This window comes from Gracilibacillus sp. JCM 18860, from assembly GCF_055395245.1.
The window spans coordinates 1,210,512-1,877,500 of sequence record NZ_AP043868.1 but is presented as its reverse complement, the minus strand read 5'-3'; the positions used below and the strand labels follow the sequence as shown (position 1 = coordinate 1,877,500).

635 protein-coding genes, 4 tRNA genes, 2 rRNA genes, 10 pseudogenes and 7 riboswitches (1 of these 658 only partly in view) are annotated in these 666,989 nt (G+C 36.7%); of the genes and pseudogenes, 459 read left to right on the top strand and 192 right to left on the bottom strand.

Features of this window, described 5'->3' with window-relative positions:
• The first annotated feature begins 41 nt into the window (after nt 1-41).
• The 9 genes from ACZ5R4_RS09540 (at nt 42) to tsaD (ending at nt 7,456) form a co-directional block, all read left to right on the top strand.
• Nucleotides 42-2,955 (top strand): 23S ribosomal RNA (locus ACZ5R4_RS09540).
• Nucleotides 2,956-3,055: 100 nt separating this feature from the next.
• Nucleotides 3,056-3,172 (top strand): 5S ribosomal RNA (gene rrf / locus ACZ5R4_RS09535).
• Between the two features lie 149 nt (nt 3,173-3,321).
• Nucleotides 3,322-3,398: transfer RNA gene (locus ACZ5R4_RS09530), tRNA-Met, on the top strand.
• Between the two features lie 80 nt (nt 3,399-3,478).
• A tRNA-Asp gene (locus ACZ5R4_RS09525) sits at nt 3,479-3,555 on the top strand.
• A 286-nt stretch (nt 3,556-3,841) separates the two neighbouring features.
• Complete coding sequence (gene thiL / locus ACZ5R4_RS09520) at nt 3,842-4,819, top strand: thiamine-phosphate kinase (protein ID WP_109985668.1); 978 nt, start codon at nt 3,842-3,844, stop codon at nt 4,817-4,819.
• A 7-nt stretch (nt 4,820-4,826) separates the two neighbouring features.
• Nucleotides 4,827-5,282 (top strand): tRNA (adenosine(37)-N6)-threonylcarbamoyltransferase complex ATPase subunit type 1 TsaE, encoded by a 456-nt coding sequence (gene tsaE, locus ACZ5R4_RS09515; protein WP_054788163.1) that lies wholly within the window; start codon nt 4,827-4,829, stop codon nt 5,280-5,282.
• A complete protein-coding gene (gene tsaB, locus ACZ5R4_RS09510) occupies nt 5,279-5,986 on the top strand; it encodes a tRNA (adenosine(37)-N6)-threonylcarbamoyltransferase complex dimerization subunit type 1 TsaB (protein WP_277679375.1) in 708 nt (235 codons plus the stop codon). The genes tsaE and tsaB overlap by 4 nt, the downstream gene beginning before the upstream one ends.
• Nucleotides 5,979-6,425 carry a ribosomal protein S18-alanine N-acetyltransferase gene (gene rimI / locus ACZ5R4_RS09505; protein WP_054861147.1) on the top strand — a complete coding sequence of 149 codons (447 nt, stop codon included), beginning with the start codon at nt 5,979-5,981 and terminating at the stop codon, nt 6,423-6,425. The genes tsaB and rimI overlap by 8 nt, the downstream gene beginning before the upstream one ends.
• Nucleotides 6,422-7,456 (top strand): tRNA (adenosine(37)-N6)-threonylcarbamoyltransferase complex transferase subunit TsaD, encoded by a 1,035-nt coding sequence (tsaD, locus tag ACZ5R4_RS09500; protein ID WP_109985849.1) that lies wholly within the window; start codon nt 6,422-6,424, stop codon nt 7,454-7,456. The genes rimI and tsaD overlap by 4 nt, the downstream gene beginning before the upstream one ends.
• 74 nt (nt 7,457-7,530) lie before the next feature.
• Here tsaD and ACZ5R4_RS09495 read toward each other — a convergent pair whose 3' ends face one another.
• The 3 genes from ACZ5R4_RS09495 to ACZ5R4_RS09485 are packed head-to-tail and all read right to left on the bottom strand — an operon-like array spanning nt 7,531 to nt 10,455.
• Complete coding sequence (locus ACZ5R4_RS09495; RefSeq protein ID WP_054788164.1) at nt 7,531-8,079, bottom strand: NADPH-dependent FMN reductase; 549 nt, start codon at nt 8,077-8,079, stop codon at nt 7,531-7,533.
• A gap of 26 nt (nt 8,080-8,105) precedes the next feature.
• A complete protein-coding gene (locus ACZ5R4_RS09490; protein ID WP_464368412.1) occupies nt 8,106-9,020 on the bottom strand; it encodes an NADP-dependent oxidoreductase in 915 nt (304 codons plus the stop codon).
• Nucleotides 9,021-9,042: 22 nt separating this feature from the next.
• Complete coding sequence (locus tag ACZ5R4_RS09485; RefSeq protein ID WP_464368411.1) at nt 9,043-10,455, bottom strand: MFS transporter; 1,413 nt, start codon at nt 10,453-10,455, stop codon at nt 9,043-9,045.
• A 138-nt stretch (nt 10,456-10,593) separates the two neighbouring features.
• On the opposite strand from ACZ5R4_RS09485, the gene ACZ5R4_RS09480 reads away from it, so the two are divergent.
• On the top strand, nt 10,594-11,508 hold the full coding sequence (locus ACZ5R4_RS09480) for a LysR family transcriptional regulator (RefSeq protein WP_109985671.1): 915 nt from the start codon (nt 10,594-10,596) through the stop codon (nt 11,506-11,508).
• A 229-nt stretch (nt 11,509-11,737) separates the two neighbouring features.
• On the opposite strand, the gene ACZ5R4_RS09475 is transcribed toward ACZ5R4_RS09480, so the two are convergent.
• Nucleotides 11,738-12,778 carry an LCP family protein gene (locus ACZ5R4_RS09475; protein ID WP_245902395.1) on the bottom strand — a complete coding sequence of 347 codons (1,041 nt, stop codon included), beginning with the start codon at nt 12,776-12,778 and terminating at the stop codon, nt 11,738-11,740.
• A 119-nt stretch (nt 12,779-12,897) separates the two neighbouring features.
• On the bottom strand, nt 12,898-14,829 hold the full coding sequence (locus tag ACZ5R4_RS09470; RefSeq protein ID WP_464368410.1) for an ABC-F family ATP-binding cassette domain-containing protein: 1,932 nt from the start codon (nt 14,827-14,829) through the stop codon (nt 12,898-12,900).
• Nucleotides 14,830-14,985: 156 nt separating this feature from the next.
• Between ACZ5R4_RS09470 and ACZ5R4_RS09465 the strand changes: the two genes are divergently transcribed.
• Nucleotides 14,986-15,630 (top strand): redox-sensing transcriptional repressor Rex, encoded by a 645-nt coding sequence (locus ACZ5R4_RS09465; RefSeq protein ID WP_109985673.1) that lies wholly within the window; start codon nt 14,986-14,988, stop codon nt 15,628-15,630.
• Between the two features lie 23 nt (nt 15,631-15,653).
• Here ACZ5R4_RS09465 and ACZ5R4_RS09460 read toward each other — a convergent pair whose 3' ends face one another.
• Together ACZ5R4_RS09460 and ACZ5R4_RS09455 are read right to left on the bottom strand one after the other, a co-directional pair.
• Nucleotides 15,654-15,854 (bottom strand): DUF4305 domain-containing protein, encoded by a 201-nt coding sequence (locus ACZ5R4_RS09460; RefSeq protein WP_054861183.1) that lies wholly within the window; start codon nt 15,852-15,854, stop codon nt 15,654-15,656.
• 4 nt (nt 15,855-15,858) lie between these two features.
• Nucleotides 15,859-16,563, bottom strand: a complete 705-nt coding sequence (locus tag ACZ5R4_RS09455) for a CPBP family intramembrane glutamic endopeptidase (protein WP_109985674.1) — start codon at nt 16,561-16,563, stop codon at nt 15,859-15,861.
• Nucleotides 16,564-16,992: 429 nt separating this feature from the next.
• On the opposite strand from ACZ5R4_RS09455, the gene groES reads away from it, so the two are divergent.
• From groES to ACZ5R4_RS09440, 3 genes are all read left to right on the top strand, one after another.
• Entirely contained in the window at nt 16,993-17,277 is a 285-nt protein-coding gene (gene groES, locus ACZ5R4_RS09450; RefSeq protein WP_054861151.1) for a co-chaperone GroES, read from the top strand.
• Nucleotides 17,278-17,340: 63 nt separating this feature from the next.
• A complete protein-coding gene (gene groL / locus ACZ5R4_RS09445; RefSeq protein ID WP_109985675.1) occupies nt 17,341-18,978 on the top strand; it encodes a chaperonin GroEL in 1,638 nt (545 codons plus the stop codon).
• A 489-nt stretch (nt 18,979-19,467) separates the two neighbouring features.
• Nucleotides 19,468-20,454, top strand: a complete 987-nt coding sequence (locus ACZ5R4_RS09440; RefSeq protein ID WP_054788171.1) for an aldo/keto reductase — start codon at nt 19,468-19,470, stop codon at nt 20,452-20,454.
• Nucleotides 20,455-20,653: 199 nt separating this feature from the next.
• Here ACZ5R4_RS09440 and ACZ5R4_RS09435 read toward each other — a convergent pair whose 3' ends face one another.
• Nucleotides 20,654-21,460 (bottom strand): sulfite exporter TauE/SafE family protein, encoded by an 807-nt coding sequence (locus tag ACZ5R4_RS09435; RefSeq protein ID WP_109985730.1) that lies wholly within the window; start codon nt 21,458-21,460, stop codon nt 20,654-20,656.
• A 195-nt stretch (nt 21,461-21,655) separates the two neighbouring features.
• On the opposite strand from ACZ5R4_RS09435, the gene ACZ5R4_RS09430 reads away from it, so the two are divergent.
• From ACZ5R4_RS09430 to ACZ5R4_RS09410, 5 genes are all read left to right on the top strand, one after another.
• Nucleotides 21,656-22,621 (top strand): formylglycine-generating enzyme family protein, encoded by a 966-nt coding sequence (locus ACZ5R4_RS09430; protein WP_464368409.1) that lies wholly within the window; start codon nt 21,656-21,658, stop codon nt 22,619-22,621.
• Between the two features lie 366 nt (nt 22,622-22,987).
• Nucleotides 22,988-23,482 (top strand): glucose PTS transporter subunit IIA, encoded by a 495-nt coding sequence (locus tag ACZ5R4_RS09425; protein WP_054861154.1) that lies wholly within the window; start codon nt 22,988-22,990, stop codon nt 23,480-23,482.
• A 39-nt stretch (nt 23,483-23,521) separates the two neighbouring features.
• Nucleotides 23,522-24,349: a PRD domain-containing protein gene (locus tag ACZ5R4_RS09420; protein ID WP_054861155.1), complete on the top strand. Its 828-nt coding sequence runs from the start codon at nt 23,522-23,524 to the stop codon at nt 24,347-24,349.
• Nucleotides 24,350-24,801: 452 nt separating this feature from the next.
• Complete coding sequence (ptsG, locus tag ACZ5R4_RS09415; RefSeq protein WP_109985854.1) at nt 24,802-26,337, top strand: glucose-specific PTS transporter subunit IIBC; 1,536 nt, start codon at nt 24,802-24,804, stop codon at nt 26,335-26,337.
• 31 nt (nt 26,338-26,368) lie between these two features.
• The gene (locus ACZ5R4_RS09410) at nt 26,369-27,709 is read left to right on the top strand and encodes a sulfatase family protein (RefSeq protein WP_464368408.1); all 1,341 of its coding nucleotides are present in this window, start codon (nt 26,369-26,371) and stop codon (nt 27,707-27,709) included.
• A 192-nt stretch (nt 27,710-27,901) separates the two neighbouring features.
• Here ACZ5R4_RS09410 and ACZ5R4_RS09405 read toward each other — a convergent pair whose 3' ends face one another.
• A complete protein-coding gene (locus ACZ5R4_RS09405) occupies nt 27,902-28,795 on the bottom strand; it encodes a LysR family transcriptional regulator (RefSeq protein WP_109985734.1) in 894 nt (297 codons plus the stop codon).
• 194 nt (nt 28,796-28,989) lie between these two features.
• Here ACZ5R4_RS09405 and ACZ5R4_RS09400 point away from each other — a divergent pair, with 194 nt between their 5' ends.
• The 3 genes from ACZ5R4_RS09400 (at nt 28,990) to ACZ5R4_RS09390 (ending at nt 33,746) form a co-directional block, all read left to right on the top strand.
• Nucleotides 28,990-29,763 carry a MurR/RpiR family transcriptional regulator gene (locus tag ACZ5R4_RS09400; RefSeq protein ID WP_109985735.1) on the top strand — a complete coding sequence of 258 codons (774 nt, stop codon included), beginning with the start codon at nt 28,990-28,992 and terminating at the stop codon, nt 29,761-29,763.
• A gap of 176 nt (nt 29,764-29,939) precedes the next feature.
• The gene (locus ACZ5R4_RS09395; RefSeq protein WP_109985736.1) at nt 29,940-31,715 is read left to right on the top strand and encodes a sulfatase; all 1,776 of its coding nucleotides are present in this window, start codon (nt 29,940-29,942) and stop codon (nt 31,713-31,715) included.
• Between the two features lie 120 nt (nt 31,716-31,835).
• On the top strand, nt 31,836-33,746 hold the full coding sequence (locus tag ACZ5R4_RS09390; protein WP_109985737.1) for a beta-glucoside-specific PTS transporter subunit IIABC: 1,911 nt from the start codon (nt 31,836-31,838) through the stop codon (nt 33,744-33,746).
• Between the two features lie 218 nt (nt 33,747-33,964).
• Here the strand turns inward: ACZ5R4_RS09390 and ACZ5R4_RS09385 are convergent, their stop codons facing one another.
• Both ACZ5R4_RS09385 and ACZ5R4_RS09380 read right to left on the bottom strand, forming a co-directional pair.
• Nucleotides 33,965-37,252 carry a GH36-type glycosyl hydrolase domain-containing protein gene (locus ACZ5R4_RS09385; protein WP_464368407.1) on the bottom strand — a complete coding sequence of 1,096 codons (3,288 nt, stop codon included), beginning with the start codon at nt 37,250-37,252 and terminating at the stop codon, nt 33,965-33,967.
• Complete coding sequence (locus ACZ5R4_RS09380) at nt 37,252-39,435, bottom strand: glycoside hydrolase family 3 N-terminal domain-containing protein (RefSeq protein ID WP_464368406.1); 2,184 nt, start codon at nt 39,433-39,435, stop codon at nt 37,252-37,254. Before ACZ5R4_RS09380 ends, ACZ5R4_RS09385 begins: the two co-directional genes overlap by 1 nt.
• 355 nt (nt 39,436-39,790) lie before the next feature.
• On the opposite strand from ACZ5R4_RS09380, the gene ACZ5R4_RS09375 reads away from it, so the two are divergent.
• From ACZ5R4_RS09375 to ACZ5R4_RS09350, 6 genes are all read left to right on the top strand, one after another.
• Nucleotides 39,791-41,023, top strand: a complete 1,233-nt coding sequence (locus tag ACZ5R4_RS09375; RefSeq protein ID WP_109985740.1) for a sugar ABC transporter substrate-binding protein — start codon at nt 39,791-39,793, stop codon at nt 41,021-41,023.
• Between the two features lie 65 nt (nt 41,024-41,088).
• Entirely contained in the window at nt 41,089-41,976 is an 888-nt protein-coding gene (locus ACZ5R4_RS09370; protein WP_109985741.1) for a carbohydrate ABC transporter permease, read from the top strand.
• An 11-nt stretch (nt 41,977-41,987) separates the two neighbouring features.
• A complete protein-coding gene (locus ACZ5R4_RS09365; RefSeq protein WP_054861161.1) occupies nt 41,988-42,809 on the top strand; it encodes a carbohydrate ABC transporter permease in 822 nt (273 codons plus the stop codon).
• 79 nt (nt 42,810-42,888) lie between these two features.
• Entirely contained in the window at nt 42,889-43,875 is a 987-nt protein-coding gene (locus ACZ5R4_RS09360) for a LacI family DNA-binding transcriptional regulator (RefSeq protein ID WP_109985742.1), read from the top strand.
• 37 nt (nt 43,876-43,912) lie between these two features.
• Nucleotides 43,913-44,611, top strand: coding sequence for a carboxylesterase family protein (locus ACZ5R4_RS09355; protein WP_054861162.1), 699 nt, complete (start codon nt 43,913-43,915; stop codon nt 44,609-44,611).
• 53 nt (nt 44,612-44,664) lie between these two features.
• The gene (locus ACZ5R4_RS09350; RefSeq protein WP_054788179.1) at nt 44,665-46,128 is read left to right on the top strand and encodes a sulfatase family protein; all 1,464 of its coding nucleotides are present in this window, start codon (nt 44,665-44,667) and stop codon (nt 46,126-46,128) included.
• A 241-nt stretch (nt 46,129-46,369) separates the two neighbouring features.
• On the opposite strand, the pseudogene ACZ5R4_RS09345 reads toward ACZ5R4_RS09350, so the two are convergent.
• Nucleotides 46,370-46,633, bottom strand: a pseudogene (locus ACZ5R4_RS09345) (MBL fold metallo-hydrolase); the annotation flags it as partial.
• 196 nt (nt 46,634-46,829) lie between these two features.
• On the opposite strand from ACZ5R4_RS09345, the gene ACZ5R4_RS09340 reads away from it, so the two are divergent.
• Complete coding sequence (locus tag ACZ5R4_RS09340; RefSeq protein ID WP_464368483.1) at nt 46,830-47,240, top strand: Lrp/AsnC family transcriptional regulator; 411 nt, start codon at nt 46,830-46,832, stop codon at nt 47,238-47,240.
• A 31-nt stretch (nt 47,241-47,271) separates the two neighbouring features.
• Here the strand turns inward: ACZ5R4_RS09340 and ACZ5R4_RS09335 are convergent, their stop codons facing one another.
• The gene (locus tag ACZ5R4_RS09335) at nt 47,272-48,153 is read right to left on the bottom strand and encodes a MurR/RpiR family transcriptional regulator (RefSeq protein WP_464368405.1); all 882 of its coding nucleotides are present in this window, start codon (nt 48,151-48,153) and stop codon (nt 47,272-47,274) included.
• 185 nt (nt 48,154-48,338) lie between these two features.
• Between ACZ5R4_RS09335 and ACZ5R4_RS09330 the strand changes: the two genes are divergently transcribed.
• On the top strand, nt 48,339-49,721 hold the full coding sequence (locus tag ACZ5R4_RS09330; RefSeq protein ID WP_109985745.1) for a 6-phospho-beta-glucosidase: 1,383 nt from the start codon (nt 48,339-48,341) through the stop codon (nt 49,719-49,721).
• Nucleotides 49,722-49,774: 53 nt separating this feature from the next.
• On the opposite strand, the gene brnQ is transcribed toward ACZ5R4_RS09330, so the two are convergent.
• On the bottom strand, nt 49,775-51,094 hold the full coding sequence (gene brnQ / locus ACZ5R4_RS09325) for a branched-chain amino acid transport system II carrier protein (protein ID WP_464368482.1): 1,320 nt from the start codon (nt 51,092-51,094) through the stop codon (nt 49,775-49,777).
• A 657-nt stretch (nt 51,095-51,751) separates the two neighbouring features.
• Nucleotides 51,752-51,849: riboswitch (TPP riboswitch) on the top strand.
• Between the two features lie 117 nt (nt 51,850-51,966).
• Between brnQ and tenA the strand changes: the two genes are divergently transcribed.
• Both tenA and ACZ5R4_RS09315 read left to right on the top strand, forming a co-directional pair.
• Nucleotides 51,967-52,650, top strand: coding sequence for a thiaminase II (tenA, locus tag ACZ5R4_RS09320; protein ID WP_054788181.1), 684 nt, complete (start codon nt 51,967-51,969; stop codon nt 52,648-52,650).
• A gap of 12 nt (nt 52,651-52,662) precedes the next feature.
• Entirely contained in the window at nt 52,663-53,913 is a 1,251-nt protein-coding gene (locus ACZ5R4_RS09315) for an acetylornithine deacetylase (RefSeq protein ID WP_277678714.1), read from the top strand.
• Between the two features lie 195 nt (nt 53,914-54,108).
• Here the strand turns inward: ACZ5R4_RS09315 and ACZ5R4_RS09310 are convergent, their stop codons facing one another.
• Nucleotides 54,109-54,279: a hypothetical protein gene (locus tag ACZ5R4_RS09310; RefSeq protein WP_181397689.1), complete on the bottom strand. Its 171-nt coding sequence runs from the start codon at nt 54,277-54,279 to the stop codon at nt 54,109-54,111.
• A 110-nt stretch (nt 54,280-54,389) separates the two neighbouring features.
• Here ACZ5R4_RS09310 and ACZ5R4_RS09305 point away from each other — a divergent pair, with 110 nt between their 5' ends.
• The gene (locus ACZ5R4_RS09305) at nt 54,390-55,307 is read left to right on the top strand and encodes an SDR family oxidoreductase (RefSeq protein WP_464368404.1); all 918 of its coding nucleotides are present in this window, start codon (nt 54,390-54,392) and stop codon (nt 55,305-55,307) included.
• Between the two features lie 61 nt (nt 55,308-55,368).
• On the opposite strand, the gene bioB is transcribed toward ACZ5R4_RS09305, so the two are convergent.
• Complete coding sequence (gene bioB / locus ACZ5R4_RS09300) at nt 55,369-56,355, bottom strand: biotin synthase BioB (protein WP_464368403.1); 987 nt, start codon at nt 56,353-56,355, stop codon at nt 55,369-55,371.
• 197 nt (nt 56,356-56,552) lie between these two features.
• Here bioB and ACZ5R4_RS09295 point away from each other — a divergent pair, with 197 nt between their 5' ends.
• From ACZ5R4_RS09295 to ACZ5R4_RS09265, 7 genes are all read left to right on the top strand, one after another.
• Nucleotides 56,553-58,106 carry a BCCT family transporter gene (locus tag ACZ5R4_RS09295; RefSeq protein WP_464368402.1) on the top strand — a complete coding sequence of 518 codons (1,554 nt, stop codon included), beginning with the start codon at nt 56,553-56,555 and terminating at the stop codon, nt 58,104-58,106.
• Nucleotides 58,107-58,304: 198 nt separating this feature from the next.
• Nucleotides 58,305-58,610, top strand: coding sequence for a PTS sugar transporter subunit IIB (locus ACZ5R4_RS09290; protein WP_054861165.1), 306 nt, complete (start codon nt 58,305-58,307; stop codon nt 58,608-58,610).
• 30 nt (nt 58,611-58,640) lie between these two features.
• Nucleotides 58,641-59,921, top strand: a complete 1,281-nt coding sequence (gene celB / locus ACZ5R4_RS09285) for a PTS cellobiose transporter subunit IIC (protein WP_054788182.1) — start codon at nt 58,641-58,643, stop codon at nt 59,919-59,921.
• A gap of 207 nt (nt 59,922-60,128) precedes the next feature.
• On the top strand, nt 60,129-60,434 hold the full coding sequence (locus ACZ5R4_RS09280) for a PTS lactose/cellobiose transporter subunit IIA (RefSeq protein ID WP_054788183.1): 306 nt from the start codon (nt 60,129-60,131) through the stop codon (nt 60,432-60,434).
• Between the two features lie 14 nt (nt 60,435-60,448).
• Nucleotides 60,449-61,837 (top strand): family 1 glycosylhydrolase, encoded by a 1,389-nt coding sequence (locus ACZ5R4_RS09275; protein ID WP_054861166.1) that lies wholly within the window; start codon nt 60,449-60,451, stop codon nt 61,835-61,837.
• Nucleotides 61,838-61,919: 82 nt separating this feature from the next.
• On the top strand, nt 61,920-63,836 hold the full coding sequence (locus ACZ5R4_RS09270; RefSeq protein ID WP_464368401.1) for a BglG family transcription antiterminator: 1,917 nt from the start codon (nt 61,920-61,922) through the stop codon (nt 63,834-63,836).
• Nucleotides 63,837-64,359: 523 nt separating this feature from the next.
• On the top strand, nt 64,360-65,559 hold the full coding sequence (locus ACZ5R4_RS09265) for an MFS transporter (protein ID WP_464368400.1): 1,200 nt from the start codon (nt 64,360-64,362) through the stop codon (nt 65,557-65,559).
• 46 nt (nt 65,560-65,605) lie between these two features.
• On the opposite strand, the gene ACZ5R4_RS09260 is transcribed toward ACZ5R4_RS09265, so the two are convergent.
• The 4 genes from ACZ5R4_RS09260 to ACZ5R4_RS09245 all read right to left on the bottom strand — a co-directional run bounded on the left by ACZ5R4_RS09260 (nt 65,606) and on the right by ACZ5R4_RS09245 (nt 68,156).
• On the bottom strand, nt 65,606-66,292 hold the full coding sequence (locus ACZ5R4_RS09260; RefSeq protein WP_464368399.1) for a response regulator transcription factor: 687 nt from the start codon (nt 66,290-66,292) through the stop codon (nt 65,606-65,608).
• Nucleotides 66,293-67,372, bottom strand: coding sequence for a sensor histidine kinase (locus tag ACZ5R4_RS09255; protein ID WP_464368398.1), 1,080 nt, complete (start codon nt 67,370-67,372; stop codon nt 66,293-66,295). It abuts the gene before it with no gap.
• A gap of 76 nt (nt 67,373-67,448) precedes the next feature.
• Complete coding sequence (locus ACZ5R4_RS09250) at nt 67,449-67,637, bottom strand: DUF5957 family protein (RefSeq protein WP_054861169.1); 189 nt, start codon at nt 67,635-67,637, stop codon at nt 67,449-67,451.
• A 141-nt stretch (nt 67,638-67,778) separates the two neighbouring features.
• The gene (locus ACZ5R4_RS09245; RefSeq protein ID WP_464368397.1) at nt 67,779-68,156 is read right to left on the bottom strand and encodes a DUF6220 domain-containing protein; all 378 of its coding nucleotides are present in this window, start codon (nt 68,154-68,156) and stop codon (nt 67,779-67,781) included.
• 482 nt (nt 68,157-68,638) lie between these two features.
• Here ACZ5R4_RS09245 and ACZ5R4_RS09240 point away from each other — a divergent pair, with 482 nt between their 5' ends.
• The 8 genes from ACZ5R4_RS09240 to ACZ5R4_RS09205 all read left to right on the top strand — a co-directional run bounded on the left by ACZ5R4_RS09240 (nt 68,639) and on the right by ACZ5R4_RS09205 (nt 80,459).
• Nucleotides 68,639-69,412 carry a TerC family protein gene (locus ACZ5R4_RS09240; protein ID WP_109985757.1) on the top strand — a complete coding sequence of 258 codons (774 nt, stop codon included), beginning with the start codon at nt 68,639-68,641 and terminating at the stop codon, nt 69,410-69,412.
• Nucleotides 69,413-69,719: 307 nt separating this feature from the next.
• The gene (locus ACZ5R4_RS09235; protein WP_277678709.1) at nt 69,720-71,462 is read left to right on the top strand and encodes a cache domain-containing sensor histidine kinase; all 1,743 of its coding nucleotides are present in this window, start codon (nt 69,720-69,722) and stop codon (nt 71,460-71,462) included.
• 16 nt (nt 71,463-71,478) lie between these two features.
• Complete coding sequence (locus ACZ5R4_RS09230; protein WP_109985759.1) at nt 71,479-72,993, top strand: response regulator transcription factor; 1,515 nt, start codon at nt 71,479-71,481, stop codon at nt 72,991-72,993.
• Between the two features lie 129 nt (nt 72,994-73,122).
• Nucleotides 73,123-74,079, top strand: a complete 957-nt coding sequence (locus ACZ5R4_RS09225) for an ABC transporter permease (RefSeq protein WP_109985760.1) — start codon at nt 73,123-73,125, stop codon at nt 74,077-74,079.
• Nucleotides 74,080-74,091: 12 nt separating this feature from the next.
• Entirely contained in the window at nt 74,092-75,003 is a 912-nt protein-coding gene (locus ACZ5R4_RS09220) for a carbohydrate ABC transporter permease (RefSeq protein ID WP_109985761.1), read from the top strand.
• Between the two features lie 71 nt (nt 75,004-75,074).
• Nucleotides 75,075-76,760 carry an ABC transporter substrate-binding protein gene (locus ACZ5R4_RS09215; RefSeq protein ID WP_277678717.1) on the top strand — a complete coding sequence of 562 codons (1,686 nt, stop codon included), beginning with the start codon at nt 75,075-75,077 and terminating at the stop codon, nt 76,758-76,760.
• Nucleotides 76,761-76,920: 160 nt separating this feature from the next.
• Nucleotides 76,921-77,847: a glycosyl hydrolase gene (locus ACZ5R4_RS09210; protein WP_464368396.1), complete on the top strand. Its 927-nt coding sequence runs from the start codon at nt 76,921-76,923 to the stop codon at nt 77,845-77,847.
• Nucleotides 77,848-77,921: 74 nt separating this feature from the next.
• Nucleotides 77,922-80,459 carry a glycosyl hydrolase gene (locus ACZ5R4_RS09205; protein WP_464368395.1) on the top strand — a complete coding sequence of 846 codons (2,538 nt, stop codon included), beginning with the start codon at nt 77,922-77,924 and terminating at the stop codon, nt 80,457-80,459.
• Nucleotides 80,460-80,514: 55 nt separating this feature from the next.
• Here the strand turns inward: ACZ5R4_RS09205 and ACZ5R4_RS09200 are convergent, their stop codons facing one another.
• On the bottom strand, nt 80,515-81,303 hold the full coding sequence (locus tag ACZ5R4_RS09200; RefSeq protein WP_464368394.1) for a VLRF1 family aeRF1-type release factor: 789 nt from the start codon (nt 81,301-81,303) through the stop codon (nt 80,515-80,517).
• Nucleotides 81,304-81,489: 186 nt separating this feature from the next.
• Between ACZ5R4_RS09200 and ACZ5R4_RS09195 the strand changes: the two genes are divergently transcribed.
• A complete protein-coding gene (locus ACZ5R4_RS09195) occupies nt 81,490-81,936 on the top strand; it encodes a YndM family protein (protein WP_054861181.1) in 447 nt (148 codons plus the stop codon).
• A gap of 80 nt (nt 81,937-82,016) precedes the next feature.
• Nucleotides 82,017-82,571, top strand: a complete 555-nt coding sequence (locus tag ACZ5R4_RS09190) for a transposase (RefSeq protein WP_464368393.1) — start codon at nt 82,017-82,019, stop codon at nt 82,569-82,571.
• A gap of 148 nt (nt 82,572-82,719) precedes the next feature.
• On the opposite strand, the gene ACZ5R4_RS09185 is transcribed toward ACZ5R4_RS09190, so the two are convergent.
• The 7 genes from ACZ5R4_RS09185 to ACZ5R4_RS09155 all read right to left on the bottom strand — a co-directional run bounded on the left by ACZ5R4_RS09185 (nt 82,720) and on the right by ACZ5R4_RS09155 (nt 89,330).
• Complete coding sequence (locus tag ACZ5R4_RS09185) at nt 82,720-84,042, bottom strand: amino acid permease (RefSeq protein WP_464368481.1); 1,323 nt, start codon at nt 84,040-84,042, stop codon at nt 82,720-82,722.
• A 130-nt stretch (nt 84,043-84,172) separates the two neighbouring features.
• Nucleotides 84,173-84,799, bottom strand: a complete 627-nt coding sequence (locus ACZ5R4_RS09180) for a LysE family transporter (RefSeq protein WP_109985766.1) — start codon at nt 84,797-84,799, stop codon at nt 84,173-84,175.
• 126 nt (nt 84,800-84,925) lie between these two features.
• Nucleotides 84,926-86,740 (bottom strand): ABC transporter permease, encoded by a 1,815-nt coding sequence (locus tag ACZ5R4_RS09175; RefSeq protein WP_464368392.1) that lies wholly within the window; start codon nt 86,738-86,740, stop codon nt 84,926-84,928.
• Between the two features lie 42 nt (nt 86,741-86,782).
• Nucleotides 86,783-87,547 carry an ABC transporter ATP-binding protein gene (locus ACZ5R4_RS09170; protein WP_277678704.1) on the bottom strand — a complete coding sequence of 255 codons (765 nt, stop codon included), beginning with the start codon at nt 87,545-87,547 and terminating at the stop codon, nt 86,783-86,785.
• A gap of 132 nt (nt 87,548-87,679) precedes the next feature.
• Entirely contained in the window at nt 87,680-88,315 is a 636-nt protein-coding gene (locus tag ACZ5R4_RS09165) for a FusB/FusC family EF-G-binding protein (protein WP_181397691.1), read from the bottom strand.
• 65 nt (nt 88,316-88,380) lie between these two features.
• Nucleotides 88,381-88,686, bottom strand: a complete 306-nt coding sequence (locus ACZ5R4_RS09160; protein ID WP_342767761.1) for a CD3324 family protein — start codon at nt 88,684-88,686, stop codon at nt 88,381-88,383.
• A gap of 398 nt (nt 88,687-89,084) precedes the next feature.
• A complete protein-coding gene (locus ACZ5R4_RS09155; RefSeq protein ID WP_347835935.1) occupies nt 89,085-89,330 on the bottom strand; it encodes a hypothetical protein in 246 nt (81 codons plus the stop codon).
• Between the two features lie 419 nt (nt 89,331-89,749).
• Here ACZ5R4_RS09155 and ACZ5R4_RS09150 point away from each other — a divergent pair, with 419 nt between their 5' ends.
• From ACZ5R4_RS09150 to ACZ5R4_RS09125, 6 genes are all read left to right on the top strand, one after another.
• Entirely contained in the window at nt 89,750-90,112 is a 363-nt protein-coding gene (locus ACZ5R4_RS09150; RefSeq protein ID WP_054860869.1) for a nuclear transport factor 2 family protein, read from the top strand.
• A 40-nt stretch (nt 90,113-90,152) separates the two neighbouring features.
• A complete protein-coding gene (locus ACZ5R4_RS09145; protein WP_277678715.1) occupies nt 90,153-90,908 on the top strand; it encodes a DUF817 domain-containing protein in 756 nt (251 codons plus the stop codon).
• A gap of 147 nt (nt 90,909-91,055) precedes the next feature.
• Complete coding sequence (locus ACZ5R4_RS09140) at nt 91,056-91,994, top strand: metal ABC transporter solute-binding protein, Zn/Mn family (RefSeq protein WP_464368391.1); 939 nt, start codon at nt 91,056-91,058, stop codon at nt 91,992-91,994.
• Between the two features lies 1 nt (nt 91,995).
• Nucleotides 91,996-92,766 carry a metal ABC transporter ATP-binding protein gene (locus tag ACZ5R4_RS09135; protein WP_464368390.1) on the top strand — a complete coding sequence of 257 codons (771 nt, stop codon included), beginning with the start codon at nt 91,996-91,998 and terminating at the stop codon, nt 92,764-92,766.
• Nucleotides 92,741-93,646 carry a metal ABC transporter permease gene (locus ACZ5R4_RS09130; RefSeq protein WP_109985775.1) on the top strand — a complete coding sequence of 302 codons (906 nt, stop codon included), beginning with the start codon at nt 92,741-92,743 and terminating at the stop codon, nt 93,644-93,646. Before ACZ5R4_RS09135 ends, ACZ5R4_RS09130 begins: the two co-directional genes overlap by 26 nt.
• Nucleotides 93,643-94,524 (top strand): metal ABC transporter permease, encoded by an 882-nt coding sequence (locus ACZ5R4_RS09125; protein ID WP_464368389.1) that lies wholly within the window; start codon nt 93,643-93,645, stop codon nt 94,522-94,524. The genes ACZ5R4_RS09130 and ACZ5R4_RS09125 overlap by 4 nt, the downstream gene beginning before the upstream one ends.
• Nucleotides 94,525-94,596: 72 nt before the next feature.
• Here ACZ5R4_RS09125 and ACZ5R4_RS09120 read toward each other — a convergent pair whose 3' ends face one another.
• The gene (locus ACZ5R4_RS09120) at nt 94,597-94,767 is read right to left on the bottom strand and encodes a hypothetical protein (protein ID WP_181397693.1); all 171 of its coding nucleotides are present in this window, start codon (nt 94,765-94,767) and stop codon (nt 94,597-94,599) included.
• Between the two features lie 78 nt (nt 94,768-94,845).
• Between ACZ5R4_RS09120 and ACZ5R4_RS09115 the strand changes: the two genes are divergently transcribed.
• Nucleotides 94,846-95,808, top strand: a complete 963-nt coding sequence (locus ACZ5R4_RS09115; protein ID WP_464368388.1) for a LacI family DNA-binding transcriptional regulator — start codon at nt 94,846-94,848, stop codon at nt 95,806-95,808.
• Nucleotides 95,809-96,214: 406 nt separating this feature from the next.
• Here ACZ5R4_RS09115 and ACZ5R4_RS09110 read toward each other — a convergent pair whose 3' ends face one another.
• Nucleotides 96,215-96,745 carry a YceI family protein gene (locus ACZ5R4_RS09110; protein WP_054860872.1) on the bottom strand — a complete coding sequence of 177 codons (531 nt, stop codon included), beginning with the start codon at nt 96,743-96,745 and terminating at the stop codon, nt 96,215-96,217.
• A 139-nt stretch (nt 96,746-96,884) separates the two neighbouring features.
• Between ACZ5R4_RS09110 and ACZ5R4_RS09105 the strand changes: the two genes are divergently transcribed.
• From ACZ5R4_RS09105 to guaA, 11 genes are all read left to right on the top strand, one after another.
• Complete coding sequence (locus ACZ5R4_RS09105; protein ID WP_054789253.1) at nt 96,885-97,208, top strand: winged helix-turn-helix transcriptional regulator; 324 nt, start codon at nt 96,885-96,887, stop codon at nt 97,206-97,208.
• Nucleotides 97,209-97,306: 98 nt separating this feature from the next.
• Nucleotides 97,307-98,239 (top strand): nucleoside hydrolase, encoded by a 933-nt coding sequence (locus ACZ5R4_RS09100; RefSeq protein WP_464368387.1) that lies wholly within the window; start codon nt 97,307-97,309, stop codon nt 98,237-98,239.
• Nucleotides 98,240-98,252: 13 nt separating this feature from the next.
• On the top strand, nt 98,253-99,122 hold the full coding sequence (gene rbsK / locus ACZ5R4_RS09095; protein WP_464368386.1) for a ribokinase: 870 nt from the start codon (nt 98,253-98,255) through the stop codon (nt 99,120-99,122).
• A 5-nt stretch (nt 99,123-99,127) separates the two neighbouring features.
• Nucleotides 99,128-99,808, top strand: a complete 681-nt coding sequence (locus tag ACZ5R4_RS09090) for a uracil-DNA glycosylase (protein WP_464368385.1) — start codon at nt 99,128-99,130, stop codon at nt 99,806-99,808.
• Between the two features lie 101 nt (nt 99,809-99,909).
• On the top strand, nt 99,910-101,277 hold the full coding sequence (locus ACZ5R4_RS09085) for a TrkH family potassium uptake protein (protein ID WP_464368384.1): 1,368 nt from the start codon (nt 99,910-99,912) through the stop codon (nt 101,275-101,277).
• 99 nt (nt 101,278-101,376) lie between these two features.
• Entirely contained in the window at nt 101,377-101,670 is a 294-nt protein-coding gene (locus ACZ5R4_RS09080) for a hypothetical protein (RefSeq protein ID WP_464368383.1), read from the top strand.
• Nucleotides 101,671-101,757: 87 nt separating this feature from the next.
• On the top strand, nt 101,758-102,006 hold the full coding sequence (locus ACZ5R4_RS09075) for a hypothetical protein (RefSeq protein WP_464368382.1): 249 nt from the start codon (nt 101,758-101,760) through the stop codon (nt 102,004-102,006).
• 118 nt (nt 102,007-102,124) lie between these two features.
• A complete protein-coding gene (locus ACZ5R4_RS09070; protein WP_054860878.1) occupies nt 102,125-103,078 on the top strand; it encodes an AAA family ATPase in 954 nt (317 codons plus the stop codon).
• A complete protein-coding gene (locus tag ACZ5R4_RS09065) occupies nt 103,075-104,349 on the top strand; it encodes a DUF58 domain-containing protein (protein WP_464368381.1) in 1,275 nt (424 codons plus the stop codon). Before ACZ5R4_RS09070 ends, ACZ5R4_RS09065 begins: the two co-directional genes overlap by 4 nt.
• Nucleotides 104,346-106,556, top strand: coding sequence for a DUF4129 domain-containing transglutaminase family protein (locus ACZ5R4_RS09060; RefSeq protein ID WP_464368380.1), 2,211 nt, complete (start codon nt 104,346-104,348; stop codon nt 106,554-106,556). The genes ACZ5R4_RS09065 and ACZ5R4_RS09060 overlap by 4 nt, the downstream gene beginning before the upstream one ends.
• A 31-nt stretch (nt 106,557-106,587) precedes the next feature.
• Nucleotides 106,588-106,688, top strand: a riboswitch (purine riboswitch).
• A gap of 125 nt (nt 106,689-106,813) precedes the next feature.
• On the top strand, nt 106,814-108,334 hold the full coding sequence (gene guaA / locus ACZ5R4_RS09055; protein ID WP_277679469.1) for a glutamine-hydrolyzing GMP synthase: 1,521 nt from the start codon (nt 106,814-106,816) through the stop codon (nt 108,332-108,334).
• Between the two features lie 243 nt (nt 108,335-108,577).
• Here guaA and ACZ5R4_RS09050 read toward each other — a convergent pair.
• A pseudogene (locus ACZ5R4_RS09050) lies at nt 108,578-108,711 on the bottom strand (transposase); the annotation flags it as partial.
• A 201-nt stretch (nt 108,712-108,912) separates the two neighbouring features.
• Nucleotides 108,913-109,098 carry a hypothetical protein gene (locus tag ACZ5R4_RS09045; RefSeq protein ID WP_464368379.1) on the bottom strand — a complete coding sequence of 62 codons (186 nt, stop codon included), beginning with the start codon at nt 109,096-109,098 and terminating at the stop codon, nt 108,913-108,915.
• A 422-nt stretch (nt 109,099-109,520) separates the two neighbouring features.
• On the opposite strand from ACZ5R4_RS09045, the gene ACZ5R4_RS09040 reads away from it, so the two are divergent.
• From ACZ5R4_RS09040 to ACZ5R4_RS09030, 3 genes and pseudogenes are all read left to right on the top strand, one after another.
• Nucleotides 109,521-110,237, top strand: a complete 717-nt coding sequence (locus tag ACZ5R4_RS09040; RefSeq protein WP_054860881.1) for a DNA alkylation repair protein — start codon at nt 109,521-109,523, stop codon at nt 110,235-110,237.
• A gap of 10 nt (nt 110,238-110,247) precedes the next feature.
• A pseudogene (locus ACZ5R4_RS09035) lies at nt 110,248-110,962 on the top strand (SDR family oxidoreductase); the annotation flags it as partial.
• Nucleotides 110,963-111,175: 213 nt separating this feature from the next.
• Nucleotides 111,176-111,526 carry a conjugal transfer protein gene (locus ACZ5R4_RS09030; RefSeq protein ID WP_464368480.1) on the top strand — a complete coding sequence of 117 codons (351 nt, stop codon included), beginning with the start codon at nt 111,176-111,178 and terminating at the stop codon, nt 111,524-111,526.
• 263 nt (nt 111,527-111,789) lie between these two features.
• On the opposite strand, the gene ACZ5R4_RS09025 is transcribed toward ACZ5R4_RS09030, so the two are convergent.
• Nucleotides 111,790-111,867 carry a hypothetical protein gene (locus tag ACZ5R4_RS09025; RefSeq protein ID WP_464368479.1) on the bottom strand — a complete coding sequence of 26 codons (78 nt, stop codon included), beginning with the start codon at nt 111,865-111,867 and terminating at the stop codon, nt 111,790-111,792.
• A 125-nt stretch (nt 111,868-111,992) separates the two neighbouring features.
• Nucleotides 111,993-112,553: a TetR family transcriptional regulator gene (locus ACZ5R4_RS09020; RefSeq protein WP_054860883.1), complete on the bottom strand. Its 561-nt coding sequence runs from the start codon at nt 112,551-112,553 to the stop codon at nt 111,993-111,995.
• 320 nt (nt 112,554-112,873) lie between these two features.
• Here ACZ5R4_RS09020 and ACZ5R4_RS09015 point away from each other — a divergent pair, with 320 nt between their 5' ends.
• Nucleotides 112,874-113,314 carry a carboxymuconolactone decarboxylase family protein gene (locus ACZ5R4_RS09015; protein ID WP_109985861.1) on the top strand — a complete coding sequence of 147 codons (441 nt, stop codon included), beginning with the start codon at nt 112,874-112,876 and terminating at the stop codon, nt 113,312-113,314.
• Nucleotides 113,315-113,756: 442 nt separating this feature from the next.
• On the opposite strand, the gene ACZ5R4_RS09010 is transcribed toward ACZ5R4_RS09015, so the two are convergent.
• From ACZ5R4_RS09010 to ACZ5R4_RS08980, 7 genes are all read right to left on the bottom strand, one after another.
• Nucleotides 113,757-114,521, bottom strand: a complete 765-nt coding sequence (locus tag ACZ5R4_RS09010; RefSeq protein WP_464368378.1) for a hypothetical protein — start codon at nt 114,519-114,521, stop codon at nt 113,757-113,759.
• Nucleotides 114,505-115,440, bottom strand: coding sequence for an ABC transporter ATP-binding protein (locus tag ACZ5R4_RS09005; RefSeq protein ID WP_464368377.1), 936 nt, complete (start codon nt 115,438-115,440; stop codon nt 114,505-114,507). The genes ACZ5R4_RS09010 and ACZ5R4_RS09005 overlap by 17 nt, the downstream gene beginning before the upstream one ends.
• Nucleotides 115,437-116,210 (bottom strand): MerR family transcriptional regulator, encoded by a 774-nt coding sequence (locus ACZ5R4_RS09000; protein ID WP_464368376.1) that lies wholly within the window; start codon nt 116,208-116,210, stop codon nt 115,437-115,439. Before ACZ5R4_RS09000 ends, ACZ5R4_RS09005 begins: the two co-directional genes overlap by 4 nt.
• A 185-nt stretch (nt 116,211-116,395) precedes the next feature.
• Complete coding sequence (locus tag ACZ5R4_RS08995; protein WP_464368478.1) at nt 116,396-116,587, bottom strand: DUF3173 family protein; 192 nt, start codon at nt 116,585-116,587, stop codon at nt 116,396-116,398.
• A 198-nt stretch (nt 116,588-116,785) separates the two neighbouring features.
• Entirely contained in the window at nt 116,786-117,937 is a 1,152-nt protein-coding gene (locus tag ACZ5R4_RS08990; RefSeq protein WP_464368375.1) for an acyltransferase family protein, read from the bottom strand.
• 103 nt (nt 117,938-118,040) lie between these two features.
• The gene (locus ACZ5R4_RS08985) at nt 118,041-118,262 is read right to left on the bottom strand and encodes a hypothetical protein (protein WP_054788050.1); all 222 of its coding nucleotides are present in this window, start codon (nt 118,260-118,262) and stop codon (nt 118,041-118,043) included.
• 24 nt (nt 118,263-118,286) lie between these two features.
• Nucleotides 118,287-119,000, bottom strand: coding sequence for a GAP family protein (locus ACZ5R4_RS08980; protein ID WP_109985793.1), 714 nt, complete (start codon nt 118,998-119,000; stop codon nt 118,287-118,289).
• Nucleotides 119,001-119,096: 96 nt separating this feature from the next.
• Between ACZ5R4_RS08980 and ACZ5R4_RS08975 the strand changes: the two genes are divergently transcribed.
• Complete coding sequence (locus ACZ5R4_RS08975; protein ID WP_054860889.1) at nt 119,097-119,702, top strand: TetR/AcrR family transcriptional regulator; 606 nt, start codon at nt 119,097-119,099, stop codon at nt 119,700-119,702.
• Nucleotides 119,703-119,851: 149 nt separating this feature from the next.
• Here ACZ5R4_RS08975 and ACZ5R4_RS08970 read toward each other — a convergent pair.
• Nucleotides 119,852-120,067 (bottom strand): annotated as a pseudogene (locus ACZ5R4_RS08970) (IS4 family transposase); the annotation flags it as partial.
• A 182-nt stretch (nt 120,068-120,249) separates the two neighbouring features.
• Here ACZ5R4_RS08970 and ACZ5R4_RS08965 point away from each other — a divergent pair.
• Nucleotides 120,250-120,993, top strand: a complete 744-nt coding sequence (locus ACZ5R4_RS08965) for a hypothetical protein (protein ID WP_464368374.1) — start codon at nt 120,250-120,252, stop codon at nt 120,991-120,993.
• 911 nt (nt 120,994-121,904) lie between these two features.
• Here ACZ5R4_RS08965 and ACZ5R4_RS08960 read toward each other — a convergent pair.
• The gene (locus ACZ5R4_RS08960; protein ID WP_109985794.1) at nt 121,905-122,183 is read right to left on the bottom strand and encodes a DUF1572 family protein; all 279 of its coding nucleotides are present in this window, start codon (nt 122,181-122,183) and stop codon (nt 121,905-121,907) included.
• A gap of 923 nt (nt 122,184-123,106) precedes the next feature.
• Complete coding sequence (locus tag ACZ5R4_RS08955; protein WP_054860893.1) at nt 123,107-123,859, bottom strand: alpha/beta fold hydrolase; 753 nt, start codon at nt 123,857-123,859, stop codon at nt 123,107-123,109.
• 319 nt (nt 123,860-124,178) lie between these two features.
• Between ACZ5R4_RS08955 and ACZ5R4_RS08950 the strand changes: the two genes are divergently transcribed.
• Nucleotides 124,179-124,319 (top strand): hypothetical protein, encoded by a 141-nt coding sequence (locus ACZ5R4_RS08950; protein ID WP_181397695.1) that lies wholly within the window; start codon nt 124,179-124,181, stop codon nt 124,317-124,319.
• A 12-nt stretch (nt 124,320-124,331) separates the two neighbouring features.
• On the opposite strand, the pseudogene ACZ5R4_RS08945 reads toward ACZ5R4_RS08950, so the two are convergent.
• A pseudogene (locus ACZ5R4_RS08945) lies at nt 124,332-125,184 on the bottom strand (conjugal transfer protein).
• Nucleotides 125,185-125,426: 242 nt separating this feature from the next.
• On the opposite strand from ACZ5R4_RS08945, the gene ACZ5R4_RS08940 reads away from it, so the two are divergent.
• The 36 genes from ACZ5R4_RS08940 to ACZ5R4_RS08765 all read left to right on the top strand — a co-directional run bounded on the left by ACZ5R4_RS08940 (nt 125,427) and on the right by ACZ5R4_RS08765 (nt 173,449).
• Nucleotides 125,427-126,452 carry an ROK family transcriptional regulator gene (locus ACZ5R4_RS08940; RefSeq protein ID WP_109985795.1) on the top strand — a complete coding sequence of 342 codons (1,026 nt, stop codon included), beginning with the start codon at nt 125,427-125,429 and terminating at the stop codon, nt 126,450-126,452.
• A 186-nt stretch (nt 126,453-126,638) separates the two neighbouring features.
• Nucleotides 126,639-127,844 (top strand): Bcr/CflA family efflux MFS transporter, encoded by a 1,206-nt coding sequence (locus ACZ5R4_RS08935; protein WP_109985863.1) that lies wholly within the window; start codon nt 126,639-126,641, stop codon nt 127,842-127,844.
• Between the two features lie 540 nt (nt 127,845-128,384).
• Nucleotides 128,385-129,047, top strand: coding sequence for a G protein-coupled receptor family protein (locus ACZ5R4_RS08930; RefSeq protein ID WP_054860894.1), 663 nt, complete (start codon nt 128,385-128,387; stop codon nt 129,045-129,047).
• A 168-nt stretch (nt 129,048-129,215) separates the two neighbouring features.
• Complete coding sequence (locus tag ACZ5R4_RS08925) at nt 129,216-129,407, top strand: hypothetical protein (protein ID WP_464368373.1); 192 nt, start codon at nt 129,216-129,218, stop codon at nt 129,405-129,407.
• A 297-nt stretch (nt 129,408-129,704) separates the two neighbouring features.
• Nucleotides 129,705-130,700 (top strand): ABC transporter substrate-binding protein, encoded by a 996-nt coding sequence (locus ACZ5R4_RS08920; protein WP_464368477.1) that lies wholly within the window; start codon nt 129,705-129,707, stop codon nt 130,698-130,700.
• On the top strand, nt 130,693-131,697 hold the full coding sequence (locus tag ACZ5R4_RS08915; protein WP_464368372.1) for a FecCD family ABC transporter permease: 1,005 nt from the start codon (nt 130,693-130,695) through the stop codon (nt 131,695-131,697). The genes ACZ5R4_RS08920 and ACZ5R4_RS08915 overlap by 8 nt, the downstream gene beginning before the upstream one ends.
• Nucleotides 131,694-132,476, top strand: a complete 783-nt coding sequence (locus ACZ5R4_RS08910) for an ABC transporter ATP-binding protein (RefSeq protein ID WP_464368371.1) — start codon at nt 131,694-131,696, stop codon at nt 132,474-132,476. The genes ACZ5R4_RS08915 and ACZ5R4_RS08910 overlap by 4 nt, the downstream gene beginning before the upstream one ends.
• Nucleotides 132,477-132,516: 40 nt before the next feature.
• Nucleotides 132,517-133,437, top strand: a complete 921-nt coding sequence (locus ACZ5R4_RS08905) for an ATP-binding protein (protein ID WP_464368370.1) — start codon at nt 132,517-132,519, stop codon at nt 133,435-133,437.
• A complete protein-coding gene (locus ACZ5R4_RS08900; RefSeq protein WP_464368369.1) occupies nt 133,425-135,254 on the top strand; it encodes a VWA domain-containing protein in 1,830 nt (609 codons plus the stop codon). Before ACZ5R4_RS08905 ends, ACZ5R4_RS08900 begins: the two co-directional genes overlap by 13 nt.
• Before the next feature lie 48 nt (nt 135,255-135,302).
• Nucleotides 135,303-138,965, top strand: a complete 3,663-nt coding sequence (locus tag ACZ5R4_RS08895; RefSeq protein WP_464368368.1) for a cobaltochelatase subunit CobN — start codon at nt 135,303-135,305, stop codon at nt 138,963-138,965.
• A gap of 146 nt (nt 138,966-139,111) precedes the next feature.
• Nucleotides 139,112-139,381: a 30S ribosomal protein S14 gene (rpsN, locus tag ACZ5R4_RS08890; RefSeq protein WP_054860904.1), complete on the top strand. Its 270-nt coding sequence runs from the start codon at nt 139,112-139,114 to the stop codon at nt 139,379-139,381.
• Nucleotides 139,382-139,485: 104 nt separating this feature from the next.
• Nucleotides 139,486-140,451 carry a CobW family GTP-binding protein gene (locus ACZ5R4_RS08885; protein WP_054860905.1) on the top strand — a complete coding sequence of 322 codons (966 nt, stop codon included), beginning with the start codon at nt 139,486-139,488 and terminating at the stop codon, nt 140,449-140,451.
• A gap of 47 nt (nt 140,452-140,498) precedes the next feature.
• On the top strand, nt 140,499-141,611 hold the full coding sequence (locus tag ACZ5R4_RS08880; RefSeq protein ID WP_277679015.1) for an NAD(P)/FAD-dependent oxidoreductase: 1,113 nt from the start codon (nt 140,499-140,501) through the stop codon (nt 141,609-141,611).
• Nucleotides 141,605-143,278, top strand: coding sequence for a FeoB small GTPase domain-containing protein (locus ACZ5R4_RS08875; RefSeq protein WP_464368367.1), 1,674 nt, complete (start codon nt 141,605-141,607; stop codon nt 143,276-143,278). The genes ACZ5R4_RS08880 and ACZ5R4_RS08875 overlap by 7 nt, the downstream gene beginning before the upstream one ends.
• A gap of 18 nt (nt 143,279-143,296) precedes the next feature.
• A complete protein-coding gene (locus tag ACZ5R4_RS08870; protein WP_109985806.1) occupies nt 143,297-144,487 on the top strand; it encodes a GTP-binding protein in 1,191 nt (396 codons plus the stop codon).
• A 16-nt stretch (nt 144,488-144,503) separates the two neighbouring features.
• Entirely contained in the window at nt 144,504-145,034 is a 531-nt protein-coding gene (gene dcd / locus ACZ5R4_RS08865) for a dCTP deaminase (RefSeq protein WP_109985807.1), read from the top strand.
• Nucleotides 145,035-145,195: 161 nt separating this feature from the next.
• A complete protein-coding gene (locus ACZ5R4_RS08860) occupies nt 145,196-146,383 on the top strand; it encodes a GTP-binding protein (protein ID WP_054860908.1) in 1,188 nt (395 codons plus the stop codon).
• 77 nt (nt 146,384-146,460) lie between these two features.
• The gene (locus ACZ5R4_RS08855) at nt 146,461-146,550 is read left to right on the top strand and encodes an ATP-binding cassette domain-containing protein (RefSeq protein WP_464368476.1); all 90 of its coding nucleotides are present in this window, start codon (nt 146,461-146,463) and stop codon (nt 146,548-146,550) included.
• Nucleotides 146,551-147,055: 505 nt separating this feature from the next.
• Nucleotides 147,056-147,514: a 2-thiouracil desulfurase family protein gene (locus ACZ5R4_RS08850; RefSeq protein WP_054860909.1), complete on the top strand. Its 459-nt coding sequence runs from the start codon at nt 147,056-147,058 to the stop codon at nt 147,512-147,514.
• A 461-nt stretch (nt 147,515-147,975) separates the two neighbouring features.
• Entirely contained in the window at nt 147,976-148,947 is a 972-nt protein-coding gene (locus ACZ5R4_RS08845) for a LacI family DNA-binding transcriptional regulator (RefSeq protein ID WP_277679010.1), read from the top strand.
• A gap of 261 nt (nt 148,948-149,208) precedes the next feature.
• Nucleotides 149,209-152,589 (top strand): GH32 C-terminal domain-containing protein, encoded by a 3,381-nt coding sequence (locus ACZ5R4_RS08840; protein WP_464368366.1) that lies wholly within the window; start codon nt 149,209-149,211, stop codon nt 152,587-152,589.
• A 99-nt stretch (nt 152,590-152,688) separates the two neighbouring features.
• Complete coding sequence (locus tag ACZ5R4_RS08835; RefSeq protein WP_054860910.1) at nt 152,689-152,976, top strand: RICIN domain-containing protein; 288 nt, start codon at nt 152,689-152,691, stop codon at nt 152,974-152,976.
• A gap of 196 nt (nt 152,977-153,172) precedes the next feature.
• Entirely contained in the window at nt 153,173-154,984 is a 1,812-nt protein-coding gene (locus tag ACZ5R4_RS08830; protein ID WP_277679008.1) for a cache domain-containing sensor histidine kinase, read from the top strand.
• The gene (locus ACZ5R4_RS08825) at nt 154,962-156,557 is read left to right on the top strand and encodes a response regulator transcription factor (RefSeq protein ID WP_464368365.1); all 1,596 of its coding nucleotides are present in this window, start codon (nt 154,962-154,964) and stop codon (nt 156,555-156,557) included. The genes ACZ5R4_RS08830 and ACZ5R4_RS08825 overlap by 23 nt, the downstream gene beginning before the upstream one ends.
• 14 nt (nt 156,558-156,571) lie before the next feature.
• On the top strand, nt 156,572-157,903 hold the full coding sequence (locus tag ACZ5R4_RS08820) for an ABC transporter substrate-binding protein (protein ID WP_464368364.1): 1,332 nt from the start codon (nt 156,572-156,574) through the stop codon (nt 157,901-157,903).
• 134 nt (nt 157,904-158,037) lie between these two features.
• Nucleotides 158,038-158,655, top strand: coding sequence for a YesL family protein (locus ACZ5R4_RS08815; protein WP_464368363.1), 618 nt, complete (start codon nt 158,038-158,040; stop codon nt 158,653-158,655).
• A 357-nt stretch (nt 158,656-159,012) separates the two neighbouring features.
• Nucleotides 159,013-159,936, top strand: coding sequence for an ABC transporter permease subunit (locus ACZ5R4_RS08810; RefSeq protein WP_054860955.1), 924 nt, complete (start codon nt 159,013-159,015; stop codon nt 159,934-159,936).
• Nucleotides 159,937-159,951: 15 nt separating this feature from the next.
• The gene (locus tag ACZ5R4_RS08805; protein WP_464368362.1) at nt 159,952-160,842 is read left to right on the top strand and encodes a carbohydrate ABC transporter permease; all 891 of its coding nucleotides are present in this window, start codon (nt 159,952-159,954) and stop codon (nt 160,840-160,842) included.
• Between the two features lie 21 nt (nt 160,843-160,863).
• The gene (locus ACZ5R4_RS08800; protein WP_277679003.1) at nt 160,864-162,483 is read left to right on the top strand and encodes an extracellular solute-binding protein; all 1,620 of its coding nucleotides are present in this window, start codon (nt 160,864-160,866) and stop codon (nt 162,481-162,483) included.
• A 1-nt stretch (nt 162,484) separates the two neighbouring features.
• Nucleotides 162,485-163,936 carry a glycoside hydrolase family 32 protein gene (locus ACZ5R4_RS08795; protein WP_464368361.1) on the top strand — a complete coding sequence of 484 codons (1,452 nt, stop codon included), beginning with the start codon at nt 162,485-162,487 and terminating at the stop codon, nt 163,934-163,936.
• A gap of 136 nt (nt 163,937-164,072) precedes the next feature.
• Nucleotides 164,073-165,032, top strand: a complete 960-nt coding sequence (locus ACZ5R4_RS08790) for a PfkB family carbohydrate kinase (protein WP_277679001.1) — start codon at nt 164,073-164,075, stop codon at nt 165,030-165,032.
• Nucleotides 165,033-165,772: 740 nt separating this feature from the next.
• Nucleotides 165,773-166,342: a DUF3267 domain-containing protein gene (locus ACZ5R4_RS08785; RefSeq protein ID WP_054860917.1), complete on the top strand. Its 570-nt coding sequence runs from the start codon at nt 165,773-165,775 to the stop codon at nt 166,340-166,342.
• A 95-nt stretch (nt 166,343-166,437) separates the two neighbouring features.
• Nucleotides 166,438-166,540, top strand: a riboswitch (purine riboswitch).
• A gap of 114 nt (nt 166,541-166,654) precedes the next feature.
• Nucleotides 166,655-167,953, top strand: a complete 1,299-nt coding sequence (locus tag ACZ5R4_RS08780) for an NCS2 family permease (RefSeq protein WP_109985810.1) — start codon at nt 166,655-166,657, stop codon at nt 167,951-167,953.
• A 261-nt stretch (nt 167,954-168,214) separates the two neighbouring features.
• Nucleotides 168,215-170,125: a PTS mannitol transporter subunit IICBA gene (locus ACZ5R4_RS08775; RefSeq protein WP_109985811.1), complete on the top strand. Its 1,911-nt coding sequence runs from the start codon at nt 168,215-168,217 to the stop codon at nt 170,123-170,125.
• 97 nt (nt 170,126-170,222) lie between these two features.
• Nucleotides 170,223-172,304, top strand: a complete 2,082-nt coding sequence (locus tag ACZ5R4_RS08770) for a BglG family transcription antiterminator (RefSeq protein WP_109985812.1) — start codon at nt 170,223-170,225, stop codon at nt 172,302-172,304.
• A 5-nt stretch (nt 172,305-172,309) separates the two neighbouring features.
• Nucleotides 172,310-173,449: a mannitol-1-phosphate 5-dehydrogenase gene (locus ACZ5R4_RS08765; RefSeq protein WP_054788062.1), complete on the top strand. Its 1,140-nt coding sequence runs from the start codon at nt 172,310-172,312 to the stop codon at nt 173,447-173,449.
• A 50-nt stretch (nt 173,450-173,499) separates the two neighbouring features.
• Here the strand turns inward: ACZ5R4_RS08765 and ACZ5R4_RS08760 are convergent, their stop codons facing one another.
• On the bottom strand, nt 173,500-173,931 hold the full coding sequence (locus tag ACZ5R4_RS08760) for an Hsp20/alpha crystallin family protein (RefSeq protein ID WP_054788026.1): 432 nt from the start codon (nt 173,929-173,931) through the stop codon (nt 173,500-173,502).
• A 116-nt stretch (nt 173,932-174,047) separates the two neighbouring features.
• Between ACZ5R4_RS08760 and ACZ5R4_RS08755 the strand changes: the two genes are divergently transcribed.
• The 21 genes from ACZ5R4_RS08755 (at nt 174,048) to ACZ5R4_RS08655 (ending at nt 194,685) form a co-directional block, all read left to right on the top strand.
• A complete protein-coding gene (locus ACZ5R4_RS08755) occupies nt 174,048-174,647 on the top strand; it encodes a DUF5698 domain-containing protein (RefSeq protein WP_054860919.1) in 600 nt (199 codons plus the stop codon).
• Complete coding sequence (locus ACZ5R4_RS08750; RefSeq protein ID WP_245902402.1) at nt 174,634-174,801, top strand: NETI motif-containing protein; 168 nt, start codon at nt 174,634-174,636, stop codon at nt 174,799-174,801. Before ACZ5R4_RS08755 ends, ACZ5R4_RS08750 begins: the two co-directional genes overlap by 14 nt.
• An 83-nt stretch (nt 174,802-174,884) precedes the next feature.
• Nucleotides 174,885-174,983, top strand: a riboswitch (purine riboswitch).
• Nucleotides 174,984-175,301: 318 nt separating this feature from the next.
• A complete protein-coding gene (gene purE, locus ACZ5R4_RS08745) occupies nt 175,302-175,793 on the top strand; it encodes a 5-(carboxyamino)imidazole ribonucleotide mutase (protein ID WP_054788023.1) in 492 nt (163 codons plus the stop codon).
• On the top strand, nt 175,780-176,910 hold the full coding sequence (gene purK, locus ACZ5R4_RS08740) for a 5-(carboxyamino)imidazole ribonucleotide synthase (RefSeq protein ID WP_464368360.1): 1,131 nt from the start codon (nt 175,780-175,782) through the stop codon (nt 176,908-176,910). The genes purE and purK overlap by 14 nt, the downstream gene beginning before the upstream one ends.
• A gap of 11 nt (nt 176,911-176,921) precedes the next feature.
• The gene (gene purB / locus ACZ5R4_RS08735) at nt 176,922-178,217 is read left to right on the top strand and encodes an adenylosuccinate lyase (protein WP_464368359.1); all 1,296 of its coding nucleotides are present in this window, start codon (nt 176,922-176,924) and stop codon (nt 178,215-178,217) included.
• Nucleotides 178,218-178,230: 13 nt separating this feature from the next.
• Nucleotides 178,231-178,944, top strand: coding sequence for a phosphoribosylaminoimidazolesuccinocarboxamide synthase (gene purC, locus ACZ5R4_RS08730; protein ID WP_277678899.1), 714 nt, complete (start codon nt 178,231-178,233; stop codon nt 178,942-178,944).
• Complete coding sequence (gene purS, locus ACZ5R4_RS08725) at nt 178,941-179,192, top strand: phosphoribosylformylglycinamidine synthase subunit PurS (protein ID WP_054788022.1); 252 nt, start codon at nt 178,941-178,943, stop codon at nt 179,190-179,192. Before purC ends, purS begins: the two co-directional genes overlap by 4 nt.
• Entirely contained in the window at nt 179,189-179,872 is a 684-nt protein-coding gene (gene purQ / locus ACZ5R4_RS08720) for a phosphoribosylformylglycinamidine synthase subunit PurQ (protein ID WP_054788021.1), read from the top strand. Before purS ends, purQ begins: the two co-directional genes overlap by 4 nt.
• Nucleotides 179,856-182,084 (top strand): phosphoribosylformylglycinamidine synthase subunit PurL, encoded by a 2,229-nt coding sequence (purL, locus tag ACZ5R4_RS08715; RefSeq protein ID WP_464368358.1) that lies wholly within the window; start codon nt 179,856-179,858, stop codon nt 182,082-182,084. The genes purQ and purL overlap by 17 nt, the downstream gene beginning before the upstream one ends.
• Nucleotides 182,060-183,472, top strand: a complete 1,413-nt coding sequence (gene purF, locus ACZ5R4_RS08710; protein WP_277678901.1) for an amidophosphoribosyltransferase — start codon at nt 182,060-182,062, stop codon at nt 183,470-183,472. Before purL ends, purF begins: the two co-directional genes overlap by 25 nt.
• A 161-nt stretch (nt 183,473-183,633) precedes the next feature.
• Entirely contained in the window at nt 183,634-184,662 is a 1,029-nt protein-coding gene (gene purM / locus ACZ5R4_RS08705; RefSeq protein WP_464368357.1) for a phosphoribosylformylglycinamidine cyclo-ligase, read from the top strand.
• Complete coding sequence (gene purN, locus ACZ5R4_RS08700) at nt 184,655-185,233, top strand: phosphoribosylglycinamide formyltransferase (protein WP_054788019.1); 579 nt, start codon at nt 184,655-184,657, stop codon at nt 185,231-185,233. Before purM ends, purN begins: the two co-directional genes overlap by 8 nt.
• 2 nt (nt 185,234-185,235) lie before the next feature.
• Nucleotides 185,236-186,771, top strand: a complete 1,536-nt coding sequence (gene purH / locus ACZ5R4_RS08695; protein ID WP_277678903.1) for a bifunctional phosphoribosylaminoimidazolecarboxamide formyltransferase/IMP cyclohydrolase — start codon at nt 185,236-185,238, stop codon at nt 186,769-186,771.
• A gap of 110 nt (nt 186,772-186,881) precedes the next feature.
• A complete protein-coding gene (gene purD, locus ACZ5R4_RS08690; RefSeq protein ID WP_054860927.1) occupies nt 186,882-188,135 on the top strand; it encodes a phosphoribosylamine--glycine ligase in 1,254 nt (417 codons plus the stop codon).
• A 305-nt stretch (nt 188,136-188,440) separates the two neighbouring features.
• A complete protein-coding gene (locus tag ACZ5R4_RS08685; RefSeq protein WP_464368356.1) occupies nt 188,441-190,393 on the top strand; it encodes a BglG family transcription antiterminator in 1,953 nt (650 codons plus the stop codon).
• Nucleotides 190,390-190,833: a PTS sugar transporter subunit IIA gene (locus ACZ5R4_RS08680; protein WP_464368355.1), complete on the top strand. Its 444-nt coding sequence runs from the start codon at nt 190,390-190,392 to the stop codon at nt 190,831-190,833. Before ACZ5R4_RS08685 ends, ACZ5R4_RS08680 begins: the two co-directional genes overlap by 4 nt.
• Nucleotides 190,830-191,822, top strand: coding sequence for a 6-phosphofructokinase (locus ACZ5R4_RS08675; RefSeq protein WP_109985823.1), 993 nt, complete (start codon nt 190,830-190,832; stop codon nt 191,820-191,822). The genes ACZ5R4_RS08680 and ACZ5R4_RS08675 overlap by 4 nt, the downstream gene beginning before the upstream one ends.
• Nucleotides 191,823-191,835: 13 nt before the next feature.
• Nucleotides 191,836-192,126, top strand: coding sequence for a PTS sugar transporter subunit IIB (locus ACZ5R4_RS08670; RefSeq protein WP_109985824.1), 291 nt, complete (start codon nt 191,836-191,838; stop codon nt 192,124-192,126).
• A 19-nt stretch (nt 192,127-192,145) separates the two neighbouring features.
• The gene (locus ACZ5R4_RS08665; protein ID WP_109985825.1) at nt 192,146-193,429 is read left to right on the top strand and encodes a PTS sugar transporter subunit IIC; all 1,284 of its coding nucleotides are present in this window, start codon (nt 192,146-192,148) and stop codon (nt 193,427-193,429) included.
• Between the two features lie 12 nt (nt 193,430-193,441).
• The gene (locus ACZ5R4_RS08660; protein WP_109985826.1) at nt 193,442-193,828 is read left to right on the top strand and encodes a tetratricopeptide repeat protein; all 387 of its coding nucleotides are present in this window, start codon (nt 193,442-193,444) and stop codon (nt 193,826-193,828) included.
• Between the two features lie 14 nt (nt 193,829-193,842).
• Nucleotides 193,843-194,685 (top strand): class II fructose-bisphosphate aldolase, encoded by an 843-nt coding sequence (locus ACZ5R4_RS08655; RefSeq protein ID WP_109985827.1) that lies wholly within the window; start codon nt 193,843-193,845, stop codon nt 194,683-194,685.
• Nucleotides 194,686-194,791: 106 nt separating this feature from the next.
• Here ACZ5R4_RS08655 and ACZ5R4_RS08650 read toward each other — a convergent pair whose 3' ends face one another.
• Genes ACZ5R4_RS08650 through ACZ5R4_RS08640 form a run of 3 tightly spaced genes read right to left on the bottom strand, consistent with a single transcriptional unit; the run spans nt 194,792 to nt 197,115 of the window.
• A complete protein-coding gene (locus tag ACZ5R4_RS08650) occupies nt 194,792-195,577 on the bottom strand; it encodes an ABC transporter permease (RefSeq protein ID WP_054860936.1) in 786 nt (261 codons plus the stop codon).
• On the bottom strand, nt 195,561-196,499 hold the full coding sequence (locus tag ACZ5R4_RS08645; RefSeq protein ID WP_464368354.1) for an ABC transporter ATP-binding protein: 939 nt from the start codon (nt 196,497-196,499) through the stop codon (nt 195,561-195,563). Before ACZ5R4_RS08645 ends, ACZ5R4_RS08650 begins: the two co-directional genes overlap by 17 nt.
• A 1-nt stretch (nt 196,500) precedes the next feature.
• Nucleotides 196,501-197,115, bottom strand: coding sequence for a TetR family transcriptional regulator (locus ACZ5R4_RS08640; RefSeq protein ID WP_054860938.1), 615 nt, complete (start codon nt 197,113-197,115; stop codon nt 196,501-196,503).
• A gap of 196 nt (nt 197,116-197,311) precedes the next feature.
• Between ACZ5R4_RS08640 and ACZ5R4_RS08635 the strand changes: the two genes are divergently transcribed.
• From ACZ5R4_RS08635 to ACZ5R4_RS08575, 13 genes are all read left to right on the top strand, one after another.
• The gene (locus ACZ5R4_RS08635; RefSeq protein ID WP_342767762.1) at nt 197,312-197,737 is read left to right on the top strand and encodes a hemerythrin domain-containing protein; all 426 of its coding nucleotides are present in this window, start codon (nt 197,312-197,314) and stop codon (nt 197,735-197,737) included.
• Nucleotides 197,738-197,752: 15 nt separating this feature from the next.
• Nucleotides 197,753-198,037 carry a hypothetical protein gene (locus tag ACZ5R4_RS08630; protein ID WP_054860939.1) on the top strand — a complete coding sequence of 95 codons (285 nt, stop codon included), beginning with the start codon at nt 197,753-197,755 and terminating at the stop codon, nt 198,035-198,037.
• Between the two features lie 24 nt (nt 198,038-198,061).
• Nucleotides 198,062-198,337 carry a hypothetical protein gene (locus ACZ5R4_RS08625; RefSeq protein ID WP_054788014.1) on the top strand — a complete coding sequence of 92 codons (276 nt, stop codon included), beginning with the start codon at nt 198,062-198,064 and terminating at the stop codon, nt 198,335-198,337.
• Nucleotides 198,327-202,004: a nitrate reductase subunit alpha gene (locus tag ACZ5R4_RS08620; protein ID WP_464368353.1), complete on the top strand. Its 3,678-nt coding sequence runs from the start codon at nt 198,327-198,329 to the stop codon at nt 202,002-202,004. Before ACZ5R4_RS08625 ends, ACZ5R4_RS08620 begins: the two co-directional genes overlap by 11 nt.
• Nucleotides 201,994-203,496 (top strand): nitrate reductase subunit beta, encoded by a 1,503-nt coding sequence (narH, locus tag ACZ5R4_RS08615; protein ID WP_109985833.1) that lies wholly within the window; start codon nt 201,994-201,996, stop codon nt 203,494-203,496. Before ACZ5R4_RS08620 ends, narH begins: the two co-directional genes overlap by 11 nt.
• Entirely contained in the window at nt 203,493-204,086 is a 594-nt protein-coding gene (gene narJ / locus ACZ5R4_RS08610) for a nitrate reductase molybdenum cofactor assembly chaperone (RefSeq protein WP_109985834.1), read from the top strand. Before narH ends, narJ begins: the two co-directional genes overlap by 4 nt.
• 23 nt (nt 204,087-204,109) lie before the next feature.
• Nucleotides 204,110-204,802, top strand: a complete 693-nt coding sequence (gene narI / locus ACZ5R4_RS08605; protein WP_109985835.1) for a respiratory nitrate reductase subunit gamma — start codon at nt 204,110-204,112, stop codon at nt 204,800-204,802.
• A 115-nt stretch (nt 204,803-204,917) separates the two neighbouring features.
• The gene (locus ACZ5R4_RS08600) at nt 204,918-205,766 is read left to right on the top strand and encodes a VOC family protein (RefSeq protein ID WP_464368352.1); all 849 of its coding nucleotides are present in this window, start codon (nt 204,918-204,920) and stop codon (nt 205,764-205,766) included.
• A gap of 175 nt (nt 205,767-205,941) precedes the next feature.
• Nucleotides 205,942-206,856, top strand: a complete 915-nt coding sequence (locus ACZ5R4_RS08595) for a WD40/YVTN/BNR-like repeat-containing protein (RefSeq protein WP_464368351.1) — start codon at nt 205,942-205,944, stop codon at nt 206,854-206,856.
• Nucleotides 206,843-207,700 (top strand): hypothetical protein, encoded by an 858-nt coding sequence (locus tag ACZ5R4_RS08590; protein ID WP_464368350.1) that lies wholly within the window; start codon nt 206,843-206,845, stop codon nt 207,698-207,700. The genes ACZ5R4_RS08595 and ACZ5R4_RS08590 overlap by 14 nt, the downstream gene beginning before the upstream one ends.
• 13 nt (nt 207,701-207,713) lie before the next feature.
• On the top strand, nt 207,714-208,226 hold the full coding sequence (locus ACZ5R4_RS08585) for a molybdenum cofactor synthesis domain-containing protein (RefSeq protein WP_054860944.1): 513 nt from the start codon (nt 207,714-207,716) through the stop codon (nt 208,224-208,226).
• Nucleotides 208,227-208,698: 472 nt separating this feature from the next.
• Nucleotides 208,699-209,715, top strand: coding sequence for a helix-turn-helix domain-containing protein (locus ACZ5R4_RS08580; protein WP_277680377.1), 1,017 nt, complete (start codon nt 208,699-208,701; stop codon nt 209,713-209,715).
• Between the two features lie 29 nt (nt 209,716-209,744).
• Nucleotides 209,745-210,539 (top strand): SDR family NAD(P)-dependent oxidoreductase, encoded by a 795-nt coding sequence (locus ACZ5R4_RS08575; protein ID WP_464368349.1) that lies wholly within the window; start codon nt 209,745-209,747, stop codon nt 210,537-210,539.
• 88 nt (nt 210,540-210,627) lie between these two features.
• On the opposite strand, the gene ACZ5R4_RS08570 is transcribed toward ACZ5R4_RS08575, so the two are convergent.
• From ACZ5R4_RS08570 to moaC, 3 genes are all read right to left on the bottom strand, one after another.
• Nucleotides 210,628-211,257, bottom strand: a complete 630-nt coding sequence (locus ACZ5R4_RS08570) for a hypothetical protein (protein ID WP_054860947.1) — start codon at nt 211,255-211,257, stop codon at nt 210,628-210,630.
• Nucleotides 211,250-211,768: an RNA polymerase sigma factor gene (locus ACZ5R4_RS08565; RefSeq protein ID WP_464368348.1), complete on the bottom strand. Its 519-nt coding sequence runs from the start codon at nt 211,766-211,768 to the stop codon at nt 211,250-211,252. Before ACZ5R4_RS08565 ends, ACZ5R4_RS08570 begins: the two co-directional genes overlap by 8 nt.
• A gap of 122 nt (nt 211,769-211,890) precedes the next feature.
• On the bottom strand, nt 211,891-212,373 hold the full coding sequence (moaC, locus tag ACZ5R4_RS08560; RefSeq protein WP_464368347.1) for a cyclic pyranopterin monophosphate synthase MoaC: 483 nt from the start codon (nt 212,371-212,373) through the stop codon (nt 211,891-211,893).
• Between the two features lie 108 nt (nt 212,374-212,481).
• Here moaC and modA point away from each other — a divergent pair, with 108 nt between their 5' ends.
• From modA to ACZ5R4_RS08425, 27 genes are all read left to right on the top strand, one after another.
• Nucleotides 212,482-213,255, top strand: a complete 774-nt coding sequence (modA, locus tag ACZ5R4_RS08555) for a molybdate ABC transporter substrate-binding protein (RefSeq protein ID WP_464368346.1) — start codon at nt 212,482-212,484, stop codon at nt 213,253-213,255.
• A complete protein-coding gene (modB, locus tag ACZ5R4_RS08550; RefSeq protein WP_109985844.1) occupies nt 213,230-213,880 on the top strand; it encodes a molybdate ABC transporter permease subunit in 651 nt (216 codons plus the stop codon). The genes modA and modB overlap by 26 nt, the downstream gene beginning before the upstream one ends.
• 94 nt (nt 213,881-213,974) lie before the next feature.
• Nucleotides 213,975-215,717, top strand: coding sequence for an adenine deaminase C-terminal domain-containing protein (locus tag ACZ5R4_RS08545; RefSeq protein WP_464368345.1), 1,743 nt, complete (start codon nt 213,975-213,977; stop codon nt 215,715-215,717).
• A gap of 93 nt (nt 215,718-215,810) precedes the next feature.
• Nucleotides 215,811-216,842, top strand: a complete 1,032-nt coding sequence (locus tag ACZ5R4_RS08540; RefSeq protein ID WP_464368344.1) for a DUF3048 domain-containing protein — start codon at nt 215,811-215,813, stop codon at nt 216,840-216,842.
• 26 nt (nt 216,843-216,868) lie between these two features.
• A complete protein-coding gene (locus ACZ5R4_RS08535) occupies nt 216,869-217,165 on the top strand; it encodes a YerC/YecD family TrpR-related protein (RefSeq protein ID WP_054788002.1) in 297 nt (98 codons plus the stop codon).
• 59 nt (nt 217,166-217,224) lie between these two features.
• On the top strand, nt 217,225-218,208 hold the full coding sequence (locus tag ACZ5R4_RS08530; RefSeq protein ID WP_277680026.1) for a Gfo/Idh/MocA family protein: 984 nt from the start codon (nt 217,225-217,227) through the stop codon (nt 218,206-218,208).
• Nucleotides 218,209-218,344: 136 nt separating this feature from the next.
• Nucleotides 218,345-219,424, top strand: coding sequence for a PRK06851 family protein (locus tag ACZ5R4_RS08525; protein WP_464368343.1), 1,080 nt, complete (start codon nt 218,345-218,347; stop codon nt 219,422-219,424).
• A 732-nt stretch (nt 219,425-220,156) separates the two neighbouring features.
• On the top strand, nt 220,157-220,681 hold the full coding sequence (locus tag ACZ5R4_RS08520; protein WP_109983913.1) for a CueP family metal-binding protein: 525 nt from the start codon (nt 220,157-220,159) through the stop codon (nt 220,679-220,681).
• 24 nt (nt 220,682-220,705) lie between these two features.
• Entirely contained in the window at nt 220,706-221,305 is a 600-nt protein-coding gene (locus ACZ5R4_RS08515; RefSeq protein WP_425454570.1) for a YdhK family protein, read from the top strand.
• A gap of 163 nt (nt 221,306-221,468) precedes the next feature.
• On the top strand, nt 221,469-222,152 hold the full coding sequence (gene pcrB, locus ACZ5R4_RS08510) for a heptaprenylglyceryl phosphate synthase (protein ID WP_109983912.1): 684 nt from the start codon (nt 221,469-221,471) through the stop codon (nt 222,150-222,152).
• Between the two features lie 31 nt (nt 222,153-222,183).
• Complete coding sequence (pcrA, locus tag ACZ5R4_RS08505) at nt 222,184-224,412, top strand: DNA helicase PcrA (protein WP_464368342.1); 2,229 nt, start codon at nt 222,184-222,186, stop codon at nt 224,410-224,412.
• A gap of 16 nt (nt 224,413-224,428) precedes the next feature.
• Nucleotides 224,429-226,450: an NAD-dependent DNA ligase LigA gene (ligA, locus tag ACZ5R4_RS08500; protein WP_464368341.1), complete on the top strand. Its 2,022-nt coding sequence runs from the start codon at nt 224,429-224,431 to the stop codon at nt 226,448-226,450.
• Nucleotides 226,443-227,594: a CamS family sex pheromone protein gene (locus tag ACZ5R4_RS08495; protein WP_109983909.1), complete on the top strand. Its 1,152-nt coding sequence runs from the start codon at nt 226,443-226,445 to the stop codon at nt 227,592-227,594. The genes ligA and ACZ5R4_RS08495 overlap by 8 nt, the downstream gene beginning before the upstream one ends.
• 150 nt (nt 227,595-227,744) lie before the next feature.
• Nucleotides 227,745-228,035 (top strand): Asp-tRNA(Asn)/Glu-tRNA(Gln) amidotransferase subunit GatC, encoded by a 291-nt coding sequence (gene gatC, locus ACZ5R4_RS08490; protein WP_109983908.1) that lies wholly within the window; start codon nt 227,745-227,747, stop codon nt 228,033-228,035.
• A gap of 12 nt (nt 228,036-228,047) precedes the next feature.
• Entirely contained in the window at nt 228,048-229,520 is a 1,473-nt protein-coding gene (gene gatA, locus ACZ5R4_RS08485; RefSeq protein ID WP_054861529.1) for an Asp-tRNA(Asn)/Glu-tRNA(Gln) amidotransferase subunit GatA, read from the top strand.
• Complete coding sequence (gene gatB / locus ACZ5R4_RS08480) at nt 229,517-230,950, top strand: Asp-tRNA(Asn)/Glu-tRNA(Gln) amidotransferase subunit GatB (RefSeq protein WP_054861528.1); 1,434 nt, start codon at nt 229,517-229,519, stop codon at nt 230,948-230,950. The genes gatA and gatB overlap by 4 nt, the downstream gene beginning before the upstream one ends.
• A 232-nt stretch (nt 230,951-231,182) precedes the next feature.
• A complete protein-coding gene (locus ACZ5R4_RS08475) occupies nt 231,183-232,100 on the top strand; it encodes a diacylglycerol kinase (protein WP_109983907.1) in 918 nt (305 codons plus the stop codon).
• A gap of 223 nt (nt 232,101-232,323) precedes the next feature.
• The gene (rlmD, locus tag ACZ5R4_RS08470) at nt 232,324-233,715 is read left to right on the top strand and encodes a 23S rRNA (uracil(1939)-C(5))-methyltransferase RlmD (protein ID WP_464368340.1); all 1,392 of its coding nucleotides are present in this window, start codon (nt 232,324-232,326) and stop codon (nt 233,713-233,715) included.
• A gap of 804 nt (nt 233,716-234,519) precedes the next feature.
• The gene (locus ACZ5R4_RS08465; RefSeq protein ID WP_425454569.1) at nt 234,520-234,681 is read left to right on the top strand and encodes a fibronectin type III-like domain-contianing protein; all 162 of its coding nucleotides are present in this window, start codon (nt 234,520-234,522) and stop codon (nt 234,679-234,681) included.
• 134 nt (nt 234,682-234,815) lie between these two features.
• The gene (locus ACZ5R4_RS08460) at nt 234,816-235,544 is read left to right on the top strand and encodes a GntR family transcriptional regulator (RefSeq protein ID WP_054861526.1); all 729 of its coding nucleotides are present in this window, start codon (nt 234,816-234,818) and stop codon (nt 235,542-235,544) included.
• A gap of 112 nt (nt 235,545-235,656) precedes the next feature.
• Nucleotides 235,657-237,378, top strand: a complete 1,722-nt coding sequence (locus tag ACZ5R4_RS08455) for a class I mannose-6-phosphate isomerase (protein WP_464368339.1) — start codon at nt 235,657-235,659, stop codon at nt 237,376-237,378.
• Nucleotides 237,379-237,405: 27 nt separating this feature from the next.
• Nucleotides 237,406-238,296 carry an ROK family protein gene (locus ACZ5R4_RS08450; protein ID WP_245902290.1) on the top strand — a complete coding sequence of 297 codons (891 nt, stop codon included), beginning with the start codon at nt 237,406-237,408 and terminating at the stop codon, nt 238,294-238,296.
• Between the two features lie 18 nt (nt 238,297-238,314).
• Nucleotides 238,315-240,759, top strand: a complete 2,445-nt coding sequence (locus ACZ5R4_RS08445) for a glycoside hydrolase family 38 N-terminal domain-containing protein (protein ID WP_464368338.1) — start codon at nt 238,315-238,317, stop codon at nt 240,757-240,759.
• Nucleotides 240,760-240,761: 2 nt separating this feature from the next.
• On the top strand, nt 240,762-241,097 hold the full coding sequence (locus ACZ5R4_RS08440) for a hypothetical protein (protein WP_347836615.1): 336 nt from the start codon (nt 240,762-240,764) through the stop codon (nt 241,095-241,097).
• A 635-nt stretch (nt 241,098-241,732) separates the two neighbouring features.
• Nucleotides 241,733-242,353, top strand: coding sequence for a GNAT family N-acetyltransferase (locus tag ACZ5R4_RS08435; RefSeq protein ID WP_464368337.1), 621 nt, complete (start codon nt 241,733-241,735; stop codon nt 242,351-242,353).
• A gap of 33 nt (nt 242,354-242,386) precedes the next feature.
• Complete coding sequence (locus ACZ5R4_RS08430) at nt 242,387-242,992, top strand: TetR/AcrR family transcriptional regulator (RefSeq protein WP_464368336.1); 606 nt, start codon at nt 242,387-242,389, stop codon at nt 242,990-242,992.
• Between the two features lie 456 nt (nt 242,993-243,448).
• Nucleotides 243,449-244,426 carry a tRNA dihydrouridine synthase gene (locus tag ACZ5R4_RS08425; RefSeq protein ID WP_109983916.1) on the top strand — a complete coding sequence of 326 codons (978 nt, stop codon included), beginning with the start codon at nt 243,449-243,451 and terminating at the stop codon, nt 244,424-244,426.
• A 62-nt stretch (nt 244,427-244,488) separates the two neighbouring features.
• Here ACZ5R4_RS08425 and cudC read toward each other — a convergent pair whose 3' ends face one another.
• On the bottom strand, nt 244,489-245,076 hold the full coding sequence (gene cudC, locus ACZ5R4_RS08420) for a choline uptake/conversion transcriptional regulator CudC (RefSeq protein WP_425454568.1): 588 nt from the start codon (nt 245,074-245,076) through the stop codon (nt 244,489-244,491).
• Between the two features lie 212 nt (nt 245,077-245,288).
• On the opposite strand from cudC, the gene betB reads away from it, so the two are divergent.
• A complete protein-coding gene (betB, locus tag ACZ5R4_RS08415) occupies nt 245,289-246,755 on the top strand; it encodes a betaine-aldehyde dehydrogenase (protein WP_464368335.1) in 1,467 nt (488 codons plus the stop codon).
• Between the two features lie 93 nt (nt 246,756-246,848).
• On the top strand, nt 246,849-248,534 hold the full coding sequence (gene betA / locus ACZ5R4_RS08410) for a choline dehydrogenase (RefSeq protein ID WP_109983897.1): 1,686 nt from the start codon (nt 246,849-246,851) through the stop codon (nt 248,532-248,534).
• Nucleotides 248,535-248,784: 250 nt separating this feature from the next.
• Here the strand turns inward: betA and ACZ5R4_RS08405 are convergent, their stop codons facing one another.
• On the bottom strand, nt 248,785-249,669 hold the full coding sequence (locus ACZ5R4_RS08405) for a glycine betaine ABC transporter substrate-binding protein (RefSeq protein ID WP_054861517.1): 885 nt from the start codon (nt 249,667-249,669) through the stop codon (nt 248,785-248,787).
• 377 nt (nt 249,670-250,046) lie between these two features.
• Here ACZ5R4_RS08405 and ACZ5R4_RS08400 point away from each other — a divergent pair, with 377 nt between their 5' ends.
• Nucleotides 250,047-250,394: an ASCH domain-containing protein gene (locus tag ACZ5R4_RS08400; protein WP_054788915.1), complete on the top strand. Its 348-nt coding sequence runs from the start codon at nt 250,047-250,049 to the stop codon at nt 250,392-250,394.
• A 43-nt stretch (nt 250,395-250,437) separates the two neighbouring features.
• On the opposite strand, the gene ACZ5R4_RS08395 is transcribed toward ACZ5R4_RS08400, so the two are convergent.
• Nucleotides 250,438-251,589 carry an AI-2E family transporter gene (locus ACZ5R4_RS08395; protein ID WP_109983895.1) on the bottom strand — a complete coding sequence of 384 codons (1,152 nt, stop codon included), beginning with the start codon at nt 251,587-251,589 and terminating at the stop codon, nt 250,438-250,440.
• 542 nt (nt 251,590-252,131) lie between these two features.
• Nucleotides 252,132-253,046 (bottom strand): iron-hydroxamate ABC transporter substrate-binding protein, encoded by a 915-nt coding sequence (locus tag ACZ5R4_RS08390; RefSeq protein WP_109983894.1) that lies wholly within the window; start codon nt 253,044-253,046, stop codon nt 252,132-252,134.
• Between the two features lie 333 nt (nt 253,047-253,379).
• Here ACZ5R4_RS08390 and ACZ5R4_RS08385 point away from each other — a divergent pair, with 333 nt between their 5' ends.
• The 4 genes from ACZ5R4_RS08385 to abc-f all read left to right on the top strand — a co-directional run bounded on the left by ACZ5R4_RS08385 (nt 253,380) and on the right by abc-f (nt 257,321).
• On the top strand, nt 253,380-254,975 hold the full coding sequence (locus tag ACZ5R4_RS08385) for a xylulokinase (RefSeq protein WP_464368334.1): 1,596 nt from the start codon (nt 253,380-253,382) through the stop codon (nt 254,973-254,975).
• A gap of 121 nt (nt 254,976-255,096) precedes the next feature.
• A complete protein-coding gene (locus ACZ5R4_RS08380) occupies nt 255,097-255,255 on the top strand; it encodes a hypothetical protein (protein WP_181397454.1) in 159 nt (52 codons plus the stop codon).
• 141 nt (nt 255,256-255,396) lie between these two features.
• Nucleotides 255,397-255,513 carry an RAxF-45 family protein gene (locus ACZ5R4_RS08375; protein WP_281269905.1) on the top strand — a complete coding sequence of 39 codons (117 nt, stop codon included), beginning with the start codon at nt 255,397-255,399 and terminating at the stop codon, nt 255,511-255,513.
• Between the two features lie 173 nt (nt 255,514-255,686).
• Nucleotides 255,687-257,321 carry a ribosomal protection-like ABC-F family protein gene (gene abc-f / locus ACZ5R4_RS08370; RefSeq protein WP_464368333.1) on the top strand — a complete coding sequence of 545 codons (1,635 nt, stop codon included), beginning with the start codon at nt 255,687-255,689 and terminating at the stop codon, nt 257,319-257,321.
• 43 nt (nt 257,322-257,364) lie between these two features.
• Here the strand turns inward: abc-f and ACZ5R4_RS08365 are convergent, their stop codons facing one another.
• Nucleotides 257,365-258,690: a Na+/H+ antiporter NhaC family protein gene (locus ACZ5R4_RS08365; RefSeq protein WP_281269907.1), complete on the bottom strand. Its 1,326-nt coding sequence runs from the start codon at nt 258,688-258,690 to the stop codon at nt 257,365-257,367.
• Nucleotides 258,686-259,450, bottom strand: coding sequence for an SDR family NAD(P)-dependent oxidoreductase (locus ACZ5R4_RS08360; protein WP_464368332.1), 765 nt, complete (start codon nt 259,448-259,450; stop codon nt 258,686-258,688). Before ACZ5R4_RS08360 ends, ACZ5R4_RS08365 begins: the two co-directional genes overlap by 5 nt.
• A gap of 72 nt (nt 259,451-259,522) precedes the next feature.
• A riboswitch (SAM riboswitch) is annotated at nt 259,523-259,623 on the bottom strand.
• Nucleotides 259,624-259,827: 204 nt separating this feature from the next.
• Between ACZ5R4_RS08360 and ACZ5R4_RS08355 the strand changes: the two genes are divergently transcribed.
• Together ACZ5R4_RS08355 and ACZ5R4_RS08350 are read left to right on the top strand one after the other, a co-directional pair.
• Nucleotides 259,828-260,532, top strand: a complete 705-nt coding sequence (locus ACZ5R4_RS08355; RefSeq protein WP_054861512.1) for a hypothetical protein — start codon at nt 259,828-259,830, stop codon at nt 260,530-260,532.
• Nucleotides 260,533-260,661: 129 nt separating this feature from the next.
• Entirely contained in the window at nt 260,662-261,264 is a 603-nt protein-coding gene (locus tag ACZ5R4_RS08350; protein ID WP_109983890.1) for a dihydrofolate reductase family protein, read from the top strand.
• Between the two features lie 79 nt (nt 261,265-261,343).
• Here the strand turns inward: ACZ5R4_RS08350 and ACZ5R4_RS08345 are convergent, their stop codons facing one another.
• From ACZ5R4_RS08345 to ACZ5R4_RS08330, 4 genes and pseudogenes are all read right to left on the bottom strand, one after another.
• Nucleotides 261,344-261,532 (bottom strand): IS3 family transposase, encoded by a 189-nt coding sequence (locus ACZ5R4_RS08345; protein WP_464368331.1) that lies wholly within the window; start codon nt 261,530-261,532, stop codon nt 261,344-261,346.
• A gap of 12 nt (nt 261,533-261,544) precedes the next feature.
• Nucleotides 261,545-262,177: pseudogene (locus ACZ5R4_RS08340) on the bottom strand (IS3 family transposase); the annotation flags it as partial.
• The gene (locus tag ACZ5R4_RS08335; protein ID WP_464368475.1) at nt 262,135-262,518 is read right to left on the bottom strand and encodes a helix-turn-helix domain-containing protein; all 384 of its coding nucleotides are present in this window, start codon (nt 262,516-262,518) and stop codon (nt 262,135-262,137) included. The pseudogene ACZ5R4_RS08340 and the gene ACZ5R4_RS08335, both read right to left, overlap by 43 nt.
• A 433-nt stretch (nt 262,519-262,951) precedes the next feature.
• Nucleotides 262,952-264,385: an amidase gene (locus tag ACZ5R4_RS08330; protein WP_464368330.1), complete on the bottom strand. Its 1,434-nt coding sequence runs from the start codon at nt 264,383-264,385 to the stop codon at nt 262,952-262,954.
• A gap of 371 nt (nt 264,386-264,756) precedes the next feature.
• Between ACZ5R4_RS08330 and ACZ5R4_RS08325 the strand changes: the two genes are divergently transcribed.
• On the top strand, nt 264,757-265,758 hold the full coding sequence (locus ACZ5R4_RS08325) for a pectate lyase family protein (RefSeq protein WP_464368329.1): 1,002 nt from the start codon (nt 264,757-264,759) through the stop codon (nt 265,756-265,758).
• A gap of 305 nt (nt 265,759-266,063) precedes the next feature.
• Here the strand turns inward: ACZ5R4_RS08325 and ACZ5R4_RS08320 are convergent, their stop codons facing one another.
• From ACZ5R4_RS08320 to ACZ5R4_RS08310, 3 genes are read right to left on the bottom strand one after another with little or no spacing between them, the layout of a single operon-like run.
• Nucleotides 266,064-267,212 (bottom strand): Ger(x)C family spore germination protein, encoded by a 1,149-nt coding sequence (locus tag ACZ5R4_RS08320; protein ID WP_464368328.1) that lies wholly within the window; start codon nt 267,210-267,212, stop codon nt 266,064-266,066.
• On the bottom strand, nt 267,187-268,308 hold the full coding sequence (locus ACZ5R4_RS08315) for a GerAB/ArcD/ProY family transporter (protein WP_464368327.1): 1,122 nt from the start codon (nt 268,306-268,308) through the stop codon (nt 267,187-267,189). The genes ACZ5R4_RS08320 and ACZ5R4_RS08315 overlap by 26 nt, the downstream gene beginning before the upstream one ends.
• 7 nt (nt 268,309-268,315) lie before the next feature.
• On the bottom strand, nt 268,316-269,815 hold the full coding sequence (locus tag ACZ5R4_RS08310) for a spore germination protein (protein ID WP_054861676.1): 1,500 nt from the start codon (nt 269,813-269,815) through the stop codon (nt 268,316-268,318).
• Between the two features lie 201 nt (nt 269,816-270,016).
• On the opposite strand from ACZ5R4_RS08310, the gene ACZ5R4_RS08305 reads away from it, so the two are divergent.
• The 5 genes from ACZ5R4_RS08305 to ACZ5R4_RS08285 all read left to right on the top strand — a co-directional run bounded on the left by ACZ5R4_RS08305 (nt 270,017) and on the right by ACZ5R4_RS08285 (nt 273,380).
• Nucleotides 270,017-270,502 (top strand): cupin domain-containing protein, encoded by a 486-nt coding sequence (locus tag ACZ5R4_RS08305; RefSeq protein ID WP_464368326.1) that lies wholly within the window; start codon nt 270,017-270,019, stop codon nt 270,500-270,502.
• A gap of 331 nt (nt 270,503-270,833) precedes the next feature.
• The gene (locus tag ACZ5R4_RS08300) at nt 270,834-271,295 is read left to right on the top strand and encodes a LytTR family DNA-binding domain-containing protein (RefSeq protein ID WP_464368325.1); all 462 of its coding nucleotides are present in this window, start codon (nt 270,834-270,836) and stop codon (nt 271,293-271,295) included.
• A complete protein-coding gene (locus ACZ5R4_RS08295) occupies nt 271,285-271,692 on the top strand; it encodes a DUF3021 domain-containing protein (protein ID WP_464368324.1) in 408 nt (135 codons plus the stop codon). Before ACZ5R4_RS08300 ends, ACZ5R4_RS08295 begins: the two co-directional genes overlap by 11 nt.
• Before the next feature lie 18 nt (nt 271,693-271,710).
• On the top strand, nt 271,711-272,625 hold the full coding sequence (locus ACZ5R4_RS08290; RefSeq protein ID WP_054861680.1) for an ABC transporter ATP-binding protein: 915 nt from the start codon (nt 271,711-271,713) through the stop codon (nt 272,623-272,625).
• A gap of 11 nt (nt 272,626-272,636) precedes the next feature.
• A complete protein-coding gene (locus tag ACZ5R4_RS08285; protein WP_464368323.1) occupies nt 272,637-273,380 on the top strand; it encodes an ABC transporter permease in 744 nt (247 codons plus the stop codon).
• A gap of 278 nt (nt 273,381-273,658) precedes the next feature.
• Here the strand turns inward: ACZ5R4_RS08285 and ACZ5R4_RS08280 are convergent, their stop codons facing one another.
• Nucleotides 273,659-273,814, bottom strand: a complete 156-nt coding sequence (locus ACZ5R4_RS08280; protein WP_464368322.1) for a hypothetical protein — start codon at nt 273,812-273,814, stop codon at nt 273,659-273,661.
• Between the two features lie 73 nt (nt 273,815-273,887).
• On the opposite strand from ACZ5R4_RS08280, the gene ACZ5R4_RS08275 reads away from it, so the two are divergent.
• From ACZ5R4_RS08275 to ACZ5R4_RS08260, 4 genes are all read left to right on the top strand, one after another.
• Nucleotides 273,888-274,313 carry a VOC family protein gene (locus ACZ5R4_RS08275; RefSeq protein ID WP_054789035.1) on the top strand — a complete coding sequence of 142 codons (426 nt, stop codon included), beginning with the start codon at nt 273,888-273,890 and terminating at the stop codon, nt 274,311-274,313.
• Between the two features lie 2 nt (nt 274,314-274,315).
• Nucleotides 274,316-275,095 (top strand): DNA alkylation repair protein, encoded by a 780-nt coding sequence (locus ACZ5R4_RS08270; protein ID WP_109985647.1) that lies wholly within the window; start codon nt 274,316-274,318, stop codon nt 275,093-275,095.
• A gap of 13 nt (nt 275,096-275,108) precedes the next feature.
• Complete coding sequence (locus tag ACZ5R4_RS08265; protein WP_054789036.1) at nt 275,109-275,699, top strand: TetR/AcrR family transcriptional regulator; 591 nt, start codon at nt 275,109-275,111, stop codon at nt 275,697-275,699.
• 136 nt (nt 275,700-275,835) lie between these two features.
• On the top strand, nt 275,836-276,498 hold the full coding sequence (locus ACZ5R4_RS08260) for a flagellar brake protein (protein ID WP_181397673.1): 663 nt from the start codon (nt 275,836-275,838) through the stop codon (nt 276,496-276,498).
• Nucleotides 276,499-276,576: 78 nt separating this feature from the next.
• Here the strand turns inward: ACZ5R4_RS08260 and ACZ5R4_RS08255 are convergent, their stop codons facing one another.
• Nucleotides 276,577-277,191, bottom strand: a complete 615-nt coding sequence (locus ACZ5R4_RS08255) for a PH domain-containing protein (RefSeq protein ID WP_109985645.1) — start codon at nt 277,189-277,191, stop codon at nt 276,577-276,579.
• Between the two features lie 203 nt (nt 277,192-277,394).
• Here ACZ5R4_RS08255 and ACZ5R4_RS08250 point away from each other — a divergent pair, with 203 nt between their 5' ends.
• The 5 genes from ACZ5R4_RS08250 (at nt 277,395) to ACZ5R4_RS08230 (ending at nt 284,828) form a co-directional block, all read left to right on the top strand.
• Nucleotides 277,395-278,381 (top strand): ketoacyl-ACP synthase III, encoded by a 987-nt coding sequence (locus ACZ5R4_RS08250; RefSeq protein ID WP_109985644.1) that lies wholly within the window; start codon nt 277,395-277,397, stop codon nt 278,379-278,381.
• 268 nt (nt 278,382-278,649) lie between these two features.
• Entirely contained in the window at nt 278,650-279,666 is a 1,017-nt protein-coding gene (locus ACZ5R4_RS08245; RefSeq protein ID WP_464368321.1) for a TAXI family TRAP transporter solute-binding subunit, read from the top strand.
• A gap of 108 nt (nt 279,667-279,774) precedes the next feature.
• Complete coding sequence (locus tag ACZ5R4_RS08240; RefSeq protein WP_464368320.1) at nt 279,775-280,317, top strand: DUF1850 domain-containing protein; 543 nt, start codon at nt 279,775-279,777, stop codon at nt 280,315-280,317.
• A complete protein-coding gene (locus ACZ5R4_RS08235; RefSeq protein WP_464368319.1) occupies nt 280,310-282,307 on the top strand; it encodes a TRAP transporter permease in 1,998 nt (665 codons plus the stop codon). The genes ACZ5R4_RS08240 and ACZ5R4_RS08235 overlap by 8 nt, the downstream gene beginning before the upstream one ends.
• 190 nt (nt 282,308-282,497) lie before the next feature.
• Nucleotides 282,498-284,828 carry a polyprenyl synthetase family protein gene (locus ACZ5R4_RS08230; protein WP_277678987.1) on the top strand — a complete coding sequence of 777 codons (2,331 nt, stop codon included), beginning with the start codon at nt 282,498-282,500 and terminating at the stop codon, nt 284,826-284,828.
• A 161-nt stretch (nt 284,829-284,989) separates the two neighbouring features.
• On the opposite strand, the gene ACZ5R4_RS08225 is transcribed toward ACZ5R4_RS08230, so the two are convergent.
• The 3 genes from ACZ5R4_RS08225 to ACZ5R4_RS08215 form a co-directional block, all read right to left on the bottom strand.
• Nucleotides 284,990-286,003: a FecCD family ABC transporter permease gene (locus ACZ5R4_RS08225; RefSeq protein WP_109985639.1), complete on the bottom strand. Its 1,014-nt coding sequence runs from the start codon at nt 286,001-286,003 to the stop codon at nt 284,990-284,992.
• Nucleotides 285,997-286,995: a FecCD family ABC transporter permease gene (locus ACZ5R4_RS08220; RefSeq protein WP_109985638.1), complete on the bottom strand. Its 999-nt coding sequence runs from the start codon at nt 286,993-286,995 to the stop codon at nt 285,997-285,999. Before ACZ5R4_RS08220 ends, ACZ5R4_RS08225 begins: the two co-directional genes overlap by 7 nt.
• Before the next feature lie 64 nt (nt 286,996-287,059).
• Nucleotides 287,060-287,971: an iron-hydroxamate ABC transporter substrate-binding protein gene (locus ACZ5R4_RS08215; protein WP_464368318.1), complete on the bottom strand. Its 912-nt coding sequence runs from the start codon at nt 287,969-287,971 to the stop codon at nt 287,060-287,062.
• A 127-nt stretch (nt 287,972-288,098) separates the two neighbouring features.
• On the opposite strand from ACZ5R4_RS08215, the gene ACZ5R4_RS08210 reads away from it, so the two are divergent.
• The 3 genes from ACZ5R4_RS08210 (at nt 288,099) to ACZ5R4_RS08200 (ending at nt 291,169) form a co-directional block, all read left to right on the top strand.
• Nucleotides 288,099-289,145, top strand: coding sequence for an NAD(P)/FAD-dependent oxidoreductase (locus ACZ5R4_RS08210; RefSeq protein ID WP_109985636.1), 1,047 nt, complete (start codon nt 288,099-288,101; stop codon nt 289,143-289,145).
• A gap of 111 nt (nt 289,146-289,256) precedes the next feature.
• Complete coding sequence (locus tag ACZ5R4_RS08205) at nt 289,257-290,714, top strand: protein adenylyltransferase SelO (protein WP_464368317.1); 1,458 nt, start codon at nt 289,257-289,259, stop codon at nt 290,712-290,714.
• Between the two features lie 35 nt (nt 290,715-290,749).
• A complete protein-coding gene (locus tag ACZ5R4_RS08200) occupies nt 290,750-291,169 on the top strand; it encodes a DUF1801 domain-containing protein (RefSeq protein WP_109985634.1) in 420 nt (139 codons plus the stop codon).
• On the opposite strand, the gene ACZ5R4_RS08195 is transcribed toward ACZ5R4_RS08200, so the two are convergent.
• Entirely contained in the window at nt 291,166-291,999 is an 834-nt protein-coding gene (locus ACZ5R4_RS08195) for an AraC family transcriptional regulator (protein WP_464368316.1), read from the bottom strand. The two genes, ACZ5R4_RS08200 and ACZ5R4_RS08195, sit on opposite strands and share 4 nt — an antisense overlap.
• Nucleotides 292,000-292,110: 111 nt before the next feature.
• On the opposite strand from ACZ5R4_RS08195, the gene ACZ5R4_RS08190 reads away from it, so the two are divergent.
• Both ACZ5R4_RS08190 and ACZ5R4_RS08185 read left to right on the top strand, forming a co-directional pair.
• Nucleotides 292,111-293,115, top strand: a complete 1,005-nt coding sequence (locus ACZ5R4_RS08190; RefSeq protein ID WP_054789040.1) for a Gfo/Idh/MocA family protein — start codon at nt 292,111-292,113, stop codon at nt 293,113-293,115.
• 1 nt (nt 293,116) lies between these two features.
• On the top strand, nt 293,117-294,046 hold the full coding sequence (locus ACZ5R4_RS08185) for an aldo/keto reductase (protein ID WP_464368315.1): 930 nt from the start codon (nt 293,117-293,119) through the stop codon (nt 294,044-294,046).
• Between the two features lie 92 nt (nt 294,047-294,138).
• Here ACZ5R4_RS08185 and ACZ5R4_RS08180 read toward each other — a convergent pair whose 3' ends face one another.
• Complete coding sequence (locus tag ACZ5R4_RS08180; RefSeq protein WP_277678993.1) at nt 294,139-294,972, bottom strand: LysR family transcriptional regulator; 834 nt, start codon at nt 294,970-294,972, stop codon at nt 294,139-294,141.
• Nucleotides 294,973-295,098: 126 nt separating this feature from the next.
• Between ACZ5R4_RS08180 and ACZ5R4_RS08175 the strand changes: the two genes are divergently transcribed.
• A complete protein-coding gene (locus ACZ5R4_RS08175) occupies nt 295,099-295,710 on the top strand; it encodes an NAD(P)H oxidoreductase (protein WP_464368314.1) in 612 nt (203 codons plus the stop codon).
• A 91-nt stretch (nt 295,711-295,801) separates the two neighbouring features.
• Here the strand turns inward: ACZ5R4_RS08175 and ACZ5R4_RS08170 are convergent, their stop codons facing one another.
• Complete coding sequence (locus tag ACZ5R4_RS08170; protein ID WP_054789041.1) at nt 295,802-296,128, bottom strand: hypothetical protein; 327 nt, start codon at nt 296,126-296,128, stop codon at nt 295,802-295,804.
• Between the two features lie 253 nt (nt 296,129-296,381).
• Between ACZ5R4_RS08170 and ACZ5R4_RS08165 the strand changes: the two genes are divergently transcribed.
• From ACZ5R4_RS08165 to ACZ5R4_RS08145, 5 genes are all read left to right on the top strand, one after another.
• Entirely contained in the window at nt 296,382-297,497 is a 1,116-nt protein-coding gene (locus ACZ5R4_RS08165) for an ABC transporter ATP-binding protein (protein ID WP_277678996.1), read from the top strand.
• The gene (locus tag ACZ5R4_RS08160; RefSeq protein WP_109985628.1) at nt 297,494-298,432 is read left to right on the top strand and encodes a carbohydrate ABC transporter permease; all 939 of its coding nucleotides are present in this window, start codon (nt 297,494-297,496) and stop codon (nt 298,430-298,432) included. Before ACZ5R4_RS08165 ends, ACZ5R4_RS08160 begins: the two co-directional genes overlap by 4 nt.
• Nucleotides 298,429-299,247, top strand: a complete 819-nt coding sequence (locus ACZ5R4_RS08155; protein ID WP_109985627.1) for a carbohydrate ABC transporter permease — start codon at nt 298,429-298,431, stop codon at nt 299,245-299,247. The genes ACZ5R4_RS08160 and ACZ5R4_RS08155 overlap by 4 nt, the downstream gene beginning before the upstream one ends.
• Nucleotides 299,248-299,299: 52 nt before the next feature.
• The gene (locus ACZ5R4_RS08150) at nt 299,300-300,667 is read left to right on the top strand and encodes an ABC transporter substrate-binding protein (RefSeq protein ID WP_464368313.1); all 1,368 of its coding nucleotides are present in this window, start codon (nt 299,300-299,302) and stop codon (nt 300,665-300,667) included.
• Nucleotides 300,668-300,738: 71 nt separating this feature from the next.
• Complete coding sequence (locus ACZ5R4_RS08145; protein WP_464368312.1) at nt 300,739-301,479, top strand: glycerophosphodiester phosphodiesterase; 741 nt, start codon at nt 300,739-300,741, stop codon at nt 301,477-301,479.
• A 294-nt stretch (nt 301,480-301,773) separates the two neighbouring features.
• Here the strand turns inward: ACZ5R4_RS08145 and ACZ5R4_RS08140 are convergent, their stop codons facing one another.
• Both ACZ5R4_RS08140 and ACZ5R4_RS08135 read right to left on the bottom strand, forming a co-directional pair.
• Nucleotides 301,774-303,105, bottom strand: a complete 1,332-nt coding sequence (locus ACZ5R4_RS08140; protein ID WP_464368311.1) for a metallophosphoesterase — start codon at nt 303,103-303,105, stop codon at nt 301,774-301,776.
• Nucleotides 303,106-303,325: 220 nt separating this feature from the next.
• The gene (locus ACZ5R4_RS08135) at nt 303,326-304,819 is read right to left on the bottom strand and encodes an extracellular solute-binding protein (protein ID WP_464368310.1); all 1,494 of its coding nucleotides are present in this window, start codon (nt 304,817-304,819) and stop codon (nt 303,326-303,328) included.
• 324 nt (nt 304,820-305,143) lie between these two features.
• Here ACZ5R4_RS08135 and ACZ5R4_RS08130 point away from each other — a divergent pair, with 324 nt between their 5' ends.
• From ACZ5R4_RS08130 to ACZ5R4_RS08100, 7 genes are all read left to right on the top strand, one after another.
• Nucleotides 305,144-306,625, top strand: a complete 1,482-nt coding sequence (locus tag ACZ5R4_RS08130) for a DUF1538 domain-containing protein (protein WP_464368309.1) — start codon at nt 305,144-305,146, stop codon at nt 306,623-306,625.
• 1 nt (nt 306,626) lies between these two features.
• Nucleotides 306,627-307,292, top strand: a complete 666-nt coding sequence (locus ACZ5R4_RS08125) for a P-II family nitrogen regulator (RefSeq protein ID WP_054787266.1) — start codon at nt 306,627-306,629, stop codon at nt 307,290-307,292.
• A gap of 25 nt (nt 307,293-307,317) precedes the next feature.
• Nucleotides 307,318-308,100, top strand: a complete 783-nt coding sequence (fabI, locus tag ACZ5R4_RS08120; RefSeq protein WP_054787373.1) for an enoyl-ACP reductase FabI — start codon at nt 307,318-307,320, stop codon at nt 308,098-308,100.
• 255 nt (nt 308,101-308,355) lie between these two features.
• Nucleotides 308,356-308,679, top strand: a complete 324-nt coding sequence (locus ACZ5R4_RS08115) for a PadR family transcriptional regulator (RefSeq protein WP_054861195.1) — start codon at nt 308,356-308,358, stop codon at nt 308,677-308,679.
• The gene (locus ACZ5R4_RS08110) at nt 308,672-309,232 is read left to right on the top strand and encodes an HAAS signaling domain-containing protein (protein ID WP_054787267.1); all 561 of its coding nucleotides are present in this window, start codon (nt 308,672-308,674) and stop codon (nt 309,230-309,232) included. The genes ACZ5R4_RS08115 and ACZ5R4_RS08110 overlap by 8 nt, the downstream gene beginning before the upstream one ends.
• A complete protein-coding gene (locus ACZ5R4_RS08105; RefSeq protein ID WP_054861196.1) occupies nt 309,225-309,656 on the top strand; it encodes a hypothetical protein in 432 nt (143 codons plus the stop codon). Before ACZ5R4_RS08110 ends, ACZ5R4_RS08105 begins: the two co-directional genes overlap by 8 nt.
• Nucleotides 309,629-310,075, top strand: coding sequence for a DUF4097 family beta strand repeat-containing protein (locus ACZ5R4_RS08100; RefSeq protein WP_464368308.1), 447 nt, complete (start codon nt 309,629-309,631; stop codon nt 310,073-310,075). The genes ACZ5R4_RS08105 and ACZ5R4_RS08100 overlap by 28 nt, the downstream gene beginning before the upstream one ends.
• A gap of 43 nt (nt 310,076-310,118) precedes the next feature.
• Here the strand turns inward: ACZ5R4_RS08100 and ACZ5R4_RS08095 are convergent, their stop codons facing one another.
• Together ACZ5R4_RS08095 and ACZ5R4_RS08090 are read right to left on the bottom strand one after the other, a co-directional pair.
• Nucleotides 310,119-310,727, bottom strand: a complete 609-nt coding sequence (locus tag ACZ5R4_RS08095; RefSeq protein ID WP_054861218.1) for a transglutaminase-like domain-containing protein — start codon at nt 310,725-310,727, stop codon at nt 310,119-310,121.
• 70 nt (nt 310,728-310,797) lie between these two features.
• Nucleotides 310,798-311,475, bottom strand: a complete 678-nt coding sequence (locus tag ACZ5R4_RS08090; RefSeq protein WP_464368307.1) for a serine/threonine protein kinase — start codon at nt 311,473-311,475, stop codon at nt 310,798-310,800.
• Between the two features lie 161 nt (nt 311,476-311,636).
• Between ACZ5R4_RS08090 and ACZ5R4_RS08085 the strand changes: the two genes are divergently transcribed.
• Complete coding sequence (locus ACZ5R4_RS08085) at nt 311,637-312,488, top strand: aminoglycoside 6-adenylyltransferase (protein WP_277678240.1); 852 nt, start codon at nt 311,637-311,639, stop codon at nt 312,486-312,488.
• 38 nt (nt 312,489-312,526) lie between these two features.
• Here ACZ5R4_RS08085 and ACZ5R4_RS08080 read toward each other — a convergent pair whose 3' ends face one another.
• Together ACZ5R4_RS08080 and ACZ5R4_RS08075 are read right to left on the bottom strand one after the other, a co-directional pair.
• Entirely contained in the window at nt 312,527-314,251 is a 1,725-nt protein-coding gene (locus ACZ5R4_RS08080; RefSeq protein ID WP_464368306.1) for an ABC transporter ATP-binding protein, read from the bottom strand.
• Nucleotides 314,252-314,359: 108 nt separating this feature from the next.
• Entirely contained in the window at nt 314,360-314,944 is a 585-nt protein-coding gene (locus ACZ5R4_RS08075) for a TetR family transcriptional regulator (RefSeq protein ID WP_054861200.1), read from the bottom strand.
• A 160-nt stretch (nt 314,945-315,104) separates the two neighbouring features.
• Here ACZ5R4_RS08075 and ACZ5R4_RS08070 point away from each other — a divergent pair, with 160 nt between their 5' ends.
• From ACZ5R4_RS08070 to ACZ5R4_RS08060, 3 genes are all read left to right on the top strand, one after another.
• Nucleotides 315,105-315,989: an ABC transporter ATP-binding protein gene (locus ACZ5R4_RS08070; RefSeq protein ID WP_277678242.1), complete on the top strand. Its 885-nt coding sequence runs from the start codon at nt 315,105-315,107 to the stop codon at nt 315,987-315,989.
• 14 nt (nt 315,990-316,003) lie between these two features.
• On the top strand, nt 316,004-317,599 hold the full coding sequence (locus tag ACZ5R4_RS08065) for an ABC transporter permease (RefSeq protein ID WP_277678243.1): 1,596 nt from the start codon (nt 316,004-316,006) through the stop codon (nt 317,597-317,599).
• Nucleotides 317,600-317,815: 216 nt separating this feature from the next.
• Nucleotides 317,816-318,778 (top strand): bile acid:sodium symporter family protein, encoded by a 963-nt coding sequence (locus tag ACZ5R4_RS08060; RefSeq protein WP_054787271.1) that lies wholly within the window; start codon nt 317,816-317,818, stop codon nt 318,776-318,778.
• Nucleotides 318,779-318,839: 61 nt separating this feature from the next.
• On the opposite strand, the gene ACZ5R4_RS08055 is transcribed toward ACZ5R4_RS08060, so the two are convergent.
• The 4 genes from ACZ5R4_RS08055 to ACZ5R4_RS08040 form a co-directional block, all read right to left on the bottom strand.
• Nucleotides 318,840-319,226 (bottom strand): SLAP domain-containing protein, encoded by a 387-nt coding sequence (locus ACZ5R4_RS08055; RefSeq protein WP_054787272.1) that lies wholly within the window; start codon nt 319,224-319,226, stop codon nt 318,840-318,842.
• Between the two features lie 90 nt (nt 319,227-319,316).
• A complete protein-coding gene (locus ACZ5R4_RS08050; protein ID WP_054861202.1) occupies nt 319,317-320,159 on the bottom strand; it encodes a MetQ/NlpA family ABC transporter substrate-binding protein in 843 nt (280 codons plus the stop codon).
• 22 nt (nt 320,160-320,181) lie between these two features.
• Nucleotides 320,182-320,850 carry an ABC transporter permease subunit gene (locus tag ACZ5R4_RS08045; protein ID WP_054787274.1) on the bottom strand — a complete coding sequence of 223 codons (669 nt, stop codon included), beginning with the start codon at nt 320,848-320,850 and terminating at the stop codon, nt 320,182-320,184.
• The gene (locus ACZ5R4_RS08040) at nt 320,843-321,868 is read right to left on the bottom strand and encodes a methionine ABC transporter ATP-binding protein (RefSeq protein WP_109985611.1); all 1,026 of its coding nucleotides are present in this window, start codon (nt 321,866-321,868) and stop codon (nt 320,843-320,845) included. Before ACZ5R4_RS08040 ends, ACZ5R4_RS08045 begins: the two co-directional genes overlap by 8 nt.
• Before the next feature lie 84 nt (nt 321,869-321,952).
• A riboswitch (SAM riboswitch) is annotated at nt 321,953-322,060 on the bottom strand.
• A gap of 205 nt (nt 322,061-322,265) precedes the next feature.
• Between ACZ5R4_RS08040 and ACZ5R4_RS08035 the strand changes: the two genes are divergently transcribed.
• On the top strand, nt 322,266-323,816 hold the full coding sequence (locus ACZ5R4_RS08035) for a PTS sugar transporter (protein ID WP_464368305.1): 1,551 nt from the start codon (nt 322,266-322,268) through the stop codon (nt 323,814-323,816).
• Nucleotides 323,817-323,885: 69 nt separating this feature from the next.
• On the opposite strand, the gene ACZ5R4_RS08030 is transcribed toward ACZ5R4_RS08035, so the two are convergent.
• A complete protein-coding gene (locus tag ACZ5R4_RS08030) occupies nt 323,886-325,247 on the bottom strand; it encodes a PFL family protein (protein ID WP_109985609.1) in 1,362 nt (453 codons plus the stop codon).
• Nucleotides 325,248-325,261: 14 nt separating this feature from the next.
• The gene (locus ACZ5R4_RS08025) at nt 325,262-325,534 is read right to left on the bottom strand and encodes an ACT domain-containing protein (RefSeq protein ID WP_054861205.1); all 273 of its coding nucleotides are present in this window, start codon (nt 325,532-325,534) and stop codon (nt 325,262-325,264) included.
• Nucleotides 325,535-325,653: 119 nt separating this feature from the next.
• Between ACZ5R4_RS08025 and ACZ5R4_RS08020 the strand changes: the two genes are divergently transcribed.
• Together ACZ5R4_RS08020 and gndA are read left to right on the top strand one after the other, a co-directional pair.
• Entirely contained in the window at nt 325,654-326,391 is a 738-nt protein-coding gene (locus tag ACZ5R4_RS08020; RefSeq protein ID WP_109985608.1) for a Cof-type HAD-IIB family hydrolase, read from the top strand.
• A gap of 227 nt (nt 326,392-326,618) precedes the next feature.
• Nucleotides 326,619-328,040, top strand: a complete 1,422-nt coding sequence (gene gndA / locus ACZ5R4_RS08015; RefSeq protein ID WP_109985607.1) for an NADP-dependent phosphogluconate dehydrogenase — start codon at nt 326,619-326,621, stop codon at nt 328,038-328,040.
• Nucleotides 328,041-328,085: 45 nt separating this feature from the next.
• Here gndA and ACZ5R4_RS08010 read toward each other — a convergent pair whose 3' ends face one another.
• Both ACZ5R4_RS08010 and zwf read right to left on the bottom strand, forming a co-directional pair.
• A complete protein-coding gene (locus ACZ5R4_RS08010; RefSeq protein ID WP_464368304.1) occupies nt 328,086-328,709 on the bottom strand; it encodes a cyclase family protein in 624 nt (207 codons plus the stop codon).
• Between the two features lie 64 nt (nt 328,710-328,773).
• Complete coding sequence (zwf, locus tag ACZ5R4_RS08005) at nt 328,774-330,258, bottom strand: glucose-6-phosphate dehydrogenase (RefSeq protein WP_054861207.1); 1,485 nt, start codon at nt 330,256-330,258, stop codon at nt 328,774-328,776.
• A gap of 248 nt (nt 330,259-330,506) precedes the next feature.
• Here zwf and ACZ5R4_RS08000 point away from each other — a divergent pair, with 248 nt between their 5' ends.
• Nucleotides 330,507-331,277: a TIGR01457 family HAD-type hydrolase gene (locus tag ACZ5R4_RS08000; protein ID WP_277678248.1), complete on the top strand. Its 771-nt coding sequence runs from the start codon at nt 330,507-330,509 to the stop codon at nt 331,275-331,277.
• Nucleotides 331,278-331,390: 113 nt separating this feature from the next.
• Here the strand turns inward: ACZ5R4_RS08000 and ACZ5R4_RS07995 are convergent, their stop codons facing one another.
• The 4 genes from ACZ5R4_RS07995 to ACZ5R4_RS07980 all read right to left on the bottom strand — a co-directional run bounded on the left by ACZ5R4_RS07995 (nt 331,391) and on the right by ACZ5R4_RS07980 (nt 335,538).
• The gene (locus ACZ5R4_RS07995) at nt 331,391-332,299 is read right to left on the bottom strand and encodes a DMT family transporter (RefSeq protein ID WP_464368303.1); all 909 of its coding nucleotides are present in this window, start codon (nt 332,297-332,299) and stop codon (nt 331,391-331,393) included.
• A gap of 98 nt (nt 332,300-332,397) precedes the next feature.
• A complete protein-coding gene (locus tag ACZ5R4_RS07990; protein ID WP_464368302.1) occupies nt 332,398-333,438 on the bottom strand; it encodes an ABC transporter permease in 1,041 nt (346 codons plus the stop codon).
• Nucleotides 333,416-334,378, bottom strand: a complete 963-nt coding sequence (locus ACZ5R4_RS07985) for an ABC transporter ATP-binding protein (protein ID WP_277678250.1) — start codon at nt 334,376-334,378, stop codon at nt 333,416-333,418. Before ACZ5R4_RS07985 ends, ACZ5R4_RS07990 begins: the two co-directional genes overlap by 23 nt.
• 2 nt (nt 334,379-334,380) lie before the next feature.
• Nucleotides 334,381-335,538 (bottom strand): COG1470 family protein, encoded by a 1,158-nt coding sequence (locus ACZ5R4_RS07980; protein WP_277678251.1) that lies wholly within the window; start codon nt 335,536-335,538, stop codon nt 334,381-334,383.
• 129 nt (nt 335,539-335,667) lie between these two features.
• Here ACZ5R4_RS07980 and ACZ5R4_RS07975 point away from each other — a divergent pair, with 129 nt between their 5' ends.
• Nucleotides 335,668-336,231, top strand: a complete 564-nt coding sequence (locus ACZ5R4_RS07975; RefSeq protein ID WP_054787279.1) for a sigma-70 family RNA polymerase sigma factor — start codon at nt 335,668-335,670, stop codon at nt 336,229-336,231.
• Nucleotides 336,232-336,945, top strand: a complete 714-nt coding sequence (locus ACZ5R4_RS07970; protein ID WP_464368301.1) for an anti-sigma factor domain-containing protein — start codon at nt 336,232-336,234, stop codon at nt 336,943-336,945.
• A 109-nt stretch (nt 336,946-337,054) separates the two neighbouring features.
• On the opposite strand, the gene ACZ5R4_RS07965 is transcribed toward ACZ5R4_RS07970, so the two are convergent.
• Together ACZ5R4_RS07965 and mreBH are read right to left on the bottom strand one after the other, a co-directional pair.
• Nucleotides 337,055-337,285, bottom strand: coding sequence for a DUF2164 domain-containing protein (locus ACZ5R4_RS07965; RefSeq protein ID WP_109985597.1), 231 nt, complete (start codon nt 337,283-337,285; stop codon nt 337,055-337,057).
• 66 nt (nt 337,286-337,351) lie between these two features.
• A complete protein-coding gene (gene mreBH / locus ACZ5R4_RS07960) occupies nt 337,352-338,359 on the bottom strand; it encodes a rod-share determining protein MreBH (protein ID WP_109985596.1) in 1,008 nt (335 codons plus the stop codon).
• Between the two features lie 293 nt (nt 338,360-338,652).
• Here mreBH and ACZ5R4_RS07955 point away from each other — a divergent pair, with 293 nt between their 5' ends.
• The 5 genes from ACZ5R4_RS07955 to ACZ5R4_RS07935 all read left to right on the top strand — a co-directional run bounded on the left by ACZ5R4_RS07955 (nt 338,653) and on the right by ACZ5R4_RS07935 (nt 342,154).
• Nucleotides 338,653-339,027: a DnaJ family domain-containing protein gene (locus tag ACZ5R4_RS07955; protein WP_277678252.1), complete on the top strand. Its 375-nt coding sequence runs from the start codon at nt 338,653-338,655 to the stop codon at nt 339,025-339,027.
• Nucleotides 339,028-339,141: 114 nt separating this feature from the next.
• On the top strand, nt 339,142-340,467 hold the full coding sequence (locus ACZ5R4_RS07950; RefSeq protein WP_181397671.1) for a putative bifunctional diguanylate cyclase/phosphodiesterase: 1,326 nt from the start codon (nt 339,142-339,144) through the stop codon (nt 340,465-340,467).
• A 72-nt stretch (nt 340,468-340,539) separates the two neighbouring features.
• Nucleotides 340,540-341,007 carry a low molecular weight protein-tyrosine-phosphatase gene (locus tag ACZ5R4_RS07945; protein WP_054787283.1) on the top strand — a complete coding sequence of 156 codons (468 nt, stop codon included), beginning with the start codon at nt 340,540-340,542 and terminating at the stop codon, nt 341,005-341,007.
• A gap of 29 nt (nt 341,008-341,036) precedes the next feature.
• On the top strand, nt 341,037-341,312 hold the full coding sequence (locus ACZ5R4_RS07940; RefSeq protein WP_054787284.1) for a hypothetical protein: 276 nt from the start codon (nt 341,037-341,039) through the stop codon (nt 341,310-341,312).
• The gene (locus ACZ5R4_RS07935; protein WP_054861217.1) at nt 341,309-342,154 is read left to right on the top strand and encodes a YihY/virulence factor BrkB family protein; all 846 of its coding nucleotides are present in this window, start codon (nt 341,309-341,311) and stop codon (nt 342,152-342,154) included. The genes ACZ5R4_RS07940 and ACZ5R4_RS07935 overlap by 4 nt, the downstream gene beginning before the upstream one ends.
• A 21-nt stretch (nt 342,155-342,175) precedes the next feature.
• Here ACZ5R4_RS07935 and ACZ5R4_RS07930 read toward each other — a convergent pair whose 3' ends face one another.
• Nucleotides 342,176-344,095, bottom strand: coding sequence for a heavy metal translocating P-type ATPase (locus tag ACZ5R4_RS07930; protein ID WP_464368474.1), 1,920 nt, complete (start codon nt 344,093-344,095; stop codon nt 342,176-342,178).
• Between the two features lie 259 nt (nt 344,096-344,354).
• Here ACZ5R4_RS07930 and ACZ5R4_RS07925 point away from each other — a divergent pair, with 259 nt between their 5' ends.
• The 11 genes from ACZ5R4_RS07925 to ACZ5R4_RS07875 all read left to right on the top strand — a co-directional run bounded on the left by ACZ5R4_RS07925 (nt 344,355) and on the right by ACZ5R4_RS07875 (nt 355,656).
• On the top strand, nt 344,355-345,215 hold the full coding sequence (locus tag ACZ5R4_RS07925; protein ID WP_054861532.1) for a transporter substrate-binding domain-containing protein: 861 nt from the start codon (nt 344,355-344,357) through the stop codon (nt 345,213-345,215).
• A gap of 14 nt (nt 345,216-345,229) precedes the next feature.
• Complete coding sequence (locus ACZ5R4_RS07920) at nt 345,230-345,895, top strand: amino acid ABC transporter permease (RefSeq protein ID WP_109985592.1); 666 nt, start codon at nt 345,230-345,232, stop codon at nt 345,893-345,895.
• A gap of 307 nt (nt 345,896-346,202) precedes the next feature.
• On the top strand, nt 346,203-347,222 hold the full coding sequence (locus tag ACZ5R4_RS07915) for a Gfo/Idh/MocA family protein (RefSeq protein ID WP_464368300.1): 1,020 nt from the start codon (nt 346,203-346,205) through the stop codon (nt 347,220-347,222).
• A gap of 62 nt (nt 347,223-347,284) precedes the next feature.
• A complete protein-coding gene (locus ACZ5R4_RS07910) occupies nt 347,285-348,619 on the top strand; it encodes an ABC transporter substrate-binding protein (protein ID WP_277678256.1) in 1,335 nt (444 codons plus the stop codon).
• Nucleotides 348,620-348,693: 74 nt separating this feature from the next.
• Nucleotides 348,694-349,560 carry a carbohydrate ABC transporter permease gene (locus ACZ5R4_RS07905; RefSeq protein ID WP_054861536.1) on the top strand — a complete coding sequence of 289 codons (867 nt, stop codon included), beginning with the start codon at nt 348,694-348,696 and terminating at the stop codon, nt 349,558-349,560.
• The gene (locus ACZ5R4_RS07900) at nt 349,557-350,441 is read left to right on the top strand and encodes a carbohydrate ABC transporter permease (protein ID WP_109985589.1); all 885 of its coding nucleotides are present in this window, start codon (nt 349,557-349,559) and stop codon (nt 350,439-350,441) included. The genes ACZ5R4_RS07905 and ACZ5R4_RS07900 overlap by 4 nt, the downstream gene beginning before the upstream one ends.
• Before the next feature lie 102 nt (nt 350,442-350,543).
• A complete protein-coding gene (locus ACZ5R4_RS07895; protein ID WP_109985588.1) occupies nt 350,544-351,374 on the top strand; it encodes a sugar phosphate isomerase/epimerase family protein in 831 nt (276 codons plus the stop codon).
• Nucleotides 351,368-352,381, top strand: coding sequence for a Gfo/Idh/MocA family protein (locus ACZ5R4_RS07890; RefSeq protein WP_054861538.1), 1,014 nt, complete (start codon nt 351,368-351,370; stop codon nt 352,379-352,381). The genes ACZ5R4_RS07895 and ACZ5R4_RS07890 overlap by 7 nt, the downstream gene beginning before the upstream one ends.
• Nucleotides 352,382-352,570: 189 nt before the next feature.
• Nucleotides 352,571-353,494 carry an AraC family transcriptional regulator gene (locus tag ACZ5R4_RS07885; RefSeq protein WP_181397669.1) on the top strand — a complete coding sequence of 308 codons (924 nt, stop codon included), beginning with the start codon at nt 352,571-352,573 and terminating at the stop codon, nt 353,492-353,494.
• Nucleotides 353,495-353,519: 25 nt separating this feature from the next.
• A complete protein-coding gene (locus ACZ5R4_RS07880) occupies nt 353,520-354,893 on the top strand; it encodes a sulfatase family protein (RefSeq protein ID WP_181397668.1) in 1,374 nt (457 codons plus the stop codon).
• A 148-nt stretch (nt 354,894-355,041) separates the two neighbouring features.
• The gene (locus ACZ5R4_RS07875; protein WP_464368299.1) at nt 355,042-355,656 is read left to right on the top strand and encodes a YesL family protein; all 615 of its coding nucleotides are present in this window, start codon (nt 355,042-355,044) and stop codon (nt 355,654-355,656) included.
• A gap of 117 nt (nt 355,657-355,773) precedes the next feature.
• Here the strand turns inward: ACZ5R4_RS07875 and ACZ5R4_RS07870 are convergent, their stop codons facing one another.
• The gene (locus ACZ5R4_RS07870) at nt 355,774-357,159 is read right to left on the bottom strand and encodes a sulfatase (RefSeq protein ID WP_464368298.1); all 1,386 of its coding nucleotides are present in this window, start codon (nt 357,157-357,159) and stop codon (nt 355,774-355,776) included.
• A gap of 187 nt (nt 357,160-357,346) precedes the next feature.
• Here ACZ5R4_RS07870 and ACZ5R4_RS07865 point away from each other — a divergent pair, with 187 nt between their 5' ends.
• Nucleotides 357,347-357,847, top strand: coding sequence for a GNAT family N-acetyltransferase (locus ACZ5R4_RS07865; RefSeq protein WP_109985584.1), 501 nt, complete (start codon nt 357,347-357,349; stop codon nt 357,845-357,847).
• 4 nt (nt 357,848-357,851) lie between these two features.
• Here ACZ5R4_RS07865 and ACZ5R4_RS07860 read toward each other — a convergent pair whose 3' ends face one another.
• Nucleotides 357,852-358,604: a class I SAM-dependent methyltransferase gene (locus tag ACZ5R4_RS07860; protein ID WP_054861543.1), complete on the bottom strand. Its 753-nt coding sequence runs from the start codon at nt 358,602-358,604 to the stop codon at nt 357,852-357,854.
• Between the two features lie 343 nt (nt 358,605-358,947).
• On the opposite strand from ACZ5R4_RS07860, the gene ACZ5R4_RS07855 reads away from it, so the two are divergent.
• The 7 genes from ACZ5R4_RS07855 to pdaA all read left to right on the top strand — a co-directional run bounded on the left by ACZ5R4_RS07855 (nt 358,948) and on the right by pdaA (nt 365,855).
• Nucleotides 358,948-360,507, top strand: a complete 1,560-nt coding sequence (locus tag ACZ5R4_RS07855; RefSeq protein ID WP_464368297.1) for an FMN-binding glutamate synthase family protein — start codon at nt 358,948-358,950, stop codon at nt 360,505-360,507.
• A gap of 375 nt (nt 360,508-360,882) precedes the next feature.
• The gene (locus ACZ5R4_RS07850; RefSeq protein ID WP_109985582.1) at nt 360,883-362,031 is read left to right on the top strand and encodes an NAD-dependent epimerase/dehydratase family protein; all 1,149 of its coding nucleotides are present in this window, start codon (nt 360,883-360,885) and stop codon (nt 362,029-362,031) included.
• Nucleotides 362,032-362,079: 48 nt separating this feature from the next.
• Nucleotides 362,080-363,228, top strand: a complete 1,149-nt coding sequence (locus tag ACZ5R4_RS07845; protein ID WP_109985581.1) for a glycosyltransferase family 4 protein — start codon at nt 362,080-362,082, stop codon at nt 363,226-363,228.
• A 19-nt stretch (nt 363,229-363,247) separates the two neighbouring features.
• Nucleotides 363,248-363,715, top strand: a complete 468-nt coding sequence (locus ACZ5R4_RS07840) for a GtrA family protein (RefSeq protein ID WP_109985580.1) — start codon at nt 363,248-363,250, stop codon at nt 363,713-363,715.
• A gap of 43 nt (nt 363,716-363,758) precedes the next feature.
• Entirely contained in the window at nt 363,759-364,151 is a 393-nt protein-coding gene (locus tag ACZ5R4_RS07835; RefSeq protein WP_054861545.1) for an OsmC family protein, read from the top strand.
• 56 nt (nt 364,152-364,207) lie between these two features.
• Nucleotides 364,208-364,978 carry a YfkD family protein gene (locus tag ACZ5R4_RS07830; protein WP_464368296.1) on the top strand — a complete coding sequence of 257 codons (771 nt, stop codon included), beginning with the start codon at nt 364,208-364,210 and terminating at the stop codon, nt 364,976-364,978.
• 88 nt (nt 364,979-365,066) lie between these two features.
• The gene (gene pdaA / locus ACZ5R4_RS07825) at nt 365,067-365,855 is read left to right on the top strand and encodes a delta-lactam-biosynthetic de-N-acetylase (protein WP_277678267.1); all 789 of its coding nucleotides are present in this window, start codon (nt 365,067-365,069) and stop codon (nt 365,853-365,855) included.
• Between the two features lie 42 nt (nt 365,856-365,897).
• On the opposite strand, the gene ACZ5R4_RS07820 is transcribed toward pdaA, so the two are convergent.
• Together ACZ5R4_RS07820 and ACZ5R4_RS07815 are read right to left on the bottom strand one after the other, a co-directional pair.
• Nucleotides 365,898-367,985, bottom strand: a complete 2,088-nt coding sequence (locus ACZ5R4_RS07820; protein WP_109985576.1) for an RNA degradosome polyphosphate kinase — start codon at nt 367,983-367,985, stop codon at nt 365,898-365,900.
• 141 nt (nt 367,986-368,126) lie between these two features.
• Nucleotides 368,127-369,656, bottom strand: a complete 1,530-nt coding sequence (locus tag ACZ5R4_RS07815; protein ID WP_464368295.1) for a Ppx/GppA phosphatase family protein — start codon at nt 369,654-369,656, stop codon at nt 368,127-368,129.
• Between the two features lie 88 nt (nt 369,657-369,744).
• Between ACZ5R4_RS07815 and ACZ5R4_RS07810 the strand changes: the two genes are divergently transcribed.
• Complete coding sequence (locus ACZ5R4_RS07810; protein WP_109985574.1) at nt 369,745-370,617, top strand: DNA-3-methyladenine glycosylase family protein; 873 nt, start codon at nt 369,745-369,747, stop codon at nt 370,615-370,617.
• A 59-nt stretch (nt 370,618-370,676) separates the two neighbouring features.
• On the opposite strand, the gene ACZ5R4_RS07805 is transcribed toward ACZ5R4_RS07810, so the two are convergent.
• Nucleotides 370,677-372,032, bottom strand: a complete 1,356-nt coding sequence (locus tag ACZ5R4_RS07805) for a tetratricopeptide repeat protein (protein ID WP_054861549.1) — start codon at nt 372,030-372,032, stop codon at nt 370,677-370,679.
• A gap of 460 nt (nt 372,033-372,492) precedes the next feature.
• On the opposite strand from ACZ5R4_RS07805, the gene ACZ5R4_RS07800 reads away from it, so the two are divergent.
• The 6 genes from ACZ5R4_RS07800 (at nt 372,493) to ACZ5R4_RS07775 (ending at nt 378,047) form a co-directional block, all read left to right on the top strand.
• Entirely contained in the window at nt 372,493-374,613 is a 2,121-nt protein-coding gene (locus ACZ5R4_RS07800; protein ID WP_464368294.1) for an ATP-dependent Clp protease ATP-binding subunit, read from the top strand.
• A gap of 435 nt (nt 374,614-375,048) precedes the next feature.
• Nucleotides 375,049-375,882: a dimethylarginine dimethylaminohydrolase family protein gene (locus ACZ5R4_RS07795; RefSeq protein ID WP_464368293.1), complete on the top strand. Its 834-nt coding sequence runs from the start codon at nt 375,049-375,051 to the stop codon at nt 375,880-375,882.
• 115 nt (nt 375,883-375,997) lie between these two features.
• The gene (locus ACZ5R4_RS07790) at nt 375,998-376,219 is read left to right on the top strand and encodes a PLD nuclease N-terminal domain-containing protein (RefSeq protein ID WP_054787301.1); all 222 of its coding nucleotides are present in this window, start codon (nt 375,998-376,000) and stop codon (nt 376,217-376,219) included.
• Nucleotide 376,220: 1 nt separating this feature from the next.
• Nucleotides 376,221-377,129, top strand: coding sequence for an ATP-binding cassette domain-containing protein (locus tag ACZ5R4_RS07785; protein WP_054861551.1), 909 nt, complete (start codon nt 376,221-376,223; stop codon nt 377,127-377,129).
• Nucleotides 377,129-377,905, top strand: coding sequence for an ABC transporter permease (locus ACZ5R4_RS07780; RefSeq protein ID WP_054861552.1), 777 nt, complete (start codon nt 377,129-377,131; stop codon nt 377,903-377,905). Before ACZ5R4_RS07785 ends, ACZ5R4_RS07780 begins: the two co-directional genes overlap by 1 nt.
• A gap of 69 nt (nt 377,906-377,974) precedes the next feature.
• A tRNA-Ala gene (locus ACZ5R4_RS07775) sits at nt 377,975-378,047 on the top strand.
• A 30-nt stretch (nt 378,048-378,077) separates the two neighbouring features.
• On the opposite strand, the gene ACZ5R4_RS07770 is transcribed toward ACZ5R4_RS07775, so the two are convergent.
• Nucleotides 378,078-378,878 (bottom strand): helix-turn-helix domain-containing protein, encoded by an 801-nt coding sequence (locus ACZ5R4_RS07770; protein ID WP_054861553.1) that lies wholly within the window; start codon nt 378,876-378,878, stop codon nt 378,078-378,080.
• 99 nt (nt 378,879-378,977) lie between these two features.
• Here ACZ5R4_RS07770 and ACZ5R4_RS07765 point away from each other — a divergent pair, with 99 nt between their 5' ends.
• Nucleotides 378,978-379,427 (top strand): SRPBCC domain-containing protein, encoded by a 450-nt coding sequence (locus ACZ5R4_RS07765; RefSeq protein ID WP_054787302.1) that lies wholly within the window; start codon nt 378,978-378,980, stop codon nt 379,425-379,427.
• Nucleotides 379,428-379,674: 247 nt separating this feature from the next.
• A complete protein-coding gene (gene ald, locus ACZ5R4_RS07760) occupies nt 379,675-380,790 on the top strand; it encodes an alanine dehydrogenase (RefSeq protein WP_464368292.1) in 1,116 nt (371 codons plus the stop codon).
• 61 nt (nt 380,791-380,851) lie between these two features.
• Here the strand turns inward: ald and ACZ5R4_RS07755 are convergent, their stop codons facing one another.
• From ACZ5R4_RS07755 to ACZ5R4_RS07735, 5 genes are all read right to left on the bottom strand, one after another.
• Nucleotides 380,852-381,097, bottom strand: a complete 246-nt coding sequence (locus tag ACZ5R4_RS07755; protein WP_054787375.1) for a YuzB family protein — start codon at nt 381,095-381,097, stop codon at nt 380,852-380,854.
• 109 nt (nt 381,098-381,206) lie between these two features.
• Nucleotides 381,207-381,896, bottom strand: a complete 690-nt coding sequence (locus tag ACZ5R4_RS07750; protein WP_464368291.1) for an LrgB family protein — start codon at nt 381,894-381,896, stop codon at nt 381,207-381,209.
• A complete protein-coding gene (locus tag ACZ5R4_RS07745; RefSeq protein WP_054861557.1) occupies nt 381,889-382,257 on the bottom strand; it encodes a CidA/LrgA family protein in 369 nt (122 codons plus the stop codon). Before ACZ5R4_RS07745 ends, ACZ5R4_RS07750 begins: the two co-directional genes overlap by 8 nt.
• A 76-nt stretch (nt 382,258-382,333) precedes the next feature.
• Nucleotides 382,334-382,885 (bottom strand): GNAT family N-acetyltransferase, encoded by a 552-nt coding sequence (locus ACZ5R4_RS07740; RefSeq protein ID WP_054861558.1) that lies wholly within the window; start codon nt 382,883-382,885, stop codon nt 382,334-382,336.
• Between the two features lie 381 nt (nt 382,886-383,266).
• Complete coding sequence (locus ACZ5R4_RS07735; protein WP_464368290.1) at nt 383,267-384,166, bottom strand: TIGR01777 family oxidoreductase; 900 nt, start codon at nt 384,164-384,166, stop codon at nt 383,267-383,269.
• A gap of 123 nt (nt 384,167-384,289) precedes the next feature.
• On the opposite strand from ACZ5R4_RS07735, the gene recX reads away from it, so the two are divergent.
• A complete protein-coding gene (recX, locus tag ACZ5R4_RS07730) occupies nt 384,290-385,108 on the top strand; it encodes a recombination regulator RecX (protein ID WP_054861465.1) in 819 nt (272 codons plus the stop codon).
• A gap of 63 nt (nt 385,109-385,171) precedes the next feature.
• Here recX and ACZ5R4_RS07725 read toward each other — a convergent pair whose 3' ends face one another.
• Entirely contained in the window at nt 385,172-385,963 is a 792-nt protein-coding gene (locus ACZ5R4_RS07725; protein ID WP_054861466.1) for a Cof-type HAD-IIB family hydrolase, read from the bottom strand.
• 131 nt (nt 385,964-386,094) lie between these two features.
• Between ACZ5R4_RS07725 and ACZ5R4_RS07720 the strand changes: the two genes are divergently transcribed.
• Nucleotides 386,095-386,430: a YfhH family protein gene (locus ACZ5R4_RS07720; protein WP_464368289.1), complete on the top strand. Its 336-nt coding sequence runs from the start codon at nt 386,095-386,097 to the stop codon at nt 386,428-386,430.
• Nucleotides 386,431-386,486: 56 nt separating this feature from the next.
• Here the strand turns inward: ACZ5R4_RS07720 and ACZ5R4_RS07715 are convergent, their stop codons facing one another.
• Nucleotides 386,487-387,482, bottom strand: a complete 996-nt coding sequence (locus tag ACZ5R4_RS07715; protein ID WP_464368288.1) for a metal-dependent hydrolase — start codon at nt 387,480-387,482, stop codon at nt 386,487-386,489.
• A gap of 81 nt (nt 387,483-387,563) precedes the next feature.
• Between ACZ5R4_RS07715 and mutY the strand changes: the two genes are divergently transcribed.
• The 4 genes from mutY to ACZ5R4_RS07695 all read left to right on the top strand — a co-directional run bounded on the left by mutY (nt 387,564) and on the right by ACZ5R4_RS07695 (nt 391,461).
• Nucleotides 387,564-388,643, top strand: a complete 1,080-nt coding sequence (gene mutY / locus ACZ5R4_RS07710) for an A/G-specific adenine glycosylase (protein ID WP_464368287.1) — start codon at nt 387,564-387,566, stop codon at nt 388,641-388,643.
• Nucleotides 388,644-388,745: 102 nt separating this feature from the next.
• Complete coding sequence (locus ACZ5R4_RS07705; protein WP_054787376.1) at nt 388,746-388,928, top strand: gamma-type small acid-soluble spore protein; 183 nt, start codon at nt 388,746-388,748, stop codon at nt 388,926-388,928.
• A 210-nt stretch (nt 388,929-389,138) separates the two neighbouring features.
• The gene (ntdP, locus tag ACZ5R4_RS07700) at nt 389,139-389,669 is read left to right on the top strand and encodes a nucleoside tri-diphosphate phosphatase (RefSeq protein ID WP_109985567.1); all 531 of its coding nucleotides are present in this window, start codon (nt 389,139-389,141) and stop codon (nt 389,667-389,669) included.
• 34 nt (nt 389,670-389,703) lie between these two features.
• The gene (locus ACZ5R4_RS07695; protein ID WP_464368286.1) at nt 389,704-391,461 is read left to right on the top strand and encodes an ABC transporter ATP-binding protein; all 1,758 of its coding nucleotides are present in this window, start codon (nt 389,704-389,706) and stop codon (nt 391,459-391,461) included.
• A gap of 45 nt (nt 391,462-391,506) precedes the next feature.
• Here ACZ5R4_RS07695 and ACZ5R4_RS07690 read toward each other — a convergent pair whose 3' ends face one another.
• Entirely contained in the window at nt 391,507-392,589 is a 1,083-nt protein-coding gene (locus tag ACZ5R4_RS07690) for an FUSC family protein (RefSeq protein ID WP_109985565.1), read from the bottom strand.
• 214 nt (nt 392,590-392,803) lie between these two features.
• Here ACZ5R4_RS07690 and ACZ5R4_RS07685 point away from each other — a divergent pair, with 214 nt between their 5' ends.
• The gene (locus tag ACZ5R4_RS07685; RefSeq protein ID WP_109985564.1) at nt 392,804-394,012 is read left to right on the top strand and encodes an MFS transporter; all 1,209 of its coding nucleotides are present in this window, start codon (nt 392,804-392,806) and stop codon (nt 394,010-394,012) included.
• A gap of 34 nt (nt 394,013-394,046) precedes the next feature.
• On the opposite strand, the gene ACZ5R4_RS07680 is transcribed toward ACZ5R4_RS07685, so the two are convergent.
• From ACZ5R4_RS07680 to ACZ5R4_RS07660, 5 genes are all read right to left on the bottom strand, one after another.
• Nucleotides 394,047-395,336 (bottom strand): glutamate-1-semialdehyde 2,1-aminomutase, encoded by a 1,290-nt coding sequence (locus ACZ5R4_RS07680; protein WP_109985563.1) that lies wholly within the window; start codon nt 395,334-395,336, stop codon nt 394,047-394,049.
• 72 nt (nt 395,337-395,408) lie between these two features.
• Entirely contained in the window at nt 395,409-397,316 is a 1,908-nt protein-coding gene (locus tag ACZ5R4_RS07675; RefSeq protein ID WP_054861468.1) for an FtsX-like permease family protein, read from the bottom strand.
• A complete protein-coding gene (locus ACZ5R4_RS07670) occupies nt 397,291-398,067 on the bottom strand; it encodes an ABC transporter ATP-binding protein (protein ID WP_109985562.1) in 777 nt (258 codons plus the stop codon). Before ACZ5R4_RS07670 ends, ACZ5R4_RS07675 begins: the two co-directional genes overlap by 26 nt.
• A 112-nt stretch (nt 398,068-398,179) precedes the next feature.
• Complete coding sequence (locus tag ACZ5R4_RS07665; RefSeq protein WP_054861469.1) at nt 398,180-399,181, bottom strand: sensor histidine kinase; 1,002 nt, start codon at nt 399,179-399,181, stop codon at nt 398,180-398,182.
• On the bottom strand, nt 399,178-399,879 hold the full coding sequence (locus ACZ5R4_RS07660; RefSeq protein ID WP_054861470.1) for a response regulator transcription factor: 702 nt from the start codon (nt 399,877-399,879) through the stop codon (nt 399,178-399,180). Before ACZ5R4_RS07660 ends, ACZ5R4_RS07665 begins: the two co-directional genes overlap by 4 nt.
• 158 nt (nt 399,880-400,037) lie before the next feature.
• On the opposite strand from ACZ5R4_RS07660, the gene ACZ5R4_RS07655 reads away from it, so the two are divergent.
• The 3 genes from ACZ5R4_RS07655 to perR all read left to right on the top strand — a co-directional run bounded on the left by ACZ5R4_RS07655 (nt 400,038) and on the right by perR (nt 401,968).
• Nucleotides 400,038-400,448, top strand: coding sequence for an ion channel (locus ACZ5R4_RS07655; RefSeq protein ID WP_277678154.1), 411 nt, complete (start codon nt 400,038-400,040; stop codon nt 400,446-400,448).
• A gap of 68 nt (nt 400,449-400,516) precedes the next feature.
• Complete coding sequence (gene bcp, locus ACZ5R4_RS07650; protein WP_054861482.1) at nt 400,517-400,987, top strand: thioredoxin-dependent thiol peroxidase; 471 nt, start codon at nt 400,517-400,519, stop codon at nt 400,985-400,987.
• Nucleotides 400,988-401,536: 549 nt separating this feature from the next.
• Nucleotides 401,537-401,968, top strand: coding sequence for a peroxide-responsive transcriptional repressor PerR (gene perR / locus ACZ5R4_RS07645; protein ID WP_425454603.1), 432 nt, complete (start codon nt 401,537-401,539; stop codon nt 401,966-401,968).
• 87 nt (nt 401,969-402,055) lie between these two features.
• Here perR and ACZ5R4_RS07640 read toward each other — a convergent pair whose 3' ends face one another.
• Nucleotides 402,056-402,409, bottom strand: coding sequence for a DUF2614 family zinc ribbon-containing protein (locus ACZ5R4_RS07640; protein WP_054861472.1), 354 nt, complete (start codon nt 402,407-402,409; stop codon nt 402,056-402,058).
• Nucleotides 402,410-402,535: 126 nt separating this feature from the next.
• Between ACZ5R4_RS07640 and ACZ5R4_RS07635 the strand changes: the two genes are divergently transcribed.
• From ACZ5R4_RS07635 to ACZ5R4_RS07625, 3 genes are all read left to right on the top strand, one after another.
• Nucleotides 402,536-403,375 carry an AraC family transcriptional regulator gene (locus ACZ5R4_RS07635; RefSeq protein ID WP_054861473.1) on the top strand — a complete coding sequence of 280 codons (840 nt, stop codon included), beginning with the start codon at nt 402,536-402,538 and terminating at the stop codon, nt 403,373-403,375.
• Between the two features lie 109 nt (nt 403,376-403,484).
• A complete protein-coding gene (melA, locus tag ACZ5R4_RS07630) occupies nt 403,485-404,972 on the top strand; it encodes an alpha-glucosidase/alpha-galactosidase (protein ID WP_277678152.1) in 1,488 nt (495 codons plus the stop codon).
• Nucleotides 404,973-405,023: 51 nt separating this feature from the next.
• Nucleotides 405,024-405,764 carry an MBL fold metallo-hydrolase gene (locus ACZ5R4_RS07625; protein ID WP_109985558.1) on the top strand — a complete coding sequence of 247 codons (741 nt, stop codon included), beginning with the start codon at nt 405,024-405,026 and terminating at the stop codon, nt 405,762-405,764.
• A 235-nt stretch (nt 405,765-405,999) separates the two neighbouring features.
• Here ACZ5R4_RS07625 and ACZ5R4_RS07620 read toward each other — a convergent pair whose 3' ends face one another.
• The 5 genes from ACZ5R4_RS07620 to ACZ5R4_RS07600 all read right to left on the bottom strand — a co-directional run bounded on the left by ACZ5R4_RS07620 (nt 406,000) and on the right by ACZ5R4_RS07600 (nt 412,646).
• Nucleotides 406,000-406,827, bottom strand: coding sequence for a carbohydrate ABC transporter permease (locus ACZ5R4_RS07620; RefSeq protein WP_277678151.1), 828 nt, complete (start codon nt 406,825-406,827; stop codon nt 406,000-406,002).
• A complete protein-coding gene (locus ACZ5R4_RS07615; RefSeq protein ID WP_109985556.1) occupies nt 406,824-407,744 on the bottom strand; it encodes a carbohydrate ABC transporter permease in 921 nt (306 codons plus the stop codon). Before ACZ5R4_RS07615 ends, ACZ5R4_RS07620 begins: the two co-directional genes overlap by 4 nt.
• A 116-nt stretch (nt 407,745-407,860) precedes the next feature.
• Nucleotides 407,861-409,153: an ABC transporter substrate-binding protein gene (locus ACZ5R4_RS07610; protein WP_277678150.1), complete on the bottom strand. Its 1,293-nt coding sequence runs from the start codon at nt 409,151-409,153 to the stop codon at nt 407,861-407,863.
• Nucleotides 409,154-409,339: 186 nt separating this feature from the next.
• Nucleotides 409,340-411,121, bottom strand: coding sequence for a histidine kinase (locus tag ACZ5R4_RS07605; RefSeq protein WP_054861475.1), 1,782 nt, complete (start codon nt 411,119-411,121; stop codon nt 409,340-409,342).
• The gene (locus ACZ5R4_RS07600; protein ID WP_109985553.1) at nt 411,090-412,646 is read right to left on the bottom strand and encodes a response regulator transcription factor; all 1,557 of its coding nucleotides are present in this window, start codon (nt 412,644-412,646) and stop codon (nt 411,090-411,092) included. The genes ACZ5R4_RS07605 and ACZ5R4_RS07600 overlap by 32 nt, the downstream gene beginning before the upstream one ends.
• 371 nt (nt 412,647-413,017) lie before the next feature.
• Here ACZ5R4_RS07600 and ACZ5R4_RS07595 point away from each other — a divergent pair, with 371 nt between their 5' ends.
• The gene (locus ACZ5R4_RS07595) at nt 413,018-414,913 is read left to right on the top strand and encodes a PrkA family serine protein kinase (RefSeq protein ID WP_109985552.1); all 1,896 of its coding nucleotides are present in this window, start codon (nt 413,018-413,020) and stop codon (nt 414,911-414,913) included.
• Nucleotides 414,914-415,046: 133 nt separating this feature from the next.
• Here ACZ5R4_RS07595 and murQ read toward each other — a convergent pair whose 3' ends face one another.
• The 3 genes from murQ to nagA form a co-directional block, all read right to left on the bottom strand.
• Nucleotides 415,047-415,946 carry an N-acetylmuramic acid 6-phosphate etherase gene (gene murQ / locus ACZ5R4_RS07590; RefSeq protein WP_277678147.1) on the bottom strand — a complete coding sequence of 300 codons (900 nt, stop codon included), beginning with the start codon at nt 415,944-415,946 and terminating at the stop codon, nt 415,047-415,049.
• A 16-nt stretch (nt 415,947-415,962) separates the two neighbouring features.
• Nucleotides 415,963-416,685, bottom strand: coding sequence for a GntR family transcriptional regulator (locus ACZ5R4_RS07585; protein WP_054787318.1), 723 nt, complete (start codon nt 416,683-416,685; stop codon nt 415,963-415,965).
• A gap of 102 nt (nt 416,686-416,787) precedes the next feature.
• Nucleotides 416,788-417,966 carry an N-acetylglucosamine-6-phosphate deacetylase gene (gene nagA / locus ACZ5R4_RS07580; RefSeq protein WP_277678146.1) on the bottom strand — a complete coding sequence of 393 codons (1,179 nt, stop codon included), beginning with the start codon at nt 417,964-417,966 and terminating at the stop codon, nt 416,788-416,790.
• Nucleotides 417,967-418,428: 462 nt separating this feature from the next.
• Between nagA and nagE the strand changes: the two genes are divergently transcribed.
• The 9 genes from nagE (at nt 418,429) to ACZ5R4_RS07535 (ending at nt 431,585) form a co-directional block, all read left to right on the top strand.
• The gene (gene nagE, locus ACZ5R4_RS07575) at nt 418,429-419,880 is read left to right on the top strand and encodes an N-acetylglucosamine-specific PTS transporter subunit IIBC (RefSeq protein ID WP_054861479.1); all 1,452 of its coding nucleotides are present in this window, start codon (nt 418,429-418,431) and stop codon (nt 419,878-419,880) included.
• A gap of 468 nt (nt 419,881-420,348) precedes the next feature.
• Nucleotides 420,349-423,150, top strand: a complete 2,802-nt coding sequence (locus tag ACZ5R4_RS07570) for a 2-oxoglutarate dehydrogenase E1 component (RefSeq protein ID WP_245902391.1) — start codon at nt 420,349-420,351, stop codon at nt 423,148-423,150.
• Entirely contained in the window at nt 423,150-424,433 is a 1,284-nt protein-coding gene (gene odhB, locus ACZ5R4_RS07565; RefSeq protein ID WP_277678145.1) for a 2-oxoglutarate dehydrogenase complex dihydrolipoyllysine-residue succinyltransferase, read from the top strand. Before ACZ5R4_RS07570 ends, odhB begins: the two co-directional genes overlap by 1 nt.
• A gap of 196 nt (nt 424,434-424,629) precedes the next feature.
• On the top strand, nt 424,630-425,778 hold the full coding sequence (yhbH, locus tag ACZ5R4_RS07560) for a sporulation protein YhbH (protein ID WP_109985547.1): 1,149 nt from the start codon (nt 424,630-424,632) through the stop codon (nt 425,776-425,778).
• Nucleotides 425,779-426,067: 289 nt separating this feature from the next.
• The gene (locus tag ACZ5R4_RS07555; RefSeq protein WP_109985546.1) at nt 426,068-427,249 is read left to right on the top strand and encodes a NupC/NupG family nucleoside CNT transporter; all 1,182 of its coding nucleotides are present in this window, start codon (nt 426,068-426,070) and stop codon (nt 427,247-427,249) included.
• 97 nt (nt 427,250-427,346) lie between these two features.
• A complete protein-coding gene (locus ACZ5R4_RS07550) occupies nt 427,347-427,889 on the top strand; it encodes an LOG family protein (protein WP_464368285.1) in 543 nt (180 codons plus the stop codon).
• 54 nt (nt 427,890-427,943) lie between these two features.
• Nucleotides 427,944-429,368 (top strand): aldehyde dehydrogenase family protein, encoded by a 1,425-nt coding sequence (locus ACZ5R4_RS07545; protein WP_464368284.1) that lies wholly within the window; start codon nt 427,944-427,946, stop codon nt 429,366-429,368.
• A 180-nt stretch (nt 429,369-429,548) separates the two neighbouring features.
• Complete coding sequence (locus ACZ5R4_RS07540) at nt 429,549-430,622, top strand: undecaprenyldiphospho-muramoylpentapeptide beta-N-acetylglucosaminyltransferase (RefSeq protein ID WP_109985545.1); 1,074 nt, start codon at nt 429,549-429,551, stop codon at nt 430,620-430,622.
• Between the two features lie 132 nt (nt 430,623-430,754).
• The gene (locus tag ACZ5R4_RS07535) at nt 430,755-431,585 is read left to right on the top strand and encodes an aldo/keto reductase (RefSeq protein WP_109985544.1); all 831 of its coding nucleotides are present in this window, start codon (nt 430,755-430,757) and stop codon (nt 431,583-431,585) included.
• A gap of 127 nt (nt 431,586-431,712) precedes the next feature.
• Here the strand turns inward: ACZ5R4_RS07535 and ACZ5R4_RS07530 are convergent, their stop codons facing one another.
• A complete protein-coding gene (locus ACZ5R4_RS07530; RefSeq protein WP_054861376.1) occupies nt 431,713-432,261 on the bottom strand; it encodes a carbonic anhydrase in 549 nt (182 codons plus the stop codon).
• A 175-nt stretch (nt 432,262-432,436) separates the two neighbouring features.
• Here ACZ5R4_RS07530 and ACZ5R4_RS07525 point away from each other — a divergent pair, with 175 nt between their 5' ends.
• The 4 genes from ACZ5R4_RS07525 to ACZ5R4_RS07510 all read left to right on the top strand — a co-directional run bounded on the left by ACZ5R4_RS07525 (nt 432,437) and on the right by ACZ5R4_RS07510 (nt 437,566).
• A complete protein-coding gene (locus ACZ5R4_RS07525; protein WP_464368283.1) occupies nt 432,437-434,401 on the top strand; it encodes a S8 family peptidase in 1,965 nt (654 codons plus the stop codon).
• A 163-nt stretch (nt 434,402-434,564) separates the two neighbouring features.
• The gene (locus ACZ5R4_RS07520; RefSeq protein WP_109985543.1) at nt 434,565-435,386 is read left to right on the top strand and encodes a S1C family serine protease; all 822 of its coding nucleotides are present in this window, start codon (nt 434,565-434,567) and stop codon (nt 435,384-435,386) included.
• A gap of 273 nt (nt 435,387-435,659) precedes the next feature.
• Nucleotides 435,660-436,391: an RNA polymerase sigma-I factor gene (sigI, locus tag ACZ5R4_RS07515; RefSeq protein ID WP_109985542.1), complete on the top strand. Its 732-nt coding sequence runs from the start codon at nt 435,660-435,662 to the stop codon at nt 436,389-436,391.
• Nucleotides 436,388-437,566, top strand: a complete 1,179-nt coding sequence (locus tag ACZ5R4_RS07510; protein WP_464368282.1) for an anti-sigma-I factor RsgI family protein — start codon at nt 436,388-436,390, stop codon at nt 437,564-437,566. Before sigI ends, ACZ5R4_RS07510 begins: the two co-directional genes overlap by 4 nt.
• A gap of 392 nt (nt 437,567-437,958) precedes the next feature.
• Here the strand turns inward: ACZ5R4_RS07510 and ACZ5R4_RS07505 are convergent, their stop codons facing one another.
• A complete protein-coding gene (locus ACZ5R4_RS07505) occupies nt 437,959-438,186 on the bottom strand; it encodes a YhdB family protein (protein ID WP_109985659.1) in 228 nt (75 codons plus the stop codon).
• A 365-nt stretch (nt 438,187-438,551) separates the two neighbouring features.
• On the opposite strand from ACZ5R4_RS07505, the gene ACZ5R4_RS07500 reads away from it, so the two are divergent.
• The 10 genes from ACZ5R4_RS07500 to ACZ5R4_RS07455 all read left to right on the top strand — a co-directional run bounded on the left by ACZ5R4_RS07500 (nt 438,552) and on the right by ACZ5R4_RS07455 (nt 447,216).
• A complete protein-coding gene (locus tag ACZ5R4_RS07500; protein WP_054861364.1) occupies nt 438,552-439,220 on the top strand; it encodes a YhcN/YlaJ family sporulation lipoprotein in 669 nt (222 codons plus the stop codon).
• Nucleotides 439,221-439,362: 142 nt separating this feature from the next.
• Nucleotides 439,363-440,001, top strand: coding sequence for a class I SAM-dependent methyltransferase (locus ACZ5R4_RS07495; protein WP_054788514.1), 639 nt, complete (start codon nt 439,363-439,365; stop codon nt 439,999-440,001).
• Between the two features lie 16 nt (nt 440,002-440,017).
• Nucleotides 440,018-440,485, top strand: a complete 468-nt coding sequence (locus ACZ5R4_RS07490) for an S-ribosylhomocysteine lyase (protein WP_054861363.1) — start codon at nt 440,018-440,020, stop codon at nt 440,483-440,485.
• A 12-nt stretch (nt 440,486-440,497) separates the two neighbouring features.
• Nucleotides 440,498-441,418, top strand: a complete 921-nt coding sequence (locus ACZ5R4_RS07485) for a PLP-dependent cysteine synthase family protein (protein ID WP_109985539.1) — start codon at nt 440,498-440,500, stop codon at nt 441,416-441,418.
• Nucleotides 441,419-441,428: 10 nt separating this feature from the next.
• Entirely contained in the window at nt 441,429-442,562 is a 1,134-nt protein-coding gene (locus tag ACZ5R4_RS07480) for a bifunctional cystathionine gamma-lyase/homocysteine desulfhydrase (RefSeq protein WP_464368281.1), read from the top strand.
• A 122-nt stretch (nt 442,563-442,684) separates the two neighbouring features.
• Nucleotides 442,685-444,052, top strand: coding sequence for a dipeptidase (locus ACZ5R4_RS07475; RefSeq protein WP_464368280.1), 1,368 nt, complete (start codon nt 442,685-442,687; stop codon nt 444,050-444,052).
• Nucleotides 444,053-444,163: 111 nt separating this feature from the next.
• Nucleotides 444,164-444,535, top strand: a complete 372-nt coding sequence (locus tag ACZ5R4_RS07470) for a rhodanese-like domain-containing protein (RefSeq protein ID WP_054861362.1) — start codon at nt 444,164-444,166, stop codon at nt 444,533-444,535.
• A 188-nt stretch (nt 444,536-444,723) separates the two neighbouring features.
• Nucleotides 444,724-446,136, top strand: a complete 1,413-nt coding sequence (locus ACZ5R4_RS07465) for a SpoVR family protein (RefSeq protein WP_464368279.1) — start codon at nt 444,724-444,726, stop codon at nt 446,134-446,136.
• A 127-nt stretch (nt 446,137-446,263) separates the two neighbouring features.
• Nucleotides 446,264-446,704: a GyrI-like domain-containing protein gene (locus ACZ5R4_RS07460; protein WP_109985536.1), complete on the top strand. Its 441-nt coding sequence runs from the start codon at nt 446,264-446,266 to the stop codon at nt 446,702-446,704.
• An 83-nt stretch (nt 446,705-446,787) separates the two neighbouring features.
• Nucleotides 446,788-447,216, top strand: a complete 429-nt coding sequence (locus tag ACZ5R4_RS07455; RefSeq protein WP_181397674.1) for a hypothetical protein — start codon at nt 446,788-446,790, stop codon at nt 447,214-447,216.
• Between the two features lie 83 nt (nt 447,217-447,299).
• Here ACZ5R4_RS07455 and ACZ5R4_RS07450 read toward each other — a convergent pair whose 3' ends face one another.
• From ACZ5R4_RS07450 to ACZ5R4_RS07425, 6 genes are all read right to left on the bottom strand, one after another.
• Nucleotides 447,300-447,608 carry an ArsR/SmtB family transcription factor gene (locus ACZ5R4_RS07450; RefSeq protein ID WP_054788511.1) on the bottom strand — a complete coding sequence of 103 codons (309 nt, stop codon included), beginning with the start codon at nt 447,606-447,608 and terminating at the stop codon, nt 447,300-447,302.
• Nucleotides 447,609-447,625: 17 nt separating this feature from the next.
• Complete coding sequence (locus ACZ5R4_RS07445) at nt 447,626-448,540, bottom strand: cation diffusion facilitator family transporter (RefSeq protein WP_054861359.1); 915 nt, start codon at nt 448,538-448,540, stop codon at nt 447,626-447,628.
• Between the two features lie 118 nt (nt 448,541-448,658).
• Nucleotides 448,659-449,843: a chromate efflux transporter gene (gene chrA, locus ACZ5R4_RS07440; RefSeq protein WP_464368278.1), complete on the bottom strand. Its 1,185-nt coding sequence runs from the start codon at nt 449,841-449,843 to the stop codon at nt 448,659-448,661.
• Between the two features lie 96 nt (nt 449,844-449,939).
• On the bottom strand, nt 449,940-450,935 hold the full coding sequence (locus ACZ5R4_RS07435; RefSeq protein WP_109985533.1) for a TIGR00341 family protein: 996 nt from the start codon (nt 450,933-450,935) through the stop codon (nt 449,940-449,942).
• Nucleotides 450,936-451,033: 98 nt separating this feature from the next.
• Nucleotides 451,034-452,425, bottom strand: a complete 1,392-nt coding sequence (locus ACZ5R4_RS07430) for a sensor histidine kinase (protein WP_277678132.1) — start codon at nt 452,423-452,425, stop codon at nt 451,034-451,036.
• Nucleotides 452,412-453,122, bottom strand: a complete 711-nt coding sequence (locus ACZ5R4_RS07425) for a response regulator transcription factor (RefSeq protein WP_464368277.1) — start codon at nt 453,120-453,122, stop codon at nt 452,412-452,414. The genes ACZ5R4_RS07430 and ACZ5R4_RS07425 overlap by 14 nt, the downstream gene beginning before the upstream one ends.
• 357 nt (nt 453,123-453,479) lie before the next feature.
• Here ACZ5R4_RS07425 and qoxA point away from each other — a divergent pair, with 357 nt between their 5' ends.
• The 11 genes from qoxA (at nt 453,480) to ACZ5R4_RS07370 (ending at nt 462,589) form a co-directional block, all read left to right on the top strand.
• On the top strand, nt 453,480-454,478 hold the full coding sequence (qoxA, locus tag ACZ5R4_RS07420; protein ID WP_109985530.1) for a cytochrome aa3 quinol oxidase subunit II: 999 nt from the start codon (nt 453,480-453,482) through the stop codon (nt 454,476-454,478).
• Between the two features lie 17 nt (nt 454,479-454,495).
• Nucleotides 454,496-456,442: a cytochrome aa3 quinol oxidase subunit I gene (qoxB, locus tag ACZ5R4_RS07415; protein WP_464368276.1), complete on the top strand. Its 1,947-nt coding sequence runs from the start codon at nt 454,496-454,498 to the stop codon at nt 456,440-456,442.
• Nucleotides 456,439-457,038 (top strand): cytochrome aa3 quinol oxidase subunit III, encoded by a 600-nt coding sequence (gene qoxC / locus ACZ5R4_RS07410; protein WP_054861357.1) that lies wholly within the window; start codon nt 456,439-456,441, stop codon nt 457,036-457,038. The genes qoxB and qoxC overlap by 4 nt, the downstream gene beginning before the upstream one ends.
• Nucleotides 457,039-457,341 (top strand): cytochrome aa3 quinol oxidase subunit IV, encoded by a 303-nt coding sequence (gene qoxD / locus ACZ5R4_RS07405; RefSeq protein WP_054788510.1) that lies wholly within the window; start codon nt 457,039-457,041, stop codon nt 457,339-457,341.
• 206 nt (nt 457,342-457,547) lie between these two features.
• The gene (locus ACZ5R4_RS07400; protein ID WP_054861355.1) at nt 457,548-458,393 is read left to right on the top strand and encodes a DegV family protein; all 846 of its coding nucleotides are present in this window, start codon (nt 457,548-457,550) and stop codon (nt 458,391-458,393) included.
• A 101-nt stretch (nt 458,394-458,494) separates the two neighbouring features.
• Entirely contained in the window at nt 458,495-459,628 is a 1,134-nt protein-coding gene (locus ACZ5R4_RS07395; protein ID WP_464368275.1) for a trans-sulfuration enzyme family protein, read from the top strand.
• A gap of 10 nt (nt 459,629-459,638) precedes the next feature.
• Nucleotides 459,639-460,391 carry a (S)-benzoin forming benzil reductase gene (locus ACZ5R4_RS07390; RefSeq protein ID WP_054788509.1) on the top strand — a complete coding sequence of 251 codons (753 nt, stop codon included), beginning with the start codon at nt 459,639-459,641 and terminating at the stop codon, nt 460,389-460,391.
• A gap of 96 nt (nt 460,392-460,487) precedes the next feature.
• Entirely contained in the window at nt 460,488-460,595 is a 108-nt protein-coding gene (locus ACZ5R4_RS07385) for a YjcZ family sporulation protein (RefSeq protein WP_109985525.1), read from the top strand.
• 211 nt (nt 460,596-460,806) lie between these two features.
• On the top strand, nt 460,807-461,568 hold the full coding sequence (map, locus tag ACZ5R4_RS07380) for a type I methionyl aminopeptidase (protein ID WP_109985524.1): 762 nt from the start codon (nt 460,807-460,809) through the stop codon (nt 461,566-461,568).
• A gap of 8 nt (nt 461,569-461,576) precedes the next feature.
• Nucleotides 461,577-462,290, top strand: a complete 714-nt coding sequence (locus tag ACZ5R4_RS07375) for an AzlC family ABC transporter permease (protein WP_464368274.1) — start codon at nt 461,577-461,579, stop codon at nt 462,288-462,290.
• A complete protein-coding gene (locus ACZ5R4_RS07370; RefSeq protein ID WP_109985523.1) occupies nt 462,287-462,589 on the top strand; it encodes an AzlD domain-containing protein in 303 nt (100 codons plus the stop codon). The genes ACZ5R4_RS07375 and ACZ5R4_RS07370 overlap by 4 nt, the downstream gene beginning before the upstream one ends.
• 20 nt (nt 462,590-462,609) lie before the next feature.
• Here the strand turns inward: ACZ5R4_RS07370 and ACZ5R4_RS07365 are convergent, their stop codons facing one another.
• Nucleotides 462,610-463,479, bottom strand: a complete 870-nt coding sequence (locus ACZ5R4_RS07365; protein WP_109985522.1) for a cation diffusion facilitator family transporter — start codon at nt 463,477-463,479, stop codon at nt 462,610-462,612.
• Nucleotides 463,480-463,709: 230 nt separating this feature from the next.
• Between ACZ5R4_RS07365 and ACZ5R4_RS07360 the strand changes: the two genes are divergently transcribed.
• The 6 genes from ACZ5R4_RS07360 to ACZ5R4_RS07335 all read left to right on the top strand — a co-directional run bounded on the left by ACZ5R4_RS07360 (nt 463,710) and on the right by ACZ5R4_RS07335 (nt 468,007).
• Complete coding sequence (locus tag ACZ5R4_RS07360; protein ID WP_054788506.1) at nt 463,710-463,955, top strand: hypothetical protein; 246 nt, start codon at nt 463,710-463,712, stop codon at nt 463,953-463,955.
• Between the two features lie 87 nt (nt 463,956-464,042).
• Complete coding sequence (locus ACZ5R4_RS07355; protein WP_109985521.1) at nt 464,043-464,876, top strand: M15 family metallopeptidase; 834 nt, start codon at nt 464,043-464,045, stop codon at nt 464,874-464,876.
• 82 nt (nt 464,877-464,958) lie between these two features.
• Nucleotides 464,959-465,819 carry a sporulation peptidase YabG gene (gene yabG / locus ACZ5R4_RS07350; protein WP_109985657.1) on the top strand — a complete coding sequence of 287 codons (861 nt, stop codon included), beginning with the start codon at nt 464,959-464,961 and terminating at the stop codon, nt 465,817-465,819.
• Nucleotides 465,820-465,954: 135 nt separating this feature from the next.
• Nucleotides 465,955-467,340: a class II fumarate hydratase gene (fumC, locus tag ACZ5R4_RS07345; protein WP_109985520.1), complete on the top strand. Its 1,386-nt coding sequence runs from the start codon at nt 465,955-465,957 to the stop codon at nt 467,338-467,340.
• Nucleotides 467,341-467,444: 104 nt separating this feature from the next.
• Entirely contained in the window at nt 467,445-467,645 is a 201-nt protein-coding gene (locus ACZ5R4_RS07340) for an alpha/beta-type small acid-soluble spore protein (protein ID WP_054788504.1), read from the top strand.
• A 110-nt stretch (nt 467,646-467,755) separates the two neighbouring features.
• Nucleotides 467,756-468,007, top strand: coding sequence for a hypothetical protein (locus ACZ5R4_RS07335; protein ID WP_109985519.1), 252 nt, complete (start codon nt 467,756-467,758; stop codon nt 468,005-468,007).
• Between the two features lie 74 nt (nt 468,008-468,081).
• On the opposite strand, the gene ACZ5R4_RS07330 is transcribed toward ACZ5R4_RS07335, so the two are convergent.
• The 4 genes from ACZ5R4_RS07330 to ACZ5R4_RS07315 form a co-directional block, all read right to left on the bottom strand.
• Nucleotides 468,082-469,182 carry an ABC transporter ATP-binding protein gene (locus ACZ5R4_RS07330; RefSeq protein ID WP_054861351.1) on the bottom strand — a complete coding sequence of 367 codons (1,101 nt, stop codon included), beginning with the start codon at nt 469,180-469,182 and terminating at the stop codon, nt 468,082-468,084.
• 201 nt (nt 469,183-469,383) lie between these two features.
• Nucleotides 469,384-470,283 (bottom strand): PucR family transcriptional regulator, encoded by a 900-nt coding sequence (locus ACZ5R4_RS07325; RefSeq protein WP_054861350.1) that lies wholly within the window; start codon nt 470,281-470,283, stop codon nt 469,384-469,386.
• Between the two features lie 228 nt (nt 470,284-470,511).
• Entirely contained in the window at nt 470,512-470,697 is a 186-nt protein-coding gene (locus ACZ5R4_RS07320; RefSeq protein WP_054788501.1) for a hypothetical protein, read from the bottom strand.
• Nucleotides 470,698-470,730: 33 nt separating this feature from the next.
• Nucleotides 470,731-472,026, bottom strand: a complete 1,296-nt coding sequence (locus tag ACZ5R4_RS07315; RefSeq protein WP_464368273.1) for a YheC/YheD family protein — start codon at nt 472,024-472,026, stop codon at nt 470,731-470,733.
• 144 nt (nt 472,027-472,170) lie between these two features.
• On the opposite strand from ACZ5R4_RS07315, the gene ACZ5R4_RS07310 reads away from it, so the two are divergent.
• The 6 genes from ACZ5R4_RS07310 (at nt 472,171) to ACZ5R4_RS07285 (ending at nt 480,473) form a co-directional block, all read left to right on the top strand.
• The gene (locus ACZ5R4_RS07310) at nt 472,171-473,307 is read left to right on the top strand and encodes a DUF445 domain-containing protein (RefSeq protein WP_054861347.1); all 1,137 of its coding nucleotides are present in this window, start codon (nt 472,171-472,173) and stop codon (nt 473,305-473,307) included.
• A gap of 83 nt (nt 473,308-473,390) precedes the next feature.
• Nucleotides 473,391-473,741, top strand: coding sequence for a YlbF/YmcA family competence regulator (locus tag ACZ5R4_RS07305; RefSeq protein WP_054788495.1), 351 nt, complete (start codon nt 473,391-473,393; stop codon nt 473,739-473,741).
• A gap of 221 nt (nt 473,742-473,962) precedes the next feature.
• Nucleotides 473,963-474,862, top strand: coding sequence for an ABC transporter ATP-binding protein (locus ACZ5R4_RS07300; RefSeq protein ID WP_464368272.1), 900 nt, complete (start codon nt 473,963-473,965; stop codon nt 474,860-474,862).
• Nucleotides 474,855-476,117 (top strand): ABC transporter permease, encoded by a 1,263-nt coding sequence (locus tag ACZ5R4_RS07295; protein WP_054861345.1) that lies wholly within the window; start codon nt 474,855-474,857, stop codon nt 476,115-476,117. Before ACZ5R4_RS07300 ends, ACZ5R4_RS07295 begins: the two co-directional genes overlap by 8 nt.
• A 244-nt stretch (nt 476,118-476,361) precedes the next feature.
• On the top strand, nt 476,362-477,597 hold the full coding sequence (locus tag ACZ5R4_RS07290) for a metallophosphoesterase family protein (RefSeq protein WP_054861344.1): 1,236 nt from the start codon (nt 476,362-476,364) through the stop codon (nt 477,595-477,597).
• Nucleotides 477,598-477,602: 5 nt separating this feature from the next.
• Nucleotides 477,603-480,473, top strand: a complete 2,871-nt coding sequence (locus ACZ5R4_RS07285) for an ATP-binding protein (RefSeq protein WP_464368271.1) — start codon at nt 477,603-477,605, stop codon at nt 480,471-480,473.
• Between the two features lie 169 nt (nt 480,474-480,642).
• On the opposite strand, the gene ACZ5R4_RS07280 is transcribed toward ACZ5R4_RS07285, so the two are convergent.
• The 5 genes from ACZ5R4_RS07280 to ACZ5R4_RS07260 form a co-directional block, all read right to left on the bottom strand.
• Nucleotides 480,643-481,725 (bottom strand): mechanosensitive ion channel family protein, encoded by a 1,083-nt coding sequence (locus ACZ5R4_RS07280; protein WP_109985515.1) that lies wholly within the window; start codon nt 481,723-481,725, stop codon nt 480,643-480,645.
• A 34-nt stretch (nt 481,726-481,759) separates the two neighbouring features.
• Nucleotides 481,760-482,992 carry a hypothetical protein gene (locus ACZ5R4_RS07275; protein WP_054861339.1) on the bottom strand — a complete coding sequence of 411 codons (1,233 nt, stop codon included), beginning with the start codon at nt 482,990-482,992 and terminating at the stop codon, nt 481,760-481,762.
• Nucleotides 482,993-483,099: 107 nt separating this feature from the next.
• Nucleotides 483,100-484,134, bottom strand: coding sequence for a peptidylprolyl isomerase (locus ACZ5R4_RS07270; protein WP_109985514.1), 1,035 nt, complete (start codon nt 484,132-484,134; stop codon nt 483,100-483,102).
• Between the two features lie 122 nt (nt 484,135-484,256).
• Nucleotides 484,257-484,436 carry a hypothetical protein gene (locus ACZ5R4_RS07265; protein WP_054788841.1) on the bottom strand — a complete coding sequence of 60 codons (180 nt, stop codon included), beginning with the start codon at nt 484,434-484,436 and terminating at the stop codon, nt 484,257-484,259.
• 106 nt (nt 484,437-484,542) lie between these two features.
• Nucleotides 484,543-485,091: a DUF3267 domain-containing protein gene (locus ACZ5R4_RS07260; protein WP_245902386.1), complete on the bottom strand. Its 549-nt coding sequence runs from the start codon at nt 485,089-485,091 to the stop codon at nt 484,543-484,545.
• Nucleotides 485,092-485,281: 190 nt separating this feature from the next.
• Here ACZ5R4_RS07260 and ACZ5R4_RS07255 point away from each other — a divergent pair, with 190 nt between their 5' ends.
• The 3 genes and pseudogenes from ACZ5R4_RS07255 to ACZ5R4_RS07245 all read left to right on the top strand — a co-directional run.
• Nucleotides 485,282-485,632 (top strand): DUF1878 family protein, encoded by a 351-nt coding sequence (locus ACZ5R4_RS07255; RefSeq protein WP_245902390.1) that lies wholly within the window; start codon nt 485,282-485,284, stop codon nt 485,630-485,632.
• A gap of 117 nt (nt 485,633-485,749) precedes the next feature.
• Entirely contained in the window at nt 485,750-486,505 is a 756-nt protein-coding gene (locus tag ACZ5R4_RS07250) for a transposase (protein ID WP_277679356.1), read from the top strand.
• Nucleotides 486,463-487,296, top strand: a pseudogene (locus ACZ5R4_RS07245) (IS3 family transposase); the annotation flags it as partial. The gene ACZ5R4_RS07250 and the pseudogene ACZ5R4_RS07245, both read left to right, overlap by 43 nt.
• 100 nt (nt 487,297-487,396) lie before the next feature.
• Here the strand turns inward: ACZ5R4_RS07245 and ACZ5R4_RS07240 are convergent.
• Nucleotides 487,397-487,768 carry a YtxH domain-containing protein gene (locus tag ACZ5R4_RS07240; protein ID WP_109985096.1) on the bottom strand — a complete coding sequence of 124 codons (372 nt, stop codon included), beginning with the start codon at nt 487,766-487,768 and terminating at the stop codon, nt 487,397-487,399.
• Nucleotides 487,769-487,839: 71 nt separating this feature from the next.
• On the bottom strand, nt 487,840-488,274 hold the full coding sequence (locus ACZ5R4_RS07235; protein ID WP_245902352.1) for an HIT family protein: 435 nt from the start codon (nt 488,272-488,274) through the stop codon (nt 487,840-487,842).
• 191 nt (nt 488,275-488,465) lie between these two features.
• On the opposite strand from ACZ5R4_RS07235, the gene ACZ5R4_RS07230 reads away from it, so the two are divergent.
• Complete coding sequence (locus ACZ5R4_RS07230) at nt 488,466-489,212, top strand: ABC transporter ATP-binding protein (RefSeq protein ID WP_464368270.1); 747 nt, start codon at nt 488,466-488,468, stop codon at nt 489,210-489,212.
• Nucleotides 489,205-490,416 (top strand): ABC transporter permease, encoded by a 1,212-nt coding sequence (locus tag ACZ5R4_RS07225; protein WP_464368269.1) that lies wholly within the window; start codon nt 489,205-489,207, stop codon nt 490,414-490,416. The genes ACZ5R4_RS07230 and ACZ5R4_RS07225 overlap by 8 nt, the downstream gene beginning before the upstream one ends.
• Nucleotides 490,417-490,509: 93 nt before the next feature.
• On the opposite strand, the gene ACZ5R4_RS07220 is transcribed toward ACZ5R4_RS07225, so the two are convergent.
• Both ACZ5R4_RS07220 and ACZ5R4_RS07215 read right to left on the bottom strand, forming a co-directional pair.
• The gene (locus ACZ5R4_RS07220) at nt 490,510-491,676 is read right to left on the bottom strand and encodes an amidohydrolase (RefSeq protein ID WP_464368268.1); all 1,167 of its coding nucleotides are present in this window, start codon (nt 491,674-491,676) and stop codon (nt 490,510-490,512) included.
• Nucleotides 491,677-491,855: 179 nt separating this feature from the next.
• Entirely contained in the window at nt 491,856-492,299 is a 444-nt protein-coding gene (locus tag ACZ5R4_RS07215; protein ID WP_054788842.1) for a ferritin-like domain-containing protein, read from the bottom strand.
• Nucleotides 492,300-492,436: 137 nt separating this feature from the next.
• Nucleotides 492,437-492,536: riboswitch (TPP riboswitch) on the top strand.
• Nucleotides 492,537-492,650: 114 nt separating this feature from the next.
• Between ACZ5R4_RS07215 and ACZ5R4_RS07210 the strand changes: the two genes are divergently transcribed.
• The 7 genes from ACZ5R4_RS07210 to ACZ5R4_RS07180 all read left to right on the top strand — a co-directional run bounded on the left by ACZ5R4_RS07210 (nt 492,651) and on the right by ACZ5R4_RS07180 (nt 497,412).
• Nucleotides 492,651-493,274, top strand: a complete 624-nt coding sequence (locus ACZ5R4_RS07210; protein WP_464368267.1) for a thiamine phosphate synthase — start codon at nt 492,651-492,653, stop codon at nt 493,272-493,274.
• A complete protein-coding gene (gene thiO, locus ACZ5R4_RS07205; protein ID WP_109985092.1) occupies nt 493,267-494,391 on the top strand; it encodes a glycine oxidase ThiO in 1,125 nt (374 codons plus the stop codon). The genes ACZ5R4_RS07210 and thiO overlap by 8 nt, the downstream gene beginning before the upstream one ends.
• A gap of 15 nt (nt 494,392-494,406) precedes the next feature.
• Nucleotides 494,407-494,610 carry a sulfur carrier protein ThiS gene (thiS, locus tag ACZ5R4_RS07200; protein WP_054860523.1) on the top strand — a complete coding sequence of 68 codons (204 nt, stop codon included), beginning with the start codon at nt 494,407-494,409 and terminating at the stop codon, nt 494,608-494,610.
• Between the two features lie 3 nt (nt 494,611-494,613).
• Nucleotides 494,614-495,384, top strand: coding sequence for a thiazole synthase (locus ACZ5R4_RS07195; protein ID WP_109985091.1), 771 nt, complete (start codon nt 494,614-494,616; stop codon nt 495,382-495,384).
• Nucleotides 495,374-496,396, top strand: coding sequence for a ThiF family adenylyltransferase (locus tag ACZ5R4_RS07190; RefSeq protein ID WP_054788834.1), 1,023 nt, complete (start codon nt 495,374-495,376; stop codon nt 496,394-496,396). Before ACZ5R4_RS07195 ends, ACZ5R4_RS07190 begins: the two co-directional genes overlap by 11 nt.
• A 120-nt stretch (nt 496,397-496,516) precedes the next feature.
• Nucleotides 496,517-496,939 carry a disulfide oxidoreductase gene (locus tag ACZ5R4_RS07185; RefSeq protein WP_109985089.1) on the top strand — a complete coding sequence of 141 codons (423 nt, stop codon included), beginning with the start codon at nt 496,517-496,519 and terminating at the stop codon, nt 496,937-496,939.
• 2 nt (nt 496,940-496,941) lie between these two features.
• Nucleotides 496,942-497,412 carry a thioredoxin family protein gene (locus tag ACZ5R4_RS07180; RefSeq protein ID WP_464368266.1) on the top strand — a complete coding sequence of 157 codons (471 nt, stop codon included), beginning with the start codon at nt 496,942-496,944 and terminating at the stop codon, nt 497,410-497,412.
• Nucleotides 497,413-497,581: 169 nt separating this feature from the next.
• On the opposite strand, the gene ACZ5R4_RS07175 is transcribed toward ACZ5R4_RS07180, so the two are convergent.
• On the bottom strand, nt 497,582-498,052 hold the full coding sequence (locus ACZ5R4_RS07175; RefSeq protein ID WP_464368265.1) for an antibiotic biosynthesis monooxygenase family protein: 471 nt from the start codon (nt 498,050-498,052) through the stop codon (nt 497,582-497,584).
• A 106-nt stretch (nt 498,053-498,158) separates the two neighbouring features.
• Between ACZ5R4_RS07175 and ACZ5R4_RS07170 the strand changes: the two genes are divergently transcribed.
• From ACZ5R4_RS07170 to hemY, 4 genes are all read left to right on the top strand, one after another.
• Nucleotides 498,159-500,366, top strand: a complete 2,208-nt coding sequence (locus ACZ5R4_RS07170) for a transglycosylase domain-containing protein (protein ID WP_464368264.1) — start codon at nt 498,159-498,161, stop codon at nt 500,364-500,366.
• A 133-nt stretch (nt 500,367-500,499) separates the two neighbouring features.
• Nucleotides 500,500-501,534 (top strand): uroporphyrinogen decarboxylase, encoded by a 1,035-nt coding sequence (gene hemE, locus ACZ5R4_RS07165; protein WP_464368263.1) that lies wholly within the window; start codon nt 500,500-500,502, stop codon nt 501,532-501,534.
• A 15-nt stretch (nt 501,535-501,549) separates the two neighbouring features.
• Nucleotides 501,550-502,491, top strand: a complete 942-nt coding sequence (gene hemH, locus ACZ5R4_RS07160) for a ferrochelatase (RefSeq protein ID WP_277678513.1) — start codon at nt 501,550-501,552, stop codon at nt 502,489-502,491.
• The gene (hemY, locus tag ACZ5R4_RS07155; protein WP_109985084.1) at nt 502,488-503,882 is read left to right on the top strand and encodes a protoporphyrinogen oxidase; all 1,395 of its coding nucleotides are present in this window, start codon (nt 502,488-502,490) and stop codon (nt 503,880-503,882) included. The genes hemH and hemY overlap by 4 nt, the downstream gene beginning before the upstream one ends.
• A gap of 190 nt (nt 503,883-504,072) precedes the next feature.
• On the opposite strand, the gene yhfH is transcribed toward hemY, so the two are convergent.
• Nucleotides 504,073-504,201: a protein YhfH gene (yhfH, locus tag ACZ5R4_RS07150; protein WP_109985083.1), complete on the bottom strand. Its 129-nt coding sequence runs from the start codon at nt 504,199-504,201 to the stop codon at nt 504,073-504,075.
• A 160-nt stretch (nt 504,202-504,361) separates the two neighbouring features.
• Here yhfH and ACZ5R4_RS07145 point away from each other — a divergent pair, with 160 nt between their 5' ends.
• The 3 genes from ACZ5R4_RS07145 to ACZ5R4_RS07135 all read left to right on the top strand — a co-directional run bounded on the left by ACZ5R4_RS07145 (nt 504,362) and on the right by ACZ5R4_RS07135 (nt 507,585).
• The gene (locus ACZ5R4_RS07145; protein ID WP_277678515.1) at nt 504,362-505,357 is read left to right on the top strand and encodes a lipoate--protein ligase; all 996 of its coding nucleotides are present in this window, start codon (nt 504,362-504,364) and stop codon (nt 505,355-505,357) included.
• A gap of 95 nt (nt 505,358-505,452) precedes the next feature.
• Nucleotides 505,453-506,616, top strand: coding sequence for a M48 family metalloprotease (locus ACZ5R4_RS07140; protein WP_054860530.1), 1,164 nt, complete (start codon nt 505,453-505,455; stop codon nt 506,614-506,616).
• Between the two features lie 33 nt (nt 506,617-506,649).
• On the top strand, nt 506,650-507,585 hold the full coding sequence (locus ACZ5R4_RS07135; RefSeq protein WP_054860531.1) for a hypothetical protein: 936 nt from the start codon (nt 506,650-506,652) through the stop codon (nt 507,583-507,585).
• A 36-nt stretch (nt 507,586-507,621) separates the two neighbouring features.
• Here the strand turns inward: ACZ5R4_RS07135 and ACZ5R4_RS07130 are convergent, their stop codons facing one another.
• Nucleotides 507,622-508,080, bottom strand: a complete 459-nt coding sequence (locus ACZ5R4_RS07130; RefSeq protein WP_054860532.1) for a DUF3939 domain-containing protein — start codon at nt 508,078-508,080, stop codon at nt 507,622-507,624.
• Nucleotides 508,081-508,283: 203 nt separating this feature from the next.
• Here ACZ5R4_RS07130 and ACZ5R4_RS07125 point away from each other — a divergent pair, with 203 nt between their 5' ends.
• The 7 genes from ACZ5R4_RS07125 (at nt 508,284) to addA (ending at nt 519,996) form a co-directional block, all read left to right on the top strand.
• On the top strand, nt 508,284-508,838 hold the full coding sequence (locus ACZ5R4_RS07125) for a competence protein ComK (RefSeq protein ID WP_054860533.1): 555 nt from the start codon (nt 508,284-508,286) through the stop codon (nt 508,836-508,838).
• Nucleotides 508,839-509,066: 228 nt separating this feature from the next.
• A complete protein-coding gene (locus ACZ5R4_RS07120) occupies nt 509,067-510,395 on the top strand; it encodes a S8 family peptidase (RefSeq protein ID WP_464368262.1) in 1,329 nt (442 codons plus the stop codon).
• 109 nt (nt 510,396-510,504) lie between these two features.
• The gene (locus ACZ5R4_RS07115) at nt 510,505-510,945 is read left to right on the top strand and encodes a cell wall hydrolase (protein WP_109985080.1); all 441 of its coding nucleotides are present in this window, start codon (nt 510,505-510,507) and stop codon (nt 510,943-510,945) included.
• 411 nt (nt 510,946-511,356) lie between these two features.
• Nucleotides 511,357-512,016, top strand: a complete 660-nt coding sequence (locus ACZ5R4_RS07110; protein ID WP_054860535.1) for a TVP38/TMEM64 family protein — start codon at nt 511,357-511,359, stop codon at nt 512,014-512,016.
• Nucleotides 512,017-512,079: 63 nt separating this feature from the next.
• Nucleotides 512,080-512,628 carry a signal peptidase I gene (gene lepB / locus ACZ5R4_RS07105; RefSeq protein WP_109985079.1) on the top strand — a complete coding sequence of 183 codons (549 nt, stop codon included), beginning with the start codon at nt 512,080-512,082 and terminating at the stop codon, nt 512,626-512,628.
• Between the two features lie 178 nt (nt 512,629-512,806).
• Entirely contained in the window at nt 512,807-516,280 is a 3,474-nt protein-coding gene (addB, locus tag ACZ5R4_RS07100; RefSeq protein ID WP_464368261.1) for a helicase-exonuclease AddAB subunit AddB, read from the top strand.
• A complete protein-coding gene (addA, locus tag ACZ5R4_RS07095; protein WP_464368260.1) occupies nt 516,280-519,996 on the top strand; it encodes a helicase-exonuclease AddAB subunit AddA in 3,717 nt (1,238 codons plus the stop codon). The genes addB and addA overlap by 1 nt, the downstream gene beginning before the upstream one ends.
• A 21-nt stretch (nt 519,997-520,017) precedes the next feature.
• Here addA and ACZ5R4_RS07090 read toward each other — a convergent pair whose 3' ends face one another.
• Genes ACZ5R4_RS07090 through ACZ5R4_RS07065 form a run of 6 tightly spaced genes read right to left on the bottom strand, consistent with a single transcriptional unit; the run spans nt 520,018 to nt 521,821 of the window.
• On the bottom strand, nt 520,018-520,236 hold the full coding sequence (locus ACZ5R4_RS07090; protein ID WP_054788824.1) for a spore germination protein: 219 nt from the start codon (nt 520,234-520,236) through the stop codon (nt 520,018-520,020).
• Between the two features lie 22 nt (nt 520,237-520,258).
• Nucleotides 520,259-520,624 carry a spore germination protein GerPE gene (locus ACZ5R4_RS07085; protein WP_181397591.1) on the bottom strand — a complete coding sequence of 122 codons (366 nt, stop codon included), beginning with the start codon at nt 520,622-520,624 and terminating at the stop codon, nt 520,259-520,261.
• Nucleotides 520,602-520,808: a hypothetical protein gene (locus tag ACZ5R4_RS07080; RefSeq protein WP_054788822.1), complete on the bottom strand. Its 207-nt coding sequence runs from the start codon at nt 520,806-520,808 to the stop codon at nt 520,602-520,604. The genes ACZ5R4_RS07085 and ACZ5R4_RS07080 overlap by 23 nt, the downstream gene beginning before the upstream one ends.
• 6 nt (nt 520,809-520,814) lie before the next feature.
• Entirely contained in the window at nt 520,815-521,342 is a 528-nt protein-coding gene (gerPC, locus tag ACZ5R4_RS07075) for a spore germination protein GerPC (protein ID WP_109985075.1), read from the bottom strand.
• A 41-nt stretch (nt 521,343-521,383) separates the two neighbouring features.
• Complete coding sequence (locus tag ACZ5R4_RS07070; protein ID WP_054788820.1) at nt 521,384-521,587, bottom strand: spore germination protein GerPB; 204 nt, start codon at nt 521,585-521,587, stop codon at nt 521,384-521,386.
• A 15-nt stretch (nt 521,588-521,602) separates the two neighbouring features.
• The gene (locus ACZ5R4_RS07065) at nt 521,603-521,821 is read right to left on the bottom strand and encodes a spore germination protein (RefSeq protein ID WP_054788819.1); all 219 of its coding nucleotides are present in this window, start codon (nt 521,819-521,821) and stop codon (nt 521,603-521,605) included.
• Between the two features lie 197 nt (nt 521,822-522,018).
• Between ACZ5R4_RS07065 and ACZ5R4_RS07060 the strand changes: the two genes are divergently transcribed.
• The 5 genes from ACZ5R4_RS07060 (at nt 522,019) to ACZ5R4_RS07040 (ending at nt 527,808) form a co-directional block, all read left to right on the top strand.
• Nucleotides 522,019-523,200: a DUF418 domain-containing protein gene (locus ACZ5R4_RS07060; protein ID WP_464368259.1), complete on the top strand. Its 1,182-nt coding sequence runs from the start codon at nt 522,019-522,021 to the stop codon at nt 523,198-523,200.
• 119 nt (nt 523,201-523,319) lie between these two features.
• Nucleotides 523,320-523,700: a YisL family protein gene (locus ACZ5R4_RS07055; RefSeq protein ID WP_054860540.1), complete on the top strand. Its 381-nt coding sequence runs from the start codon at nt 523,320-523,322 to the stop codon at nt 523,698-523,700.
• 172 nt (nt 523,701-523,872) lie between these two features.
• Complete coding sequence (gene asnB / locus ACZ5R4_RS07050; RefSeq protein WP_277678522.1) at nt 523,873-525,717, top strand: asparagine synthase (glutamine-hydrolyzing); 1,845 nt, start codon at nt 523,873-523,875, stop codon at nt 525,715-525,717.
• Between the two features lie 31 nt (nt 525,718-525,748).
• Nucleotides 525,749-526,195, top strand: coding sequence for a hypothetical protein (locus tag ACZ5R4_RS07045; protein WP_054788818.1), 447 nt, complete (start codon nt 525,749-525,751; stop codon nt 526,193-526,195).
• A gap of 188 nt (nt 526,196-526,383) precedes the next feature.
• On the top strand, nt 526,384-527,808 hold the full coding sequence (locus ACZ5R4_RS07040; protein WP_464368258.1) for an alpha-amylase family glycosyl hydrolase: 1,425 nt from the start codon (nt 526,384-526,386) through the stop codon (nt 527,806-527,808).
• Nucleotides 527,809-528,036: 228 nt separating this feature from the next.
• Here ACZ5R4_RS07040 and ACZ5R4_RS07035 read toward each other — a convergent pair whose 3' ends face one another.
• Nucleotides 528,037-528,897 carry an SDR family oxidoreductase gene (locus ACZ5R4_RS07035; protein WP_054860545.1) on the bottom strand — a complete coding sequence of 287 codons (861 nt, stop codon included), beginning with the start codon at nt 528,895-528,897 and terminating at the stop codon, nt 528,037-528,039.
• A gap of 56 nt (nt 528,898-528,953) precedes the next feature.
• The gene (locus ACZ5R4_RS07030) at nt 528,954-529,817 is read right to left on the bottom strand and encodes a DegV family protein (protein WP_054860546.1); all 864 of its coding nucleotides are present in this window, start codon (nt 529,815-529,817) and stop codon (nt 528,954-528,956) included.
• Nucleotides 529,818-530,060: 243 nt separating this feature from the next.
• Between ACZ5R4_RS07030 and ACZ5R4_RS07025 the strand changes: the two genes are divergently transcribed.
• Both ACZ5R4_RS07025 and ACZ5R4_RS07020 read left to right on the top strand, forming a co-directional pair.
• Nucleotides 530,061-530,909 carry a YitT family protein gene (locus ACZ5R4_RS07025; protein WP_109985071.1) on the top strand — a complete coding sequence of 283 codons (849 nt, stop codon included), beginning with the start codon at nt 530,061-530,063 and terminating at the stop codon, nt 530,907-530,909.
• Between the two features lie 83 nt (nt 530,910-530,992).
• A complete protein-coding gene (locus tag ACZ5R4_RS07020; RefSeq protein ID WP_464368257.1) occupies nt 530,993-531,814 on the top strand; it encodes a BsuPI-related putative proteinase inhibitor in 822 nt (273 codons plus the stop codon).
• A gap of 35 nt (nt 531,815-531,849) precedes the next feature.
• On the opposite strand, the gene ACZ5R4_RS07015 is transcribed toward ACZ5R4_RS07020, so the two are convergent.
• From ACZ5R4_RS07015 to ACZ5R4_RS07005, 3 genes are all read right to left on the bottom strand, one after another.
• Nucleotides 531,850-532,113, bottom strand: a complete 264-nt coding sequence (locus ACZ5R4_RS07015; protein WP_054789347.1) for a NifU N-terminal domain-containing protein — start codon at nt 532,111-532,113, stop codon at nt 531,850-531,852.
• Nucleotides 532,114-532,275: 162 nt separating this feature from the next.
• Nucleotides 532,276-532,467, bottom strand: a complete 192-nt coding sequence (locus tag ACZ5R4_RS07010) for a DUF3813 family protein (RefSeq protein WP_054789346.1) — start codon at nt 532,465-532,467, stop codon at nt 532,276-532,278.
• 93 nt (nt 532,468-532,560) lie between these two features.
• Nucleotides 532,561-533,409: a Cof-type HAD-IIB family hydrolase gene (locus ACZ5R4_RS07005; protein WP_464368256.1), complete on the bottom strand. Its 849-nt coding sequence runs from the start codon at nt 533,407-533,409 to the stop codon at nt 532,561-532,563.
• A 144-nt stretch (nt 533,410-533,553) separates the two neighbouring features.
• Between ACZ5R4_RS07005 and ACZ5R4_RS07000 the strand changes: the two genes are divergently transcribed.
• Together ACZ5R4_RS07000 and ACZ5R4_RS06995 are read left to right on the top strand one after the other, a co-directional pair.
• Nucleotides 533,554-534,318, top strand: coding sequence for a prolyl oligopeptidase family serine peptidase (locus tag ACZ5R4_RS07000; RefSeq protein ID WP_109985068.1), 765 nt, complete (start codon nt 533,554-533,556; stop codon nt 534,316-534,318).
• A 139-nt stretch (nt 534,319-534,457) separates the two neighbouring features.
• Nucleotides 534,458-534,769 (top strand): metal-sulfur cluster assembly factor, encoded by a 312-nt coding sequence (locus ACZ5R4_RS06995; RefSeq protein ID WP_054788995.1) that lies wholly within the window; start codon nt 534,458-534,460, stop codon nt 534,767-534,769.
• A 64-nt stretch (nt 534,770-534,833) separates the two neighbouring features.
• Here ACZ5R4_RS06995 and ACZ5R4_RS06990 read toward each other — a convergent pair whose 3' ends face one another.
• The gene (locus tag ACZ5R4_RS06990; protein ID WP_464368255.1) at nt 534,834-534,995 is read right to left on the bottom strand and encodes a DUF2929 family protein; all 162 of its coding nucleotides are present in this window, start codon (nt 534,993-534,995) and stop codon (nt 534,834-534,836) included.
• Nucleotides 534,996-535,241: 246 nt separating this feature from the next.
• Between ACZ5R4_RS06990 and ACZ5R4_RS06985 the strand changes: the two genes are divergently transcribed.
• The 5 genes from ACZ5R4_RS06985 to ACZ5R4_RS06965 all read left to right on the top strand — a co-directional run bounded on the left by ACZ5R4_RS06985 (nt 535,242) and on the right by ACZ5R4_RS06965 (nt 539,837).
• Nucleotides 535,242-536,204, top strand: a complete 963-nt coding sequence (locus tag ACZ5R4_RS06985) for a BMP family ABC transporter substrate-binding protein (RefSeq protein ID WP_464368254.1) — start codon at nt 535,242-535,244, stop codon at nt 536,202-536,204.
• Nucleotides 536,205-536,417: 213 nt separating this feature from the next.
• Nucleotides 536,418-537,353, top strand: a complete 936-nt coding sequence (locus ACZ5R4_RS06980) for a beta-ketoacyl-ACP synthase III (protein WP_109985065.1) — start codon at nt 536,418-536,420, stop codon at nt 537,351-537,353.
• Between the two features lie 29 nt (nt 537,354-537,382).
• The gene (gene fabF, locus ACZ5R4_RS06975; RefSeq protein ID WP_109985064.1) at nt 537,383-538,621 is read left to right on the top strand and encodes a beta-ketoacyl-ACP synthase II; all 1,239 of its coding nucleotides are present in this window, start codon (nt 537,383-537,385) and stop codon (nt 538,619-538,621) included.
• Nucleotides 538,622-538,793: 172 nt separating this feature from the next.
• Nucleotides 538,794-539,006, top strand: a complete 213-nt coding sequence (locus ACZ5R4_RS06970) for a hypothetical protein (RefSeq protein WP_109985063.1) — start codon at nt 538,794-538,796, stop codon at nt 539,004-539,006.
• 75 nt (nt 539,007-539,081) lie between these two features.
• The gene (locus ACZ5R4_RS06965) at nt 539,082-539,837 is read left to right on the top strand and encodes a DUF3603 family protein (RefSeq protein ID WP_054788993.1); all 756 of its coding nucleotides are present in this window, start codon (nt 539,082-539,084) and stop codon (nt 539,835-539,837) included.
• Between the two features lie 91 nt (nt 539,838-539,928).
• Here the strand turns inward: ACZ5R4_RS06965 and trpS are convergent, their stop codons facing one another.
• Nucleotides 539,929-540,924, bottom strand: coding sequence for a tryptophan--tRNA ligase (trpS, locus tag ACZ5R4_RS06960; RefSeq protein WP_109985061.1), 996 nt, complete (start codon nt 540,922-540,924; stop codon nt 539,929-539,931).
• Between the two features lie 462 nt (nt 540,925-541,386).
• Between trpS and ACZ5R4_RS06955 the strand changes: the two genes are divergently transcribed.
• Nucleotides 541,387-542,865, top strand: a complete 1,479-nt coding sequence (locus ACZ5R4_RS06955; protein ID WP_109985060.1) for an aldehyde dehydrogenase family protein — start codon at nt 541,387-541,389, stop codon at nt 542,863-542,865.
• A gap of 154 nt (nt 542,866-543,019) precedes the next feature.
• Here ACZ5R4_RS06955 and ACZ5R4_RS06950 read toward each other — a convergent pair whose 3' ends face one another.
• The 3 genes from ACZ5R4_RS06950 to ACZ5R4_RS06940 are packed head-to-tail and all read right to left on the bottom strand — an operon-like array spanning nt 543,020 to nt 546,460.
• On the bottom strand, nt 543,020-545,026 hold the full coding sequence (locus ACZ5R4_RS06950; protein ID WP_464368253.1) for a carbohydrate-binding domain-containing protein: 2,007 nt from the start codon (nt 545,024-545,026) through the stop codon (nt 543,020-543,022).
• A 15-nt stretch (nt 545,027-545,041) separates the two neighbouring features.
• On the bottom strand, nt 545,042-545,725 hold the full coding sequence (locus ACZ5R4_RS06945; RefSeq protein ID WP_464368252.1) for a DUF4956 domain-containing protein: 684 nt from the start codon (nt 545,723-545,725) through the stop codon (nt 545,042-545,044).
• A 33-nt stretch (nt 545,726-545,758) separates the two neighbouring features.
• Nucleotides 545,759-546,460 carry a VTC domain-containing protein gene (locus tag ACZ5R4_RS06940; protein ID WP_054860556.1) on the bottom strand — a complete coding sequence of 234 codons (702 nt, stop codon included), beginning with the start codon at nt 546,458-546,460 and terminating at the stop codon, nt 545,759-545,761.
• 238 nt (nt 546,461-546,698) lie between these two features.
• Between ACZ5R4_RS06940 and ACZ5R4_RS06935 the strand changes: the two genes are divergently transcribed.
• The 3 genes from ACZ5R4_RS06935 (at nt 546,699) to ACZ5R4_RS06925 (ending at nt 550,150) form a co-directional block, all read left to right on the top strand.
• Nucleotides 546,699-547,382, top strand: coding sequence for a response regulator transcription factor (locus tag ACZ5R4_RS06935; protein ID WP_464368251.1), 684 nt, complete (start codon nt 546,699-546,701; stop codon nt 547,380-547,382).
• Nucleotides 547,366-548,778, top strand: coding sequence for a HAMP domain-containing sensor histidine kinase (locus ACZ5R4_RS06930; RefSeq protein ID WP_109985056.1), 1,413 nt, complete (start codon nt 547,366-547,368; stop codon nt 548,776-548,778). The genes ACZ5R4_RS06935 and ACZ5R4_RS06930 overlap by 17 nt, the downstream gene beginning before the upstream one ends.
• Before the next feature lie 130 nt (nt 548,779-548,908).
• The gene (locus ACZ5R4_RS06925; protein ID WP_054788988.1) at nt 548,909-550,150 is read left to right on the top strand and encodes a trypsin-like peptidase domain-containing protein; all 1,242 of its coding nucleotides are present in this window, start codon (nt 548,909-548,911) and stop codon (nt 550,148-550,150) included.
• Between the two features lie 101 nt (nt 550,151-550,251).
• Here ACZ5R4_RS06925 and ACZ5R4_RS06920 read toward each other — a convergent pair whose 3' ends face one another.
• Nucleotides 550,252-550,611 (bottom strand): DUF3899 domain-containing protein, encoded by a 360-nt coding sequence (locus ACZ5R4_RS06920; RefSeq protein WP_054860558.1) that lies wholly within the window; start codon nt 550,609-550,611, stop codon nt 550,252-550,254.
• Between the two features lie 293 nt (nt 550,612-550,904).
• Between ACZ5R4_RS06920 and ACZ5R4_RS06915 the strand changes: the two genes are divergently transcribed.
• The 5 genes from ACZ5R4_RS06915 to ACZ5R4_RS06895 all read left to right on the top strand — a co-directional run bounded on the left by ACZ5R4_RS06915 (nt 550,905) and on the right by ACZ5R4_RS06895 (nt 556,982).
• Nucleotides 550,905-552,581 carry a peptide ABC transporter substrate-binding protein gene (locus ACZ5R4_RS06915; protein ID WP_464368250.1) on the top strand — a complete coding sequence of 559 codons (1,677 nt, stop codon included), beginning with the start codon at nt 550,905-550,907 and terminating at the stop codon, nt 552,579-552,581.
• A 344-nt stretch (nt 552,582-552,925) separates the two neighbouring features.
• Nucleotides 552,926-553,858, top strand: coding sequence for an oligopeptide ABC transporter permease (opp3b, locus tag ACZ5R4_RS06910; protein ID WP_109985052.1), 933 nt, complete (start codon nt 552,926-552,928; stop codon nt 553,856-553,858).
• Nucleotides 553,858-555,006 (top strand): oligopeptide ABC transporter permease, encoded by a 1,149-nt coding sequence (opp3C, locus tag ACZ5R4_RS06905; RefSeq protein WP_054860561.1) that lies wholly within the window; start codon nt 553,858-553,860, stop codon nt 555,004-555,006. The genes opp3b and opp3C overlap by 1 nt, the downstream gene beginning before the upstream one ends.
• A gap of 19 nt (nt 555,007-555,025) precedes the next feature.
• Nucleotides 555,026-556,075: an ABC transporter ATP-binding protein gene (locus ACZ5R4_RS06900; protein ID WP_464368249.1), complete on the top strand. Its 1,050-nt coding sequence runs from the start codon at nt 555,026-555,028 to the stop codon at nt 556,073-556,075.
• Nucleotides 556,068-556,982: an ABC transporter ATP-binding protein gene (locus ACZ5R4_RS06895; RefSeq protein ID WP_464368248.1), complete on the top strand. Its 915-nt coding sequence runs from the start codon at nt 556,068-556,070 to the stop codon at nt 556,980-556,982. Before ACZ5R4_RS06900 ends, ACZ5R4_RS06895 begins: the two co-directional genes overlap by 8 nt.
• Nucleotides 556,983-557,006: 24 nt before the next feature.
• Here the strand turns inward: ACZ5R4_RS06895 and ACZ5R4_RS06890 are convergent, their stop codons facing one another.
• Nucleotides 557,007-559,208 (bottom strand): MMPL family transporter, encoded by a 2,202-nt coding sequence (locus ACZ5R4_RS06890; RefSeq protein WP_464368247.1) that lies wholly within the window; start codon nt 559,206-559,208, stop codon nt 557,007-557,009.
• A gap of 146 nt (nt 559,209-559,354) precedes the next feature.
• Between ACZ5R4_RS06890 and ACZ5R4_RS06885 the strand changes: the two genes are divergently transcribed.
• From ACZ5R4_RS06885 to ACZ5R4_RS06825, 13 genes are all read left to right on the top strand, one after another.
• Entirely contained in the window at nt 559,355-559,978 is a 624-nt protein-coding gene (locus ACZ5R4_RS06885; RefSeq protein WP_054860562.1) for a TetR family transcriptional regulator, read from the top strand.
• Between the two features lie 116 nt (nt 559,979-560,094).
• Entirely contained in the window at nt 560,095-561,318 is a 1,224-nt protein-coding gene (locus ACZ5R4_RS06880; RefSeq protein ID WP_464368246.1) for a putative glycoside hydrolase, read from the top strand.
• 124 nt (nt 561,319-561,442) lie between these two features.
• On the top strand, nt 561,443-562,045 hold the full coding sequence (locus ACZ5R4_RS06875; RefSeq protein WP_054788982.1) for a GNAT family N-acetyltransferase: 603 nt from the start codon (nt 561,443-561,445) through the stop codon (nt 562,043-562,045).
• A gap of 213 nt (nt 562,046-562,258) precedes the next feature.
• On the top strand, nt 562,259-562,654 hold the full coding sequence (spxA, locus tag ACZ5R4_RS06870) for a transcriptional regulator SpxA (RefSeq protein ID WP_054788981.1): 396 nt from the start codon (nt 562,259-562,261) through the stop codon (nt 562,652-562,654).
• A 348-nt stretch (nt 562,655-563,002) separates the two neighbouring features.
• Nucleotides 563,003-563,683, top strand: coding sequence for an adaptor protein MecA (mecA, locus tag ACZ5R4_RS06865; protein WP_054788980.1), 681 nt, complete (start codon nt 563,003-563,005; stop codon nt 563,681-563,683).
• Between the two features lie 197 nt (nt 563,684-563,880).
• Nucleotides 563,881-565,278, top strand: coding sequence for an MDR family MFS transporter (locus tag ACZ5R4_RS06860; RefSeq protein WP_464368245.1), 1,398 nt, complete (start codon nt 563,881-563,883; stop codon nt 565,276-565,278).
• Between the two features lie 53 nt (nt 565,279-565,331).
• Nucleotides 565,332-566,426, top strand: a complete 1,095-nt coding sequence (locus ACZ5R4_RS06855) for a competence protein CoiA (RefSeq protein ID WP_464368244.1) — start codon at nt 565,332-565,334, stop codon at nt 566,424-566,426.
• Between the two features lie 75 nt (nt 566,427-566,501).
• The gene (gene pepF / locus ACZ5R4_RS06850; RefSeq protein WP_464368243.1) at nt 566,502-568,322 is read left to right on the top strand and encodes an oligoendopeptidase F; all 1,821 of its coding nucleotides are present in this window, start codon (nt 566,502-566,504) and stop codon (nt 568,320-568,322) included.
• A gap of 428 nt (nt 568,323-568,750) precedes the next feature.
• Complete coding sequence (rfbF, locus tag ACZ5R4_RS06845; protein ID WP_109985042.1) at nt 568,751-569,530, top strand: glucose-1-phosphate cytidylyltransferase; 780 nt, start codon at nt 568,751-568,753, stop codon at nt 569,528-569,530.
• Nucleotides 569,527-570,633 carry a CDP-glucose 4,6-dehydratase gene (gene rfbG, locus ACZ5R4_RS06840; RefSeq protein ID WP_464368242.1) on the top strand — a complete coding sequence of 369 codons (1,107 nt, stop codon included), beginning with the start codon at nt 569,527-569,529 and terminating at the stop codon, nt 570,631-570,633. The genes rfbF and rfbG overlap by 4 nt, the downstream gene beginning before the upstream one ends.
• The gene (locus ACZ5R4_RS06835) at nt 570,593-571,567 is read left to right on the top strand and encodes an NAD-dependent epimerase/dehydratase family protein (RefSeq protein ID WP_464368241.1); all 975 of its coding nucleotides are present in this window, start codon (nt 570,593-570,595) and stop codon (nt 571,565-571,567) included. The genes rfbG and ACZ5R4_RS06835 overlap by 41 nt, the downstream gene beginning before the upstream one ends.
• Nucleotides 571,554-573,500: a glycosyl transferase gene (locus ACZ5R4_RS06830; protein ID WP_464368240.1), complete on the top strand. Its 1,947-nt coding sequence runs from the start codon at nt 571,554-571,556 to the stop codon at nt 573,498-573,500. The genes ACZ5R4_RS06835 and ACZ5R4_RS06830 overlap by 14 nt, the downstream gene beginning before the upstream one ends.
• 94 nt (nt 573,501-573,594) lie before the next feature.
• Nucleotides 573,595-574,383: a sulfotransferase family 2 domain-containing protein gene (locus tag ACZ5R4_RS06825; protein WP_464368239.1), complete on the top strand. Its 789-nt coding sequence runs from the start codon at nt 573,595-573,597 to the stop codon at nt 574,381-574,383.
• A 241-nt stretch (nt 574,384-574,624) separates the two neighbouring features.
• Here ACZ5R4_RS06825 and ACZ5R4_RS06820 read toward each other — a convergent pair whose 3' ends face one another.
• The 4 genes from ACZ5R4_RS06820 to ACZ5R4_RS06805 all read right to left on the bottom strand — a co-directional run bounded on the left by ACZ5R4_RS06820 (nt 574,625) and on the right by ACZ5R4_RS06805 (nt 577,166).
• Nucleotides 574,625-574,798 carry a hypothetical protein gene (locus tag ACZ5R4_RS06820; protein WP_181397599.1) on the bottom strand — a complete coding sequence of 58 codons (174 nt, stop codon included), beginning with the start codon at nt 574,796-574,798 and terminating at the stop codon, nt 574,625-574,627.
• A 309-nt stretch (nt 574,799-575,107) separates the two neighbouring features.
• Complete coding sequence (locus ACZ5R4_RS06815; RefSeq protein ID WP_464368238.1) at nt 575,108-576,001, bottom strand: ClpXP adapter SpxH family protein; 894 nt, start codon at nt 575,999-576,001, stop codon at nt 575,108-575,110.
• On the bottom strand, nt 575,998-576,405 hold the full coding sequence (locus ACZ5R4_RS06810) for a globin domain-containing protein (protein WP_054788643.1): 408 nt from the start codon (nt 576,403-576,405) through the stop codon (nt 575,998-576,000). Before ACZ5R4_RS06810 ends, ACZ5R4_RS06815 begins: the two co-directional genes overlap by 4 nt.
• Nucleotides 576,406-576,593: 188 nt before the next feature.
• Nucleotides 576,594-577,166 carry a CYTH domain-containing protein gene (locus tag ACZ5R4_RS06805; protein ID WP_277678590.1) on the bottom strand — a complete coding sequence of 191 codons (573 nt, stop codon included), beginning with the start codon at nt 577,164-577,166 and terminating at the stop codon, nt 576,594-576,596.
• Nucleotides 577,167-577,316: 150 nt separating this feature from the next.
• Between ACZ5R4_RS06805 and yjbM the strand changes: the two genes are divergently transcribed.
• The 3 genes from yjbM to ACZ5R4_RS06790 are packed head-to-tail and all read left to right on the top strand — an operon-like array spanning nt 577,317 to nt 579,680.
• Nucleotides 577,317-577,940: a GTP diphosphokinase gene (yjbM, locus tag ACZ5R4_RS06800; RefSeq protein ID WP_054860572.1), complete on the top strand. Its 624-nt coding sequence runs from the start codon at nt 577,317-577,319 to the stop codon at nt 577,938-577,940.
• A 15-nt stretch (nt 577,941-577,955) separates the two neighbouring features.
• A complete protein-coding gene (locus ACZ5R4_RS06795; RefSeq protein ID WP_464368237.1) occupies nt 577,956-578,759 on the top strand; it encodes an NAD kinase in 804 nt (267 codons plus the stop codon).
• A 45-nt stretch (nt 578,760-578,804) separates the two neighbouring features.
• The gene (locus ACZ5R4_RS06790; RefSeq protein WP_109985035.1) at nt 578,805-579,680 is read left to right on the top strand and encodes an RluA family pseudouridine synthase; all 876 of its coding nucleotides are present in this window, start codon (nt 578,805-578,807) and stop codon (nt 579,678-579,680) included.
• 252 nt (nt 579,681-579,932) lie between these two features.
• Here ACZ5R4_RS06790 and prpE read toward each other — a convergent pair whose 3' ends face one another.
• Together prpE and ACZ5R4_RS06780 are read right to left on the bottom strand one after the other, a co-directional pair.
• Complete coding sequence (gene prpE, locus ACZ5R4_RS06785; RefSeq protein WP_464368236.1) at nt 579,933-580,673, bottom strand: bis(5'-nucleosyl)-tetraphosphatase PrpE; 741 nt, start codon at nt 580,671-580,673, stop codon at nt 579,933-579,935.
• Between the two features lie 33 nt (nt 580,674-580,706).
• A complete protein-coding gene (locus ACZ5R4_RS06780; RefSeq protein WP_109985033.1) occupies nt 580,707-581,882 on the bottom strand; it encodes an FtsW/RodA/SpoVE family cell cycle protein in 1,176 nt (391 codons plus the stop codon).
• 314 nt (nt 581,883-582,196) lie between these two features.
• On the opposite strand from ACZ5R4_RS06780, the gene mgtE reads away from it, so the two are divergent.
• The 4 genes from mgtE (at nt 582,197) to ACZ5R4_RS06760 (ending at nt 586,779) form a co-directional block, all read left to right on the top strand.
• Nucleotides 582,197-583,567, top strand: coding sequence for a magnesium transporter (gene mgtE, locus ACZ5R4_RS06775; RefSeq protein ID WP_109985032.1), 1,371 nt, complete (start codon nt 582,197-582,199; stop codon nt 583,565-583,567).
• Nucleotides 583,568-583,571: 4 nt separating this feature from the next.
• Nucleotides 583,572-585,419 (top strand): monovalent cation:proton antiporter family protein, encoded by a 1,848-nt coding sequence (locus ACZ5R4_RS06770; RefSeq protein WP_109985031.1) that lies wholly within the window; start codon nt 583,572-583,574, stop codon nt 585,417-585,419.
• A 95-nt stretch (nt 585,420-585,514) separates the two neighbouring features.
• A complete protein-coding gene (gene fabI / locus ACZ5R4_RS06765) occupies nt 585,515-586,294 on the top strand; it encodes an enoyl-ACP reductase FabI (RefSeq protein ID WP_109985030.1) in 780 nt (259 codons plus the stop codon).
• Between the two features lie 92 nt (nt 586,295-586,386).
• Nucleotides 586,387-586,779 carry a thiol-disulfide oxidoreductase DCC family protein gene (locus tag ACZ5R4_RS06760; RefSeq protein ID WP_054860575.1) on the top strand — a complete coding sequence of 131 codons (393 nt, stop codon included), beginning with the start codon at nt 586,387-586,389 and terminating at the stop codon, nt 586,777-586,779.
• A gap of 46 nt (nt 586,780-586,825) precedes the next feature.
• Here ACZ5R4_RS06760 and ACZ5R4_RS06755 read toward each other — a convergent pair whose 3' ends face one another.
• Nucleotides 586,826-588,358 carry a glycine betaine uptake BCCT transporter gene (locus tag ACZ5R4_RS06755; protein WP_109985029.1) on the bottom strand — a complete coding sequence of 511 codons (1,533 nt, stop codon included), beginning with the start codon at nt 588,356-588,358 and terminating at the stop codon, nt 586,826-586,828.
• 226 nt (nt 588,359-588,584) lie between these two features.
• The gene (locus ACZ5R4_RS06750) at nt 588,585-589,088 is read right to left on the bottom strand and encodes a CotY/CotZ family spore coat protein (protein WP_054788645.1); all 504 of its coding nucleotides are present in this window, start codon (nt 589,086-589,088) and stop codon (nt 588,585-588,587) included.
• Between the two features lie 176 nt (nt 589,089-589,264).
• Between ACZ5R4_RS06750 and ACZ5R4_RS06745 the strand changes: the two genes are divergently transcribed.
• From ACZ5R4_RS06745 to ACZ5R4_RS06735, 3 genes are all read left to right on the top strand, one after another.
• On the top strand, nt 589,265-589,669 hold the full coding sequence (locus ACZ5R4_RS06745; RefSeq protein WP_054860576.1) for a CotO family spore coat protein: 405 nt from the start codon (nt 589,265-589,267) through the stop codon (nt 589,667-589,669).
• 78 nt (nt 589,670-589,747) lie between these two features.
• Nucleotides 589,748-589,993: a hypothetical protein gene (locus tag ACZ5R4_RS06740; protein ID WP_109985028.1), complete on the top strand. Its 246-nt coding sequence runs from the start codon at nt 589,748-589,750 to the stop codon at nt 589,991-589,993.
• Between the two features lie 84 nt (nt 589,994-590,077).
• Nucleotides 590,078-590,353 (top strand): hypothetical protein, encoded by a 276-nt coding sequence (locus ACZ5R4_RS06735; protein WP_109985027.1) that lies wholly within the window; start codon nt 590,078-590,080, stop codon nt 590,351-590,353.
• A gap of 34 nt (nt 590,354-590,387) precedes the next feature.
• On the opposite strand, the gene ACZ5R4_RS06730 is transcribed toward ACZ5R4_RS06735, so the two are convergent.
• From ACZ5R4_RS06730 to ACZ5R4_RS06720, 3 genes are all read right to left on the bottom strand, one after another.
• Nucleotides 590,388-591,062: a DUF421 domain-containing protein gene (locus tag ACZ5R4_RS06730; RefSeq protein WP_109985026.1), complete on the bottom strand. Its 675-nt coding sequence runs from the start codon at nt 591,060-591,062 to the stop codon at nt 590,388-590,390.
• Between the two features lie 65 nt (nt 591,063-591,127).
• On the bottom strand, nt 591,128-591,565 hold the full coding sequence (locus tag ACZ5R4_RS06725) for a GNAT family N-acetyltransferase (protein ID WP_054788660.1): 438 nt from the start codon (nt 591,563-591,565) through the stop codon (nt 591,128-591,130).
• 5 nt (nt 591,566-591,570) lie between these two features.
• A complete protein-coding gene (locus ACZ5R4_RS06720) occupies nt 591,571-592,290 on the bottom strand; it encodes an alpha/beta hydrolase (protein ID WP_464368235.1) in 720 nt (239 codons plus the stop codon).
• 124 nt (nt 592,291-592,414) lie between these two features.
• On the opposite strand from ACZ5R4_RS06720, the gene ACZ5R4_RS06715 reads away from it, so the two are divergent.
• Complete coding sequence (locus ACZ5R4_RS06715; protein ID WP_054860659.1) at nt 592,415-593,092, top strand: PdaC/SigV domain-containing protein; 678 nt, start codon at nt 592,415-592,417, stop codon at nt 593,090-593,092.
• A gap of 98 nt (nt 593,093-593,190) precedes the next feature.
• Nucleotides 593,191-593,263 (top strand) — tRNA-Val (locus ACZ5R4_RS06710).
• A gap of 424 nt (nt 593,264-593,687) precedes the next feature.
• Here the strand turns inward: ACZ5R4_RS06710 and ACZ5R4_RS06705 are convergent.
• Complete coding sequence (locus ACZ5R4_RS06705) at nt 593,688-594,296, bottom strand: SDR family NAD(P)-dependent oxidoreductase (RefSeq protein ID WP_464368234.1); 609 nt, start codon at nt 594,294-594,296, stop codon at nt 593,688-593,690.
• Between the two features lie 740 nt (nt 594,297-595,036).
• Here ACZ5R4_RS06705 and ACZ5R4_RS06700 point away from each other — a divergent pair.
• The 5 genes and pseudogenes from ACZ5R4_RS06700 (at nt 595,037) to ACZ5R4_RS06680 (ending at nt 598,508) form a co-directional block, all read left to right on the top strand.
• A pseudogene (locus tag ACZ5R4_RS06700) lies at nt 595,037-595,296 on the top strand (metal-sensitive transcriptional regulator).
• 72 nt (nt 595,297-595,368) lie between these two features.
• Nucleotides 595,369-595,743, top strand: coding sequence for a rhodanese-like domain-containing protein (locus tag ACZ5R4_RS06695; RefSeq protein WP_054860579.1), 375 nt, complete (start codon nt 595,369-595,371; stop codon nt 595,741-595,743).
• Nucleotides 595,744-595,807: 64 nt separating this feature from the next.
• Complete coding sequence (locus ACZ5R4_RS06690) at nt 595,808-597,505, top strand: FAD-dependent oxidoreductase (protein WP_464368233.1); 1,698 nt, start codon at nt 595,808-595,810, stop codon at nt 597,503-597,505.
• Between the two features lie 88 nt (nt 597,506-597,593).
• A complete protein-coding gene (locus ACZ5R4_RS06685) occupies nt 597,594-598,196 on the top strand; it encodes an SAM-dependent methyltransferase (protein ID WP_464368232.1) in 603 nt (200 codons plus the stop codon).
• Nucleotides 598,197-598,262: 66 nt separating this feature from the next.
• On the top strand, nt 598,263-598,508 hold the full coding sequence (locus ACZ5R4_RS06680; RefSeq protein WP_054860581.1) for a glutaredoxin domain-containing protein: 246 nt from the start codon (nt 598,263-598,265) through the stop codon (nt 598,506-598,508).
• A 113-nt stretch (nt 598,509-598,621) separates the two neighbouring features.
• Here the strand turns inward: ACZ5R4_RS06680 and ACZ5R4_RS06675 are convergent, their stop codons facing one another.
• From ACZ5R4_RS06675 to ACZ5R4_RS06665, 3 genes are all read right to left on the bottom strand, one after another.
• The gene (locus tag ACZ5R4_RS06675) at nt 598,622-599,383 is read right to left on the bottom strand and encodes an MBL fold metallo-hydrolase (protein WP_464368231.1); all 762 of its coding nucleotides are present in this window, start codon (nt 599,381-599,383) and stop codon (nt 598,622-598,624) included.
• Between the two features lie 231 nt (nt 599,384-599,614).
• Nucleotides 599,615-599,950 (bottom strand): thioredoxin family protein, encoded by a 336-nt coding sequence (locus tag ACZ5R4_RS06670; RefSeq protein ID WP_054860582.1) that lies wholly within the window; start codon nt 599,948-599,950, stop codon nt 599,615-599,617.
• Nucleotides 599,951-600,018: 68 nt separating this feature from the next.
• Entirely contained in the window at nt 600,019-600,444 is a 426-nt protein-coding gene (locus ACZ5R4_RS06665; protein WP_054860583.1) for an OsmC family protein, read from the bottom strand.
• Between the two features lie 214 nt (nt 600,445-600,658).
• On the opposite strand from ACZ5R4_RS06665, the gene ACZ5R4_RS06660 reads away from it, so the two are divergent.
• From ACZ5R4_RS06660 to copZ (ACZ5R4_RS06620), 9 genes are all read left to right on the top strand, one after another.
• Nucleotides 600,659-601,336 (top strand): GntR family transcriptional regulator, encoded by a 678-nt coding sequence (locus ACZ5R4_RS06660; protein WP_181397586.1) that lies wholly within the window; start codon nt 600,659-600,661, stop codon nt 601,334-601,336.
• Between the two features lie 196 nt (nt 601,337-601,532).
• On the top strand, nt 601,533-601,739 hold the full coding sequence (gene copZ, locus ACZ5R4_RS06655) for a copper chaperone CopZ (protein WP_054860586.1): 207 nt from the start codon (nt 601,533-601,535) through the stop codon (nt 601,737-601,739).
• A gap of 154 nt (nt 601,740-601,893) precedes the next feature.
• Nucleotides 601,894-602,583, top strand: a complete 690-nt coding sequence (locus tag ACZ5R4_RS06650; protein WP_054860587.1) for a hypothetical protein — start codon at nt 601,894-601,896, stop codon at nt 602,581-602,583.
• 20 nt (nt 602,584-602,603) lie between these two features.
• Complete coding sequence (locus ACZ5R4_RS06645; RefSeq protein WP_054860588.1) at nt 602,604-602,882, top strand: glutaredoxin family protein; 279 nt, start codon at nt 602,604-602,606, stop codon at nt 602,880-602,882.
• Between the two features lie 105 nt (nt 602,883-602,987).
• The gene (locus tag ACZ5R4_RS06640; RefSeq protein WP_464368230.1) at nt 602,988-603,620 is read left to right on the top strand and encodes a nitrite reductase; all 633 of its coding nucleotides are present in this window, start codon (nt 602,988-602,990) and stop codon (nt 603,618-603,620) included.
• Between the two features lie 143 nt (nt 603,621-603,763).
• Complete coding sequence (locus tag ACZ5R4_RS06635; protein ID WP_464368229.1) at nt 603,764-605,206, top strand: MFS transporter; 1,443 nt, start codon at nt 603,764-603,766, stop codon at nt 605,204-605,206.
• Nucleotides 605,207-605,324: 118 nt separating this feature from the next.
• A complete protein-coding gene (locus ACZ5R4_RS06630) occupies nt 605,325-605,627 on the top strand; it encodes a metal-sensing transcriptional repressor (protein WP_054860589.1) in 303 nt (100 codons plus the stop codon).
• A 13-nt stretch (nt 605,628-605,640) separates the two neighbouring features.
• Nucleotides 605,641-608,025: a heavy metal translocating P-type ATPase gene (locus ACZ5R4_RS06625; protein ID WP_464368228.1), complete on the top strand. Its 2,385-nt coding sequence runs from the start codon at nt 605,641-605,643 to the stop codon at nt 608,023-608,025.
• A 27-nt stretch (nt 608,026-608,052) separates the two neighbouring features.
• Nucleotides 608,053-608,259 (top strand): copper chaperone CopZ, encoded by a 207-nt coding sequence (gene copZ, locus ACZ5R4_RS06620; protein ID WP_054860591.1) that lies wholly within the window; start codon nt 608,053-608,055, stop codon nt 608,257-608,259.
• A gap of 316 nt (nt 608,260-608,575) precedes the next feature.
• Here the strand turns inward: copZ (ACZ5R4_RS06620) and ACZ5R4_RS06615 are convergent, their stop codons facing one another.
• Together ACZ5R4_RS06615 and ACZ5R4_RS06610 are read right to left on the bottom strand one after the other, a co-directional pair.
• Entirely contained in the window at nt 608,576-609,436 is an 861-nt protein-coding gene (locus ACZ5R4_RS06615; RefSeq protein ID WP_109985013.1) for an AraC family transcriptional regulator, read from the bottom strand.
• A 295-nt stretch (nt 609,437-609,731) separates the two neighbouring features.
• A complete protein-coding gene (locus tag ACZ5R4_RS06610; protein WP_464368227.1) occupies nt 609,732-609,947 on the bottom strand; it encodes a transporter associated domain-containing protein in 216 nt (71 codons plus the stop codon).
• Nucleotides 609,948-610,189: 242 nt separating this feature from the next.
• On the opposite strand from ACZ5R4_RS06610, the gene ACZ5R4_RS06605 reads away from it, so the two are divergent.
• The 15 genes and pseudogenes from ACZ5R4_RS06605 to ACZ5R4_RS06535 all read left to right on the top strand — a co-directional run bounded on the left by ACZ5R4_RS06605 (nt 610,190) and on the right by ACZ5R4_RS06535 (nt 620,373).
• Nucleotides 610,190-610,516 carry a hypothetical protein gene (locus ACZ5R4_RS06605; RefSeq protein WP_464368226.1) on the top strand — a complete coding sequence of 109 codons (327 nt, stop codon included), beginning with the start codon at nt 610,190-610,192 and terminating at the stop codon, nt 610,514-610,516.
• Nucleotides 610,517-610,659: 143 nt separating this feature from the next.
• Complete coding sequence (locus tag ACZ5R4_RS06600) at nt 610,660-610,851, top strand: hypothetical protein (protein WP_054860593.1); 192 nt, start codon at nt 610,660-610,662, stop codon at nt 610,849-610,851.
• A gap of 20 nt (nt 610,852-610,871) precedes the next feature.
• A pseudogene (locus tag ACZ5R4_RS06595) lies at nt 610,872-611,683 on the top strand (undecaprenyl-diphosphate phosphatase).
• 314 nt (nt 611,684-611,997) lie between these two features.
• Nucleotides 611,998-612,477 carry a DsrE/DsrF/DrsH-like family protein gene (locus ACZ5R4_RS06590; protein ID WP_109985009.1) on the top strand — a complete coding sequence of 160 codons (480 nt, stop codon included), beginning with the start codon at nt 611,998-612,000 and terminating at the stop codon, nt 612,475-612,477.
• A gap of 125 nt (nt 612,478-612,602) precedes the next feature.
• Nucleotides 612,603-613,172, top strand: a complete 570-nt coding sequence (locus ACZ5R4_RS06585; RefSeq protein ID WP_109985008.1) for a sulfurtransferase TusA family protein — start codon at nt 612,603-612,605, stop codon at nt 613,170-613,172.
• Between the two features lie 66 nt (nt 613,173-613,238).
• Nucleotides 613,239-614,366 (top strand): MBL fold metallo-hydrolase, encoded by a 1,128-nt coding sequence (locus ACZ5R4_RS06580; protein ID WP_109985007.1) that lies wholly within the window; start codon nt 613,239-613,241, stop codon nt 614,364-614,366.
• 26 nt (nt 614,367-614,392) lie between these two features.
• The gene (locus tag ACZ5R4_RS06575) at nt 614,393-614,620 is read left to right on the top strand and encodes a sulfurtransferase TusA family protein (protein WP_054860594.1); all 228 of its coding nucleotides are present in this window, start codon (nt 614,393-614,395) and stop codon (nt 614,618-614,620) included.
• A 53-nt stretch (nt 614,621-614,673) separates the two neighbouring features.
• Nucleotides 614,674-615,450 carry a sulfite exporter TauE/SafE family protein gene (locus tag ACZ5R4_RS06570; protein ID WP_054788661.1) on the top strand — a complete coding sequence of 259 codons (777 nt, stop codon included), beginning with the start codon at nt 614,674-614,676 and terminating at the stop codon, nt 615,448-615,450.
• A 20-nt stretch (nt 615,451-615,470) separates the two neighbouring features.
• A complete protein-coding gene (locus ACZ5R4_RS06565; protein ID WP_054788650.1) occupies nt 615,471-615,731 on the top strand; it encodes a metal-sensing transcriptional repressor in 261 nt (86 codons plus the stop codon).
• 360 nt (nt 615,732-616,091) lie between these two features.
• Nucleotides 616,092-616,745, top strand: a complete 654-nt coding sequence (locus ACZ5R4_RS06560) for a hypothetical protein (protein ID WP_277678577.1) — start codon at nt 616,092-616,094, stop codon at nt 616,743-616,745.
• On the top strand, nt 616,745-617,488 hold the full coding sequence (locus ACZ5R4_RS06555) for a cytochrome c biogenesis CcdA family protein (RefSeq protein WP_277678576.1): 744 nt from the start codon (nt 616,745-616,747) through the stop codon (nt 617,486-617,488). Before ACZ5R4_RS06560 ends, ACZ5R4_RS06555 begins: the two co-directional genes overlap by 1 nt.
• Nucleotides 617,489-617,504: 16 nt before the next feature.
• Nucleotides 617,505-618,095, top strand: a complete 591-nt coding sequence (locus ACZ5R4_RS06550; protein ID WP_464368225.1) for a redoxin domain-containing protein — start codon at nt 617,505-617,507, stop codon at nt 618,093-618,095.
• A 14-nt stretch (nt 618,096-618,109) separates the two neighbouring features.
• The gene (locus ACZ5R4_RS06545) at nt 618,110-618,790 is read left to right on the top strand and encodes a response regulator transcription factor (RefSeq protein ID WP_277678574.1); all 681 of its coding nucleotides are present in this window, start codon (nt 618,110-618,112) and stop codon (nt 618,788-618,790) included.
• Nucleotides 618,780-619,862, top strand: a complete 1,083-nt coding sequence (locus tag ACZ5R4_RS06540; protein WP_464368224.1) for a HAMP domain-containing sensor histidine kinase — start codon at nt 618,780-618,782, stop codon at nt 619,860-619,862. The genes ACZ5R4_RS06545 and ACZ5R4_RS06540 overlap by 11 nt, the downstream gene beginning before the upstream one ends.
• Nucleotides 619,863-620,064: 202 nt before the next feature.
• A complete protein-coding gene (locus ACZ5R4_RS06535) occupies nt 620,065-620,373 on the top strand; it encodes a hypothetical protein (RefSeq protein WP_054860596.1) in 309 nt (102 codons plus the stop codon).
• Nucleotides 620,374-620,456: 83 nt separating this feature from the next.
• Here ACZ5R4_RS06535 and ACZ5R4_RS06530 read toward each other — a convergent pair whose 3' ends face one another.
• Nucleotides 620,457-620,984, bottom strand: coding sequence for a hypothetical protein (locus ACZ5R4_RS06530; RefSeq protein WP_054860597.1), 528 nt, complete (start codon nt 620,982-620,984; stop codon nt 620,457-620,459).
• A gap of 124 nt (nt 620,985-621,108) precedes the next feature.
• The gene (locus tag ACZ5R4_RS06525; RefSeq protein WP_054860598.1) at nt 621,109-621,525 is read right to left on the bottom strand and encodes a MerR family transcriptional regulator; all 417 of its coding nucleotides are present in this window, start codon (nt 621,523-621,525) and stop codon (nt 621,109-621,111) included.
• A gap of 242 nt (nt 621,526-621,767) precedes the next feature.
• On the opposite strand from ACZ5R4_RS06525, the gene ACZ5R4_RS06520 reads away from it, so the two are divergent.
• From ACZ5R4_RS06520 to gucD, 4 genes are all read left to right on the top strand, one after another.
• Nucleotides 621,768-622,808 (top strand): NAD(P)-dependent alcohol dehydrogenase, encoded by a 1,041-nt coding sequence (locus ACZ5R4_RS06520; protein WP_464368223.1) that lies wholly within the window; start codon nt 621,768-621,770, stop codon nt 622,806-622,808.
• 173 nt (nt 622,809-622,981) lie between these two features.
• Nucleotides 622,982-623,740 (top strand): IclR family transcriptional regulator, encoded by a 759-nt coding sequence (locus ACZ5R4_RS06515; protein ID WP_054860600.1) that lies wholly within the window; start codon nt 622,982-622,984, stop codon nt 623,738-623,740.
• A 140-nt stretch (nt 623,741-623,880) separates the two neighbouring features.
• The gene (locus ACZ5R4_RS06510; RefSeq protein WP_109984999.1) at nt 623,881-624,780 is read left to right on the top strand and encodes a fumarylacetoacetate hydrolase family protein; all 900 of its coding nucleotides are present in this window, start codon (nt 623,881-623,883) and stop codon (nt 624,778-624,780) included.
• On the top strand, nt 624,777-626,231 hold the full coding sequence (gucD, locus tag ACZ5R4_RS06505; protein WP_464368222.1) for an alpha-ketoglutaric semialdehyde dehydrogenase GucD: 1,455 nt from the start codon (nt 624,777-624,779) through the stop codon (nt 626,229-626,231). The genes ACZ5R4_RS06510 and gucD overlap by 4 nt, the downstream gene beginning before the upstream one ends.
• Before the next feature lie 55 nt (nt 626,232-626,286).
• On the opposite strand, the gene ACZ5R4_RS06500 is transcribed toward gucD, so the two are convergent.
• Nucleotides 626,287-628,281, bottom strand: a complete 1,995-nt coding sequence (locus ACZ5R4_RS06500; protein WP_464368221.1) for a YjhG/YagF family D-xylonate dehydratase — start codon at nt 628,279-628,281, stop codon at nt 626,287-626,289.
• 278 nt (nt 628,282-628,559) lie between these two features.
• Here ACZ5R4_RS06500 and ACZ5R4_RS06495 point away from each other — a divergent pair, with 278 nt between their 5' ends.
• From ACZ5R4_RS06495 to ACZ5R4_RS06480, 4 genes are all read left to right on the top strand, one after another.
• Entirely contained in the window at nt 628,560-629,888 is a 1,329-nt protein-coding gene (locus ACZ5R4_RS06495; protein ID WP_464368220.1) for an extracellular solute-binding protein, read from the top strand.
• 68 nt (nt 629,889-629,956) lie between these two features.
• Nucleotides 629,957-630,889 (top strand): carbohydrate ABC transporter permease, encoded by a 933-nt coding sequence (locus tag ACZ5R4_RS06490; RefSeq protein WP_109984995.1) that lies wholly within the window; start codon nt 629,957-629,959, stop codon nt 630,887-630,889.
• Nucleotides 630,889-631,710: a carbohydrate ABC transporter permease gene (locus ACZ5R4_RS06485; protein ID WP_109984994.1), complete on the top strand. Its 822-nt coding sequence runs from the start codon at nt 630,889-630,891 to the stop codon at nt 631,708-631,710. Before ACZ5R4_RS06490 ends, ACZ5R4_RS06485 begins: the two co-directional genes overlap by 1 nt.
• A 137-nt stretch (nt 631,711-631,847) precedes the next feature.
• A complete protein-coding gene (locus tag ACZ5R4_RS06480) occupies nt 631,848-632,012 on the top strand; it encodes a hypothetical protein (RefSeq protein WP_181397582.1) in 165 nt (54 codons plus the stop codon).
• On the opposite strand, the gene ACZ5R4_RS06475 is transcribed toward ACZ5R4_RS06480, so the two are convergent.
• Nucleotides 632,002-632,730, bottom strand: a complete 729-nt coding sequence (locus ACZ5R4_RS06475; RefSeq protein WP_464368219.1) for a protein kinase domain-containing protein — start codon at nt 632,728-632,730, stop codon at nt 632,002-632,004. The genes ACZ5R4_RS06480 and ACZ5R4_RS06475 overlap by 11 nt on opposite strands.
• Nucleotides 632,731-632,969: 239 nt before the next feature.
• Between ACZ5R4_RS06475 and ACZ5R4_RS06470 the strand changes: the two genes are divergently transcribed.
• The 7 genes from ACZ5R4_RS06470 (at nt 632,970) to pdxA (ending at nt 642,760) form a co-directional block, all read left to right on the top strand.
• On the top strand, nt 632,970-634,469 hold the full coding sequence (locus ACZ5R4_RS06470) for an extracellular solute-binding protein (RefSeq protein ID WP_464368218.1): 1,500 nt from the start codon (nt 632,970-632,972) through the stop codon (nt 634,467-634,469).
• Nucleotides 634,470-634,546: 77 nt separating this feature from the next.
• Nucleotides 634,547-636,826 (top strand): glycoside hydrolase family 95 protein, encoded by a 2,280-nt coding sequence (locus ACZ5R4_RS06465; RefSeq protein WP_464368217.1) that lies wholly within the window; start codon nt 634,547-634,549, stop codon nt 636,824-636,826.
• Nucleotides 636,827-636,912: 86 nt separating this feature from the next.
• Nucleotides 636,913-637,386: a GNAT family N-acetyltransferase gene (locus ACZ5R4_RS06460; protein ID WP_277679745.1), complete on the top strand. Its 474-nt coding sequence runs from the start codon at nt 636,913-636,915 to the stop codon at nt 637,384-637,386.
• Between the two features lie 118 nt (nt 637,387-637,504).
• Nucleotides 637,505-639,235 carry a PrpR N-terminal domain-containing protein gene (locus tag ACZ5R4_RS06455; RefSeq protein ID WP_464368216.1) on the top strand — a complete coding sequence of 577 codons (1,731 nt, stop codon included), beginning with the start codon at nt 637,505-637,507 and terminating at the stop codon, nt 639,233-639,235.
• A 222-nt stretch (nt 639,236-639,457) separates the two neighbouring features.
• Nucleotides 639,458-640,444 (top strand): 2-keto-3-deoxygluconate permease, encoded by a 987-nt coding sequence (locus tag ACZ5R4_RS06450; protein ID WP_464368215.1) that lies wholly within the window; start codon nt 639,458-639,460, stop codon nt 640,442-640,444.
• Between the two features lie 29 nt (nt 640,445-640,473).
• Nucleotides 640,474-641,769, top strand: coding sequence for a four-carbon acid sugar kinase family protein (locus ACZ5R4_RS06445; protein WP_464368214.1), 1,296 nt, complete (start codon nt 640,474-640,476; stop codon nt 641,767-641,769).
• Nucleotides 641,762-642,760: a 4-hydroxythreonine-4-phosphate dehydrogenase PdxA gene (gene pdxA, locus ACZ5R4_RS06440; protein WP_109984985.1), complete on the top strand. Its 999-nt coding sequence runs from the start codon at nt 641,762-641,764 to the stop codon at nt 642,758-642,760. The genes ACZ5R4_RS06445 and pdxA overlap by 8 nt, the downstream gene beginning before the upstream one ends.
• A gap of 67 nt (nt 642,761-642,827) precedes the next feature.
• On the opposite strand, the gene ACZ5R4_RS06435 is transcribed toward pdxA, so the two are convergent.
• Nucleotides 642,828-643,745: a glycoside hydrolase family 43 protein gene (locus tag ACZ5R4_RS06435; RefSeq protein ID WP_464368473.1), complete on the bottom strand. Its 918-nt coding sequence runs from the start codon at nt 643,743-643,745 to the stop codon at nt 642,828-642,830.
• 466 nt (nt 643,746-644,211) lie between these two features.
• On the opposite strand from ACZ5R4_RS06435, the gene ACZ5R4_RS06430 reads away from it, so the two are divergent.
• From ACZ5R4_RS06430 to ACZ5R4_RS06410, 5 genes are all read left to right on the top strand, one after another.
• Entirely contained in the window at nt 644,212-645,714 is a 1,503-nt protein-coding gene (locus ACZ5R4_RS06430) for a malate:quinone oxidoreductase (protein WP_464368213.1), read from the top strand.
• A gap of 241 nt (nt 645,715-645,955) precedes the next feature.
• The gene (locus ACZ5R4_RS06425; RefSeq protein ID WP_054860606.1) at nt 645,956-646,192 is read left to right on the top strand and encodes a YozQ family protein; all 237 of its coding nucleotides are present in this window, start codon (nt 645,956-645,958) and stop codon (nt 646,190-646,192) included.
• Nucleotides 646,158-646,460 (top strand): small, acid-soluble spore protein, alpha/beta type, encoded by a 303-nt coding sequence (locus ACZ5R4_RS06420; protein ID WP_464368212.1) that lies wholly within the window; start codon nt 646,158-646,160, stop codon nt 646,458-646,460. Before ACZ5R4_RS06425 ends, ACZ5R4_RS06420 begins: the two co-directional genes overlap by 35 nt.
• 116 nt (nt 646,461-646,576) lie before the next feature.
• Entirely contained in the window at nt 646,577-647,305 is a 729-nt protein-coding gene (locus ACZ5R4_RS06415) for a YqcI/YcgG family protein (RefSeq protein WP_277679146.1), read from the top strand.
• Nucleotides 647,306-647,380: 75 nt separating this feature from the next.
• Entirely contained in the window at nt 647,381-647,941 is a 561-nt protein-coding gene (locus ACZ5R4_RS06410; RefSeq protein ID WP_109984981.1) for a thioredoxin family protein, read from the top strand.
• Nucleotides 647,942-647,970: 29 nt separating this feature from the next.
• Here the strand turns inward: ACZ5R4_RS06410 and ilvB are convergent, their stop codons facing one another.
• Complete coding sequence (gene ilvB, locus ACZ5R4_RS06405) at nt 647,971-649,614, bottom strand: biosynthetic-type acetolactate synthase large subunit (RefSeq protein WP_464368211.1); 1,644 nt, start codon at nt 649,612-649,614, stop codon at nt 647,971-647,973.
• Nucleotides 649,615-649,802: 188 nt separating this feature from the next.
• Here ilvB and ACZ5R4_RS06400 point away from each other — a divergent pair, with 188 nt between their 5' ends.
• The 3 genes from ACZ5R4_RS06400 to ACZ5R4_RS06390 are packed head-to-tail and all read left to right on the top strand — an operon-like array spanning nt 649,803 to nt 652,660.
• The gene (locus ACZ5R4_RS06400) at nt 649,803-650,057 is read left to right on the top strand and encodes a thioredoxin family protein (protein ID WP_245902354.1); all 255 of its coding nucleotides are present in this window, start codon (nt 649,803-649,805) and stop codon (nt 650,055-650,057) included.
• Nucleotides 650,050-651,993, top strand: a complete 1,944-nt coding sequence (nrdD, locus tag ACZ5R4_RS06395; protein WP_109984979.1) for an anaerobic ribonucleoside-triphosphate reductase — start codon at nt 650,050-650,052, stop codon at nt 651,991-651,993. Before ACZ5R4_RS06400 ends, nrdD begins: the two co-directional genes overlap by 8 nt.
• A 13-nt stretch (nt 651,994-652,006) precedes the next feature.
• On the top strand, nt 652,007-652,660 hold the full coding sequence (locus tag ACZ5R4_RS06390) for a 4Fe-4S cluster-binding domain-containing protein (RefSeq protein WP_109984978.1): 654 nt from the start codon (nt 652,007-652,009) through the stop codon (nt 652,658-652,660).
• Between the two features lie 95 nt (nt 652,661-652,755).
• Here ACZ5R4_RS06390 and ACZ5R4_RS06385 read toward each other — a convergent pair whose 3' ends face one another.
• Nucleotides 652,756-653,445 (bottom strand): Crp/Fnr family transcriptional regulator, encoded by a 690-nt coding sequence (locus tag ACZ5R4_RS06385; protein ID WP_054860614.1) that lies wholly within the window; start codon nt 653,443-653,445, stop codon nt 652,756-652,758.
• Nucleotides 653,446-653,673: 228 nt separating this feature from the next.
• Here ACZ5R4_RS06385 and ACZ5R4_RS06380 point away from each other — a divergent pair, with 228 nt between their 5' ends.
• The gene (locus ACZ5R4_RS06380) at nt 653,674-654,207 is read left to right on the top strand and encodes a hemerythrin domain-containing protein (protein WP_054860615.1); all 534 of its coding nucleotides are present in this window, start codon (nt 653,674-653,676) and stop codon (nt 654,205-654,207) included.
• 42 nt (nt 654,208-654,249) lie between these two features.
• On the opposite strand, the gene ACZ5R4_RS06375 is transcribed toward ACZ5R4_RS06380, so the two are convergent.
• Together ACZ5R4_RS06375 and ric are read right to left on the bottom strand one after the other, a co-directional pair.
• Nucleotides 654,250-654,975 carry a YwiC-like family protein gene (locus tag ACZ5R4_RS06375; protein WP_109984976.1) on the bottom strand — a complete coding sequence of 242 codons (726 nt, stop codon included), beginning with the start codon at nt 654,973-654,975 and terminating at the stop codon, nt 654,250-654,252.
• Nucleotides 654,976-655,018: 43 nt separating this feature from the next.
• The gene (gene ric / locus ACZ5R4_RS06370) at nt 655,019-655,693 is read right to left on the bottom strand and encodes an iron-sulfur cluster repair di-iron protein (protein WP_464368210.1); all 675 of its coding nucleotides are present in this window, start codon (nt 655,691-655,693) and stop codon (nt 655,019-655,021) included.
• Between the two features lie 198 nt (nt 655,694-655,891).
• On the opposite strand from ric, the gene ACZ5R4_RS06365 reads away from it, so the two are divergent.
• From ACZ5R4_RS06365 to ACZ5R4_RS06345, 5 genes are read left to right on the top strand one after another with little or no spacing between them, the layout of a single operon-like run.
• Nucleotides 655,892-656,020 (top strand): cytochrome c oxidase subunit 2A, encoded by a 129-nt coding sequence (locus tag ACZ5R4_RS06365; RefSeq protein ID WP_245902349.1) that lies wholly within the window; start codon nt 655,892-655,894, stop codon nt 656,018-656,020.
• A gap of 55 nt (nt 656,021-656,075) precedes the next feature.
• Complete coding sequence (locus ACZ5R4_RS06360; protein ID WP_109985105.1) at nt 656,076-656,495, top strand: cytochrome c oxidase subunit II; 420 nt, start codon at nt 656,076-656,078, stop codon at nt 656,493-656,495.
• 38 nt (nt 656,496-656,533) lie between these two features.
• Nucleotides 656,534-658,189, top strand: coding sequence for a cbb3-type cytochrome c oxidase subunit I (locus tag ACZ5R4_RS06355; protein WP_109985104.1), 1,656 nt, complete (start codon nt 656,534-656,536; stop codon nt 658,187-658,189).
• Nucleotides 658,190-658,223: 34 nt separating this feature from the next.
• Nucleotides 658,224-658,856: an SCO family protein gene (locus ACZ5R4_RS06350; protein ID WP_342767751.1), complete on the top strand. Its 633-nt coding sequence runs from the start codon at nt 658,224-658,226 to the stop codon at nt 658,854-658,856.
• The gene (locus tag ACZ5R4_RS06345) at nt 658,853-659,410 is read left to right on the top strand and encodes a hypothetical protein (protein WP_109984973.1); all 558 of its coding nucleotides are present in this window, start codon (nt 658,853-658,855) and stop codon (nt 659,408-659,410) included. The genes ACZ5R4_RS06350 and ACZ5R4_RS06345 overlap by 4 nt, the downstream gene beginning before the upstream one ends.
• A gap of 107 nt (nt 659,411-659,517) precedes the next feature.
• Here the strand turns inward: ACZ5R4_RS06345 and ACZ5R4_RS06340 are convergent, their stop codons facing one another.
• Nucleotides 659,518-660,636, bottom strand: coding sequence for a TIGR04053 family radical SAM/SPASM domain-containing protein (locus ACZ5R4_RS06340; RefSeq protein WP_464368209.1), 1,119 nt, complete (start codon nt 660,634-660,636; stop codon nt 659,518-659,520).
• Nucleotides 660,637-660,894: 258 nt separating this feature from the next.
• Between ACZ5R4_RS06340 and ACZ5R4_RS06335 the strand changes: the two genes are divergently transcribed.
• From ACZ5R4_RS06335 to ACZ5R4_RS06290, 10 genes and pseudogenes are all read left to right on the top strand, one after another.
• Complete coding sequence (locus tag ACZ5R4_RS06335) at nt 660,895-661,587, top strand: Crp/Fnr family transcriptional regulator (RefSeq protein ID WP_464368208.1); 693 nt, start codon at nt 660,895-660,897, stop codon at nt 661,585-661,587.
• Between the two features lie 96 nt (nt 661,588-661,683).
• Nucleotides 661,684-662,719: pseudogene (locus tag ACZ5R4_RS06330) on the top strand (IS3 family transposase).
• Between the two features lie 132 nt (nt 662,720-662,851).
• Entirely contained in the window at nt 662,852-663,472 is a 621-nt protein-coding gene (locus tag ACZ5R4_RS06325; RefSeq protein WP_054860621.1) for an NUDIX domain-containing protein, read from the top strand.
• Between the two features lie 81 nt (nt 663,473-663,553).
• On the top strand, nt 663,554-663,766 hold the full coding sequence (locus tag ACZ5R4_RS06320) for a DUF6366 family protein (protein ID WP_054787393.1): 213 nt from the start codon (nt 663,554-663,556) through the stop codon (nt 663,764-663,766).
• Between the two features lie 78 nt (nt 663,767-663,844).
• The gene (locus ACZ5R4_RS06315; RefSeq protein ID WP_054860622.1) at nt 663,845-664,597 is read left to right on the top strand and encodes a CPBP family intramembrane glutamic endopeptidase; all 753 of its coding nucleotides are present in this window, start codon (nt 663,845-663,847) and stop codon (nt 664,595-664,597) included.
• A gap of 96 nt (nt 664,598-664,693) precedes the next feature.
• Nucleotides 664,694-664,912: a hypothetical protein gene (locus ACZ5R4_RS06310; protein ID WP_054860623.1), complete on the top strand. Its 219-nt coding sequence runs from the start codon at nt 664,694-664,696 to the stop codon at nt 664,910-664,912.
• Nucleotides 664,913-665,140: 228 nt separating this feature from the next.
• Nucleotides 665,141-665,395 carry a DUF2249 domain-containing protein gene (locus ACZ5R4_RS06305; protein ID WP_109984968.1) on the top strand — a complete coding sequence of 85 codons (255 nt, stop codon included), beginning with the start codon at nt 665,141-665,143 and terminating at the stop codon, nt 665,393-665,395.
• A complete protein-coding gene (locus ACZ5R4_RS06300; protein WP_054787469.1) occupies nt 665,395-665,601 on the top strand; it encodes a DUF2249 domain-containing protein in 207 nt (68 codons plus the stop codon). Before ACZ5R4_RS06305 ends, ACZ5R4_RS06300 begins: the two co-directional genes overlap by 1 nt.
• Nucleotides 665,602-665,613: 12 nt before the next feature.
• Nucleotides 665,614-666,849, top strand: a complete 1,236-nt coding sequence (locus ACZ5R4_RS06295; RefSeq protein ID WP_464368207.1) for a hypothetical protein — start codon at nt 665,614-665,616, stop codon at nt 666,847-666,849.
• A gap of 17 nt (nt 666,850-666,866) precedes the next feature.
• Nucleotides 666,867-666,989, top strand: partial view of a metal-sulfur cluster assembly factor gene (locus tag ACZ5R4_RS06290; protein WP_054787398.1) — the start only. 177 nt of this gene lie beyond the right edge of the window; only the first 123 of its 300 coding nucleotides appear in the window; the start codon lies at nt 666,867-666,869; the stop codon falls past the right edge of the window.

The window sequence follows — 666,989 nt, the reverse complement described above, 5'->3', positions numbered from 1 at the left end:
CAAATAAAAACCAACGACTTTTTCATCTGAAGCATGAGTATAGTTAAGTGAAAAAGGGCGCACGGTGGATGCCTTGGCACTAGGAGCCGAAGAAGGACGGGACAAACACCGATATGTCTCGGGGAGCTGTACGTAAGCATTGATCCGAGAATTTCCGAATGGGGAAACCCTCTACTCGTCATGGAGTAGAACCTCTATCTGAATCCATAGGATAGAGGAGGCAGACCCGGGGAACTGAAACATCTCATTACCCGGAGGAAGAGAAAGCAAACGCGATTTCCCGAGTAGCGGCGAGCGAAACGGAATTAGCCCAAACCAAAAAGCTTGCTTTTTGGGGTTGTAGGACACTCTATACGGAGTTACCAAGAAATACGTTAGACGAATCGATCTGGAAAGGTCAGCCACAGCGGGTAACAGCCCTGTAGTCGAAAGCGTGTTTCCTCCAGAGTGGATCCTGAGTACGGCGGAACACGTGAAATTCCGTCGGAATCCGGGAGGACCATCTCCCAAGGCTAAATACTCCCTAGTGACCGATAGTGAACCAGTACCGTGAGGGAAAGGTGAAAAGCACCCCGGGAGGGGAGTGAAAGAGAACCTGAAACCGTGTGCCTACAAGTAGTCGAAGCCCTTTTATGGGTGACGGCGTACCTTTTGTAGAATGGACCGGCGAGTTACGATCTCCTGCAAGGTTAAGTGGAAGACACGGAGCCGCAGCGAAAGCGAGTCTGAATAGGGCGAGATAGTAGGGGGTCGTAGACCCGAAACCGTGTGATCTACCCATGTCCAGGGTGAAGGTCAGGTAACACTGACTGGAGGCCCGAACCCACGTACGTTGAAAAGTGCGGGGATGAGGTGTGGGTAGGGGTGAAATGCCAATCGAACACGGAGATAGCTGGTTCTCTCCGAAATAGCTTTAGGGCTAGCCTCAAGGGATGTATGTTGGAGGTAGAGCACTGATTGGACTAGGGGCCCTCACCGGGTTACCGAATTCAGTCAAACTCCGAATGCCAATCATATTACCTTGGGAGTCAGACTATGGGTGATAAGGTTCATAGTCGAAAGGGAAACAGCCCAGACCGTCAGCTAAGGTCCCCAAGTATACGTTAAGTGGAAAAGGATGTGGCGTTGCTTAGACAACCAGGATGTTGGCTTAGAAGCAGCCATCATTTAAAGAGTGCGTAATAGCTCACTGGTCGAGTGACGCTGCGCCGAAAATGTACCGGGGCTAAACGTATCACCGAAGCTACGGATTGTTCTACGAACAATGGTAGGAGAGCGTTCTAAGTGCAGTGAAGTCAGACCGTGAGGACTGGTGGAGCGCTTAGAAGTGAGAATGCCGGTATGAGTAGCGAAATAGAAGTGAGAATCTTCTACACCGAATGCCTAAGGTTTCCTGAGGAAGGCTCGTCCGCTCAGGGTTAGTCGGGGCCTAAGCCGAGGCCGAAAGGCGTAGGCGATGGACAACAGGTGGATATTCCTGTACCACCCAATTCCGTTTGAGTGATGGGGGGACGCAGTAGGATAAGGAAAGCGCACGACTGGACGTGTGCGTCGAAGCAGTGAGTGAGTCAGATAGGCAAATCCGTCTGGCAATCACAAGCTGTGATCGGGAGGGAAAATGAGTACCGAAGTTCCGGATTTCACACTGCCAAGAAAAGCCTCTAGCAAGGAAAAGGGTGCCCGTACCGCAAACCGACACAGGTAGGCGAGGAGAGAATCCTAAGGTGATCGGGAGAACTCTCGTTAAGGAACTCGGCAAAATGACCCCGTAACTTCGGGAGAAGGGGTGCTTACTTACGAGTAAGCCGCAGTGAAAAGGCCCAAGCGACTGTTTAGCAAAAACACAGGTCTCTGCGAAGCCGAAAGGCGAAGTATAGGGGCTGACACCTGCCCGGTGCTGGAAGGTTAAGGGGATGCGTTAGCATTAGCGAAGCGTTGAACTGAAGCCCCAGTAAACGGCGGCCGTAACTATAACGGTCCTAAGGTAGCGAAATTCCTTGTCGGGTAAGTTCCGACCCGCACGAAAGGTGCAACGACTTGGGCACTGTCTCAACGAGAGACCCGGTGAAATTATACTATGCGTGAAGATGCGCATTACCCGCGACAGGACGGAAAGACCCCGTGGAGCTTTACTGTAGCCTGATATGGAATGTTTGTACAGCTTGTACAGGATAGGTGGGAGCCTTGGAAACGTGAGCGCTAGCTTACGTGGAGGCGCCGGTGGGATACCACCCTGGCTGTATGAACCTTCTAACCCAGAACCGTGATCCGGTTCGGAGACAGTGTCAGGTGGGCAGTTTGACTGGGGCGGTCGCCTCCTAAAGAGTAACGGAGGCGCCCAAAGGTTCCCTCAGAATGGTTGGAAATCATTCGAAGAGTGTAAAGGCAGAAGGGAGCTTGACTGCGAGACCTACAAGTCGAGCAGGGACGAAAGTCGGGCTTAGTGATCCGGCGGTACCGAATGGAAGGGCCGTCGCTCAACGGATAAAAGCTACCCCGGGGATAACAGGCTTATCTCCCCCAAGAGTCCACATCGACGGGGAGGTTTGGCACCTCGATGTCGGCTCATCGCATCCTGGGGCTGTAGTCGGTCCCAAGGGTTGGGCTGTTCGCCCATTAAAGCGGTACGCGAGCTGGGTTCAGAACGTCGTGAGACAGTTCGGTCCCTATCCGTCGTGGGCGTTGGAAGTTTGAGAGGAGCTGTCCTTAGTACGAGAGGACCGGGATGGACACACCGCTGGTGCACCAGTTGTTCCGCCAGGAGCATCGCTGGGTAGCTACGTGTGGAAGGGATAAGTGCTGAAAGCATCTAAGCATGAAGCCCCCCTCAAGATGAGACTTCCCCACACTTTAAGTGAGTAAGATCCCTCAGAGACGATGAGGTAGATAGGTTCGAGGTGGAAGCATGGTGACATGTGGAGCTGACGAATACTAATCGATCGAGGACTTATCTATACGTTCTTTGGATGAAAAACCAATGGTTTGTCTACTTCTTATCTAGTTTTGATGGTATAGTTTCTCCCATCTTAATAAGGATTAGTTTATATCCACCAAGTCTGGTGGCGATAGCGGAGAGGTCACACCTGTTCCCATACCGAACACAGTAGTTAAGCTCTCCAGCGCCCATGGTAGTTGGGGCTCACGCCCCTGCAAGAGTAGGACGCTGCCAGGCATGTTCTAAATATTCTTTATTATCGTGGTGTGGAGCAAGGAGCAAAACATCCACTGAATTAAACTTCGAGTAACCTAGTAGATGCAGAGGTCACCTTAGACCACACTATTTATAGCATTATGGATTACAATTTAATAATTTTTTACTATCGCGGGGTGGAGCAGTCTGGTAGCTCGTCGGGCTCATAACCCGAAGGTCGTAGGTTCAAATCCTGCCCCCGCAACCAAAATAATTTACTCACTACTAAGCTTTTTGCTAAGTAAATAAAAGTAGTGTTAAAAGTCAATTTATAATACATAAAATAACGGTCCGGTAGTTCAGTTGGTTAGAATGCCTGCCTGTCACGCAGGAGGTCGCGGGTTCGAGTCCCGTCCGGACCGCCAGATATGAATAGCAAACCTTAAGTTAACAAACTTAAGGTTTTTTAGTGGATTTTTTTAAGGGCCTTTTGGTAAAAGTTTCCGTAGAAAAAGGGTTCATAAGTGTGATGAGGGATATTTCACCAAAGAATAAATAAAAGTTCGTCATGAGCGTAATGAAAGCCGTTTTGCTAAGAATTTTAGTAAGAAATGAGCATCATTTAACCTTAATTGATATGCAAACATTTAAAAATAATGGAAGTTTTGCTATGATAGTTGGAGGACATAATAGATCTATAAGGAGATCACAATGGATGAATTTCAGTTTATTCAATCAGTGACACCAAAATTTTATCGACAACCAAATGTTATGAAAGGCATCGGTGATGATGCTGCGATTATTCGGAACCAACACGAGGATACAATATTGACTGTTGATACGATGGTTGATATGATTCATTTTTCATTAAAAACGACAAAACCATACCATGTCGGCTATCGAGCGTTAGCTGCTAATATAAGTGACATTGCTGCTATGGGAGGCAAACCAACCTCATTTCTTGTGTCAATCGTCATACCTGATGACTGGCAAGACCAGCAGTTGAATGAAATTTATCAAGGGATGAAAGACCTCGCTAAAAACTTTCAAATGGACCTAATTGGAGGAGACACGGTTTCAGGAAAGCAACTGACACTTACGATAACCGTAATAGGTAGTGTTCCCCAAGGGAGAGCTCGATACAGAAGTCAAGCAAAGCAAGGAGATATCGTATTTGTAACTGGTACATTAGGAGATTCAGCATGTGGATTACATATCTTACTCCATGGTAATGAGAATGAGCACGATAACTATGAATATTTTATTAAACGTCATCAAATGCCCATGCCTAGGGTTGATTTTGTCCAAGCATGCCAAGGGATAACACGAATGGCTTTAAATGATATAAGTGATGGAATCGCCAATGAAGCGAATGAAATTGCGTTAGCATCTAATCAATTAATTGAGTTGGACTATAACAAAATTCCTTGCCAATCTGATTTGTATCATTTTTCAGAAGCAGATAGGAGTAAGTGGATTCTTTCTGGTGGAGAAGATTTTGAACTTATCGGTACCATTCCTGCTAATGAATGGGATATACTAAGGAAAGTGGCAAAAGAGACAAATACAAAAATCTCACAAATTGGTGTAGTGAAAAACAATCCAGAAAAGAATGGATCCGTTTGGATATATCAGCACGATAGATATGCTAAGTTGAATAAATCTGGATACACACATCTAAGTAGGTGAATAAAGATTGAATGAATATATAATGGAAACAAAAACAGAAGAGGAAACGAAACGACTAGCTGAGAAATTAGCACTTTTAATCCGACCTGGCGATGTTCTTACACTTGAAGGTGATCTAGGTGCGGGTAAAACTACTTTCACAAAAGGATTAGGTACTGGTCTTGGAGTAAGAAGGACGATAAATAGCCCAACTTTCACCATTGTGAAGGAATATATGGGGGAAATACCATTATATCATATGGATGTTTACAGGCTAGAAAACAGTGAAGAAGATATCGGATTTGACGAGTATTTTCACGGTGATGGAGTCACTGTGATTGAATGGGCCTCCTTTATTAAAGACTTCTTACCTGCTGAACGATTAGATATTTGGATTAAAAGAGTAGATGATCACACAAGAAAAATACACTTTTTTCCTAGGGGTGATCATTATGAGTTTGTTTGTAAGGAGTTATATCGATGAATATATTAGCGATAGATACCTCTAATCAAGTGATGGGGGTTGCAATTTGGAAGGATTCAGTGCTTAAGGCTGAATATACGACGAACATAAAACGAAACCACTCGATTGGTCTTATGCCAGCAATTGATCATATTATGAAGGAAGCAGATATTTTCCCAAAGGAATTGGATCGGATTGTTGTAGCAAAAGGACCCGGTTCTTATACAGGGGTGCGCATTGGGGTATCGATTGCCAAAACAATGGCATGGACCTTAAATATCCCAATTGTCTCCATCTCTAGTTTAGAGCTTTTAGCCTATAACGGGATGGGACATGCAGGTTATATTTGTCCCTTTTTTGATGCTAGAAGAGGGTTAGTGTATACAGGTCTGTTTGAAGGGAAAGCAAAGGAGCTACATTTAATAAAAAAAGAACAGAACATTGATTTCAAAGCATGGCTTGACCAAGTCAAAGAAGTTCAAAAGCCCATTCTTTTTTTAAGCCAGGATCTCTATATTCACCAAAAAGTGATAGAGGAAAAGCTTGGTGAGCTAGCATTGTTTCCTTCTTTATCCATCGATCATCTACCTAGACCAGGAATTCTAGCAGAGCTTGGGGAAAAGTTGCCTGTTGAGAGCACCCATGCTTTGACACCTAATTATTTACGGCTAGTGGAGGCAGAGGCAAACTGGCTAAAGGAACAAGGAAAGAAAAGCAATGAGTAAAATATTATTTCGCAAAATGACAGTAGCAGACATTGAGGCAGTATCCAAAATTGATCAAGCCTCTTTTTCCATACCTTGGCCGAAGCATATCTATTATGATGAGATGAACACGAACCAATATGCACAATATTTTGTGGCAACAGTAGACGATGAAATTGTCGGGTTTTGTGGTTCTTGGATGGTATTAGATGAAGCACAAATTACAAATATTGCGATTGATCCTACCTATCGTGGAAGAGGGTATGGGGAAGGGTTATTCCAGCATGTGATTAATTATGCGATAGCAAGTGGTATTAAACGTTTGTCATTAGAAGTGAGGGTTTCCAATTTGATCGCACAACAAATGTATAAAAAGTTCGGACTGGTCCCTGGTGGTATTAGAAAAAATTATTATACAGATAATCAGGAAGATGCATTAGTATTGTGGGTGAATTTATGAGTGAATATATATTAGGAATCGAAACTAGCTGTGATGAAACAGCGGTAGCCATAGTGAAGAACGGAAAAGAAATTGTTGCAAATGTTGTCGCCTCCCAAATAGAAAGTCATAAGCGATTTGGTGGGGTTGTACCCGAAATTGCGTCAAGACATCATGTAGAACAAATTACAATGGTATTAGAGGAAGCTTTTAAAGAGACGGAAATGACGATTGACGATATCGATGCTGTCGCGGTGACGGAAGGTCCAGGACTTGTAGGTGCCTTACTTGTTGGTGTTAATGCAGCCAAGGCCTTAGCTTTTGCTCATCAAAAGCCACTTATTGGAGTCCATCACATTGCGGGACATATCTATGCTAACCGTCTTGTGAAAGAATTTTCCTTTCCTTTATTAGCTTTAGTCGTTTCAGGAGGCCATACGGAATTAGTATTAATGAAAGATCATGGTGATTTTGAAATTATTGGGGAAACACGTGATGATGCAGCTGGTGAAGCTTATGATAAAGTGGCCAGAACGTTAAAGCTGCCATACCCTGGTGGACCAAAAATCGACCAATTAGCACAGGAGGGTAATATGGTAATCGATTTTCCGAGAGCTTGGTTGGAGGAGGGCTCCTTTGACTTTAGTTTTAGTGGATTAAAGTCTGCAGTAATCAATACCTTACACAACGCGAAGCAACGTGGAGAGGAGTTTAGACAGGAAGATATTGCAACAAGCTTTCAAGCAAGTGTGGTGGATGTCCTGGTAGAGAAGACTTATCTTGCAGCAAAGCACTATCAGGTAAAACAAGTGATTGTAGCGGGCGGTGTTGCCGCAAATAAAGGGTTGAGAGCCGCTATGGAAGCGAAATTTAAAAAATCGAAGCCGGAATTACTTTTCCCACCGATCTCATTATGTACTGACAATGCTGCAATGATTGCAGCTGCTGGTTCTGTTGCCTTCAAGCAAGGTCACCGTGCGGACTGGGATTTAAATGCGAATCCAGGTTTAAGTATGGAAAAGTATAGTCAAAGAATGATGTCCTGTGATTGATAATATCAAATAGAGGAAATAGAAACACAGAAGGAGCATGTAAAAACATGCTCTTCCGATATTCAGGACTACGGCTATGATTTTCTTACTGCTTTTAAAGCCTTGCTCCATAAAAGGATTTGACTTAACATCGTCGTGACATAATTAATATGAATGTCAGCAGGTTTAAACACTTTAAATTCTGTAAAATCAGTAAAAATAGATAAGGTTGGATGAGCACGCACTGTTGCGATTGATAATTCCCCTAAGATTCCCCGTAAATGCTCAGCTGCACGAGCTCCGCCTGTAGAACCATAACTTACGATTCCAGCTGCTTTATCATTCCATTCTTCATATGCAGAATCAAGTGCATTTTTCAATGCTCCGGTTAAACTATGATTGTACTCTTGAACAATAAAGATGAATCCATCCATGCTGGATAGTTTCTTTTTCCAAGCAATAATTCCTTCTTCTTTTTCTGTCCCCGTTCCGAAAAAAGGCAAATTATAATCTGCTATATCGAGTATTTCATAATTGGCATCTTTGTGTTGCTGACATATTTCTTTTACCCATTTTCCAACTTGTGGACTTAGCCGTCCTTGACGTGTGCTTCCAAGAATAATGCCAATGTTTAGTTTTTCCATATTACTCCTCCTTGTTTATTAAACTTTTAATTCACTATGAGAGCAATTTTACCTCGAACGTGCCGAGTCTCAACAGCTCTGTGTGCATCGGCAGCCCTGTGTAACGGAAATGTTTGTGATAGGAAAACACGTAGCAGTCCTTTTTCATACATCTGGGTGAGCTCAGATAATCTGAATACACTGCGCTTACTGCGGATGGGAATGGTTCCAAGCTCATTTGAAAGATCGAAAGCAACGATTGTACCGATCCTTTTTTTATCCTGTATAAGTTCTATAGATGCTCTAAGGGCTTCCTCACCTGCTGCGTCAAGAGCAGCATCAATTCCATTTGGCGCAAGCTTGCGTACTCGTTCTACAAGTCCCTCCCCATATGTGACTGGAATAGCACCTAAAGTGCGTAAGTAGTCATGGTTATTTGGGCTAGCGGTACCGATCACCGTTGCTCCCCAAGCGCGTGCCAATTGAACGGCGAATGTTCCAACACCTCCAGCAGCTGCGTGTACTAGCAGGGTGTCTCCTTTACCGATGCCAAGTTCCTGCAGTGCTGTATGAGCAGTCTGCCCAGAGGCGGTAAACACACCAGCCTCTTCCCAAGACATACTTTTAGGCTTTTTAACGATTTGAGATGTTGGGACGACCACATATTCTGCATAGCTAGATAGAAGTGACCACCCAATCACTTCATCGCCAACTGAAAAGTCTTCAACCCCAGCGCCAACCACATCGATGATGCCAGCAAATTCATTTCCTAATATTTGAGGGTATCGAATTTCCACGCCTGGCGGGCTAAAACCTTGCCCACGAATCGCACAGTCTACTGGCTGTACTCCAGCTGCTTTTACTTTTACTCGAACTTGATTAAGCTTTGGTACAGGTGGATCAAACTCCATTATTTGCAATACGTCTGGTGTACCGGGTGAATGAAATGCTACTGCCTTCATTTTCATCAGCTCCTCTAAATTTTTAGTTTTTTGTTAACTTTAATGGTGTTCTATATCCAAACCTAGTGATGTAAATTAGGATCAAGCCTGTATAGGAAAGGGAGAACATCAAATAGAGATTGCTAAACGTGTTACCTTCTGCAAAAAAATAGAATGGATTCCAAGCAGACAGAGCTCCCTGATCTAATACTAAACTAATGACAGCTCCAGAAACGGAACTGGCTATAAAGTTCAACATGGACATTAGACCCATTCCAACACCTGTCTGTTCTTTCGTCAATGTATTTGCAATAGTATTGGACATGGCGACAACGATAAACGTCTGTCCTACTTGGCCAATTATTAATGCAATAGCGACGAATATTAAGGATCGGCCAATGAGAAAGGACAGAAGGAAAAAAGCCGATAATAGTAGAAGTGATGCGAACAAAAACAAACGTGTATTTCCCCTTTTGTCAGCAAGTTTCCCTCCTTGTTTTCCTAATAAAGCAGCTGTGAGCGAGGCAGGGATCATTACTAATCCAATAGATACTGGAGATAGGTGATACGTATCAACCAGCATGATTGGAGTTAAAAACGGAATGGAATAACCAATGGCACTCACTAAAAATGTCAATAAAATCCCCACAGAGTATCGCCCATTTTGAAACAGTCTTGGCTCTATAAAAGGCTCTGTAGTTGAGTGAATACGCGTCACAAACATCAGAAACAAAGCAATGGATGAGATGGCTAACGACCATCTTTCTCCAGTAATTGCTAATAACAATGTCGCCACTGTTCCTCCAAGTAATAAACCTCCGATCCAATCAAAAACAGAAGGAGTACGGACTTTTTCAGAAGCTAAGTAATGCCGAAATAATGGCAATGTAACCAATGTTAGCAATGGAACAACAAATAACCAGCGCCAATGTGCGAAATCGGCAACAATGGCAGAGGCAATAGGTCCAAGTACCCCTCCGAGAGCGAGTCCACTGGCCATGATCCCAAACACTTTTCCTCTCCGGTTAGTTGTTATATAGCGTGCTGGGATAATCATTGCAAGTGCAGGAATTACGGATGCTCCAGCCGCTTGAATAAATCGGCTGAATAAAACCATCCAGTAGAACTGAGCAGCAAGTCCGATTAAGGAACCAAGCGATAATAGAAGAATTCCCACTGTCAATAGTGATTTGAGCCGAAAACGGTCAGACAGCTTGCCATAGATCGCAGAACCAATGGCATAAACGAGTAAATAAGCAGATGATATCCAACTTACTTGTGTGTAGGTCAGTCCATACTCTTGGCTGATTTCAGGTAGTACAATATTAAACATCGTTGCACTCATCATCGAAATAACCATTGTAAAAACCATTGTATGAATGAAATTGTCACTAATTTCGAGTTCAACCGCTGGTTCCATCATGTTTGTAGATGACCTTCCCTGTATATTTTTCATAGCTATGCACCACCTCTCCTATATAGCTGGCTGTTGTCGGCTTGCAATAATGATTATATAATGATAAATAGATAATGAAAAATACATGTTTTGCTATATATGCATATACTTAATGTAATGAATAGGAGGGAATAACAAATGGAATTACTCCAGCTTAAATATTTTTTGACTGTGGCTAGATTAGAGCATATGACTAAAGCCGCACAAGAGCTTCATATCGCTCAGCCAGCTTTAAGTAGAACAATTCAACGATTGGAAGAGGATTTAGGAGTATCACTTTTTGATCGTAAAGCTCGGCAAATTCGTTTGAACCCTTTTGGAAAAGCATTTGAAACGAAAGCAAAGGCTGCGATCCATTTGCTAGAAGAGGGGCGTAGGGAAGTAGAGGATCTAGCTGGCTTAAAACAAGGTCGTATTCATTTAGCAATTATGAATATGGAACAGGTGAGAGAGCCCTTGCAAAATTTTTTGACTGAACATCCAGAAGTAAACCTTCAGATGATTCAATCGTCTATGAAGGATATTGAGGATATTGAAATTAACCGAGAAGTAGACTTCTATTTAACTTCATTGCCAATACAACAAGAGGGATTTAGTGAAATTCCATTGATAAAGGAAAAGCTTTATCTCGCTGTGCCACACGGACATAAATATGCAGATCGCAAAGCCATTCACCTTAGTGAAGCATCAGCTGAACCTTTTGTCGGATACAAAGAAAATTCACCTTTACGGATGATGAATGATGATTTATGTGATCAAGCGGGTTTTTGTCCAAAAATGGTGTGTGAAACGGAAGATCCAGCAAGTATCGCTGAACTTGTCCGTTCTGGATTCGGTGTCGCCATTGTCGGTGGCTGTAAAAGTGGGGAAGAGTTGGATTTAGTCAAGCTGCCAATCGAAGATCCCGCAGGAGAAAGGATTTTTCGGATAGTTTGGAGGGAAGATCGTTATTTATCACAGGCAGCGATCGCATTTCGAAGTTTTATTATCAACTATTTTAAAGATGAAAAAACAATTGGAAGCGAAACTAGGAGAGCATTGATGTTACGATAGGATTCTTTATTCACAGATCCATTTTAAAATTGTGGATAAAAATATAATCATTGCTATACCAGGGTTAAAATTATCGCTACTTCTGTGGATAATTCAAGATAGAATTGTGGATTGTGTGTATAACTCTTTGGATAACTGATAAAAGAAGAATGAATAAGTGGATAACCTTGGGGATAAAAAATGTATATTAAAAAATACAGCGAGTCCAAAAAATGACTCGCTGTACCGCTTATTCTGTTTGATTGATGGTGTCTGATGGTAATCCTAAAGCTTGTTTTAATTGCTGAGACACATTATATAATCCGTCTTCTGTTGGTACGAAATAGGAGATACCACCTAACATTTGATTCGATCCTTCAATTTCAAATGTTTCAATACTTGATGCATTCATTGATGAATAGGCTCTTTGTAAATGATAAATTTCAGTCGGGCTTAAGCTTGTCGTAACATTCTTACCTAGAATATCCGTAATTTCTCCGACTTTAAATAATGTACCAGCTGAAATAGCTTGATCAATCGATGCTTGGATAAATTGACGCTGTCTTTCTTCACGTGAATAAATAGCATTGACTTCACGTTTTCTCATTCGTACAAACGCTAACGCTTCCTCACCATTTAATTTTGCTGGACCTTGTTCAAAGTATATTCGTTCCCCCCCAGCATAAATATTTTTCTCATAGAATGGTTCTTTAATATCAACAGTAACTCCACCAAGTGCATCGACAATGTCTCGGAATCCATCGAAGTTAACCGTGACATATTCATCGATTGGTATATCGAGTAATTGTTCGACTTTTTCTACGGTTAGCTTATTCGGACCATAGTCAGTTATTGAGCCATAGGTATAGGCTGCATTGATTTTGTGGGAGCCAGCATATTGCCCCGCTTCCTCCGCTGTAAATTCTACCTGTGAATCCCGTGGCACAGTAGTCATGGTCATTTGATCTGTGTCCGGGTTCAGTGTGACGACAATTTGTGTATCGGCACGACCGTTTTTTCCATCTGTTTCATAATCCTCTACCCCAATTAGTAAAATCGAGAAAGGGTCATCTCCAATGGTGACCGCTTCGTCTCTTAGCTCTGATTTCCCGTCTGGCCGATCTAATTCAACGTGTGAATCCTTGGCTGCATCAAAAATTTGGGTAAAAAAGTAGATAGCATAGGCGATAATGGCAATAAGCATCAATAATAAAATCCAAATAATTCGTTTCTTCCACTTTTTCGGCTTCTGTTTTTGTTTTCTTCTTCGTTCTGATCTAAGTTCACTCAATATTATCCATACCTCACTTATTGTCTATTATTCTAACTTTTTGTAGTATTTTGTTGAAAAGTTTCCACCTCTATATTAGACGATTAAAATGATAAAAAGTTTCACATTTTTAATAGGATTCATTCGTCCATGTGTAAGGATTCCCACTCTTCCATATGTTTTTCCATTTGTTTTTTTAATTCCTCACTTTCCGTTGTAAGCTGCAATGACTTCTCGTGATCCTGGTACACTTCTGGAAGACATAATTGTGCTTCAAGAGCTGCAAGAGCGGTTTCTAGTTCTTCCATTTCCGCTTCAATTTCCCTTATTCTTCTTTCTTTTTTCCGTTGTTCTCTTTTTAATTCTTTTTCTTTTTTAAAATCCGATTTCGTGCTTGGCTTCGTGTCTATTTCTTTGGATTGCTCCCTTTTCAGTTCTTCCAGCTCTTTTTCCTCTTGTTTTTTCTCTACATAATAATCATAATCACCTAAATATACCGTCGTGTGCTGTGGTTGCATTTCTAGTACCTGTGTCGCCAGCTTATTAATAAAGTAGCGATCATGGGAAACGAACAATATCGTGCCAGGATAATCGATAAGGGCAGATTCCAATATTTCTTTACTATCTAAGTCTAAATGGTTGGTCGGCTCGTCTAAAATTAATAAATTGGCCTTTTCCATCATTAATTTAGCAAGCGCGAGCCGAGCCTTTTCCCCACCACTAAGAGCTGATACTGGCCGTAGTACATCATCTCCACTAAAAAGAAAGTTTCCTAGAATGGTTCGTATATCCTTTTCGTTCATAAGCGGATAATCATCCCAAAGTTCACTTAGGACATTCTTTTCATGATGCAGTTGTGTCTGTTCCTGATCATAGTAGCCAATTTTCACATTAGCACCTAGTTGTATGGCACCCTTATCAGGATCTAGTTCGCCGATTATATTTTTTAATAATGTAGATTTTCCGACACCATTTGGGCCAACAAGGGCCATGCTCTCACCACGGGTTAGCTCAAGATTAAGATTTTCAAAAGTAAAGGGCTCAGCATTGTTATAACGGAATGCTAGGTCATTTACCTTGAGGACATCATTACCGCTCCTACGCTCCACGTTGAAACTAAATTTGGCAGAGCCCTCATCACCAAGTGGCTTGTCCATTACTTCCATTTTTTCTAACTGTTTGCGTCTGCTTTGTGCTCTTTTCGTCGTGGAGGCTCTCACAATATTTTTCTGTATAAAATCTTCCATTCGCTTTATTTCGGTTTGTTGTTTTTCGTAAAGCTTCCTATCACGTTCATAATTGGCTGCTTTTTGCTTTAAATATTTACTGTAATTACCGTGATACTTCTTCGATTCATGACGCGAAATTTCATAGACAATTTGAACCGTTTTATCAAGGAAGTATCGGTCATGGGATACGATCACAACGGCACCTTGATAGCTGTTTAGATAGCCTTCAAGCCATGTTAAGGTTTGAATATCTAGATGATTGGTTGGCTCATCTAGTATTAGTACATTAGGTTTTGTTAGAAGAAGCTTTCCAAGGGCGAGTCTCGTCTTCTGACCACCACTTAATGTGGCAATCGATGTGTCCCACATGGATTCAGGAAAATCTAGACCGTTTAGAACGGCTTTGATTTCAGGCTCATATTCATAGCCACCAGCTTGCTTAAATGCTTCTTGTTTGCGGTCATAGCTTACTAGTAGTTGTTGATATTTTTCTGTATCTGCTAATAGATCAGAATCTCCCATTTGCTGTTCCATGCTTCTCAGTTCCTTTTCTTCCTTTAACAAATGGGAAAAGATCTTTAACATTTCATCCCAGATCGTTTCTGTAGAATCAAGTCCCGTATGTTGGGCAAGATATCCTAAGGTAACATCCTTTGGTTTATGGATCTCTCCTTCATCATAGCTAAGGTTACCTGCAATTATATTTAATAAGGTAGATTTTCCCGCACCATTTCGACCAACAATGGCAATCCGGTCATTTTGTTTAATTTCTAGTTTTATATTAGATAAGATCAGCTCAGCACCAAATCGTTTGGTTAAATTGTTCACCTGTAAATAAATCATCATCGTTCACCTCAATGATGTAAGTGTATCTAAAAGGCGAACGAACTGCAAGTAAGGGAAGTAGATAGACAAGTGAACAATTTCACGACTTTTTTCTTTTTTTCTGTTAGAATAAAGAGAGAATAATATTTAATGAAGAAATAAGGGGAATAGAGGATGCCTAATCAACATAAAATTCCACAAGCTACAGCGAAGCGATTACCTTTATATTATCGTTTTTTGAATAATTTACATATCCAAGGTAAAGACCGTGTCTCATCAAAGGAACTTAGTCTTGCAATGAAGGTCGACTCTGCTACCATTCGCAGAGATTTTTCGTATTTTGGTGCATTAGGAAAAAAAGGATATGGCTACAATGTCGATTACTTACTCGGCTTTTTCCGTAAAACCTTAGACCAGGATGAGAATACGCCTGTTGTCCTGATTGGTGTCGGGAATTTAGGAACCGCTTTTTTAAATTATAATTTTACCAAAAACAATAATACGAAGATAGAAGTGGCATTTGATGCGGATCCAATCAAGGTAGGAACAGAGATTCGAAATGTCAATGTTCATCATATAGATGAATTAGAAGAAAAAATAGGAGATATTCAGGTAGCTATTCTTACCGTACCAGTTTCTGAAGCGCAGTCTATGGCAGATCGACTGGTGAAAGCAGGAATAAAAGGTATCTTAAACTTTACCCCTGCAAGGATTACCGTTCCAGATAATGTTCGCGTCCACCATATTGACCTATCAGTAGAGCTGCAGTCACTCGTTTATTTTATGAAGCATTATCCATTAGAAATAGAGGAAAAATAAGAAGTGCTGATGAGAGGCACTTCTTATTTTTTCTTCGCCTTTTTAATTTTAAAATGTAAGCTTACTAGTCGTATTGCAACAACGAAATCAATGGTAGCAAAAAACGCTAATGCAAGTGTAATGAAATTAAATACCGTATCATCGGCAGATTTTATGCCAATATAGATAAATAATGAGCCCAAAATGAAATAGATGATGGCAGAGCCCAATGGTGAAAATCTCATGTTTTTAAAAGCCCCCAACTAAGATGAACTGTACCTGTTCTAGCATTTGTTCCATTTCTTCTGGATCAAGTGATAATTGCCCAATGACTGCAAATGTGTTCATCGCCATATGTGCAAGAATAGGTACGAGAATTCTTTTGGTTTCGACATAGATAAAGGCAAGCACAAATGCAACTGCTATATAGGTTAAGAGATGACTGAAATCGTTATGCAAGACAGCAAATAAAACCCCTGAAATAATTCCGGCAAAGAAGAAGTTCATTTTTTTATATAGGGAACCAAAAATCGCTTTACGGAATACGAGCTCCTCCAGGATTGGACCTAAAATAGAAATAAGAATAATAAATATTGGTGCTTGTCTCGCTACTTGCATCAATTGCATCGTATTTTCAGAACCAACTGGTGCACCAAATACAAAACGTTCAATGACGGTGGATGCTACCTGAGCAATTAATACTAAGAAGAAACCGAGTATTGTCCATAATACAATTTGTCCAATTCTTTTATCCCGTGATTGAAAGAAAGAATTGATTTCATCTCTTAGTAAATAGCAAGAGATAATCAAAGCAAGAACGAAGCTACCGATATTCCATCCAACCATTAATGTTAATGGATCTACGTTTGTGTACAACCGAAATGGTATAACAAGAAAAGCTGACAATTGTACCGCAACATAGGTAAGAATTATATAAATATACTTGGCAGGCAAATTCAAACGACTCCTTTTTATTTTTTTCTTACATGATACGTATTTTAACATAATTTTAGAATAAAATTGAAATAGTTCGTCTAAAGTTATTTTTAAATAAATGTGTTGTTCTTAAAAATAATAGATGGTGTCCCTCTGCTTACTCCACGAAGCTCAAAACCCCTTTTATTGAAACCACACTTTATTAGGGTTCCTACAATAATAAAAACTCATACTAGTACGGCTGTTTGGAAATGCCGTAAAATTGCAAAGAGATCGATAGCATTCCCATTAACAAGAGATATTAAAAAATTTTTAAAAAAATTTATACTTTGTACTTGCAAAAAAAAATAGATTTCATTATTATAATAATTGTGTTAGCACTCAGGGTGATCGAGTGCTAAAATGATAAAAATCTAAATAAAGTCAATTTCAAGGAGGTTTTTAAACATGCTAAAACCATTAGGTGATCGTGTCATTATTGAGCTTGTAGAGCAAGAAGAAAAAACAGCGAGTGGGATTGTTCTTCCAGATTCTGCGAAAGAAAAACCACAAGAAGGTAAGGTAGTAGCTGTTGGTTCTGGTCGTGTAACGGAAAATGGTGAGAAAGTGGCGCTTGAAGTTGAAGAAGGAAACAACATTATTTTCTCAAAATTTGCCGGTACAGAAGTGAAGTATGAAGGTAAAGAATACTTAATTCTTCGTGAAAGTGATATTTTAGCGATTATCGGCTAAGTATGTAGCGAAGTACGTTTGGATAAATATCATATCATTTAAATATTCAGGGAGGTATTTTTCATGGCTAAAGAAATTAAATTTAGTGAAGATGCACGTCGCGCAATGCTACGTGGGGTAGATACACTTGCGAATGCAGTTAAAGTAACATTAGGACCAAAAGGTCGTAACGTTGTATTAGATAAGAAGTATGGTTCTCCACTTATTACAAACGATGGGGTAACTATTGCTAAAGAAATCGAATTAGAAGATAAATTCGAAAACATGGGTGCTCAATTAGTATCAGAGGTAGCATCTCAAACAAATGATGTTGCAGGTGATGGTACAACAACTGCTACAGTACTCGCTCAAGCAATGATCCAGGAAGGCTTGAAAAACGTAGCTTCTGGTGCGAATCCAGTAGGGGTGCGCCGTGGTATTGAAAAAGCAGTAGAGGTAGCTACAGAGGAATTACGTAAAGTATCTAAACCAATCGAAAGCAAAGAATCGATCGCTCAAGTTGCGTCTATCTCTTCTGGTGATAATGAAGTTGGTCAATTAATCGCTGAAGCTATGGAGCGCGTAGGTAATGATGGTGTTATTACTATCGAAGAATCAAAAGGCTTCAATACAGAGTTAGAAGTAGTAGAAGGTATGCAATTTGACCGTGGATACTCTTCTCCATACATGGTAACAGACCAAGATAAAATGGAAGCAGTGCTTGATGATCCTTATATCTTAATTACAGATAAAAAAATCAACAATATTCAAGAAGTATTACCAGTGCTTGAGCAAGTAGTTCAGCAAGGTAAACCATTATTAATGATTGCTGAAGATGTTGAAGGGGAAGCACTTGCAACACTTGTATTAAACAAACTACGTGGTACGTTTAATGTAGTAGCAGTGAAAGCTCCTGGATTCGGTGATCGTCGTAAAGCAATGCTTGAAGATATCGCTGTATTAACAGGTTCTGAGGTTATTACAGAAGATCTTGGACTTGATCTTAAAAATACAACGATTGACCAATTAGGTCGTGCTTCTAAAGTTGTAGTAACGAAAGAAAACACTACTATTGTAGAAGGCTCTGGAGATTCCGAGCAAATTGCTTCTCGTGTTGCTCAAATCCGTGCACAAGTAGAAGAAACTACTTCTGAATTTGATAAAGAAAAATTACAAGAGCGTCTTGCAAAACTTTCTGGTGGTGTAGCAGTAGTAAAAGTTGGTGCTGCAACAGAAACAGAATTAAAAGAACGCAAGCTACGCATTGAGGATGCATTGAACTCTACTCGCGCAGCGGTAGAAGAAGGTATCGTTTCTGGTGGTGGTACTGCACTACTTAACGTTTATAAACAAGTGGCTGAAATCAGCCTAGATGGTGATGAAGCTACTGGTGTTAATATCGTACTTCGCGCACTAGAAGAACCAGTACGCCAAATCGCAGCAAATGCTGGATTAGAAGGATCTATCATCGTAGAACGCCTAAAAGGCGAAGATGTAGGCATTGGTTTCAATGCAGCATCTGGAGAATGGGTAAACATGATCGATGCAGGTATCGTTGACCCAACAAAAGTTACACGTTCTGCACTTCAAAACGCAGCATCTGTAGCGGCTATGTTCCTTACTACTGAAGCGGTAGTAGCGGACATTCCAGAAGAAGGTGGCGCAGCGCCTGATATGAGTGGAATGGGCGGCGGAATGCCTGGAATGGGCGGCATGATGTAATAACCGCTCAAACACTTAATGTATAAGGGTTTTTGTTTGTTAACAAAATGCTAATATCAAGTATATAAAAAGGCTTCTCATTAGTTGATTTAACTTTTGAGAAGCCTTTTTCATTGCTGACGGTTAGAGATGATGTATTTTAATAATTACCGAATCATCTAAAAGTGACACCTTAATTAAGGAAAATGTGCTTAAAGAGTAGCATTTCTTCAATAAGAGTGGATCCGGTTTGAGTGAACTAGCAGGTTGATCGAAGAAATAATGGATAAATGGATGGAGAAGTTTCACTTTTGAAAAACTTTGGAAGGTTCAAAACGACATCCGTTGAACTTTGATTCCATTCATAGTGAGTTGGCGTAGCCTAATACGCTGTCTCCCCTTCTTACCATGATTAATTTTTTCAAAAGAAAAGTAATCAGATTTGTTTGAATTATATTAATCTCCTATAATGTAAGAGAGAAGCTAAGTACATAGGAGGAGGGGAAATAAATGGAATACACCAATCTAGGTCGTACAGGCATGAAGGTAAGTAGACTTTGCTTAGGAACCATGAATTTTGGTCCGTCTACTGAAGAAAAGGAAGCACACAAAATTATGGATGCGGCACTCGATGCAGGCTTAAACTTCTTTGATACCGCAAATGTATATGGTGGTTATCGTGGTCAAGGTCGTCACGGCTGGACAGAAGAAATTATTGGTCGTTGGTTTGCTCAAGGCGGAAATCGCAGGGAGAAGGTTGTACTTGCTACCAAAGTCTATAATAACATGGGGGATCAGAACGATGGACCGAATGAGGGAAGATTTTTATCTGCTTATAAGGTACGTCGTCATTTAGAAGGGTCACTTAAACGATTGCAGACCGATCACATTGAACTGTATCAAATGCACCATATTGATCGTAATGTTTCTTGGGAGGAGCTTTGGGAAGTATTTCAAGCAGAAGTACAGAAAGGCACGATTGATTACGTTGGTTCAAGTAACTTTGCAGGTTGGGACCTTATTAAAGCGCAGGCAGCTGCGAAAGAACGCAATTTCTTAGGCCTCGTATCTGAACAACATAAATACAGTTTACTGTGCCGTCTTCCAGAATTAGAAGTACTACCTGCAGCGAAGGATCAGGGAATTGGTGTGATTGCCTGGAGTCCACTAGATGGTGGCTTGCTTGGGGGAAATGCATTAAATCCAGATAAAGGATCTCGAACTGCTGGTCAAACAGAACGAATTGAAAAACATCGAGCACAATTGGAAGCCTTTTCAGATTTTTGCAAGGAATTGGGAGAGCGTGAAGCTGATATAGCTCTCGCTTGGGTATTGCATAATCCCGCATTAGATGCACCAATTATCGGTCCACGTACACTGGAACAATTTGAAAAATCTCTGCGTGCCGTTGACATCAAATTAGATCAAGCATCCCTGGACCGTTTAGACGAAATTTTCCCAGGTTATGGTGAAGCACCAGAAGCATATGCTTGGTAAAGTTTTTATAGAGTAGAAAGGAATAAGGGCTTGTTGTAGTTTTCTATTATTTATAGCTGATTAGCGCCGTGATCATGCTAAAATGTGTGAGGAAATTATTTTAAAACCTTCAGATTCTTTTTGTTAAAGTCTCTGAAGGTTTTATAGATTTATACTAACTTATAAACTTATGAAAAATGGATTATCATTCTTAAAAGCCTCACCCAAAGTACATCCGAAACCCAATCACAACCAAAACAATCGAAAGCATTTGCATGATGACTTTACCAGGTAATTTCTGAGATAATAAGACACCAAGCTGTGATCCTAAAATAACTCCAATTCCACCCCATGCTACGATCATCCAATCAATACTACTGTAGAATAGCTGTGAAACAACACCAACTGATGTATAGAGACATAAAGAAAAGATCGATGTGGCGACAGCGTAATGGGTAGAAAGCCTAAAAGTATAAATTAAGATGGGAACAAGTAGCCATCCACCACCAATACCTAAATAACTTGATAATATCCCCATGAAAAAGCCTAGCGGAATCAACCATTTAGACTGAATGGCTGTTGTCTTCTCAACAATTGGTTCCACTGCATCAGTTGTCCTAGCTCGAGTAACACTTTCTTGTTGCCTCTTTCTTAAAATCGTGGTGTTCTTACTAAAAAGAAATATTCCTAATCCAACTAAGATTGATGCAAAAATAACGTAAAAATAATTGGATGAGTAGACCTGTAATAACCATACTCCCAACACAGATCCTGGTAATGCACTTATTCCAATAGTGAGACCTGTTTTGTAAACAATTTTCTTTTGCTTAGCATAGCCAATCATTCCTGAGATGGAATTGATCAATACAATAACTAAGCCAGACCCCGCAGCGATGGCAGGGTCTGTATGTAGAATTAGTAGCAATGCCGGTACGAAGATGAATCCTCCCCCGGCCCCGACAATTGTACCATAGCACCCGGCTATTAAGCCGATAATTAATAGTAATAGTCCTGTTGTGATATCCATAGTAGTTGCCCCCAAGATAAATTTTTCTATATACATCATCTCAGAAGTTGGGCTCTTTGAATATTCACTATTTGTAATAGGGTATAACCAAATGGATGACTTGGTTTTCTAGCATTGTTATATAAAAATAATGTACACTAGTAAAAGAACTACAAAAGTATTTGGTTTGGTTTAACTTAAAGGATGTGAATACAAATGGATACAGAGAATACACCATGTTCTTGTTGTGCTGGTAGTCGTGCTGATTTGGAGAAAACGATTAAACCAGAAAAACAAACGGAGAAAATAGAACAAAGTCAACAGATAAAATATAAAGAAAAAATGATCCACCTCACGGGAGGGGAATTTTTAATGGGAACCGAAGATAATGAGGGGTTTCCTGCAGATGGTGAAGGACCGATAAGAAAAGTAACCGTAGCACCATACTATATCGATACTTATGCGGTAACCAATGAAGAATTCAGTGCTTTTGTGAAGGATACAGGTTATATTACAGAGTCGGAAAAGTATGGATGGTCGTTTGTTTTCTATAAATTTATCTCGCAAAATGTAGCAAAAAGGGCAAAACAATTACCACAAACCCCATGGTGGTATGCAGTAGAAGAGGCTTATTGGTACCAACCAGAAGGGCCAGATTCAAACATTGATGACCGCATGGATCATCCTGTCATACAAGTCAGCTGGAACGATGCGTTAGCGTTTTGTAAATGGGCTGGAAAACGTCTCCCGACAGAGGCAGAATGGGAATATGCAGCAAGAGGTGGCCTTGAGCAGAAGCTTTTTCCTTGGGGGGATGAGCTGACACCGAATGGAGAGCATTATTGTAATATTTGGCAAGGTGATTTTCCAAAAGAGAATACAGAAGCGGATGGCTATACTGGAACAGCACCTGCAAAATCTTTTCCTGCGAATGGATATGGACTCTATAATGTTGCGGGTAATGTATGGGAGTGGTGTGCAGACTGGTTTACAAGGACACCTGATTTATCCCAGGTCGTAAATCCAGTTGGACCGAAGACAGGTCAAAGTAAAGTAATGCGTGGTGGCTCGTACCTTTGCCACAAATCCTATTGTAATCGATATCGAGTTGCGGCACGAAGTTCGAATACGATCGATAGTGCTACAGGTAATTTAGGATTTCGTTGTGTGGTCGATGCATAAGTTAGGGTGAAGATGTATTTCAGGAGCTCTAAGTTAAGTAGAGAGCTGGAAGTTAATCAATTCCTAGCCACTACTGGCCAAGCAAATCACCAGTAATAAGAACTTGTTATATCCATGCTAACCGTCTCCTAGAATATTTATTTTTTAATCAACAATGAATTTTATGCTTGTAAATATTCACTATTTGTTATAGGGTATAACTAAATGGACTGACTATTTTGTTATAAGTTGTGGTAAAGTATCGTTATAGTAATCGTAATTAGGTGAATATGAGGATTGTGACTGGTAAAGCAGGCAAGACCTAAGTTGGTGATTAATTTCACTAATTTGGGTCTGTTTTTTTATACGATAAAAGGGGGATTTTCCATGTTTAACAAATTATTTGGAAAAAAGAAAATCACTGAAGAATGGGTTACACCACTATCAGGTAAATTAATTGCTATAGAAGAAGTGCCAGATCCAACTTTTTCTATAAAATTAATGGGAGATGGTGTAGCGATTGTGCCGAGTGAAGGAAAAGTAGTATCACCTGTAGATGGTGAAATTATTCAATTATTTCCAACGAAACATGCTATAGGGATAAAATCGGAAAACGGAATAGAGATCCTCATTCATATTGGATTAGAAACCGTATCATTGAATGGAGAACCATTTGAGACATATATTAAGACAAATGATAAAGTAAAAGCTGGCCAATTATTAGTATCTTTTAATTTGGAGCAAATAAATGTCGAGGCAGCAAGTACTATTACTCCAATTGTTATTACGAATGAAGATAAAATAGACAACCTTTCTAAACAGGATAGTAGGGAGGTATCCGCTGGAAAGACAGCGATTGTCAGCTATGAAGTAAAAAAGTAAATGGCAGGCTAGCCATCCTAGGAAGAAGGTGATGTACACATGAAAATTAATCGGGTATTGAATAACAATGCGGTTGTTATCAAAGAAGGAAATACGGAGAAAATAATTTTGGGTCCTGGTATTGCTTTTCAAAAAGGAAAAAATGATCTGATTGATCAGGCTAAGGTTGAAAAAATATTTATCTTAAAAGAAGAGAATAAAAAATTTCAAGAGCTATTAGAGACCTTGCCTGAGGAACATATTCTATTAGGAGAAGAGATTATCAGTTATGCAGAAGAAAAACTCGGAATTAAACTCAATGAACATATTCATATCTCGCTTACAGACCATCTGTCCTTTGCGATTGAACGTTCCCAAAAAGGAATTAATATTAAAAATAAGTTAATAAATGAAATAAGGTTACTTTACCATGAAGAATTTGATATCGGTTTATGGGCAGTAGAAAAAATGGAGGAGAGAATGGGGATCCCAATACCAATAGATGAAGCTGCTTATATCGCTGTCCACATTCATACTGCTAAAATGAATTTTCAGAATGTGGAGAAAACGGTGCAAAAGGCTGCGATCATCCAGGATATGGTAGATATTATTTCGAGTGATTTAAATATTGCTATAGAAAAAGGAAGTATGACCTATCAACGACTGATTACACACTTAGAATTTGCGATCAATCGTTATTACAGTGATCAAGATTTTTATCAGTTAGATGAGGAAATGCTGAAGATGATTAAAGAGAAACATGAACAGGCATACACATGTGCATCTGTCGCAGCCAATTTTGCTCGAACCGAATATAATATTGATTTTCCGGAGTCAGAGTTAGCATATATTGCACTTCATGTACAGAGACTGATTTATGAAAAATAAATTTAGTAGTTGACTCATTTTATGTAATGTAATGATAATCAGATAATAATTTAAATAAAGTGGGATTGTGACTGGTAGTGCAGGCAAGACCTAAAATAGTTAAGAGGACTTTGATTATCTTAACTGTTTTAGGTCTTTTTATTTTTTAATGGAAAGGAGACTTCGTGATGACAAACCAAGAGCTTTACCAACAAATTTTATCGAAAGTCGGTGGTATATCGAATGTGACTAGTGTTTCGTTAGATGGATCACGGTTGTCACTTACATTACTAAATCAAGATTTAGTAGAGGAAGAACAATTAAAACAAATGGATAATATCCACGGAGTGTTAGCACGAACAGATCATATTGAACTTATTATTGGAAATGAAATTGGATTTTCTATTTATACCAAAATAAACCAATTGCTACAATCGTCACAAACACCAATAGATAAAAAGGAGAGAGGTTCCATGTTTAACAACTTGTTTAGTAAGTTCCAAGTATTTGGAAAAGCAATTATGCTACCAATCGCTGTACTTCCGGCGGCCGGTTTATTATTAGGGATTGGTGGAGCATTTTCTAATCCAGCAACAATTGAAAATTATCCATTTTTAGATCTAGTATGGCTACAAGCAATCTTTACGATTATGAGCTCTGCAGGTCAAATAATATTCTCTAACTTACCTATAATCTTTGCTATAGGCATTGCCGTAGGGCTGGCGAAATCAGATAAAGGTGTTGCAGGTTTAGCAGCCATTTTATCCTACTTTGTTATGAATGCGACAATCAATGCTATGTTACAAATCACTGGAAAACTTGCTACGGAAAACCTTGCTGGTGCTGGCCAAGGCATGACGGTAGGGATTCAAACATTACAATCAGGTGTTTTCGGTGGGGTTATTGCTGGTTTATTAACGGTTTACCTACATGGTAAATTTGGTAAGGTTCAATTACCACAATTTCTCGGTTTCTTCAGTGGTTCACGCTTTATCCCAATAATAACTGCTTTTATGTCTATTTTTCTTGGTGTTGCAATGTTCTTTGTTTGGCCGCCAATTCAATCAGGTATTGCAAGTATGTCCGATCTTGTAGATAAAACAGCATACTTTGGTACCTTCCTATTTGGATTTATTGTGAAGTTGTTAGGGCCACTAGGATTGCACCATGTTTTCTATCTTCCGTTCTGGCAAACTGGTCTTGGTGGAACAATGACAGTAAATGGCGAAGTTATCCAAGGCGCACAAAATATCTTTTTTGCTCAATTAGCAGATCCTAACTTAGAACATTTCTTTGTTGGCACATCAAGATTCATGAGTGGTAAATATTTGCCTATGATGTTCGGGTTATTAGGGGCAGCTTTAGCGATGTATCATACTGCTAAACCTGAACATAAAAAAGTTGTTGGTGGTCTGTTATTTACAGGAGCATTAACCTCTTTCTTAACAGGTATAACGGAACCGCTTGAATTTACGTTCCTATTTGTAGCGCCAGTGCTATATGTTATTCATGCTGCTTTGTGGGGAGTTGCTTATGTTGCCGCACACCTTTTAAATATTACAATCGGTATGACATTCTCAGCAGGACTTATTGACTTCACTTTATTTGGAATACTACAAGGAAACGACAAAACAAACTGGATTCTTGTACCAATCGTAGGCATCTTATTCTTCCTTGTTTATTACGTTGTCTTCCGTTTCATGATCGTGAAGTTTAATCTAAAAACACCAGGTCGTGAAGATGAGGAACTAGAGGAAACAACTATCGCAGGGTCAGAACGAGCTCAGGCGATTATTGCAGCACTTGGTGGGGGAGAGAATATTGAGGATGTAGATAATTGTGCAACTCGCCTACGTGTCACAGTAAAAGATGGTGATAAAGTTTCTGAAGAGCAACTCAAAAAATCTGGCGCAAAAGGTGTTTTTGTAAAAGGACAAGGTGTTCAAGCAATTTATGGTCCGCACGTAACGATTATTAAAACAGAAGTAGAAGAAGGTCTCGGTGACTAATAAAGATTCGTTGAAGGAAAGGATGCTATAAATGAAAAGACCAAATATTATCTTTATGATTACTCATGATACTGGTAGATATCTAGGAACCTATGGACACCAAGTAGAAACACCAAATCTTGATAAGCTAGCGGAAAACGGTGTCCGATTTGATCAATACTATTGCCCAGCACCACAGTGCAGCCCAAGTAGGGGAAGCATTTTAACGGGAAAATACCCGCATAACAATGGGTTGATTGGACTTGCACATTTAGGATTTCATATAAATGAAGGAGAAACAACTACACCGAATGAACTAAGAAAAGCAGGCTACGAAACTTCTTTAATTGGATTCAGCCATGAAACAATTGGAGAAGAGGAATTTGGTCAATACAGTTCCACCTATAAACTAGGTTTTGATCGCTATGAGGCTATCGAGGGCGCACGTTCACCTCAGGTTGCTGACAAGACCATTGAATTTCTTAAGGAAAAAGCGGACAAAGATGATGATCAACCTTTTTTCGCTAATGTAGGGTTTTGGGAAACTCACCGTTCTTTTGATGAATACGAACCATTAGCAGATGATGTCGATTCCATTAATGTGATTGACTACTTACCTGATACGCCGAATATCCGAAAAGATTTGTCACAGTTTCATGGATCGGTAAAGGTGTTAGATGAAGCAGTTGGCCGAATTATGCATGCATTAGAAGAGACGGGTCTTTCAGATAATACAATCGTAATTTTTACAACAGACCATGGAATTGCTTTTCCGAGAGCTAAAGGAACAATGAAGGATGCTGGTTTAGAAACGGCACTCATTTTTTACAACCCAGCACTTTTCGGAAAAGGTAGAGTTATTGGTGATTTACTATGTAACATTGACATGATGCCAACTATTTTAGAATTAACGGAAACCGCGATTCCGGATCAGATTGATGGTAGGAGCTTTGCTTCTTTACTAAGAGGTGAGTCTTCGGTTGTACGCAATGATTTCTTCTGTGAGCTTACGTGGCATGACAAGTACCATCCGATGCGAGGTATTCGCACAAACCAGTATAAATATGTAAAAAATTTAAAGGATGGACCAAAAATTTATATGCCTGTGGATATTCACCGAAGCCTTTCAGGTCCCGATGTTCGTAAAGAATATTATGTAGCTAATGAACCTGAAGAGCTTTATGATCTAGAGAAGGATCCGTTTGAGGAGCATAATCTCATAAATGACCCTGCTTATAAAAAGGTTGCAAGTGAATTACGAGAAAAGGTGTCTAAGTGGATGAGGGACACAAATGACCCACTATTGAGTGGGCAGGATATTCCAGGTGTTGAGTCAAAGAAATGGGCAGAGGAAACACATAAAGGCAATACTTATGAAGCGATGAAGAAATAATAGAACAGCTATTCAGCATTACGCTGGATAGCTGCTTTTTTTCAAAATAGTAAAAAATGTTGCTGAAAATTATAACAAGACAGATATCCTATCTATTTATTGAAATGTAGAGGAGAAGTAATAAATTTAAATTTTCGCTGTGGATGAAAGCATAAGCTTTTTGTTAAATGGAAAAGATGAATTCCGTAAACTTCATCTTTTTTCCTTCGCACGTATGTATGCCATAAAGATTTGTACACTTTTTTTGGTGAATCTTTTAGATTTCCACACCATCCATAAATTACGTTTTAATTCAGCGTCATGTATTTTCTTTTCATGTAAATATCCTTGCTCAATTTCACGAGCAACGGTTAGTCTTGAGACGATACTAATTCCAAGACCTGCCTCTACCGCACTTTTTATCGATTGGGTACTACCAAGCTCCATATAGCTTTCGATTTTTTCTAATATACCCCATTCATTTAAGAAATTTTCGATAATCGCTCTCGTTCCAGAGGTGGGCTCTCTCCAAATCATTCTCTCTTGAGCAATCTCGTCTATTTTGACTTCACTTTTCAAATTCCAGGGATGATCTGGTGCGTGGATGAGAACTAATTCATCTTCTTTAATTTTATCAATCGATAGTTTTGTATCATCTACGATTCCTTCGACTAGTGCAATGTCAATCATATCGTCTAACAGCAGTGCTAAAACCTTTGGAGTATTTTCCACATATAAAGATAAATGAAAATCGGGGTTTTCCTTTTTAAATTTTCCTAGTAAACCGGGTAATAAGTATTCCCCGATTGTGAGACTTGCACCCATCTTTAATGTGCTTTCATATCCTGCTACACTTGCAATAACTGCTTCCTTTGATTGGTTGTAATCTTGAACAATCGACTTGGCAAATGGATATAGCACATGTCCGCTCTCAGTAAGTAACAATCTCCCGTCTTTTCGATTAAAGAGGAGCGCTCCATATTCTGCTTCGATTTGATGTATTTGCTTTGTTATGGCAGGTTGAGATAAATATAAGGATTTCGCCGCCTGATTGATACTACCAGTCTCTACGACCAGACAGAATGTTTTTAATACTTGGATGTTCATACGATCGGCTCCTTTAATGGTGTTGTAGCGTTTGTAATCATTATATATCGGAGATAGAACTGTGTCACCTTTGGAAAGAATCAAAGGTTTATAATTTTATTTGGTTGTACTATTATTAAATAAATAAGTATCAAACTTGATGATTTATCATGGTGTTAAGGTAACTAGAAACAAAACATCAATAAAATAAGAAGGTGATTCTAGTGAAGCTAGAAGAATTAATTAATGATAACCACACGACCTTTAGTGAAGGAGAAAGGGTCTTGGCAAAGTTTATATTAGATAATAGGAAAGATATCTATGATCTAGGAATTAATGAGCTTGCTAAAAAAAGTTTAAGCTCTAAATCTTCTGTATTACGATTTGCACAGAAGCTAGGGTTCTCTGGATATACAGAAATGAGAAACTTTATGAAGTGGGAAAATCATTCGGAAAAATCTTTTACACAAGAAGACTTCGGAAAAATAGTGATTAGCAATGTAGAGCAGACCGTTAATCAGTTAAATGAAATGGATCTTACTAAAATTTGCGAAGCTATTGATAGAAGTCCAAATGTCTATATAACGGGGACTGGTCTCATGCAACAAGGTCTTGCCAAAGAAATGCAAAGAATGTTTCTAGGTATTGGTAAAAATATGCAAACCCTCCCTTTGGATATTGGTACAAATATCTACCAATTGTTGATGGAAAGAATTTCGGAAGAGGACTTGATAATAGTATTTTCAGGTTCTGGCAACAATGCGACTCTTAAGGAGGCGCTTAGTATTCCCTTAATTAAGAATGTTAATATCGTTGCCATCACTGGTTCTCATCATAACTGGTTAATGAATCATGCAACCTTCTGTATTCCGGTAAATATCAATCATAATTCCAGTTGGTTTTCTTCCTCAAGTGCCTTTTACAGTGTCATCGATATCTTTGCCTATCATTATTTTGAATATAAAAATAAAACGTTACAGGATAAATAAACTATATCGCAGAGGCTATTGCAGTTATGTAATAGCCTTTTTCTTATGATCTAAAATATTCCCATCTCATGAATCCGTTTCCCAATATGGCTGGAAGACCTTCTTTTACAGTGTTTTCTATACTATAATCTCATCATGATAGAGCAACATGAAAATGCTAGGGAAGGAGATAGATGATGAGAGCGATTCAAGTTATGTTTGACACCTTAAAAAGAAATTATTTAAATGCTTATGAACATTCTGATGTAATAACACCTAATTTCGACCGATTGCAAAGAAAGACTGTTCAATTTGATAATTTTTTTGCTGGCAGCTTACCTTGCATGCCTTCAAGGAGAGAGTTGCACACAGGTCGTTACAACTTTTTGCATCGTGGTTGGGGACCAATCGAACCTTTTGATGACTCCATGCCAGAAATATTAAAACAAAATGGGGTTTATACACATCTTGTTACAGATCATAAACATTATTGGAGAGATGGTGGTTCCACCTATCATACTCGTTATTCCTCCTATGAATTAATACGAGGACAGGAAGGAGATAACTGGAAAGCAAAAGTTGATAAGAAAATGGATGTTGAAGGGCTAGACAACCTTCCTGATTTTGCAAAAAAACGAAAGCAGGCTAGTATTTCTCAAGATCTAGTGAATCGAACCTTTATGAAAAAAGAAGAAGATCACTCCTTATATCGAACTGTCGATGCAGGTATGGAGTTTTTGAACGAAAATAAGGATGCGGATCAATGGTTCTTGCAAATTGAATGCTTTGATCCACATGAGCCATTTTTTGTACCTGAGGAGTATTTACATTTATATGGGCTATCGAAAGACGATTTCAATGGTTGGCTCCAATATTCACACGATGATTTTTCTCCAGAAAAAGCGGATGTTGTGAAAGGGTATTATAAAGCCCTATTGACAATGTGTGATGCATATTTAGGGAAGGTACTAGATTTTATGGATGAGAATAATATGTGGGAAGATACGATGTTAATTGTGAATACAGATCATGGACTACTTCTAGGAGAACATGAATGGTGGGGTAAGAATATCATGCCAGTCTATAATGAAATTGCTCATATACCATTTTTTATATGGGATCCAAAACTAGGTGTTCAAAATGAAACTAGAAACCAGTTAGCACAAAACATCGATATACCTGCAACTATATTAGAGTTCTTTGAAGTAGATTTACCAGAATACATGATGGGGAAACCGTTAAGCTCGGTAATTGAATCAGAAGAAATAATTCACGATGCTGCTTTATTTGGTTATTTTGGTAGCAATATTAATGTGGTCGATGGTGACTATATTTATATGAGAGGACCAATGCCTGGTCGAGAAGCGGAGCTACATGAATATACGTTAATGCCAATGAGGATGAATAGACGCTTTACTAAAGAGGAACTACAGGGTGCTGAATTGGATAATTCTTTTGCCTTTACAAAGGGGATCAGTACTTTAAAGATGAAAACGACTGATTATATGGCGAAAAGTTATCAGCGTTTTGGTAATAAATTATTTAACTATAAGGAAGATCCCAATCAAGAAAAGCCGCTTTATGACCTAGAGAAAGAATTTGAAATGATAACAAAATTAAAGGAATTAATGAAGGAAAATGAAGCTCCTGAATCGCAATATCTCTATTATGGTCTAGATCGAATTAATAGTATAGAGGATTTATTAGAAGAGCATAAGACTTTTGATAAAAAGCAAGAAATTGTTTGTGAAAATATTAAATTCTCCAATCACTGTGTGAAAGAGGGCTATTTGGCAATGGTAGCTATCATGAAAGAAGAAAAAGTGGCATTGTTGAAGGCAGATCTTGAAAAAACAAGTGAGCATAATGCAGTAACAGATGAACATTTGAAGAATTGGATAACAGAACATATAGACAAGCAAGATCAAGGATTTATTTTTTATCAATTAGACCTAGCTCTTCGAATAGACTAGCTTCTACTATCGAAAAAGCTCGAAAAATGATCAAAAACTTATGAGGGGTTAAAAAAATGAGATAATCCTGCATGTTACAGGATTATCTCATGAATCTATCAAAGAAAGAGGGTTGGAGAGATGAAATACGAACAATTGGCAAATGACATTATAAAAAATATTGGAGGAAAAGAAAACGTTAACAGTGTTGTCCATTGTGTGACACGCTTGCGTTTTAAATTGAAAGACGAAGATAAAGCAAATACTAGTGTATTAAAAGATATGGATGGTATTGTTACCGTTATGAAAAGTGGTGGGCAGTACCAAGTAGTGATTGGCAATCATGTATCTGATGTATATAAAGCAGTACTATCTGTTGGAGGGTTTGATACTCAATCATCTGCGGATGAGGAAAGTGAAGAAAAGCAGGGATTATTTAACAAATTTATTGATATTGTCTCTGGAATATTTGCACCAATACTGGGTGTTTTAGCTGCTTCAGGAATGATTAAAGGTTTTAATGCTTTGTTTGTTGCATTAGGTTTGTATGCGAATACAACTGGAACCTATCATATTCTACAGGCTGTTGGTGATGCTCTCTTCCATTTCTTCCCTGTATTTTTGGGCTTTACAGCAATGAAAAAATTTGGTGGAAACCATTTCGTTGGGATGGCTATAGGTGCAGCGTTAGTGTATCCTTCACTTTCTGGTATTACGGAAGGGGAACCACTTTATACCTTATTTCAAGGAACTATATTTGAATCACCTATCCATATCACATTCCTTGGAATACCAGTTATTCTAATGAGTTATGCATCTTCTGTGATTCCAATTATATTGGCAGCATATGTTGGATCAAAATTGGAAAAATGGTTTATCAAAGTAATTCCTGATGTTGTAAAGTCCTTTCTTGTACCATTTTTCACATTGCTAGTAATCGTCCCAATTACTTTTATTGTGATTGGACCAATTGCTACATGGATTAGTTCACTATTAGGACAAGCTACTGTCTGGGCATATGATCTAAGTCCATTATTGGCAGGTTTGATACTTGGTGGATTATGGCAATTATTTGTAATGTTTGGTCTCCACTGGGGCTTCATTCCGATTGCAATGAACAACCTAGCAGTTTTTGGTTATGACTTTATATTAGCTTTAATATCAGCCACATCGCTAGCAACAACTGGTGTCGTACTTGGGGTAATGGCTAGGACGAAACAGCAAAAGATTAAAACTCTAAGTATACCTGCTGCTATATCCAGTATCTTTGGTGTGTCGGAGCCTGCGATTTATGGGATTACCTTACCTTTAAAAAGACCGTTTATTATAACTCTTATCACCTCTGCAGTTGGAGGAGGTATTATGGGAGCAACAGGTACGAAAGTATATATGATGGGTGGACTAGGTGTTTTTGGTATACCATCTAAAATTGGTTCCGAGGGTCTTGACATCGGATTCTGGGGTGGAATTATTGCAATGGGAGTAAATTTAGTATTAGGCTTTATACTTGCTTATTTATTTGGATTGAGTAAAAAAAATAAAGATGGAGAATCCCTGAAAGAAGAAGATAACCATAATAGTACAGACAACAATCAAGACGAAAACATCACTAGTCCACTGAAGGGAACTGTTCTATCATTATCAGAAGTGAAGGATGAAGCTTTTTCTACTGGAGCGCTTGGAAAGGGGCTTGCAATTGATCCTACAGAAGGTAAATTGGTTTCTCCAGTTTCCGGGACAGTAACTGCACTATTTCCAACCAATCACGCTGTCGGAATAACAACTGATAATGGTGCTGAAATCTTAATGCATATTGGATTAGATACTGTTCAATTAAACGGGAAGTTTTTTAAATCCTCGATTAAACAAGGAGATAGGATAGAGAAAGGTCAATTACTGATAGATTTTGATGTAGAGCAAATCAAACAAGCCGGTTTTTCAGTAGTAACTCCTGTTCTCATTACTAATAGTGATAAGTATAAAGAGCTTATTCTAACAAATGCAGATAATGTAGATCCTGGTGGACAATTAATCAAAGCAGTGATTCATTAATTACATGACTTTTAGAAAAAAATAGAAAAATCTAGACTTGATAGTTAATTAAGCGACTTCCGGAGTATGGAAATAAAGGGTTTCCAAATTCCTAGTAAAGCTGAGGGGCATTTCCTTTAATCTCAATAGTTTTTCGGAAGTCGCTTTTATTATAAGTATTGTTACTGTACTATACTAATTTATCCAAGTGGTAAAATCCCCACTGAGGGAAGTTCCCATTATAAATATACTTTTATTATATTTTGTGAACCATTTAAATGGTGTAAAAGTTCTTTTTTATAAAGCTTAAACCCGTTATTGCGATAGCGGTTTTGAACTTTTTTAAATGCTATTTTGTGGTTGTTCACATATACTCTTTTTTCCTTGCTACTTGTATAATAGATAAAGGTAACTGGCTGGTCTTCATATTGAAAATCAAACATTAGTTGATTCAATTCCCTTAAAATGATCGGATCAATAATAAGAGCATCGCTTACTTCTCTAATTCCCAAGACGTTGGAAATCAATTGATTCATAAAGATTCCGGGACCGCTTGAATAAATTCGCCAACCACCTTTTACTTTTACGCTACCATCTTTCAATTGGTTAAATTTTTCTAGAGCTTCATATCTAGTGTGAAATTTCCCATCAGAACTGCTAAAATAAGCATTACTCTGACGAATGTCAGCATTAGGAACTGATTTATTTAGAAGTATTGGGTTAATGACGTTTAAACCGTTCCAAACTTCTTCTTCCTTTCCAAGTTTAGCCATTGCTTCAATGAAGCGTATATGTGCATGTACATACTGTAGTCCTATTTCGCGACCGAAGTTACTTGCTTGCTCTGCACGTTTAAATTGATAACTAACCCCACCGTTGTATGATGCAGGTCGATTCATTAATCGGACACCGTCGGGGAAGAAAAGATGTTTTTTGATATATCCATAATGCATATTTGCCTGGTCAGACGAAAATAATTCACTGATAATAGCACGTTGCATTGGTAGTAAACGGTATTGTATTCCTGTATCGTGATCAGATGGATGTAGCATTTTTTTAACTTTACTAAGATCATCCATATAGATAAAACCTGGTATAACATCACTATCTAGAATATAATGTTCAATATCATTTTGAAGCAACAATACGATATCTTTTAGTTTCCCTAGCTCCCTTTCATAACAAGTGGTTAATAGTGTTGCTAGCTTTTTCATTGATTGATACATCAATGCGACAGACCAGGTGCTGACCATGTATTGTTTTAAATCCTGATTTGCAGGCTGTAACGTGTCATCCCAGTCCCCATCATCATAAGCTGGTAATGATGTATTGTGTAAAAAGGTGGATGTAATATAGTTAATTTGTTTTCTTAAATGATCTATTATCGGTATTTCTTCAGCAGAAAAATTCTTAGTAAGACGATCCATATAAGGAACTTTTTCTTCCAGTAAAGTAAGATCTCCTGTCGCTTCAATATAATCACCGATAATTTTGAGTGGCCAGATAATAATGTCTCCGTGGCTATCTTCTTGCTGAATGGAGACATATTGATCAAACATAAACCATTGCGGCCAATCTCCACTATCTTGGTATTGATGAGAATAGATTGTTTTGATAATTTCCTTAGCGGTTTGATAATGTCTAGTTGCCATAAAGTATTCAAAAGGTCCTTGACTCACATCTCGTGTTCCCCATGCAGCACCACCATATTGCTCCAGACCATGTGGAGTGGAGAAATGGACTAGCATATTGTGTGTATACCACCATGCTATTGCATTAGTTTTTTCTAGATATTCCGTTGTATCACCTTTCATAGAAAGGTGGAAACCTCTCATTACATCATGGAAAAATATACGGTAGCGTTCTTTTTCTAATGTAAAGTCTTTTACCTGCAATGGTTGTTGACTATGTTTTAGCTGACCTTCTATCACCATACTCCAGCTATCTGTCTTGTCCGTGGTGAAACATACTAATGAAGTTGAGTTGTTATCTTGAAATACCTTGCTATTAGTGGGTAACTTCATCCGGTATTGTAGATCAGGGTATACTTGGTTTGCTTTCTCCTTCCAGTTAAATAGATAGGTACCTGTTGCTTGGTCATTGGTAAAGATAAATCCTTTTGTGTGATCAATTTGCTGTGTAACAAAGTAACGATAGCTCTTCCCTGATGCACTCTGAATTTGCAACTGTACATCATTTGTAGCTACTGCTGTAAAATTAGTAACAATCAATAGATCTTGTTCTGTTTTATAGTACCATTTGCAATAATTAAAGCCCATTTCAAAGGCAGAGGGCATAGCTAACAAATGGAGGGTTTTATCAATTTCTATATAAATTCGTTGTCCAGATGTTTTATGAATATTTAAAGGATTACGAGCATTGGTCGATAATTTATTCATCTCAACATTGCCAACAGATAATTGAGAATTAAAAATGCCATACATGTAAGAAGTTGTAGTAAATACATCATCTCGTATTTGATCATTGCTACCGCTCATTAAGATGTGTCCATGCGGTCTTTCCATCCATCGCTCTTTTTCCTTTAGTACAACATGTTCATATTGATTAGTGAAAAAAGATAATAGATTCCCATTCTTGTACTCCTCTAATTGTCGGATAGGATAATAAGCATTTAATTCTTCCTCGGTTAATGGCAAAGTATTTAGTGATACGTAGTTAAACAAATTAGCATTTATTTCAACCTGTTGATAAGCTGGCGTTGGCTTACTTTGGATACTTTCCCATGTTTGCATAATATCCGCTAGTCCATCCATTTTTGTTATAGCAGGTGGCTGGTCAGGTCGATAGGATCCATAGAAAACAAATTGATCCTTACCCTTCAATGTAACAGCTTCTGTTTGTAAGGCGGTATAGGCAAATTCATATTGATATACTTCCTTTGCCAAATGTCTTTTTGAAAGCACTTCTGGTAGATTGGTTAATTTATAGGATATCCCGAAAAATTGAAATCCATCTGTTGAATAACCAGTGGCCTTGTTTAATGTCCCTTGCTGAATAAATGGAAAGCGACCATTTTGTGGTTGATTTTGACGGGAACAGATTGTATAGCCTACCTGTTCGTCTTCAAATACCGTATGATCGATGTATTGAGAAACATATGCTTCATTTGAACGGACAGCTGCTAGCTCGGCAAGCCCTAAATCCTGTCCATATATTATATCTACATCATTGTTGTTTCCCTCTAGGTTGACTTCCCAGAACCAAGTATAATCAACAGCATGAAAAATAACTTCATAATGAACATTAGAAAATGTACCTACCCATTTCAATGTATGATCCGATTGATAAAAGGTACTTTCAGAATGAACACCTAGTAAGGGGTGATAGATGATTTGTCCATTATCCTCTATAATACGTAAGTAAATATTCTGCATAGAACCATCTATAGTATTGGATAATTGCTGGTTTATAAGTAAATTGTCTTTTGTAATAGCATATAAGTCACCACTTGATAAAAAGGAATAGCTTAACCCACTTGTTTTAATTTCAATGTTATTATTGGACATTATTGATCCTCCTTAGTTGGTATTAATTGAAATGAAAGTTCGATTACTTCTGTACTACTACTTCCGACAGAAACAATAAACGTACCAGGATCGCTTTTATATGCTAGATTGCTATGGAAATATCGTAAGTCTACTTCTGACAATTCAAAATAAATCGTTTGTTCTTCATTTGAATCTAATTCTATTTTTTTGAATCCTTTTAATTCTTTTACCGGACGTACGACTTCACCAACCGTATCACTAATATATAATTGAACTATTTCTTTTCCAGAAACACTGCCGGTATTTTTCACATTAAATGAAACAATTAGCTTGTCTGTTTTGGTGATTTGATTTTTTGAAAGTTTCAGATTACTATACTGAAAAGTCGTATAGCTTAAGCCGAAACCAAATGGGAATAGAGGGTCATTTGGACTGTCTAAATATTGGGAAACATAACGTACTTGGGCATCTGGTGCACCTTTAGGACGTCCTGTATTATAATGATTATAGTAAACAGGAATTTGACCTGCTGAGTAAGGAAAAGACATCGTTAATTTTCCAGATGGATTTTGATCACCGAATAAAATGTCACCTATTGCGTTACCGCCTTCTGTACCAGGGTACCATGCTTCTAACAATGCATCAGAATGCTCTATTACACCATGTAAGTCAAGTGGTCTACCATTGAATAGAACCGTTACAATAGGTTTTCCAACGGTTGATATTGCTTTGATCAATTCTAACTGTGCTTCTGGCAATTGAATATTCGACCTTGATCCTGCTTCACCACTCATACTCGAATGCTCGCCGACAGCCATGACAATTACATCTGCCAATTTAGCTGTCTCGACAGCTTGCTTCTTTAAATCTTCTGTAATCATTGTAATGTCAGAGCCTTTAGAAATAAGGACTTCATTTTTTTTACCTTTTTTGCTTAGACCAGCTGCTATGGTAACCGCATCGTCGGTTGAACCTAGCCAAGACCATTGTCCAAGAATGTCTCCGCTATCCACAAATGGGCCAATTAACGCTATTTTTTGCATTGGCTCTAGCGGAAGTACGTTCTTCTCATTTTTTAACAAGACACAGGACTCTGCTGCTAATTCTCTAGCAGCTTTCCGATGAGAGTTGGACATGACTACTTTTTGCTCTCGCTTAATGTCAGCACCACGATAAGGATTTTCAAATAAGCCTAAATCATCTTTTAATTGCAAAATTCTTATCACTGCTTCGTCGATGAGAGATTCATCGAGTTCTCCACTCTCCACTAAATTTTTTAAGTTTTCTGTATAACAATGAGTCATCATTTCAATATCTGTTCCTGCTTCTAGTGCTTTTAAGGCAGCTTCACGCTCGTTTGATGCAACACCATGGGATATTAGCTCTTTGACAGCACCCCAATCTGAAATAATAACACCATCAAATCCCCATTGCTCTCTCAGAATGTTACGCATTAAATATTTGTTTGCGGTTGCAGGAATGCCGTCAACGATATTAAAGGATGACATGATCATTTTAACTCCAGCATTGATAGCATTTTTAAAAGGAGGTAAATAGTTTTCGTGGAGCTCGCGATCAGACATATTTACAGTATTATAGTCTCGACCTCCTTCTGCAGCTCCATAACCTGCGAAATGTTTTACGCAAGCAGCTATATGATCTAAGTTAGTCTTTAAATCTTTTCCTTGAAATCCTTTCACTTGTGCTTTTGCAAACATACTATTAAGAAATGGATCTTCACCAGTTGACTCCATTACCCGTCCCCATCGCGGATCTCTGACTAAGTCAACCATTGGAGCAAATGTTACATGGATTCCAGAAACTGCTGCTTCTTTTGCAGCTATTTTGGCGCTTTGTTCAGCAAGATCAATATTCCATGAACATCCAATTGCTAAAGGTATAGGAAAAATAGTTTTATATCCATGGACAACATCCGACATGAATAATAAAGGTATTCCTAGTCGGTTTTCCTCTAAATGTTTCTTCTGAATAGATATAATATTTTCAGCCCCTGAGGCACCTAGTACAGATCCAGCGTTTTGAACATTTTTTACGTCTACCTTTAAATGAACCATTGGACCAGTGATTTTACCGTTGTCTGAAGCTCCTTTAAAAAAGGGAGTAGCCAACTGCATAAGTTGATCAATTTTTTCTTCTAAAGTCATTTTTGCTAATAATTCAATAGCTTTATTGCTTTTCATCCGTTGTTACCTCCTGTTAATTGATACACAAAAAAATAAATCTATTGCAATTGATTTTAAAACTACTATAATCTATTTGTAGAAACGTTTCAACAAAAAATATATAATTAAATTTGTGTTTATTAACATATATCGTCTATAAAACAATGTTCACAAAAAAATAAAAATCACTTGAAACCGATTACAGATTAATCTATAATAAAATTGTTGAAACGTTTCGATTCGTTTTTTTGAAAGGGGTTGTTTTCCAAGAACGCACTATCGTTTATAAGATTAGTTTATTGGATGTAAATGAATGGAAGATAATACTTAGAAGAAATTTTATTGCTGTATAAATTTATGAAAGGGTGTTCCTATGTTTAAAGTGAAGCCATTTATTTTTGTATCTTTTTTAACAGCCATCATTACATTAAGTGCATGCTCTTCAGGAGATAGTTCAGGGGAAGATGAAGCAGGTGATAATACTATCCAGGTATGGACAATGTCAGAAGGATTAGATGATTTTGTAACAGATTTTGAAGAAGAAAGTGGCATAACAGTCGATGTTCAATCAATTCCTTGGGATAGTGCACATGATAAATTATTAACTGCTGTTGCTTCTGGAAAAGGACCAGATGTCTTACAGATTGGAACGACTTGGGTGGCAGAGTTTGCGGAAGCAGATACTTTTATGGATATCTCTGAATACATTGATGATTATGAAAATCTAGCTCCGGATAATTTCTATGATAGTGCGATAGGGACAACGGAATTTGATGGTAAAACAATAGGTATTCCGTGGTATGTAGATACGAGGGCATTATTCTATAGAACGGATATTTTAGAAGAAGTAGGCTATCCGAATGGTCCAGAAACATGGGATGATATGATCGATGCTTCCAGAAAGCTAGCAGATAGAGGGGAAGATCAGTATGCGATTGATTTACCTACGACTGATCCGCAATTTCCATTTATTTTAGCATGGGAGCATGGTTGGAATTACGATATCGATAAGGGTGCGGAAAGCTTCGATAGTGAGAATTTTAAGGAAGCGATTGAGTTACATCATTTATTTTATGAGGAAGGACTATCTCAAATGGGAGAAGGGAAAGAATTCTTTCAAGCATTTAGTGATGGGTCAAAACCAATGTTTTTCAGTGGGCCATGGGATATTGGAACAATAAAAGACAGAGCTCCTGAAATTGAGGGTAAATGGAATGTAAAAGTAATGCCGACCGCTGAAAATAATAAGTCTATGATGGGTGGTGCACATCTTTCTGTATTCGCTAATTCTGAAAAGGTGGACCAATCACTAGAATTTATTAATTGGATGGCAGATCCTGAAACACAGGTAAAATGGTATGAAACAAAAAGTGAATTACCTGCTAATAAAGAAGCATGGCAAGATCCTGTTCTAGCCAATGACGGATTGGTTAGTACTTTTGGAGAACAATTGGAGTCGACGCAACCATTACCCTTAATTCCAGAATATGAACGATTAGGTAACGAGATTTTAAATGTCCTAGAGGAAATCAATCGTGGTGGAGCAGATATTGATCAATCATTAGAGGAATTCCAAGTAGAGGCTTCAAAGATTCTCTCAAAATAATGGAGTGTATTAAAGGAGAGGGATGCACGAGATAGCATTCCCTCCTTTGTAAAGGAGTGATTTCGTTGAACGCAATGAAAAAGAAATGGACACCGTTTCTTTTTATCGGCCCAGCAGTACTGCTTTTAATAGTTTTTTCATTTTTGCCAATTATTGTCGCTTTTAGTATCAGTTTCACAGATACTAACTTAATAGGATTAGCGAACTGGTCGCAAATTAACTTTGTTGGCTTAGATAATTATTTTGAATTGTTTAAAGATGAAACATTTATGCAATCAATGAGAAATACGTTTATCTATGTAATTATAGGTGTACCGTTAGCTGTAGGAAGCTCTTTCTTTATCGCTTTCTTTATCAATTTAGTGGGACAGAAATTAGCTTCGACATTTCGGGTGATTTACTATGTCCCTTCGGTGACGAATATTGTAGCAATTGCGGTTGTTTGGGGTTTTTTATATAACCAAGAGTATGGATTGTTTAACTATCTATTATCCTTAATAGATGTTGGTCGAATCCCATGGTTAGAAGACCCATTTGTAGCTAAATTGTCTTTGATTTTATTGGCTGTTTGGAAAAGTAATGGTGTTAGCATGCTTATTTTTTTAGCTGCATTGCAATCCATTCCAAGAGTATATTACGAAGCTGCCGATATTGATGGAGCCAATAGATGGCAGAAATTGATTAGGATTACATTGCCATCGATGAGCTTTGCTACTTTCTTTGTTACGGTAACAACATTGATTGGCTGGCTACAGTTTTTTGAGGAACCTTTTGTTATGACAGAGGGTGGTCCATTAAATGGAACGAATTCGATAGCACTTTTTATCTATCAAGAAGGTTTTCAATACAATGAATTTGGCTATGGTGCTGCGGCCTCTTTTATTTTGTTTGCAATCATTATTGTAGCAACATTGATTCAATTCAAATTCAGAAAATCTGATCAAACATTATGAGGTGATCGACCATGTACTTGAAAAATAGAGTGGAAAAGACGGTTGTTATAGGAATTATGACCTTTGGTGGACTGCTCGTTTCCCTTCCTTTCGTATGGATGATCTTAAGTTCGCTCAAAAATGAGCGTGAAGTATTAAATATTCCACCAACATTGTTTCCAAATGAACCAACCATTGAGCATTATATTAATTTGTTCCAAAACTTAAACTTTGATGTATATTTAATTAATACGTTAATCCTTGTCTTTTTTTCCATGGTCGGGCTATTTTTAAACACAATGGCTGGTTATGGTTTTGGAAAATTTCAATTTAAAGGAAAGGAAACATGGTTTATCATTGTTCTGATTACGATGATGTTGCCAGGGCAAGTAACGATGATTCCGACCTACCTTATTTTAAATGAAATGGGATTAACGAATACAATGAGTGGTATTGTATTGCCTGGATTAATAGCAGCTTTTAATATTTTTTTAATCAGGCAATTTATGGTGACGATCCCAGACGATCTAATAGAAGCAGCAAGGCTAGATGGAGCAGGAGAATTTTATATTTTTATACGGTTGATTATTCCGTTAGCAAAGCCTATTCTGGCCGTGCAAGTTATATTAACATTTATCGGCTCATGGAATAGTTTCTTATGGCCGTTAATTATCGCGAATGATGAATCGTTGTATACATTATCGGTCGGATTAGCATTATTGAAAGACCAAAATGTTACCAATTATGGTTTGCAAATGGCAGGTTCTACCTTTATGGTAATACCAGTATTAATCATATTTGTAATTTTTCAAAAATATATTATTGAAGGGTTTAACGTGTCTGGTATTAAATAATCGGATGAAAAATGACTTCAATCTATCGTTCTGATAAAGTTAAATACAAGGAAAAGAAGCAGTAATGGAGGAAGTAGGAATGGCAACAATCAAAGATGTCGCTAAGTTGGCAGGTGTAGCGGTTTCCACCGCTTCATATGCATTAAATAACAGTACAAGGATCAGTGCAGCAACTAAACAAAGGGTGGAGGAAGCGGCCAGGACACTAAATTATAAAAAGAATGGTATAGCTTCTGACTTGAAACGGACGAAGACCAATACGATCGCTTTGATTTTAAGTGACCTATCTGGCCCATACTACTCAGAATTAATTAAAGGTGTTCAAGATGTAACAATGGCCAATGGTTATGATTTAATCGCTTGTAGTTCAATAGGAGGCCCACAGTCAACAGCTGTTAAATTTTTACGGGAAAAACGCGTAGATGGAGCAATTATTTTGGCTCATAACATCAGTGACCAAATTACAATAGAATCTGCCCAAGAGGATTTTCCGCTAATTGTTCTGGATAGAGATATTTCAAATAAATATGTGTATCATGTAGAAGTTGATAATGAGCATGGTGGTTATTTAGCGACAGAATATTTAATTGAGAAGGGTCTTCGTAATATTGCATATATTGGGGGACCGCAAGATTCTAATGATAATAAGAAACGTTTAAAGGGATACATGGAAGCATTAAAAAATCACAACTTAACTGCCTATTCCAATCTGAATTCGATCGGTAATTTTACGAGAGAAGGAGGATATAAAGCAACCAAATTATTGATTGCTCGTGGTGAGTTGCCCGAGGGGATTTTTTATGGTAATGATGAGATGGCAATAGGTGGTTTGCAGGCATTTAGAGACCACCAAATCAAGGTGCCAGAAGAAATTTCTGTCATCGGTTTTGATGATATTCAACTATCTGAATATGTTTCACCACCATTGACAACAATCAAGCAACCAAAATATGAAGCTGGAGCACTTGCTGTAGACCTTATTTTTCAATTGATAGAGGGAAAACAGATCAATCAAAAGTATACATTATCCACGGAATTGGTCGTTCGAGAATCAGTTAGAAAATAGTTATCCATCTATTAGCCAAGAAAAGAGGGGGAGCTTTTTGCAAAAGGAAAAAGTATTTACGAAACAAGAAAAAACTATTCGTTATTTGTTATATTTGCCTGATTCGTTAGAAAAGCAGCCAGAATATACATTTCCATTAATTCTTTTTCTCCATGGGGCTGGAGAGAGAGGTGACAATTTAGAAACTGTTAAATATCACGGAATTCCGTCTTTTCTAGATAAGGACAGTTCCTTTCCGTTTATCGTAGTGTCACCACAATGTTCGGCTGATTCTTATTGGACTGAAGATTTAGACGTGCTAATGTCACTAGTGACAACCATTGTTACTTCTTACCATGTTGATACAAAGCGAATTTATTTAACAGGAATGAGTATGGGGGGAGTCGGTGCATGGAATCTAGCGTTACAATACCCTGATTACTTTGCGGCATTGGTTCCAGTTTGTGGAGCTGTGACATTACCGCAGCATAGAAGAGAGGAATTTACAGAGATAGTCACAGAAGAAATGCTCCCGGAGAAATTACAGGTATTACGACATATGCCGGTTTGGGCGTTCCATGGTGATCAAGATGATATCATACCAATGAATGAATCGGTAATGATAACCAATTATTTGAAAAACATTCACTCTAATGTCCATTTAACGATTTATTCTGGAGTTGGACATGATTCATGGGTAAATGCTTATCAACATCGAGAGTTGTATAAGTGGTTGCTCCAACAGAAATTAACATAGTTAATATAAAGAATCGAAGAGTATTTACAAATTTTTTACTAGGAGGATTCTTCATGCGAGTATTATTGTTAGATTTAGATTCCACAAGACCAGATCATTTAGGGTGTTATGGATATCACCGAAATACAACACCAAATATCGATCGAATTGCAGAAGAAGGAGTCCGTTTTACTAATTATTACACCACAGATGCTCCTTGTGCTCCTTCCAGAAACGCATTTATGACTGGAAAATTTGGCATTCATACAGGGAATGTTGGACATGGTGGCACAGCTGGAGATATGCGAATTGAGGGACCAAACCGAGAATTTTTTGATCAATTAAAAACAGATAGTTTTCCAAATATATTTCGTCAAGAAGGCATGAAAACTGCTTTAATTAGCCCTTTTGCTGAAAGACACTCCTCCTGGCAATTCTATGCTGGCTTTAATGAAATGTATAATACAGGGAAAACAGGAGACGAATCCGCTGAGGAAGTGACGCCGACAGTATTGGATTGGCTAGACCGTAATGGACAAGAGGATGATTGGTTTTTATATGTGAATTACTGGGATCCACATACACCATATCGAGCACCGGAAAGCTATGGAGAACCATTTAAGAATGATCCTTTACCGAAATGGATTACAGATGACGTACTACAAGAACATTTGAAAAGTGTTGGACCACACTCTGCAAGAGAAATCAATATGTATGATAACAATAGCCTGCCACAATTTCCGCGTCACCCTGGTGAAATAACAGATCGTGAGAGTTTAAGAAAAGTGATCGATGGTTATGATACAGGCCTTCGATTCATGGATGAAAACATCGGTATGATTTTCAAAGAAATGGAAAAGCAAGGAATTATGGAAGATACAATTATTATTGTCACAGCAGATCATGGTGAAAATTTAGGGGAATTAGGTATTTATGCTGAACATGGAACAGCTGACCAAATGACATGCCGAATCCCAATGATTGTACGTTGGCCAGGGATGCAGAAAGGGTATGTCGATCATGATTTGCATTACCATTTAGATTTTGCTCCAACTGTTGCAGAATTATTGAACCAACAACCTAAATCATCTTGGGATGGCCAAAGTTATGCTTCTGTTTTATTAAAAGGAGAAAGTTGTGGCAGAGACTATTTAGTGGTTTCACAAAACGCCCACGTATGTCAACGAAGTGTAAGGTTTGATGATTGGTTGTATATTCGAACTTATCATGATGGTTTTCATTTATTTAAGAAAGAAATGTTATTCCATCTTAAAGAAGACCCATATGAGCAATATAATTTGGCTGAGCAATATCGTGATACTTGTATGGAAGCAGTGTATTATTTGAATGAATGGCATGATGAAATGATGATGTCAATGGATTATGATGTAGATCCACTGTGGACAGTAATGAAAGAAGGCGGACCATATCATGCGCAAATACACAGCCTAAAAGGATATTTAAAACATTTGAGAAATACAGGAAGAGAAGAAGGGGCAAGGGCATTAGAAAATCTCTATGTAAAAGAGCTTAACTAAAATTAAAAGGTCAGATCAGACAAGCCAAATGAACCTTACCGAATTCAATGTATTACTTGTGAGTATATTGACAATCGTTTATAATCTTGTCAATATACTCAGATTATCAGAATATCAGAGAAAAGTCCCAGATCTCTTGGTCTAACAATACTTACTCCTTGTTTAAAAATTGTCAGGGGAAGTTTATGCAATAAAAAGGGAAAATTTCTCTTGTACAAGTCAAGCATGCGTATCTTTTATTTTAAAATGTGTAAGATTCACCATCATCAGGGACCAACAGATAAGATCTCTGTAGCAAGCTTCTTAATTCTTCTCTCGATAAGGTCCAGTGGTTGACAGCTTCCATATGAACAGCTATAATCTTTGCCTCAAGAGCAGCCCTGTGCACTTTATAAACATCCACTTTCCTCATTACGAGGGATCCACCTTCCAAGAATGGATTATTCCCAGTATTGCTTACTATAATTTCTGGTTTCTATTTGTCGATCACTTCTTGAACCGCATCATCCAAATGAAGATGTGTGACGATAGCTGCATCTATATTCTCCTGAATCTTATTCATAGATATTGGTAAGTTTTCTAAAATGACTCTTTTCTTTTAAAATTGCTTGTAACACTGTATATTCTAAACTATGAGCTGTAGAACGCTACATAGATAAAATAAAGTATTTTTTACTTTATTAATGAAAGGAATGAAGGTTATGTTAGATCATACAGATAGACATATTTTAGATGAACTTTCCAAGAACAGCCGCCTAACCATGAAAGAATTAGGGGAGAAGGTACATCTGACTGGACCTGCAGTTGCAGCAAGAGTTGCCAAGTTAGAGGATAAAGGAATTATTGAAGGCTATACCATTCACATTAATCAAGTGAAAATGGGCTATCCTGTTCACACAATCATTCATATCTATACCAAGAGCACGAACCACCAGCCATATTTATCCTTCATAAAAAAGCAGAACCAGTATGTTTTACATAATTACAAGGTAAGTGGAGAGAGTTGTTACATTCTCGAATGTAGGTTTCCATCGAATGAAGAATTAGATGAATTTTTGACAGATATCAGTAATTACGTGGGCTATAAACTTTCGATCGTTATTAATAAATAGCTATGTAGAAAACTTAGATTATCAAACAATCTTATTTATCGGAATCAAGCTCTTCCATTACTTTGTTGGAGCTTTTTCTTGGATCAAATGATTTTGATACACCTATTGTATAATGAAGGTTTTTTTGATAATCCACGGAGAATACGCATGAATACAAAATATCCAATAGGAAACAGATCGAATCATTTAAAGTAAAGCTACCTATCTTGGAATACAAGCGTTCGCGTGTCGTAAGTCTGAATATACAGTCCGCATATTTAGTTAAAGTGTTATCACCAATACTAGTTAAGGCAATAATAGATGAATGACGTTTTTTTAGCATCGGTAAAAGGCTGGTAGTACCCTCCGTCTCTCCAGTGTAAGAGATGACAATAGCACAGGTTTCAAAAGTGCAACTCGCAGCTTCATAGTCTGGATCAACCATGGCAAGATCTACTTTTCTACCAATTCGGTTCATTTTTGCTTTGAAATCATGACAGAGGATTAAATTATTTTGGATCGCAAATATCTTTATACTGGTCGCATTTTTTAATAGCTTTGTTGCTTTATGTAGTTCTTCATTATTAATAAGAGATAAAGTATCGTTAATGGTCATTTGATTCAAATGTGCCATTTTATTTGCTATGGTCATTAGATGATCATCTTCATTAAAAGGATAGTTGGCATCAATGTTATGAAAGTGACTGTTGAGATAGTCAATTTCTTCAAGGAAAGCCTCTCTTAAATCGATCCAACCATTAAAACCAAGCTTTTTTCCTATCCGAATGAATGTGGAGGGATGAGTATAGGTTTCCTTAGAGATTTGTTTTACGGTTTTATTTTTAATATTTTCTCTTTCCTTAAACATATAATCAATGATGATTTCTTCGGAAGGGGAGAAAGCTTCCTCCTTCATTTTTTCTGTTAATAACATTTCTATCACCCTCTAAACTATAGCATATAAATGGATATCACTTCTATAAAGACACTCTTTGTAAATAGCATTTACAAAAAAGTAAGATTATTATCATGAATTTGAGAATATCAGTTGATTATCACGATAACTTATTGTATCGCTTTCTTCTTTTTCTATAATAGAGTTAAGAGGGAGGAATGAAAATGACAAAAGGTGTAAAAATTGTAACCATTGGTGGGGGCAGCAGTTATACTCCAGAATTAATGGAAGGTTTTATTAGAAGGTATGATGAACTGCCAATAAGAGAGATATGGCTTGTTGATATAGAAGCAGGGAAAGAAAAGCTTGAAATAGTAGGCGAGATGGCACAAAGGATGTGGGACGCATCTCCTTATGATGTGAAGGTTCGTTTAACCATAGATCGACGTGAGGCGTTGAAGGATGCAGATTTTGTCACCACTCAATTCAGAGTAGGACAACTGAATGCTCGTGTTAAGGATGAGAGGATTCCTCTATCTTATGGGATGATAGGTCAAGAAACGAATGGTGCAGGTGGAATCTTTAAAGCATTAAGAACTATTCCTGTTATTCTAAGCATTGTCGAAGATATGAAGGAATTATGTCCAGATGCTTGGTTAGTTAATTTTGCTAATCCAAGTGGTATGGTAACAGATGCTATTATTCGTTATGGAAAATGGGAAAAGGTAATAGGTTTATGCAATGTACCTGTTATGGCGATGATGGAGGAACCAAAATTAATTGGCAAAACTACAGACGAACTAGTGTATTCATTCGCTGGGATTAATCATTTTCATTGGCATCGAGTCCAAGATTTAGAAGGAAATGATGTAACTTCTCAAATAATTGATAAGCTGTATGAGGAAGAAAACGGAACTCCAGCAAATATCTTTGACGTTGCTTACTTTAAAGAACAATTAAAACAAATGAATTTAATCCCATGTGGTTATCACCGTTACTATTACCGCTATGATGAGATGTTAAATCACATGTTAGAAGAATACAATGATCCGAATATAGGAACAAGGGCTCAACAAGTCAAACAAACAGAAGCAGAGTTATTCGAATTGTATAAAGATCCTAATCTACATGATAAACCGGAGCAGTTGACGAAACGTGGAGGGGCATACTATTCAGATGCTGCTTGTGAAACCATTGCGTCTATTTATGCAAATAAAAATACACAAATCGTCGTGTCTACGAAAAATAATGGAGCTGTGCCTGATCTTGCCCCAGATGATGTAGTGGAAGTATCTGCTTATATTGGTGCTGCAGGTGCACGACCAATCGCCTTTGGATCCTTTGAACCAGCAGAAAAAGGCTGGTTGCAGTTGATGAAAAGCATGGAACTTTGTGTAGAAAAGGCAGCAGTAACAGGTGATTATGGCGTATTATTGCAAGCATTTATCATCAATCCTCTAATACCTAGTGGAGAAACGGCAAAACGTGTGTTAGATGAATTATTGCTCGCTCATAAAGAGTATTTACCACAATTTGCTGAGAAAATAGAGGAACTAGAGACTGCAGAAGTAATCATTAAAGACGAAATTGCGAGAAATTTAAATTAATAAAAGAAAGGAGCTTCTCATAAGTAAAAAACTATTGAGAAGCTTCTTGTCCATTAAGAAACGTCTTTTTTGATCACACTAAAACCATATCCTATTATGCCCCCAACAATTGCTGGAACTATCCACCCTAGACCTTCATTATATAGAGGGAGAATTGTTTGAAATAAATCATTCACTGCCACAATTTTCAAGCCTGCAGCATTTAATCCATCGAACAATGAAACAATAAAGGTAAATAATATACTAGCTTGATATATTTCTTTTTTCCCTTTAAAGACAGGATGGAGAAAGGTTAAGATCATCAAACACATTGCCATTGGATAAAGCATCGATAAAACTGGAACAGAGAACTCAATAATGGTCGTAAGTCCAAAGTTAGAAATGACGGCACCGAGTATTGTAAAAATAATCGCCCAGATTGAATAGGGAATTTTAGGTATGATTTGATGAAAATAGGATGCACAAGACGTTACTAGACCAATACTTGTTGTTAAACAGGCTGCAACGACAATTACTCCGAGTATGATTTTTCCATACGAACCAAAGTAAAAAGCAGAGGCAGCAGCTAATATTGAACCCCCATTCTCCATATAGCCGATTTCTTCGACACTAATCGCGCCAAGGTATGCAAGTGAAGAGTAGACAATACCTAGAAGAAGTGCTGCAATTAGTGCAGCTTTCGATGTCGAGAGGATTAGTTGCTTTTTCGTGCTATAACCGATGTCCTTCATCGCATTAATAATAATAATTCCAAAAACAAAGGCAGCCAACAAATCCATCGTTAAATAGCCTTCTTGAAAGCCTGTGAAAAAACTGTTCGAGATATAAGCATCTGTCGGTGGTTGGATTTCTCCAATTGGATTTAGAAAGGAAACTATAATTAATAAGGTAATTACCACTAATAGGAGTGGAGTTAACACTTTTCCGATTATATCGATTAGTTTCTTCGATTGTAAGGAAAAATATAGTGTGAAGCCAAAGAATACGATCGTAAAAATAAGTAAGGCAACATTACTTGTCTGGTTACCGAAAAAAGGCGCAATGCCCATTTCATATGCAACGGTATTGGTTCTCGGTAGAGCAAAAAAGGGACCAATAGTTAAATATAAAGTGACAGTGAAAATAAGACCATATATTGGGTGTACCCGACTTGCTAATGACTGTAAGCTCTCTTTTCCTGAAATAGCAAGTGCTAGGACGGTGAGCACCGGCAATCCGACACCTGTAAATAGAAAGCCTAGGTTTGCTAGAAATAGGTTTTCTCCAGCAGCTTGTCCTAATAATGGTGGGAAAATTAAATTACCCGCACCAAAAAATAATGCGAAAAGCATAAATCCTATCGTGATAATACTTGTTGTGTTTCGTGATGACATAATAACCTCCGCAACAATTAATGTTTCATTTATATGAAATGTTAAGCTTTTATTTTTATTTTCAAAATATTTAAATAATAGCATGTAATTATTCGAAAAGCAATGATATCTATTGATAATTTGAAAATTAGTCATTTGTTCCACTTACAATACTTAGCTAGATAAATTTGGATTTATTGTAATATACCCCAAAATCTCCTTCTTTCCTTTTTAAATTGGTTGCATTAATTGCTGTTCTTTCGGATTATATCTAGTAAATATACAAATTGTCATTAATAAAAAGTGAAATTATTACATAGTTTGTAAAAATAAATAATTCTATACTAGTTATTTACAAAGACCTTACACTCGGCATTTATAATGAACAACAGATTTTTTTTATCTACAAACAGAGTTTGCGAATGATAAGGAATACAGAGATTACTTGTGATTAGTAAAGAATAAATCAACAATGCAAGCAGATGTCCAGGTTAGTGAGAAGGACAAGATCACATTATCGACATGTGTAGTCTGTTAGGTCCTGAACAGGATAGGCTCGTGATTCATGATAGGATAAAGAGCGAGGATGTGCTACACGACTAAGTGACCTCCTTATTTCCAATTAATTTGTCATTCTATAATCGATGTCTTATACTGGTAGGGAATAAAAAAATAAGTAGATTCGACTAGGGGAGCATGTAGGTGCTGAGAGATTTGATCGACCCTTTGAACCTGATCTAGTTAACACTAGCGTAGGGAAGTGGAATTGGCAGTTTGTGCATAGACGAATCATTGGCTATGTATGTTCAACCCATCTCCTTACATTGGTGATGGGTTTTTTGGTTTGTCACGGGATGTTACCGCCTAGTCGGAAATAAAGAGGAGGAAATAAATTGAATCAATTATTTACGGATCATCTTTGGAAAAAGGTGGAACCAATTTGGAGCTCTTACTTAGAGCATCCTTTTGTGAAAGGCCTTGGAAACGGTACTTTAGAGCAGGATAAGTTTAAGCATTGGTTAAAGCAGGATTATGTCTATTTAATGGATTATTCGAGACTATTCGCATTAGGGAGTGCGAAGGCAGAAGACTTAGAAACGATGACTATATTTGCCAAGCTACTACACGGTGTGCTTGATCTTGAAATGGATTTACACAGAAAATATGCGGCTGATTTTGGTATAACCAGAGAGGATCTCGAGTCCACAGAACCTTCCGCTATTACTACTGCCTACACTAGCTATATGCTAAATGTATCTCAGCGTGGAGGGATAGAGAATGTCGTCGCATCGGTACTTGCGTGTGAATGGAGTTATAATTTTATCGGTAAATCACTAGCAACATGGCCAGGAGCATTAGATGAAAATTTTTATAGTAGCTGGGTGAAGATGTATCAATCTCCCGAATTTACAGAGCTTGCAGAGAATTGCAAACATTTAATGAACAAAATGGCAAAAGGAAAATCAGAAGAGGATTTAACTAGACTAGAAGAGATTGTCATTCGAACAAGTCAGTTTGAATATATGTTCTGGGATATGGTAGAAAAACGAGAAGATTGGCCAGTAAGCCTAAATTAGGAGGAATAGCTTATGATTGATTTAGTCGATGAACACGCGCAGGAGTTAAAAGAAATATTAGCAAAATTGATTAGCTTTCCTACTGTTAGCCCACCAGCTAGAAATACAGAAGGAATTCAGTCCTATATCGCCAATTTTCTAGAAAAGGAAGGATTTGATACAACGAGGTGGGATGTCTTTCCACAGGATCCTAATATGGTTGCAGTGAAAAAAGGTGAGGAAAGTAGTTCATACAATAGCTTGATTATAAATGGTCATGTGGATGTTGCTGATGTTGGGGATAAAGCAGATTGGACAGTGCCGATATTTGAATTGACAGAGAAGGCTGGCTTCGTCTATGGTCGTGGTGTTTCCGACATGAAGGGAGCAATTGCTGCTACTTTGTTCGCAATGAAACTATTAAATGAGCAAGGTATCTCATTAAAAGGAGACTTGCAGATTCAAACGGTGATCGGTGAAGAGGCAGGAGAAGCAGGGACATTATCCTGTCTGGAAAAAGGTTATACTGCCGATTTTGCACTAGTTGTCGATGGAAGTGATCGAAAAATCCATGGTCAAGGAGGTGTAATCACTGGATGGATTACTGTAAAAAGCAAGGAAGTTTTTCATGACGGAATGCGTGCAGCTATCTTACAAACATCGGAGGGTGCAAGTGCAATAGAAAAAATGATGAAAATTATTGCGAGCTTACAAGATTTGGAGCAAGAGTGGGCAGAAACCAAACAATATCCAGGCTTTAGAAAAGGAACAACTACAATTAATCCTGCGGTCATAGAAGGGGGCAGACATGCGGCATTTGTAGCAGATCAATGTAGTCTATGGGTGACTGTACATTTTTATCCGAATGAGAGCTATCAATCGGTGGTGGCGGAAATTGAAAATCACCTGAGAAATTCAATAAAAGACGATCCGTGGTTCCAAGAAAACCCGCTCCTCTTTCGTTGGGGAGGGAAATCTATGCTAGAAGAAAGAGGAGAAGTTTTTCCTTCTGCCGAAATTAGTAAGGATCATCCTGCAATCCAAATGCTCCAACAATCCCATCAAAAAGTGGAACAATCAAAGGCGATGATAGGTATGTCGGAAACCGTTACAGATGCAGGGTGGTTTCATGAAGGTGGTATCCCCACCGCCATTTATGGACCAGGGAAATTAAAGGAAGCCCATTCTGTTGATGAAAAAATAGAATGGGACGAGTTATTACGCTTTGCCAAAACATTAATGATCTTCATTACAGACTGGTGTAACAAGAGAAAAGAAGGATAAAATCTGGATATCATCGTGTTATAATTGAACCGGATTGCCAAGATATAAATAGATATATCTTGGTAATCTTACAATGTCGAAGCAGATGGCCAAGATAAAAAGATATATCTTGGCGATCTCGCAATGTCGAGACAATATGGCCAAGATAAAAAAATGCACCTTAGCAACTCCATCCTTAGAAATCATAGCTGCACTTTATATAATCGGATAATAAGACTGATAGATCGGATTACAATAAAATGGGGGTCTCGGCCCAATCATGGGAGCTTCGAATGGTTTTGAGTTGTGAGCATATAAGATTTTTTCTTTATGATATGCCTCTGTTAACAGTAAATATTTCACCTCAGGGTTATAATAGTATTGCATGTTTTGCACCTCCTTCTTCTACATTATGCTCGTATAGTAAAAAATGGGCACATATCCATTCTAAATTCATAAAGTATCTATATAACATGTTGATAGGAAGGTGCTTTCGCATGAATGAAGAGAGGTCAGATCCACAACATTATCCTATACCTCCTAATTACGGGAAAATAACCAAGTATGAGGAAATAGCGTTGACAGTGCCTGAACAAAGGCAATACCGCCAGCCTGGGGTAGAAAAATTAATGGTGCCAGAACCAGTTGTCGAAAATCGACATTATAAAGGAAGTGAGAAGTTACAAGGGAAAGTAGCACTTATAACAGGTGGAGATAGTGGAATTGGAGCAGCAATCGCTATTGCTTTCGCAAAGGAAGGAGCAAATGTTGCAATTTCCTATTTAGATGAACACGAGGATGCTGGTAGAACAAAAAGAAGAATTGAAGAACTAGGTAGAAGTTGTCTCCTCTTACCGGGAGATTTAAGAGAAAAGCAACAATGTATGACCATTGTAGAAAAAACGGTAGAAGTATTTGGTCAGCTGGATATTCTATGTAATCATGTAGGGATCCAGTTTCAACAATTAAATTTAGAAGATATCTCTGACGAACAATTCGACGAGACCTTTAAAGTGAATGTTTACTCTCATTTTTATACAACCCGTGCTGCATTACCATATTTACATGCTGGTAGTTCGATCATTAATACCGCCTCAGTAGTGGCATTTGATGGAAATGAGCAACTGATGGATTATACTGCAACAAAGGGAGCAAATGTAGGATTCACACGTGCATTGGCGAAGAATTTAATCAAGAAGGGAATTAGAGTGAATGCTGTTGCACCTGGGAGGTTTTGGACTCCTTTGATTCCTGCTAGCTTTTCTCCTGATCAAGTGCCGCTTGCAGGTAACCCAATGGATCGCCAAGGGCAGCCCTTTGAAATTGCTCCAACCTATGTGTATCTTGCTTCTGATGATTCTAGGTTTGTCACAGGACAAACACTTCATGTAAATGGTGGTCAAATCTTTGTCTGATCAAATGGCCAAAGCCCTTGCTAGAAAAAGTTTTAGCTTTTCTTCCCTTATTAAATAAGGGCTAATCATCCATTGTCACATAATCAATTTGGAAACCTAAGTCTTCAATCATTTGATGGTCACTTAAACCTTCTTGTCCTCTTGTTGTTAAATAATCACCGATAAAAATGGAATTAGCAGGATAAAGTCCAAGTGGTTGAAGACTTCTCAAATTTATTTCTCTCCCTCCTGATATACGAATTTCTTTACTAGGATTTATGAACCGAAATAGGCAGAGAACCTTTAAACAATAAGTCGGATTCAATTCGTTCGTCCCCTCTAATAATGTTCCATCTATTGCATGTAAAAAATTAATAGGTATAGAATCAGCATCAAGTGCCTTTAATGCTCTTGCCATATCGATAACATCTTGTTTTGTTTCTCTCATCCCGACAATGACACCAGAGCATGGCGAGATCCCGACATTTTTCACTTTAGTTACTGTTGCTACACGGTCATGGTAGCTGTGACTTGTCGTGATGCTAGAATGATGGTTTTCAGACGTATTAATATTGTGATTGTATCGGTCAACCCCAGCATCCTTTAGCTTTCGAGCTTGTTCTGGCTTTAACAATCCAAGGCAAGCACAAATACGAATATCATATTGTTGTTTGATTTCTTTAACAGCAGCAGTTACGATATTCAGCTCTTTTTCTGAAGGGCCTCTACCACTTGCTACGATACAGTAGGTTCCAGATTGAAGCTCATGAGCATTTTTCGCCCCTTGGACGATTGTTTCTTTATCCATCATTCTGTATTTTTTTATCGGTGCTGTTGAATCTCTTGATTGAGAACAATAGCCACAATTTTCTGGACATAATCCAGATTTCGTGTTGATGATCATATTGAGCTTAACCCTATTGCCGAAGTAATGCTCGCGAATGTGGTAAGCGCTATGTAATAAAGAGAGCAACTCCTTATTTGGGCATTCTAAAATATGGAATGCCTCTAAATCGGTAATATCTGCTCCATGAAGAACTTTTTCCGCTATTGATTGCCAGTTTGTCATCTTCTCTCCCCCGTTATCTTTATTCGTAAACTCCTATTTTTCCCTTTACTTTTCCTTAACAGCTTAAGCAATAAATTTTCTATTGTCAACCTATAAAATTTATAAGTTAACATATTGACGTGGTTTAAACCAATACAAACGTGGTATAGAGTTTAATATCTCGTAATTTTCATCATTACCATAGGAGGAAGAAGGTTATGGAAAACAAAACTTTACAAAAAAATAGAAAACTAATCGATTATGGGATCTTTCTCCCAGCCTTACTAATCATTCTAATCATTTGCATCCCTTTTTCTTTATATGAGTCTGAATCACTTGCTTTACTAAATAGTATTTTTGATAAGATTGTAGAAGTTTTCAGCTGGGGCTATATATGGTATGCCTTGATTTTATTGGCTGCAGGACTTTATTTATCGTTTTCGAAATATGGAAAAGTAGTATTAGGAGACCCGAAAGAAAAGCCTTCATTTACCATGTTTGAATATGCCTCGATATTAATTGCAATGGGCATCGGTTCTACAATTATGCGTACAGGGATGGTGCAGTGGACACAAGTAGCCATTGATCCACCCTTTGGGGTGCAGCCAGAATCTTCCGAGGCGGTATTGTGGGGAAATACATATAGTATGTTTATTTGGAGTTTTCAAGTTTTTGCGATCTTCGTGATGGCCGCTCCAGCAATGGCGTATATCCTCCATGTAAAAAAAAGACCTTTAATGCGTATTTCTGAGGCATGTCGTTGTATTTTGGGAGATAGATTCACCGACGGGATTGGTGGAAAGGTGATCGATGTTCTATTCCTAATAAGTATTCTTTCAGGAGCTGCCGTTACACTAGGGCTTGGAACACCAATTATTACATCTAACCTAACCAATTTATTAAATATTGAAGTTACCTTTGGGATGACGATGATTGTAACCATTATATGGGTGGTTTTATTTTCCGTAAGTGCCTATTTAGGAATTGAAAAAGGCATTAAGCGTTTGAGTACCTTCAATATTTATTTAGCAGGTGGGTTAGCCATTTTTATTTTGACAGCAGGACCAGGGATTTTTATTTTAGACTTTTTTACAGACACGGTTGGTCATTTAGTGAACCATTACTTTTCCCTTTCCTTTTATACGAATTCAACCGATTTAAACTCCACTACTCATATACAGAGTCATATGATTTTTTGGTTTGCCTATAGTGCAACATGGGCAATGCTTCACAGTGTCTTTGCTGCTAAAACTTCGAAAGGGCGAACGGTAAAGGAAATGATTCTAACTTATTTGTTAGCCCCGACGATGATATCCTGGGTGGCAACAGGAGTCCTAGGTGGATTAGGGGTACACCGTTTTCTAACAGGGGAGGTAAATATTCTTCAATTAGTGGAAAGTAACCAACCTGTTAACGCTATACCAAATATACTAATGACATTACCGTGGTCAGAGGTAATCATGATTCTATTCATTGTGGTTTCGATGATTTTCTTAACCACAACTTTAGATTCCACTACTTATACTATTGCGGCATATACTAGTAGACAAAATATGAGCAAGTATGAACCATCAAGGAATTTAAGAATAATAGTTGCTGCTATTATTACAACACTTGCCCTCATTCTGATGCAGATTGGAGGATTAGCTCCACTTGAGGTCATTTCAGGATTAATGGGCTTACCTATCATTGTGATTCAGTTTCTCACCATTTATGCCGCAAAGAAAATGATGGATCAAGATAAAGCGTGGATTTATAATATAAGAGGATAAGTAGGATTATGTAACTATTATTACCATTATGGCTGACAGAGACATCCCATCTGTCAGCCTTTTTATCTGAAAAGATACTGTAATCGTTTTAGAGACTTCCTACCTATAGAGGAAAAACAATAGGTTCAGTTTTGAAAGCGTAACACTTACAATAATGATAGATTCAAAATAAAACATTAACCATTGGAGGAATTATAAATGAAAAATATTTTACTAGCATGTTCATCAGGTATGTCTACAAGCTTACTAGTCTCTAAGATGGAGGAAGCTGCAGCTGCACAAAATCTTGAAGTGAAGATTTGGGCTGTAGGTCAAGATAAAGCGATTGCTGATATGGAAAAAGCGGATGTGCTTTTAATCGGCCCACAAATGCGTTTTATGAAAAAAAAGTTTGAAACAGCAGCGAAGGATTTTAATGTACCAGTAGATGTCATTGATCCAGTCGCTTATGGAAGAGTAGATGGGAAAGCAGTTTTAGCTAAAGCACTTGAGCTTATTGGTTAAATAAGTTTATTAAATAAGGGGGCAAAACAAGTGAATAAATTTATGGATTTTTTAGAGAGAGTGCTATTACCTATTGCGGATAAATTAAATAATAACCGTTATTTATCTGCATTGCGTGATGGCTTTATGGTTGCATTGCCATTGATCATATTTGGTTCCATTTTTGTTGTTATCGCTAATTTCCCGTTTTTAGATAAGTTTTTAAGTGAGGATGCCTATGCAGCTTACCAGAATGCTCTTGGACCAGCATCTGCTGCAACCCTTAGCATCATGGGGATATTCGTTATCATAGGTATAGGGTATAAACTAACCGAGCATTATGGAGTCGATGCCATCTATGGAGGGGTAGTTGCGCTTGCTGCATTTCTTATCTTAACCCCTCAAGTATTAGAAGGTGTTTCCGGTGTTATCCCAACATCAAGTATTGGCGCTGAAGGGATGTTCTTAGGAATCTTTACTGCCTTTATTTCAGCAGAATTATATCGTTTTTTCGTACAAAAGAATTTAACAATCAAAATGCCAGCAGGTGTACCAGGAGCAGTATCCAGATCATTTAGTGCACTAATTCCGATTACATTAACGTTATCCGTATTTTTAGTGATTCGTATTATTTTCAGCTATACACCATTTGATACCGTACAAAACTTTATTTATACCGTAATCCAGCAGCCACTAACGGTGTTAGGAAGTGGACTTCCTGCAACACTTATTGCAGTTCTACTCATCCAAATCTTCTGGTTCTTTGGATTACATGGACAAATTATTATTAATTCCGTATTTGATCCAATTTGGTATGCGTTAAATGATGAAAACTTACAAGCATTTCAAGCTGGAACAGAGCTTCCGAATATTGTAACAAAGCAATTTATTGATACCTTCCTTGTTGGAATGGGTGGATCAGGTATGACCTTAGCTGTTGTTATCTTAATCTTTATGATTGGGAAAAGTAGACAGCTAAAAGAATTAGGTAAATTAGGTGGACCAGCAGGTATCTTTAACGTGAATGAGCCTATTATCTTTGGATTACCGATTATTATGAATCCAATTATCATAATACCGTGGTTAATAGCGCCAGTAGTCGTAACGATCATTACCTATTATGCAATGTCCATTGGGCTAGTTCCACCACCAGCTGGTATTATCGTACCGTGGACAACACCACCAATCTTGAGTGGATTCTTAGCTACCGGTAATGCATGGCAAGGAGCAGTGCTTCAAATGTTCAACATTATTGTAGTTGGTATTATTTGGTGGCCATTCTTGAAAGTATTAGACAAAAATTATTACGAAAATGAAGCAAAAGGTGAATAGAGTGTGACTCTATCAAGGGGGGTAACCTTCTGTGATAAGTATACTTTGGAAAGAGATTTACCATTCGTTTGTCGCCAAATAGCTAGATTTATTGGAAATTGGAAGTGGACGTCAAACGGACAGTCAGCGCAGTATAAATGAAAACCCACAGGCCTTTCCCTGGGGAAACATTTTATTCTTATCAAATTGTTAGTAGAGGTGAAGAGCATGGACTCAGTTACGGAAATCGCATTTCAAATTATTTTGTATGCAGGAAATGGTAGATCAAGTGCAATGGAAGCAATCCAGTATGCAAAAGAAAATAATTTTGATGAAGCAGATCGTCTAATTAAAGAAGCAACAGAAGAGTTAGGAAAAGCCCATGGCTTTCAAACAAAGCTATTGCAAGAAGAGGCTAATGGAGAAGGATCTAGTGTGAATGTTATACTTGTTCATTCACAAGATCATCTTATGACAGCAATGACCGTTAGAGATCTTGCTGTAGAAATCATTGAGATATACCGTAACAAATAAGAGGGGGTAAAAGGATGACAATCAATTACAAATTTCCAGAAGGCTTTTGGTGGGGAAGTGCAACTTCTGCTACACAAATTGAAGGAGCAGCTGAAGAAGGAGCTAAAGGAAAAAATATATGGGACTACTGGTATGAAGTAGAACCAAATCGTTTTTTTGAAGATGTTGGACCAAAAGAAACATCCGACTTTTACCATCGTTATCAAGAGGATATTCAGTTAATGAAAGAGATTGGTCATAATACGTACAGAATGTCCATTTCATGGTCTCGTCTTATTCCTGGCGGTCGAGGAGAAGTAAACCCTGAAGCAGTCGCTTTTTACAATAAGGTGATCGATGAATTAATTGCCAAGGATATTGAACCATTTGTCAACTTATTTCACTTTGATATGCCACTAGAGCTACAAGAAGAAGGTGGCTGGGAAAGTAGAGCGGTAGTTGATGCTTTTGTTGACTATGCGAAGGAAGCATTTCGTTTATTTGGAGATCGCGTAAAAAAATGGTTTACCTTTAATGAGCCGATTGTGCCAGTAGAAGGTGGATATTTATACGATTTCCATTATCCGAATGTAGTTGATGCTAAAAGAGCAACACAGGTTGCCTATCATACTGCCATTGCAAGTGCAAAGGCAGTGGAGGCATTCCGAGAATTTGAGATAAAAGAAGGAAAAATAGGTATTGTCTTAAACTTAACGCCATCTTATCCTAGAAGCAATAACCCTGCAGATCTAAGAGCTTCTCGTATTGCGGATCTATTCTTTAATCGTAGTTTTCTTGATCCTGCTGTTTTAGGTGAGTACCCACAAGAGCTAATTAATATTTTGGAAGAGCATGGGCAATTACCTGTTACCGAAAAAGGTGACAAAGAGCTACTAAAGCAGAATACAGTTGATTTATTAGGTGTAAACTATTACCAACCACGACGTGTAAAAGCGAAAGAACATTTGCCAAATCCATATAGTCCTTTCATGCCAGAATGGTTCTTCGATCATTACGAAATGCCGGGACGTAAGATGAATGTATACCGTGGCTGGGAGATTTACGAAAAAGGTATTTATGATATTATGATGAATTTAAAAGAAAACTATGGTAATATAGAATCCTTTGTTTCGGAAAATGGAATGGGTGTGCAAGATGAGCATCGTTTCCTACAAGATGGAGAAATTCAAGATGATTACCGAATTGAGTTTATTAGCGAACATTTGAAATGGTTGCATAAGGCAATAGAAGAAGGCTGTAATGCGAAAGGCTATCATATGTGGACATTCATGGATAACTGGTCATGGTCCAATGCCTATAAAAACCGCTATGGTTTCGTATCCGTAGATGTAAAAACGAAAGAGCGTACATTGAAGAAAAGTGCTCATTGGTTTAAGCAAGTATCCAATCAAAATGGTTTTTAATAAGTTATGCTATGTGAAGGGGCTGGTTTTTACCAGTTCCTTTGCGTACACTTATTGATGATGATGAAGGGAGGGAGACATATTGTTGAACTCACGATTAAAAACGATCTTACGTGAATTAATGGCGGGAGAAGGACCGATATCCGGCACCTATTTAGCTAACATGAATCAAGTGACATCAAGGACAACGAGAGAAGATATTAAGAAACTAAGTGAGCTATTAAATGAAAATGGTGCAACAATTGAAACGATAATGGGTAAGGGCTATCAATTAATGATTCAGGATGATAACCAATATCGGGAATTTTTGAAAACAATGTTTGCAGAGGAGTCTAATTCTGAGAAGCTGCCGAGGTCACCAGAAGAACGAATAGCTTATATTATAAGAAGATTGTTATTAAGTGAGGATTACCTTAAATTAGAGGACATAGCTGATGAAATTTATATAAGTAAGTCAACCATTCAAAATGATATTAAAGAAGTAAGGAAAATTTTATTAAAATATGATATTACATTAGAATCACGTCCAAATTATGGCTTGAAGGTAACAGGAGATGAATTGAAGCTTCGTTTTTGCATGTCTGAATATATTTTCGATCGTAATGAACCAGTTACTGAGGTTTATTTAGATAGTGTCTCACAAAAGGATTCGGACAAAGTCGCAGAGATTATTTTAAAGGAAATTAAATCCCATCACATTACGTTATCCGATATTGCAATGAATAATTTAGTAATCCATATTTTAATTGCTTATAAACGAATTAAGACAGGTAATCATGTAACCTTGTACAAACAGGATATGCAAGAGATTATCGAACAAGCAGAATATAACGTGGCAAAAGAAATTGTCCAAAAAGTGGAAGAGACATTTGATGTTACTTTTCCAGAAGTGGAAGTTGCCTATATAGCGATTCATTTACTCGGAACGAAGTTACTAACACAATCAAGTGATGTGGTAGAACAAGTAATGGATCAATCGATTATAGATTTAGTGAAAAAAGCATTGGATAGAGTGGAAGAAAAGCTTCAATTGGGTATTAGTGAGGACAAGGAATTAATTATGGCACTACGCCTCCATCTTAAGCCTGCGATTAACCGGTTTAAGTTTGGAATGAACATCCGAAACCCAATGCTTGAGGATATTAAAAATAATTATCCGCTTGCTTTTGAAGCAGGAATTATTGCAAGTATGGCAATAGAGGAAGAAAGCTCGACGAAAATCGACGAAAATGAGGTAGGATACTTAGCTCTTCACATTGGGGCTGCAATTGAACGAAGAAAGCTAGTGTCTGGACCGAAGCGTTGTATTATTGTTTGTGCTTCCGGATTAGGAACATCCCAGTTGATTTATTATAAGTTAAAGTCCCACTTTGGTCAGTACCTGGATATTGTAGGTTCAACGGAATACTATCAGCTTCACCAATATAACCTGCAAGAAATAGATTTTATTGTAAGTTCTATCCCAATACCTAAAAAGCTGCCAATACCCGTGATTGAGGTGAATGCAATCCTTTCAAACCAGGATTTAGGTAAAGTAGAAACACTCGTCCTAGAAGAAAAGCATGAAATGACACGCTTTCTCGGAAAGGATTTCACTTTTCTAAGAAAACAGCTTCATACAAAGGAACAGGTATTAGAGTATGTTGCAGAGAAATTGGGCGATATTGGTTTAATCGATGATGATTTCCTAGAAGCCATTTATGAAAGAGAGGACGTAGCACCAACAGCGTTCGGTAACCTTGTGGCAATCCCCCATCCGATTACACCGAAGACAAATGAAACCTTTTTATCAATTTGTACATTGGATAAACCTATTATGTGGGCCGAAAAGCCAGTTCAATTTATCTGTTTCCTCTGTGTAAAGAAAAACAGCCAAGAGGATTTACAAGCAATGTATAAGGTTTTAGGAAAAGTAATTGAAAGCAGAAGGCTTGTGCAGCAGTTAATTAAGGCATCAGAGTTCGAGGATATAGTTAAAGTATTTCATGATATTGATTAAAAATGGCATTCCAGTAACGGAAAAAGGGAATGTCTTTTTTGTTTGAATTAGAAGCTATCACATTCGCTAAAAGAATAGCGGATGTGCGTTTTTTTAATTTGTAAATTTTTCGTCCCTTAAAGAATGCGTTATAATGTGAGGAAATGGTTCTAAAATGTCTGAATAAGGGGTGCTGAGGATGGGCTTAAAATCAAAACTTTTTAAGGCGTTACGAATATATAATAATGTACAAGCTGTCCGAAAGGGAAGAGTACATCATCGAACAAGCAACAGTATGAAACGGAGAATCATTTCCAAATTGATAAGGAAATTTTTTAAATAAACGAAGGAGGGATCTAAGATGGGTCCCCTTTTTTAAAATGTATGTAATACTCAGATAGCCATTTGCAAGAACGATAAGCCGCTTTATTTCCAAAAACAATGGAATAGGAGTACAATAATATTTAGGGAATCGAAATAAATATTAAAGAAGGGATTAGACATTTTAGATCAAGAAAAACGAACAAAACGTAATCTTGGGATCATGTGGTTCGCCAATTTCTTTATTGGCGGTAGTATGACAATGGTTATTCCTTTTCTTTCATTATATATAGAAACACTAGGGGATTATCCTGATAAACTCGTGCAGCAATGGTCTGGATGGGTTTTTGCTATTACCTTCTTCATCGCCTTTTTAGTTGCACCGATTTGGGGGAGATTTGGTGATAAGCATGGACGGAAGAAGTTTTTAGTAATTGCTGGCTTTGGTTTAGGGGTTTGTGTGTTTTTTATGGGGTTTGTTACTACTGTGTTTCAGCTCTTTCTATTACGTATGTTAATGGGCTTTTTCTCTGGATTTATCTCCATGTCACAAGCGCTCATATCGACACAAACTCCAAAACGAATCGCAGGAAAAGTGCTCGGAACATTACAAACAGGTAATGTAACAGGAAGCTTACTCGGTCCACTATTTGGAGGGATTTTAGCTGATTCATTAGGCTATGCAACCACCTTTCAGATCACATCAGTCACTTTATTTATGGCCGCTTTCTTTGTCTTGTTTGGTATAAAAGAAGTAAAGGTAGAGCAAAAAACATCCGAACAGCGAAAAAGCTATTCAACGAGAGAAGTATTACAACATATCTTTTTCAATCCAGTACTTGTCATGGTAATGGTTATATCGATGTTTGTGCAAATTGCGAACTTTAGCATTCAGCCAATCCTGTCATTATTTGTGCATGAATTACATGGATCAGAGAGTATCGCCTTTTTCTCGGGATTAGCGTTTTCGGCAACTGGCCTAGGAAATTTGTTAATGGCACGTAATTGGGGAAAGCTCGCCGACAAAGTGGGTTATGAAAAGATTCTAATTTTACTATTGTTCTTATCAGCATTGTTCTATCTTCCAGAGGCTTATGCATCGAATATTTGGCAATTAGTTGGATTGAGATTTTTATTAGGTATCGCTATAGGGGGAATTATACCGTTACGAACTGCTTATATTCGTCAGGTTACACCATTAGCCATTCAAGGAGAAGTACTCGGTTATAATACAAGTGTCCGATTCTTAGGCAATATTATTGGACCATTAATCGGTGGCTGGATTTCTGGCTTATATTCTATTTCCGCCGTTTTTTATTTTACAAGTGCCTTATTATTGATAAGTGGTATTGCATTATGGATAACGGTGTATCGAAATACAAACTCCTCCTCACACCGATATCCAGCTCATTCTAAAGTGTAAAACAGTGGGAGGGAATACCCCTTTCCACTGTTTAAATGGTTTGTTACTAATGCTTAAATCTGTAGCCAACACCCCAAATGGTTTCAATGTAGCGGGGCTTTGCAGGATCCTTCTCGATCTTTTCTCGAAGCTTTCTAATATGAACTGTGACAGTAGTACTATCTCCAAGTGCATCGTAACCCCAAATTCTCTCCAACAACTGCTCTTTACTAAAAACCTGATTTGGATTATTTGTGAGAAAGTATAACAAATCAAACTCTTTAGCGGTAAGAATTCTTTCTTCCTCATTTACATAGATTCTTCGGTCACGATGATCAATTACTAAGCCATTTATTGAGATGCTGGAATCCTTTTGCTGCTGATTTGTTAAACGATCATATCTCGAAATATGCGCTTTTACTCTAGCAACAAGTTCATTAGGATTAAAAGGCTTAACAATATAATCATCTGCTCCTCTGTTAAAGCCTTTTATCTTATCAATATCTTCTTTTCTTGCCGTCACCATCAAAATAGGAATATCTACAAATTGACGGAATTTTTGACATAATTCAAAGCCATCAATTCCTGGTAGCATAATATCAAGGAGAATCAAATCATATTTCACTCGTTTGGCGGAGACGAGCCCTTCATCACCTGTCGAAACAATATCTACTTCAAACCCACTTAGTTCGAGATAGTCTTTTTCTAAATTTGCTATGCTTTCTTCGTCTTCAATGATTAAAATTTTGCGCATTTATCTCACCTTTTTAAATCGGATATAGATGGATGTTCCATTCTTTTCTTTGCTTTCTGCCCAGATCGTACCACCATGTGCATCGACTATTTTCTTGACAATGGATAAACCTAAACCACTCCCGCCTGTTGATGAATTTCGAGAGCTATCAGCTCGATAAAAGCTGTTAAATATAAAGGGCAACTCATCAGGTGCAATGCCTAGACCGTTATCTCTTATCACCATTTCTACATGGTCTTTGTCAGATTGTAAGCTAACATCTATTTTTTGATCTTTCTTATTCATATATTTCAAGCTATTCTGCATAATATTGGTAATCGCGCGGTATATTTTATCACGATCCGCATAAATCAGATACTGCTCATTCTGATTTGCATTCAATTCCACTTCTAAATCGTCTTGATAGAAGATGAGCTCCCCTAAAAAATCATGAAGAAATGCATGTAAATCAAGTGGTTCAAAGTCGAATGGTACTTGAGCTAAATCTAGCTTAGAATACAAAAAAAGTTCATCTATCAAGCCATCCATTTGTTCTGCCTTTTGGTAAATAGTGGATAAATAGCGCGATAGTTTTTCAGGAGAGTTGGCTACACCATCATGAATCCCTTGTATATATCCCTTTATGGAGGTAATCGGTGTTTTTAAGTCATGGGAAATGCTTGCTATTAATTCTTGACGGTTCTCTTCATATTTATCTTGAAGACTTCTTGCTTCTTTTAGACTAATACGCATTTCTTCAAAGTTGTTGGATAATTTGGCAAGTTCATCTTTCTTATTAGAATAGACACTGTAATCTAAATCTCCTTGTTTAATCCTTTCTGTAGCCTGGGATAGTTTTTGTATAGGTTTGAGAATGCTCCTCGAAACAAAATAGGTTAATAATCCGTTAGTGACAATAAGGACCAATAGAAGAGTAAAAAATCGAAGCCCACTAAAAAGCTCGATTGTTCTGCTATCGGTCTCTCTATTTAAAAATACAAAGAAAATAAACCCTAATACGATTTCAATCACAAATAGGCTCAATATAGGAAGGATGATCATGCCTATATTCGAGAGGATTAACCGTTTTTGGATAGACATGACGGCCACCTCCTTTTACTTTTAGTATGGGATCTTTTCCTCATTATAATAAATACTCAGAAAAAGGCTATACCTTTCACTTATTTTTTTGATCTATTATAGGAACAATAACTGCACAAATGAGGGCAGTATAGTATGGAAGAAATTTAATTCCAATAGGTTGGTGGAAAATGGTCATACCAATAATTCCAATTATACTAGATAGTGCGATACCTAATATGAATCCTCCAATTAATCCCACTAATATGGCAATAAAAACTCTCATAATAATGCTCCTTTCTTCATTTTCTAATAATGATTAAATAAATGATGGTAAAAATAAATAAAGCAATAAAGATTATAAAAATACTAATAATGAAATATTTAACTGAAAGCATTTGTAGAGAAATTTCTAACATTTCCCTATTCACCTTCTAATAAAATGCGATGTTCTTAATACTAATCTGTAGGAAACCAACACGAGAAATACAGCAATAACAGGATGAATAGCCCCGAGCCAAGGTAAATTGGAAGTGATATTTGCGGTGAAATACATCATGAATACACCAAGTAACATGCTAAAAATATACCAATATGCCCAACGTGGAGTTTTAGCAAAAAAAGCTACTAAAAGCATGATCACCGGAAGATTAAAACCAAATAGATGGACGAACATCGTGTGGTTTTGCCAATGCGATGGATGGATAAAAATAGCCGCTCCAGCTAAAAAGATTTGCACCGTAATAGCAGCTGCAAATAACATGGCTAATACGAGAAATAGTATTTTATTAAAACTTTTGTTCATTACTCAACATCCTTTCTATCTGTTGTTACAACAAATATAAAAGCTAATTCTAAATAATTCATTAGCAAAGAATTAAATATTTCTTAAATAAAAACCATAAATTAGACCCTAGATTAAATAATCTGTAAATTGTCTTGACTTTTAAAGGTTTGTTTTGGTATATTTTTATTACGAAGAAGGGGAGTAGCTTTTACAGTATTGTCGTCATTACAGAACATTTTAGTTCTCGGCAATACTGGCGACTTACACGTTGTTAGCAAGACCTTTGCCATGATTGGTAAAGGTCTTTCATTTTTTTAGAGATCTTTGCCAATAATAAGTGGTAAAGATCTCTATTCTCGTTTGGATGATTATAGAAAAAGGCGAGGTATCGCTAGTCGACTTTTGCAAAATGCAATGGAGAATTAGCTTGAAATGAAGACGATCATGATACTTACCATTCCATTCGTTTTGGAGGTTGTTATTTTAAAGGAGGAAATCTGTTGGAATCGATTTGGTTGGAGTATGGTTGGACATTACTAGTATTAATTGGATTAGAGGGGTTGCTATCAGCTGATAATGCATTAGTTTTAGCGGTTATTGCAAAGCATTTACCTGATGATCAGAAAAAACGTGCGATAAATTACGGTATTATTGGTGCATTTGTATTTAGGTTTGGTGCATTATTTGCTATTTCATTTATTGCGAATGTATGGCAAGTACAAGCAATTGGGGCTATTTACTTAATTTATTTAGGTTTAAAACACATTATCCCGAAAAAAAAGAAAGAGGGAGATGCGGAAGAAGAGAAGGAAAAGGCGGGAAGTGGCTTCTGGCCAACTGTTGCCAAAATTGGTTTAGCAGATCTTGCATTTGCGATTGACTCGATTCTCGCAGCTGTTGCTTTAGCAATTGCACTACCTGATTCCCCATTAGGAGATTTCGGGGGAATGGATGGTGGCCAATTTATCGTAGTTGTCATCGCAGGTATTGCTGGTCTAGTTCTTATTAAATTTGCGGCAACATGGTTTGTGAAGTTGTTAGAGATCCGTCCAGGCTTAGAAACTACCGCATATGCTGTTGTAGCTTGGGTTGGGGTGAAGCTTGCCGTAATCACCTTATCTCACCCTTCTGTTGGTGTGTTGGATTCACACTTCCCACACAGTACGGGTTGGACCGTTGTCTTCTGGGGTATATTACTCGGAATCGTTATTGTGGGTTGGTTCCTATCTGGTAAAAATGCTCCAAAGAATCCGGAAAGCACGGAAGTTAACTAATATTAAGGAAAACAGTGGAGAAATAAACATCTATTTCTTCACTGTTTTTTTATCCTCAAAAACATACCTCTAACTACTTTTATCCTGAAAAAATAGCCTAGTTAAAATTATTAAGTTATAATATGATAAAATGTAAGTGTTTTCATTAATATACTTACTTAAAGGAGAAGCTAATAATTAAATTTATTAGCTAATTGGATCAGATTTTTCTTCAAGAAATCATCTCGTTATGTAATATAAGAAGCACATATACTTAAACAAAGAGGTGAGCTATATTAAAAAATACCTTAAAGAGAAAGTCAACCATATGAAATTACGAAATAAGCTTTTTATCTCCTTTGTTTTGGTTGTTTTTATCCCTGTTATCATTATCGGTGGTTATCTGACGAATGAGTTAAGACAGGTAGCCCTAGAAGAGGCAGAAAAGCAAGCCACCATTAATATGGAACGTGTTAAGGAGCGAACATTAGAAGTTTTAAAGGTTCCTGTCTACTTGGCTGATAATATTAGCATCGATAAGCGATTCATCCAACTAGTCAATAAAGAATATCAGTCTGTTTATGATGTAGTAGATGCCTACTGGCAATATGACACATTAAAATATTATCAAGATATGTATAGTACGGAAATTTCGAATATTCGATTTTATATGGATAATCCAACATTATTAAACAATTGGGAAATAATCCCTGTTTCGAAAGAATTGAAAGGTAAGGATTGGTATCAGCATGCCATGAATAAGGATCCTACTCCACATTGGCTTTATCTGAAAGATGAAACGAAAAACAACTATTACTATTTAAGTTTAGTTAGAAAGATAACCTCATCGGAATTTGACACAAATGGCCTTTTGGTCATAAATGTGAATACTAAAACGTTAAATCGAATTTTATCCCAGGAATCAGAGCCGATTCTTCTTGTAGATGAACAGAATCATGTAATTGCTACAAATCAAAAAGAATTTCGTGGGAAAAAATTGAACTCCATTCTTACTGCGCCAGAAGTAATGGAAGGGGAATTAGGGATTTTTCAAGATGTAACTTCTGACGAATCGAAGAGAATTTTTGTTGACGAAATTTCCTTAGAAAAAAGTGATAATAAGCTACGAATTATCTCCATTATTTCAGATGAGACGATCGTACAAAACGCTCAGCACTTTGGAAAAATGGGTGCCACTGTTGTGATGATAAGTGTAAGTGTTGCACTAATAATTATTTATTATCTTTCTAAATTGCTTTCCAATAGACTTATCATCCTAACAAAGCAGATTAATCAAGTAGCTAAGGGCAATTTTGAAACATCTATCGTAATCGATGGTAATGATGAAATAGGGATGCTATCGAAACAACTAGACGTCATGGTGAGTAATACAAGGAATCTCTTAGCAGAAGTATATGAATCCAATAAACAAAAAAGGTTATTAGAGAGAAGGCAAAATGAAATCAAATTTAAAATGATGGCAAGTCAAATCAATCCACACTTCCTGTTTAATTGCCTTGAATCCATTCGAATGGAGGCACATTATAAAGGGGAAAAGGAAATAGCGCGTGTGATCAAATTACTAGGAAAATTAATGCGAAACAGTATTGAAGTAGGTTCTGGAAAAATTAAGTTAGAAAGCGAAATAGAAGTAATTGAATGGTATTTAGAAATTCAAAAATTTCGCTATGATGAACGGTTAAACTATTACTTAGATATAGATCCTGATACAAGGGATTTTTTGATTCCTCCACTTATCATCCAGCCATTAGTAGAGAACAGTGTTATTCACGGACTAGAAGGAAATCGTTCGGGTGGGACTATACATGTGAAAACACAGTTGGTAGAAGGAGGATTATATGTAGAAGTAAGCGATAATGGTATCGGCATAACGAAACAAAAATTAGATGCCATTATAGCATCCCTCTCGGAAAAGGAAGAAAAATCCGGTGTGAGAATCGGACTACGCAACGTTCATCAAAGAATTCAACTCACGTATGGTGCCCGAACAGGATTATCGATTCAAAGTATTCCAAATGTAGGGACTAACATATCGTTTCATATAAAATGAATGGAGGGGATACAAGATGTATGAAGTAATGATCGTTGATGATGAGCGAAGAACACGCCAAGGATTAGCTACACTTGTTGATTGGGAGAGTTATGGTTTTACAATTACTAATATTGCTGCTGATGCTACTGAAGCAATGGAACTCTTTGAGAAAAGAAGACCTTCCCTTATGATTGTAGATATAAAAATGCCAGGGATTTCGGGTATCAAACTAATCGAAGCCATTAGAAAAAAGGATCAGAAAATTTGTTTCCTCATATTAAGTGGTCATGCGGAATTTGATTACGCTAAAAAAGCCATACAATATCATGTTTCAGGATACTTGCTTAAACCAGTAGATGAAGAGGAATTATTAAGTTATTTAGTAGAGATAAAGAAAAATCTGGATCTAGAAAAGACAAGCCATCATGCAAACAAAAAAGGGAAGATAGAAAAACTTATCCAAGCTGCTCTATCAGATGAGATTACGACAGAAGCTGCGGTACAGCTTCAACAAATGATCTATTGGAACAAGTTTACTATTATACTAATTAAATGTTATAAAAAGAATGATCTTGACTTAAAACAAATGCTTAAGGAATCCTTACAAGAAAGTGTACCTTTTACGAAGGACTCTTATTTGGGAATAGTAATAGAACAAAAGGGAGAAGCCGTTACGATCCCATCTGAATTAGACAACCTCTTGGGAGCATATGGTATTTCCTATTTCTCCGTACGATCACAGGCTGTTGGCAAAGTAGAAGATTTAGCAACCTGTTACAGAGAGGCTTTAGAGTTAATGAGAAAAAGCTTTTTCTATATCGAGGATCAAATAGTAACAAAGGATTCTCTCCATATTAGGGAATATGTGGAGGAGTCTCGGATATCCTTATCAGCATTAGAGGAACAGTTCGTGTATTCTGTAGAGATAGGGGATTGGAGTAACATCCATCCACTAATTTGGAAAATAACAGCAAGTCTAGAGGCAAAAGAATACACAGAAGCAAAAATAAAAAAGCGATTTATTCAGCTTTTATCCTCCATCGTCAATACACTAAGCACAGAATATCCTGAAAAACGAGAAACATTCTCTCATAAATTATATGAATTAACAGAAATAGAATACCTCTATCATGTGACACAATTAGTAGAATTTATTCATCAATTTATCAAAGAAATAGTCGAACTGATCGATTGCAATAAAGAAAAGATCGTTGTAAACAAAATGATCCATTTAATCGAACAAAATTATCATAAGAATATCAAATTGGATAATATTGCAGAAGTTGTCCATTACCATAAAGTCTATCTAGGTAAATTATTTAAAGCCCACACGGGAGAATATTTTAATACGTATTTAGATAAAGTTAGAATGGAAAATGGTAAGAAGTTTTTGCTACAAGGCTTCAAAGTTTATCAGGTTGCCGAAAAAGTAGGTTATTCTAATCCTGATTATTTTCATAGTAAGTTTAAAAAATATGTAGGTATGTCCCCTTCCACGTTTCGAAAAAAGAGTCAGAAGAAGGAGTTTTCTAAAAAGGAGCTGGGTTAGACAGCTCTTTTTTTGATCCATTATCAGTAAGCGCTTTCTTTGATTTTTATATGATTTTTGTGTTAATTTGTATGGTATTTTTAACTAATAGATTAAGTTAGAATTAACCTAAGAAGAAGGGGGGATTAGATGGAATTAGCATCAAAAAAATCAACAAACACTTCCAAAACAAAAGTTCATAGCTTTTGGAAGACAGCAAAAAATCAGAAAATATTATATTTGATGTCACTGCCATTTGTTGCATGGGTTTTTGTTTTCAATTATTTACCTGTTTGGGGCTGGACGATGGCTTTTCAGAACTTTCGTCCAGGTAATGCAATATGGGAGCAAGAATGGGTAGGATTTGAGCATTTTATTGCACTATTCCAAGATGAGCGGTTTTTCTTAGCATTAAGAAATACGCTTGCTATGAGTTTTCTTGGATTATTATTTGGTTTTACAATCCCCATTATTTTTGCCATTTTATTAAACGAAGTTCGTCACTCGATATTCAAAAGAGTGACTCAAACGGTTACGTACTTGCCACACTTTGTATCCTGGGTGGTTGTAGCAGGGATTGTGACAAAAATGCTCTCGACAGATGGTGGGATTGTCAATGATTTATTAATGGGAATAGGTATTATTGATGAACCATTTCAATTTATGGCCCAAGAAAAATGGTTTTGGGGTATTGTAACGGTTTCGGACATTTGGAAGGAAATGGGTTGGAATGCGATCATCTTTTTAGCAGCAATAGCGGGGTTAGATCCTCAATTATATGAAGCAGCGAAAGTAGATGGAGCAGGAAGATTCAGGCAAATATGGCATATTACCTTACCAGGGATTCGCCCCACTATTTTAGTTGTACTAATCTTAAATATTGGCCATTTAATTCAAATCGGTTTTGAAAAACAGATGCTATTAGGTAACCCACTTGTGGTGGATTATGCAGAAGTCCTAGAATTGTATGCGCTTAACTATGGGATTGGACTTGGGCAATTCTCGTATGGTACAGCTATTGGTATTTTCAATTCTGTTGTCAGTATTTTCTTATTATTCCTAGCAAATGGTATTTTTAAGAAATATTCGAATCAAAGTGTTATGTAGGAGGAGTGTGAAGTGGCGAAAAAATCTTTAAATCAATTATCGTATAAGGACTATCTGTTTGACATCATTAATTATAGCTTCTTAATCGTTGTAATTATTGTCACTTTGTATCCATTTTTAAATGTGTTGGCGATTTCCTTAAATGATTCAACAGACACCATCCGAGGTGGCATTTATTTATGGCCTAGAGAGTTTACCTTTAATAATTATATGGAAATTATGAAATACGATAATCTCGTTACAGGCTTTTTTAATTCTGTGTTAAGAACAGTTATTGGGACGGTTTTAGGTGTATTTATCCAAGCTATGGTAGCGTTTACTTTAAGTCGGACGGACTTTCAAGGAAGGCGGTTTGTATCTACTGCAATTGTTCTTACGATGTATTTCTCTGGTGGGTTAATTCCTGGTTATATGCTGATTCGTGATTTAGGCTTAATCAACTCCTTTTGGGTGTACATTCTGCCTGGTTTAGTTAGCGCCTTTAATATCATCATCATTCGTTCCTTTATGGATAGCTTACCATTTTCCCTTCAAGAATCTGCCAAGATGGATGGGGCGAGTGATTTCACGATTTTCTATCGAATAATTCTTCCATTATGTAAGCCAGTACTTGCTACGATTGCATTATTCGTCGCTGTTGGCCAGTGGAATCAGTGGTTTGATACGTATTTATACAATAGTATGAATGAAAATTTAACCACACTGCAATATGAGCTGATGAAAATATTAGAGAACACGACAATGGGCGGGAGTCAGGATGCCAATCTGATGCGTCCAAATGAAGGCGAGCAAGCCAATATGGTATCTCCCCAATCGATTAAAATGGCGATTACCATGGTTACTGTTATTCCGATTATTTTAGTTTATCCGTTTGTTCAAAGATATTTTATTCAAGGAATGACATTAGGTGCTGTGAAGCAGTAAAACTACTGGTATTAACAGGGAACCCCTGTTTATGCAATAAATAAATGATAGGAGGAAAAAAAGTGGGTACAATGAGAAAGCTCTTATGTTTTGTTTTTATTACGATGTTTTTATCTATTCTTGTCGCATGTCAAGGCTCTGATGACAAGACATCAAGTGAAGAGAAAGAGAAGCCTAGCACAGAAAGCTCTTCAGGAGATGAACCGGTAACCTTTACTGTATTTGATTCCGATACGAACCCTGACTGGGTAGAGGATATGGATACACCAATTGGTCGTAAAATCAAAGAAGATACTGGTGTTACCCTAGATCCAGAATTTGATATTGAAGGTGGGCAAACCAAAATTCCTTTAATGGTTGCAAGTGGAGAATATCCTGATTTAATTGTCTCAAAAGGTGCGGGACAGTTAGTCGATGCCGAAGCACTAATAGATTTAGCTCCATTAATCGAAGAGCATGCCCCAAATTTGAAAAAAATGCTTGGTGATGGAATCAACCGATTGAAATGGAGTGAAGAGGATCCATCGATTTATGTCCTAACAACTGCAGCCATTGATAACCAGGCAATGACACCAACCTACGGAGCATGGGTACAGCACGCTGTCGTAAAGGAATTAGGTTATCCTGAATTAAGGACATTAGATGATTTAAAAAATGTGATCAAAGAATATAAAGAGTTACATCCACAGATTGACGGTCAGCCAACGATAGGTTTAACAATGAATACAGATAGCTGGAGAATACAAGCATCCTTCTTAAATTCAGGATTTATGATGACAGGGGCTGGTGATGATGGTGAATATTACGTAGATCCCGAAACATATGAGGCTACGTTACATTACCGCCGTCCAATCGAAGAGGAAGTGTTCAAGTGGTACAATGAACTAAATGCAGAAGGATTATTAGACCCAGAAACATTTGTCCAAAAAAGTGATCAATTTGATGCTAAGCTTGCATCTGGTCGCGTGCTTGCTACCATTGGTCCTGATTATATGATGAACAGCGGACAAGAAGCATTAAGAGAAGCTGGAAAAACGGAGAGAATGTATGGTGTTTATCCAGTGACATTAAGTGAGGAGTATGTCAACCATTCTTATCAAAGCATCGGCTTGCAAGCGGGATGGGGCATTAGTATCACAGAGGATTGTGAAGACCCCGTTCGTGCTATTAAATTTTTGGATTATCTAGCATCAGAGGAAACACAAATTATGCTGAACTGGGGAATTGAAGGAGAGCATTACGAGGTCGTTGACGGAAAACGCGTGATTCCAGAAGAGGAATGGGAAAAGCGTAATAATGATAAGGATTATTTGAAGAAAACTGGTATTGGCTATAACTTCCTTCGATTTGCACCACGCTATGGAGATGGCGTTTTAGATTCAACTGGCCAGACCTATACAGTAAATACACGGGAAATCGCCATTAAAAATCAAACAGATATAGAAAAAGAAGTATTAGCAGCATATGGAGTGGAGCTTTGGAAGGATTTATATCCATCTGCAGAAGAATTCCCAGTTAAGCCTTGGGGAGCTGCCTATAATATTTCTATCCCTGCTAATTCAGAATTACAAGGCTTGAATCAAAGAGCACTGGATATTACGAAGAAGCTTGTACCAGAAGCTGTATTGGCTAAACCGGATAATTTCACAAATGTGTGGGATGAATTTATGACGTCCTTGGAAAATGCAAATATTGAAAAAGCGGAAGAAGAATATACAAAGCTTATTCAAGAGAAAGTGGAATTATGGAGTAATTGAGCTTATTTCATTCAATCCTCGGAAAGAATACAGTCTTCCCGAGGATTGTTAACATTGGAGAAATGTAAAGCGCGCTAACTATGCAAAAGGAAATTTTCGTTCACAGCGTTACATTCACAATGCTTAACTCATGAAAACGAATAAAGGAGGAAATATTAATTTGGAAGGAAAAATAAATGTAAAAAAAAATAATTTATCTAATTCAAATGCAAGTTATGAAGCAAAAAAATTATTTGAATATATCTGTGGAATTTATGGAAATAACATTCTTTCAGGGCAACAAGAATCCGATTGGAAAGCACCCGCAAATGATGAGCTAGATTATATTAGAGAAAAAACAGGTAAACTTCCTGCGATTCGTGGTCTTGATTATATCAATGAAGATTATGAAGGTGTCAATAAGCGATCAATTGAATGGTGGGAAAAAGGCGGGATCGTATCTATATGCTGGCACTGGGGATCACCACCAAATGGGATAGGATATGAATCCTCTAAGGGAACGATTAATTTGGAAGAGGCATTAACAGAAGGAACAGATCTATATAATGGTATGATTGCTAAAATGGATGATGTTGCAAAACAACTTAAAAAGTTGCAAGATGCTCGAGTACCAATTCTTTGGAGACCATTTCATGAATTTGATGGAGCTTGGTTCTGGTGGGGAAAAGGTGGCTCGGAACAATTTATAAAACTTTGGCGACTAATGTATGATCGTTATACTAAATATCATGGTTTGAACCATTTGATTTGGGTGCTTGGTTACTCTGGAAAAATAAAAAATGGCTGGTACCCAGGAAATGATTATGTTGATATTGCCGGTGCAGATACTTATAACTCAGTACCACAGACTGAATTGTATCAAAAGGTTATTGACATAGTAGGTAAGAAAATGCCAGTAGCTTTTCATGAATGCGGGCCAATTCCAAATCCTGATGAGATGATAGAAAATGGGGCAAAATGGGTGTGGTTTTTAACATGGCATACCATTCACATTAAGGAACAAAATACTCCGAGTTATTTAAAGGATATATATAATCACGAATATGTAATTACGTTAGATAAAGTGCCTAACATGAAATTAAGATAGATAGTGATTTTCTCTTTTGGTACTATTTTGTAAGCGTTTTATATAGGAGATTAATTTTGTGGAGGTAGTTAATAATGATAAGGTATTTGTTAAATAGAATAATTATTCTTCTATTTTTTGTTACTTTGGTACTAAGTTTAGCTGAATCAGGTGTTGTATCAGCATACGCGGAAACGGGAAACGAAGTTGATGAATTAAAACTTGAGGCGGAAGAAGCTACATTAAGCGGACTTACCGTGCAAGATGACATGCCTGGTTACTCTGGGACTGGATATGTTGGTAATTTTACTGAAGATGATGCGAAAGTTACTTTTACTATGGATGTGCCTGACAAGGCTTTATATAACTTAACTGTTGGTTATGGCGGAATATATGGTGGAGGTAAACATGCAAATATTCAATTAAATGGGGAGGCCTTTACTTCCTTCGAATTGGGAGAAGGTTTTGGAGAATCCCCAGTAGGAAAAGTATTACTAAATGAAGGATCGAATACTATTGCCTTTACACCAAATTGGACACACTTTGCAATTGATTTTATTAAGCTATCTTTGGCACAACCTTCAATTGATCATGAAGTGAAAAAACAATTAATCAATCCTAATGCAACGACAGAAACGAAGACTTTGTTTAGCTATTTAGTGGATAACTTTGGTAAAAATATCATCTCAGGTCAACAAGATGATGCTAATAATGATTTAGCTGATGTCAAATATATTAAAGAGTTAACAGGAAAAACGCCAGCTATTCTAGGCTTAGATTTGATGGATTATAGTCCATCACGTGTCGAAAGAGGAGCAGTTTCTCATGATGTTGATCTCGCACTTGAATGGTCTGAGAAAGGGGGAATTGTTGCATTTGCTTGGCATTGGAATGCACCTAAGGATCTGTTAGATACGGAGGAGCAGCCATGGTGGAGTGGGTTTTATACAGATGCAACAACGTTTGATGTGGAATATGCCATGAATCATCCTGAATCAGAGGATTATCAATTACTCATTCGGGATATTGATGCAATCGCTGAGCAATTAAGGCGATTACAAGAGGAAAACGTGCCAGTTCTATGGAGACCATTGCATGAGGCAGAGGGCGGTTGGTTTTGGTGGGGAGCGAAAGGACCAGAGCCAACAATAAAGCTATGGAAGGTAATGTATGATCGACTAACGAATTATCATGAATTAAATAATTTAATATGGGTATGGAACTCTGTTGATCCAGCTTGGTATCCAGGTGATGATTATGTCGATATTGTTAGCTTTGATTCTTACCCAGGTGCATATAATTATTCCCCACAAAATAATAATTATGAAGCACTTGTTGATCTTTCCTCTAATAAAAAGCTAATTGCGATGACGGAAAATGGGCCAATCCCAGATCCAGACATGTTAGACCGCTACCATTCCATGTATAGTTATTTTACAACCTGGATTGGTCTAATTACAGAAAATAATAGCAAAGAGCATTTACAGAAAGTATATAATCACGAAAAAGTAATCACATTAGAGGAATTACCGGACTTAACGACATATGGACAGGAGAAAAGTTCTGATACCAGTCTGCAAAATTTAACGGTTTCTACAGGACAGCTGAGCCCGGGCTTTTCCAAAAATGTAAAGGAATATACGTTAGAGGTTGAGAAAACAGTGGATGAAATCATATTGTCACCTGTTGCTAATTCCCATTTTGCAACTGTTACGATTAATGGTAATACGGATTTGACTAAAGGGATTAAGCTCCAATCAGGCGATAATATTATTCACATTGAAGTAACTGCAGAAGATGGAACAAAGTCTAAATACTTAATCCGTGTAAAAAGGCTGACAAGCTATTTGTCATTGGATTTAGTTAAGAAAAGTGATCATTATGTTTTACCTGATAAGAGTATCAAGAATCTCGATATCAATGGATTATTAGAATTGAAGATACCAAAGAATACTGATCATTTACAGATTGTCTTCAATCACGAGCAAATGAAAAGCTTAAAAGAGAAAAATAATAAAATTCATGTAAGAAAAGATGATCTTCGAATGAATTATAATATGAAATTATTCCCATCGGATTCACCACTAACTTTATCGATAGAAAGAATAGAAGAAAAGGCATTAGAACATGGGGAGCATGCCACAACAAAATTATATGATTTAAGATTTGAGCAAAACGATCGGATTATCAGTCAGTTCTCTTCTAGTGTTCAACTATCCTTCTTAATGAAAGAACCTAATGACAATCAAAAAATTTATTATTGGAACATACAGCAGTCAGAATGGATAGGGATCGGTGGCAAAATCGAGAATAAGTGGATAACAGCGGAAACAGATCACTTTACTATCTTTTCGGTATTTGATGAAAAAGAACTCTCGCAAGCATCTGATCATGATAAGCAAGTGGAGCACAAAACAGATGCAAACGAACAACCCTCCACAGATCAAAAAAAAGACAAAATGGATAAAGAAGTAATAGGGATGGAGCAAGGTAAGCTGACCACTGATGATTCAAAAAAGGAACAATCACTACCTAATACCGCGACATCTATGTATAATTGGTTGGTAATCGGAGGAATTACCCTTCTATTTGGTATTGGTGCCCTCTTATTCAGAAGATTGAAGCGCAACTAATAGTAGTAAATCCACCCGATTATGGGTGGATTTACATCGATTTAAACAAAAAGTTTTAGTGAAGGACAACTTCATGAATGATTTTCATCTCTTCATGATCGAGCATATTTTTATTAACGACCTTTTTAATCGGCTTGTTCATATTTTCTCTAAGATCGTTTACTTCATCTTTATCTCCAACAATATAAATCTGCTCCCAATTCAATCCCTTAGCAAATCGATCCAATGTAGAGGCAAGGCTTTTATACCAACGATAACGGTTTGCGTTAAACCTTTCCTTGAATTGCTCTTGTTTTGTACTTTTGCCACCACTTCCCATGGATACACGAGCACGGTGTGGTCCTGAATGTTTTTTCCAGTTTTCTGTTTCGATGTCTAATTCGAATATATGTGAGTCTTTAACGGTTCCAAGCTCTGTATCTAAAACCTTTACGGCTTCCTTTTGTGTAAGAATAATTCCTGTTTTAGGGAATTCGTTATAGATCTGTTTTAATTGGTCAAGCTTTGCAGAGTCGCTCCATTCAAATTCTGATTGAACAGGCATTTGAAATTTTTCTGCAAACCAGATCGAATCATCCGCTGTGGCGAAGATGACTACACTTTTAGCAAGTTCTAATTCATTTTCCTTCATATATTTTTCTACTTTTTCTTTCACGGTCCAGTAATTCCGCTTCTCCTCAGAATTACCATCCTCTTGTAAGTAGTTATCAAAATTTTTTAATCCATTCTTCAGGTGGATTTTCCACTCTCCGCCTTGTTGTTCAGGATCTGCTGGGTCTGTATTTAAGTACATGGTAAAAACGCGATTGGGCTTCTCTAGATAAATGGATTCTAATTTCTTCATTTCCTTAGCGATATTCATTTTATTCTACCCACTCCTTCGTTTAATATTAGACCTTCCCTTATCTGTAACCTGAAATCGATCCATTAAAACATATGAATAATTTTACTGTCCAAAATTTTCCATAAGAAATTAGGAATAGGTTTATCAACATTACAAAAGCTACATAAGAAAAAGGAGGTGTTTGGTGTGGAACATATAAAAATGATGGCAGTAAAGTTTTTCATTAGTTTAGCACTCCTCTATGTAATTTTAGGTATAGGTTACGATGTTTCGTTTGGTAATGTTTTTCTCATTACATTAGTATTAGGAGTCTTGTCATATATTCTTGGAGACCGAATAATTTTACCTAGAACGAATAATACGGTTGCGACTATTTCTGATTTTGTTTTGTCTTTTGTCGTTATTTATTTGATGACAGATGCATTAACTGTTGGGGATGATGTTTTACAAGCGACGCTCATTTCATCAATTGCCTTAACAATATTTGAATATTTCTTTCATAAATACGTTGCATCAAATCTGGATGATCAAGAGTCAACTACTGATATGAGACCTAGATCCATTCAGACAGAATCAGCAGAAGAAATTCATCCAATTGACAAGGAAGAAAACTACAAGAAGAACGAGGAATAAAGAAAACGAGAAGGGCCTTTGTGATATGCTCCCCCTAAAGTAGACAATGAAAAAAACAAATCTACTTTAGGGGGAGTTTTATGCGTTCTTATAGTAAGCATACCGTTGAAGAACTTGAAAGATATATTCAAATGTATCTGGATGAAGGATGGAGTTATAGAGAGCTATGTGAAAAAGGTTTGTTGCTAAGTGATTCGATATTTAATGATAAGGTACTAAGATACCAAGAACATGGGCTTACAGGCATTCAAACGAAAAAGAGAAATAATCGTTATTCTAAAGAGTTTAAAGACTCTATTGTTAAAGAGCACATAGAACAAGGCATACCAGTCATTCAATTAGCTCGTAAATATAACATTCCATCTGATTATACTGTTCGAGAATGGATCATCAAGTATACTAAGGGAGAAGGATTAAAAACTTATTCTCCATATCCCGAGGTGTATACAATGAAAAGTAGAAAAGTGACACAAGAAGAAAAAATAGAGGTTATCCAAGCATGTTTAGCCAATAACTTATCGTATAAAGAGACAGCTGAAAAATATCGAGTTTCCTATAATAATGTTTACTCATGGGTACAAAAGTATAAAACCCACGGTTCTGAAGGACTAGTAGATGGGCGAGGCGTATATTGAGTTCTATAACACAAAGCGCGTGACATTGAAGATGGGTTTAAAAATTCCAGCATAAAAAGGCCATGCATGAAAGTCATACATGGCACAAAATGTTTTGTTTATTTACCTGTCTACTTGACAGGAGGCAGTTCATTGCTCTTCTCGTTTTTTAACTTTTCTTATTGCGATAAATAGTGACAATTCCAATGATGATGAGTAGCAGTATGGAAATATAAAATCCTGGTCGAATGCTTTTTTCAGCAAGTGTACCTATAACCGTAATGCCTAACAACAAAACCCCGAATAATCCAACAAAGGAATGTAGCCTATTTCTTTGTTTTTGCAATTTCAAGGACGAAGCGATGATACATGCCCAATTGTACAGCAGTAATATCCCCGCTGCTGTGGTGATGTATTCGTAAATTTTTTCAGGTAATAGCAATGCGATGATAATAGATGCTAATAGACCAACTGTTGCAAGAGCTAGGGATGGTAGCGGTAAATTTTTAAATTTGTTGATCTTTTTTGCGAAAAGTTGAGGCGCATCACCATCTTTTGCTAAAGTTACGAGAAGTGTCATGACACCAAATAATGTAGCCGTCATTGCAGAAAAACCCGCAATGATAATAGCTGCATTAAATCCATGCTTAAAATAAGACAAATGATAATCAGCCAGTGCTGTAATAAAAGGACTTTCATTTGGATCAAATGCTTCAACTGACACCAAAGTAACGGAAAGACCAATAGAAACAATGTATATCAATGCTAATAGTAGGAGCATCAATTTACCTGATTTTGGTGCATCTTCCTTTTTCTTTAAACGAATCGTCATTAAGCCGATTACTTCAATTCCTCCAAAAGCATAAAAAGCATAAATGAGTGAGGACCAAAATCCTTGCCATCCACCAGTGAAAAGCTGTTTCAAGGAATTTGGAATCCCAGGTTGTTTGACATTGGTACCAGTAAACCAACCGAATAATGCCCCAAATGCCATGATAATGAATATGATAATAGCAGCTGTTTTAATAACTGCCAAAATGTCCTCTACCTTATCAAATCCTTTTGTTCCGAGTAATACCACTAAAATAGCAAGAATAGAGTACATGGCAGCAAAAACCCATAGTGGGATATTTGGAAACCAAAGCTGTGTTAAGATAGAGAGAGCAATAAGTTGACTTCCCATTATTAGAATACTCGAACTCCAGTAATTCCATCCACAGCTGAAACCTGCCCATTTACCAAATGCTTTATTGGCATAGTAGCAAAATGAACCTTCTTGAGGGTCATCTGCGGACATCTTGGCAAGAAAATGGAATACAATATAGGTTCCAAGTGCTGCTAAAATAAAGGAAAAAACGATGGAAGGGCCAGTAAGGCTAATCCCAATACTTGAACCGAGAAAATAACCTGTTCCAATGGTGCACCCTATTCCAGTTAAGGAAAGCTGCCACCATGTCAGATCTCCTTTAGTAGAGGATTTTTGTCTTGTCATCCGATGCATGCTATAACTCCTTTACAATAACATGATCCTTATTGTACCCAAATCGTTTTAGAAAAACTCATTAGAAGAGCTTGAGTGAAGAAGCTTAAAAAAACGCATTATCCAAAGTTAGATAATGCGTTTAACGGAAGATTAAAAAATATGCTTGATAGCCGAAATAGACAGCAAACCCAATTAAGGAAATTCCTGTTATCATCGAAATCCATTTAATAGTGGTTTGATTAAGAAGATGCCGAAAGCTACTTGAAACACAAGCCATAAAAATATCCCACACGACCAATCCAATCACAATCGCTGCTGTATATAAAAACAAATGACTAGTATCATATTTGTGAATCGTATTAGCTAGGACAGATCCATAAATCCCTAGCCAAAAAAGAATCGAAAGCGGGTTACTAATGGAAATCAAAAATCCTGTTGTAAAAACTTTAAGTAAGCTGTCCTTTGATCGATGATTATCTGTCGTTAGTTTATGTGAACTTTTTAAGCTTTCGATCCCTGTATAGCCTAGTACGAATGTTCCAAATGACCAAAGGAATGTTTTCATTAGTGGCGTTTCCAAGAAATGTACTACCCCAAAAAATACAGCTAAAATAAATAATAATTCAGCAAATAAAGAACCAATCGCAAGGAACCATGAATGAAGGAAACCATTTTTAATTCCTTGATTAATTTGTGCAGCATTGATCGGCCCAAGCGGTGCCGCTAGTGATAATCCAAGAAAAACATAGCTGAAAAATATCCCCAAAGTTTTCACCCCTTAACAATATATGGCTTGTACTATTTCTATTCAATAGTTGGATAAGTAGAACAAGGGTGGAGATATTTGCGTAAGAGGCTAGGGAAACGGCATTAGATTTATGCCGTTTTCCTATTATTTCTTTTTGGGTAAAACAATCCTTTTATACATTTGTACTGTCAATAAATAGTACAAGAAGTAAATAATAAGGAAAATAACCACAGGAATCCAAAATTTTGTGAATGGTTCGATTAAAATAATGGAGAACATTTCCATTCCCACTAACACATGGACAAATCCGAGTAGGGCAGGGAATAAGAAGATCAAAAATAATTCTTTATGGATAGAATTGGATAATTTTTCTCTTCTCACCCCTATTTTGTTTAACATATGATATCTCTTTATATCAGCTGTGGCACTGGATAGTAATTTAAACATTAGCACACTCGCCATCATCATAAGAAAAGCGACGCCTAGAAACAATCCCATAAAAATAGTCCCACTTGCAAGGTTTTTTAAGGAGGTATAAGTTTCTGATTTACTTCCAATCATGAGTGGCTTTTCTCCGGTGTACGCTTTTGCAAGATTAACATGTTTTTTATCTATCTGTTTTAATATCTCGATATGATCAGTGAAGCTTTCCACTTTACCTAGTATTATTTGCTCCGCAGAAGCATTTAGCTGTTCAAAGCTTTGTTGATCAAGTATATAGAGTTCCCGTTCACCGAAAAGGCTAGGAGTTACCAAGAGTTCGGATCGGAAAGCCTCTAACCAATCTTCAGGAATTTCTCCTTGAGAATATTCGGGTTGACTTAGTGGTGTTGTTACTCTTTCCTCTACTGGTAATGCACTAGGATCATCACTATACGTTTTGATGGATGGTGGGCTGTTCTGTAAGTCATTTTTAAGAAAATAAACGCCATCCTCTGTCACCTTGTAGCTATAACTGTTTTTTTCAATGAATTCCCAGCTCTCGATTTCACTTAATTCTTCCTCGGTCGGTTGATGAATGGTGACATCATTTGCATGTACAAGAGATGCTTGAATAGCTGTATTGTGATAGAACGATAAGCCTGCAGCCATCGCCCCTAAACCTAACGCAATTAACATCGCAACCGTTCCAAGTACTTTTGTTAGCTGACTAATCCGAAATCGTAATTGAGCGAACGTGAAGGAATTTAGTCCTTTTTCATTGATAGAGCGAATTGATTTAACCCTTCTGATGAGAAAAGGTAACAATGCCATAAAGAAAAAGTAAGTTCCTGGTGTTACTGTAAATACAGCTACGATGACGCCAACATGTAGGAAGGTACCCATATGAATCATCACATAGTATCCAATAGCTATGAGGAGCAATGAAATAAACGCTCCTATCACCGTTTTCCATCCTTTTGATGTGAGAATATCCGCCTTTTGTTCAGAATGTAACAATTCCAGTACCGTTTTCTTAGCTACTTTCCATGCATTGACCATTGCTGTTAATAGAAAAAGAATCACATAGAAAATAATAGTTGTTATCAGAGAGGAAGGATAAAAAGGTTGAAATCCTTCTCCAGAGAAATTTAATTGATTCATGATCATTTTAGAAATGACTTCTGTGATTCCAACTCCAACAAAGAGACCGATGGCAAGAGAAATCATCCCTATCATTAGTGTCTCGATAAACATCATTTTTGTCACTTTGTTTTTCTTAGCTCCTAAGGTCATATACATTCCAAGCTCTTTTTGTCTTAATGACAAAATAAACGAAGTAGCATAGAAAATATAAAATATCGTGACAATCGCTAGGATAAATGAACCCGCATGGAAGACGAACACAATTGGGCTAATCAAGGCATTTTCTTCAAGAAATGTTTTATTCTGAGCGAGTGTTTGAAACATATAGAAAATAGCAATGGATATGGTAAGTCCAAACAATAATACAAGATAATCCTTCCACATTTTTTTCATACTAGAGCTTAGTAGTTTAAAAAGCATTTTCCTTCTCCTTCCTTATGACATCTCCAAGCTAGAGAATTCTGCTAATACATTTAATATTTCTTGATGAAAGGCTGCTTGATCACTTAGCCGATGGATTTCCTTATAGATTGTGCCATCCTGAATAAACAAAATTCTTTCGCAATAGCTGGCACTAAGAGGATCGTGTGTGACAAGCATGATGGAAACTTCATGATGGTCGTTTAGCTGTTTTAATGTTTCCATTAAACTTCGGGCATTTTTGGAATCCAATGCACCTGTAGGTTCATCTGCGAGGATTATAGCTGGTTCATGAACGAGCGCTCTTGCTGCAGCAGTTCGTTGCTTTTGTCCCCCAGAAACCGTAGCAGGATATTTTTCTAATATCTCGCTAATGCCTAGCTTATTGGCTACTTGTGTGACAAGTGGTTTAATTTTTTTAATAGAAATCCCTTGTAAGGATAGTGGTAGGGCAATGTTTTCATAAATCGTTAAATTTTCTAATAAGTTAAAATCCTGAAAGATAAAACCTAACTGATCTGAACGAAAATCAGCTAACTCTTTTTGCTTCATCGAAGTAATATCTTTGCCCGCAATTTCAATGGTTCCAGATGATGCTGTATCAAGTGTGGATACGACGTTTAATAGAGTCGTCTTCCCAGCTCCTGAAGGGCCCATGATTCCAACAAATTCCCCCGGATAGATATCAAATGATACATCATCTAATGCTTTGAAGTTTGTTTCAGATTTTTTTCCAAATATTTTTTGAACATTTTTTACATGTACAACGGATTGTTCCATGTTTTTTCCCTCCTGTAACAATTTGCTGTTTCTATTGTAGACTAGCCATTTATAGATTACCTATCGATTTTTCTTTCAAGTGTCTTACATTTTTGTAAGAATAAAAAAGAAGCCATCTTAATCGATGACTCCTTACTTCAAATTTTCTATAAATTGGTTTAATTGTTTCCGGTCACTTAAATGACCATTACAAACTGCTGGATCCTTACAGATATAATTTCCTTTTTTGGAATAGGTCCCACGAATTTTGCCTTTCTTCTCACTCGTAAATAACGATACTTCTTCAAGTCCATTGCAGATGGAACAGATTCCTTTATGTTGTGTGGTTTCTAAATAACCTTGCACACCTATAAATTTATCTTTGAAAGGTACGATCAAAAAGCTTTTATTTAATCCCTTGTCAAACCAACGAAGATAGACGGTTTCTTTAAAATCCAGCTCAGAAAGGTCAGGGGCTTTTAATTTTTTTATTTTTGGGAAAAGCTTTCGAATCCTTTGCTCCGATATCTCAGGAAAAGGAATGACAAGTTCTTTCAGGGATAGAAGATATTCCTCCATATCCTCTTTATTTTTTAATTGTAAAATATGATCAATTCGATCTTTTTGTTCGGATGTTATTGACTCAAGATTTTCCGTTGCCTTTTCATATGCCATCGTCTTGGCTGCATCTTGTACATGCTTATCTGTAGTGGTGGATAATGCATTCACAATTGCTTTCGCTTGTTTTCGAATTAGATGGAATTGATCTACTGTAAGAAAAGCTTCCATTGTTACCACACTCCTCATTTAAAGTGTAGCAAATATTGTGAGATGTAACTATGGAAAAAATACTCTTAGAGCAATTTTTCTTTTTTCTTGGCATAAATAATTTTCTTTATCGATTCTGTGGATAAATGATAGACCCGAGCAAGTTCTTCCATTGATTTTCCGGACCGAAAAGCTTTTCGAATCTCCTGATTGCGTTTATCTAAATACTGTCTACTCCCCGAACAAATTCCCCACTTTTGATAGGAATTCGCTCTTTTAGGGATATAGATAGTTTCTCCTTGAATGTATTCTTGTATCGCGTCTAAAAGCTCTTTTGGTAAAATTTCATGCGCCTTCATTTCAAGCCAGCTCCTTATTATTTTGTTTATCATAAGGGCAAAGCCTAGTAGCGCTTATCAGGCGATAATAGTGGTATCACCCCTAGCAAAGTATCGCCTCAATCTCTAGGCTTTGCAGGGGCCAGTGTAAATTCGGGCAATTGTCTTGCCATCCCAAACACCTCCATTACTATTACAGTTTACCTCAAGTTCGCTTTTTTTTGAATAGAGAAGGCACTTCCAAAAATACAGCCGAAGTTGCAAAAAAGCGAGAGCCACTTGCAAAAATACAGTGGAAGTTGCAAAAAAGCGAGAGCCACTTGCAAAAATACAGTGGAAGTTGCAAAAAAGCGAGAGCCACTTGCAAAAATAAAGCGGAAGTTGCAAAAAAGCGGGAGGCACTCGCAAAAATACTGCGGAAACTACAAAAAGCAAGCACTACTCGCAAAAAATTATCTCTTAAACAAACTAGACAGATCATATCTCGCATTCTTCGTAATACCAGATCTTTTCATGCCTAATGATTGAAGTAATCTAGAAGTGGTATAAACAGAATCCATGCAAAGAAACCATCTGGCTTGGCGATTAGTAATCGTATGACCGAATAGGTAATAAAAATCTTCAAGTGCAGCTAAATGCGCTAACGAATTTCTTTTTTTACATTTCGGACATTCCCAAGAACCATAGATGCGCCGCATAATGATAGGCTTACATCTGTTGCAAAATACGCCTCTTTTTATTTTGGGAAATATCTTGTCATTAGGATTTATAAATGCACTACCACGTTCCTCGTGCAGAGATATTAATTTTCTTCCTAGATGGTATAATTCATTTCTTTGTAGAAGTTTGGTTGGATATTTTTGTGTGATCCTCTTAAGCCTTGCAGGGAGTTGTTGAGAGGTGATTAAATCAGGGTGGTTGAAAGTAAGGTGAACCTTCTTATGTGTAAAAACAACGAGGGTCTCAATTGGGATTGTGGGGTAGCCATGTTTATCCAAGAGGGGAGAGGATAGAAATGGGGAGTCACTCCTTATGCATAAATTTTCCTTATTATAGCATAGCCTCTTATCTGAAGCCACCATATGGTATACTTATTTTAAAAAGGAGCGTGGAGTAATTGGAAACAAAAAATCAAGCATTTTTTCGTACATTTAATGAAGCATTCGTTAAAGGAGATATTGAGAAGATTCTCGCTAGTGTTACAGATGATATTGTATGGCGCATGGTTGGTTCCGATACGATAAACGGAATAGAAGCCTTAACCCAAGCATTGACGGGTATGGATAATGATAGTGACTTTGAATTAGAAATCGAGCATATGATTACACATGGGAAAGAAGCAGCGGTTAATGGAATGATTCATTCTACCAATTCGGATGGTGAACAGAAGCATTATAGTTTTTGTGATATCTATCGATTAAATAAGCATAAGGATGGAAAAATTAAAGAGATCATCAGTTATGTGCTGGAGGTTCACTAAATAGATGTTTGTTGCGATTACACAAAAAACCCTTCATCCCATGAAACAGCTTTGGACATTTGGCTTAGAAGAGGCAAAATCTTGCTTTTTCGCTGTTATTATTTTTTCAACACTTGCCATTACCCAAATAATGGAGACTTTATTTATTCCACGTTATGATTTTATTCTATTAATTTGTCTATTAACGCAAGCTTTTATGATGATAACTAAAATGGAAACATGGGATGAGGTAAAAGTTATTGGTGTTTTCCATGTAATTGGTCTTGCGTTAGAAATTTATAAAGTACATATGGGATCATGGAGTTATCCTGAAGAGGCGTGGAGTAAGGTATTCGGTGTTCCGCTTTATAGTGGATTTATGTATGCAAGTGTTGCAAGTTATTTGTGTCAGGCATGGAGAAGACTCGATGTAGAGATAGTTCATTGGCCAAAGACATGGGCGGTCTTCCTTCTGAGTGCTGCTATTTATTTCAATTTTTTCACCCATCATTATATTTATGATTTTCGTTGGCTCTTAAAAATTGCAACTATCCTATTATTCTTCCGTACCATCGTTTACTTCAAGGTGAATGCCATTACGTATAAGATGCCTGTTGTCCTTGCATTCGTATTAATTGGTTTTTTTATTTGGATAGCAGAAAATATTGCTACCTTCTTTGGGGCATGGCAATATCCTAATCAATCAGAAACATGGCATATTGTTCACTTCAGCAAAATCAGCTCATGGCTATTATTAGTCATTGTTAGCTTTTTAATTGTGGCTATGCTTAAGCATATAAAAGGGAAAAGAGAATAACTTTCATCACATGGATGCGATAATCGCATCCATTTTTTATTCCGAGAAAAGTTTCCTTGAAGAAATATTCTTGACAAAATGAAAATATTGCGTTAATTTTTAGTTACAACAAAAAGTTTCCTAAGGGAAAAAGGAGAGGAGATTAAAATGAAAAGGAAATGGAGTTTATTTTTGACACTGGGATTTGTTCTATTTTTGGCAGCTTGTGGGAATGAAGTAAAATCTTCTAAGAATGATTCAAGTAGTGACAAAGTGAAAGTAGTCACAACGATTGCACAAATAGGAGAACCACTATCTGTGATAGGAGGAGATCGTGTAGAGGTCGAAAGCTTAATGGGGCCATCCGTAGACCCACATTTATATAATCCAACACAGAGTGATGTAAAAAAGGTCGATGAAGCAGATGTTATTTTTTATAATGGCCTCGATTTAGAAGTGAACATGAAGAAAATGTTTGAAGAAATAGGCGATTCTAAGCCCGTTTTAGCCATTGGGGATACCATTTCTGAAGATTCTTTGCTAGAGGATGAGGAAGGAGCAGTGGATCCGCATATTTGGTTTGATATTGATTTATGGAAGCAAGCACTAGAGGCTGCAGTGGAAGAATTGAAGGAATTTTCACCGGATGATGCAACATATTTTGAAGAAAATAAACAGGAGTATTTTGCAGAATTAGATCAGGTGAAAAAGGAAGCAGAGGTACTTCAGATTATACCTGAAGAAAACCGAGTTCTCGTCACAGCCCATGATGCATTTGGTTATTTTGGAAATATGCATAATATGGAAGTGATTGGACTGCAAGGGCTAAGTACGGAAGATGAGATAGGTGTTTCTGACATTAATGACACGATTGATATCATTAAAAATTACTCTGTGCCAGCAATCTTTGTCGAAAGTAGTATTAATCCTGACTCTATAGAAGCAGTGATTGAAGGGGCGAAGAATCAAGGAATAGATGTATCCCTTGGTGGCGAGCTTTTCTCTGATGCAATGGGTGATCCTGAAACGGAGGAAGGTACATATGTAGGAATGTACCATCACAATATCGATACAATCTATGATTCCTTAAGTAAAGGGGAGGAATAACTTGACACATTCAGCACTAAAAGTAGTCAATTTAGCTGCATCCTACCGAAAAAACAAGGTATTATATGATGTTAATTTCGACATAGAGGCCGGGTCTCTAACAGGTGTTGTTGGTCCAAACGGTGCAGGTAAGTCCACATTAATCAAAACAGTTCTAGATCTCCATCCAGCTTTAACTGGGGAAATAGAATTTTTCGGTTTACCCTTTAAAAAAGCAAAAAAGAAAATTGGTTATGTTCCTCAACGAGGTTCCGTTGATTGGGATTTTCCTACAAATGCATTAGATGTTGTCACAATGGGGTTGTACGGTAATATTGGTTGGTTAAAACGTCCAACACGAGAGGATAAAGAAAAAGCATACGAGTCACTAGATAAAATGGGGATGGCGAGTTATGCTAATCGACAAATTAGTGAGCTTTCTGGTGGACAGCAGCAAAGAGTATTTTTGGCACGTGCATTAGTGCAAGACGCTGAGTTATATTTTATGGATGAACCACTAGCTGGAGTGGATGCGGCAACAGAGAAAGCAATCATGAAAATCTTGCAAGAATTAAAGAATTTAGGTAAAACGGTTCTCGTTGTCCATCATGACCTTCAAACAGTTGAAGACTATTTTGACCATGTTCTCCTATTAAATAAGACAGTCATTCGTTATGGGAAAACAGAAACTACCTTTAATCCGACTAACATCTCAGAAACGTATGGAGGGAATATGTTGTGGATTACCTCCGGAAAGGAGAATGGTCATGTGGTCAGCTCTTTTAACAAGTAATACACAGTGGGTTCTGATGAGTACAATGGTTTTGGGAATTGCTGCAGGAACGATAGGATGTTTAGCATATTGGAAGAAGCAGAGCCTGATGAGTGATTCATTGGCTCATGCTTCCCTTCCTGGGGTTGTGATAGCCTACCTATTATTTGCGAGAAAGGATTTGTATCTATTAATTGCTGGCGCTGCAGTTAGTGCATTGCTCGGTGCTGTTTTTATCCAGACAATTCGCAAAAATTCAAGAATCACGGAGGATACAGCGATGGGGATGATCCTGTCGGTTTTTTATGGATTAGGCATCATGCTATTAACGATTGTTAATCGGTCAGCTGGTGGAAACCAGGCAGGCCTGGATAGTTTTATCTATGGGCAGGCAGCAGCAATGGTCCGATCAGACGTATGGACAATGATTATTCTTGCCTGTGTATCTATAATGATTGTTGTCATGATGTTCAAAGAATGGAAAATATATTTGTTTGATCCTGACTTTGCAAAAGGAATTGGCTTATCTTTAAAAGGAATGAATGTGTTATATACCTTAGTACTTGTCACAACCATTGTTATCGGGATTCAAGCAGTAGGAGTTATTTTAATTGCTGCATTAATCATTATACCACCTGTTAGTGCTAGGTATTGGACACACTCCTTTGGAAAGATGTTGTTATTGTCCGCATTGTTTGGTGGCTTAGCTGGAGCGATTGGTACGGCAGTAAGCACCCTTGGAAGTGGATGGCCAACAGGCCCGTTTATTGTTCTATTTGCTTCGATTCAATTTGTTTTCTCACTTGTCTTTGGTATACAAAAAGGGATCTTAGTGAACTATTATCAATTTAAGAAGCGACAAAAACTAGCACAGCTTCATGCTCAGGGGGTGGGTAAATGACTTACTCAGCATGGATTATTTTAACTGCATGCTTAGTTGGTGCAACTTGTGGATTAATTGGTGTCTTCTTAATACTGAGGAAAATGGCGATGATGGCTGATGCGATTAGTCACACGGTTTTATTAGGAATTGTTATTGCTTTTTTAATGACAAGAGAGTTAAGCGGTCCTCATATGCTTATTGGGGCAATCATAGCAGGTTTATTAACAGCCTTCTTTGTACAATGGCTCCATACATTGGACATTGAACAGCATGCCTCGATGGGTATTGTATTTACGACATTATTTGCTATAGGGGTTATCCTAATTGCAACATCGGTGGGGAATGCACACCTAGATGTAAAGCATGCCCTTATGGGAGAAATTACATTTATTCCTTGGGAAACGGCTGCTGTACCGCTTTTGGGTAATATACCTGTTGCAACTACCATGCTTGGGTTGGCGTTTGTGATTGTTTTATTTTTTATCCTTGTCTTCTATAAGGAATGGAAAATCACTTCTTTCGATCCAGCTCTTGCTGCTAGTTTAGGAATCCCTGTACTTATTTTGCATTATGTTTTTATGAGCCTAGTATCTGTAACAACAGTGGCTGCTTTCGATGCTGTTGGAGCTATTATGGTCGTTGCGATGTTAATCACTCCTGCTGCTTCTGCTTATCTTTGGACAGACAAGCTATCGGTTATGCTCGTCATGAGTAGTTCATTCGGTGTTTTGTCCGCTATTTTAGGCTATTATATTGCTACTGTTATCGATACCTCTATCTCAGGATCAATGGCTTTAGCTACAGGAGTTATATTTATTATTAGTTTTTTATTCTCTCCAAAGCATGGTTTAGTCTCCAAGTGGGTAAAGCCAGCCACAACTGATGTAATGCCCTAGAGGATTCGACTCACAGACCACCGTAGATGCACTACATACGGTGGTCTAGTCTTTTTTTTCTGAATCGATCCTTTATTTTTTCTGATCTGTAACATTACGGTTATACACCTTTTCAATGTAGCCAATATAGCCCTTTAACTTCTTTTCTTGTTGTTCTCCTTCGAATTTAATGGCAAGTGATGCTAGAATAAGAATACTACTACACATAGCTAACCAAACTAAGATACCGAGTAAAATATTCATGAACACACCCTCCTTACCATTATCTTAGAGGATGAAACGCGTTCCATAGCAAGAGTTTTTTAAAAAAGGATGAAAAATATGGCAAATATTCGTGATATAGCAAATCTAGCTGGCGTATCTGTAACGACCGTTTCAAGAGTATTAAATAATCATCCTTATGTAAGTGATGAGAAAAGAAGAGCAGTATTAAACGCAATTCAAAAGACAAACTATCAAATAAATATGAAGGCTGTTCATCTTAGTAAAGGAAAGTCGCGATTAATCGGAGTGGTGGTGCCATTTGCTAATAATCCTTATTTTGGTTTATTGGTCGAGGGGATCACCAAAATGGCTTATCAACATCAGTATCATATTGTATTAATTCAAACTAATTATGAAAAAGAACGAGAACTAGAAGCGTTAAACATGCTGAAGCACAAACAAATTGATGGGATAATCATTTGTTCCAGAATTTTGGATTGGAATACAATAAAGCCTTATGCAGGATATGGCCCATTAGTTGTTTGTGAAAAAGCTACGGATATAGATTACGTACAATCTGTATATGTGGATCATTATCAGAGTTTTACAAGGGCCCTCCATTATTTATACGATAAAGGTCATCGACAAATTGGCTACTGTATTGGGCGAGAAACAGGTTCCAATAGTTATTATCGAGCAAAGGCTTATCAAAACTTCTTAAAAGAAAAGGACCTTCCATTTTTGGACGAATTCGTTTTTACGGAAAACTATTACTTTGAAGATGGGAAAAAGGTGGTAAAAATGATCATAAGTCAATCAAATGCCCCTTCTGCTCTACTAGCAAGCGATGTCGTAGCAGCTGGAATTCTTACTGCCTGTCAGCACAACGGAATAGCTGTACCAGATGATTTAGCTATTATTGGCTTTGATAATCAACCCATCGCAAAGGTGATGAATATAACTACCTTTGAGATTCCAATTGTAGAAATGGGAGAAAAGTTATTTTTACAAGTAATTGAAAAAAGGGAAAATAAGCACGAAAAATTAGAGGTAACTTTGATTGAAAGGAACACGGTATGACGTTCTTTCTACCATGCTTGAATCTTGAAAGCTAATGCAGGTCTACCATTATAAGTAGCTCTTTCAATTTTGCAACTATCCGATTATTTTTGCGAGTGGCGCTCTTAATTTTGCAACTTTCATATTATTTTTGCGAGTGGCGCTCTCATTTTTGCAACTACTATAATATTCTTGCGAGTGGCGCTCTTAATTTTGCAACTTTCATATTATTTTTGCGAGTGCTGCTCTTAATTTTGCAACTTTCATATTATTTTTGCGAGTGCTGCTCTTAATTTTGCAACTTTCATATTATTTTTGCGATTAGCGCTCTCATTTTTGCAACTTCTATAATAATTTTGCGAGCGAGGCCCTCATTTTTGCAGCATATAAAAACCCAGACTGGAATAGTCTGGGTTACCGTCTATTATTATTCTGCTATAACAAACTCAAATGATCCGCTTAATTTGATTTCTTTACCGATTAAGACTCCCCCAGTTTCTAGTGGAGCATTGTAGGTTAAGCCATAATCTTCGCGGTTAATCTTTCCTTCAAGATCAATACCTGCAACAATATTACCACTCATTGGATCCTTTGCTTTTCCATTATACTCGACAACGAATGTTTCTTCATTTGTTGCATCTTTAATTGTCACATCACCAGTCACTTCGAACTCGGAGTCACTAATTTTTTTGACAGATTTACTTGAAAAAGTTATGTTAGGATAGCTTTCCGCGCTAAAGAAATCATCTGATTTTAGGTGACCATCACGATCCTCGTTGTTGGTATCAATAGACGCTACTTTAATGGTTACATTTACACTTGCCGCTTCAAGGTTGTCAAAGTCTCCATTGAAATCCACATCAAAATCATGGAATTCACCTTTCGCTTTAGATACCATCATATGTTTTACTTGAAAATGAATCCCACTATGCACTTTATCTAACGTTACATTTGCCATTTTAAAATTCCTCCTAAAAAAATATAATAACTTACTTTATGTAAGTAAGTATACAAATAGAATTAGATTACGTCAAGTAATTTAGTTATTTTATTTCTGTGCTTTTTTTTGGTATACTACTGATAAAGAGGTGAAAGGAATGACTGATAAAACGATTTGTCCAAAATTTGAATCAGCATTAGATATTTTAAATAAACGTTGGACGGGTTTGATCATATTTCAATTATTAAAAGGATCTCAGCGCTTCTCAGAGATTGAGTCATCGATTGGAATTAGTGGGCGCGTTCTTTCTGAAAGGCTGAAGGATCTTGAAAAACAAGGAATTGTCAAACGCGTCGTATATGACGAAACCCCAGTTAGAATTGAGTATTCCCTTACAGATAAAGGTTATGCATTAGAGCCTGTACTTCATAGTATTCAGCAATGGGCAGATGCTTGGATGGACTTAAAGGCTATCCTATAAAGTTTTTATAGAACTCTACCCCTAGTCAAAGTGATTAAACATGCAAAAGTGAAGAGGATGCTCTTCGCTTTTGTTATTTACATAGAGGAGGCTTTTGGATGAAAGTAATATTAGACTGTGACCCTGGCCATGATGATGCCATTGCGATTATTCTGGCAGCTTCGAGGATAAGTCCATTAGAATTAGAAGCAATCACAACGGTTGCCGGAAACGTAGAAGTAGAAAAAAATACAATGAACGCCCTAAAGGTGTGTGATATGATTAGTCTAGAGAGTGTACCAGTTGCGCAGGGTGCAACTGGACCGTTAGTGAAAAAAGCAGTGATTGCAGAAGAAATTCACGGAGAAACAGGACTAGATGGGCCAAAGCTCCCTCGGCATCCATCTAAAACAGCTATTGATCAGCATGCAGTGGATGTTATTATTGAAAAATTGTTAACAACAAATGAGCCAATTACACTTATTCCAACAGGTCCATTGACAAATATTGCGCTAGCGTTAATTAAAGAACCACGGATTAAAAGTAATATTCGCGAAATTGTCCTGATGGGCGGTGGAACATTTGGTAATTGGACACCAGCTGCGGAGTTTAATATTTATGTGGATGCAGAGGCCGCAAAAGTAGTTTTTGAAAGCGGAATACCAATAAAAATGTTTGGATTGGATGTGACACATCAGGTTCTCGCTACCAAACAAACAGTAGCAGATCTAAAGTCCATCAATCATACGATAGCGACATTCGTATCAGAACTACTAAGCTTTTTTATCCAGGCATATAAAAATCAATTCGACTTTGATGGGGGACCAATTCACGATGCGTGCACGGTTGCTCATTTAATCGATCCAACTATCTTTACCTTTGACCATGTCCATGTCGATATCGAAACAAAAGGCGAATATTCTTATGGAATGACCGTCATTGACAAACATGGCGTAACAGGAAAGCAGCCTAATGTTTACGTAGCGAAGGGTTTAGATCAGGGAAAATTCTGGTCCTTATTTTACAATGCGATTGCTTCTTATGCAGAGTGAGGAGAGAGTAATGATGAAGAAGCCAAAGATCACAGTAATTGGTAGTATAAATATGGACTTGGTGACTTCTACCGACAAATTCCCAGAACAAGGGGAAACGATCAGAGGGACACAATTCCAAACAAGTCCAGGTGGTAAAGGAGCGAATCAGGCTGTTGCTGCGGCTAGACTAGGTGCTAATGTCAACATGATTGGGCTTGTAGGAGAAGATAGTTTTGGAGAACAGCTTCTTACTAATTTACATAATGAGGATGTGGACGTGACAAATGTTGCTAAACAAAAAGGAACTTCCACAGGCTTGGCGAATATTGTATTGTCGGAAAAGGATAACCGAATTATCATTATTGGTGGAGCAAACGAATATGTCATCCCATCCTATTTGGAAAAGTGTAAGGAAGCTATCATTGAAAGTGATTATGTTTTACTTCAATTCGAAATACCGAAGCAAACGATTGAGTATTGTTTGGAGATTTGTGCTGAACACCATATACCTGTCATTGTCAATCCAGCCCCAGCGATGAAGTTATCTAAGAAAGCTTGGAAACAGGCTACCTATATTACTCCTAATGAAACAGAGAAAAAGCAATTATTCCAGAATCAACTGGATGAGAGGTTTATTATCACCGAAGGAAAACAAGGAGTTTCTTATATGGAGGATAATCAGCCAAAGCATGTCGCTGCTCATGATGTAGAGGTGCTGGATTCAACAGGTGCAGGGGATACATTTAATGGAGCACTAGCTGTTGCGTTAGCAGAAGGGCGTAGTGTAACAGATGCCATTATTTTTGCAAATGGTGCTGCAGCTCTTTCGGTTCAGAAGATCGGTGCACAAAGTGGAATGCCAACTAAAGAGCAAGTATTCAATTTTTTACATAAGGATTGATCAAAATGACAAATATATTAAAAAATGATTGGGCAGAAGTCCTTGATGATGAGTTCCAAAAAGATTATTATTTGAGGTTACGAAGTTTTTTAAAAGAAGAATATCAGAAATTCACCATATATCCAAATATGTATGATATTTTTAATGCCCTCCATTACACTGATTTTGCTAAAGTAAAGGTGGTAATATTGGGACAAGACCCTTACCATGGACCAAATCAAGCACATGGACTAAGCTTTTCCGTTAATCCGGGTATTGCGATTCCACCTTCTTTGAAAAATATATATAAAGAATTAGCTGATGATATTGGATGCCCCATTCCAAATCATGGATATTTAAAGAAATGGGCAGTAGAAGGAGTACTTTTGTTAAATAATGTGTTAACCGTAAGAGCTGGCCAAGCCCATTCTCATAAAGGTCAAGGCTGGGAGACTTTTACCGACAATGTCATCAAAAGCCTAAATCAAAAAGATACACCGGTTGTTTATATCCTTTGGGGAGCGGCAGCACAAAAGAAACAAGCACTAATCGATATGTCAAAGCACTTTGTCCTAAAATCTCCGCATCCAAGTCCATTATCCGCACATCGAGGATTTTTTGGAAGTCAACCTTTTTCGCAGACGAACGAGTTACTTGAAAAAGCGGGACAACAACGAATTGATTGGGAGATACCTTCATTAAGTTAATCCAAGCATATAAAGTTTCATTTTTCATAGAAATAGATGATTATTAAAGCCATTTATGGTAAACTAACGCCTAGTGTAAGGAATACAAGGAGTTCGCTATTATGAAAAATGAAACTTTTTTTAATCGAATTTTTAAGAATTGGTCAGCAATCCATCATATTGTGACCTACTATTTATTAGCCGTTATAGTATCGATCATTATTATTAGTATGCCTATCTTTCATGAGGATGGGGTTCACTTGTCTTTTATTGATGCTATGTTTACGGCGGTTACTTCCGTAAGTGTAACGGGTCTTACTTCTGTTTCTATTGTCGAGACCTTTAACCCATTAGGCCAAGTAGCGATAGCGGTGATTTTACACCTTGGCGGAATTGGTATTATGACAATGGGTACTTTTATTTGGGTTATTTTAGGTAAAAAAATTGGCATCAAAAGCCGGAAATTAATTATGGCCGATCAAAATAGTAAAACCTTATCCGGATTGGTAAAATTAATGCTCGAAATATTTAAGTTAATGTTACTAATTGAGTTAGTTGGTGCGATAATCTTAACCATCCATTTTCTTAACTATTTTGATACTTTCCAGGAAGCTTTATTGCACGGGGTTTTCGGTGCGATTAGTGCAACAACAAACGGTGGCTTAGATATAACAGGTGCATCACTCATTCCATATGCCAATGATTATTTTGTTCAATTTATTAATATGGTACTTATCATTCTAGGTGCAATAGGCTTTCCGGTATTAGTGGAAGTAAAAGAAGTATTAAAAGGAAAAATGGAGGATAGGCACGATCGATATAAATTCTCTTTATTCACGAAAATTACAAGTGTTACTTTTTTTAGTCTTGTAGTTATCGGTTGTTTGTTGTTTTTACTCCTTGAGAGAAATGCCTTTTTAGCGGATAAAAGCTGGCATGAATCCTTTTTCTATAGTTTATTTCAATCTGTCACTTCTAGAAGTGGTGGATTGGCAACAATGGATGTGTCAGAGTTAACATTGCCAACACTGGTTATGACTAGTGCTTTAATGTTCATTGGTGCATCACCGAGCAGTGTTGGTGGGGGGATTCGAACAACGACATTTGCGATCATGCTACTTACGATTTGGAATTATGCAAAAGGTAACTCTGGTGTAAAGGTTTTTGGTCGTGAAATTCATCAAGAGGACATGCTTAGGTCTTTCATCGTTATTACAACGGCCATGATGCTTTGTGTGACAGCAGTTGTCCTCTTAACATACACAGAGGATTTTTGCCTAATCGCGATTGTATTCGAAGTAACTTCTGCCTTCGGGACTACCGGATTATCATTAGGCATTACTCCCGAGCTATCTAATTTTGGTAAGCTCCTAATTATGGCTTTGATGTTTATCGGTAGAATTGGAGTTTTCTCCTTCCTATTTTTAATTAGAGGAGATGCAGGTCAAGACAAATTTCATTACCCGAAAGAACGAGTTATAATTGGCTAAGCTCCCGGTGTGAACTGGGGGTTTTTTTGTTGAGAAATAGAGCACGATTCTGAGCCATTTGGCTGTTCAATTTAGACTAACGTAAGGATAAGAACCATTTTGGAGGGAGCAGTGCTCAAAATGGTCGTAATAGCTAGGATAAGAACCATTTTGGAGGGAGCAGTGCTCAAAATGGTCGTAATAGCTAGGATAAGAACCATTTTGGAGGGAGCAGTGCTCAAAATGGTCGTAATAGCTAGGATAAGAACCATTTTGGAGGGAGCAGTGCTCAAAATGGTCGTAATAGCTAGGATAAGAACCATTTTGGAGGGAGCAGTGCTCAAAATGGTCGTAATAGCTAGGATAAGAACCATTTTGGAGGGAGCAGTGGCTCAAAATGGTCGTAATAGCTAGGATAAGAACCATTTTGGAGGGAGCAGTGGCTCAAAATGGTCGTAATAGCTAGGGTAAGAACCATTTTGGAAGGAGCAGTGGCTCAAAATGACAGTTATAGCCAGGATAAGAACCATTTTGGAGGGAGCAGTGCTCAAAATGGTCGTAATAGCTAGGGTAAGAACCATTTTGGAGGGAGCAGTGCTCAAAATGGTCGTAATAGCTAGGGTAAGAACCATTTTGGAAGGTACAGCAACTAAAAATGCCCGTTATAGCCAGGATAAGATAAATTTACAAGAACTCTATCTCGTTCTTTTGCTATTGCCGACTATTGCACTTCATACATGCTACCGCTGATTTTTTATGTTTTTTATAATTCAATAGGTGGTCGGGATAGCTAGCTATATAGTATAGTTATAAGTAGAGAGGTTAGAATAATAATAACTAGATTTGCGATAGATTTGGAGGCAAAAGGATGATAGATTACCATAAACAAATAAATGAGGTATTAGAGAATATTCAAAAGGTTATTATTGGAAAAGAGCGAGAGGCAGCATTGAGTTTAGTTGCACTACTAGCTAACGGTCATGTACTGATTGAGGATGTTCCTGGTGTTGGTAAGACAATGCTTGTAAGAGCGTTGGCGAAATCCTTGAATTGTGAGTTTAAGCGAATCCAGTTTACACCTGATTTACTTCCATCTGACGTCACAGGTGTTTCGATATATAATCCAAAGGAAATGATATTTGAGTTTAGAAAAGGTCCCATTTTCGGTGATATCGTATTAGCAGATGAAATCAACCGTACCTCACCTAAAACGCAATCCGCCTTGTTAGAAGCAATGGAAGAAAATAATGTCACTGTAGACGGTGTGAGCAAGCCACTGAACGAACCTTTTTTTGTCATGGCAACCCAAAACCCTATTGATTATGAAGGAACCTATCCACTGCCAGAAGCACAGCTAGATCGTTTTATTATGAAGCTTAGCTTGGGCTATCCGAACGAATTGGATGAACTAGAAATGCTCAATCGTACAGATCAGCAGCATCCTATTGATCAATTAGTACCAATAATTGACCGAAGTCAATTAATAGAGATACAGCAATTTATAGATAATATTTATGTTGATGAAACGGTAAAGCATTATATTGTTCAACTAGTTTCTGAAACGAGAGAAAATGAGTATGTGCAATTAGGTGTTAGTCCAAGAGGTTCGATAGCCTTAATGAAGGCTGCAAAAGCATATGCTTTTATCCAAAATAGAGATTATGTAATTCCAGATGATATCTTATTTCTGGCACCATATGTGTTGGCACATCGGATAATACTACGGCCAGAGGCGCGTTATGATGGTATTACTCAACAAAATTTAATCACACAGCTTTTGAAAAAAATAGATGTGCCAATTAGGAAGGAAGTACATGGATGAAATCAACGATGCACCGCATTCGGAAAATCATTCAACTATTGCTATTGAGTGGTGTTCTTTTCGCATTTGCTATGTTTCAAGGTGGTTTTGTTAGTTGGTTCTTATTTTATAGTGTCGTACCACTCCTAATTTATATGCTTTCCATTCCCTTTTATCCATTTAACAAATGGAGGGTTAACAGGGTGCTATCCTCTAAGTATGGTCAAGCAGGTGGTTCTGTACTGATTACAATTACGTTAGAAAGAAAAATTCCTTTTCCATTATTTTATCTTGTGGTAGAAGAAAACAGTCCTACCACATTAAACTATCAGGACATTGGTCAGGAAAAATATAAATATTTAAATGATCAGCAATTTTATGTAGAAAATAGAGTCTTTCGTAAATTATTATTTCCATTGTTCAAAAGAAAACTTACAGTGACGTTTCGTGTAGCAAATCTACCGAGAGGTCAGCATTCATTTCATTCTATAAATGTTCAAACAGGTGATCCGTTTGGGTTAATTTCTAACCAATATGTATGGGAAATAGAGGATAGCTTAGTCGTCTATCCAGCTGTTAGAAGCCTGGAATGGAAGCAAAGGATGGACAGCAATGAGGCAGGGGCAAATCCTGTCCTCCTACACGATCATAAGCAAGCAAATGTCGTATCAGGTGTTCGAGAGTATATTCCAGGAGATAGGTTTTCCTGGATTGATTGGAAAACAACCGCTAGAAAAAATTCAATTATGACAAAGGAATTTGAACAAGAAAAGGATGCTCATATGGCGATAGTTCTAAGTGCTGAGCTTAAGTCTAGTATGCAACAATTGTCATTTGAGGCATTGGTGGAGCTTGCGGCATCTATTCTGGTAAGTACGAGGAAAAAAGGGCAGAGTGTATCCTTTCACATGTTAGGAGAGGCCGAAAAGCATTTTACGGAACAACAAGTAAAATTCGAGCCAACAGTGATACAAAATTATCTAGCATTGATAAATCCAGACAAAAAAGATTCCCTTTTCACTAGTAAACTAGTAACTTCCTTGAAACATTTGCCAAAAGGGTCGTTATTATTATGTATTACTAGTCAATTGGATCAAAAATTAGTAGATAGTTTAGTGATAAAAAGTAAACAAGACCTTCAGATAGCTCTCTATTCCATCATTTCCAAAAATGACTATACATCCTTTCACCAATCATTAATAGAGTCATTGCGTATGCATCGAATTTCTGTACAAATCTTATCAGAGGACGACTTAAAAAAAGTGCGATGGGAGGTGAATGCATCTCTATGAGAATAGCTAAAGAGAAAAAATCAATACCTTCGTTCTTTATCATGACTGCAGGATTTCTATTATTCTGGGAATGGCTGAGACCGCTGGGGCAAGTAACTGATACAGGTCATATTCCATTACTTGTTCTATATGCTGCTCTGTGCTTTTTGGTATCCTTTTTCATCCAAAATGGTTTGTGGAAATTTATCATAAAAGGATTAAGTCTTTTATTTATACTTGATTATCTTTTCTTACCGGGAATTTTTCTATCAAGTGAGTCAATACAATTCATTAGTCAAGAGCTTTCCTATAACCTGAGTGCAGTATGGGATAGTCAATGGTATTTAATGACCCCGTTCTTTCGAAGCTTGTTATTTCTAATGGTTCTCTGGTTAATGAGCTATTTGTTGCATTATTGGTTTTTAGTTGCAAATAAGTTTTTCTTATTTGTTGTACTAACCATTATGTATTTAGCTGTTTTAGATACTTTCACGAGCTATGAAGCGGAAATAGCCATTGTCCGAACGTTTGCTATTTCGTTTATTGCACTTGGACTAAGTCGGTTTATGAAATTTAGGGAGCAAGGAGTAGAAGTTGAGATACAGAAATACAGTATTCTAAAATGGATCATTCCTATTATTGGAGGAGTGCTAGTAACGGCATCCATAGGTATTTTTGCACCTAAGTTGGCCCCACAATGGCCCGATCCTGTTCCGTTTATTCAAAGTCAAGCGAATCATGTGGGATTCGGGAATACGGTTCAAAAGGTAGGCTATGGAGAGAATGATTCACAATTAGGTGGATCGTTCGTTCAGGATGATACAGCGGTCTTTGAAGCCATATCGAAGGAAAGGTTATATTGGAGAATTGAATCAAAGGACCTCTATACAGGAAAGGGCTGGGAGCGTTCCTCTTCTCTTGATTATAACCCATTGCAATCTGGTGCTGTCCAATGGCAAGCTTTTTCCCCACAAGCAGTAGATACAACGGAAGAAGAAGCTTCTGTAACTTATACGAAGGAAAGTAATTTAGATAAAGTACCTATTCCATATGGTGCTGCGGAAGTTACGACATCTTATAGTGCTCTTCTTTTCCAGGACCTAGAATCTGGGATGATGGAGATGGAAGTAAGTGAACAGCAGGGCAGATCACAGCCATATACGGTTCAATATGAAGATCCATCTTTTTCTATTGATCAATTAAAACAAGTCAGTGATAAAGATCCGTCTGCGATCCAAAACAAATATTTACAACTACCAAGCTCGTTACCTGATCGTGTTCGTGCGTTGGCTCAAGAGATAACGACAGATAAGCCGACTCGATATGATAAAGTAAAAGCAATTGAACGCTATTTTTCGCAAAATGGCTACACCTACCAGATAGAGGATGTTTCCATACCAGAGGCTGGGGAGGACTATGTGGACCAGTTCTTATTTGAAACAATGGTCGGATATTGTGATAATTTCTCTAGTTCCATGGTAGTCATGCTTCGTACCTTAGATATTCCTGCAAGGTGGGTAAAGGGGTTCACTGGTGGTGAAATCAAATCAAATCAGCCTGATTTACCAAATGGTTATAAGCTATATGAAATCACAAACAATAATGCTCACTCCTGGGTTGAAGTGTATTTTCCAAATGTAGGTTGGGTACCGTTTGAGCCTACGAGTGGGTTTACCAATCCAACTGAATTCTATCAAGAAACGGTAGCGGAGGATATGGACTCAATTAATCCTGAGGAACAAAGAATAGAAGAAACAAATCCTCAACAAGAGCAACAGGAACAGCAAGCAACAGATCCAGCCGATAATGAAGAAGATGAATCAGCTTTAGGAAGCTCCCGATCTAGTCGTATTAATATGCCGATCAAAGTGATGATAGTTATTGGTGTCATCCTTATGGTTTTACTCGGTGGGTTTTCGTATTGGAAAAGGCAAGAAATCAGAACTTGGTATTTACAGAAGAAATGGCGTAAAATTTCTGAGCAGCTGGATATCGAAGAATGTTATCATTATTTGCTAAAGTTACTTGCTAAAAAAGGCTTTAATCGTAACAAAGGACAAACGCTTCGCCAATATGCTAAAGAGGTAGACGAAACAATCGGTAAAAGTGATATGTATGATTTAACCCTTTTATATGAACAATATTTATATAGAAATGGGCAGGTAGAGGTCGATTCCTCTACACTTAGGAATCTTTTCCAACGCATTGTTCATCAAATAATCGCTTGACCAATGAATACAACCATTGATAGAATAAGATAAATTAACAGGATTAGACCTTCATATATGTTTGGGAATATGGCCCAAACGTTTCTACCTGAACACCAATATGTTCAGACTATGAAGGTGAGGGTCTGTCGTGGCATCTGCCTTTCTGATAAGGACAATAAGAGAAGGGCAGTTTTCTTTTTGCTATCTGGAAGTGGGTAGTAAACATAGATAGAAGAAACCTTGAAGGAGTGGACAATTTGGAAATAAACAATGAAATGATTTTAGTGCTTGATTTTGGTAGTCAATATAACCAACTGATTACAAGACGAATCCGTGAATTTGGTGTATATAGTGAGTTGCATTCCCATCGATTAACTGTGGAAGAAATTAAACAAATGAATCCTAAAGGAATTATTCTTTCTGGTGGACCTCACAGTGTTTACGGAGAAAATAGCTTCCGTTGTGATGAACGTATTTTTGACTTAAATATTCCTATCCTAGGTATTTGTTATGGTATGCAGTTAATGACCCATCATTTTGGTGGAAAAGTAGAGCGTGCGAACCAACGTGAATATGGAAAAGCGGACATTCATGTAAAGGACGACTCCATCTTATTTGAAGGTACTCCACAAGAGCAAACGGTTTGGATGAGCCATAGTGACAAGATCATTGAGGCACCTGCAGATTTTAAAATCGAAGCAACGAGTGCTTCGACTCCAGTTGCTGCAATGAGTAATACGGATAAGCAATATTATGGAGTTCAATTCCACCCAGAAGTACGTAACACAGAGTATGGAAATGACCTACTTAAGACTTTTGTCTTTCATGTTTGTCAATGTTCTGGGGATTGGACAATGGCGAACTTTATTGATATGGAAGTAGAGAAGATCAGAGAGCAGGTTGGTGACCGAAATGTTTTATGTGCATTAAGTGGGGGAGTGGATTCTTCTGTTGTTGCTGCTCTAATTCATAAAGCCATTGGTGATCAATTAACCTGTATTTTTGTAGATCATGGTTTATTGCGTAAAAATGAGGCAGATACCGTTATGGAAACATTCCGTGATCAGTTCCATATGAATATTATTAAAGTCGATGCACAGGATCGCTTTTTGAATAAGCTAAAAGGTGTTTCAGATCCTGAGCAAAAACGGAAGATTATTGGAAATGAGTTTATCTACGTATTTGATGATGAAGCAGCTAAGCTAGAAAACATGGATTTCTTAGCACAAGGAACCCTATACACGGATATTGTAGAGAGCGGAACGGAAACAGCTCAAACGATTAAATCTCACCACAATGTCGGTGGTTTACCAGAGGAAATGGAATTCCAATTAATTGAGCCTTTGAACACGTTATTTAAGGACGAAGTACGCGCACTTGGGACAGAATTAGGTGTCCCAGATGAAATTGTGTGGCGTCAACCATTCCCAGGGCCTGGCCTAGGTATCCGCGTTCTTGGTGAAATTACTCCTGAGAAGGTAGAAATTGTTCGCGAATCAGATGCTATTTTGCGTGAAGAGATTAAAAAAGCGGGGTTAGATCGTGATATTTGGCAATACTTCACCGTTTTACCTGACATCCGTAGTGTTGGTGTAATGGGGGATGCAAGAACCTATGATTATGCTATCGGTATTCGTGCTGTCACTTCCATCGATGGAATGACTTCTGATTGGGCACGTATCCCATGGGATGTTTTAGAGAAAATTTCAGTGCGTCTTGTAAATGAAGTAGATCATATCAATCGTGTGCTTTATGATGTGACAAGTAAGCCACCTGCGACGATTGAGTGGGAATAAGACGCTAATTTAATTTGAAGAGGAAACGCCTATTTATAGAGTATTTTAACCAAGCTAAAATGGATAAAACAATTTAAAATATTTGGTTCCCTACCAATGAAAATTTTGGTAGGGATTATTTTTGGGTGATTTTTCCTTGTTTTGAACTATGGCATTTAACTTTTTTTAATAGGCATTTTCCACTTTAAAAGTGTGGAATGTGTAGGATGTATAGCTTGTTTTGAAAGCCTATTTATCGTGATATTTATATTGTTTAAACCAATTTAATAAAATGAATAGTCAATCCCCGGTGATTTAGCTATTGACTTTACACCTTCTGTTCCATTTTGATAACGAATAACTACTTGTATTTTTTCATCTTCCGTGAATTTGGCCAAAAGGAGCTACACCTCCAACTATTAGATTTGTGACTAACAATTAGGGTGCAGTTCATTACCACGGGTGGTTTTGATTCAATCTTTTCCAGACCCTATAAGCGGTTGTAAAAACGGCAGCAACCTGAAACACTAACCAACCAGGATGCCGGACATTCCAAATAAGACCGATTTCCAGAAAAATAACAGTCGCCAATGGCCAAATTACCGCATGAATTCAGCCATGTTTGCTCGATTTCTCATCTTTCCATATTCTTCATTATTAGTAACCAATCGTTCGCTCTCCATTAACGACCCTGCAATAATGAACAAGTATACAGCAAATGCCCATGTTAGAGGCATTAGTACTAAGAGGGGATCACTGTCTGCATGGCATGTGTCGTTAGTCAAAAAAGATATCCCATAACTTAATATAATAGTCACAATTCCAGTAACGATTAATATTCCATACCTTTTACCATTGGCCAAACTTTTCTGTCTAAAATCTTGAATAAACGAATCATCAAAAATTAATGGTTGTGTTTTCCCACATTTTTATAAGACAGGACTTTCTTCCATAAGGGAAAAAGTACCTTCATGGCTTACTCGAAATGAGATTCGGTCTTGACCAGTCGGATTGGCCCCTTCGTCATTGTACAAGCGTGTTATTGTGGAAACAGAACAGCCTGAGTAAATCAAGCAGCAGTTGATGGCTCGTTGTTCGTTATTTATCTAAAGAGTGATTACTTGCTTGCAGCAATTCAGAAGAAATATGTGAATCGTTAGTATGCTATACTTTTTTTATCCTAACAACCGAAAGGAGTTTTGTATTCATGGATACTCATACCTCTGAACGCTTTATACATGAGTTGCAGCAATACCAAAATGAAGCGGGAATCGAAAAAATGAAAAGGTTTTTTAAAGGTTCAGATGAAAATACGAAGTGCTTAGGTCTTAACATGCGTACGGTATTCCAAATTGCTAAACAATTTACGGATATGCCTTTAACAGAAGTCGAACGGCTTCTAGAAAGCGATTATTATGAAGTGAGAATGGGCGCCGTGAGCATTATGGATTTTCAGGCCAAAACCAAGAAACTCCCGGAGGAAAACAGGCAAGCTTTGTACGATCTGTATATTCGAAGGCATGATCGAATCAACAATTGGGATTTCGTTGATCGTGCCGCTCCTTCTGTAATCGGGACTTATTTGCTGGATAAACCAAAGGATAAACTATACGAAATGGCACACTCCTCTAATATTTGGGAACGTAGAACAGCGATGGTAAGCACATATAGCTTTATCAAAAACGGCAATACGGAGGATACATTTGCTATCGCTGAGATTCTGGTACATGATCCTGAAGATTTAATCAACAAGGCGGTGGGCAGCTTTATTCGTGAAGCTGGCAAGAAAGACGAAGACAGGCTGAAATCTTTCTTAAATAAACACGCTCACACCATGCCCAGAGTCACCTTGAGATACGCTATAGAAAAGTTTGATAAAAGTACAAGGGACTACTACTTAACTTTAAAGAAGAAAGAGAAGTAGGTAGTCAATGATGAAGCCTCTATCAGGGAAAGTGGCTTTGGTAGCCGGAGGAACTCGGGGCGCAGTCAGAGGGATCGCTATTGAATTCGGTGCAGCAGGTGCAACGGTCTACGTCACCAGAAGTACTACACGGACGAGGCGATCTGAATACAACCGGCCGGAAACGATTGAAGAAACTGCTGAACTGGTTGATCAGGCGGGTAGCACAGAATTGCGATGCAAGTCGATCACCTCGCACCTATTCAGGTTCAGGAGTTAATCGCACCAATTGAACACGAGCATGGTCAACTGGATATTTTGGTCAACGATATCTGGGGTGGCGAATATATGGTGGAGTGGAATGTTCCAGTTTGGGAACACTCTTTAGAAAACGGGTTGCGTATGCTGAACCTGGCCATAGACACCCATATCATTACAAGTCACTACGTGCTCCGCTACTTATCCGCAACCCCAACGGGCTCGTTGTTGAAGTCACGGACGGCACGAAAGCCTATAATGAAACAAACTACCGGCTGTCGTTATTCTACGATTTGGCAAAGAACTCAGTCATCCGAATGACCAAGTCTTTGGCACTTGAACTCGCCTCTTACCAAGGAACTGCCCTATCCATATTGCTAGGCTGGCTGTGCTCCGAAATCGTGCTGGAGGAATACGGCGTAACCGAAGCAAACTGGAGAGATGCACTTGCCCGCGAACCGCATTTCATCATTTCCGAACAAGACAAACATTTTCAAATACTTTTATTTCCTCATTTGCACCTAAAGACTTGAGCTTGTTAGTAAACTTCGTATAAAGTGTTTTCCAATCAACATTAATCTTTTCAATACTTTTTTATCCTAGACTTATTTGCCTCATTCTCCATAGTCTCTAATGACAATAAAAATTCAAGTACTCTTTGCTTAACATCCATAATTCCATAGTTAGGCACACGTGCTAATATATCGGTCAAACCACTTTTTTGTTCAATAAAGAAAGCTCCAAATATAGTAATTACACAAAACCCTATCTTTTGGGGCATACCGAATAAATCAGATTATGAGCCACAACAACCTGAAAGTAATGGAACAGTTGATTCCAATACCGTGCAAAAAGTGACAGAGTTTTTGGAAACATTTTTTTGCCTATTATGTGAAAATGCCTTACCACCAATAGGTAAGGATTATTTATTTTCAGAGCTAGTCCATCCAGTATTTCGGACAGTAGATTATCGAATAAAAGTATGGGTGACTGTTAAATATATTGATGAAGCAACAATAGCAACACAGTTTTCACAATATTACTCACATTAGAAAAGATATAAATTGGATGATTGTAGAATAAAAATTTAAACACCACGACTTGTTCTTACTGGTTGATTAAGTCGTGGTGTTTAATAATGATTAGTTATCAATAAATATATTACTCCATTAAAATTCATGTATTAATTGTCAAGTCTTGAAGTGAATTACTTTATATCATCGTTTTCATCATCTTCAACAATAGAAAAACTTCATTCATATCTTCAATATCAAGTGCCTGAACAATTTTTTCTAAAATGTTCAAACTGAATTCGCTACCTTTTTCCATTTGCAAGTTCGCTCAATGTAGCTAAGCGAATACCCGTTTTAACATAGAGTTGAGTAAGAGAAATATCACGATCAGATAATAATTTATATTAACTTAGTAGGATAATGATACTCCTCACGTTAGAAAATATATAAATGTGATGATTAAAAAACTTAAAAAAGTATGACCCTTTGCTCCACCACCATATTTTTATTTTTTGACAAAGTTAAAATTACTTATTTCGTAAAATGCTTTTACTATATCTGTATAAGAATGGACAAAATCTTCATCAATCCATTTCATAAGCATATTCCACATGCCTCCTGCATTAAATGCTAACGCAAATTCTAAGTGTTCTTCACTAATTGTATGAGGAAATTTGTCTTGAGTGAGTTTATGAATATAAGGTAAATACTTATTAAAAGCATCTAACAGAAAACCAGATAGCCCATTTTTTCTGAGGGCAGAAATGAAGTCAATATGTTCATACATCAATTCTAGAAATATCTTTGATACCTTCCTCATATCGATTTCACCTGCTTCAACAAGGTTGTTTACATACTCCTCTGCTAACTCGTTTAAATATAAATTTAGGACATTCTCTTTTGACTTAAAATTTCTATAAAAAGTACTCCTGTCTAAATCAGCCTTTTCAGCAATTTCCTTAATCGAAATTTTGTCATAGGGTTTTTCTTTCATCAAATCTAGTAGAGCAGCTACTAACCATTTTTGAGATTGTATTGCGATCGGATTATCAGTTGAATATATCATAAGTCTATCTCCTCCTAGTACAACATATCGTAGTGATTTGTAGTATTTGTTGTCATTCTATTGATATTAGGTTATCACTACAATACAATATAAATATAAGTGCAACAAGTGTGGCACTCTAAACAATCTTGCTAAGTAAAGTTCATGTATTATTCTTTCTTGATTATTGTGAATATGGCAATGATTATTATTGATGAATACGATTTCTTCAAATTTGCTACAGTGGCTTAATCAATAAAATAGTTTAAAATTATATGAGGAGAGATAACATGAGCAAGCTTGTTAATAAAGGTATTGTAAAAGCAGCAGGGTTTATGAATATGAAAAATAGATTTAACTATTTCAAAGTGGCACCCAATGCTTTAGAAAAAGTAATGGGGTTGGAGCGATATGTTAGAAAAGCAGTCATTGATAAAAAATTTGCGGAACTAATCAAGTTAAGAGTATCACAAATTAATGGTTGCTCTTATTGTATAAACATGCATACAAAAGGGGCAAAAAAGTTAAAAGTAACAAATGACCAGCTTGTTCAATTAAAAAATTGGAATGCAAGTGATATTTATAGCCCAAAAGAGAAAGTGGCACTACATTTAGCGGAAAATATGACTTTAATTTCGGAAAAAGGCGTCAGTGATGAGTTGTATGACCAAGTGAGAGAGCATTATGATGAAAAAGAATATGTAGATTTAGTGATGATTATTAATCAGATTAATATGTGGAATAGGCTATCTATTTCCATGGGCAATCAAGCTAGTGAATAAATGGCAATAATGATTAACATATGAAAGCGACCAATAATAATTGCCATTTTAAAATTTTAACACTTTTTCCTTAAAGGAGATAAAAATAAGTTCCGTCAGAATCCCCGCCAAAACAATTTGAAGGTGCGAAAAACGTTGGTATAGAAATGTTTTGGCGTCACCTGTAAACTTGGAGTCGGAGTAATAAGAGATGTCCTAAAATCCTTGGTAACACAAGATTTTTAGGGCTTTTATCTATTTGAATCATCAAAGGGTTTTCTCCCGTACTAATTAACAAAGAAGTATGAGAGTGTCTCTGAAGTAGTTCCATCGCCTTATCATAAGCAATATGAAAGTTTCCTTTTCCCTTCATAAAGGTAAATGGTCAATCAGCAAATGCCTCTTACACACGGATTTTTACACTTAATACCTCCACTAAACAATCTTCTTTTTATGAAATTTGCTAGAAATCAGCTTTTTTTAGTTTCCACAATCCAAGGATATTTGAAATGAGTATCCATGATAAAAGGATTAATATGGCACTCATCAACTGACCATTAAATGTGACAGTACTCATTTCGGTAAGGATATGCAATGACTTTTCGGGTAGCAACATTAAAACCATATCTGAGAAACTAGCTGGGAATAGTTTCATTAAAGCAGGTAGGAACATTACACCAATTGCAAACATAATTCCACCAGCAGCTGATCGAAAGTAAAATGTACCAGCTGCACTTAATAAACTATAAAATAAGGGCAGAATGACAGTCCCAAACAGTTTAGACAGCAATACTTGATCGTTGAGTGAAACTGTACGCATGTTATTTGTAAGAAGGACAAGTTGATCTAATCCAAAAATGATTAAAGTCAAGGTTATACTAATAATGAGAGATAAAATCATGATAAACAAAATTTTAGAGAGATAGAATTTTTGACGAAGTGGCGTAATCGCCAAAGATGTATGTATGGCATCATGTGAAAACTCTTTAGAAATAAAAGTTGCTGAAAAAATTATCAGCATGATGGCCGCAACATCCATCCCCAGCAATGAAATATCAATAACTTCCATAGCTGGCAGTTCAGTTAAATCCTTTCCCTGGGTCACCCCAAGTGTAAATAAAAAAATTAAACCAAAAGATAAACTCAACAAACTTAAAACTATTAAATAATTTCGGTGGCTTGTCAGAAAACTGATTTTCTTAAAATCAGCATTAATTAAGTGCTTCATTGTTTTTCCCTCTTTCATTTTTATGTGAGACGTAATCAGCTTTCCCTTTAGTTATTTCCATAAATAATTCTTCCAATGTAGGTTGAACTTTTTTGAGCTGGTAGATGACAACATCATGTTCATGGGCAAGATGACCAATTTCTCTTGAATCTAAATTCCGTACTTCCAAACCATCTTTTTTTTGCACTACTTCAGCACCATTTGTATTTAAAGCCGCAGTCATTTTAGCTAAATCATTTGCTTCAACATAGACATAAGAATTTAAACTTTTTTGATTCATTTCTTCAATGGTCATATCTGCAAGAAGCTTACCCTGCGCAATAATGATAATACGATTGGCTACGGCTTGTATCTCACTCATCAGGTGACTCGATACAATAACAGCTTTTCCTTCATCAGCAAGCTGTTTAAATAACCTCCGAAGCCACTTAATACCATCTACATCCAAACCGTTAAATGGTTCGTCAAGAATAATTGTATCGGGATTACTGATCAAAGCAGTTGCAACTCCTAATCGCTGTTTCATGCCTAAAGAGTAAGACTTTATTTTTTTATTTTTAACTTTTTCCAATCCCGTAATTTTTAACATATCCTCAACCTTGCTTTTATCAATATTAGCGGCTGTTGAGAAGAATGATAAATGTTGTCGTGCTGTTAAGTTAACATCTATAGCCGAAGGATCAATTAATGTACCAATTTTTTGTGTCGGTTCAGCAAAGGAATGGTAATATTTATTATCCACGGTAACCTTCCCAAAGGTGGGATGTACAAGTGAAATTATCATTTTCATTGTTGTTGATTTACCCGAACCATTAGGTCCTAAAAAACCTGTTACCACACCTGGTTTAAATGTTAAATTCAGCTGATCTACAACTGTCTTTTGATCATATTTTTTCGTTAAATTGTTTAATTGTATCAATTTTCCTCCCCCTTTTTCTCACAATAATAGCTATATGTACAATCAATAAAATCACGGCAGAAATTAAATAAAAACAGATCCTCTTCCGGCCATTGATGACTTTGTTCCAAACCGCTAGTATAAGCTTCAATCACTTCAGAATTGTGATCTGTCGCCCTTTCGATAAATTCATACCATTTCTTTCCAAAGTGATAACCTGTATCACTTTTGTAAAGTATGTTATTTATTTTGTGTGATGTTGCCTCCAAAATAAGTTTTTTCCAATGCCAATAAACTTCAATGATTTCTTTATAGTTGGGATCCCTTTCTTTAAAAAGTTCAGTTGTTTTTTGGTCAAATGAGACAGTAGAATAATCAAAAATCGTTTCTTTATTCAATTTAAGTGCAAGTTCCATCATCGACTCCAAATCATGATTTGATTGGCCCGTATCAATGGTTGCAACTATGGCCTCGATAATAGCAATGTTCATTTTGATTTCCATTTCCTTTTGAAAAAGGATTTCGGATTGATCTTTTAAAATATCTCTTACACCGTGTTTATTATTGACATTGACAAGATGGTTTTTAATCTCCTTGAGTGGAACGCCCAACTTTTTATAAAAGAGAATTTGTTGAAGGGTTAATAAGTCATTTTGTGTATAGTACCTCTGTTTTTTATTTTTATCTCGTTTTGCAACGAGCAATTCGATTTTATCGTAATACTGAATAGTTCTGATGGTTGCTCCTGACAATGCTGCTAACTCACCAACGGAATACAGTTTTTCACACACATGATCACCTCTTAACATTTATTAAACCATGTGACGTAACGTCACTTGCAAGTAGTTTATAGGGAAAAGATAAATTTAATCTACCAAAACGCCTTAAACAATAAAATGTGCTTATTCAAAAACGCTTCATTGGAATAAGGAGCTACTAATCTGATATGGTGAGCACCAACTTAACTCATGAATATTTAGATAAACAATATGTGTTTTCCGGGGAAACTGTAAATTTTTCTGCGTGTTGTAAGAAACATGATAAAGATTAGGATGTATTCTTTAAGATAGGATTTAGTGGGAGCTCCTGCAGGTAATTGACCTAATTTTTTCGTATTGTAGAAACCATATCCTTTCTTTACCCATCGACATTTAGCTTCACGGATCATAGCTTGGAAGATTAGCAAGGCATAAAAATTAATAATATAAGAATTAAAAAACAGGAGCTATTACAATGCTCCTGTTTTTTAATCCCTTATTGCTTCGCTAAAGAACTTACCAAATGGACTTTCTCTTGAATATTCAATGATACAACTTTATATACACGTAATCCGCATCTCCATTTTTTATTTGAAATTCACCATCCCCTAAAGAATCCTTGACACAAAGGGAATCTGTCGAATTATATAACCTAAAATGAAGCAAAGTGGTATCGTGATCAGCACCGTAGCGAGAAACATGAAAGAAGGGGGAAACTGGATGACCTTCAATCCAGAGATAACAATAGCGATAATCGGTATATGAATGATGTAAATCACGAAGGAGTGGGTTGACAAAAAGCTCCAACCCTTTCCTTGATAAAAAATTCTTTTGCGAAAGAATATGATTAATCCAAGGTTGATTCCAACACAGAATAGAGCTTCCCACAGAGAGAAGACCAAAGATGTCCAGCTCCAGCCGCCAGAGAACTGTAATCCGTCTAATCCAAATATCAAGGCTAAAGGAAGAAGAAGAATCGATGCTCCAATTGCGATTCCAAACCCCGCCCTACCCATAGAATCAGAAGTATTTCGAATCCAATTGCGTTGGTAAGCGATGATTCCCATAATGAATAGCCCGACATATTGTGGGAGATCATAGCCACTTGCGGTAAAAAGTCCAACGAATGATTGAACTTCGGGAGCCCCGCCGGGTAAACCGAGAGCCGGGATCCACAATCTTATGATGAAATACGATACTGCTAATATCATGACAAAGAAGGTAAGCATCGTGTAGGTAGGTGGCGTACTCTGACGAACTACCGATAGCTTATTTTTGCTCATAAATTTTATCCAGACTGCGTATAAACAAATGAATACGAAAAGTAGCTCTACATACCACATCGGCCCATAGGTTAAATGTGAAAAATAGGTTTGCCATGTAAATGGCTCCTGACCGAGTATATAAACTTCAATGTGTTGAACTTGGCTAAGAATGAGAACGTAGAAGATAAACGGGAATAAGAAGCGGATGCATCTATCTTTGATAAATCGAGTTGCTCCCCTACGTTCAAAAGATGAAGGGACAAAATAACCAGAAATTAGAAAAAAAGTCCCCATGAAAAAAGTCTGATTAAAAGCAAGAAATAGAAGGCCTATAAAAACCTCAATAGACCCTTGTGTTAATACATTATTATATATGGAAAAATAAACCAAGTGGTGTATTACTACCAATATTGTAAGTGCTGCCCTTAGGTTATCAATAAAGTATAACCGACCTTCCTTTTGTGGAGATGAACTCCCTATATGGTTTGGATTCATCATAATTCTTATGTTCTCCTCTATAAAAATTTAAAAATATATCTCAAAGGAACATTCGCAAAACTGCACGGCTATATATAAGCCGTCCTATTTGCTGTATATTTTAATTTTCACTTTTAGTTGATCCTCCTATTTTCCAAGAGGCTAAACCTATGATCCCACCAAGTACAATAAATACAATGTCCATAACAATTTCAAATCCCTGTAACGCATCAATATAATTTACCAAAAACCAACTTTTCCCACCGTTAGTCAAATGATTGATTAATCCGCCTATTCCTTGTATAAGAAATAGTAAACTAAGCCCACTAATAAATTCTTTCATGATGAACACCTCATTAATAATTTTTTAATTTAATATGCCTCTAAGACCGATGTTGAAAAAAACTGCACCTACTATTCCTATCGCTACCAAAAGTGAAGAAATTGGAGCTTCAATTAATTTTGATCTGATTTTATTAAGAAATTGTTGCAGTTTCTCTTTAAACATAATATTAACCCCCAACAGAAGAAGAGAAGGAAGTACCATTACTAGATTGTAGCCAATTATAATAAAGATAGAAGAGGAAGGCTCAATTGTTAGGTGATTCATTAACAAAATGGAATAAAAGTAAGGCAATGCAGTTATAAATTCAATTAGAAAAACAATGATACCTAAGACGATTATCCCTTTCATCGTTATTTTTTGGGGGATAAATGAAATTAAACGTTTTTTTGTAGTAGCTTTTGGTTTACTGAAACTAATTAGAGCAATAATCGCTCCAAAAAGCATATAAAACCAATTGATAAAGTCAAATTCAGATAATTGTCCGATTCCTCTCAATAATGAATCTCCACCAAAGTATAGTAATAAACCCACCAGAAAATAGCCAAACTGCGTAATAAACAAAAAAACAAGCAGGTGAGAAGAAAATTGATTAGGCTGTGTCAGTAATAAATAGGCAGTTACTGCAAGTACACCAGGACTTAATATATCAACTAATGAGCAAATAGAAATAATTAGCAAAGCTATTGGTGTGTCCATTGATGAAGAAGGCATTAAGGCTTCAATACTTTCGATCAAATATAGAGTCCCTCCTTTTTATATGTTATCATTAAAATAACACATCGTGCTAAAAAAATAATAACACACTGTGCTAAAAAAAGGAAGTGATTTTATATGCCAAGGATTGTTAATCATGAAAAAAGAAGGAAGTCAATTGCTGTAGCGGCTTGGAATATTATTAAGAAAGAGGGAATCGAAAAAGCATCTATAAGAAGAGTTGCAGTTGAAGCAGGGATGTCTGCTGGAGCGTTAAGACATTATTTTTCAACTAAGGATGAAATGTTATTATTTATCATGAATTATTACTTGGAAGAAGGGAAAAAACGTTCTCAAAGTAAAAGTTGGTCAGAAAATCCATTGCAGGCAGTCGAGGAAGTTTTATTGGAACTTGTACCAATTGATGAAGAAAAGAAGATCGAATCGAGTGTATGGTGGATCCTTGCACTTCAGTCACTTACAAGTGACCCATTAAAGGAAAAAAAAGATGAAATGACTAACGGTACGTATGAATTAGCAAATTCAATGATCGAGATACTAGTTCTTCGAGGGATTTTATCTGATTCAACTAATGTAAAATTAGAAAAAAGTAGGCTATCGGCATTAATTGATGGATTGTCCATTCATGCTCTGTTAAGACCTGATGTCTACTCTCCGGAAAAGGTGAAGGAAGTAATCCATTATCATTTAGAAACACTCTGTAATGAAAGTCAATTGAGTTAGTTGATCATGTATCAATATTATTCGATGAGTTAGTAGATTTTGTTTTTTAGAAAAAATTGAATTTTTTCACTTAAAAGCTGCAATAGCCGAGCAAGGAGTGACTCAAAATTTGGCAACTACTATTGTGTTAAAAAAGCAGATTAGTGGAAGAAACCAACTGTTCGTTTGTCTATATTCGAATCGATGTTCTGGTACCGATTTTTCTCTGTTTTTGAACTCAAAGAAAAAAGCAAGCGGCCTAAAAGACACACCATCTGACCAGCCAAGAGTGAGCATACGAAATCCCTTGAAAACCTTCCAGTTGTGTGGTTCTTCATTCTGCTAAACAGTTCAATCTCCTTACTTCGATTAGATGAAAATAAGGAGGATGATTCTGAACCTCAAGAGAAGACAATAAGAAGAAAGCTAACCCAATGCTTGTTTTATTCACGTTGGCCGTGGCCAGTTAATAAATGAAAATCGTTTAGTAACTGTTATGCAACTGTAAATCCATTAAGATTATATCATTGTCGATAAACAAAGTATTGTGCTAGGAGGAGAAAAAATTATGTTCAATGAAAGAATTATATTACAAAATGATATAGACTCATTCCCAGGAAGATGGTTAGGAGGGCTTTCTTTAATAATAGCTCCTATCTTATTAGTTATTTCTGCACTGCTTAGAATACAATATAATTTCTTTTTCCCTGATCAGTTAGCAGCTTATGATACACATCCAACCTTAATGCTCACATCCTATAGTCTATTTTTAATTGGAATGATTTTATTATTTCCAGCTATTTTAATCCTTGTACAGTTAATTAGTAAAAAAAAGCCACGTCTAGGTCTTTGGGGTGGTTTATTAGTAATTGTTGGTTTATTTGCAAGGGCGTTCCACTCGGGAGTAGATCACTTCGCTTTTCAAATTGTAGAAATTGAAAATGTTGAAGTAGCTACAAATTTTGTTGGCGAGTTTTACGGTATGTTCCATGTTGTTAATATATTAAATTTTTCTATCCTTTTTGGCTGGATTGTATTAGCTATAGGAGCATATCTGTCTAAGGTTTTTGGGTGGTTTCGATCACTTGCTTTAGGAATGATGTTTGTCTTAGCATTGGGGGTACTAAAAGGAACAAATACGACAACAATAATCTCACTAACAGGACTCTGCATAGCTCTTCCTCCTTTAGGTGTTCAAGTTTTGAAAAGTGGGAGTAAGCCCAAATTGAAAACCGTACTTTTTTACGTAGTTATTATTGTATTGGTGCTCAGTTCGTGGTTATTCATGAGTGAAATGGAAAGACCTAATTAAATTCATGTTGTGTTTATTACAATTAGAGGTATATGTAAAAGGTGCTTCTGTTGATGTAATGGGACTTCCCTAATCCACAGAAGCTTTGCATCTCTTTCACATTTCAATTTTCCACAATCGGGCGCTATTCTTATAAACAAATTAGCCCATTTAAGGCCATTTTCTTTGTGAATCTGATGTGGATTTGAAAAAATTGTTATAATTCAAGTTTTGGATATGAAAAATAAGCTCTAACGATTGGTATGAAAGGGATTTGAAAGGGATAGGTGCAATTCTATTATCTTACAATCAACCGGATATTAGATAGCAAATTGAAGTGCTAAGGGAACAAAAGGAAAGCCATACACGTACAAAAAATTAAAAACAGATAACGGATAAAGGTAAGGATCTCCTCCTGGCAGCAAAGAATGAGCGTATCAAAAAACTTGAAGAGGAAAACAGACAGCTCACAAAAAAGTTTCGTGGGAAGCTTTATGGGACACATTTAGAATAAAGATCCACAATGTCACAGAGATTTACCCATGTACACTCATTATTCTCATGGCGCAATTTCATCCGCTGGCAATATTGATCAACTGATTCAATAATTCCGTGCAGTATCAATTGATCATAAGGGTGAAAAACCTTTACATAGATGTTTGTTTACTGGTCTATAGCATCAAAATCGTTCTAGCAACCTCTTCTATTCGCTAAACATAAGGAAAACGTGAACTAACGTTCCCTTCCTCATTTTTGCAATGTCATAATTTGCCCTGTAGGGTTATGTATTCCTGGCATCATTTGTACCATCATATTGAGTAATGTTAAATTCGTTACTATTAGCACTAAAAGTAAGTGGAGGCATATTCAGATGAGGTTGCGACACTAACAATTGGTGTTTTAATCTCGCATCTTCTAAAATCTGAATTATATCAAATGTTAGCAAGTGTAAGAGCTTCTTTTTTTGATAAATGAAGCCCTCGCTCAAACTCTTTATCTCTATCTCTTTTATCTGCTACATTAAAAAATACTGTTTCAAATCGTTGAGGCACTGGACCTTTTATATGAGATATTAGATTTGCTATGGTTACTCTCTGGAGTTGGATGCCATAGTCTTCTTCTGATAATTGTTTAATTGCTTGATAAACCCCATTTTTTTCAGATATACATTTTTCCAACATACTATCAATAAGTAAGATAGAAATATCCAATGAGCAACCTACTTTTCTGTACTAGTTTGAAATACTATTATACCTATTTCTACGTCGTAAAATAAATTCCCTTCTTAGCTACCTGCTAGTTCGCTTAAAAACTTCAACAAAAAAGCATTAATTCTTACTCAATTAACTACCTCTTTAACAGAATATGGATGCCTTGGCATTCCCTTCAGATTTTTAAGTAAAGATGTTCGGCTATAAGAATGATGAGAAAATTGACATTTACGCGATATTAAAGAGAGTTTTATTTATACCGGAAAAACTTATCATAATCATCAATTTGATCCGGACTTATTCCAGTTTTATTAATCGCTTCTTGTTGAAATGAATTATTGCAACTTTTACATATATAGTATTTATTTTCTCCTTTTTTGATTTTATAATATTGTGAATCAGAATGATTAATCGTAAATTTATTTTTGCAAAAAAAACATATAGTATCCAACATATTTTTTTCACACTTCCTATCAGATTTTTATTGAAAAGTAACTATTTTTTAAACCTATGATTCAAAATATGAATTTTTCCTCTAATTTCCTGCCATTCTAAAATAATTTATTTTTAACTTCAACAAGTTACAAGCTTATCCGTGAACTGTATTTTTACTAAAAATATGACGGCTATGCCTGTAATGGAAGGAAAAGCTGTAATATAATAAAGCTACTTCATGCAACTGTTCAACAAAATGCCCCTTTGAAGTGCAACTCGTTTTAACACAAACGGACTATAACTTCAAAGGCATATTCAATGTATTTCATCTACCTCAAGCCATTTAGGAGTCTCAAACTTAAATGATAAGTAGTCTTTAAAGACTTTCTGACGGTAACCACATTCTGGATAACATTATGGTGAGTCGATTGCTTCCACTTACGATTTTCCCGAACTGGAACGGATCCCTTATCTGTGTTTTCGTGATATTACCATTCTAGTAAGGTCAAAAAATGACTGATGTGGTCGGAAACCTTCTTAGGATGGGTCAAAGTGATGATGTGATTAGCGCCAGGTATACTCACAAAGTTAATATTGGGAATTTCCTTATATAATTGTGCGATTTTAAAGAGATCTTCTGAGTCCTCCTCGCCTATGATAAAAAGTGTCTTCGTTTTAATATCTCCCAATCTTTCCATCGCTGAATTGAAGGAGACAGTTTCGAATGTTTTCCAATCAAAGGACTTTTGAATATTATGTATCATCATTTCGCGCAATAAATCGTATGCTTTTCCGATAGAAACGCTCCAGGAAGGCTCACTTAATGTTATATTAGTCATTTTCTCGACATCTGGTGCAGCTTTAGAAACTCGGCTCTCTAATTCCGCATGTTCGGAAGAAAATTTAAACCCCGACAGGCCTGGAGCGACCAATACCAGTTGAGAAACCCTTTTCGGATAGGTCAGAGTAAAATCAGTTGCAATTTGTCCGCCTAGGGAATGTCCAACGAGGGCACCTTTCTTAATTTTAAGATGGTCCAAAAGTTTTCTAAGATCCTCAACATAATCAATGGGTTCATTCGGAATGGGTGACCTTCCTGCACCCCGGACATCAAGAGTGATTACTTTGAACGACTTTGAAAGATGTGGTGTGATGAATTCCCAGTCACGTGAATCCATAGCTCCACTATGAAGGAGTATAACCGGCTTTCCGTTTCCTTTAATTTCGTAATGAAGATCCATCTATTTCAATCTCCTTTCCCTGAAAAAAGTAGGCACTGCTCATGACTATCTTCGTTTCATTTCTAAGATTCCTTTTCATATCCCCCAAACAGTTCATAAAACCATTTATTAAACTTGTTCGGTTAAAAAGGAAGTTTAATGTACCTTACAAATGATTTAATTGTTTAAGAAGGTCCTATTTCACGACTTTATTAATGTCCATCCGCTTTAATGTTCCAATGAGTGATTTTAGAACCTAAACATCCCCCTTATTTATTTCACACACTGTGATGAAACGATAATAACACAGTGTGTGAAATAAAAGCAAGAGGTGATTTAAATGCCGAAAATAGTTGATCATGATCACAAAAGAAAAATGATCGCTGAAACAGCTTGGTTCAAAACGGGTTCTTTTAATTTAATTATGGGTCTGCGGGTTGTTTTTGATCAAACCTTTATTCTAAAAAGCTACAGTAAATAAACTTAATCATTTTTACTCGACAATCATCCAATTTGTATCTTTTTCTAACGTGATTATATATTGCGAATACTGTGTGGCTTTTGTTGCTTCGTCAATATATTTAACAGTAACCCATACTTTTATTTGGTTCTCTATGGTCTGGAATACTGGATTGACTAGCCCTGAAAATAGATAATCCTTACCAATCGGTGGTAAAGCATTATTTTTCACATAATAATCAAGTTCCTGTTCTGTTGCAGTCGGATAAAATGTAAAGAACGTCTCCAAAAACTCTGTCACTTCTTGCACAGTATCGGAATCAACTGTACCATTACTTTCAGGTTGTTGTGGCTCATAGTCTGATTTATTCGGTAGCTACATAAGGTAGGGTTTTGTTTAATAACTAAGTTACCTATATTATCTTGATGTAGTATGATTCGATAGGTGGATCGGACCCTTTCGCTATTTTTATCTTCCGTAATTTTTTGATCTACCGAATAAACAACCGCATAGGTACTATCATTCTTTGGTGACACTGACCAGATATCAATACCACTCACACTGGAACTAGTAGGAATATCCACTCTAACAGTATCGGTATTTAATGCTTGTAATTCCTCTGTCAAATAGTGACTGATCTTTTCCACCCGTTGTTCAATGGAATCTTTTTCATTTTGCCATGTGTAGTAATCTTTCACAAAGTTTTTCGTAAAGCTCTCAATCGCATTGGTATCCATGATCTTGGTTTCAATGATTTCTCTTTCATGAACGGTATGTTGATCAATTGCTGTAAAGTTTTTATAGATCCCAAAGGCTAGGCTACCAATAAGTAATATCCATAAAAGAGTTACTGTTTTTTACGTGTACCGACAGTCCGTACTTTCATTTTTCTGGATTTTGCTTCGGTCGTTTGTTTTTCTTTTTCTTTTAAAAAATCTTCTCATCTGATTCAAACCTTTCTATTGTTTAATACGTCCAGCTCCAATTAAGTGCTTTTGCCAGTAGGTTGTAGTCTACAGATGGAGTTTAATAATAAGCATAGACTTATTGAATTTCATCATGTGGTATGCTACATTAGGAATGTCACTTATTAAAAGGCTTTAATAAGTTGAATGAGGTGTAATAATGATGAATGAGACCGAAAAATCATTAGATAAAGAAATCCTATCGAGCATCCGTCAAGTGATGTTCAAAAATGGAAGTGCAACTAAAGGCGAACTTAGAGATACATTAGATATTAGCTTCCCGACAATAAGTAAGTTCCTCTCGCGAATGGAGAAAAATGAGGAAGTGGTATCAGTTGGTTTAGATGAATCGAGTGGAGGAAGAAGGGCCAAACGATACCTGTATAATCACGACTGTATGTTAGGTTTGGCTATTATCTTAGAGCGTGACAAGGTGAATTATCTTATTTTTAATTGTGCGGGGGAAGTTAAAGAAGAAGGGAAAGGACCAAGTGTCTTAACAGATGATGGGCTTTCTTCATTAACAACTTTTATTGAAGAAATAATCACAACGCACTCTTCGAAAATTAAATCTTTAGCAATTGGTGTGCCGGGTTCGGTTAATAATGATCGAATATTTTATATACCAGACTATAAATCATTTCAAAATGTTGATCTAAAGGGCCACTTTGAGGATTATTTTTCATTGCCTGTTGTCATTGAAAATGATATGAATGCAGCTGTACTTGGGTTTTACTATCACAGAAGGATGAAGGATAATCGATCACTCGTCTATTTAAATGTTAGTCACAATGGTCAAGGTGCTGGATTTATGATAAATGGTGATGTCGTTCGTGGAAGCACATTTTTTGCCGGGGAGATTTCCTTTGTGCCTCAATATAGTGATCGAAATTTTGGACAAGCTTTTGAAAAAAAAGCCAGCTTCGGTAAGAAACTGATTTATGAAAATAAACAAATCGATGCTATCAGCAGGTTAGTCGCCTCCTTCGTAGCAATCATCAACCCTCATACAATTATTTTTTGTAGTGATGAAATGAATCAACGGCTGGTAAAAGAGATTAATAGGATTAGCTCAACCTATATCCCATCAGAGCATCTTCCCGAGATTGTGATGAGCAACTGGAGACAAGACTATTTATTTGGGTTACGGAAGTTAGGTCTAGATTTAATAATGAATCGACCAATATAGAATATTTTTTAAAAGATTCTAAGGAATTTATGTTACTACTTATTAAAGTAGTTTAAAAAGTGGTTAATAGCTTCAAGAATGAGGGAATCATTAATGAAAAAGCAAATGAGGAAGCTATGGGATGAAATCAGTGAGTTTTGATATATTTAGGAGTGATGATAAATGAACCTTGAAAAAGAAGTAGCAATACAACATAATCCGACAGGAACAGCTCGATTGGGATTAGCATTGCTCCTTGGATTGCTTGCCTTTTTAGGACCACTTAATATTGATATGTATTTGCCTAGTTTCCCTGGAATTGCTCAAGATTTAGATACAAGTGCTACACTTGTGCAATCAAGTTTAACGGCATGCCTACTAGGGCTGGCGATAGGACAGTTGCTAGTTGGCCCTATTAGTGATGCTGAAGGAAGACGGAAACCGTTAATTGTTGCTACGTTCCTGTTTGCTTTAGCGTCCATTCTATGTGCCCTTGCTCCTAATATTGTGGTATTGATTGCAGCACGATTTATACAAGGACTAACCGCCTCTGCAGGGGTTGTTCTTTCACGTGCAGTAGTACGAGATGTGTTCAACGGACGAGAACTTACGAAGTTTTTTTCATTACTAATGGTTATTAATGCGGTAGCTCCGATGATAGCACCAATAATGGGTGGTTTCATCTTGTCTTTTGAAGCGACCAGTTGGAAAAGTATTTTTTTCTTTTTAGGCTTCATTGGGCTGTTAATGGTCATGGTAGTTGCAACAAAACTAAAAGAAACATTACCAGCAAGTAGACGGATTCCAAGTTCGGTAGGAGCTTCATTAACAACGATGGGCAGCTTGCTCAAGGATCGTTCATTTATTGGCTATGCCTTAGTAGTTGGTTTTGTCCATGGCGGCAGTTTTGCCTATGTATCTGGTACACCTTTTGTCTATCAGGATATTTATGGAGTATCTCCTCAAGTATTTAGTGTGTTATTTGGTATCAATGGACTGGCAATTATAACAGGTAGCTTTCTTATAGGGCGTTTTAGTGGAATTATTCACGAACAAAAGTTGCTTCAGACCGCAGTTGTGGTTGCGTTAACTGCAACCTCGCTTTTGCTTGTGATGACAATCATAGAAGGACCATTAGTATCGCTCGTTATCTTAATTTTTATATACATGATTACGATGGGGATGATTACGACAAGTACCTTTACATTAGGGATGGCTAATCAAGCTCATCGTGCAGGAAGTGCAAGTGCAGTTTTAGGTATGCTTCCATTATTGCTTGGTTCCATATTTTCACCACTTGCGGGTATTAATGAGGCATCGTCGATTCCAATGGGGGCAATATTATTTACAACCTCCCTCATCGGTTTTATTATATTATTTACATGCGTTAAAAAGGTTGAGGTTGAGGCATGATGTACCTTTTGTTTTCGTACAATGCTAGTTATGAAGATTATTAGTTCTCATGAAAATGAACATATACAATTATTTGTCCCACTGATTTTATTTCAGTTGGGCTTTTTTTATGGGAAAAAGAATAAAGATATGCTCAATTGTGTCTAGCTCCAAGCATCCAAAAAATCGCTGTCATTCTTTTCAATTTCTGTACTTTCAATTCATTTGTGAATGACTATATCGTGATTATTAGGCTTGTTGCTCTAGCATCATTTCGATCCTTATCAAAATTATATTGAGGTAATAGTCGAGTGCAGAGTAAGATAACCTTAATAAATCGATATAGTAAGCGGGTGCTTAAGATAGCCTAAAATAATGAAATACAAGTTGCACAATGTTACACAGACACATTCAATTCTATTTTTAAACCGTTTAGAAAGTTTGTCTTTAGCTCAAATTCCATTGCAATAGGTAAATTTAACTTTCTTTCCATCTATAAATTGTGTAATCTATATTAATAGAGTAACCTATTTATTTCCACCAAAAATAGAGGTGATCATGATGCTAAAACAATATAAAAAATGGCAGCGAAATAAGAGAGTGAAGAAAATTAAAGAAGGTGATGGACATCGGATAAAGCCCTTTCGGTTCTGGCAATTGTTTACGAGGACAATCTTTCATATACATTTGAACGATCAAGAAGGTGTAAGGAGGAAGTATTCTGTCAGTGTAGAGTTTTTTGACGAAAAAGAGCAGGCAAAGCTTTATATCGATGATCGGCATACCGCTACATCTGATGTACCTGCATCTTTTCCGGTGCCAGATGGATACATTGAGCTCGACATGACCATGTATGGCTTGAAGCGTATGCATTATGTAAGTGGAGAAGCAGAACAAATGCTTGAACCAGATCGCAGAAGTGCTGAGGGCTTGAGGAAAAGGTTTCACTGGAGATTTCCAATGATTAGTAAATGGGTTGGTTGGATTGCTGTTTTTACTCTACTTGTGTCACTTGTACTTGGAATTCCGCAAATCATTGAGGTTATTACATATATGGACTTTATCAGAGAGCATGTCGGTACTTTTACCTCACCTATTCAACTGCCACAATCGCTGAACATAACCTTACTTATTCTCTCAGCTATTGCTGCCCTTGAACGTGCACTGACACTTAAAAATCATTGGCTGATAGATATGGAAACAAACAGCTTCGAGGATTTTTAGGAGAGTACGAAAAAGAAATGCATTTAGCTGTTGAGTCGAGTTTAGTAGTCTATAAAAAGAATTGGAGAGGAAAGCTAGGGGCTTTATCTTACGCATTATTTTATTGGTATTATCGTGTTAGGTATTATTGCTTCATGGATAGCGACATGGGCTTGGAACCAAACTTCAATGCGCTTAACCGTATCTATGGCTGGGATGATGATTGTTTTTGAGACATTATTTGGGCTCCTTTATTCTTTTGTCTATCACATGACCATTCCTACTATTTGGGAATGGATGAGTATCTTTTTTATTCTATTCGGTGTTACATTTGGCATTTGGAGAATTAATGGATTTAAAATTCGAAACAAAAGTCTATAGAATAATAAAAATAAAGCAACCTAAGCCTTATATTGCTACATGCTCTGGTTGCTATATTTTACCCAGCGTAAACTGGCAGTAAACTCCTCTGATTGAAGTTCACTTTATTGTAAGATGCTAGAGGGAAAAAAGGTTGCAACTCTCAGAAAACATGATATAATACGTAATCATTACGATTTATTCTGATGTATATAGTTATTTAATAAAGGGGAGTGAAGAAAGACGCACCTTACATAAATGGAAAGTTTTTTTATTCAGTAAATCGTAATAATTACGATAAAGGCGGGGAATATTTTGGTGAATTTATTAAAAACGAGCAAATCATTCATAATGGTACTTACTATTTTCGGGATTGTGTTTATTGTGGCCTGTCAACAAAATGAATCTTCATCTAAAGAGGCTGTCGCCAAGAATCAAGATGATATAGATCAAGAGCAACTATCCTTTACAGATAGCATGGAAAGAGAAGTAATCCTTGAAAAACGTCCAGAGAAGATAGTTGTACTATCACCAGAAATGCTTAAAATGATCTACGATTTAGGTGGCGAAGCGGTCGGAAGAATGTCAACTAGCGCAATTCCTATTCCTGAAGAAGCACAGGATTTACCTGAATTAGGGACGGTGAATCAAATTAATACAGAGCAATTAGTAGCCCTATCTCCAGATCTAGTCATAGGGTCACCAAATTTCCATGCAAATTTGGAAGGGATCATGGAGAGTAGCAACATTCCATTTGCGTTGCTGCAAATGCGTTCTTTTGATGATGTGAAAGAAGTGGCATTGCTGATCGGTGAAATATTGGATAAAGAAGACATAGCTAGTCAGAAAATAAAAGAAGCGGAAGAGGAGATATCCAATCTCCAAAATAAGTTACCACAAGATGACCACCCTTCCGTAGTTGTTCTAAATGTTACCGCGAAAAGTGTTTCTGTTCAAAGAGCTAATACGACTGCAATTGAAATCGGAGATTTACTCCATGTAGAGAATATAGGAAAAGATATGCAAGCAAATCCTGATTCTCAAACGTCTGCCCCATATAGTCTAGAAACTATTGTTGAAAAGCAACCGGACTATGTGCTATTAACGATTCATGGAAGTGTAGATGCAGGAAAGGAAAAAATCAAAGAAGATTTAGAAGCGAATCCAGCTTGGAACTCACTAAAAGCTGTTCAAGAGGGGAATGTTCATATTATCCCTTCCGAGAAATATCTATCAAATCCTGGTTTTGATTATGCAGACACTATGAAGCATATGGCAGAAATCGTCTATCCAGAAGTGTTTCATAATGAATGAGAAACATGCATTAAGAGATAGAGCAAGCTGGAAAGGTTTTATGGTTGCTAGTTTTGCAATCCTATTAGTAATTTCTATAGTTTTTAGTATTCGATTTGGCTCTGTGAAGATTCCTTTTTTAGAAATTTGGTCAACCTTTAGCGGAAATCTAGAAAGTGAATTTCAGAATATTATTTGGAATATTAGAATTCCACGAACCATTGTAGCTATATTGGCAGGAGCAAATTTAGCAGTGGCTGGTGTATTACTTCAAGGAATTATGAAGAATCCACTTGCCGATCCATCTATTATTGGTGTATCCAGTGGTGCGGGTTTAGCAGGAATGATTATCTTAATCCTCTATCCACACCTACCTCATTTACTAACACCTGTTGCGTTTATTGGTGCGACAATCGTAGCTTTTATTGTATATGCATTGGCATGGGAAAAAGGAATTGCCCCAACAAGAATTATCCTAGCAGGTGTAGCTGTTTCTGCATTTTTAGGATCCGGTATATCTGCTTTGATGGTTTTTTATAGTGATAGAGTACAAGGTACCATTGATTTTATGGTAGGTGGTTTAAGTGCGAGAAGCTGGCCAGAAGTGGAAGTGATCCTTCCTTACTCGATCTTAGGTATTCTTTTGGCCATCATTGGTATCAGAAGAATGAATTTGTTAATGCTTGGGGATCGAACAGCTAGGAGTCTTGGGGCAAGAGTTGAATGGATTAGGTTCACGATGACGGCTGTCGCAACATTATTGGCTGCAAGTGCTGTCAGTGTCGTTGGCTTATTAGGATTTGTTGGTTTAATAGTTCCTCACACAGCAAGGTTAATCGTGGGTAATGATTATCGTGTACTCCTACCAGCCTCGATTTTCTTAGGAGCAGCGATTCTACCAGCCTCTGACACTATAGCACGAATTATGTTTGCTCCAATTGAATTACCGGTAGGAGTGATTATGGGGGCATTAGGAGCGCCATTCTTTCTATATTTATTGAGGAGGAAAATGGTATGACTATATTAAGAACTGCTTCCATTTCTCATTTTTTTTCTGATAAACAAGTATTAAAGCAAATGGATTTGGAGCTGAGAGAGGGTCAAATTTATAGCATTATTGGCCCAAATGGATCTGGCAAAAGTACATTACTACATATACTTTCTCGTCAGCTAAAGCCAAGTCAAGGTAATGTATATTGGAAGGAAGCAGACCTTTACCGGCTTTCACCAAAAAAAGCAGCACAAGAACTCGCTCTGCTTGCACAAGTCAATGATTCTATGGATTTAACTGTTGAACAATTAATAGCATATGGTCGAACACCACATAAATCCATGTTTAAGAGGATAGATGAACAGGATCAAATATTAATCGAAGAAGCTATTTCTTTAACTAAGTTAGATTTACTAAGAAAGCGAAATCTTTCTCAACTATCGGGAGGAGAGAGACAGCGTGCGTGGATTGCTCTTAATTTGGCACAACAGCCAAAACTGTTATTTTTAGATGAACCAACCACTTACTTAGATATTTCACATCAATTGGAGGTATTGGAAGTAGTAGCACAATTAAAAAGGAATCAAAAGGTAACGATTGTGATGGTTTTACATGATTTGAACCATGCTGCAGCTTACTCCGATGAAGTGATTGTTGTAAAAAAGGGGTGTATCTATGGTCAAGGAGCACCCGAAAAGATTATGAATCAAAAGATGTTTAAAGAGGTTTTTGGAGTAGAAGCGGATATCTATAAGGATGGACATGATGAAACTTTACGAATTGTGATGAAACCTTTAAAAAATTGAAAGATTACCACTTATTTTTTTGATAGAAAGAGGGTTAAATGTGAATAATTATCCTTTTACAGCAATTGTCGGGCAAGATAACATGAAAAAAGCACTGATATTGAATGGAATAAACCCTAAGATTGGAGGGGTGTTAATCCAAGGAGAAAAAGGAACAGCGAAGTCTACTGCTGTTCGAGCATTAGCCGATGTATTAACGAATTCAAAGGTTGTCAATCTCCCCGTGAGTGCTACAGAAGATCGTGTAGTAGGGACACTAGATATGGAACATGTACTAAAAACAGGTGAAAAGAAGCTAGAGCCAGGAATCCTGGCCAAAGCTAATAGCAATATCCTTTATGTTGATGAAGTGAATCTATTAGAAGATCATCTAGTAGATATCCTTTTAGATACAGCTGCAATGGGGATCAATCGTATTGAAAGAGAAGGAATTTCCTATGAACATCCTTCTCGCTTTGTATTAGTAGGAACGATGAATCCCGAAGAGGGGACACTTCGCCCTCAGCTACTAGATCGTTTCGGTTTGTGTGTGGATGTCGAAAGCGAGAAACAAGTAGAAGAACGAATGGAAGTTGTTAGGCGTCGAATGGCGTTTGAACATGATCAAGTTCAGTTTGAGAAAGGGTATGAGCAGGAGCAGAGAATATTACGGCAACAGATACAAAGTGCCCAGCTGCTTCTATCCTCGGTAGAAGTAAATGATGATCTTATCAGTGTGGTAGCAGATTTATCTATTGAACTAGGGATCGAGAGTCACCGCGCAGATATAACGGTTATCAATACAGCACGAACGATAGCAGCCTGGAAACAACGTACAGAGGTGCAAGCACAAGACATTTATGAAGCAGCAGAACTAGCCTTACCACACCGGTTATTGCAAGATCCTTTACAAGCTACCTCTAGTGAGGAGCTTACCATGGTACTTAATAAAAAGATCGTAGAGAACAAATGGATCGTATAATTGGACAAATGAAGGCGAAGCGTGGAATTGCTGCAGCGCTTGTCCATCCATCATTAGATCGTGTCTGTATTGTCGGAAACATAGGAACAGGGAAAACGACTGTATTAGAAGCCATCCTTGATTATTTTTCAGATGAAAAAAAAGTGACAATCCCGGCAAATGTAACTGCTGAAAGGTTATTAGGAGAAAGAGAGATTACATTGCTTTCAAAAAACGAAATAGATTCCTTGTCCCAAAGTCTTCTCTATCAAGCAAAAATCGTTGTATCGGATCAATTTGCTCTGATGAGGAAGAGTAGTCAAACAATGCTTGTGCAATTGTTAAAGAACAAAGAGTTACAAGTTTATAAGAATTCTAGACTTTCTACTTATCCTCTTTTAGCAAAATGGTTTTATTGTCTTCATCAAGAGGAGCAAGATAGATCAAACTTAAAACATGCAAGGCTATGTGTGCGAATGTCTCCCGTTTTTGAACTATCTGATCGTAGCAGAATTAGCAAATTTTTGGGTGAAGGAACAGGGGAATATAGTAAGGGGGTTATACAAGAAGCAAAACACCGATTACCTCATGTTCGAGTTCCCGAAAGGATGCTACGTCTAGCAATCGAAATAGTAATACGTTCAGGATGTAAAAACCAAGAGGCAGATATCGATTTAGTGGAAACTGCCCGTGCATTAGCAGCTTTAGACTTCTGTGAAAGCATAGAGCAGAGACATATAGAAGAGGCTGCTGAATATGTCGTGTCCCATCGAATGGGGGAGCATCAAGAATCTCCAACCTCTGAAGATTCATCTTCAACCACTGATGAAGAGCGTTTTACAGCTGACCTGCAGGAAAGAAATAACCAAACTGCTGATGAAGAAACAAAAACAGTGGATAGTGATAAAGAAAGTCATGCTAGAACGGATAAGCATCCGTCAAAAGAGTCATTTCCTAATGAACAAGTAGACTCTGACGGGATGGATGAGGAAGTAGAGCGGATGATTGCATCACTTAACGTTCAGGCTGAGTTACTCTTTACGAAAAATAAAAGGAATCCGTACAATTTAAATGGTAAGCATCAAGAGTCCAGGTCTGTAGGAGGGAATGGTCGGACAATTCGAATAATCAGTAGGCAATCAGAATCACTTTCTCTTCATCATACCTTGGTAGCCGCAGCTCCGTTTATGAAAGTTCGTACTCCTAGACAGGGGATGAAATGGGCAATTGAAAAGGAAGACATGCGTTTTAAATGGAAGAGCAAACGTGAGGGTTTTACCATCCTTTTCTTAGTTGATGCTAGCCGTTCCATTGCAGTGAAACAGCGGATGAAAGTAGTAAAAGGTGCGATTATGGAGCTATTGCGTCAAGCGTACCAAAAAAGAGATCGAATTGGTCTCGTTACGTTTAGAAAAACGGAAGCAGTTGAAATATTACCTTTTACGAATAATTTTTCAGAAGCAAAGAAAAGACTTGAGGAAATTGCTACAGGTGGAAAAACACCGTTAGCAGCCGGGTTACAGCAGGCATTAAGGATATGTGTAAAGGAAAAACGGCTGAATAAGCAATCAGTACCTTACGTAGTTATTGTCACGGATGGAAACGCTAATGAAACAGTCCTTCCAGGTGGTACGGCAGCACAAGCGAGAAATGAGGCCTATCGTATAGCAAGAAGTATTGCTAATGAACATATTCCCGTGTCCGTCATTGATACACAGAGTGGAAGGAATAGATTTGGCTTAGCGGAAGAACTAGCAAATGCTTTGCATGGCGAATATATCTCACTAGATATCTTGACGGAAAAGAATATTACAGAAGTAGTTCAAAATAAACGGTAGGATTGATTTGTCTATTCCAATTTTAGAGAAGGGAGCGTATACGTATATATGCATATCATTTTTGCAACTTCTTCATCTGGAACACTTAATGAAGCTAGAAAAGCACATACGGGAGTACTAAAAACTTATCCGAATATAAAACTTTCTTTATTTTCAATGGAGGAATCGTTGCATGCAGAGCAGTGGAGCCGATTCGAACATGCATGTAGCTCAGCGAATGTATTCATTTATGATCCACATGGTGCTGACAATGAAGTGATGGAGCGAATGGTGGATATTTGTAAAGCATACGAATGTGATCAACTGTCATTGATGATTAATGGGGCAAAGTGGGAAGAATTCATCCGTTTTGGTCCACTAGATGGAAGCGACATACAGCTAGAACCTAGATCTGGACAATTAGCAATATCTGATAAGAATAACGATGATGTGGATCAACAAAAACTAAGGAAGCAAGCACTAGAAGATTATGAGCAGATTAAACGCTACTGGCATGCCTCTAGTATCCCAAATTGGCAAGAATTAATCTATTTTGTAGCAAATCTCTATGGAGAAGCAGGAGTTCCTTTAGCAAAAGCCCCAAGTTATCATGATAAAACAGGTATCATTGATCCCGAAACCAATATTTACTATGACAGTGTCGATTTATTCTTGCATGAGTGTGGAGAGGATCCATTTAAACCTAAAATAGTATTCTTTTATCTTGCTTCACAAGCTAGAATAAAGACAGTAGACATGATAAGAGAACTTAAAGAGCGCTTAAAACCTTTTGCCACCGTTATTCCGATCGGCTTTTCAAGTATTATGAAGCTGGATGTAGAAGAATTGGATCGTATATTCACGGAGATGACAGATAAAATAGAATTAATTGTTAATTTTATTGGTTTTCGTTTAGGAACAGGACCCAAAGGAGAAGGTAGAGCAGATGTCACAGAGTGGTTGGAGAAACTAAATGTTCCGATGATTCATCCCTTTTTCCTAACACGAACGACATTAACAGAATGGGAAGAAGCAAAGAGCCTCTCTCCTGTTGAAGCTATGGTGAACGTCGTGTTACCTGAGCTGGATGGAGCCATTGAAACTTATCCTATTGCAGCGATACAATCTATAGGTTTTGATGAAAAATATCAATTTGAGATAAAAGAACTTGCTTTAATAGAGGATCGTGTGAACTATTTTATTCATCGGATCGATCGGTGGCTACGCTTGCGTCGGACCGAAAATCGTTACAAGCGGCTTGCTTTGATAGGTTATAATTACCCACCTGGAGAAGGAAATTTGTTTAGTGGATCTTTTCTAGATACCTTTAGCTCTATTTCTGCCCTACTAAATAAATTAGCCGAAGAAGGTTATCAGGTTGAGCCAATGTCAAAAGAAGAGCTGGAGATACAATTCAGACGATATCAATTGTTTAATGAAACAAGTTGGGGTGTGGATGAGGATTTAGATGAACGATTGCGATATTCGGTCGATAAAGCAATCGTTCAGCTAAACAACTATCAGGAAGAGCAGGTCAACAGCTATTGGGGTCACTATCCAGGTGAAATAATGACGGATGGAACGGATTTCTTCATTCCTGGGTTTATCAACGGTAATGTTTTTATTGGATTACAGCCTAGTAGAACTGGCAGTGACCGAGATTCGTCCACGAATTACCATGATCAATCTATTCCTCCACATCATCAATATCAAGCGTTTTATACATGGCTGGAGAAAGAATTTCGGTCAGATGCGATTGTTCATATCGGAACCCATGGCACATTGGAATATTTACCTGGGAAAGAAAATGGAATGTCTTCAGCATGTTTTCCGGATCAGCTAGTTCAGTCACTTCCGCATTTCTATCTTTACTATATTGGTAATCCTTCCGAGGCCATGCTTGCTAAACGTCGTACACATGCCGTGGTAAGTAGCTATCAAGCACCGCCGTTTAGAGAGGGTGGGCTGCATGGAGTTTATCTAGAACTAGAACATTTATTACACGAATATCGAGAAGCAGAACAGCTTGATCCACTTCGATGTGGAAAAATTTTGGAAGAGATAGAAGCTATAGCAAATAAAAGTGGATTTTCCAATAAGCAATTCGAGGAGATTGAGCAAGAGTTACACCGCATGCAATATGCTCTAATCCCATATGGATTACATACAATTGGAGAAGGCTTGGGTCATGAGGATGCGATAGATCATACGGTATATACGATGCGAAAAGAACACAAAGGCATAATGAGTTTGAAAAACTTAGTTGTCCAGCTAAAGCCTGCTTTGGAAGATCGAGAGGGAGTTTTAGAAAAGGAAGCAGCAATTTTATTAGAAAAATATATAGAATCAAAGGAAATACCTTATGCCAAGGAAGATTCTCTTGTAAAAGCCGCTTCAAATACTTTAGCATATGGGGAACATATTTATCTGCAAGCAAGAGGAAATAAGGAGCTTCCTTCTATTATAAGAGCATTAAATGGTGGCTATCTTTCAGCCAAATTGGCAGGCGATGTATATCGAAATCCAGAATCGTTACCAACCGGATCTAACGTCTATCAATTTGATCCCCGTTCTGTACCTAGCTCTTCTGCCATTAATAGAGGCAAAGAGATAGCAGAAGCAACACTAGCACAATATTATGAAGCAAATGGACGAATTCCTCACACGGTGGCCTGCGTACTCTGGGGTGTTGAAACCTCCAGAACCCAAGGTGAGACCATTGGACAGATTCTCGCATATGTTGGAGCAAAAGCAGTAAAACGCTCTGATGCTACCAATATGACTTTTGAGCTCATACCACTTGCTGAGCTAGGGAGACCAAGAATAAATGTAGCAATTAGTATATCCGGCGTTTTTCGCGATTTATTTCCGAATGCTATAGAGGAATTGAACAACCTGTTTCAAAAAATTTCACTAGCAAATGAAGAGGAAGATAATAATTTCTTTAAATCCTTAACCTTAAAAATCAAAAAGGCATTGTTGAGGGAAGGATATACAGAAGATGATGCGTTTGATTTGGCAACTTCACGAATTTTCGGGCCTAGAGTGGGTGAGTATGGGACTGGAATTAATCATATGATCGAGGGTGGCAATTGGGCTAATGAAGAGGAATTAGGTGAGATGTACAAACACCACAGTCACTATGTCTATAGTAAAGTAAGAAGGGGGGAAAGCTTTCCTTCGTTATATGATGTGAATATGGAAGCAGCTGATGTTGTATCACAGTTACGTGCAAGTCATGAATACGAAATTACTGATTTAGATGATTATTACAATTTTTTTGGTGGATTGTCCAAATCTATTGAAAAAGTTAAAGGTAGGAAGGTTGATATTTATATAACAGATACAACTCAAATAACTCCTCACACAGAGAGTGTTAAGTATGCTATTAATCGTGGGGTTAGAACACGCTTAACTAACCCAAAATGGATAGAAGGATTGCTTAAGCACCCATATCATGGTGTACAACATATGGCTAAAAAGACAGAGAATTTACTAGGATTAGCCGCAACTACTAATCAAGTGGAGGATTGGGTTTTTTCTAATATTCATGACACTTACGTAAGAGATGAAACATTACAAGAGAGGATTCGTCAAGCAAATTCTCATGCCTATCGTCAGTTATTAGGAACTTTGGTTGAGGTGACAGAGCGCGGTTATTGGAAGCCTACCGAAGAACAATGGCAAAATCTAAAAGAAGCCTTTTTAGAAACAGAAGCCTCGATGGAATGAGCACGAGATTATTTTCATGCAGTAAATCGTAATCATTACTATTTACATTATTAAAAAGTTGTTATATAATGTTCAATGCGTAATCATTACGATTTAATAGAGGTTTTGATATAAAAGATAAAAAATATAGAAAGGAGTTAGTCAAAATGGCTAAAAAATCTAAAATTGCAAAAGCAAAAAAACGCCAAAAAATGGTGGAACAATATGCTGCCTTAAGAAAAGAGTTAAAAGCAAAGGGCGATTATGAAGCTCTTCGTAAGTTACCACGAGACTCATCACCAACTCGTTTAAAAAACCGTTGCGAGATTACTGGAAGACCACGTGGCTATATGAGAAAATTCAACATGTCACGCATTGCCTTTAGAGAGTATGCACATAAAGGACAAATTCCTGGCGTGAAAAAATCTAGTTGGTAATGGCACATGTAGAGAATGAAATAAGTAACAGGGACATCTCGAAGTGTTGTCCCTGTATTATTTTTGATATACAGAAACGTATATAGCAAGAGGAGGAAAGCCCATTGTCAACAGAACAAACGATTCCAGTAACCATTTTAACTGGTTTTTTAGGTGCAGGAAAAACAACATTGCTTAATCACTTATTAAAGGGCATGTCTGATCAAAAAATTGCGGTCATCATCAATGAATTTGGCGACACATCCATTGACAGTCACTTGGTAGTGTCAACGAAGGAAGAAATTATCGAAATTAACAGTGGTTGTATTTGCTGTAATGTACGAGGTGATTTAATAAACATCTTAAGTAATCTGATAAAGCAAGAAGAAAACATCGATCGCATTGTCATTGAGACAACAGGTATGGCTAATCCAGCTCCGATTATTCAAACCTTCCTAATGGATGAACAAACAGCAATGGCATTTGAAATAGATAGTGTGATTACGATGGTTGATGCCAAGCATATCTGGCAACATTTAAAGGAAGAAGAACCCGGGCAACAAATCGCTTTTGCAGATGTCCTGCTATTAAATAAAATGGATTTGATCACAGAAAATGAAAAGAAAGAACTGGAACAACAGCTGATTAACATGAATCCACATGCAAAACAGGTTTACACTACCTATGCAAATATAGACAGCCGAGATTTAATAGGGAAGAGATCCTTTGATTTAGATAATATATTAAACATAGATCCCAATCTATTAGTTGAAACACATCACCATCATCATAATGATCAAATCACTTCCTTTGTTTTTCGAGAAGATCGTCCGCTTGATCTAGATAAAGTGAATCATTGGTTTGCCTATTTAGTTCAATTTAAAGGTGAACATTTATATCGATATAAAGGTGTCCTCTATATAAAACAATTGGAGAAAAGAGTTGTTTTTCAAGGTGTACATATGCTGTTTGCAGGTACAGAGGGAGTTGCATGGGCGAACGACGAAAAACGACAAAGTGAGATAGTATTTATTGGCAAGGAACTCAACTATCGGGAGCTAGCAAAAGGCTTTCAATATTGTTTAGCTTAATTTTGTAATATAAATCGTAATCATTATTATTTATAAGGGTGGTAACTGTGAATAACATTCATGATGTCATTATTGTAGGTGCTGGTCCTTCCGGTATTGGTATCGCAGCTTTATTACAACAAATGGAATGTACATCTTATTTGATTTTAGAAAAAGAAGAGGTAGGAGCTTCTTTTCTCCAGTGGCCAAAAGAAATGCGGTTCATTACACCTTCCTTTCCAGCACAAGGGTTTGGTCAGACGGATTTAAATGCGATTGTTCCGAAAACCTCACCAGCTTACACGTTAGATATGGAGCATCCTACTGGTGAAGCGTATGCTGAATACCTTGATGTGGTTGCAGATCATTTCGCTTTACCTATTAGAGAAGGAGTCCAGGTAAATCATATCGATAAAAACGATGGTATTTTTTCGATAGATACGACACAGGGAATTTATCAAAGTCGCTTTGTTGTTTGGGCGGCTGGGCAATACCAATATCCTAATTTAAATCCTTTTTCTGGTGCCGAGCTTGGTGTGCATAATAGCTTAATTCCATCATGGCGAGAAATGGAAGGGGATGATTTCATTATAATCGGGGGCTATGAAAGTGGGATGGATGCGGCATTCCATTTAGGGTGTTTGGGTAAGAGAGCTACTTTAATAGCTAAAACGAATACTTGGGAAATAGATGATAGTGATCCTAGTGTTGCTCTATCACCTTACACATATAGTCGTATTCGTCATTTGTTAGTCTCTGATTTGTTTACAGTGGTTGGCAACACATCTGTCACAGGTATAAAGTCAGTGGCTTCGGGTTATGACATCTATACAAATAAAGGAAAAGTTTTCTCAACAGCGGTGAAGCCGATATTAGCTACTGGTTTCTCAGGGAGTACAACCAAGATAGAAAATCTTGTGACACGGGGAGAACATGGGGAAGTACTTGTCAATGATAAAGATGAATCTGTAGTGACTACTGGCTTATTTCTAGCAGGACCGGAACTTCGGCACGATGATCATATTTTTTGCTATATTTACAAGTTCCGCCAGCGCTTTGCTGTAATAGCGGAAATGATTGGCCAACATTTAGGCTTAGACTTATCTATATTAGAGGAGTATAAACGAGAGAACTTTTATCTTGATGATCTTTCGATGTGTGGGGAGAGGTGTCAATGCTAGAGTGCGTGCAGTCTTCGTCTTCTCGTCCAATAGATGTGTTGCTAGTAGGTTGTGAATCTGTTGGGAAATCGGGATTGTTTCGTCATTTGACTGGCGAAAAAAGAGCGCTGACAAGTAATGTAAAAGGTTCTACAATAGCTGCGTTAACTGCACCATGTAAATTAAATAGCAAATTGAGATTAACAGACTTGCCAGGACTTCAATTCGATATGGATAGTAAAAGTACACAGCTTACTTTAGATCGTATAGAACAAGAACAAATCCTGCTATTAGTTGTGAAAGCAACAGAACTGAAAGAGGAATTAACCCTACTACAGAAGGAATTGAATTTGAAAGGTAAAAAAGTAGCTATCGTCGCAACACATCAGGATAAGTACTTACCTTCTAATGCTGAACAAAATAGAGTGCACGAACTGTTACAAGTACCAGTTGTCTGGATTAATGCCAGAAGGATGAATCAAGCAGAACAGGAAAAAGTAATCACATGTATCGAACATGCCAAGACTTGGGCTGTTACAGCGAGTATTCTTCATTTTCTGCCTTCATCACCTAATCCTGTTAATAAACTGATTCCAATTCTTCGCTTGAGGGTAATAGGTCCAATATTAGCTTGCCTTATGATTCTAGCAATGTTTGCCTTGCCAGTTTATGTAGCCTATTTATTTGTCAGCTGGTTAGAGCCGATTACAGAACAGTATCTACTTACACCGATAACTGCATGGTTGGAGCAGATACCTGCCTTTTTAGCGAAAATATTGGTCGGTGATTATGGATTAATTACCCTAGGCTGGTACTCCTTCCTCTGGGCGTTTCCTGTTGTCTTCTTGATCAGCATAACCACGACTATCACAGAAGAGACTGGTATACAAGAACACTTAACGAATGCTTTAGATCCATGGCTCCGTAAAATCGGATTAACAGGAAGAGATTTGCTTCCTGTCATCACTGGGTTCGGTTGTAATGTTGTCGCAGTCATGCAAAGTAGAAGCTGTAGTAGCTGTACCCGAATATCTTGTGTTTCCTTGCTTGCTTTTGGTTCAGCCTGCAGTTATCAAATAGGAGCTACCTTATCTATTTTTAATGCAGCACATGCTCCGGTTTTATTTATTCCTTATTTGTTCTTTCTATTTATTGTAGGAGCTATTCATACAAGGATTTTGAACAAAAATGCTACGAATGAGCTAACTCGTATCACTCCCTTGCCTTATCTACAAGGAATCAATTGGAGTGCATTTCGGTGGAAGGTTTCTGGTGTTATTAAACAATTTTTATTCCAAGCTATGCCGATTTTCTTGTTGATATGTTTGCTTGCCTCTGTACTGGAAATAGTAGGGATATTATCGATTTTGAGATGGCTTGCAATGCCATTATTATATCTATTTTCAATACCGACAGATGCAGCACCTGGATTGATTTTTTCTTTTATTAGAAAGGATGGCTTACTTGTCTTAAATGAGGGGCAGGGCAGTTTATTAATGGAGATGTCGATCAGTCAAATATTTATACTCGTTTACTTGGCATCAACACTATCAGCTTGCCTTGTTACATTATTTACTATCGGTAAAGAATTAAGCTGGAAGCATACTATATCAATTGCGTGGAAGCAAATGCTGACAAGTGTTGTTAGTGCAGCTTTTCTTGCTGCAGGACTATATTTCTTATCATAAAAAAAGGAGGAGTAGCAGATGAAAAAGATTCCTGTTACTGTACTAAGTGGATATTTAGGTGCTGGTAAAACAACGTTATTAAATCATGTCTTACATAATCGAGAAGGATTGAAGGTGGCAGTGATTGTCAATGACATGAGTGAAGTCAATATTGATAGTGAGCTTGTTCAATCGCAAGGTGGCTTTTCCCGTACAGAAGAGAAATTAGTAGAAATGTCTAATGGTTGTATTTGCTGTACATTACGAGAAGATTTATTGGTAGAAGTGGAGCGACTCGTGAAAAAAGGGGACGTTGATTATATTTTGATTGAATCATCAGGAATTAGTGAGCCTGTCCCGGTTGCACAAACCTTCTCTTATATTGATAAAGAAATGGGGATTGATTTAACGAAATATTGTCGCTTGGATACGATGGTTACCGTTGTCGATGCTAATCGTTTCTGGCATGATTTTGGTTCAGGAGACAGCTTGCTGGAGAGACAACAAGCAGTAGGTGAGGAAGATACGCGTAATATTGCCGATTTGTTACTTGACCAAATTGAATTTTGTAATGTTCTTGTTTTGAATAAGACAGATTTAGTTAAAGATGTAGATTTACAGAAGCTAGAGAAAGTCATTCGAAAGTTACAGCCTGAAGCGAAAATTATCCGTACAGTTCATAGTAGGGTAGATCCAAAAGAAATAGTAAATACACGTTTGTTTGACTTTGAAAGAGCTAGTGAATCGGCAGGCTGGTTGAAGGAACTTAATGCAGGAGTAGAAAATCATACCCCTGAAACAGAGGAGTACGGCATTGGTTCATTCGTCTATACATCCAGACTTCCTTTTCACACGGAACGATTAGTGAGCTGGTATCAAGATCTACCGAAAGAAATTGTTCGGGTAAAAGGTGTGATGTGGTGTGCGACTCATAATGATTTAGCTTTATTGCTATCACAAGCTGGTCCATCAGTGTCGGTTGAACCGTTAGCCTATTGGGTAGCTTCCTTATCAAAAGGTCAACAAAAGGAAATTTTAAGGAATAATCCTGAAGTCAAAGATTTATGGGATCCTCAATATGGAGATCGTCATACAAAGCTTGTATTTATCGGAATGGACTTAGATGTTAAGGAGATAACTAGTGAGCTAGATCATTGTCTATTAACAGAGTCAGAGATGTCGGAAGACTGGTCACGATTTAGAAACCCATACAATTGGCGAATTTCGTAATCAGGGGTGAGAACAGGTGATTTTATCAGGAAGAACGATTAAACAATTAATATATGAGGAACAAGTGGGTATTACTCCTTTTGAGGACTTAAACATACAACCAGCGTCTATTGATCTATGTTTAGGAAAGCATTTTTTAGTAGTGGATGATATGTCTACTCCTTTTTTATCCGTCAACGAACCGGCAAATTATCATGAAATGCAAGTAACAGATGGAGAAGTTATCACGATTCCACCTAAAACCTTTCTATTAGGAACAACGTTAGAGCAAATTCGCTTGCCTAACAATTTAACGGCCTTTGTTGAAGGGAGAAGTTCTATCGGAAGACTTGGTGTTTTTATTCAAAACGCAGGATGGATCGATCCGGGCTTCTCTGGCCAGATCACCTTAGAGTTATTTAATGCAAATCGTGTCTCTGTTCAATTAAAAGTCGGGATGCGGGTCTGTCAATTGGTTATAGCGCATGTTGATCAAGCTACAGAAGGATATAGCGGGAAGTATTTATTTCAAGAAGGGGCCACAGCTAGTCGGGTATATTTGGATTAAGGCGAAGAAGGCGGAGCAATACATGTTTTACAGGTAGATCTCTTGGATAGGAGAAATTTCGAAAAATATGTTGGTACTTTTGCCTGGAAGTCTCAATAAATATCGCAGGTGATAGGAAAACAGCTGAACCCATTACACTAAACGATTAGGAGGTAAAGAGATTGAAAAATAAAATACCAGTTACCGTGCTAAGTGGTTATTTGGGGGCAGGAAAAACCACTTTATTAAATCATTTGTTACACAATAGAGAGGATCTTAAAATAGCTGTAATAGTGAATGATATGAGTGAAGTGAACATAGATGCTGATATGGTGAAACAAGGTGGGTTCAGACGTGCTGAAGAGAAATTGGTCGAACTACAGAACGGATGCATTTGCTGTACATTAAGAGAAGATTTAATAAAAGAGGTAGAAAAGCTTTCTAGGCTGAATATCGATTATATTGTGATTGAGTCGACAGGGATATCAGAGCCAATTCCTGTTGCTCAAAGCTTTTCCTATGAGGATAAGGAGCTTGGAATCAACCTTGGCCAGCTATGTCGATTGGATACAATGGTGACGGTGGTCGATGCAAGTCGTTTTTGGGAGGATTATGGATCAGGAGAAAGCTTACTTGATCGTAATCAAGGAGCAAATGAGGAAGATGCTAGAGAAGTAATTGATCTATTAATTGATCAAATAGAATTCGCAAACGTTATCCTTTTAAATAAAGTGGATTTAGTAAAAAAATTGGATAAAGAAGCATTAATAGCAGTTCTGAAGCAATTAAACCCTGAAGCTCATATTATCGACACAACTTTTGGCAGAATTCCGCTGGATTCTGTCCTGAATACGGGATTGTTTGAATTTGAAAAAGCAAGCCAAGGAGCGGGATGGATCAAAGAACTAAATGAGGAACACGTACCTGAAAGTGAGGAGTACGGCATCTACTCCTTTGTTTACCGGAGGGACAGACCGTTCCACCCTGAACGGTGGATGAGCTGGTTAGAAAATTGGCCGACAGGTATTGTACGAGCCAAAGGATTCTTTTGGTTAGCTTCAAGAAATAAGATATCTGGTTTATTATCACAGGCTGGTACCTCCCTCTCTATTCAGGGTGTAGGAAAGTGGGTTGCCACTTATCCTGAAAAAGAACAAATGGAAGTTTTGAATAAGGAACCTGAGTTAGTGAAGCGCTGGGACGTGGAATATGGGGATCGTATGACGGAGTTAGTGTTTATCGGTATGAATATGGATGAAGAGGAGATCATTAAGGGATTGGATCAATGCTTGCTAACAGATGAAGAAATGAAACAGGATTGGGATAAATTTAATGATCCATTGCCAGCATTTACTGAGAGTGGGCATTAAAATTGTAGAAGTAAAAAATTGTAGAAGTAAAAAACGGTTCTTTTAAATATGAAAAAGAGTGGACAATTAGTCTGTGAATTTTTCATATAGATAAGCGTCAATTCGTTGCATTGATTGGACCTAATGGTTCAGGAAAATCTACTTTAGATGAAAAACTATCTATGTAAACATATGAACCATAATATCCATTTCAGTAAAATTAGAGCGAATGATGTGTGGATAGAGATTATCTATCATCCGTAATCAATAGAGAAGAAATTAGGCATAAACATTATATTCTCCATGGCAACCAATAAATATCTCATATTTATTGGCTTTTTTCTTTATAAAACTTATATGTAGTTTGAGATCAAATGGCTTATGAGCATTTAATCGAACATTTACAAATGATATAATTAATCTGTGTTGAAGAGATTTTATATGGAGTAAAAGAGAAAAGGTACTTACTATAGCTAGTGAAACGAGGAATTTATGAAACCAAATAATGATTGTCATTATTTCCAAAATGTTCGGAGTGGGGAGGATTAACTGCTGGCATAAAAATTAGAGCAATACTAGTTACTGGAGGAATTTTATCTAGTGCTCCTTCCCCTGGTGTGTTCTAGTTTTGGTAAGGTCATGATAGGTAATACATTGTTTGTCAAAAAATTATGCTAAAGGGGATATAGAGATATGATATTAGTTAGTTCCTGCTTAGCAGGCTTAAATGTAAGATATAATGGTACAAACAGTTTTAATAGTAAAATTGCAAAACTCGTAGAAGAAAAGAAAGCTGTTACAATATGTCCAGAATTACTAGGGGGATTTTCAACTCCACGAGAACCTGCAGAAATTGTAGGTGGTAATGGAGAAGATGTACTTGATGGAAAGGCTAAAGTAATCGAGAAATCTGGAAGAGATGTTACGGAACTTTATATCAAGGGTGCTTATGCTACTCTGAATAAAGCTAGAAAAATAAATACATCCATTGTTGTTCTAAAGGAATACAGCCCATCCTGTGGCAGCTCCATGATTTATAATGGTAATTTCATTGGTGAAAAACAAAAGGGAATGGGTGTTACTTCTGCATTATTACTTAGAAATGGAATAAAACTAATCTCGGAAGAACAATTTGCTGACTTCCTTTCTTAGTTTTTTCCAATTTCTTGTGATTTTTGTGCGGGCTAGAATAGAGCAATAACTCAAATTCAGGAGAACGTTTAAGTATGCTAGACGAGGTAGAATGTCCACCGACAACATTAGGTATACTCTAGCTGAGAAAGTGATTGGGTTTATCGTTGGATAACACTATCTTTTCCTTCGTAAGGTTTTGATCAGACAGATTTAAGTTCGATAATTATGAAAATAACGAACTTACTTTAGATATGGAGATCCTAATGCCGAAGAGTATGTTAAAAACTAATGTGGTAGAAGATTATTTCACTCCTACCTATTAGAGAAGAAGGTCAGCGGACTTTCGAAAAACAGGATATATCACACAAATGGAAGTGATATCTTTTTAATAAAAATTACATTACTCAAACTATTTTACACGTAAAAATAAACATTGTATGATTCTAATAAAATAGAAGCATTTATAAGGAGAAACCTACATGACCATTAAGTTAAATGATGTTGCTAAAGTTGCCGGTGTATCGCCAACTACAGTGTCACGAGTTATAAATAATCGTGGGTATATTAGTGAGAAAACAAAACAAAAAGTTGAAAGCGCTATGAAAGAATTAAATTACTATCCAAATGATGTAGCTAGATCATTATATAAAAAAAGAACCTATTTAGTTGGTTTAATCATTCCTGATATTTCGAATCCTTTTTATAGTGAGTTAGCTTTATCTATTGAAGGTATTTGTTCAAAGATGGGTTACAGATTGATTTTATGTAACAGTCTAGGACAACCGAATAAAGAAGAAGAGTATGCGGTTATGCTTATAAGAAACCAAGTAGATGGAATGATTGTATGTTCATACAATCGCGGTGTTGAGACGTATAAAAGGTCAAATCTCCCAATTATAGCCATTGATCATTATCTTTCTTCAACGATACCTGTTGTAGGATCAGATAATTATGAAGGAGGTAAAATGGCAGTTCAGCATTTGATTCATCGTGGCTGTAAATCGATTATCCATATAAATGGACCTGCTGAGCTTGAGACGCCAACCCAGTTAAGAAGAAAAGCATACGAAGATTTAGTTAAGAAACCTTTAACATACGTATTGAATAGTCCTTTCGATGAAGAAGAGATCATGCGTACAATAAGAAAAATCTTTCACGAATATCCTGAAACTGATGGTATCTTCGCGAGTGATGACATGATTGCTGCTGGTTGTCTGCAGGTTGCAGAGGAAATGAATATTGATGTTCCAATGCAGTTGAAAATAGTTGGTTATGATGGTACGTCTACGGTTAGCAAGTTATTACCTCAGCTAACGACGATTAAACAGCCAATAAAAGACATAGCTTCCACAGCTGTAACACAAATGATGAAACTTATTACATATCCTGAGAAAGTTACGGACAGGGAAACTTTTTTATTACCTGAGATTGTAATAAATAAAACAACATAATTCTCCAATAGTCATAACAGGGGAGTATTTTTATTATATGTCAACCGGTTGACATAAGTAAGCGCTTACTATATTATTAGTTTGTAATAAGAAGGTAATTCAAGTAAATAACATGTCAACCGGTTGACATGAACTGACTAAAACAACCTTTTTACAAAGGTTCGAACTTTCCATCCTATCAAGACATCTAGGAGCGTGATACTTAAGTTAAATATGAATGATCAATAATACCGATATAGCTATTTTTAAAGGGGGGTTGTTATGGACCGTAAATTAAATAATAAGCTTGTTTATCGTTTGCTTTTAGTTATGATAATGGGACTAATTATAACAAAGGTGATCCATATGGAATCTTTTGCAACAGAGCTAGTTGGAAATATAAATAAAGATAGGGAGGTTTCTGCAATTAAAGCCAGCACAAATTTATCTAATTGGTTAATACATGGAGCAGGCACACTTGAAGACACAGAACAAGGATTAAAGCTTACATCCGAATTAAATGAGAATGTAATGGCGATTTCAAGTGTTCAATCAGAAGATTTTATTTACGAAGCCGATATAATGGTTCTGGATCAATCTGCCGATACAACCTTGATATTTCGATCTGGTAAGGATGGTTGGGATTCTTATATGGTGCAATTAGTACCAGAAGCAGGACTTATTCGGCTTCGCGATGCTCGTGATGAAAATAGATTAAAAGAAGAAGTTGACGTAAATATTCAAGAGGGAGAAATTTATCATCTTAAGGTAAAGGTAGTAGGAGATAATATTAAAGTATATTGGGAAAATCAATATACTCCAGTGATTGATTCTACTGTATCGCTTTATCATAACGGATATCTAGGGCTAAATGTATGGAATGGTTCCGCACTATTTCAAAATGTGAAAGTGAGTGAACTGGTTACAAATTTAGGTTCAACTATAGTTCAGGAAGGAAATTGGGAACCCAACATAAGAGGCTTAAAAGGATTAACTAGGGAGAATGAAATAGCTAAGAAAGTGTATAAAACACAAGCAAGTGACTTTGTGCTAGAGGGTAATATTTCCTTTGATGATGAACAATCTAAGGCAGGTTTTACATTTCGCATGAATGAAGATGGTACAAAGGGTTATCAAGCTCTACTTACGAAACAAGGAGATGAACTGGTAGCACAACTACAAAAAATAGATGGTACGGTGCTCGGAAAATCTACAAGAAACTTCAAATCACAAAGTGGTACTAAACATCATTTGGAAATAATAGTGAACGAAGAACAAATTACATTGTATATAGATGGTTATTCAGATCCAGCAATTGAAGTTGCAGATAGCAGTTACACGGATGGTTTAACAGGATTGACAGTATTGAGTGGGAAAGCTTATTTTCAGGATGTTTATTTAGTTCCAACGAACAGTTATTACAAAGAAAAATATAGACCGGATTATCATTATACACCAGCTCGAGGTTCTGCAAGTGACCCAAATGGTCTTGTATATTTCGAAGGTGAATACCATCTATTCCATCAAGATGGTGGTAAATGGGCGCATGCTGTTAGTGAGGATTTAATTCATTGGAAACATCTACCTATTGCTTTGCCGTGGAATGATCAAGGGCATATATGGTCAGGTTCTGCGGTAGTAGACATGGATAATGACTCTGGGCTTTTTACTAATTCAAATGGCAAAGGAATGATAGCATACTATACTTCTTTTAACCCTGATGCTAACAATGGGAATCAACGAATTGGCCTTGCTTATAGTATCGATAAAGGTCGAACATGGAAATATTCTAAAGAACATCCTATTGTCATTGAAAATCCAGGAAAAAGTGAGGAAGATCCAGGTGGATGGGATTTTCGTGATCCGAAAGTAGTGCGTGATGAAGCGAATGATCGTTGGATAATGGTTGTATCTGGTGGAGATCATATTCGCTTCTTTACTTCCCAGGATCTTATTCAGTGGGAGCATACGGATAATTTTGGCTATGGCGATTATATCCGTGGAGGAGTATGGGAATGTCCTGACCTTTTTGAACTTCAAATCGAAGGTGCAGATGAGAAGAAGTGGGTCCTTATGATTAGTTCAGGGGCAAATCCGAATACAGAGGGATCTGACGCAGAATATTTTATTGGAGAGCTGACACCTGACGGTAAATTCATCAATGACAATCCAGCTGGGAAAGTATTGAAGACGGACTATGGTAAAGAATTTTATGCATCTATGTCGTTTGCGAACATGCCAGATCATCGTCGTGTGACAATGGCATGGATGACCAATTGGGATTACCCGTTTAATTTTCCAACAGAAGGATGGAAAGGTCAACTTACTATTCCAAGAGAATTGCAGCTAATTCAGACAGATGAAGGGATTAGGCTTGCTCAATCTCCAATAGAAGAATTACAGAACATTCGCAAAACAGTTTTCGAAAAAAAGAATAAGCTTGTAAATCCTTCCAATGGAACAAACCTATTAGAAAAAGTAAATGAAGGTTCCTATGAAATTGAAGCGGAGATCGAAATACCTTCTGATAGTGAAGTAACAGAGTTTGGTTTCCATGTTCGGGAAGGTTCAAAAGAGAAAACAGTGATTGGATACAATATGACAGCCAACCAAGTTTTTGTTGATCGCTCTGATTCTGGTCGGACAGATTTCTCTAATCAATTTACAACTTTCCATGAGGCAGAAATACAACCAGAAAATCAACGTGTTAAACTAAATATATTTGTTGATAACGGATCTGTTGAGGTTTTTGTAAATGATGGGCAAGTTGTATTTTCTGATGTTATTTTTCCAAAAGTAACGAGTAGAGGGCTAAGATTCTTTACAGAGGGTGGTCCTGTTAATGTTATCTCTGTAAAAGTACACAAATTTGATGATATCTGGAATCGGGATACTAATGATGGTGCTAGCATTGTGATTGATACCAGTCAGAAAGAGATGAATATTGGAGATACGCTATCCATGGATGCTACATTAATTGATGGAAACGGAAATGGTGCTCAACCAAAATGGGAAACAACAGATTCTGATATTGTGAGCATCGAGTCTTCCAATGGAAATAATGCCTTAATAACAGCTGCTAATGCTGGAGAAGCAGAGATAATAGTTTCCACGCCAAATCATAAAGTGTCTGAAAGTGTTAAAGTAAAGGTATATAAAGGGAATTTTAATACTAATTTGAGCGGATGGAAGTCTGATATTGCTACCGTCAAATGGATTTCTACCGAAGACGGAATTAGTGGTTCGCATACCAGTGACGCCAATTATATGGCTAAAGATACTGGTGGCAACTTCATCTATGAAGCAGAAATGACGATCGATGAAGATGGAGGTGCTGGTGCTATTCTTTTCCGAGCTAGTGAAGATGGAAGAAGTGGCTATTACTTTAACTTAGACCCAAATATGAAGGCTTACCGTCTGTTTTATAAATTAGATGGTCGCTTTGATGATCATATGATTATTGGTAACGTCCCTGCGTTTATTCAGCCGGGAAAGACCTACCAAGTGAAAATAATAGCTAATGGTCCACACATTCAAATTGATGTAGACGGTGAAAAAGTGATGGATATCAAAGATGGGACCTTTGCAGAAGGTCATTTTGGATTAAACGTATTTGGGGGGAGGGCTACTTATCAAAATGTGAAAATTAGTAATGTTACTTAAGCAGAATTAATCGAAACCACTTTTACCAATCAAGAAACAGGTAAATCGTTACATGTATCTTCTTCTAAAAATGGTGAGCCGGTTATCATAGATGAAGAAATGACAACATGGTCATTGATGCCTACTGGTGATGAAAAAGGATCTTACTCAATAAGAACGAAAGATGGTAAAACAATAGATTTAGATACGGCGCAAAATAAAATTCAGCTATATGATTACCTAGGTTATGATAATCAGTGTTGGATCATACAGAATAATGGTAATCAGACCGTAACACTTCTATCTGTCTATAATAATGAAGCATTGGCTATATCGGAGGAAGGGAATATCACGTTGCAACCATATGATCCATTAGAATCACGCCAGCAGTGGACAGTATCTTATTAAGCTTATCTATTTGTTTGGGGGGATTTTGCTTGATCCTAAGGTACAAGAAGGGAGGTTAATAGAGACTTCCCTTCCATCACTTCAGTATCTGTTTTATAACGTCATAAGATTGGACTCGTTCTTTTGAATAATACCAACAAAAATGACAATTTGTATAAGATACTTAAATGTTTTACATGTATTTGGAGGAACCGTTATGTTTTTTTCATTACGAAATAAATTATTCCTTGTATTTTCTTGTTTATTAACGGTCCCATTCCTTATTTTATCACTTGTTATCCCAAGTTTGTTTACGAATTATATAAAAAACCAAACACAAGAATTAACAATTGAAATGATGGGTCAATTCTCACTTTATATTAATTCCATTACGATACAAGCTGCAGATGTTGGTCAGCAAGTGTTGGTTAATCCTATTACACAGGAATGGTTACGTATTGAAGCAACACACAATGATAATGAAACTCTTTCGACAGCTCGATTACTTGTAAGGAACGAATTGAATACTTTATTAAGTACGATGACGGTCAATAATTCTAATAGTATTTCTGTGTCAATATTTACCCACGACGGCGAGGGAATTTGGGGGAGGTATCCCAACTTAGAAGATACTGACTGGTATAATGATTTTATCCACCATAACAAAACATATACACATTCACATACTGATGCGAATCAACAATCTGCTTTAATGAGAGATAAAGATATTAATAGTCATCTTATCCCGTTAGTTGATATGAATTCACTCGAGGATAGTGGTGTGATTAAGGTGAACTTTTCGACAGATTTGATCGAGGAATCCTTAAAAAAGATTAAAACCGGTAAATATGGAAATACCTTTATAGTCGATGAGCAAGGTGCAAATGTTCTAAAGGGTGAAATAAAAACACCACCACACATCATTGCTAATACTTTAGCAAAAATAAAAGATACACAAAACGAAAAGGGGCTAGTAGAGCTAGGCGACGATAATGAAGAATATTTGTTGTTTTACCAACAGTTATCTGTAGGCGATTGGATTCTATTGCATGAAGTTACAAAAGATGATTTATTTGCCCAACCAAACCAATTACAGAAAAGTATGCTCTTTTTAAGTATAGGAGTGTTTTTCATTACTGTGTTTGCTTCCTTTATGTTCTCATCTTCTATCACTAATCCACTGAAAGAATTAACAAAAGCAATGAATTACTTGGAAAAAGGTGATTTTTATAGTGCCCAGCAAATGATGCCAACCATTGAATCTGAAAATAATGAAATTCGTTATGTATTACAAGTATTCGCTCATACGATAGATCGGTTAAGAAGTTTAATTGACAATGAGTATAAGGCCAACATTCGTAGGCGTAATGCGGAGTATAAAGCACTATTGCTTCAAATCAACCCACACTTTTTGAATAACACCTTGGAAGTTATTGGGGGATTGGCTGCTCAAGGTAAGAATAAAGATGTCATGAATGTGAGTGTTTATTTAGGTAAAATGTTGCGGTATTCATTAAATACAAAATCGAATATTGTTACATTAGGTGAAGAGATCCAATATATTCGCCATTATGCAAAGATTTTACAACTTCGATATGAGGATGACTTGCAAATTATGGTTGATGAAGATCCAAGTTCGAAGGATCTTCCAATTATTAAATTTATTGTACAACCACTAGTGGAAAATGCAGTAAAATACAGCTTGATCTCGAAAAATCATGCAAAAATAGATATTAGAATAAGCTATCAGGCGAATCATTTAGCGATCGTGATTGAGGATGATGGGATTGGGATGTCGGAAGACGTGGTTCAAAAATTAATAAATAGTGATAAAAGCTCTAATCATTCAAATGTTTTAGAAAGCAGTGGGAATAGTATAGGACTTAAAAACGTACTGGAGCGTTTACGATTATATTACGGAGATCAATTTTCCTATCAGATAGATACAGAGAAGGCTAAGGGAACACGAATCACTCTATCTATTGCTTACGAGAGGAGGCAGGGAGATGCGGAATGTTTTGATTGTTGATGATGAAGTGCAAATACGGAAGGGGTTGCAATGGAAGGCTGATTGGAAAGAAGAAGGTTTCCAAATTGTAGCAGAAGCAGAAAACGGAAAAGAAGCATTTTCGTTAATCGCAGAGAAAAGCATTGATCTTTTAATGACGGATGTTAGAATGCCAGTAATGGGTGGCATCGAATTGGCGAAGCAATGCAAGGAATATTACCCTAATATAAAAGTGATTGTACTTTCTGGTTATTCAGACTTTGAATATGTAAAAAATTCAATGAAAGGAGGAGTAAGAGATTATCTTCTAAAACCAGTTGATCCAGATGAATTACAAGAAGTATTAAGACGAATGAAAGAGGAATTAGATCAGGAAAAGAGTAAACAAGTGGAGTCGGACCGGTTGCAAAGACTAGTGCGCTCTCAATTACAAGAAGTGCAGGAACAAGCCTTACTCTCCTTAGTAAAAGAGGAATGGCAACAGCATTGTATCTTGAAAGAAAAACTGAAACTATTGAAATTACACAGCCTACTCCAAGCTAATGTGAAAGCACAGTTTATCACCGTAGAGATAAGGGACTTAAATAAACATTCTCATAGGGTCAATGAATTACGGACAGCCTTTCACATGTTATGTAAAGAAATAGTGGAAGATAAACCAAACTTGTTCTCTTTTTATGATCCCAATTATACAAACATGATGCAATTTTTACTTTTGATCGAAAAGAATGACTCCAACAGTACATCTTGTTTAGCGAAGACCATTCAGTTTAATGTGAAAACATTATTGAAATTTGAAACAGTCATTGGCATAGGTAATATAGTAACAGGGCTAGCTGAATTTAAAATGGGTTATATTTCTAGCTTATTATCTTGGAGCCAAAGTCAGCTAGGGACGCATTCGCAAGTAATTGATGAAAATGTAAGAAAAGAAGGGATTACGAGCTTTTCACCAGCGTTGGAAAAAAGAATAACAAATGCTATCGAACAGACAGATATGGACAGATTTAAAACAGAACTCGACTTGTCACTGGGTTTAACAACGAAGCAATCAGTGTTGTCATTTTCTATCGGAGCGAACCGAATATTATTTTCTTTAATTTCCATAGCTAAAAAATATGATATGGAAACAACTGATATGCAACGGTTTATTTGGGAATGTCAACAGACAATTTGGGAGCTTAATGCACAAAGGAAAGTAATGAACAGTCTTGTTCAACTTGCCAATAAGATCATTGAACAAGTAAATAATACCCGTATTACTGATGGAAAATTAATTGTAGATGGTGTGCGACGATATATTGATCAGCATTATGGGAGTGATATTTCTTTAACGACCTTATCAGAGCTATTTCACATTAACAGTGCTTACTTATCCGAAATATTCAAAGTACAAACTGGGAGGAATTTTAGTGAATATTTGGTGGAAAGACGGATGAAGGAAGCCAAGCAATTTCTAAAAGATCAGCATTTAAAGATAATTGATGTGGCGAACTTAGTCGGTTTTTCCAGTTCAGCTTATTTTAGTACTGTTTTTAAGAAACATATCGGTCAAACACCAGTAGAGTATCGAAAATTTTTAAATGTTGAATAAAGGATGCTTTAAGTATGAAAAAAGTAATTTATTTGATAGCTTTCGGTCTAATAATTTGTGTTGTCATTGGATATTTAATCTTATTAATAAGGCCATTCGTTTATGAACAAGATACGGATAGTGTTAAAGAGGTAAGTGGTGTGGAAGATAAAGTGCATCTTAAATTCTGGCGTAATTATGGTAATTCTGCTGAAAATAGGGCATATGCTGAGTTGATCGCCGATTTTGAAAATGAACACCCAAACATTATTATTGATATGGAAAGCATTGAATATAATAACTATGAAGTTAAATTGCGTACAGATATTGTTACGGGTACTGGACCTGACATTATGGCAATCGATAGTCCTTATTTAGCATTATATGCAAATGCAGGAACATTACTACCTTTAGATCCATATATAACAGAGGATGTAGGAATAGAGGATGATTTTCCTGAAGCCACTATAGAAGGTTTAAAGTACGAAGATAAATTATATTTAATGCCAATCATCGAATCTAGTATTGCTTTATACTATAATATCCACCTTTTTGAAGAAGCGGGTGTATCGTTTCCAGATAAAGATCCTGCCAATCCAATGACATGGGAAAAGACGGTGGAAATAGCTAGGGAAGTACAAAATCCTGAACAAGGTATATATGGGATTGACCCAGCCCAAGGCTTTGGTGGTGGTGAAGCACCTGCCTATTTTAAACTGCCATTCTTTTGGCAATTTGGTACAAATGTCTTAAGTCCTGATGCTTCTACAGCGAGTGGTTATTTGGATTCCCCAAAAGCTGTTAAAGCCCTACAGTTTTATCAAGACATGTATCATAAAGAAGTAGTTGCCACACTTGAGTTGCCAAGTGAAGCTTTTGAAAAGAATAAACTAGCCATGACAGTACTTGGTTCTTGGGCTATCACAGAATTTGAAAATAACGAATTACTTCTAGGGAGAGATTTTGGGGTTGCACCACTTCCAAAAGCTGAGCAACAAGTAGTTCCCAATGGTAGTTGGGCATTGGGTATCTCAGCAACAACGAAACAACCTGAAGAAGCCTGGCAATTTATTCGTTATATCACAAGTTACGAGGCTATCAAAAAGTATGTCACGATAACTAAAGATGTGCCAGCACGATATTCAGTTGCTAAAGATTTACCTGTATTTAACGAATACCCTTACAATATTTTCTTGGAGCAAGCTTATAATTACTCGCAAAATCGGCCTATTACTCCTGCTTATCCTGATATCAGCAAAGCGATCAAGAAATTATTTGAAGATATCGGGATAGCGAACAGAGATGTCAAATCGTCTATTGATGAAGCTATCGAAACGATTAATAATCGCTTACTAGAAATAGAATAATTATGTGTATCGTTGTATACCGCTGCCATGTTCCCAAAAATTTTATATGATATGAACCAAAAATATTACAATTGCATTAGTGCTTTTTTTGGTACAGTAAAAGTAAGCAAAGGATGTATGGGGGATGAGGTAACATGTTTGAAAAAAGATGGTATAATCGATTAGGGGATTTTGGTTTCAATTTAATTCTTTTAAACATATTGTGGGTTGCTTTTACTTTGTTAGGTCTCGTTATATTTGGCCTTTTTCCTGCAACTATAGCATTATTTGCTGTGATTAGAAAATGGATATTAGAAAATGAAGATACTCCAATTCTACAAGAGTTTATCAAACGGTATAAGGCTGAATTTAAGATGGCCAATGTTATAGGGTATATTGTTTTTTTGATAGGAATGGGGTTATATTTAGATTTTCAAATTGTTCAAAAGATAAGTAATGAAAGTTTGCAAGTACTTCTAATTAATGCCATTCTAGTAATTGGTATCTTTTATCTTATTGCAGTTTTGTATGTTTTTCCACTATATGTTCATTTTGATTTTAAATTGATGAAATATCTACAATATGCATGCATACTTTCGATTGCTCGACCGTTTCAAACGATCATGATGGTTGCTTTCGTTGGTGTTATCTTGTACTTGTATATGTTGATGCCAGCGCTAATCTTTCCGTTTGGAATGAGCTTGTTCAGCTATATCGTTATGAGGGTAGCGGCCTTATCCTTTCCAAAAAAGAAAGTACTCCAAGAAACGTAATTGTAAAATCACTAGTTTATGCTAGTGGTTTTTTTTATTGATAAGAAGCATAACCTGCATGTCTAATCCCGTTCCTTCCTAGAAAAGTGTCCAACCCTTTTAGAAAGAAGTGGGGAGGAGAGTTTCTAAACAGAGCCATCCTTCTGGACTACCTTACTTACTTAAAAATTTTTAGCCAAAAAAATTGAAGGTTGTTAACCTAAGAAATTGAAATAAAACGTTTTCGATATTTGATATATTAAAAAGTAAGCGGTACCTATTCGTTGTGTCACACGATTCACAGGCTTAGAAGAAGGAGGGAGTAATTTGGCTCAGAGGTTGGAGACATCAGCTAAGAGGGGAAATCTAACAAGTCAGATGTCTGATGTAAAGAAAAAGAAACAAAGTCCATTTGAATATATCAAAAAGAATTATGTATTGTATCTATTTTTATTACCAGCTATGATCCTAGTATTTATTTTTAATTATGTTCCAATGTATGGTGTGACGATCGCCTTTAAGGATTTTAGTCCTTTGAAAGGAATTGCAGGGAGCGAATGGGTGGGCTTTGAACATTTTATCAAATTCTTAGAATCACCCAATTTTCAGCAAATTTTTATGAATACGATTAAGTTGAGTACGTTCGAACTACTCTTTGGTTTTCCGGTACCAGTCATTTTAGCAATCATGCTAAACCAAGTGAGAAGAGCGAGAATTAAGAAAAATATTCAGCTTATTATTTATGCTCCACACTTTATATCGGTAGTAGTTATTGCTGGTATGATCTTTATCTTCCTGTCACCAGCAGGACCACTAAATGCATTACTTACATTAATATTTGATCGTCCAGTATCTTTTATGTCTGAACCGAGCTATTTTCGAACTATTTTCATTGTCTCAGGGATTTGGCAAGGGGCAGGCTTTGCATCCATTATTTATGTTGCAGCATTATCTAATGTAGACCCTCAATTACACGATGCGGCAACAATGGACGGTGCTTCATTATTGCAACGTATCAGACATATTGATTTGCAAACATTGAAACCAACGATGACAGTGTTGTTTATTTTAGCTGTTGGAGGAATCATGACGATTGGATTTGAGAAAGCATACTTATTGCAGACATCCATGAATTTACCTGCATCAGAAATTATTGATACGTATGTTTATAAACGAGGATTGCAAGCAGCTGATTGGTCATTCGGTGCAGCAATAGGTTTATTCAATTCGATTATTAGTTTGGTCCTGCTAATCACAGTCAATACAATTGTGAAAAAAGTAAACGGTGAAACCCTTTACTAGAAAGGAGGCAGTAAGATGAATAATAACCTCATTAATAATTCAAAGACAGATAAATTATTACTTTTAATTAATAAAATACTCTTAAGCATAATAGTTCTCATTGTCACAATACCCCTTTTGTATGTATTAATAGGTTCATTTTTACAGCCTGATGTCCTACTGACAAAAGGATTGTCGTTCGATTCTAAGCATTGGACCATTGATGGTTATGTTCGAATTTTTAATGATGGATCGATTATGAGAGGATTTCTAAATTCCATTTTATACGCCACTGGTTTTACACTTGTGTCAGTTGGCTTTACAGTCCTCGCTGGTTACTCTTTATCCGTGGATAGCCTAGTAGGGAAGAGAATTATTATGATTTATTTTCTAGTTACGATGTTTTTTAACGGTGGCATGGTTCCCACTTATCTATTAGTAAAAGAATTAGGTTTACTTAATAGTCCGTGGGCAATTATTTTACCTGGGGCTATTACCGTTTGGAATATTATCTTGGCAAGAACCTATTTTAAAGGATTGCCAAATGAGTTGATAGAGGCAGCAAGAATTGATGGTGCATCAGACACCAGAATTTTCCTTAGTATTATATTGCCATTATCCAAACCTATTATCTTTGTGCTCGCACTATACTCATTTATTGGACAATGGAATGCTTACTTCGATGCGATGATTTACTTAGAGGATAGAAGTCTTTATCCTCTACAGTTAATTTTACGTGACATTTTAATCCAAAATGAAGTGGAGCCAGGCATGATTGGCGATCAAATGGCGAGAGCTGAATTGCAGAGAATTGCTGAAATGATTAAGTATTCTGCCATTGTTATCGCAAGTCTACCATTAATGATTATGTATCCTTTTTTCCAGAAGTACTTCGAGAAAGGTGTTATGGTAGGGTCTTTAAAATAAAAAAAGTGAGGAGCAAATTTTATGAAAAATTTGTATCGACGTTTAGCAGTAATAGTACTATTCAGTATTTTATTAATGGCTGGTTGCAGTAGTAATGAAAAAGCTTCTTCTGAAAATTATAAGCTAACGGACATCCGTTTTCCGTTAGAGGAAGAAGTAACATTAAAGTTTATAACGGAAAGTTCACCAATGGCTCCTGAAGATCCTAATGATAAATTGATCTTACAACGTTTAGAGGAAGAAACAGGTGTACACATTGAATGGAAAAATTATTCAGGTGAATCCTTTGCAGAACAAAGAAATTTAGCTGTAGCAAGCGGTGAGTTACCAGATGCAATTATGAATACAGGTTATAGTGATTATGAATTGTTAGACTTAGCAGATGATGGAGCAATCATACCTGTTGAAGATTTAATAGATCAGTATATGCCCAATTTACAAGCAGTATTAGAGAAGGCACCTGAATATCGGGCAATGATGACAGCACCTGATGGACATATTTATGCGTTTCCATGGATTGAAGAACTAGGATCTGGAAAGGAAAGTATCCATTCACTTGATGCAACAGGCTGGATCAATGTTGAATGGTTAGATGAACTAGGTTTAGATATGCCTTCAACAACAGAAGAATTAAAAGAAGCATTAATTGCTTTTAAAGAAAATGATATGGCAGGTGACGGTCAAACCATTCCAATGTCATTTATTATCAACCATGGTGGGGAAGATGTATCCTACTTATTTTCTCCGTTTGGCGAGGGTGAGAACTGGAATCACACGGTAGTAACGAATAATCATGAAGTAATCTTTACTTCTGCCCAAGATGGATATAAAGATGCCATTAACTATTTAAATGAATTATATGAATTAGATTTAATTGATATAGAAGCTTTTGAACAAGATTGGAATACCTACCTTGCCAAGGGTAAAGAAGAGCGTTATGGTTTATATTTTACATGGGATAAAGCCAATATCACTGGTATGAATGATAAGTATAAAATGTTGCCACCATTAGAAGGACCTGATGGGCGTAAACATGTGGCCCGATCCAATGGTATGGGGTTTGACCGTGCACGAATGGTTATTACAAATGCCAATGAAAATCTCGAATTAACAGCAAAATGGATCGATCAATTATATGATCCTCATCAGTCTGTACAAAATAACTGGGGAACATATGGTGATGAAGAGAAACAAAATATATTTGAATATGATGAAAATGAAGATATGTTAAGACATTTACCTTTAGAAGGGACGGCTCCAGTTGAGCTCCGTGAGAAAACGTCAATTGGTGGGCCACTAGCGATTTTAGATGAATATTATGGTGACGTAACAACAATGCCAGATGATGCAGCATGGAGGTTAGAGCAACTCCATGAAAAATTAGTTCCATATATGAACAATGAAAATATTTATCCAAATGTTTTTATGTCACTAGATGAGTTAACAAAGCTATCTGATCTTGAGGCAGATTTATTCCCATATGTTGAAAGGAAAAAGGCAGAGTGGATTACGAACGGTAATGCTGAAGCAGAATGGGAAGAGTATCTAGCAGAATTAGATCGTCTCGGCTACCAAGAGTGGTTAGAAATTAAACAAACAGCATATGATCGAAATAGAGAGGCAGAAGCGGAGGTACAATAACATGACAAAACTAAAACAGGCTGAAAAATATCGACCTTATTTACACTTTTCACCGAGTAAGAATTGGATGAATGATCCAAACGGTTTAATTTATTTTAAAGGAGAATATCATCTTTTTTTTCAACATAATCCACATGACAGCAAATGGGGTCCCATGCATTGGGGCCATGCTGTTAGTAAAGATTTAGTTACTTGGGATGAGTTACCTATAGCTTTGTATCCTGATGAAGATGGCACGATTTTTTCAGGAAGTGCTGTTGTTGATTGGAATAATACCACGGGTTTTTTCCCTGATCAACCGGGGATTGTCGCGATTTTTACACATCATTTAGAGAGCGAAGTACACAACCCGCCAAAACAGTCACAAGGTTTAGCCTATAGTTATGATAATGGAAGGACATGGATAAAGTATCGCAATAATCCAGTGTTAAAACATGACTCAAAAGTTGACTTTAGGGATCCGAAAGTGTTTTGGCATCATTCATCGAATAAATGGGTGATGGTGTTGGCAACAGGCGAATCCATCTCTATTTATTCCTCTCACAATTTAATAGATTGGAGTTTTGAAAGTGAGTTTGGAGAAAATATCGGATCACATGACGGTGTTTGGGAGTGTCCGGACTTGTTTGAACTAAAGGTAGAAAATAATGAGGAATCTAAATGGGTACTTTTGGTGAGTATTGGAGATAACCCTAATATAGATAACGGTTCACGTACTCAATATTTTGTCGGGACATTTGATGGTTCTATATTTAGGGCTGAACATGAGGGGACAAAGTGGTTAGATTATGGAAAGGACAATTATGCGGGTGTGAGCTTCGCTGATATACCTGAAGAAGATGGAAGACGTATTTATCTGGGGTGGATGAGTAACTGGCGTTATGCTAATGAAGTACCAACTCATGGCTGGAGGAGTCAAATGACCATACCTAGGGAACTTGGGCTTCGAAGAGACAAAGATTCCTATACAATAATTCAAGTGCCGGTACAAGAATTAGATTATTATTTTACAAGAAAAGAAATAATTAAAAACGAATGGATAGGTAAGGAACTTCGATATGATTTCAATGTGTCGTATGGGATGATAACGCTGAATATTGGAAATAAAGATGCGGTAAAATATGGTGTGAATATTCATCACACACCAACAAATGTAACGTCTATCATTATTGATACACAAAAAAATCTATTAGTACTGGATCGAAATAAATCAGGAATCGTTTCTTTTTCAGATAATTTCCCAATTCAGCAAGAAATCAAATTATCTGATACACGGAAAATTAAACTAAGCATGATTATTGATTCTTCTTCAATTGAAATATTTGGGAATGGAGGAGAATTTGCTTTAACTAGCTTAGTTTATCCGGATAAAATATGTGAAGAAGTTTCGTTATATGCTTTAGATGGTGAGATTAATGTTGAAGAAGGGTATTTTTTAAAGCCTAATACTTAACAATTTCAGGATGTGCAAAGAATGGCCAGAAGATCGAAAATTAAGCTTCTGGCTTTTTATCGATAGCATATGGTAATAGAATGTAAGTTTTATTTTTCTATGAGATAAAATTATATAAATAAGTTGGTGATTAATAATGTTTGATGTAACTGCATTAGGCGAGATTTTAGTGGATTTTACACCAAATGGAGTTAGTAAAAATGGAAATCCTATATTTGTGGCAAATCCGGGAGGAGCTCCGAGTAATTTATTGGTTTCATTATCTCACTTAGGTAAAGAAACTTCATTTATTGGATCAGTTGGGATAGATAAATTTGGGAGGATGCTTGTAGATACATTATGTGACAATTCGGTTACTACTTCAGGGGTGGTATATTCCGATATACATACAACACTTGCGTTTGTTCATATAGATGAAAGTGGAGATCGTTCCTTTAGTTTTTACAGAAATCCAGGAGCCGATACAATGTTATCAAAAGATGATTTGAAATTAGAATTAATTATCAAGTCTAAAATTTTTCATGTGGGATCTATCCTTATGACGAATGAACCTTCCAGAGAAGCTACGAGAATAGCTTTAAAAATAGCAAAGAGAAATGGAGTAACAATATCATATGATCCTAATCTTCGACCAGATTTGTGGAATTGTTTAGAAGAGGCACGAGAGAGAATAGTAGAAACATTATATTATGCAGAAATAGTTAAACTCTCAGAAGAGGAGCTAGAATTTATAACTGGTACGAAAAATGTGGAAAATGGCGCGAAGATAATCACTCAACATTATGATGTGGATTTACTTTTTGTTACGGCTGGTAGTACAGGTAGCTATTGTTGTCAAAAGAATACTATTTTGTTTGAGCCAGGTTTCTCATTAAAGGCTTTAGATACAACCGGATGTGGAGATGCCTTCTTCGGAGGAGTTTTATACAAGCTATTAGAAAGCAACATGCAATATCAAGACATCTCAGAAAAAAGGATGAAAGAAATATTACTATTTGGTAATGCCATGGGTGCATATGTCGCCCAATCAAAAGGAGGAATTCCCTCACTTCCTACCTTAATGGAAATTAATAAATTTATCAGTGTAAAGGGTTAGAAAAGAAATGAATGGCACAAAACACTTTAATATTTGGGTTTACTCTCAAAACGAGGTAAAGGTAGTTATATTACATATAAGCTGAGACAGGGAAGGTTAACATTTAATTATAAATTTTGAGGAGAGGGGTTCAAAGTTAATCTGCTGTTAGAGAGATAAAATTTTTAAAACTTTCATAGTCATTACTTAAAGATTTTATTTAACGGGTGCTAATAATTAAAAAAGGTGATCATTGATATTGATCACCTTTTTCAAATGGTTATAATTTAAATTTCATTTTGTTTTGAATTAGAAGCTAACGCAATTGAAGAAAAAAATTAGACCTTAAATATTTAATATATAGAGGAAACAAAATGAATTGATCAAAAGGAAGAGACAGTACTATATGGCGTATTAAGGGGAGTGCCGTGTTGGAGTTTAGCAATTTCATTCCGCAAAGTATTTAATTCATTAAGTGTCCGCATTTGTTTCTATAACTTATGTTCAAAATAATTTCACCTATAAAATTGATGTTGCAAAGTTTTTCGTTATCTTTTATGACGATTAATTCCTAATGTAATACTATCATCTCCTTGCATCATGTGATAATGCGTCTTTCATGCAGGGCAATAATATATTCATTTAGTATATTTGTAAGATTCATATTATTGTTTGCGAGAATTTCCCTATCGTAGAGATTAGCAGAAAGGTATTCTTGTGCTATAATGTTAAGCATTATTTCTAAATTATAGGAGGAAGCAATGAATCTAAAAGTGATAGAAAAAATTAATCTGCTTACAAATAATAAATTGATTATCTGGTTAAATATTTGGGCATTGGTGATATTTTTAGGCTTAGTGCTTGTTGGCATTTATGCTATGGGAGAGTTTGAGATATTTCCAAAAGAAGAAAAAACATTACTATTTATATTATACATGGTATTAAGGGTGCTGTTATTCTGTTGCAGTTTTATCGTTCTTCTCGTATTACATGAATTAATCCATGGCTTGTTTTTTAAAGTATTTAAGCCGGAAAGTAAGGTGAAATTCGGCTTTAAGAATGGGATGGCGTATGCAGCCAGCCCTGGCTCGATCTATCCGAGAATTCCGTTTTTTATCATCATTATCATGCCATTTATAATCATTAGTGCACTGCTTTCCATTATCAGTTTATTTGGTATTGATTCTACCTTTCTCTATCTATTATTTGCTTGTCATACATCGGGCTGTGTTGGTGATTTTTATTATTGCTACTTGCTTACACGTAAAAAAGGTAAAATTTATATAGAAGACACCGAGGTGGGAATAGATATTTATGAGGAAACAGCATAAAGCGAACATTCTGCATAAAATATTTATAAATATTCGGTTTTAGTATTGACTAATCTTTGCTAGCCTAGTATGATATGAATTGAATTTATTATAATTTAATAATCATTACCTTCCGTCGTATAATATTGGGAATATGTCTCAAAAGTTTCTACCAGAGCACCGTTAAATGCTCTGACTACGAGGAGGATGAAGTTATTATTTAATAGGATAATAACTTCATCTACTTGTAATAGGAACCCCTTTGGATCATGTCCAGAGGGGTTTTTATTTCAGCAAAACTAGGGTGATGGATGAAATGGGAGGAAAAAATAGATGAAAAAGTTTTTTGAGTTTGAGCAGCTTGAAACGAATTATCGTAAAGAAACGATAGCTGGTATAACTACATTTCTAGCTATGGCTTATATTTTGTTCCTTAACCCTTCAATGCTTTCCGATGGCACTGGCATGGATAAGGGTGCGGTTTATGTTGCCACTGCATTGGCCGCTGCCATAGGTACATTAATTATGGGTGTACTCGCAAAGTATCCAATTGCTCTTGCGCCAGGTATGGGATTAAATGCGTTCTTTACTTATACCGTTGTATTAGGCTATGGTATTCCTTGGGAAACAGCATTAGCAGGAGTATTGGTTTCAGGACTTATCTTTATCCTATTAACCTTAACAGGTCTCCGTGAAAAAGTAATTAATGCCATTCCAGCTCATTTGAAAATGGCAGTTGGAGCAGGGATCGGTCTTTTTATTGCTTTTCTAGGGTTTCAAAATGTAGGAATTATTGTATCTGATGAAAGTACAGTAGTAGCACTTGGTGATCTAACCAATCCTGAAACGTTATTAGCCATTATTGGTCTATTTGCCACAGTTATCTTAATTGCAATAGGTTTTAAAGGTGGCGTGTTTTATGGGATGGTGATCACAGCAATTGTTGGAATCATTATTGGCCAAATCCCATTACCTGATAAAATTATAAGTGGAGTTCCTAGTATTGAGCCAACATTTGGGGCTGCCTTCACTCATCTTGGTGATATTTTTACGATTCAAATGCTTGTCGTTATATTAACCTTTTTGTTCGTCGATTTCTTTGATACAGCAGGTACTCTAGTAGCTGTGGCATCAAAAGCGGGTTTAATGAAGGATAATAAGCTTCCAAGAGCAGGAAAAGCATTATTTGCTGATTCTGCTGCAACAGTAGTTGGAGCAACATTAGGTACATCAACTACTACTTCTTATGTGGAGTCTACAACAGGTGTTGGGGCTGGTGGTCGCTCAGGGTTCGCCTCTGTTGTCACAGCGATTTTATTCCTATTAGCACTATTCTTTTCACCATTATTAAATGTCGTCACACCATCTGTAACAGCTCCAGCCTTAATCATTGTTGGGGTATTAATGGCATCTTCTTTAAAGGATATACCTTGGGACAAGTTTGAGATTGCAGTACCAGCATTCCTAACGATTATCATGATGCCACTTGCCTATAGTATAGCAACAGGTATCGCAGTCGGGTTTGTCTTTTATCCAATTACTATGGTTGCAAAAGGAAAAATAAAAGAAGTCAGCCCAGTTATGTGGGGGCTGTTCGTGATCTTTATTCTTTATCTTGGATTTTTACATTAATAGTTGAAAAGGCTTCGGCATTATGCCGAGGCCTTTTGCGTTGTTTGAAGAAGAAGTATTAGGGTAATAAAGAAGAAAGCTTTTCATAATAAGCACTAATGTGCATAATTTGAATCTGCATAAATCTCTTCTTATAGAGAAAAAATAGATTTGTCACCTGCTATGCGACAAAATTAGTTTTCAAGTATCTTGAAGATAGCATAACGGTGTCCTATGATTAGAATTGATGAATAGGAAAATTAGACGGAGAGGAGAAAGATAATGGCTCAGTCAAATATAAAAGTAAAAGTCCAGCAGTTTGGTAATTTTCTAAGTTCGATGGTTATGCCAAACATTGGTGCATTTATAGCATGGGGGCTTATTACTGCTTTATTTATTGCAGATGGTTTTATTCCAAATGAAAACCTTGCAAAATTAGTGGATCCAATGGTGTTTTACCTACTACCATTGTTAATCGGTTACACAGGTGGTAAATTGATTCATGACCAGCGTGGAGGTGTGGTAGGTGCTATCGCGACAATGGGGGTTATTGTCGGTGCGCCAGATACACCGATGTTTTTAGGTGCCATGATCATGGGTCCACTTGGTGGTTATGTGATTAAAAAGTTTGACCAATTAGTGGAGGGTAAAATTAAATCTGGCTTTGAAATGCTGGTAAATAATTTTTCGGCGGGTATTCTCGGAGGACTTCTTGCCATTCTATCCTTCTTGGCTATTGGTCCTGCTGTCAATGGTTTTACTCAACTACTTGTTGCAGGAGTAGATTGGTTAATTGGTGCAGGTCTTTTACCATTAACAAGTATCTTTATTGAACCTGCCAAAATATTATTCCTAAATAATGCAATTAATCATGGGATTCTCTCTCCAATAGGTTTAGAACAGGCGAGAAGCACAGGTGAGTCTATTCTATTCTTATTAGAAGCAAACCCTGGTCCAGGTCTTGGTGTTTTATTAGCCTTTATGCTATTTGGAAAAGGTTCTGCAAAGCAATCCGCACCTGGTGCAGGAATTATTCATTTCTTTGGAGGTATCCATGAAATTTACTTCCCATATGTATTAATGCGCCCAATGCTATTATTTGCGGTTATTTTAGGTGGTATGGGTGGAATACTAACATTAGTACTTTTAGGTGGAGGATTAGCAGCCCCTGCATCTCCTGGTAGTATTTTAGCAATTGCTGCAGTTACCCCTGGAAAAGCAAGTGTTTATATCGCAAACTTTGCTGCTGTTATCGTAGCTACGATTATTTCGTTCGTTGTTGCTGGATTTGTGCTAAAATCAAGTAAACAAGATGACGAAAATATAGAAGAAGCAACACAAAAAATGCAAGAAATGAAAGGGAAGAAAAGCTCTGTGGCAGGGGCACTTCAATCTAATTCAAGAACACTTCCTGATAAGGTAAACAAAATTGTATTTGCTTGTGATGCTGGAATGGGATCGAGTGCTATGGGGGCATCATTATTACGTAAAAAAGTGAAATCTGCTGATCTTGACGTTTCTGTCACCAATACAGCAATTAGTAACCTGCCAGGTGATGCACAGGTTGTTATTACTCAAGAAGAATTAACGCCTCGTGCAAAAGAGAAATTACCCAATGCTTATCATATTTCCGTTGATAATTTCTTATCAAGTCCGGAATATGACAAGCTAATTGACAGCTTGCAAAATGGTGTCACGGAAGAGTTATCTGAAGTGGTAGAAGAAACAGAAGCAGAGGTAACGGGTAAAGATCACGAGCACGATGATGACGATTTATTGCGGGAAGAAAATATCTTCCTTAATCAAGAATTCAATACAAAGGAAGACGCTATTCGATTTGCTGGTGAAGTGTTAGTGAAAGCAGGCTATGTAGAAGAAAGCTATGTGGAGGCAATGATAGAGCGCGATAACATAACATCTACCTATATGGGTAATCATGTTGCCATTCCACATGGTACAGAAGCAGCAAAAAAGGCTGTATTACGTTCAGGGTTTACAGTCCTTCAGGTTCCAAATGGGGTGGATTTTGATGGCAAGGAAGCGAAGTTAATCTTCGGTATTGCAGGAAAAGACGGTACCCATTTAGACATCCTTTCCGGTATTGCCGTAGTTTGTTCAGATGAAGAAAATATTGAACAGATGGTGCAAGCAAAAACAGCGAAGGAATTGTTAGCTATAATTAATAGTAAATGATGGTAATGAGTAGAAAGATGGGGTAGGTCCATCTTTCTATTCTGCTATCTGCTATATTCACCCTAAGGACATTTTGGAAAAGAAACGAGAGGGTAGAATGTTTATAACGTCAAGAGAAAAATTAATCATTGAATTAGTAATAAAAACTTCTGGTAAACACACACCACAGTCATTGGCCAATTACCTACAAGTTAGTGTAAGGACTGTTCAGCGTGATCTAAAAGCTGTGGAGAATATCTTACATTCCTTCGAGCTACAGCTGAAGCGAACACCCAATGATGGTTTAATGATTGATGGAAAAAATGAACATATTTTCAAACTGACCCAAAATTTATACCATGTCCATCCGACAGATGAAACACCAGAAGAAAAAAAATTACAGTTACTTATTACCTTATTACATGAAGGCTCTTTTTTTAAGACACAAGTGCTGGCAAAACAGCTCGGAATTAGTGTTACAAAGCTTTCTTCTTATCTGGATGATCTAACGAAATGGTTAGATAACTTTTCTATTGAATTGAATCGAAAAAGAGGTGTTGGTGTAAGCTTAGCTGGAAGAGAAGCAAATAAGCGTAAAGCTCTCGCTACCTATTTCTTATTTCATTTTCATGAAGAGTTATTAGAAAGCTTATATCTATTACAAAAGCATCACCTACTAGAAGGTCCGATACTAGGCTATTTTTCTTCTCAATATTTATTCACCATTGATGAAATGGTTCATCATTTATTTGACAAGGGGCAGACACGCTTAGCGGATAATGACTATTTAGGATTTATCGTCCACACGGCGATTACTCTCCAACGAGTAGAGAATCATTTTCTTTTAGAGGATGATGAACCAGTATTGTATGAGGAATCTACCCGAACCTTTCAACAAATTAGCCAACTAGCAGAACACATAAGATCGAAATTATCGATTCCGTTAGCTCATAAAGATGTTTATTATTTAGCTGTTGTTTTAAAAGGATCCAAATTGCAGGATTCGGATACAGTTGATTATGACAGTATTATGCTAGGGCAGCTGATTAGAAACATCATTCAAGATGTTTCCAAGCAACTTCACATTGATCTTTCTAAGGACTTTTCGTTATTCCAAGGATTGCTTGCTCATATGGAGCCCTCGATTTTTCGATTAAAGCATCAGATGGGCTTTTTTAATCCGTTAACCGAGGAAATAAAAAAGAAATATCCTATGTTATTTATGGCAGTTCGAAATAGTTTAGAGAAGGAATTTAATGATATCTCCTTTCCAGAGGATGAGATTGCCTTTATTGTGCTTCATTTCGGATCTGCATTATTAATGAATGAGGAAAAGACAGCGATACGTGCGGTTATTATCTGTCCTACAGGAATAGGTACATCTAAGATGCTAGCAAGCCGTATTCAGAAAGAATTTGCGGAAATTAACACAGTCGACATAAAATCAATTAAAGAAATAGAGAAATCGAAATTAAATGTGTTTGATATGGTTATTTCCACTGTAAAGCTTCCGTTTGATGATCTGAACTATATATTAGTATCACCACTATTAAACGACGAAGATATTCAAATGATAAGAAGCTTTTTGCAGCATAATATACGACAGTTAACAAGTAAAAATGAATATATGAAAAATAACAATAGCAAGAATTTTAACCTCCAGCCATCCAAATTGCAAGATGTGTTGCAGGAAATGGAGGAAGTACATTCTAGTATCGAAGCAATTCTGAATAACTTCCGTTTATACAGGAGATCGAACGCTGGATATTTGCAAGTATTAAGAGAGATGACCGAACGACTGGAACAAGCAGGGTTAGTCTCTAATGCAGAAGAAGTTTTACAAAAGTTAGCGGAAAGAGAAACAATGGGAGGATTGGGAATTCCTAATACCAATATGGGGCTTTATCATTGTCGATATGACGGTATTCAAGAACTTATTTTTCAAATATGTCATCTAGATCATCCTTGTGTCATTAAAGGAATGGATGGCACAGAAGTACAGTTAAAAAACCTACTATTGATGTTATCACCTGAAACGTTAAGTACAAAACAACAAGAAATACTAAGTCTCATAAGTACGAGTCTAATAGAAAGTGACGAGGCGATGATGATTTTTTCTTCTTCGAGTGAATCAATGATTAGAGAGAAATTAGAGGAGTTATTTTCAGACTACCTCGAAAATAAATGGATAAAGGAATGATTATAATGAAACAGACCGTCCACTTTGGTGCTGGAAACATTGGAAGAGGTTTTATTGGAGCTTTATTCTCTGAATCAGGTTACCATGTTACCTTTGTAGATATTGCAGAATCAATCATTCATTCTTTAAATGAACAGAAGAGCTACAAGGTAAAATTAGCAACAGACCAACATGAAACAACTACTATCAAGAATGTAGCGGGCTTAAATAACATGACACAGGAAAATAAGGTGATCGAGGAAATTACAGGTGCTACTTATTTGACTACTGCTATCGGACCGAATATTTTGCCTCGAATTGCACCACTTATTGCACGAGGTATCTCGGAACGAGTGTATCAAACAGATGAAAAGCTGTATGTGATTGCTTGTGAAAACCAGATAGGTGCAACTGACATATTGAAGCAGCACATATTAGATAATCTTGATGAAGACACAAAAGATAGACTAGCAGGGAGAGTATATTTCTTTAATTCTGCTGTCGATCGTATCGTTCCCATACAGGAAGATAATTCTTTAGATGTGTTGGTCGAACCATATTACGAGTGGGTAGTCGAGACGGAGGAAGAGATTCCGGAAGTTGAAGGGATGACTATCGTATCTGAGCTTGCCCCTTTTATTGAGAGAAAGTTATTTACCGTTAATACAGGGCATGCCGTCATTGCATACCTTGGCTACTTGAACGGGAAGTCAACCATTGATAAAACGTTAGCAGATGAAGCCATTAAAGAACAAGTCGAAGCAACATTAAAGGAAACTGGTGATTACTTAGTTAAACAGTATGGTTTAAAGGCAGATGAACATAACGAATATATTCAGAAAATAATTAAAAGGTTTAAAAATCCCTATCTTCAAGATGGGGTTACAAGAGTAGGGCGTGCACCGATCCGAAAATTAGGACCCGAGGATCGATTAATTCGCCCTGCAACAGAAGCGCAAAAAGCTGGTCTATCATTTACGAACTTAGCGAAGGCTATTGCTGCTGCACTATTATTTGATTATCAAGAGGACGAAGAAGCGATGAAGCTTCAATCAATGATCAAAGAAAACGGAATGGCGAAAGTGTTAGAGGATGTAAGTAAACTTCCTAAGGATAGTGACATTACACAAGAAGTTATCAAACAATATGCGTTATTAAAAGGGTAAATAAGGAACGGTTCAGTATCGTCTTGCTGGACCGTTTTTTTAGATCCTGGTTACTCCTCCTCATTTTCAATATTTACTCTCTTTCTTTTCCTAGTATTGTCCATTTTCTTATGCAAATGGATACACATCAGTCCATTACGAAGATTTGCGCTTACACGGTCCTTTCTCACAGCGAAAGGGAGGTCTATTTTTCTTGAAAAATCTCCTTGTAATATTTCTTGATGATGCATCTTGCCACTTTGTTTGATGGGAGATAGCTGTCCTCGTATTTCCAAGACATACTCGTCTACATATACTTCTATTTGCTTACTATTTTCCATACCGGGTAAACTAATATAACCAATCAATTCATTGTCTAGCTCGTATAAATTAATTGCTGGGATGGGAGGTTTGATAATATGCTCAAACTCATTCCAAAAGTTCCCACCGAAGAATTGATCCATATTATTTTTCCATTCGTGCATTTGCTGAAATGGATCCATCATTTTCCCTCCATTTTGTACTATGATAAGTAAGTTTTATATGATAAAATGATTCCGCCTAATTGTTATTATGTTATGTTAGAGAAATGATCCTGTTCCTTTAAGGAGGTATTTTTATGCTAGAAAATGCACTTATAATGGTTACGATTATTATGGCTATTAATATCGTGTATGTATCCTTATCGACATTACGTGTTATTCTTACATTAAAAGGAAGAAGATATATTGCGGGAACGATTGGTACATTTGAAATTGTCATTTATACCCTCGGACTTGGGTTAGTGTTAGATAATCTTGGAGAAATACAAAATCTAATTGCTTATGGGCTAGGCTATGGACTTGGTGTGATAATAGGGTCAATGATTGAAGAAAAACTGGCACTTGGTTATATTACCGTTAATGTTATTTCATCGAATCCAGACATTTCCTTTACGAAACAGCTCAGAGCAAAAGGCTATGGCGTCACCAGCTGGTATGCTTATGGAATGGATGGTGACCGTTTATCAATGCAAATACTATCACCAAGAAAATATGAGCTTCATCTTTATGAAACAATTAAATCTATTGATCCCAAAGCATTTATTATTGCTTACGAACCGAAGCAAATTCACGGAGGCTTCTGGGTGAAGCAAGTAAGAAAGGGGAAGATCAGAAAAAGTATCGAAAAAGAAGAACAAAAACAATCAGAAGAAATACTTTCAAGTGAAGAAAAATGAAACCATTGCTAGCTGTTTAGAACGGATAAAGCAAGAGGGCTATCAACCGATTAGAAGAATAGAAAAGCCGATCTTTGAAGAGGTAGGTAGCAAAATCCAACCAATTGATCGAATCATACAATTTGAAGCCATTTTGTCAAAACACGAACGTTAATTTAATTATGTTAATTAACGTTCGATTTTTTATTGACAAGAGGGAAATGGACTTGTTATCATATGTGTAGAGTTAAAAAATCTTACAATTGAAAATGATGACCTCATATAATTTGGGAATATGGCCCAAGAGTTTCTACCCATCACCGTAAAAGATGGACTATGAGGGAAGATGTAAAAAAGCGTTAGGAGTTTGCTTTTACGGGGTGATCGATAAGGAACGAAATGTTCGGAAAAATGAATGAGCATCTAACCTGTAAAAGAAACGAGATTAAATGGCAAAAAAGTTACACTTCAGCCTATTCATCTTCTCTTATTACAGGAGGAGACCGAATAGGCTTTTTATTTTACGTTAGGAAAGTATAAAATTTCTACACAGTAGCTTTCGACGTAGTTGAAATTTTAAGGTGACAAGTATAAGCAAAACTAGGCATTCGCCAAAGGACGAGCGAATGCGAGATTTTTCTAATGTACTTAAATATAGAAGAAAGAGGGGAAAGTATGGCACAAGTAGGAGTTATAATGGGGAGCATCTCCGACTGGGAAACGATGAAGCATACATGTGAGGTATTAGATGAATTAGGTATTTCCTATGAAAAAGAAGTGATTTCTGCACACCGTACCCCAGAGGATATGTTTCAATATGCAGAAAATGCAAGAGACAAGGGCTTAAAAATAATCATTGCTGGTGCTGGTGGGGCAGCACATTTGCCAGGTATGGTTGCTGCCAAAACGACATTGCCTGTCATTGGTGTTCCTGTCCAAACCAAAAGCTTAAACGGTCTTGATTCATTATTATCCATTGTACAAATGCCAGGTGGTGTTCCGGTTGCCACAGTTGCCATTGGTAAGGCTGGTGCTAAGAATGCAGGGATATTAGCTACACAAATGATTGGGGCATTTGATCAACAAGTGGCAGCTACATTAGCAAATTATCAAGTACAGATGCGCGAGAAGGTAGCAGAAATGAGGGAAGAACTTGCAGAACAATAGATTATTATTTGGACGAACGATCGGTATTATCGGTGGAGGACAACTTGGCAGAATGATGACTACCGTCGCAAAGCATATGGGTTACCATGTGATTGTACTAGATCCAACTCCTAATTGCCCAACTGCACAAGTTTCAGGTGGACAAATTGTCGCAGCATATGACGATATGAATGCCATAAAGGAGCTTGCTGAGAAATGTGACGTTGTTACCTATGAATTTGAAAATGTCGATTTAACAGCAGCAGAGTTTTTAGAAGCAAAGGGGATTTTGCCACAGGGTGCCAATTCTCTAAAGGTGACTCAGGATCGTGAATTAGAGAAAAAGGCAATGGTAGACAGCAACCAGCCTGTTGCTGAATTTGCAATCGTACAAACAGTACAACAATTAGAGAAGGCAGTCGAAAAGCTTGGCTATCCTTCTGTAGTAAAAACCTGTCGCGGAGGCTATGACGGAAAGGGACAAGTCAAATTAACCAATGAACGGGATATAAAGGAAGCATCAGAAATGCTGTCTGCAACAGATCGATTGATCGTAGAAAAATGGGTGCCATTTGATAAAGAAATCTCTATCGTTTTTACAAGGTCACAAGCAGGGGATATCAGTTATTTCCCAGTTGCAGAGAACATTCATCGCGATCATATATTACATGCAACGATCGCACCAGCTCGAGTAGCAGGTCATATTGCTGAAAAAGCTAAAAAGGCAGCAAAGGCCATTGCGGAAACAATCGGTGTTGTGGGAACTTTTGCTATCGAAATGTTCGTGGTAGGGGATGAGATATTGATTAATGAACTGGCCCCTCGGCCACACAACTCAGGACATTATACGATCGAGGCATGTAATGTATCACAGTTTGAACAGCATATTCGAGCAATCTGTGGACTACCACTAATCCCGGTTTATGCACATGGTGGAGCAGTGATGTTTAATTTACTAGGTAAGGATATAGAACCTTTTTTCCGTAAAATGGACGAATTAACTCCAGCACACGTGCACATGTACGGTAAAGAAGAAAATAAACCATTAAGAAAAATGGGACATGCAACCTTTATTGGGGACAATGCTTTAACCATATATAATGATTTAGTAGAAAAAAAGTTAATTGAATCGAATTAGGAGGAAGTCAGATGATTGAACGTTACACACGTGAGGAAATGGGTAAGATTTGGACTGATGAAAATCGTTTTAAGGCATGGCTAGAGGTAGAAATATTAGCATGTGAGGCATGGAGTGAGCTCGGATTTATCCCAAAGGAGGACGTCCAAAAAATTAGAGAAAATGCATCATTTAATGTCGAACGAATTTTTGAAATTGAGCAGGATACGCGTCATGATGTCGTTGCCTTTACTCGTGCTGTATCGGAAACATTAGGAGAAGAGCGTAAGTGGGTCCATTATGGACTAACTTCAACAGATGTTGTCGATACAGCCTTATCTTATATGCTAAAACAAGCGAATCAAATTATTCGCCGGGATATTGTTCGCTTTATTGATATCTTAAAGGAAAAAGCAATCGAGCATAAACACACCGTCATGATGGGACGTACGCATGGTGTGCACGCAGAGCCGACAACCTTTGGTTTGAAAATGGCACTATGGTATGAAGAAATGAAGCGAAACCTCGAACGATTTGATGCTGCAGCAAAGGTTATGGAAACTGGAAAGCTTTCTGGAGCAGTGGGAACATATGCAAACATTGATCCATTTGTTGAAAAATATGTGTGTGAAAACTTAGGGCTTTCTCCTGCACCTGTATCAACACAAACGTTACAGCGTGATCGACACGCACAATACATGTCCACAATCGCTTTGATTGCCACATCCATTGAAAAATTCGCTACAGAAATTCGTGGATTACAAAAAACAGAAACACGTGAAGTGGAGGAGTTTTTTGCGAAGGGTCAAAAAGGTTCATCTGCTATGCCACATAAACGGAATCCGATCGGTTCGGAGAATATGACGGGAATGGCCCGTGTCATTCGTGGTTATATGATGACAAGCTATGAAAATGTATCATTATGGCATGAACGTGATATTTCTCACTCATCTGCAGAGCGTGTCATCCTTCCAGATGCTACGATTGCACTCAATTATATGCTCAATCGATTTAGTAATATTGTGAAGAATCTAACCGTATTTCCAGAAAATATGAAGCGCAATATCGACCGAACCTATGGCGTTATTTTCTCACAACGTGTGCTGCTTTCCTTGATTGATCAAGGAATGAGCCGTGAAGAGGCTTATGATATGGTTCAACCAAATGCCATGAAAGCATGGGAAACAGCTACTCCTTTCCGTGAGTTGATTGAGAAGGAGGAACGAATTACGAGCACATTGACAAAGGAGCAATTAGACGATTGCTTCGATTATACGTATCATTTGAAAAATGTTGATCAAATTTTCAAAAAAATCGGCTTAGCATAAGGAGTGAGTAAGAATGAAGGACAAGCTGTTATATGAAGGAAAAGCAAAGCAAGTTTTTACAGTAAAGGATAGCGATGAATTACTCGTCCTATCCTATAAAAATGATGCAACAGCCTTTAATGGAGAGAAAAAGGCAAACTTTGAAGGCAAAGGTCGCTACAATAATCTAATCTCTGCTAAAGTGTTCGAATATCTCCGGAAAAATGGCGTGAACAGCCATTTTAAAGAAGCATTAAATGAAACAGAACAATTAGTAGAGAAAACAACAATTATTCCCCTAGAGGTAGTAGTGCGCAATGTAGCAGCGGGAAGTATTGTTCGCCGACTTGGAATAGAGGAGAAATCGACCTTTCATCCACCACTTGTTGAATTTTATTATAAAAAAGACGAGCTAGGCGATCCGTTTATTAGTGATAGCCACGCCTTACTTCTAACAGATGCTACAGAGGATGAGTTAGCTCAAATTAAACAAATGGCACTTCGTGTCAATGAAAAATTGCAAGCTTTTTTCAAAGAAATCCATCTACAGCTTGTTGACTTCAAATTAGAGTTTGGTCGCAATCAAACTGGTGAAATTATACTCTCGGATGAAGTAAGTCCTGACACGTGCCGTTTATGGGATGTAAGAACAGGAGAAAAAATGGACAAGGATGTTTTCAGAGAGGACCTAGGTGATCTCATATCTGTCTATGATCAAATATTAACTAGACTGGAGGCAATACAATGAAATTAGTAAAGGTGCATATTACATTAAAAGAGGGTGTCTTAGATCCTCAAGGTAAAGCGGTACAAGGATCTTTAAATACATTAGGCTATGAAAATATCGAAGAGGTACGTGTGGGGAAATATTTAGAGCTAACCGTTGCTGATGACGCCAATATTGAACACCAAATTGAAGAAATGTGCAGCAAGCTATTAGCCAATCCAGTTATCGAGAATTATAAATACACAGTGGAGGAGGGTGTTACACAGTGAAGTTTGCTGTTGTAGTGTTCCCGGGTTCCAACTGTGATCGAGATATGTACTATGCAGCCAAGGATGCACTTGGAGAAGAAGCCGAATTAGTTTGGTACCAAGAGGCCAAGCTTGATGGTTATGATGCCATTTTGATTCCTGGTGGCTTCTCTTATGGGGATTATTTACGATGTGGCGCCATTGCTTCGACGTCAGATATTGTCACACAGTTAAAAACACAAGCAGAAATTGGTGTACCCATCCTAGGAGTGTGTAATGGCTTCCAAATTTTATTAGAATCAGGTTTATTACCAGGTGCCATGTTACGTAATAAGAATTTGAAATTCATGTGTCATTTTGAGAATTTAGTCGTAGAAAATAATCAGACCATTTTCACAAGTGAGTATAAGCAAGGAGAAGTCATCTCTGTACCAATCGCTCACAATGAAGGAAACTATTATTGTGATGAAGCAACGCTTGCTAGATTAAAAGAAAATAATCAAATTGTGTTTACTTATCAAACTAATCCAAATGGTTCTGTAGCCGATATTGCAGGAATCACAAATGAGAAAGGGAATGTACTTGGCATGATGCCACACCCGGAGCGTGCAGTGGAAGCATTATTAAACAGTGCTGATGGGTTGAAACTATTCCAATCAATGTTAGCGAACTGGAGGGAAAATTATGTTGCAGGCGCCTGAAATCACCCCAGAATTGGTAGAAAAAGATAAAGTCTACCGTGAAATGGGTTTAACAGATAAAGAATACGACATGATTAAAGAAATTATGGGTCGTCGCCCGAATTTTACGGAGATTGGAATTTTCTCTGTTATGTGGTCAGAGCATTGTAGCTATAAAACCTCAAAGCCTTTATTGAAGAAATTCCCTACAGAAGGTAAGCAGGTAGTTCAAGGACCTGGGGAAGGTGCAGGTGTTGTCGATATTGGAGATGGACAGGGTGTCGTGTTTAAGGTAGAAAGTCATAATCACCCATCAGCAGTGGAGCCATATCAAGGAGCTGCAACTGGTGTAGGTGGTATAATTCGTGATGTCTTCTCAATGGGAGCCCGTCCGATTGCTTCTCTGAATTCCTTACGTTTTGGTAATTTAAATACAGGTCGAGTGAAATATCTATTCGAAGAAGTGGTACATGGAATTGCTGGTTATGGAAATTGTGTTGGGGTTCCAACTGTCGGTGGAGAGGTACAATTTGATGACAGTTATGAAGGGAATCCTCTAGTAAATGCTATGTGTGTCGGATTAATTGATACAAAGGATATTCAAAAAGGAATTGCCGCAGGTCTTGGTAATACCATTATGTATGTTGGGTCTAAAACAGGCCGTGACGGTATTCATGGGGCTACCTTTGCTTCTGAGGATCTGTCAGAAGACTCTGAAAGCAAACGCTCCAACGTACAGGTCGGGGACCCATTCATGGAAAAATTATTAATTGAAGCATGTTTGGAAGTCATTCATTCAGATGCTTTAGTTGGTATTCAGGATATGGGGGCAGCAGGGTTAACATCGTCTGCTAGTGAAATGGCAAGTAAGGCTGGAATGGGAATGGAAATGAATCTAGACTTAATCCCACAGCGTGAAGAAAATATGACAGCATATGAAATGATGCTCTCTGAATCTCAAGAGCGTATGCTCTTATGTGTGAAAAAAGGACAAGAGCAGGAGATCGTCGATATTTTCAGAAAATACGGACTAGAAGCGGTAGCGGTTGGAACGGTAACAGATGATAAAAAATTCCGTCTATTGCACAAAGGTGAAGTGGTTGCAGATATCCCTGTTGATAGTCTAGCAGAGGATGCACCGATTTTTTATAAAGAGTCTAAGGTACCCGCTTTTTATGAAGAAAATCAAAGCATGCCTTCATATAAACCGGTCATAGACGATTATGCCGCAATGCTTCGAAAGCTATTGCAACAGCCAACCATTGCAAGTAAAGAATATGTTTATGACCAATATGATTCCATGGTACAAGCAAATACGGTATTCTCTCCTGGGTCTGATGCTGCCGTTATTCGAGTACGTGGCTATGACAAAGCACTAGCGATGACCATTGACTGTAATTCTCGTTATATTCATTTAGACCCAGAGGTTGGTGGACAAATTGCTGTGGCCGAGGCGGCACGAAATATCGTTTGTTCTGGTGCAAAGCCGTTAGCGATCACGGATGGTTTGAATTTCGGAAATCCAGATAAACCAGAAAACTTTTGGCAAATGGAAAAAAGTGTAGATGGAATGAGTACAGCTTGCTCAAAGCTCGATACACCAGTTATTAGTGGAAATGTATCCTTATATAATGAATCAAACGGTCAAGCGATCTTTCCGACACCAATTGTTGGAATGGTAGGTTTACATGAATCACTTTCTCATATTACTCCATCCCATTTCCAAAATGATGGTGATCTAATTTATGTGATAGGGGAAGCATCAGCAGAATTCGGTGGAAGTGAACTGCAGAATATACTCGAGGGGAAATACTTCGGCAAAGCACCTACCATTGATTTAGATATAGAGACACAACGTCAATCCCAATTACTAGAAGCCATTCGTGCAGGTTTAGTCGTGTCTGCACATGATTTAGCAGAAGGTGGACTCGCTGTAGCTGTTACGGAAAGTCTATTTACTAAAAAAGGGTTTGGTGCAACAATCATGGTTGAGGGCGATTTAACTGCAGGATTATTTAGTGAAACTCAATCTCGTTTCTTAGTATCTGTGAACAAAGAAAATCGTGAAGCTTTTGAGAAAGCAGTGGCAGATGCGAAATGGATTGGATCGGTATCTCATAATGGGAAATTAGTAATAACTAATAATGGAGAAGAAATAATGCAGGAAGATGTGGAAGAATTACAACAATTGTGGAAAGGAGCTATCCCGTGCTTGCTGAAATCAAAGGCTTAAATGAGGAATGTGGAGTATTTGCTGTCTGGGGACATGAAAAAGCAGCAGAAATGACGTATTACGGTCTTCATGCTCTACAGCATCGTGGACAAGAAGGGGCTGGAATTGTCACAACTGATGGGAAGAAGCTCCATGTTCACAAAGGCGTTGGGCTTGTGAATGACGTTTTTTCAGAGGACAAGTTTTCCTCATTAAAAGGACATGCTGCCATTGGCCATGTACGTTATGCAACACAAGGTGGTGGAGGCTTTGAAAATGTTCAGCCACTTGTGTTCCGTTCTCAAAAAAATAGTATGGCTTTGGCTCATAATGGCAATTTGGTAAATGCCCATGCTTTGAAGAGTCAGCTCGAAGCACAAGGAAGCATTCTACAGACTACTTCTGATACGGAGGTTATTGCCCATTTAATTAAGCGGAGTGGAAATGTACCTTTAGAAGAAGCGATTGGTTCTGCGCTTAGTATGATAAAAGGAGCCTATGCTTTTTCGATTCTAACTGAGGAGCAAATGTTTATCGGTTTGGACCCACGAGGATTGCGTCCTTTATCCATTGGTCGTTTAGGTGATGCGTATGTCGTCGCATCAGAAACGTGCGCCTTTGATTTAATTGGTGCAACATATGAACGCGAAGTAAAGCCTGGTGAATTAATTGTTATCGATGCAGAAGGTTTTCGTTCGTTCCAATTCACCTCACCATTACAGCGAACATTATGTTCAATGGAATATGTCTATTTTTCAAGACCAGACAGTGACTTAAATGAATTAAATGTGCATGCAAGCAGAAAAACAATGGGAAAACAGCTTGCATTAGAAGCACCGATAGAAGCAGATGTGGTGACAGGTGTACCTGATTCCAGTATTTCCGCAGCAATTGGTTTCTCTGAAGCAGCAAGTATTCCATATGAACTCGGCCTTATTAAGAACCGCTATGTTGGTCGTACCTTTATTCAACCATCTCAAGAGCTACGCGAACAAGGGGTGAAAATGAAGCTATCTGCCGTTCGTGGTATTGTTGAAGGTAAGCGTGTAGTGATGGTCGATGACTCGATTGTACGTGGAACAACCAGTCGTAGAATTGTGCGGTTATTGAAGGAAGCTGGTGCGACAGAGGTCCATGTTCGAATTGCTTCACCGCCAATTCAAAATCCTTGTTATTATGGGATTGATACTTCGACAAAAGGGGAATTAATCGCATCTCATAACTCTATCGAAGAAATCCGTGAAATCATCGGTGCAGATAGCCTTGCATTTTTATCAACAGAAGGATTAGAAGCATCGATCGTTGCTGACCGTGATATAAAGGATCATGGTGTGTGCCAAGCATGTTTTACCGGAAATTATCCAACAGAGATATATCCTGACACGGTTATACCAGCTTATAAAGACTAAAGTGGCGGAAAACTGCTCATAAGTGGCGGGAATAAACAGAAAAGTGGCGGGAAACTACCCAAGAGTGGCGAAAAAAATTAAAAAAATGGCGGGTAAATGTATAAAAGTGACGGGTTTCTTATAGCTATTCATTTGCCCTCTAATATTAAAGGAGTATGACGATGAGTGATGTTTATAAAGACGCTGGAGTCGATGTCCACGCTGGTTATAAGGCTGTCGATTTAATGAAAAAACATATCGCTAAAACCAATCGTCCTGAAGTAATTGGAGGAGTTGGTGCGTTTGCTGGATTATTTGATCTGAGTAATTTTTCATATGAGGAACCAGTTCTAGTTTCTGGAACGGACGGTGTTGGTACAAAGCTGAAACTAGCATTTGCCCTAGATCAACATGATACAGTTGGAGTGGATCTTGTCGCGATGTGTGTGAACGATATTGTTGTACAAGGCGCAGACCCGTTATTTTTCCTTGATTACATTGCTTGTGGAAAAAATGAGCCAGAAAAAATAGAGCAAATCGTCAAAGGAATAGTCAATGGCTGTGTACAGAGCAATGCAGCACTTATTGGTGGAGAAACTGCTGAAATGCCTGGAATGTATGATGAAGGGGAATATGATTTAGCAGGCTTTGTCGTTGGAATGGCGGACAAAAAAAGAATTATTACAGGTGAGGATATTCAAGCTGGAGATAAAATCATTGGTATTCCATCATCAGGCGTCCACTCTAACGGTTTTTCATTAGTTCGAAAAATAATAGATGAGAATGGCTTACATTTGAATGAAACAATTGAAGAGCTAGGATCTACTCTTGGTGAAGCTTTATTAACTCCAACCAAAATTTATGTCAAAGCCATACAACAGCTTAAGTTAGACTTAACGATTAAAGGAATTAGCCATATAACAGGTGGCGGATTCTATGAAAATATTCCACGTGCACTTCCTAAAAATTTAGGTGTGAAGCTAGAAGAAGGTAGCTGGGAAGTACCAGCCATTTTTTCTTATTTACAAAAACAAGCCGATTTATCATTAACCGAAATGTATGGTGTATTTAATATGGGAATTGGTATGGCGATCATCGTAGAGGATCACGAAGCACATATGGCACTTCAGTTATTGGAAGACATCGGAGAAAAAGCTTATATTATCGGTGAGGTGACGAATGAATCTGGGGTGAGTTTTACAAATGAGTAAAGCAAAGTTAGCTGTTTTTGCATCAGGCACTGGAAGCAATTATGATGCTATCATCGAAGCAACTCAAAATGGTAAACTAGATGCAGAGGTTGTATTACTCGTCTGTGATAAACCGAATGCAAAGGTGTTAGACAAAGCAAGAGTAAACCAAACACCATTGTTTGTATTTGATCCAAAGCAATATGCAAGTAAGGAAATGTTTGAAGCAAAAATAGTCGAAGTATTGCAGGAAAAAGAAATTGATTGGATCATCTTAGCGGGATACATGCGTTTGATCGGTAACACCTTATTAGCACCATTTGAAGGTAAAATCATTAATATTCATCCATCATTGCTTCCAGCCTTTCCAGGACTTGATGCGGTTGGACAAGCATTTACGGCTGGTGTGAAGGTATCCGGTGTGACGATCCATTATGTTGATTCAGGAATGGATACTGGAAAAATCATCGCCCAAGATGCTGTTCATATCAAAGAAGGAATGACACAAGAGGATCTGCAGCAAGCCATTCAAAGAGTAGAACACAAGCTCTACCCAGAAACGATACAACAACTGATTTTGAAAGGGGAATAATGTTGAAAAAACGTGCATTGTTAAGTGTATCTGATAAAAGTAACTTAATTCCATTTGCAGAGGGCTTAGACAAATTAGGCTATGAATTAATCTCAACAGGTGGAACGTTAAAGGCATTAAAGGAGGCTGGTCTTCCAGCATTACCGGTTTCTGCCGTAACCAATTTCGAGGAAATTCTCGATGGACGTGTTAAAACACTCCATCCGTACATCCACGCAGGGCTTCTGGCTCGAAGAGATGAAGACTCCCATGTAAAGCAGCTAGAAGAACGTGATATTGCTCCAATTGATGTCGTAGTAGTGAATCTCTATCCGTTCAAAGAAACGATTGCTAAGCCAGATGTAACAGAAGAAGATGCGATCGAAAACATCGATATTGGTGGACCAACAATGCTTCGTGCAGCATCCAAAAACTTTCGTGATGTAACAGTGGTTGTTGACCCAGACGATTACCATGCTGTCTTAGAACAGCTTGGCAATAATGGTGGTACGGTAGAGTTTCGTAAAACATTAGCAGCAAAAGTTTTCCGTCATACGGCCAATTATGATGCGATGATTGCTCATTATTTTGTGGATATTACTGGTGAGGAGGATCCCGAAACCTTCACCCAAACATTTGAAAAAGTGCAAACCCTTCGCTATGGAGAAAATCCTCATCAGAAGGCTGCCTTTTACAAAACAGGGAATGTTAAAGGCGCATCCCTTGCGAATGCGAAACAATTACATGGAAAAGAGCTTTCTTATAATAATATCCAGGATGCCAATGCAGCTTTAGAAATTGTGCTAGATTTCGATGAGCAACCAGCAGCCGTTGCGGTCAAACATATGAACCCTTGTGGTGTTGGAATTGGTTCTAGCATTGAATCAGCATTCCAAAAGGCCTATGATGCGGATCCAGTTTCTATTTTTGGTGGCATTGTAGCATTGAATCGTGAAGTGGATGAGGCAACGGCCAATCTATTAAAGAATATTTTCTTAGAAATCGTCATCGCTCCAAGCTTTTCAGAGAAAGCATTTGAAATTTTAACCGTAAAGCCGAACATTCGTTTATTAGAAACACCAATGGAAGTGAATAGAGATGATTCGAAAAAAGTGGTAAGTGTCATTGGTGGATTACTCGTACAGGATCGTGATAATGGACGTGTGATTGCTGATGATTTAGAAGTAGTGACAGATCGAAAACCAGATGCAGAGGAAATCGATGATCTACTATTTGCATGGAATGTTGTGAAGCACGTGAAATCCAATGCGATTGTAGTAGCAAAAGATAATCAAACAGTTGGCGTAGGGGCAGGACAGATGAATCGGGTTGGTGCTGCAGCCATTGCATTTGAACAAGCTGGTGACAAGGCTAAAGGTGCTGTGCTTGCTTCAGACGCATTTTTCCCGATGCCGGATACGGTTGAAAATGCAGCAAAAGCAGGAATTAAAGCAATCATCCAACCAGGTGGTTCCAAACGTGACCAGGATTCTATCGATGAATGTAATAAACACGGAATTGCGATGGTATTTACTAAGATGCGTCACTTTAAGCATTAAGAAACAAGGATTCCCAAGTACTTGGGAATCCTTTCATATAGGAAGCATCATAAAAAGGAATTTAAGTTTTTTAACAAAGCCTATGCATATAAATTATAGGGAGTGATTGGATGAAGGTACTTGTAATTGGCAGTGGTGGAAGAGAACATATCATTGTAAAAAAGTTAAAAGAGAGTGAACGGGTAACGGAAATTTTTGCTGCACCAGGAAATGGTGGTATTGCAGAGGATGCCACCTGTGTCCCAATTAAAGATGATGCGATTCAGGAATTAGCCGCATTTGCAGAAGAAAACCAAATCGACTGGACAATTGTTGGGCCAGAAATTCCTCTTACTCTTGGTGTTGTCGATGCCTTTCGCGCAAAGAATTTGAAGATATTCGGTCCAACGAAGACTGCTGCAATCATTGAAGGAAGTAAGGATTTTGCCAAAGCATTTATGCAACAATACGATATTCCTACAGCAAAATATCAAACGTTTACGGATATAGAGAAAGCAAAAGCATACATAAAACAAGAAGGTGCACCTATTGTGATTAAAGCAGATGGACTTGCAGCAGGAAAAGGTGTCGTAGTCGCAATGGAAGAGCAAGAGGCATTTGATGCTGTAGAAAGCATGCTTGTAGGTAATCGCTTTGGTGAAGCTGGTAGTCGAGTTGTCATCGAGGAATTCTTGGATGGTAAGGAATTCTCTTTGTTCGCATTTGTGGATGGTGAGAATGTTTATCCAATGATTCCTGCGCGTGACCACAAGCGAGCTTATGATTATGACAAAGGACCGAATACTGGTGGAATGGGAGCATACTCACCAGTACCAGATCTAGATCCAAAGCATGTTGAATTTACTGTAGACAAAATCTTGAAACCAGCTGCAAAAGGAATGAAGCAAGAAGGTAGAACCTATACAGGCGTACTATATGGTGGATTAATTGAAACAAAAGAAGGTCCGAAGGTTATTGAATTCAATGCACGCTTCGGTGATCCAGAGACTCAAGTTGTTTTACCATTACTAGAGAATGATCTTATCCAAGTTATCGAAGACGTTACCGCAGGAAAAGATCCAAAGCTCCAATGGAAGGATGCTTATGCGATTGGAACGGTGGTAGCCTCTAAAGGGTATCCAGGAGCCTATGAAAAAAATGTGACACTCCCAGATTTAAAAAATGACAACAAAGTTTATGTCATCCATGCTGGTACAGAACGCTCAGAAGATGGTAATTTTCATTCAACAGGAGGTCGTGTTCTCCTAGTAGCTTCTATACAAGATACTCCTGAAAAAGCACAACAGCAAATCTATCAATATCTCGAAAAATTCGATCAAACAGATGCATTCTTTTATCGCAAGGATATTGGATTTATAAAATAATAACTAGTCCAAAAAACCGCAAAGATATCTTTGTGGTTTTTTTATGCGTGCTGCAAAGCTAATGACAAGCCACTATGAGTATGAGCGAAATCAAGTATGACATCGGGAAACTTTTGAACTGACAAGAAACTGTATAGAAGGTTGAATATGGACACAATGCTTTTTAATCCTATTAAAGCCAAAAGTGTCCATTTACAAATAGCGTATAATTTAAATCAAAGATGTTTCCGCTAAAGAGGAAAAAGTGTAGCTTAATAAAATGTAAGCACTTACCTATAATAAAAACAGAAAGGAGCAAATGAATTATGAAGCTACTAAGTAAAAGAGAGGTAGAAATTCTTCATTTGTTACGCAACAGTAAGGGGGTGCAAACAGGGAAAAGTCTTTCCTTGCTGTTAGAGGTTACAACAAGAACGATCAGAAATGACATGAAAAGCTTGAATGCAACCATCTCTAAGTATGGTGCAGAAATTGTGTCACACAAAGGAAAGGGGTATGAACTCCAAATATGGGAGGAGGCTGCTTTTGAAAATTTATACGCCGATCATATATCCATCATTCAAAACCACCCAGTTAAAAATGTTCACAGGCTGGAAAATGATGAAGTAGGAGAGCAAATTATTAAACAAATTCTAATGAATTGCTTAACAGACACTAGTGTATATCAAGAGGAGTTAGCAGAAGAGTTATTTATCAGTCTGTCCGCGTTAAAGAGCTATCTTTCACTAGTTAAAGCAAAGCTCTCAAATTATGGATTAGAGCTTGTAACAGATAGATTTAAGGGCATCAAAGTTACAGGAGAAGAGGATAAAATAAGATATTGTATTTCTCAATATTTATTCAATCATCAAAGTATTGGTGTGTACAATGATCTTTTTCCTGATAACGAGATTAAACGGTTAAAGGACATCACTTTGCACGTATTGTTAAGAAATCAGCTGAAATTAACAGATGTAGCACTAGAAAACCTCATTATTCACATCGAAATAACGATAAGAAGATATCTAAACAACAGACAATTAGACTATCAGCTGAATCTTACGGAAAGTTTGCAAGCTACGAAAGAATACAAAGTTGCCAATGAAATTATTCAACAGATAAAAGCAACATTAGACATCAATATTGAGCCAGAAATATTTTATATCACACAGCTTCTTCTTGCCAGTAGCAGACTATATAGGAAAGACATAGATGTTCAAGAATATAAACGAATGAACAACATGCTAGACACTGTACTTGATGAAATTAAAGAAAAAACATCGATTCAATTCAGTGGTGATCAGAAGCTGATTGAAGGATTAATCATCCATTTAAGTATCGCCCTAAAACGAATTGAGTATCAAATGAACATGAGAAATGAAGTGTTGAACAGCATCAAAAATAACTACCCGCTTGCATTCCAGCTTGCTGCAATTGCTAGTGGAAAAATTAGTGAACTAACCAATTTAGACATTGATGAAAATGAAATAGGATTTCTAGCCATTCATTTTGGAGTAGCTTTAGAGAAAAAAGGGTTAAATAATCAAGATATTAAGAAAATTCTGATTGTATGTGGCTCAGGTCTTGCTACCGCATCACTAATAAGGGAGAAAATATTAAATTATTATGGAGGTCAGGTAAGTGTGGTAGAGACGATCAGTTTAACAGAATTTAACCAACCCTTGTTAGATCAAGTAGATATAGTGGTTACAACGGTACCAATTGATATAGAGTCTGATAAAATTTTTACGGTTAGTCCAATCCTGAGTCACCATGATTTATCACTGATTAAGCGTAAAGTGATGGAAGATAGGCTTGAATCAGATGTAATTGAATTTGGCAATATTTTCAAAAGGGATCTTTTTGTGAAAAATATAGACCTGTCATCCAAAGAAGAAGTTCTAAGCTACATTACAACACTTATGCATGCTAAGCATTACATTGATGATTATACAAAACAATCTATATATGCAAGAGAAAGGATGGCTTCAACAGAGCTTAGTAATCTACTTGCCATTCCCCATCCGCTAGATAATAGTATGCAAGAGACTAGCATTGCTGTCTGCATTCTCAATAAACCGATTATTTGGGATAGAGAAAAGGTGCAAGTGGTGATCGTCTTAAGTGTACCAAAGGATAAACAAAAGACATGGGAAGTTATATTCAAACAGCTCTATCATTTTCTTATAGAAGAATTTGGAATAACAAATTTAATATCAACTTATGAATATGATGACTTTATTAGAAATTTAAGTAAGTACAAGGAGAAAAGCTTATGACCGAAACATATTTCACCAAGGATAATGTCCAATTTAATGTGGAGGTAAAGGATTGGGAGGATGCGATATATAAGAGTGTTGCATTATTAAGGAAGAATGGATTAGTTACAGAGAATTATGCAACAGAAGTAGTTAACAATGTAAAAAAATATGGACCGTATATCGTTTTGTCACCAGGTATAGCCATCCCTCATACCAGACCAGAAAATGGGGCATTAAAGGTGGGGATGAGTCTATTAACATTAAAAACACCAGTATATTTTAAAGACATATCAGCACCAGTCAAGATTATGATTAGCTTCTCAGCAACAGATAATGAAAAGCATCTCGAAATTATTAAAATAATAGTGAAAATTGTAGAAAACGGATTGATAGATAAAATATCATCTATGACATCATTAGCCGATTTAAATAATCTAATAGGAGATGATCTCTCATGAAAAAGGTCGCCCTAATTACAAGTGGTGGGGATGGGGCAGGTATTAATTCGACCATTTATATGCTTGCAAATCATCAGCAAATTAATCTATATGGTTTTCACGGTGGATATAATGGTATCCTCAGCAATGACCCTATTCATTTAACACCACAATTTGTTGATAATAAATCACTTGATGGTATCCATTATATTCAGACAGGCAGAAGCAATCTCCCTTATACACAAGAAGGAAGAGAGAGGCTACACCGAAAATTGAAGACTGAAGGATTTGACTGCTTAGTTGTGTGTGGTGGAAATGGTTCTCAGAAGGCAGCACAATTACTTCACCAAGAAGGTACAAACACAATTTTTGTACCAATGACAGTAGATAATGATGTAATTAGCAGTGATTATAGTATTGGTTTTGATACAGCACTTAATAAATTGATGGATCTGTTATACGGGCTTCACGACACTGCTGTTAATATGCCTGGGAGGATTTTTATGGTCGAGGTGTTGGGGGGGAATGCTGGTAATCTGGCATTAGAAAGTACAATTGCAGGTGCCGGAGATTTAGCAATCGTTCCAGAATACGCCACACAAAAGGATGTAATCGTAAAAAATGTCCAAAAAAAATTAAAACAAAAGCAATCCTTAATAATCGTTTGCTCAGAATCTGCCTATGAAGATAACAACTATCAATCCGGGAATCAAGGTGTATCGTTTGAAATCGCAGCAGCCATCGAGAAAGGAACCGGTATTAGAGTGAGAAAGTCAATAGTTGGCTTTTATATTCGAGCAGGTAGACCGTCTTTTAAGGATGCATCGATTGCAGCAAAGATAGGGGCAAAGGTAGCTTATTATGTGACAAATAACCAATTTGGTGTGATGGTCGGGGTACAAAATGATCATATACAGGCGATATCATTTCAAGAAATCAGAAAACAATTAAATCGGTTGCATCCTCAAACAGTTGAAGTTGCTAAACAATATAACAAGATAATCCATTAAAGGAGGTGAGAATATGTTACAAATATTAGTCGTATGTGGGGCAGGCTTAGGTAGTAGCTTTGCTTGTCAAATGAGTGTGGAAAGTGTCCTGCAAGATATCGGAGTTAAAGCATCTGTCGATCATTCAGATATTTCATCAGCTGCAGGAACAAGAGCTGACATTATTATTTCAGGTAAGAATTTTGAATCACAGTTTCAAAGATATGATTTACAAGTGGACCTGATTTTCCTAGATCGTCTTGTAGACAAAAAGGAAATTCAAGAAAAACTAGTACCCGTTTTAAAGGCAAAGGGAGCACTATAAACAAAGGGGGTTATCATATATGGGAGTCATTGATTTTATTATTAATAGCATCCTAACACAGGCTTCTATCACCATAGCATTAATTGCATTTGCTGGACTCTTATTACAACGAAAGCCTTTTGGTGAAATACTGTCAGGCAGTTTTAAGACAATGCTAGGCTTTCTTGTATTATCGGCAGGTTCATCGATCATTGTTGGTTCACTACTATATTTTGGTGATATATTCTCTGAAGGTTTTGGTATGGAAGGAATCGTGCCATCAATTGAAGCCATTAACGGACAAGCAATGAATGATTTAGGGTTGGGAAATCAAATTGCCTTAACCTTTTTAGCGATCTTTCTTTTTAATATTATTTTGGCTAGATTTACGAAATGGAAATATATCTTCTTAACAGGGCAAGCTTTATTGTGGATGGCGACAATGACAACTGTGTTTGGTAGTGCTGCAGGGTTTAGCGGGCTAGGATTAATACTTGTTGGTGGTTTAGTAGGCGGAATTTTCGCTGTGGCTATGCCTGCTATAGCACAACCAATAGTAAGAAAAGTTACTGGAACAGACGATATAGCCTTAGGTCATTTTTGTACAATTGGATATATATTTGCAGCAGGGGTTTCAAAAATTACCGGAAAAAATTCAGACTCTACAGAAAATATTAAATTTCCAAAAGGTTTAGGGTTCTTATCCGATACGTATCTTTCCGTGGCAATTGTAATGGTACCGTTATACGTTATTACTGCCATCTTTGCCGGTGCTGAATTCGGATCAGAGCTGTCAGGTGATGTAAATTATATTGTCTACGCTTTTTTGCAAGCTGTGCAATTTGTTGTAGGAGTTTATGTATTACTTGCTGGTGTTCGGTTATTATTAGCAGAAATCGTGCCTGCATTTAGAGGAATTGCTCTTAAGGTAGTTCCCGATGCAAAGCCAGCATTAGATTGTCCTGTATTATTCCCATATGCACCAAATGCGGTTACGGCAGGATTCATTACGACAACGATAGGTACAGTGATTGCAATGTTTGTTTTACCTTGGTTTGGCTTGGCAATGATTTTACCTGGAATGTTAACTAATTTCTTTGCCGGAGGAACAGCGGGTATCTTTATGAATGCAGTTGGTGGAAAAAGAGGTGTATTAATCGGTGGTATCGCGCATGGATTTTTTATTACTTTGCTCCCAGCACTATTAGTTCCACATTTTAATAACCTTGGATTTGTGAATACAACAGCAACAGATGTGGATACCGTGACAGCGGGACTATTTTTTGAATGGTTAATTCATCCGATCATGAATTTATTTGGATAAAGGGGGAAGTCGATGCCATTTTTTAAAAGGAATAAGAAAGAAAACAATGTGAAATCAGAAGTGCAGAAAGAAGTAAAAAAAGAGCATCTCACAGAGCAAATAGATAATTATTTATCAAAGCTAGAAAAAAACGAGAGTGAAGATCCTACCCACATCTTAAATATGCTTGGCAGTTTATATTTTGAAAAAGAAGATTACGATAATGCGATTAAGTATTATGAGGAAAGTATTGAACAAAGAAAGACGTTAGGGAAAGCTTTTACGGATTTAGTTAAACTTTACAATATTAAACGGAAAGAAGCTTCTCAAGAAGGTGATCGTGAAAAGGTCCAGGTATATTTACAGAAATCAGATGACCTTATGAAGCTAACAAAAGACACGATAAGGGGAAACATGTAGGAGGGCGTACAACGATGTTAAAAAGCTTAGATCAATTATTTAAAGAAAATGAAGGAAAAAGGGCGATAGGCTCTTTTAATGTACATTGTCTAGAAATGCTGCCAGCGATGCTAGAAGGTGCAAAAGAATTGAACGCACCTATTATTATTCAGACATCACCTGGAACTGCTGAGTATATAGGGCTTGATTTACTCGTATCAAGTATGGAAACACTATCCAATAGATTGGAATTAGATGTTTGTATACACATGGACCACTGTAAATCGATTGATTTTCTAAAAGAAGCAATCGATGCAGGGTATACTTCGGTTATGTATGATGGATCCAGTTTAAATCTTGATGACAACATTAAAAACACCAAAATTGTAACAGACTATGCCAGATTAAGAAATGTTTCGGTAGAAGGGGAAGTGGGAACGATCGGTGGAGCGGAGGATGGTATGGTAGTAGCTGAAGAAGATGCCATATATACTAATCCTGACGATGCCTATACCTTTGTTAGAGAAACAGGAGTGGATGCTATAGCTGTTGCGATAGGAACGACACATGGTCAATATAAATCAAAAGCGAAAATAAATTTCGAATTATTAGCAGAGCTTTCTACTAATATGAATGATGTAGGATTAGTGCTTCACGGAGGTACAGGAGTTTCGGATGATGACATGAGAAAATGTGTATCCCAAGGTATGAAAAAAATAAACGTTGGAACAGAATTGAACAAATCTTATATTGAAGAAGTTAATAAAACATTCTCTACTGCCACGCCATTAACTTCTTTAAGGAAGCTTCTATTACCTGCCAATAATAGAATAAAAGATATTGTAATGGAGAAATCAAAACTGTTCCAACTTATGTAAACAATAGTATACCATAATATTCAAATTATTTACAGGAGGAAAGCAATCTTGGTCTTGAAAGCTAGGTTGCTTTCTTTTTGGCTTCCATTTATCCTCTTCTTCCTTACTAACCTTCATGTTGATCTGTAAAAAGCCACCAATATAATGTGCTAAGGAATCCTATTAAACCTGTTGCGAGGATGATAAGGAAAGAATTCCACCCTATAGCGCCTGCTTCTCTTGCAATACCACTGTAGATTGCAGGGATAGACCATGGGAAGAAATCACCAAAGCCAGCAGCTGCAATTATTTGAGATAAGACCAATGTTAAAATAACAAAGCCTAATGGAGCTAAATAACCACCACTGTAGCATGCAAAGAAAGCAACGGGTGAGCTTAGGAGTATCGTTAGTATAGTAACCACTAATAGTACGTAAAGACCTTGTGTGAATATTTCGTGAGACCATTGAGGAAGTCCTAACATCAAACCAATAAAGATACCGAGACAGACTATATAGATACTTAATAAGAAATTTGTAAGCATAGCTATTAAAAATTTTGCGGTCACAATAATGGATCTTGAATAAGGTAGTGCCAAGAGGTCCTTAGCGGTTTTGTCAGCATATTCTCTACCGAATATCCAGCTTGTAACAAAGCCAAAAATTAGAATTCCTCCAACCGAAATGATTTGGGCAAGTAAGCTTAAATATGATGGCCAGCTTGCTTCTCCAGCAATTTGGGCTTTTGCTCCGAGTAACCCTGCGTTTTTTGCAAGCACTGGACTTTTTAAAACAAACATAAAAAATCCGGCCATTAATGGTGCAATCGTGAAAGCTGCCATAATAATCCAAACTACTTTAGATTTACGAATCTTTAGCCCTTCGGCATACAAAGCATTAAGAAAGTAATTCATTAGATTTTGTCCCCTTTGATTCAATGATTCTTAAAAAATAAGATTCTAAGTCTTCCTCTTCCACGGTTAATCTAGATGGTGGAAAGCCTTCGAATACAAGAAAACGAGATATTGCCTCCGGATGATAGATGGCTTCTTTGTCGTATAACTCGATAAATCCATTCTTATTTATTGCACAGGTGTAGCCAGTGGCTAAAAGCTTAGACATGGCTGACCTTCTATCTATACAGTCAATAATAAGCCGTTGATTGAGAAGTTGATTCAATTTAGTTGCTTCCATTTCTTGCAATAACTGCCCTTCGTGAATAATTCCAATTTTTGTAGCGATTTTAGCCACTTCACTAAGAATATGGCTAGAAATCAAAATAGTAACCCCCTTATGGAACGCCAGATCTTGAAGTAACTCTCGTATCTCCACAATACCTGCTGGGTCTAATCCGTTAACAGGTTCATCTAGGATTAATACTTCTGGACTCGACAGAAGTGCTTTTGCAATTCCTAACCGTTGAGCATTTCCTAAAGAGAGGTTTTTGGCTTTTTTGGTGGCATACTTTGTTAACTGAAGCTGATTCATCACTTTTGCTATCGACTGTCGATCTGAAATCAATCTGAGACGACCATAGATTTTTAGATTTTCTTCAACCGTAAGCTCAGGATAGGAGTAAGGGGTTTCCACCATATAGCCCACCTTTTTCCATATACTAGAATTGGTTAAACTAACTTTCTCTCCATTTATATAACAAGCACCTTGATTAGGACGGATCATTCCTAGTAACATTCGAATAATAGTAGTCTTTCCCGCTCCATTCAAGCCGATAAATCCATAAATCTCTCCTTTATTAACTCGTAAGGAAATATCCTTTACTGCCTGATGTCCTTTGTAACTTTTGGATAAATGCTTCGTTTGGATAATGGCGCTCAATTTACTTTCCTCCCTCACTTTGTATGAGACCATCCACGATAAGGTCAATGAAGAGATCGATTGTTTGCTGATAGACTGCTAGCCCAATTTCCTTTTGGTGTAATGTTAACAAGAACAAGGAACGAAGCAGTCCTGCTATTACCTCTGGTTTTTCTTCAATCTTGAATCCTTTCCTTTTTAATTTTTCAAGCAAGGGTAAAAATGATGACGAGTCATTTTTAAAATGCTTCTCTAGTAATTCTGGTGATAGTTTTTTTAGCATTTCCTGCAAGTTGTTGCCGATGTATAATTCACGAATTAATGGATTTGTTTCAATCGTATGAATCAATTCGCGAAGCATGCTTTTGATTGCTTTTTTTGGTTGCTTCTCCTTGAAAATATCTACTTTCGTGAATTGCTCCCTAATCTTTTCTTCTTCCTTTTCTAGGATGATGAAGTACAGCTCTTCTTTTGAATGAAAGAATTTATAAAAGGTTCCTTGAGCGATTCCTACATTTTTAGTGATTTCAAGAATACTTGTTTTTTGAAAACCCCACTTACTAAACAGAATTTTTGCTTGTTCTATAAGAGAATTAGTGATCACTTCTTTCTCATGTTCATTAAATCCTCTTGCCATAATAATCACTCCTTCGATATGATTTTATGAATAAAATTATTTTATATTCATAAAGATTATACTACTTTTTAACAAATAGGAAAAGATTTATTTTTAGTTCAATTGCTTAACATCCTAATAAGCCACCCTGTATTAAGGGTATATTTCAATAAATACATGGAAAAAATAAGTAATATAAAAAATTGGATGAAAAGGGGTGGACCACTTGTCAGGACCAGCATTAAGAAAAGTAGATAGTCATTCAGCCATTCATGATGCTGCATTGCAGGAAGCAAGAGAATTGACGAATGTTATCGAGCGTTTTTGGAGAAATGGTAATAAGGAAAGGGCATTAAAGACGGCTTTTATTACGATAGAGCATTGGCAAACAAGAACACTCGCTCATGCTGATGCGGAAGAGGAAGGGCTTTATCAAGAGATTGCTGCCCAATCTAGCGAGAAACACGAAAAAATTATGGGACTAAAGCGAGACCATGATTTAATGCGAGGAATCGTAAGCGATTTAAAAGAGGAATTAAGTACGAATGGGATGAATGAAGGTATCATTCAACAATTGCATGCACTTATCATTATTGATGAATTACATAATCAGGATGAAATGAAAGTATTACCAGACCATTAATAGGAGGTGAGTGTATTGCTATTAGTATCCTTCTCTCCATTTTTATACCAACAGTTGCTTGATACGATTCAAAAGGAAAATCTACATTCATTTGATATCGATGCACATGTGATAAAAGGAAATCATCACATAGAAATTGAGATTTACTTTGGTGAAAACTTTCAGCATGTAACGAAGCAAAGTTTTCCAGTCAAGATTTTAGAAGAAAGAGATCAAGACTATTTAAACTTTTGTACAAAAATTGGCCAAACATGTAAAGAAACGATGATTCAGGATTATTTCAAGATGATGAAGCTATAACTTTCTAAAAGCGAGGGAATTACTATGTTTTTATATGAGCAAGAAGCTCAAATGGGTGATGATCGTCAAGATTTGATTGAAATATTACAGATGCGTTTTGGTGTCCTTCCCGAAGAATTAGAGGAGCATCTCTATCAACTTAGCGAATTCGAAACATTGCAGCGACTCATTTTAGTAGCTGCCAATGCTCCTACTCTCCGTGTATTTATGGAAGAACTTCAGGAAGGTAACCATCCTTTTAAACTAGTAGGGGAAAGATTTAATCCATTAAGAAAAATAGGTGATAGAAATGAAGAATAATCCCCTTTTTAAACATTTGAAATTTTTAACACCTGGTCAAAAGATTAACCAAGGTTTTACGGAAGAAAGTAAACGTCCGCGCGATTGGGAAAAAATCTATCGAAATAGATGGGGTCATGACAAAATTGTCCGATCCACACATGGTGTAAATTGCACTGGCTCCTGCAGCTGGAAGATCTATGTAAAAGATGGCATCATTACCTCAGAAACACAACAAACGGATTATCCTTCAACAGGGGAAGATTTCCCTGAATACGAGCCTCGTGGATGTCCACGAGGTGCTAGTTTTTCTTGGTATACCTATAGTCCTGTACGAGTTAAATATCCGTATATTCGTGGTGATTTATACGCAATGTGGAAGGAAGAAAGGGAGATAGGCCAGGATGCTGTTCAAGCATGGAAAAATATCACAGAAAATCCAAAGAAACGTGATAGCTTTATAAAAGCACGTGGAAAAGGTGGATTTGTTCGAGCGGAATGGCAAGAGGTGTGTGAAATAATTGCAAGTGCGACCATTGCGACAATTCAAAAATACGGCCCTGATAGAATTGTTGGATTTAGCCCTATCCCAGCGATGTCTATGGTTAGTTATGCTGGAGGAACCCGTTTCTTATCATTAATTGGTGGAACGATCCTAAGCTTTTATGACTGGTATGCTGATTTACCACCAGCTTCTCCACAAGTATGGGGGGATCAAACGGACGTACCAGAAAGCGCTGATTGGTACAACTCTAAATATTTTATTATTTGGGGAACAAATCTACCACAGACGAGAACACCAGATGCTCATTTTATGGTGGAGGCTCGTTACAATGGAACCAAAGTGGTTGGTGTTAGTCCTGATTATGCAGAATACGAAAAGTTTGCAGATCTTTGGTTGCCAGCTCGTGCAGGTACAGATGGAGCATTAGCTATGGCAATGACACATGTCATACTCAAAGAATTTTATGTGGATAAACAAACCCCCTATTTCATAGATTATGCCAAGCGTTTTACTGATTTACCTTTTTTAATCACCATTGATCAAAAGAATGGTCAATTTCGTTCAGGTCGTTTCCTTCGTTCATCGGATTTGTCTGAAGACCATAAATTAGGCGAGTGGAAGCCAGTTGTCTGGGATCAAACAACTAACCACTGGGAGACACCAAATGGAACCCAAGGTCATCGTTGGGATGAATCAAGTAAATGGAATTTAGAGCTAACCAAAAAGGATGGAACAGTCATTGACCCTCAATTAAGCTTTATCAACCAATCTGACACCGTTATCGAAGTAGAGTTCCCCTATTTTGCAAAAGCAGAAGGTGACGTGATAAAGCGAGGGGTTCCGGTAAAGGAGATACAACTAAAAGATGGTGAGCAAAAGTATATCACAACGATTTATGATTTAATGATGGCCCATATTGGCGTACCGCGAGGGTTGTCAGGAGATTATCCGGAAAATTATGAAGACCCCAAACCATATACCCCTGCGTGGCAGGAAAGTATAACAACAGTACCAAAACAGCATGTGATTCAAGTAGCAAGAGAATTCGCAGACAATGCAGAAAGAACAAAAGGTAAATCCATGATTGCCATGGGTGGTGGTACAAATCATTGGTTCCACAGTGATCAGATATACCGATGTATATTAAATCTCATTTTGCTTACAGGCTCACAAGGTGTCAATGGTGGTGGATGGGCTCATTATGTTGGTCAGGAAAAGGTGCGACCAGTGGAGGGCTGGCAGCAAGTAGCCTTTGCTAGGGATTGGGGGGAAGTCCCTCGTTTGCAAAATGGAACATCCTTCTTTTATTTTGCAACAGATCAATACCGTTATGAAGAAAGTCAGGCATATCCTGAAAATAATTGGCGTAGCAAGTATATGAAAATGCACCCAGCAGATGTAAATACTTTAGCGGCGAGACTTGGCTGGTTACCATCATATCCACAATTAACGCAAAATAGCATCGATGTTGTGGCACAAGCGCGTCAACAAGGTGCTAAGGATGAGCAAGAAATTATTCAAAGAGTAACAGACCAATTGAAGAAGGGAGAACTTGATTGGGCAATCGAAAACCCTGATAATCCACAAAATTTCCCGCGGGTCTTTTTCAATTGGCGTTCTAATCTATTAGGGGATAGTGGAAAAGGTCACGAATATTTTGTAAAACATTTTATTGGTGGCGATAATCAAGTATTGGCACAGGAGGGCACATCCTGGCGACCGGAATCTGTCCATATGAACGAAAAAGGGGCGGAAGGGAAGGTTGACCTATTTGTCAGTATGGACTTTCGAATGACAAGCTCTGGGCTTTTCTCTGATATTGTGTTACCAGCGGCTACATGGTATGAAAAATATGATATTTCCACAACCGATATGCATCCATTTATTCATCCCTTTAATGCTGCAGTTAACCCGCCATGGGAAGCCAAAAGTGATTGGAATACTTTCCGCGAAATTGCGAAGGTTTTCTCAGAATTGGCAGCAGAGCATTTGCCTGGAGAGACAGAGGAGTTAATGATGTCACCACTTGGCCATGATTCACCAGGAGAAATAGCCCAACCATTCGGTGAAATTAAGGATTGGCGTAATGGAGAGACCGAGGCTATCCCAGGAAAGACCATGCCAAGCATGCAAGTGGTTAGAAGAAATTATAGCAAGACCTATGATAAAATGACGACAATTGGTGACACATTAAAGAACGGCTATGGAATGAAGGGAGTGCACTACCCTGGGGAAAAGGTCTATCAAGAATTAGAAAAACGATTGGGAACGTCCAAGCGGGAGGGACTTGGAAAAGGTCATCCTGAGCTCTATAAAGACAAGGATGCGATCGAGGCTATTCTGCTTATGTCTGGAGCATCTAATGGTAGACGAGCGGTGGAAGGATGGAAATCATTAGAAAGCAAAACAGGTCAGCCATTAGCTGAAATCTCTAAAACTAGAGAAGAAGAGGCCTTCACCTTAGATGATCTGACAGCACAGCCAAGACATACCATTTCTACACCTGTATGGAGTGGCTTAGAAAAAGACCATCGACGCTATTCCCCATTTACGGTTAATAAGGAATATAAGATTCCTTGGCGTACATTAACGGGTCGTCAAAGCTTTTACTTAGACCATGAAATGATGCTTGACTTTGGCGAAGGATTGCCAACCTATTTACCACCACTTGCCCATGGACCTTATATTAAGGGAGAAAAAGAAGCAGAGCATGATCAACCATCACTTACGATTCGTTATTTAACCCCACATCAGAAATGGGGTATTCATACGATGTTCACAGAAGCTACTCCAATGGTCCAGTTATTTAGAGGTTGGCAGGTTGTTTGGATGAATGAAAAAGATGGTGCCAAAATCGGGCTAAAGGATAATGATTGGATTGAGGTTTATAACCGTAATGGCGTAGTGGCAGCACGTGCAGTGTTAACCTACCGAATTCCAGAAGGGATGGCCTATATGTACCATGCACAGGATCGCACAATGGGTGTACCTGGAACGACCATTACGAAAAAGCGTGGTGGAACACATAATAGTGTGACTAGAATTACTGCGAAACCAACTCATATGATTGGTGGGTATTCGCAGTTAAGCTATGGTTTTAATTATTATGGGCCTACGGGAAGCCAACGAGATACAATCGCTATTATTAAACCGATGAAGGAGGTCAACTGGCTTGAGGATTAAAGCGCAAGTAGCAATGGTCATGCATTTGGACAAATGTATTGGATGTCATACATGCTCTGTAACCTGTAAAACAACATGGACAAATCGACCAGGGGCAGAATATATGTGGTTTAACAATGTAGAAACACGTCCAGGCCCTGGCTATCCAAAACAATGGGAAGATCAAAATCGGTATAAAGGGGGTTGGGTGTATCGTAATGGAAAACTCCGCCTACGTGCAGGTGGTCCATTATCTAAATTAAAAAATATTTTCTATAATCCTGATATGGAAACCCTCGACGATTATTATGAGCCTTGGACCTATGATTATCAGAATCTGATCCATCGTAAAAAGGGGGACAGTTTACCAGTTGCTCGGGCCAAGTCTATGATTACAGGTAAATATATAGATAAACCAGAGTGGGGATCGAACTGGGACGATGATTTGGCAGGTGGTAGTGAAGTGGTACCAATGGATCCTAATGTCGAGAAACTGCAGGAACATATTGCAATGGAATATGAAAAAACCTTTATGATGTACTTGCCACGCATTTGTGAGCATTGCTTAAATCCATCTTGTGTAGCATCCTGTCCTTCAGGAGCATTGTACAAAAGGGAGGAAGATGGCATTGTCCTAGTTGATCAGGATGAGTGTCGTGGTTGGCGTTTTTGTATGAATGGCTGCCCATATAATAAAGTGTACTATAACTGGAACACACATAAAGCAGAAAAATGTAATTTCTGTTATCCAAGAACAGAAGCAGGCTTGCCCACGATATGTTCCGAGACATGTGTCGGACGTATTCGTTATATTGGGGTCGTTTTATATGATGCTGATAAAGTGAAAGAAGCGGCATCTGTAGAAGATCCAAAGGAATTATACGAGGCTCAATTGGCTTGTTTCCTCGATCCGTTTGATCCAGAAGTGATCGAAAAAGCAAAAGAAGCTGGGATAAACGAAGAATGGATTACCGGGGCTCAGGATTCGCCTATTTACAAAATGGCGATGAAATGGAAAATTGCTTTACCATTACATCCGGAATATCGTACTTTACCAATGGTTTGGTATGTTCCGCCACTCAGCCCGATTATGAACCACATTACTAATGAAGAAGAATTAAACACAGATGGTTACATCCCTGCAATTGATCAAATGCGAATACCGGTAGAATATTTAGCATCACTTTTATCAGCTGGAGATACCGATGTCATTCGTAATGTCTTACTTAAATTAACTGCCATGCGCGTGCATATGCGTCAAAAGACAGTAGGAGGGATTGACCCATTAAGTGAAAGTGATTTATTAAAAGCTGCTGATATGTCTGAAGAACAAATAGAGGAGATGGCAAATTTACTCGGAGTCGCAAAATATAAAGATCGTTTTGTCATCCCAACTGGAAGAAGAGAAATGCAGGATGATTTATTTTACAAACAAGGTGCATGTAGTTTAGAGGAAATAGCTCCACCTGAAGGTATGGTTACCTATCCATTTGAAAGAGGGAAAGATGCATGAAACAAAAAGAAGCAGAATTATTAATAATAGCAGCTCGATTGTTAGATTATCCATCAAAGAAAAGTCTCGAATATGCTCTAGCATGGACTAGACAATCAACGATTTGGTCTAAAGACCAGGAACGTGTTGTCAACGTGTTAAGTCCACTTCAAAAAATGAACTTCTTAGAGCTAGAAAAACTTTATGTAGATACATTTGATCTCAAGGCAAAAATCGGATTATATTTAACAGCTCACGAGATTGGGGACAGTCCCAAAAGAGGCGCGGCTTTAGTTAAATTACAGAAAATCATCAACCAAGCTGGTTTTGACAGGAGAGATGGTGAATTAGCGGATTATATGCCGATGTTATATGAATTAGTGGCGGTTATGGATGAAACGGATGATGCCATTCGTTTGTGGAAGCGATTAGGGAATGCCACTCAAATTATTTATAATCAATTGCCAGAAAATAATCCGTATTATCCTCTGATTTCATTATTAATGACAGATGTATTCCAAGCACCAACAAAAGAAGAGTTAAAGCAAATGGAGCGAGATCGTGAAAAAACGGATCTAGATGAGTTACCATACCCATTGCTGTATAACTAGCTATTCTTAGGGAGGAAAACAAAATGTTAGATATCTTTTTGTGGGTGGTTTTTCCTTATATTACACTAACAATCATGGTTTTAGGTTGTTTGTATCGTTTTATGTATCGACAAAAAACTTGGGTAGCGCCATCAACAGAATTTCTCGAGAAAAAATGGTTGCGAATTGGTTCACCACTTTTTCATTATGGAATTCTCTTAGCTATTATCGGTCATGCGATGGGGCTAATCATCCCAATCGAGTTTTATCGAGCACTTGGGATTAGTGATCATCTCTATCATATTGGGGCTATTTATGGTGGAGGAATTGCAGGTCTAATGGTAGTAGCAGGTGTTATCATTTTGTTGATTCGCAAGGTTACAATGGATCGTGTCAGAATCCATGCTACCTTTGCTGACTTTTTCACTGTGATTGCTTTAATTATAGTAGCTGGAATCGGTACCTATATGACGATTGTTTATAATACGACCGTAGAAGCCTATGAATACCGGACTACGATCGGACCATGGTTCCGAAGCTTGTTCGCATTTCAACCACAGTATCACCTAATGGCAGAAGTCCCTACTCTCTTTAAGGTACATGTAGTAGCATCCTTTGGCTTATTTGCATCGATTCCTTTCACACATTTAGTTCATATCTACAGTGCTCCTATCCATTATTTAGCAAGATCACCACAGCAATATCGATCACGATCCGGTTATCAGGTGAGAAAATGATAAATCTGGCTACCAATCAAGAATAGTTGGTAGCTTCATTTGTTTTTCTTGACTTCATAAACTTACAAAAGTATAATTACTTACATAAAGTAAGTTAGCGAAAAGGAGGAAGTTTATGAACTTTCATCAAAAACCGATTACCTTTGTTAGTCATGTTCATTTGAAAGTAGAAGATTTAATTCGATCTGTTCAATTTTACAAAGAAGTGGTCGGATTTACTATATTAGAACAAACCAAAACATTAGCAAAACTAACAGCGGATGGCAAGAATACGTTATTAACTATTGAACAACTGGAAGATGTTCTACCACAACAAGGGAGAACTACAGGTCTTTATCACTTTGCTATTCTATTGCCAAAACGCTCGGACCTTGCTGATTTTGTTTATCATTGCGTTGAACGAGGAATAAGGCTTGGTTCCTCTGATCACTTGGTCAGTGAGGCGCTTTATTTTCATGATCCAGATGGAAACGGTATTGAAGTATATACTGATAGAGATCCATCCACATGGATATGGCAGGATCAGCAGGTAAAAATGGCCGTCGATCCATTAGATTTCGAGGATTTATTAAAGCAAGGTAGTCGTCATGGCTGGAAGGGGCTCCCTAAGGATACAGTGATGGGACATATTCATCTTCACGTCGCAGATCTTGCTACAACCGAGGAATTTTATAGGCAAGGTTTAGGCTTTGAAGTAGTTGAACGCTTCAGCGATCAAGCTCTGTTTATTTCAACAGGAAAGTACCACCATCATATTGGGTTGAACACATGGAATGGAGTAGGTGCACCAAGACCAGTAAGGAATAGTGTTGGACTTAAATGCTATACTATTAAATATCCAGATAAAGCGACACTACAAAAGGTTGCAACAAACTTAAAAGCAATAGGCGCAAAAGTTGATGTGAAAGAAGGCAAATTAGTTACAGAGGATCCTTCTGGAAATCAGATTATTCTATCTATTTAAGCAGTTTATAATTAAATTTAATACGAAACAAATTAAAAGAATCTATTTATAAAAGTGGATTCTTTTTATTTTATTTTTCACAGCATTAATCATCTGTAAGACTCCACACTTATATATTGGAAAAATGTGTTAGAATTAGTGTTAAGAGAAAATTGTTAGAAGGAAGGATCCTTGAATGAAAAAAGCAATCATAAGCATCGCCACCATAATTGGAATCAGTTTAATACTTACCCTTATTTACTATCAAAATAGCGAACCTACACTACCCACAGATCAGCTTGTACAACAAAATAAAACCCCACAAACGCAACAAGAACCAGAGCCATTACAACCAATCGGGGTAACAGAGAAGCTTGGCTATTCCCTTCAAAATGATGAGGTGCAAATGACGTACGATAACGGCGAAACTTGGATGAAGGTACCAATTGAAAAACAAGATTTATTTGAAATAACCTATAGAGGGAATGAGCAAGAATTAGAAGAAGGTAGTTTTATTTTTTCAGAAGAATTAACTGGATTTCTATATTCAAAGGCGGGAAATATTGTATTTCACTATTCAAGGGATAAAGGGGAGACATGGCAGGAGGCAATAGTGCGAAATTCACCATTTCCGATGCGCTTTCGAAAGATAGACTTTATTGATTCTAGCTTCGGGTATGCCATCTTCACTGGAGATAAGGCGATGAGTCAGGAAGAATCGTTTGTCTATCTCACATTTAATGGTGGCGAAACATGGCAAAAAACAAATCATCCTGGTGTAACGCGACTCATAGCAGATGGAGGATTTGTTGACCATCAAACAGGTTTTTTATCCTTTGGAATTTTAAACCCAGAGGCACCTGAGCTTCATGTATCCCAGGATGGGGGAAATAGCTGGAAAAAAGCACAAATAAATATGCCTAATAAATATGATAGAGTATTTGTTATTGCTGAGGTTCCCTTTATAGAAGATGACCATTTAGCACTTCTTATTCATCAAGGGCGATCTGGAGATTACATGGGTGGTAAGGTGAAAGGTAAATTTATTTCCAAAGACAATGGGCTTACATGGGAATTTTTGATGGAGGTTGAACCGAATGAAGAAGCATAAGCTATCCATCTTCCTTGGATGGATTTGTTTGCTAATAGCATTAGGCAGTTTTTTGTTACAAATAGGTAGTCTATATGTACAACAAAAATACCAGTTAGAATATATTGATCATCGCCTATTTTATATCATTAATATTGTATGTCTTATTTTTATCTTGCTGGCACTCTTTTTATTTGTTTCATTTAAGAAATCGTGGATCATTTCTATGAGTTGCTTTGTGCTACTATTTACGATTATTCATCTCCTTTTCATGCAAAATGATCAAAAGGAAATTAGGAATGTTACCAGTATTTCTCCACATAGGAACCATGTATTTTCGATTAAGCATAATATTAGCACTGGAGAGAGTGTATATTATAGGTCGCGTTACAAAATTTTAGGTCAGGCTAAAGAAACTTTACCAGACTTAATTCAAAGTGACTTGAAAATAGATTGGTTAGTCAATGATGTGGCAGCCGTTACATATCAGGCATCTAATGGATCGATTCAACAGTTTGTTGCTACATTTGGTGATCGTGGTGATGGAATGAGCTACTACTATGTGGGTGCAGAAATTCACGGAAGATGGCAGTCAGATCAATTGGAAGTACGATCTTCCTCAGATGGAATTTTAATAAAGCAAGGAACAAAAGAAGCTTTATTTAACTGGGAAAATATCGAACAATTTGGAACATTGGCGTTAGTATTATCGAAGAATGGTGAAGCGAAGTGGACAATTGCATTAGACGAAAACTTCCAAAAATCATCTGATACAGCAACTATGGCTCCTTCCGGTAATATTATTTTATCGAAAGCAGTGCTCACAAATAATCAGCCAGTAAAGCTATCCTTTGTAAAAGAGTAAGGAGGAAATATATATGTCACAACTACATAAGAAAGAAGCACCAAAATCAATTACTTGTAAAATCATTACAGTCAGTGATACAAGAACTGAAGAAACGGACAAAAGTGGAAGACTGATGCGCGATTTTTTAGAAAGAAATCATCATCAGGTGAATGCTTATGAAATTGTCAGAGACGAGTATAAAGAAATCCAAAAGGCGATCGAACGAGGAATCGAACAGGAAGGTATTGAGGCCATCTTGTTAAATGGAGGAACAGGGATTGCTAAACGTGATGTCACAATAGAAGTAGTGAACAATATGCTAGAAAAAGAGATGCCAGGATTCGGTGAAATCTTTCGAATGTTAAGCTTTCAAGAAGATATAGGATCGGCAGCGATCTTATCAAGAGCAACTGCTGGAGTTATAAGAAATAAAGCCATTTTCGCAACACCAGGTTCTTCAGGAGCAGTTCAATTAGCGATGGATAGATTAATCATTCCTGAGCTTGGACATGTGATGAGGGAAATCTATAAGGATATAAAATGAGGGGGTGTCCTAACTGAGAATAGAATTTATTCATTATATGATAAAATCGTCCATCGGTGTTATGATTGGTACTATCTTAGGAATGCTCGTTAGGATTTATATCGTATTAGAATCAGGTGATGAATTAATATCATTAAAAAGTTTAGATATATTCATCATGTTGATTTTATTCCTTGTTAACTTAATTGTTTTCATAGTTTTCAAAAGAAAGAAGAGCCAGTTTAAGGGAGAAGAAAAGCAACACTCCTTCTAAATGTTAATCTAAAAGCTGCCTAGGATAATGGCAGCTTTATTATTGCTAACTAAAACATTACTTTTTTGATGGAGATCTTTCGTCACTAGGCGTACTGTGCAAGCGAAATGTCGCTTTCTACTAGTTACAATGTTAAATAAAGAAGCTATTATGATATATAGGCGTCAAAACATTTCAGCATGAAATATAAGCAATGCATAAGGAGGGCACCTACCTATGATGCCTCAAAAACGAATAAAATTCCCTGTAGGCTTTTGGAAAGGAATAGCCCAATTAGGGATTACTGCACAAGATGTTGTTCGAAAAGCTCACCTACCTTTAACTATCATAAAAGAACAAGCTGTTACGAACGACCAATATTTCGCGATCTGGCAGGCATACTCAGATCTGATGGATGACACAGCCGAAGGAATTATTAAGCTCGCATCTGGGTTTGAAACAACGCTTTACCCGCCAACTGTTTTAGCGACTTATCATGCTCGAGACTATCGTGATGCTTTACATCGAATGGCTCGATACAAACGAATGTGTCCTCCAGAAGCTTTACGTATCACAGAGAAGAAGGATCATTGTATCATCGAATTAGCCTGGTCAGAGTCAGATAACGTGCAAGCAGGTCCACCGATGTTAATTGGTATCACACTAGCATTTCTATTAGAACTAGGGCGTAGAGGTACAGGGCAACCTTTGGCTGCAAAGAGTGTCGAATTCGCGCAATCAATGGGTGATGTACAAGCACTTGAATCCTATTTCGGTTGTCGTGTGAAGACCTGCGGCACAAGTAACCGATTAATATTAGAACGGAAAGATTTGGATCGACCGTTTGAATCGTATAATGCAGAATTATTGGAGATACTTACGCCAGTATTAGACCAATCATTAGAGGCTGAACAAAGTAACCGTTCGATTAAAGAGATGGTGAAGTGGATCACGAAACGCAGTCTTTCAGGAGGACGTCCTAACATTCAAATTATTGCCAACGAATTAGGGATGAGTGGGCGTACTTTACAGCGTCGCCTTAAAGATGAAGGCACTAGCTTCAACGATCTATTGACACAAGTCCGACATGAGATGGCAAGAGAGTTCTTGACAGATCTAAAGCTTGATTTAAAAGAAGTGGCTTTTTTGCTTGGCTATGAAGATTATAATTCCTTTTTTCGAGCCTTTCGTCATTGGGAAGGAGATACCCCTTCAAACTGGCGTGATGATCATAGAGAAACAGAGTCAAAAATCTAACAATGCTTTTTTAGGAGGAGAACATTACCATGGATATGGGATTAAATAATAAAACTGCTTTAGTTACAGGATCGACGAAAGGAATCGGTAAAGCAATTGCTTTTGAGCTTGCCAGAGAAGGAGTAAATGTACTCATTAATGGACGAAGTAATGAGGAGATAGAACGGATTGTTCAAGAAATAAAATTAGAATTTCCTGCTACCTCTCCTCAAAATGCCACTGCAGATATTGTAGATAGCAAAAAAAGAGAAGCTTTATTTAAAAAATACCCAAATATTGATATTTTAGTTAACAATATGGGGATCTATGAAATAATGCAATATGAGGATATTGAAGATGAGGTATGGGAAAAATATTTTCGGACAAACGTGCTTGCTGCAAATGGATTATCAAAATTTTATCTACAAAGTATGTTAAGAAATGAATTTGGACGCATTATTTTTATTGCAAGTGAAGAAGCAATGATGCCCTCAGGGCAAATGCCTCAGTATTGTATGACAAAATCTATGCTATTATCCTTGTCAAAAACATTATCGAAATTAACAAGAGGAACGGAAGTGACAGTCAATACGATTATGCCAGGACCAACCCTTTCTGAGAATGTTCAGCAAATCATTGAGGGTATGTACTCGAATGAAGAGATGTCATTTTCAGATAAAGAGAAAGCATTTATGACAACAAATCTGCCGCAATCTGAACTTCAGAGGTTTATCAAGCCGATTGAAATAGGCCGATTAACGACATTTTTAAGTAGTCCCTATATAGCGGCATTTAAAGGCTCTCCAATCCGTATGGATGGGGGAATGGTGCCGACTATTTATTAAAAAATATCTTCTCTACAGGAAGGGATCCGAACCTCTATCCAAATCAAAGATTGAGTTCGGATTTTCCTTTCGTTTTAGACATCTACCATTAGTCCACTTTCATTAACCTAGCTTGTTTTATAGTTGAGCCTGTTATGGCAAAATGATACTCCGCACCTTTAGTTGCTTCTATTATCATACTTGGTTTGAGAGTTATACCGACATTATCCTGTTCTGATTGGAAGATAACAACTTCTACTTTCATCTCACCATCGAACGGGAAATCCTTCTCAAGGAAGTGAAATATCATATTAGAATCTTTAGCTAGGTTGGACATATCGGCATTCATCATAGTTGGTGAAGTGACCTGTTTTCCATCTTTGAAAACTACAAGACGTATATGGTGAATCGTGAAATTACCCTGGTGCTCAACGATTACCTCCATCCCTTCATCTGTTTTGATCGTGGAATCTTGAGAAGAGGCATTTGGTGGATCGGTTAAATATCGATCTGGATTAATTAAGATAGGTACACTTAATAAAGCAATTATCATAAGAGCAGCAATCGTAACCATCGACATTTTCCAGTTTATTCGTGAGTGTCTGCTCGTTTTAACCGGCTCGTCAATCATTTTGTTTATTTTAGAAAAACTCTCTTCCTTTTCTTTTTTCGATAGATGGATTTTGGCATTCAATTGCTTTAAATCATTATCAAGTTTTTGATAATTACCTTTATTCATGAATATATCCCACCTTGTTTAATTCTTTTTTCAATGCTTTCATCCCTCTAAATAAATTGACCTTTACTTTATTTTCGGACCAACCTAGTATGTAACTAGTTTCTTTTATCGATAATTCCTTTATTTTACGTAATACGATCACATCTCGATAATGATGCTTTAAGTTACTTAACGCTAAATATAGTTCCTTTTCAGCTTCATTCATCATCGCGATTTGTTCGGGTGAACTCTCGTTTATATTGGATGTTGACCCGACCTCTAAGAAATAAGCAATCGGTCTCTGTTTACGTACATAATCTATCGTAAGATTACGTGCAATGCGGCTTAACCAGCCTTTGTAATTTTCCCCCTGGAATGTCTGCAAATGGTGATACGCTTGTAGGAAGGTATCCTGCATGATATCTCTTGCTTGGTTATAATCCCCTAGCATAAAAAAGACATATTGAAAGATATCGTTATGGTATGCATCATACAATTGATTAAGTAGATGTTGGTACTTGTTGTGATCCAAAACCTCCATTCCTTTCTCTGATCTTATTCTTGGTTTCTACTATAACAACGGATTCATTACATTAAAGTTACACTTTTTCTCATAAAAATAAAATAGCATCTGAGCTTAAGCCAGATGCTATTCTATCCCCTTATATATGTACCACTTTTTCCGCCAGTCTTTTCGACTAGGTAGGTTTCTCCAATCACCATATCCTTATCGACAGCCTTACACATATCATAAACCGTTAGTGCGGTAACAGATGCAGCAGTAAGTGCCTCCATCTCCACACCTGTACTTCCTTTTGTTTTCGCTTCAACCGTTATGATTAAATCATATCCATTATCCAGCGTACTCCATGCAAACTCGATATTTACCCCACTAAGTGGTAATGGATGACACATAGGGATGATCGTCGAGGTTTGTTTAGCGGCCATAATTCCAGCAACCTGTGCTACAGACAGCACATCCCCTTTACCAATTGTTTGATCTACTATTTTTGTATAAATTTCTTTATTTACTTGAATACTAGATTTAGCGATTGCTGTTCTACTTGTTATTTTTTTATCGGTAATATCGACCATTTTTGCTCTACCTTGTTCGTTAATGTGTGAAAATTTTCCCATAATTGTCACCAACCTTTGAACACTATTTGAATACTATTATACATTATTCTAATTCAGAAAAGAAACGTGTTATAATAGAGAAAATGAATTAGTGAAGAAGGTCACATAATGAAATTTGCTAAATACTTATTAATTTTCATGCTTTTTATCATGAGTGGTTGTTCGACAGAATCTAAGGAAATCACTGTTTCCGCAGCAGCATCCTTAACGGATGCTCTAAATGAGGTAATAGAAGTCTATGAAAAAGACCATCCCAATGTGGAAATTCATGTCAATTTAGGTGGATCTGGAACACTTAGTCAGCAAATCATTCAAGGAGCCCCAGTTGATTTATTTTTTTCCGCTTCTTTAGAGATGTTTAACCGTGTGGTTGAAGAAGGAATGATTGATAAGGAGGACGCGATTCCACTATTATCTAATCAGCTTGTATGGATTCAATCAAAGGATCAAGCAATAGTAGAGAGTATCGAAGAAATGAACAAAATAGCGATCGGAACACCTGAAACCGTTCCAGCTGGAGCCTATGCGCAACAGGCTCTTACCTCCCAGAAGCTGTATGATCAAGTAAAGGATAAGCTCGTTTTTACAAAGGATGTTCGTCAAGTATTACAATATGTAGAAAGTGAAAACGTAAATGCTGGAATAGTGTATAAAACAGATGCCCTTCAATCAGAGAAAGTAATGGTTAATGAAGAATTATCCATTGGAGAACATGATGCAATTATTTATCCAGTAGGGATCATTAATAATTCTAAAGAAAAGGATACGACCAACTCTTTTTTAACATTTCTACAATCAAATGAAGCGATTAAGATATTTAAAGAATATGGTTTTAATGAAATTGATGGTGACATAGATGGAAGCATTTTTTCAACCAATTAAATTATCCCTTTTTATTTCCTTTATTTCCTTAATTATTGTGACAATATTAGGGATGCTTATTGGATGGGTAATGGAAAAGAAAATATTTAAAGGGAAAGTGGTCCTTGATACGATTCTACTATTACCAATTGTACTGCCTCCGACGGTGATTGGCTTTTTGTTAATCATTATTTTTGGTACCAATGGGGTATTTGGCGAGATCAGTTCTTTTTTCTTTGATCAAACTATCATGTTCACGATCTGGGCGGCAGTTATCGCAGCAGTTGTCGTTGCCTTTCCATTAATGTATCAATCGGTTCGAACAGGTATTTCTCTTGTGGATCCAGCGATTGAGGATGCGGCAAGAGTGGATGGAGCTGGGGAATGGCGAGTGTTTCGATACATTACCCTTCCATTAATAAAAAAATCAACGATGACAGGCGTTGTGTTAGCATTTGCTAGAGCATTAGGTGAATTTGGGGCTACCTTAATGTTTGCGGGCAATATTCCAGGTACAACCCAAACCGTTCCGATGGCCATTTATGTAGCGTTTGAATCGAACAAAATGGGTCTGGCTTGGGCTTGGGTATGGTCGATTATTGTCGTTTCTTTCATTATGATCGGAATTATACGTAAATCTGCCTAAACAATCGTTGAAATTTTGTCAAAAACACACAATGCAAACGCTACCAAACCATGCTACAATAGACTTAAATTAAATATAAGTTGAGGAGATTAGCATGAGTGAGCATTTATATAGATGGCGTAATAAAGAAATTCGGAAGCAGGTAGCGGTTATTGATGGAAAAGAACTACCGACAATGGTATTGAAAAATGCCCTATACTTAAATGTGTTCTTACGAAAGTGGATAGAAGCCCATATTTGGGTTTATAAGGATCGCATTGTGTACGTAGGGGATAAATTGCCTCTAAACATGACAAGTATGGAGGTGGTGGATTGTAGCGGTAAATATGTAGTACCTGGTTATATTGAACCACATGTCCATCCATTTCAACTATATAATCCGTATGAATTAGCCATGTTTGCAGGACAGACAGGAACTACAACACTAATGAACGATAACCTGCCATGGCTTTATTTAATGGATAGGAATAAAGCGTTCTCATTATTGGAAGACTTTATGCAGCTTCCGGTATCCATGTACTGGTGGGCACGATTTGATTCACAATCCGAAATCAACGAAGAGCAAGAGATTTTTAATGATGAGGATATCCAAGCATGGCTCCAGCATGATGCTGTTGTTCAAGGTGGGGAATTAACAGCATGGCCACAAGTGATGAAGGATGACGATCGTATTCTTTATTGGATGCAGGAGGCGAAGCGATTACGTAAGCCTGTCGAAGGCCATTTTCCGGGTGCATCCGAAAAAACGTTAGTAAAGCTTAAGCTCTTAGGGGCAAGCTCTGATCATGAGGCATTATCAGGTGAGGAAGTTTTCCACCGCTTGGCAATGGGCTATCGGGTTGGATTACGTAATTCTTCTGTCAGACCTGATTTAGCAAAATTACTTCAAGAATTACAGGAATTAGAGCTAACATCTTATGATCATTTAACCATGACAACAGATGGATCTACTCCATCATTTTATAAGAATGGGATCATTAACGAGTGTGTACAAATTGCTATTGATAACGGAGTCCCAGAGATAGAGGCATATATGATGGCAACCTACAATGCAGCAGAGCAATTTCATTTGGAGGAGCGTTTAGGTGGCATAGCACCAGGTCGTGTCGCTCATCTTAATATCTTGGAAGCAAAGGATAACGCAACACCAATTTCTGTAATTGCTAAGGGTCAATGGCTTAAGCGTGATGGTAAGATGATTAACCATAATCAACAAATAGATTGGGGCAAATACGGTCTTGACAAGTTAGATTTAAAATGGCATTTGTCAGAGAGTGATTTGCAATTTTCGATGCCTGTTGGTCTTCGAATGGAAAATGATGTGATTATGAAGCCATATCCTATCTCCATTGATGCCAATACAGAAAAAATTATGAATTCATGTGATGAATCTTTTCTCATGTTGATTGATCGAGAAGGAGAATGGCGAGTAAATACAATTATCAAGGGATTCACGGAGACCTTGGGTGGTCTGGCAAGCTCTTATTCTCTGACAGGGGATATTGTATTAATCGGTAAGAGTAAATCAGATTTAATGCTTGCCTTTTCTAGAATGAAAGAAATTGGTGGAGGCATTGTGCTAGTGAACGAAGGGAAGGTAATCTTTGAATTACCATTAAATATAGCTGGAATGATGTATGATGGAAAAATGTCAGCTCTTATTAAAGAGGATGAAAAACTAAAAGAAATTTTAATAAAACATGGCTATAAATATGAGGATCCTCCATACAATTTATTATTTTTATCTTCCATGCATCTACCTTTTGTTCGAATAACTCCATTAGGAATAATTGATGTCAAGAAAAAAGATATCTTATTTCCTGCGATTATGCGTTAATCAATGCTATAATGAAATGGTTGATAAGACATGTACCTATAGTGCATGTCTCATTTTCTATTCAAAGAATCTTGAGGGAAGGCGGATTATATTATGAAATGGAAAATTATGCTTATTCTTGTTTTTTCTTTATTGTTAATGGCTTGCTCAACTAATGAAAAAGAGACATCCAATCCAAAGGAACCAGAACAAGAAGCACCCGTGGAAGAGCCAGTCGAGGAGACGGAACCAATCATTGCACCACTCACTGGGCTAGAGTTAGAGAGCGAACCGACGAATCGAATCCTAGCTATTATGATAAACAATCATCCGAAGGCAAGACCACAAACGGGGTTATCACAGGCAGATATTGTTTTTGAAATATTAGCTGAGGGTAATATTACGAGATTTATGGCCTTGTTTCATAGTAATCTCCCAGAAAAAGTAGGACCTGTCAGAAGTGCGCGACCGTATTATTTTAATCTTGCTAATGATTATGGTGCGCTTTATATTTACCACGGAGCGGCTGACTTTATTGAACAAATGCTTCAAAATGGTGCAGCCGATCATTTAAATGGTAGCTACTATGATAATGATAAAGTTTTATTCGAACGTTCTAGTGATCGTGTAGCACCACATAATTCTTATGTGTTAATTGACAGTGTGTATGAGGAAGCGGAAGAAAAGGGATACGAAATAGAAGGAAGCTACTCACCGTTTTCCTTTTTAAGTACAGAGGAAGTTGTAGAAGGTGACCCGGCAACAAATGTCCAGTTTGATTATATCGGAAATCCTATTCAATATATCTATGAATCTACCAATGAAAAATATATTCGTTACGATGGTGGAACAGAGACGACTGAAAAGGCTACTGGCGAAGAAGTAGAAATAGATAATGTCTTTATTTTAGAAACGGCACATGAGGTTGTCGATAATGCAGGAAGACGTGAAATTGACTTACAATCTGGAGGGGACGCTTTATTGCTCCAAAAGGGTAAAGTACAACACGTGCAATGGGAGCGAATTGATGATAGAATAATCCCAACGAAGAATGGAAAACCTGTTCCACTAGTTCCAGGGAAAACATGGATTAATGTTATTCCAACATCCCCAGGCATTGATGGAGTAGAGGTAACGAGTGAATAAGATGGAATAAAAGGAGAGATTATTCCATGCAAATCGATAAATTGCGTGGCGAACAACTAGATCAGTTATTTGATGCCATATTGACATTAAAGGATCGAGAAGAATGCTATCGATTTTTTGATGACATTGCAACAATGAATGAGATTCAATCATTAGCACAGCGCTTACAAGTTGCGAAGATGTTAGACGAAGGTAGTACTTATACAGCTATTGCAAAGGAATCTAGTGCATCAACGACAACTATTTCCCGGGTGAAAAGATGTCTAGCCTATGGGAATGACGGTTATCGTATCGTACTCGATCGTTTAAAAGAAAAAGAATAAAGAGGGTGCCTCTCTTTTTGGGGGACTCTTTTTCATGTGTGAAAAAGGAGAGGATAGTAATGGTTCGTTTTGGTGTAATCGGAACTAATTGGATCACAGATCGATTTATTGATGGGGCGCAGAAAATAAAGGATTTTCAGCTTACAGCTGTTTATTCAAGAACAGAAGAAAATGCAAAAGAATTTGCAAATAAATATGGTGTGACATCAACCTATACAGATTTATCCGTATTTGCAGAAAGTGATGTAATAGATGCTGTATATATTGCAAGCCCGACTGCTTTTCATGCTGAGCATGCCATGACCTGTATGAAGGCTGGAAAGCACGTAATAGTGGAAAAGCCGTTTGCCTCCAACCAGCGCGAAGTAGAATCGATGATAGAAACAGCGAAGGCTAACAATGTTACTTTAATGGAAGCAATGAAAACGACACACCTTCCAAACTTCGATCTTGTAAAAAAGAGTCTGGATAAAATAGGGCCAGTCCGTCGCTATGTAGCGAATTTTTGTCAGTATTCTTCCAGATATGATAAATACAAAGAAGGTATTGTCTTAAATGCTTTCAAACCAGAATTATCAAATGGCTCCTTAATGGATATCGGAGTGTACTGTCTATACCCTATGGTAGCTTTATTTGGAGCACCAGAAAGAGTGAAAGCAACTGGTTATATGCTAGATTCAGGAGTAGATGGGGAAGGTACTGTTACAGTGGATTATCCTACTTTAAATGGTGTAGCCATGTTTTCGAAGATTACAAACTCGAAATTACCATCTGAGATACAAGGAGAAAAAGGCTCGATTGTTATCGGAAAATTTTCTGATATGCGAGATGTGAAAATTGTTTATCATGACGGCACAGAGGAAAAGCTAACTACGGATCAAGTGGCGAATTCTATGTATTATGAAGCCTTATCCTTTATTCAATCTGTACAAAAAGGCGAAATCGAAAATAGTACAAACACCTGGGAATTATCCTTAGAAACAATGAAAGTATTAGATCAAGCACGTGAAGATATAGGGCTCGTGTTTCCAGCAGATAAATAAGTAGTCAAATCCTCAAAAGGCTGTGATCTTTTGGGGATTTTTTAGTTGAGAAATACTAAGATGAATACGTGGTATCAGAAATTGAAACATTTGCATAGGCTAATGTGTAAATCTTTTTTCAAAGAGGTGATGATTTTTGTCTGGGAAAGGGATGCATTATTATGCAAGTGGGAATACGGCAAAAGGATTCTATAATTTGTTTGAATCAAATATGCAAGGATTAGAAAATATTTATCTTTTAAAGGGTGGTCCTCATACTTTAAAATCCTCGATGATAAAAAAGTTAGCTGATACATGGACAGAACAAGGATATTATACAGAGAGAATTCATAGTTCATCTGATAATGATTCGTTAGCTGGCCTTATTATTCCAGCACTTCAATTTGGGATTTTTGATACATCTACTTCACCTATTTCAGAGGTTCACTATGTGGATTTTGAAGCAGCTTTAGATAAAGCAAAGTTAAAAGCTATGCATACCGAATGGCAGGAATTACATGCAAAAATTTCAGAGACATTTCAAGCAGCATATGATTGCTTTGCAGATGGTCTACACATTCATGATTACTTAGAGGATATATATATTAAGGAAATGGATTTTAATAAGGCCAATCAAGTAACAGACGAATTAATTCAAGAAATTTTACTTGATAAAAAGAGTAACAACGAAAATGCAATTATTCGCCATCGTTTCTTCGGTGCCTCTACCCCTGCAGGTGTTGTGGATTTTATTCCATCAATTACCGATGGATTGACAAAGCGTTATTTTATTAAAGGACGTGCTGGAAGTGGAAAATCAACACTTTTAAAGAAAGTAGTCTCAGCAAGTAAAGAACGTGGATTCGATATAGAAGTTTATCATTGTGGCTTTGACCCAGAAAGTGTTGATATGGTAGTGATTCGGGAGCTTAGTGTATGTTTATTTGATAGTACGGATCCGCATGAATACTTTCCTAAGAGAAAGGGAGATGAAATTGTTGATTTATACAAGCTAACCATCACCCCTGGTACAGATGAAAAGTATGAATCTGATATTATATACTATACAAAAAGCTATAAGCAAAGGATGAAGGATGGTATTGCTCATTTGAAAAAGGCAAAGTCTTTGAATGATCAATTAGAAGCTATGTATATGGATGCCGTTGATTTTTCGGTAATTGATGAAATGGATATAGCTATCAATAGGGAGATTGCTAAGCTAGCGAAAAATAGTTAGCTTTGCGAATAACCATGAAGCATTGGAAAAGAAGATGCTTCATGGTTTATGCAGTGACGACATTTGTATTCTCTCCCATAAGCTACCGCCTGTATCCAAGAGATAACGTACATTTTAAGCTACCGCCTGTCCAAAATGTTCTTTATCCAAGAGATAACGTACATTTTAAGCTACCGCCTGTCCAAAATGTTCTTTATCCAAGAGATAACGTACATATCAAGCTACCGCCTGTCCAAAATGTTCTTTATCCAAGAGATAACGTACATATCAAAGCTACCGCCTGTCCGAAATGTTCTTTATCCAAGAGATAACGTACATTTTAAGCTACCGCCTGTCCAAAATGTTCTTTATCCAAGAGATAACGTACATATTAAGCTACCGCCTGTCCAAAATGTTCTTTATCCAAGAGATAACGTACATATCAAGCTACCGCCTGTCCGAAATGTTCTTTATCCAAGAGATAACGTACATATCAAAGCTACCGCCTGTCCAAAATGTTCTTTATCCAAGAGATAACGTACATTTTAAGCTACCGCCTGTCCGAAATATTCTTTATCCAAGGGATAACGCACACCTCCGGCCAGTCCGACCCACAAAATGTTTTTCATCTAAATGATAACAGACAGCAAGTCCTTATTAATTCCCAATAGCTATAGCCCCCTATAGATTGACCAAAGCAACTATGGACCGGATAATAGTAGGAGAGAATAAGAAACATTAGGGGTGAAGTATATGAAAAGAAGTATAGTGGTTATAATGTGGATAATGTTGCTTAGTTTGGCAATGGTGGGATGTGATGATAAGGCTTCAAAGGAAAAAGAACCACGGGATATTAAAGAAATGGTAGAACGCTATAGTGCAGGAGATTTTGAAGATCTGTCCGCTTCTATCACCTCCCAGGAGCTTATTGTGACAAATGGTAATAAAAACCAAGCTACTTATGAACTGCCTAATGATGAATTTTTTGTTTCGATTGCTCCTTTTATACAAAACACTCATCCTTGTGAAAATCACAGCTTAACTGGCTGTCAAGGAGAGCTGAAGGAAGAAGAATTCGAAGTACATATTATGGATGAAGATGGAAATGTAATCATAAATGAAAGAATGACATCTTTGGAAAATGGATTCCTTGATCTTTGGCTGAAGAGGGATAAGACATACGAGGTGAAAATTGAACATAACGGAAAAATGGCGGAATCTAAAATTACTACTTTCGATGGTGACAATACTTGCATCACCACTATGCAATTAATATAAGTCAATAATAATGGAGGTATAGTTTTGAATCAAAAAATACTAATAACGATAGTTACCTTTATGGTATTTTTACTAGTAGGTTGTGGTGGAAATAATGAGACAGAGCCTAGTGACACAAAGAATGATTCTAATATGAATGAAGAATCCCAGCAGGAAAAGGAATCAGATTCTACTGAACATGCTAGTATGGATCATTCTAGCTCAGGAGAAGTTCCAGAAAATCTAGCGAAGGAGGATAATCCGACATATCCTCTTGGAAGTGAAGCGATAATGAGTGCAAAACATATGAAAGGAATGGATGGAGCTGTAGCAACAATTGAAGGTGCCTATCACACTACAGTTTATGCAGTAACCTACAAGCCAACGACTGGTGGTGAAAAAGTAGAAAATCACAAATGGGTGATTCATGAAGAACTTGAAAATGCAGAGGAAGCGCCATACGCTGAAGGAGATGAGGTGGTTCTCGAGGCAGATCATATGAATGGCATGGATGGAGCGAATGCTACAATCGACTCTGCACAAAATACCACTGTTTATATGGTTAGCTATAAAGATACAGAAACGAAGAAAGTAGTCAAAAATCACAAATGGGTGACGGAAGACGAGCTTTCTCCAGTAGAATAGGATAATTTTTAAGCCCTCACTTTACTAGTGGGGGTTTCCTATAGCCTGGAACTATCCTCAGATTTTTTCCTTCTTTCTTCTCTATATCACTCTGAAATGGACGGGATTTTTGCTATAATGAAATAATGGATATAGAATCGTCATTATTGGAGGATTAATTATTGTGTATAATATGGATGAGTGGAAGCATGTGTTCAAACTAGATCCAGCAAAGGATATTTCAGATGAGGTGTTGGATCAAATCTGTGAATCAGGAACAGATGCGATTATAGTTGGTGGAACAGATGAAGTGACATTAGATGGAGTACTACAGTTGCTCAGCTATATTCGTCGCTACTCCGTTCCAGTTATTTTAGAGATTTCGAATCTAGAATCTGTAACTCCAGGCTTTGATTACTATTTTGTGCCAATGGTGCTTAACAGTCAAAATAAAAAATGGCTAGTGGATAAACAGCATGAAGCAGTTGTGGAATATGGAGATGTCATTAATTGGGAGGAAATGTATGCAGAAGGATATTGTATCATGAACCCCGAATCAAAGGTATTTCAGCATACAGATTGTAGTCTCCCTACAGAAGATGAGGCGATTGCTTATGCGAGGATGGCTGAACATTTATTTCGATTACCTTTTTATTATGTAGAGTATAGTGGCAAATATGGAGATCCCAATCTCGTTGAAGCGATAAGCAATCAATTATCAAATACCAAGCTTATCTATGGTGGAGGTATTTCAACAAAATCCCAGGCAGAAGAAATGAGTCAATTTGCCGATATGATTGTTGTTGGAAATGCCATCTATGAAAACCCAAAAGAAGCATTAAAGACAGTCAAAGCAGTTAAGAAGTAATTTTTTCTGAAATAAAAGGATGGTGTTAACATTGAGTCCGATCAAGCATAACCTACTCAATGGTTTAAATAAAGAACAACAAGAGGCTGTCAAACATACAGAGGGCCCATTACTGATCATGGCAGGTGCGGGAAGTGGGAAAACCCGAGTATTGACACACCGGATAGCATACTTATTGGATGAAAAAGAAGTATCCCCCAGAAGTATATTAGCGATTACCTTTACGAATAAAGCAGCAAGGGAAATGAAGGATAGGATGGAGGCTTTAGTGGGCCCTGTTGGTAATGATATGTGGGTTTCCACTTTTCACTCTATGTGTGTCCGTATTTTAAGAAGAGATATTGATCGTATCGGCTACAGTCGAAACTTTACGATTTTAGATAGTGGTGACCAATTAACCGTCATAAAAAATATCGTAAAAGAGAAGAATTTAGATCCGAAGAAATTCGAGCCTAGAGCATTTCTAGGAGCGATAAGCAGTGCGAAAAATGAACTGATTACACCAGAAAAATATGCAGAATCAGTTGCAGATTTCTACAGTAGACAAATTTCTGAGGTGTATGCAGAATACCAAAGACGATTAAGGAAAAACCAAGCATTAGATTTTGATGATTTGATTATGCAAACTATTCATCTATTTAACCGTGTTCCAGAAGTTCTAGAGTACTATCAACGACGCTTTCAATATATTCATGTGGACGAATATCAAGACACAAACCATGCCCAATATTATTTGGTAAAACAACTTGCAGCACGTTTTCAGAATCTTTGTGTTGTTGGGGATTCTGACCAATCTATCTACGCATGGAGAGGGGCAGATATCACGAACATCCTTTCCTTTGAAAAAGATTATCCAACTGCAAAAGTAGTCATGTTGGAGCAGAATTACCGTTCGACAAAATCTATTTTGCAAGCTGCTAATAAAGTGATAGAAAATAATACTGGAAGAAAACCGAAGAACTTATGGACGGACAACCAGGAAGGAAATAAGATTCATTATTTCCATGCTTCCACAGAACGTGAGGAAGGATTGTTTGTTGCAGAAAAGATCGAAGAATATATTCGTGAAGGGAAATACTCCCATAAGGATATTGCGATCCTTTATCGAACAAATGCACAGTCCCGTGCGATTGAGGAGACCTTTATGAAAGCAAATATCCCCTATCAGATGGTCGGGGGAACCAAATTCTATGATCGTAAAGAAATAAAGGACATGCTCGCTTATTTACGTCTCATCGTCAATCCTGAAGATGATATTAGCTTTTTACGGGTAGTCAATGAACCGAAAAGAGGAGTAGGCAAGACCTCGATTGATAAATTACAAGCATATGCTGCGGCAAATGATATTTCCTTATATACAGCTGTGCAGGAGGTAGACTTTGTCGGTGTTAGTGCCAAAGCGGCAAAATCTTTAATAGAATTTGGTCAAATGATTAAAAATTGGGAACAACAGCAGGAATTTCTGACTGCTACAGATATGGTGGAAGAGGTAATTGAGAAGACAGGTTACGAGAAAATGCTAATCAATGAAAGAAGTATTGAAGCCCAAACAAGACTTGAAAATATTGAGGAATTTAAAACAGTTACGAAGCACTTTGAAGAGACAAATGAAGACAAAACCTTAGTTAATTTTCTAACCGATTTAGCCTTAATCTCTGATATTGACCGTATGGATGATGACCCAACTGCAGATGATAAAATCACTATGATGACATTACATGCAGCGAAGGGTTTGGAATTCCCGGTCGTGTTCTTAATCGGAATGGAGGAAAATGTTTTTCCACATAGTAGATCGATGATGGATGAAGAGGAGATGCAGGAAGAACGTAGGCTCGCGTATGTAGGGATAACTAGAGCAGAAGAATTACTGCATGTTTCTCATGCGAAAATGCGGACACTATTTGGTAGAACCAATATGAATCCTATTAGTCGTTTTATTAATGAAATTCCTGAAGAACTGTTAGAAGGAAAAGAACAAGTAGAAGATTCTATGTTTGGCTTTAACCGAGTAGATATCCAGGATAGTGAGCTTCCGTTTGATCAGCCAAAACGTAAACCAAGAAGAATCGTACAACAAACAAGTGATGGCGAGAAGCAGGAGTGGAAGGTTGGCGATAAAGCAAAGCATAACAAATGGGGACAAGGAACTGTTGTTAAAGTGAATGGGGAAGGGGAAGGATTGGAGTTAGATATTGCTTTCCCAGCACCAACTGGAATTAAACGACTATTGGCAAAATTCGCTCCGATTACGAAAGGATAAGAAGGAGGGTGTCTCAATGACCGAACAAGAGGCGAAAAAAAAGCTAGAAAGCTTACGCGAGGTGTTAGCACAATACAATTATGAATACCATGTTTTAGACAAACCTAGTGTGCCTGATGCCGAATATGATCAAAAAATGCAAGAATTGAAACAAATAGAAGAGCAATACCCTCATTTGATCACCCCAGACTCTCCTTCCCAACGTGTCGGAGGTGAGCCGTTAGAAGGGTTTCAAAAAGTGACTCATCGTGTGCCGATGCTTAGCTTAGGCAATGCCTTTAACGAAGAGGATTTAAAGGATTTTGATCGCCGAGTACGTGAAGGGTTAGACGTAAACAAAGTAACATATGTATGTGAATTAAAAATTGATGGTCTGGCGATTTCTTTAAGATATGAGAATGGTTTTTTTGTTCAAGGAGCAACACGTGGTGATGGAACAACTGGTGAAGATATTACGAATAATTTAAAAACTATCCGTAGTATTCCGTTAAAAATTAAGGATGACAATCCGATTGAAGTACGCGGGGAAGCCTATATGCCACAAAAATCCTTTCTAGCATTGAATGAAGCAAGAGAACAGATGGAGGAAGAACCGTTTGCTAATCCTAGAAATGCTGCTGCAGGATCGCTTCGACAGCTAGATCCTAAAATTGCAGCCAAAAGAAACCTTGATATATTTCTCTATGCAGTAGGAGAATGGGAATCAGGTGAGCTTAGCACACATAGTGAGCGTCTTACTTATTTACAACAGCTTGGGTTTAAGACAAACCCAGAATGGCGAAAATGTGAGGGCATCGAAGAGGTTTTAGAATATGTTGAGAATTGGGTAGAAAAACGAGCAGAACTCTCTTATGATATAGATGGGATTGTTATCAAGGTAGATAACTTAGAAGCACAAGAGCAACTAGGGTTTACAGCGAAAAGTCCGCGCTGGGCTATTGCTTATAAATTTCCAGCAGAAGAAGCGGTAACGGAATTAACCGATATCGAATTGAGTGTCGGTAGAACTGGTGTGATAACTCCGACGGCAATCCTTGAACCAGTGAAAGTTGCAGGTACTACTGTGCAAAGGGCCTCCTTACACAATGAGGATCTAATTAAAGAGAAGGATATTCGTATTGGGGATACAGTGGTTATAAAAAAGGCTGGTGACATCATTCCAGAAGTTGTTCGTGTTGTGATGGATAAACGAATAGAGGAAGGGAAACCTTTTGCGATGCCAACTGAATGTCCGTCGTGCGGTAATGAGCTTGTTCGATTAGAGGAAGAGGTTGCCTTAAGATGTATCAATCCGAATTGTCCTGCCCAACTGAAGGAAGGCTTGATACATTTCGTTTCAAGACTTGCTATGAATATTGATGGGCTTGGAGAAAAGGTGGTGGAACAGCTTTTCCGTGAGAAGCTCATTCATACAATTGCAGATCTATACAGATTAGAAAAAGAAGAGCTACTCCAGCTGGAAAGAATGGGAGAAAAGTCCGTTTCGAATCTGCTTCAAGCGATTGAACAATCAAAGGAAAATTCCTTGGAGCGGTTGTTATTCGGGCTTGGAATTCGCTATGTTGGATCGAAAGCTGCCAAAACATTAGCAGCACATTTTGAAACAATGGAGAATTTACAACAAGCATCCTTTGAAGAATTAACAGCTGTCGATGAAATCGGAGATAAAATGGCTGATTCTATTGTGCGTTACTTTGAAGATGATAAGGTACAATATCTTTTAACAGAGCTAAAGGACCTAGGATTGAATCTTACCTATAAGGGACCAAAGGCTACAGATGTTGGAGAAGACGCAGTATTTGCTGGTAAGACGATTGTTTTAACTGGAAAATTGTCGATCTATACTCGACAGGAAGTAAAACAACAGATTGAGTCCCTCGGAGGAAATGTAACAGGAAGTGTTAGTAAAAAAACAGATATTGTCATTGCCGGTGAGGATGCAGGATCAAAACTAGATAAAGCGAATAAGCTCGGGATTCAGGTATGGGACGAGGAAAAGCTACAAACTGTTTTAGAGGGGGGAAGCATAAATGAATAGAATCAAGTATAGTCTGTTAATCATCGTGCTTCTTCTGGCAGGTTGTGCGCCACAATTTGGAGAAGATCCTGAGGAAACGATAGTAGATGATTCAACGGAAGAAGCGGAACAGGAAACAGCGATTATTCCGACACATAATTTATCAGAAGATACTTATCGTGTCTTAGTCGATTCAAGTCTTAGTCAGGCTCGAGGGGTTATCACCAACCAAGTATCCAATCGATTAGATATTGATGAGTTAGAGGAAGGATTGCGGAGACATTCCACCAGTGTTTATGACCCAGACAAGTATTTCTTTCAAGAAGGCCAATATTTGACAGAGGATATACTTTATTCATGGCTAGAACGCTATGATAAAGAAGAGCATCCACTTGGTTTAAATCCTGCATTGGGTGAGGGTGAGACATCAGAAGAAGCGGAAAGAAAAAATCCTAAATACTTATCACATATTGTGGAGCAAAATTACTTGACGAAAACAGATGGTGAAATGGTGAAGCTTTCCGGGATTTCGATTGCGATCGCCATGAAATCTGTTTACCGATTTCAAACAGAAGTCGGCGGACCTTATTACTACCAGGAGATATCAAAGAACAAAATGTTAAGTGAAGCAAATAAAATAGCGGATGAAGTGTTGAAGAGAATTAGAGAGATAGAAGGGTTGGAGAAGGTTCCTGTCATGATGATGATTTATCGGGAAGCTCCACAAAGCTCACTCGTACCAGGTAACTTTGTCGCCAAAACGAATATAGCTGGAGATGAATCATCAATAGGAGATTGGAAGGAAGTGGATGAGAACTATGTACTGTTTCCTTCAAACAATGCCGAGAAAAATTATTCAGATACTTCCGCAACCTTATCAGACTTTGAAGCAGATGTTGCTTCCTATTTTCCTAACTATGTAAGTGTGATAGGAAAAGGCTTCTATCAAGGTGAAGAATTGAGAGATTTAACGATTGATATACCAGTCTCCTTCTATGGGAAGTCAGAGTTAATCGGTTTTACCCAATATGTTTATGGGTTGGTTCTATCTGGCTTTCCGAATCATTATAATTTGGAGATCAATATTACCTCAGGTCAAAATCAAGAGGCACTAATTGTTCGTGAAGCTGGTGAAGAGGAAGGGTTTGTTCATATCTATAACTAAATTATGATACAAATCTGTTTTGAAATTAGTGTTTTAATGGTAAAATAGACCTTATGGATTTTAGTATTTGTAGATTCTTAGCGCCTATCATTGGCGCTTTGGATTTTTTCAATCAATTTATAAATGGGACTTTTTTTGGAGGTGAATATTTTGGCAGATATCTCAAAGGAACAGGTAAAGCATGTTGCTAATTTAGCACGCCTTGCTTTAACTGACGAAGAAGTAGAGAAAATGACCAAACAACTAGGTGATATTATTAATTACGCAGAGCTCTTGAATGAGTTAGACACGGAGAATGTAAAGCCAACAACACACGTATTAGACTTAAAAAACGTGATGCGTAAGGATGAGCCGAGAGATTGGATTAGTAAAGAGGATGCACTTAAGAATGCACCAGATCAAAAGGATGGTCAATTCCGAGTACCGTCTATTTTAGATTAAGGAGGAAGGCTAGTGTCACTTTTCGATTATACATTAAAGGAATTACAAGAAAAGCTACATAATAAAGAAATTACAGTTAGCGATCTTGTCGATGCGTCATATACTCGCATACATGAAGTAGATGACAAAATCCAAGCATTTCTTACTTTGAATGAAGAAGAAGCTAGAAAACAAGCAAAAGAACTAGACGAAAAACTAGGCTCTGATGCATCGATTTTATACGGACTTCCGATTGGAATCAAGGACAATATTGTAACAAAAGGCTTGCGTACAACATGTGCTAGTCAAATTTTGGACAACCTAAATGATCCATTATATGATGCTACCGTTGTGGAAAAGCTTAAAGCAGAGAATACAGTAACTGTTGGTAAGCTAAACATGGATGAATTTGCGATGGGTTCATCTAATGAAAATTCTAGCTACCAGAAAACACGCAATCCATGGAATACAGATTATGTTCCAGGTGGATCTAGTGGTGGTTCAGCTGCATCTGTTGCAGCTGGTGAAGTGTTCTTTTCATTAGGCTCTGATACTGGTGGTTCTATCCGTCAACCTGCTGCATTTTGTGGAGTGGTCGGCTTAAAGCCTACATATGGTTTAGTATCACGATTTGGATTAGTTGCATTTGCATCTTCACTAGACCAAATTGGACCACTTACTCGTACGGTAGAAGACAATGCACATTTATTACAGGCCATTGTTGGGCAAGATAAAATGGACTCTACTTCTGCCAATGTGGATATCCCAAATTATAGTGATGCTTTAAAGCAGGATGTAAAAGGATTACGTATTGCGGTACCAAAAGAGTATTTGCAAGAAGGGGTTAATCCAGAGGTGAAAGAAGCTGTATTAGCAGCCTTAAAACAATACGAAGAATTAGGTGCAACATGGGAAGAGGTATCCTTACCACATTCTAAATATGCTGTAGCTGCTTATTATCTTCTTTCCTCTTCAGAAGCTAGTGCGAACTTAGCTCGTTTTGATGGGGTACGTTATGGTGTCCGTACAGAAAAGCGTGTTGATATGTTAGATATGTTTAAATACTCACGATCTGAAGGGTTTGGAGATGAGGTAAAACGTCGTATTATGCTTGGTACGTTTGCTTTAAGCTCTGGATATTACGATGCTTACTACAAAAAAGCTCAGAAAGTACGGACATTAATCAAAAATGATTTTGAAAAAGTCTTTGAAGACTATGACGTGATTGTTGGCCCAACTACTCCAACACCAGCATTTAAAGTTGGCGAAAAGATAGATGATCCTTTAACCATGTATGCAAATGATATCTTAACTATTCCAGTAAACCTAGCAGGTGTTCCGGGCATCTCCATACCTTGTGGGTTTTCAAGTGAAGGATTACCAATTGGACTACAAATTATCGGAAAACATTTCGATGAATCCACGATTTATCGTACGGCATATGCTTTTGAACAAGCTACCGATCATCATAATAGACGTCCTAACCTAGGAGGTGACCTATCATGACAAATTTCGAAACAGTCATTGGTTTAGAGGTTCACGTGGAATTAAAGACGAATTCTAAGATTTTTAGTCCAAGTCCCAATGCATTTGGTTCCGAACCGAACGCTAATGTGAACCCAATTGACTTAGGGTACCCTGGTGTTTTACCAGTTTTAAATGAAGAAGCAGTAAATTATGCGATGAAGGCAGCAATGGCGATTAACTGTGAAATCGCAACAGATACCAAATTTGATCGTAAAAACTATTTTTATCCAGATAATCCTAAAGCCTATCAAATTTCACAATTCGATCAACCTATTGGGGAAAACGGATGGATCGAAATTGAAGTGAATGGAGAGAAAAAGAAAATAGGAATTACCCGCCTTCATTTAGAAGAAGATGCTGGAAAATTAACACATAATGATGATGGCTATTCATTAGTCGATTATAATCGACAAGGTACGCCACTTGTTGAGATCGTATCAGAACCAGATATTCGTACACCAGAAGAGGCTTACGCTTATCTTGAAAAATTAAAGAATATTATTCAGTATACAGGAGTATCTGACTGTAAAATGGAAGAGGGTTCACTGCGATGTGATGCCAATATTTCTATTCGTCCAGTTGGCCAAAAAGAATTTGGTACAAAAACAGAGCTGAAAAATTTAAACTCCTTCTCCTTCGTGCAAAAAGGTTTAGAATTCGAAGAAAAGCGTCAACGAGAAGTACTATTAAATGGTGGGGAAATTCTACAGGAAACTCGCCGTTATGATGAACAAACGAAAGAAACCATTCTCATGCGTGTGAAGGAAGGTTCTGACGATTATCGTTATTTCCCTGAGCCAGATCTTGTACCACTTTATATTGACGATGCATGGAAGGAAAGAATTCGTGCAGAAATTCCAGAACTACCAGATGCACGTAGAGAACGATATGTGAAGGAATTAGATCTCCCTTCCTATGATGCAGGAGTGTTAACAAGTACGATAGAAATGTCTGATTTCTTTGAGGCGTCGATTGCCGCAGGAGCAGATCCTAAGCAAGCTTCTAACTGGCTAATGGGTGAAGTTTCAGCATATATGAATAAACATCAAATCGAAATTACAGATTTAAAGATGACACCAGAAGCTTTAGCGAAAATGATACAGTTGATTGCGGATGGAACGATATCCTCCAAAATGGCTAAAAAGGTCTTTGCTGAATTAGTAGACAAAGGCGGAGATCCAGAAAAAATCGTCAAAGAAAAAGGACTTGTACAAATTTCAGATGAAGGCCAGCTTCGTGAAATTATTGTCGGAATTCTTGATGCGAACGAGCAATCTATCATTGACTTCAAAAATGGGAAGGATAAAGCACTTGGCTTCTTAGTTGGTCAAACAATGAAAGCTACCAAAGGCCAAGCAAACCCACCAATGGTAAATAAAATCATTAAAGAAGAAATCGACAAAAGATAATCCATGTCTGATAGCGAAAGAAGAAGGACTGTGGCATAGTCGCTCAGTCCTTTTTACATGTTGATAAAGTACTCATCGAAGCAAAAATAATATTGAACACAACCTTAGAGATAATACTTGTATAAACGTCAACTTGTCTGGGCACTTACAAAAAATAGTAGTTTTTCTTTGCAATTATGATTAAATCGCTTATGATGTAAGATAGAAGGTTTACTTAAGAGGAGATATGAACATGAAACGTGCGCGTATTATTTACAATCCAACTTCTGGACGTGAAGTGTTTAAAAGAGAACTAGCGGAAGTATTGAAAAGGTTTGAGCAAGCAGGTTATGAAACATCGACACATGCCACCACATGTGAAGGAGATGGGGTTCAAGCTGCTCGATATGCCGTGGAACAAAAATTCGATCTAATCATAGCTGCTGGTGGAGATGGGACGGTTAATGAAGTAGTACAAGGTATAGCTGAACAGGATTATCGGCCTCAACTTGCAATTATTCCAGTTGGTACGACGAATGACTTTGCTCGTGCGCTCGGGATCCCAAGGGAAATTCAGAAGGCGGTTGACGTGATTTTAGAACATAATGTTAGGTCACTTGACATTGGAAAAGTGAATGACCAATACTTTATGAACATTGCTGGTGGAGGTAAATTGACAGAGCTTACTTATGAGGTGCCAAGTAAACTTAAAACAATGCTTGGTCAGCTAGCTTATTATTTAAAAGGAATTGAGATGCTTCCTTCACTAAAGCCAACGAAAGTAAAAATTGAATATGATGGTAAGGTTTTAGAAGAAGAAATCATGTTATTTTTAGTATCAAATACAAACTCTGTTGGTGGATTTGAAAAACTAGCACCGGCAGCGAAAATGGATGACGGATATTTTGATTTAGTAATTCTTAAAAAAGCGAATTTAGCAGAATTTATTCGTATTGCTACCCTTGCGACAAGAGGAGCTCACTTAGAAGACAAACATATTTTCTATACAAAGGCCAATCGAATTAAAGTACACTCAGAAGAGAAAATGCAGTTGAATTTAGATGGGGAGTATGGTGGGCTATTGCCTGGTGAATTTGTCAATTTGTATCGTCATATTGAATTTTTTGTTTCGAAAGAGTTTATCGAAAAACAGGATCAAATTACAGAATAGGAAGGATACGATGTCTATAAGATAGATGTCGTATTTTTTATACGTTAGGAAATTATAAAGGATAAGGAAAGCTAACGCATCTAATGTTTCTACGAATGAGGTAATTATTTCCCAGGAAATGATGAATTTAGACAAGGAATTTCCTATTTACTTCTTACTATGATAAAATTTTGACAGCATACGATCAGACAACAAATATATCTCCAAGAAGGATGTAGATAAAATGACGAAAATAACACCTCCTGTAAAGAAAAATGAGCTGGTGGAGCTTATATTTGAAGATATAACACATGAAGGCGCAGGTGTTGGAAAGATAGGAGGCTATCCATTATTCGTTCCATACGCTCTACCAGGTGAAAAAGCCAAAGTAAAGGTGATTAATGTAAAGAAAAACTTTGGATTTGGTAAATTGGTAGAAACGGTCGAAGAAAGTCCTGCAAGAGTAGACCCTCCTTGTAATGTTTATTACAAATGCGGTGGTTGTCAGCTACAACATATGAGCTATGAGATGCAGCTAGAAATGAAAAGAAACCAGGTGCAAAATGCACTGAAAAAGATTGGGCATATAGTGGATATTCCTATCCATCCAACAATCGGAATGGAGGATCCATGGCGTTATCGGAATAAAGTGCAAATTCCTGTTGGATCGCAAAATGGCGAGCTTATTACAGGATTTTATCGCAAAAGAAGCCATGATATTATCGATGATATGGAACGGTGTATCATTACCGATGAAGTCAATGATCGAATGATTGATGCTGTAAGAGAGATTGCCAACAGGCTGGGGATCTCTGCCTATGATGAAGAAAAAAATCGTGGTCTATTACGACATATTATGGTTCGTTCTGGTCAAGAAACTAAACAAACGATGATTGTTCTTATAACGAAGAAGGAAAAAATACCGGCATTAGAAAAGCTTGTAGATGAGATAGTGAAAACATATTCAGAAGTAAAGTCAGTCGTGCAAAATATCAACCCTGAACGGACGAATGTCATCTTAGGTAAGAAATCAAAGGTGCTTTGGGGAGACCCTTATATCTATGACGAAATCGGTGGTATTCGTTTTGCTATCTCCGCCAAATCCTTCTACCAAGTCAATCCTGTCCAAACGAAAAAATTATATGACAAAGCATTAGAATATGCAGCTTTAACAGGAAAAGAGACAGTAATTGATGCATACTGCGGAATAGGTACCATCTCCTTGTTTCTAGCGAAAAATGCGAAAAAGGTCTATGGAGTAGAAGTGGTGCCTGAAGCGATCTCAGATGCGAAGGAAAATGCAAAACTAAATCAGATAGAAAATGCCGAATTTTTTGTAGGGCAAGCCGAAAAGGTTATGCCATGGTGGAAAGCTCAAGGATTACGTCCTGATGTCATTGTTGTCGATCCTCCAAGAAAGGGCTGTGATGAATACTTTTTGCAAGCAATGATTGACATGAAGCCAAAAAGAATTGTATATGTGTCCTGTAATCCATCCACATTGGCAAGAGACTTAAAGATCTTGGATGAGGGTGGTTATGAGACGAAGGAAGTGCAGCCTGTGGATATGTTTCCGCAGACGACACATATCGAATGTGTGGCTTGGTTGGAATTGGATTTTGTAGATCAAAAATAAACTCTTGGCAACCATAATAAACTCTTGCTAATTTCACCACCAATTCTGTAAGAATAAACATTTGCTTTTCCAATAAGAAATCTAATAATTTCTCGGGTTTTCCTCAAATGGAGCCCGAGTTTTTTCATGCCCATAATAGAGTAAAGAGGGAGGAGGAAAGAATCTTATTCGATCATTCTTATCTCCGTTATTTCTTGTCATTACTGTGTTTTTTCAATATCTCATCCATGATTCAATTCAATAACAAATCAATACTCATCCACTATTTTTCTCTTTATTCTATCCCTCTTAACTCCACTATCTTTTCTCTCCTATTTTTTCATTCTATTACCAAAACTTTATTCCAACTCCGAAAAAAACGTGAAAAAACAGCCGAAAAAGGTCCGAAAAACGGTCATTTTTGATCCGAAAAAGTCTAATAATGGGGGTTCCGTAGCAAAACTTTATTTTAACTGATACGGTGGAATGGGGCTTGCAAGGGGAAAGGGAAAAGTTTTGTATTTTGATAAAGAGAGATTTGAAAATATTATTATCAAATTAGCTAAAGGTCGTGTAGCGTATGATTTTGATTTCTTGCTTTAGACTCTGAACCAACTTTAGAGTATGGATGGAAATTTGATTTAGATGATTGTGATATTTGGACTTTATCACAATCAAATGGAGAATATATATCAAAATGTACTATTAACAGTAGCAGACAAATACATTTCTTAAAAAATTAGAATTTTAGTATTTTCCTTACAAATGATAATAAAGGTTTCGTAAATTAAATAGAGTGCAACGATTTGAGGAAAAAAGAGCTAGGTGCCACTACCTGCCGGAAAAACTAAGAGGGTGAGGTTACAACTAGGTTTTGAAAAATTATCTATTTGGAATTTAGACATGAACCAGACAGTTGAACATGGGAACGTAAGGTTAATGGCTGTCGAATCATCCAATAGATTTATCATAATGATGATATTATGAATGATTAGCACCACGTTAAACAATTCAGGATATATATAAATTAAACATGCCCTTGACTCGAATAATTCTTGACTTTTTTACTAAAAAAACGGACACTGTCTTTAAGAATGTTAGCAAAAGAAAGCAGGTTAAGCATGAAGGTAAAAAGTCAAGATGCATATCCCTTATACGCTCAAATTGCAGATGATATGCGTTTAAATATTCAAACAGAAAAGTGGCCCGAGGGAGAGCGGATACCAACTGAAATGGAGCTTTGTTCGATGTATCATGTCAGTCGAATTACTATACGTAAGGCAATCGATGAGCTAATGAAGGAAGATATGCTTGTTCGCATTCGTTCAAAAGGTACATTTGTTAAAGAAGCTTTTCAGGAAGAAGACCATTTTACAGTTATTAAAGGTTTTACCCAAGAATTACAAGAGAGAGGAAAATATGCAAAAACAGTAGATGTTGAAATTCAGTTAGCTAATGCAGATAAACGAATCGCAAAGTTTCTTAATATTGAAACAGGCAGTCAGATATTGATCTTGAAACGTGTTAGAGGAGACGAGGACGCTGTATTTGCCTTCTTTATTACCTATATTGCTTATGATCGTGATTATTCAATAGACCCGAGAGATTACTATACTTCTTTTTATGCTTATTTACGTACAAAAAATATTATCGTTAACCAAGAACGAGAGTATGTGGAGGCTGTCTCACCGAATCGGGAAGTTCAGCGAAAGTTAAAAATCAAAGAATCAGAACCAGTATTAAAACGTGTCCGCTTTACTTCACAAATTACAGAAAACTTTTATGAATATACAGAATGCTTCTATATAGGTAAGAAATATCGTTATTATTTAGACTTCCATCAAAGCTGAATTATATAACAAAGCCCTTCAACCCTAGAGACAGCGCTCTTTGAAAAAGACAATTTAGCGCCATTTCTTGTGCTATAATGTTATGACAAAAGAACAATAAAGGAGGTATGTTATGTATGATGCTTTTCCAAAAACAAGAGTAAAAGTACAAGGAGGGTTTAATGGATATTCAGCAATTCAGACAGAAATACGACGAACCAAGAGTAATGTTATAGCTGTGGAATGTTATCCTGCTATAAATGAAGAGGAAATTCTAGAGCGGTTAATAGCACCGCTAGAACCGGGGTTAATTATACAAGCTACAGAACAGTTCTGTACGGTGGAAAAAGTCACAACCATGATTGAAGAAAACTTAACAGAAGATCGAATTTTTGGTGTAGTTAGTCATCATCAATTGCAAGACTTTATAGATGGAAAACAACAAGAGATATTACAACAAAAAATCCAAACTGTTTTGGCAAGTAATCAATCTGTGGTGGTATATGGAGTTGGAGCTTCTTTGCTCTACCCAGCTGATCTATTGATCTATGCAGATCTGTCCAGATGGGAAATTCAAAAAAGATATCAATCTGGCACCTATAGTAATTGGCAAGCCAATAATGCTGGAGAAGATCCTTTACGTATGATCAAACGTGGTTACTTCTTTGAGTGGCGTGTGGCGGACAGGCTCAAACAGCAATTGTTTAATTCGATTGATTATTTCCTGGACACTCATCAAGCTAATCAACCTGTAATGTTAGAGGCAACGGCTTATTTTGAAGCATTAGAGCAGATTGCCAGACAGCCTTTTCGTTTAGTGCCATTCTTTGATCCTGGAGTCTGGGGTGGTAACTGGATGCAGGAAACCTTTGAAGTGGAACAGTATAAGGACAATTTGGCATGGAGTTTTGATGGTGTTCCAGAGGAGAACAGCTTATTGCTGGCAACAAATACAATTCAGATGGAAATCCCAGCTAATAATCTTGTATTCTATCAACCTGCAGCTTTATTGGGCGAACGAGTCTATGATCAATTAGGCAAAGAATTTCCAATCCGTTTTAATTACTTGGATACAGTAGGGGGCGGTAATCTCAGCCTGCAAGTGCATCCATTAGTAGAGTATGTACAGAAGACATTTGGCATGACCTATACGCAAGATGAGAGTTATTACATTATAGAGGCGAAGGATCAGGCCTCACTCTATTTAGGGGTTAAAAATGGTACCAATAAAAAAGAATTAATGAAAGCGTTGCAACATTCAGCTTCAAGCGGTGAGCGTTTTCCTGATGAACAATATATTTATCAGCGTCCAGTGAAAAAACATGATCATTATTCCATTCCAGCAGGAACTATTCATAGTGCGGGTGCGAACACCGTGGTATTAGAAATAAGTGCTACTCCTAATCGTTTTACCTTTAAACTTTGGGATTGGGGTCGGCTTGGTTTAGATGGCTTGCCTCGTCCTGTCCATTTAAATCATGGAGAGCCTAATATTGTGATATCACGTGATCAAGACTGGGTAGAACAAGAATTATGCAATCAAATGGAGCTTATCGCTGAATATCCAGAATGGCAGGAAGAACGTACAGGGCTTCATAAAACGGAATTTATTGAAACGAGAAGACATACCTTTACTGGCAAGGTTTTGCATCAAACTCATGGCAGCGTCAATATGTTGAATTTGGTCGAAGGGGAAGAGGCAATTATTGAGAGCCTTGATCACAGTTTTGATCCGTTTGTGGTGCACTATGGAGAAACCTTTATTATTCCGGAATCAGTGAAACAATATACGATCCAGCCGTATGGCAGGAGTATAGGTAAACAATTAATGACAATTAAGGCATTTGTGCGCTAAATCATAGGAGGGGGAATAGTGTCTCAAATGTTTTATCTATGTTTAGACATAGGCGGTACCGAAATAAAGGTGAATATACTAGATCAAAATTATCAATGTTTCTATCCAGAAGATTATCATTACCCATCTAAGGCACAATCTAGCAAACAAGAGATTCTCAAACATTTTACAGTAATTTTGGAGGAACAATTACAGAACTTCAAAGGCTCGATACAAGGAATTGGCTTTGCCTTCCCTGGTCCATTTGATTATTTCCATGGGGTTAGTTTAATGCAAGGATTAGGGAAGTTTGAGTCGCTCTATCAAGTAAATATAGCTAACTTTGTTCAACAATGGCTGCTATCTCAAAGATACACAAGTGGGTTTCCAATTTGCTTTGAAAATGATGCGGTTGCTTTTGCCATCGGAGAGTATCAGGAAGGTGTTGCCAAGCAAGCAGAGAAAATGATCTGCCTTACTCTTGGGACAGGATTTGGTTCCACTTTTATTGAGCAGGGGCGAGTAGTTCGCAGTCAGTATGGTTTGCCAGACAGTGGTATGCTTTATCAACAGCCCTTCTTAGATGGTGTAATTGAGAATTACTTATCGGCTAATGGTCTAGCTAGCATTGCTCAGCAATTTTCGTTGGAAGATTGGGATGGATTAAGCGTATCAAAGGCAGCAGCTGCTGGCTCTAATGAAGCCCAGCAGGTGTTTCACCAATTTGGAGTAATGGTTGGAATAGCACTCCACCCTTATGTACATGCCTTTGCGCCAGATTGTATCGTCTTCGGTGGACAAATTTCGAAGAGTTTTACCTGGATGGAAAAAGGTATTGAAGCAGGTATGGATTATCAAAAATCACTGGATATGATCGCAAGCCCGTATGGTTCAAGGAGTACATATAAAGGTTTATGTCACCAATTAAAGCAACTGTAAATAATAGGAGGATGAAAGATGAAGAAAAAGTGGAAATTACAACTGATCCATCATTCGCACACTGATATTGGCTATACCGATCGACAAGAAAAGATTGAACGTCACCATGTAGAATATATCAAATCGGTCCTTGATATATTAGAAGCGAGTGAGAATGGCTCTAGACCGGAATGGAAAGGGTATAAATGGACATGTGAAAACTATTGGCAGGTTGAGCGGTTCTTTGAGCAAAGTAGTGATAGTGACAAACAGAAATTTATCCAATATGTACAGTCAGGTCAGATTGATATCTCTTTAACCTATTTGAATATGACTGACCTTGTCGATAATGACATTTTAGATGCTATGTTTAAAAAAGGAAGAAAATTCTCTAATGAACATCAGCTTGATTTGGATTCAGCTATGACAGCAGATATCAATGGATTTTCATGGGGATATGCAGAAACAATGCATCAGAACAGCATTGTAAATCTCTATTCCTGTTTACATACTCATCATGGCATGTTCCCGCTCTATAAGAAACAGATCCCCTTCTGGTGGGAAACACCAAATGGAAACAAGATTTTAGTTTGGAATGGTGACCATTATCAAATTGGTAATGATTTTATGTTGATTCCAAATAGCTATCGCATAGATAATGGGACAGAGATAGTTACATCAGATGATCAAATGGCCATTGCAGAGCAGCGTATTTTCGAATATTTGGAGAACCTGGAAGCAGAAGACTATCCCTTCGATTTTGTTCCTAATATGATTTCAGGGATTGTAACCGATAATTCACCACCTAATCCTCGGCTAATTGAAATGATTCATAAATGGAATGATAAGCATGGCGGTCAAGTGGAGATTGAATTAGCTACTCTACATCAGTTCTTTGATTTTCTACGTAAACAGGAGCTTGATCTTCCAGTGTATGCAGGTGACTGGACAGACTGGTGGTCAGATGGAGTTGGCTCCACCCCTGCCCCAACTAAGATCTATCGGGATGCTCAACAGAAGTATCACTTATCACAGAAACTAGATCCACAAGGTAAATGGGGGCGTGAATCTCTTTTGCAAGAAGCGGAGTATCAATTGATGTTATATGCAGAGCATACATGGGGTTATGCCTCTTCCGTCAGTGAACCGTGGAATACGCTTGTGAATGATTTAGACTATCGTAAGGCAGCCTATGCTATTAACGCCAATCGCCTTATTTCACAACATTTGGATCAGATACTTGGTCACTTGGGAGAAGTGCCACCAACAATTGATCGGGAAAAGTATTTTAAAGTAGTCAATCCCCATGATTATCCAGTGACAGATTATGCTACTGTACCGATAAAACATTGGGAACATATCGATGGCAGGTATTTAGCATGGGATCGAGACAATTATATTGATGTGATCGATTGTGAAACAAACGAGAAACTTGCTGCCCAGCTTACACCAATACCAAATGGTGATGTCATTGAATTTGCCATTTCTTTAGCGACAAAGGAAGAGAAGCTGTTGAAATTAGTGAAAGGTGAAGCACCAAAGAATCCACGACACGCTAACCATTCACATATTGGCACTGACAGAGTAGAAGATATTGCTCCTTATCCGGGTTATGAAGGTGTACCGGATACTCATGTAGTAGAAACCAAACACTATCGATTAGCTTTTGATCAGCAATCAGGAATTACATCCTTACGTGATAAGAAAAATAAAAGAGAATTGATCCATCCAGACGCACTATATGCACCTTTTACAGGAGTATATGAGAAGACACCAATTACAACGGATGCCTGTACTGAAAGAAGATTGATGGGACGAAATCGTAAAGGGAGATTGGCAGATCGTTATACTGCTAGTCTAAAACATATCGATATAACTAAAGACGGAGATTTATTTACTGCCGTTCAAATGGATTTTGAACTAGAAGGTACACAGATGTACACGGTGATCCTTAAGGTCTATAAAGAACTGCCGAAAATTGCTGTAACGGTTAGAATTCAAAAGCAGAATGAGTGGGCACCGGAAAATCTTTATATTCCACTGCCATTTAGTGCGGACAAAGATGGTGAACTATTTATTGAAAAGACTGGTGCAGTGCTTCGACCGGCAATTGATCAACTGCCAGGAACTAATACGGAGTTTTTCTGCTTACAGAATGGGCTTGCCTTTACAGGAACAGACAGTTCACTTCTAATAGCAATCAAAGATACACCACTGATTACCTTAGATTCTTTAGCACATCATCCTATTGAATTAGCAAATGATCAGCAGCATGACAAGAATCGACAACCCGTTTATTCTTGGATTATGAATAATTTCTGGGAAACAAATTTCAAGGTTGATTTATCAGGTTTCTATGAGTTTGACTATCAATTATATCTTGTTTCTGAGCAGCAGAATCCAAAACGATTATTGGAAAAGTGTCAACAATTAAATCAAGGCCTGCTTGCATTCCCGGTTAACCCTAGTAGGGAAGGAGCTTGATGATGAAAAAATTGCATGTCGTGTTTAAGACACACTTAGATCTTGGTTTTACTGACCTTGTCGAGAAAGTAATGGATACCTATCTCTATGATTTTATCCCAAGAGCGATTGAGATAGGGGAGGACTTGCCAGACAAGTTCACATGGACAACACAGGTTCCATGGCTCATTGCACATTATTTAAATCATCCTGATGTATTTGAAGAAGCAAAAGAACGATTGAGATCAGCAATTAAAGCAGGAACAATTAAGTGGCATGGCCTCCCTGTAACTTTCCATACCGAATTAATGGATCGAGAGCTGTTTGAATGCAGCCTCTCGATCTCAATTTTGTTTTAGAGAATGATGTAAACAAGCGAAATAAAAGCGAGAAATTCCCCCATTCCCCCGATTCATGGTAATACGCCGTAGTATATGTCCAGTTCTGGAGAAATCCCATCTTAAGATGAGTTGAATGAAGAAAGGGAAAAATAGTTTCCATCTATATACGATATGGTAATGAAACTGCTTAAAAAAACTAAATTTAAGAAAATACGAAAAACACTTGTTAGCCAAGTGATGGGTAGAGTATTAGAAATTGATTCAGATACAGGGATGAACTTTCCTCACTAACACAATGCAACACATATCTAATGTATGTCTTGGTTGGAATTGGATTTTTCTAACGAAAATAAACATCTCTCAGTAAAAATAAATAATTCCATTTCAGACCCGATTTTTGTGAAAATAACTGTTCCGATTTCTGGGTCTGTTTCACGTCCATCCCTTGACCTGAAAACTTTATTTTAAAACGGAAAAAAGTGAAAAACAGGCGGCAAAGGGCATAGAAATGCTGGAAGCCGGGCTCGAGGTATGTGTTTTAAGGAATGTTTATTTTGGTTTCAAAGTAACATTCTCGGTGTAGTTATATTTGACATTTTTATTATAAATTTTATAATGAAAATATATTCATTCATTATAAAAGGAGGATCCAAATGCTAACTAGAGATTATAAGCTAACGATTACTAAAGCTGGTAAAATAGATAAAGATATTGATGTAAGAACTCAGATGAGCCAAATATTTGCTGAGGGATTTGCACAATGGCTTGGTTATTTTTCAAAGGATAAAAACATCCTTTCGAAGGCTTTTGCACATATGTTTGTTTTAGACCAATTTTATGTGGCTATAGTGGATAAGAAAGTCGCCGGAATGACTGCATGTACAGATGGAAGCAGACTATCCGTACGATTAAATAAAAAGGAGTTGAGAAAGCATTTAGGTTTTATTAAGGGGAGCATGGCAAGTATCTTTCTTAAAAAGGAATTTGAATCCCCTTATGAGGATTTTCCAGCCAACACAGGTTCTATCGAGTTTGTTGGAACAGCTTCTGATTTCAGAGGTAAGGGCATAGCTTCACAAATTATTCAGTATATTATTCAAAACACACCTTATAATGATTATTTAATAGAAGAGGTTGCTGACACGAATATCCCAGCAATGCATCTGTATGAGAAGTTAGGATTTGAAGAATACAAGAGAAAGCCTATACCAGTAAAGATAGCGAAGAGAAACGGTATCAACAACCTATTATCATTAAGGTACATGAAAAAATAAAGATAGAATTTCTTGTTAGAGGAGGGAGAACGCTTGCCTAGAACAAAAGAACAATTTGAAGCAATGAGATTGGCTACTAAAGAAAAAATACATTCTGCTGCTATTAAACTATTTGCTAAAAAAGGCTTTGCGGCAACTGGAATTCAAGATATTGCAAAAAGTGCTGGCATCAGCATCGGTCTATTATATCGTCATTACAAGACGAAAGATGATCTATTTAATGATCTTGTTTCCTATGCTACTGCAGGCATTGAACGCATTATAGGGCGGTTTAAGAGCGACTTGTCTCCAAATGAAGTTTTCCGAGAATTTACTTTTGAAATTTTAAATGATTTTAAGAAGGATGATGAATTCGCAAACTTTCTTATGATTATGAACCAGTCTTTTACAATGGATAATTCATCACATCAAGTTCAACAACTGAAAAAGAAAAGTGAAGCTATGATAAAACAAACCGCGGTTCTTATTAAAAAAGGTCAGAAACTAGGTCAGTTTAAAAATGGAAATGCTACAGAAATGGCTTATTACTATTTTGCTTCAATACAAGGGTTAGCGATGATGAAATTATTATTAGGCGAACAATTTATTACACCGAGCTTAAACTTAGTCACATCCGCTATAGTTAAGGAGGACTTTTAAAAAATTGACAGAAAAATATTTCTCTTAACTCTAGAACTCATTATTCTACTATCTAACTAAAACTCGGTTTTTTCTTCTCTCCATTACGTTGTACAAAAAGAATAACCTATTAGAAAAACGATTAATAGGAACGAAACGTAGATTGTTCTAGCTGTCGAATAATTCGACCGTTGATTTTTGTTAACAATAAAGTTCAAGTTACTAATATATCAAACCCTTGATATTTGGACCTTGATTCGGATAAAATAGTCTTTGGTGATTTTGGAATCTTTTCGTTCCAAGTGATTTTCTTTTTTCCTTTTACTCCATAAGGTGGTTTAGAAAACCAACTGAGATTTTTATTGGAATGAAGTAGTAAAAGGTAATTTTTAATGTTAAAAAGTGTGTAACAGAGACATTTATGTTGGACAAGTATTTGGCCTGTTACCCCTAGATGAGAGGATTGGAATTTTAAATATGAAAGATAATTTTTGGCGTGAATTACCACGACCGTTTTTTATATTAGCACCAATGGAGGACGTGACAGATGTCGTGTTTCGCCATGTAGTAAGTGAAGCAGGTAGACCTGATGTATTTTTTACAGAGTTTACAAATACGGAGAGTTATTGTCACCCAGAGGGTAATCAAAGCGTTCGTGGGCGTTTGACTTTTACAGAAGATGAACAACCAATTGTAGCCCACATATGGGGAGATAAGCCTGAATACTTTCGAGAAATGAGTATTGGGATGGCGAAGCAAGGTTTTCGAGGGATTGATATCAATATGGGCTGTCCTGCACCTAATGTGGCAGGGAATGGCAAGGGGTGTGGCCTTATCCGTCGTCCTGAAGTTGCAGCAGAGCTCATACAAGCAGCAAAGGCAGGAGGGTTACCTGTAAGTGTAAAAACTAGGCTTGGTTACACCTATGTAGAGGAATGGAAGGATTGGTTGACACACCTATTGAAACAAGACATTGTGAATCTATCCATTCATCTCCGTACAAAAAAGGAAATGAGCAAAGTAGACGCACATTGGGAGCTTATTCCAGAAATTAAGAAACTTCGTGACAAGGTGGCACCAGATACACTTTTAACTATTAATGGAGATATACCCGACCGTCAGACAGGCTTGAAGCTTGCTCATCAGTACGAGGTGGATGGGGTGATGATTGGACGTGGTGTTTTTACCAATCCATTTGCCTTTGAGCTGCAACAGCGGGACCATAGTAGTAAAGAATTGCTCGATCTTTTGAGACTGCACTTGGATCTCTTTGATGAGTATTCGAAATTAGAACCTCGTTTGTTCAAGCCTCTTCGTCGCTTTTTTAAGATATATGTTCGTGGATTTCGAGGTGCAAGTGAATTAAGAAATCAGTTGATGAGCACAGAATCAACGGATGAAGTGCGTGAACTGCTTGATGATTTTGAACAAAAGAATATGGATGAGACTTTGTGAAAATATACCTTGTCTCAATAAAAAACAGTCTCTAAATGGGAGACTGTTTTTTTGAAATTAAATTAAGATTCATTGTGATCTTCGCGATTAGCTTCTTTCATCGGCAAAAATTCAAAAATCTCACCAGTCTCAATGGAATGAGCAAGTCGCTCTAACCAGTGGCAATAGCTTTTGTATTCCTCAAGTTGTTGCAAATCTTGTTGTGCCCGCTGCTTTAATTTTTCATTAACTTCCTCATCATGAAGTACTTCTTGTAATTTTTTGATTGCATCATTAATAGAGGATAGATTTAATTTAGCTTCTCTTTCCCATTTATCCCCGAAAAAGTTAGAGAAATATTGAAAGAAATCTTTTTCAGCCATAAATAAGTCCTTACGAGAACCTTTTTTCCAGACTTTCTTTACAATGTTGATATCCTGTAGCTTTCTTACAGCAGTACTCATGCTTGGTTTACTCATGCCAAGATCATTTTTCATATCATCGAGAGTCAATGGGTCATGTTTGAAATACATCGTTGCGTAAAGTCTTCCGATAGATGGTGTGACACCATAGAGATCCATTGTTTCGGCAATGGAGTTAATGACTTCACGTTCTGCATCCTCTAGCAATTCTTCTGCCTTCTGCTGTTTTGCACCATACTTATCTTCCAATGTTAACCCTCATTTCTTCTTATTATATAAATTAAAATAGTTAAATTTAATTTTAATTACTTTAATTTTAACTATAACGCATCTTTCGTGAAAATCAAAATTAATTTTACTAAAAATAGTGGTTTGTTTACAATGAAAAACGAATATGATATATTTAACTTGTTAAATACGTTAAGAAATAATTTAACAAAATTAATCAAGGGGGCAACTTTATGAAAAAAATGTTCATCAACGGGGAATGGACAGAAGCTCGCTCCGGGGAGAAGAGAAGCATCATCAACCCGTTTAATCAAGAAATTATTGCAACAGTAACAGAAGGAAACGAGGAAGATGCAAAATTAGCTATATCAGCTGCTCGAGAAGCCTTTGATTATGGCGATTGGAAATATACACCTGCAAATGAACGTGGGAAAAAAGTACTTGAAATTGCAAGTTTGATTGAAAGGGATAAAGAAGAACTAGCAGAATTAGAATCACTGGATACGGGAAAAACCATCACAGAAAGTCGTGCAGATATGGACGATATCGTGGAAGTTTTCCGCTATTTTGCTGGTTTAGCGGATAAAGATGGTGGTGAAATCATTGATTCACCGATTCCGAATAGCCAGAGTAAGGTTGTTCGAGAACCTGTCGGAGTTTGTGGTCAAATCACACCATGGAACTACCCACTCTTACAAGCAGCTTGGAAGATAGCTCCTGCACTTGCTGTGGGCAATACGATTGTCATCAAGCCAAGTGAAATCACTCCTTTAACTACCATTAAAGTGACAGAACTAATGGAGGAAGTAGGTTTTCCAAAAGGGGTAGTCAATCTTGTCCTCGGTAAAGGGAATACAGTTGGTAACGAACTAGCCGTGAGCAATGATGTTGATCTTATATCTTTCACTGGGGGAATCTCTACAGGGAAGAAAATCATGCAGGCTGCAAGCGAAAATGTAAAAAAAATTGCGCTTGAACTTGGAGGGAAAAACCCGAATATTGTTTTTGCGGATGCTGACTTTGACACAGCAGTTGATCAGGCTATGAATGCTGTATTCTTTCATGCAGGACAAGTTTGCTCAGCTGGTGCTAGGTTGCTAGTAGAAGATTCTATACATGACCGTTTTGTTGAAGCACTTGCTGAAAGGACAAAACGAATTAAATTAGGAAATGGATTTAATGGAGAAACTCAATCTGGACCATTAATATCCGAAGAGCATCGAGCGAAAGTAGAAAAATACGTGGACATCGGAAAGCAGGAAGGAGCAAATGTGTTAGTTGGAGGCTCACGTCCTGAAGAACCTGAACTGCAAAACGGCTTTTTCTATTTGCCTACAATATTAACGAACTGTCATTCTACTATGCGCATCGTACAGGAGGAAGTATTTGGTCCTGTTTTAACGGTTGAACGCTTTAAAGATGAAGACGAGGCAGTGCGACTTGCTAATGACACGATTTACGGGTTAGCTGGTGCAGTATGGACCAAGGATGTTGATAAAGCAGAGCGTGTTGCAGCTGCATTACGGATGGGAACCGTGTGGATTAATGATTTCCATCCATATTTTGCTCAAGCCCCATGGGGTGGATATAAACAGTCAGGTATAGGGCGAGAATTAGGGAAGCTTGGATTAGAAGAGTATACAGAAACGAAACACATTTATCGCAACCTTAAACCAACACCGCTTCATTGGTTTAAGTGATTTTACTATAAACGTAGGGGAGACTTTGGGCAAGTAGTACGATATCCTTGCCCAATTATTGTTGCTAAGCAATATCTTAAGGAGGTTCGTGAAATGAACGAAACATTTGACTATGTAATCATCGGTGGAGGTAGTGCAGGTTCTGTACTCGGTAATCGCTTAAGTGAGGATGGAACAAACAGTGTTCTTATATTAGAAGCAGGACGTAGTGACTATCCATGGGATCTATTAATTCAAATGCCAGCAGCACTTCCATTCCCAGCTGGAAAAAGCTTATACGACTGGAAATACGCATCCGATCCTGAACCATATATGAATGGAAGGCGCGTCAAGCATGCACGCGGAAAAGTGCTTGGAGGCTCAAGCTCTATTAATGGAATGATCTACCAACGTGGAAATCCGAAGGACTATGAACGATGGGGAGCAGACACCGGTATGGAAACATGGGACTTTGCCCACTGTCTTCCTTATTTTAAACGATTGGAAAATGCTCTAGCAGCAGATGCAGATGATGAGCTTCGTGGACATGATGGCCCGATCAAATTGGAACGAGGACCAGCAACTAATCCATTATTTCAAGCCTTCTTTGACGCAGCTGTTGAGGCTGGCTATTCCAGGACTAAGGATGTCAATGGTTATCGTCAAGAAGGGTTTGGCCCGTTTGATAAGCATGTGTATAAAGGGAGACGGTTGTCAGCTTCTCGTGCTTATTTACATCCGATTAAGAATCGTAAGAACCTTACAATAAGAACACGTGCCTTCGTGACCAATATTGAAATAAATGGGAACAAAGCTGAAGGTGTAACCTATCGACGCAATGGAAAGATCCATCATGTAAAAGCGGGAGAAGTGATTTTAGCAGGTGGTGCGATTAACACGCCACAGCTACTTCAGCTATCAGGTGTAGGCGATGCAGAACATCTACGTTCAGTTGGAGTCAAACCGAAAATTAATCTTCCTGGTGTGGGGGAGAACCTCCAGGATCATCTTGAAGTATATATTCAACATGCTTGTCCTAAACCAGTATCTGAACAGCCTAACTTAAAGAAATGGAGAATGCCTTGGGTCGGCTTACAATGGATATTCGGTCGTAAAGGTCCAGCGGCAACTAACCATTTTGAAGGTGGAGGTTTTGTACGTTCGAATAATGACGTTGATTATCCAAACTTGATGTTTCATTTCCTTCCCGTAGCAGTAAGGTATGATGGACAAAAGGCAGACACAGATCATGGATTCCAAGTACATGTAGGACCTATGTATTCTGATGCACGAGGATCCTTAAAGATTCGGTCAAATGACCCGAAAGAACATCCAAGCATGGTCTTTAATTACCTTTCTACTGAGCAGGATCGACGTGAGTGGATTGAAGCAATACGAGTTTCTCGGGAGATTCTGTCCCAACCCGCTATGGCACCATATAATTCAGGAGAGATTTCCCCTGGTCCTTCCGTCCAGACGGATGAAGAGATACTGAATTGGGTGGCTAGGGATGCTGAAACTGCACTTCACCCATCATGTACGGCAAAAATGGGTCCAGAATCAGACCCGATGGCTGTTGTAGATCCTAATACGATGAAGGTTCATGGGCTTGATAATGTACGAGTAGCTGATGCCTCTGCAATGCCTTATGTTACGAATGGTAATATTCATGCACCAGTGTTAATGCTAGCAGAGAAAGCAGCAGACTTAATTCTTGGTAAACAGCCGTTACAGCCTATTTATGCTAGCTATTACCGTCATGGTTTAGATCCCGCTCATGCAGGTACCATAACGAACTAAAATAATAAATTACTAAAAAGAAGCATCTAGTTGCAAATGTAGTGCAATTAGATGCTTTTTTATTAGAATACCTATCTACTTTTAAGAGGATATAAAGAAATGCAGAGGACGACATCCTCTGCATGATATGAATAAAATTTTTATATTTATCGTAATCAATGTCCGTAAAAGGCTCTGCCTCAAGCCTCGAAAAGATAAAGCATAACAGCCGCTAAGCATTTGTTTAAAGATGTGAGAACCTCACTGACCTTTACTTTACCCATTCATTGACTAATTCTTGATTCTCATCGATCCATTTCTTCGCACCATCAAGTGGTTTATCGGCACTTTCCACATAGTCGATAAGTTGTCCGATTTGTTCATCATTCATCTTCCAATTATTAAACCATTCACTAACCTCTGGATAATCTTCATTAAATCCAACTCTAGTAGCATGATGAATTTTCTCTACTCCTCCGTAAGTGTTTTGTGGGTCTTCCAAGAATTTTAAATCATACTTGGAGAAGACGGAATGTGGCGTCCAAAGCGGTGCTACGATCGGTTCTTCGTTTTCGACAGCATCTCTTATCTTAACTAACATGGAAGGCTCTGAGCTTGGTAAAAGTTCAAACTCAAGATGATAATCTTGAATAACTTCGTTTGTCACTTCCATTGTTCCTGCACCAGGATCAAAGCCAACAATCTCACCATCGAACAGTTCTTTATGGTCGTTTAAATCTTCTATACTATTCACTTCATTTAAATAACTTGGCACTACTAACCCTACTTTAGCATTGTCAAACCAAGTATTCTCAGAAAAATTAACCGTATCCTTATATTTCTCGTAATAATTGGCATCTTGGACAGGTAGCCACACTTCTAAATTAACATCCAATTCAGCATTTTCTAAGGCTTCCATCATAATGCCCATATCCAATACATTTAATTTCACATTATAGCCCTTATCTTCTAAAATTGCTTTCCACATATTTGTTACGGCGATATTCTCTGCCCAGTTAATTTGCCCAATTGTTATTTCTTCCTTTTTTCCACTTGATCCATTTTCTGAATCACCCTTAGTGTCTCCACATGCTGTCAGTATAGTAATCACGAAAAGTGTTAAAATAATACTGATTGCTTTTTTTGATTTCTTCATTGAAAATAACTCCTTTTCTATATATTTATTAAAAATATTTCAAATTGATAAATTGTTTAGAAATATTTTAATCATTATACCGAATAACATTCTACTCAAAAGAACAATAGGCCAATCTAATTAGTAAGCACATCTATTTTAATTGGTAAATTTGTTAAATTTTTTTTAAACGTTCTTTATACTTTTATCTTAACGTGTTCAGATTAAATGTCAAGAGGTATTACGTGATTTTAGTTAATTCTTATAAAAGCAAGGAATTCAAAATAGTGATTTTAGGAGCTTTTAGATGATGCTCGTTTCCCTTAACCATACACTTGAAAATTGCTGAACTTTCTATTTAAGGCTAAAATAGAAGGAGAAAGGAAAGGTGTTATAAAATGAAACAAAAATATAATCCATCATTGCCACCTAAAACCTGTACAATTGATAAATTAGTTACCATTCCAGCAGATGTGGAAAAAGTATTAATGGGTAGAAAGACGGCAACAAGACGTAATGGACGATATGCAGATATCGGTGAGATTATGGAATTAAACAACAAGAAGTATCGGATAGATAACGTATATAAACAAACTCTTGGAGAATTGAGCGATGAGGATGCGCAGCGTGAAGGCTATAAAAGCCTAGAAGCCTATAAGGAATCAATTTTATCCATGCATCCAGGGATGCCTTGGCTGCCCAAAATGGAAGTTTGGGTACATGAGTTTAGTGAACTTGAGGAATGATCACACAACATAAAAAAGCATCTGAAAAGCAGATGCTTTTTTCTTAATCCTCTAGATCGTAGCGGCCACGGTCTTCGCCATAGTATTGGTTATATCGCTTCTTGAATTTGTAGAACAGATACGAGCCAAGAACCTTTAAAATAGCGTAACCTGGAATACCTAGTATTACCCCGATGACTCCAAATAAATTCCCAGCAATCAATAATACTAGGATAATGGTTAATGGATGGATTTGCATGGTTTTGCCCATAATATTCGGTGAAACAAAGTTTCCTTCTAGAAATTGAACAGCAATCCAAACAATCGCTAGCTTTAGTAGCATAAATGGCGAGTCTACAATCGCAATAATAACAGCAGGGATGATCGCGATGGTTGGGCCTAAATAAGGAACTACGCTCGTAATCGCGGCAACAATAGCTAGTGTAAAGGCATAATCTAATCCAATAATTAAGTAACCAATGAATAATAGAATCCCAATAACTGTAGCTACGATGATTTGACCTTGAATGTAAGAACCAACTTGTGTATCCATATTACTTAGAATTTGTTTCGTATCATCTCGGAACTTCGGCGGAAACACCTTGATCATAAAGTTTTTGAATTTTTCTCCATCTTTTAATAAGAAAAATAAAATAATTGGGAAGGTGACAATGGCCACAACTGTACTAGTTACTTTGCTTGCAACATTTTGCACGCCTTGAAAACCGTCAGAAATATAAGTGCCGATTAACTGTGGCAGCTCGCTTAAACGATCCATTAACCATTGATAGCCTTCATCATAATAAGGCCCTAAAAACGAATTTTGTACCCAATTCGTAAAGCTTTCCCCAAATTGTTTTAAATAATTTGGAAAGGATTGGACTAAATCCTTCACCTGAGCCTCGATAGCTGGTGCGGTTAACAAAATAATACCTGTTAAAGCCCCACTAATTCCGAGAATGAGTATTACAATTCCCCAAATACGCTTGATACGAAATTGTTCCAGTAGGTTAACAATCGGATTCAACAAATAGTAGGCAATAAAAGCGAGAATCACAGGAGGGACAATCGTAGATAAAATAACCTCCAATGGATAGAAAATAAATGAAATTTTTGTATAAATATAGATCATTATTCCAATAAGTATGAAGATACCTAATATGTAAAAAATATTTTTTCCACCAATAAATTTTAAAAATCTATTTGATGATTCCATTCTCTGTCTCCAGCTCCTTATCATACAATATAACCTTGCTAACATGCCATCTCGATGTCTTTCCATTAGTAATGTACCATAATATTGCTATATTTCCTATTGATAACTTTAAGATTTTAAACAAAAAAGGTAATCGATACCTTATAGAAGATGTGACATGCTGATTGATATGGATGCTACTATAGAATGGATAGGAAAAATTAACGAGGTTTACCGTACCAGAAGATGTGAAAAGTAGTACTCGGATTGTCAGTCTAGAGGAACTACAAAACTTACAACAATAGAATAAAAGAAAGGGGCTAGGACATAACTAAACAGCAAGCGCTATAATCCGAACATTATTCTGCTTTAGCGTAGTCAAAATACGGAGACTCCTGTGGGAACAGCACGAGCTGAAGCCGTGCCCCCGGAAAGCGGAGTATTTTGACGGAGCGGTATCCGTGCAGAAATATTAACGTTCGGATTTTCCTTTCTTTACTTACTCTTTCGTCCCAGCCTCCAAATCCTATTATTAATTTCTCGAACCTAACACTCTTAAGCTATTAATTAGTAAGGAAGGATTTTTCAAAAAACTCTAACAAATATTCTAGTGTAATAGGATCACTGTAAGTAGAAGCTTTTGTATCAATTGCATAGACATGATCATTTTGAACAGCAGGTATGTTTTTCCAAGTTTCCGTTTCTAAGAACGAATTCTCCTTTTCTGGATCCCTGCTCAGAATAATATAGTCACCTGCAAATTCAGGTAGTAGTTCAGTAGAGAATGTATGAACTCCAGACTCTAGTGCCATTTCTTTTACCTTTTCTGGCATGTTTAATCCCATAGCCTGGTATAATATTTCTGTACCACGAGCATAATTATCTCCAAAAACATAAAATTCTTTATTACCACTTTCTATGACAGAAACAGTGGCATCTTCTCCGATTTTGTCCTTGATTTGTTCCCCAATTTTACTAGCACGGTCCTTGAAATTCTCTACCCATTCATTCGCTTCTTTTTCTTTGTTTAAGAGTTTTCCGATTTCCATTTGTTGAGCTAAATAGTCTAATTTACCCCAAGTATAAACAACGGTTGGTGCCATTTCATTCAGCTTGTCTATATTTTTAGTCTGAGCACCGGCGATGATGAGATCAGGTTCAAGCTCAAGAATTTTCTCAAGATTTTCTTCAGAAACGACTTCCACACCTTCTAATTTTTCTTGAAAGAGAGGATTATTTTTTGTCCATTGATCAATCCCTACAATATTACCATCTAAGGAAAGAACATTTGGACCATTTGTGAGTGCCACAATACGTTTCGGTTCATCTGGAACTTCAACGGGGCCAGTTTCAGATTCATATGTAATGGTCTCTTTAGTTGTGTCAGATGCATTACTTGTATTGGCAGACTCTGTGCCACTGCACGCACCAAGGGACAGGGTCAATAAAACTATAATTGGTATAAAAAGCTTTTTCAATATGATCGGCTCCTTTTCGAATTAGTAATGATAATCATTTTCAATTGCTTCATAAAATATACTAATCATAAATAAGAGGAATGTCAATATACTTTATAGACCTAATTCACATTAAATAGCGATTTTTGAACACGTACGGACAAATGCAGATTGACGCTACATACCCATGATGATATGATAGAAATATATATTTTAGAAAACTATCACTAAACGAATACGATTAAAAATGGCTATTTAATAGTATTGCATTAGTTGTACAGACGAGTTTTCGAATAATAAGAGAATCTTTGTTTTGGTCATCTACTAATAAACTTATCTATTGGGGGAAACAGTATGAGTCAAGAAGTGAAAAATGCTATTCAATCAGGCAAGACGGTGCTTGGAATCGAGCTTGGGTCTACTAGAATTAAAGCAGTTCTTATCGGAAAGGATAATGAGACAATTGCTTCCGGGAGCCATGATTGGGAAAATAGTTATATAGACAATATGTGGACATACAGTGTTGAAGAGATTTGGAAGGGGATACAAGATAGCTATCAAAAGATGGCACGAAGTGTAAAGCAGCAATACGGAATTTCTCTAAAAAAGATTGGAGCTATTGGCTTTAGTGCGATGATGCACGGCTACATGGTGTTCGGTAGGGATGGAGAACTTCTTGTACCTTTCCGCACTTGGCGAAATAATATAACCGAAGAGGCTTCCACAGCATTAACAGAACTTTTTAACTATAATATTCCACAAAGATGGAGTATTGCTCATCTTTATCAAGCCATTTTGAATCAAGAAGATCACCTATCAGATATACATTTTCAAACAACGTTAGCGGGTTATGTTCATTGGAAGCTAACAGGTCAGAAAGTACTTGGTATTGGTGAAGCGTCTGGTGTTTTTCCTATTGATTTAGAGGCGAAAAATTATAATCAAGAAATGATACAACAATTTAATAGCTTAATTGAATCTAGAAATCTACCTTGGAAGCTTGAGGAGCTTTTACCTAGGGTATTAGTTGCTGGGGAAAATGCGGGTGTACTGACTGATGAGGGAGCAAAGCTACTCGATATAAGTGGTGAATTAGAAGCAGGAATTCCTCTATGTCCTCCTGAAGGGGATGCTGGAACAGGTATGGTTGCTACGAATAGTATAGCCAAACGCACTGGAAACGTGTCGGCCGGTACCTCTGCATTTGCTATGGTTGTTTTAGAGAAGGAATTATCTAGAGTACACCCTGAAATTGATCTCGTTACTACACCTACAGGTAATTTGGTGGCGATGGCTCATTCTAATAACTGTTCCTCAGACTTGAATGCATGGGTTAGTCTATTCGAAGAATTCTCAGGCGTTATGGGGAACAAATTAGATAAAAATCAATTATACGGTGCTTTATTTAATCAAGCTCTCCAAGGTGATGCCGATGGTGGCGGACTTCTATCTTATGGCTATCTATCAGGAGAGCATATGACCCATTTTGAAGAGGGACGCCCGTTGTTTGCTCGTTCTTCTGATAGTAATTTCAATCTTGCTAATTTCATGCGTGTTCAATTATTTACAGCCTTTGGTGCAATGAAGATAGGAATGGATATTCTTCTTAAGGAAGAAGGCGTAAAACTAGATGAAATTCTTGGCCATGGTGGCTTGTTTAAAACAGAGGGTGTTGGCCAAAGTGTGCTAGCGGCTGCACTTAATGTTCCAGTTTCCGTGATGGAAACGGCCGGAGAAGGTGGTGCATGGGGAATTGCCTTACTTGGTTCTTATATGCTCAATAAAGAAGATAATCAATCCCTAGAAGAATTTCTAAATGACAAGGTATTTGCAGGTCAGGTAGTGAAAACACTGTCCCCTAATCCAAAAGATGTTAAAGGATTTGAACAATTTATGGAACGATACAAGAAAGGTCTTACAATAGAAAGAGTAGCAGTAGAGAACCTTTAATGAATAAATCCAATTGTGAAAAATAATTGAATTTATTTCAAGTGTGGGGGAGTACCTTTATTGTATGGTAAAATAAAGATAAAGGAAACGCACAAAGTCTACACTTGAGGAGGATTCAACTATGACGGAATCACCGAATAATGATAAAGCATTACGTTTGAAATCAATGCTTGAGGAAGCTCTTCAACCACTAACGGATAAGATTGGTTTATTGGAGCAGGAAGTAAAAGAGCTGCGAAAAGAACAAGCGGAACTCAAGCAAATTATCCATCAAAGATAAAATTAGGAGTCTATTCAGGGGATGGATAGACTCCTTTTTCATCTGGCCAACCTTTTCATAACCAAAATAAGAAAGGCTTGAAATAATAAGCTATTCATATTAAAATAGTAGCAACTTAAGTCGAAGCGGAGGTGGATAGAGGTGTTGAATGATACTGTTTTTGTGCACGGATTTTGGACTGAATTCCTATATTTTTGCCGTGCAAAATTTGCTGTTTTAGTTGTTAACGGGATACGTATGTCCTTTTTTAACAACTAAATAGTAACAAAAACAGTGAAAACATCTCTTACCCACATTATATATAGATGACGCTAGGGAGTGGTCTTTTTCGTGCTCTCTTTTAAATTAATGCGTCGTCAATGCTTTTAAAAAGCCATGGGATGTCCTATGGCTTTTTTTGTTGGGAAAATAGGAACAGGAGGATAGACATCGTGATTGCATGTAGTATCAATCAAGTGACGAAGATGTATGGCGGTCATATGATTTTTGAAAATATATCATTGGAATTAAATGAAAAGGAAAGAGTAGGGCTGGTTGGGCCGAACGGTAGTGGAAAATCAACCCTTCTAAAATTACTGGCAGGCGAGGAACTACCAAACCAAGGACAAATCCATTGGAAAAAAGGATCACGAATTGGCTACCTTGCTCAATTTTCTATGTTTCAACCAGATATATCTGTAAGGGAAGCTTTACGGACAGCTTTTTCTGAATTGATTGAATTAGAAAAGAAGATAGGGAACTTAGAAAAAAGTATGAGTCAAGAAATGGATGAGAAAGATTTACAGAAGCTTGTCGAGCAATATGGAGTATTTCAAGACCAATATTTATCCAAAGGAGGGTACGCCATCGATAGTGAAATCGATAAAGTGGCAAAAGGGTTAAATATTGAGGGAATATTAGATCAGACGGTAGGGGCACTTAGTGGTGGCGAGAAAACAAAGGCTGGGTTGGCCTATATATTATTAAAAGAATCAGATTTATTGTTATTGGATGAACCTACTAATCATTTAGATGTTTCAGCGATAGAATGGCTTGGAAATTATATAAAGAATTTCACTGGAACCGTGGTGATTGTATCCCATGATCGGTATTTTTTAGATGAAACGGTGAATAGAATTGTCCATGTCGAGAATGGCGACCTAGATAACTTTGACACCAATTATTCTGATTATGTAACGGAAAAAGAAGCTCGTTTACTTCGTGAATTTCATGCATATGAAGAACAGCAAAAGAAAAGGAAGAAAATGAAAGAAACGATAAAAAGACTAAGAGAATGGGCGAATAGGGCAAAACCTCCAAATGAAGGTCTCCATAAAAGAGCTAGAAATATGGAAAAAGCATTAGAAAGAATGGAAAAATTGGATCGCCCTGTGTTAAATCGGAAGAAAATGAACTTGAAAATCGATGCAGGAAGTAGAAGTGGTAAGGATGTGATACAGCTGAAGGCAGTTTCGAAAGCATTTTTTGATAACCAGCTTTTTCAAGATGTCAATCTCCATGTTCAGTATCAACAAAGAACCGCAATCGTCGGAAATAATGGAACAGGAAAAACTACGTTATTAAAGTTAATCTTAGGACATCTTAAAGCAGACAAAGGAGAGGTAAAGATCGGGAGTAATGTGAAGATTGGCTACCTGTCACAGCATACTTTTTCTAAAGTGGTAGACAGAACGGCAATCGATGTCTTTCGTGACGAAGTGAAAGTAACAGAAGCGGAGGCAAGACAGATATTAGCAAAATTTCTATTCTACGGCTACAGTGTATTTAAAAAGGTTTCCCAGCTAAGTGGTGGAGAAAAAATGAGGTTGAGATTGGCCCAGCTTATGTATCAGGATACCAATTTATTGATCTTAGATGAGCCTACGAACCATTTAGATATAGATTCATTGGAAGTATTAGAGGAAACGCTTGAACAATACGAAGGCACCATTCTTGCAATATCCCATGATCGTTACTTTCTAAATAAATTATTTGATAGGATTTTCTGGATCGAAGATGGGCGTGTACATGTATGGGAAGGAAACTATGACTGGGCTAAGCAAAAAATGAGTGAGAAAAGAACTTAGCAAAAATAAATGCCGCATGAGTAAAGACTTCATGCGGCTAAATTTACTGTTTAACTTTTCTACGAGGGAATCCAAACAAAATGGCAGTAATTCCACAAATTCCAAGCAATACTGGATAAAAGGAATAAGGCATAATACTTATAGGTGATATCGAAGCAAGTCCTGCCACTGCCAGCATTTGGCCACCATATGGTACGATCCCTTGCCAACAAGCGGCGAAGATATCAAGAATACTTGCCGATTTTCTTGGGTCAACATTATACTTGCTTGCAATATCTTTTGCTAACGGCCCCGTCATTATAATGGAAATCGTGTTATTGGCAGTACTAATATCTGCTACACTAACAAGCCCAGCGATACCAAATTCAGCCCCTTTTTTCGATTTGATCTTGTTAGAAACTACATGAAGTAAATAATCTATCCCTCCATTGTATTGAATAATTCCGATTATTCCTCCGATAAACAATGCTACAATTGCAATATCCTCCATATTCAATACGCCTTGTGATGCAGCCTGGAGCAGAGTTGTACCAGTGTAGGAACCATCTATGATACCAATCGCACCAGCAAGGATAATCCCACCGATTAACACAATTACCACATTCACTCCTAAGATGGCTACGATTAATACAGCAAGATAAGGTATAACTTTCACAAGATTATAAGAATAGTCCTCCAATTGATTGATATGACTTCCTGAAGTAATGAACCATAATATAAGTGCAGTAATCAATGCGCCGGGAAGAACGATAAAAAAGTTTGTTTTAAACTTATCGCTCATCGAAGTGTTTTGGGTTCGTGCGGAAGCGATCGTAGTATCCGAAATCATCGATAGATTATCACCAAACATAGCCCCACCAATCACAGTAGCCATTGCTAATGCCATAGGAATATCCGTTTGATCAGCAATACCAATTCCAATAGGAGTAAGTGCGACGACAGTTCCCATCGATGTCCCCATTGTAATGGAGATAAAACAACCAATTAAAAATAATCCTACCATTAAAAGGTTTGCAGGTAGGAGGGAAAGCCCAAGGTTCACGGTCGCATCAACTGCGCCCATACCTTTTGCTACTTCCGAAAAGGCACCTGCAAGCACAAAAATGATGCACATTAGCATAATATTTTCATGCCCAGCCCCCTTTGTGAAGATTTCAATTTTTTTAGCTAGTTTTACTTTGCGATTCATGAAAATGGCAACAGCTGCCGCAATAATGACCGCCACATTCAGTGGCATATTAGAAAAATCCTTTGTCAACACTCCTGTGCCGATAAATAACAATATAAATATGAGTAAGGGGAATAATGCCGAGGCCTTCCCTTTAGTCTGTTGAGTCATGTTGTATTCCTCCTGTTTATATAGGTTAATGCATGGTCATGCCACCAGTTATGTTAATTGCTTGTCCTGTCATGTAATTCGAATATTTTGAGGCTAAAAAGACCACCACATATGCGACATCTTCAGGAGTTCCTGTTCTTCCAAGTGGCACCTGTGAAAAGTCCTCTTCTCTAATTGCTTCTTCATTCAAACCCCTCAAATTACCACCAATCACTCGTTCTTTACGTTTCATGTCCGTTTCAATAATACCAGGACAGACGGCATTTACATTAATTTGGTCTTGCGCAAGCTCGAGAGCCATCACTTTAGTAAGCCCAATGACTGCATGCTTAGAGGCAACATAGCTCCCCATTAGGCGATAGCCGTTTTTTCCAGCCTGTGAAGCAATATTGATAATTTTACCTCCAAAGCCTTGATCCTTCAGTTTATTCGCAACGACTTGGCTACATAATTGCACACCTTTAGCATTTATATCCATTGTTTTATCCCAATCTTCTTCTTTTATCTTCGTAAAGTAATCCATTGTCGAAATGCCAGCATTGTTCACTAGGATATCTATTTTTCCAAAATGATGAATAACCTGTTTTATCATATTATGGACATCATTTTTGTTAGAGACATCTGCCTGGAAATAGAATAAATTTTCATCATCTGTCTGCTTGGTTTCTTGAATATCAATAGCGGCAACCTTTGCGTTAGATGATAAAAGAGCCTGAACAATAGACTTTCCAATACCGTTTGCTCCACCTGTAACGATGGCGACCTTTCCAGATAAATCAACTTTGAGCATAGAATAACCTCTTTTCTATAATAAAAAACCCTCTTCAAAAGTAAGAAGAGGGTGAAGTAAGATGAATGTCTCTTCTTATCTGTTAGCTATTTGCTACTGGAATTGGCACATTACTCTTAAGAGTTGTTGCCGAGGATTCATAGGGCCAGTCCCTCCCCCTCTCTAGATAAGAACATATAGGAAAGTTAATGCTCTTTAGTTTACAACTAGAAACAAGTTATAGTCAAGTGTTTCACTAGGAATTACACCTGTAAAATTTGCCATTCTTTCGTTAATCATTCTCTCTGCTACTAAATGATGGGAAAAATATTGAATGAATGACAATTTAATGGTAGGTTATAAGAGTGATATAATATATTATTTTAAGAGGTGATGGAATGGAGAAGCATAACACCGAAGATTTACAACAAACGGAAGTAGCAGAGGAACAGGAAACAGAAAAGGAACGATTTGTTTCAAATGAGGAGAAAAAAGAGAACAATTCCTCCATAAATTTTGATTTTGGAGAAAGTGTAAAAGAGACAAAGGGTATTCTGAAGGATGCGATTTTAAGACCACATGCTATCGTGAGCTCTACTCGAACAATCCGTATGGAAACGAGTGCACTAATTTTATTATCATTATCATTATTGATAGGTATTTGTTATTTTCTTTTCTATAAATTTGGATTTGAGGGAATGCTCAGCTTATTTGCAGATGTGGGCGTAATGTTTATCATAACGAGCATCTTATCTTGGATGATTACCTTTGCAATCGGCTATTTTTCTCTTTACTTACTTTTAATGTATTTCGGAGATCGTAAAATGGATCATAAAGAATTGTTAACGAAATATGCGATTGTGAATATTCCTTTTACATTAGTTTTTTGTTTAGTGATTTTATTTTTCGGATTTTTAATGGTAGATTTGTTTGTCGTTACATATGTTTTTGCCTTAATGCTATATGGGGTAATTCATATTTATCTTTACCTTGTACATATGAGAAAACCGAAATTTGATTTGTACTGGACAATTGCGGGCTACCTATTAGTCTTAATTGTTGCTACACATTTATTGAATGGAATTGATTTTTCAGCATTTTAAAAAGCAGGAGTACACCTCTTGCTTTTTTATTGTTTAGCTAACTCTGTCACTATTAGCAAGATACAAGAAATTTCTCCTCGGAATATATGTTAAGCTAAAGATAAAGTTTTGTTTGAAAGGTGGAGGATAATGGGCAAAGTTGTTTTAGATATCTCGATGTCTCTGGATGGTTATATTAGTGGTCAAAATGATAGTCAGATCCAGCCATTAGGTGATGGTGGAGAGTTTATTCAAAATTGGTTATTTGATGGTAATGAATCAAGCAGTTATAACGATTTTTTCAAGCTTTCTAGTACAAATAAAAAAGTTTTCGACAATACGGTAGCTAATACAGGCGCGATGATAGTTGGGAGGAGAACCTTCGATATTGTAAAAGGATGGGGTGGAAGTCATCCAATTCAAGGTATTCCTATCTTTGTTGTAACACATCAAAAACCAGATAGTTATATAGAAGAGAATACAACGTTCACCTTCGTTACAGATGGGATAAAAAGTGCAGTTGAGCAAGCGAAGAAAGCAGCGCAGGATAAAAATATTAGTATCGGGACCGCACATATTGCACAGCAATGTATTCAAGAAGGTCTATTGGATGAAATGCTACTACATGTATCGCCAGTTCTGCTTGGTGGAGGAATTCGCTTATTTGAGCAAAATAGCAAAGTAAAGCTTAAAAATATAGAAACGATTGCTGCTGATAATGTGACTCATCTAAAATACAGTCTCTTGTATTAATTTGAACTGCCCCCTGTCAAGTAGACAGGTAAATAAACAAAATATTTTGTGCCATGTATGGTTTCCATGCATGGCTTTTTTATGCTGGAATTCTTAACCCCATCTTCAACGTCACGCGCTTTGTATTATAAAATTCAATATAAGCCTCAATATCTTTTTCTAATTCCTCAAATGTGTTATAAGTGGTTAGTCGATACATCTCTTCCTTGATGATCCCCCAAAAGTTTTCCATCGGACCGTTATCAATGCATTTACCAACACGCGACATGCTTTGGGTAATCTAGTGTTCTTCCACAAAACGTTTAAATCCATGGGACGTATATTGAAAGCCGCGATCACTATGAAATAATGTTTTCGCTGGTATAATGGTATCTTTAATCTGAGTAATCGTATCTCGTACTAAGGCATTGTTATTATGTCGGGATAATTTATAGGCTACAATTTTATTTTCACCATAATCTAAGACGGCACTTAAATAAGCTTTCGAATGAACTCCGTACTTAAATTCAGTGACATCTGTTAATAAGACCTCCATCGCGTTATACTCTGCTTGAAATTCTCTATTTAGGACATTTTCAGCCACGTGTTGCGGTTTATGTGGTCTATAGTTGTAACGTTTCCGACGGATAACGGCTTTTAAGCCTACTAAGCGCATCAAGCGGTACACACATTTATGATTCACTTGAGCGTTAAGGAAGTGGTTGAGATAGATCGTGATTCGACGATAACCATAAATCCCTTTATGTTCGTCATATATCTTTTGAATGCAAGCGCTCAAGTGTCTTAAGCGCTTCTCTGTTTTTGTTGGTTTCCGATGGAACCACTTATAATAACCCGAGCGACTCACACCTAATGCTTCACAAAGTATGGTTATTTTGAATCCCTTTTTTTCGAGTTTTTTAATGGTTTGGTATTCGGCCTCATGCCGCGTTTGCGTAACATCAACTCTCTTTCCTCTTCTTCTAACTTTTTTAACGCAGTATTCTCTGTTTCAAGGTACTCATTTCGTGCTTTTAATGCCTCAATTTCCGTTCGTAACTTTTCTTCATCTGTTTGGATCTTGTCTGGCTTTCCGCGACCTCGTCCATCTACCAGCCCGTCAGGGCCATGCTCTTTGTACTTTTGAACCCATGAATAAACATTATTATAAGAAACTTGATATTTTTTAGCTGTTTCCTTATACAATAAACCAGTATTTAAACAATCTTTGACGATTTCAATTCTCTCTTCTTGTGTCGTTTTTCGACTCTTCATCGTATACACCTCGGGTTTGGGAGAATAACTCCGATTCTTTTCCCCTCTAGTATACTTGATGATCCAACTTCTTACAGTATCAGGATTTGGAATATTATATTTCCGAGCTAATTGTTTAAAGGGTATACATTCTACGAGGTACTCGTTAATAACGGACTGTTTAAACTCTTCACTGTAATGATTATTTCTTGATGTCGTTTGAATTCCTTTTAGACCATGATTTTGGTATCTCAGCACCTTTTGACGAAAGGCCGATTCACTTAATAATAAACCAAATGTTTCACGTAATTCTTTAATACTCATTCCATCTTTCAGATACATTTGAATATACCATTCCAACTCTTCAGCTGTATGCTTACTATTTAAACGCATAAAAATCCCCCTAAAGTAGTTTTACTTTTTTAAGTGTCTACTTTAGGGGGAGCATATCAATTTACAAGAGACTTTTTCTAATCCTTTTATAATGATGAAACCAAGGCTGTCTTTCTTCGATTTGGGCAGCTAGCTGAAGTAACAGGTCATCTTCACCGAGTCTAGCAAAGAAGTGGGTCCCAACCGGTAATCCATCTTCAGTCCAATAGGTTGGAACACTCATTGCAGGCTGTCCCGTAGCATTAGCAATTGGCATTAGTGGATTGTAATCTAGCATATTATTTAACATTTGTTGATAGGCCGTTTGCTTAGTCTCTTTGTTTTCTCCGATTTTTTTTGGTAACTGATTCAAGGTTGGAGTCATCCATACATCTATTTCTTCAAGGAATTCTAATATTTTTTGTGCTTCGCTTTGAATATAAACACGTGACTCCTCATATTCTAGGGCTGATAAATTTTTACCGAATTCCAAAATCTCATAAGTAAGCTTTTCTACATTATCACGATTCACCTCTTGGCCTATCATTAGTCCAGAATGTTTTATAATGGTAGAGCCACTTCCAAGCCAAATATTAATAAAGTGATGTGCGAGTGAATCTAAATCAAATGTTGGCATTTTGTCCACGACTTCATGTCCCAAATCCTTCATTAACTCTACTGTTTCTTCCATATTCTTTCTTGTATCATTGTCAAATGAAACATGGGAATTAGGCTGATAGCGAACAGCAATCTTTAGTTTATTTGTTTTTTTCGTTACGTTCTCTAAAAAATTCGTATATGTCTTGAAGCTTGGATATATTGTATGTTTTCCAACTCCATTTAAGATATCTAACAATGCAGCACTATCCCTAACAGACCTTGTAACTGCATGATTAATGGAGAAATGATTCACATAAGGGCTATATGGCAAACGCCCTCGGCTTGGCTTAAAACCGAACAATCCGCAAGCAGATGCTGGAATTCGAATCGATCCTCCACCATCGTTAGCATGAGCAAAGGGTATTAAGCCAGCGGCTACGGCTGCTGCAGATCCCCCACTTGAGCCACCTGGAGAGCGTTCGAGATCCCAAGGGTTTCTCGTTGGGCCGAAAAGCTCGGGCTCAGTGGTAGGAAGAAAGCCAAATTCAGGTGTATTGGTTTTTCCGAGGAAGATGAGGCCAGCTTGTTCAAATCGGTTAACAATCTCATCATTTTCAGGTGCGATGACATCTTGGAGCATAACAGAACCACTTGTATGCCTAGCCCCTTTAATGGCATTTAAATCTTTTATCAGAAATGGAAGTCCCGCAACTTTTCCATTAGTAGCTTGCATTTTCTTTGCTTGTTCTCGACCACTTTCAAACATTTCGAGAACCACTGCATTTAGTATCGGGTTATATTTTTCTATTTGATTAATATAAAAGTCGGTAAGTTCAAGGGGAGTAAGTTCTTTATTATCAAGTAGCTGTTTTTGACCTAATGCATCTAATCCAAGTAAATCATCAAATTGTTTCAATTGTAGACCTCCTTGTTTTTAGTAATTCATTTAGAATAGCATAACAGAAAAAATGAACCTACGATATAACCCTAGAAGTAATAATCATTATGTTAGCTATAGACTAAAATAGCCAAAAAAAGGTATCTGCAAAAATTGCGGTATATCCTTGTCGTATTTTGCTGAATTCATCAACAATGATGGTCATTTTGTACTAAAAAATAAACACCACTCACTTCTGATGGTTAATTATTACATAAATAACATTTATCTGAAATAATGATCATTTACTGTAAGCGTATACATGATATGATGAAACTATCTTTAAAGAAAGGAGGGCTGAAGTTTAGAGACGGAATATATAGAACAAAAAATGAAAAGGACGTGAGAAAATGAAGAGAAAAAATTTTGTTAAATTGTTTGTAACTAGTCTAATTTTCACTCTTCTTGTCGGTTTATCATTTCAATCTGTTTCTGCAACTACACCGGATTTTAGTATGACGGGCTTTGCTACCTTTGATGGTGGAACCACTGGTGGAGAAGGTGGAGATACGATAACAGCCCAAACTGGAGATGACATTATCCAGGCACTAAAGAATAAGGATGATAATACCCCACTAACGATTTATGTTGATGGTACGATTACACCAAACAATACATCAGATAGTAAGATCAATATTAAAGATGTCTCTGATGTTTCCATTTTAGGTGTTGGTACAAATGGAGAGTTGGATGGAATAGGAATCAAAGTATGGCGAGCAGATAATGTGATCATTCGAAACCTCACGATCCATGAAGTTAGAGCTGGTGATAAGGATGCCATCAGTATTGAGGGTCCTTCTAATAATATATGGGTAGATCATAATGAACTGTATGGTGACTTAAATGTAGATAAAGATTATTATGATGGTTTATTTGATGTTAAAAGAGATGCCCATAATATTACATTTTCTTGGAATTATGTGCACGACAGCTGGAAAGCAATGTTAATGGGCTCTTCCGATAGCGATGATGGTGATCGAAATATTACCTTTCACCACAATCACTTTCAAGATCTAAATTCACGTGTTCCTTCTTTCCGTTATGGAGAAGGTCACTTATATAATAATTATTTCGAAGGGATTATTGATACAGGAATCAATGCTCGCATGGGCGCTGAGCTACTGGTAGAAAACAATGTCTTTGAGGATTCTAAGGATCCTTTAGGTTACTGGTATAGTGATGAACCGGGATACTGGAATGTCTCCAATAATCTATATATTAATAGCACTGGTAGTCAACCAACCACATCAACAACTAATTATACTGTTTCCTATAATTACAATCTAACCCCTGTAGAGGATGTGAAAGCAATGGTAACGCAGTATGCAGGTGTAGGGGTAGTTCAGCCTTAATGATAAGGGGCTGGGACATAACTAATCAGCAAGCGGTATAATCCGAACATTATTCTGCTTTAGCGTAGTCAAAATACGGAGACTCCTGTGGGAACAGCACGAGCTGAAGATCCACTTTGTAAAGCGGTTTTCTTTGCAAAGTTAGCTGAAGCCGTGCCCACGGAAAGCGGAGTATTTTGACGGAGCGGTATCCGTGCAGAACTATTAACGTTCGGATTTTCCTTTCTTTACTTACTCTTTCGTCCCAGCCTCTTGATAAAATAAAGAGAGCATATATGTTTTGACGTTGTGCACGGTTTAAGAGTTTATTGCTTTATCCCAGTATTAATTAGTTTTACATCCACATTAAAATTAATTGTGGTTTCTGGAAATTTTTGGTGCCATTCCTTTGCAGTTAATTTCCCGTTTTTTTTATGTGCCCGATATATGCTACCAAGTCCAAGTGGATCAGAGTTAGCATTTTGTAAAGTAGCTAAAAGCTTTTTGTACTGCCTTTTTACTTCTTCTTCTACTTCTTTTTCTAATAAGTTGGCAAACTGTTCATTCTCGTCCTTAAAGGTTTCTGATGTTTCGTTTAAAATGACTTTAAGATTTACATCTGTTTGGTAAGACAATTCCTTAATGTCGGTTAACCTTGTCTTACTTTCTCCATCTATTATTAAGAAACTAAGATGGAGCTGATCCCGATTTGCTTGAGGGGCACTTAAATATTTTAAAAAAGGTTCACGAGAGATGGAGAGATGTATCTGCCTATCGTGTACTTTATTTTGAAATAAATTCACTAAAAAGGCATCCTCCATTGATATTTTCCCCACGTATTCGTCATTTTGAAATAGTGCCATACCAGTTATTGCAATTTTATTATCCGTTAAGGAGATTAAAGGCATGATGGGATCCTTGCCAGGGTCTTCATATGTATGGGTAAGTTCATGAAGGGAAACATTCGGTATACTATCCCCCTTAATTTCCTTTTCAATTAATTTTTCCATATATTGACCCATATCAATATCGGCATTTTCTTGTCCTAGTAAAAGTATGTCCTTTGCGGTCGTTTCACTCACCGCTAAATACATCATATCGGAAAGACGCGCATCTCGAATTAAGACATTCAAATAGTTTTTAAACCCTGCCTCTGCCGTTTCTTTTCCATATAGAACTAAACGAATTTGGCCAGGTAAAAAGGTAAAGGATGATTTTTTTTCTGCGTTTTGATTCGCTTCTTTAATGGTTTTTCCTTTACCATAATTTATCGTTGTTACGTTTTCTGCTTGTTCATCAAAAATATAAGAGAGAATAACGGTTTCTATAAGATTTTCTGATTCTTCGCTAATATCGATACCATATGTATTGATAATGGCATGTTGCTCTATAATTTTGGTCTGCATGCAGGCAACTAAAAAGACGAATGAAATTAATACAAATACATACTTAATGCGATAAATCTCGACCACCACTCTTTCGTTTCCATCTTTTTTTTATAAGTACCATTGGAAGAAGTAAGAGAGGATAAACATAAACAATCCAAAAACCAAATTCTGCTACACTATCAATGATTTTTCGGATAAGAAAATAATCATCGATAAAGGTACTAGCAATCAATATGACGATTGCTAAAATATATAAGGTTGTTTTTTGTTTAACCTGATACAGTCTTTTTATTCCATAGGTTATCGCCCACATCAATAAGATCATATTTGGTACGACAACCATCATCCATTCAGCTATGACGATGTAATCAAATCGTTCAATAAAGGTAAGATTTTGTATTTTGAACATGTCTAGAACTGTCCATTCTAGTTTTAACAATTGGTCACGGCTAAAATACCCAATGGATATAACAGTCAATATCAAGACGATCATTGATGACCATATAATTGCTAGATAAGTTGGGAAACGGACCTTCTGTTTGTTTTGAATAAATGGATAAACAAAGAACAGGATTTCAAATCCCATAAAGGTATAAGAGGTGGCCTTTGCCCCTTTCCATAATTCCGTAAATGATGCTTGAAACATTGGTTGAAAGTGGTTAAAATGCATGAACCTTATCGGCTCTACAAGCAATCCAAGTAGCCAAATCGAGAGAAAAAAGAAGAGAAAAAAAACGCCAACAATCGCTTGAAGTCCTCCTCGAACACTGTAAACAACTAAACTTAATAATAGTAAAGCGACCACGAAATTGTTTAAGTTTGGAGCGATAAAAATCTTTAATACTTCGATATAGGTTATTATCACTGATAAAAACGCTAGGATAAAATGGATAATGTAAATAGTCCCGAGCAATTTTCCTAACCATTTCCCGAATAGATCGGTTTGAATTCCTAAAATATCGGCATTTTCATACTGCTTAAGGATAAATAGCATGGCAGATATGACCATTACAATAAAACAAGAAGCAAGTATAACCGAAATCCAAGCATCTTGTTGTGACTCTTTAAAAATAAACCTAGGAACCCCCATTATTCCTACACCTATTTGAATAAAGCTTATAAGGAAAAATAAATAAAATGCTTGAATGCGTAAATGCGATTTTACTTTCACATTAATGTCCATAATTCACCTACTCATCTATGTCTTTCTTTGTCTTCGCTTTGTTTTTCTTGTATCGTTTTATATCTTTTGGCTGGTAGGAATAAAATCTTTTACTCTGATAGGCAATAGGTAACCGGAACAATGCTTTATTGAGATCTTCCCATCTAAAGGGATAAATAGGTGTTAAATATGGTCTTCCTAAAGATTTGATTTTTAATAAATGGATGAGCAAAAAACAAGTCCCGAACATTATACCGATTAAGCCTAATAATCCGCCTAATATAATCATAGGAAAACGAATGATTCGTATGGCTGTACTCATTAAGTAATTAGGGATGGTGAAGGAAGCTAGTGCACTAATTGCGACAAGAATGATTAAGAAATTACTTGTTATCCCTGCCTGAACAGCAGCAGTTCCGATGACAATACCTCCTACAATACCGATGGTCTGCCCAATCTTTGTTGGCAGCCTTGCTCCAGCTTCTCGCAGTAATTCGATGAAAAACTCTAGAATTAACACCTCAATAATCGGTGGAAACGGTACGATTGCTCTAGAATTCCCGATAGTTAATAGCTCCTTTATTGGAATAATCTCATAATGAAATGTAGTGGCAGCTACATATAAAGGTGTCAGAAAGATGGATAAAAAAATCGCAATGAAACGAACAGATCTTAAAAAGGTACCTGCATGCCAACGCATGTAAAGATCCTCTGTAGATTCAAAAAAACTAAAAAAAGACGAAGGCGCAATAGTTGCTGTCGGACTATTCTCCACTAATAAGCCAATCCTACCTTTATCTATAGCATAGACAAATCGATCGGGTAGCTCTGTTAAATAAAATTGTGGGAAAATAGTTAGCGAAGAGTCCTCAATATATTGCATTAATACAGAACTGTCTTCAATTTGGTCCACTTCTAGTTCCTTTAATCGCTGACGCATTGTATTAATATCTGTTTCATCGGCGAGAGACTTGACGTAAACTAAACGTGCTTCGCGAGGGAAACGCTCACCTATCATTATTTTTTCTAAGACAAGGTCTGTGGAACGAATACTCCAACGAACAATATTCAAATTAGTAATCATCGACTCAGTAAAAGCAACTTTTGGTCCTAAAACTAGGGATTCTGTTTCTGCTTGTGTTAAATCTCGTTTTTCTTTTTTATCTAATAAATAAGATAACGCCGCGTCTTCATTTTCTACATAGATATATACTTCTCCAATTAGTATTTTATCTAGTATTTCTTCGAGTTTTTCAATCTTGCTCCCACTTCTTAAAGGTATTTCATTTAGAATCGATTGATTTGTCCATTTTGATTTACCATCTAATAAAGGCTTTAACATAAATTGCTCGACCATCTCTGGTTCCACTAAATAGGAGATGTAAAAGACAGCAATCCTCGCTTCAGACTTCTCAAAAATGGTAAAGGATAAATCTGGGTTATTCTCAAATTTACTCTCCATCAATGTTTTTAACTTATCGACATTTATTGGGAAAAGCTTACTAGATTTATTTCTACCCTTCCGCATATAGATCACCCAAATTATTAGAGTTTTTATTAAAACATTCTCTCCATGAACTACAAGAAATATAACAAATCGACTTATTTTGATAGTTAATTAATAAAAGAAGGAAGGATCTAATGTATATATGCCTATTTCCTAAAGTAAGACTTACCTTCTTATAGGCTGATGAATAGGATAATAAAGTAAAATAAAGGAGAGGATGAAATGACGATGCATTATTGGACAAATCAACAGCACTCTCACTATTGGGGGCATAATCCTATCCAATGGCAAGGCCATCATCAGATGTTTTCAGACCATGGCATGAATCCATTTGTCGTGAATATCGAGCAAGCTTCATTAGTAAATAATACATTTCGTACAGCATTATGGACTGGGAAGCATTTACAAGTTACGTTAATGTCCATAGGAGTTGGGGAGGATATCGGATTAGAAAGACATCCAAGTACTGATCAGTTTTTACGTATTGAATCAGGGCAAGGAATTGTATTGATGGGAGATCATCCAAATCAATTAACTTTTCGACAACAGGTAGCCAAGAATAGTGCTATTATGGTACCAGCAGGTAAATGGCATAATTTGATCAATACAGGAAATTCTCCAATCAAACTTTATTCAATATATGCACCACCTGAGCATCCTTTTGGTACGGTGCATCGTAGAAAAGCGGATGCAATAGCAGAAGGATAATGGCCGAAGTGGAAGGGAAAAGCGTCTGTAAAAAGTTACAGCCGCTTTTTTTATACGTTAGGAAAGAATAATACGACGAAACGGAAATTTTGAAGTCAAAGTATAACAAACTCTAACGTATCCGTTAAAGGGCGAGCGAATGCGAGATTTTCTAATATGGAAGTTCTTTTTATAGAAGAAGGAATGCACTGGACAAGTTATAATAAGTTTAGCAAATGCTGGGACCATCTTATGTTATGTTTCCTACCTGTTATTCCACTATTTCCGCAACTGATGTGACATTTTGCCAAATGAAAGAAAGAACGTTGCATAATAAAAAAGGAGGGAAAAGATGAAGATACGAATAGATATTGATGCCAAGCATGAAGAGTCATCGGTTACCATTCATGCTAAGGAATGGACGAAGGAAGTCGAAGAGCTAGTTAACTTATTGCAAAACAAACAACCTAAAAGAATTGTATCCGTTCAAGAAGATCGATCGATTCTATTAAACCCTGAAGAAATTGATTATGTGTTTGCTAGAAATCGCAAGGTGTTTGCCATGATAGGTGGGGAGTGTATGGAACTGAAGATGAAATTATATGAAGTAGAAAAACTCCTTCATGTCTCTGGATTTATTCGATTCTCCAAGTCTGTTGTAGGTAACATTAATCAGATCGATCGATTTGAATTATCCTTTAACGGCAATTTGTGTGTCTTTTTTAAATCTGGAAGTAAGGAATATGTCAGTAGAAAATATGTACAGGAATTAAAAGCACAAATTGTGGAAGGGGGAGAATCACGTGATCATTGAAGTATTAAGAAGAAGTTTAATAGGTATTGCGATAGGGGCATTAGTGACATTCGTAGCGTTAACGATTCTTGTTATTTTCTCCATTGAATCTACTGTAATCGAGATATGGAGGCACTTTCTTTCTAGTATGCTTATGGGTGTTTATTTTAGCTTAGCATCACTCATATTTGAATCTGAGCGTGGGAGTTTGTTGCAACAAACCATCATCCATTTTGTACTATCCTTAACAGTCATATCTATTGTATCTATATATGCTGGTTGGGTTCCTTTTACTCTTTGGTCGCTAATAATAGGATTAGGCATATTTCTATTGACGTATTTTATGATGTGGATTGGCATATATACCTATTACAAAAAACTTGAAAAATCAATGAATGAAAGTATTGAAAAAAGATGATGCACAGGAGGTAGGTACATGATTAATGTTCAGGGTATTAGTAAGAGATATGGTTCGATAAAAGCACTGAATGATTTAGACTTCTCTATTAATGAAAGGAGTTGCTTTGGCTTAGTCGGGCCTAATGGTGCGGGTAAATCTACTTTTATGAAAATACTGGTAGGTGTCATTGATCGTTTTGATGGCGATATCCAAGTTTTTAATCAATCTGTGAAAAAAGATCAGTTAGCGGTAAAAAGATGCATCGGTTACGTTCCGCAGGATATCTGTCTAGAAGAAACACTAACAGCTAATGATAATTTAACCTACTTTGGTAGACTTTATGGTTTATCGGGTGAACATTTACGTAATCGAATACGAGTTGTCTTAGAACAAATTGGTTTAAGCGAAAGAGCACATGACAAAATTTCCAAGTTTTCTGGAGGAATGAAGCGCCGTTTAAATATCGGCTGTGCGATTCTTCATGAGCCTTCCGTCATCGTATTAGACGAACCAACCGTCGGAATTGATCCACAATCACGACATTCTATTTTTTCATTGATTTCTGAACTAAAAGAACTCGGAAGTACGATTATTTATTCGAGCCATTACATGGAGGAGGTTGAGCAAATATGTGACAGTGTTGGCTTTATTGATAAAGGGAAATTGGTAGAACACGGAACGATGAAGCAGGTGCTTGATAAACACCGAAATGCTGCCATTTTTGTTGCAAAAGATGGCATGGTGACAGAAGAATTGACAGCATATGGAGATGTTATGCAAACAGATGCCGGTTTTTTTATAAATTGTGCTGACCCTTTATCGACAATGGGAATAATGATTGAGCATTTTCGTGAAAATGGTATTACTCCAGAGAGGCTAGAATTAAGCCAAACTAGATTAGAGGATATTTTCTTTCAATTAACGGGTCTCCGTTTAAGAGACAATGGTTAGGAGTTGATCGTATGTGGGCAATAACATTAACAGAATTAAAAAAGAATGCTCAAGATAAAGGGCTTTGGTTTTGGACTTTTATTCTACCAATTGTATTTATTGTCGGTTTTATCGCTATTTTTTCCGGTGGGGAAGAGATGGACACACAGGCATTAGTAACACAGATTGTCCCTGGATATACAGTAATGTTTTCCTTCTTTATCATAATTTCCATTGTCATTGCTTTTGTAAAAGAACGGGATGGAGGAATGGTTGCTCGAATTGCCAGTACTCCTTTACCCATTAATCGATATTTTATCGGAAAATGGATACCCTTTATGCTTATTGTGATCATTCAGATTATTGTACTATTTACCTTTGGGGTGTTGGTATACGATTTACCTTTAGGAGATCCGCTTTCCCTTATTGTCTTATCATTTGTCCTTGCTTTTCTTTCGACTAGCTGGGGTATGGCAATGGCAGTCCTAGTAAAAACAGAAAACATGGGAATCGCCTTAACGCAAATTATTGCATTAGGTGGTGCGATGCTAGGTGGATTATGGATGCCACTTGACATGATGCCAGCATTTATACAAGCAACTGCAAAATTTCTTCCTCAATTCTGGGCATTAGATGGCTATAAGAATATCCTATTAGAAGGTGGTACAATAATGGATATTTGGCTTTCTATTCTGATTTTGCTATCTTTTGGGCTCATTGGTGCAATCATTGCATTCGTTTCTTACCCACGCTTCTTACGACAGTCTAAAAGCTAACGCCCGAGTTTGTATCTTTATTTAAACCGCTTTTATAGGCGGTTTTTTTGTTTATTGTAGAAATGAAGATTACTCGCTAAAATAAAGTCCATTTTGAAAGGAAAAGCTGCACGAAATGACGTTTATAGCCGGAATAAAAGCCAAAATGAAAGGAAAGCCGTTGTGAAATGACGTTTATAGCCGGAATAAAAGCCAAAATGAAAGGAAAGCCGTTGTGAAATGACGTTTATAGCCGGAATAAAAGCCAAAATGAAAGGAAAGCCGTTGTGAAATGACGTTTATAGCCAGAATAAAAGCCAAAATGAAAGGAGAGCTGTTGTGTAATAACGTTTATAGTCAGGATAAAAGCCAAAATGAAAGGAGAGCTGTTGTGAAATGACGTTTATAGCCAGAATAAAAACCATTTGAGAAGAAACATCCCTTACGTCCCCCATTCACATATTTTTGTTTACAAACATTCGGTATGTATGTTAAAGTGGAATAAAATAAGAAGAAGGTGGGATTATATTGAAACTAAATAGTTTTTATCCAGTTATCATGACAAATGAGGTTAATAGTACAAAGGATTTTTATACTAAGTATTTCGCTTTTCATGTCACATTTGATGCTGATTGGTATGTTAGTTTAAAGCATGAGACAAATGATTATGAGCTTGCCGTTTTAAATCAAGCTCACCAAACTGTTCCAAACCCATTTCGCCAAACAGCCCAAGGCTTAATTTTAAACTTCGAGGTGGAGGATGTTGATTCATTGTATGAAAAATTAATTGTACAAGAAAAGCTGCCTTTACAACTAGATCTTCGTGATGAAGCATTTGGACAACGTCATTTCATGACAAGAGATCCGAATGGTGTGTTGATAGACGTGATTAAAATTATTCCTCCAGATTCATCCTTTTTGGAACAATATAAAGAAGAAGTATGGGAGGAATAGAGGTGGGGGAATACGTATCATTAAAATATTATTTTGGAACGGAATTAGCGATTCGATTAGCAAAGTTGATCGAGCCTCACGATACCAACTTTGAAGCGACTGCTTTTATTAAGACGGTATCATCTTTAGTAGAGAATAAGGAGTTAAAACAACGTGTCGAAGTCATTACAGATGCACTTAGGGAATTTTTACCGGAAAATTATGAAGATAGCTTATCGATTTTATTACAGTGTCTTGGTCCAGAAAATGAAAAGGAAGAGGGGATGTTTAAGGAAGGTTATTTTCTGATGCCGGTTGCCTTTTTTGTTGAGAAATATGGGCTAGACCATTTTGACCTATCTATGAATGCATTACATGAAATCACTAAACGCCATACATCGGAATATGCCATTCGTCCATTTTTAGCAAAAAACACAGAAAAATCTATTGCCTATTTAAAATTATGGTCCGTTGATACCAATCCACATGTTAGAAGGTTAGTAAGTGAAGGAACGCGGCCACGACTTCCATGGGCAAAACGAATCGGTTGGATAAAAGGAGAAGTAGAGCAAAATCTTCAACTTTTAGAACCATTGATGAATGATTCTTCTCGATATGTAAGAAAATCTGTCGCCAACCATCTCAATGACTTAACAAAAGAATCTGCTGACGATGTGCTATTATGGATAGAGAACCATATGGAACAAAAAGCTTTTCATCCGCAAATCCTTACACATGGTTTGAGATCATTAAGGAAGTTAGGAAATGGGAAAGCTTTAGAAATAGAAGAAAGAATTAAGTAAGGTGTGAGCTGTTATGAGGAAAACCAAAGAAGATACAGAATTAACGATTCAAGAATTGCTGAAGATTGCGAGAAGCCTCTTCACTGAAAAGGGCTACGCGAACGTAGCATTAGAAGAGATAGTTAAAGAAGCAGGTTTGACACGTGGAGCATTATATCACCATTTTAAAAATAAACACGGGCTGTTTCTTGCCGTATTTGAAGCTGTTCAACGAGAAGTTGGAGAAAAGGTGGAAGAAGAAGCGGCAAAAAGCTCTGATATGTGGGAGCAGCTTTTGCTTGGCTGTCGAGCGTTTATCACTTCTTCCGTTAAATCCCAAAATCAAAGAATATTATTAATAGATGGGCCAGCCGTGCTAGGCTGGGATACCTTCCGCTTAATGGATGAAAAGTATTCCATGAAATCGCTAAAGGAACAATTGTTAAAAATGAAAGACCATCAATTGTTAATGCCTGTATCCATCGATGCCATGACACATTGTCTCTCTGGTGCAATGAATGAAGCCATATTATGGATTGCAGAAAATCAAGAAGGCGTGGAGAGTAGAACAGAAGAAGTAATGGAAAATTTATTTTTGATGATAAAAGGATTTGAAAAACTATAAAATAAATATTTTGGCCTTCATAGAGAGAAACAACTAATATTAAACTTCCCTAATCGTCCTTTTTATAGTATATTATTACTAGATAAAAAGTTTCACTATGATTTAATCGTGATCATAGGTTCGGGAGGAAATTATGGTGGCAATACTTCATATTAACCAAATACTTAACATTACCATTAGACAAAATAATCAATCACAATTATTCTTATCAAGGATTGCGGATATCCAAGAGGAAACTTTAATAATTGAGTTTCCATTATCCCTAGAAAAAGAATGGGATCCCGTCATATTTCACCCTGGTACGAAGCTAAAGATAGATTTGATTCATCAAAATAGCCGCTTTCAATTCACTTCGGAAATCAACGGTAAAACAGAAGACAAAATTCCACTACTACTTTTAAAAAGACCGAGTGAAGCAGATATCGAAAAAATCCAATTAAGGCAGAATTTTCGCGTTCCAGCCAATATTGACATGCAAATCGTACAAGATGGGGAAAACTCTACCTTCTATACTATTGATGTAAGTGCTGGTGGACTTTCCTTTTATGATAAAACTTGTTCTTTTAAGAAAGGTGATCGAGTAGCAGGAATCTTAGAACTTCCTTTTCGTACAGAAAAATACGAGGTTTCTTTCTTAGCAAAGATCGTAAGAGTAGTAGCCCAAAATAGCAATATTAAAATAAAAAAAACGGCGATTCAATTTACCGATATTGAGGAGAAAGACCGAAGAAAAATTATTCAATTTTGCTTTAAGAGACAGTTAGAGTTAAAGGAGAAAGGAATTAGTTATCCATATTAACGATAATTTTACTTAGGCAATGAGAACCTAGGGCTGAATGCATCTTTTGCATTTCAGCCAAGGTTCAATGGCTGGAGATTAATTTTGGATATATTTATTAAAAACTTCGCTAAAATCCTTTTGTGTGTTTTCATCATAAGTCGTATTGAACCAGTCAAAAGCAAATTTAGTTGCTTTTTCAAATTCTGTTGAAATGGTCCCATCATGGAAACGATTGTCCGTAAATAATGATTGAGAAACGTTTAAACTATTTTGTGCAAATTCCTTTTTTCGTTCATTTTCATCTTGTATATGGGAAATCGCGACTAAGGATTTATATAAATCTGCGATGGCTTCCCCTTCTTTTTTATCGATATCAACCGATATAGCTTTTCCACCTAAGGAAAATTTAATCTCCAAATCTAAGTCTACTGTACCTGCTGTTTCTACAGATACATTTTTAATAGGATGGCGATAATAGTCATATCTGTATATATTACGCTTACTACTTGTTGCCTTTTCTCCATCTAAGTGAATAAGAGCACGATTAGTGAAGCAATATTCATCTGATTTCGATTTAATTAAAAAATGAATCTTCTCTCCATCCTCATGCAGAACATAATCATCGGATTCTGTTTTGTCAAAATCCTCTGGTTGAATAATCTTTCCAATATCACTTAACCCTAGTGCATCACTTGCGATTTTTTTAAACATCCCTTTTCCTCCTAAGTGTTTGATAGATTTACTACTTATTATTTTAAAATATTATGGTTATTAAGTGAACCCTTTAGAAATAATAGATACTTTTGGTAGTAAAATTTCCTTTTTAATCATAAATTAGTACCAAGTATTAATATCTAGTGTTAAAATATAAGAGAGTTTAAATGAAAATCACTTTTATAAGGGAGGAATGGAGCATGGATTCTAAAGCAAGGATTACCGCAATTGGTACTTATGTCCCTGAGAAGATTCTAACTAATTTTGATTTAGAAAAGATTGTAGAAACTAGTGATGAGTGGATTGTGCAACGCTCTGGAATTAAGGAAAGGAGGATTGCCGAGGAAACAGAACATACTAGTGATCTTAGCTATAAAGCAGTACAGGATCTAATAGAGCGCTATGGAAAAGACTTAGAGGATGTGGACCTTATCATTGTCTCCACCATTACACCGGATTATCGTACCCCTAGTGTAGCTTCCAATTTACAAGCAAGACTTGGAATTAGGAACACTGGAGCGATAGATGTAAATGCAGCATGTGCAGGCTTTACCTATGGCCTTCATCTTGCTAATGGATTAATCACCTCAGGATTACATAAAAAAGTTCTCGTCATTGGTGCAGAAACTTTATCAAAGATAACGGATTTTACCGATCGTACAACTTGTGTATTATTTGGTGATGGAGCAGGGGCTGTACTAGTAGAGTATGATGAGAAAAAGCCTAGTTTTCTTTCTGCACATTTATCGTCAGAAGGAGAAGGTGGACAGCATTTATATTGTAGTTCACTATCCACACAATTGAACGGCTTGGAAATTAAGAATAACGATTTTATTGTTCAGAACGGACGAGAGGTTTATAAATGGGCAGTTAAAACCGTCCCAAAAGGAATGAACACGCTATTAGAAAAAAAATCATTCCAACTTAGGGATGTTGATTGGTTTATTCCTCATAGTGCTAATCTAAGAATGATTGAATCTATTTGTGAGAAGAGTGGCTTTTCGATAAATCACACATTATATAGTCTTACTCAATATGGAAATACATCGTCAGCTACGATACCGCTGGCATTAGATAATGGAGTACGTGATCAGAAAATTAAGCATAATGATAAAATCTTATTATATGGATTTGGTGGGGGATTGACACAGGCAGGGCTACTTATTAACTGGAATATGGATATGTAGAAGGAAGGGGGAAGATCGCTTATATGCCAATCTTCCTCTTCTTCTCATCGATAACCTATTGTCGATATAAATATAGTAATAGGATGATATTGCTCATAAATTTCGTTAGCATTTCTAACAATAGGATGGAATATGATAAATTATATGATAAATTGTAAATATAGAACGTGATATTAGCAGTATTTAAGTGATATAGAATTATTTGACAATATTAATAAATTCATAGTATTATACACATACTTATAATTAAATGGGGGGATGTATTTTTATGGAATTAAAGCGCTTACTATTTATGCTTATTTCACTACTTGCCATATCATTATTTCTTGTAGCGTGTGGAAGTGATGATTCAGAAGTAGAAGGAGATGCGGATTCAAATTCAGGTGATGGTGGAGAAGCTACAGAAGAAGCACCTGATTTCTTAAGTATTCTTACTGGGGGAACAAGTGGTACTTACTATCCTCTGGGCGGGGAAATGGCGTCTACGATTACGGATGCTACAGGTATACAAACAGATGCTTTATCCTCAAATGCTTCGGCAGACAATGTGATCGCATTGCAAGAGGGGGAGGCAGAATTAGCTTTTGTTCAAACAGATGTGATCGATAATGCAGTAAATGGTGTCAATGCATTTGAAGGAAACAAAGTAGAAAACGTGCAAGCCATTGGATCACTCTATCCAGAAACGATCCAAATCGTAACAACAAAAGACTCTGGAATAAGTTCAGTGGAAGACTTAGCTGGTAAAAAAGTATCTGTCGGGGCACCTGGCTCTGGTACGTATATAAATGCAGAACAAATTTTAGAAATACACGGGATGACCATCGACGATATTGATGCACAAAATTTAGATTTTGGTGAATCCACTGGTGGAATCCAGGATGGTAATATTGATGCAGCTTTTATTACTGCAGGTACTCCGACAGGAGCGGTCGAAGGATTAGGGGCAACAGTCGATGTTTCGATTATTCCAATTGCAGAGGAAAAAATTAATGAACTAGTAGAAAAATATCCATTCTATGCAAAAGATACGGTAAAGAAAGGCACGTATGGACTAGAGGAGGATGTCAACACCGTTGCAGTTCTAGCAATGCTTGCAGTTACTGACGATGTTCCAGAAGACACTGTTTATGAAATTACTAAAGCTATCTATGAAAATGCAGACAGTATGGCACATGATAAGGCATCTCTCATTTCACTTGAAACTGCTCTAGATGGAATTGGCATTGAAGTACACCCAGGAGCACAAAAATATTTCGATGAAAAAGGTATTAGTGCGGAATAAGTGGCATCGATGCTATAAATGAACTACTTAGCCGGCTGCCTACTGTTTTTTAAAAATGGCAGGCGGCTTTTCTGTCTTTATTCAATTATAAATACGGGTGACTATTAAATGAAACGTAAACTATTTGCCTCTAGCATCATTTTCGTTCTTTGTGCTGCACTTGTTACCGTAACTTTTAAGCTTCCTTTTATAACAGCATTGGTTTTCTATAAAGAAAATACAGAACAAATGAATGCATTTTTGCCAATTGAAAAAGGTGAAGTTTTTCAGATTATTTTTACCCACTCGATTCATCTTACAGACGTTGTCGAAAAATATAAAATTACAGACGACTTAGGAATTGAGCAATTTGAAATCATTTATGAGCATTTTGGTATTGGCATGCCCTCAAATGCACAAGAAGGAGAAGAATTTGTCTATGAAGATGGGAAGTATCATATTAAAAATCTAAACAATTATTTTCCATCTATGAATATTCGAAATGGAAAAACTGTTTCAGAAAATCGTCTTGTCTGGGGTACTGCAGGAGAGCCAGATGATGGTCATATGATCTGGTTCAATCAATATTTTAAACCAGGTGCTTGGTTTCATATAGAGGTAGAGAAACTTACCTTGTGGGAATATTGGAAAGGAGTGAGAATTCATGAGTGAAGAAAAACAAGTCAATAAAGTAACGGAAGAAGAGCAACGAAAATTACTCGAAAAATATGATGCCGAATCAAATACTAGGAATTTAAAAGGAATCATGGCAAAGGCCGTTTTTGTTATCCTGATTGCTTTTTCCTTGTTTCAAATATATACAGGTGTTTTTGGACAATATACAGCTTATCTCCAACGAACTGTTCACCTTGGTTTTGCCCTAGTTTTAATTTTTCTCCTGTTTCCTGCAATCCGAAAAAAGAAAAAGGATCAAATACCTTGGTATGATTACCTGTTAGCGTTACTTGCCATTGTCGTTTGTGCTTATTGGCCAGTTTACTATGACACTCTCGTTCAGCAAATTGGAGGTATCAACCAAGTACAAATGATAATTGGAGGTATTGCCACTCTCTTGGTTTTAGAAGCAGCGAGACGGGCTGTAGGCCTACCAATCACGATTATCTCCATGCTATTTCTATTGTATGCATTATTTGGTCCTCAAATGCCTGGCATGCTCATACATCGAGGGCTTAGTTTAGATCAATTAATCGAGTCGATGTTTTTTACAACAGAAGGAATTTTAGGGACACCACTACAAGTGTCTTCTACTTACATTTTCTTATTTCTATTATTTGGCGCCTTTCTCGTTCAAACAGGAGTGGGACAATATTTTAATGATTTAGCGATTGCTATAGCAGGCAAACGAACTGGTGGACCGGCAAAGGTAGCTATTTTTTCAAGTGCCCTTAATGGTACTATCTCGGGAAGCTCTGTTGCGAACACCGTAACAACAGGATCCTATACGATTCCAATGATGAAAAAATTAGGATACCGTAAAAACTTTGCAGGTGCAGTAGAAGCAGCATCATCCACTGGTGGGCAGATTATGCCCCCGATTATGGGTGCTGCAGCATTTTTGATGATTGAATTTGCTGGTGAAAGCTATTGGAATATTGCGAAAGCAGCAATTATCCCAGCAATTTTATATTTTGCTGGGATTTGGATTATGACACACCTTGAAGCAAAACGAACAGGGTTACATGGTTTAAAAGATGAGGAATTGCCAAATAAGAAAGAAGTGTTTAAAAAGATTCATCTTTTATTACCAATCCTTGCTATTGTTTTGTTCCTATTTCAAGGAATGAGTGTAGAAAGAGCAGCATTATATGGTATTTTAGCTACCATTATTGTCAGCCTGTTTAGAAAAGACACGAGAATTACACCACGAAAGTTTGTTGAGGCATTGCGGCAAGGCGCGAGAACAGCATTAGGTGTAGCAGCAGCAACTGCTTGTGCAGGTATTATTGTTGGGGTAGTCACAAAGACGGGTCTAGGGTTGAAATTAGGAAATGGTCTAGTAGATATTGCAGGTTCTATCTCTTTTTCAACAGAATCCCAGCTATTACTTACCCTGTTCTTTACAATGATTGCATCTATTATTCTCGGAATGGGTTCACCAACAACAGCCAATTATATTATTACATCTACTATTGCTTTACCGGCAATTCTTGCTTTAAATGATAGTTTAGAAGTAGCTATTCCTGTATTAGCAGCACATATGTTTGTGTTTTACTTCGGAATCCTTGCAGATATTACACCTCCTGTTGCATTGGCAGCTTTTGCGGCAACTGGGATTTCTGGTGGGGAACCGATCCGAACTGGCTTTAATGCAGCAAAGCTTGCTATTGCAGCATTCATTATACCGTACATGTTTGTCCTTAATCCGACCCTGCTAATGATTGAGGGAAGTTATTTGGATATAGGCTGGGCACTTATCACAGCGATGCTAGGAATGCTCGTCATAGGAGCTTGTATGATTGGCTTCTGGTATCGCAAATTACATTGGACCGAGCGGATTATTACACTGCTGACAGGCCTAATGCTCATGTATCCAGAAGGTTATTCTGATATTATTGGTCTAGGAGTTTTCCTCATATTATTTGTTATTCAGTTCCTGACAAGAGCAGATAAAAAGGGAAAATTACAGCATGCAAATGCTTAGGGAAAAGGTGATCTACCATACTGGGGATCGCCTTTTTTGCACAAAGAACCGGAATACTAGACCAGTAAAAATGACGATAGAAAAACAACGGAGCCGCTATTTTTTAAAATTTCTTCTGAAACTTTTTTTCCCCTTATTACGTATGAATGTTATGATGAAAGAAATTTGATTGGAAATTGAGGTAAGATAAATGGACATCCAACATTATAAAGACTCTTGGATACAACCAAAAGTAGAGAAGGCAAAAGAGTATTTTAATCAGCTATTTGAAGATGTTCGCGAGCAATCCTTTGTCAATACTTTAACGACAGATTTAGAAGCATGGAAGCAGTCTCACATTCGCCCCTCTCTATTAAGAAAATCGAGAAAAGATACGAACTATCAACCTTATTTAAAATGGCTGAAATATACGGGTAAATTAGACGAATATTTAGATCGAAGTATTTCCTACATATACATGCGAGATCTAGGTTATTCATTAGCTGATCATGGGATTCAAGCAAAGATAAATCGTGCAACAAATTTTGTGAAGAATTATGTAATAGACACTAGTAATCACGAGCCTTTTCGATTAAGTACTCTCTATAGATGGGCGCAAAAGGAAGGAATAGAATCGACTTTTTTTTGGTTAATTCAAAAATTAAAATTAGTCTCCAAGCAACTTCCAGAAGCTATGGATAAAGAAAATGCACAACGAAAATTACTAAAAATTATAGCAGGAGTATTGTTGCAGGAGCTCGATCAATTAGATGAACAGTCCTCCGCTGACTTGCGTAGAAATAGACTAGACCAAGCGGTGAGGCTAGGTTATAGCTATGGATTAACCTATCCGTTTATCGATGATTTACTAGATGCCAATATATTGTCCAAAAAAGAGGAAGAGCAATTTTCCTCTTGGATCCGAACAACACTAGCGAAAGAAAAGGTAGCTGAATTAAAGAATTGGGAAGGAGAAAACGGTGATTTAGTCCGATTTGTTTATAAGGAATTGAAGGAAGCCTTTGAGTATATAAGGATGATTCAAGCAAATCTTGATGAACATCATTTTTTCGAGTTAAGCTATCTGTTTTTTCATGCCCAGGAATTGGATCGGGATAAAGATATAGATCATCCTAATTACACGAATGATGAATTGTATTTACCTATTATCTTAAAATCAGCATCCTCTAGAATGATTGTCCGATCCTTGATCGGAATGAAGGACAATGAGACAAATCAACAACGAATGTTCTTTTACGGAATTTATAATCAGTTAGCAGATGATCTAGCAGATATTAATCAAGATCAGAAAAGTGGAGCCGTTTCTTCCTATACTTATTATTTGAAATACTATCAGCAAAGATCAGACTTAGTAAATCCTTTTGAACTTTATTGGACGGTAATTTATCATTTGATTCATCGCGTATATGATTCCGATCAAAAAACGTGTGAAATAATTTTAAATCGTGCGATAAATGGTTTAAAGCGTTTGAAAATTCGTATGGGTGAAAAGGCTTATACAGAACTTATGAAGATTCTGACACAACGAATGCCTGAATTTAATCGCTTCATTCAGCATTTAGTCCAAAAAGCGGATAATGTTGATTTCTTTGATAAATTACTTCGGGATCATTTTGTTCAAAATCTACGGAATCAAAAACAAGCAAAAACGGATTTTTTCCAAACGATCAAGGATATAAGAAATCAAATTAATCAATTATTACCAATCAAGGAAGGGAATGGAGCAAGAGAATCGATTTCTCATGCAGCAAATTATAGCATAGAAGGGGCAGGGAAGAGATTAAGACCGATTGTTACTTGGTTAATGGGTGTCCAAGTTTATCATTTTCAACCATCCTCCATTATTCCATTAATCCGTTCTTTAGAATATATGCACACGGCTTCCTTAATCTTTGATGATTTGCCATCTCAAGATAATGCCTCCTATCGCCGTGGAAGAGAAACATTACACGAGAAATATAATACAGCCATTGCTGAATTAACAGGCTTATTTCTAACGCAAAAAGCGTATGAAGAACAAGCCTCACTTAATTCCTTTGACCCTAGTACTGTATTACAATTAATTCAATATTCTGCTCAAAAAACAGCAGAAATGTGCAGAGGCCAAGCTATTGATCTAGCGGCAAAAGGAAAGGAACTAACAATAGAAGAGTTAAATGATATGTGTTTTTATAAAACGGGAATTGGCTTTGAGGCATCTTTAGTTATGCCTTCCATTCTCGCAAAAGCATCGGAAGAAGAAAGAAGTTCACTTAAAAAGATTGCCTACCATGCAGGTATCGCTTTTCAAATAAAAGATGACCTTTTGGATGTAGAGGGTGATTTACAATTACTTGGTAAGCCAGTCGGCAATGATCAACAAAACAACAGCTCTACATTCGTAACCATTTTAGGAATGGACGGTGCTAAGAAAGAGATGTGGAACCACTACTGTGAAGCCGTAGAAACGATCGATAGATTACCATATGAAACAAATTTTTTAAGACAGCTGTTAGATTTTTTTGTGAATCGTGAGTATTAACACAGCCCGTTGAAATTAGTTGGGTCAAAAGAATAGTAAAGAAAGAAAAATCCGAACGTTAATATTTCTGCACTGAAGCTGCTTCGTCAAAATACTTCGCTCAGTCAGAAGAATGTTCGGATTCTCATTCACCCTATTTAGTTGATGCCTCAGCCACTTTTTCATTTCCTCAATAATAGAAGTATAAAATACGGGGCACCGATTAATGCTGTCATGATACCTGCCGCAATGCCTTCTGGCTCAATAATGTTTCGACCAATCGTATCTGCAATTAATAATAAAAGGCCACCAATCAAAATGGCAATTGGAAGATAAAGCTGGTTTCTTGGCCCTATAATGGATTTGGCAATATGTGGAGCCATTAGACCAACAAAGGCTATTCCGCCTGTTACCGATACGGCAGCTGCAGCGAGTGCAACAGCTGCAACCAAAAGTAACACCCTTTCCTTCTCAACACGAACTCCCACTCCAACCGCAACAGGCTCACTGAAGCTGAGCAGATCAAGCTTATTCGCTTTATATAGAGTGAATGGAATAAGAATTAATAGCCATGGCAGTATTGCTATAATAAATGGCCAATCAGTACCCCATATCGAACCCGCTAACCATTTGGCGATAAAATCTACTTTTTCTCGCTCAGATGAAGATATAAGGACAACCATAAGTCCCGAGCAGGCCATCGAGAAACCAACACCTACTAGTATCAGCTTAATTGGTTGTAACCCAATTCCCTTAGTATAAGAAAAAATATAAATTAATATCGCAATAAGAAAGGCACTGATAAATGCAATGATAGGTAGTGCATAAATAAAGGAACCAACATCAATAGGAAAGTATAAAAAGAAAATGGCAACCCCAATGCCTGCACCTGCATTAACCCCGATAATCCCAGGGTCAGCCAAATCATTTCTCGTGATACCTTGTAAAATGGCACCAGATACTGCCAATGCCATACCTGCCAGGATAGTAATGATTATTCTTGGCAAACGAATAGAATAAATAACAAACTCCTCTTTAAACGTACCCTGCCCTATAAAAGTAGGAATGATGCGATTAAATGAAACAGAAGAATAACCAATCCCTAAGCTGATCACGGCAATTAAAATAACGGAAGCAACAAGACTTATTACGATAATACGCTGTTTTGTTGTTTTACTAGTAGTCGGAATCAAAATGCTTTCCCCCCTCTACGAACGATGATTAAAAAGAAAGGGAGTCCCATTATTGCTACAATGGCTGCAACAGGTGTTTCAAAAGGTGCATTAATTGTTCGGCCAGCCAAATCTGCTAATACCATAAATGTCGCTCCAATAAAAACAGATAGTGGGAGAATTTTGTTATAGTCTGCTCCGATTATAGCACGCACAATATGTGGAACCATAAGACCAACGAAGGCTAAATTCCCTACCAAAGCAACAGCTGCTCCTGCTAAAATACTAATGAGAAGAAATAGTATTGCTTTGATGATAAGTATATTCTGCCCTAATCCAGTTGCTACATCTTCATTCAAACTGAGCAAGGATAGCTGTCGACTTAAAAACAAGGAGATGATGACACTTATTAAAATACAAGGCACAACCATTTTTAGCTGATTCCAATTAGTTCCGATCATCCCCCCAGCAGTCCACATCGAAACATCCTTCGATATTTTGAAATATATGCCAATTCCATCAGCGATCGCGTAAAGAAAGGCGGAAACAGCAGCGCCTGCGAGCACAATTTTTAATGGAGAAAAGCCCCCTTTTTGGACAGATCCTATGCCAACAACAAGTAGTGTTCCAAGTGAAGCACCAATAAAGCAGGCGATCATAATGGTAAAGTAATTAGCAGAAGGGAAAAAAGCTACGGTAATAGCCAGTGCTACATTTGCTCCAGCAGTTACACCTAGTAACCCTGGATCTGCTAGTGGGTTTCTTGTTACCCCTTGCATGATTGTCCCTGAAACTGCTAGTGCAGCACCAACAAAAAGTGCAGCAATAATTCGGGGTAACCGAATCTCCCTAAGCATGGTGAGGGTCTCGCTTTCCAAAGATGTGGTTATAGAAAGCCATACATCGTGTAAGGAAGTGTTAGCCGCACCAAGCCATAAGGCCAATATAGACGAGCCTAGCATGAAACAGATGCTAGCTATTAATTTGAATGAAAAATACTTGGATTTATTGATCATGATATCTCAGCTTTCTTCTTTTTTATCGAGTCAATCGTAATGCAGAACGAAGTTAGAATAATAATTATTCATCCAAAAAATGTTCCTTGAAAAATTCTAATTGGTATTCTAATGTTATTGGATCATTAAAATAGAATCCCTTCGCATCTGCAACAAAGACATGATCTTTTTGAACGGCGGGAATATTTTTGAATGTCTTCGTTTCCATAAAAGATGATTCTGTTTCCTCCGTCTTACTAATGATTAAATAATCTCCAACATAATCAGATAATACCTCTGGAGACAATGTATAGTAACCAGCTTCCAATGCATTCTCCTTCACTTTATCAGGCATTTTCAAGCCCATTTCTTGATAAAGAATTTCTGTACCTCTACCCCAGTTATCTCCAAATACGTATAATTCCTTATCGAAGTTCTCAATAACCGTTACTGTAGCATTTTTACCAATTTTCGCTTTAATTTCTTCGCCAGCTTGTTTAGATCTTGCCTTAAAATCCTTAATCCAGTTAGCGGCTTCCTCTTCTTTATTCAGTAGCTTACCGATTTCAAGGTGCTGTGTTAAATAATCCACTTTGTTATATGTAAAGGTAACCGTTGGTGCAATTTCTTTTAATTTATCAATATTTTTTGTCGTAGAAGCACCAATGATCAAATCAGGATTCAGCTCCATAATTTTTTCAAGATTTTCTTCTGATATCTCCTCTACACCTTCCAGGTCATAGTGTGGATTTTGCTTAGCCCAAGAATCTACTCCAATGAGTGGTACATCAAGTGCTAGAACATTACCAGCATAAGTAGAAACGACAACCACACGCTCTGGATTAGCGGGCACCTCCACAGGACCATTTTCTGACTCATACGTAATGGTTTCTGTCTCCTTTTCATTGACAGTTTCTCCATTCGTTTCTTTATTGCTACTACAACCTGTAATAAATAGAATAACTAAAATAACGAGGGCGAAGCTTATTTTTCTCATAAAAATTATCTCCTTTTGGAAAAACTTATTGATATTGATTATCATTTTCGCTTATAATGATAATAGTTATCATTATCGTTTGTCAATATAAATTTAAATAGAAATACCTTTGGAGGAGGAAATCCATTTGCTTAAAGAAGAATGTTTCGATGTAACCATTATCGGTGGAGGCCCGGCTGGACTTTATTCAGCCTTTTATAGTGGACTGAGAGAGATGAAAACAAAAATTATCGAATTTCAGTCACAATTGGGTGGGAAGATACATGTATATCCAGAGAAATTGATTTGGGATGTTGGTGGATTACCGCCTGTAACAGGAACACAGCTTATTGATCATTTAGTAGAACAGGGCTTAACCTTTGAGCCTGAAGTTGTGTTAAATGAAAAGATAGAATCAATTGAAAAAGACGAAAATAATCTTTTTATTCTTAGAGGAAGTAGTGGGAAAATCCATTATTCCAAAACGGTTATCATTGCAACAGGTAGTGGTATCTTAAAACCACAAAAGTTAAATATTAAAGGTGCAGATCGTTTTGAAGTATCGAATTTACATTATACGGTTCAATCATATAAGCGCTTTAAGGATAAAGTAGTTCTCATTTCAGGGGGACGTGACGCAGCGATTGACTTGGCTAATGAGCTAGAACCAATCGCGAAAAAGGTATATATTACGTACCGAAGAGATAGCCTAACTGGTCACGAATCGCAAGTAACACAGCTATTAAATAGCTCGGTGGAGTGCTTTTTTCAATCCTCGATTACCAAGCTTATCTCCTCTAACAGAAAAACCATTAATCAGGTGGAGATCACTCATAATGAAACGAATGAGTCTACATATGTTGATATTGATGAACTTGTGATTAATCATGGCTTTGATCGAGATTCTACCTTAATAAAAAACAGTAAGATTGAAATTGAATTGTTGGATGACTTCTTTATAAAAGGAAGTACAAAATCAGAATCTTCCATTGATGGCTTATTTGCTGCGGGAGATATTATTAAGCACGATGGTAAGGTACATTTAATAATGGGGGCTTTCCATGATGCTACAAATGCTGTAAATAGTGCCAAAAAGTATTTAGAGCCCAATGCCGCGGAAATCGCCATGGTTTCTTCCCACAATGATATTTTCAAAAAAAGAAATGAAAAGCTTGTCGAAGAAATGCTTCGATGATGAGAGCAGACAGCGATCGGCTGTCTGTTTTTGCTATAATCATCACACATGATTTACTGGAAAGGGGTATAATAAACTATAGGTATAAATATTCAACGAAAGGAAGATAAAATGGGCTCAACAGAAGCAGGATGGAAATTTGACAATAGCTATGAAGATTTGCCTGAGTTTTTTTATAGTAAAGTAGAGCCAACACATGTTAAAGATCCAGAAATAAGAGTACTTAATCATGCATTACTCCAAAGCCTTGGCTTAGCAGCAATATCAAAAACTGAAATGCTCGGAGTTTTTTCTGGTAATAAGATGCCGGAAGGTACCCAATCTATTTCACAAGCATATGCAGGACATCAATTTGGGAATTTTACGATGCTTGGAGATGGACGAGCTGTATTAATTGGAGAGCAGCTTACCCCAGCAGGTGATAAATTTGACTTACAGTTAAAAGGGGCAGGGAAAACACCCTATTCTAGAGGTGGTGATGGCAGGGCAACCTTAGGCCCGATGTTAAGAGAATATATTATAAGTGAAGCAATGTATCAATTGGGAATACCGACATCACGTAGTTTGGCGGTGGTTACGACTGGTGAAGAGGTTAGACGAGAAGTGGAATTACCTGGTGCGATTTTAACTCGTGTAGCTTCTAGCCATTTGCGTTTTGGTACATTCCAATATGCTGCTGCTTTTGGTGAAGAAGACGACATTAAACAATTAGCCGATTATGCAATTAAACGACATTATCCAACTTTGAAAAGTAAACCTAATCCATACCTTTCTTTAATAAAAGAAGTTGTAAACAGACAAGGGAAATTAATTGCTAAATGGCAGCTTGTCGGTTTTATTCATGGTGTGATGAACACCGATAATATGACAATAAGTGGGGAAACCATTGATTATGGCCCATGTGCCTTTATGGATGAATACGACCCCGCAACTGTTTTTAGTTCCATCGATATTCAAGGTCGTTATGCATATGGCAATCAACCAAATATAGGTGGCTGGAATTTAGCTAGATTTGCGGAAAGCCTATTACCTATATTACACGATGAAGAAGAACGAGCCCTTGAATTAGCACAAGGTGCGATTGAGGAGTTCTCCGATATATTTTATGCCGAATGGATAAAAGGGATGAGAAGAAAGCTAGGGTTATTTAATGAGGAGCAAGAGGATGAAAAATTAATTGAAGAACTCCTACAATTGATGCAGCAATATAATGCGGATTATACGAACACCTTTCGAGCTTTGACTTTTCATCAAACCAACAGTCAGGTATTATTTGAACGGGATGAATTTAAAAAATGGCAAACAAAATGGAAACAAAGACGCGAAAGACAAGCAGAGTCCGAAGAAGAAGTCCTAGACTTAATGAAAAAAAGTAATCCTGCAGTTATTCCTCGAAATCATTTGGTCGAAGAGGCGATTGAAGCGGCTGTCACAAAAGAGGACGATAGTGTAATGAAGAACCTACTTGATATACTCGCTGATCCTTATGCACATACGAAAGAACAAGTGGAGTATGCAGCACTTCCACCAAAGTCAAAGCGACCACAACAAACGTTTTGTGGAACATAAGGATCAGTGCTTCAAAATGGGAGAGGAGTAAAACGATGTATGAATTAAAAACAAGAGAAAATGATCGAGATGTACTTGAATTTATTGAAGCAATTGAGCATGATAGAAAGCGTGAAGATGCATTAAAACTACTCGATATTTTTACAAAAACGACGGGCTATCCTGCAAAAATGTGGGGCACGACTATCATTGGCTTTGGTTCATATCATTATAAATATGCTTCTGGACATGAAGGAGATGCACCACTCGTCGGATTTTCTCCGAGAAAAGCCAAGATTAGTTTGTATTTTGCTACAGGTGCCGAACGAGAGGAATTGTTATCTCGTTTTGGTAAGCATACTTCTGGAAAAGCTTGTGTGTATATTAACAAATTAGCGGATGTAGACGTGGAAGTGTTGAAGGAATTAATTCAACATTCCATTCAATTCTTACGAAAAACATATCCAGAAGGTTAAACATACATTTGTCGATATTTTGTTGGAGTCATACCTTCATTTTCTAGAAAAAGCTTATTAAAATAACTTGGATTAGGATAACCGGATTTTTCGGCAATTTCTTTAATCGTAAGTTTTCTCTCTTCTAATAATAATTGCTTGCTCCATTGCATACGGCAAAGTGTTACAAAAGCCATTGGAGTCATCTGTGTTACCCGTTTAAACAATCGACAGAAATAATAAGTACTTACTCCAGTTTCCTTTGCCCAGTATTCTAGGTCAAATGGCTCTGGAGCTTTTTCTTGCATTTTTGGTAACAGTGCTTGGATTCTTAAATCCAATTCTTGTTTAGAAGTTGATTCCATAGGTACCGCTATATTAGTAAACGTAGCTAGAAAAGAATAAGTAATGGTTGATAATTGGATTAGCTGTAAAAAGCTATTATCATCTGCCTCTTGTAATAACTTTTCATGCACCTTCTCCAATTTTGCGATATCTGGTAATCGCCATAGAATAAACCTACCAAAACCAGTCTCTGATAAAAAGCTATGCAACGTACTTCCATAAAAATGTACCCATCTAATACTCCATGGATCCTCTGTACTACTATAATATCTTTGTTCCTGTTGTGGAAAATAAAGAAAAGCATCCCCTCTATGTAAGGTGTATTGCTTCCCTTCTATTTCTAAAAAACCACTTCCAGAAAGAATAAAATGAATACTAAAATTATCTAATGATCCTGCTTCACGATAGACAGCATGGTCTTTCGCTGATTCGTAACACCCGACTGACTCAGGTAGAATCATATATTCATGTTTTTTTAAGGTTGGTAGCAAAACCTGACGGTACATTTTCATACCTCCATAAGGACAATATTCTGTTATTTGATAGCAAAAAGCTTCTATTTTTATTTTAAATTAAATCGATTATAATAACAATAAAGTTATAGGGGAGGTAATTATATGTCGATTAAATGGGGAGTTATAAGCACAGCGAATATCGCACAAAAAGCAGTGATTCCGGGGATTAAGGAATCGGAAACAGGTGAAATCTATGCGATTTCTAGTCGTAACTTAGAAAACGCAAAAGCAATAGCAGAGCAATTAGACATTCCGGTTGCGTACGGAAGCTATGAAGAATTATTAGCAGATTCGAATATTGATGCCATATACATCCCGTTACCAAATCATTTACATAAAGAATGGTCCATTAAAGCGATGGAGGCAGGAAAGCATGTACTCTGTGAGAAACCTGCGGCATTAAATGCAAGGGAAACTCGGGAAATGGTGGAAGCAAGCAAAAAGGCTGAAGTGGTTTTTGCCGAAGCATTTATGTATCGTTATCATCCTAGGTATCAAATGATCCAAGAGTTATTGGCGAAAGGTGAGATTGGAGAAATTCGTGGACTTCATGGAGTTTTTACCTTTAATAGTGCATCTGCGAAAGAAAATGTGCGGTTTAAAAAGGCGTGGGGTGGAGGTTCCTTGTATGATGTTGGGGTTTATCCAATTAGTGCTGCAAGAATGATTCTGAAAGAGGAACCTCAGGCAGCAACCGTTCATGCACTTTTTTCAGAACAACATGATCAGGTTGACATGATGGCATCAGGAATTTTGGAATTCGATCATGGTGTGGCACTTACCTTTGATTGTGGGATGTGGGCAGACTTCCGTAATCGATTAGAAATTCTAGGGACAGAAGGTAAAATTGAGGTGCCATCTGCATTTGTTGTCAATCAAAACGAACAAGATCATTTCTTTGTTCACACGAGTAAAGGCACTAAAGAAGTAGAGGTTCCATATGTTAATCAATACGCATTGCAAGCAGATGCGGTGGGACAAAGTATTCTAAACGGTAAGCCTTTACCATATCCTGCAAGTGATGCTATTTTGAACATGAAGGTGCTTGATGCTTGTTTGACCTCTGCTGAAGAGAGAAGGCGTGTAGAGATTAAGGAGGAGGAATAACGTGAATACCATTCAAATTAACGGACTTGATAAGCCGGTCACTACTTTAATTCAAGGTTCCGATTATTTCAAGCCAAGTGTGTATGATAAAGTTTGTCAGGTGTTAGATCGATATGTTGCAATTGGTGGGAATACAATAGATACTGCCCATATTTATTGTGGTGGGGAAAGTGAAATTGCGATTGGTCAATGGCTGAAGGAGCGCAACAATCGTGAGGATATCGTTATTTTAACGAAAGGAGCGCATCATGACCAAAATGGGCCACGTGTTAATCCTGAGGCGATAAAACAAGATCTTTCCGAGAGTCTAGAAAGACTCGGAACAGATTATATTGATTTATATGCACTCCATAGAGATGATCCAGATGTGCCAGTCAGTGTCATCATTGATGCATTAAATGAGCATATCGAAGCTGGCCGAATAAAGGCTATTGGTGGTTCCAACTGGACGACAGAACGAATCCAAGCGGCAAATGATTATGCTAGTTCAAAAGGTTTGATAGGCTTTTCATTTAGTAGCCCAAACCTTAGTCTAGCAAAGGCAAATGAACCATTTTGGAAAGGATGTGTCTCAACAGATAGTGCTGATATAAAATGGCATGAAAAGACACAATTACCTATCCTATCTTGGTCCTCACAAGCTAGAGGATTTTTCACTGGAAGATTCACACCAGAGGATCGTAGTAATGAGGATCTTGTCCGTGTCTTCTATAGTGACGCGAATTGGGATCGTTTAAGACGAGCAGAAAAATTAGCAAAAGAAAAAGGAGTAACAGCAATTCAAATTGCTTTAGCCTATGTCCTGAATCAAAAATTTCCAACATGTGCATTAATTGGTGCACAGAATGAACAAGAACTAGTATCCTGCTTGGAAGGATCAGAAATTGAACTTTCTTCCAATGAAGTAGATTGGTTAGAAAATGGGGAGTAAACAAAAATACAAGCTGACAGCATTTAGTCAGCTTGTATTTTTAAGTCCGCATTTAAAAGTTTGGTAAGATTCAACAAACATCGCAAACTTGTTTATGGTAATAGCTCTAATAATGCATTTATGTTAGCAGATACCCATTTATCTTTATGGTGAGCAGCATAAATAGCAATACTGTCCTCAAATTTTGTCTTTTCATAATGAAGTTTGCCTTGATCGATTTCCTCTTTAACAACAAATTGCGGGAGCATTGATTTTCCTAGACCCAGGAGAACACATTTTTTAATAGCTTCTATACTTGGTAATTCCAATTTATTCTCTGTAGGCTGACTATGGTAAGTTAAATATTCCTCAATGATTGGTCGCCAGCTACAAGTATATTCTGTTACCAGCATGTTTGTCGTTTCTTTTTTGGGAGGATGTACTAAAACTAGTTTTTCGTCAGTCAGTTTGTGAATTTTTAATTCGGAAGAGAGCCAGCTGTTCGTTTCCACAAGGAGCGCCACATCGATTTCATTTTGTTTTAATTGATCCGCTAAATCCTCATAGTCGATCGGTTTTACTGTTAAATGGACTTCAGGGTATTGATGCATAAATGCTGTGATAATGTTAGGGAGCCAATAGATTAGTAAGGATTCACTCACCCCAATGGTTAGATCCCCACTCGGTTGATCTGTTTGTCTTATGACTTCCTTCGATTCCGTATATAAACGAATGATATCTAACGCATATGGGAGAAAACGCTCTCCAGTTTGAGTTAATACGATTTTTTTTCCAAGACGATCAAAAAGTGGATAACCAAGCTCCTTCTCCAATTCCTTTATATGTGCGGTTATAGAAGACTGTGCATAACCTAATTGTTCTGCCGCTTTCTTAAAGCCGCCTACATCTATAATTGTACGAAAGGTAATTAGATGACGTAATTCCATTTTTTCACCTCATTATTATCATTTTTTCTGAACTAAATTATCTAAAATATCTATTTTACTGAACATTAAATGTATTATACACTAAATATAAGGAAAAAACGAGATGTTATAGGAAGGATGAGGAATATGAAAGTATTGACTGTTGTCACACATCCGAGAGAGGAATCGTTAACATTTGCAGTTGCTGATAAATTTATGCAAGGCCTAAGAGATGCAGGTCATGAGATAGAAGTGCTTGATTTATATCGAAGTGGATTTAATCCAGTATTAAAGGAGGAGGATGAACCGGATTGGCAAGCAGAACAACAACAGTTCTCATGGGAAGTAGAAAAAGAAATGGAGCGTTTGGAGAAGTATGAGGCATTAGCTTTCATTTTTCCATTGTGGTGGTGGAGTGTGCCTGCCATGTTAAAAGGTTATATTGATAGAGTATGGAATTATCATTTTGCTTACGGTAACCAAAGATTGAAACATCATCATGTGCTTTGGCTTAGTTTAGCAGGGGCACCAATAGAAAGGTTCGAAAAAAGAAAATATGATTCAATGATGAACCATTATTTTAATATAGGCTTGGCAGATTATTGCGGGATACCTAGTTCTCAATTTGAGCTATTCTATGACACGATAAAGGTTAAGTCGGGCTACACAGAGCATTGGTTCCAACGAGCATACAAGCTTGGATATCATTTTGACAAGAATGATAGATCAAAGAAGAACGTTTTAGATAACGAACGTTAACGTTTCGCTAACCGCACGTCCGCTGATGGAAAATTTCCATTTAATAAAAAGAAAGCAAGAAGGGCTATGATACCCTTTCTGCTTTCTTTTTTTAGTAATAAGGTGGATAATACGGCGGAAAAAGAAATGGATACAGTAGCAGGCCACTTAGTAAACCTAATGGATAACGGTATGGTCGAAAACGACGATAATATCTTCTTGGATAATAGCCATAACCGAATTGACGGTCTGTTTCTCCCTCTTCTACATTTTCTGGTATGAGAATCGTTACATTGTCATTATCTACTGCTTGGATAATCCCTTCAAATTGTGTTCCATTACTTAATTGTCCCATTACATAATAATCCTTATAACGATCACACAGGTTCTTCATATTACTAGTTTGATAAGCAGGTAATGTTTGATTTTGATAATGCATGATTTTACTCCCCTCTCTTATAATCGCATTTTTGCTTAATTGTTAATTCTCCTATTTAGGATATTCACCTATACCTTTTAATGTGAAAATATCGATTAAGAAAACCTCAGTGTAAAATCAATGTTAAGTTTGTTAATCCTGTATATATTGTTTGTTTGAATTCTGTAAAAAGAACAAAATTGCTGTATTTATATGTTTTAATAGCTTTAGTTTGATATATGGAGCAACTTTAGTAGGCGAGGAGGTTATAAAATTGCAGCATGTTGAAATGAAAAATATAGCAAAGTCCTATGATAAAGAGCATTATGTGTTAAATGGTATTGATTTAGAAATAGAAGAAGGAGAATTTTTTGTTCTTGTAGGACCTTCAGGATCTGGTAAAAGTACATTATTACGAATGATTGCAGGGCTTGAGGAGATATCTGGTGGAATATTAAAAATTAATGATAAAGTAGTGAATCATTTACGCCCAAAGGATCGAAATTTGTCTATGGTATTTCAAAACTATGCTTTATATCCACATTTATCAGTGGAACAAAATATTTTATTTGGCTTGAATGCGAAAAAGGTCAAAAAACAAGAACAGAAAAAAAGATTGACCGAAACAGCTGAAATGATGGGACTAACAGAACTGTTAAAACGAAAGCCCAAACAACTCTCAGGTGGGCAAAGACAGAGAGTTGCTTTGGCTAGGTCTGTTGTAAGTGAAGCACCTCTTTGCTTAATGGATGAGCCTCTATCCAATTTAGATGCAAAGCTTCGAGCACATATGCGCATGGAGATTAGGCGTCTACAAAAGAAACTAGGATTAACGATGATTTATGTCACCCATGATCAGGTCGAGGCAATGACAATGGGAGATCGGATTATGGTCTTAAATGATGGTAAAATCCAACAAGTTGGCGATCCTATCTCTTTATACAATAACCCCGCTAATTTATTTGTTGCTTCTTTCATTGGATCACCAAAAATCAATCTCGGTCAAGCTATGATCAAAGAAGAAGAAATTATTATTGAGGATTGCTTACATATACCGCTTCAAAATGCTGATATAACAAATCTTAAAAAAAGAGATCATCTTACTATAGGAATAAGAGCCGAGCATTTATTCAAAGGAACACCAGAAAACAAGACACATCAATTAGAAATCATCAATGTGGAACATCTCGGAAATGAAACATTACTTACATTTGAAGTTGGGCAACAGTTTTGGACAGCAAAATGGTTAGGGCAATGGCAAGTTACAGCTGGGGATATGGTTCCAGTCCAAATATCTATTGACAATATGCATTTCTTTGATACTCAAACAACTGAATTGGTACAAGCTGCTCCAAATGTAACAAGAGATCAAGGGGTTATTGCCATATGAATGATATAACGGTTCGTACTGAGACAGATTATGCAATAGAATTTAACAAAATAAAAAAGATACACCGAATTCAGTCATTTTTTAAAGGTATCCTGTTTCTTTTACCTTCTATCTTGCTGTTTAGTGTCTTTTTGTTTTATCCAATGATGAAGACCATTTATCTAAGCTTTTTCTTAACTGATAATAGTGGGGCGACGACAGTGTATGTGGGCCTTGATAATTTTAAAGCAATTTTTTCGTCACCCATATTTTTGCAAAGCTTAAAAGTCACATTGCTATTTGTTGTTTATACCGTTCCGGGAACAGTTTTAATCAGTCTTGTACTGGCCATTCTAGCTAATGAAAAATTGAGAGGAATTGGTATCTTTCGCACGATATTTTCTTCCACAATGGGTATTTCTGTTGCAGCAGCTTCTGTCTTCTGGATGTTTCTATTCCATCCTACGATTGGCTGGCTGAATCAAATTTTAGCAACATTAGGTATAGAGGCTATTGGTTGGTTAACAGATCCAGATTGGGCACTTTTGTCTGTTTCTATTTCAACAATATGGATGAACATAGGTTTTACGTTTTTAATTTTGCTAGGTGGACTTCAATCTATTGATTCCTATTTATATGAGAGTGCTGATATTGATGGGGCAAGTTATTTTTACAAGCTTAGAAGAATCACGATTCCAATGCTCTCACCGACATTATTTTTTGTTATTACGGTTTCCTTTATTAATGCTTTCCAGACCTTTGGACAGGTAGATATGTTAACAAGAGGTGGACCACAGAATGAAACAAATGTTATCGTGTATTCCATTTACCAAGAAGCTTTTATGAATTATCAGCATGGTTCTGCAAGTGCCCAGGCGATCGTCTTATTTGTCATTATATTAGTCCTGACTCTTATCCAGTTTAAGCTAGGAGAAAGGAAGGTGCATTACCAATGACCGTACCGATTCACCAAAAGATAATTTTTTATTTATTGCTTACGATTTCAGCTATAGTAATTTTTGCGCCTGCAATTATAGCCTTTTCAATGAGTTTTATGTCAAATCAAGAGATCATGACAGGGACATTAATACCCTCTTCCTTTACATTGGATAATTATGTGCAAGTCTTTGATAGATTTCCCTTATTTCAGTTTTTGCTAAATAGTCTTATTGTTTCATTAGCTATTATGGTAGGACAACTTACTTTATCTAGTTTAGCAGCATATGCATTTGTTTTCTTAGAGTTTAAAGGAAGAGATCTTTTGTTCTTTGTTTTCATTGCAACAATGATGGTTCCTTTTGAAGCATCGATCATTCCGAACTTTCAAACAGTTCGGGACATGGGATGGATTAATACATATACAGGTCTTACACTACCATTTTTTGCGATGGCCTTTGGAACATTCTTGTTAAGACAAAGCTTTAAGCAAATTCCTAAAGAATTGAAGGAAGCTAGTGAGATAGCAGGAATTGGTGATTTCAAGTTTTATTTAACTGTTGTTCTACCGATGGCAAGAACGAGTCTTGTTACACTAGGGGTTTATGGCTTTTTAACCTCATGGAATATGTATTTATGGCCATTGCTCGCTACAACAGATGAAACAACAAGAACTGTTCAGATTGGCTTACGACAATTGCAGTCACAGGAGCAATTGAATGAATGGGGCGTTATTATGGCGGGAGCAATTATCGTAGTTCTACCAACATTAATTCTTTTATTCTTAGGACAAAACAAATTACAAAAAGGTCTGGCAGAAGGGGCACTGAAGTAAGTAAAGCTTTATAGTTTTCAAATAATCAAAAATAAAGGAGTGTTTAAAACAAATGAAAAAAATGTGGTTAGCTTTGATGTTATTATTTTTTGCGCTTATCGCAGTAGGCTGTAATTCGAATGATGCCGATGCAAGTGAGGGAGAAGAAACAAGTAATGGATCTAGTGAAGAAGTAGATTCTAGTGAGGAGAAACAAACTGTGACATTTTGGCATGCGATGGGTGGTGCTGCACAGGAAGCCCTTAACAAAATTGTAGATGATTACAATCAATCACAGGACAAAATTCAGGTTAATGCAGAATACCAAGGTACATATGATGAAGCTTTGACCAAATTTCATACAGTGGCAGGTACGGACAGTGCGCCGACAATGATACAGGTTTTTGAAATTGGTACAATGTCGATGATTAACAGTGGACATATCGAGCCTATTCAAAATTATGTAGATAAAGATGATTATGATATGACTGGCTTAGAGGAAAATATAATCAACTATTATAAAATAGAAGATAAATTCTATTCCATGCCGTTTAACTCGTCTACTCCTGTTATGTACTACAACAAGGATGCATTTGAAGCTGCTGGGTTAGACCCTGAAAATCCACCAGCAACTTTTGAAGAGATTGAAGATGCAAGTAGAAAAATTGCAGAGAGCAATCCAGAAATGAAAGGATTTGCGTTACAAGCATATGGATGGTTATTTGAGCAATTATTAGCAAACCAGGGTGCCCTTTTAATGAATAAGGACAATGGCCGCTCTGATACTCCTACTGAAATCGGCTTTACAGAGGAACAAGGGAAGTCAATATTCAATTGGGTAAAAAATATGATTGATGAGGAAACATTTGCTAATTATGGAACGAATGGTGATAACATGGTTTCTGGTTTCTTGGCGGAAGATGTAGCGATGTTTATGCAATCATCTGCAAGTGCTCGTGATGTCATTGATAATGCACCATTTGAAGTAGGGGTTGCCTTTATTCCACATCCAGAGAGCACGGAGCGAGAAGGAGTTGTCATTGGCGGAGCTAGTCTATGGATGGTAGATGGAAAAGAGCAAGCAGAAAAAGATGCAGCATGGGAATTTATGAAGTACTTGCAAACACCAAAAGTTCAAGCAGAATGGCATGTGGGAACAGGGTATTTCGCAATCAATCCAGCTGCATATGAAGAGCAAGTCGTACTTGACGCTTACAAGGAGATGCCACAATTACAAGTAACAGTCGAGCAATTGCAATCTACCAAATCTTCTTTTGCGACACAAGGTGCAATTATGGATATGATTCCAGAAGGTCGTAGAATTGTGGAAACTGCACTTGAAACGGTCTATAATGGTGGAGATGTTGATGAGGCTTATCAAAATACGGTAGAACAATTAAATCAAGCTATTAAAAACGCAAATGCAGCTAGAGGTGAGTAAATATTATATCTTTCCCATCAAAGTGAATATTATTTCGCTTTGATGGATTTTTCTATCAGGAGGGGAAAGAGATGACAAAAATCTATGGTCATCGTGGTAGTAAAGGGGAATACCCAGAGAATACGCTATTAAGCTTTCAAAAAGCATTGAATGATGAGGTAGAAGGCCTAGAATTAGATGTTCATATGACAAGAGATGGAGAAATTGTTGTGATCCATGATGAAACGTTAGATCGCACGACAGATGGTTCAGGATACATTAAAGATTTGGAGCTAGGTTATATTAAAACGGTAAGTGCGGGAAGCAAATTTGACCATTTCGAAAATTACCATAGTAGTTGGGATAACGAAAAAGTGCCAACATTGGAGGAAGTTCTACAGCTTATAACTGGCAAAAATATTGAACTGAATATTGAACTGAAAACTTCTATTATCACCTATTCTGGCTTAGAGGAAAAACTCCTATCTATTGTGAATCGTTGGAATAGCGATGCTAAAATCGTTTACTCCTCGTTTCACTTACCAAGCTTGGTAAGATTAAAAAATACAGATCCAAGCGTTAATATTGCTTGGTTACTACATGCTCCTATTTCTAATCCAAAAGACTATATCGAGACATTCGAACTAGAGGCATTACATGTAGAAAAGGATTTGATTCTTTCTAGCTTATATAATCCATTTCATACAGTGAGTGAGTATGTTCGTGTTTGGACTGTGAATGAAGAAGACGAGATGAAAAAATTGATAGATTTAGGAGTGAATTCAATTATTACAGATTATCCACAAAGAGCAGTAAATGTAAGGATTAAATAAGAAAATTGCTCCTATGGGCACAACACTCATGGGGCAATTTTTTATTACAGCTAAAACCGTTCGTAAGTCTTCTACCTCAAGGTTTTAGAAGATCTAAGTTAGGATAAAAATGTTGATTCTTCCTTTCCTTTTGATTTTGTCCACGAAGTATCCTTTCATCCAGTTCCTCTGCACTTTTTTTATTTAATGTAGAAAAACATCTTGAAACTCATCGTTTTGATGAGTTCCAAGATGTTTTATTGTTCCTGTCTAATTTGATTCATCCAGTGGTGTATTATTGATAAACGCTTGTTACTAGGGTTTTGTTTTAACATCAAGAGTTAAATTGCTTTGACTCTCATTCTCAAATGCATCGATTGCTGTTACCTCTATTGTATAGCCTGTGTCCGGTTTAAGGCCTTGAACCGGCAGTAATAGAGGATCAGGTACCGGATTCCTATAATATTCCGAGAAAGCCTCGTACTCTAGAGCAACCTGACCGGTATCTTTTTCTCTAGCGACCACCTTATAAGAATGTACCAACAGATTGTCGTCTGCTTGTGTGAACTTAATTACAACCCGGTCTGAGGAAGCTGGATTTTTCACAGCGGAAATTTCGGCATCTTTTGTAAAATAAGGGGCTTTATGATCTCTCGTTTCAGTGTATTTAAATGTTTGATGCTTGAAAGGACGCTTGATAACCCAATCTTCACCCACCCATGCATCATTATGAAAATCACGCCGCTTTATCACAACTTTGTTTTTGTACGCTTCCACGATGAGCCCCTGGCTGATCGTTTCATGACCAGGAGGTAATTCCCCTTGCAAGTAACCGGCTTCTGTCCACATATATTTAACCGAGGAAGTACCGACAGACGTAAAGTTTTCTTGGTGGATTGTTCTAGGATCATCCAAAGGGTAATGGGTATGACCAGAAAAATTTATGCTTTGTGGGTATTTTTTCAAAGTGTTATAGAGAAGATCCCGGTTAGTAACAGTTCCCCATTCACTTCCAAAGACAGTTTCTGTGAGGGGCTGATGCAGGAAGACAAAAATTGGTTTTCTTGGATCGTCCTTTTCTGCTTCGTTCAATTGTTTGTCTAGCCACTGAATCTGTTCTTTGGAGTAATAACCTTCCGTGACCCCGTTTTCCGGGCCCAGCCATATGAAGTGATAATCTTTGATGACTTTGTGCCCATATATCGCACCCATTCCAGTTTCGTCGAGAAATCGCTTTTGGGCATCTTCTATTGAGAGTCCGTTCCAATAATCATGGTTCCCAATTGTGAAGAGGGAAACGGCTTGAGGATTTTTTTTCTCATTATAAATCGAAAAAAAACGTTCATATTCCTCCTTTAATCCGTAATCAGTTAAGTCCCCTACAACTACAAAGGCATCTTGATGGGGGGCATGTTCATTAAGTTGATTCAGAGCGGTTTCAAACTTTCGTAGGTCCTCCATCCCGTTTTTTTCTATATGTACATCGCTGATGACAGGGAAAATGACCTCTGGCCTTTGTCCTTTGTTCATATTTTGCTGATCTGTTTCTTGAGCAGAAAAAGCCGTGAGAGAAAATTGAAAAACAACAAAGACCAGTAAAGAAACCGTAAAACAGACTATTTTCGTTTTTAGGCTAAATCGATTCATGCATATGTTCCCTCCAATTTTTAGTATTGGTCACTAGTATAATGGAAGAGTTTTAAGCCCGCATGAATAGCTCGTAAAAATTGAGTTAAGTATCGGCTACTTCATTTAAAAGAAGACAGATTGAGGAAAAAATTAAGGGAGTCATAAGTCGTTAAGTGCAATCATCAGTGGGGATAAGAAAACCCCACTGATGGAAGTGAAACTTTTAATTTTGTTGTTGCTATTGCTCATTGTATTCTTCTATTACTTGTGCGCCTCCTGCTTCTTTCCATTCTTCGATTGCCTGATCAAATCCCTCATTATCAATTTGGCCCAAGAAATATTGATAAGTCGCATCTGTTATTATTTGTGTTAAGGTTTCTGATTTGGATGCCCAGGTCGCAGATTCTAGTGCCGCGGTTGGGTCATGCACTAAATAATCATTGTTATCTTTATATAATTCTTCAGCCTTTGCACGTGGTTCATATTCAAAATAACCAATATAACGGCCATTGGTATCTGGTTCACCAATTTCTAATGAAGTATATGGTAATATTTGTCGATTAAACGTATCTCTATTTTCTTCAATTACTTTTCCTTTTCCATCGACAACCTCATAATGCTCGCCTTCCACTCCCCATAATAAGAGATTTGCCCCTTCAGGTGTCATGAGATAATCGAAGAAGGATAAAATGCCTTTGAGCTCTTCTTCTGTTTCAACTGCTGCTTTAGGAAAGATCAGCATACTGCCATAGCCAGGAATTGATCTTGTTCGATATTCACCATCTGGCCCTTCAATATAGTTGTGAACATCTAAAACTACATCTGGATTGATTGCAAGGGCATCTTGATACATGCTTTCCACATCACCCATTGTTCCAATATACACACCAGCAGTTCCATTCTTTAGTAGTTCTTGTTGATCTGTTTTACTTGTTACTGGTGCATCTTTATTTATATAACCATTATCAAATAAACTTTTAAAATAGTCCATTGCTTCTCTATATTCAGGGAACATAAATTGTGGTAATAACTGCCCATCCTTTTCTCCCCAATTATTTGGAGCACCATGCCATGTAGCAAAATTTTCAAAGGTACCTAATATCTCACGGTCTGTTAATCCGATTGTGTCGTCCTTTCCATTTCCGTCAGGATCATCCTCTGTAAATGCTCTCATCATTTCATATAATTCCTCCAAATTGGTTGGAGTACCAAGCCCTAGATTATCGGCCCAATCCTTACGATAGATTAATCCTTGGCGGGATAATGGTCTGCCAGCATACAAAGTATAGATTTTACCATCTACGGCTGTGTTTTTAAGGATATCTTTATTCAACTTTGATAAATTCGGATAATCATCTAAATATGGCCCAATTTCCCAATATTGATCGTCACGGATAGCAGCTTTTTGCTGGTCTAATGTCACATCTTTTAATAAAAAGACATCAGGAAGGTTATTTGTAGCAATAGCAGTATTTAAATTTTCTGCATAATTGTTATCTGGTACCCATCTAATATCTAGCTGGGTATTCGTTTCTTTTTCTATTAATTCTTCCAAACGTTTGTCAGGTACTTCCGGAACGTGCAGATTTAACATGATTGAAATTTCTTGTGGTCCAGAGTCACTATTTCCACCCTTATTATTTGAAGCGCTTTCATTATTGCTGCAACCTAATAACAAAAATCCGATTAAAACAAGGTACCATGGGATAAGTACTTTTGACCAATTTTTCAATATTTCTCCGCCCCTTTATAACTATTTTAAGAGAATACATCACAAGTCAAAATTGCGCGATCGACCTGTGAAAGAAAATAAACCATTTTTTCGTATCATGCCCCCTTTCTAATAGAATGAAAACGTTGTTATTAAATGATACACTGCTGTAAAGCAAAAAACAAGCCTCTTTTTTAGGAAGAGTTAATGCTTTGTTAGTAATTCCATGACTATGCTATAATAGTAAAGAATATTTCCACGAATAAAAATTTATTCCTAGTTTCCTCGGTAAATCATCAACCTACGTACATAAATAATTCAAACGAAGAGAGGAATGTGTAGAGCTTGGGCGTATTATGGTCAAAATTCTCTGAAGTTATCTTATCTGTTTTACCGATAACTGTGATTGTACTCATATTGAACTTCACTTTAACTTCTCTTGATATTTCTCTTATAATCCGTTTTCTGATTGGCGCTGTATTTATTATTATTGGTCTTTCCATTTTTTTATTTGGGGTTGATATTGGTATTACACCTATAGGTACATTAATGGGGAAAACGGTTGCTAAATCGAATAAATTATGGATTGTTATTGGTGCTGGAATCTTTTTAGGATTTTTTATTTCCATAGCAGAGCCTGATCTACACATTTTGGCTGGCCAAGTAGAGACGGTAACATCAGGAGTGATTTCAAAATTCATTATCGTGGTTGTTGTGTCCCTCGGGATTGCAGTGTTATTAGCAACTGGACTTGTACGAATTGTTTATAGCTTCCCCTTATATAAGCTTTTAACGATTCTTTATGGATTAGTATTTATTATTGCTTTATTTGCTTCTAGAGAATTTTTAGCAATCTCATTCGATGCTTCTGGTGCTACAACGGGTGCCTTGACTGTGCCGTTTATCTTAGCACTTTCTTTAGGGATATCTGTACTGAAGAAGGATAGTAAGGCGTCAGAAAAAGATAGCTTTGGGCTTGTGGCTATCGCCTCGATTGGCGCGATTATTACTGTTATGCTGATGAGTATTTTTTCTGGTGCAGAAGAATTAAAAGGTAGTACAGAACAGGATCATACGATTTCGAACTCGATCATTGGACCGTTTTTAACGGAATTTGGTCATATAGCACAAGAGGTATTAATTGCTTTGCTGCCTATTATAGTCATATTTTTAGTATTTCAAAAAATTTCATTCAAATTATCAAGAAAGAGTTTTCGAAAGGTGATCAAAGGTCTTGTTTTTACATTTATTGGATTAGTTTTATTTTTAGTTGGTGTAAATGCAGGATTTATGGATTTAGGTATGGAATTAGGATATAGTATTGCCTTATTGGACAATAAGGTTTATATTGTGGTCATAGGCCTTATTCTTGGTATTGTTACGATTTTAGCAGAGCCAGCTGTATATGTTTTAACAAATCAAATAGAAGATGTTACTAGTGGTTATGTAAACAGAAAAGTTGTATTAATCACTTTAGCAATTGGTGTTGGTATTGCCATTGCTTTATCGATGTTAAGAATATTGATCCCAGAACTACAGCTCTGGCATTATTTATTACCTGGATACTTACTCGCCATTATTTTGACTTATCTTACACCAAAATTATTCGTTGGGATAGCCTTTGATTCTGGTGGGGTTGCTTCAGGGCCAATGACAGCAACTTTTATTCTAGCCTTTACACAAGGGGTTGCTGATGCTGTGGAAGGGGCGGATGTTATTGTTGATGGATTTGGTATGATAGCTATGGTAGCATTGACTCCATTAATTACGCTACAGATTCTAGGGCTCATTTTTAAGGCTAAGTCTAGAAAGGGAGGTTTATCCTAATATGATGAATGAAAGCACCACACCTCACTTCGAATTAATGTATGTCATTGTGAAGTATGGTTTAGGAAGCAAAGTGATCAAAGAGGCCAAAAAATGTGGCGTATCAGGTGGAACAATTGTGCTTGGAAAAGGTACCATTCATCATAAAATATTGAACCTATTAGCTATATCGGATGTTCGAAAAGAAGTAGTTCTAATGATTTCGAATAAACATATTTCTGAAATAGTATTAAAGCATTTGAACAAAGTATTTGAGTTTGATAAACCAAATCATGGTATAGCTTTTACTACTTTAATCACGACTTTGCTCGGAACTAGAAGCTGTCAAATCAATGGTACAGAAGAAAGAGGTGACAGAAAGTCCATGTTTCAAAACATTATGGTTATCGTGGATAAAGGAGTAGCAGAGGATGTCATTAGTGTAGCGGAGTCTGCTGGTTCTAAGGGTGGTACAATTATTAATGCAAGAGGATCAGGAATTCATGAGACAAGTAAATTATTTGCGATGAACATTGAACCTGAAAAAGAAATAGTGATGATTTTATCGGAGGAAAAAGCAACAAATGGGATTGTCGATAAAATTAGAAAAGATTTAAAAATAGACGAACCTGGAAATGGAATTATCTTTGTACAGGATGTAAATGCAACTTATGGTATATACAAATAGAAAAATAGGGTATCAGGAGGACAACATGGAAGATTTACTACAACTAAAAGACAAAAACATTGTAATTATGGGAGTTGCTAATGAGCGAAGTATTGCATGGGGAGTGGCCGAATCTTTGAGTAAAGCGGGAGCCAACCTTTTCTTTACTTATCGTAAAGAGCGTTCATTAAAGAAATTAAATAAACTGTTGGACACAAATGAAGTAGAAGCAAAGGCAGTCATTCAATGTGATGTGAATAATGATGAAAGTATTGCACATGCCTTTTCTGAAATTGGGGAAGACGTGAAGGTTATACATGGTATTGTTCATTCCATTGCTTTTGCGCACTCTGAAGATCTTAATGATGATTTTGTTAATACCTCACGTGATGGATTTGCTTTTGCGCAAGATACAAGTGCATACTCGCTTGTAGCTGTTGCTAGGGCTGCAAGACCATATATGACAGAGGGTGGCTCCATCATTGCGATGAGTTACTATGGAGCAGAGCGTGTTGTTCGTGGCTATAATGTTATGGGAGTTGCAAAAGCTACATTAGAGGCATCAGTAAAATATTTAGCTGCAGACCTTGGAGAAGATAATATCCGAGTCAATGCAATTTCCGCTGGTGCCATTCGGACACTTGCGGCAAAGGGTGTCCCATCGTTTAATGAAGTATTGAACAAAATTGAAGAAAATGCTCCATTAAAACGAAATGTTACAAAAGAAGAAGTCGGTGACATGACACTCGCCATGATGAGCCATTTGTCTCGTGGGGTGACTGGTGAGATCGTTTATGTTGATTCAGGGTATAATATATTAGGTATATAATAGAATAAGGCTGGATTGAGGTCTTTGTTCTCAGTAGTAACCCGGACTTTATCTCATTAACTTGAGGTAAAGTCCGGGTTTTGCATTTTACAAAATCTGTTTTGTTTATCGCTATATCTAAAATATTCATCAAATAAATATTATAAACAGTACCTTGCATTAAACAATAGTGAGTGGTATTATATAATTATAAGTATTATTTTTATTCAGGTACTGTTTATTAAACAGTAGTGAATATAAGTGTAGGTGATAACAATGAATATACAATTTAAAAAGGGTGCCCTAGAACTATGTGTACTCGCTTTACTGGATAAACAGGATAGATATGGCTATGAATTAGTCCAAAAAATTTCGGATCAAATAGCTATCTCTGAAGGTTCCGTGTATCCATTATTAAGGCGTTTAAAGAAGGAGCAATATTTCACAACCTATTTACAGGAATCAACCGAAGGCCCATCACGTAAATATTATCAATTGACAAATAAAGGGCGGGAGCATTTACATGAACTTATGGAAGAATGGCAACATTTCACAAACGGTGTAAATCAGATTATAAAGGAAGGTGTCAAGCATGAATAAAAATGAATTTCTGAATAAGCTAGATAAGTCTTTAAACAGACTACCGTATGAAGAACGGAAAGATATTATACAAGACTTTCAGGAACATTTTGAAATAGGAAAAACAGAAAATAAATCAGAGAAGGAGATCGTTTCAGCATTAGGATCACCAAACCAAATTGCAAAAGAAATTCTAGCTAATTACTATTTAGAGAAAATAGAAACAACTTCATCGACTAAAAATATTTTTAGTGCCATATGGGCTGTAATTGGTTTAGGATTTTTTAATCTGGTTATTGTTGCAGGTCCTTTAATTGCGATAGCAGCGATTATTTTAAGTGGGTGGGTTGCCGGAGGAGCATTTACGATATCGCCACTTTTGTTTCTTATAAATATAATCATTTTCCCTGGACAATTTAATTATCTTGATTTGTTTTCATCTATTGCTCTAACGGGTGTTGGTCTTTTATTAATTATTGGCATGTATTACGTTACCTACTGGTCACAGAAAGGATTTATTCAATATCTGAAGTTTAATGTTCGTATGGTAAAGGGAGGGTTGAAGCATGACTAAATTAAAAAAGGTATTACTAGGAGCATTTATTTGTATTATTGTTGGTGGACTAGGAACTATTTTCTCGTACCGCATGTATGCACAGTCATCTAGTGTGGAAACAAAAGAAATAAATGCTGAAAATATCGAAAATATTAAGATGAAGGTGGATAATCAAAGAGTGGAGGTTATCCCTACGTCTGGCACAACTATAAAGGCTGAACTTACAAGGGAAGGAATAACCAATAGTACGTTTACGGTTGATGAAAAGGATGACACTGCAGAAATTCAGATAGAAGATAAAGAGCGTTCATTTTTTAGCTTTCATTTTCATAATTGGAAACAGAAGCTTAAATTATTTATACCAGAGAAAGACTATCAAGCAATAACAATAAAAGTTAACAATGAGAGCTTGAGATGGAAGAAGTCCGTACTACTGATTTAGAAGTGGATACAAATAATGGAGAGATTGATATGAACCATTTACAAACTGTAACTTCTATGATTAGTACAAACAATGGGAGCATTCATCTTGAGGATATTATTTCCGATTATATTCAGGTGAGTACTAAAAATGGGGAGATAGAGATGAGTGATATAATAGGCGATTTGAAGGGAAGAACAAATAATGGCTCGATTTCTCTTGTAACAAGCAATTTAGATCGTCCAATTGATCTTGAAACACACAACGGGAAAATAAATATTCAGACGGAAAAAGAGCCAACTAATGTTAGGTTTGATACAAGTGTTCACAATGGGAAGATTACCATTTTGGATGACACTAATTTTTCCAACATTATTGGTGATGGTGATAATCTAGTAAAATTAAAGACCTATAATGGAAGTATTAAGGTGACAAAATAAAAATTAAGGGAGCAATTAAGTTGGCTCCCTTTCAATGATTTCTTTATAACTCATCTGGTAATTTATTTTTGTACATTTCGATGACATTTGAATTATCTTTTAAGGTAGTAATAGTTTTTTGGTTTGGTTTCGTAAAGATTGTTTGATAATCCCTTTCACCATATTGCTCTTGTATCGGAAAGGCTAATTTTTCCTCAGTTAAAGAAAATTCAGCTTTAACACCTGGCTTGTTCCCTCTTGCATCTAATCTGATCCATTTTTCGAGTGAATGAAGATAAATACCATTTAATGCGTGAATAGCATAACCTTTGTCAGGTGTATCAAAGAGCATAAGTTTTTGGTAGCAGAAGCCTGTTGGAATACCCACCCTTCTTAATATTGCAGCTAGAAGATGGGACTTAGCATAACAGATTCCTTGTTGATGTTTTAGCACTTCTGAGGCACTGCAAGTTACCACAGATCCTTGGATATCCCAAGAATGTGGGATCTCATCTCGGACAAATTCGAATGCTATTTTAACCTTTTTCAATTCCGAAGATGAAGATGGCCGATCGAATAGATGATTACATTTCCTTTCAATTAATGGATTAGAAAAATCTATAATATCGGATTCTTCTAAGTAATCTGGAAGATAACTTGATTCGGGTAACATACTTAGTCCTCCTACCTTTTGTATAATAATACAATAAAAATTATTTTTATACAATGGTATGGATCCAAATTCATTTCCAAAAATTAATAAGTTTCGAGATATTCTGCATAAAATCGTCGATTTGGTTTTCTCCGATCCTTCTTTGGCTGTACCATTTTCTAATTGATTCCAATATAAAAATAGGGATAGATTTACCTGCAATGAGGTGATAATATTCATCATACCCCTTTCGTAAATGTTCCCATCGATAGTCATTACCAGTGTTTAAATATTCAGAAACATCAATTACCTTGGCCCTGCCATTTTGTAAAAGAATATTTCTTAGATGGATATCTCTAGGGTTCATTCCTTTCTGGCGAGCATATTCTCTTGCATTATCTACATCCTGTACAACCTGTTTTGGAATGTATATCCCTCTAAGCAGACAGTCGTAAAGCGTTATTCCTTCTTCATATTGCAAAACAAGGTAATTTTTATGATAACCATAGCATGTCGAGAAATAAGAAGAGGTACCGAGTCGATGATAAATCTCAGCTTCTTGTTTTATTTTTTCTTTCCTTTCCTCAGAGTATAGTTTATAAGCATATTGAGGTAAATGTATATATTGAAATACAGCAGCATCTGTTCCGATTCCGATACACTTCAATACATCAGAATTGCCTTCAATCGTTACAGGCTCGTTATCAGAATTTGAAATAACTTTTATTGTTGACAAATAAGGATCTGCTTCCAACCAATCGTTTGGCATCAATGCATGCTCCCTTCGTGTTGAAAAGAACTGTTCCCTCTCCATTGTTATCAAGTATAACCCAAACATCTCAAAAATAGTATTATTTCATTTGGAGATGGAAGTCTCACTTGATGTATTATAGAATTATAGAATATACCGCATAAAGGAGGGGGAAAATATTGCGATCAGAGCAAGAAATAATGAGTCTAGTTATGGACTTTGCTGAAATGGATGAGCGTGTAAGGGTAGTCGGTATGAATGGTTCAAGAACAAATGACAGAGTAAAAAAAGACCTGTTCCAAGATTATGACATTGTCTATATTGTAAAGGATATGTCCTCGTTTATTAGAAATAAAGACTGGATAGATTATTTTGGAAAAAGATTAATCCTACAAACACCTGAAGCAATGACCCTATATCCAGCAACATTAGGTAATTGGTTCTCTTATCTAATGTTATTCGAAGACGGAAATCGCATTGATTTAATGTTAATTCCTTTAGAAGAGTTGGATGCCTATCTTGGGGATGATTCTTTAACAAAAATATTGTTGGATAAAGACGATCGAATCAGAGAGAAGCCAATACCTAATGATCGAGATTATCATGTAAAAAAACCGAGTGCAGCAGAATTTGATGATTGTTGTAATGAATTTTGGTGGGTAACAACCTATGTAGCGAAGGGACTATGTCGTAAGGAATTTCTATTTGCAGCTGATCATTTTGAAAAAATTGTTCGCAAAGAATTATTTCGAATGCTTGAATGGAAGGTTGGTGTGGAAACAAATTTCCAATTAAGTGTAGGCAAATCACATAAATATCTAGATAAATATGTTTCGAAGGATGTATGGAATCGGATTCTTACTACTTATAAGCTAGATAGCATTACTGCCTGTTGGGATGCATTATATATCGCAATTCAACTATTTAGGGAGACTTCGATAGAATTGGCTAAAAACTTTGGTTATCATTATCCAGATTATGATGAGAAAATGAGTGGATATCTAATTGAGTTACAAAAATTTGATAGTTAAATGGTTAGCCAGGCGCAACTTGTTGCACCTGGCTAACATTATGTTAATTGTTGTTCGGCAAATTCCTTATAAAGTGCATGATTTGCGACTAATTGCTGGTGTGTTCCAACACCTGTAATTTGCCCTTTTTCGATAAAAAGGATTTTATCTGCATCTATAATAGTAGACAGGCGATGGGCAATAACAAAGGTCGTTCTACCCTCCATGAGTTTCATTAAAGCTTTTTGAACAATGCCTTCTGACTGGCTATCAAGACTTGCTGTCGCTTCATCCATCATTAGGATTTTCGGATTGCGTAAGAAAGCGCGAGCAATCGCAATTCTTTGGCGTTGACCACCTGATAGCTTCACTCCGCGTTCTCCGACTTCTGTATCTAACCCATTAGGAAATTCTTTAATAAACTGAGCAGCATAAGCCATCTCAGCAACCTGCCATAAACGTTGATCATCAATTTCTGAAATGTCTTCCATCCCGTAACAAAGGTTTTCTCTTATTGTACCTGCCATCATGGGGCTATCCTGAGAAACATAACCAATCTGACCACGCCAAGATTTCATGGAAAGCTTTTGAATAGGTGTATCTCCTATACGTATAATACCTGATGATGGTCGATAAAATTGTTCCATTAAACCGAAGATCGTCGTTTTACCACCACCACTCGGGCCAGCAAAAGCAACCATTGTTCCAGGATGAACCTCAAATGATATATCTTTTAAAACAATCTCTGATTTATCGTAGCCAAAGGTGACATGATCAAAATATATTGTTTTATTTGTAATATCTAGATCAATACCTTCCTTATCCTCTTCTAATTTCAAATCGAGAATCTCCATTATTCTTTCCGTGGCACCCTGTGCTTTTTGTAATTGGGTAAAGAACATCGCAAAGGATGTGATTGGATAAATGATTTGAAAAAGGTAAAGTAGGAAGGCAACAAGAGAACCTGTTGTCATCGTTCCTTCCTCGACTCGAATTCCTCCATAGCCGATGATCATCACTATGACAATCATATTAATCAAATACATCGTTGGCCCGACTAACGCAAAAATTTTGGCTTCTTTTAAACCAAAACTAAAAAGCTTTGTAATGTTTTTAAAGCCTTTCGTTTGCTCTGCCTTTTCCGCATTAGAGGACTTCATTAAGCGTATTTCTCCTAAGGTTTGCTGAATACTACCAGAGAAGTTTGCCGTTTCATCCTGTAGATTCCTAGAAATCTTAGACATTCTCTTTCCTAGTGGTAATAGAACAGTGACCGCAATCGGTACAGAAATAAGCATGAGTAAGGTCATTTTCCAATCCATAATTAATAAGATGATAATCGCACCAATGATTGTAATAATCCCTGTAATAAATTGAGGGAAGTGTTGTGTAATGAGATCTTTCACAATACTCGTATCATTGACAACCCTGCTGACTGATTCTCCACTTTTATTTTTATCAAAGTAGGAGACGGGTAAACGAATAAACTTAGTCCACATCTGTTCTCTTAATCTCGCAACTATTTTCTGACCAACATAGGCCAAGGAATAGGTAGACACACCATCAAGCACTGCTTGTAAGATGAACACGATTACAATAATGGCAATTAATGTAATATTCAGATTGCTGGCATCAAAGCCATCGACCATTTGACGCGTTAAAAGTGGTATGGTTAACCCCACTAATGTCGTGAATAAACCTCCAACTAACCCAATCACAAGTGCTAATCTTGGAATTCTAGTAGATAGAATAAGTGATAGAAATTTATTTTGCTTTTTTTTCAAAATGACCCTACTCCTTTTCAATAAAATAACAAACACTTCGCTTATGTTACATACGGAAGTGTTTGGCAAATTGTTTCATTATTTTTTGTTTTTGCAAAAAAACTCGAATCATTTTTCCTTGCCCATAATTCCGTAGAAGAAAAGATTCATAATATCCTCTGTATATGGAAGAATTTTATTACCGATATTTTTCTGTTGAAGGAAATTTTTATACATTTGAATATGCATCATAATAGACTCTTCGGAAATCTGCTCGTTAATATAACCATCCTTTTTTCCTAATTGAATTAATTGATGGAAGAAAGGAATTGATTTTTCTTGATAGATCTTCTCTAAAAAAGACGGTGCTCCATGCAAGTCGTTTAATAAGTATTCATAAACTTCTTCATGAATTTGTGCCGATAATTCCGCTTTATGAAAAATGAACTGCTTTATTTTCTCGGGGAATGGTTGATCGGAATCGAGTATTTCCACATACTCGCCAAATAACTCTTCGACATAAAAAATCATGGCTTGCTTTAGTAGCTTATCTTTACTTCCGAAATAATTATAAATGGTTACTTGAGAGACGCTAGCCGTATTCGCAATTTCTGCTATGGACACACTTTTAATCCCTTTTTGTAAAAAAAGAGAAACAGCTGTATTTAAAATGTTGTTTTGTTTTTTTTGTTTTCTTCTTTCAAATCCGTCCATTTCCTTCACCTCACTTCATATTGTATGTAAAGTTTTGAAATAAAACAAGTAAAATATTTCATAAAGAGGTTGCAGAATCAAATGAAATCTAATATTATGAAATATATAAAGTATAATATTTCAAAACTTTTATTGGGTTGATTAAATTGGAGGGGATAGGATGACCATTGTACAGGTTCAAAATGTAGAAAAAAGGTTTGGCTCCTTTCAAGCACTAAATAAGATTAATTTACAAGTTAATAAAGGAGAGGTTTTCGGTTTTATCGGACCGAATGGGGCAGGGAAATCGACGACTATCCGTGTGTTGTTAGGGATCATCCAAGCTAGTGCAGGAAGTGCAAAGATCTTTGGAATGGATGTATGGAAGGAGGCTGTACAGATTCATCATAGAATTGCCTATGTACCTGGTGATGTTCATTTATGGGAAAACCTAACTGGTGGGGAAGTGATTGATATATTTCTAAGGCTCAGAGGTAAGGTGGATTATAAGAAAAAAGAGAAGCTTATCGATTTATTTCAATTAGACCCAAGGAAAAAATGCGGGACCTATTCAAAAGGGAATCGACAAAAGGTAGCTCTAATCGCTGCATTTGCATCGGACGCAGAATTGTTCATTCTAGATGAGCCAACCTCTGGATTAGATCCATTAATGGAACAAGTATTTCAGCAATGTGTTGCAGAAGTGAAGAAGAATGGAAAAAGTGTTTTGCTTTCTAGTCATATTCTCTCTGAAGTTGAAAAGCTATGTGATCGAGTCGGGATTATTCGACAGGGTGAGATGATTGAAACAGGTACTTTAGAAGAATTAAGTTATTTAACAAGAACAAATTTGAAGCTAACAACAAATAGTGCGATCAAGGATTTGTCTGAATGGTCAGGGATACATGAGCTTCAGAAAGAAAATGGTGATTATATATTCCAGGTTGATACAGATAAACTGCCAGAAATTATGACTAAATTAAGTAGCTATGGAATTATAAAAATCGAGAGTAAGCCACCAACTTTAGAGGATTTGTTTATGCGTCATTATGAGCAAAAAGGATAGAAAGGAGGATGAATATGCGATTTCATTCCTTACAGAAACTTCTAGCATGGAAGTGGAGACAAAGTAGAGTTAGTTTTATGATCTGGGGAGTCTCTCTAGTACTGATTACTGTTGCTACTGCCAGTGCTTTTAGTGGGTTATATCAAAATGAGCAGGAAAGGGCTGCAATGGCACAGACGATGGAAAATCCTGCAATGACAGCTATGGTTGGACCAGGATATGGTTTAAGTAATTATACTAATGGTGCGATGATGGCACATGAAATGCTTTTATTTACGATGATTGCCTTTGCTGTGATGAGCATTCTAATGGTTAGTAAACAAACTAGAGCAGAAGAAGAGGATGGTAAACTAGAATTAATTAGAGCTTTACCTGTTGGAAGGCTTTCACCATTAATGGCTTCCTTCATTACTGTTTCCTCCTATAATATTATCATCGGTTTATTGATAGCTTTTGGTCTTGTGGCCATGAATATCGATGGTATTGGAATAGAGGGATCGTTCTTATATGGAATAACGCTTGCTTGTGGTGGGTTAATTTTTACAGCGATTACGGCAATTTTTGCCCAATTATCACAGACTGCAAGGGGAACACTAGGCTATTCCTTTACCTTTTTACTTTTGTTTTACTTTATTCGAGCTATTGGAGACGTATCAAATGAGGCTTTAAGCTTAAGCTCTCCACTAGGTCTCCTTCTTCGAGTGGAAGTATTTGTGCACAACTATTGGTGGCCAATTCTTATAACGTTCATGGTTTATCTAATCCTTGTCGCAGTCGCCTTTTTATTGAATAATCGAAGAGATGTTGGAGCAGGATTAATTGCTACCAAGCCTGGTAGAAAAAAGGCATCGGGGTGGATTCTTTCAACTATAGGATTAGCTCTTCGAATTCAGAGAACCTCTATCATTGCTTGGTTAGTGGCGATGCTTCTATTAGGGCTATCTTACGGATCAGTGTTTGGAGATCTAGAGGCCTTTTTTGAAAATAATGAAGCAATGAAGCAAATGCTTGGCAGTAATGCGAACTATTCCTTAACCGAACAATTTATTACTATGCTAATGGTAATACTAGCTATATTCTCTACGATTCCAGCCCTTATAACCTTTCTCAAAATAAAAGGAGAAGAGAAGAAAGAACGCTTGGGAATGCTCCTAACAGGTACTGTATCGAGATGGAACATTGTCGGTGTCTATTATTTAATTGGAATCCTTCTATCCACTATCTCACAATTTTTGGCTGTTTATGGATTGTGGATTAGTTCTAGCTTTGTCATGGAGGAGCCGATTCCTTTTATTAACTTTTGGAAGGCAGGGATGGCTTATTTACCAGCAAGCTGGTTTTTACTCACAATCGCTCTCTGTATCTTTGGATTTCTGCCTAAATGGACCCCAATAATATGGGGATATTTAGTTTTCTCCTTCATCGTGGTTTATTTAGGTGAAATGTTAGATTTGCCGGAATGGTTAGCACAGTTATCCAGCTATTCACATATTCCACAGCTCCCGGTCGAGGCATTTGATTGGTTACCAATCATTGTTCTAATCGGGCTAAGTCTAATAGGCACCGTTGCTGGATTTATTGGTTTTCGAAAAAGAGATGTTATCGGCTAGTGGCTGGGACATAATTAAATAGGGATAATGAGGAATCCGAACAATTTTCTGACTGGGTTACAGTGCAGAAATATTAATGTTTGGATTTTCTCTATTTAATTATTCTTTTGTCCCTGTCTTTTTTTGTCGATATACATAAAAGATTAATTAAATAATATTTGAATTTTTCAAAAAATAAGATATAATTTCTGAAATGATAATAAGAGGGGGAATAAAATGAAAGCATTAGAAAGAGTTAGCAGTTTTGTTGGAAATACCTTTGCGATTTGGGTCGTACTATTTGCAATCTTATCATTTCTCGTACCAGCAGGCTTTACATGGTTAGCAGCATATATTACGCCATTATTAGGAATTATTATGTTCGGTATGGGACTCACACTCTCCACTAGTGATTTCAAAGAAGCATTTAAACGACCAAAGGAAGTAGCAATAGGAGTTGTAGGACAATTCCTAATCATGCCATTAATTGCCTTTGCGCTTGTAACCATTCTACCTGTATCAAAGGAGGTCGCAATTGGAGTGATTCTCGTTGGATGTTGTCCAGGTGGTACATCATCCAATGTGATGACATACTTATCCAAAGGAGATACAGCATTGTCGGTTTCGATTACTGCGGTTTCTACGATTCTGGCACCGGTTTTGACACCTGCACTTATTTTTCTTTTTGCCAGCCAATGGCTAGAAGTATCGGCCGCTTCCTTATTTGTATCAATCGTACAGATTGTTTTAGTACCGATCTTGTTAGGCTTACTTGTTAAAGGATTGTTGAAGGATAAAGTAGAAGCAGGGGTAAAGGCAATTCCATTAGTATCAGTTATTGGTATCGTAGCAATCGTTGCAGCAGTAGTAAGTGTGAATCAAGAACAAATTGCAAAAATGGGCTTATTAATATTTCTTATTGTCGTCCTTCATAATACATTTGGCTATCTATTAGGTTATGGGCTTGGAAAACTTACTAAAATGGATCCAAAACAGCAAAAAGCTGTATCAATAGAAGTCGGGATGCAAAATTCTGGTCTTGGGGCTACGCTGGCAGCAGCACACTTTAATCCACTATCTGCTGTTCCTAGTGCTATATTTAGTGTATGGCATAATATTTCTGGACCGATTGTAGCAACTGTTTTTCGTAAACTACAAGAAAAAGAGGATAATAATCTGCAGAAGAGTGAAAGTGCCTAATATATAAAAAGATCAGGTTCTCATAAGAGAATCTGGTCTTTTTCTCGTTAGAGACAAAAAATTAGTCCGCTTTCTTGATTTCCATCTTCATCGTGTTTGACACCTTATCTGATTGGTAGCTTCCTTTTGGGAAAATAAAGGTCCAGGGCATGCTTGTTTTTGGAGGGATGTGTAATCTATTTTCTTGAAATGAATGACCAGCAATCATTTCTTGCTCTTGAAAAATAACTAAATCTACCTTGCTTAAATCCACTCCTGTTTCGGAAAAATTGTGAATTAAATTCGTATACAACAATTGATCCTTATGGTTAAAAGCATAGCGAATGGTATTGAAGGTAATCGCTTGTTTCTGATCTTCCTTTGTTGAGTGAAACACCTGTTCAATTATGGCTAAATCACCTTTAGCAATGGTCTTTTCCCAAGCGGCTTCTAATAATAATCGTTGCATTTGCTCATCTCCCTATAACTTTCTTTGATTTAATCATACTTATGAAGGAAAAGCAAAAAGCAGGCACCACATGTTGTGCCTGCTTCTTCGTTATTCTGATACTGGTACAACTGATCCGTTGTATTCTTCTTCGATAAATGTTTGAATTTCATCAGAGCGAAGCACTTCTACTAATTTTGCCAATGCTTCATTGTTTTCGTCTTCGCTACGAGCTGCAATAATGTTAACATATGGTGACTCAGAGCCTTCCAAGATTAATGCATCCTCTGTTGGAACTAAACCTGCTTCTAAGGCATAGTTAGTATTAATAGCTAGAATAGCATCTTTTTCTCTTTCATAGAACTCAGGTAAAAAGCCTGGGTCGATACTAGCATCAAATTCAAGGTTTAGAGGATTTTCAACAATATCATCAACAGTTGCAGATTGTTTATCTACATTCTCATCAATTTTGATTAAACCTTCTTTTTCTAATAGAGCAAGAATTCTTCCATGGTCTGGTACATTACGACTCATAATAAAAGTTGTACCCTCTGGAATATCATCGATATTGTTTATGTTCTTTGAATAAATTCCCATTGGCTCAATATGAATACCACCTAAATTAACAATATCAAAATCAAATTCTTCTTTTTGTTGCTCGAAGTAAGGTATGTGTTGGAAATAGTTCGCATCTAATGTTCCATTATTTAAGTCTTCATTTAAGAATGTGTACTCTTGATAGGCTTCCACCTTAAGTTCAATGCCTTCTTCTTTTAAAATAGGAGCAGCTTTTTCTAATACTTCAGCATGTGGCACACTGGTCGCACCAACTGTAATAGAAGTTGTCTCCTGGTTTCCTTCTTCATTGCTTGCATCCTCATTCTCTGAAGTTCCACAAGCTGCCAATACGATTAATACAGATGCTGTGAATAATAAAGCTAGTAATTTTTTCAAAATAAATCATCCCTTCTAAATTTTATCTTTTATCTACCGCTTTGGATAGTAAATCCCCAATTAATTGAAAAACAAACACAATAGCGATAACAAATATGGTACATATAAGGACTACATCGAAATCTCTTCTTAAGAAACCTTTCATATAGGCAAGATCCCCAAGTCCACCTGCACCAATTATACCAGCCATTGCTGTATAGCCGATTAAGGAAATAGCTGTTACCGTAATACCTGATATAAGAGCAGGCATTGATTCCGGTAAAAGCACCTTAAAAATGATGGTGTGAGGTTTTGCCCCCATTGATTTTGCTGCTTCGATAACACCTTTGTCTACTTCTTTTAATCCTATCTCTACCAGTCGTGCATAAAAGGGAGCCGCTCCAATAATTAATGCAGGGAGTGCAGCCTTCCATCCTCGAATCGTACCTATTAGAAAATCAGTGAAAGGAAATAAGAGTAGGATCAAGATAATAAATGGTATGGCTCGAAACACATTGACAACCGTTGCAGTGACAAAGTTAATAAAGCGATTTTGCCAAAGGTTTCCTCTATCTGTTAAAAACAGCAATAGCCCAAGTATAATTCCGAGAATGAGAGTTCCAGCTACGGAGATGAGTGTCATGTATAAGGTTTCTTCTGTTGCTGTCCATAAATCCTCCATGTTTACATTTGGAAATAATTCTTTAAGCATGACGTAACACCTCAACTTCCACACCAGAGGTTTCAATAAATTGAATAGTTTTGGATAGAATATCTTTCTCTCCGTTTAATTCAATATACAATGTTCCATAGGCACCTTCTCTAGTTGGGGCAATAGAGCCTTGTAGAATATTAATTTCTACATCAAATTTTCTAACGATTTCTGTAATGAGGGCCCTTTTAGCATCATTACCAATAAAGTGTAGCTTGATTACTTCACTATTGTCATGATTGGTTATGAAGTTTTGCAATTTATCTTGTTCATGCTCTAATGGATTTAATTGCTGAACAAATCGCTTTGTAGTAGCTGACTTCGGACGAACAAAAACATCCAATACGTCTCCCGTTTCGACAACTTCTCCACTCTCCATAACAGCGACTCGATTACATATTTTTTGAATGACATGCATCTCGTGTGTGATCAAAATAATAGTAAGACCTAGTTTCTGATTAATGGACACAAGTAATTCGAGAATATCATCGGTTGTTTCAGGATCTAATGCAGAAGTAGCTTCATCACAAAGCAATACCTCTGGATCATTGGCAAGTGCACGGGCAATGCCAACTCTTTGTTTCTGACCACCACTTAGTTGTGCAGGATAGGAATTTTCTTTTCCAGATAATCCTACTAGATGAATTAATTCAGTTACCTTTTCAGATCTCTTGGCTTTTGGTACACCTGCTATCTCTAGTGGAAATGCAATATTATCAAATACGGTTCTAGACCAAAGGAGGTTAAAATGCTGGAAGATCATACCGATCTTTTGACGTTTTTTCCGCAGCTGAGCTTGAGACATATTCGTTATATCAAGCTCTTGTATTGAAACAGTACCATTTGTTGGTTCCTCTAATCGATTAATCAATCGGATAAAGGTACTTTTTCCAGCACCACTATAGCCAATTACACCAAATATTTCTCCTTTTTCTATGTTTAATGAAACATTATTGACAGCTTGCACTTGTTGTTTATTTGTCTGATATAGCTTTGATAAGTTTTCAATCTTAATCAATCAGCCCACTCCTTTCTCTGGGGTAGAAAAACAAAAAATCCTTTCTGTACAAGAGGACAGAAAGGATGTATGCTCCGCTTAGTCCTCTTATCTTTCAAAGCGAACTTGCTTTGATGGAATTAGCACCTATCAGAATCATCTGACGGTTGCTGGGTTTCATAGGGCCAGTCCCTCCACCTCTCTTGATAAGAGTATTACTTTTATTATAAAGGTAATCATAGCATGACAAATAAGTGAAGTCAATAAGTCTACTAATTGTTGTAATCATCGGACTTTTCAGAAAATTCAACTCTAGTACTTTGAATAATTTTTACTCTTTTACTCTACTATAGTAGCGTATTAGACAATTTTCGACTATAATAGACAATTGGTAGATTAAATGAAAAGAGGTTAAGAGATGAAACATATCGCAATAATTGGTAGTAGTGGTGGGAACCTCTATAACCTTGGTGGAAAAAAACCAGCTAAGCTACTAGAAGAAATTAGAGTTCAAGCAAACAGTGCAGGAATGAAGCTTCACGCTGTCCAGTTCGTTGGTGCTGAAGAAAGCATGGACTCTGCAAAACAAGACACAAAGGCGTCTTTATGGCAACTTGATGAAAGTGGAACATTTACTCAAAGTGAAAGAGCTAATCTTAGTGTCGTAAATGAAGAAGCGCGATTATTGGATCAGAAAATTGCCGATTTAATAGAAGAAGAGCAAATAGATGGATTAATTGTAATGAGTGGTGATCCAAATGATACGAATCAACACGTCATTCGTGCTGCCGCTAAGAAACAAGTACCAGTAGTAGGAACTGGTGGTACTTCTATGGCAACTATTGCCACCTTGGGTGCTAGAGTAATAGCAACCTCTGGTACCACTGGAACAACCAATCGAACGAGGGCTGTTTCGTTTATTACTTCTTTAAGTAAAGAATTTCAACTGTCGTATCGCCCGATTTTAGGAAGCAATCCATCCAATCAAATATCAAATGGGCTCGGATGGCGAAATATCAATATTCGTGGGATCATGATGTCGGCATTACCAGGTTTTATCGCCATGGCTCTTATATTGGCATTAAGTAAAATACCAGCACTTTCTGGTTTAAGTGAGGTGTTCGATCTATTAATTGGTGCACTTCCTGTTGTTATTGCCGTTATTGCCGCAAAGCAGGTTTCAGAATTAGATGAAGTGTCTATTGTTGCAGGTGTTATTGCAGGAGTATTGTCGGTTGGTGGCGGGATTATTGGTGGAATGATCGCTGGTATTCTTGCAGGGGTCATGGTGCGTATACTCTTCCGAAAATTTGTTGAATGGCGCTTTCCAATGACAACAGTCAACATTGCTGCAGGTGGAATTGCTGGTTTATTCTCTGGATTATTAGTTTATTATTTTATTGCACCAATTGCTTTATTTATAGGTGATGGAATAAAACAGTTAATTGAGCTTGCGGTAGATTTTAATCCGATTCTCGCTGGTACCATTGCGGGAGTGTTAATTTGGCCAGCCATTATTGGTGGGGTCTATCATGCTGCCATCTTGCCGATTGTATTGCTAGAAATGGAGCGTACGGGGAACAGCTTTTTAGGTGCTGTTGATATGGTGGGATTAGTAATGGTAGCTGCTGGTATTAACTTAGCGAATATTATTCGACCACGTGATAAAGGAGAGGCAGCAGTTGCCGTTCCAGGCTTTCTAATCAATCTTGGCTTTGGAACCTTTGTTGAATCAGCCTACCCATTTATGTTTTCGAGCAAATGGATTTTCGCTGGAGCTCTTCTATCTGGGGGGATAGGTGGTGCATTAGTTGGCTTTTTTGAGGTTCGTGGAACAGCCTATGTTCCTACCTTTACGGCACCATTGCTTGCCAATCACTCTCTTGGCTTCATCATTGCAATGCTTGTACCATGTCTAGTAGCATTTTTTGTTACATTAATTGTAAATCAGATAAAACGAGCGAAATAATGCTAGAAGAAGTCTATGATAGCTGCATTGCTTTTATAGACTTCTTTTAACATTAGTATCTCTGGAGCCTTAATTGGTAAGGGATTGAATTGGTGCAGGTATCCTTCCACCACGCTGAATAATTTTCTCAGAACTAAAAGAACTAACTCCGATTATCGGTGCTCGACCAAGTAGTCCGCCAAATTCGACCGATTCGCCTTGTTTTTTGCCGATCACTGGAATAACACGTACAGCTGTTGTTTTTCGATTGATCATGCCTATTGCAGCTTCATCCGCTATGATGGCAGCAATGGTTTCTTCGCTAGCTGATCCATCTAGTGCAATCATGTCTAATCCAACAGAGCAGACACATGTCATCGCTTCAAGCTTTGATAATTCAAGAGCACCATCCTCAATACCACGAATCATTCCATTATCTTCACTTACTGGTATAAAAGCGCCACTTAAACCACCAACGTAGGAGCTGGCCATCGCCCCACCTTTTTTGACCGCATCGTTCATGAGTGCTAATGCGGCAATGGTTCCATGTGTACCGACACGTTCTAAACCAATCTCTTCTAGTATTTCCGCAACACTGTCATTCATAGCATTGGTTGGTGCAAGCGACAAGTCCATTATACCAAATGGGACGTTTAGTCTTTGTGCTACTACACGCCCAATTAATTCACCTGCCCTTGTAATCTTAAATGCCGTATTTTTGATCACATCAGCTATTTCTCCCAAATCGGCATTTGGGAATTTTTTTAATGCATTTAATACAACACCAGGACCACTTACTCCAACACTTAACACTACTTCCCCTTCACCCGTGCCGTGAAAGGCTCCTGCCATAAATGGATTATCCTCAACCGGATTACAAAAAACAACTAGTTTGGCACAACCAATACTATTATGATCTTTCGTTAGCTCCGCTGTTCGCTTTATAATCGATCCCATGCTTGCTACAGCATCCATGTTTATTCCTGTTTTCGTTGTAGCAACAGAAATAGAAGCACATACTCTTTCTGTGAAGCTTAGTGCCTCTGGGAGTGCAGAAAGTAGGGCTTGATCTCCCTTGGTTATCCCTTTATGTACCAATGCAGAAAATCCACCAATGAAATCCACATCTAAACATTTAGCTGCGTCATCTAATATTTTGGCTAATTCTATTACTTGTTGCTTTGATGCATTTCCTAGTAATTCTGCGACAGGTGAGATCGCAATTCGTTTGTTGATAATTGGCACCCCATATTCCTCCGCGACTTGGTCAGCAGTTGTTTGAAGCTCCTTTGCATAGTGCGTAATTTTTTTATAAACATTCTCTTTTAATTTATCAAAATCTGAATCCATACAATCCCGTAAGCTAATCCCCATTGTAACCGTTCGAATATCTAAATGTTCCATTTCTACCATTCGTATTGTTTCTTGTATCTCTGTGAATCCTATTGGCATAATTGATTTCCTCCTTAAACACGATGCATTGCTTGAAAAACATCTTCAAGTTGAATGTTAATATTCAGTCCAAGTTCCTTTTCAACAGGTTCGAATTTTTGTTTTAAATGATTAATATTACTACTGTCTTGAATATCTATAATCATAATCATTGTGAAAAAATCCTGCAAAATCGTCTGACTTATGTCAGAAATATTTATATGATTATCTGCTAATACATTAGTAACTTTAGCTATAATTCCTACTTTATCCTTACCTACAACACTTACTACTGCTCGTTTTTTCAATTTTATCACCTCTATTTCGTTAGTATGCTCATTATAACACGGAATATCGATATCGCATTTTTGCTAAAACCATTATTTTCGCATAAAATATAGGGGTATTAAGAATTGGAGGGCTTCTGATGAAGGAAATTAAAATGATTGCATTAGACATGGATGGCACGCTTTTAAATAATCAGCACCAAGTCTCCGACGTAAATAAAACTGCAATAAAAAGAGCCCAAGATAATGGGGTAGAGGTGATTATCTCAACAGGTCGTCACTATCAAACAAGCTCTATTATTGCAAAAGAATTAGGTTTACATTATTTGATTACGGTGAATGGTAGTGAGATTTGGACAATGCATGGTGACTTAATTGCAAGACAAACATTGGATCCAAGTATTGTTATGAAGCTTGTAAAGCTTAGAGAGGAGCATCAAACATGGGCTTGGCTTGCTTCTGTTGATAAAATTTGGCGGGGAGAGACTCCTGAGGATATTGAAGCACATGAATGGCTGAAATTTGGCTTTGACACAGACGCCCCAGAAATAAAGGAAAAAATTAACCAAACATTGTCAGAATGGGAGGATGTCGAGGTAAGTAATTCTAGTCTAACCAATATTGAAGTCAATGCAGTCGGAGTGAATAAAGCAGCGGCAATTGAAAAGGTTTGTGAAAGAATTGGTATCACCATGGATCAGGTGATGACGGCTGGTGATAGTTTGAATGATATAAAAATGATAGAATTAGCTGGATTAGGCATCGCGATGGGAAATGCTCAGGAACCTGTAAAAAAAGCAGCTGATTGGGTAACCGCTTCTAATGATGAGGACGGAGTAGCCCTTGCTATTGAAAAGTGGGTATTATCATCGACTTAACAGTAAAGTATTTTCGTGTAGTGCTGGATCCTGAAATATTTGCTAGAAATGATAGAAATTTCTGAAAATAGGTAGCTATTACTTGCAGTGAACCATTTGATGTAATAACTTAATATATGGAGTGAATTTTTATACTGGACTTACGCATTGTTCCATTTCGTGCTAAAATAGAGGATATGGAATAATACATAAGTAGTGATAAATTAACAAAAGGAGCGATTAGGAGAATGGCAAAACAACAATTTGGTGTGATAGGTCTTGCTGTTATGGGGAAAAACCTTGCCTTAAACGTAGAGAGCAGAGGTTATTCTGTAGCAGTTTTTAATAGAACTTATCAAAAAACAGAAGACTTCTTGAACAATGAAGCAAAAGGGAAGAATTTCGTTGGAGCAAAAACGATTGAAGAATTTGTTGATTCCTTAGAGAAGCCGCGTAAGATTATGTTAATGGTACAAGCAGGGCCAGCTACTGATGCGACGATTGCTTCCCTACGGCCATTACTTGATAAAGGTGATATTTTAATCGATGGTGGGAATACGTTCTTTAAAGATACCATGCGTCGTAATGCTGAGCTTGATGAATCTGGAATCCACTTTATTGGAACAGGTGTATCAGGTGGGGAAGAAGGAGCACTCAAAGGCCCTTCCATCATGCCTGGTGGACAAAAAGAAGCATATGATTTAGTTGCACCAATTTTCGAAGCAATTTCTGCTAAAGTAAATGGCGACCCTTGTGTAACTTATATCGGACCGAATGGTGCTGGACACTATGTCAAGATGGTTCACAATGGTATAGAATATGGAGATATGCAACTTATTTGTGAAGCATATTTTATTATGAAACACGTGCTAGGTCTAGGTGCTGAGGAGCTTCATGAAGTATTTAAAGAATGGAACAAAGGTGAACTAGATAGCTATTTAATCGAGATAACAACAGATATCTTTAAGAAAAAGGATGCTGAAACAGGAAAACCAATGGTGGACGTGATCCTAGATACTGCTGGTCAAAAAGGTACGGGAAAATGGACAAGTCAAAGCGCACTAGATCTAGGGGTACCATTACCGGTTATTACAGAATCTGTATTCGCGCGTTTTATTTCAGCAATGAAAGAAGAGCGTGTGGCAGCGAGCAAGGTATTACAAGGGCCATCTGCAGCGGACAAGCCGTATGAAGGAGATAAGGATGAACTAATTGAAGCGATTCGTAAAGCCCTTTATATGAGTAAAATTGTTTCCTATGCACAAGGTTTTGCTCAAATGAGAGCAGCATCTGAGGAAAATGATTGGAATCTACGTTATGGAGATATATCCATGATCTTCCGTGGAGGATGTATTATTCGTGCACAATTCCTACAAAAAATTAAAGATGCATACGATCGTGAGCCAGGTCTTGCTAATCTCTTACTAGATCCTTACTTCAAAGAAATTGTAGAAGGCTATCAAGAATCATTGCGTAAAGTATTATCGATCGCAATGGAGCGTGGAATTCCAGTTCCTGGCTTTGCAAGTGCCTTAGCTTATTATGATAGCTATCGTACAGAAACATTGCCTGCTAACCTTTTACAAGCACAACGTGATTACTTTGGCGCACACACATACCAACGTGTGGACAAAGAAGGAATCTTCCATACAGAGTGGTTAGAGGACTAATAATAAAATCCCTCTTGCATATATGCGAGAGGGATTTTGTTATTATCATAGACCTTCTTCGAATAATAGCACTCTAGCTGGGGCTGCTTCTGTATCAATTAATTTTAATGGTGCAGCGACCATCAAATATTCTCCAGGTGTGACTTCAGCAAGACGTAGACCTTCCATAATAATAATCTCTTCTGTGAAAAGCTTGCGATGAGTTGGGTTCCCTTCTTGACTACGTTCGATTCCTAATGTATCTATTCCTACACCCGCGACCTGCTTTTGAATGAGGTAGTCAGCGCCGTCTTCTTTTAAATAAATAAAGTCGAAATCAAACTCGTTCTTCGCAAAGGAGGAATTTTTTGTTTTCAATAAAAGAAAATCATCTTCACAAATAGAATGCGCTTCCAAATCTGTGCGACTTATTCCATCTTTAGCATTCGTTAAATCTAATACCTTTACCTTTCTAATTAATTTTTCTAATGAGATCGATTCAAATGTATCCCCGTCGTTCAACATATGAAGGGGTGCATCAATATGGGTTCCGCTATGAAGGTTTAATTCCATTGTTGTACTTGTAACATAACCGGAGGTATTTCGGTCAAAATGTGGTTTAATTGCTTGAATATTTTCCCATACTTGCATTTCTGGATGAATCGTCATTGAAATATCATAGAATTTCACTTTTAATCTCTCCTTTTTAGATAAGAAAGAGCAACCTAAAACGATTGCTCTTCTTCTTGTTCTACTATTTTTCAGGTGTAATGTTCCACCATTTAAAACCGTCTTTCGCTAATAACTCATCAGCTTCCTTCGGTCCATTTGTTCCTGATTCATAATTTGGAAAGTCTGCTTTTTTCTTGGACCAAGCATTTGCGATAATATCAATAAATTTCCAAGAAAGAGCAACCTCATCCCAGTGTGTGAAATTAGTGGAATCACCGCGCATACAATCATGTAACAGAATTTCATATGCTTCTGGAGTATTCATCTTGTCACCAGAATTATTGTCATAACTTAATGTGATTGGAGTAGAGGCAGCACTATAGTCACCTTTCTTCGCATTAACATGCAATGTGATCCCTTCATGTGGTTGGACATGGATAACGAGTAAGTTAGACTTCGTTTCATGTTCTTTTCCATAATAGAGGTTCATCGGTAAATCTTTAAATTCGACTACAATTTCAGTGGATTTTTTCTCCATACGCTTACCTGTACGAATATAGAATGGAACTCCAGCCCAGCGGAAGTTATCAATCATGAGTTTTGCTGCTACGAACGTATCTGTATTTGATTCAGGGTCCACACCATTTCCTTCGCGGTATGCGGGTAATTCCTCACCATTTACCATTCCACGGCCATATTGACCACGGACAATATATTGGTCAAGATTGTCTTCTTCAAAGAAGCGCAATGCACGCAACACTTTTACTTTCTCACTACGAATTTCTTCAGGTGTTAGCTTAATTGGTGGATCCATAGCGATCAATGCGAGCATTTGCAACATATGATTTTGCATCATGTCTTTTAAGGCACCAGCACTATCATAATAGCGTCCACGCTCTTCAACACCTAGAATCTCACTTGACGTAATTTGAATATTTGAAATATATTGATTATTCCAGAGTGGCTCAAATAATGCATTGGCAAATCGAATTACTTCAATGTTTTGGACCATTTCTTTTCCTAAGTAATGGTCAATACGATAGATTTGATCCTCAGTAAAAGCTTCACGAATTTGGTTATTTAATTTTTCGGCAGACTCATAGTCATGACCAAATGGTTTTTCGATAACAAGTCTAGTCCAACCTTTTGTTGTTGTTAAACCTTCTGACTTTAAGTTTGCAGCAAGTGTACCAAAGAAATTAGGTGCCATCGAAAAGTAGAATAGACGATTTCCGTCAGTTTCATGCTTCTCATCAAGCTGATTGATAAGGTTCTCTAACTCTGCATAATGCTCAAGGTCTTGAATATCGAAAGGGTTATAATGAAAATGGCTAGCAAATTCATCTGGATCAATACTTGGATCATTTAACCCGTTTATAGATTCTTTTACATTATTTCGGAAGTCTTCATTCGTTAGTGGTCGTCTTGCAACACCAATTACGGCAAAGTTCTTTGATAATTTTCCATTACGATAGAGTCGATAGATGGAAGGATAGAGTTTTCTATTTGCAAGATCACCTGTTGCACCAAATATAACAATAACTGCTTTTGGGTTATTCGTTGTCATTAACTTAAACTACCTTTCTTCATTTAATTATTAATAAGCGAGTTATACGCATATGTGTCACGATATGCTATAATCAAAATGTTTCTTAAAAAATAGGAATGCATAATGGCTTTTATTTCATTTGCTAATTATACATGATAACATATAAATTGGTAAAATGACGTGATTGTCATAAATATATACTATCACTTATTAAAAAAATGACAAAACAAAATACATAGAATTTTCAAAAAATTCAGGAGGATATGATGAAAAATTACCAAGGATTTCTAATTGATTTAGATGGAACAGTGTATAAAGGTACAGAAAAAATCATAGAGGCTATAGAGTTTGTGAAAGAATTAGAACGAAAGGGGCTCCCCTATCTATTTCTAACAAATAATTCTACCAAGCATCCAAAGGATGTTTCAGAAAAATTAGTTAATATGGGCGTCCCAAGTACAGCTAAACATGTCTTTACGACAAGTATGGCGACAGCAACCTATATAAAGGAACAAAAAGCGAATGCAAAAGTCTATGCAATCGGTGAAGAAGGACTCTATATGGCGCTTAAGGAATGTGGGCTTGAGCTCGTAGAAGAAGATGCAGATTTTGTCGTAATGGGACTGGATCGAAATATAAATTATGAAAAGCTAACAAAAGGGGCACTAAATATTCGCAAGGGCGCAAAATTTGTCGCAACAAATGGTGATGTAGCATTACCAACAGAAAGAGGCTTCTTACCTGGTGCTGGTTCCCTTATTTCTGTTCTATCTGTTACTACAGGAATACAACCAACATTTATAGGTAAGCCTGAATCAATCATTGTGGACCAAGCTCTAGAAGTACTTGGCACAAAGAAGGAAGAAACACTTATGGTTGGTGACAATTATGCTACAGATATATTAGCAGGAATGAATGCTGGCATTGATTCTGTACTAGTGCATACAGGTGTGACAACGAAAAAAGATTTAGAAACAATAGAAGCAAAGCCAACCTATTCAATAGATAGCTTAGCAGAGTGGACGTTTGGTGAATAACTAATACTATGTTTAAGAAAGAGCCAAGTAGAGGATTTCTTCTATCCTTTGCTTGGCTCTTTTTTTGTACGTACAGTTTAACAAGAATAATTTCTTACTAATCTCAGTCTAAGTTAGGATTCTATTTCCGTAGTACTTTTGTTTTTCTTTTTCCCCATCCGATTTGTAATCATGACCCCGATGATGACGAATAATCCTCCTAAAATTTGAACGAAGGAGATTTGCTCCTTTAAAAAGATGACAGCACCAATCATGGTAAATACAGGAATTAAATTAAGAAAAATAGAAGCCCTTGATGGACCAAGCTCTTGTACTCCTTTGTTGTATGCCATCAATGCGATAAGTGATGGAAATATACCGAGATATAAGGTTCCACCTATGATCGCCCAAGACCAATTAATTTGTTGGATCTCCTCCCACTCGATCGGGAGTAATGGAATAAAGAGGATAATAGCAATGACAGACATAACGAGTAATGCACCATATGTTGGGAATTTCCAAGTGTGTTGCTTAATGAAAATAGAATAAACGGACCAACTTACCATTGCTAGTAGCATAATTAAATCTCCAATATTTATTTGGAGATTGGTAATGACCTCTAATGATCCCTTCGTGATAACAAAAAATACGCCAAATAAAGAAATAAATACACCGAATAGCTGTTTTGCTGTAAAGCGATCGCCAAATAATATAAATGCCAAAAGAAGCGTGAAAATAGGTGTAGATGCTTCTACAATTCCAGCATTAATTGTAGTAGTGTAATTTAATGCTAAATAGACAAAAATATTAAATAATACGAGACCTGTCACAGAAAGTGCTAAAATAGCTTTCCATTCCTTTTTCCAAAGGGCACGGTTGTTCTTCCATTCTTTGTATCCAAGAGGAAATATAACGAATGCTGCAATAATGTAGCGGAAGAAAGATAGTGTAATTGGTGGAATCTCTGCGGTTACTGGCTTTCCGATAATTAGATTACCAGCATAGAAGATAGCAGCCAGAATTAATAATAAATATGCCTTCATCTAATCACCTCCAATTTACCCATCATAACATGTTTATTCGAAAGTGAAAAACAAAAAACCAGTAAGCTCTGATGCAAACTGGTTTTGAGAATCACTCGTTATTTGGATCTAATTTCTTGTCTCATAAAGAGTAAATAGGATAGGGCAAAACATACAAGAGTTGCAGCAATGAGTCCAGTTAATTGAGGCCAAATTAATAAAAGACTTTGGCTCAAAGGAAGCGGACCTGCTATGGCACCTGTCGTTTGCTCAACTGTTAAAGGACCTAGGCTTCGAACAGATGGTGACATGAGTGTCGTTGTCGATTCTGTAAAAAGGTAGTTTGGAGAAATTCTCATTAAATTGAGCACCAGTCCTTGTTTACTTATTGCGTCTGATGTGCTTGCGATATTCTCAGGATTGAGAATCGACTTTGATAATAGCTCTACTAGCATTGAATAGAATAGACTAAAAAAAATCCATATTGCAATCGATGCTAATGCGGATGTAGCAGCTTGCTTGAATCGAACGGAAAACAGGATACCTAAATTAAGCCAGAAGGCAATATAGGCAATACACAAAATTAAGAAACAAATAATTCGTAAGAATTCTTCTAATGTAGGTGGAATACCTAAAATTAGAATACCGAAGGACATTACTAAAAAGCCTAATGCAAAGAACAACAGAGCATTTATAAGTAATGCTGCCGCAAATTTCCCATTCAAAACAAAATCCCTAGGTATAGGTTGTGCCATTAATCTACTTAAGGTCCCTTTATTACGTTCTGAATTAATGGCATCAAACCCAAGAGCAACACCAAGTAATGGTCCTAAAAAACCTACAAATGTAATAAAAGAAGGTAAGGTTCCATCAGAGATGGTAAAAAGCTTTAAAAATAGAAAAGCACTTCTTGCCACTTCTTTTGTTTCCTCAGCTGCGGCATCTAAGGCATCCTGAATATTTGTAATAGCAGTGTAGAGTGAACCGATACAAGTAAAGGTAATAATAAGGAGCAAAATAATTATTCTCCAGCTCGTAATATAATCTGTAAATTCCTTTCGAACGATCGCCTGGAATGCGGTCATATGACTACTTTTTTCTCTGTTCGGGATGGTAAACCATTTTTGTATGTTCCCTTTAAGAGTTTGGAGCCTCTCCACGACTATCACCTCCTTCAAAATATCGATGATAAATTTCGTCGAGGCCATAATTTTTCTTTTGTATTTGTGTTAAGGATATATTGTTCTGAACGATGATTTTCGCTATATCTGCAGATATATCATGATCCACATAAATTTCTAATTTATCTAAAGCTTGTTCAATACGATTGACACCCCTTAATGTCCGGATTTTTTCGATTAATTCAGAATCAATAGGTTCTGCTTTGACATAGATGATGAATAAATCTTCAAAAAATAATTGTTTAGCTAATTCCTCCATATTTCCTTCTGCTAAAAGCTTCCCTTTGACAAAGATGCCAACACGATCGCAAATTTGCTGTACCTGATGTAATTGATGGGAAGAAAGTAGTACAGTAATTCCATCTTCTTTATTCAATTGTTGTATTAATTTCAGTATTTCTCTAACACCTTCAGGGTCAATACCGAGGGTTGGTTCATCTAAAATAATGACTTCAGGATCTTTCATTAAGACATCCGCAAGCCCTAATCGTTGACGCATACCCCGAGAATATTTTCCTGCTTTTTTGTTTGTTGCATCTGTTAGTCCGACCCTTTGTAATAGATAGTTAGCACGTTCTTCTGCAAGTTTGCGTGACAAGCCGTTTAAGCTCGCGGTATAGAGGAGGTTTTCAAATCCAGTCATATGCTCGTAAAAGCCAAGGTCATCTGGCAAATATCCTACTCTACGCTTCACTTCAATTGGATTGGATGTAGAGTTAATTCCACAAACATGAACGGACCCAGTTGTTGGCTCACTTAATCCAAGCATCATTAAGATGGAAGTGGATTTTCCTGCTCCATTGGGTCCTAATAATCCAAAGATCTCACCTTTTTTTATCGCTAAGGAGAGGTGATCAACTGCATATTGTTCGTCATATTGCTTGGAGATTTCGTCTAGTGTAATGATCGGTGATGACATAATTATCTCCTCCCAAATTTTCTAAATATAAAGTAAAGTCCACCTATCACGATGAGAATGATAAGAATAGCTACAATGCCCCATAATGTAGAGGTTTCGACTGCTACACGAAAACTTGCATCCGAGGAAGCTTCAGCAGTTTCCGCTGTGAAGGTGGTTACATAATCCCCTGCAATGGCTTCATCCGGTGCGGTTAGTGTTGCTTTTATTGTTTTGGTTTCTCCTGCTTTTAATGAAGCAATTTTGTCTGAATTGAATTCTGATTCCCAATTAGGCGGAGTGGAAGCTTTTACGGAAATATCAGATAAGGTAGCAGTACCAGTATTTTCGATTACTAAATCCACAGTACGGGAATTTCCTGCTGTAACATCTGTGCTTAAATTTCCTTCTGGAGTACTTATTTTCAATTCGTACGAACCTGTTATAACGGCTTCTAACGTTGTTTCTGCAGAGGTAGAGCTATTAGCTGCTTTTATTGGGATGGAGTAGGTATCTGCTTTTACATTTGTCGGTGGTGTTACTTCCACTGTAATATCCTTTGATGCATTTGGTTCTAGTGCTACTGAAGTTACTGCTTTTCCATCTGCTTTAAATTGTACACCCCAGCCTTCTTTTGTTCCTGCACTCAAAGCATAGGTTTGTTCTTCAGCAGTACGATTTTTTAAGCTCACTGTATAAGAAAAGGTAGCATCAGCATGCCCCTCCATATTTGGCTGTTCCGATGTTAATTCAGTCGCAGAGGTACCTTCCTCCGATACCGTTGTAATAAAAGGTAATTCTGCATAATCATCGCCTTCACCATCTGCAATAAGCGTAAATTGATAATCCGCCTTTTTAATTTCTAATGGAACGGTTACATCGAATTGGATACTTTGCTCACCATTTTCGCGTACAGATAATTGACTAATATCATTTCCACCAGCAGTAATTGTGTAGTTCCAACCTTTCGGGAGTCCTTCTACATCAAAGGTCATATTCGATATCGAACTACTTTTGTTAAGCACAGTGACGTCATAGCTTAATGTTTCTCCTGGTGTGACGGATAAGCCTGTATAAGGTGTGTAAAGAGAGATTCCACCTGCTGCTTCTACTTTTCCAATAAATAAAATAGGAAATAATAACAACACGGAACATATTAAAGATATAATTTTTTTATACATGGTTAGATCCTCCTTAAAATGATTTTTCAGTGAGTGATACGTGGAAATTACGTAGTTGGATTTGTTTTTTTGAAAAAAATTTGTACAATGTAAATAAATTGTTGATGAACTCTTAGAGGGGGGATCATGTTGGAAGAAGATCATTTGTTATTAAAACGAATGGCAGATGGACAAAAACAAGCATTTGATAGCTTCTACGAAAAATATCATATCTACATTTTTCAAATTGCTTATAAGGTTGTGAGTAATCGTAGTGAGGCGGAAGATATTTGCCACGATGTTTTTCTCGAGATTTATCAAAAAGCGATACAATACAATCCCGAACGAGGAAGTGTAAAAGCATGGATAGGAGTGAAGACAAGGTCAAGAGCAATAGATCGTTTGCGGAAAAAATCAGGTCTGTTAACAAATAAGCTCGAAGATATCCTGATGAATGCTTCTCCTTCTGCAGATCAATATGTAATAGAAAGAATGGAAAAGGAGCTACTCGTTAATGCGATGAGCCGTCTTCCAAAGGAGCAACAACAAGCAATCTATCATATGTATTTTGAGCATTTTACCCAAAAGGAGATTGCATTTAGGTTTAACCGACCACTCGGTTCTGTTAAATCATCTATTCGTTATGGACTCCAAAATTTACGGAAGCAAAAATCATTACTACGTTGGTATGGTTCTAGTGGAGGTGACAAATAAATGAGCAGTAACCATTTGAAGGAAGAAAAAATCATCGACCTGCTTGATGGTAATGTTTCAGAAGAAGAAAAATTTGAAATTCAAAACCATATAAATACATGCCCAGAATGCCAAGGAGTATATAAATTTTGGCAAAATACGATGGAAAGTATGACAGATGTTTTTCCTTCTCCTTCACTAAAGGAGAAATTAGATGAATCGATCGAAAAGAAAAAAAGTCATCGTTTCATTTCATTTAAACCAATAATTCTCACCGCTAGTCTAGCAATTGTGGCTTTTCTGTTCTGGGGATTAAATGATATTGTTTACCAAAGTAATACGGTTCAACCGGAATATGAAATTTATCAAAATAATGAAATCAATGAGGAAAGTTTATTTACCAATAGTCCACATGTAGAAGTACAACAGCTTGTTTCGTTTTCCAATACTAGTAATATTGACGGTGCTTTATGGGTCAATAAAGAAACACAGGAGATGTTACTTAAAGTAAAGGGGCTAGAGGGCTTGGAGCAAAATGATTATCAGCTTTGGATCGTTGACCAGGATAATCATGCTGAAGGTGAATTATTAATGGTAGATACGAATGGTGAGGCAAAAGTATTATATCGTTTAAATGACTTATCGGAATATAAGCATATAAAAGCAAGTGTAGAACCATTGGGAGGCAGTAAAACTCCTACAGGTCCAGAAACATTCTTTGTCGATTTTGATTAGGTGAAGGAATGGATAAAGAAAGGAACCGAACTACTTAGAGCTTTTTCTTAAGGCTCTAAATATAGTTCGGTTTTTCTAGGCTCAAGGACATAACCCTACTGATGGAAAATTACCTTTTTTCTATTTCAAATAAATCGTCTAGTTTATTACTTACATAAGTATGGGAATCTCTTACCCCTAAATTATAAAAGGTTGGAGCTATTTCCCTCATAAAAAAATCTAGAAGAAATCCTGCCTGTAAATTTCCTAATTCCTCGTTATGTTCTCTTAAGTAGTAATCTTGAATGAGAGTAATAAATTCATTTCTTTCTTCATGACTCAATGTAAAGGGGGATTTCATGTTAATGACTCCTCTCATTAGGTAATGATTTCCTATAGCCTATCAACACGAGCTGTCTTTAGCAAGTTATTTCGCAGCTTTTTGCAATTTTTGAATCATTTTTAGCGATCTACCTGTACCAATTGCTACGGATTCTAACGGGTTTGGAGCAAGATGTACGGGAACATTGATTACTTTAGAAAGCCATTTTTCCATCCCTTGTAGTAATGCTCCCCCTCCAGTCAGTGTAATCCCTTGGTCTACTATATCTCCACTTAGCTCTGGTGGACAATTTTCTAATGTGTCTCGAATGGAGTTTAGAATAGCCTCTAATACTTCTTTTATCGCGTATTGTACTTCGGTAGATTTAATTTCAATCACTTTAGGTAACCCTGTTACAAGGTCTCGTCCACGAACGTCCATTGTTTTTTCATCATGTTCAATGAGGGCATGTCCGATTTCTATTTTAATCTTTTCTGCTGTGCTTTCCCCAATAAGGACATTGAAATGTCTTTTTATATACTGGATAATCTCTTCATCGATGTGATCCCCGCCAATTCGAACAGATCTACTTGCAACAACACCACCGAAAGAAATAATCCCTACCTCGCTTGTTCCGCCGCCAATATCGACAATCATACTTGCTTGAGGCTCTGCCACAGGAAGATCTGCACCGATAGCAGCTGCGATCGGTTCTTCTATTAGATGAACTTCTTTCGCTCCATAGCTTTTAATAGCATTATCAATAGCGCGTCGTTCTACAGCCGTACTACCTGATGGCGTACAAACGACAACGGTAGGCTTTCGCATAGAGATTCCAGCTTTTTTACTGACTTTCTTTAACATAGCTGTTAACATTTGAGTAGTGGAATCAAAGTCTGCAATCACGCCATTTCTTAATGGGCGAATTGGAATAATATGTTTTGGAGTCTTCCCAATCATACTTTTCGCTTCATTTCCGACAGCAACGACATTATTTGTCTTTGTATCTAGTGCCACAACGGCAGGTTCATTTAATATAATTCCTTTGGTTTTGGTATAAATTAATATATTTGCGGTTCCTAGGTCAATACCAATTTCTGTATTTGCAAACATTACGTACCCTCCATTAATTCTATATCATAAATCTCTACCTTTATAATTGTTCTATTTTTCATAGGAAATTATGACCGTATTATGGATGGAAGTTTTTGTTAATGCAAAAAAACTAACTTTAGTGTGAAATTTTAAAAGCGAAAAATTCATTATAATAAAACTTCTGTTGATAATCTAGTATAATAAAGGTAGTTAATAGCATCAGACGTGTGGATAAGATTCCTGTCTAGTCGAATGATAAAATAGATGAGTGAATAGAAGCGTGCCTAAAAAAATAATCTAGGATGATTAATATGGATGTATTTGCACAATTAGCGGAGGAAAGGATAAAAAAAGCTATAGAGGAAGGGGAATTTGATCAACTAAAAGGGAGAGGGAAGCCATTAAAGCAAGATGATTTATCACACGTTCCAGAGGATTTGCGGATGGGATACCGTCTGTTAAAGAATAGTGGTTTTCTTCCAGAGGAATTACAAATAAACAAAGAATTAGTAACATTAAGAGATTTGATCAAGTCATGTGATAGCGAATCAGAAAAAAAACGTCTGGAGAAAAAACTTACAGAAAAAGAGCTACGACTAAGGATGCTTATCGAAAAACGCGGTATAAAAAAATCACCTGTGTATAGGCAATATCGTCACAAATTAGATCGTTTATCACAGCGTTAGTTCGTCCTTAGAGATGAAGGAACCTCAAAATTTGTGATATCTAAAGATAACCCTGTCTATGCATATGTCCCAATTGGCATGACAATAATATTTAGAAAATTAAAGGTGACGATAATGTTTCAAACGTTTATAGATCAAATATTAAATAAAACATCACAGCGGAATGAGAGAATAAATCGAATTAGCGAAATGCCGTTCGACAATCGTTATAGATGGATAGAAGATCTCGAAGAGTCGATGAAGTTAGATGCTCAAAGACCAAAGTCGATTCTTTTCTTTGATATAGATCGATTTAAAAATGTGAATGATATTGCAGGCCGACAGATAGGAGATCAGGTAATTGAACTAGTCGAAGACAGGATTAATGAACATCTTCCAGAAACTTGTAATTTGTATCATCTTTTTGGTGATCAATTTTTGGTGTCAATTGACAACACAGTCAGTCAGAGCTTCTCGCTTGCAAACCAGCTCATGAAAGCTATTCAACGACCAATTTTTGCGGAGAATCATGAATTCTACCTTACCGCAACGATCGGCATTAGTCATATTCAAGAGTCTGATATAAAGCCTTCTGAACATATCCATCAAGCAAGGTTCGCAGTAAGGCATGGAAAAACAAAAGGTGGAAATCAAGTAAATGAATATAAAAGCTTTATGGGAGCAATATATAATGAGTTAATCTCACTGGAATCCGATATCATAAAAGCAGTACAATTCAATGAGTTCTATCTTGTCTATCAGCCTAAGGTAGATGTTAAGACAAATAAAATGATCGGACTAGAAGCCTTATTAAGGTGGAAACATCATCAATTAGGAGAAATTTCACCATCTAGATTTATTCCGATAGCAGAGAAAATCGGTATGATCCATTCTATTGGAGAATGGGTATTAAGAGCAGTTTGTCAACAATACCTGGAATGGAAGCGTATTGGTGTTCCACCAATTTTGATTGCCATTAATGTATCTGCACTCGAGTTACAGCAACCTTGCTTTTATCATCGAGTAATCCGTATTATAGAGCAGATGGGGATGGATCCAAAGTATCTGGAGATGGAAATAACAGAAAATAGCTTTATACATAACCCAGAAGAATGTATTGAAACAATGGAAAAGTTAAGAAGTATAGGAATTTCTTTATCGATTGATGACTTTGGTACCGGCTATTCCTCGATAGGGTATTTAAAAAAATTCCCGATAGATTATCTAAAAATTGACCAATCCTTTTTGAAGGATGTATGTACGGATTCTGGAAGTGCCGAAATTATTAAATCAATGATTCATCTTGGTCATACCTTTGGTTTAAAAGTAGTAGCGGAAGGGGTAGAAGGAGAACATGCATTAAGTTTTATTCGTAATGTAGCGTGTGATTACTATCAAGGCTATTTCTATAGTCAGCCACTAGAAGCAGACAAGGTGATGGATAAGCTGCTAACAAGTTAAATCAATAACTTTTCTAGAAAATAGAGTTTTTCTAAAATATTAGGATTAACAAATTAGAATAGGTGGTATTATATGATTAATGTTTTATTTATTTGTTTAGGGAATATTTGTCGTTCGCCAATGGCAGAAGCGGTCTTTCGTCAAATAGCCAAGGAAGATGGAATGGAGAAACGCTTCTTTATTGATTCTGCTGGAATGGGGAATTGGCATATTGGAAAGCCGCCACATCAAGGGACTAGAGCTAAGCTAGATCAAATGAAAATTACATATGAAGGACAAAAAGCGAGACAAATAAATCCAAAGGATCTGGAGAATTTTGATTATATTATTGCAATGGATCAGCAAAATATCAATGATTTAGCAGAACTGGGTAAAAATTCAGAAAAAGTAGTAATCAAAAAGCTGATGGATTTCGTTGAAAATGCTAAGGAAGAAAATGTGCCGGATCCATATTTCACCAAGAATTTTGACTATACGTATGAACTTGTAAAAGAAGGCTGTGAATCATTGTATGCTTATATAAAAAGGAAGCATCTATGAGATAAATGAGAATAAGAGGTGGATAAATTATGGGAAAACAAAAGCTTGTCAAAGGAATTATTTTTGGGGCAGTGATTGGAGGATTAGTATCCTTAGGGGATCGAGATACGAGAAGGTATGTTCGTTCTAAATGTCAGGTGACCAAACAAAGGGCCCAATTCTATATCAAAAATCCTTCCGATTTAGTCCGTGAGCTTAATCAATTTTATCAAAAAGGCTCCGAGCAATTATCAACAGGTTTGTCTCAAGCCCTGGAGATTTTAAATCAGCTACAAGAAATGACGAGAAAGATCGATAAAAAATGAGTCTGAACAATAGGGCGGGCTCCTCTATTCTTGCTAATGGTAAGCAATTACTCCATGAGATTATTGATGATGATGTTCCGGGGCTTGGGGCTCAGCTCGCCTATTTTCTTTTGTTATCATTATTTCCTTTTATGATTTTTTTAGTAACACTAATCGGATATCTACCGTTTGATGATATTAGTGTCACAAATCTTATTTCTAAATACGCACCTGAAGAAATTATGACACTTATCAATAACAATCTAACACAAATCATGAATAGTCGTAATGGAAGCTTGTTGTCGATTGGTATTATTGGGACATTATGGTCTGCGTCGAATGGAATTAATGCCTTGATTCGTTCATTTAATCGTGCTTACGATATTGAGGAAGAGCGCCCTTTTTTCATCACTCGTTCAATTGCGATTTTTCTTACGATTGTAATGCTTTTAGTTATTTTGGTCGCCTTTATTCTACCAATCTTTGGGCGGGCGATTGGTGTTTATATTTTCTCCTTTATGGGATTATCCGATGATTTCATAAATCTGTGGAATACGCTAAGGTGGGTAATCTCCTCTGTTATTTTTTTTATTGTTTTAATCGTTCTTTATCGTTTAGCTCCTAGTAAAAAGGTATACTTTAAGCATATATATGTTGGAGCAATTTTTGCTACGGTAGGTTGGCAGTTAACCTCTCTAGCCTTTTCGTATTATGTTTCTACATTAGGTAATTATTCTGCAACCTATGGAAGTCTTGGTGGTGTTATCATTTTAATGATTTGGTTTTATTTATCTGGAATTATCATTATAATAGGCTGTGAAATTAATGCATTTTATGAAAAGAAACGGATGTCTAAAAGCTAGGCATCCATTTTTTCATTTCTGTTATTGCTTATTCTTCTTCAATAATCGTAGTCCATTTAGAATAACAAGTATGGTACTGCCTTCGTGACCAATGACACCTAATGGCAAATTAATTGCCTGAAGGAAATTGGAGGCAATGAGTGTAAGGATAACTGCAATGGAAAAGAGAATATTTTGTTTAATAATTCGATTCATTTTTTTGGATAGTTTAATAGAATCTACTATTTTAGGTAGGCTGTTTTTTACCAGAACCATATCTGCTGTTTCTAATGCCACATCCGTTCCAGCCCCCATAGCAACACCTAAGTTAGCAGTAGCAAGTGCAGGAGCATCATTAATTCCATCTCCGATCATCGCTATCTTGAAACCACTATTTTTCTCTTGTTTAATTGCATCTACCTTATCCTCTGGTAAACAATTAGCCCTAAAATCATGAATATCAATTTCTTTTGCTATTTCTTGTGCTGTTTGCTCATTATCTCCTGTTAACATGATGGTTTTGATTCCTAATTGCTTTAATTCATTTACTGCGTCCATAGCCTCTTGTCTTAGCTTATCCTGAAGAACGAATAATCCAAGAATTTCTTCATTTCTTTTTACAAAAATGACTGTTTTCCCCAACCATCTGTCACTTGAAATATCATGTTTTTGGACAAATTGCTCCACACTAGCATCACCCACAAGTCGCGTATTCCCTATTAGCCAATGCACATCACCTACTTTAGCTTGAATTCCTTTTCCATCAAGATGAGTGATATCTTCTATTTCTATCGCTTTGATCTCCGTTTGCTCTTCACACCAATTAGAAATAGCGTGTGCAAGTGGATGATTGGAATACCTTTCGACCGAATAAATGATTTCGATAAGACGTTGGTCAATATGTTCGAAAAATGTATTTGTTACGACAGGTTTCCCTTCTGTTAAGGTTCCTGTTTTATCAAAGGCAATTGCGTCGATCTCCCCTAATGTCTCCAAATGCGCCCCGCCTTTAAACAAAACACCATTTCTTGCACTACTAGAGATAGCGGACAAAGTCGCAGGCATAATAGATGCAACTAGTGCACATGGAGATGCTACTACAAGTAAAATCATAGCTCGATAGATCGTATCATTCCAAGACCAGTCTAATAAAAAATGAGGGATAACCATCATCATCGCAACCATCCCAAGGACTACTTTCACATAACTGTTTTCAAAACGTTCAATAAATGCCTGAGAGCGTGATCTTTCCGCTTGCGCTTGTTGTACTAACTGAATGATTTTTTGAAATAAAGTTTGCGATGGAAGGGTATGAATACGAACAGTTATATTACCATTTAGGTTGATTGTACTTGCAAAGACGGCTTCTTCTTTTGATTTGGTAACAGGAAGTGATTCTCCTGTAAGGGCACTTTCATCAACCGATGTATGTCCTTTAACAATTAAACCATCTGTTGGAATTCGTTCTCCTGCCTTTATTAAGATGTGGTCACCTATTTTTAAATTAGCGACAGGTACTTTTTGTACTTTATTATTTAATAATAGGTTCGCAGTCTCAGGTTGCAAGTCCATTAATGCCTTTAATTCATGACTACTTTTGTTTTCGGTATAGGTTTCTAGTGCACCAGATAGAGCAAAAATAAAAATTAAAATGGCCCCTTCTGTCCAATGACCAATCGAAGCAGAGCCGATTGCAGCTAACACCATTAAAAGTTCTACATTCAGTTTCTTTTCTTTTATCGTTTCGATTATTCCTTCTTTGGCCTTGGCATATCCACCAACGATAAATGCGGTAAGTAAGAGAATAATGGATGGTGTTTCGGAAGGTGTTTCATGAAAAATCCATGCAAGCAATATTAGAAGACCACTAGTGAGAGCCATGATTAGCTCAAGGTGTGTTTTTAATTTTTTGCTAATGACAGAAAAAGAAAAAGGAATACCAATAGAATTTTCAAAAAACATCTTAATATAACTCATCATTTTGCCTCCTAACGAGAATGAAATTCATTCTTATTATTTATAATTATTATAAATTAATAATTAATATAATTATAAATTAATTATGACAAAAGTCAATAGGTTCATTCCTTAACTTGTGATTAATGTGTAACAGTTAATTTTTGGTGATAAATACAGTGAATTAAAATGTTGAAATATAAAGCATAAACTGTTATCTTTTAAATTAAGAAAAATATATAACAACTTAAAGGGGTGGCGAAAAATGAAGAGATTTTATTTGTTTATTGCTATTTTAGTAATGATGGTTCTTTCTGCCTGCGGAACAGGTAATCAAAAAGAGGAGGCTTCAGCAACGAAAGAGGATGCTGTCTGGAGTGGGATCGAAAAAAGAGGTAAAATTATTGCTGGGACATCTGGTACATTAGTTGGAGCTTCTACATATGAGGAAGGTACAGACAAATTAACAGGATATGACGTAGAGCTGATGCGCGAGATAGGTAAGCGATTAGGGCTTGATGTTAAGTTTGAAATCATGGGAATTGACAGTATGCTACCGGCTATCCAAAGTGGAAGAATAGACGTTGCTGTAAATGATATTGAGATAACAGACAAACGAAAAAAACAATTTGCATTTTCTAATCCATATAAGTATTCCTACACGACAATGGTTGTTCGTAAAGAAGATAATTCTGGAATAAATAGCTTAGAGGATTTAGAAGGAAAGCGTGCTGGTGGTGGAGCAACAACAATTTTTAGTCAAATTGCGGAGCATTTTGGTGCAGAGGTTGTCACCTATGGGAATGCACCAAACGAGGCATATTTAAGAGATGTGCACAATGGGAATACAGACGTGATTGTCAATGACTATTATTTATCAAAATTTGGTGTAGCGGCATTCCCAGAGTTTGATATAACCCTTCATCCAGATTTGAAATTTCATCCAACAGAACAAGCTGTGGTAATGGATAAAGAAGCAACGGTATTACAAACAAAAATAAACGAAGCATTGCAAGAGATGCGTGAAGATGGTACATTATCTGAATTAGCAATAAAATTTTATCAAGAGGATGCCTCTAAAAAACCTGAAGGTGAAATTGAGGAGATTGAAGGTCTTGATCTATAAGGTGTGAAATATAAATGCAAGATTTTTTTGATGTCAAACTAGCATTAGAAAATTTACCATTTATTTTAGGCGGGCTCCCGATGACTATTGCTGTCTCATTCGTAGCAATGGGATTAGGGCTCGTGCTAGGGCTATTTATTTCCTTAGCTAGAAGCTCAGAATATCTTATATTGCGTTATCCGGCTAGAGTCTATATTTCTTTTATGCGCGGAACACCAATTCTAGTGTTTTTGTTTATTTTATATTATGGATTACCAATGGTTGATTTAAATTTATCGGCATATCTAGCTGCAGTTTTAGGGTTTGGCCTTAATAGTGCTGCATATATTGCTGAGGTAATTCGTTCTTCCTTAAACAGCGTACCAAAAGGACAGTGGGAATCGGCAAAGGCTCTTGGATTTAATTATTGGCAAACATTAATGAAAATTATATTACCACAAGGAACGAGAATTGCAATGCCGCCGTTGACTAATGTTTTTTTAGATTTAGTAAAGGCAACCTCTCTGGCTGCAGTTATTACAGTGCCTGAACTTTTCCAAAAGGCGCAAATTGCAGGTGGTCGTACATTTGATTCCTTAACGATGTATATATTAGTTGCCCTTATATATTGGCCGCTTTGTATTATCATTGCCTATTTTCAAGAAAAAATGGAAGAGCGTTTTAGTAGATATGTGAAATAGAGGGACAAATCAATGATTTGTTCTTTTTTTCACATTTAAGATACATACAATCACTTATGATTAGTGAATTCCCTTTATGGCGTAAATGAACAAGAAAAAAACTTGATCACAAAAAGGAAATATAGTCAACAGGGTAAAGGCTACACTGTATAATTAGCATGCACTATTTCTCTAACATAACTATTTTCCCATTTCTCCTTTAGAAAAATTGGCTTAAATAGCTATGATTGCGTCTCCAAGTTGCTTTACTATATAACTAACCAATTGGTTGTTAGTATTTCAATGGTTTGATGAAAGGTGGGGCGTTATGCTAAAGGTTGCTGTTGTAGGAGTTAACAAAATCGGGAAGCTTCATTGCCAATTTTATCATCAACATAATGACACTGAGCTCGTAGCCGTTTGTGATTTGATTAAGAATCGTGCACAGCAAATGGCAGAAACGTATCATACAGCATGTTATACGGATCTAGAAAAAATGCTTGAAACTGAGGAAATTGATATTGTAAGTATCGCGACTGCAGGGGTAGAAAACGGTAGTCATCATTTTAAGCCGGCTATGACTGCAATTAAAGCAGGAAAAGATGTGTTAGTGGAAAAGCCAATATCTAATAGTATCGAGGAAGCACGTGAAATGGTGCAATTTGCAACACATCAAAATGTACGTTTTGTATGTAATTTAAACCATCGATTTGTCCCTATAGCCAGTAAAGGAAAGAATTTAATCGACAATGGTAGTCTAGGAGCTTTATTATTTCTTAATATGAAGTTAACGATCCAAAATCCAAAGGACATGACAGAGTGGTTCCATATGAGGGCATTGCATCCACATTCGATTGATGTTATGCGTTACTTTGGAGGAGAAATACGTCGTGTACAATCTTTTATGACAAAAGCTCCCGAGAGAAACACATGGTCTACTGTTTCGATAAATATGGAATTTGCTTCAGGAGCAGTTGGTCATCTAACGGGAAGCTATGACATGTCTAGAATTCATCCGATTGAATATTGCGAAGTTGGTGGAACGAAAGGTCGTTTTGAAATAGACAATGTGTTCGAACGATTACTGTTTTTTCCACATAACAGAGATGAGATACTTATGGAACATAATTCTATTTTTTCAGATATTGGAAGCTTCCATGATACCTTTCTGTATCGTTTTGCTGATTTTATCCAACAGGTAAAAAAAGGTGTGCCACCTGCTGAAATGAATGCCTCTAGCCATGATGCTCTTGCTGTACAGGAAGTGATTGAAGCCGCTATTCAATCTCAAAAAAATGGTGGGGAAGTAGTGGATATTTCAAATGTCCAAGGAAAATCAAATGTTTAACTCGCAAAATGTAAGCGATTACACGATTCGACAAAAACTATTTTATAAAAGGAAGTGAAAACATGGGGCGTGTAAATTATCTTACGGTAATAGTTTGGTTTTTACTATCTTCGTTTCTTCTTTTCGGGTGTAGTAGCTCAAATGAAGAAATAACAACTGATGAAAAAGGGAGCACAGAAGGTGAGGCAAGTAATGAAGAAATGACAGAAATTACATTGTTAATGGGAGAGGCAGATGATACGGAAGGTTTTAGAGCGGTAATGGAGGCGATGGAAGAGGATATTGGGATCAAAACAAAAATTGAATTACGTCCAGGAGGACCAGAAGGAGAAAATATTGTAAAGACTCGTCTCGCCACTGGGGAAATGTCGGATATTTTATTATTTAATTCTGGATCATTGTTAATGGCATTAAATCCGGAAAAATATTTTGTCGATTTGTCGGATGAGCCATTCGTTGACAAAATAATGGATTCTTATAAAGAGGTAGTGAGTGAAGAAGGAAAAATATACGGTATTCCAGAAGGATCGAGTCAAGTAGGAGGCTGGTTATATAACAAGCGTGTCTATGAGGAACTAGACTTAGAGGTTCCGAAAACATGGGATGAATTAATGGAGAATAATGAAAAAATTAAGGAAGCTGGTAAAGTACCTGTCATCGGTACCCATGGTGAAATTTGGACTTCTCAATTACCGATTCTTGCTGATTTCTACAATGTGCAAGCAGAGGTGCCAAATTTTGCAGAGGAATACACTGCTGGAAAGGCGAAATTTTCTAATACTCCAGAAGCTCAAAGAGGATTTGAAAGAATACAGGAATTATATGAGCGCGGTTTTATGAATGAGGATTACACTGTTGCAGAATATGGTCAAGGTAGACAAATGTTGGCGGAGGGGGAAGGAGTTCATTATCCAATGCTAACCCAAGTATTAGAAAATATAAATGAAGATTTCCCTGAGCTAGTAAATGATATTGGTATTTTCCCACAGCCTAGTGATGACCCTAGTATTAATGGGTTTACTGTTTGGATGCCGAATGCATATTTAATTAACAAAGATTCAGAAAAGGTGGAAACAGCAAAAAAATGGATGGACTATTTCCTGTCAGATAAGGCAATAAAGCTTTACGAAGAAAACTCGAAAAGTATTGGACCGTACGTCATAGAGGGTGTTGAGCTTCCAGAGGATTCGTATACTGCGGTAAAAGACGTAGTGCCTTACTTTGAGTCAGGGGATGTCGCACCTGCATTAGAGTTTGTCTCTCCAATCAAAGGGCCGAACTTGCCCCAAATATGCACAGCTGTAGGCACTGGACAAATGACAGCAGAAGAAGCTGCTGAAATGTACGATGATGATGTTGAGAAACAAGCGAAACAATTAGGGATGGAATGGGACTAAGGTAATCATGAAACAGTTATTCCCGTTCTGACTCTAAAGGAATTTTACTTTCTGATAGAAAGGAGCTGACATAGATGAATAGTTCGGCCAAGAAAATGTACCCATTCGTTTTTCTCATTCCTGCCGCACTTGTTTATTGTACTTTCTTCTTGTTTCCAACATTAATGGCGTTCTTCTACAGTATGACATGGTGGACATTAGATGATTGGGAATTTATTGGTTTTGAAAACTTTGTGCAGTTTTTTCAAGAGCCTTCCTTAAGAATTGGGTTCCGTAATACATTGATTTATGCTTTCACGACAATGGGCGGAAAGGTGATACTTGGTTTATTCCTTGCAGTATTCCTATGTTCAAAAATAAAGAATAAAGATTTTCTTCGTTCTATTGTATTCTTCCCTGCATTGTTAAGTACGATTGCTGTAGGTTTTACTTTTAGCGCATTAATGCACCCAACAGATGGGATTATTAATAAAGCATTATCATTAGTAGGGATAACAGGACCTAATTGGCTCGGAGATGCAAAGATAGCATTATTATCAGTTGCGATGACAGATATATGGAAAGGGGTTGGGATTGCTACTGTTATTTTTATTGCAGGGATTATGGCGATACCAAATCATTATTATGAAGCATTAAAAATAGATGGTGGGAATGCGTTGCAATCGTTTTTTTACATTACCTTACCACTTTCACGACCAGCCTTAAATACTGTAATCATTCTAGCATTAATCGGTGGATTGCGAACCTTTGACTTAGTATGGGCGATGACTGGTGGTGGGCCAGGCTTTAGCTCTGACCTTTTAGCATCGATTGTCTACAAACAGTATGCAAGTGGCTTTTTCGGTCTTGCAACTGCAGGTAATGTCCTATTGTTTTTGTTTGTTGGTTTTATAGCTTTCCCAATCTTCAAACTGCTTAATCGGAAAGAGGTGGACCTATGAGTGGGAAACAAGAAGGGGTTATAGAACAAGCAACTACACGATTAGAAACAAAGAAAAAAGCTTCGAAGAAGTGGTTTTTGTTTGAGACTTTCGCTGTTTTATTTGCTGCTATCTTTTTTGGAATTCCATTTTATTTTGTGATTATTAATTCCTTTAAAAATAGTGCAGATGCAGCGAAATTGAGCCTAGCATGGCCAGAGGCATTTCAATTTTTCGCCAACTATAAGGAAGTATTAACATTAAATGACGGGGTCGTATTGAGGGCATTTTTGAATAGCTCTCTTATTACAATCGCATCGATTATAATCATCATTTTTATTTGCTCGATGGCAGGCTTTGTATTATCACGCAGACAAGGAATGGCAAAAAAACTCAATTACGTGATTCTAATGGGGCTGATGATTCCTCCAACCATTGTTCCTACTATTTGGGTGTTACAACAGTTAGGACTTTTTAAGTCATTTCCAGGCATTATTTTACTAGAATCTGCGTTGCACTTTTCATTTGCTTGTTTATTGTATACGGCCTTTGTTGCTACCATTCCACGAGAACTTGATGAAGCAGCATTGATGGATGGATGTGGGCCATTTCAATTATTCTTTAAGATTATCTTTCCATTATTAAAGCCAGTAACTTCTACGGTTATCGTATTATCTTCCATACAGATTTATAATGACTTTGAAAATATGCTCTATTTCTTTCCAGGTGCGGAAAATGCCACCGTCCAACTAACACTTTATAACTTTACGGGTGTTTATGGAACATCTTATCACTTATTGTTCGCAGACGTATTGTTGATTTCCATCCCACCGTTAATCTTGTTTATTTTCTTCAATAAAAAAATAGTAGATGGAATGACTGCTGGGGCAGTGAAAGGCTAAAAGGGGTGTCGTAAATGACCTAGTGAAAGGCGTAATAAGCTATGCGGGGCCTATTGCCACCTTATATGCTAGGAGTAGTAGTCTAATGAAGGAGGAGAAAAAATGAAATTAGGCGTTAATTCCGTTCTTTTTAGTGGATACGATCTAAAGACAGCCATTCGATACATCAAATTTTGTGGCTATGACGGTATCGAACTATCATCTATTGTAGGCATGGTGGAGCATTTGACAGATACAGCAAGTGATGCAGAACTTGCTGAAATAAGGAAAATGGTAGAAGAGGTTGGACTTGATCTTTATTGTGTCGAGGCTGCAACAAATATACTTGTTGCCGAGAACCGTGAACGAACCAAAAGAGTTTTTGAACGTGCCGCCAAACTGGGAATTCCGATGGTAACAACAGGAAGTGGTGGAAAGTCTGATGATGAAGAAAGCACAGAAGATTCCATCCGAGCGATTGAAGAATTAACACAGGCAGCAAATGATATGGGTATACAATATGCATTAAAATTACACTATGGGCAAAGTATTTACAATACGAAAACAGCTCTTCGGTTGATGGATGAAGTGAAACATTCAGCATTAGGATTGAATTTTGATGCTACCCATGTTGGTCGTGTGGGAGACGATCCAGTCGAAGCATTGGATGTTCTGTCAGATCATATTATTCATTCACATATCCGTGATACCTTTATGGAACAACTACAGATTGCTTCCCCTGAATTTCAAACAGCAGGTAGGGGAACCGTTCCACTAAAAGAAGTGGTGGATAAAATGACGGAGGTCGATTATCAAGGGGCGACAGTATTAGAGATAATTGGAGCAAAGGACTACGAATTACCTGAGATTACGGCGATTGCCGCAGAAAGTAAAGGATACTTACAGCGTTTAATCGAAGAGGCGAAGGAAAAGAGGGGGGAATTCCAGTGTTAAAAGTAGCAGTTGTCGGTGTTGGTAATATCGGAAAAATACATTGTAAATATTATAGTGAAAATCCAGATGTAAAATTGGTTGCGGCATGTGATTTAATCGAAGAGCGTGCACAAGCTATGGCTAATCTGTACGGAATCCAGGCGTATCAAGATATGGCGACAATGCTGAAGGAAGAGGAAATAGATATTATAAGTATTGCTACAGCGGGAGAGGAAAATGGTGGAGATCATTATACTCCTACCGTAATGGCAATAGAAGCAGGAAAAGATGTGCTCGTGGAAAAACCCATTTCCAATAATATCGAAAAAGCTCGCGAAATGGTTCGACTTGCCTCTCAGAAGAATGTTCGCCTAGTAAGTAATTTAAATCATCGTTTCGTTCCAGTAGCTTATAAAGGCAAAGAATTAATCGAAAAAGGTGATTTAGGCACAATACTTTTCGTAAATATGAAACTAACGATCCAAAACCCGAATGAAACAAGTCCATGGTTCCACTTACGGGCACTTCATCCACATTCGATTGATGTGATCCGTTATTTTGCAGGTGATATTAAACGAGTGCAAGCTTTTATGACAAAGGCACCTGGGCGAAATATTTGGTCAACCGCTTCCATTAATCTAGAGTTTGCCTCTGGCGCTGTTGGTCATTTGACTGGTAGTTATGATATGTCTGGTCGTCATCCGATAGAATACTGTGAAGTGGCTGGGAATAAAGGGCGATTTGTTATTGACAATGTCTATGAAAATTTCACGTATTATCCACATGAGAATGAAGAATTACTAGTTTTGCGGAATTCTATCATGACCGGTGTTGGTAGTTTTCAAAAGACATTTAAAAATAGATTAGACCATTTTATCAAGCAAATATTAGATGAAGTAGAACCCGACAATATGGAAGCATCAGGTGTGCATGCACTCGCTAGTCAGGAGGTAATCGAAGCAGCTATTCAATCACAAATGGCAAATGGTAAGGTTATGGAAGTTCCCAAAATAGATAAGGAAATTTAACATAAACCATAGCATGAATTCGTAAGCGTATTCGATTAACGAACAATAAGATTGTCTAAAATCAGTGGGGACGACGAAGCCCCCACTGATAAAGGTCTCCTATTATCAGCGAATAATTAATTATTTTGTGAATTAGCTTGGCAAATTCTAACGAGTAAAAAAATGATTGTGAAAGGAGTGGGATGTGAATTGAGGATAGAAAGCAGTTTGTATATGGAAGAAGAAGAGTTTCCATTCTGGATTGACCATACTGTTCATACAACCCGTAACACACCACCAATACACGCACATGATTTTATTGAGTTAGTTTATGTCACAGAAGGCGAGGCGGAGCATCTTTTTGAAGGGGAGCACTATCCATTATCAAAAGGGGATGTCTTCATCATTAATCCTGGGGAAGTACACACCTATCAAGTCAAACCAAATAGTGAATTAGGGATTGTTAATTGTCTTTTCATGCCTAGCTTATTTAATGAAGCATGGTTACGTGGACTAGGAATATCTGAATCGATGGACTATTTCTATGTACATCCATTTTTAGAAAAATGCGAACGATTCCATCGTTGCTTAAAATTAAGAGGACAAGAGGCAGAAGATATTCGAGCTAAGTTAGAAGAACTTGCAGACGAATTTAAAAGTAAAAGAAAGGGATATTCTCCTTTAATTCGCCTACAACTAGTACAGTTGCTAATTGTATTATCGAGAATCTACGTAAGACAAAACGTTATTACAGAACCATTAAATGTTAAAGCACATGAAAGGAAAATGTTTATACAACGGATTTGCGGTTATTTGGAAAGACATTACGATCAGAAGATAACCATTGCTAGTCTATCTGAACTATTCAATATTAGTACTCGTCATTTGAATCGAACTTTCAAGGCGGAGACAGGAAAGACAGTTATTGAGTTTATTCATCACATTCGGATTACAAGAGCAATGAAATTGTTAACAGAGACGAATGAAAAGGTAATTTGGATTGCGATGGACGTAGGTTATGATGATCCGGCATTTTTCACTCGATTATTTACGAGGAAGGTCGGTTGCTCACCTGGAAAATATCGTGATCAAAGTAATGTAGAAACCTTACAAAGTGATCTGCCAGGCTGTTAATCAATTGTATAGGGAGGATTCTATAATGAAAAAACCGAATGTTATTATGTTTGGTATCGATAGTTTAAGACGTGATTATATGAGTAGTTACGGATATCATCGCTTGACTACACCACACATGGACAAAATTGCAAGTGAAGGAGTGTTATTTGAAAATCATTTCAGTCCGAGTATACCGACTACGCCAGCATATGCTTCTATGCTTACAGGTATGGATTGCTTTGGTACGGATGTTGTGGCGTTAAGACATCAAGGAGGCCTAGGAAATCATGTGAAAACATTACCAGAAATTTTGGCGCAACATGATTATAATACAACATGTATTGGTTTTACCAATAACCCTTCTTCAAGAGGATTTCAAAAATACTTAGAATATGAAGCATGGCAGCCTGACGAAACAGGAAGATGTCCAAAAGCCGAAAATTTGAATGAAGTAGCTATTCCTGAATTAAAGCGGCTGAATAAAGAAGATAAACCATTCTTTTTATTTTTAAGACATATGGATCCTCACTCACCGTATTTGCCACCAAGACCATTTGAACGCATTTTCTATGATGGTGATGAAAAAGATCCAACCAATCAATCGATGGAACCTGTCTATAACTTTAAACCACATGCAGACTTTTTTAAGTCATGGATTCCACAAGGAGTTACCGATCAACGCTATGTATGCGCCCAATACGAAGGCGCTATAGCCTATATGGATGCATGTATTCAGCATATTTTTACTACGGTAGAAGAGTTAGGAATTGAAGAAGAGACATTGATCGTGTTGACATCAGATCACGGTGAGACATTATATGAGCATGAATGCTTTTTTGATCATCATGGCATGTATGACAATTGTTTAATTGTTCCCCTCATTCTTAAGTTCCCTGGACAATTAACGGAAGGAAAACGTATCACAGATACTACGGTGATCCAAGATATAACACCAACTATTTTAGAGTTATTAGGGATTGAAACAGATATTGCTTTTAATGGACAAAGTCTAGCCCGTGCTATAAAAGGGGAGGAATTGGCACCAATAGCAGAGTTTTATATCACGGAATGTACCTGGATGAGAAAGCATGGCTGGCGTACACCAGAATGGAAGCTGATCCAAGCATTGGAGCCAGATTTTCATTTTAAACCAGAAATAGAATTATATCATTTGGTGAAGGATCCTGAGGAAATTCATAATCTAGCTAGTGAAGAACCTGAAATGGTAAACGTTTTACAGCAAAGAATGAAAAATTATATTGCTGAACGTGAAGCAGAGACCGGAAGGGTAAATCCTATCTATACAAATATTCATTATCACGGATTAGAGGAAGGACCACTAAAATCTTCTCAAGAAGCTTATGATAAGTTATATCTTGGTTCGATATCCAATGCACGAAAGATTCAAGCCAAATAAAGAGACTGGGACAATAGGGGAGAATGAGAATCTGAACCAGCTTGACTCTGCCACTTTGCAAAGTAAGCAGAATGCTGTGCACAAATATTAATGTTCGTATTTTTCTTCTTCCTACTCTTTTGTCCCGTTCTCTAAAGGGAGGAAGCTTATGGGGACTTTTGGTATACTTAAAATTCCTGAATGGATAATAAAGTTCACCTATGTTAATCTGTTATGGATTAGTTTTTCTCTAATAGGTTTGTTTCTGTTTGGTTTGATACCAGCTACTATTTCCATGTTTGCGATTTTTCGAAAATGGATCATGGGTGATACAGACATTCCAATACTAAGGAGTTTTTGGTTGTTTTATAAAGAGGATTTTATAAAGAGTAATTTGCTGGGGCTGATTCTGTTTGTTGTTGGAATCACTTTATATATTGATTTTCAATTGCTTCAGCATGCCAGTAATAATGCTTGGATAACGATTATCTCTTACGTAGTTGCCGTGTTAACCTTTATGTATATCTTAACAGCCTTGTACGCATTTCCAGTTTTTGTTCATTATAAAATGTCCGTTATCAGCGTGTTGAAACACTCCTTTTTAACGATGATCGTATCTCCCCTTTCTACATTGATGATAGCTGCTGGAAGTATTATACTATACTTATTGCTCAGGAATTTCTTAGGGCTAGTGGTTATGATAGGACCTAGTCTATTTGCCTTTTTAGTGATGTTTTCTGCATATCAGTCCTTTTCTAATATTTGGCGATTAAAAAACGTTTAAGTAGTGAGAAATGAATATAATAATAGATCATCTAGTCTTAAAGGATTAGATGATGTTTTGTTGGACAGGAGTAATTCCATTCGACGTTTCTTCCTTCGCGTCGAATAGAATACTCGTTTATTTTTGTAAAAGTTTCTCGAGTCTTTTGGAGGAAGGATTCTTTAACCAATCCTCCCAGGTTAGCCCTACATTCCTTAGAATTTCTTCAATTCTTCTATGGAAGGGAAGACCTTCTTGTTCCAGTTGCATTTCCATCGGGTCTTCTTGCCCTTCTAAAATGCTATCGATCCAATTATCTAGTTGTTTCTCTAGTTTGTCTGCAATCTGAGGATGAGAATGTATTAGATTTACTGTTTCTTGTGGATCGTGGTGCAAATCATATAATTCCCTTGGTGGACGAGAGAAGGGGCCACTGTCTCTTGTACGAATCAATTTGAAACGATCATTCCTTACACCTCTTGCTGCTTGCCATGCACATTCACTTAAATAGATAGTGGACTCTGTTCCGTTAGTTTCCCCCAACATAGACGGCCATAAACTTTTACCATCAATGTCTTTTAGTAATGTGGAAGATAAATCAATTGCTTCCAAGATCGTAGGCATCAAGTCGACTTGTTGAACCATTCCTTTTACTCTTCTTCCTTCAGGGATTTGGTTAGGCCATCTTATAATCAATGGAACTTGTACGGTTGTATCATATAGGCCACAATGATCCCAGTAGATGTCATGTTCTGTTAAACTTTCCCCGTGATCACCAAAAATAATAAGCATTGTTTCTTCCTTAATATTCAGTCTCTCTAAATAGTCATCTATTTCCCTTAATTTATCATCTAAGTAGCGTACTTCTGCATCATATAATGCATTGACGTATTCAGCATCTGTGACAGGACCTAATAAGTCAAAATGATGATGTTTAAAAAAAGGATAGGCTAAATGACTATAGGCTGGTTCCATACTCTTGTTTTGTTTATCATAAGGGTCTTTGCTGAAATCATAAAAATTTTTCACATATTCTTTTGGAGGTAAGTATGGAGTATGAGGATCCCAGTAATGAAGGAATAGAAAAAAGTCTTCATCTTTGTGCTCCCTGAGCCAAGGTTTCGCCAGTTCATTTATCGTGGCACCGTCGATCCAACGTCTATTTCCAACACTATTAATATAGTAACGAAATCCTCGTGCAAACCATTCTTTTAATTGGTATAAGTTATCTACAGCACCAGTTGTAAATCCAGATTGGCGTAACATAGTGGGTAGCCATTGTGTAGATTTAGAAAGGATACTTAGTTGTGATCCGTGCGAGACTACTCTTGTTCGCAGTCCTACTTTTCCAGTGAAAATGGATGTATGAGCAACTTCTGTTGGTATATCAGATGCAAATGCTTTTTCAAACAGCACGCCTTCTGAGGCAATTTGATCAAGATAAGGACTTGTTGGTTTACTATATCCATAGCAACCTAATCTGTTTGCTCTGAGAGAATCAAGTGAAATCATGATGATCTTCAAAAAGACAACCCCCTTCTTCTTGTCATGATATCTTCATTCTAGCTAGATTAGATCTTGTTATCGACACGGATCAAGCCATGTTCATGGTCAATTGCGCCAAGATGGCTCTAAATTTTTTAAAGTAATTCTCTCTTGTTGATGATAAAATGAAAAAAGAAAATCTTACTATAGAAAGGAGATAATTCTATTGATAAACATTCAATTAATGAATGAGCAGGATTTTGACTTTTTCACAGATATGTTATACGAGTCGTTTTACATTCCAGAAAATAAGCCTTCCAAGGAAGTGTTATTAACTTCATCCCAGTTGAAAAAATACAGTGAAGGTTGGGGGAGAGAAGGGGATAGAGCCATTATTGCTTATACGAATGAAGGTAATCCTATCGGGGCAGCTTGGTATCGTTTATTTACAAAAGAAAACCAAGGTTACGGCTATATCGATGAACAAACTCCTGAATTAGGTATTGCGATTAGTAGTGAAGGAAGAGGAAAAGGAGTTGGAACCATACTCATGAAAAGTTTAATCAAGTCGGCTAATGATGATGGTTTTTCCTCCTTATCACTAAGTGTCGACCCAGATAATTTAACAGCATTACACTTATATCAAAAATTAGGATTTCAAAAATGCGGTGAGTCTGGGACTTCTTGGACAATGGTTTTAGCCATTAATAGACCCCATCTTAGATGAGCATTTACTGTTTTATACCGATAACTCGCAGCCTTTTATAATCTGCTACCCATTTTCCATCGATATACAACTTATCTTTTACTTCGGCTTCAATACTTTCTAGTGTTTTCACCATCGCTTGTGTATCCATATCTATAAACATATTAGAAGCGAACATTTCGATCCAATTTCTTAAGCCATCCTCACCATGAAGAACGGTAGGTCGATCAAAGTGATGAGCAAATACAACTCGAAATCCTACTTTCTCCATTAGAGCAGAGTATTGACCAATACTAGGAAAATACCATGGGTAACGATCAGAATTCTCACTAACTTTTAAATGTTTTTTCAATTGGTCAGTTATAGTTTGAACATTACCTTGACCACCAAATTCTGCTACAAATCTTCCTCCAGGCTTTAAAGCATGGTGAATGTTGCGAAGGGCTATTTCAGGTTGTTTTACCCAATGAAGGGTAGCATTGGAAAACACAGCATCAAACTCATTGGAATAGTCCAGTTGTAGGATATCTTGTACTTGGAAATGAATATTAGGATATTTTGCTCTTGCTTTGTTGATCATATTTTCCGATTGGTCGACTCCGATGACATTTGTCCCGTATTTCGAGATTCTCTCAGCTAAATCCCCTGTACCACAGCCTAAATCAAGAATATTTTCCCTTTTCCTTGGTGCTAAAAGATCAATGACATCCTCTCCGAATTTTGAGACAAATACATGCTTTTGGTCATATAATGTTGCATTCCAAGAGTCAATCGCCATGAAACCCCTCCCACTTAAAATTATAAATAGTATATAAGTAATAAAAAAAGTTTTCAATCAACTTCCAATCGATAAAGCAATATTTAGCCATTTTGGAAGGAGTTTTGAGTATGTATAGAGAATAAGCTATTTAAGGGGGAAAAACAATAAAAAGTTTTTTCGGGAGGTTCCTTTTATGAATAAACAAGTAAACAGCGTGAACTATAAGTGAATTTTATAATGCTTAGAAAGTTCCCTTCAATGAAACTTGTTTTTGAATAATATAGGATGATCCATCATATGCTATCTTAAAATTGTTTGGTTTCGAAATAGGTACAACTGTTATAAAGGTAGGTTGATTGGATTGAATATCGCGGACATCATGACAATTATTGGTTTTATCTTTGTTACGGTAATATTGCTTGTTCTAATCGTGATGGGAATCTATCTATACCTAATAGACCGATCGCAAAAACAACACCCTGTACTAAGAAATTATCCTGTAATCGGACGTATCCGTTACTTTTCTGAAAAAATTGGACCAGAGCTCAGACAATATTTTTTTAACAATGATAATGAAGGAAAACCTTTCTCGCGTAGGGATTACCAACATATTGTTCGAAAAGCAAAATATAAGCGTGATGTCATTGGTTTTGGATCACAAAGGGACTTTGAGGAAGCGGGTTTCTATATTCGCAATTCATTGTTTCCGAAGCTAACAGAAGAGTTAAAAATGGATCATGATACAAGGGTAGCTACATATCGTTATTTGCTGTTAAAGGATCCCTTGTTTATGGATAGAGAAGAAAAGCTTGAAAAACATGAATCAGAAGCTTATTTATTATCAGAAGAGGATGCAATAGTAATTGGAGAAAAAACGACACATCCCTTCATAGTAAGAGGGCAAATTGGGATGTCTGCTATGAGCTATGGTTCGCTTGGAGAAAAAGCAATTACGGCTTTGTCTGAAGGGCTAGGTATTGCTAAAGGTACATGGATGAATACAGGGGAGGGGGGATTATCTGAATATCATTTAAAAGGTGGGGTTGATATTATTATGCAAATTGGCCCCGGCCTATTCGGTGTTCGAGATAGGGATGGTAACTTTGATTGGGATGAACTACTTGAAAAGAGTAAACTACCTCAAGTTAAAGCATTTGAAGTAAAGCTGGCCCAAGGAGCGAAAACACGTGGTGGTCACATTGATGGAGAAAAAGTAACAGAAGAAATTGCAAGAATTCGTCGTGTTGAGCCATATAAATCTATAGATAGCCCTAATCGTTTTACTGATTTTAGCGATATTCCATCATTGTTTGGATTTATTGATCAAATTCGTCAACATACTGGCAAACCTGTTGGTATGAAGATTGTTGTTGGCAGTCCTGATGAAGCAGATGAATTAGCACGAAGTATCCGCGATTTAGCTACCGGTCCCGACTTTATTACAATTGATGGTGGTGAAGGTGGAACAGGAGCATCCTACCAAGAGTTAGCTGATAGTGTTGGCCTTCCGATTCGGTCTGCATTACCACTAATTGATGAAGCATTAAAAAAATATGAGATACGAGATCAAGTCAAAATCATTGCCTCCGGAAAATTATTTTCTCCTGATCGTGTAGCTATCGCATTAGCAATGGGGGCAGATCTTATAAACATTGCTCGTGGCTTCATGATAACAGTAGGATGTATTCAAACATTAAAATGTGCATCCAATGCATGTCCTGTTGGTGTAGCAACAACAGATCCAGAATTGCAGAAGGCACTCGTCATTGATGAAAAGAAATGGCGAACAGCTAACTATGTTATAACGATGAGAAAAGGACTTTATAGAGTAGCCGCTGCGGCTGGTTTAGATTCTCCAATAAAATTTAATCGCCAGCATGTTGTATATAAGGATGAGAAAGGAAAAATAGAACATTGGTAGAAATAGTATTTAATGAGTTAGTCAAAAATTAGTAACAAAATGGATATCTCAAAGTATGGAAGGCCATTTTGCTCAAGGAATAAGATGAAGATATCCGTTATCAAGGCAATAACAGCCATTTTGCCAGATAATTAAGGTGAAAATGGCTGTTATCCAGTGAATAAACACCATTGTACCGAGGAGATCATAGAAAACTAAACCTACATTGTCCTATTATTTTGGGAGGTGATCCATCCAAAAAAAGTCCATACTCACTCTTTCTAAAAATTCTGTAAACATTGTAATTATAATTTTATTCTTTTTTTGACTATGATACTATGAAATAGAATTACTTTAGTTTGAAAGACTTATATGAGAAAAAGAGGTGTCGTATTGATGAAGATTATCGTAGCAGGTGGAGATGGTTTTTGTGGATGGCCTACCGCACTTTATTTATCTAAAAGAGGCCATGATGTTTCTATTATTGATAGCATGGTAAGAAGAAAGATTGATAGTGAGCTACATTCTAATTCACTTACACCAATTGCAAGTCTTGAAGAACGAGTTGCAAAATGGAAAGAACTAACGGGAAAAGAAATCCGAATTTATGAAGGAGATCTTGTGCATTACGATTTCTTAAAAGAAGTTTTGAAAAGAGAAGAACCAGATGCTTTTGTCCATTTTGCTGAACAAAGATCTGCTCCTTACTCAATGATTGATCGAGAACATGCGGTGTATACTCAGACGAATAATGTAACCGGTACACTGAATGTTCTTTTTGGTATAAAAGAATTGGTCCCTGATTGTCATTTGATAAAGTTGGGTACACTAGGAGAATACGGTACTCCAAATATTCAGATAGAAGAAGGCTATATCGAAATCGAACATAAAGGTAGAAAAGATGTACTACCATTTCCGAAACAGCCTGGCTCCTTCTATCACCTGTCAAAAGTACATGATAGCCACAATATTATGTTTGCTTGTAAGATCTGGGGCATCCGGGCAACAGATTTAAACCAAGGAATCGTTTATGGATTAGATACAGAAGAAACACGACTTGATCCCGTACTAACCAATCGATTAGATTATGATGGGGTATACGGTACCGCATTAAACCGATTTATTATTCAATCAACAGTTGGTCATGACCTAACTGTGTATGGAAAAGGCGGACAAACAAGAGGCTTTTTACATATTAAAGATACCGTACGCTGTATTGAAATTGCAGCTGAAAATCCTGCAGATCATGGCGAATTCCGAGTCTTTAATCAATTCACAGAAGAATTTAGCGTTGGAGATTTAGCAAATAAGGTCCAAAATGTAGCACAACAAGAAGGATATCAAGTCAACATTTCGAATTTAGAAAATCCAAGAGTAGAGCTTGAAGATCACTTTTTCCATGCAGAAAATACGAAATTAAAAGATCTTGGATTGGAACCACATTTATTAGATGATGAAGTGATAAGAGAAATCCTTAAAACAGTAGAAAACCATAAGGATCGTGTCATCGAAGCGAATATTTTACCAAAAGTTACTTGGAAATAATATGTTGGCTCTCCTGACAAATTCCAAATTCTGAAGGATGATTTCCGAATGAAAATTTTACTGATCACCGAAACATTTTTACCTTCAACCGACGGTGTCGTAACACGACTAACCAATAGTATCCGATATTTCATTAAAGCTGGGCATCAGGTGCAGATTATTGCACCTGATCTCGGTGTGTATGAATTTGAAGGTGCTAAGGTTATTGGTGTTAAGGCCCGTCGTTTATTCTTTTATCGTTCTAAACTATTTGCCTTTCCTACACCAAAAGTAAAAAAGATGATTCGAGATTTCGATCCTGATGTTATGCATGTTGTCAATCCTGCACTTATTGGGGCAGCGGGTATTTACTATGGAAAAAGGTTAAACTATCCATTGCTTGCTTCCTTCCATACGCAAGTACCCAAATATGCTGACTACTACCATTTATCGATTTTTAAAGGATTGCTATGGTGGTATTTTCGGAAATTACATAACAATGCTGATCTAAATCTTTGTACATCTCAGGTAGTGCATAAAGAACTGGTGGAACAGAACTTTAAAAATTTACATGTATGGAAACGCGGAGTAGATACCTCCTTATTCCATCCACGTAATTTTCATAAAAAAATGCGGGAGACTTTATCTGGCGGCCATACAGATAAAAAACTTTTACTCTATGTTGGGAGATTGGCTCCAGAAAAAGAAATTGAAAAGATTAAGCATGTGTTAGAGGCATCATCAGAGTTCGTATTAGCTATCGTGGGGGATGGTCCACATCGCAGTTCATTAGAGCGGCATTTTGCTGGAACGAATACTGTCTTTACAGGGTTCTTGCATGGACAAGCACTAGCTGAGGCTTATGCTTCCTCAGATGTTTTTGTATTTCCATCAACAACAGAAACGTTAGGCTTAGTGATAACGGAAGCAATGGCTTCAGGTCTACCAATTGTTGCAGCGAAAAGTGGACCGACCTGTGAACAAATCAGTGATGGTCAGACGGGTTTACTATATGATCCAAATAGGAAGGAAGACTTTACAACAACTATATTGCAATTCGAAGATGAAACATTAAGAAAAAGGTTAGCAAAAAGGGCAAGAGAAGAGATTGCAGAGATGGGTTGGGATGAACAATCGAAGCAGGTATTAAATTTTTATCTCCAACTAGCGGGCAAAAAGAACAACAGCTATCAAGTATCGAAAAAGCAAAACAAATAATAGAGGTTAGTGTCTTGTTATGAAGCGTTCAAAAGAAACGAATAATAAACGAAAAAGTGGTCCCTTTCAGTTTTTACAATTCGGCGTAATCGGGATTGGTAATGCATTAATTGATATTGGTACCTTAAATCTTTTATTAATCCTATTTTATACTGAGGATCGAATGATGCTAACTATCTATAATTCCATCTCGTATACTTTAGCAATAGCGAATAGTTATTTCTGGAATGCGAATATTACCTTTAACCGTACATCGAAAGGGAGTAGCTACCAAAGAATCGGTTTTTTAATTCAAAGCATGATTAGTTTAGGTATAAGTAACGCTGTATTTATTGGATTAAATAATTTCTTGGAATGGCTACATGTTCAAAACTGGTTAAGATATAATATTGCAAAGGGACTAGCAATGCTATTATCTTCATTAGCCAGTTTTTTTATGGTGAAATACATTGTATTTAAAGATTATAAAAGATCTACTAGAAAATAATATGCTGGAAAGTTACAATAAATTCCTTAATAGGAGGGTGGACATGGATTTCTATGTGAAAGAAGGAGGAGTAAGGACCAAGCTTCCCTATGATCAGTTAGACATTTCTGGAAATGAAGAATTCGGATTTCGTCCATTTCAACTAATGGTTGCGTCTGTGGCAGGCTGTAGTGCTTCTGTATTCCAAAAGATTCTCACTAAAAAACGCATCAATATCGATGATTTAACTATATCAGCAGAGGTAAAACGGGATCCTATACAAGCTAACAGGATTAGCTCTATTTCCCTGACATTTATGGTGAAAGGACATCATTTAGACCGGGATATTTTAGAGAAGAGTCTAGAGATTGCAAAAAAAAATTGTTCGATGATACGTACAATAGAGAACTGTGTAGACATTACTGAAAAACTAGAAATTATTCCACTTAGCAAATAATGTATAATTTTCCTATCCTTTTGTCAAACTAAGCAAAAAACGAAAGGGCGAGAGCGATGGAGAAAATAGGGCTTACGGTTGTGCTTTGTTTAATGACACTTAGTGCACCACTATTAGTAACGGCAAAAGAAAAAATACCTGAAAATGTTGAATCGATTAAGGAAGAGAATACGTATCATCAATCAAATAACAAAGAAAAACAGGTTAAATTAGACAAATCGGTTAAAAAATTATTGGATGATGAAGATATAAAGATCGAAAATGAGAGCTTAATCAAGATGCTGAATGAAACGAAAATAAAACCATCCTTCTTTTCTATAGGTTATCGCGGCAATATTTATTTAGGTCATTGGCCATTAAATTATGAATCGGAGAAATCAAACATTAAGTGGGATTTTCAATTAGTTAACACAAATGAAGTGGAAAATAAAAGTGTTGAAAATGATGAAGAGATTTATTATCAGCAGTTAGAAGAAAAACGCGTAAATGGTGGATTGACTGCCAAAGTAGAAAAGCCTGACCAAATAAAGCAGCTTATTTTAAAAGAAGCAAAGAAAAGTTATTCTTTACCACTTTCCTTCCAGACTGTGTTTGGCGAAGATACGAAATTAAGTAAGACATATGAGGTTCCCGCGGGTCAAAAGGGTGAATTAGCTGCATATGTTCCTGCTTTACTAGAAAAAGGAGAAGTAACCTTTGGGGAGGTTTATATTGAATTAAGAGGGACAAAGAAAAAGATTGTGATTCAGAATGTAACGAAGCAGGAGGTAGGTGCCTTTATTCCTGTTAAGAACTATGTTACTTTACAATACCTCCCAAAGGGGTAAATTGGTAATTATACCATTATTATTATAATAGGGTAAAAGCATAACTTCATCCGTTCACGGGAAGCTAAAAATAAAAAAGGTGATTTGGATGAAAAATTCTTATGTAATCTTATTGGTAATATTTTGTTTCAGTTTTTTTCCACTGCAGGCCTATGCCAATAGCTATGGTTGGGGATACAAAAAAACAACAGATCATACTCAACCAGAAGTGGGAAAATATAAGCCGATTCTAGAGAAATATAATAGCTATTATGTCGATCCCTCAGGAGATAAGCATGTTTATTTAACCTTTGATAATGGCTATGAGGCAGGATATACAGAACAAATTTTAGATGTGTTAAAGGAAAAGAATGCACCAGCAACGTTCTTTCTGACTGGCCATTATGTAGAGGATCAGCCTGAGCTAACGAAGCGAATGCTTGACGATGGTCATACAATTGGAAATCATTCAGATGGTCATCGAGATTTTACGAAGCTTTCTAAGCAGGAATTTACAGAAGATCTTGAGGTTTTAACGAAAAAAATTAAAAAGGTATCAGAAGATGCCAATGTTCAGTATGTACGACCACCAAAAGGAACTTTTAATGAGCAATCATTACAATGGGCGAACGAATTGGGTTATACACATATTTTTTGGTCTTTAGCCTTTGTAGATTGGAATGAAGGCTCAGAAAAAGGCTGGAAGAATGCCTACGATCAAGTGATGGAACAAATACACCCAGGTGCCATTATTTTGATGCATACTGTATCTAAGGACAATGCGGATGCTTTAAGCTATCTTATTGATGATTTACGTAAGAAAGGCTATGAATTTAAAAGCTTAGACGATTTAATGCTAAAACAGCTTTTACCACAGTCTGTACTAGGTTTCGAATAATTTTCTATTGACGGGGATTTTTGTGCAAAAATCCCCGTCCTTTTATTCTTCATCTTCTAAAACTCTGTACGCCATATCAAATAATGTTAACTGGCTATCCATTATAGGCTCAGCGGATTGATCTTTAATATGAGTATAGCTTCCATCACTATCTTGGATGCGCGCTTTTGCTGTATCATGTAGCATAATTTGCAGTATATGATAAATTCTTGATTTAATTCTCCCCTCAAAAATAGGAAACATTATCTCCACACGTTTTACCATATTTCTAGTCATAAGGTCAGCAGAGGAAAGAAACAGTTTTTCTTCTCCATTATGATGGAAATAGTAAATCCGACTATGCTCAAGAAACCGTCCAACAATACTCCTTACCTGAATGTTGTCACTCACTCCATCCAAGCCTGGTTTTAAACAGCAAATTCCTCGAATAATCAAATCAATTTGAATACCAGCCTGAGAGGCTTCATAAAATTTTTGGATTAATGGTTTATCTGTTAAGGAATTCATTTTGGCAATGATTCTCCCATTACCATATTGTTTCTGATAATGAATTTCTGTATCTATATATTGAAGCAAATCATTTCTAATATCAAATGGTGCCATGGATAGATGATGAAAGGTTGGTTTTTCTGTATAACCACTTAAATAATTAAAAAAATTAGTAGCATCAATCCCAAATTTGCGTTTTGTCGTTAAATAAGACATATCTGTATAAAACTTTGCCGTTTGATCATTATAGTTACCTGTTCCTAAATGGACGATTCTTTCAATTTTTTGATTGGTTCGTCTTACAATTAAGGTGATTTTACTATGTGTTTTTAAGGAAATCATTCCGTATATAACATGACATCCAGCCTTTTCAAGTTCTTTTGCCCATTGAACATTATTCTCTTCATCAAAACGTGCCTTTAATTCCACAAGGACGGTCACTTGTTTTCCCATTTCCGCTGCTCGCTTTAACCCATCAATGATCGGAGAGTCGCCACTTACTCGATACAAGGTTTGTTTAATTGCTAATACATTTGGATCAGTAGCTGCTTCGCTTATTAAATCTACAACAGGTTCAAATGATTCGTATGGATGGTGTAGGAATACATCTCGTCTACGTACAGCATCATAGATACTTTCGTCTTCATAAATATCCTGGGGAGGCTGGGGGATTAAGGTTTGATAAATTAGCTGATCAAAATCCTTTTTAACATGGTTGCAGAAATCAGATAAAAAGGTCAAATCGAGGGGACCGTCTATCACGTATAAATCTTTATGATGGATTTCTAATACATGTAGTAAAAAATCAATCATTTTTGGACATTGTGCACGGGCATCGACCTCTAGACGAACTGCCGCCCCCCATTTTCGTTTTTTAAGTTCCTTTTCAATTTCCTTTAATAAATCCCGTGCCCCTTCCTCATGTATAGTCATATCGGCGTTTCGAGTAATGCGAAAAGTAGTTGTTGATTTTACTTGATAGCCTTTAAAAAATTTGCCGATAAAATAACAGATTAAGTCCTCTAACAATATATAGTCATGTCCTGAATTTACTTGGATAAAACGATCCAGTAATGCAGGTACTTGAACTATAGCTGTTTTAACAGCTTGATCATATAAATCCTCAAGTCGAACCGCTAAATTGATCGACTTATTTAAGAGCATAGGAAATGCCCTATATGCATCGATAGCCATTGGGGTAAGCACTGGAAAGATTTGATCATCAAAATATATCTCTAACATGTTGATTTGTTCAACTGTTAGATCTTCCATTGATAAAATCTTTATATTCGTTTTACTTAATGAATCGTGAAGTAGCTTATATATATCATATTGTTCCTCAACAAGCTCATGATTAAAGGAAGAAATATAAGCAAGCTGTTCCTTAGGTGTTAGCCCAGATTTATTATCCTTCCGATTATATCCTGCCTTCACTTGATCCTTTAATCCAGCCACCCTTACCATAAAAAATTCATCTAAGTTAGATGAGAAGATGGCGAGGAATTTTAAACGTTCTAATAATGGATTACTTTCATCAGCGGCTTCTCCTAAAACTCTTCTATTAAAAGAAAGCCAGCTAATTTCTCTATTATTATAATAGGTAGGATGACCTAGCTCTTCTTTCGTTTCAATTGTAGCCATTCAAATCATTCCTTTTTCGTGAACTATGAACATTTGTTAGTAGTGGTTAATGAGATGATAGACTCACCATTACTTTTCTATCATAACGCTATGAAAAGGAATTTTTGTTAATGCTATGTTAATTTCATGTAAATTAATTCTTTACAATTTTGGCTTGAAGATTAATTCAATATCTGTTTTCACTATTTTCTCGAGATGCTTTTTTTGTTTTTCTGCCTGGTATTCCTCTGGTGACCAATCACCTATACACTCTAGCTCAAATATAAATCTATCTTGCTTTCTTGTTATCGATAAATCAGTAACAATCTGTCTTCTCGTAGCATCTAAGCAATAAGTAAATTTTAATATAGCTCCAAGATGACGAAGCTTTTTACGTTCTTCCTTTAGAAACCATGTTTTGTATGGCTTTATAAATTGTTTGAATAACGTATTATTTTTATAGGATGCAATCAAGGCAATCATTAATCGCTCGCGATGCATTAACCCATCAATCGTACGGTTTGCAAGTAAATAGAACGTATGCTGAGCACTTGCTTCTGCATCAATGTATTCTCCTAAATGACACAAATAGCTCGCTCGTTTTAATAAAGACCAATCTTTCTTGCTAAGATGGATTACACCATTGTCCTTCAAATAGTGAAATAGCCTACGAGTAAGGTATTGGACATGAATGATTTGCTTTGGATCAAGGTTATAATCATTAATTAATTCTTGAATGCTATCTTCCAACACATTAGGGAAGAGTAGAGACCCCATCTCCTTTGACAATTGCTCAAAGAATACACCATCTCGTAATCCTTTCCTACTGAGAATAAAGCAGTCTGCTTGGATGGTTTGATATAGTGTATGGAAAACCTCTATAGCAGGAATGATAATGTCTGCTCTGTCCTTCGATAATCCTTCTACTTTTAATAGTTCTTCCTTGTTCCGTGAGGTTAAATAATGACTAACTGTTTGGATGTCTGTATCATACATCTTATATTGATGGAGTCCTGCTAGCGGATATTTTTTCAGATTTTGTTCGATTTGCACAAGGTTCCGAGCACTTCCACCAATAGCAATTAACGGAACTTCTTTTCCAACTAACCATGGCAGATGATGGAATTCCTTACTTAGAAAATGATGAAGTTTTTCAAGCTCTTCGTAAGTGGGAATATCCTTCTGGAAAAATTCCTTAAGAGTTAATGCTCCAAATGGGAAGCTGTGTGATTCGACTAGTTCTCTTTTTCTAAAATAAGTGACTTCGGTACTACCACCACCAATATCGACGGTAATACCAGTTTCAATAGAAGTAGAGTTTACTACAGCTAGAAAACCATAGAAGGCTTCTTCCTTTTCAGATAAAATGCGCATATGAAGATTCGTTTTTTCCTTCACAATTGCTTGAATATCTAGTTGATTCTCAGCTTGTCTAATTGTAGCTGTAGCAACACATACGATCTCTTTTAAATCATAAGTAGCCAATACATGCTTAAAGCTAAGTAATGTCATGATGAGCTTATCTATCCCTGCATTTGTTAATTGGTTGTTTGTATCCAAGAATGTTCGAAGTCTCGCTACTGCCTTTACATTTTCAACCTCTTTTAACCGACCACCTTTTTCTCGTAGATAGATAACTAAGCGCATAGTATTCGAACCGATGTCAATTATGGCATAATATTGCTTTTTCATTGTAACCACCTATTTTTATTGTTGTGTATTTGGTTTGATTATACCATAATGGAAAGAAAATACTGAAAAAGGAAAAGGTGTGTCTGTAATGTGGAAAGAGCAAATTGATCTAACATCATCTTATGATTTTGATTACATACTTATGCGTTTGGCTATGGATCCACTAAACAATATTAATAAATTGGAGCGAAGAATTACAATTCCTCTCAGAGTAAAAAATAAAAATACATTAGTAAAGGTCACCTCCCTAGGTACGACGGAGAAACCGAGCTTTCTATTGGAAGGAAGTCAAGAGGAACAAAAGGCGACGGTATTGGAACAAGTTAAAAAAATCTTTGCATGGGATGAGGATTTACAGGCAATTCAAAAATTCTTTGAACAGACTGACCTAAAGCAATTATTTAAGAAATATCCTTATACACCACTTGTAAAGGAATTTGATTTGTTTAGCAATCTAATGAAAACAATAATCCACCAGCAATTAAATATGTCTTTTGCCCAAACTTTAACTGAGCGATTTGTGAAAACATATGGAGAAAAAGTAGAAGACACATGGTTTTATCCGGAACCAGACAAGGTTGCAGTGATTCCATACGAAAAGCTGCAAGCAATGCAATTTAGTAGAAGAAAGGCAGAATACGTCATTGATACTGCCAAACAAGTTGTTCAAGGTCATATTAATCTCTCTACCTTCGAGACAAAAAATGATGAAGAAGTCATTTCAACATTGACGAAATTGAGAGGAATTGGCCCATGGACAGCCCAGAATTGGCTCATGTTTTCTCTTGGTAGGAAAGATCTTTTTCCAGTAGCAGATATAGGGGTGCAAAATGCATTAAAGAAGTATTATGATCTAGAAAAGAAGCCAACCCGTGATAGGATGCAAGGCTGGAGCGAGAAATGGAAGCCTTACCGTTCCTATGCAACGATGACACTGTGGAGAAGTATAGAGGAACGGTAAGCACGAAGCGCACAAGCCATCAGTGGGGAAAAACTCTCCACTGATGGGAGCTCAATATATTACGAAGGCATGTTAAGTAAGAGCTGTTGATAATTGTTGGCTTGTTCTTTATCACCGATAGCCTGATAGCTTTTTTGTAAATATTGTAGTGATTTAGGATTTTCAGGATTTAACTCCATTTCCCATTCAAAGCACTGAATAGCCTTCTCGTATTGCTCGAGTTCAAAGTATAATTCTCCTAACGCGAGTTGCTCATCAGGATTGTTCTCATATTGGCCCATTTTACATAGTTTTCTCGCAATAGGTAGCTTTGTATTTGGAAGCTTTTCCACTAATTCTTCGATCGAATAGAAGGGCAGTAGCTTAATAATACAATGATGGATTAATGGCTCTAATTGAGCCGAATCTTCGATAAGTTCACTTAACAAAGGAAATATCTCCTCTGTGTATCGCGACAGCTGTTTTCCATTCATTTGGTGTATAGCATTTACTAACAAATCAAGAGGTATTGCTATTTTTTGCTTTATTAGATGATGGACGATGGTGGTGTATGCTTGTTTTGATTCGAGTTTATTGTAGATCGTTAAGCAGCTAGGATCGTGTTCAAGGAGCTTCTCCCACAACGAAATGATGCAGTCATCAGGTAATAGGTCTTCGATTAATGTATCGAATTGCTCTATAGCTGAAATGCTAATAGGAGGCAGATTTTGAAGGATATGATCATAGTTAGCAAAAAGTATATCAAAAACTCTGTCTTCTTTTTGTAATAATCGTATCACTCGGTTAAATTGGGTAGTAGATAATTGTTGTTGAGAAAGCTTTGCTTCTAGATAAAGGGCGTCGTTATCGAAGGAAAGATCTGTCATTTCATCATACAGAACTTTATATTTTTGAAAATCTATGTGATGGATCATGTCACTTGCAAATCGATCATGAGGTCGTACTTGTGCATAAGTTATGAGGGTACTAAACGCTTTTTTTAGTTGTCCATTTCTTCTATATTGGTAGAAAACTTTTTTGCAAAGTGCTTGAATCTTCTTCTCATTAATAAAGTTGTCGAACATGGATAGTATATATAGCATTTCGTTATCGTTATATTTATCTTTTAGTTTTTGAAACATTTGATTGAATGAAATGGTGCGATAGTTTTGAATAGTGGATACAAAAGCTTCAGTGAGAGGGTGTGTAGCATTGTAAGTAGTTCCATAACGGTATGCAGTAGCTAAAAAGCTGTTCCTTCTTACTTCGGTAGTTTTCTTACCATTTATACACTTATTCTTATAAAAAATCACTGTGTAATATTGATTGTTTTTACTAATAGCATCTAATATTTTGGCCTGTTTGAATATCGTTAATTTTGTTACTGTCATTGGGATTTTTTTCTTGTTATGATGTAAAAGGTTAATTTTGACCATATAAAACAACTCCTTAATACCAGGATACGTTTATTTTAACATAGTTAATTTTTTCAATAAAGCGGGACTTTAACATTAATAGATAGAATTAGTCGTAGAGCTCGGTTAAATGTAAATTGTTTGTAATGTTTTATGGAAATGAGATATTTATGGATACGGTTATGCTATGATAGAAAAAAAGCTAACTAGGAGGAATACAATGCTAAAAGAAGTGATTTGGTCAATAATTTTAGCATTAGCCTTTATTTTTATCCCTTTTGGAGTTGTTATATAAAATATAGATACTTAATCAATAGAGCCAATCTACTATAGTAGGTTGGTTTTTGTTTTTTAAATTTAAAGAAAAAAATTTGAGCAAAAGTCTTGAAAGTCAAAAAAGGTCAAAGTATAATATGAGTTACATAAAGGTCAAATATAGTCAAAGTCAAATTGACCTTTAAAATTGAAGGAGGAATGAATGATGAAATGTCAGCATTGTGGTATTCGTCAAGCAACAATTAATGTAAGCCTTCGATTTAATGACCAAACACAATCCTTGCATGTATGTGAGACATGCTTTCAAGAAATACAAAACAAAGCACAAAATCCATCTGGAATGTTTGGAGACAAAGGATTTGAAGGCTTCTTTGCAGGAGGAGCAAGTGGTTCTCATAAGGCAACTTCCAGTACTTATACGACGAATGGATCTAACGGAAATGGGTTACTAGATCAACTTGGTAAAAATTTAACAGATGCAGCAAGAGCAGGTTTAATTGATCCTGTTATTGGGCGTGATAATGAAGTGAAGCGAATAATAGAAACATTAAATCGTAGAAATAAAAACAATCCTGTACTAATTGGTGAACCTGGTGTTGGGAAAACAGCAATTGCTGAGGGATTAGCACTAAAGGTTGTGGAAGGAAATGTTCCAGCTAAGCTTTTAAATAAAGAAATCTATATCCTTGATGTCGCATCTCTTGTAGCTAATACAGGGGTTCGAGGACAATTTGAAGAAAGAATGAAACAACTTGTATCAGAGTTGCAAGAACGTCAAAATGTTATTCTTTTTGTTGATGAAATTCATTTGTTAGTTGGGGCAGGAACTGCTGAAGGATCTCAAATGGATGCAGGAAACATCCTAAAGCCAGCATTAGCACGTGGTGAGCTTCAATTAATTGGAGCTACTACCTTGAAAGAATATCGAAAAATTGAAAAGGATGCAGCACTTGAACGTAGATTCCAGCCAATTATCGTAAAAGAGCCTAGCATGGAGGAAGCTGAGCAAATCTTGCTAGGGTTGAAAGAACGATATGAGAACTACCATAAAGTTAGCTATCCAGATGAAGTACTTCGCGCTGCAGTAGTACTATCTAAACGCTATATTCAAGATCGTTTCTTACCTGACAAAGCAATTGATCTACTTGATGAAGCTGGGGCTCGTTTAAACCTAGCGGTAGCAGAAACAGACCATGATTCATTACAGCAACGACTTGATGAAATTGCCAAAGAAAAAATGGAGGCAGCAGAACAAGAGGATTATGAACGAGCAGCAAATCTACGCCACCAAGAGATTAAATTAGAGAAAAAACTAGAAGAACAAACAGAATCACCAAAAGCTGTCGTTTCTATTGAGGATATTCAACAAATAATAGAAGAAAAGACAGGAATTCCTGTGCGGAAAATTCAATCAGATGAACAGTCTAAGATGAAAAATCTAGCACAAAACCTAATGGGAAAAGTAATAGGACAAGAAACAGCTGTCAATAAAGTAGCTAAGGCCATTCGTCGAAGTAGAGCAGGCTTAAAAGCAAAAGGTCGTCCAATTGGGTCCTTTTTATTCGTTGGTCCAACTGGTGTAGGTAAAACAGAATTAACCAAGGCACTCGCTGAAGAATTATTTGGTACAAAGGATGCCATGATTCGCCTTGATATGAGTGAATATATGGAGAAACATGCCGTTTCCAAAATTATTGGTTCGCCACCAGGATATGTAGGTCATGAAGAGGCTGGACAATTAACAGAAAAGGTCCGCCGCAATCCTTATAGCTTAATATTGCTTGATGAGATTGAAAAGGCACATCCAGATGTGCAGAATATGTTCCTACAAATTATGGAGGACGGTCACTTAACAGACAGTCATGGTCGAACCGTAAGCTTTAAAGATACGGTGATTATTATGACAAGTAATGCAGGAACAGGTGTGAAAAATATAACTGTCGGATTTAATAGTGACAACAATGAAGCAGTATCAACACTTGAAAATTTAAGTGATTATTTCAAACCTGAATTCTTAAATCGTTTCGATGCAATCATTCCTTTTAATGAGTTGACAGAAGCTAACTTATTAGCGATTGTCGATTTAATGATTGCTGAACTAGAAGAACACCTCAAAGACCAAGATTTAGATATAACTATATCTAAAGAAGCCAAACAATATATCGCGGATAAAGGCTATGATCCACGTTTTGGTGCAAGACCATTACGACGTGTTATCCAAGATAAAGTAGAAGATGGAATCACAGATGTTGTTCTTGAGGAGGAAGAAGTCAAGAAATTAAAAATTGTCTTTGAGAACAATGATATTGTGGTGAAAAAAGCATAAGAAGGAATTAAAACTCTAGCCAGAAACGGCTAGAGTTTTTTATTGGGGTTTGTGGAATCTGAGTTTAATGCAATATATTACATAACAAAAGGAAGCACGATAGACTAGATAGGAAAGTCGACCGTGCTTGTTTAATAGTATTATTTCATTTTATGCAAACATTATTGAAATATGACTCTGAAGGTTAAAATGACAAAGGTAAAAAAATTAGGGTTTTTCATTCTTTTTCGTTTCATGTAAATCCCTCCATTTTTTATTGTAACTCAAGAGTAGCATCGAAAAAGAGAGGGTGAAATGAATTTGTTAGAAAATGTACCCACCTTTTTCCTGAAGGATTCTGTCTGGAATAGAAACAAACTATAAAGAATGAAAGTATCATTTTTTGGTATAATAAAAGCATGATTTTATTATCTTACAACAGAGGGGGCGCTAGATTTGGTATTTCAACAAAATGAATTCGACGTATTAGAAAAAGTAATGGTGTGCCCACCAACCTATATGAGAATTACAAATGTTATAAATGAAACACAAAAATTTTATAAAGACGAGAATATAGATGTAGAAATTGCCAATAGACAGCATGAGCAATTTGTGAGAACCCTAGAGGAACATGGCGTTAAGGTGCTATCCATTGATCCTAAAGAAGAACTAAATGAACAAGTTTTTACACGTGATATAGGCTTTACAATTGGTGATACGGTTTACATATCGAAGATGGGGAGTGAAATAAGGGAACATGAAGTCGAGCTCCTAGAAGAATTTTTGAAAAATAGAAATTTTAATTACATGAAATTAACTACCCCTTCCATTGAAGGAGGAGATGTAGTACTTGCGGGAGATAGAGTATGGATCGGTATTAGCGAAAGGACCACCTATCAAGCTGTCGATGCTCTTCAGGAAATAATTCAAGATAGGAAACTCATGCCTATACCGATTAGTGAAGACATTCTCCATTTAGATTGCGCATTTAATTTGCTCAGTGAGAAAGAAGGTTTAATATATACATCAGCATTCAAACAAAGAGAACTGGATAGATTAATGGAAATGTATGATCTAATCGAAGTTTCGGATGATGAACAGTTTACACTTGGTACCAATGTCTTTTCGATTGGTAATAAAACAGTGATTTCTCTTCCTGAAAATAAAAATGTTAACTCTGAATTACGTGCCAGGGGTTATCAGGTTATAGAGGTAGAGTTTTCAGAGGTAATCAAATCTGGTGGAGCATTTCGTTGCTGTACATTACCAATAAGAAGGACAAATAGATAAAATATTGGAGCTTGGTGACATACCAAGCTTTATTTCATTGTGTTAACCATTCGTATCACTTTTTTGAAACCTTTTATTCACCTTAAACGTAACAAGGATTAGGAGGTGAGTCTTTATGCAAGATTTCACTAATGGTTCGATAGAAGATCTGGTAGAATTCCTCCCTATTATTGCTCCACTTATACTTATTCAATTGATTTTAATGATTATTGCAATTATTTCACTTATAAAGGCGGATGACACAAATGGTCCTAAACCTATATGGGCAGTAATTATTGTTTTTCTCACTTTTATCGGTCCAATCTTATATTTCATTGTTGGAAGGAGACAGTCATAACATGTCGGTTATAAAGGTGGAGCAATTAAAAAAGGTCTTTAAAGGTAAAGAAGTAGTGAAAGGGATAAGCTTTGAATTAAATAAGGGAAGATGTGTTGCTTTACTAGGGCCAAATGGCGCTGGAAAAACAACAACATTACGTATGCTTTCCGGATTATTAAAGCCTAGTAATGGTTCGATCAAGTTTCAAGAGAAGAATGCTCTAAATGATATTAGGTATTCTATTGGTTATTTACCTCAATATCCAGTTTTTCATTCATGGATGTCAGGTAAGGAATTTTTAATGTATGTCGGTGAGCTTGCCTACCTTTCCAAAAAAGAAGCCAATGAAAGAGCCGAAGAATTATTAAAAAAAGTAGCAATTGATGATGCGAAAAATCAAAGAATTGGCAAATATTCAGGTGGAATGAAACAAAGACTTGGAATTGCACAAGCGATGATGCATAAGCCGAAGCTTCTCATGTTGGATGAACCAGTATCCTCACTAGATCCAATTGGTCGGCGTGAAGTACTTACACTGATGGAAGAATTGAAGGAAGAAACAACTATTTTGTTTTCCACTCATATCTTAGGGGATGCAGAAGAAATTTGTGATGATTTATTATTATTACATCATGGTGAAATACTAGAATCAGGATCTATCGATGATCTGCGAAAGAGACATCAATCACCTAAGTTTGAGCTCAGCTTGCGCGATAGTGCAAATAAATATGTGGACAAAATCGAAAGGCTAGAATCTGTGAATACGATCGTACTTGAGAAAGGTGAACTTCATATTTTTGTTAATGATATTGCTAGAGCCCGTGCAGAGATTTTAACAAAAGCAGTGCAAGAAGATTGGCCTATAGTAAAGTTTGAATTAAGTCGAACATCTCTTGAGGATTTGTTTATGAAGGTGGTGCAAAGCTGATGCAATGGAAGACAATTTTTATGAAAGAGTTATTGGAAGATTGGCGGAGTTATAAATGGATCTGGGTTCCACTTGTTTTTATATTGTTCTGTATTATGGACCCATTATCTACGTATTATTTACCACAAATTATCCAAGCGGTTGGTGGCTTACCAGATGGAGCAGTTATTGATATACCTGAAACAGAACCAGAAATGGCAATTATGATGAGTCTCACTCAAATGAGTATGCTCGGCGTGTTAGTAGTAATAGCCATTACAATGGGTGTTATCGCAGGTGAAAGAAAAAGTGGCGTTGCAGAACTTATTCTAGTTAAGCCAGTCCGTTATGTAACTTATATTTTGGCTAAATGGAGTGCCAAGCTTTTATTAGTATTTGTCTCTTATTTAGTAGGAATGCTTGCAAGTTGGTATTATGTAAATTTATTATTTGGTGAAATTACAATTATTGAATTCTTCAGTTTATTCTTGTTCTACTTTGTTTGGCTCATATTTGTTGTCACGCTCACTGTTTTTTATAATACAATGATGAAGGTACCTGGACTTGTCTTAACATCAACAGTTATAACAATAATGGCGATGTCAGTGTTGAACCAAATTTTTTCATTTCGTTTACCCTGGTTACCAAATAGTATTAGTGAGCATATAACGACTATGCTTACTGAAGGCTCTATTCCAAATGAATTGTGGATGGCATCAGCCATTACCCTGGGTCTCTCATTGATTCTTTTACTATTTTCAAGATATATTTTTCAAACAAAAGAAATGGCGGAATAGAAGAGTATTAATAATTAATGCTCTTTTTTACTTGCTACAACTTTCATTAATTGATAATATAAAATTTACGGGGCATTAGCTCAGCTGGGAGAGCGTCGTGCTGGCAGCGCGAAGGTCATCGGTTCGAGCCCGATATGCTCCATTTTTTTTTAAAAAATTAAATAATCACTTCCTAGCTTTCCTTAAAATATTTTTCAGGTGATTTCCCAACAATCAAACGAAAGTCTTTAATAAAGTGTGCCTGATCATAGTAACCCAGTCTTGTGTACAGATCTGCCCAATTCTTAGTACTACCCTTATCAATGCTTTCCACTACTTCATGAAGTCGATAACGCTTGATTACCCATTTAGGGCTAACGCCAACATAGCGGTCAAACAAGCGTTGAAGCGTTCTCACATGCAAATTGAATTTGTTCGCCACATCTTCCACTTTGATAATTGACCGATCTTCTCTAATGAATAAAACAATTTGAGAGATTAAATCAACTTTTTCATCAGGTTCCGGCAGATTAGAACATATTAGCTGGTCTATTAGTGGAATAGAGAGTTCAGCCACATCATGGTTTTGAAAAAGTTGATCTCGAATCGTTTTACTGTCTATATGGAAAACCTCTTGAAAGTCGATCGATTTTTCCGTTAGTTGAGATATATCCTTTTTCCAGAGTGGATAGAAACCTCCAGGCAAAAACTTTACACCAAATACCGAGCCCCTACCTTCTAACAAATGGGAAGAAATAGTGCGCTTTATTCCATGAATACTGGCATAATCTTTTTCGAAAACCAAATTAATATTAGGATGTGAAACAACATGTTGTTCGTATGGTGTGTCCTCTAATAGATCCCATCTTACAAACCAATAATGTTGAACAATAGCAGATGCTTCAATACTAGGTTTATAGCGATGAAGAGTAAACTTCTTACTTCCTTCCTTTGAATGTAGAATCCCTTTTGGAACTGTAATTACTTTTTTCAATAATTCTCACACCTAACTTATATGTTTGTCGCATTTATACAATACATTTTGATGAGGTTATTATACCATACTAGTAAAATGGAATAGGAGGAATGACAAATGGATTTGAGTTACGATTTTTATATCAATGCACCAATAGAAAAGGTATGGGAAACGCTGGTATCCGATGAGGGGGTACAGCAAACCTTTTATGGATGTACGATCCGATCATCTTTTATACCAGGTGAGACTATTTCCTATATCGGACCTGGTAATGATGGTGAGGAGACAGTTCATGTATATGGAAAGATATTGACATGTAATCCATTAGAAAAACTGAGCTTTACGGAACATCCTGGTCCTTCGTATAATCAAGATCATGCTAACCTTGAGACACGTATCACTTATACTTTAACTACTGTTGGAAACTGTACGAAATTAACTTTAATAAATGATCTATGGTCACAAGAACATCCATCCTATAAAAGCACGAAAGACCATTGGCCAATGATTTTAAGTAATATCAAAACTTTTACGGAAACAGGGAAACAACTTGATTTTGGATTTTAAGCCATAGCGATTGATGCTATGGTTTTTTTGAAATTAAAGTATCGAAAGAATAGTCGCCAAACGGTATGAGTTACAAGATAAAAGGCAATATCTTGGTAATGTCACAATTACATTGCACGATAACCAAAAAAAATAATATCAGGTTGAATACCACTGTAACTTTTTGTATTAAAACAATACAAAAAAGGGAAAACGAATAATAAGAATTTTTCATAACATACTAGCAAATAGAAGGTAGGTGAACTGGATGAAAATAGGGGTACCAAAAGAAATGAAAAGTAATGAGAATCGGGTAGCTATGACACCAGCAGGAGTGCTGACACTAACCCAAGCTGGCCATGAGGTGAAGGTGGAAACAGGTGCTGGTGTAGGCAGTGCTATTTCGGATCATGCCTATGAAGAAGCTGGGGCAGTAATTGTACAAACGGCAAGAGAAGCTTGGTCACAGGAACTAGTAGTAAAGGTCAAAGAGCCTCAGCCAGAGGAATTTGTCTTTTTTAGAGAAGGCTTAATTTTATTTACTTATCTACATCTTGCTGCAGAACCAAAGGTAGCTGATGCACTTATTGAAAATAAAGTAACTGGAATCGCGTATGAAACGATTCAAGCTAGAAGTGGAGGCTTACCACTCTTAGTACCAATGAGTGAAATTGCTGGGAGAATGTCTATCCAGGCAGGTGTGCGGTTTTTAGAAAAGGTTCATGGTGGTAAAGGTGTGTTAGTTGGCGGTGTCCCAGGAGTATCCCCAGCGAATGTTGTCATTATAGGTGGGGGAATTGTTGGAACAAATGCTGCACGAATGGCAATTGGATTAGGAGCTAATGTTACGCTATTAGATATAAATATACAAAGGCTGCGAGAATTAGAGGATCTATTCCAAGGTAAAATAAGGACACTTGCTTCTAATGAATACAATATTAACGAACAAATAAAAACAGCAGATTTACTAATTGGTGCTGTGTTAATCCCAGGTGCAAAAGCGCCAAAACTGGTAACAGAAAAAATGATTAAAACAATGGAAGAAGGCTCGGTAGTTGTCGATGTAGCCGTTGATCAAGGAGGAACGATCGAAACGATTGATCGTGTTACTACCCATGATAATCCTATATATGTGAAGCATGGAGTTACTCATTATGCAGTTGCCAATATCCCAGGAGCAGTACCGAAGACAGCAACCTATGCACTAACAAATGTTACCATCCCATATATCGTGCGCCTAGCAAATCTTGGCTTACAGGGGTATGTGAGGAAAGACCCAGCATTTGCTAAAGGTTTGAACACCCATCAAGGAAAGACTGTCCATGAAGCAGTTGCGAAGGGGTTAGACAAACGATTTATAGAGCTTTCGACAATATTTGAATAAAAAAAAGGGCTTATTGTCAGTGCAAGCCCAACTGGATTGCACTTCACTTAAGCCCTTTTTTCTATTTATAGAATGCCAGCTCTTCTTCAATCGCTGCTTTTATTTTTTCTAATGTTTCCTCCGGTGTTTTCCCGTGTACCCTTTTACCATTTACCATAGCGTATGGCTTGAGACGACACAATCCACAAAAATTCAAACAGTCATGTATTAGTACAGCAACCTCCGGATATTCAGATTCAATAATTTCTTCTATATCAAAGGTAGTTATTAAATTACTATCACAAACATCTACCACCACGATTCCTATTTTGATCACCTTCCTTGCCTGCTTACGACTTCCTAGGATCGCTTTTTAAATGAATGCCATCTGCCCTATTTTGTCATTTATCAGAAAAATTATGAATGCTATTATAGCATTATAAGAGCCATTGTAAAAGAAATGGGGCTATGATTGATACAGTTATGGCAGTAATTGTCATCGCCAATGCACTAATAGCACCATCAAGCTCTCCAAGTTCTAAAGCTTTTGCTGTTCCAATTGCATGAGAAGCTGTGCCAATACCTAACCCTCGTGCAACGGGATGGTCAATACGGAAAATCCTTAACATAAGTGGTGCAAACATTGCCCCACCAATACCTGCAATCATTACACCGATAGCAGCAATAGTCATGTTGCCACCAACTGAATCTGCAATACTTAGAGCTACAGGTGTTGTCACAGATTTAGGAGCAATAGATTGTATGATTACCTCCTCAAAGGAAAACCATTTAGCAAAAACAATTCCACTGGTAACTCCAATGATTGAGCCAATTGCAACACCAATGAAAATGGTTTTGGCATATTTCTTAACTAAATGTCGTTGCCGGTAAAGAGGTAATGCTAAGGCAACGACAAGAGGGCCTAGAAAATGATCTAACCATTGTCCACCTATCATGTACGTTTGATAAGGTATGTCGAAAATGATGAGTAGCAAAACAAAGAAAAGGGATGTGATAAAAATAGGCAATGTGAATGGTGTCGGAATTATGTGATACAATTTTTTACTAAGATAGAAAATAAGCACTGTTAGTATGATGAACAATATTCCAAGTATTAGTCTACTCATAGGATTCAACTCTTTTATGAAGAATTTTCTGAGAAATAATAGCTGTAATAACAGTTACGATTAACGTACTCACGAATGCTATTGGTAGGATTAAAATCCCTTTACCATTTAAAAAATCAAGGTATTCCACTATTCCTACTGTTACGGGAACAAAAAAGATCGGCATATCCTTTAGTAAGAGGTCAATTCCTTTTTCTATCCAATGAACTCTAATTGCTTTTACTTGTAGCAAAAGAAAAAATAGTAGCATGCCAATGATGCTACCAGGAATCAACAAAGAGAAAAGATCTTGAATCCACTCTCCAATATAATAAAATAAAAACAGCATACTGATTTGCGCTGGAACCAGTATATATTTCATCCTGATAAATCCTCCAAATAAAATAATGAAAAATCACTATCTTATCGTAGCACTTTATCCAATCGATGACAAAAAATTAGATTGCTTCTTCGCCCTCCTTTGCTGTTTCCGAATGGTGCAAATAATTCGCTTTCGTGATCACAAATAAGTCATAAATTGGATGATCCATTTCAGAGTGGTTAATTTGTTGGAAAATCTCTGGATAAGTAACATTTGCATATATGACAAAAGGCACCTTCAAAATGGCCTTCATTGAACGGATATTAGATTTACGGATTTTTATAAAAATCGCCTCAATCTCTTGTTGGTAAAAAAGCTCTTCAAAAAATGCGTCTTTTGCTAATTGGTTATATCCCTTTCCAAAATAAGGCTTGCCGATCCACGTCGCTAAAAATCCTGTATTATTCTGAATATCAAACAAGTTTATTGTTCCAATTGGGTTGTAGTAATCATCTAGAATAGTACGAGAAATTAATTCTCCGTTCTCCTCTGCTTCCATTGTCTTTTTGGTTAAAAAATAAAATTCATCTGTGGAATATGCCTTTTGTCTTACATATGGAAAAACCTCTGGGTGCTTCAATAATTCATATAGGGCTGGCACGTCTTGTAAATCTCTCTTTTTTAACATAAAAAATCCCTCCTATTCGATGGAGGGTGTGATGAAAAAGGCAGCTTTGCCCTATAGTGTGTCTCATCCACCCTCGAATTTTTATCAAAAAGCCACAAAAATTCGGGGTGGGAATCGAACCCACTAGAACCAATATCTCAGTATTGGTGGCGCACCATTTGCCTTCCCTTATATGTCATCAAATAACAAAATGAAATTACTAAAAAACTCATTATTATCTTACACAACAATCACTGTAATTGTAAATAGTTTTTTTGTAAAAAAAACAAAAAAATTCTTTGTAATAGGAAGTAATATTAAGGAAAGTTTATAAAATATACATTTAGTTAATGTAAATGCCAAAATATTCAGTTATTTGCTTTAATATGACCAATAATTAAACTATTTAAGTAAATCTTCTAGTGCTTTTTCGATATGAGAATATTGGAACGAGTAACCACTCTTTATTGCTTTTTCAGGAAGAACCTTTTGCCCTGATTCTACAAGTATACTCATTTCACCTAGTAGGGCCTTTATGGCAACTCTTGGAACTGGTAACCAGTTAGGCTTATGAAGTGTTTGAGCAATAACTTCTGCCATTTTGCTATTTTTTATAGGACTTGGTGCGGTCATATGAAAGGCTTGATCAATCGTAGGATGATCTAATGAAAATAAAATCATTCCAATGACATCCGTGATATGAATCCATGATACCCACTGCTCGCCTGAGCCAATTTTGCCCCCAACATACCATTTGAATGGCATTGTCATTAAAGGCAAGGCACCTTCCGTCCCTAAAATGACACCAAACCTTGCAATAACCGTACGTACACCATAAGTATTCGCTTCTAGGGCGGTTTTTTCCCAAGCTTCTGTTACTTCTGCTAAAAAATCATTTCCTGATTCCTTTCTTGATTCTGTAAATGTTTCTGTAAGAGAAGTACCAAAATAGCCGACTGCAGAGGCATTGATTAGCACAGCAGGTTTATATTTCATTTCTTTTATCATATCGATGATTGCATAGGTAGCTTTGATTCTACTTTGATAAATACGATCCTTCTTTGATTTAGTCCAATATCCAAAAAGGGACTCCCCTGCCAAATTTATGATGGCATCCAATGGTGGTAATTGAGCAATGGGATTTAGATTCTCATTTAACCAACCGATATAGGTTATTTTTTGCTTATTTCTATGTTTATTGGGATGCCGAGTTAGGATAAATACCTCGTCTCCACGATCAATTAAATGCTTGGTAAGATGTTGACCAACAAATCCTGTACCACCAGCTATCGCTATTTTCATACCGTCTCACTCTCCTATTTTAGTTTTTCAATAGTAAACGACTGTAAGAAAAATCTAAGAATCCCCCCCCTTTGAAGAACGTGTGTTTGTGTGATAAAATGGTAGGGAAACGAGGTGAGTGTTTTGCCAACCATTTCAAAAATTACCGTTCAAAAGAAACAAAAGTATCGATATAATATTTTTTTAAAGGAAAATGACAAGGAATATTATGCTTTTAGTGTGGATGAAGATTTACTAATTTCTTATCATCTCCGAAAAGGTATGGAATTAACCAAGGGACTGATCGATCAAATTCAAGAGAAAGATGCCTCCTATAAAGTGTATACCCTATCTATACGTTTCTTAAGTTACCGAATGCGATCTGAGCAAGAATTAATAGAATATTTACAAAAAAAAGACATAGAAATCACATACATCAAGGAAGTTGTCCAAAGATTAAAACGGGAGAGTTTACTAGATGATTTAGCATTTAGTGAAGCATTCGTTCGAACCAGAATCCAAACAACATCAAAAGGTCCTATATTAGTTAGGAAGGAGTTAAAGGACAAAGGTGTGGAAGCAGCTATCATTGATAGAGCCTTAGAGCTTTATACGTATGATAAGCAATTTGAGAAAACGAAACGATTAATTGAGAAAAAAATGACTAATTCGTCTAAGAAATCTTTCAAGCAACAATTGAATGCCGTTAAACAAAACATTCTTCAAAAAGGCTTTACGCTTGAATTAATTCATGACGTTTTGCAGGAAATAGACTTAGGAGAAGACGCCGAAGCAGAATATCAAGCAGTTGTTTATCAAGGTCAAAAAATACAAACCAAGTATCAAAAGAAAGATACAGGTTATAAGCTAAAACAAAAAGTAAAAGCAGCTTTATACAGAAAAGGCTTTGATGGAGAATCCATTCAACGATTTATAGATGAATATATGGAGGAAGACTTATAAGGAAGAGCACGACTCCTTAGCTCTAATTACAAGCTATAGTGTTTGGATTCGTGCTTCTTTCACTTAATTACTCACAAGGCTTGTGATTTGTTCGATTGCTTCATATACATCATCGACGATGTGTTTTGCTTTAGCCTGTACTTCAATCGGTGCTGATGACATACAGAAGCTATTTGGTGTCATTTCAAACATTGGAATATCATTATAAGCATCACCAATAACGGCTATTTCCGAAGGTTTAATATGTAAATGCTTGGCTAATCGCTTTAATCCATCTGCTTTACTTACACCTTTTGGTACGATATCCAAACAATTCGGGTCAGAAATATAGGATTCGATACTTATTCCGAAGAGGTTCTTTATTTCTTCTTCAATAGATACTAACTGTTTGTTTTCTCCTAACAACATATACTTACTGGGATTAATTTCTGTTCCATACTTATCGATGAAATCAATCCCTTCTATTAATGGGAAATAAAGAAAATTCTCCATCGCTTTTAATTCCTCTGTTCTCTTCGAAATATAGATCTCATCCTTTGTAGAAATACAAACAAGATGTGAGTAGTTTGTAATATGCTCATGCAACTTGTAGCTCATTTCTAAATCAAATGTTCTCTGGTGGATAAAATCATGGGAATCAGACAAAACAAATGCGCCATTTTGACTTACTCTATGGGCATTTTTCTTAATTTCTTTACAAATTTCAAGGATGTCTCGATCTAACCTCCCAGTAGCAATAGCAAAGTCGATCTCAGTTTTTGATAAGCTATGTATAGCTTCAATATCCTTATTTTTAATTGTGTTTCCAGACTTTAATAACGTTCCGTCCAAATCTGTTGCAAATAATTTAATCATGAAGAAAACTCTCCCTTCTGCCCCTAGTATACTTCTTTTTCAATAGAAGTTCTAACAGTAAGGATATGTTACTTCCATTCACCTTTTGGATCATGCTACAATAAGAGTAATATTAAATGGTGGTGCGTAAAATGGATAGAAGATATAGTTCCTATACTGTAGAGGAATTAAGAAAAGAAATGGCAAATCTTAAGGAAAAAGTACAAAAGGCTGAACAGCTTGGTAATATAAGTGAATATGAAATATTAGAACGGAAATTACAAATGGCAGCGGCCTATCTTGTCAATCCGGCTGATTTTAAAAAAGGCGATAAATATGAGCTTGCGAAAGACCCAGGGCATCAATTTCAAATTACCTATATTAATGGCGTATTTGCTTGGGGACACCGCATTAATCTATTGGGACAACACTTGGAACAAGAAGAAGCAGTGCCGTTATCTATTCTTGGCGATAAAATAGAAGGGTGATTATGACACTCCATAATCCTAAATTAAAGGAGCTGACTCAAAAATTGTCAGCTCCTTTAAAAAGTCGAGGAAACCTGTTTATCCACATTTAATTTACTTTGTAGTTTTTCCTCTGAAAAAATCCAGCCTGTATAAGAATTCATTATTCGCTGATTATCGTCGATTTGTACTACAGCGACAAATGGATAATGACCAGCTGTTCGATAACGTAGATCGATAAAACGAATTTCACTGAAGTCATCATACATGTTCCATTCCCAGCGATAAATCGGGGAGAAGGAAAGAAAAGCAGCGATATTTTTATCCTTTTTCGCAATCTCGAATAACCTATTATCTGGTACAGGCATCTTATCAAATTGGTCATTTACGACAATGTGTCCATCTTCTACTTGACCAACATAGTAAAAGTCTTTCGTAGTGATGGCAATTCGCCATATATTTTGCTTCGTTGTCGGTGAAGTAGCAATTTTTTCGGTATGGGCAAAGTGTTCGTAAATCAATTTAACAATTTCTCTCTTGTCCATATATCTTTTAATGTAATACAATAATATAATAAAATAGATGGCAAGCCATGTGTAGCCTGGAGTGGCACCTAATATCCATGCAATAATCCCAATAACATGAAGACTAAAAATATAGGGATCAAAGGTGCTAATAAAACCGTGTGCTACCCATTTTTTTGTGAATGGGCGATAGGCTTGTGTGCCATATGCGTTAAAAATATCAACAAAAACATGCAGAATTACTGCAAGAGATGTCCATAACCAAAGATGTAAAAAATTCACCTCGGGTAAGAAAAGGTAGATTATAGAAGAAATAGCGATTCCCCAAAAGATTACTAATGGAATCGAATGAGTAATACCCCTATGATGTCTTAAATAGGTGGCATTATTTCGTAATTTCAGGATTGTATCAAAATCAGGTGCATGGGAGCCGACTATGGTACCAACCATAACAGCTGTAAATAGTGCAGAGTCCTGTTGTACAACTGGATCTAAAGTGGCAATACCACCAAGAGCAATGCCCATTGTGATATGTGTTGCAGTATCCATTCTTAGTTGCCCCCTATAAAAAATTATCTAACTCGAATAACACTTTTTCTAACAACATTGTAACATGAAGGATGAATTATTGTGAAAAATAATCATGATCATATAGCCATTACTATTAATATACCCCAATTTCGTAAAGATTTAATCGATTGGTTTGAAAAAGAACAAAGAAATCTTCCTTGGCGCAAAAATCAAGATCCATATCGAGTATGGGTGTCAGAAATTATGCTACAACAAACAAAAGTGGATACCGTTATTCCATATTTTAATCAGTTCACTAAATCTTTTCCTACATTATCTGCCTTAGCAGAAGCAGATGAACAAGAAGTATTAAAGGCATGGGAAGGATTAGGGTATTATTCTCGAGTCAGAAATTTGCAAACAGCGGTACGGGAGGTAGTCGAAAATTATGATGCTAAGGTGCCAGATGACGTGGAGTCACTTGGGAATCTAAAAGGAGTTGGTCCATATACAAGAGGTGCCATACTAAGTATTGCGTATAATAAACCAGAACCAGCGGTTGATGGAAACGTAATGCGTGTATTGTCAAGAATATTATTGATTGAGGAAGATATTGCTAAGGCCAAAACAAGGAAAATTTTTGAACAAGCTGTCCGTGAACTGATATCAGAGGAAAATCCATCTTATTTTAATCAGGGATTAATGGAGCTTGGTGCACTCATATGTACACCAAGAAAGCCAAGCTGTATGCTTTGTCCTGTTCAAGATCATTGCACCGCATTTGCAAACGGTGTAGAGCAATCATTACCAATAAAATCAAAGAAAACAAAACAGAAAATAGAGGACCACTTTACATTAGTGATCGAAGAAGCTGAAAAGGTTATGTTAGAACAAAGACCAGATACAGGGTTGCTCGCTCAAATGTGGCAATTTCCAATGGTAAGCAAAAAGGAAGTAAGCGAGTCATTGCTTCAAACCTATATAAAGGAAAAGTTTGAAATAGATGTAATTCAATTAGAAAAATTAAAGCCAGTTAAGCATGTTTTTTCCCATATTACATGGAATATGGATGTTTGGCGAATAAAAGGAGTAGGCCAACCAAAAGGATTGATGCTGCCTCTAGATGAAGTAACACAATATCCGATGCCTGTTTCACATCAAAAGGTATTATCTCAAATACAAGAATATAACGGTAATTAAGCCATCGCGTGGCCGAATTGATTTAACCATTTTTTTCTATTTTATAATTCGTGGATAAAAAGTTTTTAGGTGGGTAAATTAATGGTCGTGGAGGTGATTATGATGGCTAAACAACCAAACAAAGCTAACCAAGCACAAGCAAGCAAAACAAATGCTCAAGAGGTTAAGCGCCAAAACCAACAAGCTGCTCAAGGTCAAGGACAATTTGGTACTGAGTTCGCTAGCGAAACAAATGCTCAAGAAGTAAGAGCACAAAACAGAAAGTCTGAAAGCAACAAAAAATAACATTTCAATCAAAGGCTTAGATCATTCTCACAATGATCTAAGCTTTTTCTATATATAGGGATATTTACTTATTTTTACATAGATATATTCGGTTCATTCTAGTTGTATTATTTTATTTTATAAAATTTTATCGTTATAATAAAGGATGACCTAAAAGACGCATCTTAAGATGTAAATAAAAATAAAAATATTATAGGAAGGAAGATACGTATGGATGGCCTTGAACCAGGTAGAAACATTCAAATACAGAGCTATAAACATAATGGTCAGCTCCATCGTATCTGGGATACAACGACCATATTGAAGGGAACGAACAATCGCGTAATTGGGGCAAATGATAAAACCCTTGTGACAGAAAGTGATGGTAGAACATGGATTACAAGAGAACCAGCAATATGTTTCTTTCATGTGAAATATTGGTTTAATATAATCGGAATGTTACGTAATGATGGCATTCATTACTATTGTAATATTAGTTCACCGTTTGTTTTTGAGGATGGCGCTGTTAAATATATCGATTATGATTTGGATGTTAAAGTATTTCCAGATATGACTTATACCCTTTTGGATGAGGATGAATATGAGCTGCACAAGGAACAGATGAATTATCCCAAAGTATTAGACAAAATATTAAAAAATAATGTAGAGCACTTATTACATTGGATTAGACAGAGGAAAGGACCATTTTCACCTGAGTTTGTAGATCAGTGGTATGAGCTTTTTTTGACCTATCGATCTTAAAACTTACACTAACATAGAGAAAGGTGAATATCATTTGGATAGTATTAGAAGATATATAAAATATGTTGTACCATACAAATGGAAAATTTTATTAACGATATTTATCGGGATCATTAAATTTGGGATCCCTTTATTAATTCCATTAATCGTTAAATATGTCATTGACAACATTATCGGTTCTGAAACAATGAGCTCCAATGAAAAATTAACAGAATTAGCTTGGCTCATGGGTGTAGCTGGATTTGTTTTTGTTGTGCTACGTCCACCAGTTGAATATTACCGCCAATATTTGGCCCAATGGACTGGAAATAAAATCCTATACGATATCCGTGAGAGATTATTTGATCATATCCAACGCTTAAGTATGCAGTTTTACGCAAGGACGAAAACCGGTGAAATCATTTCACGTGTTGTTCATGATGTGGAACAAACGAAAAATTTCGTAATGACAGGACTTATGAATGTTTGGCTGGACATGGTTACCATCTTAATTGCGATCGGAATTATGCTTTATCTTGATGTTTGGTTAACGATTGTGGCCATTGCATTATTTCCTTTATACGGAATATCAGTAAAAATATTTTATGGAAAGCTTCGAGAATTAACAAGAAAAAGGTCACAAGCATTGGCGCAAGTACAGGGACATCTACATGAACGCGTTCAAGGGATTCCTGTTACAAGAAGCTTTGCATTAGAGGAATATGAACAGGGGCAATTCGATAAACAGAATAAAAATTTCTTAGATAGAGCGATTGATCATACGGCGTGGAATGCGAAGACATTTTCGGTGATGAATACGATCACGGATCTTGCTCCATTATTAGTAATTGGCTTTGCCGGATATTTTGCTATAACTTCTGGATTAACGGTTGGAACAATTGCTGCTTTCGTAGGCTATATGGATCTTGTATACAACCCTTTACGACGCCTGATTAGTTCATCAACAGTACTAGTGCAATCCATTGCTTCTATGGATCGGGTCTTTGAATTTATTGACGAAAAATACGATATTAAAGATTCACCAAATGCACAAAATTTAGAAGAAGTAGAAGGCGAAATTGAATTTGATCATGTTTCTTTTCGCTATGACGAGGAAGAGGAACTGGTATTACAGGATATTTCCTTAAAAGCGAAAAAAGGGGAAACCATTGCATTAGTAGGGATGAGTGGTGGTGGAAAATCTACCATTATTAGCCTGATACCTAGATTTTATGATGTAACGAGTGGTCAGATTTTACTCGATGGAACGGATATTCGTGACGTTAAGGTTCGTTCATTGAGAGACAAGATTGGTATGGTGTTACAGGATAATATTCTCTTCAGTGAATCAATTGCTGCGAATATTCGCATGGGAAACCCTGATGCCACAGACGAAGAAGTAATAGAAGCTGCTAAAGCGGCAAATGCACATACATTTATTAGTGAATTATCAAATGGGTATGATACTCTAGTTGGCGAGCGTGGAGTGAAATTGTCAGGAGGGCAAAAGCAACGAGTCGCTATTGCACGTATTTTCTTGAAGAATCCACCATTATTGATATTAGATGAAGCAACTTCTGCATTAGATTTGGAGAGCGAAAGCTTAATACAGGGAGCATTAGAGAAACTAGCCTCTGATCGCACAACGTTTATAGTAGCACACCGATTGTCAACCATTACTCATGCTGATCGTATTATTTTAATTGAAAATGGTCTTATTAAAGAGGAAGGAAATCACCAGAAATTAATGCAAAAGCGAGGAAGCTATTATAACCTCTATCAAATCCAGGAATTAGATAAACAAAATAATTGAACCAAATGAAGCCCTTACTATACAGGTCTAGTAGGGGCTTTTAATTTAAGGTAATATTCGTTTTTTCTTTTCCTCTATTTCGATTACCATACCTTGATGAAACTTTTGGTAGCTGTAAAGCAATGTTTGCAGATGAAGAATTTCTTTATGATATTCCATTAAACGAGCGGCTAATGGGAGTAGGGACAATGGATCTTCTTCATCCTTTTCATAAAGTTGAAACAATTGATCTACAACGTGAGGAATGTTTGGTGTTGTAATCTCCTCCACCAATTTTGTTTGGTTTCTTCTAATTCTTCCCATAGCACTTAATAATAATCTCTCATGAGAATAAATAATTTTATCTAATTCCTTCACAAGTACACCTTGGAATTCCTTTGGTATTGTTTCAATCTTGTTGTCATATTGGTGAAACGTTTCTAATGTTTCGAGAGATTTTTTGGATGTGATAATCATTTGCTTAAAAACCGCTAGTCTGCGCATTTTAGGGATTCGGTTTTTTTTACGGTAAATTCTCTCCTCGCTAAACAATAAATAAGTATTGTCAATAAGCTTGATTTCCCTTTGTAGCTTTTCTACTTCCACCTTCAATGCTGGCTCATCAGAAAGGTGTCTTGTCGAAATACGAAGCCATTGTAAAATCTCCGTTGTTACTCGATTAATATGTTTAAATAATTTTTGCTCATAATTAGGTGGTAAAAAAACCATATTTACGATAAATGCTGAAACAATTCCTAAGCTTAACGAAAAAAATCGCAATCCTGCGAAATGTAGGAGCAACATTTCAGTCGTTTCCATAATCGCAAGTATGGCAATAATAGCAAGTGCGATTGTGTTTTCATTCATTTTTAGATATAGACATATTCCAATAACGATAATAGTTGTAAATCCAATAACAATAGGATCATTCCCTATCGTAAAAACAACAATTGCTGCAATACTGACTCCAATTAAATTTGCATAAATTTGTTCAAACATCGTCTGGAAGGAGCGGTAAATGTTTGGTTGGATCGCAAATGCTGCTGCAATTCCAACATAAGTTGGTGATGGAATTCCGATTAGATTGGCAACATATAAAGCTACAGCTACAGCAATACCTGTTTTTAACATCCGTGCCCCGAGCTTCATATAAATGTTCCTCCCAACTTTTAGTTCGTTTTAAAATTAGTTGCAAAAGACGTACCCACAACCTCTTTTGTAGATATACTGCACTTTTTTCACAAGTATACCACCGATAATGGAATGAAAAAACTTCAGAGCATAGAAAGGGTATGAAAATTTTAAATCAGAGAAGAATAGGAAGAAGGTCAACTATAAAGTATACATGAGAAGGAGTAGCATGATGGAAGGCAAAAAAAAGGATTTATTCGCTCTAGCATCCATTCCACTAATGATGACATTAGGAAATTCTATGTTAATACCTGTATTACCCATAATCGAGAAAGAAATAAACATTACATCCTTTCAATCCAGTTTAATCATTACTGTCTATTCCGTTGTAGCAATTATATTAATTCCTTTAGCTGGCTACTTATCCGACAAAATAGGCAGGAAGAAAGTAATCATTCCTAGCTTATTATTGACAGGAATTGGCGGATTGATTGCTGCGTTTGCAGCATGGAGTATGGATGAGCCCTATTTTCTTATATTAGTTGGGCGTTTTTTACAGGGGGTGGGGGCATCAGGTGCGTTCCCAGTAGTTATCCCAACAGTTGGTGATTTATTCAAGGATGAAGAAGAGGTCAGTACTGGACTTGGCTTAATTGAGACATCGAATACGTTTGGAAAGGTTTTAAGTCCCATTATAGGTGCCGCTTTAGCTATAGCGATCTGGTATTTACCTTTTATTTTTATTCCGATATTTTCGGCAATCTCCATTATATTAGTACTATTTATGGTGAAAACACCGAAAAAAGAACAAGAATCAAATCAAACATTTTCTGAGTTTTTAGGATCTCTAAAAAAAGTCTTTCATTATAACGGCAAATGGCTTATGACAACATTTATTATTGGGAGTATCAATATGTTCGTTTTATTTGGGTTTTTGTTTCATTTGTCAACATTACTTGAGGACAGATACTTAATAGATGGTGTGAGAAAGGGGCTTTATCTTGCCATTCCGCTTTTGTTTCTTTGTCTTGCCTCTTATGGTGCCGGAAAAAAAATAGGGAAAAACAAAATAATGATGAAATGGTTAATCGCAATCGGTAATATTATTGCTGCTTGTGCCTTATTTTTTGTGAAGAGTGATGCAAGTATTGTTAGTGTTCTTTTCTTATTAACAATAGCAGGTGTTGGTATTGGTGTGTCATTACCTTGTCTAGATGCCCTTATTACAGAAGGAGTAGAAAAAGATGTTAGGGGGACGATTACCTCATTATATAGCAGTATGCGTTTTTTAGGTGTAGCGGCAGGTCCACCTATCATTGCCATTATTATGGAGAATAACTTGTCGGTTTTATATTGGTTTTTAGCAGCACTAAGCATCGTAGCCTTTCTTATTACTTTGTTTTTAATCAAACCAAGTCAAAAAGTGCAACCATCTCTTTAACAAAGGAAATCCGGACTAAAACTCCGGGTTTCCTTTAACTCATCTTCTGAAATGCTGTGTCAATACAACGAATGGTTTCTAATATATCAGCTTCTGTGTGGGCAATCGTTAAAAACCACGCTTCGTATTTTGATGGAGCCAAGTTAATACCTTGTTCTAGCATTAATTTAAAAAATTGACCGAATTTCTCTCCATCCGTTGCCTCTGCCTGAGCATAATTGGTCACTTTTTCCTTTCCGAAATAAAGGGTTAGTGCACCTTTTAATCGATTTACTGTAATATCAATGCCATATTTTTGAGCAGCTTTGTTCATTCCGTCTTCGAGTATCGCTCCTAAGTAATCAAGGCGATCATATAACCCTTTTTCACTTAAAACCTCTAAACAAGCAATTCCAGCTGATATGGATGCAGGATTACCTGCCATTGTTCCAGCTTGATAGGCTGGTCCTAATGGTGCCACCTGTTCCATTATTTCTTTTTTTCCACCATATGCACCAATTGGTAATCCACCACCTATTATTTTTCCCAGTGCTGTCATGTCTGGTTCGACTCCTACTAATTTTTGCGCAGAACCATATGTAAAACGGAAGGCCGTTATTACTTCATCATAGATAACAAGAGAACCATTTTGGTGCGCGAGCTGATTTACTTTTTCTAAAAAACCAGGGTGGGGTTCCACAATGCCGAAATTACCGACAATTGGCTCAACTAAAACAGCAGCTACTTGGTCGCCCCAATGATGGAGAGCTTCTTGAAAAGCTTCCATATCATTAAAAGGAACAGTAATGACTTCCTTTGCGGTTGCTTCTGTTACTCCAGCTGAATCGGGGTTTCCTAATGTAGATGGACCTGAACCCGCTTGGACAAGTACCGCATCAAAATGTCCATGGTAACAGCCAGCAAATTTAATTATTTTTTCACGATTTGTATAAGCTCTTGCAACTCGAATTGTTGTCATCACAGCCTCTGTTCCTGAATTGACAAAGCGAACCTTATCCATTGAAGGAATAGCAGCTTTTAGTTTTTGAGCAAAAATGTTTTCCAATTTTGTAGGGGTACCAAATAGCACGCCATTTTCTGCTGCCTTTTGAATAGCATTCGTAATATGTGGATGGGCATGACCAGTAATAATAGGCCCATATGCGCCGAGATAATCAATGTATTGATTACCGTCAACATCCCAAAAATAAGCCCCCTTTGCACGCTCCATATATACGGGAGATCCTCCACCAACTCCTTTATATGCTCGAGATGGTGAATTTACTCCACCTACTATATGTTTCTGTGCTTCTTTATGTAAAGCTTCTGAATTAGTAAACTGCATAATAAATCCCTCCATGAAAGAAAATGCATGATTAATTATAGCACTAACTACCATGAAGGGAAAAATAATCTGTTACAGGACATGTTTAATTTTGGAAATATATAAACCTCTAATAAAAAAGAAGTAAACCGCATAAATAGCTAAATAACAACTTATTAACATGACACTAGGCCATAATACAGAAGCACTTAACATATTTTGTAATGCCTTAAAAGCAAATCCTGCGTGAATCACTGCAACTGTAAAAGGGATAAAAAACAAGTAGGCAATCTCTTGAGTAATACTTGCCTTCATTTCTTTTCTCGTTAAACCAATTCGGTACAATGCTTTATATTTGCTAATGTCTTTGTCTAAATCCTGATATAATTTGAAATAGAGAATGGACCCCGCTGCTAAGAAAAATAGTACACTAATGAATAGCCCAAAGAATAAGGTGTGTGCAAGAGTTTTTTTCATCATTACATAGAAATCAGCACTTGCATCTATTTCTACTATGTCATTATTTACATGTTTCATAATCTCTACTATTTGATCTGCTTGATTGGTCCAATTAGGAACATTCATTGCTGTGTAACGATATTGTTCATTTGGATCAGCAACATTGGCGAATTCATCAAAAATTTGATCAGGTACGACGATTGTATAACGAGTGTGTATCGTTGTATTAATGACTGAAGTGATAGTATCAACATTAAGCACAGCTTGAAAATTATTTGAGCTAACGGTTAATTCCTCAGGAAAATCAGCTTCTCCAGGTAAAACGATATTAGGAAGCATAATATACATCTGATCTTCCTTTATACTCTGTTTACTTGAATATTGATTTAGATCTGCTATTTGCTGATAATCGGAAAAAGAAATTAGATCAGCCCAGTTCATTTCCCCTAGATTCTCGACCTGTGCCTGAGTTCGATTTACCGTGATGGATTGATAGTTGATGTTAGCTTGTTCAAATTTTTGTAAGACAGTATCCATTTCTTTATCCATCATGGCAATATTATCTTCACCTTTGGCTAAAAATGAAACATCTTGCGGGTAATAAGCGTTCGCTTCTGCTTCTGCACTTTTAAAAGCACCAAATAATACCCCAGAGGCAGTGAATGCTACAGCACTTAAAATGGTTACAAAAAATAATAATCTTGCATGATCCTTTAATTTATAGCTTAAGTCAGATATTGTTAGCAAATTTGTTTTATGAAAGTAAAGATTTCTCCTTCTTTTCAATAAATAAATGAATGCAACCGAAAATTGAGTAAACAACAAATATGTTCCAGGGATGATTAATAATAAGATGTAAAACATTCGATAAACGATCGTGATAAGGGTAGAGGTGGCAGCTAAATAATATGCTACTATAACTAGAGCTAATCCTAAGATACTTAATACCCAGGAGAACTTAGGAGGGCGTTTGTTCGCTTTCACTCCTCGTAATAGGTCTACTACTGCATTTGTCTTCAATGTCCAAACTACAAAAATAGAATTGAATTCAAACATCAAGAAATAACTTATGACAGTGATAATGATAGCCTTTGGTGCTATATGAAAACCTAATGTTCCTTCTAGTTCTAGTATCTTGGAAAAACCCATAATAAATAAATTTGCAAATAGCATGCCAACTAGAATTCCTGCAAGTATAGAAACAACACCAATGATCGTATTTTCTAGTATGAGCATCCGGTTTAATTTTGACTTACTAATTCCTAATGTCATTAACAAACCATACTCTTTTTTCCTTGATTTAATGAAGGCACCAGTCGAATACATAACGAACAGAAAAGAAAAACCAAATATGATGATCTCTGCTGCCATAATCCCTCTTTGGACGCCTTCCCGAAATTCATGTCCATCAATTTCAGGATGAAACATAATAACAGCATAGATAAAGAACACGGCAACAGAGAACATACAGCTAAAGAAGTAGCTCATATATTGACGTGCATTGCGCTTTACATTATTAAATGCGAATTGTCTGAAGGTCATCTGTATCACCTCCAAGCATTGATTGAACATTTAATATTTCCTGGAAAAAGGTTTGACGATTTTCCCCTTTATAGAGCTGGTTAAAAATTCTTCCATCCTTAATGAATAGTATCCTTTCACAGAAACTTGCAGCAAAAGGGTCATGTGTTACCATTAGGGTTGTTGCCTCCTGCTTTTCATTTAGAGTGGAAAGGGCCTCCATTACTTGCTTTGATGCTTTAGAATCTAAGTTTCCTGTAGGTTCATCTGCAAATATAATGGCGGGTTGATGAATAATTGCCCGGGCAATAGCAGCACGTTGCATCTGGCCGCCAGATACTTCAAAGATTCTATTTTTTAAAATCGTATCAATCCCTAGCTGTTTGGCAACTTTACTAAGTTTTTTCTCCATTTCATTTACCTTACACCCGTCAAGAGTGAGTGGTAGCATTATATTCTCTTCTATGGTTAAGGTTTCTAATAAATTGAAGTCTTGAAATATAAATCCCATTTGCTTTCTTCTGAATTTTGCGAGCTTTGTTTTGGAGAGTTTTGTAACATTCTCGTTATTAATTTCGATAGTACCTGCAGATAATCGATCAATAGTAGAGAGAACATTTAATAAGGTTGTTTTTCCGCTACCTGATGGACCCATTACCCCAACAAATTCTCCTTTTTCAATTTCAAATGAGATATTATCGATGGCCCTATGTTCAATGCCACGATTGTTTCCGTATATTTTTGAGATATTTTTTGCTTCTAATAATGGCATAGTAATCCAACCTTTCCCGCTGTAGTAATTTTATTATAAATGCAATATGTCGAGATAACCTATTCATAATCCTTTCAAAAGTAAAAAGAAACCTTACATTATTGTAAGATTTCTATGAAGCGTTAAAGGAAATGGAGATCTTAGTGCCCTTCTTAACCTCAGAATCAATGGAAACCTGATGATGTAATTCATCACAAATTTGTTTCGTTAAATAGAGTCCCATCCCAGTGGACTCTTGATAATTTCGGCCATTTTCTCCAGTGAAAAAAGGATGAAATACCTGTTTAATGTCTTGTTTAGGAATACCAATACCTTGATCTATTATGGATAAAGTATAATAACCATATTGATTGTCAGTAGAAAAGGTTATGTTAGTCTTTGTTCCACTTGCGTATTTAATGGCATTACTTGTAATTTGTCCAAGGACGAAACCTAGCCATTTTTGATCAGAATAAATATACGTATTAGATGGTATCTCTATTTTTGGATATACATGATGGCGTATAAAGCTGGATTTATACTCTTGAATGACTGTTCTGACTAGTTGATTCAGATCAATCTTTTCCACATGGAAATCTCGTTCGAACTGTTGTAATCTAGATTGGTATAAAGCAAGCTGTAACCCATTCTTCATCCGATCTAGTTCTTCTTCCATATCCTGCTTGAATGCATGGGGGAGATTTATTTGCTCATTTTCGATGGTTAAACTTATTACGGATAATGGTGTTTTCATTTGATGAACCCATTGCTGCATAAACATATTTTCCTGTTTCTTCTCCGCATGTAGCTTTTCTAACTGTTGCTTATAAGCGTGATACTGTTTCTCGTAATGCTCCTTTAATTGTCTCGTTAATTGATCTGGAGCATCTGGAAGCCATGCAGCCTCGTTCGTTTCCTTTGCGGTAAATTGATATATTTCTCGATACTTCATATAACGAAAGATATGATAGATAACTAAAAAACTGGTAGCAACAAGGAGCATATACATCAGATTTGCAGTACTAATCGCTTCAGCACTAACAGAGCTTGCCAGTCTTGCGATGATTAAAAGAATACCAACTTGCGAATAAAAGAAAAGAATGGATATGAGTTGATCCTGTACATATGCTTTCATTTATTGTTCACCCATGTTTTTTCAAGTTTGTAACCCGCACCTCGTATGGTAGAAATGGCTTGATCAATCCCAAGCTCAGATAATTTTTTTCTGATACGAGTGATATTGACACTTAATGTATTGTCATCAACAAAATCTTGATCGTCCCAAAGCCTTTCCAGTAAAAATTCCCTAGAGATAATTTGATCTGGATGTGTTAAAAATGCTTGAGCTAGGAGGCATTCCTTTTTTGTTAATAGTACTTCTTTGTCTTGAAAGGAAAGAATAAACGTCGTTGTATCTAATGTAAGACCTTCAAAATCGATTACTTGAGTCGATTTTTCCGTGCGATACTCTCCATATACACGTCTTAAAATACTTTTAATTTTCGCTAATACAACTTCCAGTTGAAACGGTTTTGTAATGTAATCGTCTGCGCCATTTTCAATAGCCATTACTTGATCCATCCCGCTATCCCTTGCTGATATAAAGATGATTGGACAATTACTACGTGCACGAATTTTACGACACCAGTAAAAACCGTCGAATCGTGGTAGGTTTATATCTAATAGAACTAGATGAGGTTCCCACTGTAAAAATTCCTCTTGAATAAGATCGAAGTCGTCCACCGTTTTTATTTCATAATCATATTTAGATAAAAAATCAGCAAGAATATCTCGAATTTTTGGATCATCTTCTACTATATAAATTTTGATCAATTGTCATCACCTCTACTTGTCCATCGTAAACTAAAAGTAGGAATAAATAAAGTGAGACTGCCATCAAGGGACAGGTTATTCCAATAATGGTTACCTCTGTAGTTCTATTAGTTTAGAGTTAGCTGTGAAAATATAAATAGAGTGGAGATTGGTCTAGAATGATAGCAATCATTTCTGTTTTGATCATTGGGGTATTATTATGTGGGAGCTTATACGCATTTATTTTTGGAAAGGTTCATCAAAGAAGTTATTTTTCATACGAAATTTTTTATACTTTACTCGTAGTGTACTTTACTGTTCTAACATCCTTTGCATGCTTGTATTTCGTTTTGTCCTTCCACGGAGTACTCTTATTAGAAGATGGTGAGCTTAAGAGGTTATCACCGTTTGAAACATTAGCACATTCCTTTTATTTCAGTGGAGTTACTTTAATGACAGTCGGTTATGGAGATATTACGCCAATCGGCTGGGGGAGACTACTTGCTTTACTGGAGGCATTGATTGGTTACATTTTACCGCCCGCGTTTTTTATTAAGATTTGGCAAGGAAATGATAGACGTCACAAGTAGTTTTTAGTTGAGTCTTTCTTCTAATTCCAGTACGCTAGAAGGAGTAAATTTCATTGGAGGGATTTGAAGTGACAGTAGAAGTTGGACAAGAAGTACAAGACTTTGAACTAATGAATAACAAAGGTGAAACAGTTAAGCTATCTGATTATAAAGGGAAACATGTTGTTCTTTATTTCTATCCAAAGGATGATACACCAGGCTGTACAACGGAAGCGTGTGACTTTCGCGATAATTATGAGAGCTTCCAGGATCTTGATGCCGTTATTTTAGGAGTGAGTCCAGATTCCGAAGAAAGTCATAAAAAATTTATTGATAAGCATAGTTTGCCGTTTGAACTACTCGTTGACGAAGACAAGAAGGTTGCGGAGCAATTTAATGTTTGGCAATTAAAGAATAAATTCGGTAAAGAGTATATGGGAATTGTTCGTTCCACCTTTATTATAGACAAACAAGGAATTCTTCAAAAAGAGTTTCGTAATGTACAAGTAAAGGGACATGTTGAAAAGGCATTAAGCTATATTCGTGAAGAATTAAGCTAATCCCTTCGAGCCATAGCTTATGAAAAACCTCAATGAAGGAAACAGGAATCGAAAGCATAGATCGATTCCTGTATTTTTTTGTACGTTAGGAAAGTATAAAATTTCTACACAGTGGCGTTTCGACGTAGCTGAAATGTTAAGGTACCAAGTATAAGCAAAACTAGGCATTCGCCAAAGGACGAGCGAATGCGAGTTTTTCTAATGCGTTAAGAAAGCATAAGAGTTCTACACAGCAGAAGTTCAACGTAGCTGAAATTTTATGGTGCAAAGTATAAGCAAAACTGAGCATTCGCTAAAGGACGAGCGAAAGCAAGTTTTTCTAACAAGAAACAATGGAGCAAATCGAATTTTCCAATATAAAAGTGATTAAAGCATAAAATCAGCAATAATTCGTATACTTTTATTGACAGAAAAGACTTGAAGGGTTTACACTAATTATAAGGATTATAATTTAATAATTGTGTTAATACAGTTTATATTGTAAACTAGTTATTAATGATTAAAAATAATTGTAGGAGAAAGCGAGGTGCATGGCGGGTGTCGGAACATATGTTACAAGAGGCTGTTGAAAAGCTAAAGTCATCTGGAGTTCGTATCACACCACAGCGTCATGCGGTGTTGGAATTTTTATTAAATGCAGAAATTCATCCTACTGCTGATGATATTTATAAGGCTTTAGAAGGTAAGTTTCCAAATATGAGTGTAGCTACCGTATATAATAATTTACGAGTTTTTCGAGAAATTGGTCTTGTGCGAGAGCTAACCTATGGAGATTCTTCTAGTCGCTTTGATTGTAATACTTCTAAGCATTATCATATTATATGTGAAAGCTGTGGAAAAATAGTTGATTTTCACTATCCTAGCTTGGATGAAGTGGAATCATTGGCAGAACAAATTACAGGATTTGATGTTAGCCACCACCGAATGGAAGTATATGGAGTATGTCAAGAGTGTAAAAAAGATAAAAAACAAATTGTTTAATATCAAAACACACGAGTTATTGCTCGTGTGTTTTTCTTTAGACTTAGTATTTCAACAAGGAAAACCTTCACCAATGGAAGTATCATTCTAACTTCTCTTGGAGTTGTAGCTTTCATCAAATTCTTTACCTTCTAAACTCTTATCTAATGTTAAAGGCTGCTTACAATGCATACAAGCATCCACACGACCTAGCATTTTTGTCGGTTTTTCACAGGTTGGACAAATTATTGGAACTGCTCTTGTGGACAATAGCCCAATCCAAAAGTAAACAACTGTACTAAATACGATTGCAATCATACCAAGAATAATAAAAATAAGCATAAGCCATTCTACTTTTTTGACAAGTAAACCAATGTACATAATTCCAAAACCGATAAAAATGAGACTCAATGCAAAGGTACGTATTCGATTAATTTTATTTTTATAAGTTATATCTGACATTTTGCTTCCTCCATGACCTAGCATAAATCAAATCTATTTTGTAGTATAGCATATTTCTACAATTTTTGTGCAAGCACTTGCTTCATCGTTTATGATGTATATAGGAAGATAAGAAGAAGGTGTTCTATGTTGGATTTAAATGTTTTTCCTCAAGCTGTAGCTTATTATTTTAAGGAATGGAAGGAATTTGAGATGCCTTTTCATCACCACGAAGCTACAGAGATTATGTATGTAATTAGTGGAAGCTGTAGGGTTGAGATAAATAATGAATGTATTGGTATGCGAAAGGGACAATATATAATTATTCAAAGCCATATTCCGCATCGCCTTGTTGTTGAGAAGAACAGACCTTGTCGAATGTTAAATTTGGAGTTTGAGTGGAGAAGTGGCGAGCAAAGACTCATTTCACTGGAAAAATTAGCGAAGCTAGATGACTCATTTCCATCTGCAATTTTATCTGAGGAACCTTTTTTTATATTAAGAGATGCTGATCATATATATTATACGTTAAGAAATTTAGTATTTGAGCTAGATAATCAATCAAACGAAAACTCTATGATGATTGATAACCTCCTTTTGCAGTTACTATTAATTATTGCTAGACAGCGTAGGGAACAAAATCATGAAGAAAATGGTAGGAACGAGAACTATGTAAAGAAGGTTATTACATATATTCACGAAAATTATGATCATGACATAACCGTGGAGCAATTAGCGAACGTGGCTCATATCCATCCGAGCTACTTACACCGAATTTTTAAACAGTCTACAGGTATGACATTACACGAATATATCTCAAGGGTTAGAATAGAAAAAGCCAAAATGTTATTAGAGAAAACAGATATTGCTGTAACGGAAATCTCTTCATATGTAGGAATTAATACAAGTCAATACTTTAGTAGTGTCTTTCGTAGAAGTACCGGATTAAGCCCATCTAATTATCGTAGACATTTTAGGGATATATAAATGCTAGGATTTTATACATTTTTCTTCTGATAAGCGATTATTTTTAAATCGCTTTCAATCAAATCGTGATAAGCTATTTTTAAACGATTTTATCAAGGAGGAAATGGTAATGACATTTAAAATTGCTTTTATCGGTGCAGGTAGTATTGGGTTTACGAGAGGACTGTTACGAGATATATTATCCGTACCAGAATTCCAGAAGATTGAGGTTACCTTTACTGATATTAATCAAAAAAATTTAGAAATGGTTACACAGCTTTGTCAGCGAGATATTGATGAAAATGGCTTAGATATTCAAATTAAAGCAACAACTAATCGCAGGGAAGCTTTAAAGAATGCAAAATATATATTTAATGTTGTACGAATAGGTGGATTGGAAGCTTTTAAAGCTGATATTGAAATTCCATTAAAGTATGGAGTAGACCAATGTGTAGGTGATACACTAAGTGCTGGTGGAATTATGTATGGGCAACGTGGAATAGCAGAAATGTTAGAGATCTGTAAAGATATTCGTGATGTAGCAGATGCTGAGGTACTCTTATTAAACTATGCAAATCCAATGGCTATGTTAACATGGGCATGTAATCAATATGGTGGGGTTCGTACAATTGGGCTTTGTCATGGTGTGCAAAATGGGCATAAGCAAATTGCCGAGGTGTTAGGAAAGAAAAGAGAAGAAGTAGATATCATCTGTGCTGGTATTAACCATCAAACATGGTATATTCAAGTGAAAGTAGCTGGTGAGGATAAAACAGCTGAACTATTAGAAGCATTTGAAAACCATTCAGAATATAGCAAAACAGAGAAAGTAAGAATTGATATGTTAAGAAGATTTGGTTATTTTAGTACTGAATCCAATGGCCACTTAAGTGAATATTTACCATGGTATAGAAAGCGTCCAGAAGAAATTAATGACTGGATTGATTTAGGAACATGGATCAACGGGGAAACTGGTGGATATTTAAGGGTATGTACAGAAGGACGTAATTGGTTCGAGACAGATTTTCCTAATTGGTTAAAAGAGCCGGCATTTGAATTTAAGCATGAAAATAGGGGAGAGGAGCACGGTTCTTATATTTTAGAAGGATTAGAGACTGGACGTACATATAGAGGCCATTTTAATGTGGTGAATAATGGTGTTATCGGCAATCTTCCTGAAGATGCGATCATTGAGGCGCCCGGGTTTGTAGACCGAAATGGTATAAGCATGCCCGTTGTTGGCGACTTACCATTAGGCCCAGCAGCAGTTTGTAATGTGAGCATTTCTGTTCAAAGATTAGCTGTAGAAGCAGCTATTCATGGTGATGATTATTTATTGCGACAAGCAATGATGATGGATCCATTAGTTGGGGCTGTTTGTAATCCAAAGGAAATTTGGCAAATGGTTGACGAAATGCTTGTATCGCAAGCGAAGTGGTTACCACAATACCGTGATGCCATTACGAAAGCAGAAATAAGATTAGCAGAAGGTCCTTTAGTACCGACAAAAGATTATCGAGGAGCAGCAAGACGAAAGGTCAAAACTGTCGAAGAAATGGCACAAGACCGTGAAGCAGCGAGCAAAAATGCGGGCGAGGCGGACAAGGGAGACTTCTAATTAGGATATAACCTATAACGGCTATTGATGAGAAAATAGGAGGTGTTAAAAATGAAAATCATTCCTTTAGGTATATGGGGAGGTTATCCAAAAGCAAATAGTGCAACCTCTTCGTTCTTAATTGAAGATAAAGGATTTCATCTCTTATTGGATTGTGGTAGTGGAGTGTTATCCTCTCTGCAAAACTATATTTCTATAGACGAGCTTGACGCTGTCATTCTAACACATTTTCATCATGATCATGTGGCCGATATTGGTCCATTACAGTATAGTAAGTTGATACAAAGTCAATTGAACAATGATGTAAAAACATTGCCTATTTATGCCCCCAATCATGAGAAGGATTTTTTTCAAAAGCTTACATTTAATAAACATACAAAGGGAAAGGTATTAGAAGAAAATAAGGAATACGCAATAGGACCATTTGTGATCCATACGATCAAAACTACCCATCCAGCATATTGCTTAGCGATAAAGCTAACTGTAGAGGGTCAATCAGTCGTATTCACTGCAGATACAGAATGGTTTGTAGAGCTTGGTTCCTTTTCTTCTATGGTCGATTTATTAATTAGTGAATCGAATCTTTACAAGTCTTTTGAAGGTCAAATTCCCGGTCATATGAGTGGTAGACAGGCAGGCCTACTTGCAAAGGAAGCAAAGGTAAAAAAATTAATCCTAACACACCTTCCACATTTTGGTGAACTGAATCAGTTAGTTGCGGAAGCGAAACAAAATTATAAAGGAGAAGTAGAAATAGCAAAAGTGGGGAAAAGCTACTTTCTCTCCAACTAAAAAACGGGCTCTCCCAGAGCCCGTTTTCTAATGGTTATTTATTTTGCTTCATAGCCTGATGCAAAGATCGCGACAAAGAAGGTGATACATACACCTATAACTAATGTAAGACCCACGATAATCCTCCTTTTAAACGTTCGAACCGTTTACAATAACTTTCCACTATTATACCGAAAGATTATTGGTTTGTGAAGTTATTTTATCTTTGGAACTTATGCTTTTAGGAAGTCTCGCTTTATCCTTTTACCGAACCCATCATACCAGCAACAAAGTGTCTTTGCATCACAAAGAAGACGATGGCTGTCGGTAATGTCGCAATAACAATTGCTGTCATAATTAAGCCATAATCAGGTGAATAACCTGCACCAAGATTTGAAATTAATAATGGAATGGTCTGGTTTTCGGGTGATTGTAATACAACCAATGGCCATAGATAATTATTCCAGCTGTTCATAAAGGCAATGATCGCAGCTGCGGCATAAGTCGTTTTCATTGTTGGTAAATAAATTCGGAAGAAGATTCCCAACTCACTGAGACCATCAATCCGTCCTGCTTCCACTAATTCCTTCGCAAACATTTTTGTGTTTTGACGAAAGAAGAAAATAAAAAACGCAGTAATAACTGTCGGTAAGATCGCAGCAGCTAATGTATCAATACCTAGAAAAGGAACATTTGCTGATACACCACCAAAGAAACGATAGAGCGGGATCATAATTGCTGCAAATGGAATCATCATGGATAATAGTAAAATATTAAATACCATGTCCTTCCCACGTGAGCGATAAATCTCAAAACCATAGCCAGCAAGTGAACCAATTAATAGTGTCAAGAACGTAGTGATAACAGCTATAATAGTTGAGTTAATTAGCGCTGTTCCAATATCGACTGTGTTGAATAGTCCTTTAACATTTTCTATAAAATGGGTACCAGGTAACAACTTACCTTGGGTAACATCGACCGATTTATTCGTCATACTTACAAGCATCCATAAAAAAGGGAAGATGGAGATAATCGATGCGATGCTAAGAAATAAATAGGTGAATATTCGTTTTACTTTCTTCATTTTCGATCACCTGCCACTTTAAATTGAATGAAGGATAAGATCACAACTAAGATTACGATGACATAAGACACAGTAGCTGCATAACCGAAATCAGGTGTATATTCAAAGGAAAGGTTATAAATGTACATAGAAATCGATAGTGTTGCATTCCCTGGTCCACCATTTGTAATATTCATGACCTCATCAAATAATTGTAACGTACCGATTGTAGAGACGATGGATGTAAAGAGAATAATCGGCTTTAACATCGGGATGGTGATATAGAAGAATTGTTGAATACTAGAAGCACCATCAATTCTAGCTGCTTCATACATTGATTTATCTACATTTTGAAGGGCAGATAAGTAGAAAATCATATTATAACCAGTCCATCTCCATGTAATCGCAATAATAATCGTTATTTTGGCTAGGAAAGGATCTGCTAACCAATCCAATGGCTCTGAAATAAGGGAAAGATCCATCAAAAATTTATTAACTAAACCATCAACAGCAAATAAATATTTAAAAATTACCGCATATGCAACAAGAGAGGTAACACATGGTAAGAAGATAGCTGTACGAAAAAAACCTCTAAACTTTAAAGTCGAATCATTTAATAGCACAGAAAAAATTAGTGCCAAAATAATCATTGCAGGGACTTGGACAAGCAAATAAATGAATGTATTCGTTAAAGCTGAGATAAATGTTGGATCATTAAAGAGTCTAGCATAGTTTTCAAATCCAACGAACTCAAGGTTTGCCCCCATTCCAGATTTCAGTGAAAGAATGAATGCCTGAACCATCGGATAGAAATAAAATAAACTGATTCCGAGGACAGATAATAAGATGAATAACCAACCAATGTAATTTTTTCGCAATTTATTGGAAAAACTTTTTTTATTACTCGGGTAACTAGTTCCGTGTGTAACCTGACTCATTTTCTCACTCCTCTTACCTTGGGATTAACGATGGAACCTGTAGTGAAAAGAAGCCCTTGGTTGGGAACTATTTCTGTAAAGAGATTTAGCACATACCCAAGGGCTTCTTCACTCACTTATTTAAATTGTGCTTCCGCTTGAGATTGAGCATCTGCTAGTACATCCTCTAAGCTTTTACCATTTAAGTAATTCTGTATTTCTGCTGCTAGAATATCTTCAATTCCGTAAGTGTTCATTCCATAATCAACTTGAGGAATCTCTTCCATCCACTTTGAAAAATCAGAAATAAGCTGTTGACCGCCAAAAAATTCATTTTCAACCTGATATGCTTCACTTTCAGCTGCTGGAGTATATGTTCCTAATGCACCAACCTCTGTAACAAGCTCATCATAAAATTCAACATTGGAGCCAAATGTGTTGGCAAGGAATTCAGCTGCTTTTTCTTTACCATCTATATTTAACACATAGAAAGAGCTTCCACCTTGGTTAGAGGCATTAACTGTTCCTTCGATGTCCAATCTTGGTGTAGGAGCGACTGCCCATTTTCCAGCCTGTGATTCCTCCGCTTCAATACTAGGTGCAATCCAGTTTCCTGCTGGAACGGTTGCGACGTCTCCACTGTTAAATGCTGCAATATATTGTGACCAATCAGAGTTGAGTTTTACCATATCCGCTTCCATAATTGCTTTATAATTTTCTAGGGCTAATCTTAAAGGTTCATTATCTACGAGGTTAATATTCCCTTCTTCATCTGTATACCAAGCACCAGCACTTTGCATCATGACACGAAGAATTCCTAAGTCATTCGGGTCTAATGATAGAAAATTATGTCCAGTCTTTTCTTTTACTGTTTTACCAATTTCGATATATTGTTTCCAAGTTATGTTTGTAAGATCTTCCTTGGTAAATCCTGCTTCTTCCAAATAATCTGTTCGATAAAATAGTCCTGTTACCCCTGTATCAAAAGGTAATCCGTATTGTTTTCCGTCAAGACTCGTTGGTGGTAGTTTATAGCTAGCAAAATCTTCTTTGTTAAAATAGTCACCAATTGGATAAAAAGCGTCTGGATAAGACTGCAAGAAGCTTTGGGCACGTTGATCTTCAATTAAAACAATATTGGGCATACCTTTCATTGTGCCAGAACTTAAACCAGTATTTAGCTTTTGAACAATGTCGTCTTGGGCATTTTCAATAATATCTAATTCAATTTCTTCCTCACCTGAATATTTTTCTTTGGCTAATTCAAGTGCTGCAATATTAAAATTAGGATCCCAAGCCCAAGCAGTAATGGTGTTTCCATCAGATCCTCCTTCATCTGAACCGCTTTCATTCCCTCCAGAACATGCTGCTAGTGTAAGAATTAGAGCTAAGAACAAGAAAAAGAGTAATTTTTTTGATATACGTTTCACTTTATAAAACCCCCTTATAAAAATTTGCAAGCGTTATCAACGCTGTAACATTATCGTAACAAAAAAAACTAAAGGTCGTTAGAACGATCTTTAGTTGATATTTTGAATATTTTTAGATATTTTTATTCTGTCGAATACAAAATGGTATTTATTTTAGAAAATGGTATTATTTTTAGGTAGATATGGTTACTTCTGATTCTCCAGCTCCTCTATAATAGGGAGGGTAATCACTACTTTTGTTCCTTTATTTAATTCACTTGTGATGTTCACACCATAATTTTTCCCATATAACAACTGGATTCTCTCATGGACATTTCGCACACCGATCCCACTAAATAGCTGTCTTTTGCCTTTCATACCAATCGCCTTACGATCGATCTTTTCCTCATTGATTCCATCTCCGTTATCTACAATTTCACAAACTAGTGAATTTTCTCTTTGGGCCATTAAAATCTGAATATAACCATGCTTCTTTTTCGTAAAAGCATGAAAAAAGGCATTTTCAATAAATGGTTGTATGACAAGCTTTGGCAACTGAAGATGGAGGCAATCTGGTGAAACTAAATAATTTACCTTGATTCTATCGCCATATCTTGCATGGTTTATGAGTACATAATTTTTTAAATTACCCAGCTCCTGTTCCACTGTAATCAATTCATCTACATCACCAAGTGCATTTTGAATTAGGGAGATAAAGGCATCTATCGTGTTAAATGCTGTCTCTTTCTTTCCTTGCTTGATCATAAATTTAATCGATGCTAGTGTATTATAAATAAAATGTGGATTAATTTGATGTTGTAATGCTTCTAACTCAGCCTTGCGTTGCTTTTCCTGTGTTCTTAGCAGTATCTCTACATAGTCATGGAGCTCGTTTAACATGTAATTAAAAGAATTGGCGATTTTCTTAGCTTCATATCCACCGGTTTCTTCTAATGGCTTGGTAAATTGATACCTAGCCATATCGGAGATTTGATTAACCAATTTACTAATAGAAACCGTCATTTTCCTTAATATTAAAAAGACAATGAAAACAGCAATCAATACAATGAGAATACTAATCAAGATGATTTCATTTGTATCAACTAAATTGCTTTGCACCTTATCCTTGTCAACAAGGTTGACAATATACATATCTAAAGTTGGCAAATATTCTGCTAACATTAAATAGTCTTCGTTAAAAATGTTTACATTGAGGTATTCGATTCCTTGGTTTTCAATATTCTTAGCAGTTTGTAGTAACTTCGGTTCTTTTTCTCCAATTTTTTGATGGAAATTACTTGAGATGATTTGGCCGGAACTGTTTATGAGAAGAACATTATTTCCTTCACTCGTATAGCCTTCATAGAAGCTTCTCAAATCCTTTTCTCGAATAGAAACATACTGATATCCATAGATTTTACCAGTTGAATGCTCTGTTAAAGCCTTTGATACAATTACCATAGGGATGTTATTGGTTAAATTTGATTGATCAAATTGGTAGATGATTTCATTTGGACGTGCTTCTGTTTGTTTCGTGATCGCATGGTTCCTTAATTCCGTACCTTTTACTGGCCAATTAAAATAATTCATATTAAATATTTCATTATCCAAGCTCATAATAATTAAATTGGCTTCATTCGGATCAATTTCTGCAAAAATACGTTCCATTTGCGTCTTTATTTGGTAATAAGAGCGTGATTTTTCTATATCATTAGACGTTTCTTCCTGAAGTCGTCGTTTTATCGTACCGTTTTCATCTACTTTTATAGAGGTGGAGACAACCGAATAACTAAAAGTATTGAATCGATCTTTTATTTGTGTTAGTACTTTTGTATTGGTAATGCTAAATGTTTCCATAAAAAGATTGCTTGACATACGGATAGAGCTTATCGTTATAAAAATAGATACAGCAATGATGCTAATGACCATTACAAGGAAAATTTTTATAAATAAATTATTATCTTGAATGATATGGACTATTTTTTTCATCATTGCTTCCTCGATTCCTTGCTGTCGAATTCCGCCGATACTGACTAGGTGATAAGCCTGTTGATTTTTTGAAGACCTTACAGAAATAGCTCGGATCAGAATAACCAACCATTTCGCTTACCATAGCTATTGAGACCTTGCTTGTCTCAAGAATTTCCATAGATTTTTTTATTCTAACCTTGCTTAAATATTCACTAAATCCTTCTTCATGATGGGTGCTAAAATAATTGGATAAATAAGAAGGATTAAAATGAAAATGATCTGCTAGGATTTTCAAAGTTAAATGTTCTGCATAATGACTATCAATATAATTTAAGAGCATCCGCATATTAGGAGATTGTTCATCTCGATCTAAGTGAACGATGCTTTTTACTTTTTCTAGAAATTCATGAAAAATGGCAATGGCCTCTTCTGCATCATTCGCTTCATTGATACGTGCAAAATACTGGTACTTGGATTCTTCTAGGTTCGTTATTTCATATTTCATATTACCTAGTAAAACAATAGAATTAAAGATAATATTTTCAAGCCATGATTTAAACTCGAAGACATCACGACTATACTGTTTCCTTAAGATGGTAATATGTTCTGTAAGATAGGAAAATGCATCATCAAATTCCTTCCTTTTAAAGAGAAAAATAAATTGATTCAAATCAAAATTCAGCTCTGATTCATGGTCATGTGGTAATTGATCATAGATGATGTATTTTTTTTCTGGTAAATAAAAAAGGTAATGCTTTAGTTTGCCTAGATGGTCTTGATAGCATTGCTGAAGATTCTCTAAAGAAGAGAATGGTGCAGCAATCAGCCAAGTATGATTAGTATACATAAATTTATCTTTAAAATGTAAGATCGATTTTTTAATAGATGATAATTCATATTTCTCAAAATTATATAACAATAAGAATTCCTTCTCATTCACCGAAATATCATATACTGCTACATCAGGTTTTTTTGTGTATTCTTCTAGTAATGATGTCTTGAATAATGAATCCTCTTGCTCAAGGATTATACTTACAAGTAAAAATTGATTGTACGGTAAAGATTTTTTCCATTGAGTTTTGGATAGTTTCGGTTGGTAGCCTTGTAATATTTTTTTTAACTGTTCTTCAATGGATTGTATCTCTTGTTGTTTAGGTTCCTTGCTTCCTATTGTAATGTTATTTAGTGTCTGAATAAGTTCCTTTGCATTTAACTTCGGCTTGAGAATATAATCAGCTATTCCGTGTTGGAAGGTTGTTCGTACATAATCAAAATTCTCAAAGCTACTCAAGATAATAATGTTGACCGCTGGATTTTTTTCTTTTGCTATTTTCACTAATTCGATTCCATCCATCTCTGGCATAACGATATCCGTAATAATAATGTCAGGCCTTTCCTTCTCTAACAATGCTAAAGCCTCTTCCCCATTGGCAGCTTCCCCAATTATTTGATAGCCTTCCTTTTCCCAATCAATATAATTTATGATCCCTTGCCTAATTAGCATTTCATCATCAACAATGAGAACCTTGTATAATTTATTCAATGGATGAACCCCTTTTAAAGTAATGAATAATGTGCACTATTTCTTTGGATTTGAGTAAAATCGATTATATATATTGTAATCGTTCTCCATTCACTCGTAAACTGCTTGTCTATTTTCTTCTGTATGGGAAAGTGATTCATTTTTTTTGGCTTACTTACATACATTAGATTAAGTATTATCTACTATATTACACATAAACTGGCGGTACGATGCTCACTTCGAGTAAGAAATGTAAGTGGGGGGTAACTGCCAGTAATTGTCCATATGGCTAAACAGCATATGAACCCCTCACTCCGAAGATTTTCTCTTAATTATTTTCTCGTTAGTTCCAACATTTTTATAGAAAGAAATGCTTACCAGGAGGTTTTGGAATGGATATACTGAAAAAGGTGCAAGCATACCGGGAGAAACAAAATCAATTAAAATGGGAAGGCACTTTTAGCGATTATTTAGAGCTTTTAAAGGAGAGGCCTTATTTAGCACAATCTGCCCATTCAAGAATTTATCAGATGATTCGAGATCAAGGGGTAGAAGAAGTAGATGGAGTAAGAGAATATGCCTTCTTCCGTAATGATTTATTCGGTTTAGAAGAAGCTTTAGAAAAATTAGTCGAAGAATATTTTCATCCGGCAGCAAAACGATTAGATGTTAAAAAGCGTATCCTGCTTTTAATGGGTCCAGTTAGTGGTGGAAAATCGACTTTAGTTACACTTCTCAAAAGAGGGTTAGAAGAATATACGTTAACAGATAGAGGGGCTGTATATGCTATAAAAGGGTGCCCTATGCATGAGAATCCACTTCATCTTATTCCTCAACATTTAAGATCAGATTTTGAAAAAGAGTATGGAATAAGGATAGAAGGAAGTCTGTCACCACTTAATCAGCTAAGACTGGAGGAAGACTATGGTGGTAGGATTGAAGACGTCTTAATAGAGCGGATATTTTTTTCAGAGGATAGAAGAGTTGGAATTGGTACGTTCAGTCCATCAGATCCTAAATCTCAAGATATTGCCGATTTAACAGGATCGATTGATTTTTCCACCATTGCTACTTATGGTTCCGAATCTGATCCAAGAGCTTACAGATTCGATGGTGAACTGAATAAAGCTAATCGTGGCTTAATGGAATTTCAAGAAATGCTGAAGTGTGATGAAAAGTTTCTCTGGCATTTACTTTCTTTAACACAGGAAGGGAATTTTAAAGCAGGTAGATTTGCATTAATTTCCGCAGATGAGATGATCGTTGCACATACAAATGAATCAGAGTATCGTTCGTTTATATCGAATAAGAAGAATGAAGCTTTACATTCTAGAATGATTGTCATGCCGATCCCGTACAATCTGAAGGTGGATGAAGAAGAACGTATTTATCAAAAAATGATTGAAGAAAGTGATATACAGGATGTGCATATTGCCCCACATACCTTGAAAATTGCAGCAATGTTCACCATATTAACTAGATTGAAGGAATCAAAGCAAAATAATATTAGTCTATTGAAAAAATTGTATCTTTATAACGGTCAGGATGTTGAAGGCTTTAGTGATCAAGATGTTGTGGCTTTAAAGAAGGAATATGCTGATGAAGGAATGACAGGTATTGATCCCCGTTATGTTATTAATCGTATTTCTTCTACCATTATAAGAAAAGAGATGCAGGCAATAAACGCTTTAGATGTATTGCGATCATTGAAGGACGGGTTAGATGATCATCCATCTATCACAAAGGAACAGAAAGAGGACTATTTAGATTTCATTTCCATCGCAAGAAAAGAATACGATGAGCTTGCAAAGAAGGAAGTACAAAAAGCATTTGTCTATTCTTATGAGGAATCTGCAAAAACCTTGATGAATAATTATTTAGACAATGTGGAGGCATTTTGTAATAAAACGAAATTAGAAGACCCATTAACAGGGGAAGAAATGCATCCAGATGAAAAATTAATGCGTTCCATTGAAGAACAAATCGGAATTTCTGAAAACGCAAAAAAACCATTCCGAGAAGAAATTCTGATCCGAATTTCCGCCTATGCTCGTAAAGGGAAGAAATTCGATTACCAATCACACGAAAGATTACGTGAGGCGATTCAAAAGAAATTATTTGCTGATCTGAAAGATGTCGTTAAAATTACTACATCAACCAAAACACCTGACGAACAACAATTAAAGAAAATGAATGAGGTTGTGGCAACACTCGTCGATGAGTATGGTTACAATACACAATCTGCCAATGATCTATTGCGATATGTAGGTAGCTTGTTGAATCGATAACAAAGTTATAGCAACTTTACCCGGACTTTCTTTCAAGTTCGGGTATTAGTTGTTTTATGATTAGAAAATAGTATTCATATTTGATAGGAAAGCAGTGAATTTACTAAAAAGGAATTTTCCTTCCAATAAACACTTAGTCATTCAGATAACTCTTAATCGCTTGCTTTAAATGTCCTTCCGCTTTATGAAGATACATTTCGGACTCTTGTAAACTGCTATTTGTAATTGCCATAAAAACAGCATTTTTTAATTGATTATTCGTTTCTTTCATCAAATTTTCTGCTTGTTGATCACTAATACCGGTTAATTCCTTAAGCATCTCATTTCCTCTTTTAACCAGTTTCTTATTAATCAGCATCATATCAATCATCTCATTTTGATAGACCTTCCCTAATCTTATCATGGTGACAGTTGAGATCATATTTATAGCTATTTTTTGTGCAGTACCTGCCTTTAATCTTGTTGATCCACGAATAATCTCAGGACCAACTACTAATTCAATCGCAATATCACTCATTATGGAGGAGATCGATTGTTGATTACAGCTGATGGATATAGTGGTTGCCTTTACTTGGTTTGCATAACGAAGAGCTGCAACAGAAAATGGCGTGGAGCCACTAGCACTTATGGCTATGAGAACGTCTTTTTCACAGAAAGAATCGTGTTGCAATTCTTGGATAACATTATTTTGATCATCCTCATGCTGTTCAAGTGGTTCCCACATAGCTTCTTTTCCACCCGCAATTATGCCTTTCCAGCGTTCAGGATTAATAGAGAATGTAGGGGGGAGTTCCACGGAATCTAAAATACCGATTCTACCACTCGTGCCAGCACCAACGATAAATACTCTTCCCCCAATCTTCCACTTGTTTACGATTAGGTCGATTGCTTCTGCAATTTTTTCTATGTTATCTTGTATTGCTTTTTGAATAGTTTGATCCTCTTGGTGCATTAAATTAACAATATCCAATGAACTCATCTCGTCAATAGTAAGAGAGTTGTTATTAACAGATTCTGTTACAGGAGTTTCCATTAATAGTCTTCCTTTCTCAACGTTCTAAATCTAGCATGAATTTATACCGATCTGCACGGTAAGAAGATTTTACAACTTCAAAGGTGGTTCCATCAGCTAATTGAGTTACTCTTTTCATAAAAAGCACTGGTGAATTTTCTTCAATCTTTAAATATTGAATTTCTTCTTCATTAGCAAGTGTTGCTTCAAATATTTGGCTTGCTTTTCCTATCCTTAATCCCAATTTGTCTTCAATGTAATAATATAAAGAGCTTTGTGCAATTTCGTCAGTTAAGCCCTTGATCAAGTTAGCAGAAATATACGTTCTTTCTAGCGCCATTGGTTCGTCCTCTGCAAGGCGAATACGTTTAATTTCGTAAACAGGTGTATAAACAGGAATATGGAGCTGTTCTGCTAATCCCTCGTTTGCAGGTATAATTTCAAAATTAATTAACTTATTACTAGGTTTCATACCACGTGCCTTCATATCCTCTGTAAAGCTTGTTAATCCATTTAAGTTTTGTTCAAGCTTTTGCTCTGCAATAAACGTTCCTTTTCCTTTTATTCGGTATAGATAATGTTTATTCGCAAGGTTTGTAATGGCCTGCCTTACTGTCATTCGACTGATGCCAAGTTGCTCTGCATACTCTCTTTCAGAAGGCAATGAATCACCAGCCTTATACTCACCACTTTCAATTTTCGTTTTGATTTGTTCCTCTAATTGATGATAGATTGGGATTGGCGAATGTTTATCAATCATAAAGTAAATAACTCCTTCCAGCTAACATTCATGTCTTAAGTAATCTTATTATAGCACTATTGATTTTTGAAATATCCATTTTACTTATCATTCTAGACTATCTTACTCATTACTGTAAGCAATATTTCCACGGCATATGGTCGTAATGACATCATTGTCTTCGTTCAACAAGACAATATCAGCGTCTTTCCCAACCGTAATGCTCCCTTTTTTCTCATAAATACCTAATTCCTTTGCTGCATTTTGCGAGGACATACAAATAGCAGCCTCGATAGAGCAATCTGTAAATTGGATGATGTTTTTAAATCCATCTCCTAGCTTTAAGGTGCTTCCAGCAAGGGTACCATCTTTTAAGGTTGCTTCTTGATTTTTAACGGTTACCTCTTGTCCGCCTAAATCATAAACACCGTCCTTTAAGCATTTCGCTCGCATCGAATCGGTAATAAGTATAAGCTTGTTTTCCTGTTTTTGTTGATAGGCGATTTGAACGGCTTCTTTTGTGGAATGAACACCATCTGCAATAATTTCAACCATTAAGGAATCATTGTTCCATGCGGCACCAACTACCCCAGGTTCTCTATGGTGAAAGCCTCTCATTTGGTTGTACAGATGAGTAATGTGAGATAGGCCGTGTTTTATTGCACGGTTGATCTGTTCGGAGCTTGCATCGGTGTGCCCAGCTGAAGCAATAATTCTATTATTTTTAAAGTATTCAATCAGTTCGCTACTTCCGTCTATTTCAGGGGCTAATGTCACTAATTTAATCTTTCCTTTTGCTAATTCGTTCCACTTTTTGAATAGTTCCAGATTAGGTTTTTGAATATGTTCGGCTGGCTGTGCACCTTTACGGGTTTCATTGATAAATGGTCCCTCTAAATGAATTCCTATTATTTCAGCCTGTGTAGCTGGTTGGTTGCTCATATAATTAACAGTATTAGATAACGCCTTTTCTATCGATGTATTACTTTGCGTCATTGTTGTTGCCAAAAAACTAGTGGTCCCTTCTTTTGGCAAAGCCATTGCCATTTTATGAAGAGCTTCAGAAGTTCCATCCATCACATCCGCTCCATCTGCTCCATGAATATGAACATCAATGAAACCAGGAATGGCCTTTATCGTTTTTCCTGACAAATCCATTATTTCAAAATCATCTGGAGTTCTCAAATCAGTTAAAGTTCCAATTTCAGTTATTTTTGTATTTTCTATTTTGATAAAACCAGAGTCAATAATAGCGGTATCTGTATATATCGTAACATTCTTTATCAATAATTTTTGACTCATCTCTACACACCTCATTCGACGTTTTAGATTCAATAGTAAGCATACCAATTTAAGATATAGTTGTCTATACATAAATACAGGTGTTATTAAAATGAAACACTATTCTTAACAAATGTAGTATTGTTAACTGTTCACGCTTTATTTTCACTAAATTAAATGGAAGGAAGAAAGCATATTGACGTAAAATTTAAATGAAGTTAATATATGTATAGACAACTGTACATTATGGTTGGATTGTTGGAAATAAAAAAGAGAAAATGCTAAGGAGTGGAGCCAATGAAATCTTAAAATATGAACCATGGGAAAATATAAAAGGGATTAATTTAGTTGTAGTAAGTGTTATTGATACAAAATTAATTAAATGATTTAAGATGAATATTAATTGTTTCATTCAATAATATAACGGTAAATAGGTGTCTTAATTCTGTCAGATAATTAACAATAAAAGGGAGGAAGAATGTTATGATGAAATATCTTCAAAATATTGGTCGTTCCTTAATGTTGCCAGTAGCGGTTTTACCTGCAGCGGCAATTTTAATGGGACTTGGATACTGGATAGATCCAGAAGGATGGGGAGAAGCAAGTGCGGTTGCCGCATTTTTAATTAAGGCGGGTGAATCGATTGTTTCAGGACCTAGTATGTCTATTTTGTTTGCTGTAGGTGTTGCTTTTGGTATGTCAAAGGATAAAGATGGATCTGCTGCGTTAAGTGGATTAGTTGCCTATCTTGTCGTGACCACCTTATTATCAACAGAAACGGTTGCTCTATTACAAGGAGTAGATGTGGAAGATGTTAATGCTGCATTTGATAGTATTGGAAATCAATTCATTGGAATATTATCTGGGATAGTAGCTTCCATTATGTACAATCGTTTTAGTCATATAAAGTTACCAGATGCACTAGCATTCTTTAGTGGTAAACGACTTGTGCCTATTATGTCGGCGGTTACAATGTTGTTGGCATCTGCAATTTTATTCTTTATTTGGCCATTCATTTATTCTGGACTTGTTTCTTTTGGTAAGGCCATTATTGATTTAGATGCAATTGGTGCAGGTCTATATGGATTTTTCAATCGGTTACTAATTCCCACTGGATTGCATCACGCGTTGAACTCTGTTTTTTGGTTTGATGTTGCAGGGATTAATGATATTGCTAATTTCTGGTCTGGTCAAGGTGAAAAAGGTGTAACTGGTATGTATCAAGCAGGCTTTTTCCCTGTTATGATGTTTGGATTACCAGCTGCTGCCTTAGCCATGTATCATACGGCAAAAACGAAAAGAAAGAAAATGGCTGCAGCCTTATTATTAGCAGCAGCATTTGCTTCTTTTTTTACCGGTGTAACAGAGCCGCTTGAATTTTCGTTTATGTTTTTAGCGCCAGCACTATATGTTGTTCATGCAGTTTTAACTGGTCTTTCGTTAGGTATTGCTGCTATGTTTGATTGGACAGCAGGCTTTGGTTTTAGTGCAGGTTTTATTGATTTTGTATTAAGTTCAAGACTTCCCTTAGCCAATCAGCCATTTATGCTATTGGTTCAAGGTATGGTATTTGCGATCATTTATTATGTTTTATTTAGGGTTTTAATTTTAAAATTTAATTTTAAAACACCTGGACGAGAAGAGGATGAAGACATGGAAGAATCTTCAACAGCTTCAACAACCTCAGGAGATAAAATCGCTGAAATGGCTGAGGAGATTTATGCTGGACTTGGTGGTGATGAAAATGTCTTATCTGTAGATAATTGTGTGACAAGGTTAAGGTTAGAGGTAAAGGATATGGATAAAGTAGACCAGCAGCGAATTAAAAATACCGGTATACCAGGAATCAATATTGTAGGAAAAAATAGTATTCAAGTTATTGTTGGTACACAAGTACAATTTGTTGCTGATGAAATAAAGAAAATGAGAGAATAGAGGCCATTATCTTCAGGAGAAGGTTGAAATAGTGATTAGTATATCGATGTTCTATTAGTTTGAGCAAAATTAATAGGACATCTAATTTTTTGGTGTGTTTAGGAATTTGAAATTTTTGTAATAAACAAACTCGACAGATAAGTGCGAAATATGAAATAAACGAGGCTATCACTAGTAATTAAAGTCAAAGGGGACAACTTATTATTTAGTAAGGAAAATACACCTTTCTAAGTAATGTAACGACTATATTTCAAGATTTTCAAATAAACACAAAAAGAATTTAAATAATCTATAGTTTTATGTTGTTTCCCATAGTAAAATAGGTTATATTATGGATGTAATGATTAATCATTACTTTATTTGGATGGGAGTTAAGTAAAGCAGTAGAAAGTACTACTAATGGGGGTATAGGACGTGACACAGCAGGAATCCAGTGAGAGATTCTGGAAAAAATTTTACGGTCCCAATATGGGATACCTTGAGGAACAGTATGAGCTTTATTTACAAGACAGGGACTCTGTTGATGCAACGCTTCAAGAAATGTTTGCACAATATGGAGCTCCTAAAGAAACGGGCAATGGAACAGCAGAGGTCGTTAAGGGGAGTAGCTTGCCGTCTCAATTTAATGCAAAACAGTTAACCTCAGCAATCAAGCTTGTTGAGGCTATTAGGCGTTATGGACACTTGAAAGCGAATATTTATCCAGTTGGTTCAGGGAAGACAAGTGACACTACATTAGTAAACCCGGAACATTATCATCTCTCAAAAGAGATTTTGGAAGCGATTCCCGCGGATTGGGTTTGGGACAAAAACATGGTCGGAGTAACGACTGCAAATGATGTAGTAGAATATCTCATGGCACAATATGCTGGATCAATTTCTTTTGAGTACGATCATGTAAACAATGATGACGAACGCTACTGGTTCCAAGATAATATTGAATCAGGGAATTATCGTTTTACATTAAGTGATGACGAAAAAAGGCAGTTACTAGGTAAAATAGTAGATGTAGAAGGATTTGAGAACTTCTTAGCTAAAACGTTTGTTGCACAAAAGCGATTTTCTATTGAAGGATTAGAGATGATGGTTCCGATCTTAGACCATATCGTACAGAAATCCTTCTATGATGAAACAGAAGAGATTCTAATGGGAATGGCTCACAGAGGTAGGTTAAGTGTATTAACTCATATATTAGGTAAGCCATTTGATAAACTATTCTCTGAATTTCATCCATCAGCTGATAAGGAATTAGTTCCATCATCGCCAGGCTCAAGAGCCATTACTTATGGATGGACTGGTGATGTGAAATATCACTTTGGAGCAAAGCGCCAATTAGGAGAAGAGAAACCTTCCCCAACAAAAATTACACTTGCTCATAACCCTTCACACTTAGAGTTTGTTAACCCGGTTGTAGAAGGATTTACACGAGCAGCACAGGATTTTCGATTTCAAAAGGGAAGAACTGAACAAAATTTTGAAAGAGCATTTAGTATTTTAATCCATGGGGATGCTGCATTTATTGGAGAAGGTGTTGTCGCTGAAACTTTCAACCTTAGTGCATTACCAGGATACAAAACCGGTGGAACTATGCATATTATTGCCAACAATCTAGTTGGTTTTACAACAGGACAGGAACAAGGAAGGTCCACCCGCTATGCTAGTGATCTAGCGAAAGGGTTCGAGGTACCGATCATTCATGTTAATGCAGATGATCCAGAGGCTTGTATTTCGGCAGCAAAGCTTGCCTATGACTATCGTAAAAAGTTTCAGAAAGATGTCTTAATTGATCTAGTTGGTTATCGCAGATATGGTCATAACGAAATGGATGAACCAAGAGCAACCCAACCTAAATTGTACAAAAGTATAGATCAGCACGACACTTGTGCAACTGTGTATGCGAAGAACCTTCAGGACCAAGGCATTATTCAAGAAAACGCTTTTGAAGAAATGAAGGAAGCCGTTTTCAATAAACTTCAAGGTATTTATGATGAAATGACGGAGAGCACGAACGAGAATCCGGAGGCATTACCTGTACCTAAAGCCTTACAAACAAGCTTGAATGATATTGAAACAGCGGTTCCAAAGGAATTACTATTATCACTTAATGAAGGAATATTGAAGCGTCCTGAAGGATTTCAGGCATTTAAAAAGTTAGAAAAGATTCTTCAAAAACGTCATAATACTTTCGCTAATGAGGAAAAAGCAGATTGGGCTGTTGGAGAAGCTTTAGCTTATGCATCCATTTTGCAAGATGGTATTCCAATTCGTTTATCTGGTCAAGATTCTGAGCGAGGAACCTTTGCACATCGTCATTTAGTATTACATGATATAGAGACAAATGACACGTATTGTCCACTTCATGGTTTGGATGAAGCAAAGGCAACATTCGATGTTCATAATAGCCCTTTATCAGAAGCAGCTGTACTCGGCTTTGAGTATGGCTATAGTGTGAAAGCACCAAAGACACTAGTAATATGGGAAGCTCAATTTGGTGATTTTGCCAATGCAGCACAAGTTATTTTTGATCAATTTATTTCTTCTTCACGTGCTAAATGGGATGAGCGATCTAATATGGTCATTCTATTGCCACATGGTTATGAGGGGCAAGGGCCTGAACATTCCAGCGGTAGGGTGGAAAGATTTTTAACAATGGCAGCTGAAAATAACTGGATAGTAGCAAATGTTACATCAAGTGCACAATTCTTCCACCTATTACGTCGACAAGCGGCATTAGTGGACAGTGAAGCTGCTAGACCATTAATTGTCATGACACCGAAGAGTCTATTAAGAAGCTCTCGTGTAGTTTCCACACTTGATAAATTCACGAATGGTAAATTCCAACCATTAATGCAGCAACCAGGTTTAGAATGGACTTCTAAGAAAGCAAAAAGATTACTAATCGGAACAGGAAAAGTAATGGTAGATATTGAAGACAAAATGAGTGATAATCAAGCAGCGTATGAAGATGTTCATGTTCTACGCTTAGAGCAAATCTACCCATTCCCTGAACAACAAATTCGAGAAGTGATTGAAGGTTGTCCAAATCTAACAGAAGTAGTGTGGGTTCAGGAAGAACCTCGAAACATGGGTTGCTGGAATTTTGTGAAAGAGCTACTATTTAAAATGCTCGAAGAAAAGAAAATTGATTTACATTATGTTGGTAGATGTCAACGCTCATCGCCATCCGTAGGTGACCCACATATCCATAAAGCAGAACAACGAAGCCTAGTAAAAAGAGCATTAGAGCTTTCTGAAGGAGGAAAAAACTAATGAAAGAAATTAAAGTCCCAGAATTAGCAGAATCTATTACAGAAGGTACAATTGCGGAATGGTTAGTGAGTGAGGGGGATGCGGTAGAAAAAGGCGACCCAATTTGTGAATTAGAAACAGATAAAGTAAATGTTGAGGTTAATGCAGAATATGCTGGTGTCTTAAAAGAATTTGTAAAAAATGCTGGCGATGATGTGGAAGTAGGAGAAGTTATTGCCAAAATAGATGAAAATGGTGAAGCAGTAGATACAAAAGAGGAATCGAAGTCAGAGGACTCTGAAGCTACTGCCCCTTCTAAGGAAGAGAAGCAGGCCACAGATAATAACGAAGCCTCTACACCAGAGCCGAAAAAGTCTGGTAAAGAGCAAAAGGTTGTCGCTTCCCCTGCTACGAGAAAGAGAGCACGTGAATTAGGTATTGATTTAAATGATGTCGTACCAACAGATCCATTAGGTAGAATTCGTCCTGAGGACGTAGAACATTTATCCGATGCTTTAAAAGCGGAGAAGCAAAAGCAAGCTTCAAGTGACAGTAAGAGTAAACAACAGATTTCTACTAACTCTTCTCAGCAGGAATTTGATAAGCCTGTGGAAAGAGTAAAGATGACACGCCGTCGTCAAACAATCGCTAATCGTTTAGTTGAAGCACAGCATACAGCTGCTATGTTAACAACCTTTAATGAAGTCGATATGACAGCAGTGATGAAGCTGAGAAGCGAGAGAAAAGACAAATTTTTAGAAAAGCATGATGTGAAATTAGGCTTTATGTCTTTCTTTACAAAAGCTGTTGTTGGAGCATTAAAAGAATTTCCTTATATAAATGCGGAAATTCAAGAAAATGAGATTGTCCTCAAGAAATTCTATGATATTGGTATTGCTGTTTCTACTGACGATGGTTTGGTTGTTCCAGTAGTACGTGACGCTGATCGACTAGACTTCGCAGGAATTGAATCTGAAATTGGTAGGTTAGGTGCCAAAGCGAAAAATAAAGAACTTCAGATTTCTGATTTACAAGGAGGCTCCTTTACCATTACAAATGGTGGGATCTTTGGATCATTGTTATCCACACCAATACTAAATACACCACAGGTGGGTATTTTAGGGATGCATTCGATTCAAAAACGCGCAGTGGTCATGCCTGATGACTCTATTGAGGTGCGACCAATGATGTATATTGCCTTGTCTTATGACCATCGAATAGTAGATGGTAAAGATGCAGTACAATTCCTAGTTCGAATTAAGCAATTGCTGGAAGACCCTTACGATCTCTTGCTAGAAGGATAGATTTGTAAAAACGTTCATTAACCGAAAAGGTTAATGAGCGTTTTTTTGCGTATAAAAATGATTAAAGTACAGCAAATGGGTTGGTGAAGTCTTTGATAATTTGGACATTAGAATAGATGAAAAAATATCGTGAAATACTTAATCATTCTGCCAAAACTTGCATACAATAAAATAATACAAGCAGAGGAGGGGAAGGATGACTGATTATAATTTTGTTATAGCGGAAGAGGATTGGTCCCTCCATAGAAAAGGGTTTGACGATCAGAAGAGACATCAGGAGAAAATAAAGGATGCCATAAAAAAGCGCTTACCTGATATCGTCAGTGAAGAAAACATTATTATGTCTCGAGGCAAGGACATTATTCGTGTTCCTATTCGCTCATTAGATGAGTATAAAATACGATACAACCAGTCGAAGAATAAGCATGTTGGTCAAGGAAATGGTGATAGTAAGGTAGGAGACATAGTAGCTCAAGACGGTACACCACAAAAAGGTCAAAAAGGGCAAAAAGCAGGTGACAAACCTGGTACAGATTACTATGAAGCAGAGGTGGATTTTGAAACACTGGAAGAAGCATTCTTTCAGGAATTAGCTTTACCTAATTTAGAAGAAAAAGAGAAGGATAATATTACGATAACAGATGTTGAGTTTAAAGATATTCGTAAAAAAGGATTAACCGGAAATATAGATAAGAAAAGGACAATGCTTGCCTCTTATCGTCGAAACGCATTAGAAGGTAATCCGTCGTTTACTCCTATTTATCCTGATGATTTACGATATAAAACCTGGGATAATATTATTAAACCTGAATCTAAAGCGGTCGTTCTTGCCATGATGGATACAAGTGGGTCAATGGGCCAATTTGAAAAATATGTAGCTAGAAGCTTTTATTTCTGGACTGTACGGTTTTTGCGGAAAAAATATGAATCAGTAGAAGTCGAATTTATTGCCCATCATACGGAAGCAAAAGTAGTGGATGAAGAATCCTTTTTTACGAAAGGCGAGAGTGGGGGAACAATTTGTTCTTCAGCCTATCGAAAAGCACTAGAATTAATTGAAGAAAAATATCCTCCAAGCAGATATAATATCTATCCATTTCATATATCGGATGGAGACAATTTAACCTCTGATAACCGAAGATCCCTTGAGGCTGTCTCAAAATTATTGGAGCATGCAAGTTTATTTGGATATGGAGAGGTCAATCAATACAACCGTTATTCGACATTAACTCAGGCTTTTAAAGACATTGATCATCCTCGTTTTAAGCAATTTATTTTACGAAATAAAGAAGATGTATTCTATGCAATGAAACACTTTTTCCATGAAGAAAAAGCTATCCTATAGGGTAGCTTTTTTTTATATATTTTATTATCAAAATTGCCCAAATATTGCGAAAATAATTCGAAATGTAAGAGAGTGTAACATTTTTCTCTCTTGTTCAACAAATATCATAAAAATCATTGCAATGGCACACTTTAATATAGTATAAATTAAAGTGTACCTTTTTTAGAAAAAGTCGACTTTACCTTCTAAGTATGAAAATGATCAGATTTAAGTCCATTTTTCTTGTGATATGGTTATCCATACAATATAAAGGGAAAGATTAGAAGAAAGAGAAAAGGAGGAGCTATAATTGGGAATTTTATTAGGTATTATTGCTATTATTTTAGTGTTAGCGATTGCTTATGCAATGAGTAATGACAGGAAAAACATTAATTATCGTGCAATTGTCATTATGTTAATCGCACAGCTAGTTACTACATGGTTTATGTTTATGACATCCATTGGTGCAGCTATTATTAATTGGATTTCCAGTGTATTCAACAAGTTGATTGAATTTGGAACAGAAGGGGTTAATTTTGTTGTTGGAGGAATTGAGGGAGAAGGGGTTTTCTTCTTTAATGTTCTATTAATTATTATCTTCTTTGCCACATTGTTATCTGTGCTTACTTACCTACGAATTTTGCCAATTATTATTAAATATTTTGGGGGACTCATTTCCAAAGTAACTGGGCTTCCAAAGGTGGAATCATTCAATGCGGTAAATAGTATGTTTTTTGGTCAATCAGAAGCATTGCTTGCGGTAAAATCTCAATTTTCAAAATTGAATAATAATCGCCTATATATTGTAAGTGCATCGGCAATGGGATCTGTTTCTGCATCGATCATAGGATCCTATATGCAAATGCTTCCAGCTGAATATGTTCTTGTTGCCATTCCCTTAAACATGTTTAGTGCCCTTATCATTGCATCCATTATTGCACCAGTTAAGGTAGGGGATCATGATGATGAGATCGATGTAAAGAATGTTTCAGAATCGAAAAGCCTTTTTGAAGCAATGGGAAATGGTGCATTAGATGGTGGGAAAATAGCCTTAATCGTAGCTGCAATGCTGATAGCTTTTATTGCATCACTAGAAGCGGTGAACTGGGTAATTCAATTTATTTTTAATGACATTACTTTAGAGCAAATATTAGGTTATATCTTAGCTCCAATCGGCATATTAATGGGGATCTCTCCAAATGAAGTAATCGAAGCAGGAAGTATTATGGGAACGAAAATTATTACAAACGAATTTGTTGCAATGCTTCAGCTACAGCCATCAGTAGATACATTCTCTGAAAAAACTGTAGGAATTGTTACTGTCTTCCTTACAAGTTTTGCTAACTTCTCTTCTATTGGTATTATTGCAGGTACCGTACAAGGAATTGATAGTGAAAAAGGAGCAGCCGTATCGAAGTTTGGTTTCAAACTATTGATCGGGGCAACGTTAGGTTCCATTCTATCTGCAACAATTGCTGGATTATTTTTATAAAATTAATAGCTTGACATATACTAAAAAAGCACAAATGTTTACTAAACATTTGTGCTTTTTAAATAGGATTATAGCTAGTAAAGGAAGTGATGGTAGGATGAAGCATATTGCGGTTTATTGTGGCTCGAGAAAAGGTAAGTCTTTAGCTTATGAAGAGGGGGCACGTGAGCTTGGGAAGGAATTGGCAAAACGAAATATTACCTTAATTTATGGAGGCTCAAGTACAGGATTAATGGGGTCTGTTGCCGATGCAGTCCTAGATACAGGCGGTAAAGTGATTGGTGTGATCCCTAATTTTTTTGTTGAACAGGAGGTAGCTCATCAGAATTTAACAGAGCTAATTACTGTTGAGTCCATGCATGAGCGAAAGGCAAAAATGGCAGAATTAGCAGATGGATTCATTGCGTTACCTGGTGGTCCTGGAACCTTAGAGGAATTATTTGAAATTTTTACATGGGCTCAAATTGGTATCCATCAAAAACCAATTGGTATGTTAAATATACAACAATATTACCAACCATTGGCAAAATGGTTAGATCATATGGTATCAGAAGGATTTATGAAAGAGGAATTTCGATCCTTAGCGATGTTAGAAGATGAGCCGGCTTTTTTAATAGATAGGTTTATCAAGCATGTTTGAAAGGATGGATACGTGGAATAACCTTAGTAATCAATAAAAAAGAGGTGTCAGATGATGGATAAATATGGATTGTACATAGACGGAAAATGGATCAATACAGAAGATACATTAGAAGTACTGGATAAGTATTCACAGAAACCATTTGCAAAAGTATCAAAAGCATCTGAAAACGATGTGGATCTGGCAATTTCTAGTGCATTGGAGGCATTCGAAACAAAAAATCTATCTCCATATGATCGGTATAAAATCTTGCAAAAGAGTTCAGAATTATTGCTCGCAAATAAGGAGGATTTAGCCAAAACGATTGTTCTAGAAGCTGGTAAGCCATTAAAGCAGGCGCGTAGTGAAATAGATAGATCAGCTCAAACCTTTTTAATAGCCGCAGAGGAAGCCAAAAGAATTCATGGTGAAGGAGTGCCTGTAGAGGCAGCACCAGGTTCAGAGAATCGACTTGCTTTTACTATAAAGGTACCTGTAGGTGTAGTTGGCGCCATCAGCCCCTTTAATTTCCCATTAAATTTAGTAGCTCATAAGGTTGCCCCGGCACTTGCAGCAGGAAATGCTGTTGTATTAAAGCCGGCAAGTAAAACACCTATATCCGCCTTGAAGCTTGCAAAAATTCTTGAAGAGGCAGGACTTCCAGCTGGACTTTTACAAGTCTTGGTAGGTTCTGGTTCTACTGTTGGAAAATTAATGATGGATGACGAAAGGATTGCACTCTATACATTTACCGGAAGTGCAAAAGTGGGACTTCAATTAAAACAAGAAACTGGTCTTAATCGGCTCATTTTAGAATTAGGCAATAATTCGCCAGTAATTATCGATAAAGAGGCAGACCTTAATCATGCGGCTAAGACACTAGCTGGTCAAAGCTTTGCCTTTGCTGGACAAGTGTGTATTTCAGTACAAAGAATTTATGTGCATGAAACGATTAAAGACATTTTTTTAGAGAAATTGATCTCTGAGATTAACCAATTACAGGTTGGAGATCCTAATGATCCCGAGGCAGATGTCGGTCCAATGATTGATGTAAAAGAAGCAGAGCGAGCAGAGAAATGGATTCAAGAAGCAGTAGAAAAAGGAGCAAGAATTGCTATTGGTGGGGAAAGAGAGGGGGCTTTATTAAAGCCTACCATTCTTACGAATGTGCAGCCTCAATTTAGGGTAGTGTGTGAAGAGATTTTTGCGCCTGTCGCAAGTGTGATTCCATTCCATGATCTTGATGCATGTATTCGTGAAGTAAACCAATCAGATTATGGCTTACAAGGCGGAATTTTCACGCAAAACCTTGACACAGCGTTTTATGCAGCTAAAAATGTAGAGGTTGGCGGTTTTATGATAAACGATGGTTCCCAATATCGTGTTGATTTAATGCCATATGGTGGAGTAAAGGATAGTGGAAACGGAAAGGAAGGACCAAAATACTCCATAGAAGAGATGACAGAAGAACGTTTGATTGTAATGAATTTGAGAAAATAATTAAAGTGAAACCTGTTTCCATCATTTGGAGCAGGTTTTTACAGTTCTCCCATACATACTTACTTGCGTGATTAGAATAAGTATAAGTATAATCATTAATAGCTTCGTTTATTATAAAAAGCATTATTTTATATACATAAATGTAACAGAATGGTGAAGATAGGAGAGGAAGAAACTCTAATGAATAGGAAACAAATAATATTTACAGGTGGAGGAACAGCTGGGCATGTCATGGTTAATATGGCCATTATCCCTGAGTTTATTAAAGATGGGTGGGATGTGGACTATATTGGTTCAAAAACTGGAATAGAAAAAGAGTTAATTGCAACAATAGAAGGAGTAACTTATCATCCGATCTCTACTGGAAAGCTGCGAAGATATTTTTCAAAGGAAAATTTCAAGGATCCGTTTAAAGTGTTAAAAGGGACTTTACAAGCTTATCGCATTATTGGGAAAAAGAAGCCTGCCGTGATTTTCTCCAAGGGTGGTTTTGTCTCTGTACCAGTATTAGTTGCAGCAAAAATGAGAGGAATACCTGCAGTGATTCACGAATCAGATTATACACCGGGGCTTGCAAATAAGTTAGCAATGCCATTTGCTAAAAAGATTTTGGCGACTTTTCCTGAAACGATGAAATATTTACCCGAGAAAAAAGCGGAATGGATAGGTGCAGTAGTACGTGAGGAGCTATTTAATGGTAATCGGAAAAAAGGTTATGAGTTAACTGGACTGGATAGCCGTAAGAATGTATTGCTGATAATGGGTGGAAGTGCTGGATCGAAAAAGATAAATGATGCCATCCGGGAAGGCTTAGATGAACTACTTTCTGATTTTCACATTATTCATATTTGTGGCAAAGGTTTGGTCGATGATTCTATTAATCGAATGGGCTATGTACAATACGAATATGTACAAGGCGAACTAAAGGACTTCTTAGCTATTACGGATCTTGTGTGCTCTAGAGCTGGTGCTAATGCTATTTTTGAATTTTTGGCATTACATAAACCGATGCTTTTGATTCCATTATCATTACAAGCAAGTAGGGGCGATCAAATTGTTAATGCACAATCATTTGCGAAGCAAGGATATGCCAAAGTCTTAGAGGAAGAGAATGTGACGAAATCCACATTAATTCAATCATTAAAAGACTTAAGGCAACAAAAATACGATATAAAAGATAAGATGAACGAATATAAGGTGAGTGAAGCAAAACAGAAGGTGATGGATATCATCTTAGAACAAGCAAAATCATAAGTAAAAAAGCAATCAGTGTTACCGCAATTCTAATTTAAGTTTAAAGAGTGCTAAACCTATAACAGACGGCAAAGAATTGCTAATAAGAAGAGAACTAAGTTTTTTTATAAAATAAAAGGAGGCGTTTTATAGATGGGTTTGACAGACACATTAGTATTAAATAATGGTACAGAAATTCCAGCCATCGGATTAGGTGTTTATAAGGCAGAGCCAGGTGAGGAGGTATATCAGGCGGTTCGCTCTGCACTTGAAATTGGCTATCGTCATATTGATACTGCTTCGCTTTATGCAAATGAAGAGGATGTAGGGAAAGCCATTAAGGATAGTGGTATATCAAGAAATGAGATTTTTGTCACAACAAAGGTTTGGAATGATGAACAAGGTTATGAGAACACAAAACAGGCAATGGCAAACAGCTTAAAACGATTGCAGATGGATTATGTTGATCTCTATCTAATTCACTGGCCCGTACCAGGTAAATTTACGGAGACATGGAAGGCGCTAGAAGAATTATATCGTGATGGCAAAGCAAAAGCGATTGGAGTGAGTAATTTCTTACCACATCATCTAGAGGATATGTTGAAAGAAGCTGAAATTAAACCTGTTGTAAATCAAGTTGAATTACATCCACAGCTTCAACAAAAGGAGACAAGAGACTTTTGTCATGCACATGACATGTTAATAGAGGCATGGGCACCTCTTGGAAAAGCACAGTATTTTGATCACCCTACTCTTCAAGAGTTAGCGAAAAAGCATGGGAAAACACCTGCCCAAATAATTGTGCGTTGGCAGTATCAGAGTAAGATCATCACGATACCAAAATCTGTTCATAAAAATCGTCAAGAAGAAAATGTGGACATTTTCGATTTTACATTATCACAAGACGATATGGATAAAATCGCAGAAATGGATATCGGGAATAGAATCGGTAAACATCCTGACAAATTTGATTATGGTGTTTAGAACAGATTTTTAGGCTAAGCTATTCTAAAAAAAGTCCAAAGTGACCCATTTTAAAATGGATTCATTTTGGACTTCTTTTTCGTTCATACAAAACATCTAGAATAATCCCGGCGCATGTTGCTTTTCATTAATATCCTTTTTTCACTAAATCAAGTTTACCTGTGGCTGGGTCGATTACTAGACCATGTACTGGTACATCCTCTGGCAATAATGGATGGTTTTCAATAATTTCAACCGATTTCTTGACAGATGCCGCTGGATCCTCAAAGCCAACCAACCATTCATTTGGATCTACTTTTAGTTGATCAATGGCCGATTGTTCAATTCCTCTATCCTTCGTTAATTCAAGAAAAGCATCTGAATCGAAGTTCGTCATACCACAGCCGTGGTGAGCAATGACAAATACTTCGTCTGCTTGAAGTGCATGAATGGCCACTAATATACTTTTCATTGTACTATCATAAGGATCATCTAAAATTGCCCCAGCATTTTTGACCATTTTGACATCACCATTTTTTAGGTTTAATGCTTTTGGTAAAAGTTCAACGAGTCTCGTATCCATGCAAGTAAATACAACGGCACGCTTATTCGGAAACTTGTCTGTAACGTAAGCCTCATATTTTTTGTCTACTACAAACTTCTCGTTGAATGAAAGAATTTCATCTAATAACATGATGTCCATCTCCTTTTTTCTATACATAAATATCATAATACAATTTTCGGCAGGTTTCAAACCTGTTTCTAATCGTCAAACTATTACTCTATGAAAATTGACGAATTGTCTATTAAACTTTAATATTAAAAGAGATATTCGTAGGCAAATGATCCTGCACAGAAGAGGAGAGGAAATTTTGAAACATGTAAATTGGTATAGAATGGTCGTAATGTCCGTTTTCGCTTTCGCTTTCTTTCATTTATTTATACCTATGACGAGTGCACAAACAGAAGAAGAAATGATCGATATTATTGTTACATATAATGATAGTGTACCTAATAATAAAGAACTATCAAAAAACTATCATGTGGAGAAATATGAAAATGAGCGTAACCTCCATAATTTATCGATGAAAATAGTCACAGTGCCAACTACAGAAATGGAAAAATTTAAAAAAGACCCAAATGTAAAGTCTGTTTCCATCAATCAAAATTATACGATAGATATTGCGGAAGAAAATCCTCAAGCTACGATAAATGAGACAAACTTAGAAATGATTGGGGCAGATGATGCACATAGGCATAAGCTTACTGGTGATAATGTGAAAATCGCTATACTAGATACAGGCTTTGCTAAGCATGACGATTATCAAATAAAAGAGGGCTTTTCAGCCATTAACGAGAATGAGGAAGAGAATAGTAACACAGAGGAATATGATGTTGATTACGAGGGACACGGCACACATGTGGCAGGAATTATCGGGTCAAGTACTTATGGAGTAGCACCAGATGCAGATCTTTATGGTGCAAAAGTATTTGAATACGATGAAACAAAAGGAAAAATAAAAGGTAACTCGATTGATTTAATTCAAGCGATTAGTTGGGCGATTGAAAAAGAGGTTGATATTATCAATATGAGCTTAGGAACACCAACAGAGGATGAAGCTGTTCATGAGGCGATAGTAAAAGCTTATGAGGAAGGAATCCTACTAGTTGCTGCAAGTGGAAATAATGGTGGAGCTGTAGAGTATCCTGCTGCCTTTGAAGAGGTGATTGCAGTTTCAGCAGTGGAAAGTGATCAAAGTATTGCAAGCTTTTCTGCAACAGGTTCAGAAAATGAACTAACAGCACCTGGGGTTAATATTACTAGTTTGTCTACGGAAAATAGCTATACCCAAAACAGTGGTACTTCCCAAGCAACACCACATGTAACTGGAATCCTAGCGATTCTGAAACAAAAATTGCCTAATCATTCGGCAACTGAATTAAGAGAATTAGCACAAAATCTCGCCAATGACTTAGGGCCACAAGGTCGTGATTCTGAATACGGTTTTGGACTTGTACATTACTCTGATAAACCACCAGTGATTGCATATGAGGGGGAAAAGGATACGTTAACAATACCAGTTGGCGAGCCCTTTGATTTTCCTGAGATAACGGCAACAGATGATTTTGATGAAACGGTTCCGGTTGAGAATGTACTAACAAACAATGCGACAGGGGAAGAAATTGCGTGGGAGGAATTCTCCAAATCCCCAGCTATAGGAGAATATACACTTCAAGCTACTGCTGTTGATTCTGTAAAAAATACGGATCGACTTGTCCTAAATATTATCGTCAAGGAAGATACGGAGGCTCCGATGATCACTGGCGTGGAGGAGGACCACATAACCATCGCTTACGGAGATAAATTCACTTTTCCAGAGGTACAAGCAGTAGATAATATAGATGAAAATGTTGAGTTATTATTAACCATTAAAAATAGTGATGGAGAAACAATAGAGAAGAATGCCTTTTCCACCAAAAAACCAGGAGAATACCAATTCCTTTATCAAGCAACAGACGATAAAGATAATTTCTCTGAGCATCTAATAAAAGTAACTATTCTGCCGGAAGAAATGAGGGAAGACAATCAAACAGTAGAACCAATAGTAAACAATAAAGAAGAGGAATCAGTAGATGCAGAACCTACTTCCAACCAGCCTGAAAATGACGCTGACGTAGTAAAAAGTGAAAGAGAACGAAATATTGCAGACAATAAAGAGAGCCAAATGAACGAATTACCAGACACCTCCAGCTTCTTTGGTAATTTTATTTTAGCAGGACTCGCCCTTCTCTTGGTTGGGTTGGTTCTCATACGAAGGAAGAAAAGAACTCTGTAAATGAATAACAAAAGTATAGGAACGAATCCGGTCGAATTATCGATCGGATTTTTCTGTATTAAACATTTAATAAAGAAGCATTTACCAAAAATCCTAATTCCCACTATTCCTGTGAAAAGTGTTATAATCTATTCTAAGTATGTTGTGTAAGGTGGGTGATGTAATGCGAAATTCGGATGACAAGGAATGGGATATCATAGATGAGGATTTGTATGAAGAACTGAGTGCCGAAGAAATGCTCGAATTATTAGAAGAAGAACGACGACAATTATTAGAAAAAGAAGAGCAAAACGAAAAAAAGAAAAGAACACTTCATATTCCAAAATGGGCATTAATGTCTATTGTTATCGCCATGTTTATCCAGGTTATCGCTATTTTTCCACAGACCTTCTCCATACCCGCCATTGATTTTATTAGAACCTCCACTATATTAATGCAAGACGACCAAGTGAACCAATATCGCGAAGCAGTTGTTGTTATCGAAGGAGAAAACAACAAGGGAACAGGTTTTGCTATTTCTGAAAATGGGTATATCTTAACGAATTATCATGTCATAGAATCACAGCCGACTATAACTGTAGCTTTTGAAAAACAAGGGCTTTATCATGCAGAAGTAGTCAAGGCTTTACCAGAAATAGATATTGCTTTATTGAAAATAGACGGGGAGAAGCTACCATTTCTTCGTTTAGCGGATAAAGTGACAGAAAAAGATTATCAGAATGTCTTATTTATCGGAAATCCACTACGTTTTAATGGAATTGCCAATAAGGGCCAAATTATTGGGACAACACAACTAACAGATTGGAATACCCCTGTGTATATGTTAAATGCCCCTGTGTATAGAGGAAATAGTGGTAGTCCAGTATTAAACCAAGCAGGAGAAGTAATAGGTGTCGTATTCGCAACGATAAATCACGAACAGTATAGTAAAGTAGGTCTAGCAATTCCAATAGAAGAAATTAACAACCAATTACCGGTTAGGTAGGTAAATTTTCATAAAGATATCGAGTGTTTTACCGCAACGTGACTTTTATACTAGGTTTTGAAAATGAAATTTAATGATTTGTAATGAAAGCATGGTAGCACTGTAACTTTGTTATCAATTAAACTAGAACAGTGTAAAGTTTTTATTAAAAGTTGGTGAATGAAAATTGTTACAATATAAACAACTAGATAACATTCTCAAAAATATTATGGATAATACAGCCAAAAATAATATAAATATAGCGAAAATTATAAATGCTGGTGGTGATCTACAATGCTAGAGAACCAGTTAGCAAATGAAATAACATTAGAAGATCAGATCGAAATGATACAAAGAGGTGATGAGCAGCTAAAGAATGATATAATTAAAGCATATCAGCCTTTTATCGCGAAATGTGTATCCGAAGTATGTAAAAGGTATATTGAACAATCGAGTGATGATGAATTCAGTATCGGTATGATTGCCTTCCATGATGCTATGAATATGTATTCAAGAGAAAAAGGAACGTCTTTTCTCGCTTTTTCGCAGGTGATTATTAAGCGAAAAGTAATTGATTATATAAGAAAAGAAAAAAGGCAGTATATTGTTCCATCCCTTGAAAACATGGAGGAAACAGAATTTAATCAGACACCTCAAGAGATTAAAGAAGCAACACGTATTCATCAATTAAAGATGGATGCATGGAACCGACAACAGGAAATACTAGAATTAACGAGGCAATTAAAAGCATATAAAATAACGTTTCAAGAATTAACGCTTATTTCACCGAAACACCAGGATGCAAGGGAATCAGCAATGTTTGCTGCGAATATTCTAGCGAAAAAAGAAGCCTTAAGGGAATATGTATTGACTAAGAAAAGGGTTCCAATAAAAAAATTACTAAAGGAAGTTCCAGTAAGTAAGAAAACACTAGAAAGAAACAGAAAATATATTCTGACTATTTTTATCATCTTAACTGGTGATTTCGTTTACTTGAGAGAATACCTTGAGGGGGTAGATCCGTGAAAAAAGGTATTATTGTGGAACATAAAAAAAGGTATTCCATTGTCATGGACAGGCAAGGATTGTTCCACAAGGTTAGGCCATTACAAAAGGAAGAAATTGGGATGGAAATCCAATTTAAATCTAAATCCTACATATGGGATCATATATTGCCACTATTTAGAGGAGTACCGTTCAAAATCGCTACAATGGCCATTATATGTGTTTTACTTTTAAGTCCTATATATTTATGGGTTTCGAAGGAAGACGTATACGCAGTAGTAAGCATTGATATTAATCCAAGTATCAATGTGTCGATTGACCAAAACTTTCAAGTTTTGAAATTAGAGGCGCTAAATGAAGATGCAAAGCAGGTTGTTAGTCAAATTAATTGGCAAAACAAATCATTTTTTATAGTATCTGAAAAAATTATTGAATTATCCCAAAATACTTTTGAACTTTCCAATGATTCTCCTGTTTTAATGGCGATTAGTTATCTTCATCAAAAAAATGAGAAGAATATGATGGATGAACTTAATCAGTATTATGGGGAGAATCAACATGAGATGGCGATATATGAGGTAAAGGAAGCAATTAGAAACGAGGCTCAAAAAGAACAAAAGTCAATGAATGAGGTTGCGGCACAGGAACTAGAGAAAGAGGCAACGGCTATTTCGACATCTTCGGTAGAGGAGAATGAGGAGTCACTTCCTGATTTGGATGAAGAAGAAGAAGAACTTATTCATAATTTTTACCAAGATCATCTAGAGGAAGACGAAGACGATAGCGATCCTGTACCTGTTGAAAGCGAAAAAAGTAAAGAAACAAACGATTCTGTTGCCACTCTGTTACCTCCACAAGCTAATGATCAAGCAAGGGAAAATAACGCAATAAAGGGGCAGAACTCCCAGAAGCCTGGTCTTGCAATGAGCCAAAACAAAGTTAAAGATACAATAAACGAACGAATACCTGAGCATGCGAAGAAAAAAAGCCGTGTGAACCAAAACAATAGCTATACTAAACAGATCAGTCAAAGTAAAGACAACCATAAGAAGCAAAAAGCTAATCAAAAGAAACAAGAAAGTCGACCAAATGTCAACAAGAAGAAACAAGAAAAAAAATTTAATTCCAAAGCTAATCATAATGCAAAGAATGGAAAATCAAACGCTGCTCCTAATTCGAGAAGGGCATATCCATAATCTTTATTTGTTCCTAACCGTTCAGATTGTGAATGGTTTTCAGTCATGTCATCATAATTTAATTTTATATGTATGAGAAATAGAAAGTGACCAAATTAGTGGCCACTTTCTTTTAATTACAGCGTAAAGCGTCCGTAATCCTCCTTAAAAATGGAGAAGCTCAAGGAAGTTAAGGAGGAAACGGTCGCTAAACATCCTGGTAAGTTTCGCTAACCATAAAGGGGGGAAAATCACCCCCTTGATGGAAGTCTCACTTTACCACAGCGTAAAGCGTCCGTAATCCTCCTTAAAAATGGAGAAGCTCAAGGAAGTTAAGGAGGAAACGGTCGCTAAACATCCTGGTAAGTTTCGCTAACCATCAAGGGGGAAAAATCACCCCCTTGATGGAAGTCTCACTTTACCGTCATTTGGCTTAGTAAGGCATGATCTATATAGTGTAACAATTCTTCATGTGTCATCGATAACCATTCCCTTGAAATAGGGTAATGATAGGCGTGGAGAAATTGTTCAATTTTTTTTGCAAGTAAATCATCATTTGTTCGAACCATTAAGACTAACAAATCGTCCCAATGCCCCCATAAAGTAAAGTATAAAGCTTTGTCATAGTCTATATTTTGCACCATTCATTCCCCTTTCTTACCTTTTTATTTCATCTAGTGGAGGGGATTCTTCGTTTTATCATTTCCATACCGCCCAATAATCCAAAATTAAGAGTTAATATAGGCGATAATTATTCATGTGAATTTTTGCTAACCAACAGTAGAGGATGAATGGAAGAAAAACACCTCATCGTCGTGATCATGGCAGGTCCGACATGCCCAAACCGTTGGAAAGTCTCGCTTTATACATAGTATGCACGACTTCTAGGTTGTGAAACCATCAGTTTTTATGGTGGATTTTCCAAGATTTTTATATGGAATACAAGGATAAACCTTTATTTTTCAACAAATAATAATGATAATTCTGATGAAAAGGAGGGAATGTCATGAATTGGAAAAGAACTGCTCTAGCCATCACATGTGCTACGACAATTTCTTTAGCTGCTTGTGGTAATAATGATTACGGACAAGGTAATAATGATGTAAATAATAATACTAGGCCAATTGGATATAATCAGACCTCTGATGATCCAATGAACGATAGAGATATAAACAGAGGTCATGGACCAAATGATCAATATCAAAACCAAGAAGGTCGAGATCCAGGTAGCTTTATGAATAATCAAAACCCTGGCTATAATGGTAATAATGGGACGAATAACAATAACCAAAATACTAATCAAGAGTCCGACAATTATGAAGTCGCAGAAAAAGCACAGGATCGTATTAAGGAAGAACTTCCAGAAATTAATCGCGTATATGTATTAACGACTGAAAACAATGCTTATGTTGCTGCATCTTGGAACAAAGATGGAAATGATACAAGTGAAACAGGGAACGAAATTAGTGATAAAGTCCGAAAACAGATTACCGATATTGTGAAATCTGTTAATAAAGATATCGATAATGTGTATATTACTACAAATCCAGACTTCTTCGATTTAGCTGATCGTTATGCACAAGATTTAGATGCTGGCGAGCCAGTGGAAGGCTTTTTTAATCGAATTGGAAATATGTTAAATCGAGTTTTTCCTGAGCAAGAAGAAGCTTCCTAATTATTTATATATAAGGACAGGTACCGAACATGGATACCTGTTCTTTTTTTGCATATTCTACTTATTTATGATATAGTGGTAACAATTCCGATAAAACAGAGTAAAATAGTATGAATTAAATAATATTGACGGAGGGTTTAAAGTGGGGAGAGAATTTTTGGATGTATTTGAAGAATGGGCGTCTTCCTATGATGATGCAGTGACTGGAAATGACCCTCAATATAGAGATGTATTCGAAGGATATGATACAATACTAAATGAAGTGGCAAAGCTCACGGTAGGGAATGTATTAGAATTTGGGGTTGGGACAGGGAACCTTTCGGCAAAGCTCATCGCAAAAGGCCACACCGTGTTTGGCATTGAGCCTTCAGATCCAATGAGAGAGCTTGCTCAAAAGAAATTTCCACAATTAGATATTAAAGACGGAGATTTTCTTCAATATCATAAACCAGCTGTTGAAATCAATACGATCGTGAGTACCTATGCCTTTCATCATTTAACAGATGAAGAAAAGAATAAGGCAATCACACAGTTCTATGAAATACTGGCAGACAATGGTCGTATAGTATTTGCTGATACGGTATATAAGAATCAAGCAGCGAAGCAAAAACTTCATCAGGAAGCAGAAGCAAATGAATATACGGACTTATTACATGATTTACAAACAGAATATTATCCTTTTCTTCAAGATTTAAAGGTCCTATTTACACAAAATGGATTTCAATTTGAGGCAAAGCAGTGTAACAAATATGTTTGGTTAATTATGGCAAGAAAACAATGAAAAAGGAGTGTTTAACTTGGTTAAAAAAATGAATGTAGAAAGCTTTAATCTAGATCATACAAAAGTAAAGGCGCCATATGTGAGACTTGTCGGAGTCACTACCGGTCAAAATGGTGATAAAGTGTACAAATATGATATTCGTTTCCGTCAACCAAATAAAGACCACATGGAAATGGCAGGACTACACTCTATTGAGCATTTAATGGCTGAGAATATACGTAACCATATTGATAATGTATTAGATATTAGTCCAATGGGATGTCAAACAGGATTTTATTTATCTATTCTTAACAATGATAACTTTGATGATGTAGTTGATGCATTAGAAAAAACATTACATGATGTGCTAAATGCTACAGAAGTTCCAGCATGTAATGAAGTTCAATGTGGTTGGGCTGCTAATCATAGCCTAGAAGGTGCGAAGGACATCGCCAAAAAAATGTTAGAAGGTAAAGATGAATGGCATATTGTTTTTGCTGAATAAGAGGGATTAACGTTGACACTTTATAGGAATATACAGCAATTGATTGGAAACACACCATTATTAGAAATCACCAACTTTGATCTCCCAGATGATGTGAGACTTTTTGCGAAATTAGAGTTTTTTAACCCTGGTGGTAGCATAAAAGATCGATTAGGCTTGTATTTGATAAATCAAGCTATTAGATCTGGGGAATTAAAGCAAGGTGGAACGATTATTGAACCGACCGCTGGTAATACAGGTATTGGTATTGCTTTAGCTGCTGTAAATAAAGGTTTTCACATTATATTTTGTGTACCTGAGCATTTTAGCCAAGAAAAACAATTGCTTATGCGAGCTTTAGGGGCAGAAATTGTGCATACACCTAAAGCAAAGGGTATGCAAGGTGCAATCGAGAAAACGAATCAGCTATTAAAGGAGATTCCGAATAGTTATACTGTTCAGCAATTTGCTAATCCAGCGAACCCAGACACTTATTACAAATCAATCGCACCAGAAATTTATCAAGAGTTAGATGGGAATATTTCCGTTTTTGTAGCCGGCGCAGGTACTGGTGGAACTTTTATGGGTTCTGCGCGATATTTTAAGGACAAAGACCCTAATATTAAGACCGTAATTGTTGAGCCTGAAGGATCAGTTATTGCTAACGGGAAGCCAGGCCCCCACAAAACGGAAGGGATAGGGATGGAATTCCTCCCCGAATATATGGATCGTTCTTATTTTGATCAAATTTATACTATAAATGATGATGATGCATTTAAAATGGTAAAGAAACTGGCGTTGAAGGAAGGGTTGCTTGTAGGTAGCTCCTCTGGTTCAGCAATGTGTGCAGCATTAACAGAAGCTCAAAACGCGAGAAAAGGCAGTAATATTGTCACCATTTTCCCAGATAGTAGTGAACGTTATCTAAGTAAAGAGATCTATTCATTTGATTGAGGTGGAGAAAATGAGAAGAAAAACGAAAATGGTTCATGGTGGTATAACCGGAGATGAAAGGACGGGTGCAGTTTCTGTCCCTATTTACCAAGTGAGTACGTACAAGCAACCTGAAGCAGGAAAGCATACGGGGTATGAATATTCAAGAACGGGAAATCCGACAAGACACGCTCTTGAAACGGTTATAGCTGAACTAGAAAATGGTACTCATGGCTTTGCGTTTGCATCAGGAATGGCAGCAATTAATGCGGTTATGATGCTGCTAAAGGCTGGGGATCATGTTGTCTTAACGGATGATGTTTACGGGGGAACCTACCGATTAACAACAAAAGTGTTAAACCATATGAATTTAACCCATAGCTTCGTGGATACAAGTGATCCAAATGTAGTGGAAAAGGCAATTCAACCGAACACAAAAATTCTCTATATAGAAACACCAACAAATCCTTTATTAAAAGTCACTGATTTAAATAAAATGAAGCAATTGGCAGAGAAGCATGATTTACTTCTTGTGGTAGATAATACCTTTGCCACACCTTACATTCAATTACCACTTGACTTTGGAGCAGACATTGTTCTTCATAGTGCAACAAAATACATTGGGGGACATAGTGATGTTGTGGCAGGTTTAGTGGTTGTCCAGGATGATCAACTAGCAGAGAGGATTCATTTCATCCAAAACTCTGCTGGAGCAATATTAGGACCGCAGGATTCTTGGTTATTACTACGTGGAATCAAAACCTTAGGACTACGTATGGAAGCTATTGAGAAAAATGCTAATAAAATCGCTACTTTCTTAGATCAGCACGAGAATGTTACGAAAGTATATTATCCAGGTCTTAAGCAGCATCAGGACCATGTGCTTGCAAGTAAACAGGCAGCTGGATACGGTGGTATGATTGCATTTGATGTAGGAAGTAGTGAAAAAGCTGATCAAGTCTTAAGTAAAGTAAAATATTTTACCTTAGCCGAAAGTCTAGGTGCAGTGGAAAGCTTAATTTCGATACCAGCTAGAATGACCCATGCATCTATTCCGAAAGATCGACGAGAGGAACTAGGTATCACAGACGGTTTAATCCGTTTGTCCATTGGAATAGAGGATATCGAAGATCTAATCGAGGATTTATCTCAAGCTTTAGTATAGTTTAAGAACCATTCTTCTTAGGAAGGATGGTTTTTTGCTATTTTATAGTGCAAAAAACATGAATGTTCTGTATCATCCGTGTTACACTATGAAATGGATAGAAAAGGAAGGGATTGAGTAGATTGGATGAACAAGTCATCAAGTATTTGAACGAACATCAACAAGAAAATCTCGATCAATTATTAAAGTTCTTAAAAATTCCAAGTGTAAGTACAGATTCGACATATAAAAAAGATGTGAAGGATGCAGCAACATTTGTTGCAGGCTATTTAAAAGAAGCAGGATTTAATCAAGTGGAGATTCAAGAAACAAAAGGACATCCGTTAGTATATGCAGAATGGTTAGAAGCAAGTGATAATGCGCCAACTGTCTTGTTCTATGGTCATTATGATGTACAGCCTGCTGAGCCTCTTCATGAGTGGAAAAGTGAACCATTTTCTCCAGAAATTAGAGATGGGAGAATTTACGCTCGCGGTGCAAGTGATGATAAAGGGCAAGTCTTTATGCATTTAGCAGTATTTAAAGCCTATCTTCAAACAAAAGAAAGGCTACCTATCAATGTAAAGATCTGCATTGAAGGGGAAGAAGAGATTGGAAGTGCGAACCTTTATGAACGGTTAAATGAAAAAAAAGACCAGTTCCAAGCAGATTTTGCTGTTATTTCTGATTCTGGCATGGTGGACAATGATCAACCGACTATTCTTTATGGATTAAAAGGATTTACGGGTCTTGAGTTTACGATAAAAGGACCTGATAGTGATTTGCATTCCGGTATGTATGGTGGAGCAATAAGGAATCCAGCGATGGCGATGGCTCATGTCTTAGCATCAATGAAGAACTTAGAGGAAGTCGTATTGGTAAATGGATTTTACGATCAAGTAGAAGAATTAACAGAAGAGGAAAGGGAACTCATGGCGCAAGCGCCTAGTGAAGATTATGCTACAACGACTGGAGCAAGAGGAACGGTTTCTGAAAAAGGATTTACGGCAAAAGAACATACAATGGCCCGACCAACACTGGAGATCAATGGATTATATAGTGGATATCAGGGAGAAGGTACGAAAACTATTATTCCAGCAACCGCAACCGCTAAATTGACTTGTCGTTTAGTACCAGGACAAGAACCTCAGGAAATTCAGGATTTACTCATTAAGCATATAGAGAATCATCTACCAGAAGGAGTTACAGCAGAAATAAAAAAAGAACCTCTATCTGCAAAGGCATATCGAGTCGATCCTAATCATCCATTAATGAAAAAGGCAGCAGAAAGCTTTGAGGAGACGTTTGGAAAAGAAGCAGTTTATGTTCGAATGGGTGGTTCCATTCCTGTAGTTGAATGGCTTGATAGTATTTATCATATTCCTGTTGTATTACTAGGGTTTGGAACACCAGAAGATCGCTTGCATTCTCCAAATGAAAGCTTTCCTGTAGATCATTTTGAGAAGGGTATGCAAACCATCGCAACATATTGGGAAAAAGTAAGCCAATAAAATTTTCAAAAAAGGAAAAGCTTGACAATTTAACAGTAAATTTATACGATATGTAATGTCTTATGTTTTGTTAAAATCTAAGCTCTTCTATGAATTTGGAGGAATAAGAAAATGCTGATAACAGCAATTATTGGATTGGCTATATTGGCTTTGATCGTTCAATGGTTATACGTTAGATATGTTCCAATAAAAGGAATTCCTTGCCTTGATTTTCATAAGGAAGATTCGATGGAGAATGTATTATTGGATATTCGTGATTATCAGCAGGCTTCCAATGACAAGATTCATGATGCAGTGGTCATGCCTGTGCCTTATTTGCATCGGTATTATCAGGAAATACCACGACGTTCTCTTCATATCATTGCATCTGATCATCTTGAAAAAAATGTAGCCATTCGCTTTTTGAAAAATAAAGGCTTTCATATTAAAGGCTACAGCTTAACAAATGGTAAATGCAAAGATAAATTTGGTAAATTAGCTTAAGATTAGGATTAATACACTAATAATTGACATTAAGAGAGATTTCCATCAGCAGAAGCTCGTACGTCCCAGACTAATAGTTAGTGTTGTAATAAAAATATATAGTAGATCAAGGACATCTGGAATCAGATGTCCTTTTTTTAGCATTCTTTCATATACTATAACAATCGTTAGTTGGGGGTGTAGATGCTTTGAAGAGTGAGGAAAAAAAGCAGTTAGAAGCGGCTATCAGTGAAATTACAGAAGTAGCCGAAGAATTTGGCCTAGATTTTTATCCGATGAGGTATGAAATTTGTCCACCAGAAATACTCTATACTTTTGGGGCATATGGGATGCCAACCCGATTTTCCCATTGGAGTTTTGGTAAGCAGTTCCATCGGATGAAGCTTCAATACGATCTCGGTTTGAGTAAAATATATGAGCTTGTCATTAATTCGAACCCTTGTTATGCTTTTTTACTAAATTCCAATTCACTAATCCAAAATAAATTAATTGTTGCACATGTGTTGGCCCACTGTGACTTTTTCAAAAATAATATTCGCTTCCAAAATACGAAACGGGATATGGTGGAGAGCATGGCTGCAACTGCTGAAAGGGTTAATGGATATGAAAAACAATACGGAATTAAGGAAGTGGAACAATTTTTAGATGCAGTACTTGCCATTCAGGAGCATATTGATCCAACATTGCTAAAAGCAAAGCTGAATTGGGAAAAGGATCAAGAGGAGAATGTACAAAAGCCTAGAATCACAGCTTATGATGATCTATGGGAGCTAGATAAAGACACCGAAAATAAATCGTCAAACCAACCAAAGCGGAAAAAACCCTTTCCACCAGAACCTGAGAAGGATTTATTGTTATTTATTGAGGAACATAGCAAGGAATTGGACGATTGGCAGCGAGATATTTTAACAATGATGAGGGAAGAAATGCTCTATTTTTGGCCACAGCTCGAAACGAAAATCATGAATGAAGGTTGGGCCACTTTCTGGCACCAAAGGATTTTAAGAGAACTAGACTTAACGAGTGATGAAATAATTGAGTTTGCTTCATTAAATGCGAGCGTGGTTCAGCCTTCCAAAACTCATATTAATCCGTATTATCTCGGGGTGAGGATTCTAGAGGATATAGAATCGCGTTACAATAATCCAACAGAAGAAATGAAGAAGATGGGAATAAAGCCAGGTACAGGTCGTGAGAAAATATTTGAAGTTCGTGAAATAGAGTCTGATATCTCTTTTATGCGAAACTATTTAACCAAGGATTTAGTCGATCGTGAAGATTTATATTTATTCCAGAAACAAAACCACCAATACAAGATAGTTGATAAAAATTGGGAGGAGGTAAGAGACCAGCTGATTTCTGATCGATTAAATGGTGGTTTTCCATATATTACAGTAGAAAATGGGGATTATTCAAGAAATGGGGAGCTTTATTTAAAACACCATTTTGAAGGTCAGGAATTAGATATAAAATATTTGGAAAAGACGCTTCCCTATATTTATCGGCTCTGGGGGCGGGATGTTCATTTAGAAACGGTTATGGAGGGCAGGGATAGCCTTTTTTCCTGTCATGAAACAAAAGTAGTAAAGAAGTATTTATAATATTTTAGCCTAGAAGAATTATATATTGCTATTTTCCATAATGAGCTTTCTCGGCTTTTCAAGCAGGAATATGTCTCCGTTTATCGAATAATAGAACTAATAAGCTAATGTAAACGGAGGTAAACATATGGAAAAGATTAAATTACCAGAATTTCATGCAATAGGAATCACTGTCGAAAGTAATTGGGAAGGACTTCATCGTGAGATGCCACTGAAATGGGAGCATTTTAAAAAAAGGTTGCCAGAGATAGAGAACAGAAAAACGGATGTAATGATGGATATTAGTCTTTATGAAGAGAACGGGGTTTATACTCAGTTTATTTGTGTAGAAATGGAAGGAGAAAGTCAAATTCCAAGTGATATGAAAAGGATAACGATACCAGAGAAAAACTATTTGTATCATCTTCACAATGGTAAACGAGAAAATATCGCTAACACCTTTGGAGCAATGTATGATTATGCGAAATTCAATGGTTTATCAGCTGGAAAGATGAAAATAGATAAAGGCTATACTGTGGAAGGAAAAGAGTTAGAGCACCATCTTTATATCGAACTGCCATGGACTTGACCGAGAATCTTGTGATGGACAAATTGCCTATTTTGTTTTACATCATATAGTGTAAGAGATAGGAGGTTATAATAGTGGAATATATGTATCCATCTCACTCTGAAGTATATGATCATCATGGTAATTTGGTTTATCAGGATCGGCAGTTTCCTTTCTTTCCTGGCGGAGGCTTTCCGGGATTCCCTGGATTCCCAGGATCAGGTCAAGGGCAAGCACCTCCTGGACCTCCACCACAAGCAGCACCTGGTGGAGCTCCATTAGGACCACCACCTCAGCAGATCCCACAGCAGCCACAAGCATTAGGAGGACCACAAGTAAAAGCGGTTGATCCAGGCGGAATAAGAGGTTGTTTATATCGATATACGTATATTTGGCTCAATCGTTTCCAAGGCTTTTGGTTTTATCCAACTTTTGTTGGGAGACGATCAGTAGCTGGTTATCGATGGACTGGATTTAATTGGATATACTTTGGTATAGATCTAGAACGTATTGATTCATTTACGTGTGTTTAAAAGATTGTAGCCATCCAAATGTTTTTATTTAAACTTTTGGATGGCTTTAGTACTGCCACAACCTTATTCAAAGCATTAAAGCTTTAATGATGACAGGCGTGATCGATGGATTGCTGTAATATCTTCATAACATGCTCATCATCCTGAGAGTAATAGACTGTTTTTCCATCGCGACGATATTTAACCAGACGTAAATTTTTTAAGAAGCGCAATTGGTGTGAAACATTTGATTGATTTAGTTCTAGGGTAGTAGCAATGTTTGAAACAGATAGCTCCTGTTCAAATAAAAGATGTAAAATACGAATTCTAGTTGGATCTGCAAGTGCTTTAAAGGTTTGTGACACAAGGAAAAGCGTTTCTTCATCAAGTTCTTCATATTTGCTTTCAGTCATTGCTCTGTTTGCCTCCTTTAGTTACAGCTATCTTCATGGTTCTCAATATTTGCGTCAATACCTTCTATCTGGATCGTAGAGTGGTGAATTCCAAACTGATCATGTAAGATTTTCGAAGCTTTTTTCAATAGTTCATCACGGTTGACTTCCCTTTCAACGATCATGTGACAGCTAAATGCAGGAAAATTAGAGGTGATCGTCCAAAGATGCAAATCATGAATACTTATGACACCATCTATTTTTACTAGTGAATTTTCCACCTTTTCAAAAGAAACATTGATCGGTGTGCCTTCCATTAAGATGTGAATTGAATCTTTTGTCACACGAAAGCCACTTATTAAAATGAGGATGGCTACTAAAATACTTGCTATAGGATCTGCTAAATACCAATCAAAAAATAAAATTAGCACTCCAGCTACAATGGCTCCGACAGATCCAAGAAGGTCTCCTAATACGTGTAGAAAAGCACTTTTCATATTCAGATTATCTTCTGTATCACCACTAAGCATCAAAATTAATGCAACCACAATATTGACTACAAAACCAACAATAGCGATCCAAAGCATTGTCGGACTAACAGTAGGAGGTTCTAAGAAACGATGATATGCCTCCCAAAAGATATAAACAGAAATCGCAATAAGCGTTATTCCATTGATAAAGGCTGCCACTATCTCAAATCGTTTATAGCCAAATGTTTTAGATGGACTTGCCATCCGTTCACTTAATTTAAATGCAAATAAACTCAATCCTAAGGCAAATGCGTCACTGAACATATGTCCTGCATCAGATAAAAGTGCAAGACTATTCGTTAATAATCCTCCAATTATTTCCACGATCATATAACCAAAAATGATAAAAAAGCTAAGCATTAAAGCTTTTTTATTATTCGTATGATGGTGGTGTCCATGACCGTGATCATGTGAATGTCCCATAAGAATACCTCCATAATATAATATATGAACATATATTCATATTATAATACTTAATAAAAAATGGTGCAAGAAAAGTTTAAAATCTTCAACACCATTTTCATAAGTATGATAAGATTTGCTAAAAGGGTAGATATGGTAATAGCATGCCACCGATTAGTCCGATTATGACAATTATCCATGAAGGCAATTTCCAGAAAGCTAACAAGCTAAACAAGATGACGGCGAGAATAAAATCCTTACCTGAGGTGATGGTACTTGTCCAAATAGGCTGATAGAAGGCTGCAATTAATATTCCGACAACCGCTGCATTAACAGCAATTAAAGCACCCTGTATAGCCTTCACATGCCTTAATGCATGCCAAAATGGTAATGCCCCAATAATAAGTAGGAATGCAGGTAAAAAGATGGAAAATGTAGCTAGTAGTCCTCCCGGAATCCCGTTGATAACAGTCCCTAAATAAGCGGCAAAAGTAAATAATGGTCCAGGAACTGCCTGGGCTGCTCCGTATCCTGCAAGAAATTCTTGTTCTGTAAGCCAACCTGTAGGTACAAATTCTTGCTCAAGTAGTGGTAAAACAACATGACCGCCGCCAAAAACTAATGCACCTGAGCGATAAAAGCTATCAAACATAGCTAACCACTGCCAATTCGTTAATTGACTAAAGATAGGGAGAATGAGCAAGAATAAAAAAAATAGTATAATACTAAATAGTCCTGTTTTCTTGGATAACACTAAGGAAGTAAAGGTAGATTCGGTTGTATCCTTCTTCTTAAAAAAAAGTAAACCAATCAATGCTGCCATTAGAATAATAGCAACCTGAGTTAAAGTGGATTGCCATGCAACCATGATAATGAGCGCTATAAGTGCAATGGCTTTTCTCGAAAGATCTGGTGCTAGCTTCGTACCCATACCCATAATAGCATGTGCTACTACAGCAACTGCCACAATTTTTAAACCGTGAATAAAGCTTGCATCATAAAAAGAGAATTGATGGAGCGCAAGCGCGAATAACATAAGGACTATAACGGAAGGTAAAGTAAATCCGATAAATGCAAAAATTCCACCTAAGATACCTCCACGTATCATTCCAATCCCAATACCAACTTGACTACTAGCTGGTCCTGGTAAGAACTGGCATAGTGCCACTAAATCTGCATAGCTTTTTTCATCTAGCCATTTTTTACGACGCACGTATTCCTCGTGAAAATAACCGAGGTGTGCGATCGGCCCACCAAAGGAGGTGAATCCCAATCTTGTCGCGATCCATAAAATATTAAGATAGTTTTGTAAATTTTTTTTCATAAAGCCTCCTTAAAATGAAATAGTTAGTTCTCATTCTACTAATAGATACATTAATCGACAAGGCTATATTTTGTAAATTTTTCTTTACAATGGATATTAAAAATTTATAAAGTAAATGACAGTAGCTAAGATGAGGATAACAATACTTACAAAAAGCAGTGCATATTTTTTAGAAGTATAGGCAGCTTGAAGGTCACTCCAATTGTTCGGTTCGATTCCACTAATCCAAAAAATAATAATAGCAGAAAGTAAGATGGCACTAATATTGACTAGTAATAACAAAATAGGGGTAACAGCTTCTTCAAACGCTGCAGAACCAATCATCATCCCGAATACAATAGCTGGGGGAAGTAATGCCACAGATACCATAACGCCTACAAGCGCCTCCGATACTCTTCTTGCAAAAGACAACGCGCCAGCGGCACCTGCTGCAATGGCCACAACGATATCCATTAATTCAATATTCGTTCGAGCTAGAAATTCTCTACTTTGGCTTGGTAATGGAAAGATGACTCCAAATAAGATGGCAATACTAATAGGAATTACAAGACCGAGTAGCGCAGTTGTAACAGCTTTTTTTATTATTTGATAATCTCCTAGGATGGAAGAAAATGCAATAGCAGTAAATGGTCCAATTAAGGGAGCAATCACCATTGCACCAATAACAATAGCAGCACTGTCTTTGACAATTCCTGCAGTTGCTACAATAGCTGATAAAATAAGTAACCAAATGTAATTCAAGTTGATTCTACTAGAAGATTGAACTACATTATATAACTCGTGCCTACTCGCTCGAGCGATTTCTCTATTTTCTTCTTCCTTTTCATTTGGAGCAACTTCTTGTTTTATTCGGGGTAAATAGGTGGAGATGTTGTATAGAATTACTTTCAATTCATTTGTTTGATCATCATTCACTTCAAGAAAATCAAGGATTTCCTCTGTTTGTTTTTTATTAAGGACTATTTTCACTAGTTGTACTTGCTTAGAGACTTGGTGATGCCATTTTTCAATATATTCATATGCCTTAATCTCTTTTTCAAATGCCTCAAACCGGTCAGTAGGAATGTATACTTCGATTAATTGGAGTTCCATGCTTGCCAATCCCTTCACAACAACATTAGTAAGATTTTACCCAATGATAGGATTATTATAAGTGTAGGGGGGGCTAACCATAGAACTCCATCGATTATTTATTTAGGGAATGTTAATGTAACTGTTGTTCCTTTGTTTAATTCACTATCAAAGTCAATTGTTCCTTCGTGCATTTCCACAAGATTCTTCACAATCGAAAGTCCTAAACCTGTTCCACCATTTGCTCTAGATCTAGATTTATCGACTCGATAAAACCGTTCAAATAAGAACGGAATATCTTGTTTTTTTATTCCGATACCTGTATCGATAATTTTTACCTGAATGTGATTTCCTATATCGGTTACTTCTATTTTTATTTCTCCTTTTTCTGTATAACGGACTGCATTTTCGATAAGATTAGTAAAAATTTGCTCCATCCGATTCTTATCTGCATATAAGTGAAGAGGGGTATTCGGTGTATGGACATTTAGCTTTAAACCCTTTTGATTCGCTCTAAATTGTGAACGACGCATCATTTCTTCTGCTAGCATATTGAGATTAAATGCTTCCTTGTTTAAATCAATTTTACCCTCTTCAATTTTGGATAAATCGGTTAAATCATCCATTAAATTACTAATATGGTCTGCTTCATTTTCAATAATTTCAAGAAACTCTTGTTTTTCTTCTTCTGATTGGTACATTTCATGTCTTACTGCATTAGCATATCCCTTTACGTAGGTTAATGGTGTTTTTAACTCATGGGTAATATTAGAAAAAAATTCATTTCTGTTTGTCTGATATCTCTCAAGAGTTTGTGACAGATGATTTATGGCAGTTGCGAGTGATCCAATCTCATCATTTGCTTGATAGTCTACTTTTCGAGAGAAATCTTTTTTCTCCGCTATTTGTTTTGCGACTTTCTCCATAGCTATTAGTGGACCACCAATTTTTTTGGAAATAAAGATAGTAAAGCCTATTGCCAGACCAATTGCACCTAGACTTGCTAAAATTACGAGGATGATAATATTATGAATAGAATTACTGATTAAACCAAAGGACGAGAATAAGATCACACTAGCATTTTCCTCATTTTTATTTTCTTTCACAATCGGTTGACCGACCTTTAAATAGGTAGAACCATTAAAGGAGACCTCCTCAATAACTGTTTCGCCTTTATGAAGATGCTGTAATTGATCGTCTGTTACTATTTGATTCGTTAATTCATCATGCCAATTTGCCTTTGTAATAATTTTACCATCTTGATCGACAATGACAGCACTTGTATTCGTCATTTCTGTTAAATGCTCTAATAACTGAATATTTTCAGGATCTTCTAATTCATTAATTTCCCCAGCATATTTTTCCGATAATTGCACAAGCTGTGTTTCTGTTTGATTAATGGAATAATTTAGAATAAGCTGTAAGACAATATATCCAAATGGAATTAAAATGATTAATTGCAAAAATAAAATCGTCGCACCAATTTTAAAAACCACACTATTTAACCTCATTGGAATCCTCCGTTATAAATTTATAACCAACTCCCCAAATAGTTTGAATTGGCTGATAAGGAAGTCCTGCTTTTTTTAATTTATCTCTCACATAGCGAACGTGTGAATCCACTGTTCTTATATCGACAATCTCATCCATTCCCCAAATCATATCCAATAATTGTTCCCTCGTATATACGCGATTTGGATGGGAGGCAAGCAAGTATAGAAGATCGAATTCTTTTGGGCTATACTTCAGGTCATTTCCTTTTACCTTCACAGATCTAGCTTGAGGATCAATAGACCATTCTGCAAAGTTTACCTGCTGATTCGTCGTCTTTTCCTTTGTATGGGAAAAATGTCTGAGCTGTACTTTCATACGTGCAATCAGCTCTTCTGGCTCAAATGGCTTGACGATATAATCATCTGCACCAATGTTTAACCCTTCTACCTTTTGTGATGTATCATTTAATGCGGTCAATAAGATGATAGGTACATCTGGTCTCATTTCCTTCATCTTCTTACATGCTTCCATCCCATCTAATTCCGGCATCATAATATCTAGTAACACAATACTTACATCGTTCTCTTTCATTTTATCAATGGCTTCCCTACCATTGGAAGCTTCTATCCATTCATATTTATTGCGAAGATGTAGCTTAAGCATTGTTCGCATTTGCCTTTCGTCATCTACAATTAAAACTGTCGGTTTTATCATGTCTATCCCTCTTTAGCTAAAATAATCCTCATTAAAATAGTATAGAAATTTGATGGAATAGTAAAGGTTCCAGTCTTTTTCAATTTGTTGTATCACAGTGCTAACCATCTAATCATAAAAGTTATGTTATCAATGTCTGTGATCTTTTTCACTATTTCCTATTTGTGCATTACGTAAAACACTTTCACTTCCTTTTCTATTCCCTCTTTGGTTCAAAATTGAACTTTCTATGACAAATTTTCTTTCATCATAATTTCATCATATTTAGATGTAACAATGGAGAAGAAAGAGGGGTAATCATTCCCATTACTGAACTGGATTTGTTTTGTATAGATGCTTTATGGAGGGAGTAATAAGATGAAGGCATTGAAAAAGGTCTATGGTCTATTTTTATTATTAGTCACACCGCTAATACTTGCTGGTTGTGAAAATAAATTAATAGTTTTTGATCCGAAGGGACCTGTAGCTAGAAATTTATCAGATTTAATTATATTCTCTATTATTTTTATGCTCATTATAGTAGCAGTAGTATTCATTTTGTTCACTGTCATTGTGTGGAAATATCGGGCAAGACCAAATGATGGAGATTTTGAACCGAAAGAAGAGAAAGGGAACCATATTTTAGAAATCATATGGTTTGGTATCCCTGTATTGATCGTTATTGCATTGATGATCCCTACAACAAAAACGATCTATGAAGTGGAAGATATCCCGCAAGGATATGAAGAGGAAGAACCACTTGTTATCCATGTAACTTCAGCTGACTGGAAATGGATATTTAGCTATCCAGACCAAAATATTGAAACAGTGAACTATATTAATATTCCGAAGGATCATCCAGTGCAATTTAAACTAACCTCAGCTGGAACGATGCAATCCTTCTGGGTACCTGAATTGGGTGGCCAAAAATATACCATGGCAAATATGCAAACAAACCTTTACTTAGTTGCAGACCAAGAAGGCTCTTTTTATGGTAGAAATACTAACTTCAATGGTAGAGGTTATGCCCATATGGATTTCGAAGTCCAAGCACAATCTAAAGAGGACTTTAATGAATGGATTCATGATGTGAAGAAAACAGCAAACAAACTAACAGAGGATCAATATGATGAGTTGTTAGAGCCTGGAGTGGTTGGTCGTATGACCTTTAATAATACTCATTTAGATTGGATAGACCATGCTAAAGGCGGATCAGCCGATTATATTCATCCTGAACTTTATGAGATTCAGCATGGAGAAGAAAAAGAGCAAGAATTAGATGGTCAACCTGAAATAGAATCTAAGCATCAATCAGAAAACGACCAGTCCGAACAACATAGTGATTCCTCCCATATGGAAGATCACTCTAATCATTAAAAGAGGTGGTGAAGAACATGTCCTTAGATGAATTTTTTGTAACTGGTGATCCATTAATACTAGGATCTCAAATTGCAATTGGCTTAACGATGATTGGGCTTTTAGCATTGATCACTTATTTAAAGAGATGGAAATGGTTGTGGAATGAATGGTTTACAACTGTTGATCATAAAAAAATTGGAATTATGTACATTATCTCAGGTGTCTTAATGTTTTTCAGAGGGGGAGTTGATGGGCTATTAATGAAGGCTCAAACCTCCAGACCTGAGTTAGACTTTTTAGATGCACAGCACTATGATGAGATCTTCACAACACATGGTGTGATCATGATTTTATTTATGGCAATGCCAATGTTAATCGGGATTATGAACGTTGTTGTTCCATTACAAATAGGAGCACGAGACGTTGCTTTCCCTAAATTAAATGCATTAAGTTTTTGGCTATTCTTTGCTGCAGCGATGCTATTTAACGTATCCTTTGTTATTGGCGGTTCGCCAGATGCAGGATGGACATCTTATTTTCCTCTAGCAGGTAAGGAATTTACTCCTGGCGTCGGAAATAACTATTATGCAATAGCCATTCAGATCGCCGGTATTGGGACATTGATGTCAGGGATTAACTTTGTTGTGACAATTATAAAAATGCGTGCACCTGGTATGTCTTGGATGAAGATGCCTATCTTTGTATGGACTAGTTTAATCACATCCATCATTATCGTGGCAGCATTCCCAATCTTCACTGTTGCTTTACTATATATGTCCATGGACCGTTTATTCGGTACACACTTCTTTACTGTGGCGAGTGGTGGAGATCCAATGCTATGGCTCAACTTGTTCTGGTTATGGGGACACCCAGAAGTTTATATTGTTGTGCTACCAGCTTTCGGTATGTTCTCTGAGGTTATTGCTACTTTTGCACGTAAAAATTTATATGGCTATAAATCTATGGTATTTGCCGTTGCGGGTATCGCATTTCTAAGTATGCTCGTATGGGTACACCATTTCTATACAATGGGTAATAGTGCGGCAGTTAACTCAATCTTCTCCTTAACTACCATGATGATTGCCATACCGACAGGAGTAAAAATATTTAACTGGCTATTTACTTTAAGAAAAGGTCGAATTGAATTTTCAACGTCGATGCTTTGGGCTTTGGCCTTTATTCCATGTTTTACAATCGGTGGGGTAACTGGAGTAATGCTTGCGATGGCAGCAGCTGACTACCAATATCACAATACCATGTTCTTAGTGGCACACTTCCACTATGTATTGATTCCAGGTGTCGTATTTGCTGTATTTGCAGCTCTATATTACTGGTGGCCAAAAATGTTTGGATTTAAATTAAATGAAAAAATTGGAAAATGGCATTTCTGGTTATTTGTTATAGGCTTTAACCTAACCTTTATGCCAATGTTCTTTGTCGGATTAGATGGTATGTCTCGTCGTCTATACACCTATGCGGAAAGCACTGGCTGGGGAGCATGGCTAGGAGTCTCTGCAGTAGGATCACTGATTATGGCGGCAGGATTTGCAGCGTTATGCTATAACATTTACTGGAGCTTCCGCTATGCAAAACGTGATGCAGGCAATGATCCTTGGAATGCTCGAACGCTAGAATGGTCAACAGCATCACCTGCGCCACACTACAATTTCTCAGTAGTTCCAAAAGTTGATCGTTTAGATGATTTCTGGCACAAGAAGAAATCAGGCAAGCTAGGTCTGAAAAAATCTGAATTGAAGCCTGTCCATATGCCAAGTAATAGTTGGACTCCAGTTTTCCTTGGTGTAGCATTTGGCATTGTTGGATTTTTCCTAGTATTTGAATGGTTTACGCTAGCGATTATATCAAGTGTATTGATTATTATTGGATTAATTGCGAATAGTTTTGATTACGATGATGGGTATCATATACCTGTTGAGGAATTAGAGGAAGAAGAACGAGAATGGAGGGGTGAATTAAAATGAGCTCACACACAGAAACACCATTAGAATATAAATCACAACAGAGTCAAATGAATATATTAGGCTTTTGGATATTTTTAGGTGCTGAGATTGTCCTATTCTCTACCTTGTTTGCTTCCTATTTCGTTCTAGAGCATAACACAGCAGGTGGTCCTGCAGGTCAAGACATTTTTGTTTTAAAGGATGTCTTGATCGAAACTTTTTTACTATTAACTAGTAGCTTCACTTCAGGCCTTGCTATTCACGCTATGCGAAATCACGATAAAAAAGGCTTACTCACTTGGATGATTGTGACCTTATTATTGGGTGCAGGATTCTTATATTTTGAAATTAATGAGTTTCTTCATTTCATTCATGAAGGTGCAACCATTCAAACGAGTGGTTTTACTGCTGGATTATTCACGTTATTAGGTACTCATGGTGCTCACGTAACCTTCGGGATTATTTGGATTAGTTTATTACTAGTGCAATTAGTTCGCCGTGGAATTACTGAAAAGACTTCCAGTAAATTGTTTATCGCAAGTTTATATTGGCACTTCTTAGACGTTGTATGGATTTTTATTTTTACATTCGTCTATCTGAAAGGAATGGTGATATAGATGAGTGCAAAGTCAAATCATTTTCCATGGAATCTTTTAATTGGGTTTCTTCTGTCGATTGCACTAACATTACTTGCTGTTTTTGTTAAGTTTTATACAGACTTCTCAAGTTTGGTGATCTTGTGGATTATTGGTGCATTTGCCATTTTCCAAGCATTAATTCAGTTGTTTATGTTCATGCACGTAACGGAAGGTAAAGAAGGGGTCATTAATATTGTAAATATTGTTTATAGTGTGTTCTTAGCACTTGTTATTGTATTTGGATCCATTTGGGTTCTAACATCAGGCCATGCAGCGCACTAAAAAAGCGGAGAGGGAGACCTCTTCGCTTTTTTTACACCTTTAACAATGGAGAAAGTCGAACATAGCGAAATTATCTAAGTTGCTTTATACAAAATAAAAAATAGTGAAAGACTAATACTGTGATAATTTGTCGAATAATTTTACTTCTTATATATTGTTCGATAAAATATAAGGTAATAAATAATTGCAGAAAATGGGGCGGTTAGATGAAAAAGATAGCATGGATTACCGATAGTTCTTCAGGTTTATCAAAGGAATTCGCGGAGAAACATAATATATACATCCTTCCACTTAATGTTATTATAAACGGGAAAACCTATCGTGAGGATGTCGACTTAACGAAAGAGGAATTCTATCAGCTTTTACAAAAGCATGGGGACGAGGCGAAAACAAGTCAGCCAGCCTTTGGTGATTTTGTGGAATTATATGAAAAACTTAAAAAAGAGTATGACTGCGGTATTGCTCTCCATGCTTCAAGTCAACTAACAGGCACGTACCAAAGCTCTGTTTCTGCATCTGAATTAACCGGATTTGAAGTGGAGGTCATTGATTCTAAGATAGGTGATTTTGCTTTAGGGAAAATGATTAAAAATGGTCTGGAAATGCACAGAAATGGTAAGAGCTTTCAACAAATTGTTGAAAAGATTCGCGATTTGCCTAAGCTTGCTCAAATGTACTTAATGCCACAAAGCTTTGAGCAAATGCGTAAAAGTGGTAGAGTAACCACTACACAATCCATATTTGCTTCCTTGTTAAATATACATGTTATTCTTGGATTTGATAATGGTAAGGTGGTCATCAAGGACAAAGTAAGAATAAAAAAAAGGGCAAAGAAGAAAATGTTTCATTTAATAGATGAAGCGATGAATGCTTATTCATTAAAGGAAATATGTATTCTACATGGTGGGGTAATCGACCAAGCCCAGCAATGGAAGAGTGAGCTTGAACAGCTCTATCAGGAATTGAAAATTCAAATACAAACATTAGTACCAGTAGCAGGTGTACACACAGGTCATGGAACAATGTGTGTGGCATGGTTACGCGATCAATAAGGATAGGAGATGTCAGAGGTAGCTCTCTGACATCTTCTTATTTGGAAATAGGTTGAGATTGCGTTAAAGTAATACATAGACAAATAGAAAGGAAGAGGAGAATGGGACAAGGATTTGATACAAAATCTGTACATATTACAATGAAACGAGACGGAATTCCAACAAAGGTTACACCAATTCATCAAACCTCTGCTTTTACATTTAAAGATTTAAAAGATATTGAAAACTTTTATACAGGGGAACGTGATTATTTATATACACGTGTTGGAAATCCTAACACAGATGAGCTCGGTCAAGCAGTTGCGAAGCTTGAGGGTGCTCCGAGTGGGATAGCAACATCGTCTGGATTATCGGCTATACTTGTGGGATTACTTTCTGTAGTGAAATCAGGAGATCATGTATTAGCATCCAATGATTTGTACGGAGGTACCTATGAGCTACTTGCCAATGAATTGACGGAATTCGGAATAGAGGTTAGCTTCATATCCTTTGATGCAGAAATAGAAGAGCATATTCAGCCAAATACTGTCTTATTATATACAGAATCCATTACGAATCCGTTATTACGTGTGGAAAATCTTAAAAAAGTTGTCGAAATCGCAAAGAAACATCAGCTGAAAACAATGATAGACAATACATTTGCAACACCTTACTTAGTTCAACCATATGTATTAGGAGTAGATTTAGTTGTCCATAGTGCTACGAAATATTTAGGTGGGCATAGTGATATTACTGCTGGTGTTGTGGTTGGCAGCGAGAATTTAATAGCGAACGCACAAAAGAAGTGTGTTAACCTAGGAGCAAACCTGAGTCCGTTCGAAGCATGGTTAACAGTAAGAGGGATGAAGACATTAGGGGTAAGAATGGAACGTCATGTACAAAATGCCCAAAAACTAGCAAAATCGTTAGAGGAACATCCAGCTGTTAGAAGGGTTTATTATCCTACATTTGTGTCTGAACAGGGAAATGGTGCTATTGTTACAATAGAATTAGCAGAAAATGCTGATATTGATACCTTTTTCCAATCATTAGCATGGATTAAAATTGTCGCAACATTAGCAGGGGTGGAAACAACGGTATCCTATCCAATCGGAACCTCTCACCGAAACTTGCCTGAAGCTGCTCAAAAGGAGTTAGGAATTACAAAAGGTTTAGTGCGGATTTCTGTAGGAATTGAGGAAGCATCTGATATTATTGAAGCAATAACACATGCGTTAAATATTGCTAAAAAATGAGGTGAGTTTAATGAAATATGCGGTCATTACTGGTACGTCTAAAGGATTAGGTGCTTCTATTGCAAAATTGCTTATGGAAGCTTCTTATCATGTGATTGGTTTAGCACGTAGTCAAAATGATGAGTTGAAGCAATTATCAACACATGGGAGCTATCAGCATTATCAAACAGACTTGTCAGATCTAAAAGCAACAGAAGCTACTTTTAACCAAATCATTCATTCATTACAAGATAAAGAGCTAGAATCGTTAGTACTGGTACAAAATGCAGCAGTTGTGACACCGATTGAACAGGTTGGTAAACAGAACAATGATCAAATTATAGATCATGTTCATATCAATTTAGCATCACCGATGATCGTCACTAACATATGGCTCGATGCTTGGAGAAATACAACATTTCCACTTATTCTCGTTAATGTAACCTCTGGAGCAGCAAATCGATCCGTTTATGGTTGGAATGCTTATGGAAGTACGAAAGCAGCTCTCGATCGATATACTAAAACAGTTGCATTAGAGCAAGAAGAGTTAGAAACAGAAAATAAAGTATTCCTTTTTGATCCAAGCATCATGGATACAGATATGCAGGGAGAGATTAGATCTGCTGATAAAAGCCAATTTATAGATGTAGAGAAATTTAAAGCATATAAAACCGAAAACAATCTACGTGATACAAGTAAAGTAGCAAAAGTATTAGTAGATCGTCTATTGAATCCTACATTGGTCAAAAATGGAGAGTACTTAAGTGTAAAAGACATCCTATAGCCGAGTATAGGTAACAACCCATTTTTTAAAAAACGAAGGACATTTTCCCCTTTTTTACATACGTTATAAGTGTAAGTATTAAAGGAGGGATGAATCATGGGTGCACAACAATGTGGAGGATACGGTTCAGGCTTCGCGCTAATCGTTGTCTTATTTATTCTATTGATCATTATCGGTGCTTCTTGGGGTTACGGCGGATACTAAGGTTATTCACACAAGGCTTCTCGCAATTTAGCGGGAGCCTGCGTTTTATTCATCTATATATTATCTTTAATAAAGAAAAAACTGGCATGGCTAAAAGCTCCACGCCAGTTTTTTGTAGGTGAAGAGGTCAGTACACAACTTCTTAGCAAAATATGATAAACTGTTTAAGGAATGATATAAGTTTTTGGTATCGGTAGAAAGGAAGTTTGAAATGATTACAAGAAAAAGTAAACGTGAAATAGAAATGATGCACGATGCAGGAAAATTACTTGCTAAGTGCCATAAAGAAATCGCGAAAAGAATAAAGCCAGGAATAACAACAAAGGAAATTGATGATTTTGTTGAGGAATTTCTTGCAGAACATGGGGCAACACCAGAACAAAAAGGCTACAGTGGCTATCCCTATGCTACTTGTGCGTCTGTGAATGATGAAATCTGTCATGGATTTCCACGGGAAGAAAAACTAGTACAAGGTGATATTGTTACAATTGATATGGTAGTGAATTTAAAAGGTGGATTAGCCGACTCTGCATGGACTTATGTTGTTGGCGAAGCGGACGATAAAACCAAAAAATTATTAGATGTAACAAAAAATTCTTTGTACAAAGGGATAGAACAAGCACAGCCAGGAAATCGTATTGGAGATATCGGCCATGCTATACAGCAATATGCTGAAGGAGAAGGTTACTCAGTCGTTAGAGATTTTACCGGTCATGGAATTGGTCGAACAATTCATGAGGATCCACATATTCCACACTATGGACTACCGGGAAAAGGCCCTCGTCTAAAAGAAGGAATGGTCGTAACAATCGAACCAATGATTAATGAAGGTGATTGGAAAAGTAAAATGGATGATAATAATTGGACAGCTCGAACTATTGATGGAGGTCGTTCTGCGCAATTTGAACATACGATCGTTATTACTAATGATGGTCCATTGATTTTAACAGACCAAGAAGGAGAAATTGACTGAAAGCTAAAATGGACAAACAGAAGCGATCACTAAAAAGAATACAGATAAGGGATGGCTTTATAGCAGGTTCCCCAATTGTTATTGGTTATATCCCAATAGCGATAGCGTATGGTGTACTTGCTAAACAAGCAGGTATGAGTTTATTTGAGTTAACTGGCATGAGTATTCTTGTTTATGCTGGTGCTTCTCAATTTATGGGAGCTGGGATGATTGGCCTAGGTGCAAGTGCTTTAGAGATTATTGTAGCAACCTTTGTTCTTAATTTTAGGCATTTTGTTTTAAGTCTTTCCTTTGTCAATCAAATCAAGCAATATCCTTTAAAATGGAAGCTACCTCTTGTCCTTGGGCTAACCGATGAAACCTTTTCCGTTTCCTCCATTTACAAAAAGCAAGTAGATCATAGATATGGAGCCTACTTTTATGGAACCATTATACTAACCTCCTACTTATCTTGGGTAATAGGATCATTATTAGGAGGAGTTTTAGGTGATGTTATTCCAGAAAGGCTTAGTCAAAGTATGGGAGTTGCACTTTATGCGATGTTCATTGGACTATTAATTCCTTCAGTTAGGAAATATAAACGTGTTGCAGTAATTAGTGTTGTTGCAATGCTTATCAATTATTTAGTCACACCGTATATTGGACAAGGATGGGGAATTGTTGTTGGCACCATTCTTGGTGGTCTTGCGGGAGTGTTTATACTGGAGGAGGATAAGGTATGATTTGGGTGATTATTATTGGGATGGCATTAGTGACGATAATTCCTAGGATAATCCCGGCTTTTATCGTAGATCTTATTCATTTTCCTGAGTGGGTAAATAAATGGTTAAAGGCAATCCCTTATGCCGCATTAGGTGCTCTCATTTTTCCAGGAATTCTATCTGTCATTCCTGATAAGCCTTTCGTCGGGTTAGTTGCAGGAGTTGCTGCCATATTATTAGCATGGTTTAGGGTACATATTATTTTCGTTGTTCTGTTGAGCATCCTCACCGTTGTGGTTCTTACGATCTCAGTGGGGTGAATAACCCCACTGGATCCTCACTATTTCTTAAAGGGCTCAATATGAATATGCGTATGGGGCACATTGTGATTATGCTTAAGCATATCCTCTAGATGATCTGTTATACGATGACTCGCCTCAACCGTAAGCTGAGGATCAACAAAAATCGTTGCTTCAATAAGAGCCTGATTTCCATGCATTCTTCCTTTCACATCTTTAATTTCCAGAACCTCAGAATGAGAATAGATCGCTTGTTTAATTTCCTCAAGATCATCCGGCTGAAATCCATCTGTCAACGTGTGAGTGGCTTCGCGGAAGATATCCCAAGCTGTTTTACAAATAATGATTCCCACAATAGAGCCTGCTAAAGGATCAAGCCAAAATAGTTGAAATTGTGCACCAATTATACCAATAAAAGCACCAATGCTGACTAAAGCATCTGATTTATTGTCTTGTGCTGCTGCTAATAGTGCCGTACTATTCACTTTTTTGCCAAGCCGGAGGTTGTACAAATAAACGAGATACATAAAGATTGCAGAGCCGATAGCAACCCAAGCTGTAAGTAAATTAGGCTCTGTGTAATGACCTATAACAATTGACCGGATTGTATCATATAATACTTGTAAACCGATTGTCATCATAATAAATGCTGCAAGAAGAGATGCAATCATTTCTGCTCGAAAATGACCATAATGGTGATCTTCATCAGGAGGTTTTCGAGAGATTCTTAAACCAATTAACACAGCGACAGATGCAATAATATCTGTAGCGTTATTTAGTCCATCTGCTTTTAGAGCAGAAGAGTTCCCAATTTGAGCAACAATCAATTTTATCGTAGCAAGCAATAAATAGGCAACAATGCTTATCCATGCTCCTATTTCCGCCTTCTTATATTTTTCATATGGATTCATGAATCGTCCCCGCACTTTCGGTTTTTGGTATAATAAGCTTATCAAATGTATGAAAGTAATGTCTAGTCTTACTCTTTTCTCTACGGATTAGTATTACCTAATTGTTTAGATTTACAGAACAATGATCGGTGATAAATTTCACGAACTGAAATACACAGCATCTCTTGAGGTTTAATGGCGTTCTATTTAGGGAATTACTTAGTAACAAAGAATTAAAGGAGGCGTGCTCCATGAAAAAGCAGAAGGTAAGTTATCGTTTAAAATCATTTCAACAAAACGGTGATAAAAAGCTGATCGCCAAAAGAGAAATACCATTTGAAATTAAGCTTGCTTCACAGTTAGTGCTTGATGATCTTTGTTTTAGTTGGAACAAAGCACGCTTAGAAGAGAAATTAAATGAAGCTATTGATCAACAGGACATCGAATCATTTAAGCGCTTAAGCGATTCTTATAAAAGTTATATATGGGAAGCATAGAGATAAACCTCGTCCGTAATTGAGTGACGAGGTTTATTATATTTGTTATAGTAGAAGAAGTGAAAAAATAGAGAGGATAGAAATTTGATGAAGGAAAAGCTTTTCGTTATGCTACTAATGGGGACCATTTTAGTAGGATGTCAACAAGAGAATTCAACAGATAAAGACCAGAAAGAAGAAACACCTACTGTGGAAAACAACCAACAGGAGGAAACCCCTTCTGATCAAGAAAAAAATGATCAGCAAGAGGAACAAAATAAAGCAGAAGAAGCAAGTACTACAGAAGATAAAAATGTTTCAGATGAAGAAGAGCTCAAGGTGGATGAGAATGGGCTTTTAATCGTTGATAATCCAAAAAGTGTAGAAGTAATTGTAAATAAACAGAGAAGATTGCCTGATGGGTATGAGCCGACAGATTTAGTGGAACCAAATGTTTCTTTTTATGCAGAAGAAGGAGATCCAAAACGTCAATTACGTCAAATAGCTGCAACGGCCTTGGAGAAGTTATTTGAAGGTGCTAAAGCTGATGGCTTAGAGTTAGTGGCGGTTTCAGGCTATCGTTCCTATGATAGACAAAAAGCAATATATGAGAACAATGTGGCACAAAACGGTCAGGAGCATGCGGATAAATATTCTGCAAGACCTGGAACAAGTGAACATCAAACAGGTCTTGCGATGGATGTTGCCTCAGCAGCCTTAGTTTCTGTTCTTGAGCCAAGCTTTATCCAGACGGAGGAAGGACAGTGGTTAGAGGAACATGCCCATGAATATGGCTTTATTATTCGATATCCAGAAGGCAAGGATGATATTACAGGATATAGCTATGAGCCGTGGCATGTCAGATATGTCGGAAAAGAAATTGCAACAGAAGTGTATGAACAACAAACAACGCTGGAGGAATTTTTTGGGTTATATCCGTAAAAATTAATGATGTCATTTCACCAAACATCACTTATGATCATAGCCTATAACATACAATGTTTTGAAGGAAGCTGGTGATTTGGTGAAACTGATGACTGGAATGCTAGTAACGAGATATTCCCATCAACATGATATTGTTTTTCGTATTAAGAATATCGTTGAGAATACAGTAATTCTCCATGGTGAGGATTTACGTTTAGAAGCAGATGCTCCTATTGAAGATGTTAGAGTTCTACCTGAGGATGATATACGAGAGCGACAAGAGGAGATGAAGGATAAAGAGGAATATTCTTATCGTATGTTCCGTCAAGATTACCAATTAATGAAAGAAAAGAAGGATATGAAACATAAACGGGATGAGCCTAGTAATATTGCTCGCTTTCAGCTACCTGTTAAAGTTCTCCATATCGATGGAGACCGGCTCTACTTAAAAAAATGTATTGATTTATATCAAAGACTTGGATTGCAAGTCCATGGTGTCTATCTTCAAGAAAATGAACTTCCCCTAGAAATAGATACTATTATTCGAAAGATACAGCCAGAGATTTTAGTAGTAACAGGACATGATGCCTATTCCAAATCTAAAGGGGCAAAAAAGGAACTAACTGCCTATCGGAACTCCAAATACTTTGTGGAAACGGTAAGAAAAGCAAGAATGTGGGAGCCTAATCTAGATCAATTAATCATTTTTGCTGGTGCCTGTCAATCCCATTTTGAGTCGATCATCCGTGCTGGAGCAAATTTTGCTAGTTCTCCGGAACGCATTAATATTCATGCATTAGACCCCGTATATGTCATTGCAAAGATCGCTTATACGCCGTTTATGGATAAGGTCAATGTATATGATGTTTTAAAGAATACGATGACAGGAGAAAAAGGATTAGGTGGCATGGAAACAAAAGGCTTGTTTCGAACAGGCTTACCATATGTGGAGACGAAATAGTGGCATGGATGTCACTATTTTTTTTTACTTAAATTAACAAGTGGCGGACGTAAAGTTTTCACATGATAGAAGAATACAATTATCGCTTTTTTTGGTACAATAAAAGGGAATGAAGATTAGAGAGGGAGAGTGGAAATGGATTATCGTTTGGAACGTGACACGATTGGTGAAATCAAAGTCGCAAGTGATAAATATTGGGGGGCACAAACACAGCGTAGCAAGGAAAACTTCCCAATTGGCAACGAAAAAATGCCACTTGAAATAATTGAAGGCTTTGCTATTTTAAAGCGAAGTGCTGCTATCGTTAATAGTGAATTAGGATTAATGGAAAAAGAAAAAGCTGAGGCTATAACCTATGCAGCAGATAAAATATTAGCAGGTGAACTAACAGAGCATTTTCCACTAGTTGTTTGGCAGACTGGTAGTGGTACTCAATCGAATATGAATGTGAACGAGGTTATTGCATATGTTGGTAACCAATGGTTAAAAGAACAAAATAGTGAGATAACCTTACATCCAAATGATGATGTAAATAAGTCGCAAAGCTCGAATGATACTTATCCAACCGCCTTACATATTGCTGCAGTGAGAAAATTAGAGGATGTATTGATACCTGCCTTACACATTATTAAGCAAACATTAAAAGAGAAGATGGAAGCGTTTCATGATGTTGTGAAAATCGGGAGAACACATCTTCAAGATGCTACACCATTAACGTTAGGTCAGGAAATTAGTGGCTGGCATCGTATGATCGAAAAAACGGAGTTAATGATCGAGAACAGCCTCCCACATGTGAAGGAATTAGCAATTGGTGGTACAGCAGTAGGAACTGGTTTAAATGCCCACCCTGAATTCTCAGAACGAGTGACCGAAAAAATTAGTGCATATACGGAAAAACAATTTATTTCAGCTCCGAATAAATTCCATGCTTTAACAAGTCATGACGAACTAGTATTTGCTCATGGTGCTTTAAAAGGGTTAGCAGCAGATTTAATGAAAATCGCAAATGACGTTCGTTGGTTAGCAAGCGGACCACGTTGCGGAATTGGTGAGATTGCTATCCCTGCTAATGAACCGGGTAGCTCAATCATGCCTGGTAAGGTTAACCCAACACAGAGTGAAGCAATAACAATGGTAGCAACACAGGTAATGGGGAATGATGCAGCAATTGGCTTTGCGGCAAGTCAAGGAAACTTTGAGCTAAATGTTTTCAAACCAGTTATTGCATATAATTTTCTTCAATCTGCCCAACTTTTAGCTGATAGTATGCTATCATTTAATGATCGATGTCTAATTGGACTTGAACCAAATTATGAGCAAATCAAGAAAAATCTTAATGATTCCTTGATGCTTGTAACGGCGTTAAATCCTCATATTGGTTACGAGAATGCAGCTAAAATTGCCAAAAAGGCATTTAATGATAATACTACATTGAAAGAAGCGGCAATCGAATTAGGTTTATTAACGGCAGAACAATTTGATGAGTGGATTAAGCCTGAAGAAATGACTTACCCTAAATAGAAATGACCTTTATTAAATGGATATATTGCTAGAAATTACTAATGGGATTTTGGCATATTGATTTCCTTTTTGTTCACAATATGGTGTACAGGAGGTGATTATAAATGGCAACTAACAATTCCAATCAATTAGTTGTTCCTGGCGTTGAACAAGCTCTAGATCAAATGAAATATGAGATTGCACAAGAGTTTGGAGTAAACTTAGGTGCAGATTCAACTTCTCGCGCTAACGGTTCTGTTGGTGGAGAAATCACTAAAAGACTAGTACAAATGGCTGAACAACAGTTTGGCGGAAGACCACAATAACGAAAATTGTTTGATATGAAGAAAGGGGCGCAATGATGCGCCTCTTTTTGTACTGATAAGTTGTCACAATACTAGTCGTCAATAGAATGTGATTCGAGAAGGTGATCATGATGTTTGTATGTTTAGTTTGTAATGGGATGGAATCCTTTTCCTATACTTGTCCTGCTTGTCATACCGAGATGCGGGATGGTGGGAAGGTCGTTGATTTTTATGGAGATTATTCCCCTTATATAGAGATAGAAGACGGAAAAATGATTGATGGTGATCCAGTAAGTAGTGATGAACACAGGTGTATACATTTCGGGGTTTGTCCAGCATGTAGTTATGTCCAAGAAGTTAGTATTGAAGAAGACACAATCTAAGTTATAGAATGTAATAAAATAAACGCATAGCACCACTTGCTATGCGTTTACTCATATAGTTGAAAATTGGCAGACTATTTAATACGTTCTTCTGAATCCTTATCAAAGAAGTGAGACTTATGCATATCAAAAGCAAGATCGATTTTCTCTCCACCATGAATGTCCGTACGAGAATCTACACGTGCTACAAATTCTTGACCATTTACCTCTGAATAAAGGTAAGACTCAGAACCCATTAATTCAGAAACGTCGATAGTTGCAGTAATCTTGGAACCAGGGTTTGCATCTAAGAAAACTGGCTCATCATGGATATCTTCAGGACGAACACCTAAAACAATCTCTTTACCAACATAACCTTGCTCACGTAGAACCTTCATTTTACCTTCTGGTACTGCTACCTTAGTATCACTAAGATTAACGTGACCTTCATCTAATGTTCCAGTAAAGAAGTTCATTGCTGGAGAACCGATAAATCCACCAACAAAAATGTTGTTAGGCTTATCGTATACTTCTTTTGGTGCACCAACTTGTTGAATAATTCCGTCTTTTAAAACAACTAGTCGAGTTGCCATTGTCATCGCTTCTGTTTGGTCGTGTGTAACGTAAATAGTAGTTGTTTGAAGGCGATGGTGAAGCTTTTGAATTTCTGCACGCATTTGTACACGGAGCTTTGCATCCAAGTTTGATAAAGGCTCATCCATTAAGAATACCTTTGCATCACGGACAATCGCACGTCCTAACGCAACACGTTGACGTTGACCACCGGAGAGTGCTTTTGGTTTACGATCTAGGTATGCTTCTAGTCCAAGAATACGAGCAGCTTCCTTTACACGACGCTCGATTTCGTCTTTCTTAAATTTACGTAGTTTCAAACCAAATGCCATGTTATCGTATACATTCATGTGAGGATAGAGGGCATAGTTTTGGAATACCATCGCAATATCGCGATCTTTTGGAGCTACATCATTCATTAATTTATCATCAATATAGAATTCTCCACCTGAAATTTCTTCTAGACCTGCAATCATTCGTAATGTGGTTGACTTACCGCAACCTGAAGGACCTACGAAAACGATAAACTCTTTGTCTTTAATTTCAAGGTTAAAGTTATCTACTGCTTTACCTTCATCTTTGTTATAGATTTTGTCAATATTTCTTAATGATAGTTCTGCCATTGTATTCCCTCCTAAATTTGTTGAAAGCGTTTCATCTATAGGTTATAGTTTACTAATAAAGTATCCAAACGTAAATAGCTATCGTGCACAAAAAATGTCGAGGGCTTTGTGCACGATTACAGAAAACGGATACAAGCTTTTCACAGCGTGCTTATCGACCTAGAGATCCACCTTTCACGGTTGGAGAATCATCAAAAAATACTAAGCCAATTGTGTTCTTAAAATTAGGCACAGATATACCGCTAACGCACCATCAAATTTCTTCACATCAATCCCCGTTTTTTCAATGAATTTATCTACACGGTATTGGAGACTATTTCGGTGCATAAACATTTTCTTAGCTGCAAGAGTCGTGTTTGAATTGGATTCCAAGAACACTTGTATCGTCTTAAGTAATTCCTCTTCTTCTATAACAGTATGAAGAATGGAGTGATAAAGAAGATGTTTCTCCTCATCAGATAAATGTTGCATGACAAGATATGGAATAGCCTTAATATAATACATTACTTCTCTGTTTTGACTTTTCGTTAGCTTATAACATTTTTTTAACCATTGGTAATATTTGGCTGCCTCTGTGATATGGTAGAGAGTAGGCCCAATAAATAATTGGATGTTCATATAGAAATCCGTTGTTAATACTTCAATAATCTCAGAATAGGAAATATCCTCGTCCGTTGTTTGTTCTCCTTCTATGATAAGTATTCCTTCATGATTATTTTCCCACAGAATCGGTATTTGTACAGGAAATAACCCATAAATAGCTTCACGAAATGCTTCAGGGTCTACGGTATCATCTGAAAAGGAGAAATAAACAAAATAATACTTCTCAAAACTATCCTCCATTAATGTTCTAGGAATTTCATGATGAAATAAAACATCCATCCATTTTTTTTCCCGAGCATTTGTAGGAGGTTCATTTGCAAAATATGGTGTCAACAAAATCTCCAGTAGCTCTTTTTCTCTATCGGATAAATCACTCGCAGGTATACCAATAATTTCATTATCCTTCGTTATAAACCATTTGTACTCTGCAGAATCATAGCTGCTTTCTTCTGTTGCTTTGGTTAAATTAGGGAACATTTGTTGTAATTGCACAAGCATATTCTAGCCTCTTTCATTCAGTCTTAACTTTAGTATAACAAAGTGTACAGTGATTGCATAAATGATAAATAGAAAAAACGCACTTGAGTGTGCGCTTTTCGTGTAGTGCAAGCGGAGACCAAACATCATGGAGGCTGAGACATAACTAAATAGAGTAGAGAGAATCCGAGTAAACTTCTGATTGGGCGGTTTCAGTGCACATAGGATTTTTCCTTCCAGTCACTTTATTTAATCATCGCTTTCTGATGGAAATTTGTCGTTTTGCTTTGGTAATTCTCTAGCTTGTTCGATTTGCATTCTTCCATGAATCGAATAGGTAGTACCACCTGCCATTCCTTCATTAATCATGCGATCTACGTCTAATTCATGTGTTTCTCTTGGATCTTTTTCTTTCTTTGAAGATGGTTTTGCCATATTCATCCCTCCTTGCCTTTTATTTTGCACAAACTAGGAAAGGTTCATTCTTTTTTGATTGTGTAAATAGAAGGAGTAGCGGAAGAGGTGCTCAATCATATCCAGAGCAAATGGATATAGCGTACCGTGGTCTAGAATTCTCCAGCTCGGACGAGAGTAGACATCAAGTAACCATGTTCTTTTTTCTTTATCGATAGCAACATCAAAAGCAAGCTCACCAAGGTTTTTATCTAACCGATTTTCTAAGATTTTACTTAATGTTACAGCCATTTTTGCAATCTTTATTTGAAAGGCTTCCTCCTCTTTTTCGGTAAAAAGGTTGGACAATGGGACTAAGTTTGAGCGATTAGAATGTCTAACTTGATAAGCTGCAATTAGCGTGGTTACCCATTTATTGTTTTCATTTTTATTACTGTTTACACGAAACATAATCTCACTATCATGATAAGTAAATAGAGCATGTGCTTCCTCCATGACATAATGCTGAAAGCCTTTGGGAAAACGTCTAGTTTTTAATAGATCAAATGAAGGAAAATACATCTCTTTGCTATTAGGGGGCGCATCCGTCTGAATAAGAATAAATTGCTCCTTTCTTTTTACTATTAAATAGCTTTCTTCCCCACGATATTTTTGTAATGGTTTCAAATAGATGGAGGTAGAATTTAGCCAGTCCTTAACCGACTGTTCGGAAGGCTGGAATATTGCCTGTGGTAAAAGATGTCTTGATTCATTATCCTGGAAAAGATATTCATACACCTGCCATTTGTTAAAAAAATCATGATTAAATATAATAGAAGTGGATTGTAATCCTTGCTTTATTTTTTTAATTTGATGGTGAGCTTCTAATTTTCTGTTTGGAATTCTGTTATAAATAACGAATGGGATGTCAACATTAGTTGTTAACCATTGCTGCTTATAATATTGATAAGCCTGTATTTTTTGTTTCGATAAATCTACATCCTTATATCCAAAAACATAAGTGATAAAACCATATTTCTCCCCTACTTGGACAATCTCTTTTAATTGGTGAGCACTTCGATGTAATTGTCTCGAATTGGCGATGAATATGCCTAAGGTATAAGTAATCACACAAGTATCTCCAATAAATCGCATAGAATAATGATGATTATTTTGGAGATGCAATTGTTGCATCAGTGCAGAGGAAATATATATGGTGTCCGTTCGCTGGTAATGACTTAGACATTCACAAGTAGTGGAGTATGGTCCATTTTTAATTTTGCGGATGACAGTATTATATCGATAAATGTCGTGTGGCACAATAATGCGTGGTTTTGGGTTCGTATATTCCTTAATTCGAAGTTGATCCATGATCATACTTCCTTTCTTTATCACAGTAATTGTCCGTAGACTACATATTAAAATGTGGAAAAGTTAATCCATTATATGATACTAAATGATGCTCTATTCCTTTGGTTAGTGGTAGTAAATATCTAAGAAAGGTGTTAACTATAAATGAATATATTCCTTACATTATGTATGATGATCGTCGTAGGTGCGTTGATTGGAGGATTAACCAATTCTCTAGCAATAAAAATGCTTTTCCGACCATATGAAGCGAAATATATAGGTAAGTGGAGAATACCATTTACTCCAGGTCTTATTCCTAAAAGGCGTGATCAGTTAGCTGTACAATTGGGACAGCTTGTCGTCAACCATTTAATTACGGAGGAAAGTATTCAAGCAAAATTAAAGGAAGAACGTTTAAGGAATCAACTGATCAAGCTTTTATCTAAAGAATTCGATCAATTCTTACAAAAACAAATAACCATTGATCAATTGTTACGGCAATTCCATTTGTCAATATCGAAGCAAGATGTAGAAAAAAGAGTTGGTGAGTGGATAGTGGAACTATACCAACAAAGACTTGATCAACACCAATCTACCCAGTTGAAAGATTTTTTCAATACCGAAGCAGAAAAAGAGATAGAGGAAGTACTTGAAAAGGTTTCTACCTATTTGCACAAACGAATTGTTTCTATGCTAGAAGCACCATCAACACAGGTCAAAATAGAAAAAGTTATCAACCAGTATGCACAGTCAAAAGGTTTTTTTGGGAACATGGTTCTATCTATGTTTAGTAGTGAGGATTTATCCACAAAGGTACAAGTCTTGTTCGTTCAATATATACAGTCAGCAGATGGTTATAGATGGTTACATCAAGCAGTCCAACAGGAATGGATTAAATTAAAGGATAGTACGCTCTCTGATTATCGTCATGTTTTAGAAAGGGATTTAATAAAAAGTATGATTAACCAATTAGTTAGAAGCAATCTGCCTATTCAAAAATGGCTTCAAACCAATGCGCCTAGCCTTTTACGACCATTTGCAACTACAATAAAGCAAAAAGTAGTTCCAGATGTGGTGAATGCTATTTTTAAGAAAATGGTAAAGAATATACCAGAAGCTTTCAAGCATTTAGAAATGGAGAAAATGGTGGAAAAGCAAGTGGCAGCCTTCCCAACGGAAAGAATTGAACAAATTATCTTGTCAATTTCTAGGAAGGAATTCAAACTAATTACTTACTTAGGGGCACTCTTAGGCGGGATAATTGGACTAATTCAAGGACTTCTCTTTATCTTAGTTGGATAATGATAATAATCTCTGTTATAGTGGTAGATGCACGCAAGAAAATAGCAGCTAGTTAAGCTTAAATATTAGGAGGATTTATTTTTATGGCAACGATCCAGGATAGTGCAAAAGAGTTAGAAAAAGCGATTGAGCAAAGTGAGGAGTTCCAAGACTTAAAAGCCGCTTACGATAAAGTAATGGGAGATCCATCATCTAAACAAATGTTTGATAATTTCCGCAACACACAATTAGAGTTGCAGCAAAAGCAAATGCAAGGAATGGAAATCACAGAAGAAGAAGTAGAAAAGGCAAAGAAAGTCGTTGAACTTGTTCAACAGCATGAAGATATTTCAAAATTAATGGAGCAGGAACAACGAGTGAATGTGCTCATTAATGACATAAGTCGCATTATTACAAAGCCACTAGAAGAATTATATAGTGCAGAACAGCAATAAGAAATAGTAAAATAGGACAATACAAAAATACGAGCTCTATTCGGTGAAAGGATTCCTACTGAATAGGCTCGTCATTTTTTATATGTTAGGAATAGCACAAATTTAAGCATTAAATTATAATAAAATTGAATGCATTCTGTAAAGGAATGCGAGTTTTTCTAGGAATAAGTGAAACTTTTTCATTATTTAATCGTATCTAAAGGAGAAGGGAGTGTAGAGCATTGACATTAGAACTAAAAAATGTGACAAAACGATTTGGCTCATTTACAGCGGTGGATAATTTATCGTTGGAAATACCTGAGAACAATATATTCGGTTTCTTAGGAGCGAATGGAGCTGGAAAAACGACGACATTTCGTATGATCTTGAATTTAATCGATCAATCTGATGGCTCGATTACGTGGAATGGTGAGGAAATTAACTACAATAATAGTGACAGAATTGGCTATCTACCGGAGGAAAGAGGCTTATACCCTAAACTCAAGGTGCGTGACCAGTTAATTTATCTTGGTAAATTAAGAGGTCTATCTAAGAACGATGCTTCCAATGAGTTAAAGAAATGGTTAGATCGATTAAAAGTACCACAATATCTAGACAAAAAAGTAGAAGAGTTATCCAAGGGGAATCAACAAAAGATACAATTCATCTCAGCAGTGATACATAAACCTAAGCTATTAATTCTGGATGAACCTTTCTCAGGCCTCGATCCAGTTAATGTAGAAATGCTTAAGGAAGCAGTTGAGGAGCTTGGAAGAAGTGGTACATCAATTGTGTTTTCATCGCACAGGATGGAGCATGTTGAACAGCTTTGTGAGCATCTCTGTATGCTTCAAAAAGGAAAAACGATTTTACATGGGAATTTAAAAGAAATTAAACGTTCCTTTGGGAAGAAGAATTTATCCATTGAAGCAGATTGTGATTTAGACTTTGTTAATCAAATACCTGGTGTTCTAAAAACAACCCCATATTCTGGAGGAATGGTTTGCCAGATCGAGAGTGAAGCAGTATCACAAGCAGTATTAGAAAAATTGATAGGTAAAGGATTTATACGAAAATTTGAGTTAGATGAACCTAGTTTAAATGATATCTTTATTGAAAAGGCGGGTGAATCCTATGAATAAATTCTGGATTGTCTTTTCTCATACGTTTATGTCTAAAATAAAGGCAAAATCCTTCATTATTACTACTGCACTTTTTCTAGCTTTTATTATTATTATGTCAAACATTCAATCAATTATGGATATATTTGATCAAGAAGAGGTCGACCAAGTGGCTGTTGTAACGGAAACGGATTCTTTTTATGAATCTTTAGATAACAGCCTACAGGCTGCTGAATCAGATATTGAAATTGTACGATATAATGGTACGCTAGAGAAAGCCCAAGAACAGGTTATAGATGGAGAGTATAGTGCAGTATTAGAAATTACCGAACAAGAACAATTACCAGCAGCTGTTTACTATACAGCGGATATGAGTAGTACTTCTATTGAATCCACTCTGAATCAAGCATTGGAACAAATTAAAACAGAAATAGCTACAAACAAGGCTGGATTAGATCCTGGAACTATTGCAACAATTTATGAACCAATGAGCTTCGAGAAAGAACCAATTGTAGCTGAGGGTGAAGAGGGAAGTGTCAAAACAGAGGAAGAATTAAGTGGTGCCAGAGGATTAGTATATGTTATTCTCTTTCTCCTTTATTTTGCCGTCATTGCATATGGCAATATGATTGCAACAGATATTGCCAATGAAAAAACTTCTCGTGTCATGGAAATATTAATATCAAGCTCCTCTCCTGTTAGCCAAATGTTTGCCAAAATTTTAGGGATCGGTAGTGTTGGATTAGTGCAAATGTTACTCTATTTAGGAGTAGGTTATATTGTCATTCAACAAAAGCAAGAAGAGCTAGTCGGTGGATTTTTTGAATTTTTCGGACTTTCCGAAACAAGTGCTTCTACATTTGTTTATGCCATTGTCTTTTTCTTGTTAGGCTATTTTCTATATGCGACATTATCAGCTATGCTCGGTTCCCTTGTAAGTAGAACAGAGGATGTCCAGCAATTGATGACTCCAGTCATTTTATTAATTGTAGTCGCCTTTATGATCTCGATCTTCGGCTTATCCAATCCGAGTTCTCAGTTTGTTACCATTGCATCGTATATACCGTTTTTCTCCCCTATGGCAATGTTCTTACGTGTCGGAATGTTAAATATTCCGTTCTGGGAGGTAGGTTTAAGTATAGCTATTTTAATCATCACCATAGTTATTCTAGCTATTGTTGGTGCAAGAGTTTATCGTGGTGGTGTACTCATGTATGGAACATCAACCTCGTTAAAAGATTTCAAAAAAGCCTTACAATTATCTAAAAAAGACTAGACAAAAAAGCTATTTCGCAATTTAAAGCGGAATAGCTTTTTTAACACATTAGGAAAGTATTAAATTTTTACACAGCAGAAGTTTCGACATAACTAAAATTTTAAGGTACCACGTATAAGCAAAACTAGGCATTCACAAAAGAAGATCGAAGGCATAGCTTCTAATGAAGCTTCTTGATAGAATGATCGAACGTGCATTCTGTTTCTGCCTTTGATAAACTAGTATACAGAAAGTAGGTGATCAAATGGGCAAAGGTATTTCTTTTATCCATTGTGCGGATTTACATTTAGATAGTCCATTTAAAGGATTGAGCAATTTGCCAGCACATCTTTTTGATGAAGTTAGAAATAGTACCTTTCTTGCACTAGAGAAATTAGTACAAACAGCTATCGAACGCCGGGTTGATTTTGTTCTAATGGTTGGAGATATATTTGATCAGGAAGAGCAGAGTATGAAAGCACATATCGCATTAGTTCGTGCGTTTAAAACATTACAAAACTATAATATTTCAGTCTATTTATCCTTTGGAAACCATGATTATATAAATAGTCAAACCTTTTCTCGAAATTATCCAAGTAATGTATTTGTTTTTGAAAAGGATGTAGTGGAGGCATATCATTATAGAAAGGATGAAGAAATACTTGCAACAATTTACGGTTTTAGTTATATAGAAAGAGCAGTCGATATCGATAAATCAAGAGAATTCATCAAAACAGGAAATGCTAGTTATCATATTGCAATGCTTCATGGTAGTCTCGGAGCTTCGGAATCAAAAGATCATGCAAATTATGCTCCTTTCCAATTAAGCAGACTGAAGGAGTCAGGATTTGATTATTGGGCATTAGGTCACATCCATCAGAGGGAGCACTTATCGAATCAACCACCCATTATCTACCCAGGGAATATGCAGGGTAGATCGATAAAAGAAAGGGGCATAAAAGGTTGTTACCATGTAATCTTGACCGGTGACCATTCAAGATTGGAATTCTGCCCTTTAGGTCAAATTCGTTTTGAAAGACTAGACATTGATACGACAAATTGGACAGACATTGCGGATGCAACTGAGCAATTAGTAACAGTTATTCGTCGTCATTGTAACAAATTAGGCAAGGTATTTCTTGAAATTGAATGGACGAATACGACCGAAATGTTTGAAGTATGGCAAAGGCAAGGTTTAATAACAGACATGATAGAAATTATCAATTCGACTCTTATTGATCAAGAAAATTGGGTGCAAATCATCTCAGTCAAAAGCAAACAACCTGCTAGCTTTCATGAATGGCACCATGGAGAGCAATTTTTGGAGCAATTAGTAGCTACATTTGAAGATAGTAATCATACAATGACATTGCTTTCATCGCTTTGGCAACATCCAGAGGGTCGAAAATGGTTAAAAAATCTGTCCGATCAAGAGCAAGAAGATCTGAATAAACAAGCAAAGGAGAAAGTCTATCAAATGCTCCATGAGAGGGAGGTGTGAAAAAGATGAGAATAGAGTCCGTACATATTTATGGTTTTGGAAAATGGCAAAATAAACAGTTCTATTTAAATAATTCTTCCTTGCTAGAAATAACAGGAGAAAATGAGGCTGGAAAGTCTACATTAAGACAGTTTATTTTATATATGTTGTTCGGGTTACCTAGTAAAAAGCTCGAAAAATATCTTCCAAAACAAGGAGCACAAATTGGTGGTAGAATGGTGATATCAGCTTTGTCAAGTAAGGAGGTAACGGTTGAACGTGTGCAGGGGAAAAATAAAGGAAAGGCCGTTATCTACTTGGAAAATGGGAAGAGAGAAGAGGAAGCCTGGTTACTACAACACATAAGAGGTATAGATAGAGCACAATATGAAGCTATTTACTCTTTTGATTCTGCAGATCTAAGACAGATTCATCAATTGAATAATGATAGTCTAAATGATGTACTACTAGCAGTGGGAATGACAGGATCTGACAGGATCTATTATGCAGAAAAAAAACTAGAAAAAGACCGCTCAGATTTATTTAAACCATTTGGAAAAAAGCCAGCTATTAATCAAGTATTAGCAGAGTTAAGCCTGCTGAAAAAGAAGTTAAGCGTAGCGAAAGAGGAAGAAGCAACTTACAATGACAGGCTAACCAAAATTAGAGCATTAGAAGAAGAAATCGTTCAATTGGAAAAGTCAATCGAAGAAAAGCAAGCTCATCAATTACAGCTTGAGAAGATCTTATCCTATTATGCACAAATAGAAGAGTATTATTTAACGATCCAACGGCTTGATCGTTTAACGGGATTGACTGCTTTTCCTGCACACGGGTTAGAGCGGTATAAACAATTGAAGGAAGAGCTGCTCCCATACAAAAGTGAAAACCTCATGCTTCAAAGGAACATAGAAGAGATCAAGCATAAACTTGATACACTTTCTGACACCGTTTTTTCAGAAGAAGATATAGGCTTATTAAAGCAAGCAATGGAGCTATCAGATGCAATAAAGCAATGGAAAAAACAAAAGAATGAGCACGAGCAGAAAATAAAAAATATCGAAGTGGAAGTGCATACGAAACTACAATCACTTCAAATTACTTTATCAGTAGAGGAATTAGAAGCCTTAACATTACCTTTTTACTTAGAAGAATTATGGACAGACCTAAGTAAACAAAAGGATCAGCTAGAACTAGAAAATCAATATATTAGGAACGAACTTCAAGCATTGGATAAAATAATCAAGGAGTTAAAGGAAAAAAAGCAGAGCTGTCAGTCAAGCTTAGTCGATGCAGCGATTATATCAAAATATCAACAAGAGGTAGAAAAATCCAAACTAAACAGAGAACAACAGTCTCAAATAAAGCAAATGACAAACCAACAAGCAGGAAAGACAAGCTATCTACTATCGATGATGCTTTTAATTGTTGGTCTCATTATTGCAATAGGCTTAGTTTTTTGGAAAAATGAATTGCTTTGGGGAAGCCTACTAGTCATTGTGACCGCTCTACCATTTATCTATTTCCAATTAAATCGAAGAATATTTAATAAATGGATGCTTCAAATGAATCCTACCGAGACGTTCCTAACCGATGAAGACCTCACCAAAAGGGAAGAAATAATTTCCGAACAAGAAAAGGTACAACAGTTATTAGATAAAGTAGAAAGGGATTTAACAGCAAATCAAGTGGAAAAGCTAAAACTAGAAGAGAGAGCAAGCTCTATTCAAAGTCGGTATCAACAGTTACAGGAGAAAATAACTGATCAAATCGAAGCATATCCCTTTTTAGAAAATATCGTGTTAACCTACTGGCCAAAGTTATATCAACAGCTAATGCTTTTACAGGAAAGAATAATAGAGAGGTATAAGGAACAGGAAAAAAACTCCTCTTGTAGGGATCAGCTTAAGCAATTAGAAAGCAAACAAGCAGAAGCATTGAATCCTCTAAATATCGATGCTACAGAAATAGAGGAAAAACTAACGGCAGAAGAGATGAAAAGAAAAGAATATTTACAATTACGAAATCACTATCAACAATTAGTCGATGAACAAAATCATTGTATCGACAGACAGCAACCTTATTTGGAGGAAATTTCTCTTTTATTCCAAGCAGCTAATACGAAGGATGAGCATGAATTTATTGAAAAAGGAGAAAGAACACATGAGAAACGAGAAATAGAAAAAAAGGCTAGCCAATTATTCGATAGTCTTACTGTTTGGATGGACGTGCCAGAAATCAAAAAAATTAGAGCAGGGGAATATGATGATGAAGTTCTGCTTAAGAAACAATTAACGAAAATAAGCAAGGAAATAGACGATGTAAAAGAGAAATGGAAACAAAAAAGTCAGCAGCTAAGTGATCAACGGGCAGCACTAGAAATGCTAGAAGATAGAGAAGAAGTGTCACTATTAAAGCATCAAATTGCCTTAAAAAAAGAGAAATTAGAAAAGCTAGCAGGAGAATGGGCCATTGATCAAATTGCCTTAGAAAGATTACTACAAGCCAAAAATCGTTACTACGAAATTTATGTGCCAAAGGTTTTTCAGCATGCAAGTAATTATTTCTCCAGACTAACATTAGGAAGATACCAACAGCTTGTACTACTAGAAGAGAGTAATTGGATTCAAGTAGAGGATCGTGAGGGATTTTTCTATACTGTAGATGAATTATCACAAGGGACAAAAGACCAATTATATATTGCCATTCGGCTAGCCTTGAGTAATGTGATGGCAAAGGATTTATCGTTACCTTTTTTAATAGACGATGGTTTTGTCCACTTCGATCAATACAGAAAGGAGTCCATTTTAGAAATATTACAAGAATTAAGTGAGGACCACCAAATATTATACTTCACTACTGAGGTTTCCAGTGGCAGTATGATAAAAATAAATTAGAGAATAAAAGCTCCATTCCAGAAGGAAGGAGCTTTTTTTATACGTTAGGAAAGTATAAAATTTCTACACAGTAGGGTTTCGACGTAGCTGAAATTTTAAGGTACCAAGTATAAGCAAAACTAGGCATTCGCCAAAGGACCAGCGAATACGAGTTTTTCTAATAATTGGTTTACAGAGAATCTGGTCTTTCATCCTGTTCATTCACATGGATTGCTCTAACAGGAACTGCTACTTTGACTCCTTCTTCTTCTAATATTTCTAGAATGAGAAGGTTGGTCTCCTCGTGAATTCGTAAATATTCTCCCCAATTTGTCGTTTTCGTGAAGAAGTATAGCATAATATCCATACTACTCTCGCCAAAATCAGTAAATCTGGCAAATATAGTTTCCTTATGAATTTCCTCGTGGTTCTCAAGCAGGCTTCGAATTTTTTTCGTCACTGCTTCTATTTTTTCCTTAGGGGTGCCATACTCTAATCTTAAATGGAAACTAATTTGCCTTTTGCCCATTTTACTCCAGTTCGTAATGGGTTCATTGGATAAAGTGGAATTTGGAATGGTGATTAGGGCATCGGCAAATGTTCGGATAATCGTACTTCTGAAATTAATATCCTCAACAACCCCTTCGACACTTGGTGTTTGAACCCAATCCCCTATCGAAAAAGGTTTTTCGGTTATGATGACAATTCCACCAAATAAGTTTTTGATCACCTCTTGAGCAGCTAGAGCAAATGCTAATCCACCAAGACCAAGTCCAGCAACAAATGTACTGACCTCATAATCGAACTCTTCAGCAATCACACTAATACTGATGAGGATGATGATCACTCGAACCGTCTTAGATAAAAATGGGATGAGAATCTGATCGATTTCGATTGCTGAGTTATTACTAATTTTCATAAATAATATGGAAGTTTTGGAGGATAAGTTAAACAGTCCCCAAGTAATAAGTAAAATATAGCCAGCTCTAAGTAAATCACCAAATAATTCATTTCTATGATTAAAAAACGGAAAATAGATGGCTGCAATATAAAGACCAATTAGAATAAACACCCATCTTAATGGTCGTTCAAATGCCTCTAATACTTGATTGAGGAAATCTGATTTCGTTTTTTTGAAGAGCTTTACAAGTAGGTAGAATACATACTTTGTAAACAGCTTGCGTAATACTAGGAAGAAAAGGATAATCCCAATCGAAATGGCGATTTGAATCCAATCTTCGAGACTAATCTTTTCCCATAATCTCCAGTTCATTTTTCTAATAAACTCCTTTATTCATAGATGTAACTTACTTCTGATCAAATGTTTCTGTATTTTCATAACGGCTGTCTAAATAATCTACTATGTGAATAATATAGCCTTCTAGATTTAGAGGTTTTCGGACAGCACTACCCCATTCTGGTAAGCCGTGATGACACAAAATACAGTGTGACATTAAATGAATTTCTTCCATGCTTATCGATATCTTCTTTTCCTCGATAATTTTTGTTAATAGAAGTACACCATAAGGAATATGTCCAATCAATACACCTAATGGATCCATGGTGATCCCAGCTTGCTTACGCGTATCGTTTTCAGCAAAATGTGCAGTTGGGTATAAATAACGAAAAATATCTAATGATTTTCCGGCATAGTCGTATTCCATTAGTTTACCAATATCATGGAAAAGAATACTTGTTATCAAGGCATCGTAATGCACATCATCAAACTTATGTGCTGTCATTCCTTGTAGCATATGGTATAAATGGTCGATCGTATCCTTCCAGACAAAGGAGGAGACTTGGTCGTCTGATTTTAATGAGTCCCAGATTTCCAATTTATATTGTGTTTCAATTTTGTTAATTAGTTTCATGACTGCTTTAAAAGGATTTTCCTCTTGTAGCACGATATATCGGCAAAATCGCATTAACCCAACCGTATGTTTTAATAGACCACCGAGATAATTATGATGATGCCCTTTAGCAGCTGGGCTCAGTCGAAAGGCATCCCATAATTGTTCCATTGCTTGTATCGAAATTTGCTGAAAAGGTTCTTTTAATTCATATAAATAGGCGAATAATTCCAATCGGAGCTGCGATAAATCCTGCTTCGTGTATGCTAGCAATTGAAATGGATCGATTTGATCCTGACAAGGTGCTAAGCTATTAATGGTGAGACTCTTATAACCATTGAACTCATCTACCTGTGCATGAATATCAAAAATAGCTTCCTTTTCTAGTAAAGGTATTGTATTCAGTACAGCACCATTATTATCCCACATTTTAGCAGGAATATTTCCAGCTTGATTACTGAAGGTGATCTTGAGAAAGGATTTTTTTGTCTTTGTTTGTCTTATTTCAAACTCATTCAGTAATACTCTAGTTGTTATCGTTGTACCCTTTTTTGATTGGTTTAAATCGAAACTAGCCGTTTCTTCAGGGAGTGGTGGTAGTGAGAATGTGGAAGTAATATGTGCTGCTAATTCATCGCTTACCTCATATTGAATGGGAATCATATCATAAAAATAGGTGAGTTGAGTCATGATAACACTCCTTATATAGAAAACTCGAAGATTACCGAGCCGAGTTAAATTTCGATGCTTAGAAAAACCCTATCTCTTCGTGTGGAGAGATAGGGCGAAAAGATAAATTATTCAGCTGAAGATTCATCTCCGTCATTTGCATTAGACTCTTTCTCAGCGTCAGAATTTGATTCTGTTTCTTCCTCTGCAGAATCACTGTTGGATTCTGTTCCTTCCTCTGATTCAGCACCTTCTCCAGATTCTGCATCCGTTCCAGACTCTGTTCCTCCTGATTCAGCAGGTGCTTCTTCTTTCTTGAATAGATCTTTAAACTCATCGAGTTTAACATCCACTTTAGCATTATCAATTAGGCTTTGAAGTTTTTCTTGACCTGCCGTTTGATCTACTTTAGATAGCGCAATTTCTTGGCGAATTTGATCTTTGATATCTTCTAATGGTTCAAGTTCTTCTTCACTTTCTACATGATCAGTTACTTTAATGACATGCCATCCATGAGAAGATTGTACTGGCTCACTAATTTCATCAATTTCTAAATTGTAAGCAGCATCTTCAAATTCTGGTACCATTTCCCCTGGTCCGAACTCTCCAAGTTCACCACCATTAGCGGCACTTGCTGTATCTGTTGAGTATTCCTCTGCTAAGGCAGCGAAATCTTCCCCGGCATCTAATTTCTCAATAACCTCATTCGCTGTTTTCTCATCTGCAACAAGAATATGACTTGCCACTAGCTTTGTACCCATACGATCATAACGTTGTTGAATCTCTTCATCGGTTACTTCCACATCTTCGGTCACAGCTTTTTGTTGAAGTAGGCTAACACGGATATCCTCCCGTAATGCATCTTCATCTGCATAACCACTACCACTTAAAGCTGTTTCCCATTGATCGCCATATTGTTCTTTCATTTGGTCGATTTGTGCATCAATTTCTTCATCAGAAACTTCATATTTATCATTTAAGATCGTTTCAAGCACTAGTTGCTGAAGAACTTGCTCTCCACTGTTTGCCTTTAATTCTTCATAGAATTGCTCTTTTGTCACTTCACCTGAATCTGTTTCTACCACTGTTTCGGGATCTGAGGAACAGGCAGAAAGGGTTAATACACTAGCTGCTAGAGTTGCTGTTATTGCTAACTTTTTCATAATACATACACTCCTACTGTTTTCTAAGACTATTTTTTCGTTCTTGCAATAATATAACATACTTTTTATAAAAATAAATAGAGAAAAAGAAGATTACTCTATTTTTACATATTTTAATATTATTATGTATAGATTACTTCCACATAGGATGAAATAAGCAGGATGGTAATTAGAATATTAATCGTTCGAAATACGTTTGGCTGTTTCTCTTTCGCCATATCGGTTTGTAGACATAACCTATATGTTAAAGAATTAAAAATAAATAATACAAATACAGAAAATACTATAAATACAAAAATCATGCATTTACCTCCTTCTCTCATGTTACTACTTTATCAAAAAATTGTATATTTGAACAGTATGTCCTTTAGGTAAAATAGAAATAATACAAGGATAAAAATCCTTGTATTATTTCTGAATTAGTATATCATAGCCTCGATCATCGTTTGCAATCACACAGTGTCTCGGTGCACGCCATAATCTATTGACGTAAACAAAATCAACATAGGAGAGGCTCAAATTAATGGCACCAAATAAGATAAAATATGGATAATAGCCAGAAGAAAGGTATCCCATGATAACACAAGGAATGGTAATAAAGATTGTCGGTGCTAATAGACCAATTAATAAGACAGGCTTTGATGTCTTAGTATTGCTACAAACCTCAAAATATGGAAGTACCTTCAGCTTTAAAGACCATTTTAATTTCAGATGTTTATTTGCGCATTTTAGAGGTACAATATGCAAGAATTTGTGTAATAATGGTAGTATAGCTAATCCAACAATCAATGGGAATAGTCCATATTCTCGAATCGACGTATTTTCATGTATAAAATTAAAAGGCAAATATAATAATATAAAGGATAAGAAACCGAATAATAACGAAAGGATCATACTACGATAAAACCCTAATTGCTTAGTAACATTTATGGAATCCCAACAATTCAATTGGATCACCTCTTTCTTACATAGGATGATTGGGTTTTTATTTTCATTTTAAAAAAGCACCTCATGAATATAGTATGTTTCATAAGAAAAATCAATAGGTTTTACGAAAAAATTACGAAAGAATTTTTGAGTGAAATTGCCTGCAAAAATTTAGAATAGAACAATGGTTTTTGGAAAGGTGGTAGGAAACGTGTCAAAAATGGAGGCAGAATTGAAAAAACAACAATTTCAACTTTATTTATTGCGCTCTATAAGCAAATTAAATGACCATCCTTTTACCCAAATGTTATTTGAAAATGAAGTAACAGAATATGAATATCAAGAAACCCTAGATCTTTTAAAACGATTAGAGGGTCAATTTGAGGAATGGATAGAGGAAGGCTACCTTCATTTTGAACCATTACTCGTCCAATTCGTTGGAGCACTTTGTGAGAAATTGGAGCCGGAAAAAACGATGATTGCACTCAGAGATGAGGGAATGTATAAAAAAATGATGAACCAGTTTATTAAGCTTCATTTTAAGTATAAGAAGAATGATTATGTCATGTAGAATTACGAAGAAAAGCAATACCCGTTCAAATAAAAAAATGGCTCCTGTCATTATATTGTGATATGCTCCCCCTAAAGTAGACACTTAAAAAAGTAAAACTACTTTAGGGGGATTTTTATGCGTTTAAATAGTAAGCATACAGCTGAAGAGTTGGAATGGTATATTCAAATGTATCTGAAAGATGGAATAAGTATTAAAGAATTACGTGAAACATTTGGTTTATTATTAAGTGAATCGGCCTTTCGTCAAAAGGTGCTGAGATACCAAAATCATGGTCTAAAAGGAATTCAAACGACATCAAAAAATAATCATTACAGTGAAGAGTTTAAACAGTCCGTTATTAACGAGTACCTCGTAGAATGTATACCCTTTAAACAATTAGCTCGGAAATATAATATTCCAAATCCTGATACTGTAAGAAGTTGGATCATCAAGTATACTAGAGGGGAAAAGAATAGGAGTTATTCTCCCAAACCCGAGGTGTATACGATGAAGAGTCGAAAAACGACACAAGAAGAGAGAATTGAAATCGTCAAAGATTGTTTAAATACTGGTTTATTGTATAAGGAAACAGCTAAAAAATATCAAGTTTCTTATAATAATGTTTATTCATGGGTTCAAAAGTACAAAGAGCATGGCCCTGACGGGCTGGTAGATGGACGAGGTCGCGGAAAGCCAGACAAGATCCAAACAGATGAAGAAAAGTTACGAACGGAAATTGAGGCATTAAAAGCACGAAATGAGTACCTTGAAACAGAGAATACTGCGTTAAAAAAGTTAGAAGAAGAGGAAAGAGAGTTGATGTTACGCAAACGCGGCATGAGGCCGAATACCAAACCATTAAAAAACTCGAAAAAAAGGGATTCAAAATAACCATACTTTGTGAAGCATTAGGTGTGAGTCGCTCGGGTTATTATAAGTGGTTCCATCGGAAACCAACAAAAACAGAGAAGCGCTTAAGACACTTGAGCGCTTGCATTCAAAAGATATATGACGAACATAAAGGGGTTTATGGTTATCGTCGAATCACGATCTATCTCAACCACTTCCTTAACGCTCAAGTGAATCATAAATGTGTGTACCGCTTGATGCGCTTAGTAGGCTTAAAAGCCGTTATCCGTCGGAAACGTTACAACTATAGACCACATAAACCGCAACACGTGGCTGAAAATGTCCTAAATAGAGAATTTCAAGCAGAGTATAACGCGATGGAGGTCTTATTAACAGATGTCACTGAATTTAAGTACGGAGTTCATTCGAAAGCTTATTTAAGTGCCGTCTTAGATTATGGTGAAAATAAAATTGTAGCCTATAAATTATCCCGACATAATAACAATGCCTTAGTACGAGATACGATTACTCAGATTAAAGATACCATTATACCAGCGAAAACATTATTTCATAGTGATCGCGGCTTTCAATATACGTCCCATGGATTTAAACGTTTTGTGGAAGAACACCAGATTACCCAAAGCATGTCGCGTGTTGGTAAATGCATTGATAACGGTCCGATGGAAAACTTTTGGGGGATCATCAAGGAAGAGATGTATCGACTAACCACTCATAACACATTTGAGGAATTAGAAAAAGATATTGAGGCTTATATTGAATTTTATAATACAAAGCGCGTGACGTTGAAGATGGGGTTAAGAATTCCAGCATAAAAAAACCATGCATGGAAACCATACATGGCACAAAATATTTTGTTTATTTACCTGTCTACTTGACAGGGGGCAGTTCATTGACAGGAGCCATTTTTGATAATTAGTAGCTTTCCGTACGATTTTTGGTTTTGTCCTCTAGTTCTTTTAAGCTTTTTTCTATTTGATTTAAATACTTCTGGATATTTTTCTGATGGGGCTCGACGGTTTTCTTCCATGATTCAATCGATTCTTTAACATCAAGAGAGAGATCTTTAATTAGTGATACCCCTTCTTTAGAGGTTTTGGTGATTTGTTCTTTAATATCCATCCCATCTTCACGAAAGCGATTGAATGAATCAATGGCTTCATTGCTATAATGCTTCATATTATTACGAAGGTCTTTACCAGACTTCGGAGTGCTTAGTAATGTAGCTGTAGCACTAACTACACCACCTACAACGATTCCAAGCATAAGTGATTTCGTATTAATCATGATCAACCACGTCCTTTCTATTCTTATTATTCTCTATTTATTATCGGATCAAACTATATTTTTCAAATCTTCTAGGATGAAATCTTTTGATTTATCTGTTCGGCAATCGATGAAAGGTCTTCTCGTGTATACCGATCATCATGTGTTACCCATTTCATACCAAATCCGTCTTCTTTATTATAGCGGGGAATTAAGTGGATATGTAAATGAAAAACAGATTGCCCTGCAGGTGCCTCGTTATTATTCAATATGTTTAATCCAATTGGTGAAAACGATTCTTTAATAGCATTAGCGATCTTTGGAACACGGCTAAACACATTTGCTGCGATATCTTCCTCTGTTTCATAAATATCCTTCGCATGTGTTTTCGGTATAACTAATGTATGTCCTTTTGTTACCTGACTGATGTCTAAAAAGGCGTAAACCAATTCATCCTCATAAACCTTAGCAGACGGTATGTCTCCTTTGACAATTTTACAGAAAATGCAATCACTGTGTGTAGCCAACGATATCGCTCCTTTTAATTTTATATTTAGCATATTCATTTAGTATGTAATCATTAATTCTATTGTATAAATAAATATTAGGTTGCGCAACAATGACCATCACATTTCTTTCATCTAGTGAAATTCTTTGGCATAACACCAGTAAAATGATAATATTTTAGCATGTAAGGTAATAGAAAGGATGGTTGGAAATGGAGCCACTATTACATATTGAACAATTAGAAGGTGGATATACTCATCGGAATGTATTGCACGGGATTTCCTTTGATGTATTTCCTAACGAAATCGTCGGTTTGATCGGTTTAAATGGCGCTGGGAAAAGTACAACTATTAAACATGTCATTGGATTAATGCAGGCGAAAAAAGGATCTGTTGCGATCAATGGAAAAACCTTTAATCAGCAAAAAGAAGCCTATCGACAACAGTTTTCATATATACCAGAAATGCCTGTTTTATATGATGAGCTAACATTGGAAGAGCATTTACGCTTAACAGCTATGGCCTATGATATTCCAGAAGAAATCTTCAAGAAACGGGTAGAGCCTTTATTAAAGGAATTTCGACTAGATGGAAAGTTAAAATGGTTTCCAATCCATTTTTCTAAAGGGATGCGTCAAAAGGTGATGATCATGTGTGCTTTTCTTGTGGAGCCCGATTTATACATAGTGGACGAGCCGTTTGTTGGCTTAGACCCACTTGGAATCCAGTCTTATTTGCAATGGATGAATCGAATGAAGGAGCAAGGGGCAGGCGTACTAATGTCAACGCATATTTTAGCAACTGCAGAACGGTATTGTGATCGTTTTGTCATTCTTCATGATGGGAAGATCAGAGCACAGGGAACGTTAGAAGAATTAAGACATGCCTTCGGTCGCCCTAAAGCGACACTTGATGATTTATATATTCAATTAACAAAGGAAGCAGATGCTCATGCTTAACGCGAAGGAGTTTTTTTTCGAACGTCTCAAGGCACATGTAAAAGAATTGAATCGCTATTTGCGTTATATTCTAACAGGTCACCTAGCAATCGCGATGTTTTTTATTTTCTCTGCTATGGCTGTTTATTACCAAAAATGGTTAGAAGAGCTTCCAGAAAACTTTCCAGTAGCCATTGTAATTGCCCTTTTGTTAGGCTTTTTTACTATGTATAGTCCGATTCAAACACTATTAAAAAAGGCAGATATGGTTTTTTTAATACCTGCTGAACAGAAGCTTGCTAGTTATTTTACTCGTACGCTAATCTATAGTTATCTTACTCAAATCTACCTTGTCTTGTTTGTTTATGCTGTAATGGCACCATTGTATTTTGCATCCTTTTCCGATGGATCACTTTATTTCTTTCTACTCTTTTTACTTTTACTTATCAAAGCATGGAGTATACTGGCCAATTGGTGGATGTTAAAGATAAGGGAGCGATCCTCACGAGTTATCGATCAGCTTGTGCGTTTATTACTTATTATTGCTATCGTTTATTTCTTTTTGGAAAGGGAAACGATGTATTTATTTATGGTGACGGCTATACTTGTTGGTTTGTTCCTATACAATTATTTATTAGCAAAAAAGCAGCCTGGTATCCAATGGGATTTGTTAATAGAACGGGATTATTTAAGAATGCGCTCCTTCTATCGTCTGGCTAACATGTTCACAGACGTACCACACTTAGAAACGACAGTGAAGAAGCGACATGGATTGGCGCGCCTACTAACAAGCTCTATTCCTCATAAACAACATAATAGCTATACCTTCTTGTTCCGTTTAACTACGGCAAGAAGTGGAGAATACTTTGGAATATATATCCGGTTACTAGTTATTGGCTGCCTACTCGTTTACTATGTACCAAATCCATGGCTCAAGCTCATCTTTGCGATTCTCTTTGGTTATATGACATTCATACAATTAATGCCATTATGGAAACATCATTCTACATTAGTATGGTTGGATCTATATCCAATTACTGAAAAAGTTAGGGAAGCGTCCTTTATTAAGTGGTTAAAGCAATTAATGATTATCCAGCTCGTTATATTTGCTGTATTTTTATTCTTTGTCGGAAATCTAGAGCTTGGTCTGTTCATGTTTATTTTTAGCATTTTATTTATTCAATTTGTTATCCCTGCTTATGTTCATAAGAAGTTGAAGGGGTAAAAACGAAACAGGTAAACAAATAATAGGAGAGGCTATCCCATTTTTTATTAGGGGATAGCCATTTTTAATGGTGGTTAACTATGTAATAGTTATCTACTGGTTGGCACGATATACTGCTGAAATCAAAGTTTTTGCTGCGATTTTCATTGCTCGTTCATCAAAGTCAAACCTAGGATGGTGATGTGGTATAAATCCATCCTCTATTTGTGCGCCCGTAAAGAAAAATGCCCCAGGTTTACGTTCTAAATAATAAGCAAAATCCTCTCCTGTCATGCTTGGTTCAACCATTTCAGCTTTTTTAACCTCTGAAACCTGTTGGGCAGCTTCAATAATCCATGCTGCCTGTTCCTTATGATTCACGACAGGTGGATATCCTTTTTGGTAATCAAAATGATAGGAAGCATCATAGCTATGACAAGTACCTTTGATGATCCTTTCCATTTCAGAGATGATGAACCGCTGTAGTTTTAAATCAAACGTTCTTACAGTACCTTCAATGATTGCGGAATCTGGTATTACATTATAAGCATTCCCTGCATGAAAGGTACCGATGGATAGAACGGCTGTGGCTAATGGATCAAGCTTTCTACTAATAATTTGCTGAAGATTTGCGATTAATTGGGAACCTATCACGATAGGATCCTTTGTTTGATGTGGAATACCTCCATGACCACCGGTTCCATTAATTTTAATCGTAAACTTATCGGCAGCAGCCATAAAATTTCCAGGTGCTGTCTGCACAACTCCATATGGCGTATTTGTCCATAAGTGTGTTCCAAATACAAGCTCCACCTCATCTAATATTCCTGTATCAATCATTGGTTTTGCGCCCCCAGGTGCGACTTCCTCAGCATGCTGATGGATAAAAACAATTTTGCCAGGAATAACTTCTTTATATTGTTTAAATATTTTCGCAATGGTTAACAGTGTCGTAGTATGACCATCGTGGCCACAGGCGTGCATCACACCTTGACTTTTGGAACGATATTCCACCTTTTTTTCATCTTGGATGGGAAGTCCATCAAAATCTGCTCGCAATGCGATGGTCTTACCAGGTTTGCCTCCAGTTAGTGTAGCGACAACACCGTTTCCACCGACATTTGCTTGGTATGGTATTTCTAGTCTCTGATAGTGCTCTGCAATAAAGGCAGCGGTTTTGTATTCATAAAAGGAAAGCTCAGGGTATTGATGCAAATATCTTCGCATATTTACCATCTCATCATAATGTTGGTCTATTTCTATAAAAAGATTGTTTAGCATATATGCATCATCCTCTTACATTTTTTCTCATTATATCACAGTATTCTAGATGTGCATGGTGACTCAAGCTAAAAAAAATAACCCGAGCTTGTGAGCCCGGGCTAACATTAATCTATATAAAAAGGGGGGTATTTACATTTTAGAAAAGCATAAAGGCATCGCAAGAAGTCAGGTTTTTCCTAAAAGAAGCTTTTATCAGCTAGAAGTCTTTGCGTTTCTTCTTTATGTCCTGTTTCATCTGCGATCATATCGTCTAATTTAACGACAAGCTCTGTAAAACCTAATTCTTCTGCTTGTTGTTTCCTTTTTTCATAGCGTTCAATTGTCTCGGTTTCTGCTTTTAATGTTGCTTCAAGCATTGCTCTTACATCTGTTAATTGTTCTACTTTAGCTGGTGTCGTAGTTGGAGTCCCGCCTAATGTTTTGATCTTGTCTGACAAATATAGGGCATGTCCAATCTCATCATCAATCTCATCTTCAAAGAAAGGCTTTAATAAGGAGCGATACAACCCAGATACTACAGATGCATGATAGGTATACATAATAGTAGAAGCATATTCATTCGCTAAGTCTACATTTAATCCATCAATTAATTCTTGTAATTTTTTTTCATCTTGTGCCATGTTAGCTAACATCCTTTCACGTTTTAATCTTCCATTATATGTCTACCCTTAAATTTTAAAATTAAACATATAAAAACTACCTTATTGGCAAATCCGTGAATCTATGCTATTCTTTTCCTGTAAGCAACTAACTTCATAACGAACACTAGGGGAGCCTTTAAGGCTGAGACGGATTATTTCGGACCCTTTGAACCTGATCTGGTTAACACTAGCGTAGGGAAGTGGTAGAAAAGCTTTGCATGATTTTTAGCATAATCAAGCCACTTGTCTTTATTAGATAAGTGGCTATTTACGTTTCAATTTAAGTTTTTCTTCCATTTCCCATTGCGTGTGACAAAGGAGTGAAAGATTTTGATCGAGAAACATCTGCACTTAATATCTAATGGGAATTTTTCTAACCAACATCTCCCTATCCTTAAAGAAATCCAACATGATATTGACTTTCTCCATATTAGAGAAAAAGAAAAAACTGCAAAACAATTAATGGATTCTATTAATTCATTAATAGGGATTGGGTTCCCTCTATCCAAAATCATCATAAATGATCGGATCGATGTAGCATACATGATGAGGTGCGCTGGGGTGCAGCTTGCTTACCATAGTGCTTGTGTATCTGCAGTAAAAAAACATTTTCCATCCATGTTATGTGGGAAATCTGTTCATTCCGTAAAAGAGGCAAAGCGAGCAGAAGAAGAAGGTGCAGATTTTTTGTTGTATGGACATATTTTTGCTAGTAATTCTAAACCTAACCAGGTTCCAAAAGGATTAATTGCACTTAATAGGTTAATAGACAGTGTTGCAATTCCAGTTTATGCAATCGGCGGAATAACTCCAGCTCTAGCACGGGATATACTGAAATGTAATGCGAGTGGCATTGCGATTATGTCTGGAATATGGGAGGCAGCTCAACCTCTTCAAGCTGTAAAGGCATACCGGAAAGTGTTGAAGGAAGCAAGGAGGGATAGGTATGAATAATTATGATCAAATCATTGTCGGTGCTGGTGTCATAGGTTGCTCAATTGCGTATCAATTAACGAAAAGGGGGTATAACGTTTTAGTATTGGAACAAAACAAAATAGGATGTGAGGCATCAAGTGCTGCTGCTGGAATGCTCGGAGCACAAGCGGAATTTTCAGAGGATTCTCCTTTGTTTCGATTTGCAAGAGATAGTCGCTCCCTTTTTCCAGGGTTAGCAACAGAGCTAAAGGATCAAAGTGACGTGGATATCCATTATATGAACAATGGGATGTATAAGCTTGCCTTCCATGAAAAGGAATGGCAGCAATTAGAGGAAATCGCTCGTTTCCAAGTTGATGCAGGCGAAGAGGCATATATTTTAGGGCGTGATGAGGTAGTTAAGGAACTAAAAAATATTACCTCTCATTTTCTAACAGCATTATACTTACCGAATGACGGTCAGGTGTCAGCACCAGATCTAACAAAAGCATTTGCTCTTGCTGCAAGAAACAATGGAGCAACAATAAAGGAATATACGGCTGTAACTAAACTTCTGATCAAAGATGGGCAAGTTCAAGGAGTAAGAGCAAATCAATGTTGTTATTATGCAGATCAAATAATATTGGCAACAGGAGTAGGTGGAAATCATTTGCTTCCTTTTTTAACAGATCCGTATATTATTTCACCTGTAAAAGGGGAGTGCTTATCGATAATCACAGAAGAGCTGAAGGTAGAATCAACAATAGTTACCAATGGCTGTTATCTCGTTCCTAAGAGTAAGCAAAGAATCATCATTGGTGCGACTTCTATGCCTAACGATTGGGATAAAGAAGTGCGTGTTGAAGGGATTTATCAATTATTAACTCGTGCTCAAAAGATTTTGCCATGTTTGAAGAAGGCAAAAATGGAAGGCTTTTGGTCGGGATTACGACCACAATCAGCAGATGGCTTCCCTTTTCTAGGAGAAGTACCCGATATAGCAGGTTTATATATGGCAAATGCTCACTTTAGAAATGGTATTTTGCTTTCACCTATTACGGGTGAGTTTATGGCCGATTTAATAGAAGGAAAAGAAGTAAAGGCAGCATATAAGGAGAATTTTTCTCTTCATCGATTTCAAAAAGCATTTACATGAAGGTAGGTGAAATGATTGAAGCTTTTGGTCAATGGAAATGATTTAACAGTTAATAGCAGTGTGAATAGCATACAGCAATTGATCGAACATTTAGAGCTAAGGAACAAATCTTTGATTGTAGAACATAACCAGCAAATATTGAAAAAAGAGGACCATGAGAAGACTATCATAAACGATGGTGACAGAATCGAAATCGTTCATTTTGTAGGAGGAGGATGAGCAATGCTTACAATAGGAAAGTATCAATTTAACTCACGATTATTTTTAGGAACAGGTAAATTCTCGGATTTTGATGTGCAGAAAAAAGCGGTGGAGGTGTCCCAAACAGAAGTATTAACCTTCTCTGTTCGGAGAATGAATATTTTTGATCCAAACCAACCCAATTTTCTTGAAAAAATCGACCTTGAAAAATTTACTTTCTTGCCAAATACAGCAGGAGCAAGTAATGCAGAAGAGGCAGTTCGAATCGCTAAATTAGCTGATGCTTCAGGGTTATGTGATATGGTGAAAGTAGAGGTTATTGGATGCTCCAAAACATTGCTCCCAGATCCAGTAGAAACATTAAAAGCAACAGAAGCTCTATTGACAGAAGGCTTCACTGTATTGCCATATACCTCGGATGATGTTGTACTAGCACGTAAATTAGAGGAATTAGGTGCTCACGCTATTATGCCAGGAGCTTCTCCAATTGGAAGTGGCCAAGGCATTGTAAATCCATTAAACTTGCAATTTATAATCGAACAAGCAAAGGTCCCAGTTATCGTGGACGCAGGTATTGGCTCACCTAGTGATGCAGCGTTAGCAATGGAATTAGGAGCAGATGGTGTTTTGTTAAATACGGCAGTTTCTGGGGCGGATAATCCAGTACAAATGGCAGAGGCTATGCGGCTAGCGATTGACGCAGGAAGACTCGGCTATACAGCAGGTAGGATAGAAAAGAAGAATTATGCTGTAGCCAGTAGTCCTAAGGATGGGATAAGTGTTGGAAGCTAGTCGTTATAGTAGACAAATATTGTTTGAGCCAATCGGGGAAGAGGGGCAATTGCGACTTTCTAAAAGCCATGTACTTATCATTGGGGTAGGTGCCTTAGGATCTATTAGTGCAGAGACATTGACACGTGCTGGAGTTGGAAAATTAACCTTGGTAGATCGTGACTATGTGGAAGAGAGTAATTTGCAGAGACAGCAGCTGTTCACTGAAAAGGATGTAATCAATCAAACTCCAAAGGCAATTGCTGCTAAGGAACGCTTAGAGTCGATTAATCATTTGGTCAAAATTGACGCAATGGTGATGGATGCAGATGTCAGTAAGCTGGAACAAATCATACCAAAGGTTCACTTAGTCATTGATGCGACCGATAATTTTGAAACCCGTTTGCTTATAAATGACCTTTGTCAAAAATATCGAAAGCCATGGATTTATGGTGGCTGTGTTGCTAGCTATGGCATCACATTTACCGTTTTACCTAATGAAACCCCATGCTTACAATGCCTAATGAAACATATTCCACAGGATGGCGCAACCTGCGATACTGTTGGTATTGTTAGCCCTGTAGTACAAATGGTCGTATCTCATCAAATGATCGAGGCATTCAAGATTTTAACTGGTAACAAGCAACAATTATCAGGAAAACTAATAGCGTTTGATCTATGGCAAAATCAGCGAATGGAGTTAGCAGTCGAATCTTTAAGAAAGAAAGATTGCCCATCGTGCTCCGAAAATAAACAGTTTCCAAATCTTTCTTATGAGCAACAATTAAAAACCGCCGTTTTATGTGGAAGAAATACGGTTCAAATTCGTTCCCCACATAAACAAGTACATTTAGAAGAAATCGCTAGACATTTACAAAAAAAACAATCATTAAAGGTTTTTCAGAATCCATACCTTCTTTCATTTGAAATAGAGAACCATCGTATGGTCGTTTTTCAAGATGGTAGAACATTGATTCATGGCACAAAAGATTTGACAGAAGCTAAAAAATTATATTATCAATTTATCGGTTAAAAATTACAGGGGCTACCTTCACGGCTAGCCTCTGTTTAAATTTTTTGTAAAATCGCTCAATCTATTTTGTAAATAGAATGGTTATCTGTATAATAAGATGGGAGAGGAGAGAGGTGGATAATGGATAGTAAGAAAGATACGCTATTGTTTATCATTTGGGCGCAAAGTTTAGTTGCTATGCTAGGCAGCCTATTTTACTCAGAAGTTATGGATTATATACCCTGTGAACTATGCTGGTATCAACGAATTTTAATGTATCCACTAGTTCTTATTTATGGGTATGCTCTTTATAAAAAAGATATCAGATATGCATTTCCTGGAATCATAATGAGTGGAATCGGTATTCTCGTTTCTGGCTATCATTATTTAATTCAAAATGTACCAAGCTTACAATCTGCTGGGGATGCATGTGGAGTGGTTCCTTGTAATGCTATCTATGTAGATTTTCTAGGGTTTATCACCATTCCTTTTCAAGCATTTGTAGCTTTTTTAGTCATTTTTAGCCTACACCTTGCATTAATTGTTCAACAAAGGAGAGCTTAATTTTGAAAAAGATGATTATATTTATCATAGTGCTAGTAGTAATTTTTTTAGCCTTATTCTTCGTCGTGAAATATCAAAAGGACAAGGCGTCAGAAGGAAATCCGTACGATAAATCAGACCTTCATTCTGCAACCATCGAACAATTAGATGATGAAAACTATCAAAATCAAATTCTACCAGATGAGCTAGCAGACAAGCTTGAAAATGGTGAAGATGTAACGGTTTATTTCTATAGTCCTACATGTGTACACTGCCAACGTACTACCCCAGTTGTCGTTCCAATGGCAGAAGGCTATGGGATTGATCTAGTTAAATTAAATTTATTAGAGTTTGAATCACAATGGGATGCATATGGAATTGAGGCAACACCAACCATTGTCCATTTTGAAGATGGAGAAGAATCTGCCCGTATTGTTGGGGAACAAGAAAATGAAAGATTCGAATCATTTTTTGAAACAGAAGTATTAGAATAATGGAATAAAAAAGGTATAAATCCAGACTTTTATCTAGTTAGAAAAGTCTGGATTGTTTTTTAGTGAAGTAACATTTCGGGCGATTCCACATTTTAAAAACTCTGTTATCAAAGCGATGATACACGTCCCAACACCCATGCAATCCTTCAGTCCCTATTTCTCCAAGTACTTACGCTTCCTCTTCTCCTACTTGATATACATTAGTATAGGCAGGGCCTGCACTATATGGCTTTTGTTCTATTGCCATTCCTTTGTCATTTTTCCATCTTTGATAAGCATATTTATTTCGCCACTCTGTTAGTAAGATATACGTTTTCCCCTTGGAAGGACGTAGGAGTCTAAGTGCGATAAATCCTGGGTGATCTGTTATGTTCTTAGCTGTTTCCTTTAATTCCAATTCAAAAATAGGAGCACCTTCGTCTGTAATGGGAAGATGTGTAAGAGCGATAAAACCAGTTTCTTGCAAATCATTTTGTGATAGGACTACTTCATAATTTCGGCTTGTTTTGAAAATAGAAGAATTTTTATCATCTTCATAATATGCAATGGCTGTATCCGCATTATGCATTAGAATAAAGGGGTGTTGTTCTTCTAACTTCGATAAGTATTCAAAAGTACCATTTGTCATAAATGCCTTCATTTTCTTTCCTCCTCGATTATCAATTCTTTAAAATCGTTTTTCCCGTATGTTGTGTGATAAAATAAAAATATTGTGTGTTAAAATGTGACAAAAGATGCAAGTGTAGATGCCAAAATTTGATGAAAGGTGGTGCAAACTGTTGGGATTTCTCCATAAATGGATGCAGAACAGCTGGGTAATGATAAAACGCTTTAAAGTGTTGGTTATTATCTTTACTGCAATGATTTTCTTCGCTTTCTGTGGTTATTTATTCTTATTATTTGGTGGAAGTTTAGTTTTTAATGAAGCTGCTACATATTTACCCCAAACCTCTAAGGTTGTAACTGAGGATGGGACAATTCTAGGAAAACTTTATAGCGAAAATCGTGAGTATGTCTCCATAGATGAAATACCTGAACATGTGGAAGCTGCCTTTTTATCATTAGAGGACAAGGATTTTTATGAACATTCCGGAATATCCTTTCCAGCAGTTGCACGGGCATTATATCGTGACATTCTCGCCATGAGCAAAGTCGAAGGCGGAAGTACGATTACACAACAGCTAGCGAAAAACTTATTCTTAGTTAATGATAAAACATGGATGCGAAAAACGAAAGAGGTTATGGCTTCCATCTATTTGGAACGTAATTATAGTAAGGAAAAAATTCTTGAGCTTTATTTAAATGAAGTGTATTTTGCGCATGGAATTTATGGTGTCGGAACAGCAGCGGATTACTTTTTTGGAAAAGATATTTCAGAGCTTACGATCGATGAAGGGGCACTCCTTGCTGCAATGGTAAAAGCCCCTAACACTTATTCTCCTTATATTGATAAGGAAAAGGCAAAAGAAAGAAGAGACCTTGCCCTTTCTCAAATGGAGAAGTATGGAGAAATTTCAACAGAAGAGATGCTCTCCTTCCAAGCAAAAACGATAAACGTTCAAACACATGAGCAGGAGGAGGAACCATGGTTAGATGACTATTTTGACCATGTATTGAAGGAAGTAGAGTATGTATATGGGCTCAGTAGGGAGGCGTTGAAGCGTGGTGGCTATACGATAGAGGTATATATGGATCCACTAATGCAAAAAATTGCCTATCAAAAAATGCAGGACGATAGCTTTTTTCAAGCTTCTAATCAAAAGGTGGATGGGACCTTCGTATTAATGGAACAAGAATCAGGACATTTAAAGGCATTAATTGCTGGTCGTGATTTTTCCTTCTCGGAAATTAATCAGCTTCATGTTGCTAAACAGCCTGGGTCTATTATGAAGCCTTTAGCAGTCTATGGTCCAGCTATGCAATTAGGGGAATATAAACCATACGATTTACTCCTTGACAAAGATATCGATTATGATGGCTATCACGTTAAAAATGCAGACGGTCAATATGATGGGCAAGTCACGATGTATGAGGCGATCAACCAATCGAAAAATGCTCCAGCAGTCTGGTTATTAGATCAAATCGGAATTGATTATAGTAAAGCTGTTTTAGAAAAAATGAATCTTACTATAAAAGATAAAGGACTTGCTATCGCATTAGGTGGGCTAGAAAAAGGATTAACACCTATAGAAATAACAGAAGCATATCGTACCTTTATTCATCGAGGACAATGGACGGAATCGAGAAGTATCCAATCCATAACCGATTCCTCAGGAGAGATTATCACTCCACAAGAACAAAAAACAACGGAGATTTTTAACCAACAGGTCGCATGGAATATGGTACGGATGTTAGAGGGGGTTGTCCAAACGGGTACAGCACAAAATGGAGATTTTTCCAAAGCATTAGCAGGAAAAACAGGATCGACAGAGCATCCACACTCACCGGGGAATATAAAAGATGCCTGGTTTGCGGGATTCACTCCTGACTATGTGATGTCAGCATGGATAGGGTTTTCCGAAGCTCCAGCAGAAAATTATCTCACCACTGGTAGTGAAGCACCGACTCGATTGACAAAATCGATTTTACAAGAGATAGATAAACATTATTCGTTAAAGCAAAACTTTGAAAAACCTAATCAAGTGAAGGAGTTGCCTAAGCCAATCGGAGAATTACCTGTCATTACGGATTTATCGACATCGATAGAATTTGGCGGTTTCACCGTAATTCAAGGAGAATTAAACTGGACAGTAGCTGATGATGAACGAATTGTTTATCAAATTTATGAACAGAGGGAAGAAAAGGATAAATTAGTTGGAGAAGTGAAAGGGAAAGGGAATTATACTGTTGGATTAGGTGATGTTTTTCAATCAAAGCAGTATTATGTAGTTCCATATAATCCGTTAACAGAGCAATCGGGACAACCATCGAATATCACAACCTTTAGAGAATAAGAATTAATTTTAGCTTTATAATTGTTTTTTAGTTATAATAATTACAATTTAGTGAACAATTGTGAAAAATGCTATACATGTACGATTAAACATTTTATAGTTAAATAGAATGAGGAAAAAGGATGGAATAGATATGACAGCATTTAATGATACGATTTTAAAAGCGTTTCGTGGTGAGGAAACAGACTATACGCCTGTCTGGTATATGCGTCAGGCTGGAAGGTCCCAAAAAGAATATAGAGAATTAAAAAAGAAATATTCTTTATTTGAAATTACTCACCAGCCGGAACTATGTGCCTATGTTACGAAGCTTCCTGTAGACATGTATAATGTCGATGCAGCTGTTTTGTACAAGGATATCATGTCACCATTACCGGCAATTGGTGTAGATGTAGAGATCCAATCTGGCATTGGTCCAGTAATTGAGAATCCTATAAAGTCATTAAAAGATGTGGAGAAATTAGGAACAATCGATCCCGAAAGTGACGTTCCATATGTATTAGAAACGATTCGAATATTAACAAAGGAACAGCTTCAAGTACCTTTGATCGGTTTTAGTGGTGCTCCTTTTACCATAGCAAGCTATATGATTGAAGGAGGTCCATCGAAAAATTATCATCGAACAAAAGCATTGATGTATAGTGACCCGAAGGCATGGTTTGCTCTGATGGACAAATTAGCTGATATGACAATAACGTATGTCAACGCCCAGATACAAGCTGGTGCCCAAGCTATTCAAATTTTTGATTCATGGGTTGGTGCGTTAAATGTTGCTGATTATCGTACCTACATCAAACCAATTATGCAGCATATTTTTACAGAATTGAGCAAAAATAATGTACCTCTTATTTTATTTGGAGTAGGTGCAAGTCATTTAGTGAAGGAATGGAATGATCTCCCTGTTGATGTGCTTGGATTAGACTGGCGCTTATCTATTCGTGAGGCGAGAAGCTTAGATGTAACAAAGGCATTACAAGGGAACTTAGACCCAGCCTTCCTGCTCTCAGATTGGGCAACGGTTGAAAAGAAAGTGAAAGAAATCATTGATGAAGGAAAACAATATCCGAGTCATATATTTAACCTTGGACATGGAGTGACACCAGAAATAAATCCAGATCGTTTAAAAAAATTAACTGAATTTATTCATACTTATTCCAAGCAAGCATAGAAAGGATGTTTCATGATGACAAAGAAAAAAATCGGACTACTCGTAATGGCATATGGTACTCCTTATGAGGAAGCAGACATTGAACGCTATTACACAGATATTCGCCATGGACGTAAACCATCCCCAGAGATGTTAGAAGACTTAAAAGAGAGATACAAAGCAATCGGTGGTATTTCTCCACTTGCTAAAATCACGAAAGATCAGGCAAAGGCATTAGAAGACCATTTAAATGAAGTACAGGATGATGTGGAATTCGTTCACTACTTAGGCTTAAAGCATATTGAGCCATTTGTAGAAGACGCAGTGAAAAAAATGGCTGATGATGGGATAACAGAAGCTATTTCTATAGTACTTGCCCCACATTATTCTACTTTTAGTGTGAAGTCTTACAATGGTCGTGCTCAAGACGAGGCAGCTAAATTTGGTATCACGATAAACTCTGTGGAAAGCTGGTATGATGCAGAAGGATTTATCGATTATTGGAAGGAAGCCATCTTAGCAGAATATGAAAAAATGGAAGAAACAGAAAAAGAGAACGCGGTGCTTATTGTCTCTGCCCATAGCCTTCCTGAGAAAATTTTGCAATATGGTGACCCATATCCAGAGCAATTACAAAAAACGGCAGACCTTATTAAAGCAAAAACAGGAATCAAAAATTTGGAAATTGGCTGGCAAAGTGAAGGAAATACGCCTGATCCTTGGTTAGGTCCAGATGTACAGGATTTAACCCGTGAGTTATATAATGAAAAAGGATACCGCAGCTTTATTTATGCCCCGGTTGGGTTTGTTGCAGACCACTTAGAAGTTCTCTATGACAATGATTATGAATGTAAGGTTGTATGTGAGGAGCTTGGTGCGAACTACTATCGTCCATCCATGCCGAACGCTCATCCTAAATTTATCGATACTTTAGCAACCGTTGTGTTAAATAAATATAAAAGTAATGATCGATCATGAAAAAGATTGTAATCATTGGCGGTGGTATTGCGGGACTTACCGCCGCTTTTTACTTAAAAAAGCAGATAAAAGAAGAAAATCTACCATATGAAGTGAATGTAATAGAAGCGAGCAATCGTCTTGGTGGAAAAATTAAAACAGAGCGTCGGGATGGCTTTACAATGGAACGTGGGCCTGATTCCTTTCTCATTCGAAAGCAGTCTGCTGAGCGTCTTGTCCGTGAGGTTGGCTTAGGGGATAAGCTAGTAACAAATGGGACAGGGAAATCTTATATACTAATTGGAAATGAACTCCATAGTATGCCTCAAGGATCATTTATGGGTATTCCTACTCAAGTCAAACCATTTTTATTATCCGATTTATTTAGTATAGCGGGCAAGCTTCGAGCAGGGATGGATTTTATTAGACCTAAAGGAATGCCTCAAGACGATCAATCACTAGGAAAATTCTTTCGCAAGCGATTTGGTGATGAATTGGTTGAAAATTTAATAGAACCATTACTATCTGGTATTTATGCCGGAGATATCGATGATTTAAGCTTAATGGCTACTTTCCCAAATTTTTACGAACTGGAGCAAAAGTATGGCAGTATTGTAAGGGGCTTGCAAAAGTCGATGCCAAAGACGAAGAATACGGGCAAAAAGAGAAGCATGTTCTACAGTCTTGAAGGTGGTTTACAAACACTCGTGGAAGCATTAGAGCAAGCTCTTGGGGATGAAATGATCTATAAAAATACAAAGGTTAAATCATTGGAAAAAATAAATAGTAACTACCAACTTTCCTTATCAGATGGCTCAATAGTGAATGCTGATGCGGTGATGGTGGCAACACCTTTTGCATCCATGAAACAAATGTTAGGTTCTTATGATTTTATCCAAAAGCTAGGGGAAATGAAGGCAACATCTGTAGCAAATGTTGTGTTAGCCTTTGATCAGTCTGCTATTAAAGAAGATATTGATGGTACTGGTTTCGTCGTATCACGCAATAGTAGTAATCGTATAACAGCTTGTACATGGACACATAAAAAATGGCCGGAAACCACTGTACCAGAAGGAAAAGCATTGCTTCGTTGTTATGTAGGAAGACCTGGTGATGAAGAAGTGATTCATCTATCAGATGATGGATTAGAGGAGCTAGTTCTTGCCGATTTGAATAAGATTATGAGGATTGATGGTAAACCTCTTTTTTCTGTTGTGACACGTTGGGAAAATGCAATGCCCCAATACCGTGTTGGGCATAAGCAGATGGTAGAAAAATTAGAAGGAGATTTGATGGAACACCTCCCTGGCGTATATGTAGCTGGTAGTCCCTATAAAGGGATTGGGATTCCGGACTGTATTGATCAAGGGGAAGAGACCGTCAAGAAAATGTTAGAGTTTTTAGCCGAGTAGAGTTGCTTAGAAAAGCACTCTACTTTTTTTTTGTGTTTATACCATATATAAAAAAAGAGCAGCTTTAGAAGCTGCAGGTGTCTGTCTTTCACATATATCTTGATTAATTGGATGGGAATGTTCGTCATCCTTATTCAGCAGGATAAGAAGGATGAAAGGAACGAAAGATATAGGGTAAAAGACGTATAGGTTAAATGGCGGGATGATTGCAGCTGTCACAAATGTTATGATAACAATCTGCTTGTTCTACAATATCATTTCCGCACTTTACACACTTTTTTCTAGGGATATTACGAAAGAATTCTAAGATGTTTATCATAGACAAATCCCTCCAAAAATCGTGTCGTACATTTATTGTATTATAACAAAATCAAAAAATCAATACTTTGTATTAGTACAATTTCAAAAAATTGTTTTATCCTCTTTCTTCTTTTATACTTAGGTAGAAAAGCTTAGATAAAAAGGGGTGTCACTATCAAATGAAATTTATTGATAATAAAGGAATTACAGATCCACACATTAATTTAGCTATTGAAGAATATATATTAAAACAGTTCGGAGAGAAGGATACCTATTTGCTGTTCTACATAAATGAACCTTCGATCATTATTGGTAAAAATCAGAATACAATTGAAGAGATCAATACAGACTATGTAGAGGAAAAAGGTATTCACGTTGTCCGTCGTCTTTCTGGTGGCGGTGCAGTCTACCATGATCAAGGAAATCTGAATTTTAGCTTTATTACAAAAGATGATGGTAACAGTTTTCATAACTTTGCAAAATTCACAGAACCCGTTGTGGATGCATTGAAGGCACTGGGGGTTCCTGCCGAATTAAGTGGACGTAATGACTTAGTTGCAGAGGGGCGCAAGATCTCAGGAAATGCTCAATTTACAACACGTGGTCGAATGTTTAGTCATGGAACATTAATGTATGATTCTGAAATTGAACATGTGGTAAGATCACTCAATGTAAAAACAGAGAAGATAATCTCTAAAGGAATAAAATCCATCAGAAGTCGTGTAGCAAATATTTCAGAATTTATGGAAAATAAGCTATCAATGGATGCATTAAAGGAGCATATACTTTGTCATGTCTTTCATGTTGGTAAGCTAGAAGAGGTACCACGTTATGAATTAACAGAAGAAGACTGGGAAAATATTCATCAATTATCGAAAGAACGCTATCAGCAATGGGAATGGAATTATGGAAAATCACCGAAATTTAACATCCAGCATTCACACAAATTCCCAGCTGGTTTAGTTGACGTACGCTTGGATGTGCATAAAGGAATGATTGAGGATTGCAAAATTTATGGTGACTTTTTCGGTGTTGGAGATGTTAGTGAATTAGAGGACAAGTTAAAAGGGGTACGATATGATCGTCAAGCAATGGATGATGCACTAGAAGATATCGAAGTATCTCATTACTTAGGTAAAATTTCGAAAGAAGAGCTTTTAGGATTAATTTATTAATGGCATCTAGTTAGCGATTGATGGAAGCATACAAGAGGCTGTGCCATTCTTGGCTACAGCCTTTTTGCGTAAGAGGATAGGAAAGGAGGAAGTAGATGAAGAAGCTAATCATTACTTATGGCTTGTATGTATCCGTACTGTTTGTTTATTTCTTTTTTTATTATCCACTAGAGTCCTTCGGTAATTCTCGCTATGGTGCTCTCTCACATGCCTTTTACTTTTCCATGCTACCATTACAGCTTCTTGTACCTGTTTTACTTTTGAAAAGAAAAGCTTCCTACCAATGGATGGAGCGTTATTCATTGCTTCTCCGAACATTTTTCCTTGCTGCAGTGATTATGCTCATCGATTTTCTCATTCATCTCCCTTTTCGTGTGCTCTGGTATATGATTTCTAGAAATGAGGGCACACGAACACAGTTGTTCTGGCCATGGCTCTTAGAACGTCTCATTAGCTCATTCATCACTTTACTTGTGCTTGTTATTATTTTTTATATCGCTTCAATAATCATGAAGCAATGGCCAAAAATATGGGGGTTTATGCTTTGGTTATGGTTGATTCCAGCGGTTATTTTCATGGTGTTTATTCAACCAGTGTTGATTGATCCATTATTTGATGATTTTTCTCCTTTAGAACAAGGTAATTTACGCAATGAAATAGTAGAGCTAACGGGAAATGCGGGATTAAATGATGTCGACTTATTAGTTGTTCATAAAAGTGAGAAGGTATCCACCTACAATGCTTATGTTACGGGTATTTTTGATAATGCTAGAATTGTGATCTGGGATACGATGCTCAAAGGAATGGAAAGTGCTGAAATATTATTTATTATGGCACATGAAATTGCCCACTACTTGTATAACCATGTTTACATTGGTACGGGCTTGTACTTATTACTCGGATTAGTTTTATTATTGTTCCTGCAAAAATTTAGCACTCGTTGGACTAAACAACAACAAACACCGAGCTTAACAGTGCTGTTGAAATTATTTTTGACTGTCAATATAGTACTTATTATTACAGAGCCGTTATCCCTGTTTATTTCACGTCATATGGAGCAAGCAGCAGACCAATATGCAATAGAACATACAGAAGATTTAAATCCAGCCTTAGCAAGCTATTATCAATTAGCAGAGCAATCAAAGACAGATATATCTCCTGCTACTTGGATAAAATTACTTCGCTCGTCCCATCCATCAATAGCAGACCGAATCGTTCGAATAGAGCAAGAAATGATTAAACGTGAAACCAATCCATGATTTCATTCGTATAATGAATAGAGGTGATGAAAGATGGACGTATATGATCAAAAACTAGTAGAAGAACAAGAAAAGAAACGGAAGGTAATGCGCCTTCAAAGGGAAAAGAAGAAATTGACAGAAGAATTAAATCAATTAACCAATCGACAAGAGGATCTCTATCACAAGCTACAAGAGGAAAAAGTAGATGTTGAGAAGCTAGAAGGATTTAGTGTAGCGAATTTATTTTATACATTATCAGGTAAAAAACTTGAAAAATTAGATAAAGAAAAACAGGAGCTAGCAATCGCCCAGCTTCAATATGAAGAGGCCAAGGAAGCGGTTAATGACTTGAAAGAGGATTTGGAGGTCATTAATCAACAAATTCGTGAATTAGGTGATCCTGACACTCGATTTCATCAACTGTTAAAGGAAAAATACGAACAATTATTAAATACAAATGATCCAAAGGGAAAAGAAGCCCTTCAATTATTAGAACATCTAGGTACATTAAAAGACGAGAAAAAAGAAATAGCGGAAGCGATTCAAGCTGGTGACCAAGTGAAGTCCGCACTAAATAATGCTAGCATATCCTTAGATAAAGCCAAAAATTGGGGAACTGCGGATATGTTTGGTGGCGGTTTTATCTCCACTTCTCTAAAGCATAGCCACATAGATGATGCTAGACGTTCTAGTCACAATGCCCAGCGTTTATTAAGGAAATTTTCTCACGAATTAGCAGATATCGGTGAATCTTTTCAAGCAGATATAAATATCTCAGGTGGACTCACCTTTGCTGATTATTTCTTAGATGGTTTAGTAATGGATTGGTTCGTACAGGATAAAATTAATCAATCTGCTAATGAAGTAAATAGTATGCGGGAAAAGGTATCACAAACAGTGACACAGTTAAAGAAACTTGAAAAAGATATTGTACATACTATTACACATGCAGAGAGCGAGTGGGAGAATTTAATCTTTCAGGCATAAGCATTCGTTCCATATAGTTCAAAAGCCCAGTACAAATTACTGAGGCTTTTTTGTAGTGACTAAATATTCTTGGTCTGTTATGAAAAAATCAATTTCTGGTCGTTCCTGTATGAGATTCAATTGCTCAAGCTTGAAGAAGCTAACCTTTCGATACGGATCATGATCAATAATTGGTAACGATTTCTTTTGTGCAATATATTGATCTACTGCTCGTTGGACTTGATCCAATGCAACGGCAATATGTCGTTCTTCTTCTTCAAATAAATCATATGTTTCCTTCGACATGTAAAATGTTTTTTTCGGTATCGCCTTAAGGTATGGAAGAAGAAGCGTGTGATCAACCGACAAGTCATCTTTAATCAGAACTTGTAAAGGGATGTTTTTCGGTAGCTCTAGACTATATTCTTGGATGGCTTTTTTCATTTGAGCATAAGATATTTCTTTTACAGGGTGCTTATCTTCTGGCTTCTTTTTAAGTAGTATCTTTCTCCACATATTTCTCACCACACTTGATTCAAATTTTTGAAAACATCCTTAATGAGTGAATAATTGCTACATAGATTTTATCACATTTTGATCGATTTCATGGAAAATTTAATAGTCTAAGTAAATTTACCTAATTTTTCTATCATATTTTATCAAATATTGGTACATTATAGGTGGTTTTAAACCAAACCACACAAAAGGAGGAATTAATGATGGAAACATTACAAGAGAGACTTACGGAAATTAGTCCAAGTACATTAGCCGTTATCGGTGAGAGAGAGGAGGGAGACTATTTAACTAAGGTTATGGAATATGACGAAGAGGATGATTATGAAACAACTCATAGTGCTCAGAAAGTTATGGATATTACCTGTAGAGAATTCGGTATAAGTTTAAGAGGGTTAATTGAAGGTTCACGAATGCTCACAGGTATTACACATAAGCCACCCATTGCCATAGATCGAATGAGTGGCATGTATTTTTTTCCTGTCGAATCTCCATTAAGGAAATCCTGTTCATGGATTGCTCACTCTCATGTTCAACAAGCAGAAAAGCTTGAACGAAATCGCTCCAAAATCATCTTTAAAAACAACCGCACCATCACCTTAGATATTTCCTATGCAACGATCATTAATCAAATTTACCGTACTGCTCAATACCGATACTTACTAGGGAACAAAATGGAGGATGTCCTTCAATTATCTCACTATGTTGCTGAATCTGGATGGAAACGAAAAGAGCCAGGTATTAAAAATAGACATATGTGAAAGAAGGAGTCGTTATCATCTAGGTAGCGACTCTTTCTGCACACACTTTAAAGAGAATTTATAGCAAGGATGAAACTCGATGGGGTCGTTAGAGGATGAGCAGATGTGAGTGGTACGTTCAATCCTATTTTGTTCATTTGCCTTTTTTGAAAGATTTATAGACAATCATAAATGCCAAACCCTCTATGCTCTCATAGCTTGTAAAAAAGGTAGAAATGAGGGGATAATTTGTTTGGCTATTCCATGATTCAGACAGTACGAAACTATGCGAGTAAATTAGATCGTCCTCTGCGCAATGAGTTAGTTAATCTCTATAAGCCTCTAAAATTTACACCGTGCTTTTTACACCGAGTATTAGAGAATAGGTTAAAACAGAAGAAGAAAATATCTGTCATTGTACAGTTTCATCAAGAGGCTTATGAGTCTGGTTGTCATCAAATAGAGGGAATTATCAATAGTCATAGAAAAAATAAGTTATACCAATATTATTCTAGAATTTCTTGTTGCTCAGCTGATATGACTCCAGACAGTTTGGAGATATTGCTAACTAATTGTAAACATGTGAAGAAGGTTTATAAAAATAGAGAGGTTCATGCATTACTAGACGTCGCAGTGGAATCAGCTAATGCAAAGCAAGTGGTTCGCAATAATACCATGTTAACTGGTAAAGGGACAAAGATAGCGATACTAGATACTGGAATCTACCCACATCAAGACTTATCAGGGAGAATTACTGATTTTGTAGATTTTATTAATTATCGTTCCGAACCTTATGATGATAATGGCCATGGAACACATTGTGCTGGGGATGCAGCAGGAGATGGATCTCTTTCATCCGAGAAATATAGGGGGCCCGCTCCAGCAGCCAGTGTAGCGGGAGTAAAAGTTTTAAATGACACGGGAGCGGGCTCTTTAGATACCATTATGCAAGGTGTAGAGTGGTGCATTCAATATAATGAAAGCAATTCCGATAGTCCAATAGACATTATTAGTATGTCTCTAGGAACCGAACCGTATGATTATGGGGAAGAGGATCAGGATCCTCTCGTACAAATTGTTGAAGAAGCATGGAGCAGTGGGATTATTGTTTGCGCAGCAGCTGGCAACAGTGGTCCAGATCCACAGAGTATTTCAAGTCCTGGCCTCAGTGATCTTGTTATAACTGTTGGAGCCTTAAATGATCGTGATACTCGAGATACACGAAGTGATGATGAGGTAGCTAGCTTTTCAAGCAGAGGTCCAACCATTTATGGGCAAGAAAAGCCAGATATTTTGGCACCAGGTGTTGACATTATATCATTGCGTTCACCAAATTCTTATATAGACAGATTGCAAAAATACAATCGCGTCGATGGGGATTACTTTGTCATGTCAGGTACATCGATGGCAACCCCTATTTGTGCTGGAATTGTGAGCTTGATCAAAGAGCAAAATCCTCTATTAACGCCAGATGAAATAAAAGAATTACTGAAAAACGGTACCGATTTATGGGAAGACCGTGACCATAATATATATGGAGCAGGTTATATTAATGCTGAAAACTCGATACCAAAGTAATGGACTGGTTAATCAAGCAGAATAGGGCAACCTTTCAATTTTGACTCAGTTGATACAATCTACATTTTTGCAAGGCTTTCCTCATACAATCATGTAGAGGTGATAAAAGATGCCAAGAGTTAAATATACCGATAGTGATGTTGCTTTGATGGCAAGGATGATGAGGGCTGAAGCCGAAGGTGAAGGTGCTTTAGGAATGCTTATGGTCGGTAATGTTATTGTAAATCGCTTAAAAGCCGGTTGCTTAGATTTCCAAGGCTTAACATCTATACCAGATGTTATTTATCAAGTACAGGGAGGAAATTACTCGTTCGAAGCGGTACAAAAAGGAAATGTTTTTTACAACAGAGCAAGGAGTAAAGAAAAAAGACTAGCCAAACAAACATTAGATTATTGGCGTCAACATCCTTCTAAGTTTGCACTATGGTATTTTAATCCATATGATGTATGTCCACCTACTTGGTATGGCCAACCTTTTACCGGCCAATTTAAACAACATTGTTACTATGAACCGGAAGCTAATACGTGTGAAGGTGTCTATAGATGGTGAAAATCTCCACAGCTGTGGAGGTTTTTTTCTTTTATATGAAGTAAAATGAGAAATAGTAAGTATCATGGTAATAGAATAAATGTTAATTTGAGCTAATCAAGATTAGGAGCTATATCTTGGCAATAATGCTAATACCACGAGAGAAAACAGAGGTAAAGAATTATATCTAGGCAATAATACCAATACCACGAGAAAGAACCGAGATAAAAGCAATAGAACAAATAAAATAAAAATTAGTGAGATACCCCCGATATAAATTATAGAGAAGGAAGTATATAGATAATGGTGCTTAATTAAAAACACACTAACATTTTCTGTTAGGAAAATCAGTTAAAAAGTATTAAAATAAGGATAAATATGATTCCAGCAAACTTTTTTCCAAAGATTTGTTAAAGAGGGGTTCATTTATTTATGTTTACATATAATATAAGTAATATTGACAATATTAATATAGAAGAAATCAAACAATTAATTGAAGCAAATGATTTTGACCGACTTGTTTCCTTCCTGCTTAGAAGCTATGAAAGCCTAGGACCAATTCCAGGCTTTTTACTTCCATTTTTGGAGGCATTTTTGCCATTTTTACCTTTAGTTGTTTTTGTCATGACGAATGCTGCAGCGTACGGACTGTTAGAGGGATTTCTCCTTTCATGGAGTGGGGCAAGTATGGGGGCTATCGTAGTTTTTATGATCGTCCGAAGATTTAAGGATATACGTTTATTGAAATGGATTCGAAAAAATAAACAAGTCAAGAAAGTCATGAATTGGTTAGAAAAGCATGGATTTGGTCCATTGTTTTTATTACTATGCTTTCCGTTTTCGCCTTCGGCCATTATTAATTTGGTTGCAGCATTGTCGGGGATTAGTCTTTATCAATTTGCATTAGCGGTTTTGTTAGGGAAATCGGTAATGATTTTCACTGTATCCTATATTGGAGATAGTATCGTTTCCTTTGCGCAAAATCCGGTAAAGACTATTTTAGTAGCCATAGGGATTGCAATTATTTGGATATTTGGAAAGTATTTAGAGAAACGATTACAAAAACGTGCAGAACGAAAAAATTGGAAATAAAAAGGATTAAAGTTGATGGAATGGGGGTAAATTAGTAATATTAATCCCTTTGGAGGGAATATTATGAAACAAAAAAGAATATGGCCGATTGTTAGAGTTGTGTTATTTGCACTTTTACTTGCTTTTTTCTTTCGCTCCTATTTATTTGCAAGTTATGTGGTAAATGGCAAGTCAATGGAACCTACTTTACATGATGGGAATCTATTAATGGTGAATAAAATGATATATGACTTAAAAGAAATAGAACGGTTTGATGTCATCGTCTTTCATGCGAATAAAGAAGAGGATTATGTTAAACGTGTAATTGGGATACCAGGTGATCACATTGCCTATCGGGACGATACGCTTTATTTAAATGGAAATCCAGTAGAAGAACCATATTTAGAACCATTCCGTGAAAGTGAAGAACGACCATTAACGGACGAGTTTACCTTAGAGGAGTTAACAGGTGAAAGTAAAGTTCCACCAAATATGCTGTTTGTATTAGGGGATAATCGCACCAAAAGCTTTGATAGTAGAGAAATAGGCTTTATAGATCAAAGTTCAGTCGTTGGTAAAGTAGATGTCCTTTATTGGCCGATGTCAGATCTTAATTTTCAATTTATCCAATAAAGTGAGAGATATTACGGACCGTTAGCACGATAATAAATCAAAAAGTAGAAGGCACAAGCTTACTTGGCCCTCTACTTTTTTCTTTGTTCCAAAGAATACAGCCGAGATTTTTCCACTAAACAAAAGAACATTAGTTTGGTATAATGAGTAAAAGAGAGGACAGAGAGTAGGTGCTTGAATGTTACGTTTTATTGTAGGTAGCTCTACTGTAAATAAAAGTGAACAATGTTTAATGGAGATAAAAAATAAGCTTCAGCAAAACCCTCAGGGATCGCCAATTATTTATTTAGTTCCAGACCAAATGACGTTCCAACAAGAATATGCCTTACTAAACGATCCAGAGCTAAATGGATCCATACGTGCCCAAATCTATAGTTTTTCAAGATTAGCTTGGAGGGTTATGCAACAAACAGGAGGGGCAACAAAGAAATTTATTACTTCCACAGGGATTCAAATGATGTTACGTAAAATAATCGAACAAAGAACATCAGATTGGAAGGTTTTTCAAAAGGCAGTAGAAAAACAAGGCTTTATCGAACAGTTAGAAGAAATGATGATAGAATTTAAACGTTACTGTATTACGCCAGAGCAAGTCACCGCACAATTGATGGAAATGGATCGCTTTAAGCATCAATCAATGGGGGAACATGCCTTAAGAAATAAGCTGGATGACTTATATTATGTTTATCATCATTTAGTCAAGGAACTAGAAGGAAATTATATTGATAGTGAGGATCAGCTCCAGCTCTTAACGAAGAAGCTAGTGGAATCCAACTTCCTAGAAGAAACCGAAGTGTACATTGATGGATTCCATCGATTTACTCCACAGGAATTGCTTGTTATAGAAGCAATGCTTCAAAAGGCACAAAATGTGACGATAACCTTAACTATGGATCAAGCAGATGAGATTATTGCAGAGCCATTAGATCTTTTTTACCAAACGAAAGAAACATTCTTACAATTGGAGCAACTAGCACAGAAGCATAGTATTAAAATAGAAAAGGAAACACTCAGTAAACAAACAAAAGAAAACACTGCCTTTATTCATTTAGATCAACATTTTGATAGTAGACCCGCAGTACCATATGAAAAAAAAGCACCAATTAGAATGGCAGAGGCAGTCCACCCAAGGGCAGAGGTAGAAGGTGTAGCACAGGAAATTATTAAACTTGTGCGTGATGAAAACTATAGATATCGAGATATCGCGATATTGCTTCGTGAGCCTGATGTTTATCATGACTTAATTACGACGGTTTTTGATGATTATCAGATTCCCATTTTTGTGGATGAGAAACGAACCATGCTTCACCATCCCTTAATTGAATGCTTACGATCACTATTAGATCTCATCGAAGGAGATTGGCGTTATGACGCTGTTTTCCGTGTATTAAAGACAGGTCTAATTCCAGAAGGAAAAGAGCAACCAAGATTAGATCAAGAAGCGATTGATGAGCTCGAAAACTATGTCTTAGAGTACGGAATTAGAGGGAAAAATAGATGGACAAACGATCAGCCTTGGGTTTTTCAGCGCTTTAAAGGCTTTGATGAATCAGCACAAACAGATAGAGAAATGGCTATCCAAGAAAGAATCAATGCATACCGAATGCAAGTAGTGGACGCACTAGCACCGATAGATCAAGCGATAAAAGAAGCGAAAACTATTGAGCAAAAAGCGATTGTACTTTATCAATGGCTTGAGGAAATGCAAATTCCAAAGCATTTAGAAAAAATTCGTGAACAATATGATGAAGAAGGTCTTGTGGAAAAAGGACGTGAGCAAGATCAAGTATGGGATGCGGTTATTCAATTGCTTGAGGAAATTACGGAAATAGCAGGCGAGGAAGAAACGAATTTGAAGCTATTTCGAAGTATCTTGGAATCCGGGTTTGAATCACTACAATTCTCTCATGTTCCACCAAGTCTTGATCATGTCGTCGTTGGATCCATTGACCGTTCAAGAATGCAAGGGGTAAAATGTGCACTTTTACTTGGAGTGAATGAAGGTACATGGCCAATGAAGCAGAGTAGTGATGGAATTATTACGGAGGAAGAACGTGCTTTGTTGCAGGATAATGGTTTTCAACTAGCAGAAGGAAGTAAACGGCAATTATTGGATGATTGGTTTTACGTTTATCTTGCGTTTACACTGCCTGAAGATTATCTCTGGATTAGTTATCCTATAAGTAATAGTGAAGGAAAAGCAAAGGTGGCTTCTTCTTTAATTAAGAGAATGGAGGAGCTTTTCCCACAACAATGGGATAAAATCCTACTTCAAGATCCTGAAGAGATGACAGATGCTAGAAGATTTGTTACGACACCAAGAAAAACAAGAGGTGCTCTAACCTCCCAATTAGCAAGACAGCTACGCGGCTATCCCATTGATCCAATATGGCAGAATGTGCTGAACTGGTATATAGAAAATATAGAGGACAAGCTCACGAATCAGCGAGTTTTGCGAGGGCTATTCTATCAAAACAAACCAACTAATCTTTCCTCTACTACGGTTGAGAAAATGTATCCAGAAAAAATAAAGGCGAGTGTCTCTAGATTAGAGATGTTCTACCGTTGTTCCTACCAACATTTTGCTAGATATGGTTTAGGATTAGAAGAGAGACAAACCTATAAGCTTGATGCTCCAGATATAGGTCAACTCTTTCATGAAGCTTTAAAACAAATAACCGAATGGATCCAAAAGGATGGATTGAGGTTTGCAGATATTCATGAACAAGAGGCGAGAAATTATGCGAACAAAGCGATCAGTTATTTAGCACCAGTATTGCAGCATCAAATCCTACACAGTTCGAAACGTTATCAATATATACAAAGGAAGCTGGAAGGTATTGTCGCTAGGGCCACCTTTATCCTTAGTGAACAATCAAGACTAACGAACTTTTCTCCTGTTGGTTTAGAAGTTGGATTTGGATATCCAAACCAGTTGGATCCTCTAGAAATTCCATTAACAGATGAGCGAAAGCTTTTACTAAGAGGAAGAATTGACCGAATTGATCAAGCGACAGACGAAGAGCAGCTCTACCTTCGAATTATTGATTATAAGTCAAGTGCCAAAGGGTTGAATTTAGCAGAGGTTTATTATGGATTAGCTTTACAGATGATTACTTATTTGGATGTTGTCTTACTGAATGCGGAAAAATGGTTAGGTCAAAAAGCAACTCCTGGTGGTGTATTATATTTTCATGTGCATAATCCCATGCTTTCGCTATCTGAAAGCTTAGCGGATGAGAAAATTAATGCAGAGCTTTTTAAGCAATTTAAAATGAAAGGTTTACTACTAGATCAAGAGAATGTTGTGAAAATGATGGATACCTCACTGGAGTCTGGTAGAAGTAATGTTATTCCAGCAGGATTTAGTAAGTCAGGTAAATTCTATAAAGGATCAAAAGTGGCGGAAGAAGAAGTATTTCAAGATTTGCAAGCCTACATAAGGCAATTAATGAAAAACGCAGGTTTATCGATGATAGAAGGAAACTTGGAGTTAAATCCTTTCCAAAAGCAAGATCAAACAGCTTGTACATTTTGTTCCTTTCGATCAGTTTGTCAGTTTGACTCAACATTGCCCGAAAATAATTATCGTAGACTGCAGGATTTACAAGACGAAGAAGTAACAGAGGCAATTAAGCGAGGTGAGTTGTAATGCCACAATGGACAAAGGAACAAGAAGAGGCAATTTATCAATCTGGAAGCAACATTCTCGTTGCTGCAGCAGCTGGTTCAGGTAAAACAGCAGTCCTAGTAGAACGAATTATTCAAAAACTATTAAACAAAGAAACTCCTGTTGATATTGATCAGTTACTCGTGGTAACTTTTACAAACGCAGCTGCTCAAGAGATGCGTAACAGAATCGGTGAAGCTTTAGAAGAAGCATTAGCAGCAGATCCGGGATCGAATCATTTGAAGAAGCAAATATCCTTGCTACAGCATGCCTCGATTTCTACTTTACACTCATTCTGTATGGAGCTTGTACGTAAATACGCTTATCGTTTAGATATCGACCCGAGTTTTCGAATTGCAGATGAGGTTGAGGCAGATATGATTCGCCAAGATGTATTAGAGCAGCTTTTTGAAGAGTGGTATGGATTAGAAGAGGACGCGGAACAGGAGGCATTTTTCCAAGTTGTCGATCGTTTCTCCAATGATCGGAATGATTTGGAAATTGAAGGTTTAATCTTGACTTTATATGAATTTTCGATTCAACACCCTAATCCTGATTTATGGTTAGAGCAGCTTGCAGAAACCTATGCTGTAGAAGAAACAACAGATGAGTCTACGTTAACCTGGCTAACCATTTTGAAGAAAGAGGTTGCACGTCAATTAGAAGTAATGGAGATGCAAATCACCCAGGCATTAGAGTTAACGAAAGAGGCAGATGGACCATATCACTACGCAGAAGCTCTAGATTCGGACAAAGAGATGATACAGCAGGCAAAAGGAGCTATTGCACTATCATGGCAAGAAGCACGAGCAGTTTTTACTAATGGAAAATTCAAAGCATTATCTAGAAAAAAGGTGGAATGTAGTGAGGATAAAAAGGATCAGGTCAAAGCTTTTCGAGATGATCTAAAAAAAAGGTGGAATAAGGTTGCCTCTGATTGGTTTAGTCGAGATTTATCTTTCCACCTTGCTGATATGAAGGAGCTTTATCCAATAATTAATCATTTAACTAAAATGATTAAGGACTTTCGTTTCCACTACCAAGAAGCCAAAAAAGAAAAAGGACTCGTCGATTTCAGTGATTTGGAGCATTTTGCCTTAGATGTATTATTAGAAGACAAGTCCGATAAGCTTCCTTCTTCAATTGCTCTAGAGCTAAGAAAAAAATACCGTGAAATTATGGTGGATGAATATCAGGATACAAATATTGTTCAGGAAACGATTCTTACAAGTATTGCAGATCAAGACAATGGCAATATGTTTATGGTAGGGGATGTGAAGCAAAGTATTTACCGATTTCGCCATGCTGAGCCATCACTTTTTATTGACAAATATACTCGATTTTCTGAGGAAGAAGATCCAGGCTATCGAATTGATCTAGCGCGCAACTTCAGAAGTCGAAAAGAGGTATTAGTTGCCGCAAACTATGTGTTTAGGCAATTATTTGATCAAGAGGTAGGAGATTTAGAGTATGATCAAGATGCAGAGCTCATTTATGGAAATAAGAGTTATGACGACATACCACTTGCTCAGCCTGACACAGAGATCATCATTATTGATCAAGAATCGAATGAAGCAGAAAGAGAAGCCCTAGATATGGAGTTAGAGGATAGGGAAGACCTGGAAAAAGCACAGCTTGAAGCAAGAGCGTATGCTAAAAAAATACAATCTTTTATTGGACATGATGACCGACCTCCACTTCAAGTTATGGATAAAAAAACATCTATGCCTAGAAAAGTTGAGTACCGAGATATTGTTATTTTACTACGCTCGATGACATGGGCTCCGACCATTATGGAGGAATTCAAAAAACAAGGAATTCCAGTCTATGCTGAACTATCTACCGGCTATTTGGCTGCAATCGAAATTCAAGTAATGATGAGTTTATTAAAGATAGTCGATAACCCAAGACAGGATATTCCTTTAGCAGCAGTGCTGAAATCACCAATTGTTGGATTAGATGAAAACGAGCTAGCAGAGATTCGTTTGACTAAGAAAAACAGTACCTATTATGAAGCGACTAAAGCATATTTGGCTAAAACAGCTGGTGGGCAAACAGAAGGCAAGCTTGATGGCTTTATGACAAACTTAGAAAAATGGCGTAAAGAAGCAAGACAGGGGGCGCTATCTGCTTTAATTTGGCAAATTTATCAGGAAACAGGTTATTATGACTTTGTTGGTGGCATCCCTGGTGGTAGACAACGTCAAGCAAATCTAAGAGCACTATACGACAGGGCAAAGAGCTATGAATCGACTTCCTTTCGAGGACTTTTCCGTTTTCTCCGCTTTATTGAACGAATGGAGGATAGAGGAGAGGATCTTGGTGCAGCAAAGGCATTAGGTGAACAGGAAGATGTAGTGAGAATTATGACTATTCATAAAAGCAAAGGACTAGAATTTCCAGTCGTAATCGTTGGTGCGATGAATAAGCAGTTCAATCAACAGGATTTAAAAGAAAAGTACTTGCTCCATAAAGAGCTTGGCTTTGCAACGAAATATATTGATCCATTAAAAAGAATCATGTATCCAACCTTGCACTATCATGCCTTAAAGAAGGAAATGCAACGAGAAATGCTGGCAGAAGAAATGCGTGTATTGTATGTTGCCTTAACAAGAGCAAGAGAGAAGCTGGTCATGGTTGGTACCGTTCCGTCCCTAGATAAGAAGAAGAGAAAATGGGAAATGATGCTCCATCATAATGATTGGGTACTTCCACATTATTATCGATTAGAGGCATTATCCTATTTTGATTGGATAGGAGCAGTCTTGACAAGACATCAACATGGCGAGATCTTAAGAAATGAATCCACTGTTACCCATATTCCTGAGTCGATCCTGTATGATTCGTCTAAATGGAGTATCGCTCGAGTCCACAGTAGCCATTATCAAAATATGGAAGAAACAAATAAAGAAACTATAAAAGCGTTAGAAGAGGCAATATTTGAATGGAAGCCTATAGAGACAGGGGATGAATTGGAGCGAGAGATAGTCGACAACTATTTGAACTATCAATATCCATACCTAAATGCTACTTCCTTTCGGGCTAAACAGTCGGTAACCGAATTAAAGCGACAACAAGAGGTAAGAGATATGTACAGTGATTCTGCTATTATCGATCCGTTCCGTGCACCTATTAATCGCAGACCACGTTTTATGCAGCGTCAAAAGGAATGGACGCGTGCAGAAATTGGAACAGCCATGCACACTGTTATGCAACATATCCCTCTAAATAGAGAGTGGAACATAGATGCACTTGAAGAGTTTATTGTACAATTAGAAGAGAAAGAAATATTGACAAGAGAAGAAACAGAGGTCATTGACACACAATCCATCCTTGCCTTTTTTAAAAGCCAGCTCGGGGAGCTTGCCCTTTATGCGAAACGTATAGAGAGAGAAGTTCCGTTTAGTTTAACACTACCCGCGAATGACATATATCCAGACTGGTCAGAAGCAGAAGAGCGCATCTTCCTTCAAGGTGTGATTGATTGTTTAATAAAAACAGAAGAGGGATGGATTATGTTGGATTATAAGACTGATAGAATCGAAGAAACAGTCGATGACCATGTTAGGGATAAGCTAAAAGAAAAATATAATATTCAGCTTGAATTATATGCTAGAGCGTTAGAAAATATATGGCATGAACCCATTTATCGAAAATATTTGTACTTCTTTGATAAGGAATTGATTATAGAAATATAATGCGTAAGGGAGATCTCTCTCTTACGCATTTGCATTCATCACTTGATCTACAGCATCAGGATCAATCGCATTGGTAATATTAAATCCAGTGTTTGTATTATGCAGATCACCTGTATTAATGGATCCTGAGCCAGATGCAGATTTGGAGGCACTCTTAGGTGATAGGTAAAAGGTGTCTCCAAAATTAACTACTCCACCGTCAACACTTGTAATTTTAATCGGGCCTACAATGGATGGCATGTAGGTTCACACCCCTTCTTTTTTAATCTTTCAAAATTCGAATATGCTTAATTCTTGATCTTGAAAAAGTTTGATTTACTTGCCCTAGCTGTAAAATGGCAGAGGAAGAGATACCGTTGACACGAATATTAGGAACATGAATGGATGAACAGTGATGAGAATGAGCTTGGGTCATTGGTGTTTTTTCCAGGAAAGGGAGTTCTGTTTGGAATATGGGGTATTTTTCTAGTTCAAATCCTTTATCTGAAGAAATTCCTCCTTCTCTTTGAACAGCTAATACATCTGTCTTAGGCTGGAGTGTATGGATATCTCCAATATTGAATACCGAACTATAAGATGAATTGATTACCTTTATTGCTTTAACTTTAGTCACCCGCTGATTGGACATTCGTTGCTCCTTGTACCGGTGCTGGAATATTAGCTCCAACAATATAAGATTCAGGTGGTGTATCAAATAAAGAAGAAAGCTGAATCTCATTCGTATCTCCAACGATAAATAAAGAAGAGCTAGATATACCAAGGATTGATACATTTCCGACTTCTAAATTCCAATTATGGACATCAAATTGCATAAGTCTCTACTCCTTTTTCGTTTGTTGATCAAACCACTTTTTTAAACCTCTCATTAGTTCATCTTTAACTTGACTGTATACATATTGTGTGGAGGCTGGGTTTTGTTGTTGTTCATAAAAGGAAATACGTTGTGGTAATTGTTTTTTGACATCTTCCAATAATAGCTGACGATAATCCTCTTCTAAAGGATACTGGTGTTCTCTCTCTAATTGCTCGATATAGCTTGGTAAATCTTGATCTATATACTGATATAAATTTTGATGAACAGGTGATGGGTTAGCTTGTTTTATTGGCAATGACAGATCATCTGCTTGCTTTAGTTCTTCTGGGGTTACTCCAATATGCAAGGTACCGTCTAATCGTTCGATTTTCAGCTGATCAAAATGATATTCTAATTTCTCAATCGTTGTTTTTTGGTTTGTTTGGCCTTCTAATTGCTGGAGACGATTCGTTAAGGAGGTCACTTCATTTTGTAGATAATGGATCTGTTGCTCAAGCTGTTGAATGTAGAAATACATTTGCTGATACTCCATTTTCGATCACTCCTTAAGACTAGACTAGGTTTTTTTAAAGCTTAAGGTGGTGCTAATGGTACTAAAGGCGCGCTCAATCCTTGTGGTTCAGCAGGCTCCGCTTTTTCTTCATAACCACCTGTATTATATAGCTGAGATAGTGCTTGTATTTGACCAGTGCTTCCAATTTGTAATACTGATGAATTAGTTACACTGCCCACCTTTAGAAGATGTATATAAATGGATTGATGTACTGTTAACTGCATAGAATCACTCACTTATTACAAAGCATTTATATTTTGATCAAATTGATCCTCATCGACAAGACTTGTGTAGGCATTTTCAAGATGTACTTGGATGCCATCCCCCGTATTAAAGGATCCACCACCTGCAAAGGTTTTAACTTGGCTATATGGTTGGACTCGATAGACATCCCCAATATGAAAGATGCCCGATGAACCAATACTTACCACTTTTACAGCACCTACGATGGCTGGCATATACAATCTCCTAACATTTAAAGTTATCCATGATTAGTTTATGAAAAAGTAAAGAGTTTGTGAAAATGACATTAAAACTAGTCTCTGCAAAGGTTATAGGATAAAATAAACACAGTATGTTATTTTTTAGAGTATAAGAAAACTAACGCTTCCACTAAAGCACAAGCGAATGTGAGTTTTCTAAGGGGGATGTAATCATGAATCAATTAAAACCAGTTCAAGAAAAACTAAGATTACCTTGGATAGATGCAGCGAGAGGTTTTGCAATTTTTGGCATATTTATCGTCAATCTTCCATCGTTTCATGGTCCTTACTTTTTATATGGAAATGGTACGAATTACTGGGGAAATGAAGAATCTGGTATCCTTTCGATGATTATTGATATCTTTTTTCAAGCTAGCTTTTATTCTTTATTTTCCTTCCTATTTGGTTTTGGGATTCAAATGATGTTAGAAAATCTGCATTCTAAAGGAATTCAAGCTACCCATACGCTGTCACGTAGATTAACCATGTTATTAGTATTTGGAGTTATCCATGCTTTTCTTATATGGCACGGGGATATATTAATTAGCTATAGCATTATCGGTTTTCTTCTGCTTTTCTTTCTAAATAGAACAAATACAACGTTAATCATCTGGAGTGTCTCCTTGTTACTTGCACCAGTAGTACTATTTACTGGATTATTATATTTAGCAAGTCAGTTTACTTTAGATATAACAAACCAGGCTGCAATTGAGGCATCCTACCAACATTACGGATCAGGCTCGATACTTGATATCCTCCAGCAAAACCTTGCAGATTGGCTTTTTGCCAATAATGTTTATTCATTTATTTTGATTGCATGTAATCTCTTACCGATATTCTTACTTGGTACACTGTTTGCACGTAAGAAGTGGTTACATCAAGTGGACGTCCATTTACCGATATTGAAGCGAATTTGGCTAATTTCGTTGTCGTTATTTTTTATTTTTAAAGCAGGACCCCATTTTATAGGAAATCCTTTATGGCTTTCGATGCTACAGGATACTGTTGGTGGAGTGAGCTCGGCCATCTTTTATATCACCACGATCACCTTACTATATCGAATGATTCCTTCATTGTTCAGAGGATTGGAATACGTGGGAAAAATGGCGTTATCCAATTATATTTTGCAATCACTTGTAGGGGTACTATTATTTTATTCGATCGGTTTTGGTTTGTACGGGGAATTGAGTCCACTACAAACAATACTAATAGCATTTTTTGTATTTCCTATTCAAATAATACTCAGTTGGCTCTGGCTGAAACGTTATAAGAGAGGACCACTCGAGTGGGTATGGCGGAGCTGGACATATCGAAAAAAACTTACAAATAAAAGAAAGCAAGAGCTTGCTAGCTAAGGATTGTATGACAATTGAGTGAAGTGTAGGCTCGGAAATGAAAAATTTAAGATTACATGGTATGATACTCTTATCTAGTGAGTTTATTAAAAACTTTGAAATGATTGGGGGAAGGAAGATTGACACATTTACATATTACAGCATGGGTGTTGGCACTAATTTTATTAGTGATTTCGTACTCCATGTATAAAAAAGGGAATAACAAGGTAGGCAAAATAATACACATGATTGTTCGCTTGGATTACTTATTAATCTTATATTCAGGTGGATCATTGTTCGCGGATTATGCAACAGCAGGCTTGCCTGAATTTCCACTATTAGGCGAGCTAATTGTGAAGCTAATTGCAGGGTTATGGGTGATTTCTTCAATTGAGATGATTTTAGTCAAAGCCTCAAAGCAAAAGCCAGCGAAAAGCTTCTGGATACAATTCGTGATTGCGTTTATTATTGTTTTAGTATTAGGTTTTTTCCGCTTACCAAATGGTTTTTATTTTGGATAATAGAATGTAGCCCCTGCTTCTTGCTGAAGCAGGGTTTTTTCCTATCCTCGTTATTGTCCCACCTATTATTCTCCACACACCTTTCTATATAGAGAAATTTTTCAATCATTTTCCCTTTAAGTAAGCATAAATTAATAAAAGCGAGGCAGTGAAGAAAGGTGTGAGACGAAGTATGTGTGGCATTGTAGGGTGGATAGACTTTAGTCGTAACGTGCATAAGGAGCACCATAAGCTTGAAAAAATGGTTGAAGCAGTAGCGCATAGAGGTCCCGATGAAACGGGTTATTGGTATGATACACATATAGGCTTTGGTCACCAACGGTTAATTGTCGTTGATCCAGAAGGCGGAAAACAGCCAATGAAAGAAATGGTGGATAAAAATCGATATGTGCTCATTTATAATGGCGAGCTTTATAATACAGAAGATTTAAGAAAGGAATTGTTAAAAGCAGGCTGGACCTTTCATTCTCATTCTGATACGGAAGTTTTGCTAAAGAGCTATATAGAATGGGGAGAATCTCATGTAGAGAAGCTAAATGGTATATTTGCTTTTGCAATATGGGATTCAGCAAAGGAACAATTATTTCTAGCAAGAGATAGAGTAGGCGTGAAACCATTATTCTTTAAAAAACACGAACATGGACTTTTATTCGGATCTGAGATAAAAGCTATTTTAGCAAATAATGAAGTCAAAGCGGTTATCGATCAACAAGGATTAGCAGAGTTATTTGCTGTAGGGCCCTCCAGAACTCCTGGGAATGGCGTGTTTCATCAAATTGAAGAATTGCGAGCAGGACATGTTGGAATATTTGATAAAAATGGCTGGAGAACAGCTAGATATTGGAATGTTGTTAGTGAGAAACATACAGAGTCAGTGGAGGAAACAGCACAAAGAGTGAAGGAATTACTAGAGGACGCAGTCGAAAGACAGCTTGTTTCCGATGTGCCGCTTGGAACATTTTTATCAGGAGGAGTTGACTCTAGTGCAATAAGTGCGATTGCAGCCAATTATTTAGCAAGTCAAAATCAAAGCCTGCGAACGTTTTCTATTGATTATATCGGTAATGATCACTATTTTCAGAGTAGTGATTTTCAGCCAAATCAAGATAAAACCTATATCGGGAAAATGGTTCATGCATTAAATACGAAGCATAGCAATTATGAAATGGATAATCAAACACTTGCTACACTGTTAAAAGATGCCGTGAAATATCGAGATCTGCCTGGAATGACAGATGTGGATTCTTCTTTATTATGGTTTTGTGAACAAACAAAAAAACAAGTGACGGTAGCATTATCCGGTGAATGTGCAGATGAAATCTTTGGAGGATATCCATGGTTTTATCGAAAAGAAGATTTAGAGCGAAAAGGCTTTCCATGGATTCGATCTTCAGAGGTAAGACAGCAGCTACTTAGAAACGAATTACAATCGAAGCTTTCTTTAGAAGAATATGCACTCAATAGATATAAAGAAACCATAGATGAAACCCCCTTACTAGATGGAGAGGATAAGGAAGAGACAGAACGTAGACAAATGTTTTACCTGAATATGCAATGGTTTATGCCGACATTATTAGACAGAAAAGATCGAATGAGTATGGGAGCGAGCTTTGAGGCAAGGGTTCCATTTAGTGATCATAGACTAATTGAATATGTTTGGAATATTCCCTGGGAAATAAAGACCATAGGTAATCGGGAAAAAGGAATTTTGAGAAAATCTTTAGAGGGAATTTTGCCTAAGGATATTCTCTACCGTAAGAAAAGTCCCTATCCTAAAACACATCATCCGGCATATACACAAGCTGTTGTCGAATGGATGCATACAATATTAGAGGATAAAGATGCGCGCTTGTTTGAAATATTAGATAAATCTGAGGTCAAACAATTAGTCGAGCAAAAAGCGACAAATATTCAAGTACCATGGTTTGGTCAATTAATGACAGGCCCACAGTTATTAGCCCATTTAGGTCAAATGGATTTTTGGTTAAGAGAATACAATATTGAATTAAGGCTATAAGATAGATTGGTAAAGGGAAGTAGTGACAAATATGCGAAAAAGCTGGATCATTATCTTTATTGTTTTTCTACTTCAACCATTCCTCCAAATAAAAGGAGTAAATCTCGATTATCCTTTTATTGTAATGGATGGAAGGATATATCGGGTGGTGGTTGAGGAAGAGGTAAGTACAGATTTAATTGGGAAATCAGTCGGTCGAGTGTCCGCTTTGATTGACGAATCGGATTCAATAAAGGGCAATGCCTCTAATTTTTATCCAGTTGGTACAAAATATCATATCATTTACGACACGGATCCGAGAAAGGTATTAGCAGTCGCAGATGATGGAAAATTTAAAAAGGCGATTTATCAAATGGATATCCCTTTTCACTGGAGTACACTAGTATATAATTTTATTCCATTTTTATTTTTAGGTTGTTTAATTGTATTACACGTTAGGAAAGAAAAATATCGAAAGCAAGTAAGAAGAGAGCGTTGATTAGCTTTCTTCTTTATTTTTAGACAGAACTAACCACCACTTTTTTTAGCTCGAGAAGAAGCATCATTTACTAAGACCGATGCTAAACAGATGAAAAAACTTCTACTCTCTTTATTCTCTCTCTCATTTGACATTTCTCTGTTGTCTAGGATAATAGAAGACGAACTATGAAAAAGAGGGGACAATAGATGAAAAAAACAAAATATAGCATCATTTCACTAATCGGGCTTATGATCGTCACTTTGTTTCTCCCACTTCATGTTACAAAGGCTGAGGAAGTCAGGGATGAGACGATTTATTACATACTAGTAGATCGATTTGTCAATGGGGACAGTTCTAATGATGGAGAATTGAATATTGAAGATTCAAAAGCGTTTCATGGAGGTGATTTAGATGGGGTAATGGAAAAAATACCTGATCTAAAAAAGCTAGGAATTACCACGATTAATCTTAGTCCAATAATGAGTACTAATACCTATCATGGTTTTAGCACACTAGACCACCAAACGATCCATAAGTCATTCGGAAGTATTGTCAGGTTGAAACAATTAGTCGAGCAAGCACATAAAGAAGAGATGAAGGTAATATTAGATTTTGTTGCAGATAATGTAGCTCCAAATCATCCTTTAGCTTCCGATCAAGACTCCACCTTATTCGGTGAGCAAGTAGCTACTATCGATACAAGAAATGAGCAAGTACAGCAGTATTTATTAGAAGCTGCAAGTTATTGGCTGAAAGAAGCGAATATAGATGGTTTTCACCTTTATCTAGATGGAGAGGCAGACGAAACCTTTATTCAAGCATTTGAACACCAAGTAAAAGAGGAGAAAGAAAATGCCATTGTTCTAGTAGATGGAGCAGAAGAAGGAAATTTAGTAGTAAATCATGAATTTCAAAACGAAGCTGTTGCTCTATTGAAACAGGCAGGAACTTCCTTGAAGCCTTTATTTGATGAGGAGGATTTTCTGCAATCTGACCAAATTCTATCGATGGAAACAGTCTTTTCCAATCGTTTCGCTTTCGAATCAATGCAAGAAGAATACCATCCTGTAACAAGGTGGAAGCTTGCCGCAACCCTTCTTTACGCATTACCAGGCTCTGCTTTCTTTTATCAGGGTCTCGAAGTGCCAATGGATAATGGTGTAGCTGAGCCTGATCACCGAATGGCAGAATTAAATAAAGAGGATGAAGAGATTACGCAACATCTGGAAAAGCTTGCAACTATTCATCGTGAATCAAAGGCATTATCAGAAGGAGATATGGAATTTGTTGAACAAGTCGGGGAGATGACAGTATTTAAAAGGACTTATCAAGATGAGACATTGTATGTTGCGATAAATAATGATACACAAACGCAAACGGCTACGATTGAGAATTTGGGATCAAATAAGCAGTTAAAAGGTTTACTAGAGGATAACTTGATAAGAGAACAAGAAGATGGAAGCTACAAAATCACCTTAAACCGGGAGACAAGCAATATTTTTGTCCTAGAGGAAAACACAGGATTAAACTGGTTCTTTATTGCAATGATGATCGTTATTTTCGGAGGATTTGTTGCTTTTGTGATCGCACTAAATAGAAGAGCAAAAAAAGGGGCTGGGACAAAAGAGTAGTAAAGCAGGAATAATCCGAACGTTAATATTTGTGCACTGTAACCGCTCCGTCAAAATACTTCGCTTTCCGTGGGCACGGCCTCAGCTAACTTTGCAAAGGAAACCACTTTGCAAAGTGGATCTTCAGCTCGTGCTGTTCCCACAGGAGTCTCCGTATTTTGACTACGCTCAGTCAGAAGGTTGTTCGGATTTTCCTTCTTCCTATTTAGTTATGTCCCAGCTTCTTTTTTAGATAATTTGCCCACCATTAACATGAATCGTCTGTCCAGTTACATAGTTGGCATCATCACTAGCTAAATAGACATAGGCTGGGGCGACTTCACTTGGCTCACCAGGTCTCGCCATTTCAGAATCTGACCCAAAGGTAGAAACAGCATTTTCATCAAAGGTAGCAGGAATGAGTGGTGTCCAGATTGGACCTGGAGCAACACTGTTCACACGAATTCCTTTAGATACAAGTGACTTCGCTAGCGACTTGGTAAAAGTAGTAATCGCACCTTTTGTGCTCGAATAGTCAATTAAGTTTTCACTACCTTTGAATGCGGTAATAGAAGAGGTGTTAATAATAGAGCTCCCTTTTTGTAAATGAGGGAGAGCTGCTTGTGTCATATAGAAAAATGAAAAAATATTTACTCGAAAAGTCCGTTCTAATTGCTCCTCTGTAATCGCTAGAAAATTTTGCTGTGGAAATTGCATGGCAGCATTATTTACAAGGATATCCATTTTTCCAAATTGCTCGATGACTTGCTCCACTACCTGATAACAGAAATTACGATCTGCTATATCTCCTCTGAATAGTTGACATGTCACCTGTTCTTGCTCAACCAATTGCCTTGTATCGTTTGCATCCTTATCCTCGTCAAAATAAATAATGGCAATATTTGCTCCTTCTCTTGCATAATGCAGAGCAACTGCCTTGCCAATTCCACTATCTCCACCAGTAATGACCGCAACTTTACCCTTCAGTTTATTACTGCCTACATAATTTTTCGTTATGCTTATTGGAATAGGATTCATCTCATACTCAAAGCCTGGCTGGCGGTTTTGATGCTGCTTTGGGAGAATTGGTTTCTTTTGACTTTTAGTCATTTTACTCACCTCATACTATTGTTTTTCCTAGTATGAGCTATTTCGAACGAAAAATGCTAATTTTTTGGAGGTTGATTTAAGAAAAACAAGGCGAGTGTTCCTGGCCCTGAATGAGCACCAATAGACGAGCCAACCATATTCATTTTGATTTCCTTTACTTTCCATTTCTCTTGAATCAATTCAGCGAGCTGGTTAGCGACATCCTCTACATCTCCATGACTAATACCTATCGTTTGCTTTTCAAGATCAACACCACGCTCTTCCATGACTTCCACCATACGTTTCAATACCTTTTTGGAGCCACGGACCTTTTCTAGAGGGATTAGTTTGCCATCTTCCATATGTAATAATGGCTTGACCTTTAGTAGGGTGCCAACGAAAGCTGCTGTTTTACTAACACGTCCACCACGATATAAATATTCTAAATCATCGACAGTAAAAATATGTTCCATGTTTTCGTAATAATATTGACTTACTTCGAGCACTTCCTCTAGAGTTGCTCCATGCTTTACCATCTCAGCAGCCTTTATTACAACTAATCCATAACCAAGAGAAGCACACTTCGTATCTAAGATATGAAGATTAAAATCCGGATAGTTCTCCTTTACTTGCTGTTCCATTAATTTCGCAGATTGATAAGTTCCGGAAAGTTCTGAAGAAAAGGCTAAATAAATTACATCATCACCAGCCTTGGCGTGCTTCTCAAAAGTATCCTGAAATACCTGTGGACTCACTTGTGCTGTTTTGGGTGATTTTCCAGCTCTCATTTCCTCATAGATAGTCTTCGGTGAAATGGAAATCCCGTCCTCGTAGTTTTCTCCATCTAATTGAACCGTAAGTGGCACCATCTCAATGTCATACTGTTTATAATCTTCTACGGATAAATCTGATGCAGAGTCAGCAATAATTTTAATTGTCATTTTCCTTGCCCTCCTTTATGATAGATAGGTCATGTATGGATGTCCTATTTTTGCTTAATATAAGTTTAAGCGTAACAGGGTCATCCGTCAAAACAAATTATGTAATATTTTCATGTAAAGCATGATTTAAAAGTGTTAGGATAGGGTATGGGAAGGTAGCCATCCTTTGCTTACTAGGCAAGGGGTGATTAGCGTCTGTTGATCGAATTAGGTGAACAAATAGGATAAATGGGAGGTGTACATATGTTTTTAATTCAATCTAAAAGAATTGCTATTGTTATTATAGGTGCTTTATTAAATGCGATTGCCCTGAACTTCTTCTTTATAGCTGCAAATGTTTATGCAAGTGGTTTTACTGGTATTTCTCAAATACTATCCACAATTTTTACAGACTATTTTGGCTTTGAAAATGTTAGTACTGGTATTATGCTCTTTATCTTAAATATTCCTGTTGCGATTTTAGGATGGTTAAAAGTTGGGAAGGGATTTACGATTTATAGTTTTCTTTCCGTCATTTTTACTTCATTATTTCTTGAAATTCTCCCGATTATCGAATTGTCGAATGATATTATCTTAAATGCGGTATTTGGTGGTGTGATTGCTGGTTTCGGTGTAGGGATTACTCTAAAATGGGGTGCTTCAACAGGTGGCTCCGACATTATAGCAATGGTCCTTTCTCGAATGAAGGATAAACCGATCGGTGGCTATTTGATGGCGATAAATGGGGCTGTTATTGTCATTGCAGGTTTATTAAATGAACCTGAAAATGCGCTCTATACATTAATTGGTTTATATGTCACTACAAGAGTGATTGATGGTATTCATACAAGACATGAAAAGGTTACAGCTATGATTGTGACAAAGAAAGCCGATGAGCTACAACGTGCCATTCATGACACTATGATACGTGGAATTACGATTTTGCCAGTAAAGGGAGCTTACACAAAGGAAGATAAAAATATGCTATATTTAGTAATAACGAGATATGAGCTCTATGATTTAGAAAGAATTATTCAAGAAGTGGATGAGAATGCATTTACGAATGTTATCCAAACCGCAGGGGTCTATGGCTTCTTTCGAAGAAATGATTGAAACTTTTATCAGAGAAAAACGACTATTCCATTAAGGAAGCCTTACGGGGTTGGCTAAATCTGTGGGATAGGAAGGAGTTTCCAATGAAGAGAATCGTTTTATTAATTTCTATGATTATCCTGCTTACCAGTTGTGGAACAAGTGATAAAGAGGAGACAGCAACGGGGGAGACACAAGAAGAAATGGCAAGCGAGGAGATAGTAATGGACGAGGAAACGAAACAATTAATTGAAAATTTCGAAATGACGGCTGGGGCAGAGCAAACTGAAGAAGGAATTATCTTTACGATGGAATTACAAAATAAAAATGAAGAAGATCTTAGCTTAACTTTCTCTTCAGGGCAACAGTTTGAAATATTATTAACAAAAGATGGCGAAAATATTTATCGATATTCTGAAGAAAAAATGTTTACACAAGCATTAATTGATAAAGAGATAAGAAGCGGGGAAAAGCTATTTTGGAAAGAGATATGGCAGCCTAAAAGGGAGTTAGAACCAGGTAAGTATCAAGTAGAAATAATGCTTTTACCTCAAGAAATAAACCGTCAAAAAATAAACCAATCTGCTTTTACAAAAAAGCTTACTCTTGAGCTTTCCGACATACAAGAGGAATTAGAGGAAGTACAAGAGCCTTTTCGGAATATAGAGGTCTCAGGTAAGCATGGAAATTATCAATTAAAAGGAGAAGTCCATGGTTCTATTGGAGAAGCCTACTATGAGGTTGAAGATGGTCATCAATATTTAGTTGAGCAAACTCCAATAGAGGTAGAAGGTGAGACATGGCAGGAATTTCAGTTAGATATTATCATTTCAGAGGATTTAATTCCACAAAACGGTACATTAATGCTTCTATTGTTTAACAAAGACCGTTCTATTCAATTACCTGTAGTTCTTGAACAGCAATAAAAAAAGGCGAGGATGAATGTCCTTGCCTTCAATCACTAATAACCATAGCTTGTAATGGTTTCTTCAATTTGTTTTGTTAATAGATCCCACTCAACATCTGGTTTTTTATTAACGGTAATAAAATGTTGAAATCCAAAAACATTATCAACACCATCAAGTTTCATTAGATCATTTAAAATATCATGTTCACTTGTTTGACCAGGCATAACCGAAATACTACTATTACCTTCAAAGATCATTCTATCACTTGTGAATTTCATTGCATTCGGGTTTGGAGTTGCTTCAATGTGAATACTCATAATCTTCCCTCCTATATGTATCCGTACTCGCCTCTATCATATCAGAAATCATGGAATTTAAAAAGAAAAAAAGATCTAAACTCCACCCCTTTACAAAAAAACATGAAAATCAACCAACTGAGCATGAGCTCAGCTGGTTGTGTAAGTCCTCTAGCCTTATATTTAACGATTGTTTTGCTTTAACTGTTGCTCTAATTGACGTAACTCCTGTTGCTCTTCTGCAGTAGCATTTGTATAAGCTGATTGAATAGCATCTTGAGCAGCTTGCTTATCCTGCTCACTCATGCTGTTACCACCCATAAGACGATTGACAGCATTTTTAGCTTGTTCAAACATTCTGTTTTGTTGTTGCATCATAAGGCCCTCCTTGTTGAAAGAAAAATAAGCACGAACACCTCAAGGGGATGTTCATACTTATTATGACTAATCATTCGTTTGTTATTCGATTTATTCTTTAACAATGACTGGGTTTTTCACTAAATTTAAATAATCCGCTAAAAATGTACCGATTCCATCCTCTTGATTTGTGGACGTTTCATGGTCCGCGATCTTTTTTAGTTCCACTATAGCATTCCCCATAGCGACTCCAATCCCAGCATATTCAATCATTTCTAGATCATTATCCTCATCTCCAAAGGCAATAATGTTCTCTTGTGGGATATGGAAATAATGGGCTATTTTCTTTAATCCGACAGCTTTATGGACGCCTTTCCGTACAACCTCAATAATTTCCCAAGGCACTCCCCATTTTCGGTGCTCAATGACAGAAGCATGTTCGTCACTTAAATATTGCCTCAATTCGTCAATATGCTCCTCCTTCGGATGGATTAACAAAGAAGTAGGGTCTTCCGTTAATTGGTTTTTCAAACTTCCTACAGTAATCAGTTCTTTATCTCCTGGTTCCGTAAAGAAATCGATAATTTTATCACTATGTCTATCTAGGTACATATTATCTTGAATTTCGGCAAAAATATTCTCTACTTCAAAATCATAGCATGTTTGAATAATTCTTTTTGCTGAACGATTTGGTAATGGGGAATGTATCGCATCCCAATTGGAATCAAATGGATGGTGGATTAACGCACCATTAAAGTTAACCATAGGAGTCTGTAAACCGAGCTCCTTATAATACATAATACTGGATCGATGAGGTCTTCCTGTTGCAATCACGACAATATGTCCTTCGTTTATTGCTTCCTGAATTACTTTTTTGGTAAAAGGACTAATTTTTTTCTGTTCCGTTAATAAAGTACCGTCCAAATCCAGTGCAATAAGATGTCTTTTACTACTACTCATTTTTATCCCCCCACTCTGTAAGTATAGTCTAAATGGGAAACATATGGTTGTAAAGTTCTTGTATATTTTCGTTTCTATATTTTGCAAGTTTTTCTGGAAAAAGCTATCATGAAGATAGAATAGATATAGAAAGGACAAAATGTTATGATCATCGTAAATAGAGAATCCTGGAATGAGATCCCATTACTTCATGTAGTGGAAGCGGAAAAAAAAGAACAGCCTTTACCTACCTTAGTATATATACACGGTTATACGAGTGCAAAGGAGCATAATCTAGATATTGCTTATATAATAGCTGAAAAGGGCTACCGTGTACTCTTACCAGACTGCTTACTTCATGGGGAAAGAGAAGGAGATATAAAGTCAGAGGAACGAGAATTACGTTTTTTTGAGATTGTAAAACAAAATATAGATGATGTGGAAAGTATTTATGAGACGTTAGTTACAAAGCATTTATTGGAAAAAGATCGTTTTGGACTTGCAGGTACGAGCATGGGAGGGATCACAACAGCTGCAGCCCTTACCCAATTTTCTTGGGTGAAAGCAGCAGCGATCCTAATGGGTTCTCCTAAATTGACAGCCTATGCGGAATTACAAATCCAATTGATGGAAAAGAAAATGGGTGAGCTTCCTATTCCTGAGCAAGAAATCAACCTTCTATTATCAGAATTGAAGGAAATGGATCTATCCCTGCAAGTGGAGAAGCTTTTCGGACGTCCATTATTCTTTTGGCACGGGGAAGAGGATAACGTTGTTCCATTTGCCCATGCATATAATTTTTATGAGCAAGCTATCGATCATTACAAAAACCCGGAAAATATTCGATTTTTCCGAGAAATGGGACGTGGACACAAGGTTAGTCGATTTGCTATCGTGGAGTTTACTAATTGGTTAGAATACATGCTTTAGCATCAGAGCATTTATAACAGAGCAAGCCATTTTTACTTTATGGAGATATTGTTACAAAAGACGTAAATGATTTAAATTTTCTTTCATTTTGTTATAATGTTATTAAGTAATGCTTTACTTTTTTTAAGGAGGGGTTATAATGGATCAAGCACTTGAGGATAATCTAATGGGAGCTTTGGAAAATGTTATTGACCCAGAGCTTGGAATAGATATTGTTAATTTAGGATTAGTATATGGCGTTGATCTGAATGAAGAAGGAATTGCAACAGTAACGATGACACTGACAGCAATGGGCTGCCCGCTAGCAGGTCATATTGAGCAAGACGTCAAGCGTGTAATGGAAGATATTCCAGAGGTAAAGGATACAGAAGTAAATATTGTCTGGAGTCCACCTTGGTCCAAGGATCGTATGTCCCGTTATGCTAAAATCGCTCTAGGTATTCCAGATTAAACCATTACTTAAATAAAACCCTTGTCTTAATCGAAGACAAGGGTTTTATTATGGATCTGTTTGTTTAATTACTTTCTTTTAATACGCCATCACCGAGCAAGATAACAATAATACTAAAAATGGCAGCAAGTGATAATACAGAAGGTACATGTAAAGTCTCACCAGCCATGCTTGCAAGTACGTATCCTATCACGAAAGAAATGATAACCGCCCAAACAATTGTCATAATATATTTCATCCAACATTCACCCCACTTTTATAGGACCAATATGTATTTTGAATAATTTAATAATCTATTTTACACCAAATTAATTTTATCAAAACTTTGGAAGAAAATAAAGAGTAATCTTTGAACACTTCATTTCTGGACAATTTTGGTTTACCTTATCTGCTGAAAACGGTAAAATAATAGTTATATACCTATAAATTGAACATTTGTACGAATCATTATGCATTTCAAGGAGTGCGTATATTGGAAAAACGACTAGGAATTATATTATTCACATTATTAGCCATGTTAACCTTAACGGGATGTTTTCCATCAAATTCGTCCCAGAATATTGAGAAGGTGGGTATGCTCATTGAGCACTCGATAAATGATCAAACATGGGGAAGTAAAGGATATCATGGTTTACTCGATATAGAGAAAGAATTGGATATGGAAGTATACTTTAAAGAAGGTGTACAAACCCAACCACAGGTAAATCGTGCAATCGAAGAGTTTGCGAATCAAGGAGTCCAGTTAATAATTGGTCATAGCAGTACATATGGACAATTCTTTCATACGATTGCCTCTTCTTATCCTGATATTCAGTTTGTTTATGTCAATGGTGCTTATTCAGATGACAATCTTATTAGCTTAAATTTCAACTCTATGTCGATGGGATTCTTTGCTGGAATGGTAGCGGGTAAAATGACAGAATCTGATCATGTAGGCATTATTGCAGCATATGAATGGCAGCCAGAAGTAGAGGGTTTTTATGAGGGAGTAGCTTATCAGAACCCTGATGCAAACATAAATATTCAATATGTCTATAGTTGGGATGAGTCAGAAATTGCTATGGATCACTATCGCAATATGGTAGATAATGGGGTAGATGTGATTTATCCGACTGGGGATGCCTATAGTATGAAAGTAGTAGAGGAAGCTCAAAATGACCAGATTTATTCGATTGGCTATGTTAATGATCAGCAGTCGATAGGTGGACAATCTGTCTTAACAAGCACCATTCAGCATGTAGATAAATTATATCTTTATGCGGTAGAACAGATTGAAAAAGGCGAGCTAGAAGGTGGTATTTATAATTACGGCTTCACAGAAGAAGTAATTTCAATGGGACCTTACAGTGATGAAATACCAGAAGATTTTCAAGATCATTTAGATGAACAATTAAATGAATATATAGAGACAGGACTACTTCCAGATCACGAATAGGTGTGGTAACCTTTCTATTTACTTTTGTGTCCGAGCCTCATTGGAATGGATAGCCATAACAATTTGTAGGGAAGGATGAACATTTTCGTTATGTATCATGAAAAATAGACCAGTTGTGAGAAGATTTGATACTTGAAAATTTACTTGTTTTCGCTTAAAATTAGTACCAAGTCTTAATAATTGATATTAATTCCTTTGAGAGGAAGGATAATAATGAAAGCAGGAGTTTTAGGAACTGGTCATTATGCTCCAGAGAAAATTTTAACCAATAAAGATTTAGAGAAAATAGTAGATACTACGGATGAATGGATTCGTACTAGAACAGGAATAGAGGAGCGAAGAATTGCCTCAGATGATGAGAACACCTCTGATATGGCATTAAAAGCTGCAGAGGATGCCTTAAAAGAAGCAGATCTTACTGCTGAAGAACTAGACTTAATACTTGTGGCCACTGTTACACCAGATCAGCCATTTCCTACGGTCTCATGTATTTTGCAGGAGAAGCTTGGTGCAACAAAAGCAGCTGCAATGGATATAAGTGCAGCATGTGCTGGTTTTATGTATGGGATGATTACAGCCAAGCAATTTATCGAATCAGGTGATTATAAGCATATCTTAATCGTTGGTGCCGAAAAATTATCCAAAATTACCGATTGGGAAGATCGTAATACATGTGTCTTATTTGGAGATGGTGCTGGTGCTGCGGTTATGGGTCCAGTAAGTGATGGCAAAGGCGTTTTATCCTTTGAGTTAGGTGCAGATGGAAGTGGTGGAAAGCATCTAGCCCAACAGGATGAGCATATCATAATGAATGGAAGAGAAGTATTTAAATTTGCTGTACGTCAAATGCCAGAATCATCTGTTAAGGTGGTTGAAAAAGCCGGACTTGCTAAAGAGGATGTTGATTATTTAATACCTCATCAAGCAAATATTCGAATTATGGAAGCTGCAAGACAACGGTTAGGAATCGATGAAAGTAAAATGGCAGTCAATGTGAATCATTATGGAAATACATCAGCTGCTTCGATACCAATTGCTTTGTCTGAAGCTGTAAAAAAAGGTAAAATAAACGATAATGATTTAGTTGTCTTAGTAGGTTTTGGTGGTGGTCTTACATGGGGAGCCGTTGCTTTAAGATGGGGAAAATAACGTAAAATTAGATAAAAGGAGGAATATTCATGGGTAAAAATAGGGTTGTCGTGACCGGATTAGGAGCAATCACACCATTAGGAAATGAAGTAGATCAATTTTGGGATCATTTAAAAAATGGTGTATCCGGTATTGATATTGTTACTAAAGTAAATAAAGATGATTTTCCTGCAAAAGTAGCAGGCGAAGTGAAGGACTGGGATCCTACACAATATATGGACAAAAAAGAAACCAAAAGAATGGACTTGTTTACCCAATATGCAGTGGCTGCAGCGAAAAATGCGGTAGAGGATGCCAATCTTGAAATTACCGATGAAATTGCGCCAAGGGTAGGTGTTTGGATTGGTTCTGGTATTGGCGGAATGGCAACATATGATGAACAATTTAGAAGGTTTATGGACAAAGGCTATCGTCGTGTCAGTCCATTCTTCGTACCTATGCTTATTCCGGATATGGCCGCTGGTCAAGTCTCGATTCAGTTAGGTGCAAAAGGAATTAATAATTGTTCTGTTACTGCATGTGCATCTGGAGCTAACTCCATTGGAGATGCTTTTAAAGTCATTGAGCGTGGGGATGCAGATTACATGATCACTGGTGGTGCGGAGGCTCCACTAACACCAATGGCATATGCCGGATTCTCCACAGCAAAAGCATTATCTTTTAACGAAGACCCAAAAACGGCCAGTAGACCATTTGACAAAAATCGTGATGGATTCGTTATGGGAGAAGGTGCAGGAATTATTATTTTAGAATCATTAGAATCCGCCCAAAAACGTGGAGCAAAGATTTATGCGGAAATTGTTGGTTATGGTGCTTCAGGGGATGCTTATCATATTACTTCACCGGCTCCAGAGGGAGAAGGGGCCGCAAGAGCGATGCAACAAGCGATTGAAGATGCGGATATACAAGTAACGGATATAGATTATATTAATGCACATGGTACTAGTACAGAATATAATGATTCATTTGAAACTCAAGCCATTAAGACAGTTTTCGGAGATCATGCCTATCAATTAGATGTTTCTTCGACGAAATCAATGACTGGACATCTATTAGGAGCAGCAGGTGCAGTGGAAGCCATTGCATGTGTGAAAGCTATTCAAGATGGGATCTTACCTCCGACCATTAATTATGAAACACCTGATCCAGATTGTGATCTTCATTATGTTCCGAATAAAGCAAAACAAAAAGAAGTGAATATTACTTTGAGTAATTCATTAGGTTTCGGTGGGCATAATGTTTCTCTAATTTTTAAAAAATATCAGTAATACAAGTACAATAAATCCTGTTTCCATATTGGGGAACAGGATTTATTATGTTTATAGCCTTCCAATTGCAGAAATGATGGGTGGGAATTTACACTCTATATTGATCCACTCATATGTGAGGATACTTGTACATATAATGAAATAAATTAGGTGGACAAGCGGGTGAGTAGTTTTGATCTATGCATTAATATTTCTAATAGGATTCGGTTTTTCAGTCTCTGGAGGCATGTCACTTATATTGTACTTGAATTTTATACCGGCTGGGCTCACTTTATATGACTATATCGCACTTATTCAAACAAAAGTAGAATGTTATTTTTTTATCATAGGTCTGATTCTCATGGGTTTATCGATCCAGAAGCTGACCATTTTATCTGTTAAATAATAGAAGAAAAGAATAATTCATTCCATTTTGGTCATACTGTTTGATAAGAAAAAGCATAAAGTGAGGTTTGGTCATATGTTATATTTGCATGATGTATGGGTAAATTGGTTTGAGGGTGAAGAAAATGGTTATAATGTATGTCCATTTCATGAATGGAGAACCTCTGATGGTATTGAGATACTAGATCAAGTTCCTGTTCTACTTATTGATCCCAAGACTTATCAATACATTGAAAACGACTTACAGGACTTACCTAAAAAGATGCTTGACACCATTTATAAAAGAGCTTACATAAGAAAAAATCAAGAACGAAAAGTATTGGAATATGCAGCCATCATATCTGACGGCAGATCAATAATGGCATTTGATACTATGGGTTTTCAAATTCCTGTCCGAAAGAGCAGGTTAATTCCAAGGCAAGAGAGATTGGTTCTTGAATTAATTGAGAGTCGAGAACCCACGGTATATCAAGTACCCTATCAAGAAGAAAAGGAATATCATATTCTTTCACTTCCACCTGAAAGAATGAAGGGATTGACTAGAAAAGAAAGACAGCTCAAGCAATTGCTAATGGTTGCATTGGACCAGTTAGAGGTTTCAAAATGTCTCGAGGAAATAAGGTACTGGCTAACGGAATGGAAGCCAGATCAATATCATGCTATTAAACGGATGAGTTTTCAAGAGGCATGGAATACACTATATAAAGAATTAATCGAAGGATGGTCGGAAAAACACGAATATTTCTGCAAGCAAATCATTAAAGGTCAAACCTATTATGAAACGATTTGGGATCAAGAACATGATAATTCAACTACAAAATCTGTGCGATAAGGGGTTGAAAACCGGACTTTATTTTTTAGCAAAGTCCGGTTTTTCTTGTAGAGATAATTTGGAACAACAGAGAGGAAGAAATCCTTTACGTTTACCTTTTTTTCTTCACTCGTCCGAGACCTATGGCTTTCTTCGCTTTTGCTAGCATTTTGTTAGCAACAAAATTCGCTTTTTCCGCACCTTCATCTAGAAGTCTATCTAGCTCATCGGAAGCCATTAATTCCTCATATTTTTCTCTAATAGGGCGTAATGTTGCCATCACCGCATTTGCTGTTTCCTGTTTAAATTCTCCATAACCTTTTCCGTCATACTTTCTCTCAAGATCTTCTACACTCTCACCAGTGCAGCTAGCATGAATGGTAAGTAAATTACTAATTCCAGGCTTATTTGTTTTATCAAATTTTACGATCCCATCCGAATCAGTAACCGCACTTTTAATTTTTTTCTCGATTTGCTTATCTGTGTCTAACATAAGAATCGATGCTTTTAAGTTCTCATCAGATTTACTCATTTTTTTTGTTGGTTCCTGTAAGGACATTATTCGTGCACCTACCTTAGGGACACGAATTTCAGGAATCGTGAAAATATCGTTATATCTATTATTGAATCGTTGAGCAAGATCTCGGGTTAGCTCTAAATGCTGCTTTTGATCATCACCTACTGGTACGATGTCTGTTTTGTAAAGTAATATATCTGCCGCCATCAATGGGGGATAGGTAAGAAGTGCGGAAGAAACTGCTTCTTTTCCATTCGATTTATCTTTAAACTGTGTCATTCGTTCTAACTCACCGATATAGCTTATTGATTGTAAAATCCAGCCGAGCTGTGTATGTGCTGGTACCTCTGATTGAATAAACAAAATAGACTTTTTCGGATCAATACCTGAAGCTATGTATAATGCAGCAAGAGATTTTATATTTTCTCTTAATTTTAGTCTTTCTTGTGGAACAGTAATGGCGTGTTCATCAACAATACAAAAATAGCAATTGTTTTCTTCCTGTAGATCGACAAAATGTTTCATTGCGCCTAGATAGTTTCCAAGTGTTAAAGTACCACTTGGTTGAATTCCTGAAAAAATTGTTTTCATTATCGTCACCTCTTGATATATAGTTAAGATCACTTTTTGGTATAAAACGGGCTAAATAGAGTTTATCATATGTTTTAAATAATTTCTTATTTGTTGGATTTTGTTACTGAACTGAGGCATTGATTACGTATTTTGTTCCTACCCTCCCCAGCATTATAGCATAGACACAAAAAGTACTAAATTCTTTCGAAAATAGAATGGATTGAAACTCATTTTTAAGCACAGATTCCCCGAAAATGAAGTTTACAGGTCTTATAAAACGCATATCAAACCTACTTTCCTCACCAAATGAAGTTTATAGATATAATAAAACGTATTCCAAACCCAAGATCTGGCTAAAATAAAGTTCACTACCTCTGTAGGATTTTACGAAACCACTCTCCCAGTTACAAATTATAGTGTGAATTAGATATTTAGTGGAAGAGCATACTATAAAAAATTTTAACGAAAGGAAGGAATCATATGTCTAAAAATCCGATTGTAATTGATGCTATTATCAATGGGGAAAAGTATAAAACGGAAAAACAAGCCCCACGTGAAAACCCAACAAATCCAGAGGAAATAGTTGGGTTTTCACCAGTAAATACACAAGAAGACACAAGAAAGGCAATTGATGTAGCATATGAAACGTTTACTACTTGGAGAAGATCGTCTATGGATGAAAGAATAGAACGGATGAGTAGGGCGATCCAAAAAATAAAAGATGCTACCCCAGAAATTGCACAACTATTATCACGGGAACATGGCAAAGCACTTTATGATTCTAAAGGAGAAATAGCTGTCTCTTTAATGTGGATGGAATTTGCGTGTGATAATGTAAAAGAAGTTTTGAAAAATGAAGTGCAAAGACATGATAATGGTAAAACTATTATAGCCAAAGATGCTATTGGCGTCGTATCTGCTATCACACCATGGAATTATCCGATTTCCCTTTCGACAATTAAGGTTGCACCAGCATTATTAGCAGGTAACACGATGGTCTTAAAACCGAGTCCGTTAGCCCCGTTAGCTGTAAGTAAAGTAATTGAATTAATTGCAAACGAATTTCCACCAGGAGTGTTAAATCTTGTTCACGGGGAAGCGGACGTTGGTGTAGAGTTAACATCCAATCCAAAGGTTGCCAAAATTGCCTTTACAGGTGGGACAGAAACAGCTAAACATATTATGAAAGCAGCGGCAGATACAATCAAACATATGACACTTGAATTAGGTGGTAATGATGCAGCAATTGTTTTAAATGATTTTGATGTAAATGATGAGAAAGCAATGAGGCGGATTGTCATATCTAATTTTCTTACTGCTGGACAAATATGTATGATTGCTAAAAGAATTTATGTTGATAAATCAATCTATGATTCATTTGTTGAAAGGTATATTGAGGCAGCTAATAAATGGATTCGAGTAGGAGACCCATTTGATAAAAATGTGACGATTGGTCCTGTTAATAATGAAAAGCAAGCAAAGTATGTCCAAAGTCTAATTGATGATGCTAAAAGTAAAGGGGCTCAAGTTGTGAAACTTGGTGAAATACTTGATCAAGCTCTTTATGAGAAAGGTTACTTTATGCAGCCTACCGTCGTTTTAGGAGCAAGTCAGGATGATCCAATCGTTGTTGAAGAACAGTTTGGTCCGACGGTTCCTATTTTACCTTTTGAGGATGAGGAACATGCAATCCATCTTGCTAATGACAGTATATTTGGATTGACTAGTTCTGTATGGGGAGAAGAAGAACATGCCATTGAGGTTGCCAAACGTATACAGGCAGGTACGACGATGATTAATACAGCCGCCGTTCAAGGACTTGATGTACGTTTTCCATTCGGTGGTGTAAAGCAGTCTGGAATAGGACGTGAATATGGAAAAGAAGGGCTTCTAGCTTATACAGATACACATGTCATAAATGTTCCTGATCAGTTAGATTTGCCGTATATCCCTGAGTAAAGAGTGTGAATGAGAAAAGCAGTGAATACAACAAAAAGTAATAGGGACTGTATAATTCTATAATGGCATAAAAGTTTGAATATAAAACAATCAAGCTAAGAACGTCTCTTACATTCTTAGCTTGATCTTATGTTTACTGAAAGAATTTCTATCCTTATTGATTAAAATCTTTTCTCTGTCCCCATCTACCACCTTTAGGATTGGTTTGTTGTTCAGTGACACCCTCCTCGTTTAAATAGGTCATAGCAGTGTTTAAAGTGAATTCAATTGCTTGAGTTCCCTCTTGATAGTCAGCATTCTCATATACACCATCTACCTTATCTCCTGTTATGCTTCCACCATTATAAAGGATGTAATTTTTACCTTGTTGTAAGTCCTCTGAGCTTATTAAAATTGTTTGAAAATCTTTTTCAGGTTCAATAGCAAGTATTTTTTCCCCATTACTATTTTCCAGATATAAGGTAGTTTCTGCGTTTTGAATTTCTGAGTATGTCATCATAATAGTAGATTGGCTGGAGTCTTCTGATACTCCTTGAGCCATGCCACTACTACCAACAGCCACTAGTGTGCCACCTTCGATGTTAAACGATTGATCATAATCAAGTGATCCATTTCCAGATGAGGATGGTCCATAAACTAGCACTATTCCACCTGTCATGGTTATCGAGGTATTTGAATCTAGTCCATCACCATTTGCGTCAACATATAAATAACCATCTTCAATTAGAAGTTCACCAGTTTCTGTAGTCTCTTCGTTTGATTCACTTGTTGTCTCGGTATCTGTGTTACTCATTCCCGGCATGTTAGCATAATTACTACTACTATTCACATTAACCCCATCATCCTCAGCATGAATATGAATATCACCACCGGTTATTGTAATATTTAATCCTTCTAATCCTTCATAGCTTTTCTTCACATCTATCGTTCCATTTTCTATTTGTACATCACCATCTGCATGAATTGCATCATCCCCAGTGGATAGAAAAAGATCTCCGTCAGATATAACCAAATTTTTATTACTGTGTAGAGCATCATCAAAGGAGTCAATTGTGAAAGAACCATTAAGAATATGAATTTCTTCGTTTGCCTTTATTCCTTTTGTACTTTCTGTATCTTCTGTTTCATCTTTATTTTGACTAGAAGCTTGAGGTGAATCCCCACCATTAGAAGGAAAGTCTCCTTCTGGTAAATCCGATCGATCAGTATTGCTTGGCATTTGTGGCATATTTTCGGGAGGATTTTCTCCATTAGGAATTTCTCCCATTCGATCAAAATCTGTAGTAGTGCCTTCTATTTCTTCTGGACTTCCTCCACCAGATATAATAGAATACTTTCCATCTATACCATATACAGATTTTTCTGCCTGAATACCATCCCCACCTGCCTTGATGTTAAGCTCTCCATTTTCTAGGATGATATTACCTTTTGATTCATCCTCATCATTGGATGACTTTACTCCATCACCTTTTGCATCTATCGTGATCGAAGCCTTCTTCATTGCAAACAGATCTCGACCAACGATACCGTCATCTATAGAAGTGATATTAATAGTACCACCAATAATCTTAAGGGCATCACGACTCGTTATACCATCGTTATAATTTCCATTTATTTTTAGAGTACCTGAACCATTTATTGTTAAATCATCTTTGCTAAAAATCGTTGCTTCTGGTTCATCTGTTTCTTCATCCGCGTATACATATTCTGTTGCGTCAGTTAATGTGTTTTGGGTGTCTTCTTCTAATGAAATAACTGTTTTCTCTGCTTGTTTAATGTAAATAGGTGCACTCGTCGAGGATTGGAGCGAGACACCATTTAATATTAGTCGTACTGTTCCACTATCTTCTGCATCTACTACAATTTGTCCATCCTCTAATGTTCCATCTATTACATATGTCCCTGAAGTGTATATATTGATTTGATTTTGAGAGACAAGGACAGAATCATTTTCTTCTGCGATTACTTCTTTCCCATCTAGATGAATGGAGATGGCCTCTTGGTCCTCCCAGCTCGTATAAGCATCATCCGTGTCATATTTCACCAGATTATTTATAAGCTCATCCGTAGCTTCTCCGTTCTCCTGACTACAACCACTTATGGTGATAATCAAGATCACAGAAAGGGTTAAAAACCACCTATAATTAATAATTCTTTCCATAATGTTCACCCTTTTTTAGGCTGTAAAGTTTCCATCATAGCTAAGCATTACAGCGGTTTGGACTCCTTTTATTCTAGCAAGTTCAGAAGTGATATTAGAATCATTATCTTTCACACGAATTTCATAGGTTATCTCTTCATAGTCCTCTATCATTGATTTTGATTTTAGGCTAAACCTCTTCGTATAGGTTTTGACAATTTGTTCTAACTCTTCATTAACTGCATTTTGATCATATTTTATAATTAATAGATAGGGATTTTCGACTTTGATCTTATTAGCGAATATAAGTAACACTAATCCTATGAGAACAGAGCCAATTACTGCTAATAGAATAAAACCTGCACCACTTAATATTCCAGCTATGACGGACCAGAATAAGTATACTAAATCCATTGGATCCTTAATCGGTGTACGGAAACGAACAATCGATAAAGCACCAACCATACCAAGAGATAACAGAACATTCTGACTAATCCCCATAATGACTAAAGCAGTAGCCATTGTCATTATTACTAAAGAGATATTGTAGGAATGGGAATATATGACCCCATTAAAAGTTTTCTTATATATGAAGTAGATAAACAACCCGACCATAAATGCCACACCAATTCCAAGTAAAGCATCAATAATAGAAAAGGATGAGGTTGTTTCTAAAAAGCTTGATTTAAAAATATCTGAAAAATTTGTGATAGAATTCATTTTTTCTCTCCTAATGATTTAATATTTTTATCGTTAGCCATACATCCGACTTAATTGATATTTAGAGTAGGCTTCTTGTCTTGTATCTGATAGCTGTAGCAAATGTTTTATTATTTCAGGTAGATATTCATCATATTTCACCTCCAAGATGATAAGATTTGGCTCGAGAACATCGACCATCGGTAGCTGCTTATGAAACATGTCTGTATTGTAAAGACTGGATTGTATTTTGCTATCAAAGGTAATGCGAACATTTCCAAATGGGTATATTAGCGGCTCTCGTTCGTAATCGACAACTGTTGTAGGTTTGATTTGGTTATATTTCATTTCTGTGTATAAATATCGAATGAGTGGTCTTTCGTCATGCTCCATCCAATCAATATCTCCAATTCGCCATTTTTCAAATTCCCTACGGGTGACCATACATTTTGATTTGAAGGTTAAATTATTACGTTTACTCTTTCTTTCAAGATTAATGTAGTGATCCCTTTTTTCATAAATGCGAACTCGATATTTGTCTCGATTTAAATAACCTTCCTTCTTCTCATTTAGAATACGATTGGAAAAGTTATCAAAATAAGTAGAACGAATGCGATACTTTCCGCTTGACCCTGCATTGGGATCCCTGCTCATAAAATGAAGTAGCTTGCCGCGCAGGATATGATATTCTGTTTGTGATATTGCGTACTTACGTTCACGACGTCCATTAGGATGAAAGGATGTCTGAAAGGTCATTGAGCTGCCTCCTTCTGTTCGTTTTGTTATCATGTTAATCGCTGGAACAATTTTTAGTTTATAAAGGAAATGTGTCAGGAAAATGTCAAGTAAATTTTTTGTGAATATTCATTTGGTTTTTAGACATATGGCTGACTTATGGATCTGATAAAAAGAAGTATGGCAAGTTTCTCGATTTCTCATTATGTGGTAATCTAAGGATAAACTCGCCAAATATAAAGAAATCAAGGTGAAATTAATGGTCAAAATATTAATAATTGAAGATGAATTTGCAATTAGTCAAGTTTTAAAGGCATATTTACAAAAAGTGAACTATCAGGTAGAACAAGCTTATGATGGAGAAGAAGCGTTGAATAAGTTCCATACCATCTATCCAGATTTAGTTCTATTAGATGTTATGCTTCCGGGTAAGGATGGCTGGGAAATATTAAGAGAGATAAGAATGGAAAGCAACTGTCCCGTTATTATGTTAACCGCGCTAGGAGAAGTGAATCATCGATTAGAAGGGTTAAATGAAGGGGCAGATGACTATATTACGAAACCCTTTGTGGCCGATGAAGTAGTGGCTCGGGTAAAAGCTGTGTTAAGACGGTCACAGGCAGACCATGAAAATCCTATAAAACGGTATGGACAGTTAGAGATTAATATAAGAGCACATCAAGTAATCCTTAATAAAAAGAATGTTACACTCACGCCTCGCGATCTTTCTGTATTAATGTTCTTAGCAGAAAATCCAAACCAAACATTTACAAGAGAGCAGTTAATTGAACATGTATGGGGCTGGGATTATGAAGGTAGTGATCGTGCAGTCGATCTTGCTATTAAACGAATTCGTAAAGTACTAAATACTTGGCCAAGTTCTGAAGGAGAAATTAAAACATTAAGAGGATTGGGGTATCAGCTACGTGTTAATCAAAAATAAGAGAAGAGTCTCACTGAGACGGTACTGGACCAGCCGATATTTATTAACACTTTGCATTGGACTAATCGTCATTGCCCTTATTTCCGCATTTTGGATTAGGCATACGACATTAGAAAATCGACTAAATATGATGACGATTATGGCGGAAAGTATGGCTGATCGTATTGTATCGGCAGAGGATGAGGGACCAGAACCAGGTAGAAATGACTTTTTTAGAGAGAAAGAAGGAGAAAAACATTTCGAGATTGACCCGTTTACTTATATTATCGACACTTCAGGGGCTATCCTTTCAAGTAACCGACCTGGAGGGCCGATGGCAGGGGAAATTCATTCTTCAGTTTTAGAAAATGATGATACGATTCAACAATTTACACTTAGCGATACTCGTTTTTATGTAGTTAAATATCCGATAGAAATCGATGGATCCACATTGGGCTGGGTCGTTATGTTTGAGTCAAAGCAAAATCTATCACGAGTAAATCAGGAATACACTCAGCTAGCCATTATGATCATCGGACTTGCTATACTTGGATGGGCTGCTATCTACTTTTTGTCTAAGCGGTTATCTAAGCCAATTCAAGAAGTGGCAAAGGCTGCGAAACAAGTGGAGGAAGGGAATTATCAGATTGATTTGCCAAATGAAAGTAAAGAAAAAGAAGTTCATGAGTTAATTCATTCCTTTAAAGAAATGGCATATAAGCTTGAAAAATTAGAAGCATTACGAACAGAATTATTAGCAGGTGTTACACACGAGTTAAAAACACCAGTTACCTCTATTAGTGGATTACTCCAAGCGATGAAGGATGAGGTGGTTACAGGTGAGGAGGCAAAGGAATTTTTGACGATTTCCTTAAACGAAGCAGATAAAATGAAAAAGATGGTAGAGGATTTACTTGCCTTTAATCAATTTGCTGCAAATGCTTTCGATGTTAATATGGAGGTACACGATATCAATGATGTTGTGGAAACTGCCGTTTATAGCTGGAATATACTACATGAGGATATGAAGATTAACCTTACCAAGCTAAAATCACCGACTAAGGTAAATGTTGATCCAATTCGTTTACAGCAAATCATGACAAATCTTTTAAACAATGCAAAGCAGGCGATGGAAAATCATCAAGAACCAGTAATTAATATAAGGTTACAAGAGGATAGTTCACAAATTAATATTGATGTAGAGGATTGTGGAAGGGGAATTCCGAAAGACGAACAACCCTTTATTTTTGAACGCTTTTACCGAGGAGAAGAAAAGAAATATAAAATGAGAGGACTTGGACTAGGATTACCTTTAAGTAAAATGATTGCCCAAGTACAGGGGGGAGACTTAACCTTGCTAAGTAGTTCACAGAAAGGTACCACTTTTCGAATATATCTACCAAAAAACAACAGTTGATTTTCAATTGTTATTTTTTTGTGAAACAGATAAATCTAGTTTAGACATCTTCCTGACATATTCGCGGATTATAGTAAAAAGTGTAATAGACAGAAAAACACCATTAACTATCGAATATGGAGGGCTAGAAATGTTTCAAGATAAAAAAAATCAAAATAAAGATGTACAAAGGGAAATAAATAAGAAAAACGATAAATATAAAGGGATTTTTAAATCTATTTCTGCTGGAGTCGTAGGTTCTGTTCTCACATTAACGATAGTTGCTCAGACAGGTTTTCTTCAGACAGAAGAGCCAGCGAATCTTGCTGTTGAGGAGCCTATTGCAGAGGAACAAACGGTAAATTCAACATCGGATATAAACATCGAGCAAGTAACAAATTCTAGTTCAACCACTGCTGACATTGTAGAACAAACTTCTCAAGCAATTGTAGGTATTACGAATATACAAGTGCAACAGTCCAATCCATTTTATAGTCAGGGATTTGGACAGCATCAAAATCAAGAAAGTGAAGAGATAGAAAGCGGAACAGGCTCTGGAGTTATTTATCAAGTAACTGACGACGCTTTATATATTATTACAAACCACCATGTAATAGAGGATGCATCTACTATTGAAGTAACACTTTATACGGAGGAAACAGTAACAGCAGAGCTAATAGGTTCTGATTCTTTAACAGATCTCGCAGTATTAAAAGTAGAAGGTGAATACGATATAACTTCGTTAGCTTTTGGTGACTCTTCCGAGCTAAGAGCAGGAGAAGAGGTAATTGCAATTGGAAACCCACTTGGTCTTGATTTGTATGGGACGGTAACTCAAGGAATTGTTAGTGCAGTGGATCGTACAATTGAGGCATCTACGTCAGCTGGAGTGTGGGATATGGAAGTAATTCAAACAGATGCAGCAATTAATCCTGGAAATAGTGGTGGTGCTTTAATCAATACTTCTGGAGAACTTGTAGGGATTAACAGTATGAAGATTGCAGATAATGATGTGGAAGGCTTAGGTTTTGCGATACCGAGTAACAATGTCACTACTATAATTGACCAGCTCATGGAAAATGGTCAAATTATTCGTCCATATTTAGGTATAACAATGGCAAATATTTCGGATTTACCGTACTACACAAATACTACATCAAGTGAAATTACAGATGGTGTTATCATTACAGCAATCGATGAAAATGGAGGAGCTGCTCAAGCTGGTTTGCAAATCGAGGATATTATCGTATCAATCAACAATCAAAATGTAGCAACAGCAAGCAATTTAAGAAAATATTTATATTCAGAGCTTTCAGTCGGTGATGTTGTGAATATTCAATTCTATCGTCAAGGCGAATTACAGGAAGCGAATGTTACCCTATCTAGTAATTAAAGGGAGAAATATTATAAAAAAATAGCAGGATTGCAAAGAAAAGCAAGTGAGAAATGGTCAGGAAGTTCTTCACTTGCTTTTTCCATATCTAAATCAATGAATTAGTAATAAAAGAGGATTAGCAGAATAATCATTAGTAATAATAGGAAGCTTCCCTGTAAAAGGAAAAATATCATCCAATTTTGGTTTATTTTTTCTGAAGGTAATTTATCGTCACTCCACGTGGACGCCCAGTTTTTTTGTTTGGTTATTCGAGTGAATACTTTGCGAAAACTATTTGCCGTAATATCAAAGAATCGTCTAGAAATAACGAATAATAGGAGCCCTATAATCAGGTAAAAACTGCTTATATAAAAAATACTATTAATCAAATGCAGTAATGTAAGCCCTTTATTGAGTAAAACTGTCAGAATGGAACATAGTATTACATGGAGGAAAAATATGAAGAAATGTTTTTTCATCTATTGAAGCTCCTTTCTGGTTCTGTTCCTATTATTAAAAATTAACACGAATTTAGCAAATAATAAAATAGAATTTCGTAAATTAACTGAAAAATGAGAAAACTCGAAAAAATCGGAGTATTCGGACGATTTACTGAGATATAGTTCATTAAGATTATAAAAAATAGGTATTATGAATCAATTTAGTCGGTTTAAGTAAAAAAATGCTGAATAAAAAAAGGGTTCTCTGTATAATAGTCATTGCAAGTTTACAATTACTTTACAAATCAAATTACTTTAGGAGGATTTATGAGATGAAGCAAAAAAGTGGGCTTTTGCTACTAATTTTTACCATTTTAACTTTTGTCTTAGCGGCTTGCTCGTTTGAAAACGATAACAGTTCAGACGACAAGCAAAGTGAAGAAGGTAGTTCAGAGGAAGAGAATGTCTTAAGAATTGCAGAAACTGCAGATATTCCAACAATGGATCCGATTATGACGGAGGACAATGTTTCAACACTTTGGATTGATACTGTTTATGAAGGTCTTTATCGACAAGCTCCAGGTGGCGAAATTGTATCAGGAATTGCGAAAAAAGAAGAGACAGAAGTAAGTGATGATGGTTTAACATATACTTTCCATTTACGTGAAGACGCGAAATGGGCAAACGGAGATCCGGTAACAGCACAAGATTTTGTTTATGGTTGGCAACGTGCTGTGAACCCAGATAATGGTTCTTTTTATGGTAATTACTTAATGAGTGGAAAAATAAAAAATGCAGAACAAATCTTTGCAGGTGAATTACCTCCTGAAGATTTAGGTGTAAGTGCACCAGATGACTATACTTTCGTTGTTGAATTAGAAGTTCCTGTTCCTTATTTTGATTCATATGTTATTAATTCTAACTTCTTACCTGCACATAAGGAATTTGTTGAAGAACAGGGAGATCAGTTTTCTTTATCTCCTGAGGGCATTTTAGCGAATGGACCGTTTAAAATGACAAGCTGGCAAGCTGATAGTGGTTGGAAGTTAGAAAAGAATGAAGAATATTGGGATGCTGAAAATGTAGCCTTAGATGGGATTTCTGTTAAAGTAATTAAACAGGCAGACACGAGACTATCTAATTATGAGGTTGGAGAATTAGATAGAGTGACTTTACAAGGTTCACAAGTAAGTGAGAATAGAACAAGCCCAGAATACCAAGTATTATCAGAAACTGCTGTATTTTATATGAAGATGAATCAAGAGTCTTTAGAGAAAAGTGAATATATGCAAAATAAAAACTTTAGAATGGCATTGGCTAAAGGTTTTGATAAACAAGCATATATAGATGTGGCTTATGGTAATGATTCAACTCCTATTGATTTTTATGTTCCAACAGAATTTATTCAACATCCAGAAACGGAAGAAGACTTCCAAGCTGGAAGTGATTTATTATCATTTGATGTAGAGGCAGCGCAAGAATATTGGGCAGCTGCTAAAGAAGAATTAGGTTTTGAAGAGGTATCTTTAAGCTTCTTAAGTGGTGATACAGATACGGCGAAAAGTATTAGTGAAGTAATGAAAACGGAATTAGAAAAAAATCTAGAAGGTCTAACAATCGAAACGAAGAATGTACCATGGGCACAGCAATTAGACCTCATGCGCGAAAAGAATTATGAACTTGCTGTTTCTGGTTGGGGGCCAGACTATTTGGATGCTGTTTCATTCCTTGATGTCTTCGTAACTGGTGGAGAGAACAATGATGTTGGCTATTCAAATGAAGAATACGATTCGCTTGTTAAATCAGCGAAAACTGATTTAGCACTAGATCCTGTTGCACGATTTGAAGCATTGCAAGATGCTGAAAAAATTCTACTAGAAGATGCAGCAATTGCGCCAATTATGCAAAGAAAAACATCTGTACTAGTTAAGGATTATGTAGAAGGTTTAGATGTTCGAAATCCGTTTGCTAATAATTACAGCTTTAAATACGTGGAACTAAACAAATAAAAATCACTGATTAACTTTAATTAATTAAGAGAGTATAGCGAACATATTGTTGGCATACTCTCTTTTCCCCTGTTATCTAAAAAATTTGGAAAATTTTGAATTTTAAATAAGATAAGAAAATATAAAGAGAGATGACTAGCTCCAAGCGCCAAAACTAAGTGACTTCCCGAATCCGTAATACGAAGAGTCACATCAATTTGTATTATTTCGGCTTTGTGAATTGATTGACTAAAACTGTCACTTCGACGGACAAAGTCGATCCACCTGTAGGATACTGGTGCAGTCGCTACGTTTTAATCTGGTGCTTTGTGCTTTTCATTCTAATAAAATAGGAGGTGGTTGGAATGGCAAAATATATTACAAAACGAGTGATTTATATGGTCATCACTCTATTTATAATCATATCGGCAACCTTTTTCTTAATGAAAATGATGCCAGGCTCCCCTTTTAATAATATCGGCGGGAAATTGACGGTGGAGCAAGAGGCGTTCTTAATGGAACAATATGGCTTAGATGAGCCTGTCCCTGTTCAATATGTAAAATATATAACGGGTATTTTCCGTGGTGATCTAGGCGTGTCATTTCAATATGATAATCGTCCTGTTACAGACATAATACTTGATCGAATTGGGCCATCTGCCCACTTAGGAGCACAAGCATTAATTATTGGTTCCATACTAGGTATCATTTTAGGGATGTTTGCAGCAATAAGACATAACACTTGGGTAGATTATACATCCAATATTTTAGCGGTTATTGGAATATCAATACCGTCTTTTGTGTTTGCTGGTTTACTTCAATATTACTTAGCGGTAAAATGGAGACTTTTTCCTGTTTCGTTCTGGGAGTCACCGATTTATTCTGTCCTTCCAACAATTGCTTTAATGATTTTCCCAATGGCAATATGTGCAAGGTTTATGCGGACGGAAATGTTAGAAGTATTAGGGTCTGATTATATTGAATTGGCACGAGCAAAGGGAGTATCTAATAGGATCGTTATGTTTAAGCATGCTTTAAGAAATGCACTTATCCCTGTGATTACAGTGTTAGGACCTATGACAGTTAGCTTAATGACAGGAACCTTAGTTATCGAACAAATTTTTGCTATACCTGGTATTGGGGAGCAATTTGTTATTTCAATTAGTACGAATGATTATCCAGTTATTATGGGGACAACCATTTTATTTGCGATACTATTTGTTTTAGTTATTTTAATTGTCGATCTATTATACGGCTTGATTGATCCAAGAATTAGAATTGCAGGAGGGAAGGATTAATGGACAAAGATACAAAAGGAGCTAACAAAGAAAAGTTTCAACGTGTCCATTTGCAAGAGGATTTAGGTGAAGAGCTTACTCGTCCTCAACTCTCCTATTGGAAGGATGCTTGGATTCGTTTAACGAAAAATAAAGGCGCAATTGCTGGGTTAATAGTCATTGTATTTATTGTTTTGCTTGCATTAATCGGTCCTTTAATGAACGATTATTCGATGGAAGAAGCAAATTATGATGCAGCATATTTACCAGCAAAAGTAAAAGGCTTAGAGTGGCTAGGACTAGATGGGCTTCAAACGTATGAAGTACAAGGGAAATCAGAGGAAGAAGCACTTAAACGTGGTCTAGAAAGCTATGATATTGAAGAAAAATATGTGGAAAATGTTGAAATAGTTCAAGAACCAAGTGAAGATAATGATAATTATTATACTGTTGCAATGGAAGTAGACATTTATGCAGCAAGAGGACAAGAGGATAGCTATTATTGGTTTGGAACAGACAGCATGGGTCGAGATCTTTGGACAAGAATTTGGAAAGGTACACAAATCTCTTTATACATTGGTATCTTAGCAGCCATGATTGATATGATTGTTGGTGTACTATATGGCGGTATTTCTGGCTATTACGGTGGTCGTGTTGATAATTATATGCAACGTGTCATTGAGGTTTTATCAGGTATACCTAATTTGGTTGTCGTCATCTTAATGATCATGTTACTTGATCCAGGTTTATTAGCGATAACAATTGCCTTAACGATCACAGGCTGGATTGGCATGGCACGTATTGTACGCGGGCAGGTTTTAAAATTAAAAAATCAAGAGTTCGTGCTTGCGGCAAGGACTTTAGGTGCTAATGATAAACGAATTCTAATGAAACATCTAATTCCAAACGTAACAAGTGTCATTATTATAAACACGATGTTTACCATACCAAGTGCGATTTTCTTTGAATCGTTTTTAAGCTTTATTGGATTAGGTCTACAACCACCAGTCGCATCATTAGGTACTTTAATCGATACAGCATTTGATGATTATCGTGTATATCCTTATATGTTACTATTTCCTGCTGTGATTATATCTCTATTGATGATTGGTTTTAATATATTAGCAGACGGTCTAAGGGATGCATTAGATCCTAAGATGAGAAAATAGAAAGGGAGGTGGACGAAAGTTGGATTCTATTTTAGATGTAAACAATCTACATGTTACATTTGATACGTATGGTGGAAGTGTACAGGCCGTGAGAGGTGTGAATTTTTCTTTAAATAAAGGAGAAACTCTCGCAATCGTTGGAGAATCTGGTTCAGGTAAGTCTGTTACTACAAAAGCATTAATGGGGTTAGTAGCAAAGCCAGCTGGTAAAATCCCTAAAGGGGAAATTTTGTTTGAAGGAAAAGACTTAACGAAATTATCAAATAAACAAATGCAAAAAATTCGTGGTAAGGATATTTCGATGATTTTTCAAGATCCGATGACTTCCTTAAACCCAACAATGAAGGTTGGAAAACAAATTATGGAGGGCTTAATTCTTCATCAGAACCAGTCCAAGCAAGAAGCAAAAAAACGAGCACTAGAATTATTACAATTAGTTGGTATTCCTGATCCGGAAAAAAGAATCAATCAATATCCACATCAATTTTCAGGTGGGATGCGTCAGCGTGTAGTTATTGCGATTGCACTAGCTTGTAATCCAAAGGTATTAATTGCTGATGAGCCAACAACGTCATTGGATGTGACTATTCAAGCACAAATTATTGAGTTGATGAAGAATATTCAGAAAAAAATGGAAACATCCATTATCTTTATTACACACGATTTAGGCGTAGTTGCCAATGTGGCAGACCGTGTTGCGGTAATGTATGCGGGGAAGATAGTTGAAATTGGAACAGTCGATGACGTTTTTTATAATCCGAAACATCCATATACTTGGGGATTATTAGGTTCAATGCCAACAGTCGATAGTCAAGAGGAAAAATTAATTGCCATACCAGGTACACCCCCTGATTTAATTCATCCACCAAAAGGAGATGCATTTGCAGCAAGAAATGAATTTGCCCTAGCGATTGATTTCGAAGAGGAGCCACCAATGTTCCAAGTATCTGATTCTCATTATGCTGCGACTTGGTTATTGCATGAAGATGCTCCACATATCGAGCCACCTGAGGCTGTAAAAAGACGGATGAAGGGCTTCTCGACTGAGGGGGACAACAAGAATGAATAAGGATAAGATTTTAGAAGTTAAAGAATTGAAACAACATTTTCGCACAAATAAAAAAAGTGTCATAAAAGCAGTTGATGGTATCAGTTTTGATATTTACCGTGGGGAAACTTTTGGACTTGTAGGCGAATCTGGTTGCGGAAAATCAACGACTGGAAGAACGATAATCAGACTTTATGATGCAACAAGTGGTGAAGTGAAATTTAACGGTGTCGATGTCCATAGCTTGAAATCAAAGCAAGAAATAAAATCCTTCAATAGACAGATGCAAATGATCTTTCAGGATCCTTATGCTTCGTTAAATCCTAGAATGACGGTGAAAGAGATTATTTCAGAAGGTATTGATATACATGGATTAGCCAAAAATGAAAAAGAAAAAACTGATCGAGTTCATGAATTATTAGAAACCGTTGGCTTGAATAAAGAGCATGCATCTCGTTATCCTCATGAGTTTAGTGGTGGACAACGACAGCGTATCGGAATTGCAAGAGCATTAGCGGTTGATCCTGAATTTATTATTGCGGATGAACCAATTTCTGCATTAGATGTATCGATACAGGCACAGGTTGTTAATTTAATGAAGGAATTACAACAAAAACGAGGGCTCACTTATTTATTTATTGCTCATGATTTATCAATGGTAAAATATATTAGTGATCGAATAGCAGTTATGTTTGCTGGGAGAATTGTGGAATTAGCGGATAGTGAGGAGCTATACAGCAACCCACTTCATTCCTATACCAAGTCCCTGCTTTCAGCTATACCCGTTCCAGATCCAGATTATGAGAGAAACCGTCAAAGAGTTGTTTTTGATCATGATAGCTACAATCCCGAAGGAGCCACTTTAAGAGAGATAAAGAATGGTCACTGGGTGTTATGTACAGAAGAAGAGTTTAAAAAAATGAAGTAAAAAACCGGGTTCACACCCGGTTTTTTACTTTTTCTTCCATAGTTTGTTTGGCCAGAAGGAAAATCTCCCGAGAACGGTAGTAATGGCAGGAACGAGCAATGGTCGAACAATAAAGGTATCTAATAATACGCCAATTGCTGTAACAATTCCAAATTGAACAAGCACTTGCATTGGTAGTACTGCTAACACAGCAAATGTACCTGCTAAAATTAGCCCAGCTGAGCTAATGACACTACTTGTTTCACTGACACCTTTTGCAATAGCTTGTTTCAATGGCATCTTCTTTCTATTTTTCCATATACTTGATACCATGAAAATATTATAATCTTCCCCTAAAGCAACAAGAAACACAAATGCATAAAGCGGGATTAATCCTTGCATGGCAGGTGCATCCAGAAGATAATGAATGACTAGCCATCCTAAACCTAGTGCAGATAAATAAGACAGTACGACGGTTAGTAACAGGTAAATTGTTGCGACAATAGAGCGCAAATACGCAAGTAAAAGGACAGCGATAATTAATAGTACAACTGGGATAATAAGATTTTGGTCATCTGTCGTGATCTCTTCTGTATCATATAAGGTTGCTGTTTCTCCACCAATCCAGACATGGTCACTAGCATTATTCATTTCGGCAGCACGTAGCTTCTTTTCTACAACTGATTTGATCACAGGAATTTCATTCACTGCTTGATCGGAATAAGGATCAATAGCTAAGGTGACTTCATAGGAATGATAGTTAGGATCCTTTTCGCCAGTTGCTATATCAGATACACTCTCTACGATTTCCAAATTGGAAAGCTCATCTTTTACATCGATATCCTTACCATTTGTCTGCATTATTACTTGAACAGGTGCAATATTTCCTGGTGGATAGTGCTCCTCAATTAGGGTATAGCCTTCTCTTGAAGGCATATCCTCTGGAAAGGAATCAAGTACTCCAAATGTATAGGAAATTTTAGGGACGATCAGGGCTAAACCAATAAGAAAGACACTACATATGACAATGATGCGCCAAGGTTTTTCCGTTACTAATTTCCCAATACCTTTACGAAGCTTACTTCGTTCTTTTGGGAGACGAACCGCTTTTCCTTTCTTTTTAGCAAGATCTTCTACCATACTTTCGGTTCTTGGAATAAAAGGAAAAAAAGCGACACGTCCTAACATAGATAAAATCGATGGTAGGAAGGTCAGAACAGCAAAGCCCATAATAAATATTGCTAAACTAAATGGAACAGCGAATCGGTCATAGGAAGCATAATTAGTTAACCCAAGTGATAATAGCCCTATACATGTAGTAAGGCAGCTCATGGCTATTGCTCCACCAGAACCTTTAATAGCTTGTTGCAATGCAGTGAACTTGTTATGAATGTGCTGAAGTTCATCACGATACCTTGATATAAGGAACAAACAATAATCCGTTCCAGCACCAAATAATAGTACAGTCATAATGGAAATGGCTTGTGCATCGACTTCAATCCAACCCTTGTTAGCCATAAAACCAAGTAGGGGACTAATCAAACCATATGCTATTCCGACACCTATTAGAGGAACGATTGCCAGAATAGGTGATCGATATAAAATAATGAGTAATACTAAAACTAAAATAACCGTTGCAATTAATAAGGTTATATCGGCTTCACTAAACAATTCAACTGCATCTGTAGAAATAGCTACTGGCCCTGTTAGACGAATATGAAGATTGTTACTAGATAATTTCTCATCAAATGGATTATAGTCCAATTGCTCCGTTATTTTATCTCTTAAAGTAGTAAGTGATTCCGCTAATGCTTCTGTTTCTGTATTTTTTTCAAAGAAAATTGGAGTGATAAGGGCTGATCCATCGCCTGATGCACTTTGCTTTAAGGCCTGTAGTGGCATTTCCGCAAATGGAGGAACCATGGATTGATGTGCAAGCGGGTTCTCTTTTAATTCTTGGTATATGCGCTGGACTAATTGATAATCCTCATCTGTTAACTGATTATCATGGTGCCATACAAGTAATAACGGAATTCCATTTTCATTTGGAAATTGTTCCTCCATTATTTGGTCTGCTTGTACTGACATGGTATTTTCCGGTAATAAATGGTTAGATCCTGTTTTTTCTTCATTGACTTGTGGCCATATAGATGAAAGTAAAGCTATAATGACTAGCCAAATAATGAATGTAACAAACCGGCTTTTTTTGTTAGCGACTAAATTACCCCAATTTTCTAGTAACTTCATCTAATAATCTCTCCCTCGTTGTATGTATTTAATTAGTCTGCTTTATAGAATTAATTATATATACTGGTCGGTTAATTATCAAACATTACTTATGAAAATTATGTTATAATTGTAGAACACAAAAGTTTTATAAGGAGAGAAAATCTTTGAAAGAGAAGGGATTTAGACGCTTGGGTAGGCCAAAGGATAGTGACATAAAACAACCTACCAATGAATTAATATTACAAGAGGCATTAAGGCTATTTCTTGAAAATGGTTATCTTAATGTATCGATTGCAAGTGTTGCAAATAAATGTGATGTAACGAAAGCTTCGGTATATTATTATTATGCTAGTAAGGCAGAATTATTTACGGAAGCCATGATTATGTTAATGATCCGTATTCGAGATCAGATACAAATTTTTTTAGAAGAGGAATTACCATTAAAGTCTCGGCTAGTTAAAATAACCAAGATTCACTTAGAGAAAACAATTGATATCGATGTAGAGAACTATTTAAAGGGAGCTAGAAAGGAATTATCCGAAAGTCAGCTTGAAAAAATAAAGCAGTCAGAGGAAGAAATGTATCAAGTGCTAGAGAGCGCATTTCGACAAGCGATAGATAGTGAAGAGATTCGTCCATTTCATCCTGCCTTTTTGACTCATTCCTATGTTTCCTTGTTAAAGGTCGGCTATATGAATAAGCAGCACCCTACCTTAACTTATTCTGTGGAAGAGACGGCTGAACAACTAATTGAGTTACTTTGGCACGGTATAAACGTTACTAATTAAGTCTAATGACTCAATTTTGATAAATTTCAAGGAAATTACCGATATTTTAACAAAAAACTCTATTTTTTCTATATAATGAGAGTATAAAAGTAAAAACAGGTAGGAGATTGATAAAAATGAAGAAAAGAAAGAGCATCATGGAAAAACTACTTCTTCTCATTATTATTGGCTTTATTGTTCTTCCATCATATCAAGAGACGAAAGCGGCATCGTCAGATCCATTACTTGCATACCCCCATACAAGTAAAAAACTATTTAGTGCTTTATATAACATTCCAGAAACTTTTCCTTTATTCACCTATCAATCCGGATTGGAGTTTAAGTATCCTGATGCGGTAAGAGGGATTTATGTGACAGGACCGTCTGCAGGTGGAAGTCGATTTAGCCAGTTAGTGGATCTAGTAGATTCAACAGATTTAAACTCTATGGTAATTGATGTGAAGGAGGATCATGGCAATTTAACCTTTACACCAGAGAACGACTCTCCTTATAAGGATATTTCCTTGAATTACATAAGTGATATGAAGAAGCTATTAAAAACATTAGAGCAAAAACAAATTTATCCAATTGCAAGAATCGTGGTTTTTAAAGATTCCGTTTTAGCTGAAAAACGACCGGAACTTTCCTTCACGCAAAACGGTAAAGTGTGGAAAAATAGTAAAGGTGAAGCATTTGTTAGTCCTTTCCAGAAGGAAGTCTGGGAATACAATCTAGAAATTGCCAAGATGGCTGCGAAAATGGGGTTTCAAGAAATTCAATTTGATTATGTGCGATTCCCTGAAGGTTTTGAGACGAGAGATAAAGAACTCGAATATAATCAAGGTGATTATAAGGATATGGAATTAAATGAGGTAAAAAAACGTGTTGAGGCGGTAACTGATTTTGTTGCATATGCTAAGAAGGAATTGTCGAATTATGATGTGGATGTGTCTGTGGACATATTTGGTTATGCAGCGACGATTGAGGAAGCCCCTGGAATTGGGCAAAATTTTTCTAGAATATCTAGTAATGTTGATGTTATTTCATCCATGATATATCCTAGCCATTGGACTCCTTATTTCGGAATTGATTTTCCGGATAAAGAACCTTATAAACTCGTTAATGAATATGCCAAATTAGAAAATAAAGTGCTTGGAGCATTGGAGTCGCCTCCTGTTTCTAGACCTTGGATTCAAGATTTTGAAGCTCCTTGGCTTTACAGTGGACCTACCTTCCAATATGGTAAAGAAGAAGTAGAAGCACAAATAAAGGCATTAAATGAGAATGGTATCGAGGAATTTCTTATTTGGAATGCAGGAAATAGCTACACAGAAAATGTTGATTATACGCAATTAGATTAACCTCACAATTTTGTGGGGTTTTTCCACTAATGTTTTTTCTTAGCTTTTTAGGATTAATGCAATAAAATTAAGGGTATAGTAAATATAGTGAAAACAGATTGTCAAAAAGGGGATTCAAGATTTAATGAATTGGTATGATAAATTGAAGCAATATTTTCCGATAGAAGAAATGAAGTCAAAGGAACATATGGAAATTCTTTTAAAAGAAAAAGGGGACGTCTATTATAAGGATGAAGGTCCACATCACGTACTAATGTATGCGGAGTTTCCAACCTTTCTGTTTATAGATTATGTCTATGTATCTAAAGAGTCGAGAGGACAAGGGATTGGACATCAGCTTATGCAAAAGCTTAAGCAGAAGAATAAGCCAATTATTTTAGAGGTCGAACCTTTTGATTATAAGGACACAGATTCGACAAAGAGATTACGTTTTTATCGTCGTGAAGGGTTTAAGCATGCACAATCGATTGGTTATACACGCAAATCCTTGGCAACAGATGAAAGCAATACATTAGAAATTTTGTATTGGTCACCTAGTGGTGAAAATGAGGAACAAATCTATAACCAAATGAGAAAAATGTATGAGGATATACATACATATAAAGATGAAGAAATCTATGGGAAGTCCTATCAGCCTGTTGACGAGGTGCTCACCTATGAACAAGATATTGATGGGGATGACATATTCCATTCATTGGAGCAAAACAAAGAAAATGAAAAGAAATAGTCGACTAGGATGTTTAGTCTGTCCTTAATAGGGTATAATCTACTGAAGATAGAAATATGTAAAAAGTGAAGAAAAACACATAATACTCTATCTTTCAAACACAATATGTAGTATAATGAAAACATATCCAAGTTAATTAGATTGATTTTAATGTAATAAATGATGTAAGAGGCATCAATATTATAAATTTATCCATTTGAGGAGTGAAGTTACATGGTAACACTTTATACCTCGCCAAGTTGTACATCATGTCGGAAAGCGAAAGCATGGTTAGAGGAGCACGATATCGCATTTCATGAACGAAATATTTTCTCTGAACCATTGACGCTTGATGAAATTAAAGAGATTCTACGAATGACAGAGGATGGAACTGATGAGATTATCTCTACACGTTCCAAAGTTTTTCAGAAATTGAATGTGAATCTTGACCAATTACCTTTAAAAGATTTATTTCAATTGATTCAGGATAATCCTGGCTTACTTAGAAGACCGATTATCTTGGATGAAAAAAGATTACAAGTTGGATATAATGAAGATGAAATAAGACGTTTCTTACCACGTACTGTAAGAACATTTCAGTTACGTGAAGCCCAACGAATGGTTAATTAAAGGAAAAGCAGATCTTACATGAGATCTGCTTTTTTTCACAAAGAAGGATATCTCGTTACAGTAAATTCGTTATTACAGAAAAATAGACGAAAAATGATGTATATATCTAATGACAAATGACAAAGAATAAGCTACAATCTAAAATAATACCTTATACTTATAAAGGGTAAAAATGAAAAAAATAAGTTGTTATGTTTCCAAATAAGTGTTTATTGTCATACAATAGTAATAGCATCTTTTCCATCAGGTATGGCTTATAACAATAGGGTATAAGAAAGAAGAGGGTTTAGAAAGAAAAGGTGATTCCCTTCCAACCCAACCATTTATTCATGAAGGGAGAGTTAATGTATGGAGATCGAGAGAATTAATGAGAATACCATTAAATTTTATATCTCATATATGGATATAGAAGATCGTGGTTTTGATCGCGAAGATATTTGGTATAATCGTGAGAAAAGTGAACAGCTTTTCTGGCAAGTGATGGACGAAGTCAATTATAATGAAGAAGATTTTCAAATAGATGGACCATTATGGATACAAGTGCAAGCATTAGAGAAAGGTTTAGAAATTGTTGTAACAAAAGCACAGATATCAAAGGATGGTCAAAATCTACAATTACCAACAGAGTCTGGCAAAACGATTGATATGCCAGTTGATGACAAAATAGAATCTTTGCTGGAGGAAAAGTTTGGTCCAATGAATAAGGCGGACGAGATTGAGCAGCAGTATGGTCAGGATTTTGTAGTTGTAGTAAGCTTTAAGGATTTAGAAGATATTATTCAATTAAGTCATGTCTTTGAACCTGTAGAGGGAATGGGAGAAGAGCTATATTATTATGATGACAAATATATGCTGATCACCCGTTTTGATGAGGATTATTTGTCTGATGATGAACAAGAGGACTTAATTAGTCAAATTCTTGAATTTGGCCAAGAATCGCCTCTAACTATGTTTGTTGTTCAGGAGTATGGTAAGGAAATTTTTGAAGAAGATGCGTTAGCTCAAGTAAAAGAGCACTTTAGTTTATAGGCTAGGTATTTCAGTTATGGAATACCTAGCTTTCTTTTTTTTGCCGTCTGTATAGTATTCCTTCATTGGTTATGTTTACTAGAAAGGTAATTGGGTAAACTACAATCATCAGAATAGGCTAAGTGCATATATTTCGATTTTCGAAATATATTATGTTAAGATGAAGGATATTGCAAAAAAGAGAGGAATACAATTTTATGAGTGACACTTCAACAATCAACCGTACTCCACTGATGATTGTGCTCATTTCGGGTGCTTTTGTAGCTATTTTAAATCAAACATTGTTAGGTACTGCTCTACCGCATATCATGGATGATTTAAATATTGAGACTGCTACCGCCCAATGGTTACAATCTATTTTTATGCTTGTAAATGGTATTATGATCCCAATTACGGCATTCTTAATTGAACGATTTACAACAAGAGCACTATTTTTAACAGCGATGGGTAGCTTTGCATTAGGTACTGCTGTTTGTGCCATTTCGCCAGACTTCACGGTCTTATTAATAGGTAGAATTCTGCAAGCGGCTGGAGCAGGTATTATGATGCCATTAATGCAAACGATTATGTTTCTTGTTTTTCCGATTGAGAAAAGAGGCTCTGCAATGGGGTTATTTGGTCTCGTCATCGCGTTTGCGCCGGCGATTGGTCCTACATTATCAGGATGGTTAGTAGAGCATTTCCCTTGGAGAAGTTTATTTTATATTGTGCTACCGATTGCGATTTTGGATATTATCGTAGCGTACAAAATACTCGTTAATGTTACAAAACAAACCTTTCCGAAAGTTGATCCAATTTCTATTTCCCTTTCTACTGTTGGATTCGGTGGATTATTGTTCGGATTTAGCTATGCAGGGGATGAGCATCATGGATGGGGAAGTCCATTTGTGTATATACCATTAATTATTGGAGCGATTACGTTATTTTTCTTCATCATGAGACAATTAAGAATTGAGAAGCCAATTCTTGAATTTCGAATATTTAAATATAAAATGTTTACATTAACTACTGCTATTGGAATGATTTCCTTCTTTGCTATGATTGGTGGAGCGATCATCCTACCTATTATGATGCAGCAATATCTTGGGTTTACAGCCTTTGAATCAGGACTAGCTTTATTGCCTGGAGCAGTACTTATGGGGTTAATGAATCCTGTTACCGGACGACTATTTGATAAGTTTGGTGGCAAATGGCTTGCCATTACTGGTCTAGGACTTATTGTGATTACAACCTTCATGTTCGCTGTTTTAACAACTGAAACAACGTTTTTCTATTTAACGGTTGTGAATGCAATAAGGATGTTTGGAATTGCTATGGTCATGATGCCAGTTACAACTGCAGGCTTAAACCAGCTTCCAGCTGAACTAATGCCTCATGGTACAGCCATGAACAATACAATGCGTCAAATGTCTGGAGCAATAGGTACGGCATTACTTGTATCCGTGATGATGAATCAAGCCAATCCAGATCGAGGATTACAAGGAATGATTCATGGAGTAAATTTCTCGTTCATTGTTGCTGGTGTATTCGCACTTGTAGGTTTCGTTTTAGCCTTTTTTATTAAAAATTCTATTCCAGGAAAATTATCTAATTAAGCAGGATAAAGACACCTCTACGTCGAACTATGTGGACTGGAGGTGTTTTTTGTATGTTACAAGCCCAAAATGAAAAAGGAGAGCATATCTCCCTTTATACGTGTACAATAGAAGAAATTAATCAGTATAAAGAAACCACTACTTTTATCTGCCCAGAATGTGGGGAGAAATTAATCATTAAAGCAGGAGAAAAGCTGATCCCTCATTTTGCACATCGGTCGAATACGACATGCTCCCAAGGCGGAGAAGGCGCTTATCATGAAAAAGGTAAAATAGATTTATATCAAAGGTTTAGGAACCAAGGGATTGAGGTAAGTTTGGAACAATACTTGCCAGAAATAAAACAAAGACCAGATTTGTTAATCCAGATTGAGAATAGGCAAATACCCATTGAATACCAATGTGCGAATATTACAACGAGCGAACTGATCAAACGAACAAATGCTTATCGGAGAAGTGGTTATTATCCAATTTGGATCCTTGGTGCGAATCGTTTCCAACGACTTTCCTCTCAAACCATCAAATTAACCTTGAACGACCAATCCTACATTCATCAATTTCATTCTACATTTCCGTTGACGATATACTTTTATTGTAGTACAGAAAGACAATTTATTCTTTTTCAGGATTTTTATTTCTTGACGAGAACAAAAGCGATTGGTAAATTAAAAGCGATTCCATTAGCAAGACTTGATTTTCGGCTACTATTTCAACGAATGTATTTAGATATGTCAGCTCTTAAATCTAACTGGCAATATGAAAGAAAAAAGTGGAGGAATAGACCAGTACCAATGCATCACTCTAAAGAAACTGCTTGGCGAAAGTGGCTTTACCTACATCAGTTTACAGTACAAGACCTTCCATCCTTTATTTATCTCCCTGTTCGTTCACAATTTTTAATGAAATCTGCTCCATGGATTTGGCAGACACGATTATTTATTGATTTAATGAAGAAAAGATCATGCTTTTCCCTACAAGAGGCCGTCGATCTCCTCCAAAACCATCATTTAGACCCTTCACAATTTCCGTTGATTTCTTCCCCGAGCAACCCTATCGAAGAATATTTACAGTTGTTGAAACGTATAGGTATCTTAAAGGCGGAAACAGAAGATAGCTATGTGGTAACAATTCATAGTGAGAAGATGTAAAAACATCATACTGTATGAATAATGGTATTATAAGTTATAATAAAAGAAACAGATAGAAATAAAGGAGGAAGCAAAATGGCAAAAGCACAAAAATCTTTACCAACTCGTGAAGAAATTCCTGTAGAATTAACTTGGAAATTAGAAGATATTTATGCCTCAGACGAGGAATGGGAAAAAGAGTGGAAGGATGTAAAGGAGCTACTACCAAAGTTTGAAACCTTTCAAGGTAAGCTGCATGAGTCCCCAGAGAAATTATATCAATTATTTCAGTTGCAAGATGAGGTTTCTGATCGTCTAAGTACGTTGTATACATATGCTCATATGCGCTATGATCAAGATACAGCCAATTCTTTCTACCAAGCGATGAACGGAAAAGCAGAAAATCTTATCACACAAGCATCTAGTGTCATGAGCTTTATCACCCCAGAAATATTAAAGCTAGAAGAATCAACATTAAAAGAATATTTAGCACAATATGAACCGCTTCAATTATATCAGCACACACTAGATGAGATTAATCGTCAGAGACCACATGTTTTGTCTGAGAAAGAAGAGGCACTGCTAGCGGAAGCATCAGAAGTTACAGATAGTGCTTCTCAAACCTTTGGTATGTTGAACAATGCTGACATGACATTTCCAGCAGTCAAGGACGAAAATGGCAATGAAGTGGATTTGACACATGGTCGTTATATTAACTTCCTCGAATCAAAGGATCAACGTGTGCGTCATGATGCTTTTAAAGCGATGTACGATACATTCGGTAGCTTCCGCAACACCTTTGCCTCTACTCTGCAAGGTGTGGTGAAAAAGGATAATTTTTATGCGAAGGTTAGAAATTACCAATCTGCTCGTGAAGCTGCACTAAATCGTAATAACATTCCAGAATCTGTTTATGATAACCTTATTGCAGCAATTCATGAAGGTTTGCCATTACTACAGCGCTATGTGGCACTTCGTAAAAAAGTGCTCGGACTAGATGAACTCCATATGTATGATTTATACACCCCGCTTGTTAAGGATGTTAATATGACCTTTACTTATGATAAGGCACAGGAAACGGTATTAAAGGCATTATCGCCATTAGGTAAAGACTATTTAAATGTAATGAAAAGAGCCTTTGAGGAAAGGTGGATTGATGTAGAGGAGAACAAGGGGAAAAGAAGTGGTGCTTATTCTTCTGGATCCTATAGTACGAACCCGTACATCTTAATGAATTGGCAGGACAATTTAAACAACTTATTTACTCTTGCTCATGAATTAGGACACTCCATGCATAGCTATTACACACATGAAAGTCAACCATACCGTTATGGAAACTATTCTATTTTCGTTGCAGAGGTTGCTTCGACGTGTAATGAGGCATTGTTAAACGATTATCTAGTGGAAAATACCTCTGATCCTAAGGAAAAGTTATACTTATTAAATCATTTCTTAGAGGGATTTAGAGGAACAGTATTCCGTCAGACAATGTTTGCAGAGTTTGAACACGAGATACATGTTCTGTCCCAAAATGGTGAAGCATTAACCGCAGATAAACTGACGGAGCTTTACTATAATCTAAATAAAAAATACTTTGGCGATGATTTGATAGTGGATGAAGAAATTGGACTGGAATGGGCAAGAATCCCTCATTTCTATTACAATTATTATGTCTATCAATATGCAACAGGCTATGCAGCAGCACAGTCATTAGCAAATCAAATCTTAGAGGAAAAAGAGCCTGCAGTTGAGCGATATTTAGATTATTTAAAAGCTGGAAGTAGTGATTATCCAATTGAAGTCCTCAAACGAGCAGGTGTGGACATGACAGAAAAAACACCAGTAACAAATGCCTTAAAAGTATTTGAAGAGAAATTAACAGAGATGGAAAATCTGTTAGAGGAAATCAATAAATAAAGGAAAAACGGCTGGGACAAAACCGATTAGATTAAAATCAAAAACGTGACACTCACCAACAATCTGTAGGTGGGTATCACGTTTTAATTATCGTTTATTTGTAAACAAAAGCACGAAGCACAATAAAATCAAAGAAACCACACAATAACCTTCGGCGGCGTGTCCCTATGAACCATTACAGGAGAAAGTAAAATACACATAGAACCAGTTTTTTTGATTTCTTACTCCTACTAAAATGGCTCTGATTATCTTTATAAGATAATCAGAGCCATTTTTCTGTTCTAATGTAACGAATTTTTCTCGTTCTGTTTCGGATACACTCTTATCTTTTTTGTAAGGTTAGAGTTATTTGTCCAAGAACTAGATATGGTCTTACATATAATGAGATTATTGAAGTTGTTATTAGGCAAAAAGGAGGATAGATATTTGTGAAAGTTGTTATTCTAGCGGGAGGTTACGGTACTCGTCTTAGCGAAGAAACTCACTTAAAACCAAAGCCTATGGTCGAAATAGGAGGAAAACCAGTTTTATGGCATATTTTAAAAATTTATTCCTCATATGGATTTAACGATTTTATTATTTGTCTTGGATACAAGGGACATGTGATAAAAGAGTATTTTAATAATTATTATGTACAAAACTCCAATTTAATATTTGATTTTACTAAACAATCCCACCCGTTTTACCTTCAATCGATGGCTGAACAATGGAAAGTTACTTTAGTTGATACTGGTGATAATGTAATGACTGGAGGAAGATTGAAGAGGATACAACCATATATTGGAAATGAACCGTTTATGCTAACTTACGGTGATGGTTTGGCAGATATTGACTTGTTAAAGCTTCGCGATTTTCATAACACTCATAAAAAATTAGCTACAGTCACTTCGATTCAGCCGGCAGGAAGATTTGGAGTCCTTGAATTGGGAAGTGATTCACAGGTCAACGGCTTCCAAGAAAAACCTAAAGGTGGCAACCAGTGGATTAATGGGGGATTTTTTATCATGCAACCACAAGTTTTTGACTATATCCTGGGGGATCAAATGGTTTTAGAGGAGGAACCACTCCGCAATTTGGCAAAGGACGGTCAGCTGATGGCTTATAAACATTTCGGATTTTGGCATCCAATGGATACGCTAAGAGATCGTAATGTTCTCGAAGATTATTGGAAAACTGGAAAAGCGCCATGGAAGAAGTGGGATAGATGATAAATAAAAAGTTTTGGCAAGGTAAAAAAGTATTTCTTACTGGTCATACGGGATTCAAAGGTACTTGGCTGAGCCTTTGGTTGGCCTCTATGGGGGCGGAGGTAACAGGCTATGCCTTGACTCCTTCGACAGATCCAAATTTATACCACTTATGCCGTCTTGATGAAATGCTACATTCTATCATTGGAGATATTAGAGATAGAAAGAAGTTGACTAATGCTTTAATCACATGTAATCCAGATGTGGTCATTCATATGGCTGCACAGCCATTAGTAAGGACTTCTTATATTGATCCGGTTGAAACATATGAGATTAATACAATGGGTACGGTCAATATATTAGAAGCTGTCCGCCAAGCCAGACAAAAGGAAGTGAATGTCCAAGGATTAATCATCGTGACGACGGACAAATGTTATGAGAACAAAGAGTGGGTGTGGGGATATAGAGAATCTGATCGTCTAGGGGGATATGATCCATATTCCAGCAGTAAAGCTTGTACAGAAATGATTACATCAGCTTATCGGAATTCCTATTTTAACGGCCAAAGCAACGAGCAAGATGCATTAGGTGTGGCAACTGTCAGAGCAGGTAACGTAATTGGTGGTGGCGACTGGTCCAATGATCGATTAATTCCTGACTGTATAAAAGCTATACTTAACCATCAGGTCATCTCCATTAGAAATCCTTACTCCATACGCCCTTGGCAGCATGTCCTTGAACCGCTTAAGGGATACCTAATGCTTGCCTCAAAACTTGTAACAGAAGGATCTGCATATAGTGGAGCGTGGAATTTTGGATCAGATGAAGCAGATTGTAAACCTGTTCGCTGGATTGTGCAACGGATTAGTGAAAAATGGGAAGGTGAAGTGAGTTATCTAGTAAAGGATGATCTGTCAGCTGTACATGAAGCAACTTTTTTAAAACTGGATAGCTCTAAGGCAAAATCGGAACTGGGTTGGAGACAGACTTGGGACTTGGATCAATCCTTGGATCGGATTGTAGAATGGACTAAAGCTTATGAAAAAAAGGAAAATATGCGTTTATTTAGCTTGCAACAAATTCATGATTATATATCTGGAGGTGATCATTATAACAAATTGTAATTCGCAACCCGTCACGGCGTTAATTACGGGTGCCTCCGGTTTTATCGGTTCTCGTTTAACTCAGAGACTGGTCCGAAATGGCTGGAATGTGCATACTATTGTTAGACCAACATCCAACTTGAACTTATTAGATTCCGTAATAGACAAGATTAAAATCCACTATTATACCAACAGTTTTACCAGTTTATCTCAGATTGTTGAAAAGGTATCTCCAGATATTACCTTTCACTTAGCCTCTGTTGCGACAATCCATTATACCCCCGAAAATATTAGAAATATGCTTGATTGCAATGTAACATTCGGTACAGAACTTGTAGAGGCAATCTCTTCATCAGGAACGTCTCATTTCATCAATACAGGCACGTTTTCACAGCACTTTGACCAACAAGATTACAACCCTAACAGCTTGTATGCTGCGACGAAGCAAGCTTTTGAGGATATACTTTGTTACTATTCTGAAACAAATCGATTGAAAGCTTTAACTTTAACTTTATTTGATAATTATGGACCTTTTGATCCGAGACCTAAAATCATGAATTTACTCTATTCATCCTATGTAGATAATAAACCATTGGTTATGACGCCAGGAGAACAATATCTTGATCTTGTATTTATTGATGATGTTATAGATGCATATATTGTAGCAGCTAATCGTTTACTTTATGGGAACTCAAAAACTCAAGAGAAATTTGTTGTGTCGAGTGGAGAGTTAATCCAGTTGAAACAGCTAGTTACCGAATTTGAAAGCATTATAGGAAAGGAATTACCAATTACCTGGGGTGGCATTGATTATCGTCCAAGGGAAATCATGATTCCGTGGAGACGTGGAACACCACTTCCTCATTGGTATCCAAGAGTATCCTTAAAGGAAGGAATTAAATCTTTTCTTAAGAATAATCAAAGGGAGGAAAAACAGGAAGATGAGCAGTCATGATTCTAAAATAAAAAATGTTGAATCAAAATGTCAACATTTTTGTATCATTGTAGGAAAGAACTATTTATTCAAGGCCATTGCATTATATAATTCCCTTGAGAGAAATGCACACAATTTCCGTTTATGGATTTGTTGTATAGATAATTTAACCTACTATACGTTTGAAATGATGAATTTAAGCCATGCAAAGCTTATTAAATTAGAGAAAGTGGAAGACAGACAACTCCTAAAGGTTAAGAAAGAACGTAAAATCAATGAGTATTGTTGGACACTTAAAGCTCCTCTCATCCATTACCTTTTAACAACAAGGATGCTCGACTCAGTTGTATACTGTGATGCAGATATATACTTCTTCTCTGATCCAACGCCTTTGTTTGATGAGTGGGGGAAGAGTTCTGTTTTTCTTTGTCCACAGAGGGATTCGGATTGGGTAGAAAAGAATTACGGGCTATACCAGGCAGGATTAATCGGATTTAAAAACGATAAGGATGGTTTGAAGAGCTTGAGATGGTGGAGATCCCAATGTTTGGATTGGTGCTTTGCCAATCCAGTTGAAGATAAGTTTGGTGATCAAAAATATTTGGATAAGCTACCAACCCTTTTCTCTAATATTAAGATATCTAACCACCTTGGGATCAATGCCGCCCCCTGGAATTGCATTTACAACAATGATTATAAAATAGAGAAGTTCAGCAATCATTTGCATATTGAAAAAGACCCCTTGATTGCTTTCCACTTCGCGTGCCTCCAGATATTTAGTGAAGATGAATTCGACCTTTGGTCACTAGACACACTAATTATCCAAGACGTAATAAATAGAGAAATTTATGCACCTTATTTGGAAGAACTTCAAGCCGTGATAAAAATGTTTAAGAGAATGAGGCCAAAAATATTAAATAGAATAGGGATTACTCGTTCAGATGAAAATGGTTTTTCAAGTGCAAAAACTCCGTATAAGTTTACTCCTTTGAAACGAATAATGAATCGAAGGAACGAAGTTTATCATTTCTGTACTATTGTAAGCGAAGAGTATTTAGTTAAAGGTTTAGCACTATATGAATCATTAAAGAATCAATGTGATAATTTTCATTTATGGATATGTTGTGTTGATGACCCAAGTTACTTGATACTCTCTAATATGAAGTTGAGTAATGCGTCAATACTTTCTGTAGCCGAAATTGAAACACTTGAATACCAACAGGTAAAACAAACAAGGACACTAAAAGAATATTGTTGGACATTAAAGCCTCAGCTTTCGCTTTATGTATTGGACAATTTTAAGGAAATTGACCGTCTAGTATATTGTGACGCAGATATCTATTTCTTTTCTCATCCAAAGCCACTGTTTGATGAGTGGGGGAAATATTCTATATTCATGTGCTCGCAACGGGGAACTCCAGAATTGACTCGTAGGTATGGAATTTACCAGGCAGGATTGCTTGGCTTTAGACAGGATGAGAACAGCAAGAAGATTATCAACTGGTGGAAAGATCGTTGTTTGGAATGGTGTTTTGACGAGGAGGATCTGGAATGGAATCGTTGGGGGGACCAGAAATACTTGGAGCACATTCCCTTTTTGTTTGAGAATATAAAAATTATCCGAAATATAGGTGTTAATGCTGCTCCGTGGAATTTAGTTATGAATAACCTTTATAATATCCATAAAAATGATGATGTTGTTAGGTTAGACGAAGTAGAGCTGGTTATTTACCATTTTGGGAGTTTGTTAATTTTGAACGAGGAAGAATTCGATTTGTGGCAAATAGAGAGATTAAGCTTTACCAAAGAGATGATAGACTATATCTATGTCCCCTATATCCAGCATCTTCAACAGATTAGATTCTCTCAAATGGAGGATGTAAACTTTCAAGTTATTGTAGAACAAGAGAAAAAGCATGATCCAAAAAATTATTTTCGTTATCCCAGTAAATAATTTACCCTTCAGTAGTATGTCCCTGCTTCTCAAAGCAAATCAAAGAAGATTACATCCTGCATATAATATTTTAAATGAAAGGTGAGTTGAAATAATGGAACAGATGAAAACGATGAATCTAATTTTCAAAAGGCTGCCAAATTACCATCAGTCATTTCCTATCATTTTGATGTGGAGCCAAAAAAGTGGCTGTACTAGCTTGCTTAGTTGGTTCTTTCACCATATTGGCTCGCTTGATATAGCCAAAAAATATCATCCATGGATTCATCAATACGAAATTAATGTGTTCAAAAAAAGAGATAATTATGTTTCAGAACTAGCTGATCAGTTATTCAGTAAAGAAAAAGAGGTTTATAAACTAGTACGGAATCCTTATAAAAGAGCAGTAAGTGCATTTCTCATGTTATACTACTACGATGACCCTTATTGGTACAGTGTTTGGAAAGCGATTAGAGAGCATCAATCAAGTAATAACAATAAGGGTATTTCTTTCAAACAATTTTTATACTATATCAAGGATACAGGTTCAAATATTTCATCAACTGATCCGCACTTTGCGGAACAATATATAGATGGTGAGGAACAATTTGTAGACCATTATATTTATTTGGAGGACTTTTGTAATCAAATTGCGGAAATAGAAAAAAAATATAAATTAAAAAAAACAGATATAACCCAATTATACTCCCCCCATAATACCTCTAATCATATGATTTTTGAAGGTCATTATGCAGAGATGAGTATATCCGATCCATCGTTCCCCGTATTCCCGACTTATATCAGTTTTTATGATGAGGAAACAAAAAAATTAGTAGATGATATTTATCATGGTGATTTTACAATGTATGGTTATGAAAAAAATCTAAATTTAATTAAAGCTTAGTATCACATCATACTATCAAGTAACGGTAACCAATTGATGTTCACTCACATTCCGTCCAAGGAAGGATGGAAGCAGAAAATGCCCTCTTCATTTAATAGACTAAACGATTCTTTCTATCAAAAATAAGCACCGATTATCTAAATAAGGATAATCGGTGCTTATTATTGTGTGTTACTTTTTTTCAGTCATGTCACAGCCACTATATAGTGAGATAATCGTTATTTTAAATTGTAGTCGTTAATTAGGAGTGAAACCCTTTAAATTGCTTTCGATCATGGTAAAAGTATACAGCCAGGTAAATGGATACAAATAGTATAGGGATGGTTATGTACATTGGAATAAATCGCAGTAATCCTAAAAGGTTAAGTAAGGCAGCAAATACGGCAAGTAGAATAAATATTAACCTCATTAGCATTGTCAAGCCTCCTCTATAAATAATTCTACCCAAAAATAATGTATGAAGAATAGGACCATTTTAGAAGTGTGACACTTTTGTGAAATGTTGCACATAACTATTGCCATTTGTACTTGTCCTTGATATATTCTATATGAGACGTTTTACAAACAAAACCCCTTTGTTTGACTTGAAACTTTCTCCCATCCCTTATCTTTATATAGAAAACTAGAACCTGAAGAAAGAGGACTAAAACTAGTCCTCTTTCTTCATTACCATCCGATTAAAAAACTAACACAATAGTAGAACAACCATTGTGTTAGTTAGACATTATTTATTATATTTCCAAAAGGATCCGAATTTTACAGGAACCTTTTCTACATCTTGTCGAAGCTGGAGCTTTTTCATTTCTTTTTCGGCTTTATCCATTGTCCAGTCATAGACAACAGCTACTTCCTTTGTACCAACAAATTCATAATGGGATAAGAAATCTAATAATTTCGGTTTTTTTGCTGGTAAAGGTTCTTTTTGTAGCATTTGTTTTAAGATTTTTACATAGATATCATATGGATAAATACCAGAGATCTTCAAGCCTTCTTCATTTTCTGATTCATTGAAGAAAACCATTGTTGGAATATATTCTACTTCCATTTCTTTCGTGATTTTCAGATCACACTGTAATGCTTTTTTGGCAGATTTGGAATAAAGATCATTTCGGAACTCTTCGATGTCAAGATGAACAGCTTCCGCGCAATGGAGTAAGACAGTTTCGCTTGAAATATCCTGTTTATCTAGGAAAGCCAATTCCTGAATCTTTCTAAGAAATTTCTTTCCCGCCTTTTTACCTTGAAGCTCTGCTGCCTTAATCGCAATAGAGGTTAGCCATGGATAATAAATCGGGTTCTCTATCCATAGGTCACCATCGCAGCTCATTCCCGTTCGCTTTGCCGTCTTTTCCCAAATATCCTTTAGTTTTTTGGGGCGTTCAAATTTATCCCTATGCAAATCGGTTAGTTGCCCGCTTAATACAGGTCTAATGGTGAAAAACCTTCCATACTCAACGGTCAACTTTTTTAAATAAGGTTCTAATGACCAGCATTCAGGACATAGAGGATCAACAAATACATAAATCTCAACCGGTTTTTTTAACACATCAATAAAGTGATATTGTGCTATTTGGTTACGATCTTGTGGTTGCCATGAACCGGCAGAATTCCAATTCACAATGATTCTCCTTTCTCTTTTTCAGGTTCAGGTGTGTTCATCATGTGATTGGCTGTTAAGATAAGCCGATCAAACATCGCACTTCGAAACGGTTCTTCTATTTGCGCCTCTTCCAATGCACCCTCCATGCATGTTAGCCAGGCATCTCTTCTTGTAGGTGTAATGGGAAAAGGAGCGTGTCGTCTTTTCATCATCGGATGCCCATGTTCTTGTATATATAACGGTGGCCCACCAAAGAATTGAGTTAGAAATTGTTTTTGCTTTCGAGCTATCTCTGTAAAATTATTGGGAAAAATCGGAATTAAATCAGGATGCTTTTGAACTCGAGCATAAAACGCATCTACCAATTCATTAATTTTTGCTTGACCACCAATTGCTTCAAAAATGGAGCTTGCCTCTTTCATGCTATTCCATACCTTTCATGATCATTTAAAGAAATTCTTTCACTATATTGTAACAGTGAACAGTAAGAACAAGCAAATAAAGTGATTTGGTAATCTAAACCTTTAAAGGTAAGCATTTATCTGTTATTGAACAGTTTTAACCTATAGAAACTGTTGTCCTATCCTTATGTGTATGTCTTGTACATTGTTTATTCTAGTGTATGATAAAATCGCTCAATTTTGCTAGGAGTTTCTCTTTTTTCTATCTGAAATGCATCGAGCAGCTCTGTAAAGACTTGATTGCCGTATTGCTCATCCGTTGCTTCTAACTCCAATTCAAAATCCTCTTTTCCATTATATACACTGTGATCTAGAACAAGGATTGTTTCTTGATAGTTTGTTTCTTTTCGCGTTGTTTGTAGCTTGCCACCATATCGTAGCTCTTTCCAATGAACAGATAGTTTTTCTAACAATGGAGTTATTTCATTTACATGTGTCATTTTACCGGATAGCCATAAGCCTGCTTCCTTTTCAGACAACCATTGATGGGTCTCCAATAAACCAGAACCAGATGGATTGGGCTGCTTTAAGGTTAGTTGATATTGATTTTGTTTTACACGAATTCTAAGGGCTGCACCATGTCTTTTAAGCGCGAAATCAGGTGTTTCAAAATAGTGGTTGATTTGAACAATAGGTGTAACGGAATGAAAAAGTGGATCAAGCTTTCGATACTCCTGGCTAGTAAGTAAATTTTTAAATTCAATCTCGATTTCTTGTGACATAAGAAGCCCCCTATATGGTCTATAATACTTTCCCTTAAATATTTTCGCTGTTATAGCGTAAAATTGCAAAAAATTAATCTATTATCAAATTGAAAGGAAGATGTGGTAAAATATACTTATAAGAGAAAGTAGACTAAGGTGGTGCAGGGCATGGACTGGAGAACATTTTTGGCACCTTATGCACAGGTGGTCGATGAATTAAAGGTTAAACTTCGCGGAATGCGTGCACAATTTGAATATGAGTCTCATCACTCACCAATCGAATTTGTAACAGGTAGAGTTAAGCCGATTTCCAGTATCAAGGAGAAAATGAAAAGAAAACATATACCTTTTGAAAAGATAGAAACAGACCTACAGGATATTGCTGGGCTACGAATTGTCTGCCAATTTGTTGATGATATTCATGACATCGTCAACCGACTTCGATCAAGGGAAGATTTTGAAATTATGGAAGAAAGAGATTATATTAATCATAAAAAAGAGAGTGGATACAGATCCTATCATCTAATCATCCAATATCCAGTTGAGACGATTCATGGTTTGCGTCAAATTATTGCAGAAATTCAGATTCGAACCTTAGCCATGAATTTTTGGGCAACCAATGAGCATTCTTTAAATTATAAATATGAGGGGCAAATCCCTGAGAAGATACAAACACGATTAAAGCGAGCGGCAGAAGCGGCATTCAGGTTAGATGAGGAAATGGCCAAGATAAAAGACGAAATCCAAGAAGCGCAAAGAATATATCATACGAAAAAACATAATCATACATGATGGAGGGTATCAGTCATGCGGTTTTACATCCTTTCAAAAGGTGACCATAAATCAGATATAATAAAAGGAAGAATGAAGCAGTATTTAGAAGGATTTTCCCTTGAGTATGATGAGAAGGAGCCAGAGCTAGTTATTTCTGTTGGGGGTGATGGTACTTTTTTAGAGGCTTTTCATACCTATCAGGATCGTTTAGAGCATACTGCTTTTATTGGTATACATACAGGACATTTAGGATTCTACGCAGACTGGTTACCTGATGAGGTGGAGAAATTAATTATTGAGATTGCGAAGAAGCCTTATGAAATCGTCGAATATCCTTTATTAGATATAGTTATTTATCCAGCTGGTGGAAAGAAGGCAAAGCAGTTTTTAGCGTTAAATGAAGCGTCCGTTAAGTCAGCAGATGGCACAGTGGTTCTTGATGTATTTATTAAAGGAGCTCACTTTGAACGATTTAGAGGGGACGGTTTGTGTATATCTACACCTTCGGGTAGCACAGCCTATAACAAAGCACTTGGAGGGGCAATTATTCATCCATCATTAAAGGCACTTCAAATCACGGAGATGGCTTCCATTAATAATCGTGTGTTTCGGACCGTTGGATCACCATTAATACTGCCAAAGCATCATGTGTGTGAATTAAAACCATTACATCATGAAAAAAACTTTCTCATTACGATTGATCATTATACCGATACGTATTCTAATATAGATACAATAGAGTGCAAAGTTTCGGAGAAAAACATCCGCTTTGCTCGATTCCGTGCATTACCATTCTGGAAAAGGGTGCATGATTCCTTTATTTCAGATGAAAGATGAAAGAAAACTTCTCAGGCGAGATGACAGAAAGGAAACGAAATTAAGTTGAAATGGATCATTAACAAGAAAGAGGAGCAAATATTGCTTAGGGAATATTTGTATAGTGTAAGGGGATTTTCAAGAAGGACGCTTGCAGCAGTGAAGCATAAGGGTGGAAAGTTGTTAATCAATGGTAAGGAAGTAACCGTCCGTTACATGCTTCAGAGAAATGATGTAGTGGAGGTTATTTTCCCCCCTGAAACTCGCAGTGAATTCATGAAGCCCCAACCAATCTCCTTTCCAATTATTTTTGAGGATGACGATGTACTAGTGGTAAATAAACCTCCCTTTATGGCAACAATCCCATCAAGGCATCACCCGGATCAAACGCTTGCTAATGCTATATTATATCATTATGATGAACAAAAATTGCCTTATACAGTACATGTCGTTACAAGACTAGATCGAGATACGTCTGGATTAATATTAATTGCCAAACATCGTTATAGCCATGCTACCCTTTTTCAGGACCAGTTAACAGGAAGAGTGAATCGTAGGTATGTTGCGATAGTAGCAGGGCATCTGAAGGAGAAGGAAGGTACGATCAACGCAGCCATTACAAGAGATCCAAGCTCTATTTTAAAAAGAATGGTGAGTGAACAAGGACAAGAGGCTATAACTCATTACAAGGTGGTAAAGGAATGCCATGGCTATTCCTTCGTACAGGTTCAACTCGAAACAGGCAGAACACATCAAATAAGAGTACATTTTACCTCCATTGGGCACCCATTAATTGGGGATTCCTTATATGGTGGAGCTATGGATAAAATGGCCCGTCAAGCATTACACTGCAATAAATTGACGTTCCACCATCCTATGACAAAGGAGATAATGAACTTTACATTAGATCTACCTAAGGATATGGCGCCATTACTAACATAGTAAGAAAGAGGCTAGGAGTCGAGATCCTAACCTCTTTTTTTTATTACCTAATAAATACTAAAATAAAAACGAACAAAGTCAAAATAGTACTTACGAGAGGATTAAATGCCAAAAAAAGAAAGATTGCTGCCAATTTGGTATTTAAAATAGGTATAAGTACCAAAATGAATTCTCATGATCATAGAATTGGAGCTAAGAATAAGTATTAGAAAAACAAATTCGTTGCTAAACAAGAGAATAAAAAGCAACCGACTAGTATGAATGAAATTTTTCTTCAACGAAGGGTTGCTTTGATGGCACAGAAATAATTTTTTCCTCTGGTAAGCGAAAGGCGGTTAATTTATTTCCAAACACACAGCCTGTATCAATATTGACGGTCTTATTAACAAATCGCGCTTCTAGGACGGGGGTATGTCCATAAACAATCCATTTATCCCCATGATAATGCTGAGCCCAATCTCGTCTGACAGGTCTTCCATCAGGTAAAGTCTCACCCGTAATATCACCATAAAGCACAAAGGTCTTGACCTTTTTATCTTTTCTGCCAATTAAATCTTCTCGAATTCCTGCATGTGCGACGATTGCATCGATCTCAGGGAGATCTAGATAAAGTGGAGCATTTTCATATAATTCGATCATTTTTTTTGGGATTTCTTTTTGCTCCTGCTTCGATAATTGCTGTAATTCAGCAACCGTTGTTTCTAAACCATGCTGTTGTTTCACATTATTGCCAAGGAAATATCGATACAATTTATTACAATGATTTCCTGGTACATAATAGCTTACCTGCTGGTTCCTCACGATTTCATAAACAAAACGAATAACATGAATAGAATCAGGTCCTCTATCGGTTAAATCACCGACAAAGGCTACTCTCCGATTCTCGGGGTGAGATAAGTTTTGATGTTCATCAATATGGTAACCTAAATGGTTTAATAAAGACAAAAGCTCTTGATAGCAACCATGAATATCTCCTATAATATCTACCTTCATGAAATCATTCCCTTTCACTTGTTATAAGTATTGTTAGGATTCATCAAACATGTAGGTTTTTATACGGTAATAAATGTTCAAAACAATTCCAATTGCTATCATATAGGTTAATGTAGAGCTCCCACCGTAGCTAATAAAAGGTAGTGGCAATCCAGTGATTGGAAGTAGTTTTACGGACATCCCGATATTTTGAAAAATCTGAAAGGCAAACATTCCAATAATTCCTGTGATCATATAGCTTCCAAAGGGATCCTTAGATTTAATTGCAATATGAATAAGACGATAAATCAATAAGAAATAAATGGTAATAACAATACTAGAACCAAAAAATCCAAATTGCTCAGCGATGGAAGTGAAAATCATATCTGTATGAAATTCTGGAATATCTTGAGATACTTCAAAGCCGCCAATTCCTTTCCCTGTCAACTGACCAGAACCAATTGCTAGCATGGCACGAATAAGCTGATAAGCATCCCCTTGAGTATTTTCATCAGTGTTGAGCCATGCATTAAACCGTCCTTCGACGTGATCTAGTCCAGTACTTTCCAAAAATGTTTCAGTCTGTTCGGGAAAACTAATATATAAAATAACCACTATACAGCCTGCAATGATAATACCTCCAAGGATGGATAGAATGATTCTCCATTTGATACCTGAAACGAGAATCATACATGCAGTAATGGCGATTAGGACGAGTACACCACCTAAGTCAGGCTGTTTTACTAAGAAAAAAATAGGGATAACTGCTGCAATGCCTATTTTAACTAGTAACCACAAATCCATTTTCACGGTATGCTCTGGATATTTTTCATTATGTGTCACCATGATATGGGCAAGAAAAATAATTAAGAACACCTTCATAAATTCGGCTGGTTGGAGTGAACCAAAGCCAGGAATTTGAAACCAACCCCATGCTCCATTAACGGATTTCGCAATACCTGGTGGGAAATGAAAAAATAACATTAATAAGGCGATGACACCTAATCCATATAGAATCCATGATATTTGTCTGAAACGGTCATAATCGAATATCATAATTACGGCAATTGCCATAGAACCAGCAATATACCAAACAATTTGTTGAATATAATACGACTGATCAAGGAAGGGATTTAATGTATATAACGTGAAAATGCTAATGATCGCTAATAATATAATAATGAAGATAAGTGTATAATCAATTTTTGAATTATAATTTTGTTGATCCATAAACCAGAACCATACCTCTTTCGTAAATTATTGTCTCTTCCTAGTATAGTGGAAAATGTGTAATTTGAGAAACAAAAATGAAAAATATGCCCGATTTTTCTTTTATCATCGTGTTAGTTGTCCGCAAGCCACCTCTGATAGAGACTAGCAAACGTATAAGACAAATTTAGATAAGTTTTTGAAAAAATAGTGTAAAATTGGCGCAATTGGTTGAAGGATATGTTATTCTTTTAAAAACAGAAAATGATTATTTTTGCTTCAGGCAAAAGATCGAGACGTCATAGAGGATTTTTGCAGCGTTAGGAGGTAGTGTGATGGAGCATTTAGAACAACAAGAGAGACAGCGAGTTTGGGAGAAAATACAAAAGGCCCTACTAAATGAACAAATTGATCAATTTAGGGCTGAATTTTTAGAATTACATCCATATGATCAAGCGAGAATATTTGAGGAGCAAGAAGAAGATATTCGTTTTCTCATTTACACGTATCTATCTCCAAACGAAATGGCTGATGTTATCGAGCATGTGGATCGTGATTTAGTTAACGAGTTTATTATTGAGATGGTACCAGCGTTTGCTGCCAAGATATTAGAAGAAATGTCTACAGATGATGCCGTCGATATTCTAAATGAATTAGACAAAAATAAAGTGGCAAGCTTCCTTACTATTATGGATAAGGAAGAGTCAGAAGAAATAAAAGAATTGCTCCACTATGAAGAAAAAACGGCTGGTAGTATCATGACAACAGAATTTGTTGTTATTCACCACCAGATGACCGTAAAGGAAGCAATGAGACATCTGCGAAAGGAAGCACCAGATGCTGAGACGATTTATTACATCTATGTGGTAGATTCTGATAAAAAGCTAGTAGGTGTTATATCTTTAAGAGATTTAATTATTGCAGAAGGGGACTGGCTTATTCAAGAGGTAATGAGTGAGCGCGTAGTCTCTGTTCCTGTTGGAGAGGATCAAGAAGAAATCGCTCAAATGATGAGAGATTATGACTTTCTTGCCTTGCCAGTTGTCGACTTTCAAAATCATTTATTAGGGATCATTACAGTTGACGATATTATGGATGTCATGGAAGAAGAGGCTAGTGATGATTATTCCAAGCTAGCCGGTATCTCTGAGGTAGAACGTTTTGGAGATACAGCAATACAATCTGCTAAGAAAAGATTACCTTGGCTGATTGTATTACTTTTCCTCGGTATGTTTACTGCTAGTATTATTGGTCGTTTTGAAGAAGCACTAGATAAAGTAGCCTTATTAGCTGTGTTTATTCCTGTTATTGCTGGTATGGCCGGTAACACTGGGACACAAGCACTAGCGGTAGCAGTACGCAGCATTTCAACAGGTGATATGAATAAAATTGGGAAAGCAACTGTCATTTGGCAAGAGGCAAAAACAGGGATTATAACAGGAACAGTCTGTGGTATCCTAATCACTGGTATTGTCGGCTTCTGGTATGGAGATCTTTATTTAGGTATCCTTGTCGGGATTTCGATTATGGCTACCCTCTTTGTTGCAACCATTGCAGGTGCCTTCGTTCCAATCGTGATGGACCGTTTTAATATAGACCCTGCAGTTGCATCAGGTCCTTTTATTACGACATTAAACGACATTATATCGATGTTGATTTACTTTGGTTTGGCAACAGTATTTATGGATTTATTGATAGGGGGATGAATGAATGGAGCATGGAGGATCAATCACTTCTCTTTTGATTGTGATCATTGCAGCTTTTTTAACACCAATCCTATTACATCGATTTCGACTAAAGATGATACCTGTCGTCGTTGCAGAGATCATCGTTGGGATTATTATTGGTAACACCGGATTGGACTTAGTTGCAGAAAGTAGTTGGCTAGAGACATTGTCCACATTAGGATTTATCTTCCTGATGTTCTTAAGTGGATTAGAAATAGATTTTACCCTTTTCTCGAGTAAAAATAGAAAGAAAACAGAGAACACCATCCCGAACCCTGTTTTAATTGCTAGTTTAATTTTTGTAGGGATATTAGTACTGTCATTTGGTTTGTCCTATTTGTTTGTATTGTTTGGTTTTATCGACAATATTTATTTAATGACATTGATCATTTCCACAATCTCATTAGGTGTAGTTGTACCAACATTAAAAGAAACACAAGCAATGCAAACAACTGTTGGACAAACTATCCTGCTGATAGCAGTGATTGCCGATTTAGCAACAATGATTTTACTGGCAGTGTTTGTTTCCTTCTTTGGAGAAGAAGCAGGAAATATGTGGTTGTTATTAATCTTGTTTGGTGTCGGACTTGTGCTTTATTTTGTTGGTAAATATTTTAGAAACCAGTCATTCATTGAAGCCATGTCAAAAGGAACGATCCAAATAGGTACAAGGGCAGTCTTTACTTTAATTATATTTCTAGTTGCCTTGTCAGAGTCTGTAGGAGCAGAGAATATATTAGGTGCGTTTATTGCTGGAGCACTGGTTTCCTTATTAGCGCCAAATCAAGATCTCGTTCAAAAGCTAGACAGCTTTGGGTACGGATTTCTTATTCCGATATTTTTTGTTATGGTAGGGGTCGACTTAGATTTACGAGCATTGTTTGATGAACCTAAGGTGTTGGCATTAATACCATTACTCTTTATTGCCTTGTTAATTTCAAAGGTATTGCCAATCGCCATATTGAAAAAGTGGTATGATACGAAAACGGTATTTGCAGCAAGTATGCTATTAACTTCTACGTTGTCATTAGTGATTGCTGCTGCAACTATTGGTGAAAGGCTAGAAGTTATTACTAGTGAGATGCATAGTGCCTTAATTATGGTTGCTGTCCTATCTTGTATCATTACCCCATCCTTCTTTAAGAAGTATTATGAAAATAAAGAAGAAGTAGAATATCAACAGACGGTTTCATTCGTTGGGGTTAACCAAGCTACGATTCCAGTCTTACGAGAATTAGAACCAAAAGATTTTGAAACATATCTTTACCATACGAAACAGGATAAACTTGAAGAAAATAATAACGGTACACGCTCTATCTTTGATATTCATCATGTAGATAATTATGAATTGAATACATTAGCCTCTGCCGGGGTGTTTGACCATGATATTGTGGTTGTTTCGACAGGAGAAGAAGAGAGAAATGAGCAAATTGCAAGATTTGCAAAAGAAGCTGGTGTGGAGCGAGTTATCGCTAGAATCGAAAGACCAGATGTGGAAAAACGTTTGAAGGAAATAGGTGTAGATGTCTTTTCCGTGTTAATGTCCACGAAAACATTGCTGAAAGCATTAATAGAATCACCAAGTGTAGTAGATATTTTGACAGGACAAGAGCATGCTTTATATGAAATTAATATGAATAATACACAATATGAAGGTGTGTTCTTACGGGAATTTCCATTTACAGGTGATGCTATCATCGTACGTATTTTCCGCGGGAAGGATTCGATTGTCCCTCATGGAGATACCGAGCTTCTGTATGGAGACCGAATTATTGTTACAGGCTCGCAGGAATATGTGGAAGAATTACAAGACTTATTGGAATATGTATAGCTGGTAGTCTTCTTATATTTGAGTAATAGGTGCGATTCAGATAAAATATTAGTAGGTACTAATAATAAGTAATAAATGGATGAGGAGGCTTTATGATGAATTTTTCCTTAGAGGGGCGTACTTATGTTGTAATGGGTGTCGCAAACAAAAGAAGTATTGCATGGGGGATTGCGAAGTCCTTACATGCTGCTGGTGCTCGACTTATTTTCACTTATGCCAATGATCGCTTTGAACAGCCTGTGAAGGACCTTGTCTCTACATTAGAAGGTCAAGATGCACTGTTCTATGAATGTGATGTAACGGACGATCAGGCAGTGGCAAAAACTTTTCAAGAAATGAAACAAGATGTTGGCACGATTCATGGACTAGCTCATTGCATTGCTTTTGCAAATAAGGAGGATCTACAGGGAGATTTTATTGACACTAGTAGAGATGGATACTTACTAGCACACAATATTAGTGCTTATTCCTTGGTTGCAGTTGCACGAGAAGCTGCCCCATTAATGACTGATGGTGGAGGCATTGTAACAATGACTTATTTAGGTGGAGAAAGAGTGGTTAAAAATTACAATGTGATGGGTGTGGCTAAAGCAAGTCTTGATGCAAGTATGAAATATTTAGCAAACGACCTTGGTAAAAAAGGAATTCGCGTTAATGCCATATCTGCTGGACCAATCCGTACACTCTCGGCAAAAGGGATTGGAGATTTCAACAGTGTATTGAAAAAAATCGAAGAAGAAGCCCCATTACGACGTACGGTTACCCAAGAGGAAGTAGGGGATACTGCTTATTATTTGTTAAGTGATCTTTCACGTGGAGTAACAGGTGAAACGATTCATGTCGATTCTGGCTACAATACTTTAGGTTTATCCTAATATAAGTGGAAAATCCTCGAACATTTGGTTTGGGGATTTTTTCTTTAAGAAAGCTTCAGACCATGATAGGTTAAAGATAGGGAGGGGAAGCAGTGAAGAAAGTGATACTATTCGATGGTGTATGTAACTTTTGTAATCACAGTGTTCAATTTATTATTAAGCATGATCCAAAACAAAAGTTTCAGTTTGCCTCATTACAAAGTAAGATAGGTGAGCAGTTTAAAAAAGATTATCATATCCCACATCATATTGACAGTATCGTATTAATAGACGAGGAAAAAGCTTATACCAAATCAACCGCTGCTCTTCGGATTGCAAAAGAGTTAAAAGGATTGTACAAAGGACTCTATGTACTACTGATAATTCCAAAGCCCATTAGAGATAAAATTTATCAAATCGTGGCCAAAAACCGCTATAGATGGTTTGGGAAAAGGACCTCCTGTATGATACCAAACCCAGAAGATAAGCAACGATTTTTAGATTAAAACCCCCATTATTGCAATTCTTGCAGTAATGGGGATTTTTGATGAGCTATTCTGCCTTTTTTCGCTTCAATGTATAGTTTCTACCTTCTTCTTGAAAAGCTTTGAAGACGGAGATGACCACAAGGATCAATATAATGGCAAATGGGAATGCGGCTATTATAGACGCTGTTTGAAGGGCTTCTAAGCCACCTTGCCATAATAATACGGCCGCAGTACCTGATTGGACAACTCCCCATGCAACCTTAATTCTTACGTCAGGATTTAAATCTCCATTTGTTGTTTGCATACCAAGAACAAATGTCGCAGAGTCGGCAGAGGTGATAAAGAACGTACTTATTAAGAGTACAGCTAAAGTAATGGTAATGGTAGCTAATGGAAAGTTCTCTAACACAGTAAATAAAGCGGCTTCTGTACCTGAATCATCCATTACACCAGAAACATCGATTCCGTTATTCATTTGTAAAGAAATAGAGGATCCACCGAATACACTAAACCATAATGCACTAAAAATGGTTGGAACAAGGAGTACCCCTAGCACGAATTCACGTACAGTACGACCACGAGATACCCTTGCAATAAACATACCGACAAACGGTGCCCATGCAATCCACCATGCCCAGTAAAATATGGTCCATCCCTCTAACCATGTAGCATTATCCTCATTAAACGGAGCCATTCGAAAACTCATTTCAGGTAAGTTGGCTAAATAGGAGCCTAATGTTGTAGTAAAAAAGTTCATAATAAAGTTCGTCGGACCTGTGAACAAAACGAAAAGCATTAACAACACAGCTAAGACAATATTAGTATTACTTAAGTATTTGATTCCTTTGTTTAGACCAGTAAGCGCTGATGACATATATAAGACTGTCACGACACCGATAATAATTAATTGAAGTGTTATATTATTCACAACATTTCCAGTTAAAAATTCAATACCACTTCCAATTTGCTGTGCCCCTAAACCTAGTGACGTTGCGACACCGAATACCGTTGCAAATACGGCAATGACATTAATGAGAGTACCTAAACCACCATTCATTTTATCACCATATAATGGCTTAAGTGTACTACTTATAAGTCCAGGCTCGTCCTTTCTAAACTGGAAATAAGCAAGCGCTAAAGCAAGTGTTGCATAAACAGCCCATGGGTGGAAGCCCCAGTGGAAAAAACTATATTGCATTGCTACTCTTGCTGCTTCTGCTTCAGATTCTGTCGCATATGGTGGAGCAGTTAAATGAGAAATAGGTTCTGCAGCTCCCCAGAAGACAAGTCCAATCCCCATACCGGCACTGAATAACATAGCAAACCATGTTATGAAATTATATTCCGGCTTATCGCCATCTTTTCCGAGAACGATATTTCCGTATTTTGAGACAATTAAGAAGATCGCGAAGATTAAAAATGTGGTTGCAACGAGTAAGTAAAACCATCCAAAGCGTGTTACTAAAAATCCTTGAATATTAGTAGTAATGCTTGCTAGATTCCAAGTTGGCCAAACTTCCTTCGGGACGATACCCCAAATGATAAATAATAATGATATGATTAAAGAAATGTAAAATACTTTAGTCGTTTTTCGCACACAACCATCCTTTCTGATATTAAGTTTGATAAATATAAGACTATATTCTCCAATTCCTTATTGGAGTATCCGCATTTCACATACAAAGACGAATTTTAACAGATGATATGGCATAAATGCAAATGATATGGATATGTTTCCCTTATATATTGGAAATAAACCATCTCATTGGCAATAGAAAAAGGACTGCTAGGCAGCAGTCCTCTAATCAGAGAAAAGGGTTCATTTAGAATAAAGATACAGCTGGTAAACAAGTGATTGCACAGAAGCAGTTAAGATCTACTGTGATACAAATTCCAGTACGTTCAAGATCTGCTACTTCCTCTTTGTTGATTTGCTCACAAGGATCGTGGCAAGCATCATGCTCATTGTCGAATACTAACAATTCTAATACAGCACAGCAGTCATCTCCGACTTCTTTTACACGGAAGATAAAGCTCTCCACACAGTCAAATTTTGCTGGACCATTTCCGTGGGATTTGAATTCCGCACCAAATCCTTTAAATGGTTTATGATCTTTTCCATATAGGATAAATGGTACAGTGTCTAAACCATTTGTAGTTACGGGAGAGACAAGGCTTCTTATCGAACGTACGCAGCTAACATCACAAGTTCTATCTGCTACATCATCTTGAGCATCAGCGATTGTACGAACAACGTCACAGACACAATTTCCGCTTTGGATGCCACCTACTTCGTTATCATTACAGCTATCGTGGTGTTTTCCCATAAATTACTACACTCCTTTTTATAAGATTTCCTTAACAATAATAATCTATGGAGAATTAGCGAATGTGTATGGACGAATGTCTCTATTTTGTAGGTAAATTTCATTCTTCTCGCACATTTATTGGGCTCTTCACATATGATTAATATATGAATTGGTGAGATAGGGAGGAATGGACAGTGAGTTCCATTAAAAGTAATAACCAAGAACCTAAGTTATATTTACACCAGCCAAAATTAACAAAGCCCGATCGTAAAATGCAAAGCTTTTATCATGCAAAGCATCCATTGAATGATAGTGACGAAATGTCTACAGAGGATCATGGTGAAGAAATAGTGGAAGATAGAAGTTCTTCTAAAAAACGATTTAAAGATATGACAATATTGGAGAAGATAGAACACTTTTCAAGAATACCTTCATACTTACCAAGAGTAAGATGTGAAATCATAACAGAAAGAAAAAAATACTATGGATATATTCTAGGTAGTAAAAGTAATATGGCACTAGTCCAAACTGTCAGTAAAGAGGAAGAAATTTCTGTTCCTATTGAGCAGATTACGGAAATAAACCTTATTGGCTTCTAAATAGGAGTGTGACACCCAATAGGTAAAGCTGCATAGGATATATCGATAATGATTTTGGGTAAAAGGGAGTGAAACAAATTGTCAGAAAAGAAAAAAGTGATTTATGTAAAAGATTTGGTTATTAAAGCAGATAATGTCCGAATCGAACCAACACGTCATCGCGATCCTTTATTCGGGGGTGCTAGGCAGGAACCTCAAGCGGATGAGCGTGAACACCATCATGACAATGATGATGTGAGAGAAGAGAGAGATGAGAGACACGATCATGAGGAGCATGATGATCACAAGGATCGTGACGATCGCCCACCTTTTTCCTGGTTATAATGCGGATAAACAGCCAAATAGATGTTTAAGAAAACGAATATATGGGTATAGTTTTAAAATGGTGTGAATGGGGGAGGGTTTTCGATGGGGTATGTTATTCCAGTTGAGAATTATCAATATCAACAGTACCAACAGCGAGTGACGAAAAGAGAACGTGATCCTTTTCCAATTGAAAGACTATACCCAATTCAACTTGACAGTAATTATGACCGACTTCGCGAAAAGGATGTAGAACAAGCATTACTAAAAAAAGCGAGAGTAAAACAAGAGCAAAAGGATTTAGAATACATGAAATCGATAAACAATCAGATATATGCAAAAATGACGGGAAAGGGTCGTCAATTCATTGCAAAAGTATAGCCAGACATCCGTGATGTCTGGCTATATTTGTTTTCTAGAATCCTTGAATATACAGTCCGTTATTTTTATCATATTCTGCATAAAATACATCTCGTATCGAATACACTTCTTCTTTTTTTAATTCTTCCTCCAGCCAAGCTTTGTCATAGCCAATCTCGGAGAGGTTATCATAAAGAATTTCCCCGTCATTAATGATCATAAACGTAAGGGCAACACTTTCCAAAGGAAGATTGAAGTCTTTACGGACAGGTGACTGATAATTTGTCTTCTTCAATACAGATACCGTCCCATCTGTTTCCAAAATAGCATATTCGACTTCTTTAACGGAAAATACCCCTTTGGAGCGAAGTAAATGCAAGAGCTGGTTCATATCTAATTTTGCTTTCCTCATTTGCTCGCGCTGTATTTTTCCTTTATGAATCATGATCGAGGGGCTACCCTCTAATAATGAACGAGACTTTTTATATTTTTGGGTAATGATCTCTGTTACATAAAGCAAAACTCCCCATAAAATAACGGCAAAACCCATGTGGAGAATGCCGACCTCTTTATCATATAAACCATTTCCAACTAATTCTCCCAAAATTAAAGCAGAAATGAAGTCAAAGGCGGTTAATTGCTTAATTTGTGTTTTTCCAAGGCTTTTAGCTAAAATAAATAAGATAATGAACCCAAAAAAGGTTTCCAGTAAAATGGCACCATACTCCATTAGGCTTATCCCTGCCTTTATCTTTAATCTAACAATAGGATAGCCAATTTAGGAAGTATACATACCTATCTATTCCATTCGGTAAGGCTTTTGATCATTTCGACATGAGGTATTCCTGCATCCATGAATTGGTCTGATACGGTTTTATACCCAAGTTTTTGATAAAACTTTTCTGCTTGAATCTGTCCGTGTAATTTTGCCTTATTCAAACCATTTTCTTTTGCATAATTTTCCATAAACAATAAAATGTCTTTTCCGTAGCCCTTTCCACGAAAGTCCTTTCGTATACAAATCCGTTCCATTTTACCATAATCATTTTGAAAGCGAATCCGGCTTGCTGCAATAGGTTTGCCTTCACTGTAACCAACGAAATGAGTGGCCATTTTTTCTAGTTCATCAATTTCCAATTCAACTGGTACGTTCTGTTCCTCGACAAATACTTCTTTCCGCACCTGATAAGCATCTTGAAGCTGCTCATCTGTTTGTACTATTTTGATTTCCAATTCCTTCACTCTCCCAACATATGTATTAGTATTTTGCGTAAGTCCTGTTGCCAATATGTCCATGTATGATCACCATTAAATTCCTCATAAGTATAATCCGATACTTTATTAGCTAATAAATGCTGAAAGGTACGATTCTCAGCTAAAAAATCCAGCACCTCCCCAGTCGTTATCTTTACATCTGTTTCTTCTGTACCTACGGAGTGATATACCTTTAGTCGCTGAAGTTGATTGGTTTCACGAATTTTTTTTAATACCGTTTCATTGACAAAAGGGGATTGCATAACCACTTTATTGATCGTACTAGGATAACTACTTGCAATCATAAAGGCTAATGTACCAGCAAGTGAATCTCCCATCAATGTATAGGAAAGAGGGGTTATATGTAACTTTTCCTCAAGTGATGGTATTACCTCACGGATTAGGAAATCGATATACTTCTTTTGTAGTTTCCCGTCAGGATGATATTTATCCAATCTATCATATCGATCCTGATAATGAATGCCAATAAAAATAGTTGGCTCAATCTCCATTGAAGCATGAAGCTGATCACTTAATGTTGCTATACGTCCGATTCGGAAATAATCATCACCGTCCTGCATGATACATAGCTGGTAATCATGAAAAGGTGAAAATCCCTCTGGAACGTAAATTTTAACCGTTAGAGCTTCCTGTAAATATTGACTTTCAATCACTAAATCCTCCATTTTTCCTTTACGCTTCATTCTATTTCCCCCATATAAACAGTACTTTTTAAAAAGTGTATCATAATTGCTCGAAAAGAGAAGAAATTTGCATGAAACGGTTCAAGATGTGCAACCTAATGAAAAAAGAAGGGTGTGTCAACGAATGAATTGGAAAAAAACAACTGCCATCTATTTATCGATATTTCTTGTCCTGTTTAGTGTTACTGGATTAGCGGTAAATGCTAATGAATCAACAGGAAAAACAGCCACCGTTCAAGCTGAATATTATAAAAATAACGAACAACTAAAATATCCTCAAGTAAGTGATGTTACTGATAAAAAGATGGAAAAAAGGATAAATCAAGATTTTACAAACTATATTAAGAAAGCCTATAAGGAATATAAAGAAAATGAAAAACAAGCAGAAAAGCATGGGTTTGCAGCAGATTTTCAGACAGAATTTGAAGTGAAATATAATCAATTCCCAAGGCTTAGTATCTTAATGAGTAAATATATCTTTAGTGGTGGAGCCCATGGCAACACGACTGTTGAGTCCTTTAATTATAATGTAGACACAGGTAAAAGGGTTTATCTAACTGATATTCTGACAACAGATGAACAGATTAAAGCTGTTACCGATTATGTGTGGGAATACGCAATTGAACGTCCGGAAATCTTCTACCCAGATCTTAAAAAAGAGGATATACAATTAGTAAAACAGACAGCATTTTATTTTAATGATCAGGGCATCACATTAGTATTTCAGCAATACGAAATTGCCCCTTATGTCTCAGGCAATCAAGAAATTGTTATCCCAAGTGAAATATATGAAGAAACCTGATTCTCTGGATCAGGTTTTTATTTCGCAAATAAAGTAAGGCAGAGTTAATTGACAAAATAAGAATAATTCCCTATAGTTATAATACAGTTACATATCATGATTCCGTAGCTCAGCTGGGAGAGCGCCACCTTGACAGGGTGGAGGTCGTTGGTTCGAGCCCAATCGGAATCATACTAGAACAGGAGTCTGTATCCCTTTTATATCAAGAGGTACAGACTTTCTTATTTACAAAACACATTTTCCAATAGCCTCATTATTTTATATGGTTTCTAATTGAATAACTATTGTATTAGTGATTTGAGCATTTCTTGGTGAACTATGGACACTAAAGCTATACATTCTTTCTTCTTAAGCAATTACATTTCAATCAAAGTTTGTCATTTTTTGAATATCTAGTATCATAATCGATGTTATTTGGTAATTAACTTGGTAATCTTTTTTAAAGTTGACCGCAAAATATCTAAAATCCGCGATAATAAAGTTAATTAAGATAACTTTTAGGGAAGACTCAACTTGTTCATCCTGCCGCCATCCACTGTATAAACCTGGCCTGTGATAAACCCAGCCTCATCAGCTGCGAGAAAAGCCACCAATGCTAAACCACTTCTTCAGGGGATCCCGTGCGAACTACAGGATGGATGCGCGCGAGGTCGCGTCTGAATGTCTCTGCTTCAGCTATACTTTCGATCATATCGAGGTTTAGATCGGTGTCAATCCAGCCAGGCGCCACCGCATTGCAACGTATTCCTTCATCTCCATGGTCCACCGCCACTGAACGGGTCAGCCCATGTAGCCCAGCCTTGGAGGCGCAGTAGGCTGCATGCCCCGGATTTGCGCCCAATCCTTCAACGGAGCCGGTGTTGACGATACTGCCTTGTGTCTTGCGAAGGTAAGTTAATGCTGCGCGAATCAACAGGAATGGGGCTGTCAGGTTAAGATTGAGGTTGCGTTGCCAATCTTCAAGACTCATTTCTTCAATTCTGGCTTCTTGCATCATACCAGCGTTGTTGATCAGCACATCAAGCCGCCCATGTCGGACGATGACTTCTTTAACAATCTGCTCCGGTGTATGCGGATTGGAGAAATCTGCCACGGTTGATTCAAAATCCTCGTCTTCCCCGCGTTGCGCGGTGATCACAGTCGCTCCTTCGTCACGTAACCGGCGAGCAATGGCCCGTCCAATCCCCGAACGTCCTCCTGTCACTAGCGCCACCTTGTTTCAAAACGCTTCATTTGATTTGTCATTATAATAACCTCCTTATTCACAATCACTACCTTATATACTATAGCTCTTCAGAATTTTGATAAAGTGTACTGTTGTTTTGTTCACTTTTTATTATTAATAATAATTGATAATTTATAGCTCACATATTTACTTAAATCTTCCAAAAATTCTTCAAGTTTGATTAACATTAATGATGTTCCCCTGAACAAGGCCATTTTTTTCTAATTTTGCTGATGAAACAGAAATACCAAAGCCTGTTTCCAAAATATCGAGGTTTTACATAGAGGATATCGTTTTTGATGATATATTCAATTCACTAACACAAAAGTAGGTCCTTTGGAGTATTGCTAATATCCAGTTATTGCGTTCAATCACAAAAGGTTTGATTGCTCGTTCTTCACCCAATATTATGTACTTCCAATTGTCCAACCTCCATAGTATGTAGTTTAATAAAAACTTTTATTAAGAATAACTGGATAAAAAAGATCCAAAAAGGGCCAATTTGTTTAGGCGTTTTTAAAAATAATTACGCATTAATCTGACGAAGGATATCATTTACATCAACGGTTTGACTTTCATTATGAAAGGATTTGACTAAATGTTAAATATTTCAGATATGCATCAATCAAAATGATCTAAGTAGTTTCAGTTGATAAAATACCCATATAGGTATATTATGGTTGTGGAAAACAATTGTCTGATGAAGGAGGCAAAAATAAATGGATGATAGCGATCATATCAAAAATAGAATAAAACGAAATGAAGGGCAGCTGAGAGAGATATTAAGAATGATGGGGGAGAACCAGGACTGTATAGAAGTGATTACGCAATTATCTGCATCAAGAACTGCCCTTGACCGAACCATTGATTTAATTGTCAGTTCCAATTTAATAGAGTGTGTTCGGGATGCTGATAAAAAAGGAAAAATACAGATGAATTAGTAAACCAAGCTGTAAACTTACTTGTGAAAAGTAGATAGATTTGGGTATTCTCTTCATTTTTTTTGAAACACTGTATACCTATAGGGGTAATTTAAAAAGGAGATTAACAAATGGAATATATATACTACGTTGTTCTTGCAATTTTGTTATTTTTTCTGTTGCGAGGGTTCCTGCCAATAAAAGGTGTGAACAATATTTCCACAACAGAATTGAAAACAGAACTAAATAAAAAGCACAAGCAATTTATTGATGTGCGCACACCTGTTGAGTTTAAAAGAAAACATATAAAAAGCTTCAAAAATATTCCTCTTGACCAACTGGCTCAAAGAGCTACAAAGGAAATCTCTAAGGAAAAAGAAGTAATTGTAATTTGTCAAAGCGGGATGAGAAGCAAGCAGGCATCTAAAATACTAAAAAAATCTGGCTGTGCAAAAGTAACTAATGTACGTGGCGGCATGCTTGCATGGCAAGGTAATGAGAAATAGAAGCATATGAACGATTTTCTTTTGGTGATTTAAGTAAAATATATAAATAAAGGAGATGTGCAATATGACAAATAAAATTTTAATTGTTGGCGGTGTAGCTGGGGGAGCATCTGCTGCTGCAAGACTGAGAAGATTAGACGAGAATGCAGAGATTATTATGTTTGAGAAAGGCCCACATGTGTCTTTTTCTAACTGTTCGTTACCTTATCATTTAAGTGGAATGGTGGAAGATAGTAAATCTCTTGTATTATCGACTCCAGAGACTTTTAAAAAACGGTTTAATATCGAAGCAAGGGTAAATAGTGAAGTAATCAACATTAATCGTGAAAAAAGAACAATTATGGTTAAGGACGCTGTAACTGGCAACACTTACGAAGAAGGGTATGATAAGCTAATTCTTTCCCCTGGTGCAGCACCAATTCGACCTGGATCAATTGAAGGCATTCACAATAAGAACGTATTTACAGTACGAAATGTTGTGGATATCGAGCAACTTAATGCTTATATAAAAGAGAACGATCTGACAGATGTTGCAGTAATCGGCGGAGGTTTTATAGGGGTTGAGGTAGCGGAAAATCTCCGTCTAGCTAAACTTAACGTGTCTGTCATTGAATTTGCTGATCAGATTATGACACCATATGATTATGACATGGCTCAAATCCTTCACAAGGAAATGGTCGACCATGGGGTGAATTTAATTGTTAATGATGGTTTAGCAAAGATTAATGATGGTTCAATCGAAACACAATCTGGAAAACAAATAAAGGTACAAGCAGTTGTGTTAGCGATCGGCGTAAGGCCTGAAACAAGGCTGGCGGAGGATGCCGGGCTTGAAATCGGTGAAACTGGTGCGATCAAAGTTGATCATAACTATGTAACTAGTGATTCTAATATATATGCAGTAGGAGACGCTATTGAAGTCTATCATCGATTATTGCATAAGCCAGCACTCCTTGCTTTAGCTGGGCCTGCACAAAAACAAGCAAGGGCTGTAGCAGATCATATCTATGGCATTCCTAACCGCAACTTAGGAGTGATTGGGTCATCCTCCATTCACTTATTTGATTTAAACGCAGCTTCTACTGGATTAAATGTACGAACGGCTGACAAAGCAGGATACAGCTGGGATTCCGTCTATATCTTGCCGGCTGATAAGGTAGGATTAATGCCAAACAGTAATGTGATGCACTTTAAATTAGTATATGAAAATCCAACAGGCAGAATTTTGGGTGCACAGGCAATTGGTAAAGGGAATGTCGACAAACGTATTGAAGTAATTGCAACAATGATTACAATGAATGGGACATTAGAAGACCTGAAAGATTTAGAACTGACCTACTCTCCAATGTTAGGTACAGCTAAGGATGTTGTAAACCATGCTGCCCTGGTTGCTCTTAATCAATTATATGGAAAATACCGCGAAGTCAAAGTTGCTCAGGTTCGTGAATTAGTAGAAAATAATGCCTTTATTATTGATGCGCGCGAGCAGAATGAATATAATGCTGGACATTTGAAAAATGCTGTCAATATTCCGTTAAGTGAATTTCGAGACAGACTTGATGAAATTCCAAAAGATATGGCCGTATATGTTCATTGTCGCTCAGGTCAACGCAGCTATAACATGGTAATGGCATTAAAAAACTTAGGATTTACGAACATATTTAATATATCTGGTTCTTATTTAGGAATTAGTCTATACGAGTATTATAATGACCTTGTAACAGATAGAGAGAAAATTGTAACAACATATAACTTTAAATAATACAATTTCGCAATCCTTCTATAAGACGATTATGACATGGATCTCTTTCTTTAAGTATCCTAATTTTGAATTGAAGGGAGAATAAACAATGAACCAATGGAATGAGCGCTTTAGCCAAGATCGATATGTATATGGAACAGAACCGAACGAGTTCTTGGCTGGAATTCAGAATAAATTGAAATTACCTGGTGACAAGGTACTAGCCATAGCGGAAGGTGAAGGGCGTAATGCAGCCTTTTTAGCTGAGCAGGGCTTGATAGTGACAGCTTGGGATTATGCCGAATCAGGTTTAATAAAAACAGATAAATTAGCGAAGACAAAAGGTGTAAGTGTAAATACAAAGCTGATTGATCTAAAAGATGTCGATTGGAAACAAGAAAACTGGGATGAGATAGTCTGTATATTTGGTCATTTCCCTAAAAAATTACGAACAAAGACGCTTCAGGGTGTGAAGGAAGCAGTGAAACCAGGTGGCTATTTTATAACAGAAGTTTACTCACATTATCAACTTCCTTATAAAAGTGGTGGCCCGAAAGATTTGGGGATGTTATATAGACCGGAGGAATTTCTGGATACCTTCTCAGATTGGCATATTATTCACTTTTTTATAGGTGAAGTGGTTAGACATGAAGGTGAATTTCATAATGGTTTATCACATGTTATTCAGTTTGCTGGGCTTAAACCTCTGTGAATTAAACATGAACGAGCGAGCTTGTAACCCTATAGCTTAAATTAAAAGTAAAAAGAGGAAATTCACATGAAAAAAGAAGTAATAATATATACAACAACACTGTGTCCAGTATGTGCGATGGTTAAAACATTTTTCACCAATCTGAATATACCTTTCCAAGAAGTGAATATAGATTTTAATCCATTAGCAATGGTGAAACTAGTGAGCAAAACATTTCGATTGACAGTACCGCAGACCAATATAAATGGAGAGTGGGTGTTTGGGTTTAATCCAGGCCTTATGTTAGAAAAATGGAATGCTTTAATCAAGTGAAAGCAATTTCTGAATAATCGCCAATCCCGTAGACTTGTGGATTGGCGATTGTTTTATTAATAGTAATGAAAAACAGACAGAAATGCTTTCACAATTCTGTCTGTTAAAATATATTAGAATGAGAAGGAATCTCCATCGTTTGGTATGGAAATATTAGTGGAGAATCCTTTTTCGTCAGCAAATGTCTTTAACTCTTCTCTTGATAATGTCCAGTGGTTAACAGCTTCCATGTGAACAGCAATAATTTTTGCGTTAGAAGCAGCCTTATACACTTCATAGACATCCTCTTTACCCATTACTAGAGAACCGCCCTCATTGAATTGATTATCTCCAGCATTTACCACAATAATTTCTGGTTTATGTGTGTCCATTACTTCCTTAACGGCATCATACCACACTGTATCACCAGCAACATATAATGTTTTTTCTGTTGAATGTTTGAAGACAATACCACAAACTTGACCAGCAACTTTTAAAATTTCTCCTCTTCCATGTTCACCCTTTGTTTTAACTAATTGAATACCTTCGAAGACTGTGTCTTCTTGTAAAATTTCGACATTTTGGAAACCGGCGTTGCGAATCTCTGCAGCATCTTCTTCATTTTGAGAGAATAGTTTAATTTCTTTTGGTAATGCTTCTTTAGCTGCTTCATCCCAATGATCATAATGTAGGTGTGTGACGATGACAGCATCAATATCTATGATAATATCTTCAATAGAAGTTGGCAAACTTACTAAAGGATTATACTGATCATCTCTTGGTGCATTCGGGAACGGTGGATATGCCCCCTTGTCTGCTAACATTGGATCAATTAAAAACTTTTTACCTGCATATTCTACAACTAATGTCGCGTTACGAATGTGTTGAATATTCATATTACCCAACTCCTTTACTATGAAAATTTTCCCGTACTTAGTATATTTTAAACGATGACTTGTGAATCGATACATAGAATAAATAAAGTCTTTTATCTGATTGACTTTATTAATGAAAGAAGTTAATGAACCCTTGTCCTAATAAAAAACACGGGTATAGTTCTAAGAACTGCACCCGTGTTAATGAATATCTAAGAGCCTTATTCCTATACATTTTTTTTGCATACTTGATTATTTTGAGTACAATTCATAAATCTTCCTTATTTTTTCATCTAGTTGTTTAAAGCGAACAAAACGTCCCTCTCGTATATATTCTTTGTTATTAATCATCAGAATCAATACAGGAGCTGAGAGAATTAAAAATTTCTCGGCCACTTCTTCCACTTTCGTAGCATCAATGTGACCAAGCTGAATGAGAGGATATTGATCTAGCAATTCCGTTAGCTTGGGCAGAATAGCATGACATGTACTACAATCTGGGGTGGATACGTAAAGGAAACTTAGCTCATTATCTTTAAGAAAATCCTCTGTCATTTTAATTGAAGTTAACTCATTTATCTTTTTCAAATTGCTCCTCCTTCTAAGATGGAAGGAATAGAACATAAGGACAATTTATTATTTTCCTTATGAAGCTTTTACTTTACTGTTACTTTTCCTTCAATAGTTATTTGGGCGTCTGCTTTTTTTAATATATTTCCGACTGCACATGATTTATCAGCGGATATAAATGCTCTATCAGCTGCTTGACTTTGCTTTTCTGTTGCTTCACTTGATAAAACAATATGTGGTTGATGGATAATTTGAATGCCGTCTTCTCTTGAAACATTTGCTTTCGACTTCATCGTAAATTCAATAACAGGCAGATCTTTTGTCTCCAGCATATAGACAAGTGTTGTTGCGTAGCATGTTGCTGCAGAAGCTAACAGTAATTCTTTAGGATCTGTGCCTTCTCCACTTCCTCCTAAAGATTGGGGTATAGCGATATCAGTTTTAAGATTTTCCCCTTGTATTTTACCATTACCTTTGGTATTTCCGTTCCAAACCATTTTTATTTCAGCCATTTCGTACCACTCCTACACAATTAATGATATACAGTTTACTAGTTAATTAGTTAACTGTGAAGCGTATTGTACTAAATAGTGTATTGCTTGTCAATCTTTAGTTTCTTACTTAGTTAATTTAGCTAATTCATATAATACTTGCATTTTTTTGTTTCCTTCATTAATCTAAATATACCTAGATAACTAGTTAAGTATGAAAGGTGAGGAATTAAATATGGAACATTCAGGATTACTTTTTAAAATAGATGCTCATTCTCCTTTACCAATTAATGTGCAGATAAGGGAACAGATAAAGTGGCTAATAGGGAAAGGATTACTTAATTCTGGAGATATACTTCCTTCAACCAATCAGTTAGCGGATCAATTATCCATTAACAGGAATACGATTCAGGGGGTATACTCTCAATTAAAGGAAGAAGGCCTGTTATTGATGCAAAAGGGACGAGGGACGCAAGTTGCCGGCGAAGAAGAAATTGAAAGATTTAAAACACAGCATTCCTATTTCAACTTTGTGGAACAAACAATAAAGGATGCTTACGAATCAGGATTTAAAATCGACGATGTTTTATTAGCTGGATTTGCCTACACCCAATTGTTTGGAGAACCCCAGAAGCAGAAGACACACTACCTCTTTGTTGAGTGCAAGATCAGCTCATGTATCTTCTATTTAGATGAATTGAGACGGGTGGCTTCCGCAGAAATTGATACAATTGATGTACAGGAGTCTCCTAAAGATCGTATTATGCAGTCCATTCGCGATGCAGATGTAATTGTAACACGGTCCGACCTTGCTGAGAGATTAAAGGAGTTTGTTGATGTCACACAGAAGAAAATCATATCTGTCGGTTCTACAAACGATGTCTCGTTGTTGCTTAATATGATAAGAGGCTAATTAAACTTAATAGCCTAGTAGAGATACTTATAGGCAAATTGTTTACATGTTTGAAAACCAGAAAATCAGGTGGAAATTTTTATTTCTACCTGATTTTTATTTTGAAAAACATATGTGTTAATAATTTTATAGCTTGACAATACATTAGGGGGGTATGGTATGATGTGGACGAAATAAAAATTAGGAGGTAATTAAAATGACAAATACAACACTTAATGTAGAAGGTATGTCTTGTGGGCATTGTGTAAGTTCCATTGAAGGAAGTGTAGGAGAACTTAACGGTGTGGAGGCAGTTAAGGTTCATTTGGATGATGCGAAAGTTGACGTAACGTTTGACTCTGAAATAGTGGATTTGAAAGTGATTAAAGAGACGATTGAAGAACAAGGTTACGAGGTTGTTTAGAACGGTCGTACTTTAATTACAGCATGAAGCATCCCGGTAAGTTTCACTGATAATCAGTGGGGTAAAAACCCTGCTGATTAAAATCTCACTATATAGCACAATCTATATATAACAATGTTTTATCAACACAGAAATTCAAAGGGAGGAATAAACAATGAACCACAGTGAACATAATCATCACCACCATGCTCATCAGCACCATCATCATGCCAAATCAGAGATTAAGACAGATGTGACCTATGAAAATGGAAAAATTCTGATTAAGCTGGAAGATAATAATGGAAAGCCGCCAGAGCTTGCTATACAACATAAGAAAGAGATGCATTTTATCATTATTTCTAATGATTTAGAGAAGTATTATCATCTGCATCCAGTAAAGGAGCAACAGGGAATCTATTCGGTAGAACAGGTATTGAGTGATGGTACCTACCAGGCATTCGTTGACATTACACCAGAAAATAAGGCTTATCAGATAAAGCCAAATACTCTTCAGGTTGGGATACGGGCAACAAGTAAAGTCACTCTCGGTAAAAAGGATAGCTGGACAAAAGAAAGTGGAGGCAAAACAGTGACCTTAAATGCTGGGAACGCAGTGGTTGGAAAAGAAGTTCCATTAGTGTTTGATACACAAGGAGAAAAATCAGATCCATATCTCGGTGCATTAGGTCATGTGGTTATTATTGACGAAAACGTTGAACAGTATATTCATGTTCACCCGGAAACAGAAGTCACTACTAAGTTTAATGCATATTTCCCAACCCCGGGCATGTACAAAATTTGGGCCGAATTTAAGTTCGGTGAAAACGTACAAGTTTATCCATTTATCATCAAAGTAAAAGAATAAACAAGGAGGTATGGTTAGAGATGAAAAACTATCAGCTTGAAGTTTACACAAGACCAACATGCTCAGATTGCCAGGACTTAAAGAAATTCCTGCAAAATCATCATATTCCTCACAAGGAATACGATTTAGCACAACAACCATCAAAAGAAGAGGATCTTAAAAAAATTACAGGAAATAGAATTGTACCAGCACTTGTATTTTCTCGTCGATCCTTCTTGGGTATAATGAAAAAGTCAAAAAGCATGATAGGGTTCGAGAGGAATAAGAATGAAATAAAGAAACTGCTAAATGTAGGTTAGGTCACGTGATAAAACCTGAATACAATTTAGTGTGTATTTTTTTATTCAGATAAATACCCTCCCCTTGTATAGTATATATGATTTAGGAAAGAAGGGGGAATGAATATGGAGACAGATGCACCAAAAATAAAAATTGCCATAAATGGCGGAATCGGTTTTGGAGCAAAGCTGAACGCAAAACAGCTTGTAACCATCTCCAAATACATGAATGAAGAGGATGAAATGGAATTAACGACATTCCAACAGCTTTATCTAGAAATTCCGGAAAATAGAAAAGACGAAGTCATAGAGGAATTGGAAAGCGTTGGGTTAGCTTGTTACTCAGTTGGAAATTTTGTAAAAAGTTTGCGAACTTGTAATTTTTGTAAAGGGGAAGAACGAGAAGGGATGCCGATAGCAAAAGAATTAAACCGGCGATTTGCTGGAAAACCAGTCCCTTTTACACTAAAGATGGCCTATACAGGATGTCCAGTAGGTTGCGGTGAACCTATGCTTAGTGATATCGGTGTGATGAAATTCAAAGACCATTACAATTTATATATTGGGGGAAAAGCGAAAGGTAAAGATGCCGAGGTTGGTTATTTACTGAAGGAAAATCTCACACCAGAAGAGTTGTACGATACTGTAGATAAACTCATTGCAGCATATTCACAAATGGGTAAGAAACGAGAGGCATTCTATAAATTCTGTAAGAGGTTTGATATAGATCAATTAGCTAATTACTCTGTTGCAGATTAAAAGTTAGATAAAGTATTTCACCTACAGAAGGCGCTAAAGATCAGTGGAGGTCAAAAATCCCTCGCTGATCATAGTATCGCTTTATTTAAGAATCAGCATTTTAACTAAAAACAAACTAATGTAATACTGGGGGGGATATTATTATGTCAGCAAATAAACAGTCAAATTCACAACTTGATCCAAATCGATGGAAAGCACTAGCAATGTTATGCTTTGCGAATTTCCTTGTGATGATGGATTCGGCGATTATTCAGATTGCCCTGCCATCTATTAAAGAAACACTCGGTTATAGTCAGCAAAATTTACAGTGGGTAATGAGTGCATTTCTTATTTTCTTTGGGGGGTTTCTATTATTGGGCGGAAGGTTAGCCGATTTATTCGGAAATCGGCGCATATTTAATTTTGGTATTATCATTTTAATAATATCTTCCTTATTTGCAGGAATAGCCTGGAGTGAAATGAGTCTCAACGTATCGAGGGCAGTTCAAGGATTAGGCTCTGCGTTCATTGCGCCAGCTGCACTTTCCTTGATTATGATCCTGTTTTCTTCCAATAGTAAAGAAATGGGGAAAGCTCTTGCATTCTGGGGTCTGTCCGGGGCAGCAGGTGGTGCTTTGGGTATCGTTATGGGTGGTGTCATTACAGAGTTTGTCGGCTGGCGATGGACATTATTGATCTATGTTCCACTTGGTATCATCGTGCTTCTCCTGTCTCCAAAGCTTTTACAAAAGGCAGGAAGTAAAGCAACTGGTCGTGTTGATTATATTGGCGCGATATTAGTGACCATTTCTTCCATGCTCATTGTTTATGGCATTGTAACAGCAGAGCATAGTGGCTGGCATTCAATGAATACAATCCTACCATTATTAATTGGGGCTGTATTGTTACTTGTATTTATCATCGTACAGTCTAAAATAAAAGAACCACTCATGCCACTTAGTATTTTTAAGACACCTTATCTTGCGATAGGAAATATTTCTGTTTTCTTAATAGCAGCATCATGGTTCCCGCTAGTATATATTCTAGTTTTATACTTGCAGCAGATTTTACAGCTTTCTCCATTTGTTGCGGCAATGGCAATGCTACCGATGCCAATTTTTATGGCAATCTTCATGGTCGCCATTGCGGAAAAAGTGATGGAAAAAATTGGTATTAAAAAGACGATGGTAACTGGATTTATTTTACTCGGAACAGCGGGAATTTTATTTTCGCAAACGGCGAGTGTAGTTGGAGACTATTGGACAAATGTATTACTAGCTTCCTTAATAGCATCTTTAGGTAATGCACTTGCTTATTTACCTGCTACAACGGCATCCGTATCAGAAGTCGAATCAGGAAGGTCTGGCATTGCATCTGGTTTATATAATACTTTTTACCAAATTGGCTCAGCGGTAGGACTAGCTGTAATAGTGGCTATTGCCGGTGCAACAACTGCTTCAAGTACAGCCGGATCACAGAGAGGTGCCTTGAGTGCAGGCTTTCAGCAGGGGTTTTTCTGGATTGGAATAATTGCATTGATTGGATTTGTGTTGGCACTTCTGTTCACACGATCTTCAAAGGGCGGAAGATCAAATAGTACCCATTAATCACAAATATTATAAAAGTTTCAAGCTTTATTGATAGGAGACGAAAGTTCTATATTTTTTGACAAATATACCATAAGGGGGTATAGTATAAGTATAAAATAAAAAGGAAGTGATTTATTTGGATAAGTTCTTACAGGATCACCCAAGTAAACCTAGAACAAAAGATGAAAAGCAAAAAGTAATCAACCGTTTAAAACGTATCGAAGGACAAGTACGCGGAATTCAGAAAATGGTTGAGGAAGACAGGTATTGTGTTGATATTTTAGTACAAATTAGTGCAATACAGTCCGCGTTAAAAAATGTTGGTTTCTCTGTCACAGAACGACATCTTAACCATTGTGTTAGTGATGCGATTAAGCAAGGTGACGGGAAAGCAACGATTGATGAATTAATGAGTGTGATGAAGCAGTTTTCCAAGTAAGGAGGAAACGATTATGGGAGAAACAAATCATGCAACACTTGGTATAACGGGAATGACCTGTGCTGCTTGTTCAACGCGAATTGAAAAGGTATTAAATAAAATGGATGGAGTCGAGGCACAAGTCAATTTAACTACCGAAAAAGCAACTGTAGATTACGATTCTGAGAAGACTTCCATTGAGGATATTACAAAAAAAATTGAAAAAGTTGGCTACGGGGTTTTAATGGAAAAAACAGAATTAGATGTTTTTGGAATGACTTGTGCTGCATGTTCAACCCGAATTGAAAAAGTCTTGAATAAACAAGAGGGTGTTAAGTCTGCTTCTGTAAACTTAACAACAGAATCTGCATCAATACAATATAATCCAGGATTGGTAAACCCGAAAGCAATCATTGAGAAAATTAAAAAGCTTGGCTATGATGCAAAGCCAAAAGTGGAAGCAGCAGAAAAACAAACACATAAAGAAAAAGAAATTAAGAATATGAAGACAAAATTAATAATTTCTGCCGTTTTAGCTGCACCGCTTTTAGTTACGATGCTGGTTCATTTATTTAATATGACAATACCGGCCATCTTTATGAATCCATGGTTCCAGTTTACTTTAGCAACACCTGTCCAATTTATTATCGGCTGGCAATTTTATGTTGGGGCATATAAGAACCTTCGTAATGGTGGAGCGAACATGGATGTGCTTGTTGCATTAGGTACAAGTGCGGCTTATTTTTACAGTTTATATGAATCATTTAAGACCATTGGTAATCCTGAATATATGCCTCATCTATACTTTGAAACAAGTGCTGTTTTAATCACTTTGATATTATTTGGTAAGTATTTGGAAGCAAGAGCAAAGAGTCAAACGACGAATGCACTGTCTTCTTTACTTAATTTACAAGCGAAAGAAGCACGTGTGATAAGAAATGGCGAGGAAACGATGATACCAGTGGAAGAAGTTGCCGTTGGGGATCGTTTAGTTGTAAAACCGGGTGAGAAAATACCTGTTGATGGTATGGTTGTAAAAGGAAGAACATCTGTCGATGAATCGATGATTACAGGAGAATCTATTCCAATTGAAAAAGAAATAGACGCAATTGTTATAGGGTCAACGATCAATAAAAATGGTTCGATTGAAATGGAAGCAACAAAAGTTGGTAAAGATACTGCCCTTGCATCGATTGTGAAAATTGTAGAGGATGCCCAAGGTTCTAAAGCACCAATCCAGCGATTAGCTGATATCATTTCAGGTTATTTCGTACCGATTGTTGTGGGGATAGCCATTCTCACATTTGTCATATGGATAGCATTTGTCCAACCTGGCCAGTTTGAACCAGCTCTAGTTGCAGCAATTGCTGTCCTTGTTATTGCCTGTCCTTGTGCTTTAGGCCTTGCAACACCTACATCCATTATGGTTGGAACAGGAAAGGCTGCAGAGAATGGAATACTGTTTAAAGGTGGAGAGCATCTCGAGCGTACACATGCATTAAATGCAATCGTGCTCGATAAAACAGGTACCATCACAAAAGGAAAACCCGAAGTTACAAACTTTACTGGTGATAAGGAAACATTACAGTTACTTGCTAGTGCGGAGAAAGGCTCAGAACATCCGCTGGCGGAAGCTATTGTAGCGTATGCAACCGAAAAAAATATCGAATTAGTTAATGTAGATGATTTTACTGCAATACCTGGACATGGTATCGAAGTAACGATATCAAATAAACAAATTCTTGTTGGTAATCGAAAACTCATGCAGAATCACCAAATCGACGTTGGTGGAGCTGAACAAGAATTGATTGATTATGAGATAGAAGGAAAAACAGCAATGTTAATAGCAATTGATGGACAGTTTCGTGGAATTGTTTCGGTCGCTGATACCATTAAAGAAACAGCACCACAAGCAATTAGAGAGTTAAAAAAAGAAGGCTTAGAAGTTATCATGTTAACAGGTGATAATGAGCGAACTGCACAAGCAATTGCCAAACAGGTTGGCATCGACAAAGTAATTGCTCAAGTTTTACCAGAAGAAAAAGCAGATAAAGTGAAAGAAATTCAGGATAAGGGTAAAAAGGTTGCAATGGTCGGTGATGGGGTAAATGATGCCCCAGCATTAGCAATCGCTGATATTGGAATTGCTATTGGTACGGGAACGGAAGTAGCCATTGAAGCTGCCGATGTCACGATTCTTGGTGGGGAGTTATTACTTATTCCAAAAGCAATCAAAATTAGCCATGCCACAATCAAGAATATCCGCCAAAATCTTTTCTGGGCCTTCGGTTACAATACAGCAGGAGTCCCGATTGCAGCATTAGGTCTACTGGCGCCTTGGATTGCTGGTGCAGCAATGGCATTAAGTTCGGTAAGTGTTGTCTCTAACTCATTACGCTTAAAACGAGTCAAGTTATAAAGTCCACCTTAAAGGAGGTGAATGGTCATGGAAAAAACGTTAATCGTACAAGGCATGACATGCGGCCATTGCAAAATGTCCGTTGAAGGGGCATTAAAAGAAATAGATGGCGTGTCAGCTGCTGAGGTTAATTTAGAAGCTGGTAGTGTAGATGTAACTTATGATGAGTCTAAAGTAAATATTGATGTCATGAAAGAAGCTATTGAAGAACAAGGCTATGACATAGAAGCTTAATATAAGGAGAAGCTGGTTTTCAGTAATGAAAATCAGCTTTTTTCATTATAAAGCTAAACCACAATCGGAATCATACACCGTGCATGGTTACAGCATTTTAGGTCGAAGTGTTAACACTATTTTTTTACATTGTGTTGTGGTACCTAAGTCGTAAGTGTTCCGCCTTTTAGCGTTAAAATTATTACATAGAAGGCTTTTTAAAGGAAAATGGACATCACATAAGAGTTATAATGGTAGTACGTTTGAATGGTCAAAAAAAGAAAAAAGCAATGCCGAAAGATTAGCATTGCTCTTCATATATTATTGGTTATGCTTTTTACTTGCTCCGAACAGGAATCCAAATTTCACTATAAGCATAGTTATCATTATTATCCATTTTAGTAAATGAAAAAGCAGGAGCATTGATTACTTCATAATTAGAAGAAGGAAGCCATTCTGAATATGTTTTTGCCATTGTTTCTTGTAAAGTAGATGGAAATGGTCCTTCGTTTGGAAATATTGCCCAAGTGCATGCTTCAACGGCTACTTTATCTAATTGATCACTTACTTGATTTTTAGTCGTTAAAACTCCTATCAAGTGTGTTAAATCCCCTTCTTCTTTTAAGAAATTTGCGTCAGCATTATAAGAAGCATTAACAATTTCATAGGGCTCTATATTTTGAAGTGAATGCATTTCTTTTCTTTGTTCTTCTGTTATACTTTCTGCCAATTTTACAATTTCGTTATTTACACCTTCAAATTGCATTGGAACACGTTTACTTACACCAACTAAATTAAACGCTGGTTTATCTTCAATTCTAAATTCCATAGAAATTCCTCCTTTAACAGTAATTACGAATGAAAGTTTAGGAAATGATTTGCTTATCCTTTTTTTTATTACATCTGAAGGTAAAAAACCACACCATTTTTTAAATGCCCTTGTAAAACCATCTACTGATTGATAACCATATTTAAAAGCAACATCCGTAACCTTTTCTCCACTCAATAAATCCTTATTCGCTTCAGATAGTTTTCTGTTTTTTATATATTCATTCAGGGTCAACCCTGAAAGATGAAAAAATACTGTTCTAAAATGATAGTCCGAAACCCCAGCATATTCAGAAATGTTTTCAAGAGACAGGTCATCGGTTAAATGAACTTCAATATAGTCAATCACTTCGTTTAGTTCTTTTAACAACATATCCCTCCTTTCATGAATACATCATACTAAAGCAAGTATAAAAGTACTCGACATTTTTAACAAAAAAATATCGTGTTGTTAATGGTTATGAAAACTCTGACTAAATGCATCACATCATGGTAAGATTATTTTGGTGCAAGTTCTTGCTTAGTAACTTGGGCCTTACCTAGTTTCTGCACTAACGTTGCGTGAGTACGTCTTAATAGACAGTAGGGGTACACCTACACTTGGTGACAAAAAAAGACCGCTTAATAAAGTGGTCTCCCGTACAATGTTATTAGTTAGCGATTACTTAGTATATAATTTTACTTTTTTTATTTGATCGCTCAGTTACTTTGAATTTTAGTGTATCGTGTGGTACGACTGTTTCTTCTTTTTCGTCTATGTTTTTATTAAGTATCCAGCCTGAAATAGTATCTACATTTTCATTTAATAAAGTAATTTCAAAGAAAGCATTTACAACTTGAATTGAAGTTTTGCCATCAATTAAATACGTATTATCGTTCAACTCAATAATTTATAGCATAATATTAATCTTAAATGTTAATCTACTATTTAAACGAAACGAAAATAGTTACATACAAATATCAAAAAGGAAGATGAAAATTCAACTCGATATAAGACTATATGCACCCATATTCCCTCTAACGTACTCGAATAATATTTAAGCTTTTACGTTTCTTTATCACTGAATTTGCTTTTATTGCTTAATATTTTATAATAAAGGAAGATGAATGGAGGTGAAAAAAAGTGAGGAGTTCTTTTTTACTGTGTTTAGTATCTTTTTTCTTAACTGCGACATTGGTAGTCAACACAACAGATGATATATCTGTCAATGGAAATGCTAACGATGTGGCTGTCTCTGCACAAGAGCTGGTTATTAATGATGAAGCAATAACTGATAGTGTTTCTTATACCGTGCAGAAATTTAAGTTGTTTATTTTATTGAAAGCTGATAACGAAGCGATAAATAAAAACATCAATTCTTTAGAGAAAAACAAGTTTAATCTGACAGATGAGAACAAACAATTTTTAGAGAATTGTAAAATCGTTCAACACACCTCAAACTACCTCTAACTTACATATCTACTTAGTCTAGTCTCTTCTCTAGGCTTATTTTCACGACCATAAAATTTATTTTTTTTATTTTTGCCTTGCTTAGGCTTATTTTGTTATGCCTTAAAAACTATAATCAAAAAGAAGTGTGGAAGGAATAGATAATGAAAAATAAAAAAGAGTTTTTACAAACGGTGGAGTGCTACTTAGTTATGCTGCTTTTGTTTCTAGTATTTTTTGGCTCTATTTATATTGCGGGCGAAATATCGGGAAGTAATGAAATGCTTTCTGAACTACCTGACTTTTCTTGGGATATGATAAATACATGGGATGAAATTAAAAATAAAAGTAATTAAATTAGAGGGAGAAATGGATATTGAAGGAAATTTTTATAGCATTCATATTGGGAATTGTAGAAGGGTTGACAGAATTTGCCCCCATCTCCTTTACCGGCCACATGATTATTGTGGATGATCTTCTGTTACAATCCAAGAAAACTTTTTCAACTGAAATAGCAAATACATTCAAAATTGTTATTCAGTTAGGCTCCATATTAGCCGTTGTGATTGTATTCAAAGACAGGATGAAGCTATTACTTAATCTGAATCAGAAGACAGGATATAAATCTGTAAAAAGATTAACAATCCGTCATATTGTCATTGGGCTATTACCTGCAGGTGTTCTAGGAATTCTATTCGATGATTATATTGATGAATATTTATTTTCAGTTGAGACAGTCATTGTAGGGTTAGTTTTTGGTGCGATTTTGATGATTATAGCGGACTGGAAATCAAAGCGTATGATAAAAACTAATTCTATAGATCAACTAACTTTAAATCAAGCGTTCATCATAGGAGTTTTTCAGTGTTTCGCATTATGGCCCGAATTTTCACGATCTGGTTCAACAATATCTGGAGGGGTTATTTTAGGTGTCAGTCATCGTGCAGCAGCAGACTTTACTTTCATCATGGCTGTACCAATCATGTTGGGTGCAAGTACTATTTCATTAGTAGACAACTGGCAATACTTCACATTAGATACAGTGCCATTTTTTATATGCGGATTTGTTAGTGCATTTGTATTTGCGTTAATATCCATTAAGTTTTTCTCGAGTTGATAGATAAAGTGAAATTAACTCCATTTGCTAGTTACCGAATCCTAGTAGCAAACGTAAATCCTTATAAATAAAGGATATAATGCGAGTATGTTTTTGATAGATGACCTCACTTTATTTTGACAGGGTGGAGATCGTTGGTTCGAGTCAAATTCGGAATCATAAAAATAAGCCTTAAACCTTTATAACACTGGTTTAGGGCTTTAGTTAATCAAAAAAATAATAATTTTTTGTTGACAAAATACCTATAAGGGTATATTATAGACTTCGTCAGATCGACATCACAGTTGATATATAATAAAAATGGGATTATACTCATTTTTATTTTTTTAATATCAATTATACCCGCAGGGGTAATTGTTGAGTGAATAAATATAGGAGGATTAACATGTTGGAAAAGGGAAAAACAACCATCGTTTTATTTAGTGGTGACTATGATAAAGCAATGGCAGCTTATATTATTGCGAATGGTGCAGCAGCATATGATCATGAAGTTACCATCTTTCATACATTTTGGGGCTTAAATGCACTTAGAAAAAATGAAAAGATTGATGTCAAAAAAGGTTTTATGGAAAAAATGTTTGGAAAGATGATGCCAAAGGGTGCAGATAAAATGGGGTTATCCAAAATGAATTTCGCTGGAATTGGACCTAAAATGATTAAAAATGTAATGAAAAAGCACAATGTGATGAGCTTACCCAACTTAATTGAAATGGCTCAAGAACAAGAGGTTAAGCTAGTTGCATGTACAATGACAATGGATCTATTAGGACTTCAAAAAGAAGAATTACTAGATGACATCGACTACGCAGGAGTGGCAGCTTATCTAGCTGATGCGAAAGATGGTCATGTAAACTTGTTTATTTAAATTTTCTTCGAGAGTGATAGATTGGAAAAATCCCTAGAAAAATCTGGAATGCCATACTTGAAAGAACAAGAGAATAAGAAATTTTAAACATAAATTTACCTAAATGGGTATTTGGAGGTATTAATATGAGAGCAATTAAAGCAAATCTGTTATTAGATGCAAAAGGTCTATCGTGTCCAATGCCTATCGTGAAAACAAAAAAAGCGATGAAGGATTTAGAAGCAGGGCAAGTTATGGAAGTGCAAGCAACAGATAAAGGATCTAAGGCTGATATACAAGCATGGGCTAATAGCTCTGGACACCAATATTTAGGGACGCTGGAAGAAGGTGACGCTTTAAAACATTATTTAAGAAAAGCGTCTGAAGAAGATACTGTAGAAAGGAACCATCCAGTAACTGCTACTAATGATGAATTGGAATCTAACCTAGATAAAGATATTGTGGTTCTCGATGTAAGAGAGTCAGCAGAATATGCCTTTAATCATATTCCCGATGCCGTATCGATTCCATTAGGTGAATTAGAGGAAAGAATGAATGAGTTGAATAAAGAGGATAAAATTTATGTGGTGTGTCGAACCGGTAGCAGGAGTGATTTAGCTGCACAAAAATTAGCAGAAAATGGTTTTTTGAATGTATTAAATGTTTTACCAGGTATGAGCAACTGGACTGGTAAAACAACTAAACTAGATGGCTAATATCACTATAGACTATAGGAAGTTAAATTTTTTTACAACAAATGATACTATAGGGGGTAATTGGTGATGGCAGTAAATAGGATGACTGCACATGAGGTAACGCAAAAAATAATAGATAAACGGGAATTATTTATTTTGGATGTACGTAATGAAGATGCATTTGAAGATTGGAAGATTGAAGGAGAAAACATTGAATATTTAAACATTCCCTATTTCGAACTTTTAGACGGAGTAGATGAAATCTTTGAAAAAATTCCTTCCAATAAAGATATATTAGTAGTTTGTGCCAAGGAAGGCTCATCTGTCATGGTAGCAGAAATGCTATCTGGTGCAGGATTAAATGTATCTTATCTTCAAGGTGGAATGAAGGCGTGGAGTGAGCACCTAGAGCCTGTTAAAGTAGGTGACTTAAAAGACGGTGGAGAGATTTATCAGTTTGTCCGTATCGGTAAAGGATGTCTTTCTTATATGATCCTTTCAGATGGAGAAGCTGCTATTATTGATGCTACAAGAATGACTGATATTTTCTTAGATTTTGCTAGAAAGAAAGCGGTAAGTGTCACGAACGTGCTCGATACACATTTGCATGCAGATCATATATCAGGTGGTAGAAAGCTAGCAGAATTAACAGGTGCTAGCTATTGGTTACCTGCTAAAGATGCCGTCGAGGTAACCTTTCAGTACAATGCTTTAGAAGATGGAAATGTCGTAAAAATCGGTAAAACAGCGATAGAAATTCAAGCATTGCATTCACCAGGTCATACGATCGGTTCTACATCTTTTGTGGTAGAAGAGAAATTCTTGTTATCTGGAGATATTCTGTTTATTGATTCGATTGGAAGACCTGACTTAGCTGGAAAAGCAGAAGATTGGGTTGGAGATTTAAGGGAGACTTTATATTCTCGTTATAAAGAACTGTCAGGAGATCTAGTAGTTCTACCAGCACACTTTATGAGGATGGAAGAACTAAATGACGATGGTAGGGTTGCAGAAAAATTAGATGTTCTCTTTACAAAGAATCATGGACTAAATATCGAAGATGAAACTGATTTTCGCAAAATAGTGACAGAAAATTTACCACCACAACCAAATGCATACCAAGAAATACGTGAAACAAATATGGGGAAAATAACACCTAAGGAAGAGGAGCAAAGAGAAATGGAAATCGGGCCAAATCGTTGTGCGGTACGTTAAATAACAATTAAAGGAGGAAGAGGTAAATGGATGTAACTAAAGTAATAGATGCAAAAGGTTTAGCATGTCCAATGCCAATAGTAAGAACAAAAAAAGCGATGGATGAATTGGAATCTGGCCAAATCTTAGAAGTTCAAGCTACAGATAAAGGTGCTAAAAGTGATTTAACAGCATGGGCGAAATCTAGTGGACATGAGCTACTAAATTTTTCAGAAGAAAATGATGTATTTTTGTTTTGGATTAAGAAAAGTTAATGAAAGGGAACCACGAGGATGGTTCCCTTTTATTTAGGATAGGAAGTGTGAAAATGGATTTTGCTTTTATGATTACCGTATTTTTAATCGGTTTTGTTGGATCATATATTTCAGGAATGTTAGGGATAGGCGGTTCGATCATCAAATATCCGATGCTTTTATACATTCCACCATTATTTGGTGTGGCAACTTTTTCAGCACATGAGGTATCTGGAATTAGCGCAGTCCAAGTTTTGTTTGCAACAATTGGTGGCGTTTGGGCATATCGAAAAGGAGGATATTTAAATAAAACACTGATTGCTTATATGGGGATAAGTATTCTAATAGGTAGTTTTATAGGTGGGTATGGATCGAAGCTATTATCCGGAGGTGAAATTAATCTAACATATGGCATATTGGCACTAATTGCTGCCATCATGATGTTTGTTCCGAAAAAGGGAATTGACGATATCCCTCTAGAAAAAGTTACATTTAATAAATGGTTGGCAGCATTCTTTGCTTTAGTTGTCGGGATTGGAGCTGGAATTGTTGGAGCAGCTGGGGCGTTCTTATTAGTTCCGATCATGCTAGTCTTTCTTAAAGTTCCGACACGTATGACGATCGCTTCGTCATTAGCGATAACTTTTATCTCGTCTATTGGTGCTACTATAGGGAAGATCACGACAGGCCAGGTAGACTACTTACCAGCTGTAATTATGATTATTGCTAGCTTAATCGCGTCCCCCTTAGGAGCGAATGCAGGCAAAACAATCAACACGAAATACTTGCAGATTATTTTAGCCATCCTTATTGCAGGTACAGCCATTAATATCTGGATGGATATTTTGTGAATGGAAAGGAGTAGGCATCTATGGAGTATAATGCTCAATTGAAAAATAGAATAAAAAGAATAGAAGGCCAAGTCAGAGGTTTATTACGTATGATGGAAGAACAAAAGGATTGTAGAGATGTGGTGATACAAATGACGGCTGTAAGAAGTGCTTTAGACCGTACAGCTGCATTAATTGTTAGTACAAATCTTGAGCAGTGTATTCGTGAGGAACAACAAACTGGTGAAAAATCAGAAGCGTTAATAAAAGAAGCAGTAAATTTACTTGTGACAAGTAGGTAATAGTTTTTTTGTTTATATAACACTATTTAGGTGAAAATATAATAGAAAACTGGTTTCCATTTAATAATAATTATCCAATAAGGAGGTAGACTTATGTCTGAGAAAAAATTAATCCCGATAACGCACATAAGATAATAAGTGAAGAAAGAAGATCATTATTACCACCTGAAAAAATTTTAGCAAACTTAGCAGTAAATTTGAATGATGAGGATATTGAAACAAGACTAATTAACTGTATAGATAAATGTGTTTTTCGTTACCAATCTTAGCGATAGAGGATATTATTTTCCTTTATCGTTTTTTGCTATATTCATTAAATTTTCACAATACTTTATTATCCTAAAGGAAGGAGGGAGTAATATGCCATCTGCTTGGATGATTGGATCGCTTGTGATAAAAAGTGATTTAGTTGTATTAATTGGTAGTTTTATTGTGGGGTTTCTCTTCTTTTGGTTTATGAGCCCCCACTCAAAAATGGAAACAAAAAAGTGGATAGAAGAGGCCAGTAATCTACTGGTAGTATTTGTTATTACTTTATGGATTGGAAAGATTTTTACCAATCTTCACTCCTTTATCAGTGATCCAATTTCTATATTAGCATACCCAAGTGATTCGAAGGCGTTTTACATTGCTGTTTTACTAACGGTGATATTTGAGTCCTATAGAAAAACTAAGAGAGATAAGCAAGTCATTGATTTACTGTATACGTTTTTGAACATTTTTTTCACCGCATCTTTTACATATGAATTTATCCAAGTCATATCCAGATCAGAAATTTCATGGCAGTATCTAGGATTGCTTGTTTTAATAATCATCATATTTATCATGAAACAGGAGATATGGGCTAGAGAAACGTTAGTGTTTATCGGATTATTATGTTGGAGTGGTGGACTGTGGTTTCTGTCGATTTTTTCTTCTACGATGGTTTTTCAATTTAACCTAGATCATTGGTTTTATGTTGTTATTTTTCTAACAAGTATTCTTTTATTAATTTTCAGAAAGAGGGTGAATTAATGAGCGCAGCTACGGATATTACGATATGGATTGCATTAGGGGCAGGAATTCTTTCTTTTCTTTCCCCATGCACTCTTCCAATTTTTCCTGCTTATTTATCTTATATCACAGGAATGACAGTGAAAGAAATTCAAGGTACACATAACACAAAAGTGCGCAGTAAATTATTGATACATGCCATTTTCTTTTTGATGGGAGTTTCGATTGTTTTTATAGGATTAGGGGTAGGCGTCTCTGTATTGGGACAATGGCTTCAAGATTTACTATCAGGACAATCGGGTGTTTTTTTGCAACGAATAACAGGAATTTTTGTAATAATTATGGGTTTATTTGTCGCAGGATGGATTCAATGGAAAGGACTAATGAAAGAAAAGAGGTTACATTTTAACAAAAAACCTATCGGATATTTTGGGACAATATTTGTTGGAATCGGCTTTGCGGCGGGCTGGACTCCTTGTATTGGTCCGATTTTTGCATCGATTTTAGTCATTGCAGGTAGTAATCCAACACAAGGGACTTTTTATACGATCATGTATGTCATCGGCTTTGCCATACCATTTCTTGTATTAACCTTTTTCATAGGGTCAACGAGATGGCTAGTCCGTTATAGTCAAAAAATAATGAAATTCGGTGGGGCAGTTATGGTAATTATGGGATTACTATTATTTACAGGCCAATTAGCTAAAATCTCAAATTTCTTATTAAGACTAGTACAAGATAGCTGGTTAGTTAATTTAGGATGACAGGAGGATTTTCGAATTGAAAAAAATAATCATTACAGTTGTATTATTGGCGATGTTTGGCTATGCTGTATTTGATTTAGTAGTACAGGATAAAAAAAGTGATCATGCCACTATAAACACAAATGAAAAGACAGAGAAAGAGAATGATGAAACAAATAGCCAGACTAATTCAATTGATGTTGAGATAGGGTTAGAAGAGGGTGATTTAGCACCAGATTTTCAGCTGGAGACCTTAGCTGGTGAAACGGTAAAACTTTCAGAGTTTCAAGGACAACGTGTAATGCTAAATTTTTGGGCTACCTGGTGTCCACCTTGTCGCGCTGAAATGCCTGACATGGAAAAATTTCATCAAGAGAAGGATATTACGATTTTAGCTGTTAATTTAACAAAAACAGAGGCTACTATAAAGGATATAAACAATTTTGTGGACGAATTTGGATTATCATTTCCTATTTTATTAGATCAAAAAATTGAAGTAGCTAATACTTATCAAATACGTCCGATTCCTACATCATATATGATTGATTCAAATGGAATTATTCAGTATAAAGCGCTTGGTGCACTAAATTATGAAATGATGGTATCAGAATTTGAAAAAATGGAATAAAAATAGGTGATTCAATGAAACAAACCATTCTAGTAGTGGAAGATGATAAGATGATACGAGAGCTTATTAGTATCTATTTGAATAGGGTTGGATATAACGTAATACAGGTAGAAGATGGAGAAAAGGCTAAAGAGGCTTTTTTTACGTATCATCCATGCTTGATTATACTTGACTTAATGCTCCCTAGATGGAGTGGTGAGGAGTTTTGTATATGGGTAAGGGAACAAGTGAAGAACGAAGTTTCGATTATCATGCTATCAGCAAAGGCCCGAACAGCAGATAAGATTCATGGATTGAAGGTAGGAGCTGATAGTTATTTAACTAAGCCATTTGAGCCAGAAGAATTGGTGGCCAATGTTGAGGCTGTCTTAAGAAGGTCGGGTTTATTCTGTCAAAAAATTACTTCAAACGGATTATGCATTAAGCCAAGAAAAGGAGAAGTACTGCTTTATGATAACCAGGTTAATTTAACGAAGCATGAATTTAATCTATTATATTATCTAATGGAAAATCCAAATATGGTTTTATCGAGAGAGCAATTAGTTCAGCATTTATATCCTAATGCAGATCGTACTATATTAGATCGAACCATTGATGCCCATATTAAAAAGCTAAGAGAAAAAATAGAAGATAACCCAGGATCACCAGAACGAATTAAGACTGTAAGGGGAATGGGGTATAAGTTTGTTTCGTAAAAAAAGAAACTGGTTGCCAAAAAAGTTTATATTAAGACTGACGATTTTAAATACAATAGTTGTGACCATATTCGTTTTGTTGACTGGTTGGGGGATTTACAATACCGCATGTTTTTTAGTTGAAGGAATGGTAAATGAAGTCGATAGACAGGAACAGTTTAGAGCCTCATTATTAGAGTATTTATTATTATTCAGCCTTTTTACTGTTGTTTCTGGAAGTTTACTTCATTTCTATTTTATGAATAAATTGATCGAGCCTTTAAAAAAATTAATTCAATCGACTCAAAGAATGAAGGAAGGTTTCTATCCAGAACCAATCCAAAACCATGCTTCAGATGAAATGGGAGAATTTATTGATCACTTCAATCAATTGGTAGTACAGTTAAAAATAAAAGAACAGCAACGTCAAAGAATTGTATCTGATCTATCACATGAATTTCGCACACCATTATCCAACCTAAATGGGTATTTAAATGCATTGAAAAGCGGTTTGATTGAAGGAGATAGCAAATTGTATGAATCTCTTCTGAAGGAATCCAAACGATTAATAAAATTAGTTGAACAAATGGATCAATTAAAAGAGTGGGATGTTGATTCAGAACAGCCCTTGTCTGAAAAGGAGTCTACAAATATAGTAATTTTAATTGAACAATCGATAGAAATGTTTCGTTGGTTATTGAATAAAGAAGGGCTTCGTTGTGAGATGCAAGCAGAATATCAGAAGTTGCATCTCAATATTGGGGGAATTTCACAAGTGATTAGCAACCTAATCGATAATGCAATACGATATCATAAAGGGAATAGTCTAGTAACAATTAAAGGGGAGAGTCTCGATCAAGTGTACAGAGTCTCCATTACAAGTGAAGGTCAAACTATTCCTCAAGGAGAGCAGGCAAAAATATTCGAGAGATTTCATCGGATAGAAAACTCTAGAAGTCGTGAGCTTGGAGGAAGTGGACTTGGATTAGCAATATCAAAAGAAATTGTGGAAAGGCATAAAGGCAGCATAGGATTAATTTCAAATGGCAATAGACATACATTCTGGTTTACTTTACCAATTGAAGCACAGTAATAATAGTTGAGAAGGGTTGAAAATAAACTTTTGAAGGTAGACTTTCCTTGCCTATAGACATCTTGTTTGAAAATATAAACTGGAGAATTTATGCAAAGATCGATATGCTGTAAAAATTTTGGTATAATTACATTAAAGTGTGGAGCTTATAAGCAATTTCTAGTAGCACGTATGAACATTAAAAGCGTGAGGAGGTTCTTATATGGGGTTTGTTATGGCAATTGCTCCTGTTGTTATTATCGGTGGGATTGTAGTGTTTGTTCTGACAAGGCTTAAGCTTAAATATAATCAAGGTACCTTAGGTAAGAAAAAGTCAAAAAATGCTCAATATTTATTAGATAGTTTAATACCAATCGGAATGCTCTTTGGTTGTGCTATCGGTGTTATACTAGGTATATTTCTCCCAGTGTTTTTACACCTTACCGTTAGTTTAGGAGCTGGATTAGGCTTTTTATTTGGATACATTGCTTATGAAATTTATAGTAAGAAGGAATTTGTCATTGATAAATAGCTAAATAGAACGATATTATGGAATGTCTAAGCCATAAACCTTTAAGCATAAAGGATTATGGCTTTTTTTTGAAAATAGAAGGCTCAAATTAGATGACGATTCAGTAAATAATTAAAATGCAGAAATGTGCTAATCTGCGCCTCTGTAGTTGCTTTAGGTACAAAATCCCAACCCATTTTCTTTATATAATTTGCGTATTTTTCTTTTATTTGATTTTGTTGTAATGCCATTTCGATGTGTGCATTTTTTACATTCATATTCTTCATTAACATTGCAGATTGGTAATTTTCTATAGACATATTTTTTGCTGTACTATGTGATTCTAATGCAACCCATTTATTATTTTCATCATTCCCTGCTCTTTGGAAATTATATTTCTGTTCAAAAGTACTTAATTGCGGGACTTCTATATCGTTATGATAGCTCGGATTAATAAATGCTAACATAATCCATACATGAGTGCGCATTACTTCTTCTTGTAATTTTAGGATGTTTTGTAGTTCAGTGCTAGTTACTAAATTTTGATAGTATACTAACTTATGAATGACTCCATCATGTGCTAATAAATGCTCCGACATCAGGCCGAGATCAATTGCTGGTAACGAATTCATATAATCCCTCTTTCACTAGGCTGATTTACTACACTATATGACTAATCAAATTTTTTGTTCTAGTACGATGAATGAAGAATATAAAAAAATGCTGAGATCCTCAACAGGATTCAGCTATATGATCTTAATTAGAACTATAAATTTCTATTTTATTATTTTTATGAATATCTTCTGTCCCAGCATCTAATGCTTCTTGATAGTAGGAACACTTATGTTCGATGAGTTCCATCGTTTTCTTAAGTTCTTCCATTTGTGCTACTACGCTAGCTTTTCTCTCCATAAACATATCATATCTTTCCTGTAAAGTAGAATCACCTTCAGAGCACCAATCGATAAATTTTTTAATTTCTTTAATAGGCATCCCAGTCGATTTGAGACATTCAATGACTCTTAATGCTTCGATATCAGACTCCTTAAATCTTCGTATTCCACTGTCGGTACGTTCTACGAAAGGAAGGAGTCCCTCTTTGTCATAATAACGTAATGTATATACCGTAAGATTTAATTCATGTGCCACTTCGCTAATAGAATAGGTTCTCATTATTTCTCTCCTCGTTTCATTTAAACTTCGAGTTAACTCTAAGAGTCCAAAAATATTATCACACCCATTCGTTATTGTCAAATCAATGTTTACGACAAACGTGATCGATGAAATGAGCCAAATAATCAAATAATGCTTGACCTAGAGTTAACTATAGGTAATATCATAATATTGCAAGGGAAATATTACGAATAATAGATTTTCTCTTGAATAACCAAAAAATTACTAGGAGGTTTTTATTCATGGTAATTGCTAAAGCACGGGCTGTTGATGGACCTGACAAATTATTTCGAAAAGCGGAAATTCAACGTCGTGATCTTGATTCACATGATGTATTAATTGAGATTAAGTACGCGGGTATCTGTCACTCGGACATTCATACCGCTCATGGAGAATGGGGAGAAGTGAACTATCCGCTTGTACCAGGACACGAGATTGCCGGTATTGTGACAGACATCGGTTCCGAGGTGACAAAGTACAAGGTTGGCGAGCGAGTAGGTGTCGGATGTATGGTTGACTCCTGCGGTGAATGTGAAAACTGCCGTCAAGGAGAAGAACAATATTGCTTAGAAGGTAATGTCCCCACCTATGCGGGAGTGGACAAGTATGGTGAACCAACTCAAGGTGGGTATTCTACACATATAGTAGTAACGGAAGATTTTGTTGTTAGCATCCCAGAGAACATTTCACTTGATGAAGCAGCACCATTACTTTGTGCGGGTATTACAACATATTCCCCATTAAATCATTGGAATGCTGGTCCAGGTAAGAAGGTAGCGGTCGTAGGGATGGGCGGACTCGGTCATATGGCGGTCAAAATCGCACATGCCATGGGTGCAGAGGTTACCGTACTATCACAAACGTTGAGTAAAAGAGAAGATGGCTTGCAATTCGGTGCAAATGATTACTATGCCACTAGTGATCCAGCTACATTTGACAAGCTTGCGGGCACTTTTGACTTAATTATCAACACTGTAAGTGCAAAGATTGATATGAATGCTTACCTCTCGTTGTTAACACTTGATGGTACGTTAGTAAATGTTGGTGCCCCTGCAGAGCCATTGGCAGTAAATGTATTTTCTCTTATCGGCCATCGACGCTCATTTGCGGGATCCATGATTGGAGGCATTCGTGAGACACAGGAGATGTTAAATTTTTGTGCGAAGCATAACATTGCTCCAAAAATTGAAATAATTTCTGCTGATAAAATTGATGAAGCTTATGAACGTGTACTAGCTTCAGACGTGAAGTATCGATTTGTTATCGACGTTAGTACCATGTAAGAGTACATAATAAGTATAGATGTCTTAAAGACTTATCTTTAGGGCATCTCCTTATATATTCCTCATGTATTATTAAACTAAAAAAGATTTATCTATTCCAAAATAGTTTTGATGATATAAAACATATATGATATACTTTCTCTAAGCAAAAAAATGAAAGAGGTTACATGCACATGCCGATCATCCAGTCTGTCGATAGAGCTTTAAGAATACTAGATTTATTTAATGAACATAACAGTGAAATGAAAATTACCGAAATTAGCAGGAAATTAGATCTAAACAAAAGTACCACTCATTCCTTGTTAAAAACATTAAAGGAACATGATTATATTAAGCAGGATGTAGATAGTGGCAAGTACAGCTTAGGATTAAAGCTGTTAGAACGTGGCCAGTTTATGTTAAATAGTATGGATATAAGAGAAATTGCTCGAAAGTACTTAATTGAATTATCTGTAACAACTGGTCAAACAACACATTTAGTGATATTAGAAGATATGTACGGTGTTTATATTGATAAGGTAGAGGGTGCTTCAGCAGTTGTATACTCCAGAATAGGAAAAAGAGTCCCCATCCACAGCAGTGCTGTAGGGAAATCACTAATGGCATTTAGACAGCAAAAAGAGACAGTGGAACTTTTGCAGAATTATGAGTTTTATGCTCAAACACCAAACACTATCACAGACAAGCAAGTATATCTAGATGAGCTGGTAAAGGTTAGGAAACAAGGTTATTCGGTTGATAATGAGGAAAATGAACCTGGCATCTATTGTATTGCCGTACCGATATTTGATCATACCAACAATGTAGTGGCGGCTATTAGTATCTCTACTACAAAACAAACTATTACACCAACACTGGAACAAAAAATTGTCCTTACACTTCAACAAACGTGTACGGATATTTCTAAAGCTTTGGGAAATAGAAAAATTTAAATAGACCATCAGTGGGAGAAAGAGTAACCCACTGATATGGATTTCATTTTATCTGTAAAAGGATAAATTTTTTAATAGTTATATTAATGAACTTAGTTTTATATTATAAAACTAAAGAGAAAAAAGGAGGAATTATTCAATTGAAGATAATCAGATTTAAAAAGGATTCGGGTGTAGAACAGCTTGCTGTTGTGAATGATGACAATCAAATCTATGAGTTATCTACAGATTCTTTTCAGGATCTAATTCGTCAGGCAGATAAGGCGAGCAAGAGCTGTAGCCAGATTATCGAAGAAGAAATAATAAGCAAAAAGCCAATGAATAAGGATCTAACAGAATTAGAATTGTTGACTCCTATTGTATCAGAAGAAGTGTGGGCTGCAGGCGTTACCTATTTAAAAAGTAAGGAAGCAAGAAATAGAGAAGCAAAGGTAGAAAGCAATTCTTTCTATGATAAGGTGTACGATGCGGAGAGGCCTGAGATTTTTTTGAAATCTACTGCTAGAAGGTTAATAGGTCCTAATGAACCAGTAGGTATTAGAACAGATTCAAATTGGCAGATACCTGAACCTGAATTAGCATTAGTCGTAAAAGCTGAAGGAGAGATTTTAGGCTATACAATAGGTAATGATATGAGTAGTCGTGATATCGAGGGAGAAAATCCACTGTATTTGCCACAGGCGAAAATGTGGAAGCACTCTTGTTCTATTGGGCCGTCCATTTTGTTAGCGGATACAATGATTGATCCTTATAACTTAAATATAGAATGTCGAATTACACGAGAAGGTGAAATAATATCGAAAGGGTCTGCCAACACGTCTATGTTGAAAAGGACATTTAAAGAATTAGTTTCTTATTTAATAAAAGATAACGACATTGTAGACGGAACCACGTTATTGACAGGAACATGTATTATTCCAGATGACAGCTTTACATTAGAAGAGGGAGATGTTATTGAAATAGAAATTGAATCAATTGGTATCTTAAGAAATCCAGTTAAGTTAGCCAGCAATATTCATAAAAAGGAGAGTCTAATATGAGTGGAAATGTATTCTTGAATTATATCGGTGGAGAATGGAAGAAATCATCCTCTGGGGAATTGTTAGAAAGCTATAATCCTTCAAAAAAGAATGAAGTAGTTGGAAGCGTGCAAAACTCTACAAGGTCTGATTTAAATGAGGCAATAGCCCGTGCCAAAGATGCACAAAAAGCTTGGCGGAAATTATCCGGAGCAGAAAGAGGAAATTATTTGTATCAAGCAGCGACGTTTTTAGAAGAAAATCTGGAAGAAATTGCGACAACTATGACGAAGGAAATGGGAAAGTCCTTTCCTGAAGCACAAGGAGAAACAACTAGAGGTATTCAAATACTCAAATACTATGCAGGGGAAGGCATGAGATCTGATGGAGATCTCATCCCATCTACAGACGCTAGCGCACTTATGTTTAGTAAAAGAGTACCTATCGGTGTTGTCGGTGTGATTACTCCATGGAATTTTCCAGTCGCTATTCCAATCTGGAAAATGGCACCAGCTTTAATATATGGTAATACGGTTGTTTTAAAGCCTGCAACGGAAGGGGCGGTGACAGCTGCTAAGGTAATCGAATGCTTTGAAAAGGCTGGTTTCCCAGCAGGTGTGGTGAATTTTGTAACAGGAAGTGGCTCCGTAATAGGTCAAGGATTGGCAGAAAACAAGGATGTTCATGCAGTTACATTTACTGGCTCGAATAAGGTAGGAAAAAATATTGGGAAAATTGTTGCAGCACGAGGAGGGAAATATCAATTAGAAATGGGTGGTAAGAATCCCATTATCATAGCTGAAGATGCGAATATAGAAGCAGCAGTAGATGCCACTCTAAGTGGTGGATTGAAATCAACCGGGCAAAAATGTACCTGTAGCAGTCGTGTTATTGTTCAATCCAGTATTTATGAGCAATTCAAAAACCGTTTAATTGAAAAAGCAAAGAAAATTACAGTAGGTGATGGAATGGATCCATCAACTTGGATGGGGCCATGTGCAAGTGAAGGTCAGTTTAAGACAGTCAAGCATTATATTAATAGGGGAATAGAAGAAGGAGCAAGCTTAATACTAGGAGGTAAACAACTAACAGAGGGAGATTTAAAGGAAGGCTACTATATAGAGCCAACTATTTTCGAAGATGTAACTACTGATATGTCAATAGCTCAGGAAGAAATCTTTGGTCCTGTTTTGGCTTTGATGAAAGCAGATTCAGTGGAAGAAGCAATTGATTTAGCAAATGATGTGGAATATGGACTGAGTGCATCGATTTTTACTAAAAATATTGACCACATTCTATCCTTTATCGATGATATCGAAGCGGGATTGGTTCGGATCAATTCTGAAACAGCAGGGGTAGAATTGCAAGCGCCATTCGGGGGAATGAAGGCATCCAGTTCCTACTCAAGAGAACAAGGGCAAGCAGCAAAAGAATTCTTTACGACAACAAAAACAGTTTTTCTTAAAGGATAACAAAGAAAAAAAAGCAGAAACTCCTTCATATGGGTTTCTGCTTAATAGTTTGGGTTTAATAAGTCGATTCTTTCGTCTTCCTATTTTCCCTTAATACCCTCTCTCCAGCCTCTAATACTTCGATAATACGATCGACGTCATAAACACTACCTTTCCATGTACCACCACTTACTTTTTGCAAGGCAGCCCAAAGACGTGTATCATCAGGTAAATTGTCAGATGGCTTAATCTCTTTATTCATTTTTCTGGATGCAAGGATGCGAGCACCTTCTTCTGGTGTGATTTCACGTTCCTGCGTGCCTAAAAAGTTAATCGAACCCTCCAAGTTTTTAGCATCGATTCGTACTTCGATTAAATCGCCATCTTGTATTTTACCGATAGGACCATCAGCTAATCCTTCTGGCCCAACATGACCTATACAAGCACCTGTCGATACCCCTGAGAAACGAGCATCTGTAATTAACGTTACATATTTTCCATAGGATAAATGCTTTAACGCAGAGGTAACCTGATAGGTTTCCTCCATTCCTGTACCTAGGGGACCACAGCCGGTTAGAACCATGATATCGCCTTTTTTAATTTGTTGTGTTTTGATTGCCTCAATCGCGTTTGCCTCACTAGTGAATACTTTTGCCTCGCTTTTGTGATAATAAACTTTATTTTTATCTAATCTAGACGAATCGATCGACGTAGATTTAATAACAGCTCCCTCTGGTGCAAGGTTACCTGTGGGGAAGGTAACGGTAGAGGTTAGTCCTCGTTCTATTGCTTTCTCCTTTGACATAATGACTTCATCCGCATCAATCTGATCCTCTTTCTTTAGTTTTTCCTTCATTTTTTGTCGCCGTTCCGATTGTTCCCACCAATCTAAATTTTCACTAAGAGTATGTCCTGTCACCGTCATGACATGTTCACGTAGCAAACCTAAATTACGAAGATGTAGCATGACTTCTGGAACGCCACCTGCTAAAAAAGCACGTATGGTTGGGTGTGGAGTAGGACCATTTGGTAACACACTCACAAGACGAGGAGTTTTTTTGTTAATATGATGCCAATCTTCCAATGATGGTATTTGACATTTTGCAGCATGTGCGATTGCTGGAATGTGTAATAATAGATTAGTAGATCCACCGAAAGCAGCATGTACGACCATTGCATTATGAATAGCATCATCTGTGACGATATCCTTTGTTGTTATTTTTTTATTCTCCATTGCAATAATCGATCTGGCAGATTGACGAGCCATCTCTTTCCATACCTTTTGCCCTGATGGTGCTAGTGCTGCATGAGGAACAGTCATACCTAATGCTTCCGCAACTACTTGTGCTGTGGCAGCTGTTCCAAGAAATTGACATCCTCCACCAGGGGTAGCACATGCCATACAACCTAATTCGGCAGCTTCCTCCAATGATAATTCATTGTTAGAGTATCTTGCTCCTATCGTTTGTACCTTCCCAGCATCCTCCCCATATAGCGGGGGTAAAGTAACTCCTCCTGGTATGACAACAGTAGGCAAATCGTGCATAGATGCTAGTGCAATGATCATTGCAGGCAAGCCTTTGTCACATGTAGCAATACCGAGAACAGCATCCCTAGTAGGTAATGAACGGATTAAGCGACGGTATACCATTGCCGCGTCATTGCGATAAGGAAAAGAATCGAACATACCTGTTGTTCCTTGAGATCTTCCATCACACGGATCGCTAACATAGGCAGCAAAAGGGATGCCAGCTTGTTTACTAACTTCATTTGCTGCTTCCTTCATGAGTATGTCTACTTCCCAGTGTCCTGTATGGTAGCCTAATGCTAAAGGGTTACCATCTTCATCCTTTAGTCCGCCCTGTGTACTTAATAATAATACTTGCTTACCATCTAACATGTTAGGACTCCAACCCATTCCCACATTTTGTGACAACCCGAATAAATTTCCGCTTGGGGATTTCCTAAGCATTTGATCAGTCAGTGGTAGCTTGCCAACCGGACCTCTTGCCACGGTCTTAATATCATAAATCTTTTCGGAATGATGCATTAATTGTTCTAATTTATTCATCGAGACACCTCTCTTTAAAGCGTTTACATTCGTAAATTAAGTATAGAAGTTAACTAGAGATGTGTCAACAATATAAAAGAAAGTTTTATATTATAAAACAATAAGCGTGAAATTTTATCACCAAACAAAAAATATAGTTATAAACACTGTAAACTAAACATAGTTTTATAATAACAAAGCTAGTTTTGAATAATAACATCGTTTGAGGGATGAAAAGGGTGGATCGTTAGATTTTAGTCATTATTGTAAGCGTTGACAAATAAGAGGGAGTTGATAGGATGTTCAAGAAAAAAATACTTTGGTTCATGTTAGTTTTTATCCTTCTTGTTCTTGAGGCATGTGGACCCACTGATTCTATGAGTAATGAGGATTCAATTGATGAAACAAATGGAGGCGAAGAAGCGGGAGATGGTAATGAGGGTGGAGAACAGGTTACTTTAACTTTATGGCATATTGAAACAGGTCCTTCTGGAGAAGCAATCGAGGCAGCAGTAAGTCGATTCGAGAAAAAACATCCAAACGTGACTGTAGAAGTTTCACAGCAAGAGAATGACCCATATAAATCTCAATTAAGTGTTGCGATGGGTGGCGGTAATCCACCAGATGTGTTCCATTCCTGGGGTGGTGGTTGGTTGAAGCAATTTGTTGATTCCGATCAAGTTGTCGATATAACAAATTCTGTCGATGCTAGTCTATATAACGAAGCAGCCTTATCTGTATCTACATTTGATAGCAAGATCTATGGTGTACCAGTGAGTATGGATGTTGTACCTGTTTTCTATAACAAACACATATTTGAGGAATATGGCTTGGAGGAACCAGAGACGTATGAAGATTTATTAAAAATTGTCAAGACACTAGTGGAGAATGGCATAACTCCATTTGCACTGGCAAATCAAACAAAATGGACAGGTTCATTTTACTTAATGTATCTAGCAGAAAGAATAGGAGGCCCAGAGTTATTTAATGAAGCTTTTGAGCGTTCTGGTAGAACCTTTGATGATGAAGCTTATGTAGAAGCAGGTAGTAAACTACAAGATTTAGTAGAAATGGGAGCTTTCCCTGAAGGTGTTAATGGCATGAACTATGACACTGGTCAATCTCGGCAAATGCTTTATACAGAGAGTGCAGCGATGATGACAATGGGAGGATGGCTAGTAAATAACGTACGTGAGGAGATGCCAGAGTTTGAAGAGAAATTAGGCTTTTTCTTATTCCCTTCAGTGGATGGTGGAAAAGGCGCGAAGAATCACGTCGTCGGTGGAGTATCTCCTGTGTTTTCTGTGGCGAAACAAGCGGAACATCCAGAATTAGCTGCTGAGTTAGTAAAGGAACTAGCGAGCTTGAAAACAGCAACAGAAATGTCCAATAATGCAGGTTCTATTTCTGCCGTGAAAGGGGTGGAATATGACGATCCTTACATCCAGGAGATGAGCGAGGTATTAGAGAACTCGAAAGCTATGCAAACCTATTATGACCAGACATTACCACCAGAGCTTGCACAGGTACATTTGGATACGACGCAAGCATTATTTGGATTGTCGATGACTCCGAAAGAAGCGATGGCAGAAGTGGAAGCAAAAGCGCAAGAGATATTAGAAGAATAATCAGAAAGAGAACTACATTAAGGATGTCTATCATGTAGTTCTCTTTATATTATCTAGGTGGTGATAGGGTGAGTAAAGCACAGGAATTTAGTATAAATGGTATGGCACGTGTTCGTAAAAGAAAGAAAAACAAAGATACTTGGGCAATTATAGGCTTTATTGCACCTGCTTTTATTATTTATGGTGTCTATGTCATTTACTCGATTTTTATGACTTTTTATTATAGTACGTTTAACTGGACCGGTATTGATGCTAATATGGTTTTTATTGGCTTGGAAAATTACAAACAATTGTTTCAGGATGGCGTTTTTTGGACATCGATTCAAAACAATTTTCTATTAGTTATTGCATCACTTTTAACCCAGTTGCCGGTTGGTTTAATTATGGCATTATTGCTTTTTAGTCCAATTAAGGGAATCAGGTTGTTCCGTTCAGTATATTTTATGCCCTTTTTAATGTCAACGGTAGCCATCGGTATCCTATTTATTTTTATTTATGAAGGAAACTACGGTTTGTTAAATTCTATATTGGGAGCTATTGGTCTAGAATCCTTAGAGACTGCTTGGATTGGTAAAGAAAATACAGCTATTTGGGCAGTAATCGCAACGGTTTGTTGGCAGTTTGCGCCGTTTTATATGATTCTTTTCAGAGCAACTATTGTTGGAATACCTGAGGAATTATATGAAGCGGCAGATATAGATGGGGCAAGTGGGTGGCAAAGGTTTAAAAACATTACGTTACCATTATTAAGACCTATCATTATCACTTCTGCCATTTTATCTGTAATAGGTTCTTTGAAATATTTTGATTTAATTTATGTTATGACTGGTGGAGGGCCGAACAATTCTACAGAATTAATGGCCACTTATATGTATAAACAAACATTTACAAACTTTAATATGGGCTATGGTAGTAGTATTTCCTTCTCGATGTTTATTATTGCTTTTATTGTGACAGCTTTCATGTTATTAGGTGACAAATCGAACGGGGGGAATGAATGATGATTAGAGTGATAAAGGGTATTCCGTTATATTGTCTGGCAATCGTAATTTTAATGGTAACCGGACTTCCTTTTCTGATTATGACTTTAACATCATTTAAAGGACAAATGGAATTCATGACTTCCCCATGGTCTATTCCTGAAAGTTTTTCATTAGAAAATTACTTATTATTAGTAGAACTTAATTTTTTCGGATATTTCGCCAACAGTCTAATAGTATCTGTGATATCGGTAATCATTGTGATTATTATCGCAGCAATGGCTAGTTATCCATTAGCAAGGTTAAAATTCCGTTTAAATCGTCCCATTTTTATCTTATTTATGGTTGGAATGATGATTCCGATTCATACTACCCTTGTACCGATTTTTATCTTAACCAATAAAATGGGGCTATATGATTCATTATTTGGACTAATTGGCCCTTATATCGCATTTGCTCTTCCCGTTTCCATTGTCATCTTCACACAATTTATGCGTGATATCCCAAAGGAACTGGAAGAATCAGCTAAGATGGACGGTTGCAGTCACTTAAGGTTATTCTGGAATATTATTTTCCCATTGCTAACACCTGCTGTCGCAACCGTTGCTATTTATAATTTCATTCATATTTGGAATGAATTTATTTTTGCATTAGTTTTAACGAATTCGAGCCAAAATGCCACACTTCCAATTGGTCTGCGAGAATTTTATGGAGAATTTTCTGTAAATATACCAGGAATTATGGCTACCCTTACCCTTGGAAGTTTACCACTTTTATTAGTATACTTTATAGCACAAGAGAAAATTGTTACAGGTCTTGCAGCAGGTTCCGTAAAAGGTTAAAGGAAGATTTGAAGATACTTCTCAGAAATGATTTATTATAATGAAACCATTAGCTCTACCTAATCGTAACTAATATTATGGAGGTTATGTTATGTTTAAAAAATTTATGAGAAAGATTTCACATGAGATGAAAAAGTATGGCAGTAGTAGTAAAAGACATAGATACCAACGTTACAGCTCTAGTAAAAGAAAACATCGCTATTACGGGAGCAGCAGTGGTCGTCGTCACCACCATCCTTATTCAGGTTCACACCGTTATAAGCGACGCGGGTTCTTTGGAAGTAGCAGTAGCTAACTACTAAACTCTTCCAATGCTTGGTTTACATCTATTTGTATTTCCTCAGCAGAAACGTAAGGTTTTTCAATTTGCAGTAACTTTTTCAAGATTCTCGTTGTGCGGATATGTAGATTTAATTCTTCGGTCCATGGCTGATTTTTTTTAGACTTACCATCATAGGTGGAGTATAGAATAAATAGTAAAAAGTCTCCTAAGTCATAGAAATCATCCTGGACCATTTCTTTCTTATTATCAGATTTTAATAATTCCGCTAGCCCAAAGTCGATTAAGTATGGTTGGTTGTGATGGATTATGACATTCGGAATTCTAAGATCTCGATGAGCAATTCCATGGTCATGTATAAATGAGACAAGTTTCACTAACTTTTTGAAAAATAACAAAGCCTCTTTTTCATTAAATTTCTTTTTCTTATTAAATAATGAATCCTCCAAATTAACTCCATCCATAAATGTCATCGAGAAAAATTTATTATTTTCATAAGTGAATGTTTCGAGTAAGCTAGGGATGCTTGGATGGTCTAGCTTTCTAAGTATGACTATTTCTTGCTTATACAATTCTTCATTCTCTTTCTTTTTACTTTTACGCAATTGTTTGACCACAAATTTCTGTCCTGTATTTACTTCCATACATAAATAAACAATCCCATAACTTCCCTCTCCTAATACCTTTTCAACCTGATAACGTTCGGCCAAGAGAAAGTTAGCGGGATATACCTTGTCCATAAATGCTTGCCGAATTCTTTTAATTATCCAATGTATTAGTTGCATAGTTACCTCATCGCTTTTATAAATAATAATACTATTATAACAAAAGAGAATAGCTAACACTATTTAGAAATTCTCACTAAAAATATCAAAAAACAGTATAAAATAATCAAAATAAACTATTTTTATATGGAATAATATTATGTACAATACATGTAATGTTATCGATAACGTATAATTAAGAAAGGGTGATATGGATGAGGAAGCTTCAAGTTAAGCTATTGTTAGTATTTTGTCTTATGTCGTTGTTAGTTGCATGCAATAATGAAAGCGCTTCAAGCGGAGAGGGTAATGATGGGGACAGTGATGGTCGTCCAACGATCCACTTTATGACTAACCTTTTAACTCCAAATGTCCCTAATGACAAAATCTTGACCAAGGTGGAAGAGGTCACAGGCTATAACTTAGAAATTGATTGGGTTCCTGATAATAATTATAATGAAAGATTAAATTCTGCTTTTGCCACAAATTCCCTTCCTGATGTAGTAGGTATCGGATTTCAACAAATTAATCAGTTTAAAGATGCTATTCGTGATGGTCAATTTTGGGAGATTGGTCCATATCTTGAAGAATATGAGAACTTGAGTAAATTAAAAGAAGAAATCATCAATAATTCCAAAGTAGATGGAAAAGTTTATGGAATATATCAGGGGCGTCCTTTATCAAGATCTGGTATTATTTACCGAAAGGACTGGGCAGATAATCTGGGTCTTTCAGCACCAACGACAACAGAGGAGTTCTATGAAATGGCTAAAGCATTTACTGAGGATGACCCAGATGGTGATGGAAAAGATAATACGATCGGCTTAACAGACCGAAATGATTTAATCTATGGTTCTTTTAAAACGATAGCTTCCTGGTTTGGTACACCGAATTATTGGGGAGAGAAGGATGGAGAAATAGTGCCTCAATTCATGTATCCTGAATATATCGAGACAATGGATTTTATCAAAAAATTGCATGAGAATGGATATATGAATCAGGATTTCCTTGTTACAAGTAAGGAAGATCAGACCGAGATGTTTAAAAACGGAACGGCTGGATTATACGTTGGTTCCATGTCTGATGTCAAAGCAATGTATGATGATGCATCAAAAATTAATCCCGATGTCGAATATGATGTTCAAAATTATGTAGAAGGCCCTCATGGGGAATATGGTATTTGGTCGATACCTGGATTTGGGAGTTTAATGCTGTTTCCAAAATCATCAGTTGGATCAGAAGAAGAGCTGAAAAACATATTGGAGTTTTATGATTATCTCATGACACCCGAAGTAGCTAATTTAGCGCTGTGGGGAGAAGAAGGGGTTCACTATGAATTAATCGATGGTCGAGCTAAGGTAATTGATCAAACAAAGTATGATGCAGAGGTTAGACCATATAAGATCTTTGAGATTGGTGAACCAGAAACAAGTGGAAAATATGAACCTTATAATGAATATGAACCAGCTATAAAAGCAATAGAGTTGGAAAAGGATAATGAAAATTATCTTATTAAAGATCCAACCGTCACCCTAGATTCGGAAACTTACGCGAAAAATGCTGGACAGCTAGATCAAATTATTTCAGATGCAACCTATCAATATATGCTAGGAGAAATGGATGAAGATGGATTCCAGGCAGCCATTAAAAAATGGGAAGAAGCCGGAGGATCGGATGTATTAAAGGAATTTAATGAGAGTTTGAAAAATCAATAAAATGGATAATGAATGGGTGGAATCAATTTAACAGGATGATGTTTTCACCCATTTCCATAAAAAGGTGAGGTGTTTCAATGGGAAAGATACTTTGGTACAATAATCCCGCTTCTAATTGGAACGAAGCATTACCAATTGGAAATGGTCGACTTGGTGGTATGGTATATGGTGAAGTAGTAAAAGAAAAAATTCAATTGAATGAGGATTCCGTTTGGTATGGAGGACCAAGAGATAGATTGAATCCAGATGCTCTAGATCATTTGCCTAAAATAAGAAAACTCCTATCTGAAGGAAAACTACAGGAAGCGGAGGAATTAGCTAGGTTAAGTTTCTCGGGTATTCCTATGAGTCAACGTCATTATGAGCCATTAGGTGAGTTGAATATTCTTTTCAAAGGATTGGAAGGTTTCAAAGATTATAAGCGAGAGCTTGATCTCGATACAGCCATCGTTAAGACATCCTTTTCAGTAGATAATCGTACCTACAAAAGAGAGGTTTTTACAAGCTATCCTGATCAGATTATGGTAACAAGATTAACTTGTACAGAAACTAATTCCATTACCTTCCAGTTGAATTTAGACAGAGGAAATAGTAGGAACTTAGATGAAAACAGTGCTCTTTCTGATACTAGTATCTTAATGACAGGGGAGACAGGTGGAAAAGGTGGTATTTCTTTTTCTACTTTAGTAAAGGTTATTGCAGAGGATGGAGAAGTGAACACGATTGGTAATCGAATATGTGTTAATAATGCAAGTGCAGTCACGATTTTATTAAGTGCTGCTACCACTTTTCGATACCAGGATCCTACACAGCAATGCAAGAGAACAATAGAACAAGTGAAAGTGATAGATGATGAGCTTTTGAGAAGGAGGCATATAGAGGATTATCAAAAGCTATTTCATCGTGTCGAATTAGATATCACCGATCATTCTGAGACAGCTGAATTTATACCTACTGATGAAAGGTTAGAAAACCTTAAACAAGGAGGAACAGACCTAGATTTAATCAGTATGTATTTTCATTTTGGACGTTATTTAATGATTGCTTGTAGCCGGCCAAACTCTTTACCTGCGACCTTACAAGGTATTTGGAATGATCAAATGCTACCACCTTGGGATAGTAAATATACCATCAACATTAATATACAGATGAATTATTGGCCAGCAGAAGTATGTAATCTCTCAGAATGCCATGCACCTTTACTGAAACATATTGAGAAAATGAAAGAGACCGGAAGAATGACAGCGCAAAAGATGTATGACTGTCGAGGATTTACCGCACATCATAATACCGATATTTGGGGCGATACAGCTCCACAGGATATTTATACACCAGCAAGCTATTGGCCATTAGGTGCTGCCTGGATCTGTCTCCATCTTTGGGAGCATTTCGAATATACAGGTGACATCGAGTTTCTTCATGAAGCTTATGAAACAATGAAGGAAGCTGCTTTATTTTTTGTTGATTATTTAGTAGAAAATAGCGAAGGATGGATGATTACTACACCATCTGTCTCACCTGAAAATACTTATTTACTTCCAAATGGCGAGAAAGGGAATCTATGTGAGGCACCTTCTATGGATAGTCAAATAATCTACGCCTTATTTACTAGCTGTATCAAAGCAAGTGAATTGATGAAAAGTGATGAGGTTTTTCGTCAACAATTGATCGATATTAGGGCAAAATTGCCAAAAATCCAAATAGGAAAGCATGGTCAAATTCAAGAATGGCTAGAGGATTATGAGGAAGCGGAGCCTGGTCATCGTCATATTTCTCATTTATTTGCATTACATCCTAGCAATCAAATTTCGCCAATAACTACTCCGGAATTAGCCAATGCAGCGGTCGTAACTTTAAATAGAAGATTAAAACACGGAGGAGGCCATACCGGTTGGAGTAGGGCATGGATTATTAATATGTGGGCACGTTTATTTAGGGGTGAGGATGCCTATCAGAATATTCTAGAACTATTAAAGCAATCTACCTTGCCAAATTTATTCGATAATCATCCACCATTCCAAATTGATGGAAACTTCGGTGGAACTGCTGGAATTGTAGAGATGATCGTCCAAAGTCACCTTCAAGAAATCCATCTATTGCCATCAGTTCCAAAGGCATGGAGAAATGGTTATGTAAAAGGGTTAAAAGCAAGAGGTGGTTATGAAATAGAATTAAAATGGGAGAATCATCGATTGCGATATGCTTCCATCTTTTCCAGCCAATCAAGAAAGTGTCGAATAAGGATTCCTTCATCTTATAGTGTTTCTATTGATGGATCTCCATTAACAGAGGTTGATGCTTGTTTATATGAGCTTACCGTTCGTGAAGGGGAAATTTACAGACTTGATTTTGCATAAGAATTGAAAACGATAGAAGAAATGCTCCGATGACAGTGCATTAAGAGGGGCATTTCTATTTAGGCCTAACTAAGATGAGGTGGATAATGAAATTAACTATTATTGGAATGGATGTGACATCAGCTAAAAAGATACTCAGCTGGAAATATGAAAAACCTTATGATTTCTATAATAATGAGGTGACGAAAGAAGAGCTGAAGGAAATACTTAATGGCTCATATAAAGCTATAACAGATAATAATGGTGATATGATTGGTTTTTTATGTATAGGTGAAGCAGCTCAGGTACCAGTCGGACATCAATATGGTGTCTATAATGATAAAAATGTAGATTTAGGGCTTGGTATGCATCCAAACTATGTTGGAAAAGGTCATGGGAATGAATTTTGCACATTTATCATGAAACACATAAGAGATGAATACCTAGAGGTCCCCATAAGATTAACTGTAGCAACCTTTAATAAAAGAGCCATTCATTTATATGAAAAACTAGGATTTGTAAAAAAGGATGAATTTACTACGGATATTGCAGCTTTTGTGACGATGATTAAAGAGGGTTAATTAAGGATGTGAGTGAATATAAAAACTTTCATACATTGCCTTCTTCATGATGACATTTTTACGAGTTTATGACATAATAATAGTGTTGAATAATGCAACAAGTTAGGAGTAATGTGAAATGATTAAGGCACTATTGATCGCACCATACTCAGGTTTAGCAGAAATAGCGAAAAAAACGGTCTTACCGAATGATGTTCAATTAGATGTTGTCATCGGAAACTTGGAAGAAGGGTTAAAAATAGCTCAAAAAGCTGAAAAACAAGGATATCAATTGGTGATTAGTCGTGGTGGAACGGCTACAATGATTCAAGATGCTATTTCTATACCTGTAGTTCATATCGATATTACTGGTTATGATATGCTGCGAGTGTTTACCCTTTTACGTGGACTTGAAGGTGGTGTTGCATTAGTCGGTTATCCTAATATATCAGAAGGCGCTAACACTATTTGCAATATTTTAGAATTTAATGTCAAAATGATTACGATTAAAGATAGAAAAGAAGTTAGAGGACATTTACAACGATTGAAACAAGCTAACTTTTCCGTTGTTATAGGGGATGTTATTACTGTTCAAGTTGCGGAAGAGCTTGGATTGCGGGGAGTGTTAATAGCATCTGGAAGGGAGGCGCTTATGGATGCTATCGAGGAAGGGAAGCGCGTTTATCATTTCTTTCGTAAGGTTAATCGTCATTTTAATTACTTGAGAAATGCTTTTACTAATACTCCATTGCCAATCGTACTATTGGACCAGCGACAGAACATCATTGCAAAAAATGCCAAATTCGATCAAGATATTCAACCTCAACAAGTCTCCAAATCTTCTACTATTGCGCAATTAATTCAGCGAGTAATAACAGGTGAAGGTACACATTGGACTGAATTAAGAGAAGGGGATAATTGCTATGATGTTCAAGCGTTTATCGTTAATAAAATTGAAGGAATTGTCGGATTAATATTCCATTCCCCTTTATTAAATAAAAAAATCCAATCCGTAATTATTTATAATAGTGTAGGTCATGTACCTATCCTTGGTGATAGTTCCTTTGCTCGAAGATTAAAGGAAAATATCGGACATTATGTACGTATTGATGAACCTATGTGTGTGATGGGTGAACAAGGTGTAGGAAAGCTTACTCTTGCAAAGGAAATACATTTTCAACGGTTTGGTCTGGATGCACCTCTAATGATAATTGATGGTGAAAAGGTAACAGATTCGGAGATAAAGACGATTAAAAGTAAAATAAATCGATTGGATAAAGGGACCCTGTTGATAAAAAATATAGAAAAATTGACTGGGGCATTATCAGCCACGATGGAAGAAGTCATAAGTTTATTCACTCATTTGAAAGTAATTACGTTAACGAACCGAACATTGGATCATTTAGTTGCAGAGGGAAGTTTCTCGAAAGAGCTTTATCAACAGATTATGAAGTATCCGTTACATATTCCACCATTAAGGCAGAGAAAAGACGATATCCAGGCATATGTTAATTTCTTTATTACGGAGTTTCACACGCGAGAAGGAATGGAGACATTGGGAATGAAACAAGAGGCAGTGGAACTAATGCAACAATATAATTGGAAAGGTAATCTCAGTCAATTAAAACAAGTTGTACGTGAATTAACGCTGTTATCAGATGGAAGCTATATTGAATATTCACAAGTGGATCAATTGTTAGCTCAATATGAAGACGAAGAGATAAGTGAATTATCCTTACAAGGAACATTAAAGGAAATTGAACAACAAATTATAAAAACTATCTTAGCAGAAGAAAATCATAATCAATCAAAAGCTGCTAATCGCTTAGGGATCAATCGTTCAACATTATGGAGAAAGCTGAAGTCATAATGTTTATTATGTTATAAAGATAAAAAAAGACTCGGAGATAATACTGAGTCTTTTTTTGTTGCAAAATAAAACACTTATTTTTTAAAATTTAAGTAATTTGCCTTTTTTACGAAAAAAGTGTTGCAATTTATAGTTATTTTTAATATAATCATAAATGTAAACGGTTTATGTTTTTTGTGTGTTGCAAAAGATAACAAATTAATTGTTGGGGGAGGATTTACTATGAGAATAAAAGCAACCTTAGAGAAAATACCAGGTGGAATGATGGTTGTTCCGTTATTACTAGCTGCAGTATTAAATACATTTGTACCTGATTTATTAAGAATAGGTAACTTTACTCAAGCGTTGTTTGTAGATGGGGCGAGTACATTAATCGCATTATTCTTACTATGTACTGGTGCTCAAATAAACGTAAGAAGTGTTGGTGTTAGTCTTGGAAAAGGCGCAACATTATTGGCAACAAAATGGATAGTAGGTGCTGCTGTAGGGTTGATTGCTTACATGTTTGCTGGAGACAATGGATTATGGTTAGGTCTTGCGCCAATTGCAATAATTGCAGCGATGACAAACAGTAATGGAGGACTTTATGTAGCAATGGTAGGTCAATATGGCGATAAGACAGATAGGGCAGCTTATTCGCTACTTGCTTTAAATGATGGACCATTCTTTACAATGGTAGCGTTAGCTATTTTTGGCGCAATGGGATTTGTTGATGGTATGTTCTCATTTGTATCCTTTATTTCTGTCCTATTACCAATTTTAGTTGGTATGGTACTAGGTAATCTAGACGTTGAGATGAGGGAGTTTTTAGACAAAGGAAGCTCGATGTTAATCCCGTTCTTTGCATTTTCATTAGGTATGGGAATTGATTTTAAAAGTATTATTGAAGGCGGATTATCAGGAATTATTCTCGGATTATTAACTGTGTTTGTTACTGGTACAGTTGGATACCTCGTATTTAAAGCATTAAAATGGAATCCGATTGCAGGTGCTGCAGAAGGATCTACAGCCGGTAATGCCGTAGCAACGCCTGCAGCAATAGCAGCTGCTAGTGCAAGCTTTGCAGTAAATGTTGATATTGCAACTGTACAGGTTGCAGCATCAACGGTGACAACTGCCGTTCTTCTACCATTTTATATTGCCTTTTTAGTGAAACGACTAGAGAAAAAAGGGGTACGTTTACCAGACGATTACGTTATCAATGAATGAGTTTAATATCGATAGAATGAGGGATCAACATGAGTAGACTATTAGGAATTATTGCAGATGATTTGACTGGGGCAAATGATAGTGGCGTACAATTAACTGAAAAAGGAGTCAAAACCTCGGTGTTGTTTGATATCCCTGAGCACTCTCATAATTTAGATAGTGGATTAGTGATCGATACAAATTCACGAGCATTATCGAATCAAGAAGCTAGGTCAATTACAAAGCAAGCCGCTTTATTTCTTAAAGAAGCTGGTTATCGCTATGTCTATAAAAAAATGGATTCGACATTAAGAGGTCATATTGCTACAGAGTTACAAGCACTATCTGAAGTGTTTTCGCCAGAGTTTGTTATCATTGCTCCTGCCTTACCTGCATATGGAAGAACAACTAAGGATGGGGTTCATTATGTGAATGGCATAAAGCTATCAGAAACGGAAGCTGCCAAAGATCCAAAGCACCCTGTTAGACAATCATATATACCAAGTTTGATAGAAGATGAAATTGATGAAGCGGTAGGTTTATTAACTACAGAAGATATAAAAGGATCTACTTTACAGGCAAAACTACAATCTTATCAAGTAAAAAATATTCAATATATTGTTTGTGATGCAGAATCTCAAGAAGAATTATTACAAATGGCACAAAAGGTTGTAAAGATTTCTGAAAATATCATTTGGGCAGGTTCAGCAGGTTTAGCTGAAGTACTGCCAGAAGTATTAGGAATTAGTCAAAAGATGGGGAAACATTCATTGACTAAATCTGAGCATGTTATGACAGTATGCGGAAGTTTGTCTCAAGTAACACAACATCAAGTACGGTTTGCAGCGGAACAGGCGGACGTTACAGCTATTGAATTAGATCCAATTCAAATGTTTACGAATGATTGGGAAATGCTAAAAGACAATCATATTGAAAAATGTGTAGATGTGATTAAGTCAGGTGATGATATTGTCGTTTATGTGCCTTCGAATGAACAAATTCGTGACAAGGTGAAACGAATTGGACGAAAACGAGATTTGTCTGACTATCAAATCGGAGAACACATCTCACAATCAATTGGTGAAATTGTTGTAGGGGTATCTGAGAGAAATAAGAATCTATCCGGACTTGTTTTAACTGGCGGTGATACAGCAAAAGAGGTTGCTCGTCAGTTAGGTGGAATTGGCTTTCGTTTGTTGAAACAATTGGAAGCAGGAATCCCGGTTGGTACATTGATCGGAACAGAGAAAGAATTTAGAATTGTAACTAAAGCAGGCGCATTTGGCAACCAACAGTCTATTTATCATGCAATGCAAGTATTGAAGGGAGTTTTAAACAATGAGTAAAAAGCCAATTATAGGGATTACAATGGGAGACGCTGCAGGTGTAGGGCCTGAGGTAATCGTGAAAAGTCTGCAACATAAAGAGGTTTATGAACAAGCTCATCCAGTAGTAATTGGTGATGCTAACATGCTAAAACGAGCTGCTGATATTTTGGATGTGGAGATTACAGTAAAATCGTTCGATCATCAAGCAGATTTTACAGAAACAGCTTTTGGCGAGATTGCATGTGTAGACTTAGATTTACTGCCAGAAAACCTTCCGTTTGGAGAGGTTTCTGCTGATGCAGGTAATGCAGCATTTCAATATTTGAAAACAGCCATTGAACTAGCAAATGAGAAAAAAATTGATGCGATTTGTACAGCCCCACTAAATAAAGAAGCGCTGCACAAAGGCGGCCATATTTATCCAGGCCATACCGAAATTCTTGCGGAGTTAACCGATACAAAAGATTTTTCTATGATGCTATCATCGCCTAAGTTAAAAGTGATCCATGTAACTACTCATATGGGCCTTATTGATGCGATCAACAGCATTGAACCCGAGCGTGTATACAATGTTATTCGGTTAGCGCATGATACCCTTTATAAATCAGGGATTAAGCAACCGAAGATTGGCGTTTGTGGCATTAATCCACATGCAGGAGAAAATGGCTTGTTCGGAAATGGAGAGGAAGAAGAAAAAATTGATCCTGCTATCCAACGTGCGAAGAAGGAAGGGATTGATGTCGAAGGAGCTTTACCAGCAGACACGCTGTTTTTCCGTGCGCAACGTGGTGATTTCGATATAGTAGTTGCAATGTATCATGACCAAGGACATGGTCCAATTAAAGTGCTTGGCCTTGAAGCAGGAGTGAATATTACGGTCGGACTACCCATTATTCGTACAAGTGTTGACCATGGTACAGCATTTGATATAGCAGGAAAAGGCATGGTTGATGATGGAAGTATGATCGAAGCTATACACCAAGCAATCGAATTATCACCTGAAAAATAATGAAAAGTGAAACTGGTCTATTTTTGGGATATAGACCAGTTTTTGCTACATTGTCATATCAATCCTTTTAATAGGTTGGCCACCCATTAGAATCCCAATACAAGTCATTTATTAATAATCTTGGTGCGCCATTATTATTGGCATCATATGCATGGCGGACAATTACATTATTATTATAAACATCCTGGTGACCTGGTCCGATCCAACGTTCATTACCAGCATCCAAGATGGTTCCTCCCCCATTCAGCATGTTCACACCATTTTTATCATAGTAAGGTCCTGTTATGTTTTTAGATCTGCCATAGGCAATTTTGTAGTCACTATCTACACCGCGGCAGCAGTGATCAAAGGATACAAATAAGTAATAATAACCATCCTTATAAGTGATGTTAGGTGCTTCAATGGCATGGTCTGATACATTTGGTCTTGCAGCAATGGAATAAATTTGACCAGTAGGTTTCATTGTATTAGGATCTAATTTCGTTAGTTTAATACCACTCCAAAATGAGCCAAATGAAAGCCATGGTTGGCCATTTTCATCTATGACTAAGTCTCCATCGATGGCATTAAAGTTGTCTGCTGTAGTTGAACGTATAACTAAACCATCATCTCTCCAGTTTCCAGATACGATGCTATCCGTAGAAGTTAAACCAATTAGTGAGTTGTTCGAGCCAAATGAGGAAACAGAGTAATAAAGCCAATACCTACCATTGTAATATTGAATGTCAGGGGCCCATTGATTACTTGCATGTAACGGAACATAAGTACTCCACCAGCTAAGCGATTGAGGAAAAATTACTGGTGTTGCATGCCAGTTTGATCCGTCAAAAGAACGTAAAACACGTACACCATTTTTATCAACTTCTCCGGTACCAAACGCCCACCAAGTACTACCTTCCTGTGTAATGGAAGGATCGTGTAGCATGGTATCTCCTGATATATCCCAAAAATCCGCTGAGACAACAGGAATAAATGTGATAGTCATAAAAAGGGATAAAAATAAAGTTTTCCAAATAACCTTTAAATTTTGCTTAGGCACCATCGTTTTCCTCCTTATTATTTGCTTTTTTAATCGTTACGGTCATCATACCCTATTAATGGAAGGGCACTATATTGCTTATTTTTCCTCCTTTCCTAATATATGTTAACAATATATTGTAAGCGTTGTCAAAATAAATTCATGCAGATATGTAGGTAAATATAATGATATATTTGATTAGTTGTTCGGTTAAGTTTGCAAAAGACCTATCTTATTAAGTTTGCCCTGTGTCTTTTAAATAGTTTTCATCTATTATATAATATTAGGTAAGCATTTTAATTTCGAAAACATAGTGTTACACTATGACAAGATAAACCGGTCCAGAAACGATGTGTGACTAAATACCATCTTAGCGAGACATGATGCTTCATGCATCCTTTCTGCAATTTAAAAGGGGATAAGGAAGGTAAAAATGAGTAACACACAGACAAAAACAGACGTTATCTTAATTGGTGCAGGAATCATGAGTGCAACTTTAGGTGCTTTATTGAAAGAGCTAGCACCAGACTGGAAAATCAAAGTATTTGAAAAGCTTGGCAAGGCAGGAGAAGAAAGCTCGAATGAATGGAATAATGCAGGTACAGGTCATTCTGCACTTTGTGAGCTTAATTACACTTCGGAAAAACCCGATGGTTCCATAGATATGACAAAAGCAATCAAGGTAAATGAGCAGTTTCAGGTTTCGAAACAGTTCTGGTCTCATCTTGTTAATAGCAATTTGATCGAAAATCCACAAGATTTTATTGTGTCCCTACCTCACATGAGCTTCGTACAAGGGAAAAGCAATGTCGATTTTTTAAAAAAACGTTATGAAGCGCTTTCTGAAAATCCTTTGTTTTATGGGATGGAATATACTGATGACCCAGTCAAATTGATGGAATGGATTCCATTAATGATGCAAGAGCGTAAGGTGGATCAACCTATAGCTGCTACCAAAATCGAATCTGGTACGGATGTTAATTTTGGTGCCTTAACCCGTAAATTATTCGAACATTTAGAAGCAAATGATGTTGATTTAAAATACAAGCATAGTGTTGAATCATTGAAACGGACGGAAGATGGGGCCTGGGAAGTAAAGGTTAGGGATTTAGAGACTGGTACGACTGAGCGACAAACTGCGAAATTTGTCTTTATTGGAGCAGGAGGCGGAAGTCTACATCTACTCCAAAAATCTGGTATTCCTGAAGGGAAACATATGGGTGGTTTTCCTGTAAGTGGTATATTTATGGTCTGTAAAAACCCTGAGGTCATTGCCAAACATCATGCTAAAGTATACGGAAAGGCAAAGGTTGGTGCACCACCGATGTCCGTTCCGCACCTTGATACACGCTTCATCAATAACAAAAAATCATTATTGTTTGGACCTTTTGCAGGCTTTTCGCCTAGGTTCTTGAAGACGGGATCCATGTTTGATTTGATCACCTCAGTAAAACCAGATAATCTTTTCACCATGCTATCAGCAGGTGCGAAAAACTTGTCATTGACTAAATATCTGATTCAACAAGTGTTGCTATCTAAAGAACAACGAATGGAAGAATTACGTGAATTTATTCCAGATGCAAAAAGTGAAGATTGGGATTTAGTTATTGCAGGCCAACGAGTACAGGTGATAAAAGATACGGAAGCAGGAGGGAAAGGAACGCTCCAATTCGGTACGGAAGTAGTAAGTGCAGAAGATGGTTCGATAGCGGCCTTACTAGGGGCTTCACCTGGTGCATCAACGGCGGTTTCCGTGATGCTACAGGTTTTGGAAAATTGTTTCCCTCAACAAATCAAACAATGGGAGCCAAGGATCAAAGAAATGATCCCATCCTATGGAGTGAGATTGTTGGATCATCCCGAGTTGATTCAAGATATTCATCTAAAGACGTCAAAAGCACTTGGATTAGTAAAGGAAATGGAAAGTCTAGAATAACGGCGTCTAGATTACATTCAAGAAGTTTACTATAAAAAACACAGATGAAACCCCATCAGAATTTATTGGATGGGGTTTGTTTTCTGCCTTTATTAAAATCTTGTAGACACTTCTATCAGTTCAAATATCTGATCGGTTATTTTTGCCTGTTCTTTATTTAACTATTCCTTTAAATTTTTTCTTCCAAATAATCATTCATAATTTTAGTCTAATTGCAAATGCTAATTATGGAGGGATTGATATGTCGAAAAATAAAAGGAAGCCAATATCAAATAGTGAAAAAGTAGCGAACAATCATTATAATGTCAACCATTACAATAGCCAGGATCAAACAGAAAAAGGGTTAGCAATTACTCATGAACAAGCATCTGACAATTACATGGAAGGTACAATAGACGCTAAGATTGACGAAACTAATGAAAACGATGAAGTAACAAGTCATGATGGGGAAGAAATTCCTAGAAAAGGATATGAATAAAATGGCTAGGAGAAATAAAATTTTAGTTCCAGAAGCCCGTCAAGGTTTAGATCTGCTCAAAGCAAAGGTTGCCAATACAAATGATCCTCAACGAGCGAAATATGAAATAGCGGAAGAACAGCATGTTGAGCTTAATCAAGGATACAATGGTAATATAAAAGCTAAGGATGCTGGGAAGGTCGGAGGTCAGCTTGGTGGTAAGATGGTCAAGGAATTAATTAAAATGGGCCAAGAACAGCTCCAACAGAAACAAAATGATTCTAAATAATATTAGAAAAAGATCGGTTTAACTGGAATAAGCTAAACTGGTCTTTTTATTATTTTCGAGACATTCACCCAAACGAACTTGCACGAATATAGTGGAGTATGCGTGAGGTGATCTAAATGAAGCAATTAAATTGTCAGGATATTGCTGTAGAAGAGTCCCTTTCCACTTGGCAAAAAGAAGTGCTCGAACAATTTAAAGCGAAAATGACTGATAAGAACGATCTTTTCCCATGTATTCCTGCTACAATAGGATTCTCATTGAATCAGTTAAGATATGGCTTTTTAAAAGATTCAATTAAGCACAATACGGTGCAGGAACTGGCAAAACTATTAGGGAATTTTACTGAACATGCAGATGAATACGGGGATTATACATCACTGATTGTTTTTTATGATTTACCAGAAGAAGTAAAGAAAACATATACGGTGGAGCAATATGAACAATTATTTTGGCAGCAGCTTAACGAGCTAGTAGAATATGATGAGATAGAGTGGCCAAATGAAATTCCGAGAGAAGCTCAGCATCCACTGTGGGAGTTTTGTTTTCATGGAGAAAGATATTTCATGTATTGTGCAACCCCAGCGCATAGTAATAGAAATAGTCGATCCTTCCCTACACTAATGCTGGCAATTACTCCAAGATGGGTTTTCCAAAAGTTTAATAAAACAAAACATGCAGATAAGATCATTCATCAAGTAAGAACAAGATTACAAGAATATGATACGATTTCAAGACATCCGGAATTAAGAACTTATGGAGATGAAGACAATTTTGAATGGAAGCAATATTTTCTGCGAGATGAGAACATTACTTTAGCAAAATGTCCATTTCATAATAAAAAATAGTAACAGGCATCCCTCTGTACTTTTTCGCTTGAATGTGCTACTTTTTGGACATAACGATCGGAAAGGGATGGAATGATGAAAACAGAAGAGCAATATTTTCAAGAAGGTAGAACCATTCAAGCATATATGAATGAAATGAGTAAATTAAAAGAGGAAAGCTTTTACGTATATGAAAATTTCCAGCTACCAAATGACGGATTAATCGAACAATTAAAAGGGAGTAGTATTCATTTTTTAACGATTACCGAGGATTGGTGCGGAGATGCGATGATGATTAATCCAGTTATTCGCAAAATTGCAGAAGAAGCTGATATTGATTCAAGAGTCACTTTAAGAGACCAAGACACAGCATTAATTGACCGTCATTTAACAAATGGTGGGAGGGCGATTCCAATTGTTTTAATACTAGATGCTAAGGGTGAACTAATTGGTAAATGGGGGCCAAGAGCACCAGAAGTACAGAAATTAGTCGATCAATTAAGAGCACCATTACCACCAAAGGATGATCCGACCTTTCAGGAAAAAAACAAGGAAGTAATCACTATATTAACAGAAAAATATCAGCATGATGAATCTCTTTGGTTGTATGTGTATCAAAGCTTTATGAATGAAGTGTTATCCTTGTTAAGGAAATAAATAGGTGGGGTCAGTGCTAGACCCCAGCTCTATTCTCCACTAATCGCATCCGTGTTATTTCCCCCAGGAGGTACGATCGGATAAACATTGACCTCTTCTTCTATAAGAAAATCCAATAGTACAGGTCCATCGATTTGAAAAGCTTCTTCCATTATTTTTTCCAGATTATCTTTAGCTGTTATTTGAAAGGCCTTAATCCCGAAGCTTTTCGCTAATAAAAGAAAATCTGGTGAAGCTATTTTTACTTGAGAATATTTATGCTTATAAAATAATTGCTGCCACTGGCGAACCATGCCGAGATAGCCATTTCTTAGAATCGCAATTTTGATATTTAATCGGTACTTTGCAACAGTGAGAAGCTCTTGGATATTCATCTGGATACTTCCATCACCAGATACACACACAACAGGTTGGTTTGGTTGGCAAACTGCTGCCCCTATTGCTGCTGGTAATCCATAGCCCATTGTCCCAAAACCACCAGAGGTAAGGAAATGTCTTGGCTGCTGGAAAGGAAAATGAAGTGCTGTCCACATTTGATGCTGCCCGACATCTGTTGTAACGATGACATGATCCTCCGCATTTTTGTACAAACACTGGATAATGCTATCTGGCTTTAACTCACTCGTCGAATAACTAAATTGAGGAGAGGTTTTTTTCCAAGTTACTACCTCTTCTTGCCAATGCCCAGCTTTCAAGGTGGATAGTTGTTGATTAACGGCTTCTAAAACTTCTTTAACATCCCCAATGATAGGTAGATCGACCATAATATTTTTATTCACTTCAACCGGATCTATTTCAATTTGAATTTTCGTTGAATGTGGAGAGAATCCTTTGGTCTTACCGGTGATTCTGTCACTAAAACGGACACCGAGACAAATAAGAAGATCACATTGATGGACAGCTTTGTTTGCTGCAAAGGTTCCGTGCATTCCCACCATTCCTAGATGAAGGCGGTTTCCCACATCTATTGCACCTAATCCCATAAGCGTACTGACAAAGGGAATTTCCGTCAAGGTTAGAAATTCATTTAATGCTTTGCTAGCACCAGATATTATGGTACCACCTCCGACCAATAGGACTGGTTTTTTCGCTTTTTTTATCTTCTCAACTATCCGTTTGATTTGATGATTTTGTATAGTGAGTGATTTAGGTGGTATTATGTGCATTTGTTTAATCGCACCATTTTCCTTCCATTCTTGCTGAAAAAGCTTGTTATCGTATTCGACAATAACGACTCCAGGTCTACCAGCATTGGCAAGCGTACATGCTTTTTCTACAATAGGGGGAAGCTCAGTTAATTGTTGGAGCTTAAAATAGTGCTTGCAAATAGGATTCATTATTGCTTCTACATCTAGAGCATGTTCCTGCTGAATAAATACGACCATTGGTACACTATCTAATTGAGCAGTTGCTATACCCGTCACAGCATTGGTGATTCCGTATTTTGTTGGGATAAAAGCAATACCTACTTTACCTGTAGCTCTTGCATAACCATCACCGGCATGAAGAATGGCTTGCTCATGTGTTAACAAATATTGTGTGAAATCCTTCTTATTAGAAGTAAACATTGGATGGCTTCTTGATCCAAAAATTGTATCGACATGTTGTTTCTCTAAGGATTGTATGAAGAGTTCTTCCCATTTTTGATATTGTCTTTCCTCCACTCGTTGCATCCTATTTCGACTCCTTTAATGATTTCATTTCATTCTATATCCTTCCTTTTCGATCTTGCAGTGATTTTTGTCACTTCCTATCTATTATGAATCGTCTATTATATCTATATATAGTTATTTATTTGTTTTAAAATACTATATATTGTGTTTATATTATGCTATAGAAAGGGGTTCTAGGATTGAAGCTAATGTTGCTAAAGACAAAGGCCTGTCCAAAATGTGAAGTAGTCTATCGATTTTTAAGCCAAATGGATGTGCCATTTCAAGTCATCGATTTGGTAGATCAACAAGAAATGGCAGAAAGCTATAAAGTAATGTCTGTACCAACTACCATTTTATTGGACAATCTCAATAGGGAGTTGAACAGATGTATAGGTGTTAATCCTATGGAGCTAGAAGAAATGGTACATATAATGAAAAAAGGAGAAGAGAGTCATGTTTAAAAATTCCGAACAAATCATCCAAAAATTCACCATGAATGGGGAGGATAAGCAAACCGATTTCTTGAAACATGAAAATAGCAATTATGTGTATTCCCTCCCATTACTCCGACATAATTTAAACAATTATGCTGAGGAGGAGTATTTGTTCACACATATTTTACCGAAAGAAATAAAAACACTCTATGATGATGGGGTAGTATATGTTCATGACAAACAGCTTGCCCCGTATTGTGTATCGATTAGCTGTTTAGATATCGCAACGAAAGGTATTCCATCTCTTGCTAAGAATATGATTTCATCAAAACCAACAAAACGATTAGCCACATTACTTCGCCACTTTAGCAATGTTGTCACTTTAATTTCACAGCAAGTGTCAGGTGCAGTGATGCTAGCACAGTTATCCACGATTGCCGCATCTTATTTACATGATGAAGCGCTACGTGGAGTAAATTATTCAGATGATGAATTAAAGCAATTGTTTCAAGGGTTAATCTGGGAATTGAATATGCCTCTTCGTTCAGGGGCTCAAAGTAGTTTCTCTAATATAACATTGGAATTTGGAAAGCCTTCAGAAGAAATTAAAGAAGAATATATTATCATTGGTGGGGAAATAAGATTTATCCAGTACAAGGACATTCCAAGCAGCTATTTTGATAGAATCAATCAAGCCATCATCGATGTGATGAGTGAGGGAACAGGTAGTGAGGGTATTCCATTTACTTTTCCTTTATTAACCGTACAAATAGATGATGCATTCAATTATCAAAATCCTCTGTTTCTCGAGCTATTGGACAAGATGTACAACTGGGGTGGAGTTTATTTTGAAAATTTTAAAACTAGTCCGTTCCAGGATCCTTATTATAAAAAGTTCAATCCATTGATTCAACCGAAGGATCAAGAGGTTAGTCGTAGTCTCTGTTGCCGTCTTCAGATTAACCTTGAGACATTGTCCAAGGCCGGTGGGGGTGTCTTTGGTTCCTCTACTGGATCTACTGGAGCAGTTCAAGTATTAAACTTAAATATGAATCGAATGCTAATAGAGTTTGGTCATGATCATGATTTGTTGAAGAAGAAAATGAGGGACTATTTAGAAATTATGCAGGCGGCCCATATGGCAAAACGCCATTGGATTGAACAGAATAAAGAGTTATATCCTACCTTTTTTGCTTACAATGATAATCTGAAAAACTATTTTAATGTTTTTGCTATAACAGGCATGAATGAAGGGCTGATAAACCTTGGATTTACAGAAGGAATAAAAGACGAAGACGGGAAGATGCTTGCCCATGAATGGATGCAATATATGACAGAGATCATTAATGAATTTATTGTACGGGATAAGGTTGCATGTGGAATCGAATACGCACCAGCGGAAAATGCGGCAATCAAATTGGCACGTCATGATGTGAAGTGGGCAGCTAAACATGACCGTGAAATTTTTGTTCAAGGAGAAGGGGAGAATCCATACTTAACGAGTGGGTGTATGACTCCATTTTCTGAGGAGAATTTTCTAGCTCAATTGGAAAATAGTGCGGAATTCCAAGGCTATGCTACATCGGGAAGTGTGCTTCACCATTTCCTAGAATCAAAGGTAACACCTGAACGTTTAGCCACTTATCTCGATAAAATTTTTCAAAAGCCCATTAACTATATTACATTAACTCCAACCATTACTTCTTGCATGAGCTGTGGTCAAAAGATTATTGCAGATGATGCGAAGAATATAAAGAAATGTCCTACATGTCATTCCGTTGATATTGCTACATTTAGTCGAGTTATTGGATATTTGAAAATGATTGCACGTAATAATATCCATGTTGATCAAAAAGGGTATTATGAAGGGAAATATAATTTTTGGTCTAAAGCGAGAAGACATGACTGGACTGTACGAAACCGTGTAAAAGACCATACATTGGAAGAGGTTGTCCGTCAATAGTAGGGGGAACACTATGAAATTTTATCAGAATTTTATCCGAACCTTTTCGGATTTACCAAATCATACGACATTACTCGTTCATTCTTTATCTGGTTGTCCACTGCATTGCTTTGGATGTCATAACTATGACGAAATCATAGCCCAGACACCGAGTGTGTATAAAACTACCGATGATTATTTTCTATACTTGAAAAAAAGTGGGTTTTTGTTTGATGCAGTTATGTTTAGCGGAGGAGAATTTTTAATCGATAGTATGAAGGAGATTCGTCCATTGCTTCTGGAAACTAGAAAGCTATTTGATGGCAAGATTATTGTGACAACAAGCGGTATCTATCAAAAGAAGGTTCAACAATTATATGATGAAAATCTTGTAGATGGCATTCATATAGATATGAAGCTTCCCTATCATGCTCTTGATGTGAAAAAGGACAAGCAAATCTATCAAGATATTATGGGAATATCTCCTTCTAAGAAAATAATAGAGAATTTACTTACCAGTATTGATTTAGTAATTGCTCATAATTCCTATCTTGATCAACTTCGAACCGTTAAATATCCCATATTAGATGATGGTTTTTTTAAGAGTATTCGAGATTATATTGAAGAACGAAAAGCATATTTTCAAAGTGAAGTCCCCTATTTCTTAAATGAATTTTTGCCCCATTAGGGCATGTATCAGTAAGAGGCCCTGAAAAAGCATTTGGATATAGAGGTGCTTGAAAGGGCCTCTTTAGTTTGAAAGCTCTTGCTGCAAACGAACCACTAATCTTGAAGATACTGCTTCAATTGCCAAAAATCATAGATTAGTATTTCCTTTCGATTGTAAGTCATTATCCCGGTTTTTTTTAATTGGTTAAAGACTCGATTAACGCTTTCTCTCGAAACACCGATCATATTGGCTAATTCAGAATTTGTAATTGGTAGATGAAGTTGAATCGTATCTTCCTTCTGCCTAATCCCGAGATCACAGACAAAATGGACTAGTATGAGCACAACTTGATGAAAGACATCCTGAGTTTGCCTATATAGTAATCGATCCTGTGTTTCTTGATAATTTTTTTCTATTATACGAATCACTTTTATTAATAGCCCTGGTTTTTGAATAAGTAAAAGCTCGAATTCCTTTATCGGAATAGATAACACATGCACATTGGTAAGAGCAATAGCAGATGATGGATATGGAACATTCTCAAAAAAACCTACATATGGAAACATATCATTAGTGTGAAGAACATGTAGTATCTGTTCATGGCCGTTTCTATTTATTTTAATCATCTTGACTAATCCTGATAAGATAAAATATACATTGGTTCGGGATTCGTCTTGGTGAAACAAAATTTTGCCTTGATTATAGCTGCGTTCCATTGAAATCTCGCTCAAATGAATTAATTCATCTTCTGTAAGATTTTGAAATAAAGGAAAATGGATATAAGGCGTGCTTGTTTGTGACATCTATACTCCCACCTCGATCGAAAATTCTAAAATGAATTCTTTGTTACCATCCTAGCAAATAATTCATCATAAAATAATGAGGAGAATCCCTAATTTGTTTTAAATGAAATAGATAAAAAGGAAAATTAGAGAGAATAAAATCATTAAATCAAGGGAATTCCCCAATGTTGTATTAGGTCTTTCTTTCTTATAATAGTGTTGACAAATGATACAGAAGTAGGTGTTTACATGTGGACAGAAAGAGATCTGAATAGTCGTAATAAAGCAATGAAAATGCTCGAAAATGAACACCACTATTTAAGATATTTAATGGAAGAATGGCATCCGATTGTATTAGACTTTGAGAATGATCGATTTGAAGAAAAAGAGGATGCTGTGCTAGCGTTTCAAGCTTTGAGAAACAAATTAAAGGATTTCATTGAGCCATGGAAAAAACATACGGATAAAGAAGAGAAGTATTTTTTTCCTGCTCTTGGCATGTATATAGGTAAAGAACAAGGTCCGATTGTATCGATCGAAGAAGAGCATCAAGAAATTGATGGTTATATTGGACATTTCTTCTATCATTCCCGAGGAAATATAGAGGAGATGTCATATCAGGAGCTGAAAAAAGTGGTCCAGGATGCTGGTGAAGCGTTTGAGGTGATCATGATTCATTTTGTTAAAGAAGAAACCGTTTTGTTTCCAATGGTCGATAAAGTCATGAAGATAGACGACCTTCAGCAATTAACAGCTAATCTCCATTCACTTATTACAAAATAAATGCAAACAAAAAAGAGGAGTCGTCCCTGTGACAGCTCCTCTTTACATTATTAGAACGAGAATAAAGAATAGAATGGAATTAACAATTTCAACAATTCCAGAATGGATCGGCTTGACTTGGCCATCTCTAGGTGTCAGCCAATCCTTAAGTACTCCAGGAAGAAAAGCAATCGCTAAGGACTTCCAATTTAGGAGTATCGGTAGAAGTAATAACAGGGCGTGGTAAATATTAGATTTGTATTGAAAGGATCGATTTTTTAACTCACGAATCAATGATTTCACATAAAAGGCACTACCCATAAAATAAGCAGTGATTATGAACAAAAGGATCAATAGGTCCATAGTGAACTGTTCAATCCCGATGTAGTAGCTCGCCATACCCCCAATCGCAAAAATAATGATCCCACTTAAGTCATTCCACAGTGATCGTTCATTTTTAGTCTTAATAAAATACACATTAACTGCAAAGAGTGGGAGCATAAACGAACCAAATAGTAGAAGACTTGGCATAATGATCACTAATGGAATCAAACATAGTAAGGATGGTATACCATACCACAGCATCCATGGAAGCATCTTTTTCTTCTTGCGTTTATTCCTTACCACATTAAGTAATGGGGTTGACATTAAATATAGAAAAAACCAGCCAATCAAAAAGACAACATGTAGCCCTCTAGGGTTAGATAAAAAGATGCCAAGTAATGTGGGAAGAAGGAACATGGCCCACGAACCATGTTCTTTTGGTAAAATTATTTTTGTTTTTGCCATTGTTATCACCTTATCTCTAGATTGCCCTGCTATATATCGTCTTTTATGAAGCAGTAAAACGTGGGAAGAGTATATTGTTCTCTAGATGAATATGCTGAAATAGATCTGACTCTAATTCATCTAATTTTAAATAAGTTAGCTGGTACGTATTACATGCCCCTGTTGGAATAGCGTAATCGTCTGTTACTTCACGCATCAGCTCTAGCAATCTGCCCTCATGCTCATGTTCTTCCTCGAAATGATGAATGATTGCAGCTGCTGCCTCTACATCATTATCCATTAATTTAGGAAATAGCGTGCTTTCTTCCTTTTCAAGATGTGATTCTAGTTCACTTTTTAATTGATGGAATACGGTGTAAACGGTCGTAAGCTCTGGATGTGCTTCTCCATGCACGCGTTGAACCTTTGTCACATATTTGCTTAATTCAGGTAGAACTTGTTTCAAATAACCATGATGTTTTTCCACTATATGTTCAATGAGCTCTAGATTGCTTTTGCTTGTCCAATCGATTTCATCTTGATTATTTGTTTCCTCATATAGCTGGTTTATTTCAGTCAAAACCGCTTCTTTGTCGAGCCTTCTTTTTTCTAGAGCCTCTCCAATCGGACGATTCCCTCCACAACAAAAATCTATTTTATACTGTTTGAATAGGGAACTAGCCTTTGGGAATTGTGTAACTATGTCTCCTGTCTTCATTTCTAAATCAAATCTATTCATGAAAATCCCTCCAATTTAATTGTTCATGCTAACTATATCGTTATCCAATAGTAGACTCTGTGAGAAAAATCACATTTAAATATATTATCCTAATTCTTTGTCTAAAAAATGAACATTAGAGGAAAGTGATTTACCTCACTGCGAATGATTATCAGTGAAAATACAATGAAGCTAAATAAGAAAAAGGAGGCAAATACGGTGGGAAAACAAGTGGAGAATAATAAAGAAGCTTCATTAAAAGGTGCATTCGTATCTGTATTATTTTTAGGTAGTTTCATTGCATTATTATGGTTAGGTATTTGGAGCTTATTTATGGCAAGAGTTTAGAGGAGGGAATCTCGTGCATCGTTATGAAAAAATATGGTTAATTTTAAGTTCTGTTATGATTTTAGGGTTTATGTTTATTATCGGTTATCAAGCCTTTGCAGATGAGCTTGGTCCTCCCAGCAATCAAGAGACGATTGATCCACAAAAAGTCGAGCAACAAGAGCCCTTTAATAATCCTGGCGTAAAAAAAATCGGGGAAAAGGAATATGAAGTTGTCATGACTTTAGAAATTTTTAGCTTTGATCCCATGGAATTAGAGTTTCCAGCTGGTTCAACCGTGCATTTTGTCATGACATCTAAGGATGTGGTTCACGGAATGGAGATTGCCAATACCAATGTTAATACAATGGTGGTTCCAGGTTATATCCAGAGAATCACGCAAACCTTTGATAAACCAGGAAATTATTTAGTGCTTTGTAATGAATATTGTGGAGCTGGCCATCAAGTGATGTCAACAACGATTCAGATTAGTTAGTAGAGAGGGTGAGAGGATTGACTGTACTTAAAAAAAGTATGATAGAAAGAGTAGAGAACAAGCTTGGTGCAATTCCAGAAGATGTTAAAATATCAAAATCCTACATGGTGGTCACATTCATTGCCTTACTTGTAGGTGGAATACTCGGATTAGTGCAAGGCTTAAATCGTGCAGGTTTACTCGAAATACCGAATGGATTCAATTATTATCAAATTCTCACAGCACACGGTATTTTATTAATTCTCATTTTTACTGCATTTTTTACTATTGGTTACTTTTATGCTGGTTTGTCTCATACTTTAGGTGGTTTATCACCAAAGGTAAGAAAAATGGCTTGGATCGCCTTTGGATTAAAGATAATCGGCTTTATTATCGCTCTAATTCCTATTCTGCAAAATGAAGCATCTGTTTTGTATACCTTTTATCCACCAATGGCTGCATCTCCGATTTTTTATATTGGGCTTGTATTGATTGTATTAGGAATTTGGGTCAGTGCATTTGGCGTATTTATTAGTGTGGCAAAATGGAGAAAACAACACAAAGGTCAAAACATACCGATCTTAGCTTTTTTTGCTACAGGTGTTTTTGTTTTATTATTTTTCTCCAGTATTTTTGTTGCAGTCGAAGTATTCATGATTATCCCATGGGCTATCGGATGGGTAGAAACCATCAATGTCATGCTAAGTCGGACACTGTTTTGGGCGTTTGGACATACACTCGTTAATATTTGGTATATCACGGCTATATCTGCATGGTATGTGATCATTCCCAAAATTATTGGAGGAAAAAGATTTAGTGATACGTTAACTAGAGTTGTAGTTATTTTACTTGTTATTTTAAATATTCCAGGTGGATTTCACCATCAAATTGTGGATCCGGGAATATCAGAACCAATTAAATATATGCATGTATTTATGAGTCTTGCGATAGGATTTCCATCATTAATGACCGCCTTTGCGATGTTTGCCGTTTTCGAGCGCACAGGCCGGAAGAAAGGTGGTAGAGGGCTATTTGGCTGGTTCACCAAGCTGCCATGGAAGGATGTTCGCTTTTTTGCACCGTTTGTAGCAATGGTTGCTTTTATAGCTGGTGGAGCTGGTGGGATTGTGCAGACGATGCATCAATTAAATCAAGTGATCCATAACACACTTTGGGTTGTTGGACATTTTCATCTAACGCTTGGGATGACGGTTGCTTTAACCTTCTTTGGAATTAGTTACTGGCTTATACCCTATTTATCTGGTAGAAAGTTAACCGCAAAAGTTAATACATTAGGGATCTTGCAAACTATTCTATGGACTGTCGGTATGTCACTCATGTCTATAGCCATGCATTTAGTTGGATTGATTGGCTCACCAAGGCGTACTTCATTTTCTAATTATGGGGAACATGAGGTGGCCTTATCCTGGGATCCTTATTTAATTATTCTAGCTATTGGAGGAACCTTATTAATTATTGCGGTAATCATTCAGGTCTATGCTGTATTTCATATGATGTTTCTCTCACCTAGAGGAGAGGAAGGGTTTCCAATCGCTGAAGAGGAAGAACATGCAACACCTACGCCTTATTGGACGGAAAGATGGGGAACATGGGTATTCCTGTTATTAATAACAGTAGCCATGGGCTATGTAATTCCACTCGTTGAATTTATTGTCAATGCACCACCAGGCTCACCCCCTTTTAAAACATGGTAAGAGCGACTCCGAAAATCAGGAGGCGAATTATATTGTGAAATCAAAAAACACTTTCTCCTATGTTATAGTTCTTATTGTTTGTTTCCTTATTTATTTTTTAGGGACGGATGGCTTTCGTGCTTTCACTGCCGAGACCGCAAGGGTGAATCAATTAAAGGATCAACAACCAAAATTGCCGGAGGTTATGTTAGAGGATCATCTGAATCGAGTTTATGGATTTGATCAGTTTGAGGGAAAATACTTATTTATCACCTTTTTTTATGCATCATGTTCTTCCATATGTATTGAATTGGAAGGGAATATGGCAAAGGTTTATGAGGCAATTCCTAAAACGTACTTAGGTAAGGATATCGTTTTTCTAAGCATTACCTTTGATCCAACAAGAGATCTACCAGCAAGATTAAAATCGTATCATGATTATTTTACCGATGAACACGACTCATGGCGAATGGCCCGAATTAATAATCATGAAGAGCAAGAGCGATTATTGGAGAGGTTGGGTGTGATTGTCATTCCAGATGATCAAGGAAATTTTGCACACAATTCGGCTTTTTATTTGATAGATCAACATGGTGAGTTACTAGATGTATTGGATTATAAAAATGTCGAACAAGCGATACAAAAGGTAAAGCATATCTTGAATAGTGAAGGTGGGGAACAAGTATGACTCAACCATTCATTGGTATGTTGTTATTTATATTTTTAATTATACCGCCAATTGCTCGTTTTTTTGAATCGATTATGATCCTACACATGCATATGCAGATGCCCTTATTTATCCTGTCAGGATTTTTAATGTATCCATTCCTGCGTGAGAAGGCTCCAAATTTTTTTTTAGAATGGAACAAAAATGGTAAGCCAGGACTGTTATTGTTTTTATTGATTATTGTATATTGGACAATTCCTCGCACAATGGATGATGCGTTACAAAACTATTTGGTCGAGTGGTTTAAATTTGTTAGTTTAACCTTTTTTGCAGGAATCCCACTTCGAGACAGCTGGTCCAAGGTCCCTTCATCAGCTAAACAATGGTTGTTTGTTCTTATATTAGTATTGTTTACAGTAATGGGAGTTCTTTATATTCTATCCCCTGTTCAGCTTTGTAATAATTATTTGCTAGTAGAACAAGTTACACTAGGATGGGGCTTTATAACAATGGGAATATGTATCATGATTTATTTAATCCAGAAATGGTTCATCAATCCAGGAGATTATGAATGAAGATTTTGATGAAAGCCTGCTCTTAGTCGAACAGGGCTGGTGCTCGTTTACTTAAAGGAAATAGCTCTACTATAATCAAAAAAGCTCGGCTTTTCACCGAGCTTTTTTTAGATGGGTTTTTTCTTTCTTATTGCTTTGGGAATATATACACAATATGGCTCACTTTCCAAATAGTCTCCGGTGGCAGCATACGCTCGAGAGCGTGATCCTCCACATACATGTCGAAATTCGCAAACACCGCATTTCCCCTTGTAAAGGTCAGGATCTCGTAATTCTTTGAAAATGGTGGAATTCTGATAGATATTTGCAAGAGATGATGATCTAACATTTCCAGCTTTTATCGGCAATAAACCGCTTGGGTAAACATCTCCAATATGGCTAACAAAAACAAAGCCATTTCCATCATTTACTCCCTTAGGTGCACGTCCAAGACCATCAATTGTACCAGTTGCCCCTTTTATTAAGGCATCCTCATAATCAATATGGTCATGCCGATTTTTATGTTCCCTCATTTTTTGCTGGATTACAACTCGTCGGTAATGCTGTGCTGCTGTTGTTTTAATATCAAAATCCACTCTTTTACTTAACTGGTATAGCCAGCGCAAAACCTTTTCATGCTCTGCAGGAGAGATCATATCCTTCGCTTGTCCCCTTCCAATCGGGACAAGAAAAAAGACACTCCAAAGCACACATTGCAGTTTTTTTACTAATTCTGCCATCTCATCTAGTACCTCATAATTATATTTGGAGATAACCGTGTTGATCTGAACAGGTATTTCTAATTCATGTAAGTATTGAATACTTTGTATCGTTAAGTCAAATGAGCCATTTGTTCCTCTAAAATGGTCATGAATTTTTGCAGTTGGACCATCTAAACTAAATGCCCATCTTGATAAGCCGACCACCTTTGCTTTTTGAATAGCTTCTTTCGTCACGTTTGGTGTTGCACTTGGTGTCATCGACACTCTGACACCCTTCTTTACGGCATATTCTGCTAGAGCATAAACATCGTTACGCATTAAGGGATCACCACCAGTAAATACCAAAAGTGGATTATCCATCAAGTGAATCTGATCAATTAGATTTATACCTTCCTCATAGCTGAGTTCAAGAGGATGGCGTTTATATTGTGCTTCTGCTCGGCAATGAAGACATTTTAGTTCACAGGCGCGAGTTAGTTCCCATATAACGATAAATGGATTTTTATGATAATCTCGAGTAAACATTGATGAACTCCTTCTTGTGAAAAATTTAAAATATAGATGCAGTGTAATCCGAAATGGATGTCATAATAGTGGAAAAAATCACTTTTAAAGGAAAACTTTATGACAATTTATTGAATTAGCCCTAAGAATCGATAATAATAGTGTTAGATTGTGATTTGAATCACAAAGTTATTTGATAAACTTTTCTACAATAAAGAAGAGATCTCCATCAATTGGTTACTTAGCTAAGACAATGTCTGTGGGAAGGAGCAGGTTTGGATGTCTACAAATATCATTCAGGATGTTTTATGGAATGTGCCATTATTTAAAGAATTGACCAGAGAAGAAATTGGGGCTATAACGGAAATTGCTAAAATTAAACAATATGCAACCAATAGTTATGTTTTTATGCAGGGCGAGTCCTTAGAACGAGTTCATTTCATCCATAAAGGTAAAGTCAAAATATATAAAACAGATATTAATGGAAAAGAACAAATTGTATCGATCCTCAAATCTGAGGATATGTTTCCACATGCTGGTTTCTTTAGAAAAGGTAATTATCCGGCACATGCCGAGATTATAGAGTCAGCTACTTTAGTGGAAATACCAATTCTTGCATTTGAGCAATTACTATTACAATACCCATCATTAAGCATTAAATTGTTCCGAGTAATGGGTGATATTATTGTAGATTTACAAAAACGCTTAGAAGAACAAGTACTCCATAATACGGAAGAACAAATTATCATGTTATTAATTCGCCTTTCCAAGACACATGGGAAGCAATGTACGGATAAAAATATGATCCTCACCACTCGTTTTACGAATCAAGAACTAGCGAACATGATCGGTTCCTCAAGGGAAACCGTCAGTCGAACAATTAATAAATTGAAAAGAGAGGGACTCGTCAAAGGCACGAAACAAGGCTATCTATTATTAGATATGGATTGTCTACAACATTACGATTGTTAAATAGAAGGAGTAAAAAGTCGATCAATAAATGATATGCTCCCCTTAAGGTAGACAGATTAAAAAATATAAATCTGTTTTGCCTTAAGGGGAGTTTCTATGTCAAATAAATCTTATTCAAGCAAATTTAAATATGAAGTAATAAAGGACTATCAAAACGAAAATTATACATTGAAGGAATTATGCTCAAGATATCAAATTTCAAAATATACTCTTTATAAATGGATACAGAAATTTGAAAAGGAAGGTATAAGAGGGTTAAAAAACTCAAAAACATGGAAAAGGTATTCTAAAGAATTAAAGGTAAGAGCTGTAAAGAGTTACGTATCCGGAGAGTTTTCCCAAGAAGAGATTGTTCGAAAATTTGAAATTTCGAGTCGGTCGGTATTACGTAGATGGATAAAGCAGTATAATGGTCATAGGGAATTAAAAGATACGGGAAAAAGAAGGACGAGCTCTATGACCAAAGGAAGAAAAACGACTTGGGAAGAACGTATTGAAATTGTACAAGACACTTTAGCGAACGGGAAGAGCTATCAACAAACAGCGGAGAAATATCGAGTTTCTTATTAACAAGTTTATCAATGGGTACGTAAATACGAAAATGGTGGATGGGTGCTTTACAGGATAGACGAGGACGTTCTAAGAGCTGAAAAGCCGAATGAAAAATGGGTAACCGATGTCACCGAATTCAAATATGGTTCCTCAAAGAAAGCGTATTCAAGTGCCATACTAGATTTGTATGATGGTTCGATTGTCAGCTATGTTTTAGGTCATTCTAATAATAATAAACTTGTATTTAAAACCGTTGATCAAGCTATTAATCTATTAGATGGGGAACATCCTCTAATTCATAGTGACCGTGGATTTCAGTATACCTCACAAGGGTTTAAAAGAAGGATAGATAGTGCAGAGATGACACATAGTATGTCTCGAGTTGGAAAGTGTATTGATAATGGTCCGATGGAATCATTTTGGGGAACTCTTAAATGCGAGAAGTATTATATACATAAGTATGAGACATTTGAGGATCTCTCAAAGCAATTGATGAATATATTCACTTTTATAACAATGAAAGATATCAAGAACGACTAAACGGCCTTAGCCCTAGGAATATAGAGCTAAAGCCGCTTAGGTCAGTTTTTATTATTTCCGCTGTCTACTTGACAGGGGGCAGTTCAAAATTTGATTGGCTTTTCCTATGTCTTTTGTTGGAATATTATGTTAACCTTTATATAAAATTCCGTAAGCTCAAGGAGGAAATAGCTTGGAAGAAGAACAGCTTAAAATCTTTGATATGAATAAAAATGAGATAGGTATCGCTACTCGAGACAATGTACATAAATTCGGCTATTGGCATGAGGTATTCCACTGTTGGTTTGTCAGTAAAGAAGAAGATACCCACTATATTCATTTGCAACGAAGAAGTAAAGAAAAGAAGGACTATCCTAACCTTTTAGATATTACAGCAGCTGGTCATTTATTGGCAGATGAAACCGTTCAGGATGGAGTAAGGGAGATAAAGGAAGAGCTAGGTATGGATATAGCTTATGAAAAATTGGTTCCATTAGGCGAATTTTCCTATAGTGTCAAGCATGGAAACCTAATCGATAACGAATTTGCTAATATTTTTTTATATAATAGCGAACATCATCTGAATGATTTTATTCTGCAAGCTGAAGAGGTGTCCGGTATGGTGAAAGCTAGAATAAAAGATTTTGAACAATTCTGGTTAGGTAAAAAAGAGAAAATTAAAATTACAGGATTTGTTTTTACTAAAGGAGAAAAGGAATGGATGGAAAAATATGTAGGAAGAGATCAGTTCGTTCCACATCAAGATTCTTTTTATCGATTCATTATTGAGAAAATAAAAGCTCAATTAACTTAACTTCGTATCCCAATAATAATGATCTTTATAATTATATAATGAAAATGATATAAATCAGAATTAAGTAAAGGGGAGGACTTGATGAGCAATAGAGAAACAGCTGAACAAAAAAGAGAAAGGCTAAGGCAATCGGAATTAAAGAATAATCCAACAACTAATGTGAGTGATGGTTTTAGTAGAGCGCAGAATGGAAGTTTGGTTGATTTGGTCGGAAGCTTGGGCTGGAAAGGGACTGGTATTCTTCTTATTATTATGGTCGTGGGTTTTATTATTTTTCTAGTCTTCTTCCGTTAACTTTGTTAGGAGTAATTCTTCCAATTGTAGGAGTAGAGGCTGATGTATAAATAAAGCAGGGGAGCAGGTGTCTATTTCATGAAAAATGCATGGATTATCTCATTTATTCGAATTCCGTTGTTGATTGTTACGTTATTTTTTGTTTTCATACTATTAAAAATATTGGGCTTTGAACCTAATTTTTTCTTTTTACCTGATTTATCGGTCATTTACTTTACTGTTGTCAATTTGATTTGCTACGTGCTTTTATATCGAATACTTAAAAAAGAAGGACGTTCTATAAAAAATTTATTAGATTTTCATCCAAATCGTATAGGGAAAGATATTTTGTACGGTTTATTTTGGCTTTTTATTTTGTATATTCCATTTGTGATAGCTGTTATTGGAACCATGTTTATTATGTATGGCACTGAGTTTATCCACCATTTTCAAACGGTTTTTGCTGGAAATGTGGAGAATTATTCTTTCACACGACCAAGATGGCTTATATGGTTTGCCGCATGTATATCATTAATTTTCCCTTTTCTAAATGCACCGATTGAAGAGCTAATGTACCGTGGATATGCACAACGAAAGTTTATAATAAAATATAAAAGAGTATGGATTAGTATTATAATTCCTTCCATTGGTTTTGCATTACAGCACGTTATGCTAGCAGCAAGTATACAGGGTGCTATTGTCTATGCAGTGGCATTCTTTGTATGGGGATTAGGCAGTGGGTTTATTTACCTTAAACAAAAAAGATTATTTCCTCTAATCATTTGTCATTTTATTGTAAACATCGCATTTAGTATACTTCCAATTATTTTTCTTATAACAGGAGATTATTAACAATCAAGGATTTGTGCTCTTATGGACATATTTGTTGTGAAACCTGATGCTTAGGCTACTCGTATGCAATAGTATAAATATTAAGGAGTGAAGTAAATGAGTATTGTATCTAGTCAAGGAGATTCCATAACTGTTGTATTTGTGTATCAAAAAAATGAACAAACTGAAGAGTTGACACTTCATTCTGCCCAACTATTAGCATTATTAAACTCAAAACAAGTTTGGATTGAAGCATTTCATGCTAACTTAAAAGTAGAAAACACTGTTTGGTCTTACGCCAATGGAAAGGTTTCTTTACAAGTTTATCTAAAATAAATACTAAGTATTTTAGCAAGTAAATGATAAAAAACCGTGTTGGTAGAATATCTCGATTTATTTAAAAAGTTTCCTGGAAATGTGTTATCAAGAGACTGTTCCCTTTAGGAAAGTCTCTTTTTTCTTTAGAAGTATGATGATATTGATGTCATCTTTAAGTGACAAAAATCACATCGAATTTCATCGAGAATGATTATCATTAATGAAAGAACTTCTGGAGGAATAATGATGAGGGAAAATCAAAATAGCTATATTGAACTGGATGTTAGAGAAGATCTTCGATTAAATAAAGAACCCTTTCAAAAGATTATGAATGCCGTCAAGTCGTTAGATCACGACCAGGCTTTTATTTTACATGCCCCATTTAAACCATTTCCTCTCTTTAAGATAATGGAGAGAAGAGGTTTTACCTATGAGGCAGAAAAAATCGGTCATAAGCATTGGGTTGTCACATTTCGTCATAGGGGAGGTGAAGGGGAATGATTCAATTAGATAACAGAGGTCTTCAACCACCTCAGCCGATGATTCGAACATTGGAAAAATTAGAGGAATTAACATCTGGTGAAAAGCTTATGATCATCAATGATCGCAGACCAATGTTTTTGTTTCAAGAATTGGATGAACAAGGAATCCATTATGAATGTGAAGCACAATCGGATGGTAGCTACATTATCACGATTTATAAATAAAGGTGATGAACGATGAATAATTCCTTTTCTCATGTAAATATAAAACTAGCACTAGCCTTTATTCTAACAAGTTTTCTAGGACTGGTAGCTTCGCAATTTATTTTATTTTGGAATTCAGAATGGTTGATCCATGGCTATTTTCGAATTCCGAGCTTATGGATGGCGTTTCATTTATTAATATTAGGCTTTGCTGTAATGGTTGTCATGGGCGCTATGTATCAAATGATTCCAGTGGTACTGTTGACGCCCATTTGGAATGAACGTTTCGGATTTTATCAATACATTATCACTATATCCGGTATCCTAATATTAAGTATTCAGCTTGGTCTTAAGCCTAGTATTGCTTTCTATGGCGGGGCAATAACGATAATTGGAATTCTAATGTTTTTATTTCAAATGTACCTGACAATAAAAGCACAGAAACAAAAAAATAGGATAACAGGGCTAGTGGTTGGGGCACTTACTTTCCTTTTTCTCACGATAATAGCTGGATTCCTGCTTGCTTGGAATATTGGCAATGGGGAGATTCTACGTCATGAAAGTATTTTTTCGTCCCATTTATTGTTTGGGCTTACCGGGTGGTTTACTCTATTAATTATTGGTTTTTCCTATAAGCTTGTTCCGATGTTTAGCCTTGCTCACGGGTTTTCGATGAGGTGGATAAAAAAAGCTTATTTTATCTATCTTCTTGGTATGTTCTTTTTAATTCTATCCTTTTGGATGAATGATTCAACCTTAAGCCAAATCGGTTGGTTATTACTATGGATCGGCTTTACGTTATTTTTATTAGATATTCGAGAAATGCTTGCAAAAAGATTACGAAGACAATTAGATAGATCCTTTCGATTTGCTTTAATGGCAATATATTTTGGCTCGGTTATTCATTTCCTAGCATTTATAGTTAGTTTAATGAAAGCAAATGCCGTTATATGGGGAGTGCTTATTTATCTATATATAATGACATGGATTATTTTTAGTATATTAGGTTATTTAAAGAAAATCGTTCCCGTTCTATGGTGGACATTAAAATATGATAAAAAAATAGGCAAAGAACAAGTTCCAGCCTTAAAAGATTTAATAAATGAAAAGAATGACATCATCATCTATTGTAGCTTTCTCATTGGAATAGTTGGAACAGTAATAGCTTTCTTGACTGAAAATATTCTGCTTATGCAGTTTTTTCAAGGTTTATTATTTGTGTCCATTGTTTTATATGGTATCACAATTATTCAAATTTTGAGGAAATAGTAGAAAGGACAGAAGCGATGAGCATAAAAGATAAGGTAGAAGCAGCCCTTTATGAGGTCATCGATCCAGAATTGAATATTAATATCATGGATCTTGGTCTCGTGTACGATATCAGTGTAGAGAGTAAAAATGTCTCAATA

Bases quoted from the DNA above. Each gene is read 5' to 3' on its own strand.
- ACZ5R4_RS06425 (WP_054860606.1), top strand. From the start codon at position 645,956: ATGTCGAAAAATAAAAGGAAGCCAATATCAAATAGTGAAAAAGTAGCG.
- ACZ5R4_RS07520 (WP_109985543.1), top strand. From the start codon at position 434,565: ATGCGAAATTCGGATGACAAGGAATGGGATATCATAGATGAGGATTTG.
- ACZ5R4_RS07945 (WP_054787283.1), top strand. From the start codon at position 340,540: ATGATTAATGTTTTATTTATTTGTTTAGGGAATATTTGTCGTTCGCCA.
- ACZ5R4_RS06600 (WP_054860593.1), top strand. From the start codon at position 610,660: ATGAAAAATAAAAAAGAGTTTTTACAAACGGTGGAGTGCTACTTAGTT.
- ACZ5R4_RS06875 (WP_054788982.1), top strand. From the start codon at position 561,443: ATGAATTGGTATGATAAATTGAAGCAATATTTTCCGATAGAAGAAATG.
- ACZ5R4_RS07690 (WP_109985565.1), bottom strand. From the start codon at position 392,589: ATGAAGCTCGGGGCACGGATGTTAAAAACAGGTATTGCTGTAGCTGTA.
- ACZ5R4_RS09040 (WP_054860881.1), top strand. From the start codon at position 109,521: ATGGATACTCATACCTCTGAACGCTTTATACATGAGTTGCAGCAATAC.
- ACZ5R4_RS09290 (WP_054861165.1), top strand. From the start codon at position 58,305: ATGAAAAATATTTTACTAGCATGTTCATCAGGTATGTCTACAAGCTTA.
- ACZ5R4_RS06915 (WP_464368250.1), top strand. From the start codon at position 550,905: ATGAAGCAAAAAAGTGGGCTTTTGCTACTAATTTTTACCATTTTAACT.
- ACZ5R4_RS06560 (WP_277678577.1), top strand. From the start codon at position 616,092: ATGCCATCTGCTTGGATGATTGGATCGCTTGTGATAAAAAGTGATTTA.
- ACZ5R4_RS06400 (WP_245902354.1), top strand. From the start codon at position 649,803: ATGTTGCTAAAGACAAAGGCCTGTCCAAAATGTGAAGTAGTCTATCGA.
- ACZ5R4_RS08875 (WP_464368367.1), top strand. From the start codon at position 141,605: ATGCTAGAGTGCGTGCAGTCTTCGTCTTCTCGTCCAATAGATGTGTTG.
- ACZ5R4_RS08445 (WP_464368338.1), top strand. From the start codon at position 238,315: ATGAAGAAAAAGTGGAAATTACAACTGATCCATCATTCGCACACTGAT.
- ACZ5R4_RS07875 (WP_464368299.1), top strand. From the start codon at position 355,042: ATGGGGACTTTTGGTATACTTAAAATTCCTGAATGGATAATAAAGTTC.
- ACZ5R4_RS08795 (WP_464368361.1), top strand. From the start codon at position 162,485: ATGACAAAACTAAAACAGGCTGAAAAATATCGACCTTATTTACACTTT.
- ACZ5R4_RS08070 (WP_277678242.1), top strand. From the start codon at position 315,105: ATGACCATTGTACAGGTTCAAAATGTAGAAAAAAGGTTTGGCTCCTTT.
- ACZ5R4_RS08600 (WP_464368352.1), top strand. From the start codon at position 204,918: ATGAACTTTCATCAAAAACCGATTACCTTTGTTAGTCATGTTCATTTG.
- ACZ5R4_RS09070 (WP_054860878.1), top strand. From the start codon at position 102,125: ATGATAGATTACCATAAACAAATAAATGAGGTATTAGAGAATATTCAA.
- ACZ5R4_RS06360 (WP_109985105.1), top strand. From the start codon at position 656,076: ATGATTTTAGGGTTTATGTTTATTATCGGTTATCAAGCCTTTGCAGAT.
- purB (WP_464368359.1), top strand. From the start codon at position 176,922: ATGATTGAACGTTACACACGTGAGGAAATGGGTAAGATTTGGACTGAT.
- ACZ5R4_RS07810 (WP_109985574.1), top strand. From the start codon at position 369,745: ATGTGGAAAGAGCAAATTGATCTAACATCATCTTATGATTTTGATTAC.
- ACZ5R4_RS08400 (WP_054788915.1), top strand. From the start codon at position 250,047: ATGAAACAAAAATATAATCCATCATTGCCACCTAAAACCTGTACAATT.
- ACZ5R4_RS07585 (WP_054787318.1), bottom strand. From the start codon at position 416,685: ATGATTGATAAACATTCGCCAATCCCAATCTATCATCAATTAGAGGAA.
- ACZ5R4_RS07920 (WP_109985592.1), top strand. From the start codon at position 345,230: ATGCAAGATTTTTTTGATGTCAAACTAGCATTAGAAAATTTACCATTT.
- rbsK (WP_464368386.1), top strand. From the start codon at position 98,253: ATGAAGAAGCCAAAGATCACAGTAATTGGTAGTATAAATATGGACTTG.
- ACZ5R4_RS07290 (WP_054861344.1), top strand. From the start codon at position 476,362: ATGGGCAAAGGTATTTCTTTTATCCATTGTGCGGATTTACATTTAGAT.
- ACZ5R4_RS08335 (WP_464368475.1), bottom strand. From the start codon at position 262,518: ATGAAGAGTCGAAAAACGACACAAGAAGAGAGAATTGAAATCGTCAAA.
- ACZ5R4_RS07880 (WP_181397668.1), top strand. From the start codon at position 353,520: ATGAAAAAACCGAATGTTATTATGTTTGGTATCGATAGTTTAAGACGT.
- ACZ5R4_RS08775 (WP_109985811.1), top strand. From the start codon at position 168,215: ATGGCTCAGTCAAATATAAAAGTAAAAGTCCAGCAGTTTGGTAATTTT.
- ACZ5R4_RS09390 (WP_109985737.1), top strand. From the start codon at position 31,836: ATGAAATACGAACAATTGGCAAATGACATTATAAAAAATATTGGAGGA.
- ACZ5R4_RS07430 (WP_277678132.1), bottom strand. From the start codon at position 452,425: ATGAGGTTAAATAGTGTGGTTTTTAAAATTGGTGCGACGATTTTATTT.
- murQ (WP_277678147.1), bottom strand. From the start codon at position 415,946: ATGGAAACTCCTGTAACAGAATCTGTTAATAACAACTCTCTTACTATT.
- ACZ5R4_RS09480 (WP_109985671.1), top strand. From the start codon at position 10,594: ATGGAATTACTCCAGCTTAAATATTTTTTGACTGTGGCTAGATTAGAG.
- ACZ5R4_RS07910 (WP_277678256.1), top strand. From the start codon at position 347,285: ATGGGGCGTGTAAATTATCTTACGGTAATAGTTTGGTTTTTACTATCT.
- ACZ5R4_RS08115 (WP_054861195.1), top strand. From the start codon at position 308,356: ATGAATATACAATTTAAAAAGGGTGCCCTAGAACTATGTGTACTCGCT.
- ACZ5R4_RS07265 (WP_054788841.1), bottom strand. From the start codon at position 484,436: ATGATTTTTGTATTTATAGTATTTTCTGTATTTGTATTATTTATTTTT.
- ACZ5R4_RS08680 (WP_464368355.1), top strand. From the start codon at position 190,390: ATGACCGAAACATATTTCACCAAGGATAATGTCCAATTTAATGTGGAG.
- ACZ5R4_RS07685 (WP_109985564.1), top strand. From the start codon at position 392,804: ATGGAAGGCAAAAAAAAGGATTTATTCGCTCTAGCATCCATTCCACTA.
- ACZ5R4_RS08170 (WP_054789041.1), bottom strand. From the start codon at position 296,128: ATGCATTATCAAAATCAAACATTACCTGCTTATCAAACTAGTAATATG.
- ACZ5R4_RS09395 (WP_109985736.1), top strand. From the start codon at position 29,940: ATGAGAGCGATTCAAGTTATGTTTGACACCTTAAAAAGAAATTATTTA.
- ACZ5R4_RS08395 (WP_109983895.1), bottom strand. From the start codon at position 251,589: ATGGAATCATCAAATAGATTTTTAAAATTTATTGGTGGAAAAAATATT.
- ACZ5R4_RS08405 (WP_054861517.1), bottom strand. From the start codon at position 249,669: ATGAAGAAATCAAAAAAAGCAATCAGTATTATTTTAACACTTTTCGTG.
- ACZ5R4_RS08760 (WP_054788026.1), bottom strand. From the start codon at position 173,931: ATGGATCCATTTCAGCAAATGCACGAATGGAAAAATAATATGGATCAA.
- ACZ5R4_RS08200 (WP_109985634.1), top strand. From the start codon at position 290,750: ATGTATGAATTAAAAACAAGAGAAAATGATCGAGATGTACTTGAATTT.
- ACZ5R4_RS08155 (WP_109985627.1), top strand. From the start codon at position 298,429: ATGACCGTACCGATTCACCAAAAGATAATTTTTTATTTATTGCTTACG.
- ACZ5R4_RS08520 (WP_109983913.1), top strand. From the start codon at position 220,157: ATGAAAAGAAGTATAGTGGTTATAATGTGGATAATGTTGCTTAGTTTG.
- qoxB (WP_464368276.1), top strand. From the start codon at position 454,496: ATGTCCTTAGATGAATTTTTTGTAACTGGTGATCCATTAATACTAGGA.
- ACZ5R4_RS09280 (WP_054788183.1), top strand. From the start codon at position 60,129: ATGGACTCAGTTACGGAAATCGCATTTCAAATTATTTTGTATGCAGGA.
- ACZ5R4_RS07175 (WP_464368265.1), bottom strand. From the start codon at position 498,052: ATGAAGGCATTTATGACAAATGGTACTTTTGAATACTTATCGAAGTTA.
- fabI (WP_109985030.1), top strand. From the start codon at position 585,515: ATGAATTTTTCCTTAGAGGGGCGTACTTATGTTGTAATGGGTGTCGCA.
- ACZ5R4_RS08780 (WP_109985810.1), top strand. From the start codon at position 166,655: ATGAAAAAGTTTTTTGAGTTTGAGCAGCTTGAAACGAATTATCGTAAA.
- betA (WP_109983897.1), top strand. From the start codon at position 246,849: ATGAACGAAACATTTGACTATGTAATCATCGGTGGAGGTAGTGCAGGT.
- ACZ5R4_RS07950 (WP_181397671.1), top strand. From the start codon at position 339,142: ATGTTTCAAACGTTTATAGATCAAATATTAAATAAAACATCACAGCGG.
- ACZ5R4_RS08995 (WP_464368478.1), bottom strand. From the start codon at position 116,587: ATGATCCGTGAAGCTAAATGTCGATGGGTAAAGAAAGGATATGGTTTC.
- ACZ5R4_RS07745 (WP_054861557.1), bottom strand. From the start codon at position 382,257: ATGAAATATATACTGGTTCCAGCGCAAATCAGTATGCTGTTTTTATTT.
- ACZ5R4_RS06305 (WP_109984968.1), top strand. From the start codon at position 665,141: ATGAGGGAAAATCAAAATAGCTATATTGAACTGGATGTTAGAGAAGAT.
- ACZ5R4_RS07010 (WP_054789346.1), bottom strand. From the start codon at position 532,467: ATGCAACAACAAAACAGAATGTTTGAACAAGCTAAAAATGCTGTCAAT.
- ACZ5R4_RS09265 (WP_464368400.1), top strand. From the start codon at position 64,360: ATGTGGTTCGCCAATTTCTTTATTGGCGGTAGTATGACAATGGTTATT.
- ACZ5R4_RS07670 (WP_109985562.1), bottom strand. From the start codon at position 398,067: ATGCCATTATTAGAAGCAAAAAATATCTCAAAAATATACGGAAACAAT.
- ACZ5R4_RS07985 (WP_277678250.1), bottom strand. From the start codon at position 334,378: ATGTCATCACCGATCATTACACTAGACGAAATCTCCAAGCAATATGAC.
- ACZ5R4_RS09115 (WP_464368388.1), top strand. From the start codon at position 94,846: ATGGCAAATATTCGTGATATAGCAAATCTAGCTGGCGTATCTGTAACG.
- ACZ5R4_RS08315 (WP_464368327.1), bottom strand. From the start codon at position 268,308: ATGGACATTAATGTGAAAGTAAAATCGCATTTACGCATTCAAGCATTT.
- purM (WP_464368357.1), top strand. From the start codon at position 183,634: ATGAGTGATGTTTATAAAGACGCTGGAGTCGATGTCCACGCTGGTTAT.
- ACZ5R4_RS09140 (WP_464368391.1), top strand. From the start codon at position 91,056: ATGAAAAGGAAATGGAGTTTATTTTTGACACTGGGATTTGTTCTATTT.
- ACZ5R4_RS07840 (WP_109985580.1), top strand. From the start codon at position 363,248: ATGAAGCGTTCAAAAGAAACGAATAATAAACGAAAAAGTGGTCCCTTT.
- ACZ5R4_RS08685 (WP_464368356.1), top strand. From the start codon at position 188,441: ATGAAGCTACTAAGTAAAAGAGAGGTAGAAATTCTTCATTTGTTACGC.
- spxA (WP_054788981.1), top strand. From the start codon at position 562,259: ATGGTAACACTTTATACCTCGCCAAGTTGTACATCATGTCGGAAAGCG.
- mecA (WP_054788980.1), top strand. From the start codon at position 563,003: ATGGAGATCGAGAGAATTAATGAGAATACCATTAAATTTTATATCTCA.
- ACZ5R4_RS08145 (WP_464368312.1), top strand. From the start codon at position 300,739: ATGACAAAAATCTATGGTCATCGTGGTAGTAAAGGGGAATACCCAGAG.
- ACZ5R4_RS06410 (WP_109984981.1), top strand. From the start codon at position 647,381: ATGAAAACAGAAGAGCAATATTTTCAAGAAGGTAGAACCATTCAAGCA.
- ACZ5R4_RS06455 (WP_464368216.1), top strand. From the start codon at position 637,505: ATGATTAAGGCACTATTGATCGCACCATACTCAGGTTTAGCAGAAATA.
- ACZ5R4_RS09015 (WP_109985861.1), top strand. From the start codon at position 112,874: ATGAAAAATAGATTTAACTATTTCAAAGTGGCACCCAATGCTTTAGAA.
- ACZ5R4_RS06570 (WP_054788661.1), top strand. From the start codon at position 614,674: ATGGATTTTGCTTTTATGATTACCGTATTTTTAATCGGTTTTGTTGGA.
- ACZ5R4_RS07385 (WP_109985525.1), top strand. From the start codon at position 460,488: ATGGGTGCACAACAATGTGGAGGATACGGTTCAGGCTTCGCGCTAATC.
- ACZ5R4_RS07230 (WP_464368270.1), top strand. From the start codon at position 488,466: ATGGAGCCACTATTACATATTGAACAATTAGAAGGTGGATATACTCAT.
- ACZ5R4_RS06590 (WP_109985009.1), top strand. From the start codon at position 611,998: ATGTTGGAAAAGGGAAAAACAACCATCGTTTTATTTAGTGGTGACTAT.
- ACZ5R4_RS07130 (WP_054860532.1), bottom strand. From the start codon at position 508,080: ATGTGGAGAAAGATACTACTTAAAAAGAAGCCAGAAGATAAGCACCCT.
- ACZ5R4_RS07500 (WP_054861364.1), top strand. From the start codon at position 438,552: ATGAATTGGAAAAGAACTGCTCTAGCCATCACATGTGCTACGACAATT.
- ACZ5R4_RS06445 (WP_464368214.1), top strand. From the start codon at position 640,474: ATGAGTAGACTATTAGGAATTATTGCAGATGATTTGACTGGGGCAAAT.
- ACZ5R4_RS07815 (WP_464368295.1), bottom strand. From the start codon at position 369,656: ATGAAAAAGCAATATTATGCCATAATTGACATCGGTTCGAATACTATG.
- ACZ5R4_RS06860 (WP_464368245.1), top strand. From the start codon at position 563,881: ATGAGTGACACTTCAACAATCAACCGTACTCCACTGATGATTGTGCTC.
- ACZ5R4_RS08535 (WP_054788002.1), top strand. From the start codon at position 216,869: ATGCAAATCGATAAATTGCGTGGCGAACAACTAGATCAGTTATTTGAT.
- guaA (WP_277679469.1), top strand. From the start codon at position 106,814: ATGATTTTAGTGCTTGATTTTGGTAGTCAATATAACCAACTGATTACA.
- ACZ5R4_RS06640 (WP_464368230.1), top strand. From the start codon at position 602,988: ATGGAGACAGATGCACCAAAAATAAAAATTGCCATAAATGGCGGAATC.
- purN (WP_054788019.1), top strand. From the start codon at position 184,655: ATGAGTAAAGCAAAGTTAGCTGTTTTTGCATCAGGCACTGGAAGCAAT.
- ACZ5R4_RS07545 (WP_464368284.1), top strand. From the start codon at position 427,944: ATGGATAAATATGGATTGTACATAGACGGAAAATGGATCAATACAGAA.
- ACZ5R4_RS06720 (WP_464368235.1), bottom strand. From the start codon at position 592,290: ATGAAGCGTAAAGGAAAAATGGAGGATTTAGTGATTGAAAGTCAATAT.
- purC (WP_277678899.1), top strand. From the start codon at position 178,231: ATGAAGGACAAGCTGTTATATGAAGGAAAAGCAAAGCAAGTTTTTACA.
- ACZ5R4_RS08195 (WP_464368316.1), bottom strand. From the start codon at position 291,999: ATGTACCGTCAGGTTTTGCTACCAACCTTAAAAAAACATGAATATATG.
- qoxA (WP_109985530.1), top strand. From the start codon at position 453,480: ATGAAGGCATTGAAAAAGGTCTATGGTCTATTTTTATTATTAGTCACA.
- ACZ5R4_RS06730 (WP_109985026.1), bottom strand. From the start codon at position 591,062: ATGGAGTATGGTGCCATTTTACTGGAAACCTTTTTTGGGTTCATTATC.
- ACZ5R4_RS08805 (WP_464368362.1), top strand. From the start codon at position 159,952: ATGAATAATAACCTCATTAATAATTCAAAGACAGATAAATTATTACTT.
- ACZ5R4_RS06935 (WP_464368251.1), top strand. From the start codon at position 546,699: ATGGTCAAAATATTAATAATTGAAGATGAATTTGCAATTAGTCAAGTT.
- ACZ5R4_RS09010 (WP_464368378.1), bottom strand. From the start codon at position 114,521: ATGAAGCACTTAATTAATGCTGATTTTAAGAAAATCAGTTTTCTGACA.
- ACZ5R4_RS09225 (WP_109985760.1), top strand. From the start codon at position 73,123: ATGGAATTAGCATCAAAAAAATCAACAAACACTTCCAAAACAAAAGTT.
- ACZ5R4_RS06780 (WP_109985033.1), bottom strand. From the start codon at position 581,882: ATGGATCAACAAAATTATAATTCAAAAATTGATTATACACTTATCTTC.
- purE (WP_054788023.1), top strand. From the start codon at position 175,302: ATGGCACAAGTAGGAGTTATAATGGGGAGCATCTCCGACTGGGAAACG.
- ACZ5R4_RS07360 (WP_054788506.1), top strand. From the start codon at position 463,710: ATGAAAAAGCAGAAGGTAAGTTATCGTTTAAAATCATTTCAACAAAAC.
- ACZ5R4_RS08595 (WP_464368351.1), top strand. From the start codon at position 205,942: ATGAAAAAAGCAATCATAAGCATCGCCACCATAATTGGAATCAGTTTA.
- ACZ5R4_RS09465 (WP_109985673.1), top strand. From the start codon at position 14,986: ATGCCTAATCAACATAAAATTCCACAAGCTACAGCGAAGCGATTACCT.
- ACZ5R4_RS08090 (WP_464368307.1), bottom strand. From the start codon at position 311,475: ATGCCAAACGATTGGTTGGAAGCAGATCCTTATTTGTCAACAATAAAA.
- nrdD (WP_109984979.1), top strand. From the start codon at position 650,050: ATGTTTAAAAATTCCGAACAAATCATCCAAAAATTCACCATGAATGGG.
- ACZ5R4_RS09305 (WP_464368404.1), top strand. From the start codon at position 54,390: ATGAATGAAGAGAGGTCAGATCCACAACATTATCCTATACCTCCTAAT.
- ACZ5R4_RS07275 (WP_054861339.1), bottom strand. From the start codon at position 482,992: ATGACTCAACTCACCTATTTTTATGATATGATTCCCATTCAATATGAG.
- ACZ5R4_RS06530 (WP_054860597.1), bottom strand. From the start codon at position 620,984: ATGAATTCGTTACCAGCAATTGATCTCGGCCTGATGTCGGAGCATTTA.
- ACZ5R4_RS08975 (WP_054860889.1), top strand. From the start codon at position 119,097: ATGCCAAGGATTGTTAATCATGAAAAAAGAAGGAAGTCAATTGCTGTA.
- ACZ5R4_RS09490 (WP_464368412.1), bottom strand. From the start codon at position 9,020: ATGAAGGCAGTAGCATTTCATTCACCCGGTACACCAGACGTATTGCAA.
- ACZ5R4_RS07355 (WP_109985521.1), top strand. From the start codon at position 464,043: ATGAAGGAAAAGCTTTTCGTTATGCTACTAATGGGGACCATTTTAGTA.
- ACZ5R4_RS08425 (WP_109983916.1), top strand. From the start codon at position 243,449: ATGAAAGATAATTTTTGGCGTGAATTACCACGACCGTTTTTTATATTA.
- ACZ5R4_RS07250 (WP_277679356.1), top strand. From the start codon at position 485,750: ATGCGTTTAAATAGTAAGCATACAGCTGAAGAGTTGGAATGGTATATT.
- ACZ5R4_RS06515 (WP_054860600.1), top strand. From the start codon at position 622,982: ATGCCGATCATCCAGTCTGTCGATAGAGCTTTAAGAATACTAGATTTA.
- ACZ5R4_RS07940 (WP_054787284.1), top strand. From the start codon at position 341,037: ATGGGAAAACAAAAGCTTGTCAAAGGAATTATTTTTGGGGCAGTGATT.
- ACZ5R4_RS07045 (WP_054788818.1), top strand. From the start codon at position 525,749: ATGCGAAAAAGCTGGATCATTATCTTTATTGTTTTTCTACTTCAACCA.
- ACZ5R4_RS07480 (WP_464368281.1), top strand. From the start codon at position 441,429: ATGAGAAGAAAAACGAAAATGGTTCATGGTGGTATAACCGGAGATGAA.
- ACZ5R4_RS07270 (WP_109985514.1), bottom strand. From the start codon at position 484,134: ATGAAAAAGTTAGCAATAACAGCAACTCTAGCAGCTAGTGTATTAACC.
- ACZ5R4_RS07800 (WP_464368294.1), top strand. From the start codon at position 372,493: ATGAAATGTCAGCATTGTGGTATTCGTCAAGCAACAATTAATGTAAGC.
- ACZ5R4_RS07805 (WP_054861549.1), bottom strand. From the start codon at position 372,032: ATGGTCAAAATTAACCTTTTACATCATAACAAGAAAAAAATCCCAATG.
- ACZ5R4_RS07185 (WP_109985089.1), top strand. From the start codon at position 496,517: ATGGATAGTAAGAAAGATACGCTATTGTTTATCATTTGGGCGCAAAGT.
- ACZ5R4_RS08800 (WP_277679003.1), top strand. From the start codon at position 160,864: ATGAAAAATTTGTATCGACGTTTAGCAGTAATAGTACTATTCAGTATT.
- asnB (WP_277678522.1), top strand. From the start codon at position 523,873: ATGTGTGGCATTGTAGGGTGGATAGACTTTAGTCGTAACGTGCATAAG.
- ACZ5R4_RS07145 (WP_277678515.1), top strand. From the start codon at position 504,362: ATGAAATTTATTGATAATAAAGGAATTACAGATCCACACATTAATTTA.
- ACZ5R4_RS09255 (WP_464368398.1), bottom strand. From the start codon at position 67,372: ATGTCTATCCAAAAACGGTTAATCCTCTCGAATATAGGCATGATCATC.
- ACZ5R4_RS08065 (WP_277678243.1), top strand. From the start codon at position 316,004: ATGCGATTTCATTCCTTACAGAAACTTCTAGCATGGAAGTGGAGACAA.
- brnQ (WP_464368482.1), bottom strand. From the start codon at position 51,094: ATGTCATCACGAAACACAACAAGTATTATCACGATAGGATTTATGCTT.
- ACZ5R4_RS07550 (WP_464368285.1), top strand. From the start codon at position 427,347: ATGAAGCATATTGCGGTTTATTGTGGCTCGAGAAAAGGTAAGTCTTTA.
- ACZ5R4_RS07655 (WP_277678154.1), top strand. From the start codon at position 400,038: ATGATAGCAATCATTTCTGTTTTGATCATTGGGGTATTATTATGTGGG.
- ACZ5R4_RS09100 (WP_464368387.1), top strand. From the start codon at position 97,307: ATGAAAGTAATATTAGACTGTGACCCTGGCCATGATGATGCCATTGCG.
- ACZ5R4_RS08900 (WP_464368369.1), top strand. From the start codon at position 133,425: ATGGATCGTATAATTGGACAAATGAAGGCGAAGCGTGGAATTGCTGCA.
- ACZ5R4_RS06685 (WP_464368232.1), top strand. From the start codon at position 597,594: ATGAACCAATGGAATGAGCGCTTTAGCCAAGATCGATATGTATATGGA.
- ACZ5R4_RS08870 (WP_109985806.1), top strand. From the start codon at position 143,297: ATGAAAAAGATTCCTGTTACTGTACTAAGTGGATATTTAGGTGCTGGT.
- ACZ5R4_RS07615 (WP_109985556.1), bottom strand. From the start codon at position 407,744: ATGAGTCAGGTTACACACGGAACTAGTTACCCGAGTAATAAAAAAAGT.
- ACZ5R4_RS06385 (WP_054860614.1), bottom strand. From the start codon at position 653,445: ATGTCACAAACAAGCACGCCTTATATCCATTTTCCTTTATTTCAAAAT.
- ACZ5R4_RS09105 (WP_054789253.1), top strand. From the start codon at position 96,885: ATGACTGATAAAACGATTTGTCCAAAATTTGAATCAGCATTAGATATT.
- ACZ5R4_RS07635 (WP_054861473.1), top strand. From the start codon at position 402,536: ATGTTGGATTTAAATGTTTTTCCTCAAGCTGTAGCTTATTATTTTAAG.
- modA (WP_464368346.1), top strand. From the start codon at position 212,482: ATGAAATTTGCTAAATACTTATTAATTTTCATGCTTTTTATCATGAGT.
- ACZ5R4_RS06940 (WP_054860556.1), bottom strand. From the start codon at position 546,460: ATGACCTTTCAGACATCCTTTCATCCTAATGGACGTCGTGAACGTAAG.
- ACZ5R4_RS07900 (WP_109985589.1), top strand. From the start codon at position 349,557: ATGAGTGGGAAACAAGAAGGGGTTATAGAACAAGCAACTACACGATTA.
- ACZ5R4_RS08310 (WP_054861676.1), bottom strand. From the start codon at position 269,815: ATGCGGAAGGGTAGAAATAAATCTAGTAAGCTTTTCCCAATAAATGTC.
- ACZ5R4_RS08325 (WP_464368329.1), top strand. From the start codon at position 264,757: ATGAAGAGAAAAAATTTTGTTAAATTGTTTGTAACTAGTCTAATTTTC.
- ACZ5R4_RS08765 (WP_054788062.1), top strand. From the start codon at position 172,310: ATGAAACAGACCGTCCACTTTGGTGCTGGAAACATTGGAAGAGGTTTT.
- ACZ5R4_RS07425 (WP_464368277.1), bottom strand. From the start codon at position 453,122: ATGATAAAACCGACAGTTTTAATTGTAGATGACGAAAGGCAAATGCGA.
- chrA (WP_464368278.1), bottom strand. From the start codon at position 449,843: ATGAAAAAAAATTTACAAAACTATCTTAATATTTTATGGATCGCGACA.
- ACZ5R4_RS09130 (WP_109985775.1), top strand. From the start codon at position 92,741: ATGTGGTCAGCTCTTTTAACAAGTAATACACAGTGGGTTCTGATGAGT.
- ACZ5R4_RS09430 (WP_464368409.1), top strand. From the start codon at position 21,656: ATGGATACAGAGAATACACCATGTTCTTGTTGTGCTGGTAGTCGTGCT.
- ald (WP_464368292.1), top strand. From the start codon at position 379,675: ATGAAAATAGGGGTACCAAAAGAAATGAAAAGTAATGAGAATCGGGTA.
- ACZ5R4_RS07020 (WP_464368257.1), top strand. From the start codon at position 530,993: ATGAAGAGAATCGTTTTATTAATTTCTATGATTATCCTGCTTACCAGT.
- ACZ5R4_RS06810 (WP_054788643.1), bottom strand. From the start codon at position 576,405: ATGAAAGAGGCAAGCTCCATTTTTGAAGCAATTGGTGGTCAAGCAAAA.
- fabF (WP_109985064.1), top strand. From the start codon at position 537,383: ATGGGTAAAAATAGGGTTGTCGTGACCGGATTAGGAGCAATCACACCA.
- ACZ5R4_RS08105 (WP_054861196.1), top strand. From the start codon at position 309,225: ATGACTAAATTAAAAAAGGTATTACTAGGAGCATTTATTTGTATTATT.
- copZ (WP_054860586.1), top strand. From the start codon at position 601,533: ATGACAAATACAACACTTAATGTAGAAGGTATGTCTTGTGGGCATTGT.
- prpE (WP_464368236.1), bottom strand. From the start codon at position 580,673: ATGAAGGTAGATATTATAGGAGATATTCATGGTTGCTATCAAGAGCTT.
- ACZ5R4_RS09230 (WP_109985759.1), top strand. From the start codon at position 71,479: ATGTATGAAGTAATGATCGTTGATGATGAGCGAAGAACACGCCAAGGA.
- ACZ5R4_RS08060 (WP_054787271.1), top strand. From the start codon at position 317,816: ATGAAAGCATTAGAAAGAGTTAGCAGTTTTGTTGGAAATACCTTTGCG.
- ACZ5R4_RS08160 (WP_109985628.1), top strand. From the start codon at position 297,494: ATGAATGATATAACGGTTCGTACTGAGACAGATTATGCAATAGAATTT.
- ACZ5R4_RS08665 (WP_109985825.1), top strand. From the start codon at position 192,146: ATGGGAGTCATTGATTTTATTATTAATAGCATCCTAACACAGGCTTCT.
- ACZ5R4_RS06470 (WP_464368218.1), top strand. From the start codon at position 632,970: ATGAGGAAGCTTCAAGTTAAGCTATTGTTAGTATTTTGTCTTATGTCG.
- ACZ5R4_RS09155 (WP_347835935.1), bottom strand. From the start codon at position 89,330: ATGCGGCGCATCTATGGTTCTTGGGAATGTCCGAAATGTAAAAAAAGA.
- hemE (WP_464368263.1), top strand. From the start codon at position 500,500: ATGACAGCATTTAATGATACGATTTTAAAAGCGTTTCGTGGTGAGGAA.
- moaC (WP_464368347.1), bottom strand. From the start codon at position 212,373: ATGGGAAAATTTTCACACATTAACGAACAAGGTAGAGCAAAAATGGTC.
- ptsG (WP_109985854.1), top strand. From the start codon at position 24,802: ATGTTTAACAACTTGTTTAGTAAGTTCCAAGTATTTGGAAAAGCAATT.
- ACZ5R4_RS06995 (WP_054788995.1), top strand. From the start codon at position 534,458: ATGGATCAAGCACTTGAGGATAATCTAATGGGAGCTTTGGAAAATGTT.
- ACZ5R4_RS06580 (WP_109985007.1), top strand. From the start codon at position 613,239: ATGGCAGTAAATAGGATGACTGCACATGAGGTAACGCAAAAAATAATA.
- melA (WP_277678152.1), top strand. From the start codon at position 403,485: ATGACATTTAAAATTGCTTTTATCGGTGCAGGTAGTATTGGGTTTACG.
- hemY (WP_109985084.1), top strand. From the start codon at position 502,488: ATGAAAAAGATTGTAATCATTGGCGGTGGTATTGCGGGACTTACCGCC.
- ACZ5R4_RS06965 (WP_054788993.1), top strand. From the start codon at position 539,082: ATGTTATATTTGCATGATGTATGGGTAAATTGGTTTGAGGGTGAAGAA.
- ACZ5R4_RS06690 (WP_464368233.1), top strand. From the start codon at position 595,808: ATGACAAATAAAATTTTAATTGTTGGCGGTGTAGCTGGGGGAGCATCT.
- ACZ5R4_RS07140 (WP_054860530.1), top strand. From the start codon at position 505,453: ATGAAGAAGCTAATCATTACTTATGGCTTGTATGTATCCGTACTGTTT.
- ACZ5R4_RS07820 (WP_109985576.1), bottom strand. From the start codon at position 367,985: ATGGCTACAATTGAAACGAAAGAAGAGCTAGGTCATCCTACCTATTAT.
- addA (WP_464368260.1), top strand. From the start codon at position 516,280: ATGCCACAATGGACAAAGGAACAAGAAGAGGCAATTTATCAATCTGGA.
- ACZ5R4_RS07980 (WP_277678251.1), bottom strand. From the start codon at position 335,538: ATGTATAAAAAAATTATATCTTTAATATGTTCCGTGTTGTTATTATTT.
- ACZ5R4_RS08045 (WP_054787274.1), bottom strand. From the start codon at position 320,850: ATGCTTAAAGAATTATTTCCAAATGTAAACATGGAGGATTTATGGACA.
- sigI (WP_109985542.1), top strand. From the start codon at position 435,660: ATGCTAGAGAACCAGTTAGCAAATGAAATAACATTAGAAGATCAGATC.
- ACZ5R4_RS08895 (WP_464368368.1), top strand. From the start codon at position 135,303: ATGCATATCATTTTTGCAACTTCTTCATCTGGAACACTTAATGAAGCT.
- ACZ5R4_RS06955 (WP_109985060.1), top strand. From the start codon at position 541,387: ATGTCTAAAAATCCGATTGTAATTGATGCTATTATCAATGGGGAAAAG.
- ACZ5R4_RS08965 (WP_464368374.1), top strand. From the start codon at position 120,250: ATGTTCAATGAAAGAATTATATTACAAAATGATATAGACTCATTCCCA.
- odhB (WP_277678145.1), top strand. From the start codon at position 423,150: ATGAAAGAAATTAAAGTCCCAGAATTAGCAGAATCTATTACAGAAGGT.
- ACZ5R4_RS08345 (WP_464368331.1), bottom strand. From the start codon at position 261,532: ATGTCGCGTGTTGGTAAATGCATTGATAACGGTCCGATGGAAAACTTT.
- ACZ5R4_RS07625 (WP_109985558.1), top strand. From the start codon at position 405,024: ATGAAAATCATTCCTTTAGGTATATGGGGAGGTTATCCAAAAGCAAAT.
- ACZ5R4_RS08950 (WP_181397695.1), top strand. From the start codon at position 124,179: ATGCCGAAAATAGTTGATCATGATCACAAAAGAAAAATGATCGCTGAA.
- ACZ5R4_RS07675 (WP_054861468.1), bottom strand. From the start codon at position 397,316: ATGACCTTCAGACAATTCGCATTTAATAATGTAAAGCGCAATGCACGT.
- addB (WP_464368261.1), top strand. From the start codon at position 512,807: ATGTTACGTTTTATTGTAGGTAGCTCTACTGTAAATAAAAGTGAACAA.
- ACZ5R4_RS08205 (WP_464368317.1), top strand. From the start codon at position 289,257: ATGGGCTCAACAGAAGCAGGATGGAAATTTGACAATAGCTATGAAGAT.
- ACZ5R4_RS07195 (WP_109985091.1), top strand. From the start codon at position 494,614: ATGCTTACAATAGGAAAGTATCAATTTAACTCACGATTATTTTTAGGA.
- ACZ5R4_RS08540 (WP_464368344.1), top strand. From the start codon at position 215,811: ATGAAATGGAAAATTATGCTTATTCTTGTTTTTTCTTTATTGTTAATG.
- ACZ5R4_RS06805 (WP_277678590.1), bottom strand. From the start codon at position 577,166: ATGTCACAAGAAATCGAGATTGAATTTAAAAATTTACTTACTAGCCAG.
- ACZ5R4_RS09410 (WP_464368408.1), top strand. From the start codon at position 26,369: ATGAAAAGACCAAATATTATCTTTATGATTACTCATGATACTGGTAGA.
- ACZ5R4_RS08125 (WP_054787266.1), top strand. From the start codon at position 306,627: ATGATGAATGAAAGCACCACACCTCACTTCGAATTAATGTATGTCATT.
- ACZ5R4_RS06380 (WP_054860615.1), top strand. From the start codon at position 653,674: ATGTGGACAGAAAGAGATCTGAATAGTCGTAATAAAGCAATGAAAATG.
- ACZ5R4_RS06715 (WP_054860659.1), top strand. From the start codon at position 592,415: ATGAATTGGAAAAAAACAACTGCCATCTATTTATCGATATTTCTTGTC.
- ACZ5R4_RS09175 (WP_464368392.1), bottom strand. From the start codon at position 86,740: ATGAAAAAAATGTGGAAGGATTATCTTGTATTATTGTTTGGACTTACC.
- ACZ5R4_RS06820 (WP_181397599.1), bottom strand. From the start codon at position 574,798: ATGCTAATGAGGTTAATATTTATTCTACTTGCCGTATTTGCTGCCTTA.
- ACZ5R4_RS07070 (WP_054788820.1), bottom strand. From the start codon at position 521,587: ATGCAGTTAACAGTACATCAATCCATTTATATACATCTTCTAAAGGTG.
- copZ (WP_054860591.1), top strand. From the start codon at position 608,053: ATGGAAAAAACGTTAATCGTACAAGGCATGACATGCGGCCATTGCAAA.
- ACZ5R4_RS08440 (WP_347836615.1), top strand. From the start codon at position 240,762: ATGAAAAAATTGCATGTCGTGTTTAAGACACACTTAGATCTTGGTTTT.
- ACZ5R4_RS09440 (WP_054788171.1), top strand. From the start codon at position 19,468: ATGGAATACACCAATCTAGGTCGTACAGGCATGAAGGTAAGTAGACTT.
- ACZ5R4_RS08620 (WP_464368353.1), top strand. From the start codon at position 198,327: ATGAAGAATAATCCCCTTTTTAAACATTTGAAATTTTTAACACCTGGT.
- ACZ5R4_RS07340 (WP_054788504.1), top strand. From the start codon at position 467,445: ATGGCAACTAACAATTCCAATCAATTAGTTGTTCCTGGCGTTGAACAA.
- ACZ5R4_RS07255 (WP_245902390.1), top strand. From the start codon at position 485,282: ATGGAGGCAGAATTGAAAAAACAACAATTTCAACTTTATTTATTGCGC.
- ACZ5R4_RS07015 (WP_054789347.1), bottom strand. From the start codon at position 532,113: ATGAGTATTCACATTGAAGCAACTCCAAACCCGAATGCAATGAAATTC.
- ACZ5R4_RS07845 (WP_109985581.1), top strand. From the start codon at position 362,080: ATGAAAATTTTACTGATCACCGAAACATTTTTACCTTCAACCGACGGT.
- gatB (WP_054861528.1), top strand. From the start codon at position 229,517: ATGACAAATTTCGAAACAGTCATTGGTTTAGAGGTTCACGTGGAATTA.
- zwf (WP_054861207.1), bottom strand. From the start codon at position 330,258: ATGACAACGAATAACCCAAAAGCAGTTATTGTTATATTTGGTGCAACA.
- ACZ5R4_RS08190 (WP_054789040.1), top strand. From the start codon at position 292,111: ATGTCGATTAAATGGGGAGTTATAAGCACAGCGAATATCGCACAAAAA.
- ACZ5R4_RS06835 (WP_464368241.1), top strand. From the start codon at position 570,593: ATGATTATATATCTGGAGGTGATCATTATAACAAATTGTAATTCGCAA.
- ACZ5R4_RS08450 (WP_245902290.1), top strand. From the start codon at position 237,406: ATGTTTTATCTATGTTTAGACATAGGCGGTACCGAAATAAAGGTGAAT.
- pdxA (WP_109984985.1), top strand. From the start codon at position 641,762: ATGAGTAAAAAGCCAATTATAGGGATTACAATGGGAGACGCTGCAGGT.
- ACZ5R4_RS06695 (WP_054860579.1), top strand. From the start codon at position 595,369: ATGGAATATATATACTACGTTGTTCTTGCAATTTTGTTATTTTTTCTG.
- ACZ5R4_RS07365 (WP_109985522.1), bottom strand. From the start codon at position 463,479: ATGAATCCATATGAAAAATATAAGAAGGCGGAAATAGGAGCATGGATA.
- ACZ5R4_RS06625 (WP_464368228.1), top strand. From the start codon at position 605,641: ATGGGAGAAACAAATCATGCAACACTTGGTATAACGGGAATGACCTGT.
- ACZ5R4_RS08380 (WP_181397454.1), top strand. From the start codon at position 255,097: ATGACGGAATCACCGAATAATGATAAAGCATTACGTTTGAAATCAATG.
- ACZ5R4_RS08850 (WP_054860909.1), top strand. From the start codon at position 147,056: ATGATATTAGTTAGTTCCTGCTTAGCAGGCTTAAATGTAAGATATAAT.
- ACZ5R4_RS07090 (WP_054788824.1), bottom strand. From the start codon at position 520,236: ATGCCATCCATTGTAGGCCCGATTAAAATTACAAGTGTTGACGGTGGA.
- ACZ5R4_RS07240 (WP_109985096.1), bottom strand. From the start codon at position 487,768: ATGATTAATACGAAATCACTTATGCTTGGAATCGTTGTAGGTGGTGTA.
- ACZ5R4_RS08150 (WP_464368313.1), top strand. From the start codon at position 299,300: ATGAAAAAAATGTGGTTAGCTTTGATGTTATTATTTTTTGCGCTTATC.
- ACZ5R4_RS06420 (WP_464368212.1), top strand. From the start codon at position 646,158: ATGGGGAAGAAATTCCTAGAAAAGGATATGAATAAAATGGCTAGGAGA.
- ACZ5R4_RS07595 (WP_109985552.1), top strand. From the start codon at position 413,018: ATGGATATACTGAAAAAGGTGCAAGCATACCGGGAGAAACAAAATCAA.
- ACZ5R4_RS08255 (WP_109985645.1), bottom strand. From the start codon at position 277,191: ATGTTTAAAAAAATCGCAAGTGATGCACTAGGGTTAAGTGATATTGGA.
- ACZ5R4_RS07640 (WP_054861472.1), bottom strand. From the start codon at position 402,409: ATGTCAGATATAACTTATAAAAATAAAATTAATCGAATACGTACCTTT.
- ACZ5R4_RS08140 (WP_464368311.1), bottom strand. From the start codon at position 303,105: ATGAATCGATTTAGCCTAAAAACGAAAATAGTCTGTTTTACGGTTTCT.
- gucD (WP_464368222.1), top strand. From the start codon at position 624,777: ATGAGTGGAAATGTATTCTTGAATTATATCGGTGGAGAATGGAAGAAA.
- ACZ5R4_RS09090 (WP_464368385.1), top strand. From the start codon at position 99,128: ATGACAAATATATTAAAAAATGATTGGGCAGAAGTCCTTGATGATGAG.
- ric (WP_464368210.1), bottom strand. From the start codon at position 655,693: ATGAATAGATTTGATTTAGAAATGAAGACAGGAGACATAGTTACACAA.
- ACZ5R4_RS09200 (WP_464368394.1), bottom strand. From the start codon at position 81,303: ATGAAGAAATTAGAATCCATTTATCTAGAGAAGCCCAATCGCGTTTTT.
- pepF (WP_464368243.1), top strand. From the start codon at position 566,502: ATGGCAAAAGCACAAAAATCTTTACCAACTCGTGAAGAAATTCCTGTA.
- mgtE (WP_109985032.1), top strand. From the start codon at position 582,197: ATGGAGCATTTAGAACAACAAGAGAGACAGCGAGTTTGGGAGAAAATA.
- ACZ5R4_RS07005 (WP_464368256.1), bottom strand. From the start codon at position 533,409: ATGAGTAGTAGTAAAAGACATCTTATTGCACTGGATTTGGACGGTACT.
- ACZ5R4_RS08175 (WP_464368314.1), top strand. From the start codon at position 295,099: ATGAAAGTATTGACTGTTGTCACACATCCGAGAGAGGAATCGTTAACA.
- thiL (WP_109985668.1), top strand. From the start codon at position 3,842: ATGGATGAATTTCAGTTTATTCAATCAGTGACACCAAAATTTTATCGA.
- ACZ5R4_RS07620 (WP_277678151.1), bottom strand. From the start codon at position 406,827: ATGAAGAAAGTAAAACGAATATTCACCTATTTATTTCTTAGCATCGCA.
- ACZ5R4_RS09350 (WP_054788179.1), top strand. From the start codon at position 44,665: ATGCGAGTATTATTGTTAGATTTAGATTCCACAAGACCAGATCATTTA.
- ACZ5R4_RS07395 (WP_464368275.1), top strand. From the start codon at position 458,495: ATGGGACAAGGATTTGATACAAAATCTGTACATATTACAATGAAACGA.
- ACZ5R4_RS06435 (WP_464368473.1), bottom strand. From the start codon at position 643,745: ATGACTATCACATTTATTCCTGTTGTCTCAGCGGATTTTTGGGATATA.
- ACZ5R4_RS07780 (WP_054861552.1), top strand. From the start codon at position 377,129: ATGCAATGGAAGACAATTTTTATGAAAGAGTTATTGGAAGATTGGCGG.
- ACZ5R4_RS06645 (WP_054860588.1), top strand. From the start codon at position 602,604: ATGAAAAACTATCAGCTTGAAGTTTACACAAGACCAACATGCTCAGAT.
- tsaD (WP_109985849.1), top strand. From the start codon at position 6,422: ATGAGTGAATATATATTAGGAATCGAAACTAGCTGTGATGAAACAGCG.
- ACZ5R4_RS06990 (WP_464368255.1), bottom strand. From the start codon at position 534,995: ATGACAATTGTTTGGGCGGTTATCATTTCTTTCGTGATAGGATACGTA.
- ACZ5R4_RS08250 (WP_109985644.1), top strand. From the start codon at position 277,395: ATGGATTCTAAAGCAAGGATTACCGCAATTGGTACTTATGTCCCTGAG.
- ACZ5R4_RS09215 (WP_277678717.1), top strand. From the start codon at position 75,075: ATGAGAAAGCTCTTATGTTTTGTTTTTATTACGATGTTTTTATCTATT.
- ACZ5R4_RS07030 (WP_054860546.1), bottom strand. From the start codon at position 529,817: ATGACAATTAAAATTATTGCTGACTCTGCATCAGATTTATCCGTAGAA.
- rpsN (WP_054860904.1), top strand. From the start codon at position 139,112: ATGGCTAAAAAATCTAAAATTGCAAAAGCAAAAAAACGCCAAAAAATG.
- ACZ5R4_RS08940 (WP_109985795.1), top strand. From the start codon at position 125,427: ATGAATGAGACCGAAAAATCATTAGATAAAGAAATCCTATCGAGCATC.
- ACZ5R4_RS06650 (WP_054860587.1), top strand. From the start codon at position 601,894: ATGAACCACAGTGAACATAATCATCACCACCATGCTCATCAGCACCAT.
- ACZ5R4_RS09340 (WP_464368483.1), top strand. From the start codon at position 46,830: ATGTTAGATCATACAGATAGACATATTTTAGATGAACTTTCCAAGAAC.
- ACZ5R4_RS06565 (WP_054788650.1), top strand. From the start codon at position 615,471: ATGGAGTATAATGCTCAATTGAAAAATAGAATAAAAAGAATAGAAGGC.
- ACZ5R4_RS09330 (WP_109985745.1), top strand. From the start codon at position 48,339: ATGACAAAAGGTGTAAAAATTGTAACCATTGGTGGGGGCAGCAGTTAT.
- ACZ5R4_RS06460 (WP_277679745.1), top strand. From the start codon at position 636,913: ATGAAATTAACTATTATTGGAATGGATGTGACATCAGCTAAAAAGATA.
- ACZ5R4_RS07540 (WP_109985545.1), top strand. From the start codon at position 429,549: ATGAATAGGAAACAAATAATATTTACAGGTGGAGGAACAGCTGGGCAT.
- ACZ5R4_RS09385 (WP_464368407.1), bottom strand. From the start codon at position 37,252: ATGTCCAATAATAACATTGAAATTAAAACAAGTGGGTTAAGCTATTCC.
- ACZ5R4_RS09485 (WP_464368411.1), bottom strand. From the start codon at position 10,455: ATGAAAAATATACAGGGAAGGTCATCTACAAACATGATGGAACCAGCG.
- ACZ5R4_RS09470 (WP_464368410.1), bottom strand. From the start codon at position 14,829: ATGATTTATTTACAGGTGAACAATTTAACCAAACGATTTGGTGCTGAG.
- ACZ5R4_RS07325 (WP_054861350.1), bottom strand. From the start codon at position 470,283: ATGCTTGTGCAATTACAACAAATGTTCCCTAATTTAACCAAAGCAACA.
- ACZ5R4_RS06480 (WP_181397582.1), top strand. From the start codon at position 631,848: ATGGCAGTAGTAGTAAAAGACATAGATACCAACGTTACAGCTCTAGTA.
- ACZ5R4_RS08055 (WP_054787272.1), bottom strand. From the start codon at position 319,226: ATGCAACGATTATTATTAGAAGCCGCTTGGGAAAAGACCATTGCTAAA.
- ACZ5R4_RS09020 (WP_054860883.1), bottom strand. From the start codon at position 112,553: ATGATATATTCAACTGATAATCCGATCGCAATACAATCTCAAAAATGG.
- ACZ5R4_RS08580 (WP_277680377.1), top strand. From the start codon at position 208,699: ATGCCTCAAAAACGAATAAAATTCCCTGTAGGCTTTTGGAAAGGAATA.
- ilvB (WP_464368211.1), bottom strand. From the start codon at position 649,614: ATGCAACGAGTGGAGGAAAGACAATATCAAAAATGGGAAGAACTCTTC.
- ACZ5R4_RS07925 (WP_054861532.1), top strand. From the start codon at position 344,355: ATGAAGAGATTTTATTTGTTTATTGCTATTTTAGTAATGATGGTTCTT.
- lepB (WP_109985079.1), top strand. From the start codon at position 512,080: ATGAAACAAAAAAGAATATGGCCGATTGTTAGAGTTGTGTTATTTGCA.
- ACZ5R4_RS08495 (WP_109983909.1), top strand. From the start codon at position 226,443: ATGAATAGAATCAAGTATAGTCTGTTAATCATCGTGCTTCTTCTGGCA.
- ACZ5R4_RS08625 (WP_054788014.1), top strand. From the start codon at position 198,062: ATGTTTTTATATGAGCAAGAAGCTCAAATGGGTGATGATCGTCAAGAT.
- ACZ5R4_RS09380 (WP_464368406.1), bottom strand. From the start codon at position 39,435: ATGAAAAGCAATAAAGCTATTGAATTATTAGCAAAAATGACTTTAGAA.
- map (WP_109985524.1), top strand. From the start codon at position 460,807: ATGATTACAAGAAAAAGTAAACGTGAAATAGAAATGATGCACGATGCA.
- ACZ5R4_RS06390 (WP_109984978.1), top strand. From the start codon at position 652,007: ATGAAATTTTATCAGAATTTTATCCGAACCTTTTCGGATTTACCAAAT.
- ACZ5R4_RS07680 (WP_109985563.1), bottom strand. From the start codon at position 395,336: ATGCAGTTTACTAATTCAGAAGCTTTACATAAAGAAGCACAGAAACAT.
- ACZ5R4_RS08030 (WP_109985609.1), bottom strand. From the start codon at position 325,247: ATGCCAATAGGATTCACAGAGATACAAGAAACAATACGAATGGTAGAA.
- ACZ5R4_RS06575 (WP_054860594.1), top strand. From the start codon at position 614,393: ATGGATGTAACTAAAGTAATAGATGCAAAAGGTTTAGCATGTCCAATG.
- ACZ5R4_RS09315 (WP_277678714.1), top strand. From the start codon at position 52,663: ATGATTGATTTAGTCGATGAACACGCGCAGGAGTTAAAAGAAATATTA.
- ACZ5R4_RS08435 (WP_464368337.1), top strand. From the start codon at position 241,733: ATGCTAACTAGAGATTATAAGCTAACGATTACTAAAGCTGGTAAAATA.
- ACZ5R4_RS07470 (WP_054861362.1), top strand. From the start codon at position 444,164: ATGCTGATAACAGCAATTATTGGATTGGCTATATTGGCTTTGATCGTT.
- ACZ5R4_RS08290 (WP_054861680.1), top strand. From the start codon at position 271,711: ATGATTAATGTTCAGGGTATTAGTAAGAGATATGGTTCGATAAAAGCA.
- ACZ5R4_RS09495 (WP_054788164.1), bottom strand. From the start codon at position 8,079: ATGGAAAAACTAAACATTGGCATTATTCTTGGAAGCACACGTCAAGGA.
- ACZ5R4_RS09335 (WP_464368405.1), bottom strand. From the start codon at position 48,153: ATGTTATTAACAGAAAAAATGAAGGAGGAAGCTTTCTCCCCTTCCGAA.
- mreBH (WP_109985596.1), bottom strand. From the start codon at position 338,359: ATGTTTGCAAATACAGAAATTGGTATTGACCTAGGAACCGCAAATATA.
- ACZ5R4_RS09460 (WP_054861183.1), bottom strand. From the start codon at position 15,854: ATGAGATTTTCACCATTGGGCTCTGCCATCATCTATTTCATTTTGGGC.
- ACZ5R4_RS06825 (WP_464368239.1), top strand. From the start codon at position 573,595: ATGGAACAGATGAAAACGATGAATCTAATTTTCAAAAGGCTGCCAAAT.
- ACZ5R4_RS07170 (WP_464368264.1), top strand. From the start codon at position 498,159: ATGCCAAAATTTGATGAAAGGTGGTGCAAACTGTTGGGATTTCTCCAT.
- ACZ5R4_RS06880 (WP_464368246.1), top strand. From the start codon at position 560,095: ATGAAGAAAAGAAAGAGCATCATGGAAAAACTACTTCTTCTCATTATT.
- ACZ5R4_RS07750 (WP_464368291.1), bottom strand. From the start codon at position 381,896: ATGAGTAGACTAATACTTGGAATATTGTTCATCATACTAACAGTGCTT.
- opp3b (WP_109985052.1), top strand. From the start codon at position 552,926: ATGGCAAAATATATTACAAAACGAGTGATTTATATGGTCATCACTCTA.
- ACZ5R4_RS08570 (WP_054860947.1), bottom strand. From the start codon at position 211,257: ATGAATAAAGGTAATTATCAAAAACTTGATAATGATTTAAAGCAATTG.
- ACZ5R4_RS07025 (WP_109985071.1), top strand. From the start codon at position 530,061: ATGTTTTTAATTCAATCTAAAAGAATTGCTATTGTTATTATAGGTGCT.
- ACZ5R4_RS07765 (WP_054787302.1), top strand. From the start codon at position 378,978: ATGGATTTGAGTTACGATTTTTATATCAATGCACCAATAGAAAAGGTA.
- ACZ5R4_RS07000 (WP_109985068.1), top strand. From the start codon at position 533,554: ATGATCATCGTAAATAGAGAATCCTGGAATGAGATCCCATTACTTCAT.
- ACZ5R4_RS08790 (WP_277679001.1), top strand. From the start codon at position 164,073: ATGTTTGATGTAACTGCATTAGGCGAGATTTTAGTGGATTTTACACCA.
- ACZ5R4_RS07060 (WP_464368259.1), top strand. From the start codon at position 522,019: ATGAATCAATTAAAACCAGTTCAAGAAAAACTAAGATTACCTTGGATA.
- ACZ5R4_RS08020 (WP_109985608.1), top strand. From the start codon at position 325,654: ATGAAGGAAATTAAAATGATTGCATTAGACATGGATGGCACGCTTTTA.
- ACZ5R4_RS09165 (WP_181397691.1), bottom strand. From the start codon at position 88,315: ATGGAAGCTTTTCTTACAGTAGATCAATTCCATCTAATTCGAAAACAA.
- ACZ5R4_RS09435 (WP_109985730.1), bottom strand. From the start codon at position 21,460: ATGGATATCACAACAGGACTATTACTATTAATTATCGGCTTAATAGCC.
- ACZ5R4_RS08955 (WP_054860893.1), bottom strand. From the start codon at position 123,859: ATGGATCTTCATTACGAAATTAAAGGAAACGGAAAGCCGGTTATACTC.
- yhbH (WP_109985547.1), top strand. From the start codon at position 424,630: ATGACTGATTATAATTTTGTTATAGCGGAAGAGGATTGGTCCCTCCAT.
- ACZ5R4_RS08220 (WP_109985638.1), bottom strand. From the start codon at position 286,995: ATGATCAATAAATCCAAGTATTTTTCATTCAAATTAATAGCTAGCATC.
- ACZ5R4_RS08110 (WP_054787267.1), top strand. From the start codon at position 308,672: ATGAATAAAAATGAATTTCTGAATAAGCTAGATAAGTCTTTAAACAGA.
- ACZ5R4_RS06485 (WP_109984994.1), top strand. From the start codon at position 630,889: ATGATTAGAGTGATAAAGGGTATTCCGTTATATTGTCTGGCAATCGTA.
- ACZ5R4_RS06340 (WP_464368209.1), bottom strand. From the start codon at position 660,636: ATGTTTACTCGAGATTATCATAAAAATCCATTTATCGTTATATGGGAA.
- ACZ5R4_RS08460 (WP_054861526.1), top strand. From the start codon at position 234,816: ATGAAGGTAAAAAGTCAAGATGCATATCCCTTATACGCTCAAATTGCA.
- ACZ5R4_RS08660 (WP_109985826.1), top strand. From the start codon at position 193,442: ATGCCATTTTTTAAAAGGAATAAGAAAGAAAACAATGTGAAATCAGAA.
- ntdP (WP_109985567.1), top strand. From the start codon at position 389,139: ATGGATGGCCTTGAACCAGGTAGAAACATTCAAATACAGAGCTATAAA.
- ACZ5R4_RS07125 (WP_054860533.1), top strand. From the start codon at position 508,284: ATGGAAACATTACAAGAGAGACTTACGGAAATTAGTCCAAGTACATTA.
- ACZ5R4_RS09065 (WP_464368381.1), top strand. From the start codon at position 103,075: ATGAAATCAACGATGCACCGCATTCGGAAAATCATTCAACTATTGCTA.
- ACZ5R4_RS07605 (WP_054861475.1), bottom strand. From the start codon at position 411,121: ATGAAAAAAATAGTCCATATCATTCAAGATAATAATTTATTTATAAAA.
- ACZ5R4_RS08245 (WP_464368321.1), top strand. From the start codon at position 278,650: ATGGAATTAAAGCGCTTACTATTTATGCTTATTTCACTACTTGCCATA.
- ACZ5R4_RS08675 (WP_109985823.1), top strand. From the start codon at position 190,830: ATGAAAAAGGTCGCCCTAATTACAAGTGGTGGGGATGGGGCAGGTATT.
- rimI (WP_054861147.1), top strand. From the start codon at position 5,979: ATGAGTAAAATATTATTTCGCAAAATGACAGTAGCAGACATTGAGGCA.
- ACZ5R4_RS07435 (WP_109985533.1), bottom strand. From the start codon at position 450,935: ATGGAACTCCAATTAATCGAAGTATACATTCCTACTGACCGGTTTGAG.
- ACZ5R4_RS07850 (WP_109985582.1), top strand. From the start codon at position 360,883: ATGAAGATTATCGTAGCAGGTGGAGATGGTTTTTGTGGATGGCCTACC.
- ACZ5R4_RS08100 (WP_464368308.1), top strand. From the start codon at position 309,629: ATGGAAGAAGTCCGTACTACTGATTTAGAAGTGGATACAAATAATGGA.
- qoxC (WP_054861357.1), top strand. From the start codon at position 456,439: ATGAGCTCACACACAGAAACACCATTAGAATATAAATCACAACAGAGT.
- ACZ5R4_RS07310 (WP_054861347.1), top strand. From the start codon at position 472,171: ATGAATATATTCCTTACATTATGTATGATGATCGTCGTAGGTGCGTTG.
- ACZ5R4_RS08385 (WP_464368334.1), top strand. From the start codon at position 253,380: ATGAGTCAAGAAGTGAAAAATGCTATTCAATCAGGCAAGACGGTGCTT.
- perR (WP_425454603.1), top strand. From the start codon at position 401,537: ATGTTACAAGAGGCTGTTGAAAAGCTAAAGTCATCTGGAGTTCGTATC.
- ACZ5R4_RS07665 (WP_054861469.1), bottom strand. From the start codon at position 399,181: ATGAAAGCATATGTACAGGATCAACTCATATCCATTCTTTTCTTTTAT.
- ACZ5R4_RS07450 (WP_054788511.1), bottom strand. From the start codon at position 447,608: ATGACTGAAAGCAAATATGAAGAACTTGATGAAGAAACGCTTTTCCTT.
- narJ (WP_109985834.1), top strand. From the start codon at position 203,493: ATGAAACAAAAAGAAGCAGAATTATTAATAATAGCAGCTCGATTGTTA.
- hemH (WP_277678513.1), top strand. From the start codon at position 501,550: ATGACAAAGAAAAAAATCGGACTACTCGTAATGGCATATGGTACTCCT.
- ACZ5R4_RS08265 (WP_054789036.1), top strand. From the start codon at position 275,109: ATGAGGAAAACCAAAGAAGATACAGAATTAACGATTCAAGAATTGCTG.
- ACZ5R4_RS07970 (WP_464368301.1), top strand. From the start codon at position 336,232: ATGAGCAGTAACCATTTGAAGGAAGAAAAAATCATCGACCTGCTTGAT.
- ACZ5R4_RS06315 (WP_054860622.1), top strand. From the start codon at position 663,845: ATGAAAAATGCATGGATTATCTCATTTATTCGAATTCCGTTGTTGATT.
- ACZ5R4_RS06525 (WP_054860598.1), bottom strand. From the start codon at position 621,525: ATGAGAACCTATTCTATTAGCGAAGTGGCACATGAATTAAATCTTACG.
- ACZ5R4_RS08180 (WP_277678993.1), bottom strand. From the start codon at position 294,972: ATGGAATTACGTCATCTAATTACCTTTCGTACAATTATAGATGTAGGC.
- ACZ5R4_RS06520 (WP_464368223.1), top strand. From the start codon at position 621,768: ATGGTAATTGCTAAAGCACGGGCTGTTGATGGACCTGACAAATTATTT.
- ACZ5R4_RS09275 (WP_054861166.1), top strand. From the start codon at position 60,449: ATGACAATCAATTACAAATTTCCAGAAGGCTTTTGGTGGGGAAGTGCA.
- ACZ5R4_RS06855 (WP_464368244.1), top strand. From the start codon at position 565,332: ATGTTACAAGCCCAAAATGAAAAAGGAGAGCATATCTCCCTTTATACG.
- ACZ5R4_RS06415 (WP_277679146.1), top strand. From the start codon at position 646,577: ATGAAGCAATTAAATTGTCAGGATATTGCTGTAGAAGAGTCCCTTTCC.
- ACZ5R4_RS06585 (WP_109985008.1), top strand. From the start codon at position 612,603: ATGAGAGCAATTAAAGCAAATCTGTTATTAGATGCAAAAGGTCTATCG.
- ACZ5R4_RS06735 (WP_109985027.1), top strand. From the start codon at position 590,078: ATGGGGTATGTTATTCCAGTTGAGAATTATCAATATCAACAGTACCAA.
- ACZ5R4_RS08815 (WP_464368363.1), top strand. From the start codon at position 158,038: ATGTTTGAAAAAAGATGGTATAATCGATTAGGGGATTTTGGTTTCAAT.
- ACZ5R4_RS06375 (WP_109984976.1), bottom strand. From the start codon at position 654,975: ATGGCAAAAACAAAAATAATTTTACCAAAAGAACATGGTTCGTGGGCC.
- ACZ5R4_RS09365 (WP_054861161.1), top strand. From the start codon at position 41,988: ATGTACTTGAAAAATAGAGTGGAAAAGACGGTTGTTATAGGAATTATG.
- ACZ5R4_RS08655 (WP_109985827.1), top strand. From the start codon at position 193,843: ATGTTAAAAAGCTTAGATCAATTATTTAAAGAAAATGAAGGAAAAAGG.
- ACZ5R4_RS06950 (WP_464368253.1), bottom strand. From the start codon at position 545,026: ATGGAAAGAATTATTAATTATAGGTGGTTTTTAACCCTTTCTGTGATC.
- fumC (WP_109985520.1), top strand. From the start codon at position 465,955: ATGGATTATCGTTTGGAACGTGACACGATTGGTGAAATCAAAGTCGCA.
- yjbM (WP_054860572.1), top strand. From the start codon at position 577,317: ATGGACTGGAGAACATTTTTGGCACCTTATGCACAGGTGGTCGATGAA.
- modB (WP_109985844.1), top strand. From the start codon at position 213,230: ATGGAAGCATTTTTTCAACCAATTAAATTATCCCTTTTTATTTCCTTT.
- ACZ5R4_RS06475 (WP_464368219.1), bottom strand. From the start codon at position 632,730: ATGGACAAGGTATATCCCGCTAACTTTCTCTTGGCCGAACGTTATCAG.
- ACZ5R4_RS06945 (WP_464368252.1), bottom strand. From the start codon at position 545,725: ATGAATTCTATCACAAATTTTTCAGATATTTTTAAATCAAGCTTTTTA.
- ACZ5R4_RS07995 (WP_464368303.1), bottom strand. From the start codon at position 332,299: ATGAAGGCATATTTATTATTAATTCTGGCTGCTATCTTCTATGCTGGT.
- ACZ5R4_RS07860 (WP_054861543.1), bottom strand. From the start codon at position 358,604: ATGGCGATTGACTCTTGGAATGCAACATTATATGACCAAAAGCATGTA.
- qoxD (WP_054788510.1), top strand. From the start codon at position 457,039: ATGAGTGCAAAGTCAAATCATTTTCCATGGAATCTTTTAATTGGGTTT.
- ACZ5R4_RS08530 (WP_277680026.1), top strand. From the start codon at position 217,225: ATGGTTCGTTTTGGTGTAATCGGAACTAATTGGATCACAGATCGATTT.
- ACZ5R4_RS07040 (WP_464368258.1), top strand. From the start codon at position 526,384: ATGAAAAAAACAAAATATAGCATCATTTCACTAATCGGGCTTATGATC.
- ACZ5R4_RS08235 (WP_464368319.1), top strand. From the start codon at position 280,310: ATGAGTGAAGAAAAACAAGTCAATAAAGTAACGGAAGAAGAGCAACGA.
- ACZ5R4_RS09170 (WP_277678704.1), bottom strand. From the start codon at position 87,547: ATGGAACAATCCGTTGTACATGTAAAAAATGTTCAAAAAATATTTGGA.
- ACZ5R4_RS07370 (WP_109985523.1), top strand. From the start codon at position 462,287: ATGATTTGGGTGATTATTATTGGGATGGCATTAGTGACGATAATTCCT.
- ACZ5R4_RS08280 (WP_464368322.1), bottom strand. From the start codon at position 273,814: ATGGGGGACGTAAGGGATGTTTCTTCTCAAATGGTTTTTATTCTGGCT.
- ACZ5R4_RS08355 (WP_054861512.1), top strand. From the start codon at position 259,828: ATGGAGAAGCATAACACCGAAGATTTACAACAAACGGAAGTAGCAGAG.
- ACZ5R4_RS06830 (WP_464368240.1), top strand. From the start codon at position 571,554: ATGAGCAGTCATGATTCTAAAATAAAAAATGTTGAATCAAAATGTCAA.
- ACZ5R4_RS06635 (WP_464368229.1), top strand. From the start codon at position 603,764: ATGTCAGCAAATAAACAGTCAAATTCACAACTTGATCCAAATCGATGG.
- ACZ5R4_RS07790 (WP_054787301.1), top strand. From the start codon at position 375,998: ATGCAAGATTTCACTAATGGTTCGATAGAAGATCTGGTAGAATTCCTC.
- thiO (WP_109985092.1), top strand. From the start codon at position 493,267: ATGAATAATTATGATCAAATCATTGTCGGTGCTGGTGTCATAGGTTGC.
- ACZ5R4_RS06675 (WP_464368231.1), bottom strand. From the start codon at position 599,383: ATGAATATTCAACACATTCGTAACGCGACATTAGTTGTAGAATATGCA.
- ACZ5R4_RS07225 (WP_464368269.1), top strand. From the start codon at position 489,205: ATGCTTAACGCGAAGGAGTTTTTTTTCGAACGTCTCAAGGCACATGTA.
- nagE (WP_054861479.1), top strand. From the start codon at position 418,429: ATGATGAAATATCTTCAAAATATTGGTCGTTCCTTAATGTTGCCAGTA.
- ACZ5R4_RS07905 (WP_054861536.1), top strand. From the start codon at position 348,694: ATGAATAGTTCGGCCAAGAAAATGTACCCATTCGTTTTTCTCATTCCT.
- narI (WP_109985835.1), top strand. From the start codon at position 204,110: ATGTTAGATATCTTTTTGTGGGTGGTTTTTCCTTATATTACACTAACA.
- ACZ5R4_RS06665 (WP_054860583.1), bottom strand. From the start codon at position 600,444: ATGGCTGAAATAAAAATGGTTTGGAACGGAAATACCAAAGGTAATGGT.
- ACZ5R4_RS07295 (WP_054861345.1), top strand. From the start codon at position 474,855: ATGAATAAATTCTGGATTGTCTTTTCTCATACGTTTATGTCTAAAATA.
- ACZ5R4_RS06660 (WP_181397586.1), top strand. From the start codon at position 600,659: ATGGAACATTCAGGATTACTTTTTAAAATAGATGCTCATTCTCCTTTA.
- ACZ5R4_RS07035 (WP_054860545.1), bottom strand. From the start codon at position 528,897: ATGACTAAAAGTCAAAAGAAACCAATTCTCCCAAAGCAGCATCAAAAC.
- ACZ5R4_RS07320 (WP_054788501.1), bottom strand. From the start codon at position 470,697: ATGGCAAAACCATCTTCAAAGAAAGAAAAAGATCCAAGAGAAACACAT.
- betB (WP_464368335.1), top strand. From the start codon at position 245,289: ATGAAAAAAATGTTCATCAACGGGGAATGGACAGAAGCTCGCTCCGGG.
- ACZ5R4_RS06770 (WP_109985031.1), top strand. From the start codon at position 583,572: ATGGAGCATGGAGGATCAATCACTTCTCTTTTGATTGTGATCATTGCA.
- ACZ5R4_RS08035 (WP_464368305.1), top strand. From the start codon at position 322,266: ATGAAACATATCGCAATAATTGGTAGTAGTGGTGGGAACCTCTATAAC.
- ACZ5R4_RS08845 (WP_277679010.1), top strand. From the start codon at position 147,976: ATGACCATTAAGTTAAATGATGTTGCTAAAGTTGCCGGTGTATCGCCA.
- ACZ5R4_RS08215 (WP_464368318.1), bottom strand. From the start codon at position 287,971: ATGAGAAAAATAAGCTTCGCCCTCGTTATTTTAGTTATTCTATTTATT.
- ACZ5R4_RS08000 (WP_277678248.1), top strand. From the start codon at position 330,507: ATGAAAAATTACCAAGGATTTCTAATTGATTTAGATGGAACAGTGTAT.
- ACZ5R4_RS08915 (WP_464368372.1), top strand. From the start codon at position 130,693: ATGAATGAGAAACATGCATTAAGAGATAGAGCAAGCTGGAAAGGTTTT.
- ACZ5R4_RS09425 (WP_054861154.1), top strand. From the start codon at position 22,988: ATGTTTAACAAATTATTTGGAAAAAAGAAAATCACTGAAGAATGGGTT.
- trpS (WP_109985061.1), bottom strand. From the start codon at position 540,924: ATGAAAACAATTTTTTCAGGAATTCAACCAAGTGGTACTTTAACACTT.
- ACZ5R4_RS07315 (WP_464368273.1), bottom strand. From the start codon at position 472,026: ATGGATCAACTTCGAATTAAGGAATATACGAACCCAAAACCACGCATT.
- ACZ5R4_RS08360 (WP_464368332.1), bottom strand. From the start codon at position 259,450: ATGCTCAAAGTTGATTTATCTGGAAAGGTCGCCATCGTTACAGGTGGA.
- ACZ5R4_RS07570 (WP_245902391.1), top strand. From the start codon at position 420,349: ATGGGATACCTTGAGGAACAGTATGAGCTTTATTTACAAGACAGGGAC.
- ACZ5R4_RS06750 (WP_054788645.1), bottom strand. From the start codon at position 589,088: ATGGGAAAACACCACGATAGCTGTAATGATAACGAAGTAGGTGGCATC.
- ACZ5R4_RS07935 (WP_054861217.1), top strand. From the start codon at position 341,309: ATGAGTCTGAACAATAGGGCGGGCTCCTCTATTCTTGCTAATGGTAAG.
- ACZ5R4_RS08475 (WP_109983907.1), top strand. From the start codon at position 231,183: ATGAAACGTGCGCGTATTATTTACAATCCAACTTCTGGACGTGAAGTG.
- ligA (WP_464368341.1), top strand. From the start codon at position 224,429: ATGACCGAACAAGAGGCGAAAAAAAAGCTAGAAAGCTTACGCGAGGTG.
- ACZ5R4_RS09250 (WP_054861169.1), bottom strand. From the start codon at position 67,637: ATGAGAGTTTTTATTGCCATATTAGTGGGATTAATTGGAGGATTCATA.
- fabI (WP_054787373.1), top strand. From the start codon at position 307,318: ATGGAAGATTTACTACAACTAAAAGACAAAAACATTGTAATTATGGGA.
- ACZ5R4_RS09405 (WP_109985734.1), bottom strand. From the start codon at position 28,795: ATGAACATCCAAGTATTAAAAACATTCTGTCTGGTCGTAGAGACTGGT.
- ACZ5R4_RS06890 (WP_464368247.1), bottom strand. From the start codon at position 559,208: ATGAAGTTACTAGAAAATTGGGGTAATTTAGTCGCTAACAAAAAAAGC.
- groES (WP_054861151.1), top strand. From the start codon at position 16,993: ATGCTAAAACCATTAGGTGATCGTGTCATTATTGAGCTTGTAGAGCAA.
- ACZ5R4_RS06680 (WP_054860581.1), top strand. From the start codon at position 598,263: ATGAAAAAAGAAGTAATAATATATACAACAACACTGTGTCCAGTATGT.
- ACZ5R4_RS07400 (WP_054861355.1), top strand. From the start codon at position 457,548: ATGAAAAAGATAGCATGGATTACCGATAGTTCTTCAGGTTTATCAAAG.
- bioB (WP_464368403.1), bottom strand. From the start codon at position 56,355: ATGACAAACTGGCAATCAATAGCGGAAAAAGTTCTTCATGGAGCAGAT.
- ACZ5R4_RS07390 (WP_054788509.1), top strand. From the start codon at position 459,639: ATGAAATATGCGGTCATTACTGGTACGTCTAAAGGATTAGGTGCTTCT.
- ACZ5R4_RS08350 (WP_109983890.1), top strand. From the start codon at position 260,662: ATGGGCAAAGTTGTTTTAGATATCTCGATGTCTCTGGATGGTTATATT.
- ACZ5R4_RS07285 (WP_464368271.1), top strand. From the start codon at position 477,603: ATGAGAATAGAGTCCGTACATATTTATGGTTTTGGAAAATGGCAAAAT.
- opp3C (WP_054860561.1), top strand. From the start codon at position 553,858: ATGGACAAAGATACAAAAGGAGCTAACAAAGAAAAGTTTCAACGTGTC.
- ACZ5R4_RS09235 (WP_277678709.1), top strand. From the start codon at position 69,720: ATGAAATTACGAAATAAGCTTTTTATCTCCTTTGTTTTGGTTGTTTTT.
- ACZ5R4_RS06555 (WP_277678576.1), top strand. From the start codon at position 616,745: ATGAGCGCAGCTACGGATATTACGATATGGATTGCATTAGGGGCAGGA.
- ACZ5R4_RS09185 (WP_464368481.1), bottom strand. From the start codon at position 84,042: ATGACAAGACAAAAATCCTCTACTAAAGGAGATCTGACATGGTGGCAG.
- ACZ5R4_RS06450 (WP_464368215.1), top strand. From the start codon at position 639,458: ATGAGAATAAAAGCAACCTTAGAGAAAATACCAGGTGGAATGATGGTT.
- ACZ5R4_RS09205 (WP_464368395.1), top strand. From the start codon at position 77,922: ATGATAAGGTATTTGTTAAATAGAATAATTATTCTTCTATTTTTTGTT.
- ACZ5R4_RS07455 (WP_181397674.1), top strand. From the start codon at position 446,788: ATGTATCCATCTCACTCTGAAGTATATGATCATCATGGTAATTTGGTT.
- ACZ5R4_RS09420 (WP_054861155.1), top strand. From the start codon at position 23,522: ATGAAAATTAATCGGGTATTGAATAACAATGCGGTTGTTATCAAAGAA.
- ACZ5R4_RS06920 (WP_054860558.1), bottom strand. From the start codon at position 550,611: ATGAAAAAACATTTCTTCATATTTTTCCTCCATGTAATACTATGTTCC.
- ACZ5R4_RS08990 (WP_464368375.1), bottom strand. From the start codon at position 117,937: ATGAATCCAAACCATATAGGGAGTTCATCTCCACAAAAGGAAGGTCGG.
- ACZ5R4_RS07830 (WP_464368296.1), top strand. From the start codon at position 364,208: ATGGAGAAAATAGGGCTTACGGTTGTGCTTTGTTTAATGACACTTAGT.
- ACZ5R4_RS09160 (WP_342767761.1), bottom strand. From the start codon at position 88,686: ATGATAAACAAAATAATAAGGAGCTGGCTTGAAATGAAGGCGCATGAA.
- ACZ5R4_RS09295 (WP_464368402.1), top strand. From the start codon at position 56,553: ATGGAAAACAAAACTTTACAAAAAAATAGAAAACTAATCGATTATGGG.
- ACZ5R4_RS09110 (WP_054860872.1), bottom strand. From the start codon at position 96,745: ATGGCAAATGTAACGTTAGATAAAGTGCATAGTGGGATTCATTTTCAA.
- ACZ5R4_RS08300 (WP_464368325.1), top strand. From the start codon at position 270,834: ATGAAGATACGAATAGATATTGATGCCAAGCATGAAGAGTCATCGGTT.
- ACZ5R4_RS07955 (WP_277678252.1), top strand. From the start codon at position 338,653: ATGGATGTATTTGCACAATTAGCGGAGGAAAGGATAAAAAAAGCTATA.
- gerPC (WP_109985075.1), bottom strand. From the start codon at position 521,342: ATGGAGTATCAGCAAATGTATTTCTACATTCAACAGCTTGAGCAACAG.
- ACZ5R4_RS09260 (WP_464368399.1), bottom strand. From the start codon at position 66,292: ATGCGCAAAATTTTAATCATTGAAGACGAAGAAAGCATAGCAAATTTA.
- ACZ5R4_RS08545 (WP_464368345.1), top strand. From the start codon at position 213,975: ATGAGTGAGCATTTATATAGATGGCGTAATAAAGAAATTCGGAAGCAG.
- ACZ5R4_RS06295 (WP_464368207.1), top strand. From the start codon at position 665,614: ATGAATAATTCCTTTTCTCATGTAAATATAAAACTAGCACTAGCCTTT.
- ACZ5R4_RS07835 (WP_054861545.1), top strand. From the start codon at position 363,759: ATGGATTTCTATGTGAAAGAAGGAGGAGTAAGGACCAAGCTTCCCTAT.
- ACZ5R4_RS08985 (WP_054788050.1), bottom strand. From the start codon at position 118,262: ATGAAAGAATTTATTAGTGGGCTTAGTTTACTATTTCTTATACAAGGA.
- ACZ5R4_RS08230 (WP_277678987.1), top strand. From the start codon at position 282,498: ATGGACATCCAACATTATAAAGACTCTTGGATACAACCAAAAGTAGAG.
- ACZ5R4_RS08585 (WP_054860944.1), top strand. From the start codon at position 207,714: ATGTCACAACTACATAAGAAAGAAGCACCAAAATCAATTACTTGTAAA.
- ACZ5R4_RS07330 (WP_054861351.1), bottom strand. From the start codon at position 469,182: ATGGCAGAACTATCATTAAGAAATATTGACAAAATCTATAACAAAGAT.
- ACZ5R4_RS08305 (WP_464368326.1), top strand. From the start codon at position 270,017: ATGACGATGCATTATTGGACAAATCAACAGCACTCTCACTATTGGGGG.
- rlmD (WP_464368340.1), top strand. From the start codon at position 232,324: ATGACGAAAATAACACCTCCTGTAAAGAAAAATGAGCTGGTGGAGCTT.
- ACZ5R4_RS07135 (WP_054860531.1), top strand. From the start codon at position 506,650: ATGGACGTATATGATCAAAAACTAGTAGAAGAACAAGAAAAGAAACGG.
- ACZ5R4_RS08670 (WP_109985824.1), top strand. From the start codon at position 191,836: ATGTTACAAATATTAGTCGTATGTGGGGCAGGCTTAGGTAGTAGCTTT.
- ACZ5R4_RS06345 (WP_109984973.1), top strand. From the start codon at position 658,853: ATGACTCAACCATTCATTGGTATGTTGTTATTTATATTTTTAATTATA.
- ACZ5R4_RS08770 (WP_109985812.1), top strand. From the start codon at position 170,223: ATGTTTATAACGTCAAGAGAAAAATTAATCATTGAATTAGTAATAAAA.
- ACZ5R4_RS07740 (WP_054861558.1), bottom strand. From the start codon at position 382,885: ATGTTAAAAAAGAGAGATTTACAAGACGTGCCAGCCCTATATGAATTA.
- ACZ5R4_RS09125 (WP_464368389.1), top strand. From the start codon at position 93,643: ATGACTTACTCAGCATGGATTATTTTAACTGCATGCTTAGTTGGTGCA.
- ACZ5R4_RS06980 (WP_109985065.1), top strand. From the start codon at position 536,418: ATGAAAGCAGGAGTTTTAGGAACTGGTCATTATGCTCCAGAGAAAATT.
- rfbG (WP_464368242.1), top strand. From the start codon at position 569,527: ATGATAAATAAAAAGTTTTGGCAAGGTAAAAAAGTATTTCTTACTGGT.
- ACZ5R4_RS07725 (WP_054861466.1), bottom strand. From the start codon at position 385,963: ATGATTAAATTATTTGCAACAGATTTGGACGGAACGTTATTAAAGTCT.
- ACZ5R4_RS09075 (WP_464368382.1), top strand. From the start codon at position 101,758: ATGACAGTTATAGCCAGGATAAGAACCATTTTGGAGGGAGCAGTGCTC.
- ACZ5R4_RS07375 (WP_464368274.1), top strand. From the start codon at position 461,577: ATGGACAAACAGAAGCGATCACTAAAAAGAATACAGATAAGGGATGGC.
- ACZ5R4_RS07895 (WP_109985588.1), top strand. From the start codon at position 350,544: ATGAAATTAGGCGTTAATTCCGTTCTTTTTAGTGGATACGATCTAAAG.
- ACZ5R4_RS08825 (WP_464368365.1), top strand. From the start codon at position 154,962: ATGCGGAATGTTTTGATTGTTGATGATGAAGTGCAAATACGGAAGGGG.
- ACZ5R4_RS08925 (WP_464368373.1), top strand. From the start codon at position 129,216: ATGCGCTTAACCGTATCTATGGCTGGGATGATGATTGTTTTTGAGACA.
- ACZ5R4_RS06925 (WP_054788988.1), top strand. From the start codon at position 548,909: ATGTTTCAAGATAAAAAAAATCAAAATAAAGATGTACAAAGGGAAATA.
- ACZ5R4_RS08455 (WP_464368339.1), top strand. From the start codon at position 235,657: ATGTATGATGCTTTTCCAAAAACAAGAGTAAAAGTACAAGGAGGGTTT.
- ACZ5R4_RS09060 (WP_464368380.1), top strand. From the start codon at position 104,346: ATGAGAATAGCTAAAGAGAAAAAATCAATACCTTCGTTCTTTATCATG.
- ACZ5R4_RS06430 (WP_464368213.1), top strand. From the start codon at position 644,212: ATGAGTAACACACAGACAAAAACAGACGTTATCTTAATTGGTGCAGGA.
- ACZ5R4_RS07065 (WP_054788819.1), bottom strand. From the start codon at position 521,821: ATGCCAGCCATCGTAGGTGCTGTAAAAGTGGTAAGTATTGGTTCATCG.
- ACZ5R4_RS07085 (WP_181397591.1), bottom strand. From the start codon at position 520,624: ATGTCCAATCAGCGGGTGACTAAAGTTAAAGCAATAAAGGTAATCAAT.
- ACZ5R4_RS09360 (WP_109985742.1), top strand. From the start codon at position 42,889: ATGGCAACAATCAAAGATGTCGCTAAGTTGGCAGGTGTAGCGGTTTCC.
- ACZ5R4_RS09245 (WP_464368397.1), bottom strand. From the start codon at position 68,156: ATGAACAAAAGTTTTAATAAAATACTATTTCTCGTATTAGCCATGTTA.
- ACZ5R4_RS07110 (WP_054860535.1), top strand. From the start codon at position 511,357: ATGTTTACATATAATATAAGTAATATTGACAATATTAATATAGAAGAA.
- ACZ5R4_RS08285 (WP_464368323.1), top strand. From the start codon at position 272,637: ATGTGGGCAATAACATTAACAGAATTAAAAAAGAATGCTCAAGATAAA.
- ACZ5R4_RS07735 (WP_464368290.1), bottom strand. From the start codon at position 384,166: ATGAAAATAGCGATAGCTGGTGGTACAGGATTTGTTGGTCAACATCTT.
- ACZ5R4_RS06335 (WP_464368208.1), top strand. From the start codon at position 660,895: ATGTCTACAAATATCATTCAGGATGTTTTATGGAATGTGCCATTATTT.
- pdaA (WP_277678267.1), top strand. From the start codon at position 365,067: ATGAAAAATTCTTATGTAATCTTATTGGTAATATTTTGTTTCAGTTTT.
- ACZ5R4_RS08590 (WP_464368350.1), top strand. From the start codon at position 206,843: ATGAAGAAGCATAAGCTATCCATCTTCCTTGGATGGATTTGTTTGCTA.
- ACZ5R4_RS06355 (WP_109985104.1), top strand. From the start codon at position 656,534: ATGATAGAAAGAGTAGAGAACAAGCTTGGTGCAATTCCAGAAGATGTT.
- ACZ5R4_RS07080 (WP_054788822.1), bottom strand. From the start codon at position 520,808: ATGCAATTTGATGTCCATAATTGGAATTTAGAAGTCGGAAATGTATCA.
- ACZ5R4_RS07720 (WP_464368289.1), top strand. From the start codon at position 386,095: ATGGATAGAAGATATAGTTCCTATACTGTAGAGGAATTAAGAAAAGAA.
- ACZ5R4_RS07705 (WP_054787376.1), top strand. From the start codon at position 388,746: ATGGCTAAACAACCAAACAAAGCTAACCAAGCACAAGCAAGCAAAACA.
- ACZ5R4_RS06500 (WP_464368221.1), bottom strand. From the start codon at position 628,281: ATGAATAAATTAGAACAATTAATGCATCATTCCGAAAAGATTTATGAT.
- ACZ5R4_RS09310 (WP_181397689.1), bottom strand. From the start codon at position 54,279: ATGCAATACTATTATAACCCTGAGGTGAAATATTTACTGTTAACAGAG.
- ACZ5R4_RS08640 (WP_054860938.1), bottom strand. From the start codon at position 197,115: ATGGCAAGAGGATTTAATGAACATGAGAAAGAAGTGATCACTAATTCT.
- ACZ5R4_RS07535 (WP_109985544.1), top strand. From the start codon at position 430,755: ATGGGTTTGACAGACACATTAGTATTAAATAATGGTACAGAAATTCCA.
- ACZ5R4_RS08075 (WP_054861200.1), bottom strand. From the start codon at position 314,944: ATGGACGGATTTGAAAGAAGAAAACAAAAAAAACAAAACAACATTTTA.
- ACZ5R4_RS06545 (WP_277678574.1), top strand. From the start codon at position 618,110: ATGAAACAAACCATTCTAGTAGTGGAAGATGATAAGATGATACGAGAG.
- ACZ5R4_RS06795 (WP_464368237.1), top strand. From the start codon at position 577,956: ATGCGGTTTTACATCCTTTCAAAAGGTGACCATAAATCAGATATAATA.
- ACZ5R4_RS07965 (WP_109985597.1), bottom strand. From the start codon at position 337,285: ATGAAATCCCCCTTTACATTGAGTCATGAAGAAAGAAATGAATTTATT.
- ACZ5R4_RS08820 (WP_464368364.1), top strand. From the start codon at position 156,572: ATGAAAAAAGTAATTTATTTGATAGCTTTCGGTCTAATAATTTGTGTT.
- nagA (WP_277678146.1), bottom strand. From the start codon at position 417,966: ATGAGTCAAAAATTATTGATAAAGAATGTTACGATATATACAGATACC.
- ACZ5R4_RS07115 (WP_109985080.1), top strand. From the start codon at position 510,505: ATGCCAAGAGTTAAATATACCGATAGTGATGTTGCTTTGATGGCAAGG.
- ACZ5R4_RS07280 (WP_109985515.1), bottom strand. From the start codon at position 481,725: ATGAACTGGAGATTATGGGAAAAGATTAGTCTCGAAGATTGGATTCAA.
- ACZ5R4_RS09120 (WP_181397693.1), bottom strand. From the start codon at position 94,767: ATGAATATTTTACTCGGTATCTTAGTTTGGTTAGCTATGTGTAGTAGT.
- ACZ5R4_RS08830 (WP_277679008.1), top strand. From the start codon at position 153,173: ATGTTTTTTTCATTACGAAATAAATTATTCCTTGTATTTTCTTGTTTA.
- ACZ5R4_RS07305 (WP_054788495.1), top strand. From the start codon at position 473,391: ATGGCAACGATCCAGGATAGTGCAAAAGAGTTAGAAAAAGCGATTGAG.
- ACZ5R4_RS08930 (WP_054860894.1), top strand. From the start codon at position 128,385: ATGCTAAAACAATATAAAAAATGGCAGCGAAATAAGAGAGTGAAGAAA.
- ACZ5R4_RS08840 (WP_464368366.1), top strand. From the start codon at position 149,209: ATGGACCGTAAATTAAATAATAAGCTTGTTTATCGTTTGCTTTTAGTT.
- ACZ5R4_RS08785 (WP_054860917.1), top strand. From the start codon at position 165,773: ATGAATCTAAAAGTGATAGAAAAAATTAATCTGCTTACAAATAATAAA.
- ACZ5R4_RS07215 (WP_054788842.1), bottom strand. From the start codon at position 492,299: ATGGCACAAGATGAAAAAAAATTACAAGAATTAATTGATGGATTAAAT.
- ACZ5R4_RS06320 (WP_054787393.1), top strand. From the start codon at position 663,554: ATGAGCAATAGAGAAACAGCTGAACAAAAAAGAGAAAGGCTAAGGCAA.
- ACZ5R4_RS09085 (WP_464368384.1), top strand. From the start codon at position 99,910: ATGAAAAATGAAACTTTTTTTAATCGAATTTTTAAGAATTGGTCAGCA.
- ACZ5R4_RS07460 (WP_109985536.1), top strand. From the start codon at position 446,264: ATGGAAAAGATTAAATTACCAGAATTTCATGCAATAGGAATCACTGTC.
- ACZ5R4_RS08575 (WP_464368349.1), top strand. From the start codon at position 209,745: ATGGATATGGGATTAAATAATAAAACTGCTTTAGTTACAGGATCGACG.
- ACZ5R4_RS08755 (WP_054860919.1), top strand. From the start codon at position 174,048: ATGCTAGAAAATGCACTTATAATGGTTACGATTATTATGGCTATTAAT.
- ACZ5R4_RS08810 (WP_054860955.1), top strand. From the start codon at position 159,013: ATGTCTGATGTAAAGAAAAAGAAACAAAGTCCATTTGAATATATCAAA.
- yhfH (WP_109985083.1), bottom strand. From the start codon at position 504,201: ATGATAAACATCTTAGAATTCTTTCGTAATATCCCTAGAAAAAAGTGT.
- ACZ5R4_RS09145 (WP_277678715.1), top strand. From the start codon at position 90,153: ATGAAACAGCTTTGGACATTTGGCTTAGAAGAGGCAAAATCTTGCTTT.
- ACZ5R4_RS07715 (WP_464368288.1), bottom strand. From the start codon at position 387,482: ATGGATACTGCAACACATATCACAATGGGCATTGCTCTTGGTGGTATT.
- tsaB (WP_277679375.1), top strand. From the start codon at position 5,279: ATGAATATATTAGCGATAGATACCTCTAATCAAGTGATGGGGGTTGCA.
- purD (WP_054860927.1), top strand. From the start codon at position 186,882: ATGAAGGTACTTGTAATTGGCAGTGGTGGAAGAGAACATATCATTGTA.
- ACZ5R4_RS07220 (WP_464368268.1), bottom strand. From the start codon at position 491,676: ATGCTAAACAATCTTTTTATAGAAATAGACCAACATTATGATGAGATG.
- groL (WP_109985675.1), top strand. From the start codon at position 17,341: ATGGCTAAAGAAATTAAATTTAGTGAAGATGCACGTCGCGCAATGCTA.
- ACZ5R4_RS07915 (WP_464368300.1), top strand. From the start codon at position 346,203: ATGCTAAAGGTTGCTGTTGTAGGAGTTAACAAAATCGGGAAGCTTCAT.
- ACZ5R4_RS06310 (WP_054860623.1), top strand. From the start codon at position 664,694: ATGAGTATTGTATCTAGTCAAGGAGATTCCATAACTGTTGTATTTGTG.
- ACZ5R4_RS07445 (WP_054861359.1), bottom strand. From the start codon at position 448,540: ATGGGACATTCACATGATCACGGTCATGGACACCACCATCATACGAAT.
- ACZ5R4_RS09190 (WP_464368393.1), top strand. From the start codon at position 82,017: ATGCGTTCTTATAGTAAGCATACCGTTGAAGAACTTGAAAGATATATT.
- ACZ5R4_RS07785 (WP_054861551.1), top strand. From the start codon at position 376,221: ATGTCGGTTATAAAGGTGGAGCAATTAAAAAAGGTCTTTAAAGGTAAA.
- ACZ5R4_RS09375 (WP_109985740.1), top strand. From the start codon at position 39,791: ATGTTTAAAGTGAAGCCATTTATTTTTGTATCTTTTTTAACAGCCATC.
- ACZ5R4_RS08240 (WP_464368320.1), top strand. From the start codon at position 279,775: ATGAAACGTAAACTATTTGCCTCTAGCATCATTTTCGTTCTTTGTGCT.
- ACZ5R4_RS07335 (WP_109985519.1), top strand. From the start codon at position 467,756: ATGTTTGTATGTTTAGTTTGTAATGGGATGGAATCCTTTTCCTATACT.
- ACZ5R4_RS08835 (WP_054860910.1), top strand. From the start codon at position 152,689: ATGACAACATGGTCATTGATGCCTACTGGTGATGAAAAAGGATCTTAC.
- ACZ5R4_RS06495 (WP_464368220.1), top strand. From the start codon at position 628,560: ATGTTCAAGAAAAAAATACTTTGGTTCATGTTAGTTTTTATCCTTCTT.
- purL (WP_464368358.1), top strand. From the start codon at position 179,856: ATGTTGCAGGCGCCTGAAATCACCCCAGAATTGGTAGAAAAAGATAAA.
- ACZ5R4_RS08095 (WP_054861218.1), bottom strand. From the start codon at position 310,727: ATGTTACCCGAATCAAGTTATCTTCCAGATTACTTAGAAGAATCCGAT.
- gndA (WP_109985607.1), top strand. From the start codon at position 326,619: ATGGCAAAACAACAATTTGGTGTGATAGGTCTTGCTGTTATGGGGAAA.
- ACZ5R4_RS06895 (WP_464368248.1), top strand. From the start codon at position 556,068: ATGAATAAGGATAAGATTTTAGAAGTTAAAGAATTGAAACAACATTTT.
- ACZ5R4_RS08650 (WP_054860936.1), bottom strand. From the start codon at position 195,577: ATGAATTACTTTCTTAATGCTTTGTATGCCGAAGGGCTAAAGATTCGT.
- ACZ5R4_RS06465 (WP_464368217.1), top strand. From the start codon at position 634,547: ATGGGAAAGATACTTTGGTACAATAATCCCGCTTCTAATTGGAACGAA.
- ACZ5R4_RS06535 (WP_054860596.1), top strand. From the start codon at position 620,065: ATGGGGTTTGTTATGGCAATTGCTCCTGTTGTTATTATCGGTGGGATT.
- ACZ5R4_RS08910 (WP_464368371.1), top strand. From the start codon at position 131,694: ATGACTATATTAAGAACTGCTTCCATTTCTCATTTTTTTTCTGATAAA.
- purS (WP_054788022.1), top strand. From the start codon at position 178,941: ATGAAATTAGTAAAGGTGCATATTACATTAAAAGAGGGTGTCTTAGAT.
- ACZ5R4_RS07930 (WP_464368474.1), bottom strand. From the start codon at position 344,095: ATGTTTTTTGAAAATTCTATTGGTATTCCTTTTTCTTTTTCTGTCATT.